Genomic DNA, 907,955 nt, shown 5'->3' on the forward strand with positions numbered 1-907,955 from the left:
GGCCGGGCCGCGGTCGAAGAAGATCTCGGAGCAGGGACCGGCCGGGCCGGGCTGTCCGGTGGACCAGTAGTTGGTGTCCATTCCGAGGCCCTGGATGCGCTCATCCGGAAGCCCCGCGACGCGACGCCAGATCTCGCGCGCCTCGTCGTCGTCTTCGTAGACCGTGACCCACAGGTCCTTCGGGTCGAAGCCGAGGCCGCCCTTGTCCTCCGAGGTTGTCAGCAGCTCCCACGCGTACGTGATCGCCTGCTCTTTGAAGTAGTCGCCGAACGAGAAGTTGCCGCACATCTGGAAGAAGGTGCCGTGACGCGGTGTCTTTCCGACCTCGTCGATGTCGAGCGTGCGGATGCACTTCTGCACACTCGTCGCGCGCGGGAACGGCGCGGGTACGAGACCTGTCAGGTACGGCACGAACGGAACCATCCCGGCCACCGTGAACAGCAGCGACGGGTCGTCGCTGATCAGAGAGGCGGACGGGACGACGGTGTGACCGCGCTGCGCGAAGAAGTCGAGCCAGCGGCGGTGGATTTCAGCAGTCTGCATGGGTTCCGGATGTTCGAGGTCGAGAAGTCGAGAGTGGGGAGGCTGTGCGCGAAAGCGGCAACCGGGACGGCGAACTCAGTCGCCGTCGATGGCCGAGCGGAGCTCGGCCTCACGCTGGTGGTATCCGTCGGAGACAGCGGAGCCGAAGTCGCGGGCCTTCTTGTCGATGCTGCTGAAGAACTGCTTGCCCTGCGGGGTCTCGTTCAGTTTGTGCGCCACGACGAAACCGAGCCCGACGCCGACGATGAGCCACAGAAAACTCTTCATGCCCAAAACTCCCTTGTGGATGTGCTTTGTGAAGTGGTCGGGCGCGCCGATGCTCCGCGCGCCCCGGTCAGTTTAGTGGGTGGTCCCGCGGGAACGCCGAGAGCCGCCACCCGCGCGGAACGCCGCTCGCACCGCGGCGCTGAAGCCGGCCAGCTTGATCAGCGGACCGCCGACCGTGGCGGCGAAGAGCGCGACGAGGGCTGAGACGTTTCCCGTCACATCCGCGACGTTCTTGGTGATCACGTCGACGCGGGCCAACTGCTTGTTCGTCTCCTGGATGGTTGTCGCCGTCTCGTCGAGGATCGGCGTGATCCCGTCGCTCGCGTCTTTGATGGCCGCGCGCGTCTGGTCGAGAACCCGCCCGAACTTCACGAGCGGGATAGCGATGAATCCGACCAGAACGGCGAACACGCCCGCTGCGATCAGTCCTGCGATGTCGCCACCCGACACGAGAGCACCTTTCATTCCGCCAACGGCATACCCGACAAGCGTAGCCCTGAAATGCACGGAAGGGGCCGTGGCTGATTGCCACGGCCCCTTCCGAGAGGGTGCGATCCTTAGCGGGCCGCGTAGTACTCGACGACGAGCTGGACTTCACACGTCACGGGAACCTCGGCACGCTTCGGGCGGCGAACCAGACGAGCGTGCAGCTTGTCGAGTTCGACGTCGAGGTAGGCCGGGGTCTTCGGCAGAACGTCGACGTGTCCGCCTGCGGCCGCGACCTGGAACGGCTCGGTGCCCTCGGAGCGCGCCTTGACGTGGATCAGCTGACCCGGCTTGACGCGGAAAGAGGGACGGTCGACGATGGCGCCGTCGACGAGGATGTGACGGTGCACGACCATCTGACGGGCCTGCGCCGTGGTGCGGGCGAAGCCGGCGCGCAGAACGAGAGCGTCGAGACGCATCTCGAGGAGCTCGACCAGGTTCTCACCGGTCAGGCCCTTGGTGCGACGAGCCTCTTCGAACGCGATCTTCAGCTGCTTCTCGCGGATGCCGTACTGGGCGCGCAGACGCTGCTTCTCGCGCAGACGAACGGCGTAGTCCGAGTCAGCCTTGCGCTTGGTGCGGCCGTGCTCACCGGGAGCGTACGGACGCTTCTCGAGGTACTTGGCTGCCTTCGGGGTCAGGGCGATGCCCAGCGACCGCGACAAGCGGGTCTTGCTACGGGTACGTGACTTGGTAGACACGAGTTCCTTTCGGTTGTCTCTCTAATAAGGATTACGCAGGCACACAGGATCGTCCTGCAGAAATTAGAGGGATGGTGCCGAGGACGCCCGGCTACAGGGCGTGTCCCTTCGAGAACCCGTTTCGACGCAGCCGCACGCGAAACAGATTTCTAGGCCCGTCGATTCTAGCAGGTTCCCGGCTATCGCCCGCGCACGATCCGGCGCAGCTTCGCGAGGCGTGCCGACACGTCGCGTTCGTTGCCGTGCTCGGTCGGCTCGTAGTAGGTCGTGTCGGTCAGTTCGTCGGGCAGATACTGCTGCTCGAGCACACCGAGCGCGTCGTCGTGCGGGTACTTGTACCCCTTGCCATGGCCGAGCCGCTTGGCTCCTGCGTAATGGGCATCGCGCAGGTGCTTGGGCACGCGTCCGATGCGACCGGCGCGAACATCGGCGATCGCCGCATCCAGAGCCATGTATGCGGCGTTCGACTTGGGCGCGGTGGCGAGGTGCACGACAGCCTGGGCGAGAGGATGCGCCCCTCGGGCATCCCGATGAGCTGCACCGCGTCTGCGGCCGCGACCGCGATGACGAGCGATTGTGGATCGGCCATCCCGATGTCTTCGGACGCCAGGATGATGATGCGGCGTGCGATGAACCGCGGATCCTCCCCTGCCTCGATCATCCGGGCGAGGTAGTGCAGCGACGCATCGACGTCGGAGCCGCGCACCGACTTGATGAACGCGCTGATCACGTCGTAGTGCTCGTCGCCGTTGCGGTCGTAGCGCAGCAGCGCCCTGTCCACCGCCTGTGCGACCAGCTCGGCCGTGATGACCGGCTTCTTCTTAGACGTGGCCGGGGTCGACGACGCTGCGCTGACGGATGCGGCTTCGAGCGCCGTCAGAGCGCGGCGCGCATCCCCCGACGCCAGACGGATGATCGTCGCCCGCGCCTCGGGCTCGAGCGCGTACTGGTCGGCCAGGCCGCGCTCGTCGGTCACGGCGCGATCGACGACACTGCCCAGGTCTTCGTCGCTCAGTGTCTCCAGGGTGAGCAGCAGGGAGCGCGAGAGCAACGGCGAGATGACCGAGAACGACGGATTCTCGGTGGTCGCCGCGACGAGGATCACCCAGCCGTTCTCGACGCCGGGGAGCAGTGCGTCTTGCTGGGCCTTGGTGAAGCGGTGGATCTCGTCGAGGAACAGCACGGTCGAGATGCCGTAGAGGTCGCGCGTCGAGAGCGCCTCGTCCATCACCTGGCGCACATCCTTGACACCGGCCGTCACGGCCGACAGCTCGACGAACCGACGACCAGATGAGTGGGCGATGGCCTGCGCGAGCGTGGTCTTGCCCGTGCCGGGTGGGCCCCAGAGGATGACCGAGACCGAGCCGGTCTCTCCGCTCTGATCGGAGGCCAGGCTCACCAATGGCGAACCCGGCCGCAGCAAATGCTTCTGGCCGGCGACCTCGTCGAGCGACTTCGGCCGCATGCGGACGGCGAGCGGCGTCGCTCCAGCGCGGAGCCCGGGTTGCACGTCGACCATATGTTCCAGGGTAGTTGCTCCCACCGACACCGCCCGCCCTTCCTGTGAACGAGGACTTTGTGACTCATAGGGCTGTCCAATAGGGTTCATCCTGATCCCGCGCCGGTGGCGCGCCGGGTCGGGTAACTCTTCAGCACGACGGCGCGCCCTCGGAGGATTCACGTGGCACCAAAACAGCAGAACGACCGCGAAGCCCGGCAGGCCCGCGAGCGGCTGCGCGCATACCAGGCGCGCCAGACGGTGCACGAGACGAAGGCCAAGCGCCGGGTGCGCGACAACTGGATCGCCGGTATCGCCGTCGTGGTCGTCGTCGCCCTGGCCGTGACCAGTCAGCTGCTGTTCTTCGCCAAGCCGGGCACGCCCAGCGCATCCTCTTCGCCGTCGGCTTCTGCGGCCGCGTACACACTGCCTCCGAAGACATTGGCCGGCAATCGCAACTGGACCGGCACGATGACGATCAACGGCATCCCGCTCGGTGTCGATCTCGACGGAGCGGCGGCCCCGCAGGCGGTCTCGTCGACGGTCGCGCTCACCCAGAAGGGCTTCTACGACGGCCTCACCTGCCACCGCCTCACCGATGGCGGCTTCTACGTGCTGCAGTGCGGCGATCCCGAAGGCACCGGTCAAGGCGGCCCCGGATACTCGTACGGCCCGATCGAGAACGCTCCCGCCGACGACGTGTACCCTGCAGGCACGATTGCGATGGCCCGTCAGAGCGACAACGCCTCCAGCCAGGGCAGCCAGTTCTTCATCGTCTACAAGGACACGACGATCCCCTCGGACAGCGTTGGCGGTTACACGGTCATCGGCAAGGTGACGAGCGGCCTCGATCAGCTCATCTCGGGCGTGACCGACAAGGGCATCACCCCAGGAAGCAGCGCGAACGACGGAGCACCGAAGGTCGCCACGAAGATCGATAGCTTCACACTCCAGTAATGCTGTGTGTTCCGGCGGCTGCACGCCGGTCGCTGGTGCAATAGGCTAAAACGCAACTGTGGGCGGTCCATCCGCTCGGGAACGTCGTCAGCAAGGTGAGGCTCTTGGCTACTACTGATCAGCAACCGTGGGGTCGTGTCGATGAGACCGGCACCGTCTTCGTCCGCGAGGGCGAAGGCGAGCGTGCCGTCGGCCAATACCCCGACGGCTCGGCAGAAGAGGCGCTCGCGTACTTCGAGCGCAAGTACACCGACCTCGCCGGCCAGGTGGGGCTGCTGGAGCAGCGTGCCCGCCGCGGCGCCCCCGCATCAGACATCGCCAAGGCGGTCAGCTCCCTGCGGGAGAACGTCTCCGGCGCCAACGCGGTCGGAGACCTCGCCGCCCTCGCGGCACGGCTCGACAAGCTCGGCGGCGCAGTCGAAGAACTGACCGAGCAGCAGTCGGCCGAGGCGAAGGCCCAGGTCGAGGAGGCCATCGCTGAACGCACCGCGATCGTCGTCGAGGCCGAGGCGCTTGCAGCCGAGGATCCCGCGCGCACGCAGTGGAAGCAGACCACCTCCGCGCTGGACGCGCTCTTCACTCGCTGGCAGACGCACCAGCACGAGGGGCCGCGCATCCCGAAGAACGAGGCCAACGAGCTGTGGAAGCGGTTCCGCGCCGCGCGATCGACCATCGAGCACAACCGCAAGGCGTTCTTCGCCGACCTCGACAACCAGCACCGTGACGTGCGCTCGCGCAAGACCGCGCTGATCGAGCAGGCCGAGGCGCTGATCCCCCGTGGCGCCGACGGCGTGCCCGAGTACCGCCAACTCCTCGACCAGTGGAAGCAGGCCGGTCGCGCGGGCAAGCGCAACGACGACGCCCTGTGGGCGCGGTTCAAGGCCGCCGGCGACGCGATCTACGGCGCCAAGGCCGAGGTCGACGCTCGGGACAACGAAGAGTTCGCAGGCAACCTCGAGCTGAAGCTCGCTCTGCTCGAAGAGGCAGAGCCGCTCCTGACCGCGACCAACCGCGAGTCGGCACGCGCAACACTTCTCTCGATCCAGCAGCGCTGGGACGAGATCGGAAAGGTGCCGCGCGACCAGGTGCGCGTCGTCGAAGATCGTCTGCGCAAGGTCGAGGCAGCCGTGCGCAAGCTCGACGAACAGCACTGGGAACGCAACAACCCCGAGAAGAAGGCGCGGTCCGAAGGGCTCGCGAGCCAGCTCACCGCGGCGATCGCCAAACTCCAGGAGGAGCTCGACGAGGCCAAGGCGAGCGGAGACGCCGCCAAGGTCAAGGAGGCCCAGGAAGCCCTGGACGCTCGCAAGATCTGGCTCGACGCCCTGGGCTGACGCTTTGGGCTGATGCTCTGGGCTGATGCTCGGGGCGGCGCCCTGACCTCGTACTCATGAGACTCTCCACAAGGAGAGTTCTGCACACCTTTCAGAGCTTCTGAGTTCGCGTTCCGATGGACCGGGATGCTTGATGCATGACCGCTCTGATCCCCCGTCTCCTCGATTCCGCCGTCCTCCCGCTCGCCGAACTCCAAGCCGCGCGCTTGGACGGTCAGCTCTACCGCGTCGGCGACGCCTTCGCGACGGTTGACACTCCCGACACAGCGGAGCTGCGGGCCGCCGCTTTTCGCCTCTCGGCTCCGCGCGCCGCTGTCGCCGACAGGTTGACCGCATCCTGGATCCACGGAGCGCGCGCCGGTCCGCCGGTGACACTGCAGGTGTGCGTCGACAGCGCTCACCGCATTTCGGCAAGAACGCTGCAAGGGCTCGACGTGCGCCAGTGCATCCTGTCCCGCGGCGACGTTGTGAAGCTCGGGGATGCGAGGGTCACCTCGCCGCTGCGCACCGTCGTCGACCTGCTGCGAACGGTCGACCGCCTGACACACGGGCTAGCCGTCGAGCTGCACGTACTGCTGCGCCTAGGTGACGACGATATCGGGAGTTGCCAGGAGCGCATCCTGCGCCAGCACCGGGTGCCCGGCACACGCAGAGCTCTCGATAGGCTCGCGGGTCTCGCGACATTCGAACCCGCGCCGGAGCAGGCTCAGCCGGAGCGGGCTCAGCGAGAGCGGGGCCAGACGGAGCCGGCTGCGCCGGAGCCGGTCAACCGGCGCTGACGCGGTAGACGTCGTAGACGGCGTCGATGCGACGAACGGCGTTCAACACCCGGTCGAGGTGAGTGGTGTCGCCCATCTCGAAGACGAAACGACTGAGCGCCAGACGATCGCTCGACGTCGTGACCGTGGCGGAGAGGATGTTCACGTGATGCTCCGAAAGCACGCGGGTGACGTCGGAGAGCAGGCCCGAGCGGTCGAGCGCCTCGACCTGGATCTGAACGAGGAAGACGCTCTTCGAACTGGGTGCCCACTCGACCTCGATCATCCGATCGGGCTCCTGCAGCAGAGACTGCACGTTGTGGCAGTTCGCCTGGTGAACCGAGACGCCGGCACCGCGGGTCACGAACCCGACGATCGGGTCGCCCGGAACGGGCGTGCAGCACTTCGCGAGCTTCACGAGAATGTCCGGAGCCCCGCGCACCAGCACGCCGGAGTCGCTGTTGCGGAGTTGGCGCGAGCGCCCCTTCACCGGCAGTTCGAGCTCGCCGACGTCGCCTTCCGGCTCGGTCTGCACGGAGGCGACGACCTTCTCGATCACCGACTGGGTGGAGACGTGTCCCTCACCGACCGCGGCGTAGAGCGCAGAGACGTCCTCGTACTTCAGCAGCGACGCGATCTCGATCAGCGAGTCCTGCGACATCAGCTTCTGCAGCGGGAGGTTCTGCTTGCGCATCGCGCGGGCGATCGCATCCTTGCCCTGCTCGATGGCCTCGTCGCGCCGCTCCTTGGTGAACCACTGCCGGATCTTGTTGCGCGCGCGGGGCTCTTGACGAAGTTGAGCCAGTCTTGGCTGGGACCGGAGTCCGGGTTCTTCGAGGTGAAGACCTCGACGACATCACCGGTCGTCAGAGCACTCTCAAGCGGCACGAGACGGCCGTTGACCTTCGCACCCATGGTGCGGTGGCCCACCTCGGTGTGCACCGCGTAGGCGAAGTCGACGGGAGTCGCGCCCGCGGGCAATCCGATGACGCGCCCCTTCGGCGTGAAGACGTAGACCTCTTTGGCACCGATTTCGAACCGCAGCGAGTCGAGGAATTCGCTCGGGTCGGCGGTCTCGGCCTGCCAGTCGGAGATGTGGGCGAGCCAGGCGAGGTCAGTGTCGGTGTTGGCCGGGCCGCCCGAACTCTTGCCCGTGGTCTGCTCTTTGTACTTCCAGTGCGCCGCGACACCGAACTCGGCACGCTGGTGCATCTCCTCGGTGCGAATCTGGATCTCGACCGGGCGCCCCTCCGGGCCGATCACGGTCGTGTGCAGCGACTGGTACAGGTTGAACTTCGGGGTGGCGATGTAGTCCTTGAAACGCCCGGGCATCGGCGTCCAGCGAGCGTGGATCGAGCCGAGCACGGCGTAGCAGTCGCGAACCGAGTTGACGAGCACGCGGATTCCGACGAGGTCGTAGATCTCGTCGAACTCACGCCCTCGAACGACCATCTTCTGGTAGATCGAGTAGTACTGCTTGGGCCGGCCGACGACCTTGCCCCGGATGCGCGCACCCTTCAGGTCGTCGTTGATTGCGTCGATCACCTGCTGAACCAGACGCTCGCGCTCGGGCGTGCGCTGCTTGACCAGGCTCTCGATCTCGGCGTACAGCTTGGGGTAGAGCACGGCGAACGAGAGGTCTTCGAGCTCCCACTTGATCGCCTGGATTCCGAGCCGGTGAGCAAGCGGCGCATAGATCTCGAGCGTCTCGGTGGCCTTGCGAGTCGCGGATGCGGCCGGCACGAACCCCCAGGTGCGGGCGTTGTGCAGGCGGTCGGCGAGCTTGATGATGAGCACGCGGATGTCCTTCGACATCGCCACGATCATCTTGCGCACGGTCTCGGCCTGAGCGCTGTCGCCGTACTTGACCTTGTCGAGCTTGGTCACGCCGTCGACGAGCATCGCGATCTCGTCGCCGAAGGCGTCGCGCAGCTCGTCGAGCGTGTACTCGGTGTCTTCGACGGTGTCGTGCAGCAGGGCCGCCGCGATCGTCTTGACCCCGATTCCGAGGTCCGCGAGAATCTGCGCGACGGCGACAGGATGCGTGATGTATGGCTCGCCGGAACGGCGCTTCTGACCCGAGTGGGCGCGCTCGGCGACCGTGTACGCCCGCTCGATGAGCGAGAGGTCGACCTTCGGGTGGTGCAGACGCACCGTGCGGATCAGGGTATCGACGGCACCGGCCGGCTGCGCGCGAGAAGATGCGCGGCACGAGACGGCGCAGAGAAGCGGTCTGCGGTGTCGAAGTATCAACCATCAGTGCGCCTCCTGCCCTCCATTATCGCCGTTCCGCCGACCTGCCTTGACCGCGTTCGCTCTGAGCGACGCTAGGCGACCGTTCCGGGAGACCCGTCGTTCTTCACGACAGCGGCTCCGGATGCCTGCCATGCGAACATCCCGCCGGCTACGTTCGCCGTCGGGTAGTCAGCGCGGTTGAGTGCGTCGGTGACGAGCCGGGAACGACCTCCGGAGAGGCAGATCACGAGGATCTGTTGGTCTTCCGGCAGCTCGTGCTGGCGACCCTCGAGCTCGTACAGCGGGATGTGGTGGGCGTCGGGCGCATGCCCGGCCTCCCACTCGTGCGTCTCGCGGACGTCGAGCAACCAGGCCGAGCCGGCATCGACGAGCTCGATCGCGCGCACGGCACTCACCTCGTCTTCGTCGAGATAAGCACCGGGCACGATCGCTCCTCTACTCCGCCGCTACTGCGACGGTTTCGGACTTGGCAGTCTTCGGACGGATGGCGAGAACCCGCAGGTCGTGCTTCTTCACGGCGGCCTCGCCCTCGCGGAACTGCGAGTACATCGGCGCACCGAGGAAAATCGTCGAATACGTTCCGACGATGATTCCGATCAGCAGGGCGAGCGAGATGTCGCGCAGCGTGTCCGCACCGAGCGCGAACGCTCCGAGGAAGAGGATCGATGCCACGGGCAGCACCGCGACGACCGCGGTGTTGATCGAGCGGACGAGCGTCTGGTTCACGGCGAGGTTCACCGATTCCGCGAATGTGCGACGCGAAAGCTCCATCTCCTCCTTGGTGTTCTCACGGATCTTGTCGAACACCACGACCGTGTCGTACAAGGAGTACCCGAGAATCGTCAGGAAGCCGATCATCGTCGCCGGCGAGACCTCGAAGCCCACGAGGGCATAGATGCCCGCGGTGATGATGAGGTCATGGAACAGCGAGATGATCGCCGACGCTGACATCTTCCACGTTCGGAAGTAGAGCGCCATGGCGATGAACGCCAGCAGCAGGAAGACCACGATGCCCTGGATGGACTGCCGGGTCACATCCGCGCCCCACGACGGACCGATGAAGGTCGAGGCGACTTCGGTGGTCGGCACGCCGTACGCCTTGGCAAGCGCATCCGCGACCTGCCTGGTCTGGTCTTCGGACAGCTGGTCGGTCTGCACCCGCACCGAGTTGCCGTTGACCGTGGTCACGTGGGCGACGGCGTCGGGGACGACGGATGCGAGCGCATCCTGAGCCTTCGCCTGCGACGCGTCGTCGACCTTGGTGATCTGGAACTGCGAGCCCCCGCGGAACTCGATGCTGAAGTTGAAGCCGCCCTTGACCACCGGGACGAGGATCGACAGCACCACCATGACAGCGGCGATCGAGTACCAGATCTTGCGCTTGCCGACGAAGTCGAACGAGCGGGCCCCGGTGTAGAGGTCGTTACCGAATTTCGTGATGCGACTGACCATCAGGAATCCTTCCCCCCGGACTTGCTATCCGAGGACGACGAAGCGGAGGCCAGTTCTTCGGCCTTGCGCTCGGCGATGGTCTGGCGGCGAGCCGCCTCTTTGCCTGCGGTTGCTGCCTTGCCGGCACTCACGCCGACAGTGGGCTTGCGGAACTGGGCGGCACCGCGGTAGACCGCGCCGAGGGCCTGCGGGTCGAGACCCGTCCAGGCGTTCCCGCTGTTGAAGAACTTGGTCGTCGCCAGCAGCTGCAGCGTCGGGTGCGTGAACAGCAGCACCACGATCACGTCGATGATGGTCGTCAGACCGAGGGTGAACGCGAAGCCCTTCACGTTGGCCGCAGCCAGCACGTAGAGCACGATCGCGGCCAGGAGGTTGGTCGCCTTCGAGGCGTAGATGGTGCGCTGCGCGCGCTTCCAGCCCGCTTCGACCGCGGATTCGAGACCTCTCCCGTCGCGCAACTCGTCGCGTATTCGCTCGAAGTAGACGATGAACGAGTCGGCCGTGAATCCGATCGCGACGATCAGACCCGCCACACCTGCCAACGAGAGCCGGTAGCCGTAGTGCCAGGAGAGCAGCGAGATGGTCAGGTACGTGAGCAGGGCGGCGACGACGAGCGAGACGATCGTCACGAAGCCGAGCAGGCGATACTGGAACAGGGTGTAGATCGCAACGAGGATCAGGCCGATGAGGCCGGCGATCAGACCCGCCAGCAGCTGCGTCGAACCGAGCGTCGCCGAGATCGTGTCCTGACTCTGCACGTCGAACGAGAAGGGCAGCGCGCCGAACTTCAGCTGGTCGGCGAGCGTCTTCGCCGTCTCCTGCGTGAAGCTACCGGTGATCTGCGGCCGGCCATCGGTGATGACCGCGTTCGTCGTCGGAGCCGAGATGACCTTGCCGTCGAGCACGATCGCGAACTGGTTCTGAGCGCCCTGGAGGCCGTTCAACCGAGTGGTGACATCGGCGAACGCCTTGGTCCCCTCGGCGTTGAAGATGATGTTGACGCCCCACTGGCCGGTGCTCACACCGCTGGAGCTCTGCACCAGACCGCTGTTCGCGTCCGAGATGTCCTGGCCTTTGACCTCGACCGGGCCCAGGATGTACTTCACCTGGCCGGAGTCGTCACAGGTGATGAGGGGCTCGTCCGCGGGTGCGACGCTCGTGACGGCGGCCGCATCCGAACTGCAGGAGAACGCATCGAACTGCGCCTGCAGTGCCGGTGTGACGTAGGCGAGGTCGCTTCCGTTCGTCGGACTGGTCGACGGTGTCGACTGGAGTCCGGGGTCGGGAGTCGGTGCAGGGGTCGACTTGCCGTCGGCGCCGACGACCTCGTTGGTCGGACCGCCCGCGACGAGCACGGGGCGGAAGTCGAGCTTCGCACTCGCCTTGATGCGATCGAGTGTCTGCTTGTCAGGAGTACCCGGGATCGAGACGACGATGTTCTTCGAGCCCTCGGTGGAGATCTCCGACTCCGAGACGCCGGCGGCGTCGATGCGCTGACGGATGATCGACACGGCCTGGTCGAGCTGCTGCTGCTCGACGGTCTGACCGTTCTCGACCTGCGGCGCCAGGATGATCTGGGTTCCGCCCTGGAGGTCGAGCGCGAGCTTGGGCAGCCACGTCGCATTGCTCCAGATGACGCCTGCCGTCAGTGTCCCAAGGAGCACGACGACGATGGCGCCGAGCCAACTCAGCGAACGCCAGGCTTTTTTGACCGGGGTCGACTTTGCCAACTAGGTACTCAGCTTTCTACGAGTGTGCCCACGCTGAAGAGCGTGGGCACACAGGAAATGTGGGGTCAGTCGTCGCTCTTCTTGGCGCCGGGCTTGTGGGCGTCGTCGAGACGCTCACCGAACTCGGGCTCGGACGCGGTGATCGCGTGATCCTCGTTGAGCTCGGCGACGGCCGGCTCGCTCTCGACGGGCTCGTCGACCTTGGGCTCGACGACGCGAGCGAGGACCTGACGGTGCACGCGCACGATGTTGCCCGGCGAGGTCTCGATCTCGGCGATGTTGTCGTCTTCGTTGATGGACAGCAGCTTGCCGTAGAGACCGAAGTTGGTCATGACGTCGACGCCCGGGACCATCTTGGAACGCGTCTCCGAAGCCTCTTTCTGGCGCTTGCGGCTGTTGCGGAACATGAAGAAGATCAGGGCCGCGAGAACGACCACCATGACAATGGTCAGAGTTGTGTCACCCATGAGGTGGGGCTACCTTCCGGCGCGGCGCGAAGCCGCTTCAATCGATGTAAGGGGGTTGACCAACAGGCCAGCCTAAATTATAAGTCATCCATCAATGATGGTTGCTGTGAGACTACCTGCTGTGGGTGGGAGATTCCGAAATGGCGCCACGCCGACGGAGTGGCGACCCGCCCGCGCGGTGTTCGCGAGAGCAGCCCGATGCGCACCAGGAACGGCTCGACGACTGACTCAATCGTCTCCGACTCCTCGCCCACCGATACCGCGAGGGTGTTGAGACCCACCGGTCCCCCATCGAAGCGCTCGAGGATGGCGTGCAGAACGGCGCGGTCGAGGCGGTCGAGCCCGAGCGCATCCACGTCGTACAGGTCGAGAGCCGCCCGAACCGCGTCGATATCGGCGTCTTCGCCGTGAACGAGCGCGTAATCGCGCACCCGTCGCAGAAGGCGGTTGGCGATGCGCGGAGTGCCCCGGCACCGGCCGGCGATCTCCGCCAGGGCCTCGCGATCGACCTCGAAGTCGAGCATGGTCGCCGCGCGCGTCAGAACCTGGGTGAGCTCGTGCTCGTCGTAGAACTCGAGGTGCGCCGTGAACCCGAACCGGTCTCGCAGGGGATTCGGCAGCAAGCCCGATCGAGTCGTCGCGCCGACGAGTGTGAACGGCGCGAGGTCCAGCGGGATCGACGTCGCCCCTGCACCCTTGCCGACCATGATGTCGATGCGGAAGTCCTCCATGGCCAGGTAGAGCATCTCTTCTGCCGACCGAGCCATCCGGTGGATCTCGTCGATGAAGAGGACCTCGCCCGGCGTGAGCGACGACAGCAGAGCCGCCAGATCGCCCGCGTGCTGGATGGCGGGACCGCTCGAGAGGCGCAGTGGGCGACCGCTCTCGTGGGCCACGATCATCGCGAGCGTGGTCTTGCCGAGCCCGGGAGGGCCAGCGAGCAAGATGTGGTCGGCCGTGCGGTCCTGCATCTTCGCCGCGGTGAGCAGCAGCTGCAGCTGCCCGCGAACCTTCGCCTGCCCGACGAACTCTGCGAGGGACCGCGGCCGGAGGGCGCCCTCGAACGCCAGCTCGGATTCGGATTCCAGTTCGGGCGCAGTCAGGTCGTTGTTCTCGTCGGTCACGGTCACGGCCTCCCGGTCTGCTTCGCCGGACCGAGTCGGGCCAGGGTCAGCCGCAGCAGGGTCTGAACGCTGTCGCGCGACTTCTCGTCCGTGTCGGACACGACCTCGGCGACGGCTTCGGCCGCCACCTTCTCGGGCCAGCCGAGGCCGACCAGCGCCACGAGGACGCTGTCGCCGATCGAGGACGGCGAGCCTGCCGCCGCTTTGGTCGCGGGTGCCCGCCGGGTGACCGCGAGCTTGCCCGAGAGCTGCACGACGATCAGCTTCGCCGTCTTCGGCCCGATACCCGAGACCTTGCGGAATGGTGCGTCGTCGTCGTCGGTCACGGCCGCGGCGATCTGGTCGGGCGAGAGCACCGAGAGCACGCCGATCGCGGATTTCGGACCGACTCCGGATACCCCGGTCAGCAGTTCGAAGACCTGCAACTGGTCCAAATCGGCGAATCCGAACAGTTGCAGCGCGTCTTCGCGCACGATCAGGGAAGTCAGCACGAATGCCTCGTCGCCGATCCGGAGAGACAGCACGTGATCGGGGGTGAGCTGCACGGAGAATCCGACGCCGCCGACCTCGATCACAGCCGTCCCGCCGGCAGCAGAGAGCACGGTGCCACGCAGGGAGGAGATCACCTGGCCAGCCTACGGGGCACGGCTGACGCACGACTGGACCGCTCCGCGGCGCGCCACGCGGCCTGCGCCGGGGTCAGGTCGGCTCCGCCATCCCCGCCCGGCGATGCCGGTGCGCCACGCCAGGCATGGCAGATGGCGATCGCGAGTGCGTCAGCGGCATCCGCGGGCTTCGGAACTTCGGCGAGGCCCAGGATACGCGCGACCATGGCCTGCACCTGCTTCTTGTCCGCGGAACCGTATCCCGTGATCGCGGCCTTCACCTCGCTCGGCGTGTGCAGGGCGACGGAGAGACCGCGCTTGGCGGCGGCATGGAGTGCGACGCCGCTGACCTGCGCCGTGCCCATCACCGTTCGGAGGTTGTGCTGGGCGAACACCCGCTCGATGGCGACGATCGCCGGGGTGTGCGCATCCAGGAGCTCTTCGATGCCGTTTCCGACCGCGAGGAGACGTTCCTCCAGCGGCATCGTCGGCGGCGTGCGGATGACCGTGACCGCGACAAGAGTCGCCTTGCGATCGGGTCGCACATCGACGACACCGACGCCGCAGCGTGTGAGTCCCGGGTCGATCCCCAGGACTCTCAGCGTCACGAGAGGCTCCCGCTACTCGGCCTCGAGCTCGGCCTGAACCTCGGGGCTGAGATCGAGGTTGGTGTAGACGTTCTGCACATCGTCGGAGTCTTCGAGCGCGTCGATCAGGCGGAACACCTTGCGGGCGGTCTCGGCATCGGCCTCGACGTTGACCGTGGCCACGAACTCGACGTCGGCCGAGTCGTAGTCGATGCCGGCATCCTGAAGCGCGGAACGGGCGCCCACCATGTCGGTGGCCTCAGTGATGACCTCGAAGGTCTCGCCGCGATCGGTGACGTCTTCGGCGCCGGCGTCGAGCACAGCCGCGAGCACATCGTCTTCGCTGAGGCCGTCCGCGTGGGGAACCACGATGACACCCTTGCGGTGGAAGTTGTATGCGACGCTGCCCGGGTCGGCCATCGTGCCGCCGTTGCGCGTCATCGCCGTGCGGACCTCCGCGGCAGCGCGGTTCTTGTTCTCGGTGAGGCACTCGATCAGCAGGGCGACACCGTTCGAGCCGTAGCCCTCATACATGATCGTCGCGTAGTCGATGGACTCACCGGTGAGCCCGGCGCCGCGCTTGATGGCGCGGTCGATGTTGTCGTTCGGGACCGAGGTCTTCTTGGCCTTCTGCACCGCGTCGACGAGGGTCGGGTTGCCCGACATGTCGGCGCCGCCCATCTTGGCCGCGACCTCGATGTTCTTGATGAGCTTCGCGAACGACTTGGCGCGACGCTGATCGATCACGGCTTTCTTGTGCTTGGTGGTGGCCCACTTGGAATGCCCGGACACTGTGCTCCCTCAAAGACGACTAAAGATCCTGACCATTCTAGAACAGCGCGCCAGACGGGTGGACGGCCTCGCCGATCAGCGCGAAGCTGCGCGAACCTTGTCGAGGAAGTACTGGTGGAAGCGCGTCTCGCCCGTGATCTCGGGATGGAACGAGGTCCCGATCAGGTTTCCCTGCTCGACGGCCACCACGCGACCGTCCGCAACAGTAGCCAAAGCCGTCGCGTTAGCCCCCACGCTTTCCACGATGGGTGCACGGATGAACACGGCGTGCACCGGGACATCCCCAAGCACCGGGATGTCCAGATCGGTCTCGAACGAGTCGAGTTGCGACCCGAACGCGTTCCGGCGTACGGCGACGTCGAGGCCGCCGAGGCTCTGCTGACCGGCGATCCCGTCCAGGATGCGGTCGGCCAGCATGATGAGCCCGGCGCACGTCCCGTACACGGGCAGGCCGCCGGCGATCGCATCCTTCAAGGGCTGCGCGAGCCCGAACGTTCTGGAGAGCTTGTCCATCACGCTCGACTCGCCGCCCGGGATCACCAGGCCGTCGACCTGCGCAAGCTCCTCGGGCCGACGCACCGGGACGGCGTCCGCGCCGAGGCCGCGGAGAACCGCGATGTGCTCGCGGAAATCACCCTGAAGGGCGAGGACGCCGACCTGTGGGTTACCAGCCACGCTCGGCGAGCCGGTGCGGCGCCGCGAGGTCGGACACGTTGATGCCGACCATCGCCTCGCCGAGGCCGCGCGAGACGTCCGCGATCACCGCGGGGTCGTCGAAGAAGGTGGTGGCCTTCACGACGGCCGCCGCGCGCTGCGCCGGGTTACCCGACTTGAAGATGCCGGAACCCACGAAGACGCCGTCCGCGCCGAGCTGCATCATCATGGCCGCGTCAGCCGGGGTGGCGACGCCACCGGCGGTGAAGAGCACGACGGGGAGCTTGCCGGTCTCGGCGACCTCGACCACGAGGTCGTAGGGCGCCTGCAGCTCCTTGGCTGCGACGTAGAGCTCGTCCTTGCTCATCGCGCTCAGCGCGGCGATCTCCGACTTGATCTTGCGGATGTGCTTGGTCGCCTCCGAGACGTCGCCCGTTCCGGCCTCGCCCTTCGAGCGGATCATGGCGGCACCCTCGTTGATGCGGCGCAGTGCCTCACCCAGGTTGGTCGCACCGCACACGAAGGGAACCGTGAAGCCCCACTTGTCGATGTGGTTCACGTAGTCGGCCGGGCTCAGCACCTCGGACTCGTCGATGTAGTCGACGTCGAGCGCCTGCAACACCTGCGCCTCGACGAAGTGGCCGATGCGGGCCTTCGCCATGACCGGGATCGAGACCTCGGCGATGATCGCCTCGATGAGGTCGGGGTCGCTCATCCGCGCCACGCCGCCCTGCGAGCGGATGTCGGCCGGAACGCGCTCGAGCGCCATCACGGCGACCGCTCCCGCGTCCTCGGCGATGCGCGCCTGCTCGGGGGTGACGACGTCCATGATGACGCCGCCCTTCAGCATCTCGGCCAGGCCGCGCTTGACCCGGTTCGATCCTGTCGCGGTTCCCTGCTCGCTGTCTGTCATCGTCGCCCTCTCGTGCGGAACAAAAAGTTGTTTGGCCTATGCCGAACGATAGCATCCTCGCCGAAGCTCAGTAGACTCGCACCTCGGGAGCGAAATGAGCGAAGTGAGCGACGAAGTGGGTATCACCGGCGGCACGGCATCCGAGATCGCCGCGAGCGTGCGGGAACTGCACGAACGCGGGTCGCTACGCCGCGGCGATCCCCTGCCACCCGTGCGCAATCTCGCCGTTCAGCTCGGTGTCAACCGCAACACCGCGGTCGCCGCATATCGCCTGCTCGCCCAAGCCGGCCTGGTGGTCGCGCGCGGCCGCGCGGGCACGGTGATCGCCGGCCTCGATGCGGTCGCGCAGGAGGGCTACGCCGCCGACAGCGTGCTGCGCGACATCGGCACGGGCAATCCGGACGCCCGGCGCATCCCCGACCTCTCCCCCGCCCTGGCCAGCGCCATCGGCCGCCCGGTGCTCTACGGCGAACCCGTGATCGACCCCGCGCTCGACGAGTGGGCGACGGCCTGGATGCGCGAAGACCTTCCCGACCGTCCCCTGCAGATCACCGTGACGAACGGTGCTGCCGACGCCGTCGAGCGACTGCTCGCCCAGGCACTCCACCGCGATGACGCGGTCGCGCTCGAAGACCCGTGCTTCCTCGCGAGCATCCACACCGTGCGGCTCGGCGGCTACCGCACCATCCCCGTTCCGGTCGATGACGAAGGGATGACCGTCGACGGCCTCCGCGCCGCTCTCGACTCCGGCGTGAGGGCGATCATCTGCACCCCACGTGCTCAGAACCCGACCGGAGCCACGCTCTCCCCGCGCCGTGCCGCCGAGCTGCGAGCGCTGCTCGCCGAGCATCCGTACGTGCTCGTCATCGAAGACGACCACTTCTCGATGCTCTCCCAGCGGCCATACGAGACGCTGATCGGCCCCGGCCACCGCCGGTTCGCGCTCGTGCGCTCCGTATCGAAGTTCCTCGGACCCGACATGTGCCTCGCCCTGGCCGCCACCGACCCCGAGACCGCCGAGCGCCTGGCGTTCCGGCTGAGCCCCGGCACCACCTGGGTCAGCCACATCCTGCAGCGGCTCGTGCTCGCGCAGCTCACCGACGACGCAGTGCTCGACCAGATCGCCGCAGCCGGCCGCCATTATGCCGAGCGCAACGCGGCGTTCGCTGCGCTGCTCAGCGAGCGGGGCATCCCCTCGTCCGGTGCGGACGGGTTGAACCTCTGGGTCGCCCTGCCTCAGGATGCGAACGGAACGGCGCGGGGCGCGGCCCGGTCGGTGGCCGAGCGCTTGATGCGCATGGGCTGGCTCGCCCGTACCGGCGACGAGTTCCTGCTGGCGGAGCATCCGGTGCCGTCGCAGCACCTGCGGCTCACCGTGCACGACCTCACCGATGAGGAGACCGTCCGGCTCGCCGACGACCTCGCCCGGGCGATCGCCGAGCGAACGGTGCGGCATCCGCAGGATGAGAGGATCGAGGGATGAAGATCCTCTCGATCCAGTCCGCTGTCGCCTACGGTCACGTCGGCAACTCCGCCGCCGTGTTCCCGCTCCAGCGCATCGGCGTCGAGGTGTTGCCGGTCTATACAGTCACCTTCTCCAACCACACCGGATACGGAGCCTGGCGCGGCCCGCTCATCGCGCCGGAAGACGTGCGCGAGGTCATCACGGGCATCGAGGAGCGCGGAGTCCTCGGCCAGATCGACGCCGTGCTCTCGGGCTACCAGGGCAGCGAAGGCATCGGAGACGTGATCATCGACGCCGTGGCGCGGGTCAAGGCGGCGAACCCCAACGCCGTGTACGCGTGCGATCCCGTGATGGGCAATGCGGCATCCGGATGCTTCGTCGCCCCGGCCATCCCCGACCTGCTGCGCGACCGGGTCGTGCCGGTCGCCGACATCATCACGCCCAATCAGTTCGAGCTCGGCTACCTCACCGGTACGTCTCCGGACACGCTGGAGTCAACCCTCGAGTCGGTCGACGCCGCTCGCGCCATGGGGCCGAGAACGGTGCTCGTGACCAGCGTCGAGCGCCCCGACCGTCCCGAGGACACGATCGAGATGCTCGCCGTCGACGACGACGGAGCATGGATCGTGCAGACCCCGCGCCTGCCGATGAAGGCGAACGGGTCGGGCGACGTGACGGCCGCGCTATTCACGGCGCACTACGTGCGCGGCGGGTCTGCCGAGGTCGCGCTGCGCAAGACCGTGTCGAGCGTCTTCGACCTACTCGCTCGCACGCATGAATCCGGCGAACGGGAGCTGCAGCTCGTCGAGTCGCAGGAGTTCTACGCGAACCCGCGCGAGCAGTTCCCCGTCACGCGCGTGCGCTGACGTCCCGCGCCGTTCCCTGCCTTCGAGTGGCGCCGAATCGACCTTCCCGATGCCCAGGAAGGTCGATTTGCCGCTACTCGGCGACTCGCAGGCTATGCAGCGTCCTGAGGCCAGGCGTCGGCGATGGCCTTTCGCACGTCGCCGAGCAGCTGTGGAAGCGCCTTGGTCTTGGCGATGATCGGCAGGAAGTTCGCATCCTGAGCCCAGCGCGGCACGATGTGCTGGTGCAGGTGCGCGGCGATGCCTGCGCCGGCCACCGCGCCCTGGTTCATCCCGAGGTTGAAGCCGTCGTTCTTGGAGACCTCGCGGATGACCCGCATGGCGGTCTGGGTGATGCTCCCGATCTCGGCGACCTCCTCCGGCGTCGCCTCGTCGTACATCGCGATGTGACGATACGGGACGACCAGCAGGTGGCCGCTGTTGTACGGGAAGAGGTTGAGGAGCGCGTACGCGTGCACACCGCGAGCGACGATCAGCGCCTCCTCGTCGCTCTTGGCCGGCGCGACGCAGAACGGGCAGTCGTCCTTGCCCGGCTGCTGACCGTGCTGGATGTAGACCATGCGGTGAGGGGTCCAGAGGCGCTGGAACTCGTCGGGCACGCCGACGAGCGAGGACGGGTCGTCGGCGCGCACAGCGTCGGATGCGACGCCGTGCCCCGGCTCCCCGTCCCCCTCAGGAACGTCGTAGTCCTCGATGCTCAGTCGAGCCATGCGGTGTCGACCTGCTCGTGCTTCTGGATCGCGGTCGTGATGCGGTCGATCGCCTCGTCGATGGTCACCCCGTTGCGCTGCGTGCCGTCGCGGAAGCGGAAGCTGACCGTGCCTGCCGCCGCATCCTCTTCGCCCACGATCAGCTGGTACGGGACCTTCGCCTTGGTGTGCGTGCGGATCTTCTTCTGCATGCGGTCGTCGGAGTGGTCGACCTCGGCGCGAACTCCGCGAGCCTTGAGCCGCGAGATCACGTCGTCGAGGAACGGTCCGTAATTGTCGGCGACAGGGATGCCCACCACCTGAACCGGGGACAGCCACACCGGGAAAGCGCCCGCATAGTGCTCCAGCAGGATCGCGAAGAACCGCTCGATCGAGCCGAGCAGCGCGCGGTGGATCATCGCCGGCTGCTTGCGGGTGCCGTCAGCCGCCGTGTACTCCAGCTCGAACAGCTCGGGCTGGTTGAAGTCGAGCTGCACGGTCGAGAGCTGCCAGGTGCGGCCGATCGCATCCCGAGCCTGCACCGAGATCTTCGGGCCGTAGAACGCCGCACCGCCCGGGTCGGCGACGAGCTCAAGACCGGACTCGACGGCGACCTGCCGCAGCGTCTCCGTCGCCTGCTCCCAGCTCTCGTCCGAGCCGACGTACTTGTCGGGATCCTTGGTCGACAGTTCCAGGTAGAAGTTGTCGAGCCCGTAGCCGCGAAGGGTCTCGAGAACGAACTCGAGCTGACGCGCCACCTCGTCCTTGATCTGGTCTTCGGTCACGTAGATGTGGGCGTCGTCCTGAGTCAGGCCGCGCACGCGAGTCAGGCCCGAGAGCGTTCCACTCTTCTCGTAGCGGTAGACCGTGCCGAACTCCGCCAGCCGCAGCGGCAGCTCACGATAGCTGCGTCCGCGCGCCCGGTAGATCAGGTTGTGCATCGGGCAGTTCATGGGCTTCAGGTAGTAGTCCTGACCCTGCCGGGTCACATTGCCCTCGGCGTCGATCTCCTCGTCGAGGTGCATCGGGGGGAACATGCCCTCGCGATACCAGTTGAGGTGCTGGCTGATCTCGTAGAGCCGGCCCTTGGTGATGTGCGGGGTGTTCACGAGCTCGTAGTCGTTCGCGATCAGCCGCTCGCGCATGTAGTTCTCGATCTCGTTCCGGATGATGCCGCCCTTGGGGTGGAACACCGCGAGGCCCGAGCCGATCTCATCCGGGAAGCTGAAAAGGTCGAGTTCGGCGCCGAGCTTGCGGTGGTCGCGCTTGGCGGCCTCCTCCATACGCACCTGGTAGGCGCGCAGCTCATCCTTGGTCGGCCACGCCGTGCCGTAGATGCGCTGGAGCTGCTTGTTCTTCTCGTTGCCGCGCCAGTAAGCGGCGGCAACTCGGGTAAGCGCCCAGCCGTTGCCGATCATGCGCGTGTTCGGCAGGTGCGGCCCGCGGCAGAGGTCTTTCCAGACCGTCTCACCGGTCTTGGGATCGACGTTGTCGTAGATGGTCAGCTCGCCGCCGCCCACCTCGACGCTCTCGCTCTCGTCGAACGCTGCTGTGTCGCCGTGAACCACGCCGCCCTTCAGCCCGATGAGCTCGAGCTTGTACGGCTCGCTCGCCATCTCGGCACGCGCCTCGTCGTCGGTCACGACGCGACGCACGAAGCGCTGCCCGGCGCGGACGATGCGCGACATCTCCTTGTCGAGCACCTTGAGGTCTTCGGGCGTGAACGACTCGACGACGTCGAAGTCGTAATAGAAACCGTCGGTGATGGGCGGCCCGATGCCGAGCTTCGCCTCCGGGTTGATCGCCTGCACCGCCTGAGCGAGCACGTGGGCGGTGGAGTGGCGCAGGATGCTCAGCCCGTCGGGCGAGTCGATGGTCACCGGTTCGACGGTGTCGGTGGTCGTGACCTGCGTTGCGAGATCTTTCAGCTCGCCGTTGACGCGCATCGCGACAACGGAACGGTCGGTGAAGAGCTCGAAGCCGTCAGCCACCTTTACCACTCCTAAAGTTCATTGTTGGGGACGTACCAACTTTAGTGGGGCTCCGGATGCGAAAAGACCCGAGCGCATCCGCTCGGGTCTTCGTTGTGGTGGGCGATACTGGGATCGAACCAGTGACCTCTTCCGTGTCAGGGAAGCGCGCTACCGCTGCGCCAATCGCCCAAACCTGCGATGCAGGTTGGAGGTGGATACGGGATTCGAACCCGTGTATACGGCTTTGCAGGCCGCTGCCTCGCCTCTCGGCCAATCCACCGTTTGGGTTCACCACCGTAGTGAGAGGCCCGATCTTTCGACCGGGCCGACTCGAGCGGATGACGAGATTCGAACTCGCGACCCTAACCTTGGCAAGGTTATGCGCTACCACTGCGCCACATCCGCATTTTTCACCGCAACACTCGCGGCACTTGAATGACTGTAGCCGATTCATTCGCCGTTCGCCAAACCGTGCCACGCCGCCGGGTGTGTCGTGCGTCGATGTGCGTTCACGGCGCTCGGTCGGCTAGTATCGAGTCTCGCAGCCGGGAATCCTCCGGCGCAGTTCAGGGCGATTGGCGCAGTTGGTAGCGCGCTTCCTTCACACGGAAGAGGTCATCGGTTCGAGTCCGGTATCGCCCACCAGAACCTCCTCCGCTACGATCATCGCTGAGCGTCGCACCGAAGCGACCGCGTGATCAGGGGGATCGAATGAATGCGTCAATGCTGCGGCCGAAGGTCGTGCTCTGGTGGGGCATCGGGCTGACCGTCGGCGGGGTGGGGTTGGCCGTTCTCCTCCCGTATGTCGGCTACAGCCTGGTGAGCCAGACGTCGGTGTCCAATGGGTTGGATCAGGGCCTGCTGGTGCTGCTCAACATGTTCGTTCAGCTGATCTCGCAGGTGCTGCCGCCGCTCGGGGTCGCACTGATCGGGGCATCCGTCGTCATGACGTACGTAGGCAGGCTGCTCGGGAGTTCGCCGCAGCCGGCGGCTGTGGAGCCCATCGCCGAGAACCAGTAGCCAGAGTCGCAATGGTTGCGCCAGCGCAACGATTGGAACGATACTGGGTCGCATGACTGATTCGAGGTCGCCGGTCGCCGTCCGAGCTGAAGATGCCGCACTGTCGGCTGCGAACGTGCTGATGCGCGTGGCGGCCCGGTCAGTCTTCGAGGTGGAGGACAGGGTCACCACGCCGCAGTTGCGCATCCTGATGCTGATCGCATCGGCGGGGCCCCAGAATCTGGGCGAGGTCGCGTCGGAGCTCGGCGTGCATCCGTCGAACGCCACCCGGGCCAGCGACAAGCTCGTACAGGCCGGCTATGTCGTGCGGAGCGACCACCCCGTCGATCGGCGATACATCCAACTCGACCTCACCGAAGCGGGCACCGCATTGGTCGACCATGTGCTCGACCAGCGGCGCCAGGCGATGACGCAGGTGCTCGAGACGATGTCGGAAGACGACCAGGAGCGGGTAGCCGCGGCGTTCGAGCTCTTCGCCGGCGCAGCAGGTGGGGAACCGATCCACGACGGTCGCTTCGCCTTCTCCCTGCGCTGAGCGTTGCTATCATGGGCTGAGCGATAATCGAACCGCGTGTTCGATTATCGAACGCTTGGGGATGGCTCCAGCTCACGACGATGTGAGGAGAGATCGTGCAGTTCCACCACAACGGCTACGTGTCCGGCGACCCGCGTGTGCAGCCCGCGGCCGGAGTCGGGCTCGACCGACCTGACGACCTCCCCGCCGAAGTCGACGTCCTCATCGTGGGAACCGGTCCGGCAGGAATGATCACGGCGGCGCAGCTGGCACAGTTCCCCGGAATCACGACCCGGATCATCGAGCGGCGGCCCGGGCGGCTCGAGATCGGCCAGGCCGACGGCATCCAGGCGCGCAGCGTCGAGACGTTCCAGGCGTTCGGATTCGCGGAGCGGATCGTCGCCGAGGCGTACCGCATCACCGAGATGGCGTTCTGGAAACCCGACCCCGCGGATCCGTCTCGCATCCATCGTGCCGCGAGGGCGGTCGACGACCCCACTGGGATCAGCGAGTTCCCTCACCTCCTCGTCAACCAGGCTCGCGTTCTCGACTACTTCGCCGAGTACGCCGCTAACTCTCCCGCTCGTGTGCGGCCCGACTACGGCTTCGAGTTCTTGGGACTCGAGATCACCGGCGAGGGCGATCATCCTGTGACGGTCAGGCTCGCGCACACGACCGGTGAACGCATCGGCGAAGAGCGCACGGTGCGCGCCAAGTACGTGGTCGGCGCCGATGGCGCCCGAAGCCGGGTCCGTGACTCTATCGGATGCACGATGGCGGGCGACCAGGCCAACCACGCCTGGGGCGTCATGGACGTGCTCGCGGTCACCGACTTCCCCGACATCCGCACCAAGTGCGCGATCCAGTCGGGCTCGGGCGGCAACATCCTGCTCATCCCGCGTGAAGGCGGCTACCTGTTCCGGATGTACGTGGATCTCGGCGAGGTCTCCCCGATGACCACGGCGCGGTGCGTGAGACGTCGATCGAGCACATCATCGAGCAGGCGAACGAGATCCTGCACCCGTACACGCTCGACGTGAAGAACGTCGCCTGGCACAGCGTTTACGAGGTCGGGCACAGGCTGACAGACCGTTTCGACGACGTGCCCCGAGAGGAGATCGGAACGCGCCTCCCCCGAGTGTTCATCACCGGTGATGCCTGCCACACGCACAGCGCCAAGGCGGGCCAAGGGATGAACGTGTCGATGCAGGACGGGTTCAACCTGGGGTGGAAGCTCGGGCACGTGCTCGAGGGCCGCAGCCCGGCGGACCTGCTCGCCACGTACTCGGCCGAGCGGCAGGTCGTCGCCAAGAACCTCATCGACTTCGACCGGACGTGGTCCACGATGATGGCGAAGCGGCCGGAGGAGTTCGACAGCCCGTCCGAACTCGAGGACTTCTACACCCGCACAGCCGAGTTCCCTGCGGGTTTCATGACGGAGTACGCGCCGTCGATGATCGTCGGCGAGCCCGTGCATCAGCAGCTCGCATCCGGATACCCGATCGGGAAGCGGTTCAAGTCGGCCGTCGTCGAGAGGGTCGCCGATACCAACCCCGTACAGCTCGGACACCACGCACGAGCCGACGGGCGCTGGCGCATCTACGTCTTCGCCGACTCGGCCTCTGCCGGCGCGGCATCGCCGACCGCCGATTTTGCGGCGTGGCTCGAGAGCTCGCCGGACTCACCGCTGGCAGCGACTCCAGAGGGCTCAGACATCGACGCCTGGTTCGACGTCAAGGTGATCTACCAACAAGATCACGCGGGGGTCGACCTCGGCGAGGTTCCGGCGGCGTTCCTTCCCCGCACCGGACACTTCGCCCTGATCGACTACGAGAAGGTCTACGCCTCCGCGCCCGGGCAGGACATCTTCGACCTGCGTGGGATCGATCGCGGCGGCGCCATCGTCGTCGTCCGCCCCGACCAGTACGTCGCGGACGTGCTGCCGCTCACGGCGACGGATGAACTGGCCGCGTTCTTCGGCCGGGTCCACTCGGGGCTGGCCACCGTCTGAACCCGGTCAGGCCTCGGCTCAAAGCTCGGCTCAAAGCTCAGCTCAGAGCTGCGCGCCGAGCTTGAACCCCTGCTCGTCGTCGCCCTTGCGGGTGTACGAGAACCCGTCCGCACCGATGGTCACCGCCATCTCGGAGTCGTCGGTGCGGGCTGTCAACGGCTGAGGATTGCCGTCGAGGTCGAGAACAGGCGAGGCGTCGGTGTACCAGCTCGGCACGACCGGATTCCCCCACCAGTCGCGCCGCTGGTTGTCGTGCACATCCCAGGTGACGACCGGGTTGTCGGGATCGCCGGTGTAGTAGTCCTGCGTGTAGATCTCGATGCGGTGTCCATCGGGGTCGCGCAGATAGAGGTAGAACGCGTTCGAGACCCCGTGACGGCCCGGTCCCCGCTCGATCACGTCGGACATCCGCAGCGCACCGAGCTTGTCGCAGATCGAGATGATGTTGTGCTTCTCGTGCGTCGCGAACGCGATGTGGTGCATCCGGGGTCCGTCGCCACCCGTCATCGCGGTGTCGTGCACGGTGGGCTTGCGGCGCATCCACGCGGCATACGTGACGCCGTCGGCATCCTGGATGTCCTCGGTCACGCGAAAGCCCAGATCCTCCATGTATTTGACGGCCCGGGGCACATCCGGAGTCACCTGATTGAAGTGGTCGAGTCGCACCAGCGCGCCGGGCGTGTACAGGTCGTAGCGCCACGCGAGCCGTTCGACGTGCTGCACGTCGTAGAAGAACTCGTAGGGAAAGCCGAGCGGGTCTTCGACCCGCACCGAGTCGCCGATGCCCTTGGTGAATCCACCCGTTCTGCGCTCGACCCGGCAGCCCAACTCGGTGTAGAACTCGACAGCTCGGTCCAGGTCCTCCGGTGAGTTCACGCGGTAGGCGAATGCCGCCGCTGCCGCCACCGGACCCTGTCGAAGTACGAGGTTGTGATGGATGAACTCCTCAAAGCTGCGCAGGTAGACCGCTTTCTCGTCTTCCTCCGTCACGATGAGCCCGAGAACGTCGACATAGAAATTGCGGCTCGCCTGCAGATCGGTGACCACGAGCTCCAGGTACGCGCACCGGAGCACGTTCGGCGGAGCGGCCTTCGGGGTCGGGATGCGGTCGGCCGGCGCTGCGATGGGATCACTCGCCGTGATGACGGGCTCGGGTGCGTCGGGCGTGAGAGGTGTTGTCATGGTCGAAGCTTCCTTGCTTGCCGGGGATGTGGTCAGGCGCCGAATCGCGCGGTGTGGACGGGCCCGAGCGAGATGTGCACTGCCTGCTGGTCCGTGTAGAAGTCGATCGAGCGGTAGCCTCCTCGTGGCCCAGGCCCGATGCCTTCACCCCGCCGAAGGGCGTGCGCAGGTCGCGCACATTGTGCGAGTTGAGCCACACCATCCCTGCCTCGACGCTCTGCGCGAAGGTGTGGGCGCGCTCGAGGTCGGTGGTCCAGATGTAAGCGGCGAGGCCGTAGCGCACGCCGTTGGCGAGTTGGAGGGCCTCGGCGTCGGTGTCGAACGGCGTGATGGCGACCACCGGGCCGAAGATCTCCTCCTGGAAGATCCGTGCATCCGGCGCCACATCAGCGAAAACCGTCGGGGCGACGTAGTTGCCGTGACTGAGACCCTCGGGTCGGCCGCCACCCGCGAGCAGGCGCCCCTCGGTTTTGCCGATCTCGACATAGCTCATCACCTTGTCGTAGTGCTCAGGATGCACGAGCGCGCCGACCTCGGTCAGCGGATCGTGGGGGTCGCCGACCACGATCTTCCGGGCCCGCTCGGCGTACCGCGTCAGGAACTCGTCGTAGATCGAGCGCTCGACGAGGATGCGTGAGCCGGCCGTGCAGCGCTCGCCGTTCAACGAGAACACGCCGAACAGGGTGGAGTCGATCGCGGCATCCAGATCAGCATCGGCGAAGACCACCGCGGGCGACTTGCCGCCGAGCTCCATCGACAGCCCCTTGAGGAAGGGGGCCGCGTTGCCGAAAATCAGCTGCCCGGTGCTGCTCTCGCCGGTGAATGAGATGAGCGGGACATCCGGATGCTTCACCAGCGCATCCCCCGCCTCCTCACCGAGGCCGTTGACGAGGTTGAATACACCGTCTGGGAGCCCGGCGTCGCGGAAGATGTCCGCCCACAGGCTCGCCGACAGCGGGGTGAACTCGGCCGGCTTGAGCACGACCGTGCACCCGGATGTCAGTGCGGGCGCCAGCTTCCAGCTCTCGAGCATGAACGGCGTGTTCCACGGCGTGATCAACCCGGCCACGCCGATGGGCTTGCGATTCACGTAGTTGAGCTGGCTGCCCGGAACTTTGAACGCGTCGTCGGTCTGGGCGACGATCAGGTCGGCGAAGAAGCGGAAGTTCTCCGCCGCGCGCTGAGCCTGGCCGAGCGCCTGGGTGATCGGAAGCCCGGTGTCGAAGGTCTCGAGCTCGGCGAGGCGCGCATCCTGTGCCGCGACACCGTCGGCGATGCGGTTCAGCACCCGGGCGCGCTCGCGGGGCTTCATCCGGGGCCACGGTCCGTGCTTGAACGCGCGCGTGGCAGCCGCGACGGCCAGATCGATGTCCTCCTTCTGCCCGGCTGCGGCTGTCGCATAGGTCTCGTTCGACACCGGATCGAGCACGTCGAACGTCGCGCCGGAGACGCTGTCGACGAACTCGCCGTCGATGAAGTGACGGATGCGATCGGGCAGGCCCTGTGGGACGTAGTGCTTCGGCATGTGCGCGTGCTTCTTTCTGACGACTCGAACGACTACTGGCGACTCGGAGCGTGCTCCGCCTGATACGCGTGCAGCGCGTCCAACGTGGCGAGCCGATGCCGGCGTGCAGCCAGCTCGATGGCGAGCGGCTCGGCGCCCGACTCGATCAACGAGAGAATCTGCGCGTGCTCCTGAACGGACTCGCGGGCTCGACCGGGTACGAAGCTGAAGGTGGAGTCGCGCAGCACCGTCAGCCGGTTCCAGCCACGATGCACCAGGTCCAGGATGTGCGGGTTCGGGCACTCCTCGAACAGCACGGAGTGGAAACGCTGATTCAGCTGCGTGAACCGGTGCGGGATGAACTCGTCGAGGCACGCGATCATTTCGCCGTTGACCTCGCGCGCTCTGGCAAGGTGATCGGCCGTGACGAACGGTGACGACAACGCCGTCGCTGCACCCTCCACCAGGGCGAGCGTTTCCATCGTGTAGCTGTACTCGGCATCCTGGAGCAGGGCGACCTGCGCGCCCACGTTCTTCTCGAACGTCACGAGCCCCTCGGCTTCGAGCCGGCGGATCGCCTCCCGCACGGGGACGACGCTGATCCCGAGTTCGCCGGCGATCTGGCCGAGTACGAGCCGATACCCGGAGACATAGCGGCCGTCGTCGATGCGCTCACGGATGAAGCCGTACGCGAGCTGCGACTTGCTCGGCGCGACCGCCGTCTTCAGCGCTGGGCCAGCCATCGACGGTACCGGTCCTTCCACTCGGCGTTCATCGGAAAGAGACCATCGACGCGATGTCCGGATGCGACCTGCTCGGCCACGAACTCCTCCTCGCGTTCCTGTTCGATCGCTGCATCGACGACCTCCTCCACGAGGCCGGGCGGGATCACCAGCAGACCGTCGGCATCGCCCACGATCACGTCGCCGGGCTGTACTGCCGCGCCTCCGCAGGCGATCGTCACATCCGTGTCCCACGGCACGTGCTTGCGGCCGAGCACCGCCGGGTGCGACCCCCGATGATAGGTCGGGATGTCGAGGGCGGCGACCGCCGCGATGTCGCGCACTCCCCCGTCAGTGACGATTCCCGCAGCGCCGTTCACCTGGGCACGGAGGGCGAGCACGTCCCCGACGGTTCCGCTGCCGACCTCGCCGCGGGCGTCGATCACGAGCACCTCACCGGCGCCGACGGAGTCGAACGCGCGTTTCTGGGCGTTGTATCCGCCTCCGTGGCTCTCGAAGAGGTCTTCGCGATTCGGGATGTAGCGCAGCGTCCGGGCGGTCCCGATCAGGTGTCGATCGGGTCTGGTCGAGGCGAGACCGTCTATCGACACGTTGTCCAACCCTCGTTTGCGCAGTTGCGAACTGAGTGTCGCTGTTCCGACTGAGGCGAGCTTGGCCCGCACGTCCTCCGTGAGCACGAATCCGGGTTCGGGTCGAACGCCGTATGCCTCCGCGCGCTGGTGATCGTCGATGCCCGGCAGCGTGCCGAAGTCACCGAACGGGATGCGCCCCTCGACGATCCGGGTGACCAGCCGGCCGCTGGTCGGCGCTCCCGACGCGTTCGGCGCGTCCACCTCGACCTCGACCACGTCGCCCGGCTGGGCCACCGACGAGCCTGCCGGTGTGCCGGTGAGGATGACGTCGCCCGCTTCGAGCGTCATCAGCTGTGAGATGTCGGCCACCAACTGGCCGAAGGGGAACAGCAGGTCGTCGGTCGACCCCTCCTGCACCAGGTCGCCGTTCAGCCACGTCCGCACGCGCAGGGCGGACGGGTCGACCGACGACGCGGCGATGACGATCGGTCCGAGGGGCGTGAATCCGTCGCCCCCTTCGAGCGGACGTTCGAGCCCTTGTCGGCCGCACGGAGGTCGTAGAGACCGAAGTCGTTCGCGGCGGTCACTCCCGAGACGGCGGCCCAGCCCTCATCCGGAGACACCCGGCGGGTCGAGCGACCGATGATGAGCGCGATCTCGCCCTCGAAGGCCAGCAACTCGGTACCTGCGGGCCGTTCCAACTCGGATCCGCTCACCGCGATCGACGAGCTGGGCTTGAAGAAGTAGGACGGCGTCGCAGGGACACGACCCGCTGCGCCGCGCGCGAGCGGTAGTTCAGGTGAACCGCGATGACCTTGCCGGGGCGGCCGATGTCGCTCACGCGTCTCCTCGTCGTCGGGGATGGTCGCAGCAGCGACCGTATTCGAGATTGTATACAATCACGACGGCCGAGGCTAGGTCAGTAGGTGCTCGCTCCCCCACCGGCCTCGCGAACGCCGCCGTCACGGTCGCCGACGAATCGGCGCGAGAGCGCGTCAGACGCATTCGCCAGCAGAGTGACATCCGATCCGACCAGCACGAAGGCCGCGCCGGCGGCGGTGTAATGCTCGGCCACCTCCGGATCGAAGGCGTTCACGCCGACCGGAGTGCCCGCGGCGATCCCCTGCTGAATGACCTCTTCAACCGCCGCGATCACATCGGGATGGCTTTGCTGCCCGAGGAGCCCCATGGACGCGGCGAGATCGGCCGGCCCGACGAGGAGTCCGTCGACCCCCTCGACACCGGAGATGGCCCCGGCCGCGGCGACCGCCTCTGCAGTCTCGATCTGCACGAACAGCGAGACGTGCTCGTGGGCTCGCGCAAGGTAGTTCTCGACACGGTTCCAGCGGGCGGAGCGTGCCAGCGCACTGCCGACGCCGCGCACCCCGAGCGGCGGGTATCGCACGGCGGCGACCATCGCCTCCGCCTGCGGGACATCGTTCACCATCGGGATGAGGAGGTTCTGCGCACCGAGGTCGAGCAGCTGCTTCACGATCACGGTGTCGCCGATGGGCGCCCGCACGAGCGGGGTCACCGGATACGCAGCGACCGTCTGCAGGAGCGCAAGAGTGGACTCCAGCCCGATCGGCGAGTGCTCGCCGTCGATGAGCACGATGTCGAATCCTGCGCCGGCGCAGATCTCCCCACGAGCGGGCTCCCTGAGCACACCCAGATCCCGTACTGGGTGCGCTCAGCATCGCGTAGACGATCGGCGAGGGTCGGCTCTAGACGAATCGGCATGTCACTGCTCCCAGGGTTCCGTAGTCGGCATGAATCGTGTCTCCGCGCTCCACCCACACCGGGCGGGTGAACGACCCCGCGAGCACGATCTGTCCTGCCTCCAGCCGGGTTCCGTGCTGCGAGAGCTTGTTCGCAAGCCAGGCGACGCCGTTCGCCGGATGGTTCAGCACGGCGGCTGCGACTCCGGACTCCTCGATCGTCTCGTTGCGGAACAGCAGCGCTGCCACCCAGCGCAGGTCGACCGCATCCGGCGCGACAGGACGGCCGCCCACGACCATGCCGCCCATCGCCGCGTTGTCCGAGATCGTGTCCACGATCGTGCGGCCCGTCATGTCGATCCGCGAGCTCAGGATCTCGAGCGCGGGCACCACATACCGGGTCGCCGACAGGACGTCGAACAGCGTCACATCCGGACCCTCCAGCGGAGCATCGAGCACGAACGCTAGCTCGACCTCGATGCGCACGTTCGAGAAGCGGTCGACGGGGATGACTGCACCGCTCTCGTAGACCATGTCGGCGAAGATCGAGCCGTAGTCGGGCTCGGTGATGCCGGTCGCCTGCTGCATCGCCTTCGACGTCAGCCCGATCTTGCGACCGACGAGCCTCCGGCCCGCTGCGAGTCCTCGCTCCACCCAGACCCGCTGCACGGCGTACGAGTCGTCCACTGTCATCCCGGGGTGGCGGGCAGTGAGGAGCGGAACGGTCGACCGCTCGCGTTCGGCGGTCGCGAGCTCGTCCGCGATCTCCTGGATGGTGGAAGGGTCGAGCACGGGCGTCTCCTTCGTCGTCGGCTGCGTCTACCGGGATCGTATACGGTCACCGACGTGTAGCCTCCCCGCGAGGAGGTCTCTCAGTGCAGAGCGTCCGAGATCGCCGCGGCCGACTCACGGAGTCGCGCGCCGATGGCCTCCACGTCGCGTCCGTCCGCGACGTAGACGACGGCCAGCGCCGAGACGGGCTGGTTCGGCGCCGCGACGGGTACGGCCACGGAAGCGAGTCCGGGGATGACCTCGTCGTGACTGGTCGCGTACCCCCGCGTTCGAGCGTCCGCCGCTTCATGGCGCGGATGCTCGTCGGGGAGCGCTCCCCACTGCGCCTCGGAGAGCACCGACTGGATGGCGATACCGGGCGCACCGAAAGCGAGTGGATGGCGTGTGCCGGGCTTCTGAGCGACCGTGACGTGGGCATTGGCGGGCGCGACCGACACCAGCGTGACCACGTCGTGCCTGTCCAGAACCGCGAGGAATGCCGTCATCGCCAGCTCGTTGGCGATCGCGGTCAGCTGCGGGAGCGCCGCAGACTGCAGGTCGCGCGAGACAGAGCGCGCAAGCGTCGCCATCCGCGGGCCGAGTCGCACGGCGCCCGACGGGTCGCGCACGACCAGGCTGTACTCCTCCAGCGTCCGCAGCAGCCGGTAGACGATCGAGCGGTGCAGCTCCAACTGGGATGCGATGCCGGCGATCGTCATCGGTTCGCCGGACTCCGCGAGCACTTCGAGCATCCGGATGCCCCGTGCCAGCGTCTGCAACGGTGGCTGCGCCTCGGGGACGGTCGACATGTGTTCGATTATAGAACGCCGCCCGAGGCCGGGGTTAGTTGCCCTTCGTGCAGGTCTGGTCGGCCGCGGTCTGGCCGGTGACGTTGTCAGGGAGGGCGACGCTGGTGGAGTTCGGCGTCGGGGTCGCGGTCGCACCCGTTGATCCGGTCGTGGCACTGCCGTCAGCGGGTGCTGTCGGGGTGGTGGTGGGTGTGGCAGCGGATCCCGGCGCCGCTTCCGTCGCCGCGCCCAGCTTGCCCGAGAGCTGCAGGGGCTGATCGCTGGCGAGCGCGCTCTGCAGAAGGGCGGCGCTCTGTGCATCCGTGACGACCCGGTTGGCGTTGGTGGGATCGGTACGGGTCGGGTATTGCACGAAGACGATCTTGTCGAGGCTGATGTTCTTCAGCGCCAGCGCGATCGACACCAGGGTCGTCGGCTGCGTGAGCGTGTCCGACAGAGTCATGTTGGTCACCGCCGCGTGCGCCAGCGTGTACAGCGTCAGAGGGTTACTGAGCACACCCGCACTGGTCACCTTGCGGAGCAGGGCGGACAGGAACAGCTGCTGGTTGCTGATTCGACCGAGGTCGCTGCCGTCGCCGACGCCGTGACGGCTGCGCACGAAGGCCAGCGCATCCGCCCCCACCAGGGTCTGCTGGCCGGCAGCGAGGTTCAGGCCGACGTACGGGTCCTTCAGCGGAGTCGCGAGGCAGACGTCGACGCCGCCGACCGCGTTCGACATGCCGATCACACCGTCGAACGAGATCATGGCGGCATACGGGATGCTCAACCCGGTCAGCTTCTCGGCGGTCAGCACCACGCACGAGAGCCCGCCGGTCGCCAGCGTGGTGTTGAACATCGCTGCGCTTTGCGGGGAGCTCGTGCCGCCGTTGGGCTTCGGGCACGAAGGGACGCTCGTCACCAGGTCGCGCGGGATGCTGATGACCGTGGCGTTGGTGTGATCCGCCGAGATGTGGAGCACCATGGTGACATCGTTGCTGCCTGCGCCCGAACTCCCGGCGAGTTCCTTGGCCGTGCCGAACTGCCCGCCCTGCCCCGTGCGTGTGTCTGTTCCGGTCAGCAGGAGGTTGACGGCGCCGTCGACGGCCCCCACGGCCGGAGGCGTCTGGCCGGGCGCGGTGGCGAGGTGCACACCGGGCTTGATCGACGTGACGGTGTCGGTCACTGCATAGGCTGCGACTCCCGCGCTGCTGACGACGGCTACGGTCACGATGGCGCCGAGGAGCTTGAGGATCGACGTGTGCGGCCGGCGATGCTTCAGCGCGCCGTGGCGCACCGGCGGGACGCCGCCCCGGGTGCGGTCGCGGAACTGCTGATGGTGCGGCGTGTGGGCCGGATCGGTTCGCAACGTTCGTTCTCCGAGTCTGGTCAAACCGGTCGCGGGCGCGTCGGCTCGATCACGCTAGCCGCCCTTCCTGCCCGAACCCTTGGATCGGTCTGAGAGATCGACGAGCTTGGAGCCCGCCGCGCGGGCGAGGAAGGCAGCGTGCGCGAGGTGTCAGCGCGGCAGGCGTCAGCGCCAGCCGTACCGCGACACGAGGGCGGCGCGCACCGGCGCATACCGCCGGGAGTCGAGGGAAGCCGCTTCACGGCGCATCCCGGCCTGATGAACCCGGAACACGCGCGCGATGTTCGCGTAGCTCGGGCGGTGCCGGCCGTCCCACGAGCCCGCGCCGATCGGCAGGTAGTCCGTGCGTCCAGGATGCTCCTGGCTCGTCAGTTGTACGGCGAGCACCGTTCCGCCGGGTTCGGCGGCCACGACCAGCACCGGGCGGTCCTTGCCTCGCCCGTCGCGCTCCTGATAGGGAACCCAGGTCCAGACGATCTCGCCCGGGTCCGCGTTTCCATCGGTGCGCGGGGTGTACGCGGTTCTGACACTCCCGATCCGGCGCGGATCGACCTCGACGGTCGCCGTCGCCCCGGAGCGTCCTGGCTCGACGCCGGTCTCGGCGCGCTGTTCAGGTTGGGGAGGGGCCTTGCGATTCGGTCGCAGAATATTCGCGATCGCGCGCAGGAGTCTCATCGGGGTTGCCACCGTTGGCACGATACCCGACCCGCGTCAGCCCCAGCGTTACCCTCAGCAGCAGCGCCAGAGCCAGCGCGATCAGGAACGACGATCCCGCGACGGCGAACCCCGCGATCGCCTGCGTGACGAAGAGGTCGAAGTTGCCGCTGTCGATCATCCCGCCCCGGTTCGCGAACAGTCCGATGAAGAGGAGTCCGACCAGGCTGCCGACGATGTGGATCACGCAGATGGTCATCGGCACGCCGAACCGCGCGCGGGCAGCGACGTCGACCATGCTGGCGCACCCGAGTGCGGCCAACGCACCGAGCAGGAGCGACCATCCGGGAGTCAGGACCCCCGAGGCTGGCGTGATCGCCACGAGCCCAGACACGGCGCCGCAGAGAGCGCTCGTGATGGTGGGGCGGCGCAGCATGACGCGGTCGACGATGATCCAGACGATCACCCCGCCCCCGGATGCGACGAGCGTGTTCACCCACATCAGCGGGGTGAATGCATCCATCGCGCCCTCAGAGCCGATGGTGATGCCGAACCAACCGAACCAGACGAGGGCTCCTCCGATCGCCACGATCGGCAGACTGTGCACCCCAGCCGTCGGATGACTGCGTCGGCCGCACGCGAGAATGATTCCGGATGCTGCACTTCCGGCCGCGAGACCGACCGGCAGTGCGCCGCCGAAGTCGATCACCTGCATCCCGGCGGCGGCCCAGCCGTCCGTCGCGGAGAACACGGCGTAGCAGGTCGGGAACAGCACCAGCACCGACCACAGCGCCACGAAGACCAGCCACGCGCGAAGGGTGACTCGCGAGGCGATCGACGCTCCCAGAATGGCTGCCGCGACCGCGCAGAGCGCGACGAGGTACGCGACACGGGCGAGCGGGTACACGTCGCCGTCTGGTCCGAGCGCCCGACCGACGAGCGACGCCATCCCCCAGTCCGGCTGTCCGACGACACCGGGGATGAGCGGCGGCCCGACGATCAAGCCCGCTCCGCCGATGACCGCGAGGCACACCACGACCGCCGCGCCCGAGATCGACGCCCGAAAGGCGGCGACCGCTCCCGCGCGGCCCGTCATCCCGCCGTAGAAGAACGCCACACCGGGTACCACGGCGAAAGCCAGGACGGCGCTGACGATCAGGAGGAGCGCATCCACGTCTCGGCTGGATGCGAACGCGGCGAGGGGTGCGATGGCGTCGGGGCGCCACAGGGCCATCGATCCTCCTCCGTCACGAGACAGCTCGGTTCACACTAGCGCCCACACGAAGCGGGGTGCCGCCCGAAGGCGACACCCCGCTCAGTGCTGTGTATGAATGGATCAGACGGTCTCGAGCGCGTAGCCCTCTTCGCCGTGAACCGTCGTGTCGACGCCGGCCAGCTCGTCCTCGTTCTTGACGCGGAAGCCCATCGTCTTCTGGATGGCCCAGCCGATGGCGTAAGCCAGCACGAAGGAGTAGATCAGCACCGAGAAGGCGCCGACGGCCTGAGCCCCGAGCTGCTGGAGGCTGCCGCCGTAGAGCAGGCTGGAGAAGCCCTTCGTGGCGTCCCCGTCGATGTGGGTCATACCGAAGAAGCCGATGTAGAGCGTTCCGATCAGACCGCCGATGAGGTGGATGCCGACGACGTCGAGCGAGTCGTCGAAACCGAGCTTGAACTTGAGGTCCACCGCGATCGCACAGACGGCGCCGGCGATGAGGCCGAGGATGATCGCCCAGAACGGCGTCAGGATGTTACAGGCCGGGGTGATCGCGACCAGACCGGCGACCGCGCCGGATGCGGCTCCGATGGAGGTGGGTTTGCCGTCCTTGATCTTCTCGACGACCAACCAGCCGATGGTTGCGGCGGCGGGTGCGGCCAGCGTGTTGATCCAGGCGAGCGCTGCGACACCGTCGACGGCCGCCTCAGATCCGGCGTTGAACCCGAACCAGCCGAACCACAGGAGCGCGGCGCCGAGGAGGGTGAGCGGAACGTTGTGCGGCTTCGACATGCCTTTCTGGAACCCGACGCGCTTGCCGAGCACGAGCGCCAGGGCGAGTCCAGCGGCACCGGCGTTGATGTGGACCGCCGTACCGCCCGCGAAGTCGTTCACGTGGAGGTTGGCGACGATCCAGCCCTGCTGCAGGTTGAACACCCAGAAGGCGACCGGGAAGTAGACGATCGTCACCCAGAGGCCGGCGAAGACCATCCAGGCGCCGAACTTGGCACGGTCGGCGATCGCTCCCGAGATCAGCGCGACGGTGATGATGGCGAACGTGGCCTGGAACCCGGCGAACGCGAGGCCGCCCATGTCGGGCGTCATGCCGTCTTTGCCGAGGAGGCTGGAGAGGCCCCAGTCCGGCGTTCCGAGCACGTGCGGGATGGACGGCGTGCCGAACGCGAGCCCGTAGCCGTAGAGCACCCAGAGCACGCCGACGAGGGCCATCGCTCCGAAGCTCATCATCATCATGCTGATGACGCTCTTGGCACGCACCATGCCGCCGTAGAAGAACGCGACGCCCGGGGTCATCAATAGGACAAGTGCTGCGGCGACTAGCAGCCACAGGGAGTTCACTGACGCCGTCGTAGCGGCGTCGGCTGCTGTGTGTAGCAACATACGAATGGTCTACCTCTCTCGTGATTGCACCAGATGTCCCCGCGTGGTCTCGGGTTCAGGAGCGCTTCGGGGTGTCGCCAGTTTTGTCGGGAGAGGTTTCGTTCGAGCGATGCTCGTGTTTCGCGAGTGTTACGGGTGGCCGATGGATGTAAACATCGTGTTTCGCGGCGCAGCGAATAGCCGGGTAGACAGCCGAGGGTTCGCCCGGACGTGGCTACGCGAGGAGTTCGCTCAGGCGCTTCGCGATCGGCCAGGTTCCGTCGGAGGTGTTCGAGACCACCGTCATCGTGGTCCCGGTGCCCCGGTCGTGCCTGCTGCGAAACGAGACTCCGGCGTCGAATCCTTCGAGCATGACGGTCTCAGGATGCTCGGCCGAGCCCGACGCGCCCGGCAGCCAGAATCCGAGACCGTACCCGTTCCCGTCGCCCGCGTCGCTCCGCCTGCGCACCAGATTCTCCACGACATCGCCGGGCAGGATGCGTCCGCTGAAGAGTGCGGGCCAGAATCGTCCGAAGTCGCCGACCGTTGAGTAGATCCCGCCGTCGCCGCTCCCCCGTAAGGGCAGGTGGAACACGTTGGTGCGATCGATCCCGTCGATGGGGAGGTAGCCGATGGCCGCATCCCCCGGAAGCTCGTCCGAGCGCAGAAAGGCAGTCGACAGCATCCCTGCAGGCTCGGTTACGCGGTCGCGCACCAACTGATGGAACGGCACCCCGCTCGCGCGCTCGGCCAGCAGCGCCAGCACAACGTAGCCCGCGTTGCAGTACGAGAACCGCTCATCCGGGGCGAACTTCTGCGCGAACCCGTCGAGCACCCGCACGTAGTCCTCGGTGTCGACGAGTTCGTGAACCGGCACCGGCAGAACGTAATCGGTGATCTCCCCTCGGCGTCCTCGTCGAAGTAGTCGCCGATCCCCGACCGGTGTGCCAGCAGCTGCTCCACCGTTACCCGATCGTCGATCAGCGGAAGATCAGCGCCGAGCAGCGAGTGCGCGGTCGTGTCGAACGAGAGAAGCCCGTCGCCGATCACCGAGACTACGGCGAGCGCCGTCAGTCCCTTGACTCCGCTGGCGATACCGAACCGCGTCTCGATGGTCGCGGGGATGCGATGAGCCCGATCCGCGAGCCCGTACGCGCCCTCGAACACCGACTCTCCGGCGCGCACCACGGAGACGGCCCCGGAGAACCCGCGGTCGCGGGCCATCGTGTCGATCGCATCGGCGAGATCGGACATGAGCGCCTTTCGCTAGTCAGTCAGCCAATCAGTCGTCGTGCGGCGGCAGCTCGCCGGTGGTGAGCGCGATCATGCGCGAGACAGAACGGAGGTACTTCTTGCGGTAGCCGCCGCCGAGCATCTCCTCGTCGAAGACGTCACTGAGTGCCGTCCCGGTCTGGACGATCGGGATCTCCGCGTCGTACACGCGGTCGATGAACGCGACCAGGCGCAGGGCCGCCATCTGATCGTGCAGGATGTGCACATCCGTTAGCCCGATGACATCGACCCCGTCGAGCATCTTGATGTACTTGGACGGGTGCACGGTGGCGAGGTGCGCGATGAGCGTGTCGAAGTCGTCGGATGTGACTGCGGTCCCCCGGGCGGTGAGCGCTCCGACGGTCGCGTCGTACGCTTCGGCCTCGACCGCGACGGCCCCGCCCTCGGTGGCGCGACGGCGGTAGTCCAGGCCGTCGATACGAACGGTCTCGAAGCGGTCGGAGAGGGCCTGGATCTCGCGCAGGAAGTCGCTGGCCGCGAACCGGCCCTCGCCGAGCGCATTGGGCGGCGTGTTGGAGGTGGCGGCGATGCGGGTTCCGGATGCGACGAGCTCGCCGAGCATCCTGGTCATCATCATCGTGTCGCCCGGGTCGTCGAGCTCGAACTCGTCGATGCAGATGAGTGCCGACCCGCGCAGCAGGTTGACCGCGCCCGCGTAGCCGAGTGCGCCGACGAGCGCCGTGTACTCGATGAACGTTCCGAAGTACTTCGGACCCGGCGCCTCGTGCCACAGCGCGGCGAGCAGGTGGGTCTTGCCGACGCCGAACCCGCCGTCGAGGTAGACACCGGGCTTCATCTCCGCCTTCTTGCGGTTACGGCTGAAGAGGCCGGCCGGGCGCTGCGGCTCCCACGACTTCACGAAGGTCTTCAGGATGCCCACGGCCTCCGACTGCGACGGGTAGTCGTGGTCGGGCCGGTACGAATCGAAGGTGGCGTGCTCGAACTGCGACGGCGGAACCAGGGATGCGGCGATCTCCGCCCCGGAGATGTCCGGCGTGCGATCGGAGAGCCGCACGAGGGCGCCGGTCTGGTCGAGGGTCATCTGGTTGCACCTTTGGGTCGGAGTCGTACTGTGTCGAAGTCTTACAGGGAGCGTTTACACCGGGTTAGCCTGGAACGTAAGTTCGCTCACGTGTCGAGGCTCCCAGCCTAATCCGACGCCGTCGAGAGTTGTCCGAGCGCCGATCGGCGCCATCTGGAGGTTCATCCGCATGACCATCGAGGTCGACCCGTCCCCCGCATTCGCCGACTACGCCCACCCCGAACGGCTGGTGAGCACCGAGTGGCTGCAGGAGCACCTCGGCGAACCGGGGCTCGTCGTCGTCGAGTCCGACGAGGACGTGCTGCTGTACGAGACCGGGCACATTCCCGGCTCGGTCAAGATCGACTGGCACACCGACCTCAACGATCCCGTTCAGCGCGACTACGTGCAGGGCGAGCGTTTCGCCGAGCTGCTCGGCTCGAAGGGCATCGCGCGCGACACCACCGTCGTCATCTACGGGGACAAGAACAACTGGTGGGCGGCCTACGCCCTCTGGGTGTTCACGCTCTTCGGTCACGAGGATGTTCGCCTGCTCGACGGCGGACGCGACAAGTGGATCGCCGAGGCTCGCGAGATCACCACGGATGCTTCATCCGTCACGCCGACCGCATACCCCGTCGTGGAGCGCGACGACACGGTCATCCGCGCCTTCAAAGACGACGTGCTCGCCCACCTGGGACAGCCGCTCATCGACGTTCGCTCCCCCGAGGAGTACAGCGGCGAGCGAACCGAGATCCCCGGGTACCCGACCGAGAGCGCCCTGCGCGCGGGCCACATCCCTTCAGCCGCGTCTGTGCCCTGGGCTCGTGCCGCCGCCCCGGATGCGACCTTCAAGCGCCGCCCCGACCTCGAGGCGATCTACCTGGGTGAGGCCGGGCTGAGGGCCGGCGACGACGTCATCGCCTACTGCCGCATCGGCGAGCGCTCCAGCCACACCTGGTTCGTGCTCACCCACCTCCTCGGCTTCGAGAACGTACGCAACTACGACGGATCGTGGACCGAGTGGGGCAGTGCCGTGCGAGTGCCCATCGTCACAGGCAGCGAACCGGGTGAGGTTCCGGCGAAGTAAAATCGGCTTATGACCGATCTCGCACCGGCTCTCGCGGAGATCCGGGATGACTTCCTGGCGCTCGAGCAGCCCGACCGTCTGCAATTGCTGCTCGAGTTCTCCAACGAGCTCCCCGAGCTGCCGGAACGCTACCGCGACCATCCGGATCTCCTCGAACGCGTCGTCGAGTGCCAGTCGCCCGTCTTCATCTTCGTGGAGGTGGATGAAGAGAACATCGTGCACCTGCACGCCACGGCACCCCGCGAATCCCCGACCACCCGTGGCTTCGCGTCGATCCTCGCGCAGGGACTCGCCGGCTTGACGGCCGAGGAAGTCCTCGCCGTTCCCGACGACTATCCGCAGACGCTCGGACTCACGCAGGCCGTGTCGCCGTTGCGCATCCGGGGCATGACGGCTCTGCTCGGCCGTACCAAGCGGCAGGTTCGCGAGCGCCTCGCCACCTAACGGATGTGCTCGCCGAGCCACCCGGCGATGGACGTCTTCCAGCGTTCCTCGTCGTAGTTCCAGAGCTTGGTGTGCAGCGCCGTCGCGAACGGGACGAGCGTGACGATGTCGCTCCGGGCTTCGGCGAGGGCTCGGGATGCGGTCGACGGCACGAACCCGTCGTCGTCGCTGTGCAGGATCAGCGTCGGCAGGTTGAGATCTGAGGCGCGGGCGACGAAGTTCATGCTCGCCAGGTCGATCGGGGCGCCGAGCCCCGTGATCGGCGCGCTCCACGTCGACTCGATCAGCCGCAGCGCGCCCTGCGTGATGGGGTTCGGGAGGCGCAGCAGCCGCGCCTGGTACTCGAGCGTGTCGATCCAGTCGATGACCGGCGACTCCAGCACGATGCCGTGGATGAGGTCGGACATCGGCGTGCGGGTGATGGTCTGCAGCACGACGGCTCCCCCCATCGACCAGCCCATCAGCACGATCGAACGTGCTCCGTTGTCGCGGGCGTACGCGATCGCCGCGTCGATGTCCCGCCACTCGGTTCCGCCGAGCCCGTAGCGGCGATCGGCGCTCTCGGGGGCATCGCCGTCGTTGCGATACGAGGCGAGCAGGCTGGTGTACCCCTGCTCCCGGAATGTCGGCACCGCTCGGAGGCCCTCTTGTCTGGTCGCGCCCCAGCCGTGCACCTGGATGACCCAGCGCTCGCTCGTCTCGCCATCCGGCGCGGGGAACACCCAGGCGGGAGCCTCACCGAGCTCGGTCTCGATGCTGACGCTTCGCACCGGAAGGCCCAACTCTTCCGGCTCGAGGTAGTAGTAGCCGGTGATGCGGGCCTTCCAGGTCGGGTGCAGGTCGCCGAACAGCACCTCCTCGAGCGTGCGGGTGACCACACCGTCGGCCCGTTCGACCAGGCCGCCGATCTTGGCGTATCCGGACTCGTCGTCGAACCACAGGCCGTAGCGGCCGGGTACGGCGGCATCGGGCGTGTCCTTGAGGGTCAGGGTGCCCGCATCCCGATCGACGGCACGGATGCTCTGGTTCTGCGGGCGTTTGCGCACCGGGGTGATCACGGTCAGAGCCACCCGGGCCATCACGAACCCGGCGCCCGCCGCAGTCAGCAACACCAGCCCACCGGCGATGCCGGCTGCCGTCCACAGAGATTTCGCGATCATCGACCTCGCCATGCCAGCAGGCTAACGCTCCCACCTTGCGATCACGCAGAATCCTCCTGAAGAACTCACAGAGGACGGCGCAAGCGGCGTGCCTTACCCGGGCCGCTGCTGAACGAACCCTAGTGTTCGTACCGTGCCGACAACATCCTCGACTCCCAGCACTCCGCCGGAGTTCGCCGCGGCCCTGGAGACGGTGCGCACCGTCAAGTCCCGATCGGAACTCGTCATCAGCGAGATCCCGGCACCCGGTCAACTCGCACCGTTCGCGGTTGCCCTCGCCGCGGATGTGCGGCCGGCACGACACGGCGCGGATTCCGATCTCGGCACGGGACGGTTCATCCTCCTTTACGACCCCGACGAACCCGAGGCCTGGGGCGGCCGGTTCCGCGTCGTCTGCTTCGCACAGGCGCCGCTCGAGACCGACATCGGTCTCGACCCTTTTCTCGCGGACGTCGCCTGGTCGTGGCTGGTGGATGCGCTGGACGCGCGAGGCGCCAAGTACACGGCGGCGAGCGGCACGGCCACCAAGATCATCTCCACGGGATTCGGGGAACTCGCGAAACAGGGCGACGGCTCGCAGATCGAGCTACGCGCATCCTGGACACCGCTGGAGCACGACATCCGCTCGCACGTCGAAGGCTGGGGCGAGCTGCTGTGCATGCTCGCCGGGCTGCCGCCCGCGGGCGAGGGTGTGAGCCTGCTGTCGTCGAGACGGACGCCGCGTGGCTGAACACACCGTCATAGCCACGAGAAGCGACTACCTCGACGCGGTCGAAGCGATCGCCGCCGGTACCGGCCCCATCGCCGTCGACGCCGAACGCGCATCCGGTTTCAAGTACTCTCAGCGTGCTTACCTCATCCAAGTCTTCCGCCGCGATGCCGGAACCTTTCTGTTCGACCCGCCGGCCGTCGGCCGGTTCGACGAGCTGAACGAGGCGATCGCCGACGACGAGTGGGTGCTGCACGCCGCGACGCAGGATCTCACCTGTCTACGCGAGGTCGGCCTCGACCCGCACCGGATCTTCGACACCGAACTCGCCGCACGCCTCCTCGGGATGCCCCGGGTCGGCCTCGGCACGGTCGTCGAGGAGCTGCTCGGCATCCACCTCGCCAAGGAGCACTCCGCGGCGGACTGGTCGACGAGACCGCTTCCCGAACCCTGGCTGCTCTATGCGGCCCTGGATGTCGAACTCCTCCCCGATCTGCGCGACGCGATCGACGCGCTGCTCGTCGAGGCGGGCAAGTCCGAGATCGCCCGGCAGGAGTTCGCGGATGAGCTCGCCCGCGACCTGAAACCGCCTCGCGCCGAACCATGGCGCCGGCTCTCCGGCATCCATGCCGTGAAGGGCATCCGGAACCTCGCCGTCGCTCGAGAACTCTGGCTGACCCGGGATGCGCTGGCCCGCGAACTCGACACCGCGCCCGGCCGGCTCGTGCCCGACGCCTCGCTGACGGCCGCCGCCCGGGCGATGCCCGAGACGAAGCGCGGACTCGCCTCGCTGCGCGAATTCAACGGTCGCGCCAGCCGCACCGAGATCGACCGCTGGTGGGCCGCGATCGAAGCCGGACGCACCACGACAGACCTTCCCGTCGTGCGTGGCAGCAGCGAGAGCCTGCCGCCACCCCGCGCCTGGGCAGACCGCAACCCCGAGGCGGATACGCGGCTCAAGGCCGCGCGCGCCGCCGTCATCGAGCTCTCCGAGCAGCTGGCCATCCCGGTCGAGAACCTGCTCACGCCGGAGACCCTCCGCCGCGTCGCCTGGACCCCGCCCGCCGAGATCACGGCCGAATCCGTGGGCGCCGCACTGGCCGATCACGGTGCCAGAGCCTGGCAGATTGAGGCAACCTCACAGATCATCGCCCAGGCCTTTGTGGAAGCCCACCAAAACCCAGCCGAGACCGACGAATCCGCTTCGTAGAAAGAATCAAACGATTCTTGCCTCACAGGCCGCATCTTTAGGATCGTCCTGGACCTGATTTGGGAGGCATTGTGGCCGATAGAGCTGATGTCGTCTTCGTCGACGGAGTTCGCACTCCGTTCGGACGAGCCGGCGAAAAAGGGCAGTACTGGAACACGCGAGCGGACGATCTGGTGGTCAAGGCCATGATCGAGCTGATGGAGCGCAACCCGAACGTGCCCAAGGATCGAATCGATGACGTGGCGATCGCCGCGACGACGCAGCAGGGCGACCAGGGCCTGACCCTCGGGCGCACTGCTGCACTGCTCGCCGGGCTGCCGAAGTCGGTTCCCGGATTCGCGATCGACCGCATGTGCGCGGGCGCGATGACCAGTGTCACCACCCTCGGCTCGGGCATTGCTTTCGGCGCATACGACCTGGCGATCGCCGGTGGTGTCGAGCACATGGGCCGTCACCCGATGGGCTTCGGGGCAGACCCGAACCCGCGCTTCCTGTCCGAGCGCCTGGTCGGCGAGGACGCGCTGAACATGGGCATGACGGCCGAGCGCATCCACGACCGCTTCCCTGCGCTCACCAAGGAGCGCAGCGACCGGTTCGCGATGCGCAGCCAGCAGAAGACGGCCGCCGCATACGCCGCCGGCAAGCTCCAGCCCGACCTGGTGCCCGTCGCCATCCGCTCCGAGAGCGGCTGGGGCCTCGCGACTCAGGACGAGGGGATGCGCCCCGAGACGAACATGGAGTCGCTCGCCACGCTGCGCACCCCGTTCCGCCCCCACGGTCGCGTGAGCGCCGGAAACTCCTCGCCGCTTACCGACGGCGCCACGGCGAGCCTGCTCGCATCAGGAGACGCCGTGAAGGAGTTCGGCCTCGAGCCGAAGATGCGAATGGTGAGCTTCGCGTTCGCCGGCGTCGAACCCGAGATCATGGGAATCGGGCCCGTCCCGTCGACCGAGAAGGCGCTGCGCAAGGCGGGTCTGACCATCGACGACATCGGCCTGTTCGAGCTGAACGAGGCGTTCGCCATCCAGGTGCTCTCGCTGCTCGACCACTTCGGCATCGACGACGAGGACCCGCGCGTCAACCAGTGGGGCGGCGCGATCGCCGTCGGCCACCCGCTCGCCGCCAGCGGCGTGCGTCTGATGATCCAGCTCGCCGCCCAGTTCCAGGAGCACCCGGAGGTGCGCTACGGCCTCACCGCCATGTGCGTCGGCCTCGGCCAGGGCGGAAGCGTCATCTGGGAGAACCCCCACTACAACAAGCGCGCTCGGAAGGCCTGAAACGTGACCGACTACTCCAAGATCGACTTCAGCCCGCTCGCGGCCGTCTCCGAAGACGAGGTCGTCACCCACTCATTCGTGAAGGACGTCCCGCTCTCGGGCGGCAAGGTCCTCGCGCTCGTCACCCTCGACAACGGCCGTGACCACACGCGCCCGAACACGATGGGTCCGGCGACGCTTATCGAGCTGGGCAAGACCTTCGACGCGCTCACGGAGCGCGCGGGTCGTGGTGAGATCCACGCCGTAGCCGTCACGGGCAAGCCGTTCATCCTGGCGGCCGGCGCCGACCTGAGCAAGGTGGGCGACATCCCGAGCAAAGAGGTGGCGAAGCTCCTCCCCCAGCTCGGTCACTATGTGCTCGGCAAGCAGGCCACGTTCGGTGTCCCGTCGTTCGTGTTCACGAACGGCCTCGCCCTCGGCGGCGGCGTGGAGATCGGCCTCAACGCCGACTACCGCACCATCGACCGCTCGGCGGCCGCGTTCGCGCTCCCCGAGGTCTTCCTCGGCCTGATTCCGGGCTGGGGCGGCGCCTACATCCTGCCCAACCTGATCGGCATCGAGAACGCCCTCAAGGTGATCGTCGAGAACCCGCTCAAACAGAACAGGATGTTGAAGCCGCAGGACGTGTTCGACCTCGGCATCGCGGACGCGATCTTCGACTCGGCGAACTTCCTCGAGGAGTCGATCAAGTGGGCCGACAAGGTCCTGTCCGGCGAACTCACCGTGAAGCGCCCGAACGTTCCCGGCAAGGTCGAGCGCCTGGTCAAATGGGATGCGGCCATCGGGATCGCCCGCAAGATGCTCGAGAGCCGCATCGGCACCGTGCCGAAGTCACCGTACGCCGCGCTCGATCTGCTCAAGGCGGCCAAGAGCGGCACCAAGGAGGAGGGCTTCGAGCGCGAGGACGACGTTCTCGGGGAGCTCATCTCCGGCGACCAGTTCCAGGCAAGCATCTATGCCTTCAACCTCGTCCAGAAGCGCGCGAAGCGCCGGCCGGTGCACCCGACCGCAAGCTCGCGAAGAAGGTCACCAAGGTCGGCGTGATCGGCGCCGGTTACATGGCCAGCCAGTTCGCGCTGCTCTTCGTGCGCCGTCTGCGTGTGCCCGTGGTCATCACCGACCTCGACCAGGCCCACGTCGACAAGGGCGTGGCATACATCCACGACGAGATCGGCAAGCTGCAGGAGAAGGGCCGCATCTCTCCGGATGAGGCCAACCGCCTGCGCGCGCTCGTCACCGGCACGACCGACAAGGCCGACTTCGCGGACTGCGACTGGGTCATCGAGGCCGTGTTCGAGGAGCTCTCCGTCAAACAGAACGTCTTCGAGGAGGTCGAGCAGTACATCTCCGACGAGGCCGTTCTCGCCACGAACACCTCGTCGCTGTCGGTCGAGAAGATCGGCGCCAAGCTGAAGCACCCGGAACGTCTCGTCGGCTTCCACTTCTTCACACCGGTCGCCGTCATGCCGCTCATCGAGGTCGTCAACACGCCGAACACGGATGAGGCCACCCTCTCGACCGCCATGGTCACCGCAGCCGCGCTCAAGAAGAACGCCGTCATCACCGCGGACACCCCCGGATTCGTGGTCAACCGCGTTCTGGCCAAGGTGCTCGGCGAAGCGATGCACGCGGTCGATGACGGCACGCCGTTCGAGGTGGTCGACGAGGGCTTCGCACCGCTCGGCCTGCCGATGCCCCCGTCCGCCCTGCTCGACCTGGTCGGACTCAAGGTCGGAGCGCACGTGCTCGACACGCACCACGAGGCCTTCCCGGAGCGCTTCTACCGCAGCGAGAACCTGCACAAGCTGGCCGAGCACGGCAAGCTGCTCGAGAAGGATGCCAAGGGCAAGATCAAGGGCATCGACAAGACGGCGGCGAAGATCGTCTCGGGCGGCAAGAACCCGTGGACCAAGGAGCAGATCCTCCAGCGCCTCGAAGACGGCCTCGCCGACGAAATCCACCGGATGCTCGAAGACGACGTCGTTCACGCGGCCGAGGACATCGACCTCTGCATGATCCTCGGCGCGGGCTTCCCGTTCCAGATGGGCGGCATCACGCCGTACCTCGACCGGGTCGGCGCGTCGGAGCGGGTCTTCGGCGACACGTTCCACCACCCGCCCGTCAAGGGCGTGGCGTAGGACGACGGGGCGGGCGCTGAGCGCTCGCCCCGTTCTCTTTGCCCGCAGGGTCGGCGCCCAGGGGGCCCAGGATCAGCAGGTCGAGGTATGCGCGCAGCGCGTCGCCCAGGTGGATCCTCTCGGGCTCGTACAGCCAGCGCAGCTGGATGCCCTCCCAGAGCGCGACCACACTGGCCGCAGCCACAGCGGGCTCGACTCCTTCCCGCAATCGGCCGGCGCGGCGCAGAGTCTCGAACTCCTGCTCGTACTGGCGCTGCAGCATCCTGTAGCGGGCGAGGAAGTAGTCGCGGCCCGGGTGACCCTCGGTCGTCGCTTCTGCGGACAGCACGCTGTACAGGGCGATCAGGCCCGGGATGCGCTCATTGGCTTCGGCCTGACGCACGATGTGCTCCTCGAACGGCTCCTGCTCGTCCGCAGGGAACTCCCCTCCCCGGAGTTCGTCTCGCCGGGTGAGAACAGCGAGCAGCAGCTCTTCCTTGCTGCCGAAGTGATGGAGCAGATTCGACTGGCTCATCCCCGCGGCTGCCGCTACGTCGCGGAGCGAACTCGCGTTGTAGCCGCGGCTCGCGAACAGACCGTACGCCTCGTCTACGATCTGCTGTCGCCGCTGCGCGGTCTTCGCGTACGGTCCTCGCTTGCCTGGGTTCTCGGTAGTGGTCATCGTCGCTTCAAATTAGGTCACCTGGTCGATATTCGGATAGCGTCATGCTAGCCCCTGGCAGCCTGACGGAAGAAACCGTGACGCAGTGAACTCCCCCTCGTTCCCGCCCTACCTGACCGACACAGCGCCGGGGAGCGGAGCACGGCGTCCACCTCGCTCCTGGCTGCACTCGGGTGCGCCCGCCCTGTCGCTGAATGGCGACTGGCGCTTCCGGCTCTCCCCGTCCGCTCCCTCGTCGGAAGACGTTGCGGCGGTGGACTTCGACGACGAAGGCTGGGACAGCATCCCTGTGCCATCGCATTGGGTGCTGCAGGGCGACGGCAAGTACGGGCTGCCGATCTACACGAACATCCAGTACCCGTTCCCGATCGATCCTCCGCACGTTCCCGACGAGAACCCGACGGGCGACTACCGGCGACACGTCGAGGTACCCGATGAGTGGTCCGAGGCGGAGCGCATCCTGCTGCGGTTCGACGGCGTCGAGTCGATGTACAAGGTGTGGGTGAACGGTCAGGAGATCGGGGTGGCGACCGGCAGCCGCCTTGCTCAGGAATTCGACGTGACGGATGCGGTGCGCGCGGGCGACAACGTCGTGGTCGTGCGGGTGCACCAGTGGTCCGCAGCCAGCTATCTGGAGGACCAGGACCAGTGGTGGCTCCCGGGCATCTTCCGCGACGTCACTCTCATCGCGCGGCCGCAGAACGGGATCGAGGACGCGTGGCTGCGTGCCGGATACCTCGACGGCACCGGCACAGTGCACGCCGAGGTGCGGGCGGATGCGGGCGCATATCCGATCACGCTCCGCATCCCGGAGTTGGGCGTCGAGCAAGTGTGGACCTCAGCCGCGGAGGTCGAGGTCGTGTCGATCGGCGAGGTGGAGCCCTGGAGTGCAGAGACGCCGCGCTTGTACTCGGCAACCCTCTCCACCGCGGCCGAGAGCATCGACTTCCGACTCGGATTCCGCACGGTGGAGATCCAGGGCGATCAGTTTCTCATCAACGGAAGGCGCGTGGTCTTCCACGGGATGAACCGGCACGAGGCGCATCCGGAACGCGGACGCGTCTTCGACGAGGAGCACGCGCGCGAAGACCTCAAGCGGATGAAGAGGTTCAACGTGAACGCCATCCGCACCAGCCACTACCCGCCCCACCCGCGGCTGCTCGACCTCGCCGACGAGCTCGGCCTCTGGGTGATCGACGAATGCGATCTCGAGACCCACGGATTCGAGAAGGACGGCTGGAAGGCCAACCCCAGCGACGACCCCGCCTGGCGCGAGGCCTACATCGACCGCATCCGGCGCGCCGTCGAACGGGACAAGAACCACCCGAGCATCGTAATCTGGTCCCTCGGCAACGAGTCGGGAACCGGGTCGAACCTGGCCGCGATGTCAGCCTGGGTGCACGCACGCGACCCGGAACGTCCCGTGCACTACGAGGGCGACTACACGGGCGAATACACGGACCTCTACTCGCGCATGTACTCGTCGGTGCCCGAGACGACTGAGATCGGCACCGACGGATCGCGCGCTCCGCTCTTGAACTGCACGCCGGCTCAGGGCGCCCGCCAGCGCACGAAGCCGTTCATCCTGTGCGAATACGCGCACGCGATGGGGAACGGTCCGGGAGCGCTCGATCAATACGAGGCGCTCACCCGCGAGTATCCCCGTCTGCACGGCGGTTTCGTGTGGGAGTGGCGTGACCACGGCATCCTGACGAAGAACGCCGATGGGGAGCCGTTCTACGCGTACGGCGGCGACTTCGGCGAGGTCGTGCACGACGGCAACTTCGTGATGGACGGGATGCTCCTGAGTAACGACATCCCGACACCGGGCCTGTACGAGTTCAAGGCGGTCGTGCAGCCGATCGTCTTCGCGTTCGACGCCGAGACGGTCGAGCTGACCAACCTGCGTCACTCGGCGGATGCGTCCGACCTGCGGTTCCGTTGGCGGGTCGAGCACGACGGTGCCGTCGTGGAGTCGGGCGAGCTGGAGGTGCCCTCACTGGGAGCCGGCGGGTCCGTGACCGTTGCGCTGCCACGCATCCCGGTCGCCGAGAACCGGGAGACGTGGCTGACGATCGATGCCGAACTGCGTGCTGATACGAAGTGGGCTGACGCCGGGCATGTCGTCGCCTCTGCGCAGCTCGACAGGACCGCGACGCCGCGCCGGAAACCGGCGTCGGTGCCGCAGGTGCCCGGGTTGGAGGCCGGAATCGGGTCGCTCAGCCTTGGCCCTGCGGAGTTCGAGCGCGGTGTGCTGGTCGGGCTGAACGGTCGCCCGGCGGGCGGTCCACGGCTCGAGCTCTGGCGCGCACCGACCGACAACGACGAAGGACCCGTGCTGAACGAGCCGGAGAGCAGCGACGCGAGCATCCGCGGCGTCTCGAGTGCCGACTTGTGGCGCCGGGACGGACTCGACCGCCTGACAGACCGTCTGGTCGAGGTACAGCAGGCTCCGGGTGCGCTTCGCACGCTGACGAGGGTGTCGGCGGCCGACAGCTCGCTGAGCGTCTGGGTCGACACATCCTGGATCCTTCAGGACGGTGAGCTCGAGCTTTGTGTCGAGATCGAACCGTCAGCGGGCTGGTCGAGCGTCTGGCCGCGCATCGGTGTGCGCTTCGAGCTGCCCGACGCTAGCGGCAGCGTGGACGGTGTCTCCTGGTTCGGCCGCGGGCCGCTGGAGTCGTATCCCGACAGCATGCACGCTGCTCGGGTGGGCTCCTTCGACGCAGCAGTCGACGAGCTTTCCGCGGGATACGCGCGCCCTCAAGAGACCGGGCATCGGTCGGAGACTCGACGACTGACGCTCCGATCCGGGGCTCAGGATGTGCTGGGTCTCGACTTTCTGTCAGACTCCCGCGGGCGCCTCCCCGGCTTCACTCTCAGCCGGCACACGCCGCAGCAGGTCGCGGCGGCCGCGCATCCGTTCGAGCTGCCACCGAGCGACACGAGCTACCTGTTCGTGGATGCGGTGCAGCACGGACTCGGATCACGCGCCTGCGGCCCCGACGTGTGGCCGGAGTTCGCGCTGCGGCCCGAGGCGCGCAGCCTGCGCATCCGGTTCACTGCGCCCTGAGCGCGCCACTCCTAACCGACGAGGGGTCGCAACACGCCGTCGCACGCGGTGGCGTGACGGCGTGTTGCGACCCCTCGTGTGAGTGCAGGCGCGGCGGCGAGAGCGCTAGCGGTTGAGCGGCGTCATGTCGGCGTAGCGGTCGCCGACCGGGGCCGCGACCTCGTCGAGGCGGGCGAGCTGGTCGCTCGTGAGCTCGATGTCGTCGGCCGCGACGTTCTGCTCCAGGTTCTCCACCCGACGGGTGCCCGGGATGGGCGCAATGCCTTCGCCCTGCGCGAGCAGCCAGGCGAGCGCCACCTGCCCGGGAGCGGCGTCGATCTCCCTGGCGACCGCATCCACCTGCTCGACGATGCGGATGTTCGCCTCCAGGTTGTCGCCTTCGAAGCGCGGGCTGAACCGGCGGAAGTCACCCTCGTCGAGCTGGTCGAGCGAGCGGATCGTGCCGGTCAGGAAGCCGCGCCCGAGCGGCGAGTACGGTACGAACCCGATGCCGAGCTCGCGCACGGTCGGCAGGATCTCCGCCTCGGGATCGCGCGACCAGAGCGAGTACTCGGTCTGCAACGCGGTCACGGGATGCACGGCGTGCGCCCGGCGGATCGTCTCCGGTGCAGCCTCCGACAGCCCGTAGTGCAGGATCTTCCCCTCCTGGATCAGCTCCTTGAGCGCACCGACGGTCTCCTCGATCGGCGTGCCCGGGTCCATCCGGTGCTGGTAGTAGAGGTCGATGTAGTCGGTGCCCAGCCGGCGCAGGGATCCTTCGACCGAGCGACGGACGTTCTCCGGCGACCCGTCGAGGCCGCGCACGGGCTGCCCGTTCTCCTCCGGAACTCCGTGCAGCAGCGTGCCGAACTTCGTCGCGATGACCACCTGATCGCGCTTGCCCGCGAAAGCCTTGGCGAGAAGTTCCTCGTTCGTGTACGGTCCATAGATCTCGGCCGTGTCGAAGAAGGTGACGCCCAGATCGACGGCGCGGTCGATGGTGCGGATCGACCCCGCATCGTCGGTGCCGGCGCCGGTATAGAAGGCGGACATGCCCATGCAGCCGAGGCCGAGGCGCGAGACCTCCAGGTTGTCGGTTCCGAGGGTCGTCTTTTTCATGCGGTTACCTTTTCCTGATAGAGACCGATCTTGTAGTCGATGGCGGCGAGGCTCGCCGTCATCTCCTCGAGTTGGCGCACCACGTTCATCCGGTGGATGAGTAGGAGCTCGAGTCTGTCGGCGCTGCTGGAGTCGCCCAGACGGGCGAGTTCGACGTACTCGCGCATCTTGGCGATGGGCATGGAGGTGAGCCGCAGTTTCGTGAGGAACGTCACCCAGGTCACATCCGCCTCCGAGTACCGTCGATGGGTCGAGGATGCACGATCCACGGGGCGAACATGAGCCCCTCCCGCTCGTAGTAGCGCAGCGTGTGGGTCGAGAGCCCGGTGCGTTCGGCGACGTCGGAGATCGACATCGTGCCGGCTGTTTCGGTCATGTGCTCCACGTTAGAACTTAGAGTGCGCTCTAAGTCAACCGGCGGCCGTTCGGACAGCGTGTTCTCAGTCACACCTCAGGGCTCCGGATGTCCGCCGTCGCTGATACCGTCGGCGCATGGCACGCACGATCTACTACGTCGCATCCTCCATCGACGGCTTCATCGCCGACGCCCACGACCGCATCGACTGGCTGCTCCAGTTCGGGTTCGAGGCGTACGACGCGCACTACCAGCGCTTCCTCTCCGGTATCGGAGCCATCGTCATGGGTGCGGCGACCTACGAGTTCCTGCTCGCCGACGAGAGCCTGGAGTGGCCGTACGCCGGCATCCCCACCTGGGTCGTCACCCACCGCGAGCTGCCCGTGGTGGCTGGAGCGGACATCACGTTCTTCGCCGGCGACATCGCGCAGCTCGACGCCGAGCTGCGGGCGAGTGCCGGCGATCGCGACGTGTGGGTGGTCGGCGGCGGATCCATCGCGGCGCAGTTCGCCGATGCCGAGCTGCTCGACGAGGTGCAGGTGACGATCATGCCGATCTTCGTCGGCTCGGGCAAGCCGCTCCTCCCCGTCTCGCAGGTGAGTCAGCCGCTAGAGCTCGTCAGTTCCACACCCTTCCGTGGCGGCGCTGTCGAGCACGTCTACAAGTTGCGCTGACGCCTCCGGCGCTGACGCCTCCCGCGCTTACGCGTCGAGGTGACGCTCGCTGAGCTCTTCGGCGGGCAACGGCCTGGCGATCGGGATGCGACTGCCGAGCACTTGTGCGACGAGGTCGCGCGCGATCTTCTGCGGCGTCAAACCCGCCTCTTCGAGGATCTCGTCACGCGTCGCATGGTCGATGAACTCGTCGGGCAGACCCAGCTCGTCCACCGCGGTGTCGATGCCGGCCTCGCGGAGGTCCTGACGCACCCGCGTGCCGATCCCGCCGACCCGGATGCCGTCTTCGATCGTCACGACGATGCGATGCTCGGCCGCGAGGGCGATCACGCTCTTCGGCACCGGAACGACCCACCGCGGGTCGACGACGGTCGCGCCGATCCCCTGAGCGGCCAGGCGCTCGGCCACCTTCAGCCCTAGCCCGGCCATCGGCCCGACCGTGACCAGCAGCACATCCTTGCGCTCGGATTCGCGGAGCACGTCGACCCCGTCGTCCGTGCGCCGCACAGCATCGATGTCGTCGCCGACGGCCCCTTCGGGAACCGCAGCACGGTCGGCGCATCGTCGACCTGAACGGCTTCGGCGAGCTCTTCACGGAAGCGGGTGCCGTCGCGCGGCGCCGCCAACCGGATGTTCGGCACGACCTGCAGGATCGCCAGATCCCAGATGCCGTGGTGGCTGGGGCCGTCCGGCCCGGTGACACCCGCACGGTCGAGAACGAAGGTCACGCCCGCTTTGTGCAGCGCAACATCCATCAGCACCTGGTCGAAGGCCCGGTTGATGAACGTGGCGTAGATCGCGACCACCGGATGCAGGCCGCCGTAAGCGAGTCCGGCCGCGCTGGTGACCGCGTGCTGCTCGGCGATACCCACGTCGTGGACGCGGTCGGGGAAGCGTTCCGCGAACTTGTGCAGGCCGGTCGGGCGAAGCATCGCCGCGGTGATTCCGACCAGCTTCGGGTCCTTCTCGGCCAGCTTCACGATCTCGTCCGCGAACACCGACGTCCATGACGGCTTGCTGGAGCTCTCGATGGGCTCACCGGTCTCGGGATCGATCTGTCCGACCGCGTGGAACTGGTCGGCCGCATCCCGAAGCGCGGGCTCGTAACCACGGCCCTTCTGGGTGATGGCGTGCACGATCACCGGAGCGCCGTAGTTCTTGGCCTGGCGGAGAGCCTCCTCCATCGCCTCGATGTCGTGCCCGTGCACCGGGCCGATGTACTTGATGTCGAGGTTCGAATACAGAGCCTCGTTGTTCGAGAAGCGGCTCAGGAAGCCGTGCAGGCCGCCGCGGAATCCGCGGTAGAACGACTGGCCGGGCTCGCCCAGCTTGTCGAAGGCGCGCCGGCTCGAGAGATAGAGATTGCGGTAGCTGTTACGGGTGCGCACGGTGTTGAGAAAGCGTGCCATACCGCCGATGGTGGGCGCGTACGACCGGCCGTTGTCGTTGACGACGATGATGAGACGACGCGTGTTGTCGTCGCTGATGTTGTTGAGCGCTTCCCAGGTCATGCCGCCGGTGAGCGCGCCATCGCCCACCATGGCGACGACGTGCCGGTCCGTCTGGCCGGTCATGGCGAAGGCGCGCGAGATGCCGTCGGCCCAGGAGAGCGAGCTGGAGGCATGCGAGCTCTCCACGATGTCGTGCTCCGACTCGGAGCGTTGCGGGTATCCCGCCATGCCGCCCTTCTGGCGCAGCATGCTGAAGTCCTGGCGGCCGGTGAGCAGCTTGTGCACGTACGACTGGTGACCGGTGTCGAAGACGATCGCGTCACGGGGCGAGTCGAACACCCGGTGGATCGCGATCGTCGACTCGACGACGCCGAGGTTCGGCCCGAGGTGTCCGCCCGTCTTCGCGACGTTGGCGATCAAGAAAGTGCGGATCTCTGCGGCCAGCTGAACGAGCTGCTCTTCGGAGAGCGCGTCGAGGTCCCGGGGACCGTGGATGCCTTCGAGGATGCTCATGCTCCGAGTCTAGGCGCGTCGAAATCGGAGGAGGCTCGGAAATTCGTTTCCGAGCCTCCTCCCGATTTCTCGCTAGACCAGGCTCCGCAGCACGTACTGCAGGATGCCGCCATTGCGGTAGTAGTCGGCTTCACCCGGCGTGTCGATCCGGACGACAGCGTCGAACTCGATCGTCTGCTTGCCTGCGGGCGAGTCCGACGTCGGCTCGGCGGTAACGTGCACCGTCTTCGGGGTGGTTCCCTCGTTCAGCTGCTCGAGTCCCGAGATCGAGATCGTCTCGGTGCCGTCGAGGCCGAGCGAAGCCCAGCTCTCGCCGGCCGGGAACTGCAGCGGGACGACCCCCATTCCGATGAGGTTGGAGCGGTGGATGCGCTCGAAGCTCTCCGTGATGACGGCGCGCACGCCGAGAAGGCTGGTTCCCTTCGCAGCCCAGTCGCGCGACGATCCGGAACCGTACTCCTTGCCGCCCAGGATGACGAGCGGCGTGCCCTGCTCCTGGTAGTGCTGCGAGGCGTCGTAGATGAACGACTGCGGGCCGCCCTCCTGCGTGAAGTCGCGGGTGTACCCGCCCTCGACGCCGTCGAGCAGCTGGTTCTTGAGACGGATGTTCGCGAACGTCCCGCGGATCATCACCTCGTGGTTGCCGCGACGCGATCCGTAGGAGTTGTAGTCCTTGCGGTCGATGCCGTGCTCGTCGAGGTACCGACCGGCCGGGCTGTCGGCCTTGATGTTACCGGCCGGGCTGATGTGGTCGGTGGTGACCGAGTCGCCGAGCTTCGCCAGAACGCGTGCGCCCTGGATGTCGGTGACCGGGGTGGTCTCCAGCGTCATGCCGTCGAAGTACGGGGGCTTCCGTACGTACGTCGACTTCTCATCCCACTCGAACACCGAGCCGGTCGGGGTCGGCAGCGACTTCCAGCGCTCGTCACCCTCGAACACGCTCGCGTACTCGTGGGTGAACATGCCCTCGTTGATCGACGAGTCGATCGTCTCCTGCACCTCGGCGGCGTCGGGCCAGATGTCCTTGAGGAAGACATCGTTGCCGTCCTGGTCCTTGCCGAGCGCATCCACTTCGAAGTCGAAGTTCATCGATCCGGCAAGGGCGTATGCGATCACGAGCGGCGGGCTCGCGAGATAGTTCATCTTCACATCAGGGTTGATGCGACCCTCGAAGTTGCGGTTGCCCGAGAGCACCGCGGTGACGGCGAGGTCGTTCTGGTTGACCGCCTGCGAGATCTCGTCGATCAGCGGGCCTGAGTTGCCGATGCAGGTCGTGCAGCCGTAGCCGACGGTGTAGAAGCCGAGGTCTTCGAGGTAGCCCGTGAGGCCGGCCTTCTCGTAGTAGTCGGTGACGACCTTGGATCCCGGCGCGAGGGTGGTCTTGACCCAAGGCTTGGACTTCAGGCCCTTCTTGGCGGCGTTGCGGGCAAGCAGACCGGCCGCGAGCATCACCGACGGGTTCGACGTGTTCGTGCACGAGGTGATCGCGGCGATCGCGACCGCACCGTGGTCGAGCGTGAACGAGGTGCCGTCCTCGGCGAGGGTGACCGGGGTCGGGCTCGATGCTGTCTTCGGGGCGTGGCTGTGGTGGTGGTGGACGTGGCTGCTGTTCGTGTCCTCCGGGCTCAGCTCACCGGGGTCGGAGGCCGGGAACGACTCCGAGATCGTCAGATCGACGATGTCGTGGTCGATCTCCGCGTAGTCGCCCAGGTCCTTCTCGAACTGCTCCTTGGCCTCGGCCAGGATGATGCGGTCCTGCGGGCGCTTCGGGCCGGCGATCGACGGCACGACGGTGCCGAGGTCGAGCTCGAGGTACTCGCTGAAGACAGGCTCCTTGGAGGGGTCGTGCCAGAGCGTCTGCAGCTTGGAGTACGCCTCGACGAGTGCGATCTGCTCCTCGCTGCGGCCGGTGAGGCGCAGGTAGTCGAGGGTGACGTCGTCGATGGGGAACATGGCAGCGGTCGAGCCGAACTCGGGGCTCATGTTGCCGATGGTCGCGCGGTTGGCCAGGGGCACCTCAGCCACGCCGGCTCCGTAGAACTCGACGAACTTGCCGACCACGCCGTGCTTGCGCAGCATCTGCGTGATGGTGAGCACCACATCCGTCGCCGTCACACCGGTCGGGATGGCGCCGGTCAGCTTGAAGCCGACGACCTTGGGGATGAGCATCGACACGGGCTGGCCCAGCATGGCCGCCTCGGCCTCGATCCCGCCGACGCCCCAGCCGAGCACACCGAGGCCGTTGACCATCGTGGTGTGCGAGTCTGTGCCGACGCAGGTGTCCGGGTATGCCTGGAGCGCTCCCCCGACCGTGCGGGTCATGGTGACGCGAGCCAGGTATTCGATGTTCACCTGGTGCACGATGCCGGTTCCCGGCGGGACGACCTTGAAGTCGTCGAACGCGGTCTGGCCCCAGCGGAGGAACTGGTAGCGCTCCCCGTTGCGCTCGTACTCGATGTCGGTGTTGCGCTCGAGCGCGTTCTCGGTGCCGAAGAGGTCGGCGATGACCGAGTGGTCGATCACCATCTCGGCGGGCGCGAGCGGGTTGATCTTCTCGGGGTTTCCGCCGAGCGCGGACACGGCCTCACGCATGGTGGCGAGGTCGACGATGCAGGGAACACCGGTGAAGTCCTGCATGATCACGCGCGCCGGCGTGAACTGGATCTCGGTGTTCGGTTCGGCGGTCGGCTCCCAGGAGCCGAGTGCCTTGACGTGGTCGGCGGTGATGTTCGCGCCGTCCTCCGTGCGGAGCAGATTCTCCAGCAGCACCTTCAGGCTGAACGGGAGCTTCTCGTATCCGTCGACCTTGTCGATGCGGAAGACCTCGTACTCGGTCGACCCGACCTTCAGGGTGTCTTTCGCTCCAAAGCTGTTCACCGCAGACACTGTGCCCTCTCCTTCATTGGCAGGCCTGGTAACGCAAGCCTTCTCATCAATCTTGGTTGTGTGTCGAAGATCGTTTCCAGCAAGGCAAGCCTAAGTCGCCTGCTGCATAATTTATCTTGACATCAAGATAAATCTACCACGCGTCACTCGCGATCGAAGACCAGCCCACGACGCCGCGCGAACCGGTAGAAGAGCTCGATACCGGCCGCGCCGACGGCCCCGACCAGGATGCCCCAGACCAGGTCGAGCGTGAGAGGAACATGCATCGCGAAGAAGTTGGCGGTGAACGGGATGACGCACACCAGCGCCATCGCAGCGGCGACCGAAGCCAGCAAAGCCAGTCTGAGCCCGCTCAAGGGGCGCGTGAGAACACAGAGTATCCAGAGAGACACGCAGAAGAGCGCGATCGTTGTGACGCTCCTGGCCTCGTGCAGAGGGATGCTCCGGTACAGAGGCAGATACGCCACCACACAGGTGAGCCCCGCGATCACACCCGTCGGGATCGAATACCTCAGGATGCGCTTCAGCACGCCCGGCTGATAGATGCGCCGGTTGGGGGCGAGCGCCAGGAAGAACGACGGGATCCCGATCGCGAGGGTAGACACCAGAGTGAGCTGCCGTGGGAGGAAGGGGAACGGCCACAGCAGCACAGCACTCACGAGGGCCAGCAGGATCCCGTAGACCGTCTTCGCCAGGAAGATGTTCGAGACGCGCTCGACGTTCGCGATCACCCGGCGCCCGAAGGCGAGCACGTCCGGCAGTCGGTCGAATCGGTTGTCGAGCAGCACCAGTCGCGACACGGCCTTGGTCGCGGCCGTGGCGGTGCCCATGGCGATGCCGAGGTTCGCATCCTTGATCGCCATCGCGTCGTTCACGCCGTCGCCGGTCATCGCAACCGTGCGGCCCTGCTCCTGAAGCAGGCCGACGGCCGTGCGCTTTTGCTCGGGACTCACCCGGCCGAAGATGTCGTTCGACTTGAGCGCATCTGCGAGAGCGGCATCATCCTGGAAAGTGGATGCGTCGATCGCGGCGCCGGGCAGATCCAGGCTCCGCGCGATCGCCTCGACGGTGATCGGGTTGTCCCCCGACATGATGACCACACGAACGGATTGCTCGGCGAAGTAGCCGAGGGTCGCGGCTGCTTCGGGTCGGACCGTCTCGCTCAGCACGACGAGCGCGGCGGGCTGGACCGCCAGCCCGGCGATCGGCACGTGGCTTCCCTTGGGAAGCGGGTCGACCGTGCGCACCAGGGCGAGCGTGCGTTGCCCGGTCGCGGCGATGGTGTTCGCGCTGGCCAACTCGTCCCCGTGATCGGCTAGCACCCGCTCGGGCGCCCCGAGAACCCAGCTCGACTCGACCCCGTCGACCGCGATCACAACGCCGCTGTACTTGGTCGCGGAGCTGAACGGCACGCGCCGCACGATCCGGTACCGATCCGATCGGAAGCGGCTCGAGAGGATGCCCGCGGTGGCATTACCGGCATCATCCGCGCCGAACGCGGCGAGCGCGACCGCCGTCTCGTCATCGGCCACCGCATCCCCGAGCGGTTCGGTGCGATCGAGAACGAGCTCTCCGCTCGTGAGGGTTCCGGTCTTGTCGAGGCAGAGCACATCGACGCGCGCGAGCACCTCGACCGCCGCCAACTCCTGGACGAGCACCTTGCGCGCGGCCAGCTGGATCGCCGCGACCCCGAACGCGAGGCTGGTCAGCAGCACGAGCCCTCGGGGATCATGCCGACCACCGCCGCGACGGCATCGAGGAGCGCGCGGCGCCAGCGCGCGTCGACGAACAGCTCGCTCCAGCCGCCGTAGGTCAGCACGCGACCGATGAGGGTGATCAGGATGAGCGGGCCGAGGATCCACGAGAGGTACACGAGGATGCGGTTGGTCGCATCCCGAAGCTCCGAGTGCACCAGCGAGTGCTTGCGGATCTCGCTCGTGAGCTTGCTGGCATAGGAGTCGGCGCCGACCGCGGTGACGACCGCGTATCCCGTCCCGGTGACGACGTGCGAGCCGGAGAGCAGGATCGCGTCGGCATCCTTGAACACGGGATCGGACTCACCGGTCAGCAGCGATTCGTCGAGCGCGAGTCCGGTGCTCTCGAGCACCCTCGCATCGGCCGGGATCTGGTCGCCCGGGCGCAGCACGAGCAGGTCGTCGATGACGACGCCCTCGATCGGGATCTCCGCGACCCGACCGTCACGACGGACGCGACTCTCGGGTGCGGCGAGAAGGGCCGCACGGTCGAGTACGACCTTCGCCCGCACCTCCTGGACGATCCCGATCAAAGCGTTGACGACCACGACCCCGTAGAAGAATCCGTCGCGCAAGTCGCCGAGAACGATCACAGCGATGAAGCAGACCGTCAGGATGCCGTTGAAGAGCGTGAAGATGTTCTCACGCAGGATGTCCCCGATGGACCGCGAACTCGGCTGATGCTGTGTGTTGCCGCGACCGCCTGCGTGACGTTCAGCGACCTCCGCGCTGGTCAGCCCCTCCCTGGTTCGCGCGTCGAGCACGGCCTATCCTTGGCCGGGGTCTTCTTCTCGACGACCCCGAACTGCCCCCGCACCACGAACCACGTGATGAGCAGGAGCGGGGCGTAGAGCGGAACACCCATCAAGAGCTTGGTGAGCGCGAGTGCGCTCGTGGCCTCGGGCGTGTGCGCAAGATACAGGGAACCTGAACGACGAGGCGTGCCGCGAAGAGTAGGAACCAGAGCAGGGTCAGCGCCTGCATCACGCGGAACTTGCTCCGCACTTTGCGCCAGGCGATCCCGTCGCCCATCAGGTAGCCCGCGATCAGCCCGATCAGCGGCCAGCGGACCAGCATCGAGATCAGCAGGGCCGCGGCGTACGCGGCGTTCGTCCAGATGCCGAGGATGAAATTGTCCTCCCCGCGTCCGGTGATCAGGGCGAGGATCGCCGAGATGCCCACGCCGAGCAGACCGGCGATCGCCTGCGTGACAGGCGTCTTTCCGATCAATCGGACGGCGGTGAACACGATCGCGACAGCGACAGAGCAGCCGATCGAGAGCGGCACGTTCTGCGTGAACGTGAACAGGATGAGGAAGACCAGCCCCGGAAGAATCGTCTCGGCGAGGCCGCGGAAGCCCCCGAGCGCCGCGAGCAATGCCGTACCTGTCGGTGTCTCCCGATCGGCGAGCTGTCCGAGGCCGGACTTCTGGGCGGCACGGGCGAGAGATTCGCCGAGCGCGGACGGGACGGCATCCGGGGTCTGCGGCTGATCGAGCGACTGGTCGACTGACTGGTCGACGGGCCTGTCGGAGCCACCCGGCTCTTCCGGAGAACGGTCGGTCATGCGCGGCCTACAGCGACGTGAAGGTGTCCGGGCCCGTGGCGGGCGCGGTGGGCATCCGGAGCGGGATGAGGTCGCGCGGCGGCATCGGCGAGGAGCCGCGCACGACGACGATGCTGCGGAAGAGGTCCTCGACGAGGGCTGCCGCGTCGGGCTTCACTGCGGCGTCGCCTGCGATGACCCCGCGGAGGAACCAGCGCGGTCCATCGACACCGACGAAGCGGGCGACCCGGGTCTCGCCGGGCGCGCCCTGCGGGGCTGCGACAGGGATCTCGGCGACGAGCTCTGGCCCGAACACGCCGTCGCGCTCCTGCGTGCGACCGCCCTGCCGGTTCACCTGGTCGGTGATCTGCTCGCGGATCTCGTGCCAGAGGCCGCTCGAGCGAGGCGCGGCGAACGGCTGCACCTGCAGGGTCGAGTTGGCGTAGTCGAGGCCGACGGCGACGACGCGCTGCGTCTCCTCCTCGACCTCCAGGCGCAGGTGCAGGCCCTCGCGCGGGAGGATCTTGACACCGCCGAGGTCGACGTAAGGGCGAACCGGATTCGCCTCGCTCTCGTCGAGCGGACCCTCGGTCTCGCGATCCTCGGGCGCCGACTTCTCCCAGTTGACGGGGTCGGTGCTGCTCGTATCGGTCACGCGTGTTCTCCTGACTGCGCTGTGGTGCTGAGCCCAGTGTTGTATCCGGTGGAGCCGAAGCCCGCTTTTCCGCGGTGACTCTCAGGCAGACTGTCGACGGGGATGAAGTTCGCCCGGGTGACCGGCATGACGATCACTTGGGCGATCCGGTCTCCGACGGCGATATCGTACGGCATCGAACTGTCCGTGTTCAGTACGGTCACCCGGATCTCGCCGCGGTATCCCGCATCCACGGTCCCGGGCGAATTCACGATCGTGATGCCGTGCCTGGCGGCCAGTCCGCTACGCGGGACGACGAAGGCAGCGAATCCGTCGGGCAACGCGATCGACACTCCGGTCGCCACGGTATGGCGCTGTCCGGGGGCGAGCGTCACCGCTTCGGCGGCACAGAGATCGGCGCCGGCGTCACCAGGATGCGCGTACGCGGGGACGAGGCCGGCGATGATCGGAACGTCAACGGTATCGGTCACGTGTCGAGGGTAGTGCAGAAGTCTGATCGAATAGAGCCATGGACCTGTACCGCGAGCGGCTATACCCCGCCCCTTGGCTTTTCATCGCCAGCGCCCTCATCCTCCCGATCACGACCCTGATCCTGGCGCCGATCAACCTGGCCGTGGGCATCGTGGTGGCGATCGTCTTCTACCTCGCGATCGTCGTCGCGTTCATCGCATCGACACCGACGCTGCGTGTGACCGCCACGGAGCTGGTCGCCGGCCGCGCGAGCATCCCTCTGGAGTTCACAGGAGAGGCGGAGGGATTCGACGGCGAGGACGCATCCATCGAGCGCGGTCGACACCTCGACGCCCGCGCGTGGCTGCTCATCCGGGGCTGGATCAAGCCCGTCGTGAAGGTGCCGGTGCTCGATGCGAGCGACCCCGCCCCTTATTGGCTCGTATCAACAAGAAACCCGGACCGTTTGGTCCGGGTTCTCAATGAGGCTCGACTCGCGTCGTAACCGTCAGGCCGCGCACTCCACGCAGATCGGTCCGAGCTTCGTCTCGTGATCGATCTGCGAGCGGTGCTTCACCAGGAAGCAGTTCACACAGGTGAACTCATCCGCCTGGGGAGGCAAGACGACGACATCGAGATCGAGGTCCGACAGGTCTGCACCCGGGAGCTCGTATCCGCCGGGGTTGTCAGCGTCTTCGACGTCGACAACTCCTGACATCTTGTCCGGAACTCGCTCCTTGAGGGCCTCGATCGACTCGGAGTCGTCTTCGGTCTTCCGCGGTGCGTCGTAATCCGTTGCCATGCCCATCCACTTCTCATACATAACGGCCGATTCTTCGCAATCGGCGGCCATAGTTTGCATCAATCACCGGGGAATAGCAAACCACTCGGCGGGCTCTCGGCGATTGCTCGGTTTTCAACTTCCGGCACGCCACGGTTATTCCCCGGATTCCGCCTTATCGCGTGAGATTCTTGGGCCGTACGTCAAGAGTTGGGAAGGCACTCACCATGCAGGATTTAAAGGTCATCGGTGTCGAGGACGGCGCACTCGTCGCCGTCGGCGACGACGGTGAGCGGTTCCGCATCGCCATCGACGAGGGTCTGCACTCCAAGATCCGCCAATTCAGGCAGGAATCCTCCGTCGCGGCGCCGAAACTGTCGCCGCGCGAAGTCCAGGCGCACATCCGTTCCGGTATGTCCGCCGAGGATGTCTCCGCCGTCACCGGCGCGCCGCTCGAGTACATCCAGCGTTTCGAAGGCCCGATCGTGGCTGAGCGCGAGCACATCGTTGCCAGTGCACTGAGCGTGCCCGTGCACACCACGGCCGACGTCGATCCGCTCGGCGAGGGCAACACCTTCGGCGCCGTCATCCGCGAACGTCTCGCCTCCCTCGGCGTCGCCGGCGAACGCTGGGCCAGCTGGAAGGACAGCGAGGCGGGCTGGATCATCAAGCTCGAGTTCACGGCCGATCAGATCGACCACGACGCGCGGTGGGGCTACGACGCCCGCAAGCACGGCTTGTCGCCGCTCAACTCCGAGGCCACGACCCTGTCGCAGGCCGGCGAGCTCAGAGGGTCCCTCATCCCCCGGCTGCGCGCAGTGCTTCCCCACGACACCGAGCCTGACGAGTCCCGGTTCGACAGCGGCGCCTTCACCTTCATCGAGTCCGCGTCCGATCTTCTCGGTCCGGATGCGACCTCGCCGTTCCCCGAGCCCCTCACCCACGGGCGCCCCCTGTCGTCGGCGAACAACTCGATCACGGTCAGCGCGATCAACCGCGCCGACGAGACCCCGCGCGACCTGCACCAAACAGCCGACCTGCTCGAAGCCCTCCGCCGCCGCCGCGGCGAGCGCGAGGCGGCGAACTACGAGGCACCGGTCGACGATCACGTCGCACCGACGCCCGAGACCGTCGTCGACGCACCGGAACCGCTCGACATCTTCGACTCGCTGCGCGACATCGCACCGGACACCGAGTCATCGGATGCGCCTAGCGGCCAGCCTGCGCCCAGTGCGTCCACCCCGACGCCGTCGAGCGTGGTGCCCACTCCTCTGACGTCGAGCTCGAACTCGACCGGCCCGCAGGGACGCGTCGGCCGCAAGGGCCGCGCGTCGATGCCGAGCTGGGACGAGATCGTCTTCGGCGCCCGCACCGACGACGACCTTGCCTGACGACTCACGTCTGACCGCTCAGGCGAACGAGCTCAGCCGAACGAGCTCAGGCGAAGGCAGCGAACCGCAGTAGCGGCACGCGCGTTTCGTCCGGCGTCAGCGATCCGTGCTGGCCGATCATGTTCTGACCGCTGCGCTGCGGGTCGCGGGAGTCGTAATACGCGATGCGTTTGCGCGCGGCGACGAGCACATCCCCGATACGCGGCAGCACATCCGGATGCACAGACGGCCCGAACCAACCCGCGTCGACCGCCTCCGAGCGCGTAGCGACCCAGGCCCGCTCGCCTTCGACCGCCCGCCAGCGTTCGGCCAGGTCGCGCGCTGCTTCTTCGCCGGGCTCCGCCAGGTGCAACTGCAGGCATCGGGGCTCGCCCGCGATCTCCGCGACACCCTCCACGAGCTCGGGCGCGGTGTCAAAGAGCACGTGACCGCTCGCTGGGACATCGATCACACCGTGATCCGCCGTCAACAGCACGCCCTGCACTGAGCCCAACCGGCGCACGAGCGCCGCGACGAGTCCATCGAGCTGCTCCAGCGCCTCCGTCCACTCCGGCGACTCCCAGCCCCGGGCGTGAGCGATCTGGTCGAGTTCGGCCACGTATAGATAGGTCAGGCTCGGAGCGGGATCGGCCAGGATGCGCTCGGCGGCAGCGAACCGCTCCTCCATCGTGCGGGCGGGAACGTACCCTGCGCCGCGCAGGATCGCTTTGGTGAAGCCGGAGTCTGTGTACTTGGGGAGTCCGATCGCCCAGCTCTGCACATCCTGATCGCGGGCGAGTTCGAAGACCGTGCGGGACCGCTGCCAGGTCGCAGGGTCGAGCCGGTCATCCCAGCCGCTCAGTTGGTTGACGATGCGATCGTTCGCGGCGTCCCTCACCCGGTAGCCGACAAGGCCGTGGACGCCCGGAAGCGTGCCTGTGGCGAGTGTCGCGAGAGCGGCCGCCGTCGTCGTGGGGAAGCCGGAATCGATCGTCGTCGCTTTGCTGAGCAGGGGTGCCAGTGTTCGGGCGTGCCCGGCTCGCGCGCGGAGGGCACTCGCGCCGAGTCCGTCGACCACGATGACGATCGCCTGACGCACCGGTCGGAGACCCAGCCCATCCCCAGCTGGGTCGGCAGCGCCGGTCAGCGCGGCCAGGCAACTTGGCAGAACAGCGGCAAGGCTCGAACGCGTCGTGTAGGCGGCCGGTAGCATGGGGGGCATCTGGCCCAGTTTGTCACAAGGCGACCACGAGACGTCGACCGCGACGATGAACGGGGCCAGTGCCGTGATCCCAAATTTTTCAGCCAGATTGCCCGAATGACACCGACAGACGACCAGGCACCCGCCGGCACCACCGAACGCATCGAAGACGTCGACGTCACGACCGAGATGCAGGGCTCGTTCCTCGAATACGCCTACTCGGTGATCTACTCCCGCGCCCTGCCCGACGCTCGCGACGGCCTCAAGCCCGTGCAGCGCCGCATCCTGTACCAGATGACCGAGATGGGCCTGCGGCCCGACCGCGGCCATGTGAAGTCGGCGCGCGTTACCGGCGAGGTGATGGGAAAGCTGCACCCGCACGGCGACAGCGCCATCTACGACGCACTCGTGCGCATGGCGCAGGACTTCACCCTGCGCGTGCCGCTCATCGACGGACACGGCAATTTCGGCTCGCTCGACGACGGCCCCGCCGCTCCGCGGTACACCGAGGCCCGCCTTGCAGCTGCGGCACTCGCCCTCACCGAAGACCTCGACGAAGACGTCGTCGACTTCGTCCCCAACTACGACAACCAGCTCATGCAGCCGGATGTGCTCCCCGCGGCCTTCCCGAACCTCCTGGTCAACGGCGCGAGCGGCATCGCGGTCGGCATGGCCACCAACATGGCACCTCACAACCTGATCGAGGTGGTGGGCGCCGCGCGTCACCTGCTCGCGCATCCGGACGCCACCCTCGACGATCTCATGGAGTATGTGCCCGGGCCCGACCTGCCGACCGGCGGCACCATCGTCGGCCTCGCGGGCGTTCGCGACGCGTATGCGACAGGACGCGGCAGCTTCAAGACCAGGGCGAAAGTCTCCGTCGAATCGATCACCGCACGCAAGAGCGGCCTGGTCGTCACCGAGCTGCCATACCTCGTCGGACCCGAGAAAGTCATCGAGAAGATCAAGGACGGCGTCAACTCCAAGAAGCTCTCCGGCATCTCCGACGTCACGGATCTGAGCGACCGCCAGCACGGCCTGCGGCTGGTCATCGGAATCAAGACAGGCTTCAGCCCCGATGCGGTGCTCGAGCAGCTCTACCGCCACACGCCGCTCGAAGACGGCTTCTCGATCAACAACGTCGCGCTCGTCGCCGGCGGACCGCAGACCCTCGGACTGCGGGAGCTGCTGAGCGTCTACATCGAGCACCGCATCAGCGTCGTCACCCGTCGCTCCGAGTTCCGGCTTGCACGCCGCAAGGAACGTCTGCACCTTGTCGAGGGCCTGCTCATCGCGATCGTCGACATCGACGAGGTCATCCAGGTCATCCGTACCAGCGACGACACCGATCAGGCCCGCACGCGGCTCATGGAGGTGTTCGACCTCAGCACGCTGCAGGCCGACTACATCCTCGAGTTGCGACTGCGCCGCCTCACCAAGTTCTCCCGCATCGAGCTCGAGAACGAGAAATCCCAGCTCGAGGCCGAGATCGAAGAACTCGAAGCCCTGCTCGGCAGCCGGGAGCGCATCAACGCCCTCGTCTCCGACGAGCTGGAGCAGGTGGCCGTGAAGTTCGGCACCCCGCGGCGCACGCTGCTCACCGAGGCCCGTCCGTCGATCGCGACGGCGTCGGCGCGAGGCAAGACGCCGGTCGTGCTCGAGGTCGCGGATGTGCCGACGCGGGTGATCCTGTCGACGACCGGGCGCATCCTGCGCGTCGACCAGCAGTCCGGGGATGAGGGCGGCCTGGACCGCGTCGCGCCACCGGCCCGACGCAGCAAGCACGACGCCATCCTGTCCCAGCTGGATACGACGACGCGCACCGAGATCGGGGCGGTCACGAACAAGGGGCGGCTGATCCGCTTCTCGCCCGTCGACCTTCCCGCCGCACCGCCGAACTCGGTTCAGCTCGGCGCCGGCGTGAAGATCGGCGACTATCTGGCGCAGACCGACCGCAAGGAGAAGGTCCTCGCGATCGTCTCTCTGGAGTCACCGCGCTCGATCGCGCTCGGCACGCGACAGGGTGTCGTCAAGCGCGTCACCGCCGGAGACTGGGCAAACAAGCCCGAGTTCGAGGTCATCTCGCTCAAGCCGGGCGACGAGGTCATCGGGGCCGTTCAGGGCGACGACACCGACGAGCTCGTATTCGTGGCCTCCGACTCTCAGCTACTCCGCTTTCCGGCATCGGCTGTGCGTCCGCAGGGACGGGCAGCGGGCGGAATGGCCGGCATCAATCTCGCAGCGGATGCGCGTGCGGTGTTCTTCACGAGCGTTCCCGCCACTGAGGCGGAGGAGACCGTCGTCGTCACCATCGCGACCGGCGGCGAGACGCTCCTCGGTGCGGACCCGGGCAGCGGAAAGGTGAGCGAGTTCGCAGAGTTCCCGGCCAAGGGCCGCGCCACCGGCGGCGTGCGCTCGCACCGCTTCCTGAAGGGCGAGAACGAGGTCGTGCTTGCCTGGGTCGGCCGCGGCCCCGCACTCGCCGTCGGCGCCGACGGCGCCGCGCGCTCGCTGCCCGAGCCCGGCGCCCGCCGCGACGCATCCGGAACCCCCTCGACATGGTCGTCACCACTATCGGCCGCCGCCTCGCCTAACCCCCGCTCCGCTCTAACGCAATCGACTCCGGTCAAAATCCCCTTTCCCGCTGCGGGATAAGGGGATTTTGGCCGGACTCGATTGCGTTTGGCGCGGAGCGCAGCGGAGCGGAGCGAGCGGAGCGAGCGGAGCGAGCGGAGCGAGCGGAGCGAGCGGAGAGAGCGCGTCAGGCGTCGATGCGGGCGCGGGAGAGGTCGTCGGCGCCTGCGATGATGAACTCCTTGCGCGGCGCGACATCGTTGCCCATGAGCAGCTCGAAGACCTTCGAGGCCTGCTCGGCGTCGGGGACCCGCACGCGGCGCAGGGTACGGTGCTTGCGGTCCATCGTCGTGGTCGCAAGCTGGTCCGCATCCATCTCGCCAAGACCCTTGTAGCGCTGGATCGGCTCTTGGTAGCGCTTGCCGCGCTTCTTCAGGTCGGCGAGCACGGCCTGCAGCTCTGCCTCCGAGTACGTGTAGATGGTCTCATTCGGCTTTGACCCCGGATTCATCACGATCACGCGGTGCAGCGGCGGCACCGCCGCGAACACCCGGCCGTCCTCGATCATCGGGCGCATGTAGCGGAAGAACAGAGTGAGCAGCAGCGTCCGGATGTGCGCACCGTCCACATCCGCGTCGCTCATGATGATGATCTTGCCGTAGCGAGCCGTCGACAGATCGAAGCTGCGCCCCGACCCCGCGCCGATCACCTGGATGATCGCTGCGCACTCCTGATTGGAGAGCATGTCGGAGACCGACGCTTTCTGCACATTGAGGATCTTGCCCCGGATCGGCAGAAGCGCCTGGTGCTCGCTGTCTCGTGCACGGCGCGCCGTCCCGAGCGCCGAGTCGCCTTCCACGATGAAGAGCTCGCTGTTGCTCACGTCGTTCGACCGGCAGTCGACGAGCTTGGCGGGCAGGGATGAGGTCTCCAGCGCATTCTTGCGCCGCTGCGTCTCCTTGTGGGCGCGCGCCGAGATGCGCGACTTCATCTCGGCCACGACCTTGTCGAGCAGCAAGGACGACTGCGCCTTGTCGTCGCGCTTCGGGGATGTGAACCGCTCGTTCATCGCCTTCTGAACGACCTGGGCGACGATCGCGCGCACGGCGGGCGTGCCGAGGATCTCCTTCGTCTGACCTTCGAACTGCGGCTCGGGCAGACGCACTGTGAGCACCGCGGTCAGGCCCGCCATCACGTCATCCTTCTCGAGCTTGTCGGTGCCGACCTTCAGCCGGCGCGCGTTCTGCTCGATCTGCGCACGGAGGAACTTGAGCATCCCCTGGTCGAACCCGGCCTGGTGGCTGCCGCCCTTCGGGGTGGCGATGATGTTGACGAAGCTGCGCATCACCGTCTCGTACCCGGTGCCCCACCGCAGCGCGATGTCGACGTGGCACTCGCGCTTGAGCTCGGTCGGCAGCATCGCGCCCGAGTCGGAGAGCACCGGAACTGTCTCTGTGAAGTGGCCCTCGCCGGTGAGACGCCACGTGTCGGTGATCGGGCTGTCGGGCGCGAGGAAGTCGACGAACTCCGAGATGCCGCCCTGGTACGAGAACGTCGTCGTCTCGCCCTCCGGGGCGCGCCGGTCGTCGATCGAGATCGTGATGCCGGGAACGAGGAAGGCCGTCTGACGGGCGCGCCCGATCAGGTCGTCCGCCTGGAACTCGGCTCCCTTGGTGAAGATCTGACGATCGGCCCAATACCGGATGCGCGTACCGGTGACACCGCGCTTCACCTTTCCGACGACCCGCAGCTCGCTGCCCTTCTCGAACGGCGTGAACGGCGCATCCGGAGTCGGCTCCCCTGTGTCGGCGAACGTGCCGGGCTCTCCGCGGTGGAACGACATCGCGTAGGTCTTGCCGTCGCGGTCGACCTCGACGTCAAGGCGTTCCGAGAGCGCGTTGACCACCGAGGCGCCGACACCGTGGAGGCCGCCGGAGGCTGCGTACGAGCCTGAGCCGAATTTGCCGCCGGCGTGCAGTTTGGTGAACACCACCTCGACACCGGTCAGACCGGTCTTGGGCTCGATGTCGACCGGGATCCCGCGGGCGCTGTCGCGAACCTCGACGCTGTTGTCCGTGTGCAGGATGAGCTCGATGCGGTCACCGTGTCCGGCCAGCGCCTCGTCGACCGAGTTGTCGATGATCTCCCAGAGGCAGTGCATGAGGCCGCGCGAGTCGGTCGAGCCGATGTACATTCCGGGTCGCTTGCGCACCGCCTCCAGTCCCTCCAGAACGGAGAGATGTCTGGCCGAATAGTCCGAGCTCGCCACGAGCGCTCCTTGCAAGAAGTCGGGGCGCCGAAGGTTGCTGTGAGTGCTGGCGCCGTGCCACCCTCCAGCCTAAGCACTTCCCCACTGCGCCTCCGCCACCGACACCCGCCTGGGTAACTGCTACGCGTTGAGCGAAATAGCAGGCAAATCACGCAGGGTTCCCCTGATTACGTGGTTCTATAGAGGTACCGAGTTCACCGGTTGCGATCTGAAAGGAGCATCACATGTCGACGATCACCACGGAGAACGGTGCGGTTGACGAGCTCGCATCGGGACCGCAACTTACTGCGGCAGACCGTTGCGACAGCTGCGGCGCCCAAGCGTACATTCGCGTTGTCGTGAACAACGGAGAGCTCCTGTTCTGCGCTCACCACGGCAAGAAGCACCAGGAGAAGCTCTCGCAGATCGCGCACAGCTGGCACGACGAGACCGCGCGTCTCTTCGAAGACCAGCGGGCGTAGTCCGCCAGCAAAGCGTTCGACGAAGCCTTACTGACGATGACGCCGCAGTCGACGGGTGTGCGCAGGCACGCTCACGTCGACCTCGGAACAATCGCCGGTAACGCCGTCGCCGTCGCAGGCTCGACTCTCACCGACTCGACCGCCGACCTCCGCGCCGACGCGTTCGGTCATGGGCTCATCCCCGTGACCCGAGCGCTGAAGGATGCGGGGGTCGGCGGTTTTCTCGTCTCCCGGTTCGAGGACGCGGCGGCTCTTGCCGACGTCGGCATTCACGACGTCTCCGTGGGCACGCCCTCCCCCGCAGCGGCCGAACGCGCGCTCCTCGGACCCGAGTTGTTCGGGCTCGACCCTGCGCATCCGTCGCACCCCACCCTCAGGCTGGTCGGCGAGGTCATCGCCGTGAAGCACGTGGGCGCAGACCGCGGTGTGTCGTACGGGTACACATATCGCACCGCCAAGCCGACGACACTCGCCCTCGTCGCGCTCGGTTTCGCCGACGGCATCCCCGGGTCGCCACCAATAAGGCGCCGGTCAGGATCGGCGACTTCACCGGGCGCGTGACGGGCCGCATCGCGATGGACCAGTTCGTCGTCGACCTCGACGGAACCGAAGCTGCGGTCGGCGACAGTGCGGTCCTGTTCGGCGATCCTGAGAAAGCTGAGCCGAGCGTCCTCGACTGGGCGGACGTGATCGGCATAGCCGCACCGGTCATCACCAGCCGGCTCGGACGCCGCATCGAGAGGGTGTACCACTCGTGACGATCACCGATGCCATCGCGGAACCGGTCCCTCAGGCCGTCATCGACCTGGCGGCGCTGCGGCACAATGTCTCCGCGCTCGCCAAGCTGTTCGCCCCCTCCGAGGTGATGCTCGCCGTGAAGGCCGATGCCTACGGTCATGGGCTGCTGCCCATCGCGCTGGCCGGCATCGAGGCCGGCGCGACCTCGCTCGCGGTGCTGGAGATCCCCGCCGGGCTCTTACTGCGTCATGCCGGGGTCACCGTTCCGATGCTCGCCTGGTTGCACGGCAGCAAGACCGACTTCCGCGCCGGGATCGAGGCTGACATCGAGCTCGGCATCTCCGCACGGTGGCAGCTCGACGCCATCGCAGCGGCCGGCGCCGACCGACCCGCTGTCATCCATCTGAAAGTCGACACGGGCCTCAGTCGCAACGGCGCCACGCTCGAGGAATGGCCCGGGCTGGTGCAGTCAGCGCTGGAACTCCAGAGCCAGGGTGTGGTCCACATCCGCGCCGCCTGGTCACATCTTGCCGACGCCTCGATTCAGGATGACGAGATCGCGCTGGCCGAGTTCCGTCGCGCCGTCCTCGTGGCCGAGAAGCTCGGCGCCACCTTCGAAGTACTCCACCTCGCCGCCAGCTCGGCCGGTATCCGGATGCCGGAGGCGCGTTTCGACCTCGTCCGTCTCGGGATCGCCGCTTACGGCATCTCACCCTTCGACGACAGCACCGGCGCCGAGCTCGGTCTTGTCCCGGTGATGCGACTGGAAGCGCCGGTCACCGAAGTTCACGTCGGCGGTTCCCGCAACGCGAGACTCGGCATCGGCTACGCCGACGGTATTCCCACTCTCGGGATCGCCAAGGCGCACGTCGCCATCGGCGGTATCCGCCGCCAAGTCATCGCGATCGAGGCGGACTCGATGCTCGTCGACATCGGCACGGACCGCGTGGACGTCGGCGATACCGCCATCGTCTTCGGCCCAGGCGTCAACGGCGAACCCATCGCCGAGAAGTGGGCCGACTGGGCGGAGACGATCGGTGACGAGATGGTCACCGGAGTCGCTTCCCGCGTCCCGCGCAGCTACATCGGCTGACGCACGCCGAGTCGCTCTGCGATCGCCCGACGGGCGTTCGCCGCGTAGCCATCGACGACCCGCACTTCACTGACCGCGGTCAGTTCCGTCGTGGCTCCCGAGCGAGTCAGGGCCGTCGCGAGAATCCGGTCGGCCAGCACCGGGTTCATGGGCAGAACCGGCCCGTGCAGGTGCGTCCCGAACGAGGCTGCGATCTGCACACCCTCGCTGCGACTCTCGTCACCGTTTCCGCTGCCGCTCACCACCGTTCCGAGGGGCTCGCCACCCTCGAGGATGATCCGCGACGAGTGGTTCTCGAATCCGGCCAGTTCACCGTCCGCGGTGCGAACGATCATCTCGCCCACCTGGCGCTGGGGGCCCAATTCGGTTCGGGTCGGGAAGACGCCGGCGCCGGTCAACCGCTCACCGTCAGCGGTGATGATTTCGTTGCCGAGGAGCTGCCAGCCGCCGGCTATCGCCAGGATCGGCACACCCGCATCCCGCCACCCCCGAAGGGTAGGCGCGATGCGCTGAACGTCTTCAAGGACGATGCGCTGGGAAGAGAGCGGACCGCTGCCGATGTGAACGATGTCGACCGCGTCGGGCAGTGCCTCGCCGATCTCGTGGCGCAGGACCTCGGCCTCGATCCCCCGCCACCGCGCACGTTCGACGAGCGTCGTGACATTGCCGACATCGCCGTTGATCCCGAGCTCACGGGGGTACAGGTGCAGGATGCGCAGACCGCTCATCGCTCGCCGCCCTCCAGGTCGAGGAAGCCGAGGTGCTTGCGGATGAGCATCATCTGCTCGTAATTCACGATCATCGTCTTCGTTCCCCGGCTCGGCTTGGGGAGCTCGAGGAAGGCGTTCAGAGCCTGACGCAGCTCGGGAACGACCGAGCCGACGGGGATGCCCGCATAGGCGAAGCGCGTGGCGAACTGCCAGGCCTTCGTACCCGACACCATGTCGACGTGTTCGATCTTGGAGAAGTCGATGTCGTACACCCACGAAGGGTCCGGGGTTCCTTCGTCGACCGCGACGAACACCTGCTCTGGAGCCTCGTCGAGGTAGTCCAGGTTCAGCTGGAGACTGGGCGGGTTCTTCATCATGATGATCTCGATGTCCTCATCGCCCACTCGCAGGGTCTCGCCGCGACCGTAGACCGCGCGAAGCGATGCCATCGCGCGGGCCACAGCATCCGGGCGGAACCGATCGCCGAGCAGGCGACGCGCCGTGGCCGTCGCGCCGGCCGCATCGACCGCATAGTGAAGGCCGCGCGCCGGAAGTGCGATCTCGAACCTCTCGCTCTCTGCCTCGAGCACGGCAGTGCGTGCACCCAGTTCGGCGACCTGAACGCTCGCAGCAGGGAGGTCATCGACGGATGCGCCGGAGAAGTCCTCCACGTTGGCCAGCCCGTTCGGCGAAGCGGCGATGATCTCGGGGGCGACGGCGAACGTCGAGACATCCCGTCCCTCGCCGACCAGCTCAGCACCGACTCCGGCGAGGCTGTCGTCGTCAGCGTTGACCACCACGAATTCGGAGGACGATGCACCGATGGCGCGCAGCATCCCGACCACGCGCGTCGGCTCGAAGAACCGGTTGAGCTGGTCGATCTGCACGTTGAGCAGCAGCGAGCCGCGCGGCTTCAGCAGTGTCGCGAGATCGACACCGTATGCCTCATCGACCTCGAGCACTCCCACGTCGCCGCGCACGTATCCGTCGAGCGGAACGGTTGCGAGCAACGCCGAGGCGATGCCCTGAGGGAGGTTGCCGCCGGACGGGTTGGTGAAGACGTTCAGACCGTGCTCGCGGAGAATGCCCGCGAGCATGTTCGTCGTGGTCGACTTGCCGTTCGATCCCGAGACGAACACGAGGCCGAGCGGCAGCCTGCTGACCGAACGCTCCAGGAACTTCGGAGCGATCGCGAGGGCGACCCGGCCGGGAACGGCCGAGCCACCGCCGCGCAAGCGCAGCAGCCAGCGGGCGAAGCGACCTGCGACGACCGCCAGCCTGTAGCGCACTCCCCGGCCTACTCGAGGTAGTCGCGAAGCGACTGCGAGCGGGACGGGTGGCGCAGCTTCGCCATCGTCTTCGACTCGATCTGACGGATGCGCTCACGCGTCACGCCGAACGTGTCACCGATCTGGTCCAGGGTCTTCGGCATGCCGTCGCCCAGGCCGAAGCGCATCCGGATCACGCCGGCCTCGCGCTCGGAGAGGGAGTCGAGCAGGCTCTCGAGCTGCTTCTGCAGCATCGTGAAGCCCACCGCGTCGGCCGGGACGACCGCCTCGGTGTCCTCGATGAGGTCACCGAACTCGCTGTCGCCGTCTTCACCGAGCGGGGTGTGCAGGGAGATCGGCTCGCGACCGTACTTCTGCACCTCGATGACCTTCTCCGGGGTCATGTCGAGTTCGCGGCTCAACTCTTCAGGCGTAGGCTCGCGGCCCAGGTCCTGCAGCATCTGACGCTGAACGCGCGCCAGCTTGTTGATGACCTCGACCATGTGCACGGGGATGCGGATGGTACGGGCCTGGTCTGCCATGGCGCGGGTGATCGCCTGACGGATCCACCAGGTCGCGTACGTCGAGAACTTGAAGCCCTTGGTGTAGTCGAACTTCTCGACCGCACGGATGAGGCCCAGGTTGCCCTCCTGGATCAGGTCCAGGAACTGCATGCCACGACCGGTGTACCGCTTCGCGAGCGAGACGACCAAGCGGAGGTTGGCGCCGAGCAGGTGGCTCTTAGCACGCTGACCGTCGCGCGCGACCCAGCGAAGCTCACGCTCGAGCTCCTTGGGCATGTTGGGCGTGTTCGCCAGCTTGTCCTCGGCGAACAGACCGGCCTCGATGCGCATCGCGAGCTCGACCTCTTCGGCCGCGTTCAGCAGGGCGACCTTACCGATCTGCTTCAGGTAGTCCTTGACCGGGTCGGCGGTGGCGCCGGTGATCGCCGTCGAATAGACCGGGATGTCGTCGTCTTCGTCGACGGCGCGCAGCACGAGCGCTCCGGTCGGCAGCGGCTCTTCGGCCGTCGCCGGCTTCTCGGCGTCGCTGTCGTCGTCGGTCTTCGCCTCGGCGTCGTCGGTCTCGGTCTCTTCGACCTCGACCTCTGCCGTCTCTTCTTCGTCGATCTCTACGGCCTCGTCATCGCCGGACTCGTCGTCGTCGCCTTTCGCGGCGCGACCCTTGGGCTTCGCAGCCGCCTTCTTCACGGGGGCCTTCTTGGCCGGAGTCTTGGTCGCGGCCGGCTTGGCCGCTGCTTTGGTCGCCTTCGGGGCGGCGGTGGTCTCGTCGAGCTCGGGTTCGGCTACGGCCGTTCCCGTCTTGACGGAACCTGTTGCTGCACGGGTTGCCATGTGAACACCTTTCATACCAAGCAGAGGAGCCGAGATTTCGTGCGCCTGGGCCGGGCTCAGGTTGCGTGCGGACATTACTAAGACCCATGTCAAGTCCTGGGTCTGTGCGCCGGGCATCTTCGATGCTCCGAGCCCCTGGATATGAACGGGTCCGAAAGTCAATTATTGCACGAAACGAGCACGCCCCCTTACCACTCTTCAGCGGCCGCGACTCCTCCACGCTTCACTCAGTGCAACCCACAGGGGGGCCACTTCTATTCCCTCATCCTCCGAGAGACGGCGGCGCGTGCGGCGTCTCGCGTGGATCAGAAAGCCCACCCCGATACCGATGATCACGTACTGCACGGCGAACGCCCAGCGGAAGGAATCGAACGCATAGAGGTCGCTCTGGCCTCCGGATGCCACCCGAAGCGAGTTCTCGCCGTCCAGCACGACGCCGATCAGGAACATCATGATGAAGCTGGCGAGAAAGCCACCGACGTTCACGATGCCGTTGGCCGATCCCAGGCTGCGCAGCGGGTTGAACGTGCGAGCGAAGTCGAAGCCGATGAGGGATCCCGGGCCCCCGATGCCGATGGCGATGAGCAACACGATCAGCAACCAGAACGGCGGGGTGCCAGGCCAGAGCAGCACGAACGCCCACACGACGCCCATGAAGAAGACGATCGCGAGCACGAGGTTGCTGCGCCGCAGCGGGTATCTCGCGGTGAGCAGGCCCAGGATCGGCCCCGAGATCAAGCCCGCGACGACAGAGACGATCAGGAGTCCGGATGCCTCGGCCGGATCGATCCCGAGCGCATAGACCATGAACGGAAGGCCCCACATCAGGCTGTAGACCGTGCCGGAGGACTGCGTCACGAAGTGCGACCAGAACCCCAACTGCGTACCCGGCCTGGCCAAGCTGATCCGAAGCTGGCGGAGCGACTCGCCCCACGTCGCCGGTCGCGGTCCCTCATCCGCACCGACCGGCTTGTCCTTGATCACCGCGATGATTCCGACGAGCGCGACCACCGACAGCGACGCTGCGCTCAGGAACGCCGTCGTCCATCCCGACTGGTGCAGGATGATCGCGAACGGTATCGCGGACAGCACCTGGCCCAGCTGCCCGATGTTGCCGATCCACTGCGAGAGCTGAGGGACGATCTTTCCACGGAACCACGAGTTCGTCAGCCGCATGAGCGAGGTGAACACCGTCGCATCCCCGGCACCCACCATGATGCGCCCTATGATCGCCACCCCGATCGTCGGCGCGAGGGCCACCGTGACCTGACCCGCGACCATGAGGGCGGTACCGACGGCCATGAGCCACCGTGATCCCACCCGGTCGATCAGAACGCCGACGGGGATCTGCATGGCCGCGTAGACGATCAGTTGAACGACCGCGAGCGTGGAGAGAACGGAGGCGGAACTGTGGAACCGTTCGGTCGCCGCCACACCGGCGACACCGATGGTGGTTCGCTGCGTGACCGCGACAAGGTAAGCGAAGACGCCGACTCCATAGACCAGCCAGGCGCGACGCGAATTCACTCCTCCAGCGTATTACCGCTAGAAGAGCCGATCGGCCCGGTCGCCCCGGTCAGCCGCCGATGGTGCCGTTCTCGTCGTCGCCGTGGCGACGGAAGGCCAGGAAGTTCTCCAACTCGGCCGCGATCTCGTCGGCCGACGGCAGCTCGCCGTCTTCGTCGGTCAGCGGCGACCGAAGCTGGTTGTCCTCCATATAGCTGTCGTGCCGCTCTTCAAGCGTTCCGACGAGCCGCCCGAGTTCGGCGTTGCCTGCCACCTGCTCGTCGATGTTCGCGATGAACTCGCGATCTTCTTGACGGAGCCGGTCCGTCGGGAAGATGAGGCCGGTGGCCGCGCTGATGCTGTCGAGCGCGGTGATCGCGGCCGCGGGGTATTCGGTATCGGAGAGGTAGTGCGGGATGAGCAGGATGAACCCGGCGATCGGGTATGAGAGCTGCTGCAGCCGGAACTCCAGCAGGTGGAGAGCGTTGGCCGGCACTTGCGTGTGCGGACGCCAGATCGACATGGTCTCGATGAGGTCGGCGCGGTTGCCACTCACCGTGACGCCGATCGGGCGGGTGTGGGGAACGGGCATCGGGATCGCGTGCACCCAGGTGACGCTCTTCACCTTGAGCGTGTCGATCAGACCGAGCACTGCCTGGGTGAACCGCTCCCACTGGAAGTCGGGCTCGAATCCGGAGAGCAGGAGGAACGGCTGGCGAAGCTCGTCGTAGGCGAGGTAGAGCTTGAGGGTCGACGGCTGATAGTCGGTCAGGTGGTCCTGATCGAAGTAGATGATGGGACGACGCGCGCGATAGTCGAGGAGGATGTCGGCGTCGAACGTGGCGACGACCTCGTTGTCGAGGGTGCCGAGAAGGTAGCTGCCGAGCTGGCTCACGCCCGATCCCGCGTCGGCGAAGCCGGTGAGGCCCGCGACCAGGTGGAGACCTTCCGGCACCTCAGCGAGGGCTGGATTCAGGTCGTACAGTTCGGCAGGATCGTGCATCTTTTAACTTTAGGCCGACGCCCGCACGAGAAACTTGCGAACGCGCTTCGAAGGCACACGCCCACAGCGAACAGCCAGCCCCGCCGGATTCGGCGACTAGATTCGAGGGCATGACGGTTCCTTCCCTCTCGCTGACCTCCGCATCCGTTCCCTCCTCTTCTTCCGGTGTCGTGCTCATCGGCGCACGTGTCGCCGACAGCTCCGCGGCCGTCTTCGCCGTGGACGGCTTCGCCGGGATCACCCCGGACGCCGTCGCCGCGCAGCTCGACGCGATCGGATTCGCCGGCGGCAGGGACGAGCTCGTCCGCCTCCCCGGTGCGCCCGGTCAGCCCTCACTCGCCGTGATCGGCATCGCCGAGCATCCGGATGCGGATGCTCTCCGGTATGCCGCAGGCTCGGGCATCCGTCAGCTCGCCGGAACAAGCGGCGTGACGATCGCGCTCCCGACTCGGAGCGACGACCAACTCGGTGCCGTTCTCGAGGGCGCGGCACTCGGCTCTTACGCGTTCACCTCGTACCGCGACGCGAGCCTCGCGTCAGTGAAGGCGCCCGTCGCCTCGATCGAGGCGGTCGGCGCGGCGGCCTCCGATGGCAGCGCCCTGATCGCCCGCGCTACCGCGATCGCGGAGGCCGCTGCCCTCGTGAAGGACCTCGTCAACACCCCTCCGCTCGACCTCTACCCCGAGACCTTCGCCCAGGCGGCGCGCGACGAAACCGCCGGCCTGCCGATCGAGGTCACGGTGTGGGATGAGAAGGAGCTCGCCGAGCAGGGCTTCGGCGGCATCCTCGGCATCGGACAGGGGTCGACCCGCCCGCCGCGGCTCGTCAAGGTGAGCTACTCCCCGCGGGCGCCGCCAAGCACTTGGCTCTCGTCGGCAAGGGGATCACCTTCGACACCGGCGGACTGTCACTCAAGCCGCCGACCGGCATGGTCGGGATGAAGTACGACATGACCGGCGCGGCCACCGTACTCGCGGTCACGCTCGCCGCGGCCAAGCTGGAGCTGCCTGTGCGGGTGACCGCGTGGCTCTGCATCGCGGAGAACATGCCGTCCGGGTCGGCGATCCGTCCCAACGACGTGCTGCGCATCCGCGGCGGTCGCACGGTCGAGGTGCTGAACACGGATGCGGAGGGCCGGGTCGTGATGGCCGACGGACTCGCCGCCGCGAGTGAAGAGCATCCGGATGCCATCGTCGACGTGGCCACGCTCACCGGTGCCGCCATGGTCGCCCTGGGCACGCGCTATGCCGCGGTCATGGGCGAGGACGACCTCGTCGCCCGCGTTGTCGACGCGGCCAAGGCCTCGGGCGAGCTGCTCTGGCCGATGCCACTGCCGGGCGAACTGCGCGCGACGATCAACTCCGACGTCGCCGACATCGCGAACGCCAACCCGGGGAATACGGCCGGCGGGATGCTCCTTGCAGGCGTCTTTCTGCAGGAGTTCGTCGGACGCACAGGAGACGCTGAGGATTCGCCGCGCATCCCGTGGGCGCACCTCGACATCGCCGGGCCGGCCAAGGGTCCGGCCGCGCCGTTCGGATTCACGGGCAAGGGTCCGACCGCGGTGACCGTGCGCGCACTGATCCGGTTGGCCGAGGACTTTTCCCGACAGTAGTAAGGTCGTAGAGGCAAGAAAATCTTGCCGTTCAACGCCTGCCCACGTCTGACAGTTTCGGGGCAGGGTCGTGTCACAAAACTTGATGCGCGAGGGAGTAGCTGGGTGTCTGAGCAGAACTTTGACATTGTGGTGCTCGGTGGTGGAAGTGGAGGCTACGCAGCAGCGCTGCGTGCGGCCGAACTCGGTTTCACTGTCGGCATGATCGAGAAAGACAAGGTCGGAGGCACCTGCCTGCACCGTGGATGCATCCCCACCAAGGCGTTGCTCCACGCGGCCGAGGTCGCCGACTACTCTCGCGAGTCGTCGAAGTACGGAATCGTCACCGAATTCCAGGGCATCGACATCAACGGCGTCACCGAGTACCGCCAGGGAATCGTCGCCAAGAAGTACAAGGGACTCCAGGGTCTCGTCAAGGCTCGCGCCATCACGGTCATCGAGGGCGAGGGTCGCCTGACCTCCCCGACAACCGTGCAGGTCGGCGACGACACCATCACGGGCAAGAACATCATCCTCGCCACCGGTTCGTACTCGCGCTCGCTCCCCGGTCTCGAGATCGGCGGCCGCGTGATCACCAGCGAGCAGGCCCTCGAGCTCGACTTCGTCCCCAAGAAGGTCGCCGTGCTCGGCGGTGGCGTCATCGGCGTCGAGTTCGCCAGCGTCTGGAAGTCGTTCGGCGCCGACGTCACCATCATCGAGGCCTTGCCGCACCTCGTTCCCAACGAGGACGAGTCGATCAGCAAGTCGCTCGAGCGCGCGTTCCGACGCCGTGGCATCGACTACCGTCTCGGCGTCCGCTTCGCCGGTGTCACCCAGAACGATGACGGCGTCGTCGTCTCGCTCGAGAACGGCGACACCGTCGACGCCGAGCTGCTGCTCGTCGCCGTCGGCCGTGGACCGTCGACCGCGAACCTCGGCTACGACGAGGTCGGCATCACGCTCGACCGCGGCTTCGTCATCACCGACGAGCGCCTGCGCACGAACATCCCCGGCGTCTACGCCGTCGGCGACATCGTCCCCGGCCTGCAGCTCGCGCACCGCGGCTTCCAGCAGGGCATCTTCGTCGCCGAGGAGATCGCGGGCCTCAACCCGATCATCGTCTCCGACGTGAACATCCCCAAGGTCACGTACTGCGACCCCGAGGTCGCTTCGGTCGGCCTCACCGAGGCGAAGGCGGCCGAGCAGTACGGCGCCGACAAGATCTCCAGCTACGACTACAGCCTGGCCGGCAACGGCAAGAGCGAGATCATCGGCACCAGCGGCACCGTCAAGGTCGTCCGCGTGAACGACGGCCCCGTGGTCGGCGTGCACATGATCGGCGCCCGCGTCGGCGAGCTCATCGGCGAAGCGCAGCTCGTCGTGAACTGGGAGGCGTACCCCGAGGACATCGCCCCGTTCGTCCACGCGCACCCCACCCAGAACGAGGCCCTCGGCGAGGCGTTCCTCTACCTGGCGGGCAAGCCGCTCCACACCCTCTAAGTCCGTCGACTCGCGACGCGACTGCAATAAGCTACTGAACGAACTGGTTTTGAAGGAGACAAGCTCATGAGCGAATCCGTCAGCCTCCCGGCACTCGGTGAGAGTGTCACGGAAGGCACGGTCACCCGCTGGCTGAAGAACGTTGGCGACCGTGTCGAGGTGGACGAGCCCCTGCTCGAAGTCTCGACCGACAAGGTCGACACCGAGATCCCGTCGCCGATCGCAGGCGTCGTCGAGGCGATCCTGGTGCAGGAGGACGAGACGGTCGAGGTGGGTACAGCGCTCGTGACCATCGGCGACGGCTCCGGTGGCGGCGAGGCACCGGCTGCGCCGGCTGCCGAGGCTGCACCTGCTGAGGCCGCACCTGCTGAGGCTGCGCCTGCTGAAGCCGCGCCTGCTGAAGCCGCGCCTGCTGAGGCCGCACCAGCTGAGGCTGCACCTGCTGAGGCTGCACCTGCCGAGGCCGCACCTGCCGCCGCACCGGCTCCGGCCGAGGCAGCTCCGGCCGCTGAGGCTCCGACCGCTGCGCCCGCCGCCGAGGCACCCGCCGAGGCACCCGCCGCCGCACCGGTTGCTGAAGCACCTGCTGCACCTGCGCCCGCTGCAGCTCCCGCTGCCCCGGCACCCGCCGCCGAGACTGCCCCGGCACCCGCCGCCGAGGCTGCACCGGCACCGGCGTCGACCGGTGGCGCCCACGCCGGCAATGCCGGCTATGTGACGCCGATCGTGCGCAAGCTCGCCAACGAGCAGGGCATCGACCTGTCGACCGTCACCGGCACCGGTGTCGGCGGACGCATCCGCAAGGAAGACATCCTGTCCGCCGCTGCTCCCGCAGAAGCTCCGGCCGTTGCGGCCGCTCCGGCTGCAGCGCCCGTCGCCGAGGTCTCGCCGCTGCGCGGCACGACCCAGCCGATGTCGCGTCTGCGCAAGGTCGTCGCCGAGCGCGCCGTCGTCTCGATGCAGTCGTCCGCACAGCTCACCTCGGTCGTCGAGGTCGATGTCACCAAGGTCGCCGCGTTCCGCGACCAGGTGAAGGGCGACTTCCTGACGAAGACGGGCGTCAAGCTCTCCTTCCTGCCATTCTTCGCTCTGGCCGCCGCCGAGGCGCTGAAGACGTACCCCGTCGTCAACGCCACCATCGATGGCGACTCGATCGTCTATCCGGACCACGAGAACATCTCGATCGCCGTCGACACCGAGCGCGGCCTGCTGACCCCGTGGTCCGCAACGCGTCCGAGCTCAACCTCGCCGACCTCGCTAAGGAGATCGCCGACCTGGCCGCGCGCACCCGCGACAACCGCCTGAAGCCCGACGAGCTCGCCGGCGGCACGTTCACGCTGACCAACACCGGTTCGCGTGGCGCGCTGTTCGACACTCCTCTGGTGTTCCTGCCGCAGGTCGCGATCCTCGGCACCGGCATCGTGACGAAGAAGCCGGTCGTGATCAGCGCCGACGGAACCGACTCGATCGCCATCCGCTCGACCGTGTACCTCGCCCTGTCCTACGATCACCGCATCGTCGACGGCGCGGATGCCGCTCGCTTCCTCGTCGCGGTGAAGAACCGCCTCGAGGGCGGCGACTTCGCCGGCAACCTCGGCGTCTAGTCACGGTAGATCTCACGTAAGCGCCAACCGGCCTCGCTCCTGACCATCAAGAGCGAGGCCGGTTCGCTTTTCCGGTCCCCTCCTGCGACCCCGATTCCGCACTCGGCGGCGTCATCGAGAGGAGTGCAGCGTCTCCCCAACGCTCTTCGAGCTCCAGCGTCGCTCCCCGAAGGTCCCGCTCACTCGATGCGCCGGCCTGGACGATGGCCTCCGAGTCCGACAGCAGGAGCGGAGACCCCGCCTGCTCGCTCCCCTGCAGGCACTGGGAATCCGGATGCTTCGCCGCAAAGCATCCGTGTCTCTCCGCCAGGAGCCGCTCGGCGGCTCGCACCGGATCCTCTGACTCGTCGCCCGCATCCGGAACCGTCGAAGGCCGCACGGTCGGCGTGCCAGGCGGCACGGCCCGGGTGATCGCTGTCTTGCTCGGCGTCGGAGACGCCGACGGTGCCGCTCCGGCCGACTCCACCGCTCCCGCCTCCGCTCCGGCCGATCCCCCGCCGCCCGGCAGAATGGCGAGCACCACGGCGGAGAGCGCAATCGGCGACAGCGCCACGGCGATCAACTTCTTTCGACGCCCGGCCCAGGCGCCAACCGATGCTTTGAGGCCGGCCAGCGGATTGCCGTCGAGAAGGGAGCCGAAGCGTGCGCCCTCGGCCTGCGCTGGCTCAGGATGCGGCGCCTCCACGCGAAACGGCATCAGCACCGCCTCGGGTTCGGCACCATCGAGCAGCACGCGAGTGACGCCCGCCCACCCCGACCGCCCGAGCGCGTCATGCACCGCAGCGAGCATCCGGCTCCCCTCGCCACCACTGATCGCGTCGGTGACCCGCTCGGCCACCTGCAGAAACGCGCTGCGGTCGTCGTAAAGAGTTCGCACCGTCAGCGGCGTAGCGGTGTCGAGGCCCCTGATCGCAGGGCATCCGTCACGCCGGAAGACCACGCACGTCGCGGTCAGACCGCCGTGCGCCCACTCACCCCGGTGCAGCTCTGCAAGCCCCTGGGCCATCGACAGCAGGATGGTCGACGCCTCCCCCGCACGGATGCTGTCCCGCCGTTCGAGGAACGTCGCAAGGTCGCCGCCCGGCGCGTACTCGAGAAGCAAAGCGGGCGGAGGCCCCGCCCTCGCACGGCGCCCTCGCTCTGACCGCGGCAAGACGTCGATCAGCTGCAGGACGTGCTCCGATCGGGTTGCCCGGAGTGCCTCGATCTCGGTACGCGTCGCCTCGAGCGCGCCTTCACCTGAGCCGCGCACGCAGAAATCCGCCTGCTGCCCTGTACCGCTGACGACGACGAGCTGGCGGAGCTCTGACTCATCGTGCGAAAGTGTGCGCTGTAACTCAAGCCCGTGCCGAAGGGCGAGCGCTGAGGCACTGCGGGCGAGGTTCTCCGTCATGACTCGATTCCACACTGCAAAGCGCCCATACGTCGCCGACGCAAACCAGTCCGTGGAGAACTTACGACTCCCCGGAGGGGTGGAGGAACCTCCGCACCTGACGACGACATAGCACCTGACGACGACATAGACTGGGCGCGTGGTCGACTTCATCGACACGGGACTAAGCGCCAATTCCGTGCCGTATCTCGAGGCCCTTCAACAGCAGCGTCTCTTGCACGCTGATGTCGTTGCAGGCCGGGCGCCCGATACCGTCATCCTCCTCGAGCACCCGTCGGTGTACACCGCCGGCAAACGCACCGAGCCCGACGAAAGGCCGACCGACGGCACCCCCGTCATCGACGTCGACCGCGGCGGGAAGATCACCTGGCACGGGCCGGGGCAGCTCGTGGGGTACCCGATCCTCCGCCTCTCCGAGCCGATCGACGTCGTGGGCTACGTGCGGTGGCTGGAGAGCATCCTGATCGCTGTCCTCGCCGACGTCGGCGTGACCGGCGAACGCGTGCAAGGCCGCTCCGGTGTCTGGATCCGCGGTGTGCAGCGCGACGAGAAGATCGCGGCGATCGGCATCCGGGTGGCCGAGGGTGTGACGATGCACGGCTTCGCCCTGAACTGCTCGAACGGCTTCGCGGCGTACGACGCCATCGTCGCCTGCGGCATCCGGGATGCCGGAATCACCTCGATCAGTCGGGTACTGGGTCGAACCGTGACGCCCCAAGATGTCGCGCCGCTTATCCAGTCCCGTTTCGCCAGCGCACTGGAGCCCGTCGCATGAACGCAGTACCCGAGGGGCGCCGGATGCTGCGCCTCGAAGTCCGCAACGCCCAGACCCCGATCGAGCGCAAGCCCGAGTGGATCAAGACCAAAGCGAAGATGGGGCCGGAGTACCGGCAGTTGCAGAGCCTCGTGAAGAGCGAGGAGCTGCACACGGTCTGCCAGGAGGCCGGCTGTCCGAACATCTTCGAGTGCTGGGAGGACCGCGAGGCGACCTTCCTCATCGGCGGCGCCCAGTGCACTCGGCGGTGCGACTTCTGCCAGATCGACACGGGCAAGCCGGCCGACTACGACAAGGACGAGCCGCGGCGTGTAGCCGAGTCGGTGCAGCAGATGAAGCTGCGCTACGCCACCGTGACGGGCGTCGCGCGCGATGATCTCCCCGACGAGGGGTCGTGGCTCTACGCCGAGACCATCCGCGAGATCCATCGGCAGAGCCCGGGCACCGGGGTCGAGATCCTCGTCCCCGACTTCACGGGCAACCCGGAGTACCTCGGCGAGGTCTTCTCGGCACGACCGGAGGTGTTCGCGCACAATGTCGAGACGGTCCCGCGCATCTTCAAGCGCATCCGTCCCGCCTTCCGGTACGAGCGCTCGCTCGACGTGATCACCCAGGGCCGTGCCGCCGGTCTGATCACCAAGTCGAACCTCATCCTCGGGATGGGGGAAGAGCGCGAGGAGGTCAGCCAGGCTCTGCAAGACCTCCACGACGCCGGCACCGACATCATCACGATCACCCAGTATCTGCGTCCGAGTCCACGGCATCTGCCCGTCGCGCGCTGGGTGCATCCCGACGAGTTCGTCGAGCTGAAAGAGGAGGCCGAGGCGATCGGTTTCCTCGGTGTTCTCGCCGGACCGCTGGTGCGATCGTCATACCGCGCGGGTCGCCTGTGGGCGCAGTCGATGCAGGCCAAGGGCCGCGAAGTCCCCGAGCAGCTGCGGCACCTCGCCGACGCGTCGCTGGGCTTCGCGCAGGCCGTCTCCTGAGCGCGAACAGCGTCACCGCTGGCCTCCCCGAGCCGGTATCCTTAGGACCATGGCACGCAAGGACAAGTCCACCAAGGAGCCCGGCCGTCTGAAGCAGATGTGGCAGGTCTTCCAGATGACCCGTCGCTACGACAATCGGGCGCTCCCCTACCTCATCGGGGGCTTCGCCCTGCCTGTCATCGTCGGTGTCCTCGTGGCCATCTTCTTCTCCGACGGCAACGTGTTCACGATGGTGTTGTGGATTCTGGCGGGCGTGCTCGCCGGTGTCCTGATCGCGCTGATCATCCTCGGCCGTCGCGCCGAGCGCGCCGCGTACTCGCAGATCGAGGGCCAGCCCGGCGCTGTCGGCGCGGTGCTCCGCAGCTCGCTCAAGCGCAGCTGGCGCGGCTCCGAGATGCCCATCGCTGTGAACGGCAAGACTCAGGATGCGGTCTATCGTGCCGTCGGGCGCGGCGGTGTCGTACTGATCAGCGAGGGGCCGAAGTCGCGCACTTCCCGTATGAGCGACGAGGAGCGCCGCAAGGTCGGACGCGTTCTCCCGAACGTGCCGGTCACCCTCATCACCGTGGGACCGGACGCAGACTCGGTGCCACTGCACAAGATCCCGCGCACGCTCGCGAAGATCAAGCCGACGCTAACGAAGGCCGAGGTGCTCGCGATCAGCAACCGCCTGCAGTCCCTCGAGAACCCGATGCCGATCCCCAAGGGCATCGACCCGATGAAGGTCCGCGCCCAGCGTTCGCGCTAGGCCGCAACTCGGAAGCGCCGATCAGGCGCGGATGAGAACCGTGCCCGCGATCTTGTCGTGGAATCCGCGCTGGTCGGAGTCCCAGACCAGGGCTGGCACCGCGATCGACAGCAGCGCCGTGCGCACGATCGGGCGCCACAGACCGACCCAGCCTCCGCGGATCGCCACCACGCGCATCCCGAACACGCGGTGCCCGATGCTGCCGCCGATGGTCGGGATGAACACGATCTGCATCAGGGCGAAGATCAGGATGTTCGCGAGCGGGTCGTAGTGGAAGAACGCCCATGAGATGAGGGCCGCGATCCCCCAGTCGACGACGATGGCGCCGATGCGGCGGCCGACGCGGCCGACGGAGCCCCGACCGGTCTCGGGGAGACCGAGGCGTTCGCCGGGATACCGGCTCGGCGCGATCGGACCTGAACGGGGATTCTGCGGGTTCTGGGGCACCGGGCAAGTTTACCGGCCCGGGGTACACGTAACATGCCCGAAACATTTGCGTCACCGCGGGGAAACTCCTTCCCCGTACGGTGGGTCCGTGGGCTGCAGGTGCAACCCGCACCGCTTCAAGCCATTTGGGAGTCCTCCGCATGTTCCGTGATTCTTCCGAGGTGCTCAAGTTCATCAAGGACACCGACGTCAAGTTCCTTGATATCCGCTTCACCGACCTTCCCGGTGTGCAGCAGCACTTCAACATCCCCGCGTCGACCGTCGACGAGGAGTTCTTCTCCGTCGGCCAGCTGTTCGACGGCTCGTCCATCCGCGGCTTCGCGTCGATCCACGAGTCGGACATGCAGCTCATCCCCGACGTGTCGACCGCCTACGTCGACCCGTTCCGGGTCGAGCGCACGCTCATCATGGTCTTCGACATCTACAACCCGCGCAACGGCGAGATCTATGCGAAGGACCCCCGCCAGGTCGCCAAGAAGGCCGAGAAGTATCTCGCCTCCACCGGCATCGCCGACACCGCGTTCTTCGCCCCTGAGGCCGAGTTCTACATCTTCGACGACGTTCGCTACGAAGTGAACCAGCACTCGAGCTTCTACTCGGTCGACTCCGAAGAGGGCGCCTGGAACTCCGGCCGCGTCGAAGAGGGCGGCAACCTCGCCAACAAGACCCCGTACAAGGGCGGCTACTTCCCGGTCAGCCCGGTCGACAAGCAGGCCGACCTGCGCGATGACATCTCGCTCAAGCTGATCGACGCCGGCCTCATCCTGGAGCGCGCGCACCACGAGGTGGGCACCGGCGGCCAGGCCGAGATCAACTACCGCTTCGACACGATGGTGCACGCGGCCGACGACATCCTGAAGTTCAAGTACATCGTCAAGAACACGGCGGAGAACTGGGGCAAGGTCGCAACTTTCATGCCGAAGCCGCTCTTCGGCGACAACGGCTCGGGCATGCACACGCACCAGTCGCTGTGGAACGACGGCAAGCCGCTCTTCTACGACGAGGCGGGCTACGGCGGCCTCTCCGACCTCGCACGCTGGTACATTGGCGGCCTGCTGAAGCACGCCCCCGCGGTGCTCGCGTTCACGAACCCGACGGTGAACTCGTTCCATCGCCTTGTCCCCGGCTTCGAGGCCCCGGTCAACCTGGTCTACTCGGCCGGTAACCGTTCGGCGTCGATCCGCATCCCGATCACCGGCACGAACCCGAAGGCCAAGCGCATCGAGTTCCGCGCTCCGGATGCGTCGGGCAACCCGTACCTCGCGTTCGCCGCTCAGCTCATGGCCGGCCTCGACGGAATCAAGAACCGCATCGAGCCGCACGAGCCCGTCGACAAGGACCTCTACGAGCTGCCGCCCGAGGAGGCCAAGAACATCCCCCAGGTTCCCGGCACCCTCGCCGAGGTGCTCGACGCCCTCGAGGCCGACCACGACTTCCTGCTCGCAGGCGGCGTGTTCACCCCGGAGCTCATCGAGACCTGGATCGACTACAAGCGCGAGAAGGAGATCAAGCCCCTCGCGCAGCGTCCGCACCCGTTCGAGTACGAGCTGTACTTCGGCGTGTAATCGGTATTCCCCGGAATTGCGGGGTTTCTAAGGCCTAGCGGACGCCTCAGTCCGCAAAGAGTCCGCACGAGTTGTAGGACGGTCCGCGAAAGCGACCGAAACCGCGGCCCGTGCGGACTCGTCTTTGTCTGGCCACATATCCAATCTGTAGCTTCGGGTCCCCACTGCCGGCGTACAGTTCAAGCCGTGATCCATTGGATGCGAAAGCATGTGGTCGGAACCCAGTTGACCATTGGCGGGCTATGGCTCGTTCTGGGCGTCGTCTATCTGGCCTTCACTGTGCTGACAGACAGTAAGTACTGGCCATTAGCGGTGATCTATGCGGTCATCGGTGTGCTCTGGTTTGGGAGCGCTATGGTTCTTCGATCACGTCGACGCCGCGAACAAGCGGCGAGCACTATCGATGCCCGCGACAGCGAGAGCCGAAACATGGGGTAGGCACAGACGCTTCAGCCCTTCGGACTGGGACTCATCTCACCGGGGCGTTCTGACGGCGTGAAGAGCTCGCCTGGTTTGGCCTCCGGAACGCGTAGCCGCTTGAGTCGCATCGCGGGTTTCTCGATGACGTACCAGCTGAGAGACGCCACGGCCAGCGTGAGCATGATCGCCGCGACAGCGAACGCGGGTACCCCGAGCACATAGAGTCCTGCGGACGCTAGTACTTGCTGCAGAGGGAACGCATATATGTAGGTGCCGTAGCTGATGTCGTTCTCGAGCCGCAGGCGACGGATCTTGACGAGCGCCCCAACGCTGATGAGCAGGTACGCCAGCGGGAGGGCGGCAAGTATCCGGTAGTCGGGCAGCAGCGATGCCGCGCCAGTCAATAGCGTGGCGGCACCTACAAGCCACCAAGTCGCGGGCAGACGGTGTCGTAACTGGTAGATGAGCGCGCCGGCTGCGAACATGAGACCGAACCGAGACGCGTTGACCAGGTAGAAGTTGTTCAGCGCTCCGGTGTCCGCGAGGATCACACCTGCGAGGCATCCGGCAAAGATTGTGGGGATCGTCGCCCGGAATTTGAGGAGCCGTGTGACGCCGAGTGTGCGAGAACCGCTAGGTAGCAGAGGAACTCCCACCAGAGCGTCCATAGTGACCCGTTCCATACTCCCGGGTAGGGCACGTTGGTGGGCGTTCCGGCAATGCCGAATTCGGTGATTCGTAAGCCGGCATTCTTGACCACATACGTTGCCGCGTCGGTCACATAGGTGTGAGGAAAGGCTTGGCGCGATAGCAGGATCCCGATTGGCGCTATGACGACTGCCGTCACGATCAGGCACACCCAGAACGCTGGCAGGATGCGGAGGAACCGCGCCTGAAGGTATGGCCACCAACGCGGCCTGCGCATCCAGCTGGACACGATCAGGAATCCTGAGATTGCGAAGAATCCGTCGACACCGCCTTCCCCGAGCAGTTGAGTGATTGCTGGCGCGGGATGGGGAGTGCCCGTGAGGGGCAACGAGTGCCACACGATGACGCTCACTGCTAGTAGCAGCCTGACGGCGTTGAGTGCGTTGAGCTTCGGATTGAATGCGTTCTCGAGCGTCATCGTGCTCCCCCGGCGCACGGATTGACCCTGCGTCACTAGTGACACTTGCTCATCTTTGAAGTGTCTGGACGAAGACTATGCCTCGGGGGGTCTAAAAGAAATGGGTGACCGTTTTTAAAACGGCCCTTGGCCGTCGTTGTTTTGCGTCACGGATCGTCATCGTTCGTCACGTCGCTCGTCCGGGCCGAACCGGCTGTCTACCTGCCGCTAGCGTCGAATGGTCCACACCAGGTCTCAGCCGAAAGGTTCTCTGCCCCTATGAGCATTGGCACTTCCACAACACCATCCACACCTCCGAGACAGCGGCGACGGGCTCCCCGTTGGCTCCGCTCGTTCGGGTTCCAGATCACGGCAGCGCTCGTGCTCGGCATCGTCGTGGGCATCATCGCGCGGCAGATCGGACCGTCGGCCGGCGGCACGGCTCAGCATCCGAACCCCAATGGTCTGACCGCGACGCTGGCGACCATCGGCGGATCGTACGTCGCGCTTCTCAAGGCCGCAGTGGTCCCACTCATCTTCACCGCGATCGTGTCCAGCATCAGCAACCTGCGTCAGGTATCGAATGCTGCGCGGCTGGCCGGCCAGACCATCCTGTGGTTCGCCATCACCGCCCTGATCGCGGTGAGCATCGGGATCGTGCTCGGCGTGATCATCCAGCCGGGTAGCCGCGCCAGCCACGGCGACCTCGCTGCCGCCGCTCCGGCCACAGTCGGCACGTGGTGGAACTTTCTGATCGGGCTCGTCCCAGGAAACTTCGTCGGCGCTCAGGTCAACACCGTCGTCACGGCCGGCGACGGCGGGGCGGCGGCGGTCTCGACCGTGAGCTTCAACGTGCTTCAGCTCATCGTGGTCGCGGTCGCAGCCGGAATCGCGGCTCTGAAGATCGGCGACAAGGCCGAACCGTTCCTGAAGCTGAACGCGTCTGCCCTCGCAATCGTCCAGAAGATCCTGTGGTGGATCATCCGGATCGCCCCGATCGGCACGTTCGCGCTCATTGGCAACGCTGTCGCCAGCTATGGCTGGACCACGATCGGCTCGCTTGCCTGGTTCGTGGCGGCGATCTACATCGGACTCGCGCTCGTGCTGTTCGTCGTCTACCCGATCATCGTGCGCAGCAACGGGCTGTCGGTGCGTCAGTACTACTCCGGAGTGTGGCCGGCTGTGCAGCTCGGCTTCGTGAGCCGGTCGTCGATCGGCACCCTGCCCCTCACGCAGCGCGTGACCGAGCGCAACCTCGGTGTGCCCCGCGCATACGCATCCTTCGCCGTGCCGCTGGCCGCAACGACCAAGATGGACGGCTGCGCCGCGATCTACCCGGCCGTCGCCGCGATCTTCGTCGCCCAGTTCTACGGTATCCACCTCGACTGGGTGCAGTACCTGCTCATCGTGGTGGTGTCAGTCGTGGGTTCTGCCGCGACAGCGGGCACGACAGGCGCGATCGTGATGCTTACTCTCACGCTGACGACCGTCGGACTGCCGCTCGAAGGTGTCGGGCTGCTGCTCGCCGTCGACGCCATCCTCGACATGGGCCGCACCGCGATCAATGTCGCCGGTCAGGCGCTCGTGCCGACGATCGTCGCTAAGCGGGAGGGGATCCTCGATCGCGATCTTTACGACGCCCCGCGCACCGGCGACCCGTTCAGCGACGACGACTCCCCCGCCGACACGGCGACGCTCGAGGCGGAGGCCTTCAGCTCCCCCGCACGCTAGCCGAGCGCGTCAACACGGCCGCACCACGGAAGGCCGCACCTCTCGGGGTGCGGCCTTCCGCTTTATGCGGAGCGCTGTCGGGTCAGCGCGCTGCGGTCACGGATTGCGGGAGGGGCGGCTCCCCCGTGACGCACATCTGTGGGTCGGTCCGTGGGCTTCTCAGTCCGCGGGTATCAGGGTGAAGTTGCCTTCCGGTTTGGAGATCCCTGTGCTGAAGGCCTGGAGCGAGTCCGATCGTGAGTCGATCCGCCAATCGTTGGTCGAGCGTTCGCCGCCGACGTAGCTCGTGATCGCCAAGCTGAACCAGGAGAAGCCGATGATGTCGGCGTTGGCCGGGTCCGCGAATCCCTCGAAGAAGCTCTTGACCCAGGCTGGTTTGTGCCCGTCGGTCTCGGACGCGCCGACCTCGGCCAGCAGGATCCGTTTCGACGTGAGGGCGCGCAGCTGGTTGAGGGAGGCCGTGTACGTGTAGTCGAACGTGAAGTTGTTGCCTGCACGCCACGGAGGCCGAAGGTAACCGGAGAGCCCTACCCAGTCGACGTAGTCGTCTCCGGGGTAGTACCCCGCGAGGAACGCTTGGGTGGTGTGGGAGGCGGGCTGCATGTTGTTGGTGATGTTGGGCGCCCAGACCCAGATGACGAGTGCATTCGCGCCCTCCGCCTGGAAGATGTCGTGCACATGCCGCCACATCTTCACATAGTCACCGACGTTGTTGCCGTTGATCGAGTGATTGGAGCCGTTCCGCTCGGACCACGGGTACCAGGTGCCGTTCATCTCGTGATCGAGACGGATAGCCAGCGGAAGACCGGTCGAGACGATGTCCTTCGCGTACTGATGCAGGTAGGCGTCGAACGATCCGTCGATGATCTTGGGGAGCGAGTAGTCGGGTGCCACGTTCGAGTCGTTCCCCGCGGCGATCGGTCGAGACTCCCACGTCATCAGCGGGAGCCGGCCCGTCGCCCACGCGCGAGTGACCGCGCTGGTGCGGAAGTTCTCATCCCAGCCGGTGAAATAGCCAACCATGTTGGGCGAGACACCGATCTTCTTCGAGGTGGAGTCGAGGGTCGCCCAGTTGAAGGGCGCTTGTTCGGTGTACATCCCGAAGTAGCGCTTCTGGGGCGCGACGAGTTCGGCGCGGCTGGGGGCCGTGATGGCGGCAGTCGAGGTCGAGCCGCCCTTCGTAGACGTGCCGCTTCGAGCTGCCGCACCGCTCGATCCGCTCGCCCCGCTGGATCCGCTCGACCCGGAGTGGGCTTGCGACAGCTGGGCTTTCAGCTGCGCCGCCAGCTGTTGCGCTGCGGTCACCTGCTGCTGCGCCGTCGCGAGTTCCTTGGCGTGGGCCGCCGCCGCGACTGAAGCCGCGGTCGCAGCCTTCTGAAGACTCTTCTGCTGGGTCGTGATGGTCTTCTTCGCCGAGGTCAGCCGCGACTGCAGCGCTTCGTTCTGCGCGCCGAGCGGGTTGACTGCGGCAAGAGCCGTATCCCGAGCCTGCTTGATCTCGCCGTTCGGGCTCGTCCACACGAAATAGGTGAGGCCTCCGAGCACCAGGGCGAGTGCCGTCGCGGATGCGGCGGTGATTCGCGCGTTGGACCGGTTGCGGGCCCACCAGGAAAAAGTCGAGTTCGACAAGAAGCATCGCCTCCGAACGGACGTAGTTATCGGGATGTGCATCCACGTCGTTGCGGATCTGAGTGTGTCGTGGCCCCAATTGTGGGGTCCTCCACGCGCCCCGATCAAGGCTTCGTAATCGAAGGTTGCTCAGATTTAACGTGCCTGACACATCCTGAACGCCCTCAGGCGGTCGTGGGAGTCGATCGCTCAGGGGCGCCGTAGAACGACCGCTCGAAGGCGGCCCGGGCTCGCCGGGTGACCGCGAGGTAGTCCTGCTCGAGTTGGCTCGCCGAGCCTGGTGGGTACTCGAGCAGGCGCGCGACGCCGTCGAGTTGCACGCGGTCGGAGGGCAGCACATCCGCCGTCTTGTTGGTCCAGAGAGTCATGGCCGAACGCGCTCGGGATGCGAAGATCCAGGCGTCGCGCAGCTTCGCCGCATCCTCGTCGGTCACAAACCCGTGCGCTGCTGCTTCGGCGAGGGCCTCGAGCGTCGAGGTCGTTCGCAGCGACGGCACCGCGGCCGCATGCTGCAATTGGATGAGCTGTACGAACCACTCGACATCGCTGAGCGACCCACGCCCCAGCTTCAGGTGCCGGGTCGGATCCGCGCCCTGCGGGAGCCGTTCGTTCTCCACCCGCGCCTTGATGCGACGCACCTCGCGCACAGCCTGATCGCTGATGTTCGCGGGATACCGCACCTCGTCGGCGACCTCCTCGAAATCGGCGAGCAGGGCCGCATCGCCGGCGACTCCCCGTGCCCGAAGCAGCGCCTGGGCCTCCCACGTGAGCGACCAGCGCTTGTAGTACGCCCGATACGACTCGAGGGAGCGCACCGGCTGGCCGTTCTTGCCCTCCGGGCGTAGTCCGATATCGAGATCGAGCGGCAGGCGGTTGTCTTCGGTAAGCCGGTTGAGGTCGGCCACGATCGCGAGCGCGGCCTTGTGTGCCGCATCCGGATCGTCGGCGAGGTCACGGAAGACGTACATGACGTCGGCGTCCGACCCGAAGCCGAGCTCCTGACCGCCGAAGCGTCCCATCCCGATCACGGCGAACTCGAGACGGTCGCGGTCACCGCGAGCAGCCCGGATCGCTTCGAGCACGCCCACAATCACGTTCTCGGTCACGGCGCTCAGCCCGGCGGCCAACTCGTCGATGGTGGCGATGCCGAGGATCCCGGAGAAGGCGAGCCGCAGAACCTCGCGCCGACGAGCCGCCATCAGCGCGGCGGCGGCGGCCTCGGGCGTCTGGTGCCGGGCCAGGATGGCGCGCGTCTCCTCGCGCAGCAGCTCCGCCGAGCGCGGCCGGAGCTCGTCTTCCGACTCCAGCCATGCCACGGACTCCGGGATGCGGCCCAGCAGCTCACCTGCGAACCGCGAGCCCGAGAGCACACGGGTCAGACCCTCGGCAGCACCGGTGGAGTCGCGCAGCATCCGGAGATACCAATGCGTCGAGCCCAGGTCTTCGCTCAGCCGCCGGAAGGTGAGCAGGCCATAATCGGGGTCGGCTCCGTCTGCGAACCACTGGAGCATGACCGGCAGGAGGTGGCGCTGGATGGTCGCCCGTCGCGACACTCCCCCGGTGAGCGCCGCGATGTGCGCCAGCGCCCCCTTCGGATCGCGGAAGCCGATGGCGGCGAGTCGCGCCTCCGCCTGGGCACTCGTCAGGCCGGCCTCTCCGGTGAGTTTGGTGTCCTCGGTGGATGTGGCGGCGACCGCACTCAACAGCGGCCGGTAGAACAGCCGCTCGTGCAGGCCGCGCACCCGGTGCTTGATGGCGGTCCAGGCGTCGAGCAGCTGGGTGGCGCCGGTGGCGAGTCCGGATGCGCGCGCGAGCACGCGCACGTCCCCCTCGTCGCGGGGCATGAGGTGCGTGCGGCGCAGGTGGCGCAGCTGGAGTCGATGCTCGAGCAGGCGGAGCGTGCGGTAGTCCCGCGAGAACACCGCCGACTCCTCGCGACCGATGTAGCCCTGGGATGCGAGCGCGGCCAGCGCAGGCAGCGTCGCACGCTGGTGAACCCGATCGTCGGTCTGGCCGTGCACCAACTGGAGCAGCTGCACGGTGAACTCCACGTCGCGCAGTCCGCCGGGCCCGAGTTTGAGTTGATACTCCACCTCGTCGTCGGGGATATGGTCGGTGACGCGTTCGCGCATCCGTTGCACGGACTCGACGAAATTCTCACGGGACGCGCTGTGCCAGACCTTCGGTGAGAGCGCGTCGACGTAGCGCTGCCCCAGGTCGAGGTCGCCCGCGAGGGGCCGAGCCTTCAGCAGAGCCTGGAACTCCCATCCCTTGGCCCACCGGTCGTAGTAGGCGATGTGGGAGTCGAGCGTGCGCACGAGGGCGCCATCCTTGCCCTCAGGGCGGAGGTTCGGGTCGACCTCCCAGAGCCCGGGCTCGATCGCCGGGGCGTCGATCCCGCGCATCATCAGCACAGCGAGACGGGTGGCGATGTCGACCGCGCGCCCGCTGGAGACGCCGGCCTCTTCATCCCCGTCGGCGACGAAGATCACGTCGACATCGCTCACGTAGTTGAGCTCGCGGGCGCCGGCCTTGCCCATCCCGATGACCGCGAACTTCGTCGCGCGAACCTCGGCTTCCGGATACCGGCCCGGACCCGATCCGGTCGTCTGCCGGCGGGCCACTGCCAGCGAGGCCTCGAGAGCCGCCGCCGAGAGGTCGGCCAAAGCCGCTGCCACCGCGTCGAGCCCGTCCACCGGGTCGGCTTGCTCGAGATCGAAGCTCGCGAGCTGCGCCAGGCGCCGACGGTACCGGATGCGCAGCGCGGTCCACGCCGCCTCCTCAGTGACCTCGGCGAAGCCCTCCCGCGCGTCGACGGCGTCGAGCAGGTCTCGCCGGAGCTCGTCGGCCGTGGGGACCATCTCAGTCGGCTCCGCGAGCGAGTCGAGCTCCTCGGGCTGCCTCACGAAGAACTCGGCGAGACCCTCGGACGCCCCGATCACGCGGAGCAGTCGTTGAGCATCCTGTTCGCGCGCCAAGAACCTTGAGGTCGTCTCGGGCGCACGCCGCAGCAGCGTCAGCAGGCAGGCGAGCGCCGAGTCGGGGTCGGCCGCCAGCGCGAACGCGGGAAGCAGACCCTCGATCGGCTGCCCGCTCAACTCGGCCAGCTCGTCGAGTTGAGCCCGCACGGAGCTCAGGCCGACGAAGCCCGACCGCGCCAGAGTGGTCAGGGAGAGCTGGTCGCGGGTCATCGGTCGGGCTACGCTCGCTGACGCCTAGAGGATCTCGAGGTTGGTGCGCAGCTCGTACGGCGTGACCTGGGCACGGTACGCGGCCCATTCCTGGCGCTTGTTGAGCAGCACGTAGTTGAAGACCTGCTCGCCGAGCGTCTCGGCCACCAGCTCCGATTCCTCCATCAGCTGGATAGCGTGGTCGAGGCTCGCGGGCAGCTGGCTGTAGCCGAGCGCACGGCGCTCCGCGTCGCTCAGTGCCCAGACGTTGTTCTCAGCCTCGGGGGGAGCTCGTACTCCTCCTCGATGCCCTTGAGCCCGGCGGCGAGCATGAGCGAGAACGCCAGGTAGGGATTGGCGGCGGAGTCGATCGCGCGGTACTCGACGCGGGAGCTCTGACCCTTGTTCGGCTTGTACAACGGAACGCGCACGAGAGCCGAGCGGTTGTTGTGACCCCAGCAGACGAAGCTCGGGGCCTCGTCGCCGCCCCAGAGGCGCTTGTACGAGTTGACGAACTGGTTGGTGACCGCGGTGATCTCGGGCGCGTGCTTCAGCAGCCCGGCGATGAAGTGACGGCCGACCTTGGACAGCTGGTACTCGGCGCCGGCCTCGTAGAACGCGTTGGTGTCGCCCTCGAAGAGCGACATGTGGGTGTGCATCCCGGAACCCGGGTGGCCGGAGAGCGGCTTCGGCATGAATGTGGCGTAGACACCCTGCTCGATCGCCACCTCTTTGACGACCGTGCGGAACGTCATGATGTTGTCGGCCGTGGTGAGCGCGTCCGCATAACGCAGATCGATCTCGTTCTGGCCGGGGCCCGCCTCGTGGTGGCTGAATTCGACGGAGATGCCGAGGTCTTCGAGCATCCGCACCGATCGGCGGCGGAAGTCGTGCGCCGTGCCGCCGGGGACGTTGTCGAAGTAGCCCGCCGAGTCGACCGGTTCGGGACCGTCGGGGCCGTATGCCGACGACTTGAGCAGATAGAACTCGATCTCAGGATGCGTATAGAACGTGAATCCGCGATCCGCAGCCTTCTCGAGCGTGCGCTTGAGCACGTTGCGCGGGTCGGACACCGACGGCAGGCCGTCGGGCGTCGTGATGTCGCAGAACATGCGCGCCGTGGGGTCGATCTCTCCGCGCCAGGGCAGGATCTGGAACGTGGTGGGGTCGGGGTGCGCGAGTAGGTCGGACTCGTATGCACGCGTCAGTCCCTCGATCGCCGAGCCGTCGAAGCCCAGCCCCTCGCTGAAGGCGCCCTCCACCTCGGCGGGCGCGATCGCGACCGATTTCAGTGTTCCGACGACGTCGGTGAACCACAGCCTCACGAACTTGATGCCACGTTCCTCGATCGTGCGAAGAACGAAGTCGCGCTGCTTGTCCATCGTGCCCCTTTCGTCAGCCTTCCCAGACTACTGGCTCGCCCGCCCTCGCTTCGGCAATCACGACGCCCGATTCGGTCCGAGCCGACCTCACTAGACTGAGCCCATGTCTGAGCAGTCGCCGATGCCCTCCGTCACGCCTTCGATGCAGTCACTCAAGCGTGTCCGCACGAGACACTTCCAGGCCGCCAAAGACGAGGGAAACAAGTTCACCGGGCTTACGAGCTACGACCAGCTCACCGCCGAGATCTTCGACGCTGCCGGAATCGACTTCCTCCTGGTCGGCGACTCGGCCGGCAACAACGTGCTCGGCTACGAGACCACCCTCCCGGTCACGGTCGACGACCTCATCCCCCTCACCCGCGCGGTCGCCGGCGCGGTCAAGCGGGCCTTCGTCGTCGCCGACATGCCGTTCGGCTCCTACGAGACGGGCGCCCTCGAGGCACTGCACACCGCGATCCGCTTCATGAAGGAGACCGGAGCACACGCCGTGAAGCTCGAGGGCGGTGTGCGCAGCGCCGAGCAGATCCGACGGATCGTGGATGCGGGCATCCCGGTCATGGCACACATCGGCTTCACGCCGCAGAGCGAGCACGGCCTCGGCGGCCACATCATCCAGGGCCGCGGGGAGGGCGCAGAGCAGCTTCTCGCCGACGCGCACGCCGTCGAAGACGCCGGGGCCTTCGCGGTCGTCATGGAGATGGTGCCTGCGGCAGTGGCCGCTCGTGTCACTGCCGAGTTGCGCATCCCGACCATCGGCGTCGGTGCGGGGCCGGATGTCGACGGCCAGCTTCTCGTGTGGACCGACTGGGCTGGCTTCAGCACCGGGCGCATCCCCAAGTTCGTCAAGCAGTACGCCGATCTCAAAGGCGTGCTGACGGATGCGGCGACCGCGTTCAAAGCCGACGTGCAGGGTGGGACGTTCCCCACCGAGGAGCACAGCTTCTAACGAGCGGGCTCAGCGGTCGTTGCGCGCGTCCTCTTCAGCCCACTTGGCACTGTTCTCGCGAAGCTTTTCGAGCGCGTGCTCGGCCTCTTCGCGGGTGTCGAAAGGTCCGACGCGGTCGGGAGCGGGCGAGACGAAACCCTGCTCGACCTGGCCGGTCTTCATGTTGTACCAGTAGCGGTGTTCCGCGTCCTGCTTGATCCCGTGGTCGTCTTCGCCGGTCATAAGCTTGATCCTATGCCCAAGGATTCCACCGGTCACCTGATCCCCGGACGCATCTCGCCGATGCGGCCCGTTCCCACCAGCATTCCGCGACCGGAATACGTGGGGAAGAAGGGACCGGCCGCGTACACCGGAAACGATGTGTACACGCCCGAGGAGATCGAGCTCATCCGCGAGTCCGGCCGGATCGCCGCCCAGGCCATCGAGGCGGTCGGTCGCGCGGTGCGCCCTGGCGTCACGACCGAGGAGCTCGACGTCATCGGACACGAGTTCCTGCTGGCCCACGACGCGTATCCGTCGACGCTCGGCTACCGGGGGTACCCCAAGTCGATCTGCAGCTCGGTCAACGAGGTGATCTGCCACGGCATCCCCGACGACACCGTCCTCGGCGACGGCGACATCGTGAACATCGACATCACTGCGTACAAGAACGGGTTCCACGGGGACAGCAATCAGACGTTCATCGCCGGCACTGCCTCGGAAGAGGTCACCCTGCTCGTCGAGCGCACTCGTGAGGCCCTGAATCGCGGCATCAAGGCCGTCGCACCCGGACGTCAGGTCAACGTCATCGGTCGCGCGATCGAGTCGTACGCCAAACGATTCGGGTACGGCGTCGTGCGTGACTACACCGGTCACGGCGTCGGTGCGTCCTTCCACTCGGGGCTGATCATCCCCCACTACGACTCCGCTCCCGTGTACGACACCGAGATGCAGGTCGGGATGGTCTTCACCATCGAACCCATGCTCACTCTCGGCACGCACGAGTGGGACATGTGGGCGGACGACTGGACGGTCGTGACCCGAGACAAGAGCATCACCGCGCAGTTCGAACACACTCTCGTGGTGACGGAACGCGGCGCCGAGGTGCTGACGCTGCCCTGATCGGCGTCCGGGGACGGTAGATTCGTGGCATGAGCTCGCAGAACATCGCCATCGGGATCGACATCGGAGGAACCGGAATCAAGGGGGTCTCATCGACCTCGACTCCGGCAAACTCGTCAGCGACAGGATCAAGCTCCCGACCCCGCAGGGTGGAGAGCCCGACGACATCGTGAAGACCACGAAGAAGATCGTCGACGAACTCGCTGCAGAGCGACCGGATGCACCCGTCGGCGTGTGCTTCCCGGCCATCGTCAGCCACGGCGTGACGCTGTCGGCCGCGAACGTGTCGAAGAAGTGGATCGACCTGCACGCGGAGGATCTGTTCGAGAAAGCCCTCGGGCGCGACATCCACTTCGTCAACGACGCCGATGCCGCAGGATACGCGGAGAGCCGCTTCGGAGCCGCGAAGGACCGGGACGGACTCGTCATCATGACGACGCTGGGAACCGGAATCGGATCGGCCCTCATCTACAACGGCGTCCTCATCCCGAACGCCGAACTCGGTCACCTCGAGATCGACGGGCACGACGCCGAGTCGCGCGCCGCGTACTCCGCCAAGGAGCGCGAGGACCTGAGCTGGGAGAAGTGGGCGAAGCGCCTGCAGAAGTACTACTCGACGCTCGAGTTCCTCTTCACGCCCGACCTGTTCATCGTCGGCGGCGGAGTCTCGAAGAATTACAAGGACTTCCTGTCCCTCCTCGACCTCACGGCCGAGATCGTGCCCGCGGTACACCGCAACAACGCGGGAATCCTGGGCGCCGCGGCCCTTGCCGTGCGCACCGACGCCTAGCAGTCCCCGACGTGCAGGAAGTCGAGTACCCCAACGCACCGCCAGAAAGCTAGACGAGTAGTCGAATGACGCGAGGTCATCTGCGGGTCATGCTCGGTGCCGCGCCCGGTGTCGGAAAGACATACGCGATGCTGGAGGAGGGCAGGCGACTCCTCGCCATCGGCAAGGATGTCGCCGTCGCCGTCGCCGAGACGCACGATCGTCGGGCCACCGCCGTGCTGCTCGACGGTCTGGAGGTCGTGCCGCGCAAGGTCGTCGTCCATCGCGGCATGGAGCTCACCGAGCTGGATCTGGATGCGGTGCTCGAGCGCGGGCCCGAGCTCGCGCTCGTCGACGAGCTCGCCCACACCAACGCACCGGGTTCGCCGCACGAGAAGCGCTGGCAAGACGTGGAGACCATGCTCGCGGCCGGAATCGACGTGATCTCGACCGTGAACATCCAGCACATCGAATCGCTCAACGACGTTGTGGAGCAGATCACGGGCGTTCAGCAGCGGGAGACCATCCCCGACGCCGTGCTGCGCAAGGCGGATCAGATCGAGGTCGTCGATCTTGCTCCGCAGACTCTGCGAGACCGACTCGCCGACGGCGACGTCTATCCAGCCGCGCGAATCGATGCCGCCCTATCGAACTACTTCCGGCTCGGCAACCTCACTGCCCTGCGGGAGCTCGCCCTGCTCTGGTTGGCGGATGAGGTCGACTTCTCCTTGCAGCGGTACCGCGCCGAGCACGGCATCTCCGGCAAATGGGAGGCGCGAGAACGTGTCGTCGTCGCGCTGACAGGCGGCGCCGAAGGCGACACTCTTTGCGGCGGGGCGCTCGGATCGCGGCGCGCTCGGCCGGGGGCGAACTGCTCGCGGTGCATGTGATCAGCCAGAACGGGCTACGCGAGGCGAACCCTGCGGCGCTCGCCGCACAGCGGTCTCTGGTCGAACAGCTCAGCGGAAGCTACCACCAGGTGGTCGGCGACGACATCCCGAAAGCACTGGTCGACTTCGCGCGCGGATCTAATGCGACCCAACTCGTCATCGGAGTCAGCCGGCGGAGCAGGCTCGCCGCCCTGGTCACGGGCCCGGGCATCGGTGCGACGGTCACGCGGGCGTCGGGCGACATCGATGTGCACATCGTCACGCATTCACAGGCCGGAGGCAGCATCTCACTGCCGCGCATCGGCGGTGGCCTCACGGTGCGCAGGCGGATCTATGGCTTCGCTCTCGCCGTGGTGGGCACTCCCCTGCTGACCTGGCTGCTCGCCTCGGTGCGCACGCCCGACTCGCTGACCAGCGAGGTGCTGAGCTATCAACTGCTCGTCGTTCTCGTCGCCCTCGTCGGTGGCATCTGGCCCGCGCTCTTCGCGGCCCTGCTCGCCGGTGTGACGCTCGACTTCTTCTTCGTCGAGCCGCTGTACACGATCACGATCGACGAGCCGCTGCATCTGCTCGCACTGCTGCTCTTCCTCGTCATCGCAGCACTCGTCAGCCTCGTCGTCGATCAGGCCGCCCGCCGCAGCCGCGTCTCCCGGCGCGCCGCGGCCGAAGCAGAATTGTTGGCCAGCGTGGCGGGAGGCGTGATCCGGGGCGAGGATGCGATCCAGGCCCTCGTCACCCGTACGCGCGAAGCGTTCGGACTCAGCGGCGTGCGGCTGCTCGACGGCGGGGAGGTCATCAAGACCGACGGGGAGCCCGCCGACGATGAGCACACGCAGGACTTCCCGGTCGGAACCCGCGGAACGCTCGAGCTCTCGGGCCGAGATCTTGCGGCGGCCGATCGACGGCTGCTCGCGGTCATCCTGAGCCAGTTGGATGCTGCTCTGGAGCACCGCGACCTCACGGCCACGGCGAGCGCGCTCGGCCCTCTTGCCGAGACCGATCGCGTGCGCAGCGCATTGCTTGCGGCCGTCGGGCACGATCTGCGACGCCCTCTCGCCGCAGCGACGGCCGCGGTCACCACCCTCCGTCAGCGGGACATCGAGCTGAGCGAGGAGGACAGCGAGAGTCTGCTCGAGACAGCGGAGGAGAGCTTGGCCGGCCTCGCGTCACTCGTCACGAACCTGCTCGACGTGAGCCGGGTGCAGGCCGGTGTGCTCGCCGTCTCACTTGCGCCGACCGAGCTCGACGACATCGTGCCATCGGCCCTCGACGAGCTCGCTCTCGGTCCGGCCGATGTCGAACTCGATCTGCCGTCCGGACTAGCGCAGGTCGAAGCGGATGCGGTGCTCCTGCAACGTGTGCTCGTCAACCTACTCAGCAATGCGGTGCGCTTCAGTCCGCCTGGCACGCGTCCCCTCATCGCCGCCAGCGAGTTCGGCGGCCGGGTGCAGCTCCGGGTGATCGATCACGGCCCTGGGATCCCCGGCGAGCGTCGCGACGCCGTCTTCGTCCCGTTCCAACGACTCGGCGACACCGACAACAGCACGGGCATCGGGCTGGGCCTCGCGCTCTCCAAGGGTTTCGTCGAGGGGATGGGCGGAACCCTCGAAGCTGAGGACACACCGGGCGGCGGCCTGACGATGGTCGTGTCACTTCCTGCAACTCAACCCATCGCCGAGGAGGCAGACGCGTGAAGATCCTGATCGCCGACGACGACCAGCAGATCCTGCGCGCACTTCGGATCCTGTTGTCGGCACGAGGATACGAAGTCGCGGTCGCGAGCACCGGGGCGGAGGCGCTCAGCAAGGCGGTGGAGTTGCATCCCGACCTGGTGATGCTCGACCTGGGAATGCCCGAGCTGAACGGCATCGAGGTGATCGAGGGGCTGCGCGGTTGGAGCACCGTCCCCATCCTCGTCGTGTCGGGGCGCACCGACTCCGGCGACAAGGTCGACGCTCTCGATGCCGGCGCCGACGACTATGTGACCAAGCCGTTCGCGGCCGACGAGCTGCTCGCGCGCATCCGTGCGCTCACGAGACGTCAGCCTGCCGCCTCGGACGAGCCAGTGGTCACGTTCGGCGACATCTCGGTCGATCTCGCAGCGCACCAGGTGACCCGCCGTCTCCCCGAGGGCACGGAATCGGTCCGGCTCACGCCGACCGAGTGGGCGATCCTCGAGGTGCTCGTGCGCAACCCGCGCAAGCTGGTCACGAGACAGGCGCTTCTCACGCAGGTGTGGGGCCCCCAGTACACGAGCGACACCGGGTATCTGCGCCTCTACCTCGCGCAGCTGCGTAAGAAGCTGGAGCCGGTGCCCTCCCACCCGCGCTATCTGCTGACCGAGCCCGGGATGGGCTACCGCTTCTCCCCCGACGCCGAGGCCGCGGAACAGGCCGAGGGCGCCGCGCCTGCCGCAGGCGCGTGACGTCGAGTCTCACGTCAAGGAATGGGCCGGCTGTTACGCCGGGTTCTGTCCGGGTGCCGAAGCACCGTGGACGGCCATCTCTCTCGGGACGACGTTGCCGCCGCCCTCTAGCGGTCTACCCGGAAACTCGGCGAGCAGCCTCAACGTTTCCTGTCTGACCTTGCTCCGGACGAGGTTTACCGAGCCGGCCGGGTCACCCCGGTCGCTGGTGGGCTCTTACCCCACCGTTTCACCCTTACCGCGGTCGCGATCCGAAGATCGACGCTCGCGGCGGTCTGTTTTCTGTGGCACTGTCTCGCGGGTTGCCCCGGGTGGGTGTTACCCACCGCCCTGCTCTGTGGAGCCCGGACGTTCCTCGGCGGCCCGCCGAAGCGGACCGACGCGACCGTCTTGCCGGCCCATTCGTCGTTCAGCCTACAGGGCGTGACCCGGCCGCTCAGCCTAGTCTCAGCGAGCTCAGAGCCCCGACTCCTCGTTGCGGATCAGGATGGCGCCGCTGTCCGGACAGAGCACGACATCGTCGGGCGCGGCGCGGCGGATCACGGCGAGATCGGATTCGGTCAGCTTCACGTTGCTGCCCATCGACACCCCGCGGAGGAGCAAGGCCGCACCGACACCGTACCGGGCACGCTGCTTCTCGTAGAGCTCGATGAGGTCAGCGGGGATGGTGCCGGCGATGGTCTCACGATCGGTGGCGAGCGCCTTGCGCTGCGCATCCAGCTTCGCCAGTTCTTCGCCGCGAGCAGCTTCGAGCGCATCGACCCGGCTGGCCAGTTCGGAGCGCTCGGTCTCGACCGCGGCGAGTGCCTCTTCGAAGCCTTCGACCTTCTCCATGACGGTCAGTTCGATCTCCTCGAGGTCGTCGCGCCGCTTCGTGAGCGAGGCCAGCTCGCTCTCCAGCGCCTGAACATCCTTCGTCGACGACGTCTGCTGAAGGCGACCGGAGTCTCGCGCCATCCGGGTCTCGACCAGCTCGACGTCGGACTCCACCCGCTTCAGCTCCGATCGGGCGTCCTCCAGCTCGCCGGTGCGGCTGATCCAGCGCGCGCGGACGGCCTCGACCTCAGGCTGCAGCGCCGCCAGCTCGGCGACCTGCGGAAGGTTCTTGGCTGTGTGCTGCAGCTGCGACAGGCGCGTGTCCACGGTTTGCAGGCGGAGAAGTTCGGTCTGGTCGGCGGGGCTGGCTTTCACGGTGGTGAGCTCTTTTCGTGGTTCGTGAGTGTCGTGGGCGCCGGATGCGACAGCGCCGGGAGGTCATTGGAGGATCGCGAAATCCCAGGGGTCGGTGCGCAGCTCGCTGACCTCGACCGATACGCCGGGAAGGGCACCGCGCAGCTGTTCGGCAGCCGTGTCCAGCCAGAGCCACTCGCTAGCCCAGTGCGAGACGTCGAGCAACGCTGGCCCGCCGCCGTGAAGCGCCTGCTCGCGAGCTTCGGAGGCGGGGTGGTGGCGCAGGTCGGCCGTGATGTAGACGTCTGCCCCGCGCACCGCATCCGTCGGCAGCAACGAGTCGCCCGCGCCGCCGCAGAGCGCGACGCGCGAGATCGGCTGCTGGTAGTCGCCGGAAGCGAGGATCCCCCGGCTGTCGGTGGCAGGATGTCGCCCAGCCGGCGGGCCAGTGCGCCGAGCGTCGTCGGCTCGCCGAGTTCTCCGACCCGGCCGATACCGGTGACACCGTCGGCGGCCGGCACGATCGGAACCGTGTCGACCAGCCCGAGCCTGTCGGCCAGCACGGCGGACGTGCCGTCGGCGACGACGTCGGCGTTCGTGTGAGCAGCGATGAGTGCGCAGTCCGCCCGGATCAGTCGGGCGAGGAGTGAGCCCTTGTAGCGGTCCTCCGCAACCGTCGTCACGCCGCGCAACAGCAACGGGTGGTGGACGAGGAGCAGGTCGGCGTTCCGGTCGATCGCTTCCGTGACGGTGGCCGAGACCGCGTCGACGGCGAGCACGATCCGCTCGATCGACGCAGCCGGATCTCCGGAGAGCAGGCCCGGCGCATCCCAGCCCTCCGCGCCGTCGAACGGCCAGAGCTGCTCGACGGTTCGGTTGACGGTTTCGAGAGTGTGCTGCACGGGAACGAGCCTACGGGATGCACCCATGTTCAGCAGCGGAGAGTGCGCTGCTCAGCCGATCGCCCGCTCCTGGCGGCGCACTGCAGGTACTCCCGACACGATCGGGGTCAGGATGCCCACCCCGAGCGCGACGACCACCCCGATATTGCTCCCGGCGAGGTCGCTCTGAAGATCGACGCCGAGAAGCGGGAAGAGATAGCCCTGCCAGCTCAACCAGGGCAGATCCGAAGTGACCAGGCCGAGACCGACCGCGCTGGCGACAACAAGCATCGCCAGATTGCTCCACCGCCAATCCGGGTAGACCCCGCCTCTCTTCACCAGCGAGGGCTGATGGAAGCGGCGAGTGCGCAGCATCATCTCGGCAGAGAAGATCCCCGCCCAGGCTGCTACGGGCACCGCGAGTGTGATCGGCGCACCTCGCAGCACGCTGGCGAGATCCGAGACCGTCGTGGCGAGCAGGATGCCGGCCAGTGCGATCGTCCCGCCGACGGCCACCGTGCTCCAACGCCGCCTCAGGTTCACGCCGAGCGCCTCGAGAGTGAAGCCGCCCGAGTAGATGGTGAGTACCAGGCCCGAGATCAGACTCAACGTCACGGCGAGAAGCAACGGGATGGGGTACCAGCCGGGCAGCCCGAGCCGGGCGAAGGCGCTTACCGGGTCGGTCGCCAGCTCGTCGGCGAGCGTGGAGTTCGAGGCGGCGAGCAGACCGCCGTACGAGATCAGCAGAAACGCCGGAAGGGCGGCGCCGAACGTCGCCCAGAGCATCGCGCCTGCACCGGACGAACCCGGGCGCTGGTAGCGGGCGACCTCGGCGCTGCTGTTCGCCCACGCGAGACCGAGGTAGCTGAACACCAGCACGGCACCTGCGACGGTCCGCAGCCAGACCGCGTCGGGAACGGCGAGCGCCTTCCCGACGTCGACGGCCTCCCACGATGCGGCGACCATCACGATGATGAGAACGGCGGAGGCGATCGTCAGGACGAGCTGCACCCGTGCCACGAGCGAATAGCCGAAGTACGCGACGGCAAGGGCGACCCCGATGGCCACCACCAGCCCTGCGGTGGTCGGGAGCACGGCATCCGTCGCCCAGCCCTGCGAAGTGAAGAGCGAACCCACGGCGACACCGGCCAGCCAGAGCATCACCGCTCCCCAGAACAGACGGGTGAGGAGGGCGAGGGCGGCGGGGAGTGCGTTGCCGCGCATCCCGAACGTCGCCCGCGAGATCACCATCGTGGGCTGACCGCTCCACTTTCCGGCGAGCGTTCCGATGCCGAGCGGGAGGAACGACAGCGCTACACCCACGAGCGTGGCGACCAACAGTTGTCGCAGGCTCAGTCCGAGAGCGAAGAGCGCCGCTCCGACCCCGACACTGATCAGCGAAGATGTGGCTGCGAACCACAGCCAGAACATCCGGGATGCCCGTCCCACCCGGCGATCGAGCGGCGTCGGCTCGAGGTCGGCGTCCTCCACCTCGAAGAGGGGCGCGGCAACGGGACCCGCGTCGAAGAGCAGGCTTTCGTCGCTCGAGACCCGAGGAGTCGCTTTCGGCGCGAGCGAACCGGTCGACAGGCTGACATCGTCGGCGTCGTCTTCGACATCGGCGTCGACGGACTCGACGCGTTCGATCACGACCGACTCGGTCGGCGGCGATGTGATTGCTCCCACCTCGATGAGCGCGGCCTCGACCGACGGCGGCTCCAGGTCGGCCGATTCGACCGGTACGGGTTCGACCGGCACGGGTTCGACCGGCACGGGTTCCGCGAGCGCGGGCTCGGCTGTGACGATGGGGATCGGCTGCGACTCGGTCGGGGCCACTTCGGGTTCGACGTACCCGAGGGGCTCGACGCGTCGCGGGATCTCGGGATGCGGCACCTCGGGCGCTGAGGCCGCGCCGGTTCCTTCCTGCGCCGGCTGCACGCCCGCCGCGGGTGCGACCCAGGCACTAAAGGTCGGCTCCGGTCCGTGCTGACGTGGCCGGAGGTCGAGGTCGTCGAAGCTGATCAGCTGCGTCGGCGTGTCCTCCGGCGCTAGCTCGGGCTCGTCTGCGGGTTCTTGGGCGGGCTCCTCATCAGCCGCCGCCGTCTGAATGGGGATCGCGGTAGTCGCCGCCCTCGCGACGAGCACTCGTTCCAGATGTTCGATGGCCGCCAGGGTGTCGTGCGAACCGAGGTCGCGATTCACGATCGCAGCGACCTGGTCGTCGCTGAGGGATGCCGCATCGGTGACGCCGTCGGAACCGATGACGGTCGGACCGGCGATGACGGGCAGCGCCGAGGTCATCCGGGATACCTGCTCCTCGAGAGCGCTGGCGAGTTCGTCGTCGTCGTGGTGCTCATCCTGTGCCGGCTCGGGTGCGGGCTCCGGTACCGGCTCCGACGCACTCTCCCTCGGCGGCGCGGTTTCAGCGGGTCCCCGGCGCACGGGTGGGTTGTACGTCGCCCGCCTTCTCCCCGGGACATGGGCGACGGACGGGTCTTGCGCGACTCCATCGCTGTCCATGACGAAATCCTACCGAGGCAGCCTCCCAGCGGACCGGTCTGTCTGCCTGCGATTTCGACGCCTGACCGGGGCCGTGTCGACCATCGGAGCACGAAGAGACGTAGCATCGTTCTCGATGAGCGAGACGATCCCGACCCCGTACGAAGACCTGCTGCGCGACGTGCTCGCGACCGGCACCCACAAGTCCGACCGCACGGGCACCGGGACGCGGAGCGTCTTCGGACGGCAGCTGCGGTTCGACCTCGCTGAAGGCTTCCCCTCATCACGACCAAACGCGTGCACTTCAAGTCGATCGCGTACGAGCTGCTCTGGTTCCTCCGCGGGGACAGCAACGTCGGCTGGCTGCGCGAGAACGGCGTCACCATCTGGGATGAATGGGCCGACGAGAACGGCGAGCTGGGGCCCGTCTACGGCGTGCAGTGGCGCTCCTGGCCGACACCCGACGGTGCGCACATCGACCAGATCGCCCAGGTCATCGACACACTCCGCAGAGACCCGGATTCGCGGCGCATGATCGTCTCCGCGTGGAACGTCGCCGACATTCCGAGCATGGCGCTCGCCCCCTGCCACGCCTTCTTCCAGTTCTACGTCGCCGACGGAAAGCTCTCCTGCCAGCTGTATCAGCGCAGCGCGGACATGTTCCTCGGTGTCCCCTTCAACATCGCGAGCTACGCCCTGCTCACGATGATGGTCGCCCAGCAGGTCGGCCTCGAACCCGGTGAGTTCGTCTGGACGGGCGGCGACGTGCACATCTACGACAACCACGTCGAGCAGGTCACCGAGCAACTGAGTCGCGAGCCGTTCCCGGCACCGACGCTGCGGTTCGCCCGCAAGCCCGAGAGCATCCTCGAATACACCTTCGACGACTTCGTGGTCGAGGACTACCAGCACCACCCCGCCATCCGTGCCGCGGTGGCCGTGTGAGCACCGCCGTCGGGAGCGTCGCGCTGATCTGGGCGCAGGCGCAGGGCGGCGTCATCGGGCGCGACGGGACGATGCCCTGGCGTCTCCCCGAAGACCTCGCCCATTTCCGCGCGCTCACCGGGAGCGACACCGTCGTGATGGGCCGCAAGACCTGGGATTCGCTCCCCGAGCGTTTTCGTCCCCTCCCCGGCCGCAAGAATGTGATCGTCACGCGGCAGAGCGGGTGGACGCAGCCCGGTGCGTTGATGGCGCACTCCCTCGAGCACGCGCTGACCGCATCCCCGAGCGAGACCACGTGGGTCATCGGCGGAGGCGAGCTGTACCGACTGGCAATCCGCGACGCCGACCGGCTGGAGGTCACCGAGATCGACCTCGATGTCGACGGCGACGCATTCGCGCCCGAGATCGGCGACGGATGGACGGCATCTGTCGCGGACCCCGACTGGCGGACCTCGTCGACCGGACTGCGCTACCGGTTCCTGACCTACCTCAGGTAGAGCGGCTTCAGGTGAGCCCGGCGATCAGGTTCACCGTCGTCGCGAGGATCACCGAGCCGAACAGGTAGGACAACAGCGTGTGGCGCAGGATCGTCTGACGGATGATCGAGTCGCCGATGTTCGTGTCCGACACCTGGTACGTCATCCCGAGGGTGAACGACAGGTAGGCGAAGTCGCTGTATTTCGGCGGCTCCGTCTGGTTGAAGTCGATGCCGCCCTCCGTGCCCCGGTAGTAGAGCTGGGCATAACGCAGCGTGTACAGGGTGTGCACAAGTGTCCACGAGAGCGCAACACTGCCCACTGCGAGCGCCGCGAGCCAGGCCTTCTCGGCACCCGTTTGATGCCGGGCCGCAACCAGGATGACCACGACCGCCGCCACGCTGGCGATACTCGCCGAGAGCAGCAGCAGGTCCGCCGTGGGCCGGCCCGGGTCCTCTCGGGTGGCGTGCCCCTTCGTCTTCGATGCGTCGAACCCCCAGACGACCGACCAGACCCAGAGGATGTAGACGATGCACGCGACCGCCCACCCGACGGTGGCCGCGTAAACCCAGGCGCCGAACATCCCGGTGACGACCGCCGCGATCGCCCCCAGGGTGAACGCGACGATCATTTTCAACCGCGACCTGTCGAGACGGCGCTTCAACGGAGTGCTCACAGGGCGATGCTCGCACAGCGATCGTCGCACGCCTGCGCGGCGCGGCGGTCGCAGCTACGATCGGAGCGTGACTCCTGCTCCCGACTCCCCCGCCGTCTCGCTCGCAGATCTCGATCCGGATGCGCTGCGCGCCGCCCATGCGGAGTTCGCCGCCGCGTACGAAGACCTCAAAGCCTCCGGGCTGAAGCTCGACCTCACCCGCGGCAAGCCGGGCGCCGACCAGCTGGACCTCTCGAACGACCTGCTGCACCTGCCGGACACCGAGTTCCGGGATGCGGCCGGCACCGACCTCCGCAACTACGGCGGCGCCGTCGGCCTGCCCGAACTTCGAGCGATCTTCGCCGACGCCCTGCGCGTTCCCGTGCCGCAGCTCCTCGCGCTCGGCAACGCGAGCCTCACCGTCATGCACGACATCATCGTGCAGGCGCTGATCCACGGCGTGCCGGGCGGCGAGCTTCCCTGGGGCAGCCAGCAGATCAGCTTCATCGCACCGGTGCCCGGCTACGACCGGCACTTCTCGATCTGCGAGCGCTACGGCATCCGGCTGATCCCCGTCCCTCTCAACGCCGACGGCCCCGACATCGACGCGGTCGCGGCGCTGCTCGCAACCGACGACAGCATCAAGGGCATGTGGTGCGTTCCGGTCTACTCCAACCCGAGCGGAGCGGTGTACAGCGAAGAGGTCGTCCGCGCCCTCGTCTCGCTCCCCGCGGCTCCCGACTTCCGGCTCTTCTGGGACAACGCGTACGCCGTGCACCACCTGAGCGACGAGCATCCCGAGCCGATCGACGTTCTTGCTCTCGCCGAGGAGGCGGGAAACCCCGAGCGTCCGCTCGTGTTCGCGTCGACCTCCAAGGTCACCTTCCCGGGCGCCGGCGTCGCGTTCGTCGGGGGCTCTCCCGCCAACATCGACTGGATCGTGCGCAACATGGCGGTGCAGAGCATCGGGCCCGACAAGATCAACCAGCTGCGCCACGTTCGACTCCTGCAAGACGAACAAGGGCTCGAAGCCCACATGGAGAAGCATCGCGCGATTCTCGAGCCGAAGTTCGCGGCCGTCTCCAGTGTCTTCGAAGCGCGGCTCGCCCCCTACGGCGCGGGTACCTGGACGTCGCCGAAGGGCGGCTACTTCGTGAGTCTCGATGTGGCAGAGGGATGCGCGAAGCGCGCCGTCCAGCTCGCCGCGGAGGCAGGAATCGCGGTCACCCCCGCCGGTGCGACGTACCCGTACGGCGACGACCCGCGCGACGCGAACATCCGGATCGCCCCGACCTTCCCCCGCTGGAGGAGCTGCGCACCGCATTGGACGGCCTGTGCACGGCCATCTTGCTCGCCGAAGCCGAGACGCTGCTGTCCGCGAGGGGTTAGCCCTGCCATGAGCGTCTGGCGGGTTCGCCCGAGCATCGAGGCGGACTGGGCCGCATACCGCGACCTGCGCCTCGAGATGCTCGTCGACACACCCATCGCGTTCACGGAGACGATCGAGCGCGCGCGGCTGCACCCTGACGAGCACTGGCGCAACAGGGCGGCGAACCGCAGCCCCTCGAGCAGGCTCTTCGCCGCTGTCGCCGACGACGGCAGCTGGCTCGGCACGATGGGCGGCTTCCATCCGTCGGGCGCACGCGATCCCCTCCTCGTCGGCGTGTACGTGACGCCGGAGTTCCGGGGAGCTCGCGAGGGGCTGACGGATGCGCTCCTCGACGCCGTCATCGAGTGGTCGCGCGCCCGCGGCGACCGTCTCCTGCTCGAGGTGCACGAGCGGAACGAGGCGGCGATCCGCTTCTATCGTCGACGCGGATTCGTGCCGACGGGCGTGACCGTGCCGTATGTGCTCGACCGCTCCGCAATCGACCTCGAGATGGCGCTGAGTCTGGTCGACACGCCGGTGGCCTAGCGGAGCGTCGCAGACGTCATCCCTCTTGGATCAGGCCTCCCCGAATCCCGTCTCGACCAGGTCGGCGAGAGCATCGACTGCGGACGTGCCGTCCGCATCCTCCGAGGCGATCTCCGCGGTCTTGCCCACGGTCAGGCCGAGCGACATGATGCCGAGCAGACTCTTCGCGTCCTTGCCGTTCACGGTCACCTTGACCGGGAACGTGTTCGCAAGTTTCACGAACTCCGCCGCCGGTCGAGCGTGCAGGCCATCACGGTTCTTCAGGGTGACCTCGCGCACATACCGCGCGGGCGCAGCCGAGTTTCCGGATGCGTCATCTCCGGTTTCGTCCGCACGTGTCGCGTCGGCGCCCGGGGAGTCAGCCCAGGCAGACCGAGCACTCTCCGCCGCCTCGACGACCGCGCGGAGGTCTGCGCCTCCCTCAGCAGCCACCGCTGCCGCCACGCCTCCTTCGATGAAAGGCACGTCGACGACGACCACGCGCTCGCGGTCATCATCCGGAAGCGTGTCGTGCACGGTCTCCGCGATCAGGAGGGCGGAGCCGAGGTCGCTGATGACGACGACCCCGGCCCCCTTCTGCGCCTGCGCGATCGCATCGGTCACCTTGAGAAAGCTCGTCCCGATCCCGTCGTCGTCGGTGCCGCCGGCCGCGACAAGCGGCACCGCCTCGGCCATCTGGCCGGCGAGGGCGACGAGACCCTCCGCGATCTGACTGCTGTGGGAGACGAAGACGATGCCGACCCGCTCAGTCATCGGCGGCTGCCGTCTCCGCCGCGGCGCGCAGGATGAGCGCCGTCGACTGGGCACCCGGATCGCGGTGACCCGCGCTCCGCTCGCCGAGGTAGCTCGCACGGCCCTTTCGGGCGACGAGCGGCTCGGTGGCCACTGCACCGGCCTCCGCCGCGTCCGCCGCCTCGCGCAGGATGTCGGCCGCCGTCGCGCCCTCCTCCTGAGCCGAAGCGGCGGCTGCGACCGCGGGAGTCCAGGCGTCGATCATCGTCTTGTCGCCCGCCTCCGCCTTGCCGCGCGAGACGATTCCGTCCCGCGCGGCAGCGAGCACGGCGACGACCGTCGGCGCGTCGAGCTCGGCGGCGTCGCCGATGGGATCGGCCGCCTTGAGGAACGCAGTGCCGTACAGCGGACCGGATGCGCCGCCCACCGTCGAGATCAACGTCATCGCGATCGAGCGCAGCGCCGCGTTCGGCGTGCTGCCATCCGGCAGTTTGCCGAGCGCATCGACAACCGCCCGCATCCCGCGATCCATGTTCTCGCCGTGGTCGCCGTCGCCGATCTCCCGGTCGAGCGTGTTGAGCTCGTGCTTGTGCTCGTCGATCACGGCAGCAGCCGCCGTCATCCAGGCCTTGACCCAGTCCGTGTCCAGCGTCATCCGCAGTCCTCCGTTGTCTTCTTCGGGTTTGTCAGACGCCCCAGCGGAGCGCGGCGGTGTTCACCGGCGCATCCCACAGAGCCGTCAGTTCGTCGTCCAGCTTGAGCACCGAGATGGATGCGCCCTGCATCTCCAGAGACGTGACCAGGCTGCCCACCAGCGACCGACCGAGCGTGATGCCCTTCTCGTCGAGGATCTCGGCTGCCCGTCGGAACACGATGTAGAGCTCCGAGAGCGGCGTGCCTCCCATGCCGTTGACGAACAGCAGCACGGTGTCGCCCGACGAGAACGGCAGGTCCTCCAGGATGGCCGCCATCATCCGGTCCGTCAGCTTGTCGGCGGGCTCGAGCTTGATGCGCTCGCGCCCCGGCTCGCCGTGGATGCCGACACCGAACTCGACCTCGTCATCCGGCAGATCGAATCCCGGCTCTCCGGCATGCGGGACCGTTCCCGCGGTGAGGGCCACGCCGATCGAGCGGACGTTCGCGTTGACCTTCTCGGCGATGGCTGTCACCGCGTCGAGATCGTCTCCGCGATCGGCCGCCGCGCCGGCGATCTTCTCCACCAGGACGGTACCGGCCACGCCGCGGCGCCCGGCTGTGTAGAGCGAATCCTGCACGGCGACGTCGTCGTTCGTGATGACAGCCTTGACCGTGATGCCCTCGGCCCCGACCAGGTCGGCCGCCGTCTCGAAGTTCAGGACGTCTCCGGTGTAGTTCTTCACGATGTGCAGGACACCTGCGCCTCCGTCGGCGGCCTTCGTCGCCTCGACGATCGGCATGGGTGTCGGCGACGTGAACACGGGACCCGGCACAGCCGCGTCGAGCATCCCCTTGCCGACGAAGCCCGCGTGCAACGGTTCGTGACCGCTGCCGCCTCCGCTGACCAGACCGACCTTGCCCTGAACCGGGCCGTCGGCCCTGTACACGAAATCAGGATCGTGCGACACCTTGATGATGTCGCCATGAGCTCTGGCGAATCCATCGAGGGATTCGCTCACGACGTCGGGTACGCCGTTGATGAGCTTCTTCATCGAAACCCTTCCTTTCACTGCTGTCAGTGCGTTGCCGTCACCCACTCGTCGAGCTTCGCGGCCGCAGCCCCGGAGTCGATCGCTTCGGCGGCGACCGCCATTGTCGAACGGAACCGATCCAGGATGGCTTCCTGAACCCTCGACGGGTCGGACGCGAGCTCGTATGCCACGAGTCCGGCCGCCGCGTTGAGCAACACGATGTCGCGCACGGGGCCCTCTTCGCCCGCAAGCACGGCACGTACGACGCTCGCGTTGTACGCGGCGTCCCTTCCGAGCAGATCGTCCATCTTGGCGCGAGGGATGCCCAGATCGCGCGGATCGATGTCGTGCTCGGTGACGAGGCCTCGCGAGACCTCCCACACATGGCTGTGTCCCGTGGTCGAGAGCTCGTCGAGCCCGTCGTCGCCACGGAACACGAGTGCTGTCGCCCCGCGGGTCTGGAACACGCCGACGAACAGCGGAACCCGATCAAGCGTCGCCACACCGACCGCGGAGGCCTCGGGACGCGCCGGGTTGCAGAGCGGACCGAGATAGTTGAAGACGGTCGGCACGCCGAGCTGAGCGCGCACGGGGCCGGCATTGCCGAACCCCGGGTGGAAGGCAGAAGCGAAGGCGAAAGTGATGCCCGACTTCGCCAGGACATCGGCGACCTTCTCGGGCGGGAGGGTGAGATCGATTCCCAGCGCGGCCAGCACATCCGACGATCCGGATGACGAACTGGCCGCCCGATTGCCGTGCTTGATCACCGGCACTCCGGTCGCCGCCGCGACGATCGCAGCGGTCGTCGAGATGTTGACGGTGCCGAACCGGTCTCCCCCGGTGCCGACGATGTCCAGAGCCATCGGGTCGACGGGAAGGGGCACGGCGTGATCCAAGATGGCGTCGCGGAACCCGACGATCTCGTCGACGGTCTCGCCCTTGGCGCGCAGGGCGATGAGGAACGCGGCGAGCTGGGCCTCCGTGGCCTCACCGCTCATGATCTGGTCCATCGCCCAGGCCGCGTCGGCGACGCTGAGGTCCTCCCGTTCGAGCAAAGAGGTGAGAATCGACGACCAGGACCGCATTTCCGACATACAGCGATCCTACTGAGAGGCGGCCTCCGTGTGACCAGTCACCCGGAAACCACCGAACTTAGGCGAGCCTTATACGAAAAGTTGGCCATTCGAGGCTGTCAGATGAGAAAACCACGGCTTATTTTCAGCCATAATGGAGGAGTGACGAGCACCTCAATATCTCCTACGGCGAGTGCGCCCTCCATCAACCGGCCCAATGTCGTGGCAGTCGGCACCATTGTCTGGTTGGGCAGTGAGGTCATGTTCTTCGCGGGCCTGTTCGCGATCTACTTCACCCTGCGCTCGACGTCGCCCGATCTGTGGGCCGCCGAGACCGCGCACCTGAACGTCCCGTACTCGCTGACGAACACGATCATCCTGGTGTCGAGTTCGTTCACCTGCCAGTTCGGCGTGTTCGCTGCGGAGCGCCTGCAGCCGCGGGCCACGGGCTGGAGCCCGGCCAAGTGGGGCATGGTCGAGTGGTTCACGCTCACCTACGCGCTCGGAGCCGTGTTCGTCGCCGGTCAGATCCTCGAGTACGCCACGCTCGTCTCCGAGGGCATCTCGCTCAGCTCGAACGCCTACGGCTCGGCCTTCTACCTGACCACCGGTTTCCACGGTCTGCACGTCACCGGCGGTCTCATCGCCTTCATCCTCGTCATCGGCCGCGCGTTCGCCGTCAAGACCTTCGGACACAAGGAGGCGACGAGCGCGATCGTCGTCTCCTACTACTGGCACTTCGTCGACGTCGTCTGGATCGGGCTCTTCCTGGTCATCTACGTTCTCAAATAGGAATCAGGAGCAGACCTCTAAACCATGCGCGCGAATACCCGCACCAAGACGAAGACCGCCCGAAAGGGCGGGCGGCGTCACCCCCTCGCCACTGTCGCCCTGATCGCGATCGGCCTCGGCCTCACCGGCGGCGCCTACGCGGCGTTCAACACCACCACCGCCTCCGCCGAGACGCAGCCCGCCGCCGCGTCGCAGGAGTCGATCAAGGAGGGCGAGAAGCTCTTCCAGTCGAACTGCGCCACCTGCCACGGGCTCGACGCCCAGGGAACCACCAACGGCCCGAGCCTCATCGGCGTCGGCGCAGCGGCGGTCGACTTCCAGGTGGGCACCGGACGCATGCCGATGGCCATGCAGGGCCCGCAGGCCGAGCAGAAGCCGGTCCAGTTCACCGACGAGCAGGTGAAGGCGCTCTCGGCGTACGTCGCCTCTCTCGCCCCCGGCCCCTCCATCCCCGAGCAGAAGTGGCTGAACGGCGACGGAGACGCCGCGGCCGGTGCTGAGCTCTTCCGCGTCAACTGCGCGATGTGCCACAACGTCGCCGGCGCCGGTGGTGCGCTCACCGAGGGCAAGTACGCTCCGCCGCTCACCGGCGTCACCGCTGCGCACATCTACGAGGCCATGGTCACCGGCCCGCAGAACATGCCGGTGTTCAACGACCTGAACATCAGCCAGCAGGGCAAGGCCGACATCATCACGTACCTCAAGTACATCCAGAACAACCCGTCTCCGGGTGGGTTCGAGCTCGGTCTCGCTCGGCCCGGTGGCCGAGGGACTGTTCCTGTGGATCTTCGGTCTCGGTGCCATCGTCGCGCTGACCGTGTGGATCACGGCGAAGTCGAACTAGGGGTACTCGAGACATGACACAGCGCACGAAGGAGAACAATGGCACAGGACGATAACAGCGGTCACGAGCTGACCCCTGCCAGCTCGTCAGCCGTCGACGTCCACCGGACAGGCGATCCTGGAACGGCGGTGATCATCCGCGACCAGGTCGAGAACCCCGGATTCCCGCCTCACCGCCCCCGGGTCACCGACCTCGATCCGAAGAAGGAGCGTCGGGCCGAGCGAACGGTCTACACGCTCTTCTACCTGTCGATCCTCGGCAGCGTCTGGGCCGTCGCGGCCTACCTGGCGTTCCCCATCGACGACAGCGACCCGGGTTCGGTCCGCCTGAACAACCTGTTCATCGGCATCGGCATCTCTCTCGCGCTTCTCGCCATCGGCATCGGCGCCGTGCACTGGGGCAAGGCTCTCATGCACGAGAAGGAAGGCGTCGACCTCCGCCACCCGGTGCGCGGCAATGAGCGGACCACCGAGCGCGCTGCCGAGATCTTCCGCCAGGCCGACGAGGAGTCCGGTTTCAGCCGTCGCAGCCTCGTGCGCAACAGCCTCATCGGTGCGCTCATCGCGTTCCCGCTTCCGGCCGTCGTGCTCTTCCGTGGTCTCGCTCCGATGAACGAAGACCCGGTGGAGCTGCTCGCCAACACCATGTGGGCCAAGGGGATCCGCCTCACCCGTGACCCCTCGGGCACCCCCATCAAGGCCTCGGATGTGACTCTCGGCTCGGCGTTCCACGTCATCCCCGAGGGCCTCAATGAAAAAGAGGACCGTCTCGAGCAGAAGGCCAAGGCAGCTGTGCTGCTCATGCGCCTGAAGCCCGAAGACCTGCACCCCCGCAAGGGCCGCGAGAGCTGGGCGTACGACGGTATCGTCGCCTACTCCAAGATCTGCACGCACGTGGGATGCCCGGTGGCACTCTACGAGCAGCAGACCCACCACCTTCTGTGCCCGTGCCACCAGTCGCAGTTCGACATCACGCACGAGGCCGAGGTCATCTTCGGACCGGCCAAGCGTCCTCTGCCGCAGCTGCCGATCACCGTTGACGCCGATGGCTACCTGGTCGCGCGCAGCGACTTCACCGAGCCTGTCGGCCCGAGCTTCTGGGAGCGTCATTGAGTACCACAACCGCCGCGCCTCCCGCGGCTTCAACTGAGGTCAAGAAGAGCGGGTTCACGGCTGCCGCCGCGAACTACCTCGAAGACCGCACCAGCATCTCGGGCGCCGTCAAGGAGTTCGGTCGCAAGATCTTCCCCGACCACTGGTCGTTCCTGCTCGGCGAGGTCGCTCTCTACAGCTTCATCGTGATCCTGCTCTCCGGCACGTTCCTGACGTTCTTCTTCCAGGCATCGATGGCTCCGGTCGTGTACCACGGCTCATACGTGCCCCTGAAGGGCGTCGAGATGTCGGCGGCCATGTCGAGCACGCTCAACCTCTCGTTCGAGATCCGTGGCGGTCTGCTCATGCGGCAGATCCACCACTGGGCGGCTCTCCTCTTCGTCGCTGCCATCGGCCTGCACATGCTGCGCATCTTCTTCACCGGTGCGTTCCGCAAGCCGCGCGAGCTCAACTGGATCATCGGCTTCGTGCTGTTCATCCTGGCGATGGCCGAGGGTTTCACCGGATACTCGCTCCCCGACGACCTGCTGTCGGGCAACGGCCTCCGCATCATCGACGGTCTGATCAAGGGTCTCCCCGTGGTCGGCACCTGGACCTCGTTCCTCCTCTTCGGTGGCGAGTTCCCCGGTACAGCGATCGTCGGCAGGTTGTACACGCTGCACATCCTGTTGCTGCCCGCATTCGTCGTCGCCTTCATCGCGCTGCACCTGGCGTTCGTCGTCATCCACAAGCACACGCAGTACGCCGCCGCGGGCCGCACGCAGGGCAACGTCGTCGGTTACCCGGTGCTCCCGGTGTACGCCGCGAAAGCCGGTGGCTTCTTCTTCATCGTGTTCGGTGTCATCGCGCTCATGGCGACGTTCTTCACCATCAACCCGATCTGGAACTACGGACCGTACGACCCCTCACCGGTGTCGGCGGGTACGCAGCCCGACTGGTACATCGGATTCGCCGACGGAGCTCTGCGTCTCGTTCCGCCCGGCTGGGAGTTCGTCTGGCTCGACCGAACGTGGTCGTTCAACATCATCGCTCCGGTCGTGGTGCTCGGGCTGTTCATCGTCACGGTGATGATCTACCCGTTCATCGAGGCCTGGGTGACCGGCGACAAGCGTGAGCACCACATCCTGGACCGCCCGCGCAACGCAGCCACCCGCACGGCGATCGGCGCAGCCGGTGTCACGTTCTACGCGGCCCTGTGGGCTGCGGCCAGCTCGGACATCATCGCGACGCACTTCATGCTGACGATGGAGGGCGTGATCCACGCCATCCAGGCGATGCTCATCCTCGGACCGTTCATCGCGTACTTCATCACGAAGCGCGTGTGCATCGCTCTGCAGAAGAAGGATCGCAGTATCGCGCTGCACGGCTACGAGTCCGGCCGCATCGTGAAGCTCCCCGGTGGCGAGTTCATCGAGGTTCACGAGCCGCTCGACGAGTACGAGCGCTGGCGCCTGATCAGCTTCGAGTCCTACCAGCCGCTGATGATCCGCCCGAACAGCAAGGGCAAGATCACCGCCGGTAACAGGATGCGCGCGGGCATCTCGCGCTGGTTCTTCGAGGACCGCATCCTGCCCCCGACCAAGGGCGAGCTCGAGTCGGGCCACGGCCACCACTGATCGGACCGATTCACCCAGCACGTCGCGAGAGCGCCGGTCGCACGTCATGTGCGCCGGCGCTTTCTCGTTGAGAAGGAGCTCGCGCAATGACCATGGAAACCCTTGCCCCCTGGCTCCGCTGTCCCGTCTGCGCTGAGCCTCTGGAGCCCGTCGAACGTCTCGTGCTCGGCTGTGCATCGGGACATCGCTTCGACGTGAACAAGCGCGGGTACGTCAATCTCGTCACCGGGGGCACCAAGCTGATCGGCGACAGCCCCGCAATGCTCGACGCGCGTGAGACCGTTCTCGAGAGCGGGCTCTACTCCCCCATCGCGACGGCACTCGCACAGCTCGCCAGGGGCGGCCGCATCCTGGACGCCGGCGTCGGGACCGGCTACTACCTGCGCACCGTCCTCGATGCGAATCAGGATGCGCGCGGCCTGGCGATGGACCTCTCCCCGACGCTGTCGCCCGCGCCGCCCGATCGTCCCCTGCGATCGATGGACTCGTCGCGGACACCTGGCGCCCCTGCCCGTCCGAGACGCCGCCTGCGACGTCGTCCTCGACGTCTTCGCCCCACGGAACCTGCCGGAGTTCCAGCGCATCCTGAAGCCGTCTGGGAGCCTCCTCGTGGTGGCTCCGCTACCCGAGCACCTCGCCGAGCTGCGCGCAGACGGGCGAATGCTCGACGTCCCCGCCGACAAGGCCACCGCCATCGTCGACGCAGCGGCTCCCTACTTCACGCTCGTGGAGCATTTGACCGTGCGCGAGACGATATCCCTCACGGACGAAGCGGCCGGCGCCCTGGTCGCGATGGGCCCGTCAGCGCACCATGCACGCGAGGCAACCGAAGCTCCGAACACACCACCGGACCGAGCGACCCTCGCCGTCGACGTCCTCCACTTCCGGCGCCTCTGAGACGTCCGGCTGCGCTTAACGCAGAAGCGCCGCATCCCCGAGGGAATGCGGCGCTCGAATCCTGCGCGTTCGCCTAGCGGGCGAAGTATCCGCGGTAGTACTCGTAGACCCAGCCGACGAGGCAGACCAGCACGAAGGCCACGCCGATGAAGCAGATCCAGAAGCCCACCGCGAGACCGAGCATCACCAGCGCGGCACCAGCCGCGAGGGATACGGGCCACCAGCTCCACGGGCTGAAGTGACCGAGCTCGGGGTCGCCGTCGTCGACGTTGGCGTCGAGGCGGTCCTCCGGGAGCTCCCCGCCCTGGGAGGCGTGCGAACGGCCGACGTAGAAGGCGATGAAGAAGGCCAGGATCGCGCTCAGCACGAGCGCAACGGTTCCGACCCACTCGACCTTCATGTGCATCGGGTCGAGCAGGCTCCAGCCTGTGTACACGATCGCCGACAGGAGGAAGAAGATCCCGAGGATCCAGAAGAGAATCGCGTTAGCTCTCATGGGTTACTTCACCTTGTTGTCGTCGAGGTCGACAGTCGGAGCGTCGGGCGCATCCTTTGCCGGACCGATGCCGATGGGGATGCCGGCCTCCGGGTGGTTCAGGTCGAAGGCAGGAGACTCGCTCCGGATGCGCGGGATCGACGTGAAGTTGTGGCGCGGCGGCGGGCAGCTGGTCGCCCATTCGAGCGAACGGCCGTAGCCCCAGGGGTCGTTGACCGTGACCTTCGGAGCGTTGCGCGCCGTCAGGTACACGTTCACGAGGAACGGAATCATCGAGACGGCGAGGATTCCCGCACCGATCGACGAGAGCTGGTTCATCCAGGTGAAGCCGTCCGTGGGCAGGTAGGTCGCGTACCGTCGCGGCATGCCGACGACGCCCAGCCAGTGCTGCACGAGGAACGTCGTGTGGAAGCCGATGAACAGCAGCCAGAAGTGCCACTTGCCCAGACGGTCGTTGAGCATCTTGCCCGTCCACTTGGGCCACCAGAAGTAGAAGCCGGCGAACATGGCGAACACCACGGTGCCGAACACGACGTAGTGGAAGTGGGCGACGACGAAGTACGTGTCGGACACGTGGAAGTCGAGCGGCGGCGAGGCGAGGATCACGCCGGTGAGGCCACCGAAGGTGAACGTGATGAGGAAGCCGATCGACCAGAGCATGGGCGACTCGAACGTCAACGACCCGCGCCACATCGTGCCGACCCAGTTGAAGATCTTCACGCCGGTCGGAACGGCGATGAGCATCGTCATCAGCGAGAACCAGGGCAGGAGCACCGATCCGGTCACGTACATGTGGTGCGCCCACACCGTGACGGACAGGGCTGCGATCGCGATCGTCGCGTAGATGAGGGTCTTGTACCCGAAGATCGGTTTACGGCTGAACACCGGGAAGATCTCCGACACGATGCCGAAGAACGGCAACGCGATGATGTAGACCTCCGGATGGCCGAAGAACCAGAACAGGTGTTGCCAGAGCAGGGCTCCGCCGTTGGCCGCGTCGTAGATGTGGGCGTCGAACACGCGGTCGGCCGCGAGGGCGAACAGCGCGGCGGCGAGCACCGGGAAGGCCATCAGGACGAGGATCGAGGTAACGAGCGCGTTCCAGGTGAAGATCGGCATCCGGAACATGGTCATGCCGGGCGCGCGCATCGTGATGATCGTGGTGATGAAGTTCACCGCGCCGAGGATCGTTCCGAAGCCGGAGAGCCCCAGGCCGACCACCCACAAGTTGCCTCCCACGCCTGGTGAGAAGGTCGTACTCGACAGTGGCGCATAGGCGAACCAGCCGAACGAGGCTGCACCCTGCGGGGTGAGGAAGCCGGCGACGGCGATGAGGCTACCGAACGAGTAGAACCAGTAGGCCAGGGCGTTCAGACGCGGGAACGCCACATCCGGAGCACCGATCTGCAGAGGCATGATCACGTTCACGAACCCCGCGAACAGCGGCGTCGCGAACATCAGCAGCATGATCGTGCCGTGCATCGTGAAGAGCTGGTTGTACTGCTCCTTGGTCTGCACCACCTGCAGTCCCGGCTCGAAGAGCTGGGCGCGGATGATGAGCGCCATCACGCCGCCGATGAGGAAGTAGATGAACGACGTGACCAGGTAGAGGTACCCGATGGTCTTGTGGTCGGTCGACGTGATGTAGCTCACGAGGATGTTGCCCTTGCGCTCCACCTTGTTCGCGCCCAGGAGCGGATTCGGCTTCGGCGCGGGGGCGGTGGTCGTCGCGGGGGCGGGTGCTGTTGTCGTCATTGCTCGATGCCCTACTCGTTACCCTTGGGAGCGCCCGTTCCGGGCAGGTTGGTGTTGCGGTCGTACTCGGAACCGAGCTGACCCTCGAATCCCTTGTCTCGCAGGCTCTGGATGTGAGCGTCGTACTCCGACTGCGACACGATCTTCAGGTTGAAGAGCATCGCCGAGTGGTACTCGCCGCAGAGCTCGGCGCACTTGCCGACGAAGGTGCCGGTGCGGCCCGTCGTCGAGAAGTACATCTTGTTGGTCTGGCCGGGGATGATGTCTTTCTTGTACAGCGTCGCCGGCACCCAGAACGAGTGGATGACATCGCGAGAGTTCAGCTCGATCGTGATGGTCTTGTTCTCGGGCAGGTACAGGGTGGGGATCTCTCCCTCTTGCACCGCACCCTGGGTGGCACTGTTGTCGTCGGGCTGAACCTGGATGCCCGGGTCGTAGACGTTGTCGTCGACGTAGTTGAAGTCCCACGCCCACTGCTTGGCGTACACCTGGATCGTCAGATCGGGGTTGGCGTACGGCTTCTCGATGGCGTTCTGGTCACGGGCCGTGAAGGCGAAGAAGCCGAGCACGAGGATGAGGGGCACGATCGTGTAGAAGATCTCGATCGGCATGTTGTAGCGCATCTGCACCGGGAGGCCGGTCTGGCCCTTGCGGCGACGGTAGACGATGACCGCCCAGATGATGAGGCCCCACACGATGACACCGACGACGAGCAGCACGATCCAGCTGGTGACCCAGAGACCGCTGACCCGCTCCGTGTGGTTCGTGACAGGCTCTTCACCCTCGACGAACCCGGGCAGGAACCCGTTCAGCTGGGCCTGTGTGCACCCCGCGAGGACGAGTGCAAGTGTCGCTGCGATCGGGATAGCAGCCCATCGGAGACGGCGATTGTGACGCACCGGTGACCTTTCGAGAGACTCATGGACAGTTCACATTCAACTGTATTTGACCGTTACCACCCTACTCCGTGACACGCGCCGGAATGAACCAGAAAGGGCCGCCCCGAAGGGCGACCCTGACTGATTTTTATGCTATAGAAAGCCCTAGTGGAACGAATCCCCACAGGCGCAGCTGCCCGAAGCGTTGGGGTTGTCGATCGTGAAACCCTGCTTCTGGATCGTGTCCTCGAAGTCGATGCTGGCACCGTCGAGGTACGGCACGCTCATCTTGTCGACGATGACCTCGACGCCGTCGAAGTCAACCGTGGCGTCTCCGTCGAGCATCCGCTCGTCGAAGTAGAGCTGGTAGATCAGACCCGAGCAGCCGCCGGGCTGCACGGCGACGCGCAGACGCAGGTCGTCGCGGCCTTCCTGCTCCAGCAGGCTCTTGACCTTGCCTGCGGCGGCTTCGGACAGGCCGACGCCGTGCGCCTTCGTTGCGGTCAGTGTTGTGTCGGTCATGGCACTCCTCACACGGATGCGGTTGGGACGATCAAGAAATCTGCGTCGATTCTACGTCGCAAAACTCCGAAGTCGTTGAGATCATTCCGAACGGCGGTTCAGGCGGGCGAGCAGGAGCGCCTCCGACAGGATCGCGCGCTTGAAGACTCCGAGGTGCAGCGACTCGTTGGGGCTGTGTGCGCGAGTGTTCGGGTCCTCGACCCCGGTCACCAGGATCTGCGCATCCGGGAACTCGCGCACGAGGTCAGCGATGAACGGGATCGAACCCCCGACGCCGGTCTCGACCGCGCTCTTGCCCCACGCATCCGTCATGGCTCGCTTCGCCTCGGTGGCCGCCCAGCCGCTCGTGTCGACGAGGAACGGGTCACCGGTGTCGACGTCGTCGATCTGGATATGCGCACCGAACGGCGCGTTGGCGGTGAGGTGCCGTTCGAGTGCCGCATAGGCGTCCGTCGCCGCCTGCCCCGGCGCAACCCGGGCGCTGATGCGCACCGCGACACTGGGAAGCAGAGTGTTGGATGCGTTCGCGACGCTCGGGGCGTCGATGCCGGTGATCGTGATCGTGGGCTGGAACCACATCCGCGACAGGATGGGGCCGGTCCCGATCGGCGAGACACCGTCGAGCAGTGCGGCATCCGCACGGAGCTCGCTCTCGGAGAATGCGGGCGGCTCCGGTGCGTCAGCGAGCGAGGTGAGGCCCTCGACGGCGACGGAGCCGTTCTCGTCGTGCAGGGTGGCGAGGAGTTTGACCAGCGCGAGCATCGCATCCGGAACCGCCCCGCCGAACATGCCCGAGTGCGAGGCGTGAGCCAGTGTCGACACGGTCAGGCGGAAAGTGACGTTGCCGCGCAACGACACGGTGAGAGCGGGGGTGTCGATGTCGACGTTGTCGGAATCGGCGACGATGATCGCGTCGGCCTCGAGGGCGTCCTTGTTCTGCTCGAGGAAAGATGCGAACGAGCGGGAGCCGAACTCCTCCTCGCCCTCGATGAACACGGCCAGACCCAGATCGAAGTCGGTGCCCAGCGCGTCGACGAGCGCCCGGACGCTCGCCACGTGCACCATCACGCCCGCCTTGTCGTCGGCTGCGCCGCGCCCATAAAGACGGTCGCCGCGAACGGTCGGCTCGAACGGCGGCGTCTCCCAGTCGGCCTCGTCGCCCTCGGGCTGCACGTCGTGGTGCGCGTAGAGGAGCACGGTCGGGCGCCCGTTCTTCGCCTTGCGCGTCGCGAGAACGGCCGGCTGGCCCAGTTCACCGGTGTCGCCGATGGGCGCCTGCTTGACGGTCACACTGTCGAACACTCCGGTGGCCTCCAGGTGAGCGGCCACCGCAGCGGCGCTCGCGGCGACGTTCGCCTGGTCGAAAGCCGCCCAGGAGACCGAAGGGATGCGCACGAGCGTGCCGAGGTCGGCGATCGTCGACGGCATCCCTGCCTCGACGCTGCGCCGCACCGCGTCCTCGGCGGCGGAATCGGCGGCTGTGGGTTCGGTGGGCGGGGTCTGCTGAGGGTTGGTCATGACGGTAATCTTAAGCAGACCCCACAATCGAAGGCTTAACGTTGGCAAAACGAGACAACACCCACGAGACATCGGCCGCCGAGCCGATCGTCGAGACCGCAGACGAGACAGCAGAGCGACTGCGGCAGCAGGGCAAGGGCGCCCCGACTCCCACGCGTCGTGAGCAGGAGGCCGCGCGCAAGCGCCCCTCGTGCCGACGGACCGCAAAGAGGCCGCACGTGCAGCCCGCACCAAGACGCAGGAAGCGCGTGAGCGCGCGCGAGTCGGCATGGCCGCCGGCGACGACAAGTACCTCACGGTGCGCGACCGCGGTCCGCAGCGACGCTACGTTCGCGATTACGTGGACGCGCGCTTCAACATCGGCGAGTTCCTCATCCCGGTCATGCTGCTCGTGATCGTGCTCTCCTTCCTGCCCGGGTACTTCCAGGTCTACGGTCTCCTCGCCCTCTGGGCGTTCTTCGCGATCGCCGTCATCGACTGCTTCATCCTCGGGTTCCTGGTGCGCCGCAAGCTCGGCGAGAAGTTCGGCGTCTCGAAGGTCGAGAAGGGCGTCCGCTGGTACGCAGCGATGCGCGCTCTGCAGCTGCGCGTCATCCGCCTGCCCAAGCCGCAGGTCAAGCGCGGCCAGTACCCCAGCTGACCGTGACGATCGTCGCTGCTGCCGACGGCTCTGCTCTCGGCAATCCCGGCCCGGCGGGCTGGGCCTGGTACGTCGATGACGACCGCTGGGCCGCCGGCGGCTGGCCGCACGGAACGAACAACCAGGGCGAGTTGATGGCGGTCATCGACCTGCTCGACTCGACGGCCCACCTCGACGAAGATCTGCGCATCCTGTGCGACAGCCAGTATGTGATCAACGCCGTGACCAAGTGGATGCCCGGCTGGAAGCGCAAGGGTTGGCGCAAGGCGGACGGCGCTCCGGTGCTCAACCGCGAGCTGCTCGAGCGCCTCGATCGCGCGACCCAGGGCCGCTCATACACCTTCGAGTGGGTGAAGGGCCATGCCGGCCACGAGCTCAACGAAGCGGCTGATGTCCGCGCTCGAGCCGTTGCAACCGCCTATCAGAACGGTGACGCCATCCCGATCGGTCCGGGCTGGCCGGGTGTGGTGCGCGCGGATGCGAACGGCGAGGTCATCGAGGCGATCGAGGCCGCGGCACCTGAGACCGCAGCACAGTCAGCCTCGGCGGCATCCTCGGTCGAGCTCGATCTGTTCGGCGAAGATGTGGTCGTCGAAGAATCGGACACCGAGGTCGTCGAACGACTCGAACGGGAGCTCCTGGAGCCCGCGGTTCGTGCCGACTCGTCGCGCGTCGCAGCGATCCTGCACCCCGAATTCGAGGAGATCGGGCGGTCCGGTCGGCTCTGGGGACGGGACGACATCGTTCAGGCCCTCGCGACCGAGGACTCGGCCGCCGTCGACCTCGACGTGCTCGGCACCGAGCGGCTCACCTCCGAGACCATCCTGCTCACCTCCCGCACGACGGATGCGCGCGGCAGCAGCCTGCGCAGCTCGCTGTGGCTGCGTGTCAACGGACGGTGGCGGCTCCGGTTCCACCAGGGGACGCCCGAAGCGTAGAGCGGCCGACTAATCGTCGCGGGGCCAGTTGGCGCGACGACTAGTGGGTGCGAACGAGACCGCGGTTGATCTGACGCGCCCAGAACGGGCCGAGGTAGAGGAACGCCGTGTATCCCTGCACGAGGGTCGCGCCGGCATCCAGTCGCCGCTGCACATCGGCGGCCGTCTCGACGCCGCCGACGGAGATCACGCAGAGGTCGGCAGGAACATGAGCGCGGATGAGTCGCAGAACCTCGAGCGAACGCTCGGCAAGCGGGGCCCCTGAGAGGCCGCCGGCACCAGCCCTCTCCACGATCGCGGGGTCGGTGCGCAGTCCGTCGCGGGAGATCGTCGTGTTGGTGGCGATGATGCCCGCCAGGCCCAGCGTGACGACCAGTTCGGCGATCTTCTGAACCTGGTCGTCAGTGAGGTCGGGAGCGATTTTCACGAGGAGCGGCACGGATCCCGCTACCTCTTTCACAGCGCTCAGCAGCGGCGCCAGCAGTTCGAGTTCCTGAAGGCCGCGCAGCCCCGGCGTATTCGGCGAGCTGACGTTGACCACGAGATAGTCGGCGAGGGGGCGAGTGTGCGGGCGCTCTCGAGGTAGTCGGCGGTCGCATCCTCGACGGCGACGACCCGGCTCTTGCCGATGTTCACGCCGAGCACAGGCCGGTTCCGCTTGGCGGCAACCCGGGCGAGGCGTTCGGCTGCTGCGGCGGCGCCGTGGTTGTTGAACCCCATCCGGTTGATGACGGCTCGGTCGGGGATGAGACGGAACAGTCGCGGCTTCTCGTTGCCGGGCTGCGCCTTCGCGGTCAGAGTGCCCACCTCGACGTGCCCGAAACCGAGCTGACCGAGACCGATCACGCCCTCGCCGTCTTTGTCGAACCCGGCGGCAACACCGAACGGTGAGTCGAACGTCAGTCCGAGCGCCCGCACCGCGAGCGAAGGATCCGGGCGGGTGAAGCGCCGAACCAGTCGCCCAAATCCGAGGATGGGCAGCGCCTTGATGACCAGGAAGGCCAGGTGGTGCGCGCGCTCAGGATCGAGCTTCGACAGGACGAGGGAGAAGAGTGTGCGATACATGCCGGTAAAAGAGTACCGGCAAGAGGGAGCCCGCTCCGTATCGAAGGGTCGTGCTACGCCTAGGCTTCGACGGGTTCGTCGTGGTGTGCACCGCGCAGCTGCGTGATCGCCTCGTCAAAGTCTTCGAGGGAGTCGAAAGCCTGGTAAACGCTCGCGAATCGCAGATACGCCACCTCATCGAGGTCGCGCAGCGGGGGCAGGATGGCCAGGCCGATGTCGTTCGCCTCGATCTGCGATGCACCGGTCGAACGGATGGTCTCCTCCACCTTCTGCGCCAGCACGGCGAGATCGGAGTCGGTCACCGGTCGTCCCTGGCAGGCCTTGCGCACACCTGCCACGATCTTCTCGCGACTGAACGGCTCTGCGACGCCGCTGCGCTTGATCACGCTGAGGCTCGCCGTCTCGGTGGTGCTGAAGCGGCGACCGCACTCGGGGCACTGCCGACGGCGGCGGATCGAGAGGCCGTCATCGCTCGTACGCGAGTCGATGACACGGGAGTCGGGGTGGCGGCAGAAGGGGCAGAACATGGTGCTCCGATTCTATCCGTTCTGCGCGCCCCATCCGGGGGAGGCGGGATGCGCTAGCTGGGAAAGCGCACGGTGACGGCCTCACCGTGGGCCGGCAGATCCTCGGCGGTCGACAGTGCGACGATGCGCGCGGCCGCCTCGCCGAGAGCGGCACGGTCGTACCGGATCACCTGCTGCGGGCGCAGGAACGAGTACGCACCGAGTCCGGACGAGAATCGTGCCTGGCCGCCGGTCGGCAGCACGTGATTCGACCCAGCGAGGTAGTCGCCGAGGCTCACCGGGGCGTGCGCCCCCAGGAAGATCGCCCCGGCGTTCTCGATGGTCGCGAGCACGGCGTCAGGGTCGGCTGTCTGGATCTCCAGGTGCTCGGGACCATAGGCATTGCTGAAAACAGCCGCCGCGGCGAGGTCGTCGACGAGCACGATCGCCGACTGCTGACCCGCGAGCGCTGTGCGCACGCGCTCTGCGTGTTTGGTGGTACCGGCGAGCGCTTCCAGTTCGGCTGCGACGCGGTCGGCAAACTCTGGGCTGTCTGTGACGAGCAGAGAGGCGGCAGCCTCGTCGTGCTCGGCCTGGCTCACGAGATCGGCGGCGACGTAGCGAGCGTCGGCGGTCGCATCCGCGATCACCAAGATCTCCGTCGTGCCAGCCTCGGAGTCGATCCCCGCCTGGCCACGGACGACCCGCTTGGCCGCGGCGACGTAAATGTTTCCCGGGCCGGTGATGACCTGAACCGGGGCCAGCCCGATCTCCTCGACCCCCAGGCGAGCGCGCCGATGGCTCCGGCGCCGCCGATGGCGTAGACCTCGTCGATGCCGAGGAGGCCGGCCGCGCCGAGGATCGTCGGGTGCACCGCTCCCCCGAACTCGCGTTGGGGCGGGCTGGCCAGGGCGACGGATGCTACCCCGGCCACCTGTGCGGGTACCGCGTTCATCACGACACTCGAGGGGTAGACGGCCTTGCCGCCCGGAACATAGAGTCCTGCACGCTCGACCGGCTGCCAGCGCTGCACGATCGTGGCGCCCGGTCCGATCTCGGTCTCGACGACCGGCGGAACCTGCGCCGCCGTGGCCTGACGCACACGGTCGATGGCCGCTTCGAGCGCATCCCGAACCCCGGTCGGAAGATTCGCGACCGCTGCATCGATATCAGCCTGCGGAACGCGCACCGAAGCAGGCGCCCCACCGTCGAATCGTTCGGCCTGCTCGGCCAGCGCGGCGGCGCCACGCTCTTTGACGTCGGCGATGAGCTGCGAGGCGACGACGACAGCCGCGTCGATGTCGACGACAGGTCGAGGCACGAGTCGGGCGAAGGCGGCGCGGGTAGGCTGGATTCCGCGGAGATCGATGGTCTGAATCATGGCCCGTCCAGCCTATCCGCTCAGGAATATGCAGGAGCCCGTCCTTGGTTGATGCGAACGTATGAGCAGCACTCCTCCCCCAGTCTCCGCGCGATGCGCGCCCGAGCGATCGCGTCGAACCCGATGTCACGCCGGATCTGGCGGCGTTCCGTCAGTCCTTTCGGCGCCATGCAGCGGGCGTCGCGATCATCACCGCCGTGACGCCCGAGGGTACGCCGGTGGGATTCACCGCGACCTCGCTCGCATCGCTGTCCGCCGTGCCGCCCCTTGCGACGTTCAACATCGCACGCTCGGCATCGAGCTGGCCGGCGATCGCGGAGACGGACCGTGTGGTCATTCACATGCTCGGCGTGCGAAACCGCGACGTGGCTGAGAAGCTCGCCGGCGACAACGCCGTGCGTTTCGACGGCGACCACTGGTACCGGGGACCGCACGACCTGCCGGTGATCAAAGGCGTGACCAGCTGGATGGTCGGGCGCATCGTCGAGCGCGTCTTCGTGCACAACAACGCGGTCGTCGTCGTGCAGATCGAGGACGGCGAGGTCGGCGACGACGACGAGGCCCTGCTGTACCACGAACGTCGCTATCTCACGCCCGGCGAGACCGCTTAGCGCGAGTCAGCCCGACGCGGGTCGGATCAGACGAGGCAGTTGGGACCGAGCAGCCCCTTCAGCTCGCCGAAGAGGTCGGCGCTGATGGTGACGGGCTTGGGCACCTCGAACACTCGGGCGACCTGACCCTTCACCAGGCGCAGGCGCACCTCGTTGTCGCCGGGATGCCGCGCGAGCACCTCGCTGAGGGAGGTGACCGTATCCGTCGTCGCCCGTTGGTCGGGCATCGTGATCAACAGCGGTCCCGTTCCGATCGACTGACCCAGATCCGGAGACATCACGCTGAACGCGTGCAGGTTCATCCCGTCGTCGCGCATGCTCACCCTGCCTCGCACCACCACGATCGAGTCGCCTTGCAGGCTGGGTGCGTACTCCTGATACGCCTTGCCCATGAACATCACCGTCATCTCGCCGCCGAAGTCCTCGACGGTGATCATGCCGTACTGGTTGCCGGACGCTTTCGCGACGCGGTGCTGCACGCCGGTGACGAGACCGGCGATCGTGACGGTCTCACCGTCTTGGATCGAGTCGGAGCCGACGAGGTCGGCAATGGACGTACTCGCAAGCTTCGCCAATTGCAACTCGAGGCCGGCGAGAGGGTGGTCGGAGACGTAGAGTCCGAGCATCTCCCGCTCGAAGGCGAGCTTGTCGCGCTTCGCCCACTCGGGGCGGTCCGGGATGTGGTGCTGCGAAGCGTTCGGCTCGTCATCGCCCCAGAGACTGTCGAAGTCGAAGCCGACGTCGCCGTTTGCCTCGTTGCGCTTGATCTTGACGGCCGACTCGACCGCATCTTCGTGCACCTCGACGAGCGAGCGCCTGGTCGAGCCGAGCGAGTCGAACGCGCCCGCCTTGATCATCGATTCGACGGTCCGCTTGTTGGCGGCGTGGATGGGCACCTTGTTCAGGAAGTCGTGGAACGACTCGAAGCGGCCCTTCTCCTCGCGCGCCAGACGGATGCCGTCGACGACGTTCGAGCCGACGTTGCGCACCGCGCCGAGACCGAAGCGGATGTCGGTGCCGACGGCCGCGAAGTATCCGATCGACTCGTTCACGTCGGGCGGAAGCACCTTGATGCCCATGCGGCGGCACTCGTTGAGGTACAGCGCCATCTTGTCCTTCGAGTCGCCGACGCTCGTCAGCAGACCAGCCATGTACTCGGCGGGATAGTGCGCCTTGAGGTATGCGGTCCAATAGGAGATCACGCCGTAGGCAGCCGAGTGGGCCTTGTTGAAGGCGTAGTCGGAGAAGGGCAGCAGGATCTCCCAGAGCTTGTTGACCGCCTCCATCGAGTATCCGTTGGCCTGCATGCCGCCGGAGAAGCCCTCGAACTGCTTGTCCAGTTCGGACTTCTTCTTCTTTCCCATGGCACGACGGAGGATGTCCGCTTGGCCGAGCGAGAATCCGGCGACCTTCTGGGCGATGGCCATGACCTGCTCCTGATAGATGATCAGGCCGTAGCTGGTGGAGAGGATCTCGGCAAGCGGTTCGGCGAGCTCCGGGTGGATGGGCGTGATCTCTTGCAGCCCGTTCTTACGGAGCGCGTAGTTCGTGTGGGAGTTCGCGCCCATCGGACCCGGTCGGTACAGGGCGATGAGCGCCGAGATGTCTTCGAAGTTGTCAGGCTTCATCAGCCGTAGCAGCGAGCGCATCGGGCCGCCGTCGAGCTGGAACACCCCGAGCGTGTCTCCGCGGGACAGGAGCTCGTATGCGCCTCGATCGTCGAGCGCGAGGTCTTCGAGTACCAGCTTCTCGCCACGGTTGGCCTCGATGTTGTCGAGCGCGTCGTTGATGATCGTGAGGTTGCGCAACCCCAGGAAGTCCATCTTGATCAGCCCGAGGGATTCGCAGGCCGGGTAGTCGAACTGGGTGACGATCTGCCCGTCCTGCTCCCGCTTCATGATCGGGATGATGTCGATCAGCGGGTCGGAAGACATGATCACTCCGGCGGCGTGCACACCCCACTGGCGCTTGAGGTTCTCGAGGCCGAGCGCCGTGTCGAAGACCGTCTTCGCCTCGGGATCGGTCTCGACGACGGCACGGATGTCGACGGCCTCTTTGTATCGCGGGTGGTTCTTGTCGAAGATCCCGGTGAGCGGGATGTCCTTGCCCATCACGGGCGGCGGCATCGCCTTCGTGAGCTTGTCGCCCATCCCGAACGGGAAACCGAGTACACGCGAGGAGTCTTTGAGTGCCTGTTTGGCCTTGATGGTGCCGTATGTGACGATCTGCGCGACGCGCTCCTCGCCGTACTTGTCGGTCACGTAGCGGATGACCTCGCCACGACGACGGTCGTCGAAGTCGACGTCGAAGTCGGGCATCGAGACCCGGTCGGGGTTGAGGAATCGCTCGAAGATCAGTCCGTGCTGCAGCGGGTCGAGGTCGGTGATCTTCATCGCGTAAGCCGCCATCGATCCGGCGCCGGATCCACGACCCGGGCCGACCCGGATGCCGTTGCGCTTCGACCAGTTGATGAAGTCGGCGACGACCAGGAAGTATCCCGGGAACCCCATCTGCGAGATGACGCCGATCTCGTAGTCGGCCCGCTTGCGCACCTCTTCGGTGACGCCCTCGGGGTATCGCTCCGCGAGCCCCGCCTCGACCTCTTTGATGAACCAGCTCTGCTCGGTCTCTTCTTCCGGAACCGGGAAGCGCGGCATGTAGTTGGCCGAGGTGTCGAACTTGACGTCGCAGCGTTCCGCGATGGCGAGCGTGTTGTCGCAGGCTTCAGGATGATCGCGGAACAGCTGACGCATCTGCTGCGCCGACTTGAGGTAGAACTCGTCGGCATCGAACTTGAACCGGTTGGGGTCGTCGAGCGTCGAACCTGACTGCACGCAGAGCAGCGCCGCGTGACTGGCCGCATCCTGAGCGTGCGTGTAGTGCAGGTCGTTGGTGGCGACGAGCGGAAGTTCGAGCTCCTTGGCCAGACGGATGAGGTCGCCCATGATGCGACGCTCGATGCCGAGGCCGTGGTCCATGATCTCGGCGTAGAAGTTCTCTTTGCCGAAGATGTCCCGGAACTCGGCGGCCGCCTTCTTGGCCTCGTCGTACTGACCGAGCCGCAAGCGCGTCTGCACCTCGCCCGACGGGCATCCGGTGGTCGCGATAAGCCCTGACGAATAGGTGTTGAGCAGCTCGCGATCCATGCGCGGCTTGAAGTAATAGCCCTCGGTGGATGCGAGAGACGACATACGGAAGAGGTTGTGCATGCCCTCGGTCGTCGCCGCGAACATCGTCATGTGCGTGTAGGCGCCGGAACCCGACACATCGTCGCCGCCGCCATCGCCCCAGCGGACGCGGGTGCGATCGGTGCGGTGCGTACGCGGGGTCAGGTAGGCCTCGGTGCCGATGATCGGCTTGATGCCCGCATCCGTCGCCGTTCGCCAGAAGTCGAAGGCGCCGAACATGTTGCCGTGGTCGGTGACCGCGACGGCCGGCATTCCCTGTTCAACAGCGGCATCGACGAGCGGTTTGATGCGCGCGGCACCGTCCAGCATCGAGTACTCGCTGTGGACGTGGAGGTGAACGAACGAGTCGCCGCTTGAGGACAAAGGGATCTCCGTCTTGAGGCTGGATGAGGGTTAAAGACTACGTCCGACCTACGACGCTCGAAGCACATCCAGAGCGTGTTGCAGGTCGTCGGGGTACCCCGTCGTGAACGTCACCTGGTCGCCGGTCGCGGGATGCGCGAAGCCGAGTTGAACGGCGTGCAGCCACTGCCTGGTCAGCCCGAGTTTGGCAGACAGCGTCGGGTCGGCACCGTACATCGAGTCGCCGACGCAAGGGTGCCTCTGGGCGGCCATGTGCACCCGGATCTGATGCGTGCGGCCGGTCTCCAGATGGATCTCGAGCAGGCTCGCGGAGGGGAACGCTTCGATGGTCTCGTAGTGCGTGACCGAGGGTTTGCCGTCGGCGATGACCGCGAACTTCCAGTCGCTCCGCGGGTGGCGGCCGATCGGAGCGTCGATCGTGCCGACCAACGGGTCCGGATGGCCCTGCACGACCGCGTGGTAGATCTTCTCCACCGTGCGATCGTGAAACGCTCTCTTGAGCACGGTGTACGCGTGCTCCGACTTGGCCACCACCATCAGGCCGCTCGTGCCAGCATCCAGACGATGCACGATGCCGGCGCGTTCTGCGGCACCCGAGGTCGAGATCCGGAACCCCGCCGCAGCGAGAGCTCCGAGAACGGTGGGGCCCGTCCACCCGACCGACGGATGCGCGGCGACGCCGACCGGCTTGTCGATCACGACGATGTCGTCGTCGTCGTGAACGATCGTGAGCTCGGGGACCGCCAACGGGACGATCCTGACCTCTTCTTTAGGCTGCCAGCTCACCTCGAGCCAGCCGCCCGCGCTCAGACGGTCGGACTTGTCGACGGGGCGGCCGTCGACGCTCACACCGCCGGCCTCCGCGATCTCCGCCGCGAAACTGCGGGAGAAGCCGAGCAGCTTCGCGAGACCGGCGTCGACACGTGAGCCCTCGAGGCCGTCCGGAATGGGAAAGCTGCGTGACTCCATGCCTAGCTCTTCGGCTGCTCTTCCGAGCCCTGCGTGCCGGCCTGCTCCTGCGAGCCCTGCGTGCCGGCCTGCTCTTCCGCCTCCAGCTCGGCCTCCTCGGCGTCGACCTCGGCCGCGCTCTTTCCGTCGAGCCCGATCCCACGAATCGTCAGGATGAGGAACAGCACCATGCTCGACACGATCGCGACGTCGGCCAGGTTGAAGATCGCCGGCAGGAGCGGGATCTGCAGGAAGTCCACCACGTGCCCGACGCCGAATCCCGGTTCCCGGAACAGGCGGTCGGTCAGATTGCCGAGCAGTCCGCCGAGCAATAGGCCGAACAAGATGGCCCAAGCGACCGAACGGATGCGCGGGGCGTACCAGATCACGAACCCGAGAACCGCGACACCCACGATCGAGAAGATCCAGGTGGATCCTTCACCGATCGAGAATGCGGCTCCCGCGTTTTTGACGAAGTGGAATTGCAGGAGTTCGCCGAGCACCTGGATCTTCTGACCCTCATAGAGGTTCTGAACAACCAGGACTTTGGCGATCTGATCGACGAGGTAGACGCAGAGCGCTACGACGGCGAGGATCGCCAGGGCCCGGATGCTGACCTTGGCTCGGGAGGAGCTAGCCTCCAAAGCCCTGGAACGTCGGAGGCGTCGAAGTCTGGTCCTGTGCGTTGTCGCCGCCCGAGGCGGAGACCGGAGCCGGCACGGGCGAGCCGCCCTGGCCGGCGCTCACCGGTGCGGGGGCGCTGGACTCCTGCTTGGCGGGAGCCGCGGCGTAGCTGCCGGTTCCTGCGACCGACGAGGTGTCGAGGTCGCGCAGCTGACCCTCGATGAGGCTCTTCAGCTTCTGACGGTACTCGCGCTCGAACGTGCGCAGCTCGTCGATGCGGTGCTCGAGCAGAGCGCGCTCCTGGTCGAGCGAGCTGATCTGGGCGCGCTGCTTCGACTCGGCCTCGGCGACGATGCGGGCAGCGGTCGCGTGGCCTTCGGCGACGAGTGCGTCGCGCTTCTCGAGACCTTCCTTGACGTGCTCCTCGTGCAGGCGGCGGGCCAGCTGCAGGAGGTTGTTCGTGCTGTTGGGGTCGACGCTCTCGACGGGAGCCGCATACGCGGGGGCCGCGGCGACAGCTGCGGCTGCGACCGGGGCGGCGGCGAGGCGCTGGTTGAGCTCCTCGTTCTCGCGCTTGAGGCGCTCGAGCTCGGCGGCGTCGACCGACGGAGCGGCGGCGACAGCGCCACCCTGCCCGCCGCTGCGCTGCAGCTCGGCGATACGGGAATCGCTCGCTACGAGGCGCTGCTTGAGCTCCTCGTTCTCCTGGTTGAGGCGACGGAGTTCGACGACGACCTCGTCGAGGAAGTCGTCGACCTCATCCTGGTCGTAGCCCTCACGGAACTTCGTCGGTTGGAACCGCTTGTTGACTACATCTTCCGGAGTCAGCGCCATGGCAAGCCACCTTAGATCTTGGAATACGAACAGAAAGTGCGTGAAACCAACGCTAGCAAAGTGCGCCGGGGATGCGCACCAGGCCGCACTCGCGTGCGTCGGCTCGTCAACCTTACATCCCGGCGGCGGCCGAGATGTGGTTCGACGCTCAGCTAAAGTCCAGCGCTGAACCCTGAGGCCACGTAGAGGGCGATGATCACGACGAGCATGGTGAGGCTCCAGCCGAAATCGATCGAGATCGGTCCGAGCGACAGCGGCGGGATGAGCTTGCGGAAGAACTTGATCGGCGGGTCGGTGATGGCGTACACCGACTCCGCAGCCACCAGGCCGAATCCGCGCGGACGCCAGGAACGGGCGAACGTGCGCACCAGGTCCAGGATGAAGCGTCCCCACATCACGAAGAAGTAGATCAGCAACAGGTAATAGACGATGCGGGCGATGATGGCGACGACAAGCACGGGATCAAGTATGCGGGAAAGCGCGCCGTCCCCTCAGCGGGGAGGCGCGCTGTCCGGCTGATTCTCGGCTCAGGCCTGCGCGAAGAACGAAGCGTCGACCTCGGCGTCCTGGCCACCGTGTTCGCCGGAGACGACGACGTGCGACGGGGACAGCAGGAAGACCTTGGGCGTCACGCGCTCGATCTTGCCGTAGAGGCCCTGCGAGAGGCCGCTGGCGAAGTCGATCAGTCGGCGCGCGTCGCCCTCGCTCATCTGCGAGAGGTTGATGATCACGGGGATCCCCTCGCGGAACGACTCGGCGATCGCCTGCGCGTCGCGGTACTGGCGGGGGTGGACAGTGAGGATCTCGTTCATTTCCTGTACCGAAGCATTCCGTGCGGTGGACGACTTGCGCAGCGGTGTCACCGGGGCGCGGCCGGCCACGGGGGCGACCGGGGTGGGGTGGGGAACCGGGGCGACGGGGGCCTGGTGCGGCTGCTGACGCGGCTGCGGCTGCGCCTGCTGAGCGGGCTGCTCGTCGTACTCGAGTTCTTCGTCGGCGAGGCCGAGGTAGACCATCGTCTTCTTCAGCGGGTTGGACATGCGATCCTCCGTGTAGACCTGTGCGCCGACGCTTTCGCACGCACTCGAGAACTTTCTCTTCGAGATTAACCTTGCTCGGGCCGTTTCCCGGTAATGGCGGTGCCAATACGAAGGTGTGTCGCTCCGGCTGCGATGGCCTCCCGGTAGTCCTGGGACATGCCAGCCGAGATCTTCGTGGCGTCGGGTGCCAGAGAGGTCACGCGCTCGCTCGCTGCGCGGACGCGCTCGAACGCGCGCGCGGGCTCCTCGTCGATCGGCGCGACCGCCATCACCCCGAGGAGCCTCAACCCCGGGGTCTCCAGGATGCGTTCGACCAGTGGCTCGAGGTCGCGGTCCGCGACGCCGCCGCGGGCAGCATCCGTCGTGAGGTTGAGCTGGACGAAACAGTCGATGTCACCCTCGTCCGACCGCAGAGCCTCGACGAGGGAGCTCCGGTCGATCGAGTGGATCACGTCGGCGTAAGCGCGCACTTGCCGCGCCTTCTTGCTCTGCAACTGCCCGACGAAATGCCAGCGCAGGTCGAGATCCGAGAGTTCAGCGGCCTTGGCCTGAGCCTCCTGGTGCCGGTTCTCGCCCACATCCTGAACGCCGAGGCTCGCCAACTCGCGCACGAGCGACGCCGGATGGAACTTCGTGACGACGATCGTGGTCAGCTCTTCCGGCGATCGTCCAGCCGCTCGGGCGGCATCCGCGATGCCGGCCCGAACGGTCTGGAGTCGCTCGGCGAGCGGACTACTTGAGGAAGTCGGGGATGTCGAGGTCGTCATTCTCGTCATCGAATGCGGGGTCTTTGGGCGCGGACTCGCTCACCGGGCTCTCGGCCGCAGCCCAGGCGTCGGTCGACGGCGACGGGATGTCCTCGGCGTCGAGAGCGGCCGTGCTCGCGAGCGCTGCCCCTTCTTCGCTTCCGGCCTCCACGAAGGTGGTGCGGCGGCTGTCGAGCGGCTGCTTGCCGTTCGTGTTGGGTTCTCCCCCGTCGAATCCTGCCGCGATGACCGTGACGCGCACCTCGTCGCCGAGGGTGTCATCGATGACGGCACCGAAGATGATGTTGGCTTCGGGATGCACGGCCTCCTGCACGAGGCGGGCCGCGTCGTTGATCTCGAAGATTCCGAGGTTCGAGCCACCCTGGATGGAGAGGAGCACTCCGTGCGCGCCGTCGATGCTCGCCTCGAGCAGCGGCGATGCGACGGCGAGTTCCGCCGCCTTGATGGCCCGATCGGCGCCGCGCGAGGACCCGATGCCCATGAGCGCGGACCCCGCGCCCTGCATGACCGACTTCACGTCGGCGAAGTCGAGGTTGATGAGACCCGGGGTGGTGATGAGGTCGGTGATGCCCTGGACACCCGCGAGGAGCACCTGGTCGGCGGTCGAGAACGCCTCGAGCATGCTGATGCCGCGATCGCTGATCTCCAGCAGGCGGTCGTTCGGCACGACGATGAGGGTGTCGACCTCTTCTTTGAGTCGCTGCACACCTGCCTCCGCCTGCTCCGAGCGGCGCTTGCCCTCGAAGCCGAAGGGCTTGGTGACGACACCGATGGTGAGGGCGCCGATCGACTTCGCGATACGCGCGACGACCGGGGCGCCACCGGTTCCGGTTCCACCGCCCTCTCCGGCGGTGACGAAGACCATGTCGGCACCTGAGAGTGCCTCCTCGATCTCTTCCGCGTGGTCTTCGGCAGCACGGCGACCCACCTCGGGGTCGGCACCTGCGCCGAGGCCGCGGGTGATCTCACGTCCGACGTCGAGCTTGACGTCGGCATCGCTCATCAAGAGCGCTTGCGCGTCCGTGTTGATGGCGATGAACTCGACGCCGCGAAGCCCGAGTTCGATCATCCGGTTGACGGCATTGACGCCGCCACCGCCAATCCCGACGACCTTGATCGCGGCGATGTAGTTCTGGTTTGATGTCACGTCCGGCCTCCGGTGGAACCTTCAACCTCAACTTGAGGCTTAAAGTTATGCTCAGTATGCAATTCCTGATTCGAGGGTAGGTGCGGCATGCCCCTGCCCGCGAATCGCGCCAGGCGTGTCGGAAAAGTCCACGCAGAACCCGTCGTGTGAATGGGTCGCGGAGGCGCTATCCGGTGGTGACGCTGTGCGGGGACGAGACGTCGTACCGGTTCGCAGTGGGAACCGACTGGATCAAAGCCGCCAACGCCGCCGCCTTGAGATCGGAGTCGTCGGCGCTTCCCCAGACGACGGTGGCCGACTTTCCGCGGAGGGTGAACCCCACGTCGTCCCGGGTTGCCGCCGTGATCGTGTCGACCTGGGCGAGCAGGGACGGCGGTAAGGCGCTCAGCACACTGGCTGCAGCCGCGAAGCCCGACTTGGCATCCGCATCCTGAGCAGCACCCGTCGCCTGGATCAGCGGGAACCCGTCGGGGCGCGCGTCCGTGGTGGCGATCGTGACCTTCGCCGCATCGACGAGGTCGAACTTCGCGCCGGCGGCGACCACCCCGATCGGCTGGCGTTCGACGATCCGTACGACGATCGTGTTCGGCGGGTGGCTCTCGACGCTGTAACTGCGGATCAGCGGGAAAGCCGCCAGGTCGGCGCGGATCGCACCCTGATCGACAAGCGGAAGCGGACGGCCGATCTGGTTGTCGAGCGCCTTCTTGACGGCGGTCGCATCGATGCGCGCGGTACCGGCGATGTCGATCGTCTTCAGCGCCATCAGGGGCGAGAACGCCGTGAGCGCCACCCCCACCACGAGCGCGGCGAGAGTGCCGAGGCTCGCCAGCCAGACCATCCTTCTCCGGCGGGACCGTTTGGTGAACCGGCGCACCTCGCCGCGCTCCACCCGGGAGCGCTCTTTTCTGGCCTCGCTCACTGCGCGGCGGATCTCACGATTCGTGGGCAGCTGGCCCTGAGACCCGGACTTCGACGGCTTGGCCGCTTTGACCTTCTTCGCCTTCCCCTCGGCGACCGCGTCCGATCCGACCCGCTCCTCGGTTGCCGGCACGGCACCGCGCACGATCGGGATGGGCTCGGTCACGCTCTCGGCCGGCCGCGACCCCGACGTGGGCTCGCGCCTCGCCGGAGTCTGAGAAGGAGTCGGAGCGACTGCGGGCCGCTCCACCGGCGCTGGCGGCCGGTCGAACCCCTGGGGACGCTTCATCGGCGAACTAGGCCTGACTCCGCGAGCGCCGCAGCGAGTCGAGCAGCTGAGGGACGATCCGGTACACGTCGCCGCAGCCGAGGGTGATCACGAAGTCGCCCTCGCGCGCGATCTCGGCCGTGTGGTCGGCCGCAGCCTGCCAGTCGGCGATGAAGGCGACGCGCTCAGGATGCTCGAACCGGTCGGCGACGAGCGCCCCCGTCACTCCGGGCTCAGGATCCTCGCGGGCGCCGTACACGTCGAGCACGACGGTCTCGTCGGCGTAGTTCTCCAGCGTCTCGGCGAACTCTTGGGCGAAGAGCCTCGTGCGGCTGTAGAGGTGGGGCTGGTGCACCGCGATGATCCGGCCATCGCCGACAACGGTGCGCGCGGCCGCCAGAGCAGCGGCGACCTCGGTCGGGTGGTGCGCATAGTCGTCGTAGACACTCACGCCCCCAACCGTGCCGTGGAGTTCGAAGCGACGTTCCGTGCCGCCGAACTCGGCGATAGCCGCGAGGGCGGCCGCCGGCTCGAACCCGAGGCCGGTCAGGACGGCGAACGCGCCCGCGGCGTTGATCGCATTGTGGCGTCCGGGGATGCGGAGACGGGCCGAGTAGTCGGCACCCTCGAAGCTGACGCTGAAGGAGACGGGACCGTCGGTGACGATCGAGTGCACGCGCACCTGCGCATCCTGAGCCTCGCCGAACGTGATGATCCGCTTGTCAGGGGTCTCTTCGCGCAGTTTGTTCGTGACGTGCACCGCACCGGCATCGTCGGACGACACGACGACGAACTCGCTCGCCTCGCGGGCGAATGTCACGAACGCGTTCTCGAACGCTTCGAGCGATCCGTAGTGGTCGAGGTGGTCGGGGTCGACGTTCGTGATCAGCGCGACCGAGGTGTCGTAAAGGAGGAAGGAGCCGTCGGATTCGTCGGCCTCGACGACGAACAGGTCGCCGGTACCGGTCTGGGAGCTCTTGCCGAGCGACTCGATCACGCCGCCGTTGACGAAGCTCGGGTCTTCGCCGATGCCGAGCAGGCCGGTGATGATCATGCCGGTCGACGTCGTCTTGCCGTGGGCGCCGGCGACCGAGACCAGCCGCTTCTTGCTGATCAGCCAGGCGAGAGCCTGGGAACGGTGCAGGACAGGCAGGCCCCTCTGCAGAGCCAGCTGGTATTCCGGGTTGTCCTGCCAGAGGGCTCCCGTGACGACGAGCGTGTCCGCGTCGCCGACGTTCGCCGCATCGTGCCCGATCGCGATGGTCGCCCCGAGCTCGCGCAGTGCGAGCACGTTCGACGACTCGCGCGCATCCGACCCCGTCACGGTATAGCCGGCCTCGAGGAAGAGACGGGCGATACCACTCATGCCCGAACCCCCGATGCCCACGAAGTGCAGGGCACCCAGATCGTCGGGAAGGGTCATGCTGAGGTCGGGTTTGATCAAGAGAAGTGCTTTCTATCTTCGACTGACAGGAGCCGCCGGCCGGACGGCACCATCAAGTATGACGCTACGCCCCCGGGAGGGCGGTTCGGATGAGCGACACCATGCGGTCGGAGCCGTCGCGCACGCCGACACTCGCCGCACGCGCGCTCATCGAGGCGACCCGCTGGCGATCGTCGAGCAACGGGAGAAGGTCGGAGTCGACCCAGGTAGGGAGGAACGTCGCGTCGTCCACGAGCATTCCCCCGCCCGTTTCGACCACACCTGCCGCATTGAAGCGCTGCTCGCCGTTGCCGATCGGGAAGGGGACATAGACAGCAGGGATGCCGAGCGCTGCGAACTCGCAGACTGTCGCCGCCCCAGCACGCGCCACCGCGAAATCGGTCACGGCGAACGCCAGATCCATCCGGTCGCAGTAGTCCAGCAGCCGATAATGCTCGATCCCCGGGTCGGTCAGTTCGCCCTTACCGCCCTGGATGTGCAGGATCTGGTAGCCCGCGGCCGTCAGCTGCACAGCCCGGTCGGCGATGGTGCTGTTCAGCCGACGGGCGCCGAGGGAGCCGCCGGTCACGAGCAGAGTGGGTCGATCATCCGTCAGCCCGAACAGCGCCAGGGCTTCGGGACGGGCAGCGGCGCGATCGAGTTGCTCGATCTCGACACGGAGGGGCATGCCGACGAACGTCGCGTGCTGCAACGGCGTTCCCTCGAATGCCACTCCGACGTACGGCGTCGACCGTGCCCCCAATCGATTCGCGAGACCCGGTCGCGCGTTCGCCTCGTGGAGGACGACCGGAACCTTGGCCTTACGCGCCGCTGAGTACGCGGGAGCTGCTGCGTAGCCGCCGAAACCGACCACCACGTCGATTCCGCGCTCTCGGATGAGGTCTGTCACGCTCGTCGTCACCCTGCGGTACTCCCCGGGAAACGCAGGGCGGCGGAGTTCGGCCGGCGAGGGAACGGCAACTTCGGAATCGTCGCGAGTTCGTAGCCACGCTCGGGCACCAGCCGCGCCTCGAGCCCTTCTTTCGTGCCCAGCACGAGGACCTCAGCGGACGGGTCGTCGCGCCGCAACCGATCGGCGACGGCGAGCAACGGATTCACGTGGCCGGCGGTTCCCCCGCCGGCGAGAAGGTACCGCGTCATACGCGAGCGTTCGTCTCAGTGACGTGCTCTTCTCGAGCGGCTTTGCCTGTTTCGCGGGCGAAAGAAAGAACGATACCGATAGCGACCATGGAACTGATCATCGCAGTTCCTCCTGCAGAGATCAGTGGGAGCGGAACGCCGAGCACGGGGATGACGCCGAGCACCACCGCGATGTTCACGAATGCCTGACCGATCAGCCAGACCATGACCGCGGCCGTTGTGACGCGCGCGAAGGGATCGCTCGACGCATGGATGATCCGCAGGAAGACCACGGCGAGCAGCACGAAGAGGATGAGTACGACCACTGCGCCGATGAGGCCGAGCTCCTCGCCGATGATCGCGAAGATGAAGTCGGTGTCGGCCGCGGGAAGCCACGACCATTTCGAGTGCGAGTTGCCGAGGCCGACTCCGAAGACGCCGCCGGACGCGAGTGCGTAGAACCCGTTGTTGATCTGCCAGTTGACGTCGGGGTTGGCCGCGCTCGTACCGCCGAAGAGGGCCGCGATACGACCCATCCTGCTCTTGCTGGAGATGGCCACCAGAATAGCGAGCACACCGACGGCCGCGGAGCCGAGCGCGAGGTGTCTCAACTTCACACCGGCGAAGAAGAGCGCGCCCAGGATGATCGCGGCCATGATCACGGTCGTGCCGAGGTCGCCGCCGAGTACGACGAGCAGAACCGCACCGCCGGCGATGGGCACGACGGGCACAGCCACGTGCTTCCAGTGACCGAGCAGGTCCTTTTTGCGGGCGAGGACGACACCCAGCCACACAACCAGCGCAACCTTGATCGCCTCCGACGGCTGAACGGTGAACGACCCGATCCTCAGCCAGTTGCGGTTGCCGCCGATCTCCATCCCGAGCGGGGTGACCAGCACGAGTACCTGCAGGAAACAGGCCAGGCCCAGGATGAGCCAGATCGACTTCTTCCAGAACCGCGTCGGCAGCCGCGACACGAGGAACATCAGGGGTAGGCCGATCAGCGCATAAGCGCCCTGCGACCAGAACCGCGAGAAGAAGCTGTCCGTCGCGGTGTGCGACTCGACCGAGGACGACGACAGCACCATCACGAGGCCGAAGACGACCATGAAGAGAGTGATGCCGAGCAGCAGGAAGTAGTTCGCCGACTCCGCCTGCATCGCCTTGCCCAGCGAGATGCGCGAGGTGATCGTGCCGAGCTTGGAGGAGCCCCTACTCGTCTCCAGAGCGCGAGGCGGACTGCTCATCCGCCTCACCTCCAAAAAACTCGTTGACGGCCACCTGGAAGAGGCGACCCCGTTCCGCGTAGTCGCTGAACTGATCCATCGACGCCGCCGCTGGAGCCAGAAGAACCGTGTCCCCTGCTTGCGCGACCTCGCCGGCCAAGTTCACCGCCTTCGGCATGACCTGTTCAGTCTCGGTCGCGTCGACCTCGTAGAGGGGCAGGCCGGGCGCGTGTCGTGCGAATGCGGAGCGCAGAGCCTCACGATCCACGCCGATCAGGATCGCTGCACGCAGCCGTGACGCGTGCTTCTCGACGATCTCATCGACGTCGACCCCCTTCAGCAAGCCGCCCACGATCCAGACGACAGACTCGTACGCCAGCAACGACGCGTCTGCGGCGTGAGGGTTCGTGGCCTTCGAATCGTCGACCCAGCTCACTCCGGACTCGATGCGCACGAGCTCGATGCGGTGGGCGTCCAGGCGGAAGGCTGCCAGCACATCCCGAATCACTCCAGGCTCGACGCCGTACGAGCGAGCGAGCGCGCTGGCTGCCAGGATGTTCGCCACGATGTGCGGAGCGGCGAGCCCCGCGTCGCGCAGCTCGTCGATGGTGGTCAGCTCGATCGCGCTGGTGAACCTGTCCTCGAGGAAGGCACGATCGCAGAGGATGCCGTCCACGATCCCGAAGTCGCTGGGACCCGGGATGTCGAGCCCGAAGCTGATCGCCCGCGCTCCGTCGATCACCTCGGCATCCTGCACCATGAGCTCCGTGGCCGGGTCGTGACGGTTGTAGACGCACGCGACCTGGGTGTTGTCGTAGACCTTCGCCTTCGCCGCACGGTAGGCGTCCGCCGACCCGTGCCAGTCCAGGTGATCGTCGGCGATATTGAGGCAGGCGGCGGAGTACGGCGAGAGCTCGCCTCCGCGATTGCGGTTGACCCAGTGCAACTGATAGCTCGATAGTTCGACGACCAGGACGTCGAAACCCTGGGGGTCCCGGATCGCGTCGAGCACGGGGATCCCGATGTTGCCGCAGGGCGCGGCGCGGTACCCGCCCGCCAGCAGCATGCTCGCGGTGAGCTGCACGGTCGTGGTCTTGCCGTTTGTTCCGGTCACCGCGATCCAGTCGGCAGGCTCACCGACCTTGTCGCGGAGCCGCCAGGCGAGTTCGATGTCGCCCCAGATCTCGGTGCCGCGCTCCTCCGTCCAGGTCAGGAGCGGGTGATCGTGGCGGAAGCCCGGCGAGACGACGATGAGCTCGGGGTCGAACTCCTCGAGCGCGGTCGGCGGACGGCTGAGGTCGGCGTCTTCGATCAGCTCTGCGCCGATCACGGTGAGGAGCATGGCGCGCTCCTCATCCGCCTTCGCAGTGACGACGAGCACCTCGGCGCCCAGTTCGACGAGCGTGTCGGCGACCGCGAATCCGGTGACGCCGAGTCCGTAGACCGCGACCCGGAGACCGCGCCAGTCGGACCGCCAGCTCGTCAGACCGGCAAGCCGATCGGCGAGCTCGGTCATGTCGCGAGCCATTCGAGGTAGAAGCTGCCGACGCCCGCGGCCACGAGCAGTCCGCCGATGATCCAGAACCGCACGACGACGGTCACCTCGGCCCACCCCTTCAATTCGAAGTGGTGGTGGATGGGACTCATCAGGAAGATGCGTTTACCGCGGGTGAGTTTGAAGTACGCCCGCTGCACGATCACCGAGCCGGCCTCGATGACGAACAGGCCGCCGATGAGGACGAGCAGCAGCTCGGTACGGCTGAGGATCGCGAGCGCGGCCACCGCGCCACCCAGGGCCAGCGAGCCGGTGTCACCGAGGAAGATCTGCGCCGGCGAGGTGTTCCACCAGAGGAAGCCGACGACCGCCCCGACGATCGCCGTCGCCACGATGGCGAGGTCGAACGGATCGCGCACCTCGTAGCATTTCGCGACGTTCGCCGGATCGAGCCTGAGGCTGTAGCACGACTGAATCGACTGCCAGAAGCCGATGATGATGTACGCGCCGATCGCGAGGATGGACGCCCCGGAAGCGAGCCCGTCGAGTCCGTCGGTCACGTTCACGCCGTTCGACGCGGCCGCGACGATGAAGTTGATCCAGATCAGGTACAGGCCGTAGCCGACGATGACGCCGATCGCCCCGAACTTGGTGATCGACATGAAGTCGATCGGCAGATCCCGGATGAACGACACGCTCATCGACGCGGGCGTCACCTCGTTCTTGTTCGGGAAGTTGATCGCGAGAAAGGCCCAGACCGTCGCGACGACCACCTGGCCGGCGACCTTCGCCCAGCCGGTCAGGCCGAGACTGCGCTGATTCCGGGTCTTCAGGAAGTCGTCGATGAAGCCGACGATCCCGAGGCCGACCATCAGGAAGAGCACCAGGAGGGCGGAGATGGATGTCGGGTCCCCCGTCAGCAGTAGCGCGGTGAAGTAGCCGAACAGCGTGCCCAGGATGATGATGATGCCGCCCATGGTGGCGGTTCCGCGCTTGGCGTGGTGGCTCTGCGGCCCGTCGTCGCGGATGAACTGACCCCACTGCAGCCGCTTGAACAGTCGGATGAAGACAGGGGTGAGAAAGAGCGTGAACGCCATCGACAGCGCACCGGATGTCAGCAGAGCTCTCACGAGAACAATTCTCCCAGTCGATCGCCCAGAAAGCGCAGGCCGGCCGAGTTCGAAGATTTGACGAGCACGGTATCCCCCGCCTCGAGGGCGGTTTCGAGGTAGTCGAAGGCGACGTCCGGCGTGTCGAAGTACAGCGACTCGCCGTCCCACGACCCTTCGTTGATGGTCGAGATGTGCATCCGTCGCGCGGCGGGTCCGATCACGACGAGCTGGTCGATGCCGAGGCGCACCGCGAGCAGACCGATGCGGTCGTGCTCCTCGCCCGAGAACTCGCCGAGCTCGCTCATCTCGCCCAGAACGGCGACGGTCCGGCCGCCGGGTTCCGCGATCTGCGCCAGCGTCTTGAGGGCAGCCGACATCGAGTCGGGGCTGGCGTTGTACGCGTCGTTGACGATCGTCACGCCGCGGGCACCGCCCAGGACCTCCATGCGCCAGCGCTCGGCGCGCTGCACGGTTTGCAGGGCCTCGACGATGTCGTCGATCCCGACACCGAGCGTGTGAGCCGCCGCGGCCGCGGCGAGGGCGTTCATCACGTGGTGCTCGCCGAGCACACGGAACTGCACCTCGCGCGATTCGCCGTCGGGAAGCCGCAGTTCGAAGCTGGTTCCGCGGGCCGTCGACACGACATTCGTCGCACGCACGTCAGCCCGCTCGTCTAGACCGAACCAGAGAACGCGCGCGGCTGTCTTGTCCTCCATCGACGCCACTCGGGGATCGTCGATGTTCAGGATGGCCACATCCGAGTCGAGCAAATCGCTCACCATCTCGGTCTTCGCCTTCAGCGTCGCCTCGATGCCGCCGAACTCGCCCGCATGAGCGAGGCCGACCTTGAGCACGATCCCGATGTCGGGACGCGCCATGCGCACGAGCCTGGCGATCTCCCCGATGCCGCTCGCGCCCATCTCGGCGACGAGGAACTCGGTCTCCTCGGTGACCTCGAGCATCGTGACCGGAGCGCCGACCTCATTGTTGAACGACGCCCGGGGCGCGATCGTCGGGCCGACAGGCTCGAGAATCGAGCGCAGCAGGTTCTTGGTGGTCGTCTTGCCGTTGGATCCGGTGACACCGACGATCTTGAGCTTGCCGAGCGAGCGCACCCGCGCGATGACCTCGGTGGCGAGGTCGCCGAGCGCGACGACTGTGTCGGCGACGACGAGCTGCGGAACGGCACGCGTCCATCCGTCGGTGGCGAGAAGGTGGTCGACGACGACCAGTGCCGCTCCCGCTTCCACCGCCTGAGGCACGAACAGGTGCCCGTCGGTGAACTCCCCGGCTTGGCGAAGAAGATCGTGCCCGGCACGACCTCGCGCGAGTCGGTGGTGGAGAGTCCGTCGACGACCGTCTCCCGATCGGTCTCAGTACCGGCGATCACGAGATCGCCACGGGTCGCCGCAGCGATCTCGGCGAGCGTCAGGGCGATCATCAGAGCCACCCGGCCTCTCGCAGGGCGAGCTTCGCATCGTCCCGGGCGGAATACGGGATGCGTTCGCCCGCCACTTCCTGATAGTCCTCGTGTCCGGGGCCCGCATACAGCACGATGTCGCCCTCGCCTGCGAGCGACAGGGCCTTGCGGAAGGCGGCGCGCGGGTCGGGGATCTCGTAGAGCTCCAGCTCGGGCACCGCGTGACGCGCGCCGTCGAGAAGGGTGGCCCGGATCGTCGCCGGGTCCTCCCAGCGTGGGTGGAAGTCGGTGATGACCACGGCATCCGAACCGCGAGCGGCGATCGCACCCATGTCGGTGCGCTTGGTCGTATCGCGGTCGCCGTCGGCGCCGAAGACCATGACGATCTTGCCGTCGGTGACCTTGCGGAGCGCGCCCAGTGTCGAGAGGAATGCGTCGGGGCTGTGACCGTAGTCGATGAAGACCACCGGGCCCTGGTCTCCGGAGATGCGCTCGGCCCGACCGGGGATGAACGCGTCGATACCGCCGTCGCGGTCGAGCGCCGCACCGATCGCGTCGAGGTCGTAGCCCGACTCGATGAGCATGACGATGGCGAGGGCGGCATTCGCTGCCATGTACGCGCCGAGCAGGGGAACGCGGGTCGACAGTCGTCGACCGTCCGGCCCTTCGAGCACGAAGGCGGTGTGGTCGACCGTTTCCTCCGTGACCGTCATCACCCAGTCGGCGTCCGCACCGGCGGAGGTGGACAGAGTGGCGATCGGGATGCGCGACTGCTCGACGAGCGCCCGTCCCCAATCGGAGTCGACCGTGACCACGCCGCGGCGGGCACGGTCGGGCTGGAAGAGTTCCAGCTTGGCGGCGAAGTAGTCGTCCATCGCCGCGTAGTCGTCGAGGTGGTCGTGGCTGAGGTTGGTGAACCCGACGACGTCGAAGACGATGCCGTCCACACGGTGCCGGCTGAGAGCCTGAGCCGAGACCTCGATCGCGACGGCGCGCACGGCCTCCTCGCGCATCCGGGCGAGCAGGGCGTGCAATTCGCTGGCTTCGGGCGTCGTGAGCTTGCTCGTGATGGCCGTGTCGCCGATCCGTCGCTCCGCCGTCGAACTCAGACCGGAGACGACGCCGAGCTGACCCAGGATGGCGTTCAGCAGGTAGACGACGCTGGTCTTGCCGTTCGTGCCGGTGACGCCGAAGAGCGTCGCAGCGTTCTCGTCGGTGCGATAGATCCAGGCGGCGACGGCACCGAGGGCGGCACGCGCGTCCTGAGTGATGACGACCGGCAGGCCGGAATCGGCTGCGAGCTGCGCCCCATCCTCATCGGTCAGGATCGCCACTGCTCCGGCCTCGGCGGCCTTCGCCGCGTAGCTCGCGCCGTGCGCGTTCCGTCCGGGCACCCCGACGTAGAGGTCGCCGGGCTCGACGGCGGAGGTCGCCAGAGCGACACCGGTCAGTTCGACGGCATCGAGGTCACCTCGGGAATCCAACCCGAACTCCGCCACCAGCTGTGCGAGCGGACGGGCGACGGGATGCTCGGGGCGCAGGGAAGAGGGCGCCGGTCCTGTCACGGGGCTCACTTTCAGTAGTAAGGCGGGTAGTCAGCCGGGGAAGTCGTGGAAGGCTTCACGCGGTAGGTCTTCAGCACCTGACTCATGATCGTGTGGAACAGCGGAGCGGCAGCTGCCGACGAAGTAAGCGTAGCCGGGTATCCGAGGTTGACCGAAACGACATACTCCGGGTTGTCCACCGGAGCGACACCCATAACAGACACGTAGTACGACGGCAAATACCCGCCGTGGCCGTCCGGCTGCTGGGCCGTTCCGGTCTTCGCAGCGATGCGGTAGCCCGGAATGCTGAGCTTTTGGAGAGCTCGCCGTCTGTGACCACGCTCTCCATCATCCCGAGCGTCGTGTTGGCAGCGTCGGCCGAGACGACCTGGATCGGCGTCGGCTTCGGAACGTCGGTGACTGTGCCGTCCGCCTGCTTGCATCCCTCTGTCAACGTCAATGGGATACGCACGCCGTTGTTAGCGAGTGCCTGGTATGCGCTGACCATCTGCACCTGTGTCGCGGAGACTCCCTGACCGAACATCGTGGCGTATTTGGTCTGGTCGTCCCATTTGCCGACCGGGTTCAGGATGCCCGACGACTGCCCGTTGTACGGCAGCCCGGTCTCCTTGCCGATGCCGAACTTCTGCAGGTAGTCGTAACGCACCTCATTGCTCAGTCGCTGACCGAGGATCGACATGCCCGTGTTGGACGAGTTCATCAGCACGCCCGTCAGGGTGAGTCGCATCGGCGCGTGATAGCCGGCATCGTGCAGGTCGGCGCCTTTGCCCGACTTGAATTCGTAGGGTGCGAGCACATGTGTGGTGGGGTTCGCTTTGCCCTGATCGATGAGCATGCTCGCCGTGAGGGGTTTGAACGTGGATCCGGGCTCGTACGGCGTGCTCAACGACAGCAGACCCCAGTAGGACGGGTCGGTCGCGTCGATGTTGTTCGGATCCATCGCCGGCCACTGGGCGATCGCCTTGATCTTCCCCGTCTTGGCCTCGGCGACGGTGACGAACCCGAACTTCGCACCCACCGCGGCGACTTGCTGCGCGAGGGTCTGCTCGGTGAACCACTGCAGATCCGGGTCGATCGTCAGCTGCAGCGTTCCGCCGTCCTTCGCCTGCTTCTGAACCACGGTGCTTCCGGGGATCGGGACGCTGTCCGCGCCTCGCTGGTAGGTCTGGAGACCGTTCTCGCCGGCGAGACAGGCGTTCTCGCTGTCTTCGAGCCCGCCGTTGCCGTTGGCCGAGACGTAGCCGATCAGGTTCCCTGCGACGGCGCCGTTCGGGTAGCTCCGCGCTGGCACCTTCTCGAAGGTCAGCCACCCGTACGGCAGCTTCGTCAGCTTGTTGTAGGTGCCGACGTCCATGCCCTTCTTGACGAGGGCGTATTTCGACTTCGGGTTCGTCTTGAGGGCATTGTCGATGATGGCGACGATCGCATCGCCGCCTTGACCCGTGATCGCACCGATCTTGGCGGCAGCCGCGATCATCTTCTTGCGCCCCTCCTCACCGACCCCGATGGCATCGGAGGGCGACAGCGCGGCCGTGTACCGGTAGACGGTGGTCGCGAGAACGGTTCCGTTGGCGGCCACGATATCGCCGCGCGCCCCGAGCAGGGTCGTCGAGACCTGTTTGGCTTTGACCGAGTCGTTCTGCAGTTCGTCGGCGCGCACGACCTGGATGTCCACCAGCCGGGCGCCCAGGATGCCGACGGTCGCGACGACGGCGATTGCGGTGACGGCGGTGCGCCGCCGGATCGACTTTCTCGAGATCACGTCCGTCCGTCCCGTCAGTGCGTCACCGGTGTCGGCAACGCTCCATCCAATGGTGCTGCGGGCGGAGGTGTTGCCTGGTCGGCCGCGCCGTCGGTCGTGGGATCGGCGGTCGGCGTAGCGGTGTCGGCTGACGCCGGAGTCTGCGGTCCTGTGACGAGCGGCACCCCGGCGAGCAATGAGTTCGGAACCAGGTTCCCCTGTCCTCCGGTGACCGTGCCGGCTGCCCCGCTCGCCGGAACCGCCGCGCCCAGCACTGCCGCGTCGGAGAGGCGAAGGTATGCGGGGTTGCTATTGCTCACCATCCCGAGGGCGTTGGCATTGGCGGCGAGGTTCTGCGGCGATGTCAGCCGGTTGAGATCCTCCGAGGCCGCCTGGTAAGAGCGCTGGAGCTGCGTCTGCTTGGTAGCCAGCGAGCTGAGTTGGTACGCGCCCTGAGAGACGGCGATGCTGAGCAGAAGCTGCGATACCACGATGCCCATGAGCATCCCGACTGCCACGATCGCGTACACGGCCCGGGGGCGCGAACGACGCTGCGAGCGGGTCGAGACGACTTCGAGATGATTCGGGCGCTCTTCCTCGGCGGGACGGGGCGCCTGGCGACCCAGCCAGCCGACGGCGGGACGCTTCTCGGCCAGACTCGTGCTCACGATGCCCTCCTCACTCGTTCGGCTGCCCTGAGACGAACGGGCGTCGCTCGCGGATTGGCCGCTTTCTCGTCGTCGTCCGCAAGCTCGGCCCCGCGGATGAGCAGTTTCAGTTCGGGCCTGTGCTCGGGGAGCTCGACAGGCAGGCCCGCCGGAGCGCTGGACGTCGAGCGGGTCTGCAACTCGCGCTTGACGATGCGGTCCTCGAGCGACTGGTACGCCTCGACGACGATGCGGCCGCCGATCGCGAGGGCATCGATTGCGGCGGGGATCGCCCGCTCGAGCACGGACAGCTCTTGATTCACCTCGATGCGCAGCGCCTGGAAGACGCGCTTCGCCGGGTGCCCCTGCCGCTGTACCGCGACCGGTGTCGCCTTCGTGATCACGTCGACGAGCTCTGCCGAACGGACGAAGGGATGCTCGGCGCGGGCCTCGACGATCTTCTGTGCGTAACGCGCAGCGAGCTTCTCCTCGCCGTAGTCGCGGAAGATCCGACGCAGGTCGGCTTCGCTGTACTCGGCCAGGATGGTCGCGGCCGTGAGATCGCTGGTGCCGTCCATACGCATGTCGAGCGGAGCATCCTTCGAATACGAGAAGCCGCGCTCGACGCGATCGAGCTGGAGCGAGCTGACGCCGAGGTCGAAGAGGACGCCGTGCACCTCGTGGAAGCCGAGGCCCGCCACGGCTTCGAGGATGCGGTCGTAGACCGTGTGCACCAGGTGGACGCGATCGCCGAACCGGGCGAGACGCTCGCCTGCGATCGCGAGCGCATCCGGATCGCGGTCGAGACCGATGAGCGTCACCTGGGGGAACCGTTCCAGGATGCCCGCCGAGTGGCCGCCCATGCCGAGCGTGGCATCGACGATGACGGCACCGGGCGCCTCCAGCGCGGGTGCGAGCAGCTCGATGACGCGCTCGAGGAGTACCGGGGTGTGGATCTGGTCGTCTGTCATGGCTTCGACGGGTTCGGGCCCCTGAATCCTGATCCCCATCCATTCCGACCTGGCACCGGGGAAGTGTGTCAGGGCGGTGAATGGCTGGGAGTCAGGTGTCAGGCACTAGAAGAGCCCCGGGATCACCTCCTCCGTGGTGTTGGCGAACGTTGCTTCCTGCTCTTCCAGGTAGGTCTCCCACGCCTGGGCGTCCCAGATCTCCGCGCGGCTGCCCGCCCCGATGACGACCAGGTCGCGATCGAGACCTGCATACGAACGCAGGGTCTGAGGAACAGTCACGCGGTTCTGCTTATCCGGAAGCTCTGAGCTCGCGCCCGAGAGGAAGACGCGGAGATAGTCACGGGCCTGCTTGCTCGTGACCGGCGCCTGCCGGATCTTCTCGTGCAGGGATTCGAACTCCCGCTGACTGAAGACGTAGACGCAATGTTCTTGGCCGCGGGTGAGGACGATGCCGGATGCGAGTTCATCCCGGAATTTGGCCGGCAAGATGATCCGTCCCTTTTCGTCGAGTTTGGGGGCATAGGTACCGAGAAACATCGGGTACTCCCCACTCTTCCGGCCAAGGTTGCGGTGTGGCTCCACTTTACTCCACAATCATCCACATCTGCACCGCATTCGAGTTAATTGACTCTATTGGGGGTGCCAAGCCTTGCAAAATCAAGGATTTCCTTGGTGGAGGAAAGTGGATGGCCCGACCCTGAAAATGGGCAAGAAAAAGGGCCGATCCGAAGATCGACCCAGAGTTGTCCGCTCGGGTGGAGCGGAAGGGAGGAGCTAGCCCTGCCCGTCCTGCCTCTTGTCCCAGCGGTCGTTGAGCTTGTTCATGAAGCCGGCCTGCTGAGCCTTGCTGGTCTTGCCCGAGGCGCTCGTCGCACCGGGAGCCGACGCATCCTGAGCGGGTGCGTTGCGCTTGCTGGGTGCGATTGCGAGGAGCACGCCGACGAACATCACGACGAAACCGAGGATGCCGACGATGGGGATCTGGAAGGAGACCCCGGCGATGAGTACACCCACGCCGACGACGGCGATCAGAATGCCGAGGACGATGGAGCGGTACGCGGGCCTACCGCGCCTTCCACCGACCGTCGCCACGAAATCTGCGTCGTTCTGATAGAGGCTGCGCTCCATCTCTTCGAGGAGGCGCTGCTCGTGTTCTGAAAGCGGCATCCGTTTCCCCCTCTTTCCCGGGTTCGTGACGTTGTGTGCTGATTGTAGCCCCGCCGCGGTAGCTAGGCTAGGCGTGTGTCAGAAAGCATTCGGTTCGTCGACCTGATCCAGACCAGAATCGATGGGTTCCTCGATGCGCGTGCTTCCATTCTGGTCTCCATCGCGGATGAACTCTCCCCGATTGAGGCGTTCTCCCGGGATTTTCTCAGCGGCGGCAAGCGTTTCCGGGCCCTCTTCTGCTTCTGGGGCTGGCAGGCCGTCCGGTCTTCCGGTCCTGATGCCGCAGACGACAGCGTCGCCCCGGGTGGAGCGCTCGACGCGGTGGTGTCCGTCGCGAGCGCTCTCGAGGTCTTCCACGCGGCGGCCCTGGTGCACGACGACATCATCGACAATTCCGACACTCGTCGCGGAGCGCCTGCCGCACACCGCCGATTCGCGGCACTGCACGAGGAGAACGGCTGGCGCGGGTCGGCCGACGACTTCGGCGCGGGGGCCGCGACGCTGCTCGGAGATCTGCTCCTCATCCTGAGCGACGAGCTCTTCGACGAGGGCTTGACCGAGGTCGTCAGCGCGCCTGCCCGGCGAGCGGCGCGCGCCGAGTTCAACCGCATGCGCCTCGATGTCACGGCCGGCCAGTACCTCGACATCTTCGAGGAGATCGGCTGGGATGCCCAGCCCGGCTCCGAGCATCTCTCCCGCGCTGAGCGCGTCATCGTCTACAAGTCGGCGAAGTACAGCGTCGAAGCGCCGCTCCTGATCGGCGCGAGCCTTGCGGGCGCGACGATCGGGCAGCTGGATGCGCTTCGCAGCTTCGGCCTCCCGCTCGGCATCGCCTACCAGCTCCGCGACGATCTCCTCGGAGTCTTCGGGGATGCGGCGGTCACCGGAAAGCCGAGCGGTGACGACCTGCGCGAGGGCAAGCGAACCGTGCTCATCGCCCTCGCACGTGAGGCGATGCCGGGAGGCGCTCGGTCAGCACTCGACGAGCTGCTCGGCGACCCCGACCTCACACCGGCGCAGATCGAGACCCTTCAGTACACGATCCGCGACACGGGTGCGGTCGACAAAGTCGAAGCACTGATCGCAGCCAACGTCCGACAGGCGATCGAAGCGATCGAAGCGGCACCCCTCGGCGCCCAGGCCCGGGCGCAGCTCCGCGAGCTCGCGGTGACGGTCACCGAACGCGCTTACTGAGAGCTGCCGGAGCGGTCCCTCCGCGAGCGCTCGGTCGACTACGCGAGCGCTTGAGCGACTCGTCGCACCTCTGCCTTGCGGCCGGCGCGCAGCGCGTCGATGGGGGCCGCTCCCAGCGAGGCGTCCGCGTCGATCAACCAGTCCACGGCTTCCTCGTCGTCGAACCCGGCGTCGCCGAGGACGATCAGCGTGCCACGGAGTTCGTTCAACGGCTCGCCGTCGCGGATGAAGTCGGCCGGAACTTTGAGAACGCCGTCGATCCGCTTGGCGGCGAGGTGCTTGTCCTCGATGAGGCGGCGAACGCGGCTCACGCTCAGTCCGAGGAGGTCGACGAGGTCGGGGATGGTCAGCCATTCGCGGCCTGGGGCTTGCTCAGTCACACCACAAGCCTCCCACGATGCCGGACACTTCAGGAGCCACTTCAATTGTTACGATCGTGTTAACTCAAATCACTTCAGTCACACTAATTGACTCCTTATGCATTGTGTGACAGCGTGAGAGTTCGCAACCAGCAGAAGAGGTGGGGTCAGATGTCTGTACTTGCCCGATCAGCGCGCTCGGTTTTCGCGACTGTGCCCATCGTCATCGCCAGTTCGCTCGCGGTGACGCTCAACATCATCACTCCCGCTCAGGCCGAAGCTCCGCGCAGCGACGCCGACGGCGCCAAGGAGAAGGCTCCGGATGCACACGGCACTGTCCGAACGGACCTCAGCGCCGCCGCGACCACCTCTCCGGCTCGCACCGCGGTCTCAGGTGCTCCCACCACTTACAGCGTTCAGTCCGGCGACACCGTCTCCGGCATCGCTGGGCGCTTCGGGCTCTCGACCGCGAGCATCCTCGCGCTGAACGGGCTGAGTTGGAAGAGTCTGATCTTTCCCGGCCAAGTGCTCGCTCTTTCCGGCGCGACCGGCTCTGCTCCGGCGGCCCCGGCTCCAGCGCCGGCGCCGGTGTCCACCCCTCGGTCACCAAGTACACGATCGTCAAAGGCGACACGATCAGCGCGATCGCCGGTCGCTTCGGGGTCAGCGTCCAGTCGATTCTCAGCGCCAACGGACTGGACAGGTCAAGCCTGATCTTCCCGGGACAGCGAGTGACGATCCCCGGCCTGGCGACCGCATCCGTCGACACACCGAGAGCACCCGTTGCGGCTCCCGCCCCCGTGGCCGCCGCTCCAGCAGCCCCGGCCCCGACGCCCGTTCCGGTCGGCGCGACACCGGTCCCTCTCACAGCGGAGATGAGAGCCAATGCCGCTCTCATCGTGAAGGTCGGGCGACAGGAAGGCGTCAGCGACTACGGGATCGTCATCGCACTCGCCGCCGCGGCCCAGGAATCCGGCTTGCGCAACGTGCAGTACGGCGACCGCGACTCCCTGGGACTGTTCCAGCAACGCCCGAGCACAGGATGGGGCACCCCCGCACAGGTGCTCGACCCCGCATACTCCGCGCGAGCGTTCTACGGCGGCGCGAACAACCCGAACACGGGTCGCACCCGTGGCCTGCTCGACATCCCGGGCTGGCAGAGCATGTCGGTGACGCAGGCCGCGCAGGCCGTGCAGATCTCCGCGTATCCCGACGCATACGCCAAATGGGAAGTGTCCGCGCGCAGCTGGCTCCCCCAGCTCGGCTGAGGCCGGGCTCCGATGATCACAAGCGGATCACAGGACGGGCCTTCACGGTGTTTTGCAGGCTTCGGGCAGGTCTCCTTCTCTAAACTCGACACGTGACCACGAGCCAGACCGACCCCCTGATCGGACGTCTTATCGACGGCCGCTATCAGGTGCGCTCGAGGATCGCCCGCGGTGGCATGGCCACCGTCTATCTGGCGACCGATCTGCGGCTCGAACGCCGGGTCGCCATCAAGGTCATGCACGGCCACCTCGCCGACGACAGCGTGTTCAAGAGCCGCTTCGTGCAGGAGGCCAGGTCGGCCGCGCGCCTCGCGCATCCGAACGTCGTCAACGTCTTCGACCAGGGGCAGGACTCCGACATGGCCTACCTGGTTATGGAATACCTCCCCGGCATCACCCTTCGCGACCTGCTGAAGGACTACGGCAAGCTCACCCCCGAACAGACGATCGACATCATGGAGGCCGTGCTGAGCGGCCTCGCCGCCGCGCACAAGGCCGGGATCGTGCACCGCGACCTCAAGCCCGAGAACGTGCTACTCGCCGACGACGGCCGGATCAAGATCGGCGACTTCGGGCTTGCCCGCGCGGCCAGCGCGAACACGGCGACGGGGCAGGCACTGCTCGGAACGATCGCCTACCTCTCTCCCGAGCTCGTCACCCGTGGCGTCGCGGATGCTCGCAGCGACATCTACGCGCTCGGCATCATGATGTACGAGATGCTCACCGGCGAGCAGCCCTTCCAGGGCGAGCAGCCGATGCAGATCGCATATCAGCACGCCAACGACGCGGTGCCGACGCCGAGCGCCAAGAACCCGTCAGTTCCCGCCGAGCTCGACGATCTCGTGCTCTGGGCGACCGCGAAGGACCCGGACAAGCGTCCGCACGACGCGCGCGAGATGCTCGACCGGTTGATCGAGGCCGAGAAGTCCATCCGCGGCGACGCCGGTCCCCTGCAGCAGACGATGGTCCTGCCTCCGGCGTACGGTCCCGGAATCGACGAGGGCGACACCCAGATCATCAACCCGGCGATCCGACAGCAGGTCGCCGCAAGCGCACCCGACAGCGTTCAGACACTGACCGACGTCACAAAGCGCCGACGCGGCAAGGGCTGGTGGCTCTTCGCGTTGATCATCGTGCTCGCGGGCGTCGCGGGCGGCACCGGCTGGTATTTCGGCTCCGGACCGGGTTCGACCGTCCAGATCCCGAATGTTGCCGGCAAAGCGCCGGCGGATGCGATCGCGACCCTCAAGCAGCTGGGCTTCGAGACGAAGCAGGGCGTCGAGTACAGCACGACGATCGCGACCGGGCTCGTCTCGGCGACCGACCCGGCGTCCGGTTCGGCCGCGAACCGGGGAAGCATCGTCACGGTCAAGGTTTCCCAGGGCCCGAAACCCATCAACCTTCCGGCTCTCGCCGGACAGCCCGTGGACGCAGCGAAGAAGTCGATCATCGACAACGGCGCCGTCGTGGGTCCGATCACGGAGCAGTTCGACGCGAAGATACCGGCGAACACCGTGATCTCGGCCGCCGACGCGGCAGGCGCAGACCTCTCGGCGGGCGGCGCCTCTCTCGAAGGCACCAAGGTGAGCCTCGTGGTCTCAGTGGGCCCGGTGCCGGATGTGGCCGGCAAGTCGGTCGCCGCTGCGCAGGCCGCGCTGAAAGACGTCGGACTCCTGACGCAGCCCGGTCCCGAGACTTACAGCGACACGGTCGAGAAGGGCCTCGTGATCTCGGCTCAGCCGCAGAAGGACGGCCCGGTGAAGCCCAACGACACCCTGCTGCTCGAGACGTCGAAGGGCCCAGCGCCCGTCGCGGTTCCGGATGTCGTCGGCAAGACCTGGGACGTCGCCAAGAAGGCCCTCAAAGACGCCGGCTTCAATCTCCAGTACAGCCCGATCGCAGACGTGGCGCCGAACGCATTCGTCGTGTCGAAAGTGTCCCCGGGCGCAGGCACCGTCCAGCCCAAGGGCACGAGCCTCTCGATCAACTTCGCCGGCTTCTGACAACCCGCAAAGAAGAGGCTCACCGGTTCGTCCGGTGGGCCTCTTCTCGTTCAGCTGGGTCACCGCTGATCAGCGGTTGGCGAGCTCCTCGGCGACGAGGAAGGCCAGCTCGAGCGACTGCATGTGGTTGAGTCGCGGGTCGCAGAGCGACTCGTAGCGCGTGGCCAGCGTCGCCTCGTCGATGTGCTCGGAACCGCCCAGGCACTCGGTGACGTCGTCTCCCGTGAGCTCGACGTGGATGCCGCCCGGATGCGTTCCGGCCGCGCGGTGCGCCTCGAAGAAGCCCTTCACCTCGTCGACGACGTCGTCGAAACGACGGGTCTTGTATCCGGTCGGAGTGGTGAGGCCGTTGCCGTGCATCGGGTCGGTGACCCACAGCGGGGTCGCGTCGCTCGCTTTGATCGCCTCGAGAAGCGGAGGGAGCGCATCCCGGATCTTGCCGGCACCCATGCGTGTGATGAACGTGAGGCGCCCCGGCTCGCGGTTCGGATCGAGCTTGTCGATGAGCTGCAGCATCGTCTCGGGTGTGGTGGTCGGACCGAGCTTCACGCCGATCGGGTTGCGCACCCGGGACAGGAAGTCGACGTGCGCCCCATCGAGGTCGCGCGTGCGCTCACCGATCCACACGAAGTGCGCCGACGTGTTGTACGGCGTTCCCGTGCGGGAGTCGATGCGGGTCATCGGGCGCTCGTAGTCCATGAGCAGACCCTCGTGGCTCGAGTAGAACTCGACGCGCTTCAGTTCGTCGAAGTCGGCGCCAGCCGCCTCCATGAACTTGATCGCTCGGTCGATCTCACGGGCAAGACCTTCGTAACGCTGGTTCGCCGGGTTCGCGGCGAAGCCCCGGTTCCAGCTGTGCACCTGGCGCAGATCGGCGAAGCCACCCTGGGTGAAAGCCCGGATGAGGTTCAGCGTCGAGGCCGCCGTGTGGTAGCCCTTCACCAGCCGCTGCGGGTCTGCCTGACGCGACTCGGGGGTGAAGTCGTAGCCGTTCACGATGTCGCCGCGGTAAGCCGGCAGGGTGACGCCGCCGCGGGTCTCGGTGTCGCTGGAGCGCGGCTTGGCGAACTGGCCCGCCATACGACCCATCTTGATGACGGGCATGGACGCGCCGTACGTGAGCACAATGGCCATCTGCAGCACGGTCTTGACGCGGTTGCGGATCTGATCGGCGGTCGCCCCGGCGAAGGTCTCGGCGCAGTCGCCGCCCTGCAGGAGGAAGCCCTTGCCTTGAGCGGCGGCGCCGAGGCGCGTGCGCAGCTGGTCGACCTCGCCGGCGAAGACGAGCGGCGGCAGAGTGGCGATCTCGGCAGACGCGGCAGCTGCGGCCTCGGGATCCGGCCACTGCGGCTGCTGCTTCACCTCGAGCGTGCGCCAATAGTCCAGCCCTGCAATCACAGACTCGTCAGCCTTCACGACGGGATCAGTGGTGTCTAGCACAGGACTTCCGCTCAACTCGGGGCGCGTCGATCTGTTCGCACGCCAGTGGGGTGCCGGCGGCACGGATCGAGTGCGCCGGTATCTGAGCCTATCGCGAAAGCGAAGCCCGCTTTTCTTTCACGCTGCTGGCGTAGACGTCGTCATATTCCTGCTCGCTCAGAGCGTGCAGCTGGTACATGATCTCGTCGGTCACGGAGCGGAGGATGAAGCGGTCGCCTTCCATCCCCTCGAAGCGCGAGAAGTCGATCGGCTTGCCGATCACGATGCCGATCCGGCCGACTTTCGGCAGGCGGGTTCCGATGGGCATGATCTTCTCGGTGTCGATCATGGCGACGGGAACGACCGGCACCTGGCCCTCGAGGATCATCCGCGCGACGCCGGTGCGCCCACGGTACAGCTTTCCGTCGGGGCTCCGGGTGCCCTCGGGGTAGATGCCGAGCATCTCACCCCGCGCAAGCAACGCGAGACCCGTGTTGAGCGAATCCTCTGAGGCCTTGCCGCCGGAGCGGTCGATCGGGATCTGACCTGTCGCCGTCATGAACGTCTTAGTCGCCCAGCCTTTGAACCCTTTGCGCGTGAAGTAGTCGCTCTTGGCGAGAAACGACATCCGTCTGTCGACGACCAGCGGCAGGAAGATCGAGTCGATGAACGACAAGTGGTTGCTGGCGAGGATCACGGCGCCCTTGGCCGGAACGTTCTCGAGCCCGATGACCCACGGCCGAAAGATGCCCTTGAGCAGGGGACCTGCGATCAGGTGCTTCATCAGCCAGTAGAACACCGGCTCAGCCTAACGCCCCGTCGCGTGCAGGCGCGCGAGATCGGCCGCGCCGACCGCTCCGGCGTCGTTGACGAGCTCGGCGATCTTGAACTCGGGCTCAGGATGGAATCCCCGTGCCGGCAGGTTCTCCAGATACGCGAGACGGATCGGCTCGAGCAATTGCTCCCCCGCCTGCGCGACACCGCCACCGAACACGAACACCTGAGGGTCGAGCACTGCGCCAAGGCTCGCGCAAGCCTGACCGAGCCAGTCGCCCAGCTGGCGGAGGGCGGCGAGCGCTCCCGCATCCCCCGCCCCGATCAGGTCGCTGATGTCGGCGCCGCTGATGGTCCCCGTGCGGTCGCGCACATCGGCGAGCGCCTGACCGATCCCACCAGCGTCGGCGAGCTCGTTGGCCATCCTTTGAAGGGCACGGCCCGAACCGTACTGCTCGATGCAGCCGCGAGCGCCGCATCCGCACGGCAGGCCGCCCGGTACCACGCGCATGTGCCCGAGTTCTGCGCCCGCACCGAAGCCGCCGCGGAACAGACGGTCGTTGCTGACGATCGCGCCGCCGACGCCCGTGCCGATGGTCAGGATGACCATGTCGCTGACGAGACGTCCGGCACCGTACCGGAACTCCGCCCAGCCGGCCGCGTTCGCATCGTTCTCGATGATGATCGGCAGGTCGACGCGCTTCTCCAGCTTCTCGCGCAGCGGTTCGAGCCGCCAATTGATGTTCGGCGAGTAGTAGACGGTCGACTGCGCGGCGTCGAAGAAGCCGGCCGCGGCGACCCCGGCCCCGGCGATCTCCTCCGGTCCATCGGCCAGGCGCTCGATCATCGCGACGACGGCGTTCTCGATCTCGATCGGCTCCGAAGCCTCGGTCGGAACGCGATCCTCGCGGACGATGGTTCCGAACTCGTCGACCACGGCTCCCGCGATCTTCGTTCCGCCGATGTCGATCCCGATCGCGTGCACAGGCAGCAGCCTTTCTTTGAAGCATGGGTGGGCGGTGCGGCGGACGGCCACGGCCAGATCACTCACATCCGCACCATCTAGAGTGTAGTTAACCAGTTTGGCCGAGGCCATTCGGGTCGTTTACCCGCCTTTTCCGACCGGTACCGAGGGAGTTACCGTGAAACAGTTCGATACCCCAGCGCTTCACCCCGCCGACCCGACGGCCAACGCCACCGACCTGCTGGTCGACCGCGTCACCGCGACTCCGGATGCGCCGCTGTTCTCCATCCCGAACGGCGACGCCTGGGACGACATCACCTGCGCCGAGTTCTACCGCCAGGTCATCGCGCTCTCGAAAGGCCTTGTCGCCAGCGGCATCGAGCCGGGCGACAAGATCGGCCTGATGTGCAAGACGCGCTACGAGTGGACACTCATCGACTTCGCCACCTGGTTCGCCGGCGCGGTGCTCGTCCCCGTGTACGAGACCTCCTCGCCGATGCAGGTGCAGTGGAACATGAGCGACTCGGAAGCGATCGCGATCATCCTGGAGACCCCGGACATGTTCGCGCGCTTCGACGAGGTGCATCCTGAGCTCCCGGAAATCCGCAAGGTCTGGCAGCTGCACCTCGGCGACCTCGACAAGCTCGCCGCGGCTGGCGTCGACGTGCCCGACGAGGAGATCGAGCGCCGCCGCAAGCTGGCGAACGCCGACGATATCGGCACGCTGATCTACACCTCGGGCTCGACCGGCAAGCCGAAGGGATGCGTTCTCACCCACGGCAACTTCGTGGAACTCTCGCGCAACTCGGCCGAGGCGCTCAGCGAGGTCGTCGAAGAAGGCCGCGCATCCACTCTCCTCTTCATCACCACCGCACACATCTTCGCTCGCTTCATCGCTGTGCTCTGCGTCACTGGCGGTGTCAAGGTCGGCCACCAGGCCGACACGAAGCAGCTTCTGCCGGCTCTCGCCAGCTTCAAGCCGACCTTCCTGCTTGCGGTGCCGCGCGTCTTCGAGAAGGTCTACAACTCGGCCGAGCAGAAGGCCGAGGCCGGCGGTCGGGGCAAGATCTTCCGCAGGGCGGCTGACGTGGCCGTCGCGCATTCCAAGGCCGTGGAGGCCGGTTCGGTCCCGTTCGGGCTGCGCGTGCAGTTCGCGATCTTCGACCGGCTCGTCTACAGCAAGCTGCGTGCGGCCATGGGTGGCCGCGTGAAGTTCGCCGTTTCGGGATCCGCGCCCCTCGGCTCGCACCTCGGTCACTTCTTCCACAGCCTGGGCATCAAGATCCTCGAGGGCTACGGCCTCACGGAGACGACCGCACCTGCGACCGTCAACCTGCCCGACAAGTTCAAGATCGGAACGGTCGGGCCCGCACTTCCTGGAGTCTCGGTCCGGCTCAGCGACGACGGCGAGATCCAGGTCAAGGGAATCAACGTCTTCAAGGAGTACTGGAAGAACCCCGAGGCGACCGCCGCAGCGTTCGACGACGGCTGGTTCCTCACCGGAGACCTCGGCAGCTTCGACGACGACGGTTTTCTCGCGATCACGGGTCGCAAGAAGGAGATCATCGTCACCGCCGGCGGCAAGAACGTCTCCCCCGCCGCCCTCGAAGACCCTGTGCGCTCGAACCCGTTGGTGAGTCAGGTCATCGTGGTTGGCGACCAGAAGCCTTTCATCGCAGCCCTCGTCACCCTCGACACCGAGATGCTGCCGACCTGGCTGGCGAACAACGGTGAGGACAAGAACATGACCCTCGCCGAGGCATCCGTGAACCCCGCGGTCAACGCGGAGATCCAGCGCGCGATCGACCTGGCGAACTCCCATGTCTCGCGGGCGGAGTCCATCCGCAAGTTCGTCATCCTGGCGACCGACCTCACCGAGGCGAGCGGTCACCTCACGCCGAAGCTCAGCATCAAGCGGAACGTCATCATGAAGGACTTCGCCGACGTGGTCGAGGGCATCTACTCCGGCTCGCCGGCGACCCAGGGCATCTCACTCGCCCACTGAGCTAGACCTCGTCGCGCCAGGAGTGCTCGGGCTCGTACCCGAGCACCCGGCGCGCCTTGGCGATCGAGAGCAGGGTGTCGTTGACGCCCAGGTCGCCCTTGAGCGGCACGCCGGGGAACACCTCTTCGACGAGTTCCGCGTTCGGGCGGCTCATCACGGTGTCGGCCGCAGCGATGATGAAGCGGTCGAAACCGGTCGTCTCGAGCTCGAGGGCTCGGCGGATGGCCTGGGCGCCGTCGCGAGCGTCAATATAACCCCACAGGTTCCACTTGCGCTTGAGCGCGTCATCGTCGAACGACGGGAACGCCGCATAGTCCTCGGGCGCCATCACGTTGGAGAACCGCAGGGCAACGATCTTGAGCGTCGGATCCCACCGCACCAGCTCGATCGCCATCTGCTCCTCGAGGTGCTTGACCAGCGAGTACGTGCTCTCGGGCCGAGCCGGGTACTCCTCGTCGACCGGGATATACGGCGGCGGCACGTCGAACGGCAGGCCGAGCACGGTCTCGCTCGACGCGTAGACGATGTTCTTGATCCCTGCCCGCTGCGCCGCGTGGAAGACGTTGTAAGTGACGCGGATGTTGTTGTGGAACGTCGCGACGTCGCTCAGGATGCCCGGGGCCGGGATCGCGGCGAGGTGCACGATCGCGTCGAACCCGTCGTGCTTGTCCTGCACCCCGAGGATCGCTTCCACCGTGTCGCCGAAGTCGGTGAGATCGACTCGGACGAATCCGGGACCCCGCTCCCCCGTCGAGTCCAGATTGATGACCTCGTTACCCGCTGTCGCGAGTTCGCGCACGACCGTGCGCCCGAGCTTTCCTGATCCTCCAGTGACCGCAATTCGCATGCCGTCAGTCTAGTGAGCGGGCCTCCCCACAGAGCGCCCGCCGGATGAGGGACCGCTCAGAACCAGTCGCTCTCGCGCACCTGTTTCATGGCCTCTCGGCGGCTCTCCTTGTCGAGCCGGTCGAGGTACAGCTTGCCGTCGAGGTGGTCGGTCTCGTGCTGCAGCGCCTGCGCGAGCACGCCCGTGCCGGAGATCTCGATCTCGTTGCCGTCGAGGTCTGTTCCCACAGCGCGCGCGAACGGATACCTGGCCGTCTTGAACCAAAGCCCTGGCACCGAGAGACATCCCTCGTCGACCAGCTCGGGCTCGCCCGAGACCTCGACGAGTACCGGGTTGATGATGTACCCGATGTCACCGTCGACGTTGTAGCTGAAAGCCCGCAGGTTCACGCCGATCTGCGGCGCGGCGACGCCGGCCCGGCCTGGCGGGATCACGGAGTCGATCAGGTCTTCGACCAGTCCGCGGATGCCCTCGTCGACCTCCATGATCGGGTCGGAGACGGTCTTCAGCACGGGGTCGCCGAACAGGCGGATCTGTCGTTCGGTCACAGGGAACTCCTCGGTGGTGCGGGACGGGGATGTCGCAGCGGGCTCAGCCGCGGTTGGTCGGCAGGCCCTCGACGACGAGTGCGGCGAGCGTGCGGGCCGACTGCTTCGTGAGCGGCTTCAGGTCTTTGTACGAGACGACGGAACCGGCGGCGAGCTGCGGGTCGTAAGGGATGCGCACGACCTCGCGCACGCGCGACTTGAAGTGCGACTCGATCTCGTCGAGCTTCACCAGGTTCGTGCCCTGGGTCGCGGTGTTGAGTGCGACGATCGCGTTGCGGACCAGGTCTCCGTAGCCGTTCGCCTCCAGCCAGGTGAGGGTCTCGGATGCGAGACGCGCCTCGTCGACGCTGCCGCCGGACACGATGACCACCGAGTCTGCCCGCTGGAGTGTCGCACGCATCACCGAGTGCACGATTCCCGTGCCGCAGTCGGTGAGCACGATCGAGTAGAACCGCGCCGTCAGGTCGGCGACGACGTTGTAGTCGTTCTCGTCGAACGCCTCGGACAGCAGTGGGTCCGTGTCGGAGGCCAGGATGTCGAGCCGGGTCTCATCGCGCGAGACGAGGGCCGAGAAGTCCGTGAAGCCGCCGATGCTCGGGGCCTTCTGCACCACATCCCGAACCGTGGCCCTGGTCTGCTTGGTGACGCGCTCGGAGAGCGTTCCGCGGTCGGGATTGGCGTCGATCGCCACGATGCGGTCTTCGCGGGCGTCGGCCAGCGCCATGCCGAGCAGCGTCGTGACGGTGGTCTTGCCCACCCCGCCCTTGCGGGTGAGCACGGGTACGAACCGCGTTCCGCCCTCGAACTGCTTCTGGATGCGGTGGTCGAGCTCTTTGCGAGCCCGCACCTTGGCGGAGTCGCCCAGGTTGACCAGGTGGAACGTGACCGCGTAGACGAACTGCTGCCAGCCGCCCTCGGGGCCGGGGCGCGTCTTGCGGTTGACCTCGAGCAGGCGGTCGGCCGTGAGCATCGCTGCCGGCTCCGGCTGCAGCGAGTGCTCCCCGCGCAGCCGGTCACGTCGTGACTGACTGAACGCGTCGGAGCCAGGGAGGGGCGGGATGTCCGCTTCCGCGCCCTTCTGCGTGGCCGTTGGGCCGGTGGTGAGACGCGAGGCGACGATCGCGACCGACATCGTGGTCGGCTCGGTCGGCGACGCGACGAAGCCCGGGTTGACGGGGACGTCGTCGATGGCGACGGCGACCTCGTCTTCTGGAGCCTCGTGCGTGGGCGCCGGCGGCATGTCGACGACGATGCTGAGGTTCTCGGGAACCGAGACCGTCAGGTCGTCCTCTGTCGTCGCGAGCTCGCCGGGCTCGCCTTTCTCGGGCTTGTCTGCCACGGGGTTGTCTCCTTCTGGCGCCCGTCAGAGCGCCTGGCATAGTTTACCGGTCCGCGGCGACCTGCCCGAAGGCTCCAGCGCTCAGGCGGGGGTGACCACCACGAGGAGGTCGCCGGCGTCGACCTGCTGGGTCTTCGGGATGGCGAGCCGCTCGACGGTGCCGGCGATGGGGGCGGTGATGGCCGCCTCCATCTTCATGGCTTCGATCGACGCGACCGACTGGCCCGCGGCGACCGTGTCGCCTACGGCGACCTGCAGCGTGACCACACCCGAGAACGGCGCCGCGACCTGTCCCGGCTTGGCCGAGTCGGCCTTCTCGGCCGCCTTGGCCTCGACGACGATGCTGCGGTCGCGCACGAACACCGGACGGAGCTGCCCGTTGAGCGTGGTCATGACCGTGCGCATCCCCTTGTCGTCGGCTTCGCCGATCGCCTCGAGGCCGATGTAGAGACGCACGCCCTTGTCGATCTCGATGACGTGCTCCGTGCCCTGCTTGAGGCCGTAGAGGTAGTCGAGAGAGTCGACGACCGAGAGGTCGCCGAAGAGCTCGCGGCTCTGCTCGAAGATGCGGGTCGGAGCCGGGAAGAGCAGACGGTTCAGAGTCGCGCGGCGCTCCGAACTCGAGCCCTCGAGAGCCTTGGCATCTTCCGCCTTCAGATCTTCGACGCCGACTTTGATGGTCTTTCCGGCCAGCACCTTGGTGCGGAAAGGCTCGGGCCAGCCTCCGGGCAGCTCGCCCAGCTCGCCAGCCATGAAGCCGACGACCGAGTCGGGGATGTCGTAGTTCTGCGGGTTCTCGGCGAAGTCGGCCGGGTCGGCGTGCACGGCTGCGAGGTGCAGCGCGAGGTCGCCGACGACCTTCGACGACGGGGTGACCTTGGGGATGCGGCCGAGGATCTGGTTCGCAGCCGCGTACATGTCTTCGACGAGCTCGAAGTCCTCGGCAAGGCCCAGCGCCTTCGCCTGCTGGCGCAGGTTGGAGAGCTGACCACCGGGGATCTCGTGCTTGTACACGCGGCCAGTCGGGCCGGGCAGACCGGACTCGAACGGCTTGTAGACGTGGCGCACGGCCTCCCAGTACGGCTCGAGATCGTTGACCGCGGCCAGGGAGATGCCGGTGTCGCGCTCGGTGTGAGCCAGGGCGGCGACGAGGGCGGATGCGGACGGCTGGCTCGTGGTACCCGCCATCGGCGCGCTTGCCACGTCGACCGCATCCGCACCGGCGCGGCTGGCCGCGAGCAATGTCGCGAGCTGGCCGCCGGGGGTGTCGTGCGTGTGGACGTGCACCGGGAGATCGAAGCGCTCACGGAACGCGGCGACGAGCTTCTCGGCGGCGGCGGGACGCAGCAGGCCCGCCATGTCCTTGATCGCGAGGATGTGCGCGCCCGACTCCACGATCTGCTCGGCGAGACGCAGGTAGTAGTCGAGCGTGTAGAGGTCTTCGGACGGGTCGAGCAGGTCGCCCGTGTAGCAGACGGCGACCTCGGCGACAGCCGTTCCCGTGGCGAGCACCGACTCGATCGCCGGACGCATCTGCGAGACATCGTTGAGGGCATCGAAGATGCGGAAGATGTCGACACCGGTGGCGGCGGCCTCGCGCACGAACGCATCCGTCACCTCGGTCGGATACGGCGTGTAGCCGACCGTGTTGCGACCACGGAGCAGCATCTGGATGTTGATGTTCGGCAGGGCCTCGCGGAGGGCCGCCAGGCGGTCCCACGGGTCTTCGCCGAGGAAGCGCAGCGCGACATCGTAGGTCGCGCCGCCCCACGCCTCGACCGAGAGCAACTCGGGAGTCATCCGGGCGACATACGGCGCCACCGCGAGCAGGTCGCGGGTGCGGACGCGGGTCGCGAGGAGCGACTGGTGCGCGTCGCGGAACGTCGTCTCGGTGACTGCGAGTGCCGTCTGCTTGCGCAGGGCATCCGCGAATCCGGCCGGGCCCAGCTCGAGCAGCTTCTGGCGCGACCCCGACGGGGCGGGTGCGGACAGGTCGATCTTCGGCAACTTGTCGACCGGAGCGTGCGTCTCGGGACGGGTGCCGTTCGGCAGGTTGACGGTGACGTCGGCCAGCCAGTTGAGCACCTTGGTGCCGCGGTCCTTGGATGCGCGGCCCTTGAACAGCTCGGGACGCTCCTCGATGAACGACGTGCTGACGTCGCCGGCGATGAAGTCGGGGTCGTCGAGCACGGCCTGCAGGAAGGGGATGTTCGTGGAGACGCCGCGGATGCGGAACTCGGCCAGGGCGCGACGGGCACGGCTGACGGCTGCACCGAAGTCGCGGCCGCGGCAGGTGAGCTTGGCGAGCATCGAGTCGAAGTGGGGGCTGATCTGCGCACCCGGGTTGATCGTTCCGCCATCGAGACGGATGCCGCCGCCGCCGGGCGAACGGTACGTAGTGATCTTGCCGGTGTCTGGGCGGAATCCCGCGGTGGGGTCCTCCGTCGTGATGCGGCACTGGAGGGCGGCGCCCCGGATGTGCACGGTCTCCTGGCTGAGGCCCAGGTCGGCGAGGGTCTCCCCCGCGGCGATGCGCATCTGTGACTGCACGAGGTCGACGTCGGTGATCTCCTCGGTGACCGTGTGCTCGACCTGGATGCGCGGGTTCATCTCGATGAAGACATGCTCACCCGCGCGCTCACCGGCAGTGTCGAGCAGGAACTCGACGGTTCCGGCGTTCTCGTAGTTGATCGACTTGGCGAAGGCGACTGCGTCCCGGTAGAGAGCCTGACGCACGTCTTCGTCGAGGTTCGGGGCCGGAGCGATCTCGATGACCTTCTGGTGACGGCGCTGAACCGAGCAGTCGCGCTCGAACAGGTGCATCGTCGCGCCCTGGGCGTCGGCGAGGATCTGCACCTCGATGTGACGCGGGCGGAGCACCGCCTGCTCGAGGAACATGGTCGGGTCGCCGAACGCGCTGTCGGCCTCGCGCATGGCCTCTTCGAGGGCACCGCGCAGATCGGCCTTGGTGTTGACGCGGCGCATGCCGCGCCCGCCGCCGCCGGCGACGGCCTTGGCGAAGATCGGGAAGCCGACCTCGTCGGCCTGCGAGATGAGCAGGTCGATGTCTTTGGAGGGCGGGGTGGACTTCAGCACCGGCACGCCGGCCGCCATCGCGTGCTCCTTGGCGGTGACCTTGTTGCCCGCCATCTCGAGCACGCGCGGGGCGGCCCGATGAAGGTGATGCCGGCTTCGCGTGCAGCCTCGGCCAGTTCGGGGTTCTCCGACAGGAAGCCGTAACCCGGGTAGATCGCGTCGGCGCCCGACTCGAGCGCGACCCTGATGATCTCCTTCACATCCAGGTAGGCGCGCACCGGATGCCCCGGCTCGCCGATCTGGTAGGCCTCATCCGCTTTGAGGCGATGCATGGAGTTGCGGTCCTCGTACGGGAATACGGCGACGGTCTGAGCGCCCAGTTCATAGGCGGCCCGGAAGGCGCGGATGGCGATTTCACCGCGATTGGCAACGAGGATCTTACGGAACATTGGGACCTTTCGAGCAGGGGGCTAGGCCACACAGCAAACGGTTAGGTTCTCTAAGACTAGTGAAGGTAACGTAGTCGATTGTGCACGTACTCAGCGTTAGTTCCCTCAAAGGTGGTGTCGGTAAGACCACGGTGACGCTGGGCCTGGCTTCCGCAGCTTTCGCCAAAGGCCTGCGAACACTCGTCGTCGATCTCGACCCTCAATCCGATGTGTCGACCGGCATGGACATCCAGGTCGCCGGTCACCTGAACGTCGCCGATGTGCTCGCCTCCCCAAGGAGAAGATCGTGCGCGCCGCGATCGCGCCGAGCGGTTGGACGAAGAACCGGTCGGGCAAGATCGATGTCATGATCGGCAGCCCGTCTGCGATCAACTTCGATGGCCCGCACCCGAGCATCCGGGACATCTGGAAGCTCGAGGAGGCGCTCGCCAACGTCGAGCACGACTACGAGCTCGTGCTCATCGACTGCGCTCCGTCGCTGAACGCCCTCACTCGCACGGCCTGGGCCGCGAGCGACCGGGTTGCCGTCGTCACTGAGCCCGGCCTGTTCTCTGTCGCCGCAGCCGACCGCGCTCTGCGCGCGATCGAGGAGATCCGCCGCGGCCTCTCCCCGACTGCAGCCCCTCGGCATCATCGTGAACCGTGCCCGCGTGCAGTCGCTGGAGCACCAGTTCCGCATCAAAGAGCTGCGCGACATGTTCGGTCCGCTCGTGCTCAGCCCCCAGCTCCCCGAGCGCACGTCGCTTCAGCAGGCGCAGGGCGCCGCGAAGCCGCTGCACGTCTGGCCGGGCGAGAGCGCGCAGGAGATGGCGCACAACTTCGACATGCTGCTGGAGCGTGTGCTGCGCACCGCCCGCATCGGCGAGTACGCAACGGCGCCGTAAACCCCAAGCAGGTCAGAGCGCGTCAAAGAATGCGCCCAGTCGGCGTCAGTCGGAGTGGTTCAGGATGCGCGGGTGACCCGGCGAGCAGCGAGCTCGTCCATCGGGTCGATCGTCTGGGTGTCGAGCTCGACGAGCGAGGACTCGACCTCGCGAAGAACCTTGCCGACCGCGATCCCGAAGACGCCCTGCCCACGGCTGACGAGGTCGATGACTTCATCGTTGGACGTGCAGAGGTAGACGCTCGCGCCGTCGCTCATGAGCGTGGTCTGGGCGAGGTCGTTCACACCGGATTCACGGAGCTGGTTGACGGCCGTACGGATCTGCTGGAGCGAGATCCCGGTGTCGAGCAGACGCTTGACCAGCTTGAGCACGAGGATGTCGCGGAAACCGTAGAGACGCTGTGAGCCCGAGCCCGCCGCGCCGCGGACGGTCGGCTCGACCAGCCCCGTGCGTGCCCAGTAGTCGAGCTGTCGATAGCTGATGCCAGCCGCGCGGGCCGCGACAGCGCCGCGGTAACCGCTGGCGTCGTCCATCTCGGGCAGGCCGTCGGTGAACAGCAGGCCGAGGTCGTACCGGGGCGTGTCGTTGTCACGACTCAGTTCACTCATGTGTTTGCCTCTCGCCCCTGATTGGTTTGCGCACGTCCGACGCCGCATCATCCACGGTACCCACCCCCAGGGCCCCGGGCAACGACATTCGTCGTTTCCGGGTCGGCGTGTCGAACCCTGTCCCGCCGATCAAGGCTGGATTCGGGAGAGCGCCGCGCGAATGATGCTCGCGCGCACCACGTCGAGCTGCCCTGAGATCTCGCGGGCGAGCTCTGCGGTCTTTGCGCGGCTCGACACTTCTCCGCGGCGTGCGATCGGCACCAGCGCCGTCTCGATCAGTCCGAGCTCGCGTTCGGCGGCAGCTCGGAAGCCCCGCAGGTGACGCGGTTCGATCCCGTTCCGCTGGAGCTCGACGAGCGCCTTGAGAACGGACGCCGACTCTTCGCCGTAGACCTCGGCGGGGGCGATGACGGACGCGCTGACCGCATCCTGAAGCAGCTCAGGACTCGCGCCGCACTCGCGCAGCAGCTCGGTGCGTTTGAACCGGCGACCGCTCGGCAGCATCGACGGTCCAGCGCCGCCCGTGGTTCCCGGCATCGGCGGGTTGAGCCCGGCGTCGAGATCCGCGAGGTAGGCCTTGATGACCTTGAGCGGCAGATAGTGGTCGCGCTGCATCCCGAGGATGATGCGCAGCCGCTCCAGGTCGGATGGAGAGAATTTGCGATAGCCGGATGCGGTGCGCGCGGGCGTGATCAGCCCGCGCTCCTCGAGAAAACGGAGCTTGGACGACGAGAGGTCGGGGAACTCGGGCGTCAGACGCGCGAGCACCTGACCGATACTCAGCAGTGAGGGCGAGGCCGCGGCTCCGGCTCGCGCCGTCTGCCGCGCCACTAGCTCTGCGCCGGGGCGGCGAGGTCGGCGCGGGAGGCGTAGAAGGTGAGACGGAACTTGCCGATCTGGACCTCGGCCGAATCGGACAGCAGCGCGCTCTCGATGCGAACCCCGTCGTAATAGGTGCCGTTGAGCGACCCGAGGTCGCGCACCTCGAAGGCCGTGCCGCGACGGAGGAACTCCGCGTGGCGACGGGAGACCGTCACGTCGTCGAGGAAGATCTCGGCGTCAGGATGCCGCCCCGCACTCGTCACATCGGCATCGAGGAGGAACCGAGCGCCCGTGTTCGGACCGCGGCGCACCACGAGGAGCGCCGAGCCCGAGGGCAGAGCGGCGATCGCCTCCTGCTCCTCCGCGGAGATCTCGGGGTCGACGGGGTACATCTTCGAGACGAACTCCTCGCCGAAGCGCGCAGTCGTATCTTCGTTCCCCGCGGCAGCTGGACGCAGTGGTTCGTTCGCGGCGTCGCCCGCCGGCGTGTTCGGATTTACTTCTTCAGGCACCGTCAACCTCCTTGGCGTCAAGCGTATCCGATCAGTCGCCACTGTCGTCGGCCCCCAGAGGGATTACACGGCGGATGACGCGGGACGTCTCGCCGATGTACACGAACCCCGCCCACCAGTAGAGGAACGCCCCCCACAGGGCGAACGCCCACCCCAGCGGAAGAGAGAACGGTGCGACGGCGTCGAATGCCTCTCCGAGCATCAACAGCGGAAGGGCCCAGAACAGGCAGAACGTCGCGACCTTTCCGAGGTGATGCACAGGGAGAGGGCCGTAGCCGTGGTTCGCGAGGATGACTCCGAGCACCGCGAGCATCACATCCCTGGCCAGAATGACGATGACCAGCCACCACGGGAGGACATCGCGCCAGGCCAGTCCGATGAGCGCCGCGAAGATGTACAACCGATCGGCTGCGGGGTCGAGCAGCTGCCCGAGGCGGACACCTGGTTGAGCCGCCTGGCGAGGTAGCCGTCGAGGAAGTCGGTGATGCTCGAGACGACCAGGACGAGCAGCGCCAAAGCGTCCTCGCCGCGGATGATGTACACCAGAAAGACCGGGACGAGGGCGAGGCGGACGAAGCTGAGCACGTTCGGGATCGTCCAGACCCGCGAACTGACCCCGCCGGCGCCGATTCCATCCACGGGAAACGAGTCTAGTGACCACCCCCGATGCCTAGGATGAGCACGTGGAGCCTTTCATCGTCTGTCTTTGGATTTTCGCCGGCATCTGTGCGGTCACCTGGGTGCTCTCGCTCATCACGGGCGAGCACTCGTGGGTCGACCGCATCTGGTCGATCGTGCCGCTCGCATACGTGTGGGTCTTCGCGGGCTTCGCCGGGCTCCAGGATGCGCGGCTCAACCTGATGGCGATCCTCGTGACGCTCTGGGGCATCCGGCTGACCTTCAACTTCGCCCGCAAGGGCGGCTACGAGCCGGGCGGTGAGGACTACCGCTGGGAGGTTCTGCGAGGCCGGATGAAGAACTGGCAGTTCCAGCTGTTCAACCTGTTCTTCATCGTGATCTACCAGAACGCGCTCCTCCTGCTGATCACACTTCCCGCCTGGACGGCTTATGAGCACCAGTCCCCGCTGAACGGGCTGGACATCCTCGTGGCGATCGTCTTCCTCGCCCTGCTCGTCGGCGAGACCGTCGCCGACCAGCAGCAGTGGAACTTCCACCAGAACAAGAAGTCGGAGATCGCGGCGGGTCGGCAGCCGGCGACCCGATTCCTGCAGACCGGGCTGTTCCGCTATTCGCGCCACCCCAACTTCTTCTTCGAACAGGCGCAGTGGTGGGTGCTCTTCTTCTTCGGCTGCGTCGCCGCCGGTTCGGTGCTGCAATGGACCGTCATCGGCCCGCTCCTGCTGACGGGGCTCTTCATCGGCTCGACGGTCTTCACCGAGAGCATCTCGCGCTCGCGCTATCCGGAGTACGCCGAATACCAGCAGCGCACGTCACCCATCGTTCCGTGGTTTCCTCGGCGCGGTGGAAGCGAGGCCGTCACAGCCCAGCAGTGACCGTCTTCTCGGTCGAGCCGGGACCGCGCTTCGCCGGTTTGGGGAAGGCGGCTCGCATGTGGTCTGAGTCGAGGTAGTCGGCGACCCCGATCAGGATGAGGCTGAACAGGATCTGCTCGGTCACCATCCAGAGCGGATACAACCCGGGAATCGCGGCGATGACCAGTGTGACGACCGGGAAGATCTTCGCGAAGAGCCGCAGCCGGGAGTACGCCCAGTAGTAACCCTTCTGCGCGCGCCAGGCGAAGTAGAACAGGGTGATGGTCATGCCGAGCACGACGGCCGAGCGCATCCACACCGCCCACTGGACGTTCGTGCCCGTCGCCTGTAGCACCGCTGCGATGACCACCGCACTGACCCCGAGCACCATCTCGGCGACGAGCAGCCAAGTGATGACGACGAATGCCCTGCGGGTTCGCGGATCCTCCCGCGACTCCGGGGAGATCGTGTAGTCGGCGTGCCTACCTCCGGCGATCCGGTCGAGAAACCGAAGAAGTGACTCCATGCGTCAACGGTAACAAGGCCGACTCGCGTGTGCTTCCACTCGGCTATCGAGCTGAGCGCGTACCGTTGGGGGATGTCTTGCATTCGGTTCAACACCCCGGCTCAGCGCCAGGCGATGCGGGAGCACCGACCGGCGATGCTCACCGCCGAAGAGGCGGAGGCCCTGCATCCGTCGCCGCCGGTGACGGAGAGCAAGATCCGGCGCCTGCGACTGCTGGCCGTGCACGAGAATCCGAAGATCCGCGAGAGCGTCGCCAGCAGCTACAACACGCCCGACGACGTCTTCCTGGCGCTCGCCCGCGATCCTGACATCGGCGTGCGCGGCTGCGTCGCCAAGAACGAGGCGACGCCGTGCGACATCCTCAGGATGCTCGCCGACGACCGCTCCGAGACCGTGCGCGGGTGGGTGGCCGTCAACTACTTCGTTCCCGAAGACGTCATGGCCAAGCTCGCCGAGGACAAGAGCAAGACCGTGCGCAGCCTCGTGAAGTGGAAGTCCCAGCTGGCCGAAGTCGGCTGATCGTGGCCGAACCGTCGACGGTCCGTGTCGACTCGTGGGCCTGGGCCGTGCGCCTCTACAAGACGCGCTCCGCGGCCGCCTCCGCATGCAAGGCGGGGCATGTGCGGGTCAACGGCGAGAAGGCCAAGCCGGCGCAGCCTCTGCGGGTGGGCGACGAGGTGCGGGCGCGAGTGGCCGACACCGAGCGCATCCTGATCGCCCGACGGCTGATCGTGAAGCGGGTCGGAGCGGTCGTGGCCGTCGAGTGCTTCGAGGACCGCACTCCCCGCCGCCGCCGAAAACCGAGGAGCCGCTGGCGGTCGTGCGCGATCGCGGCGCTGGACGTCCGACGAAACGCGATCGGCGCATCCTGGACCAGTTCAGGGGCCGCTGATGGCCGTCGCGCGGATCGGGATCTCGGGATGGACGTACGCTCCGTGGCGCGGAACGTTTTATCCGAAGGGCCTCGTCCACCGTGACGAGTTGAGGTTCGCCGCCGAACGGCTCGACTCGATCGAGATCAACGGCAGCTTCTACTCGCTGCAGCGTCCGACGAGCTATCAGCACTGGGCGCAGACGACTCCGGACGACTTCGTGTTCTCTGTCAAGGGCGGCCGGTACATCACCCACATCCTGAGGCTGAAGAACACACGCGGGGCGCTCGCGAACTTCTTCGCCTCGGGCGCGCTCGCGCTCGGACCGAAACTCGGGCCGCTGCTCTGGCAGCTTCCGCCCAACCTTCCCTTCGATCCCGAGGCTGTGTCCGCCTTCCTGGCGAGCCTGCCGCGCACGACCACTGCGGCGGCGGCATTAGCGGCGGAGAGCACGCTGGAGAGCGACCGCACGTTTCTCGATCCGGGCCCGGATCGTCCGCTCAGGCACGCCATGGAGGTGCGGAACCCCACGTTCGACGACCCGGCCTTCGTGAAGATCGCCCGCGATCAGAACATCGCGATCGTGGTCGCGGACACGGCAGGCCGGTATCCGGTGCTGCGCGAGGTGACGACGGACTTCATGTACGCGCGGCTGCACGGCGACGTGGAGCTCTACACGAGCGGATACACCCCCGAAGCACTGACGCGCTGGGCTCAGGATGTCCGGGGCTGGCTCGCCCACGACCTCGACGTCTACGTGTACTTCGACAACGACGTGAAGGTCCGATCGCCGTACGACGCGATGGCGCTCCGAGAGCTGCTCGCCTAAGCGCGCCCGGGGTCGCCTGGTTCTGCGGGCCTAGTCCTGCAGAACGGAGAGCACATTGCCGGCCGGGTCGCGGAACCAGGCGATGTCCGGGCCTCGGTTGGCCGCACGCCCGCGAGCGATGCCCTTCTCGTCGGTGGGGAGGTTCGGGTCGTCGTAGATCGTGGTCTTCACGCCCTTGGCGTTGAGATCGTCGACCGCGGCGTCGATGTCCTCGACCACCAGATTCAGGATCGTGAAGGAGGCGGGTTCGTGGTCGCCTTTCGGGTAGATGAAGACGTGACCGCCGGAAGGAAGCTCGAGATCGAGGTTGCCCATCGCCCCGTCGGAGATGGTGAGCCCGAGGGTCTCGCCGTAGAAGGCTTTCGCCGCGGCGATGTCGTTGACGCTGAAACCGCTGAAAACATCGAGTGAAGTGACCATGCGGTCAACTCTGCTCTCTGCCACCGACGCTCGTCTAGACGAGACGCTCGTCTAGACGAAGCGCTCGTCTAAACGAAGCGGATGCTCTCCTGCAGCCGCGTGCGCAGCTCGAAGGCCCGGTCGACGCTCTCCCGACCGGCGTTGTTCGCGCCGTTGCGCAGCACCTGGGGAAGAAGGGACCGCCGAACGAGGAGCGCGCCTGCCAGACGGCCGCGCTCGATACGGTCGTACGGAACGGCGAGTGCGTCATCCGGAACCACGATGATCAGGCCGGTGAACTTGACGCCGACCTGACGGGAGAACGTCTTCGTGTCGCGGAGGAGGTCGTGGAAAGGCTCTTCGTCGGCGTCGACGGTGGGACCGACGATGTCGCCCTTGGCGAGCTTGACCTCTCCACCCCAGTCCGCCGAGCGGATCGCGAACAGACCGGCCGGGCCGAGCACGACGTGGTCGAGCTTGGCGTCGGAGCGGGGATGCACGGCCACGTCGTTCCAGATCGTGAAGCCGATCCCGAGCCCGGTGACGGCACGCGCCGTAGCCTCTTCGGCGAGCGCGACGGCGAGCAGCAAGCGGATCTCCCGCGGTGCCGAACGCACAAGACCTGGCTCGTACGGGTCTTTGAGGTCGGTGCCGCGCCCCACCCACTCGCGCATCAGCGTGAGGTAGCGCTCGCGTGCCTGACCGCCGGGATGCCCGTAGCTGCGTGCTCGAACGGTCGCGCCGCGGGACTGCGAGCGGGTCGCGTGGAAAGTCGCACTGAAGCCGCTGCCGTCCGCGCCGCCGTCGGCGATGTCGGCGCTGTATCCGCCCTCCCCGCGGTCGTACCGTGCGCGGTCCTCGGGGTCGCCGATGAGTTCCCAGGCGACCTGAACGGCCTGGAAGCGTGAGGCCGAGCCTCCGGTGTCGGGATGCGTCTCCCGCAGCAGGCGACGATAGGCGCGCCGGAGCTCCTCGTGCGTGACACTAGCCGGCACGCCGAGCACCTCGTACGGGCTGGGCGAGAGTGGGCTGTCGCTCATCGGCGGTATTCGGCTTTCTCGGTCTGTTCTTCGACTGCTTATCGACGATACCGTGGACGGGCTGAGAGCCCGCTCGTGGCGAGCCGAGAGCTGGATGCAAAAAGAGACTGTCACCGATCGCTATTGAGGACACAATCTGACCGGTATCGCCCATAGCGTGGAAGTACACCGACAGAAAGGCACATCATGGCAATCACCGATTGGCGGATCGAGCTCATCATCCTCCCCGTCACCGACGTCGACCGTACGAAAGCGTTCTACGTGGATCAGGTCGGGTTCGTCGCCGACTTCGACCAGACGGTCACCGAGTCCCTGCGGTTCGTGCAGCTCACCCCTCCCGGGTCCGCCTGCTCGATCGCGTTCGGCATCGGGCTCACCGAGATGGAACCCGGGTCGCAGCGCGGCCTGCAGGTCGTCGTTCCCAATGCCGACGACGCCTACGAGCACCTCCGCTCGAACGGCGTGGAGGCGACTCCGGTCGACGAGCAGCCCTGGGGCAGGTTCGTCACGTTCGCCGACCCCGACGGGAATGTCTGGACGCTGCAGGAACTGCCGCCGCGTCCCTGATCGGACCGCTGGAGCCTGCGGCTAGGCGGTCAATGCTGCGAACCAGATGAGGAGCATGGTCACGAGAAAGCCGCAGGCGTAGTTGATCCACAGAAATCGGCGCCAGCCCCGATTCGCTCGCGCGGAATCCGCGTCGGAGACGGACCAGTACGGTGCCGCGGTCACGATGTACGGCACAGCCAGCACGATCGCGAGCGGACCGGGCCAGGCCGTGCCGAGCGTCGCGACGCCCGCGAGCGCCCAAGCGGCGATCGCGACCCTCGTTGTTCCGCGGGCGCCGAGGACCGTCGCGATCGAGGAGATCCCGCCCTCCCTGTCGGGCACCACATCCTGCACAGCGCCGAACGCGTGGCTGCCGATCCCCCAGAGGAAGAACGCCACGAGCACCGCCCAGAGCTGAGGGGTGAACGTCGCTCCGGCGAGCACCAGACCGTAGAGGGCCGGCGAGACGAAGTGCGTGCTCGACGTGATCGAGTCGAGGAAGGGGATCTCCTTGAAGCGCAGTCCTCTCACCGAGTATGCCAGCACCGCGAACAGGCTGATGGCGAGGACGATCCACGACAGCGGCGAGCCGACCCAGACGAGGTAGACGATGAACGGGACGGTGGTGACGGCAGCCGCGATCAACGTGGCCCGGTGCATCCCTCGATCGAGCAGAGCGCCTTCGGCGCCGCCTTTGCGCGGATTCCGCAAGTCGGACTCGTAATCGAAGACGTCGTTGATCCCGTACATCGCCAGGTTGTACGGGATCAAGAAGAACAGAGTGCCCACGACGAACGAGACATCGACGTGGCGGCTGGTGAGCAGGTAGGCCGCGGCGAAGGGGAACGCCGTGTTGATCCAGCTCAGGGGTCGGGATGCGAGCACCAACTGGCGCAGCAGCGACGGTTTGGCGACGGTCGTTGTCATCGGGCACGCTTTCGGAATAACAGCCACAATGCGGGCAGCAGCATCAGCGCTGCCACCGGATACGCGAAGTCTTCGAGCGGGACGAGCCCGAGCCGCACACCCGCGGTGTTGCCTTGCGTGTACTCCATGAGCCCCGATCCGATCATGATGTTGTCGAAGATCGCCGTGAGCACCAGCACCACCACGGTGGCGATCAGGATGCCCGGCCACCACGTGCGGAGGACATCCGCCCGATCCGGCGCGGTCCAGAGCGCGATGCCGAGCACCGCAGCGGCGACGGCGAGGAAGACCACGCTCAGCAGGAGGTACGTCATACGCGACTACGCCTCCGCTCGAGCATCCGCGTGGATCCGGTCACCAGGATCATGGTGAGGTAGCAGAGGAACGCGAGGAAGAACACTTCTTCCAGAGGCAACTCGGGCAGCAGGACGATCCCGGTCATGAACCGGCTCTCTCCGCGCGCGAAGATGTGCAAACCGATCCCGAAGATGTCCCAGAGCAGGAAGAACGCGACCCCGATCACGAGCACGAGGGTCGCGCGGCGGGCGTCGCGCCAGAAGAAGAGCTGGAAGCGTCGATCGAGCAGCACCATGCACCCGATCGCCAGCACCAGGAACAGCAGATAGAGGACACTCACGCAACGCGCTCCCCGTCCAGAGTGGCCGTCAAGGGCTCGGTGAGCGGACCGGTGGACTCATCGCCGCGCAGCCGTTTGACGGCAAGTTCGGCACTGATCAGGCACATGGGGAGACCGACGCCGGGAATCGTCGACCCGCCCGCGTAGAGAAGTCCGTCGACGACGGCGGATGCGTTGCGCCCGCGGAAGAAGGCGCTCTGACGCAGGGTGTGGGCCGGGCCGAGCGCTCCCCCGCGCCATGCGTTGAGATCGGTCGCGAAATCGCCGGGGCCGATCGTGCGTCGCACGACGATCCGGTCGGCGAGATCGGGGATTCCCGCCCAGGCCGCGATCTGGCCGATCGCAGCGTCGGCGGTCTGCTCGACCAGCGCATCCCCGGCCCCATCGATGCCGCCGGCGCCGATCGTCGGGTCTGCCGGGACTGGGATGAGCACGAACAGATTCTCACAGCCGGGCGGTGCGACACTCTCGTCGGTCGCGCTCGGTCGGCACACATAGAGCGAAGCGGGATCGGGGATCGACGGATTCGCGCCGTAGATCCGGTCGAAGTTGTCCGCCCAGTCGGTGGTGAAGAACAGACTGTGGTGCGCGAGCTCAGGGAGGGCACCACGAACACCGAGAAGCACCAGGACGGCGCCCGGTCCCGGATCACGGCGCTTCCACCAGCGCTCCCGATAACTGCTCCTGCCCTCGCGGAGCAGCTCCGTCTCCGTGTGGTGCAGGTCGGCGGCCGAGACGACCACCCCCGCCTCAAGGCGGTGCGCGACTCCGTCGGCGACGTAGTCCACTCCCGTGACGTGCGGCCGCCGGCCGGGTTCGTCGGTATCGGAGTCGGCGTCCGCCGAGCGGATGGCGGTCACGCGGGCGCCCGTCTCGATGCGTACGCCCTCGCGCTCGGCGAGCGCGGCGATCCTGTCGATGATCACACGGAAGCCGCCCAGCGGGTAGCGCACGCCGTCTTCGAGGTCGAGGTGACTCATCAGGTGGTACATGCTCGGCGCGCGGGAAGGCGAGGTGCCGAGGAAGACTGCCGGATAGCCGAGGATCTGGCGGAGCCGAGCGTCTTTCACGTAGTGCGCGGCGAACCGGTCGAGGGGCTGAAGGAGCAGGCGGCCGAGTCTTCCGAGACGGCCGAGAAGCTCGGGCACGAGAAGCGGTCGGAACGAGGCGAATGTGCTGTACAGGAAGCGGTCGACGGCCAGTCGGTAGGTCTCGCGGGCGCTGGCGAGGTAGCGGTCGAGACCGGCGCCCGCACCCGGCTGCACCCGCTCGAACATGGCCCGGTTCTCGGAACCGTCCGCGCTCACGTCCAGTGGCTCGGTGCCTCCCTCGAAGAAGACGCGGTAGCCCGGGTCGAGCGTGACGAGGTCGAGCTGCTCGGCCGTCGACGTGCCGAACAGGCGAAAGAAGTGATCGAAGACCTCGGGCATGAGGTACCAGGACGGGCCGGTGTCGAAGCGGAAGCCGCCGGACTCCCAAGCGCCGACTCGGCCGCCGATGTCGTCGTGCTGCTCCAGCAACGTCACACGGTAGCCGTCGCGAGCGAGAAGCGCCGCTGTGGCGAGGCCGGCGATGCCGCCCCCGATCACGACGACCGAGCGCTCGCGCGGGGTCACCGGCCGGACCCCGCGCCCCATCCGGCCGTGGCGCGGAGAAGTACGGCCAGCTTCGTGCGGGTGGGAACACTGATCCGGGTCGACAGCAGCTCTTGGGCAGGGGTCGACCGGATGCGATCGGTCAGTTCGGTGAAGAGTCCGTGCGCGGCGAGGATGGCACGCTTGCAGTTGTCCGGCAGCTCTGGGATGGCGTCGGCCGCAGCGCCGAGGTCGCACTCGATGTCCACCACGAGAGCGAGCTTCTGCCGCTCGGTGAGACGGTCCGGGTCGATGCCCGGAAAGTAACTGCGGCCGAGCTGAGACCAGTCCTCGGCGAGATCGCGGAGGAAGTTGATCTTCTGAAACGCCGCGCCCAACCGTCGGGCGCCCTTCTCCAGGCGGAGTCGTTCGTCTGCCGACACCGATTCATGAACGAGGAACGCCTTCAAGCACATCAGGCCGACCACCTCGGCCGATCCGTAGATGTATGCGCTCAGCTCTTCGGCCGAGAAGAAGTCGACCGGGCTGAGGTCGCGGCGCATCGACGCGAAGAACGGCGCGGTGAGCGTTCGGTCGATACCGACCACGCGAGCTGTGGAGGCGAACGAATGGACGACGACGTTCGCGCTGTACCCGGTTCGCATGGCACGCTCGGTGTCTGCCTCGAGGGCGTCGAGCAGGTCGCGCTGATCGTCGAGCGTGAGACCTGCTTCAGCCGCTGCCCCGTCGACGATCTCGTCCGCGATGCGCACAAGGGAGTAGATGTCCTCGACCCGCGGTCTCACAGCGGGTGCGAGCAGCCGAGTCGCCATGCCGAACGATGTCGAGTACTCGTGGATGATCGTCGCCGAGCTCGTATGCGCGGCCCGCGTGTAGAGCGCGAGGTCGGTCGGGTGCTCGATTCGGATGTCAGGGCCGATGTCGGCCTCGCGGGTCATACGAGCCGCCCGATGCAGGATTCCGCGACAGCGCTGAGCTCTGACACGAGACCATGAGGGAGACGGGATGCGTCGAGCACGCCCACAGCGCGAGTCACGTGCTCAGCGACGAGCCCCTCGACGAAGTTCTTCGCTCCGCAGTCGCGCAGCACCCGGGCGAGCGCCCTTCCGTCGTCGTCGCTCAGGTCCGGCCGCCCGAGCAGCGGCTCGATGCTGGACCACGAGCGGGTTCCCCGCGCGAACGCGATCAGCGAGGTCTCCTTGCCCTCGCGCAGGTCGCTGACGATGCTCTTGCCTGTGACATCGACACTGCCGAACACGCCGAGAAGATCGTCGCCGAGCTGGAATGCGACACCGAGCAGCCGGCCGAACTCGCCGAGCGCCTCGAGATCGTCTCCGTCGGCCCCCGCGAGGATCGCACCCGCCGTGAGCGGACCGGCGAACGAGTACGTGGCGGTCTTGCGCTCGGTCATGGCCAGCACATCCGGAAGCCCCGCTTCACCGATGCCGATGCTGAACGACACGTCGGCGAGTTCACCCGCTGCGGTCACGAAGACGCTGTGATCGAAGACGTCGAGGAGGGCGTCGCGCTGCGCGGACGGGACGTCGACCCGGGCGAGCAGAGACTGGGAAGCCTGAATGAGCAGGTCGCCCGCCAAAATGGCCGCTGTCGCGCCCCACAGCGAAGCCTTGACCTGCGCGACCCCCTTCGAACGGGCATCGGCCTCGAATTCGCCGGCGAGGTTGGGGATGCCGCGGCGAACGGTGTCTCCGTCGATCACGTCGTCGTGCAGCAGGAACGCCGTGTGAAGCAGTTCGAACGCCACCGCGACGTCGAGCGCGTTCCTGTAGCTGCCGGTCGCGTCGCCGCCGAGGCCTCGGAACGCGGTCATCACGAAGCGTGGCCGGATGCGCTTTCCACCGATGCTCGCGCGCTTCGCCCCTGCCCAAAGGTGCTGGTAATCAGTGCCGTAGCGGCGGGCGACGTGCGCGCGGTCTGCGAAGAAGGAGTCGAGCCTCATGTCGACATCGGCGGACACGTCCAGTTGGTGCGTACCGACGGGGATCTGAGTCATCCGCCGCTCCTTTGTCTAGCCAAGTAAGTAAATAACTTAGCACGCATCTTACCCCCGGGCATAGGATGCTCGCATGGCTTCTGACAAGGACGAGGCGCAGCGGATCTCGGGCTCCCTGCTCGACCCCCGTGTGATCGATCCGCGCCAGGAACTGGTGCAGCACGACGACCTCACCGAGCACGAGCTCCTCCAGATCGTGCGGGTGCTCACCTCGATCCGTGACTGGCGCGAAGCCGAGCAGAAGCTCAGTTTCGAGTCGCGCACGCACATGAAGCTCAACGAGACCGACATGAAGGCGTTGCGCTACATCATCGCCTCGATGAACGCCGACGTCGCGGTCACCGCCGGGGCCCTCTCCGAGCATCTGCACATCTCGACAGCGTCGACAACCAAGCTGCTCGATCGGTTGGAGAAGGCCGGCCACATCGAGCGGCGACCGCATCCGACCGACCGTCGGGCCGTGACGGTGGCCATCACCGAGGAGACCCACCGCGAGGTGCGGCGCACGATGGGCGTGCAGCACGCGCGCCGGTTCGAGGTCGCCAAACGCCTGACGCCCGCCGATCGCGATGTGGTGATCCGGTTTCTCAACGATCTCAGCGAGACGATCGGCAAGCCCGTCGAGAGCTAGCCTTCGGGCTGTTCGGCATTGGCAGCTTCGGCTTCGGCTTCCGCCTGCGTCTCCGCCTCGGCTTCGAGCACGATGCGGTTGACCATTCCCGAGAAGATGATCCCGTGGAACGGGAGGATCGACAGCCAGTAGAGCCGGCCGGGAAGCCCCTGCGGGAAGAAGATCGCGCGCTGGTGATAGATCGAGCCAGAACCCTGCTCCCCCGGCTCGACACTCAGTTCGAGCCACGCACGCCCGGGCACCCGCATCTCCGCGCGGAGCCTCAGTCGGCTGCCCCGCTCCAGACGCTCGACCCGCCACCAGTCCACCGCGTCGCCCGTCTGCAGCCGGTCCGGATCCAGACGGCCGCGGGTGAGCCCGACGCCGCCGACGAGCTTGTCCGCCCACCCGCGCAGTGCCCACGCGAGCGGGAACGAGTACCAGCCCCGCTCGCCGCCGATTCCTTCGATGACCCGCCACACGCTTGCAGGATTCGCGGTGCTAGCCCGCTCGCGCACATCCGTGTACACCGTGTGACCGGCCCAATCGGGTTCGCTCGGCAACGGGTCGCTCGGGGCGCCGTCGACGGATGAGTTGCGCCAGCTGGTCTCCACAGCACCGTCGCGCATCTTGGCCAGCGCCAGGCGCACGGCCTTCCGGTACCCGGTGAGCCCTCCCTCAGGCGGTGGTATGACGCCGTCGATGTCTGTCTCCTGCACGACGCAGTCGTACTGGAGCGACTCGATGATCGGCACCGCGAGGCTGCGCGGAATGGGGGTGACCAGGTTCACCCACTGCGACGCGAGCCAGGGGGTGAACACAGGCAGTGAGGCGATGGGACGCTGCCGCAGCCCCGCCTCCACCGCGTAGCCGTTCATCATCTGCCCGTAACGCAGGATGTCCGGTCCGCCGATGTCGAAGGCCCGGTTCACCTCGGGTGGCAGGTCTGCGGCGGCACGCAGGTAGAAGAGCACATCGCGGATCGCGATCGGCTGGATGCGGTTTCGCACCCACTTCGGCGCCGGCATGTACGGCAGCACCTCGGTGAGGTGCCGGATCATCTCGAAGGACGCCGATCCCGAACCGATCACGACCCCGGCTTGGAACACGATGGTGGGCACTCCGGAGGCGAGCAGGATGCGCCCGACGGCCACCCTAGAACGCAGGTGCCGCGACAGCTTCTCGCCATCCGGGTGGAGCGCGCCCAGGTAGACGATCCTCGATACGCCCGCCGCTTCCGCCGCCTCCGCAACGGTGCGGGCGGCGTCCGATTCCTCCTCCTCGAAATCACCGGATGCGCGCATGGAGTGCACGAGGTAGTAGACGATGTCGATCCCGCGCATCGCATCCCGAACCGAATCGGCATCGTGCAGGTCGCCCTGAACGATCTCGACATCGGGCGCCCACGGCACGTCGGTGAGCTTCTGCGGCGAGCGCGCGAGCACCCTCACCGTGAATCCGTCGGCCAGCAGGCGGGGCACGAGCCGCCCGCCGATGTAGCCTGTCGCCCCGGTCACCAGCACCTGTCGCGTCGTCATTCGACGACCATACGCTCGAGGTCAAGGGGCGAGCCTTGGCGTAAACGCCCGATTGTCGCTCGTCGTCCTGTACCGTTCAAGCCATGGGCAAGCTCATTTACGCCGGCACGACCGAGATCGGCTTCGAAGACCGCGTTCTCGCGCACCTGCAGATCGTCGTGGGGCTCAAACTCCGTCGCAAAGAGGGATTCTTCTTTTCGTGGCGCGACGAGCAGAGTGTCGGCGACGGCCGCAGTGCCATCTGGATCGACCCGGCGATCCCTTTGCTGTTCCGCTACAGCGGTGGCCGGCCACCCAAGATCAACAAGACCTGGCTCGAGGCGCTGACGCTGTCGTCGAACAGCGCGCAAGGACTGCAGCTCACCGAGGAGATCGGCGCGCTCGGCGCTGACGAAGTCAACGCCGACTCCCTCCCGGACGCTGAACCGAGGGGTTGCCATGCCCCCGGCACCGGCCTAGCGTAACTGCGGAGCCGGTAGCACGGCTCGACACTTCGACATATCGCAGGGCTCGCAGCAGGAATCGAGGCACGCCCATGACATCCACCCCTGAAGGCGCAGGCACACCCGCCGAGTCGCAGGCGCCGGCAGCGAGCGCCGCTGCCCAGGCGGCACCCGAGAACTCGGGTGCGACAACGGATCCGGCCGTCGCGGAGAACTCGGGCGTCGAAGAAACCGATCGTCCCGGAGACATCCCCTTCGACCAGGCGGCGGCAGAACACGAGAACCCCGCGCTCGAGTGAGCACGGGGTCCCGTTGCAGCGTGAGCTAGCGGCTACCGCAAGTACTCGAGGAGTTCGGGGCAGCGCAGTCGTTTCAGACTGCGAGTCTCGAGTTGGCGCACCCGCTCCCGGGTGATGCCGTAGATCTCGCCCACCTCGTCCAGCGTCATCGGCTTCTGCCCATCGAGGCCGAAGCGCATCCGGACCACGCGGGCGTCACGTGCGGGCAGCTCTCGAAGGCGGTCCTCGAGGTCGCGGTGACGGAAGTCGACCTCGACCGCCTCGGAGGGCTGCGGAAAGTCGTCGTCTTCGATGAGGTCGCCGAGTTCGGCACCATCGTTCTCGCCGACAGGGACGGCGAGCGAGACCGTCTCGGAATCGCTCATCTGGAGCTTGCGCACTTCGGAGGGCTCGAGGTTCGAGGCCTCCGACATCTCTTCGAGCGTGGGGGTGCGACCGAGCTCTCCGCCGAGGTCGCGACGGATGCGGTCGAGCTTGTCGATCTTCTCCACCGTGTGAACGGGGATGCGGATCAGCCGAGCGGTGTCCGCGATGCCGCGCAGGATGGACTGACGGATCCACCAGGTCGCGTAGGTGGAGAACTTGTTGCCCGTGCGGTAGTCGAACTTCTCGACGGCACGCACCAGCCCGAGGTTGCCCTCTTGGATGAGGTCCATCACCGGCAGTCCGCGTCCCGCGTAGCGCTTGGCGATGCTCACGACGAGGCGCAGGTTGGCCTCGATGAATCGCTCGAATGCCCGCTTGCCGTCATCGGCCAACCACTGCAGTTCGCGTCGTTCCATGGGCGTGAGGCCGGGGCGCTTGGCGATTCGCTCCCCTGCGAGCACGCCGACCTCGATCCGCTTGGCGAGGGAGACCTCTTCCTCGGCTGTCAGCAGGCGGGTGCGCCCGATCGAGTTGAGGTAGTCGCGCACCGGATCATTCGTCACTTCGAGCATTGTCATTTCGTCATCCCTCGGCTCGGCTTCGTCTTCTCTTGTCTGGTGCATCCGGATCCCCGTGTCGGCGGAAATCCCAAGCAAACGTAAACATCTGCGGCCCACCCCCAACAAGGGGTTGACAGGCGCTGGGCCGCTCGCTAGGCGTGTTGATCGGGGCGCCATATACGCCGTTCTGTCAAGCCCCTAGAGGGATCCGACAGCTCCGCTTAGAGTCCGGTCGGTGACCGCGCATTCATCGAACACTCAGGAACTGAAGACGATCGAGACCACCATCCCGGCCAGGATGGACCGGCTCCCCTGGTCCCGATGGCACTGGCTCGTCGTCATCGGTCTCGGAACTGTCTGGATCCTCGACGGCCTCGAGGTGACCATCGTCGGCGCTATCGGCAGCAGGCTCACCGAGCCCGACAGCGGCCTCGGACTGACGACCGCCCAGGTCGGCCTCGCCGCCGCCATCTACATCGCCGGGTCGTGCACAGGTGCGCTGGTCTTCGGCTATCTGACCGACAGGTTCGGCCGGAAGAAGTTGTTCATCATCACCCTCGGCTTGTACCTGCTGGCAACCGTCGCCACGGCTTTCGCCTTCACGCCGGCCGTGTTCTTCATCTGCCGGTTCTTCACCGGTGCCGGCATCGGTGGCGAGTACGCCGCGATCAACTCGGCGATCGACGAGCTCATCCCCGCCCGTCGTCGCGGAGTGGTGGACCTGGCGATCAACGGCTCGTACTGGCTCGGGACCGCATTCGGTGCGGTGCTCACCGTGTTCCTCTTGAACACCGACATCTTCGCCGCGAACATCGGCTGGCGCCTGGCATTCGGTCTCGGTGCCGTCCTCGGCCTCGTCATCCTGCTGGTGCGGCGCAACGTCCCCGAATCGCCGCGCTGGATGTTCATCCACGGTCGCGACGAAGAGGCCGAGAAGCTCGTGAACGGTATCGAGGAGCAGATCGAAAAGGAGTCCGGCGAACCGCTGGAGGAGGTTCCCGCCGACAAGTCGATCGAGATCCACCAACGCCGGTCGACAGGATTCGGCGAGATCGTACGTACCGCGGTCACCCGCTACCCCAAGCGGTTCGTGCTCGGACTGTCGCTGTTCATCGGGCAGGCGTTCCTCTACAACGCGGTGTTCTTCACGTACGCCCTGGTGCTCACCAAGCTTCTGCACGTTCCCGACGATGTGGCACCCTGGGCCCTCGTTCCGATCGCGATCGGCAACTTCCTGGGTCCGCTGCTGCTCGGGCACTTCTTCGACTCGATCGGCCGGCGCTTCATGATCACGCTGTCCTACATCGGAAGCGGTGTCCTGCTCGTCGGTACCGGAATGCTCTTCGACGCGGGCGCGCTCGACGCATTCTGGCTCACCGCGTGCTGGATGCTCGTCTTCTTCCTCGCCTCAGCGGGCGCGAGCAGCGCCTACCTGACGGTCAGCGAGATCTTCCCGATGGAGACACGCGCGATGTCCATCGCGTTCTTCTACGCGATCGGAACCGCGATCGGCGGCATCGCAGGACCGATCCTCTTCGGGCAGCTGATCGAGTCGGGCATCCACTCCGTGGTCATCGGCTACTACATCGGCGCCGGGCTCATGATCGCCGCCGGGCTCGTCGAGCTCTTCCTCGGCGTGGATGCCGAGCGGAAGTCCCTCGAGGAGATCGCGACTCCGCTCTCGTCGAACCCGAAATCGTCGGAGAACGCGTCGGACACTCGGGGCTGAGGCTCGAGGGTGATCAAGGGCGGCTGAAGCGACGCTTTCCCGGGCTCAGCCGATCAACTCGAGCAGCGCCGGCTCGGGAGCGCGGCCGCCCGATCGATCGATGACATCGCCCGAGCGGTAGCGGTCGAAGATCCTCGGGTCGATGTAGCTGTTGCGTGCGATCGTCGGGGTGTTTCCGAGAGCGGCCGCTGCCTCGTTGACGGCAGCGCTCATGCGCTTCTTGCGCTCCCCTCGGTACGTCCGACACCCAGTTCGGAGAGCGCGGTCGCGGCGACGATCGTGCCGTGAAGCGTGCGGAAGTCCTTCGCGGTGAACTCTCCCCTGGTCTGCCGCCGGATGTACTCGTTCAGCGACGCGGGGCGGATCGTGTGCCACGACGTGTCCTTCCAGGACAGCACCCGCGCGCGCTCCCCGCGGGTCGCCTGCACCTCGCCGAGCAGCGCGGCGACATCCTCGTCCGTGATCGTGCTCGTCCACTTCTGGGCGCTCTTCGCGGGAAAGGTGAGCGTCACGTCGTCGCCGTCGATCTTCACGTGACGGCACAAGAGGGTGGTCAGGCCCCGACTGCCGTTCGCGTGCAGATACTCTTCGCTTCCGATCCTCAGCGAGCCCAGGTCGATGATCCTCAAAGCCGCGGCCAGGATGCGATCGCGCCCGAACCCCGGTTCCCGCAGGTCGATCGTCACCCGGCGACGCGCAGCAGGCAGGGTATCTGCCAATTGCAGCGCGCGGTCGAACTTGATCCTGTCTTGATGGATGCGCCACGACTCGTGATAGAGGTACTGGCGCCGCCCCGCCTGGTCGGTGCCCACCGCCTGGATGTGGCCTCGCGCATCCGGAGACACCCACACGTCCTGCCACGCGGGCGGGATGACCAGCGAATGGATGCGCTCCAGCTCGCGTTCGTCGACGATCGGATTGCCGGCCTCGTCCTCGTACCGCACACCCTTCTTCGAGGTGATTCGGCGGTAACCCGGTCCGGACGGATCGCTGCGCCGCAGCCGCGTCACGCGGGCTTCTTCTTGGCTGCGGGCTTCTTCTTCGTCTCGCTCTTCTTCGCCGGCGACTTCTTCTCGGCCGAGGCGGACCCCTTCGACCGGCTCCGCTCGACGCTGCGCTGCAGGGCCTCCATCAGGTCGATGACCTCGCCGCCGCCCGACTTCTTCTCCTCTTCTTCGCCGAACGTCTCGGCGGTGTCGATCGCGTCGCCCTGTTCCAGCTTCGCGTCGATGAGCTTGCGCAGCTCCTCCTGGTACTCGTCGCTGAACTTCTCCGGCTCGAAGTCGCCGGCGAAGCTCTCCATCAGTGCCTCGGAGAGCTGCAGCTCGCGCTGCGTGACCCGCGGCCGTTCTTGCAGCGACGGGAACTCAGCCGCCCTGATCTCATCGTTCCAGAGCAGCGTCTGGATCATCAGCACGTCTCCGCGCACCCGCAAAGCCGCCAGCCGGCTCTTCTGCCGCAGTGCGAAGTTGACGATGGCCGTGCGGTCGGAATCCTCGAGCGTGCGGCGGAGCAATTCGTACGCCTTCTGCGATTTCGAGTCGGGTTCGAGGTAGTAGCTCTTGTCGAACATGATCGGGTCGAGCTGGTCGTTGGGCACGAACTCGACGACATCGATCTCGCGGCTGCGCTCGGCGGGAAGCGAAGCCAGATCCTCCGCTGTGAGGATCACCGTGCGCTCACCGTCGTCGTACGCCTTGGCGATGTGCTCGTACGGGATGATCTTGCCGTCGATCTCGCACCGTCGCTGATACCGGATTCGCCCGCCGTCGGCGTCGTGCACCTGGTGCAGCGCCACGTCGTGGTCTTCGGTGGCGCTGTACACCTTCACCGGAACGTTCACCAAGCCGAAAGTGATCGCACCCGTCCATATGGCCCTCATGCGACCATCGTCACCGGAGAACGGCGGTTTATCAACCATTGGTTGAACTTTGGATGCTCTGGCGTAGCGTTCACTCATGGCGACATCCGACACCGAGGTGGTCGAGATCGACGGTCACCGGCTCAAGCTGACCAACCTCGACAAGGTGCTGTATCCCGAGACGGGCACCACCAAGGCGGATGTGATCGGCTACTACGCCGCCATCGCCGAGGTGATGATCCCGCACACCCGCGACCGCCCGGCCACCCGCAAACGCTGGGTGCACGGCGTCGGCACGCCCGATCATCCGGGCGAGGTCTTCTTTCAGAAGAACCTGGACGAGGGGACGCCGAGCTGGGTCAAACGTCGCACGATCAAGCACAAGACCAGCACGAACGACTACCCGCTGGTGAACGACAGGGCGACGCTGGCCTGGCTCGCGCAGATCGCATCCCTCGAAGTGCATGTTCCCCAGTGGCGGATCTCCCGGAACGGCACTCCGAAGAATCCGGACCGACTCGTGCTCGACCTCGACCCCGGCGAGGGGTGACCCTCGCGGACTGTGCCGAGGTCGCCCGCCTAGCCCGCGACATCCTGACCGACATGGGGCTGGACCCGCTGCCGGTGACCAGCGGGAGCAAGGGCATCCACCTGTACGCCGCGCTCGACGGCAAGCAGACCAGCGACCAGGTCTCGGCCGTGGCGCACGAGCTCGCGCGCATCCTCGAGGCCGATCATCCCGACCTCGTGGTCAGCGATATGAAACGTGCGATCCGTGCCGGCAAGGTCTTCGTCGACTGGAGCCAGAACAACGCGGCCAAGACGACCATCGCACCGTACTCGTTGCGCGGGCGCTTCGCTCCGACTGTCGCGGCCCCGCGAACCTGGCGGGAACTGGCGTCGAAAGACCTGGCCCACCTCGATTACAAGGAGGTGCTGGCCCGGGTCAAGCGCCGGGGCGATCCGCTGGCCGACCTGTCGGCCGGACACCTCGACGAGGACGTGCACGGCGCAGCAGAGGACCGGCTCACGACATATCGGAGCAAGCGAGACGCCGACAAGACGCCCGAGCCCGTTCCGGAGGAGACACCGCATTCGACGACAGGCCGCACGTTCGTCATCCAGGAGCACCACGCTCGGCGGTTGCACTGGGACTTCCGCCTCGAACACGATGGAGTGCTGGTGAGTTGGGCCCTCCCCAAGGGACCGCCGACCGACCCCGGACAGAACCATCTTGCCGTGCACGTCGAGGACCATCCCCTGGAGTACGGTGCCTTCGAGGGTGACATTCCGCACGGAGAATACGGGGCCGGTCACGTCACGATCTGGGACGCCGGCGACTACGACGTCGAGAAGTGGCGAGACGACAAGGAGGTCATCGTCACGCTGCACGGCACACCCGGTGGCGGCCTCGGCGGCGATCGGAAGTTCGCACTCATCCACACGGGCGGTGCGGACAAAGCCGCGCAGAACTGGCTGATCCACCTGATGAAGACGGATGCGGAGCACGAGACGACAGCCCCGAAGAAGGGAAGGTCGGCGGCGAAATCGTCGCGCGCATCCGTCACCCCGGACCCCGTCTCCCCCATGCTCGCCACGCTCGGGGCGATCGGCGACATCCATGACGAGGAGGACTGGGCCTTCGAGATGAAGTGGGACGGCATCCGTGCGATCGCCGACGTCCGCGGCGGCGACCTTCGCCTGACGACGCGAAACGGGAACACGGTCACCAGCACGTATCCCGATCTCGCGGGGCTGCCCGACCTGCTCGACGGCCGCGACGCCGTGCTCGACGGGGAGATCGTGACGCTGGACAAGTCCGGACGACCCGACTTCGGCATCCTGCAGACCCGAATGGGCCTGACGAAGGCGGGCGAGGTGACGGCAGCGGTCAAGCGTGCCCCCGCGCACTACATGGTCTTCGACATTCTCGAGCTGGACGGGAAGAGTCTCGTCAAGAAGACCTATGAAGAGCGCCGTGCCGCTCTCGAAGACGTCTTGCAGCCGCCGAAGAGGAATGCGGTGCAGGTTCCGCCCGCGTTCGACGGCGACCTCGAGCACGCCGTCGAATCGAGCCGAGAGCTCGGGCTGGAAGGGGTGATGGCCAAGCTCCGCGACAGCACGTACTCGGTGGGCCGACGGTCGAGGAGTTGGATCAAGATCAAGCACCACCGCACCCAGGAGGTCGTCATCGCGGGGTGGCGGCCGGGTAACGGGCGGCGCGCAGACACCATCGGTGCGCTCCTGCTGGGCATCCCTGAGGGCGACGGCCTCCGCTACGTCGGCAAGGTCGGCACAGGGTTCACGGATGCGGTGCTCGACGACCTGAAGAAGCGTCTCTCCGAGCATCCCCGTAAGGCGAGTCCGCTCACCGATGTGCCCTCACTCGATGCACGGGATGCGCACTGGGTGCGTCCCGAGCTCGTCGGCGAGGTGGAGTTCGCCGAATGGACACCGACCAAACGTCTGCGCCAGCCGAGCTGGCGCGGGCTGCGGCCTGACAAGGCCGTCGACGACGTCAGGCTCGAGTAGCGCCGTCGTCGACGCGCGCCTCGCGGTACGAGCCGTGGCCCGAGCTGACGAGCGGGCGGTGACCGCCTGTGTCGAAAACGAGAACCTCGCAGACGAGTCCGCCGCGTTGGTTGCGGTAGTTGATGACGATCACGTCGACCCCGGTGTAAACGTCGACGAGCTCGAAGCGGAGGTCGGGGATGCGCCGCAGCCCTTCCTCCCAGTAGCCGCGAATCGCGCCCTTGCCCTGGAGCACGCCGCTGCCCCCCAGGAGTTCGCGCGCGACGGGCGAACTGAAGGTCGCGTCATCGGCGAAATGTTCGAGAACGGCCTCGATGTCGTGCGAGTTCCATGCGTCGAGCCAGCTCTGTGCGAATGCCTGCGGATCCGTGGGAAGCATGGCTCCGACTTTAGCGCTGCGTTTGAGGTTGATGCGGTCGCGTGGTCGGCTGATCCCCGGCGGTAGACGGCGAGTACACCCTGAGGCCGCCCGCCACGAGGCGGAGCCGCAGTGTCCGACCACCGTCGGCGCTCGATCCCGGTGTCTCCGACGAGGCCTCGCCGTCGTGGGCGTAACCGGGATCGGATCCGTCGCTCGAACGCGATACAAGGGTGATCTCCTTCGCCGTGAACGCCTCGACGGCGGGCGGACCCTGCAGGTATGGCAGCCGTGTCATCAGGCGGTCGATCTTGCTGCTGCCCAGCGCGAGGGCGAGCGCGCCGCGCGTGCGAGGCTGACGGTCGGCGTGCAGGATGCGCACATCCAGGATCCCGTCGTCGAGCCGACGCCGTTCGATCAGGGCGACGGTGACCGGGTAGTAGCGATCGATGCCGATGAAGATCGACCACACCCGGGACCGCTTCCCGTTGATCTCGACCTCGAGCGGATCGGTGCCGCGCACGACCCTCGCCGCGGCGATCGCGGCTGCGATCGGCTTCCCCAGCTCGTCCTGGTGCTTCTCCCGTTCCTCCACGAACTGGGGATACAGGCCTATCGACGCGGTGTTCAGCACGGTGATCGTCTCGCTTGAGTCGCCACCGAACGTGAGTTCGCCGACGTCGACCGCTCGGCCGGTGCCTGCGATGAGCGCGTCGATGCCTTGGTCGATCGTGTCGATGGCCGCGGCCTGCGCGAAGTGGTTGAACGTGCCTCCGGGCAGTGCCAGGAGCGGCAGGTCGTGACGGCGGGCGATCCCGGCGAGCGCGCCGACCGATCCGTCGCCGCCGTAGATGCCGAGAACGGTGGGGGCTTCGGCCCGGCGAGGGCGGCATCCACCAGTCGGTCGAAGTCGTCCCCTTCGGCGAGTTCGTGCACGACCGCGCGGGGCAGACGCTCGCTCAGGTGCGCGGTCGGATCCGGGCGGTCGAGGTCATGCCCGGACTTGGGATTGACGAGGATGAACAAGCCGTCGCCGTCGGTCAGTGCGGGTAGATCGATAGTGGCGGCCGTCGGCGCCTGTCGGCGGAGCGGAAGCCGCGGCGTGCCCGTCACCGGGATGACTGCCTTACCGACCACGGCGACCGCGGTTCCGATCAGAGCGCCACCGACCACGTCCGAGAACCAGTGCGCTCCGGTGTGCAGCCGGGAGTAGCCGACGGCGGCAGCGAGCGGCACGATGGCGGCGCCGGCCTTCGGGGACTCGAGTACCGCACCGGCAGCGAACGCGAACGCGCTTGCCGTGTGGCCCGAGGGAAATGAGGGCGATGTCGGCGACCGATCGAGCCGGCGCGAGATCGGGATCGAGGTGAGGGCAGGCCGTTCTCCGCCCACGATCCGCTTGCCCACGATGTTGGCGACCGCGCTGGCCACCCCCAGCGAGATGAGCCCCCGGTAGGCGACCCGGGGCTTTCCGGATGCGAAGAGAACGGCCGCGACGGCGAACCACAACTTGCCGTGGTTGGCGAAACGGGTGAGTCCCCGCCAGAATCCGTCCACCGCCGGTCCGGTCCGTCGAGCGTTGATGCGCGCAGCCACGCGCTCATCAGCGCGCTCGATCCTCACGGGGAGGCCCAAACGTCGTCGAGGGGTACGGGATGCAGCCATACCGTCACCATACTCAGCGCAGTTTTCGGCGTGCAGCCGTGGGCGACGCTAAGATTTCCTTCGTGACCACAACAGCCTCCGCCTCCACCACCACCGACGTCGACGACGAGCACGGCTCGCTCATCCGGAGCCTCAGCGCAGTGCTGCCCAAGGCGGTCGGCAACCTGCTCGCGACCCTCGTCGTGCTGGTGACCCTCGTCCTCGGCGTCTGGAGCCTGGTCGCGACGTGGACCGGAAACGCCGACGACGCCCTGCCGCTGTTCCAGGTGGTCATCGCCGGCACCGTCGTGTCGCTCAACGCGCTCTACGCGCGCCGCACCTTCAGCTATGTGATCACGCTGATCGGCGCCATCCTGTGGCTCTGGGTGTCTGTCACGCCGTTCGTGCCCTTCTTCCAGGTGCTGCTCCAGGCCGTGACCGTCACGATCATGCTCGCCGGTGTGGTGTTCTCGCTGAGCGCGGTGCAGCTGAGCAAGAAGCCCCGCTTCTGACCCGGGAGACCGGGGCCGAGAAGGGCACCGGGTCCCCCGGCACTCGCAATCCTGGAACTCCGCACTCCGAAGACTCCGCCCCTCAGGAGCCCGACGATTCGACGCTGGCTCGCCGCCGGCACTTCGTCGACCTCTCACCGCTGAGAGAGAGCCCCGCATTCGCGAGGTTGTGGCTCGGCGGCGCGATCTCCGGCATCGGCAGCCAGATGACGATCGTCGCGGTCGGCCTGCACATCTACGACCTCACCCAGTCGACTCTCGCCGTCTCGCTGGTGGCCCTCTTCGCCCTCGCGCCGATGATTGTGTTCGGGCTGTACGGCGGTGTTCTGGCGGACGCGTTCGATCGTCGGCTGGTCGCCCTCGTCACCGCGATCCTCGCGTGGACGTCGACGGCCGGGATCGCGGTGTTCGCTTGGCTGGACGTGCAGGTCGTCTGGCCCCTGTACATCCTGACCACGATCAACGCGGTGGCGAGTGTGGTGATCGGCGCAACCCGGCAGGCGATCACGCCGCGTCTGCTTCCGACGCGGCTGCTGCCCGCCGCAAGCGCACTGGGTGGCATCAGCATGGGCGTGATGGTGACGGTCGGCCCGGCGCTCGCGGGATTGCTGGTTGCCAGTGTCGGGATCAGCTGGACGTACACGATCGACGTCATCCTCTTCACGGCGGCGTTCCTCGGCATCTTCACGCTGCCCAAGATCGTTCCCGAGGGTGAGCGGCAGCCGGCCGGACTCTCCTCCGTGATGTACGGCCTTCGCTTCCTGAAGTCTGCTCCCAATCTGAGCATGACGTTCGTGCTCGACATCATCGCCATGACGTTCGGCCAGCCTCGCGCCCTCTTCCCCGCGGTCGGTGCGCTTCTCATCGGTGGCGGCCCGTTGACCGTCGGTATCCTGACCGCGGCGGGCGCCATCGGAACGCTGGTCTCGAGCGTTTTCTCTGGGCGTCTGGGGCATGTGCGCTGGCAGGGTCGTGCCGTCGGCCGGGCGATCGTCGTCTACGGCGCGTGCATCCTGGGCTTCGGCATCGTGCTGGCCGTGGTGGCGTTCGGGGGCTTCAGCAGCGACAGCCAGAACTTCGCCGACGCCAATCTTCCCGCCCTGATCCTCGCCGCCCTGTTGCTCGCGGGTTCCGGCGCGGCCGACAACATCAGCTCGATCTTCCGGATGACGATCCTTCAGGCGTCTGCGCCCGACGTCATGCGCGGTCGCCTCCAGGGAGTCTTCACCGTGGTGGTCACGGGCGGCCCCCGCCTCGGCGACCTCTACATCGGGCTGCTCGCCCTCACCGGTGCGCTGTGGTTTCCTCCGCTGCTCGGAGGTCTCGTCATCGTCGTGCTCGTCGCGACGATCGTGCGCGTGCAGGGGTCGTTCCGCCGCTATGACGCGCTCGACCCCACTCCCTGAGGCTTCGTGCGCCCGGACTGACGTCTGCCATCAGAAACGCGTACGGATCCGCTTCGCCAGCTGCGGGTAGTCGATCACGATGCCGTCGGGGTCGACCGTCAGATCGCCGACGAAGTCACGGCTCGCGCTCTGATAGCGCACGACGCCGGGGCCGGCCATCTTGTCGAGCGGAGAGGCAGAACTGTAGAGCTGATCGCTGCGGATGACTTCGAGCGACGGGAGCGCCACCCACGCCATGATCAGGCGGGTTTCGGGGACGGCCGCCTCGAGAGCGCCGAGTCTCAGAATCGGCATGGTGTTCGTCACCGGGCACAGGGCGAGGTCGCAGTCGAGCGCGCCGTCAAGCTCCGACGCATCCCGGATGCCCGGCTCAGCCATCCGCTCGCCGTGGTACTCGGTCGACCCGGTCGCCGCCACGTCGCTCGTCCAGCGGCCATGTGCATCCCTGGCCAGTGCCAGTCGACGACTCCAGCCGCGACCGGCGACCGCGACGTGGAGACGCGTGGTCACCCAGTCCGGCCCGGTCTCGAGCGACCAGTTCGTCACGTAATCAGTCGTTCGGGAGACGCCCAGCGCATCGAGCCGGTCGGCTGCGAGCGTGATGGTCGCCGCCTCCAGCCGCTCGGGATCGTCGTCGCCGATCCACTCCACATGTCGCGTATTTCCGCGCATCCGCGTCATTGCCGTTCGAGTACGCCGCGCACGTAAGCGGCCTGACCTGCGTGCTGCAGATCGTCGGAGATCACGCTGACAAGCCGCACCCCCAGCGTGACGGGAGGGCTCCAGTTCTCATCGACCACCCGGGCGAAGTCGTCGTCGGCGAGCGTGCCCAAGAAGGCCACGGTTCGCTCGTGCACGTCGTCGTGATAGCCGAGCAGGCGCTGCGCGCTCACTTTGCCGACCTCGGCGACGTCGGCGGACGAGTGGCCGTAGCCGGTGTCGTGGGAGTCGAACGGCAGCGCGAATCGGCCTTCCCAGCCGTTCTCGTGCCACGCCTGCGGGAGCCCTGCCACCTCGGAGACGTGGTCATCCTGAATGCGGGTCAGATGCCAGACGAGCCAGGCGATCGAGTTGGCATCCGGATCGACGCGGCCGGACAGAAGCGCCGCATCGGCACCGTCGACGGTTCGGTGGACGGTCTGGGCGATGCGGTCGAAGGCGTCGGTGAGCAGGTCGATGGATGCGGTCACGGCAGGTCCTCTCATCGACGGTGTCGTCGTCACCCTGCACGCTACGCTCATCCCACGACGGACCCGACGACAGGCATCATCGTCGCCCTCGCGGCCACCCGTCCGCGGGGGTGGGCGGTTCTCCGAAGCGACGCCAGCGTTCGCTCTGCAAGAGGAAGCCCACTGCGAATCCGGATACTGCGATCAGCACGCTCGCGACAGACACGCTCCACACGGTCTTGCCCGTCATCGTCGCCTCCGCCTCGGGTAATCAGGTCAGGCGACGACGGCGTCGGTTACTTCGCCGCGCGGGGCACGGCGACGGCGTGAGGACATGACGGATACGCACACGACGATGCCGCAGAGGAGCACGAGACTCACCATGCCGGTGCCCAGGCCGAGGCCGTGGCGCGACGGCGGAAGGGCCAGCCAGTCGGAGAGCGAGGCACCGAATGGACGGGTCAGGATGTACGACATCCAGAAGGCTGCCGTGGCGCCAAGCCCCCACCAGCGGTAAGCGATGCCCGGGATCGCGAACAGCACCCCGAACAGGATGCCCGACGCCAGGTAGCCGAGGCTGAACGTGACCGCCGTCAGGTCGCCGACGGCCGTTCCGAGTGCGAAGGTCGTCATCACCGCGGCCCAGTAGAAGAACTCGCGCGGGCGCGTGTCGATGTGGTGCACCGACAGCGTGCGCTGCGTCCGATACCAGACGGCGAACACCGCGGCGAGGATCACCAGGAACACCGACGTGGAGACGAGGTACGGCACACCGAACTGCACGTGGATCACATCCGCGACCATCGTGCAGAACACCGCGACCATGAGCACGGCCAGCCAATAGACCCACGGGATGTACCGGCGAACCGCAAACTGCAGCGCCAGCGTAGCCGCGAGCACGACCGCGGCGTACGCCACCGCGATCGGCGGGGCGATCTGATGGACGAGGAAGTCGGACGTCGTCTCCCCCATCGCCGTGGTCAGCACTTTGGCCACCCAGAACAGGGCGGTGACTTCGGGGACTTTGTTGCGCAGCACCGGCACACTCTGGCAGCGCTGCTCTAAGAAACGACTGAGATGCGCCCTCAGTCCGGAAGCGGAACGGGCGCGGCCGGACCGATGTACCGCGACGACGGGCGCACGATCTTGCCCTCGCGCGACTGCTCCAGGATGTGAGCACCCCAGCCGACCACGCGGGCCGCGGCGAACGTCGGGGTGAACATCTCCCGCGGGATCCCGCACGCCTCCATCACGATGGCGGCGTAGAACTCCACGTTCGTGTGAAGCTCACGGCCGGGCTTCAGCTCGGCCAATAGTTCGAGTACACGTCCCTCAACCGTGACGGCGAATTCCACGCGGGGTCCGCCGATGTTCTCGGCGATGCCGCGCAGCATCCGGGAGCGCGGGTCCTCCGTGCGGTAAACCGCATGGCCGAAACCCATCACGCGACCGCCCGTGAGGAGAGTCTCGGTCACCCAGGCGTCGATGCGGTCGGGCGTGCCGATCTCGTCGAGGGTGTCGAGCGCCCGACTCGGAGCTCCGCCGTGCAGCGGTCCCGACAGCGACCCGAGGGCGCCCACGACGGCGGCGGCGAGGTCGGCCCCGGTGGAGGCGATCACGCGAGCCGTGAAGGTCGACGCGTTGAAGCCATGGTCTATCGCGGCTGTCATGTACGCGCTGACCGCGTGCTCGCGTTGCGCATCCGGAACCTCACCCGTGACGAGGTACAGGTAGTTCGCGACGTGCCCGAGGTCTGCGCGCGATCGGAGCGGCTCGCGGCCGCCGGCGAGAGCGTGCAAGGTGGCGAGCAGTACCGGGGTGACGGCGCTGACGCGGATCGCATCGACGATGCGGGCGTCCTCGTCTTCGTCGTAGAGCGGGCGGATGCGGTCATGCGCGGCGAGCGCGGCAAGCGCAATGCGCACCCCGGCCAAAGCATCTGCTCCTCGGGTCAGTGCGGCGATCGACGGCAGCAGATCGGCGACCGGGGCAGGGATGTCACGGGCGCGGGCGATGCGGACGCGGAACGCATCGAGCTCCTCAGCACTCGGAAGCCAGCCGAACAACAGCAGGTGCCAAGACTCCTCGAACGTCCGCCGCGAAGCCAGGTCGATCGCTGAGTACTGGCGGTAGTGGTAGAAGCCTTCGTGCCCGCGGACGTCGCCGAGGACGGTCTCGGCCGCGACCACGTTGGTCAGGCCGCGGGGTACGTCGATGAGGGTGTCATCCATCCGGTCGGTGCGCATGGGTCTAGTGTGAGCACGTATCAATGCATCGTCAACGTTGATTCGATCAACCTGGAGGAGCATGACCGAGGAACTCCCCGCGCTGACCGCCGAGCAGACGGCGGAACGCCTCGGCATCAAGCTGGAGACCCTCTACGCCTATGTTGCTCGCGGACGGCTGAGCCGCATCCGGACCGCCGCTGGCTCGACGTTCGATCCGCTGGAGGTGGAGCGCTTCGCGGCCAACAGGCGCCAGCGGTCCGCGGCAGCGCCGTCGGCAGCCAGGGCCCACTCCGACGGCCGGCCGCTCATGGTCATCGAGACCGGATTTGCCCACATCGAAGACGGCGACCTCTACTACCGCGACCGCGAGGCGGTCGAACTCGCTCGGAACTCCTCGTTCGAGACCGTTGCGCACTGGGCGCTCACGGGCGTCTCGGATGCAGAGGCTCGATTCACCGTCGCCCGTCCCGCTGTCGTGCCAGCCGGACATGTCGCGGATGCTATGCCGGCCGCCGCGACTCACCGCGATCGGCAGCAGGTCGCTGTCACGGCACTTGCTGCGGCAGACCCGCTTCGGTACTCGTTGGAGACGGACGTCGTCGTGTCGGCTGTGGAAGCGCTCGTTGCCGGGATGGTCGAGGTGCTTCCGCTCGTCGGCGGTGCTTCTCCGGTCGGTGAGGGTGCCGTCGGCGGGGACGACGATGCCTCCATCGCCGAGCGCTTGTGGACGCGACTCACCGATCGTCCGGTCACGACCGAGGGCGTGCGAGAACTCGACGCGGCACTCGTGCTGCTGATCGACCACGACATCGCGATCTCGACGCTCGCGGCGCGGGCAGCGGCCTCTGCACGCGCGAATCCGTATGCGGTCGTCACAGCCGGCCTCGGCGCCCTCGACTCTCCGCTGCACGGCAACGCCAGCCGTGCAGCGCACAGGATGCTCGCGCGGGTGCTCGCGGGCGAGCATCCTGAGCGCGTCATCGCCGACACGATGGTCAGCGGCCGGGGCACGGTGCCGGGATTCGGGCAGGTGCTGTACCGCGGAGCCGACCCGCGCGGTGTCGGGCTGCTCGGGATGCTGCGCGAGCATCCTGAAGCCGCTGACGTCGTCGAGGCGGTGGAGCGGGTCGCCGCGATCGTCGGATCGCGCACGGGCACGCACCCGAACGTCGACCTCGCCCTGGCCGCCGTCGCGCTCGCGAACGGGATGATCGAGGATGCGGGCGAGGTGATCTTCGCCACGGCTCGCACGGTCGGCTGGATCGTGCACGCGCTCGACGAGTACTCGAGGCGTCCGCTGCGCCTTCGCCCGGTGGGGCGCTACGTCGGCTGACGGCGAGTGCTTGACGGCCATCCCCACTTTCAGGATACGTCTGGCCAGGGGGCTTGCCGCAAGGCCCCCTCCAGCGACCAGAATGGTTGGCCGCGGTCACAACTCCCGCGGATTCGGGGTGTCGGATGTTCGATGTGATCATCAGCGGCGGTGGGCCGACGGGGATGATGCTGGCCGCTGAGCTACGGCTGCACGGCGTGGACGTGCTGGTGCTGGAGCGGGATGCGGAGCCGACCAAGCTTGTCCGCTCGCTCGGCCTGCACCCGCGCTCCATCGAGATCCTGGATCAGCGCGGGCTGCTGCAACGGTTTCTCGCGAACGGGCAGCAGTATCCGGGAGTCGTCGGCCGTTTCGCCGGGATCGTGAGCCCGCATCCGGTGAGCCTCGACACGGCGCACGCGTACATCCTGGGCATCCCGCAGCCGGTCACCGATCGGCTGTTGGCCGAGCACGCCGCTGAGCTCGGCGCACAGATTCGGCGCGGCGCCGAGGTGACGGGACTCGAACAGGACGATGACGCGGTGACCGTCGAGCTCGCGGACGATGAACGGCTGCGCTCGCGCTGGCTCGTCGGCTGCGACGGCGGACGAAGCCTGGTACGTCGCCTTCTCGGCATCGGGTTTCCCGGCCAGCCTGCAACGACGGAGTGGCTGCTCGGCGAGCTGGAGGTGACCGCGGACGCTGACGAGGTGGCGGCCGTGTCGGAGGAGGTTCGCAAGACCCACAGGGGTTTAGGCATCGGCCCCACCGGGGACGGGCTGTACCGCGCCGTCGTGCCGGCAGCGAGCGTTGCTGAGGATCGCACGGTCGCGCCGACCCTGGACGAGTTCAAGACGCAGCTTCGTGCGTACGCGGGAACGGATTTCGGTGCGCACTCTCCGCGCTCGGTCACCCGCTTCACCGACGCGACTCGGCTGGCCGACCGCTACAGGGTCGGGCGAGCGCTACTGGCCGGGGATGCAGCCCATGTGCACCCACCGCTGGGCGGCCAGGGACTCAATCTGGGCATCCAGGATGCGTTCAATCTCGGCTGGAAGCTCGCCGCCCAAATCGACGGTTGGGCGCCCGGCGGGCTGCTCGACACCTACGAAATCGAGCGGCGCCCGGTCGCCGACGACGTGTTGACCACTACCCGTGCGCAGGCCGAGCTGCTCTCCCCGAGCCCGGACCGCAGGCCGTCCGCCGCCTGCTGACCGACCTCATGGAGTTCGACGATGTCGCGCGCTTCTTCGCCGAGAAGATCACCGGGACGGGCATCCGGTACTCCTTCGGCGAGGGCCCGGAACTGCTTGGCAAGCGGCTGCCCGACCTTCCGCTCTCGCGCGGACGGCTCTACGAACTCATGCGAGACGGTCGCGGTCTCCTACTCGATCAGACCGGCAAGCTGTCGGTCTCAGGATGGGCGGACCGGGTCGACTACGTCGCCGAGGTGAGCGTCGAGCTCGACGCACCCGCTGTCCTGCTCCGGCCGGACGGCCACGTCGCCTGGATCGGGGCCGATCAGGACGACCTCGAGCACCACATCCCCACCTGGTTCGGAGCGGCCTAGGGAGCGGACTCGGCGAGATCACTCGTCGCCACGCGCCCGGCGGCGACCGCGCGGGTCAGGAAGTCGGCGAGGGTGGCGAGCTGCGCCTCGTCGTAGTCGGCGAAAATCTCGTCCATCGAGTCGTTCATCCCGCCGTATAAGTGGAACAGTTCGCCGGCGCGGGCGGGCAGCGCGCGCACGCGTATGGCGCGACGGTCGTTGTCGTCCCGTTCGCGCGCGATCCAGCCGTTCTTCTCGAGGCGGTCGAGGATTCCCGTGATGGTCGCAGGATGCAGGCCGGCTCGGCGAGCGAGGTCGCTCGGGCTCAGCGGACCATGGATGGCGATGACGTCGAGACAGTCGAGGTCGAGCGGGCGCAGGTCGACTCGGGCGCCGACCTGGTTGTTGAGCAGCGCGACCTGGTTGTTGAGCTCGCGCAGCGTGCGTTTGATCTCAGCGCCCGCGCGACGGCGGTTATCTGTTTTGGTTTTCATATGATACCGTTTTCGTATTATACGCGTTCGAGTGAAGGAGTCATCATGAACATAGCCGTCTTCGGTGCGAACGGCGGGACAGGCCGGCTGGTGGCGCGTTTTGCGGCCGAGGCCGGGCATCCTGTGACAGCCGTGACGCGGCATCCGGAGACCTTCCCGTTCGAGCATCCGAACCTGCGGGTGGTCGCCGGCGATGCCTACGACCTCGGTGACGTGCGTCGCGCGATCGAGGGTGCAGGCGCTGTGATCTCGACGCTCGGCGTTCCGTACAGCCGCAAGCCGATCAGCATCTACTCGCAGGGAACGGGCACGATCGTTGAAGCCATGCGCTCTGAGGGAATCAGCCGACTCGTCTGCGTGAGTTCGAGCGCGACCGACCCGGCGACACGATTCCACGACACCGGCGGCGGCTTCTTCTTCGAGAAGGTACTGAAGCCTCTCATCACCAAGACTCTCGGTCGGGAGACCTACGCCGACATGCTCCGGATGGAGCAACTCGTCATGGCGAGCGACCTCGACTGGACGATTGCGCGTCCCTCCGGCCTGTTCGAGACGGATGCGGTGACCGCGTACGAGACGGCCGAGGGCTTCCTTCCGCGCCAGTACACATCGCGGGCCGATCTCGCCGACGCCCTGCTCCGAGTCGTGACCGACGCGGACCGCCACTGGTCTCGCAAAACAATGGCCGTCGCCACCGTCGACCCGCAGCCCCGCGTGCTCGACCTCATGCGCCAAGAAGCCTTCCAACGCAACTAGCCCCGCCCCCTCCCCGCACCTAACGCAATCGACTACAGGAGAAATCCCCACTCGGAGGATCCGGAGTGGGGATTTCTCCTGTAGTCGATTGCGTTTGCAGCGGAGCGGCAGCGGAGCGGAGCGAGCGTCAGCGGCGGAGGGCTTTGCGGGCGAGCCAGCTGCCGAGGAATTGGGCGGCCTGCACGAGCACGATGATCGTGATGACGGCCAGCCAGGTGACGGCCCAGTCGTAGCGCTGGTAGCCGTAGGCGATCGAGAAGTTGCCGAGTCCGCCGCCGCCGAGTCCGCCCGCGATCGCCGAGAGGTCAACGATGGCGACGAACACGAAGGTGTAGCCCAGGATGAGCGGGCCCAGAGCCTCCGGGATGAGCAGGGTGAAGATGATCCTGAGGGGCCCGGCACCCATGGCGCGTGCGGCCTCGATCACGCCCGGATCGATGGTCACGAGGTTCTGCTCCACGATGCGCGAGATCCCGAACGTCGCGGCGATCGTCATCGGGAAGATGGCGGCCGACGTGCCAATGAAGGTCCCGAACAGCGCCAACGTCAGCGGCGCCACCGCGGTCATGAAGATGATGAACGGGATCGGCCGGAAGAAGTTCACGACCACGTTCAGGATGCCCGAGAACCAGCGGTTCTCGAGCAGCCCGCCGCGCCGCGTCGTGTACAGCAGCACGCCGAGGGCGAGCCCGAAGATCCCGCCGAGCACGAGCGTCTCGGTGACCATCCAGAGGGTCTGCCCGATCGACTCCAGGTACACCGGCCAGAGGGTGCTCCAGTCGCTCATGCCGCCACCTCCTCGACCTCGGTGACCTGGCGGAGGTCGGCGATCAGTGCATCCACACCCGCATCGTCGCCGAGCAGTTCCAGGGTGAGGCTTCCGAACGAGCGACCCTGCAGCGCGCTGATGCCGCCGTAGACGATCTCGAAGCGCACGTTGTGACGACCCACCGCATCCGACAGCACGGCTCCGAGCCGTCCGTCGTCGTGGATGCGCGCCGACACGATGCGCCCGGAGTGCTTGCCCCGCAACCGCTCGATGTCGGCCGAGGCCGGCTTGTTCTTGAGCACCGTGCCGACGAACCGCTGAGACGTGACCGTCTGGGGATTCGAGAACACCTCGAAGACACTGCCCGTCTCGATGACGCGCCCGCCGTCGAGAACGGCGACCCGGTCGGCGATCGACCGCACAACCTCCATCTCGTGAGTGATCACGACGATGGTGACGCCGAGTTCGGCGTTGACGCGTTTCAGCAGGCGCAGAACCTCGGCAGTCGTCTCGGGGTCGAGGGCGCTCGTCGACTCGTCGGCGAGCAGGATGGCCGGGTTGGTCGCCAGGGCGCGGGCGATACCCACGCGCTGCTTCTGACCGCCGGAGAGCTGGTCGGGGTAGTTCCACGCCTTATCGGTCAGGCCGACGAAGTCGAGAAGCTCGGTCACACGGGCCTTGCGCTTCGCCTTGGGCCACCCCGCGACCTTCAGCGGGTATGCGACGTTGCCGAACACGGTGCGGGAACGGAACAGGTTGAACTGCTGGAAGATCATCCCGATGCCGGCGCGGACACCGCGCAGCTTCGATTCCGGAAGCTGCGTGATGTCCACGTCGTCGATCAGGATGGCGCCGGCCGTCGCACGCTCGAGCGCGTTGATGAGGCGCACGAGCGTGCTCTTGCCTGCACCCGAGTATCCGATGATCCCGAAGATCTCGCCGCGCTCGACGGCGAGGCTGATGCCGTCGACGGCTGTGACCGTCGTGTCGCCGGAACGGAAGGTCTTCGTGACGTCGCGGAACTCGATGAGGGGCATGGCGTTACTTGGCCGCCTTGATCGTCTTCTCGAGGTCGGCGAGGATCTTTTCGAGGTCGGCGTTCGGTCGCTTGACGATGACCGCGGTGTTCTTCGAATCGGCGAGCACAGCGTCCTCCACAGCCTTGGTGTGGTAGAGCTCGGCGATCTTGAGGTACGTCTTGTTGTTCTTGTCCGCGGCGCGGGCGACGAACGTGTTGATGTACGGCTCGGCGGACGAGCTCGAGGGGTCGTCCTTGAAGATGGCCGACGACGGGTCGATTCCGGCGGTCAGCGCGAAGTTGTTGTTGATGATCGCCGCGTCGGACGACTTCAGGGCGGGAGCGGTCTGTTGCGCGTCGACCGGGATGACGGTGACCTTGGACTCGCCGGCCAGGATGTCGGCAGGCGTGGAGAGCGCGTTGCCGCCGTCCTTGAGCTTCAGCAGTCCGGCCTTCTGCAGCACGAGCAGGGCGCGGGCCTGGTTGGTCGTGTCGTTCGGGATGGCGATCTTGGCGCCCTGCGGCAACTCGTCGACCGACTTGTACTTGTCGGAGTACAGCGGAAGCGGAACGACCAGGGTCGAGCCGATCGGCGTGAGCGTGTCGTTCGCGTTCACGTTGTAGTTCGCGAGGAACTGGAGGTGCTGGAACAGGTTCAGGTCGATCTGCTTGGTGCTGAGCGCCGGATTGGCCTGCGTGTAGTCGCTGAAGCCGACGACCGTGATGTCGATCCCCTCTTTCGCCGCGGCCGTCTTCAGCGGCTTCCACCACGGTGCAGCCTGCTCGGTGGTGCCGATCTTGACCGTGACGCGCTTGTCGGCCGCCGTCGATGACGACGATCCCGAGATGTTCACGATCACGAGGACGACGGCGACGATGATCGCGACGACGGCGATCCCGATGCCGACGATCCAGCCTGTCCTCGACTTGGGCTTGTCGGGCAATGAGCGGGTGGGCGGGGTGGCTTCGGACATGGCTGTGCCTCTTTCGGTACGGGATGTGGGATGCCGGCGCGCTGTTTGGCGGCAGGTCGAGCCTCTCCTGAATCGCGCCCGACCCTCAAACCGTGTTCCGAAATGTGACGACCAGCGGGGTATCCCCATACATCTGTCGACGGATGTGCCTGCGTTCGGCCGATCCTTATCGTCAAGCTATGGATTTGATCTCGTCCGCGCGTTCGGCGCGCGACACCGTGCCTCACATCGCTCCGTTCGCCACTCTCACCGTGGACCACGACGCCATCGCCCACAACACCGAGCTCATGCGGTCCATCGCCGGGGTGCCCGTGATGGCCGTCGTCAAAGCCGAGGGCTTCGGGCTCGGGATGGCCCAGGTCGCGCGCACCGCACTCCGCGGCGGCGCCACCGCCCTCGGAGTCGCCACCGTCGATGAAGCGCTCAAACTTCGCTCGTCCGGTATCGTCGCGCGAGTGCTCGCGTGGCTGGTGGATGCGCGCAGTGACCTCGCTTCGGCCATCCGTCTCGGCGTCGAACTCGGATGCTCGACCGAGAGCCTCCTTGAGGCGATCGTGGCCGAGGCGCGGCGCCTCGGGATCACGGCGCGGGTCCATCTCGAGATCGATACGGGCCTCTCGCGCAGCGGGGCAGACCCACAGGAGTGGGCAGACCTCTGCCGGCTCGCCGCCGAGGAGGAACGGTTCGGAGCCCTCCGGGTCGTCGGCGTCTGGTCGCACCTGGCCCGCGCGAACGAGTCCCACCCGTCGGCGACGGCGAGCGCGGTCGACGCCTTTACCGACGCGGCGGTCGTCGCGGCCCAAGCGGGTCTCACCCCCGAGGTGCTGCATCTGGCGAGTTCGGGGGCCGCGCTCGCGCATCCGTCGACCCGCTTCTCGCTCGTGCGCTGTGGGCAGGCACTGTTCGGCGTGCAACCGGTCGACGGCCAGCATTTCCCGTTGCGTCCCGCGCTTCGGCTGACCTCGCGGGTCGTACAGCTCCGGCGGGTCTCCGCGGGCACGCCCGTCTCGTACGGCGGTGGCTATCAGACCGCGAGCGAGACCACCCTCGCGCTCGTCCCGCTCGGCTACGCCGACGGCATCCCCGGCTCGCCGGCGATCGGGCTGAGGTGATGCTGCGGGGCCGGCGCTGCCGTGTGGTGGGCCGGGTATCCATGGATCAGCTGATCGTCGACGCCGGACCCGTCGCCGACGAGGTCGAAGAGGGCGACGACGTGGTGGTGATCGGCGATCCGGATGCCGGCGAGCCCGGCCTCGCCGAATGGGCGTATTGGGCCGAGACGATCCCGCAGGAGATCATGACCGGCATCGGCCCGCGCGTGCAGCGCATCCACCGAGGGGCGGCCCGAGTTGCCTAACGGTCACACCACTGTCGCCGTCCTCTACGGCGGCGCGAACTCCGAACACGAGGTCTCCGTCAGGTCCGCTCGGGATGCGGTCGACGCCCTGCGCGAGCTCGGTTACGTCGTGCGCCCGATCGGCATCGACCGCGGCGGAGTCTGGCACCCGGTCGAGGCGACCGGCCCGGGCACCGAAGTGCGTGCGGGCGAGGGCACCGCCCTGCCGCGCGGCCCCCGCCCCGAGCTGTGGCGCGGCGTCGACGTCGTCTTCCCTCTGCTGCACGGTCGCTACGGTGAAGACGGCACGGTGCAGGGCGCCATCGAGCTGGCCGGGCTCCCGTACATCGGTTCCGGCGTGCTGGCGAGCGCGATAGCGATGGACAAGCGGATGACCTGGCATGTCGCGTCGGCGGCCGGCGTCCCGATGGTGGAGACCCGCACGGTCATCTCGCTGCCCGACTTGCCCGCAGCGGTTCGCGGCCTGCCCCTGCCGCTCTTCGTGAAGCCGAATCGGGCGGGCTCCAGCGTGGGAGCATCCCGGGTCACCGAACTCGACGAGCTCGCGCCCGCGGTGCGCACGGCGCTCGCTCACGACCGGCACGCTCTGGTGCAGCCTGCTGTGACGGCCGACGAGGTCAGTATCGGCGTCTACCGCAAGCCCGGTGGGCGAACGATCACGACCGGGCCGTCCCTGGTGCGGGTGAGCGACGGCTTCTTCGATTACGCCGGCAAGTACAGCGGTTCCGGCCCGACCATCCAGATTCCCGGCCCCGTCGACAGGGATGCGGTCGACAGGATGCGCGAGCTGGCCATGCGCGCGTTCGAGACGATCGACGCTGACGGTCTCGCCCGCGTCGACTTCTTTCTCACGCCAGACGGCGACGTATTCCTCAACGAGATCAACACGATGCCGGGCCTGACCGCGCACTCACATTTCCCTCGGCTGTGCGCGGCCGACGGGGTCGACTATCCGGAACTGCTGATGGTGCTCGTCGACCGGGCGCTCGAGATCGGGGCCCGGTGATCCGTGCGCTCTGACCCATGCACGCGCCCGAAGCGAACCATTGACGCGACACCCGGCGCGCGTAGTCTGATGCCTGGCGGCGTTCGCCGCCGCACTGCGTGAAACGGAGGCTGGAATGAGCTCGATCAACGACGACGACATCACCACGAACGCGGCGTCGGCCGGCGAAGGCACGGCCGACGGCGGCGCGAACGCGGGCGGACACGACGGCGGAGCCGACGGCTCGGCCGGTGGCGAGGGCACGGCCGACGGCGGCGCGAACCCGAACGGACACGACGGCGGAGCCGACGGCTCGGCAGCCGACGAAGGCACCGCCGACGGCGGCGCCAACCCGAACGGACACGACGGCGGCGCCGACGGATCCGCTTGATGAGCGTCACGGAGCGCGGGTCGGATGTCCGGCCCGCGCTTTCGCGTTGCGTCGCGATCGCCACGGGCGACTTCGCTGACGAGTACTGGGGCAAGCGCCCTCTGCTGACCACCGCGCGCGAGCTGGGGCAGGACTTCTCCGATCTGTTCAGTCGCGACGATGTCGACGAGCTCGTGTCGTCGCGTGCCTTGCGCACCCCGTTCGTGCGGATGGCGAAGGAGGGGGATGTGCTCCCTCCCGCCCGCTACACCGCGCCCGGTGGCTTCGGCGCGGAGATCTCCGACCAGGTCAGCTCGGAGAAAGTCCTCGCCGAGGTCGCCGCCGGCGCGACACTCGTGCTGCAGGGGCTGCACCGCACCTGGCCGCCGATCGCCGAGTTCGCGCGGGAGCTGGCGGGTGAACTCGGGCATCCCTGCCAGGTGAACGCGTACATCACCCCGGCTTCCTCCCGGGGATTCGACCCCCACTACGACGTGCACGACGTGTTCGTGCTGCAGATCCACGGACAGAAGCACTGGACGATCCACGAGCCCGTGCATCCGGATCCGCTGCGGGACCAGCCCTGGAGCGACCACCGAGCGGCCGTGGCAGCTCGCGCATCCCGAACCCCCGCCATCGACGCCACCTTCGAACCGGGGGACGTGCTCTACCTCCCCCGCGGCTGGATCCACTCGGCGACGGCGCTCGGTGGCATCTCGATCCACCTGACGATCGGCGTCGCCGCTTACACGCGTGACGAGATCGTGCGCGAGGCCATCGTGCGTGCGGCGGAGTCGGCCGCGCTCAGGTCGTCACTTCCGCTCGGCTTCGATCCGGCCGACACGGATGCGCTGCGACCGATCGTCGAGGCGACGCTCGCCGACCTCGTGACCGCCCTCACCGATGCGGCTGCCGAAGCCGCAACGACCCGCGCGGTCTCCGAACGGCTCAGCGCGAAGCGTCGCACGGACACTCCGCCCGCCCCGCTTCGCCCGCTCGCGACCGTGGAGGCGACGGCTGCGCTCGATGCGTCGACCGCAGCGGGTCTCTCCGTGGTGCTTCGCCCCGGGCTGGTGCCACGGGTGTCGTTCACGGAGGAGGCGGTGATCGTGCGATTACCTGCCAAGACGGTCAGTCTCCCGCTCGCGGCGGGACCTGCCGTCGAACGGATGCTGTCCCGGAATCCGGTCGCTGTTTCCGATCTGCCCGAACTCGACCTGGATTCCGCGGTCGTCGTCGTCCGCCGACTGCTGCGCGAGGGCGTCGTGGTGGTCGTCGACGGTGGCTGAGCCGGGCTGGGAGCCCTGCAGCAACCGGTCCCTCGAGCGCAACGATCCGCTCGCCGGCACGGCCGGTCTCGGCGAGCGCTGGTTGCTCGTCGAGATCGAGAGCGCCTGGGGCGAGCACGCGTTCTTCTCCTCGGCTCTGGATGTCCAGATCGCCGCCCGACTCGTCTCCCGGGCCGAGGCGGCCGGCATCCGTCCGCTCGCCATCCGTCGCACGCGCCTTCGGGCGGAGGAGCGCAGATCGCAGACGTCGTGGCAGTGGGCGATCGTGGACTGCCGACCCGGGCGCCAATCGATCCGTTGGGGCCGGGTCGATCGTGTCGAGGATCTGCTCACCCTTCCGCTCGACGGCTCGGCGGGCGAGGAGAGCGACCAGCCGGTCTATTGCGTGTGCACGCACGCGCGCCACGACCAGTGCTGCGCGGTTCGCGGCCGTCCGGTCGTGGAGGAGCTCGCGCGACGCCATCCCGAGGAGACGTGGGAGTGCTCGCACCTCGGCGGCGACCGGTTCGCAGCCACGATGATCGTGTTCCCCCACGGCCTGCTCTACGGACGGGTCACCGCCGCCGACGTCGAGACGGTGGCCGAGCGGTACTACGCAGGTCTGATCGCGCCGGAGTATCTTCGGGGCCGCACGTCGTTGACCACGATCGCCCAGGCCGCGGAGGCGTACGCCCGCGCCGCGTCCGGAGACGACCGCATCGACGCATACAGCGTCGTGTCGGAGCATGCGCATCCGCACGGCTGGACCGTGGAACTCGCGCACGACAGCGGGAACGTGACGGTCGAGGTGGGCGAGCGGCTCTCGGAGCCGCTGCTCAGCACCTGCGGCGCCACGATCCCCCGCCGCGTGCGCGAGTTCGCCGCGATCTCCATCGCGCCGGCATAGTCGCGGTTCAGGCGACCGACCCCGCGACTACGCCTGCGTCGGCGCCTGCAGAATGCGCACCATGTTGCCCGACGGGTCGCGGAACGCGGCATCCCGCGGGCCCCACGGCTGGTCGATCGGCTCCTGGAGCACCTCGGCTCCGGATGCGCGAAGCTGCTCGAACGTACCGTCGATGTCGTCCGTGTTGAACACGACCATCGGCATGACGCCCTTGGTCAGCAGCTCCTGGATCGTGTCCCCGTCGGCCTGCGAGCGACCGGCGTGCGGGTCGCTGAGCACGATCTGGGTGCCGGGGCGGTCGGCGCTGCCGAGGGTGATCCAGCGGTGGCCGCCCGAGGACACATCCTGAACGATGTCGAGGCCGAGCGCGTCCCGGTAGAACGTCAGCGCCTCTTCGGGGTCGTTGACGGTGACGTGGTAGTACTGAAGTGAAATGGTCATGGGACCAATCTAGGAAGCGGCAGCCTTGGGCGCTTCTTCAAAACTGCTCGGCTTCTTCCGCGTCGGCTTGGTGACCTGTTTCGCTTCGCAGGACGGCATGGCCGCCACCGCTGCGTGCTCCCGAGCCCGGTATGCGGTCGGGGTCTCCCCCAGCAATTCGGTGAACCGGGTGCTGAACGAGCCGAGCGATGTACAACCGACAGCCATGCACGCGTCGGTGACACTCATCCCGCCCCGCAGCAGCGCCATGGCACGCTCGACCCGACGGGTCATCAGGTAGCTGTACGGCGTCTCGCCGTATGCGGCGCGGAACTGGCGCGAGAAGTGCGCGGGCGACATGAAGGCGCGCGCCGCGATCGTGGGCACGTCGAGCGGCTTCGCGTACTCGCGGTCGATCAGGTCGCGCGCACGTCGAAGCTGCGTGAGCGTCGCGAGCTCTTCAGGAGACACGAAATGAGCGTACACCGGAGCGTTTTCAGTGTCCCTCGACGAGACGGATGAACGCGCTCAGCTCGGCGACCCCTTCAGGTCTCACGGGCAGGTACTCCGTCAGTTCGGGCGAGTGCACCAGGTATGCCGCCCATTTCGCGCGCGAGATCGCGACGTTGAGCCGGTTCTTCATGATCAGGAACGACATGCCGCGCGGAACATCGGCCGCTGAGGACGCGGCCAGGCTGACGATGGCGACCACCGCTTCCTGGCCCTGGAACTTGTCGACGGTCCCGACGCGCACCCCCGCGAATCCGGACGCCGTCAATGCCTCGCGCACCGTGGCCAACTGGGCGTTGTACGGCGTTACCACGATGACGTCGGCCTCGGTGAGCGGCGAGTGCTCGCGGTTCGCACTGGGATCGGTCCACAGCGCGCCCACGGTCCCTCGCACGAGTTCGACGACGCGCGCGGCCTCCTCCGGCGACTCGGTGGCATTGCCGACGTGCGCGACGGGCACAGGATGCAGTCCGGGCGCCACCCCTGTGAGCCACCGCAGCGAGGCTTCGGGATGCGCGTGCAGCCGCCCCTCGTACGAGAGCTGCGACACGCGCTCGGTCAGAGCGGGATGCATCCGCCTGCTCTCCGCGAGAAAGTAGCCGAGCTCGGGAGGCAGTACGTCGTGACCCTCGCTGACCCAGCCGAGCGCCGATCCGTCGACGGGTTCCGGATGCGTCCCCTGGCTCACCTGCGGAAGCTGCTGCGGGTCACCCAGCAGCAACAGATTACGGGTAGAGACGCCGGCGGCGATCGTCGCGGCCAGCGAGAACTGACCGGCCTCGTCGACCACCAGCAGGTCAAGACCGCGGCGCGGGATGCGGGCCGGGTTGCTGAAGTCCCACGCCGTCCCGCCGACCACGTATCCCGTGGCGGCGTTATCGAGGGCGAAGAGAAGCTGCCCATCCTTCTCGAGCTCGGTGAAGCGGTGACCGCCCTCCTCAGGACCGACCTTCGCCACCTTGCCGACGAGGGCGGCGTCGAGTCCCGCCCCCACGACCGCATCGAGGAGATGCTCCACGACCGTGTGGGATTGCGCGACCACACCGACCTTCCAGTGATGTTCCCGCACGAGCTTCGCGATCACGCGGGCACCCAGGTAGGTCTTCCCTGTGCCGGGCGGACCCTGCACGGCGAGATACGAGCCGTCGAGGTCGAGCAGACTGGCCACCACCGCGCCGATCGGATCGCCGTCGTCGACGGCCAGCTTTCCCGAACGCGTGCGTGGGGCCACTCGCCGGAGAACATCGGCCATGGGCTCGGCGGGCCAGCCAGGCTGCGCGGCGAGCACCTCCTCGGCCCACGAGTCGATCGCGGCCTTCTGCTTGCCGACGGGGAGCGGCTTGGGCGGCGCCAACACACTCGGCAGGGTGCGATACGGCAGCACGTCTCGCGCGAGCGTCTCCTCGATCAGAATCGCTCCGTCGTCCAGCACATCAAGCACCCGGACCGGCCGCGCTGACCGCGCTCCTGGTTCGGCAGACCCCGACGGGAACGGTCCAGGATATTCGTACAGCAGGTACGGTCCCGCCTGATCGCCGGGCCGGATGGAGCTGCCGGCGGCCAGCCTTCCGCGCAGGACGAGCTCGCGTCGATCGGTCTTCTGCAGTCCTTCGCGGTACCAGTCGCGCACGACGCGGGCGCTCTCGACGACCAGGACGTCGCGGGTCTCCTCCCACTCCTCGATCGGCTGCACGAGCCGCGAGAAATGCCCTTGCCAGAAGCTCTTCTGCTCGCGGCGGTGATAGTCGATCGCCGCAGCAGCGAAGGCCGCAGCCGTCTCGTCCGCACTCCGCTCGGTCGCGAGCGGATCCCCGCCAGCGCCAGCAGGTCATTGCGCAGGGTCGACGGTTCGACCTCGACGATCTCGCTTTGCGGAACGAACTCCCCGATCGGTATGCCGCTCTCGGCCGCCCGTGCGAGCAACCAGTCCCGCAGTCGCAGCGTCGACACGCAGTCGTAGCGGTTGTAGTCGCCGATCGCGTCGAGCATCCGCTGCGCCTCGGCCTCTTGCCCGAGTGCCAGTAGGTCGCGCGCGTTCGCGTACTCGGTGATCGAGTCGGCCGCGTTGGTGACGTCGCTCTCGCGCAGCTCGTCGCCCATGTAGAGCGGTTCGAGCTTCTTGATCGAGTACGACCGCGAACCGACGCGCAGAGCCTTCCTCACGACAGGGTAGAGGTCGACCAGCACATTGTCGCGCAGCAGCTGGTCGACGTCTTCCTCACCGACGCCGTGACGAGCCGCGATGTTGAGCAGGTGTGTTCGCTCATACGACGCGTAGTGGTAGATGTGCATGCCGGGATGCTCACGACGCCTCTCCCGCACGAACGCGAGGAACGCCTCGAGCGCGACCCGTTCGGCCGCGAAGTCGTGCGCCCAGAACGCCGTGAACTCGGCATCGGTGTCGACCAGACCGAACAGGTAGTCGAGACCCCACCGCACGCCGGGTCCCTCGGTGTAGAGCGGGTCGCCCTCGAAGTCGAAGAAGATGTCGCCGGCTTCGGGATGCGGCAGCACGGCGAGCGCGGGGGCGTTGTACACCGTCACCGGCGGCGGCGACCCTGCCACCGCATCCAGCTGCAGGCGCGCCTGCTCCCGCAGACTCGCCACCGTGCTGTCCGCGACACCGTCGACGGGACCGGTCGAGTGGGCGAGGTCGTCGATCGTGACGATGCCCGCCTCGATCAGGTGGGTGCGCTGCGTGACGCGCATGCCTGCGACGAGCAGGCACATCCCGGGCCGCCAGGATCTCGGCCTCGCAGGCGTCGCAGTGCCCGCACACGGTGAAGCGCGGATCGCCCCACTGCACGGGGCCGACGTCGGCCAGGTGCTCTCGCACGATCCAGAGCAATCGGGCGCGTCGCTTGCGGTACACCGGTGCGATGTCGACGAGCCGGTGCTCGCTCACGCTGCCGTCACCGAGCAGCAGCTCGACCGTGTCGTCGGTCGGGACTCCCAGTCGCTCGAGCTGCTCGGCGTATGCGGCGAGTTGGAGCAGGGCGGTGACGCGCGCACTCCGCGCGAGTTTCGAATCCTGAACCCGGAACCGGCCGTCGGGACGGCGCACGATGAAGTCGGCGAACCCGACGAACGCGCCGTCGAAGAACGTGGCCTGGAAGACCATCTCGGCGCCGCCGTCGAACGCCGCCTTCGTCTCGGCGACCGCCGCGGCCAGCGTGTCCGCATCAAGCCGTTCGGGGCGTTCGATCTCGACGACCCCGGCACCGAGCTGCTCCTTGTAGCGCTCCAGGATGCGCCGCTCGTGCTCGTCGCCCAGCCGCGAGCTGCGCACGTACAGCGGATCTTCGATCTCTTCGGCCGCCTCGATGCGCCCGAGTTTCACGTCAAGCGTTCGGAGAAATGCGAATTCGCACTTGGACGCCGTGGTCAGATCGCTCGCACTCGTGATGACGACCCCGTCGAGCAGGAACACGCTGCCCTCCGTTCGTCCGCCAGCGTTTCGAGCGTACCGGCAGCCGACGACACCGCGCCGTCAGGATCGACCGTCAGCCGGCTTTGGCGGCCGCCTTGATCGCACGCTTGGTCTCGCGCACCTTCGTCAGGGACTCGGGGTCGACGATATCGGCGACCGAGCGATGCGAGCCTTCCTCGCCGTAGGCGCCGGCCGCGTCTCGCCAACCCGCCGCATCCACGCCGTACTGCTTGCCGAGGAGGGCGAGGAAGATCTTGGCCTTCTGCTCGCCGAATCCCGGTAGGGCCTTGAGTCGCTTAAGCACCTCGGGGCCGTCTGGCTCGCCCTTCGTCCAGATCGCAGCGGCATCCCCGCCCCACTCGGACACGATCGCGGAGGCGAGCGCCTGCACACGGCCGCCCATCGAGCCGGGGAACCGGTGAACGGCGGGAGGCTGCTTCATCACGGCGACGAGTTCGTCGGGCTCGATGCCGGCGAGCGTCGCAGCGTCCAGACCGCCGAGACGGTCGCGCAGCTTGGCCGGACCGGCGAACGCCGTCTCCATGGGCACCTGCTGATCGAGCAGCATCCCGATGAGCAGCGCGAGCGGGTCGGTGGAGAGAAGGGCGTCGGCTTCCGCGTCGCCGGTGATGTGGAGGTCGTGGGTCATAGTCCCATGGTGGCACTCGAACGTGGTCGCGGCCAGGTCAGGAGGCTCGCACCCCGATGCCCTCAGCCAGGGACGGATGCGCGCACCGCCCACGCGCGTGCCATCAGCGGTATCGTCCCGTCGTCCGCGATCGGCAGGCGTGACCGAAGCAGCTCGCGCAAGCTCGCCCGCGGGTCCTCTCCGAGGGACATAACGTACAGCGGTCCGGGTCCCTGGCCGCCGAGGAACGGCTGCCAGTAGTCGTCGAAGTCGACGAAGACGGTGGGGATCTCGATGGCCGATACGACCGCATCCCGAAGCCCCGCGTCCTCGAAGCCGGTGGTCAGAGCGGCGGGTGTGCAGAGCGGGAACCGCGCGCTCTCGTCGAGTGCAGCGCCCGCGGGGTCGAGCTCGGCGACCGCATCCCAGAATGTCTTGATCAGCTGCATTCCTTCGGCGTAATCCCAGACGTAGGCGGCGATGGTCGCTCCGGCGCGAGCGACCCGTCGCTGCTCGGCGAGCGCCGCAAGCACGTCGGGCACGAAGTTCAGGACCAGCCCCGACACGAGCACATCCGCCGAGCCGTCGGGCAGCGGGAGGGACTCCGCGGTTCCCGCGGCGACGACGGCCCGTGAGCCCAGTCGCTCGGCAGCGAGCGCTCGGAACCCGGCCGACGGCTCGACGCCGATCACCGAAGCCGGGTCGCAGCGGTCCAGGATCGCCTCGCTCAGCGCGCCGGTGCCGCTTCCGACGTCGACCCACCGCTCGCCCGGCGGTCGGCCCAGCCAATCAAGGAACGGCGCCGCGATGCGTCGGCTCCAACGGCCGATGTACTGCTCGTATGCGTCGCCGCGCTGCCACGTGTCCGACGCGCCTGCGTCGGTCATCCCGTCACCCGGTGATCGTCATTCGGTCGATACCGCCGTCGCCCACCGCGAAGGTGAAGGTCGACGGCCCGTTGAAGCCGCCGCCGCCGACTTGAGCGCTCACCGCGACTCCCGACTCCACCGCTTGGTACGACAGCTCGCTGAGCGTGACCCCGACTCCGATGAACTCGGCGTCGCTCCATCGTCTGATCTGCTCGCGGCCCGTGAAGATGCGGCCCCAGTCGTCGACGGACCCGGCCGTCGCGAAGGTGTCAAGGAACGCATCCAGATCGTGCGCGTTCGCCGCGGCGAGCGCGGCGGCCACGGAGGAAGGCACTCGATCGTTCTCCATGCGATCAGTGTGCTCCCCCACGCGCTGCGCGCCAAGACCTTTCGCGCACCGTGCGGATGCCGTTCAATGAGAACCCCGCCATTCCGCACTCGAAAGGTCCGCCATGTTCGATTGGGTACAGCTCGCCGACCTCGGCACCGCCGTCGGCACCACAGCGCTCGCCATCGCGACCTTCGGTGCGACCCGGTCGGCCAACCGATCCGCCCGCTTCGCCGAGCGCGCGCTGCTCGAAGGGCTGCGTCCCATCCTGTTGCCGTCCAATTGGTCGGACCCGGTGCAGAAGGTTCGGTATCAGGATGGCAAATGGCTGGCCGTCCACGGCGGGCACGCGGCCCTCGAGATCACTGACGAGACGATCTACCTCCTCCTCGCCGTTCGCAATGCTGGAAGCGGTGTCGCGATCCTGCACGGGTGGCACCTGCCTGAGTCGGGAGAGACCGAGCCGTCGCCGCTCAGCGAGTTCCACCGGTTGACCCGCGACATCTACGTTCCGACCAATGATCCCGGGTTCTGCCAGGTCGCCATCCGGGACCCTCAATCCACTGACTTCGCCCGAGCGCGGGAGGGCGCCGCCGCCGACGGGTTCCTGATCGATGTCCTCTACGGGGATGCGGAGGGCACGCAACGTGTCGTCTCGCGCTTCTCCGTATCGTCCGGTCCGACCGGGCATCCGGACGACAGCGGCGAATGGCTGTTAGCCGTCGCTCGGCACTGGAACCTCGACCTGCCGACGCCTCGCAGTTAGCGCAGGCTGCGTACGCGGCTCTGGAGCGGGCTCCCGATCCGCGTCGAAATGATCGGCGAGGAGTCCGAGAAGCGCCGCGGCCGCAGCGCTCGGCCGAAGTCGGCTCACTGCGCTGAGCACCCACTCCACGTCCTCGACGAGCGGACGGACCACCGCGCCCCGCACGGGCAGCACCGTCAACTCCGGCATCACGGCGACCCCCAACCGTGCGGCCACGAACCGCGGGATCTCACCCAGGTCGGAGACCTCTGTCGCGATGTGCCGCCTCAGTCCCAGCTCGGACAGTCGGCGGTCGAGTGTGACCCGATTGCCGAAGCCTTCGCGTGCGTCGATGAAGCGCTCCGTCATCAGCTCGGCCAGCGACACTCGCTGTGCCCCGGCGAGGGGATGCGCCTCCGGAAGCACCGCGACGAACGGGGACACCGCGAGCCGCTGGTGCAGAAGTCCAGGGACTTGGCCGGGAAGGCCCATGAACGCGACATCCACACGGCCGAGCCGCACATCGTCGGCCAGCCCGGTCGACCCGCTCGGCGACGGCCCGAGCCGCAGGTCGACCAGCGGATGCCGCGAATGGAACTGGCCCAAGATGCCCGGCAGATCGATCGTCGTGAGATTGGTGAAGATGCCCACGCGCAACTGCCCCCGAAGGCCCGCGTGCGGGTCCGCCAGGCTGCGCATCCGTTCGCTCGCCTCCAGCGTCGCCCTGGCTGCGTCCACCATCTCCTCGCCCACGGGCGTCAGACGAACGCCCTGCGGGTCGCGCTCGAAGAGGGAGACTCCCAGTTCGCGCTCCAGGGACCGGATGCCGGCCGACACCGTCGACTGCGCCGCGAAGACGCGTTCCGCCGCCCTCGTGAAGTTGAGCTCCTCGGCCACGGCCACCAGGTACTCGAGCTGTCGGGTCTCCATCCCGTAATCGTATTATGCGATTGCAACCATCGATCATGTTCGTTGGACACGATTATTGTTCGGGTGGATCATTACTCACATGTCCACTTCCGTCACCGAGTCCCCCGCCTCCGCTCCCCGATCCCGCTGGCGTCTGCGCCATGGCGCCGGCTTCTGGGTCATCGCGGCGGCGTTCCTCTCAGTCATGGCCTTCTCGACTCTCCCGACTCCCCTGTACGCGCTCTACCAGGAACGCGACGGCTTCCCCACCTGGGTGGTCACGGTCATCTTCGCCGCCTACGCGATCGGCGTGCTCGCGAGTCTGTTCCTCGTCGGGCACATCAGCGACTGGGCGGGCCGGCGCAGGATGGTCCTGGTCGCCATCGCGCTGGAAATCGTCGCCGCCGTGGTGTTCCTCTTCTGGAACGACGTGAGCGGGTTGCTCGTCGCCCGCGTCATCTCCGGAATCGGAGTCGGCGCCCTCACCGCGAGCGCGACCGCCCACTTGGGCGAGCTGCGTTCGGTCGCCCGACCCGACGAGGGTCCGCAGCTGGCCGGCACGGTCTCGACCGTGGTGAACACGGGCGGCCTCGCGCTCGGGCCGCTCATCGCGGGAGCGCTGGCCCAGTTCCTTCCTGCGCCGCTCATCCTGCCGTACGCGGTGTTCCTCGTGATCTTCGCGATCGCCACCGTGGCGGTGGCCCTGGTTCCCGAGACGGTCGAGCGCGCCGAGGAGCGGCCCGCGTACCGCCCGCAGCGCATCTCGCTCCCCGCCGGAGCTCGCAGCACGTTTTCGGCCGCCGCCGTGGCAGCCTTCGCCGGTTTCGCCGTGTTCGGCCTGTTCACCGCTCTCGCCCCGACCGTTCTCGCCGGAACGCTGCACGAGACCTCGCGGCTGATCGCCGGAGCCGTGCCGTTCAGCGTGTTCGCCGCCTCCGCGGTCTCGCAGATCGTCTTCGCCCGACTGTCGGGTCGCGCGCAGCTGGTGCTGTCGTTGATCCTCGTCGTCGTGGGCTTGGCCGGGCTCGCGGTGGGCGTGCTCACCGCGGTGCTCAGCGTGTTCGTGGTCAGCGGCATTCTGGCCGGGGCTGGCGTCGGGCTGCAGTTTCGTTCGGCGATCGGCGTCGCCGCATCCCTCGCCGAACCGTCGCGCCGCGGGGAGGTGCTGGCCGCGATCTTCTTGATCGCCTACATCGGCCTGGCGGTGCCCGTCCTCCTGGTGGGCGTGTCGCTCATCCTGTGGCCCGTCGTGCCCGTGCTCGTCGTGTTCGTGGCGGTGGTCGGGGTGCTGAGCCTGCTCGCCGGGCTCCGGATGCTCACCCACACCGCGCGCTCGTAGCTCGCGCAGCCGTCGTTACCAGCCTCGGCGTCGGCGTCGACGGCGACGGCGACGGCGACGGCGGACGGCTCTCAGTCTTTGGAGGCGGCGACGAGCTGCACCCGCAACGAGTCCACACGGGTCGCGATGACATCGTCGCCGGCCCACCGTTGCGCGAGGCGCCCGAGCACAGCGTTCAACTCCTCTTGCGTGAGACCGAGGGATAGTTCGAGGCGCACGATCAGCTCCTCACCCGCGAGCCGGGCATCCGGATCCCCCGGGCGAAGCGCCACGTCGTGCACGCCCAGTTCGGAGCCGATCGAGCGGGTGAACGCGGTGAACACCTCCGGATCGCGATAGCTCGGGACCCACGGCTGGCTCTGCGCGATCGCCCAAAGCGCGGGTCGCCGGATGACGAACTCGGTCTCCGACGTCGGGTCGAGCACGACGAGCTCCGTCTCTTCGCTTGCCGCGGCGAGGGCAACCCTCGACCCATCGGCCGGAACGGGCCTGGCCAAGGGATTCCAGGCTTGCATTGCTGCGACGGACGAGAACACCGGCAGCACCTTGCGGCCATCGGGGCCCGCGACCGTGACGATCGCGAGCTCCTGGGACTTGTCGATCGTGTGCCCGTGTTCGTTCTCACCGCTCTCGCCCAGCTGAGCGACCAACGGGATCAGCAGGCGTGCCGTGCGCACCGCATCCACGACCGCCTCGGGGCCGACCTCGCCCGAGCGAAAAGCCGCGAGGGCGGCGAGGAGATGGGGCTGAGCGCTTCCGTCGTCGTCGCCGAACGTGTTCTCGTCGAACTGCCGCCCGGCCCACGGCTGACCGGCCGAGTCGGCTGCGAGCTGCGCAGCGAACCCGCTCAGCCGCGCCGACCCTTCGGCGCTCGGCCCGGGGCGCTGTGCACCTTCGGGATTGACGCCGTCGGGCGACCCACCGTCAGTTCCCTGCGACATCCAGCGCCTCGGGCAGCGTGAACGCGCCCGCATACAGCGCCTTGCCCACGATCGCCCCTTCGAGCCCGAGGTGGACCAGCTCGCGCAGCGCGGCGATGTCGTCGAGGCTGGCGATCCCGCCCGACGCGACGACCGGGCGAGCGGTACGGTCCATGATCTGGCGCAGCAGGTCGATGTTGGGCCCTCGCAGGGTGCCGTCCTTGGTGACGTCGGTCACGACGTAGCGGGCGCATCCGGCGTCCTCGAGGCGGTCGAGGACCGTCCAGAGGTCGCCGCCCTCCTGGGTCCACCCGCGCGCCGCGAGGGTCGTGCCGCGCACGTCCAGCCCGACGGCGATCGCCTCACCGTACTGGCCGATCACGTTCGCCGCCCACTCCGGATTCTCCAGCGCCGCGGTGCCCAGGTTGATGCGCTTGGCGCCGATGTCGAGCGCGGACTCGAGGGACTCGTCGTCGCGGATACCGCCCGACAGCTCCACATTCACGCCGCGCACCTGCTTGATCACCTTCTTGAGCAGACCGTGATTGTTGCCGCGTCCGAAGGCCGCGTCGAGGTCGACCAAGTGGATCCACTCGGCACCCTGGTCCGCCCACTCGGCGGCAGCGTCGATCGGGTCGCCGTAGTTCGTCTCCGACCCGGCCTCGCCCTGTGTCAGGCGAACGGCTTTGCCATCGGCCACGTCGACCGCGGGCAGCAGAACCAGCCGCGGGGTTTTGTTGAATTCGCTCATGTTTCTTCCTCGGATGGCCCGTCAAGCGCCGGTGAACGGCACAAGCACAGAAGCTTAGCGACAGCTCGCGATCAGAGCGTGCCGATCCAGTTGCGCAGCAGCTGGATGCCGGCCTGCCCCGACTTCTCGGGGTGGAACTGGGTAGCGCTCAACGGCCCGTTCTCCACCGCCGCGATGAATCTGCCGCCGTGCTGCGCCCACGTTACGCGCGGTTTCGGGAACGGTGGAACCACATCCAGAGTCCAGTCCTGGGCGGCGTAAGAGTGCACGAAGTAGAAGCGCTCGTCGTGGATGCCGTCGAACAGCACCGACTCCTCTGGAGCGTCGACCGTGTTCCAGCCCATGTGCGGAAGCACCTCGGCGTCGAGCCGGTCGATCTGTCCCGGCCATTCGCCGAGACCTTCGGTGTCTGCGCCGCGCTCCACGCCGCGCTCGAACAGCACCTGCATTCCCACGCAGATGCCAAGAACCGGACGGCCCCCGGCCAGTCGCCGGTCGATGATCTCGTCGCCTCGGGATGCGCGGAGCGCGTCGATCACGGCGCTGAACGCCCCGACGCCGGGCACCACCAACCCGGCGGCCTCGCGAGCGCGCGCACGGTCGCCCGTCAGTTCGACGTTGGCGCCCGCCGCTTCCAAGGCTTTGGCGGCCGAGTGCACGTTGCCCGACCCGTAGTCGTAGACGACCACATCCGGACGGCTCACAGTGCGCCCTTCGTGGAGGGGATGCCCGCGATGAGCGGGTCGAGCGCCTTCGCCTGGTGGAAGGCTCGCGCGAACGACTTGAACTCGGCTTCGGCGATGTGGTGCGGATCCCGGCCACCGAGCACGGTGATGTGCGTGGTGATCGCCGCATTGAAGGTGATCGCCTCGAAGACATGGCGCAGCATCGACCCGGTGAAGTGGCCGCCGATCAGGTGGAATTCGAAGCCCGCAGGCTCGCCGGTGTGCACGAGGTACGGGCGGCCGGAGATGTCGACGACCGCCTGCACGAGCGCCTCGTCGAGCGGGACCAGCGCATCCCCGTACCGAGAGATGCCGCGCTTGTCGCCGAGCGCCTTCTTGATCGCCTGACCGAGCACGATGCCGATGTCTTCGACCGTGTGGTGAACGTCGATGTGGGTGTCGCCGCTCGCTCGAACGCGCAGATCGGTGAGCGAGTGCTTGGCGAACGCCGTGAGCAGGTGATCGAAGAACGGCACCGATGTCTCGATGTCGGACTCTCCGCTCCCGTCGAGGTCGAGGCTCAGGTCGATGCTCGACTCGCTGGTCTCCCGCTGCAGTGTGGCCGTGCGATTGGTCATGACTGCGAGCTTACTGTCACGGAGTCGGCAGCTCCCGAGCCTGCCACAGAGGCACTTGTCCGGGCCTTGTCGGGACGCCCGAGGGATGCCAGCGCGGTGAGGAAAGCGGTCGTCTCCGCTTCGGTGCCGGCAGTCACCCGCAGGTGGCCAGGAATGCCGACATCGCGAATGAGAACGCCTTGTGCGAGCAGCGCCTCGAACACAGCGTTCGGATCGTCGACTCCGCCGAACAGAACGAAATTGCTGCCGCTGCGGTGCGGCTTGTACCCGAGTTCCGCGAGTTCCACGACGAGGCGATCGCGCTGATCCCGGATCTCGCCGACCATCGCGAGCATCTCGTCGGAGTGAGCGAGCGCGGCGACCGCGGCAGCCTGCGTGAGCGCGGAGAGGTGGTACGGCAGCCGGACGAGGCGAAGCGCATCCACCGCCGCAGGATCCGCCGCGAGATAGCCCACGCGCGCGCCCGCGAAGGCGAATGCCTTGCTCATCGTGCGGGACACCAGGAGCCTGGGCCGACCGGGCAGCAGTGTCAGTGCCGAGGGGGCGTCTTCGGGCATGAACTCGGCGTACGCCTCGTCGACCACGACCATCCCCCGAGCCGCGTCGTAAGCGGCTGCGATGGTCTCGATGGAGAGTGGGGTTCCAGTCGGATTGTTCGGCGCGCAAAGGATGACGATGTCGGGATCCAGACGTTTGATCTCGGCGGCAGCCGTCTCCGGCGAGAGCTCGAAGTCATCGTCACGACGGCCCGCCAGGTAACCCGTTCCGGCTCCTGCGGCGAGCAAGGGGTACATCGAGTACGTCGGCGCGAAGCCGAGCAGGCTGCGCCCGGGCCCGCCAAACGCCTGCAGGATCTGCTGGATGACCTCGTTCGACCCGTTCGCCGCCCAGAGGTTCTCGGGCGCAAGACCGTGCCCGAGGTAGTTCGCCAGGCTCTCCCGGAGTTCGGTGAACTCACGATCGGGATAGCGGTTGACCCCTCCGATCGCCTTCGCCACTCGCGCGACGATGTCCGCCGCGACGTCCTCGGGTACCGGATGCGTGTTCTCGTTCACGTTCAGGGCAACGGGCACGACCTTCTGGGGCGCACCGTACGGAGTCTTGCCCCGGAGGTCATCACGAATCGGCAGATCGGAGAGGGAAGTCACCTATTTATCGTAGAGCCCGTACCTGATCGGGGACTCCGTCGATGACGCCGAACGACGTGGACGCGGCCTCGCGGTGGTCGGACTCAGCGCTCGTACTGCGACGGGATGGCGATGCGCTGTCCCGGGGAGACGACGGCGGAATCGAGCTGGTTCAGCGACACGATGTCGGCGATCACCTCGCGAGGATCGGCACTCGGCGCGACCGATTCGGCGATGCTCCAGAGTGACTGACCCGACTCGACCGTGACGTAGTGGAACGTCACGTTGGCCTGGTCGTTGGTAGCGACCGCGCCACCGCCGTTGAGTGCGAAGACGAGCGCGCCGACCACGAGGGGAATGGCGGCCAGGGAGGTGAGGACCGCGCGACCGCGGCGTGTGAGACGCAAGCGCGTCGTTGCGCGCGGGGCGCTCGAGCTGCCTGCCGCGACGCTCGCCGAGGCGGCGAACGGTGCGGACGTGGTGTACGGCGACATCGTGACCGTTGCTGTGCTCATGGTCTTGACCTCCTAAGATTCCGCACCCGGTGCTTGGCCGGCAGTCCGGATGCGAAGCTGTGTTCCGAATATATCTTCGAATGTTCGAAACCACAACCACCATGGTTCGCCGAAAACATGGAACAAATTCGAGACACGCTCGAACATATGTTTGTTTTAGGCACCCATGCTGGATACAGTTTCGATTGTCTGGAGTTCACTCAACCAGGCACCACCGACATTCGGGCGAGCCGGATGCGTCAGGCGGGTCAAGAAGGGGACGACAGTGTCGAACGACAACCAGGCGGGGCGCGAACGCGGGGGCACTCGCCGGCGCAAGAACCTGAGCGAGAAGCAGCTCGCCATCCTCGATGTCATCAGCCGCTCGGTGAGCCAGCGGGGCTATCCGCCGAGCATGCGAGAGATCGGCGACGCGGTCGGCCTCTCCTCCCTGTCGAGCGTCACCCACCAGCTCAACCAGCTGGAGCTCAGCGGGTACCTGCGCCGTGACCCCAACCGGCCCCGTGCGCTCGAGATCCTCATCGACCTCCCGTCACCGGCCTCCGAGTCCACCGATTTCGAGAGTCAGATCCCTGTCGGCGACGCCGCGATGGTCCCCCTGGTCGGCCGCATCGCCGCCGGTGTGCCGATCACCGCCGAGCAGCAGGTGGAAGAGGTCTTCCCGCTCCCCGCCAGCTCGTCGGCAACGGCGAACTCTTCATGCTGAAGGTCGTCGGCGAGTCGATGATCGACGCCGCGATCTGCGACGGCGACTGGGTCGTCGTCCGCACGCAGAACACGGCCGAGAACGGTGACATCGTCGCCGCCATGCTCGACGAAGAGGCGACGGTCAAGGTCTTCCGTCAGCGCGACGGCCACACCTGGCTGCTGCCGCGCAACTCCAACTTCGAACCGATCCTCGGCGACTTCGCACAGGTTCTCGGCAAGGTCGTCGCGGTGCTCCGCGCCGTTTAAGGCGACCACCGAACCACATACCCGCGTACCGGGTCGGGCCGGCGTCAGGCCCAGCCGAGCTCCTGCAGCCGGGCATCGTCCAGCCCGAAGTAGTGCCCGATCTCATGCACGAGGGTGACGCGCACGCGAGCGCGAAGCTCGGTCAGGTCGGCGCTGGCTCCCGCCAGGTTGTTCTTGTAGAGCGTGATGCGGTCGGGCAGCTCGCCGAATCCGTAGAAGCCGCGTCCCGTGAGGGGATGCCCGCTGTACAGGCCGAACAGGCGCGGCCTCTCCCCCGGCGGCTGATCCGCGACGAGCACCGCTACGTTCTGGAGAGGTTCGACCATGTCGTCGGGCAGACCGTCGAAGACCTCGCCGACCATCGCTTCGAAGTCCTCATCCGAGATCACGACCATTCGGCCATCCTCTCGCATCGCCAGAGGATTCGCCCGCAGAACGACCACGGACGAGTCCCCTGAGAGCGAACCTGTTAAGCGGGCACGCCCGCCTTCGACCGCACGGCGCGCGTGGCCTCGAGGATGTTGCGGAGCGAGGCCACGGTCTCGTCGTAGCCGCGCGTCTTCAGACCGCAGTCCGGGTTGACCCAGAGCTGACGTCCCGGAATCGCACTCAGTGCCGTCTCGAGCAGCTCGGTCACCTCGGCGACCGACGGCACTCGCGGTGAGTGGATGTCGTAGACGCCCGGCCCGATCCCGTGTTCGAAGCCGGAGGTCTGGATGTCGTGAACGACCTCCATCCGGGACCGCGCGGCCTCGATGCTGGTGACGTCGGCGTCCAGGTTGCGGATCGCGTCGATCACCACACCGAACTCCGAGTAGCAGAGGTGCGTGTGGATCTGGGTCTCGTCCCGCACCCCTGCCGTCGCGAGGCGGAAGGAGCCGACAGACCAGTCGAGGTAGTCGGCGTGGTCAGCCTGCTTGAGCGGGAGCAACTCGCGAAGGGCCGGCTCATCGACCTGTACCACCCGGATTCCCGCGGCCTCCAGGTCCGCGATCTCGTCACGCAGTGCGAGTGCGACCTGCCTGGCCGTGTCACCGAGCGGCTGGTCGTCGCGAACGAACGACCACGCGAGGATGGTGACCGGGCCGGTGAGCATGCCCTTGACCGGCTTCTCGGTGAGGGTCTGCGTGTACGTCGACCAGTCGACCGTGATCGGCGCGGGACGCGACACGTCTCCCCACAGGATCGACGGTCGCGTACAGCGGCTGCCGTACGACTGGACCCAGCCGTTCTGCGTCACCGCGAAGCCGTCGAGGTTCTCGGCGAAGTACTGCACCATGTCGTTGCGCTCGGGCTCGCCGTGCACGATCACGTCGAGGCCGATCTCTTCCTGGAGGTCGACCACGCGCTTGATCTCCGCCTGCATCAGGCCGAGGTACTCCGCCTCTGTGATCACACCCTTCGCGAGCTGCGCGCGGGCGCGGCGGATGTCTCCGGTCTGCGGGAACGAGCCGATCGTCGTGGTGGGCAGGAAGGGAAGCCCGAGTGCCGCATCCTGAGCCGCCAGACGATCGGCGTACTCTCCGCGCGAGAAGTCAGCGGGTACGAGCGCTTCCGTACGGGCGCGCACAGCCGCGTCGCGGACGCCGGGTGCCGCGGCACGATCGGCGAGGGCGGCGGATGCTGCGCTCAGCTCCTCCTGAATCGCGTCGTGTCCGTCATCGAGTCCCCGTGCCAGCGTCGCGACCTGTGCCACCTTCTGGTCGGCGAACGCGAGCCAGCTCTTCAACTGGTCCGCAAGGGCCGGCTCGTCATCCACGTCGTGCGGAACGTGCAGCAGCGAAGTCGACGTCGAGACCGCCACGACAGGGCTGAGCGCCAGCAGTTCGGTGAGCTTGCCGAAAGCCGCCTCGAGGTCGCCACGCCAGATGTTGTGACCGTCGATCACGCCGCCGACGATCGTCTTGGTGGCGAGGCCGGATGCGGTCGCCGCGTCGAGCCCGGTCGGCACCGAACCGCGCACCAGGTCGAACGACAACGCCTCGACAGGAGACGCCGCGAGCACCGGAAGCGCGTCGTCGAGGCTGCCATACGGCGCTGCCACGAAGATGCCGGGCCGCCCATCGACCTCGCCCAGAGCCGCATACGTCGCCGCCACCGCATCCAGAACCGTCGAACGGTCCTCGTCGATGCTCTCGCTGACGAGCGCGGGCTCGTCGAGCTGGACCCACGGTGCACCGGCCGCCGCAAGGCGTGAGAGCAGCTCCTGATAGACCGGAATCAGGTCGCCGAGCCTCGTGAGAGGGCGGAACCCGTCAGGGGCCTCGTCGCTCGCCTTGCTCAGCAGCAGGAACGTGACCGGCCCGACGATGACCGGACGGGTGATGTAACCCGCTGCCTTCGCCTCCTCGAACTCACGCACGATCCGGTCGGAGGCGAGGCGGAAGCGGGTTTCCGGGCCGATCTCCGGCACCAGATAGTGGTAGTTGGAGTCGAACCACTTGGTCATCTCGAGCGGAGCGTTGTCGCCTTCGCCGCGCGCGATCGTGAAGTAGCCGGCGAGATCCACCGAGCCGGCCTCATCCGCCAGAGGTGCGAAGCGCGACGGGATGGCGCCAACCGTCACCGCGGCGTCGAGAACCTGGTCGTAGAAGCTGAAGCTCTCGGGGATGGATGCGTCGGTGCGGCCGAGGCCGAGATTCGCCAGGCGGTCTCGCGTGGTGGCTCGCAAGTCGGCCGCCGTCGCTTCGAGCTCTTCGGCGGTCGTCGTTCCGGCCCAGAAGCTCTCCACGGCCTTCTTGAGCTCGCGTCGGCGCCCGATACGCGGGTAGCCGATGATGGTGCCGGTCGGAAAGCCGGGACGAGTGGTGATGTCGGTCATGCTGGTTCCTTTTCGGTGGTGGTGCGAGAGGACGTCGTGGGGTTCGCGAAGGACAGGAGGTCGAGCCGGTCGAGCACATCGAGGACTGCCTCGTGCCGGTTGAACGTGTAGAGGTGGACGCCGGGTGCGCCGCCGTCGAGCAGCCGCCGAGCGAAGTCGGTCGCCCAGGCGATCCCGATCTCCCGCTGACCCTCCTCGGTCGGTTCGATCTCGAGCTGGATCGCGAGCTCACTGGGGAGGTCCTCTCCGCTGAGCTCGAGCATCCGTTTCAGTCGGGCCGGGCTCGTCACCGGCATGATGCCGGGCAGGATCGGGAAGAGCACGCCTGCCTCCCGGGCCCGCTGCGCGAAGCTCAGGTAGTCGTCGGGGTGGAAGAAGAGCTGCGTGATGCCCAGGTTGGCGCCGGCCGCCTGCTTGGCCAGCAACGTGTCGATGTCCTGGCTCACCGAGCGCGAATGCGGGTGGCCGTTCGGAAACGCGGCGACCGCGATCTGCACCCGTTCGCGCCCCGTGTCGACTTCGCGAGCGGCGGGCAAGCCCGGCACCGGCACCTCCTGATACGGCACGCGCTCCGCCTGCACCCGGTGGATGAGTTGCACGAGTTCTGCCGCGCTCCGCAGCTCGCCGAGGCCGTCGTCTCCCGCATCGCCCTCGGCGGGCGGATCGCCACGGACGGCGAGAAAGCGCCGGATGCCCGCATCCATGAACTCGCGGATCAGCCGGTTGGTCTCGGCGTGTGACGAGCCGACACAGGTGAGGTGCGCCATCGGGCTGACATCGGTGTTCTCGAGGATGTACCGCAACACGTCGAGCGATGACGTTCGCGACGACCCGTTCGCGCCATAGGTGACGGAGATGAACTCAGGATGCGCGGCCGCGAGCCGATCGATCGTCGCCGGCAAAGCGGCCGCGGTGACGGCGTTGCGGGGCGGATACAACTCGAAGGAGAACCGCGCGGTGGTACAGCTCATGGCGTCTATTCGTGGTCGATTCGGCTCAGGTGGTGGATGTCGACGACCGCCGCCCTGACTCGGCCGCGGTCGCCCCATGAGGGTCGTTCAACCCGGTGAAGGGGTTGTCGCGGGCGGGTGCCGGGCTCGGCTGTCGCACCACCGAGTCGGTCGCCCGCTTCGGTTGACTGAAAATCTAGCAACGAAGAAGGCCGGGCGGAACAGGCGCGTCATCATTCGACACACTCTGTTCCGCCCGGCCTTCGGGCGTTGCTCCTCGCTCAGTTCGCGGGCGTCACCGCGAACGACTCGAAGACCGACTCGAACTCCGGCTGGATCCGCGCGGTGACCCGCGTGCCGTCTTCGACGTACTCGGTCGACAGCACCCGTCCGCGCTCGTGCAGGGCCGAAATCAGATCGCCCCGGTCGTATGGGACGACCAGCTCGATCTCGATCGACGTGTCCGGCAGCAGCCGGGCGATCGCCGCGAGCACCTCGTCGATGCCCTCGCCGGTGCGAGCCGACGCGAAGATCGCTCCCGGCTCCAGCCCGCGCAGCACGAGCCGATCATCCGGGGAGATCAGGTCGGACTTGTTGAAGACCACGATCTCCGGCAGCTCGCGCGCGCCGACCTCGCCGATGACATCCCGCACCGTGGCGAGCTGGCTCGCCGGGTCGGGGTGGGATCCGTCGACGACGTGCACGATCACATCCGAGTCCGCGACCTCTTCCAGCGTCGAGCGGAAAGCCTCGACCAGCTGGTGCGGCAGGTTGCGCACGAACCCGACGGTGTCGGCGAGCGTGTACAACCGGCCATCGGCCGTGATCGACTTGCGCACCGTCGAGTCGAGGGTCGCGAACAGCGCGTTCTCGACGAGCACGCCCGCCTTCGTGATGCGGTTCAGGATGCTCGACTTGCCCGCGTTCGTGTAGCCCGCGATCGCGACAGACGGCACCGAGTTGCGGCGGCGGTTGGCCCGCTTGGCCTCCCGCGCCGGCTTGAAGCCGAGGATCTGCTTGCGCAGCTTCGCCATGCGGGTGTGGATGCGGCGGCGATCCAACTCGATCTTGGTCTCACCGGGTCCACGGGATCCCATTCCGGCTCCCGCGCCACCGACCTGACCACCCGCCTGCCGGGACATCGACTCACCCCAGCCGCGCAGTCGCGGCAGCAGGTACTCGAGCTGCGCGAGCTCGACCTGCGCCTTGCCTTCACGGCTCTTGGCGTGCTGGCTGAAGATGTCGAGGATGACGGCGGTGCGGTCGATCACCTTGACGCGCACGACGTCTTCGAGAGCACGTCGCTGGCTGGGTGCCAGCTCGGTGTCCGCGATGACGGTGTCCGCGCCGAGAGCGGCGACGACGCCGGCCAACTCCTGTGCCTTGCCCTTACCGAGGTAGGTGCTGGCGTCCGGATGCGGGCGGCGCTGCAGCAGGCCGTCGAGCACGACGGCGCCCGCGGTCTCGGCCAAGGCGGCGAGCTCTCGCATCGAGTTCTCAGCGTCCTGCAGCGAACCCTGCGAGTAGACGCCGATCAGCACGACATTCTCGAGTCGCAGCTGCCGGTACTCGACCTCGGTGACGTCTTCGAGCTCCGTCGACAGTCCCGCCACGCGACGCAGGGCGGCGCGTTCTTCGCGGTCGTACTGCTCGCCGTCGTGACCGGTGTCGTCGAGCGCGCTCGTCTGGAGCGCTTGCGCACCCCGTCCGAAGAGCGAGACACCCGCGTGGGTGTCCGCGTTCGCGAGAACCCGGGCAACGACGTCGACGTCGGTCGCCTGCGTTAGTTCTTCGCTTGTGTGTTCGTTCATCTGTGTGTCCTGAATCCGGCCAATAGTCTAGCGAGTTGGCCCTTGTCCTTTGGTGTCCTGTACGGTCCTCTTATGGCCAGCGGAGATCACTACTTTTCCTCGGCGCCCGAGAGCGAACTGAAGCTCCGGCCGATCACCGTCCGCCTTGCTGGACAGACGTACGATCTGACGACCGCGAACGGCATCTTCAGCCCCGAGCGCATCGATACGGGTACGAGAGTGCTCCTCGACCATGTCCCCTCCGCGCCGCCCGGTGGTCAGCTTCTGGACCTCGGATGCGGCTGGGGGCCTCTGGCTCTCACACTTGCTCTCGAATCCCCTCATTCGACCGTCTGGGCCGTTGATGTCAATACCCGAGCATTGGATGTGGTGCGCAGAAACGCGCAGAAGCTCGGTCTCACCAATGTAAACACATCTCTGCCCGATGATGTTCCCGATGAAGTTCTTTTCACGACCATCTGGTCGAATCCGCCGATCCGGGTGGGCAAGAACGAGCTGCACAACCTCCTGCAGAAGTGGATGCCCCGCCTCGAGCCCGGCTCGGATGCGTGGCTCGTCGTTCAGCGGAACCTCGGGTCAGACTCCCTGCACCGCTGGATGCAGACCACGTTCCCCGAACTGAACACCACACGTGCAGCGACCTCCAAGGGGTATCGCGTGCTTCGTGCCCGTCGCGGCGAAGACTGACCTGCCTCAGGCGAGTTCGAGCGTGCCCGTGTAGACGAGCTCGGCCGGCCCCGAGAGCGCGACGTGCTCGCCGTCCTCCGTCGGGAACATCCGCACGTTGACTGTGCCGCCCGGAACATCCACTCGCCACATGTTGGGCGCGCCTCGGCCGGCCCAGTAGCGTACGGCCAGCGCGGCCGCTGCCGTTCCGGTGCCACACGACAACGTCTCGCCGCTTCCGCGCTCGTGCACGCGCATCCGGATGCGCCCGACCCCGTCTTTCACCAGCGGGTCGCGCGGCACGACGAACTCCACGTTCGCGCCGTCTTCGGGCTCCGGCTCGATGTGCGGGATGTACGAGAGATCGGCAGCATCGAGTTCTGAGTCGTCGGCGACCGCGACCACGACGTGCGGGTTGCCCACGTCGATCCCGAGCCCCGGCCGTGCCACCGGAAGCTCCTTCGCTCGCACGAGCGGTTCACCTCCGTCGAGAGCCCACCGGCCGAGGTCCACCTGGAATCCGGTCAACGTGCGCTGCACATCCCGAACACCGCTGCGGGTGCCGATCGCGAGGGTGTCACCGTCCGCCAGCTCGACGAGGCCCGACTCGATCAGGTAGCGCACGTATACACGGATGCCGTTGCCGCACATCTCGGCGACGGAGCCGTCGGCGTTGTAGTAGTCCATGAACCACTCGGCGGTCTCGTCTTCGGCAAGCGCCTCGACGCCCTCCGGCAGATGCTTCGAGCGCACCGCGCGGATGATCCCGTCGGCGCCGACGCCGAAGTGCCGGTCGCAGATCTCGGCGATCTGGCTGGCGCTCAGGTCGATGAGACCGTCTGGGTCGGAGAACAGGACGAAGTCGTTTCCGGTGCCGTGGCCTTTGGTGAAGCTGAGCGTGATCGCCATGCTCACAGCCTATCGAGCGGCGCGGCGCCGAGAGCCGTGGTGCCGAGCGCCGGGTCGTCGTAGGCGAGCCAGTGGATGCCCGGGTAGCGCTTGAACCAGCTGACCTGTCGGCGTGCGTAGCGGCGGGTGAGTTGCTGCGTCTGCGCGATCGCGTCCGCCCGGGTGAGTTCGCCGCGCAGCTCCGCGAGGGCTTGGGCGTAGCCGATCGCACGGCTCGCGGTGACGCCGCGTTCGAGGCCGCGCGGGATGAGAGACTCGACCTCGTCGAGCAGGCCCCGCTCCCACATCCGCTCCACCCTCGCGTCGAGGCGCGCGGTCAGTTCCTCCCGCGGCGCGTTGAGCCCGAGCACCGTCACGGGACGCCACGGTACCGGCTCATCGGGCAGGGACGCGCTCACCGGTTCCCCGGTGAGCGCGACGACCTCGAGAGCCCGAACAAGGCGCCGACCGTTGCTCGAACCGATGTTCGCGGCGGCCGCCGGGTCGACCTGCAGCAGCCGTTGGTACAGGATGCCCGGACCGTGCGTCACGAGGTCGGCCTCCAGTTGCTCGCGCAGTACGGGGTCGGTTCCCGGAAACCGGAAGTCGAAGATCACGCTCGACACGTAGAGGCCGGAGCCTCCGACGAGGATCGGCACCGCCCCGCGATCCAGGATGTCCTCGATCGCGTCTCTCGCCTGGGGCTGGTACCGGGCCACAGTTGCTTCGTCGGTCACGTCCAGCACGTCGAATAAATGGTGCGGCACGCCGCGCCACTCGGATGGCGAGATCTTGGCGGTGCCGATGTCCATTCCGCGGTAGAGCTGCATCGCGTCCGCGTTGACGACCTCGGCCGAGCGGCCCTGGTCTCGGAGCCGCTCGGCGAGGGTCAACGAGAGGTCGGTCTTTCCTGTGCCGGTCGGACCGACGATGGCGATGATCTCGGTCAGCGCAGGCCATCCGTCGGGTCGTAGATCGGCATCGTCCCGACGCCCGGAGTGGTCAGGGGCTCGCCGACGCGGAGGGTCGGAAGTCCGAGCGAGACCCGGCCCTTGCCTGTCGCGCCGTCCGCTACCGGAACGGCGCACGACTCGGCTTCGGCACGGTCCCACGCGTCGCCCGCCCGGGTGCGACGGATGCGCAGCGGCGCCCCGTCCGCTGAGTCGGCGATCAGGTGGAATGGCGCCGCCTGTGTCACCGTCACGGTGACCACGTCGCCCGGCCGGGGAAGGTCCGAACCTGCAGGAACCTCGAAGTGCACGAGACGGCTGTCGTGGGCGCGACCGCTGAGGCGGTGTGTATCTGCGTCCTTGCGACCCTCGCCGTTGGCGACCAGCAGTTCGACCTCCCGGCCGATGACCTTCTGGTTCTCTTCGAGCGAGATGCGCTCCTGGAGCGCGATCAGCCGTTCGTAGCGCTCCTGGACGATCTCCTTGGGGACCTGGTCCTCCATGGTCGCCGCCGGCGTTCCCGGACGGATCGAGTACTGGAAGGTGAACGCGGTGGCGAATCGTGCCTTCTCAACGACGCGCAGAGTCTCTTGGAAGTCCTCTTCGGTCTCTCCCGGGAAGCCGACGATGATGTCGGTGCTGATCGCTGCATCCGGCATCTTGGCACGAACACGGTCGAGGATGCCGAGGAACTTCTCGGAGCGGTAGGAACGGCGCATGGCCTTCAGGATGCGGTCCGACCCCGACTGCAGCGGCATGTGCAGCTGCGGCATGACGGAGTCGGTCTCGGCCATCGCGTCGATCACGTCGTCGGTGAAGGCGGCCGGGTGTGGACTGGTGAACCGGATGCGCTCGAGCCCGTCGATCTCGCCGGCCGCGCGCAAGAGCTTGCCGAACGCCTGGCGGTCTCCGAACTCGACGCCGTAGGAGTTGACGTTCTGGCCGAGCAGTGTCACTTCGATCGCTCCGTCGTCGACGAGGGCCTGGATCTCGCTGAGGATCTCCCCGGGTCGACGGTCCTTCTCTTTGCCGCGCAGCGACGGGACGATGCAGAACGTGCAGGTGTTGTTGCAGCCGACCGAGATGGAGACCCAGCCGCTGTAGCTGGAGTCGCGCTTGGTCGGGAGTGTCGAGGGGAAGGTCTCGAGCGCTTCGAGGATCTCGATCTCGGCGGCGTCATTGTGACGTGCGCGTTCGAGGAGGCTCGGCAGGGACCCCATGTTGTGGGTTCCGAACACCACGTCGACCCAGGGCGCCTTCTCGAGGATGACGTTCTTGTCTTTCTGGGCGAGGCAGCCGCCGACGGCGATCTGCATGCCCTCGTGACGCTTCTTCACCGAGGCCAGATGTCCGAGGTTGCCGTAGAGCTTGTTGTCGGCGTTCTCGCGGACCGCGCAGGTGTTTATCACGACGATGTCGGCCTCGTCGCCGTTGGCGGGAACGTATCCGGCCGCCTCGAGCGAACCGCTCAGGCGCTCCGAGTCGTGCACGTTCATCTGGCAGCCGTAGGTGCGGACCTCGTAGGTGCGTGCCCGCCCGCTCGCGTCGACGGCCGCGGCCGACGGCTGAATGAGGGTGCGCTCTTCGGTGATGCTCATAGTGGCACTAGTTTACGTTCGCCCGGCTGCGCGTTCGACTCCGGCTGACGAGGCCGACTGTCGGCCCCGCCGCCGACGCTAGTGGCCGCCAACGTTACTGGAATCGCACCCCGCGCTTGCTTCGGGTCGCAAGGGCGGCATCCATCGCGTGACGGACGATCTCCGAGCTGTAGCCCTTGCGTGCGAGGAAGCCGTGGAGCCGACGCTTCGCGGTCTCGTCGTCGTAGCTCGAAAGCTGCCCAACGCGCTTGATGGCGAGCTCGGTCGCGCGGAGCTGCTCCTCGTCGTCTTCGATCTGATCCAGGGCTCGCTCGATGGCAGCAGGATCGACGTGTCGACGTTTGAGCTCTTGGGCGATGGCCGACCGGCTGAGACCCTTGCGTGAGTGCAGGCTGAAGACGAGCGAGTCGGCCAAGCCCTCCTCGTCGAGAAGGCCGGAGTCTTCGAGCCGATCGAGCTGTGCACTCGCGACGTCTGCGTCGATCTCGCGTTTGGCCAGGACCTGCTCCAGCTCCCACCGTGACATGCCGCGCCGTGCGAGCTGGGCGAGTGAGACGTTGGCAGCCCGTCTGGCCTGCTTCTCGGCCGACGACTCAGCCTTGTTCTGTCCGCGGCGTTCTCCGTCAGCCTCCGTGTCAGCCTCGGAGTCGAAGTCGGCGTCAGAACCCGAGACGGATCCACTCTCGTGCAGGCCGGGCACGGCCGGGAACGCGACTACTTTTCGCGCTGCCTGACGCGCGGACGGGTGATCGCTCATCCCTTCATCGCGCGATCGATCGGGACGGCTCCCCTGCGACGCGTCCGAGCGGCGGGCGCCACTCAGATACGTCACAGGAGCGAGGTGTTCCTCGGTCTCGGACTCAAACGCTGACTCCGCCCCGCGGGACGCCTCGTCCGGCGTCTCCGGCGGAAAGCTCACCACCATGCTCTCCCCTCCCAGTTCGAGCTCGATGCGAGCCCCCGAGCTCAATGCGAGCCCCCGAGCTCGATGCGAGCCCTACGCCCCCTTTCGAGCCTGCAGCTTCTCTTCGATGGACCCGACGTTGTCGACCGGTGCTGCGACCGCATTCGGGTCGGCGTGGATGCCGAGTTTGACGAGGATCTTGTTCTCGATCTCTGCTGCGATGTCGGGGTTGGAGATCAGGAAGTTACGCGAGTTCTCCTTGCCCTGGCCGAGCTGATCGCCCTCGTAGGTGTACCACGCACCCGACTTCTTGACGATCGCGTGCTCGACACCGAAGTCGAGCAAGCTTCCCTCGCGGGAGATGCCGACGCCGTAGAGGATGTCGAACTCGGCCTGCTTGAAGGGCGGAGCCATCTTGTTCTTGACGACCTTGACGCGGGTGCGGTTGCCGACCGCGTCGGTGCCGTCTTTCAGCGTCTCGATGCGGCGGATGTCGAGGCGCACCGAGGCGTAGAACTTGAGCGCCTTTCCACCGGCGGTGGTCTCGGGGCTTCCGAAGAAGACACCGATCTTCTCGCGCAACTGGTTGATGAAGATCATGGTGGTGTTGGTCTGGCTGAGCCCACCGGTGAGCTTGCGTAGGGCCTGGGACATGAGGCGGGCCTGAAGACCGACGTGCGAGTCACCCATCTCGCCCTCGATCTCTGCGCGGGGCACGAGTGCTGCCACGGAGTCGATGACGATGAGGTCGATGGAACCGCTTCGCACGAGCATGTCGGCGATCTCGAGCGCCTGCTCACCCGTGTCGGGCTGCGAGACGAGGAGGGCATCGATGTCGACGCCGAGCTTGCGGGCGTACTCAGGGTCGAGCGCGTGCTCGGCGTCGATGAAGGCCGCGATTCCGCCGGCGCGCTGCGCGTTGGCGATCGCGTGCAGGGTCAGCGTGGTCTTACCCGATGACTCCGGCCCGTAGATCTCGACGATGCGGCCGCGCGGGAGTCCCCCGATGCCGAGCGCGACATCGAGTGCGATCGATCCGGTGGGAACGACCTCGACGGGCGCTCGCTCGTCGCTGCCCAGTCGCATGACCGAGCCCTTGCCAAACTGGCGGTCGATCTGCGCAAGCGCAGTCTCGAGAGCCTTCTCACGATCGGCGGCTGATGGCATTGCGGTTCTCCTTCTTCGGCTTCGCTAACGAGATCGACTGTACGCGTGAGCACTGACACTCGACGCGGGCGAAACGGCTTCTGTGGATAACCCGTTTTCGATTGCCGTTGTGGAGGAGCCTAGCAACATCCGAACATACCTTCGAGTGCGCCGATGCGGCGTGTCGCGACTTACAAGACCCGATCAGCGCTTGGGCGCGGGCTTGCCCGCGCCGTACCAGTGCGACTGCGGAACGCCCATCTCGCGGCAGAGCGCCAGCCAGACCTCGCGGGTCGGAACACCCGCTTCGATCGCCTGGAACGCCGTACGACCGCCGAGTTCGCCGAGCACGAGATCGGACGCCAGCGATTTGCCGTACTGGCTGCCGAACTCGTCGACGAGCGCGCGCTGGAACTCACTCAACTTCATGGATCCATCCTAAGAACCGGTGCTGACACTGATGAGCACGTGCCGTGCCGAGACCAACAAAAAACGCCCCGGAGCATCCGGAGCGTTCGTTGTCGTTCTCTCTAGCGAGTGACGAGGTCCGCATCCATGGCGGCCACGAACTCGTCGGGGATCGTGTCGGGGATGATGGGCTCGATGCCTTCGAGCACGGCGAGCCGGTCGCCGACCTCGCGCATGATGACCGAGATGGGCGTGTCGAGCGCATCTGCGACCGACGCGAGGATCTCGGACGAGGCCTCTTTCTGGCCACGCTCCACCTCGCTGAGGTAACCCAGGGCCACACTGGCCTTGCTGGCTACCTGACGGAGCGTGCGCCCCTTCTGCAGGCGGAAGTCCCTGAGCACGTCGCCGATTTCCTGACGTACAAGAATCATTGGAGCCTCCTTTTCAACCCTGCCGCTGTGTCGACCTTCGATTCGGGATGCCAACACTACACGCATCCATGATCTAACGATAATGACGACGACTGGGCTTTTCTTGTGAATGCGCTAGATGTAACAGACCCGAAACAGGGGGTATTCCCGCGCGTTACATCGGGTCGGATGACGGGTCGATTCCGAGGTCCAGGGCGAGTTCCCGAACAGCGCTTTCGATCACTCGGCGCCGAATCTCTTCGCGAGAGCCTGAGAGCCGAAGTTCAACGACCCGGGCGGAGTCCGCAGTCGCGAGCCCCACGAAGACCGTCCCCACGGCTCGTCCGCCCTGAGGATCAGGACCCGCGACACCCGTCGTCGAGACGCCGAAGTCGGCCGGCCTGCCGTCGACCGCGAGCTTCTCGCGCACGCCCTGGGCCAGTTGGCGGGCGACCTCGGGATGCACGGGACCTTCCGCGTCGAGCAGCTCCGCGTCGACGCCGAGCAGCGAGTGCTTGAGCGCGGTGGAGTACACGACTGCTCCCCCGAGCACCGGGGCGGAGGCTCCAGGGATGCGCGTGAGCTCGGCCGTCAGGCCGCCCCGGTCAGCGACTCGGCTGCGGCGATGGTCAGCCCTCGGTCCGCGAGGTGTGCGATGACCCGTGCGGTGAGATCAGGCGACGGCACGCCGGGCACGACGTCCCTTCCAGGCCTGCCACAGGTAGTCGAAACCCGTGAACACCGTCAGGATGACCGCGACGGTCATCACGATTCCGTTGACCCAATACACCCAGTCGCCGAAGATCGTCCAGAGCGGGAAGAGCGCGAGACTGATGGCGACCGACTGCACGATCGTCTTCAGCTTGCCACCACGAGAGGCAGCGATCACGCCCTGCCGGATGACGACGAAGCGATAGATCGTGATCCCGATCTCGCGCACCAGGATGACGATGGTCACCCACCAGGGCAGCTCGCCCAGGATCGAGAGCGCGATGAGCGCTCCGCCCGTGAGCACCTTGTCAGCGATCGGGTCGAGCAGTTTGCCCAGCTCGGTCACGAGGTTGTTGCGGCGGGCGATCGCGCCGTCGACGCCATCGGTGGCGATGGCCAGCACGAAGAGCACGGCAGCGGCCCACCGCAGCCAGCCGTCGTCGCCGGCATCGGCGAGCAGCATCCAGATGAACAGCGGGGCGAGCAGGATGCGCACGACGGTGATGATGTTCGGCACGTTCCAGTTGCTCGCGCGAGGCGTACTGCCCCCGGTCGTGGCCGGCGGGGGCGTGTCGGGCACCGACATGCGATCTACTCCCTGTCGGTCAGCTGCCAGGCGTCTTCGTTCGAGTCGCCTTCCACCTCAGGATAGCCCTCGGTCATGCGGGCGACAGGGTCTCCCCGTACTGGTCCTCGTCGGCGTTGCCCCTGTTCGGTGTCGCCGCCGCGGGTGCGGAGTCTTCGCCGCGCAACTTCGCGAGAACGGACGGGAGCTGCTCGGCCGTAGCCAGCACATCCCTCGCCTTCGAACCCTCGGACGGGCCGACGATCTCCCGCGACTCGAGCAGGTCCATCAGGCGTCCGGCTTTGGCGAAGCCGACGCGGAGCTTGCGCTGCAGCATCGAGGTCGAGCCGAACTGCGTGGAGACGACCAGCTCGGCGGCAGCGAGGAGCAGCTCGAGGTCGTCACCGATGTCGGAGTCGATCTGCTTGCGCTCGGCCGGTGCCGCCACATCCTGCCGGTACTCCGGCCTGGCCTGTCGGGTCACGTGATCGACGACCTTCTGGATCTCGGCTTCGTTGACCCACGCGCCCTGGACGCGAACAGCCTTCGACGCGCCCATCGGCAGGAAGAGGCCGTCGCCCTGTCCGATCAGCTTGTCGGCGCCGGGCTGGTCGAGGATGACGCGGGAGTCGGTGACGCTCGTCACGGCGAATGCGAGCCGAGACGGCACATTGGCCTTGATCAGACCGGTCACGACATCGACCGACGGCCGCTGGGTGGCGAGCACGAGGTGGATTCCGGATGCTCGTGCGAGCTGGGTGATGCGCACGATCGAGTCCTCGACGTCACGCGGCGCGACCATCATCAGGTCGGCGAGCTCGTCGACCACGACGAGCAGATACGGATACGGCTTCAGTTTGCGCTCGCTGCCCGCCGGAAGCACGATCTCGTTGTTCACGACGGCCTTGTTGAAGTCGTCGATGTGGCGGAAGCCGAAGCTCGCCAGGTCGTCGTACCGCATGTCCATCTCTTTCACGACCCACTGCAGCGCTTCGGCCGCTTTCTTCGGGCTCGTGAGGATGGGGGTGATCAGATGCGGCACACCTGCGTAGATGGTCAGCTCGACGCGCTTCGGGTCGATCAGCACCATGCGCACGTCGGACGGCTTCGCCCGCATCAGGAGGCTCGTGATCATCGAGTTCACGAAACTCGACTTACCCGACCCGGTCGAGCCCGCGACGAGGAGGTGGGGCATCTTCGCGAGGTTCGCGACGACGAATCCGCCGCCGACGTCTTTGCCGACGCCGATCGTCATGGGGTGCACGCTCTTCACCGAGGCCGACGACCGCAGCACATCACCGAGCGAGACGATCTCGCGATCGGTGTTCGGGATCTCCACGCCGATCGCGCTCCTGCCCGGGATGGGCGACAGGATGCGCACCTCGTTGCTGGCCACGGCGTACGAGAGGTTCTTGCTCAACGCCGTCACCCGCTCGACCTTCACGCCGGGGCCGAGCTCGATCTCGTACTGCGTGACCGTCGGTCCGCGCGAGTATCCGGTGACCTTCGCATCCACGCCGAACTGGTCGAGCACCTCGGTGATCGCCTTCACGATGTCTTCGTTGGCACCGGAACGGACCTTGGCGGGCGTGCCCGCGGAGAGCATCGTGGCGGCAGGCAGACGGTACGGCGCGGCGGGCTCGTCGACGGTGGGCGGCGTGGCCGCCGACTCGTCGAACTCAGGGACGCCCGCAGAGAATCCAGGGAGGACCGCGGGCGCACCGGATGCGACACCATCCGACTGCAGGCCGGTGGGGTGGGCGCCGCCCAGGGCGACCTCGCCCGTGAAGCGTTTGACCGCATCCTCGGCCAGAGCGAGCTCGCTCAGCACCTCGGTGTTGTAGTGATCGCTCGACGGATCGGGCTCGAGCGCGCTCGCGAACTCGCCCTTGCCCTGCCCGGCATCACCGAAGACCTCGGTGAGACCGTCGACGATGACGGGCGAGTCGTACGCGGGATCCTCCTCCCGCTGCGACTTGTTGCGGCGCCACCAGGGAGGTTTCCGTCGTCGACCGGCTCGTCGTCGACGCCGTCGAGCTCGACCTGGGCCGTCTTCGCCTCTTTGGCGGCCTGGCGTTCCTCTTCGGTGGCCAGCTGTGCACCGAAGAGATACGCATAGAGCTCGCGCACGCGAACGCCCACTTTGTTCGGCGGAGTCTTGGTGATGATGAAGAGGCTGAGCAGGAGCAGGACGATGATGACCGCCCCCGCGCCGTACGGGGTGATGATGAGAGACAGGGGCGCCGCGAGCAGCCAGCCGAGCACTCCGCCTGCCTCGGCGAGTTTCGCCGTTCCGTCGCTGGGAGAAGGATGGCCGCTGAAGAGGTGGCAGAGTCCAGAGACCGTCAGCAGCAGGATCGAGAGCCCGATCCCGATGCGTGTGTTGTCGTGCACGGAACTCGGATGCCGGAACAGCCAGGCTGCGAAGAACACCATGACCACCGGCAGTGCGAACGCGACCCGGCCGAACAGCAGGCCGAACGTCCATGCGTCGAGCGTGCGTGCAACCTGGTCGTTGAGCAGGAACCACTCGACGATCGCGCCGGCGATCGCCAGCAGGACGAGGAAGAAGGGAAGCCGTCGCGGCGCTCCTCCTTCTCGAACTTCTCGGGCCCGAGGGCACGGAAGGCCGCGCCGGTGAGATGGGCAAGGCCCATCCATGCCTTGACGAAGGGGTTCTTTCCCGAGCCGGCCGCCGGGTAGGCCACCGTCTTCTGGGTTGCCGTCTTGGTGGCCGGCTTACGCGCGGTCGACCCACCGCGGCCGGAGGTGTTCCGGGCGCGCGATGTCGACTTGGTGCTCGTAGCCATGGATACACGCTACTTCGAGCCCCCGGCATCGCGTGGTTACCGCGCTGGGTTGTGGAAAATCAGTGGACGGCGCGCACCATCGTGTCGGAGTTCTCCCCCGACTCGACGGTGACGTAGCCCTCGCTTATGTAGAGGCGCTGGGCGAAGTTCGCGCGCTCGACGCTCAGACTCACCCGCGCATGGCCGGCGAGCGCCGCCTGTCGGGCGACCGCCTGAAGCAGCGCCCGGCCGACGCCGCGTGCGCGCCACTGCGTGTTCACCCCGAGTGTGAGCTCGGGGACGCCGGACGCGACGAAACCGTAGCCCGGAGCGTTGGCGGGGAACAGTCGTCCCCAGCACGCTCCGATCGGAACACCGTTCTGGTCCTCGGCTACGGAACCGAAGTCACCCGGCCGCAGCCAGCCGGCGATGTAGCGGGTGACCTTCGGATCCTCCAGCACCGCGATGCGGGGGCGCGAGGTAGCCACGTTCCAGTTCGACGCCTCCACGAGCATGTCGCTGAGAAAACGCGCATCCTCGCTCGTCGCCGCACGGATCTGGAACGCGTTCATGCCGAAACGTTACCGGATCGGGTGTTTCGCGCGTATTTCACTGCGGAGGCGATCACGCCTCGATCACGAGGGGGACGATCATCGGGCGACGCCGATAGCTCGTGTTGACCCAGCGACCGACCGTGCGGCGCACGACCTGCGAGAGCGCGTGCGAGTCGCGGACGCCGTTGTGTGCCGCATCCGCGAGCGCCGCAGCGATCTTCGGCTTGACGGCGTCGAACACGGCGTCGTCCTCAGCGAATCCGCGGGCGTGGATCTCGGGGCCGGTGACGATGCGCCCGGTGGCGGCCTCGACGACGACGATGATCGAGATGAAGCCCTCTTCACCGAGAATGCGGCGGTCCTTGAGGTCTGCATCCGTGATCTCGCCGACACTCGAGCCGTCGACGTAGACGAACCCGAGGTCAAGCTGGCCGACGACCCGGGCGACGCCGCCGCGCAGGTCGATGACCGTTCCGTCTTCGGCGAGAATCGTGTTCTCCACCGGAACGCCGGTGTCGATCGCCAGCTTGGCGTTCGCGACGAGGTGCCGGTACTCGCCGTGCACGGGCATCACGTTCTTGGGCTTCAGGATGTTGTAGCAGTAGAGCAGTTCGCCTGCGGCGGCGTGCCCCGAGACGTGCACCTTCGCGTTGCCCTTGTGCACGACGTTCGCACCCAGCTTGGTGAGGCCGTCGATCACCCGGTAGACCGCGTTCTCGTTACCCGGGATGAGGCTGGAGGCGAGGATGACGGTGTCGCCAGGTCCCACCTCGATCTGGTGGTCGAGGTTGGCCATTCGGGCGAGCACGGCCATCGGCTCTCCCTGCGAACCGGTCGACATGTAGACGATCTCGTCGTCGGGCAGGTCGGCGGCCTTCTTGTAGTCGATCAGCACGCCCTCGGGCACCTTGAGATAGCCGAGGTCGGCGGCGATGCCCATGTTGCGCACCATCGAGCGACCGAGCAGGGCGACGCGACGGCCGTTGACGTGGGCCGCATCCAGAACCTGTTGCACGCGGTGCACGTGGCTGGAGAAGCTGGCGACGATCACTCGGCGCGGAGCGCGGGCGATCACGTTGTCGAGAACCGGTCCGATCGAGCGCTCCAGCGGGGTGAACCCGGGAACGTCCGCGTTGGTCGAGTCGGCCAGGAACAGGTCGACTCCCTTCTCGCCGAGCCGCGCGAACGCGCGAAGGTCGGTGAGCCGGTTGTCGAGCGGGAGCTGATCCATCTTGAAGTCGCCCGTGTGCAGCACGACGCCGGCGGGCGTGGTGATCGCGACGGCGAGCGCATCCGGAATCGAGTGGTTGACCGCGACGAATTCGAGGTCGAAAGGACCGAGCTTCTCGGTCTGCCCCTCTTTCACAGTGAGGCTGTACGGCTGGATGCGGTGCTCCTTGAGCTTCGCCTCGACCAGGGCCAGGGTGAGCCCCGAGCCGATCAGAGGGATGTCCGCTCGCAGCTTGAGCAGGTACGGCACCGCGCCGATGTGGTCTTCGTGACCGTGCGTGAGCACCACGCCGACGATGTCGTCAAGGCGGTCTCGCACCGGCGCGAAGTCGGGGAGGATCAGGTCGACACCCGGCTGGTTCTCTTCGGGGAAGAGCACTCCGCAGTCGACGATGAGGATCTTGCCCTCATACTCGAACACGGTCATGTTGCGGCCGATCTCACCGAGACCGCCCGTGGGGATGATCCGCAGGGTGCCCGGTTCGAGGGCGGGCGGATCGGAGACGAGGTTGGGCATGTGCCCTCCTTGCAATGTGCGGGCGCCTCAGCGCCGATGGTGCGGACCGTGCAGTGGCGCGGCCCCTAGCGTGTTGTTCCGGCGATCTTCGGCAGTGCGCCACCGGCGGCGGCGTTGCGATCGGGTCGGAAGTTGGAGAAGTCGACGCCTGGGATGTTCTTGACCAGGTCGAGCTCGTCTTCGATCTGCGCGGCCTCCCACTCCTCCGGACCGACGAGCGGCAGGCGCACGCGCGGGCTGGAGATGCGGCCGAGACCGTGCAGGATGTACTTGGCCGCGACCGTTCCGGGAACGTGGGTCATCACGGCGCGCACGAGCGGCTCGAGCTGCTGGTGCGCGGCGGTGGCGGTCTTCAGGTCGCCGGCGTTGACCGCATCCACGATCTGCCGGTACGGCCGGGGGGCGATGTTGGCCGTGACTCCGATGAGGCCGCTCGCGCCGATGGCGAGGTGCGGCAGCACGTTGGCGTCGTCGCCGGAGAAATAGAGCAGATCGGTCTGGTTGAGCACGCGGCTGACCTCGCTGAAGTCGCCCTTCGCATCCTTGATCGCCAGCACGTTCGGGTGCTTCGCGATCCGGAGGATGGTCTCGTACTTGATCGGGACTCCGGTGCGGCCCGGGATGTCGTACAGGATGACCGGAAGATCGGTCGAGTCGGCGATCATCCGGAAATGAGTCAGGATGCCCGCCTGTGTCGGCTTGTTGTAATACGGCGTGACGATCATCACGCCGTCGGCGCCGGCCTTCTCGCTCTGCTGATAGAGCTGGATGGCGTGCGCGGTCTCGTTCGAGCCACCGCCGGTGATGATCTTGGCGCGGCCCGCCGCCACGTCTTTGCCCACCTCGACCAGACGGAGCTTCTCCTGGTCGGTGAGCGTCGAGGTCTCCCCCGTGGTGCCGGTGACGACGATGCCGTCGGCGCCGGCCGAGATGACGTCGTCGATGTGCTTCTCGACTCCGGCCCAATCCACTTCGCCATCGGCGGTGAACGGGGTGACCAGGGCGACCAGCACCTGACCGAACGGATTCGCGGAGTTCGACATGGCTCCAGGCTATCGGGTCGCCGTCCCGCGCCGCTCTCCGTAATCTTCGGTCACACTCCCGAACGCCCGGTCGCCCGCGCGTAGTCTCGCCCCATCATGAACGGCTTCGCGGCGCTGGCGGTGCTGCTCGGCTTGGTCGCAGCGGCGACCGGAGCCGGGCTCGTCTGGCGTTCCCGCACGGGTCGTGTTCGCACCTCAAGATCGAACGAACGCATCACGGCTCACGAGGTGGGCGCTGCCTCGTTCGGTACGAACGCCACGCTTCTCCAGTTCTCCACCGAGTTCTGTGCGCCGTGCCGCGCCACCGCGCGGGTCCTCGCCGAGATCGAGGGCGAGCGCGCCGGGGTCGCGCACCGAGAGATAGACCTGACCCATCGGCCTGACCTGGCCAACCGCTTCGGCATCCTGCAGACCCCGACCACGCTCATCCTCGACGGGGCGGGGACCGTTCGCGCACGAATCGGCGGCGCCGCGCGCGTCGACGATGTGCGCTCCACCCTCGACGACCTCCTCAGGAGCCCGCATGTCCGCACCAACTGACTCAGCCGGCATCGATCCCCGGTCGCCGCGCTTCGGCGCCGGTATCACGGCCGTGCTCCTGCTCATCGACGTGTTCCTCGGCCTCGTGGGCGCCACGACCGCCGCCTTCGTCTTGCTGCTGGTAATCGCGCTGCTCTTTGCGTGGGGTGCCTTCGCGGGCATCCAGCGGCATCCGTACGGTCTGCTGTTCCGCAAGGTCATCCGCCCACGACTGGCACCGCCGACCGAACGCGAAGACCCCGCACCGCCGACGTTCGCTCAAGGTGTCGGGCTCTTCGTGACCGCGGTCGGGCTCGTGCTGCACCTCGCCGGTGTTCCGTTCGTGCTTCCGATCGCGGCGTCCCTGGCCTTCGTCGCGGCCTTCCTCAACTCGGTGTTCGGGTACTGCCTCGGCTGCCAGATCTATCTGCTCCTTGTGCGCGCACGTGTCATCCGGCGACGCGGCGCGACGGCCGCCTGACGGCTGGTCGACGACCGCCTCATGCTCGCGGAGGGCCTTCCCGGGAATCCTCCGAGCGCCACGGCCGGTGTCGTGGCACGCCAGTAGGCTGAAGAAACTGTCGCCGAAATCGTCGGCGGCATGTGATTCGGAGGTCTCCATGGCAGTAACGAGCAAAGCGACAACAGTCTGGAACGGCGACCTCAAATCGGGGTCGGGCACCGTTACCCTCGACTCATCGCACGCCGCTGAGCTTCCGGTGTCGTGGAAGGCACGGTCTGAGGGCTCCACGTCGATCACAACCCCCGAGGAACTGCTCGGCGCAGCGCACGCGGCCTGCTTCTCGATGGCCCTCTCGAACATCCTCGCCGGTTTCGGCACCCCGCCCGACAGCGTGCAGACGACCGCTGCCGTGACGTTCGACCCTGCCCAGGGGATCACCGGCAGCCACCTGTCGGTCGACGCCACCGTTCCCGGCCTCTCCGGAGAAGACTTCCAGCGTCTGGCCGACGAGGCGAAGTCGACCTGCCCCGTGTCGCGAGCCCTCGTGGGCATCCCGATCACCATCGAAGCGCGCCTGGCCTGAGTCATGCGAGTGCTCATCGGCGGAGCCTCCGGCATGATCGGCAGCGAGCTGACCGCTCAGCTGGAGGCCGCCGGGCACGAGGTCCTGAAACTCGTCAGACGACAGCCCCGCGCTGCCGGTGAGTACCACTGGGCGCCCGCCGCCCGCATGATCGACTTCACGTTGATGGACCGGGCCGATGCTGTGGTCAACCTCTCCGGCGCCACCCTCAGCAGACTGCCGTGGACGAAGTCGTATCAGCGGCAGATCCTGTCGTCGCGGCTCGATGCCACGCACACGCTGACGGACGCGATGCGGATGGCCGCGCATCCCCCGACCGTTTTCGTCAGCGGATCGGCGGTCGGGTTCTACGGGGACAGGCCAGGCCAGAAGCTCACAGAGTCCTCCATCAAGGGTTCCGGATTCCTGTCCGACCTCGTCGAGTCCTGGGAGACGGCCGCGCACCTCGCCCCCGAGAAGACGAGAGTCGCCACCGTGCGAAGCGGACTCGTGGTCGGCCGTGGCGGAGCGATGAAGCCGCTGCTCCCCTCGCGAAGCTCGGACTTCTCGGCCCGATCGGCGGCGGAGGCCAGCACTGGCCCTGGGTGAGCCTGCGCGACGAGGCCGCTGCCATCGTCCATCTGCTCACCGCGTCCAAGGTGTCCGGGCCCGTGAACATCGCGGGACCCACTCCGGCGACGGCGGATGCCGTGCTGCGTGCGCTGGCGAAAGCCGTGCACCGGCCGTACGGCATCCCGGTGCCCGAGAAGGTCATCGAGCTGGCCCTGGGCGATGCCGGCCACGAGCTGCTGCTGTCAAGCCAGAAGGTCGTTCCGCAGAAACTGCTCGACGACGGGTTCGTCTTCACTGACACAACGGTTCAGGATGCGATGACCTGGCTGGTCGGCGCGCACGCGAGCTGATCGCCCGGTCGCAGCGCCGCCGCCAGGGCTGACTCACACCTTCGCGTGCTGCTCAGCGCGGTAGAGCCGGATCGATTCGCGGAGCGCCGAGCGTGCGCGCCGACGGTCTCCGGATGCGTCGTAGGCCAGCCCTAGCCGGAACCACGCCCGCCAGCTGGCCGGCGCATCCTCGACCTCGGCCTTGTATTTCGGAAAGTCCTCGTCGGCCGCATCCCGGAGCGGTCTACCGCTCGCCCGATGCGGCAACTCCTCGACCGGGAGGGCGCCTTCGGCGTCGAGGATCTTGACGAGCTTCTCGGTGCGCGCACCGAACAGCAACTCGCGGCCGATCGCCCACGCCGCGATGAGCGGCAGCACGAGCAGAGCGACTCCCATGATGACCGCGACCAGGATGCCGGTCGCCATCAGCATCGCGGCGCGCTCGAACACGAGCACGAGGTACACGGCGAGGATGACCGCCATCACGATGGCGGCGATGCGGTTTCTCACGCGTTCTCTCGAACCGTCGGCCGGGGCGGTTCGCCGTTCGGTTCGGCGATCCCGAGGTCGACGAGCTTGTCGAGACCGACAGTGACCCCGGTTTCGGATGCTGCGGCCCGGAGCGCGAGCAGGATACCGGCCTCGTACGACTGCGAGCCGACGGTGTCGTGACGGATGGTGAGCGTCTCTCCCGCCCCGCCGAAGACGACCTGCTGCTGGGCGACAACGCCGCGCATCCGCATGCTGTGGATCGGCACGCTCGCCACCTGCTGGCCGCGCGCTCGCTGGTCGGTGTGCGGGGCGTCGACCGGCCCGCGATCGGCACGCGCCGCACCGATGAGCTCGGCGGTGCGCACCGCGGTCCCCGACGGAGAATCGACCTTGCCCTCGCCGTGCGCCTCGATGATCTCGATGGAGTCGAAGAAGCGCGCCGCGACCGTTGCGAAGGCCGTGCCGAGTGCCGAGCCGAGCGAGAAGTTGGGGATGACGACAGCACCGCTGCCCTCGTGAGCGGCCACGCGACGCTCGAGGTCCAGGATGCGGTCGGCCGACCATCCTGAGGTCCCGACGAGCACCTTCATCCCGTTGTCGACGGCGAATGCCACGATGTCGGGGCTGACGGCCGGGAGCGTCATGTCGACGAGCACGTCGGCGCCGAGCATGTCCTCGAGCGGCGAGCGCGAGCCGAGACGGGCGACGAGTTCGAGGTCGTCGGCCGCTTCGATGAGCCGTACGGCAACGGATCCCAGCTTTCCGGTCGCACCAGCGACGGCAACACGAATACTCACCCACCCAATCTACCTGCAGCGTCTGCACGAAACCCGTGCCGCGCTTCCGGTGCTGTGCGGGGCCCCAAGTACGCTGGGCAGATGGTGTCATTTGCCGACGTTTCAGTCACGGATGCGACAGCCCACCGCATGCTGTCGGAGTACTTCGCCGAGCGCGCAGCCAGCTTTCCGGCCAGCCAGGGCGCGTATCGCACGAACTTCCCCGACCCGTCGCAGTTCGTGCCGCCGACTGGTGTGTTCCTGCTCGCGTACGACGACGATGGCCCGGCCGTCGGGTGCGGCGGAGTGCGCGAGCTCAAGGTGCCTCTCTCAGACACCGAGCCGGAGATCCCGGTCGTCCGCTACGAGGTGAAGCACCTGTGGGTGACGCCGACCAGTCGTGGGCTCGGATTGGGCCGCACCATCCTCAAAGAACTCGAGCATCGCGCCCGCGGATTCGGCGCCACCGAGGTCGTCCTCGACACGAACGCCAGCCTGGAAGCGGCAGGCGGGCTGTACCGCAGCCACGGCTATGAGGACATCCAGCCTTACAACGACAACCCGAACGCCACCAACTGGTTCCGTAAGAAGTTCTAGACCGGCTGCAGTTCCGGGAGACCGGTTCGCAGCTCTACCGGGAGATGCCCGAGGTCGTTATGGACGACCAGCACGGGAGGCTTCGCCGACCGCACCCGGATGATCGTGAGTCCGCAGTTGGCCTGGTTCAGTCCCAGCCAGCGCCACTCCGGGGCGTCGAAGACGTGCCGCACGAACCAGCCGATCACGAAATTGTGGGTGATCAGGAGGTCGTGGCGATCGCCGCGAGCGGGCGTCAGGAACTCGTTGACCGCATCCCCCATCTGCGCGCGTCCGGCCTCGATCTCGGCGGCGGTGACGGCGCCGAAGAACGACTCGAACGCCTTCGGCATGTCGGGCGTCGGACCAGAGGGGATGCAGTCGAACAGTAGACTCGACGGTTCGGGCGTGAGGGCGGGCATCCGCTCGGCCATGATCGCCGCGGTCTCGGCGGCTCGGTTGAGCGGCGAGTGATACATGCTGGTGAACGGGATCCCGCCCAGACGCTCCGCGATCAGCTGAGCCTGCCGCTTGCCCCGCGGTGAGAGGGGGCCGTCGGGGAGGCCGTGCTCAGCGTCCTGCTGTTCTCCGTGGCGGACGAGGTAGAGATAGTGGGGCACCGTTGGGGCCTTTCGCGTGAAGTCTGGAACGGGGAAGGTCAGGAGGCGAGGCCGGCGAACATGTCGTCGGTCACGTTTCCGACCGCGGAGACGGAGAACTGCCGGCCTGCGAGGTCGGCGGCCAGTGCCTGGACGTCGTCGACAGTGACGAGGTGCAGGCGACGGAGGCTCTCGTCGAGGTCCGAGAACTCCCCAGGCTGATCTCTGCTCGACCGAGCCGAGACATCCTGGTGTCGGAGTCTTCGAGCGCGAGGGCGGCTCCGCCTGAGAGCTGACCGACGGCTCGGCGCAGCTCATCTTGCGTCACGCCGCCCTCGGCGAGGCGATGCAGCTCGGCGAGCATGAGCTCGCCGACCTGGGTGGCCTTGGCGGGCGCGCATCCTGCGTAGAGGCCGAAGACCCCGGCATCGGAGTACGCGCCCGAGAAGGAGTAGACGGAGTAAGCCAAACCGCGCTTCTCGCGGATCTCCTGGAAGAGGCGGCTCGACATCCCGCCGCCCAGAACGGAGTTGAGCACACTCATCGTCACGCGGCGCTCATCGGTGGCGACGAGGCCAGGGACTCCGATCAGGAGGTTCACCTGCTCGGTCGGCCGCTCCACGGTCACGACCGGAACGGCGCGTTCGATCGTCGCCGGCTGCGTCGAACGACGAGCGACCGGGGATGCCTCGACCGACAGGTCCCACCCGGCGCCGCGGAGCGCCTTCTCGACGTCTGCGACCAGGATGTCGTGGTCGACCGCTCCGGCGGCGGTGATCACCAGGTCTTGCGGTCTGTAGTTGGCGCGGTAGTGCTCCCAGACCGCATCCCGTTTCGCCTCGCGAATGGTCTGCGGGCTGCCGCCGATCGGGCGCCCGAGGGGATGCGCGCCGAGCACGGCCTCGAAGAAGCGCTCGTTCGCGACGTCGGCCGGGTCGTCCTCGGCCATGCCCAGCTCCTCGAGGATCACTCCGCGTTCGTTCTCGAACTCAACCGGATCGAGCAGTGATGAGGTGAGCATGTCGGCGATGACCTGGACCGCCATCGGCAGATCCCTGTCCTGAACCTTGGCGTAGTAGCAGGTGTACTCCTTGGCCGTCATCGCGTTGTGCTCACCGCCGACGGAGTCGAACGAGATCGCGATGTCGAGGGCGGTACGCGTCGGCGTCCCCTTGAAGAGGAGGTGCTCGAGAAAGTGCGTGGAACCGAAGCTGGCGGGGATCGCGGGATGCTCTGCCGACGCGGGCAACGCATCCGTCTCGTCCCGCGAACCCACGGCCACCCAGTAGCCGAGAGTGGCACTACGCGAGCCCGGAACGTGCTCGCTGAGGATGCGTACTCCGCTCGGGAGTACCGTGCGGCGAACCAGCGCCTCGCCGGATGCGGCGAAAGAAAGGTCGGCCAGGCCAAGGGGAAGGTCGACTGCGCTGTTCATCCCCTCCACCCTACGCCAGAGGCTATGGATTGCTTGTGAGGGAAATGGGGACAAACAGACTGGTCTGTCTACCTATATACTGGTTCACACGAAGGTCCTCAGGCGAACCCCAAACGCCTGAAGCCCGACCGCAGGAAGACGGACCCGACCGTCGACCCAGAGTAAGGAGTTGTGCCGGATGGTCGTTAGTGCCCGGGCGACCATCCGGCCGCCCGCCCCTCGAAAATCAAGATCCTCGCCACGGCAGACGAGCTCTTCTATCTAGAAGGGATCCACACCGTCGGCGTCGACCGGATCATCGCGGGCGCCCGCGTGACCAAGGCCACCTTCTACAAGCACTACCGGTCGAAGGACCTCCTGATCATCGCCTACGTCGAAGGACGCGACAAGCAGATCCGCGACTGGTTCGACGAGCAGGAGAAGACCACCCGCGACCCGCGTGCCATCGCACGCGCCCTGGTGGACCAGATCAACGTCGAAGCGATCCGCCCGGGCTTCCGTGGCGACCCGTTCATCAACGCCGCCGCCCAATTCGCCGACGAGAACCACCCTGTGCGGGTGGCCGTCACCGCGCACCGCGACTGGTACGCGCACCGCATCGAGGATCTGTTCCGTCAGATCGGGCACCCGCATCCTGGCGATGCCGCCGATGACCTCATCCTGGCGCGCGACGGCGCGCTCGCCGGCGGTTATGTGGGCGACCCGGTGGCTGCAGGAGCGGCGCTGCACCGGTCGCTGGAGCGCATCCTCGCCGAGGCGTAGCGGTCGGTAACTCCGGAGATTCCGCGCGACGCGCCGGTGATCTGTCCGTAATTACGGACGTTCGCGACCGGATCCGGCAAAGTTCCTGAATTGCGGGGAGTTATGGGAGACCCCGAAGGCTGCGGGAGAGCCGCGGGCTACTCGGAGACGCGGTCGAGCTCGAGCATCTGGGCTCGGGTGAGCCGGATGCCCGCGGAGACCATCAGCGCATCCACCTGTTCGGGGCGGCTGGCGCTCGCCACCGGCGCGACGACGTTGCGCTTGGCGAGGAGCCAGGCGATCGCGACGCTTGCCGGGGTCGACTCGTGTTCAGCGGCGACGCGGTCGAGAGCAGCGAGCACGCGCTGGCCGCGACGGTTGACGTATGCGGCCGCGCGGATGCTGCGCGCGTCGGCGTTGAGGTCGTCTTTCGACCGGTACTTGCCGGTGAGGAATCCGTTCGCCAGTGCGTAGTACGGCATAACCGCGAGACCCTGAGCGCTCGCCACGATGCGCAGGGCGCTCTCGAACTCGCTGCGGTGCATCAGGTTGTACTGCGTCTGCACGGCTACGAACTTGGGGAGACCGGTCGACGACAGGATGCGCGCCTCGATGAGGCGGTCCGCGCTGAAGTTCGATGCGGCGAGGTAGCGCACCTTGCCGGACTCGATCAGCCATTCGACGGTCGCGAGGCTGTCTTCGAGCGGAACCTCGGGGTCGTCGTCGTGGAAGTAGAGCAGGTCGATGTGGTCGGTCTGCAGGCGCTCGAGCGATGCTTCGACGGCGCGCACGATGCTGACCGAGCCGAGCCCGGGGTTCTCGTGGTGCCGGCCGACCTTGGTGGCGACGACCATGGAGCTGCGGTTGCCGCGCTCGCGCATCCACTTGCCGATCAGAACCTCACTGCGACCGCCGACATAGCTGTCGGCTGTGTCGATGAAGTTGCCGCCGAGGTGCGAGAAGCGGTCGAGGATGCGGAGGGAGGTGTCGCCGTCGGCCGTCCAGCCGAACACGCTGGCGCCGAGCGACAGCGGGTACACCGCGAGGTCGCTCTCGCCGATGCGGCGCGGAGCGATGATCGAGAGCGGACCGGTGCGCTCGAGTTCGGGGTCGATGGTCGGCATCGCCGCGGTCTCGACGCCGATCGACTCGCCGAGGATCTCGTCGGGGGTGTTCTCGACACCGTCGAGAGCATCCTGAGCAGCGAGCGCGGCAGCGGCAGCGGAGCGCCGGTTGGCGACGTCACGCAGGCGGAGAGGTAGCAGTTGCGGCATATGCCTCTCCCCCTACTCCTGAGCCGATCGAATCGATTCGAGGACCCCAGTTCCCCGATTCCTACTTGCAGAGTACGGCATACATCCGACGCCCCCGGCCGTTGAGGGTGAACTGTTGCAAAATGGATGGTCACAGTTTCATCACGTATTCACCCGGCGATAAGTTCAGCCGATCCGGTCCGCTCGCCGAAGCACCGCGCGAGCGTGAGCGATCACCGGACCGTCGACCATCCGGCCGCGAAACCTGAACACACCGCCGGTCGTTTCGGCGGCAGCGAGTAGCTCCCTGGCCTCCGCGAGATCGGAATCGCTCGGGCGGTAGGCCGCTCGCACCGTCTCGACCTGACCGGGGTGGATGCAGGCGGTCGCCGCGAATCCAGACGCCACCGCATCCTGAGCCTCGTCGGCCAGCCCGGCGAGATCGTCGATGTCGAGATGAACTGTGTCGATGGCCGCCACACCCTCTGCCCCCGCGGCGAGGAGCACTGCCGAGCGCGCGTGGCGGGCGAGGTCTCGATAGCTTCCGTCGGGCCGTCGACTGGAGGTTCCGCCGAGCGAGGCCACGAGATCCTCCGCACCCCACATCAGGGCGATCACGCCGGGCGCCGCGGCGAGCGTCGGTGCGGCCAGCACGCCGGTAGCCGTCTCGCAGAGCGCGATCGTGGAGTAGTCGCCGAGTGCGCGCAGGTCGTCGAGCCCCTCCGCCTTGGGCAGCATGACCGCTCGGTACGGCGTCGCGGCGAGGGCGGCGAGGTCGGCAGCATGGTCGTCGGTTCCGCCGGGGTTGACCCGCACGATCACCCGGGAGAGGTCCAGGGATGACGCGACCAGCGCATCACGAGCCGCCGGACGGTTCGCGGGGTCGACGGCGTCTTCGAGATCGAGGATGACCGCATCCGCCCGCTCCAGCGCCTTGGCGTAGCGGTCGGGGCGATCGGCGGGGCAGAACAGGAGGGCCGGCCCCCAGGGGAACTCGCTCATTCGGCGTCGGCCCCGGGATGCGCATCCTGACACCACACCATGACCTGACGGACCGCCGTCGCGACCACGGCCCCGTCCTGATTGCGCCCGGTGTGCTCGAGCGTGACAACCCCCTGGCCGGGACGCGAGGCCGAGAGCCGCTTGGCCGTCACCACGGTCTCGGAGTACAGGGTGTCGCCGTGGTAGAGCGGGTGCGGGAACGCGACCGCGCTGAAGCCGAGATTGGCGACGATCGTGCCCTGGGTGAGCTGGGTGACGGATGCGCCGACGATGGTCGCCAGCGTGAACATCGAGTTCACGAGACGCTCGCCGAACGGCTGCTGCGCCGACCAGGCGGCGTCGAGGTGGAGCGCCTGCGTGTTCATCGTCATCGTCGTGAAGAGCACGTTGTCGGCCTCGGTGACCGTCCGCCCCGGACGGTGCAGGTATCGGGTGTCCAGCTCGAACTCCTCGTAATAGAGTCCGCGCTGCTCGATGTCTTTCACGCGGTCTCCCCATCGAGGTCGACGGTGAGTGGGGCACCGGTCGCGGCGATCACGTCGTCGACGGTGGCTCCGGGCGCGACTTCGCGCAGCACGAGAGTGCTCGTGCCGTCGTCGCCGCGCACCACATCGATGACGGCGAGGTCGGTGATGATGCGGTCGACGCATCCTGTGCCCGTCAGAGGCAGCGAGCACTCGCGCAGGATCTTGGGGCGTCCCTCCCGGTCGACGTGCTCCATCATCACGATGAGACGTTTGGCGCCGAAGACGAGGTCCATCGCCCCGCCCATGCCCTTGACCATCTTGCCCGGGATCATCCAGTTGGCGAGATCGCCGCGTTCGGACACCTCCATCGCGCCGAGCACTGCCAGGTCGACGTGGCCACCGCGCACCATCCCGAACGAGAGGGACGAGTCGAAGAACGCGGCACCGCGGTTGACCGTCACCGTCTCTTTGCCCGCGTTGATGAGGTCGGGGTCGACGGCGGGGTCGTCGGGGTACGGACCGACGCCGAGGATGCCGTTCTCGGAGTGCAGGATGACCTCGATGCCGACAGGGATGTAGTTCGGGATGAGGGTGGGCATCCCGATGCCGAGATTGACGTACTGCCCGTTCTCCAGCTCACGGGCGACCCGGGCTGCGAGCTCGTTGCGGGTGAGAGTCATCGGACGCTCCCTTCCGGTGCGGTCGAATCGGCGAGTCGGACGGTTCGACGCTCGATCCGCTTCTCGACATCCGGCGTGTGGACCACCCGCTGGACGAAGATGCCCGGGGTGTGCACCTGCTCGGGGTCGAGGTCGCCCGGTTCGACGAGCTCCTCGACCTCGGCGATGGTGATCCGCCCCGCCATGGCCGCGAGCGGGTTGAAGTTCATCGCGGCGGCGTGGAAGACGAGGTTGCCGTAGCGGTCGCCCTTGGCCGCGTGCACCAGCGCGAAGTCCGGGGTCACCGACCGTTCGAGCACGTAATCGGCGCCGTCGAAGGTGCGCACCTCCTTGGGCTCCGAGGCCCGCGCGATCGATCCGTCGGGTGCGTAGAGACGCGGAAGACCGCCCTCGGCGATCTGGGTCCCTACACCGGCCGGGGTGTAGAACGCCGGGATGCCCGCCCCACCTGCACGTAGCTTCTCGGCGAGCGTGCCCTGAGGAGTGAGCTCGACCTCCAGCTCGCCCGAGAGGAACTGACGGGCGAACTCCTTGTTCTCCCCACATACGAGCTGATCATCTTTCGGATGCGTCGATCGCCGAGCAGGATCCCGAGCCCCCAGTCGTCGACGCCGCAGTTGTTGCTGACGACCTCGAGGCCTTCGGTGCCCTGCTCGTGCAGCGCCTGGATGAGTGCGCTCGGGATGCCGCACAGCCCGAATCCGCCGACCGCCAGTGAGGCGCCGTCGGGGATGTCCGCGATCGCCTCCCGTGCGCTCGCCACGACCTTGTCGATCATCCCGTACCCCTTCGTCCGGTGTTCAGATTGGTCAGCTGCTCAGATTCGTCACGTGTTCAGGGCGCTGGTCAGGCCTCGAAGCCGAGAGCGCGCGAGATGATCATGAGCTGCACCTCGGAGGTGCCCTCGCCGATCTCGAGGATCTTCGAGTCACGATAGTGGCGGGCGACCGGGTTCTCGTTGAGGAAGCCGTATCCGCCGAAGATCTGGGTGGCGTCGCGCGCGTTGTCCATCGCCGCCTCGCTGCCGACGAGCTTTGCGATGGAGGCCTCGAGCTTGAACGGCTTGCCGGCCATCAGCTTGAAGCAGGCGTCGTAGTACGCGAGGCGCGCAGCGTGGACGCGGGCTTGCATCCGGGCGATCTTGAACGCGATGTACTGGTTGGAGCCGATGGAGCGGCCGAACACGTTGCGCTCCTTGGCGTAGCGCATCGCCTCCTCGAGGCAGCCCTGAGCTGCGCCCGTGCAGAGTGCGGCGAAGGCCACGCGGCCCTCGTCGAGGGTCTGCAGGAAGTTCGCGTACCCGCGACCGCGCTCGCCGAGCAGGTTCGCCTCGGGAACGCGCACGTCGGTGAGGGTGAGCGGATGCGTGTCCGACGTGTGCCAGCCGACCTTGTCATACGCGGGCTCCTGCACGAACCCCGGCGTGGGAACAGGGACGAGGATCGCCGACAGCTCCTTCTTGATGGAGCCGTCGGCGCGCCGCTCCTCCCCCGTCACCGCGGTGATCGTGACGAGCTTCGTGATCTCGCTCCCGGAGTTCGTGATGAACTGCTTCGTGCCGTTGATCACCCACTGACCGTCGCGGAGCACCGCCGTGGTCTTCGTGCCGGCGGCATCCGATCCGGCTTCGGCCTCGGTGAGCCCGAACCCGGCGAGCGCCTTGCCGCTCGTGAGCATCGGCATCCACTCCTCGCGCTGAGCGTCGGTGCCGTTGCGGAACACGGGCATGATGCCGAGCCCGACGCCGGCCTCGAGGGTGACCCCGATGCTCTGGTCGACCCGGCCCAGCTGCTCGACCGCGAGACACAGCGAGAGGTAGTCCTTGCCCTGGCCGCCGTGCTCGACCGGGAACGGCAGGCCGAACAGACCCATGTTCCCCATCTCGGCGATGATCTCGTACGGCAGGCTGCGGCGCGTGTCGTAGTCGTATGCGGCCGGCGCGACGACGGTGTCGGCGAAGTCGCGCACCTGGTCGCGTAGGCGCTTGTGCTCGTCGGTGAGCTCGAAACCGGCGACGTCGGCGTTCGCGGTCTCGCTGCGGGTCATCTGCATGGTCATGGTCTGCCTCTCTCTAGGCCAGGGGCGATCGTGTCGCGCCGGCTGTGGGTTGGCCCGCTGTCGTGGGCGGGACGTTCTCGTGGTCTTTGCCGTTCTCGTGGTCGTTGTCGGACGATGCTTCGGGATGCGCTTCGGCTTCGGGATGCGCATCCACCGTCGCGACGAGCTGGTCGAGCTTCACGAGGTCTCCGGGCGCGACGCGCACCTGCACGCGTCCGGAGATCGGAGCGACCAGGCGGTGCTCCATCTTCATGGCCTCGACCGTGAGCACCGTGTCCCCCGCCTCGACCACGTCGCCGCTGCTGACGGCGACCGTCACGACGGTTCCCGGCATGGGCGAGCGCAGCTCGGGATCTGCCTCACCGGCGACGCGGGTCAGGCTTGCGAGGTCGCGGGCAACCCGAGTGGCGCGGTCGATGATCCGCACCTCCTGCGCGGCTCCCTCTTCGGCCAGCCACACGGCGTCGGCTGAGCGCGCGAACGAGAATTGACGCGTCACGCCGTCGATCGTGAGGAGCGCGATCGAGGGCTCCCCGGATGCAGTGGGCGGAGTGACGGACACGCCTGCCAGGAACGCTGGGGCGTCGCCGACGGTCACCCGCGCAGTGCCGGTGGCGAGCGCATCCTGATCGCCCTCGATGCGGACCACGGCAGAGTCGAGGTCGTAAGCCACGGGGCGATTCGCACCCAGACGCCAGCCGGTGGGAGCGCTCCAGAGGCTTCCTGCCGCAGGCAGCGTCTGCTGCAGACGCTCGCGGTGCATGAGCAGTGCAGCGGCGGCCAGCACGGCCGCGGGCAACTCTGTCGGCGCGAGGTCGGAGAAGCGACGATCGATGAGGGTCGTGTCCAGGCGTCCCGCCCGTACGTCTTCGTCGGCGAGCAGCTCGCGCAGCCAGCTCACATTGGTCACAGCGCCGAGGATCGCGGTGTCGGCGAGCGCTGCGTCGAGCCGGGCCAGAGCGCTCTCGCGGTTCTCGCCCCAGGCGATCACCTTCGACAGCATGGGGTCGTACTCGGTGACGATGGGGTTGCCAGGCTTGAGACCGCTGTCGACCCGCACCCCTTGTCCGACGGGTTCGTGCAGGGCGACGACAGTGCCGTCCGTCGGCAGGAACCCCCGCTCGGGGTTCTCGGCATAGACGCGGGCCTCGATGGCGTGCCCGGTGAGGCGAACATCCTGTTGCCCGAAGCTGAGGGGTTCGCCCGCCGCGATGCGCAGCTGCCATTCGACGAGGTCGAGTCCGGTGACCAACTCGGTCACAGGATGCTCGACCTGCAGCCGCGTGTTCATCTCCATGAAGAAGAACTCCCCCGGCGCCGCGTCGGAGACGAGGAACTCGACGGTTCCCGCGCCCACATAGTCGACACTGGCCGCGACGGCGCACGCCGCCTCACCGATGCGCGCCCTGGTTTCCTCATCGAGGAGGGGCGACGGCGCCTCCTCGATGACCTTCTGGTGTCGGCGCTGCAGAGAGCACTCGCGCTCGCCGAGGTGCACGACGTTCCCGTGCCGGTCGGCCAGCACCTGCACCTCGATGTGGCGCGGAGTGTCCACCAGCCGCTCGAGGAAGAGGGTGTCGTCGCCGAAGGCCGCCGCCGCCACCCGCCGGGCGGTTCGCAGAGCCTCCGGAAGATCGGCGGCGTCGCGAACGGCCTGCATGCCCTTGCCTCCGCCGCCGGCTGACGGTTTGACGAGCACCGGGTACCCGACCTGCTCGGCTGCGTCTACGAGTGCTTCGTCGGTGAGGTCCGGTTCGGCGATGCCCGGGATCGTCGGAACGCCGTGCGCCTCGACCTCGCGCTTCGCCGCGATCTTGTCGCCCATAACGTCGAGCGCATGCACGCCCGGCCCGATGAAGACGATGCCCGCCTTCTCGCAGGCCTTCGCGAACTCGGCGTTCTCAGAGAGGAACCCGTACCCCGGATGCACGGCCTCCGCACCCGTGGAGTGTGCCGCCTCGAGGATTGCGGCGATGTCGAGATAGCTCTGCCGGGCGGCGGCCGGGCCGATGCGGACCGCGACATCCGCGAGCGCGACGTGCGGCGCATCCCGATCGGCATCGCTGTAAACGGCGACCGAACGGATGCCGAGGCTACGAAGCGTACGGATGACGCGACAGGCGATCTCGCCGCGGTTGGCGACGAGCACAGTACGGAACGGGGCAGTCACGGTCGTCACATCCTGAACAGGCCGAAGGCCGTGGGAGGAGGGATGTGCGTGAGCACACCTCGAGGGCGAGACCGAGCACCGTGCGGGTGTCGGCGGGGTCGATCACGCCGTCGTCCCAGAGGCGAGCGGTCGAGTAGTAAGGGCTTCCCTGGCGTTCGTACTGGTCCGCGATCGGGGCTTTGAAGGCCGCCTCGTCGTCGGCTGACCATTCCTCCCCACGACCCTCGAGCTGCTCGCGCTTGACGGTGGCAAGCACGGAGGAGGCCTGCGGGCCGCCCATGACGGAGATACGTGCAGCGGGCCACATCCAGAGGAAGCGCGGCGAGTACGCGCGACCGCACATGGAGTAGTTGCCGGCGCCGAAGGATCCGCCGATCACCACTGTGAGCTTCGGGACCCGCGCGGTCGCGACTGCGGTGACCATCTTGGCGCCGTTCTTGGCGATACCGCCTGCTTCGTAGTCACGGCCGACCATGAACCCGGAGATGTTCTGGAGAAAGAGCAGCGGGACTCCGCGCTGGTCGCACAGCTCGATGAAGTGCGCGCCCTTCAACGCCGACTCGCTGAACAGCACGCCGTTGTTGGCGACAATCCCGACCGGATGCCCGTGGATGTGAGCGAACCCGGTTACGAGAGTCGTTCCGTAGTCCTTCTTGAACTCGTGGAACTCGCTTCCGTCGACCACCCGCGCGATGACCTCGCGCACGTCGTACGGCGCCTGCACATCGGTGGGGACCACTCCGTAGAGCTCAGCAGGATCGGCGAGCGGTTCGCGCGGCTCGATCACATCCCAGGCGGCCGGAGCCGGATCGGGAAGCGTCGCCACTATGTCGCGCACGATCTGGAGTGCGTGTCGGTCGTTCTCGGCCAGATGATCGACGACTCCGGATGTGCGTGCGTGCAGGTCTCCGCCGCCCAGCTCCTCCGCGGTAACGACCTCGCCGATGGCGGCCTTCACCAGCGGCGGGCCGCCGAGGAAGATCGTGCCCTGATTGCGCACGATGACCGTCTCGTCGCTCATCGCGGGCACGTAGGCGCCGCCAGCCGTGCACGAGCCGAGGACGGCAGCGATCTGCAGGATCTTGGCCGCCGAGAGCTGAGCCTGGTTGTAGAAGATGCGGCCGAAGTGGTCACGGTCGGGGAAGACCTCGTCCTGCATCGGCAGGAAGGCGCCGCCGGAGTCCACGAGGTAGATGCACGGCAGGTTGTTCTCGAGCGCGATCTCCTGGGCCCGCAGGTGCTTCTTCACAGTCATTGGGTAGTACGTGCCGCCCTTGACCGTGGCGTCGTTCGAGATGACGAGCACCTGGCGGCCGTTCACGAGCCCGATCCCCGCGATGACCCCGGCGGCGGGGCTCTCGTCGTCGTACATCCCCGTTGCGGCGAGCGGCGCGATCTCGAGGAAAGGGCTCCCTCGTCGAGGAGCACGTCGATCCGCTCGCGCGGCAACAGTTTGCCGCGCGCGACATGACGCTCGCGGGAGCGTTCCGGGCCGCCCGCTGCCGCGACGGCCAGGCGGTCGCGCAGGTCGGCGACGAGCGCGCGTTGCGCTTGCTCGTTCGCCTCGAACCGAGGATCTGCGGCGCTCGTGGCGCTGATCAGCGTTGGCATCGGGTCGTCTCCGTCGACGGTTGCGATTGGGCCTTCAGTTAGTGGCTACTAACTCATTTTTAGGTTAGTGTTCATTAACTCAAATGTCCAGCACCGCCCCGGATGCCCAGCACAGACTCAGCACGAGAAGCACACGATGACCGAAATCACGCAGACCCGGCCGACGCAGCGCAGTCAGGCCAAGGCCGATCGGCGCGCCGCCCTGCTCGGAGCCGCCGCCACGCTCTTCGCTGAGCGCGGTTTCAACGGTGTGTCGATCGAAGACCTGGGCTCGGCCGCCGGAGTCAGCGGCCCGGCCGTCTACCGTCACTTCGCCAGCAAGCAGGCCGTGCTCTCAGCGCTGCTCGTCGGCGTCAGCGAGCACCTCCTCGCGGGCGGGACGCGCGTGGCGAACGCCGCCGACGACCCAGCGACGGCTCTGCGCGCTCTCATCGCCTTCCACGTCGACTTCGCACTGACCGAGCCGGACACCATCCGCGTGCAGGATCGCGACCTCGACGCCCTCACCGAAGACGAGCGCCGCACGGTCCGACGGCTGCAGCGGCGCTACGTCGAGCGCTGGATGGAGGTGCTCGCCACCCTGCATCCGTCGCTGGCGCAAGTGGAGCTCCGGATGCGCGTGCAGGCCACCTTCGGACTCATCAACTCGACCCCGCACAGCGCCCGCGTCGGCGGGACCAGCGTCGACGCGGGCGCAGCCCGTCCGGTGCTGGAGCGGATGGCCTGGGCCGGACTCAACGCGCACTGAGCCGCATCCGTTTCGCCGCCCGGCACGTCACCCCGATGCGTTACAGTCGCAAGACGGAAAACGCGATCACGAACAAAGGAGTGGCGTGGGCGACGACTCTCCTCGCCTCAGGCGGCACCACCGGGTCCTGAGGTTCTTCGGCATCGTGGTCGCCGTTCTGCTCGTGCTCGTCGTGATCGCCGGCGGTGTCGGGGTGTGGAACGTCGTGCGGTCGTTTCCGCAGACATCCGGAACCATCGATCTGGCGGGCCTCGACAAGCCGGTCAGCGTCGTGCGCGACGACGCGGGCATCCCTCAAATCACCGCATCCACGGCCGACGACCTCTTTCGCGCCCAGGGCTTCGTGCACGCCCAGGATCGCTTCTGGGAGATGGACTTCCGGCGCCACGTCACCTCGGGACGGCTCGCCGAGATGTTCGGCCAGAGCCAGGTGCCGACCGACACGTTCATCCGCACGCTCGGCTGGCGGAACGTGGCCGAGCAGGAGGTGAAATCGCTCGACAAGACCTCGCTGCGCTACTACCAGGACTACGCGGACGGCGTGAACGCGTACCTGGCGACGCACAAGGGCTCCGAGCTCTCCCTCGAGTACGCGGTGCTGGGCATCCAGAACCCGGGATACTCCCCCGAACCCTGGACACCCGCCGACTCAGTTGCCTGGCTGAAGGCGATGGCCTGGGATCTGCGCTCGAACTTGGAAGACGAAATCGATCGGGCCCTCCTCTCGATGAAGCTGTCACCGGAGCAGATCGCGCAACTGCACCCCGAGTACCCGTACGGCGCGCACCCGACGATCACAGCCGATGGCGGTGGCGATCCCGCAGCGACGACTCCGGATGCGGCGCCGACGACTGCGGCGTCCGATTCGGATTCGGCGGCGGGCGCGGGCGCGGGCGGGGCCTCCGTCACGGCTTCCGCCGCGTCATCCGGAACCGCGTCATCCGCTTACGCCGGGGCGCTCGGCTCCCTCGCCGACTCGCTCGAGGCACTGCCCGAGCTGCTCGGGCCGATCGGCAACGACATCGGCTCCAACTCGTGGGTCGTCTCCGGCGCCCTGACGAAGAGCGGCAAACCCCTGCTCGCCAACGACCCGCACCTCGGCGCGGCGATGCCCTCGGTCTGGTATCAGGTCGGCCTGCACTGCCGTACCGTGAACGCGGACTGTCCGTTCAACGTCGCCGGCTTCAGCTTCTCCGGACTGCCCGGCGTCATCATCGGGCACAACGACCGCATCGCCTGGGGATTCACGAACCTCGGCCCCGACGTCGCCGACCTCTACGAAGAGCGGGTGAGCGGCACGACCTACGAATACGACGGCAAGCAGGTGCCGCTGACCATCCGCAAGGAGACGATCAAGGTCGCCGGCGGAAACCCCGTGCATCTGACGGTGCGCTCGACCCGTCACGGACCGATCGTCACCGATCTGAGCGACGGATTCGCGGCCATCGCCAAAGACCAGGCCGGCAAGATGAGCGTGCCCGCGGACAAATACCAGCTCTCGCTGGAGTGGACGGCGCTCACTCCCGGCCCGACGCCGGCCGCGATCTTCGCGTTCGATACGGCGCAGAACTGGGACCAGTTCCGGGCAGCCGCACAGATGTTCCAGGTGCCGTCGCAGAACCTCGTCTACGCCGATGTGGACGGCAACATCGGGTACCAGGCGCCCGGCGCGATGCCGATCCGCGCATCCGGAAATGGCACGATGCCCGTGCCGGGATGGACCAGCCAGTACGGCTGGACAGGGATGGTGCCCTTCGCCGAACTGCCGATGGTCTACAACCCTCCTAGCGGCTACATCGTCACAGCGAACAACGCCGCGGTCGGACCCGGCTTCCCTCACCTGATCACGGCGGACTGGGAGTACGGATACCGTGCCAACCAGATCGAGGTGCGCCTGCAGGCGTTGATCGCGAAGGGCAAGAAGCTGACGGCAGCTGATTTCGCGAGTATCCAGGCAGACAAGTACAACGCGAACGCCGCCAATCTCACCCCGCTCCTGCGCGAGATCGGCTCCCAGGCGGAGGCTGGCAGCGGCGCCAATCGCGGAGCACAGCTGCTCGCCGGGTGGAATTACCACGACGACGCGAACAGCGCGGCGGCGGCATACTTCAACATCTTCTGGCGCAACCTGCTCGCCGACGCCTTCGGGCGCAAACTGCCTGCCTCAGCTCCGCCCACCGGCGGCGACCGCTGGTTCGCGGTCGTGCAGACGCTCGCGCAGGAGCCCGACTCCCCTGGTGGACGGACAAGAAGCTGGGGGTCGACAACCGCGACGCGATGTTCGCGCACGCGGCCGACGAAGCGTGGTCGGAGGCCACCCGGCTCATGGGCGGCGACCCGAAGAAGTGGCGGTGGGACAGCATCCACACGATCACGCTGACCAATGCCAGCTTCGGAACCTCGGGGATCGGGCCGATCGAGGCGCTCTTCAACCGCGGGCCGTACCCGGTCGGCGGCGGATCGAGCGTCGTGGATGCGGTCGGCTGGGATGCATCGGTCGGCTACACGGTCGACTGGGTGCCCTCGATGCGGCAGGTGATCGACCTGAGCGACTTCGACAAGAGCACCTGGGTCAACCTGACCGGCGCATCCGGGCATGCCTTCAGCCCGCATTACGACGACCAGGCGCCCCTGTGGCAGAACAACAAGACGAGGTCGTGGCCGTTCAGCACCAAGGCGATCGCCGCGGCGGCCGACCAGACGCTGACGTTGCGGCCGACGGGCTAGCGCCCGTCGGGATGGCTAGCCCGACGGACTCGCTCAGCGCCCGGTGGGCCAGTGGCGCTCGTCGCTGCCGATGTACAGCTGCTGCGGGCGGCCGATCTTGGTGGCGGGATCGGTGGTCATCTCGCGCCAGTGCGCGATCCAGCCGGGAAGTCGGCCGATGGCGAAGAGCACGGTGAACATGCGGGTCGGGAAGCCCATCGCCTTGTAGATGACCCCGGTGTAGAAGTCGACATTGGGGTAGAGCTTGCGATCCACGAAGTACTGGTCGGCGAGCGCGACCTCTTCGAGCTCCTTGGCGATGTCGAGCAGCGGGTCGTGCACGCCCAACGCGGCGAGCACCTCGTCTGCCGACTGCTTGACGAGGCGGGCGCGCGGGTCGAAGTTCTTGTAGACGCGGTGCCCGAAGCCCATGAGCTTCACGCCCTCTTCTTTGTTCTTCACGCGCTCGACGAACTTCTGAACGCTCTCACCCGAGTCCCGGATGCCCGCGAGCATCTCGAGAACAGCCTCGTTGGCGCCGCCGTGCAGCGGTCCGTACAGAGCGTTGATGCCAGCGGAGACCGAGGCGAACAGGTTCGCCTGGGTCGATCCGACGAGACGGACGGTCGAGGTCGACGCGTTCTGCTCGTGGTCTTCGTGCAGGATGAGCAGTCGCTCGAGCGCCTTCGACAGCACCGGGTTCACCTCGTACGGCTCGGCCAGCGTGCCGAAGTTGAGGCGGAGGAAGTTGTCGACGAAACTCAGCGAGTTGTCCGGGTAGAGGAACGCCTGGCCGAGGCTCTTCTTGTGCGCGTACGCCGCGATCACCGGAAGCTTGGCCAGCAGGCGGATCGTCGACAGCTCGATCTGCTCGGGGTCGTGCACGCTCAGCGAGTCCTGGTAGAAGGTCGAGAGGGCAGAGACCGCGCTCGAGAGCACCGACATCGGGTGCGCGTCATGCGGGAGCGCGCTGAAGAAGCGGCGCAGATCTTCGTGAAGCAGCGTGTGCCGACGGATGCGCTCGTCGAACTCAGCAAGCTGGCTCGGCGTCGGCAGCTCACCGTAGATCAGCAGCCAGGCGGTCTCGAGGAACGAGGAGTTCTCCGCCACCTGCTCGATCGGATAGCCGCGGTAGCGCAGGATGCCCGCATCGCCGTCGATGTACGTGATCGCCGAGCGCGTGGCAGCCGTGTTGACGAAGCCGTAGTCGAGGCTCGTCAGACCGGTCTGCTTGGTCAGCGTCGAGAGGTCGATGCTCGACGCCCCCGAGACGCTCGGCAGGATCGGGAACTCCGCGGAACCGCCCGGGAAGTTCAGCGTGGCCTTCTGCGGCTCGTGAGCCTGCTCCGGCGCGGCACTGGGTTGCTGTGCCTGCTCGGTCGGTGCATTCTCGGTGCCGAGTCCGCTCACAACGCCTCCTGGGTCAGTGGGTGTTCATCACGCGCGCTGATTGTGGCAGCGCTGCAAAAAGTAGTGCGAATACAGCCTAACGAACCCGCCGGACAACTGTCGCATCCTGCAAAAGGGCGCCGAAGCCGTTAGAGGGAGTCTCCAAGAACTCGAAGGCGCGAGGCCGCCGCGGCGATCCGCTCGTCGCTCGCGGTGAGCGACAGCCGCACGTGCTGCGGGTACTCGTCGCCGTAGAAGACGCCCGGCCCTGCCAGGATGCCGAGATCGGCTAGTCGGCCGATGCTCTCCCAGGCGTCTCGCCCTTCGGTGGCCCAGAGGTACAGACCCGCCACGCTGTCGTCGATTCGGAATCCCGCGGCTTCGAGCGCCGGCTTGAGCTCGGCGCGACGGGCACGGTAGAGCTCGCGCTGCGCATCCACGTGCGCTTCATCGCCGAGCGCGACCACCATCGCCGCCTGCAGCGGTGCGGGAAGCATGAGACCCGCGTGCTTGCGCACCGTCGTGAGTCGGCCGATCATCGTGCGGTCGCCCGCGACGAAGGCCGCGCGGTACCCGGCAAGGTTCGACTGCTTGCTGAGCGAGTAGACCGCGAGCACGCCGGTGTCGTCGTCGCCGATCACCCGCGGATCGAGCACGCTCGGGATGCGCTCGGCATCCCAGGGCGCCTCCCAGCCGAGCTCGGCATAGCACTCGTCGCTCGCCACGAAAGCGCCCAGCTCACGGGCGCGCTCGACGGCGACACGGAGATCCTGAACCCCGAGCACGCGGCCGTTAGGATTGCCGGGACTGTTCAGCCAGACCAGCCTGGTGTTCTCCGGCCACTCTGCGGGGTCGTCGCTCGCCACCGCCTCGGCTCCGGCGAGAGCGGCACCGATCGCATAGGTGGGATACGCGGCGCGGGGATGCACGACGGCATCGCCATCGCCGAGCCCCAGCATGAAAGGCAGGAACGCGACCAGCTCCTTGGAGCCGATCGTCGGAAGCACGTTGTCGACGGTGATCCCCGTCACTCCCCGCCGCCGGGCGAACCACTCGACGATCGCCTCGCGCAGTGCAGGGGTGCCGATCGTCTGCGGGTATGCGTGCGCATCCGTCGCCTCGGCCAGAGCCTCGCGGATGAGGTCGGGTGTCGCGTCGACGGGCGAGCCGATCGACAGATCGACCAAGCCGTCAGGATGCGCCTTCGCGCGCGCCGCGTACGGCGCCATCAGGTCCCAGGGTAGTCGGGCAGCGCTCCGAGCGCCACGTCAGTGCGCCTGCGGCGGCAGCGCGGCGATAAGCGGGTGGTCCTTGCTGATCACGCCGACCTTGGCAGCGCCGCCGGGCGAGCCGATGTCGTCGAAGAACTCGACGTTGGCCTTGTAGTAGTCGGCCCACTGCTCCGGGAGGTCGTCTTCGTAGTAGATCGCCTCGACCGGGCAGACGGGCTCGCAGGCTCCGCAGTCCACGCACTCGTCGGGGTGGATGTAGAGCGACCGTTCGCCCTCATAGATGCAATCGACCGGGCACTCGTCGATGCAAGCGCGGTCTTTCACGTCGACGCAGGGGAGGGCGATGACGTAGGTCACAGTGCAGGGTTTCCCTTCGCAAGAGGTACCGCTCTAGCTTATGCCGTTTCGTGCTGATGCCGATTCGTGCCCAGCCACTTCGCGGTCCGGCTGTGCGCGGTGCTTGCTCAGGTCGGGCCAGGCCATGACGAGCGCAGCGATCACGATCGGGGCGACGACCCAGATCTGGCCGAGCACCTCGTTCTGGATGAGGACCGACCCGCCCGCGCTCTGCTGCGAGTAGAGCAGGATGACCGCGATGGTGCCGAGCGCCGCGATCAGCGAGGGGATGCGGCTGCGCGAGAGCAGCCGCAAGCCGACCAGCAGCGCGGTGTACCCGACGAGCGCGAGCACGAGCCCCCACGGGATCGTGACGCTGCCGACCTTCCACGTCGACTGGTGCGCGATCGTGCCGACCGCGCCGACGACGACCCCGACGATGAAGAGGAGTAGGTAGTTGACGATCCGGCTGAGCATTTTCGAATCCTATCTGGACAGGTTCTGGTTCCCCGGTTAGAGTCGAGCAGGTAAGGTTAGCCTTACCAATCCCCCGAATCCCTCCCGAAAGACTTCTGTGCTCGCCAACTACCTGATCGGCCTCCGCGAAGGCATCGAAGCATCCCTCATCGTCGGCATTCTCGTCGCCTATGTGGTCAAGGTGGGGCGCAAGGATGTGCTGAACAAGCTCTGGTTCGGAGTCGGAATCGCGGTCGTCGTGCCCCTCGGCGTCGGGGCACTGCTCACGTGGGGCCCGTACGGGCTCAGCTTCCAGGCGCAGGAGATCATCGGCGGCGGCCTCTCGCTCGTCGCGGTCGGGTTCGTGACCTGGATGATCTTCTGGATGGGCAAGACCGCCCGCACCATGAAGGGCACGCTGCACACACGTCTCGACGCCGCGCTGCTCGGCGCCGGCTGGGGTGTTGTCGTGCTCGCGATCCTCAGTGTCGGGCGGGAGGGGCTCGAGACCGCCCTCTTCGTCTGGGCGACGGTCGCCTCGGTCGGCGGCAGCTGGGAGCCGGCTGTCGGCGCACTCCTCGGCATCATCACCGCCGCGATCATCGGCTTCGGGCTCTACCGCGGCTTCGTGAAGATCAATCTCGGCAAGTTCTTCACCTGGACGGCCGGGTTCCTCATCCTGGTCGCCGGCGGTGTCTTCGCCTACGCGATCGGAGACCTGCAAGAGGCCGGCCTGATCCCCGGCGCGGGAGTACACGCCTACGACATCAGCACGATCATCCCCGCCTCGAGCTGGTATGGCACGGTGCTGCAGGGCATTGTCAACTTCAACCCGTCGCCCACCTGGCTCCAGGTGATCGGGTGGGTCGCTTACATCTCCGTCGTCACCTTCTTCTTCGTCCGGCAGCACCGCACTGCCGCGCCGAGCCCGGCCAAGCGCGCCGCCGAGATGACGACCTCCACGCAGCAACCCGTCGCCCACTGACGGTCATTCTCCCGAAAAGAAAGCACAGCCATGCCTAGAACTCGCACACTCGGTCTGCTCGCGGGCTCCCTCGCGGGCGCCGCGACGATCGCCCTGGCGCTCAGCGGATGCGTTCCCAACAACGCCTCGGCCGACGCCGAAGCACTCAGCGTGACTCTGAACGACGACAAGTGCACCGTGTCGACGGCCACCGCCCCGAGCGGTGCGATCACCTTCCAGGTGACCAACAAGGGCACCGACGTCAACGAGTTCGAGATCCTCGCCGACGACAAGCTGCGCATCGCGGGCGAGAAGGAGAACATCGGCCCGGGCACGACGGTCAACTACGTCGTGCAGCTGTCGGAAGGCAAGTACTTCACCGCGTGCCGCAAGGGCATGGTCGGCTCCCCCGCCCACCTCGCCGGGTTCGCCGTGACGAAGGGCAAGAGCGCGGTCAGCTCCGCCGATGAGAGCAAGCAGGTCTCGCAGGCCGTCACCAACTACATCGGCTACCTCAAGGACCAGAGCAGCCAGCTGCTCGGCGCGACCAAGGCGTTCGCGGCCGACTATGAGGCAGGCAACGACGACGCGGCCCGCGCCGAGTATCCTGCAGCCCGCGCTTTCTACGAGCGCATCGAGCCGACCGCCGAGCAGTTCGGCGACATCGACCCGGCCATCGACCTGCGTGAAGCAGACGTCGAGCAGGGCCAGACCTGGACCGGCTGGCACCGCATCGAGAAGGACCTCTGGGCGCCCGCAGGATTCACCGCATCCGACCCCGCCACCCGCAAGCAGCTCGGCGATCAGCTCGTGGCCGACACGCAGAAGCTCTCCGACCTGGTCAACGCGAAGGACTTCAGCCTCACGATCGACCAGATCTCGAACGGCTCGATCGGTCTGATGGAAGAGGTCTCGCGGAGCAAGATCACCGGCGAGGAGGAGACCTTCTCGCACACCGACCTGTGGGACTTCCAGGCCAACGTCGAGGGCGCGAACGTCGCCTACGGCATCGTGCGCGACATCGCCGCGGCAAAGGGAACCAACGGCAAGCAGATCGTGGCCAAGCTCGACACCGAGTTCGCGTCCATCCAGAAGCTGCTCGACCAGTACAAGTCGGGCGACGGATTCGTGAGCTACACCGAGCTGAGCACCGCTCAGGTCAAGGAGCTCTCCGACCAGGTCAACGCGCTCAGCGAGCCGCTCAGCCAGCTGACATCCACCATCGTCAAATAGGGTCGTCGAGTGACCTCGGAGTCCCCCGAAACCCCAGCAAGCTCTGACCCGAAGCCCGGGCTGTCCCGTCGTGGACTGCTCGGGCTCGCGGGCGCTTCCGTCGGCGCCGGCATCGTCGGAATCGGTGCCGGCATCGCGATCGACCGTACGGTGCTCGGGGCGACCACGGAAACAACCGACACGTACCCGTTCTACGGCGAACACCAATCCGGAATCACGACCGCCGCCCAAGACAGACTGCACTTCGCGGCCTTCGACGTCGCTGACGGACTCGACCGGGCCGGACTCATCGAGCTGCTGCGCGACTGGACCGTCGCGGCGGCGCGCATGACCCAGGGCAAGCCGGCGGGCAAGTACGGGCCGGCCAGCGGACCCGCGGACGCTCCCCGGACGACACCGGCGAGGCGCTCGACCTTCCGCCCGGCGGGCTGACCCTCACGATCGGTTTCGGTCCGACCCTCTTCAGGACGACGGATGGGCGTGACCGGTTCGGCATCGCATCCCGCCGCCCAGAGGCCCTCGTCGACCTGCCGCACTTCCCCGGCGACGCCCTACTCGACGCCTACGTGGGCGGCGACCTGTGCGTGCAGGCGTGCAGCGACGACCCTCAGGTCGCCGTGCACGCCATCCGGAACCTCTCACGCATCGCCTTCGGGCGGGCGAGCATCCGCTGGTCGCAGCTCGGCTTCGGCCGCACGTCATCGACGACGCGCAGCCAGACCACGCCGCGGAACCTGTTCGGCTTCAAAGACGGCACCGCCAACATCAAGGCCGAGGACGGCAAGGTCGTCGCTCAGCAGGTGTGGGTGCCCCGCGTCGACGGCGAGGACTGGATGACCGGGGGTCGTACCTGGTCGCGCGCAAGATCCGGATGGTCATCGAGACCTGGGACCGGCAGCAACTGGGCGAGCAGGAGCGCATCGTCGGGCGCGACAAGGGCGAGGGGGCGCCGCTGTCGGGCGGCACCGAGTTCACAGAGCCCAACTTTCTGGCGGTCTCCCCACCGGCGGCACGAAGATCGATCCGGACTCGCACGTGCGGCTCGCGCATCCGTCGACCAACGATGGAGCCCAGTTGCTCAGACGCGGGTACAACTTCGTCGACGGCAACGACGAGCTCGGGCGCCTCAACGCCGGGCTGTTCTTCATCGCGTTCCAGCGGGATCCGCGCAAGCAGTTCATCCCGATCCAGCAGCAGCTGGCGCGCAACGACGCGATGAACGAGTACCTGAAGCACGTCGGCTCGGCGATCTTCGCCGTGCCGCCCGGAGCCCGCGAGGGCTCCTACGTCGGCGCGCCCCTCTTCGCCTAGCCCCGCGCCCGCCCCGCGCCCCGCGCCCGCGCCCGCCCCGCCCTAACGCAATCGAGTCCGGGAGAAATCCCCCACGCGCAGTGCGTTGGGGTGATTTCTCCCGGACTCGATTGCGTTGAAGCGGGTCAGCGCGGGTTAGGCGTTCTGGTCCTGCTTCTTCAGGCGGGAGGTGGCGCGAGCGCGGGCGTTCGCGTCGAGCTCGACCTTGCGGATGCGCACCATCTCGGGCGTGACCTCGACGCACTCGTCCTCGCGGGCGAACTCGAGGCTCTCCTCCAGGGTGAGCTGGCGCGACGGAGTCATCGACTCGAAGTTGTCGGCCGTCGACTGACGCATGTTGGTCAGCTTCTTCTCCTTGGTGATGTTCACATCCATGTCGTCGGCGCGCGAGTTCTCGCCGATGACCATGCCCTCGTAGACCTCTTCGGTCGGCTGCACGAAGAACGTCATACGCTCCTGCAGGGCGATGATCGCGAACGGAGTGACCACACCGGAGCGGTCAGCCACGATCGAGCCGTTGCTGCGCGTGATGATCTGGCCGGCCCAGTCGTCGTAGCCGTGCGAGATCGCGTTGGCGATACCCGTCCCACGGGTGGTGGTGAGGAACTCGGTGCGGAAGCCGATGAGGCCCCGCGAGGGGACGATGAACTCCATGCGAACCCAGCCGGTGCCGTGGTTCGACATGTTCTCCATGCGACCCTTGCGCGCGGCGAGCAGCTGAGTGATCGCGCCCAGGTACTCCTCGGGTGCGTCGATCGTGAGGTGCTCGAACGGCTCCTGCAGCTTGCCGTCGACGCGCTTGGTGACCACCTGCGGCTTGCCGACGGTCAGCTCGTAGCCTTCGCGGCGCATCTGCTCGACCAGGATGGCCAACGCCAGCTCTCCGCGGCCCTGCACCTCCCACGAGTCGGGGCGACCGATGTCGAGCACGCGCAGCGAGACGTTTCCGACCAGTTCGCGGTCGAGGCGGTCCTTGACCATGCGCGCGGTGAGCTTGTGACCCTTGACCTTGCCGACGAGCGGCGAGGTGTTCGTGCCGATCGTCATCGAGATCGCGGGCTCGTCGACGTGGATCGCGGGGAGGGCGCGGATGTCTTCGGGGTCGGCCAGGGTGTCGCCGATCATGATGTCGGCGAAACCGGCGACGGCGACGATGTCACCGGGGCCGGCGCTTTCGGCCGGGTAACGGTCGAGGGCCTTGGTGATCATGAGCTCGGTCACGCGCACGTTGTGCACGTCGCCGTCGTGACGCACCCAGGCGACGGTCTGGCCCTTCTTGAGCGTGCCGTTGAAGATACGCAGCAACGCGAGGCGGCCGAGGAACGGCGAGGCATCGAGGTTGGTGACGTGCGCCTGCAGAGGCGCCTCCGGGTCGTACGACGGGGCCGGGATGTGCTCGAGGATCGCCTCGAAGAGCGGCTCGAGGTCGTCGTTGTCCGGCAGCTCGCCGTTGGCAGGCTGGTTGTGGCTCGCGGCGCCGTTACGGCCGGATGCGTAGACGACGGGAACGTCGAGGATCTTGTCCAGGTCGAGGTCGGGAACGTCATCGGCCAGGTCGCTGGCGAGTCCGAGGAGCAGGTCCTGGCTCTCGCTGACGACCTCCTCGATCCGCGCGTCGCCACGGTCGGTCTTGTTGACCGCGAGGATGACCGGCAGGTTCGCCTCGAGCGCCTTGCGCAGAACGAAGCGGGTCTGGGGCAGCGGGCCCTCGCTGGAGTCGACCAGAAGGACGACGCCGTCGACCATGGACAGACCGCGCTCGACCTCGCCACCGAAGTCGGCGTGGCCGGGGGTGTCGATCACGTTGATGGTGATCGGGCCGTTCGTGGCGTGCTTGCCGTTGTACGAGATCGCCGTGTTCTTGGCGAGGATCGTGATGCCCTTCTCACGCTCGAGCTCGTTCGAGTCCATCGCGCGCTCTTCGACGTGTTCGTGCGCCGAGAACGAGTTCGTCTGGCGGAGCATGGCGTCGACCAGCGTGGTCTTGCCGTGGTCGACGTGGGCGACGATCGCGACGTTGCGCAGATCGTCGCGGTGGGCGACGGCGTTCTCGGACATGCGTGAAGACTCGACTCTCGTCAGAAGATTGGTGGGAAACAGTCCATTCTATCAAACACAACGCGCCGGCCCGACCGCGGGCCTCGAACACTCAGGTGCTTGCAAGCAGGTCCGACCCACAACGCAATCGACTCCGGGAGAAATCACCCCAACGCTGCACACAATGCGGGATTTCTCCCGGAGTCGATTGCGTTGGACGGCCGCGGACGTACGCGAGAAAGGTGAAAGGGCCCGTCGCCGAGCGACGGACCCTTTCGAGGAGTGAGTGCTAGATGCCCTGGGCCACCGGCGGCTCGGGCTCATGCGGCAGCTCGACGGGCGGCACGACGGCCTCGTCGGAGCCCGCAGCCAGGAGTTCCAGGCGCAAGGCGCGTCGGGCGCGCTGGGCGTCGGGATCCGGCAGAGGCACAGCTGCGAGGAGCCGCTGCGTGTACGCCTCGCGCGGGTTGCGGAGGATCTCGTCGCGCGAGCCGACCTCGACCAGGTTTCCGTGGTGCATGACCGCGATGCGGTCGGCAAGCACGTCGATCACCGCGAGGTCGTGGGTGATGAACAGGCAGGCGAAGTTCATCTCCTTCTGGAGCGACTGCATCAGTTCGAGCACGCGAGCCTGCACCGACACGTCGAGTGCGCTGGTGGGCTCGTCGGCGATCAGCACCTGCGGCTGGAGCGACAGCGCCCGGGCGATCCCGACGCGCTGCTTCTGGCCGCCCGAGAGTTCGTGCGGGAAGCGGCTGCGGTATGCCCGCGGCAGCTCGACGGAATCGAGGAGGCGGTCGACCTCTTTGGCGAGAGCCGCACCCTTGATCCCCTTGGCGAGCAGCAGGGCTCGCCGATGCTGTCGGAGATCTGGAGGCGCGGGTTCAGCGAGGACGACGGATCCTGGAACACGATGCCCACATTGCGGTGAAGCTTGCGGATGTCGTCACGCGACGCATTGCTGATGTCCTGGCCCGCGACGACGAGCTTGCCCGAGTGGATCGGGAGTAGTCCGATGGACGCGCGTCCGAGAGTGGTCTTGCCGGAGCCGGACTCGCCCACGAGGCCGACGACCTCGCCCTCGTGGATCTGCAGGTCGATGTTGCTCGCGGCGCGGAACGCGGGGACGCGACCGTGCTTCGGGTACTCGATCGCCACATCCTGGAAGTCGACGACAACCGTACGGGGGTCGGCGATGGCGGCTGCGTGTGCCTCATTCGCGATCCGCTCGTTGACGGCGATGCGCTCGGCGAACTCGGGGTCGGCGTGGTCGGAGCCGGCCGCCAGGGCCGCCGTGGTGTCGATCTCCTCGTCGCCGCGCTGCCCCAGGTGGGGAACCGCGTCGAGCAGGGCGATCGTGTACGGGTGCTGCGGGTTGGCGAACACGTCTTTGACGGTGCCGCCTTCGACGATGTCGCCCTTGCGCATCACGACGATGTTGTCTGCAAGGTCGGCGACGACGCCCATGTCGTGGGTGATCAGCAGGATCGCGCTGTCGAGCCGGTCACGGAGGCTGCGCAGCAGCTCCAGGATCTCGGCCTGCACGGTGACATCGAGTGCGGTCGTCGGCTCGTCGGCGATGAGGAGCTTCGGGTCGCACGAGATCGACTGCGCGATCATCGCGCGCTGACGCTGACCGCCCGAGAGTTGGTGCGGGTAGGAGTTGAACGCCTTGACAGGGTCTGGCAGTTCGACCATGCCGAGCAGCTCGAGCGCGCGCTCCTTGGCCTCGTGCGGCGACATGCCGAAGTGCACGCGCAGCGTCTCCACGATCTGCGAGCCGACCGTGTATACGGGGTTCAGCGCGGTCATCGGCTCCTGGAAGATCACCGCGACCTGGCGACCGCGGACGCGGCGCATCTGCGGCTGCGTGAGCCCGGTGAGCTCGCGCCCCTCGAGCTTGATCGACCCGCGCACGCGCGAATTCGTCGGGAGGAGGTCGAGGATCGCCATCGAGCTCGCGCTCTTACCCGATCCTGATTCGCCGACGATCGCGAGGACCTCGCCTGCCTTGATCGAGTAGTTGAGCTTCTTGGCCGCGGGGACCCAGACGTTGTCGACGCCGAAGTCCACGGAGAGGTCGGTGACCTCGAGCACGGGGGCGTCGGTCACGACGTCCGCCTGACCGGTGGTGTTGTCGGTCATGAGTTGGTGTTCCTTTCGCGAGCGCCGAGGATCGCCCGGCGGCTCCGGTCGCGTTGGCGTGCCGGCTGAAGTGCTGTAAGCATGGACCCATGCCTTACGCCTCCGCCGACGAACGCGAGGTGTTCGTCTCCCGGTTCAACCGGGTCGTTGCCGTTCTGATCTGGGCGGCCACCGCTGCCATCGCGGTGACCCTTGTACTGAGCGTCGACGACCTGCGCCTGCTCTATCTCGTGCCGTGTCTGTTCTTCGCCCTCGTCGCGTGGAGCGCACTGTGGCGCCCGCTCCTCGTCGTGGCTACCGAGGGTGTGACCGTGCGAAACGTGCTGAGCACCATCGAGATCCCGTGGGCGGCGCTCATCAACGTCGACACGAAGTACGCCCTGACGCTCTACACGCCGGGCCGCAAGTTCTCCGTCTGGTCCGCGCCGGCGCCCGGCACGGCGAGAACGCTCCGTGCCACCCGCAACGAGACTCGAGGACGCGTGGGCAAACCGAGCGTGGCCGACACTGTTCGCCGACCCGGCGACCTGCTGTCGACCGAATCCGGTCAGGCGGCCGAGGTCATCCGGCGTCGCTGGAGCGACCTGCGCGACAGCGGGCGTCTGGATGCGGGCGTCGCCGACCAGACGCCGGTCACCGTGCACTGGCACTGGGCCGAACTGGCCGGCATGGTGCTGCTCGCGGCCGGCACGGTCGCGGCACTGCTCCTCGCCTGATCGGCTGAGGAGCAGCGCGTTCGCGCTCGTGCTCGAGGTCACAGCACGTCCTCCGCGAGGGCGGCGCCGGTCTTCGGTCCGGAGAAGTCGTCCTCGCCGGGCTCCGGCTCCTCCTCGCGCATCTTGCGGAGGTTGAAGCGGCGGTGGCGCGGGTCGAACGCGTCGCGCATCCCGTCGCCGACGAAGTTGACGAGCAGCGCCAGAGTGACGATGAACGCACCGGGCCACCAGAACAGCCACGGCCGGGTCTGGAACGCGGACTGGTTCGAGCTGATGAGCAGACCGAGCGACACATCCGGCGGCCGGATACCGTAGCCGAGGAACGACAGCGCGGTCTCGAGCAGGATGGCCGAGGCCATGATCAGGGTCGATGCCACGATGACGACGCCGATGGCGTTCGGCAGGATGTGCTTGAAGATGATGCGGGTGTCCGACGCACCGGCGACGCGCGCCGCCTCGACGAACTCGCGCTCACGCAGCGAGAGGAACTCGCCTCGCACCAGACGGGCGATGCCCATCCACGAGAACAGACCGAGCATCACCGCGAGCACCGGGGCTCCGAGTCCGCCGGCGAAGTGACCGACGACCGAGCCGATGACCAGCGCGGGGATGACGATGAACACGTCTGTGATGCGCATCAGGACCGCGTCGGTGACGCCGCGGAAGTAGCCCGCGACAGCGCCGACGACGACACCGAGCACACTCGCGATGACACCGATGACGATCATCACGAGAACCGAGTTCTGGATGCCGCGCATCGTCAACGCGAAGTAGTCCTTGCCGATGCGGTCCTGGCCGAACGGGTGCTCCCAACTGGGGGCGCCGCGGGCGACCTGGTCGTTCAGCTCCTTGTAGTCGTACTTCCACCATCCGTGGATCGGGCCGATGCCGATCGCTGAGATGGAGAACGCGATGATCAGCACGAACAGGATGACGCTGATGACAGCGAGCCTGTTCGACAGGAATCGTCGCCAGATGAGCCTGCCCTGGCTGACCGGCGGTGCGGTCGGGGCCTGGAGCTCGTCGGGAATCATTTCAGAGGTCGACATCAGCGGACCCTCACTCTCGGGTCGAGCGCGGCGTATGCGAGGTCGGCGAGGAAGTTGAACAGAATCGCCATGGCCGCGATGATCACGAAGTACGCCATCACGGGGTTGAGGTCACCGCGGGCGAGGCCTGCGTTGAACAGCGAGCCCATTCCGGGGATCGCGAAGACCTTCTCCGTGATGATCGCACCACCGAGGAGCGCTCCCACGTCGAAGGCGACGAGGGTCGTGATCGGGATGAGCATGTTGCGGAACGCGTGACGCACGATGACCGTGCGCTCCGGCAGCCCCTTGGCGCGCGCGGTGCGAATGAAGTCCTGGTTGAGGACTTCGAGCATTCCAGCGCGTGAGTATCGCGTGTACGACGCGAACGAGATGAGCAGCAGCGCCACGGTGGGCAGCGCGAGGTGGGTGAACGTGTCGAGCCCGGTCACCCAGATGTCGCCCGTGAGACCGGGGGTCGACGAGCCGACGGTCGCGATGGGGCGTCCGTTGGTGGCGTTGAAGTACTCGGGCCACGCCTGCATGAAGCGGTCGAGCAGCACCATGGCACCCGAGACGATCGTCACGATCACACCGACGCGCATGTTCTGACCGCGGTCGTAGCCGCCGACGAAGTAACCGATCGCGAGGCTGACGACGATGGCCACCACGGCGAGGATCACGACGGTCGCGACCGACGAGATGTCGAGCAGCGGCTGCAGCGCGAAGTACGCCACGATCACGATCGCACCGTTGATGCCAGCCGTGATCAGCGCCTTACGGTTCTGGAGTCCGGAGATCAACGCGGTGGTGCCGATCGCCACGGCAGCTGTGACGATGATGATGACCACCGGTCCGAGGCCGGGGTGCAGGAACCAGTCCGTCGCCGACATCAGGATGAGCACGAGGGCCGTCGCTGCGCCGGAGATCGCGAAGGTGGTGAGGCGACGCCTCATGTTCCCGCCGATCAGCGATTGCCAGATCAGACCTGCGACGAGCCCGATCAGCACCGAGACCCACCACGGGATGACCGGATCCGCGAGGAAGTTGTTGAAGCCGATCGCGACGAACTCCTTGAGGAGGACGGCCACGAGGAACGCCGGCAGCGAGTACAGGAAGAAGCTCAGGAACGTGACGACATTGTCGAGTCCGCTGTACTGACGGAGGGCGGTGACGATTCCGATGGTGACACCGAGCAGAACCGCGAGGATGAGGGCGAGTGTGACGAGCTGCACCGTCGAGGCGAGAGCCTGCGGCAGGATGTCGACGACCTGGGCGTTCGAAATGGTGGAGCCGAGGTCGCACGCATTCGCGAATGGAATGAGGCACTTCGCAGCGCCGCCGAGCCAGAAGAGCCACCGCAACGGGGGCGGGACATCCAGCTGGAGGAGTTCGACGCGGGCTGCGATCAGCTGCGTCTTGTTCGGGGAGTTACTGCTGCGAAGGTCCATGAGCGGGTCGACGCTGTATGCGACCAGCATGTACATCAGGAACGACGCGGCGATGATGATGAGCACTGAGACCAGAAGACGTCTCAGGATGAAACTCGCCATAGGTGGGGAACCTCACTGACACAACGCGCCATTGGCTGCTGACCGGGCCGGAGCTGATCGGGCGCGTTTCGGGGTGGGCGAACGGATCTCGTTCACCGTTACATGATACGGGGCGCCGACACTGCCGGCGCCCCGCCGCAGAATGGGTGCCCGAGGTTCGCCCGGGCACCCATTGCTGTGGAGATATTACTTACTGCTGGACTTTACCGACCACTCCCAGAAGTTCCAGAAGGGTCCGTTCTGGTTGCCCATGTACTTCACGCCATCGACGCGAGCGTTGACACCGAACACACCGGGCAGCTGGAAGAGCGGCAGGCCATAACCATCGGCGAAGGTCTGCTTGTCGATCTGCTGCTCCAGCTTGACCAGCTCGTCAGTGTCGAGCGTGGTCTGCGTCTTGATCGCGAGGTCGTTCGTGCCCTGGTAACGGTTGTAGTTACCGCCACCGGCGCTGGAGAACAGCTGCGGGATCTGCGTGGTACCTGCACCGGGGCTGATCCAGCCGAACAGCGAGGCGTCGTAGTTGCCACCCGGGAGGAGCGTGCTCCAGTCGGGCGATCCGGCGTCCTCGACCTTGATCCCGGCCTTGGCAGCCGAGGCCTGAATGGCCTGGAACTCGTCGACACGGTTCGGGTTGTTCGTGTTGTACAGGATCCGCACCGACGGGGTCGCGCCGGCCAGCAGGGCCTTCGCACCTTCGATGTCGACCTTGTTGTACTTGTCCGACCCGTTCTGCTTGACCGATGCCGCGTAGTCGTCCTGGCTGGGGAGCCAGATCTGCGAGTTCAGAACTTCGGCCTTCGGGTTCACCGGGGTGACGATCGAGTCGAGGATCTGCTGACGCGGGATGGTCTTCAGGAACGCCTCACGCACCTTCGGGTCCTGGAACACGGTCGAGCCGAAGTTCAGGTCGAGGTGGTCGTAGGAGACCTGGTCGCCGGTGAGCACCTTCGCGCTGGTCGCCTTGAGGGCGGTCAGGGTGTCGGCGGACGCCTGCGGGTTGATGATGTCGACCTCACCGTTCTGCAGAGCGGTGACCTGGGCGTTGGCGTCCGGGATGATGCGGAAGACGATCTTGTCCACGTTCGGCTTCAGTCCACCGTCGTAGTACTTGTTCTTCGACATGGTGATCGACTGGCCGGGGGTCCAGGCCGAGACGTAGAACGGGCCCGAGGAGACGAGCAGGTCCTTGTCGGTCGGGAACGCCGTGATGTCGTAACCGGTGTTGACGAAGTCCGCAGCCTTCTTCAGGGTCGCGTCCGGCGCAGCCGGGCTGGACTTGTCACCCTTGGGCAGACCCTTCAGCAGCTTGGTCAGGTCAGCGGCCGAGGACAGGCCCGCCTTCTTGGCCACGATGTGCGCAGGCTGCGCGATCGGGTTGACGAGCTCCCAGTCCACGTAGGGCGTGGAGTACTTCAGGGTGATCGACGTGTTGTCGTCGCCGACGGTCGGGAACGCGGTCGCGTCGACACCGGCGGTCGAACCCGCGATGCTGAAGTACTGGGTCCCCGAGGTGACCTTGCCTTCGTCGTCGAGGGTCGCCGAGTCGTAGTAACCGGACGCGATCGCCCAGCCGAGGACCAGGTCATCAGCCGTGATGGGCTGGCCGTCGGACCACTTGTCGTTCTTGTTGAGCGTGTACTTGACGGTCAGCGGGTCGTCCGAGGTCTTCTCGTACTTTCCGAACTTGTCGTCGTGGACGATCTTGAAGTTGTTGTCGATGTACTGGAAACCAGTGCCATACGAACCGTTCAGGTAACCGACCTGGCCGTTGGTGTCCAGGTTGCCCTGAGGAGTCTGCGAGTTCAGCGACGTGAGGTCGTTGACGACGGCGACGGTGACGGTGCCGCCTGTGGCGGCCGTCGAACCCGACGTGCTCCCGGACGTGGTGCAGGCCGACAGTGCCAGAGCCGCGACGCCCGCAAGAGCGACGGCGCTGACCGTGTACCTGGCCTTTCTTCCCTTGATGTGCAATGTTCCTCCTGTGCGAAGTGTGCGACGGCATAGGCGTGCGAGCGTGCCTGGACCGCGCGGGATAAGAATGACTGTAAGTAGCTGTGGCAGCGAATGCAAAACCGGGCACGAAAACGTTACACAGTGGTAACTCAGTTGGTGGAAATTTGCACCAAGCACAGGAAAACGAGGTTTTTGGCGCGTGCCACGCAACGAAACGCGTGGTTCCCCCGGTATATCGACAAATTGCGCCCCGAATGGGGCACGTTCCCCCGCCTGGCAGGATGCATTCATGAGCCCTGAGACCCGCTGGTCCGCTGAAGTCCCTGTCGCCCGCGGCGAACGTGCACGCCTGTGGTGGGAGATCGCGATCGTTCTCGGTCTGTCGCTCGGCGCATCCGCCGTCTATTCGATCGTCTCGATCGTCGCGCGCGTGACGGACAAGACACCGCTCGCCGACCAGTCCGCGGCTGTGAATCCTTCGCAGAGCACCCGCGAATGGCTCGACTTCACATACCAGTTCCTCGGCAATCTCTTTCCGCTGTTCGCGGTGGCGTTGGTCATCTTCCTGCTCTGGCGCAAGGACCTGACCGGATTCCGCCGGGTCGGCCTCGACTTCACCCGTCCCGCACGTGACCTGGGCGGCGGGATGCTGCTCTTCCTGGCCATCGGGATCCCCGGCATCCTGCTCTACGCTCTCGGGCGCGTGCTCGGCATCACCGTTCAGGTGCAGGCCTCACCGCTCGACTCGCACTGGTGGACCATTCCCATCCTGGTCTTCGCCGCCGTGCGTGCCGCCCTCCAGGAGGAAGTCATCATCGTCGGCTACCTCTTCACCCGGCTGCGTCAGCTCGGGTGGGGAAAGTGGACGATCATCCTGTCGGCCGCCGCCCTGCGTGGGAGTTACCACCTGTACCAGGGCTTCGGCCCGTTCATCGGCAACGCCATCATGGGCATCGTCTTCGGCTGGTGCTACACGCGGTGGGGACGGGTGATGCCGCTCGTCGTCGCGCACGCTGTCATCGACATCGTCTCGTTCGTCGGCTACCCGCTCGCGGTCGCCTGGTGGCCCGGAATCTTCGGCTGACGCGACTTCCACCATTGCTGTAAAGAACGGCCCCGAATCGCCGCCTGCTCATTCGAGCAGACGAGGATCCGGGGCCGGTCTCAAGATGCTTCGTGCCTAAGCGAACGCCTCCGGCGGCGGGCAAGCGCAGAACAGATTGCGGTCGCCCCAGGCCTGATCGATGCGTCGCACGGGCGGCCAATACTTGTTGCGCACGAGGCTCGGCACCGGATACACGGCCTGCTCTCGGCTGTACGCGTGCTCCCACTCCCCCACGATGACCGTCTCGGCCGTGTGCGGAGCGTTCCGCAGAGGGTTGTCGTCGACCGGCCAGTCGCCGGCGGCGACCGCATCCGCCTCGGCTTTGATCGAGACCATCGCCGTGACGAAGCGGTCGAGCTCGCCCAGGTCTTCGCTCTCGGTCGGCTCGACCATGAGGGTTCCCGGGACCGGGAAGCTCATCGTCGGCGCGTGGAAGCCGAAGTCGATGAGCCGCTTGGCCACGTCGTCGACGGTCACCCCGGTCGCCTCGGTGAGCGGACGCAGGTCGAGGATGCACTCGTGCGCGACGAGCCCGTTGTCACCGGCGTACAGAACGGGGAAGTGCTCCCGAAGCCGCGCCGCGATGTAGTTGGCCGCGAGCACGGCCGCGCCGGTCGCATCCGTGAGTCCCTGAGCGCCCATCATGCGCACGTAGGCCCAGCTGATCGGCAGGATGCTCGGGCTGCCGTACGCGGCCGCCGAGACCGGTCCCCCGGCGTGCTCGACGCGCTGGGTTCCGTCGCCGCCGGCCAGGTAGTGGTCGGCGCGCTGCGCCATCGGGTGGCCGGGCAGGAACGGCGCAAGGTGGACTTTGGCCGCGACCGGTCCGACGCCGGGGCCGCCGCCGCCGTGCGGGATGCAGAACGTCTTGTGCAGGTTCAGGTGGCTGACGTCGCCGCCGAAGTCGCCGAACCGCGCGTAGCCGAGCAGGGCGTTGAGGTTCGCACCGTCGACGTAGACCTGGCCGCCGGCGTCGTGCACGGACTGCGTGATCGCGACGACCTCGTGCTCGTACACGCCGTGGGTCGACGGGTAGGTGATCATCAACGCGGCGAGGGTGTCGGCGTGCTCCGCGACCTTGGCGCGGAGGTCGTCGAGGTCGACGTTGCCGAGCTCATCGCAGGCCACCACGACGACCGACATGCCCGCGAGAACCGCAGATGCGGCGTTGGTGCCGTGCGCGCTCTGCGGGATGAGGCAGACCGTGCGGTCGACGTCCCCGCGCGAGCGGTGGTAGCCGCGGATCGCGAGCAGGCCGGCGAGCTCGCCCTGGCTGCCCGCGTTCGGCTGCAGCGAGACCGAGTCGTATCCGGTCACGTCGGCCAGCCAGCGCTCGAGCTGGTCGATGAGCTCGAGCGAACCCCGCACATCCTCGATCGGGGCGAACGGATGCAGTCCCGCGAACTCGGGCCAGGTCACCGCCTCCATCTCGGTCGCGGAGTTGAGCTTCATCGTGCAGGAGCCGAGCGGGATCATGCCGCGGTCGAGCGCGTAGTCCTTGTCGGCGAGGTACTTGAGGTACCGCATCATCGCCGTCTCGGAGTGGTGCGTGTTGAAGACCGGGTGCGTCAAGTATGCGCTCTCGCGGGCCAGTGCGGCGTCGAACGACCGGAGGCCGCCGTCGAACGCGACATCGACCGTGTTCTCGCCCGCGCCGAAGACGGCGAGGAGGTCGGCGAAGAGTGTCGAACCAGTTCCGAGGTCGGCGGCGGTCTCCTCGTCGAAGCTGAAGACGACGGTGGTCTCGTCGGAGGAGTGCAGCAGGATGCCGCGCGCGTGCGCCTTAGCCACCGCGTCGGCCGCGTCGGCGACGCGCACCTGGAGTGTGTCGAAGAACGACTCGGACAGCACGTCCACGCCGTGTTCGCGGAGGATCCGGGCGCCGAGAGCCGCAGACGCGTGAACGGTCTGACCGATCGTCCGCAGTCCTCGTGGGCCGTGGTACACCGCGTACATCCCCGCCATCACGGCGAGGAGCACCTGAGCGGTGCAGATGTTTGAGGTGGCCTTCTCGCGACGGATGTGCTGCTCGCGCGTCTGCAGCGTCAGGCGGTATGCGGGCCTGCCGACGGCATCCTGAGACACCCCGACCAGACGGCCGGGAAGCTGACGCTCAAGACCCTTGCGCACGGCCATGTAGCCGGCGTGCGGTCCACCGAAGCCCATCGGGACGCCGAAGCGCTGGGTGGTGCCGACCGCGACATCGGCGCCGAGCTCTCCCGGCGACCGGAGCAGCGTCAGCGCCAGAAGATCGGCCGCGGCGACGACGACCGCACCCTGCGACTTGACGGCGGCGATGACGTCGGTCGGGTCCCAGACCCGCCCCGACGCACCCGGGTACTGCGCGAAGAGACCGAACACGTCGGTCAGCTCGGGGGCGTCAGCGGCCGTCGCTGCAAGGTCGAGCACGACCAGCTCGATTCCGACCGCATCGGCCCGGTTCTGCAGCAGGGCTAGGGTCTGCGGGAACGTGTCGCTGTCGACGACGAACTTCGCCGTCTTGACCTTGGATGCGCGGCGCGCCAGCAGCATCCCCTCGACCACCGCGGTTCCCTCGTCGAGCATCGACGCGTTCGCCGTGTCGAGGCCGGTGAGGTCGGCGACCATCGTCTGGAAGTTGATGAGCGCCTCGAGCCGGCCCTGCGAGATCTCCGGCTGGTACGGCGTGTAAGCGGTGTACCAGCTCGGGTTCTCCAGCACGTTGCGCTTGATGACAGCCGGAGTGATCGTGCCGTAGTACCCGAGCCCGATCATCGAGCGGTTCACGGTGTTGCGCGCGGCGAGACCGCGCAGCTCGCGGAGCGCTGCGCGCTCGGTCGCGGGCGCGGGGAGGATCGACTCGTCGGCCTCGCGGAAGTTGCCGACGCGGATCGACTCGGGCACGGCGGCGGTGACGAGATCGTCGACCGTGTCGTAGCCGAGGGCGGAGAGCATGGCGGTCTGCGCGTCGCCGTCGGTGCCGATGTGACGCGTCTGGAAGAGTTCAGTCATCGTGGAAGAGCGGGCCTCACTCGCCGGTCAGGGCGGAGTATTCGTCAAAGCTGAGCAGGTTGGCGGGCAGCTCGGTGAAGGACACCTTGATGAGCCAGCCCTCGCCGAACGGGTCGGTGTTGACCAGCTCGGGTGCGTCGACGACCGCGGAGTTGGCCTCGACGACCGTGCCGTTCACCGGGGCGAAGAGCTCGCCGACCGACTTGGTCGACTCGATCTCGCCCACGACCTTGCCCTCGGCGAGGTCGCTTCCTCCTCGGGCAGCTCGACGAACACGACGTCACCGAGCTTCTCGGCGGCGTACGCGGTGATGCCGACGGTCGCGGTGTCGCCGTCGACGAGGATCCACTCGTGTTCGGCGGTGTACTTCAACTCCTGGGGAGCGGCCATGGCTACTTCTTCTTTCTGCTGTAGAAGGGGAGGGCGGTGACGGTGAAGCCGAGGCGGCTGCCGCGGACGTCGACGTGCAGTTCGGTTCCGGGGCGCGCGAACCGCGGTGAGACGTACGCCATCGCGATCGGCACGCCGATGGTGGGTGAGAGTGCTCCGGATGTGACGACGCCGACGGACTCGTCGGCCCCCGTCGTTCCGTCGGCGGCGTACACGGGGTAACCGGCGCGCGCTGCGCGCTTGCCGTGCCCCATGAGTCCGACGAGAACGGGAGCGAACGCATCCGGACCCAGCTCGCTGGCGTTGCGGCCGACGAAGTCGGTCTCCTTGGCGAGGTTCACGACGCGACCGAGGCCGGCCTGCGCGGGGTAGGTCTCGGTGTTGAGCTCGTGACCATACAGGGGCATGCCCGCCTCGAGGCGCAGGGTGTCGCGGCTGGCGAGGCCCGCCGGCACGAGCCCTTGCTCCTTGCCCGCCTCGAGCAGCGCATCCCACAACGCCTTCGCATTGTCTGGAGCCGTGTAGAGCTCGAAGCCGTCTTCGCCCGTGTAGCCGGTGCGTGCGATGAGCACGGGATGCGCCTCGAACAGCGCAGGAAGCGACCAGTAGTACTTGAGGGCGCCGAGGCGTTCGCCGAAGTCGTCGCCGTCGTAGTGGCCGCCCTCGACGGCGAAGCCTTCGGTGGCCAGCAGGATGGACAGGCTGGCCGGGCCCTGCACCGCGATGAGCGCGATGTCGTCGCTCTCATCGAACACCTCGGTGTCGAAGGGCGCGGTGCGGTCGCGGAGCTCCTCGACCACCTCGTCGCGGTTCGCGGCGTTGGCGACGACCATGTAGCGGTCCTCGCCGGTGCGGTACACGACCAGGTCGTCGACGATACCGCCCGACCGGGACAACAGGAGGCTGTACTTGGCCTGGTCGTCGGAGATGCTGGACAACTTTCCGGCGAGCGCGTAGTCGAGCGCCTGCCCGGCCTCTGGTCCGATCAGCACGATCTCGGCCATGTGGGACAGGTCGAACAGGCCTGCCGCGTTGCGAACGGCATGGTGCTCGGCGAGATCGCTCGAGTAGCGCACGGGCATCTGCCAGCCGGCGAAGTCGGTGAACGATGCTCCGGCGGCCACGTGGGCGTCATGCAGGGGTGAGTGGCGTTCCGAGTCTTGCGAGGTCATGAGTTCTCCGGTTCCGCCGGCCGTCGCCGGGAGTTGGGCGCGCCTTGCGGCTGCGTGAGAACTCCCCCTCTGTCATCCGGCCTGAGAGTTTCACCGCACAGGAGGCGCGGCTTTCACCTTGGGCGAGAGCGGCGATGGTGTCGCCTCTCTACTTTTCAGAGTGGCCAGTTCGATGCGGTACGCGTACCTGAGAGATTGTCGGGGAGGATTGCTCCTTCGGTGCCGGTGACGCACGCTCGCGCGCTCCGGCTCTCCCGCATCGACTTCGGTGGCCCAGTATTCAGTTGCACTCGCTCACCCGCGCGTGCGCGGATACCCCTGAAGCATATCGGACCGGGAACCGGCTCGCGCACAGCCCGGTTTGGAGTTCTGGTCCGAGTGACACTAAGATGGCCGGTACTTAGAGTCACAGTGACCTTTAGGCCGGACGGAGCGACGGATGTCGTCGAACGAGCAGGGCAGGGAACGCGTCAGCGCGGTGCTGGCTGTCTCGACCGTGATCTTCGCGCTACGCAAAGACGAGGCTACCGATGACCTGGCGAGCCTGTGGCTGCCGCTGGTGCGGCGCATCCGGGAGCCGTTCGAGGGATGCTGGGCGCTGCCCGGCGGGCCGCTTCACCTCGACGAAGACCTGGCCTTCGCCGCCGCACGCACGCTGCGCGACACCACCGGGCTGACGCCCCGCTATCTCGAACAGCTCTACGCGTTCGGCGATGCGACGCGTTCGCCCGCTGCGGAGCGTGTCGTCTCGATCGTGTACTGGGCCCTGGTGCGCAGCGAGGAGGCCGCCCTCGCGAGCGTCGGCGAGAACGTGCAGTGGTTCGCCGCCGACGATCTGCCTCCCTGGCCTTCGACCACAACCTGATCGTGCAATACGCGCTCTGGCGCCTGCGAACCAAGATGGAGTACAGCCGAATCGCGCACGCCTTCCTCGGCGAGACCTTCACGCTCGCCCAGCTGCGCGAGGTGCACGAAGCCGTTCTCGGCCGGCCGCTCGACCCGGCCAACTTCCGGCGCAGCATCGAGTCCTCCGACGCCGTCGTTGCGACCGATCAGTATCTGACCGGCACACCGCACCGTCCCCCGCGGCTCTACCGCTACAACGACTCCATCGACCTCGCCGACCAGGGACCGCTCCCCGTCAGCAGCATCCGTTCGAGAGAAGAAGAGAAGAATGAGCATCACCGCATCGGTCGACACCACCATCCAGCTCATCGCAACGGGCGAGCTCGACGGCGAGACCTGCACCCCAGACCTCGTGGACAGCCCGTGGGTCTTCGACCTGCAGGAGCCGTCGTACGGACCGGGGGCCTCCATGGCAGATCCCATCCCCGCGTCGACGCCGCGGCAGGGCGAGCTGCCCGAGGAGTACCGCACGGCCAGCAAGGAGGAGCTGCACGACCGCATCCTGGCGGCCAAGGCGACGCTCGGCGACCGGGTCGTGACTCTGGGGCACTTCTACCAGCGGGACGAGGTGGTGCAGTACGCGGACTTCGTCGGTGACTCGTTCCAACTGGCGAATGCGGCCAAGGCCAAGCCGGAAGCCGAGGCGATCGTCTTCTGCGGAGTGCACTTCATGGCCGAGACCGCCGACATCATCTCCCGTCCCGAGCAGGCGGTCATCCTGCCCAACCTGGCTGCGGGATGCTCGATGGCCGACATGGCCGACATCGACTCGGTGACCGAGTGCTGGGAGCAGCTAGAGGAGCTGTACGGCACCGAGCCGGATGCGGACGGCCGGGTTCCGGTCATCCCCGTCACGTACATGAACTCCTCGGCGGCGCTCAAGGGGTTCTGCGGTGAGCACGGCGGCATCGTCTGCACCTCGTCGAACGCCGAGACCGTCCTGAAGTGGGCGTTCGAGCGCGGGCAGCGCGTTCTGTTCTTCCCCGACCAGCACCTCGGCCGCAACACGGCCAAGGCGATGGGCGTGCCGGTGGAGCAGATGCCGTTGTGGAACCCGCGCAAGGCGTTCGGCGGCAACGACACCGACGCGCTGACGGATGCGCGGGTCATCCTCTGGCACGGCTTCTGCTCGGTGCACAAGCGCTTCACGGTCGGCCAGATCGACCGGGCCCGGGTGCAGTATCCGGATGTGCGCGTGATCGTGCACCCCGAATGCCCGATGGAGGTCGTCGACGCGGCAGACGAATACGGCTCGACCGACTACATCGTCAAGGCGATCGCGGCGGCGCCGGCAGGCTCGACATTCGCGATCGGCACCGAGATCAACCTCGTGCAGCGGTTGGCGGCCGAGTACCCGCAGCACACCATCTTCTGCCTCGACTCGGTGGTGTGCCCGTGCTCGACGATGTACCGCATCCACCCCGGCTACCTCGCCTGGGTGCTCGAGGGGCTGGTGCGCGGCGAGGTGCTCAACCAGATCACGGTCGGCGCCGACGTCGCCGAGCCGGCACGTGTAGCGCTGGAGCGGATGCTCGCCGCGCGACCCGACACCACCATGGCGGCCTGACATGGCCCGCGTCGTGGTGGTCGGCAGCGGGGTCGCCGGCCTGGTAGCGGCCCTCGAAGCAAGCCGCACGCACGAGGTCACCGTCGTGACCAAGTCGGAGCTCGCTGAGAGCAACACCGCGTACGCGCAGGGCGGGATCGCCGCTGCGGTGTTCGCGGACGACAGCGTCGAGTCGCACATCGCCGACACGATGAGTGCCGGTGCAGGCCTGAATGTGCGGGAGGCGGTGGAGGTGCTCTGCGCGGCGGGGCCGGCGCGCATCCGGGACCTCATCGCGTTCGGGGTCGCCTTCGACCGATCGGGTGACGAGTTGGCTCGGGGGCTCGAAGCGGCGCACTCGCACGCGCGGGTGCTGCACGCCGGCGGAGACGCGACGGGTGCCGAGATCGAGCGGGCTCTGGTGCGCGCGGTGCGGGCCTCGGCGGCGCGGATCGTCGAGCACGCGTTCCTGACGGAGATCGTCGTCGACGACGGCGCCGTCCGCGGAGTCGAGGTGCTGCAGCACGGCGCTACCGAGGCGCTCGAAGCCGACGCCGTCATCCTCGCGAGCGGCGGCGCGGGTCAGCTCTATTCGCACACGACCAACCCGGCGGTGACGACCGGTGATGGGGTCGCCGCGGCTTGGCGCGCAGGTGCGGCGCTCGCAGACCTCGAGTTCTACCAGTTTCACCCGACCGCCCTGGCCATCCCGGGATCGTTCCTGGTGTCCGAGGCGGTGCGCGGCGAGGGTGCCGTGCTGCGCAACGCCGCGGGCGAGCGGTTCATGGTCGACGTGCATCCCGAAGCCGAGCTCGCTCCACGCGATGTCGTGGCCCGCGGGATCGCGGTCGAGATGGCCGCGCAGGAGGATCTCCCGTGTTCCTCGACGCGACGGCCCTTGGCTCAGAGTTTCTGGCACGGCGGTTCCCGACGATCGACGCGGCGTGCCGGGCTGCGGGGATCGACTGGTCCACGCAGTGGGTTCCGGTGACGCCGGCCGCGCACTATTGGATGGGCGGCGTGGCGACCGACACGCGCGGACGAACAACCGTGCCCGGGCTATATGCCGTGGGTGAGGTCGCCTGCACGGGTGCTCACGGGGCGAACCGGCTCGCGTCGAACTCGCTTCTGGAGAGCCTGGTGTTCGCTTTCCGTGCGGCGGAAGATCTTGCCGACGGTGTTCCCACGGGGTGGGATCGGGGCGGCCCCGAGTGGCTCGCGGGCGCTGATGGTGGCGTGGACCCCGCTCTTGCGGTTTCTGAGCGACCCGACGCGACTCTCGTTCCGCGGGATGCGCTGCGCGCGCTGATGTGGACCACCGCGGGCGTGCACCGCACACGCGAGACGCTTGAGGCCGCGGCTTCGACGCTCGCCGGATGGCGCGCATCCGGAGACCCGCTGGCGACCCGCGCCGAGCGCGAGGACGGCAACCTGCTCGACCTCGCGCGACTCGTGGTGTCGTCAGCGCTGGTGCGTGAGGAGTCTCGCGGCGCCCACTTCCGATCGGACTTCCCCTATTCGACAGACGGCGTCGCGCACCACTCGGTGCGCGCATCCGTCGCCCATACCGAGGTGACCGTTCCATGCTGACCGACCAGATCATCGAGACCGTCGTGAGGGCCGCCCTGCTCGAGGACGCGCCGTGGGGCGATCTGACCTCGCAACTGCTCATTCCCGAAACGGCATATGCCAGTGCCCGACTGGCCGCGCGGGAGCCGGGCACCTTCTCCGGAGGCGCCGTCTTCACCGCGGCGATGAAGCTCACCGACCCGACGATCGTCGTCGACCTCGCGCTCGAGGACGGCGGCCGATTCGAGGCCGGCGACACTCTCGCGTCGGTGAGCGGACCGGCTCGTTCTGTGCTCCAGGCCGAGCGTGTCGCCCTCAACCTCGTGCAGCGGATGAGCGGCATCGCGACCCTGACGGCCAGCTACGTCGCCGAGATCGCGCACACCTCCGCGCGCATCGTGGATACCCGCAAGACCACTCCCGGTCTGCGGGCGTTCGAACGGCACGCCGTTCGGTCGGGAGGCGGGCACAACCACCGCTTCTCGCTCTCGGATGCGGTGATGGCCAAGGACAATCACCTGGCCGTACTCACGGCGCAGTCCGGGCTGAGCGTGACGGATGCGCTGCTCGCCGTGCGCGCGCAGCTCTCCCACACCACCCACCTCGAGGTCGAGGTCGACCGGATCGACCAGCTCGGCCCGGTGCTCGCCGCGGGGGTCGACACGATCATGCTCGACAACTTCACGCTCGACGGGCTCCGCGAGGGCGTCGAGATCATTGCCGGGCGCGCGATCGTGGAGGCCAGCGGCAACGTGAACCTCGGAACGGTTCGCGACATCGCCGAGACGGGTGTGGACGTGATCTCGGTCGGCGCGCTGACGCACAGCGTGCGCTCGCTCGACCTGGGTCTGGACGTTGTCGTGGATGCGGCTGCAGGCCCGGGCGCTGTGGCCTCGGGCGCCGAGGAGCCGACCGCGCCGTGATCTACCTCGATGCGGCGGCGACCTCGGCGGTGCGCCGCGAGGTGCTCGAAGCGATGTGGCCGTACCTGACCGGCGACTTCGGCAATCCCTCGAGCCATCACACGGTGGGCGAGTCGGCGGCGCGTGCGCTGGCGGATGCGCGAGCATCCGTCGCCCAGTGGCTCGGCTGCCGCCCGGCGGAGGTGACGTTCACCTCGGGAGGAACGGAGGCGGACAACCTCGCGATCAAAGGCATCGCGTTGGCGAATCCGCGCGGGCGCCACATCGTGACGACGCCGATCGAGCACGAAGCCGTGCTGGAGTCGGTCGACTATCTCGTGAGACTGCACGGCTTCGAGGTGACATTCCTCCCGGTCGACGCCGACGGTCTCGTTTCCGTCGCCGACCTCGAGGCGGCGCTGCGCGACGACACGACTCTCGTGAGCGTGATGCTCGCCAACAACGAGGTGGGCACAGTGCAGCCGATCGCCGAGCTCGCGGCGATCGCGCACGCCCGCCGCATCCTTTTCACACCGATGCGGTTCAGGCGGCAGGCTGGCTCGACCTCGACGTCCGCGAACTGGGCGTGGACGCGCTCAGCGTCTCCGGCCACAAGATCGGCGCGCCCAAAGGGGTGGGCGCGCTCTACGTGCGCGGGCGCATCCCGATCGAACCGGTGCTGCACGGCGGCGGCCAGGAGCGGGGTCGCCGATCGGGAACCGAGAACGTGGCTGGTGCCGTGGCCCTTGCGACGGCGGCGCGCCCGACGATGGCCGACCGGCAATCGAACGTGCAGCGAGCGACGACGGCCCGCGACGCGTTCGTCTCTGCCGTGCTCTCAGCGGTTCCGGATGCGCGGCTCACGGGCCACCCGTCGTCGCGCCTCCCCGGGACGGCGTCCTTCGTCTTCCCCGGCACGAACGGCGAGGCGGTGCTGCTCGAGCTGGAGCGTCGGGGCGTCGTCTCGTCAAGCGGATCGGCGTGCGCGGCCGGGAGCGAGGACGCCTCCCACGTGCTGCTCGCCCTCGGCTATCCCGAAGACATCGCGCGTACCGCAGTTCGTTTCTCCTGGGGCGCGGACGTGAGCATCGACCAGCTCGTGGAGGTGGCACCGGCGGTGGCCGATGCCGTGCGCGAGGTGGCTTCGCTGGGGCACTGAACGGACCCAGAACGGGCCTCCAGTAAGCGCCTCCGGTCCCGGATGCGAACGCATAGGTTACGCGGAGAGTGAACGCGGCGAACCAGGCGGCTCGAAGGCCTCCCCCGATGTCGGTGCCCATCGATACTGTGAGGCGCGTGACTGAAAACGCCGCCCCTGCGCCCGAGGCGCTCGCCGACCGCGACTCCGCCACGCCTGACCACACCCGACGCAACAATCGGGTGATCTGGCTGCTGCTCTCTGCCACCTTCGTGGTGATCCTCAACGAGACGATCATGTCGGTGGCCATCCCGCGTCTGATGGACGATCTGCACATCGACGCGGTCGCCGCCCAATGGCTGTCGACGGCGTTCATGCTGACGATGGCCGTGGTCATCCCGATCACGGGATTCCTGCTCCAGCGGTACAGCACCCGCTCCATCTTCATCGCGGCGATGAGCCTCTTCTCGTTGGGCACACTGACCGCGGCCATCGCACCGGGCTTCGAGGTGCTCGTGGTCGCGCGCGTGATCCAGGCCTGCGGCACGGCGATCATGCTCCCCCTGCTGATGACCACGTTGATGACGTTGGTGCCCGCGAACAAGCGCGGCCGCACCATGGGAAACGTCTCGATCGTCATCTCGGTGGCTCCGGCGATCGGCCCGACCATCTCGGGCTTCATCCTGAACTACCTCGACTGGCGCTGGATCTTCCTGATCGTGCTGCCGATCGCCCTGGTCATGCTGCTCATCGGGATCAAGTTCGTGGAGAACGTGACCGAGCCCGAGAAGGTCAAACTCGACGTGCTCTCGGTGATCCTCTCGGCCTTCGGGTTCGGCGGCCTGCTCTACGGGTTGAGCCAGGCCGGCGAGGCAGCATCCGCGGGAGCGGGCGCCGTCACGGGCATGTGGATCTCGATCGGTGTCGGCACCGTGTCCCTCGCGGCGTTCATCCTGCGCCAGATCCTGCTGCAGCGACAGAACCGGGCGCTGCTCGACCTGCGCACATTCAAGTACCCGATCTTCACCGTCGCGATCGTTTTGATGGCGATCAGCACGGCGTCGATGTTCGGCGTGATCATCGTGCTTCCGCTCTATCTGCAGCACGTGCTGAACCTCGACACGCTCGCGACCGGTCTCCTGCTGCTTCCCGGCGGTGTCGTGATGGGTGTGCTCGCACCGTTCGTCGGGCGCCTCTACGACCGGTTCGGGCCGACGCCGCTCGTCGTTCCCGGGTCGATCCTGGTGAGCGCCGTGTTGTGGTGGCTCGCGCTCATCAACGAGCACACATCGCCCTACATGCTACTGGCCGCCCACGTAACCCTGTGCGCGGGGCTGGCGCTGATGTTCACACCGCTGTTCACCGCGGGTCTGGGCGCGGTGGAACCCCATCTCTACTCGCACGCGAGCGCGATCGTCGGCACGGTGCAACAGGTGGCCGGCGCGGCCGGAACCGCGCTGCTGATCGCGGTGCTCTCCGCTCAAACGACCGCGCTGACCGCAGCGGGCGAACCGCTCGACATGGCGACGGCCGGTGGCGTGCGCGCCGCGTTCATGGTGGCCGCGATCATCTCGCTCGTCGCCGTGGTGGGGTCGTTCTTCATCCGCAAGCCGGCGGATGTGCCCGAGGGCGTGTTCGCGCACTGAACGCGCGGCAAGCGAGGAGGCACCATGGCACGGGGAGTCGAAGCATCGACCGTCGATGAGTATCTCAACGCGATGGAGGAGCCCTTCGCGGGAGCCTTGCGAATCGTGCGCGACCGCATCCTGCAGCTGCTGCCCGACGCCGAGCAGGTCACAGCGGAAGTGGATGCGCAGCTCGCGGCAAGGTGAGCATCCTGAGCGGTCGCGGACTCTTCGGCCGACCGGCTAAAGCGGGGCGAGCAGCGCCGTCTGCAGGCGGTCGCTGAGCCCGGGAGGCACATCCACATCGACGGCGAGAGCCTGGATCGCCCGGCTGAAGTAGTTGCGCGCGGCCGCGGCCAGCGTGATGTCGACGATCTCCCGATCGGTGAACCCGACTTCGCGGAGCCGCTGGCTGTCGGCCTCGGTCATCGAGGGCGAATCGCGGCTCACCCGCTCGGCGAACTCCATCATCGCCACCTCAGCATCGCTGAGATCGGCGTCGCGATAGTCGGCGGCGATGCGCACGAGCTGATCCTCGTCGAACAGAGGCACCGATTTGAGCCCGTGGGCGAGCCGGCACGCCTGCGAATGAACACCTTGCGCGGCAGCCAGGGTGACGAGCTCGTAGCGTCGTTTGCCCAGCTGCGATGCGATCGCCCGGACCATCCCCATCCAGGCCAGATAGGCCTCGGGATTCACGGACATGACCTTCGTGTGCGAGGCGACGTAGCCCAGTTCTTTCAGGTCACCCGCATAGCATTCGGCGACGACGCCGGTCGCGTCGTCTTCACTGACAGTCTCGATGATGGACATGTCTTATCGTCCCACCGCGACGCGGTCGTGGACAGAAATTCCTCGATCGGCTTGCAGTACAGGTTGTGTACACGTACAGTATCGGCTATGAACACGCAGTCGATGGCGCCTACCCGAGGCCGCACCTCGTTGAAACGGCAGGAGATCGCTGGTGAGCTTCGGGATGCGATCCTCAGCGGCACGTACACGAACGGTTCCCTGCTCCCCGGCGAGAACGAGCTGGCGCAGAGGTTCTCCGTTAGCCGCGGCACGATCCGGCGCGCACTCGACACTCTCGCCGAGGACAACCTCATCGACACCCGCACGGGCATCGGCTCGTTCGTCACGTTCGACGGGCATCCCCTCGACCAGGGTCCCAGCTGGGGTCGCGCACTCGCCGTGAGCGGCATCGACGCCCACGCCGAGATCCTGCGAATGGAGCGCGTCGTCGACCCCGACCTGGCCGCTGCGGTCGATGCCTCCGGCATGGACTTCCTCGCCCTCGACCGCGTCCGGCGGCTGACGGACGGCACTGCCGTCTCCCTCGAACGCAGCCGCGTTCCCGCTGTCGGTCTGCTGGCAACGGTTCCGCAGAACGGACTCGTCGAAGACTCGCTGTCGAAGACGATGGCCGAAGCCGGGCTCGTGCCCGCCAAGGGCGATCAGTGGATCGCGGTGGCGACGCTCAGCGCCGAGGATGCGGGCATCCTCGGTCGTGAGACGGGCGAGCTGTTCCTCAACAGCGTCCGGATCGCGCGCGACGCCGACGGGCGCTTCGTCGAGAAGGTCGTCAGCTGGCTCGACCCGCAGCGCTTCCGCCTGCACATGACTTTCGGCGGCGGCCAGTGAGCGCCGACCGCGACCGCGCCATCGCCGCCTTCGAGGGTCTGGCGCTCGGGGATGCGCTGGGGATGCCCACGCAGTCGATGTCGCGAAACGAGATCGCCTGCGACTACGGACTCATCACCAGGTTCGTGGACGCGGGGCCGCGCCAGCGCATCGCAGCCGGGATGCCCGCCGGCTCCATCACCGACGACACCGAGCAGGCCGTTCTCCTCGCCCACCTGCTCATCGAGGGACAGGGTCGCGTCGACATCGACCTGTTCGCCCAGCGTCTGCTCGACTGGGAGCGCACGATGGAGGCCAAGGGCTCACTCGATCTGCTCGGCCCTTCGACGAAAGCCGCTCTGCAGCGCCTCGGCGACGGTGTTCCCGCCTCCGAAGCCGGACGGTTCGGCACGACGAACGGCGCCGCCATGCGCGTCACACCGGTCGGCATCGCGGTCGGTGTCGAGTCGATTCCTGCCTTCGTCGATGCCGTTGCGCACACCAGCGAGGTCACCCACAACACCACCCTCGGGATTGCGAGCGCTAGCGCGGTCGGAGCCGCGGTCAGCGCGGGCATCGCTGGCGCGAGCCTGGCCGACGCCCTCGATGTCGCTATCGCGGCAGCCGAGGTCGGGGCGACCCGAGGCCACTGGGTGGCAGGCGGCGACATCGCCGCCCGGCTGCGTTGGGCCATCCCGTACATCACCCCTCTGGGTCAGGATGCGCGCGCCGACGCCCTCTACGACGTGATCGGCACCTCCGTCGCCTCGCAGGAGTCGGTCGTCGCGGCCCTGGCCATCGCAGCCGTCAGCGACGATCCCTGGGACTCCCTCTGCCTGGCCGCCACCCTCGGCGGCGACACCGACACTGTGGCGGCCATGGCCGGCGCCGTGCTCGGCGCGACGCACGGCACTGCGGTGTGGCCGGATCCCGAGCGCGCCACCCTCGAGCGCGTCAATCACCTCGACCTTCCCCAGCTCGTGGACGGGCTGCTCGCGCTGCGCGAATAGGCAGCCGAGCATCCGGAGCCGGCGTGGCTCGATCCCACGCATCCTGAACCCGCATATTCACACGGAGACGTTTGGAGCATCATGAGTACCCGTTCCCTTTCTGCCGTCGAGCAGCGCGGAATCGAGCCTGTCCCCGGCAGCGAGCGCACCGGAAACCCCTGCAGTTGTTCTGGGTGTGGTTCGCCGCGAACATCTCGATCCTCGGCCTGCCGCTCGGCGCGACGCTCGTCGCCATGCAGGGCCTGAACATCTGGCAGGCGCTGATCGTGGCCGCGATCGGTACGGCGGGATCGTTCGCCCTGGTCGGCGTGGTCTCGGTCGCAGGTCGCCGTGGCGGTGCGCCGAGCATGACGTTGTCGCGGTCGGTCTTCGGTCCGCGCGGCAACATCGGGCCGACCTTCGTGTCGCTGCTCTCCCGCCTCGGCTGGGAGACGGTCAACACGACCACGGGTGCCTTCGTTCTGCTGTCGCTGTTCGCGATCATCTTCGGAATCTCGAGTGACGCCAAGGCGGTTCCAATTGTCGCCATCGTTGCGATCGCGATCTTCGAAGGGTGCACCCTCCTCGTGTCCGGACTCGGTCACTCGGCGATCCTCGTCATCCAGAAGTGGGCGACCTGGATCTTCGGCGCACTGAACGTGTTCGTCGCGATCATGCTCGTCTCGAACATCGACTGGGCAGCCGTCGGCGCGATGCCGGGTGGACCGTTCAGCGCGGTTCTCGTCGGTGTCGGAACGATCGCTGCGGGCACGGGAATCGGCTGGGCGAACGCCGGAGCCGACATGGCCCGGTACCAGAAGACCAGCGTCAAGGCCGCCCGGCTGATCGGGGCGAGCGCTGCCGGTGCGGGCATCCCGCTCGTGGTGCTGATCGGCCTCGGCGCCCTGCTGACGGCGGGTGACAACTCGCTGGCCTCGGCGAGCGACCCGGTCGCTGCCATCCGCGAGTTGCTCCCCGCCTGGATGGCGGTTCCGTACCTGATCGCCGCGTTCGGTGGCCTGCTGCTCTCGAACCACCTGTCGGTCTACTCTGCCGGGCTTACGACGCTCACCCTGGGCGTCCGCATCCCGCGCGTCTACGCCGTGACGGTGGATGTGGTGGTCACCTTCGCCGGTTCCATCTACTTCATGCTCATCGCGGGCAGCTTCTACGGTCCGTTCATCAGCTTCATCTCCCTGCTCGCCATCCCGATCACCGCTTGGCTCGGGGTCTTCCTCATCGACATGATCAAGCGCCGCTGGTACGACCCGGTGGCCCTGCTCGACATGGGACGCACCGGCCGGTACTGGTACCGCGGCGGCATCGAGTGGCGCGCGGTCGGAGCCTGGGCTGCGGCAATCGTCGTCGGGTACGTGCTGCTCTCCGTCGGTCAGAACGGCATCGGCTGGATCGTGACGTTCATGGTGGCGGCCGGCATCTACGCCGCTCTGGGTGGCGCGCGCGGTCAGCTCCGCGCGCCCTCGGATGCCTCGGCGTCCGGGACCGGGACCGGTGCAGCCTCAGCAGACGGCCGCGAGGCCATCGCGGAGGAGACCCGTCGTGCCTGATCAGCCCCGACTCGTCTTCACGGGCAACGTCATCGTCGACATCGTCATGACCATCGATGCTGTGCCCGACCCCGGCGGGGACACGATCGCCTCGTCGTCGGCACTCACCGCTGGCGGTGGCTATAACGTGATGGTGGCGGCCGAGCGCGACGGTCTTCCCGTCGCCTTCGCCGGGCAGTATGGCACCGGCCCCTTCGGCGACGTGGTTCGTGCAGCCCTCGGATCGAGCGGCGTCGACGTCGTGCAGCCGGGGCTCCAGGATGCTGACAGCGGCTACTGCGTCGCCCTCGTCGACGCCTCCACCGAGCGCACCTTCGTGACCCACGTCGGCGCAGAGGGTCAGCTCACGAGCACCGACCTCGGTCGTGTCGAGGTCGGGAATGAGGACCTCGTGTACGTCTCCGGGTACAGCCTCGCGCATCCGGTGAACGCGGGCTCACTGCCCGGCTGGCTGGACGCGCTGCCGCACGGCGTGCAGGTGATCACCGACCCGTCGCCGCTGATCGGAGAGCTCGACGCGCGCGTGCTCGCGCGCGTGATGGCGCGCACGGACATCCTGACCCTGAATGCCCGCGAGGCGCGGATCGCGACTGGGAGCGACGACCTTGCCGAGGCGGCGGAGGCGCTGGTCGAACGCATCCGTGCGGGTGGGTCGGTGCTTGTGCGCGACGGAGCGGTGGGGTGCTGGGTGGCTGGGTCGAGCATCCCGAACTCCCCGTGCTCGTGCCTGGTTTCTCGGTCGACGCGGTCGACACCAACGGGGCCGGGGATGCTCACGGCGGCGTTCTCGCGGCTGCGCTCTCGCGCGGAGCCGGGATGCTCGACGCGGCTCGCCGCGCGAATGCGGCGGCGGCGATTGCGGTCACTCGGAGCGGGCCGGCGACGGCTCCGACGAGCGCGGAGATCGACGCGCTGCTCGCTCGCTGACGCATCCTGTGTGCACCGCCGGCGCGATTCGACGCCGGCCTGCGGGGTCGTGAATTCCGGAGGTTTCGGGCGACACGCCGACGAAGACTCCGTAATAACGGAGATCTGGGGCTGAAAGGCACGAACGTTCCGGAATTACGGTGCCGCGCGACGGCCGGGCGGGGAGCGCGCCGGACGGAATGGCCGGGCTCAGCCCCAGATCGCTACGGATTCCGGCGACACCGCACCGGCGGCCCTTGCGAGAATGTGTCCAACCCGGCAGGAGGCGCCACCCATGGGAACCACAGTCTTTGACCGGATGCCGCCCGACGCATCCGTGGTGCGGCATGCCCTCGCGGGCACCCGGCAGGCCGTCTTCTGGACAGAGGATGCACCCGGCGACCCGTATCCGCGGCTGACGGCCGACCTCGACTGCGACCTCGCGGTCGTGGGCGGCGGGTATTCGGGGCTGTGGACCGCACTGCTCGCCAAGCACGAGAATCCGGGAGCCCGGGTCGTGCTGCTCGAGGGCAAACGCATCGGTTGGGCCGCATCCGGCCGCAACGGCGGGTTCTGCGAGGCCAGCCTGACGCACGGCGACGATAACGGCCTCAGCCGCTTCCCTGACGAGTTCGACCAGTTGCAGCGGCTCGGGATGCGCAACCTCGACGAGATCGAGGCCACGGTCGGCGACCTCGGGCTAGACGCCGACTTCGAGCGCAACGGCGCGATCGACCTCGCCACCGAACCGCACCAGGTCAAGTGGCTGCGCGAGTACGCCAACGAGGAGGGCGTCCGCTTCCTCGACACCGCGGCCGTCCAGTCCGAGGTCCACTCCCCCACCTACCTCGCGGGGCTGCTGCGCGAGCGCGACTCGGCGCTCGTCCACCCCGCCAAGCTCGCGCGCGCCCTGGCCCGCGCCTGCGCCGCGGCGGGAGTCGAGATCTTCGAGCACTCGCCGGTCTCCTCGATCGGCGACGGGAGCATCCTGAGCACGCCTCTGGCGAAGGTGCGAGCCGACCGAACGGCACTGGCTACGAACGTTTTCCCGTCGCTGCTGAAGCGCAACCGGCTCGCTACAGTGCCGGTCTACGACTACGTGCTCATGACCGAACCGCTGACGGATGCGCAGCTCGCCTCGATCGGCTGGCACGGGCGGCAGGGCCTCGGCGACTCGGCCAACCAGTTCCACTACTACCGGCTGTCGGCCGACAACCGCATCCTGTTCGGCGGCTACGACGCGATCTACCACTTCGGCGGGCGCGTTCGCGAAGAGTACGAGAACAGGCCGGTCACCTTCGAACGGCTCGCGAGTCACTTCTTCACGACCTTCCCGCAGCTGGCGGGCATCCGGTTCACCAACAAGTGGGCGGGGGCAATCGACACGTGCAGCCGCTTCTGCGCGTTCTTCGGGTCCGCGCGTGGCGGACAGGTCGCCTACGCCACGGGATACACGGGCCTAGGCGTCGCCGCCACCCACTTCGGTGCGAAGGTGATGCTCGACCTGCTCTCCGGGCGGAGCACCGAACGGACCGAGCTCGAGATGGTGCGGAGTCGCCCGCTGCCCTTCCCGCCCGAGCCGGCGGCCGCGATCGGGATCAACCTGACGCGGTGGTCTCTCGACCGGGCCGACCACAACGACGGGCGACGCAACCTCTTCCTCAAGACCCTCGACGCGGTGGGACTCGGGTTCGACTCGTAGCTGCGACCGCGCAGCTTTTGCGCTTCTTCAGCGCACTACGCGCCGCGCGAGCAGCGCAGCGTGCAGTGCGCTCAGCGTCTCCCCGTCATCGAGGTCCATCCCGAGCAGGTCCTCGATCAGCGCGATCCGCTGATAGAACACCGACCGGGAGAGGTGGCTGGCAGCGGCAGCGCGCGTGCGGTTGCCCGGATGCGTGAGGTAGGCGCGCAACACCTCGAGAAGGTCGCCGTCCGCCGCGAGGTCGTACTCGATCAGCGGTCGCAGCATGAGTTCGCTGTGCTCCTGCAGTCGGGGGTCGCTCCCCATCGCGTTCACCAGCCGGAGCAGCGGACGCCGCTCGACTCGTTGGATCGCCACGCCCCGCGAGCGCACCGCATCCGCTCGCCCGAGCAGCTCGGTCGCCTCGTCGATCGACGCGAGCAGGCCCGGGATGCCCGGCCCCGCCGTTCCCACCGCGACCGTCACAGCGTTGTCCTCGACCCGGGCCGCGCGAGCGACGGCCTGCGCGATCACCGCGAGCACCGCATCCCCGATCGCCTGCTCCGGAGCCGTCGACAGAGCGAGCACCAACAGGTTCGACGGATGCGCGGGGTGCAGCGCTGCGAGAACGTCCAGGCCCTGCTCCCTGGTGGCCCCGGCGGCGGCGGTCACCAGTCTCGCCGAGTCACCGGCCGCGGCACTCGACGATCGCACGACCAGCGAGACGCCGGTCAGTACCCGGCGAGCGACCGGGAAGCCGGCCGCCTCGAATCGCGCGACGAGACCCTGCTCGCTGGCGAACCGTCGGCCGAGCAGCGCTCCGAGAAGGCGGTCGTGGCTTTGTCGGGTCCACTCGTCGTCATCCCGGTCGGCGAGTCTGCTGAGCGCGAGCGCGACGGCGGCCTGTTCGAGCACGTTCGAGCGCCCGGCCGGATGCGCTTCGCCCGGCAGCGCGATCAGGAAGCCCCAGCGCATCCCCCGCGCCTCCACCGGCGTGATGATCCAGCCGTCAGCTTCGGCAGCGGCCGTTCCGTCGTGGTGCGCGGCGCGGGAACGCGGCTCCCACTGGCTCAGCACCTCCTCTCCGGCCCCCAGCGTCTCCGCCGACACCACCTGGTGGTTGAGATCCTCGAGGACGACGGGCGAAGCGAGCACCCGCCCCGCCTGAGACACGATGAAGTCGGCCGGGCTGCCGCGCAGGCTGAGCTCGGTGAACAGCGCATGGATCTCATCCCGAGCCCGCAGCGCGACCATCTGGTCGGCGATGATGCGCGAGTGCACCGCCTCGGTGATCGCGATGAAGCGGGCCTCCCGGTGCAGCACGACCAGCGGGAGGCCCTGCATCCTGAACTCCTTGACGAGGGCCTGCGGCGCTTCGGGGGTGCTGTCCCCCAGTTCGAGCACGAGACCCGCGACGCCGACGCGGGCCAGTTCGGCACCGAGAGCTCGCAGTGCCTCGTCGTCGGTCGGCCAGCCCACTCCGGTCGAGAGCAGCAACTCGCCTCCGCTGACGAGCCGCGCGACGTCGGCCGTCTCGGAAACGTGCACCCAGCGCACGGGACGGTCGAGCGCATCCTCACCTGAGAGAACCTCGGGCAGGGCGCGCGCGACGTCGTCGAAGCGGAGGATCTCCCGGATGCTCGGCAGCACACCGGCCGAATTCAAAGCCTCGACAGGCTCCCCCATACGATCTGTTCGATCCCGCTCCAAGCCATGACGATCTGGCATCGACTGTCCGCCCCGCTCTCTGTGATCATTGGGGAGTAAGCCTACTGTTCATCCCGGGCACTTCGTCCGATTCACTCGAGGAGAATGCCGCGTGGCCCTCATCCGCCATCTGATCGACGGTCGCGAGACCGGCGAACCCATCCGTTCCGGCACCGTCTTCAACCCGGCCACCGGCGATAGCCAGCACGAGGTCGTCTTCGCAAGCTCCGCCGACGTCGAGCAGGCCATCGCCGCCGCTCGCGCAGCCCTCCCGGGTTGGCGCGCCACGAGCCTCACCAAGCGGGCCGACGTGCTGTTCCGGATGCGCCACCTCCTCACCGAGCGCTCCGCCGAGCTCGCCGCGATCGTCACCAGCGAGCACGGAAAGGTGCTCTCTGACGCCGCGGGCGAGATCGGGCGGGGCCTCGAGAACGTCGAGTTCGCATCGGGACTCATCAACCAGCTCAAGGGCGAGTACAGCCAGCAGGTCTCCACCGGGATCGACGTGCACAGTGTCAAGCAGCCGGTGGGTGTCGTCGGCTGCATCACGCCCTTCAACTTCCCCGTAATGGTGCCGCTGTGGATGGTCGCGAGCGCGATCGCCTGCGGCAACACCGTGGTGCTGAAGCCGAGCGAGAAGGATCCGAGCGCATCCGTCTTCTTGGCGAAGCTGTTCATCGAGGCGGGGCTGCCGGCCGGTGTGCTCAACGTCGTGCACGGCGACAAGGTGGCCGTCGACACGATTCTCGATAGCCCGGATGTGGACGCGGTCAGCTTTGTCGGCTCGACCCCGATCGCCCGCGCGATCTACCAGCGCGCGACGGCGAACGGCAAGCGGGTACAGGCCCTCGGCGGCGCGAAGAACCACATGGTCGTGCTCGAGGATGCGGACATCGAGGCCGCCGCCGATGCTGCGGTCTCGGCCGCCTACGGTTCCGCTGGCGAGCGCTGCATGGCCGTCAGCGTTCTCGTCGCGGTGGGCGATGTCGGCGACCGTCTGGTTCCCGCCATCGAGCGTCGGCTGGACTCCCTCGTGATCGGAGCCGGCACGGACAAGGCATCCGAGATGGGCCCGCTCATCACGCGCGAGCACCGCGACAAGGTCGCCTCGTACGTCACGGGCGCTGCTGCCGAGGGCGCGACGGTGGTCGTCGACGGCACCCAGAAGTCGTTCGACTCCGACGGCTTTTTCATCGGCGTCAGCCTCATCGACAACGTCGGCACCGAGATGAGCGTCTACACCGACGAGATCTTCGGTCCGGTGCTCTCCGTGGTGCGCGTCGACACGTTCGAGGATGCCATCGCCCTGATCAACGCCAACCAGTACGGCAACGGGGTCGCCCTGTTCACCCGCGACGGCGGTGCCGCCCGCCAGTTCGAGTTCGAGATCGAGGTGGGAATGGTCGGCATCAACGTGCCGATCCCCGTGCCGGTGGGCGCATTCTCGTTCGGCGGCTGGAAGAACTCGCTGTTCGGCGATTCCCACATCTACGGGCCCGAATCGTTCCACTTCTACACGCGCAGTAAGGTCGTGACGTCGCGGTGGCCCGACCCGATCCACTCGAAGATCGAGCTCGCGTTCCCCGGCAACTCCTGATCTTCCCGGCACTCCTGACCTTCCGGCACTGAGAGAGGTTCCGTCATGACCGACACGCTGGACACCCCGCCGGAAGTCCGCACGGGGTTCACTGACCGTCTGGGCGTCGAGCATCCGTTCGGCGGCGCCGCCGCCGAGGCGCAGGTGCGCAGTGACGACCGCAACCACGTCTTCCACTCGTGGAGCGCCCAGGCGAAGATCGATCCTCTGCCTATCGCCGCCGGCCAGGGCTCGACCTTCTGGGACTACCAGGGCACGGAGTACCTCGACTTCAGCTCGCAGTTGATCAACCTGAATCTCGGGCACCAGCATCCGGATCTCGTTCGAGCCATCCAGGAGCAGGCAGGCCGACTGGCAACCATCCAGCCGTCGATGGCGAACGACGTGCGTGGTGAACTCGCCCGCCGCATCGCCGGTGTCGCGCCCGGCACGCTCAACCGCGTGTTCTTCACCAACGGTGGCGCGGATGCGAACGAGTACGCCGTGCGCATGGCCCGCCGAGTCACGGGTCGGCACAAGGTGCTGTCGACGTACCGCTCGTACCACGGCGGAACTTCGACCGCGATCTCGCTGACGGGCGACCCGCGCCGGTGGGCGAACGAGCCGAGCGATCCCTCCGTCGCCCATTTCTTCGGTCCATACCCCTACCGGTCGGCGTTCCACTCGACTACGCCCGAGGAGGAGACGCAGCGCGCGCTCGAACACCTCGAGAGCGTGATCGTGCTGGAGGGCGCTGCGACAGTCGCGGCGATCATCCTGGAGACCGTCGTCGGCACCAACGGCGTGATCGTTCCTCCGCCCGGCTACCTGGAGGGTGTGCGCGAACTCTGCGATCGGTACGGGATCGTCTTCATCGCCGATGAGGTCATGGTCGGCTTCGGCCGGATGGGCGAATGGTTCGCGGTGGACGCGTTCGGCGTCGTCCCCGACCTGATCACCTTCGCCAAGGGTGTCAATTCGGGCTACGTCCCCCTCGGCGGTGTCGTGATCTCCGACCGGATCGCCGACTTCTTCGACGACGTCGCGTTCCAGGGCGGGCTCACGTACTCCGGCCATCCCCTGGCCTGCGCTGCAGGGGTCGCGACGTTCGACGTGTTCGAGCGTGACGGCATCCTGGAGCGGGTGCGCGATCTGGGGTCCCGGGTGGTCGAACCCGAGATCACGTCGTGGCTCGACCGGCACCCGTCGCTCGGAGAAGTGCGAGGTCGCGGGCTGTTCTGGGCGCTCGAGCTCGTGCGGTCCCGCGAGACGCGTGAACCGCTGGTGCCGTTCAATGCGGCGGGTCCGGATGCTGGGCCGATGGCTGAGGTCGCCGCAGCTTGCAAATCGGCCGGGGTCTGGCCGTTCACGCACTTCAACCGCGTGCACATCGCGCCGCCGCTGATCATCACCGAGGAGGAGCTGCGCCGCGGGCTCGCCGCTATCGACGCCGCGCTGACCGTGGCTGATCGGTACGCGTCGTAGGGCTGCCGTTTCTGCGTCCGTAACTCCGGATGATCGGGGCGACACGCCGCTGTTGCATCCGTAACTCCGGAGTATTCGGCGCCGAGGCATCGAAGTCTCCGGAATTACGGATCGCCGGGAGGGCGCGGGGTGGGGGCAGTAGGGGGCAGCCGAGCATCCCGAATTGAGGCACGATCGGGGGTCGCAAGTCCGAATCTCCGGCCGAGCGGGGTGAGAGGGCCCGTGCATCCGCCAGACTGGGTACATGACAGAACCGGGAGACGGTCGCGTCGCCGTCTATATCGACTTCGACAACATCGTGATCTCGCGATACGACCAGGTGCACGGGCGCAGCTCATTCATGCGCGACCGGTCGAAGGGCGGGGCCGCGGGGATGACCGCCGACCCCAAAGTCGCCGAAAAGCTGAGCCAAGCCACCGTCGACATCGGCGCGGTGATCGACTTCGCGTCCTCCTTCGGAACGTTGGTGCTAACTCGCGCGTACGCCGACTGGTCTGCAGCGGTCAACGCCGAATACCGTGGGCAACTGGTCGGCCGCGCCGTCGACCTCGTGCAGCTGTTCCCGGCCGCGGCCTACGCCAAGAACGGCGCGGACATCCGCCTGGCCGTCGACGCCGTCGAAGACCTGTTCCGCCTCCCCGACCTCACGCACGTCGTGATCGTCGCGGGCGACTCCGACTACATCGCCCTCGCACAGCGGTGCAAAAGGCTCGGGCGCTACGTGGTCGGGATCGGCGTGGCCGGCTCGACAAGCAAATCCCTCGCCGCCGCCTGCGACGACTTCGTCACCTACGACGATCTGCCGGGTGTCACCGCGGTCGAGACGCTGGTCGGGTCCGGATCCGGGTCGCGAACCTCCAGGGCAACCGCAGTGGCTCAGGATGCGGCCGAGCCGGTCGCATCCGAAGCCGACACCGCCGCGGCGGCCACCGCCGCGGCCGGGTCGACCGACGCGACGGCCGCGTCCGAACCCGCGAAGACTCCCCGCAAGAAATCGACACGCGCTCCCAAGGCCGCTCCCGCACCAGAGCCGGAACCCGACACGGAGTCGGCCGGCGACGACGCAGCGGCCGATCAAGCAGACCAGGCCGACCCCCAGGAGGAGGCGACCAGACTTCTCCTCCGCGCGATGCAGCTCGGGCACGAGAAGGACGACGCCGAATGGCTGCACATCTCGTCGGTGAAGTCGCAGATCAAGCGCATGGACCCGTCGTTCAGCGAGCGCTCCCTCGGGTTCCGCTCGTTCAGCGACTTCATCAAGTCGCGCGACACCCTGGTCGATCTGGACGACAGCACGACCGCGCTGATGCTGAAGCTCATCCCCCAGCGCACGACGCAGCGCACGACGAAAGCGCGGCGCGCCCAGCATCCCTGAGTCTCGGTCGGCGGAGCGCGCGTCGCGCCTCCATGAGAGCTTCCAGATCACGAACAGGTTGCGTTCTCAGGTGACCGGAATTGAATGACGTCATGGCTAAGACATGGATTGCGACGCAGTGGGGTGACCTCGACGGGTGGGAGTTCGTTGAGCAGGAGGTGCGCCCGCCCGCCCAGGGAGAGGTGACCATCCGGGTCGAAGCGTCGGGCGTCAATCCCGCCGACCGTAAGCACGTCATGGCGCCGCGCCCCGGGCTGGAGCTGCCGGTGCAGATCGGGTACGAAGTATCCGGAACCCTCTCGGCGGTCGGTCCCGATACCGAGATCGCCTCGGGCGGAGGTGCGATCGGGGATGCCGTGCTCGCGTTCCGGATCGCCGGCGGCTACGCGACCGAGCTCACCGTTCCCGCTTCTGACGTGTACGCCAAGCCGGAGAGCCTCGGCTTTCCGGAAGCGGCGAACCTCCTCCTCGCCGGCTCGACGGCGTCGCAAATGCTGAACGTGACCGGTGTGAGCGAGGGAGACACCATCCTTGTGCACGGTGCTTCGGGTGCTGTCGGGGTGAGCATCCTGCAGCAGGCCCGCGACCTCGGCGCTCGCGTGGTCGGCACCGCGAGCGAGGCGCGCTTCGACGAGGTGCGCCGTTTCGGCGGCGAGCCGATCGCCTACGGACCCGGCCTCCTCGATCGCGCACGAGCCGCGGCTCCCGAGGGGTATGCGGCCGCCCTGGATGCGATCGGCACCGACGAAGCGATCGACACGTCATTGGCTCTGGTCGCGGACCGCGATCGCGTCGTGACGATCGCCGCACCAGGGCGGGCCGCCGCCGAGGGCTTCAAAGCGGTCAACGGAAATCAGCCCGAGAGCGTCGCCTACCGCAACGGCGTTCGTGCCGAGCTCATCCGTCGCGCGGGCAGTGGAGAACTCGTGGTGCCGATCGCCCGCACGTTTGCGCTGGCCGACGCCCTGGAGGCGTTGCGATTCCTCAGCGAGGGGCATCCCGGAGGAAAGCTCGCGCTTCTCCCCGAGTAGCGGGTCAGGACGGCTTGGTGGCTTTGCCGTCGAGCCAGAGCGTGTCGGAGTCGTCGCTGTGCGCCGTGCCGGTGCCCACATGCTTGGTCGAGATCTTCTCGCCGTTCTTGATCACGTGCACGAGCGCCATCGCGTGCCCGCGGCCGAGGTCGAAGTCCTCCTTCAACCAGTCCACGATCACGCCGGCCTTGACCGACGGGTCGTCGTAACCGCGCTCGTGCGCGAGCGCGACGAACTCCCTCGGAGTCTTGCCGGTCTTGTCTTCGATCGCGTCCAGATACGCCTGAAACGTCATGGAACGTCCCCCGTTCGCTGTTCGGTGCTCATGAATGTAGCGGATACCCACGACACACCGCGAGAACCGCCGTCGCCATTGCCGGAGGGCACCCCCGCCGGTTGTAGAGTGCGCCGCATGGACGCCTTGCAGCGAACCATCCAAGCGGCCCTCCTCTACGAGGACGGCAAGACGCTGGACAGCGTCGTCGTCGTCCCGCTGATCGGCGGATGTCCGCCCGGTCAGATCCGCGTCGCGACCACCTTCGGCGGCGCCCTCGCCTACGACATCTACGAGCTCGACGACGACGAGGAGTTCTCCTCGATGCCGGCGTACCCCTACCTCTCGACGATCCCGGTCACGACGGACGACCTGGCCGACTGACCGGGGCGACCGAACGCAATCGAGTCCGGCCAAAATCCCCCTATTCGGACCCGAATTGCGGGATTTTGGCCGGACTCGATTGCGCGCATCCAGCGCGGCACACGCACGGCGGTGCGCATCCGGCGACGCGCATCCGTCAGCCGCGGCGCGCAGCCCGCTCGAGCAAGTCGCGAACCTCCTCGGTGAACTGCGACACTGGACCCGCAACCGGCACCCCAGGCGCGACCGCCGAGATCGGCAGCACAGCCACGGCACTCGGCGGCAGTCCCCATCCCTCGCGCCAGCCGGCGATCTGGCCGGCCGATGCCGCGAAGACGATGCGCCCGAGCCCGACCCAGGCATGCGCGGCCGAGCACATCGGGCAGTGCTCCCCCGACGTGTAGACGGTGGCCGACGCGCGTTCCGTCTCGGGCACGTTGTTGGCCGCCCACTGCGCGATCGTGAACTCAGGATGCAGTGTCTGATCGCCACCGGACGTGCGGTTGCGATCTTCGAACAGCAGATCCCCGTCCGCGCTGATGAGCACCGACCCGAACGGCTCGTCGCCCGCGTCCAACGCCTCGCGCGCGAGGCCGACGGCCTTCGCCACCCACGCGAGGTCCGCATCCGTCACCCGAGGTTCCGTCTCATCAGTCATGGCGCGATCCTATCCAGACCGCTCGGGCCTTCCGCCCTCGAGGCGGCATGCGACAGACTCGGGGTCATGATGTGGCTGACGGATGTGCGGGCCGGGGCGTGGATCGCGCCGCGGCTGAGCGGGTGGGGGCGTGTCGGCGGCGTGGTTCCGCGAGGATTCGAGGCCTACGCCCGCATCCTGCACCCGGTTGAAGCCACGCGGGTGGAGATCTTCGATGCTGCGGGCGACGAACTCGAATACCCGTCGGTCATCGACACCGCGACCTGGCCGTGGGCGGAGGTCGCTCGGCGCACCGGCCGCACGATGCACCCGCTCGTTCAGTGGTCGGGGCTGGTCGGCTCTGAGTCGCACGTGACGTTGGACGACGGGTGGCGGGCGCAGCAGCCGCGCACCGGCTTTCTCGACCCGGAACTGCTCGCATCGCTCTCGGAGACGCTCACTCGACACACGTCGGCACCGGATGAGGTCGTCTTCGGCGTGTGGGTCGGGTGGGGTGAGATCAACGGGAGCAGGCACATCCTGTATATCGCCGAGTCCGAAAACGGCCCGGCCGACGTCGAGGCGGCGATCGCCGAGCTTCAGGCTGAAAGCAGCGCATCCGTCTCGCCCTTGGTCACGGCGGTGATCGACGCCGAGCAGGCAGCGCAGCGCGAGGGCGTTCAGCTCCACTCGGTGCTCGAACTGCCCGGTCGCGAGTACGTTCTCGCGTCCATCACGGTCGGCGAGCTCACCGACCCGACCTGGCCGCGTCGCGCGGGGATGGGCTGGTCGGACGGATTCGAGGGTCCGATGCCGCAGCTCATCTGGCCGGCCGACCACGCCTGGTTCGTCGCCTCGGAGATCGACTTCGATTCCACGATCGTCGGCGGATCCCGAGCCCTGATCGACGCGGTGCTCGCCATCGACGCGCTCGAGACGTTCGAGGTCTCCGCCGACGACGATCTGTCGTCGTTGGGCGACACCATCAATGCGGCGCCCAGCGCCTGACCTGAAGGGATCCCGGATGACTAAGTACGTGATCGACGCCGCCGCCGCGCTCGTTCTCGCCGCCGACGTGCGAGAGCCAGCGAACGAGCACGAGTTGCTCGCTCCGACCCTGTTGAGGTCGCAGGTCCTGTCCCTCCTCCACGCGGCCGTGAGCCGGGGCGAGATCACAAAGGAGGTCGCTGACGATCGGCTCGACCGCATCGGCGGCATGCGCATCCGGATGCTGGGCGACCGAGTTCTGCGCAACAACGCGTGGAAGGTGGCCGACCGCTTCGGCTGGGCCGACACCTACGACGCGGAGTACGTCGCGCTGACCGTGCTCCAAGCCGAGGCCCTCATCACGCTCGACCTGGACCTCGCCCGCGCGGTCGAGGGCTTCGTGCGGACGGCCCCGATCGATGCCCTGTTCGACGCAACCTGAGGCCGGGTCTCGGCCAGGAGCTCGACGGAGCGGGTAGCGTCTCAGTCGTGGACCTCGACGTACCGACCTCTCACGGCCCCGGCCGGCTCGTCATCGCTGCCGCCGAGACCCCGCGGGCCGTGCTCTGGTTGGGTCACGGTGCCGGCGGTGGGATCGGTGCGGTCGACCTCGCAGCGTTGGCGCACGGTCTGCCGGTCAACGGCGTCACGGTGGTCCGGTATGAGCAGCCCTGGCGCGCGGCCGGTCGTCGCATGGCGTCTCGGCCGCCCGTGCTCGACGAAGCGTGGCTCGAGACGGCACCCGCGGTCGCGGAGCTCGCCAACGGTCTGCCGATCGTGGTGGGTGGACGGAGTGCCGGCGCACGCGTGGCTTGCAGAACGGCTGCATCCGTCGGCGCCGTCGCGGTCGTCTGCCTCGCGTTCCCGCTGCATCCGCCCGGACGGCCCGAGAAGTCACGGCTCGACGAACTGCTTGCGCCCGACGTCCCGGTGCTGGTGCTCCAGGGCGAACGCGACACGTTCGGCACCTCGGCAGCGCTGGCCGAAGAAGTCAGGGGGCGGGAGAACATCCGGGTCGTCACTGTGCCCGGAGCCGATCACGGGATGAAGGTAGTCAAGGCAGCGACGTTCGATGCGCGTGCCGTGTCCGAGCTGGTGACCTCGTCGGTCGCCGAGTTCGTCGACGGGGTCGCCTGACCGGCGCCGCCGCCGCGGCTAGGTACGGAAACTTCAGACGACACGCCGCCCGAGACTCCGTAATTCCGGTGATTACGGTGCATCCGTCCGTCAATATCCTGCGTTAGCGCCCCGGTAGCGGCCGCGGGGTGAGGGAGTGGGAGGATCGGGGGATGTCGAGCCGCCTTCTCATGCGCATCCACAGCCCCGAGTTCCAGGCGATGTCAGAGAGGGTGCTGCGGGCGACCGAGCTCACGTCGCGATTGAACGTGCTGCCGTTCGACGACGAGGCCGGGAAGGCAGAACTGTTCGAGCAGATCCTCGGCCATCCGCTGCCGAACCGAGTCACGATCTATCCGCCGTTCTACACGGATAACGGCCTCAATCTCGAACTGGGCGAGCGGGTGTTCATCAATCAGAACTGCACGTTCCTGGATTACGCGGGCATCCGTCTGGCCGAGAGGGTTATGGTCGCCCCGAAGGCGACGTTCATCACGGTCGGACACCCGGTCGACACGGAGGAGCGACGCGTCTGGCTGACGGGAGCGCCGATCGACGTCGAGGAGAACGTGTGGATCGGCGCGGGCGCGACCATCCTGCCCGGTGTCACCATCGGGCGCGACTCGGTGATCGCGGCAGGAGCGGTGGTCGCCGACGATGTGCCGGCCGCCAGCCTGGTCACCGGGCCGAAAGGGACCATCGCCCGCCGCTGGTGACGTGCGAGGGAGCGGTCAGTACTCGCCCTTGATCACGAAGTACGAGCCCCGGATGACCCCGGCCAGCTTCGACTTCTGCCGAGCGAACTTGAAACTCGACGCGAGCTCCTCCGGCACCTCCATGCCTTCGGAGAGTTTGAAGCCAACGGCCCGTTTGCCGCCGTCCTCGATCGTGTACATCGCGTTGATCGACAGCCCGGACTCGTAGAAGACGTACGCCATCCGGATGCCCTCGACCTCGAACGCGGTCGCCTCGAGCGCGGGCGACGCGATGACGAGGTCGCGCTCGTCCTTCAGGATGCGCGTGACCCAATCGACCGCATCCTGAGCCTCGTTCGCCGGGCTCACCGTGAAGACGTGGTCGAACTTGTTCTTGAAGTAGCGGGCCTCGTTGGCCCGCAGGCCGGCGAGCGCTTCGGCGACCGGTGACGACTCGAGGCCGACGGTGGATACATTCACGAAGTCGACGATGTACGGCATGTGTGCTCCTGCTCGAACGGGGTTTCGTCCAACGGTAGCGCGGCGGAGCCCGGGCAAGAAGAAGCCCCGACCGTTACCACGCGGCCGGGGCGAGACGAATGAGAGTTCGCCTATCGGTTTTGAGTGTACAGCCTTTCCCTGGGAAGTCGTGCGGCGGCCGAGATACGGCATCCCTGGTCGGCGGCCCGCGCGCGGTGTTACCGTCGCGTCAGGGGCAGGATGAGCGGAGGGCGACGTGAGCGATGATCCGACGCTGGGCCTCACGCTCGGCGGTGGTGGCGCGTTCGGCGCCGCCCACGTCGGCGTCCTGCAGGTGCTGGCGGAACGAGGGATCCACCCGGGCATCGTGACCGGGACCAGTTCGGGCGCACTCGTCGGCGCGGCATACGCGGCCGGCTTCGAGCAGGCTGCGATCGAGCAAGCCGCGCGCGAATTCCGCTGGGGCATGATCGCGCGGTGGTCGATGACTCCGCGCTGGGGGCTGCTCGACACCCGTGCGATCGCCGACGCCGTGCACCGGTCCTTCGGTGCGGATCCGCTTATCGAGAGTCTCCCCGCCGGTTCGCTGCGGTCGCCACCGACCTCAGAACGCGGCAGTTGGTGACGATCGACGAAGGGCCTCTGAGCGTGGGACTGCGTGCAACGATCGCGGTCCCCGGGTTGCTCCCGCCCGTGCGACGGGGCAACACCCTGCTCGCTGACGGCGGGATGCTCGACAACGTTCCGGTCGCGGCGACTCGCGCGCTCGGCGCATCCCGAGTCATCGTCGTTCGATTGCACGCGAAGTGGGAGAACGTTCGGATGATGCGCACCGTCACGCGCACGGCCGATCTGCAGCGCGACCCGTCGGTCGTGCTCATTCAACCGGAGATGGAGGGCATGGCCCAGTGGCGGATGTCCGATGTGCCACGACTCATCGCCGAGGGACGCCGGGTGGCAACCGAGGCGCTGGACGCGGCGCCGCTGCGGGAGGAGTGACCGCACCGTTGCGAGAGCACGATCGCGACCGCGATGCCTACAGCGGCGAGGCCGGCAGCGGCGGCCGTGACCAGTCGCCGCGGCCCCGCCGCCCACAGTGGCAATGCGACCGCGATGAACTGACGATCTACTGCACTTCGGACGCGGCTGCTTTCTGTACGTGCCCTGTGACCGCCGTGGTAGCACGTTGCTTAGAGGCGACGTCCCAGAGGACACCGAATGCCAGACACGTGAAACCGAGGGCTACTACAGCGCCTGAGATGAGGTGGAGATTGTCGCCGAGCGAGAAATAGATCCAGGCCGTCAAGTACGAGGTGACCGATGTGAAAAGCGAGAGCTGATTGACCCAGGCCCATGCTTCGCTGGTCTGGACGTTGGAACGAGCAAACACCTCCGCAAATGCTACCCGCGCGGCGCTATTCACGAGCGCGAAGCCGAGGCCCGTGACGAAGAAGGCCGGGTAGAGGAGCCAGTTTGCCCCGAGCGTCCATGCGAGCACCCCCGTTACCGCTACGGCACTCGTCGAGAGGTAGCCGTTGCTGAATCCGAAGAGGGTCGAGGCGAGGAAAATGACAAGGCCGCCGAGACCATACGCGCTGATCGCCGCGCCGATTTGGTCGGGCGAGAACCCCTTCAATGTTGCAAAGACCGGCGTCTCGATCGCCGTGAGAAGGCCGCCGAAAAGACCAAAGGCAATCCACACTGCAGCGAGTGGCCAGACCCAGGCGTTCATATGTGGCTTGACGGGGATGAGCGCCCGCAGGAGTAATTGTGCGGCACTCCATTGCGCGGCCTGTTGGCGAAGGGAGGCTGGAAGTCCTGACCATGGGACGAGAAGGAGTGAAGCCGCAAATGTTGCGCTGTCGAATGCGAACACCGACAGAAGGCCACCCCAGGACGAAAGGATCCCTCCGAGGGCAGGGCCGACGACGATGGCGACACTTGTCCCGGTCGAGATAGCTGTGATGAGGGCCTTTCGATCGTCCTGTGAAGTTACTTCTGCAATGTGCATCAGCCATGCGGCCGTCGCTGACTGAAGCACGCCAGCAACGGCGAGGAGGATGACCAACAGGGCGTCGTTCTGGTTGAACAGCGCCAAGCCGAGCATCAGCAGCGCAAGCGTCGCCTGGCTGGATGCCCAAGCGGAACCGATCAATCGTGGCGGCATCGCACTCACCACGGGCCGCGAAAAAAGGTACGGAGCAGCAGTTCGTGCCAGGAAGTACACCGCGATCGCGGCAGCTCCATGACGGTGCTGGAGCATGATCATCACCGCAGTGACGTTCACCCAGTTGCCAACCTGCGAAAGCGTTGACCCTGCAATCAGCAGTCGGCTTCGAGCCTTCACTGGTTACCGACTCGCAGAATCGAATTCATCGCTGAGGTCCCGTTCAGGCCGAACCGGTCTGTGAAGAGTTGGTCTACCTCGAGGGTGACAGGCCCATGCGCGAGGTTTTCGATCACGGATTGTTTGTGGGCGCTGTCTTCGACGATCAAGTAGTCGCCTGGGCGAAGTTTGGCGACTAGTTGCGGCAAGACCTTCTCGATCCCGACGTGCATATCCTCGATGATGAGCCACGGGGCCTGTTGGTCGAGTGTTTCCATCCAAGCTATAACTCGATCTATATCCTCCGGGAAGCTAGAGGGAACGAAGGTCACTCCCTGCTGGGCCGGAACGATCGGCGGCTGGGTGTCGAAAGAGACGACCTCGGTGTCAATACCGAACGCCTTTGTCATCGTGGCGAACCAGTCGGCGCTAGCCCCCTCGCCGCTGCCGAGTTCGATGATCGTTCCGGGGCGCAGCTCCCAGAGCAGTTCGTTGTAGAGCGCCATGTCCCATACCGATTTGTAGAACGGCATCCCCCTCCAGGTTGGCGCCGCGTTCACTCCCTGCCCAAGGAGGTAACCCAGCGGCGGAAGGGCCCGACTACCTTGTGCCCTGCGCAAGCGCATTTCGAGTGGAGTGAAGCGGTCCTTCGGGTGGTCTTCACGATCGAGTTCGAAAAGTTCCTCAAGCAGTTCAATCGTGGAGTCTAAATTCGGCTCGGAGATCGTTCCTTGCTTTAACGCATTGGCGATCGAGTACACGGCGTTGTCGTAGGTGTTCGGCACCCGATTGCGGGCGAGTCTGAGAGAAGCCCACTCAGCGAGAAGCTGCACGCGATCACGCTGGCTGCTGTTCATCGGTCCAAAGTCTCGAAGAAGAAGTGCTGCGAAAGCCGTCCTTCGCTGTCGGTCCGACCTGATCCGCCCTCGGCAGCATGGAAATAGTGCCCGCCTGGGAGGATCAGCAGCCTGTTGAAGCGCGGTTCAATCACGTCGATCAGGTCCCACTTGGAAGGGTTCAGGCTGTCCGGTACGACCACGGCATCATCAAAGTCATCGAGTGTGGCAAATCCGAGCTCGTGCAACTTCTCTGGTCCTGGAACGCGGTCGAGTCCGAGCTCCTTGTGCCGGTAAAGCCCAAGGCCGCAGCCAGCCGGAAGACCAGGCGTGAGGTAGATATTCGCGGCATAGGCGGACCGATCGAAATGAATCTTCGTGTGCCGTCTTTCTGCAGCGTTTGCGATGCGGAATTTCCCGAAGATGTGCCGATCTGTGTAAGAGACGGGGGATCCAACGAGCCTCGCGAGGACCTCCGGAGTCTCGCGATCGAAATAGGGGTACTTGCTCTCGCGGCCCAGGAAAGCCTTTTGGCCGCCGAAATCGGTGAAGTCCTGCTTGAGAGCGAACGCTCTCACGGCGTGCGGGTCCGAGTAGAAGTCGTCGACCACGATCAGGTCTTTATGCATGGCGCGGCTCACTGGACTCGGCTGTCGAGCTGAGCGAATTGGTCCGCATTCGCCCAACAATCCGTGAATGACCGCTGCGGTATCCGAGCTGCCCAGAAGTTGGCTGCTGTGAAGTCGCACATTGAAAACGCTACTGTCGGGCCAAACACTTCCCTTAGGTCGGCCCGGGCAAAGCCACAATTCACGATCACGGCGCGCTGAAGATTCGCGCGAAGAAGGTTGGCCTGCACGAATTCGCAAGAGTCGATGTACGCACCGGCGAAGTCGCTCTTGCAAAGATCCGCTCGGTTGAAGCGACAGTTCAGGAGTCGATATCCAACGAAGTTCACACCGGCCAGGTCGAATGCGGTGAAGTCGTGCCCCTCTACCTGATATGGCCCTTGTCCGTTGCGAAGGTAGGGGAGAACAGAAGGGGTGTCAGTTTCGTTGCCGAGAACGGTCAACGTCGTGTCGAAGACGCCAGTTGTAGTCATGCAACGACCTCGTCGAAGAAGAAGTTCTGGGTGAGCCGCGCAGAGTCGGCACCATCCCCTGTCCCGCCCATGGGCGCGTGATAGTAGTTGCCGCCGCGAAACATAACCAGCCGGTTGTAGCGCGCCGAGACCACGGAATCGAGTTGCCAAAGTGAGAGGTCGGCCATGTCCCGTCGGATGACTACCGTCTCGAACTCTTCGGCGTTGCGGTAGCCCAGGCTTCGGGCAACGGCGTCGCTCGGCGGTCCGAAGAGTTTCGTCTCCTTATGCTGGTAGAAGCCTGTTCCTGTACCGGTCATGATGTCCGGAGTCAAATACACCATCGCCGCCCAGTCACATCCGCTGTCGGCGTGCACTTTGGTTTTTGTGCCTGTCACTTCAGTAATCAGGCGAAATGCTCCCCACGTGAAGCGGTTGCTGTCAGTGTTGATCTTTTTCCCGAGCGCGGCTTCGATTGCGTCCCTGACCGAGGTGACGCCGAAGCTGGTTACGCTTTGCCACCCCGGGTAGTTGTGAGCGGCCCCGGACATGTATTCGGAGTCGAGCGCCATCGCCCGCACCTTGTCTGGCTCCTTGTAGAAATTGTCGATCACGATGATGTCAGGTGTCATGCGATTACCTTTCCTTCCACGGCGGTAAGAACCTCATCAGCGAGGTCCGTCCACCCGGCTAGATCCTGGGTATACTCCAGGCCGATTGGGCACTTGATTAGCAGCGCGACGTACTGGGTCAACCAACCGAGCACGAACATCCCGAGGTCTCTTTGAATTTGATCCTCGTAAGTGGCTTCAGTGGCATCTCGATACCAGAGCGGAAGACCGCCGTACTGATGAATCCAGTTGGATGCAACGTTCGGCAAGAACAGCTGGAGATCTCCTCGAGCTCTATGGACTGCGGCGGCGACACTCGATGGGTTTGCAACAAGCTCGAAAACCGATGCCGGCGTGATGCCACCGACCGCGGCTGCAGAGAACAAGCGTTGCAGCGCAGGGTGCCACAACTCGTTCATCAAAGTGTTTAGGTGCACCTTTGTTCGCGCGGTTTCGGAGACCACCCTCGGCTGTTCTAAGCCTTCAACTTGGCGTGCGAGCACCGCCCTCAAACGCAGCAAACGAATCTGCAGCATGTCGATCCTCGAATGGAGCGACTCAATCGGGGCGACTCGCCTTGACATCGGAAATGCGACATCGCCACTGAAGACAGTGACGTTCCGTCGGTGCGGCAGTGCCCTGATCGGTCCGAGCGCAGACTGCATGGCTCCGGCAACTGCGAATTGAGCTTCGCTATTCTCCGACCACCCAAGATGGGTCGGCAATCCCCAAGCATTCGCCATCACGAAGCCGCTGACCGGCGCGATGAAAGACGCCACATCCGCCCAAAACTCCGCCAAAAGCACAAACTCTGGGTAACCCAGATCGTCATAAAGATCGACGCAGATTGCATCGAAGGCCCCCTCGACATGTTCAGCAAACTCGCGAGCATTGGCGACGATGGTCTCGAAGTGGACGTTTGGGAAGTAGTTTGCGTGCAGAGCAGCGCAAAGCGCTGTCGTTTCTGTTGAGAAGTCAAGCGCTGTGATGCGTGCGGCAGGGTTGGCGGCCAAGATTGATCGGATCGACCCTCCCAAACCCAACCCAAGCATGAGGACTCGCGGCGACTGGCCGCTGTTGCCGCTGATAGCGAAGTCGTCCGGCTGGTTGCCTGCAAAGGCATGATGCCCGAGAACGGTGCTGGCAGAGGAGTGAAAGGTGTCTAGATCGGTGGAGGTGAGGTCAGAGTAGCGCACCGGCAGCCGGCCGCTGGAACGCGGCCGGCCGCCTTCGAAGCTCTCAGCCATTCAGCTGGAAGACTTCTTCGATCTCTCGCTGCTTCATCGAGGACAGCGCTTCGACCTCCGTGATGTGCGGCATGTTGTTCTCCGAGCACAACTTGTAAATCTCCTCGTTGAACGACTCCAGCTTCTCCGTCATTTTGTCTCCAATCGTGGACTTCCGAGGGCAACCCCCTCGCAACTGAGACTGTTGAAACGCGAAAACGTCACGCGCCTCCCCTCCCGAACGCCGAAATCGGCGACCCACCTTCGTTAGGCGACACGAATAGATGCCTCCCCACCGAACTTCACCAGTCAACCCTTCGCGCTGTGAGCGCGTCTGGTAGAACGGACGAAGCGAAGGGATTTCCGGATGCAACTTCGGCAGGGAACCTGGGTCACCGACGGCGGTCTCGAAACCGATCTGATCTTCAACCACGGCGTCGATCTGCCGGAGTTCGCGGCTTTTCCGCTCGTCGACGATGCCACAGGGGCCGCGTTGTTGGCCAACTACTACGCTCAGTACGCGGCAATCGCCGCTGGGGTGGGCGCCGGCCTTCTCCTCGAGACGCCGACCTGGCGCGCCAGTCGGGACTGGGGCCGCGCTCTCGGTTACGACGCTCGCGCGCTCGACCGGGTGAATCGTGAGTCTGTGGGCCTTGTCCGCGCGGCAACCGAGGCCGCCGACGTTGCCGAGAGGCGGGTGTCGGGTTGTGTCGGTCCTCGTGGCGACGGGTATCGCGCGGCTGCGTTCGACGCAGACGACGCCGCCGAATATCACGCGTCACAGGTCCGATCTCTGGGAGCCGCCGGGGTGGACCTCGTGCATGCGATGACCATGACGACTCCGGCAGAAGCTATCGGCGTGGTCCGAGCTGCGCGCTCCGCCGGTGTACCGGTCGCTATCTCATTCACCGTGGAGACCAATGGCCGACTTCCGGATGGTAGTACCCTCGCCGACGCGATTTCTGCCGTAGAGGCCGCCGACCCAGCGGACTTTTACGGCGTGAACTGTGCACATCCGCTTCACCTTTTGGCTGGACTCGACGGAGGAGCTTGGCAGGCGCGCCTGGAGTTCTTTCGCCCCAACGCATCCGTCCTGTCCCACGCCGAACTGGACGAGGCGGAGGAGTTGGACGCGGGCGACCTGCCGCTCCTCGTGAGTGCCACCAACGCGGTACGCGAACAACTTCCCGGTCTAGCTGTGCTCGGCGGATGCTGTGGCACCGACAGCCGCCATGTCGCCGCGCTCTGGGGTGCGACCACCGCCGACTAGGCGCCGCTCGGCCCAAAGCAGCGCGTCAGAGCGCCTCGGGCCGGTACGAGATCATCACCGAGCCGTTTGCGAGAACCGTCGCCTCGTTGGTGTGCAGCCGGAACGCGGTCGAGTTGCCGAACTCTTGGTCACCCTTCCCGACGACGAAGGGGTGGAGGTAGACGCGCAACTCATCCAACAGGCCGGCCTTGATCAGGCTCGTGCCGAGCTCGCCGAAACCCCACGACACGATGAGGCGGTGCTGCTCCTTGAGCCGCCTCACCGACTCTTCGATGGGGCCATCCAGGATGGTCGAATTCCAGTCCAGGTCGCCCTTGAGTGTCCGTGACGCCACATACTTCGGCATCGCGTTAACGAGGTCGGCGAACTCACCGTCCTGCTTCGGCCAGAATTCGGACAGGAATTCATAAGTCTCCCGACCGATCAGCACGGCGTCGGCTGCGTGATGAAGTTCGTCCGACATCTGCTGGCGACGTTGATCCTCCGGATCGAACCACTCGTCCATCCGGTCGTAGTAGCCGTCGAGGCTCATATCGACGACAGAGATGATCGTGCCCATCGCTCCAAACTAGCGCGCGCGGCCCACGAATGGCACCCATTGCCCTATCCTCAGACGCCTGAGTGAAATTCGGGTGGCGACCCTCGCTCAGGACCACTCGCATGAGCCGCTCGGCCTCACTCGGCGGACCAGAGCTCTTCGGCCTCGAGAGTCAGATCGATCATCTGACCCAGGAGACCTCCCATCGATGTCGACCTCAACAGGGTGTACCTGTCGTACTCGCCCAGCGGGGCGATCGCCGCCAGCTGCCAGGCCGCTGCGACGGGATCGTTCGACAGTTCGGTGCCGGCATCCGCGTCCCGCTCCGCGACGCGGGCGATCACGCGGCGGACAACCGCTTCTGCCTCGGCCCGCAGGTGTCCGAGCGCCTCAGACCACTCCAGATCCGGCAGCATCGAGAGCTCGGCCCGAGGATACGGGTCCTCGTCAAGCCAGCGCTCGACCGTGAACCTCTTGGTTCCCACGCCGACGATCAGCAGGTCGTCGGCGCCCGCGGCGGCACCCACCAGACGTGCCATCGTCCCGACCGAGGCGCGCTGGTCGCCACCCCCGGCTTCGGATCCGCGCTCGATCAGGACGACGCCGAACTCGAACCCCGGTTCATCCTCGTCGAGCAATCGCCCGAGCATCGTGAGATACCGCGGCTCGAACACGCGCAACGGGATGGGCACGCTTGGGAATAGCACTGATCCGAGCGGGAACATCGGTGAGGCGGCCATACTCCAGTGAAGCACCGCTGACATAGAGTGAACAGGTGCCGCGACCGCGCCCAGAGATCCCAGGAACGGGACAGGAGTCCGTGTGGGACTACCCGAGGCCGCCTCGCATCGAGCGCGTCACCGCGCCTGTTGCGATCCGTTTGGGCGGACAGCTCATCGTTGAAACCCGAGACGTCGTCCGGGTGCTCGAGACCAGCCATCCGCCGGTCTACTACCTCCCCATAGCGGACTTCGCAAGCGGCTCGCTGGTCGACGCCGCGGGTTCGTCGTTCTGCGAGTTCAAGGGCACCGCACGATATCTCGACGTGCGCGGCGGAGGCGAGGTGCGGTCCGCTTGCGCGTGGAACTACCCGCATCCGTCGCCGGGGTTCGAGCCGCTCCGAGACCGCGTCGCTGTCTACGCGCAGCAGATGGACGAGTGCACTGTCGACGGCGAGGTCGTCACCCCGCAGCCCGGTGGCTTCTACGGCGGCTGGATCACGAGTGCCGTTGTCGGGCCCTTCAAGGGCTCGCCCGGGTCACTGGGCTGGTGAACGCGGGAGATACCCGCACGTTGAAGCCGAGCTCTGCTACGTCGCGCAAGATGCTAGACGTTGAAGCGGAACTCCACCACGTCGCCGTCTTGCATGACGTAGTCCTTGCCCTCCATGCGGGCCTTGCCCTTGGCGCGGGCCTCGTGCACGGAGCCGGTCTCGACGAGGTCGTCGAATGAGATGACTTCGGCCTTGATGAAGCCCTTCTCGAAGTCGGTGTGAATGACGCCGGCTGCCTGGGGTGCCTTCCAGCCCTTGTGGATCGTCCACGCGCGGGACTCCTTAGGGCCGGCAGTGAGGTAGGTCTGCAGGCCGAGGGTGTCGAAGCCGATACGGGCGAGCTGGTCGAGGCCGCTCTCATCCTGACCCGTCGATGCGAGCAGCTCGGCGGCGTCGGCGGGGTCGAGGTCGATGAGTTCGGACTCGAGTTTCGCATCCAGGAACACGGCCTGGGCGGGGGCGACGAGGTCGGCCAGCGCGGCGCGACGGGCGTCGTCGGTCAGCACGGCTTCGTCGACGTTGAAGACGTAGATGAAGGGCTTGGCCGTCAGCAGGCCGAGCTCCTTGATCGGCTCGAGGTCGATGGTCGCACTCGACAGAGGCTTGCCCGAGTCGAGGATCGCGTGCGCCTCACGCGCCGTCTCGAGCACGTTCGGGTCGAGCTTGCGGCCCTTGACCTCTTTCTCGTACCGGGCTTCCGCCTTCTCGAGGGTCTGGAGGTCGGCGAGGATGAGCTCGGTGTTGATGGTCTCCATGTCGCCGGCCGCATCGACCTTGCCGTCGACATGGACCACATCCGGGTCATCGAAGCCGCGCACGACCTGCGCGATGGCGTCGGCCTCGCGGATGTTCGCGAGGAACTTGTTGCCGAGTCCCTCGCCCTCGCTCGCGCCCTTCACGATGCCGGCGATGTCGACGAACGACACCGGAGCGGCCAGGATGCGCTCGCTGCTGAAGATCTCCGCAAGCTTGTCGAGACGAGAATCGGGCAGGTTCACGACGCCCACGTTCGGCTCGATGGTCGCGAACGGGTAGTTCGCTGCGAGCACGGTGTTCTTGGTGAGGGCGTTGAAGAGGGTCGACTTGCCCACGTTGGGGAGTCCGACGATTGCGATAGTGAGAGCCACGGGCAGCCAGTCTACCGGCCGGGACCGTCGCTCTCAGGCGCCCCCGCATCCGTCAGCCCGAAGACCGGATTCTGGATGATGCCGAGAAGGCTGCCATCGGGCGTGCGGAAGGTGCCGAGCACGATCCCGTCGCCCACATCCCCGCCCGGCTCCACGACGACCGCGCCCGCCGCAAGCAGCGTGGCCTCGGTCGCTGCGAAGTCGCGCACCCCCCAATACGACCGCGCTCCGAGCGCCGGGTCTGCGGCAGGATCGAGTCCGAGCTCGTAGCCGCCGGGATTGAACCCGACGAAGAACGGCTCGTCGAAGTAGGGCTGGATGCCGAGCACGCCCGACCACCACTCCTTCGCTGCGGCAAGGTCGGGGGCGGGATAGACGACGGTGCGGAGTCCGAGGAACACGGGTCTGCCTTTCGTTTCGCGGGTGAACTCTCCCAGTAAAACGCGTGACCACCCCGCTGTCTTGTACGAATCGGCCAACGGTGCGAGAGTTCTGGCATGTACGCCGAGGTCGCACCTCCCGCATCCGTGGCAGGGATCGTGGACTGCCTCTGGGTGCGTCGCAGCGACACCGACGACGGCCCGACTCTGGTCCTGCCCGACGGCTGCTTCGACCTGATCTGGACGCCCGGCGCCGAGGTCATGCTCGCCGCGCCGGACACCCGAGCCGTCGAGGTGCCCGCTAATCGCTCACCGCTGTATGTCGGGCTGCGCTTCGGTCCCGGAGTCGGCAGATCGGTGCTCGGTGTCCGGATGAGCGACCTCCTCGACGCGCGCGTCGCCGCATCCGAGGTGCTCGCCGAACACCCCGATGACGACCGTCGCATCGTGGCCGACCTTCTCGCCCGCGCGGAGCAGACCACATCTGCACGGGCGGCGTTCGGGATGCTGAGTCACCTGGGCGAGGCGCTAGTGCGTTCCGCTCGGCTCGACAGCACCGCAATGCGGGCGTCGCGGTTGCTGCGGGATCCGGCGCGCTCGGTCGCATCCGTCGCTGCGGATCTCGACGTTCCAGAACGCACGCTCGGCCGTAGGATGACGGAGCAGGTGGGGTATGGACCCAAGATGCTGCAGCGCGTGATGCGGCTGCAGGGGTTTCTGCGTTTGGCCGATGCGGCTGTGTCAGGTTCGGATGCGCTCGGCCGCCGCACGCTTTCGCTCGCCGAACTCGCGGAGCGTGCGGGCTATGCCGACCAGCCGCACCTCTCCCGCGACGCGACCCGGCTAACGGGCCGCACCCCGGCATCCCTGCTCGCCGCCCGCTGAGACGCAGACGCGCCCGACCGAGCGAGCGCCTCAGCTCAAACGCGCGCGGAACGACTCCGTGACGTATGGCAACTCGAACACCGTCTTGCCCGCGAGGTCAGGATGCTCGGCCGCCAACCGCCGCAGGGATTCGATCACCGCGGCCTGGGTCTCCGCATCCTTCGTGATGAAGTAGCTGCGCGACCGCGCGAGGTCGAGCAGCCCGTCGAGCGTCATCGGCTGCGCCCAGCGGGTCTCGTGTCGTTCCAGCTCGCCGAAGGGCGACCCGACCACCGGCTCGACGTCGTCGCCGACGTACGCCTGCTCGGTCTGCATCAGCTCGCCGAGTTGCCGCACCCAGTCGACGGATTCGTCGCGGAAGTTCCAGACGAGGCCGAGCGTCCCGCCGGGGCGCAGCACCCGCGCCGCCTCGGGGACGGCGACCGCCGGGTCCACCCAGTGCCAGGCCTGTCCGCAGACGATCGCATCGACGCTGTCATCGGGCAGAGGGATGCGCTCGCCCGAGCCGAGGTGCGCGTCGACGCCCGGCAGCGCATCCTGAAGCACCCGCAGCATCGACGACGACGGATCGACCGCGCTGACCTCGTAGCCGCGCTCGACGAGCGATCGCGTGAGCTTGCCCGTACCGGCGCCGAGGTCGAGCACCCGCCCGGTCACGCCTTCGAGCAGCCAGGAGACGGCCTCGGCCGGGTAGGCAGGGCGTGCCGCCTCGTAGACGTCGGCCGCCTGGTCGAAGGAGTGGGCGTGCAGATCGTGTTCGTTCCGTTCGCGCATGGCCCGATGCTAACCCGAGGAGCGCGGCGCGCGGGCGGGCTCACGGGCAGCGTCGGTGCCGCATGCGACCATGAGCACGTGCCACTGGATTTCACCGCAATCGACTTCGAGACCGCGAACGGGAGTGCGGCATCCGCGTGCTCCGTCGGGCTGATCAAGGTGAGGAACGGCCGCGTGGTCGACCGCACCGGTTGGCTCATCCAGCCGCCGTTCCCGCACGACGAGTTCAACGAATGGAATACTCGCATCCACGGCCTCCGGGCTCAGGATGTGGTGGGCGCCGCCGGGTGGGTCGAGCAGCTCCCCGACCTGGTCGCCTTCGCCGAGGGTGATGCCCTGGTGGCGCACAATGCCGGCTTCGACATGGGTGTCATCCGCGCCGCCTGCGCCGCAACAGCCCTCGAATGCCCCGAGTTCAGCTACCTGTGCAGCCTCCAGGTCGCCCGCAAGACGTACACGCTCGACTCCTACCGCCTGCCCGTCGCGGCGATGGCCGCCGGGTTCGAGGACTTCCCGCACCACGACGCGCTCGCCGACGCAGAGGCCTGCGCCGCTATCGTCGTGCACGCGGCCAAGCGGCACGGCGTCGCCACGATCAGCGACCTCGCCGCCGTCACCGGTGCGCGTCTCGGCCGCATCGGCGCCGCCGTCGCCGCCTGATCACGACAGCCGAGCGGCCTCCCCGCCGATCGTGAGCCCGTCCTTGTCCGCCAGCACGGACATGATGCGCTGACCCGTCAGCACGTCGAGGCGCCCGTGTTCGGCGCGCGTCGGCGGCTTCACTCCCTCGGTGACCATCCGGTGGAACGCGACGAGCTCGGCCTCGAACGCCTCGTCGACCGAGCTCACCAGCTCGTGCGAGTTCCCATTCGCGGTTTTCGACACGACACGCAGTTCGGTGGGTGCGTTCAGCAGATACGGCACGGTGAACTCGAGTTCGAGCGAGCCCTTGGTGTGGTGGATGGTGACCGTCTCGCGGTAGTGCGGGTAGTCGGCCATGTAGTGCCAGTGGAGGTGCACGCGCGCGTTCTCGGTGATCGTGCCGCTGACCTCGATCGAGCCCGGCGCATCCTGTTCGGCCCAGAGGTTCACATCGTCGACTGTCGCGATCGGCCCGACGAGGGCGCGCACAAGTGAGATGTCGTGGATGAGGCTGCCCAGCACCACGTTGGCGTACAGGTCGCCGCGCGCGGCTGCGACCTCGTCGCCGAGCGCGTGCGCGATCACTGCCCGGTCGCCGGCGACCAGTTCCGCGATCACGGCGGGGTCCACATCCCGAGCCGCCGGATGCAGGTTGGCGAATGCGAGCTGCGACGGACCGCTCGGGTGCAGCACCTCGACGTTCACGTACCGGATCTCGGATGCGTCGGGCAGCCGATCGCGGAGCGCCAGCACCGCGGGGTCGTACTCCTTCATATAGGCGAGGAGCAGCTGCGGCTTTCCGGCGGCCTCCTCGGCCTCGAGAAGCTGGTCGATCTCGGCGAGCGAGAAGGCGAGCGGCTTCTCGCAGAAGACGGCGACGCCGTGGCGGAGGGCTTCCAACGCCGGACCGCCGTGCGATCCGGACGTGAGCAGTACGACGCCGTCAAGTTGTTCCGCGTCGAGCATCTCCCCCAGTGTCGGATAGACGTGCTCGGGACCGACCCCGAACTGATCGCCGACCGCTGCGCCGTTCTGCGCCGACAGGTCCGCGACCGCGGCCAGCTCGAACAGGTCCCAACGGCGTTGGATGAGGGGCAGGTGCACGGACTGGGCCACGGCACCGAGGCCCGCCACGCCGATCCTGATCTTCTGCGGGGTCATGGCAGCCACTCCTTCAGTACTTCGCGGTTCTTGCGGTGGTCGATGCGGATGACGGCGGGGTCGTCGCCCGGCTGCGGGATCGTGTCCTGTTCGACGACGAGCCAGCCTGCGTAGTCGTCGGCAAGCACGGCCGTCATGAGGCCGCTTAGGTCGAGATCGCCTTCGCCGAACGGCACGAAGGCGCGGCCAGCCCAGACGTCGCGCATGTCGCCGCGGTTGTCGACGACGGCCTGTAGAACGGATTTGCGCGCATCCTTCAGATGAATGTGGTTGATGCGGTCGTGCCAGCGGTGCCAGCCCGTGATCGGATCCCCTCCGCCCAGGATGAGGTGCCCACTGTCGAAGGTGAGCCCGATGTCCGTGCGCGCCAGCAATTCGTCGATCTCGTCGGGCGTCTCGACGTAGGTGCACGCGTGGTGGTGGAACGTGGGTTCGAGCCCGCGGGCGCGCACGCGATCGGCGGCAACCGAGACGTTCTCGGCGAAGACCTTCCACTGCTCGTCAGTCAGGCCGAATTCTGGGCCGCCTCCCGGATGCGCGCGGCGCGTCTCCGAACCGCGATCGGCGAGGGTCGGTAACGGCAGGAGGTCAGGCGATGCGTCTGCCGCCTCCATGAAGACGTCGAGGATCGCGTCGAAGGTGAGCATCTCGACCTCGAAGGCTGAAGTGTCAGTGAAGGGCAGATCGACCCAGCCGCCCGACAGCTCGAGTCCGTGACGGGCGAGCCGGTCGCGGAGTTCGTCGCCGCGGCCGAGGAAGCCGAGCGGACCGAGGTCGACGCCCGCATACCCCTCCTCCGACAGCACCGCGCAGAGGGCTTCGGGACCGATCAGCTCGACGCCCTCTTCCGGACTCAACTCGAACACCCCGAAACTGACCGGGGCACCGGCTATGCGAATCACATCGTCCTCCTCGACTTCATGTCCTAACAAACTCTAACGGGTGGGCGGTGCTAATGTCAGCACATATGACCCACCAGTGAGGGGATACCGCATGACCCAGCCCGAGAAGGAGCTCCCACCGGCGCTCTTCATGGACCTGGACCACTCCGGCCCCGTGCCCCTCTACCACCAGGTCGCGACCCGGATCGAGCGGGCGATCGTCGACGGCGAACTGCCCGCGGGCGCGCGGCTCGAGAACGAGATCGCACTCGGCGAGCGCCTCGGGCTCTCGCGTCCGACCATCCGTCGGGCGATCCAGGATCTGGTCGACAAGGGCCTTTTGGTGCGCCGGCGCGGGATCGGTACGCAGGTCGTCCACGGTCCCGTCACCCGCAAGGTGGAGCTCACGAGTCTTTATGACGACCTCGCCGGAAGCGGCCAGCATCCGTCGACGCGGTTGCTGCTGCACGAGGTGATCGAGGCGGATGCGCGACTGGGCGAGATTCTCGGCGTGGAGCCGGGCGCGCCCATCCTGCACCTGCGGCGTCTGCGCAGTGCCGATGACGTTCCGGTCGCCGTGCTCGAGAACTACCTGCCCACCGACTTCACGACCATCGGCGAGGGCGACCTCGCCGAGCACGGCCTGTACCAGGTGATGCGGAGTCGCGGAACGACGATGCGGGTCGCCCGCCAGCGGATCGGCGCCCGCCGAGCAGAACCCGACGAAAGCGCCCTGCTCGAGATCGACGACGGCGGCCCCGTGCTCACGATGGACCGCACCGCGTACGACAATTCGGGCCGCGCGGTCGAGTACGGACACCACTGCTACCGTCCCGACCTGTACTCGTTCGAGATCACTCTGGTCGACAAGTAGGCGGCGACGGCGCACATCTGCGCATCACAGGTACGGTCGCTGCGCCCGACGGTCGGCTTCATAGGCCGATCGCGCCTCTTGGGTGCTCTCGAGCGTCGACACCTCGGCGACCGGAACCTCCCACCACGCTCCGTCGCCCGATCCGGGCGCCAGCGGGTCGGTCTGGATGTAGACCGCGGTCGTCGACTCGGCGTCGAGAGCCCGGCGCAGCGCATCCCGGAACTCGGACGAAGTGGATGCTCGCAGTACGTCGGCGCCGAGGCTCTGGAGATTGAGCGCGAGGTCCACAGGAAGCGCGCCTCCAGCGGCCGATCCCGCTGCCTCGCCGAAGCGGTACTGCGTTCCGAACCGCTGAGACCCGACCGACTCCGACAGGTTGCCGATCGAGGCGAATCCCGCGTTGTCGATCAGCACGACGACGAGCTTGATGCCCTCGGCCACCGCCGTCACGATCTCCTGCGCGAGCATCAGGTACGAGCCGTCGCCGACGATCGCGACCACCTGGATGCCGGGCTCGGCCATCTTCACCCCGAGCGCGCCCGCGATCTCGTAGCCCATCGTGGAGAAGCCGTACTCCACGTGATACTGCTTGGGCGAGCGGGGCTCGAACAGCTTGTGCAGGTCGCCGGGGGCGGACCCTGCTGCGTTGATCACGACATCCTGATCGCCGACCTCTTGGTTCAGGATGCCCAGCAGCTCGACCTGGGACGTGCGGCCGGTGCCGCCCTCGGTGAGCCAGTCTCGGGAAATGATTCGCGAACGGGCGGACGACCAGTCGGCGCGTGCCCGCTCGACCTCGGTTCGGTAGTCGCCTGTCGTCGAGTACGCGGCGAGCGCGTCTGACAGTGCTGCGATCCCCTCACGCGCATCGCCCGTCACCGCGACTCCCGAGAGCTTGGCGGCGTCGGGCGAGCCGACGTTGATGTTCACGAATCGCACGTCAGGGTTGGCAAAAAGCGACCGGGATGCGGTGGTGAAGTCCGAATAGCGCGTCCCGATCCCGATCACGACGTCCGCTGTCGCAGCGAGCGCGTTTGCCGCGGTCGTGCCGGTCGCGCCGACTCCCCCGACGTCGAACGGATGCCCGTTGGGCAGCGCGCCCTTGCCCGCCTGAGTCTGGCCGACGGGGATGCCGTGCCGGTCGGCGAACGCGGCCAGCGCATCCTCGGCCTCCGAGTAGTGGACGCCGCCGCCCGCCACAATGAACGGACGCTCTGCAGAAGCAATGACCGCGGCCGCCTCTGCGACGGCATCCAGGTCGGGACGCTGGCGGGCGACGCGCCACACCCGCTTCTCGAAGAGCTTCGTGGGCCAGTCGTGGGCCTCGGCCTGCACATCCTGAGGCAGCGCGATCGTCACCGCCCCGGTGCGTGCGGGATCGGTCAGCACCTCCATCGCTCCGAGCAGTGCGGCAGGCAGCTGCTCGGGTCGCCAGACCCGGTCGAAGAATGCCGAAACGGGGCGGAAAGCGTCGTTCACGGTCACGTCGCGTGCATCCGGGCGCTCCAGCTGCTGCAGCACCGGATCGGGGTTACGACTGGCGAACACATCAGCCGGAAACAGCAGCACAGGGATGCGGTTCACCGTGGCGAGCGCGGCGCCCGTCACCATGTTGGTCGCGCCCGGTCCGATCGAGGTCGTGACCGCGAGAGTCGAGAGCCGGTTGCGGTGCTTCGCGAACGCGGCGGCCGCGTGCACAGCACCTTGCTCGTTGCGTGCCAGCCAGTACGGCATGCGTCCGGGCTCGTCGACATCGCTCTGCAGCAGCGCCTGGCCGAGACCGGCGACGTTGCCGTGTCCGAAGATGCCGAAGAACCCCTCGATCAGCCGGTGCTCGACACCGTCTCGCAGAGTGTGCTGCGCCCCGAGAAAGCGCACGACGGCCTGGCCGACGGTCAGACGGACGGTACCGCTCATGAGGTGGCTCCTAGGGTGTCTGCGGTGAAGGGCAGCCGCGGGTCGACCTCTTCGGTCACCCACTGCTCGCGGATCCAGGCGTGATCGGGGTGGTCGCTGATCAGCCATTCGCGGTCAGGATGCGCGTCGGTGCGCGGGCCGGCCATCACGTTCAAGTAGTACAGGTCGTGGCCGGGAGCCGCCACCGTCGGCCCGTGATAGCCGAACGGGATGGTCACCACGTCGCCGCTGCGGACCTCCTCGGTGACGTCGATGTCCCCGGCGCCGGATGCGGACACCCGGTGCAGCGCGAAACCCTCCGTGCCGCTCGGCGACGGTGCCACCTCGAAGTAGTAGATCTCCTCGAGCTCGGTCTCGTGCGGGCCGTCAGCGTCGTGCTTGTGCGGCGGATAGGACGACCACGTTCCACCCGGATGCATGACCTCGCACGCGATCAGCCTGTCCGCCTGAATCGCCGCCGGTGTGCCGAAGTTGTTGACCTGCCGACTGCAGATGCCCGCTCCGCGGAGTTCGGTGGAGACCGCATCCCGGGCCAGATATTGCACCGGATACGCCACCTCGGCCACCGCCCACGGCAGCGCGATTCGCGCCCCCTCGGCCGACGTGACCGTCGCGCGGGTGCCGACGGGCAGGTAGAGCACATCCGTCACACCCCACGGGCTCGGGCGACCGGCGAGCGCGTACTCACGGTCGCCCTGCACGGTCACCGTGCAGCGACCGGAGAGTGGAACGACGATGCCCTCCCGGCCGTCGAGTTCCAGTTCCCACGGCTCGGAGGGATCAAGCGTCGCGACGTCGAGGCCGGTGTAGTTCCAGTCGTCGCCGTTCGGCCGCACCGCAACATCGAGCGCGCCGTCGGCGAGCGTGCCGCGGGGGAAGAAGTGGTCGGTCATCTCAGCATCCTTGCTCAGCGGTCGGGGTGGACGAGCGCGGCGGCAGTGTCCACGGCACTGACGACATCGCCGTCGGGTGGGTAGAGGAGCGTGCGCCCGACGACGAGTCCGCGCACGCCCGGCAGCGCGAGCGCGTTCGCCCACGATGCATAGATGGCATCCGGATGCGCGCTCGGGTCGCCGCCGAGGAGCAGCGTCGGCAGCGTGGTCGCCGCCATCACCCGCTCCATCTCGGCCACGACGGGCAGCTTCAGCCAGGTGTACGCCGAGCTTGCGCCGAGACCGGAGGCGATCGCGATCGAGGTGATCACGGCATCCGGAGTCAGATCGTTGAGGATGCGCCCATCGTGCCACGCACTCATGAACGGCTCGACCATGATCGGCAGCCGGGCCGCAGCGGCGGCGGAGACTGCGCGCGCGGTCGCCTCCAGAGTGGCCGCGCTGCCCGGGTCGGCCAGGTTGATGCGCAGCAGCACCTTGCCGAAGTCGACACCCGATCGGACGAGGCCGTCGACGTCGTATGCGGTGTAGCGGTCGTCCATTTCGAACGCCGCATCCTTCAGTCCCCCGCGGTTCATCGAGCCGACGACGATCTTGCCGTCGAGGGCACCGAGCGCGGCGAGGTCCTCGATGATGTCCGGTGTGCCGAGCACGCCGTCGACGCCGGGACGCTCCAGCGCCGTCGCCAGCCGGTCGAGCAGTTCGTAGCGGTCGGCCATCGCCATCGAATCGCCACCGACTCCGAGAGCGCCGCGCGCAGGATGGTCGGCAGCGAGGATGAAGAGGCGCCCGTCGGCGCGCGCCACGGGCCGAGGACGTTCGGCAACGAGGGCCGCGAGGCGAGCGGGATCGGTCGCGCGCAGCTCGCGCAGGCGAGCGAACCGGTCGTCAGACGGTGACATGACCGACCTCCATCGCTGTCTCGACCTCCACCGTCGTCGGCATGGCCGTCGAGCACTCCAGGCGCGTCGCGACGATTGCCCCGGCGACATTGGCGAACCGGATGACGCGTTCGAGCGGCCAGCCCGCCAGCAGTCCGTGACACAGCGCCCCGCCGAATCCGTCGCCGGCTCCGAGCCCGTTCACGACCTCAACGGGGAAGGCCTCGACCTCCACCGTCTCGTCGCGGGTCTTCGCCAGCACACCGCGCGGGCCCTGCTTCACGACGGCCAGTTCGACGCCGCGGTCGAGCAGCGCATCGGCAGCGCGGTGGGGATCCGTCTCCCCGACGGCGATCTCACATTCTTCACGATTGCCGACGGCGACCGTGACACGCTCCAGGGCGCGACCGACCTCGGCCGTCGCCAGCGTTGGCGACTCCCAGAACATCGGCCGGTAGTCGAGGTCCAGAACCGTGAGCGGTGTGCGGCCACGATGGGCCCAGGCCGCGTGGTGAGCCGATCGGCTCGGCTCCCGGGAGAGGCCGGTTACTGTCGACCAGAAGCCACCGGCGGTGCGAATGGCCTCAGCGTCCAGCTCCTCCGGGTTGATGACGAGGTCGGGCGCGATCGGGTCGCGGTAGAAGTAGAGCGGGAAGTCGTCGGGCGGAAAGATCTCGCACAGGGTGATCGGCGTCTTGAGTCCGGGCACGGCCGAGACGAAACGGTCGTCCACTCCCAGTCTGCGCAGTTCCTTGTGGATGTAACGACCGAAGGGGTCCTCGCCGGTGCGAGTGATGATCGCAGTGCGGCGACCGTGTCGGGCCGCGGCAATCGTCACGTTCGTGGCGCTGCCGCCGAGGAACTTGCCGAACGTGTCGACCTCATCGAGCCCGACGCCGCTCTGCAGCGGGTAGAGGTCGACCCCCACCCGGCCGATGGCGAGCACGTCGAACGGGCTCCCGGATGCTGGTGCTGTCGTCATCGACTCTCCATGTCCTTACATATTGACATTGCCAGCCTAGGCCAGCTTCGGCGGCGGTCGCAAGCCCGACGCATCCGTCTGTCAGGGTCGATTTGCGGGCTGGCGGCGCAGCAACCGGCCGGTGTCGGGGGCGACTGGCACACTGACAGCATGGATCCCATCCTCTCGCTCCTCCTCGGACTCCTCGGCGGCCTCATCGTCGGCGCGGCAGCCGGCGGCTTCGCCGTCGCGACCCTGCTTCGTCGCCGCGCAGACGTCGCCGCTCCGGCCGCTGCCACCGAAGACCCGGCCGTCGTCGCGGCTCGGCACGAGGCGGAACTGGCCCAGGCGCGGGCGGCCGAAGCGGCGATCCGGGCGGAGATCTCGAGCGACCTCGCGGCGGCGCAGGCCACCGTCGACTCGCTCAAAGAGCAGGTGCTCGCTCAGCAGGAGCAGTACCGCGAGATCGTGGAACGCCATCGCGCCGAGGCACAGGAGGCGGCCGCCCGCGAACAGGCAGAGAGCAAGGTGCTCCAGGCTCTCGCGCCGGTGCGCGAGAGCCTGAGCGAGATGCAGAAGAAGGTCGTCGAGCTGGAGGCGCAGCGCAGCCAGCAGCACGGTCAGCTCACTCAGCAGCTCAAGTCGGCGACCGAGTCCGAGGAGCGACTGCGCAGCACCGCCGAGGCGCTCGCCTCGGCTCTCCGTTCCAACAGCACCCGCGGCGTCTGGGGCGAGACCCAACTGCGCAGTGTCGTCGAAGCCGCCGGCCTGATCGAGCGCGTCGACTTCGACGTGCAGTCGAGCATCCACTCGGATGCGGGCGCCGGCCGACCGGACATGATCGTGCACCTTCCGGGCGGCAAGAGCATCGCGCTCGATGCCAAGGTTCCCTTCAACGCCTACCTCGAGGCGAGCCAAATCCCGGCAACAGCCACCGGTCTCGACGGCGCTCGGCGCGAATCCCTGCTCAAGCAACACGTGAAGGCGGTGCGAGACCACATCACCGCCCTCGGCGGCAAGGCGTACTGGGCGGGACTCGACTCCTCCCCGAGCTCGTGATCGCGTTCATCCCGAGCGAGTCCCTGGTCTCCTCGGCGATGGAGGCCGACCCCTCGATCATGGAGTTCGCCTTCAGCAAGCGGGTCGCTCTCGCCTCCCCGGTGACGCTCTGGTCAGTGCTCAAGACCGTCGCGTTCAGCTGGCAACAGGATGTGCTGACCCAGGAGGCAAAGGAACTCTTCGACCTGAGTCGCACGCTCTACAGTCGCCTGTCGACCACGGCGAGCCACATCGAGAAGCTCGGCCGTTCGCTGGAGCGCACGGTCAAGGACTACAACGGATTCGTCGGCTCGTTCGAACGCCAGGTGTTCCCCGCGGCCCGCAAGCTCAACGCCCTCGACGAGTCCAAGGTCATCGGCGTTCTGAACGGCATCGAGGAGTCGCCGCGCGAGATCACGGCGTTCGAACTCGTCACCGAACTCGAGCTCGAACTCGAGCCGCGCGACATGCACGGCGTCGACAAGCTCGCCCTTCAGGAGAAGGCCGCCGCCGAGCAGAGCGCCGCAGAACAGAGCGGCGAAGACCTCAAGTCGGCCTGACCCTCATCACCGAGTTGCGGCAAATCGACGTTCCCGACGTTCGGGAAGGTCGATTTGCCGCAAGTGGGCGGGTGCCCGGCGACCGTGTAGGTCAGAGCTGGTCGGGCTCGAGCCACTTCGACGCGACGTGGTCGGCGATCACGCGACGGATGGTCCCGCTCTTCGAGCGCATGACGATCGACTCGGTGCGAATGATCGGCCCCTTGCGGCGCACACCCTCGACCAGACCGCCGTCGGTGACACCCGTTGCCACGAAGAACGTGTTGTCGCCCTTCACCAGATCGTCAGCGCCGTAAATCTTGTCCATATCGAGCCCAGCGGCGATGCCGCCCGCGCGCTCTGCCTCATCCTTCGGCGCCAGTTTGCCCTGCATGAAGCCGCCGAGCGCCTTGATCGCGGCGGCCGTCGTGATTCCCTCGGGGCTGCCGCCGATCCCGATGCACATGTCGATGCGCGACTCGTACCGCGCCGCGTTGATGCCGCCCGCCACGTCGCCGTCGAGCAGCAACCGCGTGCCGGCGCCGGCCGCCCGGATCTCCTCGATCAGTCCTTCGTGCCGCGGACGGTCGAGCACCGCGATCCGCATCTCGCCGACCGGCTTACCCTTCGCCTTCGCGAGCTCCCGGATGTTCTCCGCAACCGACTGAGACAGGTCCACCACCCCGGCGCCCTCGGCCCCGGTCACAATTTTGTCCATGTAGAAGACGCTCGACGCATCCAGCATCGTGCCGCGGTCTGACACCGCGATCACCGAGAGCGCATTCTGACGCCCCGCGGCGGTCAGCGAGGTTCCGTCGATCGGGTCGACGGCGATGTCGACGGCCGGCCCACGCCCGTTGCCGACGTGCTCGCCGTTGAAGAGCATCGGGGCCCGATCCTTCTCGCCCTCGCCGATGACGACGAGTCCGTCGAAGTTGACCGTTCCAAGGAACTTTCGCATCGCATCCACCGCGGCGCCATCGGCAGCGTTCTTGTCTCCGCGACCGATGAAGGGGGTCGCACGGATGGCCGCCGCCTCCGTGGCCCGCACCAGCTCCATCGCCAGGTTTCGATCGGGATGCAGATACAGCGTGGCTGTGTCTGTGCTCGGCGGAGTGGAACTGGTCATGATGGGTCCTCCCGGACGGATTCTGCGACAGTGAATTCGCCGCTCACAGCGGCGAAACAAGTTTATCCGCGGGAGCCCCCTCGGGGCCCGGATGCGCACGAACGTTCACCCGCCGTGTATCGCCCCCAGTAGCGCATCCGGTAGCGCATCCTGAAGCGCATCCGGCCGCGCCGACCGCCCCAGAGCGCCTCGGTATGATGAGTCCCGTTCGCTACACAGACTTCAAGGAGCCGCAATGCCCATCGCCACGCCGGATCAATACGCGGAAATGCTCGACAAAGCGAAGGCCGGTGGGTTCGCCTATCCCGCATTCAACGTGTCGTCATCGCAGACGATCAACGCCGTGCTCCAGGGGCTTTCTGAGGCCGGCAGCGACGGCATCATCCAGGTCACCACCGGTGGCGCCGACTACTTCGCCGGTCAGACCGTCAAGAACCGCGCATCCGGAGCCCTCGCCTTCGCGAAGTTCGCGACCGAGGTTGCGAAGAACTACCCGGTGACCGTCGCGCTGCACACCGACCACTGCCCGAAGGACGCCCTCGACGGCTTCGTTCTCCCCCTCATCGCCGCGAGCGAGGAAGAGGTTCGCGCGGGTCGCAACCCGATCTTCCAGTCGCACATGTGGGACGGCTCGTCCGTGCCGCTCGGCGAGAACCTGCAGATCGCGGAGGAGATGCTGAAGCGCACTAAGGCGATCAACGCGATCCTCGAGGTCGAGATCGGCGTCGTCGGCGGCGAGGAGGACGGTGTCAGCCACGACATCAACGAGCAGCTCTACACAACGCTCGACGACGCGATCCAGACCGTCGAGGCCCTCGGCCTCGGCGAGAACGGCCGCTACATGGCCGCCCTCACCTTCGGCAATGTGCACGGCGTCTACAAGCCGGGCAACGTCAAGCTGCGCCCGGAACTGCTCAAGACGATCCAGGAGGGCGTCTCCGCCAAGTACGGCCACGGCGCCAAGCCCCTCGACCTCGTCTTCCACGGCGGCTCGGGCTCGACGGATGAGGAGATCGCCGAGGCTGTCGCCAACGGCGTCGTGAAGATGAACGTCGACACCGACACCCAGTACGCGTTCACCCGCACGATCGCGGACTACATGTTCAAGAACTACGACGGCGTGCTCAAGATCGACGGCGAGATGGGCAACAAAAAGGTCTACGACCCGCGCGCTTGGGGCAAGGTCGCCGAGACCGGCATGGCCGCCCGCGTGGTCGAGGCTACGCAGCAGCTTCGGCTCCGCCGGACACTCCGGCAAGTAGCACTCGCGGCGGCCGGGGTTCGACGAGCCCGGCCGCCGTTCCACATCCCAGGGGAGGACGGCCGCATGGCCGACGACGACAAGCAACCCGACAAGCGCCCGCGGCCTCAATTCGGCGAGCTGGCGCCCGAGGGCTGGGTCTGGCATCCCCCGGCGGACCAGGATCGGCTCGACACCACGCGACCGGTCGACCAGGAGGCGCCCGCATTCGGCGAGCAGGGTCCGGATGCGCAGCAGCAGCCCGCGCAGCCGCACGTCCCGTACCTGCCGTCCGCGAACCAGCCGCCGCAGCCGTACCAAGGCCAGCAGTACCCCGGCCAGCAGTACCCGGGCCAGCAGTACCCCGGTCAGCCGTACCCGGGTCAGCCCTATCCGCCCGAGGGCCACCAGTACATGGCGCCCCAGCTACGGCGTGCGGCGCCCCGGTGGAACATCGGGTGGACGATCGCGCTGTTGGTCGTCGGCTTCCTCGGAATGTCGTACTCGATCGCCGTGATCAACGCGTTCCCCGCCGCGATCGAACTCGTGCACGGGAATCAGAACCTCGGGGACTACACGCCTGCACCCTCTGTCTCGGGCATCCTGACGGCCGGATCGATCACGATGGGAGTCATCTGGGTGATCTCGGCAGGAATCACCGTCTGGCTCCTGGCGCGGCGCAGGCTCTCGTTCTACGTGCCGCTCATCGCGGGCATCGTCGCGTTCATCGCCCTATTCGTCTTCCTGTCGATGGTCATCTCCACCGACCCTGCACTGCTCAACTACTACGGCGGGATCACGCCCACGGCCGTCCCGACGCCCTAGCGCGTTCGGAACGAACGCGATGGGGGCGCGAACGCCCCCATCTGGCTCCTAGACCGCGGCCGTCTCGCGCGCCTCGCGGAGACCCTGCTCAAGCGGAGTCGTCGGCCGGCCGATGAGCTCGCTCAGCGTCGGAGCCGCATCCGCGAGCGCGCCGTCCCGGATGTTGCCGTCGAGCGTCACGACGAACCCGGCGGTGCCCTCGTCGAGCCCGGCGCCGATCAGGATCTCGCGGTGCTCGTCGGTCGTGACCGCCTTGTACACGACCTCCTGGCCCAGGATGCGGCCGACCACGTCTGCGAGCTCCGCGAAGCTCCACGCGGTGTCACCCGCGAGCTCGTATACCGCGCCCTCGTGGCCGGGCGTCGTCAGAACGACGGCCGTGGCATCGGCGTAGTCCTTGCGGGTCGCGCTGGCCACGCGTCCGTCGCCGACGCTCGCCACGATCTCACCGGTGGCGGCGGCCGTGTCGAGCTGCCCCACGTAGTTCTCGGTGTACCAGTTGTTGCGCAGGATGGTCACCGGCAGCCCGGACGCGGCGAGGAGCTCCTCGGTGGCGACGTGCTCCGGCGCCAGCACCAGGTCGGTCTCACCGGCGTGCGCGGCACTCGTGTAGACGATCCGTCCGACGCCCGCAGCGACCGCGGCATCGATGGCGTTCGTGTGCTGGGTGGCGCGCTTGCCGACCTCGCTGCCGGAGACCAGGAGCAGCACGTCCGCACCGTCGAAGGCAGGCGCGAGAGTCTCGGGCTGCTCGAAGTCGATGACGGCGGTCTGCACGCCGTGGGCTGCCAGCTCGGCGAGCTTCTGCTCGGAGCGGCCGAGCGCGCGGATCTCGGCGGGGAGATCCCTCGCGCGAGCAGGGATTCGACGACGAGGCGTCCGAGGTGTCCGGATGCTCCGGTGACGACGATGGTCATGGTGTGTTCCTTTCGGTCGGTCACCAGCCCCAACCGACGGCGTCGCCTGATACTTCCCGACAGAAGGTACCCACTTTTTGGTAAGTTACTGACGTGGACACCAGTTTTCAGTCACTGAACGGCTTCGGCTTCACGGATGGGGTGCTCCCGTCCGCGTGTCCGAGCCGCATCGTGCTCAATCACGTCACCAGTACGTGGGGCGTGCTCGTGCTCGTCGCCCTCTCGCAGAGCGACCACCGCTGGGGCGAGCTCCGGCGCACGGTGCAGGGCATCAGCGAGAAGATGCTCGCCCAGACGTTGAAGACGCTCGAGCGGGACGGGTTCGTGCTGCGCACGGCTCAACCGACCATCCCGCCCCGAGTGGACTACAGCCTCACCGAGCGCGGACACGAACTCACCGAGCACCTGCTGCCGCTCATGTCGTGGATCGCCGGCAACGCCGACGAGATCCTGGCCGACGCGTCGTAACGCTCCGCGCACGTAACACTGCGGCGCACGACATTACGGGCGCGTGCGGGTGTCCTGCTTGCGCAGCTCCTTCGGAAGCGAGAACATCAGGTCCTCTTCCGCCGTCTTGACCTCCTGCACGTCGCCGTAGCCGGCACCGCTCAGGTCGTCGAGAACTTCCTGCACGAGCACCTCGGGCACGGATGCGCCACTCGTCACACCGACGGATGCGACGCCGTCGAGCCACTCCTGCTTGATCTCACTGGCGTAATCGACGCGGTACGCGGCCTTGGCGCCGTATTCGAGCGCGACCTCGACCAGGCGAACCGAGTTGGACGAGTTCGCCGAGCCGACCACGATGACGAGATCGGCGTCTTCGGCGACCTTCTTGATCGCGACCTGCCGGTTCTGGGTGGCGTAGCAGATGTCGTCGCTGGGGGATCCTGCAGGTGCGGGAACCGCTCGCGCAACCGGCGCACGGTCTCCATCGTCTCGTCGACCGACAGCGTGGTCTGGGAGAGCCAGACGACCTTCTCCGGGTCCTTCACGGTGATGCGATCGACATCGTCAGGGCCGTTGACGAGGGTGACGTGATCGGGAGCCTCGCCCGCCGTTCCCTCGACCTCTTCGTGGCCTTCGTGTCCGATGAGCAGGATCTCGAAGTCGTCGCGCGCGAACCGGACGGCCTCGCGGTGCACCTTGGTGACCAGCGGGCAGGTCGCGTCGATCGCCTGCAGGCCGCGATCCGCGGCGGACTGCACGACCGCAGGCGAGACGCCGTGGGCGCTGAAGACGACGTGAGCGCCGGTCGGAACCTCATCGACCTCGTCGACGAAGATCGCGCCCTGCTGCTCGAGGGTCGAGACGACGTGCACGTTGTGCACGATCTGCTTGCGCACGTAGACCGGGGCGCCGTAGTGCTCGAGCGCCTTCTCGACGGCTACGACCGCTCTATCCACACCCGCGCAGTATCCACGGGGTGCAGCGAGGAGCACCCGCTTATGTCCGACGACCGGGGTATCCTTGAGCCGGCCTCTCGCACCGGGGATTCTCGGCATCGGCAGGCTGATGGTTGCGTCGCTCACCCTTCGATCCTAGGTGAGAGCGCTGAACACTCGATGGGAGACGACCGTGACGAACGCCTCGGGCTCGTCGACGTCCACCGTGCCATCGATGGAGGTCGGACCGCCGACCCTCGAAGCCCCCTGGCCCGTCGCCACGCTGTCTAGCAAGATCCGCGGTTGGATCGACCGGCTCGGCACGGCCTGGGTCGAGGGCGAGATCACCCAGTGGGGCATCTCCGGCGGCAATGTCTACGGCAAGCTCAAAGATCTGAACGAAGACGCGACGATCAGCTTCACGATCTGGTCGTCGGTCAAATCGCGCATCCCTGCGGACCTGAAACAGGGCGACAGGGTGATCGCCGCCGTCAAACCCAACTACTGGGTCAAGGGCGGAACCCTCACCATGCAGGTGTTCGACATGCGCCACGTCGGCCTCGGCGACCTGCTCGAACGCCTCGAACGCCTCCGCGCCGAGCTCACGGCCGAGGGCCTGTTCGCCCTCGACCGCAAGAAGCGACTGCCATTCCTGCCCCACTGCATCGGTCTGATCACGGGCAAAGACTCCGATGCCGAAAAGGATGTGCTGCGCAACGCCCAACTGCGGTGGCCGCAGGTGCGCTTCCGCACGATCCACGCCGCCGTGCAGGGAGACCGCACCGTGGCCGACGTGACGGCCGCGCTGCGAAAGCTCGACGCCGATCCCGAGGTCGACGTCATCATCGTGGCGCGCGGCGGTGGCGATTTCCAGAACCTCCTGGGCTTCAGCGACGAGACCATGGTTCGCACGGCGGCCGCTTGCGTCACGCCGATCGTCAGCGCGATCGGGCATGAGGCCGACCGACCGCTGCTCGACGAGGTCGCCGATCTGCGCGCATCCACCCCCACCGACGCCGCCAAGCGGGTGGTTCCGGATGTGGCGGAAGAGCTGGTGCGCGTGCAGCAGGCCCGCACACGGCTCGGTGTGCGACTCACCCATATGATCTCCGCTGAAATCGACCGGATCGGCCACTTGCGCAGCCGCCCGTCGCTGTCCTCCCCGAGCTGGATCGTCGAGACGCGCGCCGAGGAACTGACGCGCTTCGTCGCACGCGGCGCCGAGCTCGTCGAGCGCGCGATCGACCGCGAGCACACCCGAACAGCCGAACTTCGTGGACAACTGCGAGCCCTCTCACCACAGGGCACGCTCGACCGCGGCTACGCGATCGTGCAGCTGCCGGGCGGCTCTGTGCTCCGCACGCCGGATGAGGCGCCCGCTGGAACGGCGCTGAAAGTCACCGTGGCGGGCGGATCGCTGACGGCGACCGCGCACTCAGCGGGCGACCAGGACGACAAATAGAATGGATGCCATGCCCACCACCGAGGACAAGAGCCTCAGCACCGACTCGCTCAGCTATGAGGAGGCCCGCGACGAACTCGTGCGCGTCGTCTCCGAGCTCGAGCAGGGCTCTTCGACCCTCGAACAGTCGATCGCGCTCTGGGAGCGCGGCGAGGCTCTCGCCCGCCGCTGCGAGGAGTGGCTGATCGGCGCGAAGGCCCGCCTCGAAGCGGCCCGCGCGGGCGTGGAATCACGTTCGGGAGCCCCTGACAGCGAATGAGTTCCAGCAAGAAACCCGCGCCGGTCGTCGCCGAGCTCGGCCGCCCGGAGACTCCTGAGGAGACCGCCGAGCGCAAGGCCGAGAACTCGCGCAACCACCGCAATCGGCAGACCCTCAACAACCTGATCTATGCGCTCATCGCGACGGTGGCCCTCGTCGCCGTCATCGTGCTGGTGGTTCCGCGCGGTAATCCGGTCGACGTCTCCGCTCCCGTCGATTACAAGTCCATCGCGGCCGAGGCCCAGGGCTCGGAGCCCGATCGTCTGCTCGTACCGGTGCTCCCGGCTGGTTGGAAGTCGAACAACGCCGAATTGCAGACCAAGACACCCGACAAGGTCGACTCCTGGTACATCGGTCTGCTCACCCCGAAGGGCGAGTTCATCGGCATCCGGCAGGGGTTCAACGCCAACGACAGCTGGGTCGCCGAGCAGGTCAACAAGTCGATGATCAAGGGCACCACCACGATCGACGGCGTCAAGTGGGATGTCTACGACAACCGCAATTCCGGTACGGACAACAAAGACGTCGACTACGCCCTCGTCACCACGGCGGGCAAGAGTTCGATCGTCGTCTACGGCACTGCCGTCGATTCAGAGTTCCAGGACGTCGCGCATTCGCTCGCCGGCCAGATTCGCCAACTCGGAGGTTCTTGATGGGCATGCCCCGACCGTCACGCGTGTGGGATGAGATGCTGCGCGGGAACACGCGCTTCGTCGAAGGCGACCCCGAGCATCCCCGACAGGATGTGGAACGGCGCGAGACCGTCGCCGGCGGACAGGCTCCGCTCGCCGCGATCTTCGGCTGCAGCGACTCCCGGCTAGCCGCCGAGATCATTTTCGACCTCGGCCTCGGCGACGCCTTCGTCGTCCGCAACGCCGGTCAGGTCATGTCCGACTCCGTGCTCGGCTCCCTCGAGTACGCGGTGGCCGTGCTGCACGTGCCGCTCATCCTGGTGCTCGGTCACGACGAGTGCGGCGCCGTCAGGGCCGCTATCGACTCCCAGGCTCCGGATGCTGACGCGCTGCCCCCGCACATCGCCCAGCTCATCCAGCCCATCATCCCCGCCGTGCACCGCGTCTCGCAGACGTCGCTCGGTCAGGTCGTCGACACCTCGATCATCGATGCGAGCGAGGTGGGCCGCGAGCACCTGCGCGACACCGTCGGCGAACTGCTCGAGAGCTCCGAGCTGATCAGCGCTGCCGTAGCGGACGGTTCGTTGGCTATCGTTGGTGCCAACTACCGGCTTCAAGAAGGTCGGGTCGTTCCCGACATCGTCGTCGGACTGGCCGACCCGGCCGCCGACAAGTAAAACGCGCGAGGACGCCGGCGAACCCGCCGGTCGCCCTCGCGCCCCAGAAAGGAAAACACACCGTGGTGGACATCCAGGCGGACGCCGACTTCCGCATCGAACACGACACGATGGGCGAGGTCCGCGTTCCTGCGGCAGCGCTCTACGGCGCGCAGACGCAGCGCGCTGTGGAGAACTTCCCCATCTCGGGTTCCGTGCTCGAGCCGACGCAGATCGCCGCCCTCGCCCGCATCAAGAAGTCGGCGGCCCTCGCGAACGCGAAGCTCGGCGTTCTCGACCAGTCGATCGCCGAGGCGATCGCCGCTGCCGCCGACGAGGTCGTCACCGGAGCGCACGACGGCGAATTCCCGATCGACGTCTACCAGACCGGGTCAGGCACGTCCTCGAACATGAACATGAACGAGGTGCTCGCTACCCTCGCTTCGCGCCGCCTCGGCCAGCCCGTTCACCCGAACGACCACGTGAACGCCTCGCAGTCGTCGAACGATGTGTTCCCGACCTCGGTGCACATCGCGGTGACCGGCGCCCTGATCGACGACCTCATCCCCGCCCTCGACCACCTCGCCGTGGCCTTCGAGGAGAAGGCCGAGCTGTGGGCGACCGCGGTCAAGGCCGGTCGCACCCACCTCATGGATGCCACCCCGGTCACCCTCGGCCAGGAATTCGGGGGATACGCCGCCCAGCTCCGCCTCGGTATCGAGCGCGTCCAGTCGGCACTCCACCGCGTCGCGGAGGTCCCGCTCGGCGGCACGGCCGTCGGCACGGGCATCAACACCCCGCTCGGCTTCCCCCAGCTGGTCATCGAACTCCTCACCCAGGAGACCGAGCTGCCGATCACCGAGGCGCGCAACCACTTCGAAGCCCAGGCCAACAGGGATGCGCTGGTCGAGACATCCGGCGCTCTCCGAACGATCGCGGTCAGCCTCACCAAGATCTGCAACGACCTGCGCTGGATGGGCTCCGGCCCCAACACCGGTCTCGGTGAGTTGCACATCCCCGACCTCCAGCCCGGGTCCTCGATCATGCCCGGCAAGGTCAACCCGGTGATCCCGGAGGCCGTGCTGATGGTCGCCTCGCGCGTGATCGGCAACGACGCGACGATCGCCTGGAGCGGCGCATCCGGAAGCTTCGAGCTGAACGTGGCCATCCCGGTCATGGGCACCGCGCTGCTCGAGTCGATCCGCCTGCTCTCCCAGGGCACCCGGGTGCTCGCCGACAAGACCATCGCCGGCCTGGAGGCGAACGTAGACCGCGCGCGTGCACTCGCGGAGTCTTCGCCCTCCATCGTCACTCCCCTCAACCGCGTCATCGGCTACGAGGCGGCCGCGAAGGTCGCCAAGCACTCGGTGGCCAATGGTCAGACCGTGCGCGAGGCGGTCATCGACCTCGGCTTCGTCGAACGCGGCGAGGTCACCCTCGAACAGCTCGACGAAGCACTCGACGTGCTCCGGATGACGCACCCGGGCTAACCCGCACGGCGCGTTCACCGGCACCGACGAGGCGCCTTCCCCTCGGGGAGGGCGCCTCGCCCGTTCCCACGACGTTCCACCGGTTCTCGCGCCGCTACCTCCTGACTCCCCCTCCGTTATTCAGGAGAGTTCACCGCGACGCCCCCGCTTTCTCCGTAATTACGGTGAAATTCACTGCCCTCAGGCCGACTTCTCCGACATTAGCCACCGCCCGACTTCACCTACCCGACCGCAACCGCTACCCAGAACCCTGCGAGCAGAGGCGGCCCAAACGGTATCTCCCCGTGCCCAGCCGACAAGATCTGCCCCGCCGAAACCCGGCCTGCCAAAGAGACGCGCCCCACCGACGACGCTCGCCCCACCCACAGCCCCCGCCCCACCGGAACCCGCATCAGCACCATCTCCCCCACCGCGACGATCCCCGCCGCAACAAAAGCGGACCCGACCGCCAGGCCGACAGCCCCCAGTCCGAGACCACCGGCGCCGAGGGCCAGCGCGAGCATCCCCGCCAACTTCACATCCCCCATCCCGACCCCACCGAATGCGGCGAGCACCCCGAACACGGCCATCGTGGCCGTGCACATCCCGAGGACACCCCAAGGCGGAGACCCTCGGGCCAGCCCAAGCCACACGAGCGACGCCCCACCGAACGCGAATCCCGGCACCACGAGCCTGTTCGGCAGCAGCCGCTCACGCAGATCGACCATGCACAGCGGCAGCGTCACCGCGGCGACATATCCGCACGCGACGACGACGGGCGGCTCCCCACCCAGTCTCGCGAGTGCCACGACCAGCAGCGCCAAGGCCGACGCGACAAGCGAAGTCGCAGCGACGAGCGTCTTCCCCACGCTCGCCGCCCCGGACCCCCGCGGACCGAACCCGCACGCCGACCATCGTTCCCCCGTGCGACTCCCCTGCGCTATCCCCCATGCCTCCAAGTTAGGTCGCCCGCACCTCGCAAACGGCTTATCCACAGGAGCGATCCCAACTCACAACGGCACGAACACCAGCGGCACCAACACGCCATCCACGCGCGCACCGCCAAACGCACCCACCGCCCAAAGCACCCACCGCCCAACGCACCACGGCGCCCGTCCAGAGGAATACCCCCGGTCCGGCGCCGCCGCGCGCGTTCCTACATCCGTTTAGCTCAGTTCGTTCCCCTCCAGCATCTCGGTGACGAGCGCCGCGATCGCCGAGCGCTCCGAGCGCGTCAGCGTGATGTGTCCGAAGAGCGAGTGCCCCTTGAGCGTCTCGATGACCGACGCGACACCGTCGTGCCGGCCGACCCGCAGGTTGTCGCGCTGGGCCACATCGTGGGTCAGCACAACGCGCGAGTTCTGGCCGATCCGGCTGAGCACCGTGAGCAGCACGTTGCGTTCGAGCGACTGGGCCTCATCCACGATCACGAAAGCGTCGTGCAGCGAGCGGCCGCGGATGTGCGTGAGCGGCAGAACCTCGAGGATCCCGCGATCCAGCACCTCGTCGAGCACATTCTGGGAGACGAGCGCGCCCAGCGTGTCGAACACGGCCTGTCCCCACGGGTTCATCTTCTCGCCCTGGTCGCCGGGGAGGTAGCCGAGCTCCTGGCCGCCGACCGCGTACAGCGGCCGGAACACCATGATCTTCTTGTGCTGCTGACGCTCCAGAACCGCCTCGAGCCCGGCACACAGCGCGAGCGCCGACTTGCCGGTTCCGGCCCGACCTCCGAGCGACAGGATGCCGATCTCGGGATCCAGCAGCATGTCGATCGCCAGACGCTGCTCGGCCGACCGCCCGTGCAGCCCGAAGACGTCGCGATCGCCGCGGACCAGCTTAAGTGCACCTTCCCCGGTGACTCGGCCGAGCGCGGATCCACGGTCGGAGTGGATGATCAGCCCCGTGTTGACGGGCATGTCGTCGACCAGGCGGGTGTGCATCCACTCGTTGTCATAGAGCTCGTTCATCGCATCGGAGCCGAGGGTGATCTCGGCCAGCCCCGTCCATCCGGAGTCGACGGCGAGTTCGTGCCGGTACTCCTCGGCGGCGAGGCCGATCGATGCTGCTTTGACGCGCAATGGGAGGTCTTTGGAGACGACCGTGACGGCGAGCCCGTCGTTGGCCAGGTTGAGCGCCACGGCGAGGATGCGCGAGTCGTTGTCCCCCAGTTGCAGACCGCTCGGAAGCACCGACATGTTGGAGTGATTCAGTTCGACGCGCAGCGATCCGCCGTCACCGACCGGGATCGGGAAGTCGAGGCGCTCGTGCTTCACCCGGAGTTCGTCGAGGTTCCTCAGCGCCTGCCGCGCGAAGTACCCGATCTCGGGATCGTTCCGTTTGCCCTCGAGTTCGCCCACGACGACCACTGGGATGACGACAGCGTGCTCGGCGAACCGGAAGATCGCCTTCGGGTCGGACAGCAGCACCGACGTGTCGAGCACATACGTGCGCTCGGCCTGTTCGAGGTGCTGCGTCGTCGATCCGGCCTGCGCCGGCTGTCGGGTACCTTGTTCGGCCACAACCACTCCCGCCCCGGCAGCTTCTGAGAGCTCCCGGATCATCTTGGCGAGTCGGCCGGTTGGGTTTCGAAACGAACTTACGTGGCCGTCTCGATCGGGCGCCATGCCCGATAGCTCGAAGCTACGCCGCACGGCCGACACCGACACGCGACACGCCCGCTCCCGAATATTAAGCCTGGGTAAACCCTTCCCCCAGTCCGAGGGGGCGCGACCGTCGCGCGTCGTGAGCACAAGCCGGCTTCAGGATGCGCAGAGCCCGCGCCCCGCGCATCCGGCCGCCACACTCGCCCCGCCAGCAGCGAGACGCGCGCCCTTACAACGCCGACGCGTACGACACGAACGCGCCGCGCAGCATCTCGAGGGTCTCCTCCGTCGTACCCGCGTGCACACTCACCCGCACCGAGGCGGGTCGCGTGGTGGCGGTGATGCCGTGATTGTGGAGGGACGCACTGAGCAGCGTGAGCTGCTCCGCACTCGGTTCCAGGGTCACCATGCCGGCACGCTCCGCCTGGTTGCGGGACGAGCCGACCGGGATGGCGAAGTCGTCCGCGAGATCGATCACCCGCTCCACCGTGTCGCTGATCGCCTGGTTGATGACGGCGACGCCGACCGACGCGACCTCTTCGAGCGCTGCGGCAAATCGGGCCTGCGCCACCGAGTCCGGATTGCTCAGACTGAACGCTTTGGCGAGCGCGCTGGGCTCGATGACCTCGTCGAACGTCTCCAAGCGGTCCGTTCCGGTGAACCCGCTGAAGACCGGCGTGAGGTGGTCGAGCGCCCGCTCGCTGAGCGCCAGGAACCCGGTGCCCCATCCCGCACGAGCCCACTTCTGGCCACCGGCGACGACGACATCGGCCACCTCGTACGGCACGTCGACCACACCGAAGCCTTGGATGGCATCGACGATGAGCAACCGGTCGCCGATCACCTGACGGATGCCGTCGATGTCGGCGAGGTAGCCCGTGCGAGAGTCGACGAGGCTGACCGCGACCGCTGTCGTGGCGGATGTGATCTGCTCCCGAATCTGCCCGGGCGTCACGCGGCCGTGGTCCGTCTCCAGCCAGGTCGGCGTGACGACGTGCATGGCTTGGGATGCGCGGACCGCCGCGTAGGTGATGCTCGGGAACTCCGCCTGCGACAGCAGCACCTCGCCACCGGTGAGGCCGAACATGGCGTGCATCAGTCCCGTGCTCGTGTTCGGCTGGAAGACAACTTGGTCGGCCGCGAATCCGGTGAGCACTGAGACGGCTTCGCGCAGTCTCTCGTCTTCGCCGCGCATCCTGTCGACAGTGCCGTAACGGCTCTTAGCTAGGATCTCGTACTGCCCGATCGTCTCGGCCAGCACGGTCGCGGACAGCGGGCCGACTCGGCCGTAGTCCAGGTAGCCCGGCTCTTCGGTGAACCCGGCCGCGAACTCTTCGATGGTCGTCATCTGGTCAAACCTCCCGCACCATTCTTTCAGTGCGGTGTCCGGATGCGCGCCACCCGCGGCGTTCAGCTCCCGTAGCGGCGCTGCCGCCGCGAATAGTCGCGCACCGCACGCAGGAAATCGACCTCGCGAAGGTCGGGCCCGAGCGCTTCCACGAAGTAGAACTCGCTGTGAGCACTCTGCCAGAGCATGAAATCACTGAGCCGCTGTTCTCCGGATGTGCGGATCACCAGGTCCGGGTCGGGCTGGCCGCCCGTATACAGGTGCTCACCGATCAGGTCGGGGGTGAGCAGATCCGCGAGCGTGTCGAGGCTGCCACCGTCGGCGTGGTGGGCGGCGACGATACTGCGCATCGCATCCGTGATCTCCTTGCGACCGCCGTAGCCGACCGCGAGGTTCACGTGGAGTCCCTTGTTGTCCGCCGTGCGCTGTTCGGCCGCAGTCAGCGCGGCGACCAGCGGCTCGGGGAGACCGGCGGTGCTGCCGACGTGCTGCACACGCCAGTCCCGGTAGCGGGAGAGGTCGTCGGCGAGTTCGGCGATGATCTCGATCAGGGCCGAGAGCTCGTCGCTCTTGCGGTTGGTGAGGTTGTCGGAGGAGAGCAAGTAGAGCGTGACGACCGAGACCCCGAGGTCGTCGCACCACTCGAGGAACTCACGCATCTTCGCCGCGCCCGCGCGATGCCCGTGAGCGGCTGTTTTGAGCCCCGCCTGCCGAGCCCAGCGGCGATTGCCGTCGATGATCATGGCGACGTGACCGGGCACGACGTCTTTGGTGAGGCTGCGCCTCAGCCGATTCTGGTAGAGACCGTAAAGGAGGCCACTCCCGAGGGGGAAACTCCGTCTGCTCACAGAGGTACGTTACCGCGCGCGGGGCCATCCAACTCACAGCCCGCGACCAACCCCGTTCCCGTACCCTTGCAGCATGACGCCCCGCAAACGCCATGAGAACGAAGACGTCGGCGACCTGCTCGAGCAGCCGGCCGACGCCCTCGCGCCCGCGGACGCGGCCGTCAAGGCCGATGAACGTCGCGGCCCCGATCTGCCGAACATCCCGTTGCTCGACGCCTCACCCGCGAGCGTCGCTGAGATCAAGCCCACCTGGCGCGGCTGGATCCACGCGGGAACGTTCCCGGTCACGATCGCCGCCGGAATCGTGCTCATCACGCTCGCTCACGGCGCTCCGGCGAAGTGGTCGTCCGCCGTGTTCATGCTCACGTCGATGCTGCTGTTCGGAAACTCCGCGCTGTATCACCGCTTCAATTGGAAGCCCCGCGCCAAGGTCATCCTGAAGCGGATCGACCACGCCAACATCTTCCTGCTCATCGCCGGGACGTATACGCCGCTCGCCGTGCTGGCGTTGCCGTCGTCAAAGGGCATCCTGTTGCTGTCCCTGGTATGGGGTGCTGCCATTCTCGGAATCGGTTTCCGGGTCTTCTGGATCGGAGCACCGCGCTGGCTGTACGTGCCCATCTACATCGGGATGGGCTGGGGCGCGCTCGGCTACATCGTCGACCTCTTCGAGGCGAACGTGCCCATGATGGTGCTCGTCCTCGTCGGCGGCGTGCTGTACACGATCGGTGCCGTCATCTACGGGATGAAGCGGCCGAACCCCTTCCCGGGAAAGTTCGGCTTCCACGAGATCTTCCACACCCTCACGGTGCTCGCGTTCCTCTGCCACTGGGCGGCGACCCTGATCATCGCCATGCACCCCGTCTACAACGCCGGTTAGCGTCGAGTCGGCGAGAAATCAGCGCCCTCAGCGCTCGTCGGTATCCGGATGCTCGTTCTGCGCCGCCTGCTCGGCGTCCAGCTTCTCCGCGATCTCGGCACGGTAGCGAACCCGGCGGATGCGGCGCACCATGTCGATGACCAGCAGCACGACGACGACAGCCAGCACGAACGTCACGATGAAGCCGACGTAGCCGGGGGTCACCTGGTCGTCGTTCGGGGCTCCGCTCGGCGTCGGGCTCGGCGTCGCGGCGGTCAGCCAGACGCCGACGCGCAGAAGGGTGTCTGCGATCATGCGGCGTTCTCGATTCCCGCGAAGAGGTCGGTCTCTGGCATCTGCGTGTTCACTTTCGAGTCGATGAGCTGGAAGTCTTCGGTGGGCCAGGCCCGACGCTGCACGTCGTTCGGCCAGAAGAAGAAGGGGCTGTCGGGAGCGACCTGGCTGGCGTGCGAGCGCAGCGCTCGGTCGCGGGCGTCGAAGAACTCGCCCGCCGGAATGCGTGTGGTGACGTCGAACTCCTGCTCGCTCATCCAGCCGCGCATCTCGCGCAGCTGTGCGACGAGTGGCGAGTCGGGCGCGGTCTCGAGCAGGTCGGCATACACGGCATTCAACCGGCCGGAGTTGAAGATGCGGTCGTAGTACAGCTTGGAGACCTGCCAGGGCTCCCCCGCCTCCGGATACCGCGTGGGATCGCCGGCAGCGCGATACGCCTCGACACCGACGGCGTGAGCCCTGATGTGGTCAGGATGCGGGTAGCCGCCGTTCTCGTCGTACGTGACCATCACATGCGGCTTGAACGAACGCACGAGCGCGACGAGCGGTTCGGCGGAGATCTCGACGGGGATCGACGCGAACGAGCCGGCGGGGACCGATCCGTCCTCGCGAGCCATCCCGGAGTCCACGTAGCCGAGCCAGCGGTGCTGAATGCCGGTGACGGCCTGAGCGGCTGCCATCTCGCGGCGGCGGAGGCCCGGCAGGTCGCGACGTCCCATCGCCAGCGCTGCCGCGGGCATCCGTTCGTTCAGGATGTCGCCCCGCTCGCCGCCCGTGCAGCTCACGACCATGACCTCGTCGCCGAGGCTGGTGTAGTACGCCGCGGTTGCCGCGCCCTTGCTCGACTCGTCGTCGGGATGGGCATGGACTGCCATCAATCGCCGGGTCACACCGTTTCCTTCTGCGTGCTGTGGGCCGCCGACGCTGCTGCGGCCATGCTGAGGAGATCGATTCCCAGATTCGTCTCCTAGTCTTGGACTTCAAGCCTACCGTCGTGGACGGTGCACCATTTCACGGGAGTTTCAGTGCTGGGAGAAGCATGGCGGTGACCGACACGCTCGATCGCCGATACGGGCGCACACCGAATCGCAGGCGGCGGGACCGCTGGTGGCTCATCGGCGCTGCGCTCGCCTTCGTCGCCGTATTCACCGGCTGGGTGTTCTGGGCGGGCTGGGACAACGACAGCGCGAACCTCGAGGCCACCGACACCGCGTACACGATCGTCGACGCCCACCATGTGGACATCACCTTCACCGTGAACACCCCGGCAGGCACCCCGGTGACGTGCGCGATCCAGGCACTCAACGAATCGTTCGCGATCGTGGGCTGGCGGGTGATCAGCTACCCGGCTTCGAATGTGCATCTGACCACCCACAAAGAGATGATCAGAACAACCGAGCAGAGCAACACCGGTTTGATTTCGAGCTGCTGGCTGACTTAAGATTGTTCGATTACGCCTCGACAGATTGTCGGGGCGTCGACTTTATGCCCGACGGTCACCCGACCGCCGACGATCTGCCCACCGGCAGTACGCCGGTAGCGCAAAGGAGTTCACCATGTCTCAGGAGTCTCAGGTCACCTTTCTGACCCAGGATGCTTACGACCGACTTCACGCGGAGCTCGAAGAGCTCAGCATCAACGGCCGTAATGAGATCGCGAAGCGCATCGAGTCGGCCCGCGAAGAGGGCGACCTCAAGGAGAACGGCGGCTACCACGCCGCTAAGGACGAGCAGGGCAAGATGGAGGCCCGCATCGTGCAGCTCACCAACCTGCTGCGCACCGCGACGGTCAGCGCTGCCCCGGAGAGCCACGGCGTCGTGGAACCCGGCACCGTCATCACCGCGACCATCGCGGGCGACGAGAGCGTGTTCCTGATCGGCAACCGCGAGATCGCGGCAGGCACCGACCTCACCGTCTACAGCGAGCAGAGCCCGCTCGGCGCGGCGATCCTCGGCCTCAAGGTCGGCGAGTCCACCAAATACACGGCACCCAACGGCCGCGAGATCGCCGTCGAGGTCACGAACGTCGAGACGTACACCGGCTGAGCCCGGCCTGACGTCTACTCATAGTCGAGCACCGGGTCGTACCCGGCCGTTCGGAGCGCCTCGATGACCACCTTGCGGTGCTCGGTCCCCCGCGTCTCCACGCTCACGTCGAGTTCGACCTGACTGATCTGCAGTCCGTGTCCATGCCGCGTGTGCAACACCTCGATCACGTTGGCGTTGGCGCCGGCCAGAATCTCGGAGATGCGGGCGAGCTGCCCAGGACGATCAGGCAGCATGATTTTGAGCTTGAGATAGCGGTCTGAGGCCGCGAGTCCGTGGCTGATCACGCGCTGCATCAGGAGCGGATCGATGTTTCCGCCGGAGAGGATGGCCACGGTCGGGCCCGTCGGCGCGACCTTGCCCGCGAGGATCGCGGCGACCGCCGCTGCACCAGCCGGTTCGACGACCATCTTTGCCCGTTCGAGGAGCACGAGCAGCGCACGAGCCATGTCGTCTTCGCTCACCGTGACGACCTCGTCGACGACGTCGCGGATGATCTCGAAGTTGAGCGCACCCGGCTTGCTCACCGCGATGCCGTCGGCGATCGTCGCGACGAGCGAGATCTCGACAGGCTCACCCGCTTCGAGCGAGACAGGATACGCGGCCGCGTTGGCCGCCTGAACGCCGATCACCCGGATCTCGCGACCTTCGCGCGCAGCGCGCTGCTTGACGGCGCTCGCGACGCCGGAGATGAGACCGCCGCCGCCGATGGGCACGATGACCGTTGCGGCATCCGGAACCTCATCGAGGATTTCGAGGCCGAGCGTTCCCTGCCCGGTCACGACATCGGGGTGGTCGAACGGCGGGATCAGCACGGCGCCTGTCTCGGCGGCGAAGTCGGCGGCGGCGCGGAGCGTCTCGTCGACGATGCTGCCGCTCAGCACGACATCGGCGCCGTAGTCACGGGTGGCCTGGAACTTGGGGATCGCGACGCCGACCGGCATGAAGATCGTGGCCCGGATGCCGAGCTCGCGGGCCGCGAAGGCCACACCCTGAGCGTGGTTCCCGGCGGATGCCGCGACGACGCCGCGCTCCCGCTCTTCGGCCGTCAGCTTCGCGAGCCGGTTGTATGCGCCGCGGATCTTGTACGAGCCGGTGCGCTGCAGGTTCTCGCACTTGAGATACACCGGGGCGCCGAGCACATCCGCGAGAAAGCGGGAGCTTTCGATGGGCGTGGGCTGCGCCACCCGCGACACGATCGCCCGGGCTGCCTCGATCTCGTCGAGGCTCGGTCCGGCGAAGGGTGTTCGCGTCGAGTTTGTCAGCGTAGCCACGCGCTCAGCCTACTCGCGGCTGTATTCCGCAAACCGAATGCTTTCTGAGCGCGCGGTGGACGCCTAGCTCCGCGGCCGTCGTACGGCCTGCGGGACCGTCTGCCAGATCACTGTCTGCGGTCCGTCATACGTGCCGGGTCCCCTGTTGCGCCACACCCCACTCGAGACGTAGTGAACCATCACGTTGAGCACCGCCACGAAGGGCACGGCGAACAACGCACCAGGGATGCCCGCGAGCAGCGAGCCGGCCGCGACCGCCAGCACGACGGCGAGAGGATGCACCTTCACTGCCGTGCCCATGATCAAGGGCTGCAGCACATGGCCCTCGATCTGCTGCACCAGCAGCACGACTCCGAGCATGATGACAGCGATGACCCAGCCGTTGTAGACGAGGGCGATGAAGACCGCCAGGGCTCCCGTGACGACTGCGCCGACGACCGGGATGAACGACCCGAGGAAGACGAGCACGGCGATCGGGATGACGAGCGGCAGCCCCAGGAAGAACGCCCCCAGGCCGATGCCGAGCGCGTCGATGGACGCGACCAGGATCTGCACCTTCACGAAGTTGCGGAGGGTCGTCCATCCGGCCTGGCCCGCTCCATCGACGGCGGGACGGGCGCGCTTCGGGAAGATCCGAACGATCCAGTTCCAGATGCTCCGGCCGTCGATCAGGATGAAGAGCGTGCTGAACAGGGTCAGCAGCACGCCGGTGAGTACGTGCCCGAGCGTCGAGCCCAGCGACAGCGCGCCCGTGATGAAGATCTGACTGTCCTGCTGGAGCGACTTGAAGAGCTGGTTGAGCCCATCCGTGATCTGAGACTCGGAGAGGCCGAGCGGCCCCGTGGTGAGCCACGATCGGAAGTCGTTGAAGGCTGTAACGGACTGCTTGCTGAGTGCCGACCCCTCGCGCGTCACCTGCCAGATCGCGAGGTAGAGCAAACCGCCGACGACCACGAGCACGGCGAGCATCGCCACGACGATCGCCAACCAGCGCGGCCAGCGGTGACGCACCAACAGTTCGACGAACGGCACGAGCAGCGCGGCGATGAGCACCGCGATGAGCAGCGGGATGATGATCAACCGCAGCTGGATGACCAGGAAGATGAAGACGGCGATCACGGCGCCGATCACGAGCATTCGCCACGACCAAGCCCCGGCCATCCTGACCCCGCGCGGCAGCGACTCGTCGACCTCGTCGACGGGCTCGCCCAGTTCGCGACGCTTGCGGTTCAGGAACCAGGTGCGGGCTGGCGCGCGGTTCTCCCCGCGGGCTGCGCCGGAACCGGTGGGGTCGCATCCGTGTCTGACATGTTCGCCAGTTTACGGGCGCACCCCATTGCGGCCATGGGGTTGACCGCGGGTTCGGCGGATGCTCAGGCGGCTAGCCCTCCAGGCCGGCGACCTGCAGGATCAGCGGCGGATACTCGATGCTCGTCGAGAACCAGGACCAGCTTCCGCCGGGCTCCCTCTGCTGCACAGCGGCGTTGACGACCTGGGAGGCCATCACGTTGTTGAGCACGACAGACATCGCGACGTTGCCGTTCACCGTCTTCGTACCGGCTCCGCTCACCGTTCCGCCGATGACCGAACCGGAGATGCTGAGATTCGTCGGGCCGCTCACGGACAGCAGGAACGAGATCACGTAACTGGCGGTCCCGGTGATCCCGTACGCGCTCGGCTGGAAGTGCACCGACACACCGGGACCGCCCGACGGAACCTGGCGGAAGTTGAACGACGCGAAGGGCGTGCCCGTCGTGTCCGTCTGCAGGATGTCCGGCGCGATCACCGTGAGATTGGTGCGCCCCTTCCCCACGGTGTGGGTGGGGCTGATGGTCTCGATGGGCGTGAACCACGGAAAGTGGAAGATGTCGCCGATCCGGAGCTCGGTGGCGAATTCTTTGAGGGACAGTGTTCGTTCGAATGTGGAGAGGTCGATCGTCGACGTGTTCTCGGCGGCCTCCCCCGAGGCTTCACCTAACATGAGGATTATTCTACTCTTGCCGGTCAAGTCCTCACTCGGGGGCCGCAGGAGCCGCGGTCACCGGCGTTCCCGCGAGTTCGACGTGCACTGCCGACCCGGGCTCCGGCGTCTCGCGTGCGGCATGCTGCACGGCCAGTTCGGTGCCGTCGTCGAGGCGCAGCCGCGTCCTCCGGAGCGCACCGAGGAAGCTCGTGGCGACGACCGTCGCCGGGATTCCCGCCGACGCGAGCAGAACATCCTCGGGCCGCAGATAGACCTGCACGGCGCCATCGGGCACTGCACGGCTCACGAGCGGCACGGGTCGCCCGAACACTGTCAACTCGCCGCCCGCCACGTGACCCGCCACCTTGTTCGTGAGGCCGACGAACTCGGCCACGAACGGCGATGCGGGACGGCGATAAAGCTCCTCCGGCGCGCCGATCTGCTCGATGTCCCCCGAGCGCATCACGGCGACGCGATCCGCGATCGCGAGCGCCTCCTCCTGGTCGTGGGTGACGAAGAAGGTCGTGATGCCGAGCTCTGTCTGGATCCGCCGGATCTCGTCGCGCAGCTGAACCCGCACCTTCGCGTCGAGTGCTGACAGCGGCTCGTCGAGCAGCAGCACGCGCGGCCGGGTGACGAGAGCGCGCGCGAGAGCCACGCGCTGTTGCTGGCCACCGCTCAGCTGGTGGGCGTAGCGGTCGGCGTGGTGGTCGAGGCCGACGAGTTCGAGGGCTTCGGATGCGCGGCGGCGACGTTCCGCCGGCGGCGTCTTGCGCATCCTGAGCCCGAACTCGACGTTCTGGACGGCCGTCAGGTGCGGGAACAGGGAGTATGACTGGAAGACCATGCCGAGGTCGCGACGGTTGGTCGGCTCGTCGGTCACATCGACGCCGTCGATCAGGATGCTCCCCGAGTCGACGCGCTCGAGTCCGGCGAGCGCGCGCAGCGCCGTCGTCTTGCCACAGCCGCTCGGGCCGAGCAGGGCGATCAGCTCGCCGGGCTGGGCGGCGAGGTCGAGACCGTTCAGTCCGACTCCGCCGCCGAAGTCGCGGACGACCTCACGGAGCTCGACGGTCGACCCGAACTGTGGGGATTCGAGGGCAGACATCAGGAACCTTTCGCGGTGCGCCGCCGTCCGGCCGCCACGAGACGGTCGACGACGAACAGGAGGAGGAACGCGAACAGCAACGCGAGGAGCGCGAAGATGACCGCGACGAACGGGTCGGATTGCGAGACGAGTAGCAACGAAGTCTGCAGATTCACCCGGCTGAGCAGTGACGCGATGGTGAACTCACCGAGCACGACGGCCACCGAGAGCACGCTCGCGGCGAGAATTCCACGACCGAGGTTCGGCACCAGGATGCGCGTGAGCACGCTCACCCAGCCGGCGCCGAGGGAGCGACCCGCCTCGCTCAGAGTGACGACGTCGATCGCCGCGATGTTGCTCTGGATGGCGCGATACGCATAGGGCAGCACGATGATCCCGTATGCAAAGGCGAGCGTCCAAGCACCGGAGCCGAATATCTGCGTGACTACCGCATATGTCGGCGCGAGCCCGACCACCATGACGATCGCCGGGATCATGATCGGCAGCAGGCAGACGATCTCGAGTACCCGGCGAAGCCGGCGGAACCGCACTTCGACGAGGATCATCGTCGGCAGCAGGACGAGCAGCATGATCAGCACCGTCACCAGGGCGAGCACGAGCGAGTTGCCGAGGCCCTGATAGACGCGGTCGTACCGGGTCGTCGTGCCGCTGAAGACGAGCACCCAGCGGTCGAAGTTGTAGACGCCCGGCTTAGCGGTGCGCAGGGTGAACTCCAGCATTGAGAACAGCGGGATGAGGAAGAAGAGGCCGAAGACGGTCCAGATGATGCTCCGGGTGACCGGTCCGGGTCCGAAGCGCAACGTCTCGCCGGGACGCTTGGTGCGCCCGGGCCGCCTGGCCGGCGCGGGCCTGGTTTGTACCCCGCTCATCGCTGCCACCTCGCGGTGCGCGAGACGAGCGCCGAATAGCCGAGCATGACGACGATCATCACCACGAGCATCCCGAGCGACATGGCACCGGCGAGGTTCGCGCGACCGAGCACGGTCTCACTGATCAGGGCCTGACGGATCTGCAGGGAGACGATGTTGTTCGCTTGGCCGACGAGCGCTGCGGCAGTGGCATACGAAGAGAACGCGTTGGCGAAGAGGAGCAACAGACTGCCGAGGAACGACGGCATCAGCACAGGGATGCCCACCCGCCACCAGTAGGTCGCCCGGCTTCCGCCGAGGGTCGCGTTCGCCTCCAGCCACTGCGGCTTGAGACCTTCGAGCGCGGGCATGAACGTGATCACCATGAGCGGGATCTGGAAGTACAGGTACGGCAGGATGAGCCCGGGCACGGTATAGAGCCACACCCCGTTCTCGTAGATGTTGATGTGGAACTGGTTGCGCAGTAGCACGGTGACAAGGCCCTGAGCGCCGATGGTCGCGATGAACGCGAAGGCCAGCATCACGCCGCCGAACTGGGCGAGCACGCTGCTCGCCGAATCGACGAGCGATCGGGTCACCCCGCCTGCGCGGGAACGCAGCATCGCGAAGCAGAGGGCTGCGCCGGCGACCGCGCCGACCACAGCTGTCACCGCGGAGAGGAAGAAGGCGCCGAAGAACGAGCCGAGGATGGCCGGTTCGGCGAGGCCGCTGAGGTTCGCCCAGGTGAACCCGCCGTTCGCATCCAGAAACCCGCTTCCGACAGCGATCACGGTCGGGATCGCGAGGAAGACGATGACGTAGAAGGCGAACGGCGTGAGGCCGAGCAGCGCGGCGACGCCGCGCCGACGGCGACGGGTGGGCGCGGCGCCCGACGGCGAGTGCCGCCGGGGAAGCTCCCCGGCGGCACCGCTGTCGATCGCCGGCGCCGCAGCGTCAGCAAGAGAGGATGTCACTAGCCGACCGCGTTAGCCCACTTGGCGTTCAGCAGGGTTCCGGCGTCCGTCGCCTGCTTGTCCGTCATGACGGCGGTCTTGTCGAGCTTGCCCGGGAACTCGGCCTTGTCGAGCGTTCCGGCCGTCTCCATGGCGTCCACGCGGGCCGGGTACGCCCCACCCTTCAGCCACGCATTCTGAGCAGCGTCGCTGTAGAGGTACTCCTCCCAGAGGCGCGCGGCGGCGGGGTGCGGCGCATCCTTGTTGATCGCCTGGTTGTAGTAGCCCACGTACGCGGTACCCGGAAGAACGACGTACTTCCAGTTCACGCCGCCGCCCTTGATGGTCTCCGAGGTGGCGTAGCCCTTCTGGTTGAACGACCAGTCGAGCAGCACGGGCGTCTCACCCGAGGCGATGGTGTTCGGCTTGCCGTCCGCGGCGTTCCAGTTGCCCGCAGCCTTGAGCTTCGAGAACCAGTCGATCCCGGGCGTGATGTCGTCGAGCGTTCCGCCGTTCTGCAGGTCGGCGTACGCGACGGCGCCGGCCGCGGCCGCAGCCTGTGTCGGGTTGCCGTTCAGCGCGACCGCGCCCTTGTACTCCGACTTCAGCAGGTCGCTGAACGCCTTCGGAGCGGTCTTGATCTTGTTGGCGTCGTAACCCACGGCCATGACGCCGTAGTAGCCGACCTTCCAGAGGCCGGTGCTCTCCTTCTGGTCGGCGGGGATGTCATCCCAACCGGTGGGCTTGTACGGAGCGAAGTACTCGGTGTTCGCGAGCGCGACCGAGCTGCCGATGTCGAACGTGTCGGGAGCGGTGTCCTGACCCTTCAGCTTCTTGGCGGCGTCGATCTCCTCCTGGCTGGACGCGCTGTCCTGGCTGGGGTTGATCGTGATGCCGTACTTCTTGGTGAAGCCGTCGAAGATCTGCTGGTAGTTCGCCCAGTCGCCGGGGGTCGCGATGATGTTGAGGTTGCCCTCCTTCTTCGCGGCGGCAACCAGCGAATCCATCGAGCCGAAGTCCTTCACGCTCGAGGCGGTGGCCGCGTCGACGGTTGCTCCACTGCTGGAGTCGGCCGCATCGGCGCCGCCCGAGCAGGCGGCGAGCGACAGGACGACGACGGTGGCCGCGGCGGCCAGGCCGGCGACGCGTGCGCGCTTGTTGGTCAAGAGTTCCTCCGTTTGGGTTACCCGGATGGTCGCCTCCCGTTCGCGGAAAGGCTTCGGATTCCTCCGGGCCAGGGGCAACGCTAAGCACGTCCGGCAACCGGCTCGGGTGCGCGCGGTTGACGCTCGATGAACGGCGGCCGAATCACTGTGTCCGAGGGTGGCGCTATGGTCGACATCGTGGTTGACAAGGTCTCGTCCGCGCTCGCGCGCCGTATCGCACTGGCCGCCCAGGGTTTCGGTCGTCCCCGCCCTGCGGTCGTGGGCACCCGCCAGCTCAACGGACTGATCGACCGCATCAACCTGCTGCAGATCGACTCGGTCAACGTGTTCGAGCGGTCTCACTACCTGCCCGCCTTCGCCCGTCTCGGCAGCTACGACAAGGGCCTCCTCGACAGCCTCACCTTCAAGGCCGGTGCGCCGCACACCGAGTACTGGCCGCACGAGGCGGCGTTCATGCGTCGCGAAGACTGGCCGCTCTTCCAGTGGCGAATGGATGCGCAACGCGCGCGATACACGAAGCCCGACGGCTGGTTCCAGAACAACCTCAAGACGGTCGACTGGCTGCGCGCCGAGCTCGCCGCCAACGGTCCGCTCACGGCCGGCGAGATCGAGCACGACGCAAATCGCCGCACGGGACCGTGGTGGGGCTGGTCCGACGTGAAGCGCGCGCTCGAACTCATGTTCATCTTCGGCGAGGTCGCGATCGCGGGGCGCACGCGATTCCAGCGGCGGTACGCGCTGGCCGCGGACGTGCTGCCGGCGAGCATCCTGAACACCCGCATCGAGACTCGGGATGCGGTGCGCGAGCTCATCAGGCGCTCAGCACGCGCGCACGGCATCGGAACGGCGGGCGACTTCGGCGACTACTACCGCATACTGCGCGCCCCTGCTCTGGAGGCGATCGCCGACCTCGAGGATGCCGGGGAACTACTGCCCGTGACCGTCCCCGGTTGGGAGCAGGGCGGCAGGGCCGTCAAGGCCTGGCTGCACAAGGATGCTCGACTCCCCCGCCGCGTCGAAGCGACAGCACTGCTCTCCCCGTTCGATCCGGTGGTCTGGTATCGCGATCGAGCGCTCAGGATGTTCGACTTCCACTACCGCATCGAGATCTACACCCCAGCCGAGAAACGCATCTTCGGCTATTACACGATGCCGTTGCTGATCGACGACCGGGTCGTGGGCCGCGTCGACCTCAAGAGCGACCGTCAGGCGGGCATCCTGCGCGTGCAATCGGCGTGGAGCGAACCGGGGGCGCCGGCCGAGACGGTCGAGCGCCTTGTGCCGCTCCTCGAGGAGACGGCGGCGTGGCAGGGGCTCGGCGGCATCGCCGTCGCCGACCGGGGTGACCTCGCACCCGCGCTCCAAGTCGCGGTGGCCGCGGCCGGCGTCGCGGCCTGACGCTGGGCGCTGTGCGCGCTCTGCCCGCCGAATCCATCGGAGGGGTACCATCCGGGGCATGACAGACGAACCCGAGGTCCCCGACAATCACTACCTGGCCGTTCTCATGAACCCTGACGGAACGGTGTACGCGGAGATCGTGACGAGCCTGGTCGACGGCGCGCCCGCCGATCCCATCCGTGACGTCACGACGGTCGGAGGTCAGACCGTCGAGAGCGTCTGGCGGCCCGATCCGGACGCACCGGATGAGGGCGTCGATTACCGCGTGATCTACCGGTACATCGGCACGGGCGAACTCGGCGAGGAGTCGGCCGAGGGCTGACGCCGAGGGCCGAGCACTACTAGAACGTGCTGCCCATCTTCTCGAGGCGGTCGACGCGCTCGGGGATCGGCGGGTGGGTGCTGAAGAGCCGGCTCATCAGGCTCGGCTTGAGCGGGTTGGCGATCCACAGGTGCGCCATCGAGGTGTTCTGCCTGCGCATCGGCTGACCGTAGGTCTCGAGCTTCAGGAGGGCGCTGGCGAGTGCATCCGGATGCCGCGTGGTCATCGCCCCGGTGGCGTCGGCGAGATACTCGCGCTGCCGCGAGACGGCCAACTGGATGAGGGTCGCAACGAGTGGCGCGATGATCGCGGCGATCAGACCGAACACGATGATCACCGGGTTGCCGCCGCCTCCCCCGCCGCCATTGTTGTTGTTGTTGTCGCGACCGCCGAGTCCGCCGAAGAACGCGATGCGCAGGAAGATGTCGGCGATGAGGCCGATTGCCACGGTCAGGCCGAACACGATCATCCCGAGCCGGATGTCGTAGTTGCGAACGTGACCGAGCTCATGCGCCATGACGCCCTCGAGTTCGGCATCGGTCATGATGTCGAGCAGGCCCGTCGTCGCGGCGACGGACGCGTGCTGAGGGTCACGCCCGGTGGCGAACGCGTTCGGCGCCGGGTCGTTGACGATGTAGACCTGCGGCATGGGCGTGCCCGTGGTGATCGACAGATTCTCGACGATGTTCCAGAGGCGGGGATTGTCGGACTTCTGGATGGGGATGGCGCCCGACATGCTCAGCGCCTCGCGGCCGCCCAGGTAGTACTGGAAGAGGGCGTAGAGGATCGCGCCGATGACCACCACGACGAGGATCGTGATGCTGTTGTAGATGACTGCGGCCAGCCAGCCGAGTGCGCCGATGATGACCAGGAACAGCAGGATCGTGATGACCGTATTGCGCTTGTTCCTGGCGATAGCCCGATACATCGCCGCCCGCTAGAACTGGACGCGCGGCGGCTCGGCGATCGCCGCGAGGTCGCCGACCTCGAAGAAGCCGCGCTCCGAGAAGCCGAGGCGCTTGGCGAAGATGTTGTTCGGGAACACCTTGATCTTGGTGTTGAGCTCGCGCACGCCGCCGTTGTAGAACCGGCGCGAGGCCTGGATCTTGTCTTCGGTGTCGACCAGGTCGGCCTGCAGGCGCAGGAAGTTCTGGCTCGCCTGCAGCTGCGGGTAGGCCTCTGCCACCGCGAAGATGCTCTTCAGGGCAGTCTGCATGTGGTTCTCGGCGACGGATGCTTCGGCCGGCCCCTGCGCGGACAGAGTCTCTGCGCGTGCCTGCGTCACGGACTCGAAGACGCCCTTCTCATGTGCCGCGTATCCCTTGACCGTCTCGATCAGGTTCGGGATGAGGTCGGCACGCCGCTTGAGCTGCACCGTGATGTCGCTCCACGCCTCGTCGACGCGGACGTTCAGGGTGACCAGGGAGTTGTAGGTGGCCCAGAGGTAGATCCCGATGATCGCAACGATGACGACAACGATGATGACCGGGATGAGCCATTCCATTTTCAGGTACTCCTTGGTGATGGGCGCGGATTCTCACGCGATATTTATCCTAACCGCGGCGCCCTGTGCTCCCACCGCGTTCCCACCACTCTCAAAGCATCCACCGTGCCCTTCGGCAGCAGGCGGCGAGCCGCCGCGCATCCGCACGCCAACGAGTGGTCGCAACGCGCCGTCTCCGGATGGAGCGCGACGGCGTGTTGCGACCCCTCGTGAGCGCGGGTGGGAACGACGACGCGGCGTCGACTTTCCCGAGTGCCCGACACCGGGGGCGGTCGACGCCGCGATCGTTTCGCTGACAGCATCCGTGGTCGGACGGATGCCGTCAGAGCTCGGCTACGGACAACCCCAATATCCCGATGAGGTAAGCACGAGCGTTGCGCCGGGGCACGGACCGCACCCCGAGTTGTCCGGGGGCGTGGACGTTACCCCGGGGCATAGTGCGGCGCGGAGGCCTTGACGGCCGGCGACGCCGAACGGGTCGACACGACGTGCTTGACGGCGTGCGAGGTCTGATACTCGGCGGCCGCGACTGCGGCAGCGGCCGCGGCGGCCTCAGCGGCGAGGCGCTTTTGCTCGGCAGCCTCGAACGCGGCCACGGAGTCGGTGACCGCCTTCTCGGACTCCTTGAGCGACACGAGCGCGGCGGTCACGCGATAGGCGGTCGACCCGGCGAGAGTCGACTCCAGCGAGCCGATCGCAGCGGCGAGAGCATCGCGCCCCGTGTCTGCTGCCTTCCCGGCGCTCGAGGCCAGCACAGCGCGAGCACGAACGAGTTCGGCGGTTCCGGATGTGACGGCAGCAGCTCGCCGCGAGTCGGCGCCCGCTGTGCGCAGGGTGGCGAGGGATGCGGTGTGCGCGGTCACGAGACGGGTGACGGTGGCCGCCCGCGCCGCATCCCGAGCCTCCACCGCGGAGGTGGACAGGGCGCCGCTGGTGGAGGCCACCACTCCCGCGGCGATCGCGAGGGCGGCGACGAAGGCCGTGATGCGGCGGGCTGGGGTGGCTCCGGGCACAGCACGGGTCAGGCGGGTGATGCGGTCGGACATCGGCTTCTCTCCTGAAGATGAATTATTCTCAATAACTCTCAGGTAATTCACAGCTAGCAGGGAGTGTTCCAGTGAAATGAGAACCTGTCAAGATTCACTTGAGTCACATCAGTCACATGGACACCACAAACCGACGCTGAAATAGCCGGAATTCCGCAGATTTACGCGGAATTCCGAGAACTCCTCATCGCGCACATCCGACAACCCCGGCACCCGCTTTGGGGGCACCGTTCAGCCCTCGCGCGCCGATCCGTCAGTGACCGAGCACGCGTGCCAGATACTCGTTCGCGAAGAGCCGCTCCGGGTCGAGTCGGTCGCGCACGGCGACGAAGTCGTCGAAGTGTGGATACGTCTGCCGCAGCGAATCCGCGTCGCGATAGTGCATCTTGCCCCAGTGGGGACGCCCGTCGTGCGCCATCATGATCCGCTCGACCTCGCGGAAGTAGGGATGCGGATCCTCCCGGTAATACCGGTGAACGGCGATATAGCCCGTCTCGCGCCCATGTGCCGTCGACAGCCAGTTGTCGTCCGCTGCCGCCGAGCGCACCTCGACCGGAAAGGAGATCCGCCAGCCGCGCGTCTCGATCAGCTTCTTCACTTCGGCGAGCGCGCCCGGCACGGCCGCACGCGGAAGCGCGTACTCCATCTCGCGGAAGCGAACCGTGCGGTTCGTGACGAAGACGCTGGGCGACGCATCCGTGAAGTCGCGGTTGCCGGTGACGTTCTGGGCAAGCCGGCTGAACGGCGGCACGATGCCTGGAGCGACCGTCCCGAGCGCGCACACTCCCCGGTAGAGGCCGTTTGCAAGGAGCTCGTCGTCGACCCAGCGTCCGAATCGCGGCAGCGGCGCCCGCGCCGCGGTCATCGGCAGTCGCGTGTTCGTCTTGGTGAGCGCTGTCTCGGTGTGGGGGAACCAGTAGAACTCGAAGTGATCGGCGCTCGCCGACCGCTCGAGGTAGCCGTCGAGCACCGCGTCGAGCTGCTCGGGACGTTCCACCGCCTGCAGGAGATACGACGGAACGCACTGCAGCGTGACGTCCACGATCACGCCGAGCGCACCCAGTCCCAACCGAGCGGCCGGAAGCAGTTCCGGGTTCGACGTCTCGCTGATCGTCAGCAGCTCGCCCGCGCCGGTGACGAGGGTGAGCGCGACGATCTGCGTAGCAAGGCCGCCGAATCCCCCGCCCGTCCCATGCGTGCCCGTGGAGGTCGCTCCCGCGATGGTCTGCCGGTCGATATCGCCCATGTTCTCGAGCGCGAGACCGTACGGTCTCAGGAGACTCGGGAGCTCGTAGAGCTTCGTTCCGGCCGCGAGCGTCACCTGACCGAGCGCTTCGTCGACAGCGACAACACCGCTGAGATTCGCGAGGTCGAGCTGCACGCCGGGCGCTGCGGCGATGCCGGTGAAGCTGTGCCCCGCTCCGATCGCCTTCACCCGGATGCCCTGCCGTGCGGCCGCAGCGACGGCACGCTGCACGGCCGCCGCATCAGCGGGACGCTCTACCCGCGCCGGCCTGATCTTCTCGGTACGTGCCCAGTTGCGCCACACGGCGCCGGTCGCCGTCACAGAAAGACCTTTCCCTCGCCGCGGTAGCTGGGCACGGTTCCGACGACGGAGGCCGCCCTCCCCTCGACCATGTCGACCAGGTGGAAGTCGTCGACGTGCTCACTCAGCTCGCCCGACTTCGTGTGGCGGAGCCACACCCGGTCGCCGATGCGGAGCACTCCCGCGGCGATGCCGGTGACGGGGGTCTGCACCTCGCCCGCCATCTCGCGCTCGACCATCTTGAGCCCGGTCGGCCACGCGATCTGCGGCAGGCGGTCCTCTCCAGGGGGTCCGGATGCGATCCACCCGCCACCCAGCAGGGTCGCGGTCTCCGGGCCAGGGCGCCGCACGACGGAGAGCGCGAAGGATGCAGCGGGCGCCGGGCGGAACGACTGGTAATTGTCGAAGAGGTGGCCGCCGAACAGTCCACTGCCCGCTGCGATCTCGGTGACCGAGTCGTCCGAGGCGGTGAATTCGAGCGAACCCGTTCCGCCGCCGTTGACGAACTCCAGGTCGGCGACCTGGCGAACGCTCGCGACCGCACTCGCGCGTCGTTCGGCGAGTTCGGCCTTCGAACTCTTCTGCATCCAGCGCAGGGTCGCTCCCCACGCAGGACGCCCTTGCGGCTTGTCGCCCTGCCCCGCGATCTGCGCCTCGTACCCCATCATGCCGACCAACGCGAAGCCTGGTCGCTTGACGATCGCCTCCGCGAGAGTCCGGGCCGCTTCCGGGGTGTAGATGGGCGACCGCCACACTCCGATGTGGCCGAGCACCGGGTTCTGCCATGAGGAGTCGAGTTCGAGGCAGAGCCGGATCGTCTCTCGGTCGGCCGGAGCGATCACGGCGTCGATGAGGTCGAGGTGGGCGAGGGAGTCCACCATGAGAGTGACCCGCGACGCCAGCTCAGGCGTCGTGGCGAGGCGGTAGATCGCCGAGCGGTCGACCGTCGGGTAGCCGACGACCACATCCTCGATCGCCGGATGCTCGTCGTCGCCCGCCGCCAGCCACAGCGCTTCAGGAAGGGTGTACGCGAGAACGCCCGCGTATCCCGGAACAGCGAGCACCGCATCCAGCACCGCCCGCACCCGCACCGACTTGGATGCGACCCGGATGGGCTTGCCTGCGGCACGGCGCAGCATGTCGTGGGTGTTGTGCCGCAATGCCGGCAGGTGCAGCACGGCGAGCGCGGGGTCGAGCCGCGCGGTCGCCGCCGAGAGAGACGGCCAGAACGTGTCGGGCGCGGTCCAGGTGCGTGCGGACGCCCCGGGCTTGGTGGACAGATCGATGGGCACTACCGCACCGCTTTCACTCGGGCGACCGCGAGAGCACCCGCGAACGCGAAAACACCGGACATGACGAAGAGACCCACGAACCCGCCCATCATGGCGACGAGTCCCGCTCCGATGAGCGGCGCGAGGGCCTGGGGAACGGCCGTCGCGATGTTCATGATGCCGAGATCCTTGCCGCGGTTCTCCGGATCGGGCAGCACCTGGGTGGCAAGTGCCTGATCGACGGAGAGGAAGCATCCGTAGCCGAGGCCGAGGAGTGCGGCGGCGACCATCGCGACGGTCAGATCGGGCACGAACGCCAGAAGCAGCGCGGCAACGCCCTGGATGGCCGACGACACGAACACGAAGGCCTTGCGTCGGCCGATCCGGTCCGACCAGTATCCGACCAGCAGCGACGCGAGGATCACGAACACCGTATAGATCAGGATGAGGACCAACAGGTCGTCATCGGCGTTCTTGTCGTGCAGGCCGAACTTCAGAAAGTACAGCAGCAGCGTGGTGCCGAACGCGTTGCCGAAGTTGACGAGGATGCGACTCAGCAGTGTCCAGCCGAAGTCAGGATGCTCGCGCGGGCTGATCCACAGACTCTCGACGATCGCACCGAACGTCATCTTCTGCCGGTACTCCTTCGGGAGCACCGCATCCGGAAGAAAGAGGAACGGGGTCACCAATACGAGCAGCAGGACGGCCATCGCGGTGTAGCCGAAGAGCGCTCCCACGAAGACGTAGGTGACGAGCACGACTCCGAGCACGATCCCGATCGCCTGGGGTGCGCTCAGCCAGCCCGACACGTACCCGCGCTGGTCGACCGGCACCTGGTCGCTGATCGTCGCTGTGAGCGCGGCTGTCAGGATGCAGAAGCCGGTGAGGGCCAGCGACCAGAACACGCCGATCCCCACGATGGTGTTCTGCGCACCGAGAAGGATGAGCGACACTGCGAACACGACAGCGCCCGCCGCGATCCACGGCCTGCGGCGACCGAGACCGGCTCGTCGTGCGGTCGGAGAGGGCGCCCGTCAGCGGATACGCGATGATCGCGCACACGCCCGAGATCCCCGAGATGATGCCGAAGGCGATCACGTTGTCGACCCAGTACGTCGTGTTCAGCTGGGTCTGCACCTGGTCGGGCAGGAGCTTCTGGATGGGCGCGAGCTGCGCCATCCAGATTCCGAGCCAGGCGATCGCGAAGAACGCGATCCAGCGCGAGGTGACGCGGCGGGTCGGCTCGGCGTACACCGCCGGGGTGGTGGTCTGGGTCATCGTGTCCTCGCGTTCGGGATGGGCGCATCCGGGGTCGGGATGCGGGCGAGCAGTTCACGTGCGGGTGTTGCGAGTTCCGCCACCGCGTCGGCGGCGAAGTCCATGGTCGCGGCGGCTGCCTTGTCGTCGCGGGTGACGAGCCAGGCGATGGTGAGTCCGTCGGTGAGTGTGACGAGCATCCGTGCGATCTCGGCCGTCGGTCGGATCCATTGGGAGTCCGTCAGCTCCGCCGCGGCGACGAGCGCGTTCTCGGCCACGCTGAAGTAGCGGTCGTACTGACGCCGGGCGAGCGGCTCGAAGCCGGGTTCGCGGAGCGCCCACTGGGTCAGCTCGAACATCGCCTTCTCGCGGTCGGGGTCGGCGCGCACCCCGTCGAAGTAATTCTGCAGACCGGCGCGGACCGTGTCTCGCATTGTCGCCCTGCCGTCGACGGGCTCGAGCGCCGGTGCGAAAGCCGACTCCTCGCCGTCGACGACCGCGTTGATCAGTTCGACCATCAGCTCATCGCGGGAGGAGAACACGTAGTGGAAGCTCGCGAGCGACATCCCCGCCTCGGCGACGATCGCCCGGGTGGTGGCGGCCGCGACACCGTCCCGTGCGACGACGCGCACGGCCGCGTGCACCAGGGCGGTGCGACGATCGACGGCGGAGATGCGGGGCATCTTGCTCCTGCTCGGGCGGCTATTCGCGCTTCATCGCGCGGAAGTGGGACGGTTGACCCAGATCACAGTATGCCGTAAATCCGGCCTGGTGGTTTGACACTCGCCGTCGTCTCCCCTGGAATGGGGTGGAATGCTCCGTTTTGCTTCAGATGTTTCACCACCAGTCCGGTCGAGGGGTCGACCGGACTGGTTCTGTGCGCGCTGCTGGTCACCCTTGTCACGCTGGTGCTCGCCCCGGCATTCGCTACACCCGCGCACGCGGACACGACCGACTCGGCGCATCCTTCGACGCCAGCCGCAGCACCATCGGAAACACCCTCGGCCCCGCCAACCCCGGCCGCTCCGACGATCGACGATCTGGGCGACCGGCTCGCCCGCTTTCCCCTGGCCGTGAGCGGCCGAGGCGATCCCGGCGATCACCTCGAGATCTCCGGCGCCTCTGGCGGCACCAGCTGCCGCGCCACCGTCGACGAAGACGGAACCTGGGGATGTTCGCTCAGCGACCTCCCCGACGGCCCCGCCGTCGTCGTACGGGCCGTCTCCCTGGATACGGGCTCCGCCGCCCCCACCCGCACGATCGCCGTTCTCTCACCGCCCGTCATCGCCGCCCCCGCTGGCGGACTCGTCTCGGGCGGCGGCATCCGGGGCACGGCATACCCCGGCGCTACCGTCACCGTCCGCGCCAGCAACGGCTCAGGATGCTCGTTCCCCGCCGATTCCAGCGGCGCGTGGGGCTGCGTGCTCACCCCCGCCGCGTCGGGCCAGCTCACCGTGACCGCCACTCAGCGTGGACCGTCGTCGTTCCCTCCCCAGAGCTCCGCCCCCAGTGCGGCGGTGCCTGTGACGGTGGACACGACTCCTCCGCCCGCGCCGACGATCACGACTCCGGGCCCGACGACCGTCCACTCGGGTGATCCTCTTACCTTCGGCGGCACCGGCGAGGCGGGCTCCACGGTCACCGTCTACGCCAGCAACGACAAGGGCAGCTCGATGGTCTGCTCCGCGATCGTTCAGGGAGCGTCCTGGAGCTGCGTCGGGTCGATGCCGCCGGGAACGTATCTGGTCGCGGCTCTGCAGAAGGATGCTGCGGGCAACGTGAGTTCCGCCGGCAACGTCGTGTCGGTCAAGTTCACCGCTCCCCGGCCTCTTCCGAATGCGAATCCGTCGCCATCATCCCCGTCGCAGAGCCCGACCACGACGCCGAGTCCTGCCGTTCCCGTTCCACCGGGCGGCACCCCGAGCCCATCGCCTACCGGTCCGGGCGGTGGACCGCAGCTTCCCGGAATGCCGGGCTGGATGGGCACACCGTTCACCACCGCTTCAGCACCGAACGTGACCGCTGAGGCGTTCCCCGGGTGGCTGCGCTCCCTCATCCTCGCCGCCGCCGCGCTCATTCTGCTCGCGCTGCCTGCCCGGCTTCTCGCCGTCACGATCGCGCGGAATCGCGGCGAGCGCGGCGACCGCCGCCGCGCGGGAATCTTCGGTCGCAACCGAAGCAGCGCGGAGATCCGGGCTGCGGAGGCCCGCTTCTCTCCACGGGTCGCCGCCGAAGCACCCACGGCTGCGACCAGGTCAGACGGTCTCTCGGCCGGCGCGGATGCGGCGAGCATCACATCCCCGAGCCGTTGGTCGATCGCAGCCGCATTCGCAGCCGCAGCCGCGCTCGTCACTCTGTCGAGTCCCGTCGATGACGCCGGCGCGTACGTGCGCGTCATCATCGCGATCGCCCTCGGATTGCTCGTCGTCAACGCCGCCTGGATAGGGATCGCCCGCTGGGTGGCGCCGCATCTCGCGGGTCATCGCGCCCGGATCGTCTTCTCGCCATGGCTGCTCGCCATCGTCGGAGGAGCCGCGATCGCATCACGGATCTTCAGCCTGCAGCCCGCGCTGCTGTTCGGGCTGCTGCTTGGCGTCACCCTGACCGGCGGCGCAGGACGGATCACGCGAGGACGCATCGCCGCCGTTCAGGTCGCCGCGATAGCCGCGCTCGGCGTACTCGCCTGGCTCACCGTCGGACTCCTGCCATCGCCGTCGGGCGTCGGGTCGGCGTTCGCCGTCGAATTCGCCAACGCGGTGTCGCTCCTGGGGCTCGGCTCTGCGGCCGTCTCACTCGTACCGATCGGCGCGCTCGCAGGACGCGCCGTGTTCCAGTGGTCGCGACTCGCCTGGATCGGTCTGACCCTGATCGTCTACACGCTGCTCTTCGCGCTGTTGCTGCCGGTGGCCTCGCTGGTCGAGACCGGCCAGGGCACGGTCGTGCTCGTGCTCGCGGCCGTCGGATTCGCTGCTCTCAGTGTCGCCGTCTGGCTCTGGGAACGGTATGTCGAACCCGCACGCGAGTAGCCCTCAGACGGCGTCGACGTAGAACCAGGCGCCACCCTCTCGGACGAATCGCGAGTCCTCTTCTTGCACACCCGCCGTGTCGCCCTTGTAGTACGCCCGAAAATGCACGGTTCCGTCACGATCGAACGGGCCTCCTCGCTCGGTGTCCAGGATGTCGAGGCGGTACCAGCGCATCCTCTCGTCCAGGTCGAGCGCGGTCGGTCTGGTCGACGGATGCCAGCTGCGGAGCAGATATCCGGGGTCGCCAAGAGCGAACGCCGAGAAGCGCGAGCGCATCAGCCGCTCGGCGGTCGGCGCTTGCGCCTCTCCCCGATGCAGCGGGCCGCAGCAGGCGTCGTAGGTCTCACCGCTGGAACAGGGGCAGCGAACCGGATGCGCGGCAGAACTCATCCGTCGAGCGTACCCGTGAGGCAAGACCACACAGAGAGAAGACCCGGTCGCAGGCTCCGTCGGGGGGATCTCGGGAGGTACGACCGGGTCATGGACACCACACCAGATCGGGCGTCTGAATACAGTCTGCGGCCCGGAAATGAGCGGCCGCTTGGGGCGGGCTGAAGATTTGCACACAGACGGATGCCCGCGCGCACAAGTGTCGGCGGCTCAGGTGTGGTTGGCCACGTCGCCGGCCTGCACCACGCAGAAGCGATTGCCATCGGGATCGGCCAGAACCACATAGTCGGCGTCATCCGGATAGTCCCACTCGACCTTGGTCGCGCCGAGGCCGAGCAGCCTCTCGACTTCGTCCGCCTGATCGAACGCGTACAGGTCGAGGTGGTGCCGCTGGTGATCCTCGGGCGTGGAACTGACCTGGCTGATCGCGATCTGAGGCCCGTGGCCCTCGCGCGGAACGAGGATCGCCCAGTCGACGTCGGGCTCGCGCAGCGGGTGGTAGTCGATGGCCTCGGTCCAGAAGGCGATGGCGCGCGGAACATCCCGCACACCCCAGACGATCGAACCGATCCGGATCATCCGCCCAGTATCCGCCTCGATCCGGAAGCACTCAACTTTCGGGGCCGCCCGGGTGTAGCGTACGTGCCATGGCTGGTTTGCTGATCGGGTTCATTTGGCTTGTCATCGCTGTCGGCGGCATCCTTGCGCTGACCGCCCTCGTGGAGATGATCAGGTCGCCGTTCCGCGACCGTTGAACTAGCACTTCTGCGATCTATCGCAGTCCCGCGATGAAGAGGTTGAGCACCCGCCGCAGGTCGTCGCGGCTGTAGCCGCTCTTGTTCGCCGCCCAGGCGAGCGAGCTCGCGAAGACGAAGAGGTCGTCGGAGTTCACGTCCGAGCGCACGGCGCCCTGGGCCTGCGCTCGCGCGAGGAGACGCGCGGTCGCATCCTTCATCATGCTGCACGGCGCGGTGAGGGGCGAGCTGCTGTCGTTGACGGCTTCGGCCACCGAGTCGGGAAGACCGTCGTAGCTGCTGAGGTGACGCGCGAGCTCGATGAGCCAGTCGTTGAGGGCCTCGCCGGCGTCGTCGCGAGCGAGCAGCTCTTCGGCGCTCTGGTCGAGACCCTGCCGGCTCTCGACGAGCGCCGCCGCGAGCAGGCAATCACGGCTGGGGAAATGACGGTAGAGAGTTCCGGCTCCGACGCCGGCGCGCTTGGCGATGTCATCGAGCGAGGTGTGGACGCCGTTCTCGCTGAACGCCTCGCAAGCGATCTCGACGATGCGGTCGTAGTTGCGCTGTGCATCCGCACGCAGGGGTTTGACCTGGGTCAGGGTCTCGCCGGCCACTTGAGGTTCCTTTCGAAAAGAATTCACTTCATCGTCGTTGACAAAGCGGAGACAGTCTCCGTATTGTTGATCACTCAAGAGGAGAGTCTCTCCGATTACCAGCATAACCCCGCGAGAAACGGATGCGCCAGCATGACGACCACCGAACTCAGTCCAGACACAGCAAGCAGTACCGCTATCCGCCCGTCCGCCCTCAACGCCACCTCAGCCCGACGTAGCCTGCGCACACCGGCACTCGGCCTGATCGTCGTGTTCATCACGCAGCTCATGCTCGTCGTCGACGCCAGCATCGTGAACGTCGCGCTGCCCGACATCCAGAAAGAACTGCACTTCTCCCCCACCGACCTCTCCTGGGTCGTCACCGCGTACGCTCTGCCTTCGGCGGTCTCATCCTGCTGAGCGGAAAGATCGGCTCGATCGTCGGCGCCCGTCTCGCTCTCATGGTCGGCGTCGGGGTCTTCATCGTCGCTTCCGCGATCGGTGGCTTCGCGCCCACGCCGGAGATCCTCGTCGCGGCCCGCGTCCTTCAGGGCATCGGCGCGGCCATCGCCGCCCCGAGCACCCTCGTACTCCTCGTGGCCAACACGACCGAGGGCGCCAACCGGGCGCGAGCGATGTCCCTCTTCGTTCTCGCGGCCGGCAGCGGCGGCGCGATCGGTCTCATCCTGGGCGGTTTCCTCACCACCAGCTTCGGCTGGGAGTGGGTCATGTTCGTGAACGTGCCGATCGGCATCCTGATCATCCTCGGTGCTGCGCTCTTCCTCACCGAGACGGATCGGCTGCCCGCCAAGCTCGACCTGGGTGGCGCCGCCGTCTCCACGATCGGCATGGTCGGTCTGGTCTACGGGTTCACGCGTGCGGCGAGCCACGGCTGGACCGACGTTCAGGTGTTCGTGTCGTTCGCGGTCGCCATCATTGCGCTGGTGAGCCTCGTCTTCATCGAGCGCCGCCACTCGAGCCCGGTCGTGCAACTGCACTTCTTCGCCCGGATGCGCACGGCGACACCGCTGCTCGGCATGCTCCTCGTGCCGGCCGGGATGTTCGGCTTCTTCTACTTCGCCGCGCTCTTCACCCAGAACGTGCTCGGCTTCGACCCCCTGGGCACCGGACTCGCGCTGCTCCCGTTCGTCGCCGCGATGCTCATCACGAACGAACTCGCACCGCGCTTCCTCCTCCCGCGGGTCGGCGAGAAGGTCGTCGGAGTCATCGGCCTCAGCGGCATGACGATCGGGCTGATCTGGCTCGGTCAGATGAACGCGGCGAGCACCTTCACCACGGGCATCCTGGGCCCGGCGATCGTGCTCGGCATCAGCGCAGGACTCACCTTCGCCCCACTGACGTCGATCGCCATGGCGCAGGCTCCGAAGACCGAGGTCAGTGCGGCATCCAGCCTCATCCAGGGGATGCAGCAGCTGGGCGGCTCGATCGGCGTCGCCGTGCTCACGACGATCTTCATCGCGGTGACAGCGGTCTCGGGTGAAGCCCGCGGCATCTCGACCTCGCTCCTCATCGGGGCGGCGTTCCCGGCGGCAGCGCTCATCCTGTTCGCGATCTGGGGTCGGCGCATCCCCGCCGACAGCAAGTCGGACTCCGACGCACCGGTGGCGATGCACTAGCCACGATGCACTAACCGACCGTCGCAGGTCAGCTCGCCGACGCCCTCTGGAACGGCTTCCCAGGGGGCGTCGGCGTCGCTGTCGCTACGATGGTCCGCGGGCCCCCATAGCCCAATCGGTAGAGGCAGACGACTTAAAATCGTCCGAGTGTGGGTTCGAGTCCCACTGGGGTACGGCGGCACCCCTCGCACGGGGTTCCCACGTTCTGGGGTCTACGACCCGTGTTTAGATGCGCCTACCGTCTACGCATGGACACGAAACGAGGCAGGCTGCTGGTGGCGGTGTGGCTGACCGCCACGCTCGTCTTCGCCGCGGCCATCGTCACGTCGTTCCAAGCTGCGGTCGGTGCGCCGTTCGGTCAGATCCTGCAGCCGTGGCTCATCATCTCGGCCACCGTCGCCATCCTGCTCGCGGTGATCTCCTCGATGGTCGTCTTCATGCGCCACTGGGGTCGCTAGAAGTCACGCGTCGGCGAAGCGCGCTACCAGCCGATCGATCGTCATTCCCCAGCCGTCGTGCATCCCTGGGGCCGACCACTCCGCCGCCTGCTCATCGCTCATGCGAGCCGGAATTCCGACGTGGAACACCATCTCGGTCTGGGTACCGCCGCGCACCTCATTCAGGAGCACCGTGACAACCGGTGTGGCATCCGGATGCGCCGGGTCGATCAGCGGCCAACCACCGACCGCTCCCCACTCGAAGGCGAGCCGCTCGACCGGCACGATCTCGCGGTAGATACCGCCCGTGACGTATTCAGTGTCCTCGCCGACGACCATCAGCTGCCGCCAGGCCCCACCAACGCGCAGGTCGACGTCGATCTGCTCGCCCGGCTGCTCCATTCCGCTGAAGAACCAGTCCAGCTGCGCGGGGTCCGTCCAAGCCCGAAACACGTCGGCACGCGGGGCGTTCAGGATGCGCGTGAGCGTGAAGCCCCGGTCGGCATCGCTTGCTTGTGTCATCACTCGTACCCTTCGGTCGACGAACTCAGTTCAAGAAGCGTTCCAGCTCGGGCGGCGAAATCACAACCGACTGGCCGGCCGGGTTGAGCAGAATGCCATCATGGCCCTGCTCGCGCGCCACCTGAGCGACGTTGGCGATACCGGTGGCCCTTGCATTCTCGGGCGGCGACCAGGCCCAGACTTCCGCGGGCGATGTGAAGGCCACCGAATACGTCTCCCCGTTCTTGCCGCGGGCCGTGGGAACGGTGACGCCGGTGACCGCGCCGGAGTCATCATGCACATCCGACATCGCGATGAAGACGGCGGGTGTGCTGCCGAGCAGTCCGAGCAGGTCGTCCCACGGGATGGTCCGCTCGACCAGCGCGGTCTTGAGCCTGTCGTTGAGCGTCGGATCGTCGGTCAGGTGCTGGCGGATCTCGTCGGCGAAGGCGATGCAGAGCTCGCTCGACCCCACATCGATCGCGATGCCGTCGTACTCGGAAGCAGCCTGTGCCATGACCGCGCTCGCCGGCTGCACGACCGAGATCGTCGGGTCATCCTGGTGGTAGGCAGCCATCCGCTCGTTGCTGGTGAATGCGAGCAGTAGTCTCCTGCCCTCTTCATCCGTGCGGTAGCCGACTCCGAGGGTGTCGCCGGGCTGAAATCCTCGGCTCGGGTCGGCGATCGTCGAGTTCGACCCGTCGAGCAGGAGATTCCCGGTGGCGCACTGCCGCAGCACCTCGGCGAACGTTCGCGCATCCTTGCCGGCGGACCACCGGCTCAGCGCTGTCTGCACCAACCGGTTCGTCATGATCGGTTCCGGCGCGGGATGCGCAGCAGCGTCGCGCTCCCCCGAGCGCTTGCGCACCGCCTTTTCGGCACGCTGTTTCGAAAACAGTCCCATCGGCTCCCCCTCGGCGCTGGATGTCTGTGCACAAGCATGCCACTGAATAGAGGTGCGGTTTTACCGTGCGTCCACGCATCCGGAGCCGAATGACGAAGGGCCCGGTGCGTGAACGCACCGGGCCCTTCGTAACACTCAGCGACTACTTCGCCGTGACCTCGACGGGCTCCTTCTTCGCCGGAGCCTTCTTTGCAGGAGCCTTCTTCGGAGACTCGACCGCGGGCGCCTCGGCCGCGGGCGGCTTCGGGCGCGAGGCGAACTGCTCGAAGACGGCGCGCGGGGTCTGCTCGGCCGACAGCGAGACGATGTCACGCCCGAGGAAGAAGCCGCCAATCCAGTCGCCGATCACACGCCACTTGCGCTCCCAGCTCGGCATGGCCAGACCGTGGTAACCGCGGTGCGCAAACCAGGCGGGAAGACCCTTGATGGCGAGCTTGCCGGACTGGAAGACTCCCACCCCGACTCCGAGACCGGCAACGGCACCCAGATTCTTGTGGAAGTACTGGCGGGGAAGCTCACCGCGCAGGTCGGCGATGATGTTCTTCGCGAGCAGCTTGCCCTGACGCACAGCGTGCTGAGCGTTCGGCACGCAGTACCCGCCGACGCCGCCGCCGGTCAGATCGGGAACGGCCGCAACGTCACCGGCACCCCAGGCGTCCTTGATGATCTCCTCGTCGGTTCCGACGCGGAGGTCGGCGCGCACCTTGAGACGACCGCGCTCCTCGATCGGGAGGTCGGTGTTGCGGATGACGGTCGGGTTGGCCATGACACCGGCCGTCCAGACGATGAGGTCGGTCTCGAACTTCTCACCGGTGGAGAGCTCGACGACGCCGTCGACCGCGCTCGAGAGCTGCGTGTCGAGGTGGATCTCCGCGCCGCGCTGGGCGAGGTTCTTGATCACCCAGTGGCTCGTCTTGAGCGACACCTCCGGCATGATGCGGCCCATCGCCTCGATGAGGTGGAAGTGGGTGTCCTCGAACTTGATGCCCGGGTGGCTCTTCAGCAGGCTGCTCGCGAGCGACCGGAGCTCCGCGAAGATCTCGATGCCCGCGAACCCACCGCCGACGACGACGAACGTGAGGAGACGGTCGCGCTCGGGACCGGCCGGAAGGTGCTCGGCCTTGTCGAAGTTCGTGAGCACCTTGTCGCGGATCGCGACGGCCTCTTCGATGGTCTTGAGGCCGATCGCCTGGTCGGCGACGCCCGGGATCGGGAACGTGCGCGAAACGGCACCCGCCGTGACGACGACGAGGTCGTACTCGAACTCGTACTTCTCGCCCACCAGCGGCTCGATGGTCGCCGTCTTCTTGGCGTGGTCGATGTACGTGACCTTCGCCGCGACGACGTCGGTCTTCTTGAGGTGACGACGCTGAGCGACGACCGCGTGACGCGGCTCGATCGAGCCGGCAGCGACCTCGGGAAGGAACGGCTGGTAGGTCATGTAGGGCAGCGGGTCGACGACCGTGACCTCGGCCTCACCCTTGCGCAGCTGCTTCTCGAGCTTCCAGGCGGTATAGAACCCGGCGTATCCGCCGCCGACGATCAGAATTTTGGGCACAGTAAAGGGTCTCCTCAAGACGAAAGTATGCGGTTAATCTACTCCCTGCGGCCCGTTCGTCTGAAATGCAGCCAGGCGCCGACCCCGCCCAGCGCCGCTAAAGCGAGAAAACCGCTGATCAGACTGAACGGCAGCCAGAAGGTCGTGAGCGGGCCCCACTGCGGCCAGAGCAGCTGGTCGAAGCGCACGATCCGCTCTGGCGGCAGCGCCCGGGGCGTCGACGTGGGTACCGGCACGGCTCCGGGCGCCGCGGTAGCGGGCGCGTCCGCGCGGCGGTGGATGCGGATCCACTCGTCGAGGTCGCCCATCGGGTTCGCACTGACCTTCGGCACGGTCGCGGTGACCGCGGCCCCCGCATCCAGAAGCCCGTAGCCGTAGATCGGGCTGGGCACGGGACCAGGTGCCGGCTTCGCGGTCTTGATGATGCGCTCGATGACGTCAGCCGCTTTGAGTTCAGGATGCGCGGCGCGCACGAGCGCGACCGCCCCTGACACGAGTGGCGCGGCACCGCTGGTCCCCTCCCACTGCACATAGCCGCCACCGGGGTTCGCGCCGACGAGCTGCTCGCTCGGGGCGGAGACGCCGATCGTGATCCCCTGCGATGAGGCGTCGAAACTGGCCTTGCCCTCCCGATCGACTCCAGCGACCGTGAGCACCCCGGGGATGGTCGCGGGTGCGCCGACCTCCGTGGTTCCGCTCCCGCGGTTGCCTGCCGCCGCCACGATGACCACGTCATGCGAGAACGCGTACTGGAACGCCTTGTCCCAGCTTGTCGGCCAATCGAGCGTGTTCCGGGTCAGGGACATGTTGATCACTTTGGCGCCGTTGTCCACGGACCACCGGATGGCGGAAGCGATCTGGTCGTCGCTGTCGATCGAGCCGGCGGCCTTGCCCAGCGCGACCGACGCCGTGAGGATAGACGCCTCCGGCGCCGCACCGAGTACCCCGTTCCCGTTGCCTGTCCCCCTTCCGGCGAGCAGAGAAGCGACCCAGGTGCCGTGGTTCGCGTTGTCGCCGTCGCCCAGCGGTTCCTGACCGTTCGCAGCGCCGACACCCGACACATCCGTCCCGCCGACGATCGCACCCGCGAGGTCGGGGACGGTGCCGTCGACACCGGTGTCGATCACGGCGACCTTGACCCCGGCGCCTTTGGTGGTCTGCCATGCGGCGGTGAAGCCGTAGTCGTTCAGCCAGTACTCGAGGTCGCGCACCTGGTCGGCGTGCGCCATCGTCGGTGCCGCCAGAGCCAGGAGAAGCCCGGCTACGACGGCGACACCCCCTCGCCCCCAGCGCCTCATTGTCGCTACCGCGTCAATCCGTGCTGACGATGACGCATTCGCACACGTCGGGCGACCAGTCGGCGCGCGCGAGGGCGAGGTCGCCGATGGGGTTCACTCCGGGGCCGGCTGCGAGCGCGTGGGCGCCGAGAGCGTGCAGGCATTTGACGCGCACAGGCATCCCGCCCGCCGAGATCCCGGCGACCTCTTCCACGTGCGCGATGCTCTCGCGGTCGGCCAGATAGGCGTCGTGAGCCGCGGCGTACTGCTCGCGGAGGTCCGCATCCTGTTCGAGCATGTCGTTGTACTCGTTCATCACCTGCGTCGCCTCGAGCTGCGAGAGGGCCGCCGTGGCTGCGGGATGCGTCAGGTAGTAGAAGGTGGGGAAGGGCGTTCCGTCGTCGAGACGCGGAGCAGTCGACACGACCGTCGGCCGTCCGCACACGCAGCGCGCGGCGATGCCGACGACATTTCGTGCCGGGCGTCCCAGCTGGGCGGAGACGGTGGCGATGTCCTCATCGGTCACAGGATCGAACGGTGGGGTGGTCATGTCTAGCCGCCTGGGGTGGAAGTCGGGGTGGGCGTCGTGCCCGGGGTCGTGCCGGCCGGAGCCTTGCCGTCGAGCTGATCCGGCGTCGCCTCGCTCAGCCCGGCACCCATGAAGGAGCCGAACAGCGTGCCGACCCAGTCGGTCTCCGTCTTCTGCAGCTTCGAGCTCACCGGCGCGTTGTCCGCGGCTTTCGCGGCCGGGGGCCGGTCGTCGATCACGAGATAGCTCACCTCGCCGGGCATCACGTAGTAGAGCCGGTCGCGCGCCTGCGAACGGATGTAGCTCGGGTCGTTCCAACGCGCCCGCTGCTCCTTCAGACCGTTCACCTGCGCAGACAGCGCATCGACCGCCTTCTGCTGGTCGGCGATCTGCTGCCGCTGCTGGATCAGCGAGCTCAGGGACGGGGCGAGGATAAGCACGGCGACGACGAGCAGGCCCATCATCACGAGCGAGAATCCGGAGAACCGGATACCGCGAAGCCAGCGCCCGGTGCCCGACTCCTCCGTGGTCAGCGTCACCGGCACGCGGCGGGTGCGAGGTTGGGCCACAGGGCCTCCAGGATGTGACGCGGGCAGGAACAGAGGCCGGTGAAGGCCTCATTTCATCGTACGTTACGTGCCTGCAAGTCCCCGGATGCACGCGCTGAGAGTGCCGGTCGCCGTTCAGCCCGCAGCGAGACAGCACGAGGGCCCCGGATGCGCATCCGGGGCCCTCGTGTTCGTGGCTGTACGGCAGGTGCCTACGCGGTGAAGCGCGGGAAGGCGCTGCGTCCGGCGTAGACGGCGGCCTCGCCGAGCTCCTCCTCGATGCGGAGGAGCTGGTTGTACTTCGCGACGCGCTCGGAGCGGGCCGGTGCGCCGGTCTTGATCTGGCCGGCGTCGGTGGCGACGGCGAGGTCGGCGATCGTGGTGTCCTCGGTCTCACCCGAACGGTGCGAGAGCACAGCCGTCATACCGTTGCGCTGGGCGAGGGCCACCGCGTCGAGCGTCTCGGTCAGGGTGCCGATCTGGTTGACCTTGACCAGGATGCTGTTCGCGGCCTTCGCCTGGATGCCCTGGGCGAGACGCTTCGGGTTGGTGACGAAGAGGTCGTCGCCGACGAGCTGCAGCTTGGAGCCGAGCTCGGCGTTCAGGTGGGCCCAGCCCTCCCAGTCGTCCTCGGCCAGCGGGTCCTCGATGGAGACCAGCGGGTAGTTCGCGGCGAGCTCGGCGTAGTACGCCGACATCTGAGCGGCGGTGCGCTCCTGACCCTCGAACTTGTAGACGCCGTTCTCGAAGAACTCGGTCGAGGCGACGTCGAGGCCGAGCGCGATGTCGGTGCCGACCGTGAAGCCCGCGAGCTGGATCGCCTCGGAGATCAGGTCGAGCGCTGCACGGTTGTGCTCGAGCTCGGGGGCGAAGCCGCCCTCGTCGCCGAGGCCGGTGCTCAGGCCGCGCTGCTTGAGCAGCGACTTGAGCGAGTGGTAGGTCTCGACACCCCAGCGGAGCGCCTCGGAGTAGGTGTCCGCACCGATCGGCAGAACCATGAACTCCTGGATGTCGACGCCGGTGTCGGCGTGCGCGCCACCGTTGATGATGTTCATCATGGGCACAGGGAGGGTGTGTGCGTTGGGTCCGCCGACGTAGCGGAACAGGGGCAGGTCGGCCGAGTCGGCAGCGGCCTTCGCTACCGCGAGGCTGACACCGAGGATCGAGTTGGCGCCCAGGCGCTTCTTGTTGTCGGTGCCGTCGAGCTCGATCATCGCCGAGTCGACGAGGCGCTGGTCGGCAGCCTCGAAGCCTTCGATGGCCGGGCCGATCTCGTCGAGAACGGCGTCGACGGCCTTCAGCACGCCCTTCCCGAGGTAGCGGTCCTTGTCGCCGTCGCGAAGCTCATAGGCCTCGAATGCGCCGGTGGATGCACCGGACGGAACGGCGGCACGGCTGACCGTGCCGTCCTCGAGAAGCACCTCGACCTCGACGGTCGGGTTTCCGCGCGAGTCCAGGATCTCGCGAGCGCCTACAGCTTCGATTTGAGCCACAACTGTCTCCTTGTTTCACATGTGTGGTGGGTGGAAAATCTGCGGTTATCCGCTCGCCAGTCTAGTGACCGGCGGAATACGGCGAACGCCTAGTGCAGTGAGCCGTCGGCCTCGGTGACGGTCCACGACTCGAACCGCACGGTCAGGCCGGCGCGGCTCGGGGCGCAGAGGAACGGTCCGGCCTCGACCTGCGCATCCGGATCGAGCGGGGCCAGACGGATGAGCGCGAACGGCTCGTCGTCGACGCGCGCACGGATCGCGACCGCATCCCCCGACCGACTGGCGCGCACGGTGATGCGACGCCCCGCCCAGTGAGGCACGGGCGCGACCGACCAGTCGGAGACACCTCGCGTGACGACGGCGCCGAGTTGGAGGAGTCCGTCGGAGAATTCGACGCCGGGCTTGATCCAGTTCTCGTCGTCTGTGCGGATGAACGCACCCGCCTGATCGAAGTCTCCGCTGAAGTCGCCGGTGAAGGCGACCTCGACCGCGGCACCGACCGCGAACGGTGCGAGCAATGCGTGCTCGGTGTCGTGGATGAAGCCGTATGCGGTCGTGCGCCACGCATCCGTGCCCTCAGCGGCGGTCACCACGAGGGCGTCGCCGTCGACCTCGGAAGAGACGGGCTCGGTCGTCCAGTGCCCCGACTCCCAAGCGACACGGGTCACCCCGCTCAACCCGCTCAACCCAGTGCCTTGATGTCGAGCGACGCCGCATCCGTCGTCTCGGGCGTCACCGCTGCGAAAGCGCCGAAGCCGGCCGCCTCTGCACGGTCGAGAATCGCCTTGACGTTCTTGGTGCGCTTCTCGAGCCGAACCCGGCGTCCGGATGCGATCAGCTCGCTCTTGACGGCGAGCAGGCGGTCGAGCGGCACGGTCGGATCGTAGACGAGCACGATCGAGTCGGCCGTCTCCCCGGTGGGCACCTCGATCAGGTCGACGACGCGCTCGAACCCGATCGAGAATCCAGCCGCCGGAACATCGCTGCCGAGAAAACGGCCGATCATCCCGTCGTAGCGGCCGCCGCCGCCGACCGAGCTTCCCGAGCCGGGGTGCGCGATCTCGAAGATGGTGCCGGTGTAGTAGCCCATGCCACGCACCAGCGTCGGATCGAAACGCAGCGTCACGCCGGAGGGCAACGAGTCGAGCGCGTGCGCGAGGGACTCCAAGGCGGCCACCGCATCGGTGTCGACCCCGTCGGGGAGGATGCCCGTGATCGCCTCGACGGTCAGTTCGACCCCGCCGTCGGCCACGTGCGGCTCGAGCTTCTCGAGGATACCGCCGAGGACGGCGGCCGAGTCGGCCCCCTCGCCTTCCAGCTCGGCGACGACGCCGGCCGCTCCGATCTTGTCGAGCTTGTCGATCGAGATCAGCACCTGCGGCCAACGGGCCTCGGCGAAGCCGCAGTACTCGAGCAGCCCGTTCAGGATGCGGCGGTCATTGATGCGGATCGTGCAGTCCTTGAGGCCCAGCGCATCCAATGCCGCCGCGGTCGCCGTGATCAGCTCGACTTCGGCCAGCTGACCCGGTTCGCCGATGATGTCGATGTCGCACTGAACGAACTGGCGGTAGCGCCCCTTCTGCGGACGCTCGGCGCGCCAGACCGGCGCGATCTGGATCGCGCGGAACACCGGCGGGAGCTCGGCCCGGTGCGATGCGTAGAAGCGGGCAAGCGGCACGGTCAGGTCGAAGCGGAGGCCGAGGTCCGTGAGGCTCAGGATGTCGCCCGATTCGATCGCTGAGGCCAGATCGTCGCCGTCGAGTCCGCGCTTGAGCACACCGAACGAGAGCTTCTCGTTGTCGCCGCCGAGCCCCGAATGCAGCAGCGCGACATCCTCGACGACCGGGGTCTCGATCTCGTCGAAACCGTGGGCTGCGAAGCTGCGGCGGATGACGCCCAGGGCGTGCTCGCGGCGGGCCTTGTCAGCGGGTAGGAAGTCGCGCATCCCGCGAGGCGGTGTGATCGGAGAAGCCATGACCATGATTCTTCCATGAGGCCGCAGGGGTGCCGCTCCCCAACGCGTGCAGCTAGCGTGGAGGGCGATGACTGCCGAACCGTTCCGTATCGACGTTCCCGAAGACACCCTGACCGACCTCCGCGAACGGTTGCGGAGAACGCGATACGCGCCGCCGCTCGGCGACGGCGACTGGTCCGGCGGAATCGATGCGAACACGCTGCGGGGGTTGGTGGATGCGTGGTCGAACGACTTCGACTGGCGCGATCAGGAGGCGCGACTCAACTCCTACGACCAGTTCGTGGCCGAGGTGAACGGGCACCGCATCCATTTCGTGCGTATCACCGCCGCCGGATCGGCGGCGACGCGCATCCCGATCCTTCTGCTGCACGGCTGGCCGAGTGCGTTCACGGAGTACCTTCCACTCGGCGAACGGCTGGCGAACCCGGCCGCGTTCGGTTCTGATTCGCCCGTCGCGTTCGATGTCGTCATCCCGTCGCTTCCCGGTTTCGTCTTCTCGGAGTTGCCCGATCGTCCGCTCACCCGCCAGGCGATCGCCGACGATCTGCACGAGTTGATGACCGGCGTGCTCGGCTACGACCGGTACGCCGCGTTCGGTGGCGACATCGGCGGAGGCGCCGCCACCTGGCTCGGCGTCGATCACGCCGATCGGGTGGTCGGAGTGCAGTTGCTGCACGCTCCGTTCCCGGCGGACACCGAATCACTGACCGCTGAGGAGCGGGGCTACCTCGACGCGGTCGACACCTATGACGCGGGCGACGGCGGCTACAGCGAGATCATGGCGACTCGCCCCGACACGATCGCCGCCGCGCTCGTCGACTCCCCTGTCGGCCTGCTCGCGTGGATCGTCGACAAGTGGCACGACTGGGTCGACGGCGATCTGTTCACCGTGATCGACCGGGATGCGCTGCTCACCCTCGTCACGTTGTACTGGGTGACCGACTCGATCGGCACGTCCTTCCGTCAGTACTTCGACTACGACTCGAACCCGCCGCGGCCCCTGATAACTTCTCCCCTCGGAGTGTTCCTCAGCCGCGAGCCCGTGATGGACGGTTTCCCGCCGTCGCTGGCCTCGCGTGCCGCGCTCGATGTGCGCGAGTTCGTGAAGGCGCCCGCGGGCGGGCACTTCGCCGGACTCGAGCAGCCCGAGGTGACCGCCGACGCCATCCGCGCATTCTTCGGCCCCCTGCACGGATGAGCGCGGATCCCCTGGAACGGCGGATGCCTCCGGTCGTAAAATGACTTTGTTGCCACCCTGATGGCCCAGCCTTCGAGTTGCGCTTCGGTGGTGTCCCAGAAGGACCTGGCATGAGCCGCATCCGTACCCGACTACGGCACTGATGCTCGCTGCCAGACACAGATGAGCCGACGGCGCGACCGCCAGACGCCAGGAGTGCGATTCCGCTCTCACCCGAATGGTCGGTCGAGGTGGAATCCACCACGCGATCGCACCGCCGGCCCCTTCGGCTGCACTTGTCGTCGACTCCGCCTGTGCCAGGCTGGAACGATGATCGTCGAACACGCCGTGCTCCCCGTCATCCCGGGCCAGGAGGAAGCCTTCGAAGCGGATTTCGCCCGCGCCCGCCCGCTGATCTCCGCGATGCCGGGCTTCGTCGACCTGACGATCGCGCGCCAGGTCGAGAACCCGAGTCAGTACCTCCTGCTCGTCCAGTGGGAGTCACTCGAAGACCACACTGTCGGCTTCCGAGGCTCGCCCGAGTATCAGGAATGGCGAGCGCTCCTCCACCACCACTACGAGCCTTTCCCCGACGTCGACCACTACACGCCGCTGGGCTGAGCGCTCGGCACGAGTAGCGCTCGGCACGGGCTCAGGGGCGCGTGTGGTGCCGTCCGAGCGGGACGACCAGGGGTGTGGCTGTCACCGGATCCGGAGTGATCACCGAGTCGATTCCGAACACCTCCCTCACCAGTTCTGCGGTGACGACCGAGGCCGGGTCTCCGGATGCGCGGATCGCCCCCGACTTCATAGCGATCAGGTGGTCGGCGTAGCGGGCGGCCAGGTTGAGATCATGGAGCACCATGACGACAGTGGTCCCCCGAGCCGCATTCAGGTCGAGGAGCAGGTCGAGCACGTCGATCTGGTGGCTGATGTCGAGGAAGGTGGTCGGCTCGTCGAGAAGCAGGATGCCCGTCTGCTGCGCGAGAGCCATCGCGATCCACACCCGTTGACGCTGACCGCCCGAGAGCTCGTCGATCGCACGGTCAGCCAGGTCGGACACGCCGGTCGACTCCATCGCCTCGGCGACCGCTGCGTCATCCTGAGCGGTCCACCGACGGAACCAGCCCTGGTGCGGATAGCGGCCGCGGCCGACCAGGTCGGCGACACTGATGCCGTCGGGGGCGGTCGGCGTCTGGGGCAGGAGTCCGAGCCGGGTCGCGACCTCTTTCGTGGGCAGGCTGTGAATATCGGCGCCATCGAGGAGCACCGTCCCGGATGCGGGAGCGAGCAACCGGGACAACCCGCGCAGCAGCGTGGACTTACCGCACGCGTTGGGTCCTACGATTGCGGTCACTCGGCCAGGCGGCAGCTCCAGGTCGAGCCCGTCGACGACGACGCGGCCTTCGTACGCGAGCGTCAAATCTCGCGCGGCGAGCTGGTGGGTGGTGGTCATAGCAGCCTTCAGCCTCCCAGGCCGGTTCGGTTGGTGCGGATGAGCAGCCAGATCAGGTAGGGCGCCCCGACGATCCCCGTCACGACCCCGACCGGGAATGAGACGTCGGGGACGGCGAACTGGGCGACGATGTCGGAGACGACGAGCACGAGAGCGCCGACGAGCGCCGACGGGATGAGGGCGAGGGATCCCCGACCGATAAGCCGACGGGCGATGGGGGCGCCGACCAGCGCGACGAAAGAGATCGGACCGGCCGTGGCCACCGCGACGGCAGCCAGAGCGACACCGACGAAGACCACCAGCAGCCGCGTGGACTCGACCCGCACGCCGGTCGCCGCCGCAGCATCGTCGCCGAGTCCGAGTGCCGAGAGCGGGCGGCCGAGCAGCACCGCGGCCGGCACGAGGATGACGGCACTCACCCCGAGCACGACGAGGGACACTGTGTCGATGCTGTTGAGACTTCCCGTGATCCACACCAGCGCCTGCTGCACATCCGTCAGATTCGCGCGTGTGAGGACGTAGGAGACGAGGCCTCCGCAGATGGCCGCGAAGCCGATCCCGATGAGCACGAATCTATAGCCGCTGATCCCGCTCCGCCAAGCGAGCACATAGATGAGGAGCGCCGCGACGAGGGTGCCCGCGAGAACGACCCCGGAGAGCGCCAGCCCGGTCAACCCGAACCAGACGAGAGCGATAGCTCCGGTCGCGCTCGCACTAGCGGTGATGCCGATGATGTCAGGGCTCGCGAGCGGGTTGCGCACGACTGACTGGAACAGCGCCCCCGACAGTCCCAGACATCCACCGACCAGCACCGCGGCGAGCAGACGCGGGAGGCGCAGTTCGAGGATCACGAACTGGGTCAGGCGGTCGGCCTGGCCGACAAGCGCCGCAAGTATGTCTCCGGGAGACACGGCAGCGGCGCCGAGGCAGAGCGAGACGGCTCCGACCAGAACGACGAGGGCCGCCAGGATGAGCGTCACACGGATTTCGCGGGAACGCCGCCCGAGCCGGTCGGCACGTGCTACCGCGGCCGTGTTCGGGCGGTCGGCCGGAGCGGCGCCCGGCGCCACGCGGACCCCGCTCACAGATTCACCAGCTTGCGACGTCGCACGAGCGCGATGAACAACGGCGCGCCGACGAATGCGGTCACGATCCCGACCTGCAGTTCACCCGGGAACGCCACCACGCGACCGATGACGTCGCATGCCAGCAGCAGCGTCGGCGCGATCACGGCCGAGAACGCGAGGATCCACCGGTAGTCAGCGCCCACCACCCAGCGGGCGACATGCGGCACGACCAAGCCGACGAAGGCGATCGGTCCAGCGGCTGCGGTGGCCGACCCGCACAACAACACGATCGCGACCGCGCTCAGGAGGCGCGAAAGACCGACGCGCTGCCCGAGCCCGCGCGCCACGTCATCGCCGAGCGCGAGACCGTTCAGGATGCGCCCGAGCGCGAGCGCGACGACCGCCCCGATGACGATCGTGGGCAGCACCTGCCACACGATGTCGTAGCCCCGGCCCGCGAGGGATCCGACCTGCCAGAACCGCAGCGCGTCCAGCGACACCTGACTGGTCAAGAGCACAGCCGTGATGAGCGAGCCGAGGGCGGCCGACACAGCGGCGCCAGCGAGCGCCAGCTTGACCGGAGTCGCTCCTTCGCGACCGCGGGATGCGACAACATAGACGATCACTGACGCCACCGCCGCACCGGCAAAGGCGAACCAGACGTAGCCGCTCACCGAGGTGATTCCGAAAGCGCTGATTGCGATCACGACCGCCAACGATGCGCCGAAGTTGACGCCGAGGATGCCCGGGTCGGCGAGCGGGTTGCGCGACAACCCTTGCATGACCGTTCCGGCGAGCCCGAGCGCCAGGCCGGTGATGATCCCGAGCAGGGTGCGAGGCACGCGGCTGTCCACGACCACGATCGAGTCGTCGTCGCTCTTGTCGTAATGCAGCAGCGCGTGCAGCACCGAGCCCGGGTCGATCGGGCGCGCACCGAGCATAAGGCTCAGGATGCACACCACGACCAGCGCCAGCACCGCGAGACCGAAGCCCACGAGCAGCCGACGGTGCCGACGTCGAGCCGCGGAGACGCCGTTTCCGGCGCCTCCGGCCCGCATCGGTCCCGACAGCGTGCTCGTGGACATCAACGGCCTACTTGACCTTTTCCGCGGCTGCGGCGAGCTGCGGCACGTACCGGTCGAGCATCCACGGGATGCTCAGCACCGACGGCGCACTCGATGCCATCACGAACGACTCACCCACGATGGGCGCGAACCGTCCCTCGGCGACGGAGGGCATGGCGGCGACCAGCGGGTCAGCCTTGAACGTGTCGACCGCGGACTGCTTGTCGAAATACATGACCAGCAGATCGGTGTCGATCTTGGACAGGTTCTCGTAGCTGACCTGGAAGAAGAAGCTGCCCGGATCCTTCGCCGAGTCGAGCGTGTCGAGGCTGGGCGAGTTCTTCAGCCCCAGCTCGTTGAGGAGCAGCACCCGCGAGTCGGTCGACTTGTAGACGTTGATCTGACCGGGTTCGTTCGCCGCTGCGTAGAGGAACGTCTTGTCCTTCAGCACCGGGTACTTCGCTGCCAGAGCCGCGACGTTGTCCTCCGTCGTCTGCTTGAGCTTGGCGGCCTGCTCCGACATACCGAGCGCCTTGCCGACGATGTCGGTCTGGTCCTGCCAGCTGGTGCCCCACGGCAGCTTCGGGTACGCCACGACCGGCGCGATCTTGCTCAACTTGTCGTACTCGGCCTGCGTGAGGCCCGAGAGCGGAGCGAGGATCACATCCGGCTTCGCCTTCACGTACTCCTCGAACGGAACCTCGCCCGTGTCCACGCCCGCGATCAGTTGCGGCGTCTTGGCTTTGAGCTCCTTGAGCTTGTCGGCGACCCAGGGCAGCACGCCATCGGCGTTGCCGCCGTAAGTCATCTTCGGCATCGCGACGGGAACGACTCCCAGCGCGAGAGCGACATCCGCGGCGCCCCAGCCCCACACGGCCACACGCTCGGGCTTCTTGTCGATCGTGACCGAACCGAGTGCGCTCTTGACCGTCACCGGGAAGGCCCCGGATTCGCTCGACGAAACGGTCTCACCCGCCGACGATCCGGCGCTGCAGCCGGTGAGCACGAGCGCGGCGGAAGCCACGATGGCGGATGCGATCAAAGCGATGCGCGACCGGCGGTGACGACCGCGGGCGACGGGCTCGAGCATGGATCTCCTTCGAGAGGACGAACGGGGAAGTCGGCCGGAACGGCACGTTAGGCAAGCCTAACCTAAGCTTCCGCCGATCGTCCAACCCGCGTGCGAGCTCCTTGCTCCGCGTTCCTGCTGGGCCCGGCGTCAGGATTCGGGCGCCACGAAGCCGATGATCCCCGCGTCCGCGCTCCCCGCCTCGTGCTCGCGGATCTCGCTCTGCAGGTCGCGGAGCGTCGACCGCAGCGCACGCTCGGCGTTCAGCCCGTTCGCCTTCGCCGATGCGACGATCGCCAGCAGGAGCGGCCCGAGCTCGTCCTCCGACTGCACCGAGACACCTCCGGCGTCGCCCAGTTCAAGCAGGCCGACCTTCTCGGCCCGTCCGAGGAGCTTGTCGGCCAAAGCCAGCGACGGCATCGCCTGCGGGATGCCGTCGAGCACGCTCGTCCGCTCCGGCTTCTCGGTCTTCTTGAGGTCCTCCCAGAACTCGACGACGTCGTCCGCCGTCTCCGCCTTGCGGTCGCCGAAGACGTGGGGATGCCGGCCGACCATCTTCGCGGTCATGTGCGCCGCGACATCCTGGATGTCGAAGTCCTCACCCGGCGTGTGGGCTGCGATGTCGGAGTGGAAGAGCACTTGATAGAGCACATCCCCGAGTTCCTCGATCATGTCCTCGCGATTGCCAGTCTCGATCGCCTCGATCAGCTCGTAGGTCTCCTCGATGAGGTACTGCACGAGCGACTCGTGCGTCTGATCGGCGTCCCACGGACATCCACCCGGACCCCGCAGCCGGGTCATCACCGCCACCAGCTCGTCGAGCTTGCTCGGCTCGGCGTCGGACGTTGCGGATGAGAAGCTCAACTCGGTCATCTGCCCTCTCCTCGGTCGTGTTCCATCCTCTCACCGCTCGGCTCGCGCGCTAGCCTGGCCGTATGGCTACCCGGATCGCCCGCCTCACCATCTCCGTCAACGACCTGCCCCGCGCCCTCGCGTTCTATCGAGACATCGTCGGCCTCGCCGAGGTCTACACGGTCGAAGGCCTCGCCATGCTGACCACGGACAAGGATGCGCCTGCCGGCACCGCCACGGAGGTCCTCCTCCACGCCCGCACCCCCACCCCCGGTGATGCCGGGGTCGCGGCCAGCTTCGCAGTGGCCGACGTCGACGCGGTCACGGCTGCCGCCGTCGAGGCTGGAGCCGTCGTGGTCGACGAACCGGACGACCAGGTCTGGGGCGAACGACAGTCCGTGCTCCGGGATGTCGACGGGCACATCCTCTGCTTCGTCGGGCCCCTGAGCGCGTGAGCATCATCCGCTCCGAGCGCACCGCCGCCGGGCTCCTGCTGGGCGCGGCAGCCCTCGGACTCCTCCTTGCAAACACCGTGCTCGGACAAAGCCTGCTCGACCTCCAGCACACCTATCTGTCGCTCGGCAGCGTGAAGCTGAGCGTCGGCCACTGGATCAGTGACGGACTGCTCGCGATCTTTTTCTTCATCGTCGCCGTCGAGCTCAAGCACGAGCTCGTCGCCGGAGAGCTCAACAGCTTCAAGAAGGCCATCCACCCCGCCATCGCGGCCGTCGGCGGCGTGATCGTGCCGGTGCTGATCTATCTCGCGTTCACGGTCGGAGCGTCCACCGAAGGCGGCAGCCTGGTCGAGGGATGGCCGATCCCGACCGCTACGGACATCGCGTTCGCGCTGGGTGTGCTCGCCGTCTTCGGCCGCGGTCTCCCCAATCGGCTGCGGGTGTTCCTGCTCGCCCTCGCCGTGCTCGACGACCTCATCGCGATCCTCATCATCGCCGTCTTCTTCACGACCGACCCCAACCTGATCTCACTCGGGTTGGCCGTCGTCACGGTCGCCGCTTTCGGCATCCTGAGTCGTCTCTTGAAGGGCCGGATGCGCTGGCCGATCGGTGTGCTCATGGTGCTTCTCGCGTGCCTCACCTGGTGGCTGGTCTGGGATTCGGGCGTGCACGCCACCATCGCGGGCGTGGCCCTCGGACTCGTGATGGCCCGCCAGCCCGGCGGCCGTGTCGCCCACGCCCTCGAACCGTGGTCGAACGGGGTGATCCTGCCGCTCTTCGCGTTCTCAGCGGCGCTCGTGGTGATTCCGGCCGTCGCGCCGTCGGAGTTGTCACCGGCGTTCTGGGGCATCCTCGTCGCACTGCCCGTCGGCAAACTCATCGGCATCACCCTCGGCGGGTGGCTGGGCTCCCTCACTCGGCCGAAAGCCGAACGCGGCCGCATCCCATTGGCCGGACTCCTCACGATCGGCACGCTCGGCGGCATCGGCTTCACAGTGTCGCTGCTCATGAACGAGTTGGCCTTCGCCGGCATCGACACGGTTCGTTCCGAGGGCACGCTCGCGGTACTGCTCGGCTCGGCCGTCTCCATCGTCGCTGCGGGATTCGCGGTCTCGGCCCTTGCGCGCCGCTACCGTCGCCAGCACCCTCACCCGCATCCCGCCGCGCCCGCCGCATCCTGAACCAGGGGTCGCAACACGCGGTCTTGCACCCTCGCTCGACGGCGTGTTGCGACCCTCATTCACGCGCGGGGCTCTCAGGCGAGCCTTGCGGTATGCAAAGCGGGCTCTGCCGATCTTCACAGGGGCGTCTGCCACGCTGACGACATGACTTCGGTTCACGTCATCGGTACCACGCAAGCGCTACCCGAACCCGGCACCTCGCTCGTGCGGTTCGCCGACGAGGATGAGAGCAGCCGGCGCAGACGTGAACTGTTCACCGATTTCATGCTGAACTACAAGTTCGCCATCGCCGAGGTCGTGACCAAGATCGAGATCCTGCGCGACGACTTCAACAACGATCATGAGTACAACCCGATCGAGCACATCAACTCGCGGTTGAAGAAGCCCGAGAGCCTTCTCGAGAAACTCGACCGCAAGTTCGCGGATGTCGACACTCGGATGGAGCTCGAGCACATCCGGAAGCACATCCTCGACATCGCCGGCGTGCGCGTCACTTGCAGCTTCATTGCCGACATCTACAAGATCCGCGACACCATCGTCGGACAGGCGGATGTGACGCTGCTCGCCGAGCGCGACTACATCGCCTCCCCGAAGGAGAACGGCTATCAGAGCCTGCATCTCATCGTCGAGATCCCCGTGTTCCGTGCCCGCGAAGCCATCCGGGTGCCGGTGGAGATCCAGATCCGCACGATCGCCATGGACTTCTGGGCGAGCCTGGAGCACAAGATCTACTACAAGTACGCGGGGGACGTTCCCGAGACCCTGCAGGCCGAGCTTGCCCAGGCGGCGGACGCCGCGAATCGCCTGGACCGCAAGATGGAGCAGCTGCACGATCAGGTTCGCACCTACAGCCGGTAGCGCTCGAAGCGCCTTGCTGGGTTAGCGCCCGGCGGACGTTAGAGCTCGACCTCGTCGTGGCGCGCGATCCCGAAGATCTGGTTCGGGTAGCGAAGTCCGGAGAAGTACCGGTTGGTGTGTGCGACGATCTGCTCGCCCGTCACCTCGACACCTTCCCATTCGGAGTCGCACGTCGTGTGCGCATCGCTCACAAGCGTCACGTCGTATCCGCGAACGGCCGCACTCTGGGTTGTGGTCCGGATGCAGTAGTCCGACTGCGCGCCGGCCACGACGAGCCGCGTCACGTCGAGCGCCTCGAGCACCTCGTCGAGGTTCGTGTCCGCGAACGAGTCGCGATAGTTCTTAAAGACAACCGATTCCCCGTCGGCGGGGTTGAGACCGTCGGCGAGCTGCCAGCCGTCGCTCCCCCGCGGCATCTCGTCCTCCTCGTGCTGCACCCACACCACGGGGACTCCGGATGCGCGAGCGCGGTCGACCAGCACCGCTGCCCGTTCCACAACACCCACCCCGTCGAAGCACCCGTCGACCACATCCCTCTGCAGATCGATCACGAGAACAGCGGTCGGAATCCGAGAGTCGGTCATGGCTCCATTCTGGCGGTCAGCAGCTCTCGAACGCGCACGATATGGCCGCGAAGAGCGTGTTGGTCCAGACGACGGCACCCGCCAGGGAGATGAACACCCCGCACACCGCGAATCCTTGTCCCACGTCTTTCAAGGTCGCCGCGACGACGCCCAGGACGAACGCGCAAGGCAGCAGGATCCACCCTGTCAGCAACGCATCAGGAATCCACGCCAAGACGAACCCTCCGACCGCCAGACCGAATGCAGCGATTCCCAGCGCATTGAGTCCCTTCGGAGCGGGCGCCACCACGATAGGACGCCCCGCAATCCACTCCACTCTCCCGGCGACCTTGGAAGGTTGAGGGGTCGAAGGAGCAGGAACCGGCTGAGGACTGCTAGACGTCGTATCGTCACTCATCAGAATTCCCCACCCGCGTACACGCCTTTGGGCAACGTGAAGCACGGTGAGAACGACAGGATGTCGAGTTTCGTTCCGGACTCAGAGTGTGTGATCGAGTAGTTGGCGAAGTCGGCGCCGTCGAGGTTGACTTCGGGAGTCTTGATGCGGGTGGTTCGCCATCGCACAGCGAATTCCTTCGCGTTTTTCCAATGGTCGGCGACGGACCGCATCAGTCGATTCAGATCTGGATCACCCTGAAGATCGATAGAGGTGTGCCCGTACCATTGGAAGGCTCGCTCGCCCTTGCACGACAAGAGCCCACCAGTTGCAGCCTGTTCCCTTTTGGCTACATACTCCGCAGGAACGAGAGCGGCAATCTTGTCCTCCATCGACTGCGCTTCATGCTTGGCTTCGACTACCGTCAGCGAGCTGACGCCGACTTTGTCTGTCACCAACGCGCACCCTCCAATCGACACCACAACAGCTGCCCCTGTCGCCAAACACCTCAAGACGCACTTCTTCGTCATCGGAATATCGTTCCTTTCAGGTCCTTCAGAAGGCGCTGATTGTCAGGGCTGTCCTTAGCGATGAGGTCGTGGTTGTCCATCAGGACGCATTCGTCCACGCGAAGAAGGGCGCCATTCGGAGCCCGAACCAAGTGGTCGACGGGTCCGTTGTAGAAGTCGCCGTGCTCGAACGCGGGGGTCGATCGTGGGTTCTTGCCGTTCCAGACGACGTCACCCGGAAGAGCCTGAGCCTGTTGGAGGAGGTCGAAGTAGGACAAGTCGCTGTAGCTGGTCGTCGCACGGGGTCTCCACTCGGGGAGCATTCCCGCTCCCGACAGTGAGATCACCTGGTCGTAGCGGGCACCTGCGACCTCGGATGACGTCACTGCCGCGAGCCCCCAGCTATGGCCGATTGCCGTCGTCTTCGCTTTCGACAAGAAGGGGTCGAGCTCAACTCCTGCCCTGAACGCACTCAGCTGTGTTCCCGAATTCCGAGCCAGGCCGGGCTCGTTGGCTTCCGGGATACGCAGGTAGCTCGTGAATGACGTTCCGTCAGCTTCGCCCGGGAACGGTCCGTCCTTGTACACGAACGCGACACTGTCCCCCTGATGTGCCGACCAGAGGTAGCGAGCGACCGCTTGAGCCTTGCCATCATAGAAGCCGTCGATATTGCTGAAGGTTCCGGGCACGTAGGTGATCTCGTGTCTCGTGGCGGGCGAAGGCGTGCCGAACATCTCGATGATGCGCGACTTGGCGGGGTCGTAGAGGTAGAGCTGGACCGCCGGGTGATCGCCGACCGCGCGGGTCAGGTAATCGACCTCCTTCCGGAGTCGCTCGATAGTCGCGGGGAGGCGCTTGTGTTCCTCGATCAGCGCGTCGAGGACCTTGAGCCGGTTCTCGGCGTTGATCTTGTTCGCAGCGACCCGGGCAAGAGCGGGGATCCCGTTCAGGGCACCGATCACGACCGGGATCAGAGAGATGAGTGTCAACTGGGGTGCGGACGCCTCGCCGTTCGCACTACCCAGCGACGCCCACCACGCCGCAATAGACGCTGACTCAGCGCGCGCGATCGTGACCACCAGCTCCGGCCGCTGATCCAGGAGGATGCGGATGTCGGTTGGCGTGAGACCGACCATCCGACCAAGCAGAGTCGCCGTGTCTGTGGAGCGGATCGTTGAACGGCTGAACTGCCACAGACCGCCGAGCACCTTCTGACTCGTCAGCGCATCCGCGGCCGCCTGGTCGAACCTGCGGCGGCGAGCGACCAGGTCGTTCCAGAGAGCGTCGATGCCGGCGAGCCGGGAGTTTTCGCTGGCGATCTGCTCGCCGAGCCGAGCCTGCTCTCGGCTGTGCCCAGCGCCCTGACCCTGGCCGCCGATTTTCACGGGAGCGAGCAGATGCCCTCCGGCGTCCGGTGCCTGCCGTTTGAGACGAGCGAGTGACTCCAGAGCAGCCTGACGCTGCGCTTCGAGCACCGCCTGCTCGTCCTTGATCTGCTGCACCTGAGCCGCGTACGTGTGCAGCGTCTCCGCCTGAGCCTCCAGACCGCCGGCAAGCAGAGCTAGGTCGGGCAGTGCCGAGTCGATCGCGCTCGTGAAGGCCGAACGTGACTTGCCCGTCCAAGTCGAAGCCGTGATCGTCTCCGCAGACGATTTGACCGTGGTGCGGACTCTCTGGAGCTCCGCGGCTTTTGCTGAGCGCGCCCGCGCGAGCGACCGGATTCCGGCGGGCTCCCCAGCACCCGGATTCGCGTCGACGGCCATCAGAACGCCCTGGCCAAGGCCGCGTCCGCCTCGGAGAAGGATGTGACCGCGCTAGCTGGGAATCGCGCCACCGCCTGCAGCGCATCCGATACCTGGTGAGCCCGGGAAGCCTGCTGCGCACTACCGTCGCGGAGCCCGGATGCGACCGGACGTGCACCGAGCAGGTCGTCGTGCGAAATACAGAACGACGGATCCAAAGGGACCACCGCGATCGTGGCGCTCAGGTCGGTCGAGACAAGGCGCAGGTGCGCCGCGCCGACGCGCAGTTCAGACATGCTCATCCCCGGAACCGTTCTCAACGACAGCCTGATGCTGCGGATCAGCGGGAGAGACGGGCCGCAAGTTGCGCGTCCACCTCGCCGAGGGTCTGCGCCGTTGTTCGGAGAAACGCAGCCAAATCGTCGAGCCCTCCGATGGTGTTCTGCGCCCCCGTCGTGAATCGGCTGTACGCATCCGAGAAGGCGCCCGATGACTTATCCGTCGTGAAGCCCGCAGCGACCAGCGAAGCGATCTGTGATTGAAGCTTCGACAGCGTGGCGTTGATCTCGTCGCGGCCCCCGACGAGACGATCGGCGTTGCCGGTGAGTTCCTGAAACGAGACGTTGATGTTGGACATGGTTCCCCCCATGGTTGCTAATAAATGTGAAATACACAATGTGTGTAAGCAAAAGCCTAGGGCACTTTGCGAAGAAAGCCAAGAGGCGGAGACGCCTCAGAATCATCGGTCGATCGCGATGGGCCCAGACCAGGCCACTTGAACCCGCGCAAGCTTTCCGGAGTCCACAAGGATCCCTCGTCCGACCGGAAAGTCGGTGCGCGTCACACGCGGGAAGGGCACGCGGAACAGGCCAAGGCCATCCGATTCCTCGGGCTGCAACACAATTCCCGCGCGCGCGGTCTTGAGCTCGGAATACACCTGCCAAGCCGCGGGCGCGGTGACCGTGTCCGCCTCCGCGAGCACAGGCACGCCCGCTCGCCGGGCGGCCTTGAGCAGCCGAGCGACCTGGGACTCTGCACTCAGCCCCTCGAAATCACCGATGTTCTCGATCACGATGATGAGCGGATCCAGGGGCATGGCCGACGACTGTTCCAGCAGGGTCGCGAGGCGCGAGGCGAGCGCCTCAGCGTCGTCCGCATCCGTCGACGCCTCGGTCCACGCCGTCGCGCCGGCCAGGGCGCTCTTTCGGGCGACGAGGAGATACGCAGCGAATTCCGGATGCGCGACGCGGAACGCACGTATCGCCGTCGTCATCGCCGTGCTGCGCCCCGACCCGAACGGCCCCGTCACGACGAAAAGCCCGTCGAGCGGAATGCCGACGGGCCCCAGCGTCTCGTCGTCCACGCCGAACCCGGGACGTCCAGCGACCGTGGCCGGCAGGTCGCTCGACGGGATGAACCCGGCCAGACGCTCGACGGGCTCAGCGTCGGGCAGTCCCGCCTCACGGAGCCGCACAGCAAGCGCCTCGATCCGGGTGGATTGGGCAGACAGGTCGGCAACGCCGCCAGGAACCGCGACCTGCAGCTCATAGCCGTTCACCACCGCCCTGCCTCCCGCTGAGTGGTCGAGGATGTCGGCGTCGACGCCGGCCGCCGCGTACTCGGACTCGCCGGCCAGGCGCAGCACGATGCGCGTGCCGATGTTCGCGGTGAACGCGGTCGGGATGACGCCCGCGCGATCGGCCGTCAGCACGATGTGGATTCCCACCTGTCGACCCGTGGAGACGAGCGCCAAGAGCCGGTCGTAGACGACTCCCCGTCGCGAAACTCGTACTCGCCGCGGAACGCACCGAATCCGTCGAGCAGGACGAGCACCCTCGGCAGAGCTTCCCCTGAGGAGGCCCGGAAATCCGTCAGGGAAGCTGCACGCGCTCGCGCGAACGCTGTTGCGCGATCGGAGGCGAGCGCGGTGAGCTGATTGAGCATCCGCGTCAGGCGTTCGGCATCGGATCCCGCGATGATCGACGCAACGCACGGTAGTACCTCGAGCAGGGCCAGCCCGCCGCCCGCGAAGTCCATGCCGTAGACCGTCACAGGATGCTCGGCCGCCGCACTCGAGGCAGCGACGGCGATCGTGCGCAAGAGGCCGCTCTTGCCCGCTCCACCCGTTCCGAGGGCGCTCACATTGCCGACGATGTCCAGGTCGATGAAGAAGGTCTCCTGGCATTGGGACTCGGGCTTGTCGATGGTGCCGATGGGCAGGCGGCTGCCATCGGCATCCGGAAGCCCGTCGAGATCGATGAGGTCGGGGAGCTGCTCGAGCCAGGGGCGCCGCGGTATCGCGACGTGACGATCGTCGGCCGCGCGCGCGATCGTGTCGGCCAAGCGTTCGATATCGCGAGGGCCGTAAGACGTGCGGAGGCCCCGGTCGGGAATCGGCCACGGCCTGCCGGGACCGAATGGGAGGTCCTGGATCTGCACATCCGAATCGCCGCTCGCCTGTTCCGTGCGGCCACCGAGGTAGGCGGACTGAAAATCGAAGACGCGGCCGGGGCCGAGCTTGGCCGCCGCACGTCCGGGTGTTCCGGGGTCGAATCCGGCCGCATCCGCGACGCCCAGGACGTCGACGCTGTCTGCCTCGTCGGCCACCCGGAGCGCGACCCGGAGATTGGTGTTCGCGCGAAGACTGTCCTTGATCACGCCCGACGGGCGCTGCGTCGCCATGACGAGATGCAGGCCCAGGGATCGTCCACGCTGGGCGACATCGATGACGCCGTCGACGAAGTCCGGCACCTCCGCGGCGAGCGCCGCGAACTCGTCGATGACGAGAACGAGGGAGGGCGGCGCATCCGGGTCGCTCCGCTTCTCCAGCGTCTGCAGGTCTTTGGCTCCCTTGCGGTTCAGGAGGCTCTCCCGATGCCTCAGCTCTGCGCGCAATGAAGCCAGCGCGCGACGAACGAGATGGGGAGTGAGATCGGTGACGAGTCCCACCGTGTGGGGAAGGCCGACACAGTCGGCGAAGGCGGCACCGCCCTTGTAATCGACGAGGAGAAAGGTCACCCGGTCGGGCGAGTATTCGGCCGCCATGCCCATGATCCAGCTCTGGAGGAACTCGCTCTTTCCCGAGCCCGTCGTTCCTCCGACGAGTGCGTGCGGACCGTGCGCGCGGAGGTCGAGTGCGAACGGCTCGGTCGCTCCCAGACCGACGACGGCTCGGATACCGCCCGGGTCTTTTGGCGTGCCGGGCACCCAGCCCAGCGTGAGCGAATCGTTCTTGACCCACCGTTGGATGACCGCCGATGAGTCGCTCGCGATGTCGCCCTCGTACAGGTCGACGAAGGAGACGTCGGTCGGAAGATCCGTCTCGTCCAGAACCCGTGCGCCGCTGTCTTCGACAGGCGAGAGCGCGCGGGCGGCCACCTCGGCGGCGATCGAGTCCACTCGTTCGGTCGCCGTCAGGGAGACGTCGAGGCCCGACCGCACGAACCCGACACGGCCGCGGCCGGTCGCATCGTCGACAGCGAGGTAGGTGCGACAGATCACGGGAAGGGCGTCGACGGTCGCCGCGATCCAGAGGATGAAGACCCCGTGGTCGGCGCCCTCCTCGCCGAGCGAGACCAACCGTGCCCGGTCAGCGGGGGTTTCGCCGGTCACGATCACAAGCACCGCGGGTGTTGCAGGCAAACGCTCTACCGCTTCGCCATGTGCGTGATCGAGGGGGCGCGATTCGTCCAGCCGCGAACGGACACGATCACCGCGGCCGATTCCGGCTCGGCGTCGAGCAGAGATCAAACCCTCCAACTCGGACAGAAGCACGCCCCCGCCGGCGTAGTCGGAGACCAAGCCGTTGGCCCGAAGCGGGCTGTACGCGGAATCGACGTGCGGCAACCACTTGAGCCAGGCCCAGGCTTCCGTCGCGTCGCCTGCCGCGAATCCGGTGATCACGAGTTCTGCCGGGGAGTGCAATCCGGCGAGCTGCAGTACGAGCGCGCGGGCAGCATCCTGAGCCAGAAGGCCCGTGCCGGCGACGCCGACCGCACCGGCGCGCTCGAGGTTCTCGATGATCGGCACGGGACCGACCTCGCCGAACTCAGCGGCGAGCTCGCGAACGTGGTTCCAGTCCTCGAGCTCGCCGCTGTTCTTCGAGGGCAACTGGATGCGTGCCCGCGATTCCAAGCGCCCGACACCGAAGCGGACCTCGAGGAAGGTCGTGTGCTCCGGCTTCCTCGTCCAGAGGAGTGGCGACCGGATGCGGATGGCTTCGGCGATGGCCTCGGTGCTCGGCGACTCGGCGTTGCGGGCTTCGAGCTCACTCGCCCTCGCTACCTCCAGCTGCGAGCGGGCATCGGCCATCCCTTCCTCGAAGCCCTTTCGCGCGCGCTTTGTGCGTCGCCTGCCCTGCGTGCGTGCGTCGATCCAGGTGCCGAGCATGATCACGGGCGACAGTGCGACGAACAGCAGCGTCGTCACCTGCCCGGTCAGCAAGAACAACGCGACCCCGAGAAGCACCGGACTGACGAGCACGAGCAGCGGCAGCCGGTTCGGCTGCGGAGCCGTGGGAATCTCGGGCAGCGTGAAACTCTCGCCGCGGTACGACTGCTCGACTCTCGGCGAACGCGAGAAGACCGCGTCGACATGACCGGACCGCCGTATCCCGCTCACCGGCAACGGAACGACTTCAAGCTGAGAGCCTCCCACCTGGATACGCGACGCGGCAGTGACGATGGCACGCTGCACGAGCGCACCGTCGACCTGCATGCCGTTGGCCGAATTCAGATCGGCGACGGTGATCGTGTCGCCCACAGTCACCGAAGCGTGCCTTCGCGACACCTCGCGGTCGTCCGGCAGGAAGACCGCAGCGGACGCATCCCGCCCGATCACGTTCACCCCGTGCGTGATCGGGAACTCGAGCCCGGTCTGCGGCCCGCTCAGGATGCGCACGAGCGCCGCCGGGGCGTCGTCGCGTTCGTCGCCCGGTCGCCGTTCACCGACGGGGACGACCTCGACCCGGCATCCGGAACGCAGGCTCGACTCGCTCACAGGGGCACCCGGATTCAGCACTCTGGCTTGCGGGACGCCCGGGAACTCCACGCGTAGGGTCGTGGGCGTTTTCGTGGCCACGCTCTCGGGCTCGAGCAGCCGGTCGGCGATGTCGGCCACCGTCGCCGTCACGTCGGCCGTCACGACGACGTCCCGATCAGGGCCCGATTTGTGCCCGCTCGCGAGGGTCACCCTTACTTTCACGACAGTCGCTCCCCCACCACGGGAGCGAGTCTAGGGGCGCGATCGGCGGCCTCTTCGAGATATTCCGGCATACGTTTTGGGCAGGCTGAACGACCCGATGGGTCAGGATGTGAGGGTGACCACGAACCCCGACGCATCCCTGCCCGAGGCACCAACGCTCGAGGTCGTGGCGGCGATCATCGTCGACGACGACACCGTTCTCGCGTGCAGACGGGCGCCCCACAAGGACTCTGCGGGATTGTGGGAGTTTCCGGGTGGCAAGGTCGAGCGCGGCGAGTCGCGGCCGGAATCGCTGGCCCGAGAGATCCGTGAAGAGCTGGGCGTGAAGATCCGGGTGGGCCGGGAGTTCGACCGGTCGATCACTGAGGTGAACGGACGCCGGATCGCGTTGACCTGCTTTCTTGCGCGGCTCGCCGACGCGTCTCCTACGATCAGTACCGATCATGACCGGATGCGCTGGGTCATCCCCGCCGACCTCCCCGGCCTCGACTGGGCGCTGCCCGACCTCCCGGCTGTGCACAAGCTCGTCGCCGACGGCATCTAGCGACGCGCGTCGAGACTCGAGCATCCCGTTCGGACACTTTGAGGGACGAAGATGTCCCCATGGATTCCGCCAAGCTCCGGGATGCCCTCGACCTGGTGAAGGCTCGCGGTGCGAAAGCCCAGCTCGTTGTGCGGCGAGAGGGTGTCACCGTCGTGGACCGGACCTTCGACTGCGAGCCGTCCGACCTGTTCTGGACGTTCTCCGCCGCGAAGCCGTACACGGTCGTGCTCATCCTTGCTCTGGCCGAGCGCGGCACGATCGACCTCGACGAGCCGGTCGCGACATACTGGCCGGCGTTCGCGGCCCACGGCAAGGAGATGATCACGATCCGGCAGGTGCTCCGCCACCAATCCGGGTTCGCGACAGCGGGCAGCGCCGTCGGCGATGCGCTGGCGATGACCGGATGGGCGCGCACCCTGCGACGCATCGAGCGGGCGCGGCCGGTCTGGCCCCCGGGAACCGCTCCTGCGTACCAGTTCGTCATCTTCGGCTTCATCCTGGGCGAGATCGCACGCCGTGCGACCGGCGTTCCACTGCCCGAGCTCATGTCGTCGATGCTGCTCGTGCCTCTGGGCGTGCACGACACGTTCCTGGGTCTGCCCGCCGATCACTGGGAGCGACATGTTCCCCTGAACGCAGCGCGACCTGTTCGCGCGGTGGTGAACCGACGAGCGACACGGGAGGCGATCATCCCGTCGGCAGGGCTGTCGACGACGGCCCGGGATGTGGCGGTCTTCTACGAGATGCTGCTCGACGGGGGCGTTACGGCGAGTGGAGAGCGCATCCTGTCGCCGAGCACGTTGGAGGCGGCGCTCGTGCCGAGCAGTGAGGGGCGCATCGACCGGTTCGCCCGCTCGCCGATCCGGTGGTCGGAAGGCTTTCAACTGGGCGGTCCCCGTCATGTGCCCGGGTCGATCACACCGATGGGCAACCGCAGCAATCCACGGGCCTTCGGGCACAACGGCAGCAACTGCTGCATGGCTTGGGCAGACCCCGATCGGAAGATCGTTTTCGCCTACCTCACCAACAAGATCACCAGGGTGCGCGACGACATGGCGCACCTCGCAGATGTCGCTGATGCGGTGCTCGATGCCTGCGATGGTTGACGTCGATTCGGGTGTTCGGTAACCGCACACCCCACGAATGAGGCTGTTGCGTGTTTGTTCGCGTTCCAACAGAATCGTTACGCGAGAACCATTTCCACTCGATCGGGTCGTAGTGGAGATGAATTTCGGCTGATCGGGTCGGCCGAAAGACAGGAAGCCCCGGGGCTGTCACAGCCCCGGGGGCTTCCCTATCTGGGCCCCAGGATGCGGTCTACACTGGCGACCATGGGCCCCGATCCGGTGTCCGTCCGTGTCCTCGATGGCGATGAGCCCGTCTCAATCGCGCTCACCCAGCTCGTTGCTCACATGAGCGGATATTCGCTTTACGAATCTGCCGAGGCGATCTGGAATAGCGCCGAGGCGGCGCACGATCTGATACTTGTGCAGAGCGGCGCATCGCTGCGCCCGCCAGAACTTCGTGACCCGAACATCGGATACCTGGCCAAGACCGTCGATCTGAACGCACGCCACCACGAGTTCGCACGACTCATCGAACCGACCTCGGCCGGGGAGACGCCTCCGCGCGCCGAACCATGCGTTAGACGGCGCCGATCCTGTGATCCTGTGAGGAAACGTGCAACACGACAGTTCTACCGAGCCTGACGCCCGCCGCCGCGGACTGAGAGTGATCGTCGCCGATGACGACGAGTTCACGGCTTCGCTGGTGTCCGACGGTCTGCGGTCCCAAGGCTTCGACGTCATGATGGCAACCTCGACCGACGAGGCGTGGACTCTGGCGACCCAGGTCGACCCGCACGCCGTCATCAGCGACCTCAACTTCGGCTCGGGCGAGTCGGGCGTCGGGCTGCTGCGCCGCATCCACTCGGCGTTCCCCTGGGTGGGCCTGATCGTGTTGACCTCCCACCTGTCCCCCGAACTCGCGGTCGAAGACGCCGACCAACTCCCCGTCGGGTCGATCTACCTGGTCAAGTCGCGTCTGCAGAGCGTCGGTGGACTCGCCGCGGCGATCACGGATGCGATCTCCGGACAGACGACCGCCGAGCACGATCACGCGGAGCACGCTCCCGCTCCGATCACGCTCACCCGCGCTCAAGCCGACGTGCTCAGGATGCTCGCGAACGGCGCGTCGACCAAGGCGATCGCCGAGAGCAGGGGCACGACCATCCGGGCCGCCGAAACGATGCTCGCCCGGCTCTACGCCGCTCTCGACGTGGACACCGACCCGCGCTCGAACCCGCGCATCGCGGCGGCGCAACTCTGGCAACGGGGCCGCATCACCGTGCGCTGACCTTGCGCCCTCGTGATGCGCCAGCGGGCAGTCAGTTGCCAGTTCACGTCGTTCTCAGCCCTTCGGGAAGAATGGTCGCATGAGGGCGATGGTGTACGAAGCGTTCGGTGGGCCGGTGGATGTGCGTGACGTGCCCGAGCCCGGGGTGCCCGACGGCGGAGTGGTCATTCGAGTCGGGGCGTCCGGGTTGTGTCGCAGCGACTGGCACGCGTGGGCGGGGCACGACGACTCCGTGCCCCTCCCCCACGTTCCCGGGCACGAGTTCGCCGGGCGGATCGCAGCGGTCGGAGCAGGCGTGGAGAAGTGGCGGGTCGGCGACCGCGTCACCGCGCCCTTCGTCAACGGATGCGGTGCCTGCGAGTGGTGCGCCAGCGGGCAGTCGCAGGTGTGCCCGAATCAGACCCAGCCCGGATTCACGCACTGGGGCTCGCACGCTGAACTGGTCGCCATCCGCGCCGCGGATCTGAACGTGGTCGCGGTGCCCGACGGCCTCTCCGAGGATGCCGCCGCCAGCCTCGGGTGCAGGTTCGCCACCGCCTTTCGGGCGGTCGACGCCCGCGCCCGGGTGAAGCCCGGCGAGTGGGTGGCCGTCTACGGCGTGGGCGGCGTTGGGCTCAGCGCCGTGATGATCGCCTCGGCTCTCGGCGCCCGTGTGATCGCGGTCGACCGGAACCCCGCTGCGCTAGAGCTGGCGCGCTCGGTCGGTGCGGAGCACGCGCTGCCGGCGAGCGCATCCACCCCTCCGAAATCGCCGACCTGACCCACGGCGGCGCCCATGTCAGCATCGACGCGGTCGGCTCCGCGACCACGAGCACGGATGCGGTGAGCTCGCTCCGCCGGCGCGGGCGCCACGTTCAGATCGGGCTGCTCGCGGCCGATCAGCTGCCGGTGCTTCCGCTCGACCGCGTGATCGGCTGGGAACTCGACATCCTCGGCAGCCACGGGATGGCCGCAGTCGACTACCCCCGGATGCTCGACCTCGTCGCGCGCGGCAGGCTCCGCCCCCAGGATCTGCTCGGCGCGACCGTCTCCCTCGAAGATGGGGCCGCATCGCTGCCGCTGCTGGATCGGGCGACGACGAGCGGCATCACGGTCGTGCATCCGGAAGCAGCAGAATAGAGCCGTGCTCCTCTCCGATTTCACCCCGCCAGATACCGCCGCGGCACGTGCGGCGCTCGAGTTCGCCACCGAGTCGCAAACCGAATCCATGCTCAACCACTGCGTTCGCTCGTGGCTCTGGGCGGTCGGATTCGCTGCGTCCGAGTCGCGAGAATACGACGCAGAGCTGCTGTACGTCTCGGCGTTGCTGCACGACATCGGTCTGACAGAGGCCTTCGACAACCACACGCTCGCGTTCGAGGATGCGAGCGGTCACGCCGCCGATGCCCTCACGGCCGGAGCGGGCTGGCCCGCCGAGCGGCGCATTCGCGTGCGCGAGGTCATCCAGCGCCACAACTGGCCCTCGGTCGATCCTGCACAGGATGTGGAGGGCTACCTGCTCGAGATCGCCACCGCGCTCGACATCTCGGGAGCACGACCGGACGCACTGCCGCTCGGCTTCCAAGAACAGGTGCTCGCCGCCTACCCGAGGCTCGACCTAGCGGCCGAATTCGGGACGAGCGTCGAAGACCAGGCCGTGCGTAAGCCGACCACCGCCGCGGCCCGGCTGATCGGCGGCGGACTGATCAGCAAATTGGCCGCGAACCCGCTGGAGCAGCGCTAAGAGCGAAAGCGCTCTAGCGCAGCCCGAGCGCGGGAAGCACGACCCCGTCGATGAGTGAGATGAGGAACGAGCGAGTCACCGGCTTGCGGAGGATCAGCACGCGGTAGGCGGCCATCGAGGGCGAGACCAACGAGATCGTCTCGATGTCGCAATCGGCTGAGATCTCACCGCGCTCGATCGCTCGCCGCATCAGGCGACGGTTGATGGATGCGCGCGGCTCGATGATCGCCGCGCTCACGGCATCGGCGAGGTTCGGGTCCTTCGCGAGCATGGACACCAGGCCGGCCATGATCTGCAGCTTCTTCTCGGCGTCTTCGATGTTGTGCGGCTTGATCAGGGCAACCATGTCGCCGCGGAGCGTTCCGGTGTCGGGCAAAGGCGTCTCGTCAAGATCAGCCTGCTTCATGCAGGCCACGGCGTCGATCACGAGCTCTGCTTTCGATGCCCAGCGACGATAGACGGTTGCCTTGCCTGCCTTCGCGCGCGCCGCGACCATGTCGATGGTCATGCCGTCGTATCCGGTCTCCGCGAGAACGTCGAGGGCTGCGGCGAGGATCTCGGGGTCGCGCGTGAGGTCGCGCTTGCGACCGAGCTTGGACGGCGCCTTCGCGGCGCCGGCTTGGTCTGCTGCGTCGAGCTGAGCTGGGTCGAGCTGCGATGCGGTGTCCAGCTGCGTCATTGCGGCCTTCCCTCCGTTCCTTTACTACCCTTCATCCTATTCTAGGTTAATTCTAGAACTGACTAGATCCGAAACTACTGAGTTTCGTATATGCTGACCTTCATGTCGCAGACCTCTCCCGTCGCACCCGGCGCATCCGGCGCCCCCGCACCCTCTTCCCGCCGCTGGTGGACCCTCGTCACCGTCGCGCTCGCCCAGCTCATGGTCGTGCTCGACTCCACCGTCGTGAACATCGCACTGCCCTCCGCTCAAGCCGACCTCGGCTTCTCCGACGGAGCCCGCCAGTGGATCGTCACCGCGTACTCGCTCGCCTTCGGCAGCCTGCTGCTGCTCGGCGGCCGCCTCTCCGACCTCATGGGTCGCAAACGCACCTTCATCATCGGCCTGATCGGTTTCGCGGGCGCTTCCGCACTGGGCGGCGCAGCCACCAGTTTCGGGATGCTCGTCGGCGCCCGGGCCTTGCAGGGCGCGTTCGGCGCCCTCCTCGCCCCCACCGCCCTCGCCGTTCTCACCACGACGTTCACGATCCCGAAAGAGCGCGCTCGCGCGTTCGGCGTGTTCGGTGCGATCGCGGGAGCGGGTGGAGCCGTCGGTCTCCTGCTGGGCGGCATCCTGACAGAACAGTTCAACTGGCGCTGGAACCTCTACATCAACGTGTTCATCGCCATCATCGGCATCATCGGTGCAGCAATGTTCGTCACCTCGGTCAAGCGCACCGGCCCGCGCCCGAAGCTCGACATTCCGGGCACGGTCCTCGTCTCGGGCGCACTGTTCTCGCTGGTCTACGGATTCTCGAACGCCGAGACCGAGGGCTGGGATTCTCCGCTCACCTGGGGATTCCTTACCGCTGCCGGGCTGCTCCTGATCGCGTTCGTGCTCTGGCAGCGCCGGGCCGCGCATCCTTTGCTGCCCCTGTCGATCATTCTCGACCGCAACCGCGGCGCTGCGTACAGCTCCGTGCTGATCGCCGGTGTCGGGATGTTCGGCATCTTCCTCTTCGTGACCTACTACCTGCAGACCACGCTCGGGTACACACCCATCCAGACCGGACTGTCGTTCCTCCCGATGATCGCGATGCTGGTTCTTGCCGCGCAGCTGTCGACGAACATCTTCGTACCGCGCTTCGGACCGAAGCTCATGGTGCCGTTGGGGATGATCCTCGCCGGGAGCGGGATGGTCTACCTCACACACCTTGGCGTGCACAGCACTTACGCGGCCGACGTGCTCCCGCCCCTGCTGATCCTCGGGTTCGGCATGGGCACGATCATGCCCGCCTCGATCCAGACGGCCACTCTGGGCGTCGACCGTCGGTTCGCCGGCGTCGCCTCAGCGATGGTGAACACCAGCCAGCAGGTCGGCGGCTCCATCGGCACGGCGCTGCTCAACACGCTGGCGGCCACGGCTGCGGCCGATTACCTGGCGTCCCACGTTCCGCCGACAGCCGCTGTCGCGGCCGATGCCGCGGTGCACAGCTACGCGGTCGCGTACTGGTGGGGAGCTGGGTTCTTCGCCTTCGGCGCCGTGCTCGCCGCGCTACTCTTCCGCCGTCGCAACCAGGGGCTGTCGCTGGCCAACGCCAACACGCCCGCAGCGGGCACGCCGGACATCGCACCGGAGCCGGTGGTCGCGCACTAGCTCCGACACCCATTGCCCCCTACCCCCGAACGGGGTACGGTTCCGCGTGGGGAGCGCGCAAGGATGCGTGCTCAGAGGAGTCCGACCGTGTCCCGTCGTCGTTTCGTTCTGCCCGTCGCCGTCACCGTTTTCGCTCTCGCCGCCATCGGCCTGAGCGCGACCAGTGCCTCCGCCGCGCCCCCGACCGGTGAGGCGGCCGGCGCACCCGGCGCCGTGAGCCATCAGGCCCAGTCGCGAAAGGACTGCGTGGGCACGGCTCGCAACACCGGGTCGAAGGTCTGGTTCACGGTGGCCAACGGCATCCTGAGCGATGTGTACGCCCCTACGGTCGACGCGACCAATGTCGAGTCGATGCAGTTTCTGGTGACGGATGGGCGGACCTTCACCGATCTGCAGGCGCGCGACATGACGTACAAGGCGAGTTCCGATGTTTCGGGGATGAGCTGCACCGTCACGTCGACGGCGACCAGCGGCGCTTACCGGATCGTCACGACCTACCTCACCGACCCTTCGCGCGACAGCGTGGTCATCCGCACCAAGTACCAGGCACTCAAGAAGGGCGCCGAGAAGTACAACGTCTACGTGCGACTGGATGCGAACGCCAGCGGCAACGGAGGAGGCGGCACCGCGAACGGCGGCGCAGACACGGCGGTCGTGGACACATCGACCGGCACGCCCGTACCCGTGTCGTTCGACACGAACACCACCAGCCAGGCGAACCGCACCGCATATGCGGTGCCGTCGTACCTCGCCTTGAAAGCAGACCAACCCTTCTCGACAGTCAGTAGCGGGTTCGTCGGCAGCACGAGCGACTCCATCACGCAACTGGATGCGACCCACGCGCTCACCCCAACAGCCACTGCGACCAGCGGCAACGTCGAGCAGACCGTCGGACTCAAGCGCGACCGCAACGGAAGCGCAACGCTCGCGCTCGGCTTCGGCACCACTCAGGCGTCCGCTGTGGCCACGGCGAGCGCGACCACCAAGACGTCGATGACGAAGCTGTCCGCCGCCTACCTGGCGGGCTGGCTCAAGTACGACGCCGGGCTCAAGCCGCCGCTCCTCGGCGCTCCCGGGCTCACCGCATCCCAGCGCCTCGCCGCCATCAAGAACTACTACCAGTCCGCCAATGTAGTGAAGGCGTCGGAAGACAAGACGTACCCGGGAGCGATCGTTGCCGGACTGGATGCGCCTTGGGGCCAGTCCATCGTGGCCAACGACCCGAACAACTTGTTCACCTCCGGTTATCGCGAGGTATTCTCGCGTGACCTCTACGAAGCGTGGACCGCGCTCTACACCGACGGCGATCTCGCAACGGCAAGGGACACGGTTCGCTACCTGCTCACCAAGAGCCAACAAGCCAACGGATCCCAACCTCGCAACTCGCTCCTCGACGGCACGAAGGCCGCGGACGCGTTCAACGACCAGTTGGACGAAACTGCATACCCCATCCTGATGGCACTGCAATCGGGCCTCGCGTCGGATGCGACGCTCTGGCCGCACGTGAGATCGGCCGCGAACTTCCTCATCAGCCACGGCCCGAGCTTCGGTGTCGAGCGCTGGGAGGAGCAGACCGGGTACTCCCCTCGACGATCGCCGCCGAGATCGCCGGGCTGATCGCAGCGGCCAGCATCGCCGATGTCCACGGCGATGCGGCGAGCGCTCGGGTCTGGCGCGCCACGGCCGACCAGTACCAGCGCACCATCAAGACCTGGGGCGTCACGACGACCGGACCGCTCTCGCCGGCGCCGTATTTCATCCGCCTCTCCAAGACGGGTGACCCTAACGCCGCGATCAGCTACAACACGGGCAACGGCGGGCCCACCCTCGATCAGCGGGCGATCGTGGACGCGGGCTTCCTCGAGTACGTGCGCCTCGGCATCCTGCCCGCCACCGATCCGGTGATCGCCAACTCGCTGGCCGTCACGGATGCGACCATCCAGCGCTCGACCGCGAGCGGACTCGGCTGGTTGCGGTACAACGGGGACGGCTACGGCGACTGCGTTGCGGGGGCCGGGACCAGCTGTACGATAACGGGCGCTCCCTGGACGCTCAATTTCTCCGGCACCGGTCATCCGTGGCCCGTTCTGGGCGCCGAGCGCGCTCAGCAGTTCCTCGCCGTGGGGCAGGCGACGTCGGCTTCGTCGATCCTCGTCGCAATCAACAAGATGAACTCCGGTCCGGGGCTGGTGCCCGAGCAGGTCTGGGATGCGCCCGACCTGCCCCGCGCGCCATACGGTAGCGACCCGACCACAGCATCCATCGGCTTCGTCAACGGACAGGCCGACGGATCCGCCTCGCCGCTCTCGTGGGGCTCCGCCTCCCAGGTGCGACTCACCGCAGACCTCGCCGCAGGTCGCAGCCTCGAGCAGCCGGCCCAGGTTCGCAACCGTTACGTGACCAACACCCAGGCGAGTACGCCGCTGACCGTGACGGCTCCGGTGGACGGGACGGCCGCGGGCGCGACCATCGATGTGACCGGGACGGCCGCATCCGGAGCCTCGATCGATATCGCCGACGTGGCGACCGACGGCAACTCGGCGACCACGCTCACGCACACGACGGCGGCCGCCGACGGCTCGTTCAGCGCTACGATCACGTCCGCCGCCGGAACCAACGTGCTCGTGATCACATCGACAGCACCAGGCGGGGGAACGGCCCAGACGGTCCGCTCGGTCGTCAACGACGTCGTCGACGGCACGCTGCTCTTCAGTGCGGACGACCCGACGGGCGACGACAACGGGCCCGGTACGTACACGTATCCGACGGCCGGGGATTTCCACGCTGGAGCCTTCGACCTCACCAAGTTCCAGGTCTACGACACCGGAACATCCGTCACGTTCCGGGTTCAAACGCGGGACCTCACCCCGACCTTCGGGTCGACCAACGGAGCTCAGCTCGTCGACGTCTACGTGAGCCAGCCGGGCGCGGCATCCACGTCGACCGCATCCTCGTATCCCGGGATGAACTACCAGGTCTCGCCCGCGTGGAGCCGCCTGATCGAAGCCCAGGGCTTCACGGGCAGCAAGATCCAGGATGCGTCGGGCGCGTCGACCGGTGTGGTCACCGTGGGCGCGAACGCCGTCTCCCGGTACACGACCTTCAGCGTTCCAAAGACAGCACTGGGAGGAACGCCGGGCTCAGGATGGGCCTTCACCGTCACGCTGACCGGCCAGGACGGCACCCACGGCGTCGACCAGACGCGAGCCTTCACAGCGACCGCGGGTCAGTACTCCTTCGGCGTGTGCCCGGTCGGGGACCCGAGTCCGCTCTGCGCGGCAGATCCCAACACGGTTCCGAAAGTGATGGACACGATCGTGCCGGCCGGTGTCACGCAGTCGGACGAGTTGAACTACGTGGCGCACAACCCGGTGGTGGTGCAGGGCGTGCCGGTGCCGTAAGCCCTGTCGAGCGGTGGCTTAACGCAGAAACGCTCTCGAGGACCGAAATCCTCGAGAGCGTTTCCGTTCGTGCGGTGCAGTGCGGTGCCGCGCCCTACGCGGCGAGCGGCAGGCCTGCGACCTCGGCGCTCACGGCGAACACTCCGTCGCGGGCGTCCAGCCGGACCGCTCCCCCGTCGGTGAGCTCTCCGCTCACCAGCAGGTCCGCGATCCGGTCGTCGACCTCGCGCTGGATGATCCGGCGCAGCGGACGGGCCCCGTACTCGGGCTCGTAGCCGGTCTCGGCGATCCAGGCGACAGCAGCATCCGTCACGTCGAGCGTGATGTCGTGCTGTCCGAGGCGAGCCGCAGTCGCATCGAGCAGCAGGCGCACGATTCCGTGCAACTGCTCGGAGTCGAGCTTGCGGAACAGCACGATCTCGTCAATGCGGTTCAGGAACTCCGGACGCATCGCCTCACGGAGCTTGCCCATGACGCGGTCACGCAGGTCCTTCTCCGAAGCGAACCCACTGGCGTCTCCGGATGCGCCCACCGGCACGAAGCCGAGCGCACCGCTCCTCGAGGCCAAGAACTCCGAACCGAGGTTCGACGTCATGATGACCACCGTGTTGCGGAAGTCCACCGTGCGGCCCTGACCGTCGGTGAGGCGTCCGTCGTCCAGCACCTGCAGCAGCAGGTTGAAGACATCGGGGTGGGCCTTCTCGATCTCGTCGAAGAGCACGACCGAGTACGGGTTGCGACGCACACGCTCGGTGAGCTGGCCGGCCTCGTCGTAGCCGACGTATCCGGGAGGGGCACCGACCAGTCGCGCGACCGTGTGGCGCTCGCCGAACTCGCTCATGTCGAAGCGCAGCATCGCCTTCTCATCACCGAAGAGCGACGACGCGAGAGCCTTCGCAAGCTCCGTCTTTCCCACGCCCGTCGGGCCGAGGAAGAGGAAGCTGCCGACCGGACGTCCGGCGTCGCCCAGGCCGGTGCGATTGCGTCGCACAGCCTTCGCGACAGCGACCACCGCGTCGTCCTGACCGATGACACGCTCGTGCAGCTCCGACTCGAGGTGACCGAGACGCTTGCGGTCGGCCTCTCCGATCCGGGACACGGGGATGCCGGTCGACCGCGAGATCACCGCGGCGATCTCGGACTCGCCGACCACCGCATCCTTCTGCGGCTTCGAGGTCATGGTGTCGAGCGAGGCCTGGACGGTCTCGATCTCGTCACGCAGGCGCGAGGCCTCCTCGTAGTGCTCGGCACTGACGGCCGCGTTCTTCGAAGCCTCGAGCGAGGCGAGCTGCGAGAGCAGATCGGATGCGTCGACGCGCTTGCCCAAGGACAGCCGCAGTCGAGCACCGGCCTGGTCGATCAGGTCGATCGCCTTGTCCGGAAGGAAACGGTCGGAGACGTAGCGGGCCGAGAGCTCGACGGCAGAGCGGATGGCGTCATCCGTGTAAGTCACGCCGTGGTGCTCCTCGTATGCGCTGCGCAGACCCGACAGGATCAGCACCGCATCCTCGATGCTCGGCTCACCGACCGTGACCGGCTGGAACCGGCGCTCAAGAGCGGGGTCCTTCTCGATCCGGCGGTACTCCTTCAGAGTGGTCGCTCCGACGAGGTGCAGGTCGCCCCGGGCGAGGCGGGGCTTCAGGATGTTTCCCGCATCCATGCCGCCCTCTCCCGAGCCACCCGCGCCGACAACCGTGTGCAACTCGTCGATGAACACGATGAGCTCATCGCGGCGGGCGCTGATCTCGTCCATCAGCTTGGTGAGCCGCTCCTCGAAGTCGCCGCGGTAGCGGGTACCGGCGAGCATCGCGGGCAGGTCGAGCGAGATGACGCGCTTGTCCTGAAGCTGCTCGGGCACGCTGCCCTCGACAACGGCACGCGCAAGACCCTCGACGATGGCGGTCTTGCCGACACCGGCCTCGCCGACCAGAACGGGGTTGTTCTTGGTACGACGCGAAAGGATCTCCACGGTCTGCTCGATCTCGTCGAGACGACCGATCACGGGGTCGAGCCTGCCCTCGCGGGCGAGCGCGGTCAGGTCGTTTCCGAACTGGTCGAGCATCGGGGTCTCGGATGCGCTGGGCGCGTCACCTTCTACCGTTGCGCCATCGGCGTCGACCGTCGCAGGCTCGCGCACGATGGAGGTGAGCGCCTCAGCCGTCACGCCGGCGGCGTTCAGCACCTGCCCGGCAGGCGAGTCCTGAACGAGGACGAGCGCGAAGAAGAGGTGCTCGGGGTCGATGTACGTGGATCCGGATGCACGGGCCACCTGGTACGCGTGGAAGAGCGCGCGCTGAGCGGCGGAGGTGATGGATGCGGAGTCCACATCCACGGCGTTGCCGGGCTGCGGCAGACGGGCCTCAGCGGCGCGCGCGACCTTGGCGGGGTCGACGCCGATCCGGCGCATGGCGTCGGCGGCGGGGTTCTGGTCGGACATGACACGCAGGATGTGCAGCGCGTCGAGTTCGCGGTGACCGTGCTCCAGGGCGAAGCGTCCTGCCTCGACCAGGATCTCCTGGGCGCCCCGGCTCAGGAACCGGCTGATGTCGATGGAGCGCGCGGAACGCGCACGCTCACCCGCGAGGTAACGGGCGAGGAACTCGTCGAACGAGTTGCTGCTGTCACCTTCGGGAGTGAAGTTCTCGGGCACGAAATCTCCTGTTTCTTGAAAGTTGAGTCGTGAACACTCAAGTTCAACAAACGGGAGACGTACTTATTCCCGGGCGAGCTGGCGGGCCAGAGCGGCCGATTGATGACGGTGCCCGACCAGTTCGTACCCGACCACGACGACCGCCGGGGACAGGGTGATGAGCACCAGGCTCACCCCGAGCGGGGCTCCGACTGCTGACAACAAGACGGCAGCGACGAGCATTCCAACGGTGCCGACGAACAGTCCGATGTGGAAAGGATCCCCTTCGTGCATCAGATAGGTGTAGAGGGAGAACATGACGACCGAGAAGAGCGCGACCGGGATCGCGACACTGAGAACGCCGCCTGTCTCGTCGATTGCCGCCTGCCCCTCGACCACGAAGGCGACGACGTGGAGCCCCGCTCCGGTCGCGGCGATCGACCCGTAGAGCAGGATGTGCCCGTATCCCCACACCGGCGCGCGATGGCGGTACCGCTGCAACAGTTCGCCTGACGGGATGATGAAGTAGCTCCACCAGAGGCCGAAGGTGAGCCCCACGCCGGCGACTGTCACGAGCACGGCGTCGGAACTCCATCCTTCCTCCGCGACAAGTGCGGCGACCGACGTGACTGTGCCGAACAGCACCTCGCCGAGCGCGATGATCGTCAGCAGCCCGTACCGCTCGGCGATGTGTCGCGCGTTCCAGGGCGTTCCGCCGAGCACGATCTCCGCGACGACCGGGCCACTGAACTCCAGGATGAACAGCAGCGGTACCAGGATGAGGATCACGCCCAGCTGCAGGTCGGCGAACGCGAACAAGACCCAACCGATCTGAGCAACCGTCACCGTCACGGCATACGTGTATGCCACCCGACGGCGAGACGGATCCTGCACCGCGGCGCGCAGCCATTGCCCCACCATCGCGACGCGCATGACCACGTAGCCGGCGACCATCACGCCGATATCGAAGGATGCGCCGTGCTCCACCGACGTGAACAGCGCCGGCAGTCCCAGCGCCAGGATCACGACACCGACCATCTGGACCATCGTCGCGACCCGGTAGAACCAGTCGTCGGTGTCGTAGGCCGATGCGAACCACGAGAAGTTGATCCAGGCCCAGCAGATCGCGAACATGGCGAACGCGAAGGCACCCAGCCCTGGCAGCCAGTGCCCACCCGCGATGAGGTGCGAGAACTGGTCTCCCGCCTGGCTGAACGCGACCACGAACGCGAGATCGAAGAGCAGTTCCAGAGGCGTGGCGGCACGGTGCGACTCGGCGGGATCCCGCCCCGTCATGCGGTGAAGGCGGTGACTCCGTTCGGTACTGGTGAGCTCAGACACTGTTCTCCTCAGGTCTCCTCGGGTTCTCCCCCGGGAAGTCTGCTGGACGTCGAACGATCGGCTGCCACAATTGTGGCCTATTCACACACGGACGTCGGAGTGGAGATCAATGGCGACGCGGCTCATCCTCGATTGCGACACCGGTACCGACGACGCGGTCGCGATCATGGCCGCGGCCGGGCATCCGCTGCTCGAACTCGCCGCCGTCACGACGGTCAACGGCAACGTGCCGCTCGAGAACACCACCGACAACACGCTGCGCGTGCTCGATCACATCGGGAGCAGTGTTCCCGTGTATGCGGGTTGCTCCCGACCTCTCATGCGGGAGGACTTCCCGATTCCGCGCGACGTGCTGAATGCCGACCATCCCGAGTTCCAGGTCAAGCACCTCGACCTGCCTCTCGCAGTCAGCGCCGCTCGATCGCGGGATGCCGTGAGCTTTCTCATCGACACCTATCTGGCTCAGGATGCGCACGACATCGTTCTCGTCGCGACCGGACCGCTGACCAACGTCGCCGCTGCGCTCGCTGCGGAGCCCCAACTCGCGGCGCGCATCCCTCGCCTGGTGATCATGGGCGGCGCTGTCGCCGGAGGCAACGTCACAGCGTCGGCGGAGTTCAACTTCTGGGTGGATCCTGAGGCGGCCGCGGCCGTGCTGAGCGCGGGCATCCGGGACGTCACGATCGTGCCCCTCGACGCGACCCACTCAGCGCCACTGACACTGGCCGACTGCGCCACTTTCGACGCGATCGGCACACCGGCCGCGCTGGCGGCGAGTGCGTTCGTGCGACACCGCATCCTGACGGCGCTACAGGCGGGGGAAGACAGTGCGGCGGTGCACGATGCGCTGTGCGTGGCGTATTTGGTCGACCCGGAAGTGATCACAGCGTCGGTGCTTCGAGCTGTGGGGGTCGAGACCACGGGGACGCTGACTCTCGGGGAGCTGGTGGTCGACGAGCGGCCGTGGTCGGTCGAGCCGGCGAATGCACGGGTCGCTCTGCGGGGCGACTCGCGGCGGTTCGCGGGGGTGCTGGCGGAGGCGTTTGCTGGTGGTTTTGGCTGAGTCGACGCTCCTCCACAGTTATCGGTTCTTCTGTGTTATCCACAGAAAGTGCTGATCAGGGGTGAAATGTCGGGCGCTCGTGGTGGACTGTTCCTATGTCCACCACGAGCGAACCAGCAGCAGTGCTTCAGGATGCGCTCACCGCGCTTGCGACGCCGGCGTCGCTCGGTCGCGACGCGCTCCTCCACGCGCTGACCTCGCTCGGCGATGTGCAAGCCGTGCTGGATGCAGCAAAGGTGCGAGTCGTCGGAGAACTGGTCGCCCGGTCGTGTCTTGCCGGTCCGGACAATCCTGTTCGTCGAGCGGGACACGCGAGCGCGGCGGCGCTAGTGGCGGAGCGGTGGCAGATTTCGATGCCGATCGCGCGACAGTATTGCCTGGTGGGCGATGCGGTCCGCCCGAGGCTGAGTCTCGCCGGGGAGGTACTGCCTGCGCTGCTCCCCTTGCTTGGCCAGGCGCTTGAAGGCTTGAGGGCTGGCCGTCGCCGGGTCGGTATGGAACAGGCTGCGATTATTGTGCGTGAGCTCGCTCGGGCGGCTCCGGGGTGCAGCGCCGCGGCCCTGGAGTTCGGCGAGCGGGTGCTCGTGGAGGCGGCCCCCGACCTCTCCGTCGCAGAGGTGCGCGCGCTCGCCGCTCAGGTGCGAGACAGACTCGACGAAGACGGCATCCTGCCACGGGAGGAGCGACAGCGTCGCCGCAGGTCCTTGACGATCAGCACCACGGTAGACGGGATGACGCGGCTCAACTGGGAGCTGGATCCGGAGTCCGCGGGGTACGTGGTTTCGGCGATCGACTCGCTCGTCGGTGCTGAACTGCGCAAGGTGCGGTTTCGCCGTCCTGACGACGAGGCGGGTGACGACGCGGACGCGCCGGAGACGCGCAGCGTTGCGCAGATCCGGTCGGATGCGGCGACCGATGTGTTCCGCCATCTGGCGTCGTGCACATCGTCGGAGGGAGCCGATTCCGGTACGCCCGTGACCGTCATCGTCCGCGTGTCGCTGGCCGATCTTCGCTCGGGCGCGGGCGTCGCCGAGATCGACGGCATTCGAACGCCGATCAGCGTCGGCACCGCGCGCCGAATGGCTGCCGATGCCACGATCATCCCGATGGTGCTGGGCGGCGAGAGCGAAGTCCTCGATCTCGGACGGGGACGGCGGCTGTTCAGTCGCGCACAGAAGCTCGCGCTGGCCGAACGGGACGGCGGATGCGCGTGGGCGGGCTGCCCGCATCCGCCCAGCTACACCGAGGGTCATCACGTCCGCTGGTGGAACGCGCATAGCGGTGCCACTGATCTCGAGAACGGAATCCTGCTTTGTCGCTCACACCACCACCGAATCCACGACGACGGCTGGCAGATCGACGTCCGCGACCAGGTTCCGTATTTCGTTCCGCCCGCTCACGTCGATCCTTACCGACGACCGCGAGCGGGAGGGCGCGTCCGCTTCCCCCGCACGGCCGAGTCGGGTGTCCGGGTAGCGTGAAGGGCATGCCAGCAGTGCAGCTCGGGCGAGAAGAAGCTCGCCGCATCGCCATCCGCGCTCAGCGGCTCGACGCCGAACGCCCCGACGACCTGGTCGGTCTCGTGGAGCGCCTGACCTTTCTGCAACTCGACCCGACAGCGGCGATCGCGCCGAGCGCCGACCTCATCGCGTGGTCTCGGATCGGCTCGACTTATCGGCCCACCCAGTTGCAGCAGGCGATCGAGGTCGACCACACGCTGTGGGAGCACAAGGCCCAGGACGAGAGCAAGAGTCCGCCGATCGCGATGGTCCGACCGATCTCCGACCTCGGCCTGCATCTCGCCGAGATGGCCGCAGGGGTCCGCTTCGAGCGCCCTCGCCAGTGGCTCGAGGCGAACGAGTCGTTTCGACAGGATGTGCTGGCCAGGCTTCGGGATGCGGGTCCACTGCTCTCACGTGACGTGCCCGACACCAGTACGGTGCCCTGGGTGTCGACGGGCTGGACCCACAACCAGAACGTCACCCGAATGCTCGAGTTCCTAGTTGCGCGAGGCGAGGTGGCTACGGCCGGCCGGATCGGCCGCCAGCGCACGTTCGACCTCGCGGAGCGCGTCTACCCGGCGGGGATCGAGACCGTCCCTCTGGAGGAGGCTCGGCGCATCCGGGACCAGAGGCGACTGACATCCCTCGGAATCTCCCGGCCGGTCATGGTGGGCGACGCCGGCGTGACGGCTGCCGTCGAAGGCAGCGGTCTGGAGTGGCGGGTCGATCCGGATGCGCTCGACCAGCCGTTCACCGGTCGCACGGCCCTGCTGTCGCCGTTCGACCGCCTGATCCACGACCGCATCCGGGCCCGCGAGATCTTCGAATACGAGTACCTGCTGGAGATGTACAAACCGGCCGCCAAACGCAGGTGGGGCTATTTCGCGTTGCCGATCCTGCACGACGACCGCCTCGTGGGCAAGCTGGACGCCATCGCCGACCGCAAGGCAGGGATTCTCCGGATCACCGCGATCCACGAAGACGTGCCGTTCAGCAGAGCGATGACAGCGGATGTCCGGCGCGAGATCGAGGCGCTCGCCGGCTGGCTGGGGTTGGAGGTGGCGGGCTGACGGGCAGGATGCCGCGCCGTGCCGTGCGGTGCCGCGCCTGAGGCTACTTCCCGTGCGGGTCCGACTGGTTCAGCACCGCGACGACCTGGTCGTAGTCGCCGCGCGCTTCGCCGTAGCGAAGGAACTTCACCCGCTCGACCTGGATCTCCTTAGCGTCCGGCTGCGACTCGAACAGTCCGACCGCCTCGGCGATGAACTCATCGAGCGGCATGGCCCGCTCGTTGTCCTGCTGTCCAGGCATCAGCTCGGTCTGCACCGACGGTGGCACGAGTTCGACGACCTTCACGGAGGTGTCGGCCAGCTGCAGACGGATGCTTTCGCTCAGCATGTGGATCGCCGCCTTGGTCGCGTTGTAGCTCGGGGTGGCCGCAAGCGGGGTGAAGGCGAGTCCTGACGAGACAGTGACGATCGTCGCGTCCGGACGCGTCTGCAGGTGCTCGACGAAAGCCGCGATCAAACGGATGGGACCGAGCAGGTTGGTCGTGACCGTCGCCTCAGCAGTGGCCAGGAAGTCGGTCGGGGTGTGCCAGTTCTCGACCCGCATGATCCCGGCCATGGCGATGAGCACGTTGAGCTCGGGGTGGGCCGCGATGACCTCGGCCGAGGCGGCTGCGATGCTCGCCGCATCCGTCGTGTCAATTCGGGCGGTGTCGATCCCCGGATGCTCGGCCGCGATCTGTTCGAGCAGCTCACGGCGCCGGCCGCCGACGATGACGGTGTTTCCCTTGGCCTGGAAAGCAAGCGCGAGAGCGAGCCCGATGCCACTCGTCGCTCCGGGGATGAAGATGGTGTTCCCTGAAATGTTCATGCCTCCACTGTCGGCCCATCCGTCACGGAGCGGGAGAGGAGCGTTGATCCAGGGATTCGCGATCCCTGGATGCGGCGTCAACCAGAGCGCATGATGGATGCATGGACCGCGCAGCTCTCGCAGAATTCCTCCGCCGCAGACGCGAGACGCTCCAGCCGTCGGATGTCGGCCTTCCGGCGGGTGCCCGTCGCCGCTCCCCGGGGCTGCGTCGCGAGGAGGTGGCCCAGCTCGCAGCGATGTCCGTCGACTACTACACGCGCCTCGAGCAGCAGCGCGGCCCACAACCGAGCGAGCAGATCCTCGCATCCCTCGCCCGGGCACTGCGTCTGACGGACGACGAACGCGACTACCTCTTCCGGATGGCCGGCCACAGCGCACCCGATCGGCTCAGCGGCGGCGGGCATGTGTCTCCGGCCCTTCAGCGAGTGCTCGACCACCTCGACGACTCCCCCGCGCTGATCCTCTCCAACCTCGGCGAGACCCTATTGCAGAACAATCTCTCCGCGGCCCTCCTCGGCGACCGCTCCGGATTCACCGGGGTGGAACGCAGCGAGTACTACCGATGGTTCGTGCATCCTGAGACCGAGCGCGTGCGGTACCCCGAAGACGACCGCGACCGGCAGAGTCGCGCGCAGGTCGCCGCCTTGCGGGTCGCCTACGGCACGATGGGTGCGGATTCGCGGGCAGGCGAACTCGTACGCGCGTTGCAGAAGGTCAGCCCAGAGTTCACCGAGCTCTGGGACAGACACGAGGTCGCGAAGCGATTCGAAGACCACAAGACGCTCATCCATCCGGAACTCGGCCCGATCGAACTCGATTGCCAGGTGCTGTTCACCGAGGACCAGTCTCAGTGCCTGCTGGTGCTCACGGCGCCGCCACGGTCGGAGGGTGCGGAGAAGCTCGCCCTGCTCGGGGTGCTGGGAACGCAGGCTTTCAGCTAGGCAGGTAGGAGGACAGGCGCGGAAAATGCGCTCAGAGAGCCGAGCGGTGCGAACTAGGCTCGCGCCACCACGTGGAAGACGTGCCAGTGCTTGGGGCCCTCGAATGACATCCCGCGATGGTTGTCCTCGACGAGCTGCACGACGTCCAGGCCTGCAAGCATCGCTTCGACACCGGCGCGGTCGTGGAAGTTCATGCCGGCACGGCCGAACCACTCGTCGTCCGGCCCGAACAGCTCGCCCGCGAACACGGCGCCAGGCCGCAGCGCATCCCGGATGTCCGCCCACAGGTAAGGGAAGTGACCCGGGTCGCAGAAGGGCAGCGCGAATCCGGCGTAAATGAAATCGCTTTCGGGCAGGTCGCCGAGGGTCTCGAAGGATGCTCGCCGAACGTCAACACGGGACGCCAGCGCATCCCCGACCTCGGCCCTGACTCGCTTCTCGACGTCTGGATCGGAGTCGATCGCGAGCACGTGCCAGCCCTGCTCGGCGAGCTGCCGCGTCTCGACGCCGTCGCCGCAGCCCAGGTCGACGGCATCGCCCGGAGCACTCGTACCGGTCGTGTCCGCCCACGCCTCGAGTCCAGCGGTGAACGTCGGACGCACGCCGCGCCCACCCTGCTCCGTATAGAACTCCGACCAATTGAAAGCCATGCGATCTCCCCATCGAGCTGGCGCTGTTCGCCCTGAGCCTACGCGCCGCGTCATCCGGCCGTCACCGGCCCTCGCTAAAATCGGCGAGTGGACTCACGCACTCCCCGGATCGCCGTCCTCGGCCCAGTACTGGTCGAAGATCGTTCCGGTGCGCTCACCGAGCCGGCGGGTGCGCTCGGTAAGAGCCTGATCGTTGCTCTCGTTCTCGCGCGTGGTTCGCTGTCGGTGCAGTCGCTCGTGGCCGATCTCTGGGACGATGCACCTCCCCGGCAGGAGAAGGCTGCGCTGCAAACGCTCGTGTCGCGGGTGCGAACGGCGAGCGCCGACGGGTTGCTCGAGTCGACGTCGAGCGGCTACGCGCTCGCGGTCGATCCCCAGCACACCGACCTCGGCCTGGCTCGCGCCCATCGTGACCGTGCCCGCGAAGCGGCGGCAGCAGGGGATGCGTCGACTGCGGCCGCCGAGGCCACGCACGGCCTCGCCCTCTGGCGCGGCGAACCCGGGGTCGAGCTGGGCCTCAGTCCTCTCGCCGACGAGCTCGGCCGCGTCACGTCAGCCCTGCGCGAGGAGCTCCTGGTACTGCGCGCAAGCGCCCGCCGTCTGCTCGGCGAGGCAACCGGCGCTCTCGCCGATCTCGAGCCGCTTCTGGCCGCGCATCCCCTCGACGAGAAGCTCCAGCTCGAACGGATGCGCGCCCTCGATGCCGCCGGCCGCCGCAACGAGGCGCTCCAGGCGTTCGCCGAGTTCAAGGAGACGCTGCTCGACCGGCTGGGAACGCGCCCCGGACCGGAACTCGTCGCCCTGAATGCGGCGCTGCTCACCGATGACGACCGCGCCGACGGTCCAGCCGGCGCAGACCGGGCTTATGGCGACGGGGCCTATGGCGACCGTGCCGATGGCGACATCGCCGATGGCGCTCATGTCGGCGGCAGTCGCTCCGGCGACACTCGGACGCTCGCGCCGACCCGGGTCCGTCTCGGCCTGCGAAGTGCTCCCAACGAGCTGATCGGGCGTGAGTACGACCTCGACGCCCTCGAAGACCTGATCGCGACCTCACGCCTCACGACGATTCTCGGAGCAGGCGGCCTCGGCAAGACGCGACTTGCGCAGGAGATCGGCAACCGCGCCGTCCACACGCCGGCGGTGGTCTTCGTCGAGCTGGCGAGCGTTCGGACGGCCGACGACATCAGTTTGGCGCTGGCGTCCACGCTCGGGATCCGGGAGGCCCGGGCCGCCCGTCTCGGAGACCCCGGGGCGGCGCTCGACCTGCGCTCGCGCATCCTCGGCGTGCTGTCGGAGCGTGAGACCCTCCTCATCGTCGACAACTGCGAGCACGTCGTCGACGGGGCCGCCGCCTGGGTCGCGAGACATCCTCGAATCGACCACGACTGTGCGCGTGCTGGCCACGAGCCGCGCGCCGTTGGCGATCAGTGCGGAACGCGTCTACCCGCTCGACTCACTGGCCAGCGTCGACGGGCCACAGGATGAGGCACCTGCCGTCACGTTGTTCGTGGAACGGGCCCGCGCCGCGCGCCCCACAGTCGTACTCCCGCTCGATGTCGTCGCGAGGCTCTGCGCCAGACTCGACGGCCTGCCGCTCGCGATCGAGCTGGCTGCCGCCCGCACGCGGTCGATGTCCGTCGAGGAGATCGAGCGTCGGCTCGGAAACCGCTTCGTGCTGCTGACCGGCGGCGAGCGCAACGCCCCCGAGCGCCACCGCACGTTGTTGGCCGTGATCGACTGGAGCTGGAATCTGCTCGGCGGCTCCGAGCGGGCTCTGCTTCGTCGGCTCTCCCGCTTTCCCGACGGGTTCAGCGCGGAAGCCGCCGAGATGGTGTCGGCCGAGAACGCGGACACGATGCTCGACGACCTGGACGCGCTCGTCAACCAGTCCCTGGTGTCGGTCGGGGAAGACCCGGCTACGGGCATCCTTCGTTACAGGATGCTCGAGACCGTTCGCGAATTCGGAGACCTGGCGCTCGTCGAGGCCGGCGAGGAGGAACTCGTTCAGGAGGGCATGTTCGCCTGGGCGCGTCGGTTCGCCCGCGAGACGCTCTCGTCGATGCACGGCCGCACCCAGGTTCACAGCTTCAACCTCATCACGGCTGAACAGGACAACCTCGTCGCCGTGCTGCGCCAGGCGATCGACCTCAGGCGTCAGGATGTGGTCGCGGCGGTGTTCGCGGCCCTCGCGTACTACTGGTCGCTCCGCAGCGCGCACAGCGAAGTGCTCTCGTTCGGAACGGTCGTCGTGAAGACGCTCACCGGTTGGGAGCCGCAAGGTACAGAGCGTGAAGACGCGGCAGCGGCGTACACGATCGTCGGCGGCACCTTCCTCTACCTCGACCTGCGAACGGCCTCGCGGGCGATCTCGCGACTGCGGCACCTCAAGCGGCAGGCGCCCCTAGCCGACGCGCGGCTCGACGCGCTCGCCAGTCTGGTGCAGCTCGCCGGCAGGATGGAACCGGCTATGGCGAAACTCGCAGAGTTCGGCCGATCGAGCGACCCGGCGCTTGCCGCGATGGGCAACCTGATGATCGCGCAGTTCGGCGAGAACTCGGGCGAGATCGACGACGCGCTCGCCACGGCCACCTTGGCCAACGAGAAGGCCAGACTCGCCGAGGACACCTGGGCGATGGCGTCGGCCGCGCAGGCGCTCGCGCAGTTGCACAGCCAGCTCGCGCATCCTGAGCAGGCGTTGTATTGGGCGGAGCAGTCCCGAGAGGGTCTGAGCAAGCTCCAGGCGGCTGGCGACCTGCGCCAGCTCGACTGGATCATCGCGATCAACGCGATCTCGTCGGGCGACCTCGCCCGGGGGCGCACCCTGCTCGAGACCTACCTCCTGCAGGAGGAAGATCCATCGGGCTTCGACTACGAGGACTACTACGGCATCGGCTTCGCCGGAATGGCAGAGATCGCCCTCGCCGAAGGCAACCAGGAAGAGGGCCTGCGGCTCTACGAGCAGTCCATCAGCGTCTACGGCAAGCAGGCCGTGATCGTGAACCCGTGGATGACGATCCTGGCGTCCGCGAGCTTGGTCGCCCGCCTGCGGGCGCATGCCTCCAACCCCGTGCTCGATCGCGACGAGACGGATGCGATCGCGCGGAAGCAGCGCATCCGGGTGCTGGTCACACACCGTCTGCGACCGCTGTACATCGACAAGCCGGTCGTCGGCGCCGGTCTCCTCGGCTACGCGGTCTGGATACTCGACCCGGCAACGGCCGAAGGTCGCGGAGAGCGGTGGCTGGAGCGGGGATACGAGCTGTTCGCGATCGCGGACCGCACGAACTCCCGACAGGACATGGTCACGCTGCACCGTGCTGTTCTGGAAACCGCGGTGCGGCAGAACTGGGGCGACGCTGGTCTCGATGCGGCATTGGAGCGGGCGCGGGCATTGTCGCGCAATGATGCGGTGCTGCGCGGGATCGACGTGCTGCGCGAGTCACGCGGGTGATGCTTGCGGGTGAGTCGGCCCGCTCGCCTCAGACGGCGGCGGCGTAGCGCGCGAGGTACTGCCCGGGCGTGAGCACCTCGCGGCGTAACGAGATCGCCTCGATGATCGGCCAGACCTCGGCTTCGGGGAGATCCGGAATTGTCACGCGATGACGTCCGGCTGCTGTGGTCGCGATCAGCGTCGCCAGTCCCGCCCGCCGCTGGAAGTAGCTGCGACGGATCGTCCAGCCGATGATGCCCTCGGTGGCGAGCACGGCGCGACGCCGATTGAGCGAGCCGCTCTGAGCGATCAACCACCCCGGCAGCAGCGCGTGACCGAGACCGCGCCACCGGTCCAGGGCGAGGAAAGCGGACGCCGGCACGATCACGACGAACGCCCACCACACGAGCGGTCCGACGATCCCGAGCAGCTGAAGGACCAGTGCACCGACGGCCAGCAGCCCGGCGAACGAGGCTGCGCGAGTGAATCGACGCCGACGGGCTCGCGGCCCGTGTTCGATCAGTGGCATGTCGAGGGGTTCCCGGCTGCCGAGCACCTCGGCCGCGATTCGCACGGCCTCCTCGCGCGGGCCGGGTGGGGCGAGAAGTGCGACACCGCCGCGTTGGCGTCCGAGGCCGGTCATGATCGCGTGCGCCGAGGCCGCACCGGCGAAGCGCAGCGACAACGGCTCCGACAACTGGGCTCCGCGAAGACGGGTCTCGTCAAGCGTGATCTGTCGCGCGCGCAAGAGCCCGTGGCTGATGTGGAGCGTCGACACCCCGGCACGGTGGATCGAGAACCGGCCGTAGCCAAGCGCATAGCGCACCATGGCGACGACCGAAGCCACGACGATGAGTGCCAGAGCACCCCAGAGAGCGGTCGTGAGGAGCGGGAGGCGGGTGAGCCAGCCGATCCCCTGCTGCACGGCGGGCAGACGCGTGAGGATCCCGCCCTCGAAGAAGTTGAGCTGAACGGCGGCGGCCGCGACGACGAAGATGGAGGTGACGCCGCTGAGCGTGAGCGGCGCGTACTTCACCCAACTCGGCCGCCAGCGACTCAGATTGGCGGGCGGCTCGGCGTCCGTGTCGGCGTTCGGCGGTGCGAGCCGCAGCAGCTCACTCCGCAGAGCCGGCACATCCCGAAGCGCGACGGCGTTGAACTCGAGCTCCTCCTGGCCGTGCGAGGCACCCGTGCCGACTTTGACGATGGCCAGGCCGAAGATGCGGTGCAGAATCGTCGAGTCCACATCCACGCTCCGGATGCGGTCGCGCGGCGCGGACAGCGTCCTCCGGTTGAGCACACCGCTCCGTACCTGCACGTGAGTGGGCGTAATCCGGTAGGTCGTGGTGAAGAAGCGCAGGATGCCGAACACGACGCCCAGCCCCGACAGAACGTAGGCCCACCACGGCTCACCGCCCGCGGCGCCTGCTATGAGCGCGATGAGCAGCACGGGGAGGTAGCGGATGAGCTCGCGCAGCGGGTGCACGAGCAGCATGAGCGGGTTCAGCCGGCGCCAGGGCTCGGTCGACGGGTCGACGTCGCCGACCTCGATGGGATCGGGATGCTCACCGTCGTCCGAGGTGGGGGCGGCAGGATGCGGGTCGTCCGTCACGTCGCATCCCCTTCGCTGTGCTGCGCCACCTCGGCGAGCACCGCCACGACGTCAGCGGCGACCGCGTCGTCGAGGGCGTGGATGGTGAGCGCGCCCGCCGACGAAGCGGTGGTGATCGTCACAGACGTGAGCCCCATCATCCGGGACAGGAAGCCGCGTCGTGAGTCGACGGTCTGCAGCCGGGCTATGGGGGCGACGCGGGTCTCCTGGGTGAACCACCCGGACCGCACGAAGATGGCGTCTTCGGTGATCTCCCAGCGGTGCACCCGGTAGCGCCAACGCGGCATGACCGTCACGTGCACGATGGCCGCGAGCGCGGTGAGTCCGAGCCCGACCAGGTGGAGCGGCTGCGTCCACGCGTCGGCGAGGAGCATCCAGAGCACCTGCAGGGCGGCGAAGAACGTCCACCCGACCGCGGCATTCCAGGCCCAGAACTTGACGGCCCGAACGCTCGGGCGTCCGGACGGCTCGCGAACCATGGCGGCGATATTTCCGACGATGGTGCTCATGAGCGGTCTTCCTGATTCTGGGGCGATGGATGCGGCGGTCGGGTGGATGGATTCTGCGTGCGAACCTACGCCTTGCGCATGTACGCACGCACGGTCAGCGGAGCGAAGATCGCCACGATGACACCGGCGCCGAGGAGGGCAATCCAGCCGTCGGCACCGAAGGTCGAATTGTTCGCCAACTCGCGGACAGCGGTGACCAGATGCGACACCGGGTTGATGTTCACGAACCACTTGAGCCAATCCGGAAGCTTGTCCACCGGCACATAGGCGTTCGAGAGGAAGGTCAGCGGGAACAGGACCATGAACGAGATGCCCTGAACAGAGCTGGCGGTGCGGGCGATCACGCCGAAGAACGCGAAGATCCAGCTGATCGCCCAGGAGCTCACGATCACGAGGAGTCCGGCGAGGACCACGAAGCCGAGACCGCCTTCGGGCCGGTAGCCCATCAGGAAGCCGACCATGAATGTGATCGTCGTGGCGATGGCATAGCGAAGGGTATCGGCCAGCAGAGCACCGGCGAGCGGCGCGATCCGGGCGATGGGCAACGACTTGAATCGATCGAAGACCCCCTTGTCCATGTCTTCGCGCAACTGGACACCGGTGACGACCGAGGTCGTGATGACCGTCTGCACGAGGATGCCGGGGATGAGCGCGGGCAGGTACGTCTCCACGCTTCCGGCGATCGCGGTGCCGAACAGGTACGCGAACATCACGGTGAAGATGATCGGCTGCAACGTGACGTCGAACAGCTGTTCGGGCGTCCGCTTGATCTTAAGCAGGCCGCGGTAGGCCATCGTGAACGAGTTCGCAACGGACTGGGTCAGGCTGACGTGGTTCTTGAGATTCCGCTCGGAGGGCGGGGTGATGGTGATCGCGCTCATGCGCTGACCCTTTCTGCTTCTTCGGCACCGTTCGTGCCGGACATGGTGTCGATGTCTTCGTCCTCGACACCGTGACCGGTGAGCGTGAGGAAGACCTCGTCGAGGGTCGGCTTCTGAACGGACATTTCGGTGAGGTGGATCCCGGCTTCGCGGAACGTGACGAACAGGTCGGTGACCGTGTCAGGGTTGCGCATGGGGGCGGTGATCCGCGAGCCCTCGGGAGAGATGATGGCGTCGACGCCGAGCACGGCCTGGATGGCGCGGCGCGCATCCTCCATGTCCGCGGGGTCGGCCAGGCGCAGCTGCAGCGACGACTCGCCGACCGAGGCCTTGAGCTCGTCGGCGGTGCCCTCGGCGACCACGCGGCCGGTGTCGATGACCGCGATCCGGTCGGCGAGCTGGTCGGCCTCATCGAGGTACTGCGTCGTGAGCAGCACGGTCGAGCCGGTCGAGACCAGGCGACGGATGGTGTCCCACATCTGAGCACGCGTGCGCGGGTCGAGGCCGGTGGTCGGCTCGTCGAGGAACAGCAGTGGCGGCTGCGAGATGAGGCTGGCCGCGAGGTCGAGCCGGCGGCGCATACCGCCGGAGAACTTCTTCAGCGGGCGCTTGGCGGCCTCGGTCAGACCGAACTCCTCGAGCAGCTCGGCCGCCTTGCGCTTCGCCTCCGTTCGGCCGAGTCCGAGCAGGCGGGAGAAGATGACGAGGTTCTCGGTAGCCGAGAGCGTCTCGTCGACCGACGCGAACTGCGCGGTCACGCCGATGAGCTGGCGGACGACCTGCTGCTCTCTGCGGATGTCGTGGCCGAAGATGGTGGCCTCGCCCGCATCCGGCTTCATCAGGGTGGCGAGCATGGAGATGGTGGTGGTCTTGCCGGCGCCGTTCGGGCCGAGCACGCCGTAGACAGTCCCGGCGCGGACATTGAGGTCGACACCGTCGACCGCACGGTTGTCGCCGAAGACCTTGACGAGCCCGTGGGCTTCGACCGCCCATTCTGAGCTGGTTGTCATGATGGTCCTTTCGTGTGATTGCTTGTGTGATGCCATGCTGACGCGGCGCGCTTACACGCGACTTACGCGCCGCTTACACGGCGCTTACGTGTCTCGGACGGCGCTTACAGCGAGGTAGGCGCGGCTCCGACATGGGCGGCGATCGCCGCCTTGTCGACACCGACGAGCGCCAGAGCCCGCGGAACGGTGCCGAGTTCGAGGTCGAGAATCGCCAGGAGCAGGTCGCTCTCGGCCGTACGGGTTCGATGACTGCGAGCGGATTCGCGGTGCGCCCGGACGAGGACATCGCGGGACGACGCACCCCAGCGTGGGCGGGTGACCCTGGGCGCGGCCGCGAGGCGTTCCTCGACCACCGGCTCGACGCCCGCGTAACGGAGGCTTGCCTCACGTTCGGCGCGCAGCATCCGTTCGATGCCGGCGTGGTCGAGACCTGCCGCGTCGAGTGCGGCCGCGGCGGGAGTGCCCTTTTCGAGCGAGAGGGCGAGCAGCAGATGCTCGGCCTCGACGTTGGGTGCGTTGCGGCGCTGGGCCTCGGTCACGCTCGCGATGATGATTGAGCGCAGTGCACGCGAGAGCGGTGCCTCGCCACGGCCCGGGGTGCGCGCCGGGCGGCCGGTGCCCCGATCGGGCAGGTCGTCGGTGGTGTCAGACATTTCGTCTCCTCAGTTCGATGCCGGATCCGGCCACGCGGCGCAGATGCTTCTTGTGCACTGCCTGGCGGGTGACCCCGAGGGCGTCCGCTACTTGGGTCCAGGTCCAGCCATCGCGCAGGGCGCGCTCGACCTCGGCGTCTTCGAGACGATCCGCGAGTTCGCGGAGGGCGACGACGGCAGCGAGGCCGTCGGCCGCACCGCCGATCGCGGGTGGGGGTGGATTGTGGGGAACCATGTAAGCAACCTAGGTTGCTACCCACGAGCTTGTCAACTTAAGTTGCTAACTCTCAGTCGGCTCCCATCCTCGGCCGCGGTGGATACGTGCGCGAAAGCGCAGCTGAACGCAGAGATCCTGCACGCAAGGCGACGTAAGCTGGTGGATGTGACAGCGTACGTCTCGGCCTTCGACCTCTTCTCGATCGGCGTCGGCCCCTCGAGTTCGCACACCGTCGGACCCCTCCGGGCCGCGAAATCGTTTGCGGATCGCCTCGCGGCCGACGGCCTGCTCGACCGGGTCAGCCAGGTCACCTGCACGCTCTACGGCTCGCTCGGCTCGACCGGACTCGGGCACGGAACGCCCGACGCGATCGTCGCGGGCCTCTCCGGACTCCAGCCCGAGACCTGCCGTCCCGAAGACGTTCGCGGCGCTTGGGCCGGCCTCGCCCCGGGGGCGACGCTCCTGCTCGCCGGGAGCAAATCCATCCCGATCGCCAAGGACGACATCATGTTCGAGCCGCGCACGCGGCTCCCCGGTCATCCGAACGCGCTCACCCTCAGCGCGTGGGGCTCAGGACCCGATGGGTCGACGGATGCTCTCCCCTGATCGAAGAGACCTACTACTCGATCGGCGGCGGCTTCATCCGTCGCGACGGTGAGGAGGCAGTGCTGTCGGCGCGAGCCTCGCATCCCCTCCCCTACGACAGCTCGGAGGAGCTGCTGCGCCTCTGCGACGAGTTCGGCATCCCGATCTGCGAGGTCGCGCGCCGCAACGAAGCCGCGATCCACGGTGCGGAGGCAACCCGCGAGCGGCTCGACCTGATCTGGTCGGCGATGGCCGAGTGTGTCGCCAACGGCCTGGCCGGCGACGGCACTCTCCCGGGCGGCCTCGGTGTGAAGCGACGCGCTGCGGCACTGCGCGAGCATCTGGAGGCGGCCGACCTCATCCCCTCCCGCGATACGTCGATCGAGTGGCTGCACGCCTTCGCGCTGGCGGTCAACGAGGAGAACGCGTCCGGCGGTCGCGTCGTGACCGCACCCACCAACGGCGCGGCCGGGATCGTTCCCGCCGTCGCCCACTACTACCTGCGGTTCGTTCCGGGGGCGTCGGATGAGGGCATCCGGCAGTACCTGTTGACCGCGACCGCGATCGGCTCGCTGTTCAAGGCGAACGCGTCGATCTCCGGAGCAGAGGGCGGTTGCCAGGCCGAGGTCGGTTCGGCGTGCGCGATGGCCGCCGGAGCGCTCTGCGCGGTGCTCGGCGGCACCCCCGCCAGGTGGAGAACGCGGCGGAGATCGCGATGGAGCACCACCTCGGGCTCACCTGCGACCCGGTCGGCGGACTCGTACAGATCCCGTGCATCGAGCGCAACGCGATCGCGTCGTCGACCGCTGTCTCGGCGGCCCGACTCGCCCTGCACGGGGACGGGTCGCATCTCGTGTCTTTGGACACGGTGATCGAGACCATGCGCCAGACCGGTCTCGATATGTCAACCAAGTACAAGGAGACGAGCGAGGGCGGTCTCGCGGTCAACGTCATCGAGTGCTGACCGTGGCTGCGATCCTGGCTGTGCGCGTCTCACCGTGTTTCCCCGCATGACGGGGCCGCGTTACGCCGCATTGCGGCCGTCGTAGGGCGAGGCGCGACGCCTGGTTAGCGTGGACGACGTGACCAGCGCATCCGACCCCACGACCCGTGCGACCACCTCGGGAGCCCTCGCGGCGGCTCTCGACCGACCCGTCGTGTCGACCCAGTGGCTTGCCGACCACCTCGGCTCGGAGGGACTTGTCGTGCTCGACGCGACCGTCGTCCCGTCCGCTCGCGCAGACGGGAGCCACGGGTACCTGAGCGGCCTCGATCAGTTCCTGGTCGACGGCCACGTTCCCAGTGCCGTGTTCGCCGAGCTGCTCGATGTGTTCAGCGACCCGGCGGGTGCGTATCCGTTCACGCGGCCGAGCGCAGCAGCGTTCGAGGCGGCGGCGGCATCCGTCGGGATCGACAACGACACGACCGTGGTCGTCTACGACGCGTCGGTCGGCCAGTGGGCGTCTCGCATCTGGTGGTTGTTTCGTGCGTTCGGCTACGACCGCGTGGCCGTGCTCGACGGCGGCATCGCCAAGTGGAGGACTGAGGAGCGCGTGACCGATCGCGGGCACGTCGAACCGCGCGAGGGCGCATCCTTCGACGCCGTGGAGCGTCCCGGGTCATGGGTCGAGAAGGACATCATCGCCGCTGTCGTCGAGGGGTCTGAGACCGCCACTCTGATCTGCGCCGTCCCGCCGAAGGAGTTCACCGGCGAGGCCGGTCAGCGTCCGCGCCTCGGGCACATCCCCGGAAGCCTGAGCGTGCCGGCGGCGCGGCTCGTCTCGCGGGAGACGAATGCTTATCTGCCGTTCAGCGACCTGCGCGCGATCTTCGCCGACGCGCTCGCATCGCAGGACCCCATCGTGGTGTACTGCGCCGGAGGGATCGCGGCGGCCTCCGACGCTCTTGCGCTCGCCCTGCTCGGACGCTCGGATGTCGCGATCTACGATGGTTCGCTCAATGAGTGGTCGACGGATGCGGATGCCCCGCTGGTGACGATCGCCGCGTGAGCGTGTTCCGGTCGCGTCTGGCGACCGGATGGACTCATCGTGTGCTTTGGCTGAATCTTCGCTGGAGAGTTCGAGCCCATGCATACGAATGGTTGCGGAGCGTGCCTAAGCTCGCACTATGAGTCTCACGGAGATCCCCCTCACCACTATCGACGGCCAGACGACCTCGCTCGCGGACTACGACGGCAAGGTCGTGCTGATCGTCAACGTCGCCTCCCGCTGCGGCCTCGCGCCCCAGTACGAGAAGCTCGAGCAGCTTCAGAAGACCTATGGCGACCGCGGCTTCACGGTCATCGGCTTTCCGAGCAACCAGTTCCTGCAGGAGCTCAGCTCGACCGACGCCATCAAGGAGTACTGCTCCACGACCTGGGGCGTGACGTTCCCGATGATGGACAAGGTGAAGGTGAACGGCAAGTCGGAGCACCCGCTCTACACCGAGCTCAAGAAGACTCCGGATGCCGACGGCAAGGCCGGCAAGGTCAAGTGGAACTTCGAGAAGTTCGTCGTGACACCGGACGGCGCCGTGCACCGCTTCCGCCCGACCGTCGAGCCGGATGCACCGGAGATCGTCGGCCTGATCGAGGAGTCGCTTCCGGTTCGCTGAGCTGAGGAGCTCGGTGCGGCGTCTGGGCGCGACGAGGAGCAAGCTTCGCTGAAGGTCTAGGCGCGGCGGAACCAGCGTCCGCCGACCCGTTCGGTGAGCTGCCAGCTGCCGACCTCGGCGAGGGTGCGGATGCGGTCGACGACGTGTTCGGCGACGGCGATGGTCTCGTCGACGGTGTCGGCGGTGAATCGCACGGTCAGCCGTGCCTCCCGCGCGACGACATCGACGCTCGACGCTTCGACCACGGTCAGCTCGGCGGCAGCAGCCGCGGCGGCAGGCAGGACATCGGCGGGGGAAACGCCGGGCCGAAGAGAGCCAACGGCGACGATCACACGAAAAGACGGCACCATCCGAGGGTACGCGAGCGGGTTGACCCGTTTTCGGCCGACGGAGGGGTAGCCTCTTCCAATCGGCGAGCACACGCCCGCCACGATCGACGAGCACACGCAGCGGGGTAGGCATCGCCGCCTGACCGCCGCCGCACCGGGGAGTGCCGTCGGAGGACGATTTGGGGCAGACAAGATGAGGAATCTGACGTCCGTGCGGAGCACGGCATGGTGACCGACAGCGACCTGACGGAGACGGAACTCGCCGAGCTGGAAGAGCTCCTGCGGGCGCGGAGGGCTGCCGACCAGTCGGAGTCGGAACGCGTCGCGGAGTCGCTCGGGCAGGTGCTGTCCGCTCGATCGGACAGCACCGCGGACGACGAGCACGACCCCGAGGGACCGACACTGTCGCACGAATGGAGCCGTCTGCAGGGTGTGCGTTCGGAGACCGCAGACGACATCAAAGCGGTGGACGCGGCGCTGGAGCGCGTGGCGAACGACACTTACGGTGTGTGCGTCCGCTGCGGTCGCCCGATCGGTGTTGACCGCTTGCGGGCGCGTCCTACTGCGGAACTGTGCATCGCTTGTGCACGCACGGTAGACGGATAACGGGACGCTTTCAGAGGGAAGCCCGTGATGCCCGGTACACCGCTTCTGTGCGTGAGGTCGCGCCGACCTTCTTCAGGATGCTCGACACGTGCACGCTCGCGGTCTTGGCACTGATGTAGAGCGTCTCGCCGATCTGCTTGTTGCTGAGCCCCTGCTCGATGAGCGCCAGCACCTGTGTCTCGCGGTCGGTCAGGGATGTGTCCGACCCGCGGGTCTGCGCGTGCCGCCCGAGAACGGCGCGTTCGCGCAGCCGGTCGACGGACTGGACGATGAGCCCGAATCCGACGGAACTGGCCAGAGCGCGACTCTCCGCAGCCGAGATCTCGGCTGCGGCGCGATCGCCCTTCGCGGCGTTCGCTTCGGCCAACCGAAGGAGCGCGTACGGCCTGAGGTGGGCCGGTGCGAGAGGTGACCGTGTTGCGTCTGCTGCGGTGTGCCATGCGCCCAGAGCGGCCGTGAGGCGGACCGCAGCAGCATCCTGACCCTCCGCTGTTTCGGGGATGCCCAGCAGCTCGGCCTCGACGATCGGCGCCCACACGGGATACGTCGGCCAACCGGACAGGCTGTGCAGGATCTCGCGAAGACGAGCCCGCTCTCGGGACACGTCGACCGTCGTGGTGCCGAAAGCGGCACCGGCGGCCTTGTCGGCACCGTTGGCAGCGCTTGCTGCGCCGTCGGTGACGCCATCGCGCGCCGCATCGCAAAAGCTCGCCAGCGCCCGCGCGGCCACAGCCAGGAGCGGCAGGTCGTATGCCGGGATGGATCTCCAACTCGAAGACGTGATGACGCTGGCCTCTGCCCAGGCGCGTCGGGCGTCCCCGCGCGCGATCGCGACCTCGGCCGAGACTCGGGCGAAACCGAGCCGCGACTGCATCTCGATCTCGCTCTGCACGAGCATCCCTGGCCGCCACCGGCGGACGAGCTCGTCTGCGCGATCGGGTTCACCGCGCCACAACGTGAGCCAGAGCTTCATCCGCTGAAGGTGTACGCGGAAACCAGGTTGCGGTTCGAGGGCGAGAGCCGGGTCGAGCAGCTTCTCCGCGCGGTCCAACTCACCCAGAGCGAGCAGTGGTTCGACGGTGTTTGAGGCGAGCATGACTCCGGATGTGCGCTCGACGCCGCGATGTCGGGCTTGCGTCACCCCTGTCTCGGCGATCTCGACGGCGTCGCGGTAGCGACCGAGCACGTTCATGGCATCGGATGCGTTGACCGCGTAACGCAGCAGCGGCCCGACGTCGCTTCCAGCGAGTTCACGGGCGGCTTCGAGATCGGCCAGCCCCGCGACGATGTCACCTCGATCGATCCGCGCGATTCCTCGGACGGTGTGCGCGACTGATCCCCGCGAACCGGCGGTGTCCCGCGCACCCGCGGCGGGCGATGCAGCGCCGGGTGCAGTGGCGCGTGCAGCGCCTGGTGCAGCGAAAGCTGTCGGTGCGCCGTCGCTCGCCTCCTCGATGGCGAGCGTCGCCATCTCGATCGCCTCGTCGTAGCGTGCTTCCAGCATCAAGCGGCCGGCCACCTCGGCGAGGAGTTGGGTGCGGAGACTGTCTTCGTGATCCGCGGGCGCCACCGCGAGCGCCTCTCGCAGCAGGTCGACCGAACCGGGCCGGCTGAGATTGGCGAGGTACTGAGCCTTGTCTCGCAGCAGTCGTGCTCGTTTGTCTGGGCTTGGAGCGTCGGCGTCTTCGAGTGCCAGATTGACGAGGGCGAGCGCGCGCTCGCTGTCGCCCGCATTGCGCAGCGCGGAGGCGGTGCGGGACAGCAACTCAGTGCGGCTGCGCCCGGCGATAGCCTCAGCGTCGTCGACCTTGTCCCAGAGTTCCAGGGCCCTGTCTCCCATCGCGGCCGCGGTGCGGAACGCGTAGGACAGGCGGGCCTCCTCCATCGCCTCGAGCGTGGCGATGAACGCACGCCGCAGGTCGTGGGCCGCCATCCAGTGGTACGAGATCTGGCTCGCGGACCGCTCGCGTGCATCCCCGTTCTCCAGCGCGACGGCATAGCGCGTGTGGAAACGTGTGCGCTCGCCCGGAAGCAGATCGGCGTGGATCGCCTCGCGCACGAGCGCGTGCCGGAACGAGTATTCCGTCGTATCGGTGCTCAGCACATTGGCCACCACGGCTTCTCGCGCGGCGGCGTCGAGGTCGTCGGCCGTGCCCTCGAAGACGGCCTCGAGCAGCCAGTGGTCGACGCAGACACCGCCGGCCGAAATGAGGCGGAGCATGCGCTGCGTTGGCTCGCCGAGGCGTTCGTAGCGCGCGAGCAGAAGTTCGCGGAGGGTCTCGGGCAGGTCCTCGCCGGTGCCGAGGTGATCGATGCCGACCAGTTCCTCGACGAAGAAGGGAACGCCCTCGCTCAGCGCGAAAACCCGATCCACCGTTTCGACGTCGGGCGTGCAGCCCAGGATCTGCTCGACCTGGATCGCGACCTGCGACCGGTTGAGCCGCGCCAGTTCCCAGCGCGTCGCACGACGGGTGCGGTCGAGCTCGGGGAGGTAGGACCGCAGCGGATGCCCGCGCAGCACCTCGTCACTGCGATAGGTCAAGAGGAGCAGGAAGCGGCCGCCGTCCATCATTCTCACGACGAAGCGGATGAGTTCGAGTGTGGCCGTGTCGGCCCAGTGGATGTCTTCGATCACGACGACGAGCATCCGGTTCGAGGAGATGTTCTCGAATAGCACCGTGACGAGTTCGTAGAGCCGTTCGGCCCCGGTACGAGCGGGAACGCCCGTCTCGAGGCTCAATTCGGGAAGGAGGAGGGAGAGCACACCGCTACCCGGACCGGCCGCCTCGACGACCGCGTCGAGGCCGACATCGTCGATCAGCTGACGGAGGATGCCCGTGAACGGGGCGTACGGCGCCCCATCGGAGCCGAGATCGACGCTGCGCCCGTTGAGGACGATGGCCTTCTGAGCCGCCTCGACCCGGAATTCGTCGAGGAGCCTGGTCTTGCCGATGCCCGCCTCGCCGCCGATCACGACGACGCGTGGCTGCCCTGTCGCAACCGCATCGAGTTCTTCGCGCAGGGCGACCAGATCGGGCTCCCGCCCGATCATCGAAGGGCTCGAAGCCGGTGATCGCATGGCTTCATCGTGCCATGGACCACCGACATCCTGAGCCCTCTTTTCGCGTGGCTTCGCCACAGGCTGAATACCCGTCAGCGCCTCGCCGACTGCAGCTCCCGGGCGTCGTCGGCGACGACGATTCCGGTACCCGCCGGATGCTCGGCACGCGCCCGCAGAAGACTCTCGGCGCCCACGACGATCGCGGATGCCGGGGCGGGGCTCATCGCTCCCGCGCCTGCTCCGCGAGCCTTCGACGCACGACGGCGACGAGCTTTCTCCTCACGGACGTTCCGCGCCATCTCGATCTCCCGGTTGCGTTCCGCGGCCTCCCGCGCTGTGACCCGGCCGATCGCGAATTCGTCTGACAACAGCATTTTCGTTTCCCCATCCCACTCTTCTTGGATGACTCAATGCTGTTCTCTAAGGCATGCCCGACACATCGGTAGGATGCCCTATTTAGCCCCTGGACCGCGGCCCGCGGGACTAAGCACGGGCGGGTGGGCGCACGCGGCGGGTACGACGCGGCGGACGGATGTTCTCTCCCGCGGTCCGGGAAAGGCGCGTGGCCTCGACGACCGAGCCGAGCGCGACGAGCGCGATCAGGATGAACGCCACCCGGTACGCGCCCGCAGTGTCGTCGATGCCGACAGCAGTGGCGACCGGCGCCCCGAATCGCAGCGCGACGGCGCCGACAGCGACGCCTAATCCGGCTGCGATCTGCTGCACTGTCGACGCGAGCGTGTTCGCACCGGTCATCTCGTCGGACGGCACGTCGGCGAAGGCGATGGTGTTGTACGCGGTGAAGCCGATGGATCGGGCCATCCCGCTCACGAGGAGCAACGCGACGACCAGCGCGATCGGGGTGAGTTCCGCGATGAATGCCGAGAGCACCATCGTGATGACCGCGCCGGAGGTCGACCAGATCAGCACCGTTCGGAAGCCCCAGCGGGTGAGCATGGGGGTGGTCGCGGGTTTGATCACGAGGTTGCCGACGAAGAGCGAGAGCACGACCGCGCCCGCCTGCACCGGTGACCAGCCCAGCGCGTCCTGAAAGAAGAGCGGAAGGAGGAACGGGACGGCCGAGATCGTCAGCCGGAAGAGCGATCCTCCGGCGTGCGTCACCCGGAACGTCTCGATGCGGAAGGCCCTCAGGTCGAGCAGGGGATGCTCGGTGCGGCCCAGATGCCAGATCGCTGCGGCCGTGAGCACGGCGCCGGCCGCACCGGCCACGATCGTCGCCACGGCAGGCGCTGATGGGTCGGCGAGCAGGGCTCCGAAGACCACCACTCCCCCGACCCCGGTGAAGGTGAGTACGAAGCCGAGCCAGTCGAGGGGTTTTCGCGACCGCGAGGCTTCGACCGGTGTCAAACGCAGCGCCGCGATGAAGGCGATGACGCCGAGCGGGATGTTCAACAGGAAGATCCACTGCCAGCTTGCAAAAGTCACGAGGATACCGCCGACCAGCGGCGCAAAGATCGGAGCAGCGAGCGCGGGCCAGGTGAGCCATGCGATCGCGCGCACCAGATCGCGCTTCTCGGTGACTCGCAGCACCGCCAGCCTCCCGACGGGGACCATCATGGCGCCCCCGGCCCCTGCAGGATTCGCATCGCCGTCAGCTGCGCCAAGTCGGTGCTCGCCGCGCATAGCGCCGATGCGATCGTGAAGACCGCGATCGCGCCCGTGAACACCACCCGGGCGCCGAGCCGTTCGGTCAGCCAGCCGGAGATCGGGATGAGCACGGCGAGCGTCACGAGGTAGGCCGTGATCGCGACGCCCACCGTCGCCGAGTCGATCCCGAACGCACGGCCGATGGTCGGCGCGGCCGTCGCGAGGATCGTTCCGTCGAGGTTCTCCATGAAGAAGGTGCCCGCGACGAGCAGGGTCAGGGCGAGCTGCCGGCGATCATTCACCGCTTGAGCCAGCGGGCGCGGGGTCTCCGCGCCTCGGTTCTCATCGACCGCCTTCGAGCTTGCGGTGACGCTGCTGCTGCGCGGGCTCGCCGTACGGGTAGTCGTCGGAGCGAGGCGCGCTCGCGGCGCCGAGGGCGTCGAGATGTCTCGGTGCGAGTCGCAGGTCGGCGGCACCCAGGTTGTCGGTCAGCTGCTCGATCGTGCGAGCACCGAGGATCACCGAAGTGACAGCAGGCTGCGCGAGCAGCCACGCCAGGGCGACCTGAGAAGCCGACGCGTTGACCTCCGCCGCAATGTCGGTGACCGTGTCGATGATCTCCCACGTGCGCGGGTCTGCATTGCGCTTGTCCCACGCCTCCATGCCTCGCTTGGGGTTCTCGCCGAGGCGTGTGGCGCCCGTCGGCGACTGGTCCCGCGTGTACTTGCCGCTCAACCAGCCACCGGCGAGGGGCGACCAGGGCAGCAGGCCGATGTTCTCATCCAGAGCAGCGGGAACGACCTCGTGCTCGATCCCGCGCACGAGGAGGTTGTACTGCGGCTGCAGGGTCACGGGCGGTGCCCAGCCGTGCAGTCTGGCCGTGGCGGCCGCCTTCGTGAGCTGCCAGCCCAGGTAGTTGGAGAACCCGTAGTACGAGATCTTGCCTGCGGTGACGGCGTCGTCCAGAAAACGCAGGGTCTCTTCGAGAGGAGTGACGGCATCCCACGCGTGCATCTGGTACAGGTCGATGTGCTCGACACCGAGGCGGGCGAGCGAAGAATCGAGGGCCTTGCGCAGATGGGTGCGCGAGAGCCCGAGGTCGTTCGATCCTGTACCCATCGGGAATCGGCCTTTGGTGGCGATGACGATATCGTCCCGGCGGTCGGGGTGCGTGGCGAGCCAGCGACCGATGATCGTCTCGGACGCGCCCGAGCTGTAGACGTCGGCCGTGTCGACGAACGTGCCGCCCGCCTCCAGATAAGTGTCGATGAGGCTGTGCGACGTCTTCTCGTCGGCCTCCGCGCCGAACGTCATGGTTCCGAGGGCGAGGGACGAGACGACGGTTCCGCTGTTTCCGAGGGTTCGAAGTTCCATGCTTAGACGCTATTACTCGCGAGCGCCCTTGCGAACCGTTTGCCACGAGTCCGTGGACAACGACAGACTGTGGACAGCGCGGGTCCATACGCTGGGGGCATGAGCGCTGCGATCCGTCTCCTGGTCCTCTCCGACACGCACGTGCCCAAGCGTGCGCGCATCCTCCCCGACCAAGTGTGGGGCGCAGTGGATGCGGCGGATGTGGTCATACACGCGGGCGACTGGGTCGACGTGGCCACACTCGACGCCCTCGAGGCTCGATCGAAGCGATTCGTGGGCGTGTACGGAAACAACGACGGTCCGGAGCTGCGCTCCCGCCTGCCGGAGGTCGCCCGCGCGAACATCGGCGGACTCCGCTTCGCGGTCGTCCATGAGACCGGCGCCGCGAGCGGCCGTGAAGCGCGGTGCGCGCAGGCGTTTCCGGATGCGGACGTGCTCGTGTTCGGGCACAGCCACATTCCGTGGGACTCGACCGCGACGAACGGTCTGCGCCTCCTGAATCCCGGATCGCCGACCGACCGTCGGCGGCAGCCTGTCGGCACGTACCTCACGGCGGCAGTGGCGGGCGGCGAACTGACGGATGTCCGGCTGGTGCCTGTGAAACGCTGAAGAGCGCGGTGCATTCACTCGACCAGCGCGCTCACTCGACGGGCTGAAGCAACCCGTCGACCACCAGCGAGCGCACGGCCGGGATCAGTTCCGCCGCGAGCGCGGCCTCGTCGACCTCGAGGAGCTGCGCGAGCGCGCCGACGATCGCGCCCGCCGACAGCTCTCCGTCGCACGCGCCGACCAGAGCGATCAGCGCTGTGTCGCCCTGGATGGTGCGGCCGAAGCCACCGCCCTGACGAAGCAGCATCGCGGTGGGCGACTCGTCGCCCGGCCAGAAGTGACGCTCCTCGGTCACATCCGGCGCGACGACGAAACGGGTCGCCGACAGGGACTCGTCATCGAGCCCCGCCTGCCAGTCGTGCGCGGCGAGCACCGGTCCGAGGTGGACGCCCAAGCCCGCCTCGTTCGCGCCGAGCGCCCCGTGCATCCGTTCGAGTCGACGAAGAGTCGGCTCCCCGCCGGCCGGACGACGCAGCAGAACGTAGCCGAATCCGACCGACTCGACGCCGCGAACGGCGAAGTCGGTGAGCCATGCGTCGTACAGCCGGTCGAAGTCGGCTGTGCCGGGTCGAGTTCCGCCATCACGGATCCAGGTCTCCGCGTATTCGGCGCTGTCCTGCGCCTCGCGCTCGATGATCCAGGCATCGACGGGAGCTGGTGAAGCATCGATCCAGCCGCCGACGCGATCGAACGCGTCGACGGACCCACTGCGGTACTCCCAGTTGGCCAGCAGCTGCGCAACGCCGCCCGGCGTCAGGTGCTCGCCCGCCGACCGGATGACTGCCTCGACGAGACCGTCTCCGACCATCCCGCCGTCGCGGTACTCGTATTCGGGAACGCCCTCCCCGCGCGGGGTGATGACGAAAGGCGGATTCGAGACGATCTGGTCGAACGTCTCGCCCACGACCGGCTCGAACAGACCGCCGAGCCGGAACTCGACGTTGTCGATCCCGTTCAACGCGGTGTTGAGCGCCGCCAGTTCGAGCGCCCGCACCGAGATGTCGGTCGCCACCACGTGACCGGCGTGGCGCGCTGCGTGCATGGCCTGGATCCCGCATCCCGTGCCCAGATCGAGAGCACGCTCGACGGGCGTCTGCAGCATCAATCCGCTCAGGGTCAGGGATGCGCCACCCACGCCGAGCACATGATCGACCGGCAGCGCATGGCCGAGCGCGAGCTCGCCCAGGTCGGACACGATCCACCAGTCGACCGCGCCGAGCGCATCGACGAAGCTGTACGGCCGCAGATCGACCGCTGGTTCGCACCCGTCGCGGTGCGTACGAATCAGCCCGAGCACTGCCGCACCGTCGATGCCCAGCGTCGGAAGCGCAGCACCGAGCGCCTCGACAGAAACCGGTCGCCCAAGCACGAAAAGTTCCGCCAACGTCGCCAGTGGCTGCTCGATCCCGCCATCCCGTCGACTCTGCAATGCTCGCAATGCCGGGATGCGCTGCCCCCGGTGAAGACCTTCAGCGGCGACACTCCCCCACAGCTCCGACAGCGCGGAGACCGTGAAGTCGGCGGCGTGCAGATCGGCGCGCAAGGCGGCGATCGCGGCGGCGGCGGTCGTGTCGGCGGGAGTGGTCGGGCTGTCGGCTGCGTGCGAAGAAGTCACCCCGCTATTCAAACGCACTCGACGACCCACCCGCCCGCTTCGTGCGTACCGGCGCCCGGCAGCCTGGTCGTTCACGACCCCTCGCCCATCCTGGGGAGCAGGAGCACAATGGAGCCCATGATCCGCAGACACGCGATCGTCGCAGGAATGGTGCAGGGAATCGGGTTCCGCTGGAGTGCCCGCGAGAAAGCCCGGGTTCTCGGCGTCTCGGGTTTCGCCCGCAATCGGCTCGACGGAACGGTTGAGCTGGAAGTCGAGGGCGAACCCGAGAAGGTCGAGCGGATGCTCGACTGGCTCCGAACGGGTCCGTCCGGCTCGCGGGTCGACCGTGTGACGGTCGATGAGGTCGCAGCGCTCGGCGAGGACACCTTCCGCGTTCGCGAGACACAATAGAGCCATGACACGCGCAACGCTGATCACCCTCACGAAGCCCACCTCCGCCCCCGCCAGCGCTGACGCCGACGCCGAGTCGGGGTTCGTGATCGTCGACGCCGACGCTCCGCAGGTGCGCCTGATGGACCTGGGGCTCACCCGCGGCGACGGTGTCTTCGAGACGATCAGCGTCGTCGACGGACACCCCCAGGCCCTCGAGCCCCATCTGCAGCGCCTCGCCCATTCGGCCGTGCTGCTCGACCTGGCCGAACCCGACCTGGACGTGTGGCGCCGTGCCGTGCTCTGCGGGATCGAACAGTCCCGCCAGATCGACGGCGAGGGCCCTCTCGCACGCGAGCTGTACGCGAAGCTGATCCTGACCCGCGGTGTCGAAGGCACTGGCCAGCCGAGCGGGTGGGTCTTCGTCGACGAGGCTGAGGACTTCTCGTCCGCGCGCCAGGGGATTCGCGTCGTCACCCTCGACCGCGGCTACCGGCATGACGTCGCGGAGACCTCCCCGTGGCTCCTCCAGGGCGCGAAGACGCTGTCGTACGCCGCCAACCGGGCCGCTCTGCGTGAAGCCGCCCGTCGGAACGCCAACGACGTGATCTTCGTCAGTTCGGACGGATTCGCCCTCGAAGGACCGACGTCGAACGTGATCCTGCAGAACGGCAATACGGTGCGCACGCCTCAGACCGACCAGGGCATCCTCGCCGGCACCACTCAGGCCAGTGTGTTCGCCTTCTTCGAGCAGCGCGGATTCGCGACCTCCTACGAGCACGTCACCGCCGACGAACTCGCCGACGCTGACGCCCTCTGGCTCGTCTCCAGTGTTCGCCAGGCTGCTCCCGTCACCGATCTCGACGGCAAAGCTTTCGAGGTGGATTCTGCACTCACCGACGACCTCAACGATTTCCTCCTCGCGCGCACGACCTGAACCCGATTCCCCGACGTTCATGTCGCCGCGCGCAGCTCGGGAAGTGTTCGCACGCCCGCGTCATGGCTCAGAAGCAGGCCCCGAATCGACACCCCCGCTGATGCGCATGCCACCCGCAGCGACCCGGCCCATTCCGCATCGAGGGTGCCGACGCCCGGCGGCCCCGGACGCTCACGCACCAGGATCACGGAGCCGCCGCCGAGCATCCTGAGCACTTCTCCGACGGTAGCTGCCGTCCTCTCGACCAGGTCGTCGGTCGGCCGGTCGGGTAGCCCCTCGATAGGGATCGCGAGCCGGGCGGGTCTGTCGTCCTCGCCGAGGAAGAGGGCCCACAGTTGTTCCCGTATCGCGCTCCCCACGATTCGCGCGGCGAGATCGAGGGCGTCGGACTCGGACAGCACACGGGCATCGGGCGGAGGTTCTTGAGTGGTGATCATCATGAATATCACCCTGTACCCCGGTAGCGGTATCAGTGCCCTATCCACAGAATTTCTTGACAAGTCCAGCCTGTGGAGGGTCGTAGGCTGGACGGAGCGACGAATCGAGGCGGACCAGGACGAGAGGTGCAGGAGGGCGACCGTGGCGGATCCAGTGCCGACGAGCATCGAAGTGCTGCGCCAACAGGCGCGCGACGAGCTCTCCACGATCATCGAGCACCGCTGCCGCGCCGGTGAGGACCCGTGGCAGTTCATCCCCGACCTCCCCAGCGTCGACGAGCAGGTCGTCATCGGGCTCCGGATGTCCGCGATCGACGCGTTCGACCTGGCCGATGAGCAGTCCCGCGCCCACCACCCCGCCGCCGGTCGGGATACTTTCGTGCGTTTCGAGTACAGCGTGCTCCGGCGGATCGCGCTGGAGCATCCTGAACTCAGCGAAGCGGTCTGGGGGATGCTCGACCGGGTCGAGCGGGCCTGACCTGCGGCAGACCTACCGGGCCGTGCGCTGACCGCCGGCGAACAGTGCGAGACGCTTAAGCGAATCCCGAAGTGCCGGACGCCAGACCCCGAAATCGTGCCCACCGGGGTACTCCCGGAACGACACCCGCAGTCCTGCTACGGAAGTGGCCCGCTCGGCCAGGAGCGCCGTCTGCTGGGCGAGTCCGAGATCGGGCGAGGCCCCCGGATGCGCCTCTTCGGCATCCCCGACCGCCAAGACCACCTCGAGCGGCAAGTCCGAAGGGTAGCCGGCCAAGAGCGCCGGGTAGCCCAACTCGGAGTATCGCGTCGGATCGAACGCGAGTTCACCTCGGCCGAACGCGCCGTGCTCTCGCGCCGACGACCCGTCCGGAGGCTCGGGATCGTACACAGCCGGGCTCAGGGCGATCACAGCTCCGAACAGCGACGGATGCGCGAATCCGAGCCGCAGAGCCCCGTACCCGCCCATCGAGTAGCCGGCCACCGCACGACCCTCGCGCGAGGGAAACGTCGGGAGCGTCGCATCCACGTGCTCGACGAGGTCGCGCACGAATGCTGTCTCGACCGCGCGCCCATCCCGGTGCAGCGAGTCGACGTAGTAGCTCGCTCGCGAATTCCACGGCGCATCGGGCATCACGGCGATCATCGGCGCAAGCTGTTCGAGGTCGCCGAGCGCCTGCTCCCACGAGTCGGCGCAATCGCCCCGTCCGTGGAGGAGGTAGATCACGGGCAGCGGGCCGAGAGCCGCCGAGGCCCTGTCGGAGCGATAGACCGAGTACCGCAGCTCCTCCCCGAGCGCCCGGCTCGCGAACGCGTGCCGAGTCAACATCAGGACCCGAGGATGCTGCGCGCGCGTCCCAGCATCGCGGGATCGACCATCTCGCCCGATGCGAGGGTCGCCACCCCGCCAGCCTCGACCGCGGCGAGCACGGAGCGTGCCCAGTCGAGCTCCGCGTCGGTGGGCGCGAAGACGTCTGCGATCACAGCGAGCTGACTCGGGTGGATCGCTGTGCGCCCCACCCAGCCGAGGCGCCGTCCGCGTTCGGTGTCCGCACGGAGCCCGTCGAGGTCGCGGATGTCCGGGTACGCCGACAGCATCGGCGCCGGAAGCCCGGCGGCCCGTGCCGCGAACAAGAGGCGGACGCGCGCGTAGTCCAGCGCGAGCGCATCCCGAGTCCCGATGTCGCTCGCGAGATCGGACTCACCGAGCGCCACCCGCGTGGCGGCGGGATGCGCGGCGATCGCGGCCGCGTTCTCCACCCCCAGCGCCGTTTCGATCAGTGCGGTAAGCGGAAGTCCGGCGGCCTGTTCTGCGACCCGGTCGAGGTCGCGGGCGTGTTCGACCTTGGGTATCCGCAGTTCGACGTCAGCGCCTGAATCCCGTACAGCGACGATCTCGTGATCGACGCCGGCGTTCACGCGAACCTGCACGACACAGTTCTCGTCCGGGCGCTCCGCGGCGCTTCCGGATGCACGCGCGCGCAGCCATGACGTCACCGCTTCAAGGGCGGCAGGCTTCGCCTCGGGCGCGACGGCGTCTTCGAGGTCGAGGATGATCATCCCCGCACCCGTGGCCACGGCCTTGTCGAAGCGATCCGGTCTGTCGCCTGGAACATAGAGGCCCGTGATGACCCGTTCCGTCATACGATCCCCTTCTGCCTGAGGGCGTCCAGCTGTTCACGGGTCACCCCGACCTCGGCGAGCACCTCGTCGGTGTTGCGCCCGTGCGGTCGACCGGCCCACCGGATCTCGCCCGGCGTCCCCGAGAGGCGGAAGAGCACGTTCTGCATCTTCACCGGCCCGAGTTCGTCATCGTCAACAGTCTGCACCGTGCCGATCGCCTGGTACTGCGGATCGGCGAGTATTCCGCGAACGTCATATACCTGGGCTATCGCGGCGTGCGCGGTCTCGAACTCTGCGACGACCTGCTCGGTCGGGCGCGCGGCGATCCAGGAGGAGACCGCAGCATCCAGTTCGTCGGCGTGCTCGGCGCGGCTGTGACCGGATGCGAACCAGGGTTCGTCGATCACATCCGGCCGACCGACGAGACGCATGACGCGTTCGGCGATCGACTGCGAACTCGTCGACACCGCGACCCAGTCGCCGTCAGCCGTGCGGTAGACATTGCGCGGCGCGTTGTTGACCGAACGGTTGCCCGTGCGGGGTTGCACCGTGCCGAGCTGGTCGTACGCGGTGATCTGGCCGCCGAGCAGCATCAGGATGGGCTCGATGATCGCGAGGTCGATGACCTGGCCGTGGCCGTCCCGCTCGGCTGCGCGCAGCGCGACCATCACGGCGTATGCGGTGGTGAGCGCGGCGATCCCGTCGGCGAGGCCGAACGGCGGAAGGGTCGGCGGACCGTCGGGCTCGCCGGTGAGGGCGGCGAACCCGCTCATCGCCTCGGCGAGGCTGCCGAACCCCGGACGCCCCGAATAAGGACCCGTTTGTCCGAAAGCCGTCACGCGTGCGACGACCAGGCGCGGGTTCGCGGCGTGGAGCGCATCCGGACCCAGTCCCCACCGCTCGAGCGTGCCGGGCCGGAAGTTCTCGATGAGCACGTCGGCGTCGGCCGCGAGAGCGAGGAGCAGTTCAGCACCTTCGGGAGACCCGAGGTTGATGGTGACGGTGCGCTTGTTGCGGCCGAGGGTCTTCCACCAGAGGTTCACGCCGTCCTTGGCTGGGCCGTGGCCGCGTGCAGCGTCGGGTTTCGTCGGGTGCTCGACCTTGATGACGTCGGCCCCGAAGTCGCCGAGGAAGGTCGCCGCGAGCGGGCCTGCGAAGAGGGTGGAGACGTCCAGGACGCGGAGGCCGCGCAGGGCGGGCTCGGTCGGCTCGGTCCGCTCGGTGGGGTCGGTCATCGTGCGCCCTCCGTGTCCCACGCGAGGCGGAAGCCGATGCTCGACGAGCGCTCGACACCGCGCCCGGCCAGCAGGAACTTCAGGCTGAACGACGGCTCCCGCACGCCGCCGTCGGTGTACCAGTCCGAGCCGGTCGAGACGTGTTCGCTTCCCCCTTGAGCATGGCGAAACGGGTAATCCCGTCGCTGTGCTCGCTCTCGGTCCAGTTCCAGACCACTGGCGTCAGGCGCTCGAATCCCTCCTGCTCGGCGGCGAGTTGCCACTCGAACTCGTCGGGCAGTCGTGCGCCGACCCATTCCGCGTACGCCCGCGCGTCAGCCAGCGAGACACCGGTGACCGGAGCGTCGACGGATGCGCCTTCCGTGCCGACCAGGAAGCGCGCGTCGACGAGCGGTCGCCATCCGCTCTGGTCGAGGAACGCGGTGAACTCGCCGATCGTCACCTCGCGGGCCGCGACCCCGACCCTGTCAGCGATGTTGATGCGGAGGGATTCGCGGCGGTCGTCATGCAGACGCGGCGGGAGCGGCTTCCACTCGCCGACGTACGGCGCTCCCTGGTAGAAGCCGGTCTCGCGGCGGCGGAAGGTGACGTCCAGCGTGCGTTCGCCGGGCTCGACCACGATGGCGTCGTCGGGCGGAGGCGTGGCCGACGTGGCGGGAAGCACACGGACTGCCTTGCGGGCGGGAAAGGCCGAGTCGGTCGAGAGTGTGTCGGCCGCGGCTGTCGCGAGCAGCGCATCCGGAACCGGAGCCTTCTGCGAGATCTCGAGGATCCCGGTGACGCCGCGAGCCGGCACGGTCACCTCTGTGACGTCGGTAAGCCCGGCGGTCACGTCGAGTCGCCGTCGATCCGCTGGCAGCGATTCGACGAGTGGGTCACCGCTCCAGGCGTCTGCACCACGGTTGACGATCGTCCAAAGGGTGGCGTCGTCCAACACATACCGCGAGACGTATACGCCGGCCGCGATCGCTTCGGGGGTGGCCCCGAGAAGGGGCGACCACTCGCCATCGACCAGCAGTGGGCTGAGCGCGCGCTGCACCCTGAGCATCCGTCGCAGGGTGGACTTGTCCCGTTCGTTCCAGCCGACCCAGACCCCGAAGACGGTGTCCCAGACCAGCAGCCCCGTGCCGTTCATCCACGCCGACTGAAGCTCGTCGCTGTGGTCGCGGTTCCAGCGGCGTGTCGAGTGCATCATGTGCCGGCGCTCGAACCAGTGCGCCCGCATCACACCGGGCGCCTCCGAGTCGGCGAACCACTGCGCCCAACTCAGCTGGTGGTCCCGGATGCGCTGGTTCGGCACCCGGGACTCGCCCTCGAGCACCTGCGGCGGCGTCGCACCGAGCAGTGCGTTGATGAGGCGCGAATCGCCTTCCTTCATGGTGTCGAGGAAGACGCCGTCGACACCGAGGTCTTCGACCAGTCGCGCGAGCTCCTCAGGATCGTCGCCGGCGGCGCGTCTTGTGCCGGTATCCCACGGGTTGTAGTCGACGAACACGCGAACTCCTCGCTCGTGCAGGCGCGCGATGACCGCATCCAGCCCCGGAACCTGCCGGTAGAAGTCGAACTGGTTGCGGTCGTCGATTCCGATGATGGGATACGCGTGCCAGAGCACGACGCCGTCGAACCCGCCGTGGTCGGAGATGCTGTCGAGGAACGCGTCGACCGTGAACTCCTGGCGTTCGTGGTCGAAGAGGCGCTCATCCCAGAGCCAGATCTGCGCGACGCTGTACGCACTGCGCGCCCAGCCGGTCTCGGCCCGCTCGTAGACCACTCCGTCGTAGTCGAGACGGGAGCGTGCCTCCAGGCGCCAGGCGGCGAGATCCTCGCGCCAAGCGGGCCAGTCGGCGGGCTCGGTCGGGGCGGCGAAGATCTTGGCGATGTCGCCGACGGCCGGGTTGAGTTCGCCGCCGCGTGGGAGCACGGTCGGGCGGTCGATTGCTCGCGGCACCAACGGGTTGAAGTCGTTGGTGTTTTCCTCGTCGGGGTCGTACGCCTGGGAGGTGAACGGCTGGGGGTTGTTCTCAGCGGGGTCAGCGTGTCGGGCGGAAATGACGGATCTCCTCGAGAGTGGGGATGGACGGAACGGCTCCGGCACGCTGCACCGACAGTGCCGCGGCGACTGTGGCGAACTCGGCGGCCTTCACGAGGACGTCGAGGTCGGGGACCGAGCCTCCGGTGACGTTGCCGTTCGTACTCGAAGCGCTCGCGCGGGTGGATGCGTTGCGGTCGAGGTCGGCGACCAGTGCGCCGCAGAACGTGTCGCCCGCACCGGTCGTGTCGACGGCATCGACACGCAGCCCGGCGACGTGGGCCGGCGGCTCCCCCGGAACGCAGACGAGCGCGCCGCGAGCGCCCAGCGTGATGATGACGGCGAGTCCGAGGCTGCTGAGCGCTTCAGCCAGCGCCTGCTCGTCCGCGTCCTCAGGCAGCCCGCCGCCAAGATCGGCCGCGAGCTGGGCAGCCTCGTGCTCGTTCACGATGAGCACATCGACGACGCCGAGCAAAGCCTCCGGTAGCGCACGGATCGGCGCAGCGTTGAGCACCACAGTGGTGCCGGCCGCTCGCGCGATCGTCGCAGCCGCGGTGACCGTCTCGACCGGCGTCTCGAGTTGCAGCAGCAGGATGTCGGCCGCGCCGATGGCCTCGCTCTCTGCTTCGGTGAGGTCGACGAGCATCCGGTTCGCCCCCGAGTCGACGACGATGGCGTTCTCGGCGTGATCGTCGACCGTGATGAGCGCCGTGCCGGTCGGTGCGTCCACCCGGCGGAGCAGAAGTTCGACGCCCGCCTGCGAGAGGCTGGCGATGAGGCGGTGCGCCGCATCGTCCGTTCCGAGCGCGGCGATGAACGAAGCGAGCGCCCCAGCGCGGGCGACAGCGGTCACCTGGTTGTTGCCCTTGCCTCCCGGAGCCGAATCCGACCCGGTGGCGAGCACGGTCTCCCCGGCGACGGGATGCGCTCGACCCGGTAGACGAGGTCGAGGTTGGCGCTTCCGACGACGATGACGCTCATCCGGAGACCGCCAGAGTGCGCTCGGCGAGCTCGCTGAAACGCGCCCCGTCGAACCCGGGGATGCTCGTCGCGAGCGAGTCGTGCAACGGGTCGATCCAGCGCGCCGGAAGCGCGGCGGCTCCGGTGAGTGCTCCGGCGATCGAGCCGGCCGTCGCGCCGACCGAGTCGGTGTCCCAGCCGCCGCTCACCGCGAGGGTGATCGTCCGTTCGAAGTCGCCGTCGCCTCGAGTGAGCGCGAAGGCGAGCAGCGCCGAGTTGTTGACGGCGTGCACCCAGTGCAGGTGGCCGAACTCTGCATGCAGCGCGTCGACGGCGGCCTCGTCGTCGAGGTCGCTGGCGCCGAGCTCCGCACCGCGTCGCACGGCAGCAGCGTACCGGCTGCCCGCGGGCACGGCCGAGAGACCGGCTTCGATGACTTCTTCCACCGTCGACGCGACGACCGCTGCCGAGCATGCGGCTGCCGCGAACATCGCGCCGTAGAGACCGCTGCGACCGTGGCTCAGTCGGCCGTCGATCCAGGCGAGCCTGGCTGCGGCGATCGGGTCCGCAGGGTTCGCCCAGCCGTACACGTCGGTGCGGATCTGCGCGCCGATCCAGTCGCGGAACGGGTTCTGCACGGTGCCTGCGACGTCGGGCTCGTACCCGTCGAGCAGGTTGCGGTACACGATGCGTTCCGCGGTGAACACGCGTCCGCCAGGAAGGTTGTTCAGCCACGACTGCGCGACGTCGTCGGTCGTGATGTCGCCATCACGCTGCTCGAGCAGGTCGAGGGCGATCAACGGAAAGTTGAGGTCGTCGTCCTCGGGCATGCCGTCGATGTTCTCGACGAGACTCGTAGGCCGGCTCCGACGGTTCCACGGGTAGCGCGCGGCGATCTCGGGGTCGAGCCCGACCTCGGTGAAGTAGGAGGCGATCGGCCAGTTGCCGGTCGAACGTGCGATCGCACGGATCCCTTCGAGCGAGATCTTCTCGACGGGCTTGCCGAGCAGGCATCCGGATGCGCGGCCCAGCCACGCGCCGAGCACGCGGTCGGCGAGGCGGTCGCCTCCCGCATCCGGGGACGCCGCCGCCGCGGGTGCCGCGGGTGCCGCGGGTGCCGGTGCCAGCGCGAGGATCTCATCCAGACCGTTCGGCTCGGCGGCGACCAGCGCATCCGGATCCTGCCGCTCGTCGACCTCGGCCAACAGCTCGCGGGCGAGCTTCCGAAGCTCGGGCGAGGCGGGTGTGGGAGTCGCACCGCTCACGGCGGCGACCGGAGAACCGCCCGCCGCCTCCCACCGTTCGCGGAGGTCGGCGACCGAACGGCCGTCCAGCTCAGCGGCGACGAGAGCGTGCGGAAGGAGATCCTCCGGCTGCGTCCAGCTCAGGCGGAGCATCTAGGCGACCTCGAGGTCGGCCTCGAACACGCCGCGTGCCTCCTCGACCTGACGGGCACGTGCGGCGTCGGCCGCCCAGACGTCCCGTGCGACGGAGGCGATGACCGGGCCGGTCGCGGTGATGTCCATGCGGCTGCCCTCGCTCACGCCGTCGATCCATTCAGCGGGAACCACGCCGACGCCGCCGAGGGCGCCCGCGATCGAACCGGCCATGACGGCGATCGAGTCGGAGTCGCGTCCGTAGTTGATCGAGCCGAGCACCGACTCGCGGTAGTCGCCGTTCGCCGCGACGAGCATCCCGAGGGCGATCGGCAGTTCCTCGATGGACTTCGTGCGGCTCGGGATGCGCGCATCCTTCGCCGGCTGCCGGTACTGGGGCCCGACGGTGTCGAACGGCTCGACAGCAGCCCGCAGAGTTCCGAGGCCGGTGCGCCAATCGGTGACGTTCGCCGCCGCAGCGACGACCGCTTCGATGGCGTCGAGGGTTCCGTCTTTGGCGAGACGGATGGCGGTGTCGATGACGCTCGTCAGGGTCGCGCCCGGGCGCATCGCCCTCGGCGACGGCCGCCGCGTAGACACCCGCGGCCTCGCGGCCATAGCTCGACTGGTGGGCGCCTGCGACGTCGATGGCCTCGGCGTATGCGGCATCCGGGGCACCCGCGTTGACGATGCCGATCGGCGCGACGTACATCGTCGCACCGCAGTTGACGATGTTGCCGACCCCGGCCTCGCGCGGGTCGATGTGACCGTAGTGCAGCCGCGTGACCAGCCACTTCTCGGCGAGGAAGATGCGGTGGAGAAGCAGGCCCTCGGACTCGAACTCGGGGATCCAGCGCTTGTCGCCGATCAGCAGGGGCACGAGGTGGTCGGCGATGGAGTACGCATCGAGGTGGCCGCGCACGGTGTCGTAGACGTCGACGAGCGCGGTGGTCATGAGGGTGTCATCCGTCACGTGGCCGTCGCCCTTGTGGTACGGCGCGATCGGTCGCGCGTTGCGCCAGTCCTCGAGGAACGGCGGGACGATTCCGGTGATGAACCCGTCGTAGCGCTCCTGGATCGCCTCGGGCGTGTTGCCTTCCGCGGCGCCGCCGAGCGCATCCCCGACGGCTGCTCCCGCGAGAGCTCCCGTGGCCTTCTCAACCAGCGCGTCCATCGTCTTCTCCTTCATATTCCTGTGTCGTTCCGTGTCTCGCGTGCCGCGTCTGTCGTCGCTTCGCGCCGACCCCAGCCATCCACTCCGGGAAGAATGCCCGTAAACCGGGGGTTCAAGCGGGATTCTTCCCGGAGTCGATTGCGTTGGGTCAGCCGACGGCGGACCAGCCGTCGGTCAGCTGCTTCTTGAGGTCGTCCAGGCTGATCGAGTTGGCCAGGTACTTCTGCAGCGCGGGGGTCGCGTACTGGTCCTTCCACTGCGGGTAGTTCACCGCTGCCTGGAACGGGGCGGCCTTCAGGCCCTCACCGGATTTCAGGATGGCTTCCCACCCGTTCTTGCCGGAGGTGTCCTTCGCGACCTGCGTGCGGGCCGCGGCGGATGCGGGGATCAGCCAGTCGCCTTCCGCCAGCTTGGCCTGGTTCTCGGCGTTCATGAAGTAGTTGATGAACTTCGCGGACTGCTCGACGTGCTTGCTCTGCGCCGACACCGACATGGTCTGAGGGTTCGCGGCCTGCGCATCGCCCTCTGACCCGGACAGCGGCGGCAGAACTGCCCAGTTGAATCCGGCCGGAGCCGACTCGGTGATCTGCTGCGCGACGTAGTTGCCGCCGACGTACATGGCGTACTTTCCGCCGAAGAAGCCGGGGAGCACATCCGTGCCGCTCTGCGTGATCGAGGTCGGGTCGAGCGACTTGTCGTCGTACGCCATCTTGTTGATGCGCTCGGGGACCTGCAGCTCGTCGTCGCCGACGTGGATCGTCGACTTGCCGTCCTTGTTGGTGAAGAAGTCGCCGCCGAAGCCGAGTGCCAGGTTCATGACGGATGCGGTCGGCTGCTTCAGGCCCCATCCGGTGCCGAAGTTGCCGCCCGAGGTCGCCTTCTTGGAGAGTGCCTCGAAGTCGTCCCAGCTGAGCGTCTTGCCGTTCGGGATGTCCGCACCGGCTGCCTTGAGCGCGTCAGTGTTCGCGAACACGACGTACGACTGCAGGAGCGTGGGGGCCGCGACGATCTTGCCGTCGCCCGTGGTCACCGAGCTCCAGACATCCTTCGACACCTGCTTCTTGACGTCGGCGTCGAGGTACTTGGAGAGGTCGGCGAGGTAGCCCTGGTTGGCGAAGCCCATGATGTCCGCGGACTCGTCGTGGATGATGTCGGGCGCGGTTCCGCCCTGGAACTGGGTCACGAGCTGGTCGTGCACGTTGTCCCAGCTGCCCTGCTGGAGCTTCACCTGAATGTTCGGGTTGGCCTTGTTCCACGAGTCGACGATGTCCTTCGTGGCGGCGACGGTCGTGTCCTGGTACGCGAGCGACTGGAAGGTCAGCGTGACCTTGCCGCTGCTGGAGGAGTCGGTGCTGCCCGACGTCGAACATCCGGCCAGCGCGAGCGACGCGGCGACGGTGCCGGCAACGACGACGCCCAGGCGGGCGAGCGTTGATTTGCGCATTGCTTTCTCTCTTTCGATGGTGGTTGGTGCGAGGTGGTTCGAGGGTGAGTGGTGCGGGATGGTGCGAGGTGTGCGAGCTACCCCTTGACGGCGCCGGCCAGCAGGCCGGAGGTCAGACGTTTCTGGATGAGCATGAAGAAGACCAGGCTCGGGATGGTCGCCAGCAGTGATGCCGCCGCCAGCTGTCCGAGTTGCACCTGGCCCTCCGCCCCGACGAATCGGGCGAGCGCCAAAGGCAGGGTCTGCAGGTTGGGATCCTGGATGAGCACCAAGGCGAAGAAGAACTCGTTCCACGCCGAGATGAACGTGAACAGGCTCGTGGCGACAAGGCCAGGCGCGAGAAGCGGGAGCACGATGCTGATCAGCGTGCGGAACCGGCTCGCCCCATCCATCGCGCCCGCTTCCTCGAGTTCGACCGGGATGCCCGCGACGTAGCCCTGCAGCATCCAGAGCGCGAACGGGAGCGACCAGACCGTATAGACCAGGATGAGCCCGAACAGGTTGTTGATCAGCCCGATGTTCTTGAGCACCAGGAACAGCGGAATGATGATCAGGATGAACGGGAAGACCTGGCTGAGCAGGATCCAGCCGGTCGCGAGCCCGCGCAACTTCGTACGGAACCGTGCCAGGGCGTACGCCGCCGGCAGCGAGATGACGGTCACCAGGATGGTCGTCGACACCGCCACGATGAGACTGTTGCCCGCCGCCGTGAACAGGTTCGCCTTCTCGATCGCCTGAGCGAAGTTGTCCCAGTTGAAGCTGGTCGGGAAGAACCCGGGGTTCGGCGACTGCAGCTCCTGCGGCGTCTTGAACGCCGTCGTGAGCAGGAACAGCAGCGGGAACGCCAGGAAGATCATGTACACGACCAGGGCGATGTACTGGAGCGGGCGACCGATCATGCGGCCGGCGCGAGCCGACCTGCTCGGGCCCTGGGGCGACCGGCCGCGGTCGGCGTCGGCGCCGCGGGTCGACAGTTCGGCGCTGGTGGCGGGTGCAGTCGTGCTCATGAGTTCCGGCTCCTCATCTGGCCGCGCAGGTAGACGAACAGGAAGATCGCGATGACCACGACCATCACGTTGCCCATTGCCGCCGCGTATCCGAAGTTTCCGTAGCGGAACGCCTCGTTGTACGCGAACAGCATCGGCAGCATGGTCGTGCCTCCCGGACCACCGGCCGTCAGCACGTAGACGAGCGCGAACGAGTTGAAGTTCCAGATCAGATCGAGAGTGGTGATCGCGATGATGATGGGGCGCAGCGCCGGCAGGATGACGTGCCAGAACCTGCTCCATGTCCCCGCCCCGTCGATGGCGGCGGCCTCCAGCAGCTCGGTCTGCACGCCCTGCAGGCCGGCCAGCAGGGTGATCGTCGTCTGCGGCATCCCGGCCCAAACGCCGACGATGATGACGACAGGCAGGGCGATGGATGCGTTGCCCAGCCAGTTGATGTCGCTCGGCAGCCCGAGGCCCTTCAGCGTCTGGTTGATCGGCCCGTAGCTCGGGTTGAGCATCAGGCGCCACATGATCGCGATGATCACCGGTGGCATCGCCCACGGCACGAGCGCGAGGGTGCGGGCCAGCCAGCGGAAGCGCAGCTTCGCGTTCAGCAGCAGGGCGAGTCCGAGTGATGCGAGGAACTGCAGGATCGTGACGCTGAACGCCCACACGAGGCCGATCCCGAACGAGTTCCAGAACAACTGGTTCGTGCTGAGCTTCGTGTAGTTGTCGATGCCGTTGAAGTTGACGGGCAGGTTGAGGCCGGCCCGTGCATCCGTGAACCCGAGCAGGATGCCCTGCACGAGCGGGTACACGCTGAAGATAACGACGGGGATGAGCGCGGGCAGCACCAGCAACCACGCGTCGCGGCCGCCTCCCCCGGCGGGGCCGCCGCGGTTGCGGCGTTTGCGCTTCGGCGTCTTCGCGGCGTCGCCGGGGGCGACGACGACGGGAGCGGCGGTTGTCATGCGGTCACCTCGTGGATCTTGTCGGGTTCGGTGGTCTTCGCAGATTCGGTGGCGGATGCGGCGGTGCCGGTGCCGGTGCCGGCGGCGCGGCGCACCACGGAGGACTCGCGCACGGACAGGGTCGGCTCGATCACGACCTGCTTCACGCTGGCATCGGCGTCGGCGAGCCGTCGCAGCAGGAGCTTCGCGGCCGCTTTGGCGCGCTTGGCGGAGCCGAGGTCGACGCTGGTGAGCGAGGGGTTGGCGAGCTCCGCCGCGTCGGTGTCGTCCATGCCGACGACGGCGACATCCTCGGGCACGCGCACGCCGCGGCTCGTGAGCTCCTTGAGCGTCGCGACGGCGAGCAGGTCGTTGGCGCAGACGATCGCGTCGGGCGTGGACTGGCGGAGCAGCTTCGCGGCCGCCTTGCGACCGGCCTTGTACGTGAAGTCGGATGCGGCGACCTGCACGTCGGCGTTCGTCGCGAGCCCGAAGTGCTCGATCGCCTTGAGGTATCCACTGAGGCGCGCTGCACCAGGAACCGTGTCGACGGGTCCGTTGACGAAGGCGATGTGCTTGCGACCCTGCTCGACGAGGTGCTCGACCGCGAGGCCCATGCCGGCCACGGAGTCGGCACGCACGTTGTCGAGTTCGACGCCCGCAGGCAGCGAGCCGATGATCACAATCGGCAGGCGGCTCGAGCGCAGGGCTGAGACGAGCTCTTCGGTGACGCGCAGCGGGCTGAGCAGCAGACCGTCGGCGAACCCGCGGTTGAGGCTGCCGAGCAGTTCGATCTGATCCTGGGGGTCGTTGCCGGTCGAGGAGAGCACCAGCCGGTATCCGGCCTTCGCGACGACACGGGAGACCTCGTGCATCATCTCGACGTAGACGGGGTTGCCGACATCGGCCACGGCGAAGGCGATCTGGTCGGTGCGGCCGACCTTCAGGGAGCGGGCGGTCGCGTCGGGAACGTAGCCGAGCGCATCCGCTGCCTCACGCACTCGCTCCGTGAGCTGCGGCGAGGCGGGGAGCCCGTTCAGGACGCGGGAGACGGAGGCGATGGAGACGCCGGCGCGCTCCGCCACGAGGACGAGCGTCGACTTCCTGGTCTCGGCCATGGTGCTCCCTGCATCATCGAAGGTGGTGTTCGTAAACGTTTACAAGAACGTTTACAGGGAGTGTAGCCCGCGCGCATCCCCCGCGCAACACGGGCCTCTCGCCGCTCCCCGCAGGCGCCCGATCGTGCCTAAAGCGCGGTTACGGGATGCGCTGCCGCGCTTTTCGCACGACTGCACACGCCCCGTGGTCCACAGGCGCGGGCGAACGCACCGCAGCGCGGCTACAGCGCGGTGCAGCTGCACCGCAGCTGCACCGCAGCTACAACGCAGCTACAACGCAGCTACAGTGCGCCGGCGTCGGTGACCGGGAGGCGGCACACGAAGTCGCGGCACAAATACGCGGTAGGCCGCGCATCCCGGGCCGTGCGGGCTTCGAACAACTCGAACCCGTCCGCCGCGAAGCTGGCCACCGCGGCCTCCGACGCCAGCGCGACCAACTCGGTCGGCCGAGCACGGACAGCATCCACGAGCGCCCGGCCAACGTCGAGCCCGCCGCCACCGAACGCCCCGGCAGCACCATCCGGCACCACCACGACGAGCTGCTCGGGCTCGCCGGCCATCCGCGACATGAGCTCCAGCGCCGATCCGAACGCACTCGGCGTGCGCACCGCTTGCGCAGAGACGTGCCGCATCGCATCCCGGGCCACCCGTTCGAAACGGCGCTCGGCGGTCAGCAGATAGAGGGTGTGGGCGGCCGATGCGGTCGCCGAGAGCCCCGACGGATATGCGCCCTCCGACGGGTCGACGCGGATCCCCATCCCGTTTCCCTGCAGCACAGGGTCGCCACCGCCCGGCGCTTCGAGCGCGCACGTCTCCTCCTCGGCGGCGTCGATGCAGAGGTCGACGAGGTCGCGGGCGACGGATGCGTAGCGCGGCTCCCCCGCGGCGAGCGCGAGCTCGAGCAGACCGCCTGCGAGACCGCCGTAGTCTTCGAGGGTCGCCGACGCCTCGGAGATCCGTTCGGCGAGGGATGCCCGCACGAGCAGTCCGTCCGCCCGGCGGTGTCGCGAGAGCAGCAGGTCGGCCGTCTCTCGCGCTGCGGCGATCCACTCCGGCCGATCCAGGATGAAGCCCGCTCGGGCGAGCGCCCCGATGGCGAAACCGTTCCAGCCGGTGAGGATCTTCTCGTCCAGCGGCGGCGGAACGAGTTTGGCCCGCTCGGCCGGTGCCGCGCGGTAGTAGCCGCCCTCGACGCGCTGACCGTCGATGGTGCTCTCCGAGTCCTGCGCCGACGCAAATCCTCCGCTCGGACGCCGCAGCACGGTCAGGAGAAAGCGGGCGATGCCGTCGGCCGCATCCTGAGCCCACTCTGCGCCGGTGCGTTGCCAGGCGAGCGCGTATTCGCGCAGCAGGAGGGCGTTGTCGTAGAGCATCCGCTCGTAGTGGGGATCGCTCCAGTCGCGCCGGGTGGCGTACCGGAAGAAGCCGCCGTCGACCGGATCGCGGAGCGGCGATGCGGCCATCCGTTCGAGCGTTCGGGTGGCGAGGTCGACCCCCGCATCGCGCGACAGCAGGAATCCCAGAACGGGCGCGACCGGAAACTTGGGCTCGGTGCCGAAACCGCCGAACTCGGGATCCTCGGCGCGAGCGAGCAACGCGATCGCCTCATCCAGCGCGCGACCGTCGGGGAGGTCGGCCACGTCGGTCGCCGCCGTCGAAGCGGAGGCGAGGGCTTCGGCAACGGTGGCCGCGTTCTGCTCGACCTCGTCTCGGCGGTTGAGCCACGCATCCGTCACCGCGTCCAGCACCTGCCGGAAAGAGGCCCGCCCTGCCAGCGGCGCCGGCGGAAAGTAGGTGCCGGCGAAGAACGCCCTCCCCCGCGGCGTCGCGAAGACGGTCAGCGGCCAACCCAGGTTGCCGGTGAAGGCGCTGGCCGCGGAGAGGTAGCCGGCGTCGACATCCGGATACTCCTCCCTGTCGACCTTGATCGCAACGAACCGCGCATTCAATTCATCGGCGAGCACCGGATCGCTGAAGCTCTCGCGAGCCATCACGTGGCACCAGTGACAGGTGGCGTACCCGATCGAGATGAGCACGGGCACGTCGCGCCGCTCCGCCTCCGCGAAGGCCTCCGCGCCCCACGGGTACCAGTCGACCGGGTTGTCGGCGTGCGCGCGCAGGTAGGGACTGATCGCGTCTGCGAGCCGATTCGCCATGCCGCCCACCTTACGACGCTCAGAGCTACAACGCTTCGGTCTGAAGCCTCCGACCTCAGGCGCTCCGGCTGGCGTCCAGCGCCTCCTCGACGTGGAGATTCTCCGGCCGCGCCAGCCCGAGGTGCTCGCGCAGGGTCGACCCTTCGTACTCCGTGCGGAACAGCTCCCGCCGCTGCAGCTCCGGTACGACGAGCGACGTGAATGCATCGAACTGCGCCTGCAGGAACGGTGACTGGATGTTGAACCCGTCGACGGCGCCGGCCTCGAACCATTCCGCCAGGTGATCGGCGACCTCGTGTCCGCTCCCGACGATGGCCGCCGTGGGCACAGCGTGCGTCGCAAGCAGGTGCCGGTACGTGACCGCCGACTCGCCCTCGACTGTTCTCCCGGTGCGGGCGATGACGGACTCCAGGATGCGCTGCCCGCCCTCCGCGAACCGGCGCGTGACCCGCAGCGGCACCTCGTCGTCGAGCTCCGGTGTTCCGAGTGGGACCCCGACCGCCGCCGAGAGCGCTCGGATCGATCGATTGGCCGGGAAGTCGGCAGACTGCGCAAGTGGCGAACCGTCGTCGAGCGGAACGAGGCGGAGCAGGTCGTCGTAGATCGCCTGTGCATCGGCCCTCGTCTGCGCCACGACCGGGAGCACCGGAGTGACGATGAGCGGGGATCCCTGTGGGCGGCCGAGCGCACGTGCCTGCGCGCGCAGGTCGGTGCGGAAGGCGACGGCGTGCTCGATCGTCGGCAGCGCGACCAAGGCCAGATCCGCCAACTCCCGCGAGAGCTCGCGCGAATGCGCCGACGTTCCCGCGTGCACGATCGGCAGGTGTCCCTGCACCGGACGGGGAACCGTGAGCGGGCCGGTCACGCGCAGGTAGTCGCCGACCGCATCCGTGCGGTGCAGCTTCTCCGGATCGATGAGCCGCCCGGTGCGCTGGTTGCGCACGAACGCGTCATCCTCCCAGCTGTCCCAGAGCAACCTGAGAGCGCGCACGAGCTCGCCGGCCTGATCGTAGTTGGGCTCGGTTCCCGCGCGCCCGTCGCGGCCGTGGTTACCGGCGGCGCGCGGATCGGCCCCCGTCACCACGTTGAGCCCCGCTCGGCCGGAGCTCAGCCGGTCGATGGATGCGGTCTGCCGCGCCAGCGTGAACAGGTCGAAGAAGGCCGTGTTAGCGGTCGCGATCAACCCGATCCGCTTGGTCACACCGGCGAGGTAGGCGATCGAGCTGACCGGATCGATCCGCGCCAGCAGATCGGGGTCGCGGAATTCGAGATCGGGACCGGTCGCGAGCCACTCGCCGAAGAAGAGGTAGTCGAACTTGGCCGCCTCTGCGGCGCGCGCGGTGCGGCGCAGCACCCGCGCATCCTGAAGCGGATCGCGGTGGGCGCCGGGCATCCGCCAGCCCGCGGGATGCGCTCCCAGCGCCCGGAACACCGCCCCCAGAATCATGGCGAACCCGTTACGTCCCGACCGCCGCGCTCATCGACCGAGGTATTTGGCGATCGACTCGGCCTCGGCCACGTTGCTGCGGATGAGCGGCAGGGAGCGGGCGACCGCGAGGTCGATCCGCTCGTGCAGGTCGAGGCTGGAGACAGCTCCGGCTGTGAAGTCGGAGTCGTTGGCGTACACGCCGATCGGCAAGGTGAGCGCCTGGAAGAAGCCGAACAACGGGCGGAACTGGTGTTCGATGATCAGCGCGTGCCGATCCGATCCGCCTGTCGCCGCAAGCAGCACGGGCTTGTCGACGAGTGCGTACTGCCCGACGAAGTCGAACAGGTGCTTGAACAGCCCGGTGAAGGATGCGCGGTAGACGGGGCTCGCCACGATCAGCAGGTCGGCGGTCTCGATGCGCTGCAGCTCTTCCTCGACCGAGGCGGGAAGCTGGTCCCGCCGAAGGGCTCCCGCGAAGTCGGGGCCGATCTCGCTGACCGCGATGAGGTGGGCGTCGACCGCGACCTCGCGGCCGAACGAGGCGAGGATCTCCTTGACGAGAGCCGTGGTCTTCGACGGCGCGTGCAGGCTGCCGGAGACGGCGACGATACGCAGGGGGCGACCGGTGCCGGCGGGTGACGAAGACGGGATCTGAGGCATGGCACGACGCTAGGCCTGCCGACCGGCCGATGCCAGGCGCGGCGTCACACGACGTAAACCTGAGCGTCACGCGGCGTCACGATCGGATTCATGACGGAGGCCGCTGAATCCATGACCGGGGATGATTGGAACAGGATGCGCGCAGCGATTACCGTAGAAGAATGGTTGCAAACGCAAATATCCCCACCCTTACTCTGAACAACGGAACCACCATTCCGCAGCTCGGTTTCGGCGTCTTCAAGGTCGACCCGGCCGAGACGACCCGGATCGTCACCGACGCACTCGAGGTCGGCTACCGGCACATCGACACCGCCGCGATCTACGGGAACGAGGAGGGCGTCGGCCAGGCCATCGCCGCCTCCGGCATCCCGCGCGACGAGCTGTTCATCACGACCAAGCTCTGGAACGACCGGCAGACGGATGCGCAGGCCGCGTTCGACGAGTCGCTCGCCAAGCTGGGCCTCGACTATGTGGACCTGTACCTCATCCACTGGCCCGCACCCCAGAACGACAACTTCGTCGAGGCGTGGAAGTCGCTCGAGAAGATCGCAGCGACCGGTCGCGCCAAGGCCATCGGCGTCTCCAACTTCCTGGTGCCCCACCTCGAGAAGCTGATCGCGAACTCGACGATCGTGCCGGCGGTCAACCAGATCGAGCTCCACCCCGCGCACCAGCAGCCCGAGGTCACCGCATTCGCGCGCGAGCACGGCATCGAGATCGAGGCCTGGGGTCCCCTCGGCCAGGGCAAGTACCCGCTGTTCGAGGCTCCCGAGGTCGCCGGAGCGGCCGAGGCGCACCGCAAGACGCCCGCCCAGGTCGTCATCCGCTGGCACCTGCAGACCGGGAACATCGTGTTCCCCAAGTCGAACCGTCGCGAGCGCATGGCCGAGAACTTCGACGTGTTCGATTTCGAGCTGTCCGACGCCGAGGTGGCCGCGATCAGCGCCATGGAGCGCGAGGGCCGCGTCAGCGCGCACCCCGACGAGGTCAACTAGCACGTAGGCTCGCGGTGTGAGAATCGTGACGATCACCGGCAAGATCATCTACGTCATCGGCGGCTACGCGGTGCTGCTGGTGTTGAACGTGTTCGTCTTCCAGCAGCTGGTGAACGCCACCTTCGACGTGCTCATCGTCGCCGTTCTCAACATCGCCTATGTCACCATCGGGGTCCGCACCTTCCGCGGTGCGGACGAGAATCGCGAAGACCCGCGCGCTTGGTGGCGCGCCACCGCCAGGCCGGCGGCCGGTTTCTGGATCGGCTCCGGCCTGGCGGTCGCCGCGGGCATCTCCCTGTTGGGGGCGCTCGCGTCGAAGCCGGTAGATGCGTTCATCCCGACCGTCGCATTCCTCGTCTATGCGGCGCTCGCGGCGTTCTACCTGCACTCCTCGTACCGGCTGCGCACGCTCGACCTGGCGTAGCTAGTCCTGCTCGTACCGCGCCACCAGTTCCCGCTTGAGCACCTTCCCACTGGGCCCGAGCGGGAGCGTCTCGAGCACCACCACCTGCCGCGGGAACTTGTACGCGGCGACGTGCTCCTGCGCGAACGCGACGAGGTCCTCGCCCGTCACGGTCGAGTCCGGCATCAGCGTGACCGCCGCTACGATCTCCTGGCCGTGCGTCTCGTGGCTTACTCCGAACACGGCGCACATCGCGACCGCAGGATGCGTCGACAGCACCTCCTCGACCTCGCGCGGGTAGACGTTGTAGCCGTTCCGCACGATCATGTCCTTCTTACGGTCGACGATCGTGATGTAGTCGTCGTCACTCTTCGTCCCGAGGTCGCCGGTGCGGAACCAGCCGTCGACGACGGCCTCGGCGTTCGCCTGCGGCAGGTTCAGGTAGCCCTTCATCAAGTTGTGTCCGCGAACCACGATCTCGCCGAGCTCGCCGCGCGGCAGCAACTCGATCCGGCCCTCGACTTCCGCGTCGGCGATCTCCACATCCACGCCCCAGATCGGCGTTCCCACGGTGCCGACTCGCGTCGGCATGCCGCGGTGGTTGAAGGACGCGACCGGCGAGGTCTCGGTGAGACCGTATCCCTCGTGCACGTCGATGTCGTACACCTCTTTCATGCGCTCGATCACCGCGACCGGAATGGCGGCCCCTCCCGACATCCCATAGCGCAGCGGCGGACGCTCCGGGTTCGACTTCGCGGCTTCGAGCAGCGCGATGTACATCGTCGGCACGCCCGTCATCACCGTGCACTGGTTCTCGTTCATGAGGCTCAGCGCCGTCGCGCCGTCGAACTTGGGCACGAGCACGACCGTCGCACCCACGCGGAACCCGAGGTTCATCACGCAGGTCTGGCCGAAGGTGTGGAAGAGCGGCAGGCAGCCCAGGATGCGGTCCTCTTCCGTCACGTCGAGCGCGCCGGCCGACAGCACATTGACCTGCTCGACGAGGGCGAAGTGGCAACCCTCCGCACCCTTCGGCTTACCCGTCGTGCCGCTGGTGTAGAGGATCGTCGCCGTATCGAAAGGGTCGCGCGGCACGTACGTATCGACAGGATGCGCGGCCGCGGCCTCGTCTTCCAGCCGCGCGAACGGCGCTTCCGCCAGCTTCTCGTCGGGCACCAGCACCGACAGCGTCTCGATGCCCGCCAGCGCTGCGCCCTTCGCGCCCTCGCCGAGCAGCGGGGCGGCGCAGATCAGCAGCTTCGCACCGCTGTCGCGAAGAACGTAAGCGATCTCCTCGGCCTTGAGCAGAGCGTGCACCGGCACCACGACGGCGCCGAGCGCGAGGATCCCGTAGTACGCCCGCGGAAAGTCGGGGACGTTCGGGATGAGCAGCGCGACCGCATCCCCCTCCCCGATCCCCCGGGAGCGCAGCGCGCCCGCGTAGCCCCGGGTCTGGTCCCACAGCTCGCCGTAGGTGATCTGCTGGGGGCCGAAGATCAGCGCGACGTTGTCGGGCTTGCGGTGAGCCGTCTCCGCGAGGATGCTCGCGACCGACATCGTGGCATAGCCATGACTCATGGGTGTTCTCCCTGTCTCCATCGACGAAAGGACCCGTTCGGGTTGACTGCAACCTACGGCACCGCCGCCGCCCGGGCAACGCCCCGTATGGAGGGCCCGGCGTCGTAGAATGGAAGGCTTATGTCTTCCACGGTCTCCCCCGCCCGCCTCCACTTCCCGCCCGAGCTGCCCGTCAGCCAGAAGCGCGAAGAGATCGGTCGCGCCATCAGGGAGAACCAGGTGGTCATCGTCGCCGGTGAGACCGGATCGGGCAAGACCACCCAGCTGCCCAAGATCGCCCTAGAGATCGGGCGCGAGAACATCGGCCACACGCAGCCACGGCGGCTTGCCGCACGCACCATCGCCGAACGCATCGCCGAAGAGCTGGGCGAGGATGTGGGTGGTCTCGTGGGCTACCAGGTGCGGTTCACCGACCGGGTCGGGGCCGCGACCCGCATCAAGCTGATGACCGACGGCATCCTGCTGAACGAGATCCACCGCGACAGGATGCTCCGCAAGTACGACACGATCATCATCGACGAGGCCCACGAGCGCAGCCTCAACATCGACTTCCTGCTCGGCTACCTCAAGCAGCTGCTTCCGAAGCGCCCGGATCTGAAGCTGATCATCACGTCGGCCACGATCGACCCCGAGAGCTTCGCCGCCCACTTCGCGGACGCGAACGGCAAGCCGGCACCGATCGTCGAGGTCTCAGGACGCACCTTCCCTGTCGAGGTTCGGTATCGGGCCCTCGTCGCCGAAGCCATGGTCGACGACGACGAGGATGCAGACCCCGTCCCCTCGGCCGATCGCGACTACCTGCAGGGCATCAACGACGCCCTCGACGAGCTGGCACGTGAGGCACCGGGTGACGTGCTCGTGTTCCTCTCGGGCGAGAACGAGATCCGGGATGCCGCAGACGCCATCCGCGGCCGCAACCTCCCGTACACCGAGGTGCTCCCCCTCTACGGTCGGCTGTCGAGCGCCGAGCAGCACCGCGTCTTCCAGCCGTCGACCGTGCCGGGCGTGCGCCGCCGGATCGTACTCGCCACGAACGTCGCCGAGACGAGCCTCACGGTTCCGGGCATCAAGTACGTGGTGGATGCGGGTACGGCGCGCATCTCTCGCTACAGCGTTCGCGCCAAGGTGCAGCGCCTGCCGATCGAGGCGATCTCGCAGGCGAGCGCGAACCAGCGCTCGGGCCGCTCGGGTCGAACGAGCGACGGCATCGCCATCCGCCTCTACTCGCAGGAGGACTTCGAGAAGCGGCCGGAGTTCACCGAGCCCGAGGTGCTGCGCACCAACCTCGCGGCGGTCATCCTGCAGATGATCTCGCTCGGCCTCGGCGACATCGCCGCTTTCCCCTTTCTCACCCCGCCCGACTCCCGCGGGATCAAAGACGGTCTCGACCTGCTCGCCGAGCTCGGTGCCGTCGTCCGTGGCAAAGACGGCGACTCCACGCTCACGAAGGTCGGCCGTCAGCTCGCGCAGCTTCCAATCGATCCCCGCTTCGCCCGTATGGTCGTCGAGTCCAAGCGCCACGGTACCTCCCGCGAGGTGATGGCGATCGTCGCCGGGCTGACGATCCAGGACCCGCGCGAGCGTCCCGTCGAGCGACGCGGGACGGCGGATGAACTCCACGCGCGCTTCGCCGACCCCACCAGCGATTTCCTCACGCTCCTCAATCTCTGGAACTACCTCGAGGAGAAGCAGAAGGAGCTGGGTTCGAGCGCGTTCCGCCGGCTCCTCAAGAGCGAGTTCCTCAACTTCCTGCGCGTGCGCGAGTGGCAGGACGTCTACCGGCAGCTCCGCCAGCTGGCCAAACCGCTCGGCCTGACCATGGGCGAGCCGTCGGTGAACCCCGACGGCATCCACCGCTCACTTCTCGCGGGCCTGCTCTCGCACATCGGGTTGAAGGATGCGACCGCATCCGGAAACAAAGCAGGCTCCGGCCGCGGCCCGGGCACCTCCTCTGCACGCGCCGGTCGTAACGCCGAGTACCTCGGCGCCCGCCAGACGCGCTTTGTGATTTTCCCCGGATCGACCCTCGCCAAGAAGCAGCCGAACGCGCTGATGAGCGCCGAGCTCGTCGAGACCAGTCGCCTGTTCGCGCGGATGAACGCCTCCATCGACCCCGCCTGGGCCGAGCCGATCGCCGGCGACCTCGTCAAGCGCAGCTACAGCGAACCGCACTGGGAGAAGAGCCAGGGAGCGGTCGTCGCTTACGAGCGCGCCACGCTGTACGGCGTGCCCATCATCCCGCGGCGGCGCGTGCAGTACTCGCGCATCGATCCCGAACTCGCGCGCGAGTTGTTCATCCGTCATGCGCTCGTCGAGGGCGAATGGGATTCGCCGCAGGCGTTCGATCGCGCCAACAAGAAGCTGCGTGCCGAGCTCCGTGAACTCGAAGAGCGCACCCGACGTCGCGACATCCTGAACGACGACGAAGCGGTCTTCGAGTTCTACGACCGGCGGATTCCCGCCGACGTCGTCTCCACCCGCAGCTTCGAGGGCTGGTGGCGCAAGGCGAAGAAAGAGACGCCCGACCTGCTCACCATGACGCAGGAGGCGCTGCTCGCCGACGACTCGACCGAGGTCGACGACGAAGCCTTCCCGCCGGTGTGGCGGCAAGGCGACCAGCAGCTGACTCTGCGCTACCGGTTCGAGCCGGGAGCCGAGGACGACGGTGTGACCGTTCAGGTGCCGCTCCCCTTGCTCGCGGGGCTGCTTCCCGACGGCTTCGACTGGCAGGTGCCCGGGCTCCGCCAGGAGCTCGTGACGGCGATGATCAAGTCGCTCCCGAAGGCGATCCGTCGACTCGTGGTACCGGCCGGCGACTGGGCCACCCGCCTGCTCGGCGAACTCCGGGACAGTTCAGGGATGCGCGCCCACGACGGCGAACGGCCCGCTGCATCCCTCGCCGACACCCTCGCAGCGACCATCAACCGGTTGACGGGCTCACGCGTGACCGGCGACGACTTCGAGCTGGAGCGCATCCCCGCGCACCTGAGACCGACCTTCCAGGTCGTCGGCGAACGGGGACGGCCGATGGCGTCGGGCAAGAACCTCGCCGCCTTGCAGGACCAGTTGCGCTCACGCGCCCGTGACTCGGTGGCCCGCGTCGCCGAGGCTCGCACGCCCAACGCGCTTGAGCGCTCGGGTCTCACGACGTGGGACTTCGACGAGCTCCCGCGCTTCCTCGACACCAAGCAGAAGGGTCCGGGAGGCGCGACCAACGTCATCCGGGCGTACCCCGCGCTCGTCGACGACGGGGCGAGCGTCAGCATCCGCCTCATGAGCACCCCGGCCGACCAGGCCGCCGCGATGCCGGGCGGCGTGCGTCGCCTGCTGCTGGCCGGCATCCCGTCACCGGTCGCGTATGTGCAGCAGCACCTCACGTCGAACGAGAAACTCACGCTCGCGGCGAGCCCGTATCCGAACACCAAGGCGCTCTTCGACGACTGCCTGCTGGCGGTCGTCGACAGCGTGCTGTTCCGGATGAAGGCCGACGGCCAGGTCTTCATGCGCGCCGAATTCGAGGACGTGCGCGATCGGGTCTCTGGAATCGTGATGGACTCGATGTTCCAGACCGTTGCACTGGTCACGCGCATCCTGACCGCCGCGCGCGCCGCCGAGAAGTCGATCGGCGGGGCGACGAGCCTCGTGTTCCTCGCGGCGCTCAACGACGCCAAGGGACAGCTCGCCGGGCTGGTCTATCCCGGCTTCGTGTCGGCGACCGGGCTGGACCAGCTCGGTCAGCTTCCGCGCTATCTGAACGGCATCACCCAGCGCATCGCCGCTCTTCCCGTCAACCCGGGACGCGACCGGGCCTGGCAGACGCAAGTGGAGACGGCGCTAGCGCTTTACTCGGAGGCGGGTGGGCGCATCCCGCTGCCAGCCGGCGCGCCGGAGAACCTCAGGCACGCCCGCTGGATGCTCGAAGAGTTCCGCGTGAGCCTGTTCGCGCAGGGGCTCGGCACGGCAGAGACGGCTTCGCTGCAACGGCTCCGCAAGGTGCTCGCGGGCTGACGGATGCTTCAGCCGGCCACCACGTACTCGATCTCGCGGCTGCTCGGCTCCCCGTCGACCACCCACAGACGCACGGCGAACTCGAGGTGCTCGCCGGGCGCGAGCACTGTCTCGCGCGAGAAGAACGGAGCGGGACCGAATCCGGGATACTCCTCAGAGCGGACGAACCAGGTCGCGTCTTGAGGCGTTCCGAGCACGACAGTCGCGGCACCGTCGGGGCGCGTCAGCGCGAGCCATCGAGCGGTCACGCCGAGCAGGTCGTCGGCGGGCACGAGCGACGATCGGTCCGTGCGTGCGCGGGAACCTCGGAAGGCGGGTGCGGCACGAAGGAACAGGCCGCCGTAGCCGGCGCCGACGCGTCCGTAGGCACCAGGGCTGCCGAGACGCAGGTCGGTCAGCGACCGCACGTGGGATGTCCAGTCGAGCGTCCAGCCGCCGCCCGCCTCCGCGACGTTCAGGGTCCGCTCTTCGTCGGCGACCGTCAGCCCCTCCGCGTCGAGCCAGGACAGATGCGACGAGATGCGGCCGTCGAGCGCATCCGCGGTCGCTGAGTCAGTGCGTATGCTGCCGTGGTCGTGCCTGTCGACGTAGCCGCCGGCGGCCCGATCCCAACTGCCGCCTCCCCACAGGTTCGACGGTCCGACCGACGGGACGGCGAGCGAGAGACCGTGGTGCCAGCGATGGTCGGCGGGACGGAAATCGGTGACGTCGATGCCGCCCACCGTGCGAAGCGGATGCACGTATGGGCGAGGCGACTGGTCTGGCTCCGTGCGAGGCGAGGCCACGTACCGGCCGACCGGACCAGTTCCGAGCCGCAGGTCGAAGCCGGACCCCTCGGACCACTCCCCCTCGGCGATGGTCATCGCCACGCGACGTCCGAGAGCTCCGAGAACAATGCCTCCGCTTCGACCGCGCGGCGCACCGCGGACTCGACGCCATCCAGAACGGGTCGACGGGCGGATCCGTGCCCTTCCCAGACGACGTGACTGACGTCGACGGGCGCGACGGGCGCATCCGTCACCGCCTCGATCACGCGCACGAAGCCCCCGGCGGCCGACAACGGAGACAGCAGCTCAGCCTCGGCACGACGGGCGGCGACGAGGTTCTCGAGAAGGTCGGTGCGCCCGAACCGTCGCTCCCTGCCGCCGATCGTGAGCCGGTCGGACGTGTACGAGAGCGCGGCGTCACCCTCGGTGCCTCGCACGATGATGACGGGTTCGGACTCGTGCGGGCCGGCCAGCGTGAAGGCGCACGTCAGCGTCCCGTCGAAGGTGACCGCGCCGAGCGCTGACGGGCGGATGCGGATGGCGGACGTGTCGTCGGCCTCGATCGGGTTCACGCGTCGCAGGTCCGTCTCGATCTCGCCGATCGCCCCGGGAGACTCCCAGCCGGCGATCCGCAGCGAGGTCATCACCGCATGGGCGAACGGGTTCGCGACGGCGCCATCGGCGACGCGCTGACCGTCCAGGTGACGACGACCGGCCCACCGCGAACGCGTCCAATAGCCGTGCGAGCGCGTCCACGACCCCGTCGCTCCGATGGCGAGCGGGGTGCCGAGCGCGCCCACCCGCAGCTCGCGCTGGAGCTCGGCCAAGGCGAGTGAACCGAGACTCTGGAAGCCGACCTGCACCATTCCGCCGGTCTCGGCCACGGCGGCTTCCAGCCGTGCGAGCGAGGCGAGCTCCGTCACGGGTGGCTTCTCGAGCAACACATCGGCCCCGGCGCGCAGGGCCGCGATCGCCAGCGCCGCGTGTGTCTGCAGCGGTGTCGCGACCACGACGATATCGACAGGGATGCGCCCGAGCAGTTCGTCCATACTGCGAAGCCGCACCGGCAGCCGCTCCTCGGGCAGATGCACCCCGTCGCGCACGAGCGGTCCGGGCTCCGGGTCCACCAGCGCAACGAGGCGCAGCAGCCCGCGGTCCTGCAGTTCGAGGGCGTTCAGGATGTGCGCCGTGCCGTATCCGTGCACGCCGACCACGGCGACGCGCGGCACGTCGAGCGCGCGGACAGACCGGGGAACGGCACCGCCTTCCAGCCGGGTCACGCGATCGCTCCCGTTCCGCGCTCGGCTCGCAGCCGCATCCGGAACCGCGCGGGTGTGGTGCCGCCGATCAGCAATCGGACACCGCCGACCGCATCGGTGCCGGAGAGGAAGGCGTAATCCTCGCCCGGAAAGTAGGACGCCGGATCGGCTGACGGCTCGAGGCCGACCAGTTCGACGTGAACGGCGTCGCCCCCGACGCGGTAACTCGCCGTCGCGCCGGTGAGCACGGAGGCGCCGTCTTCGGGCCGAGGAGCAGGCGAATCCAGCACGCCGCCGTCGCGAAAGCCCAGTTCGAGAGTCCAACCCAGCGGCGGCCCCGACAGGTCGACATCGAGGTCGACACCGCCGTCGCAGGGATGCGCGACGACACTCGTCGTCAGCGCCACCTCCTCCATCTCCCGATCGGCGAACGACATGGCTGCGGAGAACCGTCCCTCGTCGGCGAGCTCGTACACGCCGTCGGCGTGCCGACGCTCTGCGGAGAGCGGACCGTAGTAGCCGCTTACAGCCCGCTCACGCAGCTCGATCGAACCGTCCTCTCCCCGCCGGATTCCGTCGGCGCGGAACGGCCCGAGCCCGAAGAAGGTGCGTGAGAGCCTCACGGAGTCGAGGATCGCCGCGCCGGCCAGGAACCGCAAGAAAGTGGGGTCGACCGCGAGTCCCGAGCGGATACGCCGCTGCTGCGGGTAATCCGAGCCGCCGTAGACGACGAGCTCGGAGCGTTCTCCGCGCACGACGGCGAGGGACGTGGACGCGTGAACGGCAAGCTCATCGCGACGCGGCGCCCGCTCGGCTGGAAGCGTTTCGCCGAGCAGCGGATGCAGCAACAGCTCGGTCAGCAGCCCCGGGTCGTCGATGCCGTCGGCCGTGGCGAGCACCGCCGCCCAAGCGAAGTCGGGCCGCCCGGTCTCAACCGCGAGCAGGCGGTACGCCCAGAGATACCTCGACAAGGGGAACCGCGTCCCCTGGTCCTGGCGCCGCGACGGCAGCGTTTCGACCGAGCCGTCGGAGCCGATCAGAGAGAGCGTCAGCTCGAGATTGCGCTCGACGGGGACCCGCAACTCCGGCCGGTTCAGGATCTCGGCGAGCGCGAGCAGCGACGGGATGCTCACCGCCGTCGCGTAGTTGGGGCTGCGCTCCGAGAAGAAGCCGTCTCCGTCGATGTCGACGCCCTCGGCCAGCCACTCCTCTGCGCGCTCGACGAGTCGCGAGTCCGGGAACGACCGGTGGATGCGCGCCAGGGCGGAAGCCAGCTCCCACCGGTGATTCGGCGTGTGGACACCACCGCTCAGCAACGCTGGCGCCGCCTTCAGGATGATCGCACCGAGCGCATCCCGCAATGGAGAGGTCTCCGCCGGTCCATTCCGCAGGAGATGGTGGACATCGCACGCGTCGTTGATGGTGAACGCGCTGTCCGGTGGCGACTGCACGTTGTCCCCGCACTCGAAAAGTCCCGATTCGCCTTGGAGCTCAGCCAGCCGCTCGACGTGCTCGGTCGCCAGCGAGAGCGTGTCGGCCGACGCGCGGTCGGGAACGCCGACCGCCACCGAGACGAGTACCTTTGCCCGCCGCATGAGTTCGCGGTGCGGGAGTCCATCGGGGGGAACGGGCGTCTCGGAGGCACCGCGCGTGGCCGCGTCCTGAGCGGCCCTCACGAATGCGTCGTCCATCAGTCCTTCAATCCGGCGTTGATGTTGGCGTTCATCACGTACTTCTGGAACACAAGGTAGAGCAGGATCAGCGGGATGAGCGAGATCACCGACGCCCCGAGCAGGACAGACCAGTTGATGTTCTGAGCTCCCACGATGCTCTGGATCCCGATCTGGAGGGTGAACTTGTCGGGGTCGTTCAACACCAGCAACGGCCAGATGTAGTCGTTCCACCGCCACTGGAAGGAGAAGATCGCGAGCGTCAACATGATCGGCCGCGAGATCGGCACCATGATCCGGAAGAAGATGGCGAGCTCCCGGGCGCCGTCGATGCGCGCCGCCTCGATCAGCTCGTCGGGCACGGTGAGGAAGAAGGCCCGGAACATCAGCACGCCGGTCGCGGTGAGGATCGACGGCACGATGATTCCGGCGAGAGAGTTGTACAGCCCGAGGTCGCGCACGACGAGGAACGTCGGCGCCAGCATCACCTCGGTCGGGAGCATCGTCGTGGCCAGGATGCCGAGGAACAGGATCTTGAGCCAGCGGTTGTCGTACTTGGCCAGAGCGTATCCGGTGCAGCAGCTCGCGATCACGGTCAGCACCGTCGTCACGATCGCGACGATGAAGGTGTTGGCGAAGAACTGGTAGAAGTTGAAGCTGTTCCACGCGTCGATGTAGCCCTGAACGGTCCAGGATTTCGGCAGCAGCGTCAGCGGGAACGAGAACAGGTCCCCCGCCGGCTTGAACGAGCTGAGCACGAACCACAGCAGCGGGAAGCCGTACGCGACCGCGAGAATCCAGAGCAGCGTCGACGCCGAGATCGTGCGGCCGGTTGCGCGTGGTTTCCCGCCGCTCCAGCGCTTCCGCGGAGCCTGCCGGGTTGGGGCCGTCTCCACGCGAGGGGTGAGGGTGTTCGCAGTCATCGGCGTCGCTCCGTTTGGCGATTGACGGCCAGCTGGATGATCGCGATGGCCATCAGGATGATCATGAGTATGAAGCTGGCCGCGCTGGCGTAGCCGATCTGCCCCTGCTGGAAGCCGGTCTGGTAGATGTACTGAACCAGGAGGTTGTTGGATGTGCCCGGTCCGCCGTTGTTGAGCGACTGGAACAGCGCGTACTCCTTCATCGCGTTCAGCGTCGTCAGCAGAATCACGATGAACGATGTCGGAGCGATGCTCGGCAGGGTGATGTTACGGAAGAGCTGCCACGGACCGGCGCCGTCGAGGGCGGCCGCCTCGTAGTAGGAGACGGGAACGTTCTTGATCGCCGCGATGAACAGCAGCATCGAGAAGGCCGTGCCGCCCCAAGTCGCGGCGATCACCACGACGAGCAGCGAGAGATCCGCGTTCGACTGCCACGGGACGGCCTTGCCGCCGACCGACTCGATGAGAAAGTTCACGAGCCCGAAGTTCTCGCCGAACAGCCAGCGCCAGATCACACCGCTGACGATCGGCGAGATCAGCCACGGCACGAAGAAGATGATGCGCGCGACGAGCTTTCCTCGTGAGTACGCGCTCACCATCAGGTTCGCGACGAGCAGGGAGAAGACGAAGCTCGTGGGAACGACGAGCAGCGTGAACAGGATCGTCCGGCCGAGCGCCGCGTAGAACGCGGAGTCCCCGAACAGCTGCTCGTAATTGGCGAGCCCGACGAAGTTGAAGGAACCCACGCCGGTGTAGTCGGTGAACGAGTACAGCAGCCCGATCACCGCCGGCCACGCGAAGAACACCGCGAAGAGCACGACGTTCACCGCCACGAGCACGAGCGGCGCGAACCGGTAGTGGTTCAACCGCGGCGCCCGCCCGCGCGGGATGCTGGGCCGAGCCGTTGGTCGCGTCTCAGCCGTGCGAGGCGCAGTGGTTCCGGTCACCGACATGGGTCCTTCCCTCCGCTACTTGCCGACCTGCTTGTTGTAGCCGTCCACGATGTTCTTCAGAGCATCCGCCGACGACTGCTGGCCGTTGATCGCCTTGCCGAGCTCGGTCACGGTCGGATCGGTCGTGAGCGACTTGCCGGAGAGGGCCCAGCCGGTCTGCGCCTGCAGGAAGTACCCCGAGACCGGCTTGTACAGGGCGATCTCCTTGTTGTACAGAGTGAAGGCGTCCTGTGCGGCCTGAGAGGTGAAGCTGTACTTCACGTCGAGTCCCGTCTCCACGGGGAGGTAGCCGTTCGTCTCGGCGAGCTTCTTGTACTGAGCCGGCTCGTACATCCACGACAGGAAGTCCTTGGCTGCCTTGCCCTTGGCGTCGCTGTTCTGGAAGCCGACCATCAGGCCACCCGCGTTGACATCGGCAGCCTGGACGGGCTGGGCCGGGGTCGGAACGCTCGCCCAGTCGAACGAGGTGATGCTCTCCGCGAAGGCCGACACCTGCCACACTCCCGACCAGTACGCCGCGACCTGTCCGCTCTGGAAGAGCGCCGACGGGTCGGCGCCGCTGGTCCAGACCGACTTGGGCATCGTGGTGTCGTCGTTCAGCCCGACGAAGTAGTCGACGGCCTTCTTGGTCGCGCTATCGGCCGAGAAATTCCCGTCGGAGCCGGCCTGCATGTACTTGCCGCCCATCTCGTAGACCATGGCCCTCAGTCGCGACGGCGATGCGTCGTAGACGAGCGAGTACTTGGCTCCGGTCGACTCGCGCACCTTGTTCGCGGCCGAGACGAACTCGGTCCAGGTCCAGGTCTTGTCTGGCGAGGTGGGGAATGTGACACCCGCCTTCTCCCACAGCGACTTGTTGATGAAGAGGCCGGTGGAGGTCACGTCGGACGGGATCGCCAGGGCCTTGCCCTTCGCATCCTTCGCCACGTAGCTCTGGTTGATGTTGTTCGCCTTGTCGGCGGCGATGGAGCTGAGGTCGACGATCTTGTTCTTCCAGATCGGGTCGATGGCGGGCACGTCGGCGACGTCTGGGAGCGCGTTCGCCTGGGCCGCATTGTGGAGCTTGGCCGAGTATCCGGAGTACGGGATGTTCACGACGTTGACCTCGACCCCCGTCTTCGCGTTGTAGTCCGTGGCGAGCTGGTCGAAGCCCTTCTGCTGAGCGGCACTGGAGGATACCCAGAGCGTCAGCTTCTTGACGTCGTCCCCCGAGCCGGAGCCCGAGGCGGAGCAGCCCGCCAGAGCGATCCCGGTCGCGGCGACGATGGCGGCGGCGGCCAGCAGCCGTCGTCGGGGAGTTCTTCCAAAGCGTGATGTGAGAGTCATCGTTGAGTCCAAATCGTTCGAGAAGGTGCCGACGGCCGCGAATCAGCAAACCGTTGCAGGCTTTTCTATCACTACGATAGATAAAGAACAAGGAAAACTTCGCACATGGAGTGACGGATTCTGTGCGCGCCGCTTGTCAACTGGCGTGAACGTACGCGAAGATTCGATCAGAGCGATCTGAAAAGGGGGACGGATGAACGCCTCGACCACGCCGCGGACCGCGACGACGCGCGACGTCACGGAGATCAACCGCACCGCGATCCTCGACCTCGTGCGCACCGCGGGGCCACTGTCGAGGCGCGACATCCGGGGCCGCACGGGACTCGGCTCAGCGACCGTCGAACGGCTCACCCAGGCGATGATCGAAGACGGCCACCTCGAAGTCGCCGGGCTCGATCGCTCCTCCCCGGTCGCCCATCCAGTCTGCTGCGCTTCGTGTCGAGCCATCGCGCGATCGCTGCCGTCGACGTCACGGAGGCCAATGCCCGCGGCCGGATCGTCGATCTCGCCGGAATCGTCCTCTACGAGTTCAACCGGCCGTTCCGGTTCGACGGCGTCGACCCGGCGACGGCCAGGCTGGATGGCGTGCTCGACCTCGTCGACCACCTCATCGAGCAGGCGCCGGCGGTTCACGCACCGATCACCGGAATCGGTATCGCCCTCCCGGGCATCACCGACGAGGGCTACGTCACGAAGGCTAGCGAGCTGGAGTGGCGGGATGTGCCGATCGCCGACATCCTCCGAGAGCGCACGGGCTTGCCCGTTATCGCCGAGAACGACGCCAACGCCAGCGTCTACGGCGAGTACCTGCACGGTGCCGCCCGGGGCGAGCAGAGTGCGATCGCCCTCGTGCTCGGCACAGGTATCGGTGCCGGCATCGCCAGCGAGGGACGCATCCACCGCGGCTTCCGCTCGGCCGCGGGCGAGGTCGGCTACCTGCTCACGTCCACCGCATCCTTCACGCGGTACTTCACCGACCACGGCGACGCCGAGAACGCCATCGCGAACGAGCTCGCACCCTGGGTCGACCGCACCCGACCGCACGTCGACCGCAGGATCGGCCCGGCCTTCCGCCGCATGATGGCCGAGGTCGAGACCGGCGACGCTGACGCGGCTCGCGCCCGCGACGACTTCTTCGACCACATCGCGCTGGTCTGCGCGGCGATCTCCGTCGTGCTGGCACCGAGCGTCATCGTGCTCGCCGGAGCGTTCGCACAGTACAGCGACCTGTCGGTCGAGCAACTGAGCCGGCGCCTGGTCGGCCGCATCCCGTCGCCGCCGCGGCTCGCCGCGAGCAGCCTGCGCTTCGACGCCGCGATCACCGGGATAGGCGAACTCGCGATCGCTCGTGCGCGCGAGTCCACCTACCTGGTCTGAGCGGACCCGGCCTAGAGCACCTTCGAGAGGAAGGCCTGGGTGCGGGCGTGCTGCGGATTGGCGAGCACCTCGCGGGGGTCACCGGATTCCACGACGACGCCGCCGTCCATGAACACGATCTCGTCGGCCACCTCGCGGGCGAACCCCATCTCGTGGGTGACGACGATCATGGTCATTCCGGATGCGGCGAGCTCCTTCATCACGTCGAGCACCTCGCCGACGAGCTCGGGGTCGAGCGCCGACGTCGGCTCGTCGAAGAGCATGAGCTTCGGGTCCATCGCGAGGGCGCGAGCGATCGCCACACGCTGCTGCTGGCCACCCGAGAGGTGCGCCGGATAGTGGTCGCCCTTGTCACCGAGGCCGACGCGTGCGAGCAGTTCCTGAGCGCGTGCCGCTGCCTGCGACTTCGGCACGCCCTTCACCCGCATCGGCGCCTCCATCACGTTCTCGAGGGCGGTCATGTGCGGGAAGAGGTTGAACCTCTGGAACACCATCCCGATCTCGCGGCGCTGCTTCGAGGCCTCCTTGGGCTTCAGCTCGTACAGCTTGTCGCCGTGCTGCCGATAGCCGACGAGCTGGCCGTCGACGGAGAGCCGGCCCGCATCCACACGCTCGAGGTGGTTGATGCACCGCAGGAACGTGGACTTTCCGGATCCCGACGGGCCGACGATGCAGAGCACTTCGCCAGGCTTCACCGACAGCGAAATGCTCTTCAGCACCTCGTTGGAGCCGAAGCTCTTGGAGACGCCGTCGGCGAGCACCATCGGGACGCCGGTGGTCGAGGGTGTGTTGCTGCTTGTCAGGGTCGAGTCGCTCATCCCTTGCCTCCGAGGTCGTTGCCGGTGGGTCCTTCGATGCTGGCAGCCGCGATCGCGCCGGTCACGCCGCCGCCATCACCGCGGTCGGGCCGCCGCGCCGAGACGCCGCGGGAGAACCGCTTCTCAAGGAAGTACTGGCCTACCATCAGGATCGACGTGAACAGCAGGTACCAGAGCGACGCGACGATCAGCAGCGGAATGGGCGTGAACGTCACCGCGGAGATGTCGCGCGCGACGCCGTAGAGGTCGGTGGTCAGCGGGATGGCCGCGACCAGCGACGTGGTCTTCAGCATCGAGATGACCTCGTTGCCGGTCGGCGGGATGATGACGCGCATCGACTGGGGGATGACGATGCGGGCCATGGTCTGACCCCACGACATCCCGAGAGCGGTCGCCGCCTCCTCCTGTCCGGCGTCGACCGAGAGCAGGCCGGCGCGCACGATCTCAGCCATGTACGCCGCTTCATTGAGGGCCAGACCGATGATCGCAATGACGAACGCGTTCTGCATGAAGTTGAGGTCGAGCGTCACGCCGAAATCGGTCCACGGAACCCCGAGGAAGATCTGCGGGTAGATCAGGGAGAAGAGACCCCAGAACACCAGCTGCACGTACACAGGCGTGCCGCGGAAGATCCAGAGGTACAGCCAGGCGACCGACTTCACGACCGGGTTCGGCGAGAGGCGCATGACCGCGAGAATGAGGCCGAGGATCACGCCGATGATCATCGAGTAGACCGTCAGTTGCAGGGTGACGAGCGCAGCAGCGCTGATGCGTCGGTCGAAAATATACTTGGCGACGTTCGGCCAGCCGTACGCCTCGCGCTGGGAGGCATCGATGATGAACCAGACGAGGAGCAGGATGAGCACTGCGGCGATGACGATCCGCCACGGGTGCCGCAGCTTGATCGCCTTGATCGGCTCAGACGTCGCAGGTGAGGCGGGGTGCCGGCCGGCGACGGGGTGCCCGTCGCCGACCGGTCCTGGTTTCCCAGGGACATGGTTCATCAGCCCTTCGAAGCTGCGTTGACGTCGACCGTCTTGACGGCTCCGTCGGAGACGCCCCACTTGTCGAGGATCTTGCCGTAGGTGCCGTCGTCGATCAGAGCCTGGATGGTCTTCTGGATGACGGGGGTCAGCTTCGAGTCCTTGGCGACCGGGATGCCGTACGGTGCGACCTCGAACGCCTTGCCGGCCTCCTGGAGCTTGCCCTCCGACTTGGAGATCGCGTAGAGGGTGACGGGCGAGTCGGCGCTGAGCGCGTCTGCCTTGCCGAGGATGACGGCGTTGGTCGCGTCGTCCTGGTTGTCGTAGCGCAGCACCTCGACGGCCGGCTTGCCGGCGTCGGTGCAGGCCTTCGACTTGGCCGGGACCTCATCGGTGTCCTCATAGGTGGTCGACTGCACGGCGACCTTCAAGCCGCACGCGTTGTCGGGGTCGACCGTCTTGCCCTTCGCCGAAGCCCACATGATTCCGGCCGTGTAGTAATTGACGAAGTCGACCTGCTGCTCGCGCTCAGTCGTGTCGGTGAACGACGACATTCCGATGTCATCCTTGCCACCGGCGACGCTCGGGATGATGTTGTCGAATTTGGCGATCGCAAATTTGACCTTGAGACCGAGCTTGGCTGCGATGGCGTTCGTCAGTTCCACCTCCCAGCCGACCGGGTTGCCGTTGTCGTCCTTGAACTCGTTCGGCGGGTACGTGTCGTCCATGCCGACGGTGAGTGTGCCCGCCGACTTGATCTTCTCGGGAAGCTGGGACGCGAGGCTGTCGTCCTTCTTCACATCAGAGGAGCTCGACGCTGAGCCGCCGCTGGAGGGGGTGGAGTTGTCGACACAGCCGGTCAGCGCGAGCGCGGCGATGGCGACGAAGGCGGCCACGGGGGCCACGGTACGGATGCGCATGTGTTGATGTCCTTCTTCCGGGTGCAAGGGGGTACTGGATTTCCGAGTGCAGGGGCGTCTGAAACACAGTAGGTGGAGCATACCTCAGCCGCCGCGCGGTACATTCACACTAATTCACGCGTGCAACGCCGTTTTTCGCAGAGATTTCGATCTTGTTTCGTGATTTATTGCACGGAATCCGTCGTCGATGACGAACTGTGAAACCGGAAGAGGCACGCACGCGCCCCGCGCGTTATCGTCGAATCGTGACCGAATCGTCAACCGATTTCGCGGCGTCGGCCGTGGTAATCGTCACCAGCCCGACCGACCCTCAAGCCGCGCCGCTCGTCGAGGAGCTCTCGCGCGAGTACGACGAGCGCTACGGACTCAACGACGGAATCCCCTCGTCAGCCGAACTCTCCCGCTATCCGGCCGAGGTGTTCAGCGCCGCAAAGGGTGGAACGTTCATCCTTCTGCAGGTCGACGGTCAGTCGGTCGCCGGTGGAGCCTTCATGCGAGAGGACCCGGATTCAGAAGACGCGGAGACGGTCGAGATCAAGCGGGTCTGGACCCACTCCGGATACCGCCGCCGCGGCCTCGCGCGCCGCGTGATGGCGGAGCTGGAGGACGAGGCACGTCGCCGGGGCGTCCGCACCGTCGTGCTGACGACGGGCGCGCGGCAGCCCGAGGCGGTCGCGCTCTACCTCTCCCTCGGCTACGAACCTGAGTTCGACCTCGACGCCGACTGGGAAGAGCTCTCGTACCTCAGCTTCCGCAAACCGCTGTAGCCGCTCGCCCGCGTCCGGCATCCCTCTGCGTAGCCCGCCCCCTGTCTGCCCCCTCTTCCCCTCCCTTCCCCTCCCCATCCGTCGAATGTGGAGTTTCTACCGTTTTCGGGGCACGAAAACCGTAGAAACTCCACATTCGACGGTGCGCGGGATGCGGGAGGGGCGAGCGCGCGGGTCAGAGCTGGGTGGCGAGCAGGTTCTGGGCGGCGGGGACGAGGTCGGCGGATGCATGGCCTTGCGCGATGAGCGCATCCAGGGCCGCATAGGTGGGCGCGGTTGCAGCCCCGGTGGGGGCGCCTCCCGTCACACGGAGGGCGTCGGCGGCGTGCAGGGCCTCGATCGCGAGCACCTCGCCTGTCAGGGCGAGCGAGCGCTGCAGGAGTCGCAGTGCCACGGGCGCGAGGGTCGCGTGATCCTCGACGCCGGAGAGCGTCGTGATGCCGAGCGTCGCCGGAGCGGCGAGCTGGCGCAGTTCGGCGACCGCCGATGCGGCCGAGTAAAGCAGCAGCCCCGGTACACGGGTCTCCCCCGCGGCGCGGGCCGGGGCCAGCGCAAGCGAGTGAGCGGCAGCGCGGCGCTCGGAGGCCGACCCGACATGCGCCAGCACGAGCCGAAGTGCCTCGAAAGCGAGCGCGAGCGGGAGCGCCTGAAAGTTGCCTCCCGACGCCATGCTGTCGCTGGCGATATCCACGACCGGGTTGTCGGTGCGGGCCGCGAGCTCTCGATCGAGCTCCGAGTACGCCCGGTCGACGGATTCGCGGAACGCCCCATGGATCTGCGGGGCCGATCGGAACGAGAGCGGATCCTGCACCGAGACCGAGCGGTCCGGCTGTTCGAGAACACTCCCCCAGATCGCGGCCCGGATCGCGGCCGCCGAGGCCTGCTGGCCCGGCCCACTCCGCGCATCCGAAACCAGCGCACTGTACGGGCTGAGATTGCCTGCCGGACCCGATGCGGCAACGGCCTCGAGCGACAGCGCAACCGTCAGATCGGCGACGGAGGTGAGCGAGCGCGCCTCGGTAACAGCGAGCGACCCGACGCCGATGCTGTACGCGTTCGAACTCAGCACCGCCAGGCCCTCGTGCGGTGCGAGCTCGATCGGCGACAAACCGGCGGCAGCGAGAGCCGTGGCCGCATCCACGATGGCTCCGGATGCGTCGAACGCGCGACCCGCGCCGGTCACCACCGCCGCGACCTCCGCAAGCTGTGTCAGGTCCGCCGCCCCGACCGAACCGCGAGAGGGGATCACCGGATGCACGCCCCGGTCGAGCAGCCCCGCATACGCTTGCGCGAGCTCCGGTCGCACCCCGGATCCGCCACGCGTGAACCCGATCAGACGTGCCGCGATGAGCGCCCGCGCCTCACGGAGTGTCAGGGCCTCGCCCACGCCGCCCCGGTGGTTCGCGATCGTGCGGCGCTGGAATTCGGCGAACTCCGACGGATCGACAGCCGTATCGCGACCGGCGCCTAGCCGTCGGTTGAGGCCGTAGACGGGCTTGCCCGAGGCGATGGCCCGCTCGACTACCGCGCGCGACTCTGCCAAGAGGGCCAGCACATCCGGCGCCAACGAGACTTTGGCCCCGTCGGCGAGCGCGACGACGTCAGCCACCGTCGGCGCAGCCTCGGTCAGTTCGACGACCGCCGTCATCAGAACTCCAGGAGGTTCTGCCGCAATCCCCCGCCGCCGAAGCCCGTGCGGATGAGGCCGCGGCGTCGCAGTGCGGGCACCAGGGCATCCAATGTGCGATGCACGTGCGCCGGATGCACCTGACCGGTGAAGAGGAAGCCGTCGCCGCCGACCGCGCTGCCGAGTTCGCCCAGGTGATCGGCGATCTCATCCGCGGTGCCGACGATCGCCAGCCCGTCCTTCTTCGCGCGCACCTGCAGGATCTCGCGCAGGGTCGAACCGGCCGGTGCCGACTTCACGAAGTTGTCCAGGGTTCCCTGATTGCTGTTGGTGGTGAGGTCTGGCAGCGGTTCGTCGAGGTCGAACGTCTTGAAATCGACGCCGCTGAGATAGGAGATGGACTGCAGCTGCTCGTCGATCGCCGCCTGCGTCAGCTCGGCGCGGGCCGCTCGGACGCTCGCGGTCTCCTCGGCGTTCGCGGTGACCACCGGGTTGACGACGAACAGCACCTTCACCGAGTCAGGGTGGCGGCCGTTCGCGAGAGCGACCTCACGGATGGAGTCGCGGTACTCGCGCATCCGCTCGGCCGTGGAGGCGAGGGCCAGGATGACGTCGGAGTTCTTGCCCGCGAAATCACGTCCGCGGCCCGAGGCTCCGGCCTGCACCATGACCGGCTCGTCGGCGGCGGGGACTGTGTTCAAGGGCCCGCGCACCTTGAAGAAGCGACCGTCGTGGTCGATCGTGTGCACCTTGGTGAAGTCGGCGTAGACGCCGCGCTCCACATCCTCGAGCACCGCATCCTGATCCCAGCTGCGCCACAGCTTGCGCACCACGTCGACCCACTCGTCGGCCCGGTCGTAGCGGAGGTCGTGGTCGACCTGCTTGTCGAGACCGTAGTTCTGCGCTGCGAGGTCGGAGCCGCTCGTAACCACGTTGAATCCGAGGCGGCCGTTCGCGAAGTGCTGAAGAGTGGAGAGTAGCCGCGCTGCGGTGAACGGCTCGTAGAAGCTCGCACTCAGCGTGGGCACGATGCCGAGATTCTCGGTCGCGCCGAGCAGGTACGGGACCAGGGGCAACGGATCGTGCTTGGGCACGAAGCGCGCGGCTGCGAGGTTCACTTCCGCGGTTCCACCGTAGGTGTCGGGTACGGCGACCCCGTCTTCGATGATGAAGAGGTCGAGACCGCTCGCCTCGAACAGGCGGGCGGCATCCTGATACACCTGCGGCTGTTTCCAGTCGTAACCGATGCCGTAGCTCGGGTCACCCCAGCCCTGCACGCCGAAGCCCGCGCCAAGGAACCATCCGAAGTGGAGAAGGGACATATCTGCTTTCCGACTGCTCGTCTTCAGGCTACTCGGCGCCCGCGAGACCGGCAGAGGCCAGCCACTCGGCGTCGAACGCCTTGGTCAGGTAGTTGATGCCGCCGTCGGGAGCGATCGCGACGACGACGGATCCCGCAGGCGCCGTGCGCGCGGTGCGTAGCGCGGCAGCGACCGCAAGGCCCGACGACGGGCCGAGTAAGAGGGCCTCCTCCGCGGCGAGGCGGTGAACCGTGTCGTACACAGTTCTGTCATCGAGGGTGAGCACCTCGTCGACCACTGCCCGGTCGAAGGTCTCGGGCCAGTAGTCGCGCGGCCAGGCCGTTCCGACGCCGTCGACCAGAATGCTCCCCGCCGGGCCGTCGCCGTACGTCGAGCCGACCGGGTTGGCTCCGATCACGCGGACCGCGCCGGCGCTCACATCCTTCAGGTACCGCCCGGTTCCGCTGATGGTGCCGCCTGTACCGATGGATGCGACGAAGTGAGTGACCCGGGCCGCCGTCTGCCGCCAGATCTCCGGGCCGGTCCCCAAATAATGAGCGGCAGGATTCGCGGCATTCGCGAACTGCGTCGGTCGCCACGATCCCGATACCTCGACGGCGATGCGATCGGCCACCGCGCGTGGGTTGGCCGGGTCACTCGGGGCTGCTTCCCAGTCGGCCTCGACCAGCCGGGCGCCGTAGGCCGAGAGCACCTTGCGCTTCTCATCGGAGATGTCCGCGCTGTGCACGATGATGACGGGGTGGCCGGTCAGCCGCCCGATGAGTGCCAGGCCGATCCCCGTGTTGCCCGACGTCGCTTCGACGATCGTTCCGCCCGGTGCGAGTGCCCCTGAGGCCTCCGCCGTGCGGATCATGTTGAGCGCGATCCGGTCTTTGGACGACCCGCCGGGGTTGCGTCCCTCGAGCTTCACCAGCACTCGCGACTCGAGCCCGCGCGTGAGGGAGTGCAATTCGACGACGGGGGTGTTCCCGATCAAGCTCGCGACCGAGTCGAACACCTCGTCGGCGGGCACAGGATGCGCCTCGCTCGGGCGCACATGGACAGCGGTCATGGAGCGACACTAGGCTTCTTCGGTCCCGCTCGCTCGGCTGTTGCCGACTGTTACGCGCTGGCTCCGCGCCGGTCAGGCACGGTTAGACGGAAGCGTCAGGCGCCGGTGGCGACCGGGCGGGCCGGGTCGTTCGACCAGGCGGACCACGAACCGGGATACAGGGCAGGCGCGAATCCTGCGACCTCCAGCGCGAGCGCCTCGTGGGCGGCGGTGACGCCCGATCCGCAGTAGACGCCGATGGGCGCATCCGGAGTCAGTCCGAGAGCGGCGAATCGCTCGGCCAGCACGGACACCGGGAGCATCCGCCCGTCGGCGTCGAGATTGTCGCCCGCCGGCGCACTCACTGCGCCAGGGATGTGGCCGGCCTTCGGGTCGACCGGTTCGACCTCGCCGCGGAAGCGTTCGGCGGCCCGGGCGTCGAGGAGCACACCGTGCGCCGCCAGCTCGGCTGCCGCATCCGCATCGAGCGTCGGGAGCGAACCGTAAGTCAGTCGCGCGCTCCCCGGGCTCGGGATGTTCGACCCGGTCTCGAGGGCACCCCCGGCCGTGCTCCACGCAGCTAGACCACCGTCGAGCACACGCACATCCGGAAAACCAGCGTGCCGTAGCAGCCACCAGGCGCGAGCCGCGGAAAGGCCGGAGACATCGTCGTAGACGACCACGGCGTCCCCGTCGTCGAGACCCCAGCGCCGTGCGGCGGCCTGGAAGTCGGCGATCGGGGGCAACGGGTGGCGCCCATCCGTCGGCTCGACGTGGCCGGCCAGCTCGGTGTCGAGGTCGACGTATACCGCTCCCGGAATGTGACCGCGTTCGTACTCGGGCTGGCCGGGCGGGCCACCCAGCTTCCAGCGCACATCGAGCACGCGCGGGGGTCGGGATGCGGTCAGAACGTCGGCGAGTTCACTCGCGTCGATCAGCGGAGTCACCCGACCATCCTGAACCACGAAACGCTGCCCGAACAAACGAGTGGTCCCGAATCGCCGTGCGATCAGTCGATCACACGGCGATTCGGGACCACTCGATGGAGAGACCGCGGGTCAGTGGCCGGTGGAGGCCTTCGCGTTCGACTCGTAGGAGGTGTTCGTGGACTCGAAGAAGTTCACGAGCTCCAGGGTGTCGTTGGCAGTCGCCATCCACTTGGCCGGGTTAGCGACCTTGTACTCGGCCTCGAAGCCGAGCTCCTCGAGACGGCGGTCGGCCAGGTACTTCACGTACTGGTTGATGTAGTTGGCGTTGAGGCCCAGGATGCCGCCGGGCAGCAGGTCCCGGTTGTACTGCTCCTCCATCTCGACCGCGTCGAGGATCATCTGGCGGATCTCGTTCGCGAACTCCTCGGTCTGCAGGTCGGGGTTCTCTTCGAGCACCGTCAGGATGAGGTTGATCCCGAACTTGAGGTGCAGCGACTCGTCGCGCACCACCCAGTCGATCAGCGAGCCGAAGTTGCGCAACAGGTTGCGCTGACGGAACGACAGCGCGACCATGAAGCCCGAGTAGAACCAGATCCCCTCGAGGATCACGTTGTACGCGACCAGGTTGCGGATGAAGTCCTGCTTGCCCTCGGTGGTGGTGATGTCGAGGGTCTGCTCGGTCATCCGCTTGATGAACTTGACCTCGAACTCCTCCTTGCGGGCCATCGACGGCACGTCGACGTGGGAGTTGTAAGCCTGTGCGCGGTCGATCGGGAACGTCTCGAGGACGTACTCGAAAGACATGCAGTGGTTGGCCTCTTCCCACATCTGCTTGGCGAGGTAGAGGTGCGCCTCGGCCGCCTGCAGGTAGGGGTAGACGCCGAACGCCAGAGCCTTGTTCACCAGGAGCTCGTTCGGGTTGAAATAGCTCATCAGGAAGGTGATGGCGTGACGCTCTTCGTCGGTCATCCGCTTGAAGTCGGCGATGTCCTCACCGAGCTGGATCTCGTTCGGGAACCACGTGTTCGCAACGGCCTGGTCGTACAGGTCCATCGCCCACTTGTACTTGACCGGCTTCAGCAGCAGGCCTTCTTCGATTCCTGTTCCCAGAATCCCCATGGTGTTTCTTTCTCCTCAAACTCTCGCGACGGATGCGCTGGACGCTACTGGCAGGACTCGCACTGCAGTTCGTCCATCGGGTCGACGGGCACGTAGTACTCCTCGATCTTGGTGTTCATTACTTCTCACCACCTGTCGAGAGTCCACCGAAGCCGCGGCGAACCGGGGCGGCGGGAGCGGGAGCTGCAGCCCCATCCGTGGACGGAGCGGAACCGGCGCCGACCGACGCGAAGCCCTTGCGAGCGGAGTCGATCTCTTCGGCCTTGTTGACCTTGACGGTCGACTGCTCGGCCTGGTGACGCGGCTTCATGTGCAGGTAGTAGGTGGTCTTGACGCCACGCTCCCACGCTGCGAAGTAGATGTCCATCATGTCGCCGATGTCGCGGGTCTCCAGGTACATGTTGCGGCTGATGGCCTGGTCGATCCACTTCTGGGCACGGGCCGCGACCTCGAGGAACGAGTACGGCGAGAGCTGGAAGCTCGTCTTGTAGGTCGCCTTGATCTCGTCGGGGATGGCGGCGATGCCCTGGATGTCGCCCTGCGAGCGCAGGATCGCCTCGCGGGTCGACTCCCACAGCCCGCGCTCCTGAAGCGCGGAGACCAGGTTGCGGTTCACCTCGAGGAACTTGCCCGACGAGGTCGACCGGCTGAAGATCTGCGAGAACTGCGGGTCGAAGCCCGGCGTGGTTCCCGCGACGAGGCCGATGGATGCGGTGGGCGCAATGGCCATGAGGGTCGCGTTGCGCATGCCGCCCTTGACCTTGGCGCGCAGCGCATCCCAGTCGAGACGAGTGGTGCGGTTGACCTTGATGGCCACGCCGCGGTCCTGCTCGGTGAGCGCGATGGAGTCGAACGGCACGAGGCCCTGCGACCAGCGCGAGCCCTGGAAGTTGTTGTACGCGCCGCGCTCCTGCGCCAGGTCGGCGCTCTCGTCGATGGCCGCGTACGAGACGTGCTCCATGATCTCGTCGATCAGGTCGTACGCCTCTTCGCTCTCGTAGCTGAAGCCGAGCTTCTCGACCACGTCGGTGAAACCCATCACGCCGAGGCCGATGGCACGGTTCTCCTTGTTGGAGAAGTCGGCCTCGTCGACGCTCGAGATCGTGATGTCGATCAGGTTGTCGAGCTGACGCACGGCGCTGCGGGCGCTGGCCTCGATGCGGGCCCAGTCCATCTTGCCGTCGACCAGGTGACGGGACAGGTTGATCGACGCCAGGTTGCAGACGGCGACGTTCTCGCGGTCCTGCGGGAGGGTGATCTCGGTGCAGAGGTTCGACAGGTGGATGGTGCCGGTGTTGTTGTTGAGGGCACGGTTGTTGATCGTGTCCTTCCAGGTCAGCCACGGGTGGCTGGTGGTCTGGAGGCTCATCAGGATGTCCTTGAACTGCGAGCGGGCGCTGATGCGCTTGAACATCTTGATGCGGCCGGCCTCGGCCTCGGCCACGTAGAACGCGTACCGCTCCGAGAACTCCTTGCCGTACAGCTCGTTGAGGTCGGCGACCTCCAGCGGGTCGAACAGGTACCAGTCCTGGTCGTTCTGTACGCGCTTCATGAACTCGTCGCTGATCCAGACGGCGGTGTTCGCCGTGCGGGTGCGGCGGTACGGGTCGCCGGAGTTCTGACGCAGGTCGAGGAACTCCGGGAAGTCCATGTGCCAGTTCTCCATGTAGAAGCAGAGGGCGCCGAACTTCTTGCCGCCGCGGCTGACCGCGCGCAGCACCGAGTCGATGGTGTGCATGAACGGGATCGGGCCCGTGGAGGTGGTGTTGTTCGAACGGATGGGCGAACCCTGCGCGCGGAGCTTGGTGACGGCGAGACCGATGCCGCCCGTGCCCTTGGTGAGCCACATGACGTCGCGCACGCTCTTGGCGATGTGCTCGATGTCGTCCTGCATCTCCATGACGAAGCAGTTCGAGAGCTGCGGGTACGCGGTGCCGGCGTTCACGAGGGTGGATCCCGCGGCGAGGTACTCGAGGTTCGACATCTTCTCGTAGAAGGAGAGGGCGTGACTGGTGGGGTCTGCCTCGTTGAGCGACAGACCCATCGCGATGCGCATCCAGAAGTACTGCGGCACCTCGAGGGTCTCGCCGTTGCGGGCCTTGATGCCGTAACGGTTGTTCAGCGTGACGACGCCGATGTACTTGAGCAGCTCATCCCGCGACGGATCGAGGTGCTCGGCAAGCCGGTCGAGGTCGAACAGCTGGGTGAAACGCGAGTCGAGCAGGGTCTCGGCGACGCCGCGCTCGATGTACTGACGGAAGTGGCTGGCGTGCAGCGAGACGAGCTCGTCGTTCGTGGCGTAGTCGCCCAGCACGCGCTTGTAGATGGTCTTGAGAAGGAGCCGGGCGGCCACGGTGTCGAAAGCGGGGTCGTCTTTGACGTTCTGGAGGGCGACCTGGATGACCGCCTCGTCGAGCTGCTGCGTCGTGATGCCGTCGAACAGCGTGAGCTCGAGCTCGCTCGCGATCTGAGTGACCCAGGTGATGTTCTCGTCGAGACCTTCGGCCGCGTGCTCGATCGCCAGGTTGATCTTGTTCGCGTCGTACGGCTCGCGCTCGCCGTTCCGCTTCACAACAGTGATAGCCACTTCTTCTCCCTCTCAATGTGCCACTCCCGTGAGTGGCGATGCCTAACGTCCGTCCAGCGGACGGCGGGTCGTTACCCCGCCGGGTCGGTGCCCGCCCCTTGCTCAAAAACCCCTTGTCACGGCCGAAAACTGGGGGATCGAGCCCTCACTGCTTTTCGGCGTGTGACCACTATATAGCGGGGTACCGACATTTTCCGAACCCCACATCTAGTGGGCGTGTCATCCACAGATGTGCATAAGTTGTGCACATTTCCACAGGCAGTTCGGGCCGTCGTCGCGCGCAGCCCACCCGATAGACTGGGCGTCCCGTGAGCACCTATTCCAGCCTTCTGAAGACGCCAGGCGTCGCGCGGATCATCGCTGCCCAGCTCACGGCTCGCTTCCCGTTCGGCATGCTCTCACTGGCATTCCTCCTCCACATCGAGAGCGTGCACCATTCCTACGGTGCGGCCGGCCTCGTGCTCGGAGCGATGAGCATCGGGCAGGCGATCGCCGGCCCCATGACGAGCCGCCTGATGGGTGTGCTCGGGATGCGCACGGTCCTGTGGACAACTCTGGGCCTGTGCACGGCCGCCGTCGCAGCGATCGGCGTATTCGTGATGCCCATCCCACTCACGATGGCCGTCGCGTTCTTCGCAGGGCTGAGCATGCCGCCCATCCAGCCCGCGGTTCGCACCATTTATCCCAAGATGGTGAACTCGCGTCAGCTCACTCCCCTGTTCTCCCTGGATGCTTCCGCACAGGAGATCATCTGGATCGCCGGCCCGGTCGCGATCACGTTCGTCTCGACCCAGCTCGGCACTGTCCAGGGCATCCTGATGTCCGTGGCCATCATGCTGCTCGGCGGTCTCTGGTTCATCTCGTCGCCCGAGGTCGGGCGGGTGCGCATCCCGCGCAGCAAACGTCGTTTCGGTGTCGTGCTCGCGCGGCCGCCGGTGCTGCTCGCGACGGTCGTCGGCTTTCTCCTCATCGGTTCGTGCGCCGCGATCGAGGCAGGCGTCGTCGCCAACTTCGGCGAGGGATCCCCGTTCGCCGGCATCGTGCTCGCAATCTGGTCCCTGGGCTCGCTCGTCGGCGGTCTCGCGCTCGGACACGTGCCGATCGGGCCGTGGGCGACCGCACGCCGCATGTTCATCGTGTTCGTCGGCGTCACGATCTCCACGTTCATGCTCGGCTCGTGGTGGGGCCTCTCGCTCACCCTGATCATCGCGGGCCTCGGCATCGCGCCCGCGCTGGCCGTGCTGTTCGCGATCGTCTCGGCAAGCGTCAAGTTCAGCGACACCGCCGAGGCGTACGGCTGGGTCGGAACGGGACAGCTCATCGGCGCGGCCCTCGGCTCGGCTCTCGCCGGCTTCCTGATCGACGGCTCCGGCCCCGTCGGAGCGTTCTACGTCGCGGGCGCGTTCGCGTTCGTCGGGTTCGTCGTTCCGGTGCTTGCGGTGCGCATCCATCCCGACCTGCGCGGACGGGATGCGAGCCCGATCCCCGACACCGAACCGGTCCCGGTCCAGCCCTCCTGAGCGGTGGCAGCCCGCCGGGTCCGTTCGTAATGTCGGAGAATACGGGCGACACGCCGCCGGGGCGTCCGTTATTCCGGAGTCTTCGCGCGATTCGGGCCGAAGTCTCCTGAATTGCGCGCGCCCTCGCGGCCGCATGCAGGCGGGGCGGGGCGAGGCGAGCAGCGGTGGGGCGCGGCTACCAGCGGGTGTGGATCGCGGCGCGGAAGTACCGGTCGTAGAGCGCAGGGACCGCGGCGGTGAGGGATGCGGGCAGTGCGATCGATCCGGCCGCCGCGTTCGCGCGCGCCTGCTCGACCGAGCGCGCTCCGGGGATGACACTGCTCACGCCGTCGAGTTGTGCCACCCACGCGATCGCCGCTTGTGCCGGGGTCGTGCCCTCCGGAACGAGGGCCGCGAACTCCTGCGCGGCCGCGACCCCGGTCTCGAAGTCGACGCCCGAGAACGTCTCCCCCACGTCGAAAGCCTCTCCGTGCCGGTTGTAACTGCGGTGGTCGTCGGACGCGAAGGTGGTTTCGGCGGTGTACTTGCCGCTCAGTAGCCCTGAGGCAAGGGGCACGCGCGCGATGATGCCGACGCCGGCTTCGCGAGCGGCAGGCAGCACACGGTCGAGCGGCTTGAGCCGGAAGGCGTTCAGGATGATCTGCACCGTCGCGGTGCCGGGGTGCGCGATCGCCGCGAGGGCCTCATCCGTCGTCTCCACGCTGACGCCGTAGTTCGCGATCGCGCCGTCGGCCACGAGCGTGTCGAGTGCGTCGTAGACCGCATCCGAGGAGAACACCGCCGTCGGCGGGCAGTGCAACTGCACCAGATCGAGCGTTTCCACGCCGAGGTTGCGGCGCGAGCGGTCGGTCCACTCGCGGAACTTCGCGAGGGTGAAGTTCGCGGGATCCTGGGCTTCGCGGCGCCCCATCTTGGTGGCGACGGTGATGCCCGCGTCCGGGTTCGCCGCGAGGAAGCGGCCGATCAGCTGCTCGCTGCGACCGTCTCCGTAGACGTCGGCGGTGTCGAAGAGCGTGACCCCCGCATCCCGGGACGCTTCGAGAACGGCGAGAGCGTCGGACTCGCTGACGTCACCCCAGTCGGCTCCGAGCTGCCAGGTTCCGAGCCCGATGACGGAGACGGTGCGACCGGTACGGCCGAGAGTGCGCTGCTGCATGCTCCCAGCGTATCCGGCCGCTCCGCTCCCGGGCCGACCGACCGAATCGTCCTAGGCCGGCTGAGCGACCCGCTCGGGCAGGTCCGACGACGACGCATCCTCGCGGCTCTCGAGCTCGTCGTCTGCGCCCGCAACGGCAGCCGCGACCACAACTTGGTTGCGGAAGTGCCCAGCGAACATCGCGATCACGCCCGCCAGCGCCCAGCCGGTCAGCACCAGCCACGGGAACAGGGTGTTCGCATCCGGAAAGTAGGAGAGGTCGCGAATCAGGGTTCCGGATGCGCCGGGCACGAACCACTGCCCGATCGCGCCCCACGGCGCCACCGTGAACTGCAGCGGCTGGGCGGTCGACGAGAGCGGGTTGCCGATGAGCATGGTGGCGATGGCGCCGACGGCGATACCGTTGCGGCCGATCAGGGCGTTCATCCCGACGATGAAGGCAGCGGTGGCGAACATCGAGAGGCTGACGGCAAGACCGTTGATCCAGAAGTTGCCCTGCAGCACGCCGAACCAGCCCTGCATCACGCCGACCACCGCGAACCCGGTGACCAGTCCGTAAACCGTGACGCCGACCAGGCGACGCCACACACCGGCGACGAGCAGCGAGATCAGGATGCCACCCAGCATTCCGCCGAGCACGAGCGGGAAGGAGGCCGCGGTGAGCCCGAGGCCACGGGCATCCGTCGAAGCGAGCGGCACGACATCGGTGACCTTCACCGTGATGACCGGCGGCGTCGTTCCTGCCGGCAGCTTGCCCGCTGCGACGCCCTGCTGGACGGCCGCGGCGGCCTGCGCGTTGGCCTGGGCCTGCAGCTGCGCGGCCACCTGGCCGAAGATCTGACTGACGGCCGCACCGTTCGCGGAAGCAGTGAGCACCTCGGGCGCCTGAGTCGAGCCCCCGAGCACGATCGCGCCGTAGACGTCGCGAGTGTTGATCAGGTCGACCGCGTCGGCGCGGGTCGTCACGGCCGTCACCGCGAATGCGCCATCGGACTTGCTGTCGAGAGCCTTCTCGACCTGGGCGACCTGTTCGGACGAGCCCGCGACCGCGAGGGGAATGTCTTTGACCGACGAGGTGATGGTCGGCCAGAGGAAGGCGAGGAGGACGACGATGACGGCAGCGGCGGCGCCGAGTGCCAGCACGATCGCGCGGGGCCAAGGGGTGTGAGGGGTGTGTGACATGACGACTCCGTTAAAAAAGAATGTTCGTTCTTTATGGTGCGCTTCCGACGCATCCCTTGTCAAGAACGAACATTCTTTTTTATTGTGGGTTCATGCCGAAAGTCACCGAGGAGCACAGAGTCGCGCGCCGGGCCGAGATCGCGGGCGCCGCGTTGCGTTGTTTTGCCCGAAAAGGCTTTCAAGCCACCTCGATGGCCGACATCATCGCCGAGTCGGGGCTGTCGGCCGGTGCGATCTACGGCCACTACAAGAGCAAGGAAGAGCTCATCGAGCTCGCGATCGCGGATGTGCTCGACGGGCGCTTCCTCGACGTCGCGGATGCCCGACGCCGCAACCCCATGCCCGACCCGGGCGAAGTGGTACGGCTGCTCGTGAACGGTCTCGAGGACCAGCTCGGCGAGCTGTCGCTTCTCGTGCAGGTGTGGGGCCAGGTGGTCGTCGACCCGCGATTGAGTCCCGTCGTCGGATCGATCGGCGAGCGGGTGCGCACGTTGTTCGGCGGGTACCTCGAAGACTGGTCTTCCACCGTTCTCGGCTACGAGCCTGCGCGCGCCGCCGAGTTCTCCAGCCGGTTCGCTCCGCTCTTCGTCGGCATCGTGCAGGGCTACGTCGTGCAGTCCGCTCTCTTCGAGGACTTCGATTCCGACGCATACTTCGCCGCCGTCTCCGCGATCCGGTCGGCCTAGGCGCTCCGCTCGGCCCGGTCGGCGGTCAGCCGATAGCCGCGGCAACCACCCGCGCCAGTCGCTTGCGGATGATGTGGTCGTTCGCCTCCACGCGGTGCATGAAGACGTGCCGCATCGTCTCGATGACGGCGAGGCTCCCCGGCGCGATGAAGGCGTCGAGCGTTCCGTAGATCACCTCGATGGGAGCGCGCACGCGCGCGAGGTCGCTGACGACGGTCTGGTGCTCGATGCAGTTCTCCAGCGACTTGACGAACGGATCCCAGTTCTTCTCCGTGATCTCGAACACGCCTTTGATGGGAAGGAGCCGCGCGAGAATTCTCGCGTTCACCATCGTGAAGTCCTTATTGGCGCGCAAGAACTCGTAAGCCCGCAGATACGCGCTCACCCGGCTCCGAACCCGGCGGTCGCCGATCGCGTCGGGCGTTCCGTAGATCGGTGGTCCCACCAGCACGAGCTTGGAGAGCTGCGACGGATGCTGGGCCGCGTACCGCGCGACGATCAGGCTTCCGAGCGAGTGGCCGACCAACACGAACGGTTCGCGCAGCCGCAACGATCGGATGGTCGCGTGCAGGGAGGCGACGTGCTCCTCCAGGCTGTACGTCGCATCCTCGGGAGCGGGCGAGCGTCCGAAACCGAGGATGTCGATCGAGATCACGCGGTGACTCGGCTCGAGCATCGGGACGAGGTTCTGAAACGTCACCGACGAGGACGCGATGCCGTGCACCAGGATGACGACCGGCCCGTCCCCCACGTCCCCCGCGATATGCAGGATGGGCGCGCCCCACCCGAACAGGTCGCGGGTCCTCTCGGCAAGCCAGCGCATGCTGCCCATTATCGACGAGATCGGATCGTGATCGGATCGTCGCCGGACCGTGATCCGTCCGATATCCGCCGAACTCTATGGTGAGGCCATGAAGCGCACAGGGGCGGGCACAGGGGTGAGCACAGTGGCGAACAGAGTGGTGAACACGGGGGCGATGAGGCGTCGAACGGCGGGTGCCGCCGCGGTCCTCGCGGCGGTGATCCTGCTGGCGGGATGCACGGCCTCGAGCGGCTCCGGCACCGCGGGGAGCGTGGCCGAGAATCCGACGAAGCAAGGCGCGACGGGCGCGGCCGACACCGCCGCCGATGGCGTCAAGGACAAGACGGTCCTCTCAGCCGACCGCGACGTCGTCACGACGGGAACCGTGTCGCTCACCGTCGCCGACCCGATCGCTGCGGCAGACGCCGCGACCGCCGCGGTCGAGCGAGCCCGAGGGCGGGTCGACAGCAGCACGGAACAGCCGGCCACCGGCGGCGAGAAGGCCGGCGCGACCCTCGTTCTCCGGATCCCCGCCGAACGGCTGTCGGCGACGCTCAGCACCATCAAGCACCTCGGAACCGTCAACAGCGTGTCGCTCAAGTCCGACGATGTGACGACCCAGTCGAGTGATGTCGACGCGCGCATCGCCGCGCTGCGCACATCCGTCGACCGTCTGCTCGATCTGATGAGCAAGGCGACGACGACAGCAGACCTGATCACGATCGAGTCGACGCTCTCTCAGCGTCAGGCCGACCTCGACAGCCTGTCGGCCCAGAAGGCAGCCCTCGACGACCAGATCGCGATGTCGACGGTCACGCTCGAGCTTCACGCGAAAGGCACCGTCGCCACTCCGGCGCCGGCCAGCTTCTGGAGCGGGCTCGGGACGGGCTGGGATGCCCTGGTAGCCACGCTCAGCGGGCTCCTGGTCGCGCTCGGGGTACTGCTGCCGTGGCTGGTCGTGCTCGGTGCAATCGGAGGTGCGGTCTGGTTCATCGTGCGGCGGATGCGGGCCACCAAGCGGGCGTGACCCGTGCCAGCAGCGCGAGCAGCCCATCCACGTCGCGCGGCTCCTCCCCCTCGAGCCAGATGTCGATGGCGCCGATGATGCCGTCGGCGAGGTAGCGGGCGAGCATCCGTCGCTCCGTCGCATCGGCCGCGGGGAGCTCGACGCTGTGCTGGTCCAGCAATAGCTCGATCGAGCCCTGGAAGTGCGCACTCAGCAGGGCGTGCAGGCTGGCGGATCCGCTCTCCTCTCCCAGACCGCGCCGGTAGATCGTGGCGTGCTCGTCGACGTGCCGCAGGACGGCGCGCGTCACACCATCGATCGCCGCGCCGGCGTTCTCGGCGCTGATCCCGACCAGGTAATCGTGCCGCAGCTCGTCGAGCTCACGGCGCAGAACGAGCTGAAGTAGCTCAACGGGCGAAGACGCGTAGGTGTAGACCGTCGAACGGTGAACACCGGCCTCGGTGGCCAGACGCGAAACCGTCACATCGGTGATCGGGCCGGCCGAAGCGAGGGCGAGAACGGTGTCGCCCAGACGAGCGAGGGTCTTCTGCTGGCGTGCATCCACTCGACGATTGTACAATGAGATATCCGACAAGTGTCGGATATCTAGACGAAGGAGTGATGATGGCTCAGTACGACGTGACCGACCGGTCGGCGATCGTGACAGGAGGAGGCTCGGGAATCGGGCGGGCCGTGGCGTTGACCCTCGCGGCCAGCGGAGCATCCGTGCTCGTGACCGACCTGAACGCGGAGAACGCCGAGAAGGTCGTCGCCGAGATCAAGTCCGCAGGCGGAACCGCAGCCAGTCTCGTGGGAGATGTGACCGATCCTGAGTTCGCGGTCGCCAGCGTGAAGGCGGCCGAAGAGCTCGCCCCGCTGAAGATCGCAGTGAACAACGCCGGAATCGGCGGCGAGGCGGCGCCGGTCGGCGACTACTCGCTCGAGAGCTGGCGCAAGGTCATCGAGATCAACCTCAACGCCGTGTTCTACTCCCTGCAGCCCCAGCTGAAGGCGATGGCCGCGAACGGCGGCGGCTCGATCATCAACATGGCATCGATCCTCGGCAGTGTCGGGTTCGCGAACTCGTCCGCGTACGTCACGGCCAAGCACGGGCTTCTCGGGCTCACGCAAAATGCTGCGCTCGAGTACGCCGACCAGAAGGTACGCGTCACCGCGGTCGGGCCCGGCTTCATCCGTACCCCGCTCGTCGAGCAGCACATGGATGCGGACGCGCTGGCGTTCCTCTCCGGCAAGCACGCTCTCGGCCGCCTCGGCGAGCCAGAAGAGGTCGCTGCACTCGTCGCCTTCCTCGCCTCGGATGCCGCATCGTTCATCACCGGCAGCTACCACCTCGTCGACGGCGGATACACCGCGCAGTAACACTCCGCATTAACTCCGCGCGATCAACTCCGCGCGGCAACTGCCCCTGCCCGCCACGACCGCGCAGCCATAGGCTGGGGTCGTGACCCAGGACAGCCTGATCCCGCACGACGGACCGCTCCTGACCGACGGCCTGCTGGAGCGCATCCGCTCCCGGGCCGCCGGTTACGACGCCGAGAACGCCTTCTTCCTCGAAGACTTCGAGGAGCTCACTCAGCTCGGCTACCTGAAGGCGCTCGTACCGGTCGAGTACGGCGGCCTCGGCCTCAGCCTCGAACAGGTGGCGCGCGAGCAGGTGCGCCTCGCCGGGGCGGCGCCGGCCACCGCGCTCGCGGTCAACATGCATCTGGTCTGGACAGGCGTCGCCAAGGTCCTGCACGATCGCGGCGACGACTCGCTGGAGTTCCTGCTCGACGAGGCAGGCTCGGGCGAGGTCTACGGCTTCGGGCTGAGCGAGGCGGGCAACGACCTTGTGCTGTTCGGGTCGACGACGGATGCGCGTCCCGAGCCCGACGGCTCGTACCGGTTCTACGGCACCAAAATCTTCACATCCCTCTCCCCGGATGGACGAGGCTCGGCACGATGGGCCTCGACACGACCAGTGCCGACGCCCCTAAGATCGTCTACGGCTTCATCGACCGCGACAGCGACGGCTTCGAGATCCGCGAGGACTGGGACACGATCGGGATGCGCGCCAGCCAGAGCAACACGACGGTGCTCAACGGCGCATGGTCGCCCGCCGAGCAGATCGTGCGCCGGCTCGACCCGGGCCCCAACCCCGACTCGCTCGTGTTCGCGATCTTCGCCAACTTCGAGATCCTGCTCGCCGCGGTCTACACCGGGATCGGTGCCCGCGCGCTCGACCTCGCCGTGCAGGCGGCGCACCGGCGGAGGAGCCTCAAGAACGACGGGCGCCGCTATTCGAGCGACCCGGACATCCGGTGGCGGGTGGCCGATGCGGCAATCGCTCAGGATGCGCTGCTCCCCCAGCTCGATTCGCTCGCTCGCGACGTGGACGCGCTCGCGGACCATGGCGCGCAGTGGTTCCCGAAGCTCGTCGGGCTGAAGGTGCGGGCGACCGAGACGGCGCGTCAGGTGGTCGACCAGGCCATCCGGGTCTCAGGTGGATCGACGTACTTCGCCGGAAACGAGCTGGGCCGGCTGTACCGGGATGTACTCGCCGGGATCTTCCATCCCTCGGACGCCGAGTCGGCGCACTCCACGGTCGCGAACGCCTGGCTCGGCGCGCCGGAGGACTGACCAGCAAGAAGGAGCAGGCATGAAGACGATCACCGCGGAACACTTCGCCGAGCGGCTCGCACGCGGCGCCGATCAGGCAGCCGCCGCCGGATTCGACGGGCTGCTGATAGCTCCGGGCGCCGACCTCGCCTACTTCGCCGACTACCTGCCGATCGCGACGACCGAGCGCATCACACTGCTCCTGATCCCGGCAGACGGCGACCCGACCATGATCGTTCCGATCCTCGAGCACGACAGCGCGGCCGACACCCGGGCCGCATCGGCCATCGAGTTCGTCGACTGGTCCGACGGCACCGACGAGTACGTCCCGACGGCCGCTCTGCTCAACCCTTCTGGCCGGTACGCCGTATCCGACGCCTTGTGGGCCATGCACCTTCTCGGCCTGCAGCAGAAGCTTCCGGATGCTCGCTTCGAGTCCATCTCGCACGCCCTTCCCCTGCTGCGCGCGGTCAAAGGCGACGACGAGATCGATCGCCTCGCAGCGGCGGGAGCCGCGGCCGACGCCACGTTCGAAGACATCCTCGGCGTGCATTTCGCGGGCCGGACCGAGGACGAGGTAGCAGCAGACCTCGCCCGCCTCCTGCGGGAGCACGGCCACTCGCAGGTCGACTTCACCGTCGTCGGCAGCGGACCGAACGGCGCCAACCCGCACCACGAAGCCGGCGAGCGCACCATCGAGCAGGGTGACATGGTCGTGCTCGACTTCGGCGGGATCATGGACGGCTACGGCTCGGACACCACCCGAACCGTGCACGTCGGCGAACCGACCGACGAGGAGCACGAGGTGTTCGAGATCGTCAAGCGCGCCCAGCAGACCGCGTTCGAGGCCGTAGCCGTGGGGGTCGCGTGTCAGGAGATCGACCGCGCGGCGCGTGCGGTCATCCGGGATGCGGGTTACGGCGACTACTTCATCCACCGGGTCGGCCACGGCATCGGGATGACCACCCACGAGCCGCCGTACATGGTCGAGGGCGAGGAGCGACCGATCGAGGCGGGGATGTGCTTCTCCATCGAGCCCGGGATCTACCTTCCCGGCCGCTTCGGCGTGCGCATCGAGGACATCGTCGTCGCCACCGAAGACGGCGCGCACCGACTCAACAACACCAGCCACGAACTGCACATCGTTCAGTGAGCACCACGACTCTCCTCTCCTCCGGCACCGTCTCCGACGACGAGCGGCGGCGCGCCCTCCGACGGATGAAGACCCTCGCGGTGTCGCTCCTCGTCTTCATGGCCGCGGTGTTCGCGGTGTCGTTCGCGTTGCAGGGCACGTATCCGTGGCTCGGCTATGTGCGTGCCGCGAGCGAAGGCGGCATGGTCGGCGCGCTCGCGGACTGGTTCGCGGTGACGGCGCTGTTCAAGTACCCGCTCGGGTTGCGCATCCCGCACACCGCGATCATCCCGAACCGCAAAGACGAGATCGGCGAGAGCCTCGGCGAGTTCGTCGAGACCAACTTCCTCTCCGACGAGGTCGTGTCGAACAGGCTCGCGTCGATCGACGTTGCGGGAGCCGTGGGCGCCTGGGTCGCTCGGCCGGAGAACGCGCGGCGCGTGGTGGCCGAGGCGTCGACGGCGGCGCGCGGGATCGCATCCCTGCTCGACGACGATGACATGCGTGACGCGATCGAGGCCATCGCCCGCCGCCACCTGATCGAGCCGGAGTGGGCGCCGCCCCTCGGCCGGCTCGGCGAGCGCGTGCTCGCGTCGGGCGGTCACCACGAAGCCGTCGACCTCGTGCTCGACCGGCTCGCCGAGTGGCTCGAAGCGAATCCGGACGCGTTCGGCGCCCTGGTCTCGGGCCGACTGCCTTCCTGGGTTCCCTCGTTCGTCGACAGGATGGTCGACGACCGCGCGTACACAGAGGTTCGGCGTTTTCTCGCGCAGGTTCGCGCCGACCCGAACCACAAGCTGCGCCGTGCGCTCGACGACTACCTGGCCGAGCTCGCCGACCGTCTCCAGCACGACCCGGTGACAATCGCCAAGCTCGAGGCCGCCAAGGGTCGCGCATTCGACGACCCGCGGGTGCGCGAAATGGCGGGGGCCGTGTGGGAGGCCGCGCGGACGGCCGCCGTCGATGCGTTGTCGGATCCGGACAGCGAGCTGCGCCGCCGCGCCGAGGCCGCTCTCGCCGACGGTGGGACGCGTCTGGCGGCCGATCCGGCGCTCGGGGCGAAGGTCAACACCTGGCTTCGGGATGCGGCGGGCTACCTGGTCACCACGTACCGTCACGACATCGCGAGCATCATCAGCGACACCGTCAAGGGCTGGGATGCGCGCGAGACCACCGAGAAGATCGAGCTGCAGGTGGGCAAAGACCTGCAGTTCATCCGGATCAACGGCACCGTCGTCGGCGCGCTCGCCGGCCTCGCCATCTACACGGTGGCGACGCTGCTGCTGCCGACCTGAGGGCGGCTCCCCCTCCGCGTGCTCGCGTGCTCGCGTGCTCGCGTGCTCGTCGAATCGTGCCAAAAGTGCGATAGCCGCACCCTAGACCGCACTTCTCGCACGACTCGACGCAAGCGCCGTCAGCGAATCGTGCCAAAAGTGCGGTTCAGACCGCCCCAACCCCACTTTTCGCACGACTCGACGCCAGCGCTGCAAGCGCGGCAGGAGTGGCGGCTCAGGATGCGCGGCGCACGACCCGGCGGCGTCGGGTGATCGGCAGCGCGATCAGTCGCCATCCCACGAGGAACACCCCGAGCACGATCGTCGCGACGATGATGAAACTCGCCGCGGTGCCCTGACCGGCAGAGACGCGCAGCAGCATCCCGGCGGCGACGGTCATCAGCCAGATCGGGATGCCCGGCCACAGCACCGCGGTCGGCCGGCGCCACGCGAAGGTGACCAGCCAGCCCAGCACGAGCCCGACAAGGAACGGCCACGCCGTGTCGAAAATGCCTGCGATGGACGCCGCTTCTGCATGACTCCGACGGCCCACGAGCACGAAGACCAGGACGAGCACGACGTCGATCGCGAACGCGATCAGCGGTGCCCTCCAGGTTTTCACGGTCCGATGCTACGCGGCGTCAGCCGTGCATTGGCTGGCAGCGGTGGCCTCATCCCATGCGGGGCCTGACAGGCGTTCGACGGCTGCCGCCGCTCTGTCGGCCACGACCGTTCGCGCGATCACCGCATCCGTCGCCGACTCGACGTACACGGTGCGAGCAGGATTCCGCACCTGAAGCGGCGACCTGCTGCTCACTAGACTGACGTCACCCGATCCAGCCTCAGGAGTCCTGCTTGCCGAACTTCGACTTCCTCGCCCAGCCATCGCTGCCCCGGCCCGACGTCACGGTTCCGGATGCGCAGCAGATCGCCGCAGAGCACTTCGGTCTGAGCGGCCGGATCACCGAGCTGGGCAGCCAGCAGGACCGCAACTTCCGCATCGACACCGGCGACGGGCGCTTCGTGCTCAAGCTGGCGAACCCCGTGTTCTCGATGGACGAGTTGGACGCCCAGAACGCGGCGCTCGCGACTCTGGCGAACGCCGGTGTGCGCATCCCTGCCGTGATTTCGACTGCTGACGGCCGTGACATCGCGACCGTGGAGGTGCGCGGTCAGACATTGCGTGCCCGCCTGCTGACCTACCTCGACGGGGAGCCGCTCACCGACGTCGCCGAACTCTCCCGCGAACAGCTCAGCACCCTGGGGAGACTCGCCGGCCGAGTCGCGGCAGGCCTCGCAACGCTCGAGCATCCGGGCCTCGACCGCACGACCCAATGGGATGCTCGCATCAGCGGCGACGTCGTCGACCTCCTCCTTCCGCACGTCGCCAACCCGGCCAAGCGCCGCATCGTGCGCGAGGCGACGGATGCGGCCCTCGCCCGTCTCGCGCCCCTCCGACCGCAACTGCACATCCAGGCCGTGCACGGTGACGTCACCGACGACAATATCGTGCTCGGAACAGAGACGGATGCGACCTCGGGCGTCATCGATTTCGGTGACGTGGCCACCGGCTGGCTCGTCGCAGAGCTGGCCGCGACGGTCGCTTCCGCCCTGCATCACGTGCCGGACGATCCGCTTGCGGTGCTCGAAACCATCGCCGCCTTCGACGCGGAGAGTCCGCTCGGCGACGCCGAACTGGCCGCGCTCTGGCCGCTGGTCGTACTTCGCGGCACCGTGCTGGTCGTCAGCGGAGAGCATCAGGTGACCATCGACACCGAGAACGCGTACGCCGATGAGAACCGCGGCCACGAGTGGCTCGCGTTCGACGTCGCCCGCCGGCTCGATGCGGAGGAGATGGCGGCGCTCATCCGGTGGCGGCTGGCGCGACCCGCTGGAAGGCGCTCCCTGCCTGACGTCGCTGCGACCGACCCGACTGCTCCCGACCTCGGTACGCCCCCGATCCCCGGTCCGATCGTCCGTCTCGCAACCACCGCACAGCATCTCGTCGACCTCTCAACGACCAGTCATGCGCTCGACGATGGCCGCTGGCTCGACCCCGACACCGAGCAGACCGTTCTCACGCGGGTGGCGGGCATCGCCGGCCACGCCGTGACCCGGTACGGCGAGTACCGGCTGACGCGCGCATCCGTCGACCGGTCGAGCTCGTCGCCGACCCTCGCCCTGGCCGTGACCCTGCACGCGCCGAACGGGATCGATGTGTTCGCGCCGGTGAGCGGCGACCTCCGGCCGGTCGCGGGTTCATGGCTGCTCAGCGGGTCCGACGTCGACCTGTGGCTCGACGGCCTCGAGGACCCGGTCGCTCCCGCCTCGATCTCAGCGGGCGAACGCATCGGCACTGCGACGTCTCTCACGGTTCAACTTTCGCGACTCAGAGGACACCGCCCGCCCGCGTTCGTGACGCCGACGCTCGATCGTGCTCTCTGGCTGGAACTCAGCCCCGACCCGTCTCCGCTATTCGGTGCCGATCTCGCCGCGGCCGATGCGAATCCTGAAGCCGTTCTTGAGCGCCGGGAGGACACGTTCGCGCGCGTGCAGGAGCACTACTTCGAGCATCCGCCGCTCATCGAACGCGGGTGGCGGCATCACCTCGTCGACACCCGCGCACAGACCTACCTCGACGTCGTGAACAACGTGACCCAGATCGGACACGCTCATCCGCGACTCGTCGCGGCGGTGCGCGACCAGTGGGCGCTGCTCAACACGAACTCGCGTTTCCACTACGAGGAGCTCGCCCGCTTCACGGAGCGCCTCGCCGAGCTGGCACCGGATCCGCTCGACACGGTCTTCCTCGTCAACAGCGGCAGCGAGGCAGTCGACCTTGCGCTGCGACTCGCCCAGACGCACACCGGCGAGCGCACCATCCTGGCCGTCACCGAGGCTTACCACGGGTGGACTGTCGGGGCGGATGCGGTCTCCTCGTCGATCGGTGACAACCCGCGCGCACTCGAGACGCGACCCGACTGGGTGCGACTGCTGTCCTCTCCGCACGTGCTGCGCGGCCGGTATCGCGGCGCGGATTCGGCTCCTCAGTATCTGGCAGAGCTAGATGCCGAACTCGCGAGCCTCCGAGAGACGGGCACAGGCGTGGCCGGCTTCATCGCCGAGCCCGTGTTCGGCAACGCGGGCGGAGTCCTCCTGCCCGACGGCTATTTGCGCGGCGTCTACGAGCGCATCCGGGCCGTCGGCGGCGTCTGCATCGCGGACGAAGTGCAGGTCGGCTACGGCCGGCTCGGACACTACTTCTGGGGCTCGGAGCAGCAGGGGGTCGTGCCCGACATCATCACCGTCGCGAAGGCCATGGGCAACGGGCACCCGCTCGGGGCGGTCATCACGACCAGAGCCATCGCCGACTCGTTCGCCGCCGAGGGCAGTTTCTTCTCGTCCGCGGGCGGAAGTCCTGTCAGCGCGACGGTCGGGCTGACCGTGCTCGACGTCATGCGCGACGAAGGCCTCCAACAGAATGCCGTTGACGTGGGAGACCACCTGGCCGAGCGGCTGCGCGAACTCGGCCAGCGGCATCCGCTCATCGGAGCCGTGCACGGTCTCGGCCTCTACCTCGGCGTCGAGCTGGTTCGCGACCACGAGACCCTTGAGCCTGCGACCGCCGAGGCCGCGCAGATCTGCGAACGGATGCTCGCCGAAGGCTGCATCGTGCAGCCCACCGGCGACCACAAGAACATCCTCAAGATCAAGCCGCCGCTGTGCCTGACGATGGAGAGCGCCGACCGGTTCGCGGATGCGCTCGACCTGGTGCTCGCGACGCTCTAGTCGGCGTCGGCTTGCCTGACGCGGCTTCCGACCGCGAATCGCCGATGTGCCCCGCCTACCGATCAGCCAGGAATCGTCCCGCCGGAAAGAGGCGAACCCACCGTAAACGGTGCATAGCCGGGAGCAGCCTTCTCAACTCGCAGATCAGAGAACACCAGGGTCAGGTTGTGACCGTTTGTCTGGACTCGCGCCTCAAGGAAGCGAATCCCCAGCTCGCCGGACCATGAGCGCGCGGTCTCGGATCCCGACACGAGTTCGAACCCCGGATCGAGATCCTGCCACTTGACGCCCCAGACATATCCGTCGAAATCGGAACCCGTTTCGTCGTCGATGAGTCGCTCGTCCAAGGAGCGCGACCATGTCTCCGGAGTCAACGCGGTCGAAACCTTGGCTTCAACGCAATTCACGAAGACATATCGTAAGAACTCAGTTGGAATCCCTGTCCTCGGATCGGCGCTGAGCTGAAGGACCATCTCGTAGTCACGCATGTAATCCGTGAACCCGTGAAAGATCAGCGCCTCGTCGAATGCGTTCTCAAACGCCGATTGAATCTCCGGAATGTCCACGGCGACCAACCTATTGGACCGACGCTAGTAGTTCAGTTCCCAAGACCCGAACGAACCGCCTCGAGGGCAGCGACTGAGCGTTGCGAACTTCCGTATGTCTGCGGAAATAAGCCACCGAATGATCCTGAACCCAGAGTGAGTTGCAGACGCCGGTCTTCGCCACGCCAGGTCACAGCCGAGGTGACGACGTATTGCGGGAAGTGCCAACCGCTCACCGATTGCTCTAGTTCCCCGATCGCGCTCCACGGGATTTCCGCGAGCAGTCGAGTCCTCTCCCCTGGGTCGCCGCCCATCCAAGCCGATATGCCTTGGGGGTCAGCAACGACGGTCAGAAAGTACGGAATCGATCGATAAGAAGTCTTCAGGGCGTCCACATCGATGAATGCGCGAAAATCATTCCCTCGCGCCGTCAGAACAACCGCGTTCGGAAATCGACGACTGAGCAACGTACGGCATCTCGCGTTCGGAAGCCCCCAAAGGGACATCCCGACAATCGTCGCAAGCAGACCGCCGCCGACGACAATCGTGGCCATTGTCAACTCAGTCGAAGAACCCAGAGCGGAGTTCCGCACCCGATTCGCCGCCCCGACAGCCATAAAGCAAAGTGCGATGAATACGAACACGTAGTAGGTCACCCACCACCTGAGTACCCGCGATCGCACAAGATCCTCGTATTTTCCGTCGTTGTTCCGTACCTGGGCTGACGCGAGACCAGCAGAGCTCGACACTACTGCGAAGTACGATCTCAAAGGCGTCGGACGCACCGCTGAGGTCTGCGACTCCACGCTGCTCCGACCTGGCCCGAACCTACGGCGCACTCAATTCAATCGACCTGCCCGCGCACAGCGCGTCGCGGAGTGAGAAGCGCGAGTTGTACCGCGGACGTGATCGCGTAGACGACCAGGAATGGCGCCGAAGCCAGCGCGACGGATCCCAGAACGCCAAGAGCGTAGCCCAAGGAGCTCGCAGGCGTCAGGATGAGCGCGACGGTCGAGTATAAGACTCCCGTGATGCCCCAAGCCGCGAACCAGGTCCCCAGCAAGATCAGAAACATGCGGCGCCGAGCCATCGGTCGAGCGGCACCCATCCATGGTCGCGCACTGCTGAGACTCACAAGCGCGAACCCGGTCGCGACGATGCCGTATGCGAGCCAAAGGATTGCGACGATAGTGCCGAAGAAGACACCAAAGGTCATGGCGACCAGCACCATTACGGCGGTCAACACAAACGGGATGCCGATAGCCCTGCCTACGCGCACTCTCGGCGAACGAAACTTCGAGATGACAATGTCCTTCTTAGGTGAGGATGCTGACGTTGCTCATGTTTCGAGAAAATAGGTACCAGTTCGCCGTTGCGCCAGTCAGATATACAGGGCGCGTAAGCCCCGTTGGATTGTCATTCACGATGTACCCATATACGCGGAGAGTGTACGTAGATTCGCCGGGCTTTTTCCAGAAGGTGAACGAGATCCAACTCCCGAGCCCGTCCACGTGCCCGCTGGCTGCGTCGAAGACGAAGCCGTACTCGTGGTGGTCTGGAATCGGGCGGTACTCCTCAATTCTGAATGTGCAAGCGAAGGAATAGGGCCCGACTGTCAGGGGAAGGCGCTGGCCCGCCGAAGGAAATCCTCGCGGCGCACCAGGAACTGGGAACGAACAGTTGAAGCAACCGTGAAGGGAGAGCTTCGCCACTTCAGGTGTCGTACTCCCGATTCCGTAGTCATTTGTGTAGTCCCACGCCGGATCTGCAATCACCGGATATGCGGTCCGGGACGTGACGTCCACTCTTTGCACAAGCACACCTCCGTCAAATTCGTATCCGGTTGGTAGATCATTTCCGTTCGCGTCGCGCGCCCACGGAGCCCGAATGTAGATGCCCGCCCCGTCCAGTTGGTCCGCAAGAATACTTCCGTCGTTGCGAACCTCGACGCTCGAGCTTTCCAAGGGAAGCTCAACCCTAAAGGAGGCAAGATCGTCTTCTTCCCGTGCAGCGAAAATCAGCTGCGCGCCATCGGGAGTTGGCTTGGCATAGCTCGCAGCTGTCGCATCTGCATTCGCAAAGACCGAATAGTCGCCGATCTGACCCGTGAAAGAGAGCGAGCTATCCAACGTTGCCTCAGTTTGAGCGTGAAGCTCGTCATCGGTCACGGTGAAACCCTGAGAAGTCGGTTCCGCGCCTCGGGCCGGTCGACCGTCTGAATCGGTCGCACTCGGCTCGAGGGATACGGTGTCCGACATCGGCGTCTGTTTGTCAGAAGCCAGAACGCTCATGAGGGCGCTCGGATCCAGAAGGTCAGGGGGGCCGGCGCTAGCACTTTCCGCGAACCCTCCCGCCGAGACGATTGCGAGTGTCGATGCCAGGACTAGGTTGCGTATCGCCCGCACTGTTGTTCGTTTCATTGAATCCCCAAATCGACATCCTGCGAGGTTCCCGCGTGTTCGATGAGAAGCGACGGTAAGCAGGTCAGATTTAGAATCTAATCTCTAAGTTGTAATATTTTAATATCTTTTGCGATTCAGCAGACGTGGCAAGGCATCTGGATCGGCGTGACACTCATGTGGCGCGGTGGCCCGCCCACCATGTCGCAGGCCGCGAATAGGCTCACGGCATGGCCACCTTCACCGCGCCCGAACCCTTCCGCATCGCGATCCCGGATGCCGAGCTCGACGAGCTGCGCGAGCGGCTCTCCCGCACGCGCTATCCGGTGCAGACGCCCTCCGAGCCGTGGGAGGCCGGCGTAGACATCGCGTACCTCAAGGACCTCATGACCGAATGGCGCGACGGATTCGATTGGCGGGCCGCCGAGCAGCGCCTGAACACGCTCCCCCATTTCACGACGACCGTGAACGGCGAGCGCATCCACTTCGTGCACCTGAAGGCGCAGCCAGGTCAGGATGCGCGAGCGCCCATCCCGATCATCCTGAGCCACGGCTGGCCGTACTCCTTCATCGAGATGCTTCCGCTCGCGCAGCTGCTCGCGGCCGACGGCTTCGACGTCGTCGTGCCCTCCCTGCCCGGCTATGGATTCTCCGACGTCATGGCCGAGCCCTTCACCTCGCCGGCCGTCGCCGCGCGGTGGCACACGCTGATGACCGACGTGCTCGGGTACGAGAAGTACGCCACCTACGGGGAGGATGTCGGTACCTGGACGAGCGATCGACTCGCGGCCGCGCATCCGGAAGCCGTCATCGGGCTTTTCGCGACGCACGCGGCCTTCCCGCCTGAAGAGCGCGCGAACGACCTCACCGGTGAGGAGCAGGCCTTCGTCGACTGGCTCGCGGCCAAATGGAAGCGCGCCAGCGCATACTCGGCTCAGCAATCGACCAGGCCGGACACGCTCGCGGTCGGGCTGACGGACTCCCCGGCCGGTCTCGCCGCCTGGCTGCTCGAGAAGTTCCGCGAGTGGAGCGGAACCGCCGAGATCTCCGATTATTGGAGCAGGGATGAGCTGCTCACAACGATCTCGCTCTACTGGTTCACGGGCACGATCGCTACGTCCTTCCGGTCATACTTCGACGATCGGGACGAGCCGTCAATGCCGATGATCGACGTTCCAGTGGGCGTGTCCATCCAGTGGGGTGAGCGCGGCTTCCCGCGGCACTACGCCGAGCGCACGTACACCGACATCCGTTTCTGGAACGAGCTGCCCAGCGGCGGTCACTTCACGGCGAAGCAGTCGCCCGACCTCGTCGCGGCCGACATGCACACGTTCTTCGACGCGATCGACTAGCGAACCGTCTCGGCCGCCGCCGAAGCCAGGGTCGCGGCGACGGCGGCGAGCGTCGACGACTCCACCGACCACTGCTGCCAGAACAGCGGGACGTCAACCGCGCCGGCCTCGTCCAGCACGACGATACGACCGTCGGCGAGCAGTGGCTCGGACTGCAGGTCGGGCAGCATTCCCCAGCCCAGTCCGAGCTCAGCGGCGCGCACGAACTCCGTCGAAGCGGGAACGTAGTGCCGCGGCGGGTGCCCACCGGGGGCACGCAACGCGAGGTACCGATCCTGCAGCGCATCCTTGCGGTCGAACACCAGCATGGGAGCGTTCCCCAGCGCCGCACGGCTGAACCCGTCGGCGAGCCATCGAGCGACGAACGTCGGGGATGCGCAGGGCCGGTAACGCATCGTCCCGAGTCGCGTGACGACGCAGCCGGGCACAGGCTCGGGCTCCGACGTGATCGCGGCCATGACCGTGCCGTCGCGCAGCCTGTCAAGCGTGTGCGCCTGGTCGTCGAGCGTGATGTCGAAGCTCACCTCGGGCAGCGACGCCAGCGCCGGAAGCACCCAGGTGGCGAGCGAGTCGGCGTTGATCACGAGCGGGATGACCGGCCGCGCGCTCGCTCCATCAGCGCCCAGCGACTCGAGCGCCTCGCTCTCCAGCAGCGCGACCTGACGTGCCAGACGGAGCAGGATGCGCCCTGCCTCGGTCGGTCCGATCGGCTTGGTGCGCATGACGAGCACCCGACCCACTCGCTGCTCGAGACTCTTCATCCGCTGGCTCACTGCAGACGGCGTGACGTGGAGCGCCTCGGCCGCGCGTTCGAAGGTGCCGTGGTCGATGACCGCGGCGAGCGTCCTCAGTTGATCGGCGTCCACATCCATCATTAGCCATGCTAATGCTCGATGAGAAAGTTGAGCTTCACTGATTGCACTCGGATCCCTAGAGTCGAACGCGTGACTCCTGCCGCCGCCTTCGCCACCCTGCTTACCGGGCTCGGTGCGGGAGCATCCCTCATCGTCGCCATCGGCGCACAGAACGCCTACGTTCTGCGGCAGGGCCTGCGTCGCGAGCATGTGCTGCCGATCGTGCTCATCTGCATCGTCAGCGACGCCATCCTGATCGCCGCCGGAGTCGCGGGGATCGGCGCCCTCATCAAGGCGGCTCCCCTGGCGCTTGAGATCGTCCGCTGGGCGGGGTTCGCCTTCCTCATCCTCTACGCGGCCTTCGCCGCGCAGCGCGCGTTCCGTCCCGAGCACCTGCAGGCGTCAAACGGCGCGGGCGCAACTACGCTCTTGGCGGCGGTCGCCACCTGCGTCGCGCTCACCTGGCTCAACCCGCACGTCTACCTCGACACCGTGCTGCTGCTCGGCTCCCTGTCGGCTGCGCACGGCGACCCGGGACGCTGGGTCTTCGGCGCGGGCGCCGTGCTCGCGAGCATCCTGTGGTTCGGGATGCTCGGCTTCGGCGCTCGCTACCTCGCGCCGGTCTTCGCGCGCCCGATCGCGTGGCGCATCCTGGACGGAGCGATCGCCGTGCTGATGGTCGTGCTGGCCGTACTGCTGGTGGTCTAAGAAGGCGCGCTACTCGCGGCCGCGGTTGCGTCGCCGCACCCCGCGCGGCGCCCGCCCGGCGACGAAGGATTCGCCCGGGTCAACGATGAAACCCTGACGGAGCGCCTCGCGGCCGATGAGCATCCGGAACCCCATCTGGTCGCGGTTGCTCAGGGTCGTCTCGGCTGTCACCGTTCGCCCGAAAATCTCGATCTCGAGCAGAACGACGATGCGCTCTTCGGTGTGCCCCGATGAGCTGCGCACCGTGCGACGGTCGTGCACGGCACACTCCACCTCGACGATGTCCTCCTCCGACCGCTGCCACGGTCGCACCGAGAACCGCACCCGGTCGCCGCCGGCGAGCTCCTCGATGTCGAAGGCGTGCAGCGCCGAGCTGCGCGCGCCGGTGTCGAGTTTCGCCTTGATCCAAGAAACACCGATTCCGGGCAGGGTCACCCATTCGCGCCAACCGACGATGGTGCTTGAATGGATGTCGTCTTTCACCCCACCATCTTGGCAGGAGCTCACGATCAAACTCGCCATCCTTTCGCGCGCCCCGCAGGCATACTCGACGCAGAGACTGCGCGCTGCGGCCCAACAGCGGGGCCACCGGGTCAAGGTGCTCGACACGCTCCGCTTCGCGATCGACCTCTCCGGGCCTGAACCCGACCTGCAGTATCGCGGTCGCCTGCTCTCGGACTACGACGCGGTGCTGCCTCGCATCGGCAACTCGATCACCTACTTCGGCACCGCGGTGGTGCGCCAATTCGAGCAGATGGACGTGTACACGCCGAACACCGCCAACGGCATCACGAACTCGCGCGACAAGCTCCGTGCGACGCAGATTCTGTCGCGCCACAACATCGGCATGCCGGCGACCGCGTTCGTGCACAGCCGGGCGGATGTGCGGCTCGCCATCGAGCGGGTCGGCGGCGCTCCCGTGGTCATCAAGCTGCTCGAGGGCACCCAGGGAATCGGCGTGATCCTCGCGCCCGAGGTGAAGATCGCCGAGGCCATCATCGAGACCCTGCACTCGACCAAGCAGAACGTGCTCATCCAGAGCTTCATCTCCGAGAGCCGCGGCCGGGACATCAGAGCACTCGTGGTCGGCGACCGCGTCGTGGCCGCGATGCGCCGTGTTGCGAGCGGCGACGAGTTCCGCTCGAACGTTCACCGCGGTGGAACGGTCGAGCCCGTCGAACTGACGCCAGAGTTCGAGCAGGCAGCCGTGCGATCGGCGCAGATCATGGGTCTGCGCGTCGCCGGCGTCGACATGCTCGAAGGCAACGAAGGTCCGCTCGTCATGGAGGTCAACTCATCGCCGGGGCTGGAAGGCATCGAGCGGGCAACCGGACTCGACGTGGCCGGCGCGATCATCGACTTCATCGACAACCAGGTCGCGTTCCCCGAGATCGACGTGCGCCAGCGGCTCAGCGTCTCGACCGGTTATGGCGTCGCCGAGCTGCTCGTGCACGCCAACGCCGATCTGGTGGGCAAACGGGTAGGCGACTCGGGCCTCGGCGAGCGGGACATCACCGTGCTCACGCTGCACCGTGGCACATCCGTCATCCCGAACCCGCGCAGCGGCGTCGAGCTGGAGGCGGGCGATCGGCTTCTCTGCTTCGGCAAGCTCGAGGAGATGCGCTCCATGATCCCCGAGCGGCGTCGGCGACGCACCAAGGTGCGCAAGCTCCCGAAGGAGCCGATCCCCGAGGGGTGATCCGGGTCAGCGCAGCGCCGAGATGCTCGCCACGATCGAGCGGGCGTTCTGGATGCGGTGCTCGTAGCGCGCTGCGAGGGCGATGAGGATCGCACCGCCGATCCCGAGCCAGAGCCACCACGGAACCGTCTCGTAGAGATCGCTGATCCACGGCCACAGCTGGGCGATCGCGTGCCAGATCAGCACCACACCTCCGAGGACGAATGGTGCCTGCCAACGGAGCAGGAGTCCGGCGACGAGCACCGCGAGCGCCACGACGCCGAGCGCGACCGCCCGCCAGAGCACCGACGGTCCGTAGTCGGCGATGAGCGGCGGGATGAGCAGCACGACGAGGCCGGGGCCGAGGGCGGGCCAACTGCGAAGCTCGCTGCCGCGCATCCGGAACCACCCGTGCACCAGAAGGCCGAGCGCCAACGGAACGGTGACGACCTCGAACGGGTCGATCTGGCCGATCGTGAGCGCGCTGATCGAAAGGAGCACGGCGACGCCGTAACCTGCCCAGCCGACGACGGGCGTCAGCGGGGAGCGGCGAATGACGAAGCCTAGAACCGCGATCGCTGTTGCGGCACTGACGAGCACCAGCGCTCGCACCTCCTGGTCCGGCGCGACGCCCACGAGCGCGACGAGGCCGCCGAAGGCGACGGTGACGGCGAGTGCCACGCCTGACGCCCGCTCGAGCGGGGGAATCGCAGCGTCGCGCGCGAGACGCGCCAGCCCCCATGCCCCAGCGGCCAGCACGACAAAGCCAACGGCCAGCCAGATGTCCGACCCGGGCGACTGAGCGTGCCGCGCCACCGTCGCGACGACGCCAGTAGCACCCGCGAGTGCGATAGCTGTCCGTTCGGCCACCGCCCGGTCACCGAGCGGCACGAAGAGCGGCACGATGACCAGAACGGCCGACACGATCCCGACGACGACCGAACGAACGGTCGTCTCCGCGTCGCTGATCGCCAGTGGGACCAGGGATGCGCTCAGCCCGGCGAAGACAAGGGCAGCGATCCCGAGACGGTACCGGTCCGTCGACGGACGGAAGCTCCACACGAGTACCGCCACGACCAGCAGTGCGGCAGACAGCGGCAGCACATACGGTTCAAGCGAGGTCACGTCCGCTCGACCGAGCTGCACCCAGAGCGCGCCGACCCCGAGTGCGAGCGCGAGCCAGCCGAGGTGACGACGCCAGGATGTTGACCGCAGCAGGCCATCGGCATCGATCGCCGCGACCACCGTCGCCAGAGCACCGAACAGCAGGATGATCGGCAGGTTCGACCCGAGAGCGGCGACCAACGCTCCGACGAACAGGATCACCGCGCCTGCATCTGTCCAGGTGCGCCCGATGTCAGCGTTGAGGAGCGCGGAGACGTATCCGGCGACCACGACGATCAGCACCACGACTCCGGGGATGACCGCGCCGGCTGCGGGGTCGATCGTGATCCCGACCAGGCTCAGGATGCGCACGGCCTCGACGACGACCGTCCACAGTGCGAGGGCCGCAAGCAGCGCAGCAGCGATTCGTCCGACGGATGCGTCCCGATTCTGCGGAGCTGTGAGCCAGACAGCGATCGCGGCAACGGCGAGGACGCCCGCGGCGAAGGCGACCACATCCGGAACCATGATCCCTGTGCCGGGAGCGGCTGATTCGAACTGCAACTGCCAGCCGAAGGCGACGGTGCCGGCGATCGCCGCCAACACGAACCCGCCCGAGCGTTCGAGTGCCGTCGCGAAGCCACGCACTGGAACCGCGAGGATAAGGGCGATCGCGCCGGCGGCCACCGCGAGCCATTCGGCCACGCCCGCGACACCGCGGTCGACACCGGTCGGCGGGAACGCTTCGTGCACGGCGATGGGCGCGAGGGCGACCGAGACAAAAAGGAAGGCGACAGTGCCGAGAAGGAGGAACAGCCGGGCCTCGACCTTCGACGCGGCACGGAACGCGAGCGCCACCCCGATCGCGCCGACCGAGGCCAGGGACCAACTCCAGAATTCGGCGAACGACACGATGTAGGCGAGCGCGGGAAGAAGGATCGCCGCAGTGCGAACGGGCGCGCGGAGCGAGACCGACAGCTCCGTGAACCTCGCGAGCACCCACAGTGCGGCCGCGGCGAGGGCCAAGCACACCACCACGATGACCAGCGGCGCGGCGAGGAACGGGATGGCGAACGCCACGCCCACAAGGGCTACCCAAGCCGCACCGATCGCTCGCGGTCCGGACAGCAGGCGGGCCGCGAACCAGGCCACGCCCGCCACGATGACGGCCGCCGCGAGCGCCAGAACGGCGGCGATCGACTGCTCCGACGGGGTCACGAGCGGCGCGAACGGCTCACCAACCCAGGCCGTGCGTCGCGCCGACAGGATGTTCACGAGCGGAAGTGCCGCGACGACCGCCACCGAGACGAAAGCGACGGCAGCGCTGATCCCTGCTCCGAGGGCGCCTCCAGAAAACGCACCGCGCGCGCGGACGGATGCCCAGCGCGAGGCGAAGACGTCGCATCCGGCGGCGACGACGACACCGAGCAGCAGGGGCCACCAGATCAAAGCGATCGGAGATTCCGTCCGCAGGGAGACAAGGGCGGCCGCCGCAGCGGGAAGCAGTCCGACCGCCGCGCATACGACAACTCCGACGCGGCGAAGACCGGCAGACCGTTCGTGGAGGGTGAGCGGGATGCCGTGGGCCAGTCCCAGGATCACGAGCGCGCCCATCGTCACGGCCGGTGCCCACGCCCAGTCGGGCACTGCGAAGACCGCGCTGAGGGTGGCGCCGATTGCGGCGACACTCCCGAGGGTGAGAAGTGCGATGCGCTCGGCGGTCAGGGCAACCGGGTAGTGCATCCGTTCGACCAAGGGATCGAGAAAGACCCAGACCAGCGTCGCGACAGCTGAGGCGAGGAAGCCGAAGTACAGGTCGAGATACGGAGCCGCGTCAGCTGTCAGGCCTGCCGCGAGCAATCCCGCGCCGATCGGGAATGTCGAGAAGGCCGCGACGCTCGCCACCCTCAGCCGGGAGAACCGGAACCAGATCACGAACAGCACGGACGCCGAAACCAGCGCCGTGCCCCAATAGACCGTGCCCGAGCCGCCCCCGCACCGAAGAGGTCGTTCGATCGCGCCAACCAGATGTCGAGAAGGACGAAAGCGACCGCGAGCGCGCCGATGCCCTCGGCCGTCGCCGGAAGCCGCTTGCGGAGCCACGACGCGAGCCCGATCGCAAGCGCGGTCAGCAGCCCGATCACGATCGACCGGAACAGCAGCCCGTTGGCGATGAACGCGACGATCAGGAAGAAGACCGCCGCGACCGCGACCAGCACGACGCCGGTGGCGAGCAGCAGCACCTGAACGCTCGACCTGCGACGGGGATGCGCATCCGGAGCCGGAGCAGCACTTGGCTGCTCGCGCGGTGGGGCGGGCGGTTGCGCGGGAAGGGGCGGCGGCGATGCGGGCACGCTCGGTGCGACCGGCTGAACGTCGACGCGCGACTCGACCCGAGACACCGTCACAACCTCAGCCGCAGCCCGCGCACCCGCCTCCTTCTCGAACCGCAGCCGGCCGATGAGCTGCGCTCGCCTCGACATCGCACGTGACGCATCCTGAGACGCGTCGAACAAGAGAGCGCTAGCCTCACCCTGCAGACGCAGCCCGCAGACCGGGCAGTCGATGCCGTCGAGCACCGAGAAGCAGGCCGGACACAGCGCGGGGTCGGTCAGATATCCCGGACCCGAAGGCCAGTCGATCCGCCCGACCGAGCGCGCGAAAGACGCCTCGTTCGACTCCGTAGTCACAGTCACTCCCCCGTGCCGTCATGGATTCCCCCGACGACGAGGCCCATGATGATCCCCGTCTGGGCACCAGTATGGCGTATCGCTCAGGTCGACTCCGGCACGTCGGGCACCCCGGATGTGGGGGTTGAAGCATCGTCGAGCGCCGACTTCGTGTCTGCGGGGTCGCGCTGGCGACGGCTCAGATACAGGATGGGCACCCCGACGAGCTCGACGACGCCGCCGATGACGAGCGACGTCCCGTAGCCCCAGAGGTCGGCCGAGCGACCCAGCGCCGGCTGGATGAAGACTCCGCCGAGACTGCCGAACAGCGAGTCGAACGACAGCACGGTCGCGCGCTGCTTCGACGGGATCATGTCGTTGAGATACGCCTGACGAACCGGACCGGCGACCGCGAACACGAATCCCCAGACGACCAGCAAGATGACCGCGAGCCAGAAGATGGCGTTGATGCCGAGCAGCACGAGGATGACGACGCTGGCCAGCGAGGCGCCGATGATGGTGGTCGTCCGCCGGGCGAAGAGCTGGCGGATCCGGGGTGCCAGGATGCCCCCGGCTACCTGAGCGAGCGAGAGCACTGCGGCCGCAAGTCCCGCGATCGAATACGCCGTCTCGTCCCCGTAGAGCTGCAGCAGGTACGGCTGCAATGCGTAGAAGGCGTAGATCCCGACGCCGCCCGCGAAAGGGGCGGAGAGGATCACATATCGCACCGACGGCTTTCGCAGCCCGTGATCGATCGACTGCTTCAGGACCTCGCGCGTCGCGCTCAATGGACCTCTTGAGCGATCAGGTGTGAAGCCCATGTCCCTCATCGCGAAAACGGCATAGATGAGCATCACGAGGAGCACACCGGCTCTCAGGAGGAAGGGAACGCCCAGGTTGGTCGCCTGGGCGATCACCCCGCCGAGCACGGAGCCGGTGAACATCGCGATGCCGGTCACCACGAGGCCTCGCCCGAAGACCGCCTCGAGGCTGCCGCTGTACCCGGTCGAGGTCAGCGCATCGACGAGCCACGCATCCACGGCGCCCGAGAAGAAGGTGAAGCCGAGCCCCAGAAGCACGGAGACCAGCGCCCACCAGATGAAGGGCGCGTGCCATAGCCACATCAGCCAATAGAGCCCGGTACTGACCGACAGGGTGATGGTGCCGAGGAGGAACGACGCTTTGCGGCCCACCGTGTCGGCGACCACACCCGTCGGGATCTCGAAGAGCACCATCCCCGCGGTGAAGAACGCGTTGGCGGCGAACGCCTCGAAGTTGGTCAGGCCTGCGTCCAGAAGGAAGAGGGTGTTGATTCCCCAGATGAACGACGCCGCCAGCGTGTTGCCGAGCATCAGGATGAGGTAGACGCGTTGCACCCGCCGCGACGCCGGATTCACGACGCGCGACCTAACGCATCACACCGTCGAGTCACACAGCCATCATCGACCCCCGGGGAGCGGATAGCTAGGACTAGTCGAGGCTGCTCGGTTTGGTGCCGAGCGGATTCAGGGTGGAGCTAAGGAGATTCGAACTCCTGACCTCTTCGATGCGAACGAAGCGCGCTACCAACTGCGCCATAGCCCCTTGAACTGCTTAGAAACGATATCACCCGGGCGGGGTGGATATCGAATCGGTCAGCTCGCGGCGCGGCGGCGGCGCAGTGCGGCGTCGAGGTCGATCGCGCCTGCATCCAGTCCGTCGACGACGCCCATGGCCGCGTAGCGGCTCGGCACCGCGGCGGGAGCGGTTGCGACAGGTGTCTCGACCCGCTCGGGAGCGAGCGCGACGGCAGGACGCAGCGGCGCGACATCCGGAGTCAGCTCTGCGGCTCGGCGGTCGATCTCGGCACGGGCGGCCGCGCGGCGAAGCTGGGTGGCCGCATCCATCGACGCCATCGTGCTCGCCGCGATCGTGCCCTTGGAAAGGTGCAGCGGCTTGGGAAGGGGCTGCGGCGTCCAGGTCTGGCGCACAGGACGCTGGCGTTCAGCGACGACGTGGTCGGCCTGGTCATAGAGGTTCGGAGCCTGAGGCGCGGCGACGACAGACCGTGCCGCCGTCTCGACGGAACGGGGGCGCGCAAGACGGCCGAGCATCCCGATCGCGCCGATCCCCACGACCCCTGAAACGGCGAGAAGGACCCATGCCCCGGTCGTCGCGAGGGTGGCGACGCCGGCCACCGCGCCGATGAACGCCAGCACGAGAACGATCGTGCTGAGCGCACGGGAACGGCGAAGGCGGCGTCGACGTTGCGGAGACAGCACCGGAGCGGCAGATGCTGCGGTAGCGAGAACTCGAGCACGCTGGGCGGCTGCTGCCCGAGCTGCGCGCTCGACCGAGATCGCTCGGTGTGCGGCGCGTTCGGCCTCCTCGGCGGCGGCCCGCGCCTCCTCGGCGATCGCACGCTCGCGGCGGGCGTCGGCCTCGGCTGCGGCACGCGCCTCGGCGAGGGTCTTCTGCTGAACCCGCTTCAGGATGCGCTGCTGCTCGGCGACCGCGCGCGCGTTGGCCTCGAAGCGCACCTCGTCCGGGATCTCGCTCGTCTCGGCGAGGATGCGCAGGGTCTGCTGCAACCGCACCGCGTTGCGCTCGGTCGCGAGGTACTCGCGTCGGCGCAGCCAGACAGGGATCAGGTAGGCCAGCCAGAGCACAGCCGCGAGGGCGACTACCACCCCGCCGCCCATCACGTCCCCATTCATGTCTCTAAGGTAGGGGGCGCAGTGCGCGCACACCGGTCAGTCGGTCGGGTGTGTTCCGAGCCTGCGACGAATCTCAGAGAAAGCTGCGGCCGGCAAGCGGTCAGCGGTCGCGGGCGATCGGGATGGGGTTGGCGGCCGCCGCCCTGTCCTCGGCCGTGATCATGGCCGCATCCGTCGGCGCCTGACCGTCGAGCCAGCGGCGCAGCACACCCTGCGTCAACTCCTCGGTGACGAGGCCGAAGCAGTAGTGGTCACGCCAGTCGCCGTTGATGTGGATGTAGCGTCGGCGAAGCCCCTCGTAGCGGAAGCCGAGCTTCTCGACCACGCGCAGGCTGGGTGCGTTCTCCGGACGGATGCAGATCTCCATGCGGTGCAGCCCGAGCTGGTAGAAGCAGTAGTCGGTAGCGAGCGCGACAGCGGTCGGCGTGATGTTCCGGCCCGCGAACTGCTCTGAGATCCAGTAACCGATGGTCGCCGACGACAGCGAGCCGTATGTGATCGACGACACGTTCAACTGCCCGGCGAGCTCGCCGTCGTACTCCACGATGAACGGTAGACCGTGGCCGGCCCGGGCGTTGGTGAGCAGCGACCGGATGCTGGAGCGCGTGTCGAAGGACATCGGCGAGTACGGACTCGTGGCCTCCCACTGGCGCAACCAGCTGCGGTTGTCGAGCAGGGAGCGCTCGAGTGGGCGCGCATCCCGAAGCCGGATGGGTCGCAGAGTCACCCTGCCCTCACTCAGAGTGGGAACAACGATCGCCACTGACCTTCCCTTCTCGGTGTCGGCGCTGCGGTGTGCGCTAGTTGCGGGGGCTCGCCAGCGAGTCTGCGGGCGTGGTGGTCATCTCGTCGACGATCTCGTGCGAGGCGGGGGCGTCGTCGAGTCCGGCGGCGAATTCGCGCAGCCAGGGACGCAGCTCCGGGCCGAGATCGGCGCGGTCGACCGCGAGCTGCACGATGGCCTTGATGTAGTCGAGGCGGTCGCCCGTGTCGTACCGGCGACCGCGGAAAACGACTCCGTACACGCCACCGGCGATGCTCTCGTCGGCAGCGAGGGTCTCGAGGGCGTCGGTGAGCTGGATCTCCCCGCCCTTTCCGGGCTCGGTGCGCTCGAGCACCTCGAAGACCTCGGGGCGCAGCACGTAGCGGCCGATGATGGCGTAGTTCGACGGCGCATGCTCGCGGTCGGGCTTCTCGACGAGTCCGGTGACGCGCACGACGTCGTCCGCGTCGGTGGTCTCGACGGCGGCGGCACCGTAGAGGTGGATCTGACTGGGGTCGACCTCGAGCAGGGCGACGACGGTCGCGTTCTTCTCCTGCTGCACTTCGAGCATCCGGTCGAGCAGCGTGTCGCGGCTGTCGATGATGTCATCACCGAGCAGAACGGCGAAAGCCTCGTCGCCCACGTGCATCTTGGCGCGCAGCACGGCGTGGCCGAGACCCTTCGGGTCGCCCTGACGCACGTAGTGCATGTCAGCGAGGTCGGTTGAGTAGTTCACCTTCTCGAGGCGATCGGTGTCGCCCTTCTGAACGAGGGATGCCTCGAGCTCGGTGGCGCGGTCAAAGTGGTTCTCGAGGGCGTTCTTGTTGCGGCCGGTCACCATGAGCACATCGTGCAGGCCCGCATCCACCGCCTCTTCGACGACGTACTGGATGGCCGGCTTGTCGACCACAGGAAGCATCTCCTTGGGCATCGCCTTCGTGGCGGGGAGGAAGCGAGTTCCCAGACCCGCCGCGGGGATGACTGCCTTCGTTACGCGTTTTGCCATTTGTTCAGGTTATCGGCATTTGCGGGCCGCTCTCGGCGCAATCTCTTAGGATTGCCCCATGGACTCGGATAATGCCGCCCTTCGCAAGCGCGCACTGCGCGCCGAACTCCGCGAACGCCGGCACAACCTCACGAGCACCGAGCGCAGCTCGGCGACGGAGGGCCTGACCCGCAATCTGGTCGATCTAGCCACCGACCTCTCCATCCGCTCGGTCGCCGCGTACCTCTCTACCGCCAACGAACCCGACACGCGCCCGTTCCTCAACTGGGCGCACAAAGAAGGTCTGCGCGTACTGCTGCCGATCTCGCGCGAAGACGGGCTGCTCGACTGGACCACCGGGGACGGCGAGACCGAGACCGAGGGGCTCTTCGGGATGCCCGAGGCCGTCGGCGAACTGCTCGGCCCGATCGCCATCAACGACGTCGACCTGATCGTCGTGCCCGCTGCCGCCGTCGACCAGACCGGGATGCGGATGGGCTGGGGTCGCGGCTATTTCGACAAGACCCTGGGCAGCATGGAAAAATGTCCCCCGGTGTATGCGGTGCTCTACGACGGCGAACTCGTCGACGAAGTGCCCCGAGAACGGCACGACCAGCCCGTTGACGGCGCCGTCACCCCGACCAGGATCGTGCAGTTCTCGTAACGGTCCGCGTCACCCGACACCCTGATCCACCTGGAGCCCTCCTTGCCTACTTACTCGTACTCGTGCCGCGACTGCGGAACCGCCTTCGACATCCAGCAGGCGTTCACGGACGACGCGCTCACGGTCTGCCCCACCTGCGGCGGCAGCCTGCGCAAGGTGTTCGGGGCGGTCGGGGTCACCTTCAACGGCTCGGGGTTCTACCGCACCGACTCGCGGAGTGCGAGCAAGTCGAGCACGCCGGCGGCTTCTAAGCCTGCGGGTGGGTCTTCGACGTCGTCGGGTTCCTCTTCTTCGGGCTCGTCGTCGGGTTCGTCCTCATCGTCTTCCTCGTCTTCGTCCTCGGGCTCCAGCTCCCCCTCGTCCAGCTCGTCCTGATCCTCACCGAAAGGAACGACCCTTGCTCAAAGGTTTCAAGGAGTTCATCCTCCGCGGCAACGTCATCGACCTGGCCGTCGCGGTGGTCATCGGCGCCGCGTTCACCGCGGTCGTCAACTCGATCGTCAACAACATCTTCAACCCGCTGATCGGCGCACTGTTCAACGCGGACGACTTCACCAATTCGCTCAACGTGACGATCGGCGACGCGACCATCAAGTTCGGCGCGGTCTTCGCGGCGATCATCCAGTTCCTGATCATCGCGGTGGTCGTGTACTTCGTCTTCGTGTACCCGATCAACCTCGCGAAGAACCGCGCGCAGAAGCTGCGCAACCAGGGAGTGGTGGAGCCCGAGGCCCCGGTCACCGAGCTCGACGTGCTCTCCGAGATCCGCGACCTGCTGCAGACGCAGCGCACGGCCCCGGCCGCCGCTCCCGAGATCGCCCCCGGCTCCGGCAAGCACGCCGAGTAGCCCCTCCCCGCGCTCGCCCCCGCCTACCGCTGCCGCTGACTTGCGGAAAATCGACCTTCCCCCGTGCCGCGAAGGTCGATTCGCCGCCACTCAGCGCAATCGGCGGGCGCGCGTTACCAGTGCGGGGGGACGTCCTGCTTGAGGCGGTCGTCGTTGGTGTCGGTGGCGCGTGCGCCCCAGGCGCGGTCGGTGTCCTCGGTGGCGCGCGCGGGCGCATCCTGAACCTGCGGGGTGGGGTCGGTGCCCGGCACGGCTGGGACGTGCACGCGCCGGTGCTTGCGAACGGGTCGCGCGCCCACAGCGGGCTGCGCGTTCTGTTCGGGCACGGCGTCTTCAGTCACCCGTCCAGCGTAACCGCCGGTTGAGCGGCTAGGAGGCGGCCGGCACTCCGGGCAGCGTGATCGGTGCGGTCTCGGTGCTCACGTCGCTGACGCCGATCAGCGTGGCGATGCGCGCGGCGACCGCATCCGGATCGGCGAAGAGCTCGAAGCTGTGCACCCGCAGGTAGTGCCAGCCGAGGCGACGCAGCACGTCCGGGCGCAGCCGCAGCGACTCGCGCAGGCTGCCACGGTTGACGTCGTCATCGGTCTCGACGGCGACCGCGCGTCCCGCGTTGGAGGCGACCAGCGCGAGCTTGCCGCGGTAGCCGACCTGCACGTCGAGCCCGCGCCGCGCGAGGCGCCTGGCCAGATCGAGCAGCATCGGCTCGGTGTCGTGACTCAGGTACTGGGGCGTGGATGCGGCGATCTGGTCGGCCTCGCCGAGAACCTGGGCCAGCGCTGCGATGCCGTGGCGCATCCGGGACTCGTCGATGTCCTCAGGCTTGAAGCACGAGACGATGTCCATCGACCGGCGCGCTCGCGTCATGCCGACGGCGAGCAGTCGCTCTCCCCCGGGCTCGGCAAGAGCGCCGAAGTTCGAGAGCAGTCGGCCGTGCGGTGTGCGACCGTAGCCGATCGAGAAGATGACGCGGTCGCGGCTCTGGGCCACCGACTGCTCCAGCGTGACGACCGTGAACGGTTCTGCACGGTCCTTCAGGATGAAGTCGGCCAGCTCCGTACGCTTGGCGAACGCCGCCAGCACGGCCTGGTTCACCCGCACAGCGTGTCGTTCGCTGGCGGTGATGACCATGAGGGATTCGCGCGGTCGCGCACTCGCGTGCTCGAGCACCAGCTCGACGACCTTCGACACCTCGGCGTCCGTGCTCTCGACGGCACCGGTGTCGGAGTCGGGCATGCCCTGACCGCCGCTGACGTAGTTGAGGGTGAGGCTGCCGTGGCCGAGGTACGTTCCCGCCCACGGGAGCGAGTCGATCTTGCCGCCGTAGAAGCGGCGATTGATCAGGTCGGCGAGGTCTTCGCCGCCGGCCCGGTAGCTGCGCGTCAGCGTGTAGACGGGGAAGAGCTCGGAGAGCTGCGCGAGGGCCGAGTCGGCGTGTGCCGCGTCGACGTCGAGCGCTTCGACCGTCTTGCCGTACTCGTGCACGCCGATGTCGAAGTGCGACGGCGTCTGAGTGACCGGGTCGCCGAACGCGACGACCTGGCGGGCGCGACGGATCACGGCGACGTTCTCGGCGAGGCTCGACGCCCCGGCGTCGACCAGGAAGACCGCGTCGAAGGCGAGGTCGGTGCTGATCGAGGAGATCTCGTACGGCGAGGTGAGCCAGACGGGTGCGAGCGGCCGCGCCAGGTGCGGAGCGGCGGCGTTGAGCGTCTCGGCCGAGGTCTGGTCGCCTTTCAGCAACTTCTTGAGCGCCGCTGCCTCTTCCGGCCAGTCGACGATGCCGATCTTCCAGGTCTCGGCGAGCATCCAGGCCAGTTGCTGACCGGTCGCGGAGGCGTGCGCCTCGTCCACGAGTCGGAAATCGGCCTCGAGTCGGTCGAGCACGCCGGTGTTGGCGCTGAGCAGCGCGCGATCCGACGCGAGCAGGCTCTCGAGCACCGACTGCCACCAGGCGAGCTCGAGTTCAGCACTCACCTGGGTGTCGGGAACATGACGCTGCGACAGGTCGGCAAGCAGGGGGTCGAGTTTGCGGTCGCGCAGTTCGCCGAGCAGCGCGGTGCGCTCCTGCAGGTTGGCGAGCACTTCCGACTCGGCCGACAGTCCGGCGATCTGACGGGTCAGCTCGTCGATCGGCAGCACCGAGAGCGAGTTCGGCGATCCGGTGCGGCGGAGCGGGATGTCGAGCCGCGCGAGGTCTTCGGCGACGCGCTGGTACGCGACCTGCACATCCGCGAGGCCCGTCGGCAGCTCGGGTACGACGCCTGCCGCTGCGAACCGCTGCCACAGGATGCGCTGCTGCTGGATGCGCCGCAGGCACTCGTTCAGGTCGGTGACGTGCACTCCCGGACGCACGTATTCGAGCGCCAGCTTGCGGAGCCGACGACGGTTCGCGCCCGACATGTTCGGGGATTCGCGTCGCGTCGAGGTCGCCGCGATCAACTCCGCGAGGGAGCGGTCGTAGACGGCCGGCAGGAACTTGTCGAGCGTCTCGCGAACATCGAGGAGGAGGCGCAGGTAGACGCCGAGCTCCGCGATCGACTCGAACGGGCGCATCCGGGTCTGGCCGATGAGTGTCTTGGCGCGCTCGATCAGCCGCGGAAGCTCGGCCCGGTTGAGCTTCTTGGCGAGGTCGTGGGCGGCGTTGCCCTCGGCGGTGGTGGCGAAGGATGCGCCGTACCAGGGCGAGTCGTTCGGGCCGTAGCGGAACTCCCCGAGCCGCGCGGCCTTGATCAAGGAATCGGCAGCGAGGGCGCGGTCGCGGGCGAGCGATTCGATCGCGTCGCGGTCGAGACGGGCCGTCGTCGACGGCGGTGTCGGGAGCAGCGAGAGACGAGACAGTTCGCCGAGTGCTTCGAGCACAGAGACGCCGAGCACTGGATCCTTGCGCGTCAGCGCTGCCCGGTAGTCGAGGAGCACCTTGCGCAGGCGCACCAGCGCCTCATCCACGTCGGTCACTCGCGGCTGGGCCGCCTTCTCGTTACGCCCGATCGACTGGATCACGTCGCGGCGAAGAGTGCGCGGCGTCACCGCGAGACCGGCGAGGCCGACCTGGCTGAGCCGGTGGGAGATGTCGTCGAGGCTCGACCGCCGTGGGCTCACGACGAGTACGCGCTTGTGCTGACCGACGAGCGCTCCGATGGCGTTGACGATGGTCTGCGTTCCGCCGGTGCCCGGCAGGGTCTTCACGACGATGGAGTTGCCGGCGGTGATCTGCGCGACGACGTTCTCCTGCTCCTCATCCGCGTCGAGAAGGAGGGTGTCTGTGGTCGGCGGGCGCTCATCCTGACGCAAAGCGGTCACCGGGTTGAAAGCACCCTCGACCGTGCGACGTGCGGACGGGTTGCCGGCGAGCGCGTTGAGCACGACGGTGTCGAGATCGGCCGCCTCGACGCTCAACGACTTGGCCACGTCGGCGAACGATGAGACCACGAGACGCGGCTGCACGTTGAACCACGGGAGGTGCGATGTGAGTCCGCGCAAACGATCGATGACGGGCTGCGGCTTGAAGACGCCGTTGGTGAGTGCCAGGGCGACGAACGCATCCGCGTCGAGGGTGATCTGGAACTGCTCGACGAGGGCGCGAGCGAGCTCGGGATTGAGGAACGGCTGTCCCTTGAGCTTCAGCTCGAAGTCGCGGCCGTAGCGCCGGATGGCGAGCGGCCGCAGCAGGATCGGCGCGGTGAACTCGTCGCCGCCGTGCCGCCACTGGGCCAGGCCGATCGCGAGGTGAACCGACTCGATGCCTCGCACCGAGCGCAGTTCGATGCCTTTCGCCGTGATCGCGTTGGCGGCGGCTCGCGCCGTGCGCAGCGCGAGCTCGTCACGGATCAGGCTGGACAGCAGAGTGCTCTGTCCCGTGATGAAGGGAGGAAGGCCACCCGGATGCGTCGAGCTCAGCTCGATGCGGGTGCGCGGGCTGTCTTCGAAGTGCAGCAGGGGCGAGGCGCCGCCGAGTTCGGCGATCTCGTCTCTCCAGCGCTGCCAGACCGGGTCCGCGATGTTGCCTGCGACGAGCCCCGGGTCGCCGAGGCTGAGCGCGTGCGGCGATGTCGTGTTCTGGGGGTTCAGGGCGTCGTCGTCTGGGATGACCGACGCCAAGTCGTCATCCTCGTTTTTCCTGTCGAGTCGCCACACACGGCCACCCTACGTGCACATCCGCGCAATCCCGGGAGATCAGGGCGAGTTTCGCGCGAAAGACGGTGAGGCGCCTCAGTTCACCCGCAGGGGCGACCGGTGAGCCAGTTCGACGACGATCGCCCGGTCGTTTCCGGGGTTCGCCGCGTCGAACCAGAGACGCGTCTCCTGACCGTTCTCGATCGGATCGGCCGCGTTGATCGTCATCATCCGCTGCACCCAGCGCTGCACCCCTTGTCGGTCGGTGAAGGTGAACGTGACGGTGGTCAGGATGCGGTTCGACTCGTGGAAGACCGTGTATCCCTTGTCCGAGACGGTCGCCGTCGCAAGCGTTCCGGTGCGCATCGTCTCCTCGTCGGCACGCGCTCGACGACGGCGGGTCGCGGCCGCCCAGCCGCCGAGCGCCAGGCAGATGACGGCGAGCACGAGGAGCGCCACCCCGATGATCGCGACGACCGCCGGATCCGGATAACTGCCGGATGCGATGAGCGCTCCGACCCCGCCTCCCGCCAGTGACGCCGCGTTGCCGTACATGATGCCGATGTCGGAGCGCTTGATCACGATCGCACCCCAGGCGATCGAGGAGCCGATGAGAAGGAGCATGCCGACCGGGATGGCGATCAGGATGCTCACGTCAGGGACGTCGAGCTCGGCGTCGATCATCCGCCCGAAGCTCCCCCAGCCGTAGCCGGCCAACAGACCGCCGACGAACAGTAAGAGCAGTACGACGACGACACGGACGGTGGACGGGCGGCGGCTCTCGCGCAGTCGGCGGGCGATGCTCGGGTCGACGGTGCTCATGCCCCCAGTGAAACGGATGGCCGCCGCCCGGCGCAAGGGATCATGCCGTCGTGACAGGCGCTCCCCCAATCACGGTCCGCTCGCGGAGCAGCGCCAGGCCGAGGACTCCGCACAGGAGATAGACCCCGGCCTGGCCGTTCAGGATCGCTACCACGTCCACCTGCGCCGAGAGCAGACCGGCCACGAGCAGGCCCGCGCCCTGGGCCGCGCCGCCGAAGGTCGTGACGCTCGCGAAGACGCGACCGAGGGCATCCGGAGGCGTGACGCGTTGCACGATGGTGATCATGCCGCTCATCGTGGCCACCCCGGGAATGCCCACGAGGATGAACAGGCCGACGTAGACCCACACCGCGGTCGTCACCCCGGAGAGATTCCAGGTGACGAGCGAGATCGCGCCGAACAACAAGTATCCCCAGCCGACGAGCATCCGTGGGGCGAAGTGGCGGATGAGGACTCCCGTGAGCAATCCGCCGATCACGCCGCCGATCGCCTGCACACCCCGCAGCAGGCCGACTTCTGCGTCGCTTGCTCCGAGATCCTGCACGACGTAGACGATGAACAGCACCAGGAAGATGCCCTGCGCGAACTGGGCGAGAGTCGTGATTCCGGTGACGGCCGCAAGCGGTTTGACCCTCTTGATCGTGGCCAGACCGTCGGCCCACTGCCTCAAGAAGTGGAGTCGCGGGATCGGCTCCCCCGACGGATGCGGTTGCCGCGCCCCCGGACGGCTGAGAGCCACGAGACCCGCACTCACGACGTAGCTGGCCGCATCGATGACGACCACGCCCGGCAGCCCGACGAGCGTGAATGCGAGGCCACCGAGCGGCGACCCGATCAACCGCGCGAGGTTCTCGCTGACCGCCATAAGCGCGTTGCCCGTTCCGAGCTGGTCGGCGTCCACCAGGCGGGGCACGAGCGCCTGCTTGGCCGGATTGACGATCGCGCCGAGACAGGCCTCGATCGCTGCGACCGCGTAGACGATCCACATCCGGTCGGCGGATGCCCACAGGAGAGGGATGAGCATCGCGCCCTGCAGCAGGTTAGTCAGGATCATCGTGCGGCGGTGATCCCACCGGTCGACGAGCACGCCCAGAAAACTGCCGAGTACGAGCATCGGGATGAGCTCGGCGAGGAACACGGTCGAGGCGCCGAGCGCAGACCCGGTCGCGGCGAACGCGAACAGCGGGAGCGCGATCATCAACAGCCAGTCGCCGGTGTCGGAGATGAAGCTGCTCGCCCAGACGAGGGCGAAGTCGCGGCGCAGGAGCGGCGAGCGCGTGCGGGCGCGGGTGGCCGTGGCGGTGTCGGTATCGGTGTCGGTCACGGTCTCTGTCTCGCTGTCTGGCTCGGTCACGGTCGCACCGCATCCGGATGCAGGTAGGCGTTGAGGTGAAGGGCGACCACGTCTGCGTCCTCGGGGGCGTCGTCGCGCGTGAGCCCGATGTACGGGCGGATGAGCGCGTCGAGGCGCTCGCCCAGGTCACGGAGCTCGGCCGGCGTCAGCCGGAGCGCGTATCCGCTGAGCATGGTCGCATCCCGCCACGCCTCGGGCAGCTCGTCGCGCTGAGCGACGGCGCGACGGGTCAGCGTCGCTTCGTCGTCGATCTGCTTCTCGACGAGCATCCGCTCGGCGGAGCCGATTCCGAACGCGAGCGCGGGGTCGTCGGTGTGTCCGAACTGCAAGCCGGTCGCGGTCGAGCGCCAGGGACGTTCGCGCCCGTCCACCGGATCTACCGATTCCACCAGCCCGAATCGAGCCAGCGACCGCAGGTGGTAGCTGCAGTTCGACGCCGTCGATCCGACAACCTCGGCGCACTGGCTCGCGGTCTGGGCGCCGAACGCCATCAGGTGGTTCAGCAACGCCAGCCGCAGAGGATGCGCGAGCGCACGCAACGCGCGAGCGTCGGTGACCTGGCGCCGATCCTCCGGTTGAGCCGATGTGAAAGACATGTTTCACATTGTGCACCGCCGAGGATCATCCGTCAAGCGGACCGAATACATCGCCCGATGGACGTGTCCGCATCCCGCCGCTCCCTAGCTTGAGGAGCTATGAGCGATCGTGCAGACCCGCCACCGCCCCGAGTCGACGACGCCGCGGGCGCCGGGTGGACCTACGCGACGATCGCCTATCTGCAACAAGAGGCACGGTGCCCGCGCTGTCTCTCCGGGCGGATGGACGGCAGCGTCTGTCAGACTTGCTTCGCCGATCTGAGAGGCGAGTGGGGCGGCCGGATGCGCGAAGCCTCCGCTGCTGTCGTCGCCGCCCTCCGGAATCGGCAGCAGACCGTGCTGTCGCTGCCCACGCTTCCATCGGCCGGGGCGCCTAGCGTCGCGCAGACGGTTCCCGAGGCCTACCATCTCCCCGTCACCGCGGCGGAGCTCGCGCGCCAGACAGCGCGAGCCGCTCAGCAGACTGCGCCGCCCGAGCAGCAGGTGAGCGTGCAATCCGTTCTGGCGGTCACCGGCGCCGCTCTGCTCGCCGTCGCGGCGATCGTGTTCACCTTTCTCAACCCCGACCTCACCGACGTCGGCGCACGCACCGCGATCGTCGCCGGCGTAGCCGTTCTGTTCCTCTCCGGCGGCTGGCTCCTTGCCCGGCGGTCGCTCCGGTTCTCGGCCGAGACCATCGGCGCCCTCGGCATCGTCTTCGCCGTGCTCGCTGGCTGGGCCCTCGCCGCGATCGTCCCCGACGGCGTGATGACCCGGCTCGGCGCAGCCACTGCGACCCTCGTGCTCTCATCGCTCGCGGTCATCGCTGCGACCCGGGTGAGGATGCGCACCTGGCTCTGGTGCGGACTGGTCGGGATCGGCATCACCCCGGCGATCGCGGCCTCGGCCTGGTCGTCCCCGTGGTCTGCGATTCTCGGATCCCTTGGCTGCGCCTTCTCCGCGCTGCTCGTGCTCGCGCTCATCCGACGGCTCGAACCAGGTTTCAGGCGCCCGCTGGCCGCTGATCGGGTGACGGCGACGATTCTCCAGCTCACCGCGTTGACCGTCATGCTCTCTGTGCTGGTCGGCCTGAGCGGCCGCAGTGATTCGGTTCCCTTCGCACCCGTTCTCGTGGTCGCAGCGTCGGCCGTGCTCGCGGCGCTCACCGCGCGCGAGTTCATCCCTGGATTCTGGAGCGTCGCTGCCGGCGCCCTCGCAGTGGCGGCTGCCGCAGCTGTCCCGGTGCAGTTCGATCTGGGCAGCGAGTCGGTGTACTGGATCGTCGCTCTCGCACCCCTGGCGGCGACGGCCGCGCTGGTCGCCCTCACAATTCTCCCTTCGATGGGCGCCTTGCAGCGTTCCAGGATGCTCGGCGGAGCCTGGACTCTCGCGCGGGCCACCGCGATCCCCGCCGTCCTGATGCTGTTGGTCGAACTGCTCACGACTTTCCGCCCGGTCGCGGGGCTGGGAACCGACCCGTGGTTCGGCGTCTCCGTCGTGGCCGCGCTCACGATCACCGCGGGTGGCTCGTTCGCGCTGGTGCGCATTGCTCGCCCGTTGAGCGTCAAGAATGAGGCTGTATTCGGGGCGAGCATCGCTGTGGTCGCGCTACACGCGATCGCAGCCTGCGCTTGGTTCGCAGAGCCGGTGCGTGCGGCGGTGGCTCTCGTGCTCGCCGCGGGACTCGTCGCAGCCCTGTCGAAGCGAGGGCCGCTGCGGACCGTGTCGGCCCGCATCCGTCTGCCGCTCATCCTCGGCTCGCACACCCTTCTGTTCTATGCTGCGGTGGTCGCCTGGAGCACTCCGTGGAGTCAGGTGGCAGTTAGCGCGGGAGTCGTCGCTGCTCTGGCTCTGCTCGCGACGATCGTTCCCCGCACCTTCAGACCGGTCTACGTAGCGGCCGGTTTTCTCTACGGCCTGATCGTGCTCGGCACCGCGCTGGGCCTCACCGGACTCGACCCCACCGCGAACCTCTGCATCACGACGTCCGTCGGTGTGCTGACAGCGATCGCGGCGACGATGGCTAAGGGGATGAGTTTCGACACGTGGGTCGCGGTGCTCGCCTCCGCTACCATCCCGTTCCTCGTGACCGTGGCTATGGTGATCGTCGCCCGCAGCGGCTGGACCGCGCTGCCCACCGCCTTCACGTTCGTGCTGGCCCTGACCATCGTTCTCGACCGGCGGGAGAGGCTGCACCGGACGCTGCGCGGCGTTGCGGCCGCCGCGCTCGTCCCGTCGCTCGCCGTCGTCATCATCACGCTCGGCGCCCAGATCCTCAGCGGCAGTGCGTCGCCCGTGACGCTGCCGATCATTGCAGCCATCGTCGCCGTCGCCGTGCCAGCGACCCGGAGGATCGGTGCTCTGCTGGCCGCGCGCGGGATGCCCGCCGACCACGTCGCGGCCGTGCGGCTCTGGATCGAGGTCTCGGGGCTCGTGACCGGAGCGATAGCGATCCTGCTCGCGGTGATCCGCGTGGCCGCCGGCGCTCAGACCGCGCTGCTCGTGTTCCTCATCCTCGGCGTCGGGGCCGCGGCGACCTCCCTGGTGGCTCGCCGTTCATACGGCTGGTGGGCGGCCGGAGCGTGCTGGACGGGTGCACTCTGGAGCACGTTGGTGCTTCTCGGCATCACATCGGTCGAGCTGTATCTGTTGCCGCCCGCGATCGTTGCGGTCGCGATCGGCGCGATCGCGGTGGGCCGCGGTCGCCGAGCGCTCCCCTGTTCGCCGTCGGTCTCGCTTGCGCGGTCGCGCCCAGCCTCGTGCTTCTGACCGTCTTCGGGGCGGAGGATGCGTTCCCGTGGCGGGCCGTCATCCTGCTCGGGGCCGCACTGGGTGCTCTGCTCGGCGGCCGACTCGCTGGTCGGCGCGCGTCGACCGCATCCCTCGAACTCCCCACCCTGGTCGTCGCGCTGGTGACGGCGGCCGCGGGTAGCCTGCAGGCGGTGCGATACGGCTGGGGGCTCGACAGCATCCAGTGGCCGGCCACGACCGTCATGGTCCCGGTGCTCGGGCTCAGTCTCGCGTCGGCGATTCTCGCGACCGGTGCCGGGTGGCGATTGCGACGGGTGACAAGCAGCCGACTCATTCTCGCGCCGGCGCTCCTTCTGCTGCTGGCCGGTCCCTGGACCGCCAACCGACCGGATGCGATGCCCATCCTGACTCTCTGGATCCTCACCGCACTGCTTCTCGGCGGCATGCTGGTGACGACGGTGATCGCGCGACGCCGCACGACCTCCCTTCCGCCCGTCTGGCTGTGGTTCGTTCTCGCCTGGATCACCGCGGTGGTCGGCTGGAGCATGCGCGAGCTGCGGGTCGAGGCGTTCTCGCTCCCGCTCGGGCTCGCTCTGCTGGCCTGCGGAGTACTCGGGTTCACCGCGGCGGCCGGAGTGCCGTCGGACGACACGGCGGCCGATGCAGCGCACCGCACTGCGACGACCTGGCCGCTCGGTTTCCGTGGCTCCTGGCAGACGCTCGCACCCGGGATGATCGTGCTGCTATTGCCGTCCGTGCTCGCGACAGCGACCGACCCACTCACCTGGCGGGCCGTCCTCGTGATCGCGGTCGCGCTGGCGGCGATTCTCGTGGGATCGTCGCGTAAGCTCGCGGCCCTGTTCATCCTGGGCCTCGTCGTCCTCCCGATCGAGAACGTGATCGTCTTCGTGGTGCAGATCGGTCACTCCATCGGTGCGCTCCCCTGGTGGATCACGCTCGCTACCGCGGGCGCCGTACTGCTCGTGCTGGCGGTGAGCTCGGAGCGAAAGACCTCCGGAGTACGTTCTACCGCCGCGTTGCTGCGCGACCTGCGCTGAGACCGAGCGGCTGGCGACTGCCCCTGACCTGCGAATCCTGAGGGAATGCCCCACGGGGCTCCGCGTTGTTGTAGAACGTTAACGACCTCATTCGCAGGGAGACCATGACCACCCCCACCGCCGCCGGCGTCGGATTCCGTTCCGAGCGCGGTCCCATCCTGATCAGCCTGATGCTCACCACGGGCCTGGTCGCCATCGACTCGACCATCCTGGCTACCGCGGTGCCATCGATCGTGAAAGACCTCGGCGGCTTCACACAGTTCCCGTGGCTGTTCTCGGTCTACTTGCTCGCCCAAGCCGCGTCGGTGCCGGTGTATGCAAAGCTCTCCGACACCGTCGGGCGCAAGCCGATCGTGCTGATCGGCATCGGACTCTTTCTGATCGGCTCGATTCTCTGCGGCTTCGCGTGGAGCATGCCTGCCCTCATCGCGTTCCGCGCACTGCAGGGTCTCGGTGCCGGAGCCGTGCAGCCGATGGCCGTGACCATCGCCGGAGACATCTACACGGTCGCCGAGCGCGCCAAGGTGCAGGGCTACCTCGCCAGCGTGTGGGCGATCTCGTCGGTCGTGGGGCCCACCCTCGGCGGAGTGTTCTCCCAGTTCACCTCGTGGCGCTGGATCTTCTTCGTCAACATCCCCCTCTGCCTCTTGGCGGCAGGGATGCTCATCCGCAACTTCCATGAGAAGGTCGAGCCGCGCAAGCACCGCATCGACTACGCGGGCGCTGTGCTGCTGACCGTCGGCATGAGTCTGCTCATCCTGGCGGTGCTCGAGGGCGGACAGGCCTGGGCCTGGAACTCGATCTGGAGCATCGGCGCGTTCGTGATCGGCGGGCTGCTGCTCGTGACGTTCGTGCTCGTCGAGCGCAAGGCTGCCGAGCCGATCCTTCCGCTGTGGGTCTTCTCGCGGCGTCTCCTCGTCACGACCACTCTCATCTCGCTCGGGGTCGGGGCTGTGCTCATCGGACTCACCTCGTATGTGCCGACCTATCTGGAAGGGACGATCAGCGTCGAGCCGATCGTCGCGGGTCTTGCGGTCGCCGCACTGACCATCGGGTGGCCGATTGCCGCATCCCAATCGGGACGGTTCTACCTGCGCATCGGTTTTCGCAACACCGCTCTGGTCGGCAGCGCGATCGCGATCGTCGGTGCCCTGACCCTGGCGATCACGTCATCGCATCCCAGCGTGCTGTACGTCGCGATCAGCTGCTTCATCGTCGGCCTCGGGATGGGCCTGATCGCGACCCCGACGCTGATCGCCGCCCAGTCGAGCGTCTCGTGGAACGAGCGCGGAGTCGTCACCGGCACGAACCTGTTCGCGCGATCGATCGGCAGCTCGGTCGGCGTCGCCGTGTTCGGCGCCATCGCGAACTCGATCATCGCGTCGTCGATCGGCGGCGAGCACGATCCGGCGACCGTTCAAGCGGCATCCACTGCAGTTTTCATCGCGGTGGCCATCGTCTCGGTGCTCACGATCACGGCGGCGCTCGCGATGCCTCGCGCCCGGGTCGAGGACGTGGAGTTCAGCGCTCAGGCGACGCCCGCGGAGTAGTCGCGGTCGTCGCGCATCGTGGCGCGTCGTCGGGCGTCGCATCCTGAGAGAACGTCTACGTAAGAGCCGCCGAAACAGGGGCTCATCTCGGGCGACGCTCATACTTCGACTCCTAGGCTCGATGACGGTATGCGAAACGAGACTCCCGGCACCAGCCCTCAACGAGCGAGGCACAGGGCCTCCCCGGCGACCCCTGAGAGTCGACATGCCCGCGAGGCTCGACGGCCGCGCGAATCTCCGCTCGCCCACGTGCACAGGGCTGCCGACCCCGGGCCGTCGGTCGCGCGCACCAGCGCGATCACGGCATCCGCCGCCGCCATCGCCCTGGTCGGAAGCGTCATGTTCGCTCTCCCCGCAGAGGCGGCCACCTCGACGGCACCGCTCGCCTACGTGACGGCAGCAGCCGAAGGGCACGTTCATGTGCAGGGCATGACGGTCGCGAACTTTGAGAGCGCCGCCCTGACCGACCGCAACGATCCGGTCGCCGCGGCGCTGGCCGGCGTCATCGCGGGACAGGGCGGTGCCGCGGGACAGCAGGCCGCGTCCGCAATCAGTTCGGCGCTCTCGGGCGGCGGAGTGCGTCAGAAGATCGTCGCGACCGCACTCACCTACCTCGGCGACCCGTACGTCATGGACGGGTCCAGCCACTCCGGCATCGACTGCTCGGGACTCGTGATGGTCTCGTACGCGAGCGTCGGCATACCGCTCGGGCACCTCGTGCACCTGCAGGACGAAGCCGGCGTGCGGATCGACCAGAGCCAGGCGCAGCCGGGCGACCTCGTCGTGTTCGACGACGAGGAGCACATCGGTCTCTATCTCGGCGGCGGTGTGCTGATTCAGGCGCCGGCGCCGGGTCGGCCCGTCGAGGTCACCACGGTGTGGGCGGGCGTGCCGCACCACTTCACCCGCCTGCTGCCCGCATCCTGAGCCGGACCCGCCTCAGCCGTCTCAAAGCATTCACCCCATAACATCATGTGGGAACTGTTCACAGTCGATGGGATGAAAGCCGAATGGCAACAGGTAAGGGTGCCTCCGGGCCGAGCAAACGGGATCGTCGCGAGGATGCTCGCGAGCACGCCCGCCAGATGCGCGAAGAGGCGGCCAAGAAGGCCCGACGCCGCAAGTTCATCGTTCAGGGCTCGGTGATCGTCGGAATCCTCGTCGTTCTCGCCATCGTCGGCGTCTTCGTCTTCAACGGGGTCAACGCGGCCAACAACGTCGCGAACCCGAAGAACATGCAGAGCGGCGGAATCCTCCTGACCAGCTCCTCCCAGGCCGTCACGACTCCTGCCATCGCCAAGGGCAAGGATGCGACCCCGACGGTGCAGAAGCTCGACGGCCAGACGGCGCACATCATCACCTACGTCGACTACCAGTGTCCGATCTGCCTCCAGTTCGAGCAGACCAACAACGACCAGATCAAGCAGTGGATGGCCGACGGTCAGGCGACGCTGGAGATCCACCCGGTCGCGATCCTCGACACCGCGAGCAACAAGAAGTACTCCACGCGGGCGGCGGCAGCAGCATCATGTGTCGCCAACTACGAGCCGAACAAGTACTTCGACATCAACACGGCCTTCTACGCGAACCAGCCGGACGAGCAGACCGGCGGCGGCCTGAGCAACTCGAAGATCCTCTCGATCTTCAAGGATGCGGGCGTGAGCTCCCAGCAGATCACGGACTGTGTCAACGACCAGCGGTTCGCGCAGTTCATCACGAACCAGACCAAGGCTGCGGTGAGCAACCCCGACCTCGTCAACCCGTCGAGCGGCGGCTTCGGCACCCCGACCGTGGTCGTCAACGGCCAGCGATACTCGGGCAGCGTCTCCGACGCCAACGCGTTCGCGACCTTCGTCGGCACGGCGGTACAGCAGGCGGGCACCGGCACCTCGACGCCGACGCCGACGCCGAGCAAGTAAGGCTCGCTCTCGGTCCAGCTCTCGAGCAGTCGTGTGAAAAGTGCGGTTCCCGGATGGGGAACCGCACTTTTTGCACGACCGACTTGTTAGACCGGCCCCTCCACCTCCACCGACCCCGCCACGGCTCGAACGCTCCGCTCCAGGAACGACACGATCTCGTCCGACGGCAGGTCGGTGCCGAGCACGCTCTCGACGAGCGCCTCCTCGGCGAACGCGACCCAAGAGCGCAGCGCGATCCTGAGCAGCTCGGTGTCACGCATCCCGAGCTCGAGGAACACGGCGACCACCCGCTCCGCTTGCAGCGTGCGGGCCTCCTCGACCTCTGCGCGCACCTCATCGTCGCCGCTCGCCACTCCGCGCACGAGCGAATAGAACGTGCCGCGGTGCTCGCGCACGAACCGCACGATCCTGCTCAACGTGTCGCGCAAACGCTCCAGCGGAGGCAGATCGGGCGACGGCTCGGTCGCCACGAGCATGCTGTCGCGTGCGGTTCGAACCACCTCGCGACGCAGTCCGTTCTTCGACCCGAAGTAATGGAACAGCAGACCCCGTGACACGCCGGCCTGGGCAGACAAGTACTCGATCGTGAGCGATTCGAGGGGATGCTCGGCAAGCGACGCGACGCCGATCGCGACCAGCTGGGCGCGGCGCTCCTCCGGGGTCAACCGGGTGCGCCGATCCTCCTGCATGCTGCGAGCCTATCCGGAAGGCTCCTATTGACATTCGGTCAATAGTCATTAGGCTCGCAGACGGAACGAGCATGACACCCGGATGGGGGTCGCTCCGCCCGAGTTCGGTCTCACCCGGTCGGCCTCACCCTGGATCAAGGAGGATCTGTGAAGTTCCGCAAGCTCACCGGCACGCACGGTGGTCGTCTCGTGCTCGCCGCCATCCCCGTCGCGCTCGTCTCCACGTTTCTGATGGCCGGCGTCGCCAACGGTGCGGTGCCCGTCTCGTTCGCGGTCTCGGGCAGCCAGTTCCAGATCAGTGCCTCTCAGCTCGACGGCACCGGATTCTCGCAGTACGCGGGCGTCGCCCCCGACACCGCCGGAAAAGACCACCAGGTCGCCATCGCGAACATCAACTCCGCGACGTTGTCCGACCTGTGCCAGTCCGTGGTCACCGACACTCCGATGGGCAAGGTCGGGCTGCTCATCACGGCGGGCGGCGGCGGCAAGCCGGCCAGCGCATCCGACCTCCAGATCGGCATGACCGACCTGAAAGGCGACTCGACCTTCGGAAACATCCGCATCGGCGTCGACGCGTCGACCGTGAAGACCAGCGCCAAGGGCTCGGCCGGTGACTTCGCTCAGGATGCGGACACCGTCAAGATCACGAACCTCCAGCAGACCGCGTGGAGCACCCAAGCCTCCGTCTTCACCCTGACGGGCATGCACGTGCAGCTCACCGACGGCTTGAAGGGGTGCTTCTAACCGATGACTGCCGTCTCCCATCCCGGCCGCCGGTCGGTTCATAGCCGCCGGTCGCGCTTCGCCGCCTGGCGCCGCGAGCGTCCGTTCGTCGGCGGACTGCTGACCGTGCTCGCCGGAATCGAGATGTTCTTCTCCGGTCAGCTCGACTTCGGCAAGATCCACGTGCAGCTCGGCATCGAGGGGCTGCAGGCCACGATCATCCCGGTCGCGCTGGTGCTCCTCGGCATCCTGGCCGTGTCCATGCCTGTGCACCGCATCTTCTACGGCGTCATCGCGTTGGCGGTCTCGGTCTACTCGCTCATCGGGGTGAACCTGGGCGGATTCTTCGTCGGGATGCTGCTCGGAGCGGTCGGCGGCATCCTGACCGTTGCGTGGATGCCGAAGGCGCCGATCGCGACGGAGGCCGAGCCTGCACTCGCCGAGGCCGTCGCCGAGGCCGAGACCGAGGAGCGATCCTGACCTCCGGCAAGCGCGCACGTTCCCGGCTGGGCGGTGCGCTCGCGCTCTGCGTCGTGCTCGCCGCGACCGGTATCGGCGCGGTGCGAACGTCTGCTCCGACTGAGTTCTGCATCCCGTTGCTCATGTCGTGCGGGTCGCCGAGCCCGATACCGAGCCCGACGTCGCCCGATCCGAGTTCGCCCATCCCGCTGCCGGGTCTGCCCGTCCCCGTCCCCGGGGCTCCGACGGACGCGCCGGCCACTCCGACCCCGACACCCACCGCGGCGGTTCCGGATGCGGGAGCGCCGACATTCACGCAGCCCCCGGCCCAGCTCGGCGGCTCCTCGATCTCGTTCACCGGCCTACAGTCCGTCACCCTGGTCGAGGTCCCGCTCGCCGACGGCACCAAGACCCCGGTGCTGAAGCTCGTCGCCGACACCATCACCATCACCGACTTCGCCCTGACAGTGCGCCATGAGACCGGCCCGATCCTGGCCACCACGGCGGACAGGATGGAGCTGCGCGGTCACGTGCAGGTCTACGCGGACTCGGCCACCGCGACCCTGCTCGACGGCACACCGATCACCCTCGGCGCCTCGACTCCCCCACCGGCCGACGGGCTGCCGCCGCAACTCCTGAAGGTCAACCTCGGCCTCGTGGGCGTCACCGCCGACTCGATCGCGTTCAAGGCACCCCACCAGAGCCTGAAGTAGCCGCGAGCAGCGCCCGCGACTACTCGGCTAGGCGAGCGGGCCGGTCGGAATGGCGGCGCCGAACATCGCGGACACGTTCAGGTACGGCTGACCGGCCGACAGTTGCGCGAAACGAGCCATCGACGCGATCGGATGCTTCTTCCCGCCGTTCATGTAGAAGATCGACCCGTCGGGTGTGCGGATGAACGCCGTCGCGTCGATGCCTTTGGTGAGGAGCGCGCACGTGAACGTGTCCAGCTGCACATAGCTGAGCGGATAGGTGGCGTTCAGCGACGACGAGACCGCGTGGATGCTGCCGCCCGCACTCAGATACTTCTGAGAGCCGCAGATGATGCCATAAGTGAGCAGCGTCGACGATGTGGGATACGCCGACAACCGGTCGTCCGTCGTGAACGTGAACGATTTGATCCCCGCTTCGGTCGGGTAGTCGAAGTTCGAGAACGGGATCTTGTTCGTCACCCCGTTCACGAGATAGACGGTCGCGTTGCTCGTATTGCGCACCAGAGTTCCCGCGTTGAGCGCGACCGGACCGCTGGGGAGCGAACTCAGAAAAGCCTGCGGCACCGCTGTGATTACCGGATTCTTTCCCGCCGAGAGCGCGATCAGAGATTCCCACGAGCTGATCGGCCGGATGTCCGTCGGCATCACGAGGTACACCGTCCCGCCTGCGGCGGACATGACCGCCGCACCCGCCTGGATCGGCGCTGCCGTGGCATAGGCGGCAAGGAAGGATGCCGGGACGGTCAAGGGCTGGAAGCTCGCGCCGCCCACGCCGGCGGCCCACGGATGCAGCCCACCGGTGCCGATCACCTGGACTGTCGAACTTCCGGATGCTTGGAATGCTCCCTTGAAGGGCGTCGCCGTCGGAACCTGGGCGAGACTCTCCGGCTGCAGGCTTCCGACCGCCGCACCGGGCATTCCCACGAAACTCGCCGCACTCGCGTCGATGACAGAGGCTTTCCCGCCCGTCAGGAGCACACCCGCGGTTCCCGGAACCTTCGCGAAGACGTTGTCTCTGGTGATCGGCGCCTTCACGGGGAGGTACGAAACCGCGGTCGCCGAGAGCACATGCGTACTCGAGCCGATTCCCGCTTGCGTCAGCGACGCTGTGTCGAGGACCTCATGCCTTGCTCCGCCCTGGACGTAGTAGCGCGGCCCCCCATTCGACATCAGCACCGGCAGCATCGCGGGCCCGGTGACGAACTGGGCGGCCTGTGCTGCCGTGAGTTGCACGAATCCGGATGAATCGCAGCTCCCACCGAAGTCCACAACGAGTGCACACGACATGAACGGCAGTTTGATACCGGAGTCGTAGAACCAGATCGTCCCGTCGGGCGAACGGATCACCCGGCTCGCTGCCTGTCTCGTGGTGAATTGATCCAGATAGCTCTGGGGCACGTAGGCGACCTGCCCGAGCGGGGCCAGTGCCCCGAGCGTGACCAGGCTCGTCACCGGATACTTGTCCGTTCCCGAGACGAGATAGACGGATGCGTTGTTCACCGTCCTGACGAGGCTCGAGCCGAGTCCGTAGGTCTGCAGCTGCGTCAGGCTGCCGTTGAAGACATCCTGATCACCGGGGAAGATGCCGGAGCTCGCGTACTGCCAGAGCGTGTACGACCCCCACCCGGCCGGGAGGGTGCCGGCACCGTCGGCGATGTTGTTGGGGTATCGCGCGATGAAGAGCGGATTGGCCGAGAATGCGGCGCTGTTGCCGGTGCACTGGATCCACCAGTTGGTCGTCGAGTAGATGGCCGGCAGTCTGCCGATGCGCGCCTGGATGGTGTTCGAGAAGTCGCGGATCCAGCTCACCATCGCGGCCTGGCTCAGGCCGTAGCAGGTTGCGCCGTACGGGTTGTACTCGATGTCGAGAAGCGGCGGCATCGTGCGGCCGTCCGCCGACCCCGCTCCACCGTGGGCAAGGAACCAGTTGGCCTGCGCAGCGCCGCTCGACGTGTTGGGGGTCGCGAAATGGTAGGCGCCGTGCAGCAGTCCCGCGTTGTACGAGTCGGTGTACTGCTCGTTGAACTGGCTGCTGATATAGGTGGTGTTCTCCGTCGCTTTCACATACGCGAATCGCGCGCCGTTCGCGTAGATCGAAGCCCAGTTCGAAGCGTTCAGCACCTGCCATCCGCTGACGTCCAGCCCGGGGATCCCTGGGGGACCCGCGGTCGCGGCCAGGGAACGGAACTTGCTGGGGGGCGACGCGGGCGCCGGATCGTTCAGCTCGACGGTGGAGCCCATGCTGTGGTTTCCCGCCGCGTTCATCACCGCGAGCGACGGATCATCGGGAACGATGTCGGATGTCGCCGGAGGTGCAGCCGCGGGCGGAGCAGCCGTCGGGGTGGGCGTCGGAGTGGGGGTCGTCGTCGCAGGCGGGGCCGTCGTCGGCTCCGGGGTGGCGGGTGCAGCCGTGGAAGTCGGGGCCGGTGATGCCGTCGGCTCCGCCATCGCGGCGGGCACCCCGACCGTGAGACCGCCTGCCACCACCGCGATACCACTCACGCTCGAAACGACGAGCCGCAACAAGGAATGCATGGATTTACCCCATCGGTTGCCTGTGTGTGAGTAAGCAGACTAACCCGGGCCCGCGGAGATCACACCCCGGGCGCGCCCGAACGACGGCATCCGGGACAAGTCCTCGCGAAGTCGAAAAGTGGATCTGGAGCCGGTCACACGAGTGGATCGAACATGAACTCGCGCACCTCTTGGGAGCACCGGCACGCGGTCGCGATCTTCGCCGCCCACTCCAGAGCGGCATCTCGCGAGGGCAGCTCGAGAACGGCGAATCCGCCGTCGAGCTCCCTGGTCTGCGGATACGTGTCGACCGTCACCGTGCCGTCGCCGGCCACCCTGACCGGATCGACCTGCTCATTGATGCCTCCAGTGAAGACGTAGACACCGGCATCCTGAGCCTCTCGGATGACCGCGTGCGCGGCATCGGAGACGGCCGGCAGCTCGTCCTGCGAAACGTCCATCGCCTCGCTCGGAAAAGAGATCAGATACTTCGTCATTCACGACTCCTTCGTTCGTGCTTGCGTCCAGGTCAGTGCAGGCAGAACTCGTTCCCCTCCGGGTCCTGCATCTGGTAGTAGTGCTCGTGAGCCGGTCCCCAGTCCTGGTCGATCAGGCGCACGACACTCGCCCCGAGGGCGACGAGCCGGTCCTTCTCGGCATCGAGCTCTTCGTTCGTCGGCAGCCGCCCCTGCACGGTCTGCAGGTCCATGTGGACCCGGTTCCGTCCCGTCTTCGGTCCGTTCGCGTGGTGGAAGAACAGCCGCGGCCCGCTCCCGTCCGTGCTCTCCGCCAGCCCTCGCTTCGCGAGATCGGCGTCGGTCAGACCGTTCGCGAGCAGCATCTCGCGGAACTCCCCCTCGAACCGCTGGAGCGGATAGTTGAAGGCCCGCGCCCAGAAGTCCGAGAGCGTCTGCGGATCGTTCGCATAGAAGACGAAGTTGGTGAGCGTTGCCAACGGCCGGATCCTCTCGAGCGGTGCTGACGGATACGCGTCCGATCTTCGTCCGATGAGCGCGACCTGTCGAGAGTGGCGCGACAAAATCCGGGCTGCGCCGTTCGCCTGCTGTTCACCATCCCTTTCACCCTCGTATGGGCGGCGTCGCTAGTTTCCGGATTATGAGACTTCAGACAACCCGAGCCATCGCGGTCCTCGCCGCGACGGCAGCGGCGGGCGCCCTCGCGGTCGTGCTGCCGACCGCGGCGTATGCCGCTGACGCACCCGACGTCAAGATCACCGAATGGATGTACAACCCGGTCAGTTCTTCGGGCGAGTACATCGAGATCACGAACCTGAGCGCGTCGTCGGTCAGCCTCGCCGGCTGGTCGTTCGACGACGACAGCCGCACGCCGGGAACGGTCCCGCTGGACAGCCTCGGCACCCTCGCCGCCGGCCAGTCCGCGATCATCACCGAGTCGGCCGATGCCACCTTCCGCAGCGAGTGGAACCTCGCCGCCGACGTGAAGATCCTTGCGGGAAACGCGGTCAACCTGGGCCGCGCCGACGAGATCAACATCTTCGACGGTCCGGATGCGGTCGCCAACCTCGCAGACCGTCTCACCTACAACGACCAGGGCACCGGCGCCGTGAAGGGTCCGCGCACGCAGGGCGTCGCGGGCATCCCGAAGACGGATGCTGCACTCGGCGCCAACGACGCCTCGCAGTGGCAGCTCTCCGCGGTCGGCGACGCCGAGGCATCCTGGGCATCGACCACTGGCGACATCGGCTCGCCGGGCAAGAGCCGCTTCGCGACCGCGGGCGGCGACGGCGGAACCGGCGGCCCCGGTGCCGACTGGAAGAACGTCCACATCAACGAGGTGTCCTCCGACAACGGCGCAATGCCGGTCGGGGATGCGGTCGAGCTGTCCAACAGCGGAGCCACCGACGTCAGCATCGCCGGCTGGTTGCAGATCGACAGCGGTGCGGCGACCTCGGCAGCACCCTTCTCGGCAACTCTCGCCAACGGCACCGCGACCACGGTCATCCCCGCGCACGGTTACGTCTACTTCTCGTCCACTAAGGGACTGGGAAGCGGTGGCGACGGGGTGAAGGTCTACCTCCCGGACGGCGCTAACAGCACCGCAGGAACACTGGTTGACTCAGTCGATTACACCGCCGGCGAGGCGGGCACCGATGAGGGCAACAACTTCGGTGCGGGCGCATACGCGCGCTGCCCCGACGGCACCGGCGCGTTCGTCTCGGTCAAGGACAAGAGCTTCGGCGCCTCCAACGCAGACGCATGCAAGACGACGCTGACCAACCCCGCCGACGGCGGAACCCCGCCCACACTGGCCTGCCAGCCCGAAGCACCGTCGGGCACCGGAACCCTGCCTGCGACCGCGCTCACGCCGACCACCTGGCCGGGCAGCGCATCCGTCGCCGTCGCCGACAAGCAGTGCGCGTGGACGACCACGACCGGCCCTGAGGGTCGGGATGTCAGCGGTCTCGTCTTCGACCCGACCAACGCCAACGTGCTCTACAGCGTCAAGAACAAGAGCTGGGTCTACCGGATGGTGAAGCAGGGCGACCTGTGGGTCCCCGACACCACCAACGGCTGGAGCGCGGGCAAGGAGATCTTCTTCCCGGGCAACACCGATGTGGCGACGAACCAGCCTGACTCCGAGGGTCTGACCGTGGGTCCGGATGGCGCGCTCTACGTGACCACCGAGCGCAACAACGCGGCCAACACCATCCCGCTGAACTCGATCCTCCGGTTCGACCCCGCCCAGTCGGGCACCCAGCTCGTCGCGACCGACCAGTGGAACCTGACCGCCGAGTTCCCCGAGCTGCACGCCGGCAACAAGGACCAGGCCAACCTCGGCTTCGAGGGCGTCACCTTCGTGCCAGACGGCTACCTGACCGCCAACGGATTCGTCGACCAGTCGACCGGTAAGACCTACAAGCCGACGGACTACCCGCAGCACGGCACCGGCCTCTACTTCGCCGCGCTTGAGAACGACGGCAAGCTGTACGCCTACGCTCTCAACGCCGACCACAGCTTCCACCGTGTCGCCGTGGTCGACACCGGCATGGGCCACGTGATGGATGTCGCGTACAACACCGACACTCAGCGCATCTGGGCCCTGTGCGACAACACTTGCGGCGTCACCTCGACGGTGTTGAAGGTGAGCACGACCGGTTCGATCGTTCCGGATGTCGCATACAGCAAGCCGGCGAGCCTCCCCGTGAACAACCTCGAGGGCTTCGCCCTGGCGCCGAACTCGACCTGCGTCGACGGCACCAAGGAGGTGCTGTGGTCGGACGACGGCATCTACGGTGCGGGAACCGGCAGTCCGACTGAGGGCCACGCGCTCTACAGCGGCCGCATCAACTGCGACCTGAACCTGGGCGAGCAGGGTGTTCCGAAGGGTCCGGATGCGTGGGACAAGAAGAAGGTCTACTTCAACACCGACAAGGTGAGCTACGACGGCAAGGTATTCCAGGCCCTCTGGTACACGTCCGGCGAGACCCCCGGCAGCAACAAGAACGGCGCCTGGTCGGAGATCGCGACGGATGCGAACGGCACCGCCCTCTGGACCGTAACGCGTCCCTTCAACGCCGGTGAGATCGTGGTCTACCAGGGCCGCACCTTCAAGGCGCTGTGGTACTCGCGCGGCACCACCCCCGGCGGCGTCGGCGGCCCGTGGAGCGAGCAGGTCGCACCCACGACACCGGGCGGCACCCCCGCCTGGAGCGCCGCGACCGTCTACACCGGAGGCGAGAAGGTGACGTACCAGGGCCACGTGTACCAGGCCCAGTGGTACACCGCCGGGAACGCGCCGGTGCCTGGCGCGTTGTACAGCGTCTGGAAGCAGCTCAGCTGAGGTTGACCGGCCCGGTGGGGCTGGGAGTGTGAGACGGAGGGTGGCTCGTTCGCGGGCCACCCTCCGTTCGTCTGAGCGCAATCTCAGTGAACGAGGTGGATCACGCCGGAGACAAGTGCGACAGCTGCGCCCGCGAAAGCGATGACGATCACGGCCGACCGAGCCCACCTCACCTGAATATGTCTCGCAGCGAAAGTACCCACTGCGACACCCGCCACGAGTGCCACGAACGCCAGCGGCCAACCGATTGGGCCCAGATCAGGAAAGGAGCCCGGCGCGATGACGAGCTTCGACACGACGGATGCCAAACCGACGGTCGCGAAGTACGGCTGGAGGGTCGCCGCGAACTGCCGGTGAGGCCATCGGCTGAGGATCCCGTATGCGCTCACTGCTGGGCCTCCCACACCCGCTCCAGCGTTCATCAGTCCCGACGCGAATCCGGCAACCAAGCGCGGTGGTTGCCCTGAGATCGTGATCGGCAGACGGGCCACGAGCAGCGAGGCTGTCAGGGAGACGAGCAGGATTGCGCCGACCGTGGTCTCAAGGATCGCGGGTTCGACCCGGGCCGCCAGGAATGCCCCGGGGATCACTCCGACGAGAGCTGCCGAGGCGAGCCACGCGTACGCACGGACGTCGACATCTCGCCACACGGTCACGAGGACGATGAGCGCTGACACGATGCTTGCGAGGTTGACGAGCATCACGCCGTCGAACGGTCCGAGGAGCAGGACGAGGAACGGAGAGACCACGAGGGCGAACCCCATCCCGGTCACTCGCTGAGCGATCGCCCCCACGAACATCGCGATCGCAACGGCCGCGAGCGCACCGCCCGTCATCGGGCCGCGGCGGTCACTGGGTCGAGCACCTCGGAGCCTGAAGCGAATGCCGACAGCAGCAATTCGACCAGCCGAGCGTTGTCCACCCGTGTTGCAACACGAATCGGCCGCAACGATTCGGGCACGCGTAACCCGACATGGAGTCGAAGGTTCTCCGCCGTCCACCAGATCGCACGCCCACGTGTCAGCGTCCCCGACAGCTCGACGTCGACAATCCGATCCTCGTACTCCGCAATGTCCGGATCGATGAGCAGAGCAACGGTGAGCGGATCGTGGAGCAGACAGCCGTCGATGTTGCGCCACGCAGCCGCATAGTCGATCCACGGCCTGGTGGTCTCGACGACGTACTGCGCGACCGGGTTCGGGTTGTGGAGCAGGCGATCGAGGTCGGCATGCGTGAAGAGCGTCTGCGATGTCGTGTCCAACGGCACGAGCGTGATCGGGGCTCCGCTGGTCAGAACGATGTGCGAGGCCTCGGGATCGATACCGAAGTTGAGCTCTTGCAGAAATCCCGGCACGTCGAAGGCGCCGCCCATGATGACGATGTCGCGCACGAGCTCCGGCAGCCGGGGCTCGAGCTCGATCGCCATCGCGATGTTCGTGAGCGGACCGATCGCGACGATGGTGAATGCCCCGGGCTCGGCGCGCACGAGTTCGACGATGCGAACGGCAGCGTCGGGCGAGCCGACCGAAACGGATGCGGGCCGCTGGACACCCACCCAGGCGCGGACGACGTCTGGGCGCAGCTCATTCGCATCCTGTCGCTCCCGCCAAGGATGAGGAGGCTCGAGGAGGGCTCGTTCCGCGCCGGCGTACACGGGGGTGTCCAGTCCGAGTCGGGCAACAAACTCGCTGGCTACGGCGTAGCCGACGTCACGATGCGTGTTGCCGGAGACTACGGTGATCGCCTCGAGCGAGAACAGGTCGGTGCGCGCGACGGCGAGCGCGAGCGCGAGCCCGTCGTCGATGTCGGCAGCGGGCATCCCGTTTCCAGGGTCGCAGTCGATGATCAGTCGGCGGTGCTCCGGGGCTGGTCCGGCGCTCATTCTTTGCTCCCGGAGGATGCGAGCGAACCGGCGAACTGCCGTTGGAAGACGAGCAGCAGGATGAGCGGCACGGCAGCCGTCAAAATCGCCGCCGCGAACATCTGGCCGAAATCCACCCCCGATTCCTGCGCGAAGTCCGCGATCGCGACCGGTGCCACCCGGGAGTCGGGAGACGGCGCGATCAGGAGCGGCCAGAGGAAGGACTGCCATTGGAAGACGAACAGGATCAGACCGGCGCCGACCAGGGATGCTCGCGACAGCGGCAGGTAGATGCGCCGATAGATCCCGAACCAGCTGAGTCCGTCCATCCGTGCGGCCTCCGCGAGCGAGTACGGGATGTTGAGGAAGAACTGGCGAAGAAGAAAGATCGACAAGCCGTTGCCGATAGCGGGGAGCACCAATCCGACCAGCGTGTTCTGCAGGTTCCAGTCGCGGAACGTGTTGGCCAGCGGGATCGCGATCGCTTCGAACGGAACGAGGAAGCTCACGACCATCACTGCGAACACCGCGCTGCGTCCCGGGAAGTCGAGGACGGCAAGAGCGAACGCGGCCAGCGAGGAAACGATCAGCCCGAGCACGACACTGAAGAACGCGACAATCACTGAGTTGACAAGCGAGCGGGCAAAATCGCTGTTCAGCACGGCGAAGTAGTTGTCGAATGAAACGGTGGAAGGCCAGATCGTCGCGAGGCTGAATGGTGACAGGTGGGCGAAGATCTCACTGCTCGGGCGAAGGGATGAGATCAGCGCCCAGAGCAGCGGGAGGATGGAGAGCGCCGCGACGGGGACGGCGATGAACAGCGCGAGGCGGCCCGCTCGACGCTGGCGGCGATTGTCGATGATGTCGGACATGTCAGTCCTTTCCGGGAAGCAGGCGGAACTGCACGCCGACGACACAGACGACGATGAGCACGAGCACGATCGTCGCTGCTGCTGCTCCCGCCGGGTCGGCGAGCACGTATGCGCGCTCGAAGATGAAGTTCATGATCAGGTTGGTCGAACCCTGAGGTCCGCCTTGGGTGAGAATCCGGACCGGTGCGAAGACCAAGAAGTTCGCGACCGTGTCCGCGACCAGGACGAAGAGCAGGGGGCGCCGCAATCCGGGCAGGGTGATGTAAAGGAATTGCTTCCATCCACCGGCGCCGTCGAGCTCTGACGCCTCGTACAGGCTGCTCGGGATGTCCTTGATCCCGGCAACGAGGAACGTCATCCAGTAGCCGACACCGACCCAGGTGCAGATGATCATGATCGACAACAGCGCGGTGCTCGGACTGACCAGCCAGGGGACGGGAGCGATCCCGAGCGATTCGAGGATGCCGTTGATCGGCCCATCCGGTCGGAACAGCACGCCCCACACGATCGCCGACACGATCTGCGGCACAGCGATCGGAAGAAGGATGAGAGTACGCCAGATCCCGACTCCGGGTACGCGCTTGGTGAGCACGACGGCCAGCCAGAGCGCTAGCGCGATCTGGATGGGGTTGATCACGATCGAGAACAACAGGGTGACCTTGAGCGCATTCAGGAAGGTCGGATCGGTGAAGACGTAGCCGAAGTTCGAGAAGCTGACGGTGCCGACCTTGTTGGTGAGCGACGTACCGATCGCCTCAACAGTCGGGATGATGCGGAGGATGAGCAGCCCGATCAGGGCGGGCAGCAGGAACGCTGCTGCGGTGAGCCAGATCCGGACACGAGCGAGACGCCGCGAACGGACCCGGGCGTTCGACGCGGCGGCGGTCCGTGCGCGCAGCGTCATAGAAGAAGTCTGAGACACGATTGTCCTTCGAAGGAAGCGGTGGGCCGTGCGGGACCGGCGAACCGGCCCCGCACAGGCGTCACTTGTACTGGGCGAGCTGGCGCTCGAGCGTGCTCTGAGCGTCGCCGAGGATGGAGCCGACGTCTCCGCCGGAACGGATGTCGGCGAACGCCTTGTTGACGACCGTCTCGAAATCGGCGTAGCCGATCGACGAGGGGCGGCGTGCGGCGTGCTCATCGGAATCGGTGGTGAGCAGGCTTCCGTACTGCGCGGTCTGCTCGGGCGCCACACCGTCGATGTAGTGGATGTACTTCGGGTACGCCTTCTGGTTCACCGGCGGCAGGTTGAACTTGGTGGAGGTTCCCACTGCGGCATCGCTGTTGAGCGACAGGTAGCGGGCGAACTCCTCAGCCGCCGCTTTGTGCTCGCTGTACGCGCTCACGCCGACGGCCCAGGAGTCGGTCGGAGTAACGACCTTTCCACCGTCCTCATATGGCAAGGGAGCCATGCCCCATTTGTCGGCGAGAGCGCTCTTCTGCAGATCTGTGATCCGGGCTGGCCCGGCGACGTAGAAGGCGACTTTGCCCGATTTGAACAGGTCGGGCATCTGAGCCGACTGAATACCCTTCGGAGATAGCCCGTTTGCGTAAAGGTTCTTGTACCACTCGCCGAACTTCTTCCAGTCGGACGTGTCGACGGCAGGAGTCAGGTTGGCAGTGCCGGAAAGACCTGTCCCCGCGCCCATCGACATCAGCACGGGCTGGAGAGCGTAGTACGCGTCGACCTGTTCGAAGGCGAAGCCGTATTGAGCCCCCGCACCTTGCGCCTTCTTGGCCGCATCGAGCGTCTGCTCCCACGTCAATCGATTGGCGTTGTCAGCCCCGGGAGCTGTGATACCCGCTGCAGCGACCAGATCCTTGTTATAGAAGAGGAAATTGTCACTGGTCCACAACGGATACGCCCACTGCTTGTCGTTCCATGTGACGGACTTCACGCCACCGGCGGTCAGGTCCTGCTTCATAGTCTTCGCGTCCGACGAGACGTCGACGAGGAAGCCTTTCTGCACCATCGACGGAAGCCGTGGTGGATCGACGGCAATGAGGTCGATGGAGGAATCCTTCGAGCCCAGACGAGCCTGCGTCTGCGCAGCGATCTCGGTGAACGGGATGACCTGCAGGTCGACCTTGATGTTCGGGTGATCCGTTTCGAACGATTTGATGACGTCGTCGTAGACGCCTTGATGCGGGGTGACGAAGGTGATCGTCTGGGTGCCGGTGGTGCTTGACCCGGACCCTCCGCCGGCCGTGCAGCCGGCTGTGAGCGACATTGCCGCGGCGGCGACAACGGCGCCCGCGACTCTGACGGTTCGATTCATGCTAGGTTCCTCTTTCGGTGGGGACTGCCAGGCGTCTTCAGTGTTCGCCAACTCGGTCGGCGCCTGGTGGTTCTCATTCATGGGATAGGAGCAGCCGCAGGAGCGGCGGCGGACGAGCTGCACCTCACAGGTGAGATGCCTGGTCTCGTCCGCGTCTAGGGGGCGCGCTAGCGCAACAGCGTGGCGCGCGATTTCTTGGAACGGCTGAGTGACGGTAGTCAACGGCGGCGTGCTGAACCGCGACTCATCCGTTCCGTCGAAGGAGATCATGGCGACGTCCTCGGGTACGCGGATTCCTCTCTCGGCGGCAGCTGCGAGCAGGCCGATCGCCTGCTGTTCACTGGCCACCAGCACGGCATCCGGAATCTGGCTCTCGAAGAGTGCTGACCCGGCCGCGTAACCGCCTGCTCGACTGAACGGCGCCTGTACGAGGAGGTCGTCACCGTTAGGGAGTCCGGCCGACTTCAGCGCCTTTCGCCAACCGCCGATCCGCTCGACCGCGGTGAATAGAGCCGACGGTCCGGCCACGGTCGCGATTCGGCGATACCCGTGATCGATCAGGTGCTCGGTCGCGATCACAGCGCCCTCGAAGTTGTCGACGACCACCGAAGCGACGCCGAGCGTGGGGTCGTATCGATCCAGGACCACGACGGGGACGCCGGCAGACAGCGCCTGCTCGACGTGAGCGTGGTGTCCGACGCCGACGTAGAGCAGCCCGTCAACCTGGCGATCAATAAAGCTGCTCACCAGGCGGGCTTCACGCTCACCGCTCTCGGCCGAGTTTCCGACGAGCAGAACCCGTCCCGACGCGAACACCTCGTCTTCGATCGCACGTGCCAACGCCGCGAAGAATGGGTTTGAGATATCGGGCACGACAAGGCCTAGCGCACCGGATGAGCCGCTCGCTAAGGCTTTCGCGATCGTGTTGGGTCGGTAACCGGTGGTCTTGATCGCCTCGAGAACGCGACGACGTGTCTCGTCGGCGACAGGCCTCGGCCCGTCGTTGACGACGTAGCTCACGACGGCCTCGGATGTGCCTGCCGCGCGAGCGACATCCCCCGTGTGACGCGCTTCGCGGTCATGCGGAGACTCCCGCGAGGAGAAGCCGTCGTTCGACCTCATCGGAGGTGGCATATGACTCGGCAGCACCGGGCCGGCCGACAGAGAGAGATGCGGCGGCCGACGCCCAGGTCATCGCTGCGCGAAGGTCGTCACCAACAGCCAGCCGTGCGCAGAGGGACCCGACGAAGGCGTCACCAGCCCCGGTCGTGTCGACCACACCGTCTGCCGGCAATCCGGCCACATTCCAGACGCCTTCATCGGAGGCGGAAACCGCACCGGCAGCGCCGAGCGTGATCACCACCGAGCGAGCGACCGACGTGAGCGCTGTCGCGAGTTCGGACGGGCTGTCAGCGCTCAGACCGAGCGCAGTTGCCACTGCTGCGGCCTCGTGCTCGTTCACGATCAGCGGGTCACTGATCTGCAGTGCTTCGTTCGGGATGTCGATGACGGGCGCGAGATTGAGCACGAACCGCGAGCCCGCGTCGTGTGCACGACGGGCCACGTGTGCAACCGTGGCGGCGGGGGTCTCGCCCTGCGTGAGAATGACCGAAGGTGCGCCATAGGCGTCGAAAATCCGGTCGGCGTCGCTCCACGCGAGGCGCGAGTTCGCGCCGGCGTCGACGATAACCCAGTTCTCCCCGCTCGCATCGACCGCGATCGAGGCGCTGCCTGTCGCGCAGCCTGACTCCTCGTCGATGGCGTCCGTGATCACACCGGCGGCCCGAAGCGCCTCTATGGCGGACGCGCCCGCACCATCCGCACCGACCTTCGCAGCGAACCGGACGATCGCGCCCGCTCGGGCAGCTGCGACAGCCTGGTTTGCGCCCTTTCCTCCGAGTCCTCGCCGCGCGGCAATAGCCGTCACGGTCTCGCCCGGGCGCGGAAAGGTCTGCACGAAGGTGAAGTGATCCTCGTTGACAGAGCCGACGACGAGGAGATCCACCTCGGGATCCGCTGGGGCGAGCCGCTCGTTCATCGTGTCCTCTCTGACGGGAAGTAGCAGCAATCTACGCGTATTGTCTACGCGCGTCAACTTCTCCCCAAAAGATGCAGGGATTGAGACTCAACGCGGTGGCGAGACGGAGGGCGGCTCGTTCGAGCCGCCCTCCGTCAGGGGTGCCGGCTACCGGCACCCCATCCTGTTTTCAGTCCCCCTTGACGTTCACGATCTGCCGCAGCTTGTGCCGCACCTTCACGAGATCGGCAGCGTCTTCCATGATCTGGTCGATCGGTTTGTACGCTGCCGGAATCTCATCCAGGAAGGCGTCCGTGTCCCGGTATTCGATTCCCGTCATCGCCTCCTTCAGCTGGTCGTGCGTGAAGGTTCTCCGCGCGGCGCTCCGCGAGAAGTTCCTCCCGGCACCGTGCGGGCTCGACTCCAGGGCGACCTTGTTTCCGAGGCCTTCCACCACGTAGGACGCCGTTCCCATGGATCCCGGGATGAGCCCCAGCTCACCGGCCCTCGCGGAGATCGCGCCCTTCCTGGACAGCCAGACGCTCTTCCCCCAGTGAGTCTCCTTCTGGGTGAAGTTGTGATGGCAGTTGATCCGCTCCAGCTCCAGGACATCGGTGCCGGTCCATTCGCTGACCTGCCGCACGACCCGGTCCATCATCTCTTCCCTGTTGAGGAGGGCGTATTGCTGTGCCCACCGCAGTTCAGCGATGTACCGGTCGAACTCGGGCGTACCTTCGACCAGGTACGCGAGGTCCGGATCGGGCAGCGTGATCCACCACTTCTGCATCATCTTCTGCGCAACCTTGATGTGCCGCTGCGCGATCTTGTTGCCGACGCCCCTGCTCCCCGAGTGCAGGAAGAGCCAGACACTGTCCGTCTCGTCGACGCTGACCTCGATGAAGTGGTTGCCGCTGCCCAGCGTCCCGAGCTGTTCACGCCACGCACCGAGCGCCTGCGCCGGGTCGAATCCGGCGGCGACAGCCATCTGCTCGAGCTCCGCCACCCTCGGCACCGCAGTCGCAACGATCTTGTTGTTGTGCGCTCCCGCCGAAACCGGGATCGCCCGCTCGATCTGCTCCCGCAGAGCACGCAGGTCGTTCGGCAGCTCGCTCAGCCGGAACTGCGTCCGAACCGCGATCATCCCGCATCCGATGTCGACACCGACCGCAGCAGGCATCACGGCCCGCAGCGTCGGGATCACGGAGCCCACGGTCGCCCCGAGCCCGAGGTGGGCATCCGGCATCAATGCGACATGCGGGAACACGAACGGCATGGTCGACGTGACCCGCGCCTGCTCCTCAGCTTTTGCGTCCAGGATGCTCGCCCAGCTGAGCAGCCTCTTGTTTATCTCTTTCATCGTCTTTCTTGTCTGTGTGAATTTCTGGTTTCCGGATGGTGGGCACCCGAGAAATTCGACACACCTCCACATCGCAAGAGGGAGGAAAGACGCCGAACGCCCCGGGCCCTCGAAGGCACGGAGCGTCCCAAAGACGGTTCGCGCCTACACGAGGTGCTGGAGAGTGAGCTGTTCGCGAGAAAGATTCTGCGAACGCTGAGGGCTGAGTCGGCGCTGATAGCTCACGGCTTGGTCCTCTCCAGATCAACGGGGCGTGCATGCTGGCCCGGTGGCACAGCCTTGCGAGCATAGCGGGACGGCAAGCTCGGAGTCTAGAGTCAGCGGCTAGTCGGTGGTCGCGGCGGTTTCAGCCGCTTCGTCCTCGCGTTCCCGCGCCGCGGCCAGTATCCAATTGCGGTACTCGACGGCGAAGTGCTCGAGATGCTGGTCGATCACCTCGGGGGCGCACGTCGCTGGGAGGGTGACCGAGAGCCGCACGGTGAAGCCGTCGGGTTCATCCCGGAACAGGTTGGAGATCGAGCCGACTACTGTGCCGTCCTCGAGCACCATGCGGGAGCGGCGCGCGCCCGAACCCTCCTCGGCGGCCGACCGGAGCTCTTCCTCGGTCGCGGCGCTCGCATCCCAGCCCGCCATGAAGAACGAGCAGACCTTGTCGCCGAGCGTCTCGACGATGTTGACCGAGCCGCCCGGCTGGTTGTGAATCGAGTAGTGCTCAGGATGCGCGGCTAGCAGCACATCCTCGCGCTGGAACGCCCGCCCCAGCCACGCGGCGAACTCCCCCGCGCTGATCCCGTGCGCTCTCAGGATTGTCGTCCCGGTCGCCTCCTTCCCGGCAGAGCGGGCGAGGTGGTCGCGGAGGAACGCGTCACCCGCGGCGATCTCGTCGCGCAGGAGTTCGAGTAGTCGCTCTCGGCCCAGGGCAGTCTTCAGCAGGGACAGAGCTCGACGTGCGGAGAACAGCTCGAAGCGGTCGATGCTTGTGTCCGTATCCTCCGAAGCGATCCGCACCCACGATGCAGGTGCAGAAGAAGCAGAGGACGCGGATGCTGCCGTGACGTCATCACGGTCGATCATCGGTGATTCCTTACTCGGTTGTCGCGACGGGGTTATCGCGTGAGGACGGGTAGCTGCAGATAGGAGGCGCGCTCGCCGCCGGTGTGGATGACGTGCGTCCCCTCGTTGGCACCGACGTATTCGCGGATGCCGGGCATCATCGTGCCGAGCAGGTTGCGCGAGCTGATCACGAATCGCAGCTGCTCCCCCGCATGGAAGGCCAGCCCGATCGGCAGCAGGTCGATCTCGACATCGACGACCTCGCCGGCGGACAGCTTCTCGACCCGGTCGAACGTGTGGGCCGGCACATCCTGAGTCGAGAGGGTCTCGTTGAGGTGGCGCGCCGAGACGCGAAGTCGGCCGTCGGAGCCCTTGTAGCGGAGGATCGTGGCCCCGTGCTCGGTGACGTCGTGCGCCCGCGCGGTCTGATTCGGCACGGTGAACGCCTGCAGCGGCGTTCCGTACGCGTCGAGCTTCTGCACGAGCACGAACAGATCCAGGTCGTCGGCATCACGCGCCTCGACCCACAGGTGTGCTTTCGGATAGCCCACCAGCTCTGTCTCATCGTCGAAGCGGGTAATGAAGGACACGGCGTTCGGGTTCGAGTCAACGACGTAGGCGGCTTCAGAAGCGTCGGCCGGCGCGGTCGTCGTGAGGTTCCGGATGCGACCGTCGAGGTAGAACTTCGTCGGCACCACCTCGGCCGGCGGGAACGAGTCGGCCGCGACGCCGACTCGGTCGCCGCCTTCGAGGTCGAGCAGCGAATACCGCACCCGAGGCGTCTGTTCCCACCCGTTGTCTTCGCCCCTGAGGAAGTGGTCGAAGAAGCGTCGCAGGTCGTCGACGTTCGCCTCGTCGTAGTAGTCGGGCCACTCCTGGCTGTTGTGGATGCGCAGCCACTTCTCCTCCGACCCGATCCGCCGCCAAGCGCGAAACGTCCCGGCCGTGTGGAGCGTGTTCGAGTAGCTCGCAACGACATAGGCCGGAACCGCGATCTTCTCGAACGCGGGGATCTTGTTCTCCCAGAGCTCGGTCATCTGCGGGTGCGCATCCGCCTCGGCCAGGATGTCCTCCTTACGGTTCTTGCCGAAGAAGCTGCCCTCCTGAAGCTGCCGCGCGAATCCGGTGTCGGGCATCCCGCCGCGCATGACGAGGTCACGGTAGACATCACTGACGCCCTCCCACGGGTTGATCGCGGCGAGGTGCGGCGGCTGTTCCGCAGCGGTGAACCACTGCGAGACAGCGAGGTAGGAGGTTCCACTCATCCCTACCTTGCCCGAGCACCACTCCTGCTCGGCCAGCCACTCGATCACGTCGTAGCAGTCGCGTCCTTCCTGGCGGTCCCACAGCACGCTGTCGCCCTCGGAGTCGACAACGCCGCGAATGTCCGGGTTGCAGATCGCGTATCCCCGGGCGCACCAGTACGCCGGGTCCGGGCCCTCGAACTTCTCGAGACCGGACACGATCCCGTTGTCGAGGCCGACCAACCCGAACACCCCCATGACGCTGACGGATGTGCCCTGGCCCTTCCCGTACGGGCTCCACGCCACGATCACGGGCACCGGGTCGGTGCCGACGGGTCGGAATATGTCGGTGTGGATCGTGACGCCGTCGCGCAGTTGCACGGCCACATCCTTCTCGAACACGATGTCGACCGGCAGCTCCTTGAACTGCGGCGCGATGCGGAACCCCGCCTCCAGAGTGCGGGTGCCGGGCGCGAACTCCGTCAGCAGGCCCGTCCTGCCGGCGGGCAGCGGCTGGGACGGTACGAACATCTTCTGGTCATCGCTCACAGCAAGCTCCTTCGGGTCAGACGAGTCCCGCGTGGGCTCGTGCGTCGGGGATGAGCGTACGTCCGGTCGCCTGAAAACTCAACACCCGTTGAGAAACAATTACCTGATTGCTAGATTCGGACCATGACCGCACAGAAGGAGTCCGCTGCCAAGACGCGACGCGGCCGCAGGCCGGGGTCCGGCAGCACGCGACAAGAGGTGCTCGACGCCGCACGGGCACGATTCGCCGCCGACGGATTCGCGGCCACGACGATCCGCCGGGTCGCCTCGGATGCGGGAGTGGACGCATCCCAGGTCATGCAGTTCTTCGGCTCGAAAGAGGAACTCTTCGCTGCAGTGATGGCTGTGCCGCCGTCGGCGCTCAAGCGGTTCGACACCGTGTTCGAGGGGCCGGATGAGCACCTCGGCGAGCGCGTCGTGCGCGCCTACCTCGAAGCCTGGGAGGGCAGCCCCGACGAGTCGGAGCCTCTGATGGCGATGCTTCGGGGGGCGATCGTCAACGAGACTGCGAGCGCCCAGCTGCGCGACTTCATCCAGTCCCGCATCCTGCACGGCATGAGCGGCGGCGGGGATGCGTCACTGCGGGCGGGTCTCGCATCCTCGATGCTCGTCGGCATCGTCACCGGCCGCCGGATCATCGGCGTGCCGGTGCTGGTCGCGGCGGACAGGGAGAAACTCGTCGCGACCGTCGCTCCGGCGATCCAGCAGCTCCTCGCGGGTGCACGCCCGGCGACCGACCGGAAGGGCGACTCATGACCGCAATCGACGGCCACATCTACGTGGACGGGCACCGCACCTCCGCCCCCGACACTCTCGAAGCGGCCGCGGCTGCGCTTGACGCGGAGAACACCGTCGCCTGGATCGGCCTCCGGGATTCGGACTCTCACGCTCTCGACGAGGCAGCGGCGCTGTTCGGCCTGCATCCCCTCGCCATCGAAGATGCACTGAAGGGCCACCAGCGCGCCAAACTGGAGCGCTACGGCGACACCATGTTCGTCGTCCTCCGTCCCGGAACCTACGACGACGCCACCGAGCAGATCGAGTTCGGCGAGATCCACCTCTTCGTCGGACCCCGTTTCGTGATCACCCTCCGCCGCGGCAACCGGCCCGACCTCACTGCCACGCGGGATGCTCTCGAAGCCGAGCCGACGTTCCTCAGCACGGGGCCCGAGGCAATGCTCACCGCCCTCCTCGACGAGATCGTCGACGGCTACGCGCCCGTCGTATCCGGACTCGAAGAGGACATCGACCAGGTCGAGGACAGCCTGTTCACCGACGGTCACGTCGACCCCTGCTCGCCGAGCGCATCTACCGCCTCATCGAGCAGGTGATCGCGTTCCAGCGCGCCATCGGCCCCCTCCCGAGCATGGTCGAGGGCCTCCTCCGTGGCGCCGGCCGCTACGGCACCGGCGACGACGTGCAGAACCGCCTCCGTAACGTGCTCGACCACGTCGTGCGGATCACCGAACGCGTCAACACCTGCCGGTCACTGCTCGAGAACGCACTCACCGTGCACTCGACGCTCGTCTCCCTCGAACAGAACGACGCCATGCGCCGCATGTCGAGCGCCAGCCTCGCCCAGGGCGTGGAGAGCCGCCGACTCGCGCAGGAGACGATCGAGCAGGGCGAAGAGGTCAAGAAGATCTCCTCCTGGGCGGCGATCCTCTTCACCCCGACACTCATCGCCTCCATCTACGGCATGAATTTCGACCACATGCCCGAACTGCACTGGGTGTGGGGCTACCCGTTCGCGCTCGCGCTGATGCTCGGGCTGGGCGTGGGGCTGTGGGGCATCTTCAAGTGGCGGCACTGGTTGTGAGCTTGGCGTCTGCCCGCCGCTCGCTCAGCGGATATAGCCCGAGCGGAACCGGATCAACGGCTTCTCCGTCGCCCGCGACGCCGCACTCATCGCGACGACCTCCCCCACGAACAGCGTGTGCGTCGCCGCCTCGACCGTGTCCACTGTGCGCAACTCGAACCACGCGAGCGCCCCGTCGATCAACGCGGGCGCATCCGGATCCCGCCGGAAATGCGGGATCTGCCCGAGCATCCCGATGAGCGGATTCCCCGGATCCCCGAGCACGTCAGCCACCGCCCCCTGATCGGACGCCAGCAGACTCAACCCCACCGCCCGGCAGCGGCAACGGTCTCGGCCATGCGCGACAGCGAGTAGAGACTCACCACCATCGTCGGCGGATCGTACGAGACCGACAGATAGTCGGTGATCGTCACCGCGTTGTCCCACGCCCCACTGCGCGCCGTGACCACCGCGACACCCTTCGCCGCACTGACCGCAAGACTCGAGTAGTGCTGCCGATCAACCTCGGTGGCTCCGGATGCGGCGATCACGTGCTCGGGTCGCTCCGACGGATCCGCGTGCATGAGGCCACCCTATGCCGACGGGGTGCGAGCGAGAGCTGTGGGGTCCATCATGTCGCGCCCGCCGGAGACCGCGAAGGCGTAACATCCGTTGCGGAACCCGATCGCCAACGGAGACGAGTCAGACATGGAAACGTACAGCATCAACACTGCCGGCGCCGAGATCGTCTACGACGTCACCGAACCGACCCAGGGAGACGGCGCGCATCCCCCGCTCGTCATGATCGGCCAGCCGATGGATGCGAGCGGCTTCCGTGCCCTGACGTCGTATCTGCCCGACCGCAAGGTGATCACGTACGATCCGCGCGGGCTGGGGCGCAGCACGCGCAGCGATGGCGAGGTGACCAACACTCCCACCGTCCAAGCCGAGGACGTGCACGCGATCATCACGACGCTCGGCGCCGGACCGGTCGACATGTTCGCGAGCAGCGGCGGTGCAGTGACGGCGATGGCCCTGGTGGCCGCGCATCCCGAGGACCTGCGAGTTCTTGTCGCCCATGAGCCGCCGCTACCGGGAGTTCTCCCTGACTCGGAGCGCGCCGAGCGCGCCATGGCGGCATTCCACGAGGTGTACAACTCCCGCGGTTTCGGAGCGGGCATGGCCGCATTCATCATGATGACGTCGTGGCGCGGAGAGTTCACCGACGACTACTTCGCCCTGCCAGCGCCCGATCCTGCGATGTTCGGGCTGCCCGCAGACGACAACGGCTCACGCGACGATCCCCTGCTTTCAGAACGCTCGAACGCGGTCACCGATTATCGGCCGGACGTCGACGCCCTCAAGGCCGCACCGACTCGCGTCGTGATCGGAGTCGGCGAAGAGTCCGAAGGCATCTTCACCGGCCGCGCCGCCGTATCCGTCGCGAAGATGCTCGACACAGAGGCCGTCGTGTTCCCGAGCCACCACGGCGGATTCGGGGCCGAGGACTCCGGATATCCGGGCAAGCCCGAGGCGTTCGCGCGCCGACTCCGCGAGGTTCTCGACGCGCAGAGCTAGGTCAGCTTCCCCGAGGCAGAGGCGCCGAGTCGGGGCCGAATCAATGCTTGTGTCGTCAATAAAAGTCCCAGCCCGGTAGGTAAACGATGGGGTCTCTATGAGACTCCAACGAACCCTGCACACCGGGTCGTATTTACAGCCCGCCCGACGTACCCACCCCGGGCAACCGCAATCGCGGCTCTTCCACGCACGGTTCCCGGGGCGGCAGCCATAACCGCCATGGCAGCGTGGGATGAAACCGTGCTGAAGGCGCAGCCGGGCGCGAACTTCATGCAGTCGAGTACTTGGGCGCGCTTCCGCGAACAGTCACCGTGGCGAGCACGGACCAAGCGGATGCAGACGACGGACGGCGACGGCTTCGATTATCAGAGCTTTTCGCGCCGAGCGCCCGGCCTCGGAGTGCTGGAGCACGCGCCCCGCCTGACTGGCATGACGGATGCCCTGGTCCCCGAGTTCACCGAGCACGTTCGAGCAAGCGCCGACAGGCGGGCCGTCGCCTTCAAGCTCGAGCTGTACCAGTCGCACGACGAGGCCCTGCTGCAGACATTCTTGGGACACGGCTGGCAGCACGCCAGACCTACCCAGTATCGCAATGCGGTCGCAGTCGACCTGAGGGGCACCGCGGCAGACATTCAACAACAGTTCAAGAAGCGCGCACGATATGAAGTGCGTGTCGCCGAGCGGATGGGCGTCGTTGTTGAGCGCGTTCCGCTGACGGCCGAAAACATGGCGCTGATGTTGTCACTCGTCGGTGAGGTCAAACAACGCTCGGGCGCGTTCTTTCGCAAGGAGGAATATCTCAAGTCCTGCTGGCGAACCTTCGACCGGAGTGGCAATGGGCGCTTGTACTTCGCCAGCCATGAGCAGCAAATCATCTGCGGAGCATTCATCACGACATTCGGCAAGCAAGCCTGGTACAAAGACGGCGGATCCTTGCGGGTCAAAACCGAGATGATGGCGCCACGATACATGCATTGGCGAATCATGACGGATCTGCAAAGCGAAGGGTTCGAGCGCTACGAGCTGGGCAACATCCCTTCACCAGAAGTTGCCTCCACTAGTTCGATGGCGGGATTGTTCACCTTCAAGACGGGCTTTTCGCAGGTCACCGAGCAGTACCTGCCTGCACTGGAACTCCCCTGAATCGTCGCTACGCGATGTGGCACTCACAAGAAGCCAATCTGCTCCGTCTGCACTCAGCGCTCACGCACGACTATTGGTACTGACGGGCCAATTCGCGACGTCCCGGCTGGTGACTCGAGCGCCCCGGCATCGGTGTCCGCGGTCCGTGCGACGATTCACCTGAAGGTGCGATCGATCGGAGGGCGGGATGCGGGGCGAGGCGACCGTGTTGCACGCCGACCTCGACGCGTTCTACGCCTCGGTCGAACAGCGTGACGCCCCCGAGCTGCGCGGGCGGCCCGTCATCGTCGGCGGCGGCGTGGTTCTAGCCGCGAGCTACGAGGCAAAAGCGCGCGGCGTGCGCACTGCGATGGGCGGTCGGCAGGCTCGCGATCTGTGTCCGGATGCGGTGGTCGTCCCGCCGCGCATGGACGCGTACTCCACCGCGAGCAAGGACGTGTTCGCGATCTTCCGCGACACGACACCGCTCGTAGAGGGGCTCTCGATCGACGAGGCGTTCCTAGAAGTCGGCGGGCTCAGGCGCATCGCTGGCACCCCCGAGACGATCGCGATCGGCTTGCGAGAGCGGGTGAAGGCAGAGGTCGGTCTCGCCATCTCGATCGGGATCGCACGGACCAAGTTCCTCGCCAAGGTCGCCAGCGCCGCGAGCAAACCCGACGGACTCCTCCTCGTCGAGCCCGAGCGAGAACAGGAATTCCTCCTCCCCCTCCCTGTCGAACGCCTCTGGGGCGTCGGCGCCGTCACCGCAGAGAAACTGCACCGACTCGGCATCCGCACGGTCGGTCAGCTTGCCGAGCTCGAAGAGTCAACAACCGAAAGACTGCTCGGCAAAGCGGCCGGCGCACACTTGCACGCCCTAGCCCGGCTGAGGGATCCGCGCCCGGTCGACTCTACGAAACGACGCGGGTCCATTGGCTCTCAGCGCGCCCTCGGAAACCGCCCGCGCACGGCCGAAGAACTCGACCTCATCCTGACCCAGATCGTCGACCGCCTCGCTCGCCGCCTCCGCGACGGCGACCGCACCTGCCGCACGATCGTCCTACGACTCCGCTTCGGCGACTTCACCAGAGCCACCCGCTCGCGCACCTTTGGCTACCCCACAGACCGCACATCCGTGCTGCTCACCGTCGCCCAAGGCCTCCTCGCTGCCGCTCAGCCGCAGATCACCGAACGCGGCATCACCCTCATCGGCATCTCCCTGTCGCAACTGGGACGCTCCGACACCTTCCAACCCGAACTGCCGATCGACTGGAACGACGGCGCGCGCCTCGACACGGTACTCGACGAGGTCCGCGATCGCTTCGGCGCCGCATCCGTCTCTCGCGCCGCCCAACTCGGCCGCGATCCAGGATGGTCGACTCCGCTGTTGCCAGAGCACGAATAGCGGTTATGGCATGGGTGGAGTGACGGCGATGACGATGGAGGTCTCGGCGTCCGTCGCATTGACGTACCGGTGGGCCTGACGGGAATCGAACGTGATCGACTGGCCCGCGCCGAGGGTGTACTCCGCGTCGCCGATCTCGACCAGCAGTTCGCCTGAGATCACATAGGCGCACTCCGTTGACGGGTGGGCCCAGAGTTTCGCCGAGCTGGCCCGCCCGGGCGGAATGATCGCGGTCAGCATTTCGAGGTCTCCGCGGCCGGGGGTGAGCCGTTCGTAGACGAATTCACCGCCGGTCGTGCCGAGCGTGGGGCGCTGGTCGGGAGAGGTGACGTGAATAAGCGGGGCGTCGGGGTCGGTGAACAGCGACGAGATCGCGGCCTCGAAGACGCCGGCGAGCTTGCGGAGCGAGCCCAAGCTCGGATCAGCGGTTCCGTTCTCGATCTGACTCAGCATTCCGACCGAGAGACCCGAGAGCTCCGCTAGTTGCTTCAGTGTCATCCCGCGTTCGAGCCGCAGCGCTTTGAGTCTGTCTCCCAGCACGTTGTGTGCCCTTTCGTTGTAACAAGTTCGATACAGATTAACAAATTTTAATGCAATTGAATTAGGCTGCCGGAAATCACCCTGCTGCACCATCAGCTGAGGTCGTCCAGGAACTCTACCGGCCCGGGCGTTCTCCGAAATCACAAGGAAGTCTGGACCGAGAATGATGAACAAGCCTCAACGATTGCTCGCGGTCGTCGCGGGCCTCGCCGCGATCCCGCTGACGCTCACCGCATGCGCGGCGACGTCCTCCTCTTCCACCGGCGGGGGATCGAAGACCCTGACCGTCGACACCTCGTTCGTCCTGAAGACGCTGGACCCGGGAACGGTCTACGAGCAGACCGGCGCGACCGCGGTGCACAGCATCTACGACACCCTCGTCACGTTCGCGGGTTCCGACGTCTCGGAGATCAAGCCTGACCTCGCCTCGTCATTCGACGCGTCGTCCGACGCAAAAACATTCACCTTCCACCTTCGCGACGACGTGACCTTCTCCGACGGAACCAAGCTGACTGCAGACGACGTGGTCTTCAGTCTCACGCGCCTGCAGAACCTCAAGGGCAGCGCGTCGCAGACGGTTGCCGGCCTCGCCTTCAGTTCGACCGACGCCAAGACGGTCGTCGTGACGTCGGACATCCCGAACCCCGATGTTCCGACTATTCTCGCGATGCCGAGCACGGGCATCCTCAACTCGGCAGAGGCGAAGAAGCATGGCGCAACCGATGCGGCCGACGCTGCCACGAGCGACAAAATCGGAACCTACCTCGACACCCACTCGATCGGCTCCGGCCCGTACACGATCGGCAGCTACGACCCCAGCTCCAAAGTCGTGCTGAAGGCCAACCCGAAGTACTGGGGCAGTGCGCCGGCATACGGCCGTGTCGTCCTGCAGAACGTGGACGTGCAGAACCAGAAGCTCACGATCAGTAAATCGGCCGGCGATGAGATGGCGCTCGACCTGTCGGGTGCTCTGTCGGAGGGTCTGCCGTCGACTGTGCAGGTATCCGGCGTTCCCGACACCTCGTACTTCTTGAGTCTCAACCAAGACCCGTCAGTCTCGAAGGTCACCTCGAACCCGGCGTTCGTCAAGGCTCTGCGCGCCGCGATCGACAACAAGGGCATCGCCGAGTTGTTCGGAAAGGACGCGACTGCGGCCGCGGGTCTCGTGCCTCCCGCGTTCGCGGGCGCCCTGCCCCAGTCGGATGCTCCGAAGCGCGACCTCGCTCAGGCGAAGTCCCTGCTCGAAGGCGCGGGTCTCAGCAATCCGACGGTCAAGCTCATCTACCCGGCCATCACCTACCGCGGCGTCGACCTCGGCACCGTGGTCACGAAGGTGCAGTCCGACGCCAAGGAGGCCGGCATCGACATCGAGCTGACCCCGCAGCCGATCAACGTCTTCCTCGACTCGCAGTCGACAGGCAAGAACGAGATCGGGTTCTCGCCGAACAGCCTGAACTACCCGGTCGCGGCCTCGCTGGTCAACAACATGGCTCCCGGAGCGAGCACCTCACTCCGCACGGGCTGGACGGTTGAGCGCGCCGACCCGTCGGCCGTTGCCGCAGGCGCCGCAGTGTCCGCGGCCACCACGCAGGATGCCCGCAACACGGCGATGCAGGACTGGCAGAAGGTCATGAACGCGACCTCGCCGTATATCCCGCTGGCCAACAACTCCGGCATCGTGGTTGCCGCCGGCAACCTGAAGGGCGCGGTCTACTCGCCTGCCGGCTGGACCGTCGACCTCGCTGCGGTGAGCAGCAAGTAGGCGGTTCCCCCTGAACACGGTGCCGGCGGGCCTCCTGTGCGGTCCGCCGGCACCGTACCTCCTCCCCTTTCTCCTCTCCACGCACCGCGCGGCCCGATCGCGCGCGCGAATCCCGAAAGACCTGACATGCCCCCTCTGGTGAAGACGATCGCGAAGCGCGTGCTCACGACGATCGTGCTGCTCTGGGGCGTCACCGTCGTCACGTTCATCCTGGTGAGCGTGGTGCCCGGCGACCCCGCAGCGGCGAACCTCTCGCAGCAGGCGTACGACGACCCGGCGATCCGGGAGGCGTTCCGCCAGAAGTGGGGCCTCGATCAGCCCCTGATCGTGCAATACGGCCGCTATCTCTGGAACATCCTGCACGGCGACCTCGGAACGTCTCAGCAGACGCACCGTCCGGTGCTGCAGGACCTCGGTCAGTACATTCCAGCCACGATCGAGATCGCCATCCCAGCGATGATCATCGCCATCGTGATCGCGGTGGCGCTCGGCATCCTGTCGGCCATGCGCAAAGGCAGCGCGACGGACAACGGCATCCGGGTGCTCTCACTCACGGGTCTCTCGACGCCGCCGTTCTGGCTCGCGCTCGTCGCCCTCTACATCTTCTTCTATGTGCTCGGCTGGGTGCCCAACGGCGGACGACTCAGCAACAGCTTCGATCCCCTCCCACGATCACCGGCATGTACACGGTGGACGCGCTGCTCTCCGGTCAACTCGACGTGTTCTGGGATGCGGCGTGGCACCTCGTGCTGCCGGTTGCGATCCTCGCGTTCCTCACGATTTCAGGACTGCTGCGGTTCGTACGATCGTCGATGCTCGAGGTCCTCGACTCGGACTACATCCGCGCCGCCGTCGCCAAGGGGCTGCCGCGTCGCATCATCACCTGGCGGCATGTCTTCCGCGCTGGACTGCTTCCGGTTCTCACCGTCTCCGGCCTGACCATGGCATCGCTTCTGGGCGGCGCCGTCTTGGTCGAGCAGATTCTGAGTTGGCCTGGTCTCGGGCAGTACGCCTACAAGAGCGCGCTCTCGCTCGATCTCCAGGCGATCCTCGGAGTGACGCTGTTCGTCGCACTCGTCTACACCCTGATCAACCTGCTCGTCGACGTGCTGTACACCGTCGTCGACCCCCGGATCGGATCGAAATGACTGTCATGCCACCTCCAACCGAGACACTCGTGCACGCCGTCAGCCGCGCTGGCACCGATCGGATGCTGCGGTCGCAGTTCGGCTCGGTCTGGCGTCGCCCGTGGACCGTCGTCTCGATCGCCGTCATCGTGATCTGGGCGCTCCTGGCGCTCTTCGCGCCCTGGATCGCCCCGTACGATCCGCTCAAGACGGTCGGCGCCAACCTGCAGCCGCCGACCGGTGCCCACTGGTTCGGGACCGACGAGCTCGGCCGCGATGTCCTCAGCCGGGTGATCGTCGGCACTCGGCTCTCGCTGCCTCTCGCGGTCGTCATCGTCGCACTGTCTTTGCTGGTCGGCGGTATCGTCGGCCTGCTCGCCGGATACCTCGGTCGAGCCGTCGACACGGTCGCGATGCGACTGGCCGACCTGGTCCTGGCGTTTCCGCAGATCATCCTCGCGATGGCCGTCACCGCGGCGTTCGGACCGAGCACCGGGAACGCGGTGCTCGCTCTGGTGATCGTGTCCTGGCCGCTCTACGCGCGCATCATTCGAAGCTCGGTCCTCAGCGTTCGCGAGCAGGAGTACGTCGTGTCGGGGCAGCTTCTCGGATCGGGGACGATCAAGTCGATCGTCAAAGACGTGATCCCGAACAGCGCCGGTCCAGCGCTCGTTATGGCGACCATCGAGCTGGGCAACGCCATCCTGATGCTCGCGGCATTGTCTTTCCTCGGCCTCGGTCCTCGCCCTCCGGCGGCCGAATGGGGTGCCATGATCGCCCTCGGCTCACAGAACCTCTCGAACTGGTGGATCAGCCTGTTCCCGGGACTGGCGATCCTCACGATCGTACTCGCCTTCAACATGCTCGGCGACAGCGTCCAGGACTACCTGGATCCGCGCAATCGGACGGGGAGGCTGCGATGAGGCCACTGATGACCATCGACGCGCTCACCGTGTCGCTGCCGACGTCGTCCGGCTATGTGGATGTCGTGCGAGACGCCACCCTCACGGTCGGCGAGGGTGAGATCGTCGGGCTGGCAGGCGAGAGTGGTTCCGGAAAGACGATGACCTCCTCGGCCATCCTCGGGATCCTCCCCAAGGGAGCGCGCACTTCGGGGGCGGTGACCTTCGAGGACCAGAACCTGCTGACCCTGTCGGAGCGCGAGCTCGGCCCTGTACGCGGCAATCGCATCGCGATGGTCTTCCAAGATCCGTCCGCAGCCCTGCATCCCTTGCTCACGATCGGGACGCAGATCACCGAGCACATGCGGCACCACCTCGGGATCAGCAAGAAGCTGGCCGTGGAACGCGCTGTCGAACTCCTCGACCAGGTGCGGATCGCCGAGCCCCGAAAGGCGTTGCGTTCGTACCCTCACCAGTTCTCCGGCGGGATGCGGCAACGTGCCGCGATCGCCATCGCCCTGGCGTGCGAGCCGCGGCTCCTGATCGCCGACGAGCCGACGACCGCACTCGACGTGACCGTTCAGGCGGGCATCCTGGAACTCTTCGATCGCCTGCGCGACGAGACAGGTGTTTCCGTGCTGTTCATCACGCACGACCTGGGCGTGCTGTCGACGATCGCCGACCGTACCTACGTCTTCAAGGACGGCTCCGTCGTGGAGTCGGGTGACACCGAGGATGTGTTGCTGCGCCCGAGCCACGAATACACCAAGGCGTTGATCGCATCACGGGCGCAGTCGCTCGCTCAAGATCGAGTCGCCGCGTCGGCGGAAGGGACACACTGATGAACGTGCTCGAGATCGACGACGTCCATGTGACCCATCAGCGTCGCGGGCAGGACCCTGTGCGTGCCGTGCGTGGGGTCAGCCTGGCTGTCGCCCCGGGCCAGATCGTTGGGCTCGTCGGAGAGTCCGGATGCGGCAAGTCGTCCCTGGCTCGCGTCGCCGTGGGCTTGTCAGCGCCCACCTCGGGTGCTGTGCGGTTCGAGGGCCGGCCGCTGGCCGCATCCGGGGTCCGTGCCCGGGCCAAGGATGCGCTCGGACTGCAGATGATCTTCCAGAACCCATATGCGTCGCTCAGCCCTCGTCGCACGATCGGTAACCAGCTGCTCGATGGTGTGCGCACGCCGCTGTCCGGCCCGGCGCGCGCGGCAGAGGCGATCCGGCTGCTGCAACTCGTCGGGCTCGACCCCGACAGCCGCAGTCGCTATCCGAATCAGTTCTCGGGCGGTCAGCGCCAGCGTCTGGCGATCGCACGTGCGCTCGCAGCGCGGCCGTCGCTGGTGATCGCCGACGAACCTGTCACCGCACTCGACGCCTTCTCGTCCGCCCAGATCGTCACGTTGCTCACGGGGCTCGTGCGCGAACTCGGGATGGGGATGCTCTTCATCTCTCACGACCTCTCGCTCGTCAGGGCCATCGCCGACGAGACCGCAGTGATGTTCGCAGGCGAGATCGTCGAACGCGGGCCGTCGGAGCGGGTGTGGAATGAACCCGTGCACGACTACACCAAGACACTGATCGCCGCGATCCCGGTGATCGGGCCGAAGACCACTCGCCGGAAGGCTGCGGGCTCCGCAGCGGCCGCCGGCCACGAAAGGAACAGCCATGTCGGTTGACACCATCGTCGAGACCTCGATCGGAACTCTGCTGACCGGTATCCGGTTGTTCGACGGCACGAGCGGCGAACTGCTGACGGAACACGCGATCGAGATCGATCGAGAAGGAACGATCGTCGCACTGGGTGAGGAGGCGGACGTCGTCCGCGCCGCGGCACCGGATGTGCGCCGCATCAACCTCGGTGGCCGCGTGCTCTCGCCCGGACTCATCAACATGCACGTGCACTTCGGTCTGGCCCTTCCCGGCACTGCGGGCGATCTTGTCTCCGGCGGTTCCGATGGCGATCTGCTGCTGGTGATGGCCGACTCGGCCCGACGCACCCTTCTCTCGGGTGTGACGACCGTGCGGCTGGTCGGCGAGAGCCGCTACCTCGATTTCGCACTGCGGCGCGGGGTACGCGCCGGCGCGATCGACGGTCCGCGCATCTTCACCGCCGGCCACGCGCTGTGCTGCACCGGCGGTCACGGGTGGGAGTCTGACGCGCTCGAAGGCGACGGACCAGACGACTTCCGCAGGCTCACCCGGCTACAGATCCGCGAGGGCGCCGATCTGATCAAGGTGTGCGTGTCCGGTGGCATCGCGGGCGAGCACGAGCAGATCGACACTCCGCAGTTGTTCGACGACGAGATGGCGGCCGTCATCCAGGTCGCCCACGATTGGGGGCGCAAGGTCACGGCGCACGTCGGGCCCTCATCGACTCTCGACCGCGCCATACGGCTCGGACTCGACTGTGTGGAGCATGGCTACGAGCTGACCCGCGAGACGACCGATCTGATGGCCGAGCACGGCGTCTGGTACGTCCCGACGATCACCGTGAGCCGATGCGCCGACTTCTTCGACGAGCAGGGAGTTCCCGCCTGGATGAAGGAGCGCGCTCTGGGTGCAGGACCGCGGCACTGGGAGAGCCTCGAGAACGCGATCGCCAGCGGCGTCAAGATCGCCATGGGCACGGACATGCCGCCCGCCGCCGGTTTCGACGGCACGACGGCGACCGTTCGCGAAATGGAGTTCATGGTCGAGGCCGGGATGTCGCCACTCGACGTGATGCGATCGGCCACGTCGCAAGCCGCTGAGCTGATCGGCGACCAGACGTTCGGGACGATCAGGATCGGCGCCCGCGCGGACTTCGTGGCGATGGCTGACGACCCGACCACGGAGGTCTCGGCATTGCGCGGGATCGACTGGGTGATGAAGGACGGCCGCGTGTACCGCGACGACCGCGAGGCCAGCCGATGAGCGCGGTGCGCGCGATCGCCGATCGCTACGTGGAGGCACTCGCCCTGCACGAGCCGTCGGCCGCACAGGCGCTGGGCCGACCAGCGGCCGATCGTCTGCCGGATTTCTCTCCCGAGTGGGCAGAAGCCCGCCGGATGCTCGACGAGTCGACCGCAGCAGAGCTCCGTTCTCTCGACCCGCGAGGGTTCAGCCACGCCGATCGTGCGCTGCACGCGGCGATGGTCGAACGGCTGGAGAGCGAGGTCGCTCTTTTCGACACCGGCTTCACCCCGCGACTGCTTGCCCCTTTGGCCACTCCGGTGCACTTCATCCGCGAAGCCTTCGACGACACCGTCGTGACCTCCGACGACGCCGGCGATGCCGTTCTGTCTCGCCTCGCCGCGGTACCCGCGACTCTGGCCGACCTGCGCCGCCGGCTCGAGTGGTCGCGCGACCAGGGCGTCGGCGGGCGGTTCAGCGGAGGCGGCGTCGCCGGTGCGACCCAGGTGACGGTGGTCGCCGACCAGATCGCATCCTGGATCGACCCCGCCGGAATGAACTACTTCGGGTCGCTGCGGACCGAAGCGCTGGACCCCGCACGCACTGCCAGGCTCGCTGTTCTCGCCCCTGACGCGACCGCTGCCTTCGCCTCCTTCGAGGAGTTCCTGCGTTTCGATCTGGCGACTGACGCGCCCGCTCAGGATGCCGTCGGCGAGGAGGTCTACCAGGCCACCTCGCGCGCCTTCCTCGGCAGCGATCTGGATCTCGATGAGATCTACGCATTCGGCTGGAGTGAACTGGAACGCCTCGTCGCAGAATCGCGTCGGATCGCGTCCGAAATAACCGGGACTCCGGCGGACTCCGATGTGACGCGCCGCGCGGTCGCCATGCTGGAGACATCTGGAGAGCAGGCGCTCTCGGGCCCTGACGAGATCGCAGCGTGGCTGCGATCTCGCGTGGACCAGACGATCGCACAGCTCGACGGCACCGCCTTCGACCTGCCCTCGGACACCGGCGAGGTGGAGTGCGTGGTCACCGAGGCCGCATCCGGAGTCGTCTACTACCTTCCTGGCGCACCCGACGGGAGCAGTCCGAGCAAGATCGTGTGGACCATCCCCCGTGGCAGCTCATCGATCGCGACCTGGCACGAGGTCACCAGCGTGCATCACGAGGGAGTCCCCGGGCATCACTTGGAGCACTCCATCAACCGGGCCAACGCATCCCTGCACCCGTGGCAGCGCTACCTCTGCGAAGTGCACGGGTACGCCGAGGGCTGGGCGCACTACGCAGAGGGCCTGGCCGATGAGCTGGGACTGATCCGCACCCCCGCGGAGCGCTCTGGGCATGGTGTTCGGCCAGATCTGGCGTTCTGTACGCATCGTCGCCGATCTGGGGCTGCACACCGAGCGGCCGATTCCCATGACGTCGCTCACCGAGGACGCATCCTGGACGCCGGAGCTCGCCCGCACCTTCCTGCGCGACCTGGCGATGACGGATGCTCACACCGCGAAATTCGAGGTCGACAGGTACTTCGGTTGGCCGGGGCAGGCGCTCGCATTCAAGGTCGGGGCGAAACTCTGGCGCGACGCGCGCGAACAGTCCCGCGAAAGCCTCGGCGCCGACTTCGATCTCAAGCGATTCCACCAGGATGCGCTGGGCGCGGGCCCCATGGGCCTCGGCCCGCTGCGCTCGACACTGCTGGCGGACCGATGACCACGAAAGGCACCACAGTGCACAACTCAGATCCTGTCGCCGAACTCCACGAATTCATCGAGGAGCTCTATGCACACTTGGCCGATCGCGCCGCATTCGATGAACGGCTGCATCCAGACGTGACCGTTTGGGAAACCGCCGATCCGCGGCTGTTGCGGGGAATCGTCGAACTCGACGAACTCCGTGGGCCGGCGATCGCGCCCGAGAAGCGCACGAGTCCGCTTCCGCTGGTCGAGCCTGTCGACGTGGTCGCCGATCGGTGGGGCGACACCGGAGTCATCCGCTATCGGCTGGAAGTGCGGGCATCCGTCGGCGAGCCGATCGGCGAACTGGTCCGCGTCACCGACGTCGTGAGACGCGGCGACTCCGGCTGGCAGATCGTGCACCACCACGCCACTGACATCGAGCCGGCGACTACGCCGGCCGGGGAGGAGAACCGATGAACCGGGACACTGTGGAGTGGCACGGTTACATCCCCGCCATCACGACCCCGTTCACCCGCGACGGGGAGCTCGACTTCGCCGCGTTCGAGGAGCAGCTGGGCTGGCTCACCGCCGAACGGATGCACGGTGTCGTGCTCGCCGGAACGACCGGGGAATGGTTCAGTCTGAGCGAGACCGAACGCGCCGAGCTCTTCCAGCAGGGCGCTACCTTGGCCGGTTCGAGCATGTGGGTGCTCGGCGGGTGCAACGCATTCACCGCGGCAGAAGCCATCCGGCACGCACACGCAGCGGAACGGGCCGGCCTCGACGGAATCCTGCTCACGCCTCCCCCGTACATCGTCCCGACGAGGCGCGAAATCGTTGCCTTCTATCAGGAGGTCTCCCATGCGACCGATATCCCGATCTGCATCTACAACTGGCCTCGCGGCTGCATCGTCGACCTCGATACCGATCTGCTGACCGAGCTCGCGGAGATTGAGAACGTGGTGGCCATCAAGAACTCGACCGGGGACACGGCCGGATTCCTGAACGGCCTGTATGCCCTGGGCGACCGGGTGCGCTACTTCGGCATTCCGACGAGCGGCCTCGGCGCCGATCTGGTCGGTCTCGGCCGCGGCGACGGGCTCATGGGCTCAGGCGCTCCGCTCGGCTCCGACCACCCCGACTTCTGGCGTGCACTTGCCGCCGGAGACCGCGACCGGGCCCTGGCACTCGGCGCCAAAGATCGCGTCGTGATGCAGCGCTGGTTCACGCAGGACTACGGAGCCCAGTTCGGCAACGCCCAAGCGATCATGAAGACCGCGCTCCGCTTGCGGGGCGTACCGGCCGGCTACGTTCGCCGGCCGCTGCTCGAACTCACGGAAGATCAGGTGCAGATCGTGCGTTCGACGCTGGAAGGTCTCGGCGTCGAAACCGTCCCCCTCTCGTGAGAACGGTCGTCGACTCGGTCGTCGTCGGCGGTGGCCTGCTCGGTTCGGCCCTGGCGTGGATGCTCGCGCGCGATGGAGCCGATGTGGTGCTGCTCGAGCGCGATCAATTGAACCAGCACGCGTCGGGCCAGAACGCGGGCAGTCTGCACTTCCAGCTCGAATACCGGATGGTGGAGCACGGCCTGGACGCGGCGAGGCAAGCCGCAGAGGCGATGCCGTTGCATCTGGATGCCGCTGCGCACTGGGCCCGTCTCGCTGACGAACTGGGCGAATCCGTCGGAGTCGTGCAGAACGGCGGGCTGATGCTCGCCGAGAATGCGGAGCAAGCGGGCGTCCTCGAACGGAAGGCCGAGCTCGAGCGCTCGTGGGGGCTCGACGTCTCCCTCCTCGACGGCGACGAAGTGCGCTCTATCGCGCCGTACCTCTCACAGTCCGTTGTTGCTGCTGCGTTCTGTCCGATCGAGGGAAAGGCCGACACCCGGCGGGCAGGGCCTGCACTCGCACGCGGCGCCGAGCGGCTCGGGGCGAGCATCCACACGCGGACGAAGGTCACTGCGATCCGACGCGACGGATTCGCGTGGCGCGTCGACACGTCGTCGATCGAAGCTGACGGACGCGCCACCGAGCGTTCCTTCCATGCCCAGACCGTGATGCTCGCCGGCGGCGTCTGGACCTCCGAGCTCGGAGCGATGCTTGACGTCCACCTGTCCACGATCCCCTTGGCGCTGACGATGTCGGTCACCGCGAAAACGCCCGCGTTCATCCCTCACCTCGTGCAGCACGCGGGAACCCGGCTGTCGCTGAAGCAGTCATCCGACGGAACAGTTCTCATCGGCGGAGGCTGGCCTGCGCTGCTCGCGACCGACGCTGACGGGCGCCCGGATCTGTCGGCGCGACCCCGGCTGATGGAGGAGTCCGTCGCCGGCAACGCGCTGGCCGCGATGCGTGTGGTACCGGCTTTGGCACCGCTTCCGGTGCTGCGCACCTGGGTCGGGACGACCACGGTGACCCCGGACCAGTTGCCGCTGGCGGGCGAGGTTCCCGGACGCGCAGGAGTGTTCGTCGCGACCGGCGGGTCGGCCTTCACGCTCGGCCCCAGTTTCGCGCGCATCCTGGCCGATCTGGCGCAAGGCCGCAGCACGGCGATCGAGATGGCGCCGTATCAACCGTTGCGATTCGGAGGTCTTGCCCATGTCTGAGTCGAAGAGGCTGCCCCGCGAACGCGAGCAGGCGGTGACGGTGGAGGTCGACGGTTCGCCGGTCGTGTGCTTCGCCGGCGAGACGATCGCCACAGCGCTACTAGCCGATGGGGTGGCCAAGTTCGCGACCCGCGCGGGCGAGCCGCGGCAGCCCCTGTGCAACATGGGCACCTGCTTCGACTGCTCGGTCGTGGTCGACGATCGACCCCTGACCCGCGCCTGCCTGACCCCGGTGGCCGACGGGATGCGCATCAGCACCGGACAAGGAGACTGACATGTACGACCTTGCTGTGATCGGTGCCGGTCCGGCCGGTGTCGCTGCGGCGCTGGCCGCCGCGAAACGCGGGATCCGCGTCGTGGTGATCGACGAACAGCAGCGTCCAGGCGGCCAGATCTTCCGCCGGCCCCCCGTCGAATTCGGCGCGAAGTCCGGATCGTTTCCTGCCGGCTATCCCTGGGCTGCCGACTTGCTCGCCAGTGCCGAGGCTCACCCGGGAGTCGAGTGGCTCGCGGGTTCGACCGCGTTCGGGATCTTCCCCGAGGCGGCAGGGGGCGGCACGACTCTGAGTGTCGGACTGACGGGTCCGGATGGCGCCAAACGCATCCGTGCTCGTCGCTTGCTCATCGCGACAGGCGCATACGACCTACCTGTCGCTTTTCCCGGGTGGACGCTGCCCGGAGTGATGATGGCAGGCGCTGTCCAGGGCTTCGTGAAGAGCCAGCGGCTTCTCGTCGCCGAGCGTTTCGTCTTGGCGGGATCGCATCCCCTTCTGCTCATCGTGGCGGAGCAGTTGCGCGCGGCCGGTGCGGACGTCGCCGAGGTCGCCTTCGCACGGGGATTGCCTGGATTCGGCGAAGCGGTTCGCGCGCTTCCTGCCGTACCAGGGCACGTCGGTCTTTTTGCTGAGACGGCTGCCTCGGTCGCGAGATTGATCCGCGCCGGCGTGCGGATCTCGACCCGCACGATCGTGACAGCGGCGGAAGGTGAGGGGCGTGTGGCTGCAGCCAGGCTCGCGACGGTCGACCGGGAGTGGCGCCAGACAGGGGCAAGCCGCACCGTACAGGCCGATGGCCTGGTCATCGGCTACGGTTTCCAGCCCTCGACCGAGCTGGCCAGGCAACTCGATTGCTCCATGCGCTGGGAATCGGCGAAGGGAGGCTGGGTCGTCGAACACGACGAGACGATGGCGACTTCGGTGGCAGGCGTGTACGTCGCGGGAGAGCCGACCGGCGTCGCGGGAGCTGAACAGTCCCGGGCCGAAGGTGAACTCGCAGGGATCAGCATCGCCGCCGACCTTGCGGCCGTGGACGGCCGCTCTCGTTCGGCCTCGTCCGCGTCCTCATCGCGTCACGCTCGCCGCGGGATCAACCATGCCCGCCGGTTCTCGCGCGTGGTCGAGCGCATGTTCGAGCCGAACCGCGACGCCTTGCTCGCCTTGGCGACTCCGGCGACCACGGTGTGTCGGTGCGAGCTGGTCAGCCGTCGTACGATCGATGCGGTGCTCGACGCGAACCCGCACCTCGACACTGCCAGTGCCGTGAAACTCGAATGCCGGAGCGGGATGGGGCCGTGCCAAGGCCGCTATTGCGAGACCGCGGTCGCCGCTATCGTCAGAGCCCGCAGTGGTCGTTCCGTCGATGAGGTCGGACGGTTCTCCGCCCATGTGCCCGTCAAACCGGTTCCCCTCAGCGCCTTCGCCGTGCTGGGAGAGGAGGAGCCGGTCGAACACTGAGCTCAGCCGAAAGACTTCATACCCAGCGCACTAACACAGGAGAAACATTGCACAGCAGTAGAAGAAGGGTCCGATACGCGGTCAGCGCGGTCGCCGTGGCCGGCGTCGCAGCACTCGCGTTGTCTGCCTGCACCACATCCGGCAGCGCGTCGGATTCGACAGCCGCCACGGGCGGCACCGTTACCGTCGCGGTCGTCAACGACCTCACGTCGCTGAACCCGGGGACGCCGCAGGGAAACGTGGACACCAACGGCCAGGTGGGCTATTTGGACGGTTCGTACGGATCGGGTTTCCAGTACATCGACGACAATTTCAAGATCGTGCACGATGATAAGTTCGGCAAGTTCGAGAAGACCTCGGACGACCCGCTGACCGTCAAGTACACGCTCAACAAGAACGACAAGTGGTCCGACGGCCAGCCCATCACGGCTGATGACCTGGTTCTCGGCTGGGCGATGCAATCCGCCTACTACGACTCGGCAACGTTCGACCAGGCCACGGGTGAGGTGACTTCGGGAACGCAGTACTTCACACCTGCTGCAGGAACCGCCGGTATCGACCAAACCTCGTATCCGACCGTCGGCGACGACAACACGTCGATCACCCTGACGTATGCGAAGCCTTTCGTGGACTGGGAGCTTTTCAACCCGATCGCGCAGCCTGCGCACATCGTGGCCAAGAAGGCGGGCCTGTCCTCGGCTGCTGACCTGACCAAGCTGCTGAAGGGTCTGCCCAAGGGTGACAAGTCGAGCCCGGCCGCGCCGGACGCGACCCTGAAGAAGGCTGCGGACTTCGTCAACACCGGTTACGACATCACGGCGTTCCCGACCGACAAGGACCTGCTCGTCTCCTCGGGCCCGTTCTACGTCTCGGCCTGGACCCCCGGCCAGTCGATCACCATGTCGAAGAACAAGTACTACGACGGTGGACTGAAGCCGAACGTGGACAAGATCGTCTTCCGCATCATCCCGGACGCCAACGCCCAGGTCACCGCTCTGCAGAACGGTGAGGTCGACATCATCAACCCGCAGGCGTCCGCCGACACCCTGACCGCCCTCAAGGCGACCAGCGCGAAGGTGCTCACCGGCGACCAGGTCTCCTACGACCACCTCGACCTGAACTTCGGCTCGACCGTGTTCCAGGACCCGAAGGTCCGTGAGGCGTTCCTGAAGACCATCCCGCGTCAGCAGATCCTCGACTCGATCGTCACCCCGGTGAACCCGAAGGCCGAAGTTCTGAACTCGCAGATCTGGCTCCCCAGCCAGGACGACTACGCAGCATCGGTCAAGCAGAACGGGTCGGACAAGTACAGCAAGGTCGACATCGAAGGTGCGAAGGCCCTGCTGGGCGGCGCGACCCCGTCGGTGCGGATCCTGTACAACACGAACAACCCGAACCGTGTCGACGAGTTCCAGGCCATCCAGGCCTCGGCTGCCAAGGCCGGGATCAAGGTCGAGGACGCCGGATCGCCCGACTGGAGCACGCTCCTCCCGGGTGGCAACTACGACGCCTCGCTGTTCGGCTGGATCAGCCCCGGTGCCGGCACCACCATGATCCCCCAGCTGTTCGCAACAGGCGGCGGCGGCAACAACAACCGGTACAACGCGATGAACGACGTTGCCATCGAGACGCAATCCACACTCGACCCCGACAAGCTCATCAAGCTCGAGCAGCAGATCGACAAAGCCACGTTCTCCGACGGATACGGCCTGCCGCTCTTCCAGCTGCCCGGCATCTTCGGCGTCAACGCTCGCGTCGACGGTGTCAAGTACATGGGCAACCAAACCGGACCCTTCTGGAACTTCTGGGAGTGGTCGGTCAAGTCCAAGTAACAACTTGCACGACAGAGCGGGTGGCAGCGAGCAATCGTTGCCACCCGCTCGCGTACACGCTTCGTGTAGCGGTCTGCCGGCTGTTCGCGCCTTTCAACGGGAGCGACGGGATGCTCGGCGTGCGAAGCCAATCTGGACGTACTCCAAGTCGGCGCGAGGCACGACCGCGGTGACGACGTACCCAGCGTTGATCTCTGCGCCGATCGCATACACGAATGGGTCGGTGTCGATCTCGAACGCCGGTATCTCGATGCCGTCTACGGTGACGGTCGTGAGTGAATTGACAGCGCGCTCCGTGACGCGAGCAGCGAAGCGGTCGGCGACTATGTCGCCCAGTCCCAGCTCCTTTCGGAAACGATTCATCAGAATGTAGTTGGTGTGTTCGACGAGAATGCGCGTCCCTGACGAGAGTTCGGACTGGTCGCTGTGCCATGTCGTCCTGACGGCCTCCCAGAGGATCGGGTAGCGCATCCGCTCGACTTGCTCGATCAGCCAGGCGGGCCGCGGGACGGGGAATGGTCCGTCTAGCGCACGACTGATCGCATCATCGAGAACGGCAAGGTTTGCCGGGTCCGAGCGATCATCGGGATTGCGCCAGAGCGTGTAGGTGATGCCCACTGTCATCTCTGAGAGGTCGGTCATGCCCGAGGACATCGTGCTCTCCATGTGAACGTCTTCAAGAGTTGGCTGCGCGACGAATCCCATAACAGGTACGGGCATCAGCTGCAGCCTCTCTGCTTGAGCAATACGAGGATCGGGCGCGTCCTCCGGAATGAACCCGCCGAAGCGCATCGGTGCACTCCCCATCAGCCTCCTGCCCTTCCGCAGTTCGACACCGTGCTCAACGGTCCGCTATCGCCTTCAACTTATTGTCTCGCTCGCCGACTCCGAATACCCGGTCTGGTTGAACAGGTAGTAGATGCTGAGTGCGCCGTAGGCGGCGAGCATGATGGGCGCGCTCCAAATACCGATGACTGCTGTGAGCGGGTAAAGGATCGTCCCTGCCCCGAACCGGAGAACTGCAGAACGCCTTTGCGCCCGCGTGATGCTTCCCGAAGCCAATCGTGTTGCGCTGATTCGAGCGAAAAGCAGAGTGAACGCGACCGCCATTCCCGTCATCGACGCGCCGTAGAGAAGTGCGCCGATCCGGATGTCCTCGCCTGTTCCGTGAGCAAGAGCATCGGCGAGGGTGGCGGTGGTGAACGGGATCGTTGTGACCACCATCAGAAGGAACAGGTTCTCGAACAGAAGCACCCGATCGATAACGGTGGCGAATCGGAGGATCGAATGATGGTTGACCCAGATCACGCCGATGACCAGGAAGCTCAGCGCGTAGGCGACGAAGGATGGCCACTGGTCTGCCAACGCCTCCGCTAGCGAGTGGCCAGGGCTGATGTCGACATGGAGATCGAGCACCAACAGCGTTATCGCCACTGCAAGCACACCGTCGCTGAACGCCTCAAAACGAGCCTTCGACATCATGCACCCATACTGCCGGACAGCCGCGAACGGATGCCCTGCTCAACCCCGCAACGTCGGGGTCGTTTACGGCATGCTCGCGATCTGGATCAGGTTGCCGCACGTGTCGTCCAGCACCGCGGTGGTCACGGGTCCCATCGTCATCGGCGGCTGTGTGAATCGCACCCCGAGCGCGGACAGGCGGTCGAACTCGGCTGCAGCATCCTGAACGCCGAAGCTCGTGAACGGAATCCCGTCCTCGACGAGTGCCGCCTTGAAGACCTTGGCTGCCGGATGCTCGTCAGGCTCAAGCAGAAGCTCGACACCGTCGCGCGCATCCGGACCCACAACAGTCAGCCAACGGAATTCACCAGTGGGCACGTCGGTCTTCTTCACAAAACCGAGCGTGTTCGTGTAGAACTCCAGAGCCTTGGCCTGGTCGTCTACCAGAACGGATGTCGTGGTGATCTTGATGTTCATGACAGCTCCTTCGTGATTTGAGCAAGTTGTGCCTGCGCCTCGACGAGCACAGTCGGGTCGAGGTGATGGATCGTGGTGCGGCCACTCGTAGTCAGGTGCACCAGGGCGGCGTCCCGCAGCACCCCGACATGTTTCGCGACGGCCTGTCGACTCAGGCTGTGGCCTCGGTTGATCAGACGCACGCACAACTCGAACAGAGTCTGATCGTTTCGCCGCGCGAGCTCATCGACCAGCGCGAGCCGGACCGGATCGCCCAACGCTCGGAAGACTGCATCCACGTCGCCAGATTAGCAACCTTTTGGTTGCCAATCAATGCCGCACAAGTCCGATCCTGTGTGAAACTGACCACTTCGGGACCTGAACGGAGACGATGGTGGACGGCACTAAGCAGACGGATCGACTGGTCCGGAATCTCGCAGGAAGCTGGAACCTGGGCGGCATGACCGTCAATCGCATGGGGTTCGGGGCGATGCGCCTCGCTTCCGCATCTGCGTTCGGAACCGGCCCCAGTCGCTACCGGGCGGAGTCGATCGCCGTCCTGCGGCGCGCACGCGAGCTGGGCGTCAACCACTTCGACACGGCCGCCTTCTATTTCTCGCCGAGGCTTTCGGCGAACGAGTTGCTCAACGCGGCGTTCCCGAACCACGACGACGACATCGTCATCGCGACGAAGGTCGGTCCCGCGCGTACTGCGTCAGGCGAATGGGCTGATCCTGCGACTCCGGATGCCCTGCGCGGCCAGGTCGAGGAGAACCTGCGGCAGCTCGGTCGGGACCGGCTCGAGCTCGTCTACCTTCGTGTCTTCGGTGCCGGATCGATCGCAGACCACTTCAGCGCTCTCGCCGAGCTGGAAGCGGAGGGCTTGATCGGAAGCCTCGGTGTATCGAACGTGTCAGTGGAGCAGCTCATCGAAGCATCCGCGATCGCTCCGGTGGTCAGCGTTCAGAACCGTTTCGGGCTTGATGAGCGTTCATCCCTGCCCGTGCTTGTCGAAGCGTCAGCTCGCGGGATCGCGTTCGTTCCCTACTTCGCAATGGCAGGCGGCGGCCGAGAACGTGGCAGAACGGCAGAGGAACGACAGGACGTGATCCAGCTCGCCGAAGCCCACGGGGTGACCCCAACGCAGATCCGCCTCGCGTGGACGCTCCATCAGGGGCCGAACGTCCTTGCGATTCCGGGAACCGGCGATCTGACGCATCTTGAACAGAACGTCGCGGCGGCCGGGATACACCTCAGCGACGACGACTTGCGGATGCTCGACTCACCGATCGCCCTCTGAGTTCGCCCGCAGCGAGCTAGAGCCGACCTCGTCGAACTCACGCCGCAGATATTTCGGGGCTTGGATGCGCCACGCCTCCGTCACGAGTTCGGCAAGATGGTCGTCGCCGATCCCCGCCATACGGAATGCGACCTTCGGCTCGCCCCAAGGGGTCGTGGTGTGCAGGAACACGGTCGGAGCCATCTCGACAAGTGCGAGCTTGTCTATGCTGTCGGCGACCTTGACTCCGACAACGAGCTCGGCCGCGACTATCTCGCGAACGTCCTCGGGCATGCTCGGCCAAGGATGACACTCCCACGCGTACAGCTTGTGGCGAACGAACCACGCGGCGCCGCCCGTCGTCGCTCGCTCCTCGCTGCCGGGCAACCCAACGGCGATCCGGCGCACGTCATCGAGTGTGGCCATGACGCGACCCTATGCGGCACTCCCGACATCGAGGCACGAGGCCTGCGCGCGGTGCGACTCGACCGGGCGCAACCTCACCGGTCCGATCAACGACCCTGACGTTTCTTGAACGGCTTCGGCTGCCCCTTCACGGCCGGGGCGCGACCCTTGCCCTTCGACGCTTTGGCTTTGCCGCCGGCCGGAACCGCCTTCTTGACCGGTTCGGGTGCCGCGGCGATCTCCTCGCGCGCCGTGGTGAGAAAGAGCACGCCTGCCTCGGTCAGCTGGGTCTTAGAGGAGCCCCGAACGAAGAGCGGAGACCCCACTTCGTCTTCAAGCTTCGAAATCGACGAGTAGAGCGAAGCGAGAGGGATGTTAAGCGCGATCGCCGCACGCGGAAAATGCAGTTCCTCGGCCACGGCAACAAACCGAACGAGCAGGGTGATGTTCACGGATGCCTTTCTGGATCGTGCCCTGGAGGGACTCGAAAACTGCGACCACCCTTTCACCATCACACGCGAGGGTCCAAAATCCGCGGAATTTCGCGCTTTTTCACCCACCGGAAGTGACCATGATCACACAAGAACTCGCTCGATTGTGGGCAAATTGTGGGCAAAAAGGTCAGCTCGGCGAGTCCCGCTCTGTGATGTATCAGGACATCTCTGACGATTCTGCATCAGGACATCTCTGACAGTTCATGTATCACGACATCTCTGACAGTCCGTTTGTTTTGCGTGGCCCGCGGGGTCCTCGAGGGTTGCCGCTGCCGACGTATTTGATGCCTGGCTCGGGCCAGGGGTATTCGGCCAGGAGGGTGCCCTGGGCGTCGAAGATCATCAGCCGATCGTCGTCTTCGATCCGGTAGGCGATGCTGCCCGCGAGGGCGGCTGACCTGGAACTTGGCGCCGCGGGCATAGACGGTGCCGTTGTCGTGGATCCGGGTCATCCGAAGTCGGTCGTTCTCACCGACTGGTGCTGCCTGCTGCGGGATCGGGCGAGGTGGCTCGACCACGGGTGTCGCCGCCCAGGACAGCGCTGGGGTGATCCGACCCGGCAACCCTTGGTGCGGTCGTTCAGTGTTGTAGATGATGTCGAACGCGTCGACTTGGGCCTGCAGTTGCTCGAGCGTCTCCGCGAGCGGTTGCTTGTCGAGGAACCGGAACAGGGTCTGGTGGAACCGCTCGTTTTTGCCTTGCGTGGTCGGTTTGTAAGGCTTCCCGGTGATCGGCTCGACACCGAGCGAGCGCAGATAGACGACCAGCTGACCCAGCACTCCGCGCCGGGATGGGTTCAGTGCCGCGCCGTTGTCGGAGAGCAGGCGTTGCGGAACGCCATGCGCTGCGATGCCCTTGGAGACGACAGCGATCGCTCCCGCCGAAGTCTCACCCCAAGCAACATGGGATGCGACCGCGAGCCGGGAGTGGTCGTCGATGAGTTGGAAGATGACGCACTTCCTGCCGCCGGTGAGGACGTATTCGGTGGCGTCCAGCTGCCAGCAGGCGTTCGGCGCCGGATAGACGAACCGCCGATACGACGCCCGCGGCTTCTTCCGAGGCTCGACCCGAGCAACACCGGCGTCGCGGAAGATCCGCGCCAACGACGCCGTGGACGGCACCGGCTCCATCCCGAGAGCTCGCATCTTCTCGTGAACACTGATCGGGCCGTGATCCAGGCCGGACTGCTCCAACGCCGCCCGGACCCCGATCGCCTCCTCGATCGTCTCGTCCGCGACCTTCGCCGGGCTGCTGCGCGGCCGTCGCGATCTCGGTTCCAACGCGGCCGCCGGCCCGTCCTCGCCTACCCGTTTCCGGATCGCGTAGAACGTCTCCCGAGAAATCCCATGCTCGGCGCAAAACGAGGTGATCGCCCCGCGCGGCGCATCCGGCGGCCACTGAACGATCGCGAGACGGACACGAGGATCGACAGGCTCAATGCGGCTCATCCCTCAAACATTGAGGGCAAGTGTCAGGACCAAACACTGCCGAAACGTCAGAGATCTATTGATTCACAAACGTCAGAGATGTCCTGATACATCACAGCGAGTCCCGCTCGGGCTCTGTCTGCCACGAGCGTCGGCTAGACCGCATATAGAGATCCAGCGTGAGCCCATACCCGCTCGAGCGCGTGTCGTATCTCGTACGTCGCGTCACTGCTGCTTAGGGCGGGGTCGCGCTCGAACTGCAAATCCGCAAGAGCGATCGCGTATGCGGTGAACGCGATCTCGAAGCTCAGCCTCCGGAAAGTGGCCTCATCATCGGGGAGCGCCCGAGCAGCCCTGACCACGGGATGGTCAAGGTTGATCGTAATCTTTCTCGCTTCAGCATCCCAGAAGGACCGATCCTCATCCGGGCCGAACTCGGCGTAGTCCACAGACAGTCCGCCGCGAGGGCGACTGCGACCGGTGCCGGCCGGCGCAATTGTCTTGTCGCCCTCGGCGTCAGGAGTCGCTGATGGAGAAGCGTTATGTCCCCCTGGCTCACCTTCTCCTTCCCCTGCACCGCCATCTTGTCCGCCAGGCGTCGACTCACCGCGGTTCTCTCCAGCAATTCCATCTTCCCTACCGGTCTGGGTTCCGTCGGGATCGACTACGTGTTCTGTTGGCGACTCTTCCGAACCGCCACCGTCACCAGGGATGGAAGTTCGCCGTCGCGCGGCGCCGGATACATCCTCGAGCCGTTCCCGGAATTCCTTGAGGTCAGCATTGAGGATGTCTGCGATCTTGTTGGTAGTTTCTTTGAGTCTGCGAGATTCAGCATCGGCCTTCGCCTTGCGCCCTTGCTCGACCAGCTCTTGACGGGCCTGCTCGAGGCTCGCCCCGATGAAGCTGATCAGGGCAAGCGCCACGGGGTGCGCCTTGTTGAGCTTCATGCTTCGGTCATTCGTATACGCAGCGACCGGGTCGTACTTTGGGTTGTCTAACTCCGGGCAATCGACACGTCCGAAGAGCTGGCGCCCATACTCCTTTGAGTCGACACCCGCAGTCTCAATCGCGATTAGATTGTCCGTCCCAATCGTTACCTGGACCCCGCGATGGATCTCGTCCAACGGTCGCAATGCCGCCGAGATTTCGAGAGAAACATTCCCGAGAAGCTTCGTCTGCGTCGGCGTCGGAACGAATACCCGGGACCACGCGGCCGCCGGGTGCAGGATCTCACACACGCGGCCATTGACCGTGACCGTCGGCGAACCATGGAAGGCGGAAAGGTGTCGTTCGATCAAGGCCACGATCGGTTCCTTGGCCAACCTGACGCTGATGCCGTCGATTCTCACCGTAGTGCCGTTCGGGGCGCCGGCCGCGACAGCATCCTCTTCGAGCACCTCCAACGGCACTGAGGAACCGTCAGCCTCGTCGATGGCAGATCGGTCGAGGCGCACCTTTGCCGCTTCTTGTTCCTGACTGTAGTCAAGGTCAGGGAGCTTCCGATTCCGAAGGCAGCGGACTTGCCGGTTCCGAACTTGCCTCTCCCGGGAACCCCTTTGCGCCGCGCCTTATTCTCGCCGTGCATCGTGAAGTAGTGAGACAGATCGTCCCGGGTCATCCCCGCGCCATTGTCCTCAATCGTGATCGCCTTCGCTTTCTGGTCGATCGTCACATTGACGACGGGAACAACGCCGGGGTCAACATACTGAAGGGCATTGACTACGTACTCCCAGACAGCCGCTTCGGGCGTGCGGAACGACTGCGCCGACTGCAGAATGTCTCGACCCACATGGCTAACAACCTCGATAGTCATTCGTCCCCTGCTTCCTGCCGCCGCCTCGGCGCCTGTAGTGCGAGTGCGATCGGAATCGCTTCGCGAATAAATGCATCGAGCTCCGAATCGCCCCGCACGGATTCCTGCATCTGCGCGGCCTTTCTTGTTCTCTCCTTGACCGGTGTGTACTGATCGATTCGGAACACGCCCGCTGCCTGCCTGGCTGAAAACTTCTCGCCCTTCGCCCACAGCCGGAAGGCGTCCGAGGTTCGCACTCGGTGAGAGGCGGCACCGGATTCACGCGTCTCTGCGCGCCATCGCTGTGTAGCAGGGGACGTCGCCGCGACGGTAATCTCGGCGCCTACAAGCTCAGAATTCGCTTCGATCCAGGCGACTCCGACAGGAGTCATATGCCAGCCTGCCTGGATGGAACCCTCGATCCGCGGGCTCTTGCCTTCCCCTTCGTGCCGGAGCGATGTCCTCACGGCATCCAGATCCACCCGATCTGGGTATTTCTTCCAGCCGAAAGCATCTGCGTCAATGGAATGAGCAGCTATGGCGGCGTCTTCCGTGTCGACTACGCGAGAAGAGCCACCGAGCTTCCACAAGGCCAGCACCGTCACATCCTTTTTGGTGAGCTGCATCATTCTCCCGTCGCGCACACTTACTACCGGAACATTACCGCACACTTACTACTTTGTGTCAATATGTAAGGGTGGAAAACGAGAGCAGCAATGCCACTCTCCGACGCCTAGCCCTGGAGGTGATGCGCGAGTGGCCCTCGCAGCGGTCCGAGCTCGCCCTGCGTGCTTGCGGCCTGATTGAAGGCCAAGCTTCCGAATCCCTCGATGTAACTGCGGCAAGATTTGGGACTTCTCGCGAAACCGCACGTCGTGCACGCAACGACCTGATCGCACTGCTGGATGCGAGCGACACGCGCGGCCTCGACATCGCCGATGTGATCAGCAGACTGCCGCGTTCGAAACAGCGGGAGCCCGCTACCGACCCGGCTGCACGCGCCCTCAGGCGCATGCTCACGCTCACCGGCGAGATGTCACTTGACGGTGTCCTCAGCTCTTGGGCGCGTGCGGGAGGCAGGACGCCGTACAAGCCGTTGCCCCACAGTGAAACTGATTTCGCCAGCTGGGCGGAGACAGCGGGGGTCTCCAGTTCAGCTACGACTCGGATCGCCGACTCCAGGTTGGTGTCGCGGCCCCGGAGCCACTAGATCGCGTGTCCGAGTTTCTCCTCGAGGCATTGGGAGATCACCCCTCCGGCCTGGAACGCTTCACCCTTCTTGCTTTGGCCGAAAATGCTGGCCTGAAGAGGTCAACTATCGCGACCACGCTAACTACTCATCCAGGCGTCATGCGTCTCGGTAGGAGCACTTGGGCGTTGCGCAGACAGAGTGATGCAGACCTTCCCTTCTCGGCTCCGGAGTCGGCACGTCTCGTGAGATTCAAGCCCACCGCATTTGCGTGGAGTCCAGACGGATTGCTTGAAATCGAGTTTTCGCTCCCACGAGGCCCTAGCCCAGTCGTCGCGGTGCCGCGTTCCATAGCGGACTTGCTCGAGGGGCGAGACTTTGCGCTAGTTGAGGCGCCAAAAGGGCCGCGAGTTGTTATTCGAAGGGCGCGCCTCTGGGGATTCGGGGCGATCGCGGCCAAGCTCAATTTGGTTCCCGGAACTCGCGCGTGCTTGGCGTTCGACCTGATAACCGGGAATGCGACGTTTGAGCAAAAGCAGTGAAAGAACACGCAAGGGACATGCCTACTCTGGAAGATGCATTTGAAGCATTGCTTTCCGACGTCTACTTGAGTGAGTTCGGCGGCGAGCCGTCGCTGTCTTGGCTCGCCGCACTCGCCATGCGGTCGGGGACCCGCGGGCCCGTCGCCACACTGGACGAAGCCGGTGCGGTCCTCGGTGTGACTCGCGAACGTGTTCGGCAGGTGACGAGCCGAGTGGAAGCCGGACTGGCCGGTAAACACCTGCCAGCGCTCGATCGTGTGGTCGGTTTCATGACTACTCACTCCCCCGTACGTGATCCGATCGGCGCCGTTTTGTCCGCTGACGGCATGACTCGGCCAACCCTCACAGGCGCAGGCCTAATGCGAATGCAGCTGCTACTTCTAGCCCCAGGCACGGGGCAGTCCGACCTAGTGCTTTCTGGCGGCTGGCTAGTGCCAACTCGAAAGTTGCCCCTGCTCGAGGCGCCGAGAGTGGCTAGCAAACACACAAGCAAATACGGAATGACGAACGTTGAGGAAGTACGACAAACAGTTTCTTCCTCGACGGAGCCTCAGTCAGCTTCAGATGTCAGGCGAGTACTCGAGGCCGACCCAACTGTCAGGTGGCATGGTGATTGGCTCTGGGTCGATAAGGCCAAGGATGCGCCGCACTCGAACCGCCTCATCAACACCGCACGGTCCATACTGTCGGTGAACTCGCCTCAGTCGGTCGCATCAATTCACGAGGGCGCGAGACGAGTATGGAAGTTTCGGCAACTCGATATCCTCCCACCGGTCCATGCCATGGAAGCGTTCTTCAACGCTAGCCCGCACTTTGTCGTAACTGATGGCGAGGTGGCACCAGCTGAGCCGCTCAATTATCGCGAGATCCTTGGCGAAGTGACGTCGACCATGATCGATGTGCTCAAGTCGTCCCCATATCAGGTTATGGACCGCCAGTCCCTCAATGACGCGTGCGTCACCGCGGGCATAGCGCGAGGGACGTTCGGCGTGTGGACTACATTCGCCGAGTGGATGGAGCGTTTTGCCCCCAACGTGTGGGGTCTACGCGGCAGCAAGCCCAATCCTGCCGCGGTTGAAGTCATACGCCTTGCTGCAATTGCTCGATCCAAGGCCGAGCCCCATCGGAAGATTTGGTCTTGGGGCCAAGATGGATCGGTGATCCAAACCATGGACATCACGACCTCATTGCTGAACACAGGTGTCCTGTCCTTCGAGCCAGAAATAAGCGAAATCCTGGCGGGCCAGTCGTTTACGGTCCGAGCAGGGGGCAAGTCGTCGCCACGGCAAAGGTGGGCGCAACCCATGCCTTCAGCTGGGGTTGGTTCCCTGCCCTCTCGGCAATCAGCGCGGCCCGAGGCGAGGTCTTGCAAATAAGCGTGGACCCGAGCACGCGGGAGGCGTCCATTAAGACGGGCGGCGAAGAGCTGTGGCCCGCCTAGGGTCCGGAGTCCGCTGGTAAGCTGAAGTGCTGACCAGCGGCGCGAATATCCTGCGTCTCCTCGGCGCTCACTCGACTACGGAAGCCTCTCTGTGCGAGGGCTGCGAGCGGCTGATTATTTGACGGCTGTCGCGATCGGCTCTGCCACGTCGACGGGCGATTCATGTTCCCCCGCCCGAGTCACCGTCCATCCCGACTGACTCAGAGGCCTGTAGGTGAGGTTGAAGCGGGTCAGCTGGTTGTAAAGCTCAGTCGCCTCGTTAACGTCTCCGCTCGCCACATAACGCAGTTGCAGCGCCTCGCGCTGTTCTTCAAGCTTCCTCATCGGACAGCAATCGCAGGCCGCCGAATGCGCGGTTCATGGACCCCCAGGCAGCCTTGTGCGCCAAATTCCGAGCCAGTGAAGCCCATCAGACCACCTGCACATCGGGCAGTCGGCCAGGTGCCGGCCGAGTCTGCCGTCGCTTCGAAACCTCGAGCGCCTGAACTTTGCTCTCAGCAGTCGCAAGGTATTCGCGCGCGGTGTCCGTGCCGATCGCTCGTCGGCCGAGCGCCAAGGCAGCCACCACGGACGTTCCTGACCCCACGAATGGATCGAGAACAACGTCGCCAGGCTCTGTGGATAGCGCGATGCACCGGCCGGGAAGCGCTAGCGGGAACTGTGCGCCGTGTCCGTCCCCTCCGCTTGAAGTCGGGATGACCCAGACATCGGAGAGCTTGGCCGTTTCAAGCAGCTCGTTGCGACCGCCGAGCGTGGTCGACAGGCGGCCGTAGGCTTCCTTGTCGAACTTCGGCGTGCGCTGCTTCGAAATGTGGATCACATACTCAAGCTGGCGCGACACCCTCGACTTCTGAGGTTCCGGTAGAGTCGCGGTCTTTGCCCATGTGATCGTCCCTTTTACGTAAAGCCCAAGCCGAGATGCCCGCTGGGCAATCATGGAGGGAATGCCGACCTGCTCGCCGTCTTTCAGGTAGGAGTGACCCGCGCTATAGCGGCGATACTCGTGTTCACTCCAGAGCTTGTAATGCTCGCCGCCCTGCATCGCGCGCAGCGCTTCGACCGCCGACCCGCGGATCTGCGTGCGGGTGTTGAAGGTGTCCATCACGTTCCACCAGATCGAGCCGTCCTGAGTCAGCACGCGCGAGAGAGCGTTGAGGATCTCGACGGTATGGCGAACGAATCCCTCGGGCGTCTGCTCGTGACCATATGGCGCTACATCTCCATCGGCCCAGGCGATGGCCCGCGACTCTTTGTAGACCCGCATCGCCCAGTAGGGAGTCGACGTAACGATGCAGTTGATCGACTCATCCGCGAGCCGTCTTACGAAGGAGAGACAGTCTTGGTGCACGAGGTCGTACCTCTGGGGATTCTCGTAGGGATCGACATCGGGTTCACGATGTTCGCTCATCAGATAGTCCAGAACGCGCGAACGCGGAACAAAGGTCTCAGCGTAAGCATCCTGATCGAGCAAGAGGATTACGTCTTCCACCGAGAGTGCCCGATCATGCCCGACGACGCGACGGATGAACGGTGCTTGCATGCCTACGAGCGGTGCAATCTTGACCACGGGGAACGACGCGTCCGAGCCAAGATACCTTTTCCGATCAAGAGTGGACACCGGAGTACGAGGCTGGATGGTGGCAGAAAGTTCCGGCATGGGCCAATTTTATAGGCGCACCGGACATCGTCCCGAACGCCTCGCCGATAATCAGTAGCGTAGCGATGTGCCGAGGCGAGCGAAGTCTCCCTGGCGAGGCCGCATCGTATCGACGGGAGACCGCATTGCCCCGCATCAGCCAGGCTGCCATGGAGGCAGCGCTGACCTACTTCCACGGCATGGACCGTTTCCAGACCAAAGTATCCTCGGCTTGGGAGGCGTTGCTGACGGGAATGGTGTTCGCCTCGGAGAGCATCACGTCCCCAGCGATCAAGGATTCCGACGAGATAGTAGACAGGCTCTTCACTTTCGACCGACGACTCGAGGAGGGCCGACTCAAGCCCTTCCGCTATTCCTGGTCACAGGTGGCCAATTCGGGACGCAAGACGGTCTGGAATCAGACGTCTCGCGGCCGCAGAAACCTAGCCGGATCGCTGTTCACTAATCTCGACATCCGACAGGGGCTGGTGCCGAACGCACGCAGCATCGTTGTCAATGCGTCTCCACACCTGCCGGCGAAGGAGGCGCTCACGGCGATCCTGGTACGAAGTCACCAATTTCCCTCCGGCTCAAGCTGGGGGGACGCCCACACCGTCGCAGAGCAGCTACTTGGGCTGACCCCACCAGAGTACGACTCCATTACCGACAACAGCCTCTCTCTTGGTCAGCCGCTCCTCGCAGATCCCGAGTGGTCAATGGCAGCGCTTCCCGACTTCCTCAAGCCTGTCGCAACTACGACGATCCAGACGCCACCCAAGGCGGCCAGCTCTTCGACCCAGCAGGCTCCGACGACGCTGGTTATCGAGACCAGGACCGAGAGGATGATCCGTCGCGCCGTAGCACGGTTCCCGTTCATCCTCCTCGTAGGCCCACCCGGGACAGGAAAGGGAACACTGGTCGCGTGGATTACGGAGCAGGTGCGCCAGTACCCCGAGTCGTTCGGCTTCCCCGCAGGCTTCGACCCGAAGCCAATCTGGCGCACCCCCGACGAGTCCTGGTCCACCTTCGACCTGATCGGTGGACTCGCTCCCGATGACAAGGGTGCGCTCAAATGGTCAGCAGGCACGCTGCCGAACGCTGTTGCCGAGGACAGATGGCTCGTTCTGGACGAGACGAACCGCGCCGACATGGACAAGATCATGGGACCGCTGCTCACCTGGCTGTCCTTGCAGAGGGTCGAGATTGGTCGCGACACGGCGCACGCTGGCGCGTCCATCTCCCTGGACTGGACAGACGACGAGAAGTCGTCTTTCGCGTCCCTCACCTACAGTGCCGGACGCAGCTGGCGACTATTTGGGACATACAATCCCGCCGATGCTCAGCGAGTGTTCCGCATGGGTCTCGCGCTCTCCCGCCGCTTCGTCGTTATCCCGATCCCGGCACTCGACCCATCTTCTTTCGACACCCTCATGTCGAAGAAGTTCCCAGACCTCGACCAGGACCTCAGCGATGCAGTCTCCGCGCTGTACTCGGCCCACTACGCCGACCCGCACACCCAGCTGGGTCCGGCGATATTCCTGCGCATCGCAGAGTACATCGTGGACGACGACCCGACGACAAACGACCCCGACGAGCTCGTCGCGGAGGCCTACGTGATGAACCTTGGCAAGTACATCGCAGCTTACGACGACGCGGTGCTGGAGGCCCTCGGCGAGCGGCTCAGCGCAGACGGCGCTATCACGGAGGACGGGTGGTCGTGGATCACGAGCCATCGCAGCACACTGGGGTGACCCACCTTGAGGTTCCGCTCGATGGTGTCGTCTACGTCCTCTCTGGATGGTCGGGGCAGGGCAGCCTCTACCAGGCTTTAAGTGTCCTTGAAGAACCCGACGCTATCGAACGAGCTTGGGACGAAAAGACGATCCGCAGCCGCGCGGGCCGAATCCTGATCGAGCACATCCGCACCGATCTGGAGCGTTGGCCACAGTCTGTCGATGAGTGGCTCCCCCACTTGCCGATCGCCTCGCATTCACGGACGCTGATCTCCCAGATTCCGCATGGCCGTGTCGACTGGCGTGAGACCTCGCGCCGCTTTGGTTGGCCGTCTCGCGCGTATGTCACTCGACTGCGCGAACGCGAGATCGCCGACGTCACGGTCAGCACGCTCGCCTGGACGGTTAGCGCCCTTGACCGCATCGTCGACCAGGCCAAGCGCGCAGGCGCGCTGGAGCAAACCGTGCCAGCGCTGGATGTCCCGCTCGCTGCCGCCCGCGAAGCTCTTACACACACGCAGGTGCCCGAAGATGAGCCTCGCCCGGACCGGCACGATCTGGAATCGCTGCGCACCTCCGGCAAGCCTTGGTCAGATGTCCAGCCCGTCACAGAGAAGCTCGTGCGCTCCGAGACCGACCTGGCATGGTTCGCGGTACAACTACTCGCACCGGATCCTGAGTTCAGGTGGCGGCTCTACCATCTCGCGGTCTTGGGGCATGTCCTAATGGCGCTCCGTGCCGAGGGGGCGACTATCCGATGGCAGACGCCTATGGGCTCAGGCGCGTCTGGCCCAAACTTCGTCGCGCGGATGCCCGACGGTACCAACGTGGACGTTTGGTTCGAGGCGTCCGGGTCCCGCAAGCACTACAAGCATGGCGAGTCGACGTATCGCCGCGTAATGCGCCCGGTACTCGGCTCGGAGTCCGCGATCGGCGCCGACCTCGCATTGTTCATCCCAAGCCGCTCGCACGCCCTATTGCTGGAGTGCAAATTCTCCTCGTACGGCCCATACATCGCGCGCAACGGGTATCACCAGGCCGCGGGGTATGCCCTCAATGACCGTGATGTGTGGGAGCGCATCTGGTCCTATGTGGTCGGTCCCCAGGAAAGAGTTACAGCACCGTCCCACGTGTGCGCCTCCGGAGGTGTCGGTGACATTGCGCTTGGGGTCACCGCCGTGCCGTGGGTACCGCAGCTCGTCGCGTCGTTCCTTGCCGGCCCCTGACAGAGCCAGGTGAGCGGGGCGGCATGTCGGGTGGGCACCGAAGGCTTCCGCTTGCACCGCAGATTGCAGCGGGATCCGGCGCACCTGGCAGCACCCTCTCGGACAGCCGGCCTCGATCACGCGGGGCTCGCACGCGCTGAACCTGTCAGTGCAGGTCCGACCGTGGCGACTGAATGCTCAACCAGCGGCTTTGCGCACCCCGTTACTAGCGCGCGGCGCCCTTAGCGGTTCTGGAGATTGCGGTTCTGCCGCATAATCCCCTAATTCCCGAGTTACGTGGGAGGGAAGCCCAGCGCGACGGTAAGAGCCTTCACCGCCATCGAGACACCTACCTGAGTGCCGACATCCAAAGCCCACTTTCCGGCTGACTTGAGGAAGCCAATCGCTCGAGGTCCGTCACCGTCCTCCGCAGCGCGTTGAGCGCTGGCTAGAGCGCCGAGCGACTCGTCCTCTGACGCGTCTCCCGTCGCCCGCGAACGGCCTTCGGCCCTGAGAACCCGCAATTCGGCTGCGAGAGTTGGCAGATCGATGTCGGCGGAGTTGTCCGCCCACAGCTGGGCGAATGAACCGCCGCTGACGGTAGCGCCAGGCCCGACGTTGAGCGCCTGACCCGTTCGGTACGTGTCCCCCAAGTACGAAACGCCCGGCTCAACGATCGCGCCCACAATAGTTCCAATAGAAATGCCCTCAGGGAGGTTGTGCAGAATATCCGACAGAGTCGAGTGCGCGGGAGGGTCGGGCTGGCGTCGGCTGCGAATAATCTGCAGCATCTCGAGCATTATCTGTAGTTCGACGTCGTCGGGATTAGTCACGACTTGTACCGTCCGCCAGGGCGCGAGCGTAGCTTCGTTCTGCCGCGGAGAGATTTGATAGCACGACCGCGCGCTCGGGGTGGTTCGGTGGCAGGATCTCCAAAGCCTCGCGTAGCAGCCCCACCGACCGAATCAGATCCTCGTTAGATCCTTTCTCCTCGGCGCGAGACCGGAGAGCAGCGGCGAGATTTGACAACATCACCGCTCGCTCTGGGTCGTCCGGCCCTGTCAGGCTCAGCGCCTCGCGCAAAAGCGCAACCGACTCATCCAAGTCTTCTGGCGACCGCCTCACTTCGGCGCGAGACCGAAGAGCGGCAGCTAGGTTCGAGAGCATCACCGCTCGATCGGGGTCGCCTAGAACCACCGACTCCAAAGCCTCACGGAGGAGGGCGACTGACTCATCCAGGTCGTTCGGCGACAGTTTCCCTCCTGACCGTGAGCGAATGGCGGCAGCAAGATTTGAAAGAATCACAGCGCGCTCGGGGCCACCGGGGCCGCTGATAGCTAAAGCCTCACGCAGCAGCGCTACCGACTCATCCAAGTCCTCCGCTGAGCGCCTCTCTTCGGCGCGCGAGCCAAGTGCCGCGGCCAGATTGGAGAGCATGACCACTCGCTCAGGGTCGCTAGGGGCCGCGATTCTCAAGGCCTCACGCAGCAATGCAACCGACTCGTCCAGGTCCTCCGGAGCTCCAGTGAGCTTGTGGCGCTGCAGAAGAAGGCCGGCAAGCGACAACCTCGCATCAGTTTCCGCGGCGGAAAGCTCGACCGACCTGCGCAACAATGTTTCCGCCTCAGCAGCAGCCGTCAGCGAGTTGGTCCGTTGGAACCGTGTCAGAAATGTGGACGCCAGCGAGCGAGCGACCGAGTCGGTCGCCCCGTTGGCTGGAATATCGCTCACCGATCGAGCCAGAGATGCAATTGCTTCCGATGGCTCAAGGCCAGAATGTGCCACTACATCGAGCGCAAGTTGGATTGCGCGCGGCGATAGTCCTGCTGAATTTACGAGCCGCTCAGCGTCGGCGCTAGTGATAAAGGGTAGCGACCGAGAGACAAGGGAAAGCGCTTCCGACGGCGTGAATGGAAGCATGTTAAAAAACCGGTCAACCCCGTCAATGGGCCTGTTTGACAACAGCATGATGTCGGCATCCGGAACCGAGAGCCGTTCGACGACTGCTGCGACGCGGGCCGAACCGTCTACATCATCGAGGACGACTAACTGGGGTCCGACCATGTCTCGCACACGAGCCGACTTATTTTCCAGGTCACCCCGGTGGCCCGAAAGGAACGTCACGGACCGGTAGTGATCTGAGTGACGCGCGGCATACTGTCTGGCAAGCGTTGTCTTCCCAGAACCGTCGGGCCCTACGACAGCGACCACCCGCGCACCGCGATCCGAGTGAGTCGTTCGCTGAAACAGCTCCCATAGCTTGTTCAGTTCGGGAACTCTTTGGATCATTCCGCGTTCCCGAGCACCGAACGGCCAAGAAGGGACGTCCTGGTCTTTCCGACCGGGATACGGCGGTTTGGTAAGGCTGGGGGGCGATCCGATAGCAGCGCGGACTGCTGTCAAGATTCGGTCTTTTGCTTCGGATTCTGTGGCGTCCCAAAGTGGAACCGGCTTGATGCCATCCAAGTCCCCTGGAGCATCAATCGGATCAAGAAGAACGGGAAGGATTTGCCGCGCACGCGCGCCGTGATACAAGAGCGCGACGTCGAGTTCAGACCGAACGAAACTAGAAGTAACTGAGCCCGAGGAAAGCAGAATCACGAACAGATTCGCGTCGGCGATCGCTTCGCGCATAGATTTGAAAATGTCGGAGCTGCGCTTGGGGAATCTCCCATCTTCCACGCTGTACCCCTCGCTGAGCATGAGCCAACGCACCCACGAGAGCCACTCGAAGTCCCGCTCGGATCCCGAGATGAAGGCGTCTGAAGTCAAATCTCGCTGGCCCCACTCACTCGTATGTGACGACGTTGTTTACATGCTTAGGCTTTCCAGAGCTTAGTGGAGCAGCCAGCCCCAACGGCAAGCTTGAGGGGCGGACCGTATGCCGCGGAATTCCTACCTTTGCGCAACGCACTCGGATAATCACCGCGCGGCCAGCCGGGTAGGGCAGACGCTTGGCGTCTTTCCAACTTATTAGCCCGATTGGCAGGCGAAGTCCGCCAGCGAAGGCATCCGGCATGCCAAGATGTGGGCGCGCTCGCCAAACGACCAGACGCATCCGACCCGAAAGACAGCCACGACCGGAAGACGACATGCGACGAAAAGGTTGGGCGGAGCAAGAAAGACGGAGATAACGGAACGAAGAAAGAAGGGAGGGGGGAGCAGGCGAGGAGGGACGGCGCGAGCGAATAGAAACGAGAAGGAAGAATAGGAAGACAGGAAGAATAGAAGAATGCACGCAGGCACCCTTCGCGTGAACTTCAAAATGTGCGGCCCATGTCAGGAGTGCTCACGTGGCCGATCTGCTGTTCGCCCTCCCCAGGAGTTGCCTGTTTCCACAGGTGAACTGGCAGACATCCGATTTGAGCCGAATGGGATACCAACCCAGTAAGCCGATACCGGCAGCTGGTCGCATGTTGCTCGGCCGCGGCGCTGAATTTGGGTCCCGGTCAGCTTGGGAAGTTTCGACCCATTTCCGGCTTGCGCGCCATTTGCGCGCCAATGCCTGAGCGCAACCGGAACGTGAAGGTGTGCGAGGTGGAGTAGCCAGGTGGAAGCGCGGGCAGGCTTCCCAAGGGGGCAAGCAAGCAGTGAACTATGCCTTCGGCGGCGCCTGCGACGCCACCCTGACCGCGAAAACCGCCGAGGGCGTAGTCGCCGCCGCCGGCTACGCGGACGGCCTCATGACTCGGTACATCGTCGAGAACGGAGCGATCCGAGACGACATCCTCACCCGCACCCAGTTGAAAGGTTGGGTTGACGGACTCGACCCGCTCACCGATGAGCGACGCGGCACGAGCATCGACTCCGCCGCCGCGGACCTGATTCTCGACGCAACCATCAACGCCCCGAAGTCGTACTCGATCGCCGCCATGCTCGACCCCGACCTGGCGGCCGCATACGAGGACCTTCAGGACCGGCTGCGGGACCGGATCATCAAGCTCTGGCAAACCGAGCTCAACGCGCGCCGCGGTCATGGCGGCGCCACGCGCGAAGACCTCGCCCGCATCGAAGTCGTCGAGCTGCGGCATGAACGCTCCCGTTCGCTGGATCCGCACAAGCACCGCCACCTCTGGCTGAACGTCAAAGTCCAAGGCCAGGATGGCAAATGGTCGAACGTCGACTCCCGGGTCGCGTTGCGCTTCCAGAATGTCGTCAATGCGGAAGGCGACCTCGCCTCCCGTACCGACCCCGCCTGGATCACCGCACTCGCGGCCAAGGGCTTTACCCTCAACACCGACGGCGAGATCGCCCAGTTGGAGCATTTGGTGCGGCCGCTGTCGAAACGATCCGCACAAATCGAAGCCAACAAAGCGACTCACACGCGGTGGTGGAAGGAGCAACATCCGGGTCAGGAGCCGTCCCGTGATGTGCTGAATCAGATCGACCGGTGGGCGTGGGCGGCCGGTCGGCCGGATAAGCCCGGCGACCTCGACGAGAACGACTGGGCAGCGCTGACCCGCGACGAACTTATCGCAGCGGACCCGCATATCGGCAGGGCACACCCGCCGGTCAGCGTGACTTCGACCGAACTGGAAGATCTCGACCTGGAACTGCTAGCGGCGCAAGCCATCGTCGCCGCGGATTCCCGATCTACCGGGACCGGTGGGAGGTTCAGTGACATGGACGTGCTCGCCGGAGCCATTCGCGCCATCGCAACTTCTGGAGTTATCGCTGATCGCCATGACCTCGACGTGGTGATCGGATCCGTTGCCGCGCACGCGATCGCCACCTACACCGTGACGCTCCTGTCGGAGTCGAACATTCCCGGTCACGTCAAACACCGGATGGCCACCAATACAGCGACCCTGAAAGCCACCCTCGCCCACCGGATCGAACACCTCTCCGCTCCGGGAGTGGTTTTGTCTATCGAGGAGGTCACCGAGGTAGCGAGGGCGGTCGAACCAGAACGTACGATCGACGACGATCAGGTCGACGGTGCCGCCGCCATCGCCGGTACCTCGCGCAGCGTCGCGGTTTCCGGCGCTGCGGGCACCGGTAAAACAACGATGCTCAAAGTTGCCGGCGCCGCCTTGCGTCGCCGTGGGCACAACATGATCATCGTGGCGCCGACTAAGAAAGCCTCGGCCGTGGCCGGGCGCGAGACCCAGAGCTCGTCTTCGTCCTTGCACCAACTGCTGCACGACTATGGGTGGCGGTGGTGGGCCGACGAAGCTGGAGCAACCGAATGGAAGCGACTGCAGCCAGGGCAGCCGGACCCTACAAGCGGCGACGTCTACAACGGTCCGCGCATCCAAATCCGCCGCGGAGATCGCATCGTCGTCGATGAAGCCGGGATGCTCGACCTCGAAGCCGCCAACGCTCTACTCGAAGTGCTGGAGCGAACGGGCGCCGGAGTCGCGATGGTCGGCGATCAACACCAAGCGCTTCCGGTTGGCCACTCAGGTGCCATGGGACTCTTCTGGCGCCGAGCCGACCGGCAGGTCGAGTTGCAGACGATCCACCGCTACAAGGACCCGGCATGGGCCGACTTGAGCCTCCGTCTTCGCAACCCGCGCGATCTAAACGTTGCGGCTGCTGTCGCCGATGAGTTGATTCACACCGGGCACGTTGGCTTTGCCAACAACGACGTCGACGCGCGTGAAGCGATGGTCGAAGCTTGGTTCGATGCCGCCCGAAAGGGTCAAACGATATCGCTCGTGACCGCAACCCATGCCGAGGCGCAGGCGGTCAGCGAGAGCATCCAAGGCCGCCGGCTCAGCGCCGGCGCCTTCGACACTCGTTGGGCGACTTCGGGCCAAAACGGACAGCCGATCTTCGTTGGCGACATCGTTCAAACACGCCGCAACGACAGCGCGTCGGACGTCCAAAACCGCCAGAACTGGGTTGTAAAGAAGACTACGACTGAGCACGTGATCCTCGCTTCGGCGTCGGATTCGGCCGACGTGCGAAGGATCACCCATCAATACGCCGGCTCCCACCTGCACTTGGGATATGCGACGACCGTTTACGGGGTCCAGGGAGAAACTACCGATGTCTCCCTCGTTGGACCGGGTGTCGACGCAGCCGGTCTCTATGTCGGGCTCACACGAGGCAAGGAGCACAACGCCGCCATCCTCGTCACCTCCGGCGAGACATCCGCAAAATCACAACTTATTGAGTCGATGCATCGCCATGTCATCGAAGACACGATGGAAAAGTCACGCGCCGCAGCTCGGACAGAGCTCAACCGCGCCGCGCAGGCCAAGGTAGGTCCAATCAACGTCGCAACACGCACATCGAGCACCTCGCCAGTAGTTCAATAAAGCGCGTCAGCAACGCTATTCAGAATTCAGTCGCAAGGTGTGCAGTTGCCGCCCGAGAGTATTGGCGCCATCAAGGTCACCCCCGTGCGCGCCGTAACGAAGGAGCGCCACGCCAAGCGCATCAGCCAAGTCCTGCGCGACCGGCCGCACTCCACCCGTCACGAATATCAAGGCGCGGCGGCCGTCCGCCGACGCAAGGCTGGCCGCTTTTTCGACGACATCGACGTCGAGATTCCCTTGCCTGTTATCGACCCACGCGACGTACAAGGAACTGTAGAGATCACATAGCAGGCGAGTCGCTCCGGAAGCCACGACGGTATCCACTGCCCCGAGATAGACCATCCATTCTCGGCAGAGCTCAACTGCTTCTTCGTCCGAAGCTTCCCATGGCTTCGGCGATGGCGATTCCCGTTCCACAACAACAGTCTCCTGCACACGACCGAGAGAGGAGCGCGCCGCACGGACAGATAAAACCCGGTGGTCGCAGGTAGCTCCAACGGAACGATGCCGCGGCTGAGCCTCCGAGTCGACTTAGCGGTTTAGCTCCGCCTCATACTCCATGCCAGCCCGCCTCACCTGGTCCTCCGACACATAGGACGCGTTAAGCAGCAACGTCGGCCGAACCGTCTCAGTTTCCCGTGCACACAACACGTCGTCATGCCAGTTCCGATTCATCGTCGGCGACCAATCACACGACCAAGCCACCGGCGCCACGCTCGCGACAGGCGTCGGCCATGGTGCTGGAACACACGCCCGATCCCTCCAGACAGATCAAATGGCTGCAGGTCGCCCATCGCCCACACGACGCCGAGAAGCATCGCTTCTCCGACCGCGAGCCAGGCCACGCGCACGGCAAACCGCTGACGTTTCGCGCGTCCTCCCTTACCGCTACGGCCTCGCGTGCGAATTATGGCTCGAGCGTACGAGCTCCTTGGGCCGGGACCCTACCCCACTTACGCGTGCCACCACGTTGTTCCCTGGCAACCTGCCGGCAGCACAGAGACACGGCGAGCCTCGGCATACGAACAAGTAGTTGTCTTCCCGGTCCTCGATCATAGGTCGCTTCAGGCGCTAACCGTGCCGCGCTTTCGCGGCATATGCTCCCTCCGCTTCGCTCCACTCCGCTATTCCACGACACGGCACTACCGCGCCATCCGCTCCCCATCGGTCCCCTGTCGAAAAGACAACCAAAGCGATCGACAGAACAAGGGAGCAGAGAAAATGCAAACACACATCATCGACGGCAACGCCTACGGAAAAGTCGCCGAACGAGGCATCATCGCAGTGACCGCGTCCGAGCATCCCTCCCCCGACGAAAAGATCGAATGCGTCGAGACCGTCATCAAGTTCGGCGACGACGGCTGGGCGATCGCAGCCGACCTGAGTACACCCATCGGAAAACTGACCCGGCGCGCCGCTGATGCAGTCAACGCACCCTTCATCGACCTGCACCAAGTGGGCACCGCTACAAAGCGTCAGTAGAGAAAAAAGGAAAACAAAACGGCGCTGTCAGAGATATGCGGGGAATGCCGACGCGAGAGCACCGAACGCCTGCTTGGCAGTAATCGCGTCGACCGCGCCCGCCTTTGTGATGTGGTCGACCGCCTTCTTGGGCCAAAGGACGCGGACGGAAGAAATCGTGAAGTCGCCACCGATCAGCGGCCAATCCGCGTCGACGAAGCACAGCATCCCTTGTACGGGGATCTGATTGAGGCCTGCGGATTCAAGAGCGGTTCTCACGTGTTTCACCTGCTTATGCGCCCCATCGACCAGTTTTGTGCAGTCCCGTGTCCCGACCAATAGTTTCTCTGTGCGCGGCCTGAAGATCCCGCCCTCTACCCGCAGGCTTGGGCGACCGCGATACTTCTTCGCGTCGATGACAAACACGCCAGAAGCACAGACAACAATGTGGTCGATATTGGCTTGCGTGCGCGGGATCCGACGGTCATGAAGCGCATGGATGCCGGCGCCGGTCAAACCGTCAAGCCGGGTACCTAGCCGCTCCTCGCCGACTGCGCCCGTGGCCCACGCCCTGGTGGTCTGAGGCTCATCGCTCAAGGCAAGTATGAGAGCACCGACCATCGGGTGGTTCTCGCGAATGCGGGACTCGCGCGCATCCCTACGTCGCTCGTACTCGCGCTTCGCGGAGGCCCCTGCGGTTCCCGTGAACACCTCGGACTCTCCTGCGCCAGAATCGATCGCGGGCAACCCGGGATATGTTGGGTTAACGGGCGTTTCGATTCCATCCGGCTGGTTAGCGTCACACGCGACACACAGCACCGTCTTGGTTTGCCGCTCGTAGATCGCCCGAGTGCCCGACTCGAGTTCGCGATCACAGACCCGGCAACGTCCCGTGTACCGAAGTCGCATAGCCTTCGTCGAACCAGTTTCAGCACCCATTCGAGCAGTCCGCCGAGTTTCCCATGGCTCGACGCTATCGACCGCATTCGGTGCTCACTTAGTCCCACTTCGGGCGCCACGACCGCCCGGCAAGGGGCTATTCAGTAGACGCCGCGCGTGCGCGCTTGAGCTCGCGAAAGGCAATGCTCCGAATCGGTCGGAGGCTCCGTACCACCAATTGGGGCAAGTAATGCATGCAACACATGTGACACCATCGGCTGGTGTCACTCAGCAAGCGCGAACGCTTCCCCAGCCGAGCACTGTGATCTGGGGCCCGTCGCGGCTGGGACAGCGCATCACAAAATGCCGCAGCTGGCGACTAACAATCCTTGACGATTCCCTCGCATTTTCGATCGACGATGACGTCGCGGAGATCTCGATCGCCGGCATCACCGATGTCACCAGCACCCCCGGATTCGCGTGGTCTACCGTCGAAATCGCGCATCCGGATCGGCGCATCCGACTGCGCGGCATCCCCAAGCGACGTGCCCGTTCCTTGACGAAACAGCTCCGAGACGCGCGGGCTCTCGTCGCACATCAGCTGCACGTCGCGGCTCTCACCGCTCAGTTCGAGGCAACTCTCCAGGCTCTACAACAATGGAAAACCGCCCTCGGCGATGCAATGTCGGAAGCGTTGGAGAAAGACGGCTGGCTGACGAGAGAATTCCACGCCGAGTGGTCTGCGCGAAAACAATCACTGGGTATGGACCAGCTCCTTGCGGATCCGACCCTTAGTAGCGAGATCCTTCGGCCCGAACACAGTTGGCCGCTTCAGCCTTGGTTCGAAGATCTCGGCGACCTGATCGCCGGAGCAAACGAAGTCCACCTCGACGCGCAGCGCAAAATCCATCACGAATTCTTTCAGACGGTTGAAAAAAGTCCGTTGACGGACGAGCAGACGCGGGCGGTAATCACCCACGACAACCGAGTACTCGTGGTCGCGTCTGCCGGGTCCGGAAAGACCTCCACGATGGTCGCCAAGGCCGGGTATGCGATCAAGCGCCAGCTCGTCGACCCTGACAAGATCCTGCTTCTCGCATTCAATGCATCAGCCGCCGCTGAACTGCAGGAGCGCGTCAACGCACGACTAACCCCACAAGGACTCGACCCGAGCGAAGTTGTCGCGCGCACCTTCCACGCTTTCGCTCTCACCGTGATCGGACACGCCACAGGCAGAAAGCCCACCGCTGCGCAATGGCTGAGCAACGGGGAGGACATTCGTCAGCTCAGTCGCATTGTCGACAAGCTTCGCCGCACAGACCACAGCTTCCGCACCAGCTGGGACTTCTTTCAGTCCGTCCTGGCCCGCGACTATGTCAAGTCGAACACAAGCCACAAACAGGACATCGAAGATGGCCCAAATCTGCGCACCGCCAAAGGTGAGCTGGTGAAAAGTGTTGGCGAGCGGATCATCGCCGATTGGCTCTACTTCAATGGTGTCGACTACATCTACGAGCGCCGCTACCCGATTGCCACTGCCGACGCGGATCACCGCCAATACCAACCAGACTTCTACTACCCCCAAATCGACGCCTTCCACGAACACTGGGCGCTCAATTCCGATGGAACATCCGACTTTCCCGGGTACATCGAGGGCATAGATTGGAAACGTGGCCTCCATCGGTCGAACGGCACAATTCTCCTTGAAACGACAATGGCGCAGCTATGGGCCGGCGAGGCACTCCCCGCTCTGGCAAAGGATCTGACAGAGCGCGGGATCACGCTCGATCCCAACCCGCAGCGATTTGTCACCAACAAGACACCCGTCGAGAACGAGCAGCTGCTCCGCACGTTCCGGTCCTTCCTCTCTCACGCGAAGAGCAATCGGCTGAGTGACGAACACCTCGAGGCGCGCCTTCTTGGTGATGGTGACGACGCGGTACGGTTTCGCGACCGAGCATTTCTTCGTCTGTTCACTGCCATTCGCCGCGAATGGGAGGCTGCACTTCGAGCAGCGAGCGCAGTCGACTTCGAAGACATGCTGAACCTCGCAGTCGACCACCTCGAGGCCGGTGACTGGATGAGCCCTTTCGAACTGGTGATGGTCGACGAGTTTCAGGATGCGAGCCTCGCCAGAGTACGAATGGCGAAGGCCCTCGTGAACCAACCGGGCCGTCACTTGCTTGCGGTCGGTGACGATTGGCAGTCGATCAACAGATTCGCTGGCGCCGACTTATCCGCGATGACTAGGTTCGAGGACCATTACGGACCGAGCCAGATCCTGAAGCTCGAGCGGACCTTCCGCTTCCCCCAGTCGATAGCTGATGTCTCAAGCATGTTCGTGCTGCAGAACTCCGACCAGTTGCCGAAAAGCGTTCGATCCACGACTCAAGAAGTTGCGGAATCCGTTCGGATCATGACACTCGACGGTGCGAACCGCACAACCGCAGAGACCGCAGAGCGCGCTGCCATTCGCTACTTCCTCAAGACACTGCACGACGACCTTCGGGCAGGCACGGTGCCACGTCCCTCTGGCAGGAAGATCCGCGTTTACGTTCTCGGGCGATACCAGTACCAGAAGCAACTTCTGCCAGACTGGCGCGATCTGAGCGAGCAGATGGACGTTCGATTCATGACCGTTCACGCCTCCAAAGGCGGCGAAGCCGACTACGTCGTTATCCCCGATCTCATTTCGGGGACCTGGGGCTTCCCGAGCACAATCCAAGATGACCCGGTTCTGAGACTCGCGATGCCAGCCCCGGAAGCCTTCCCCTACGCCGAAGAACGACGCCTGTTTTACGTCGCGATGACGCGCGCCCGGCGGCAGGCGCTTTTACTCACGATAACCGGCCGCGAGTCGCGTTTTGTGCTCGAGCTCATCCGTGACAGTGGCATCGCACGCACGAACGCGATAGGCGAACCACTCGAGACAACCGTCTGCCCCGAATGCGGTCGCGGAATCATGACCCGTCGCAACAGCAAACGCGGGGAATTTCTCGGCTGCTCCAGGTACCCATGGTGCAAAACGACGGCACCTCTTCCCGAGCTCCAGGTCGCGACTCGATCTCAACGTGGGTCATGGGTCGAGACGGGCGTCGGTTCGAGACGAACCTCGAGACGCTAAACGGCCTCGGCGACCACACCATATCAGTGAGGTACATCACTCCGGACACGGCGCCTGAAGTCTGACGCTCGAAAGCGAAGACTCTCGGATCACGACTGCGCGTGCACTTGAACGAGTCTTGACAGCGATCCTGATGAGGCCGCTACGAGGTTTCGACGGCTCTGCCCCTTCTGTCCAGGCCGGTGCGGCATTTGCGCGCTGAAACTGTCAGAGGTCGGGAATGTACTAGTAGGGGCAGTGCCGCGAATCGAGGACCATATGGGAAGCATCGACGCGTACGAGTCGGCCAAAGGTCGCCGCTACCGCGTACGCTGGCGAGACCCTGAACGTCAGCAACGCGAAAAGCGCGGCTTTCGCACCAAACGCGAAGCGGAGCAGTACGCGGCAACGGTCGAAGTCGCAATGATGCGAGGAACCTACTTCGAAGCGTCGCAGTCGCGGGTCACTGTCGGCGAGCTGGCGACCGAGTGGCTTGCCAACAAGGAACAGGCGCTCAAGCCGTCGAGCTTCTCTCCAATTCGAATCGCGTGGCGGGTCTACGTCGAGCCACGCTGGTCGGGAACTGCAATCGGTGCGATTCGCCCATCAGCAGTCGAGAAATGGATTCGCGAGGTTAGCCAAGGCAAGGCGGTCACCGTTCGAAGCCGACCCGGTAACGCCGGCAAACCACGATCAGCCGGAGTCGTCCTGCGAGCGGTCGGCATCCTCGCCGGAATTCTCGATGTGGCGGTCAGAGACGGACGAATCCCTGCCAATCCCGCCCGCGGTGCGAGCAACCTGCCGCGAAAGCTCGGCAAAAAACGACGCCGCTATCTCACCAACGAGGAAGTCTTCCGCTTTGCTCGATGCGCGCCAGACGAGATGCGAAGTGTCCTCATACTCACCCTCGCGTACACGGGCATCCGCTGGGGCGAGGCCGTGGCCTTGACCGTCAACGACATCGATCTCGAGCGGTCTCGGCTCGCCATCCATCAAACAGCTACCGAGGTAGACGGCTACATCCACGTAGGGCCTCCCAAGAGCTGGGAGGCGAGATCTGTACCCTTCCCCGCGTTTCTCGCTCCTCGGCTGGAATCCCTCATCACCGGCAAGAACCGCAGCGACCTTCTGTTTCCCGCCCGCGCGGGCGGCTACCTCGCACGACCGGACACCGCTTGGAACCGACAATCGTGGTGGCTAACAGCTCTACGCGACGCCGAAATAGAACACCTCACGCCTCACGACCTTAGAACACACAGCTGCCAGCCTCGCGGTGAGCGCTGGCGCCAACGTAAAAGCGCTGCAGCGGATGCTCGGCCACAAGTCCGCAGCGATGACACTCGATACCTACGCGGACCTCTTCGAAGATGACCTCGGCTCAGTGGCCGAGCGACTGAACGAGCGCGTGCTCTCGCAAAGCAGCGGCAACTTGTGGACAAACTGAGCCTTTTCGGACAACGTGTCGGACACGACCGATAGAACCGACAGCGTGTTGCCGGGTCGCGCACGAAAGCTTGAACGGCTCTCGCTGATCCGAGGCTAACCCCCGCGATGCGGCCGGCGAGCGGCACCTACGACGATCGCGAAGTCCAAAAGCTCAGGATCACTCCGAATCGGGTCTCCCCCTGAACTCCCCACATGACCATTCAGCACCCGCCGAGGTTCAGATCCGCCAGAGGAAAGCCTCCGCCTTGGTTCGACCCGCTATCGCGCTAGCCGCGCGAGATCGTCCACCCATTCATCAATCGTTGCGGAAATGTTCGAGAACGACGCATGCGACGATGAGGGGCGAGCCCCGCCGGTCCGTCGACGAATCGAACGAAGATCGACCGTTACACCAGAATTAGTCTCGCGTGGCCGGCGAAGTCGGCCGCAGTGCGCTCGTTATGCGCCGTGCATACCCTGTTCGCCAGTTGGTCAACGGCCGAAGCAAGGGCCGGAGTGTCCGCTACGCGTCCTGCCTGCACAAGTCCGGCCTCGTCAACGACGATGTAGCCAAGCTCAAAAAGGTCATCACAGCCGAGGCTGCAGGCCAGCATCGCGATCGACGCGAAGTCCTTCCTGTGCTCGTCGCCCGAGAGTGCACGAGGGACGATGTGCGCAGCGACCAGCAGCGCGGCCGGAAACTCTCGGCCACAGATGTCGCAGCCTGAATGCGCCCGACCGCCAAGAAGATACGCGCGTAGCCGAGCCTGCTCGCGGCGCCGGCGACCGATCGTCGCCGCGTCGGTCTCGCCGAAATCCCAGATTTCGTCGAGTTGTTCGCCAGGCGGTTCAGCCGGCGTCTCGACGGCAATTCCAAGGCGGTCGAGCAGACGTTTCCCAGCCTCGTCGGAGATGACACTGATGTACCTCTGCTGCGGAATGCCGTCCTTGTCCAGAGGGCCCGGGCTGCCTACGCCGATCAGGTCTGGAAGTTCGCGCCAGTCGAGAGAGAGTCCCGTCAGGATTGGCTCAAGACGAACGATCCATCCAGCGTCGGGATCGCCATCTTTGCCCACGTGCCCGCTTGGCCGCGGGGCAGGTACCCACTCGGTAACCACCCGGCTCAGCGCCCGAACGCTTCCACTTGCATAGTTGAAGACCAGGTCGCCTACCCGGAGCTGTTTGATGAGGGTCCGACTCTCGAGCGCCCTGCCGTCTCGTAGCGGGCAGGTCCACAATGTGCCCTGCCCGATCGCGGCGTATGTCTGACTTTGACTCGCCCACCAGAACTTCACACAGCTCTCCAATTGTCATCGCGACTGCTTCGTATCGCCAGCGTATCGACTCGCGTTTGATCAGCGGGCGATCAAGTTCCTACGCGCCCCAGGCGCGTAGAGCGAACTTGACCAAGAATGAGATCCTCCGTGTGACTAGGCACGGCTCGTGCCTGCCCGTCGACGGCCCGCTTCACCACATCATTTGCCCGGCACCTTGGCCGCCTAGGTCCGCTTAGCCAACGACACGACCTGTAACATTCAGAGGTCACAACTGCACGCCGGGATGTTGGTCGAGTCCAACAGACGGGCCAGGCGCCTTCTGGCGGCCCAAGGTTGAATCCGCGGGACGCACTCGTCACGCGAGCGGTGAGCAGCCAGTGGCCGATGCGCGGCGACCCTTACGGGGCTCTCAGTGAGACTGAGTTGGAGCGTTGTCCGCCCCGTGAAACCGCAATGGGAGAACGGGGCGGACCGGCTCATACCGGGATCGGCGATTCCGATACCGGACGACGAACGCTCCGGCTCACCCGAAGTCCGTTCGCTCGCAATTTTGACGTGAATTCACGAAGGTCGCCCCGCGATTGTGACGGCTCACCTGGCGTGAAGGCGAACGTCCGACCCTTCGGGCTGCGAAGCCGGAGGACCGTGGCCGTGTTCGACTTCACGGTCCAGCCTTGAGCCTCAGCGTCCGAGCAGATCCGCAAGATCTCCTCAGCCAAAGCCTGCCGGTGGCCGACGGGGCTGCTTGACGCCGTCACCGCCGAAGAATGATCTCGCGGGCCGCGTGCATCGACATGCGCCATGATCCCGATCGTCGCGTCGTTGACCGCCGCCCGCTGGTTTCCATCCGCGCGCTCTCGGTATGGCAAGTAGGTGAGGCCCTGAAGATCGGATGGGAGCTCCAGGTTCGGCGATGCCGACATCAGGTAGGTCCGCTCCAATCCCAGGGCGCCGATGAACAAACCGAGCTCGAAGTAAACGTTGTCTCGTGCCGCTGCCCTCTGGATTCCGCGCGATTCGACGATGTCGTCCGCGGTCGCAATCAACACAGCGAAGTCTGCCTCGGTGGCGGCCTTGGCAAGTCGCGGGATCGTGTATGAGGAAGCTTCGAAGATGCCCTGATCCCACCGAATCACGCTGCAGCGACCAGTGTGCTCGAGGTCGGCTTGCAAATTGCGAGCGATGTCCAGACCCTCGGTCGAGGATCCGATGAACACGGAGGGAAGCCTTGGACCGCCCGATTTACTCATGGCCTCCATAGTAGATCGAAGCGCCTTAACGGATCAGCCGATCGCCAGGCGGCGCAAGTTGTCCCCATAAGCGGGCCCTAGTCTCCCTGTCACCGGTCCGTCTCGGCACGGGTCGCGATCCCGCGAAGGTATCCCTTGAGAACGAGTATCGATGGGGCAGCCCATCTGAGCAACGTTGACTGCTGACCGGCTATCTCGGGGTTGCGCCGTCTTGGACCGAGGGGGTCATGTTCTCTTCAATGAGTTTCCGAAGCGACGCGATCTCTGTCGTGAGCGCGTCTATGTGTGCGGCCGTGATCGCTTCGGTCACAGTCTCCTTCTGCCCGACACGTTCGACGATCCACGAAGCGAGTGTTGCGGTGACACACCGATGAGAGCGATGCCGCCGATCATGACTCCGACAGCCACAAACTGGCCAGCGGGTGTGACGGGGAAGTAGTCGCCGTAGCCGACGGTAGTGATGGTGACGAATGCCCACCAGAGAGCATCGCCGAGAGTCTGAATGGACCCGCCGGCCCCGCGTTCAGCATCGAGGACTGCGAGGCCCGCGACATAGACAAGCAGAGTGGATGCGCCGGCCGCATAGATGATGACCCGTCCTCGGAAGGCGGCGCCCGCGGTTCGGTTCAGGATGGCCAGCAGCGTCACGAGTCGGAGCAGCCGCAGTGGCCGCAGCATCGGCAAGACAACGATAGCGAGATCGAGCAGGTGTGTGTAGAACCATCGCCAGCGCGGTTTCGCAAGCACAAGGTTGATGACGTAGTCGATCAGGAACACCAGCCACGTCGCCGCGATTACCACCTCGGCGAATTTCCCGTCGGGCTCGCTGATCACCTCATACGAGTAGGCCACGAGAAAGACAGCCGCTGCAATCGCGAGGGGCCATTCGGTGAGCTTCCGCCAACCTGCCTGAGTCATTCCGTGAGCGTATACGCACACGAACGGCGTTGGCGTAACCGGCGGAACAGTCGGACCGTACCCGCTGGCGCGAATCGCCCGATCGGGGATCCTCAAACGGTCACTTGCGCAGCGGCCTGATGCCGTGAAAGTCTCGAAGAAATTCCACCCCGCGTGCGGGGCATGGAGTGCCGCCTACAGGGCTCAGGGACTACACCCCTCCGATGGGCACCAGTGGATGCGTGGCTGAGTGGCCGAAGGCAGCCGGTTCATACCCGGTAGACGGTGTAAGTCGTCCGGGGGTTCGAATCCCCCGCCTGGCCCTCACCGCTCCTGAACCATCGATTACAAGCCCAGCAGCGTAAGGACCGTTTGTCGATCGTCCCGAGCTCTAAAGCACGGATCCGGATCTGGTCGGCGGGGCGGGTCGCCTCATAGATCAATCTTCGTACGTGAGGCGCAGCGTCTTCAGCTCCTAGATGGGCCGCGGTGAAGCAAATACCGCGGTCATAACTAACGAAGGTCACTGCGCGGGCGAACGGTTGCAGTTCCAGCGCGTATGACACGATCTCGTTGTCGGCTATGGGCAATGGTTTGTGGTGAAGCGGCCGTACCTGCAAATAGGCGTAGATCGGGTGCCTGCCCGAGCCGATCTCGGCGCGTTGCCCGGTGGACGGGAAGTACTCGTCGAGTTTCTTCAGAGCGGCGCGTGCGTGGCTGCCCAGGACTTCGGCTGTTCCGTGCATCCTTTGACTGGATGACTTGTGTCCGTCGAGCTCGTCGATGCTGACCGCGGCGATCGCCAGGCCGACGGCTCCTTCCTCCTCATCGGTGGCGGTGGCCCAGCCTTCAGCGAGTTCGCCCAATTGGTCTGGGTGCTCCTCGATCACGTTGGTATCGATGACGAGAGCGTGGACGCCCGGATCCGCGAGGCTTCGGAAGTGCGGCGTATACGACCACAGTCGGATTGTTCGTTCGATCTCACGCGTCTCTCGTTCGAACATGGAAACCCGATCGGCGATCTCGGCATCGATCTGTGGGCTCAACGACGGGCCAAAGTCCACCGGCGTGCCACCATGGAGTGCCCAGAATGTTCGCGTGTGGATGAGTTGCGCGATTCCGTCGTTATCCTAGGCATTCCGCAGTACCCGTTCCTGTGCGATCGCCCAGTTCAGGTAGGCGTTGAGTTTGTCCACGAGAATGTGCTCGGACGTGACCCTGGTGGACGAATTCTTCGCCTCTGCCAACGCAGATAAGGCGGCGTCCGTCGTCGAACCCGGTTTCAGATTGATCATCGTTTCGTCTCCTCCACGTGAGCGTACTCAATCGGGGGTCGACCAAAGCCGAGCACCGGCTCGAATCGGTCGGAAGATTGCGGCGAACGCGCTCCGGTCAGTTCAATTCTGTCCGCCCGCAGGTGGCCCAGGTTCTCATCCGTCGCGACCTACCGGTGCGCTTCGGAGACACTTCGTGGCTCGCCCTTCTCGCGTTTCATCGGGCACTACCCGCCTGAATGGGGGCTGCTCCAGCCCCTCGGCTTAGCAATACGATGAGTTCGATCTGCAGGGGGGTCAGATGAACCGACGCGTCGCATTGTCGATTGTGGGTATGTCCGTTGCCATCTGCCTAAGCGGCTGTATGAGCCCCCACCTTGATATCCCGACTAGCGCACTGGACCTGCCCAGGTGCGACCAGGTATCGACGCCGGTCGCGGTGACGATGCTGGACGTAGACGCTCCCGTTGAGTGTGATCTCGAAGGAACCTCCATTCTGTTTCCCGACGGCTATTCGATGCCCGCTCCGCCCGGGGGCACCTCAACCTCATCCTCTGGCGGCGGTCACGATGACACGCACACATTGTTCAACTTCGGCACCTTCGGGCTGATTGCAGCACAGACCTCCCCGGGATCAAAGCACACGCGTTGGTGGGGCACCTCGGAGGGCTTGCGGCGGTACTGGGCCGCGTTCGGGAAGGTCGACACGACGCTCAACGGGGATAACAAGTAGCCCCAAATGAGTGTCAGCATTAGTGCCGACTGTGTGAGACCTTTGCGTTAGCTATTGTCAGCCAGCAGGAACGCCGAGTGTTCTATGCAAAAGTTCGGGGGAACAATTGAAGCAATACGCGCGAGCTGTCGCTCTTGGGATCACGATCAGCTTGGCGGCAGCCTTGCTCTCGACGGGCCAGGCACAAGCTGACGAACCAACCGATGTGCCCATCGTGATCGACATGACTGACCTGAGCTCGTTCCACGACGCCAATGACGACTCCATCACGGTGTCATCCGACACCACGACCGGCGCCCAGCGGACCATCACAGGGTCGGAGGCGTCTGGAGACCCGGTCGTGATCGTGGTCTACCTGAACTCACCAGAATCCGAGAACCCATCGCGGGACTCACTGAACACGCTCACGACGGAGCGCGGAGGCGAGCCGAACGTGCCACCGCCGGCCGAGGATAACCCGCAAGAAGCCGACACATCCGGATTCGTTCCTCAGACCGTCATCGCTACTACAGCGAGCACAATAAGTGTTGGATGGACGGGGCCGTCGAGTGCGACCCGCTTCACGCTCTCGATAAACGGGTCATCGTTGCCACCGTCGTCAACGCCGAGCTTCACCGTCACCGGATTGGTCCCAGACCAGGCGTATCAATTGGCGATGGAATCAACATACGACCAGGACCCCGCAAGCAGTCCGGAGACGCCGCCTGTCTCAGATCAGTGCCCAGAGCCGCAGAGCGTCGTAACCACGAACTTGAACTCTTGGGACCTAAGCGGCAGCGGTTCAGGAGGTGTATCGCTTCTAGGCCAAAACGGCCTGCAGGTGATGACAGTTGGGAACACCACCACTGACGGCGGAGCGAGCGGGAAGCGCGCCGTGTCGGTGCCCATGGCCGAGCTCGGGACCCCCTCGATCGAATGGGACGGCGCTTCGCCCGTACCGGCCTTCGATCTCACGGTCGACTTCAATGGTGACGGCGAGCCCGACGGTGTATTGACCCAGAGCGCGGGAAGCCACGTTTGGGCCCTCAACAGCGAAGCCGCGCAGTTCGTCAAGGACACTGCCCCCATTCAGCCGACCGCCCCCGACACAGACTTCAGCGCCGAACTCTCTGCCTGGCAGGGCGCATTTCTCGATGGGGAGGTTACCGCTATCGGATTTGATCAGAGGAATGACGCACCCACACAGGGCGTCTTAGTCGGCATGACCCTTGGCTGCACCACATACTCATTCCGAAGCACCGACATCGAGCCGGCGCCGGCGACAGTGAGCGCTCAATCCAGCTATGTATCAGTGCACACACTGAAGCCTGGTGTGCCAGTCTCGCCGCGCTCGGATAGCCGCCAATTGAATGCGGCGGCGACTCTGGCAACGGCGGACCCCGGGCTTCACTCGAGCGAAATCGCGTATCGAACGTTCATCCCGTACGAAACGTTGAATGACTCGCCAAGCTCTTCCGATCGTCTCATCGAGCAAGGGTGCATCCGACTCAATGCCGCGCTGAACCCGACCAAGTTTCCGCACCCCGAGGACTACACATTCGTCGGTGACAATCGGGGCTTTCAACAGCCCGACCGGGATCCGAACGTTCACAACTATCGGACGTCAATGGACTTCGCCTGGGATTGGGATCAGGGCCAGGTCCTCACCCAAGCCAAGTCAGTTGGACAGACAACCATCGTCCGCCGGGATGACCGAAGTGAAATTGATCACCACTTCGCCTCAACCGCGACCATGACCTTCGACAATCTGGTCCACTCGCCCGACTACGCCGCAGTCACCCTGGACCACGTTGCAAATGACCCGTTCTGCCCGCATCTTTTTGCGCTCGGGGCGATCAGCTACCAGGTACGGGTTTCCATGTACCGCTCTGGCCTGACTTCTATTTGGGGTGACCGGTTCACGATGCCCTCCCACGAAGCGTGGGTGCGCTGGAATTCGTCCGCCACATGGAGCAACGCGTTCGAAGGCAGCGCCACAACCTTGGCCTGTCTGATTGGCGGCGCCATAGCCCGCGGAACCCATCACTTCAACAACTGCCGCGCCAACGTTGTAGCAGACATCAGCCGCACAACGGACAAGTGGGTCTCGTACAACGGTCAGCTTGGAGCGACGCAGTCCGGACGCGTCTGGGGATCAGGAAACGCAGCCCTCTTCTCCCCCCACGCCGACGGGTCGATGTACTGCACGGTTTCCGCGCTTGTAAGTGCGCCACCACTGCCCTCACAAGTCAAACCCCTTACAGTGCAAGTCGAGGAGGACTCCGCCATCGTGCTTGCGTCGGACCACCATATCTACACATGGGGCAGCATCCAGCAAGGCGGACTTGGTAGGACGTGGGACTGGGAGAACGACCCGAACAGTTACCTCATTCCAACCAGCGTCGACAACAACGAGTACAAATTCGTAGACCAGTCAAGAGACACTGCGTTCGCGGTCACCACCAGCGGCGATATCTACACATGGGGAACGCGGTTCTACGACACGTGGACCAGCGAAGTTCCCGACCCACGCGTCTACGAGACGCCAACGCCCTCGCTCCTCGGGGCGGACATTGACAAGGTCAAGGCCGGCGACTTTACAGCGGTCGCGCTTGATACCTCCGGGCATCTGTACGTCTACGGGGTCACCGCGGACGGCTTCACCACTGATTGGGCGCCGCTGCCCGTGCCCGGAGTGACTTTCCAGGACATCAGCATCGGCGCAAACTCCTACTACGCGATCGACAGCACGCATCGCCTCTGGGCGTGGGGGCAGCCGGCCATCCAAACCGACGCGAGCGACCCCGACAACCCCTACGCACCGATATCCACCCCTTCTCTCGTGACCACCGGAGCTACCTTCGCAAAAGTCTCGAGAACTGAAGCCGTAGATACTGAGGGAAAGCGATACTCGTGGCCTACCGGGAATTGGTACACCAACATAAGCATCGACTCCTTGGCAGTAGCGCCAATCACTCCCCCGTTACCTTGAACGATCAGGGGATCGACGAGGACGGCGAACTTTGGTTGCTCGAGACGTCGGGGGACACGCAATCTTGGGTCAACTACGGTCGTCCACCGAGTAGAGACGATCCACAGGCCGCGTTCTCTTGCGCATACCCATCGTGAGTCCGAGACCCGACCCACCGCGGATGCCCGGGCAATGCTCGACGTGAGAGACGAGGAATGAGGGTGCGCCGTCACGATCAAGACCGTCATCCTTCCATTCTTCCGGACCGCCTCTTGTGTGCCTAAGCGACGTCCGGTAGCCGATCCGTTAGCGGACGTCCGGCGGCCGACCCGCTTGGGGAGCGCCAATCGTCAGGATCTTGCGGAGCGCTAATCGTCAGGATGGGATCGCACTTCGGTCGGCCGCGGCGTCTGATCCTCGCTGACCGGCCCGCCGGCGAACCTGCACGACCCACACCTGCCCTCGACGGAGTAGCGCGCCGCGATGTCAGTCTGCATGGCACGATGATCAAATGGCCGAATCGGAATGGCGCCCAGTCCACGGTGTACTGATGACCAGCGAACCCATCAAAGCGTATGGTGGGATCGCCTTTCCGGCGACCCTTCTTCGAAGCTTCGCGGAGAAGATAGACGGTGGGTCGTTCCCGTTTCATCTCGACCACGATCTCACCAAGCCGATTCGAATTCGAAGCGTCGAGGTGTTTGTCCATGACCGAAACGACGGCATCTCGGAGTTGCGGTTCCGCGCCGAGATGCATGCGGACGACGTCCACTTCATCGACTCGCGTCCTGGGGTGTCCGCGACGGTGATGAGCCCACTTGCGCGGGACGAGCACTCTCCGCGTCAGTTCGATGCTCAGTTTCAGCTGAGCGCAGACCACGCATGGTTCGAGGATGAAGCGTTGATAGGCGTAGAGGAACGGCTCATTGAGCTCGGAGTTCCAGCTGACAGTCTCCTTGTCCAGCGTGCTTATCAGTTTGCCGTTGTTCCGGGCCCGCAGATCTACATCGACGTTGCGTTCTCAGTCCTGCTTTCTGTGGGGGCAAGTGCCATCTGGGATGGAATCAAGCTGCTCTTCGCGCGCCGACGAACACCGCCGGGAGGGGATGCGACGACCCCGACGACGGTGAACATAGAGATCACGGACGGTAGTCGGGTGCTCCGTGCGGTTGTGACAACCGACGACCTGGATGTCGCCAAGCGGGCTATCGACTCCTTGGAAGTGGTTGCAACAGGGTTCCAGCGCGGCGTTCAGGGCGCGGATGCTCGGTCGGACCCCTTGGCTCCCACGACCACTTGGGATGAGCCGAACGGGCGATGGACGCCGCCGATGTGAGCATCAGCGGCATTGATTTGCGTGAGCATGGTCTTGTCTGGGGTCGCGCAGCGGGGATCGGTCCTGCTGACCCTTGTGCCGACCCTTGAGCGGCCGGTGGGCGCCTTGCCGGTGAGTCCGCCGAGCGGCGACATCAGACGAAGAGAGGAACGACTTGCAACGCGAGCTCTGGAACGACCCGGATCCTGTCGAGGGCGCGTACCTAACGTTCTGCTTCGCAGCCTGCACGGAGACGATGCGCGATCGGACTTGACGTCGGAGGGCGCCCTGATCTGGACCGTGGAGGCCCACAGCCACTTCGAGGCGATGATGTTGCATTACGAGCACATGGGCTGGGGCGATTACACGACCGACTTTCCCGAGATTGGCAAACAGCCGTACTCGACGCGTGGTTGGGAGTAGGGGGAGCGCAGACCCCAAATCGCGCCCGATGGAGGCTCGGTCGACGAACACTCGAGATGACCCATACGCTATCGATCGCGACATCCGGCGATGGACAATTCTCGTAAGACTCGCCCGCAAATATGCCCGGTGATGGCGCCTCAAATGCGACAGACCGAATCAGGCTCGTCAGCCACGCCGCATGGCCCGCCACAGACACCCTTAGAGTTTCTTAGAGTTTTTCGGCATTCCTGTGGGCAAATTGTGGGCAAATCCGAAATTCGATGAATTCCTGGTCTTCCGAAAGGTGCCCTGATCAGCATTTTCATTGCGCCTTGAAAGTGCCCCTGGAGGGACTCGAACCCCCAACCTTCTCCTTAGGACGGAGCAGCTCTTCCATTGAGCTACAGAGGCTGACCCGAACTACTCTACCGAACGAGCACCGAGCGGCAGCGCAGCGCAGCGCAGGGCGAACCCGTGAGCAAGCCCTAAGCCGCAGGCGCCAGGAAGTCCTGCCACTCGGGCTGCGCCGACTCCACCCCGCGCACGACCCACGACGCGTCGTGCGGAACGCGCGGGGTCAGCCGCAGCGACCATCCCATCTCCGCCGGTGTGCGGTCGCCCTTGACGTTGTTGCAGCGCAGGCAGCAGGCGACCAGGTTCTCCCAGCTGTCGGCGCCGCCACGGGAGCGGGGCTGCACGTGGTCGATGGTGCTCGCCGACTTGCCGCAGTAGCCGCAGCGGTGCGAGTCGCGGCGCAGCACGCCTCGGCGGCTGACCGGGACGGTGCGGCCGCGCGGGAGGCGAACGTAGCGGGTGAGGAGGATGACTGATGGTCTCTCGTAGCTGTCGCTGATGCCCCACACGGGGTGGTCGGGGTCGATGGCCACGACGGTGGCCTTCTGATTCATGACCAGGACCAGGGCACGTTTGAAGGACACGACCGCGAGCGGTTCGTAGCCGGCGTTGAGGACCAGAGTTCTCATCTCACACCTTCCTGCGGAGGCGACGGGTAAAGACGCAACGGAAAAACAGGTGACTCGTAAACAGGTGACGGGTAAAGAAAAGGGCACTGTCCGTGTGGACAGCGCCCTGCGAAGGAACGGCATGAAAGTGGCAGGCCACGAAATGGTGGCGGCAGGCCAGAAAGTCTTGGCGACGAGAGGCGAAATGGCCGCACTCGGTCGCGGCGGTCACACCGGTGACCGTCGGGGTGACGCTGGGCGGAATACCCATCGGTTCTCCCGGAACTAGAACGGCGCTGCCGAAGCAGTGCCGTAACTCACGATGCCAGGGCATCAGAGTAACCCAGAAACGGCGCACCACATATTCGAGGCGCGCCGAATGTGGTTCCGGATGCGCTGAGTTCACGCACTGTTCAGCCATCGAGAGCGACCACCGTGGCCCGAAAGCCGACCCGAGAGCCCGGGTCAGATCCCGAGGCGGACGACGTAGAAGTTGCTGGTCCAGATCGGGCGGATCGAGACGCTGCGGCCCGTGGTGGGAGCATCCATGATGTTGCCGTTGCCGGCGTAGAAGCCGTCGTGGCCGGGCATGATGATCACGTCGCCGGGAACGGCATCATTGATCGAGATGCGCTTGCCCAGCGCCGCCTGGCCCGACACCGAGTGCGGCAGCGATACGCCGAACTGTGCGTAGACGAACATGATGTAGCCAGAGCAGTCGAAGCCGGCCGGGGTAGAGCCGCCGAAGACGTACGGGGTGCCGATGTACTGCTGCGCGACCGAGAACACCTGCGAGAGGCTGAAGTTCGGGTACGGCGGGTTGGCCAGGAAGTCGGAGACCGATGGGCCCGAGTAGCTCTTGGCGTAGCTGGTGAGCGTGACGGCTGCGCGCTGACGGGCGGCCTCCGCGGCCTTCTGCGAGGCGAGCTGGGCTTCTGTTGTCGCACTCGCGGCGTCACGGCCGACGACGGATGCGGTGACCGACTTGGAGACCTCGACGCTCTGCGACTGGGCCTTCTTCATGCCGTCGATGGCGGAGGACTTGAACTGAGCCGCGTCGGCACCCTGCGGGTTGAAGGCGTAGGCGGGGATGGCCATGGTGGCGATGAGGCCGGCGGCGAGAGTCATGACAGCGATGTTGATGACACCGCCCTTGACCTTCTTCTTGCCGGGGGCATTGGCTACGGGCTGCTTCTGACCGGCGACGGTCTTGCCCGAAGCGGTGACAGCGGCCAGAGAAGCGGAGGAAGCAGCGGGTGCGGTCGACGTGGATGCGACGCGCGGGGTCTTCGCAGAGCGGTTCGACTCCTCCAACTCACGCGCGGCACGGAGCGAGCGTCGGGAGACGGCGTCGGTGCTGGCGGTCGGATTCGGGGTCTGCGGGTCGTTCGGAGCGCTCTCTTCAGAGCCGGGTGTACCTAATGGGGCCAAGGTATAAACCTCCTGCGCTCCAACAGCACTAGGTAGCTGCCCCGTCCTGAATGCTTATAGCTTCGGCTTCGCGGGTCAAGAGACGGAATTGGGGGTGGAGCGTCTCGACTCGGGTTCTGTGGGCCGGCTTCTGGCCCGTCGAACTCGTTAGAGACTACGGGACACCCTCCCGTTTGTCACATCCCTTTTCGGGTTACTTAACAAATTGGTAACGGAAATCAGGGGGCGACGAAGATATGCGCGGCGAGCTCGTTGGGCAGTTCAAGCCCGTTCTCGAACCCGTCGATCTGCACGATCACGTACGAACCAGCAGAAGAGAAAGTGCCGGTGGAGCCGGGAATCACGCCCGCCTGCTTGAGCTGGAGCAGCAGCTCGGGGTCAACCTGCGCGGGCTCACCCAGACGACGGATGCTGGCAGTCACCCCGGAATCGCGACCTTCAACCACATCTACAAGGTTGATGAGCCCCTCGGTGATGGATGACGTGTCCACCTCGCCGAGATCGGCCAAGCCGGGGATGGGGTTGCCATAGGGAGAAACCGTCGGGTGGCCGAGCATGGTAAGCAGTTTGCGCTCCACCTGCTCGCTCATGACGTGCTCCCAGCGGCAGGCCTCCTCGTGCACGTACTCCCACTCGAGCTCGATGACATCGCTGAGCAGGCGCTCCGCCAGGCGGTGCTTGCGCATGACGTTGACGGCCTTGCGGCGGCCCTCGTCGGTGAGCTCGAGGTGCCGGTCGCCGGAGACGACGACGAGACCGTCGCGCTCCATCCGGCCGACCGTCTGGGACACGGTGGGACCCGAGTGACCGAGGCGCTCGGAGATGCGCGCACGCAGGGGAACGATGTTGTCCTCCTCCAACTCCAGGATGGTGCGAAGGTACATCTCTGTCGTGTCGATCAGATCGGTCATGAACCCCTCCACTTGCTTACGCGCGATACGCCTATAGAGGCTACTTGCTGGCGGTGACAGTCCGGCGCAGGCCTCTTGAGCCGGACGGCCGTGTGGTGTAACAGCCAATAGACTCTCGATATGCCGGATGTGACTATTCCCAGTGAACTGCTGCCCGCCGACGGACGTTTCGGCTGCGGCCCGTCCAAGGTCCGCCCCGAGCAGGTGGCCTACCTCGCCGGTGCCGGCGCGGAGCTTCTCGGCACATCCCACCGCCAGGCGCCGGTGAAGAACCTGGTCGGGCGCGTGCGCTCCGGCCTCAGCGACCTGTTCCGCCTCCCCGACGGCTACGAGGTCGTCATCGGCAACGGCGGCTCGACCGCGTTCTGGGATGCGGCAGCCTTCTCGATCATCGAGAAGCGCAGCGAGAACCTCGTCTTCGGTGAGTTCGGCGGCAAGTTCGCGGCGGCAGCGAAGGCCCCTTGGCTGGACGCTCCGCACGTCATCGACGCTCCCGCCGGATCGCGCAGCGAGCCCGAAGCGGTCGATGGCGTGGACGTGTACGCCTGGCCGCACAACGAGACGTCGACCGGCGTCATGGCTCCGGTCCGCCGCGTGCACGGCGACGATGGTGCGCTGACGGTCGTCGACGCGACGAGCGCGGCCGGTGGCGCCGACTTCGACGTGACCGAGTCGGACATCTACTACTTCGCCCCGCAGAAGAACTTCGCCTCCGACGGCGGTCTCTGGCTGGCCCTCTTCTCCCCCGCTGCGATCGAGCGCGTCGAGCGCATCGCAGCGAGCGACCGCTACATCCCCGAGTTCCTGAGCGTGAAGAACGCGATCGACAACTCGCGGCTCAACCAGACCCTCAACACCCCTGCCGTCAGCACGCTCGTGCTGCTGGAGAACCAGATCGAGTGGATGAACGCCAACGGCGGCCTCGAGTGGGCCTCCGCACGCACGGCCGAGTCGTCGAACGCTCTGTACAGCTGGGCGGAGAAGGTGGAGTACGCGACGCCGTTCGTCGCGAATCCTGAGCACCGCTCGCAGGTCGTCGTCACGATCGACTTCGACGAGCGCATCGACGCGGCCGCTGTGGCGAAGACCCTGCGCGCCAACGGCATCGTCGACACCGAGCCGTACCGCAAGCTCGGCCGCAACCAGCTGCGCGTCGCGACCTTCACCGCGATCGAACCGGATGACGTGCGAGCCCTCATCGGCTGCATCGACTTCGTCGTCGAGCGCCTCGGATCGTAGAACCGGGCTCGACGGGAGCGACGGATGCGACTCTGGTTGCGCGACAGCGAGCGACGGCCCGACCCGGTGCCCGCCGAAACGGACGACCGGAAGGCCGTTCTCGTCGGGCTAGGCCTGTGGGCCGTCGCCCTTGTCGTCGTGCTCGTCTTCGCCCGTCAGCTCGCTGACGCCGGAGACGGCTGGTGGTTCTGGACGGTCGTCGTCGGACTCGTCCTCGGCCTCGTCGGACTCGCCTACCTCAGCGTCAAGCGGCGCTGAGTCGTCGTCCGCCGCGTCGTCGAGCGCTGCGGCCTCCTCGGCCGGGAGGTCGAGGTCGAGGTCCTCGTCGGTCTCCTCGTCGTACGAGGCGTCCGCCGAGTCGATGTCGACGCCGTCGATGTCGCCGGCGTGCAGCACATGCACGTCTGAGTCGTCGTCTTCGTCGTCCTCCGACTCGTCGTCCTCGTCGGATTCGTCGTCGCCGTCTTCCGAATCGTCGTCGAACTCGTCGCCGGACTCCTCGTCGTCGTAGTCGTCCGCATCCTCCTGGTCGTCGGACTCGCCTTCGGCGTGCTCGGCTGCATGCAGGGCCTCCTGCGAGGCCTGGTAGTCGGCGAGCCGCTCGGACCACGGGATCCAGTCGGGGGCAAGCAGGGCACTGTCGCCCGGCATCAGCTCGGCTTCGAGAACGGAGGGCGCGGATTCGTCGTCGATGCGTGAGATCGTGACGGTCCAGTTCCAGCCGGGGTAGCCGGGCATGGTGCACTCGAAGCGCAGGGACAGGACGTGCTCGCCCTCGGCGAAGTAGCCCGCGGGCGGCCCGACCGTGGAAGCGGGGGTGATCTCGAGCAGCGCCTCGCGGGCGAGGTTCACCGAGGCGAGCAGGACGTCGTCGGGAACGTACTCGACGACGGCCTCGGGCTCGACGGACTCGTCTTCGACGACGACCTCGACGATCTCGATCTCGACATCCCCGTCTTCGACGACGACCTCAGTCACCTCGACGATCTCTTCTTCCGCACCCTCGGCGGGCACGGTCGGTTCGGTGGAATCGGTGTCAGGCATCCAGATCGTCCGCGACTCGGCGCAGCACGGCGGCGATCTTGGCGCCGTGCGCCTTGTCCGGGTACTTGCCCCGCTTGAGGTTGCTGCCGATACCGTCGAGCAGCTTCACCAGGTCTTCGACGATGATCGACATGTCGTCGGCCGACTTGCGGCTCATCTTCGCCAGGCTGGGTGGAGCGTCGAGGACTCGCACCGAGAGGGCCTGCGCACCGCGCTTGCCGTCGGCGATGCCGAACTCCAGGCGGGTGCCCGCTTTGACGACGGTGCCGGCAGGGAGGGCCGAGGCGTGCAGAAAGACTTCCTGGCCGTCATCGGAGCTGATGAAGCCGAAGCCTTTCTCGTCGTCGTAGAACTTGACCTTGCCGGTTGGCATGGGAACCTCATTTCACATGGGGGATCGGATGACCAACCTCAATTATCCTTGATTTCGTGACCCAGCAGACCCCACCGGCGACAAGCCGCATCCAGCGCGTCCTCTCATACATCATCGCCGCCCTGGTTGTGATCTCTTTGGTGTGCATCGCGGCCATCCTGATCGGCACCGCTGTGGGCGGTTTCGCGGCCCAGGGTTCGGGCCAGGGGCTCTGGCCCGCGGTCTTCCTCCTGCCGCTGCTCGCGCTCCCGATCGCCGTCGTACTGATGATCGTTCTGTTCATCATCACGGCGCGTCAGCGCACCAAGGCGGCGAAAGAGGCGGGTCCTGCCGCTCCCCCGGCCAAGGGCAAGCGCTAGGAGCCGGAATCGGCTGAGGCGCTGGTGACGCCGTCATGACCAACACTCTCGCGCTGGCTGCTCGCTTGCGCGCGATGCCCGACGACGCGCTCGTCGCCGCGCTCGCCACTCGTACGTACCGCCGCACGGGGATCACCGACTTCTTCGACCTGGCCGATGCTCTGCTCGACCACGACTCGGTGCAACGGGTGCTGTCAGGCTTGGACCGGCCGACGCTGGCCGTGCTCGTCGCGCTGGGGCGGGCATCCGGAACCGTGGCTAGTGCTGGTTCTGCTCCTTCGGTTCAGGATGCGAACACCATCGCTGCTGCGCTCGCGGGCTCACCTGCCGCACCGCAATTCGGGCGAGGCGGCGCCGAGGCGGCGCTGGAGCGTCTCTCTGCGGCGCTGCTCGTGCATCCTGAGGCCGACGGATTCGCCGTCTATGAAGCGGTGAGCGACCAGCTGGCGACCTGGCCCTCTCTCGGCTTGCCGTCGTTGGAGGCGATCGTCAGCACCCCGGCACCGCCCGCACTCGCCTCGGTGCCCGACACCGAGCACCGCTTCACCGACCGACTCGCGGCCGAGCGCGCCTTCGAGGCCGTCGCCGCGGTCTCCGAGCTGCTCGCCGAGCTCGTGCGCGAGGGCGCGCGGGAACTGCAGAAGGGCGGACTCGCCCTACCCGCGACCAAGCGGATCGCTTCAGCCCTCGCCATCGACGTGTCGGTCGTTCCCACGGTTGTCTCGGTCGCGGCGCGCGCCGGGCTCATCGCGCAGGAGGATGCGGTGTGGTTGCCGACGGAAGAGGCGACGGCGTGGCTGCACTCGGCCACCATCGACCGGTGGCGTGCGCTGGCCGCCGCCTGGCAGACCGCGCTACCCGAAGACCTACGCGGCATCCTGTCGGCGCGCTCTCGTGCCGCCTGGGGCGAGAGTCTGAGCGAGTACGTCGCGTGGCTGTACCCTGCGGGGCAGGAGTCGGCGCAGCGCCGCGTTGTCGCGTACACGCGCGACGCAGACTGGCTCGGGATCACCGCCAACCACGCGCCGAGCACGGGTGGCACGGCCCTGGTCGAGCGGGGTCCGGATGCGGCTGCGCAAGCGATCGGCGCGCACTTTCCGGCCGAGGTCGACAAGGTCTACCTGCAGCACGACCTGACCGTGGTCTCCCCGGACCGCTCGAACCCGAGATCGACGCGCGGCTGCGCAGCATCGCGGACGTAGAGAGCCGTGCGCTCGCATCCACGTTCCGGGTGTCGGCCGCGAGCATCGGGCGGGCGATCGCGGCGGGCGAGACGGCTGCGAGCATCCGGGAGTTCCTCGCATCGATCTCGCTCACGGGCGTGCCTCAGCCGCTCGATTACCTGATCACGGATGCGACCGAGCGGTACGGGCGCGTGCGGGTGCGCGATCTGGCTTCGCACAGCGAGCCGGACGGACGGATGCGCACAGCGGTCGTCTCCGCCGATCCTGCGCTGCTCACCACGATCGCCGTCGACCAGGCGCTCAGCTCACTCGGTCTGACGAAGGTCGCCCCCGATCGGTTGGAGAGTCGATTCGGGCGGGATGTCGTGTTCTGGGCGCTGAGCGATGCGCGGTATCCGGTGGCGGCCGAGGATGCGGCGGGCGAGGTGGTCAGTCTGCGGCGTCACCGCGTTGCGCGCGTCACGGCGGGACGGTCTGTGGATCCCGCGATCGACCTGATTGCGCGGCTGCGGTCGGCGGAGGTGGTCGAAGAGGGGACCACGCAGGAGCAGTGGCTTGCGCGCCAGATCGACCTGGCCATCCGGGCGAAGCAGACCGTGTTCGTGTCGGTCGCGATGCCTGACGGGCGGACCGTCGAGTACCTGCTGGAGCCGACCGGGGTCGGTGGCGGGCGGCTGCGTGGGCGGGATCGGGCGGCGGATATCGAGCGGACGCTGCCGCTGTCGAGCGTGCAGGGGCTTCGGCCGGGCGACGGTTAAGCAGGAGAGTTCGGGCGACGCGCCGGTTAAGTCTCCGTGGTTACGGAGGTTGTGGCCTGGATGGCGCGAGATCTCCGGAATTGCGAACCGGGTGGGGTGAGGCGAGCGCGGCAGCGAGCTCGGGCGCGTCCAGCAGGGTGGCGGGCACACGGGACGGACACCGGGTTGGCGTAGACTCAGCGGTTATGTCTGATGGCCCCCTGATCGTCCAGAGCGACCGCACCGTACTCCTCGAGGTCGCGCATCCGGCGGCAGAGGATGCCCGCCACGACCTCGCCGTGTTCGCCGAGCTCGAGCGCGCTCCCGAGCACATCCACACCTACCGCATCACGCGGCTCGGACTGTGGAACGCGAGGGCGGCCGGCCACACTGCGGACGACATGCTCGCGACACTGGAGCGGTACTCGAAGTTCCCGATTCCGCAGACCGTTTCCGTGGACATGACCGAGACGGTGGCCCGTTACGGCCGCCTGGTCATCGAGCGCGACGACGAAGGCGCGCTGGTGCTCCGCTCGGACGACCTCGCTGTGCTGACCGAGGTGGCGGGCGCGAAGCGCATCTCCCCGCTGCTGCTCGAACGGCGCGACGACAAGACCTTCGCCGTCGAGGCTTGGGCCCGCGGACAGCTCAAGCAGGAGCTCGTGAAGCTCGGCTGGCCCGCGGAAGACCTGGCCGGCTACACGCCCGGCACCCCGCATCCCATCGACCTCGTCGAGACGACGTGGAAACTGCGCGACTACCAGCACAAGGCCGTCGACAACTTCTTCGAGGGCGGCTCGGGCGTCGTTGTGCTCCCCTGTGGCGCGGGCAAGACGCTCGTCGGCGCCGGGGCAATGGCGACCGCGAAGACGACCACGCTCATCCTGGTCACCAACACGGTCTCAGCCCGGCAGTGGCGCGACGAGCTGATCAAGCGCACCACGCTCACGGCCGAGGAGATCGGTGAGTACTCGGGCCAGGTGAAGGAGGTCAAGCCGGTCACGATCGCGACCTACCAGATCCTCACGGCCAAGCGGAAGGGCGAGTATGCGCACCTCGCGCTGCTCGACGCGATGGACTGGGGTCTCGTGGTCTACGACGAGGTGCACCTGCTTCCCGCGCCCGTGTTCAAGCTGACCGCCGAGCTGCAGGCCCGTCGGCGACTCGGTCTGACGGCGACCCTCGTGCGCGAGGACGGTCGCGAGGGCGACGTCTTCAGCCTCATCGGCCCCAAGCGATTCGACGCGCCCTGGAAGGAGATCGAGGCGCAGGGCTTCATCTCCCCCGCATCCTGCTACGAGGTGCGCATCGACCTGCCGCAGTCCGATCGCCTCAGCTACGCGGCCGCGGCCGACGACGAGCGCTACCGGCTCGCGGCGACGGCGCCAGCGAAGCTGGATGTGGTGCGGCAGCTGGTCGCGCGGCACGCGGGTGAGCGCATCCTGGTCATCGGCCAGTATCTCGACCAGATCGACGAACTGGCGGAAGCGCTGAACGCGCCCTCACTCACGGGTGCGACCCATGTAGACGAACGCGAGCGGCTGTACCAGGAGTTCCGCGACGGAACCACGCCGGTGCTCGTCGTGAGCAAGGTCGCCAACTTCTCGGTCGACCTCCCCGAGGCGACGGTCGCGATCCAGGTCTCCGGATCCTTCGGGTCGCGTCAGGAGGAGGCCCAGCGCCTCGGCAGGCTCCTGCGTCCCAAGGAGTCGGGCCTGTCGGCGAACTTCTACACGCTCGTGTCTCGGGATACGGTCGACCAGGACTTCGCGCAGAACCGTCAGCGGTTCCTTGCGGAGCAGGGGTACAGCTACACGATCCTGGATGCGCACGCGATCGCTGCGTGAACGGTCGCGGTCGCGGTCGCGTTACGCGGGTCAGCGCGGGAGCACGCCGTTCCGCAGGGCGTCGAACAGTAGCTCGAGGCGTGCCCGGTGGTCGTCGATCACCGCGTCCGACGGTTCTCCGGCGACGAGGCGACCCGCCGTCTGCACCATCACGGCGCTGTAGCCGGCGATGAAGAGCGCGGCGAACAGCATCCCGTCGCCGTCGAAGGTCGGGTCGCGGTCGAGCTCTTCGGTCAGGATGCGCTGCAGGTCGGAGGCGATCTCTCTCGCTCGGGCGATCAGCGCAGGAGATGACCCGACGGTCCGGAAGAACGGGATCGACCCCTCCTTGAGCCCGGAGAGAGCGTGACGCTCATCCACGAGCCGCAGGGATGCGTCGCGCAGGGATGCGAGCACGTCCACATCCTGAGCATGGTCGCGCACCGCTGACCGCAGGAACTCGACGGCGTCGTCGGTGCGGTCGAGGAGCAGGTCTTCTTTGCGCGGGAAGTGGTTGAAGACCGTCACGCTCGAGACACCGGCCTCGCGCGCCACCTCGGCGACCGAGACCGCGTCGAACCCGCGCTCGAGGAACAGCCGGGTCGCGACCTCCGAGATCCGGGCACGTGTCTGGGGACCGCCGCGCTCACTGGTCCTGGGCATTCGCTCTCACTCCCTTGTGTAACTAAACTTAGTCGCATAACATAGTGGCATGTCTTCCGAACTTATCACCCCGCGCGGCCCTCGATCGCTGCGGCAGGCGTGGGTCGCTCTCGCCGGCCTCTCGGCCGTGTTCCTCTTCGAGATGCTGGACAACTCCATCCTGAACGTCGCGCTGCCGACCATCGGGCGCGAACTGCACGCCACGACCGTCGCCCTGCAGTGGGTCACCGGCGCGTATGCGGTCGTCTTCGGCGGCCTGATGCTCGCCTTCGGCGCGATCGCCGACCGGTTCGGGCGTCGTCGGGTCATGCTCATCGGTCTCGTGCTCCTCGGCCTGGCCAGCCTCGCGACCGCCTTCGTCACAACGGCCGAGCAGCTGATCGCCGTGCGGGTGGCGATGGGAGTCGCGGCCGCGATGACCACGCCGGGGTCCATGGCACTGGCCTTCCGTCTCTTCGATGAGGAGAGCCTGCGCGTGCGTGCGTTGACGCTCATCACGACGGTCGGGCTCGTCGGCCTCGCCATCGCGCCGACCGTCGGCGGGCTCGTGCTCGCTGTCGCGCCCTGGCAGGTGCTGCTGCTCGTGAACGTGCCGATCGCCGCGCTCGCGATCGCGTGCGTGCGGTTCGGCATCGGCGTCGACGACCCGGCGGAGCTCCACCGCGATCCCGTCGACATCGCGGGCGCGTTGCTGGGCACTGTGACGATCGTTCTAGCGCTCGTCGCGCCGACTCTCTTCGTCAATGAGGGTGCGGGATCGTGGATTCCGTGGGCGGTCACGGCGGCGGCAATCCTGGCTGCAGTCGGCTTCGTTCTCCGCGAGCGCACGGCCCGCTTCCCGCTGCTCGATCTCCGGCTCCTCGCGCGTCCGCTCGTGTCGAGCGGGTTGGCATTCAAGGCCGCGGCGGGACTGGCCACCGCTGGGCTCGGTTACCTGGTGACGCTTCAGCTGCAGCTCGACTGGGGCTGGCCACCAGCGCTCGCGGCCATCGGAATGCTGCCGCAGGTCATCGTGCTCGTCGCAGCCGGCCCGTTCATCAACCCGTTCGTGCAGCGGGTCGGCCTCAGCCGGGCTGCCTGGCTCAGCGCCGCCGCTGTCGTGGCCGGGCTCGCCGTCTACGCGGTGCTCGGCCGGTACGGCTACGGCTGGGTAGCGCTCGCCCTCGTGCTCGTGGCGGCAGGGATGCGCGTGGTCGGGGTGGTCGCCGGAATCAATGTTCTCAGCGGCCTGCCCAAGAACCGCACCACGATCGGCGCCGCGCTCGTCGACACGGCCACCGAGCTCGCTTCGGGCGTCGGTCTCGCCGTCACCGGCACCATCCTCGCGGCCCTGTTCACCGGTTCGATCGCCACGGCGAACTGGAGCGCGCAGCAGACCGCGGAGTTCCAGCAGGCGACGACGATCGCCGGGCTGGCGCTCACTGTCGTGGCCGCGGCGCTGGTCGGGTGGGGAATCGTGCGCACGCGAGGCGCTGCGAAAGCCGAAGACGTCGCGGCGGTCGAGGTCACGGTTCCCGAAGAGGTCTGACGGATGCCGCAGCCCGGCCGGCTCGCAGCCCGGCAGCCCGGCAACCCGGCAGGCTCGCAGCGATCCGGCTCAGCGCGCCTCGGCGAAAAGGCGTTCCAGCGTGGCGCGCGGGTCGGCAGCGAAGAGGCTGCCGACCGCCGCATCCCCCGCACCTTCATCATCGGGAAGCGTGATCAGCGCCTTCCACAACGCCCAGCCCCGCGCACGCGCCCAGGTGTCATCGTCGAGCCCGACGCCGCGCCGGAACGTCTCGCGAGATTCACCCTCGAACAGCGTCCAGGCGAGCACAAGATCGCACGCTGGATCGCCGACCCCCGAGGTGCCGAAGTCGATCACGGCCGCGAGCCGCCCATCCTGAACCAGCAGATTGCCCGTCGCGAAGTCGCCGTGGAACCAGACCGGATCGCCGCTCCACCGCGAGGATTCCGCATCCGCCCAGATGCGACGCGCGAGCGGTCCGTCGATCCGGTCGCCGAGGCGTTCGATCGCCCGATGCGTCTCCTCCGCGTAGACGCCGGGCGGGTCGCCGCGGAAGAAGTTGTGTTCGCCGGGCGCCGGGCCACCGCGAGCGTCCGCATCCCGAAGCGCCACCAGAAAGCGCGCCGTGTCTGACGCGAACGCGACCGCATCCCCGACCCCAGCGGTCGCCGCCGGGCGCCCGTCGAGCCACCGGTACACCGACCACGGAAAGGGATACCCGAATCCAGGGGCGCCCTGCGCGACCGGCTCCGGGATGGGCAGCGGCAGCTCGCGCGCGAGCGCCGGCAGCCAGCGCTGCTCCTTCTCGACCTGCTGCGCGTACCAGGGGCCGGTGGGCAGACGCACGCTCAGCGCATCCCCGAGCCGGAACGTGCTGTTGTCCCACCCGTTCAGCTCGACGTTCCGGATGGGCAGCTCGCGCCACTCGGGAAACTGGTCGTCGACGAGACGCCTGGCCAGCGCCGCGTCGATCTGTTCACGCGCGAACATAGCGCAGCAGCAACGTCTCCCCCGCGACGAGGGTGTGCGCGAGCCGGAGCCCCACCGGGTTGATCGGCGATGCGCCCGCGGTGATGCGCGTCGCGACGCCCGCCTCCAGGCGCGGGCTGAGAGTGAGACACAGCTCGTCGAGCACTCGCGACGCGATCAGGTCGCCAAGCAGGTGCGGTCCGCCCTCGCAGTGGATCCGGGACAGACCGCGGTCGGCGAGCGCCTGAATCATCTGCCCCGCCTCGACGCGATCACGACCGAAGATGAGCACATCTGCGACCTCGGCGAGCGCGTCCCGCGTGTCCGGCCGGGAGAGTTCGGTCGTGAAGACGATCGGACGCTCGGGCGCTTCGGTGAAGATCGGGCTGGCCGGGTCGAGGTCGAGACTCGCCGACACGATTGCGAAGACCGGATGCGCGGTCATCCCGTGCGCCATGCGGTGCCGCTCCGAGACCTCGTCGACCCGCATCGCGCTGTACCCCTCAGCGCGAACCGTTCCGGCGCCGACGAGCACCACGTCGCAGAGCCGTCGCAGGATGTCGAACACGCGCTTGTCGGCGGCGTCGGAGAGCCCGCCGGAGAGACCCTGGTGCGTTGCCGCGCCGTCGACGCTCATCACGAAGTTCGCCCGCACCCAGGGCAGGTCGCCGACCCCTCGGAGTACAGCGTCGTGATCTCGGCATCGCCGAGCCCCTCCTGGGTCGGCAACGGGTAGACCCGCGAGATCGTCGGGTCGGTCGCGTGGTCAGTCATTCACGTCTCCCATGTTGTGCCGCAGATAGGCGGGCTCACGCAGCCCCAGGACGGCCTCCGTCATGCGCGTGGCGGCCACCGAAGCGGCGACATCGTGCATCCGGATGATCCGAGCCCCGTTGACGATGGAGATCACCGCCGCCGCGATCGACCCCTCCAACCGATCGGCGCGCTCGGCGTCGAGGGTCTCGCCGATGAAGTCCTTGTTCGAGACGGCCGCGAGCGTCGGATAGCCGAGGTCGGCGATCACGCTCAGCCGCCGGGTCAGTTCGAGCGAGTGCAGGGTGTTCTTGTTCAGGTCGTGGCCCGGGTCGACGATGATGCGCTCCTCGGGGATGCCCGCCGCGATCGCCCGGTCGACGCGCTCCGCGAGGAACGCCGCCACCTCAACGGCGATGTCGCCGTATTGCGGGCGCGGATACGGCGTGCGCGGGGCCGCAAGGCTGTGCGTGATGACCAGCGTCGCTTCGCTGTCCGCGACCACCTCCAGCAGCCCCGGATCGCTCAGCCCGGTCGTGTCGTTGACGACGGTCGCGCCTGCCTCGATGGCCGACCGGGCGACGGCCGAGTGGAACGTGTCGACCGAGATGACCGCATCCGAACCCGCCCGCAGCTCAGCAATCACGGGCACGACGCGGTCGGCTTCCTCCTCGATCGGGATGGGCGCCCCGGGTGCGAAGGGCGCCCCGCCGATGTCCACCCAGTCGGCACCCGCCTCGACGGCCGCGAACGAGGCAGCGACGGCCCTGTCGAGGGCGAAGGTCCTGCCCCGGTCGTAGAAGGAGTCGGGCGTGCGGTTCACGACGGCCATGACCGCGACGCGACGGGAGAAGTCGAACGTGCGGGCGCCGATGGTGCGAACGGGAATGCGGAGCGGGGGCAGATAGAGCGACGACGGTTCAGAGGCTGTCAAGGCTCACGCTCTCGTCGGTGAGGCGGTCGCGGGCGACGCGCACTCCCTCGCGGATCAGCCGTTGCACCTTGTCGTTCACGTCCCAGACGTTCACGTTCATGCCCGCGACCACACGGTCTCCGCGCAGCCAGAACGCGATGAACTCGCGCGCATCCTTGTCGCCGCGGAAGACGACCTCCGCCTCCGCTGCGAGCGGTGCATAGCCCGAATACTCCATGCCCAGATCGTATTGGTCGGAGTAGAAGTACGGGATCTCGTCGTAGACGGCACGCTCGCCGAGGATCGCATGCGCGGCGACCTTGCCGCCGGCGATGGCGTTCGCCCAGTGCTCGTTGCGCAGGTGATGCTCGATCGCCGGGAGGTATGGGTTGGCCACGTCGCCGACGGCGTAGATGTCCTCGACGTCGGTGCGCATCCCGGAGTCCACCAGGATGCCGTTGCTCAGCTTGAGCCTGGAGCGCTCCGCCACAGCGATGTTGGGTTCAGCGCCCACCCCGACGACGACGATGTCGGCAGGGATGCGCTCGCCCGAGCCGGTCACCACCTCTCGCGGTCCGTCGTCGCTGCCGTCGATCGCGACGACCGAATCTTTGTTGCGGAACTCGACACCGTTATCTCGATGCAGCTTCTCGAACACTCCGCCGAGCACCGGGCCGATCGCCTTCGAGAGCGGCACCGTCGAGCTCCCGATCACGGTCACGTCGTTCCCGTATCCGCGGGCGGCGGCGGCGACCTCGAGGCCGATCCAGCCCGAGCCCACGACAACCACGCGTCGTCCCCCACCGCCAGCGCGGCCTTCAGCCAGTCGCTGTCCTCGAGGGTCCGCAGGGTGAACACGGCGCCGTGGCCCGCACCAGGAACCGTGAGCCGACGCGCGTCCGCCCCCATCGCGAGCACCAGGCTGTCGTAGGTGATCCGCGCCCCTCCGGCGACGAACAATTCGTGGGCACCCGCATCGACCGACCCGGCGATAGTCTCCGTCAACAACTCGACCGCATTGTCCGCGTACCAGGCCTCAGGATGCACGAAGCCCGCATCCCGACCCGCCTCGCCCTTCAGATACTCCTTCGACAGCGGCGGACGGATGTACGGATGGTGCGGCTCGGCGCCCAGCAGCAGGATGCGCCCTTCGAAGCCGCGCTCCCGGAGTTCGGTGGCTGTCGTCGCTCCGGCGAGACCCGCTCCGGCGATGACGACGGTGGGTTTGGTCATGGCGTCCTCCTGCGGGTCGGGCACGACAGATTCGGGCTTGTATCCCAGCATCCACTCTTCGCACGGCGGGCGCCAGATCCTCACACCATCTGCACACCGTCCACTCACAGATAAGATTCAGCTGACGCGCAGATACTTGACTGCATGAACGCCGGACCACGCATTCTCATCGTCGATGACGAGCCCAACATCCGCGACCTTCTCACCACCAGCCTCCGCTTCGCCGGCTTCGCCGTGCGCGCTGTCGGCAACGGTGCCCAGGCGATTTCAGCGGTCCTCGAAGAGGAGCCCGACCTGATCATCCTCGACGTCATGCTGCCGGACATGAACGGCTTCGGCGTCACCAAGCGCCTTCGCGGCGCGGGCTACACCGCGCCGATCCTGTTCCTGACTGCGAAGGACGACACGGAGGACAAGATCACCGGTCTCACGGTCGGCGGCGACGACTACGTCACCAAGCCGTTCAGCCTCGACGAGATCGTCGCGCGCATCAAGGCCATCCTGCGCCGCACGATGCAGGCAGATGAAGACGCGGTCATCCGCGCCGGCGAGCTCACCATGGACCAGGACACCCACGAGGTCTTCGTCGGCGACACCGCCATCGAACTGAGCCCGACCGAGTTCAAGCTGCTGCGCTACCTGATGCTCAACCCCAACCGGGTGCTGAGCAAGGCGCAGATCCTCGACCACGTCTGGGAGTACGACTTCAACGGCGATGCAGGCATCGTCGAGTCGTACATCTCGTACCTCCGCCGCAAGGTGGATGCGCACTCCAGCGAGCCGCTCATCCAGACCAAGCGCGGCTTCGGGTACATGCTCAAGGCCGCCAAGGCCTAGCGCACACCCTTGGCCCAGCTAGGTTTCGTAAACTGACGGTCTGATGCACGCACGCCTACTCGATCGTTGGAACGCGATCTCCCTTCGCACCAAGATCACGGGCGTCACCGTGCTCATGCTGACGCTCGGCCTCCTCGTGACCGGGATCGGCACGATGACCATGCTGAAGCCCGTTCTGCTGAGCCAGCTCGACGCGCAGTTGAACGCCGCTTCGCAGCCCAACAACCTCAACTCGTACCTTTACTCGTCGACATCGACGGGAGACAAGATCGCCTCCGACGGCAGCGCTTCACCGTACTTCGCGGTGCTGTACGACTCCGACGGAACCATGATCAGGTCGAACTGGGGCAACATGCCCGTTGCGCAACGACCTGCCGTGCCCGAGAGCCTCACGCTCGTGAAGGGCAAGGACCTCAGCCAGAAGGCGTTCGACATCTGGAGCGTCGACAAGCACACGCAGTACCGCGCTCTCGCCCAGACGGTCACGCTGACCACTCCAGCCGGCTCGCTCGGCACGGCGATCGTGGCGACGTCGACCGGCCAGATCGACACCGTGCTGGCGAGCTTCCTCTGGATCTTCCTCGGGTTCGGCGTGATCGTGGTCATCGTGGGCGCCGGGCTGACCAGGATGCTCGTCACCACCACCTTCGCGCCGCTGCGCGGGGTCGAGGAGACAGCCGCATCGATCGCCGACGGCGACTTCAGTCAACGACTCGGCGGCGCGACGCCGAACACCGAGGTCGGCCGCCTCAACCGCTCGCTCAACACGATGCTGAACCGCATCGATAGGGCGTTCAACGACCGCGCCAAGACCATCGACCAGATGCGGCGCTTCGTGGGCGACGCCAGCCACGAGCTGCGCACCCCGCTCGTCTCGGTGCGCGGCTATGCCGAGTTGTACCGGATGGGTGCGCTGCAGAACCCCGAAGACGTCGCCCAGGCGATGGACCGCATCGAGAAAGAGGCGATCAGGATGGGCGTCCTCGTCGAGGACCTCCTCGAGCTCGCCCGTCTCGACGAGACGAAGCCGCTCGATCTCAAGCCCGTCGACCTCGTGCCCATCGCCCGAGACGCGGCGATGGATGCGATGGCCGGGTCCCCGGGTCGCGTCGTGAGCGTGATCGTGCCCGACCCCATCCTGCGCCCCCAGCAGGAGCCGTCGGAGCCCGGACGCGACACGGTCCCGATGTCGATCAACGACCAGCCGGCGCGTGCGGCCAACGCCACCGGGCCCATCGCCTTCGCCGGCGCGACGCTCGCGCGCTTCCGCGGACGGCGTCCCCGTCGCGGCGGAACGGTGATCACCCCCATCCTGACCGATGAGAAGGTGCTCGTTCAGGCCGTACCCGAGGCCGACCCCGCGATCGTGATGGCGGAGGAGAACAAGCTGCGTCAGGTCGTCACCAACCTGATGGGCAACGCGCTGCGCTTCACCGCGAACGACAGCCCGATCGAGATCGTCGTGCAGGTGAACCACCAGACCGACCGCGCGATCCTCGAGGTGCGCGACCACGGCGAGGGAATCCCGCCCCAGATCCGCGAGAAGATCTTCCAGCGGTTCTGGCGTGCCGACACGTCACGCACCCGCGAGACGGGCGGCAGCGGCCTGGGCCTCGCCATCGTGTCCTCGATCGTCGCTGCGCACAACGGCACCGTCGAGGTCGTTGAGACCGAAGGCGGCGGCGCCACGTTCCGCATCGCGCTCCCGCTCGCCGAGTCCCCGTCGGCGCCCAAGCCGGTCGAACCTCAGGCGTAGGTCGCGCGCAGCCAGTCGATGAAGGTCTTGGAGTGACTCTCAGAGTCGGGTTCGGGCTGGGCGTAGATGGTGACCCAGTCGTTGCCGACCAGAGCGTAATACTCCGACGTCGCGGTGTCGGCGTTGTCGTTCATCGTGGTGCGACCGAACTCGGTCGACGTGCTCTGACCGGCGAGCTGGGCGAACTCGGCGAACAGCGCCTTCGCATCCGGAATCACGAACGCCGACATGAGAGAGCCACCTGATCCGTCGTTCGACGGCTGGTAGTTGCAGCCACCGGATGCCGTTGCGAGCTGGATCGCAGACCCGATGCCGAACTGCGTCTCGCGTCCGAACGACGAGGCCTCGGGCACGGCGAAGCTTTGCTTGACCGCCGCCGTGTACGCGTCGGAACCGCAGGCGTCGGCGATGGGGTTGTGGACGGATTCCGCCGGGGGCACCGGCAAGGTACCCAGAGCCGTCACGGCCTTCTGCACCTCATTGTGGAAGCCACGTTCGGTCAGTGAGGCGTTCGAGCTCGAGGCGTCCGCCGAGAGCCACCACTCGCCGACGAGGACGTCGGTGTGACAAACCCCGCCTCCGCACGATCCGCCGTAGGATTCGCCGCCGGTATATGCCGCGCCCGAAGCGCCGGACGCAGGCCGGAGCTCGGTCCAGGCGGCCTTCGCGTGGGGCAACGCCTGGAGGGCGAACAGCGGCTCACCGTTCAGAGGTATGAGCGCGGTCCACTCGGCGCCCGGCTCGCCCCAGACGCAGTTGGCACCCTGGACTGCCTCGATGGCGTAGCCGTCGCGCCAGCCGAACTTCTTGCCGGATGCGGCGGCGAGGTTCGGGTTTACCGTGACGATCTCGGATCCGACAAGTTTCTGGACGTCGCTGTCCGAGAGCAGGTCGCCACACTTCACAGCGGCCTTCACCGCCGCCGGAGTGGCAGTCGCGAGCGCGCTCGCGGGCGGAGTCGTCGGTTGGGCCGCGCCGCCGGCAGCGCATCCGCTCAGGATCACGACCGCCACCAGAGCCACGAGCACGGTCGCGGAGCGACGACGGGCCGCCCCCGATCGGCGTATATATGCCGTCTCGCTCATATCTTCCCCCGGTCGACCGAAGCATCAGGATATCGGTTGTACGGCGCGGAGGCAGGGCCGGATTATCACAGGTCGGGAACGAAAAAAGAGGGCGCCTCCCTTGCGGGAGACGCCCTCTCAGACGTTGCTAGAGCTTCTGAAGCGGAGCTTAGAAGTCCATGCCGCCGGTCGGGTCGCCGACCGGTGCCGGGGTCTTCTCCGGCTTGTCGGCGACGACGGCCTCGGTGGTGAGGAACAGGCCGGCGATCGACGCTGCGTTCTGCAGGGCCGAGCGGGTGACCTTCACCGGGTCGTTGATGCCCGCAGCGAGCATGTCGACGTACTCACCGGTCGCGGCGTTGAGGCCGTGTCCGACGGGCAGGTTGCGCACCTTGTCGACGACGACGCCCGGCTCGAGGCCGGCGTTGAGGGCGATCTGCTTGAGCGGGGCCTCGATGGCGACGCGCACGATGTTCGCACCCGTTGCCTCGTCGCCGGTCAGCTCGAGCTTCTCGAAGGCGTTCTTGCCGGCCTGGATGAGGGCCACGCCACCACCGGCGACGATGCCCTCTTCGACGGCTGCCTTCGCGTTGCGAACGGCGTCTTCGATGCGGTGCTTGCGCTCCTTGAGCTCGACCTCGGTCGCCGCTCCGGCCTTGATGACCGCGACGCCGCCGGCGAGCTTCGCCAGACGCTCCTGCAGCTTCTCACGGTCGTAGTCGCTGTCGGTGTTGTCGATCTCGTTGCGGATCTGGGCGACGCGGCCCGCGATCTGCTCGGGGTCTCCGCCGCCCTCGACGATGGTGGTCTCATCCTTGGTGATGACGACCTTGCGAGCCGTGCCGAGCAGGTCGAGGGTGACGTTCTCGAGCTTGAGACCGACCTCCTCGGAGATGACCTGGCCACCGGTGAGGATCGCGATGTCCTGCAGCTGCGCCTTGCGACGGTCGCCGAAGCCGGGAGCCTTGACGGCGACCGACTTGAAGATGCCGCGGATCTTGTTGACGATCAGCGTGGCCAGAGCCTCGCCGTCGACGTCCTCGGCGATAATCAGGAGCTGCTTGTTGGCCTGGATCACCTTGTCGACGATCGGCAGCAGGTCTTTGATCGAGGAGATCTTCTGGTTGGCGATCAGGATGTACGGGTCTTCGAAGACCGCTTCCTGGCGCTCGGGGTCGGTGACGAAGTACTGCGACAGGTAGCCCTTGTCGAAGCGCATGCCCTCGGTCAGCTCGAGCTCGGTGCCGAAGGTGTTCGACTCCTCGACGGTGACGACGCCCTCCTTGCCGACCTTGTCGATCGCCTCGGCGATGATCGCGCCGATCTCCGAGTCGCCGGCCGAGATCGAGGCGGTCGCGGCGATCTCTTCCTTGGTCTCTACCTCTTTGGAGTTCGCGACGAGCTCGGCGATGACAGCGGTCGTCGCCTTCTCGATGCCACGCTTCAGCGTGATGGGGTCTGCACCGGCGGCCACGTTGCGGAGGCCCTCCTTGACCAGGGCCTGGGCCAGAACGGTCGCGGTGGTGGTTCCGTCACCGGCGACGTCGTCGGTCTTCTTGGCGACCTCCTTGACGAGCTCGGCACCGATCTTCTCGTACGGGTCGTCGAGCTCGATCTCCTTGGCGATGGACACGCCGTCGTTGGTGATCGTGGGGGCGCCCCACTTCTTCTCGAGGACGACGTTGCGGCCGCGCGGGCCAAGCGTCACCTTCACGGTGTCGGCCAGGATGTTCAGGCCACGCTCGAGGCCGCGGCGCGCTTCCTCGTTGAAAGCAATGATCTTTGCCATGGTTGTTTCTCGTCCCTCCCGGACGTCTGCGAAAGATGCGAATAGTTAGCACTCGATCAGATGGAGTGCTAAAGAGATTCTGGCACTCGTGGCAGCCGAGTGCAAGACGAGGCCGGCGGCGTTCGCTGGCAGCGCGCATCCTCATCAGCCGAACGCCGCCCCCGGAGGGACGGCGCTCGAACTTGGTTGGTTGCTGGTGCTACGCCGGACGAACCGACTCGGCCTGCGGGCCCTTCTGGCCGCTACCCACCTCGAAGACGACCGCCTGGCCTTCTTCGAGGACTTTGTAGCCGCTCATGTCGATAGCAGAGTAATGAACGAAAACGTCCTGTCCCCCACCGTCGACCGTAATGAATCCGTAGCCCTTCTCAGCGTTGAACCACTTCACGGTTCCGTTCGCCATGCATTACTCCCATTGCTGTGTTTCGTCGCTCCGGCCGGTTCACCAGCGCGTTGAATCCAGATACTAATGCTTTCAATGCGCGGAATCACCAGTCATTTCAGCAATCGGGCGCGAAATGTCGCGATTTCGTCAGAAGTTAAACAAGCGTGTAACAAAGAGGCGCAACGCCCGCTGCTACCCCGCGTAGTCGCTGCCGATGACGACCGTGAGGTCGGCGCCGGTCTCCACGTAGTCCTGCGTCACGGCGACCTTCGCGCCGGGAAGGGACTGAGCGAGGCCGAGCGCGGCCGCTTCGTTCTTCGGGTCCGAGTAGTAGACCATCGTCTGGGCCAGGGTGTTGTCGCTGGCGTTCGCCTTCGACGACACCTTCCAACCGGCGGCCGTGAGCTTCTCGCCGACGGTCGTCGCGAGCCCGCTCGTGGTGGTGCCGTTCAGGACGAAGACACTGAGGTTCGGGTCGACGGTCGGCACGATCGTCGGAGTCGGGGTCGGAGTGGCAGTCGGGGCCGATGATGAGGACGGGGCCGCGCCGCCCTGGAAGGAGATGCTTCCGTTGACGAGCGAGAGTGCGAGGATCCCGAGACCGATCAGGATGATGGTCGCGAGCGCCGCCCAGCCGAAACCGATCCAGCCGCGGCCCTTGGGGCGCGGGGCACGGTGGGCACCGACGCGCGAAAGATCGTCGGGGATCGTGTCGAAACGGTCCTTGGGGTACTTCTCAGCCATCGTCTACGTGGTCCTCAGTCGTCGGACGCGAGCGTCCGGGTGCTCCTCGCGGCCATACGCGCGTCGCGGAGACGCTGCAGTCGCTTGACGAGCATGGGGTCGTGGTGCAGGGCGGCGGGCGAATCGATCAACGCACCGAGCAGCTGATAGTACCGTGCCGCCGAGAGGCCGAACTCCTCGCGGATGGCCTGCTCCTTGGCGCCGGCATGCCGCCACCACTGCCGTTCGAACGCGAGGATCGACTGGTCCCGTTCGCTGAGGGCGCCATCCGGATTCGATGCCGATGCCCGATCGTCTGCCGCGTTCGCCACCGTTCACCTCTCCCGTGCCGTTACGCCGTGCCGTCCTCGGCCCAGGTCGGCCCGCGTTCGCGGCCATCCTATTTGCCCGATTCTGTGTGTTGTCCCAAGCCCGCGGCACGTCGCCCGACGTGACGCGCCGATGTCACGCGCCGAAATCAGAACCGGATGCGGGAACAGGCACGCATCCCTCGCCGTTTAGTGTTGTGTCTGACGAAAGGGACACGCGATGAACTACGACGTCACCAAGAGCAACGAAGAGTGGCGGGAAGAGCTCAGCCCCGAGCAGTTCGCTGTGCTGCGCGAGGCTGCCACCGAGCGCCCGTGGACGGGCGAGCTGCTCGACGAGGGCCGAGCCGGCCTTTACACCTGTGCGGCGTGCGGCGCCGAGCTGTTCAAGTCGGGCACCAAGTTCGACTCCGGATGCGGCTGGCCCAGCTTCTACGAGTCGGTGCGCCCCGAAGCGGTGCAGCTGCTCGAAGACAACAGCCTGGGCATGGTCCGCACAGAGGTGCGCTGCGCATCCTGCGGCTCGCACCTCGGGCACGTGTTCGACGACGGTTTCGGCACCCCGACCGGCGACCGGTACTGCATGAACTCCATCTCCCTCAACTTCACCCCTGGCGAGTAGCGTGAGCCGGATCGTCGAGGCGGTCGCCGCGCGACGTTCGTACTCGCGCGTCACCGAGGCTGCGCCGTCGCACGAGGAGCTGGTTCCCCTCGTGGCGGCCGCGGGCCGGGTCGCGGACCACAGCGCACTGCATCCGTGGCGCCTGATCGAGCTGCGTGGAGCTGCCCGGCAGCGACTCGGCGATGCATTCGTGAAGGATGCGCGGGTCAGCGGCCACGACGCCGAGAAGCTCGCATCGAAACCGCTGCGCTCGTCGCTGTTGATCGCGGTCGTGGCCGTGCGGTCGAAGAGCGACAAGGTGCCCGGCTGGGAGCAGGACGCTGTCGCGTCCGGCGTCGCGCACATCCTGAGCCTGCTGCTGCACGAGGCGGGCTGGGGTGTCATCTGGCGCACCGGTCACCACACGCGGTCGAAGGCCGTCCACAAGATGCACGGCCTGGCGAAGAACGAGCGTTTGCTCGGCTGGCTGTACGTCGGCGGGATCCCCGACGGCAGCAAAGAGGACACCGCAAGTCGATCGACGGCGAGCGCTACCTCACGACGCTGGACTAGTCCGCCGGCGGCTCCACCGCACGCTCGCAACGGCCACCGCGACGAGCGCCAGCAGCGTTCCGCCGATGGTGGACGCGGCGATCGGATGCGCGCCCGGCGCGAAAGCGTCGAGCAGCAGGGCCGCGACGAGCTGACCGGCCACCGTCGCGAGGCCGAGCACGAGGACGCCCGTGATCCGGACGATCAGGGCTGTTCCCGCGATGAACACGCAGCCGATCGCGCCGCCGACGTAGAGCCACGGCTCCGGAGGCAGTGGTTCTGGCCAGCCCACCAGTGCGGTGTGCACGATCATCAGCACGACAAGCACGGCCGTGCCGACGACGAAGTTGATGAAGGTGGCGGTCAGGGCGCTCTCGGCCGTGACGCGCACCTGGCCGTTGACGGCCTGCTGCCACCCGATGCCGAGGCCCGCGATGAGCGGGAGCACGAGCATCCAGAGCGGGACGCTGCCGCCGATCTGCGCGGAGACCGCCCAGATGACGGCGACCAGGGCGAGCGCGGCGCCGGTCACGCGGGCGGGCGTGAGGTCGCGGCGACCGCCGGGACCGAGGCCCACCCGGTCGAGCACGAGCCCGCTGACCGTCTGGCCTGCGACGATCGCCACGGTGAACAGGGCGACTCCGAGCACGGCAGCCGTGAGACCCTGCGACAGCACGAGGAAGGCTCCCGCGGCGCCACCGCAGACGTACCACCAGGGCAGATCGCGGGTGCGCAGCGCATCCCTCACCCGGCCGAGGCCGCGGCGGCCGACGGGCGAGACGAGGAGAGCGACCGCCAGGATGATGAGGCCGGAGCCGAACGAGATGACCGCCGCCGCGAATCCGTCGTCGAGCCGGCGACCGAGCTCGCCGTTGATACGCGACTGCACGGCGACACCGGCTCCGCAGATGATCGCGAACACGATCGCGAGCCACAGGGGCAGGTGCAGCTTGCGGGGCGGGGTCTTGGCCGGTTCCGGGGTCACCGATCAAGCCTAGGGCCCGTCAAGGGGCGGGGGCCTCGCCGTCGGTGGGCTCGGGCTCGGGGAGCCAGTCGAGGTTCTCTTCTGGCGCGACCTCTTTCTCGATCGTCAGGTCGTGGTCGGCGTCGTCGTGCTCTGGCTTCTTGTCGGTCATGCCCGCCACAGTACGCTCAGGCGGGCGGTGCGTCAGCCAGCAGCGTGAGCGGCGATTCGACCGCATCCGCCACGTCGCGCAGCATGCCCGCCGCGACTCCCCGTCCGTGACGCGGTGGTCGAAGACGAGCGACAACTGGGCGATCCGACGGGCGACGACAGCGCCGTCGACGACCCACGGGCGTTCGATCATGCGCCCGACGCCGAGGATGGCGACCTCGGGATGGTTGATGATCGCGGCGCTTCCGTCGACGCCGAGACTGCCGTAGTTGTTGATCGTGAAGGTGGATCCGCTGAGTTCCGACGGCGACAGGGATCCCTCGCGGGCGAGACGGGTGAGGCGGTCGAGCTCGGCGTCCAGTTCCCTGATGGTCATGCGATCCGCCCGACGGATCACCGGCACCACGAGCCCTCGCGGGGAGTCGACGGCGAACCCGAGATTGACGCCGTCGAACGTCTCGAGTCCGGCACCGTCTTCCGCGACCCGTCCGGCCAGCGCCGGGAAACGGGTGAGCGCGGCGAGCGTGAACCGCGCGATGAACGCGAGCAGGGAGGGGTGACGATCGCTGTCACCCAGACGGATGCGCCTGCGCGCGTCCCAGAGGTCGGTCGCGTCGACGTCCACCCAGACCGTGGCCTCGGGGATCTCCGCCCGGCTGCGCGACATGTTGGCGGCGACCGTGCGACGGAAGAGGCTGAAAGGCGTGCTCGCGGCGAGGGTCAGGCCGGTGCGTGCGTCGACCGAGCCCGCGGGGGCGGCCGGTGACGTGGCGGCGGGTGCTGTTGCGGTGGGGCGGGATGCGACGGGTGCCGCCGCGAACGCAGCTTCCACATCCCGGCGTGTGACGACTCCACCCTCCCCCGACGGCTCGACGATCGACAGGTCGACGCCGTGCGTCCTCGCCAGGGTTCGGACCACCGGTGAGATCACGGGCACGATGCGCGAACCGGACGCGACGGCAGGAGCCGCAGTGACCGTGGCCGCGGGCGTCTCGGTGATGGACGATCCCCGTCCACGCTGACGTCGACCGGTGTAGTGCGTCTCCGTGGTTCCGTAGCCGACGAGGACGTGCCCCGAGCCGGCGGCAACGGGCACCGCATCCTGAGCGCCCGATGGCTCGGCGAGCGCCACTTCTACGACCTCGATCAGCGGGGCACCGACGGCGAGCGCCTCTCCCTCTTCTCCGTGCAGCGTCTCGACGACCCCGGCGTATGGCGACGGAACCTCGACGACGGACTTCGCCGTCTCGACCTCCGCGATCGGCTGGTCGATCGTCACCGTGTCGCCGACCGCGACGAGCCAGCGCACCAGCTCGGCCTCGGTCAGTCCTCGCCGAGGTCGGGCAGCGTGAAGACGCGGGCGGTCACGAGCGCGCTCCGCGCACGTCGTCCCCAGGCACGTCGTCCCACTGCAGGTCGTCGACGGCGTCCAGGATGCGGTCGACGCTCGGCAGGTAGTACTTCTCGAGCTTCGGCGGCGCGAACGGGGTGTCGAATCCTGTCACCCGGCGCACCGGCGCGAGCAGGTGGTGGAAGCAGCGCTCGGAAACGCGGGCGGCGATTTCGGAGGCCATGCTCGCGAATCCTGGAGCCTCGGCGATCACGACCGCGCGACCGGTGGATCGCACGGCCTCGCAGACCGTCTCATCGTCGAACGGGACCAGGCTGCGCAGATCGATCACCTGCAGGCTGTGGCCGTCGGCCTCGGCGGCTTCGGCGGCTGCGAGCGCGACGGGGACGGACGGTCCGTAGCAGATGAGGGTCGCATCCGTGCCCTGGCGGGCGATGCGGGCCTTGCCGAGCTGCGGGATCGGGGCGGTCACGTCGACCTCGCCGGTCGCCCAGTACAGCTTCTTCGGTTCGAGGAAGACGACCGGGTCGCCGAACGCGATCGCCGCGCGGAGCAGACTGTACGCATCCTGAGGCGTGGCTGGAGACACCACGGTCAGACCGGGGGTGTGCACGTAGTACGCCTCTGACGAATCGGAGTGGTGTTCGACCCCACCGATGCCGCCGGCGTAAGGGATGCGGATGACCAGCGGCAGGCGCACGGCGCCCCGCGTGCGGTTCCCCATCTTGGCGACGTGGTCGACGATCTGCTCGAAGGCGGGATAGGCGAACGCGTCGAACTGCATCTCGACGACCGGGCGCATCCCGTTCATCGCCATGCCGACGGCGGTGCCGACGATGCCGGCCTCGGCGAGCGGGGTGTCGAAACAGCGGCGCTCGCCGAACCGGGCGGCGAGGCCGTCGGTGATGCGGAAGACGCCGCCGAGCACGCCGACATCTTCGCCGAACACGAGAACCGATGGGTCGGACTCGAGGGCGTCGGCCAGGGCACGGTTGAGGGCTTGCGCCATGGTCATCGTGGTCGGCGCCGGTGTGGCCGCGGGGGTGGCGGGTGCGTCGTGCATGAGTGTCATCGCTGGGCCTCTCGGTCGGCGGCGGCGTCGGCCGCGTCGGCGGCTAGCTCTGAGGCGAGCATCGCGGCCTGCTCGCGCAGCTGCGGGGTCTGGGTCTCGTAGACGAAGGCGAAGAGGTCTTCAGGATGCGCGTCCGCGTCCTCGGTGATGGCCGCGCGCAGGTCGCTGGCCACCCGCTCCGCCTGGGCGTGGATCTCGGCGTCGTCGCCGTCGGTCAGTGCGCCGTTCGACTGCAGCCAGGTGCGGATGCGGGCGAGCGGGTCGCGCTCGAGCCACGGCTTCACCTCGTCGTCGCTGCGGTAACGGGTGGCATCGTCGGCGTTCGTGTGCGACTGGATGCGGTAGGTCACGGCCTCGACGAGGGTCGGTCCTCCGCCGGCGCGGGCCGAGTCGACGGCTTCGCCGAGCACCGCGAGCAGAGCGGCGAGGTCGTTGCCGTCGACGCGGCGGCCGGGCATCCCGTAGCCGATTGCCTTATGCGCGATTGACGGGGCGGCCGTCTGACGACTGAGCGGCACGGAGATCGCATAGCCGTTGTTCTGCACCAGGAACACGACCGGCAGGGCGAACACCGCCGCGAAGTTGAGCGCTTCGTGAAAGTCGCCCTCGCTGGTGGCGCCGTCGCCGCAGAGCGCGACGACCACGGTGTCTTCGCCGCGCATCCGGGCAGCATGGGCGAAGCCAACGGCGTGCAGCAGCTGTGTGGCGAGCGGGGTCGCCTGAGGAGCGATGCGGTGCACGGTCGAGTCGTAGCCGGAGTGCCAGTCACCGCGCAGCAGCACGAACGCGTCGAACGGATCGACGCCGCGGGTGATCACGGCGACCGTGTCCCGATAGGTCGGGAAGAGCCAGTCCTGGTCCTCCAGGACCATCGCGGCGGCCACCTCGCAGGCCTCCTGTCCGTGCGACGACGGGTAGACGGCGAGACGGCCCTGACGCACGAGGGCGTTGGCCTGGTCGTTCAGGCGCCGGCCGAGCACGAGGTGGCGGTAGCCCTCGGTCAGGCGGTCGGCCGACGGAAGCGGGTAGTGCTCGTCCTCGTGGGACTGTCCGTGCTGGTCGATGAGGCCCACGGGGGTGTCGCGGGGCAGCAGATCGCTGGCGTGCATCCGTTCTCCTTTGAAAGACGTCGCTCATTCTCAGGATGACTTCGCTGGACCGCGTTTACCAGACCTGCACGAGTTTCGAGACATTCCCTTGCTCGCAAGGTCTTTCGGCGACAAACTGTCTACCACCATGGACGACATCGACTCGAGGATCATCGAAGCCCTGCGCGCCGACGGGCGGGCCTCGATCACTGCCGTCGCCGAGGCCGCGCATGTCTCACGCGCGAACGCATACGCGCGGCTGTCCCGACTGCTCGACGACGGTGTGATCACAGGATTCACGGCGAAGGTCGACCCCGTGCGCTCGGGCCGCGGGTCGTCGGCTTACGTGACGCTGCGGGTGGAGCAGGCAGGCTGGCACGAGCTGCGCGACAGGCTGCGCGAGATCCCCGAGGTGGAGCATTTCGCGCTCGTCGGCGGGGACTTCGACGTGATCCTGCTGGTGCGGGCGCGGGACAACGAGGACCTGCGGCGGCTGGTGCTCGAGACTCTGCCGGGGATCTCCTCTGTGCGTGACACGAAGACCTCGCTCATCTTCGAGGATCACGACACGCGCTAACCGGGCTTCGTTTGCCACTAGGCGTCACTCTCGCGGGCTGAGAGTGACGGCAAGTGGCAAATGAGCGGGGATGGGCGGGCGTGCGCGGCGAGTTGTGGGGAGGCGCGGCGTCTGCGAGGATTACTTTCTGAACGTTCGTTCGGTAAATACCGCGTCGAGGGAGACGAGCATGGCGGAGGCCTATCTGGTGGGCGGAGTCCGCACGGCCGTCGGCCGCTACGGCGGCGCGCTCGCGGGCGTACGTCCCGACGACCTCGCGGCGCTCGTCGTCGGCGAAGCCGTCCGTCGCGCGGGGATCGATGCGCTCACGATCGACGAGGTCATCCTCGGCGCCGCGAACCAGGCCGGCGAGGACAACCGCAACGTCGCCCGGATGACCGTGCTGCTCGCGGGGCTCCCGGATGCGGTGCCCGGCGTCACCGTGAACCGGCTCTGCGCATCCGGACTCTCAGCCGTCACGATGGCCGCGCAGAGCGTTCGCGCGGGCGACGCGGACGTGGTGATCGCGGGCGGCGTCGAATCGATGACCCGCGCTCCCTGGGTGCAGGCGAAGCCCGAGAAGGCGTTCGCCAAGCCGGGTCAGCAGTTCGACACGTCCATCGGGTGGCGCTTTGCGAATCCGCGACTCTCCGCTCGTGACAAGGCGACATACTCGATGCCGGAGACCGCCGAAGAGGTGGCAAGGCTCGACGGGATCAGCCGCGAAGACGCGGACGCCTTCGCCCTCGAGAGCCACCGACGAGCGGCCTCTGCGACGGATGCGGGCCGATTCCGCGACGAGATCGTGGCCGTGGAGACGACGCGCGGTGCGGTTACCGTCGACGAGGGCATCCGGCGCGACACGAATCTGGATGCGCTGGCCGCGCTGCGACCGGTGGTGGCCGGCGGCAGCGTGGTGACGGCAGGCAACTCGTCCCCGCTCAACGACGGTGCGTCGGCTCTCGTCGTCGCGAGCGGTGAGGCGGTTCAGCGCTACGGACTGACGCCCCGCGCACGGGTCGTGGTCGGCACGAGCGTCGGCCTCGCGCCCGAGATCATGGGCCTCGGTCCGGTGCCCGCCACGCATAGGGCGCTGGAGCGCAGCGGGATCGACCTCGCCGAGATCGGGAGCATCGAGCTCAACGAGGCGTTCGCGAGCCAGGCGCTCGCGTGCATCCGTCGGCTCGGCCTGAATGAGTCGCGAGTGAACGCCGACGGCGGCGCGATCGCCCTCGGGCACGCCCTCGGATCGAGCGGCTCCCGGCTGCTGGTCACGCTGCTCGGTCGGATGGAACGCGAGGACTCCCGCTTCGGGCTAGCGACCATGTGCGTCGGCGTCGGGCAGGGCTCGGCGCTGATCCTGGAGCGGGTGTGATGCAGACACTGCTGATCGAGGACCTCAGCGACCAGATGGTCGTGACCCTGAACCGGCCCGAGGTGCGCAACGCGATCGACCAGGCGATGATCGACGAACTGCACGAGGTGTGCGAGCGGCTGGAGCGCGAGCCGCGCATCCTGATCCTCGCCGGAGCCGGCGGGGTGTTCGCCTCGGGAGCCGACATCGGCGAGCTGCTCGAGCGACGGGCTCAGGATGCGCACCGCGGCATCAACGTCGGCCTCTTCGCGCGCGTGGCCGCGCTCCCCATGCCCGTGATCGCCGCTCTCGACGGATACGCCCTCGGCGGCGGAGCCGAGCTCGCGTACGCGGCCGACTTCCGGATCGGCACACCCCGGCTACGCATCGGCAACCCGGAGACGGGCCTCGGGATCATCGCGGCAGCGGGCGCGTTGTGGCGCCTTCCCGAACTGGTCGGCGAGCCCGTGGCCAAGGAGATCGTGCTGGCCGGGCGCATCCTGACCGGCGAGGAGGCGCTGGCCGTTCACCTCGTGACGGAGCTGCACGAGCCCGAGGCGCTGCTCGGCGCGGCGCACGCGTTGGCCGATCGGATCGCGGCCAACGATTCGCTGGCGACCCAGTACACGAAGTCGGTGCTGCACGCGCGCCGAGACGAGCATCCCCGGGCCGAACAGGATGCGCAGGCCGAGCTATTCGAGTCGCCCGAGAAGATGCGGCGGATGACCGAGTTCTTGCAGCGGAGGCAGCGGTGAGCGCGGAAGCTGCCGGGGCCGGCGCTGCCGCCGTTCCCGACCGGGTCGGCGTGATCGGCGGAGGCAGGATGGGCGCGGGGATCGCACATGCGTTCCTGCTCGCCGGGGCCGACCTGGTTGTCGTCGAGCGCGATGCAGAGGCGGTCGATGCCGCTGAGTCGCGCATCCGTCGGTCGGTCAAAGCGAGCGTCGACCGCGGGCTTGCCGAGCCCACCGGATCGCTGGACGTCTCGACGGACTGGGACGTGCTCGCCGGATGCGGGCTGGTGGTCGAAGCCGTGCCGGAAGACCGCGAACTCAAGACACAGGCGCTGCAGCACGCCGAGCACATCGTGGATGAGCGGGCTGTGCTCGCCACGAACACCTCCTCGATCTCGATCGACGAACTCGCTGTCGGGCTGGGCCGGCCTGCCGCATTCTTGGGGATGCACTTCTTCAACCCGGTTCCCGCATCTTCGCTCGTCGAAGTCGTCATGGGCTCGGCTACCGCACCTTCGGTGATCGGGATGGCGCAGGGCTGGGTCGAGGCGATCGGCAAGACGCCGGTGACGGTTCGCGACTCCCCCGGGTTCGCATCCTCGCGGCTCGGTGTGCTCCTCGGGCTCGAGGCCATCCGGATGGTCGAGGAGGGTGTCGCGACACCCGAGGACATCGACGCCGCAATGGTGCTCGGCTACGCGCATCCGGTGGGCCCGTTGAAGCTCACGGACCTTGTGGGTCTGGATGTGCGGCTCGGGATCGCCGAGTATCTGCGCGACCGCCTCGGCGCACGCTTCGAACCGCCGGAGCTGCTGCGGCGGATGGTCGCCGACGGCCACCTCGGGCGTAAGGCGGGTCGCGGGTTCTACGAGTGGCCGGATGCGGGAACTGGCGGCGGGGCCGGCGGTCGGGCCGGCTCTGGCGGCGGGGCTAGCGCTCCGGGGCCTCGATGATGAGGTTCGTGATGCGCGCCGTGCAGAGACGGCGGCCCTCCTCATCCGACACCACGATCTCGTGCGAGGCGACCGTGCGGCCGAGCTTGATGGCCGTCGCGACGCCGGTGACGATCCCGCTGCGTGCCGATGCATGGTGCGTGGCGTTGATGTCGACGCCGACGGCCGTGCGCCCGGGGCCGGCATGGATGACCGCAGCCCACGACCCCAGCGCCTCGGCGAAAGCGACCGACGCGCCCCCGTGCAAGAGTCCGAACGACTGGCGGTTGCCCTCGACGGGCATAGTCGCAACGACCCGCTCCGCCGACTGCTCCAGGATGCGCACACCCATTTTCTCGTCGAGCTCGCCGAGCTCGATCGTCCAGTCGCCGTCGGTCATGCGCACAGCATACCCAGGCGGTACCGAGGAGGTTTCACGATGACGCTGCAGAGCATCCTGCCCAGTTATGTGAGAGGCGCCTGGTGGACGCCGGAGACCGAGGAGGGTGCCGTCGAGGTGCGCGATGCCTCGACCGGAGCGCTCGTCACGCAGGTGAGCACGCGGGGGCTCGACCTCTCGCGAGTGCTCGACTACGCGCGAACGGTGGGACAGGCTTCGCTCGGAAAGCTGACGTTCCACCAGCGCGCGATGCTGCTCAAGCAGATGGCGCAGCCGCTCACGGAACGCAAGGACGAGCTGTACGCGCTGTCGTCGCGGGCCGGGGCGACGAAGGCGGATTCGTGGGTCGACATCGACGGCGGCATCGGGGTGCTGTTCACGTACTCGTCGAAGGGCAGGCGCGAGCTGCCGAACGCGCAGGTCTACGTCGACGGACCGGTCGAGAACCTGTCGAAGGACGGATCCTTTCTCGGGCAGCACGTCTACACCCGGCTGCCCGGGGTGGCCGTGCAGATCAACGCGTTCAACTTTCCGGTGTGGGGATCGCTCGAGAAGTTCGCGCCGGCCTTCCTGGCCGGGGTGCCGACGGTCGTGAAGCCGGCGACCCCGACCGGGTACGTCGCGGAGGGTTTCGTGCGCATCCTGGTCGAGTCGGGGCTCCTGCCCGACGGCTCGCTGCAGTTGATCTCGGGAAGCGTTCCCGACCTGTTCGATCACCTGCGGCTCGGCGATCTCGTCGGCTTCACCGGCTCGGCCTCGACCGCGGAGAAGCTTCGGGCTCACGACTCGGTGCAGACCGGAGGTGTGCGGTTCACGAGCGAGACCGACTCGATCAACGCGTCGGTGCTGGGGGCGGATGCGGTCCCCGGCTCGGCCGAGTTCGACGGGTACGTGAAACAGCTGGTCGTCGAACTGACATCGAAGGCCGGCCAGAAGTGCACGGCCATCCGGCGAGCGCTCGTGCCGACGCCCCTCGTCGACGACGTGATTTCAGCGGTGCAGGCACGCATCGACGAGCGCGTCGTCGTCGGCGACCCGCGCGCCGAGGGCGTGACGATGGGACCGCTCGCCTCGCACGAGCAACGCGACGAAGTGCTGCGGCAGGTGCTGCGGCTGGTCGACGCGGGCGGCGAGGTCGTGATCGGCGCGCTCGACGAGCCGAGCATCCTGAAAGCGGACGGATCGCGCGGCACCGCGCCGGAAGGTGCGTTCGTGGCACCACTCGTGCTGCGGTTCACGGATGCGGAGGCTGACGCCCTGCACACGGTGGAGGCGTTCGGGCCGGTCGCGAGCATCCTGGGCTACTCGGACACGGCGGACGCTGCCCGGCTTGTTGCGCGCGGCGGCGGCTCGCTCGTGACGAGTGTCGCGACGCACGACACGACGATCGCGCGAGATCTGGTCATGGGGCTGGCGCCGTACAACGGGCGGGTGCTCGTTCTCGACCGCGACGACGCGCGAACGTCGACCGGGCACGGGTCGCCGGTTCCGCACCTCGTGCACGGCGGGCCCGGGAGGGCCGGTGGTGGCGAGGAGCTGGGCGGGATCCGCGCGGTGCTGCACCACATGCAGCGCACGGCGGTGCAGGGGTCGCCCGAGATGCTGACCGCGATCACCGGGGTGTGGCATCGGGGGGCTGCGGCGAACGATGCGGCACCGCATCCGTTTCGCAAATCGCTGGCGACGTTGAAGATCGGGGACCAGCTGTCGTCGGAGCCGCGCGAGGTCACGCTCGACGACATCGAGCACTTCGCGGAGTTCACGGGCGACAAGTTCTACGCCCACATGAACGAGGAGGCGGCGGCCGCGAATCCGTTCTTCCCGGGACGCGTCGCGCACGGGTATCTGCTGGTGTCGTTCGCGGCCGGGCTGTTCGTCGACCCGGACGTCGGGCCCGTGCTCGCGAATTCGGGACTGGAGAACCTGCGGTTCGTGACGCCGGTGTCGCCGGGCGACAGCATCCGTGTCGCCCTGACGGCGAAGCAGATCACCCCGCGCGAGACGGACGACTACGGCGAGGTGCGCTGGGATGCCCTCATCACCAACCAGGACGACGCCGTCGTCGCCACCTACGACGTCCTCACCCTCGTCGCGAAGTCCTAACGCGCGCGCTGCGCTGCACTCGCTTTGCGCTCTGCTCAGCGCCGCGCGCTCGCGCTCGCTCTGCGCTCGCGCTCCCGCGAAACGCAATCGACTCCGGGAGAAATCCCGCTAAGAGCGTGCTCAGAACGGGATTTCTCCCGGAGTCGATTGCGTTTTGAGCGCGGAGCGCGGAGCGCGTGAGCGGAGCGGAGGCAGCGGAGCGGAGCGGAGCGCAGCGGAGCGGAGCGCAGCGACCGCGGGTCAGGGCGTGCGCAGGCCGTCGAGGGCGATGGTCAGGATGTCGGCGGCGAGGTCGGTGGGCGACTCCGGGCCGTCGGGGCGGTACCACTCGACGATCGAGTTGATCATGCCGAAGAGGAGGCGCGAGACGATCCCGGGGTCGATGTCGGACCGCAGCGAGCCCTCGTCGCGCGCCTCGACCACGAGTGCGGCCACCGCGCGATCGAAAGCCCGGCGACGCGCGAGCGCCGCACGCTCCACATCCGTGTTGCCGCGTACGCGCAGCAGCAGCGTGACGTACGGCACCTTGGCGGTCAGCACATCCACCGCCCCGCGCAGCACATACGCAAGACGATCAGCGGCGCGTCCGGATGTGGCGCCCGGCTCGAGCAGCACACCCTCGAGCCCGTCGAGCGCCTCGTCCAGAGCGAGCTCGAGCAGCTCGTCTTTCGAGGAGACGTGGTGGTAGATCGCCGACTTCGAGAGCCCGAGGCGCTCCGCGAGCATCCCGATCGAGGTCGCGTCGTAGCCGTGCTCGTTGAACGCCGCCACGGCCACCTCGAGGATGCCGCGCTGGTCGTAACCAGGCCGGCCGCGTCGCAGGGAGGTCTCAGTCATGTCGCCTCCAGTGTGGCATGCACTCAGGCTCGCGCGATATACTAACCGAACGATCAGTTAGTAATTCAAGGAAGGTCGACGATGACCACCGCAACCGAGCCGGCGACGCACCCCGACCAGACCGCCGGGACCACCGACGACGAGGCCCAAGCAGCCGAAGCCGAGGGCCGTCAGCGCTTCGACGACCTCATCGGCTCCGACTCCCGCATCGAGCCCCGCGACTGGATGCCCGACGACTATCGCAAGTCGCTCATCCGGCAGATGTCGCAGCACGCCCACTCCGAGATCATCGGCATGCAGCCCGAGGCCAACTGGATCACGCGGGCGCCGAGCCTCAAGCGCAAGGCCATCCTGATGGCCAAGGTTCAGGATGAGGCGGGCCACGGCCTCTACCTCTATTCCGCCACGCAGACCCTCGGCATCACCCGCGACGAGATGACCGAGCAGCTGATCGCCGGCAAGGCCCGATACTCCTCGATCTTCAACTACCCGACCCTGAGCTGGGCCGACATGGGTGCGATCGGATGGCTGGTCGACGGCGCCGCGATCTGCAACCAGGTGCCGCTCTGCCGCGCCTCGTACGCGCCCTATGGCCGCGCGATGGTTCGCATCTGCAAGGAGGAGTCGTTCCACCAGCGCCAGGGTTTCGAGATCCTGCTGCAGCTGATGCGGGGTACTCCCGCCCAGCAGGCGATGGCTCAGGATGCGGTCGACCGCTGGTACTGGCCGTCGCTGATGATGTTCGGCCCGCCCGACGACGACTCCCCCAACTCCGCCCGCTCGATGGCCTGGAAGATCAAGCGGTTCTCGAACGACGACCTGCGGCAGCGGTTCGTCGGGATGCTCGTGCCGCAGGCCGAGGCGCTCGGCGTGACCCTGCCCGATCCCGAGCTGCGCTGGAACGAGGAGCGGCAGGCCTACGACATGGGCGAGATCGACTGGACCGAGTTCCAGGAGGTGCTCGCCGGGCGCGGCCCGTGCAACGCCCAACGGATGCAGCGCCGGCGCCAAGCACACGAAGACGGCCGCTGGGTGCGCGAAGCAGCAGCGGCGTACGCGGCGAAGCGTGCAGAACAGCTGACGGGAGCACCCGCCTGATGTCCGCTCCGGGAACCCCCGACCACGCGCATCCTGAGACCTGGCCGCTCTGGGAGGTCTTCGTACGCTCCAGCCGCGGCCTCAGCCACGTGCACGTCGGCTCGCTGCACGCGCCCGACGAGACGATGGCCGTGCGCAACGCCCGCGACCTCTACACCCGCCGCAGCGAGGGCGTCTCGATCTGGGTCGTCCCCTCCGATGCGATCACCGCGAGCGATCCGGATGCGAAGGGCGCGTTCTTCGAGTCCCCCGCCGGCAAGAACTACCGGCACGCCACCTACTACACGGCAAGCGAAGGGGTGAAGCACCTGTGACCGACGACCTGCACGGCGACCCCGACCTGCACGGCGACCCCGAGCTGCACGGCCACGTCGAGCTCACCGCGGTCACGCTCTCGGAGGAGTTCGTCACCAGCGACGAGCGCGCGAGCGACGACGTCGCCGAGTACGCGCTCTGGCTCGGCGACGACTCCCTGATCCTCGCCCAGCGGCTCGGCGAGTGGATCTCCCGCGCTCCCGAACTCGAGGAGGATGTGGCGCTCGCGAACATCGCCCTCGACCTGCTCGGACACGCGCGGTCGCTGCTGCGCTACGCGGGCACCGCATCCGCACGCAGCGAAGACGAGCTCGCGTACTGGCGCGACGAGCACGAGTTCCGCTCGGCGCACCTGTTCGAGCAGCCGAACGGCGACTTCGCGCACACGATCGTGCGGCAGTTCGCTGTGGCGCACTACCTGTTCGAGCTCTACGGGAGACTGCGCGCATCCGTCGACCCCGTGCTCGCTGCGATCGCTGCGAAAGCGGTCAAAGAGGTCGACTACCACCGCGATCACGCCGACCAGTGGATGCTGCGGCTCGCGCTCGGCACGGACGAGTCACGGCGCCGTCTGCTCGTCGCTCTCGCCGACCTGTGGCCGTCGGTCGGTGAGCTGTTCGAAGACGAGCCGCTCAACGATCGGCTCGAGGATGTCGCGCCGCGTCCGTCGACGCTGCGCCCGGCTTTCGACGCGAGTATCGAACCGGTGCTCCGCGAGTGCGAGCTGGAACTCCCGGCGACCTTCGTCGACTCCGGCGGCGGTCGTCGCGGCCGACACTCCGAGTACCTCGGGCCGCTCCTGGCGGAGCTGCAGGTTCTAGCACGACAGCATCCGGGAGCGAACTGGTGAACGGGCACAATGCATGGAGCAGGCACGCCTCGGAAGCGACCCGTGCTTGGACGACGGCGGCCGCGGTCATCGACCCGGAGGTTCCGGTGCTCACGATCGACGACCTGGGAATCCTGCGCGAGGTGATGGTCACCGACACCGGCGTCGAAGTGGTCGTCACCCCCACGTACAGCGGCTGTCCGGCGATGGAGACGATCCGCGAGGATGTGGTGCGCGCGCTCGCCGCCGAGGGCTTCGGACATGTGACAGTGCGACTCACGCTCTCGCCCGCCTGGACGACGGACTGGATCAGCGACGCAGGCAAGGCCGCGCTGGAGCGGTTCGGGATCGCGGCGCCGACCGGGCGCACAGCGGTGAACGGTCCGGTGGCTCTGTCGCTCGCGGTGAAGTGCCCGCACTGCCAGTCGCTCGACACCCGTGAGCTCTCGCATTTCGGGTCGACCGCGTGCAAGGCGCTTTACGAGTGTCGCGCCTGCGGGGAGCCGTTCGACTTCCTGAAGCCGTTCTGATGCGGGAGGTCTTCTGATGCCCCGCGCCCGCTTCCACACGCTCGCGGTCGCCGAGGTGCGTCCGCTGACCACGGCCAGCGTCGAGGTCACGTTCTCCGTACCCGACGAGCTGCGCGGCGAGTACGACTACCTGCCGGGCCAGCACGTTGCTCTGCGCGCGACCGTCGGCGGGCACGAGCTGCGCCGCAGCTATTCGATCTGCCGGCCGCCGACTCCGGGCAGCATCAGCGTCGCGATCAAGCGCGACCTGGGCGGGGCGTTCTCCACCTGGGCGACGAGCGAGCTCACCGCCGGCGACCGGATCGACGTGATGAGTCCCCAGGGCACCTTCACAACCGACCTCGGCGCGCTCGACGGAAAACATGTCGTCGGTGTCGCCGCCGGATCGGGGATCACACCGCTGATGGCGCTGGCACACAGCATCCTGGCCGCTTCTGACACCAGTAGGTTCACGCTCGTGTACACGAATCGCACCGCGATCGACGTGATGTTCCTCGACGAGCTGTCCGACCTGAAAGACCGCTACCCGGCCCGCCTCGCGCTGCACCATGTGCTCTCCCGGGAGCAGCGGTCGGCCCCGCTGCTCTCGGGCCGCATCGATGAGGAGCGGCTGCGACGGATGCTCGACCTGCTCATCCCCCCGGCCACCGTCGACGAGTGGTTCCTCTGCGGACCGTTCGAGCTGGTGCAGCTCTGCCGGGATGTGCTGGAGTCGCTGGATGTGCCGCGCACGCGCATCCACTTCGAACTGTTCACCACGGGTGAGCCCGGGCAGGTGACGGGCGATCACGGTCGGCCCGTCATCGCGCACGAAGGCGACAAGACCGTCGAGATCGAGTTCTCCCTCGACGGCCAGACCTCCACCGTGACCACTCCGGTCGACGCGAACGAGTCAGTGCTGAACGCCGCCCTCCGCGTGCGACCGGATGTGCCGTTCGCCTGCGCGGGCGGCGTGTGCGGAACGTGCCGCGCCAGACTCGTGTCGGGTGATGTGCGAATGACCGAGAACTACGCGCTCGAGCCGGAGGAGCTGGAGCGCGGATACGTGCTGACGTGCCAGTCGCATCCGCTGACCGATCGGGTGGTGGTCGACTATGACGTCTGAGCGTGTGTCTGGATCTGATGGCGCGTCCGAAATCGACGAGGAGGGCTCGATGATCGACCTGGCCATCGCCGACGGGGTCGCGCGCGTCACCCTGAATGCGCCCGACAAACTGAACGCTCTCGACGAAGACGCCCTGCGCGATCTCGACGCGGCTTACGCGGACGCCGAAGCTGCCGGAGTGCGCGCGCTCGTGCTCCGCGGCGAAGGGCGCTCGTTCTGCGCCGGTCGCGACATCGCGGGCGTCGACCCGGCGACCGACGATGTGAAGGGGGTCCTCGAGGGGTTGGTCACGCCGCTCCTGCAGCGGATCAGCGCGTTTCCGGCGCCGACCTTCGCTGCTGCGCAAGGCGCATCCCTCGGCATCGGGCTCGGTCTGTTGATGGCGACCGACGTCGTCTACGTCGCCGACTCGGCGAAGATCGGCTCGCCGTTCGCGGCCCTGGGCGCGCTGCTCGACTCGGGCGGCCATGCGCTGTTCGTGTCCCGGCTGGGCGCGCACAAAACACTCGATCTCATCTACACCGGGCGGCTCATGTCGGGCACAGAGGCGGTCGAGTCCGGGCTGTTCAGCCGCGTGCTGCCAGTCGCTGAGCTTCAGGATGCGGTGGATGCGGCCGCCGCGAGCGCAGCATCCGGAGCCACCGCCGCTTTTCTCGCGTCCAAGGCGATCGTGCGCGAGCTGCGCGACGGACAGCTCGCCCTCTGGGACTCGGTCGCTGCCGAGAACGCGGCCCAAGCGGCGCTGCGCGACACCGCGGACTACCGCGAGGGCTTTCTCGCCTTCCAGCAGAAGCGCCCGCCCCGCTTCACCGGCCGCTGACCGCCGCTGCTTGATCGCTGGGCCGCCGTCGTTTGCCAGTTGAAGTCGCTCTCAGCGGCTGAGAACGACGTCAACTGGCAAATGGGCGCTCGCCCAGCCGCACCGGTATGGTCGGGCCGGTATGGTCGGGCGAGTGACGAACAAGACGGACGAAGGAGTCAGGATGCGCGACCTCGCGGTCAACCTGGAGTGGCTGTTCACCGAGGCGGGCGACGATACCGCGTCGCGCATCCGGGCCGCCGCGGAGCACGGGCTCAACGCGGTCGAGATCTGGGGGTGGCGGGATAAGGAGATCGCCGCCATCGAGGACGCCCTCTCCAGCACGGGCGTGCAGCTTCTCTCGCTGATCGTCGACCCGCAGCTACAGCTGACCGATCCCGCGACGCACGAAGAGTACCTCGCGGGCGTGCGCGATTCGCTCGCGGTCGCACAGCGCCTGCGCTCGCCGAATCTCGTCGTCGTCTCGGGTGCCGAACGGCCGGGCGTCCCTCGCCAGGAGCAGCACGATGCCGTCGTCTCCGTGCTCACGCGTGCGGCCGCCCTGCTCGACGGCAGTGATGTGACGCTGCTGCTCGAACCTCTCAACACGCGAGTCGATCATCCGGATGCGTTCCTCTCCAGCACGCTCGAGGGCCTTGAGGTGGTGCGCGAGGTCGGCTCCCCGCACCTCCGGCTGCTGCTCGACGCATACCACGCGCTCATGATGGACGAAGACCTCGCGGCAGTCGTCGGCCCCGACATCGACCTGGTCGGGCACGTGCAGGTCGCCGATATCCCCGGACGCCACGAACCCGGCACCGGGACGGTCGACTGGGCCCACCAGTTCGCCGTGCTTCGCGGGCTCGGCTACGCGGGCGCCTTCGGGATGGAGTACGTCCCGACCACCGAGACCCGCGCATCCCTCACCCACGTCGCCTCGCTCACCCGCTGACCCGCACCCTCCCTCTTCCCTCGCGCGCCGAGTGTGGAGTATCTACCGTTTTCGACCCCCGATTTCGGTAAATACTCCACACTCGGCGCGCAGCGGGAGGAGCGGCCTGGCGCGCGGGCAGGCCGGTGACGTTACGGCGTGTTGCGGGCGGGATGCGCGGAGCGTCGGTCTCGCGCATCCTGGGGGCATGACTCGGCAGATCCGCTTCAACGCCTTCGACATGAACTGTGTCGCCCACCAGTCCTCCGGGATGTGGCGCCACCCCGACGACCAGGCCTGGCGGTACAAAGACCTCACTTACTGGACCGAGCTCGCCAAGCTGCTGGAACGCGGGGCGTTCGACGGCATCTTCATCGCGGATGTGCTCGGCACGTACGACGTGTACGGCGGGTCGAACGAGGCCGCCATCCGCCACGGCGCCCAGGTTCCGGTGAACGATCCTGTGCTGCTGATCTCCGCGATGGCGCTGGTGACCGAGCACCTCGGGTTCGGGGTCACCGCGGGTACCGCGTACGAGCATCCGTACCCCTTCGCCCGACGGATGTCGACGCTCGACCACCTGACGAACGGCCGGGTCGGCTGGAACGTCGTCACCGGCTACCTGCCGTCCGCCGCGCGCAACATGGGACACGAGGACCAGCTCGAGCACGACGACCGCTACGACCACGCCGACGAGTACCTCGAGGTGCTCTACAAGCTCTGGGAGGGCTCGTGGGAGGACGACGCCGTCATCCGCGACCGCGAGTCGGGCGTGTTCACCGACCCAGCCAAGGTGCACGAGATCGGGCACGAGGGCAAGCACTTCACGGTGCCCGGCATCCACCTGAGCGAACCGAGCGTGCAGCGCACTCCGGTGATCTACCAGGCCGGCGCGTCGAGCCGCGGCATCGGATTCGCCGCCGCGAACGCCGAGGCCATCTTCGTGGCCGCCTCCACCAAGGAGGGTCTGAAGGCCACCGTCACGAAGATCCGCGACGGCCTCGAAGCGGCCGGCCGCGACCGGTACGCGGCCAAGATCTACACCCTGCTCACGATCATCACCGATGAGACCAGCGAGAAGGCACAGGCCAAGTACGAGAACTACCTCGAGTACGCCAGTGCCGAGGGCGCGCTCGTGTTCATGTCGGGCTGGATGGGCGTCGACCTGTCGCAGTACGACCTCGACGAGCCGATCGGCAACGTGCAGAGCAACGCGATCCAGTCGGTGGTCGCGAACTACCAGCGCGCCAACGAAGACGGCAGCGAATGGACCGTGCGCGACATCGGCCGCCTGGGGGCGATCGGCGGCCTCGGCCCGTTCATCATCGGGTCCGGCTCGGAGATCGCCGACCAGCTGCAGCAGTGGGTGGAGGACACGGACGTCGACGGCTTCAACCTCGCATACGCGATCACGCCGGGCACGTTCGAGGACGTCGTCGAGTTCGTCATCCCCGAGCTGCGCAAGCGCGGCGCATACCCGGAGGAGTACGTTCGGGGCAGCCTCCGCCACAAACTGCACGGAGCCGGCGACCGGCTGCCCGCCGATCACAAGGGTTCTCGCTACCGCATCGGCGCCTCGGCGAGCACCGCTCGCTGAGGCCGGCGCCGCCGCACGAGGCGTGCGGTTCAGAGCACGCCAGCGGTCATCCCGACCAGCAGCCGTCGCCCGACTGAACTGTCCGTTCTACCTGTTGCTTCGGGACGGACGGCGGGACAATCAGCACCAAGGCGGCACATTCTGGCTTCGAAGCGTGCACGCCGGCCCGGCGCCTGACGCGAGGGTAACGCGTGGGCGCCGAGGCTTGCCCGTCAGGTCACGCCCGCCCGTTCGGTGCGTTCACTCGCCGATCAGGTCACCCTCGCAGACAGCAACCGGTTCACCGCGGCCAACGGGATCGGCAGCCAGGCCGGCCGGTGGCGCGATTCGTAGGTGACCTCGTAGACCGCTTTGTCCAGTTCGAAGGCGTCGAGCAGTGCGGCGTGGTCCGCGACTGCGCTTCCGGCGACCTGGGCGTAGCCGTCGAGATACGACTGACGAGCGCGAGCGGCCCAGGATGCAGCGTCGACCGGCGGGTCCCGCCGTGCGAGCGATCCGGCGACGTAGTCGAAGGAGCGGAGCATCCCGGCGACGTCGCGGAGGGGCGCATCCGGAATCGCACGATCGGCCAACGGGCGCAGGGGCTCCCCCTCGAAGTCGATGAACTGCCAGCCGCGCTCGGGCGAGTAGAGAACCTGGCCGAGGTGAAGGTCTCCGTGGATGCGCTGCAGCAGCGGGTGCGCGGACTCCGCGGCGAGCGCGTACACGGCCGCGATACCGGCTCGGGACTCGGCGATGACGGGAACTTCGGTGCTGGCGAGCGTGAGCCGCTGGAACATCGCGTCGAGCGCGACGGCGACATCATCCCGCGTCGCGATCTTCGTCGGCAGCACTTCGGCGAGCTGCGCGTGCAGCTCGGCCGTTCCGGCGCCGAGGGCGAACGCGCGGTCGGAAAAGTCCTCTCCGCGTTCTGCGGCACTCACCGCGAGCTCCCACCCGTCTTCTGCTCCGCTCAGAAAGTTCTGCGCGAGAGCGAGCTCTCCGGATGCGGTGCCCAGCCCATCCGGTCGCGGCCAGGTTCCGGCGACCCACCCCCGCAGTGCCGGCGTTCGCTGCGAACCGCCCTGGGTGAGCGCGGCCAGCGTGGAGACGTCGGGATTCGCGCCATCCTGAACCACCCGGAACACCTTGATCAGTACGAGCTCTCCGTTGTCGAGCTCGCCGACGATCGACGTGTTCGACTGCTCACCGGTCAGCTTGCGCGAGGAGTGCAGCTTGAGCGCCTCGCCGATGCGGTAGCCGCGCGCGACAGCATCGGCGCCTTGCGTGCGGCCCACCCCGCAGATCAGATCGAGGAGCGACGACACGTATGACTCGTCGGCGGGACCGTCGTAGAGATGACGGCCGCCGGCCTCGCCGATGTACGCCGTCGGGTCGCCCTCGCGGTGCGCTCGGGCGACGACCGGTACCTGGTAGACGCGAGGGAGCCGAGGGGCGTCGTCGGCGAAGAAGTGGGTGAGGACGCGGGCGCCGTCGGCCGCGGGTTCGGCTTCGAACGATGCCAGCAGGCGCAGGCGGGGTTCGACGCTCTTCGTCGAGTACCAGCGCTGCAGGCGCATCCATGACCCGACGAGCTCGGTGAGTTCGGTCATGTCTGCAACGTACGCCCCCGTTCGCGGATGTCCCAGAGACTCTGAGAGAGCGCCCAGGTGTCGTCGTCGGCGGCGCACAGCCGCGGGCTCAGCGCTGGCCGAGGTCGATCCCCCGCGCGGCCATGAACGGCTGCGGGTCGATCTGGAGGCCGCCGACGCGCACCTCGAAGTGCAGGTGACAGCCCGTCGACGCCCCGGTCGTCCCGACGCGGGCGATCTGATCGCCGGCCGCGACGACCTGCCCGACCGTCACGGCGATTCCGCCGTCGACGATGTGGCCGTACGCGGTCTGCACTCCCCCACCGTGGTCGATGAGCACGAAGTTGCCGTACCCGCCGTTGCGGCCGGCCTGCACGACCGTTCCGGCGTTGGCAGCGAAGATCGGGGTGCCGCAACTCGCGCCGATGTCATCCCCGGGGTGGAACAAGGCTGTCCGCGCCGGACGCGATGGACGCGGGCCGAACACATCGGTGAGTGTGCCGTGAACCGGGAGCGCCCAACCCGAGGCGTCGGCGGGCACGCTCAGCAGCGCTTGCCAGCCGGCACCGGCGAACTGGAGCGTCGGCAGACTGTCGAGAGCGCTGGCGGCCGCATCGACCTGGGCTTGGGCTGTTGCGATAGCCGTCTCGTTGGCGCTCACGGTCTCGTCGACGCCACGAGCGGCCTGTGCCGCGACATTCGATTGGGACGCCAGTTCCTTCGCTCGGCGAGCGTCGGCCGAGGCCGCTTTGACGACGGCGGTGACGGATGCGGTGGCGCGGTTGAAACGGTCGACCGCGCCGAGCTTCTGGAGCAGGTTGCCCGAAGAGGCCAGCGCAGCAGCGAGCGGATCGGCTCGCTGCGACCTCGTGCCCTGCGTGCGCAACAGTGCCGTCGCGAAAGCTGCCGAGGCGGCGGCCTTCTTCTTGGCGGCGTCCGCCCGCTTCTTCAGTAGGTCGGCCGCCGACTGCGCCTGATCCTGGGCGCGCTGGGTGCCGCGGGCGGCATCCGTCGCCGTCTTCAGCGCCTCCTGGGCGTCGGCCAGTTGGCTGGCGAGCTGCGTGGCCTGCTCCGATTGCGCCTGATCGAGCACGTATCCGTTGGACAGCACGGGGTTGGGGGCGAGTGGGATGTTGTCGGTCGGCGCGGGGGCAGGCGGGTCAGTGGGTGTGGGGGTTGGGGTGGGCGTCGGGGTAGGCGTCGGGGTCGGGGTCGGGGTGTCCGACGGATCCGGCGTGGGGGTCGGGGTGGGCGTCTCGGTCGGGGTCGGAGTCGGCGTCGGGGTCGGCGTCGGGGTCTCCGTGGAACCCTGGGACGGCTGCGGGTCAGGAGTGAGCTGCGGGTCGGGGGTCGGCGTCGGTGTCTGCTCCGAGCATCCGGAAGCCCCGCCCGAGCACTCGTCGGCGAAAGCGGCCGATTGCGCACCCAAAGAGAGACCGGCGACCAGCCCCACGACGGTGAAGAGTCGAGCAAGAGGCCAGAGGCGACCAGCGCGGCGCGGTCTTCCGCGTCGTGACTCCACTGGTGGACGCTCAATCGGGCTTGGCATGGTCACGCGGGCCCCCGGCGGGTGCCTGAGAACTCGTCTCTCGATGGTCTCACCGGCGGGTGCGCGAAACAAGGGAGAGTATGCCACCCGTTCGGGAGTCGGATGCGTCTCACAGCATCCACCCGGTACCGTGTTCCACTGTGACCGAGACTGCGACGCCCCGCCCCCGCCGTGCCGCCAGGAAGGCCACCTGGAAGACACTGCTGCGCGACGTGCTCGTGATCTTCGTCGTCGCAGTGCTCGTCTCATTCCTGATCAAGACCTTCGTTGCCCGCTCCTTCTACATCCCGTCGGGGTCGATGGAGAACACGCTGCAGATCAACGACAGGATCATCGTGAATGAACTGCAGCCCAAGGTCTTCCCGCTGCAGCGCGGCGATGTGGTCGTGTTCAAGGATCCGGGCGGCTGGCTTCCCCCGCAGGCTCCCGTCGCCACCAACCCGGCCTCGGCCATCCTCGACTTCGTCGGGCTCAGCGCGACGGACAGCGATCAGCACCTCGTCAAACGGTTGATCGGACTGCCGGGGGACAAGATCACCTGCTGCAACGCCCTCGGCCAGATGAGCGTCAACGGTGTGCCGCTCAAAGAGCCGTACGTGCTGCTGCCCGCGGGCGTCGAGGCCGTCTCGCGCGACGACTTCAGCGTGACCGTCCCCGCCGGCAAGATCTGGGTCATGGGCGACAACCGCTACAACTCGGCGGACTCCCGCTACCACCAGAACGACCCGGGCAAGGGATTCGTCCCCCTCGACGACGTGGTCGGCCGCGCGTTCGTGCTCAGCTGGCCGGTCAGCCACTGGACCTGGCTCGACGACTACTCGAGCACCTTCACCGGAGTGCAGACCGCCAAAGGCTGAGCCACAGGTGCAGGGCACGGCTCCGCATCGAGTCGTGCGAAAAGTGCGCGTGCGCCCCTCCGAACTGCACTTTTGGCACGATTCGAGGACCGCTAGGCACCGCCGCGCCGCGAGCCGCAGCCACGCCTCGGCGGCGCTAGTTCTCCGACTTGCCGAGGCGCCAGTACCCCATGAACGCCACGCGTCCGCGGTCGACGCCGTTGCGGGTGACCAGGAGCCGTCGAATGGTCTTCACGGTTCCGGATTCGCCGGCGATCCACGCATAGAGACCACTCGGGGCGTGCTCCGGGAGCTCCCACAGCGTCTCGAGGTCGATGTCGATGTCGTCGAGCTGCTGCACGCGTGCTGCCGCGGCGGCTTCGACCGTCTCGGGATGCGCGGCCACCCAGCGTTCGACGGCCGGCACCAGCTCGCATCCGTTCACCCCGCCGGCGCGGTCGAGCCAGGTGACCGAGAAGTGGTCGGGCAGGTCGAGCGGGAGGCGGTCGGCCGCATCCGGAACCTCAATGAAGGCGTGCACCCGACGATGGGCGGGCAGCGACTCGAGGATCGAGATGATCGCGGGCGCCGCCGTCTCGTCGCCGACGAGCAGCAGGTCGGTTGCGTCGCCCGGGCGCCAGTCGATGCCCTGGTCGGAGTTGATGCTGCGCGCATCCGGACCCACCACGATCACCTCGTCGCCGACCGACGCTGCGGCGAGCCACTGAGCTGCAGGTCCGCCATCGCCGTGAGCGACGAAGTCGACGTCGAGCTGGTTGGCGGCCTGGTCGACGCCCCGCACGGTGTAGGTGCGGAAGGGGCAGCGGAGGTGATCCGGGAGCGCCCGCCACTGGTCGTACCAGTCTCCAGATGCGAGCGACTCCTCATCGTCGACGCCGAGACCCGCGAGGGATCCGTCGGCGAGCGGGAAGACGATCTTGATGCGCTGGTCGAGGCGGTCCGTGCCGAAGATCCGGAAATCGGGCGACTCGAACGTCACACGGGTGAAGTGCGGAGTCAACGGGGTGAGTCGCGCAACGCGAGCCCGGTACGGCCGATACGCGGGGCAGTCGACCTTGACGATCGGCGACGCGACGAGACCCACACCGGCACCTTTCATTCCCTGGGACGAACTTAGGTAAGGCTACACTGACCCGCCTGAGCGAAGGGTCGGAGCGCATCCCGTCGGCCGTTATGGTGAGACCGTGGACACCCCGGAGAAGAAGGCAGGCGTGCGGGAGGTGGCGGCGCTTGCCGGAGTGTCTCGACAGACCGTTTCCCGTGTGGTCAACGACCATCCGAGCATCCGGGAGAGCACCAAGCTGCGCGTGCTCGCCGCTATGGAGGAACTGCAGTTCCGTCCGAACCGGGCGGCCCGGATGCTGTCCACCGCCCGTTCCACCACGATCGGCATCCTCGCCTCGTCGTCCTCGTCGCTGTACGGGCCCGCCAGCAGCATCGACGCCGTCGAGAGCGCGGCGCGCGAGGCCGGATACTTCGTCGCCATCGCCCATCTCGCCTCGATCGACGCCGCCGAGATCGAGGCCGCTCTCGACCATCTGATGGCGCAGGCGGTCGAGGGGATCGTCGTGGTCGCACCGCAGCGCCGGGTGCTGGATGCGATGCGCGACGTTGCGATCGCCGTCCCGTCTGTGACGCTGCACGGCGCCGAGGATGCGGGAGAGTCGACCGGCGTGTTCGTCGACCAGGCGGAGGGCGCGCGGATGGCCGTGCGGCACCTCGCGGACCTCGGCCACCGGGTGATCGCGCACATCGCCGGGCCGCAGGACTGGGCCGAGGCCAACGCGCGTCGCGACGGGTTCCTGCGGGAGGCGGAGGCGGCCGGGGTGCGTGCGGTCGTGTCGGCTCCGGGCGACTGGACCAGCGCATCCGGATACCGCATCGCGTCTGAGCTGCTGACCGACCGCGACGTCACTGCGGTGTTCTCGTCGAACGACCAGATGGCGCTCGGGGTATTGCACGCGCTCCGGCTCGACGGGCGGAGTGCTCCGGAGGATGTCAGCGTGGTCGGGTTCGACGACATCCCGGAGGCCGCGTTCTTCGCGCCGCCGCTCACGACGGTGCGGCAGGACTTCGCGGAACTCGGACGTACGTGCGTGGCCCGGCTGCTGGCCGCGATCGAGCGCAGGCCGGCACCGGCCGGTCCCGTGGTGCACCCGCAGCTGATCGTGCGCGGCTCCACCGCCGCGCGCTCGCGCTGACGCGCCCCGCCCACCCGTCGAGTTGCGCCGAATCGACCTTCGTCGCGCCCGGGAAGGTCGATTCGCCGCAACTCGCGCCCACCCCGCGGGACGTGCGGCGCGACTCGGCGATGCGGCTCGACTTGACAGGGGGCGGAGGTAGCGACGTATGCTCGTTCCCAGATCGTTTGTGACCGGTCACAAAGACGTGAGGATGATGATGGCTGCCGACAGTTCCGATGCGCGAGCCCCAGGACGCACCACGAGCGCGAGCGCGAGCGCGAGCGACCGCCCCACCACCCGCACCGCGCGCGACGCCATCGCAAGCGGCCGCACATCCCTCGGCATCGAGTTCGGGTCGACGCGCATCAAGGCCTGCCTGGTCGACGTCGACGACCCGTCGACCGTGCTGGCCGTCGGCGCCCACGACTGGGAGAACGAGTACAGCGACCGGATGTGGACGTACTCCCTCGACGCCGTCTGGTCGGGCCTGCAGGCTGCCTACACCGACCTGGTCGCCGACGCGGAGAGCCGTCACGGCGCGCATCCTGAGACCTTCGCCGCCATCGGCGTCTCGGCGATGATGCACGGCTACCTGCCGTTCGACGCCGAGGGCGAGCTGCTCGTCCCGTTCCGCACCTGGCGGAACACGACGACCGGTCCCGCGGCAGCCGAACTGACCGACCTGTTCGGCCTGAACATCCCGCTGCGCTGGTCCATCGCGCACCTGCACCAGGCGGTCGTCGACTCCGAGCCTCACGTCGAGCGGCTGGACTTCTTCACCACGCTCGCCGGATACGTGCACTGGCGTCTCACGGGACGCAAGGTCCTCGGTGTCGGCGACGCATCCGGGATGTTCCCCATCGATCCCGCGACCAAGAACTATGACGCGACACTCGTCGAGCGCTACGACGGCCTGGTCGCCGAACGGATGCCGAACATCCGTCTCACGCACCTCCTCCCCGAGGTGCTGGTCGCGGGCCAGGCCGCCGGCGAGCTGACTGCTGACGGCGCCGCCCTGCTCGACCCGACCGGCACGCTGCGACCGGGGATCCCGTTCTGCCCGCCCGAAGGCGACGCGGGAACAGGGATGGTCGCGACCAGTGCTGTCGCTCCGCGCACCGGCAACGTCAGCGCGGGAACCAGCATCTTCGCGATGGTCGTGCTGGAGCGCCCGCTCACGAACATCCACCACGAGATCGACATCGTCACCACCCCGGCGGGCGACCCGGTCGCCATGGTCCACTGCAACAACGGGGCCAGTGAGCTCGCCGCCTGGACGGGCCTGTTCTCCCGGTTCGCGGCGATCACGGGCCCGCCGCTCGACGCCGACGCCGTGTACGACGCCCTCTTCCGTGAGGCGCTCGACGGCGAGTCCGACGCGGGTGGGCTGCTCGCCTACAACTACCTCGCGGGCGAGCCGATCACCGGCCTCGACGAGGGCCGCCCGCTCGTGGTGCGCACCCCGGACAGCCGCCTCACCCTGGGCAGCTTCATGCGCGCCCAGCTCTACGGCGTCTTCGGCACCCTCGCTCTCGGGATGCGCGTGCTCTCCTCCGAGGGCGTGGCACTCGACCGCATGTTCGCCCACGGAGGGATGTTCCGCACGGCCGGCGTCGCGCAGCGGTTCCTCGCGGGCGCACTGGATGCTCCCGTCTCCGTCTCCGAGACCGCCTCCGAGGGCGGCGCCTGGGGCGTCGCGGTCCTCGCTGCGTACCTCGCGGCGTCGGCCGAAACCGACCCCGACGCCAACAACAGCACCGACCTCGACACCTACCTGCGCGAGCGGGTCTTCGGCGGGTTCGACTTCGACACGACGGATGCGCATCCCGAAGACGTCGCCGGTTTCGCCACCTACCTCGAGCGCTATCGCACCGGGCTCGCCGCAGAACGAGCAGCTGTCGAGTCGATCGCACTCAGAGCAAACGCACCGAAAGGACCCGCACTGTGACCAGCGACCTCGAGACACCCCAGGTCAGGGCTGTCCGCGAACAGGTGGCCGCCCTGCACGCCGAACTCACCCGTAACGGACTCGTCGTCTGGACGGGCGGTAACGTCTCCGGCCGCGTGCCGGGCGCCGACCTGTTCGTGATCAAGCCCAGCGGCGTGGACTACGACGACCTCTCCCCCGACAACATGATCCTGTGCACCCTCGACGGCGACGTCGTGCCGGGCTCGTTCGGCAGCGAGCGCTCTCCGTCGAGCGACACCGCGGCTCACGCCTACGTCTACCGCAACATGCCCGAGGTCGGCGGCGTCGTGCACACGCACTCGACCTACGCGACCGCCTGGGCGGCCCGCGCCGAGTCGATCCCGTGCGTCATCACCGCGATGGCCGACGAGTTCGGCGGCGACATCCCGGTCGGACCGTTCGCGATCATCGGCGACGACTCGATCGGTCGCGGCATCGTCGCAACCCTCACCGGCCACCGCTCGCGCGCCGTGCTCATGCAGAACCACGGCGTCTTCACGATCGGCCGCGACGCGCGCGACGCCGTCAAGGCCGCCGTCATGGCGGAGGACGTCGCGCGCACGGTGCACATCGCCCGCCAGGGCGGACCTCTCGTCCCCATCCCGCAAGAGGCGATCGACAGCCTCTTCGACCGCTACCAGAACGTCTACGGGCAGAGCCCGGAAGGAGACATCGACTGATGCCGAAGCCGACAACCACCCTCGACCACTACGAGGTCTGGTTCCTCACCGGGAGCCAGCACCTCTACGGACCGGAGACGCTCCAACAGGTCGCCGATCAGTCGCGTGCGATCGCCGACCAGCTCGCCGGGTCCCCGGATGTGCCGGTGCGCGTCGTGTGGAAGCCTGTACTGACCGACGCCGACGCCATCCGCCGCATCGCTCTCGAGGCCAACGCGAACGACGCCGTCATCGGACTCGTCGCATGGATGCACACCTTCAGCCCCGCGAAGATGTGGATCGGCGGCCTGCAGGCGCTACAGAAGCCGCTGCTGCACTTCCACACGCAGGCCAACGTCGAGCTGCCCTGGGGTGAGATCGACTTCGACTTCATGAACCTCAACCAGGCCGCGCATGGCGACCGCGAGTTCGGCTACATCGCCTCGCGCCTCGGCGTTCCCCGCACGACCGTCGCCGGTCACGTCACCGACCCCCGCGTCACCGGCCGCATCGGCACCTGGATGCGCGCCGCGGCCGGCTGGGCCGCCGTGCGTTCCCTGAAGCTCGCACGTTTCGGCGACAACATGCGCTTCGTCGCCGTCACGGAGGGCGACAAGACCGAGGCCGAGGTGCGTTTCGGCGTGCAGGTGAACACCTGGAGCGTCAACGAGTTGGCGGATGCGGTCGCAGCGGCATCCGAGTCCGACATCGACGCACTCGTGGCCGAGTATGAAGACCTGTACGACGTCGTGCCGACGCTGCGTCGGGGCGGAGAGCGCCACCAGTCCTTGCGCGACGGCGCCGCGATCGAGCTCGGCCTGCGTTCCTTCCTCGAGGCGGGCGACTTCGGCGCCTTCACCACAAGCTTCGAGGACCTCGGCGCGCTCAAGCAGCTCCCCGGCCTCGCCGTGCAGCGACTCATGGCCGACGGCTACGGCTTCGGCGCCGAGGGCGACTGGAAGACCGCCGTCCTGGTGCGCGCCGCGAACGTGATGGGTGCTGGGCTCCCGGGCGGAGCATCCCTCATGGAGGACTACACCTACGACCTCACCCCGGGCGAGGAGGTCATCCTGGGCGCCCACATGCTCGAGGTCAGCCCGACGCTCACGAGCGCCAAGCCGACCCTCGAGGTGCACCCGCTCGGCATCGGCGGCAAGGACGACCCGGTGCGACTCGTCTTCACGGCCGACCCCGGCCCTGCGGTCGTCGTCGCCCTCTCGGACATGCGCGACCGCTTCCGCCTGGTGGCGAACGTTGTCGAGGTCGTCCCCCCGACCGCTCCCCTGCCGAAGCTTCCGGTCGGTCGCGCGGTCTGGAAGCCCGCCCCCGACTTCACCACCTCCGCCACCGCCTGGCTCGAAGCGGGTGGCGCCCACCACACAGTGATGTCCACGGCCGTCGGGGTCGAGGCATTCGAGGACTTCGCGCGGATGGCGGAGAACGAGCTGGTCATCATCGACGAGGCCACGACGCTCCGAGAGTTCGCCAAAGAGCTCCACTGGAACGCGGCCTACTACCGCCTGGCCCGCGGCATCTAGCCGCGGCTCCTGCACAAACGACGGAGATCCCGCGCGATACGCGCGGGATCTCCGTCGTTACGGACTAAACGCCGGCGCGTCGCCCGATTTCTCCTGTCTCAGCTCTCGGTGGCCTCAGTACTCCGTGTGCCCCAGGTCGGCAGCGGCCACGAAGCAGATGTCTCGGGATGCGGCAGCGTCCAACTCCAGCACGATGACCTCGTTGACGCCCGCCACCAGTACGGCGCCGGGAACGTACAGAGTTCGCTGCGGCCCCCGCGCCCAGTAGCGCCCTAGGTTGAACCCGTTGACCCAGACCACGCCCTTGCCCCAACGCGAGGTGTTGAGGAACAGGTCTGTGGGATCGTCGATCTCGAATGTCCCGCGCGCGAACGCCGGCCCCGCCACCGAACCCAACCGCTCAGCCGATGCTGAGTCGGACGCCAAGGCAGCAGCCGCCGCAAGTGCATCCCGCACCGGCTCCAGCGAGTCGAGATCCACCGGCAGCACACCCCACCGGTTCAGTTCGACCCCGTCGAGGCAGGCCGGACCGATGAGTCCCTTGGGCTCGCCGAGCCTCGGCCCGTAATCCACTCGCCCCTGGTCTTCGACCAGCACGGTCAGCGTGCCGCGGCTCGGTGCGAGGGTGATCGCGCGGTCGTGGTGGTCGCGGTGCAGCGTGCCGATGCGGCAGCCGTTGACGAGCACCTGCGCGCGGTCGCGAACCTCGCCGAGGTGCAGCACTGCGGGCTCCGGCATGTCGATCTCAGTCTGGTAGACAACGAATCCGTCGTACTTGCCGAGCGAGTCCATCGTGGGCAGGTCGTCGACCCAGCTCCACTCCCCCAGCCGGTCCACGACCGAGAGCAGGGGCACGGATGCTGTGAGCGAGCCGCGTAGAACCGGTGCCGGCGCCGCTTCGGCCGGCACCTCATCCGGAAGCTGTGTGAACTTGCCGAGCACCTCGCGGAACGCCCAGTACTTGGCAGTCGGATTGCCCGCCTCGTCGAGAGGCGCGTCGTAGTCGTAGCTCGTGACGATCGGCTGGTAGACGCCCTTGTCGTTCGCGCCGTTGGTGAAGCCGAAGTTGGTGCCGCCGTGGAACATGTACAGGTTCACGGATGCACCGGCATCCAGCAGCGCCTCGAGGTCGGCTGCCGTCTGATCGAACGGCGTCGTGTGGTGGTGCGCACCCCAGTGGTCGAACCAGCCGTCCCAGAACTCCGAGCACATCAGCGGCCCGGTGGGCTGGTGGCGGCGCAGTGTTGCGAGCCGCTCGACCGAGCGCGACCCGAAGGATGCGGTCTTGTGCAGCTCCGGAAGGGACCCGTTCTCGAGCATGTCGTCCTGCGGCTGGTCGACCGTCGTGAGCGGCACGACGATTCCCGCGTCGAGGGTGAAGTCGGTGAGGATGCGCAGGTAATCCTTGTCGGCGCCGTAAGCGCCGTACTCGTTCTCGACCTGCACGAGGATGACCGGGCCGCCCTCGGTGATCTGCCGCGGCGCGACGATCGAGAGCACGCGGTCGAGGTAGCGGCCGACAGCGGCGACGAATGTCGGCTCGCTGCGACGGATGCCCACGGCGGGATCGGTGAACAGCCAAGCGGGGAGCCCGCCGTTGTCCCACTCGGCGCAGATGTAGGGCCCGGGGCGCACGATCGCGTACATGCCCTCGTCGGCCACAGCTTGGAGGAAGCGGTCGAGGTCGAGCGAGCCCGACGCATCCCACTCTCCAGGATGCGGTTCGTGCGCATTCCACGGAACGTACGTCTCGATCGTGTTCAGCCCCATCAGCCGGGCCTTGTGGATGCGGTCGGCCCAGTTGTCCGGGTGCACCCGGAAGTAGTGGATCGCGCCCGAGAGGATGCGGAACGGCTGACCGTCGAGAAGGAAATCGTCGCCGACGATCTCGAACGTGCTCATGGGGTGGGTCTCCTCGCTTGGCGCCGCTTCGGACGCTGGGCAGGTCGTGGCCGACCGGATGCGCTCCGGCCGGCCACGATCGTGCTTGGTTCTGCTTACTGTTTGCGGTTCCGCTACTTGCTGGTGACGGTGAAGCCCTGCTGGTTGCCGTAGTCGACGAGCGACTTCTGCCACGCCTGCAGACCGGTGTTCAGGTCGCTGTTCGAGGCATACGACTGGCCGACGGTGTCACCGAAGATGCTGTTGGCGTAGACCTGGTACGGCAGATACTGCCATCCGGTCGACACCTCCTTGGCACCGGCGACGAGCACCTCGTTGATCTTCTGACCGCCGAAGTAGTCGGGAGCGGTGGCGAGGAAGTCGGTCGAGTTCAGGTCGGCCGTCGTGGCGGGGAAGCCGCCCGATGCGAGGAAGACCTTCGTGCTCGCCTGGCTGTTGTTGAGCCACTTCAGGAAAGCCTGCGGCGAGCGCGGGGTTCTTGCTCTGCTTGAGCACGACCTGTCCGCCGCCGCCGTTCTCGGCGTTGGCAGGCTTGCCGTCGTAGGTGGGCATCGGGGCTACGCGCCACTGCCCGGAACCGTCCTTCACCGACGACTCGAGCACGCCCGGCATCCAGGCACCGGTCACCAGAGTGGCGATCGTGCCGTTTCCGAGAGCCTTGAACCAGTCGTCGCTCCAGCCGGGGATGGTGGAGAGCAGTTTGCCCTCGACCAGCTTGTTCCAGGTGGAGGTCCACTTCTTGGTGCCCTCGTCCTGCAGGTTGATCGACACCTTGGTGCCCTCAGCCGTGAAGGGACGGCCGCCGGCCTGCCACATCATGCTGGTCGCGAATCCGGAATCACCCGAGTCGCTCGTGATGTACTTCGACGGATCGGCGGCGTGCAGCTTCTGCGCGTCGGCGACGTACTCGTCCCAGGTGGTCGGAACGCTCAGGCCGTACTGGTCGAACACCGTCTTGTTGTAGAACAGGGCCATGGGGCCCGAGTCCTGCGGCAGGCCGTAGAGGCCGCCGTCGATGTTGACCGAGTTCCAGGGGCCGGGGCTGTAGTCCGACTTGAGGGAGTCGAAACCGTACGACTTGAGGTCGACGAGCGACTTGCCGAGCGCGAACTGCGGGATGGCGTAGTACTCGACCTGCGCGACGTCGGGAGCGCCCGAGCCCGCCTTGATCGCGTTCTGCAGCTTGGTGTACTCGGTCGTGTTGGTGCCGGCGTTGACCAGCTTGACGTTGACCTTCGGGTACTCCTTCTCGAACGCGGCCACCTGCGCCTCGGCGGACGGCGTCCACGACCAGTAGGTGATGGTCCCGCCCTTTTGAGGGCGGCGTCGATGTCCGACGAGCTTCCTGCTGCGGAGCCGCCGCCGCTCGAGCACGCGACGAGCGTTGCTCCGAGCATCGCGCTGGCGGCGATCGCGGTCGCGACCCTCCGCAGCACGCCCCTCGAGCGTGATGTGCTGTTCATGGTGTTCCTTTCACTTCTTCGGGATGAGGATGGGCAGGACGCCCGGTGGGGAAATCTGGTGTTACTGCTTGACGCTTCCTGCCGCCAACCCCGACTGCCAGTACCGCTGCAGGAAGAGGAAGGCGATGACGATCGGCACGATCGTCAGGAGCGACCCGGTGATGACGAGGTTGTAGATCGGCTGCGCCGACACCCCGGTCGCCTGAGCGCTCCACTGGCTGAGCCCGACCGTGAGCGGGTACCACTGCGGGTCGCTCAGCATGATCAACGGCAGGAAGTAGTTGTTCCAGGTCGCGACGATCGCGAACAGGAGCACGGTCACGATCCCGGGGGTGAGGAGCCGCAGCGAGATGGTGAAGAAGGTGCGGAACTCGCTTGCCCCGTCCATCCGGGCCGCCTCGAGCAGTTCCGTGGGCACCGCGTCGACCGCGTACGTCCAGATCAGGTAAAGACCGAACGGGCTGATGAGCGACGGCAGGATGACCGCCCAGGGCGTGTTGGTGAGCCCCACCTGGCTGAACAGCAGGAACGTCGGCACCGCGAGCGCCGTACCCGGCACGGCAACCGCGCCCAGGATGACCGCGAAGACCGCGCGCTTGCCCGGGAAGTTGTACTTCGCGAGTCCGTAGCCCGCGACCGTCGCGAGCAGCGTGGCTCCGCCAGCGCCGACGACCACGTAGAGGAGCGTGTTGCCGAACCACTGGACGAAGATCCCGTCGCGGTAGGTGAGCGTGTCGCCGATGTTCTTGAAGAGCGAGAACCCGTCGCCGAACCACAGACCGAACGACGAGTACAGGCTCGGCTGATCCTTGGTCGCGTTGATGAGCAGCCACGCCAGCGGGATGAGCGAGTACACGACGAAGATCGCCATCACGATCGTGAGAACGATCGACTTGCGCTTGCGGGGGTCGCGGCGGGTGTTGCGGATTCCGGATGCGCGCCTCACGGAGCGCGCCTTGCCCGGCTTGTCGAGTACGGGGGCGACGGTCGCCATCAGCGGTTCTCCTGTCTCGTTCCGCGGAGCTGGACGATGTAGGCGATGACCGCGGTGATCACACCCATCACGATCGCCACGGTGGCCGCGTAGTTGAACTGCTGGCCGGCGAACGACAGGTTGTATGCGTACATGTTGGGTGTGAAGAAGCTCGTGATCACGTTCGGTGCGAGCGTCTTCAGCAGGTTGGGCTCGTTGAAGAGCTGGAAGCTGCCGATGATCGAGAAGATCGTCGCGATCACGATCGCGCCGCGGAGGGCGGGGATCTTGATACTGAACACGGTGCGGAAGGCGCCGGCTCCGTCGATCTCGGCGGCCTCGTAGAGCTCGCCGGGAATCGTGCGGAGGGCCGCGTAGAAGATGAGCATGTTGTAGCCCATGAACTCCCAGGTCACGATGTTGCCGATCGAGCCGAGGATCCAGTTGGGGCTGAAGGGCGCGAGGTGCGTGCCGAGCAGGCTGTTCACACTGGCGGTCAGGCCGAACTGGTCGCCGTAGATGAAGCCCCAGATCAGGGCGGCGACGACACCCGGAACCGCGTACGGCAGGAAGATCGCGATGCGGAAGAAGCCCGAGCCGTGGAGCCGCGCGCTGTCGATGGCGAGTGCGGCGATGAGCGAGAGGGCGAGCATGACCGGTACCTGCACGACGAGGAAGACCGTCACCCGCAGGAAGCCGTCCCAGAACTTCTGGTCGGTCAACACCTGCGCGTAGTTCTGGAGCCCGGCGAACATGTTGCCGCCGATGAGCTGCTCGCGGAAGAAGCTGAGGTAGAGCGCGTAGCCGACCGGAACGATGATCATCGCGATGAACACGATCATGAACGGTGCTACGAAGGCCCAGCCACGCCAGTCGCGCCGGGCGGGACGCGCGGGCCGGCGCTTGACGTTCAGCGGCGATGCGCTGCGAACGGACGTCGTTGTCATGGATTTCCTTGTCGAACTCGTGGAGCCTGTCGATCGTCGATGCCGATCATGGATGTTTACGTGAACATCGTGTGGGTACCATAGCATGTTGACGTCAACATGACGCAAGTCCGATCCTGGATCTGACACAGTGGCAGCACAGTGGCAGCAGAGTGGCAGCACGAGAAGTCCGAAAGCAGAACGAGATGACAGAGTCGACGATCGACGCGGAAGCGCCGCGCAACTCACGAGCCCGACGAGGCCCGTCACTGGGCGACGTTGCCAGCCACGCGGGCGTCTCCACACAGACCGTCTCGCGTGTCGCCAACGGCCTGTCCAACGTGGAGGCGGCCACCCGTGATCGCGTGCTCGCCTCCATGCAGGTGCTCGGCTACCGGCCCAACAAGGCGGCCCGGGCGCTCCGACTCGGCAGCTTCCGCAGCATCGGGGTGATGATGTTCACCCTGTCGTCGTACGGCAACATGCGCACCCTCGACGCCATCGCTGCCGCGGCTGCGACCGCCGGATACTCGATCACCCTCGTCCCCGTCGAGAACAAGACCCAGCGGGATGTGAGCGACGCGTTCACCCGGCTGCTCGACCAGGCGGTGGACGGCATCGTCATCCTTCTCGAGGCGCACATCGTCGAGGAGTCGGATGTGGAGCTCCCGCCGGGACTGCCCGTGGTCGTCATCGACTCCACACCCCGCACCGACTATCCCCTCTTCGACACCGACCAGAACCAGGGCGCGAGACTCGCGACGCAGCACCTGCTCGACCTCGGACACGAGACGGTCTGGCACATCGCCGGCCCGGCCGCGTCGTACTCGGCCACCCGGCGTGAGGAGTCCTGGCGGCGCACACTCGAAGAGGCGGGCCGCGAGGTGCCGCCGGTGCTGCGCGGCGACTGGTCGACAGCATCCGGATACCGCTTCGGCCGCGAGATCGCAGCACGCGACGACATCACGGCCGTCTTCGCCAGCAACGATCAGATGGCGCTCGGCGTGATCCGCGCGCTGCACGAGGCGGGCCGCGACATCCCGGGCGACGTCAGCGTGGTCGGCTTCGACGACATGGCGGAGTCCGACTCGTTCTGGCCGCCGCTCACCACCGTGCACCAGGACTTCGACGTGGTCGGCCGGCTGAGCCTCGAGACCCTGATCCGGGAGATCGAGTCCGGGCAGGGCGAGCCGACGACGACCGTCGTGCCGACGCGCCTCGTGACCCGTAGCAGCACCGCACGCGCTCGCTGACGCGCCGAGTCGCGTCGCGCGCTCGCTCGACGTGTTCCAACTCGCCGCCGCATGTCCACCCCGCGTTCAGATTCGCCTGCTGGTATGTGCTGTATGAGCACGCAGGCGCAGGCCACGCGAATCGCGGAGTACCCCCGGCCGAGCCATTTCCTGGTCCATCTGAGCGACACCCACCTCATCACCGGAGACGGACTGCTCTACGACGCGGTCGATGCGGATGCCCATCTGCGGCAGATCTTCGACGAGTTCGAGGCGGCGGGCGCGCATCCCGAGGCCATCGTGCTGACCGGCGATCTGGCCGACAAGGGCGACCCGGCGGCGTACGCGAAACTGCGGCAGATCGTGGAGCCCGCGGCGGCACGGATGGGCGCCCAGATCATCTGGGTCATGGGCAACCACGACAACAGGGCCGCGTTCCGCTCCGAACTGCTCGATCTTCCGCCGTCGATGCAGACCATCGACCGCGTGTACGACGTGAACGGTCTGCGCGTCATCGCGCTCGACTCGACCGTGCCGGGCGCGCATCACGGCGAGGTGACTGGCGCACAGCTGGACTGGCTCGCCGCCGAGCTGGCCACGCCTGCCCCGCACGGAACCATCCTCGCCATGCACCACCCGCCCGTCCCGAGCGTGCTCGATCTGGCCGTAGCGGTCGAACTGCGCGACCAGTGGGCTTTGAGCGAGGTGCTGGAGGGGTCGGATGTGCGCAGCATCATCGCGGGCCACCTCCACTACTCGACGAACGCGACCTTCGCGGGCATCCCCGTCTCCGTCGCCTCGGCCACCTGCTACACGCAGGACCTCAACGTCGCCGTCGGCGGCACGCGTGGACGCGACGGCGCCCAGGCGTTCAACCTCGTTCACGTGTACGGGTCGACGGTTCTGCACTCCGTCGTCCCGATCGGCACCTACCCGACAGTCGGCAAGCAGGTGACCGCGAGCGAGTCGGCGGCGCTGCTGCGCGAGTCGAACATCCTGGTGCCACCGGCCGATTTCGGCAGACGCCCAGCCGTGACCGGCATTCACCCGCCCACCGAGCCGCTCGACATCCTCGCCGGCGTCTGACGCCCCGTCTGACGCTGTGGATTCGCCCGGTCAGTCCGACTCGGGAAGCCGCTCCCACGGCGCACGGATGGGGTAATACCGCTCCAAGAAGTCGACGACGATCGACGCTCGTTCCTCGGCCGAGACCTCCGGAAAGCTGCCGTCGTTCAGGCAGAACAGGTCGTACTCGCGGTCTTTGAGCATCCCGGGCAACGAGTTGAGCGCCGTTCGCGCCGTGGTGTCGACGTAGCGCACCTTGGCGTTGTCCTGCTGCACCGCCCGCCCCGTCAGGAGCGCGTAGTAGTGATACAGCGAGTTGGTCACGGAGATGTCGGTCGCCGATCGGAACTGACTGCGCTGCGTCCGCGCGAAGTCCTCGGGGAACTCCTTCTCCAATTCGAGCAGCACGCTCTTTCGCAGGGCGCCGCCGCGTGCTCGAGGTGGCGGGTGATGAGCCGGTCGAACCGTTCCATCAGCAGGCTGCGGTTCACGCGCGCGGCGTTCTCGAACCCGCTGCGACCCGGGTCGCTCTCACCGAGTCCGATGCGCGTCTGCGCCTCGATGAACTTCGTGACGCCTCCGGGAGAGAAGAACATGTTCGGCTGAGCCGGTCGGCCGAAGAACATGTCGTCGTTCGAGTAGAGGAAGTGCTCGCTGAGCCCCTCGATGTGCTGCAGCTGGCTCTCGACCGCCTGCGAGTTGTGGGTCGGCAGGGCCTCAGGATCGGTGAAGAACTCCTCGCTCCGCACGACCTGCACCGACGGATGCTCGTCGAGCCAAGCCGGACGCGGCGAGTCGGTCACGATGAAGATCTTTCGCACCCACGGCGCGAACAGGTACACCGAGCGCAGCGCGTACTTCAACTCGTCGATCTGGCGGTAGCGGGCCTCGGAGTCGTCGCCTTCGCCGACGACGTAGCTGCGCATCCGTTTCGCCCGCGCGCGCTGGAACTCGATGTCGGCTCCGTCGACCCAGGAGAAGACGATGTCGATGTCGAAGCGCACGTCGGACGCGTGCGGGTCGAACATGCCACGCAACGTGTTCCAGGTGCGGCCGTAGAGCTCGACGGTCGTCCGCACATCCTCGGAGCGCGGGAGCAGGCGCCGGGTCAGCGAGTTCTCGACCGGACAGTCGATGAACTCGTCGCCGAACCTCCACAGCTGCAGCTCGACGCCGGTGGATGCGCCGTAGCTGAGGCCACCGATCGGCTCGATCCGCGGACGGTAGAGGCGGAAGATCCTCGCCTTGCGTTTCGGGGACAGTTCCCCCGAGTTCACCAGCATCGGACGAGCCTTGCTGTCGATGGTCTTCGAGTACATCGGCTCGTCCTCGCAGGCGCGAGCCAGCACATCCGTCAGCTTCGCCTTGAGGCTCTGGTCGACGGCGACCACTGGACGCTCGTCGTTGCCGCGCACGAGCAGGAACTCGATGCCTGCGTCGTTCAGCACATCGCCGATGAAGAGCAGGTCGGCCACGAGCGCCTGGTGCGGGGTGAGGGTCTCGTTGACGAGCCGCGCGACACCCTTGCGAACCACCACATCGGGGCGCTTGTGCGTATTGGGCCAAGACCTCGGAACGGAACCGAATCCTTCTGCCGGTCCGAACTCGCCTTCCGGTTCGGAGGCAGGCTCGAGCGAGAGGTTGTGGGTTGCGGCGCTCCCAGTTGTCATGGTCCCCCATCGAAGTCTGTGCGGCCCGGGCAGCCACTCAAGAAGAGTACGTCACGGGCCTGCGAATCCATGCAATACCGACGGCCCCTAGCGGCTAGTGTTCCAACGAGGTATTGACTCGCACGGAGGAACGAGGTGCACCCGCGATGACCGATACGACCGACACGAGCACGCACACCGGCGGCACCGCCTGGGCGGGCAGCTTCGCCGGACAGGTCACGAGCTTCCTCCGCACGGAATCCGGCAGCTCCGGTGTACTGGTCGCCGCCATCGTCGCGGCGCTGATCTGGGCGAACGTTCCCGGCGGAACCTACGAAGCGTTCTGGGAAGCCCCGATCTCCTTCGACTTCAACGGGCTGCACCTCTCGATGAACCTGCGCGAGTGGGTCAGCAGCGGTCTGATGACGTTCTTCTTCCTCGTCGTCGGGCTCGAGGCCCGCCGCGAACTCGACCTCGGCAGCCTGCGCGACCGCAAGCAGTTCCTCATCCCCTTCACCGCCGGCCTGACCGGGATGGCCATCCCGGTGCTGATCTTCCTGCTGGTCAACCTCGGCGGCCCGGGCGCGAAAGGCTGGGGAGTCGCGATGTCGACGGATACGGCCCTCGCCCTCGGTCTGCTCACGCTCGTCGGCCGCCACCTTCCCGAACGCGTGCGCGGCTTTCTGCTCACCGTGTTCATCGTCGACGACCTCGTCGCGCTGCTGGTGATCGCCGTCGTGTACAGCACGAACATCCAGCTCTGGCCGCTCCTCATCGCCGTGCTCGCCTTCGCGACCATCCCGATCATGCACCGGTGGGGCTCCTTCCCGGCTTCGCCTACGTCGTCGCCGGAGTCATCTGCTGGGGCGCGCTCCTGTTCAGCGGGGTCGATCCCGTGGTCGCCGGTCTCGCCATCGGCCTGTCGGCACCGGCATTCTCGCCCAAGCGCGAACGGCTCCAGGAGACGAGCGTCCGCTTCCGCCAGTTCCGCGAGCAGCCGACCGCCCGAACGGCGAAGTCCGTCGTCACCACCATCGTCAGCACGACGTCGCCGAACGAGCGCCTGCAGGAACTGTTTCACCCGTGGACGAGCTTCGCCATCGTTCCGCTGTTCGCGTTGGCCAACGCGGGCATCCACATCGACGGCGCCTTCCTGGCGACCGCTTTCACATCGGCGATCACCCTCGGCATCCTGTTCGGCTACGTGATCGGCAAGCCGATCGCCGTTCTGGGCGCATCCTGGCTGATCACCAAGTTCACGCGTGGGGCCGTGCGGCCGCCGGTCGGCTGGGCCGCCGTCGCCGGCAGCGGCACCATCGCGGGCGTCGGATTCACGGTAGCCGTGCTCATCGCGGGCTTGGCCTTCGAAGGCGAGCAGCTCGATCAGGCCAAGATCGGCATCCTCGCCGCGGCCCTGATCGCCTCGATCCTCACGTGGGTGGTGTTCCAGATCACGGCGCTGCTCCCACCTGCGATGCGCGCCCGCGCCATCCTGGGCGAGCCCGACGAGCTGCTCGATCTCGCGCGGCCCGTCGACATGCGCCGCGACCACATCCGCGGCCCTCGCAACGCATCCGTCACCGTCGTCGAATATGGCGACTTCCAGTGCCCGTACTGCGGCCGGGCCGAACCGGCCGTGCGCGAGCTGATGGAGGACGTCGACATCCGTTTCGTCTGGCGCCACCTGCCGATCTCGGAGGTGCACCCGCACGCTCAGCAGGCGGCCGAAGCGTCAGAAGCGGCCGCAGCCCAGAGCTCGTTCTGGGAGATGCACGACCTCATGCTCATGCGCCAGCACAACCTGACGGTGAACGAGCTGACCGACTACGCGGACGAGCTCGGCCTCGACTCCCGCCGCTTCCGCATGGAGCTCAACACCTCGGTGTACACCCAGCGGGTCACCGACGACCTCGAGTCGGCCGACCTGAGCGGAGCATCCGGAACCCCCACGTTCTTCATCAACGGCCGTCGGCACTACGGCGCATACGACATCGCGACGCTGCAGGCGGCTGTGGCGGAGGCTCGGGATGTGGCACGCGGGCGCACTCGCCCGTCGAGCGCTCAGAAGTAGCAGAGCCACGCAGACAGAGAGGGCGCGAAGCCTGACAGCTTCGCGCCCTCGTCCCGCTCAGCCCTGGCGGGCCTTCATACGCGGGTTCTTCTTGTTGATGACGAATGTACGACCCCGACGGCGCACGATCTGCGCTCCGGGCATCTGCTTGAGCGAGCTCAAAGAGTTGCGGACCTTCATGACGACCTCCCGTATTGATACCTGTTCTCAATAACAACGAAGGCCTCGAATTTATTCACTCGCTGCAGCACGTGACACGCGGGCCACCGCCGGTGTAGGAATCAGTCATGAAGGTGGCCCGCAGACTCGGAATCTGGGCGCTCGACTACCTGTATGCCGTCCGCTACCAAGTGCGTGCCGTCTTCAGCCGCGAGCGTCCGGATGCATTCATCACGGGCTCGGGCCCGCTTGCGCCGGTCGTGTTGATCCCGGGAATCTTCGAGCCCTGGCGTTTTCTGCTGCCGCTCGCCCGCCACGTGCACGCCGCCGGCCGTCCCGTGCACGTCATCGCCGCCCTCGGCCACAACGACAGATCCTCGCCGAGGGAGCCGACGCCGTCTCTTCCTACCTGGTCGAGCATGATCTGCACGACGTGACGATCATCGCCCACAGCAAGGGTGGCCTGATCGCCAAGCTCGTCATGGCGACGCCGCAGGGCGCGCGCCGAATCCGGCTCACGGTGGCGGTGAGCACACCGTTCGGTGGCTCTGCGTACGCCCGATACTTCCCCGTGCCCAGCGTGCGCGCACTCTCGCCCACTGATGCAGCGCTGCTCCGACTCGACGCCGAGCGAGACGCCAACGCGCGGATCGTGTCGGTGTATGGGTGGTTCGACCCGCACATCCCGGGCGGCAGTGAGCTCGTCGGAGCGCGCAACGTGCGCCTGCCTGTGGGAGGCCATTTTCGTATCCTGGCAAAGCGGCCCCTGCTCGATGTCGTCGACGAGTGCCTCGCTCGGGAATGAGCGCTGCGATCGGATGGTTCGGTCTTCCATGAGCACGGTCGAGATGGTCCCGGGAGCGCGAGCCGCCGATGTGGACGAACTCGAACGCGCGCTCGCTCAGCTCGAATGGACGCTGCTCGACTTCACCCGCACCGGCCTTGCCTCCGGGCACCGGATGCCCGTGGCGGCCGGGAGGGTGCGCTTCCACTTCGTGGTGTCAGGATCCGTCGAGGTGACAGGAACGGCGACGCCGGTTCTGCTCGCTGCCGGGGACTTCCTGCTGCTCTCGCGGGTCGGCGGTCACCACCTCCGCGCCTCCGAAGACAGCGTGGTCGCCTCGGGCGAGCTCGAGCTGACGAACACGGCGGGGCATCCGCTCGTCCATGCGCTTCCGGATGTGCTGGTCGCCTGCGGTTTCGTCGTGCGCGAGCCGTACCTCGCCTCCCTCATCGAAGGTCTCTCGCAGGAGTTCGGTGGATCGCGCTCCGGGGCCACCGTGATGGCAAGCCGGATCGCCACGGTCATCGCATCGGCGGCCGTGCGCTCCTGGGTGGAGAACGGATGCGCGCCCGACCAGTGGCTCGTCAGCGTGAGCGACCCGCACATCGCTCGGGCCATCGCGGCGATGACCGACGACCCGGGCAACCCCTGGACGGTCGAGAGCCTTGCTCGCGTGGCCCGCGCATCCCGATCGGTGTTCGCGGAACGTTTCCGCGCGCTCGTCGGTGACTCCCCGACGCGCTTCCTGACCACGCTGCGGATGGAGCAGGCGAAGCAGTTGCTGCGCGTCGAGCAGGTGAGCGTCGCGGAGGCGGCGCAGCGGTTGGGCTACGGATCCGACGCGGCCTTCAGCCGTGCGTTCCGGCGGTACGCGGGTACGAGTCCCGCGACCTGGCGACGGGCCGACGCCGTCGCGGTCGCGAACGACTAGCGACTGCCGGCTGGCGACTGCCGACTAGAGCTCGGTTGCGGTGCCCCGTCGCCGCGCCGACCCCAGCAGCACGCCGCCGAGGATCGCGGCGATCCCGCCCGCGACCAGCGCATCCTTGACCCCGGCACCGTCGACGAGGGCGCCGCCGGCCGCCGCCCCAAGCGCGATCGCGATCTGGAAAGCGGCGACGACGAGCCCGCCGGCGGCCTCCATCCTGTCCGGCTCAACGCGCGCCGCCCAGGTCTGAACCAGCGTCGGCACTCCACCGAACGCGAAGCCCCAGAGCACCACCGACGCGAAGGCGAGCGGTACGACGTTCGGCAGCAACGCGAACAGGGTCACCGCGACCCCGAGGATGGCCGGCATCACCACGAGCGCCAGCCGCAGCCGCCGATCGGCCACGATGCCCGCGACGATGTTCCCGACGAACCCGCCGATCCCGTATGCCGCGAGCAGCACGGCGAGACCGCCCGCCGAGAGGCCCGGGATGTCAGCCGAGCCGAGCCGGATGTATGTGAATCCGGCGAAGTGCCCACCGGCGAGCAGGGCGATACCGACCAGACCCACGATCATCACGGGCGACCGGAGCGCCGCGAGCAGGGTCCGCACGCCGGATCCCGTCGCCGCCGCGACCGACGGGAGCAGTATCAGCTGCACGCCCGCCGCCAACACCGAGACGACCGCCACGAGCACGAACACGGCCCGCCAGTCCCACAGCGCGCCGAGGAACGCGCCGAGCGGCACGGCGACGATCGTCGCCAGAGAGACGCCGGTGTTCACGATCATCATCGCCCGACCGAGGTGCTCCGGCGCCACCAGCTGCGCTGCGACGGCGACCGCCATCGACCAGAAGCCGGCGATGGCGACTCCCAGCAGCATCCGTGCGATGAGCAGCAGCCAGAACTCCGGCGCGACCGCCACCAGCAGGTTCGACACAGCAGCGAGCAGAGCGAGTCCGACGAGCAGCGTGCGACGATCCAGGTGCGGGAACAGGAGCCCAACAGTGGGACCGGCGATCGTTCCGATGAGCGCGGTCGCCGTCACAGCCTGACCGGCGACTCCCTCGCTGACACCGAGCCCCGACGCGATCGGCGACAGGAGACTCGCCGGAAGGAACTCGCTCGTGACGAGCGCGAAGACGCCGATCATCAGGGCGACGACGCCGCCCCACGAGGAGCGGCGAACGGGTGCGCTCACGGCCGCGAGCGAAGCAGTGTCCGAAGTCATGCTTCCAGACTGCCGAACCGCGGGCTTCGCCACCCGACCGATCCGCTGGCAAGCATGATCAGGCGTCCGGAACTAGGGCTTCGACTTCGCGTCCGGCTGCGCTTCTGGGCGCGGCGGCCGGACGGGGGAATCCGGCCGCCGCTTTCACCGGGCCTGCAGTTTGCGCCGACCGACTTTCGCGGTTCGAGTCCAAACTCTCGGTACGACCTGCCATCCGGTTATGCCACAAAGCTATCGAACGAGCCGGGCTTGTCAATCCCTCCGCTGCCTCAGCGGATGCTCTACGCGCGACGAACGCCGGCCGGGACCTGGCGGATCGAGAAGGAGTTGTCGTCGGTCACCAGCAATAGCTCCAAGCCCTGGTCGTGACGGAGGATCACGAGCGAGGATTCGTCGGCGCCGAGGACTCGCTCCACCTGGCGGAGGAAGATCTGAGCCATCTCGTCTGAGACGAGGAACTCACGACCCAGCGCGTGCACGATGTAGCACGGCGGCATCGAATTGTGGGTGCCGATGTGGGTCTGCCGACGGAACGCCGCCACCCTGTTCTCATCGACCTGATGCGACGTGCGGCGCGCTCGCGCGGGTATCTGCAGTGTCATGGGAACCTCCATCGGGCTGTTCTTCGACACTACGTATCGAGACAGGGCCCGACCAGGGCTTGACTTCCCAGGTTCGCCTGTCTGGCTCCCTACTCTCGCGCGGTACGAGAGCTCCGAGCGACTGGCGGCCTCCGGCGACGCATCGTGATCGGAACCACGATCCACAGCACCATGACGAACACGAACACGATCGCGCCGGCGACCACACCGGCCGGCGGGCCGATCAGGAAGTCGAAGATGAAAAGCACGATCCCGGTGAAAAGGAGCGAACTCGCTCCCAGGCAGGACATCAGGATTCTGTTCCCGAATCGGACCAGCTGTTCTTTCGCGCCGCGACGAAACAACAGCCGGTGCAGAGCGACAGGCGACAAAGCGAGAAGGGTCACGACCACGGCGATGACGACGAGAGTCAGATAGACGGCGACATCGAACGCCGAGAGCTCCTTGAACCGCTGCTGAAACGGGAGCGTGAGAAGAAACGCGGCCAGAATCTGGGTGCCGGTCTGCAGCACGCGGAACTCCTGCAGCAGCTCGCTCCAGTTGCGGTCGTACCGCTCGTTGGCCGTCTCCTGGCGGCCGTCGCCCGGGAACGCATCCGTCGTATCGAAGGTGGACACGCACTCTCCTCTCACACCATTGTGGGCCCAAGTCTCGCAGGTCGGGCCGCTTGCTCGGGCCCGAACTCTTGCCGCCGCCGCGAACCGGGGAGTAACTTCGGGACCCAGGAGGCAAGTATGAAAACCGGCATCGCTCTGATCATCTCGTTCGTGCTCTTCCTCGGTGGCCTCCTCTTGATGGGGATAGCCGTCGAACTGCCTGCGTGGCAGGCGCTGGTCTTCTTCTCGGGCATCGTCGCGGTCGCGTTGTCGTTCGCGATACCGATTCACGTGCTGCCGCTCTTCGACTGACGGCGATCGGTCGACGCCATGACAGCCTTCGACTCACCGGCCGACCCGGCGCCGCCGATCAGGGGGCACCTGAGCACGCGGCACCACCATCACGGCTGGTGGTGGAAGTCGCTTCTCGTGGGGCTGGCGTTGTGGGTCGTCACCATCTTCGTCACGGGGCTGACGCTCAACTCGAATCTCATCCCGACGCTGATCCTGCTGGGCAGCTTCCTCGTGCCGTTCTGCGTCGTCCTCTTCGTCGTGGAGCGCGTGACGGGCAACATCAGCATGCTCCAGCTCGTCCTGGCTTTCTTCGTCGGTGGGATCTTCGGTGTGCTCGGAGCGTCCCTGCTCGAGGCGAATCTGGGAGCGACACCCGTGCTCTATGTCGCTGTCGGACTGATCGAGGAGTTCGTCAAAGGAGTCGTGCTCGTCGTCATCGGCTGGCGGGTCGTGCCCAAGACCGCCGCACAGGGCGCTCTCCTCGGCGCCACGGTCGGCGCCGGGTTCGCAGCGTTCGAGTCGGCGGGGTACGCGTTCAACGCCGCGCTCTCCTCGCAGGGCATCGACCTCGTCTCCCTTTTGCAGACCGAGGTGATCCGCTCGCTCACCGCTCCGGTCGCGCACGTGCTCTGGACGGCCATCCTCGGCGCTGTGATCTTCGGCGCAGCCCGTGGCGGGTCACGGTACCGCTGGTCATGGTGGATCCCGGTCGCCTACATCGGCGGCTCGCTCCTGCACGCCCTCTGGGATTCGATGAGCGGCATCGCGTCTGTGCTCGCTGTACTGCTCACCGGCGGAGCGCTCGACGAACTGAGGAGCGGTTTTCTCACCACGCAGACACAACGCACACTCGAGGCGCTGACGACCACGTTCTATGTCGTCGGGCTGGCGCTCGTCGCCATCGTGGGTGTGACGTTCCTCGTGCTGGTGCTCCGCCACTTCCGGCGCCGGGAACAACCCGACGTCACCGAGATCGAAACCGAAACGAGGGCCGCCTCATGAAACGCCGAACACTCGCATCCCTCGGCTCCCTGCTCCTGGGCGCCGCCGTTCTGACCGGGCTCACGGGATGCGATCTCTTCGCACCCCAGGAGACCGAGAACATCAAAGACGTCGCCGACGGCGCCAACGGAGCAGTCGGGGATGTCACCGTCGGGAATGCCGTGCTCGTCACCTCGAACGGCAAGACGGGCAACCTGGTCGTGACGTTCGTCAACTCGGGGAACGACACGCGCACCATCGAGGTCTCGAAGGGGGACGGAGCGACGCAGCACCACAGCGTCTCCGTGCCGCCGGGCGACCCCGTCGTCGTGGGAGTGCCGGAGAATCAGGTCATCATCTTCACCGGCCTCGACTCCCAGCCGGGGAGCCTCTTCCCTGTCTACTTCACGGCCGACGGTGAGACGGGCGATCTGCTGGACGTACCCGTGCTCGATGGAGCCCTCCCGCAGTACGCGGACCTCACGCCGGCCAAGGTCGCGCGAGCCAAGGTGGACTCGGTTCTGCCCTGACCGCGTTTCATACTTCGACACATGAGTGGCGGTGACGGCCTTCCGGAGAGAGGGTTGTCGCATGACCGGCATCCAAGCACGCCCCCTCGCAGATTTGCGGGCGCGCAGAACCAGCATCAAGTGGCACCGCTTCCCCGCGGATGTGCTGCCGATGTCGGTCGCCGAGATGGATTTCGAGATCGCGCCCCCGATAGCTCAGACGGCCATCGATCACCTGCTGCGATCTGACACGGGTTACCTCGACTCGCCCGGCCCGCTCGCCGCCGCGTTCGCGGAATTCGCGCTCACCGCCTGGGCATGGCAGGTCGATGAGTCGCGCGTGCACCTCGCAACCGACGTCACTGTCGGCGTGCTCGAGACGCTCCGTTTGGCCCTGCCGAACCAGGGCGGCAGGGTCGTGCTGACCCCGCCCGTCTACGCCCCGTTCTACGAGATGGTCGGGGAGGCGCACGCCGAGGCGATCGATGTCCCGCTTCGCGCCGAGGTCGACTGGTCGCTCGACCTGCCCGCGATCGAGGCGGCGTTCGCATCCGGGGTCGACGCGATCCTGCTCTGCAACCCGCACAATCCCACGGGGCGCTCGCACCGTCGCGAGAGCCTGGAGGGTCTCGCACGGCTGGCAGCGCGCTACGACGTGCTCGTGGTGAGCGATGAGGTTCACGCACCGCTCGCGCATCCCGGGTCCCCGTTCGTGCCCTTCGGTGTCATCGCTCACGAGACCGGCGCCCGCTCGGTGACCGTGACCTCGGCCAGCAAGGGCTGGAATCTCGCCGCCCTGAAGTGCGCCGTCGCGGTCGCGAACGACGAGGCCACGGCCGAGCTCCTGGCCCGGTTCCCCGAAGAGCTCGCCGCGCGCACCAGCATCATCGGGCTGCACGCGAACATCGCCGCCTTTTCCTGTCAGGCGTGGCTGAACGACACGATCGACCACATCACCGACAACTACCGCCTGCTCGTGCACGAGCTGAGCATCCATCTCCCCGAGGTCCGTGTCGTGCAACCGGATGCGGGCTACCTGGTCTGGCTCGACCTGCGGGCCCTGGGGCTGGGCGACGATCCCGCCGCCGAACTCCTGACCCGAGCGCGGGTCGCTCTGAACTCCGGGCCGTCGTTCGGCACCGGCGGTCGAGGATTCGCCCGGATGAACATCGCCTGCGACCCGGCGACGATCGGCGAAGCGGTCCGCCGGATCGCGGCGGTCGCGCATCCCGAGGCGTCAGAGCAGCGGGTGCCTGCCGAACTCGAGCCGGCCCCTGCGCTATAACGTGACTCCGCGCTAGCCTGCCGCCGCGCGGAGCCCTCGCGCCAGGTCGACGACGATATCCCGCGCGCTCTCGAGACCGATGGAGAGCCGGATGAGCCCGGGTGTGATCCCCGCCTCGAGCCGTTCCTCCTCGCTGAGCTTCGCATGGATCGTGCTGCCGAGGTGGATCGCGAGGGTGCGCACATCCCCGATGTGCGTCATGGGGCTGATGAGTTCGAGGGCGTCGATGAAGCGGCGCGCGGCTGCCCGTCCGCCGGCCAGGTCGATCGTGACGACGGCGCCCGCGCCGCGCGGGAGATAGCGCTGCGCGCGCGTGTGGAACGGGTCGGATGGCAGGCCCGGGTACGACACGGCGGTCACCTCGGGCTGCTCCGCCAGCCATTCCGCGACCTCGAGCGCGTTCGCGACGTGCTTGTCCATCCGCAGCGACAGGGTCTCGATCCCGTGCAGCAGCAGAAAAGTGCTGGTCGGCGGCACCGTCGGCCCGTACTCCAGCACGGTCACCGTGCGCAGATAGCCGAGATAGGCCGACACGCCGAACCTGTCCACGAACGACGGGACGCCTGGACGCGGCGATTCGACCAGGTGCGGAAACCTGTCGCCGTTCGCGGCCCAGTCGAAGCCGCCGCCGTCGATGATCGCCCCGCCGATGACGGAGCCGTGGCCGGCCAGCCACTTCGACGTCGAATGGATGACGATGTCGGCGCCCCACTCGATCGGCCGGCACAGGTAGGGGGTCGCGACCGTGCTGTCGACCACGAGCGGAACACCGGCGGCATGCGCGATACCGGCCAGCCGCTCGAGGTCGACGACCTGGTTGAGCGGATTGGGGATCGTCTCCGTGTAGATCGCCCGTGTGCGCTCGGTGACGCGCGACGCCCACTCGGACTCGTCCGCGTCATCCGGAACGTACTCGACCTGCAGTCCCTGACGCCGCAGAGCCCCGCGGAACATCTCGCGAGTGCCCTCGTACAGCGATCGCGTGGCCAGGATGTGGTCCCCCGCTTGGGCGAGCGTGAACAGCGCCGCCGCGATCGCCGCCTGCCCGCTGCTCACGACGATCCCGTCGACTCCGCCCTCCAGGTTCGCGAGCCGCTGCCCGGCGACGGCGTTCGTCGGGTTCTCGTTGCGCGAGTATGCGCGGAAGCCGCTGCGTCCGGCGAAGCGGTCCTCACCGTCGTCGAAGTCGGAGAAGACGTATCCGGCCGTCTGGTAGATCGGGGTCACGCGCGCCTTCGTCTGCGCGTCGATCACCGCACCGGCGTGGATCTGCCGGGTTTCGAAATCCTGGTCTCCCGCAACTTCAGACATGAAGAGACTGTAGAACCTGAGGCCGGTCGGCCGCTGCCCTGTCGGACACACGGCGTCGCACGCGCGCTCACTATGGTGGTGACCATGTCATCGAGAGTCGCACTCGTCACTGGAGCGGGCCGGGGCCTCGGCGCGACCATCGCCCAGCGCCTGGCGGCCGACGGGTGGTCGGTCGCCGTGAACGATCTGACGGAGTCGTCCGCCGCTCCCGTCGCCCGCCGGATCGCGGATGCGGGCGGCACGGCGCTGCCGTTCGGAGCCGACGTGACCGACGAGGATGCGGTCGCCGACCTGGTCGCCCGGGTCGCTGCATCCCTCGGCCCGGTCTCCACGGTCGTCGCCAACGCATCCGGACCGCAACCGGAGATCCCGGTCGAAGAGCTCGACTGGGCCGACATCCTGCACCATCTCGAATTCTTCGCCAAGAGTCCCCTGCTGTTGACGAAGGCGGTGCTCCCTGGGATGAAGGACCTCGGCGGTGGACGCATCATCCACATCGGCTCGGACCTTTTCGAGCGCGGTGATCCCGGATGGTCGGCGTACATGGCGGCGAAGGGGGCCATGCTCGGTCTCACCCGCGGTTGGGCGCAGGAGCTCGGCAAGTACGGGATCACGGTCAACCTCGTGGCACCCGGGTGGATCCCGGTGGAGCGTCACGGCGTGCTGGAGCCCGAGGTCGAGGCGGCCTGGCAGCTCCGCCAGCCGGTTCAACGGATGGGTGTGCCCGACGATGTCGCCGCGATCGTCGCGTTTCTCGCATCCGACGACGCGGCGTTCATCACCGGAGAGCGGATCGCCGTGAACGGCGGCCAGTACTTCGCCTGACCGCCGCTCGGAACCGTTCCTGCCCCGACCCTCAGACTGCTGCGCCCTCGTGCTGCCCCTTGAGGAAGGCTTCGATGCGGTCGAACGCCCCGACCCATACGACGCCCTCGAAGAAGTCCCGTACCTCGGGAACGGGGAAGCCGGATTGGACGACCGTCACGAGTGTCCCATCCCCCTGCGCCTCGAACGTCATCTCGACGCGAGTCGCCATCGTCATGCCGTCGGGGCCGGAGCCGGTGGACTCGGTGACGAGCCGGTTGGGTCGGTCGATCTCGATGAAGGTCTGCGTCTCGCGGAACAGCGAGTTCTCATCGGGACCCCAGACGGCCGTCTGCTGGCCGCCGACCCTCAGGTCTGTGGTGATCTCGACGATGCCGGGCTTCTCGTCGAGGATGCTGAACCAGATCTTCTGTTTCTCAGCATCGGTGTACGCGTCGAACACGTCATCGGGCGTGGCAGGGATGAGCCTGCTCATCCTCATCTCGATGGTGGGCGCATCCTGGCTCGTGGTGTCGTCGGTCATTCCGGGCTTCCTTTCTGGAGAGTGAAGTAGGCGTCGAGGCCGTCGAGGCGGCGCTCCCAGACCCGCTGATAGAAGCTGATCCATGCCATGGCGTCGTCCAATCGCTCGGTGCCGAGTCGGCACAGCCGCGAGCGTCCGACCTTCTCGGTCGTGACGAGCCCGGCGTCCTCCAGCACCTGCACGTGCTTCTTGAGGCCGGTCAGCGTCATGCCCGCGGGCTCGGCGAGCTCGCCGATGGTGGCGGGCCCCTCACCGAGTCGCGTGAGGATCTGGCGACGAGTGGAGTCCGAGAGGGCGGCGAACGCCCGGTCGAGAACCTCTTGGTGAACCATAAGGTTCACCTTACAACACTGAACCAGATAGTTCAATGAAATTCCGGCAGAAGGCTGGAAATAGTGTCCTGTGGACACTATTCTGTGTCCTGGAGACATGGTCACCGCTCACCGCGTTCAAAGGAGAACTCCCCCATGACGATGGACGACCTCATCGGCCCGATCAAGAACCCGCCCATCGAGTACCGCCCCGAACTGCGGTGGTGGCTGGCCGAGGGACTTCACACGGATGAGACCCTGCGCTTCGAGATCGATACCGCGGCACGTCTCGGATTCGGTGGCATGGAGTTCCTCGCCATGGATGAGGGCGACATCGATCACGCCCGCTACGGCTGGGGCGCGGAGGAGTGGGTGCACGACTCGCAGATCGTGGTCGACGAGACGACCAAGCGCGGGATGTCGGTGAGCTTCACCTCCGGAACGAACTGGTCGAACGCGAATCTTCCTACGATCGATCCGGACCATCCGGCGGCCTCCCAAGAGCTCGATGTGGTCAGCGAGGAGCTCACCGGCGGGTCCTCCCGCACCGGAGCGCTGCCGCGGATCGATTTCGGCGCACCGATCGCGGCCGCCATCCTCCCGGGTCACCGCGGCGAGATCCACGACCAGCACTTCGTCGCCGCCGTCGCGGTCCGCGTCGTCGAGCCGACCGCGACAGGCGCCATCCTCGACGTCGACTCCGTCATCGACCTCACCGACCGTGTGAGCGGCGAGAACCTCGACTGGACGGCCCCCGACGGCACCTGGCGACTCTTCAGCTACTGGATGCACGGCACCGGCCAGACCGCATCGCCCTCCGCCTCCGTGAACTACACGATCAACTACCTCGACCCCGACGGCACCGAGGCGCTGACGGCGTACTGGGACTCCGTCGTGCTCACCCCGGGCCTGCGCGAGCAGATCGCGAAGAACCCGCGAGCGCAGATGTACATGGACTCGCTCGAACTGTCGACGTTCGGCGCCGGCGGCCTGTTCTGGGGTCGCACGGTCGCCCGGGAGTTCCGCGAACGCCGCGGGTACGACATCACCCGCTGGCTGCCCTTCCTGACCCGCAAAGTGCTGATGATGGCCGTCGGCACGACCTACGACAACGAGCCGCTCGAAGCTCAGACGGTCACGGTCGAGAAGGTGCGCTTCGACTACGTGCGCACGCTCACCGATCTGTACATCGAGAACATGCTCCGACCGTTCGCGACGTTCCTGCACGAGAACGGTCTGACGCTGCGCTCCGAGATCAGCTACGGCCTGCCCTTCGAGCTCACCCGCCCCGGACCCGAGGTCGACGGCATCGAGACCGAGTCCCTCGAGTTCGCCTCCCAGATCGACGCATACCGGTTGCTGGCCGGCCCGGCGCACCTCTTCGGCAAGCAGTACTCCTCCGAGACCGGCGCGACGACGCGCAACCACATCCTGGACCACCGCTTCTACGACCAGATCATCGCGACACAACTCGCGGCAGGCATCACGAAGACGGTGCTGCACGGCTGGGCGAGCCCGGCCGGGGCCGAAGGCGTCACCGAATGGCCCGGTCACGAAGGCATGTGGCCCATGTTCTCCGAGCGGTTCGACACCCGCCAGCCCGCGGCCGAGTTCTATCCGCTCTGGAACGACGCCATCGGCCGCTACCAGTTCCTGCTGCGCCAGGGACGGCCGCGCATCGACGTCGGCATCCTGCGCACCGACCACTTCACCGACAACATGTCGGGGCTCGTGTTCACCGACGAGCAGGGCAACCGCATCCCCGACGAAGAGGCGTACGGACGACTCTGGATGCGCAACCGCGAGAACCACTGGTGGCAAGACCTGGGCATGCAGGACGCCGGCTGGACGTACGAGTTCTTCGACGGTTCGCTGCTGCTGCGAGACGAGGTGTCGTTCGCCGACGGGCTCGTGCAGCCCGATGGCCCCGGCTACCAGGCGCTCATCGTCTACCAGAGCACTCTGGATCCGGATGCCGCGGCCCAGGTATTGGCATGGGCCCGCAACGGCCTCAAGGTGCTGGTGGTGAACGGCGCCCGCGAGCTCAAGTTCCTGATGGCCGGCCAGTACACGACACACGATCGCGCGGCCACGAACACCCCCGGCCTCGACGGACGCGACGGGGAACTCGCGGAGATCATGGCCGAGTTGCTCACCCTGCCGACGGTCACCTCCGTCGACGATCCGGCGGACACCGTCGAGGCGCTTCGAGCCCTGGGGGTGGTCGGTCGCGCCGAGTTCGTCTCGGAGAACCGCACCGTGCTCACCCACCTGCGCGAGGACGGCGACCGGCTGCACCTGTACGTCTACAACTTTCTCTACGAGACGGGCGAGCCGACGGAAGTCGAGATCGCTCTGGCCGGTGCGGGCCAGGTACACAGCGTCGAGGCCTGGTCGGGCGCGATCAGGCCGCACGACGGTGGCGTACGTCAGGAGGGTGACAGAACACTCGTGACCGTCAGCCTCGCTCCCGGCGAGACCGCGGCGCTCACGTTCGATCGCGCGGCGACTCCGGAGCCCGACCCGCGGGCCACGCAAGCCGCACAGGCCCACCGTGAGACCGTCGCCGAGCTCCCGGAATGGACGATCGCCGTCGAGAGCTGGGATGCCGGCGAGCCCCGGCTCATCACCGAGGATCGCGGTCTCGGCTACGTGACGCGCGAGGTGCGCCCGACCACGGCGATCACCCGCCTCGAGGCGGGCACCGGCACGCTCCGACCGTGGAAAGACATCCCGGAGGTCGGTCCCGAGGTGTCGGGGGTCGGCGAGTACCGCGCATCCTTCACCATCGACGACGAGCTTCAGGATGGCGCGCGTTACGTTCTCGAGCTCGGCTCGACCTCCGGCGGCCTCGGCTCAGTGACGCTGAACGGCGGCGACGCTCGGGGCTTCGACACCTCCCACCCGCGCGTCGACATCACCGGGGACGTTCGCACTGGAGAGAATACGGTGACCGTTCGGGTGTCGAGCTCGCTCAACAACCGGCTTCTCGCCCGCGGCTACTACGACCGCATCCCCGACATCGCGATGACGATCTTCGACAGCGAGAGCGGGCGCACCCAGCAGACCGAGGTGCATGACTACGGACTGCTCGGACCGGTCAGGGTGATTCGGGAGGCCGCGTCGGAGTAGGCCGGATGCGTCGACGAGCAGAACTGAAAGGGCGGCCGACAGTGGCACAAGAGAGTCAGGACCGCTTGGACACGGGCCACGCACCGGACCTGTCACCCGTGATCGACGCCGACCCGCTCGATCTGCGCGTTTCGCTTTCGTCGATCGTGCACTGGGCCGACAGCTACGAGGTTCGTCGGCGCCTCATGGACGCGATCGACTTTCCGGTCGACGACATGGCGATGTTCCTCGTCGTGAACCAGCTGTCGTACCGGGGCGCGATGAGGCCGAGCGATCTGGCGCTGATGCTCGGCACCGGTCGGGCGAACCTCACCAAGATCGCCCACCGGCTGACCGACGAGGGCCTCGTCGTCCGCGTGCCGGCACCGGGCGACGACCGGGGCGTGCTCATCGCCCTCACCCCCGCGGGTCGTCAGCTCGGCGAACGCATCATGGCGACGAATCTGCGCACCTTCGCGTCGGCGTTTGCCGCCTGGAGCGAGGAAGACCTCGCCACGCTCAAGCGGATGCTCGCACGCGTCGCTCGCGATGCGGCGTGGGATCTCCGCGCGAACCGGTAGCGCTGGCGCCGCCTACCGCCGACGCGGCCCAGCACTCGCCTAGCTCTGCGCGGCGTGTACCAGCCCCGGCTGCACAGGGACCAGCCGTTGCAACTGCGTGACGTGCTTCGGGGTCAGCTCTTCGAGCGAGGAGACCTCGAGCAGCTTCATGGTGCGCACGAGCTGGTCGCTCAGGATCTCGATGGTGCGGTCGACGCCCGCCCGACCGCCGGCCATCAGTCCGTAGAGGTATGCGCGCCCGATGAGGGTGAACTTGGCGCCCAGGGCGTATGCGGCGACGATATCGGCGCCGTTCATGATGCCGGTGTCGATCGTGACCTCGGTGTCGGCGCCGACCTCCTTGACGACCTTCGGCAGCAGGTGGAACGGGATGGGCGCCCGGTCGAGCTGCCGACCGCCGTGGTTCGAGAGCACCATGCCGTCGACCCCGAGGTCGACGAGTCGTTTGGCGTCCTCGACGTTCTGCACGCCCTTGACCACGATCTTGCCCGGCCACATGCCGCGGATGATGTCGAGGTCGGCGAAGCTGATCGACGGGTCCATCGCCGCGTTGAGCAGGTCTCCGACGGTGCCGCCGGTGTCCGACAGCGACGCGAACTCGAGCTTGGGCGTCGTCAGGAAGTCGTACCACCACCACGGGCGGGGGATCGCGTTGATGATGGTGCCGAGGGTGAGCTGCGGCGGGATCGAGAACCCGTTGCGCTTGTCGCGCAGGCGCGCCCCGGCGATCGGGGTGTCCACGGTGAAGAAGAGCGTGTCGAAGTCGTTCGCGGCCGCGCGGCGCACCAGCTCGTAGGAGATCTCGCGGTCGCGCATCACGTAGAGCTGGAACCAGTTGCGACCGGTCGGGTTGGCCGCTTTGACGCCCTCGATCGAGGTGGTTCCGAGAGTCGAAAGGGTGAACGGGATGCCCGCGGCTGCGGCAGCGCCGGCGCCCGCGGTCTCCCCCTCGGTCTGCATCAGGCGGGTGAATCCGGTCGGCGCGATTCCGAACGGCAGAGCCGACCGCCCGCCGAAGATCTCGCAGCTCGTGTCGACGGTCGAGACGTCGCGCAGGATCGACGGGTGGAACTCGATGTCCTGGAAGGCCTGGCGCGCGCGGCTCAGCGAGATCTCGCCCTCGGCAGCGCCCTCGGTGTAGTCGAACGCCGCTTTCGGCGTGCGACGCTTCGCGATCGTGCGCAGGTCCTCGATCGTGAGCGCACCCTGGAGGCGACGCTTCTTGGCGTCGAGTTCCGGCTTCTTGAACTTCATGAGATCGAGGAGCTCGACCGGTTTCGGGATCTGACGAGTGACCATGCTGCGCTGCCTAACGGGTTTCGTGGTGGACGGTTCGTGTGGCCGATGAGGCCGGGGATGCATCGCGGTAGTACCCGCTGATGTGGTCGTGGATACGCGTGCGCGCGCCGTCGACGTCGCCGGCGACGATCGCCTCCAGCACGCCTCGGTGTTCGCTGCGGAGTCGTGCGACCATCGCCTCCCAGTCCCCGATGCGGTCGAGCCCGGAGAGCACGTATCCCTCGATCGAGCTCCGGAGCCCGGCCATCATGGCGGCGACGACGGTGTTTCCGGATGCGTCGGCGAGCGCCAGGTGGAACTGCGCGTCGAGCACTAGGAACTCCTCGGGTGTACGGGCAGGATCGTCCATCGCGTCGAGCAGCTGACTCGCGTCGGCCAGGTCGATCATGGACGGACGTTCGGCGAGGTCGGCCGCGACAGCGGTCTCGAGGAGGAGTCGGGTTCGCACGACATCGGCGACTGGAAACCCGCTGGCGGCGACCTGCAGCCGCATGAGCGCCTGCATCCCGCCAACGGGTCGAGCGACGATGATCGCACCGGAGCTGGGCCCGGAGCCGGTCTGGGTTCGCACGAGGCCCATCGCCTCGAGCACACGGATGGCCTCGCGCACACTGGAGCGGGCCACGCCGAGGTCGGCCGCGAGCGCGCGCTCGGCGGGCAGGTGGTCCCCCGGCCGGATGCGCCCGTCGACGAGGCGGGACTCGATGTGCGCGAGAACGCCCTCCCAAGCTTTAGGTTCGGTGCTCATCGTGCCTCCTCGATGCGCTCGGGATATGTGGTCAGACCATGTGGTCCGTCCACACTAGCGCACCGAGCGCTCTCTCGCGTCAGAGGTAGTCGTCGGCCCGGGAGTAGACGGCCTTGCCGCCCCGGAAACTGCCCTTGTACGCGACCCTGTCGCCGTCGTCATTGGTGAGCTCCACCTCGGCGGGCGGCTCGCCCTCCGCGTACGGCACGACCCGGTCCTTGGTGCTGCCGTCGGTCTCGACGAACTCCGCGAGGCGGAATGTGAGCGAACCGGAATCGAAGCTCGCTCGCACGACCAGCCAACTCGTGATCTGGTCGACTGACAGGGCGGACACCTCTGCGAAGAGCGCTGACACCGCATCCGTCAGCGCTGCCTGCCTGGCGTCCCGCTCGATCTCCGCCGCCCACTCGTGCACCTCCGCGGCGAGCGCCTCGACCGCGTGCTGGTAAGAGTCCTCCGACGTGCCCTCGAGGCCGAGCTCGCTCAGGATCGCAAAATGCTCATCCTTCTCCTCGTCGGTACCGACCCGGACATGCACGTCGATCGGCGAGAGCTTCGACCGGCGCCAGGCCGCGTACTCGGCATGGTTGAACCCCGACCGCACCTGTTCGACCGCATCCTCGTCGTCGATTCCGGCCGCGTATGCGAGCACCGCCCTGTCGAACCACTCCCCGTTGTTCACGTGTGGCCCGCCCGGGTCGTGTATGTCTTCGCGTAGTGCACGTAGGCCCGAGCGACCTCGCCCCGCATCGCATCCTCGGTGATACGGCCCGCGAGCCGGTCCTCCAGCGGCTTCTCCCAGATGCTCCGTCCGATCGCGAAACCGGCGAAGCCTGGCGCCGGCGCCGCAGCGGTCAGCCACGCGTCGAGCTGATGCGCGCTCGCATCGCGCCCGAGCACGATGCAGCGCACATCGTCGCGGCCTCCCTCGCGGGCAGTCGCGGCGACCTGTGCTGCGCTTTCCGTCGAGTCGAAGCCTTCGAGCTTCCAGATGTCAGGCTCGGCTCCCGCCGCATGGAACTCGCGGATCAGCTGATCGGTCAGGGCCGGGCGGACTTCCGCGTCGAAGCGGTCGGCGGGAAGGTCGGACTCGGGACCGGTCGCCGGCACGAGGAGTTCGACGATGAGCCTTCGCCCTGCCGACGCCAGCGCGGCGCCGACCTGGGCGAGATGTTGCTGTTGCGCGTGGCGGGCATCCGGAGCGAACGCAGGGTTGTCGCGGATGAGTACCTTGACGTAGTCGGGGTCGAACGCGTCGACATGGTCGAGCCACTCGCTCGACCCGAACCCGCCGTACTCGAGCTCGAAGAAGTCGCGCCCCGAGCGCTCGATCGGCATGATCAGGGCGAAACCGCTCCCCCGCGCAGACCGGGCGACCGCCGATCCGTAGCGCTCATCGACGAGCAGCCCCGCTCGACCCTCCGCCGGGAGATCGGCCACGGCCGCAGCCGCCCCCTCGAACACGAGCATCTTGCCGTCGGAGATGGCGCTGGCCTGCTCGGGCGTCGGCTCCTCCGGGATGCCGTAGACCTTCTTCGCGAGCGAATCCCGATGGTCCATCGCCAGGATGAGGAGCGGATGCGAGGCCTCGGGAAGAGGAGCATCCGCACCGCTTGTCGTCGCCATGATGTCCTCACTCCCGACCCTCGACGGGCCCTCACGCCCAGCCTGGACCCGCAGCCGCCGCGAATCCAGGGGTGATGTCGATCTGCACGGGATAGTGAGAAATACTCAATAGCGCTACTCTCGTCTCATGGACGTGATGCCGACGGATGCGCCGCTGACGTTCGTCGCGCCGCCCGGCTGGCCGACGCCCACGGCCGCGTGGGTGCGGGAACACCAGGGCCTCCCCGTCCCGTCCGGGTGGGCACCGGTCCCCGGCCTCGCGCCGGCACCCGCCGGCTGGGTGTTCTGGAAACGAAACGCTCCGGTCTGGGATGCGTACGTGCGACCCACTGTCGGCCCGGTGCAGCGACGCCTCGGCTGGGGCATCGCCGTTTTCGTGCTCGGTGTCATCCTGATCATGAGTGGGCTCGTGATCTTCTGGGGCGCGATCGTGCTCGGCTCCCTCCTGATGATCGAGGCCGGAATCGCGTGGGTGCGAGCCGAAGACGCGGCCATGGCGAGCATCCGACGCACGGCGCTTCGACGGAAGCAGGAGGCGGACGTTGCCGCATATGAGCGATATCTCGGGGAGATCGCGAGGCAGAACAGGTGAATCGCGAAGCTGCCGCGACTCTTCTCAACGTGCCTGTCGACGCGACGGGTGATCAGGTCATGCGCGCATTCGCCCTGAGAGCGCGCCTCACCCATCCCGACCGATTCGCGGGTGCACCCTCCGGGGATATCGCGGCGGCCGCTGCCGAGTTCGTGCGCGTCACCGAGGCGCGTGACACGCTGCTCGGACGCATCCGGCAAACAGGAGAGCCTGCGCGACCGGAGGAGCGACCTTCGCGGGCCGCGTCGAACCCGATGCCGTACGAACGCTTCGTGCAGTTGCGCGAATCGAGAGCGTGGGTCTGGCCGGAGGGCGAAACGCTCTCGGCGTGATCGTGCCGCGGCGACCGCATCCGTGTCACAAAGTGGGTGCCCGATCGGTCTTATCTAGTGAAGCTCTCGGAACTCCGAGGGGTCATGGGATGGAAGGGGCGAAGCCGATCATGTCGGTAATCGTAAAAGAGAATCGGTCGGCGCAACGCGGGCTGCTCTCCGGAGCCTGGGCCACGGCCTGGGAATGGCTTGCCCGGCCGATGCACTATCGGGCCGTGCGCACCATGCGGATCGCGGCCCAGACCGGCGACGCCTCGGCGCTCGTCTCGCTGCTCGACCCGGCAGTCTCGGTCGTGGTCGATTCCGGCGAGACGCCGCACCCGTCGATCAGAGTGGTGAACGGCGCTCGGGATGCGAGCGCGCTGCTGCTCCACGGGATGGCGGGCAACCCGGGCCAGACCATCGAGGAGCGGTCGGTGAACAACCAAGCCGGACTGATGCTGCGACGGGATGACGAAGTCGTCGCATCGATGACCGTGGACTTCACGGGGGCGCTCATCAGCCTGATCTGGATTCGACTGCATCCTGAGCTCCAGCGTCACTGGAACACCGTGCTGGCGGCCTGACCCGGCCCGGATCACCGAGAGAGGTCGATGCCTGCCGCGAGCGCCGCGTCCCTGAACGCGGCGGCGATCTCAGCGAGCGAGTAGTGGGCATTGAGGCCGCTCGGGCTGGGGACCACCCAGATGCTGCTGCCTCCGATGACCTCGTGCTGAGGTCCGGGCTTCGCCGACGGTGCGGAAAACGCGACCCGGTATGCCGTCACCCCCAGCATCGCCACAACTCGCGGACGGAACGCGATGATCTTCTCGTCCAGGAGTCTCCGGCCGTCGATGAGCTGATCGTGGCTCAACTCCGACGCCTTCGCCGTGGCGAAGTTGACCAGTGTCGTCAGCCCAACGCGCCGGCGCGCGAGCTGTTCAAGATCGTCGCGCTGAAAGCCGGACGACGTGTCGATCACATGGTCCGTGATGCCGGCCAGGTGCAGGGCCGGAAAGAAGCGGTTACCCCTGTTGGCGAAGCTCGCCCCCGTCGCGGCGCTGCGCAGGCCGGGATTCACGCCGACGAACACGAGCTCGACCCCATCGCTCAGCACGTCCGGGATGCTCGCGCCGCGATACGCCTCGAGCTCGGCCCTCGAGAACCTCGGAGCCATTCACTCCCCCGTCGAGCGGAGCACCTGCGCGATGACCGCCGCCTCGCTGAGGTCGGCGTCTTTCGTCGCTGTCAGGATCGTGAGCTGCCCCTTCGCCGCGAACTCCCGCAGCCGCGTCAGTTCCGCGGCTCGTTCGGGCTCCCGAAGCTCGTCCTTGTAGCGCTCTTCGAACTCGGCGAAGCGCTCCGGAATGTGCGCGTACCACTGCCGCAGTTCGGTCGACGGCGCGACATCCTTGAACCACTCGTCCAGATGGGCGCGCTCCTTGCTGACCCCGCGGGGCCACAGCCGATCGACAAGCACCCGCACACCGTCGGTCGGGAGAGGTTCTTCGTAGATGCGACGCACCTGCACGGAATCCATTGCTGCTCCCTTCGCGTGTGACCAGGTAAGCAGGGATTCCGGCGCCGCGAAAGGGCCGCCACTAGTCGCCGGGCATGCCCGGCGCGGGCAGGAACAGCAGGAGCTCCGGCAGCGAGGTTGCGAAGTAGTCGGGCAGGCCGCCCTCCACATTCGCGACCGTGTCGTCGACGACCGGTTGCGAGGCCGCGTTCGCTTCGGCTCGGCGCGCGCTCTCCTCGTCTCCGCTGCGCAAGAACAGCGTCGCAAGCCGCAGCTGGATGTCCCTGGTCGAGGCGAGCGGGTGCCGCGCCTCCCCGAGACTCGACGGCGGTGTCAGCGCCGCCTTCGCATAGCGGAGGGCCGAATCGATGTCCTCTCCCCGCTCTGCCTCGCGACTGAGCGCGAGGGACACTGACTCCCACGCCGCGAGGGTCTGGCCTTCACCGCCCTCCCAGGGTGCGAAGCGGCGGCTCTCGAAAATCTCGAGGGCATCGCGGGCACGTCCCGCCTGCGTGAGCAGCAGACAGTACGACACGGTCAAGTCGTCGCGTTCGAGCACGCTGTCGCGCCGGTCCTCGAGCAGCGCGAGTCGCGTCTCGGCCCGAGCACCGTCCCGTGCGAGAAGCTGGTCGCGCTCGTACAGTAGGCGAGCGGATGCGTTGAGCGCGATCGCCCTGTTGTACCAGTCGAGCGCGTCACGAGTGCGCCCTGTGAGGTTCACGGTCGCGATGGCCGCATTCCGGAGCACGACCGCATCGGCGACTCCGGCTTCGACCGCTCGGCACCAGAGCTCTGCGGCCTCGGTCTCGCGTCCGGCGTCGTAGAGCAGCATCCCCAGCATGGACCCCACGATGTGGTCATCGGGATCCTCTCGGAGGATGGCCTGCAGGGCATCGTGATCGTCGAGTCCAGCGGGAAAGCAGCGGCGCCGGTCGCTCGTGTGCGCCTCGTCGAGCGCGAGCCGGGCCTCGTCGTCGCGGCCGAGCTTCCGAAGGAGGAGCGAACGGTGCAGGTGCGCGAGAGGCCGCACATTGCCGGCCACTCCGGGCTGCGCCGCTGCAGCGGCTGCAAGGATGTGTGCCGCAGTCTCAAGTTCGCCCGCGGCCGAGAGCTCCCCGGCGACGTCGAGCATCGTTCGGGGATCCGCTGTCATCGGGGAAGACATGAGGAGCAGCGTGAGGTGGTCGAGAGGATCGATCTGCGCGCGGCGGCGCAGGTGTTCGTCGGCCTCGCGCATCCGACCGAGCCTGCGCAGGACGATCGCCCGAAGCGCGTTGGCGCGGGAGTCTTCTGCGTTCTTGGCCAGTGAACGGTCCACCGAGGCGAGCGCCTCGCGGTCGTTGCCGCGTCGCGCCTGGATGCGCGCGATCTCGAGGTGCGATGGCGCCGCCCACCGGACATCCCAAGCCGCCTTCGCGAAAGCGTCTATCGCCGCATCGAGCCGATCGGCGCGCGTCAGGACGAGCCCGAGCAGGTAGGCCGATTCGCCGTCTCGAGGGTTCCCGTTGCGTCTCCGCTGACGTTCCAGGGCGCGACGGAGATGCGTCTCGGCCAGGTCATAGCGTCCGCGGCGATAGAAGTGATCGCCCATCGCGATGTTGCACCGGCTGTCGAGGGGATCGCGCCTCAACGCCTCCTCCCAATACGGCAGGGGCGAGCGCGTGGGATGCCGGTTCTGCATCAGGTGCACGCCCGTGTAGTACAGCTCGTCAGCGCTGTCGACGTCGTGAGGCGCGGGTGGTTCCGTGGCTGTCCACGGCTCCTCGCCATGCTCCTCCGGCCGCGGCCGCCACCGGATGAGCTCGCGGGATTGGGCGGTGACCGCCAGCTCGTACTCCGAGGCGCTCGCCGACTCAGACGGGATCTCGAATCGGTAAGGAAGTCCCGGAGCGATCCGGGCCTCCTCATCGAAGACGACCTCGCCCCGCAAGGTCAGCATCACCCTCGCCGAGTGCTCGGCGGTGACGCATACCCCGGCCGAGACGACCTCGGCGCCGACGTCGAGCCGCACCGCGGCGTCGACCGTCGCCTGGTGGGCTGGTCCGATCTCGTGAATCGGATACCAGAGCTGGCTGAACTCCTTCGTCTCACCGGGTTCCAGCCAGGCGAAGTCCGGCTGGTTGTCGGTGTACACCCCGGCCATGAGCTCGACGTACGGGCCGTCGTGGTCGGTGAGAAGAGCATCCCAGGCCCGGCCGAACTCGGCATTGCCCCACGTCCATTGCTTCTTTCCGGGAGCGATGTGCCTGTCGGCGACATGAACGAAGCCCGCGCGGGCTCGGTGGTCGTAACCGCCGAAGAAGTCATCCTCGGTGTCCGTCACCATGTACGAAGTCGGCACCGGGATGTTGCGGTAGAAGTCCAGACGGTCGCCGTCGGTCGCCGCGCGCGCCGGGTAGTCGATCCCGTAGTACGGGCGGTCAGCAGCCGGGAAGGCTGTGATCGCACGCCTCGCGTGGTCGGCGACGTAGTGCACATCCGTCGGGAAGAACGACTGGTAGTCGTCGTGCACCTCGGCCGCGACGTTCGCCCACCACAGGAACGTCTGCACGTCGCTGGTGCGGTTGTGGAGCCGAGCGACCAGCTCGACGACGGCCCTGTCCGGGTGCAGACGGATGCCGTGCATCCCCTTCATCCGCGTGAACGGGTCGTGGTCGGAGCACCACACCGTCACCGAGCCGTCATCATCCTCCTCGATCGACGCGTCGACCGGTTGGAACGTCGCCGGACGGTGATGCTGCGGCCAGTTGAACTCGACGCCGCCCGAGATCCAGGGGCCGGCGAGGCCGACCAGGGCGGGCTTGATGACGTGATTGCGGTAGAAGAAGTCGTACCCGGACGTCTTGTCGTATCCGATGTGGATGCGACCGCCCAGTTCCGGAAGCACCATCACTCGCAGCCACCGGTTCTCCAGGTGCACGGCCTGCCACTCGCGAGGATGCGCCTCGGTCGAGACGGTGTCGATGAACGGGATCGGATAGACCCGGCCGCTCGAGCCCTGGTAGACGCGGCGGTCGAGGAACATCGGGAACTCGTCGCCCTCGCCGGGTTCGTACGTGTCGATCACCACGGGCTCGCTCCAGGCGACACTCGACCCGGCATCGAGACGTGGGCGCAGGCGCGCGGGGGCATCGGGAAGCAGGGCATCGCTGGACATGTCTCTATTCAAGGGGCGATCTCCGGATGCGGGAATGCATGATGACAGCTCACCCCTGGACAATCCGACGACCATGCCTTCAGAATGATCGCATGCCGATCCAAGAAGGCTTCCGGGGCCAACGCCTGGTCGTCGTGCCCCGCCCGGTGGTGGCGGAAGCACTCGCCCGCCCGGTCACCCGCCGGCTCCTCGTGACCGACGTCGGCTACTATCCGACCGCCCTCGACCACCAGATGAACCGGCCTCGCGGGGCCGAGGAGACCATCGTGATGGTCTGCGCATCCGGAACCGGGTGGGCACGAGTCGGCGACGGTGCACACAGGATCGGGGCCCAGCAGGCGCTCGTCATCCCGCGCGGCGTACCGCACGCGTATGGATCGGACGAGGCGCACCCCTGGACGATCTGGTGGGCGCACGTGGCCGGCACGGATGCGGCCGAGCTCGTCGAGGGCATGGATGTTTCGCCCAGCCGCCCGATCGTCCCGATCCGCGGAATCGAGCGTGCCGTCGCCCTCCTCGACGAGATCGTCTCCAACCTCGAGCGCGACCAGTCGCCGCCGCGACTGATGTCGGCATCCGGAGCCGCCTGGAAGCTGCTCACCCAGATCGGCGTCGACCGGCTGTTGCCCGCGCCGGACGACCCGCTGCAACGCGCGATGAACTACTTGAGCGAACGCCTCGACGGCTCCGTCAGAGTGCCCGACCTCGCCCGGCTGGTCGGGGTGTCGCCGTCGCATCTCACGGCACTGTTCCGTCGAGCCACGGGCGGGGGCGTTCTCGCTCATCACACAGCTCTGCGGATGGGTCGGGCGCGGCAGCTGCTCGACACCACCGATGCCACGATCGCCGAGGTCGCCCGCGACGTCGGCTACGACGACGCGTTCTACTTCTCCCGGCATTTCCGCCGCTACCACGGCATGAGCCCGTCGAGTTTCCGCAGCCGCGACACCTAGGTCACCGGGTCACCGCCGTCGCCCGGATCACTTGCTCACTCGACGACGAGCCGGATGCCCCAGCTTGCGCTCCAGCATTCGGACGCCTCGAGCCACCGGATACCCTCACCGCTTCGCAGCGCATTGGGCGGCGCCGTCATCGGTTCGATCGCGACCGCCGTGTGCGGGCCGTCGTCGGAGGGGAACTGCCGGTCGATGTAGAGCTGCGTCCAGCGGTAGACGTCCTCCGCCCAGAGGTCGACCCGTGGTCCGCGAGCCGAGCGGAGAGAGTGCACGAGCATCCCCGAAGCCGCCTCGTCCTCGAAGGTGGCGTGGTCGGGCGCGTCCTTGAGCGGCCGCGGTGCACGAAGATCCCAGTCCGTTCCGCTGACGGGGAACCGCTCCCGCGGGATGTGGCCCCCGTCGAGCCGGTAGGCGTGGGTCGCCTGAACGCTCACAGCTAGGTCGGCCACCGCAGTCGACCCGATTCGCAGGTAGGGATGCGCGCCGAGCGCGACCGGGGCCGGGTCCTCCCCGCGATTGGTCACGGTAGTCGTGACGGCGACTCCCGCGTCGTCCATCGTGTAGCGCACCGCGATGTCGAGATCGAAGGGGTATCCGGGCGGTTTGCGGATGCTCGTGCTCAGCGTGGCCGTATCCCCACCGTTCACTGCGAGCTCGAAGTCGGCGTCGGCCAGCAGTCCGTGGTTGGCATGGCCGAGCTCGGGTTCTGTCACCTCGAGCCGCTGCTCCAGGCCGTTGTGCCACCACCTGGCGCCCTCCACCCGGTTCGGCCAGGGCGCGAGCGTGGCCCCCGACATTCCCGGGATGCCCGGCGCGGTGACGGACGGCTCGACGATGTCGATCCCGCCGACGGTCAGTGCGCGCAGCGACGCTGCTCGCGGCGAGATCGCGGCGTGCGCTCGTCCCGTGGGATCGGCGATCCGCACGAGGGCCGGCCCCGCCACGACGGTCTCGACCGTCATGCCTCGACGACGTGGAACAGCGCGGAGCGGTCGGGATCGAGCGATGGAGGCTCCAATCCGATCGTCGCGAGAACCGCGCCAGACACCGTGACCTCGCCTGACATCCAGGGGGGTCGCTGCCCGTCGGGCACGGGGTCGCCCGGCGTGAGTGATCGCACCCTGTACCGACGGCCTGGGTCGAGACCGGGCATCCTGAACCGCGGCGGCGGCCACGCGGCCGGCCTGTCGAGAACGGTATAGGAGTAGAGGGCCTCGGAGCGGTCGTGCGACACCACTCCGCCGACACGGAGCTCAGCAATGGTGTCCGCCTGAACCACGCGGGCGCTGTGCAACAGTCCGCGGAATCGCTTGTGCGCATCCACCCACGTCTTGACCCGCGCGAAGGTAGCTGCATCGATGCTCGTGAGATCGAGTTCGACCCCCAAGTTGCCCCAGAAAGCGGTCGAGGCGCGGAAGTCGAGCGTCGCGACACGGTGGGTCGTGTGCGATTCTTTTGCTCCGATGTGAGTCCCCTGCAACTCGGGCGGAACGAGCATCGAGGTCCAGCGTTGGATGTCCACCCGGTCGTGCGGATCGTTGCAGTCGGAGGGCCAGACCCGGTCGGTCCGCTGGAGAACGCCGAGGTCTACACGGCCGCCCCGCTCGCGCACGACTCGATCTCGAGGCGCGGATGCCGCCGGCGCAGCTCGTCCATCATCGCGTAGGTCGCGAGAACCTGGTCGTGCACACCCGCACGGCCGGTGTCGCTGTGGCCAGCATCCGTCAGGTAGCGGTTGTGGTCCCACTTGATGAAGTCGATGCCGAGCCGGTCGACGAGGCCCGAGACCCGTTCGATCACCAGGGCGTACGCATCGGGATGCGAGAGGTCGAGCACGTGCTGGTAGCGCGACGCGAGCCCTGGCCCGTGCCCGGCATCGAACACCCATTCCGGATGCGCGCGGGCCAGCTCCGAGTCGAGGTTCACCATCTCGGGTTCGAACCACAGCCCGAACTGGAGACCGAGCTCGTGCACGTGCTCCGCGAGTCCGTCCAGACCCTCCGGCCAGACCGTCGGATCCACCACCCAGTCGCCGAGGGACGAGGTGTCGTCGCGTCGCCCGAGGAACCATCCGTCATCGAGGACGAATCGCTCGATACCAAGGTCGGCACTCCGCTTGGCGAACGCCTTCAACTTGTCGACATCGTGATCGAAGTAGACGGCCTCCCAGGTGTTCGAGAGCACGGGCCGCGGGGCCGACGGATGTTCGGGGCGGGCCCGCAGCATTCTGTGGAAGCGCTCGGACAGCTCATTCAGCCCGTCGCCCCACGAACCGTAAAGCACCGGGCTGCGGTAGGTTTCGCCCGCGGCGAGCACGAGCTCGTTTGAGAGAAGGAGCTCCCCCGCGCGGAGATGGCGCGTGCCCGCCGGTGTGCGCTCGGCGGCGACGACCTGGTTGCCGCTCCAGCCCAGATGGATACCCCATACCGGGCCGCGTTCGAATCCGAACCCCCGGGCACCCGCCGCGAACAGAGTCGAATGATCGAGGCCGGGCTTTCCGCCCCTGCTCTCGCGCACCCAGGCTCCGATCGGGAACTCGTGCCGCTGCGGCACCCGCTCGAGCGCCCAGCGGCCCGTCAGATCCAGGATCTCGTCTGCCGTGTCAGGAACGGGCAGCGCCAGTTCCAGCGAGTCGAGCACGTACGGCTCGGCGCCGTCGTTCCGGAGCTCCGCTCCGGCCTGAAGCAGACCCTCCGGGCCGAGCTCGATCAGAATCGCGATGCTCAGCTGGGAGTGAGGGTCGGTGGCCTCGGTGCGAACGGCTGAGCCCGTGACCGTGTGCACCGCATCCCGGAACAGAGGTGCGAAGCCGCGGCCGTGCCTGTTACCGGTTATGCCGGGACGATCGAGCCACCCCTCCGCGAGTTGCGGGAGCACAGGAACGGGCTGCGGGTACGTGACCGCGCTGTCCCCCACCGTCGGGCGCGTGATCGTTCGGATCCCGTCGAGCTCGACAGCGGTGAGCTCGCCCAGGTCGGCACCCCAGTGCAGCACGCGCGGAAGCCTCCCGTCGCCCAGATCGACGACGACGCTCGTGCCCCCGCCTCGCAAGTGCGCGATCGTGCTCTGTTCGGACGTGACGCCCATCCTTAACCTTTCAGTCCGCTGCTGGCGATGCCCGCGAAGAACTGTCGCTGCAGAACGATGAAGACGATGACGAGCGGCAGCGTGCAGACCAGGGCACCTGCCATGAGCGCCGGATAGTTCGTGCCGAACTGACCCTGCATGCTGGCGAGCCCGACGGGAAGCGGACGGTTGTCTCCGGCCGGGGTCACGATGAGGGGCCAGAGCAGGTCGTTCCAGGAGTAGAGCGAGGTCAGCACGGCGAGCGCGGCGAGCATCGGCCGCGCCATCGGCAGCATCACGCTCCAGAACACCCGGAGGGTTCCCGCGCCGTCGAGTCGAGCGGCCTCTTCGTACTCCTTCGGCATCGTCACGAAGGCCTGGCGCATGAGGAACGTCCCGAACGCGCTGAAGATCCCGGGGATCGCCAGCGCGGGAATGGTGTTGAGGAGTCCGAGCCCTTTCATCAGGTCGAACTGGCCGAGCAGGAACAACTGGCTCGGCACCATCAGCATGAGCAGAAACAGCCCGAAGATCACGTTCTTGCCCGGAAAGGTGAGCCGCGCGAAGGCGTAGCCGGCGAGTGCGGCCACGAGTACCTGCCCGGCGACGCGCAGGATGAGCGACATCGCAGATACGGCGAACTGCGCCCAGAACGGCACCGACGAGAAGAAGGTCTCGAAGCCGGCCAGTGTCGGGGTCGCCGGGAACAGGGTCGGCGGGAGAGACGACACCTCGTTGGATGTCTTGAACGAGGTCAGGATCTGCCACACGAACGGCACGATCATCAGGATGACCGCGACGATGAGCACGACGTGGATGCGCCACTGTCCGCGACTGGACGCCGCTCGCCCTGTCGATCGCCCGGTCAATCGCCGGGGACGCGTTGCGACCTCAGTCATAGTTCACCCACCTCTTCTGCAGACGGAACTGGACCGCTGTCGCGATCATGATGATGATGAGCAGCACGATCGCGATGGCGGCGCCGTATCCCTGCTTGAACTGCACGAAGGCCGCCTCGTAGAAGAGGTAGACGATGGTCTTCGAACCGTCGAGCGCGGTGTTGTTGATGCTGCCCAGCATGACGAAGACCAGGTCGAACATCTGCAGGGCCGAGATCGTCGTCAGCACCGTGACGAAGAACACGCTCGGGCTCAGCAGCGGCAACGTGATCGAGAAGAACTGGCGGACCCGCCCTGCGCCGTCCAGCGACGACGCCTCGTAGAGATCGACGGGGATGCTCTGCAGCCCGGCCCCGAGAATGATGAGATTGATGCCGAGACCCATCCAGATGCCCACGACAGCGAAGGCGTAGATCGTGAAGCGCGCATCCGCGACCCAATACTCGCCGGGGATACCGACGAGCGAGAGCAGATAGTTGAGAACGCCGAAGTCGCCGTTCAGGATGAAGCGCCACACCATCCCGACGGCGACCGGCAGGGTCACCACGGGAAGGAAGAGCAGCACGCGATACAGCGTGCGTCCCTTGGCGACCTGCTCGATCAGCGCCGCCAGCACGATCGCGATCGGGATGCCGATGAGCACCAGAACCGTGTAGAGCGCGGAGTTTCCGAGCGCCCGCCAGAAGTCCTCGTCGGAGAGGAGCTTCGTGTAGTTGTCGATGCCGTTGAACTTGCCGGCGCCGAACACCGGCACGTTCATGAAGCTCTTCACGAAGGTCGAGACGAACGGCCAGAGGTACAGCGCGGCGAGACCGATGAGAGCGGGCGCGATCATCGCGTACGCCCACCAGTCGATCCGCTGACGGCGGCGGACGGCGGCCGGCGGGGGCGTGCCGGGGCGGCTCTGCTGCTGCCGCCCCGGCCGGGTAAGAGTGGAGGTCATTACTTCTCGGCCAGCACCTTGTCGATCGCGTCGGCGTACTGCTTGGTCGCGTCGGCTACCGTCGTCGTTCCGTCCCAGGCTCCGGTGAGGTACTTCGTCTGAAGCCCCTGCCACTCGGCGGCGTTGCCCTGCACGGGCAGCGGCACCGAGTACTTCTTGGCGTCGATGAACACCTGGAGGTTCTTGAACTCCGGCATCGCGGCCATCCACGCCTTCTCGCCACCCTCGTAGGCGGGGAGCACGGCACCGGACTTGGCCTGGATGTCGGCCGCCTCTTTGCCGCTCGCGAAGAGCAGGAACTTCTTGACCGCATCCGGATGCTTGGTGCCGGCGTAGCCGACGTTCTCGATCCCACTGGTCACGGTCGCTCGCTTCTCTCCGACGGGCAGGGGTGCGACATCGACGTTAGCGGCGATGTCCTTGTTGTTGTACAGCTGCAGTGCCCAGAAAGCGCCCGAGGTGTACATGCCGATCTTCCCCTGTTCGAACAGCGTCTCCGCCTCGGTGTCCGACAGCTGCTTCAACGTCGGAGTCGACTTGTCCGCCTGCAGATCGGTCCAGAACTTGATACCGGCCTGCGCCTCCGGGCTGTCGATCAGCGCCTTCTTCCCGTCGCTGGAGATCACCTGGCCGCCCGCCTGAAGGATGGTGTTGTAGTAACCGCCCTGATAGTCGATCGGAGCCGCAGCACCCCAGACCCCTGCTGCAGGGTCGGTGAGCTTCTTGGCGGTCTCGCGGAAGTCGTCCCAGGTCCAGTCGTCCTTCGGGTAGGCGACGCCCGCCTTGTCGAAGATCGCCTTGTTGAACCAGACGGCGTTCGTGTCGACGTCCTTCGGCAGACCGTAGATCTTGCCGTCGCCCTGGTCGTACAGGTCGAGCACTGCTTTGGGGTACTTGGCGAGGTCGACCTTCTCCTTCTTGATCTCGTCGGAGATGTCGAGCAGCTGGTCGCCCGCCGCGTATGGACGGATCTGCTGGGCGAGCATCCAGAAGGCGTCCGGTGCCGTCCCGCCAGCGGCGCCGGTCTGCAGCGTCGACCAGTATTCGGGCCAGGGCCGTTCCTCCACCTTGACGGTGATGTTCGGGTTCTCCTTGGTGAACGCTGCCGCGATCTCCTTCATCGCCGGGGTCTGCGTTCCCGCCCAGACGCCGTAGGTGATGGTGACCTTCTCGTCGCTGCTGGGCGTCGAACCGCCCGAGCAAGCCGACAGCAGCGCTGCCACGGCGACGACCGCCGGAGCGATGAGCCATTTCTTGTGCATGGGTTTCCTTTCGTGTGCGCGATCATCAGTGATCGGCGCGTGATGTGATTGCGTCTGGTTGATCCGAGGTCAGCACGAGCGCCGCCCAGTCGATGTGAGCCGCGACTTCGGAAGAGGCCTCGGTTCGAAGTGTCAGGATGCGCACGCCCGCGACGGAGACATCGAACGGCACCGCCGGGGCACCGCTCGTGAGCGGGATGCGCAGCAGTTCGTCGCCGTCCCCTTCGACGACCGCGAAGGCCGCCGCATCCGGTGTCTCGTCGTCGATGCCGACGAGGCCCGCGAGCCCCTGGGCGCGTGCGCCGAGGTGCACGCTGAAGGTGGAGGGCGATGAGACACCGAAGCCGGTGCCGAACTCGTCGCCTGCGACGCGCATCCGCTGGCCGTCGTTCGGGTTGCCGCCGCCGTTGGACTGATCTCGCTCCACCGGACCGCTTTCATTAGTGAAGGAGAGCATGGGAAGCGTGGAGAGCGGGACGTCGCCGGCCGCAAGAGGCTTGAGCAAGCGCGAGTGGGCGACGACGGGTACTCCGCGACTGCCGGCGACCTCGACGGTCACGACACCGAGCCCACCGGCCGCGAGGCTCTCCGGCGCGGTGACCAGCCAGTCGCGATCACCCTCACGCTCTGCGCGCCAGCCGGGAGCCGTGCGGAGAACAGCTCCCTTCGGCACCGTGAGTCGCGCTGTCCCACGGGCATCGAGTTCGCCGATCGCCGGTTCGACGACGGGCGCGCTGTCCGCCGTCACGCTCGTCGCCCGGAAGAGGGCGGAACCTTCTGGCGCGAGAATCGCCGCGAATCCGCCGTCGTCCGCGAGACGCACGGTGAGGGTGTCGTCCACGACGGATGTCAGGTCGGCAAGGCCACGACCGTTGCCATCCGGGGCGTCCCCGACAGTCCACGCCTGCCAGCGGCCGCCGCCGAGACGACCGAGCGGGATGCGCAGGGTCCGAGCTGGTCCCGTCGCGATCCCTCCGACGAACCAACGGTCGCCCGACCGGCGCGCGAGAACCGCCTCCGTGTCGGGATCGCCCGCGAGCAAGCGGGTCTCGTCCCAGTGGGGAGGGAGTTCGGCAAGGAGTCCGGCCGCGAGCGGGCGCTCGCGATACGCATCCACGCTGTCGGCGAAGTTGGTGATTCCGCACTCGAACGCGACGCTCATCCCGAGTTCGTGTCCGTCGCTCGTCGTGCGGCCTGGGGCCGTGAACGCGACGGGTGTGTAGTCCATCGAACCGATGACGTTCCTTGTGAAGGGCTGGATGACGTTGTGCTCGGCGGTCAACGGCAGGTCGTTGTAGAACACGTAGTATTCCGAGCCACGGATGGCCTCGTAGCCGATCACCTGGGGCCAGGTACGTGCCCAGCCCCGCGGAATCACAGAGCCGTGGAAGTTCACCATCAGCCCGAGCCGGGCCGTCTCCTGCAGCACCGAGTCGTACCAGCGGTAACGATCCTTCGACTCCGATTCCATGAAGTCGACCTTGATCCCCACGACGCCCCACGACCGCCACAGTGCCAGCCGCTGAAGCTTCTCCGGACCGTCGATGTCGTGCCAGACCGTCCAGAGGTGCACCTGGATGCCGGACCGGCTGGCGTAGGCCACGATCTCCGGGACCCAGGTCTCCTCCCACCCGCAGTCGATGAGCAGGTGCTCCCACCCGAACTCCGCAGCGACGTCGACGAAGTGCTTCTGCTGTTCGAGCTGAGCGCCCGAATAAAAATCCGACCACCACGACCACGCGGCACGGCCGGGGCGCACCCACGACGCATCTCCGACCTCAGGATGCTGCGGCGGGGCGAGCTCGTCGACGAGCTGGGTCTCGACCACGGTCGCGAGGTCGCCGAAGACGAACACCCGCCACGGCGTGATGGCGCCCCGTGCGATCTCGACCGACTGATCGGCCTGCTGGTAACGAAGGGCTGCCGCGCCGGCATCCACCGACGCGTGCGCTCCGCTGAAGCGCCCGTCGATGCCGGACTCGGTCACGAGCAGATAGCGCCCGGCTTCGTCGAGAAGAAGGAACGGAAGCCCGTAGGCACCGGATGCGAGTTGCGACACCTGCTGCCCGAATCGCGGCGTCTCGTACCAGGTCTGGTACGCGAGCACCCACGCCCGCTCATAGCCGGTGAGCGAGAGAGAGGTCACTTCGGCGTCAAGCGTGCTGACCCCCTGCAGGTCCGGGACCAGATAACGGAGCGCGATACCGTCCTCCGCCAGCCGCACGACGATCTGCCAGTCCAACCCGCCCTCGTGCCGCAAATCCGCCACGAGCTCGACGTGATCACGTGTGCGCTCGATCGTCGACTTGCCCGCCACCGGGGTGAGCGTCTCCACCACCGTGCGCGATGCCGTCCGGATGAGCGTGCTCGACTCCGCGAGCGCCACCCCTCCGACAGTCACACCGAGCCGGAGGCGCAGCCGCTCGTCGCCGTCGCCGTCGACGATCAGGTGCCAGGCGCCGGCGTCGCCGTCGATCGTGACGCGCACACTTCCGCGGGTCGCTGTCGCGAGGGGAAGGATTTCTGTGACCACTCTGTCTCCGGGCTTCGGGTTCGGCAGGGCCTTGCGACCCTCTGTGATGAGATTATTGGGCGCATCGACCATCGCCCCATAGTCGATAATCCTCATCACCTGGACGTTTCGACTTCCGATGCCGCTCGCCGCGCATCCCGAGACCACCGGTACTTTCCCACCGATTGGGGGAATGTACTGCTCGGTCTAGAGGCCGCACTCTAGCGACTCTGGATGAAGCGCCGACGAACAGCTCGCAAAGGCCAGCCGGGCCGGAGAGCTGGAGCGCAGAGTCATCGCCAACGAAAGCGAGCACGCCGAGTCCACGGGCGAGAAGAAGAATGAAGAGCCGGCCACGGGACTCGAACCCGTAACCCCCGCTTTACAAGAGCGGTGCGCTACCAATTGCGCCAGGCCGGCCGGAGACGGGCAGGCCGTCTCGCCACACCATCCTAGAGGATGCTGTTCGGCGGATTCAGCCCGCCGAAGGGGACGGCGACGGCGAGGGCGTCGACGTGGAGTACGAGTCGCCCTGCGCCTGAAGCACGAACGCCTTGAAGTCCGACGCGCTCTTCAGCGATCCCGTGTACTGCTTGCCGTTGACCAGCACGAGCGGCGCGATGGTCAACTTCTTCACGCTCGAATTCGGGATGGGTCCGGCCAGGGCACGATCGCTGGCGTCGGTCACCCAGTTCTTGTACGTTCCGTCGTCGATGCACGAGTCGATGGAGCTGGTGGACTTTGCACCCGAAGCGGAGACGCGGTCCTTGAGCTGCGCATCCGTCAGCCCGCTACTGCCCTCCTTCGGCTGATTCTCGAAGAGGGAGTTGTTGAAGTTCCAGAAGCTGTTCGGCGAGTAGTTCGCGACGCAGGCGGCCGCGTTCGCCGAACGCAGCGAGTAGCGGGTGCCGTTGGAGTGACTGGTCAGGATCGCGATCGGGTGCACTTCCATCGTCACCGCGCCGTCCTTCACGAGTGGCTCGAGCTGTTCGGCGTTGGTTCGCTGGAAGTCACCGCAGAGTGCGCAGAGATAGTCCACATAAACGCGGATGTTCACCACGCTCCCACTCGCATCCGGCGTCGTGGGGATGGGGGAAGCATCCGCCGACAGAGACGGGGTGGGCTGCACCTTCAGCCCGGCGCCGACGACCACGCCGTCGCTGGCCATATTCTTCGGACCGGGGACGGTCGGACGGATGGCCGTGACGATGATGATGACGACCACGGCGATGATCGCGAGCGCTCCGACCACGATGCCTCCGGAGAGGAAAAGCCTGTTCCTGCGGTCTTTCCGCTGCTGCGTGGTGCGGAGTTGGCGGGCCTTCTCCCTCGCCGCAGCGCGCCGTTCGTTCTCGGGGCGGCTGTCTTCGGGACCGTCGGTCATGGATGTCACTTTCGGGGGAGTCACTCGTCTCGCTGCGGTGCGGGCAGCTCGGGGGTAATGCGCGAACGCACCGAGAAAGCGTATTTCGCCAGTCTGGGAATCCCCTAACCGGCGGCTGGACGCACGGAGGGGGTCGCTGCTGAGCGGTGGTCACGACCGTGTCGCCGATGACATACTATGGGGTCGTGGTCGCTGTCGCCCTCGGCGGTGGCACCGCTTCATCCATCACTACGGATCGTCCGGCACGTACCTGCCGGTGAAGGAGTAAGAAAACCATGGCTACGGTCACCTATGACAAGGCAACCCGTCTCTACCCGGGTTCCAACCGTCCCGCTGTCGACGAGCTCAGCCTCGACATCGCAGATGGCGAATTCCTCGTTCTCGTCGGCCCCTCCGGCTGCGGAAAGTCGACCTCGCTGCGCATGCTCGCCGGCCTCGAAGAGGTCAACGACGGCAACATCTTCATCGGCGAGCGCAACGTCACCGACGTTCCCCGAAGGACCGCGACATCGCGATGGTCTTCCAGAACTACGCGCTGTACCCGCACATGACCGTCGCCGAGAACATGGGCTTCGCGCTCAAGATCGCCGGCGTCAACAAGGACGAGCGCGCATCCCGCGTTCTCGAGGCTGCCAAGCTCCTCGACCTCGAGCCGTACCTCGGCCGCAAGCCGAAGGCCCTCTCGGGTGGTCAGCGTCAGCGCGTCGCCATGGGCCGTGCGATCGTCCGCTCCCCTCAGGTGTTCCTCATGGACGAGCCGCTGTCGAACCTCGACGCCAAGCTCCGCGTTCAGACCCGCACCCAGATCGCGTCGCTGACCCGCCGCCTCGGCGTCACCACGGTCTACGTGACCCACGACCAGACCGAGGCTCTGACCATGGGTGACCGCATCGCGGTGCTCAAGGACGGCGTGCTCCAGCAGGTCGGCACCCCGCGCGACCTGTACGCGCAGCCGAACAACGTGTTCGTCGCCGGCTTCATCGGCAGCCCGGCCATGAACCTGTTCTCGGCCGACGTCGCAGACGGTGGCGTCAAGTTCGGCACCTCGGTCGTCCCGATCGAGCGCGACATCCTCGCGAACGCCGGATCGGCTGTCACCATCGGTGTCCGCCCGGAGGACGTCGTCGTCTCCTCTCCGAGGGGACCGGCCTCAAGGTCACCGTCGACCTCGTCGAGGAGCTCGGCGCCGACGGCTACCTGTACGGTCACTCCGACATCGACGGAAAGCGCACCGACATCGTCGCCCGCGTCGACGGCCGCATCCACCCGAACGCCGGTGACACCGTCTTCATCACCCCGAAGCCGGGCCACGTCCACGTGTTCCACGCTGAGAGCGGCGAGCGCCTCGGCGGTGCCGTCATCGACTAATCCGTCGAGACAAACAGTTCCTCACTCTGCCGCAGTCCGGTTCGCCGGCTGCGGCAGAGTGCTTTCACGATAGGTTTTCCTCATGGCCGGCTCCCTGAACATCACCGCGGCGACCGTCGATCCTGCACTCCTCGACCTCCCCTGGAACCTTCCGCTCGACGAGTGGTCGAGCGAGCACATCGCTGTCCTCCCCAAAGGCATCTCCCGCCACCTCGTCCGCTTCGCGAACCTGTCCGGCTACGTCATCGCCATCAAGGAGACGACGGCCGAAATGGCCAAGCGCGAGTACGAGATGCTCCGCACCCTGCAGCGCATGGACATCCCGTGCGTCGACCCGGTAGCCGTGATCACCAACCGCACGGACGACGAAGGCGACGCGCTGAAGGCGGTACTGGTCACCCGGCACCTCAAGTTCTCGCTCCCCTACCGCGCGCTGTTCTCGCAGACCCTGCGCCCCGATACCGCGACCCGACTGGTGGATGCGCTGGCTGTGCTGCTGGTCCGACTCCACATCGTCGGCTTCTTCTGGGGCGACGTCTCGCTCTCGAACACCCTCTTCCGTCGCGATGCGGGATCGTTCGCCGCGTATCTGGTGGATGCGGAGACCGGCCAGCTCTACGAGGGCGGCCTCTCGAACGGTCAGCGCGAGAACGACCTCGAGATCGCCCGCGTCAACATCGCCGGCGAACTGATGGACCTCGAGGCCGGTGGTCGCGTCGACGAGGAGCTCGACCCCATCAAGGTCTCGAACGGCATCGTCGCCGCCTACCGCTCCCTCTGGAAGGAGCTGACCGGCAGCGAGTCGTTCTCCTCGTCGGAGCGCTGGCGCATCAGCCGGCGCGTCGACCGCCTCAACGAGCTCGGCTTCGATATCGAAGAGCTCGCGATCAAGACGTCGGATGAGGGCACCACGGTGCGCATCCAGCCGAAGGTCGTCGACGCCGGTCACCACCAGCGCCGCCTCCTGCGCCTGACCGGCCTCGACACCGGCGAGAACCAGGCGCGTCGTCTGCTCAACGACCTCGATTCCTACGCCGCCACCCTCGGCAAGCAGGGGCTCGACGAGGAGGCAATGGCCCACGAGTGGCTCATGCGCGTCTTCGAGCCGGTCGTGCGGGCCATCCCCTCCGACCTGAAGGGCAAGCTGGAGCCTGCAGAGGTGTTCCACCAGCTACTCGAGCACCGCTGGTTCATGTCCCAGGCAGAGGGCAGGGATGTGCCGCTCGCCGAAGCGCTGACGTCTTACATCAACGACATCCTGCGTCACCGCCGCGACGAGGCGACCGTCATCGACCCGCCGACCGAGACCATCAGCATCCCCGTCATCGCCTCGGATGCCGGCAGCGGACTGGCCGACGACGCCGACGAGGACGACTGGCGCTCGAAGGTCTGACGCCTACTTCTTCTTCGCCTCGGCGCGCAGCTTCGAGATCTCGTACAGGGTCACGCTCGTCGCGATGCCCGCGTTGAGCGACTCTGTCGTCGCGGTGATCGGGATGGAGACGATCGCGTCACAGGTGTCGGTCACCAGGCGCGAGAGTCCCTTCCCTTCGCTGCCGACGACGACGACGACCGGGCGGTCGGCGAACGACAGCCCCGGAAGCGAGACGTCTCCACCGCCGTCGAGGCCGAGAACGAACACCCCGGCCTCCTTGAACGCCTTGAGCGTCTGAGTGAGGTTGGCGGCCATCGCGACGGGCGTGCGGGCAGCCGCACCGGCGGAGGTCTTCCACGCGGACGCGGTCAGGCCGACCGAGCGACGCGACGGGATGATGACGCCCTGACCGCCGAAAGCGGCGGTCGATCGGATGATCGCACCGAGGTTGCGCGGGTCGGTGATGCCGTCGAGCGCGACGAACAGCGGGGTCTGGCCCTTGCGCAGCGTGAGCTCCAGCAGGTCGACCGGATGCGCGTACTCGTACGGCGGAACCTTCAGCGCCACGCCCTGGTGCACGGAGTCACGACCGGCGAGCCTGTCGAGCTCCGGTCGCATCACCTCGAGGATCGGGATGCCCTTGCCGGTCGCGATGTTCAGGATCTCCTTGACCCGCTCATCCATCTCCACCCGGGCAGCGATGTAGAGCGCAGTCGTGGGGATGTCAGCCCGCAACGCCTCGAGCACCGAGTTGCGACCGGTGACGACCTCGGCCTCGTCGCCGCTCTTCGGACGACGCGAGCCTCCGGATGCACCGGGCCCGCGACCGCTGTCGCCACCGGCTCGACCGCGACCGACGTATCCCTGGTCGCGGCTCTGCCCCGGCTTGCCCTTGCCTCCGGCCGCGGCGTAGCGCTCGCGGGCGGCCTTGGCCTTGCCCGCGGGATGATACGGCCGGTCCTCGGCCTTCGGCGTCGGCTTCTTGCCCTCGAGAGCCTGTCGTCCCTGACCGCCCGACCCGACCTGCGGGCCCTTGCGGCTCTTGCGCACGGCCCCGGCGCGGGGCTTTCCACCCGTGTTCTTCACTGTTCAATGCTCCAATGCGACCCCGTCTGGGTGTCTTCGATGGTGATTCCCGCGCTCGTCAATTCGTCGCGGATGCGGTCGGCGGCTCCGAAATCCCGTGCTGCCCTGGCCGCCTGCCGGTCGGCGAGGAGCCGATCGACGAGTTCTGCGAGTGCCGCGTCTGCCGCCGACGATCCGGCGGACTTCCACTGGTGGGACAACGGGTTGATTCCGAGCACCTCGGTCATCGCGAGCGCGTGCGCGCGAGCCGTGGCTGCGGCTTCCAAGTCTTCCGCATCGAGTGCGGCGTTTCCTGTGCGTACGGTGTCGTGCAGTACCGCGAGCGCCTGCGGGATGGCGAGATCGTCATCCATCGCCTCGGCGAACGCCTCCGGCACGATCTCGACGCCGCTTCCAGCGAAGCGCGTCGACGCCAGTCGACGGTCGACCCGCTCGAAGAATCCCGAGATGCGATCGAGCGCCGCCTCGGCCTCGGCGAGCGAGGTGCTGGTGAAGTCGATCGTCGAACGGTAGTGGGCCGAGCCCAGGTAGTAGCGCACGACCAAAGGGCGGGCCGCTCCGAGCAGGTCGGCCGCATAGACCGAGTTGCCGAGCGACTTGCTCATCTTCTGACCGTTGATGTTCACGAGCCCGTTGTGCACCCAGTAGTTGGCGAACGCATCCCCGGCCGCCGTCGATTGCGCGAGTTCGTTCTCATGGTGCGGAAAGCGCAGGTCGAGCCCGCCGCCGTGGATGTCGAACTGCGCGCCCAGGTAGCGGCGCGACATCGCCGAGCACTCGATGTGCCAACCGGGTCGGCCGTCGCCCCAGGGAGAGGGGAAGGATGCCGTCGCCGGCTCCTCTTCTTTATGCCCCTTCCAGAGGGCGAAGTCGCGCGGATCGCGCTTGGCGCGAGGGTCTGCGTCGGCAGCCGCCTCCATGTTGTCGATGCTCTGCCGGGTGAGTTCGCCGTAGGCCGGCCAGCTCTTGACATCGAAGTAGACGTCGCCAGACCCATCCTGAGCCGCGTAAGCATGCCCGCGCTTGATCAGTCGCGCGATGATCTCCTGCATCTGAGGGATGCTCGCGGTCGCCCGAGGCTCGTAAGTGGGCGCCTGAATTCCCAAGGCCGTGTACCCCGCGGTGAATTCGAGTTCGACCCGATAGGCGAGCGCCCACCACTCTTCGACGCTGTTCTCGAGTTGCGCCGCGTTCAGGATCTTGTCGTCGATGTCGGTGACATTGCGCACGAGGGTGACGGTGTAGCCGCGATAGGTGAGCCAGCGACGCAGTTGGTCGTAGACCAGGGCCGATCGCAGGTGGCCGATGTGCGGTGACGACTGAACGGTGGGACCGCAGAGGTAAATGCCGACCTCACGCTCGCGGAGCGGGATGAAGTCTCGAAGGGCGGCGGCCTTCGTGTCGTAGAGTCGCACAGTCACGCCATACAGCCTACGGGCCGTGCCCCTGCTGCGCTGCTCGCCCGCTCGAGGATGTCAGTAACCCTGGCTGTAGAAGACAAGTGCCGTAGCGATCGCCGCGATCCCCTCGCCACGACCGGTGAACCCCAGGCCGTCGGTCGTCGTAGCACTCAGCGAGACCGGGGCGCCCAGGATGCCCGTGAGCAGCGCCTCCGCCTCCTCGCGTCGCGGAGAGAACTTGGGCCGGTTGCCGATGACCTGCACCGAGACATTCCCGATGCGGAATCCTGCCTCTTCGATCCGTCGTCGGGTCTCAGTGAGAAACACCTCGCCGTGCGCACCGACGAAGCGGGGGTCGCTCGTGCCGAAGACGCTGCCGATGTCGCCGAGCGAGCACGCCGAGAGCAGCGCATCCGTGATCGCGTGCGCCACTGCATCCCCGTCGCTGTGGCCCGCGAGGCCGTCTTCGTCGGGCCACTGGAGGCCGGCAAGCCAGAGTTCGGCTGAGTGATCGAAGCCGTGTGTGTCGGTGCCTATGCCGATTCGCGGGAGAGCCGGCGCCGCCGAGTCGCCGAGGATGAGTTCTGCCCGGCTCAGATCGGCAGGAGTCGTCACTTTGAACGCGAGTTCGCGCCCGGGGATGACCGACACCTCCAACCCGAGTGCCGTCACGAGTCCGGCGTCGTCGGTCTCGTCGGACGTCGCGGCCGCATAGGCGGCGACGAGGTCGGCGCGAGGAAAACCCTGCGGCGTCTGAACCGCGGAGAGCACCGAGCGGTCGACGGTCTCGTGGATGTCCCCCGCGGCGTCGACGAGCTTGATCGTGTCGCTCACAGGCAACCCCGGAATCACACCGTGACCGCGTGCATCCACCTCGTCGACGACGGCATCGAACAGTGAACTCGGCGTGAGGGCACGTGCAGCATCGTGGACGAGCACGATTGAGACGGTGTCGGCTACTTCGGCCAGTCCGAGTGCGACCGAGCGCTGGCGGGTTTCACCACCTGCGACGACGGTAACGGCTTCGCCGAAAGCGGCGGACGCGAGCGCGGTCGCCTCAGCGACCAGGGGCGCGGGCGCAACGACGATGAGCTGAGGGCGCTCACGCATGCCGGCTGCAGCATGCACGGACCGTTCAAGCAGCGTCGAGCCGCGGAGCGCGGCGAACGCCTTGGGAACCTCGGCCCCCAGGCGTGTGCCGCTGCCCGCGGCAACGACGATCACCGAAACCCGTGGCACAGCGTTCAACGTCATGCCACGAGGTTACGGGAGTTAGGAAGCGAGAACCTCGTCGAGCAGGCTCGAAGCCTTCTCGTCGTCGGTCTTCTCTGCCAGCGCCAGCTCGGAGATGAGGATCTGGCGTGCCTTTGCAAGCATGCGCTTCTCACCCGCCGACAATCCGCGGTCCTGGTCGCGGCGCCACAGGTCGCGAACGACCTCGGAGACCTTGATCACATCGCCGGAGGCGAGTTTCTCGAGGTTCGCCTTGTAACGGCGGGACCAGTTGGTGGGCTCTTCGGTGAACGGTGCGCGAAGCACCTCGAAGACGCGGTCGAGACCCTCTTTGCCGATGACGTCGCGAACGCCGACGAGGTCGACATTCTCGGCCGGAACCTCGATGGTGAGGTCGCCCTGCGTCACATTGAGCTTGAGGTATAGCTTCTCTTCACCCTTGATGATTCGTTTCTTTACTTCGGTGATCGTTGCCGCCCCGTGGTGCGGGTAAACGACGGTTTCGCCAACCTCGAAAAGCATAGATTGATGTCCCTTCAGCAACTACTAGGATACCACACCAGGCTCGTGCTAAGGTTCGCCCTCACGCGTCTGGGGCCCTGCACGCATAGGCTAAACTCGAAGCGCATTCCGCTTCTCTCACGGCTGATTCGGCCAGTGGAAAAATCTCTGGAGGGTCATCAGTGAAAGCTCGTGTCGTCGCGTCCGTCGTCCTTGCCCTGGCAGTCGCGTTCGGAACGACCGGGTGCGGTCTTTTCGCTCCGCAGGCCACCACGAAGCACTACGACGCGAGCGACGGAGTGAGCGGTAACGTCGGACAGATCGACGTTCGCAACGCGATGATCGTCACCGACGCGAAGAACGGCGAAGTGGGAAACCTCGTCGTCACGCTCGTGAACAACGACTCCAAGAGCGTGAGCCTCTCGATCAAGGCGGGCGACAACTCGACCTCCACGGCCGAGGTCACCGTGAAGCCCGGCCAGGTCAAGCTTCTCGGCGAGAAGCCGACGGCCTCGAGCGGCAACGTCTTCATCCCCGACTTCAGCGCCCAGCCCGGCAGCCTCTACAAGGTCTACTTCCAGTACGGCGACGAGACGGGGCTGCAGCTGCAGGTTCCCGTGCTCGACGGCCAGCTGCCCGCATACCAGTCGCTCGTGCCGCCGGCCACGCTGCCCTCGAACGAGTAATACCGACTCGACATACACCGAAAGGGCCGGCATCCGCTGACGGATGCCGGCCCTTTCGTGTTCTCGGTGTGCGCCCGGCGCTCAGCCGTTGAAGCGGTAGCCGAGCCCGCGAACGGTGACGAGCATCGTCGGATCCGAGGGACTCTCCTCGATGCGCGAACGGATGCGCTTGATGTGCACATCCAGAGTCTTGGTGTCCCCGAAGTAGTCACTCCCCCACACCCGATCGATGAGCTGACCACGGGTCAGTACGCGTCCGGCGTTGCGGAGCAGCAGCTCGAGTAGTTCGAATTCCTTCAGCGGCATGGAGATCTCTCCCCGTTGACGGCGACCGTGTGCCGGTCGACGTCCATCCGCACGGTCCCGGCCTCGAGGATGCCGTCGTCCTCCGCTTCCTCGGCCTCCACCCGACGGCGCAGCACGGCCCGGATGCGGGCAAGCAGCTCGCGCGACGAGTACGGCTTGGTCACATAGTCGTCGGCACCGAGCTCGAGCCCGACCACGATGTCCACTTCGGAGTCCTTCGCTGTGAGCATGATGATCGGCACGGACGATCGCGTGCGAATCTCACGGCACACCTCGGTTCCGGGGATCCCCGGCAGCATCAGGTCGAGCAGCACGAGGTCGATGCCGCCTTTGTCGAACTCGGCGAGAGCGGTGGGTCCGTCCTCCGCCACGGTCACCTCGTACCCCTCGCGCTTCAGCAGGTAGGCGAGCGGCTCGCTCAGAGCGGCTTCATCCTCGACGAGCAGGATGGATGTCACTTGGGTTCTCCTATCGGGGGGCCGGACACAGTGGATGCTTCGGGTAGCCGGATCGTGAAGGTGGATCCGCGGCCTGGTTGCGACCAGACGCGCACGTCACCGCCGTGGTTCTGCACGGCGTGCTTGACGATCGCGAGGCCGAGACCGGTACCGCCGGTGTGGCGGGATCGCGCCTGGTCGACGCGGAAGAAGCGTTCGAACACCCGGTCGAGGTCGTCCTCGGGGATCCCCTCGCCCTGGTCGGTGACCGCGATCTCGACCACTCCGTCGATGGACCGCACTCCGATTCCGATTCTTGAGTCGTCGGGTGAGTACTGGATCGCGTTCGAGATCAGGTTGTGCACGGCGGTAACGAGCAGCGCCTCGTTGCCGATCACCTGTGCGCCCTTCTCACCGCGCATCGCCAGCTCGATGTTTCGCGATTCGGCCGCCACCCGATTCTGATCGAGCGCGGCGTTGACCACCTGGTTGGCTGAGATGCGCTCGGGATTGCTCAGCGCATCCGCAGCCTGCAGTCTGCTGAGCTCGATGATGTCCTGCGTGATGCGCGCGAGTCGATGCGCCTCTTCGGTGAGGCGGGCTGCGAAGCGGCGCACCTGATCCGGATCGTCGGATGCGTCGTCCAGTGCCTCGGCCAGCAGCCCGACAGCGCCGATCGGCGTCTTGAGCTCGTGGCTGATGTTCGCAACGAAATCGCGGCGGACGGTTTCGAGCCGGAACGATTCGGTGCGATCCTCCGCCAGCAGCAGGACATAGCGGGTGCCGAGGAGCGCGACCCTGACGCTCAGGTTGATGTTCGCGTCCCCGAAAGGCCCGCGGGCCAGTTCGGCGTCCTCGGTGATCGGCTCACCGGTGCGGCGAACCCGGTCGACGAGCTCGACGAGGTGGGGATGCACGAGCGCACCGCTCCAGACCAGGCCGATCGCATGCGCCCCCGGGGATGCTTTGATGACGTTGTTCGAGGGGTCGAGCACGACGCCGGCGGACTCAAGCGCATCCAACACCTGATCGACGCCGTCGGGCACGGTCGGGCTCGCCACCTGGACGGCGTGATCGCCACGGCGTGCGGCGATGTGCAGGAGCCAGACGAAACCGGCCCCGACCAAGAGGCCGAGTGCCAGAGACAGCAGCACCAACCAGGCGGAGTCCATGACTCTAAGAGTACGCATGAGAGCAACCTGCGAACGACGTGAACAGTCGGACACCCGCGCGGTTTCGCGGGTACTTTAGACACTGTTCAGGCTGCGGGCACCAACCGTTAACCTGTTGAAGGAAACATGCTGAGCGTGGCCAATCGGCCTCGCATCCCGCGTGCCCACGCACGCCAGGAAGGACCACTAACTCATGCGCGAGGTATTCCAGCAGGAGCTGAAGGAAGTTCAGGACCGTCTCGTCGAGATCGCCGAACTCGTCGTCATCTCCATCCAGAATGCGACGCACGCGTTCAACAAGTCCGACGTGACCCTCGCCGAAGAGGTCATCGCGAACGACAACAAGATCGACGAGCTCACGGTGCTGCTCGACGAGCTCTCCATCCAGATCCTCGCCCGGCAGCAGCCCGTCGCCCGCGATCTGCGCATCGTCGTGAGCGCGCTGCGGATCAGCGCGTCGCTCGAGCGGATGGGCGACATGGCCGAGCACATCGCACAACTCGCGCGCTACCGCTTCCCCGACAAGGTCGTGCCGAAGAGCCTGCGCGGCACCTTCGCCGAGATGGGCCGCCTCGACGTGCTGATCGCCACCAAGCTGGCCGAGCTGCTCCGTACGCAAGACCTGGCCCTCGCCGACGAGATCCGCAACGAGGACGACGAGATCGACGAGCTGCACGTCAGCGTCTTCGACAAGGTGCTCGGAGAGACGTGGAAGGGCGAGGCGGTCGACACGGTCGACGCGACCCTCGCATCCCGGTACCACGAGCGTTTCGCCGACCACGCGGTCTCGATCGCCAAGAAGGTTCAGTACCTCGGCACCGGCGACTGGGCCCCCGAGCTCGCCTCCTAACCCAACTGCTCGCGTCCAACGCAATCGAGTACAGGAGAAAGCCCCATTCCACGGCGCGGAATGGGGCTTTCTCCTGTACTCGATTGCGTTACTTTTTGCCCTGGGCGGCTACGGCAGCGGCGCCGGCAGCGGCGGCTTCGGGGTCGAGGTAGCGCGCCGGCTCGGTCGGCTTGAAGTTCTCGTCGAGTGTGTAGACGAGCGGAATGCCGGTGGGGATGTTCAACTCGGCGATGTCCTCATCCGAGATGCCGTCGAGGTGCTTGACCAGGGCCCGCAGGGAGTTGCCGTGCGCGGTGACGAGCACCGTCTTGCCCGCGGCGAGGTCGACAGCGATATCGGACTCCCAGTAGGGCAGCATCCGGTCGATGACGTCTTTCAGGCACTCCGTGCGCGGCAGGTCGTCCCCGAGACCGGCGTAGCGCTCGTCGTGCGCCTGCGAGAAGGGGCTGTCGTCGTCGAGCGGCGGCGGTGGAACGTCGAACGAGCGACGCCACAGCTGGAACTGCTCGGGGCCGTATTTCTCCAGCGTCTCTGCCTTGTCGAGACCCTGAAGCGCACCGTAGTGGCGCTCGTTGAGCCGCCACGAACGCTTGACGTCGATCCACAGCCGGTCGGCGACGTCGAGGGCGATGTCGGCGGTCTGGATCGCACGAGTGAGAACCGACGTGTACAGGATGTCCGGCTTGAGACCCGACTCGGCGATCAGCTCACCGGCGCGGTTCGCTTCGGCGACACCCTGCTCGCTCAGGCGGACATCCACCCATCCCGTGAACAGGTTCTTCTGGTTCCACTCGCTGTTGCCGTGGCGGAGGAGGATCAATGTGTAAGGCGCGGACATGGCACTAATCTACCGGTCGCTCACAGGTCTCTTGAAACTTGCAGCGCTGCACGTTTGACACACTGGAGGCATGGCAGCGGGCGGCGTGATCGGCACAGTGACGCGCGGCACCACCAACACGAACCGCTTACGCCGCGTCGATCGGTGGATCGGAACGCTCCCCGTGCTCCGTCGCAGCGGCGATCCGCTCGTTGTCGATCTCGGCTACGGGGCCAGCGGCGTGACGGCCCTCGAGCTGCACCAGAGGCTCGCTAAGACACGGCCCGACGTCGAGGTTCTCGGCCTCGAGATCGAGGCGGGCCGTGTCCTGACCGCACTCGACCAGCTCGCCGACGTTCGCGCGGGCCGTACCGGTTTCGCTCCGGATGCGCGCATCGGCTTCGCCCTCGGCGGTTTCGAGGTCCCGACACCCGGCGGCCGCCCGGCCGCCGTCATCCGTGCGTTCAACGTTCTGCGCCAGTACGACGAGACAGAGGTCGCGCCCGCGTGGCGGCGACTCATCACTCGACTGCAGCCAGGCGGCGTGCTCATCGATGGCACCTGCGACGAGATCGGCCGCATCGCAAGCTGGGTCGACCTGACCGCCGACGGGCCGCAGCACCTCACGATCTCGCTGCGTCTCGCCGAGTTGGAGACGCCGTCGATCGTGGCGGAACGGCTGCCGAAGGCGCTCATCCACCGCAACGTGTCGGGCGAGGGCGTGCATGCCCTGATGCGCGAGCTCGATCGGCTGTGGCGCATCCACTCGCCGCTCGCTGCTTATGGCCCGACGCAGCGCTGGATCGCCGTCGCTCGAGGGATGCGCGACGCCGGCTGGCCCGTGCGCGGCGACCGCTCGCGCTGGCGCCTCGGCGAGCTCACCGTCGACTGGTCGGCCGTAGCTCCTGTCGGCTTCGCCTGGCGGTGACCGCCGCGCTCTGCCAAGCGGGTGCCGGGAAGAGCGCAGGCTACGCCCTAGGCTGCCGCGTGACGGCTCCGAGCCGCGGCAGGCGCGGCACGTGTGCTTCGGCACCGGCCTCCGGTGGGACGACGACCTCCTGCGCGGCCGCGACAGCGGTTCCGTCCGCGTCGACCGTCAGCGTCGCCGTTGCATCGGCCGACCGCTTCACGACGGCTAGAGCGATCGGGCCCAGCTCGTAGTGCAGCGCGCTCGACGTCACGAGACCGATCTCGCGCCCGTCGAGACTGACGACGCTTCCGCGCGCCGGATGCACGCCCTCCGACCCGTCGAGGTGCAGCATGACGAGGCGGCGAGGCGGATGCCCCAGGTTGTGCACCTTCGCGACCGTCTCCTGGCCGCGGTAGCAGCCCTTGGTGAGGTGCACCGCGGTGCGCAGCCAGTCGAGTTCGTGCGGGATCGTCTTCTCATCGACTTCGGTGGCGAACCGGGGACGCCAAGCGGCGATCCGGAGCGCCTCCACCGCGAGCAGGCCTGCGGCGGTGAACTCGCCAGCGGTGACGCGGGCGACGACCGACGGCAGAGCATCCCGCGGGACCAGGCGCTCACTCCACGACCACGAGGCTCCCGGATGCTCGCCCTGCGCATACTGATGGCCTCCGGGGGTCACCGCGTGCCACGGGTCACGCCAGATCAGCGGCACACCATCGGGTGCGGCGATCGGGAGAGCGGGCTCCCCGAGCGTTCCGATCGTCGCGAGGTCGGCCGACCGGTCGTCGAGCTCGACGCGCAGCATGAAGCGCATCTTCTGCAGCCAGGCGAGCAGACCTTCGGCCTCGTCGTGCTCAACCAGGAGCCAGAGCGTCACACCGTCTTCGATCAGGCGCACCGCGTACTCGAGCCGTCCGTTCACGTCGAGGAGAAGCGTCTCCGACGACTCCCCGGCTGCAGGCCCGTAACGCTCTGGCTGGTGATCGAGTTGATCCAGCTGAGCCTGTCCGGCCCGGTGATGCTGAGCACCGCGCGGTCGGAGAGATCGACGATGGCGCGCCCCTCGGCGAGCGCGCGCTGCTCGCCCAGCGGGTTGCCGTAGTGGGCGGGGATGCCCGCGTCGTGTCCCGATCCCAGGCTCGCCACATCCACCGCTCCTGGCAGGGAGAGGAACGGCGAGGTCGTCATCGTCGTCATCAGTCCACCTTCGCAAGACGGCCGGAGGAGTGCGTGCGCAGCTCTTGCCCGAGCGCGGCGATGTCCCACGCCCACAGGAGGTGGTTCTCGACGAGGCCGTAGAGGCGGGTGGCCGCGGTGTACTCCTTGGCGCCCGCGGTGCGGACGACCGCATCCGTCGCCAGATCGATTCGAGGGCCGGCCACCTGACCGACGTAGATCTCGGAGACCCCGTCGGGGTGGATGATCGATACGTCGAGGTCGAAGCCGCCGTGGGAGTTGCGGAGGGTCTCGACCGACTGGGCGGTCGTGAACGGCTGAGCACCCTCACCCGGCAGCATCGCCGGACCCTGGTCGCCCTCGATCAGCTTGCGGCTGAGGCGCCAGTATCCGGTCTCGGTGGCGAGGGGGTGTGGCTCTCATCGAGCTTCCATGTGAACGACGTGTAGCTGAGGTACGGCAGGCCGTCGTGACTGAAGCTGATGCGCTGCCCGAACTCGAGCTCGGTGTGCTCCTCGCCGATCGCATAGTCGAGGACGCCCGTCCCCTCCCACACTCCGATCAACCAGGAGAGCGGGACGAGTTCGGCGGGCAGGTCGGTGGGGATCTCGATCATGGCCATTCCGGTCTCGATTCGTTGGTGCGAGCTCCTAGCGCTGCCCTCGGAACAGGTTGTAGACGACGACTACGGAGACGCCGGCGATGGCCAGCGTGGCCAGACCGAGGAGTCCGACGAAGAAGAGTTCGAGGGCAACCAGCATGAGACGAGTCTAACGCGACTGTCGCGAGGGTTCAGCGTGCCGCAGCGACGATCGCCAGGACGGCCCCTGCGACTCCGAGAATTACGAATGCGCCAGAGACGCTCGCCGCCAGCCTGTTGACGAAGCCCTCTTTCTGCTGGGTGCCGAGCTGCGCGCACATGCTCGCCACCACGCTTGCAGCGAGCCCCAGGGAGATCCAGGATGCGTACTGATCGCTCGGCGACACCGTGCCGATCAGGACGGCGAACACGAGCGCCAGCAGCCAGATCGAGCCGACGCTGAGGTAACGCGCGCCCCTGCTCAGGCCGGTGACCGGCTCGGGAGGGGTCGTCGCTTCGCTCACTCCTCCATTGTGCCCCGCTGAGGTGGGGAATGGCGACGTTTGCATTTCCGGTAGCATTGCGGCACAGCACGTTCAGGAGGCTTGAGTGGCGCAGTTGTTGATCCTCACCTCTGCGCCAGACGCGGAGGTGCTGCCGTCGCTCGCTCTGCTCAGCCACCGCACCCGCCAGATTCCCGCCGAACCTGCGTCGTTGGTCAACGCCCCGAGCTGCGATCTGATCTTCGTGGATGCCCGCCGCGATCTCGCGAGCGCCAAGTCTCTGTGCAAGATCCTGACAACCACCGGCATCACTGTGCCGCTGCTGCTGGTTCTCACCGAGGGCGGACTGACCGCCGTCAGCGCTGACTGGGGCGTGAACGACGTCGTCCTCGAGACGGCGGGACCGGCCGAGGTCGACGCCCGCGTGCGGCTCGCGATCGGCCGCCAGGCCCAGGAGCACTCGCAGACGAAGATCCAGGCATCCGGCGTCACCATCGACGAGGCCAGCTACTCCGCGAAGGCGCACGGCCGGCAGCTCGACCTGACCTTCAAGGAGTTCGAACTCCTCCGCTTCTTCGCCACGCACCCGTCGCGGGTCTTTACCCGCGAACAGCTGCTGAGCGAGGTCTGGGGCTACGACTACTTCGGCGGCACGCGAACCGTCGACGTGCACGTGAGGCGCCTGCGGGCGAAACTCGGCGACCTCGAGTCCCTCATCGGAACGGTCCGCAACGTCGGCTACCGCTTCAACGTGTACGAAGAGGACAATGAGCGACTCCCTTCGCCTCTCCGTCCCTGACTTCGGCGACCAGGCGCAGCGCGCATCCTTCTTCGACGTGGCCGCGGCCGCGATCGACGTCGACGGCTACGACCCGTTCAATGAGCAGGCCCGGCTCGACGTCGAGTCCGGGCGGCGCTCCCCCATCGTCGTGCGGCTCACCACCGGCGACGCCACCGAGCCGTTGGAGCGCCCCGTCGGCGCGGCGATCCTCGGCCGCGGCGAGCTCGACTTCGTGATCGATCCGCTCTTCCGGGGCAAGGGATACGGCGAGCAGTCGGTGCGGGGGCTGCTCGCGACCGCGCGGGGCACGCTGACGGCATGGTCGCACGGCGATCACCCGGCGGCGCGACGCCTGGCGGAACGACACGGGTTCATGCCGGTGCGCACCTTGCTGCACCTCGTCGCACCGTTGGGCGGTTTGCCCGGCGTTACCGGCGCACTTCCCGATGGGTACAGCATCGGGACGATGCGGCCCGGCGACGAGAACGAGTGGGTCGAGCTGAACGCCCGCATCTTCGACCAGCACCCGGAGCAGGGTCGTCTGACCGTCGACGACCTGCGGGCGCGCCAGGCCGAGCCGTGGTTCGACGCGGGCGATGTGCTGATGCTGCGGGACGCATCCGGAACCCTGGTCGGCTACGACTGGGTCAAGGTGGAGCCCGAATCGCCCGAGGGCGAGATCTACGTGCTGGGGGTGGATGCAGCGCTCGCCGGCCGCGGGCTCGGCCGACTGCTGCTGCGAGCGGGTCTCGATCGACTGGCGGCACGCGGTCGTTCGCAGGCCGGTCTCTACGTCGAGGCGGACAACGAAGGGGCGGTGCACCTGTACCGCTCGGCCGGGTTCGTGGAGCACACGGTCGACGTGCAGTACCGTCGCGCGATCGATCCACAAGATCCGTTTATCCACAGTTAACCGCTGGCGGTTCTCCGCCCGGTCGGCGGGTGCCATGATGTTGGGATGGACGGCGACAACATCCTTCTCGATAACGGGCTGAGCGGTAGCTTCGGCAGTGACTTCGACGACGACTTCGCGCCGTTCGTCTACGAGCCCGACCCGACGCTTCCCGAAGACCGGTACCTCGACCGAGAACTGAGTTGGCTCGCGTTCAACCAGCGAGTGCTCGAACTGGCCGAAGACCCCACGTTGCCGGCGTTGGAGCGCGCCAACTTCCTCGCCATCTTCTCCACGAACCTCGACGAGTTCTTCATGGTGCGCGTCGCAGGTCTCAAGCGGCGCATCCTGACCGGCCTGGCCGTCCCGACGAATGTGGGGCGTGCGCCGACGGATGTGCTCGCCGACATCTCCGAGAAGGCGCACGAACTGCAGGCCCGCCACGCGGCGGTGTACCGCGACCAGGTGCTGCCCGCTCTCGAAGAGGCCGGAATCACGGTCGCCCGCTGGGAAGAGCTCGACGAGGCCGACCGCGTGCAGATGCGCGAGATCTTCTCGCAGCAGATCTTCCCGGTGCTGATGCCACTGGCTGTCGACCCTGCGCATCCCTTCCCTTACATCTCCGGTCTGTCGCTCAACCTCTCGGTGCGCGTGCGCAACTCGCGCACGGGCAAGGAGCAGTTCGCCCGTCTCAAGGTTCCGCAGATGCTGCCGCGGTTCGTGCGGATCGACCAGCGCGAGACGGTCGATCAGATGCGCTTTATCGCGCTCGAAGATCTGATCGCCAACCACCTCGGCGACCTGTTCCCGGGCATGGAGATCCTCGACCACCACGTGTTCCGGGTGACCCGCAACGAAGACGTCGAGGTCGACGAAGACGAGACCGAGAACCTCATCCAGGCGCTCGAGCGCGAGCTGCTGCGTCGCCGGTTCGGTCCGCCCATCCGGCTAGAGGTCACCGACGACATGGACGACGTGACGCTCGGCCTGCTCGTGCGCGAGCTCGACGTGACCGAGCAGGAGGTCTACCGGCTGCCGTCGCCGCTCGACCTCGGCGGCCTGTTCGTCCTGGCCAAGATCGACCGACCCGACCTGCACTACCCGAACCATGTTCCGACCACGCCTCCGCAGCTCATGCCGCGGGAGCCCAACGCCAAGCCCGACATCTTCGCGGCGATCGCTCGTCAAGACGTGCTGCTGCACCACCCGTACGAGTCGTTCGCGACGAGCGTGCAGGCCTTCCTCGAGCAGGCTGCTGCCGACCCGCACGTGCTCGCCATCAAGCAGACGCTGTACCGCACATCCGGAGACAGCCCCATCGTCGAGGCGCTGATCGACGCGGCAGAAGCGGGCAAGCAGGTGCTGGCCCTGGTCGAGATCAAGGCGCGCTTCGACGAGCAGAACAACATCTCGTGGGCGCGCAAGCTCGAGAAGGCGGGCGTGCACGTCGTCTACGGCCTCGTCGGGCTGAAGACGCACTGCAAGCTCGCGCTCGTGGTGCGCCAGGAGAAGGGCGTGCTCAAGCACTACAGCCACATCGGCACGGGAAACTACAACCCGAAGACGTCGCGCATCTATGAAGACCTCGGTCTCCTGACCGCCGACGACCAGGTGGGCAAAGACCTCACCCGGCTGTTCAACGAGCTGTCGGGATACGCCATCGAGAAGAAGTTCAAGCGACTGCTCGTGGCACCGCTGCACCTGCGCAAGGGGTTGCTGAAGCTCATCAAGACCGAGACGGCGAACGCGGCGGCCGGCAAGCCGTCTGGCATCCGGATCAAGCTCAACTCCATCGTCGACGAGGCGATCATCGACGCGCTCTACAAGGCCAGCGAGGCCGGCGTTCCTGTCGACCTGTGGGTGCGTGGCATCTGCGGTCTGAAGGCTGGGGTGCCAGGACTGTCGTCGAACATCCGGGTGCGATCGATTCTGGGGCGCTATCTCGAGCACTCGCGGGTCTTCTCCTTCGTCAACGACGGCGACCCCCAGGTCTACATCGGCAGCGCGGACATGATGCACCGCAACCTCGATCGCCGCGTCGAAGCGCTCGTGCGACTCGTCGACCCCGACCACCTGGCCGAGCTCGAAGCCCTCTTCGACCGGGCCTTCGACGACCGCACGTCGGCCTGGATCCTCGACTCCGACGGCGTCTGGGAGAGGCACCACCTCGACGAGAACGGGAACCCGCTCGACGACCTGCAGAACAGACTGATGCAGCAGCTCAGCCACCGTCCGCGCTCGACCCGCACAGGCACGAGGCGGTGAACTCGGCTATCTACGCCGCGGGCGCCGTGTGTTGGCGCGTCGTGGACGAGAAGGTCGTCGTGCTGGTGGTGCACCGCGCGAAGTACGGCGACGTCACCATCCCGAAGGGCAAAGTCGACCCCGGCGAGACGCTGCCGCAGACCGCGGTGCGGGAGATCGAGGAGGAGACCGGGCTGCGAATCGCGCTCGGGGTTCCGCTCGGTGTCTCCACATACCCGCTCGCGAGTGGGCGCGACAAGATCGTGCACTACTGGGCCGGCGAGGTCACCGACGAGGCCATCGCGCATTCGACGTTCGTGCCGAACAGCGAGATCGCCGCCATCGAGTGGGTGACGATCAAGAAGGCCCGCGGCTACCTCACCTACGATCGTGACCTCGAGATCCTCGAGTCGTTCGTCAAACTACTCGACGAGGGTGTGACCTCCACCTTCGCGATCATCGCGCTGCGCCACGGCAAGGCCGCCCCTCGCAGTTCGTGGAAGGGCGAAGACGCTTTGCGTCCACTGACTGACCGCGGCGTCCTGCAAGCGGCAACGGATGTGCCCACCATCGAGGCCTGGCATCCGCGACGAATCGTCACCAGCGACGCCGTGCGATGCGTCGCCACCGTGGCTCCGCTCGCCGCAGCCACCGGTATCAAGCCGCGTCGCGACTCCGGCATCAGCCAGGACGCCCACGAAGACGGCCAGGGCAGAGTGCGCGAGATCGTCGGCAAGCGCGTACGCGCACGCAAGACGGCCGTCCTCTGCAGTCACGGTCCGGTGCTCCCCGAGATCATGCGCGAGATCGCCCTGGCCACGGGCACGATGCCCGGCGCCTACCTGAACGACGCCGCCGACCTCGACACCGGCGGGTTCTCCGTCGTGCACCTCTCGGCGACCAACCCCAGCTCAGGCATCATCGCCATCGAGACGTACGCCCCGGTCGCTTAGTCGGAGGTACGCCCGATCGTTTGGCCGGACGCGCGCCCCGATCGCTTAGTTGATCGGCGGCCCTCCCGGCGGTGGTCGGCAACGCCGTCGCCGCATGGGCGCATCCCGCTGGTTTCCCAGCCTTCCGCCCCAAGAGCACACCCCTCGTTAACCTCCCGTTTACCGCTGCGGGGGACTCTGGTCAGACACCGGGAATAGCGTCACACGCGGGTCGCACCGACCCCGTCCTGTTGTTACTGATTTCCCCGGAAGGGACAACTGTGAAACTCAAGCGTCTTGGCGCTCCTCTGGCCATCCTGGCCGCTGCCGCCATCTCCCTCACGGCGTGTGCGTCGAACGAGGGCAGCACCCCGTCGACCACGACCGCCGCACCCTCGAACCTCTCGGGCACCCTGAACGGAATCGGCTCGTCGGCGCAGGGCGCCGCACAGACCACTTGGATCGCCGGCTTCCAGCAGGACAACCCCAAGGTCACCGTCAACTACGACCCGCAGGGTTCGGGCGCCGGCCGCACCAGCTTCATCTCCGGTGCAGCCGACTTCGCCGGTTCTGACGCCGCCCTCAAGGACACCGAGCTCGCGGGCACCTTCGCCCTCTGCGCCGCCGGCACCAAGGCCATCGACCTCCCCGTCTACATCTCCCCGATCGCCATCGCGTACAACGTCGACGGCGTCAAGGACCTGAAGCTCGACGCCGCGACCATCGCCGGCATCTTCAGCGGCAAGATCACGACCTGGAACGACTCGAAGATCACCGCGCTGAACTCGGGTGCCACCCTCCCGTCGGCGCCGATCACCGTCGTGCACCGCTCCGACGACTCGGGCACCACCCAGAACTTCACCGAGTACCTCGCAGCCAACGCTCCCGACGTCTGGACAGCTCCGGCCGCGCAGACCTTCCCGTTCCAGGTCGGTGACGCAGCCAAGGGCACCTCGGGTGTCGCGGACGCCACCAAGAACGCGAAGAACTCGATCACCTACATCGACGAGTCGGGCTCCGCGGGCCTCAGCATCGCGCAGCTCAAGGTCGGCGACAACTTCGAGAAGATCAGCGCCGACGGTGCTGCCGCTGTCGTCGCCGCGTCGCCGATCGCATCGGGCCGCGAGACCAACGACCTGGCCATCCAGATCAACCGCAAGGACACCTCCAAGGGTGCCTGGCCCCTGGTTCTGGTCAGCTACGTGATCGCCTGCCAGGAGTACCAGGACGCGGCCAAGGCCACGCTGGTCAAGGGCTACGTCAACTACATCGTGACCGACGCCGCCCAGAAGGCTGCCGCTGAGCAGGCCGGTTCGGCCCCGCTGTCGGCCGACCTCGCCTCCAAGGTGACCAAGGCTGTCGCAAGCATCAAGTAACACCTCGACCGCTCGGCTCGGGATGCGATGAGCATCCCGAGCCGAGCGGTGCATCAGCACCACCCCCTCCCACACCCCGATGAGAGAGAAAGCAAGGAATGACCGCCGGAACCATAGGTGTCCTCAAGCCGAAGGCGAAGATCCGCCTCGGTGACCGCGTCTTCTCCACCAGCACCATCGTCGCCGGATCCCTGATCCTGGCGGTTCTCGCTGCGGTGGCCATCTTCCTCATCCTGCAGAGCATCCCGGCACTCACGGCGAAGCCCGGGGAGCTCCCCAACAACGCGACCAACTTCTGGACCTACGTCTGGCCGCTCGTCTTCGGAACCATCTGGGCCGCACTCATTGCCCTGATCATCGCGACGCCGCTCTCGATCGGCATCGCCCTCTTCATCTCTCACTACGCCCCGCGCCGGGTCGCCCAGACCCTGGGGTACATCATCGATCTGCTGGCCGCCGTGCCGTCGGTCGTCTTCGGCCTCTGGGGCATTGCGACCCTCGCCACCTTCGTCCAGCCGTTCTATGTCTGGCTCGGCGACAACCTCGGCTGGATCCCGCTCTTCGCGCCGCCCGTCTCGGGCACCGGCCGCACCATCCTCACCGCCGCGATCGTGCTGGCCGTGATGGTCATCCCGATCATGACCGCCATCTGCCGCGAGGTCTTCCTGCAGACGCCGCGCCTCCACGAAGAGGCCGCGCTCGCGCTCGGCGCCACGCGCTGGGAGATGGTGCAGATGGCCGTTCTGCCGTTCGCCCGCTCGGGCATCATCTCGGCCATCATGCTCGGCCTGGGACGTGCACTCGGAGAAACCCTCGCCATCGCGATGGTGCTCTCGCCCGCGCTCATCGTGAAGTTCGCCGTGCTCCAGGCGCAGAGCCCCAACACGATCGCCGCCAACATCGCGCTGCAGTTCCCTGAAGCCACCGGGATCTCCACCAACGCGCTGATCGCATCCGGCCTCGTGCTGTTCGTGGTCACCCTGCTGATCAACATGCTCGCGCGCTACATCGTCAACCGCCGCAAGGCCTTCTCGGGAGCGAACTGATGACCACAGCGACGATGAATCGGCCGATGACCAACTCGCTCACGGCCGGCAAGCTCCCCCGCGGCTCCGCATGGATGATGCTGATCGGCTCCTGGATCGTGTTCGGCGCGGTCTTCGCCATCCTGACCGCCAGCGGCGCCACCAAAGACTTCAACATCGTCGGAGCGATCTTCTTCGGGACCGTGCTGTTCGACGTCGTGATCTTCTGCACATCCCTGCTCGTCGAGGGCTCGCGCAAAGCGAAGGACCGCCTGGTCACCTCGCTCGTGGCAACGGCCTTCATCATCGCGCTGCTTCCGCTGATCTCGCTGATGTGGACAGTGATCGTCGACGGCCTCGCCCGCTTCGACATCACGTTCTTCTCGGAGTCGATGCGCAACGTCATCGGCGACGGCGGCGGCGCGCTGCATGCGATCGTCGGAACGTTGCTCGTCACACTGGCGGCAGCAATCATCTCGGTGCCGATCGGCCTGCTCACCTCGGTCTACCTGGTCGAATACGGTCGCGGGATGCTCGCCCGCGGCATCACCTTCTTCGTCGACGTGATGACGGGCATCCCGTCGATCGTCGCCGGTCTGTTCGCCTACGCCCTGTTCGCACTGTTCTTCGGCCCGGCCGTCCGCAACGGATTCATGGGATCCATCGCGCTGTCCGTGCTGATGATCCCGGTGGTCGTGCGGTCGAGCGAAGAGATCCTGCGACTCGTGCCGAACGAGCTGCGGGAGGCCTCATACGCCCTCGGCGTGCCCAAGTGGCTGACCATCCTGAAGGTCGTGCTGCCGACCTCGCTCGCCGGCCTGACCACCGGCATCATGCTCTCGATCGCCCGCGTCATCGGTGAGACGGCCCCACTGCTCATCGTCGCCGGGTTCACGACCAGCATGAACTACGACCTCTTCTCCGACCGGATGATGACCCTCCCGGTGTTCGTGTACACCCAATACACGCAGGCGGCCGGCTTGCACGCCCAGGCCTCGATCGACCGGGCCTGGACCGGCGCGCTCACCCTCATCATCATCGTGATGCTGCTGAACCTCATCGCCCGCATCATCGCCAAGATCTTCGCCCCCAAGTACGGCCGCTGACCAGCCCCGTCCTGCCAACCCAAGGAACCCCACCGTGTCAAAGCGCATCGAAGTCTCCGACCTCAACGTCTACTACGGCAACTTCAAGGCCGTCGAAGACGTCTCCCTCAAGATCGAACCCCGCACGGTCACGGCCTTCATCGGCCCGAGCGGTTGCGGCAAGTCAACGTTCCTCCGCACTCTGAACCGGATGCACGAGGTGATCCCCGGCGCATACGTCGAGGGTGAGGTCAACATCGACGGCAACAACCTCTACGGCCCGGGCGTCGACCCGGTGATCGTGCGTCGGCAGGTGGGCATGGTCTTCCAGCGCCCCAACCCCTTCCCGACCATGTCGATCCGCGACAACGTGCTCGCAGGCGTGAAGCTCAACAACCGCCGGATGTCGAAGAGCGAAGCCGACGATCTCGTCGAGTCGTCGCTGCGTGGCGCCAACCTTTGGAACGAGGTCAAGGACCGCCTCGCACTTCCCGGCTCGGGCATCTCGGGTGGCCAGCAGCAGCGTCTCTGCATCGCACGTGCCATCGCCGTCTCCCCCGACGTGCTCCTGATGGACGAGCCGTGCTCGGCCCTCGACCCGATCTCAACCCTCGCCATCGAGGACCTGATCGAGGAACTCAAGAACGACTACACGATCGTGATCGTCACGCACAACATGCAGCAGGCATCCCGCGTCTCCGACCGCACCGCTTTCTTCAACATCGCGGGCACCGGCAAGCCGGGCAAACTCATCGAGTACAACGACACCAACATGATCTTCTCGAACCCGTCCGTTCAGGCCACCGAGGACTACGTCTCGGGCCGCTTCGGCTAAAGCCGCGCCTTCTGGGACGCAAACGAGCCCAGGGTCCCCGCCCGAGAATCCGTGATTCTCGCTCAGGAGCCCTGGGCTCGTTTTTGCGTGTGGTCTTGGTCGTGCGGTCGCTAGGAGTTGATGGCGACGATGGGCTGGGTCGTCGGCTGCGAGGAGCCGCCGCGGGGTTCCACCGTGACCCCGACAGTGTCGCCTGCCGACATCGTGCCGTCGAGGACTCGCCAGGTGGCCGGATCGCCAGAGTTCGGCGTCATGGTTCCGGCTGCGGTGGCCTTGCCGTCGCGGATGTACCAGAGCTCGTAGGTCTTGTCATTCGGGAGCGACGGCAGGTCCTTCGCGACCAGCGCTGACTGGCCGAGGCTGCCCGACCAGACGAGGGTCGCGGTCCCCCGCCGTCGACGTCAGCACTCGCGCGCTGCGCATCGGGAGCGGCGTTGATCGCGGCGAGCGCGGACGCCTGCTGCACGTCGAACGAATTGCTGCCAGCGATGGAGGTGCCGAGCAGTGCTCCGCCGACGAAGATCACGACCGCGGCTGCTGCTGCTGTCACGATCGCGATCGGACGCGTGAACCAGCGCCCACGAGCCTTGGTCTCGGCGGGTGTGAGCTGCGCGGGGGCGGCGTCGGCGGGCGCGGATGCCACGAGCTCCGCATCCGGAACCCGAGGGGCTTCGGGCGCATCGAGCGGGGAAGCTGCGGGGTCGCAGCGAGCTTCGCGAACAGGTCGGCCTTGAGCGACGCGGGAGGCGTCACCGGCTCGGCGGTGAGCGCAAGCTCGGTCGCGGTGTCTTCGAACTCGCGGGCCTCGTCGTCGTTCTGGGCGCCGAGCTCGTAGCCGAGGCGCGACGAGGGGCGTTCGTCTCGGTCGGTCATCACGTCACCCCCAGTTCTTGTCTCAGCCGTATCATCGCATCGCGCAGCCGTGTTTTCGCTGTACCGAGTGGGATGCCGAGCCTCTCGGCGACCTCGCTCTGGCTGTAGCCGCCGAAGTAGGCGAGAGTGACAGCTTCGCGTTGGGCGTCGGACAGCTTGGACATCGCCTCCTCCACCCTTTCGCTTTCGACACGGACCTCGACGGTCTCGGCAACCTGGTCGTACGCCGTGGGGAGATCACGTATTCCCACGGCAGTGTCCCGGTTCCGCGAAGCCTGCGCTGAACGGATCCGGTCGATCGCGCGTCGGTGGGCCATCGTCATGATCCACGTCAACGCTCGACCCTTATTCGGATCGAACCGCGCTGCGGATTGCCAGATCTCGAGGAACACTTCCTGCGTGACCTCTTCCGACTGCGCCGGGTCGATCATGACCCGGCGGATGAGGCCGAGAACGCGAGCAGCGGTGTGATCGTAAAGCACCGAGAATGCGGCCTGATCGCCTGTCGCAGTCTGCGCGAGAAGCGCGTCGAGATCGACGGCGGCCGTGTCGTCCACGTCGTCTCCGCTCTCCCGTTGCACTTCACAAGCATCGCAGGTTGCCGCTGATCCGGTGCACAAGCGCCCCGACAAAGGAAAAGCCGGGCCGCAGAACGCCTCTCGGCGCGAGGCCGCTCGGAGCGGCTAATTTTGGAGCCCGGGGTTACTGCGGCCCGGCAGTCAACAAGTTTACCCGAGCGCGGCGGCCACGGTACGGCGTGGCGTTCGCGGGCCGAGAACAGAGAAAGTCAGTCGAGCCATTCACTGCGCCACAGGCGGGCACAGGAGGTGAGCTCCTCAGCCGTCCGTGTGAATCGCAGCGCGCGCGTGGTGAGCTCACTGGCGCGCTCGGGCTGGGTCGCGTCCTGATCGTCGGCGACGGATGCGCATCCTGCAGCCGTCACGCGGCAGAACGCGGCAGCGCGGTCGAGCGCAACCGCGAAATCGCCCTCGAACAGGCCTCTCAGGATGCGGTCCGCGAGCTCGGTGATCTCGGCCGGCCCGGTCGGTGCCCCCGCACCCGCCACAACGGGATCGATCGTGGAAACCACCTCGGTGCCGCGCTGGAACAGGAAGCTCGTGCCCTCCGGATCCTGTCGGATCAGCAGTCGTAGCAGGTAGATGCGCCAGAGAGCGCCCGGCAAACTCTTCGCGTTCGAGCGCGACCAGAGTTCGGCGATCGCGTCGATGCCGTGCGCATCCGTGAACGATACGAGCTTGTCGACGACGTCGGAATCGGGGTCGGCACGCACCCGGTTCAGCAGTGCGTGCGCCGTCTCGTGCGCGACCCTGCTGATCTGGGCCGGGTCCTCACCACCCATGAACGCCTCGAACATCCCGCTCGGGAAAGTGGTCGGCTTGTGGAAATGGTCGCTCATGCCATCCATTCTGCGCCCGGCACGGCAGTAACAAAATCCACGATAGATTAGAGACGTATGGGCCTGTAGCTCAGTTGGCAGAGCATCGGACTTTTAATCCGCGGGTCGTGGGTTCGAGCCCCACCGGGCCCACCCTCTTTGATCGTTGATTTCCAACCGATGGCCTCAGAGCGCCTGCTACGTTGTCGAACGCCTTGCGCTTCCAGTTATTAGCCCCACCCGTCGTCCACGGACTATGGCGACCGTCACGCCCACCGTTAGCAGGACGCTATAGAGCCATCCCGAGATGGCTAGGCCGAGGTCAATCCAATCCGTGTCCCGAGGCGTCGCTACAGATGCCCATACGACGAAGACGGCTACCGCTGTCATCACGATGGTGGCGGTCCAGCGAACGACGAGTCTCCAGATCATTCCCCACGCATCGAGATGCGGCGGCGGTACCGCGACTCGCGCAAGCCACATGCCCGGGCGGGCCAGCCCTGTCGGGTGCTTCGCGTCGCTCACGTCTCGAATCGTACTGCTTGGAACCGCAAGTGAAGTGGTACGATATCTTGTACCATTTGGAGGAACCATGGCCATCACGGCAAGCGAGGCGCGCAGCGATCTCTTCGGACTCATCGAACGCGTCAACCTCGATCAGACCGAAGTCGAGATCACCTCGAAGCGTGGTTCGGCCGTGCTGATGTCGAAGGATGAGTACGACGCGCTGCTCGAGACGACGTACCTCCTGCGCTCCCCCAAGAACGCACGACGCCTCATCGACGCCGTCGAGAGCGCTCGCGCGGGAGATATCACTGAGCACGGCCTGACTGGTGAGTGACCGCAAGCTCGCGTGGACGGCCGGCGGCTGGGAAGACTACGTCTACTGGCAGGGCCAAGACCGTCGAACGCTCAAGCGCATCAACCTCCTGATCGAGGACATCCTCCGCGACGACCCCTTCGACGGAGTCGGCAAGCCGGAACCTCTGAAACATGCTCTCGCCGGCGCGTGGTCACGGCGCATCGATGAAGCCAACCGTCTCGTGTACCTCGTTGACGACGCACACGTGATCATCCTGCAAGCTCGCTACCACTACTGACACGACATGGATGAACCTGTGAGCGTGAGGATCTTCATTCCAGACGACATCGTCATGGACGGCGACGTTCCGCAGCCGATTGCGGGAGTCGTCATTCCTGAGATGGGAGTTCGACTGGGTCGGATGTGGACAGCCGACGGTCGCGACGAAACCTTTGAAGGTGTGGTGGAATGGCGCCGAGCCGACGAGCCTAATCACCTCTTTGAGACGGCGTTCGCAACTTCGCGGTTCAAGGTGCTGACGCAGGATGCTGCGAAGGGCCACCTTCCCGAAGTGGGCGACCGAGTCGAATTACGCGGGACCTTGTCCTGCGTGCGTTCATACGAGTTCCAGGCGTTCGATCTTCCTGACACTCGACAATCGTGGCGTGTTGCCGCGGTTCTTGCGCACGATCGCAACGGGTACTTGATCGAGGCGGACCCCATCCCACCCCTCAGTTCGCCTGCTCACACTTTGCCAACTATCAGGTGAGTTCGATCCCGGTCGCCGCGGCCTTTCTGGCCGTACCTTGCCGTCAGTCCTGGGCCGGCAGGATCGTCTTGCGCATCACGGTCTTGCTCTTGCCGATGTGGCGCTCGAATATGAAACCCGCCTTCTCGAACATGGCCCTCGTACCGTTGTGGAGGAACGAGGACGACGTCCTCTTGCCCGGCGCGAGCTCGTTGGGGAACGAGACCACCTCGCCTCCACCAGCCTGCGCGATCAACTCGAGCGCACCATCCAGAGCCTCCCGCGCCACACCTGAACGTCGGTGGTCGCGGTCGACGAAGAAGCATGTAATCCGCCACGGCGCGGGCTTGGCCTCGCCCGCGTCGTACTCCTTGCGGTGGTAGATGCGCGGCAGTTCGACTGGACTGCCGTATTCGCACCAGGCGATCGCGTCGTCGCCGTCGAAGACGAGCGCGGCGTGTGCGACGCCCTCCGCCACGAGCCGCTGCTTGAACGTCGGGCCGTCGTACTCACTCTTGATCGTGCCTTCCGTGTCACCGTGGAAGTACGAGCAGTAGCACCCGCCCCAGACCCCGTTGTGCTTCTGCGCGAGCGCCAGCCACGCGGGGAAGGTTTCGGGAGTGAGCGGTTTGATCACGTGCGATGTCGTCAGGGTCATGGAAGCCTCCTAGCGCCGACGCTGCCAGTCTGCCAACGCCTCCGACTCTGGACAAGCGTTGCAGAATTCGCTTTGGAGGACACTGGCCTCCTCCCCTAGCCGATGTTGGCGGCGACCGACGGAGGAACGGGGCGGCCCTGCGCGCGGAGGTAGACGGTCGCCTGTGCGAGGAACATGAGCATGAACTGCACGTAGGCCTCGATTTGTTCGTTCGCAGTGCGGGTGAGATCTGGACGGTCGATCGGTGCTTTCGGGTCGAAGTGCGACGACGTCAGGATGGCGACCAGTTCATCATCCTGAGCATCGAACAGTCGACGCGCCATCGCGAGCGAGGCGGGAGGGATCGGTTCGGACCAGACCATCACGCCACGTGTGAAAGACCTGAGGTAGTCCCGTTGCGTCGCGATCGCTTGGCCCAGGAGCGCCGCCCAGGTCAACGCGTCGCGTCCCGGAGAAAAGGCGAGATCCTCGTCGGTCACAGCATCGAGGACAGCATTGCGCATGCTGTGCAGGCCGGGGATCCAGGTCGTGTAGTCCATCACGCCACGCGACGGTGTCGACCCGCTTGATTCACGGACTCCGAGGCTTCTGGGCGAGAAGACGTTGCCAAACGTCAACGGTAGTGCGAAGCCCCGGATCTGTCGCCGGAGAGTCCACAGGTTTATGCTGAAAGTCGGAGAGCCGGGAAGCCTGGTCGGCCCGCGTCACGCGGAACGGTCCGGGCACCTGTTCGGACGTTGACGTTCGACCAAGGAGCTCCCATGACCTCACCGGGCCCTGCCCTGGCGGCAGTCCGCCTCACCCGTCGTTTTGCCACCGGCGCCGGGGTCACCGACGTGAGCCTCGGCATCGCGCCGCGCGAGATCGTCGCCCTCGTCGGCCTCAACGGCGCGGGCAAGACCACTCTCATGCGGCTGCTGCTCGGGATGCTGCGACCCACCGAGGGCACAGCCGTCCTGTTGGGGCAGACACTCGCGAAGATCCCGCAACGCACCTGGTCGAACATTGGCCACGCGATCGAAACCTCGCCGGGGTACCCAGACCTGACCGTGCGGCGCAATCTGGAGATCAGCGCGCGGCTGCGTGGTGTGCGCGCGCGGCAAGCGGCGATCAGCGTCGTCGTCGACGAGTTCGACATCGGCGGCTACCTGTCGCAGAACGTCCGAACACTCTCAATGGGCAACCGACAGCGCGCCGGCCTCGCGGCAGCGCTGGTGCACGACCCTCGTGTCATCGTGCTCGATGAGCCCACGAACGCGCTCGACCCGTCCGGTGTGATCCGGCTGCGGGAGAGCCTGCTCCGACGGTCGGCGGACGGGGCTGCGATCCTCGTCAGCAGCCACCACCTCGACGAAGTCGCCCGCTTCGCGGATCGCATCCTGGTCATGAATCGCGGTCGCCTCATCGGTGAACTGCCGCCCCACACGCCCGAACTGGAGCACGTTCTGTTCGAGACTCTGCGGTCGGATGACGCGGAGCGTGGACTGTGATCGCCGCGCTCTGGGCCGAGGCTGTGAAGCTCGCCAGTTCGCTCGCCGGCAAAGTCGCGACGGCAGCGATCGTCGGCGGCGTGATCGCGCTGAGCTGCGTCATCCTCGCCGCCGTCGACTCCGGCAACGTCGACGTGATCTCCAAGCTCGGGCCCGGTGCGTCGAGCGACTGGACTGGATTCCTCCGGTCGTCTGCACAGATCACTGCAGCAGGTGGCCTCGGCGGATTCGGCATCATCCTGGCCTGGATGTTCGGCCGCGAGTTCACGGAGAACACTGTCTCGAACCTCTTCGGCCTTCCGGTCGGACGCGCCACGATCGCGCTGAGCAAGCTGGTGACATATGCCATCTGGTCGGTCTTGGTCTCGCTCGTCCTCAGTCTCGGCCTGCTGGTCAGCGGACTGATCGCCGGACTCGGGGATGTGACCGGCGAGGTGACCCTCGGACTCCTGCGTCAGACGGCGCTTGCCGTCATGACCGCTGTTCTCGCTCTGCCGATCGCCTGGATCGCAACTCTGGCGCGCTCCGTGCTCGGCGGCGTCGGCGCAACAGCGGGGCTGATCGTGATCGGACAGTTCTCGGTGCTCGCGGGGGCGGGCGCGTGGATGCCGTTGGCGGCTCCGGCGCTGTGGGGCCTTTCGGGCGGCAGTGGAGCCACGCCTCTTCAGCTCGGGATGCTCATCCCTTATGCCGCCGTTTCGGTCGCGCTGACCGCACTCGCTTGGAAGCGACTGGAACTCGATCGCTGAAGTGCCGTCAGGCAGGCTCGTCGGCGTGATCGGTTTCGTCGTCACGGAGTTCCGCCATGGCGAGTCGCGCCGCCAGCCACGCCCTCGCGCGGGAGAGCAGTGCACGCGCCGGCGCGCTTTCGCGAGCGTAGTTCTCGAACCCGTGCGGTGCTCCCCGGATGAGATCGACCGTGACATCGACGCCGCTTGCCCGGAGGCGGTCGGCGTATGCGCGATTTTCGTCGGCGAAGAGCTCGATGTCGCTCACCGAGATCCAGGTCGGGGGAAGGCCGGTGAGGTCGGCTCGGCGTGCAGGGACTGCGTACGGTGGCTCGCTGGCTTGGCCAGGTTCGTGGCCCAGGTAGCTGCTCCATCCGACACGATTTGCCGCGTTATTCCAGATCCAGTGATCGACGCTGTCGAGGTCACGGTCGGCCGCGGTCCGGTCATCGAGCATCGGGCTGAAGAGCCACTGCGCGATCGGCTGCACCCCGCCTTCATCGTGGAGTCGCTGCACCAGGGATGCCGCTAGCCCACCACCCGCGCTCTCACCACCGACCACGATCCGAGCGGGGTCGACGCCGAGTCCCGAGGCGTGCTCCTGGAACCAGCGCCACGACTCGGCGAGCTCGTTGAGTGCGGTCGGGAAGGTCTGCCGAGGCGCGAGACTGTACTCAGCCGACACCACGATCGTCCCCAGCTCGGAGGCAACGCTCCCGCACAGCGGATCATCCTGCTTCGCGACACCCATCACCATGCCGCCTCCGTGGATCCACAACAGACCGCCGTCGCTCAACACCCGATCCGGGGTGTAGATACGAAGGCGGAGGGATCCGGATCGTACCGTCGAGATCGTGACCCCGGGCGTCTGCACCGGCTTGAGAAGCTTCGTGGCGACTCTCACGATCGCCATGAGCGGCCGGCTGCTCACATCGGGGGACTTCAGCTTGAGTGTCGCTTCTCGCAGTGTCGGGTCGATCACGTACACATCCATGGCCGTCCGTCACCTTCGGCTCGCTAATACGGAACGCTCTGTTTCGTACTTGCTGAGAGTAGCTGCGGGCCGACTTACCGCGCGCAACGGCGCGCGTTCAGCGGTCGGCGAGCAGTTCCCGCGTCTCGGCGACGTAGCGATCCTGAAAGGCCGGGTCGCTGACCTGGGCCGAAGCGGTCATCGGCCGCCCATTCTCGTTGTAGTAGACCCCTGTGGCGTCCGAGGTATCTGTCACAACTCCCGCGATCATCCGGGCAGCCCTCTTCGGCGTGCTGAAGTACGGCAACGGCGACAGCACGGGTCCCAGGATCTTCGCGAGTCGCTGCGCCGCGGGGCTCGCGTCCCGCGAGAGGTTCGAGCCAGGATTCACGCCCGGTTCGATGGCGCGGAAGCGAAGTCGCGGGAACTCCCGCGCGAACGAGAGCACCGTTGCGAGGCCGCCCTGCTTCGAGGTGGCGTACGCGTCATAGCCGCCGTGGGTGGAGCCGCCGGGCATCCATTCCCCGCGGGCGCTGGCCTCGGCCGAGATGTAGCGCGAACCCCGATAACCGGCACGGTGCGCGATCTTGCGGTCCGCATCCTCGACCGCCGACACGATGAACGTCACCGTGGTGCCATCGGCGAGGTTCGGGATGAGCGCCTCGGTGAACGCGAACGGACCCAGGTGGTCGGTGGCGAAGGTGAGATCGAAGCCCGCAACGGTCTTCGACGCGGTCGATGGCATGATTCCGGCGTTGTTCAGCACGCCGCCGATCGACAGGTCGAGCGCGACGATCTCGGCGGCAGCGTGGCGGACGCTGTCCACGTCGGAGAAGTCGGCGATCACGGTCACCGCGTCGCTGCCGATTGACCGGATCTCGGCTTGCACCTCGGCGAGCTTCTTCGGATCACGGCCGACGAGAACGACCGTCCCGTGCTTGGCCAGCTCGAGGGCGGTGCGGAGTCCGATGCCGGAGGTGGGGCCGGTGATGACCCAGGCGGGAGAGGTGTTCATAGTGTTTCCGTTGCTTCCATTCGTGAGGGGGACGCGAGCACGCGCCACATGGCGTCGAAGCCGGCTGCGCTGTGACCTGCCGCGTTCTCGGGCTCCCGGATCATGGCATCCGCCGTGCTCTCGATGATGGCCGTCGAGAGACCGAGGACGAAGCCGAGCGGCTGGTCGTCCATCGGGCCGCCACTCCTCGCTCGCTCGAGCAACGCGGCAAGATCGCGAAACCCGAGGCTGACCTTTTCGTGCGTCTCCGCGGTGATGTTGTCGGCGACATCGAGCTGAGCCAGCGCGCGGCGCTTCTCAGGGAACGACGTGGCCCACGTCATCCAGCGCGTCCAGAGGTAGTGGACCTGGTCGCGGATAGCGGCGTCGGTCGGCAGCCCAGCGGTCACGGCAGCCCCCATCCCCGCCTTGAGGTCGATGTAGAGCTCGTTCACCAAGGTCGACTTCGAGTCGAAGTACAGGAAAAGCGACCCGTTCGAGACGCCGGCCTCTTTCGCGATCGCGGCCGTCGCGGCACCGAGGCCCCGGGTCGCGATCACACGCGTCGCCGCGGCCAGGATCGCGGTTCGTCGTTCGTCGCTTCGGGGTCGGGCCATGCGACGAGTCTAATAAAAGAGTGATCAGTCAATCAACCACGAAAATGAACCGTCTACGGGGTGAACACGACGCGCCGGGTCGCGCTGCGAGCATCCGTCCACGTCTGTTCGACCGCTTCGAGCGGCACAGGATGCGCGCCGACCGCGAACATCCCGTCTGTGATGGCCTGCGCCAGAGCCGGGAGCTCGGTCAGGATCTCGCGAGTGCTCACCGAGCCCTGGCCGCTGCCGACGATCTGCAGACGCGCGGCGCGCAACGCGGCAGAGGGGATCTCGGCGACGGGGCCGGCGACGGAGCCGATCTCGATCCAGGTGAGGGGCTTTCCACGATCCGCACGATCCGTGACGACGGCCACCAGGGCAGCGGCGGTCGGCTCGCCCCAGAGGTAGTCGATGACGACGTCGACATCGGTCGTCGCCTGGCCGAGTCGACGAGCGACGTCAGCAGGCTCACCGCCTAGCAGCACTGTCTCCGTTGCACCGAGCGCCGGCAGGTCGGCAAGCCTCGCCGCATCGCGTCCGGCGGCGACGACCTTATTGGCGCCCAAATGCTTCGTGACCTGCACGGCCAGCTGCCCGGCGTTCCCGGTCGCACCCAGGATGAGAACGTTCTGTCCTGCCTCGAACCGCACCCGCTGGCGCAGCGCGATCCAGGACGACATCGCGGGATTCATGGCGGCTGCCACCGCGACGGGGTCGCTGGTCTCGTCGAGTACGACGCTTCGCCTCGGGTCGACGACGGTCTGCTCGGCCAGCGATCCCCGAGTCGTGTCAGGCAGGATGAAGTAGCGCAGAAGTCCGTCGGGCCCGCGGCCCACTCCGTCGATGCCCGGTACGAGCGGCAGCTCATCGGTGCTGGTGTAGTGCGAGCCGTTCGCCTGCGATCGCACGCGGGGGTGGAGTCCTGCCGCGATCACATCGACGACGAGCTCGTCGGCGCTCTCGGCGATCGGGCTCGGGATGTCCTCGAGACGGGGCGGCTGGTCGAACGATGCGACGACGGCGGCTTTCATGACGGGTTCCTCACAGACATCCGAGTCAGACATAGTTGGTGATGCGAACTAAATTAGTTGGCATTACGAACCGAGTCAAGTACTCTGCCTGAGTGGCCCGCCAACCGATCGACCCCTCCCCCGAGTCCCTCGTGGACGCGATCGTGCAGACCTCGTTCGCCGCGATGGCCGTCCTGAACACGATCGGCGCCGACAACGACCTCTCACTCACGCAGCTGCGGGTGCTCGGCATCCTGCGCGACCGCCGCCTCAGGATGACCGAGCTCGCCGACTACCTGGGCCTCGAGAAGTCGACGATGAGCGGCCTCGTCGACCGGGCCGAGAGGCGAGGGCTGCTCGCCCGAGCCCCGAGTGCCGACGACGGTCGAGCGGTGGACGTCTTCCTCACCGATGCGGGGGTGGAGCTGGGCGAGCGCCTCTACGCGCAGGTGGCTCACTCCGTCTCGCGGTCGACGGATGCGCTGAGCGACGCCGAACAGGCGACGCTCAAGGATCTGCTGAGCCGGATGCTCGCCTCACCCGTCAGGAACTAGCCTTCGCCGCCTGAAGCGACGCGATCTCTGCTCGGGCCGCAGCGACCAGCTCCTCGTTGGTGTTGGCATGGCCCTTCAGACCCCAGCCGCCCTCGGGCGCCTCGGTCAGGAGCACCCAGGTGCGATCGCCGATGGCGGAATCGCCCGCTGCAGCGACGATCACCGCGGTGAGCTGTTCGACGACCGCAAGCTGCTTGGCCCGGTCGAGCGCGCCCGCGTTCGTCAGCACCTGCACGCGCACATAGTTGCTCTCGCCGTTCACGTTGGCGAGGTCGCCCTCCGGGAGCTCATGGATGAACGCGGCGGTGTTCTGACGGAACATCGGGATGTTCGGCACCTGCTCGACCGTCATCACTGTGGTGGCGATGTCGATGGCGAGCTGATGCTTGTCGGCGAAGGTTCCGACGGTGGCGTAGACGTCGATCATGGGCATGGCATGCTCCTTGGCGTGAGTCGAGATTATGATGCTCGTCATATCCTGTTGTATGACGAGCGTCATAGTCAAGGGGTGCGCGAGGCAACTATGCTGCGAGTCATACCGGGATGAGACGAGAGGACCGCCGAGTGGCGAACGATACGAAGGAGCGAATGGTCCGCGGTGCCGTGCGATTGCTCGCCACCCGCGGCCTGCAGGAGACCTCGTTCTCCGAGGTGCTCGAGATCGCCAAGGCTCCCCGAGGATCGATCTACCACCACTTCCCCGAGGGCAAGGAGCAGCTGGTCTCCGCCGCCGTCGACTTGGCCGGCACCAACGCTCTCATCGTGCTCGATCGCCTGGAGGGAGCGACAGCCGAGCACGTGACCGCGAGCTTTCTCGGGCTGTGGCGCGAGGTGCTCACCCGCTCCGACCTGCACGCAGGATGCTCGGTGCTCGCCGTGACCGTCGCCACCGACTCCGTCGAGCTGCTCGACCGTGCCGCGGACGTCTTTCGAGCCTGGCGCGCCAGGCTCGCCGAGCTCATGCGCGCCGGTGGTCTTTCCCCGAGCGATGCGCTCCCGTTTGCCGTCACGCTCATCGCCGCATCCGAGGGAGCGGTCGTGCTGAGCCGCGCCGAGCGCAGCCTCGAACCCTTCGACCTGGTCGCCGAGCACCTCGGCCGGCAGGTGGCGGAGCTGGCCGAGCGAGGACGTGTGGCGTCCGCGGAGGCCTAGTCGGCCGCGAGCTCAGCCCTTGCCGTTGCCCTTGCCGTTCCCGTTGCCCTTGTCCTTCGCGGGTTTCTCTTTGACGGGCTTCTCTTTCACAGGACCGTCCGTCGTGGGCACCGGGGCAGGCGTCAGTGACGGAGACGGCGTGTTCGACGCCACCGGCGCAACGGGCACACTCGAGGTCGAGGTCGACGGCGTGTGCGTCGGTTCAGACTGCGGGTCAGGAGCGTTGACCAATACCGCGGCGACGACGACCAGTCCGGCGACGACGACCGCGCCGGCCGCAACCACCCACGCGAGCACCTTGCGCCGCGGCTTCTTCTCAGGCTCAACTCGAAGGGGCGCAGCACGCACGGGTGCGGTCATCGGCTCTGTCGCGACGAGTTCGGGCGCAATGGTGGGTGTCGCATCCATCACCATCGTCGGCGCCCACTCCGCAAGATCTGCCGCGTGCTCCCTGGCAACCATCGACACTTCGACGGCATCCGGACGCGCCTCGGGATCGCGGGCGGTCATCCGGGTCAGCAACTCGTCCCAGGCGGCGGGCAGGCCGGGCGGGATGCGCGCATCCTGAACCAGCCGGGCGCCGATCCCCTCGGCCGGGGTGCCCGCGAACGCCCGCACACCTGTGAGCGCTTCGATGAGGATCAGACCGAGCGCGTAGATGTCCGACGGAGGTCCTGGCTCGGCGCCCTGCGCCTGTTCCGGACTGAGATAGGCGGCGGTACCGATGACGACGCCGTCGGTCGTGATCCGTTCAGAGCCGATCAGGTGCGCGATGCCGAAGTCGGCGAGCTTGCCGCGGTACGGCTGCGCAGGCAGACCGGTGAGGGCGAGCAGGATGTTCGCGGGCTTCAGGTCGCGATGCACGATGCCCGCGGCGTGCACCGCTACCAGTGCCTCCGCCAGCTCGGCGGCGAGAATCCCGACCTCCCCCGGTGGCAGCGGGCCGCGATCGAGTTCATCGCGCAGGCTGGGCCCATCCACCAGCTCCATGACGATGTAGCTGGGTTCGACCGAGCCGGGCGCAGCGAGATGAGCGTCGAACAGCGTGACGAGATTCGGATGATTCAGGCGGGCGAGTGTCTGCGCTTCGGCTCGCCGCCGCGCGTCGTCGCTCGCTTCGCCGGCACTGAACGCCTTGACGGCGACGATCCGGTCGAGCTGCGTGTCCCGTGCACGGTAGACGGCAGCCATCCCGCCGCGTCCGATCACGTGGAGGAGCTCGAAGCGATCACCGAGGGTGATCCCGCTCAGGTCGTCGATGGTCGTGCTCCTTCTCGGGTCGGATAGCGCCGTCCACACTAACCTCGAACCCTGAACCTGGCCACCCGCCGAGAATGTCTAGATTAACTAGCGAATCGGTGGTCTGAATGGGTGGATGAGCGACTCGCCGGCAGACGCGGACCCGGGAACCCGGAGCGTACTTAACGCACTCCGCGCGTATCGGGCCGCGGAAGCGGCGATGCGCCGTCGCCGCGGCGTCGCCATGAAGATCACGGAGAACGACTTCCTGGCCCTGCGCTTCATCCTCGCCAACGACGACGCGGGCCGGGTGACCAACGCCAAGGACATCGCGCACTATCTGGGCATCTCCAGCGCATCCACCACGACGCTCATCGGCCGGCTGGTGAGCGACGGGTACGTGCAGAAACGGGCTAGTACGACCGATCGCCGCTCGATCGAGATCGTGCCGTTGCGGCTGACGGATGCGCCCATCCGGGAGGCCGTCGGCGACACGCACGAGCTGGTCATCCAGGCCGCGGAGTCGCTCAGCCCGGAGGAACGCCAGACCGTCGCGCGCTTTCTCGAGCGGCTGCAGACGGCGGTCGACCGGATCGACGACGACCAGGGCGCGTAACGCGTACTCCCAAATTCGTCAGAATTCAACGGTCCGACCCCGTTGTTAGTTTCGTGAACTAGTTGTTGTGTTGATGCCGCCAAGGGTTCGCAACCGCGACCCGATCCCAAAAGGAGCCCCATCACATGAACATCCTGCTGATCGTCATCGCGATCATCGCCATCATCCTGCTTCTCACGGGCGGATTTGTGCAGTCGCTCAACTTCTTGCTGTGGGTGGGCATCGTGCTGCTCGTCATCGCCGTCATCGTCTGGCTGGTCCGGATGCTGACCGGCAGCCGCCGAGCCTAGGCACCGCCGCAGCATCCACACCAACACACGACAAGGAAGGACACCACCATGAGCTTAGGAACCGGAATCGTCCTGTTCGTCATCGGCGCGATCCTCGCCTTCGCCCTCAATCTGCAGGTCTCGTGGGTCGACCTCCACATGATCGGCTACATCCTGATGATCGCCGGCGTCGTCGGCATCATCCTCGGGATCGTGCTGCTCACGAGGCGTCGCAGTGCGGTGTCGACGAGCCGCACGGCCGTCGACCCCGCCACGGGTGACCGGGTCAGCCGCCGCGAAAGCAGCATCGACGACCCGCAGATCTGATCGGCACGACCGCACCATCGGGTGGGGGAGGAAGCGGCCAGGCGCCGCTGCCTCCCCCACCGCCTCTCTGTCGACCTGCCACTCCTTCGACGGGGTGACCGCCGACTTCTGAGCTTCTGACCCGCCCAACACCTCTAGCCGAATCCGAGACACTCAATGACCGACAAGACTCCCGATGCCACGCAGGATCACCCGCTCGACGCCGCGCCCGACCCGGAGTTCGAGTACGGCGGCTTCAGCGTGAACATCGTTCCGATCGCCGGTTCCGACCAGCGGTGGCGCGTCTCCGACGACGAGCGCTACTTCGGCGAACTCGCGACCGCGGATCCCGTGAACGGGGAGCCCGGCACCCACTTCGCCAGTCACTTTCCGGGTGAGGAAGACATCCCCCGACGACGGTCGACGACGACTGGAAGAAGGCCGTCCGGTTCCTCATCGACGCTGCCGACTGAACGCTTCGCGCGCCGTGTGGCCCGTCACTGGCCCTCTGGCCCCTTAGGCGGCGTTCGCCTGCGGGGCAGCTTCACGCGCCCGCAACTCGGCGACCAACACGCGATAGCGCTCGGGCTCCAGCCCGAACGTGCTTCGGATGGCCTCGTCTTTGACCGTGGTGTCGCCCGTGTCGGGGTGGTCGGCTTCGAACAGCAGCAGGAGTCTCTCGCGCGGCGTCGGCATACCGCCATCCTGCCGCCGGCCACCGACATCCAGGTGAACGGAAGATGTCAGGGTGCCGTGAGCGCTGTCACCTGCAGCAGCGTGGGCGCAGCCGGGTTGGTGCAGGCCGTGACGGTGTTGTCCTTCACGAACAGCGACTCCTTCGATCCGGGAGGGTACACGCGGAAGCCGTCGGCCTGCTGGGGCGCGCAGTCAGCGCTCGAGTAGTTGAGCGCATTCGTGATCCGCAGGCCCGCCTGCGCCGTGCCACCGGGAGCCAAGGTGACCGTGGGATGGGGCGTCGAACGATCGAAGTCCGCCGCCTTTCCGAGCTGGGTGCCGTTGTTGTCGCCCACGAAGGAGACACCCGGCCAGCCCTGCAGCTTGCACTCGGCCGTTCCGTTGTTGGTGAGCACGAGCGTCACCTCCACGCTTCCGGCCGCTCCCCCGCCGCCCGATGCGATCGTTCCGACGAGGTTCGAAGTGACGCACTGCCCCTCCACGGGCACCGCGGTACTCGTGCCGGTCGGCCGCGGGCTCGCACTCGTGCTCGCGCTGGCCGATGAGCTCGGGGAGTCGGTCGGCGACCCCGTGCCGCCCGCGCATCCGCTCAACGCGAGGGCGGCGGCCGAGAGGACAGCAGCGGCGGCGACGATCACGGACATTCTGACGGGACGCGAAGAGACCATGCCCCTATCTGACCATTATCCGAAGGTGAATGAATAGGCCTGAATACCTTTCGGTATGGTAACGGTCACCGTTCCGGAGGCCGCGTCCGAGGTCTTGAGCAGGCGATACGACGTGGGCGTTCCGTTCACGTCGATGGTCCTCGTCTTGCCGTCCACCGTGTAACTGACCTTGCCTGCGCCGGCCAGCACCATGCGCACTTCGCTCGCTTCGTAATCGAGGCGCACCTTCGCATCCTGAGCCGTCGGCTCGATGTACTGGGTGTTCAGACTCCAGGCGCCGTCGAGCGCGAACTTGTTCGCCGCCAGCTTGGCCGGGAAGGAGAAGTCGGATGTGCTGCTCGAGTACTTCTCGGAGCCGCCGAAGTTCACCACTTTGGTCGAACCGAGATACGACTCTGGAGTCGTGGTGCCGGACTTCGGGGTGGTGTCGGCCACCTCGGTGGCGGCAGGAAGCGTCGCGCCGGGTTTCGCATCCTGAAGCAGCTGACGGATGAGCTTCTCCGTCGACGCGTAGTTGCCCTCGCCGAACTGCACGTTGCGCACGACGCCCTTCGCGTCGATCAGGTAGTGCGCAGGCCAGTAGCGATTGCGGTAATTGGTCCAGGTGCTGAGGTTGTTGTCGATGGCGACGGGATACGTGATGCCGAAGTCCTTCGCGCCGGCCTCCACGTTGGCGGGGACCTTCTCGAACGCGTACTCGGGGGCGTGGATGCCGATGACGTCGAGTCCCGCATCCCGATACGCCTTGTCCCAGGCGACGACGTGCGGGATGGAGCGCTGGCAGTTGATGCAGGAGTACGCCCAGAAGTCGATCAGGACGACCTTGCCCTTCAGCTGGGAGAGCGCGAGCGGCTGATTGCCGGGGGTGTTGAACCACTGCTGGATGCCGGTGATGTCGGGAGCGGTTCCGCAGCTCTGCAGCTTGTCGGAGTCGTTGCTGCACTTGGAGAGGTTCTTGTTCTGGTCGTTCACGATCCCGCCCAGGTTGAGCGCCTTGCTGACCTGATCGGAGTTCGAGAACTGGTTCTGCAGCGCGCTCGTGTAGTCCGGCACCAGCTTCTGGAGCGCCTGCGGCAAGTTGAAGAGCAGGCCGGCCGCGAGGGCGATCATCAGGACGCCGCCGGTGATCCGGATGCCCTTCTGGTGCTTGCGGAACGACTTCACCCGCTCGGCGACCCGGCGTCCGGCGAGCGCGAAGATCAGCAGCGGGATCGCCGCACCGATCGCGAAGGTGACTGTGAGCACGATCGTCTCGGGGCCGATCCGTCCGGTCGAACCGGCCACGGTGATCGCGGCAAGCACGGGACCGGCGCAGGGCACGTAGACCGCGCCGAGCGCGATGCCGAGCACGAAGCCGCCGCGCTCGGTGCCGACGTTCTTCTGCGGGATCCACGAGAACGGTTTCTCGAGGTACTCCTCGAACTTCGGCACGATCAGGCCGACCCCGATGAGGAGCAGCACGACGATGCCGGCGTATCGGAGCACATCCTGAGGTAGGTGCAGGAGCGCGAGGAGGAGCGAGCCGACCAGCGTGAAGATGCTGAAGCTGATCACGAGCCCCAGGATCACGAGGTACGGCCGCCAGCGGGAGACGGTCGTCTCGGCCGGCGCCTCGGTGCGGGTCGCGGTGGCCGTCGCGGTCGCTGTCGTGGTCGCTGTGCCTCCGGGTTCGGGATGCGCGGAGCCGTCGATCCCGTCGGCCTGCGCCTGCCGCGCCTGGGCTTTCTCGGCCCTGGACCCTCGGGCGCTCTGCGCGCCGCCGGAGAAGAAGATGACCGGCAGCACCGGCAGGATGCACGGCGAGATGCCGGTGATGAGCCCACCGAGGAATCCGATGAGAGCGAGGGTGAGGTACACGGTGGCGCCTTCCGATGAGAGGTGCCAGGGGTTCGGAACGGAACGGCCCCCGGATTGTTTGCTCCGATCTCCAATCCGTTGGGCGAACGGTGCCGAACACCGAGCAACAGGCCGCCCACAGCTGCGGTCCACCCCATACGAAGGAGTAGTTCCCATGCGAGTTCAGAAGCGTCACATCATCGCCGTTCTGGGACTCGCCGCAGTGGCCACCCTCGGTCTCTCGGCGTGTTCGTCCGGCAGCAGCGGATCCAGCTCGTCGGGCGACTCGGCCATGACCCAGTCGCCGTCCCCAAGCGCGTCTGCCATGGATCCGGCCGCCGACCTCGTGGGCAGCGGATGCGCCGCCTACGCCAAGGCCGTCCCGGACGGTGCAGGATCGGTCACGGGCATGGCCCAGGACCCGGTGGCCGTCGCCGCCTCCAACAACCCGCTGCTGACCACCCTGGTCTCCGCGGTATCCGGAAAGCTCAACCCGGATGTCAATCTCGTCGACACCCTGAACGGCAGCGAGTTCACGGTGTTCGCACCGGTCGACGACGCGTTCAAGAAGATCGACCCGGCGACCATCGCCACCCTGCAGACCCCGGCCGGCGCAGCGACGCTGACCTCGGTGCTGACCTACCACGTCGTCCCCGGGCAGATCGCCCCTGACAAGATCGACGGCACGCACAAGACCGTGCAGGGTGCCGACGTCACCGTCACCGGAACCGGCGACAACATCATGGTGAACGGCGCCAAGGTCATCTGTGGCGGCGTCCACACCGCCAATGCCACGGTGTACCTCATCGACACCGTGCTGATGCCGCCGGCCAACTGATCCCCTCCGTCCGACCGGCGCATCGCAGAACGGCCCGCCTTTTCGAAGGCGGGCCGTTCCTGTGCCCCGGACTGGGATGATGGGGGGATGAAAGCCGTCGCCGCCTGGCTCGTCCGTTTCTGGCCGATCATCGTTCCGATCGTCGGGGTGGTGCTGCTGGTGGCGGTGTGGAACGCCACCTTCGGGCCGGTGCTCATCGTGGTCGTCGCGCTCGTGCTCGCGGGTTCCGTGCTCGCTGCGGTGCAGCATGCGGAAGTCGTGGCGCACAAGGTCGGGGAGCCGTTCGGTTCGCTGGTGCTCGCCGTTGCGGTCACCGTCATCGAGGTCGCGCTCATCGTGACCCTGATGTCCAGCGGCAAAGGCGCCGACACCCTCGCTCGGGACACCGTCTTCGCCGCGGTGATGATCACCATGAACGGCATCGTGGGGCTGTCCCTGCTGCTCGGCGCATCCCGTCGCGGCACGACGAGCTTCAACGCGGAGGGAACCGGGGCCGCGCTCGCCACCGTGACAGCGCTGGCCACGTTGACACTCGTGCTGCCAACCTTCACCGCGACGGCCGGACCGCAGTTCTCGCCGAGCCAGCTCGTGTTCGCCGCCGTCGCATCCGTCGCCCTCTATGCGATGTTCGTCTTCACCCAGACGGTCGCGCACCGTGACTTCTTCCTGCCGGTGAAGGCGAACGGCAAGCCGCACGACGACGACAGTCACGCCGAGGCGCCGTCCACCCGGACGGCACTGATCAGCGTCGGACTCCTCCTCGTGGCTTTGGTCGCCGTCGTCGGGCTCTCGAAGCTGGAGTCGCCGTCGATCGAGGCCGGAGTGGCCGCGATCGGCTTCCCTCAGTCGTTCGTCGGCGTCGTCATCGCACTGCTCGTGCTGCTGCCGGAGGGCATCTCGGCGGCCAAGGCTGCGGCCCGCAACCGGGTGCAGACCAGCCTCAACCTGGCGCTCGGCTCCGCCATGGCGAGCATCGGCCTGACCATTCCCTCGATCGCGATCGCGTCGATCTGGCTGGCCGGGCCCCTGCTGCTCGGGCTCGGCGCGAGCCAGATCGTGCTGCTCATCCTGACCGTCATCGTGAGCGTGCTGACGATCGTGCCCGGACGGGCGACCCGGCTGCAGGGCGGCGTGCACCTGGTGCTCTTCGCCGCTTTCATCTTCCTGTCGATCGTGCCCTAGCCCATGTCTGACGGCAGGGATCCGCGTGTCGACGACTACCTGAACGGGCTGCCCGACTGGCAGCGCGAGGTGTTCGGCCGGCTGCGGGAGATCGTCCACGAGGCAGACCCCGAGATGCAGGAGACGATCAAGCGCAGCGTGCAGCCGTACTTCGTCCTCGACGGGAACGTCTGCGCCTTTCTCGCGGCCAAGGATCACGTCAACCTGTTCGTGTACGACGGCGCCATCGTGCCCGACCCGACAGGACTCATCACGGCGGGGCACGACAACCAGACTGCGCGCACGATCGGATTCGAGCAGGGAGACACCATCGACCGACCGGCATTGCTGACGTTTCTGCGGCTGATCGTCGCGAACAATCGAGCCGGTGGGTGGCGAAAGCTCAAGCAGGAGGGGCAAGCTTGACGCGGAGGTGCACGCGATGACGACAGAACGCGAGCAGGTCGAGTACCCGGATGAAGCCGGCTACCCGGATGGGACGGGATTCCTCGACGAGGGCTCGGCAGGCGGTGGGAGCGCCGACCCCGACGGCGACGGCCCGCCCGCCCCACCGCTCGACGACCTGGCCGAGTTCGCCATGACCGACGAAGAGGACGAGGACCCGAACCTCTGAGGGTCGGTCAGCCGCGGTTCGCCGCAGCTGCCTTCTCGACCGCTGCGTCGAACAGGGCGGCAGCCGCGAGCTTCGCAGCCAACGGGGTGCCCCCGCACATCGCTGCGCTGGCGGATGCCCCGTCGAACAGTAGTGTCAGCTGCACGGCGAGCACGTGCGCCGAACCCGCACCCGCCGCGACCGCCTGCCGCTCGAAGAAGTCAGTGAGCTGTAGCTTGAACTCCTGAGCGACGAGGGCTGCGGGATGTGCGCGGTCGCGCAACTCCGTGGCCACGTTCACGAACGGGCAGCCGAAGAAGTCGCTCGCCTCGGCCGCGGCGTGCAGGGCGTCATAGACGTGCAGTACACGCTCCCGCGGCGTGGCATCGTCGCCCGTCTCGAAGTAGGAGGCGACCACTCGCGGACCGTACTCGCGGAGCATCTCCGCGACGATCGCATCCTTGCCGTCGAAGTGCTGGTAGATCGAGCGTTTCGAGACGCCGGCCTCGATGGCGAGCTTGTCGACGCCGACAGCGTGGATGCCGTCGCGGACGAACAGCTGGGCGGCTGCTGCGAGGACGCGCTCACGCGGCTTCGGCTTCGGAGGCTTCAGCTCCTGCGGCTTCTCAGCGGTCAGCGCGATGGTGGTCATGACACCGATTCTACGAACTGTGTTGCAAAAAGTAAACCGATCTGTGTATCGTCGTGTAAACAGATCGGTTTACATTTAGGGAAGGACCCCTCATGACAGACATCACCGGGCAGATCGCATTCGTCACCGGCGCCAATCGCGGGCTCGGAGCGGCGTTCGTCGCCGGCCTCCTCGAGCGAGGAGCCGCCAAGGTCTACGCAGCCGCCCGCAATTCTGAGAGCGTCCAGGTCACCGACCCGCGCGTCGTACCGATCGCGCTCGATGTCACCGATGAGGCGAGCATCACGGCCGCAGCCGCCGCAGCCGGCGACGTCACCGTTCTCGTCAACAACGCCGGTATCGCGGTAGGCCAGCCCCTGGTGGCGGGCGACCTCGACGCCATGCGGCGCGAATTCGACACGAACTTCTGGGGTCCGGTGCTCGTGACCCGTGCCTTCGCCCCGGTCATCGCGGGAAACGGCGGCGGTGCCATCATCAACATGCACTCCGCACTCAGCTGGGTGGGTGTCGGATCGTACAGCGCGACCAAGGCGGCCCTCTGGTCGGCCAGCAACTCGGTGCGCGTCGAGCTCGCTCCGCAGAACATCCAGGTCGTCGGCGTTCACGTCGGCTGGGTGGACACCGAGATGGCCGCCCACACGAACGACCCCAAGGTCGCTCCCGAGCAGGTGGTCGCCGAGGCTCTCGACGTCACCGAGGCGGGCGACGCCGAGGCGATCGTCGGCGACTTCGCAAACCTCGTGAAGTCGAAGCTCGACCAGGACGTGCGCGTTCTGTACCCGCAGCTGGCGACCCGCTGAGTTCGGGATGCCCGGTCGTCGCTGCGGCGGACGTAACCGGGTAGCTCGTCACCGGGGGTAGCTCGTCACCGCTCGGTGACGACCGCCGTGCCCTGCCCGCTCGCGGCGAGCACGATCCCTTTCTCGCCCTCCGAATAGACCTCGCAGCGCACCACGGCCTGCCTGCGGGTCGTCCCGACCACGGTCGCGACGGCGCGCAGGTCGCCGGTGACAGGGCGCAGGTAGGAGATGGTGAGGCCCGAGGTCAGGATGCGCAGCCCGAGCCGCGTTCCCGCGGCGAATGTCACGGCATTGTCGATCGCGTAGGCGATCACTCCCCGTGCATGAACCCGAACTGCTGCAGTAGCTCCGGGCGGTAAGGGACGCGGAGCTCGGCCGTTCCCGGCTCGAACGCGACCAACTCGGCACCGATCAGTGCGCTGAACGGCTGCGCGGCGAATGCTCCCCGGGCAAGGGCGATCGCTTCGTTCCAGTCGCGCGCATCCCCGAATCCCGCACCATCGCTCGCTTCGCTCACGCGCTCATCCTGGCACGCGGCCTGGCCGCCGAGACCGAGTCGCGGCAAATCGACCTTCCCAGCGCTCGGGAAGGTCGATTCGGCGCGACTCAGGCGGCAGGCGGGGCGAGCGGCTCGGGGGCGGCGTGACGGCCGCGGGGGCGCGGCGGCGGGAGCAACTGACCGTCGTGCAGTTCGAGCACCCGGTCGGCCCTCGCCATCAGCAGCGGATCGTGGGTCGTGACCACGGCCGCGACTCCCGTGCCGTGCACCAGGTCGACGAGCAGGTCCATCATCGCGGCGCCGGTCACGCTGTCGAGCTGCCCGGTGGGTTCATCCGCGAACAGGATGCGCGGCCGCGCCGCGAGCGCCCGTGCGATCCCGACGCGCTGCTGCTGCCCGCCCGACAGCTCCGTCGGCCGCTGCCGGGCGTGGCCTGCAAGTCCGACCAGCTCGAGGAGTTCGGCAACCCGCGCATCCCTCTCACCGGCCGGGGTGCCGAGCAGACGCAACGGCACCTCGACGTTCTCGGCGGCGGAGAGAACGGGAACGAGACCGAAGGCCTGGAAGACGAACCCGATCTTCGACCGGCGCAACGCAACGAGCTCGTTCTCGCTTGCGGCGGTGAGCTCCACACCGTCGAGCCAGACACGGCCACCCGTGGGTGCGTCGAGACCGCCGAGGATGTTGAGCAGCGTCGTCTTGCCCGAACCCGAGCGACCCTTGACGACGAGCAGCTCCCCCGGATGCACCTCGAGCGACACCTGTGACACCGCCGTGACCGCGCCGGCCGCGGATTCGAAGACACGGGTGACATCCTCCGCGCGGAGAATCGGCTCAGACGTGGCCGCCGCGCCGCGAACCACGCCCGCACCTGCGTCGGGGTCCACAGCGGCTCCCTCATCCGTCTCAGCGAGCGTCATCCGTCTCCTCCTCGTCCTGGTGCGGCCAGACGCCGACGTGGTCGCTTTCGAGCGCGAGGCGCACGCGGTCGCGCATCCTGAGACTGGTCAAGTACTCGGGCGGCAGTTGCAGCCGCCCGACCCGGTCGAGAACGGCGAACTCTTCGGCGACCGTGTGCTCGTCACCCGTCTCGCTGACTCCGGTGCGGCGCAGGACCTCGGTCGAGGTGCGTCCATCACGGATCTGCACGGTTCGAGCCACATGCTCCGACACCGCGGGATCGTGAGTGACGATGAGCGTGGTGACACCCAGCTCCCGGTTGACCCCGCGCATCGCTTCGAGCACTTCGGCCGAGGTCGCCTCGTCGAGCTCGCCGGTCGGCTCGTCGGCCAGGAGGACGTGCGGGTCGTTGGCGAGCCCGACGGCGATGGCGACGCGCTGCTGTTCGCCGCCCGACATCTCGTTCGGGCGCCGGTCGGCGCAGTGGGTCACCTCCAGCAGATCGAGCAGCTCGCCCGATCGACGCTCGCGTCCCGGTGTGCCTGCGAGCGACATGGTCAGTGCGATGTTCTCGCGGGCGGTCAGGTAGGGCAGGAGGTTGCGCGAGGTCTGCTGCCAGACGAACCCCACTGTGCGCCTCCGGTAGTCGACGCGTTGCTTGGCCGTGAGTGCGAGCAGGTCGCGGCCGGCCACACTCGCTGCGCCCGCGGTCGGCTTGTCGAGGCCGGAAAGGATGCCGAGCAGCGTCGATTTGCCCGACCCTGACGCCCCGACGATCGCGACGAGCTCCCCGCTGCGCACGCGCAGGTTGAGTCCCTGCAGCGCCTGCACCTCCACGCCTTCCGCGGTGAAGATGCGCACCAGGTCGGAGCACAGGATGCTCGCATCCGCTCTCGACGCAGCCGCCATATCCGGGGCCGCTTCGGTTTCAACTGCCGTTCTTGTCATTCCTGTCCTCCTGCCCGCAGCACGGTCGCCGGCGATCTCCGCCGGGCGCCCGCGAGTGCGATGAGTGTGGCGACCAGGGTCACGGCCGCGAAACCGACCGCGGCGAGCGCGATCAGCATCGGGTCGACGACGATGGCCGGTTTGACGGGTCCGCCGGTGAAGCCGCTGAGGTTCACGGGCGCGAGCACGATCGCTGGCAGGGCGATGCCGACCAGGATGCCCGCGACCAGCCCGACGACCAGGATCGGCCCCAGCTCCCACGCCAGCAGCCCGCCCGTCTGCCGCGTCGTGAAGCCGATCGTGCGGAGGGTCGCCACCAGCCTGGTGCGGGATGCGGTGTTCATGACCAGTGTCAGCAGCAGCGCGCCGATGCACATCAGCGCGGCGAGCGCGATCGAGACGAGCGCGAGCAGTTCGAGTCCCGAGACGAGCGGCGCCTGGCGAAGCGCGGCCTGCTCGTCGACGGCGTCGCCGACGGTCGCCCCCTTACCCCCGATCCGCGCGAGGGCGGCGTGCACGGCCTGAGCATCCGCCCCCGGAGCGAGAGCGACGAGAACGGTCGCCGGCTGCCCGGTCACCTTCGCCGCATCCGGAAGCGCGGTCTTGTCGATGATCGCCCACTGCTCGTCGCGGATGTAGACGCCAGGGGCATAGTCGAACTGCGTCACAGCCAGGTGCACGTTCGTCTGCGCCGAGAGGATCGCGCTGGTGATCGGGATCTCGGTGTTCCAGCCCCCGATGACGGCGCCGGTCCGGTTCGGCAGTCCCGAGGTCAGTGCGGTCGCGACGCGTGCCTGCTCCGGGATGCCCTGCTGCACCTTCGCAAGCTCGGCCGGGTCGACCAGATAGCTCGACAGGTCGCCACCCTGCGTGCCGCCCTGGATGCGGAGCCCGCCCGCCCACTCGACGACCGCGGAGTGGGCGACACCGGGCACAGCGCGCAACTGCTTCACCTGCTCAGCTGTGAACGTGATCGGCGCGGTCACGCTGAGGTCGGCGCCGATGCGGGCGCGAGCCCCCTCCGCAATCCCGGCGCGCTCCGTCGTGAGCACACTCACCGAGAACACGGTGATGCTCACCCCGACCACGATCGCGAACACCGGCCAGAGCCCTCCGGCGCGCGAGCGCACCGCGCTCACTGCACCGACGTATGCGACCGGTCCCGGACGCCCGTGCAGCGTTCGCGCGAGCAGGCCGAGCGGGAACGCGTAGATCCGCAACACGATCAGGCAGGCTGCGAGGGCGATCAGGATGGGCGTCACGGCGAGCAGCGGATCCACACCGAGTCCCGCATCCGGAGCCGTGAGACCCCGTTGGAAGAGTGCCACGACGCCGAGAGCTGCCAGACCGACCACGAGGATCTCGAGCACCCAGCCCCAGCGGCGCCGGGCCAGACGCTCGCCGCGGAGGTCGTCTCGCGGACCGAGCGTTCCGGCAGCGACAGCGAGCACGATCGGAGGCGCGAGAGCACAGATCGCCGCCAGCGCGACAGAGGGGCCCGCGGAACCACCACGAGGGGTCAGGAGCAGAGCCGCGACCAGACCGAGAGCCGCCGCGGGAACGGAGACGATTGCACCCTCTACTGCGAGTCCGAAGCGCAACCGGGTGGATGACGCGCCGCGCGCGGCCATGAGCGCAAGCGCATCCCGTCGCCGTCCGAGCACGAGCCGAACGCCGAGCACGAGCACGGCGAGCGCGACGCCGAGCGGTCCCGCGGCGAGTATCGCGAAGAGCGTGTTCGCCGGCTGCGCCCGTGTGAGGAACTCGTCAAGGGTGTGAGAGAGGGAGGTACTGAACCGGAGCGCGGTCGGTGTTCCCCCGAGGGAGACCGTCGGCGCCGTCGCCAGGAAGTTGCCCAGCGCTCCCTGCACGGCAGGCAGTCCTGCGACCGTGAACGCCGACGGGTCGACCGGGAACCAGCCCTCGGTGGATGTGAACTCGAGGCGCTGCGCCAGCCGCGGCCACGACCCGGGATCGACCCACGCGACGGCGCCGTAGACCTTGCCGTGGTCGCCGTTGTCCGCGAAGCGGCCGTGATCGCGGCTCGGGTCGAGATTCCAGAAGTCCGCTTCGCCGTCTCGGGGATGCACCGTGCCGACCAGTTCGAGGCTGACGAGCGGGTCGGGGTAGAGCGATGCGCTCCGCGTCTCGCCGACCTTCCACGCCAGGAGCTTCGCCGCCGCGGTCGAGAGCACGACCTGCACCGTCGAGCCGTCGGTCAGGGTTGAGGGAAGCGCGGCGGGCCACCGGCCTGCGTCCAGCACTGACACATCCCGAAGCCGGTTGTATGCCTCGTACGTCACCGTGTAGCTGCTGTTCTGCGGGGCGCCGGCGGCCGACTGGATCCCCTGGTCGGCGCTCCGTGCCGCGAAATCGCCGGGCTCCGTGACCGCCAGGAGAGGCGGCTTCATCCCGGCCCGCACGCTTCTCAGGGCCGCAGGCATCGCCTTCCACGGCGCGTCGTTCGCGACCGGAGAGTACGAGAAGGTTCCCGCGCCCGCGCCAACCGTCGTGACGAGGTCGCGGGTGACCGGACTCGCGTTCGCCACTCGGTACTGGAGGTCGTCCGTCAGCTGCGTGCTCGCGAATCGCGGCCAGGCCGCCAGGGCGGTGGTCGCGACGAGCACGACGACACCGAGCAGGATGAGGCCACCCCGAAAAGCGGACATAGCACGCCAGGCGAGCCCCGCTGACGACAGCGACGACGTACGCGCGCTCATCGGGTCTCCTCCCGATACGCCGTGTCGGCGACCTGGCGGCGCACGGCTCTCCCGTAGAACCAGAGCACGACACCGATCGCGATAGCCACTGCGCCCAACGCGGCGACCAGGCCGACCACGTCGACGCGACCCTGCACCGCGAGCGTGCTCGGGGCGGTCACGACCGAGAGTCGCGCGAGCGCATTGCCCGCGAGCAAGAACACTGTCACGCCTCCGGCGAGGCCGAAGACCGCTGCCGCCGCCACGACGCCGAGCACCTCGACGCGGCGGCTGCGCGCCTGCTCACGGCCGCCCATCCCGACCGCCCTGAGCACGATGACCTCACCGCGCCGACGCCTCAGCAGCGCCGCGATCGCCGCCCCGAGTGCGACCAGGGCGAGGGCGGCGCAGCCTGCGGTTCCGAGCCACAGGCTCACGACCGCGCTCGACATGAAGCGCGAGACGAAGGTTCCGGATGCGGTGGTCACCACCGCATCCGGCCCCGACAGCTGACGAGCCACGGCGGCTGCAGCCTCGGTCTCGCCGGTGGCGATCCACACGGTGCCGAGCCGCGGCGCGCCGGGGGATGCGCGCAGCACCTGGTTGTCGAGCGAGCGCAGGTCGACAAGAGCCGCCGTCTCCTCACTTGTTCCAGGTATAGCGGGCACCACTCCCGCGACCTTCGCTTGGAGGTCCACCCACGGACCCTCGAGCTGGATGCTCTGGCCGGTCTCCAGTGCGCTGGAATCGGCGCTCGCCTGGGTGAAGACGACGGGGACGGTCGAGTCACCCGCGGCCATGAACCGGATCGCGTTGTCGGACCCGGCAGGGATCAGGGGCGAGCGATAGCCGATCGTCTCGCCGGCGAGCGCGTCGATGGCGAAGTTGTTGGTGAATGCCTTGCGCGCCGGGCCCCACTGCTGGTCGGTGGGCAGCGTGACTGCCGTGGCCGCGGATCCCGAACCTGCCCGGGTCGAGAGGGAGCTGACGGCGATGTCGGCGGCCGTGGCCGTCTCACCGGTTGCGACGTGGGTGTCGACTGCGACGAGCGTCCAGGGGCCGCCCGCGGGGAGGGCGGCTGCGACCGTGGTGTCGGAACCTGTGGCGGCACCCGTCGCCCTCGCGACCAGCGGGATCAGCTCGCCGGGCGCATCCGCGACCCAGAAGGTCACCCCGAGCGTCGGTGCTGCCGAACCGTCCGGCGTCACGACGGACGCCTTCGCTTCGATGCTCTTCGCCCCCGTCGACAGGGCTGCGCCACGCAGAGTTCCGCCCGAGCGAAGGCGCTCGGAGACCCCCGACGCGTCGAACATGTAGCCGCCGATCGGCGTGAGGTCGCCCAGCTTGCGCGCATCCACACCGATCAGGCCGATCGTCCCCTGGCCGAGCCCGACCTCGGTGTCGAGCACGGGCTCAGCCGTCGTGGCGCCAGGGATGCGCGTGAAGCTCTGCGCACCGACCGCATCCTCGGGCCCGCGAACGCTTCCGGCCACGCCGAGATCGACGCGCACGTCCGAACCGTTGACCAGAAGGGACGAGTCGCGCAGGAAGCCGCTCCACGTGCCGACGTACCCCGCCGAGAAGGTCGCGGCGCCGACCGTGAGCACGACCAGCGCGACCGGAGCCGCGAACAGTGCCAGACCTCGGCCGACCTGCCGTGCCGGGAGAACCGCTGCGAGCCCTCGCCCGCGAGCCGCGAGTCCTTCCACGCCGCCGGCGGCAGGGCCGAAGAGGAGCAGACCCAGCATGGCGATCGCGCACAGAACCGCGGCCGGGGCTATCACGCCGACCGGGTCGATCCGACCGTCGGCGGCGACGGGCGAGCCGAACGCGAGAAATCGCCACACCGTGATCCCGGCTGCGGCGAACGCGATCACAGCGAGTCCGGCCGACACCGCGGCGCGACCGCGACCGGCCTCGACGGCGCCACGTGCCCCGGTCGCCGAGCGCGCCGACAGGCCTGTGATGAGCAGGGCTGCGGCCATCGCCGCGACCACGACGGCGAGCGGCGGAACGGCCACCTCGACCACGCCGACCGGGCCCCCGACCGTGGCGACCAGCAAGATCTGGGCGACCACCAGCCCGACGAGCGCGCCGACGATCGCGACTGCCGCCGACTCGACCGCTCCCGCCCTGAGCAGGTCCTCCACCGTCGCACCGCGGGCGCGGAGCAGCCTCGTCTCAGGCAGTCGCGACCGCGCCAGCAGTTGAGCGAGCAGGATGAACGCGATCGCCGAGCACACCGCGAGAACCGCGAGCGGCACCGGCACGACCGCACTCAGCGCACCGACCGACTGCTGCATCGCGGCCACCGTCGACACTGCATTCCCGGTCGAGGAGAACGGGGAGGGGATGCCGCGTCGTCCTCGGTGAGCGCATCCGTGATGCCGGAGAAGCCCGCGTGCAGGCGCGCGAGCTGGCCGGCCGTCGTGCGCTCCGCATCCGGTGCCACCACCCACTGCGCCGCCGGTGTCGTCGACAGCGCCTCAAGCGCAGCCGGTGCGATCACCAACCGCCCATCGGTTCCGCCCGCGCCCGCCGTCACACCGAGCCAAGCCGTGGCCGACGGATGCGCGGCGCGCCACACCCCCGCGACCTTCAGGCTCACGTCGCCGTCGGCCCCCGCGACGACGAAGCTCTTGCCCGGCGCCACGCGCAACACCTCGGCCAGCTCGCGGTCGACGGCGACGGAGAAGGGCGAGTCGGTTGTTCCCGAACCTGCAACGTCGGGCCAGTCGCCTGAGACCAGGGACATGCGCGATTCGAGATCGTGGTCGGCCGAGAGCGCGAGCACCGATCGCCCAGCAGCCGTCGCTTCGGTGTCCGTTGCAGCACCGACCGGGACACTCGGCACGAAGGCGGTGCGGTCGACGTCGACCGTGGCTCCCGCGAAGCGTTTCGCGATGATCGACCGCACCGCGCGATCCTGCTCGGCCGCGTTCGAACCGAGCGACGCACGCAGCGATTGCGCGACCGACGAGGCCGGTCCGGCCGCAATACTCTGCCGCACTGCGACGGTCGGCGAACGCACGGCGAGCCCGACCATGGTGCTCGCGAGAAAGGTGACGACGAGAACCGTCACGGCCGTGGCGGTGAGCACGCCCGCCTGAGCCCGCGAACGGACGAGCCAGAACGCGCGAGGGCGATCGCTCGACCCGCCCCCAGCACGCATTTCTCGACTGTACCAACCGCGCGGCGGCAGCTAGGTCAAGCGGTGAAGCCCTCGTGTCGGATGCCCCACGCCACCGTCCAGCTCTCGCCCGGTTCGATCCAGCGCACTCCGCGACCGGAGTTCAGCGCATTGGCTGGCGCGGTCATCGGCTCGACCGCGATCGCGACGTCGGACGACGTCTCCGTGGCGAACGTCCGAGACGTGTACACCTGCACGTAGCCGAACGCGTCGTCGCCCCAGACGATCACCCGGCGGCCGTCGGGCGCTGACAGAACGTGGGACGCTCGGCCCCCGTCGAGTTCGACGTCCGCGAATCCGTCGTCCAGCTCGAGCTCGCCCACGCGGCGCCCCGCCCGCAGGTCGAAGCGTGTGCCGTCGACCGGCGTCTCGCCCACGACGTTCAGCCGATCGTCCACATCGAAATGGGTGCGCGCGGCGACGGTCACCGTCAACTCGCCGGTCGGCACATCCCCGATCTTGGGATACGGATGCGACCCGATCGCGACCGGTGCCGCCTCATCCCCCACGTTCTCGATCGTGTGGGTCACCGTCAGTCCGTCGGCATCGAGTGAGTGTTTCACCGTCGTCCAGAGCTCGAACGGGTAGCCGAGCTCTGGGAAGATCGATGCCGCCTGGGTGACGGACGACTCGTCGAGTTCGACCAATTCGTACGGCCGGTAGCGCAGCAATCCGTGAATGGCGTTGCCCCTTGCCGGCTCGGTGAGGGCCAGCTGTCGAATCGTTCCGTTGTGCGACCAGGCGCCGTTCTTCACGCGGTTGGGCCATGGGACCAGCACGATCCCGCATCCGGATGGCGGCGTCGCGTTGTCGGGGAACGTCTCGACGATGTCGACCCCGCCCACCCGCAGAGCGCGCAGGCCCGCGCCGACCTGCGTGACCGTGGCACTCACCGCGCCGGATGACAGCTGGAACTGATCTCCTGTGGGGGCTCGCATGGCCTCAAGAGTATTCCGCGCGGCAGCTACCCCGCCACGACGACGGCAAGACCGGATTCGCGCAGTTCCGCGACAGTGCCCGACGGCGCCGAGACGCCCGTGATCAGACCGTCGACCTCGTCGAGCGAGGCGATCCGGCCGAGATGGGTGCGGCCGAGTTTGGAGCCGTCCGCCACCACGATCGCGCGGGTGGCAGCGCCGACCATCACGCGCTTGAGGTCGGCCTCGGGAAGGTTCACGTTGGTGATGCCGCCCGTCGGATGCACCCCCGTGCAGCCGACGAAGGCGAGGTCGGCGTGCATCCTGTCGAGCAGCACGGAGGCCAAGGGCTCGACCAGCGAGTGCTGCAGCGGGCGAAGCGTGCCGCCCGTGACGATCACCTCGAAGCGCGGGATGGCCCGCTCGAGCTCCAGCGCGATGGTCAGGCCGTTCGTGATCACGGTGACATCGTCGAGGTCGGTGCGCTCGACCAGGGCTCGGGCGATCGCCGTCGTCGTCGTTCCGACGTCCAGGATGAGGCTCGACCCCGACTCGACCGAGGCCGCTGCCGCGATCGCGATGCTGCGCTTCTCGTCGGCGGACGCCTCCAGCGCCTCCTCGAAGCTCGATTCGCGCATCCCTGCGCCTCGGAGCACGGCGCCACCGTGGACGCGACGGATGCTCTGCTGCTGATCGAGCAGATCGAGGTCGCTGCGCACGGTGACGTCGGAGACCTGGAACGCTTCGCTGAGGTCGCCGACGCGAACGAACCCGTGGCGCCCAATCAGGTCGAGCATCCGTTCGCGCCGAAGGGCGGCGGGCAGCGGTTCCGTCATGCTGCCATCGTCGGCCGCTTGCGTTTACTTGTCAATACGAAAGTCAGCGACTACATTTACTTTCGAAAACGAAAGGTGGCCATGTCTTCGATCACGAAGCGCGAGCACCGTCTCTCCGACGGCCGCGACCTCATCTACTACGACGATGCGGACACGACCCTCTTGCCCGAGCGCGCGCCCGACCTCCGTGAGCCCGCGCCGCGACCGGCCACCGCCACCATGCGCCAGGATCCCCTCACGGGCGAATGGATCTCGATCGCCGCTTCCCGGCAGAACCGAGTGTTCCTTCCGCCCGCCGAACTGGATCCCCTGGCACCGGCCAGTCCCGGTAACCCCTCCGAGGTGCCGAGCCTCTACGACGTCGCCGTGTTCGAGAACAAGTCGCCGTCGTTCGGACCGCTCCTGCAGGACGGGAACGCGCCGGAAGGAGTGGACGATCTCGCGACGATCGGTCTCGGCCGCACCCGCACATCCGTCGGCCGCTGCGAGGTCGTCTGCTTCAGCCCCGAGACGACCGGATCCTTTGGCAGTCTCACACCCTCGCGTGCCCGGACCGTCATCGAAGCCTGGGCCGACCGCACAGCCGCACTGTCGGCGATGCCGGGCGTGCAGCAGGTCTTCCCGTTCGAGAATCGCGGCGAGGCGATCGGGGTGACGCTGCACCACCCGCATGGACAGATCTACGCGTACCCGTATGTGACGCCGCGGACCAGCGCGCTCATCCGATCGCTCGAGAACTACGGCCCCACTCTGTTCGCCGACATCCTCGAGCGAGAGCGAGCGTCCGAGCGAGTCATCCTCGCGGGAGAGCACTGGACGGCGTTCGTGCCGTTCGCCGCGCGCTGGCCGATCGAGGTGCACATCCTGCCGCACCGTCACGTCGCCGACCTCACGGAGACCTCGGCAGAAGAGCGTGACGAGTTGGCCACGCTCTACCTGCGCGTGCTGCGGGGTGTGGATGCGCTCTACGACTCCCCGACGCCATACATCGCCGCCTGGCACCAGGCCCCGGTCGGCATCCGTCGCGACGAGATCCGGCTCATGCTGCAGCTCACGTCGCCGCGGCGGGCCGCCGATAAGCTGAAGTTCCTGGCCGGCTCGGAGTCGGCGATGGGCGCCTGGATCGGGGACATCCCGCCGGAGCAGGCGGCCGATCGACTCCGCGACGCCATCGCCCGCGCCGACGTGGAGAACCCGGTCGGCGAGCTCCCGGCGGGGATCAGCGGCCTCGGCGGAATGGCCTGACCGGCCGCCGACGTTTGCTCCTTCCGTACGACACGCAGCCCCGCCCCGCATCCCTCTACCCGCAGTCCACGAACCTCGCAGCACGCGCAACGCCCCGAAAGGCTCACCGATGACCGACCTTCGCACCGACACGCTCGACAGCTTCGCCGAGATCTTCGGCCGCCGCGCCGACGGGCTCTGGTCGGCACCCGGCCGGGTGAACCTCATCGGCGAGCACACCGACTACAACGAGGGCTTCGTGCTCCCGTTCGCAATCAACCGTCGCACCGTCGTGGCCCTCGGCCTGCGCGACGACCGCAAGGCGCGGGTCGGCAGCTCGTTCGCCGACGAACTGGTCGAGATCGACCTCGCCGATCTGACGCCCGAGGCGCTCAGCGGCTGGTCGGCATACCCGCTCGGCGTCGCGTGGGCGCTCGGCGAGTTCGGCGCCGACCTGGATGCGGTGCCCGGCTTCGACATCCTGATCGACTCGAATGTGCCTGTCGGCGCCGGGCTCTCGTCGTCGGCGGCCATCGAGAGCGCCGTGGGCAGCGCACTCAACGACGTGTGGCAGCTCGGGCTCGACCGTCGCACCCTGGCACGGGTCGGCCAGCGTTCAGAGAACATCGTCGTCGGAGCGCCGACCGGCATCATGGACCAGTCCGCATCTCTGCTCGGCGAGCCCGACGCCGCGGTTTTCCTCGACTGCCGCTCGCTCGAATCGCAGACGATCCCGCTCGGGCTCGAAGCCGCGGGCCTTGAGATCCTGATCATCGACACCAACGTCGAGCACGCCCACGCGACCGGCGGGTACGCCGAGCGTCGCGCATCCTGTGAGGCCGGAGCGCGGGCACTGGGCGTCGAGTCGCTGCGCGATGTCGGGATCGACGACCTTACCCGTGCGCGCGAGGTGCTCGACGACGTCACGTTCCGCCGCGTGCGTCATGTCGTCACCGAGAACCAGCGAGTGCTCGACACCGTGCGCACCCTCCGCGAGCAGGGGCCGACCGCGATCGGCGAGCTGCTCGACGCATCGCACCGCTCGATGCGCGACGACTTCGAGATCTCGGTGCCGGAACTCGACCTCGCCGTCGAGACAGCGCAGGCCAACGGCGCGATCGGCGCCCGGATGACCGGCGGCGGCTTCGGTGGCTCGGCGATCGCCCTCGTGCCGCGGGATGCGCTGTCGCGCGTCCTGGTCGCGCTCGACGGAGCATTCGCCGAGAACGGATTCGGTCAGCCCGATCTCTTCACCGTCACCCCGTCGGAGGGCGCGAAGCGCGAGAATTGAGGGCATGACCTCCGCCGAAGTGACCTGGCTCGACGACGACACCGCACAGATCCGTCAACCCAAGAAGTCGCACTGGGAGGCGCCGTTCCTCTTCCTGCTCTTCGGGCGGGATCGCGCCCTCCTGCTCGACACCGGCGCGACCGACGATGAGACGATCTTCCCCCTGCGCGAGACGATCGACCAGCTGATCGAGAACTGGCTGCGGCGGCATCCCGCGCGGTTCACTCGGCCGTACGAGCTGATCGTCGCGCACACTCACGCGCACGGCGACCACATCGCGGGCGACCAGTTGCTCGCCGATCGGCCGGGAACCGTCGTCCTCGGCACGACACCCGCCGAGGTGATCGCGTTCTTCGGATTCCAGTCCTGGCCCGACGAGGTCGTCGAGGTGCATCTGGGCGGACGCACCGTCGACGCCATCGGCGGACCCGGACACGAACCGTCCGCGATCGTGTTCTACGATCGCGCGACGCGCATCCTGTTCACCGGCGACACGGTCTGCCCGGGCAACCTGTACGTGCGCGATCGGGGCGAGTTCGTGCGCACCATCGACCGGCTCATCCGGTTTCGGGATGCGCAGCCCAAGCACATCCGCAGCCTCCTCGGCGCCCACATCGAGATGTCGAAGAAGAAGGGCGTCGACTACCCGCCCGGAACCGTGCACCAGCCGCACGAGGCGCCGCTCGCGCTGCCGCCGAGCATCCTGGACGAGGTGAGGGCCGCGCTGGACGAGCCCGGCGAGCGCGTTGTGCGCGATCGCTTCATCGTCGCGAACGTCGGCTGAGCACGTCGGCTGAGTACGTCGGCTGAGTACGTCGGCTGAGTACGTCGGCTTAGTACGTCGGCTGAGTATGCTGGCGCGGTGAACATCCTGTCACTCGCCGACGGCACCTCCCCGACCGTCGCGCCCACCGCTTGGATCGCCCCGGGAGCGGTCGTCGTCGGCCGCGTGCACCTGCACGACGCGTCGAGCGTCTGGTACAACGCGGTGCTGCGTGCCGAGGCCGAAGACATCGTCATCGGCGAGCGCAGCAACATCCAGGACAACGTGTCCTGCCACGTCGACAGAGGCTTCCCCTCACACTCGGGGCCGACGTCTCGGTGGGCCATAACGCCGTGCTGCACGGCTGCACGATCGAAGACGGCGTCCTGGTCGGGATGCACGCCACGGTACTCAACGGAGCCGTCGTCGGCGCCGGGTCGCTGCTCGCCGCGGGGACGGTCGTGCTCGAGGGCGCGATCATCCCGCCAGGATCCCTCGTGGCAGGAGTGCCGGGCAAGGTGCGCCGCGAGCTGACGGACGAGGAGCGGGCGGGCATCCTGGCGAACGCGGCCGGCTACCTCACCCACACCGCCGAGCACCGCGGCGCCTGAGCGGCCGCGCCGCGCGGCGAGGCTTAGAGTTCGGAGGGCTCGACCGGAGTCGGGTCGCCGCCGGTCAGCCGCAGAAGCTCGTCGAAGGTGGTCGGGAAGACCGTGTGGGCGTGGCCCGCGGCCGCCCAGACCTCCGGATAGTCGGCGAGCGCCACATCCACGACCGTGCGGATCGGAGCGGGATGCCCGACCGGCGCGACCCCGCCGATCGTCTGCCCGGTCGCGGCCTTCACGGTGTCTGCATCGGCGCGACGGATGCGTCCGCCGAGTCGCTCACCCAGGAACGCGGTGTCGACGCGGTGAGCGCCCGAGGTCATGACGAGCAGCGGCTCGCCGTCGATCGTGAACACGAGGGAGTTGGCGATCGCGCCGACCTCGATCCCGAGCTCGGCTGCGGCGGACACGGCGGTCGGCGTCGCCGTCTCGAACCACCGGATGCGCGGCTCGACACCGGCGGCCACGAGCACGCTCTTCACACGCTCGACCGCGTCGTGCGTCCGCTCCACCGCCGCGCTCCGCGCGCCGCTCTCGCCGTGCTCGCTCACGCCCTGCTCGCCCACGTCCCGCACCCCTCTCGTTCCGCCGTCATCGCCGCCGAGTTGCGGCAGATCGACCCTCCCGGTCGCCCGGAAGGTCGATCTGCCGCAACTCACGGCTCGTGCGTCTACTCTGCCAGTGCGCGCTCGGCCGATTCCACCACGTTCTGCAGCAGCAGCGCGCGGGTCATCGGGCCGACACCGCCCGGGTTCGGCGAGATCCAGGATGCGACCTCGGCCACATCCGCCGCCACGTCCCCGGCGACCCGGCTCTTCCCGGTGACGGGATCCTCGATGCGGCTCACGCCGACGTCGAGCACGATCGCTCCCGGCTTCACGTTTGCGGCGCTGACAAGGTCGGCCACGCCCGCGGCCGCGACGATGACGTCGGCGCGACGCAGGTGCGCATCCAGGTCCACAGTGCCGGTGTGGGTCAGAGTGACGGTCGCATTGACGTCGCGCCGCGTGAGTAGCGAGCCGATCGCGCGGCCGACGGTGACACCGCGGCCGACGACCACCACATCCTTGCCGTTGAGGTCGATGCCGTGGCGCTGCATCAGGTCGATCACGCCGCGCGGTGTGCAGGGCAGCGGCGTTGTGATCGGGCGGTTGACGTTGAGCACGAGGCGGCCGAGATTCGTCGGGTGCAGGCCGTCAGCATCCTTCGCCGGGTCGACAAGTTCGAGGATGGCATCGGTGTCGATGTGCGGCGGCAGCGGCAGCTGAACGATGAAGCCGGTGCAGTCGGGGTCGCCGTTCAGCTCCTCGATCACGGCCTCGAGCTCTGCCTGGGAGACGTCGGCGGGCAGATCGCGGCGGATCGACGAGATGCCGACCTCGGCGCAGTCACGGTGCTTGCCCGCGACGTACCACTGCGATCCGGGGTCGTCGCCGACGAGCACCGTTCCGAGGCCCGGCACCACGCCGCGCTCGCGCAGAGCATCCACGCGCACCTTCAGCTCGGCCTTGATCTCGCTCGCCGTCTTCTTGCCGTCCAGAATCTGTGCGGTCATGTCTCACTCCTTCGGTTCACGCAATCGAGTCCAGCCAGAATCCCCTTTTCGTCGCGCGAAAGCGGGATTCTTCCTGGACTCGATGGCTGGGGAGGGTTGGGGAGGTGGGGATCGAGCGGCAGCTAGATCGAGGAGGGGAGCTCGACGGGGAAAGCGTCCTGCCCCGACGGGGTCAGCCCCGGGTAGAGCGGGAACGCGGCGGTCAGCGCGGCGACGCGGCCACGGAGCGCGCCCGTGTCGGCACCCGGCTGGAGCGCGGCTGCGATGATCTCGGCCACCTCGACGAACTCGGCGTCGCCGAAACCGCGGGTCGCGAGCGCGGGCGTGCCGATGCGGAGCCCCGACGTGACCATCGGCGGCCTCGGGTCGAACGGAACCGCGTTGCGGTTGACCGTGATGCCGACCTCGTGCAGCACGTCCTCGGCCTGCTGGCCGTCGAGCTGCGAGTTGCGCAGGTCGGCGAGCACGAGGTGCACGTCGGTGCCGCCGGTGAGAACATCGACGCCGCCGGCCCGCGAGTCGTCGGCGGTGAGACGGTCGGCGACGATCTGGGCGCCGCGGATGGTGCGCTCCTGACGGTCGCGGAACTCATCGGTCGCGGCGAGCTTGAACGCGGTCGCCTTGGCGGCGATCACGTGCATGAGCGGTCCGCCCTGCTGGCCCGGGAACACGTTCGAGTTGAGCTTCTTCGCGAGCTCCGTGTCGCGTGCCACGATGAAGCCCGAGCGGGGTCCGCCGATGGTCTTGTGCACGGTCGAGCTCACCACGTCGGCGAAGGGGACGGGCGACGGATGCAGTCCAGCGGCCACGAGACCGGCGAAGTGCGCCATGTCCACCCAGAGCTTCGCACCGACCTCGTCCGCGATGGCGCGGAACGCCGCGAAGTCGAGGTGACGCGAGTACGCGGACCAGCCGGCGATGATGACCTGCGGCTTGTGCTCCAGCGCCTTGTCGCGCACGACGTTCATGTCGACGAGGAAGGACTGCGGGTCGACGCCGTAGGAGACGGCGTTGTAGAGCTTGCCCGAGAAGTTGAGCTTCATGCCGTGGGTGAGGTGTCCGCCGTGAGCGAGTTCCAGGCCGAGGATGGTGTCGCCCGGCGTCGCGATGGCCGACAGCACGGCCGCGTTGGCGCTCGCGCCCGAGTGGGGCTGCACGTTGGCGTACTCGGCGCCGAACAGGCTCTTCGCCCGGTCGATCGCGAGCTGCTCGGCGATGTCCACGTACTCGCAGCCGCCGTAGTAGCGACGGCCCGGGTAGCCCTCGGCGTACTTGTTGGTCAGCACCGAGCCGACCGACTCGAGCACAGCGCGCGGAACGAAGTTCTCGGACGCGATCATCTCGAGGTAGTCGCGCTGGCGACCGAGCTCGAGCTGCAGGACCTCGGCGATCTCCGGGTCGACCTCGGCGAGCGGCGCGGTGAAGCTTGAGGGAACAGTGTCAGTCAAAACTGGCTCCTTAATGACAGGGATGGGAACAGGATTCCTTGTCGACCCAGGCGCGCGGCCGAATCCGCCCCCGCTGATCAAAGGCATTTTGTCGCTCCCCAATGGTGACCATTTGAGCGCCAGTCGCGACGCCGCCCAGCTTAGCAAAGGCCGCCGCCCGGTCCAGACCTTGCCCATTAGTTAGGAGCCCTGCAATACTCGCTCTTGGCCGTCCCGCGGGCGGGCAGCGATGGCCTCCTACCCCGAGCTCTCGAGCAACAGAAGGAGAACGCGTGTCCGCAAGCGTGGATTTGCCCGTGATTCCGCGGCCGGTCGAGGCCGAGACACTCGAGGGGGCGCCCTTCGTCCTCGCTCCGGATGCCCGGGTCAGCGTCGCGGGCCCCGGCGCCAGCGAGGTGGCCGACCTGCTGATCGCCGAGCTCGCATCCGACTGCCGCCGCGATCTGTCCGTGGTCCACGAGCCGCCCGCGCACGGTGACATCGCCATCGTGATCGCGCCCGATGAGACGCCTGAGGAGCATCGCGCCGAGGGCTACAGCCTCGCCGTCACCGCCGAGGGCGTCAGGATCGGCGCGGCCAGCGCTGCGGGCGCCTTCTGGGGCGTGCAGACGCTCCGGCAGCTCGTGCCGGTCGAGTGCGCATCCGATCCGCTGACGATCGCGCCCGTGAGCATCCACGACCACCCCCGCTTCGGCTATCGCGGCGCCATGCTCGACGTGGCGCGCCATTTCTTCACTCCGGATGAGGTGCGCCGCTTCATCGACGCGGTCGTGCTCCTCAAGGTCAACCACTTGCACCTGCACCTGACCGACGACCAGGGCTGGCGCATCCAGATCGAGAGCTGGCCGAACCTCACCGCGCACGGTGCGTCCACCGGAAGCGACGGCAGTGCCGGCGGCTTCTACACGCAGGATGAGTTCCGCGAGCTGGTCGCGTACGCCGCCGTGCGGCACGTGACTATCGTTCCCGAGCTGGACATGCCGGGCCATACGAACGCCGCACTCGCGTCGTATCCCGAACTGAACGCATCCGGAATCGCACCGGCGCTGTACACCGGCTCGAAGGTCGGCTTCAGCACACTGTTGACCGGGGATGAGACGACGCAGCGCTTCCTGTCCGACGTCATCCGCGAGGTAGCGGCGCTGACGCCCGGCCCGTACCTGCACATCGGCGGCGACGAGTGCCTCAGCACCTCGCCCGAGGACTTCCTGCGTTTCATCGCTGATGCCGCGGCGCTGGTCGCCGCGAACGGAAAGATCCCGGCCGGCTGGCACGAGATGGGCAAGAGCGGCGACCTTCCCGTCGGCTCGATCGGCCAGTACTGGGACTTCGTCGTCCCCCGCGACACCTCTGCCGACGAGACACTCTCGTTCGTGCGCCAGGGGGCTCGGTGATCATGTCGCCGGCCGACGTCGCCTACCTCGACATCGTCTACGAAGACGGCGACCGGCTGGGCCAGGACTGGGCCGATGGCCCCACGAGCATCCAAGCCGCCTATGTGTGGGACCCGGCACGGATCGTTCCGGGCCTCGGGGATGCGCACATCCTCGGCGTCGAAGCACCCGTCTGGACCGAGACCCTCGCCACCATCGACGACGTCGAGGAGATGGTGTTCCCGCGCCTGGCCGCCGTCGCCGAGGTGGGCTGGTCGCCGGCGCCCGCCGACACCGAGGACGTGTCCGTGGCCCGCGACTTCGACACCTTCGCCGCGCGCCTGGCCTCGCTCGGGCAGCACTGGGCCGCCGCCGGCACGAACTTCCGCCGCGTGCCCGAGATCCCCTGGCGCGAATCCGTCACGGTCTAGCCGGAGCCCCGGCCGGCTCCGAATCGGCGTCGGGTTCCCACTGGTAGTGGCACTACCGGTAGTGCTACTATCAGTGCGTGATCATCTCTGAACTCGCCGACAGGTCGGGCACCGCCGCAGCCACCATCAAGTTCTACGTGCGCGAGGGGCTCCTGCCTGTCGGCGAGCGCGTCGGCGGCAATCGCACCGAGTACACCGACGAGCACGAGCACCGACTCCGCTTGATCCGGGCGATGCTCGAGGTCGGCCGGCTGTCGATCGGCTCGATCCGCCAGGTGCTCGACGCTCTCGATCGGCCGGATGCGCCGATCGCCGAGACCTTCGAGGTCGCCCAACGTGCGCTCGCCCGCACCACCGCATCCGACACCGCCGAACCGTCGACGCGCTCACTCGGGCGTGTGGACGCCCTCATCGACCGCGCAGGATGGGCGCCCGAGTGCCACGACAACGTCGGCCGCGGGATCGCCGCGCAGGCCGTCGACGCCTTCGCGAACGCCGGCTACGAACTTCCCGACAGCTACCTCGACGCCTACGCCGACGCAGCCCGCCGTGTGGCCACGGCCGACCTGATCGCGGTTGGCGAGCTCGCCGACCCCTCCGACATGGCCGAGCTCATGGTGGTCGGCACCGTGCTCGGCGACACCCTCTCCCTCGGTCTGCGTCGTATCGCGCAGGCCCAAGTCACTTCCGAAAGGCGTCTCTCATGAAGAAAGTGTTCGCCTGGCACCGCCCGTTGATGACGGTCGCCGCGCTCATGGTGCTCTGCACCGTCATCTGCCTCGTCGGCCTTCTCGTCGACCACCGCCAGGTCACCGGCGTCGACACCTGGCTCAAGCCCCTCAAGTTCTCGCTCTCGATCCTGCTCTACAGCGTCACCTGGGCGTGGCTCATCGCGCACCTCCCTCGGTGGCGGCGGGTCGCCCACGTCACCGGCACCGTGATCGCTGTCGCCCTGATCGTCGAGCAGGTGCTGATCGTCGGGGCCGCTGCCGCCGGAACCACCAGCCATTTCAACGTCTCCACCGGCTTCTCCACTGCCGTCTGGGCGGTCATGGCCGTCTCGATCACCGTGCTCTACGTGTGCACCTTCCTCACGACGATCCTGGTCTTCTTCCTGCGGCTGCCCACCCCCTCGCTGACTCTCGCCGTGCGAGCGGGCGGTCTGATCGCTCTCGTCGGGATGGGACTCGCCTACCTGATGACCGGTCCGACCAGCTCGCAGCTCGCCGACTTCCAGGGCATCGCGGGCGCACACACCGTCGGGCTCCCTGACGGCGGCCCCGGCCTCCCCTGCTCGGCTGGAGCACCGTCGGCGGCGACCTGCGCATCCCCCACTTCATCGGGATGCACGCCCTGCAACTGCTGCCTCTCTTCGCCATCCTGCTCGGCTGGATCGGCCGCCGCTGGACCTTGCTCGCCGACGACCGCACGCGCCTCGGGCTGGTGATCGTCGCGACCGCGACCTACGCCGCCGTCGTCGTCCTGGTGACCTTCCAGGCGATCGCTGGCCAGTCGATCGTGCATCCCGACGGCGTCTTCCTCGCCTCCGGATTCGCGATCGCGGTCTTAGCTCCTGCTGCGGCTGTCGCAGTGGTCGCCATGACCAACCGCACTCATCCCCGCCAACCGGCGCCGACCACCGTAGGAGCACGATGACCCGCACCTGGAACGCCCGCGCCATCATCTACCTCGTCCTCGCGATCCTCGGCCTCATCGGCACCTGGAGCTTCAACATCGTCGCGATCACCGCCCACCGCGACTTCTTCGGCGACTGGTTCGGCAGCGGACCTGCGGTCACCTCGCTCGGCATCGACCTGCTGGTGGTCGCCGTCGCCGCGATCGTCTTCATGGTGACCGAGTCCCGGCGGCTCAGGATGCGCGGGCTCTGGCTCTACCTGATCCTCATCCCGGTCGTGGCGCTGGCGTTCTCGCTGCCGCTGTTCTTGTGCGCGCGGGAGCGGCGCATCCTGGCCCGGGCATCGGCCTCAGCCGATCAGGGGTAGCCGACGAACCAGAGCAGGATCAGCGCCACCGGCTGCAGCGCGATCCCGCAGATCAGCGCGATCATCCGTGCCCGCCGGTTGTGCGTCAGTCCGGGCGCGCCAGCCAAAGGCGCGAGGGGCATGAGCAGCCGGAACAGACTCTGCTGCGGCAGGAACACCGCGAAGAGGTAGAGCGCGTAGCTGGCCGAGAACGCCACGATCTCGAGACCGAGCGCGCGCACGGACGGGCGCGTCAGCATCCAGACGAACGCCGCGATCGCGATGACGATCAGAAGCACGCCGAAGATGCTCCCGTACTTCCAAGTGAAGAGGAACCAGGGTGTCAACGGCACGAATTGAACGCGCCCGACGAATCCTGTCCACCAGGAGAGCTCGGTCTGCAGGTACGCGTTGGGAAAGCCGGTGACCGCGGATGCGATGAGGGGCCACGCGAGCCCGGCCACGCTGGTCACGAACCCGCCGACGAGCACCGCCACCTGTTGCTGCCAGGGGAACGGGATGCCCGCCCGCCGCCGCTGCACGAGTCGCACCACGTAGACCACCGCGAGCGCCAACGGCAGCGCGAGCGCCCCCGGTTTCGTAAAAGCGGCGGCCACGCCGATCGGGATGATCCACCAGTATCGCCGGGACACCATCGCCCACAGCGCCGAAAACATGAGGAAGAAGAACAGGCTCTCGGCGTAGGCGATCTGCAACACGAACGCCAGCGGTCCGAACGCGAAGAGCACAGCCGCCCACAGGCCGCTCGTCGTCCCCACTCGGGAGGCGACGAGCCGATAGAGCACGAGGGTGGCAGCGGCCCCGAAAGCCGTGGCGATGATGATCGCGGCCGGGTAGAAGCCCAAGCCCGTGACGAACATCACACCACGGACGATCCAGGGGAAGAAGGGCAGGAAGGCCCACTCGTTCTGCATGACGTTGCCGTCGGCGTCGGTGGGGATCACCGTCGGGTAGCCGTGCTCGGCGATGCGGCGGTAGTACGACGCATCCCAAGACCCGGAGAACGTGAAGAAGCTCGGGTCGGCGCGCGAGCTCGCGAAATGCCAGTCGCCGACCGACGCGGCGAAGAACAACGTGACCATGAGGGTGGTCGTGAAGACGCGCGATGCGGCGTAGACGGCAAGCACCACGATCCACCAGCGGTACTCGCGACCGGCCACCAGGATGCGTGCCCGCGGAGCGACTGACCCCTTCGGTGAGCATGCCGATTCGTTCCCTCGCGGTCATGCGACCAGTCTGCCAAACAAGCTCTGCGCGTTCATCCCAGCGTGATCGTACGCCAGTCGGATGCACTACTGCATCGGGAAGCGATCAGCATCGGGACGCGGATCAGGGGTGCCCCCATCGCGCCACACGGCGAGGGCACCCTCCTGTCCGGCCTGCCGAGGCAGGCGGCTTACTTGACGCTGCCCTGCGTGAGACCGCCGACGAGGCGCTTCTCGATGAGCATGAACAGCACCACGACCGGGATGACCGCGACGACGGACACCGCGAACACGTACTGCCAGGCGGCGTCGTACTGGCCGACGAACTTCGTGAGGGCCACGGAGAGCGGCTGGTTCCCATCCGTCGACAGGATCACGAGGCTCGCCGCGAACTCGTTCCACGACGCCACGAAGGTGTAAATGATCGCGGTGACGATGCCCGGCCACACCAACGGGAGCTGCACCCGGAAGAGCACGGTCCACTTGCCGGCCCCGTCGAGCTGCGCGGCCTCGTCGACCTCCTTCGGCACTCCGGCGAAGAAGTTGTGCATGATCCAGATCGCGAACGCCAGGTTGAAGGCGGCGTTGATCAGGATCATCGCAAGCCAGGTGTCGTTGAGTCCGAGAGCGACCATCTCCTTGAAGAGACCGGTCGCCAGCACCGTCGGCTGCAGCATCTGCGTGACGATCACCAGGAAGAGGAACACTCCTCGTCCCGGGAATCGGAACCGCGCCGTGTAGTACGCCGCAGGCACGCACACCAGCAGCACGAGCGCCGTCGCGAACACCGAGATGACGATCGTCGAGATGAGGTTCTGCGGCAGCGGCGTCTCCGGCGTCGACCACATCGTGATGTAGTTCTCCGGATGCCATTCCGTCGGCCAATATGTCGGCGGCACCGTCAGGATGTTGAACCGGCTCTTGAACGAGCTGATCAGCATGATCAGGTACGGGATCACGAAGATGAGCGCGATCACGAGTCCGCCGATCATCCGGCCGACGACGCGACCCGTGATCCTGCTCTCGCTCGGGCGGCGCTTGCGGGCGGGCCGCTGCACCGGAGCTGCGAGGGTGGTGGCCGGCGCGGTCACGAGACCTCCTTCATCGGCTTGACGATCCACAGGTAGAGGGCGACGACGACGAGCACGATCAGGAAGTTGATCACGCTGAGCGCGCTCGACAGGTCGATCCGTTGCTCGCCCTGCAGGAGCTTGAACACATAGGTCGTCGTCGTGTCCGCCTTATAGCCGGGGATGGACCCGGTCATCAATTTGAGGATCGGGAGCGAGTTGAACACGTTGATGATGTTGATCAGGCTCGCCAGCGCGATCGCGTTGCGGAGGTTCGGCAGCGTGACGCCGAAGTAGGTGCGCACTGCGCCTGCCCCGTCGACCTTCGCCGCTTCGAGCATGTCCCCTGGGATGCCCGCGAGACCGGCCAGCAGTGTGTACGTCGTGAACGGCAGCGACACGAACACCGCGATCGCGATCGACGAGAGGAACGCCGGCACCGGCTCCTTGGTGAACCCGAACGGCTCGGCCAGTATGTGCACGTCCACCAAGAACTTGTTGATGATGCCGTAGAACGGGTCGAGCCCGTACACGAACACCGTCGTCGTCATGACGACGCTGGCTGCCCACGGGATCAGGATCGCCATGCGCACCCACTGACGGCCGGGGAAGTTCTTGTTGAGGAACTGCGCCAGCGCCAACGAGATCACCACGGTGATCACGACGACCGAGACGACCCAGAGCAGGGTGTTGAACAGGATGCCCGGCAGCTCGGGCCGAGACAGCACGGTCACGTAGTTGGCGAAACCGACCGAACCGTGGTCGATGCCCGCCACCGAGATCTTGCGGGTCGAGTTGAAGATCATGTAGCCGGCGGGGAAGAGCACGACGCCGAAGATCAGGATGAGCGCCGGCAGCGTCCACGGAACCGCGCGGGCGAGGTCGGACGCGCCGGCGCCCGGTGGGCGGCGAGCCGGTTGGCCGCCGCCGCGCACCCCGGAGCGGAGGCGGCTGGTCGCCGCCTCCGCCGAGGTCGATGCTGGATCGATGGTGTGACTCATACTGTGCGGACTACTGACCGTCGGCCTTCGCCTGGATCGCCTTCAGCAGGTCTGCCGGCGCCGCTCCCTGGCCCAGCTGACCGATCTGGGTCTGGATGGCGCCCTGTGCGGCGGTCCAGTTGGGGTTGGTCGACGGGTAGAATTTCGCGTCGGGCAGCAGGTCGAGGAACGGCTTGATGGTCTCGTTCGAGGCCATCTCCTCCGCACCCGACTTGGTGGTCGGCAGGAAGCCCTCAGCGGTGACCCACTTGGAGTAGACGTCCTTCGAGTAGAAGTAGTCGAGGAACTTCTTGATCGAGGCGGTCTTGTCCGTCTTGTTCTTGAAGGCCATCAGGTGGTCGGCGACACCGAGAGTGAACGACGAGCCGTCCTTGGTCGGGATGGGCGCGATGCCGTAGTTGAGGCTCGCGTTCTTGTCCTTGATCTGGCCGACTGTCGGCGGGAGGCCGACCTGCATGCCGATCTGACCCTGCACGAAGACGTTGAGCAGCGGGGTCCGGTCGGTCGAGCCTGCGTTGGCCTCGGTCAGACCCTTGGTGATCAGGTTCTGCATCTCGGTCGCTCCCGCAACGTTCTCGGGGGTGTCGATCGTCAGCTTCTTTGCGTCACCGTATCCGCCGCCGGCCCCGTAGAACCAGATCGCGGTCTCGGCCTGAGCTTCCTCACTGCCGAGCGGCATGCCGTAGCCGATCGCGCCTGAGTCCTTGATCTTCTGGGCTGCAGCCTCGAGCTCGGCCCAGGTCTTCGGCGGAGCGGAGACACCGGCCTTGGCGAAGATGTCCTTGTTGTAGAACAGGGCGCGGGCGGATGCGATGAACGGCAGACCGTACTGGGTGCCGTCGATGCTCGCGTTCTTCGCGAACGCCGGCTGGAAGTCGTCCAGCGTCGCCTTGGAGACGATGTCCTTGGCCGGGTAGAGCAGGTCGTCGGAGGCGAACCCGGCGAAAGCGTCGATGTTCAGGATGTCCGGCTGCTTGCCGGCCTGCACCCGCGTCTTGATGACGTCGTTGATGTCGTTCCAGGACTGCACGTCGAGGCTGACCTTGATGCCGCTGTTCTTGGCCTCGAAGTCCTTGATGATCTGCTGCCACTCGGACTTGGTGTTGTCGGAGTAGCTGGCGACCATCAGGGTGAGCGACTTGTCGTCGCCGGACGAGTTGCTTGACCCGCCGCCGAACCCGCACGACGCGAGCGTCATCGTGGCCACAGTGGCGGTCGCGATCGCCGCGCCCCATCGCAGAGACTTCTTCATTGACTTCCTCACTCTCGGATGAAACGGACCGTCACGGCAAGGAACATTGTGCGCAACGGTGCGTCTGGGATGATGCTTTGTGATTCGTTCTGCGAACAAACAAACATTTGCATTCAGTCGATGCTCGAATCATTGCGCGCCCGCCCGTATCCGTCAAGCGCGGGGCATTACATCGTTACAAGGCATTTACATGCGGCGCGCCTAGCGGACACACAGCGGCAAATAACGATTGAAGATGATTACTAGACAGGTATATCGCTCATAAGCGATCATTGAGTCATCACCGCGAGACAGGAGACGGATCAGTGACGGATCGATCACACCTCGGAGCGCACATGGAAGCCGAGTTGCGCTCCCAGCCGGAGACCTGGGCGCGCGCCGTCGAACTGCGCACAGAGCAGAAACTGCTCCCGGCCGCGGGCGCGCGCATCGCCGTCGTCGGCTGTGGAACCTCGTGGTTCATGGCCCAGTCTTATGCCGCCCTGCGCGAGACGGCCGGTCTCGGTCAGACCGACTCGTTCGCCGCATCCGAAGCCTTCGTCGACCGCGACTACGACGCGATCGTCGCGATCACCCGCTCGGGCACCACGACCGAGGTGCTCGAACTGCTCGCCCAGCTCCGCGCATCCGGAAGCCGTGCTCGAACGATCGGGATCGTGGGCGACCCGGAGACACCGCTGGTCGATCTCGTCGACGACGTCGTGAAGCTGCCGTTCGCCGATGAGGAGTCCGTCGTGCAGACGCGGTTCGCGACGACGGCGCTGGCGTTCGTCCGCGCCTCTCTGGGCGAGAACCTCGATGCGGCGATCAGGGATGCGTCCCTCGCCGTCGACGAGGAACTCGCCGAGCCGCTCGTCACCGCCGACCAGTACAGCTTCCTCGGCACGAACTGGACCGTCGGCCTGGCGCACGAGGCCGCGCTGAAGATGCGCGAAGCGTCACAGTCATGGACCGAGTCGTACCCGGCGAAGGAGTACCGCCACGGCCCGATAGCGATCGCAGCGCCCGGCCGCGTCACCTGGATGTTCGGCGACGCCCCCGAGGGACTCGCCGGGGATGTCGCCGTCACCGGCGCGCACTTCGAGAACTCGTCCCTCGATGGTCTCGCCGACCTCATCCGCGCGCAGCGGGTGGCTCTCGCCCGCGCCCGCCGCTTCGATCTCGACCCGGATCGCCCCCGCAACCTCACGCGATCTGTCATCCTGGCCTCGTGAACTCACTGTCGTCCACCGCTGCCGGCGCCGAACTCGGTGCCGGCGGCGCCGTGCTCGCCTTCGACGTGGGCGGCACGGACATGAAGGCCGCCCTCATCGACGGGGAGGGGCGCATCCGTGCCCTCGAACGTCGGCCGACCCCGCACGACGGCGAACGCACCGCGGATGCGGTCGTCGCCGCCGTGGGCGAGTTCGCGGCCAGATTCCGCGGCCAGCATCCTGACGTCGAACCGCTGGCTGCCGGGCTGCTCGTGCCCGGACACGTGGACGACGAAGCGGGCGTCGGAGTCTTCTCCGAGAATCTCGACTGGCGGGACTACCCGTTCCGCGATCGCGCGGAGGCGACGATCGGGCTCCCCGTCTCCTTCAGCCACGACGTGCGCGGCGCTGGCGAGGCCGAGCACCGGCTCGGTGCGGCCGCACCCTTCAACGATGTGGTCGTGATGGCCATCGGCACCGGGATCGCCGGCGCCATCTTCATCGACGGCAAGCTGTATGCCGGTGGCGGCATGGCCGGCGAGATGGGCCACTCCCGGGTTGCCGACGGCCCTGCCTGCGCCTGCGGCGGTGTGGGCTGCCTTGAAGCCGTTGCGTCGGCCGCCGCCATCGCCCGCCGCTATACCGCTCGCACGGGCATCCCGATCGCGGGCGCGAAAGAAGTGCTCGACCTCGCGCAGAGCGGCGATCAGGATGCGGTGGCCATCTGGGAGAGCGCGCTCGACGCGCTCGCCCTCGACCTCTCGCACACCGTGGCCCTGCTGGCGCCCGAGGCGATCGTCATCGGCGGAGGCCTGTCCCAGGCCGGTCCGGCGCTCTTCGAGCCGCTAGCCGCCAAGCTCGACGCCATCCTGACCTTCCACCGCCGTCCGCTCCTGCTGCCGGCGAGCATCGGCGAGAATGCGGGGGTGATCGGCGCTGCCCTTCGTGCCCGCGACCTGCTTGACGCTGACATGTCTGCGGCGCGTCCCGCTGCTTCTGCGTCTGCCGCCGCTCCCGCTGCCGAGAGGGCCTCCGCGTGATCCTCACCGTCACCGCCAACCCCGCGATCGACCTCACCTACCGGGTCGACGCGCTCGAGGTGGGCGAGACGCACCGCGTCGCGGCTCCCGCCTCACGTGCCGGCGGCAAAGGGATCAACGTCGCCCGTGTCATCGCCCAGACCGGTGGGCATGCCTTCGCCCTGACCACCGCGGGCGGCCCGACAGGCCTCGAACTCGTGAACGACCTCCTCGCCGGCGGCGTGCCGCACGAGGTCGTCCCGGTCGCAGCCCCCACCCGAAGCAGCGTCGCCATCGTCGACACCGGCAGCGGGCTCACCACCATCTTCAACGAGACCGGCGCGGCGCTCAGCGATGCCGAGTGGGACGCGTTTCGGGATGCGGTCGAACGCCTCGCGATCCCGGCCACCTGCATCGTCGGCTCTGGCAGTCTGCCCCCGGATGCGCCGGCTGACTTCTACGCGCGGCTCGTGGCGCTCGCGACCGCCCACGGCATCCCGAGCATCGTGGATGCGATCGGTCCGGGCCTGCTCCTTGCCGCCGAGGCTGGCGCGACGGTCCTCAAACCCAACCGTCGCGAGCTCGCTGAGAGCACCGGCGAATCCGACCCGATCGTCGGCGCCGAGCGCCTGCTCGCGCTCGGCGCCCAGCTGGTGCTCGTCTCCCTCGGTGAAGAGGGGATGCTCGCGGTCGGCACCAGCGCATCCGGAGCCCGCGAAGTGCTCAGCGCCCGACTCCCCCAACCGCTGCACGGCAACGCGACCGGAGCCGGGGATGCGGGGGTCGCCGCCGTGGCGAGCTGCCTCGCCGCAGGCATCACCGACCCGGCCCCGATTCTGCGCCGGGCGACAGCTTGGTCGGCGGCCGCCGTTCTCGCTCCGCTCGCCGGCGAGCTCGACCCCTCGTACCCGGAGCTGGAGTCCCGGCTCGTCTTCTCGTCCTGATCCACCACCACCTGGTCCACCACCACCACCTGATCCACCACCACCGTCCGCCACTCACGATCACGAAGAAAGTCACCCGATGCCGCTCGTCCCCACCGCCGACCTTCTGCACGCCGCCGCTGCCAACCGCACGGGCATCGGCGCCTTCAACGTGATCCACCTGGAGACGGCGGAAGCGCTCGCCACCGCGGCCGAAGACGCCGGCCTGCCGGTCATCCTGCAGATCTCGCAGAACTGTGTCGCCTACCACGGAGGCCTCGAGGCGATCGCGCGAGCGACCCTCGCCATCGCCGCCGGATCGCAGGCTCACGTCGCCGTGCACCTCGACCACGCCGAAGACGAGGAACTCACCCGGCAGGCGATCGACCTCGGATTCGGGTCCGTCATGTTCGACGGGGCCAGGCTCGACTACGAGGGCAACGTCGAGGCGACCGTGCGCGTCGTCGAGTACGCCCACGCCAACGACGTGCTCGTCGAAGCCGAGCTCGGCGAGATCGGCGGCAAAGACGGCGCCCACGCCCCGGGAGTGCGCACCGACCCTGACGAGGCGCGACGATTCGTCGACGAGACCGGAGTGGACGCCCTCGCCGTCGCGGTCGGCAGCTCGCACGCGATGACCGAGCGCACCGCATCCCTCGACCTCGACCTGATCGGCCGGCTGCACGCCACCGTCCCCGTTCCCCTCGTGTTGCACGGCTCGTCCGGCGCATCGGATGAGACGATCGTGTCGGCGATCCGTTCCGGCATCACCAAGGTCAACGTCTCCACCCACCTCAACGGCTTCTTCACGGATGCCGTGCGCCGATTCCTGGCCGAGCATCCCGAGGTCGTGGACTCGCGCAAGTACATGCGCGAAGGACGCGCCGCGGTGACGACGGAAGCGGCCAGGCTGCTCGCACTGTTCGCGGTGTCTGGGCCGGCAGACGGTGCCGCCAGGTGACGAAACTGACGAGAACGCCTCCACGATCCCTCACGCAGAGAGTGCAACCATGACGGTGCGACGATGAACAGGGCCGAACGGCTCAACGCGGTGCTCGACCTGCTCGCCGAGACGGGTCAGGTCGAGGTCGACGACCTCGTCGTCAAGCTGGACGTCTCGGCCGCGACCGCGCGCCGGGACCTCGACGCCCTCGCCTCGCAGCAGCTCCTCACGCGCACCCGCGGCGGCGCGGTCGGCCAGTCGGTCGCCTACGACCTGCCCATCCGGTACAAGCGCGAGCAGCACGCCCCCGAGAAGCTCAGGATCGCGCAGGCCGCCAGCGCGCTCGTCCCCCGAGGCGCCGTCGTCGGCCTCGTCGGCGGCACCACCAGCACGGCCGTGGCGACCGTGCTCGGCTCGCGCCCCGACCTCATGGAGCCGTCGCCGCATCCGAATCTCACGGTCGTCACAAACGCCATCAACATCGCGGCGCAACTCGTCATGCGCCCGCAGATCAAGACCGTCGTGACGGGCGGAGTCGTCCACGCACGCTCCTACGAGCTGGTCGGCCCGTACAGCGACGTGGTGCTCGAGAAGATCACCATGGACATCGCGTTCATCGGCGTCAACGGCATCGACCCGATCGTCGGCGCCACCGTGCACGACGAGGGTGAGGCCAGCGTCAACTCGCTGATGGCCCGCAGGGCGACACGCGCGATCGTCGTCGCCGACTCCAGCAAGATCGGCCGCAAAGCGTTCGCCACACTGAGCGGGCCGAAGGTGCTCAACACGCTCATCACCGACAGCGGAATCACGGCCGAGCAGCGCGCCGCTTTCGCCGATCACGGCATCGAGGTCATCGTCGCATAATGCCTGTCACGGTCATCCACTCCGCCCGACTCGTCACCGACGGGCGCATCCACGACGACGGCTGGGTCCGCTTCGAAGGCGACGCGGTCGCCGCGGTCGGCGCCGGTGAAGGCTGGCGCGCGGGCGCAGGCGTTGTCGAGGGTGCAGTTTCTGACTCGGTCGCGGTCGTCGACGCTGCGGGTGCGTGGCTCACACCCGGATTCGTGGACATCCACGGCCACGGCGGTGGCGGCGCATCCTTCGACGACGGCCCGGAGAGCATCCGGACCGGTATGGACCTCCACCAGCGGCACGGCACGACCCGGTTCGTCGTCTCGCTCGTGACGGCACCGGTGGATGCGCTCGCCGAGCGCGTCGCCGCGGTCGCCGCGCTCATGCCCGGCGATCCGCGCATCCTGGGCAGTCACCTCGAGGGTCCGTTCCTCGACGTCGCACACAAGGGCGCACACGACCCGGCGCTGCTGCGGTCCGCCACGCCCGCTGACATCGAGCGTCTGCTCGCAGCCGCCGACGGCACTCTGCGCCAGGTCACCCTGGCGCCGGAACTTCCGGGCGGCTTGGATGCGGTGCGCGCGTTCCACGAAGCGGGCGTGTCTGTCGCGGTCGGGCACACCGGAGCCGACTACCAGCAGACGCTCGATGCGTTCGCGGCCGGCGCGAGCATCCTGACACATGCCTTCAACGGCATGGACGGGATCCATCACCGCGCGCCCGGGCCCGTCGCTGCTGCGACCCACACGCCGGGAGTCACCCTGGAGATCGTCAACGACGGCGTACACGTGCATCCGGAGGTGGTCAGGATGGCTTTCGCCGCTGCCCCCGGGCGCGTCGCCCTGATCACGGATGCGATGGCCGCGGCCGGCTCGACCGACGGCGACTACATCCTGGGCTCCCTGGCCGTGACGGTGCGCGACGGCGTCGCCCGCCTCGCCGAGGGCGGGTCGATCGCGGGCTCAACGCTCACGCTCGACGACGCCCTGCGCCGCGCCGTGTACGAGGTCGGCGTGAGCGTCGAGGATGCGGTGCGCGCCCTCACCGAGATCCCCGCAACAGCCGTCGGCCGCGGCCACGACCTCGGCCGCCTCGCCCCCGGATACGCCGCCGACGCCGTGCTCCTCGACCCCGACTTCACCGTCCGCTCCGTCTGGACCGCCGGCACACCCCTCCCCTGACCCGCCGCCCCTGACGCGTCCCGCCGCCTCACATCGAGGGGTCGCAACACGCCGCCTCCCCCACCCCGCTGACGGCGTGTCGCGCCCCCTCATCGGGCCCGCTCCGTTCCCGCCCCGGCGAACCGCATCGAGTGGTCCCGACTTGCCGTGTAATCACGTGATTACACGGCAATTCGGGACCACTCAGTCGCGCGAAGAGCCTCCGCGACGTCACAGCGCGCGTCAGCCACAGCGCGCGTCACCCGCACCGCGCGTCAGCCGCGCGCGGCCGCCACGAACCGTGCGATCAGCGCGGGCGACTTGACCCCCGGCGCCGTCTCCACCCCGCTCGACACATCCACACCCCACGGTCGCAGCTCCCGGATGCGCTGGGCCACGTTCCCCGGGTCGAGCCCACCCGCCAGCACCCACGGCCGACTCGGCGGCCGAGCCGCCAGCTGCGCACCGTCGAACACCTCGCCCGCTCCCGGATTGGGTGCATCGAGCAGCAGATACTCCGCCGGATGCCCGTCGCCGTCGACCGAGCCCGACCCCGACCCCGACCCCGCCCCCACATAGTCCCGCGCCGCCATCGCCCGGATCGTCGGCCATCCCGCCGCCCGCACCGCCTCATGATCGGCCACCGTCTCCGATCCGTGCAGCTGCACCGCATCCACACCGGCCTCCCGCGCGATCCGGATCACCTCGTCGACCGGCTGATCACGAAACACCCCGACCGTCAGGGTTCCGGATGCGCTTCCCACCAGCGACCGCGCACGATCCGGGTCGATCTCGCGAGGGCTCCCCGGCGCGAAGACGAACCCGACGGCATCCGCACCCGCCTCGACAGCCGCTGCGACCGACTCGGAATCACGCAGCCCGCATACCTTTACCCACATGCTTCTCAGGCTATCGGGGCAGCGGCGCGCGTCTTTGTCATGCGTCCGATCACCAGCACCAGCGCGAGCGAAACCACCAGCAATCCCACGTATACGTACGGCAGCACGAGCAATCCGCCGCGGTCGTAAACGATCGACCCGAGCAGCGCACCGCCGCCGATCCCGATGTTGAATGCTGTCGTGTAGAGCGCGCTCGATGTGTCGCGGAATGCAGGCGACGCCGTGTGAAGCAGTCTCGTCTGCAGCAGCGGCGGAAGCGCTCCGAACGCGAGGCCCCAGACGACGAACGCGGCGATCGCCAGAACCGGCATCGCGGCGAACACCGAGAGCGCCACCACGGAGACTCCCGTGACCGCCAGGGCCAGGATGAGCCCCAGCTGCGGCCGTGGACCGAACACCGATCCAGCGAGCACCAACCCCGCAGCACCGGCGATCCCGTAGAAGAAGAGCAGCCCGCCCACGTTGCCCGAGGGAACGCCCATCGCATCCGTCAGGAAGGGCACCACGAATGTGTAGAACGCGTAGTGACCGATCATCGTGACAGCGGCCACCAGGCACACCATCACGACGGCGATGACGGTCGCGTCCTTGGGACGCTTCGTGCCGCGCGCCCGGCGGGGATGCGCATCCTGATCCCGCTCGACCGCCGGCAGGAACCGCCACACCAGCACCGCGCCGACCAGCATGAGCACCGCCAGGAATCCGAACGACAGCCGCCACCCGAAGACGTGCCCCGCGAACGTGCCGAGCGGAACACCGAACACGAACGCCAGGGTTCCGCCGCCGAGCGTGATCGACACAGCGCGTCCGATCTGCTCCTTGGGAACGAGGTGGCCGGCGTATGCACCCACGATCGACCAGAACATGCCGTGCGCGATACCGCCCAGGATGCGCGAGCCGACCACGAAGGCGTAGTCCGGTGCGAGGGCGGTGAGCAGGTTGCTGATGGCGAGCACGACGAGGATCCCCACGATCATCCCGTGCCGCGGCCAGCGTTTGGTGAGCGCGGTGAGCGGCGTGCTGGTGATGACGACCGTGAAGGCGAAGACGGTGACGAGCAACCCGATCTGAGCCTCGCTGACGTGCAGCGATTCGCTCATGTCGGGCAGCAGCCCGGTCGGGATCATCTCACTGGTGACGGAGAGGAAGACGGCCCCGGCGAGCGCGATCAGCCCCACCCACGGAAACTTGGATACGGCTTTGATCGGCGACGTTGAAGTGGCAGACATGACGAGAATGTCCAACGAACGGCGTTCCCCGCCGATTCCGAGTAACTCGCGAACGGCAGGTCGACTACGCGCCTTTGTGCGCGCCCAGGGCCGAACGACAACCGACGACCACCAAAGAGTTTAGCGGATGCCGTCCAGCACGGTCGAGGAGTCGGTGATCTCGATGAGCGGCGCATACAACGCCATGGCGTCGAGAGCACGCTGGTGGTCGGTCTCGCTGAGCCCGGCGCATCCGTCGGCCGCCACTCTGACATGCACCCCCGCATCGGAGGCCGCGAGGGCAGTCGAGATCACACAGCAATCCGTCGAGACGCCGACCAGCACGATCTCGAGGCTGCCGTCGAGCGCGGCACGGAGATCCTCGCCCCACTTGCCGAAGGTCGTCTCGGTGACGACCTTGTGCCCTCGCGTGCTCAACGACGGCACGAGATCGTAGAGCGGGTCATCCTCGGGAACCAGCGCGAACGGCCACTGCTCGTAGTACGGGATCCAGGCGCCTTCAGGATGCTCGGGCGCGACGAACCGCGTGAAGATCACGTTCTCGCCGAATGCGGGCAGCATCCGCTCGATCACCCCCGCGGCCCGGTCGAACTCCGGGGTGAACCAGTCGCTGGCCGGGTCGCCGAACACGTTCTGCATGTCGATAACGACCAGGTGCGGCGCGTCCTGAGCATCGGTCATGACGCCTGCTCCTGGCGCCGGATCGCCGCGCGGCTGAAGAGGAGCGTGCCGAGGTAGCCGATGACAAGGGCGACGAGCACGCCGAGGTTCGCGAAAGCCCAGTCGCCCTCCTTGCCGCCCAGCCCGAACGGACCGAGCAGATAACCCTGCCAGGCCAGCCAAGTTGCGGAGCCGTTCGTCACGAGCCCCCACCCGATCGCAGTGCCGATCACGACCAGCGAGATCGGCAGCCACCGGATGCTCCCGTAGCGGCCCCGGCGGTCGTACAGCTCCTTGTCGGCGTAGTCCCGCTTGCGCAATTGGATGTCTGCGATGAAGATGCCGCACCATGCCGCGATCGGGACGCCGAGCGTGATCAGGAAGCCCTGGAACGGACCGAGAAAGTCCGTCGCGAAGAAGACGACGTAGATCGCGCCGGCAGTCATGATCACCCCGTCGATCCCGGCCGCGACATACCGCGGCACGCGCAGGCCGGCGCTCAGCAGCGCGAGACCTGACGAGTAGATGTCGAGAACCGCTCCCCCACCAGCCCGAGAACGGCGACGATCACGAACGGCACCAGGAACCACGTCGGCAGCAGCGAGGCGAGCGCGCCGATGGGGTCGGAGGCGATCGCGGTGTTGAGGTCCTTCGACGAGCCGGCGAGCAGGATCCCGAAGATCAAGAGGATCACCGGAGCCAGCGACGAGCCGAAGGTCGTCCAGCCGACGACGCCCGAGCTGCGGGTCGAGCGCGGAAGGTAGCGCGAGTAATCGGCCGCCGCGTTCACCCAGCCGAGACCGAACCCGGTGAGCATGAACACGAATCCGCCGACCACGCGCGGAAAGTCACCGGCGGGAAGCGATGCGACCGCGTTCATGTCGATGTGGTCGAGCACGAGCACGATGTAGACGACGGTCAGAACGCCCGTGACGATCGTGATGACCTGCTGCATCCGCATGATCAGGTTGAAGCCGATCACGCCACCCGCGATGATCAACGCCGCGACGACGACGAGTGCGACCACCTGGGTGGCGACGCCGCCCTCCCAGCCGAGCTGCGTGAACACGGTCGCGGTCGCGAGCACGGCTAGGGAGGTGAGCACCGTCTCCCAGCCGACGGTCAACAGCCACGACAGGATCGACGGCAGCCGGTTGCCGTCCACCCCGAACATCGCGCGGCTGAGCACCATCGTCGGTGCCGATCCGCGCTTGCCCGCCAACGAGATGAAGCCGCAGAACAGGAAGGAGATCACGATGCCGAGAACCCCGACGATCGTCGCCTGCCAGAACGAGATCCCGAACCCGAGCAGGAACGATCCGTAGCTCAGCCCGAACACCGAGACGTTCGCACCGAACCAGGGCCAGAAGAGGTCGCGAGCGCGTCCTTTGCGCTCGCTCTCGTGGATGGTGTTGAGCCCGTTCAGCTCCACGCCCAGAGTCTGGGCCGGTGTGCTCGGAACATCGGGTCTGTCCTCGCCTACGCTCGTCATGCGTCGATCCAACTTCACCGGGAGGCGCGGCGTCAATGGCTGCGCGCACCTGCGCGCACGCGCGTACCGCGCACCAGACACCGTCGCGCGCAACGCGGGCGACCGCATCCCGCTACCCTGAACGGGTGACCGACTCGACCCCCTCGACCAGCACGCCCGCCGAACTCCGGCCGAACCACTGGGTGCTCACCTTCAGTTGCGCCGACATGCCCGGCATCGTGCACGCGGTGAGCGGTGCGATCGTGGCCGCCCGCGGCAATATCACCGAGAGCCAGCAGTTCGCGAGCACGGACACCGGGCGCTTCTTCATGCGGCTGCAGGTCGAGTCCGAGGCGACCCGCGAGGAGTTCGAGCAGGCGCTCGCGCCCGTGATCCACCGGTTCGGGATGTCGCACAACGTCGACATCGTCGGCCGCCCGTTGCGCACGCTCGTGCTCGCATCCACCGCCGCCCACTGCCTCAACGACCTGCTCTTCCGTCAGCGCGCAGGCCAACTGCCGGTGGAGATCCCGCTCGTGCTCTCCAACCACGGCAGCCTGCGGGACATGGCCGGCTTCTACGGTGTGCCCTTCGAGTCACGGCCGGTGACGGATGCGCAGAGCAAGGCCGACTTCGAAGCCCGGGTTCTCGAGGCCGTCGAGGAGCACGACATCGAACTCGTGGTGCTCGCCCGCTACATGCAGATCCTCTCCCCGGAGCTGTGCGAGCGCCTCGCGGGACGCGCCATCAACATCCACCACTCCTTTCTCCCCGGCTTCAAGGGTGCGAACCCGTACCGGCAGGCGCACGCTCGCGGCGTGAAACTGATCGGCGCGACCGCGCACTTCGTGACCAGCGACCTCGACGAGGGCCCGATCATCGAGCAGAACGTCGTGCGGGTCGACCATTCGCGCAGCGTCGCCGAGCTCGTCGCCATCGGGCAGGACGAGGAGAGCCGCACGCTCACCCAGGCCGTGAAGTGGTTCGCCGAGGACCGCGTGCTCCTCGACGGCGCTCGCACGATCATCTTCCGGTAGCCGCAGCATGACCGGACGGAGCGCAGCATGAGCGGATCGGGCGCAGCAGCCCGCCCCTACAATGGGAACGTGACTGATGCGAGACGCGCCGACGACGTGAAGGTCGGCCCGAACGACATCCTCCGGTTCCTGCTGGAGCTGTTCGCGATCTTCTCCCTCGGCTTCTGGGGCTTCGTGGCCTGGCCGCTGCCCTGGAACATCGTCGTCGGCATCGGCGCACCGGCGATCGCCATCGTGCTCTGGGCGCTGTTCCGCTCGCCGAAGGCCGTGTTCCGCATCGATCCGTTCGGCCGCGCGATCGTCGAGATCGTCGTGATGGCCGCTGCCGCCTTCGCCTGGTGGGATCTGGGCCAGCCCGTGGTCGCGATCGTCTTCGCCGTCATCGCGGCCGTGAGCGGCGTCATCAACGGACGCAAAGAGTTCCGATGAGCGGCCTGGTCGTCCACAGTGCCCGCAAAGTGGATGCGGACGGCCTCGTCGACGACTTCTGGTTCGTCGCCGACGACGGCGTCATCATCGCCACCGGCACCGGGATCGGCTGGCACGCCGCCGCGCAGGGTCCCGGCCGCGACGTCGTCGACGCCGGAGGGCACTGGCTGACACCCGGGTTCATCGACCTGCACTGCCATGGCGGCGGCGGGCATCCGTTCGACGACGGTCCCGAGGAGATGCTCGAGGCGCTCGCGACGCATCGCGCTCACGGCACGACTCGATCACTCGTGAGCCATGTCGCCAACCCCCTCGCGTCGCTCCGCGAGAGCCTCTCGATCGTCGCCGATCTCGTCGCCGTCGACCCGCTCATCCTGGGCTCGCATCTGGAGGGTCCGTTCCTGGCGCCCTCACGCAGGGGCGCGCACGACGGAGCCTTCCTCCGGGACCCCGGGCCGGAGATGGTCGAGGAGCTCATCGGAGCGGCCCGCGGCACCATGCGCGTCGCGACGATCGCTCCCGAACTGCCGAACGCGCTCGAATCCATCGGCGTCCTGATCGAGGCCGGTGTGGTCGTCTCGGTCGGGCATACCGACGCGGACTACGACCAGGCAGCGCGGGCGTTCGAGGTGGGCGCCCGGATGCTCGGCCACGCCTTCAACGCGATGAACGGCATCCATCACCGCGCGCCAGGGCCGATCATCGCCGCGTTCGAGAACCCCGACGTGACGCTCGAGCTCATCGTCGACGGCCTGCACGTGCATCCCAAGGTCGCCAAGCTCGCCTTCACCGCTGCCCCCGGCCGCGTCGCGCTGGTGACGGATGCGATGGCCGCGGCCGGCGCCCACGACGGCGACTACCGGCTCGGCGGGCTCAATGTCACGGTGCGAGATGGCCTGGCCGTGCTGTCAGGAACGTCGACCATCGCCGGCTCGACCCTCACGCAGGACGTTGCCCTCCGCAATGCGGTCACCCTCGTGGGCCTCGATCCGGTGCACGCGGTCGCCGCCCTCACGCACACTCCCGCGCACGCGCTCGGCGAGGACCACCGCCTCGGTCGCCTCCACGCCGGCTACGCCGCCGACGCCGTCATCCTCGATCACGACTGGACCGTCCGCCGCGTCTTCGCCGACGGCGTCCCCTCAGCTGACCCGCACTGCACGCCAGCACGGTTCAGGATGCGCTACAGCTTCTGCCAGGCGGGCTTGTTCGCATATGCGTACCGGTAGTAGTCCAGGTTGTGCAGCCCCGACGCGGCCGCCTCGTCGACGATGACCGTCGCGTGCGGGTGCAGCTGGATCGCCGAACCGGGGTTGCTCGCCGTGACCGGGCCCTCAACCGCCCCGGCGACCGCCGCGGCCTTGCCTTCGCCGAAGGCGAGCAGCACCAGATGGCGTGCGCGAAGAATCGTGCCGAGCCCTTGCGTGATGCAGTGCATGGGCACGTCGGCCTCAGTGGGGAAGAACCGCGCGTTGTCGCGGCGGGTCTGCTCGGTGAGCGTCTTCACCCGGGTGACGGATGCGAACGACGAGCCGGGCTCGTTGAAGCCGATGTGGCCGTCGGTGCCGATTCCGAGAATCTGCACGTCGACGCCTCCCGCCGCGAGGATCGCAGCTTCGTAGTCAGCGCCTGCATGCTCGATGCCCTCCGACGATCCGTTCGGCACATGGATGAGCGACGGCGTCAGTCCGAGCGGCTCCACGACCTCGCGTGTGATGACCGCGCGGTAGCTCTCCGGGTGTCCTTCGGGCAGGCCCACGTACTCGTCGAGGGCGAAGCCGCGCACTCGCGACACGTCCACATCCTGAGCGGCGACCTGAGCAGCCAGTGCGCGGTACAGGGCGAGCGGGGTCGACCCGGTTGCGAGGCCGAGCACCGCGTCCGGCGTGCGCCGGATGAGCTCGACGATGCTCTCGGCCGCGAGTTCGCCCGCGGCCTGCTGGTCGGATACGACGACGATCTCTGCCACTTAGCTCTCTCCCACGAGTGCCGCGCCGATCGCCGCGGCCAATGAACCTTCCGGAACGAGGCGCACCCGCTCGGGCAGTGACAGCGACGCCAGGAACGGCGAGGCCTGAGCCCAGTTGTCGAGCACCTCGTGGACATCGCAGAGCAGCCTGTCCCCGAGGTGGCTGAGGCCACCGCCGATGACGACGGTTTCGACGTCGACGGTCAGCACGAGGACACGGACCGCTGAGGCGATGCCCTCAGCAAGCCTAGCCTTGATCCGTCTGGCTTCCTCGTCTCCGTCCGCAGCCGCGGCGAACAGTGCGCGAACGGGAAGTGGATCGTCGGTGCGCCACTGCCGGGCCACACCGGATCCGCTCGCGACGGTCTCGAGACAGCCGCGCTGGCCGCAGGCGCACACGACGCCGTTCGGGTCGACGGGGATGTGCCCGATCTCGCCCGCGATCCCGCGCGCACCCCGCCAGAGCTGGCCGTCGACGACGATGCCCGCGGCGAGGCCGGTGCCGAGGTTGAGGTAGGCCATCGTGCCGCTCAGGCCCATGAGATGGTACGCACCGAGCGCGGCGGCCTTCACGTCGTTCTCGATGCGCACACCGACTCCGAGCCGCCCGGCGAGTTCGCCGCCGAGTTCGAGCCGGTCCAGGCCGAGGTTCACGGCGTGCGTGACGTGTCCGGATGCGCGGTCGACCATCCCGGGGATCCCGATACCGATCGACTCGAAGCCGGCGGCGGGGAGCCCGGTGAGCTCGCCGATCCGCGCCACAGCGGTCACGGCCGTTTCGACGACCGCGACCGAACCGAACCCTGTGGCGAGACGGATGCGCTGCGCGAGACCGCCCGCAGCGTCGATGGCCACCGCATCCGTCTTGGTGCCACCGATGTCGATCCCGAGTCTCACGAGGCAGAGCCCTGTCGGTCAGAGCCCGGTTCGGCGGAGTCCAGGTAAGCGAGCAGTGCGCGCCCGATCAGCCGGGAGGCACCGAAAGTCGCAAGGTCGGCGTACGAGCGGTCGTCACTCGGCCAGCCCATGTCGACGACGAGAACGCTGTCGCGCTCATCCCTCAGCCGGTCGATTGCCGCCCGCGCGAATGCGTGCCGATGGTTGTCCTTGCCGATGATGAGCACCGGCGACTTCGCGGCCAGCACGAGGTCGGGGTCATCGTCTTCGGTGAACACGACGGTCGGGTTGACTTCGAACGCACGCGAGTGCTCTGCCTCGGGATCCGCGGCGGCCTCGGCGAACGGGCCCCAAGGCGCGACACCCACTGCGATGTTCGCGACCGTGTCGATGCGCACGACCGAATACGGCCCCCTGTCGGCCCGCACCCACTCGGCGGCATGCGCCGAGACCTCGAACGTGTCGATCGCCACCGCGATGTCCGCCGCATCGAGCGACCCGGCGACGTCGTCGTCGGGCACGGGGATGCTGTCCTGTTCGGCATGCAGTTCTCCCGCGAGCGCGAGCACCCGTTCAGCGGCTTCGAGCACGCGCGCTGCCGGCAGCCTGCCCGACTCGATCGCCGCAACGATCGAAGCCTCGATCAGATCGAGTTGTTCATCGGTGTTCTCGGTGCCGATGCAGAGGAGGTCGCAGCCGGCGCTGAGTGCGAGCACGGCGGCTTCCGGGATGCCTCGCTCGCCGCTCGCGCCCTTCATGTCGAGCGCATCGCTGACCACGACACCCTCGAAACCGAGCTCGTCGCGCAGCACACCGCCGATGATGGTGGGGCTGAAGGTCGCCGGGCGCTCGGGGTCCACCTGGGGCAGCAGGATGTGCGAGGTCATGATCGTGCGCGCACCCGCCTCGATCACCGCGCGGAACGGACGCAGTTCGCGTTCGCGCAGCTCATCGAGCGAGAGGTCCACCACGGGCAGCACGAGGTGCGAGTCCTGGGCGGTGTCGCCGTGTCCCGGGAAGTGCTTCGCGCACACCGCAACCCCGGCCGACTGCAGACCGCGCGTCCAGGCAGCGCTCTGCTCGGCCACGATCTCGGGAGAGGAGCCGAAGCTGCGCACGCCGATGACGGGGTTGTCCGCGTTCGAGTTGATGTCCACATCCGGCGCGAAGTCGAGGTTGCAGCCAGCCCGACGCAGCTCCCAGCCCACGCGACGCGCGACCGCCTCGGTGTACGCGGTGTCGCCGAGACGACCGAGGACAGCGTTGCCCGGATACGGCGATCCGGCCTCGTAGTAGAGCCGCGTGACGTCGCCGCCCTCCTCGTCGATCGCGATGATCGCATCCGGATTCGCGGCGTAGATCGCGTCGGTCAGCTCGCGCAGCTGCGCCGCCGAGGTGATGTTCGGGCCGAACACGCACACCCCGCCGAGCCCGTCGCGAAGGCGGTTCTCCAGCCATCCGGGCAGCGTCGTCCCCACGAATCCGGGGAGCAGGGTCGCTGCGACGTGCCGGCGGATGCTGTCTGTGGGGAGGCTCTGTTCGGTGACGGAAGCCCCGGTCACCCCTTCACCGCCCCGCTGACGAGCCCGCTGGTCATGCGGCCCTGCACAATGAGGAAGAAGATGATCACGGGCACGGCAACGAGGGTCGATGCGGCCATCACCTGGCCCCAGTCGGTGGCTCGGGATGCGGACTGCTGGATGAATCCGCGCAGCCACAGCGGCAGCGTCTGACTCGAATTCTCCTGCAGGATCACGAGCGCGACCGTGAACTCGTTCCACGCCTGGAGGAAGGCATAGACGCCGGATGCGATGAGCCCCGGAGCGAGCAGCGGGAACGTGATGCGCATGAACGCCTGCGTACGGCTCAACCCGTCCATCATCGCGGCCTCTTCGAGGTCGGCGGGGATGCCGGCGACGAAGCCGCGCAGCATCCAGATCGTGAACGGTACGACGGCCGCGATGTAGATGATGCTGACGCCGACGACGGTGTTCAGCAGGTTGAGGCTGCCCATCAGCTTGTACTGGGCGATGAACAGGCCCTCCGCCGGGAGCATCTGGATGAGCAGCACGGCCAGCACGAACGACTTACGTCCGCGGAACTTGAAGCGGCTGATCGCCAGCGCCGCGAGGAACGCGAACAGGATGCAGAACACGACGGTCACGACGGCGATGATGAGGCTCATCCCGAGCGCGGGGAAGAACGTTCCGCCGTTGATCACCGCCGAGAAGTTGTCGAACGATCCGCCGAACGGCAGCCAGGTCGGCTTCGTGTTCTGCAGCACCACGTTGGGCAGCAGCGACGAGTTGACCATCCAGTACACCGGGAAGATCCAGATCAGCGAGACGACGATCGCGACGATGCTGAGGATCAACCGCGACGGCTTGATGCGCCGACGCCGCAGCTTGCGCTCGTCGATCTTGCCGGTCGCGAGTTCGGTCTGGGCCGGGGTCAGAGTGGTGCTCATGACTCGTCCTCCTTGAGCAGGTTGCGCACGTAGAACCAGCTGATGGCGACAGTCAGGATGAGCACGAACACCGAGACGGCGCTGGCCATCGCGAAGTCGCTCGAGCCGACGCCGAGTTGGTAGATGTAAGTACCGAGCAGGTTGGTCTCGCTCGCGATGGAGCCCTTGTCCTGCAGCAGCTTGATCTGGGTGAACACGCGCAGGTCCCAGATGATCTGGAGCAGCAGCACGATTCCGAGCACCGGCCGGATCATCGGAAGGATGATGTAGCGCGTGCGCTGGAACGGCTTCGCACCATCCATCTGCGCCGCCTCGAGCACCTCGCCGGAGACCTGGGTCAGTCCGGCGAAGACCGAGAACGCCACGAAGGGCACGCTCATCCAGACCACGATCACCATCGCGACGAAGAAGAACGAGAGCGGGTTCTGCAGCCAGTTGTGGTTCTGGAAGTCGAGCCCCCACGAAGTAAGGGTGTAGTTGACCACGCCGCGGCGCCAGTCGAAGAGCCAGTTCCAGACCGTCATGGCCGCGACAACGGGCATCGCCCAGGCCAGCAGCATCGAGATCTGGAGGATGATGCGCACGACCTTGTTGACCGAGTTCATCAGCAGGGCGAGCGCGACGCCGATCACGACCGTGACCGCGGCGGTCACCAGACAGAAGGCGATCGAGCGCCCGACGACGACCCACATGTACGAGTCGGAGAAGAGGGTGATGTAGTTCTGGAACCACACGAAAGGCGCGGGCTGGCCGAACTGCTGGGCGAGTCCGAAGCTCTGCATCGAGGTGATCAGCTGCCACACGATGGGGTAACCCAGCGCGAGGATGAGGATGGCGACGGCGGGGATCAGCAGGGCGTACGGGGTGAACTGGAGCTTCCGCTTGCGCGGGGCGTTGCTCCGGGGCGCGGGGGCGGTCGCCGTCGCGGTGTCCTGAATCGTGGTCACGTCTGTCCTCCTTCCTGAGTAAGTCTGAGGGCAGGCGCAGGGGCGCGGAAGGGTTTTCCGCGCCCCCGCCTGCTAGGTGGTTCGGGTGGTGCTAACCGTTCTTAACGTTCATCAGAGCGTTGAGTTTGGTGTTGTACTCCTGGGCGAGTGCCTTCAGGTCGGTCGAGTCCTTGATCTTGCTGAAGAACTCTTCCATGACGTTGCCAGCCTCGACCGCTGCCCATCCGGGAGCTGCGGGGGTGAGCTTCGAGTTCGATGCCGACTCGATGAGAGCCTTCGCGAACTGGTCGTCGCCGAGCGAGGAGGTGTACTTGCTGTTGGCCGGGCCAAGACCGTTCTTGCCGAGCATCTCCTGGTACTCCTTCGAGAAGATGATCTTCAGGAGGGTCTTGGAGAGACCGGGGTTCTTGGTCTTGGCCGAGATGCCGATGTTGGAGCCACCGGCGAACACCGGAGCCGGCTTGCCGTCGTTGCCCGGGAGCACGAAGGTGCCGAAGGTGTCGTCGTTCCAGGTGCGGACGACCTTGCCGTCCTTGGTGGATGCGTCACCGATCGACCAGTGCGCCCATCCCGGAGCCATGATGGTGGCGGCCGAGAGCGAGGTGTCCGACGTCTTGTTGCCGTCGGCGTCGAGGATCTGGTCGCTGTCATTCAGGTAGATGTACTGGTTCGAGTCCTTGGCGTCGTTCGGCGCCTTGGATGCGTTCTTGTACAGGTCCTGCAGCTGCTGCAGACCCTTCAGCGAGCCGGCGGAGTCGAGCGTGCCGACCCACTTGCCGTCCTTCTCCTTGGCGATGTCCCCACCATTGGCGAAGATCCAGGAGATGCCGTTGCGCCAGTCCTGGCCACCCAGGTAGAAGCCCGAGAAGTCTGCGATCCCCTTCGGGTTCTTGGCGGTGATGGTCGCGACGTCGGTGTTGAACTGGTCGAGCGTGGTGGGTACCTGCACGCCCGCAGCCGACCAGACGTCCTTGCGGTAGAACGCGTAGCGCGAACCGAAGTAGTAGGGCAGCGTGTAGTTCTTGTCGCCGACCTTGCCAGCGTCCACGAAGGACTGCAGCAGGTCGGATCCACCGAGCTCCTTGTACATGTCGGAGACATCGAGGAACGCGCCGACGTTGGTGAAGGTCGGCGACTGCGTGTTGCCGATCTCGGTGACGTCGGGGGTGTTGTTCGCGTCAGGCAGCGAGGTCGTCAGCTTGGTGACGATGTCTCCCCAGTCCTGCTGCTGGATGTTCAGCGTCGCGCCGGTCTCCTTGTTGAACTCCTTCTTCAGGTAGTCCCGCAACGGGTCGGGCGTGTCGGCGCCGACGAGCCACAGGGTGACCGTCTTGCCTTTACCGTCCGTGCTCGGTGCGCTGGCGCCGCCTCCGGCGGAACATCCGGCGAGCACGAGAGCGGAAGCTGTAGCCACAGCGGCGAGGCCAACGAGCTTTCTCTTCATTGCACTGTCCTTTCGTAGTGAATCTGGCTTTCGTGATGGTCGATGTGTGCGATTGCCACACCGTGGTGCTGGGGTCGGGTAGATGTTTGAGGTGCTGTGTTATGAGACCCCGAGTTGTCCTGAGAGGACGAGAACGGCCGCGCCGCGCAGAACGATGTCCTGCCCGAGCGTGGTCATCCGCAGCTTGACGCTGCCGTGGAATTCGGCCATCGTCCTGCTCCGGAGCGTGTGGATGGTCGCCTCGGCGAGAGGACCATCGAGTAGTTCGGTCGGGCCGCTCAGCACGATCTCCGAGAGATTGAGCGCTCCGACGACGGGGGTGAGTGCGATGCCGAGCCGCTGCCCGGCCTCCCGCAGGATGGGCGTCGCGTCCTGGCCGGCCGCTTCGGCTTCCCGGATGCGCTGCTGCAGCTGCGGAACGGCGAGCCAGTGCTCGAGAACCTGGTCGCGGTTGTACGTGGCCTCGAGCCCGAGGTCGGTGCCGACCATCACCTGCCCGATCTCACCGGCCGCGAAGCGGCTGCCATAGACGAGCGCGCCGGCAACGAGGAGCCCGGCACCCACACCGTGTCCGACCGTGACGAGCATCATGTCGCCGGCCGCGTCACCGTAGCCGTGCTCGGCTAGAACGGCCACGTTCGCGTCGTTCGCGACCACGACGGGCAGGCCCGTGCGGGTGTGCAACTGCTCCTGCAGGGCCTCGTCGATCCAGCCGAGATTGGGTGCGGTCAGCACTGTGCCGTTCAGGTCGACGACACCGGGCGAGCCGACCCCGACACCCAGGATGGGAGCGGTCGCCAGCGCGACGAGCGAGTCGACCAGCTCGAACACCTTGCGCGTCGCATCCTGACCGACCGCGCCCTCGAGCGGAACCTCAGCGCGCTGCAGGATGGTGCCGTCGAGGTCGAGGACCGCACCCCGGAACGTTGCGTGCTCGCTGAGATCGACCCCGATGATCTGGTACGCCGTGCGGTTGATGTCGAGCAACACCGCGGGCTTGCCCGGACGTGCGGATTCGCGCTGCCCGAGTTCGATGACCAGCCCCTCGGCGAGGAGCTCGGCCACCAGGTCGGAGATCGTGACGCGGGTGAGACCCGTCTCCCGGGCGATATCGGCCCTGCTGCGCTGGCCGGAGCGGTACAGCGTCTGGAGGACCAGCGAGCGGTTGTGGCTACGGGCATGCTCGGGAAGAACTTTGACCTTGGGACGCAGTGCACGGCCTGGCGCGAAGCCGGGGCTGCTCTGCACGTCCGATGTGGTCATGTTTGTTAGTAAAGCTTACGAACAAAATGAATGCAAGCCCTTCTTCGCGTTTTCGGGTGGGGTTTACCGAGTTGTAACATCGGCGTGCTTGCGGAAACGGGAGCGTAATCTGCCAGGGTCACTCTTCCTCCACAGGCGCGCTCGCCGCGAAGTTATTCACATGCTAAAGGGCTGATCAGCGGCATTTTTCTCGCGTTCGAATGTCGGTGGCTCGTGGTCGACTTGGTTCATGACCACCTCACCAGCAGCCGCGATTCGGGATGCGCTCACCGCCTTCACGAGCCCGGCAACGCTCGGTCGCGACGAACTGCTCGACGCACTGACCACACTCGGCGACGCGCAAGCGGCCTTTCACCGCGCTCGCGTCAGCGCTCACCGCCCCGGCCGTGTGGCTCAGCGTCGACCAAGCCGCCATCATCATCCGCGAACTCGACAAGGCCGCTCCCGCCTGTTCTGTTGATGATGTGGCGCTGGGCGAGCGCCTCCTGGTCGAACACGCGCCGGACCTGACCGTCACCGAGTTGCGAGCCCTCGCCGCTCAGGTCCGCGACCGCCTCGACGAAGACAGCATCCTGCCCCGCGAGCAACGTCAACGGATGCGTCGGTCGCTGACGATCGGCACGACTAGCGACGGAATGACCCACCTCGAATGGTTCTTGGACCCGGAGTCGGCGGGATACGTCGTCACTGCCATCGACGCAATGGTGGGCCGGCAGCTGCGCCGCGTTCGATTCGGCGATCCAGTGGCACCCGAGCCGGAGGACATGGACGAGTCCGACGAGACCCGCACCCTGGCCCAGATTCGGTCCGACGCGGCAGTGGAAGCGTTCCGGCACCTGGCTCGCTGCGCCGACGCTGACGCCGCCACAGGTAAGTCGCCTGTCGCGATGGTTGTTCGCGTCGACCTGGAGACGCTGCAAACCGGGCTCGGCACCGCCTCGATCGACGGCATCCGCTCCCCCATCAGCGCAGGAACCGCACGGCGGATGGCCGCCGACGCCGACCTCATCCCCGCCGTCCTCGGCGGCGCCAGCGAAGTCCTCGACCTCGGCCGCCGACAACGCCTCTTCAGCCCCGCCCAAAAACTCGCCCTCGCCGAACGCGACGACGGCTGCGCCTGGACCGGCTGCCCACACCCACCCTCCTACACCGAAGCCCACCACATCCGCTGGTGGGACGCCCACACAGGACCCACCGACCTGTCCAACGGCATCCTGCTCTGCAGCACCCACCACCACCGAGTACACGACGACGGGTGGCACGTTCAGGTGCGCGACAACGTGCCCTACTTCACCCCACCCCCACACATCGACCCCCACCAACGACCCCGCTCCGGCGGACGCATCCGCATGCCGAGCGCCGCATGACGCCCGCAACCATAGGCCGCCGCCGCGGCCGCAGACGCACCCGCAGCCGCCGTCGCGAAGGCCTAACCCGCGCAGAGCAGAACCGCTACGCGCACTCCTTCTGCACGGCGTCGTACTTCGCGCCGAGCTCTTCCGCCTTCGTCTGCACCTTCGTGACGTCGACGGAGAGCGGGTTCTTGATCGCATCCCGGATGTACTTGGCGAAGTCGTCCGTGGCGATCCTGGCGTCCGACACGACCTTGACGACGTCGGCGTTGCCGATCTTCTCGTCCATCGACTGGACCTTGGCGGCCAGCTGGTCCATGAGCGCCGACGCCTTCGACGGATCGTTCATGACGTCGCCGGCCTGGTCCCGAAGAGCGACGGCGGCCTTCAGTCCATCGTTCACGATCGCACAAGCCTCTTCATGCGTCTGCGTGGCAGGCGGCCGCGACACCGCGGTCGTCGGGGCTGCTGACGGGCCGTCAGCAGTGCATCCTGTCACGGCGAAGGCGGCTGCGAGCACGGCGGCGGCCACGAACGCCGAGCGGGTTGCGATCTTGTTCATCCGTCAGACCCTAGCAAAACCAGCGCACAGGAAGGCAACGCCACAGGAGGCGGTACGGCCGACGCAGAAGGCCCGGCGGACGCATCCACCGGGCCTTCACACGAGCAGAGCTCAGAGCGCGAAGCTCACGCAGCAACTACGCGAGGCGTGTCTTCAGGTTCTCGCCCAGGGTCGCGAGGAACTCCTCGGTCGTCTGGTACGGCTGGTCCGGACCGACCAGGAGCGCGAGGTCCTTGGTCATCTTGCCCGACTCGACCGTCTTGATGACGACGTCCTCGAGGGTGTGCGTGAAGTCGATCAGCTCCTGGTTGCCGTCGAGCTTGCCGCGGTGCGCGAGGCCGCGCGTCCAGGCGTAGATCGAGGCGATCGGGTTGGTCGACGTCGGCTTGCCCTGCTGGTGCTGGCGGTAGTGACGCGTGACGGTGCCGTGCGCGGCCTCCGCCTCGACGACCTTGCCGTCCGGCGTGGTCAGCACGCTGGTCATGAGGCCCAGCGAGCCGAAGCCCTGAGCCACGGTGTCCGACTGCACGTCGCCGTCGTAGTTCTTGCAGGCCCAGACGTAGCCGCCCTCCCACTTGAGGCTGGAGGCGACCATGTCGTCGATCAGGCGGTGCTCGTAGGTGAGGCCGGCAGCGTCGAACTTGGCCTTGTACTCAGCGTCGAAGACTTCCTGGAACAGATCCTTGAAGCGGCCGTCGTAAGCCTTGAGGATCGTGTTCTTGGTCGACAGGTACACCGGGTACTCACGGTCGAGGCCGTAGTTGAAGGATGCGCGCGCGAAGTCGCGGATCGACTCGTCCTGGTTGTACATGGCCAGAGCCACACCGGCGCCCGGAGCCTGGTAGACCTCGAACGACTGCGCCTCGCCACCGTCCGACGGGGTGAAGCTCAGCGTGAGGGTACCCGGACCGTCGAAGGTGAAGTCGGTGGCGCGGTACTGGTCGCCGAAAGCGTGACGGCCGATGACGATCGGCTTGTTCCAGCCCAGGACCAGACGCGGGATGTTCGAGATGATGATCGGCTCGCGGAAGACGACGCCGCCCAGGATGTTACGGATGGTGCCGTTCGGGCTCCGCCACATCTTCTTCAGGCCGAACTCCTCGACACGCGCCTCGTCGGGCGTGATCGTGGCGCACTTGACGCCGACACCGTGCTTCAGGATGGCGTTCGCAGCATCCACGGTGATCTGGTCGTCGGTCTCATCGCGCTTCTCGATGCCGAGGTCGTAGTACTCGAGGTTCACGTCGAGGTACGGGTGGATGAGCGAATCTTTGATGGCCTGCCAGATGATGCGTGTCATCTCGTCGCCGTCGAGCTCGACGACGGTGCCTTCAACCTTGATCTTTTCCAATGGATCTCCTCAAGTCTCTGCCAAGTTTTGGCCGACAACAGCTTACCCGAGCCGAACAACTATCTTGACATCGAGATAGTTTCTCTCAGGCGATCGTCGGCTGTGGGCGAACACCCGGTGCCGACTATGCCAGCGTCGCCGCCGCAGGTTACCCTTTCGTCATGGCTGAGTTGAGACTGGAAGAGTTGAGCGCGTCGAACGTCGTTGCGGCGAACGCCCTCACATTGAAGCCGGGCCAGGAGCAGTTCGTCTCGCCCGTCTCGTACTCGGCGGCGGCAGCGGTGTCGAACCCGGCGACCAGCTGGCAGCGCGTGGTCCGCGACGGAGACGACGTGGTCGGCTTCATCATGGGCAACTTCGATCCGGATGCGGAGCACGAGGAGTTCCGTTCCATCCTGTGGCGCATCAACGTCGACGCCGACGACCAGGGCCGCGGAATCGGAACGTTCGCCGTGAACGCGTTGGCCGACGAGGCTCGCTCGCGCGGCCTTGCACGCCTCAACGTGATCTGGGAGGCCGGTGAGCTCGGCCCCGAGCAGTTCTTCCTCCGCAGCGGCTTCAAGCCGGTGGGCGAGACGCAGTACGGCGAGACGATCGGTGCCCTCGAACTCTGAGGGCTCGACCTCTGCGGAATCGTTCGTCGAACGCGTTCTGGCGGTCGTCGATTCGATCCCACCGGGCCACGTGATGACCTACGGCGACGTGGCGGCGTCACTGGGATCGCGAGCAGCCAGAATGGTCGGCCAGATCATGGCCTACTACGGCTCCGACGTGCCGTGGTGGCGTGTGGTTCGCGCGAGCGGGCATCCTGCGGCCAACCACGAGCACATCGCCCTGCAGTTCTATCGCGCCGAGGCGACACCGCTGCTCGGAGTCGGGACGGCCGCGTACCGCGTAGACCTGCGCAAGGCGCGATACTCCCCTTCGCCGACGAAGAAATCCACGAGGATCATCCGCTCGACCGATGACGCACTCAGGTTGATCCGCTTGACTGAAGACTCGACCGTTCTGCTCACAGGAGATCCCGTGCACCGTATCCGCCTCGCCGGCCTGGCCGTATCCGCGACAGCGGCGGCTCTGACCCTCACCGGATGCTCTGTCGTCACGGCCTTCGTGCCCCACGTCGACTCGGCTATCTATGCCGACATCAAGGAGTTCACGCCCACGGCCACGTCCGCGTTCGGATCGCCGGCTTTCCTCCCCGACGATGCCACGATCATCCGGGTCGACTACGACACGAAGACCGGCGGCGCGATCATGACGTACACGTCGCCGACGCACTTCAAAGCCGGCACCTGCGACAAACCCGCCAAGATGGCGGCGCCGGGCATCCTCGACAGCTGGTGGCCGCTCAAGGGTGTCCCGGCCGACGGCTTCGACTGCACCTCCGGCTGGACCGCCGTCGCCGTCGGCAACCAGGTGTACGCCTCGCTGGCGACAACAGCCAAGTAGCTCGAGGCGAGGAGCCTGGTCACGCCCTGGCCAAGCCCTACGACACGATCACGCGACGGTCACACCGACCGGGATCGTCAACTCGATGATGGTGCCAAGACCCAACACGGACTGAACCTCGGCATAGCCGTCGACGGCCTCGACGCGGTCGCGCACGCCCTCCAGGCCACCGCCCGCTTCCACTCGTGCACCGCCCTGCCCGTCATCCTTGACGACGACGGTCACGGTCGAGTCGGTGCGGGTGACGGTGACCGCGCAGTTGCGGGCTTTGGAGTGTTTGGCGGCATTCGCGAGGCATTCCGCGACGCAAAAATAGATGGTCTCCTCGACGACGTCGCTCAGCCGCGAAGGCACGTCAACGGTCACCTCGACCGGCAGATGACTCCGTTGCGCGAGTTCGTCGATGGCCGAACGCAGGTCCCCGTCCGTGAGCACGGTGGGGTGGATGCCGCGGGCCAGTTCGCGAAGCTCCCGCAACGCATCCGCCAGCTGGGCCGACGCCCGCTCCAGATCGGCCGCGACTTCGTCGTTGCCCGCCGCCTGAGCCTTGGTGGTGGCGATCCTGAGCCCGATCGCCAGGGACACGAGCTGTTGCTGTGAGCCGTCGTGCAGGTCACGCTCCAGGCGCCTGCGGGCGAGATACCCTTCCTCGACGATGCGGAGCCGGGAGTCGCGCACTTCTTGAAGGGTGCGTTCCAAGCGGTGCCTCAGCCGGTCGTTGTCGACCGACAGCAGGAGTGCCGACGAGACCGCGTCGAGCAGGCGGTCGTCCTGGGTGAGCGCGACGTCGTGTTCGATCAGCGCGATGGGACCCTGGTCTGAATCGATGGCGAGCGTCGAGCGGCCCGGACGGTCGACGGGGGCGCCTTCGGGCATCCTGTCGCCGTCCGAGGTCTCGTATCCCTTCAACTGCTCGTCCCACCAGAAGACGCGGAGAGAGCTGTCATGCAGGGTGCGCGCCAGACTCGATTCCCACAGGGCGCGATCGACCTTGTCGCGCGCGACGATCACAAGGTCGGCGACCCGCGACCGCAGACCGCGCGCATAGAACACTCCCCCGACGAAGGCGGGCGGGATCAGGGCGATGGCGATCGGGGGGATGAACTCGAGCCAGCCGCTGTTCCAGCCGAGCGCGAAGCTCAGCGAATCCTGGATCGTCCCGTAGCACCAGATCAGCAGGGCGAGGGGCATGACGAAGGCGACACGTCTGGCGGGAAGCGTGCTGGTGAACCACCGCATCGTCAATCGCACCGCCACGGTGAGCATCAGGGCCAGGCCCACGATGCGCCAGGCGACGCCGAACCAGAAGTCCGCCCCGTCGCTCGGGAGGACCGCATACGCGTTCGCCGCGCAACCGCACTCCGCCGGCGAAGGCGACGAGAACAACAGGACGCCCGCGAACCGTGCCAGGAACGCGCCGAGCACCGCATACACGAGAGCGCGATCGAACCGTGCCACCAGCCGTCCACCCGGATAGCAGAGCACCAGGATGCCCACGAGCACGGCCCACAGGTCCGTCACGCCCGCGACGATCGGCCACACCCAGCCGTTGTCCCGGGTCAGTGGATACCACGCGCCCGCGGACCAGAAGATGGACGCTCCCACCATGAGCCAACCGGCCAGCGGACCACGGACCACCTTCCACGCGATGATCGCGCAGATGGCGTAGTCGAGCCCGACCACGATGAAGATGAGGGCCCAACCCAGCCCCGACGGACGTGGTCCGTAGTTGTCCGTGACCGCGCTGAACACCTGGGCGGCGACGTTCAGGGCGACCGCGACGACCACGGCCAGCGCGCGGAACGTGATGCGCGCGGCCCTCATCTCAGTCGTCCCGGCCGAGGAACCGCAGCACGGCGAGCACGCGACGGTGGCCCTCCGCGGAATCCTCCACGTCGAGCTTCGCCATGATGTGCCCGATGTGCGACTCCACGGTGCGCAGGCTGAGGTGCAGGTCGGTGGCGATGCCGACGTTGGACTTGCCCTCCGCCATCAGCCGGATGACGTCGCGTTCGCGCGCCGAGAGCGAATCGAGCGACGCCTCACCCGCGCGGGCGGAGACGAGCAGAGCGACGACCTCGGGATCCACCACCGATCCGCCCGCTGCGACACTGCGCACAGCGTTGACCAGGGTTCCCGCATCCGCGACCCGGTCCTTCAGCAGGTACCCGGTGCCGCTGCCGGCGCTCATCGCCCTGATCGCGTAAGCGGCGGTCGTGTACATCGAGAGCAACAGAACGCCGACGGACGATCCGGATGCGCGCAGCTCCTCGAGCGCGCGAAGTCCCTCGTCGGTGTGCGTGGGGGGCATCTTGATGTCGAGCACGACGGCGTCGATATCGGGGTCGGCTGCGACAACCGCGAGCAGTTCCTCGGCAGTGTCGACGGACGCCACAACGTCGACGCCCCCGGCGCGCAGAATCTGACCGATTCCCTCGCGCAAAAGCACGGCGTCGTCGGCGACGGCCACCCGAAGCGTGCGTGAACCCCTGCTCTCGCCCGCCACCACGCGCTTACCTTAGCAGGCTGCGGATCGCCTCGCCGCTCAACTCCGACTTGCTGATGAAGCCCTCTGCGCCGCTGTCGACGACGCGTCGGCCGTAGTCCCGAGACGCCCGACTCGAGGTGAGCACGACGGCCGCTCCCGTGGCGTGCATCGCCGGAACGAGGTCGAAGCCGTTCGCGTCGGGAAGTCCGACATCGAGCAGCACCAGATCGGGGGCGAGGCGGCGACTCAACTCGATTCCGCTTGCACCGGTATCGGCGTCGCCGACCACCGAGAACCGTTCGAGGTTCAGCAACTCCGCCGCTTGAGCGCGGAAACGTGCGTGGTCGTCGACGATCACAACACGGAGGCACATGCTGACAATCATGGCCTTCGAGGGCCTTCTCGCGCATCCGTGCTACCACCGAAGCGAATGGGGTGACCCCCCGGATGTGGGGCTGGTACCCCCGGGGCCAGCATGAGATACACGCCGGCCAGAACCCGAGGACCGCCGCCTGGCCCGACAGGCGGCATCCCCTGGCCCGAGCGAAACAGCGAGGAGAAAGGCCCATGTTCACCGCAACACGACCCGTCCGGACGAGCGACGCAGTACCCGACAGCGCGCCGCCCGTCACGGGGGTGGACATGGACCCCCTCCCGCTCGACGACGACCCGGGCTTCGAGGCCGGCATCGATGCCGGCATCGACACCGCCTTCGACCCCGAGCTGGCACGGCTCGTCGACCAGTACGGGCTCCCTCTGGTCGTGCTCGACATCCAGCGGGCCGTGCGCCAGTACGGGGCGGTACGCGAAGCATTCGCGATGGTCGATGTGCACTACGACGTGAGCGCCCTCGCGCATCCCGCCCTCATCGCGGCCATCGACGCCGCCGGCGGCTCTTTTGAAGTTGCGCACGACGGGGCTCTCGCCGCCCTCACCGAAGCGCACGCTGACCCGACCCGGGTGCTCCACGCGACCGCGATCACGCATCCGCACGAGGCGCTAGCGGCATACAACGCCGGCGTCAGGAGATTCGTCGTCGACGGCCCGGCCGACATCGAGAAATTCGTCGGGTACCCCGATGACCTCTGCCTGATCGTTCGGCTGCGACCGGTATCGGTGCAGCACTCGCACGCGCTTCCCCGCGGTATCCGCGCCGAAGATGCCCTCCGCGTCGTCGGCTTCGCCGCCAGTCTGGGCGTTCGGATCTCCGGATTCTCGCTCAATCTCCCCGACGACGCGGCACCCGAGCAGTACGTGGCCGCGATCGCTCGCGCGATCGGCCTGATGGCCGACATCGAGGCCGCGACGAGCATCCGCTTCGACATGCTCGACCTCGGTGACGCCTTTCCCGGGCGGGCGTGGCGCCGAGCCGCCGACCGGAACATGCTGTCCAGAGCGATCCGTGCCATCGTCGCGACGGAGACCTCGCGGGTCACCGTGACCGCGTCCACGAACCGGGCTGTGACCACCGGATGCATCACGATCGTCGCCGGCACGGTGGAACGCGACGCAGACCCGCTGCTCGCCAGTGACTGTATCGACGACGGGGCGAACGTCGCCGTCATCGGAGACGACGAACCGTCGCCGTCCCTCTTCGCACCCTTCTTCCGCGCGCTCACGCAATCGGGTCACCGCATCCTGCGGCCCGCACGGCGCGCGACCCAGACCGGGTCATCGGCTGGCTGATCACCTCAACCCTTACAGCCCGCCGGTACTACGGCGGTGGGGACGAAGAGGAGGCTTCCTCTCCGTCCCCACCGGCACTACCAACCAGCGAATCTCGCGGCTAGACCAGCGAATCCCGCCAGGCGGCGTGCAGCTGCGCGAACCGTCCCGTGCCGCCGATCAGGTCAGCGGGAGTTCCGTCTTCGACGATCTTCCCGTGCTCCATCACCAGCACGCGGTCGGCGATCGCGACCGTCGAGAGACGGTGCGCGATGATGACCGCGGTGCGATCCGCGAGCAGCGTCTGCAGTGCATCCTGAACCAGGCGCTCGCTCGGGATGTCGAGCGAGCTCGTCGCCTCATCCAGGATGAGCACCGCCGGGTTCGCGAGGAAGGCGCGCGCGAACGAGATCAGCTGACGCTGACCCGCCGAGACGCGGCCGCCGCGCTTGTTCACGTCGGTGTCGTAGCCGTTCGGCAGACCCCGGATGAACTCGTCGGCGCCCACAGCCTTCGCCGCGTTCACGATCTCCTCCGGCGTCGCATCGGGCTTGCCCAGGGCGATGTTGTCGGAGACCGAACCGCTGAACAGGTAGGCCTCCTGCGTCACCATCACGATGGCACGGCGCAGGTCTTTCGGGTGCAGATCACGAAGATCCACACCGTCGAGGGTGACCGAACCGTCGCTCGGGTCGTAGAACCGAGAGATCAGCTTCGCCAGCGTCGACTTGCCGGCGCCTGTCGACCCGACGAGGGCAATCGTCTCGCCTGCCGGGATATCGAGGCTGAAGTTCGGCAGGATGACGCGGTCCTTTTGTAGGCGAACGTCACTTCGTCGAACCGCACGTGACCGGTGGACTCCCACAGGTCGACGGCCTTGATCGGGTCGGGGACCGTTGGCTCCTCCTCCAGCACACCCGAGATCTTCTCGAGCGCTGCCGCTGCCGACTGGTAGGAGTTGTAGAACATCGCCATCTCCTCCATCGGGTCGAAGAACCGACGGGTGTACAGCAGTGTCGCGAGCAGCACACCGATGGCGAGCTGACCATCGGCGACGCGGAAGCCGCCGACTAGGAGGACGACACCGACGGTCAGGTTGCCGATCATCACGAGGCCGGGGTCGAAGATCCCGAACAGCTGGATGACCCGCGCGTTGACGTCGCGGTAGTCCTCGACGAGGCCGCCGAATTCCTTCTCGTTGCGCTTCTCCTTGCGGAACGCCTTGACCGCACGGATGCCTGTCATCGTCTCGACGAACTGGACGATCAGCTTCGCCGACGCCACCCGCGAGATGCGGAACAGCACCTGCGAGCGCTTCTGGAACCAGCGCGTCAGGAAGTACAGCGGGATCAGCGAGCCGAACAGCACCACGCCGCTCTGCCAGTCCATCGTGAACAGCACGATCGCGATGAACAGCATGTACAGGAACCCCTGCACGAGCTGGTTGATGCCCGAGTCCAGCAGCTCGCGGATCGAGTCCAGGTCGCTGGTCTGGCGCGAGATGATGCGCCCAGACGTGTACGACTCGTGGAATTCGAGGCTGAGCTTCTGGGTGTGCAGGAACACCCGCTTGCGCAGTTCGATCAGGATGGCCTGACTGATGCGAGCGCTGAGCACCGTGTACCAGGCGATCAGCACAGCGCCGATCACGCCCGTGATCAGGTAGGCGATACCGGCTGCCGCAAGCGGGAACCAGTCCTCCTTGAGCAGCGCGGGCAGGCCGTTGTCGATACCGAAGGCGATGATCGCCGGACCGGCGACCTGACCGGCGGTGCTGATGACGACCACGAACGCGGTCAGAACCAACCGCATCCTGAGCGGACGCATCAGCGAGCCGAGCAGGTGCAGCGAGCGCCGACGGATCTGCCGGCTCTCCTCTTTCGTGAAGTCGTTGCGCTCTTCGCCTCCGACTCCGACGACGGATGCGGTGCTCACAGGTTCACCTCCTGAAGGATCTCTTCGTTCTCTTCGTCTTCCAGACTGGAGATGACGAATCGGTAGTGCTCGTTCGAGGCGAGCAGGTCGTGGTGCGTTCCGACAGCCGTGATGCGCCCGTTCTCAAGCAACGCAACACGGTCGGCCAGCATCACCGTCGACGGACGGTGTGCGACGACGAGTCCGGTGGTCGCCGCGAGAACCCGACGCAGCGCGCCCTCGACGAGCGCCTCGGTGTCGACGTCCAACGCTGAGAGCGGGTCGTCGAGCACGAGCACCGACGGATTCGCGGCGACGGCACGGGCGAGCGCCAGGCGCTGCCGCTGCCCACCGGAGAGGCTGAGCCCCTCCTCGCCGACCTTCGTCTCAACGCCCTCGGGGAGGTCGTAGACGAAGCCGGCCTGAGCGATCTCCAGCGCCTCCGTCAGCACAGCCTCGGCCTCGGCCGAGCGCACGTCGAGGTCGTCCCGTCCGAGCAAAACGTTCTCCCGAACGGAAGCCGAGAACAGCGTCGCGTCCTCGAACGCCATCGCCAGGCTCTTGCGCAGGTCGTACCGGGTCAGGTCGCGAACATCCACGCCGTCGATCCTGATCGAACCGCCCGTGACGTCGTACAGCCGTGTGGTGAGGGCCGTGAGCGTCGACTTGCCGCTTCCGGTGAGCCCCACGAGGGCCATCGTCTCGCCGGGCTCGACCGTGAGATCGATGCCGTCGAGCAGGTCGGGGAAGCGCTCCGGAGAATCCTGGTAGCGGAAGTGCACCGCGTCGAACACCAGCTCGCCGCGCGGGTTCTCGATCTTCTTCGGATCGGCGGGGTCTTCGATCGAGTTGACCTCATCCATGACCTCGAAGAAGCGGTCGGCCGCCGTGCGCGTGTCGAACGTCATCGACAGCAGGAAGCCGATCGACTCGATCGGGAACCGCAGCACGGTCGCGGTCGCGAAGAACGCCACCAGCTCGCCGACGGAGAGTTCGCCCTGAGAGGCCAGCCAGACGCCGACCACCAGGCAGATGCCGAACGCGACATCCGGAACGAGCAGCAGCCAGAGCCAGATGCCCGCGATCGCCTTGGCCTTCTCGATCTCGGTGCCGCGAAGCTGCTCGGCCTGAGACTCGAAGTTCTTCAGCGCGTACTTGCCGCGACCGAAAGCCTTCAGCACACGGATGCCGTGTACCGACTCCTCGACGGCTGTCGCCAGGTCACCGGCCTGGTCCTGGCTACGGCGCGCGATGGTCGAGTACTTGCCCTCGAACACGAAGCCGTAGATCCAGAGCGGGATCGAGCAGAGCAGGAAGATGCCTCCGAGGATCCAGTTCCAGGAGATCAGGATGCCGAAGCCGACCACGATCGTGACCACGTTGACCACGAGCAGCACGACGCCGAACGAGATCCAGCGGCGGATCAGGTTCAGGTCGCTGACGGCGCGCGAGAGCAGCTGGCCACTCGGCCAGCGGTCGTGGAACGCGACGGGCAGATCCTGGAGCTTCGCGTACAGGCCGTTGCGCATCTTCGCCTCGACGTGTGTGCCCGGGGTGAGCACGAACCAGCGACGCAGCGAGATGAACACAGCTTCCGCGGCGCCGAGACCGACGACGAGCAGGGCGGCCGGCCAGACCGCGCTGGCATCGCCCGTCGACAGCGGACCGTCGACCAGCCAGCGCAGCACCTGCGGGATGAATAGTGCGACGAGGCTGGCGAGCATCGCGGCCACCATGCCGAGCAGGATGCGCGGCGCGGCCGACTTGGCGAAGGGCAGGATCCGCAGCAGGGTGCGAACGGTTCCCGGCCTCCCCTTCGTGTTCTTTTGTGGAGGGTGCTGATGTTCAGCGATAGACATTCTTGATCCGATTTCTTGTGTGAAGGTGCAGTTTTCTTGCTCGGCGCTGTGTCGGTCGGCACAGGATGGACGCCGAGTGCGTCATCGATGACGCGGTGAGAGGTCGCCAGAGATCCCTCTTCAGGGATCAGTGAACCGGGAGGCCCGTTTCGGGCCCGTTCCGTCCGCCGGCGACGTTCAGCCGGAATCGCGTTACAGCTTGGGACCTACCAGGCTGGGGCGAGTCGTGGGGACGCAGCGCCAACGGCGGCGGCGACGGGTTCGAACACGGTCACGGTTCGTGCGATACCTGTCGTTGTCATGGCGTCCTCCTCAGCCCGATGCGATCAATAGGGCCGCGCCGTCAGTTTCCTGACGCACGGCAGCCCTACAGCCTATGACCGAATCTCAACGGCGCACAAGAGGGAAGTGCAAGAAATCTAGCGGATGCGCACCGAGAGGCAGGTGACGCATCCCTCGAGCTTCTCGAACTCCGAGATGTCGACGGGGACGACCTTGTAGCCCAGGTCTTCGACGAGTGCGATGGACTGCGGCGCGGACGACGACATCAGAACGGTGTCGTCGGAGAGGACCACGACGGCGGTTCCGTGAGCCTCGGGCACCGGCAGGAAGCGCTCGAAGACCGACGTGGTGTCGACGAGGGGCTCGTAGCCGATGACCGTGCCGTCGGGCAGTGCGGTGACGGCGGTCTTGAGGTGCAGAGCCTTGGTGACCGGCACCGCGACGACCGTGTAGTCGAGCGGGGCGAGCAGCTCGCGGAGCTGACGGATGCCCTCGGCGTTCGTACGACCGCCGCGACCGACGTAGACAGTGGAGCCGACCTTGAGGACGTCGCCGCCCTCGAGCGTTCCTGGCGCCTCGATGCGCTCGATCCGCAGCCCCTGGGCGCGAAGCGCTGCCTCGGTGCCCGCGGTCTCGGGCCGGCGCGACTCAGCGCCCGGCAGGGTGATTACGGCGGTGTCGCCGAAGATGACAGCGGTGTCCTCGACGAAGACCGAGTCGGCGAGCTGGTCGGCCGAGGCGACCTCGACGGTCTGCCAGCCGGCGTTCGACAGGGCGGCGACATAGGCGTCCCACTGCTGATCGGCGAGTTCGGTGTTCACCGACTCGCGGTCGATGTGGGTGACGAGGCCGTCGGCGAGGTTCGAGGCGGGGATGCGCACCAGCGCGATCTTGCGGTCGGTGGCGAAGCGGCTGCGGGTGCCCTCCACGACACGGAACAGCCAGCGGCCGAACGTCGGGGTGAGCGCGGCGATCACCAGCGCGTACAGCAGGTTGATGCCGAGGAGCGTCCCGAAGACGGCGCCGATCAGTGCGCCGCTGAACGGCGAGCCGCCGGAGGTGGCCGTGATCAGCGTGCCGACACTCGGTGCGAGCACGCCGACCACGACACCGGCGATGAGCGCGGTCCACCACCGATCGAAAGCACCGATGACACCCGCGATGAGCAGCAAGACGAGCGCGAAGACGCTCGTCAGAGCGAAGTAGTTGCTGACCGCGACGATCAGCGCGCCCGACGGCGGCGTGGACGCGCCGAGAGCGCCGATGAAGAAGAAGCCGATCATCGCGGCGTGCGCGACGAGAGCTACGACGAAGGCCGACAGAACAGATGCGATGAGCCGGCGGCCCCACGAGATGGTCATGGGAACCAACCCTATCGGAGCGTTTCTATGCGTTGGCTGGTTCGCGCAGGCGCTCCAGCGCGATCTCCTCAGCGGCCTCGAGCGTGGTGATTCCGCGCTGCTCTGCGACGTCGAAGATCTCCGTAACGGTGTCGCCGATCCGCTCGACCCGCTCCTCGGTCGCGGCCGCGGACGGCTCGTCCTCGCTCATCATCGAGAGGAAGATCACTCCCCCGGCGTTGACCACGAAGTCCGGGGCCCACAGGATGCCGCGGGCGGCAAGGCGCTCCGCTCCCGAGCGGTGCGCAAGCTGGTTGTTCGCGGGCCCCACGACGGCCTTCACACGGAGTTCGTCGATGACCTGGTCGGTCAGCACTCCCCCGACACCGGCCGGCACGAACAGGTCGCCTTCGACCGTGTGCGCCTCATGCGGTTCGACCCAGGTGGCGCGCAGGGATTCGGCCAGCGCGCGCTTGGCCGGGTTCACATCCGTCACCGTGAGCACTGCGCCCTCGGCGGCGAGACGCATCGCGATGATGGAGCCGACGTGGCCGAGCCCCAGCACGGTGACGCGACGACCGGCGACGGAACGACTGCCGAAGGCGCGCTCGAGTGTCGAGAGCAGGCCGGCGTAGACACCCGCCGCGGTGGCGTCGCTCGGCTCGCCGACGCCGCCCTGCGACGACGGGAGGCCGCAGACGTGCGCTGTGCGGGTTGCTACGAGTGCCATGTCTTCGGCGGAGGTGCCGACGTCTTCGGCGGTCATGTACGCACCGCCCAGGCTCTCGACGGCGTCGCCGAGATCGAGCATCACGTCGTGACGCTGTTCGGCCGTGAGCACGGTGCCACGGGGGACATAGACGACCGTCTTGCCGCCGCCGCGGTTGAGCCCGGCTGCGGAGTTCTTGAGGGTCATGCCCTCGGCAAGGCGCAGCGAGTCGTTGACCGCATCCGCCCAGCTGTCGTACGTCCACACCCGGCAACCGCCGAGGGCGGGACCGAGAACGGTGGAGTGCACGGCGATGCTGATCGTGAGACCGCTCCGCCTCCCCTTCACTACGTGCAACGTTTCGTGCGGCAGTGTGTCTCCGGTCGCTTCGACCAGGTGCGCGGGCAGGACAGACATCGGTGTCTCCTCGTGGGATCAGGGTTCATACGGGCGGCCTTATGGGCCGCGACCATTTTGCCATGCTCCGCGCACATCCGCAGCCGCCACCGTGGCCGCAACGAACGAGTGGCGCTGGGAGACCCCGCTATCAGTGGAAGAAGTGACGCTCCCCGGTGAAGTACATCGTGACACCGGCCGCCTGGGCGGCCGCGATCACCTCGTCGTCGCGGATGGAGCCACCGGGCTGCACGATCGCGCGAACGCCGGCGGCGATCAGGATCTCGGCGCCGTCGGCGAACGGGAAGAACGCGTCCGACGCGGCGACCGATCCGGCAGCGCGCTCGCCCGCGCGGGTGACCGCGAGGTTGCACGAGTCGACGCGGTTGACCTGTCCCATGCCGACGCCGACGGATGCACCGTCGTGCGCGAGCAGGATCGCGTTCGACTTCACGGCCCGGCAGGCCTTCCAGGCGAACTCGAGGTCGGCGCGGGTGGCCGCATCCGCCTCATCGCCCGAGACAAGCTTCCAGCCGGCGGAGGTGAAGTCGTCGAAGCGGTCAGCATCCTGAACCAGCACACCGCCCGAGATCTGCCGGAACTCACTGACCTTGCGCGCGTACCCCTCGGGCAGCTGCAGGATACGCAGGTTCTTCTTGGTCTGCAGCAGCTCCAGCGCCTCCGGCTCGTAGGCGGGAGCGATCAGCACCTCGGTGAAGATGCCCTTCACTGTCTCGGCCATCGCGAGCGTGACGGTGCGGTTCGCCGCGATCACTCCGCCGTACGCCGACACCGGGTCGCAAGCGTGAGCCTTCTGGTGGGCGACGGCGATGTCGTCGTCGACGGCGATGCCACACGGGTTCGCGTGCTTGATGATCGCCACCGCGGGCTCGGCGAAGTCGAAGGCGCTGCGGAGGGCCGCATCCGCATCGACGAAGTTGTTGTACGACATCTCCTTGCCGCCGAGCTGGGTCGCCTGAGCGATGCCGTGGCCGGCGGGGTCGACGTAGAGGGCTGCGGCCTGGTGCGAGTTCTCGCCGTAGCGGAGTGTCTGCTTCAGCTCGGCCTGAACGGCGAAGTTCGCGGGGAACTCGTCCGTGCTCGGGGCATCCCCGGCGAACCAAGCGGCGACCGCACCGTCGTAAGCGGCGGTGTGCGCGAACGCCTCGGCCGCGAGGGCGCGGCGCTGGTCGAAGGTCGTGCCGCCCGCGGCGAGCGCCTCGACGATCCGGCCGTAGTTGGACGGCGAGACGACGATGGCGACGTTCGCGTGGTTCTTCGCCGAAGCGCGCACCATGGCGGGGCCGCCGATGTCGATCTGCTCGACGACGTCGTTGCCGACCGCTCCGGAGGCGACGGTCTCGACGAACGGGTACAGATTCACGACAACCAGTTCGAACGGCTTGATCTCGAGGTCTTTCAACTGCGCTTCGTGCGACTCGAGTCGCAGGTCGGCGAGCAGCCCCGAGTGGATCGCGGGGTGCAGCGTCTTCACGCGACCGTCGAGCGATTCAGGGAAGCCGGTGACCGTTGCGACATCGGTCACGTCGAAACCGGCGTTCCGGATGGTCGAAGCCGTCGTGCCGGTCGAGACGAGCTCGACGCCCGCGTCTGCGAGGGCCTTCGCCAGGTCGAGCAGTCCGGTCTTGTCGCTGACGGAGATCAGGGCGCGCCGGATGGGGACGGTGTCCCGTTCGCGGTAGAGGCCGGCGTCGTGGCGGGGTCCACTCATACTCTTGCGAGCTCCTTGAGGTCGATGTGTCCATTGGCGATGTCGAGAACGGCGTCGATGAGCAGCCGTCGTTCAACAGGTTTGATGCGCTCGTGCAGGGCGGCCTCGGTGTCATCGGGATGCACGGGCACCCGCTCCTGGCTGATGATCGGGCCGGCGTCCACTCCGTTGTCGACGACGATGAGGCTGGCGCCGGTCTGCGTCACACCCGCGGCCAGCGCATCCCGAACCCCGTGCGCCCCGGGGAACTCGGGGAGGTAGGCCGGATGCGTGTTGATCAGGTTCGGCGAGAACGCGGCGACGACGCGCGGAGGGACCAGGCGCATGAAGCCCGAGAGGATGACGAGGTCGGGCTGCCACTGCTGGATCTGCTCGAGCAGTGCATCCCCCACGCCTCGCGGTCGTCGTATGACGAGAACGGGACGGTGAAGGAGGGGATGGCGAACTCTTCGGCATATGCGAGACCGTCGGCGTCGCGGTCGGCTCCCACCGCCACGACGCGAGCCGGGAATTCGGCGTCCTCCGACGCCTCCAGCAGGGCGCGCAGGTTGGACCCACCGCCCGAGATCAGCACGACAATCGAGAGCACGCCCCCAGCCTACCGGCCGCTCCGAGCCGGGTCGGACCAGGTTCGGGTCCGGTCTGCGGGTCGCACCGACCCGCGGGTCACACCAGCCTGAGCCCCCACCGGGTTGGCGCGACTCGGAAGATCTGGCGGTAGACCGCGGTGCCGGAGAGCACGCCGAGCGCGATAGAGACGATCGAACCGACCAAGGCCGTCAGGGTGCTCGAGTCGAGGTTGGTTCCTGCTGCGCTCTGAGTGAGGCCGATGAGGCCGGTCGCGCCGGGCACGAGCAGCCAGAAGGCCGGCAGAAAGCAGACGACGGCGGGCGGCGCGCCGGGGATCGACTGTACGAGGTAAGCGACGATGGTGAGCGCCAATGCACCGAAGAACCCGCTGAACACACTCCCGACGAGCAGGTTACCGAGCAGCTGACCGCTGTACGCGACAAGGAGCACCAGCGTAAGGAAGTAGAACGAGCGACGCGGGCCGCAGTAGTAGAAGAAGATCCCGAGCGAGAAGAGCAGCACACCGATCCACGGCTGGAACGCGCCGAGGGGCGGATGCGAGGTGAACAGAGCGATCGAGGCCGGAACGCCCGTGACAGTCAGGGCCGCGATGATCCCGAAAGCCAGGAACAGCAGTTGCGCTATCCCCGACACGAGGCGACTCGACCCTGCGACCATGTCGCCGGCGGCGAGTTCCTGGATGCCCGTCGTCAGCACTGCTCCCGGCAAGAGCGTCACGAGCGGAGGGACGAGCACCTGCAAGGGTTCGGCGAGGAGGTCGGCTCGGGCGGCGGCGAACACGACCAGGGCGAGCGCGAACGCGGTGAGGATGGGCAGCAGGATCGCGGCGTAGGTGCCGGGTTTCACCACGAGCTTCGCGATTCCGACGAGGACACCGAGCACAAAACCGTAGAGCACGCTGATGGGCTCGGCACCGAGCAGGACGAGCCCGACACCCGCTGCTGCGACACCGTGACCGAGAACCCGGACCAGTAGCCCGAACCGCGGCTTGGCATCGAGGATCGCGTCGATCGCCGCTATCCCCTCCGTCGCCGTGATCGTGCCCGCCGTCGCGTGATCCACGATCGTGTAGATACGTGCGGCACGATCGAACCGCACTTCGCCACCGCGGGACTCGGCGACCTCGAAGCGGGTCTCCTTCTCGTCGGGCATCCCGACGAAGATGAGCGTCGGAAAGACGATCAGGGCGGCATGCGGCGAACCGAGGGCGATCGCAACCCTCTTGAGCGTGCGCTGGATATCCGTCGAAGCGGTTCCCACCGAGAGCAGGGCGCTGCCGAGCTTAACGAGGAACTCCTGCAACTGGGCCGACGGACTCTCGACGTACTGCTTCGCCTCGATGGACCGGGGATGGAGTTCCAGTCTCGGGATGCGCAACCGCAGCCGCCAAGCGCTCATCGTCTCGCCCGACCTCCGGCGACCAGACCGATGATCGCGGCGACCGCGACTTCCGCCGCGGCGATCGAACCCACGAGCCAGGGATTCGGCCCGACGTCGTGAAGTCGGCCAGGGCCGATCGCTCCCGACGACCACCACGCCAGCAGGCCGAGTTCGATTCCCGCCACGATACCCATGCCGAGTGCAGTCAGGAAGAGCCAGCCCAGCCCGTGCTTGGCCCGCGCTTCCGCTATCTGAGAGCGCAGCAGGACGGCGGCCAGAAAACCTGCGGCAAGCGGAACGAGCACACCGACGAGCCCGAACACGAAGCCGCCCGAGGGAATCACACCGAACAACGGCAGCCCCGGCAGCGGGCCGAGGTCGGTCCCGATCGGGCTGACGGATGAGCCGGTGCCGATGGCGAATCCGGGACCGATCAACCACGATGCGAGCCAGATGACAAGGTTCGGCAGCAGGGCGAGCTGGCCGATCGTCAAAGCCGCACCACCGAGAGCGCCCGTCTGAAGTTGCTCGTAGAGGCCGACGATGCTTCCGAAATTGCCGAAGATGAGGAGCGTCAGAATGATCGCAGCGCCCGCGATCACCAGAGCCGCCGCGGCGGTTCCGGCGCGGAAGGCGGCTCCGGATGCTGCACGCACGCTCAGCGGGACGACGTCGAGCCAGCGTCGCAGAGCAACGGCGGCTGGGGCTGCCGCCGCGGCTTGGCCGGTCGGTGTTCGGGTCGCCGTGGCGGTCGCGGCTCCGGCTGTCCCGGACGTTGCGGCTGCCGTGCGCGACGAGGGAGTCGACGGCGCGCTTCCCCTGTGCGCGTCGCCCCCTCCGCCGCGGAGCCGCCACGACTTCGTGAACGCAGGGCCGCGAATCCGAGACCGCCCGCTACTCCGAGTGCATAGACGAATGGGGGAAGCACGATGCCCTGCCACAGGGACGGGCGAACGGGTGCACTCGACGCGGTCAGGGTGACAAGCGCTGCGAGCGCCGCGAAAGTCAGGACTGCCGCGACCGCTCCTGTCGCCCGATACGGTGTCTCCCCGGCCCTCATGCCGGTTCGTACACCGAGTCCAGCAGTCAGAAAGGCGAAGCCGAGCGCTGCGATCGTGATCTGGAACGGGACCGTCGCCGTGGGGAGGCCGAGGGATGCGCCGAGCTGCGCATCCAGAACCACTGTGAGATTGACGCCGTGACCGACGAGCCAGATGTCCGCGCCGGCCCGCCAGAACGTGAACCAGTCGGCCGCGAGATGGAACTGGGTCGCCCACAGGATCGTCAGCGGAACGAGGCAGATTGCGAGCCCGATCGCGACGACGATCGCCGCCTCCAGCGCGGCGAGCAGAGCGACGGTTGTGCGATTCATGACCGAATGGAGACTACCGGTCAGGCGCGCCCGCGGAGGCTCGACACTTCGCGCACCCGCGGACGGTCAGTGGACCTTCATTCAGCGGTCAGCAGTTGATCGGGGGAAGCTCAGGGGACGGTCAACACCGGCGTGTCTTCGTCGACCGTCTCGGGGACCGTGATCACGGGCCGCTGCACGAGTTCGAGGATGGCGATGACGATCGCGGCGATCACCAATGTCCAGATGATCAACCCGGGGGTGAGGGGTCGGACGAAGAGCAGGATCACCGCGGCGATCACGGCCACGGCCGCCCGAAGCAGAGCCCGTTGCGCGTAGATCCACTCGCCCGTTCTGCCCGTGGTGATGCCGTGACGTTCCGCTGCCTCACGCACCCAGGTCACGCCGGAGCCGAAGAAGCCGCGAAGCCGTCGCGAGATCCCGAAGGGCCCGGAATACCAGGCGACCACGGCCACGACGATCGCCAGCACGAGCACGGCGACTCCCGTGTCGACCATCTTCGTCGTCACGGTGTCGAAGACGGTTCGCGCGACCGACGCCGGGAGGAGCGATGGCGAGGCGGAGGCGATGAACACGATGCGTCCGATCGCGATCCCGGCCACGATGACGATCATGCCGATCGCGAGGGCCACCGCCGACCAGACCAGGGCGAGTGCGCGACGCCGGGCCACCAGCACACCGGCCGCCAGGAACAGCAGCGCGATCCAGGGCAACCAGGCGCCGACGCTGACCGCGAGACCGTAGGCGAGTTGCAGGGTCGGCAGCGACGAGTTCTGGGCGACCGTGATCGTGCGGTCGACGGTCGGGATCTGCGACGCGAACGTGAGCCCCTGCTTCACGAGCAGCTCTTTGACGCGCTCGATGATCGGACCGAGCTGGATGCCGACCGAGCCGTCGGAGCCGATGGCGACTGCCGCTTTCGGATCGTTCTGCATCGTCGCGATGAACTGGGTGTGACTGCGCCGGAGAGCCTGCTGCCAGACCTCGGCGAACGCATCCGATGCGACGAAGTTGCCGACCGTGGTGTGGATGAGCGAGACGATCCCCTGGGCAGCCGGGGCCTTCAAAGCCTCGAGTGCCCGCGTTGCGACAGGGCCCGTGCCCAGCGACACGATGCCGTCGAACACCTGGGACACGACTCCCGGGATGTCCACATTGTCTTCGATGACAGAGACGGCCTGATCGGTCACGAAGGTCTGGACCGCCGGATCGTCGGCGAGCGGCGCATACGTGGCCACGAAGGAGTCGGTATCGGTGAGCTGCACCTTGGCCCAGGATGCGACGACCGCCACAGGCGCGAGCACAGCGCCGATCAGGATCAGGGCGGTTGCCAGCAGCGTCCAACCCCAGCCGCGCTTGTGCTTCTGCGGTGCCGCAACGGCCGTCTCGGCACCGATCGGCGGGACGGATGCTGTCGTCTCGTTCTCGATCGTGTCGCGCAGTGCTGCGTTCTCGGTCTCCAACTGCGCGATCTTCGCGAGCAGCTCCGTGTTCGTCACCCGTGCCATGTCGACCCCGATTCCCTGGCTGATGCTCACTGTAGCGCCGCATCCGGTCACCAGGGCCAAAATCGGGCCCCGAGGATAACTCCGCGGGGCCCGAGATTGTGGAGAAAGGGTGACTACAGCGCCGCGTACACCTCGCGCAGCAGGGCGGCGGTCTCGCTCGGCGTCTTGCCGACGCGCACACCGGCGGCCTCGAGGGCCTCCTTCTTGGCCTGCGCGGTGCCCGCCGAACCCGAGACGATGGCACCGGCGTGGCCCATCGTCTTGCCCTCGGGGGCGGTGAAGCCCGCGACGTAGCCGACGACCGGCTTGGTGACGTTCGCCTTGATGAAGTCAGCCGCGCGCTCCTCGGCGTCGCCGCCGATCTCGCCGATCATCACGATCGCCTTGGTCTCGGGGTCTGCCTCGAAAGCAGCAAGCGCATCGATGTGCGTGGTGCCGATGATCGGGTCTCCGCCGATGCCGATGGCGGTCGAGAAGCCGAGATCGCGCAGCTCGTACATCATCTGGTAGGTCAGCGTTCCCGACTTGGAGACGAGACCGATCGGGCCCTTGCCGGTGATGTTGGCCGGGGTGATGCCGACGAGCGACTCACCCGGGGTGATGATGCCGGGGCAGTTCGGCCCGATGATCCGGGTCTTGTTGCCCTTCTCCTGCGCGTACGCCCAGAACTCGGCCGAGTCCTGCACGGGAACGCCCTCGGTGATGATCACGAGGAGCGGGATCTCGGCGTCGATGGCCTCGATGACAGCATCCTTGGTGAAGGCGGGCGGGACGAAGGCGATCGACACGTCGGCGCCGGTCTTCTCGATGGCCTCGGCGACCGTGCCGAACACGGGCAGCTCGACGTCGCCGTGGGTGACGGTGGTGCCGGCCTTGCGGGCGTTCACGCCACCGACGACCTGGGTGCCGGCCTTCAGCATGAGGGCGGTGTGCTTGGTGCCCTCACCGCCGGTGATGCCCTGCACGATGACCTTGGAATCCTTGTTGAGGAAGATAGACATTGTTCTCTCTCGCGCCTTTACTTCGCAGCCAGTTCGGCGGCCTTGTCGGCGCCTTCGTCCATGGTGAGCGCCAGCGTCACCAGCGGGTGCGCGGCTTCGGTGAGGATGCGGCGACCCTCGTCGACGTTGTTTCCGTCGAGACGGACGACGAGCGGCTTGTTCGCCTCGTCGCCGAGGATCTCGAGGGCCTTCACGATGCCGTTCGCGACGGCGTCGCAGGCGGTGATGCCGCCGAAGACGTTGACGAACACGCTCTTGACCTGAGGGTCGTTCAGGATGACGTCGAGTCCGGCAGCCATGACCGCTGCGGATGCGCCACCACCGATGTCGAGGAAGTTGGCGGGCTTGACGCCCTTGTGCTTCTCGCCGGCGTACGCGACGACGTCGAGCGTGCTCATCACGAGCCCGGCGCCGTTGCCGATGATGCCGACCTCACCGTCGAGCTTGACGTAGTTGAGGTCGCTCGCCTTGGCCTTGGCCTCCAGCGGGTCGGCCGCGGCCGCATCCTCGAGCGCCTCGTGGTTCGGGTGGCGGAAGCCTGCGTTCTCGTCGAGCGTGACCTTGCCGTCGAGAGCGATGATGTCGCCCTCCTCGGTCAGCACGAGCGGGTTGACCTCGACGAGCGTCGCATCCTCACCCTTGTAGACGTCGTAGAGCTTGACGAAGACGTCGGCGACCTTCTCGACGAGCTCGTCCGGGAATCCGGCGGCCTTCGCGATCTCGACCGCCGTGGCCTTGTCGACACCGGCGATCGGGTCGACCTCGACGCGCGCGAGCGCCTCGGGCTTTTCGACGGCGAGCACCTCGATCTCCATGCCGCCCTCGACACTCGTGAGCGACAGGTAGGAGCGGTTGGCCCGGTCGAGCAGCACCGAGAAGTAGAACTCCTGAGCGATTCGGGCGCCGCCGGCAACCATCACGCGCCGAACGACGTGGCCCTTGATGTCGAGGCCGAGAATGGCGCGTGCCGCCTCTTCCGCCTCGTCCGGGGTCTTGGCGACCTTGACGCCGCCGGCCTTTCCACGACCACCGACCTTGACCTGCGCCTTGACGACGACCACGCCGCCGAGCTTCTCGGCCGCTGCGCGCACCTCCTCGGGGGTGTCCGCGACGATGCCCGGGAGAACCGGGACTCCGTACTGCTCAAACAGGTCTCTGGCCTGATACTCGTATAGATCCACGGTTATCCAATCCGCTGGTGCCGGGCGCGCTCGTGACGCAGCCTTGTGGTTTTTGCTGGGTGATATCCGACGCTAAATAGCTCGACGCCGAGATAAATTCGCCAGTGAGAACTCTAGCGCGTCCTCCTGAACGCCCGCGCACCGGGCGACGACCGGCGGGTGCATGCTCCTCCACAACGCGGCCCTCAACGCGCTTATCCACGGATGCTCGACGCGCGATCTTCCACCGCCGCCAATCGGCGACGGTGGACGGCATGACACATCGCATCACAACGTTCACCACGGCGGTCGCCCTCGGCGGTCTGCTGTTCTTCCTGTCCGTCATCGTCGGAACGCCGGGCGCTCACGCACTCGCGGCGAACGGCCACGGGGTCGGATTTCGGTCGAGCACGGGGTGGTGGCTCGGGTCATACTCGCTGGACGACGGCACCCGTGGGTTCTGCCTGCAGGCGGGGCGGCCGAGCCCCGTCGGACACCCCTCCGACTACGTCGAGGGCGATCAGCTCGGCTGGTTCACTCCGGAACAGTCAGCTCGGCTCGCCTACATCTCACGCAACTGGGCGGCGACCGATGACCCGGTCACCGCCGCCGCCGGCCAGATCGCCACGTGGATGGTCTCCGGGATGAACGACAAGACGCCCGAGTTCTACGCGGAGCGTGCCGGCGCACAAGCCGAGGAGGTTCTCGCCCGCGCGCGCTCCATGGTGGACGAATCATCGAGGGACGCGTCGCTCGGGGTCGACGCAGCGGCTGTGGTGAGCCTCTCCGACCAGGGACCGAGCCACGTGCGCGTCGACCTCACGGTGCAGCGGTTGTCCGGCGCGGACGTCTTGGCGCCCTCGACTCACACCGGTCGGCTCGATCTCGTCGGGGCCACGTTCAGCGATGGCTCGACCTCGGCATCGGTGAGCAACGGCATGGATGTCGTCATCGTGCCCACGGGGATCGAGCCGACAGTGTCCGTCTTGGCGACCGCCGTCTTCTCGGCGCTGCCTTACGGCCCCCGGGTACGAGTGGCGGTCTCCCCCGACAATGCCCAGGCGCTCCTCGTCGCGGTCCCTGCGAGTGCCGCAGCGCAGGCCGGTGGAGAGCGGCACGGCGTCTCACCGCTTCCCTTCCAACCGACCGTGCGCACGGTGACGAGTGCGGCGGAAGCGCTCCCCGGCGCCTCGATCAGCGACCACCTGACCGTCGACGTCGCGCAGAGCGACGGCCTGCTTTCCCACTGGGGGCTGCGCAGCGTGCCCGCCGCCGGGGTCGCACCGACGCTGGCTCCGATCGAGGCAGTCGTGACGAGTTCGTTGCTGGGACCGTTCAGCGACGGGATCGTTCCGGCCGAGGCCGCTCCGCCGAATGCTCCCGTCGTCTGCACGATCGAGACGACGATTTCGGGACCCGGCGAATACGACACCACTGCGTGCGCTCTCCCTTCGGCGGGCTTCTATGTCTGGGTCGAGAAGATCGACCCCGCCCGCACACCCGCCGACGAGGGTGGCTCCCGGCTACGCCCCTGGCAGTCGACTTTCGGCGTCGCGTCTGAGATCACTAGGGTGATCGCCCCGGTTGCGTCGGCTGCGCCAGCAGAGCTCGCGAGGACGGGACTGGACCTCGGCGGTGGCGCTTGGGCGGGCTGCTCGATTCTGGCAGTGGGACTGGCCTCGCTCGTCGTCTCGCGCCGTCGCCGACCTCTGGACGCCTCATGAGGAGTGGGAGGGGCGCACATCCCGACTCCTCGCAGGGTTTCGGGCCAGAATGGCGCCGTGCATCCGTCGAAGACCCCTCATCCCCTCACCGCGAAGGACATCGCGGGCGAGGCGCTCTACCTGGCGGGCGGAGGCCGCGCCCTGCTGCTGCAGATCGCGCATCCGTCGGTGGGTCGAGGTGTCGTGGAGCACAGCGACTTCGCCAACAGGATGATGGAACGCCTCCACGCGACGATGACCTACGTCTACGCCTCGGTGTACGCGACGCCCGAAGAGTTCGCCGTCGTGCGGCGCTCGGTCAACCGCGCCCACGCACCGGTGCGGGCGGAAGCGACGCCAGATCAGCCCGCATACAACGCGTACGACCCCGATCTTCAGCTGTGGGTGGCGGCAACCCTCTACGAGACGATGACCGGCCTCTACGACCGGGTTCTCGGACCGTTGGCCGACGACGATGCCGAGCGTCTCTACCACGAGTTCACGGCGATCGGCTCGGCGCTTCAGGTTCCGGTGGAGTCCTGGCCCGCCGATCGCTCCTCATTCGCGCGGTATTGGGACGAGATGCTGACGGTGCTTCGTCCCACCGACGACACACGCCAAGTGGCACGACAGATTCTCTACCCACGGGCCATCCCGCTCTGGATGAGGGCGCTCTTCCCCGGCGCGCGCCTTGTCACTGCCGGTCTCCTTCCCGACCAGGTTCGCCGCGATTTCGGGCTCCCTTGGAACGACAGGGCATCGCGCCGCTTCGAACGGTGGATGCGGTGGGCGGCGGCGGTCTACCCGCGCATCCCCGCATCCTGGCGCCACCGGCCCAAGGACGTGTACATGGATCGGCTCCGCAAACAGGTCGTCGCTGACCGTGTCGATGCTGGAGCGAGCCAGCGTACGGCCGGTGACCCGAGCACGAACACGGGTGCAGGCGCGGGCGCCGACTAGCTTGCGACGCCCCGCGCCCGTTCCAGACCGCGCGCGGCGAGCACGAGCACAATGCCGACCCCGGCGCCGAGAATCGTCTCGAGCACCCGGTCGACCGCCAGCGTGTTGAGCGGCATGGGGCTCGCCAGATAGGAGACCGACAGAGCCATCGGCGTGATGAACACCAGGGCGGACCCGTAGTGGCGTCCGACGAGGATCTCAGCGAACAGCTGGCATACGACGATCACCAGGATGACGATGAGCGGAGGCGGCGACCAGAAGAGGAGGAGCACCGTCACACCGACGCCGACGATCGTCCCGACGATTCTGTGCAGCGAGCGCGAGATCGAGTGCGCCGCGCGAGGCGGCGGGATGACGGCCACCAGGCTCACAACCGCCCAATACGCATGACCAAGCCCGGCAAGCAGCGCGATGGCGCCGGCGATCAGAACGCCCACCACACTCTGGACGACGGTCAGCCACACCCGGGGATCCCGCAGCGCGGCCAGGTTCACCCGCGGCTGCCGCTGAAGCTGCTTGAGGAGAACCGACCCGAAACGCCCCTCGGCACTACTTCCCCGCCCGAGAGGCGATCGACGAATCGCCCAGCCCGACATCGTGAGCAGCCACGAGAACACGGCGGTTGCCAGCGCAAGCCCCAGGCGCAACGGCACCTCGGCCGAGGGCGTCGGAACCGCAGCGCACACCAGCAGCGCGAAGACGACGAACAGGGGTTGAGCGGGGATGAGCTGAAAGCTCGCGGCGAGCAGGATCCCGCCGGCGACGACGAGCACGAGCAGGGGGATCAACAACCACAGCGGTTCACCGAGAACGGCCACGAGGATCCCGAGCGCGATGCTCACGAGCAGGGCGACACCGGCCACCGAGACGCTCCGGGCCCGGATACGGTACGGCTCGTTCCGTCCATACAGTGCCGTGAACGCCCCGAAAGTCGCGTACGCGGTGAGGTCGAGCCGACCGACCGCCAGCAGCACGAGGAGGGGAACTGCCACGGCGAGCGCCGCTCGTATCCCCACCTCGACGCTCAGTCCCGCCTTGCCCGCTGGCCGTCCCGGACCGATACCGCCCGGGACGGGAGCGTCGGCCATCACAGCTTTTCGATGGGGGCGATCTTGATGAGCAGCTTCTTCGCCCCCACCTTCTCGAACTGCACGTGGGCGACCCGCTTGGCACCCTCGCCCGTCACGTTCGTCACCCGGCCGTCGCCGAAATCGGTGTGACGGATGCGATCCCCGGCCACCAACTCCAGGTCGCCGTTGTCGCGCACCTGACCCGTGACCCTGTTCGGCCACTCAGCCTTGGGCCTGCTCGCGAAGCCGCTCGACGTCATGCTGTCGTTCCAACGTGATCCCGACCCGCCCGATCCGCCCGAACCCGAGCCACCCGACCCTGCGCCGAGTCCCGGTCGGCGCGCGTTGAGCGCCCTCGACTGGCTGCCGCCGCGGCTGTTCGCCATCCCCGGCGACTGCCGCCAGTCGATCAGATCGGCGGGAATCTCCTGCAGGTAGCGACTGGGCATGGCGACCGCGGTCTCGCCGAACTGCGCTCGCGTCATCGCCAGCGACAGGAACAGCCGCTTCTTCGCTCGCGTGATGCCGACGTAGAAGAGACGCCGCTCCTCGGCAGGGCCTCCGGGCTCGTTCGCCGACATGCGGTGCGGCAGCAGATCCTCCTCGATGCCCGTGAGGAACACGGCATCGTATTCGAGGCCCTTGGCCGTGTGGAGGGTCATCAGGGAGACCGTTCCACTGGAGTCGTCGATCTCGTCCGCAGCCGCGACCAGCGACACCTCGGTCAGGAAGTCGACGAGTCCGCCGTCCGGGTTGTTGCGGGCGAACTCACGCGTGACGGCGACGAGTTCGTCCACGTTCTCGGCGCGCGCCTCATCCTGTGGGTCACGACTGTTCCGCAGAACGTCGAGGTAGGTGCTCTTGTCGAGCAGGTAGGTCAGCACATCCGCCACCGGCGAGGCCCCAGCCGGGTTGGCGGGATCGACCATCGCCGCGGCCTCGTCAAGCAGTGCCGCCAACTGCAGGATCGCCGCCGTGACCTTGGGGCCGAGCCCGAGCGAGCCCGCGTCGCGCATCGCCTGACGGAAGTTGATGCCGTTGTCGTCCGCATAACTCTGCAGTTGCGTCTCGGTTGCCGGACCGATTCCGCGCTTGGGAGTGTTCAGGATGCGCCGCAGTGCGAGGGTGTCATCGGGGTTGGCCACCGCGATGAGATAGGCCATCGCATCCTTGATCTCGGCGCGCTCGTAGAACTTGGTGCCGCCCATGATGCGGTATGGCAGTGCCGACCGGATGAAGATCTCTTCCAGCGCACGCGTCTGAGCGTTGGTGCGATAGAACACGGCGATGTCCTTGTAGTCCATGCCGTCACCGTGCAGCTTCTCGATCTCGTCGGCGACGAACTGCGCCTCGTCGTGCCCCGAGTATCCCGTGAACCCGATGATCTTGTCGCCGTCGCCGACGGCCGTCCACAGCTTCTTGTCCTTACGGTCGAAGTTGTTGGCGATGACCGAGTTGGCGGCGCTCAGGATGTTCTGCGTCGAGCGGTAGTTCTGCTCCAGCAGCACCACCTTGGCACCCGGGAAGTCGCGCTCGAACTCGACGATGTTGCGGATGTCCGCCCCGCGGAACGCATAGATCGACTGGTCGGAGTCGCCCACCACGGTCAGCGAGGCGCCCGGGATGATGCCCACGGCATCCCTCATCGACTCGACGTGGTGCCCCTGCGCTTCCAGCTCGTCGGCGATGGCCGGAGCGATCGGCATCGTCAGCTCGCGGATCAGCGAGTACTGGGCGTGGTTCGTGTCCTGGTACTCGTCGACCAGGATGTGACGGAACCGTCGCTGATATAGCGCGGCCACCTTCGGGAACGCCCGGAACAGGAACACGGTCTCGGCGATGAGGTCGTCGAAGTCGAACGCATTGGCCGTGCGCAGCGCCCGCGTGTACTGGCGGAAGATCTCGAGGAACATCACCTCTTGCGGGTCGCTGAGGTTGGCCGACCGCGCGTACGTTTCGATGTCGGTGAGCTCGTTCTTCAGCTTGGAGATGCGCCCCGCCGCACCGGCGACGGTGAAACCGAGGGTGTCGGCGTCGAGCCCCTTGATGATGCGCTTCAGCAGCGCGCGGGTGTCGCCCGAGTCGTAGATCGTGAAGCTCTGCGTCTTGCCGATGGTCTCCGATTCGCGGCGCAGGATGCGCACGCACGCCGAGTGGAACGTCGAGATCCACATGCCCTGCGCTTTACCGCCGAGGAGGACCTCGACACGCTCCCGCATCTCTGCCGCGGCCTTGTTGGTGAACGTGATCGCCAGGATCTGGCTCGGCCAGGCTTCACGACTCTCGATCAGGCCGGCGATACGGCGGGTGAGCACGCTCGTCTTGCCAGAGCCCGCGCCGGCGACGATGAGCAGAGCCGCGCCGCGATACTCGGCGGCCTCGCGCTGCTGCGGGTTGAGCCCGTCGAAGAGCGCGTCGTGCGCGGAATCGCCCGGGCCGCCCGATCGATATCCGGGGTGGCCGGGGCCCTGCCGACCGTCGAGGATGATCGGGGTGGCGGAGTTCGCGGCGGAGGGGTCGGAGAGGCTCGTCATGTCCTCTCGATTTTACCCGCCCCCACTGTCATCCGGAGCCGCGTCCGCTCACAGCGACGTCGCTCGGTCAGTGCCCGTCTCGCACCGCGACGGCGAGGTCGGGATGGTCGGCGAACACGCCGTCGACGCCGGAGCGCATGACGACGGCGAACATCCGGGCCCAGTCGCCCCAGGCGCCGTCACCGCCGTCGCGCTGGAACTCCGAGCGCAGGAACGTGTTCTCCGGACGCAGAGTCCAGCAGTACACACCGAGCCCGGCGGCGTGCGCGGTATCCACGAGGTCCGAGGTGAGCTCGGCCTCGTCCTCGACGTCGTCGAGCGCTGCCGAGACGGTGCGCTGCGAGAGCAGCAGGGAGGTCTCGACGCTGATCCCGTCGACACGGTCGGCCGGACGCCCCGAGGCGAGCGCGTACAGCCCCATCTCGGTGAGATCGCTGCGGTAGTCGGGTGCGGTGGATCCGAGGGAAGCGACCCGGTCGGCCGGCGCGCCCTCTTTCTCGAGGAGGTAGACCCGGCGTCCGCCGAACCCGCGCTTGTAGAGCTGCCCGAGCACCGTCTTCTCGAAGCTCTCCACCACGAGTTCGGGGTTGTCCTCCCAGCCGGCGTCGGCGAGTTCGACTGCGAACAGTTCGTCGAGGGGAAGCCCGATCGACTCGAAGTAGGTGGCGTGCTTCAGCTCGGCGACGATTCCGAGCAGGCGTGCGACGTCGTCGGAGGCGCGGTCGACGATGTCGAACAGGTCGCGCATCCTGAGCAACGGGTATCGCCCGTCGAACGTCGAATTGGCCTGACGCACCTTGCCCAGCCGCTCGCGTGCACGCAGCGTCGACAGTTCGGCCCACGTGAAATCCTCGGTGAACCAGCCGGTCAGCGTGACGCCGTCGATCTCCTTCGTCGTGCGGCGATCTGCGAACTCCGGATGCGCGTCGACATCCGTCGTGCCCGAGATCTCGTTCTCGTGCCGCAGTACCAGCACGCCGTCTTTCGTCGGAACCAGGTCGGGTTCCACCGCGTCGGCGCCGAGGGCGAATGCCAGCTGGTAGGCCGCGCGCGTGTGCTCGGGGCGGTACCCGGAAGCCCCGCGATGCCCGATGACGAGCGGAGTCGTATGCGCACGCATGGCCCGATCCTAGCCCGCGGTCGGGGGCTGTTCCCCCGCTCATCCGGGTGACAGAATCGACGGGTGTCAGCCCCGGAGATTCCCGCCCCCGAGCGGCCGTCAGCGCCGAACACGGCTTCAGGATGGTCGGAGCCTGCGAGTCTCCTCGACCTTCACTGGGGGTCGTACCGGCCGCGACTGCTGATCGGGCTCACACTGATTGCGGCGGGAACCGGCTTCGTCCTGATGACGAGCGCGTACAGTCTTCCGCTGCTTCTGCTCGGCTCGCTCATGCAGCCGACAGGGTGGGCGATCCTGCCGAGCACGATCGGGCGGCGCGTAGCTGTCGTGGTCCCCGCGATCGGATTCACGTGGCTGATGCTCGGCGGTTCAGGATTCGCGTGGTGCTTCGCCGTGCTGCTGACGGCTTGGCTGCTCGTGCGGCTGCGACCGTTGCTCTCATACTCGGTCCTCGTGCTGCCGATCGTCTCGAGCGTCATCCTGGCCGCGACCGTGCCCGACTACTCCGTCGCCTGGGTGTCGATCCTCGTGAGCACGCTGGTCATCGTGGCGTCCGCCTGGCTCGCACGATGGGCCGCTATCGCGGTTGGTTCAAGGCAATCTGTCAGAACTCTCAGAAAATAACTCGATAGATTGGGGAGAACCAATTCGGTCATACCCAACCCACGAAGTGAGCAGAGGAACATGGCTACCTCCAACCCGGCGTTCTCGCAAAGCCCGGCCTTTCAGAATCAGTCCGCCGGCGCTGCAACGCTGAGCGCCGAGAACCTTCAGCAGATGTACGAGTCGCCGTCGGCCAACGCCGTCGACACCGACCGGATGACTGTCGAAGACACCATCGTCAAGACCGCGATCAGCTTCGCCGTGCTGCTCGTCGGCGCTGTCATCGGCTGGATGGTCCCGGTCCTGTGGATCCCGGCATCGATCGTCGGCCTCGTGCTCGCGTTCGTCAACATCTTCAAGAACCGCAAGAAGCCGTCCCCGGCCCTCACCCTGGCCTACGCCGGCGTGCAGGGAATCTTCATCGGTGGCATCTCGCTCTTCTTCGAGGCCAACTGGGGCGGTATCGTCCTGCAGGCCGTCATCGCCACCATCGTCGTCGTCGGCGTGACCCTGGCGCTCTTCGCGAGCGGCAAGATCCGCGCATCCGCCAAGGCCACCAAGGTGTTCTTCATCGCGATGATCGGCTACGCGCTGTTCTCGATCATCAACCTGGTGCTCATCTGGACCGGCGCCAACAGCGACCCGTGGGGCCTCAACGGTTCCGTCGAGATCTTCGGTATCCCGCTCGGCCTGGTCATCGGCGTTCTCGTCGTGATCATGTGCGCGTACTCGCTGGTGCTCGACTTCGACGCGATCCAGCAGGGCGTGAAGAACCGTGCGCCGCGCGTGTTCGGCTGGGCCGGCGCCTTCGGCATCATGGTCACGGTCATCTGGCTGTACCTCGAGCTGCTGCGCATCTTCGCGATCTCGCGCAACTGACGCAGAAACGTGAGAAGGGCCGGGATGCTGTCACAGCATCCCGGCCCTTCTCACGTTCAGGGGAGACTCACTCCCATTCGATCGTTCCCGGCGGCTTCGACGTGACGTCCAGCACTACGCGGTTGACGCCGTCGACCTCGTTGGTGATGCGGTTGGAGATCTTCGCGAGCAGGTCGTACGGCAGGCGGGTCCAGTCTGCGGTCATCGCATCTTCGCTCGAGACCGGGCGCAGCACGATGGGGTGACCGTAGGTACGGCCGTCGCCCTGCACGCCGACGGAGCGGACATCGGCGAGGAGCACGACCGGGCACTGCCAGATCTCGTTGTCGAGGCCGGCGGCGGTGAGCTCTTCGCGCACGATCGCATCCGCGTCGCGCAGCAGTTCCAGGCGCTCGTGGGTGACCTCGCCGACGATGCGGATGCCGAGGCCGGGGCCGGGGAACGGCTGGCGGCCGACGATCGCCTCGGGCAGTCCCAGCTCGCGTCCGATCGCGCGCACCTCGTCCTTGAAGAGTGTGCGAAGAGGCTCCACGAGCTCGAACTGCAGGTCTTCGGGGAGGCCGCCGACGTTGTGGTGGCTCTTGATGTTCGCGGTGCCCGTTCCGCCGCCGGACTCGACGACGTCGGGGTAGAGCGTTCCCTGCACCAGGAAGCGGATGGGGTCGCCCTCATCCGCGGCCTCGAGGATGAGGTCGGCCTGCGCCTGCTCGAACACGCGGATGAACTCGCGGCCGATGATCTTGCGCTTCGTCTCGGGATCGCTCACACCGGCGAGGGCGTCGAGGAACTGCTTCTCCGCGTCGACGGTGACCAGGCGCACACCCGTGGACGCGACGTAGTCGACCTCCACCTGACGGCGCTCGTCCTTGCGCAGCAGGCCGTGGTCGACGAAGACGCAGACGAGTTGGTCGCCGACAGCCTCGTGCACGATGGCCGCAGCGACGGCGGAGTCGACGCCACCCGAGAGGCCGCAGATGACTTTGCCCGACCCGACCTGGGCCCGGATCGCGGCGACCTGGTCGGCGATCACGTTGCCGCTGTTCCAGTCGGCGGGGATGCCGGCAGCACGGTGCAGGAAGTTCTCGAGCACGGCCTGGCCGTAAGCGGAGTGCTTGACCTCGGGGTGCCACTGCACGCCGTAGAGCTTGCGCTCGTCGTTCGCGAAGGCCGCAACGGGGGTGGATGCGGTGGATGCCAGCACCTCGAAGCCCTCGGGGGCCCGGGAGACGGAGTCGCCGTGGCTCATCCAAGCGGTCTGCTCAATGGGCTGGCCGTCGAGCAGACGGCTGGAGCCTCCGCTGGCTGCGTCGCTGATCTTCACGGCGGTCGAGCCGTACTCGCGCAGACCGGTCTGGGCGACCTCGCCGCCGAGCGCGGTGGCCATCACCTGGAAGCCGTAGCAAATGCCGAGAACGGGAACGCCGAGGTCGAAGATCGCCGAGTCGAACTGCGGGGCGCCCTCTTCGTAGACACTCGACGGCCCACCGGAGAGAACGATGCCCGACGGGTTCTTCTCCTCGATCTCGGCAGCGGTGACCGTGTGCGGCACGATCTCGGAGTACACATTGGCCTCGCGCACGCGCCGTGCGATCAGCTGGGCGTACTGCGCGCCGAAGTCGACGACGAGAACGGGCCGGTTGGTGACGGGCTCGGTGCTAATTTGATGCCTCCACGAGGGTCGCTTGCTCGGCCTCACGGCCGGCCAGATAGGACTTCACCTGCTTGGTGATGCGGGCTTCGACGAAGAACGACAGGAACGGGATCACACCGCCGAGGGCGATCGTGACGAACCGCGTGAAGTTCCAGCGCATCAGGCTCCAGAGCCGGAAGTCGGAGAACAGGTAGAGCACGTACAGCCAGCCGTGCGCGATCAGGATGCCCGTGCTCACGTCGACGCCGGTCGGCTCGACCGGGTCGTTCACCGGCACGAAGGCGAAGACGCCGTGGTTGCCGAACGCGAACAGCTGGTACCCCATGCCGTACTTGACGACCATCTCCGCGCAGAGCAGCAGGAGCATGACACCGGTGATGTACGCGCAGATCTGATAGAGCCGGAGCGCCCCGCGGATCTTCGGGAAGGCTTCGGGCTTGGGGGCGAGGGGCATGGATCTAGTCTACTTTCCCGAGTTGGGGTGCGGATTCGGCTTCGAGCTCTCTCAACTCGTCCTCCTTCTCCTTCGCATCCTTCACCAGGCGGAACCAGAAGAAGATCGCGAAGCCGGCGAACACGATCCATTCGGCGGCGTAGAAGATGTTGAGCCAGTTGAGCGTGGCGTCCTGGATGGGCGGCGGCGAGGCGATCTTGACCAGCCCGGCCGGCGGGGTGGCCTCCACCACATAGGCCGAGTAGACATCCTGCCCGTCGACGCCGGTCCAGAGGTTGTAGAGCGCAGCGGACGACATGGTCGTCATGACGAACGGGTGTTTCTTGTCTTTCGGGACCTCAGGGGCCTCGGTCGGCAGCAGACGCCCCACGATCGTCTGCTGACTCTCGGGCTCGGCCGCCAGGCGCTCCATCGCGGCCTTCGCGGTCTTCTCGTCGGCGGCCCAGCCGCGCGCCACCGGGAGCCCGACGGGCTCGGAGTCGGCCGCATCCCCACCGATGGAGACGTGCGCGACCACCCACCAGCCGGCCGTTCCGTGGTTGAGACGGCCCTGCAGCAGCTCGTAGTCGGTCGGGATGAAGGAGCCTTCCAAGGTCACCAGCTGTCCGGTCGCCTTGTCGGTGATCGGACCGCCCGGCTTTGCCACCTGGGCGAGCGGCAGGACGGTCTCGCTCGGCGCATCCACCACCTTGCCGGACTCCACCGCACGCTCCAGCTGCCACTGGCCGAGCCATGCGAAGCCGGCTGCGAGAGCGAGTGCGAGGATGAGCGCGCCGATCCAACGCGGGCGCAGCATCATTCTGTACAGCGAGGTCTCTCCGCTGTCGGTGGTCTCACTAATGGTTCAGTCCCGCTTTCGGTCCCCGGTGGTGTCCTGCTGTTGCATCGCCTGCTCGACCACCCGGTCGATGGCGTTGCGCGTGCCTTCGGATCCGGTGTCGGGGTCGAGATCGGCGGTGGCCGCCTCGACCAGCGCGATCTCTTCGTCGAGCATGGGATCGCGGCTCTTCTCCTTGGCTCGCTTCTTCGAAGACGTGCGTTTGGACGATTTCCCGGTCCGCAGAATCATCGCACCGATCTTCTCGGAATTTGCTGCGAGCAGCGGTCCCAGTACGGCCATGATGAGCACGTAGAGGCCCGCGAACGGCTGTATTCGTTCATCCAGTCCCGCACTGAGCGAGAGCGTCGCGAGGATCAGGGCGAACTCGCCGCGGTTCTGCAGGATGACGGTGGTGTTGATGCCGGCCTGCGGCCCGAGTCCGTTGAGCCAGGCGACGAACTGCCCGGCGGCGATGTTCAGCACGATAGTGAGCAGAACGGCGAGGAGCACGGGTACGAGCACTTCGGGGAACTTCGCCGGGTTGAGAGCGAGGCCGAAGTTCAGGAAGAAGAACGCCGCGAACACGTCTCGCAGCGGGATCGCGATGTGCTCGATCTTGTTGCGGTACTTGGTCGCGCCGAGCACGAGGCCGATCAGGAAGGCGCCGATCGCATCCGTCACGCCGAGCACCTCGCCGATGCCGGCGAACAGCACCGCGAAGCCGAAGAACAGGATGGTGAAGAGCTCGTCGTCCTTCGTGCGGAACAATCGCGAGACGAACCTGCCGCCCCAGCGGGCGATCGTGAACATGACGACGAGGAACGTGAACGCGATCGCGAGCTTGCCGACGATCGGCCAGAAGTCCGTCTCGCCGCTCAGCACGACCGAGACGATCGCCAGGTAGATAGCGATGAAGATGTCTTCGACGACGGTGACCCCGAGGATCATCGGCGTCTCTTTGTTGGCGAGGCGGTTGAGCTCGATGAGCAGCTTGGTGACGATCGCGCTCGAGGAGGTCGCGGTCATCCCCGCCACGATGAGCGCCTCGCGGGTCCCCCAGCCGAGCATGAAGCCGAACACGAGCCCGACGCCCATGTTGACCACGATGTACGAGCCGCCCGAGATGATCAGCTTGCCGAAGTTGCCGAAGAACTCGTCTTGATCGAACTCGAGTCCCAGGTTGAAGAGCAGCAGGATCAGCCCGAAGATCGCGATGAGCTCGATGTAGTTCGACTCGAAGTTGAGCGGGAACCAGCCGGTATGCGGGCTCGCTAGCAGCCCGACGAGCATGTAGATGGGGATCGCGGGGAGACCCACCAGCTTGCCGAGACGCCCGAGCACATACGCCACGAGCAGGAGGAGGCCGAGAACGATGAGGTCTTCGCCGAGATGCATGGCTACCCCCGGGCGGTGCGTCGACGGTGGACCGAACCGGCAGCTTGCCGGAGCGGAAGAAGTTGAACGCCTTGGCCACCTTCTCGGGCGAACCGGCCACGACCAGCGTGTCACCGGGGAAGACCTTGAAGTCGGGAGACGGGGCGGGATTCGCGGACTCGCCACGCACGACGGCGACGACGGTGAGCCCGACCATCCCTCGATCAGCGGGGCTGCCGAGGGGTTGGCCGGCTATGTAGTCGTCGTAGTCGACCGAGAACCAGTCGATGCTGAGACCCGGGATCTGGTCGAGCGCGGTGAGCGATTCGGTGATCTGGGTTCCGCCGAGCAACTCGGCGAGTGTGTGTGCTTCGTCTTCGCTGAGGCGCAACGACACCTTGGTGACGTCGGCGCCGTCTTCATGGTCAGAGAAGGTGATCAGGTCGTTGTGGCCGGAGCGGTGGGCGATGACACCTACCTTGCCGCCATCGTCGGTGACGAAGGTATGCAATACCCCGACCCCGGGGAGCTTGACCCGTCGAACGTCAACCATTGTTCCGTCTCCATCAGCTCGGGGGCAGTCAGATAAGCCTACCCGAGCGGCCTGAAGGCGGCTTGGTGGTTGATGGTGTACGGGTGGCTACGCTGTCGGGGTCTCCCCCTCGGACGGCGCCGCGGTTGGCGCATCCTGAGCCTTGCTCGTCGCCGCGGGGCTGCTCGTCGCCGCGGGCTTGCGCGGGGCACGCACGCGAGCCGGTTTGGCTGCGGTGCCCGTGGCTGCTGCGGCGGCATCCACGTCGACGATGTCGGGGGCCGCGAGACGGATGCGATCGGCCGACGCGTCGTCGGGCTGCAGCTGGCTGAGGCGCTCGGCTGCCACCCGCTCGAGATATGTCTTCACCTCGCGCTCCTCACGCGCCTTGTCCCAGCCGAGCACGCCGGCCATCAGCGACGCGGCGACGGGTGCGGCGGAGACACCACGGTCCCAGGCCTCGATCGAGATGCGCGTGCGGCGGGCGAGCACGTCCTCCAGGTGCAGGGCGCCCTCGTTCGAAGCGGCGTACACGACCTCGGCCCCGATGTAGTCGTCCGCTCCAGGGAGGGCGTCGGCGAGCGACGGGTCCTCCCGGATCAGGTCGAGGATGTCGGCCGCCAACGTGCCGTACCGGTTGAGCAGGTGCTCGATCCGGGCGATGTGCAGGCCGCTCTCGGCCGCTATCCGGGACCGGCGGTTCCACGCGGCCTGATACCCCTCCGCGCCGACCAGGGAGATCTCCTGCGTGGTGCTCTGGGGGATCTTTCCGTCCAGGGCGTCGACGGCCGCGTCGATCGCATCCTTCGCCATCACCCGGTACGTGGTCCATTTGCCGCCCGCGATGACGACGAGGCCAGGTACCGAGTGCGCGACGAGGTGCTCGCGAGAGAGCTTCGAGGTCTGGTCTGACTCGCCCGCCAGAAGGGGGCGCAGGCCCGCGTACACGCCTTCGACGTCCTCGCGGGTCAACGGCACCGCGAGCACCGAGTTGACGTGGGCCAGCAGGTAGTCGATATCGGCCGCGGTGGCTGCGGGATGCGCCTTGTCGAGATGCCAGTCCGTGTCCGTCGTGCCGATGAGCCAGTGCCGACCCCACGGGATGACGAAGAGCACGCTCTTCTCGGTGCGCAACAGCAGCCCCATCTTCGACTGGAACCGGTCGCGCGGGACGACGAGGTGGATCCCTTTCGACGCGCGCACCTTGAACTGGCCGCGCTCCCCCACCATCGCCTGGGTGTCGTCGGTCCAGACACCCGTCGCGTTCACGACCTGCTTGGCACGGATCTCGAACCGTTCGCCCGACTCGAGGTCGTGCGCCTGAACGCCGACGACCCTCTCGCCGACCTTGATGAACCCCTCCACACGGACTCGGGATGCGACGTGCGCGCCGTAGTGCGCCGCCGTACGTGCGAGGTTGGCCACGTATCGTGCGTCGTCGACCTGAGCGTCGTAGTAAGTGATCCCGCCGACCAGAGCGTCGGCTGCAAGGCTCGGGATCGCCCGGTTCACCTGACGCTTCGATAGGTGGCGGTGGTGCGGAACTCCCGGTGGGCGAAGCCCGGTGTAGCTGAAGATGTCGTAGAGCATCATGCCGGCGCCGACGTAGAAGCGCTCGGTGACCCGCTTCTTGAGCGGGTAGAGGAAGCGGACGGGTTTGACCAGGTGTGGCGCTATGCGCTGGAGGAGCAGTCCACGCTCGATCAGCGCCTCGCGCACCAGCCGGAAGTCGAGCTGCTCCAAGTACCGGATTCCACCGTGCACCAGCTTCGACGATCGGCTCGACGTGCCGGAGGCGAAGTCACGGGCCTCGACGAGACCGACGGTCAGTCCTCGCGTCACGGCGTCGAGAGCACTACCGGTGCCGACGATGCCGGCGCCGACCACGAGGATATCGAGCTCCGTCTCCTTCAACGTGGCTATCGCATCCGCTCGCTCGGCGGGGCCCAGGCGTGACGCCGACGACAGGGCGGATTCTGAGGTGGATCTGGTCATGACCATCGTTCTCTCCCTCTCCCGGCCACCGTCGGCCGGATGCTTATCGCGCGTTGTACGGCGCGACGACGACTTCGACGCGCTGGAACTCCTTCAGGTCCGAGTAGCCCGTGGTGGCCATCGACCGGCGCAGCGCACCGACCAGGTTGGCCGTGCCCTCGGCGACCGGCGCCGGACCGTAGAGGATCTCCTCCAGCGGTGCGACCTGGCCGACGGCGACGCGGTTGCCGCGGGGCAGCTGCGAGTGGTGGGCTTCCGCACCCCAGTGCCAGCCGCCGCCGGGGGCGTCGGTGGCGCGGGCCAGTGTGGAGCCCAGCATGACCGCATCCGCACCGCAGGCGATCGCCTTGACGATGTCGCCCGAGCTGCCGAGGCCGCCGTCGGCGATGACGTGCACGTAGCGGCCGCCCGACTCGTCCATGTAGTCGCGGCGAGCGCCGGCGACGTCGGCGACAGCCGTGGCCATGGGCGCGTGGATGCCGAGCGTCGAACGTGTCGTGGAGGCGGCGCCTCCGCCGAACCCGACGAGCACGCCGGCCGCGCCGGTGCGCATGAGGTGGAGAGCCGCGGTGTACGTGGCGGCCCCGCCGACGATCACGGGAACATCCAGTTCGTAGATGAACTTCTTGAGGTTCAGCGGCGCGACGTTCTTCGACACGTGCTCGGCCGACACGGTGGTGCCCCGGATGACGAAGAGGTCGACACCGGCCGCGACGACCGTCTCGTACAGCTCCTGGGTGCGCTGCGGCGAGAGCGCGCCCGCCACGGTGACGCCCGCCTCACGGATCTCGGCCAGGCGGCTGCGGACGAGCTCCGGCTTGATCGGCTCGGAGTAGATCTCCTGCATGCGAGCGGTGGCCTTCTCGGCGGGAAGCTCGCGGATCTCGGCCAGCAAGGGCTCAGGATTCTCGTAGCGGGTCCAGAGGCCCTCGAGGTCGAGCACGCCCAGCCCACCGAGCTGACCCATCATGATCGCCGTCCTCGGCGACACGACCGAGTCCATCGGGGCCGCGATGAACGGGATGGAGAACTGGTACGCATCGATCGACCAGGAGACCGAGACATCCTCGGGGTCGCGGGTGCGCCGGCTCGGCACAACCGCGATGTCGTCGAAGGCGTAAACGCGGCGGGCGCGCTTGGCGCGCCCGATCTCAATCTCCATACTCACTCCTTCAGTCTATGGCGCGGTCGAGAAGGATGCGCTGCCGTGGCAACCGCGGCAGAGTGGGTGTATGACGATCGAAGCCGAGCCTCTCGAAAAACTCCGCGCCAGGACCAGCGAGAAGTGGCGGGCATATCCCGACGACGTCCTGCCGCTGTTCGTGGCCGAGATGGACTATCCGCTGGCCGAGCCGATCAGCGAGGCGCTGGTCGCAGCCGTTCGTCGTTCGGACACCGGATACATCGGCCCCGACGACCGCGTGCAGCGTGCGTTCGCCGACTTCGCTCAGGCGGCTTGGGGCTGGGAAGTCGACCCGTCCCCCATCCTGACGACCACCGATGTCAGTGTCGCGATCGTCGAATCACTGCGGCTGACGATCGACCCCGGAGATCGCGTCATCGTCACCCCTCCCGTGTACCCGCCGTTCTTCGAGCTGGTGCCCGAGGCGGGCGGCGTCGTCGAGGAGGTGCCCCTGCTCTTCGACGAGGGTACCGGATGGTCGCTCGACCTCCCCGGAATCGAGCACGCCTTCGAGTCGGGAGCCCGGGCGTTTCTGTTGTGCCATCCGCACAACCCGGTCGGTGTGGTGCACACCGCGGATCAGTTGCGCGCGGTCGCCGAGCTTGCCGCCCGGTACGACGCCTTCGTGGTGAGCGACGAGGTCCACGCCCCACTGACGCACTCCGACGCCACGTTCACACCATTCTTGAGCGTCTCGGAAGCAGCACGAGAACACGGCATTGCCACTCATTCGGCTGGCAAAGGGTGGAACGTCACCGGCCTCAAGTGCGCGACGATCGTCACGCAGAGCGAACGGATGTCGCGACTCGTCGCCACGCTCCCGGTCGAGGTGCAGACGCGCACCGGCACGTTCGGCCGCATCGCGAACGAGGCGGCGTATCAGGATTCGCGCGGCTGGCTCGCCGATGTGCTGGTGCAGCTCGAGTCCAACCGCGCCCTGCTCACCCGGCTGCTTGACCAGTACCTCCCCGAGGTGCGCTACCGCGAGCCCCAGGCCGGCTATCTGGCGTGGCTCGACTTCCGCGCGCTCGACTGGGGCGTCGACCCGAGCGCTCTCGCCCTCGAGGAGGCCAAGGTCGCGCTGGTGCCAGGGCCCGACTTCGGAAAGCAGGGCGAGGGATTCGCGCGGCTGAACTTCGCGTGCTCGCCCTCGGTGTTGACAGAGGCCGTGCTTCGGATGGCGGGCATCACCCCTGATCTTCGCTCGTCAGCGTGCCCGCGCCACCCGCGTCTCGTCCCACACCGGCTCGGTCGACTCGTAGACTGCGCCGTCGGCGCCGAACACCAGAAAGCGGTCGAAGCCGCGCGCGAACCAGCGGTCGTGGGTCACCGCGATCACCGTGCCCTCGTACCCGCGGAGGCCCTCCTCCAGCGCCTCGGCGGAGACGAGGTCGAGGTTGTCGGTCGGCTCGTCGAGCAGCAGCAGCGTCGCACCCGAGAGTTCGAGCAACAGGATCTGCAGCCGCGCCTGCTGACCACCGGAGAGCGTCTCGAACTTCTGCTCGCTGGATGCGGCGAGGCCGTAGCGGTCGAGCACGCGGCTCGCCGCATCCCGAGGCATACCGGTTCGGAAGTCGTCGCCACGGTGCAGGATTTCGAGCAGCGTTCGACCGACGAGTTCAGGATGCTCGTGAGCCTGCGCGAACAACCCCGGCACCACCCGCGCACCCAGCTTCGCCACCCCGGTGTGCGCGATGGGCGTGCCCACCTGTTCGGCGGAAGCGAGGTGCCCTGCGGACGGGTCGGGGTCGGTGCCGCCGGACGCGAGCAGGCGCAGGAAATGCGATTTTCCCGACCCGTTGGATCCCAAGACGGCCACCCTCTCGCCGAACCAGATCTCCGCACTGAACGGGCGCATCAGCCCGGTCAACTCCAGGTCGAAGCATTCGACGACGCGGCGGCCTGTGCGCGAGCCGGTGAGACGCATCTTGACGTCCTGCTCGCGCGGTCGCACCTCGGGCGGTCCGGCTTCGACGAACTTGGCGAGCCTGGTCTGGGCCGCACGATAGGCAGGCGCGACGTCGCTGTTGTACTTGGCCTTCTCCCACAGCCTGAGCACGAGCGCCTTGAGCTTGGCATGCTCCTCATCCCAGCGCCGGCGGAGCTCGTCGAGGCGATCCATCCGCTCCTGCCGCGCCTGGTGGTATCCGCCGAAGCCGCCGCCGTGCGTCCAGGTCGTGTTGCCCGCTGCACCCAACTCGAGCGTGATGATCCTGTCTGCCGCGGTGGCGAGCAGCTCGCGGTCGTGTGAGACCAGGAGCACGGTCTTGGGCGTGGCAAGCAGTTGCTGCTCCAACCAACGCTTTGTGGGCACGTCGAGATAGTTGTCGGGCTCATCGAGCAGCAGCACCTGCTCCGGACCGCGCAGAAGCGCCTCCAGCACGAGCCGCTTCTGCTCGCCGCCCGACAGCGTGCGCAACTCCCGGTATTGAGCGCGCTCGAAGGGGATGCCCAGGGCGGCCATCGTGCAGTGGTCCCAGACGACCTCGTGCTCGTACCCGCCGGCATCCGCGTAGTCGGCGATCGCTGAGGCGTACGCGAGCTGAGTGTCCATCTCGTCGCGTTCGATGATCGCCTCCTCCGAGGCGGCCAGCGCTTCGGCGGTCCGACGGATGCTCGCGGGCGCGACCGAGACGAGCAGGTCGCGAACCGTGCGTTCGTCGCGCACGTGACCGACGAACTGGTCCATCACGCCGAGCCCGCCGTCGATGCCGACGGTTCCGGAGTCTGGCTTCAGCTCACCGCGGATGATCCGCAGCAGCGTCGACTTGCCCGCTCCGTTCGCGCCGATCAGAGCGGAGACGCTCCCTCGCCGACCCGGAAGGAGACCTCGTCGAGGAGGGGTCGCCCGTCGGCCAGCGAGTAGCTGATCGCAGAGACGTCGATGTAACCCACGGAATTTCCCTCGGCCGAAGCGGGCCCCACGGTAGGGCGCCCGCGTCGAACGAGCCTTCCAGCCTAGCGATCAGCTCGCTCAGGCGAAAGTAGTGGCGACGAAAGCGATAGGGATGAACTCGTGTCTGCGGACGACTCAGCGACGGTAGTTGGGCGCCTCGACCACCATCTGCACATCGTGCGGGTGCGACTCCTTCAGTCCGGCCGCGGTGATGCGAACGAACTTGCCGCGCTGCTTGAGCTCGGGGATGGTGCGCGCGCCCACGTAGAACATGGACTGACGCAGACCGCCGATGAGCTGGTACGCGACGGCGGAGAGCGGACCACGGTAGGGAACCTGACCCTCGATGCCCTCGGCGATGAGCTGCTCGTCGCTCGGCACATCAGCCTGGAAGTAGCGGTCGCGCGAGTACGAGGTCTTCTTGCCGCGGGTCTGCAGCGCACCCAGCGAGCCCATGCCGCGATAGTTCTTGAACTGCTTGCCGTTGACGAAGACGAGATCGCCGGGCGACTCCGCCGTTCCGGCGAGAAGCGATCCGAGCATCACGGTGTCCGCGCCGGCGACGAGCGCCTTGGCGATGTCGCCCGAGTACTGCAGGCCGCCATCCGCGATGAGGGGGACTCCCGCCTCGCGGGCTGCGAGCGAAGCCTCGTAGACGGCGGTGACCTGTGGGACCCCGACTCCGGCGACTACACGCGTGGTGCAGATCGAGCCCGGTCCGACGCCCACCTTGATGGCGTCGGCGCCCGCGTCGATGAGCGCCTGAGCGCCCGAGCGGGTCGCGACGTTGCCGCCGATGACGTCGACGTGGGATGCGCGGGGCTCCGCCTTGAGGCGGCTGATGATGTCGAGAACGCCGGCACTGTCGCCGTTGGCCGTGTCGACCACGATCACGTCGACTCCCGCGTCGACCAGGGTCATGGCACGGTCCCAGGCGTCGCCGAAGAAGCCGATCGCGGCGCCGACGCGCAGGCGACCCTCGTCGTCCTTGGTGGCGTTCGGGTACTTCTCGCTCTTGTCGAAGTCCTTGACGGTGATGAGACCGCGGAGCTTGCCCTCCTCGTCGACGAGCGGGAGCTTCTCGATCTTGTGCTGCGCGAAGATCGCGACAGCCGAATCCGGATCGATGCCGACCGGGGCGGTGATGAGAGGCTGGCGGGTCATCACGTCGCGCACATACGTCGTCGTGCGCTCGAACGGCGACACGAATCGCATGTCGCGGTTGGTGATGATGCCGACGAGGGTGCCGTCGCCCTCGACCACGGGAAGACCGCTGACGCGGAACTGGCCGCAGAGGGCATCCACTTCTTCGACGGTGGCGTCGGGGGTGGTGGTGACCGGGTTGGTGATCATGCCCGACTCGGAGCGCTTCACCTTGTCGACGTGCGCCGCCTGGTCTTCGATCGAGAGGTTGCGGTGCAGGATGCCGATGCCGCCGTTGCGCGCCATCGCGACGGCCATGCGCGACTCGGTGACGGTGTCCATGGCGCTCGACACCAGCGGGGAGGCCACGGTGATGCGCTTGGTGAGCCGGGAAGACGTATCCGCCTCGCTCGGGATGACGTCGGTGTGCCCGGGCAGGAGCATCACGTCGTCGTAGGTCAAGCCGATGAAGCCGAACGGATCGTTGTGATCCATTTCACCCCTTATGCGTCGAGAGGATATAGGAGAATCCGCCCGCCACCATTGCCAACGGATAGTCAATGCTAACGGCAGAACCCTGGGGTTTTATTCCACGGTTTCCTCACTCGACCGCGGCGACGTCCAACTCGACCTCGCGGCGACCCGCCCGCGCACCCACGATCATGTCGACGGTCAGGATGAGCAGTGCCAGCCACACGATCCCGAACCCGACCCAGCGCTCCGGCGGCATCGCCTCGTGCAGCAGCGCGACGCCCACGATGAACTGGATGAACGGGGCGAAGTACTGGATGAAGCCCATGTACACGAGCGGCAACCGCCGGGACGCCGCCGCGAAGAAGAGCAGCGGCACAGCGGTGATTACTCCCGCGCTGGCCAGCAGAACGGTGTGCCACACGCTGATCGTCCCGAACGTGATCCCGACGGTCGCGCCGACGACGATCAGCTGGATGATCGCGACGGGTGTCAGCCACAGGGTCTCGAGCGTGAGGCCGGAGACCGCATCCACCGACCCGCCGACACGCTTCTTGATCAAGCCGTAGAAGCCGAACGAGAAGGCCAGGACGAGCGCGATCCAGGGCAGCGAGCCGTAGCCGATCGTGAGCACCACGACCGCCACGATGCTGACACCGACGGCCACCCACTGCGCCACCCGCAGCTTCTCCCGCTGCACGAGCACCCCGAGGAAGATCGTGACGATCGGGTTGATGAAGTAGCCGAGTGCCGCCTCGACGACATGGCCCGACACCGCGGCGAGAACGTATGTCTGCCAGTTGACGTAGATCAGCGCGCCGGCGATCCCCATCGTGAAGACCACGCGCTTGTTAGTGAGCAACGCGCCGAAGACCCGCCACTTGCGGGTGACCGTGATCAGGATGGCGCAGAACACCAGCGAGAACAGCACCCGCCAGGCGACGATCTCGAACGCGCTCGCGGGAACGAGCGACAGGAAGTAGATCGGGAGGATCCCCCAGAGCACATACGCCGAGATCGCGTAGATCAGACCTGAGCGACGGTGTTCGGAGAGTGGCTTCTCGACGGATGCGGTTGGCTCTGCTGCGCTCTGGGACACTCCAGAGATCATACGCTCGGGCACCGACGTCGCTGCGCTGTCGACGGATGCCGCCGCCGGGTACGCGAGAGGCCCGGGTGCGTGCGCATCCGGGCCTCTCGACGGAGTTCTGTGCTACCGCTGACTAGCGGACGACGACCGCGAGAACGTCGCGGGCCGACAGCACGAGGTAGGTGTCGCCGCTGAAGGTGACCTCGGTTCCGCCGTACTTGGAGTAGAGCACCTTGTCACCGACGACGACATCGAGCGGAACGCGGTTGCCGTTGTCGTCGATGCGGCCGGGGCCGACGGCGATGACTTCACCCTCCTGGGGCTTCTCCTTGGCGGTGTCGGGGATGACCAGACCAGAAGCAGTGGTCTGCTCAGCCTCGACCTGCTTGATAACGATGCGATCCTCGAGCGGCTTGATGGAGACCGACACGGTTGACCTCTTTCTCATGACTATGACTGGCTTATAACCAAGACTGGAGTTAGCACACTCGTGGTGAGAGTGCTAATGAGAGTTTAGAGGGTTCGTTAGCAGTCACGCAACGTGAGTGCCAAAGGGGTAGCGTGAAGCCATGGACCGGTCGGAACTCCTCGAGGTGCTGTCTCCCGAGGGGCTGAGGCTGCTCGACTCGCTGCCGCCGTACCACTCGGACCGCGACGTGCTTCGTATGGTCAGCGACCTGCGCAAGGCGGGTCATTCCGCAGGTCTGGTGGCGGCCGTTCTGACCCAGGCGAAGCTGCGCTCGAAGGCGCAGGCCAAGTTCGGCGAGTTCGGCGACCGGATGCTGTTCACCGACGCCGGATTGGAGCAGGCGACCCGTCTGCCGGTCGCTGCACGTCACGCCGGCCGCTTCGCCGCTGCAGGGCTCCACCGGGTGGCCGACCTCGGCTGCGGGATCGGCGGGGATGCGATGGCGATGGCCGCCCTGGAGCTCGACGTGCTCGCCGTCGAGGCCGACGAGGTCACCGCCGCGATCGCCAGCTACAACCTCGCGCCCTTCCCGAACGCCACCGTGGTCAACGAACTCGCCGAAAGGACCGACCTGCGCGGCATCGACGGTGTCTTCCTCGATCCGGCCCGCCGCACGCCCGGTCACGGCCAGACGACCCGGCTCACCGATCCCGACGACTATTCGCCGTCGCTCAACTTCGCGTTCGAACTCGCCACCGGCCTGTCGGTCGGCATCAAACTGGGACCGGGATTGGACCGCGACCTCATCCCGTCGACAGCAGAAGCTCAGTGGATCTCGGTCGACGGCCAGCTGGTGGAGATGGGGCTGTGGTTCGGGGCCCTCGCCCGCCCGGGCATCCGTCGCGCCGCGCTCGTGCTCGACGGCGACCGGTCGCACGAACTCGTAGCACCCGCAGACAGCGAAGACGTCGATGCCGGCCCGATGGGCGAGTACCTCTACGAACCTAACGGCGCCGTTATCCGGGCACGCCTGATCGGCGATCTCGCCCGTCTCATCGGCGCCAGGATGCTCAGCGACGGAATCGCGTACCTCACCGCGGACGAAGCCACCAGCACGCCGTTCGCCGCCGGTTTCCGCATCCTGGAGACCCTGCCGTACCAGGAGCGCGAACTCAAGCGTGCGCTGAAGGAGCGCGGGATCGGGACCCTCGAGATCAAGAAACGCGGCGTGGATGTGGATCCCGCCACGCTCCGCAAGCGCCTATCGTTGAGCGGCTCGCGTTCGGCGACGTTGGTGCTCACGCGCGTGGCGGGCAAGCACACCGCACTGCTCGTCGAGCGCCTGACCGCCTGATCGTCTGATCGCCTGATGCAGCGAAGCCGGGTCGCACTCGAGTGCGGCCCGGCTTCGGCGATCGGTCTGTGATCAGGCAGAGTCGGTTCAGTACGTGTACGTGCCGTAGCTGTGCGACGAGAACACGATCAGGGCGATGATCAGGAACGCCCAAGCGATCAGCGAGAAGGCGATGCTGACGAACCCGGTGATGATGCCGGTCAGCCAGAAGCCCTTGGCGGCCGGCTCCTTCTTCTTTCCGATGAAGCCGAGGATGACCGCGGCCACGCCAAAGGGGAAGCCGATGCCCCACACCCAGCCGAGCACGACGCCGATGATGCCGCCGACCATCGACAGGATGCTGAGGATGGGCGACTTGGCCGGCGGAGCATAGGGCTGCGCGTAGCCGGGAGCAGGCTGACCGTACGCGGGAGCGCCGTAGCCGGGCGCCGCGCCGTATGGCTGCTGCTGGCCGTACGGCTGCTGACCGTACGGCTGCTGGGGCTGCTGTCCGTAGCCCGGCTGCTGGCCGTAGCCCGGCTGCTGGCCGTAGCCCGGGGCGGTCGGCTGCTGCGGGTAACCGGGGGCAGGGGGCTGCTGGCCGTATGGAGCCGCCGGCGGGACCGGAGGCGCCGGCGGAGCGGCGGGGGCAGCGGGTTCGGCGGGTGCGGCCGGCGCCGCAGGCTCGGCCGCTGCGGGCTCGGAAGCTGCGGGCTCGGAAGCCGCGGGCTCGGAAGCCGCGGGAGTGTTCGGGTCCGCCGGATCGACGGGCGCATTCGGATCGGTCATGAGGCCAATCTCCTTCTGTCGAATTTCTGGTGTGGCGGTGCCATCGTGGCAGGCTCACCAGGGGGTGTCAACGAAGGCCGCCCCCGGTTGGCCACCCCTCCAGAGTATTGCTTCGGGCAGGCGAATACAGGGATTGCGGCCGATTGGGGACCTGGGTACGACCCGATGTCGCACCAGGGCATCCGTCAGCGGACGACCTGGATCTCGGTGACCGGGAGCGACGAATCGGCACCGAACGAGAGGGCGCTCGGCTCACGACCGGCCATGATCAGCTGAGCCCCGAGCGCGGCGATCATCGCGCCGTTGTCGGTGCACAGCGACAGGGCCGGGATGCGCAGTTCGACGCCCGCTGCGGCCGCCCGTTCTGCGGCCACCTCGCGCACACGGGCGTTTGCGACGACGCCGCCACCGAGCAGCAGCCGGGGAACGTCGAACTCCCGGCAGGCGGCCATCGCCTTCGTGAGCAGAACGTCCACCACGGCTTCGCGGAAGCTAGCTGCGACGTCGGCGACCGGAACGGGCTCGCCCGCATCCTGCCGCTGCTCGACCCAACGGGCGACCGCGGTCTTCAACCCGGAGAAAGAGAAGTCGTAGCGGTGCGCCTCGAGGTCTTTCGGCTTGGTCAGTCCGCGCGGGAAGCGGATCGCCTTCGGGTCGCCGCCGACGGCCACCCTGTCGATCTGCGGGCCCCCGGGATACGGCAGGCCCAGAACGCGCGCGACCTTGTCGAACGCCTCCCCCGCCGCGTCGTCGATCGTCTCGCCGAGCAGCACCACGTCGGAGACGAGATCGCGCACGAGCAGCAACGAGGTGTGGCCACCAGAGACGAGCAGGGCGATCGTCGGCAGTTCGACCGGATGCCCGGGGCCGCCCGACGCATCGAGAAGGTCGGCTCCGACGTGGCCGACCAGATGGTTCACCGCGTAGATCGGCTTGCCGAGCGACAAGGCGAGCGCCTTGGCCGCCCCGACGCCGACCATCAGCGCGCCGGAGAGTCCCGGGCCGCTGGTCACCGCGATCGCGTCGACGTCGGCGAGGTCGATTCCGGCGTCCGCGACGGCCGTGCGCAGCGCCGGCGTGAGTGCTTCGAGGTGGGCGCGCGCGGCGACCTCGGGCACGACCCCTCCGTAGCGGGCGTGCTCGTCCATCGACGACGCGATCGTGTTGGCGAGCAGGGTGGTGCCCCGCACGATGCCGATGCCGGTCTCATCGCAGGAGGTCTCGATGCCGAGCACGAGCGGGCCGGTCGAGGAGGGCGCTGTGCTGTTCATGCGACGGTGGTCTCCGGGGTGGGGACGACGAGACGCATCACGAGCGCGTCGACGCCGTCGGGCTGGTAGTAGCGCGGACGCACGCCGATCTCCTCGAAGCCGAGCTGGAGGTAGAGCGTCTGGGCTCCGGGATTGTCGGCGCGCACCTCGAGGAACACCTCGCGGGCGCCGCGTTTTCTTGCCTCGCCGATGAGAGCCAGCATCAGCGTGCGACCGAGGCCGTTCCGGCGGGCCGATGGCGCGACCGCGATTGTCTGGATATCGCCCTCGATCGCTCCGAGCGGGGCGAGGAGCCCGGCGTAGCCGTCGATGCGCTCAGGATGCTCGGGCTCGAACGCGACGAGGTAGTAGCCGTACTCGCCCGCGACCTCAGACCGCATCGACTTCTCCGACCAGGCGTCGGTCGTGAACGTCGAGCGTTCGAGCTCCATGATCGCCGTCACGTCGTCGAGCGTCGCCCGCCGCAGCTGCCAGGCGGTCACGCACTCACCCGCTTCGGACCGTTCGAGAGTGTCACGTCCGGCGAGCGCAGGTAGAGCGGCTCGTCGGCGGGGAACTTGCGGCCGTTCGCGTAGAGGAGTTCGGCGAGCATCCCGAGAGCACCGGCCGACACGACGGAGGCGTCGAACCGTTCGAGTGCGGGATGCGGCATGGCGTCGGGTTTGGCGAGGCCCGGACCGTCTTCGCGAATCGGCAGGCCGAGCTCGTCGACGCCGACGTAGGCGGACCAGTAGAGCTCGCGGCGTCGCGCATCCGTCACCACGAGCAGGCCGCCCTGATGGCCGTCGGCGTACCGCTCGAATGCGACGGCGTCGTGGCTGACGACCGGGACGAGCGGCTTTCCTGCGCCGAAGGCGAACGCCTTGGCCGCGGCGATGCCCACACGCAGCCCGGTGAACGGACCGGGGCCCATCCCCGCGACGACTCCCGAGAGGGCAGCGATCGGGATTCCGGATTCGCGCAGCACGGCCTCGATCAGCTGGCCGACCACCTCGGCGTGACGCATCGTGTCGGACTGGGAGCGCTCGGCCAGAATGCCGCCCTCCCTGTCGACGACGGCAATACTCGTGCCGGCTGAGGTGTCGATGGCGAGAAGCATGGTTCCAGCCTAGGCGAGCCAGCGCGGGCCGTAGCCGGTCACCGTCACCCGCCGGGGCTCGTCGGCGTCGAGGATCTCCTCGGCGCCCTCCTGCTCGATGTCGTCGTCTTCGCCGGGGTTGTCGTCGGCCGCGAGCGGCGGCTGCTCGGTGGCGCCTGTGGGCCGCGCGATGTCGATCTCGAGCCAGGACTCGGCGACGCCGTCGAGCATCCCGGAACCCCATTCGACCACGACGATCGAGGTGGCGAAGTCGATGTCGAGATCGTCGAGTTCGAGGGCGCTGCTCAACCGGTAGGCGTCGACGTGCACGAGTGGTGCACCGCCGATGAGGCTGGGATGCGTTCGGGCCAGCACGAACGTCGGGCTCGTCACCGGACCGCGCACCTGCAGGCCGTCACCGATTCCGCGGGTGAGGGTGGTCTTGCCCGCTCCCAGGGGACCGCTCAGCACGACGAGGTCGCCCGGCCGCAGGATCGCGGCGAGCTCGATGCCGAGCGTGTGCATATCGGCCGCGGCCGGAACGATCCGGGACGCGGGCGGCCAGAGGTATCCGGTCACGGTCGCCCCACGTATGTGCGGCGAACGCGGTGGCCGATGCGGGTCACGATCTCGTAGTTGATCGTTCCGGCTGCCTCCGCCCAGTCCTCTGCCGACGGCACGCCGGTCGCGGGATCGCCGAAGAGCACGACCTCGTCGCCGACCTGGACGGGGGTGTCGCCGACATCCACGACGAACTGGTCCATCGCGACCCGGCCGCTGATCCGGAAGCGCTGACCGCCGATCGTGACGGCCGCCTGGTTCGACGCGTGACGCGGGATGCCCTCGGCGTATCCGAGCGGAACCAGCGCCAGCGTCGTCGTGCCCTTGGTGCGGTACGTGTAGTCGTACGAGACACCCGTGCCCGCTGCGACCCGGCGCACCGCGGCGACACGGCCGCGGAGCGTCATGACCGGCTTGAGCCCGAGGTCGGCGCTCGTCGCATCGTCGAACGGTGAGAGACCGTAGATGCCGATGCCCAAGCGCACCAGGTTGAACCGGGCATCCGGGATGCGCAGAGCCGCCGCAGAGGCGGCCAGATGCCGCAGCTCAGGGCGGAGACCGGCAGCGGCGGCTGCGTCGAGTCCCCGCGTGAACGTCTCGATCGCGGCCGCGTCATCCTGCGGCGAAGCATTCGAGACGTGGCTGAAGACACCGCGCACGACGATGTCGCCTGCGCGCTCCAACTCGCGGGCCCGCGTGAACGCCGACGCCCAGTCGGGCTCGGAGATGCCGTTGCGGCTCAGGCCGGTCTCGAGCTTCAGCTGCACGAACGCCTGGCCGTGCAGGCGCCCCTGCGACAGCAGTTCCCGGCGTGCCGCACCAACCGCTTCGAGCTGCGACACGGAGCTCACACCGATGTCGACGCCCGCCTCGATCGCCGGCAGGAAATCGGCATCCGGATCGTGCAGCCAAGCGAGCAGCGGCGCATCGATGCCCGCGTCGCGGAGCTGCATCGCCTCCGTGAGATCGGCGACGCCGAGCCAGTCGGCGCCGCCGTCGAGTGCGGCACGAGCGCATTCGACCGCGCCGTGGCCGTAGGCGTTCGCCTTGACGACGGCCATCACGTGCTCGGTGCCCACCACCTCGCGCAGATGAGCGACATTGGCGGCGAGCGCCCCGAGATCTATGAGCGCTTCGCGGAAGACGGGCGAATCAGCCACGATCGTCCCGCTCGGTGATGACGAACGCCGTCGCGACTCCGGCGTCGTGGGTCATGGTGACGTGGATGTGGGTGATGCCGCGCTCACGCACATCCCGTTCGATCACGTTGTGCAGCACGAACGCCGGGTTGCGCTCGTCGTCGGGGACGATCTCCATGTCGTGCCAGCGCACGCCCTCGGATCCCCCCAGCGCCTTGATCAGTGCTTCTTTGGCGGCGAAACGAGCGGCGAGCGAGTGCACCGGCAGCCCGCGCTCGGACTCGGTGAACAGGCGCTCACGCAGCGCGGGCGTGCGCTCGATCGAGAGAGTGAACCTCTCCAGATCGACGACGTCGACCCCGATGCCCGCGATCATCGTTCGCTCGGCTACTCGACCGTGACCGACTTGGCCAGGTTGCGCGGCTGGTCGACATCGAGGCCCTTGGCCGCCGAGAGCTCCATTGCGAAGATCTGCAGCGGCACGACCGCGAGCAACGGCTCGAAGAGCGGCTCGGCGAGCGGGATGCGGATGACCTCGTCGGCGAACGGCAGAACCGCCGCGTCCCCGGCCTCGGCGATGGCGATCACACGGGCACCGCGGGCGCGGATCTCCTGGATGTTCGACACGACCTTCTTGTGCATCTCGTCGGACCAGCGGGGGCTGGGCACGACGACGAACACGGGCTGGCCGGGCTCGATCAGTGCGATCGGGCCGTGCTTGAGCTCACCCGCCGCGAATCCCTCGGCGTGGATGTACGCGAGCTCCTTGAGCTTGAGCGCACCCTCGAGGGCGATCGGGTAACCGACGTTGCGACCGAGGAAGAGCACGGCGCGCGAGTCGGACATCCACCGCGCGAGCTGCGCGATGGTGTCGTGCGATTCGAGAACGGTCGCGATCTTCGCGGGGACCGCGAGGAGCTCCTCGATCGCATCGCGCTGAGCCGCGTCCGCGAGCGTGCCTCGCACCCGTGCGAGATGCAGCCCGAACAGATAGAGAGCCGTGATCTGAGCCACGAACGCCTTGGTCGACGCCACGGCGACCTCGGGACCCGCGTGGGTGTAGAGGGCCGCATCCGACTCGCGCGGGATCGTCGCGCCCTGGGTGTTGCAGATCGAGATGGTCTTGGCACCGGCGTCGCGGGCGTACTTGACGGCCATGAGGGTGTCCATCGTCTCGCCCGACTGGCTGATCGAGAGAACCAGGGTGCGCTCGCTGATCACCGGCTCGCGGTAGCGGAACTCGTGGCTCAGCTCGACGGTGACCGGAACACGCGCCCACTTCTCGATGGCGTAGCTGCCGACCATGCCGGCGTACGAAGCCGTGCCGCAGGCGATGATCGTGATGCGGTCGATCTCCGCGAGCAGCTCGTCGCCGATGGCCTCGAGTTCCGGGATGTGCACGGCACCGTCGACGATGCGCCCGCGCAGGGTGTTCGCCACAGCATCCGGCTCCTCGGCGATCTCCTTCGCCATGAACGACGACCAGCCGCCCTTTTCAGCGGCGGACGCATCCCAGGCCACCTCGAAAGGCTCGACCTCGACGACGTCGCCGGCGAAGTCCGTGACGGTGACGGAGTCGGGCGTGATCGTGACGATCTGGTCCTGCCCGATCGCCATCGCGTTCCTGGTGTGCTCGACGAACGCGGCCACGTCGGAGCCGAGGAAGTTCTCGCCCTCGCCGAGGCCGATCACGAGCGGCGAGTTGCGGCGGGCGCCCACGACGACGTGGGGCGCATCCTGATGCAGAGCGAGGAGGGTGAACGCACCCTCGAGCCGGGAGACGACGTTTCGGAAGGCGGTGTTGAGGTCGCCGGTTGCGCGGTACTCGCGGCCGAGCAGCACGGCCGCGACCTCGGTGTCGGTCTCGGACTCGAAGGCGAAGCCTTCGGCGAGGAGCTCGTTCTTCAGCGAGGAGAAGTTCTCGATGATGCCGTTGTGGATGACGGCGAGGCGACCCTCGTCGCCGAGGTGCGGATGCGCGTTGCGGTCGGTCGGTCCGCCGTGCGTCGCCCAGCGGGTGTGGCCGATGCCCGTTCCGCCGTTCGGGATCGGGTTGCTCTCGAGGTCGCCGGTCAGGGCGGAGAGCTTGCCGGCCTTCTTGGCCGTGTTCAGGGTGCCGTCGGGCGCGATGACCGCGATTCCCGCGGAGTCGTATCCGCGGTACTCCAGACGCTTCAGGCCGCCCAGGAGTACCTCGAGGCTCTTATCCGTACCGACGTACCCGACGATTCCACACATGCAGCCGATTTTAGCCTGGGCCGACACCCTAGACTTGACGCCTATGGCGGAGCACGGCGCAGCACAAGGCGGATCCACAGGCAACGGCGACTCGTCCCCCTTCGTGGAACTGTCCCGCGCAGACTGGGCCGAGCTGGCGCAGAGCACCCGCCTCCCCCTCCTCGAGACCGAGATCGTGCAACTGAGGGGGCTGGGCGACCCGCTCGACATGCGCGAGGTCGAGGAGGTCTACCTGCCGCTCAGCAGGCTGCTCAACCTCTACGTCGGCGGCGCGAAGCAGCTTCACCGCGTCACCAGCCAGTTCCTCGGTGAGCGGGCGGCGAGCACGCCCTTCGTGATCGGCGTCGCGGGATCCGTCGCCGTCGGCAAGTCGACGATCGCGCGCCTGCTGCGCGAACTGCTCTCGCGGTGGGATGACACGCCTCGCGTGGAACTGGTCACCACCGACGGCTTCCTGCTGCCCAACGCCGAGCTCGCGCGCCGCGGGCTGATGGAGCGCAAGGGCTTTCCCGAGTCTTACGACCGGCGGTCCCTGCTGCGCTTCGTCACCGCGGTCAAGAGCGGCGCACCCGAAGTGCGCGCGCCTTTCTACTCGCACCTGAGCTACGACATCGTTCCTGACGCCGAGATCGTCGTCCGGCGTCCGGATGTGCTGATCGTCGAAGGCCTCAACGTGCTGCAGCCGGCTGGTGGCGGAAATCGGCTCGCGGTGAGCGACCTGTTCGACTTCAGCGTGTACGTGGATGCGCGCACCCGCGACATCGCCCGCTGGTACGAGGAGCGCTTCCTCAAGCTGCAGCGCGGCGCTTTCGCAAACCCGCGCTCGTACTTCCACCGTTTTGCTGAACTCACCGAGGAGCAGGCGCGCGAACGGGCGGCGGGCATCTGGGCCGCCATCAACGAGCCCAACCTCACCCAGAACATCCGGCCCACCCGCTCCCGGGCCAAGCTGGTGCTGCGCAAGGACGCCGATCACACGGTGAGCTCGGTCCTCCTGCGCAAGCTGTGACGCTGGCTCTCATACCTGCCTGGGGCCGTTAAGCCACATGCATTCAAGCCCTGGTCCGTTCGACCAGGGTGCCGTAGTCATGAGGTATGCCCGAAACCCGCTCCCGTGCTGCCGAGCTCTTCGGCGCACGTGTGCGTGAAGCCAGACTCGCCCTCGGCCTGAGCCAGGAGGACATTGCGCACCTCGCCGATATGCACGTCACCAACTACGGCCGCGTCGAGCGCGGCGAGGCGAACTCGGAGCTGCACACGATCGTCCGGTTGGCCACCGCGCTGAACGTCGACCCGGCGACTCTCGTCGCCGGCCTGTACGGCGCCGAGATGCTGCCCGAGCGCACACACGCGTACTCGGTCGCCGACTTCCTCGCAGCCAAGAAGGCCGCCGGCAAGAAGTAGCCGGCGTACCCGGCTAGAAGCCGAGACGCTCACGCACGACGTCGGCCAGCTCGTTGGAGAGCCGCTCGGCGGTCTGCTGATCCGCAGCCTCGACCATGACCCGCACCAGCGGCTCGGTTCCGGATGGCCGCAGCAGCACGCGCCCCGAGTCGCCGAGGGCGGCCGACGCGGACTCGACCGCGGCCTGCAGCACCTCGTCGGTGTGCACCGCGTGGTGGTCGACGTTCTTCACGTTCACCATGAACTGCGGGTACACGGTCATCGCCTGCGCCAGCTCCGCGAGCGACTTGTGCTGGCGGGCCATCTCGCTGAGCAGGTGCAGGCCGGTCAGGATGCCGTCGCCGGTCGTCGCGAAGTCGCGCATGATCACGTGGCCGGACTGCTCGCCACCGAGCGAGAAGTCGTGCTCGTTCATCTCCTCGAGCACATACCGGTCGCCGACGGCGGTCTCGACGACACGGATGCCGTTGTCACGCATCGCGAGCTTCAGACCAAGGTTGCTCATCACGGTGGCGACGAGAGTGTTCTCGCGGAGCTTGCCGCGGTCCTTCATGCCGAGCGCGAGGATCGCCATGATCTGGTCGCCGTCGACGATGTTGCCGTTCGCGTCGATGGCGAGGCAGCGGTCGGCGTCGCCGTCGTGGGCGATGCCGACGTCCGCTCCGGCTTCGAGCACGGCCCTGGCCAGGTTGTCGAGGTGCGTCGAACCGACACCGTCGTTGATGTTCATGCCGTCGGGGGCGTCGCCGATGACGGTGACGCGGGCGCCCGCATCCGTGAACACCTCGGGCGAGACGCCGGCAGCGGCGCCGTGGGCGCAGTCGAGCACGACATGGATGCCGTCGAGGCGGTGCGGCAGGCTCGCGAGCAGGTGGACCACGTAGCGGTCTTCCGCATCTGCGAAGCGACGGATGCGCCCGACCGCTGCGCCGGTGGGCGCGAGCTTCTCGAGACCCAGGTGCTCCTCGATGCGGTCTTCGACCACATCCGGAAGCTTGGTGCCGCCACGGGCGAAGATCTTGATGCCGTTGTCGGGCGCGGGGTTGTGCGATGCGGACACCATCACGCCGAAGTCGGCGTCGATGTCGGCGATCAGGAACGCCGCTGCGGGGGTCGGGATGACGCCGGCATCGAGCACGTCGATGCCCGAGGAGGCGAGGCCGGCCGCGACGGCGGCAGAAATGAACTCGCCCGAGACGCGGGGGTCACGGGCGACGATGGCCACCGGTCGCTTGCCGGCGGCACGCCGCGCCTCGGCGCTGCGGCCTTGCGTCAGAACAGCAGCAGCTGACTGAGCAAGGCCGAGCGCGAGGTCGGCGGTGAGTGAACCGTTGGCGAGTCCGCGGACTCCGTCGGTTCCGAAGAGGCGTGGCATGAACCGAAGCCTAAGCGTTCGCGACGCTTAGCGCTTGGAGAACTGCGACGCCTTGCGGGCCTTCTTGAGACCGGCCTTCTTACGCTCGATGACGCGCGCGTCGCGAGTGAGGAAGCCCGCCTTCTTGAGGGTGGCACGGTTGTTCTCGCGGTCGATCTCGTTCAGCGCGCGAGCGATCGCCAGACGCAGAGCGCCGGCCTGGCCCGAGGGGCCGCCGCCGGTGATCTTGGCGATGACGTCGTAGCCGCCGATGAGGTCGAGGACCTTGAACGGGTCGGTGATGAGCTGCTGGTGCAGCTTGTTGGGGAAGTAGTCGGCGAACACACGGCCGTTGACCGTGATGGTGCCGGAGCCCGGAACGAGCCGCGCGCGGGCGATGGCCTGCTTGCGACGGCCGACGGCCGCACCGGGAACGGTGAGGACGGGACGATGAGCCTGGGGGGCCTCGCTGGCCGGGGTCTCGGTCGAGTAGGACTCGACGTTGTCGGCCTGGGCCGACTCGATGCTGTCTGCGATCTTCGCCACGATGGTGGTAATCCTTGTCTCTTCTAAGTCAGAAAGGTCTGCTGGCGCGCTACTGCGCGACCTGGCCGAGGGTGTACGGCTTCGGCTGCTGGGCGGCGTGCGGGTGCTCGTTGCCCGTGTAGACCTTCAGCTTGCGGAGCTGGGCGCGGCCGATCGAGTTCTTGGGGAGCATTCCGCGAACAGCCTTCTCCACAGCGCGGATCGGGTTCTTCTCGAGAAGCTCGGCGTAGGTGACGGCCGACAGTCCACCCGGGTAACCCGAGTGGCGGTAAGCCTTCTTCTGCAGGAGCTTGGCGCCGGTGAGGGCAACGTTCTCCGCGTTGATGATGATGACGAAGTCGCCGCTGTCCATGTGCGGGGCGAACGTCGGCTTGTGCTTTCCACGCAGGAGAGCGGCGGTGTGGCTGGCAAGACGGCCGAGCACGACATCGGTCGCGTCGATGACGACCCAGTCACGCTGGATCTCGTCTGCCTTCGGGGTGTAAGTGCGCGTCACAGTAGTGGCTGCTTTCTGTATCGAACGGAGGTGTTCGTGAATCCCACTCCAGGGCGGTTCTCATCTCGATGAGACGGGAACCGAACGTTCGGAGGGCTCACGTTCGTGTGTCATGCCGCCAAGGCACGGACACCAAAGATCAATAGTACGGGATGCGCCACCACACGGCAAACCGGTGCGCCCCGGCCCGATGCACTGAACACCCTCACACGTTCCTGAACGGTTTGACAGCCGGACCGCATCCGTTCGCATCCCGTCCAGCCACCGGCAACACCGCGTACCTAGCGTGCGGACATGCGCACCTCTCCCCGTGTCGTCGCGGTCATCCCCGCGCGCTCCGGCTCGAAGGGCATCCCCGGCAAGAACCTCGCGCTCGTCGCGGGTCGCAGCCTGATCGCCCGAGCGGTCGACGCCGCCGGCGAAGCGTCCTCGGTGGATGCGGTGTACGTGAGCACCGACGGCGACTTGATCGCAGCAGCCGCTCGCGACGCCGGAGGGGAAGTCATCGCTCGGCCGGCGCAGATCTCTGACGACAGCGCATCCTCCGAAGCCGCGCTGCTGCACGCACTCGAGACGTTGGCGGCCGAGGGTGTTCGGCCGGATGTGCTCCTTTTCATTCAGGCGACCTCTCCGTTCATCGATCCCGCAGCGCTCGACGCCGCCGTCGACCGCGTGCTCTCCGGCTCAGCGGATGTCGTGCTCGCGGCCACAGCATCGCACGCGTTCCTCTGGCGCATCGACGAGAGCGGCGCGGCCGTCGCGGTCAACCACGACGCCGCCACGCGGCCACGGCGCCAGGACCGGGAGCCCGAGTACCGCGAGACGGGCGCGTTCTACGCCATGCGCGCCAACGGATTCCGTGAGGCGGGTCACCGCTTCTTCGGCCGCGTCGAGCTCGCCGTGGTGCCGGAGCGCGGAGCGATCGACATCGACGACCCCGCCGACCTTCTCGCCGCGGAGGCCGCCGCGAGGCTCATCGAGCGAGTCCCGACGATCGAGGTCGACGCCCTCGTCACCGACTTCGACGGCGTACACACCGACGACCGCGCAACAGTGACCACCGAGGGCGCCGAGTCCGTCGTCGTGAACCGCCGCGACGGGATGGGCGTGCGGCTCCTCCGCGAAGCCGGCGTTCCCGTGCTCATCCTCTCCACCGAGACGAATGCGGTCGTCGCCACGCGCGCCGCAAAGCTGCGCGTCCCCGTCCTGCATGGCGTCGACGACAAGGCGACCACGCTGCGCACCTGGGCGGAAGAGGCCGGCATCGGACTCGACCGCATCGCCTACCTCGGCAACGACATCAACGACCTCGGCGTGCTCGGCATCGTCGGCTGGCCGATCGCGGTGGCGGACGCGCATCCGGATGTGCTCGCCGCCTCCCGGCACGTGCTCAGCCGGGCGGGCGGAGACGGCGCGGTGCGCGAACTGGCAGACCTCATCCTCACCCAACGGAACGGAGCATCATGACGGTGGACATCGGACGCTCGACGATCGGCGGCGGTAACCCCGCGTACCTGATCGGCGAGATCGGGCTCAACCACAACGGCGACGTCGACATCGCCAAGCGCCTCATCGACGTCGCGGCCGACGCTGGCGCGCAGGCGGTCAAGTTCCAGAAGCGCACACCGGCCATCTCCACCCCCGAGCACATGAAATCCGTGCCGCGCAGCACGCCCTGGGGCGAGATGACCTACCTCGAGTACCGCTATCGGGTCGAGTTCGACCGCGACCAGTACATCGAGATCGGCGACTACGCGACGATGCGCGGTCTCGACTGGTTCGCATCCCCGTGGGATGAGCCATCGGTCGAGTTCCTCGAAGACTTGAACGTCGTCGCGTACAAGATCGCGTCAGCGTCCGTAACCGACCTCGGACTGCTCGGCGCCGTCGCCGCCACAGGCAAGCCCGTCATCCTCTCCACCGGCATGTCCACCCTGGAGCAGATCGATCGCGCCGTCGACGCGCTCGGCACCGAGCGGCTCGTCATCCTGCACGCGACCTCGACGTACCCACTGCCTGCCGAAGAGGCAAACCTCCGGATGATCGGCACCTTGATGCAGCGCTACCCCGGCATTCCCGTCGGATACTCCGGCCACGAGCCCGGATTGCAGATCTCGCTCGCAGCCGTCGCGCTCGGCGCTGCCGCGGTCGAGCGCCACATCACCCTCGACCGCACGATGTGGGGATCGGACCACGCCGCCTCCCTCGAACCGCAGGGCCTCACTCACCTGGTGCGCGACATCCGCATCATCGAGACGGCACTCGGCGACGGCGTGAAGCGGATCTTCCCCGGCGAGCTCGCTCCGCTGTCGAAGCTCAGGCGGGTGGGAGCCTGACAGTGCCACGGCGGGTCCTGGGGATCGTCGACACCGATTCCTTCGCCAAATGGGGGCGCATCTCCTCTCGGCCTCGCCGGCGGAGTGGGAGCTCGATGTCGTGACCGTGGCCACGCCCGTCTCGGCGAGCCGTGCCCAGCTTTCGTCGGCCTTCCGCGGAGTCGACGTGAGACTGGCACCGCTGGTGGATGCTCCGCCGACCGTCAGCAGCGTCGATGACGTGGTCGAGCGCATCCGTCTCGATCCTCCGGATGCCGTGCTGGTCGCCACCCTCGGACCGGTCGCCGAGCTGCTGATCGACGAGATCCACCGCCGCGTGTCACCCCGCCCCGTGCTCATCACCGGCCTCCCCGGCATCTCGTACCCGGCAAAATGGAAGGGCCTCTTCCTGCGCGCCCGCGCCGACCTCTTCGTGCTCCACAGCAGGCGCGAGGTGCGCGAGTACACGGCCCTTGCCGAAGACGGCGGGGTAGTCCCCCACTACGGCCTCGCAACGTTGCCGTTCGTCGGCGGCGAGCGCGATCGGGCGCAGACGGACGCGCTACGCGCCCACACTGCGCCCGTCCGCGACAGCGTCGTCTTCGCCGCACAGCCGAGCGTTCCTTCGTCCCGCGAGGACCGGGAGCGGATCGTCGGATGGCTCGCGGCCACCGCTGTCGCGCATCCTGAGTGGCGGATCGTCATCAAGACCCGAGCGGTACGCGGCGAAAAGCAGACCCACCACGAGACGTACCCGTACGCCGAGCTGCTCCCTCCTGATGCACCGCCGAATCTCGTCGTTCTGACCGGCCCGATGAGCGCGCATCTCGACCGTGCGCTCGCACTCGTGACGGTGAGTTCGACGGCCGTGATCGAGGCGATCGGTCGCGGCCTCCCCTGCCTGGTGTTCACCGACTTCGGGGTCTCGCGCAGCATGATCAACGAGGTGTTCGTCGGCAGCGGCCTGGAAGGCTCCGCAGCCGATCTGATTGCCGGTCGCTTTCGCACGGTCGACGCCGGGTGGCTCGACGACAACTACTTCCACCCCGCGTCGTCGAACGACTGGGCGGCGCGAGCGGCCGGGCTCATGGATCTGCGCGACCACGACGAACTCCCCCGCCGGGCCGCCGTGCGCCGAAACCGCGGCGGAGCGCTCAGGCGCGCCTGGGAGCGCAAGATCGCACTTGGGGCAAACGACCGCAGCGGACTAGGCGCCATCGCGCTCGCCATCGGCACCCCGATCCGTGGCACGAAACGCCTCGTGCGCCGTCTGACGCGTTCCCTCCGCAGGGCGGAACCGTCTACGCCCCAGGGCTGATCGGCGGTGACCGCAGGCAGCGCGCTCAGAGCGTGCGCGTCGCCCGCGTCTGCGCTGCGCGGATCGCCAGGCCGACGTCGTCGGGGTAGCCCACCTGCATCAGCGTCAGCCCGCGCGCCGGCATCACCCGGAACGCGTTGGTGCGCTCACGTCCGTCGCGCAGGGTGACGAGATCCTCGACACGGAGTTTGCCTTCGCCGACCGTGACACAGGCGCCGACCAGTGCGCGCACCATACTGTGGCAGAACGCGTCGGCCCTCACCTCGGCGATGAGAACGCCGTCCGCGTCACGGCGCCAGCCGAAGCCGAGCAGCGTGCGGATCGTCGTGGCACCCTCCCGCGGCTTGCAGTAGCTGGCGAAGTCGTGCAGCCCGAGCAGGCTCACGGCTGCCGCATCCATCGACTCCAGATCGAGCTCGGTCGGCAGCCACGCGGTGCGATGGCGCTGGAGCGGGTCCCGCAGCGACAGGGTGTCCGCGACTCGATACTCGTACCGGCGCCAGAAAGCGGAGAAGCGCGCGTCGAAGCCCTCCGGCGCTTGCGACGCCGACGTCACGATCAGGTCGGGAACGGGACCCAGGATGCCGTTGACCCGGCGGGCGAGCGCCGCAGCCGCATCCGTCACCACGCTCTTGCCACGGGGCTTGAGCAGCATCGCTACCTGAGCGTCGGTCAAGTCGACGTGCGCGACCTGGCCGACAGCGTGAACCCCGGCATCGGTTCGTCCGGCCACGGTAAGGGTCGGAGACGGGCCGTACCGGCGGAAGATCGTGGCGAGTGCCGACCCCAGTTCGCCCTGCACGGTTCGCTGACCCGGCTGCATCGCCCAGCCATTGAAATCGGTGCCCTGGTAAGCGATGTCGAGCCTGAATCGGGTCGTCACCTCGGTCGTCACGCAGACAATTCTAGGCAGACCACCGACCTGTCAGGGGCCGTTGTTATGGTGGAGGGTCTTTTCCCGCGAGCCCCGATTCTCTATGACTGTCACGACAACTCCTCCGCGCCTGAGCATCCCGCTCACCGTCGACCCCGCTGTGGTCTCCGCGCGCCCGCACGGCGTTCGGCACTATGCCGGGCTCGACGGCCTCCGGGCGCTCGCGGTCGGCGCAGTGCTGGTGTACCACCTGTTCCCCGGCGTGCTGCCCGGCGGTTTCATCGGGGTCGACATTTTCTTCGTGATCAGCGGTTTTCTCATCACGAGCCTGCTGATGCGCGAGCGCAGCACCACCGGCCGCATCGATCTCAAACTCTTCTGGGTACGCCGTGCGCGCCGACTGATGCCTGCCATCGCCCTGCTGGTGGTGGTGTGCTCGACGGCTGCGCTGGCGGTCGGCGGGGATGTGCTGGTCGGCCTGGGCAGGCAGGTGCTGGGCGCAGCGACATTCAGCGCCAACTGGCTCTCGATCGCGGCCGACAGCAGCTACTTCAACAATGACGCACCAGAGCTGTTCAAGCATCTGTGGTCGCTCGCCGTCGAAGAGCAGTTCTACCTTGTCTGGCCGCTCGTGATCCTGCTCCTCGCTCTCGTGCGCGCGTGGTGGGTGAGGCTCGCCATCGTGAGCGCAGTAGCTGTGGCATCCGCGGTCGCGATGTTCGCGCTGTACACACCCGGCGATGACCCGACCCGGGTGTACTTCGGTTCGGACACGCACAGCTTCGGCTTAGCTGCCGGAGCTGCGCTCGCCATCATCGTCAGCCGCCTGCGTCCGCTCGACCTCGACGCGGGAGAGAGCGCACTGCAGGTCTTCGCGCGGCGCTGGCTGCCCGCCCTGGGCATCCTGTCCCTCGCGGGCCTGGCTGTCTCGGCCTGGGCGATGCACGACGACGCGACATTCACGTATCGCGGCGGACTCGTGCTCGTCAGCGTCGCCACCGCCGTTCTGATCTTCGCCGCCGTGATCCCCGGTGCGACGTTCGGCCGGATGCTCGACATCCGCCCGCTGCGCTACCTCGGTGTGCGCTCCTACGGGCTCTACCTCTGGCACTGGCCGATCTTCGTGCTCGCGTGCGCTCTCGTTCCCGACGAGCACGACCCATCCACCTCCGTGGTCATCGGCCTCGGCTCCCTCGCCATCGCGGTCGCCGCCACGTTGCTCTCGTACCGGTGGGTCGAAACGCCGATCCGTCGACACGGGATCCTCGGCGTGCTTCGTCACGCCCGTCTCCGGATGCGCGCCTCCGGCTCGGCCCGCGCCGCCGGCATCGCTGCGACGACCGTCGCCGTGCTCCTCGTGGCGGGGACCGTCGCCGCCATCGCTGTCGCGCCCGCCGCGACCGGCGCGCAGGCATTCATCGAGCGCGGGAAGGCCTCGCTTGGGCAGGCGGCGCCGAACCAGTCCGCGCCGATCCACGGTGAGCCGCCTGTGCATCCTCGGGATCTCCGCATGCCGCCCGACCCGCATCCCGTCGCCACCGGACCGGACATCTCCGCCTTCGGCGATTCCGTGATGCTGGCCGCGGCACCCGCCCTGCAGGAGAAGCTGCCGGGTATCTCGATCGACGCCGTCGTGTCGCGACAGATGAACAAGGCGCCGGGCCTCGTGGACGCGGCCCGGGCATCCGGAACCCTACGCAAGGTCGTGCTGATCGGGCTGGGCACCAACGGCGCGATCTCGGCGGACACGCTCGAGGGGCTGCTGCAGGTCATCGGACCCGATCGCCATCTGATCCTCGTCAGCACCCAGGCTCCCCGGCCGTGGACGGACGGCGTGAACGCCACGCTGCGTGATTTCGCGACGGCGCATCCCACCCGAGTGACGCTCTCCGACTGGCGGGACGCGATCGCTCCGCACCTCGACCTGCTCGCTTCCGACCAGATCCACCCCGGTGCTCGCGGCGGCGCCATCTATGCGGATGCACTGCACCAGGCCCTGATGAAGCTCGCTCAGCAGTCGTCGGTGCGCGTCGCCAACGCGTGGGACCAGGCCGGACCTCGCCCGCAATAGTCGCTCAGAATTCGCGGATCAGGCAGGTCTCCGAGTTGGTCTGAACGAAGCCCATCCTCGTGTACAGCCCGAGTGCTCCTGACGGGTTCTCGGCGTCCACGTCGAGCGTGACTTTCTCCCAGCCGAGATCGGCACACGCTTGCAGGCAGCGACCGAGCAATGCTGGGGCGATCTTCCTGCCTCGCCAGGCCCGGGTCGTGCCGACCATGCCGATGTACGCACCGGTGAAGCCCTGACTCTCCCAATCGTCCTCGTTGACCTGGCAGAGCACGAAACCGACGACCTCCTCGCCCTCCTCCCCGTCCGCGACGGCGAGGAAGGAGACGTCCGGAAGAAAAGTGCCTTCGAGCCACGCGGTCCATTGCTCGTCGCTCAACGGCTGGCTGGCCCAGTGGTCGCGGAACGAGTCCGTGCGCGCTGCAAGAGTCGCCTCCGACAGCTCGGGCGTATACGGGACGATCCGGATGCCCTCGGCGGGCTCGACGACCGGTATCGGCTCGCGCAGATCGCGTTCCAAAGCCACGAAGTACCGGGCCACCTTGAACCCGGCACGCTTGAACAGCTGCTCGGTCTGCGGAGCACGCTCGTCGGCGTAGGCGAGGATCCACGCCGGCAGCGCCTTCTCGGAGGCGGCGAGCTTCTGCTGGGCCCGGGTCTGTCCCCACGCCAGCAGCTCCCGGCCGATGCCCTGGCCGCGGAGATCCGGATGCACGCCCCCGTTCAGGAACGCGCGCACGAGTGTCTCCTGCAGCGGCGGCACGACCACGAGGAGCGCCGCGACCAGGCGGCCGTCCTCGGTGAAGCCGGCCAGCGAATCCGTCGACAGGTCGACGAACGAGTAGCCCATGTCCTCCGCTACCTCTTCGCGGGTCGCGAGATAGTTCGGGTGATCGGCACGATCGGCGGCTTGAAGGAGCTCGGTGGCGACGTCGACGTCATCCATCGTGAGCGGCCGCCAGACGGCGATCAAATGATGCTCGGGCAGGTACGTCGGCGGAGCCTGCATCCGTTCGCGCACGGGCTTGAGTGTGTCGATCTCGTCGGACATGGTTCCACCCTAGAGAGTCGCCGGCCGCGAGCGGGAGCATGCGGGAAAGCGAAAGACCCCGCATCCGAAACCGGATGCGGGGTCTGTCGTGAACCTGCGAGAGGGCTAGGCCTTCTCGGCCTCGGCCTCGGCGGTGGTCTCCTCAGACGCGCTGGCGTCGTCGGTGGCCGACTCGACGACCTCGGCCTCAGCGGCCTCGGTCTCCACGGTTGCGGTCTCGTCAGCTGCGGTCTCCTCGGCTGCGGTCTCTTCGACCGGCGCCTCTTCGACCGGCGCGGCGGCCGGAGCAGCCTTCGCCGACTTCTTGGTCGACTTCACCTTCGGGGTGACGGGCTCGAGAACGAGCTCGATCTGCACCATCGAGGCGTTGTCGCCCTTGCGGAAGCCCAGCTTGGTGATGCGGGTGTAACCGCCCTCACGCTCGGCGACGAGCGGCGCGATCTCGGTGAAGAGCTCGTGCACAACACCCTTGTCGTGGATGACGGTGAGCACGCGACGACGGGCGTGCAGGTCGCCGCGCTTGGCGAACGTGATGAGACGCTCGGCCAGCGGACGAAGGCGCTTCGCCTTGGTCTCGGTCGTCTTGATGCTCTTGTGCGTGAACAGCGCGGCCGCCAGGTTGGCGAGCATCAGGCGCTCGTGCGCGGGACCGCCTCCGAGGCGGGGGCCCTTGGTGGGCTTAGGCATGATCGGTTATCTCCAGTGTTGAAAGTCGAAAGGTTGTCGAGAAGACAAGCCTCAGATGTTGGTCTCGTCTTCTTCGTAGCCGCTGTAGAAGTGGGCGCCGTCGAAGCCGGGCACCGAATCCTTGAGCGACAGGCCCATCTCGGTGAGCTTGTCCTTGACCTCGTCCACCGACTTCTGACCGAAGTTGCGGATGTTCATGAGCTGCGTCTCCGAGAGGGAGACGAGCTCGCTCACGGTGTTGATGCCCTCACGCTTGAGGCAGTTGTACGAACGGACCGAGAGGTCGAGGTCTTCGATCGGCATCGACAGCTCGGAGCTGAGAACGGCGTCGACCGGCGCGGGGCCGATCTCGATGCCCTCGGCGGCGGTGTTCAGCTCGCGGGCGAGGCCGAACAGCTCGGTCAGGGTGCGACCGGCCGAAGCGATGGCGTCGCGCGGGCTGATCGCCGGCTTGGTCTCGACGTCGACCACCAGGCGGTCGAAGTCGGTGCGCTCACCGGCACGAGTGGCCTCGACACGGTAGGTGACCTTGAGAACGGGCGAGTAGATCGAGTCGATCGGGATCTGGCCCGCCTCGCTGTACTCGTTGCGGTTCTGGGTGGCCGACACGTAACCGCGGCCACGCTCGATGGTCAGCTCGACCTCGAACTTCGCCTTCTCGTTCAGGGTGGCGATCACGAGCTCGGGGTTGTGGATCTCCACACCCGCCGGAGCCGAGATGTCGGCTGCGGTGACCTGGCCGGAGCCGGTCTTGCGCAGGTAGGCGGTGATCGGCTCGTCGTGCTCGCTCGAGACCACGAGACCCTTGATGTTCAGGATGATCTCGGTGACGTCTTCCTTGACACCCGGGACGGTGCTGAACTCGTGCAGAACACCGTCGATGCGGATGCTCGTCACGGCAGCGCCGGGGATCGAGGAGAGGAGGGTACGACGAAGCGAGTTGCCCAGGGTGTAACCGAAGCCCGGCTCGAGGGGCTCGATCACGAACCGCGAGCGGAACTCGGAAATGTTCTCTTCGGCGAGCGTAGGACGCTGTGCAATGAGCACTGTTTATTCCTTTCGGCTAAGTGTCCGCTATATGACACTTGCGTGAGTTAGGTATTGAGTTGTCGCGCATGATCGGCGACGACCGCTGTGCGGCCGCCGCCGATAGCGGCGGAAGAGAACTTACTTAGACGCGGCGACGCTTGGGCGGGCGGCAACCGTTGTGCGCCTGCGGGGTCACGTCGTTGATCGAACCGACCTCGAGACCGGCGGCCTGCAGCGAACGGATCGCCGTCTCGCGACCCGAGCCCGGGCCCTTCACGAAGACGTCGACCTTCTTCATGCCGTGCTCCTGCGCCTGACGCGCGGCCGACTCGGCGGCGAGCTGTGCGGCGAACGGGGTCGACTTGCGCGAACCCTTGAAGCCGACGCCACCCGAGGATGCCCAGCTGATGACCGCACCGGTGGTGTCGGTGATCGAAACGATGGTGTTGTTGAACGTCGACTTGATGTGGGCCTGGCCCACGGCGATGTTCTTCTTCTCTTTCTTACGCGGCTTGCGAACGGCCGACTTGGGTGCTGCCATGATTTCTCCTGAATCCTAAAGGCGAGGCTGCTGGCGGAGGCCTAGCGAGCCTTCTTCTTGCCGGCCACGGTGCGCTTCGGGCCCTTGCGGGTGCGAGCGTTGGTCTTGGTGCGCTGTCCGCGGACGGGGAGGCCCTTGCGGTGGCGGATACCCTCGTAGCTGCCGATCTCGACCTTGCGGCGGATGTCGGCGGCGACCTCGCGGCGGAGGTCACCTTCAACCTTGAAGTTGCCTTCGATGTAGTCGCGGAGAGCGACGAGCTGGTCGTCGGACAGATCCTTGACGCGGATGTTGCCGTCGATCGAGGTGTCGGCGAGGGTCTTCAGAGCCCGGGTGCGGCCGACGCCGTAGATGTAAGTGAGTGCGACCTCCACGCGCTTTTCGCGCGGGATGTCAACGCCTGCTAGACGTGCCATTGTGGCTTTCTCCTGTGAGTGAGTGGAGGTGTGGGGCGACTCCGGTGCTCCGGCCTCCAACCGGGGGTGTCCCCTGCAATGCAGGTTCTGGAGTCGCTGTCTGTGCGTATTGAGTTGTGTCGATCTTGAGTTGCTGGACTGCGATCAGCCCTGGCGCTGCTTGTGGCGCGGGTTCTCGCAGATGACCATGACCCGTCCGTTGCGACGGATGACCTTGCACTTGTCGCAGATCTTCTTGACGGAAGGCTTGACCTTCATAGTTGTTTCTTTACCTTTGTTCGCTGTCCTCGTACCTCGCCAGGGGCTACCCGGTGGCGCGGCCGTTACTTACAGCAGCCTTTACTTGTAGCGGTAGACGATCCGGCCGCGGGTCAGGTCGTAGGGGCTCAGCTCTACGATCACCCGGTCCTCGGGGAGGATCCGGATGTAGTGCTGACGCATCTTGCCGGAGATGTGGGCAAGAACCTTGTGGCCGTTCGTCAGCTCGACGCGGAACATCGCGTTGGGCAGCGCTTCGACAACAGATCCTTCGATCTCGATGACACCGTCTTTTTTGGCCATAGCCTCACTGTCGCTAAAAGTATTGTTTGCTGGTCGTGCGTTGATATGGTGACGGCACGCAAAAACGCGCCCAAGACACCAAGGATCAATCTTAGGTGATTCTGCGGCGTTTCGCCAATCGGAGTGTATGATTCCGCGGCCAGCCGGCGCGCGTTCGCCTCGAGCGCAGAGCTACGCGATCGGCGTCGGCGTGATGCCGAAGGGCGCGAGCCCTGCTGCGCCGCCGTCCGTGGCGGTCAGCACCCAGATTCCGTCCTTGTGCACGGCGATGCTGTGCTCCCAGTGCGCGGCGGCCTTGCCGTCTTCCGTGGCGACGGTCCAGCCGTCGTCCTTGACGTATGTGTCCGGTCCGCCGAGCACGACCATCGGCTCGATCGCGACGACGAGCCCGGGCTTCACCTCGGGGCCCTTGGCGCGCACGCGGTAGTTGAAGACCGGCGGCTCCTCGTGCATCCGTCGACCGATCCCGTGGCCGATGTAATCGGTCAGGATGCCGTACTCGCCCTGGGAGAGGATGTAGTCCTCGATCGCCTCCCCCACCTCGTTCAGGTGGTTGGCCGATGCGAGCCGGGCGATGCCCTGCCAGAGCGACTGCTCGGTGACGTCGGAGAGCTTCTGCCGTTCCGCGACGACCTCGGGCCGGGTCGGATCGGGCAGCACGAAGCTGCGTGCAGCATCCCCGTTCCAGCCGTCGAGGATCGCCCCGCTGTCGATCGAGACGATGTCACCGGGCTGCAGGATGCGCCCGCCCGGGATGCCGTGCACGACTTCGTCGTTCACCGACGAGCAGATCGTGTGGTGGTAACCCTGCTCGAGCTTGAAGTTGGAGGATCCGCCCGCAGCCAGGATCGCCTGCTCGGCGATCGTGTCGAGCTCGAGCGTCGACATGCCGGCCGCGACCGCACTCTGCACGGCGTCGAGCGATGCCGCGGTCGCGAGACCGGGCGCCACCATCAGCCTCAGCTGTGCGGGCGACTTGTAGAGCGAACGCTTGAAGACCAAGGAACCCTACGCCACAGACTCGTCGGAGACCGCGGCGCGATCGCCGACGGGGAGGATACCCCGCTCGGTCAGTGCGGCACGGATGCGCTCGGCGACCTCGTCCATCTCGCCCAGGCCGTCGACCTCGACGAGGAGGCCGCGGTCGCGGTAGACGTCGATCAGGGGCGAGGTCTCGCGCAGGTAGACCTGCTGGCGGTGACGGATGGCCTCTTCCGAGTCGTCTGCGCGGCCCTGCTCCTCGGCGCGCTTGGTCAGGCGGGAGACGATCTCGTCCTGGTCGGCTACGAGCTGGATGACCGCCTCGAGCCGCTGGCCCTTGGAGTCGAGCAGCTCGTCGAGGTAGTGCACCTGGTCGAGCGTGCGCGGGTAGCCGTCGAGGAGGAAGCCGTTCTGGGCGTCATCCTGAGCAAGGCGATCTTTGACGAGTTCGTTGGTCATGGAGTCGGGAACGTAGTCGCCCGCATCCACGATCGCCTTGACCTGGAGCCCGAGCGGCGTCTCGTTCTTGATGTTCGCGCGGAAGATGTCCCCGGTCGAGATGTCCGGGATGCCGTATGTGCGGGTGATGCGGGAGGCCTGCGTGCCCTTGCCCGAACCGGGAGGGCCGACGATGAGCATCCGGGTCATCGCAGCAGCCCTTCATAGTGCCGCTGCTGCAACTGGGAGTCGATCTGCTTGACCGTCTCGAGCCCGACACCGACGATGATCAGGATCGAGGTGCCACCGAACATGAAGTTCTGGCTCGCCCCGATCACGGCGAACGCGATCAGCGGTATCAGTGCGATCAACCCCAGGTAGATCGCTCCGGGGAGGGTCACGCGGGTGAGGACGTAGTCGAGGTACTCGGCGGTCGGACGGCCGGCACGGATGCCGGGGATGAAGCCGCCGTACTTCTTCATGTTGTCCGCGACCTCTTCGGGGTTGAAGGTGATCGCCACATAGAAGTACGTGAAGCCCACGATGAGGAGGAAGTAGAGCAGCATGTAGAGCGGGTGATCGCCCTTGGTGAGGTAGTTGGTGATCCACTGCACCCAGGGCGCGGGAGCCTGTCCCGCCGGCGGCTGGTTGAACTGCGCGATCAGCGCAGGCAGGTAGAGCAGCGAGGATGCGAAGATCACGGGCACGACGCCCGCCATGTTGACCTTGATCGGGATGTACGTGTTGTTGCCGCCGTATGTGCGCCGGCCGACCATCCGTTTGGCGTATTGCACAGGGATGCGCCGCTGCGACTGTTCGACGAACACCACCGCCATGACGATCAGCAACCCGATGGCGATCACGATCAGCAGCGTCTCCACGCTCTGCGACTGCGCGATGGCGATGAGCGAGGTGGGGAACTGCGCCGCGATCGACGTGAAGATCAGCAGGGACATGCCGTTGCCGATGCCGCGCTCGGTGACGAGCTCGCCCATCCACATGATGAGGCCGGTGCCGGCGGTCATCGTGACGACCATCAGCATGATCGCGTACCAGGAGTCGTCGGTGATCAACTGGGTGCACTGCGAGACGGCCGTCGTTCCGAACAGTGCGCCGCTGCGGGCGACGGTGATCAGCGTCGTCGACTGCAGGACGCCGAGCGCGATCGTGAGGTAGCGGGTGTACTGCGTCAGCTTGGCCTGACCGGCCTGACCCTCTTTGTAGAGAGTCTCGAAGCGCGGAATGACCACGCGCAGCAGCTGGACGATGATCGACGCGGTGATGTACGGCATGATGCCGAGCGCGAAGATCGAGAGTTTGAGGAGCGCGCCACCCGAGAAGAGGTTGACGAGCGAGTAGAGACCAGAGGTGTCCTGGTTGGCGTTGAGACACGCTTGCACGTTGCCGAAATCGACGAACGGCGCCGGGATGAACGATCCCAGGCGGAACAGGGCGATGATGCCCAAAGTGAAGAAGATCTTGCGGCGAAGATCTGGCGTGCGGAAGATCCGCGCGACGGCGCTAAACAAGTTGCGTCCTGCTTTCCTGTAAGGAGTCAGCCGGGTGACCAGATGACCTGATCACCCGACTGCACTACTTTACGGGGTCGAACTGGGCCTCGCGGCCCATGCGACCCTGGTGGCTACTTGACAGAGCCACCAGCGGCGACGATCTTCTGCTCAGCGGAGCCGGAGACCTTGTCGACCGTGACGTTCAGCTTAACCGCAATGTCTCCATTGCCGAGAACCTTGACCTTCTCGTTCTTGCGAACGGCGCCCTTTGCGACGAGGTCGATGACGGTGACGTCACCGCCCGACGGGTAGAGCTCGGCGAGCTTCTCCAGGTTCACGACCTGGTACTCGACGCGGAACGGGTTCTTGAAGCCGCGAAGCTTCGGAGCCCGCATGTGCAGCGGCAGCTGGCCACCCTGGAAGCCGGGACGCACGGAGTAGCGCGCCTTGGTTCCCTTGGTACCGCGACCAGCGGTCTTACCCTTCGATCCCTCACCGCGTCCGACGCGGGTGCGGTCCTTCTTGGAACCGGCGGCGGGACGGAGGTGGTGAACCTTGAGCACGTGCTCGCGGCTCTCCGTGGCCTCTGCCTTCTTGGCGGGAGCCTTCGCGGCCGGCTTGTCAGCCTTGGCGACGGTCTCGTCCTTGGATGCGGCGGCCTTGGTTGCAGCAGCCTTTGCAGGCGCCTTCTTCTCAGCAGCAGCCTTCGGGGCAGCGGTCTTCTCGGCGGCAGCCTTCGCAGGCGCCTTCTTCTCAGCAGCAGCCTTCGGAGCAGCGGCCTTCGCAGGCGCCTTCTTCTCGGCAGCGGCCTTCGGAGCGGCCTTGGTGGTTGTTTCCTTTTCGGCGGCGTTCTTAGCGTCGGCCATTAGTCAATCTCCTCGACCTTGACAAGGTGAGCGACGGTGTTGACGTATCCACGGTTCTGCGAGTTGTCCTCGCGAACCACGACGTCACCGATGCGCTTCAGACCCAGGCTGCGAAGCGTGTCGCGCTGGTTCTGCTTCTCACTTACTTTGGACTTGATCTGCGTGATCTTCAGACGAGCAGCCATCAGGCACCTGCCTTAGCGGTTGCGGCGGCCTCGGCCAGCGCTGCCTCGGTACGAAGCAGACGCGCGGGGGCGACCTGGTCGTAGTCGAGCCCACGACGAGCGGCGACGGCGCGCGGCTCTTCGAGCTGCTTCAGCGCCTCGACGGTCGCGTGCACGATGTTGATCGTGTTCGACGAGCCGAGCGACTTGCTGAGGACGTCGTGGATACCGGCGCACTCGAGAACGGCGCGAACGGGACCACCTGCGATAACACCGGTACCGGCGGCGGCGGGGCGCAGGAGCACCACACCGGCAGCGGCCTCACCCTGGACGGGGTGCGGGATGGTGTTGCCGACGCGAGGAACGCGGAAGAAGTTCTTCTTCGCCTCCTCGACGCCCTTCGAGATCGCCAGCGGCACCTCACGGGCCTTGCCGTAGCCGACGCCCACCAGGCCGTTGCCGTCACCGACGACAACCAGGGCGGTGAAGCTGAAGCGACGTCCACCCTTGACGACCTTCGAGACGCGGTTGATGGTCACAACGCGCTCGAGGAACTGGCTCTTGTCCGCGTCGCGGCTGCCGCGATCACGGTTGGGGTTGCGCTCACGGCCACCGCGGCGAGCCTCACGAGGCTCGTTCTGCGTGCTGGTCGTGGAGGCCGCAGTCTCCACGGGCGCCACGGCGTCCGTTGCCTGCTCTGAGGCCACAGTCTGCTCCTTGTTGTTCTGTTCGTCGCTCACAGGTTCAATCCACCCTCTCGAGCTCCTTCGGCGACAGCTGCGACGCGACCCGCGTACTTGCTGCCACCACGGTCGAATACGACGGCCTCGACGCCCGCGCTCTTCGCGCGCTCGGCGACGAGTTCGCCGACCTTGCGAGCCTTGGCGGTCTTGTCACCGTCGAAGCTGCGGAGGTCTGCCTCCATGGTCGAAGCCGACGCGAGGGTGTGACCCTTGCTGTCGTCGACGACCTGCACGAAGACGTGACGGGCCGAACGGTTGACGACCAGGCGCGGACGGACCGCGGTGCCCTCGACCTTCTTGCGAAGGCGCGTGTGACGACGGCCACGCGCAGCGGACTTGCTCTTTCCTCGTGTTCCGAGAGCCATGGTTACTTACCAGCCTTTCCGGCCTTGCGACGGACGACCTCGCCGGCGTAGCGCACACCCTTGCCCTTGTAAGGCTCGGGCTTGCGGATCTTACGGATGTTGGCGGCGACCTCACCGACGGCCTGCTTGTCGATGCCGGCGACGGTGAGCTTGTTGTTGCCCTCAACGGTGAAAGTGATCCCCGCGGGCGGCTCGACGTTGACCGGGTGCGAGAAGCCGAGAGCGAACTCGACGCCCGCGCCCTTCTGCGCGACACGGTAACCGGTGCCGACGATCTCGAGGCCCTTGGAGTAACCCTCGGTGACGCCGATGATCTGGTTGTTGATCAGGGTGCGGGTCAGGCCGTGGAGCGAACGCGAAGCGCGCTCGTCGTCGGGGCGGGTGACGAGCACCTTGCCCTCTTCCAGCTTGACCTCGATCGGGCTGGCGACGGTGAGCGAGAGCTCACCCTTCGGGCCCTTGACGGTGACGGCCTGGCCGTCGATCTTCACATCGACCCCAGCAGGGACGTCGATGGGCAGTCTTCCAATACGCGACATCTCGAACTACCACACGTAGGCGAGGACTTCCCCACCTACGCCCTTCTTCTCAGCCTGCCGGTCGGTCAGAAGACCGGAGGAGGTGGACAGGATGGCCACGCCGAGCCCGCCGAGCACCTTGGGGATCTCGGTGGACTTCGCGTAGACGCGGAGTCCGGGCTTCGAGACGCGCTTGATACCGGCGATGGAACGCTCGCGGTTCGGGCCGAACTTGAGGCTCAGCGTGAGGGTCTTGCCGACCCGTGCATCCTCGACGTCCCAGGCGGAGATGTATCCCTCGGCCTTGAGGATGTCGGCGATGTGCGCCTTGAGCTTCGAGTGCGGCATCGACACGGTGTCGTGGTGCGCCGAGTTCGCGTTGCGCAGTCTGGTCAGCATGTCTGCGACCGGATCTGTCATTGTCATTGCAGTGTTTCCTTTGGTTCACCAGGTTTCGTTCAGCCGTTACACGACTGACGACCTGTGGTGGAAGCGGGCCGGCCGGAACGACCGGCCCGACAGTGTGAGGACTAGTTGGTCTCGTTCGAACGGAACGGGAAACCGAGCTGCTTGAGCAGCGCGCGGCCCTCGTCGTCGTTCTTCGCGGTGGTCACCACAGTGATGTCCATGCCGCGGACGCGATCGATCTTGTCCTGGTCGATCTCGTGGAACATAGCCTGCTCCGTGAGACCGAAGGTGTAGTTGCCCGTGCCGTCGAACTGCTTGTCCGACAGGCCGCGGAAGTCGCGGATACGGGGAAGTGCGAGCGAGAGCAGGCGGTCGAGGAACTCCCACATCCGGTCGCCGCGCAGTGTGACGTGCGCGCCGATCGGCTGACCCTCGCGCAGCTTGAACTGCGCGATGGACTTGCGGGCCTTGGTGACCTGCGGCTTCTGGCCGGTGATCTTGGTGAGGTCGGCGACCGCACCATCGATGATCTTGCCGTCGCGAGCAGCCTCGCCGACACCCATGTTGACGACGATCTTCACGAGACCCGGCACCTGGTGCGGGTTGGTGAAGCCGAGGTCCTTGGTCAGCTGGGCCGAGATCTCGTTCTTGTACTTCTGCTTGAGGCGCGGCTGGATTTTGCCAGCAGCGGTGGCAGTGTCCGTCATTACAGGTCCTTACCTGACTTCTTGGCGTAACGAACGCGGACCGTCTTGGAGACGCCGTCCTTCGTCACTGTCTCGGAGCGGAAGCCGACGCGGGTCGGCTTCTTGGTGTCGGGGTCGACGAGCGCGACGTTCGACACGTGGATCGGAGCCTCGTGCGTCTCGATGCCGCCGGTCTTCGTGCCACGCTGCGTCTGGCCGACGCGAACGTGCTTGGTCACGAAGTTGACACCCTCGACGATGACGCGGTTCTTCTCGACCTGAACCTCGATGACGCGACCCTGCTTTCCACGGTCGCCGCCACGGGCCTGGGTCGCACCAGAGATGACCTGAACCAGGTCGCCCTTCTTGATGTTCTTCGCCATGACTTAGATAACCTCCGGTGCCAGCGAGATGATCTTCATGAACTTCTTGTCGCGGAGTTCGCGACCGACCGGTCCGAAGATACGGGTGCCGCGGGGGTCACCGTCGTTCTTCAAGATCACTGCGGCGTTCTCATCGAACTTGATGTACGAGCCGTCGGGACGGCGGGTCTGCTTGACCACGCGCACGATGACAGCCTTGACGACGTCGCCCTTCTTGACGTTGCCGCCGGGGATCGCGTCCTTGACGGTCGCGACGATCGTGTCGCCGAGACCGGCGTAACGACGACCCGATCCACCGAGAACACGAATCGTGAGGAGCTCTTTGGCTCCCGTGTTGTCTGCGACCTTGAGTCGGGATTCCTGCTGAATCACTTGGCCTTCTCCAGAATCTCAACCAGGCGCCACCGCTTGGAGGCGCTCAGCGGACGGGTCTCGTTGATGAGAACGAGGTCGCCGATGCCGGCGGTGTTGTTCTCGTCGTGCGCCTTCACCTTGGAGGTGCGGCGGATGACCTTGCCGTACAGGGGGTGCTTCACGCGGTCCTCGACCTCGACGACGATGGTCTTGTCCATCTTGTCGCTGGTCACGTAACCGCGACGCGTCTTGCGGTACCCGCGGACGAGGGCCTCGTCGGCCACCGTCTCCTCGGCCGCTTTCTTGGCCTTGGTGGTCTCAGCCATTACTTGGCCTCCTCAGTCTCGGTCGCCTCGTCGGCGGCTGCCGGGGCAGCCTCCTTCTTGGCCTTGGTCTTCTTCTCAGTCTTCGCGGCGACCTCGACAGGGGCCGGGGTGGCCCGGATGCCGAGCTCGCGCTCGCGGATGACCGTGTAGATGCGAGCGATGTCGCGCTTCACGGCGCGCAGGCGGCCGTGGCTTTCGAGCTGACCGGTGGCGGACTGGAAGCGCAGGTTGAACAGCTCTTCCTTGGCCTTCTTCAGCTCGTCGACGAGTCGCTCGTCTTCGAAAGTGTCGAGCTCAGCGGATGCGAGCTCCTTGGATCCGATCGCCATTACGCGTCGCCCTCCTCGCGCTTGATGATGCGTGCCTTGAGGGGCAGCTTGTGGATTGCACGGGTCATTGCCTCACGAGCGAGCTGCTCGTCGACACCCGAGACCTCGAAGAGGACCCGGCCCGGCTTGACGTTCGCGACCCACCACTCCGGCGAACCCTTACCGGAACCCATGCGGGTTTCGGCCGGCTTCTTCGTGAGCGGACGGTCGGGATAGATGTTGATCCATACCTTTCCACCACGCTTGATGTGACGCGTCATCGCGATACGAGCGGACTCGATCTGACGGTTGGTCACGTAAGCGGGGGTCAGGGCCTGGATACCGAACTCACCGAAGCTGACCTTCGTGCCACCAGTGGCCTGGCCGGAACGGCCGGGGTGGTGCTGCTTGCGGTGCTTGACTCTGCGTGGGATCAACATGGTTATGCCTCAACTCCTGCCGCCGCCGGCGCGGTCTCGGCCGGAGCGTTGCTGCGGCCGCCGCGACGCGGACGGTCGTTGCGCTCGGGACGGGTCGACTTGGTGTTCGCCTGCTCGCGAGCGAGTTCCTTGTTCGTGATGTCGCCCTTGTAGATCCACACCTTGACACCGATGCGACCGAAGGTCGTCTTGGCCTCGTAGAAGCCGTAGTCGATGTTCGCGCGGAGCGTGTGCAGGGGCACGCGGCCCTCGCGGTAGAACTCCGAGCGGCTCATCTCAGCACCGCCGAGGCGGCCCGAGACCTGGATGCGGACACCCTTGGCGCCGGCGCGCTGAGCACCCTGCAGTCCCTTGCGCATCGCGCGGCGGAAGGCCACACGTGCGGAGAGCTGCTCGGCGATGCCCTGAGCGACGAGCTGAGCGTCGGCCTCGGGGTTCTTCACCTCGAGGATGTTCAGCTGGATCTGCTTCTTCGTGAGCTTCTCGAGGTCGGCACGGATGCGCTCGGCCTCGGCGCCACGACGACCGATCACGATGCCCGGACGGGCGGTGTGGATGTCGACGCGGACGCGGTCACGGGTGCGCTCGATCTCGATGCGCGAGACACCCGCGCGGTCGAGCGACGTCTGGAGCAGACGACGGATCTTGACGTCCTCGGCGACGAAGTCGCTGTAACGCTGGCCCGGCTTGGTGCTGTCGGAGAACCAACGCGACACGTGGTCGGTGGTGATTCCCAGACGGAAGCCGTATGGATTGACTTTCTGACCCATTACTTGCTCGCCTTCTTCGTGGCCTTGGCAACGTCAGCTTCATCCGGCGTCGCGAGGACGATCGTGATGTGGCTGGTGCGCTTGTTGATGCGGAAGGCCCGACCCTGTGCGCGCGGCTGGAAACGCTTGAGGGTCGTGCCCTCATCGACGAATGCGCTGCTGACGTACAGGTCCTGCTCGTCCAGATAAGTGTTCGACTGGTCGGCCTTGACACGCGCATTGGCGATCGCCGAGGCGACGAGCTTGTACACCGGCTCGCTCGCACCCTGGGGGCGAACTTCAGGATGGCCAGGGCCTCCTGAGCCTGCTTGCCGCGGATCAGGTTGACGACGCGACGAGCCTTCTGGGGGTCACGCGGATGTGTCGCACGCGTGCGATCGACTCCACCATTTCTCTCCTCCTTACGTCACCGCGTTAGCGGCGACGACCCTTCTTGTCGTCCTTCACGTGTCCACGGAAGGTGCGGGTTGGCGCGAATTCGCCGAGCTTGTGCCCGACCATCGTCTCGGTGACGAACACCGGGATGTGCTTGCGACCGTCGTGCACCGCGATGGTGTGACCCAGCATGGCCGGGATGATCATCGAGCGGCGCGACCAGGTCTTGATCACGTTCTTGCTGTTGGCCTCGTTCGCCACAACGACCTTGCGAAGCAGGTGGTCGTCGACGAAGGGGCCCTTTTTGAGACTGCGTGGCATCTTCTACTCCTACTTACGCTTCTTGCCGGCGGTACGGCGACGAACGATGAGCTTGTCGCTTTCCTTGTTGGGGTGGCGGGTGCGGCCTTCTTTCTGGCCCCACGGGCTGACCGGGTGACGTCCACCGGAGGTCTTGCCCTCACCACCACCGTGCGGGTGGTCGATCGGGTTCATGGCGACACCACGCACGGTCGGGCGGACGCCCTTCCAGCGCATGCGGCCGGCCTTGCCCCAGTTGATGTTCGACTGCTCGGCGTTGCCGACCTCGCCGATGGTGGCGCGGCAGCGGGCGTCGACGTTGCGGATCTCGCCCGAGGGCAGGCGGAGCTGCGCGTACGGGCCGTCCTTGGCGACGAGGCGAACCGAGGCTCCGGCGGAGCGGGCCATCTTGGCGCCGCCGCCCGGCTTCAGCTCGATCGCGTGGATCACGGTACCGGTGGGGATGTTGCGCAGGGGCAGGTTGTTGCCCGGCTTGATGTCCGCGCCGGCACCCGACTCGACGATGTCGCCCTGGACCAGCTTGTTGGGGGCCAGGATGTAGCGCTTCGTGCCGTCCACGTAGTGGAGCAGCGCGATGCGAGCGGTGCGGTTGGGGTCGTACTCGATGTGAGCGACCTTGGCGTTCACGCCGTCCTTGTCATTGCGACGGAAGTCGATGACGCGGTACTGGCGCTTGTGGCCACCACCGATGTGACGGGTCGTGATGCGGCCCTGGTTGTTGCGACCACCGGTCTTCGACAGCGGACGGAGCAGCGACTTCTCAGGCGTCGAGCGAGTGATCTCGGCGAAGTCGGCAACGCTTGAACCGCGACGACCCGGGGTCGTGGGCTTGTACTTACGAATAGCCATTGTCTGTTTTCCTCTAGATCCCGGCCTTAGCCAACTGCCGTGAAGATGTCGATGGAACCGGACTTCAGCGTGACGATGGCACGCTTCGTGTCCTTGCGCTTCCCGGTGCCGAACTTGGTGCGGCGGGTCTTGCCCTGACGGTTCAGGGTGTTGATCGACGCGACCTGGACCTTGAAGATGCTCTCGATGGCGAGCTTGATCTCGGTCTTGTTCGAGCGGGGGTCGACGATGAAGGTGTACTTGCCTTCGTCGATCAGGCCGTAGCTCTTCTCGGAGACGACGGGGGCGATGATGATGTCGCGCGGGTCTTTGTTGACGGCCATTACGCGTTCACCTCTTCCTTGTTGGTCTTCGCAGCGATGAAGGCCTCGAGCGCGCCCTTGGTGAAGACGATGTCGTCGCTCACCAGCACGTCGTATGCGTTCAGCTGGTCGAAGTGCAGCACGTGCACGGTCGGGATGTTGCGGACGCTCTTGGCGCTCACCTCGTCGTCGCGCTCGAGCACGATCAGAACGTGCTTCGAGGTGGCGACACCGGTGAGGTACTCCACGACGGCCTTGGTCGACGGGGTCTCACCGAGGGCGAGGGACTCCACAGCGTGCAGACGGCTGCCGCGGGCGCGGTCGCTGAGTGCACCGAGCAGAGCGGCGGCGATCATCTTCTTGGGGGTGCGCTGCGCGTAGCTGCGGGGCACCGGTCCGTGGACGATGCCACCACCGGTCATCTGAGGGGCGCGGATCGAGCCCTGACGAGCGCGACCGGTTCCCTTCTGCTTGAACGGCTTGCGGCCGGCACCGGAGACCTCACCACGACGCTTGGTCTTGTGGGTTCCCTGACGCGCTGCGGCGAGCTGCGCCACGACGACCTGGTGGATCAGCGGGATGTTGGTCTGGACGTCGAACAGGTCGGCGGGAAGCTCGACCGAGCCCGCCTTCTTGCCCTTGACGTCGAGGACGTCAATCGAGGTAGCCATACGACTAGGCCCCCTTCACTGCGTTGCGGACGAAAACGATGCGGCCGCGAGCGCCGGGAACGGCACCCTTGACCAGCAGCAGGCCCTTCTCGGCGTCGATCGCCTGAACCTTGAGGTTCAGAACGGTCACGCGCTCGCCACCCATACGACCGGCCATGCGCATGCCCTTGAAGACACGGCTCGGGGTCGAGGAGGCGCCGATGGAACCCGGCTTGCGGTGGTTGCGGTGAGCACCGTGCGAGGCGGAGACACCCTTGAAGTTGTGACGCTTCATGACACCGGCGAAACCCTTACCCTTCGACGTTCCGACGACGTCGACCAGCTGGCCGGCCTCGAAGGTCGCGTCAACGGTCAGCTCCTGGCCGGCGCTGTAGTCAGCGGCATCGGCGGTGCGGACCTCGGTGAGGTGACGGCGCGGCGTGACGCCCGCCTTGTCGAAGTGACCGGCGGACGGCTTGTTGACCTTGCGCGGGTCGATCTGGCCGTAGGCGATCTGGACGGCGTTGTATCCGTCGACCTCGGGGGTGCGGATCTGCGTCACGACGTTCGGCGTGATCTCGATGACGGTCACGGGGATGAGCTTGTTGTTCTCGTCCCAGACCTGCGTCATACCGAGCTTCTTGCCGAGGAGTCCCTTGGACGTCTTGGTATCGATGTTCGACATGGCACTCCCCTTAGAGCTTGATCTCGATGTTGACGTCGGCGGGCAGGTCGAGACGCATGAGCGAGTCGACGGCCTTGGGCGTCGGGTCGATGATGTCGATCAGCCGCTTGTGCGTGCGCATCTCGAAGTGCTCGCGGCTGTCCTTGTACTTGTGGGGCGAACGGATGACGCACACCACGTTCTTCTCGGTCGGAAGCGGCACGGGGCCGACAACGGTAGCGCCCGCACGGGTCACGGTGTCGACGATCTTGCGCGCCGAGGTGTCGATGACCTCGTGGTCGTACGACTTAAGCCGAATGCGGATCTTCTGTCCCGCCATGTCTGACTCACTCTCTTGTTATGGCGTCTTACGAGCCGGGGCTCGCATTGGACGCGGGCGACGAACGCTGGTTAGCGAATGCCGCTGTGTTTGCAACCACTCTTCTTCTGTCAACCTCATCGACGCACCCGTGAATGAAGACATAGATGACCTACATCTTCTGAGGCTGTCGATTAAGCTTTGTCCTTCTACCCGCGGCCTAACCATCTGCCGCTGATCGATCGAACGACCTCGCGGTGGGCTATGCACTGCCTGGCAGTGATCCGTTCGGAGCACACGTCAATGCACTCGTTCCGAAATGTTGAACTAGACAAGTTTGCCAGACTATCGGCATTGCTGCAACCCGGGCGTGTCGCGTCGGCGTGTCGGACACAGGAGAGGGCCGGGCAAGTGCCCGGCCCCTCTCGAGTGGCGCCTCGCGCCGTCACTCCTTGCTGATGCCGATGGTCCGCTCAGGCGGTGCCGGAACTATCCGTTCGAGGCCCGGTCAGCGGTTCGGCTTGGTTTACGAGGTCATGGGTATCCATAAGCTCTCCCTTCGTCTGCGGGCCGTTCGGAATGAACGGTTCCCTCATTCTGCGCCGGGTGTGCGGCAAGGTAAACCCCTTAGCGCGCATCCGGCCGACGGCGACGAGCCCAGAGCAGGAACCCCATCCCGAGACCCAGGATGAGCGCACCGCCCATGAATGGTCCGGTCACGTCGCTGCCCGTCTTGGCCAGCATGGTGGAGGAGCCACCCGCAACCGTCGTCGTCGACGGCGTGCAGTGCGTCGAGGGCGGCGGGTATGCCACAGTGTCGGCGGTGGTCGGGTTGATCCGTACCTCGATCACAGCGCCGTTGCGAAGGTCGTAGAACGGAGCAGCGGGATCGAGCACCCAGGTGCCGTCATCCAGTTGGCGCCATCCGGGCCAGGCGTTGCCGACCCCGTTCGCGTCGACTCCGGCTCCCGGCCAGAGCTGCGTACCGGTGATCGTCTGACCGTTCACCCAGCCGGCAGGCAGGCTCACGTAGTTCACCTGTTGCGCGCCGTCAGCGAGCAGAGCCGCCTGATCGGATGCCGGGATGGACGGATCGTGAGCTGCGAAGCCCGCCGGAGTCCACCAGATGAGTGCGATCGTCGGCGCCGTGGTCAGGTTGTACGGAGTGAGCGAGTACGAGACGACCGGCGCATCCTTCACACACAGAGCCTGCGCGGTGACCGCGATCGCCTTCACCTTCGTGATGTCGGTCGAGCAGTTGTCGCTCGTGTCGGCATCCTTCTCCGTGCTCGTCACGCAGGCACTGTTGTCGAGATCCGGATACGGTGCATCGATCCCTGAGCGCGTCAGCGTTCCGACGAGCGCCTGGAAATGGAGCACCACACTGTCGCCTGCGGCCAGTGAACCGGCGTAGGTGATGGTGAGGGTCCCACCGGCGACCGTCGCCGTCCAACCCGCCGGGCCGGTCAGCGATCCGTCGACGAAGGTGACTCCCGCGGGCAGCGGGTCGGTGACGGTGACGCCCGTCGCCGCATCCGTACCCTTGTTGCCGATGGTGAGCTGGTAGTCGATGAGGTCGCCCTTGCCGGAGTCGACCACGCCGCCCTCGCCGCCGTCAGCCGCGGAGTGCGTCTTGACGATGTCGAGGTCCACGGCCGGAACCCGGTGCGTGGTCTCACAGCTCGGCTGTCCCGGCGGGATGGGGCCGGATGACGGCATCGGCGGGCACGATCCGCCAGGGCCAGGAGTCACGACGTTGTCGATGAGCGCACCGGCCGCATCAGCGTCCACGGTGACGGTGAACGACACGGTTGCGGTGTTTCCCGGCGCAAGGTCGGGAACATTCCACGTAGCGTTCGTGCCCGAGAGGCTGAGCCCCGCGGGTAGCGGCCCGGTCACCTGCGCGTGATTGAGGACGTTCCCCATCGAATCCGTCGCGACGGCGCCCGTGACAGCGGCGTCCGAATCGTTCGTCGCTGACAGCGTGTACGTGATCGACTGACCCGGCTGCACCGCGGATCCACTGACAGGATCGGAGGTCTTGGTCAGCAGCCAGTGCGGGGTCGGGTGGTCGGTCGTGCAGCTGACGTCGCAGACGCCGCCCGGCGGAACCATCAGAGTGTTGACAAGGTGAACGCCGTAGGCATTCGCGTCCACTCTGACCGTGTAGGTCAGGCTGAGCGAGTCATCGAACCCGGTGATGGTCCACTCGAGGTTCGTTCCGACGATCTGCGCCGTTCCCTGCGTCGGAACGAGTCCGCCGACCAGCGTCGCGTGGTTCAGTTCTCGCGACATGTCGTCGGTGATCACCAGCGAGCTCGGGAGGCGTCCCGCGGTGAACTGGACGTTCAGCGTGTAGCTGATGAGCTGCCCGGGGACGACAGTCGTCCCGGATACGGGATCGCTCGTCTTCGAGACGGACCAGCTCGCCGGAAGCTCGCGGTTCACGACGACGCAGCGGACGTTCTGGTTGCCGGGAACGTTGACGCGGAACCCGAGTGCACCGACGTTGACGACCGTGCCGTCTGCGTAGGTGCAGACGGCATTGACGCCGTCCTGCTGCGAGAGCGCGTAACCGTCCTGCTGGGTCTCGACGACGGTCACGGGGACGGATGCGCTCCCCGCCGGCACCGTCAGCGTGTATTCAACGGAACCGGTGGAGTCATCGGTGGTCAGCATCTGCGGGCTGAAAGCCAGCCCGGTGCTCGTCGCCGTGAACTCCCACCCGGCAGGCGTGCTGTCGATGAGGTCTCCGGCGGCGTTCTCGAGGTGCTTGACCACCGTCAGGGTTCCCTGCGTGGAGCCGCTCGACGACGGCGGCGGGCTCGACGGCGCGGGCGTGGGAACGGTCTGCGCCTGGGTCGAGGGCGGGGCTGCGGATGTGTCGGGGGCTGCCTTCGCGGTGTCGGCAGGCGCATCCGGTGCGGGAGCGGACGACGTGTCCGTCGGTGCCGCGGCGGGCGCCGGGTCAGGCACGGGCGCGGGTGCGGGAGCCGGATCGGGTGCGGGCGCCGGGTCGGTGGCGGGTGCAGGATCGGCGGCAGGCGCGGGATCCGCCGGCGCGGCCGTGGCCGCGGGATCGGCGGGCGCTGCGTCCTCGGCATGGGCCGGGGCGGCGAAGCCCGTGAGGGCGAGCGCTAGAACGATGGTCGGCGCAGCGAGGCGCGCAGTCCAACTCTGTGTGATCGCGAATGGCGAACGGCGGAGCTGGTCCTTCGCGTGCTGTGCGTCGGGTCGGGTTGAAGAATGACGTCGCATGGTCGAGACCCCCTTGGTGGTGCGAGTCGCGCCTCACAACATAGTGAGGTTTCCTCAGTTTAGAGGAAGCGCCATCCAAAGTCTCGCCATACTGAGAAAAACTCAGTCTTGTCTCTCCCCAATTGTAGGGGCAACCGTTAACACAAGAAAGGGCCGGACCCGAAGGCCCGACCCTTTCTTGCAGAAGTCTCGGAAGACTACTTGATGATCTTCACGACGGTACCAGCGCCGACGGTACGTCCACCCTCACGGATGGCGAAGCCGAGGCCCTCCTCCATGGCGATCGGCTGGATCAGCTCGACCGTCATGTCGGTGGTGTCGCCGGGCATGACCATCTCGGTGCCCTCGGGCAGCGTGATGACGCCGGTGACGTCGGTGGTACGGAAGTAGAACTGCGGACGGTAGTTCGCGTAGAACGGGTTGTGACGCCCACCCTCATCCTTGGACAGGATGTACGCGGTGCCCTCGAAGTTGGTGTGCGGCGTGACCGAACCCGGCTTCACGACGACCTGACCGCGCTCGACGTCCTCGCGCTTGGTTCCACGGAGGAGCAGACCACAGTTCTCGCCGGCCCATGCCTCGTCGAGCTGCTTGTGGAACATCTCGATACCAGTGACCGTGGTCTTCTGCGTCGGGCGGATGCCGACGATCTCGACCTCGGAGTTGATGGCGAGGGTTCCACGCTCGGCGCGACCGGTGACGACGGTTCCACGACCGGTGATCGTGAAGACGTCCTCGATCGGCATCAGGAACGGCTTGTCCTTGTCGCGGATGGGGTCGGGGATGGAGTTGTCGACAGCATCCATCAGCTCGACGATCGACTCGACCCACTTCTCGTCGCCCTCGAGAGCCTTGAGGCCCGAGACGCGAACGACGGGGGCGTTGTCGCCATCGAAGCTCTGGCTGGAGAGCAGCTCGCGGACCTCGAGCTCGACGAGCTCCAGGATCTCCTCGTCGTCCACCATGTCGGACTTGTTCAGCGCGACGAGCAGGTACGGAACACCGACCTGCTTGGCGAGCAGAACGTGCTCACGGGTCTGAGCCATCGGACCGTCGGTGGCGGCGACCACGAGGATCGCGCCGTCCATCTGAGCGGCACCGGTGATCATGTTCTTGATGTAGTCGGCGTGCCCAGGGGCGTCAACGTGCGCGTAGTGGCGCTTCGGGGTCTCGTACTCGACGTGCGAGATGTTGATCGTGATACCACGCTGACGCTCTTCCGGAGCCGAGTCGATCGACGCGAAGTCGCGCTGCACGTTGGTCGCCGACGGGTACTTGTCAGCAAGCACCTTCGAGATCGCCGCGGTGAGCGTGGTCTTGCCGTGGTCGACGTGACCGATGGTTCCGATGTTGACGTGCGGCTTAGTCCGCTCGAACTTGGCCTTAGCCACTGGGTCCTCCTCAGGACTCTCGTGTAGAAACCCCGGCCGATGGTTTTCGGCCGGCAACTCTACGGGATTGGTTACCTATGTTAGTTGATTACTGCTGAGGGAGAGGTGACCGAGGTCACTCGCCCTTGTTCTTCTGGACGATCTCGTCGGCGACAGCCTTCGGGACCTCCGCGTAGCTGTCGAACGTCATCGAGTAGACGGCACGGCCCGAGGTCTTCGACCGCAGGTCACCGATGTACCCGAACATCTCCGACAGGGGGACGTTGGCGCGGATCACCTTGACACCGCTCGCGTCCTCCATCGACTGGATCTGGCCTCGACGTGAGTTGAGGTCACCGATCACATCGCCCATGTACTCCTCGGGCGTGCGCACCTCGACCGCCATGAGCGGCTCGAGGAGAACAGGGTTCGCCTTGCGCGCGGCCTCTTTGTAGGCCATCGAGCCGGCGATCTTGAACGCCATCTCCGAGGAGTCGACGTCGTGCGAAGCGCCGTCGACCAGGGTCGCCTTGACGCCCACGGTCGGGAAGCCGGCGAGAACCCCGACCTGCATGGCGTCCTGGATGCCGTGGTCGACCGAGGGGATGTACTCGCGCGGAACGCGACCACCGGACACGGCGTTGACGAACTCGTAGCTCGTCTCCGGCGTGACGTCCATCGGCTCGATCGTGATCTGGATCTTGGCGAACTGGCCAGAACCACCGGTCTGCTTCTTGTGCGTGTAGTCGAACTTCTCGACGGCGCGGCGGATCGTCTCGCGGTAGGCCACCTGGGGCTTGCCGACGTTCGCCTCGACGTTGAACTCGCGCTTCATGCGGTCGACCAGGATGTCGAGGTGGAGCTCGCCCATTCCCTTGATGACCGTCTGACCGGTCTCCTGGTTCTGCTCGGTGCGGAACGTCGGGTCCTCTTCGGCCAGCTTCTGGATCGCGGTGCCCAGCTTCTCCTGGTCGGCCTTGGTCTTCGGCTCGATCGCGACCTCGATCACGGGCTCGGGGAACGTCATCGACTCGAGGACGACCTGGTTGTCCGGGTCGCACAGGGTGTCACCGGTGGTGGTGTCCTTGAGGCCGATCACGGCGTAGATGTTGCCCGCGGTGACGAAGTCGACCGGGTTCTCCTTGTTGGCGTGCATCTGGAAGATCTTTCCGATGCGCTCCTTCTTGCCCTTGGTCGAGTTCACGACACCGGCACCGCTGTTGACGTGACCGGAGTACACGCGAACGTAGGTGAGGCGACCGAAGAAGGGTGCACGGCGACCTTGAACGCGAGGGCCGAGAACGGCTCGCTGGCGTCGGCGTGACGGAGGATGACCTTCTCTTCGTCGCGCGGGTCGTGAGCCTCGATGGCGGGCACGTCGAGCGGCGACGGGAGGTAGTCGATCACAGCGTCGAGCATCGGCTGGACGCCACGGTTCTTGAACGCGGAACCGCAGAGAACGGGGTAGATCTCGCTGTTGACGGTGAGCTTGCGGATAGCGCCCTTGATCTCGGCGACCGTGAGCTCCTCACCGCCGAAGAACTTCTCGAGCAGAACGTCGTCGGTCTCGGCGACGGTCTCGAGGAGAGCCTGGCGGTACTCCTGAGCCTTCTCGACGAGGTCGGCGGGGATCTCCTCGATGGCGTACTTGGCGCCCATCTGGACGTCACCCTTCGCGTCGCCGCGCCAGGTGAGTGCACGCATCTCGACGAGGTCGACAACACCCTCGAAGTTCGACTCGGAGCCGATCGGCAGCTGGAGGACCAGCGGCTTGGCGCCGAGGCGCTTCACGATGGTGTCGACGGTGAAGTAGAAGTCGGCGCCGAGCTTGTCCATCTTGTTGACGAAGCAGATGCGCGGAACGTTGTACTTGTCAGCCTGGCGCCACACGGTCTCGGACTGGGGCTCGACGCCCTCCTTGCCGTCGAAGACGGCGACGGCACCGTCGAGAACGCGGAGCGAACGCTCCACCTCGACGGTGAAGTCCACGTGACCCGGGGTGTCGATGATGTTGATCTGGTTCTTGTTCCAGAAACAGGTGACGGCGGCAGACGTGATCGTGATGCCGCGCTCCTTCTCCTGCTCCATCCAGTCGGTCGTCGAGGCGCCGTCGTGGGTCTCACCGATCTTGTGGTTGACGCCCGTGTAGAACAGGATGCGCTCGGTCGTGGTGGTCTTGCCGGCATCGATGTGGGCCATGATGCCGATGTTGCGGACCTTGTTCAGGTCAGTGAGCACGTCCTGTGCCACAGGGTTCCTCCGAAAAGTAGAAAGTTGAAGGGGTGCCGGTTCGGGTGCGCACCCACAGGGTTACAACACCCGAACCGGCCGCTGTGTTCCTGAGTCGGTTACCAGCGGTAGTGCGCGAAGGCCTTGTTCGACTCGGCCATCTTGTGCGTGTCCTCGCGACGCTTGACTGCGGCGCCGAGACCGTTGGACGCATCCAGGATCTCGTTGGTGAGACGCTCGGTCATCGTCTTCTCGCGACGACCCTTGGCGTAGCTGGTCAGCCAGCGCAGCGCGAGCGTGTTCGCGCGGTGCGGCTTGACCTCGACGGGGACCTGGTAGGTCGAGCCACCGACGCGGCGGCTGCGGACCTCGAGGGTCGGGCGCACGTTGTCGAGCGCCTTCTTGAGCGTGACGACGGCATCCTGACCGTTCTTGGCGGCAACGCCTTCGAGCGCGTCGTAGACGATGCGCTCAGCGAGGCCCTTCTTGCCGTCGAGCAGGATCTTGTTGACGAGCTGGCTGACGATGGGTGCGCCGTATACGGGGTCGGCGACGACGGGGCGCTTCGGAGCTGGTCCCTTGCGAGGCATTACTTCTTCTCCATCTTCGCGCCGTAACGGCTGCGAGCCTGCTTGCGGTTCTTCACGGCCTGGGTGTCCAGCGCGCCGCGAACGATCTTGTAACGAACACCCGGGAGGTCCTTAACACGACCGCCGCGGACGAGCACCATCGAGTGCTCCTGCAGGTTGTGGCCCTCGCCCGGAATGTAGGCCGTGACCTCGGTTCCGTTGGACAGCTTCACGCGCGCCACCTTGCGGAGAGCCGAGTTCGGCTTCTTCGGGGTGGTGGTGTAGACGCGGGTGCAAACGCCGCGCTGCTGGGGGTTGGCCTTCAGGGCGGGCGCCTTGGTCTTCGTGACCTTGGGGCTGCGGCCCTTCCGAACCAACTGCTGAATGGTTGGCACTGACTTCTCCTTTTATGGACTGCACGGTGACAGTTGTTGCTTTTTCCCCGAATCTCGGCACGCCCTCGCGGACGCAGTGGGATTCAGGGGGACCGATCGACGTGCGCCAGTTCTGTGAGAACCGGGTACGTCATCGATATGCCGTGGGGGCGCGATCGCCTCGTGCTGAGATAATCGACCCGTCGGATGAGTACGTGCCTGCCGCTCGTGGCATCCATTTCTGGGCACCGAACGAGCGCGCGACAGAGCGCACACCCGATAAATCTTAGCTTGTGGCAGGGTTCGGGTCAAATGGATGCGCGTCTCAGCGGCGCGCCTCCTTGCGCCCGCCCAACAGCGAAGCGCGGGCACCCGGTTCGGGTGCCCGCGCTTCGCGGAAAAGGCTGAAGGGGATCAGCCGCCGATGCCCTTGGCCAGCTCGCTGTCGACGTTCTGCAGCGCGTCGGCCGCCTTGGTCAGGAACTGCGACATCCCGTCGAGGCCGTTGACCGCATCCGTCGTGCCCTTGGTGAACTGCTCGTACGAGGTGTGGAACGCGCCCGAGGCCTGGTCGGTGACGAAGCCTCCGTTGACCAGCCCGTTCACCAGGTTCTGAAGCTCGTGGAGCTTGGCGGTGATGTCGTCCTTGCCCGTGGTGAGGCGGTTGGCGGCATCGGTCATCTCGCCGTACGTGACGTTCATGTTTGCCATGACGTTCAATCCCTTTCGTCGTCTTGGTAAGCCAACCCCTCGGGCCGACCAGCTATCAGTAACCTACCGAGGCCGCCTCGCAGCGGGAATGGGGAGGACTCCCCATCACCAACGCAATCGACTCCTGGAGAAGTCCCCGAATTCGCGCGTGGGAAGCGGGATTTCTCCCGGAGTCGATTGCGTTTGGGTGGGGTCCGGGCGGGGTCAGTCGACGGCGACGGGGAACCAGCGCACGGAGTCGACGATGGCGTCGAACAGCTCGGTGTACAGCGCACGATCGCCGGGAGACGGGACGTCGACGGTGATGTGGAGCAGCCGCTCGCCACCCGGAACGGGCAGCCAGTACTCGAGCTTCACATCCTGAGTCGTCTCGGCGCCCACCCGCATCTCAGCGGCGACGGATGTGCGTGCCGTGGGACCGCAGTCCAGGTCGAGGTGCTCGGCGGCCGGGAACGCGGACGCGAGCTTCGCCGCAAGGTCGTCGGCGTCGAGTTCTGACACGGATGCGGGCCAGGCCCGGTAGTCCATGATCATCGCGGCGGGAAACGGTACGCCGGGGAGGATCTCCAGCGAGAGCCCGACGCGGAAGGCGCCGGCCGTCTTGGCGGCCGCGGCCATGCTGCGCAGCTGCTCGCGCGCATCCCGCCGCACTCGGGCCAGCCGGTCGTTCATGCCGACCTGGCGCTTGACCAGGTTGTTGATCTCGCGCTTGGCCTTCTCATCGTCGGCGAGTGGGATCGAGACCCAGGATCCGGGCAGCACCATCGTCATGTCCGCCTCGCGGAACGCGAGCTGGCGCGTCATGCGTCGAGCTCGATCGACAGCGAGGCGACGATGCTCTCCGTCTCCGACGGCATGTCGCCGAAGGTCGCGAGGTCCGCGGTCGTGAAGGTGAAGTGCACCATCTCGTGCGACCCGGGCGGGAAGACTCCGAAGACGGTGCGTGCCTCGATCCAGCCGTCCTCGACTCCCGGGGCGAGGTACTCGACGACCTGATGCACGCCCGCCAGGGTGCCCGCGGGTGCCGGATGCTGCCACGTGTCGAAGAGGATCGTGTGCCCCTCGGCATCCTCGCTCGACGCGATCGCACGCGCCTCGCGCTCGAACCACGCGGGGTCCTGCTCCGGCTCCACCTCGACCACCTGAAACGTCATGAGCGCGCCGAGACTCAGGAACTGCTCGCGACGCACGTAGACGGCCGCTGTGAGGTACGGGTTCAACTGGGCGAGCAGACGGATGCGCAGGTCGTACAGCTCGTCACGCAGCGAGTCCTCGTGGTCGACGGCACCGGATTCGGCTTCCGCCTGGGCGATCACGTCGCGCGCCCAGTCCTCGGACTCGATGTCCTCGTCGAGCCGCACGGGGTAGAACCCGTCGGGCACGGACACTCTCAGGTCGGAGATTCCGATCGCAGACATGTCGATCACCCTATGCCAAGCACGTTCGGCAGCCGTCCGTGCGCCAGGTCTTTCGCGACCGTGTCAGGTTTGAGAGAGACCGGCTTGTCCGTGTGGTCGAAGGGGTTGTTGGTCAGCGTCTCGATCTTTCCGGCGACGCCGCGGTAGTTCCACACGCCGAGCGCGACCTTCGCCCCGGTCGGGATCTGGTCCGCGATCTGACCGGCGAAGGCTGGGTTGTCGAAGCCGGAGACGCCCAGCGGGTTTCCGCGGAACTTGAGGAACGCTGCACCGAGGTTCTTCTCCGACACCTTGAACGGGTTCGTCCCGAAGACCTCTTTCATCACGTTCGGCAGCGCCTTCGGCGAGCCCAGGAGCTTCTGCACGTCGGCGAGCTCCTTGGCCTTGTTGCCTCTCGTGATGCCGGTGAGAGCCGTGAACTGCTTCTTCGGCAGCTTCATCGCGATGGTGAGACCCTTGGCCTTCACCAGCTTGCCGATGTACTTGCCGATGTTGCCGCCGAAGACGGTGAGCACGAGACCGACGGCCGCGAAGGCCACATCGACCCAGCTGCCGCCGTTGATCGCCTTCACAACGCTCTCGACGAGCGAGATCACCGCACCGATGATCGCGATGATCAACAGCAGCTGACCGAGGAACGGCACCCACGACAGGAAGATCGCGAGAACGCCCGCCCACTCGCAGATGGTCTTGATGATGTCGCCCCAGTTGTCCCAGAAACTGTCCTTCAGGCCGTGGTTGTTCTTGCCGTCGACGACCTCTTTGATCTCGGCGATCGCCGTCTTGGCCGCCGAGTCCTTGTGGTCGAGCGCGGTGTGCCAAGCGGCGTGCGCGTCGTTGAGGGCTCCGGATGCGTCGGTGACCGCATCCTGAGCGTTGCTGGCGGCCGTGGTGTTGGTCGCCTTGTCTTCGGGGGTGCTGTCTTCGAGCGTCTGCTTGGCCGTCGATGCTTTGTGGTTCGCGGCGTCGAGATCGGCCTGGCGCGAGTTGATGAGGGTGATCGCCGCGTCGGCATCGTCTTGCGCCGTGCGCAGCTTGCCCGAGTACGCCTTGAGCGCCGCGGCGGTGACCGAATAGCGGTCCCGTGCCTTGTTGATGTCGTCGGCCACCTCGGTCGCGGTGCCCTTGAGCGCTGTGATGGCCTCGCTCTGCATTCCGCCGATCTCGCCGACGTGATTCAGCGTGTCCACCGACCGCGTGATCGCGTTGGCGATCTGCGCGTAGTGCTCCGCCTTCGACTGCACAAGGGTCGGATTGCCCTTGAGCGGGTTGTATTCGCTGTCGCCCATCGTCTCCCCCTACTTGGCAACGGATCCGGGATGGTTCTTCGCGGTGTCGGCCGCGCCATCCTCGAGTGCTTTGGCCAGCTCCGCATCGACCTTCGTGAAGCCGTCGGTGACCGACTCGATGTACGAGCGGAGCGTCTTCACGTTCTCGGTCATCTTCTTGCGCTTGTCGTTCCACTTGTGTGCGAAGTCGCGGACGTGGTCGCCGAGGTCGTCGTGGCCGGTCGCATCGGCGACGTCGTCGCTGAAGTCGTCCGCATCCTCGAACTCCCTGATCACGGCGTCGAGGTCGTCCCTCAACTGGCCGAGCAGCTGGAGGTCGAGCACCAAATCGTGGCCGGCCATGGCGGCTCCTCTCTTCTCACACTTCTCACGCTGGGTACAACCTAATGAAACGGTCGCGCTTCGGGCGATGGGGAGGGGTCCCCATCGGGGAGAAACCGTTCACTGGGTATGGTTTTCCCGTGCGCCTCAAACTGACCCTGTCTCGCGCGTCGGGCGCGGGCGACGACATCGTCGTCACCGCCGATGCCGCCGCAAGCATCTCGGAGATCGCCTCGACCATCCGGCGGGTCGATCCGCGGGCGGGGGATGCGCCGGCTCCCGCAGACGAGCGTGCACTGACCCTGCGCGCGACGCTTCCCGGCCAGGCGGAGCCGCTCGTGCTGCCGCCCGACGCACCGGTGGGCGAAGCGTGGATCGGCAGCGGCGCAACGGTGAGTCTCGCCGACGCCGGCGTCTACTACGCCCCGAACGACCTGGCCGATGCACCGGTCGTCGCGACCGTCGAGGTGATCTCGGGTCCGGATGCGGGGCGCGAGTTCCCGCTCCGGCGCGGTACGACAGTGCTCGGCCGCGACGAGTCCTGCGACATCGTGCTGCGCGATCCTCTGGTCTCGAAGAAGCACGTGCGCCTGGAGTCCGGCGACGGCGTCGAGGTCATCGATCTCGGCTCGGCGAACGGTGTGGTGGTCGACGGCGGCATCGTCTCGCGATTCACCGTACGACGATCCGAGACGCTGCTGATCGGCGACACCGAGGTGCGGATCAGCGTCTCGGGAGTGACGGACACTCCGGTCGCGGCCCCGACCGCCGGTCCCGTCTTCTTCAACCGCTCCCCGCGCGTGGAGCAGCGATACGCGGGCCAGGTTTTCCAGGCTCCCGAGGTGCCGGCAGAGAAAGAGGACCCGCCCTTTCCTCTTCTCGCGATGCTCACACCGCTGCTGCTGGGCGGCGCGATGTTCATGCTGACGAAGAACCCGACGTCGCTCCTCTTCATTCTGCTCTCCCCCGTGATGCTGATCGGCAACTACATCACCGGACGCACGCGCGGCAAGCGCAAGCTCAAGAAGGCGATCGCGGTCTTCGACAAGCGCCTCGAGGCGTTGACGGAGAAGCTGGGCAGTGAGCGCGAACTCGAGCAAGCGCTGCGGCGCTCCGAGTCGCCGACCACTGCCTCCGCCCTTTCCGAGGCTCTTCAGCGCGGCCCCTTGCTCTGGACGCGCCGACCCGAGCATTGGTCGTTCCTCAACGTCCAACTCGGCATCGGAGCGATGCCGTCTCGCAACGTGATCCAGACGAACGACCGAGGCGAGATGCTCGTCGAATTCCAGGAGCGCCTGGATGCGGTGATCGCCGAGCACGAACACGTCGCCGACGTTCCCGTTCTCGACAACCTGTTCGAGTCGGGTGCTCTAGGGATCGCGGGCGCGCCGGAGCGCATCGCCGGATCCGTCAACTCGGTGCTGGTGCAGCTCACGGCGCTGCACTCGCCCGCGGAGCTCGTCGTCGCATCCCTCGTCTCCCCGAGATGGTCGCGGGAGCTCGAGTGGCTCAAGTGGATGCCGCACACGTCGTCGCCGCACAGCCCGGTCACCGGCGGCCACCTGGCCGACAGCGCGTCGAGCGCCGCGACCGTGATGAACGCCCTGGAAGGCGTCGTCGAGCAGCGACTCGCAGATGCACGCGCGAAGGCCAAGCGGCGTGGCGCGATGGAGCAGGAACGTGCCGCCCTCGAGCGGGGCGCGGAGGTCGGCAAATCCGAGACGATCGACGGGACTCCGTCGCCCATCCCCGCCATCGTCGTCGTGATCTCCGACGATGTCTCGATCGATCGCGCGCGCCTCGTACAGCTCGCTGAGGCCGCCGCCGATGCCGGAATCTTCCCGATCTGGCTCGGCGAGACCACCGCGAAGCTGCCGGCCGTCTGCCGCACCTACCTCGAGCACACCGACCGCGAGGATCGCGGGACCGTCGGCTTCGTGCGCATCGGCGAGACGATCGAGAACGTCGTCACCGAGCCGGTGACCCGGGCCGCGGCGCTCGACTACGCCAAGCGGATGGCTCCCGTCATCGACGCGGGCGCCCTCGTGGCCGACTCGAGCGACCTCCCGCGCAGCATCTCGATGGTGACCCTCCTCGGGCACGATCTGTTGGAGTCGTCGACG

General features: G+C 67.0%; 818 protein-coding genes, 10 tRNA genes, 1 other RNA gene, 80 pseudogenes and 3 riboswitches (2 of these 912 running past the window's edge). Of the genes and pseudogenes, 341 read left to right on the forward strand and 568 right to left on the reverse strand.

Translation table 11 applies throughout. The features are described from left to right. The 5 genes and pseudogenes from alaS to ACQ86A_RS12600 form a co-directional block, all read right to left on the reverse strand. Nucleotides 1–543: the 5' end (the start) of an alanine--tRNA ligase gene (alaS, locus tag ACQ86A_RS12580; protein WP_431277374.1), read on the reverse strand. The gene continues 2,112 nt to the left of window position 1, outside the view; 543 of the gene's 2,655 nt are visible here — the first part of the coding sequence; it begins with the start codon at nucleotides 541–543; its stop codon lies beyond the left edge, outside the window. A 75-nt stretch (nucleotides 544–618) separates the two neighbouring features. Then, a complete protein-coding gene (locus ACQ86A_RS12585; RefSeq protein ID WP_431277375.1) occupies nucleotides 619–810 on the reverse strand; it encodes a hypothetical protein in 192 nt (63 codons plus the stop codon). Nucleotides 811–882: 72 nt separating this feature from the next. Next, nucleotides 883–1,260, reverse strand: a complete 378-nt coding sequence (locus ACQ86A_RS12590; protein WP_431280439.1) for a DUF948 domain-containing protein — start codon at nucleotides 1,258–1,260, stop codon at nucleotides 883–885. Between the two features lie 107 nt (nucleotides 1,261–1,367). Further along, nucleotides 1,368–1,997 carry a 30S ribosomal protein S4 gene (gene rpsD, locus ACQ86A_RS12595; RefSeq protein ID WP_431277376.1) on the reverse strand — a complete coding sequence of 210 codons (630 nt, stop codon included), beginning with the start codon at nucleotides 1,995–1,997 and terminating at the stop codon, nucleotides 1,368–1,370. 179 nt (nucleotides 1,998–2,176) lie between these two features. Then, nucleotides 2,177–3,516, reverse strand: a pseudogene (locus ACQ86A_RS12600) (replication-associated recombination protein A). Nucleotides 3,517–3,678: 162 nt separating this feature from the next. On the opposite strand from ACQ86A_RS12600, the gene ACQ86A_RS12605 reads away from it, so the two are divergent. The 3 genes from ACQ86A_RS12605 to ACQ86A_RS12615 all read left to right on the forward strand — a co-directional run bounded on the left by ACQ86A_RS12605 (nucleotide 3,679) and on the right by ACQ86A_RS12615 (nucleotide 6,565). After that, nucleotides 3,679–4,452, forward strand: a complete 774-nt coding sequence (locus ACQ86A_RS12605; RefSeq protein WP_431277377.1) for a peptidylprolyl isomerase — start codon at nucleotides 3,679–3,681, stop codon at nucleotides 4,450–4,452. A gap of 104 nt (nucleotides 4,453–4,556) precedes the next feature. Continuing rightward, nucleotides 4,557–5,786 (forward strand): DUF349 domain-containing protein, encoded by a 1,230-nt coding sequence (locus tag ACQ86A_RS12610; RefSeq protein WP_431277378.1) that lies wholly within the window; start codon nucleotides 4,557–4,559, stop codon nucleotides 5,784–5,786. Nucleotides 5,787–5,923: 137 nt separating this feature from the next. Beyond that, nucleotides 5,924–6,565 (forward strand): type IV toxin-antitoxin system AbiEi family antitoxin, encoded by a 642-nt coding sequence (locus ACQ86A_RS12615; protein ID WP_431277379.1) that lies wholly within the window; start codon nucleotides 5,924–5,926, stop codon nucleotides 6,563–6,565. Here ACQ86A_RS12615 and ACQ86A_RS12620 read toward each other — a convergent pair. The 12 genes from ACQ86A_RS12620 to pdxS form a co-directional block, all read right to left on the reverse strand. After that, on the reverse strand, nucleotides 6,552–7,310 hold the full coding sequence (locus ACQ86A_RS12620) for an ACT domain-containing protein (protein ID WP_431280440.1): 759 nt from the start codon (nucleotides 7,308–7,310) through the stop codon (nucleotides 6,552–6,554). The two genes, ACQ86A_RS12615 and ACQ86A_RS12620, sit on opposite strands and share 14 nt — an antisense overlap. Then, nucleotides 7,205–8,698, reverse strand: a complete 1,494-nt coding sequence (locus ACQ86A_RS12625; RefSeq protein WP_431277380.1) for a RelA/SpoT family protein — start codon at nucleotides 8,696–8,698, stop codon at nucleotides 7,205–7,207. Before ACQ86A_RS12625 ends, ACQ86A_RS12620 begins: the two co-directional genes overlap by 106 nt. A gap of 173 nt (nucleotides 8,699–8,871) precedes the next feature. Then, a complete protein-coding gene (locus tag ACQ86A_RS12630) occupies nucleotides 8,872–9,225 on the reverse strand; it encodes a rhodanese-like domain-containing protein (protein WP_431277381.1) in 354 nt (117 codons plus the stop codon). 10 nt (nucleotides 9,226–9,235) lie between these two features. After that, on the reverse strand, nucleotides 9,236–10,252 hold the full coding sequence (secF, locus tag ACQ86A_RS12635; RefSeq protein ID WP_431277382.1) for a protein translocase subunit SecF: 1,017 nt from the start codon (nucleotides 10,250–10,252) through the stop codon (nucleotides 9,236–9,238). Beyond that, entirely contained in the window at nucleotides 10,252–11,982 is a 1,731-nt protein-coding gene (secD, locus tag ACQ86A_RS12640) for a protein translocase subunit SecD (RefSeq protein WP_431277383.1), read from the reverse strand. The genes secF and secD overlap by 1 nt, the downstream gene beginning before the upstream one ends. Nucleotides 11,983–12,047: 65 nt before the next feature. Next, on the reverse strand, nucleotides 12,048–12,449 hold the full coding sequence (locus tag ACQ86A_RS12645; RefSeq protein WP_431277384.1) for a preprotein translocase subunit YajC: 402 nt from the start codon (nucleotides 12,447–12,449) through the stop codon (nucleotides 12,048–12,050). Nucleotides 12,450–12,526: 77 nt separating this feature from the next. Continuing rightward, a complete protein-coding gene (gene ruvB, locus ACQ86A_RS12650; RefSeq protein ID WP_431277385.1) occupies nucleotides 12,527–13,573 on the reverse strand; it encodes a Holliday junction branch migration DNA helicase RuvB in 1,047 nt (348 codons plus the stop codon). Between the two features lie 2 nt (nucleotides 13,574–13,575). Next, nucleotides 13,576–14,199 carry a Holliday junction branch migration protein RuvA gene (gene ruvA, locus ACQ86A_RS12655; protein ID WP_431277386.1) on the reverse strand — a complete coding sequence of 208 codons (624 nt, stop codon included), beginning with the start codon at nucleotides 14,197–14,199 and terminating at the stop codon, nucleotides 13,576–13,578. Then, the gene (gene ruvC / locus ACQ86A_RS12660) at nucleotides 14,196–14,780 is read right to left on the reverse strand and encodes a crossover junction endodeoxyribonuclease RuvC (protein ID WP_431280441.1); all 585 of its coding nucleotides are present in this window, start codon (nucleotides 14,778–14,780) and stop codon (nucleotides 14,196–14,198) included. The genes ruvA and ruvC overlap by 4 nt, the downstream gene beginning before the upstream one ends. Nucleotides 14,781–14,798: 18 nt before the next feature. Then, nucleotides 14,799–15,557, reverse strand: a complete 759-nt coding sequence (locus ACQ86A_RS12665) for a YebC/PmpR family DNA-binding transcriptional regulator (RefSeq protein ID WP_431277387.1) — start codon at nucleotides 15,555–15,557, stop codon at nucleotides 14,799–14,801. A 75-nt stretch (nucleotides 15,558–15,632) separates the two neighbouring features. Then, nucleotides 15,633–16,232: a pyridoxal 5'-phosphate synthase glutaminase subunit PdxT gene (gene pdxT, locus ACQ86A_RS12670; protein WP_431277388.1), complete on the reverse strand. Its 600-nt coding sequence runs from the start codon at nucleotides 16,230–16,232 to the stop codon at nucleotides 15,633–15,635. Beyond that, nucleotides 16,222–17,124, reverse strand: coding sequence for a pyridoxal 5'-phosphate synthase lyase subunit PdxS (pdxS, locus tag ACQ86A_RS12675; protein ID WP_431277389.1), 903 nt, complete (start codon nucleotides 17,122–17,124; stop codon nucleotides 16,222–16,224). The genes pdxT and pdxS overlap by 11 nt, the downstream gene beginning before the upstream one ends. A 94-nt stretch (nucleotides 17,125–17,218) precedes the next feature. Here pdxS and ACQ86A_RS12680 point away from each other — a divergent pair, with 94 nt between their 5' ends. Then, complete coding sequence (locus ACQ86A_RS12680) at nucleotides 17,219–18,607, forward strand: aminotransferase class I/II-fold pyridoxal phosphate-dependent enzyme (protein ID WP_431277390.1); 1,389 nt, start codon at nucleotides 17,219–17,221, stop codon at nucleotides 18,605–18,607. After that, nucleotides 18,604–19,455 carry a pyridoxal kinase PdxY gene (gene pdxY, locus ACQ86A_RS12685; protein WP_431277391.1) on the forward strand — a complete coding sequence of 284 codons (852 nt, stop codon included), beginning with the start codon at nucleotides 18,604–18,606 and terminating at the stop codon, nucleotides 19,453–19,455. The genes ACQ86A_RS12680 and pdxY overlap by 4 nt, the downstream gene beginning before the upstream one ends. 92 nt (nucleotides 19,456–19,547) lie before the next feature. Here the strand turns inward: pdxY and ACQ86A_RS12690 are convergent, their stop codons facing one another. The 5 genes from ACQ86A_RS12690 to ACQ86A_RS12710 all read right to left on the reverse strand — a co-directional run bounded on the left by ACQ86A_RS12690 (nucleotide 19,548) and on the right by ACQ86A_RS12710 (nucleotide 22,522). Next, on the reverse strand, nucleotides 19,548–20,165 hold the full coding sequence (locus tag ACQ86A_RS12690; RefSeq protein ID WP_431277392.1) for an HIT family protein: 618 nt from the start codon (nucleotides 20,163–20,165) through the stop codon (nucleotides 19,548–19,550). Beyond that, nucleotides 20,153–22,135: a threonine--tRNA ligase gene (gene thrS / locus ACQ86A_RS12695; RefSeq protein WP_431277393.1), complete on the reverse strand. Its 1,983-nt coding sequence runs from the start codon at nucleotides 22,133–22,135 to the stop codon at nucleotides 20,153–20,155. Before thrS ends, ACQ86A_RS12690 begins: the two co-directional genes overlap by 13 nt. A 96-nt stretch (nucleotides 22,136–22,231) precedes the next feature. Beyond that, nucleotides 22,232–22,306: transfer RNA gene (locus tag ACQ86A_RS12700), tRNA-Val, on the reverse strand. 17 nt (nucleotides 22,307–22,323) lie between these two features. After that, nucleotides 22,324–22,397, reverse strand: a tRNA-Cys gene (locus ACQ86A_RS12705). 53 nt (nucleotides 22,398–22,450) lie between these two features. Further along, nucleotides 22,451–22,522, reverse strand: a tRNA-Gly gene (locus tag ACQ86A_RS12710). Between the two features lie 164 nt (nucleotides 22,523–22,686). Here ACQ86A_RS12710 and ACQ86A_RS12715 point away from each other — a divergent pair. The 4 genes and pseudogenes from ACQ86A_RS12715 to ACQ86A_RS12730 all read left to right on the forward strand — a co-directional run bounded on the left by ACQ86A_RS12715 (nucleotide 22,687) and on the right by ACQ86A_RS12730 (nucleotide 25,662). Continuing rightward, nucleotides 22,687–22,762: transfer RNA gene (locus tag ACQ86A_RS12715), tRNA-Val, on the forward strand. A gap of 78 nt (nucleotides 22,763–22,840) precedes the next feature. After that, nucleotides 22,841–23,137 (forward strand): hypothetical protein, encoded by a 297-nt coding sequence (locus ACQ86A_RS12720; RefSeq protein WP_431277394.1) that lies wholly within the window; start codon nucleotides 22,841–22,843, stop codon nucleotides 23,135–23,137. A gap of 52 nt (nucleotides 23,138–23,189) precedes the next feature. Further along, nucleotides 23,190–23,672, forward strand: coding sequence for a MarR family transcriptional regulator (locus tag ACQ86A_RS12725; protein ID WP_431277395.1), 483 nt, complete (start codon nucleotides 23,190–23,192; stop codon nucleotides 23,670–23,672). A 95-nt stretch (nucleotides 23,673–23,767) separates the two neighbouring features. Beyond that, nucleotides 23,768–25,662 (forward strand): annotated as a pseudogene (locus ACQ86A_RS12730) (FAD-binding monooxygenase). A 42-nt stretch (nucleotides 25,663–25,704) separates the two neighbouring features. Here the strand turns inward: ACQ86A_RS12730 and hpaD are convergent. The 14 genes and pseudogenes from hpaD to zapE all read right to left on the reverse strand — a co-directional run bounded on the left by hpaD (nucleotide 25,705) and on the right by zapE (nucleotide 39,885). Next, nucleotides 25,705–26,844, reverse strand: coding sequence for a 3,4-dihydroxyphenylacetate 2,3-dioxygenase (hpaD, locus tag ACQ86A_RS12735; protein ID WP_431277396.1), 1,140 nt, complete (start codon nucleotides 26,842–26,844; stop codon nucleotides 25,705–25,707). Between the two features lie 32 nt (nucleotides 26,845–26,876). Then, nucleotides 26,877–28,369, reverse strand: a pseudogene (hpaE, locus tag ACQ86A_RS12740) (5-carboxymethyl-2-hydroxymuconate semialdehyde dehydrogenase). Nucleotides 28,370–28,401: 32 nt separating this feature from the next. After that, nucleotides 28,402–29,091, reverse strand: coding sequence for a GntR family transcriptional regulator (locus ACQ86A_RS12745; RefSeq protein WP_431277397.1), 690 nt, complete (start codon nucleotides 29,089–29,091; stop codon nucleotides 28,402–28,404). Next, nucleotides 29,073–30,504: pseudogene (locus tag ACQ86A_RS12750) on the reverse strand (fumarylacetoacetate hydrolase family protein). The gene ACQ86A_RS12745 and the pseudogene ACQ86A_RS12750 overlap by 19 nt, the downstream one beginning before the upstream one ends. Nucleotides 30,505–30,582: 78 nt before the next feature. Next, nucleotides 30,583–31,403, reverse strand: a pseudogene (locus ACQ86A_RS12755) (aldolase/citrate lyase family protein). Then, entirely contained in the window at nucleotides 31,388–32,173 is a 786-nt protein-coding gene (gene hpaH, locus ACQ86A_RS12760; RefSeq protein ID WP_431277398.1) for a 2-oxo-hept-4-ene-1,7-dioate hydratase, read from the reverse strand. The pseudogene ACQ86A_RS12755 and the gene hpaH overlap by 16 nt, the downstream one beginning before the upstream one ends. 80 nt (nucleotides 32,174–32,253) lie before the next feature. After that, on the reverse strand, nucleotides 32,254–32,961 hold the full coding sequence (locus ACQ86A_RS12765) for an IclR family transcriptional regulator (RefSeq protein WP_431277399.1): 708 nt from the start codon (nucleotides 32,959–32,961) through the stop codon (nucleotides 32,254–32,256). Nucleotides 32,962–32,995: 34 nt separating this feature from the next. Beyond that, the gene (locus ACQ86A_RS12770) at nucleotides 32,996–34,306 is read right to left on the reverse strand and encodes an LCP family protein (RefSeq protein WP_431277400.1); all 1,311 of its coding nucleotides are present in this window, start codon (nucleotides 34,304–34,306) and stop codon (nucleotides 32,996–32,998) included. A gap of 165 nt (nucleotides 34,307–34,471) precedes the next feature. Continuing rightward, complete coding sequence (locus ACQ86A_RS12775) at nucleotides 34,472–34,981, reverse strand: type II toxin-antitoxin system PemK/MazF family toxin (protein ID WP_431277401.1); 510 nt, start codon at nucleotides 34,979–34,981, stop codon at nucleotides 34,472–34,474. Continuing rightward, the gene (locus ACQ86A_RS12780; RefSeq protein WP_431277402.1) at nucleotides 34,917–36,194 is read right to left on the reverse strand and encodes an ammonium transporter; all 1,278 of its coding nucleotides are present in this window, start codon (nucleotides 36,192–36,194) and stop codon (nucleotides 34,917–34,919) included. The genes ACQ86A_RS12775 and ACQ86A_RS12780 overlap by 65 nt, the downstream gene beginning before the upstream one ends. Nucleotides 36,195–36,296: 102 nt before the next feature. Next, nucleotides 36,297–37,571, reverse strand: a complete 1,275-nt coding sequence (locus tag ACQ86A_RS12785; RefSeq protein WP_431277403.1) for an ammonium transporter — start codon at nucleotides 37,569–37,571, stop codon at nucleotides 36,297–36,299. 214 nt (nucleotides 37,572–37,785) lie between these two features. Beyond that, entirely contained in the window at nucleotides 37,786–38,427 is a 642-nt protein-coding gene (locus tag ACQ86A_RS12790) for a serine hydrolase domain-containing protein (RefSeq protein ID WP_431277404.1), read from the reverse strand. Nucleotides 38,428–38,519: 92 nt separating this feature from the next. Further along, nucleotides 38,520–38,804 (reverse strand): annotated as a pseudogene (locus ACQ86A_RS12795) (serine hydrolase); the annotation flags it as partial. 28 nt (nucleotides 38,805–38,832) lie between these two features. Then, entirely contained in the window at nucleotides 38,833–39,885 is a 1,053-nt protein-coding gene (gene zapE, locus ACQ86A_RS12800; RefSeq protein ID WP_431277405.1) for a cell division protein ZapE, read from the reverse strand. A gap of 169 nt (nucleotides 39,886–40,054) precedes the next feature. On the opposite strand from zapE, the gene ACQ86A_RS12805 reads away from it, so the two are divergent. Both ACQ86A_RS12805 and ACQ86A_RS12810 read left to right on the forward strand, forming a co-directional pair. Then, nucleotides 40,055–40,954 carry a sulfurtransferase gene (locus ACQ86A_RS12805; RefSeq protein WP_431277406.1) on the forward strand — a complete coding sequence of 300 codons (900 nt, stop codon included), beginning with the start codon at nucleotides 40,055–40,057 and terminating at the stop codon, nucleotides 40,952–40,954. A gap of 9 nt (nucleotides 40,955–40,963) precedes the next feature. After that, the gene (locus ACQ86A_RS12810; RefSeq protein WP_431277407.1) at nucleotides 40,964–41,398 is read left to right on the forward strand and encodes a SufE family protein; all 435 of its coding nucleotides are present in this window, start codon (nucleotides 40,964–40,966) and stop codon (nucleotides 41,396–41,398) included. On the opposite strand, the gene ACQ86A_RS12815 is transcribed toward ACQ86A_RS12810, so the two are convergent. Then, nucleotides 41,395–42,558 carry an alpha/beta hydrolase family protein gene (locus ACQ86A_RS12815; RefSeq protein WP_431277408.1) on the reverse strand — a complete coding sequence of 388 codons (1,164 nt, stop codon included), beginning with the start codon at nucleotides 42,556–42,558 and terminating at the stop codon, nucleotides 41,395–41,397. The genes ACQ86A_RS12810 and ACQ86A_RS12815 overlap by 4 nt on opposite strands. Nucleotides 42,559–42,691: 133 nt before the next feature. On the opposite strand from ACQ86A_RS12815, the gene ACQ86A_RS12820 reads away from it, so the two are divergent. From ACQ86A_RS12820 to ACQ86A_RS12835, 4 genes and pseudogenes are all read left to right on the forward strand, one after another. Then, nucleotides 42,692–43,288, forward strand: a complete 597-nt coding sequence (locus tag ACQ86A_RS12820; protein ID WP_431277409.1) for a DUF3000 domain-containing protein — start codon at nucleotides 42,692–42,694, stop codon at nucleotides 43,286–43,288. Further along, nucleotides 43,281–44,477: an HRDC domain-containing protein gene (locus ACQ86A_RS12825; RefSeq protein ID WP_431277410.1), complete on the forward strand. Its 1,197-nt coding sequence runs from the start codon at nucleotides 43,281–43,283 to the stop codon at nucleotides 44,475–44,477. The genes ACQ86A_RS12820 and ACQ86A_RS12825 overlap by 8 nt, the downstream gene beginning before the upstream one ends. Before the next feature lie 71 nt (nucleotides 44,478–44,548). Then, complete coding sequence (locus tag ACQ86A_RS12830) at nucleotides 44,549–45,754, forward strand: thiolase family protein (RefSeq protein WP_431277411.1); 1,206 nt, start codon at nucleotides 44,549–44,551, stop codon at nucleotides 45,752–45,754. A 3-nt stretch (nucleotides 45,755–45,757) separates the two neighbouring features. After that, a pseudogene (locus ACQ86A_RS12835) lies at nucleotides 45,758–47,892 on the forward strand (3-hydroxyacyl-CoA dehydrogenase NAD-binding domain-containing protein). Here the strand turns inward: ACQ86A_RS12835 and ACQ86A_RS12840 are convergent. Beyond that, a complete protein-coding gene (locus ACQ86A_RS12840) occupies nucleotides 47,876–48,553 on the reverse strand; it encodes a TetR/AcrR family transcriptional regulator (protein WP_431277412.1) in 678 nt (225 codons plus the stop codon). The pseudogene ACQ86A_RS12835 and the gene ACQ86A_RS12840 overlap by 17 nt on opposite strands. 85 nt (nucleotides 48,554–48,638) lie before the next feature. On the opposite strand from ACQ86A_RS12840, the gene ACQ86A_RS12845 reads away from it, so the two are divergent. After that, nucleotides 48,639–51,626: a glycoside hydrolase family 2 TIM barrel-domain containing protein gene (locus tag ACQ86A_RS12845; RefSeq protein WP_431277413.1), complete on the forward strand. Its 2,988-nt coding sequence runs from the start codon at nucleotides 48,639–48,641 to the stop codon at nucleotides 51,624–51,626. A 105-nt stretch (nucleotides 51,627–51,731) separates the two neighbouring features. Here the strand turns inward: ACQ86A_RS12845 and ACQ86A_RS12850 are convergent, their stop codons facing one another. From ACQ86A_RS12850 to ACQ86A_RS12860, 3 genes are read right to left on the reverse strand one after another with little or no spacing between them, the layout of a single operon-like run. Beyond that, nucleotides 51,732–52,724: an aldo/keto reductase gene (locus tag ACQ86A_RS12850; protein ID WP_431277414.1), complete on the reverse strand. Its 993-nt coding sequence runs from the start codon at nucleotides 52,722–52,724 to the stop codon at nucleotides 51,732–51,734. After that, nucleotides 52,721–52,948, reverse strand: a complete 228-nt coding sequence (locus tag ACQ86A_RS12855; RefSeq protein ID WP_431277415.1) for a hypothetical protein — start codon at nucleotides 52,946–52,948, stop codon at nucleotides 52,721–52,723. Before ACQ86A_RS12855 ends, ACQ86A_RS12850 begins: the two co-directional genes overlap by 4 nt. After that, entirely contained in the window at nucleotides 52,945–53,100 is a 156-nt protein-coding gene (locus ACQ86A_RS12860) for a MerR family DNA-binding transcriptional regulator (RefSeq protein ID WP_431277416.1), read from the reverse strand. Before ACQ86A_RS12860 ends, ACQ86A_RS12855 begins: the two co-directional genes overlap by 4 nt. Nucleotides 53,101–53,216: 116 nt before the next feature. Here ACQ86A_RS12860 and ACQ86A_RS12865 point away from each other — a divergent pair, with 116 nt between their 5' ends. Beyond that, nucleotides 53,217–53,753, forward strand: coding sequence for a dihydrofolate reductase family protein (locus ACQ86A_RS12865; protein ID WP_431277417.1), 537 nt, complete (start codon nucleotides 53,217–53,219; stop codon nucleotides 53,751–53,753). 27 nt (nucleotides 53,754–53,780) lie between these two features. Here ACQ86A_RS12865 and dxs read toward each other — a convergent pair. The 7 genes and pseudogenes from dxs to dut form a co-directional block, all read right to left on the reverse strand. Continuing rightward, a pseudogene (gene dxs / locus ACQ86A_RS12870) lies at nucleotides 53,781–55,717 on the reverse strand (1-deoxy-D-xylulose-5-phosphate synthase). Nucleotides 55,718–55,789: 72 nt separating this feature from the next. After that, nucleotides 55,790–58,603: an aconitate hydratase AcnA gene (acnA, locus tag ACQ86A_RS12875; RefSeq protein ID WP_431277418.1), complete on the reverse strand. Its 2,814-nt coding sequence runs from the start codon at nucleotides 58,601–58,603 to the stop codon at nucleotides 55,790–55,792. Between the two features lie 143 nt (nucleotides 58,604–58,746). Continuing rightward, complete coding sequence (locus ACQ86A_RS12880; RefSeq protein WP_431277419.1) at nucleotides 58,747–60,318, reverse strand: HAD-IC family P-type ATPase; 1,572 nt, start codon at nucleotides 60,316–60,318, stop codon at nucleotides 58,747–58,749. Further along, on the reverse strand, nucleotides 60,309–61,121 hold the full coding sequence (locus ACQ86A_RS12885; protein WP_431277420.1) for a hypothetical protein: 813 nt from the start codon (nucleotides 61,119–61,121) through the stop codon (nucleotides 60,309–60,311). Before ACQ86A_RS12885 ends, ACQ86A_RS12880 begins: the two co-directional genes overlap by 10 nt. A 100-nt stretch (nucleotides 61,122–61,221) precedes the next feature. Further along, nucleotides 61,222–61,923, reverse strand: coding sequence for a DUF3159 domain-containing protein (locus tag ACQ86A_RS12890; protein ID WP_431277421.1), 702 nt, complete (start codon nucleotides 61,921–61,923; stop codon nucleotides 61,222–61,224). Nucleotides 61,924–61,930: 7 nt separating this feature from the next. Next, entirely contained in the window at nucleotides 61,931–62,557 is a 627-nt protein-coding gene (locus ACQ86A_RS12895) for a DUF3710 domain-containing protein (protein WP_431277422.1), read from the reverse strand. Further along, the gene (dut, locus tag ACQ86A_RS12900; protein WP_431277423.1) at nucleotides 62,554–63,027 is read right to left on the reverse strand and encodes a dUTP diphosphatase; all 474 of its coding nucleotides are present in this window, start codon (nucleotides 63,025–63,027) and stop codon (nucleotides 62,554–62,556) included. The genes ACQ86A_RS12895 and dut overlap by 4 nt, the downstream gene beginning before the upstream one ends. 38 nt (nucleotides 63,028–63,065) lie before the next feature. Here dut and ACQ86A_RS12905 point away from each other — a divergent pair, with 38 nt between their 5' ends. Further along, nucleotides 63,066–63,512 carry a DUF3093 domain-containing protein gene (locus ACQ86A_RS12905; protein ID WP_431277424.1) on the forward strand — a complete coding sequence of 149 codons (447 nt, stop codon included), beginning with the start codon at nucleotides 63,066–63,068 and terminating at the stop codon, nucleotides 63,510–63,512. Between the two features lie 3 nt (nucleotides 63,513–63,515). On the opposite strand, the gene ACQ86A_RS12910 is transcribed toward ACQ86A_RS12905, so the two are convergent. Next, complete coding sequence (locus ACQ86A_RS12910) at nucleotides 63,516–63,809, reverse strand: DUF4193 domain-containing protein (RefSeq protein WP_026307201.1); 294 nt, start codon at nucleotides 63,807–63,809, stop codon at nucleotides 63,516–63,518. Between the two features lie 206 nt (nucleotides 63,810–64,015). Here ACQ86A_RS12910 and sepH point away from each other — a divergent pair, with 206 nt between their 5' ends. After that, a complete protein-coding gene (gene sepH / locus ACQ86A_RS12915; protein WP_431277425.1) occupies nucleotides 64,016–65,179 on the forward strand; it encodes a septation protein SepH in 1,164 nt (387 codons plus the stop codon). A 46-nt stretch (nucleotides 65,180–65,225) separates the two neighbouring features. Here the strand turns inward: sepH and ACQ86A_RS12920 are convergent, their stop codons facing one another. Continuing rightward, nucleotides 65,226–66,371 (reverse strand): alkaline phosphatase family protein, encoded by a 1,146-nt coding sequence (locus ACQ86A_RS12920; RefSeq protein ID WP_431280442.1) that lies wholly within the window; start codon nucleotides 66,369–66,371, stop codon nucleotides 65,226–65,228. A gap of 105 nt (nucleotides 66,372–66,476) precedes the next feature. Here ACQ86A_RS12920 and ACQ86A_RS12925 point away from each other — a divergent pair, with 105 nt between their 5' ends. Next, nucleotides 66,477–69,014 carry a DNA gyrase/topoisomerase IV subunit A gene (locus tag ACQ86A_RS12925; protein WP_431277426.1) on the forward strand — a complete coding sequence of 846 codons (2,538 nt, stop codon included), beginning with the start codon at nucleotides 66,477–66,479 and terminating at the stop codon, nucleotides 69,012–69,014. 106 nt (nucleotides 69,015–69,120) lie between these two features. On the opposite strand, the gene ACQ86A_RS12930 is transcribed toward ACQ86A_RS12925, so the two are convergent. After that, nucleotides 69,121–71,202: a DNA gyrase/topoisomerase IV subunit B gene (locus ACQ86A_RS12930; RefSeq protein WP_431277427.1), complete on the reverse strand. Its 2,082-nt coding sequence runs from the start codon at nucleotides 71,200–71,202 to the stop codon at nucleotides 69,121–69,123. A gap of 224 nt (nucleotides 71,203–71,426) precedes the next feature. On the opposite strand from ACQ86A_RS12930, the gene ACQ86A_RS12935 reads away from it, so the two are divergent. The 3 genes and pseudogenes from ACQ86A_RS12935 to alr (ACQ86A_RS12945) all read left to right on the forward strand — a co-directional run bounded on the left by ACQ86A_RS12935 (nucleotide 71,427) and on the right by alr (ACQ86A_RS12945) (nucleotide 73,494). Next, nucleotides 71,427–71,663: a DUF7455 domain-containing protein gene (locus ACQ86A_RS12935; RefSeq protein ID WP_431277428.1), complete on the forward strand. Its 237-nt coding sequence runs from the start codon at nucleotides 71,427–71,429 to the stop codon at nucleotides 71,661–71,663. Nucleotides 71,664–71,699: 36 nt separating this feature from the next. Further along, nucleotides 71,700–72,421, forward strand: a pseudogene (locus tag ACQ86A_RS12940) (alanine racemase C-terminal domain-containing protein). Further along, nucleotides 72,418–73,494: an alanine racemase gene (gene alr / locus ACQ86A_RS12945; RefSeq protein ID WP_431277429.1), complete on the forward strand. Its 1,077-nt coding sequence runs from the start codon at nucleotides 72,418–72,420 to the stop codon at nucleotides 73,492–73,494. Before ACQ86A_RS12940 ends, alr (ACQ86A_RS12945) begins: the two are co-directional and overlap by 4 nt. Here alr (ACQ86A_RS12945) and ACQ86A_RS12950 read toward each other — a convergent pair. The 5 genes from ACQ86A_RS12950 to ACQ86A_RS12970 all read right to left on the reverse strand — a co-directional run bounded on the left by ACQ86A_RS12950 (nucleotide 73,482) and on the right by ACQ86A_RS12970 (nucleotide 79,336). Then, nucleotides 73,482–74,222 (reverse strand): type 1 glutamine amidotransferase, encoded by a 741-nt coding sequence (locus ACQ86A_RS12950; RefSeq protein WP_431277430.1) that lies wholly within the window; start codon nucleotides 74,220–74,222, stop codon nucleotides 73,482–73,484. The two genes, alr (ACQ86A_RS12945) and ACQ86A_RS12950, sit on opposite strands and share 13 nt — an antisense overlap. Continuing rightward, nucleotides 74,219–75,493 (reverse strand): MurT ligase domain-containing protein, encoded by a 1,275-nt coding sequence (locus ACQ86A_RS12955; RefSeq protein ID WP_431277431.1) that lies wholly within the window; start codon nucleotides 75,491–75,493, stop codon nucleotides 74,219–74,221. Before ACQ86A_RS12955 ends, ACQ86A_RS12950 begins: the two co-directional genes overlap by 4 nt. Before the next feature lie 8 nt (nucleotides 75,494–75,501). After that, on the reverse strand, nucleotides 75,502–76,827 hold the full coding sequence (locus ACQ86A_RS12960) for an RNA polymerase sigma factor (protein WP_431277432.1): 1,326 nt from the start codon (nucleotides 76,825–76,827) through the stop codon (nucleotides 75,502–75,504). 198 nt (nucleotides 76,828–77,025) lie between these two features. Beyond that, nucleotides 77,026–78,354, reverse strand: coding sequence for an MFS transporter (locus ACQ86A_RS12965; RefSeq protein WP_431277433.1), 1,329 nt, complete (start codon nucleotides 78,352–78,354; stop codon nucleotides 77,026–77,028). Between the two features lie 49 nt (nucleotides 78,355–78,403). Then, entirely contained in the window at nucleotides 78,404–79,336 is a 933-nt protein-coding gene (locus ACQ86A_RS12970) for a proteasome assembly chaperone family protein (protein ID WP_431277434.1), read from the reverse strand. A 110-nt stretch (nucleotides 79,337–79,446) separates the two neighbouring features. Here ACQ86A_RS12970 and ACQ86A_RS12975 point away from each other — a divergent pair. The 3 genes and pseudogenes from ACQ86A_RS12975 to sucB all read left to right on the forward strand — a co-directional run bounded on the left by ACQ86A_RS12975 (nucleotide 79,447) and on the right by sucB (nucleotide 84,034). Next, nucleotides 79,447–80,951: pseudogene (locus tag ACQ86A_RS12975) on the forward strand (leucyl aminopeptidase). A 105-nt stretch (nucleotides 80,952–81,056) separates the two neighbouring features. Beyond that, on the forward strand, nucleotides 81,057–82,430 hold the full coding sequence (gene lpdA, locus ACQ86A_RS12980; protein ID WP_431277435.1) for a dihydrolipoyl dehydrogenase: 1,374 nt from the start codon (nucleotides 81,057–81,059) through the stop codon (nucleotides 82,428–82,430). 66 nt (nucleotides 82,431–82,496) lie between these two features. Beyond that, a pseudogene (gene sucB, locus ACQ86A_RS12985) lies at nucleotides 82,497–84,034 on the forward strand (2-oxoglutarate dehydrogenase, E2 component, dihydrolipoamide succinyltransferase). A gap of 46 nt (nucleotides 84,035–84,080) precedes the next feature. Here the strand turns inward: sucB and ACQ86A_RS12990 are convergent. Then, a complete protein-coding gene (locus tag ACQ86A_RS12990) occupies nucleotides 84,081–85,427 on the reverse strand; it encodes a protein kinase (protein ID WP_431277436.1) in 1,347 nt (448 codons plus the stop codon). Between the two features lie 139 nt (nucleotides 85,428–85,566). Between ACQ86A_RS12990 and lipB the strand changes: the two genes are divergently transcribed. The 3 genes from lipB to ACQ86A_RS13005 are packed head-to-tail and all read left to right on the forward strand — an operon-like array spanning nucleotide 85,567 to nucleotide 87,936. Beyond that, nucleotides 85,567–86,202: a lipoyl(octanoyl) transferase LipB gene (gene lipB / locus ACQ86A_RS12995; protein WP_431277437.1), complete on the forward strand. Its 636-nt coding sequence runs from the start codon at nucleotides 85,567–85,569 to the stop codon at nucleotides 86,200–86,202. Beyond that, nucleotides 86,199–87,188, forward strand: coding sequence for a lipoyl synthase (gene lipA, locus ACQ86A_RS13000; protein ID WP_431277438.1), 990 nt, complete (start codon nucleotides 86,199–86,201; stop codon nucleotides 87,186–87,188). Before lipB ends, lipA begins: the two co-directional genes overlap by 4 nt. A 49-nt stretch (nucleotides 87,189–87,237) precedes the next feature. Continuing rightward, the gene (locus tag ACQ86A_RS13005) at nucleotides 87,238–87,936 is read left to right on the forward strand and encodes a DUF4191 domain-containing protein (RefSeq protein WP_431277439.1); all 699 of its coding nucleotides are present in this window, start codon (nucleotides 87,238–87,240) and stop codon (nucleotides 87,934–87,936) included. 21 nt (nucleotides 87,937–87,957) lie between these two features. On the opposite strand, the gene ACQ86A_RS13010 is transcribed toward ACQ86A_RS13005, so the two are convergent. Continuing rightward, a complete protein-coding gene (locus ACQ86A_RS13010; RefSeq protein WP_431277440.1) occupies nucleotides 87,958–88,383 on the reverse strand; it encodes an RDD family protein in 426 nt (141 codons plus the stop codon). Nucleotides 88,384–88,523: 140 nt separating this feature from the next. Here ACQ86A_RS13010 and glnA point away from each other — a divergent pair, with 140 nt between their 5' ends. Next, nucleotides 88,524–89,948, forward strand: a complete 1,425-nt coding sequence (glnA, locus tag ACQ86A_RS13015; RefSeq protein ID WP_431277441.1) for a type I glutamate--ammonia ligase — start codon at nucleotides 88,524–88,526, stop codon at nucleotides 89,946–89,948. Between the two features lie 186 nt (nucleotides 89,949–90,134). Next, nucleotides 90,135–90,386, forward strand: coding sequence for a hypothetical protein (locus ACQ86A_RS13020; protein WP_431277442.1), 252 nt, complete (start codon nucleotides 90,135–90,137; stop codon nucleotides 90,384–90,386). Between the two features lie 11 nt (nucleotides 90,387–90,397). Here ACQ86A_RS13020 and ACQ86A_RS13025 read toward each other — a convergent pair whose 3' ends face one another. Together ACQ86A_RS13025 and ACQ86A_RS13030 are read right to left on the reverse strand one after the other, a co-directional pair. After that, nucleotides 90,398–90,919, reverse strand: a complete 522-nt coding sequence (locus ACQ86A_RS13025; RefSeq protein ID WP_431277443.1) for an acyltransferase family protein — start codon at nucleotides 90,917–90,919, stop codon at nucleotides 90,398–90,400. Continuing rightward, nucleotides 90,916–91,494 (reverse strand): acyltransferase family protein, encoded by a 579-nt coding sequence (locus tag ACQ86A_RS13030; protein WP_431277444.1) that lies wholly within the window; start codon nucleotides 91,492–91,494, stop codon nucleotides 90,916–90,918. The genes ACQ86A_RS13025 and ACQ86A_RS13030 overlap by 4 nt, the downstream gene beginning before the upstream one ends. 258 nt (nucleotides 91,495–91,752) lie before the next feature. Between ACQ86A_RS13030 and ACQ86A_RS13035 the strand changes: the two genes are divergently transcribed. After that, nucleotides 91,753–93,204, forward strand: a complete 1,452-nt coding sequence (locus tag ACQ86A_RS13035; protein WP_431277445.1) for a dicarboxylate/amino acid:cation symporter — start codon at nucleotides 91,753–91,755, stop codon at nucleotides 93,202–93,204. A 159-nt stretch (nucleotides 93,205–93,363) separates the two neighbouring features. On the opposite strand, the gene ACQ86A_RS13040 is transcribed toward ACQ86A_RS13035, so the two are convergent. The 3 genes and pseudogenes from ACQ86A_RS13040 to ACQ86A_RS13050 all read right to left on the reverse strand — a co-directional run bounded on the left by ACQ86A_RS13040 (nucleotide 93,364) and on the right by ACQ86A_RS13050 (nucleotide 99,385). Continuing rightward, nucleotides 93,364–94,833, reverse strand: coding sequence for a glycoside hydrolase family 26 protein (locus ACQ86A_RS13040; RefSeq protein ID WP_431277446.1), 1,470 nt, complete (start codon nucleotides 94,831–94,833; stop codon nucleotides 93,364–93,366). 164 nt (nucleotides 94,834–94,997) lie between these two features. Beyond that, nucleotides 94,998–98,024 carry a bifunctional [glutamine synthetase] adenylyltransferase/[glutamine synthetase]-adenylyl-L-tyrosine phosphorylase gene (locus ACQ86A_RS13045; RefSeq protein ID WP_431277447.1) on the reverse strand — a complete coding sequence of 1,009 codons (3,027 nt, stop codon included), beginning with the start codon at nucleotides 98,022–98,024 and terminating at the stop codon, nucleotides 94,998–95,000. Nucleotides 98,025–98,048: 24 nt separating this feature from the next. After that, a pseudogene (locus ACQ86A_RS13050) lies at nucleotides 98,049–99,385 on the reverse strand (glutamine synthetase family protein). Nucleotides 99,386–99,488: 103 nt separating this feature from the next. On the opposite strand from ACQ86A_RS13050, the gene panB reads away from it, so the two are divergent. Further along, nucleotides 99,489–100,331 (forward strand): 3-methyl-2-oxobutanoate hydroxymethyltransferase, encoded by an 843-nt coding sequence (gene panB / locus ACQ86A_RS13055; RefSeq protein WP_431277448.1) that lies wholly within the window; start codon nucleotides 99,489–99,491, stop codon nucleotides 100,329–100,331. 9 nt (nucleotides 100,332–100,340) lie between these two features. Here panB and ACQ86A_RS13060 read toward each other — a convergent pair whose 3' ends face one another. Then, on the reverse strand, nucleotides 100,341–100,553 hold the full coding sequence (locus ACQ86A_RS13060; protein ID WP_431277449.1) for an SPOR domain-containing protein: 213 nt from the start codon (nucleotides 100,551–100,553) through the stop codon (nucleotides 100,341–100,343). Between the two features lie 12 nt (nucleotides 100,554–100,565). On the opposite strand from ACQ86A_RS13060, the gene map (ACQ86A_RS13065) reads away from it, so the two are divergent. The 4 genes and pseudogenes from map (ACQ86A_RS13065) to ACQ86A_RS13080 all read left to right on the forward strand — a co-directional run bounded on the left by map (ACQ86A_RS13065) (nucleotide 100,566) and on the right by ACQ86A_RS13080 (nucleotide 105,516). Beyond that, nucleotides 100,566–101,432 (forward strand): type I methionyl aminopeptidase, encoded by an 867-nt coding sequence (gene map / locus ACQ86A_RS13065; protein WP_431277450.1) that lies wholly within the window; start codon nucleotides 100,566–100,568, stop codon nucleotides 101,430–101,432. A 29-nt stretch (nucleotides 101,433–101,461) separates the two neighbouring features. Then, a pseudogene (ppgK, locus tag ACQ86A_RS13070) lies at nucleotides 101,462–102,222 on the forward strand (polyphosphate--glucose phosphotransferase). Between the two features lie 65 nt (nucleotides 102,223–102,287). Continuing rightward, nucleotides 102,288–104,785, forward strand: a pseudogene (locus ACQ86A_RS13075) (DUF4118 domain-containing protein). Beyond that, nucleotides 104,782–105,516: a response regulator gene (locus ACQ86A_RS13080; protein ID WP_431277451.1), complete on the forward strand. Its 735-nt coding sequence runs from the start codon at nucleotides 104,782–104,784 to the stop codon at nucleotides 105,514–105,516. The pseudogene ACQ86A_RS13075 and the gene ACQ86A_RS13080 overlap by 4 nt, the downstream one beginning before the upstream one ends. 18 nt (nucleotides 105,517–105,534) lie before the next feature. Here the strand turns inward: ACQ86A_RS13080 and rnpB are convergent. The 4 genes and pseudogenes from rnpB to ACQ86A_RS13100 all read right to left on the reverse strand — a co-directional run bounded on the left by rnpB (nucleotide 105,535) and on the right by ACQ86A_RS13100 (nucleotide 110,087). Then, nucleotides 105,535–105,917, reverse strand: an RNA gene (gene rnpB / locus ACQ86A_RS13085) — RNase P RNA component class A. Nucleotides 105,918–105,972: 55 nt separating this feature from the next. Next, nucleotides 105,973–106,707 carry a zinc ribbon domain-containing protein gene (locus tag ACQ86A_RS13090; RefSeq protein ID WP_431277452.1) on the reverse strand — a complete coding sequence of 245 codons (735 nt, stop codon included), beginning with the start codon at nucleotides 106,705–106,707 and terminating at the stop codon, nucleotides 105,973–105,975. 63 nt (nucleotides 106,708–106,770) lie between these two features. Further along, nucleotides 106,771–107,615 (reverse strand): annotated as a pseudogene (locus ACQ86A_RS13095) (Nif3-like dinuclear metal center hexameric protein). A 24-nt stretch (nucleotides 107,616–107,639) separates the two neighbouring features. Next, complete coding sequence (locus ACQ86A_RS13100) at nucleotides 107,640–110,087, reverse strand: cytosine permease (RefSeq protein WP_431277453.1); 2,448 nt, start codon at nucleotides 110,085–110,087, stop codon at nucleotides 107,640–107,642. 115 nt (nucleotides 110,088–110,202) lie between these two features. Between ACQ86A_RS13100 and ACQ86A_RS13105 the strand changes: the two are divergent. Together ACQ86A_RS13105 and ACQ86A_RS13110 are read left to right on the forward strand one after the other, a co-directional pair. After that, nucleotides 110,203–111,011: pseudogene (locus ACQ86A_RS13105) on the forward strand (thymidylate synthase). A gap of 71 nt (nucleotides 111,012–111,082) precedes the next feature. Then, entirely contained in the window at nucleotides 111,083–111,508 is a 426-nt protein-coding gene (locus tag ACQ86A_RS13110) for a dihydrofolate reductase (protein WP_431280443.1), read from the forward strand. Between the two features lie 7 nt (nucleotides 111,509–111,515). On the opposite strand, the gene ACQ86A_RS13115 is transcribed toward ACQ86A_RS13110, so the two are convergent. Further along, nucleotides 111,516–112,163: a DUF1345 domain-containing protein gene (locus ACQ86A_RS13115; RefSeq protein WP_431277454.1), complete on the reverse strand. Its 648-nt coding sequence runs from the start codon at nucleotides 112,161–112,163 to the stop codon at nucleotides 111,516–111,518. Between the two features lie 67 nt (nucleotides 112,164–112,230). On the opposite strand from ACQ86A_RS13115, the gene ACQ86A_RS13120 reads away from it, so the two are divergent. Further along, a complete protein-coding gene (locus ACQ86A_RS13120; RefSeq protein WP_431277455.1) occupies nucleotides 112,231–114,057 on the forward strand; it encodes an aminotransferase class I/II-fold pyridoxal phosphate-dependent enzyme in 1,827 nt (608 codons plus the stop codon). A 30-nt stretch (nucleotides 114,058–114,087) separates the two neighbouring features. Here ACQ86A_RS13120 and dhaM read toward each other — a convergent pair whose 3' ends face one another. From dhaM to trpD, 4 genes are read right to left on the reverse strand one after another with little or no spacing between them, the layout of a single operon-like run. Next, the gene (gene dhaM / locus ACQ86A_RS13125; protein WP_431277456.1) at nucleotides 114,088–114,810 is read right to left on the reverse strand and encodes a dihydroxyacetone kinase phosphoryl donor subunit DhaM; all 723 of its coding nucleotides are present in this window, start codon (nucleotides 114,808–114,810) and stop codon (nucleotides 114,088–114,090) included. After that, nucleotides 114,803–115,444, reverse strand: a complete 642-nt coding sequence (gene dhaL, locus ACQ86A_RS13130) for a dihydroxyacetone kinase subunit DhaL (RefSeq protein ID WP_431277457.1) — start codon at nucleotides 115,442–115,444, stop codon at nucleotides 114,803–114,805. Before dhaL ends, dhaM begins: the two co-directional genes overlap by 8 nt. A 31-nt stretch (nucleotides 115,445–115,475) precedes the next feature. Beyond that, nucleotides 115,476–116,477 (reverse strand): dihydroxyacetone kinase subunit DhaK, encoded by a 1,002-nt coding sequence (gene dhaK / locus ACQ86A_RS13135; protein WP_431277458.1) that lies wholly within the window; start codon nucleotides 116,475–116,477, stop codon nucleotides 115,476–115,478. 23 nt (nucleotides 116,478–116,500) lie between these two features. Then, nucleotides 116,501–117,550: an anthranilate phosphoribosyltransferase gene (gene trpD / locus ACQ86A_RS13140; protein ID WP_431277459.1), complete on the reverse strand. Its 1,050-nt coding sequence runs from the start codon at nucleotides 117,548–117,550 to the stop codon at nucleotides 116,501–116,503. Between the two features lie 102 nt (nucleotides 117,551–117,652). Here trpD and ctaE point away from each other — a divergent pair, with 102 nt between their 5' ends. The 6 genes and pseudogenes from ctaE (at nucleotide 117,653) to ACQ86A_RS13170 (ending at nucleotide 122,790) form a co-directional block, all read left to right on the forward strand. Next, entirely contained in the window at nucleotides 117,653–118,321 is a 669-nt protein-coding gene (gene ctaE / locus ACQ86A_RS13145) for an aa3-type cytochrome oxidase subunit III (protein ID WP_431277460.1), read from the forward strand. 24 nt (nucleotides 118,322–118,345) lie between these two features. Continuing rightward, nucleotides 118,346–119,165 (forward strand): annotated as a pseudogene (gene qcrC, locus ACQ86A_RS13150) (cytochrome bc1 complex diheme cytochrome c subunit). 38 nt (nucleotides 119,166–119,203) lie between these two features. Next, a complete protein-coding gene (gene qcrA / locus ACQ86A_RS13155; RefSeq protein WP_431277461.1) occupies nucleotides 119,204–120,277 on the forward strand; it encodes a cytochrome bc1 complex Rieske iron-sulfur subunit in 1,074 nt (357 codons plus the stop codon). Continuing rightward, entirely contained in the window at nucleotides 120,274–121,893 is a 1,620-nt protein-coding gene (gene qcrB / locus ACQ86A_RS13160; protein ID WP_431277462.1) for a cytochrome bc1 complex cytochrome b subunit, read from the forward strand. The genes qcrA and qcrB overlap by 4 nt, the downstream gene beginning before the upstream one ends. Nucleotides 121,894–121,985: 92 nt before the next feature. Continuing rightward, nucleotides 121,986–122,069 (forward strand): annotated as a pseudogene (locus tag ACQ86A_RS13165) (hypothetical protein); the annotation flags it as partial. 436 nt (nucleotides 122,070–122,505) lie between these two features. Then, nucleotides 122,506–122,790 (forward strand): hypothetical protein, encoded by a 285-nt coding sequence (locus ACQ86A_RS13170; RefSeq protein WP_431280513.1) that lies wholly within the window; start codon nucleotides 122,506–122,508, stop codon nucleotides 122,788–122,790. 73 nt (nucleotides 122,791–122,863) lie between these two features. Here ACQ86A_RS13170 and ACQ86A_RS13175 read toward each other — a convergent pair whose 3' ends face one another. The 5 genes from ACQ86A_RS13175 to ACQ86A_RS13195 all read right to left on the reverse strand — a co-directional run bounded on the left by ACQ86A_RS13175 (nucleotide 122,864) and on the right by ACQ86A_RS13195 (nucleotide 127,959). Next, nucleotides 122,864–123,286 (reverse strand): cytochrome c oxidase subunit 4, encoded by a 423-nt coding sequence (locus tag ACQ86A_RS13175; protein WP_431277463.1) that lies wholly within the window; start codon nucleotides 123,284–123,286, stop codon nucleotides 122,864–122,866. A 3-nt stretch (nucleotides 123,287–123,289) separates the two neighbouring features. Beyond that, nucleotides 123,290–125,041 carry an aa3-type cytochrome oxidase subunit I gene (gene ctaD / locus ACQ86A_RS13180; protein WP_431277464.1) on the reverse strand — a complete coding sequence of 584 codons (1,752 nt, stop codon included), beginning with the start codon at nucleotides 125,039–125,041 and terminating at the stop codon, nucleotides 123,290–123,292. Nucleotides 125,042–125,052: 11 nt separating this feature from the next. Then, nucleotides 125,053–125,940 carry an aa3-type cytochrome oxidase subunit II gene (gene ctaC / locus ACQ86A_RS13185; protein WP_431277465.1) on the reverse strand — a complete coding sequence of 296 codons (888 nt, stop codon included), beginning with the start codon at nucleotides 125,938–125,940 and terminating at the stop codon, nucleotides 125,053–125,055. 144 nt (nucleotides 125,941–126,084) lie between these two features. Then, the gene (gene erpA, locus ACQ86A_RS13190; protein ID WP_431277466.1) at nucleotides 126,085–126,441 is read right to left on the reverse strand and encodes an iron-sulfur cluster insertion protein ErpA; all 357 of its coding nucleotides are present in this window, start codon (nucleotides 126,439–126,441) and stop codon (nucleotides 126,085–126,087) included. Nucleotides 126,442–126,522: 81 nt separating this feature from the next. After that, nucleotides 126,523–127,959 carry a dipeptidase gene (locus ACQ86A_RS13195; protein ID WP_431277467.1) on the reverse strand — a complete coding sequence of 479 codons (1,437 nt, stop codon included), beginning with the start codon at nucleotides 127,957–127,959 and terminating at the stop codon, nucleotides 126,523–126,525. Between the two features lie 190 nt (nucleotides 127,960–128,149). On the opposite strand from ACQ86A_RS13195, the gene ACQ86A_RS13200 reads away from it, so the two are divergent. Both ACQ86A_RS13200 and ACQ86A_RS13205 read left to right on the forward strand, forming a co-directional pair. Continuing rightward, a complete protein-coding gene (locus ACQ86A_RS13200) occupies nucleotides 128,150–128,599 on the forward strand; it encodes a DUF3043 domain-containing protein (RefSeq protein WP_431277468.1) in 450 nt (149 codons plus the stop codon). Nucleotides 128,600–128,601: 2 nt separating this feature from the next. Then, the gene (locus ACQ86A_RS13205; RefSeq protein ID WP_431277469.1) at nucleotides 128,602–129,537 is read left to right on the forward strand and encodes an RNase H family protein; all 936 of its coding nucleotides are present in this window, start codon (nucleotides 128,602–128,604) and stop codon (nucleotides 129,535–129,537) included. 40 nt (nucleotides 129,538–129,577) lie between these two features. Here the strand turns inward: ACQ86A_RS13205 and ACQ86A_RS13210 are convergent. The 3 genes and pseudogenes from ACQ86A_RS13210 to hisD all read right to left on the reverse strand — a co-directional run bounded on the left by ACQ86A_RS13210 (nucleotide 129,578) and on the right by hisD (nucleotide 132,489). Further along, nucleotides 129,578–130,602 (reverse strand): annotated as a pseudogene (locus tag ACQ86A_RS13210) (quinone-dependent dihydroorotate dehydrogenase). Nucleotides 130,603–130,661: 59 nt separating this feature from the next. Next, on the reverse strand, nucleotides 130,662–131,129 hold the full coding sequence (gene nrdR / locus ACQ86A_RS13215; protein WP_431277470.1) for a transcriptional regulator NrdR: 468 nt from the start codon (nucleotides 131,127–131,129) through the stop codon (nucleotides 130,662–130,664). Nucleotides 131,130–131,182: 53 nt separating this feature from the next. Further along, nucleotides 131,183–132,489 (reverse strand): annotated as a pseudogene (gene hisD, locus ACQ86A_RS13220) (histidinol dehydrogenase). 137 nt (nucleotides 132,490–132,626) lie between these two features. Between hisD and ACQ86A_RS13225 the strand changes: the two are divergent. After that, nucleotides 132,627–133,100, forward strand: coding sequence for a flavin reductase family protein (locus tag ACQ86A_RS13225; protein WP_431280444.1), 474 nt, complete (start codon nucleotides 132,627–132,629; stop codon nucleotides 133,098–133,100). Nucleotides 133,101–133,126: 26 nt separating this feature from the next. Here ACQ86A_RS13225 and dnaE read toward each other — a convergent pair whose 3' ends face one another. The 21 genes and pseudogenes from dnaE to ACQ86A_RS13330 all read right to left on the reverse strand — a co-directional run bounded on the left by dnaE (nucleotide 133,127) and on the right by ACQ86A_RS13330 (nucleotide 157,104). Beyond that, nucleotides 133,127–136,597: a DNA polymerase III subunit alpha gene (gene dnaE / locus ACQ86A_RS13230; protein ID WP_431280445.1), complete on the reverse strand. Its 3,471-nt coding sequence runs from the start codon at nucleotides 136,595–136,597 to the stop codon at nucleotides 133,127–133,129. 102 nt (nucleotides 136,598–136,699) lie between these two features. Further along, the gene (locus ACQ86A_RS13235) at nucleotides 136,700–137,620 is read right to left on the reverse strand and encodes an RluA family pseudouridine synthase (protein WP_431277471.1); all 921 of its coding nucleotides are present in this window, start codon (nucleotides 137,618–137,620) and stop codon (nucleotides 136,700–136,702) included. Nucleotides 137,621–137,622: 2 nt separating this feature from the next. Continuing rightward, nucleotides 137,623–138,243, reverse strand: coding sequence for a signal peptidase II (gene lspA / locus ACQ86A_RS13240; RefSeq protein ID WP_431277472.1), 621 nt, complete (start codon nucleotides 138,241–138,243; stop codon nucleotides 137,623–137,625). After that, entirely contained in the window at nucleotides 138,233–139,057 is an 825-nt protein-coding gene (locus ACQ86A_RS13245) for a DivIVA domain-containing protein (RefSeq protein ID WP_431277473.1), read from the reverse strand. Before ACQ86A_RS13245 ends, lspA begins: the two co-directional genes overlap by 11 nt. A gap of 152 nt (nucleotides 139,058–139,209) precedes the next feature. Then, on the reverse strand, nucleotides 139,210–139,515 hold the full coding sequence (locus tag ACQ86A_RS13250; RefSeq protein WP_431277474.1) for a YggT family protein: 306 nt from the start codon (nucleotides 139,513–139,515) through the stop codon (nucleotides 139,210–139,212). Nucleotides 139,516–139,584: 69 nt separating this feature from the next. Next, a complete protein-coding gene (locus ACQ86A_RS13255; RefSeq protein WP_431277475.1) occupies nucleotides 139,585–140,097 on the reverse strand; it encodes a cell division protein SepF in 513 nt (170 codons plus the stop codon). Nucleotides 140,098–140,162: 65 nt separating this feature from the next. Continuing rightward, nucleotides 140,163–140,864 (reverse strand): YggS family pyridoxal phosphate-dependent enzyme, encoded by a 702-nt coding sequence (locus ACQ86A_RS13260; RefSeq protein WP_431277476.1) that lies wholly within the window; start codon nucleotides 140,862–140,864, stop codon nucleotides 140,163–140,165. Further along, the gene (ftsZ, locus tag ACQ86A_RS13265; protein ID WP_431277477.1) at nucleotides 140,830–142,011 is read right to left on the reverse strand and encodes a cell division protein FtsZ; all 1,182 of its coding nucleotides are present in this window, start codon (nucleotides 142,009–142,011) and stop codon (nucleotides 140,830–140,832) included. The genes ACQ86A_RS13260 and ftsZ overlap by 35 nt, the downstream gene beginning before the upstream one ends. Before the next feature lie 166 nt (nucleotides 142,012–142,177). Beyond that, complete coding sequence (locus tag ACQ86A_RS13270; RefSeq protein ID WP_431277478.1) at nucleotides 142,178–143,095, reverse strand: FtsQ-type POTRA domain-containing protein; 918 nt, start codon at nucleotides 143,093–143,095, stop codon at nucleotides 142,178–142,180. A gap of 130 nt (nucleotides 143,096–143,225) precedes the next feature. After that, the gene (gene murC, locus ACQ86A_RS13275; protein WP_431277479.1) at nucleotides 143,226–144,641 is read right to left on the reverse strand and encodes a UDP-N-acetylmuramate--L-alanine ligase; all 1,416 of its coding nucleotides are present in this window, start codon (nucleotides 144,639–144,641) and stop codon (nucleotides 143,226–143,228) included. A 64-nt stretch (nucleotides 144,642–144,705) separates the two neighbouring features. Then, nucleotides 144,706–145,781 (reverse strand): annotated as a pseudogene (locus ACQ86A_RS13280) (UDP-N-acetylglucosamine--N-acetylmuramyl-(pentapeptide) pyrophosphoryl-undecaprenol N-acetylglucosamine transferase). Continuing rightward, on the reverse strand, nucleotides 145,778–147,007 hold the full coding sequence (ftsW, locus tag ACQ86A_RS13285) for a putative lipid II flippase FtsW (protein ID WP_431277480.1): 1,230 nt from the start codon (nucleotides 147,005–147,007) through the stop codon (nucleotides 145,778–145,780). The pseudogene ACQ86A_RS13280 and the gene ftsW overlap by 4 nt, the downstream one beginning before the upstream one ends. Then, the gene (gene murD / locus ACQ86A_RS13290) at nucleotides 146,973–148,502 is read right to left on the reverse strand and encodes a UDP-N-acetylmuramoyl-L-alanine--D-glutamate ligase (RefSeq protein WP_431277481.1); all 1,530 of its coding nucleotides are present in this window, start codon (nucleotides 148,500–148,502) and stop codon (nucleotides 146,973–146,975) included. Before murD ends, ftsW begins: the two co-directional genes overlap by 35 nt. Then, entirely contained in the window at nucleotides 148,499–149,611 is a 1,113-nt protein-coding gene (mraY, locus tag ACQ86A_RS13295) for a phospho-N-acetylmuramoyl-pentapeptide-transferase (protein ID WP_431277482.1), read from the reverse strand. The genes murD and mraY overlap by 4 nt, the downstream gene beginning before the upstream one ends. Then, nucleotides 149,608–151,034, reverse strand: a pseudogene (locus ACQ86A_RS13300) (UDP-N-acetylmuramoyl-tripeptide--D-alanyl-D-alanine ligase). Before ACQ86A_RS13300 ends, mraY begins: the two are co-directional and overlap by 4 nt. Then, the gene (locus ACQ86A_RS13305) at nucleotides 151,034–152,578 is read right to left on the reverse strand and encodes a Mur ligase family protein (RefSeq protein WP_431277483.1); all 1,545 of its coding nucleotides are present in this window, start codon (nucleotides 152,576–152,578) and stop codon (nucleotides 151,034–151,036) included. Before ACQ86A_RS13305 ends, ACQ86A_RS13300 begins: the two are co-directional and overlap by 1 nt. A gap of 11 nt (nucleotides 152,579–152,589) precedes the next feature. Next, nucleotides 152,590–154,340: pseudogene (locus ACQ86A_RS13310) on the reverse strand (peptidoglycan D,D-transpeptidase FtsI family protein). 14 nt (nucleotides 154,341–154,354) lie between these two features. Beyond that, entirely contained in the window at nucleotides 154,355–154,987 is a 633-nt protein-coding gene (locus ACQ86A_RS13315; protein WP_431277484.1) for a hypothetical protein, read from the reverse strand. Continuing rightward, the gene (gene rsmH, locus ACQ86A_RS13320) at nucleotides 154,984–155,937 is read right to left on the reverse strand and encodes a 16S rRNA (cytosine(1402)-N(4))-methyltransferase RsmH (RefSeq protein WP_431277485.1); all 954 of its coding nucleotides are present in this window, start codon (nucleotides 155,935–155,937) and stop codon (nucleotides 154,984–154,986) included. The genes ACQ86A_RS13315 and rsmH overlap by 4 nt, the downstream gene beginning before the upstream one ends. Before the next feature lie 105 nt (nucleotides 155,938–156,042). Next, nucleotides 156,043–156,474 (reverse strand): division/cell wall cluster transcriptional repressor MraZ, encoded by a 432-nt coding sequence (mraZ, locus tag ACQ86A_RS13325; protein ID WP_431277486.1) that lies wholly within the window; start codon nucleotides 156,472–156,474, stop codon nucleotides 156,043–156,045. 237 nt (nucleotides 156,475–156,711) lie between these two features. Further along, nucleotides 156,712–157,104, reverse strand: coding sequence for a DUF3040 domain-containing protein (locus ACQ86A_RS13330; protein ID WP_431277487.1), 393 nt, complete (start codon nucleotides 157,102–157,104; stop codon nucleotides 156,712–156,714). A gap of 75 nt (nucleotides 157,105–157,179) precedes the next feature. On the opposite strand from ACQ86A_RS13330, the gene ACQ86A_RS13335 reads away from it, so the two are divergent. After that, a complete protein-coding gene (locus tag ACQ86A_RS13335) occupies nucleotides 157,180–158,298 on the forward strand; it encodes a polyprenyl synthetase family protein (RefSeq protein ID WP_431277488.1) in 1,119 nt (372 codons plus the stop codon). A gap of 38 nt (nucleotides 158,299–158,336) precedes the next feature. Here ACQ86A_RS13335 and ACQ86A_RS13340 read toward each other — a convergent pair whose 3' ends face one another. Further along, entirely contained in the window at nucleotides 158,337–158,678 is a 342-nt protein-coding gene (locus tag ACQ86A_RS13340) for an Rv2175c family DNA-binding protein (RefSeq protein ID WP_431277489.1), read from the reverse strand. Nucleotides 158,679–158,828: 150 nt separating this feature from the next. Here ACQ86A_RS13340 and ACQ86A_RS13345 point away from each other — a divergent pair. Beyond that, nucleotides 158,829–159,925: pseudogene (locus ACQ86A_RS13345) on the forward strand (LysM peptidoglycan-binding domain-containing protein). A 92-nt stretch (nucleotides 159,926–160,017) separates the two neighbouring features. Continuing rightward, entirely contained in the window at nucleotides 160,018–161,928 is a 1,911-nt protein-coding gene (gene pknB / locus ACQ86A_RS13350; protein WP_431277490.1) for a Stk1 family PASTA domain-containing Ser/Thr kinase, read from the forward strand. 69 nt (nucleotides 161,929–161,997) lie between these two features. On the opposite strand, the gene ACQ86A_RS13355 is transcribed toward pknB, so the two are convergent. From ACQ86A_RS13355 to ACQ86A_RS13365, 3 genes are all read right to left on the reverse strand, one after another. Continuing rightward, entirely contained in the window at nucleotides 161,998–163,326 is a 1,329-nt protein-coding gene (locus ACQ86A_RS13355) for a class II 3-deoxy-7-phosphoheptulonate synthase (protein WP_431280446.1), read from the reverse strand. Between the two features lie 130 nt (nucleotides 163,327–163,456). Next, on the reverse strand, nucleotides 163,457–164,146 hold the full coding sequence (locus ACQ86A_RS13360) for a lysophospholipid acyltransferase family protein (RefSeq protein WP_431277491.1): 690 nt from the start codon (nucleotides 164,144–164,146) through the stop codon (nucleotides 163,457–163,459). A gap of 9 nt (nucleotides 164,147–164,155) precedes the next feature. Then, entirely contained in the window at nucleotides 164,156–165,106 is a 951-nt protein-coding gene (locus tag ACQ86A_RS13365; RefSeq protein ID WP_431280447.1) for an ROK family glucokinase, read from the reverse strand. Between the two features lie 157 nt (nucleotides 165,107–165,263). Between ACQ86A_RS13365 and ACQ86A_RS13370 the strand changes: the two genes are divergently transcribed. Continuing rightward, nucleotides 165,264–167,090, forward strand: a complete 1,827-nt coding sequence (locus ACQ86A_RS13370) for an AMP-dependent synthetase/ligase (RefSeq protein ID WP_431277492.1) — start codon at nucleotides 165,264–165,266, stop codon at nucleotides 167,088–167,090. 1 nt (nucleotide 167,091) lies between these two features. On the opposite strand, the gene ACQ86A_RS13375 is transcribed toward ACQ86A_RS13370, so the two are convergent. The 4 genes and pseudogenes from ACQ86A_RS13375 to ACQ86A_RS13390 form a co-directional block, all read right to left on the reverse strand. Next, nucleotides 167,092–167,937 carry an NAD-dependent epimerase/dehydratase family protein gene (locus ACQ86A_RS13375; protein ID WP_431277493.1) on the reverse strand — a complete coding sequence of 282 codons (846 nt, stop codon included), beginning with the start codon at nucleotides 167,935–167,937 and terminating at the stop codon, nucleotides 167,092–167,094. Between the two features lie 56 nt (nucleotides 167,938–167,993). After that, nucleotides 167,994–168,485, reverse strand: coding sequence for a peptide deformylase (def, locus tag ACQ86A_RS13380; RefSeq protein ID WP_431277494.1), 492 nt, complete (start codon nucleotides 168,483–168,485; stop codon nucleotides 167,994–167,996). 43 nt (nucleotides 168,486–168,528) lie between these two features. Beyond that, nucleotides 168,529–169,824 carry an AAA family ATPase gene (locus ACQ86A_RS13385; RefSeq protein ID WP_431277495.1) on the reverse strand — a complete coding sequence of 432 codons (1,296 nt, stop codon included), beginning with the start codon at nucleotides 169,822–169,824 and terminating at the stop codon, nucleotides 168,529–168,531. 81 nt (nucleotides 169,825–169,905) lie between these two features. Beyond that, nucleotides 169,906–173,309 (reverse strand): annotated as a pseudogene (locus ACQ86A_RS13390) (pyruvate carboxylase). 80 nt (nucleotides 173,310–173,389) lie between these two features. On the opposite strand from ACQ86A_RS13390, the pseudogene ACQ86A_RS13395 reads away from it, so the two are divergent. Next, nucleotides 173,390–174,193 (forward strand): annotated as a pseudogene (locus ACQ86A_RS13395) (ParA family protein). A 59-nt stretch (nucleotides 174,194–174,252) separates the two neighbouring features. Here the strand turns inward: ACQ86A_RS13395 and ACQ86A_RS13400 are convergent. The 4 genes and pseudogenes from ACQ86A_RS13400 to ACQ86A_RS13415 all read right to left on the reverse strand — a co-directional run bounded on the left by ACQ86A_RS13400 (nucleotide 174,253) and on the right by ACQ86A_RS13415 (nucleotide 176,774). Further along, complete coding sequence (locus ACQ86A_RS13400) at nucleotides 174,253–174,801, reverse strand: MerR family transcriptional regulator (protein ID WP_431277496.1); 549 nt, start codon at nucleotides 174,799–174,801, stop codon at nucleotides 174,253–174,255. A 129-nt stretch (nucleotides 174,802–174,930) separates the two neighbouring features. Further along, the gene (gene ftsR / locus ACQ86A_RS13405; protein ID WP_431277497.1) at nucleotides 174,931–175,632 is read right to left on the reverse strand and encodes a transcriptional regulator FtsR; all 702 of its coding nucleotides are present in this window, start codon (nucleotides 175,630–175,632) and stop codon (nucleotides 174,931–174,933) included. Next, nucleotides 175,632–176,135 (reverse strand): FHA domain-containing protein, encoded by a 504-nt coding sequence (locus ACQ86A_RS13410; RefSeq protein WP_431277498.1) that lies wholly within the window; start codon nucleotides 176,133–176,135, stop codon nucleotides 175,632–175,634. Before ACQ86A_RS13410 ends, ftsR begins: the two co-directional genes overlap by 1 nt. A 31-nt stretch (nucleotides 176,136–176,166) precedes the next feature. Further along, nucleotides 176,167–176,774, reverse strand: a pseudogene (locus ACQ86A_RS13415) (CDP-alcohol phosphatidyltransferase family protein). Between the two features lie 44 nt (nucleotides 176,775–176,818). Here ACQ86A_RS13415 and ACQ86A_RS13420 point away from each other — a divergent pair. Beyond that, entirely contained in the window at nucleotides 176,819–177,649 is an 831-nt protein-coding gene (locus tag ACQ86A_RS13420) for a DUF1295 domain-containing protein (RefSeq protein WP_431277499.1), read from the forward strand. Here ACQ86A_RS13420 and ACQ86A_RS13425 read toward each other — a convergent pair. Continuing rightward, the gene (locus tag ACQ86A_RS13425) at nucleotides 177,633–178,154 is read right to left on the reverse strand and encodes a hypothetical protein (RefSeq protein WP_431277500.1); all 522 of its coding nucleotides are present in this window, start codon (nucleotides 178,152–178,154) and stop codon (nucleotides 177,633–177,635) included. The two genes, ACQ86A_RS13420 and ACQ86A_RS13425, sit on opposite strands and share 17 nt — an antisense overlap. Nucleotides 178,155–178,226: 72 nt before the next feature. Here ACQ86A_RS13425 and ACQ86A_RS13430 point away from each other — a divergent pair, with 72 nt between their 5' ends. The 3 genes and pseudogenes from ACQ86A_RS13430 to ACQ86A_RS13440 all read left to right on the forward strand — a co-directional run bounded on the left by ACQ86A_RS13430 (nucleotide 178,227) and on the right by ACQ86A_RS13440 (nucleotide 179,855). Continuing rightward, complete coding sequence (locus tag ACQ86A_RS13430) at nucleotides 178,227–178,673, forward strand: hypothetical protein (RefSeq protein WP_431277501.1); 447 nt, start codon at nucleotides 178,227–178,229, stop codon at nucleotides 178,671–178,673. Between the two features lie 2 nt (nucleotides 178,674–178,675). Beyond that, nucleotides 178,676–179,046: pseudogene (locus ACQ86A_RS13435) on the forward strand (RNA-binding S4 domain-containing protein). Continuing rightward, on the forward strand, nucleotides 179,046–179,855 hold the full coding sequence (locus tag ACQ86A_RS13440) for a DUF72 domain-containing protein (protein ID WP_431277502.1): 810 nt from the start codon (nucleotides 179,046–179,048) through the stop codon (nucleotides 179,853–179,855). The pseudogene ACQ86A_RS13435 and the gene ACQ86A_RS13440 overlap by 1 nt, the downstream one beginning before the upstream one ends. Before the next feature lie 30 nt (nucleotides 179,856–179,885). Here ACQ86A_RS13440 and ACQ86A_RS13445 read toward each other — a convergent pair whose 3' ends face one another. Beyond that, on the reverse strand, nucleotides 179,886–180,275 hold the full coding sequence (locus tag ACQ86A_RS13445; RefSeq protein ID WP_431277503.1) for a VOC family protein: 390 nt from the start codon (nucleotides 180,273–180,275) through the stop codon (nucleotides 179,886–179,888). Between the two features lie 68 nt (nucleotides 180,276–180,343). After that, nucleotides 180,344–181,294: a J domain-containing protein gene (locus tag ACQ86A_RS13450; RefSeq protein WP_431277504.1), complete on the reverse strand. Its 951-nt coding sequence runs from the start codon at nucleotides 181,292–181,294 to the stop codon at nucleotides 180,344–180,346. Nucleotides 181,295–181,480: 186 nt separating this feature from the next. Between ACQ86A_RS13450 and ACQ86A_RS13455 the strand changes: the two genes are divergently transcribed. After that, a complete protein-coding gene (locus tag ACQ86A_RS13455; RefSeq protein ID WP_431277505.1) occupies nucleotides 181,481–181,861 on the forward strand; it encodes a VOC family protein in 381 nt (126 codons plus the stop codon). Between the two features lie 21 nt (nucleotides 181,862–181,882). Here the strand turns inward: ACQ86A_RS13455 and ACQ86A_RS13460 are convergent, their stop codons facing one another. From ACQ86A_RS13460 to ACQ86A_RS13485, 6 genes are read right to left on the reverse strand one after another with little or no spacing between them, the layout of a single operon-like run. Next, nucleotides 181,883–182,770 carry a prenyltransferase gene (locus ACQ86A_RS13460; RefSeq protein ID WP_431277506.1) on the reverse strand — a complete coding sequence of 296 codons (888 nt, stop codon included), beginning with the start codon at nucleotides 182,768–182,770 and terminating at the stop codon, nucleotides 181,883–181,885. Beyond that, a complete protein-coding gene (locus tag ACQ86A_RS13465; RefSeq protein ID WP_431277507.1) occupies nucleotides 182,767–183,084 on the reverse strand; it encodes a lycopene cyclase domain-containing protein in 318 nt (105 codons plus the stop codon). The genes ACQ86A_RS13460 and ACQ86A_RS13465 overlap by 4 nt, the downstream gene beginning before the upstream one ends. Beyond that, nucleotides 183,081–183,407 carry a lycopene cyclase domain-containing protein gene (locus ACQ86A_RS13470; RefSeq protein WP_431277508.1) on the reverse strand — a complete coding sequence of 109 codons (327 nt, stop codon included), beginning with the start codon at nucleotides 183,405–183,407 and terminating at the stop codon, nucleotides 183,081–183,083. Before ACQ86A_RS13470 ends, ACQ86A_RS13465 begins: the two co-directional genes overlap by 4 nt. After that, entirely contained in the window at nucleotides 183,404–185,044 is a 1,641-nt protein-coding gene (gene crtI / locus ACQ86A_RS13475; protein ID WP_431277509.1) for a phytoene desaturase family protein, read from the reverse strand. The genes ACQ86A_RS13470 and crtI overlap by 4 nt, the downstream gene beginning before the upstream one ends. Further along, on the reverse strand, nucleotides 185,020–185,940 hold the full coding sequence (locus ACQ86A_RS13480) for a phytoene/squalene synthase family protein (protein ID WP_431277510.1): 921 nt from the start codon (nucleotides 185,938–185,940) through the stop codon (nucleotides 185,020–185,022). Before ACQ86A_RS13480 ends, crtI begins: the two co-directional genes overlap by 25 nt. Then, nucleotides 185,937–187,016, reverse strand: coding sequence for a polyprenyl synthetase family protein (locus ACQ86A_RS13485; RefSeq protein WP_431277511.1), 1,080 nt, complete (start codon nucleotides 187,014–187,016; stop codon nucleotides 185,937–185,939). The genes ACQ86A_RS13480 and ACQ86A_RS13485 overlap by 4 nt, the downstream gene beginning before the upstream one ends. 73 nt (nucleotides 187,017–187,089) lie before the next feature. Between ACQ86A_RS13485 and ACQ86A_RS13490 the strand changes: the two genes are divergently transcribed. Continuing rightward, the gene (locus tag ACQ86A_RS13490; RefSeq protein WP_431277512.1) at nucleotides 187,090–187,647 is read left to right on the forward strand and encodes a MarR family winged helix-turn-helix transcriptional regulator; all 558 of its coding nucleotides are present in this window, start codon (nucleotides 187,090–187,092) and stop codon (nucleotides 187,645–187,647) included. Here the strand turns inward: ACQ86A_RS13490 and ACQ86A_RS13495 are convergent. Further along, nucleotides 187,644–189,164 (reverse strand): SDR family oxidoreductase, encoded by a 1,521-nt coding sequence (locus tag ACQ86A_RS13495; protein WP_431277513.1) that lies wholly within the window; start codon nucleotides 189,162–189,164, stop codon nucleotides 187,644–187,646. The two genes, ACQ86A_RS13490 and ACQ86A_RS13495, sit on opposite strands and share 4 nt — an antisense overlap. Nucleotides 189,165–189,247: 83 nt before the next feature. On the opposite strand from ACQ86A_RS13495, the gene ACQ86A_RS13500 reads away from it, so the two are divergent. Continuing rightward, entirely contained in the window at nucleotides 189,248–189,628 is a 381-nt protein-coding gene (locus ACQ86A_RS13500) for an ATP-dependent DNA ligase (RefSeq protein WP_431277514.1), read from the forward strand. Nucleotides 189,629–189,699: 71 nt separating this feature from the next. Then, nucleotides 189,700–189,906, forward strand: a complete 207-nt coding sequence (locus tag ACQ86A_RS13505; RefSeq protein ID WP_431277515.1) for a hypothetical protein — start codon at nucleotides 189,700–189,702, stop codon at nucleotides 189,904–189,906. A 32-nt stretch (nucleotides 189,907–189,938) separates the two neighbouring features. On the opposite strand, the gene ACQ86A_RS13510 is transcribed toward ACQ86A_RS13505, so the two are convergent. Then, complete coding sequence (locus ACQ86A_RS13510; protein WP_431277516.1) at nucleotides 189,939–190,850, reverse strand: sigma-70 family RNA polymerase sigma factor; 912 nt, start codon at nucleotides 190,848–190,850, stop codon at nucleotides 189,939–189,941. Nucleotides 190,851–191,130: 280 nt separating this feature from the next. Here ACQ86A_RS13510 and ACQ86A_RS13515 point away from each other — a divergent pair, with 280 nt between their 5' ends. Then, nucleotides 191,131–192,561, forward strand: coding sequence for an MFS transporter (locus ACQ86A_RS13515; RefSeq protein WP_431280448.1), 1,431 nt, complete (start codon nucleotides 191,131–191,133; stop codon nucleotides 192,559–192,561). A 45-nt stretch (nucleotides 192,562–192,606) separates the two neighbouring features. Here the strand turns inward: ACQ86A_RS13515 and ACQ86A_RS13520 are convergent, their stop codons facing one another. Genes ACQ86A_RS13520 through ACQ86A_RS13530 form a run of 3 tightly spaced genes read right to left on the reverse strand, consistent with a single transcriptional unit; the run spans nucleotide 192,607 to nucleotide 194,443 of the window. Next, nucleotides 192,607–192,774, reverse strand: a complete 168-nt coding sequence (locus ACQ86A_RS13520) for a hypothetical protein (RefSeq protein WP_431277517.1) — start codon at nucleotides 192,772–192,774, stop codon at nucleotides 192,607–192,609. Further along, a complete protein-coding gene (locus ACQ86A_RS13525) occupies nucleotides 192,771–193,571 on the reverse strand; it encodes a DNA topoisomerase IB (RefSeq protein ID WP_431277518.1) in 801 nt (266 codons plus the stop codon). Before ACQ86A_RS13525 ends, ACQ86A_RS13520 begins: the two co-directional genes overlap by 4 nt. Continuing rightward, on the reverse strand, nucleotides 193,568–194,443 hold the full coding sequence (locus ACQ86A_RS13530; RefSeq protein WP_431277519.1) for a Ku protein: 876 nt from the start codon (nucleotides 194,441–194,443) through the stop codon (nucleotides 193,568–193,570). The genes ACQ86A_RS13525 and ACQ86A_RS13530 overlap by 4 nt, the downstream gene beginning before the upstream one ends. A 76-nt stretch (nucleotides 194,444–194,519) precedes the next feature. On the opposite strand from ACQ86A_RS13530, the pseudogene ACQ86A_RS13535 reads away from it, so the two are divergent. Beyond that, nucleotides 194,520–196,954 (forward strand): annotated as a pseudogene (locus ACQ86A_RS13535) (ATP-dependent DNA ligase). Here the strand turns inward: ACQ86A_RS13535 and ACQ86A_RS13540 are convergent. The 4 genes and pseudogenes from ACQ86A_RS13540 to ACQ86A_RS13555 all read right to left on the reverse strand — a co-directional run. Then, entirely contained in the window at nucleotides 196,941–197,333 is a 393-nt protein-coding gene (locus tag ACQ86A_RS13540) for a nuclear transport factor 2 family protein (protein WP_431277520.1), read from the reverse strand. The pseudogene ACQ86A_RS13535 and the gene ACQ86A_RS13540 sit on opposite strands and share 14 nt — an antisense overlap. A 10-nt stretch (nucleotides 197,334–197,343) precedes the next feature. Further along, nucleotides 197,344–197,946, reverse strand: coding sequence for a hypothetical protein (locus ACQ86A_RS13545; protein ID WP_431277521.1), 603 nt, complete (start codon nucleotides 197,944–197,946; stop codon nucleotides 197,344–197,346). A 96-nt stretch (nucleotides 197,947–198,042) separates the two neighbouring features. Next, nucleotides 198,043–198,165 (reverse strand): annotated as a pseudogene (locus ACQ86A_RS13550) (diacylglycerol kinase family protein); the annotation flags it as partial. A gap of 335 nt (nucleotides 198,166–198,500) precedes the next feature. Next, nucleotides 198,501–198,977, reverse strand: a pseudogene (locus tag ACQ86A_RS13555) (phosphatase PAP2 family protein); the annotation flags it as partial. A gap of 62 nt (nucleotides 198,978–199,039) precedes the next feature. Between ACQ86A_RS13555 and ACQ86A_RS13560 the strand changes: the two are divergent. Together ACQ86A_RS13560 and ACQ86A_RS13565 are read left to right on the forward strand one after the other, a co-directional pair. Continuing rightward, nucleotides 199,040–199,468, forward strand: a complete 429-nt coding sequence (locus ACQ86A_RS13560) for a hypothetical protein (protein WP_431277522.1) — start codon at nucleotides 199,040–199,042, stop codon at nucleotides 199,466–199,468. A gap of 167 nt (nucleotides 199,469–199,635) precedes the next feature. Beyond that, the gene (locus ACQ86A_RS13565) at nucleotides 199,636–200,874 is read left to right on the forward strand and encodes an MFS transporter (protein ID WP_431277523.1); all 1,239 of its coding nucleotides are present in this window, start codon (nucleotides 199,636–199,638) and stop codon (nucleotides 200,872–200,874) included. A 30-nt stretch (nucleotides 200,875–200,904) separates the two neighbouring features. Here ACQ86A_RS13565 and ACQ86A_RS13570 read toward each other — a convergent pair whose 3' ends face one another. From ACQ86A_RS13570 to ACQ86A_RS13590, 5 genes are all read right to left on the reverse strand, one after another. Next, complete coding sequence (locus ACQ86A_RS13570) at nucleotides 200,905–201,525, reverse strand: putative glycolipid-binding domain-containing protein (RefSeq protein WP_431277524.1); 621 nt, start codon at nucleotides 201,523–201,525, stop codon at nucleotides 200,905–200,907. Nucleotides 201,526–201,551: 26 nt separating this feature from the next. After that, complete coding sequence (locus ACQ86A_RS13575) at nucleotides 201,552–202,064, reverse strand: mycothiol transferase (protein ID WP_431277525.1); 513 nt, start codon at nucleotides 202,062–202,064, stop codon at nucleotides 201,552–201,554. A 76-nt stretch (nucleotides 202,065–202,140) separates the two neighbouring features. Next, a complete protein-coding gene (locus ACQ86A_RS13580; RefSeq protein ID WP_431277526.1) occupies nucleotides 202,141–202,293 on the reverse strand; it encodes a hypothetical protein in 153 nt (50 codons plus the stop codon). Between the two features lie 26 nt (nucleotides 202,294–202,319). Next, entirely contained in the window at nucleotides 202,320–203,081 is a 762-nt protein-coding gene (locus ACQ86A_RS13585; RefSeq protein WP_431277527.1) for a COG4705 family protein, read from the reverse strand. A gap of 47 nt (nucleotides 203,082–203,128) precedes the next feature. Continuing rightward, nucleotides 203,129–204,289 (reverse strand): citrate synthase, encoded by a 1,161-nt coding sequence (locus tag ACQ86A_RS13590; protein ID WP_431277528.1) that lies wholly within the window; start codon nucleotides 204,287–204,289, stop codon nucleotides 203,129–203,131. 61 nt (nucleotides 204,290–204,350) lie between these two features. Between ACQ86A_RS13590 and ACQ86A_RS13595 the strand changes: the two genes are divergently transcribed. After that, the gene (locus tag ACQ86A_RS13595) at nucleotides 204,351–205,604 is read left to right on the forward strand and encodes a citrate/2-methylcitrate synthase (protein WP_431277529.1); all 1,254 of its coding nucleotides are present in this window, start codon (nucleotides 204,351–204,353) and stop codon (nucleotides 205,602–205,604) included. Between the two features lie 125 nt (nucleotides 205,605–205,729). Further along, nucleotides 205,730–207,153: pseudogene (gene rox, locus ACQ86A_RS13600) on the forward strand (rifampin monooxygenase). On the opposite strand, the gene ACQ86A_RS13605 reads toward rox, so the two are convergent. Next, nucleotides 207,150–207,626: a MarR family winged helix-turn-helix transcriptional regulator gene (locus ACQ86A_RS13605; RefSeq protein WP_431277530.1), complete on the reverse strand. Its 477-nt coding sequence runs from the start codon at nucleotides 207,624–207,626 to the stop codon at nucleotides 207,150–207,152. The pseudogene rox and the gene ACQ86A_RS13605 sit on opposite strands and share 4 nt — an antisense overlap. A 45-nt stretch (nucleotides 207,627–207,671) precedes the next feature. Between ACQ86A_RS13605 and ACQ86A_RS13610 the strand changes: the two genes are divergently transcribed. Then, nucleotides 207,672–208,382 (forward strand): NAD(P)-dependent oxidoreductase, encoded by a 711-nt coding sequence (locus ACQ86A_RS13610; protein WP_431277531.1) that lies wholly within the window; start codon nucleotides 207,672–207,674, stop codon nucleotides 208,380–208,382. A gap of 127 nt (nucleotides 208,383–208,509) precedes the next feature. On the opposite strand, the gene ACQ86A_RS13615 is transcribed toward ACQ86A_RS13610, so the two are convergent. From ACQ86A_RS13615 to ACQ86A_RS13625, 3 genes are read right to left on the reverse strand one after another with little or no spacing between them, the layout of a single operon-like run. After that, nucleotides 208,510–209,169, reverse strand: a complete 660-nt coding sequence (locus tag ACQ86A_RS13615) for a methionine ABC transporter permease (protein WP_431277532.1) — start codon at nucleotides 209,167–209,169, stop codon at nucleotides 208,510–208,512. Then, complete coding sequence (locus ACQ86A_RS13620) at nucleotides 209,166–210,188, reverse strand: methionine ABC transporter ATP-binding protein (protein ID WP_431277533.1); 1,023 nt, start codon at nucleotides 210,186–210,188, stop codon at nucleotides 209,166–209,168. The genes ACQ86A_RS13615 and ACQ86A_RS13620 overlap by 4 nt, the downstream gene beginning before the upstream one ends. 4 nt (nucleotides 210,189–210,192) lie before the next feature. Continuing rightward, nucleotides 210,193–211,143 carry a MetQ/NlpA family ABC transporter substrate-binding protein gene (locus ACQ86A_RS13625; RefSeq protein WP_431277534.1) on the reverse strand — a complete coding sequence of 317 codons (951 nt, stop codon included), beginning with the start codon at nucleotides 211,141–211,143 and terminating at the stop codon, nucleotides 210,193–210,195. Between the two features lie 287 nt (nucleotides 211,144–211,430). Between ACQ86A_RS13625 and alr (ACQ86A_RS13630) the strand changes: the two are divergent. The 5 genes and pseudogenes from alr (ACQ86A_RS13630) (at nucleotide 211,431) to ACQ86A_RS13650 (ending at nucleotide 216,030) form a co-directional block, all read left to right on the forward strand. Further along, nucleotides 211,431–212,500: pseudogene (gene alr / locus ACQ86A_RS13630) on the forward strand (alanine racemase). Further along, nucleotides 212,493–213,506: a D-alanine--D-alanine ligase family protein gene (locus tag ACQ86A_RS13635; RefSeq protein ID WP_431277535.1), complete on the forward strand. Its 1,014-nt coding sequence runs from the start codon at nucleotides 212,493–212,495 to the stop codon at nucleotides 213,504–213,506. Before alr (ACQ86A_RS13630) ends, ACQ86A_RS13635 begins: the two are co-directional and overlap by 8 nt. Nucleotides 213,507–213,621: 115 nt before the next feature. Beyond that, a complete protein-coding gene (locus ACQ86A_RS13640) occupies nucleotides 213,622–213,876 on the forward strand; it encodes a BatC protein (protein WP_431277536.1) in 255 nt (84 codons plus the stop codon). Beyond that, on the forward strand, nucleotides 213,876–215,144 hold the full coding sequence (locus ACQ86A_RS13645; RefSeq protein WP_431277537.1) for a cupin domain-containing protein: 1,269 nt from the start codon (nucleotides 213,876–213,878) through the stop codon (nucleotides 215,142–215,144). The genes ACQ86A_RS13640 and ACQ86A_RS13645 overlap by 1 nt, the downstream gene beginning before the upstream one ends. Further along, nucleotides 215,137–216,030 (forward strand): sucrase ferredoxin, encoded by an 894-nt coding sequence (locus ACQ86A_RS13650; protein WP_431277538.1) that lies wholly within the window; start codon nucleotides 215,137–215,139, stop codon nucleotides 216,028–216,030. Before ACQ86A_RS13645 ends, ACQ86A_RS13650 begins: the two co-directional genes overlap by 8 nt. 27 nt (nucleotides 216,031–216,057) lie before the next feature. Here the strand turns inward: ACQ86A_RS13650 and ACQ86A_RS13655 are convergent, their stop codons facing one another. Genes ACQ86A_RS13655 through ACQ86A_RS13670 form a run of 4 tightly spaced genes read right to left on the reverse strand, consistent with a single transcriptional unit; the run spans nucleotide 216,058 to nucleotide 219,669 of the window. After that, nucleotides 216,058–216,471, reverse strand: a complete 414-nt coding sequence (locus ACQ86A_RS13655; protein ID WP_431277539.1) for a VOC family protein — start codon at nucleotides 216,469–216,471, stop codon at nucleotides 216,058–216,060. Nucleotides 216,472–216,480: 9 nt separating this feature from the next. Beyond that, a complete protein-coding gene (locus ACQ86A_RS13660; RefSeq protein ID WP_431277540.1) occupies nucleotides 216,481–216,921 on the reverse strand; it encodes a helix-turn-helix transcriptional regulator in 441 nt (146 codons plus the stop codon). 25 nt (nucleotides 216,922–216,946) lie between these two features. Beyond that, on the reverse strand, nucleotides 216,947–218,401 hold the full coding sequence (locus tag ACQ86A_RS13665) for a DEAD/DEAH box helicase (RefSeq protein WP_431277541.1): 1,455 nt from the start codon (nucleotides 218,399–218,401) through the stop codon (nucleotides 216,947–216,949). Beyond that, entirely contained in the window at nucleotides 218,368–219,669 is a 1,302-nt protein-coding gene (locus tag ACQ86A_RS13670; protein WP_431277542.1) for a TM0106 family RecB-like putative nuclease, read from the reverse strand. Before ACQ86A_RS13670 ends, ACQ86A_RS13665 begins: the two co-directional genes overlap by 34 nt. Here ACQ86A_RS13670 and ACQ86A_RS13675 point away from each other — a divergent pair. Next, on the forward strand, nucleotides 219,659–220,489 hold the full coding sequence (locus tag ACQ86A_RS13675) for a hypothetical protein (RefSeq protein ID WP_431277543.1): 831 nt from the start codon (nucleotides 219,659–219,661) through the stop codon (nucleotides 220,487–220,489). The two genes, ACQ86A_RS13670 and ACQ86A_RS13675, sit on opposite strands and share 11 nt — an antisense overlap. Here the strand turns inward: ACQ86A_RS13675 and ACQ86A_RS13680 are convergent. From ACQ86A_RS13680 to ACQ86A_RS13690, 3 genes are all read right to left on the reverse strand, one after another. Further along, nucleotides 220,464–221,039: an HhH-GPD-type base excision DNA repair protein gene (locus ACQ86A_RS13680; protein ID WP_431277544.1), complete on the reverse strand. Its 576-nt coding sequence runs from the start codon at nucleotides 221,037–221,039 to the stop codon at nucleotides 220,464–220,466. The genes ACQ86A_RS13675 and ACQ86A_RS13680 overlap by 26 nt on opposite strands. A 62-nt stretch (nucleotides 221,040–221,101) precedes the next feature. Then, nucleotides 221,102–221,905, reverse strand: coding sequence for a class I SAM-dependent methyltransferase (locus tag ACQ86A_RS13685; RefSeq protein ID WP_431277545.1), 804 nt, complete (start codon nucleotides 221,903–221,905; stop codon nucleotides 221,102–221,104). A gap of 4 nt (nucleotides 221,906–221,909) precedes the next feature. Continuing rightward, nucleotides 221,910–222,236 carry a nuclear transport factor 2 family protein gene (locus ACQ86A_RS13690; protein WP_431277546.1) on the reverse strand — a complete coding sequence of 109 codons (327 nt, stop codon included), beginning with the start codon at nucleotides 222,234–222,236 and terminating at the stop codon, nucleotides 221,910–221,912. A gap of 103 nt (nucleotides 222,237–222,339) precedes the next feature. On the opposite strand from ACQ86A_RS13690, the gene ACQ86A_RS13695 reads away from it, so the two are divergent. Further along, complete coding sequence (locus ACQ86A_RS13695; RefSeq protein ID WP_431277547.1) at nucleotides 222,340–222,981, forward strand: hypothetical protein; 642 nt, start codon at nucleotides 222,340–222,342, stop codon at nucleotides 222,979–222,981. Here the strand turns inward: ACQ86A_RS13695 and ACQ86A_RS13700 are convergent. Then, complete coding sequence (locus tag ACQ86A_RS13700) at nucleotides 222,931–223,890, reverse strand: LysR family transcriptional regulator (RefSeq protein ID WP_431277548.1); 960 nt, start codon at nucleotides 223,888–223,890, stop codon at nucleotides 222,931–222,933. The two genes, ACQ86A_RS13695 and ACQ86A_RS13700, sit on opposite strands and share 51 nt — an antisense overlap. 79 nt (nucleotides 223,891–223,969) lie before the next feature. Here ACQ86A_RS13700 and ACQ86A_RS13705 point away from each other — a divergent pair, with 79 nt between their 5' ends. Beyond that, the gene (locus tag ACQ86A_RS13705) at nucleotides 223,970–225,208 is read left to right on the forward strand and encodes an MFS transporter (RefSeq protein WP_431277549.1); all 1,239 of its coding nucleotides are present in this window, start codon (nucleotides 223,970–223,972) and stop codon (nucleotides 225,206–225,208) included. Between the two features lie 71 nt (nucleotides 225,209–225,279). On the opposite strand, the gene ACQ86A_RS13710 is transcribed toward ACQ86A_RS13705, so the two are convergent. The 6 genes from ACQ86A_RS13710 to ACQ86A_RS13735 form a co-directional block, all read right to left on the reverse strand. Continuing rightward, on the reverse strand, nucleotides 225,280–226,149 hold the full coding sequence (locus ACQ86A_RS13710; protein WP_431277550.1) for an SseB family protein: 870 nt from the start codon (nucleotides 226,147–226,149) through the stop codon (nucleotides 225,280–225,282). Beyond that, nucleotides 226,133–226,879, reverse strand: coding sequence for a bifunctional 1-(5-phosphoribosyl)-5-((5-phosphoribosylamino)methylideneamino)imidazole-4-carboxamide isomerase/phosphoribosylanthranilate isomerase PriA (gene priA, locus ACQ86A_RS13715; RefSeq protein WP_431277551.1), 747 nt, complete (start codon nucleotides 226,877–226,879; stop codon nucleotides 226,133–226,135). Before priA ends, ACQ86A_RS13710 begins: the two co-directional genes overlap by 17 nt. Nucleotides 226,880–226,950: 71 nt before the next feature. After that, nucleotides 226,951–227,583, reverse strand: coding sequence for an imidazole glycerol phosphate synthase subunit HisH (hisH, locus tag ACQ86A_RS13720; protein WP_431277552.1), 633 nt, complete (start codon nucleotides 227,581–227,583; stop codon nucleotides 226,951–226,953). Next, a complete protein-coding gene (gene hisB / locus ACQ86A_RS13725) occupies nucleotides 227,580–228,182 on the reverse strand; it encodes an imidazoleglycerol-phosphate dehydratase HisB (protein ID WP_431277553.1) in 603 nt (200 codons plus the stop codon). The genes hisH and hisB overlap by 4 nt, the downstream gene beginning before the upstream one ends. Continuing rightward, complete coding sequence (locus ACQ86A_RS13730) at nucleotides 228,179–229,330, reverse strand: histidinol-phosphate transaminase (protein WP_431277554.1); 1,152 nt, start codon at nucleotides 229,328–229,330, stop codon at nucleotides 228,179–228,181. Before ACQ86A_RS13730 ends, hisB begins: the two co-directional genes overlap by 4 nt. 83 nt (nucleotides 229,331–229,413) lie before the next feature. After that, nucleotides 229,414–229,824, reverse strand: a complete 411-nt coding sequence (locus tag ACQ86A_RS13735; RefSeq protein ID WP_431277555.1) for a LysM peptidoglycan-binding domain-containing protein — start codon at nucleotides 229,822–229,824, stop codon at nucleotides 229,414–229,416. 265 nt (nucleotides 229,825–230,089) lie between these two features. On the opposite strand from ACQ86A_RS13735, the pseudogene lexA reads away from it, so the two are divergent. Beyond that, nucleotides 230,090–230,778, forward strand: a pseudogene (gene lexA, locus ACQ86A_RS13740) (transcriptional repressor LexA). 44 nt (nucleotides 230,779–230,822) lie between these two features. On the opposite strand, the gene ACQ86A_RS13745 reads toward lexA, so the two are convergent. The 4 genes from ACQ86A_RS13745 to hflX form a co-directional block, all read right to left on the reverse strand. Next, nucleotides 230,823–231,173: a metallopeptidase family protein gene (locus ACQ86A_RS13745; RefSeq protein WP_431277556.1), complete on the reverse strand. Its 351-nt coding sequence runs from the start codon at nucleotides 231,171–231,173 to the stop codon at nucleotides 230,823–230,825. A gap of 74 nt (nucleotides 231,174–231,247) precedes the next feature. After that, the gene (gene metE / locus ACQ86A_RS13750) at nucleotides 231,248–233,599 is read right to left on the reverse strand and encodes a 5-methyltetrahydropteroyltriglutamate--homocysteine S-methyltransferase (protein ID WP_431277557.1); all 2,352 of its coding nucleotides are present in this window, start codon (nucleotides 233,597–233,599) and stop codon (nucleotides 231,248–231,250) included. Next, nucleotides 233,596–234,570 carry a methylenetetrahydrofolate reductase gene (locus ACQ86A_RS13755; protein ID WP_431277558.1) on the reverse strand — a complete coding sequence of 325 codons (975 nt, stop codon included), beginning with the start codon at nucleotides 234,568–234,570 and terminating at the stop codon, nucleotides 233,596–233,598. Before ACQ86A_RS13755 ends, metE begins: the two co-directional genes overlap by 4 nt. Before the next feature lie 260 nt (nucleotides 234,571–234,830). Further along, the gene (gene hflX, locus ACQ86A_RS13760; RefSeq protein ID WP_431277559.1) at nucleotides 234,831–236,360 is read right to left on the reverse strand and encodes a GTPase HflX; all 1,530 of its coding nucleotides are present in this window, start codon (nucleotides 236,358–236,360) and stop codon (nucleotides 234,831–234,833) included. A 72-nt stretch (nucleotides 236,361–236,432) separates the two neighbouring features. Here hflX and ACQ86A_RS13765 point away from each other — a divergent pair, with 72 nt between their 5' ends. Continuing rightward, the gene (locus ACQ86A_RS13765) at nucleotides 236,433–237,047 is read left to right on the forward strand and encodes a class I SAM-dependent methyltransferase (protein WP_431277560.1); all 615 of its coding nucleotides are present in this window, start codon (nucleotides 236,433–236,435) and stop codon (nucleotides 237,045–237,047) included. A 6-nt stretch (nucleotides 237,048–237,053) separates the two neighbouring features. Here the strand turns inward: ACQ86A_RS13765 and dapF are convergent, their stop codons facing one another. The 13 genes and pseudogenes from dapF to dapA all read right to left on the reverse strand — a co-directional run bounded on the left by dapF (nucleotide 237,054) and on the right by dapA (nucleotide 250,742). Beyond that, on the reverse strand, nucleotides 237,054–237,935 hold the full coding sequence (gene dapF, locus ACQ86A_RS13770) for a diaminopimelate epimerase (protein ID WP_431277561.1): 882 nt from the start codon (nucleotides 237,933–237,935) through the stop codon (nucleotides 237,054–237,056). 2 nt (nucleotides 237,936–237,937) lie between these two features. Beyond that, a complete protein-coding gene (miaA, locus tag ACQ86A_RS13775; RefSeq protein ID WP_431280449.1) occupies nucleotides 237,938–238,864 on the reverse strand; it encodes a tRNA (adenosine(37)-N6)-dimethylallyltransferase MiaA in 927 nt (308 codons plus the stop codon). Then, the gene (gene miaB, locus ACQ86A_RS13780) at nucleotides 238,861–240,462 is read right to left on the reverse strand and encodes a tRNA (N6-isopentenyl adenosine(37)-C2)-methylthiotransferase MiaB (protein ID WP_431277562.1); all 1,602 of its coding nucleotides are present in this window, start codon (nucleotides 240,460–240,462) and stop codon (nucleotides 238,861–238,863) included. Before miaB ends, miaA begins: the two co-directional genes overlap by 4 nt. A 94-nt stretch (nucleotides 240,463–240,556) precedes the next feature. Next, nucleotides 240,557–241,219 (reverse strand): regulatory protein RecX, encoded by a 663-nt coding sequence (locus ACQ86A_RS13785; RefSeq protein ID WP_431277563.1) that lies wholly within the window; start codon nucleotides 241,217–241,219, stop codon nucleotides 240,557–240,559. Nucleotides 241,220–241,459: 240 nt separating this feature from the next. Beyond that, nucleotides 241,460–242,533, reverse strand: coding sequence for a recombinase RecA (gene recA / locus ACQ86A_RS13790; protein WP_431277564.1), 1,074 nt, complete (start codon nucleotides 242,531–242,533; stop codon nucleotides 241,460–241,462). 183 nt (nucleotides 242,534–242,716) lie between these two features. Next, a complete protein-coding gene (locus ACQ86A_RS13795; RefSeq protein WP_431277565.1) occupies nucleotides 242,717–242,941 on the reverse strand; it encodes a DUF3046 domain-containing protein in 225 nt (74 codons plus the stop codon). Between the two features lie 101 nt (nucleotides 242,942–243,042). Further along, nucleotides 243,043–243,354: a helix-turn-helix domain-containing protein gene (locus ACQ86A_RS13800; protein ID WP_163290993.1), complete on the reverse strand. Its 312-nt coding sequence runs from the start codon at nucleotides 243,352–243,354 to the stop codon at nucleotides 243,043–243,045. A 154-nt stretch (nucleotides 243,355–243,508) separates the two neighbouring features. After that, a complete protein-coding gene (locus tag ACQ86A_RS13805; RefSeq protein ID WP_431277566.1) occupies nucleotides 243,509–243,886 on the reverse strand; it encodes a CinA family protein in 378 nt (125 codons plus the stop codon). 120 nt (nucleotides 243,887–244,006) lie between these two features. Continuing rightward, entirely contained in the window at nucleotides 244,007–244,630 is a 624-nt protein-coding gene (gene pgsA / locus ACQ86A_RS13810) for a CDP-diacylglycerol--glycerol-3-phosphate 3-phosphatidyltransferase (protein WP_431277567.1), read from the reverse strand. Nucleotides 244,631–244,635: 5 nt separating this feature from the next. Continuing rightward, a pseudogene (locus tag ACQ86A_RS13815) lies at nucleotides 244,636–247,419 on the reverse strand (DNA translocase FtsK 4TM domain-containing protein). A 59-nt stretch (nucleotides 247,420–247,478) separates the two neighbouring features. Beyond that, on the reverse strand, nucleotides 247,479–247,970 hold the full coding sequence (locus tag ACQ86A_RS13820) for a GNAT family N-acetyltransferase (protein ID WP_431277568.1): 492 nt from the start codon (nucleotides 247,968–247,970) through the stop codon (nucleotides 247,479–247,481). 52 nt (nucleotides 247,971–248,022) lie between these two features. Continuing rightward, nucleotides 248,023–249,699: a ribonuclease J gene (locus tag ACQ86A_RS13825; RefSeq protein ID WP_431277569.1), complete on the reverse strand. Its 1,677-nt coding sequence runs from the start codon at nucleotides 249,697–249,699 to the stop codon at nucleotides 248,023–248,025. 65 nt (nucleotides 249,700–249,764) lie between these two features. Next, complete coding sequence (gene dapA, locus ACQ86A_RS13830) at nucleotides 249,765–250,742, reverse strand: 4-hydroxy-tetrahydrodipicolinate synthase (RefSeq protein ID WP_431277570.1); 978 nt, start codon at nucleotides 250,740–250,742, stop codon at nucleotides 249,765–249,767. 96 nt (nucleotides 250,743–250,838) lie between these two features. On the opposite strand from dapA, the gene ACQ86A_RS13835 reads away from it, so the two are divergent. The 5 genes from ACQ86A_RS13835 (at nucleotide 250,839) to ACQ86A_RS13855 (ending at nucleotide 253,209) form a co-directional block, all read left to right on the forward strand. Then, complete coding sequence (locus ACQ86A_RS13835; protein ID WP_431277571.1) at nucleotides 250,839–251,282, forward strand: TlpA family protein disulfide reductase; 444 nt, start codon at nucleotides 250,839–250,841, stop codon at nucleotides 251,280–251,282. Beyond that, complete coding sequence (locus ACQ86A_RS13840; RefSeq protein ID WP_431277572.1) at nucleotides 251,266–251,742, forward strand: DUF4395 domain-containing protein; 477 nt, start codon at nucleotides 251,266–251,268, stop codon at nucleotides 251,740–251,742. The genes ACQ86A_RS13835 and ACQ86A_RS13840 overlap by 17 nt, the downstream gene beginning before the upstream one ends. A 139-nt stretch (nucleotides 251,743–251,881) precedes the next feature. Continuing rightward, on the forward strand, nucleotides 251,882–252,307 hold the full coding sequence (locus ACQ86A_RS13845) for an OsmC family protein (protein WP_431277573.1): 426 nt from the start codon (nucleotides 251,882–251,884) through the stop codon (nucleotides 252,305–252,307). A 3-nt stretch (nucleotides 252,308–252,310) separates the two neighbouring features. Next, complete coding sequence (locus ACQ86A_RS13850; protein WP_431277574.1) at nucleotides 252,311–252,895, forward strand: NAD-dependent epimerase/dehydratase family protein; 585 nt, start codon at nucleotides 252,311–252,313, stop codon at nucleotides 252,893–252,895. Next, complete coding sequence (locus ACQ86A_RS13855) at nucleotides 252,892–253,209, forward strand: DUF1731 domain-containing protein (RefSeq protein WP_431277575.1); 318 nt, start codon at nucleotides 252,892–252,894, stop codon at nucleotides 253,207–253,209. Before ACQ86A_RS13850 ends, ACQ86A_RS13855 begins: the two co-directional genes overlap by 4 nt. A gap of 33 nt (nucleotides 253,210–253,242) precedes the next feature. Here ACQ86A_RS13855 and ACQ86A_RS13860 read toward each other — a convergent pair whose 3' ends face one another. Together ACQ86A_RS13860 and dapB are read right to left on the reverse strand one after the other, a co-directional pair. Further along, nucleotides 253,243–253,698: a hypothetical protein gene (locus tag ACQ86A_RS13860; RefSeq protein ID WP_431277576.1), complete on the reverse strand. Its 456-nt coding sequence runs from the start codon at nucleotides 253,696–253,698 to the stop codon at nucleotides 253,243–253,245. Continuing rightward, nucleotides 253,695–254,477, reverse strand: coding sequence for a 4-hydroxy-tetrahydrodipicolinate reductase (dapB, locus tag ACQ86A_RS13865; RefSeq protein ID WP_431277577.1), 783 nt, complete (start codon nucleotides 254,475–254,477; stop codon nucleotides 253,695–253,697). The genes ACQ86A_RS13860 and dapB overlap by 4 nt, the downstream gene beginning before the upstream one ends. Before the next feature lie 81 nt (nucleotides 254,478–254,558). Here dapB and ACQ86A_RS13870 point away from each other — a divergent pair, with 81 nt between their 5' ends. Then, nucleotides 254,559–255,053: a GNAT family N-acetyltransferase gene (locus tag ACQ86A_RS13870; RefSeq protein WP_431277578.1), complete on the forward strand. Its 495-nt coding sequence runs from the start codon at nucleotides 254,559–254,561 to the stop codon at nucleotides 255,051–255,053. On the opposite strand, the gene ACQ86A_RS13875 is transcribed toward ACQ86A_RS13870, so the two are convergent. Both ACQ86A_RS13875 and ACQ86A_RS13880 read right to left on the reverse strand, forming a co-directional pair. After that, a complete protein-coding gene (locus ACQ86A_RS13875; protein ID WP_431277579.1) occupies nucleotides 255,050–255,652 on the reverse strand; it encodes a histidine phosphatase family protein in 603 nt (200 codons plus the stop codon). The genes ACQ86A_RS13870 and ACQ86A_RS13875 overlap by 4 nt on opposite strands. A 38-nt stretch (nucleotides 255,653–255,690) precedes the next feature. Continuing rightward, a pseudogene (locus ACQ86A_RS13880) lies at nucleotides 255,691–257,066 on the reverse strand (M16 family metallopeptidase). Between the two features lie 312 nt (nucleotides 257,067–257,378). Here ACQ86A_RS13880 and ACQ86A_RS13885 point away from each other — a divergent pair. Beyond that, entirely contained in the window at nucleotides 257,379–257,828 is a 450-nt protein-coding gene (locus tag ACQ86A_RS13885) for a TetR/AcrR family transcriptional regulator (protein ID WP_431277580.1), read from the forward strand. A gap of 137 nt (nucleotides 257,829–257,965) precedes the next feature. Here ACQ86A_RS13885 and ACQ86A_RS13890 read toward each other — a convergent pair whose 3' ends face one another. From ACQ86A_RS13890 to ACQ86A_RS13925, 8 genes and pseudogenes are all read right to left on the reverse strand, one after another. Then, nucleotides 257,966–259,081, reverse strand: coding sequence for an aldo/keto reductase (locus tag ACQ86A_RS13890; protein ID WP_431277581.1), 1,116 nt, complete (start codon nucleotides 259,079–259,081; stop codon nucleotides 257,966–257,968). 165 nt (nucleotides 259,082–259,246) lie between these two features. After that, complete coding sequence (locus tag ACQ86A_RS13895; RefSeq protein ID WP_431277582.1) at nucleotides 259,247–260,062, reverse strand: HpcH/HpaI aldolase/citrate lyase family protein; 816 nt, start codon at nucleotides 260,060–260,062, stop codon at nucleotides 259,247–259,249. Further along, nucleotides 260,059–260,547 (reverse strand): MaoC family dehydratase, encoded by a 489-nt coding sequence (locus ACQ86A_RS13900; protein WP_431277583.1) that lies wholly within the window; start codon nucleotides 260,545–260,547, stop codon nucleotides 260,059–260,061. The genes ACQ86A_RS13895 and ACQ86A_RS13900 overlap by 4 nt, the downstream gene beginning before the upstream one ends. After that, nucleotides 260,544–261,209, reverse strand: a complete 666-nt coding sequence (locus ACQ86A_RS13905) for a 3-oxoacid CoA-transferase subunit B (RefSeq protein ID WP_431277584.1) — start codon at nucleotides 261,207–261,209, stop codon at nucleotides 260,544–260,546. The genes ACQ86A_RS13900 and ACQ86A_RS13905 overlap by 4 nt, the downstream gene beginning before the upstream one ends. Continuing rightward, nucleotides 261,206–261,987, reverse strand: a pseudogene (locus tag ACQ86A_RS13910) (CoA transferase subunit A). Before ACQ86A_RS13910 ends, ACQ86A_RS13905 begins: the two are co-directional and overlap by 4 nt. Nucleotides 261,988–262,055: 68 nt before the next feature. Next, on the reverse strand, nucleotides 262,056–263,267 hold the full coding sequence (locus ACQ86A_RS13915) for an acyl-CoA dehydrogenase family protein (protein WP_431277585.1): 1,212 nt from the start codon (nucleotides 263,265–263,267) through the stop codon (nucleotides 262,056–262,058). A gap of 13 nt (nucleotides 263,268–263,280) precedes the next feature. Then, nucleotides 263,281–265,437 (reverse strand): acetyl-CoA carboxylase biotin carboxylase subunit, encoded by a 2,157-nt coding sequence (locus tag ACQ86A_RS13920; protein ID WP_431277586.1) that lies wholly within the window; start codon nucleotides 265,435–265,437, stop codon nucleotides 263,281–263,283. A gap of 5 nt (nucleotides 265,438–265,442) precedes the next feature. Then, nucleotides 265,443–267,048, reverse strand: a pseudogene (locus ACQ86A_RS13925) (carboxyl transferase domain-containing protein). Between the two features lie 136 nt (nucleotides 267,049–267,184). Here ACQ86A_RS13925 and ACQ86A_RS13930 point away from each other — a divergent pair. Both ACQ86A_RS13930 and ACQ86A_RS13935 read left to right on the forward strand, forming a co-directional pair. Continuing rightward, the gene (locus ACQ86A_RS13930; RefSeq protein WP_431277587.1) at nucleotides 267,185–267,796 is read left to right on the forward strand and encodes an SACE_7040 family transcriptional regulator; all 612 of its coding nucleotides are present in this window, start codon (nucleotides 267,185–267,187) and stop codon (nucleotides 267,794–267,796) included. Between the two features lie 271 nt (nucleotides 267,797–268,067). Next, nucleotides 268,068–270,523, forward strand: a pseudogene (locus tag ACQ86A_RS13935) (penicillin acylase family protein). A 33-nt stretch (nucleotides 270,524–270,556) separates the two neighbouring features. Here the strand turns inward: ACQ86A_RS13935 and ACQ86A_RS13940 are convergent. From ACQ86A_RS13940 to ACQ86A_RS13955, 4 genes are all read right to left on the reverse strand, one after another. Beyond that, complete coding sequence (locus ACQ86A_RS13940) at nucleotides 270,557–271,819, reverse strand: citrate synthase (RefSeq protein ID WP_431280450.1); 1,263 nt, start codon at nucleotides 271,817–271,819, stop codon at nucleotides 270,557–270,559. Nucleotides 271,820–272,040: 221 nt separating this feature from the next. Continuing rightward, a complete protein-coding gene (gene dapC / locus ACQ86A_RS13945) occupies nucleotides 272,041–273,120 on the reverse strand; it encodes a succinyldiaminopimelate transaminase (RefSeq protein WP_431277588.1) in 1,080 nt (359 codons plus the stop codon). 39 nt (nucleotides 273,121–273,159) lie between these two features. Further along, entirely contained in the window at nucleotides 273,160–273,480 is a 321-nt protein-coding gene (gene fdxA, locus ACQ86A_RS13950) for a ferredoxin (RefSeq protein ID WP_431277589.1), read from the reverse strand. Between the two features lie 33 nt (nucleotides 273,481–273,513). Further along, nucleotides 273,514–273,936 carry a DUF6113 family protein gene (locus ACQ86A_RS13955; protein WP_431277590.1) on the reverse strand — a complete coding sequence of 141 codons (423 nt, stop codon included), beginning with the start codon at nucleotides 273,934–273,936 and terminating at the stop codon, nucleotides 273,514–273,516. A 97-nt stretch (nucleotides 273,937–274,033) separates the two neighbouring features. Here ACQ86A_RS13955 and efeU point away from each other — a divergent pair, with 97 nt between their 5' ends. The 3 genes and pseudogenes from efeU (at nucleotide 274,034) to efeB (ending at nucleotide 277,423) form a co-directional block, all read left to right on the forward strand. After that, a complete protein-coding gene (gene efeU, locus ACQ86A_RS13960) occupies nucleotides 274,034–274,900 on the forward strand; it encodes an iron uptake transporter permease EfeU (protein ID WP_431277591.1) in 867 nt (288 codons plus the stop codon). Nucleotides 274,901–274,930: 30 nt separating this feature from the next. Continuing rightward, nucleotides 274,931–276,112 carry an iron uptake system protein EfeO gene (gene efeO, locus ACQ86A_RS13965; RefSeq protein WP_431277592.1) on the forward strand — a complete coding sequence of 394 codons (1,182 nt, stop codon included), beginning with the start codon at nucleotides 274,931–274,933 and terminating at the stop codon, nucleotides 276,110–276,112. Between the two features lie 9 nt (nucleotides 276,113–276,121). Further along, nucleotides 276,122–277,423, forward strand: a pseudogene (efeB, locus tag ACQ86A_RS13970) (iron uptake transporter deferrochelatase/peroxidase subunit). 135 nt (nucleotides 277,424–277,558) lie between these two features. Here the strand turns inward: efeB and typA are convergent. The 3 genes and pseudogenes from typA to ACQ86A_RS13985 form a co-directional block, all read right to left on the reverse strand. After that, complete coding sequence (gene typA, locus ACQ86A_RS13975; RefSeq protein ID WP_431277593.1) at nucleotides 277,559–279,481, reverse strand: translational GTPase TypA; 1,923 nt, start codon at nucleotides 279,479–279,481, stop codon at nucleotides 277,559–277,561. Nucleotides 279,482–279,749: 268 nt separating this feature from the next. Next, nucleotides 279,750–280,139 (reverse strand): hypothetical protein, encoded by a 390-nt coding sequence (locus ACQ86A_RS13980; RefSeq protein WP_431280451.1) that lies wholly within the window; start codon nucleotides 280,137–280,139, stop codon nucleotides 279,750–279,752. 33 nt (nucleotides 280,140–280,172) lie between these two features. Further along, nucleotides 280,173–281,605, reverse strand: a pseudogene (locus ACQ86A_RS13985) (ATP-binding cassette domain-containing protein); the annotation flags it as partial. Between the two features lie 89 nt (nucleotides 281,606–281,694). Here ACQ86A_RS13985 and ACQ86A_RS13990 point away from each other — a divergent pair. Continuing rightward, entirely contained in the window at nucleotides 281,695–282,321 is a 627-nt protein-coding gene (locus tag ACQ86A_RS13990; RefSeq protein ID WP_431277594.1) for a PH domain-containing protein, read from the forward strand. A 38-nt stretch (nucleotides 282,322–282,359) separates the two neighbouring features. Here the strand turns inward: ACQ86A_RS13990 and ACQ86A_RS13995 are convergent, their stop codons facing one another. The 3 genes from ACQ86A_RS13995 to ACQ86A_RS14005 form a co-directional block, all read right to left on the reverse strand. Beyond that, nucleotides 282,360–283,370, reverse strand: a complete 1,011-nt coding sequence (locus ACQ86A_RS13995; protein ID WP_431277595.1) for an ABC transporter permease — start codon at nucleotides 283,368–283,370, stop codon at nucleotides 282,360–282,362. Further along, the gene (locus ACQ86A_RS14000; RefSeq protein WP_431277596.1) at nucleotides 283,370–284,902 is read right to left on the reverse strand and encodes an ABC transporter permease; all 1,533 of its coding nucleotides are present in this window, start codon (nucleotides 284,900–284,902) and stop codon (nucleotides 283,370–283,372) included. Before ACQ86A_RS14000 ends, ACQ86A_RS13995 begins: the two co-directional genes overlap by 1 nt. Nucleotides 284,903–285,088: 186 nt before the next feature. Beyond that, nucleotides 285,089–286,876, reverse strand: a complete 1,788-nt coding sequence (locus ACQ86A_RS14005; RefSeq protein ID WP_431277597.1) for an ABC transporter family substrate-binding protein — start codon at nucleotides 286,874–286,876, stop codon at nucleotides 285,089–285,091. A gap of 271 nt (nucleotides 286,877–287,147) precedes the next feature. Between ACQ86A_RS14005 and ACQ86A_RS14010 the strand changes: the two genes are divergently transcribed. Next, the gene (locus ACQ86A_RS14010; protein ID WP_431277598.1) at nucleotides 287,148–287,942 is read left to right on the forward strand and encodes a CPBP family intramembrane glutamic endopeptidase; all 795 of its coding nucleotides are present in this window, start codon (nucleotides 287,148–287,150) and stop codon (nucleotides 287,940–287,942) included. Nucleotides 287,943–288,038: 96 nt separating this feature from the next. Here the strand turns inward: ACQ86A_RS14010 and gcvP are convergent, their stop codons facing one another. The 3 genes and pseudogenes from gcvP to gcvT all read right to left on the reverse strand — a co-directional run bounded on the left by gcvP (nucleotide 288,039) and on the right by gcvT (nucleotide 292,516). Further along, nucleotides 288,039–290,954 carry an aminomethyl-transferring glycine dehydrogenase gene (gcvP, locus tag ACQ86A_RS14015; protein ID WP_431277599.1) on the reverse strand — a complete coding sequence of 972 codons (2,916 nt, stop codon included), beginning with the start codon at nucleotides 290,952–290,954 and terminating at the stop codon, nucleotides 288,039–288,041. 16 nt (nucleotides 290,955–290,970) lie between these two features. Next, nucleotides 290,971–291,344: pseudogene (gcvH, locus tag ACQ86A_RS14020) on the reverse strand (glycine cleavage system protein GcvH). A gap of 2 nt (nucleotides 291,345–291,346) precedes the next feature. Continuing rightward, the gene (gene gcvT, locus ACQ86A_RS14025; protein WP_431277600.1) at nucleotides 291,347–292,516 is read right to left on the reverse strand and encodes a glycine cleavage system aminomethyltransferase GcvT; all 1,170 of its coding nucleotides are present in this window, start codon (nucleotides 292,514–292,516) and stop codon (nucleotides 291,347–291,349) included. A 62-nt stretch (nucleotides 292,517–292,578) separates the two neighbouring features. Next, a riboswitch (glycine riboswitch) is annotated at nucleotides 292,579–292,680 on the reverse strand. 1 nt (nucleotide 292,681) lies between these two features. Further along, a riboswitch (glycine riboswitch) is annotated at nucleotides 292,682–292,783 on the reverse strand. Nucleotides 292,784–292,955: 172 nt separating this feature from the next. Here gcvT and ACQ86A_RS14030 point away from each other — a divergent pair. The 8 genes and pseudogenes from ACQ86A_RS14030 to ACQ86A_RS14065 form a co-directional block, all read left to right on the forward strand. Beyond that, nucleotides 292,956–293,653: pseudogene (locus tag ACQ86A_RS14030) on the forward strand (NUDIX hydrolase); the annotation flags it as partial. Nucleotides 293,654–293,690: 37 nt separating this feature from the next. After that, a complete protein-coding gene (gene nadA, locus ACQ86A_RS14035; protein ID WP_431277601.1) occupies nucleotides 293,691–294,989 on the forward strand; it encodes a quinolinate synthase NadA in 1,299 nt (432 codons plus the stop codon). 1 nt (nucleotide 294,990) lies between these two features. After that, nucleotides 294,991–296,036, forward strand: a pseudogene (locus ACQ86A_RS14040) (FAD-dependent oxidoreductase); the annotation flags it as partial. Nucleotides 296,037–296,276: 240 nt separating this feature from the next. Further along, a complete protein-coding gene (locus ACQ86A_RS14045; RefSeq protein ID WP_431280452.1) occupies nucleotides 296,277–296,558 on the forward strand; it encodes a hypothetical protein in 282 nt (93 codons plus the stop codon). Next, a complete protein-coding gene (gene nadC / locus ACQ86A_RS14050; protein ID WP_431277602.1) occupies nucleotides 296,552–297,460 on the forward strand; it encodes a carboxylating nicotinate-nucleotide diphosphorylase in 909 nt (302 codons plus the stop codon). The genes ACQ86A_RS14045 and nadC overlap by 7 nt, the downstream gene beginning before the upstream one ends. Continuing rightward, nucleotides 297,457–298,598: pseudogene (locus ACQ86A_RS14055) on the forward strand (cysteine desulfurase family protein). The gene nadC and the pseudogene ACQ86A_RS14055 overlap by 4 nt, the downstream one beginning before the upstream one ends. A gap of 107 nt (nucleotides 298,599–298,705) precedes the next feature. Then, the gene (locus ACQ86A_RS14060) at nucleotides 298,706–300,223 is read left to right on the forward strand and encodes an MDR family MFS transporter (RefSeq protein ID WP_431277603.1); all 1,518 of its coding nucleotides are present in this window, start codon (nucleotides 298,706–298,708) and stop codon (nucleotides 300,221–300,223) included. Nucleotides 300,224–300,247: 24 nt separating this feature from the next. Beyond that, on the forward strand, nucleotides 300,248–300,409 hold the full coding sequence (locus ACQ86A_RS14065; protein WP_431277604.1) for a hypothetical protein: 162 nt from the start codon (nucleotides 300,248–300,250) through the stop codon (nucleotides 300,407–300,409). Nucleotides 300,410–300,445: 36 nt separating this feature from the next. Here the strand turns inward: ACQ86A_RS14065 and ACQ86A_RS14070 are convergent, their stop codons facing one another. Beyond that, nucleotides 300,446–301,015: a carboxymuconolactone decarboxylase family protein gene (locus ACQ86A_RS14070; protein ID WP_431277605.1), complete on the reverse strand. Its 570-nt coding sequence runs from the start codon at nucleotides 301,013–301,015 to the stop codon at nucleotides 300,446–300,448. Nucleotides 301,016–301,102: 87 nt separating this feature from the next. Here ACQ86A_RS14070 and ACQ86A_RS14075 point away from each other — a divergent pair, with 87 nt between their 5' ends. From ACQ86A_RS14075 to ACQ86A_RS14100, 6 genes and pseudogenes are all read left to right on the forward strand, one after another. After that, entirely contained in the window at nucleotides 301,103–301,843 is a 741-nt protein-coding gene (locus ACQ86A_RS14075) for a GntR family transcriptional regulator (protein WP_431277606.1), read from the forward strand. Further along, complete coding sequence (locus ACQ86A_RS14080; protein ID WP_431277607.1) at nucleotides 301,840–302,832, forward strand: ADP-ribosylglycohydrolase family protein; 993 nt, start codon at nucleotides 301,840–301,842, stop codon at nucleotides 302,830–302,832. Before ACQ86A_RS14075 ends, ACQ86A_RS14080 begins: the two co-directional genes overlap by 4 nt. Nucleotides 302,833–303,005: 173 nt before the next feature. Next, nucleotides 303,006–304,379 carry a purine-cytosine permease family protein gene (locus ACQ86A_RS14085; protein ID WP_431277608.1) on the forward strand — a complete coding sequence of 458 codons (1,374 nt, stop codon included), beginning with the start codon at nucleotides 303,006–303,008 and terminating at the stop codon, nucleotides 304,377–304,379. A 46-nt stretch (nucleotides 304,380–304,425) separates the two neighbouring features. Beyond that, a pseudogene (locus ACQ86A_RS14090) lies at nucleotides 304,426–305,013 on the forward strand (PfkB family carbohydrate kinase); the annotation flags it as partial. 89 nt (nucleotides 305,014–305,102) lie between these two features. After that, the gene (locus ACQ86A_RS14095; RefSeq protein WP_431280453.1) at nucleotides 305,103–305,306 is read left to right on the forward strand and encodes a PfkB family carbohydrate kinase; all 204 of its coding nucleotides are present in this window, start codon (nucleotides 305,103–305,105) and stop codon (nucleotides 305,304–305,306) included. A 274-nt stretch (nucleotides 305,307–305,580) separates the two neighbouring features. Next, entirely contained in the window at nucleotides 305,581–306,987 is a 1,407-nt protein-coding gene (locus tag ACQ86A_RS14100) for an NAD(P)/FAD-dependent oxidoreductase (RefSeq protein ID WP_431277609.1), read from the forward strand. Nucleotides 306,988–307,014: 27 nt separating this feature from the next. Here the strand turns inward: ACQ86A_RS14100 and ACQ86A_RS14105 are convergent, their stop codons facing one another. Further along, the gene (locus ACQ86A_RS14105) at nucleotides 307,015–308,652 is read right to left on the reverse strand and encodes a PucR family transcriptional regulator (RefSeq protein WP_431277610.1); all 1,638 of its coding nucleotides are present in this window, start codon (nucleotides 308,650–308,652) and stop codon (nucleotides 307,015–307,017) included. Nucleotides 308,653–308,785: 133 nt separating this feature from the next. On the opposite strand from ACQ86A_RS14105, the gene ACQ86A_RS14110 reads away from it, so the two are divergent. From ACQ86A_RS14110 to ACQ86A_RS14125, 4 genes are all read left to right on the forward strand, one after another. Continuing rightward, the gene (locus ACQ86A_RS14110) at nucleotides 308,786–310,270 is read left to right on the forward strand and encodes a CoA-acylating methylmalonate-semialdehyde dehydrogenase (RefSeq protein WP_431277611.1); all 1,485 of its coding nucleotides are present in this window, start codon (nucleotides 308,786–308,788) and stop codon (nucleotides 310,268–310,270) included. A 45-nt stretch (nucleotides 310,271–310,315) separates the two neighbouring features. Then, on the forward strand, nucleotides 310,316–311,734 hold the full coding sequence (locus ACQ86A_RS14115) for an aspartate aminotransferase family protein (protein ID WP_431277612.1): 1,419 nt from the start codon (nucleotides 310,316–310,318) through the stop codon (nucleotides 311,732–311,734). Nucleotides 311,735–311,978: 244 nt separating this feature from the next. Then, a complete protein-coding gene (locus ACQ86A_RS14120; RefSeq protein ID WP_431277613.1) occupies nucleotides 311,979–313,109 on the forward strand; it encodes an NYN domain-containing protein in 1,131 nt (376 codons plus the stop codon). Nucleotides 313,110–313,201: 92 nt separating this feature from the next. Then, the gene (locus ACQ86A_RS14125; RefSeq protein ID WP_431277614.1) at nucleotides 313,202–314,140 is read left to right on the forward strand and encodes an NADP-dependent oxidoreductase; all 939 of its coding nucleotides are present in this window, start codon (nucleotides 313,202–313,204) and stop codon (nucleotides 314,138–314,140) included. Nucleotides 314,141–314,144: 4 nt separating this feature from the next. Here ACQ86A_RS14125 and ACQ86A_RS14130 read toward each other — a convergent pair whose 3' ends face one another. Further along, the gene (locus tag ACQ86A_RS14130; RefSeq protein ID WP_431277615.1) at nucleotides 314,145–314,435 is read right to left on the reverse strand and encodes a DUF4287 domain-containing protein; all 291 of its coding nucleotides are present in this window, start codon (nucleotides 314,433–314,435) and stop codon (nucleotides 314,145–314,147) included. A gap of 117 nt (nucleotides 314,436–314,552) precedes the next feature. Between ACQ86A_RS14130 and ACQ86A_RS14135 the strand changes: the two genes are divergently transcribed. Further along, nucleotides 314,553–314,798: a hypothetical protein gene (locus tag ACQ86A_RS14135; protein WP_431277616.1), complete on the forward strand. Its 246-nt coding sequence runs from the start codon at nucleotides 314,553–314,555 to the stop codon at nucleotides 314,796–314,798. Nucleotides 314,799–314,934: 136 nt separating this feature from the next. Here the strand turns inward: ACQ86A_RS14135 and ACQ86A_RS14140 are convergent, their stop codons facing one another. Next, complete coding sequence (locus ACQ86A_RS14140) at nucleotides 314,935–315,435, reverse strand: nucleoside deaminase (protein ID WP_431277617.1); 501 nt, start codon at nucleotides 315,433–315,435, stop codon at nucleotides 314,935–314,937. Between the two features lie 66 nt (nucleotides 315,436–315,501). Between ACQ86A_RS14140 and ACQ86A_RS14145 the strand changes: the two genes are divergently transcribed. From ACQ86A_RS14145 to ACQ86A_RS14160, 4 genes are all read left to right on the forward strand, one after another. Further along, on the forward strand, nucleotides 315,502–316,422 hold the full coding sequence (locus ACQ86A_RS14145) for a hypothetical protein (RefSeq protein ID WP_431277618.1): 921 nt from the start codon (nucleotides 315,502–315,504) through the stop codon (nucleotides 316,420–316,422). Nucleotides 316,423–316,438: 16 nt separating this feature from the next. Further along, nucleotides 316,439–316,843: a type II toxin-antitoxin system VapC family toxin gene (locus ACQ86A_RS14150; RefSeq protein WP_431277619.1), complete on the forward strand. Its 405-nt coding sequence runs from the start codon at nucleotides 316,439–316,441 to the stop codon at nucleotides 316,841–316,843. A 47-nt stretch (nucleotides 316,844–316,890) separates the two neighbouring features. Further along, nucleotides 316,891–317,538 (forward strand): alpha/beta hydrolase family protein, encoded by a 648-nt coding sequence (locus ACQ86A_RS14155; RefSeq protein WP_431277620.1) that lies wholly within the window; start codon nucleotides 316,891–316,893, stop codon nucleotides 317,536–317,538. Between the two features lie 152 nt (nucleotides 317,539–317,690). Beyond that, nucleotides 317,691–318,233: a sugar O-acetyltransferase gene (locus ACQ86A_RS14160; protein WP_431277621.1), complete on the forward strand. Its 543-nt coding sequence runs from the start codon at nucleotides 317,691–317,693 to the stop codon at nucleotides 318,231–318,233. A 15-nt stretch (nucleotides 318,234–318,248) separates the two neighbouring features. Here ACQ86A_RS14160 and ACQ86A_RS14165 read toward each other — a convergent pair whose 3' ends face one another. Further along, a complete protein-coding gene (locus ACQ86A_RS14165) occupies nucleotides 318,249–318,713 on the reverse strand; it encodes a phage tail protein (RefSeq protein ID WP_431277622.1) in 465 nt (154 codons plus the stop codon). Nucleotides 318,714–319,026: 313 nt separating this feature from the next. Here ACQ86A_RS14165 and ACQ86A_RS14170 point away from each other — a divergent pair. Continuing rightward, nucleotides 319,027–319,691: pseudogene (locus ACQ86A_RS14170) on the forward strand (patatin-like phospholipase family protein). A gap of 127 nt (nucleotides 319,692–319,818) precedes the next feature. Here the strand turns inward: ACQ86A_RS14170 and ACQ86A_RS14175 are convergent. From ACQ86A_RS14175 to ACQ86A_RS14205, 7 genes are read right to left on the reverse strand one after another with little or no spacing between them, the layout of a single operon-like run. After that, a complete protein-coding gene (locus ACQ86A_RS14175; RefSeq protein WP_431277623.1) occupies nucleotides 319,819–320,979 on the reverse strand; it encodes an MFS transporter in 1,161 nt (386 codons plus the stop codon). Nucleotides 320,980–321,035: 56 nt separating this feature from the next. After that, nucleotides 321,036–321,875: a CmcI family methyltransferase gene (locus tag ACQ86A_RS14180; protein ID WP_431277624.1), complete on the reverse strand. Its 840-nt coding sequence runs from the start codon at nucleotides 321,873–321,875 to the stop codon at nucleotides 321,036–321,038. Next, entirely contained in the window at nucleotides 321,872–322,495 is a 624-nt protein-coding gene (locus ACQ86A_RS14185; protein WP_431277625.1) for a DUF6445 family protein, read from the reverse strand. Before ACQ86A_RS14185 ends, ACQ86A_RS14180 begins: the two co-directional genes overlap by 4 nt. Further along, the gene (locus ACQ86A_RS14190; RefSeq protein ID WP_431277626.1) at nucleotides 322,492–322,956 is read right to left on the reverse strand and encodes a pentapeptide repeat-containing protein; all 465 of its coding nucleotides are present in this window, start codon (nucleotides 322,954–322,956) and stop codon (nucleotides 322,492–322,494) included. The genes ACQ86A_RS14185 and ACQ86A_RS14190 overlap by 4 nt, the downstream gene beginning before the upstream one ends. Further along, nucleotides 322,953–323,567: a DUF6445 family protein gene (locus ACQ86A_RS14195; protein WP_431277627.1), complete on the reverse strand. Its 615-nt coding sequence runs from the start codon at nucleotides 323,565–323,567 to the stop codon at nucleotides 322,953–322,955. The genes ACQ86A_RS14190 and ACQ86A_RS14195 overlap by 4 nt, the downstream gene beginning before the upstream one ends. Further along, entirely contained in the window at nucleotides 323,564–324,793 is a 1,230-nt protein-coding gene (locus ACQ86A_RS14200; protein WP_431277628.1) for a hypothetical protein, read from the reverse strand. Before ACQ86A_RS14200 ends, ACQ86A_RS14195 begins: the two co-directional genes overlap by 4 nt. Continuing rightward, nucleotides 324,786–324,926 carry a hypothetical protein gene (locus ACQ86A_RS14205; protein WP_431277629.1) on the reverse strand — a complete coding sequence of 47 codons (141 nt, stop codon included), beginning with the start codon at nucleotides 324,924–324,926 and terminating at the stop codon, nucleotides 324,786–324,788. Before ACQ86A_RS14205 ends, ACQ86A_RS14200 begins: the two co-directional genes overlap by 8 nt. Before the next feature lie 213 nt (nucleotides 324,927–325,139). Between ACQ86A_RS14205 and ACQ86A_RS14210 the strand changes: the two genes are divergently transcribed. Further along, nucleotides 325,140–326,042, forward strand: a complete 903-nt coding sequence (locus tag ACQ86A_RS14210) for a homocysteine S-methyltransferase family protein (RefSeq protein WP_431277630.1) — start codon at nucleotides 325,140–325,142, stop codon at nucleotides 326,040–326,042. Nucleotides 326,043–326,067: 25 nt separating this feature from the next. On the opposite strand, the gene ACQ86A_RS14215 is transcribed toward ACQ86A_RS14210, so the two are convergent. Next, a complete protein-coding gene (locus tag ACQ86A_RS14215; RefSeq protein ID WP_431277631.1) occupies nucleotides 326,068–326,601 on the reverse strand; it encodes a dihydrofolate reductase family protein in 534 nt (177 codons plus the stop codon). 116 nt (nucleotides 326,602–326,717) lie between these two features. Further along, complete coding sequence (locus ACQ86A_RS14220; protein ID WP_431280454.1) at nucleotides 326,718–327,305, reverse strand: LON peptidase substrate-binding domain-containing protein; 588 nt, start codon at nucleotides 327,303–327,305, stop codon at nucleotides 326,718–326,720. A gap of 50 nt (nucleotides 327,306–327,355) precedes the next feature. Between ACQ86A_RS14220 and ACQ86A_RS14225 the strand changes: the two genes are divergently transcribed. Continuing rightward, the gene (locus ACQ86A_RS14225) at nucleotides 327,356–327,853 is read left to right on the forward strand and encodes a DUF427 domain-containing protein (protein ID WP_431277632.1); all 498 of its coding nucleotides are present in this window, start codon (nucleotides 327,356–327,358) and stop codon (nucleotides 327,851–327,853) included. A 53-nt stretch (nucleotides 327,854–327,906) separates the two neighbouring features. On the opposite strand, the gene ychF is transcribed toward ACQ86A_RS14225, so the two are convergent. Both ychF and ACQ86A_RS14235 read right to left on the reverse strand, forming a co-directional pair. Then, complete coding sequence (gene ychF / locus ACQ86A_RS14230) at nucleotides 327,907–328,980, reverse strand: redox-regulated ATPase YchF (RefSeq protein WP_431277633.1); 1,074 nt, start codon at nucleotides 328,978–328,980, stop codon at nucleotides 327,907–327,909. Between the two features lie 11 nt (nucleotides 328,981–328,991). Further along, a complete protein-coding gene (locus tag ACQ86A_RS14235) occupies nucleotides 328,992–329,381 on the reverse strand; it encodes a VOC family protein (protein ID WP_431277634.1) in 390 nt (129 codons plus the stop codon). A 96-nt stretch (nucleotides 329,382–329,477) separates the two neighbouring features. Between ACQ86A_RS14235 and ACQ86A_RS14240 the strand changes: the two genes are divergently transcribed. Then, the gene (locus ACQ86A_RS14240) at nucleotides 329,478–330,245 is read left to right on the forward strand and encodes a DUF6597 domain-containing transcriptional factor (protein ID WP_431277635.1); all 768 of its coding nucleotides are present in this window, start codon (nucleotides 329,478–329,480) and stop codon (nucleotides 330,243–330,245) included. Between the two features lie 30 nt (nucleotides 330,246–330,275). Here the strand turns inward: ACQ86A_RS14240 and ACQ86A_RS14245 are convergent, their stop codons facing one another. Beyond that, the gene (locus ACQ86A_RS14245; protein WP_431277636.1) at nucleotides 330,276–331,019 is read right to left on the reverse strand and encodes a class I SAM-dependent methyltransferase; all 744 of its coding nucleotides are present in this window, start codon (nucleotides 331,017–331,019) and stop codon (nucleotides 330,276–330,278) included. 78 nt (nucleotides 331,020–331,097) lie between these two features. Between ACQ86A_RS14245 and ACQ86A_RS14250 the strand changes: the two genes are divergently transcribed. Further along, nucleotides 331,098–331,679 (forward strand): exonuclease domain-containing protein, encoded by a 582-nt coding sequence (locus ACQ86A_RS14250; RefSeq protein WP_431277637.1) that lies wholly within the window; start codon nucleotides 331,098–331,100, stop codon nucleotides 331,677–331,679. On the opposite strand, the gene ACQ86A_RS14255 is transcribed toward ACQ86A_RS14250, so the two are convergent. Both ACQ86A_RS14255 and ACQ86A_RS14260 read right to left on the reverse strand, forming a co-directional pair. After that, a complete protein-coding gene (locus tag ACQ86A_RS14255) occupies nucleotides 331,680–332,822 on the reverse strand; it encodes a Gfo/Idh/MocA family protein (protein ID WP_431277638.1) in 1,143 nt (380 codons plus the stop codon). Continuing rightward, nucleotides 332,819–333,724: a sugar phosphate isomerase/epimerase family protein gene (locus tag ACQ86A_RS14260; protein WP_431277639.1), complete on the reverse strand. Its 906-nt coding sequence runs from the start codon at nucleotides 333,722–333,724 to the stop codon at nucleotides 332,819–332,821. Before ACQ86A_RS14260 ends, ACQ86A_RS14255 begins: the two co-directional genes overlap by 4 nt. Before the next feature lie 91 nt (nucleotides 333,725–333,815). Between ACQ86A_RS14260 and ACQ86A_RS14265 the strand changes: the two genes are divergently transcribed. Beyond that, complete coding sequence (locus ACQ86A_RS14265; RefSeq protein WP_431277640.1) at nucleotides 333,816–334,577, forward strand: GntR family transcriptional regulator; 762 nt, start codon at nucleotides 333,816–333,818, stop codon at nucleotides 334,575–334,577. Between the two features lie 24 nt (nucleotides 334,578–334,601). On the opposite strand, the gene iolD is transcribed toward ACQ86A_RS14265, so the two are convergent. From iolD to iolC, 4 genes are read right to left on the reverse strand one after another with little or no spacing between them, the layout of a single operon-like run. After that, nucleotides 334,602–336,494, reverse strand: a complete 1,893-nt coding sequence (gene iolD / locus ACQ86A_RS14270; RefSeq protein ID WP_431277641.1) for a 3D-(3,5/4)-trihydroxycyclohexane-1,2-dione acylhydrolase (decyclizing) — start codon at nucleotides 336,492–336,494, stop codon at nucleotides 334,602–334,604. Continuing rightward, complete coding sequence (iolB, locus tag ACQ86A_RS14275) at nucleotides 336,491–337,387, reverse strand: 5-deoxy-glucuronate isomerase (RefSeq protein ID WP_431277642.1); 897 nt, start codon at nucleotides 337,385–337,387, stop codon at nucleotides 336,491–336,493. The genes iolD and iolB overlap by 4 nt, the downstream gene beginning before the upstream one ends. 14 nt (nucleotides 337,388–337,401) lie before the next feature. After that, a complete protein-coding gene (locus ACQ86A_RS14280; RefSeq protein ID WP_431277643.1) occupies nucleotides 337,402–338,289 on the reverse strand; it encodes a class I fructose-bisphosphate aldolase in 888 nt (295 codons plus the stop codon). Beyond that, nucleotides 338,276–339,250 (reverse strand): 5-dehydro-2-deoxygluconokinase, encoded by a 975-nt coding sequence (gene iolC, locus ACQ86A_RS14285; RefSeq protein ID WP_431277644.1) that lies wholly within the window; start codon nucleotides 339,248–339,250, stop codon nucleotides 338,276–338,278. Before iolC ends, ACQ86A_RS14280 begins: the two co-directional genes overlap by 14 nt. A gap of 150 nt (nucleotides 339,251–339,400) precedes the next feature. Between iolC and ACQ86A_RS14290 the strand changes: the two genes are divergently transcribed. Further along, nucleotides 339,401–340,288 (forward strand): DNA recombination protein RmuC, encoded by an 888-nt coding sequence (locus tag ACQ86A_RS14290; protein ID WP_431277645.1) that lies wholly within the window; start codon nucleotides 339,401–339,403, stop codon nucleotides 340,286–340,288. Beyond that, nucleotides 340,285–340,827: a DNA recombination protein RmuC gene (gene rmuC, locus ACQ86A_RS14295; protein ID WP_431277646.1), complete on the forward strand. Its 543-nt coding sequence runs from the start codon at nucleotides 340,285–340,287 to the stop codon at nucleotides 340,825–340,827. The genes ACQ86A_RS14290 and rmuC overlap by 4 nt, the downstream gene beginning before the upstream one ends. 91 nt (nucleotides 340,828–340,918) lie before the next feature. Here rmuC and glpX read toward each other — a convergent pair whose 3' ends face one another. Further along, nucleotides 340,919–341,935: a class II fructose-bisphosphatase gene (glpX, locus tag ACQ86A_RS14300; protein WP_431277647.1), complete on the reverse strand. Its 1,017-nt coding sequence runs from the start codon at nucleotides 341,933–341,935 to the stop codon at nucleotides 340,919–340,921. A gap of 235 nt (nucleotides 341,936–342,170) precedes the next feature. Between glpX and fbaA the strand changes: the two are divergent. Both fbaA and ACQ86A_RS14310 read left to right on the forward strand, forming a co-directional pair. Beyond that, nucleotides 342,171–343,197 (forward strand): annotated as a pseudogene (fbaA, locus tag ACQ86A_RS14305) (class II fructose-bisphosphate aldolase). A gap of 65 nt (nucleotides 343,198–343,262) precedes the next feature. Then, complete coding sequence (locus ACQ86A_RS14310) at nucleotides 343,263–344,000, forward strand: DUF6264 family protein (protein ID WP_431277648.1); 738 nt, start codon at nucleotides 343,263–343,265, stop codon at nucleotides 343,998–344,000. Nucleotides 344,001–344,048: 48 nt separating this feature from the next. Here ACQ86A_RS14310 and ACQ86A_RS14315 read toward each other — a convergent pair. Then, nucleotides 344,049–344,917, reverse strand: a pseudogene (locus ACQ86A_RS14315) (SDR family oxidoreductase). A 93-nt stretch (nucleotides 344,918–345,010) separates the two neighbouring features. On the opposite strand from ACQ86A_RS14315, the gene ACQ86A_RS14320 reads away from it, so the two are divergent. Beyond that, on the forward strand, nucleotides 345,011–345,385 hold the full coding sequence (locus tag ACQ86A_RS14320; protein WP_431277649.1) for a winged helix-turn-helix transcriptional regulator: 375 nt from the start codon (nucleotides 345,011–345,013) through the stop codon (nucleotides 345,383–345,385). A 33-nt stretch (nucleotides 345,386–345,418) separates the two neighbouring features. Here ACQ86A_RS14320 and ACQ86A_RS14325 read toward each other — a convergent pair. Next, nucleotides 345,419–346,422, reverse strand: a pseudogene (locus ACQ86A_RS14325) (4-hydroxy-3-methylbut-2-enyl diphosphate reductase). A 115-nt stretch (nucleotides 346,423–346,537) separates the two neighbouring features. Here ACQ86A_RS14325 and xseA point away from each other — a divergent pair. The 5 genes from xseA to ACQ86A_RS14350 all read left to right on the forward strand — a co-directional run bounded on the left by xseA (nucleotide 346,538) and on the right by ACQ86A_RS14350 (nucleotide 350,801). After that, a complete protein-coding gene (gene xseA / locus ACQ86A_RS14330) occupies nucleotides 346,538–347,764 on the forward strand; it encodes an exodeoxyribonuclease VII large subunit (RefSeq protein WP_431280455.1) in 1,227 nt (408 codons plus the stop codon). 1 nt (nucleotide 347,765) lies between these two features. Further along, on the forward strand, nucleotides 347,766–348,023 hold the full coding sequence (locus ACQ86A_RS14335) for an exodeoxyribonuclease VII small subunit (RefSeq protein ID WP_431277650.1): 258 nt from the start codon (nucleotides 347,766–347,768) through the stop codon (nucleotides 348,021–348,023). Next, entirely contained in the window at nucleotides 348,020–348,676 is a 657-nt protein-coding gene (locus tag ACQ86A_RS14340) for a DUF4245 domain-containing protein (protein WP_431277651.1), read from the forward strand. The genes ACQ86A_RS14335 and ACQ86A_RS14340 overlap by 4 nt, the downstream gene beginning before the upstream one ends. Then, nucleotides 348,676–349,332 carry a carbonic anhydrase gene (locus ACQ86A_RS14345; protein ID WP_431277652.1) on the forward strand — a complete coding sequence of 219 codons (657 nt, stop codon included), beginning with the start codon at nucleotides 348,676–348,678 and terminating at the stop codon, nucleotides 349,330–349,332. Before ACQ86A_RS14340 ends, ACQ86A_RS14345 begins: the two co-directional genes overlap by 1 nt. 110 nt (nucleotides 349,333–349,442) lie before the next feature. After that, nucleotides 349,443–350,801 carry a class II fumarate hydratase gene (locus tag ACQ86A_RS14350; protein WP_431280456.1) on the forward strand — a complete coding sequence of 453 codons (1,359 nt, stop codon included), beginning with the start codon at nucleotides 349,443–349,445 and terminating at the stop codon, nucleotides 350,799–350,801. Nucleotides 350,802–351,022: 221 nt separating this feature from the next. On the opposite strand, the gene ACQ86A_RS14355 is transcribed toward ACQ86A_RS14350, so the two are convergent. From ACQ86A_RS14355 to ACQ86A_RS14370, 4 genes are all read right to left on the reverse strand, one after another. Next, nucleotides 351,023–351,649 carry a prepilin peptidase gene (locus tag ACQ86A_RS14355; protein ID WP_431277653.1) on the reverse strand — a complete coding sequence of 209 codons (627 nt, stop codon included), beginning with the start codon at nucleotides 351,647–351,649 and terminating at the stop codon, nucleotides 351,023–351,025. A gap of 297 nt (nucleotides 351,650–351,946) precedes the next feature. Then, nucleotides 351,947–353,341, reverse strand: a complete 1,395-nt coding sequence (locus ACQ86A_RS14360; protein ID WP_431277654.1) for a PhoH family protein — start codon at nucleotides 353,339–353,341, stop codon at nucleotides 351,947–351,949. A 271-nt stretch (nucleotides 353,342–353,612) separates the two neighbouring features. Continuing rightward, on the reverse strand, nucleotides 353,613–354,731 hold the full coding sequence (locus ACQ86A_RS14365) for an aminotransferase class V-fold PLP-dependent enzyme (protein WP_431277655.1): 1,119 nt from the start codon (nucleotides 354,729–354,731) through the stop codon (nucleotides 353,613–353,615). Nucleotides 354,732–354,793: 62 nt separating this feature from the next. Then, complete coding sequence (locus ACQ86A_RS14370) at nucleotides 354,794–355,579, reverse strand: isoprenyl transferase (protein WP_431277656.1); 786 nt, start codon at nucleotides 355,577–355,579, stop codon at nucleotides 354,794–354,796. A gap of 73 nt (nucleotides 355,580–355,652) precedes the next feature. Here ACQ86A_RS14370 and trhA point away from each other — a divergent pair, with 73 nt between their 5' ends. After that, nucleotides 355,653–356,459: a PAQR family membrane homeostasis protein TrhA gene (trhA, locus tag ACQ86A_RS14375; protein WP_431277657.1), complete on the forward strand. Its 807-nt coding sequence runs from the start codon at nucleotides 355,653–355,655 to the stop codon at nucleotides 356,457–356,459. 27 nt (nucleotides 356,460–356,486) lie between these two features. Here the strand turns inward: trhA and ACQ86A_RS14380 are convergent, their stop codons facing one another. Further along, nucleotides 356,487–356,753: a hypothetical protein gene (locus tag ACQ86A_RS14380; protein ID WP_431277658.1), complete on the reverse strand. Its 267-nt coding sequence runs from the start codon at nucleotides 356,751–356,753 to the stop codon at nucleotides 356,487–356,489. After that, the gene (gene mca, locus ACQ86A_RS14385) at nucleotides 356,750–357,607 is read right to left on the reverse strand and encodes a mycothiol conjugate amidase Mca (RefSeq protein WP_431277659.1); all 858 of its coding nucleotides are present in this window, start codon (nucleotides 357,605–357,607) and stop codon (nucleotides 356,750–356,752) included. The genes ACQ86A_RS14380 and mca overlap by 4 nt, the downstream gene beginning before the upstream one ends. A gap of 170 nt (nucleotides 357,608–357,777) precedes the next feature. Between mca and ACQ86A_RS14390 the strand changes: the two genes are divergently transcribed. Continuing rightward, complete coding sequence (locus tag ACQ86A_RS14390; RefSeq protein ID WP_431277660.1) at nucleotides 357,778–358,173, forward strand: DUF4307 domain-containing protein; 396 nt, start codon at nucleotides 357,778–357,780, stop codon at nucleotides 358,171–358,173. Between the two features lie 115 nt (nucleotides 358,174–358,288). After that, complete coding sequence (gene greA / locus ACQ86A_RS14395; protein WP_431277661.1) at nucleotides 358,289–358,777, forward strand: transcription elongation factor GreA; 489 nt, start codon at nucleotides 358,289–358,291, stop codon at nucleotides 358,775–358,777. Between the two features lie 14 nt (nucleotides 358,778–358,791). Here the strand turns inward: greA and ilvA are convergent, their stop codons facing one another. From ilvA to ACQ86A_RS14430, 7 genes are all read right to left on the reverse strand, one after another. After that, entirely contained in the window at nucleotides 358,792–360,051 is a 1,260-nt protein-coding gene (ilvA, locus tag ACQ86A_RS14400) for a threonine ammonia-lyase (protein ID WP_431277662.1), read from the reverse strand. A 63-nt stretch (nucleotides 360,052–360,114) separates the two neighbouring features. Then, a complete protein-coding gene (locus tag ACQ86A_RS14405; RefSeq protein ID WP_431277663.1) occupies nucleotides 360,115–361,212 on the reverse strand; it encodes an AI-2E family transporter in 1,098 nt (365 codons plus the stop codon). A 220-nt stretch (nucleotides 361,213–361,432) separates the two neighbouring features. Further along, nucleotides 361,433–362,032 (reverse strand): hypothetical protein, encoded by a 600-nt coding sequence (locus ACQ86A_RS14410; protein ID WP_431277664.1) that lies wholly within the window; start codon nucleotides 362,030–362,032, stop codon nucleotides 361,433–361,435. 31 nt (nucleotides 362,033–362,063) lie between these two features. Beyond that, a complete protein-coding gene (locus ACQ86A_RS14415) occupies nucleotides 362,064–363,122 on the reverse strand; it encodes an ABC transporter ATP-binding protein (protein ID WP_431277665.1) in 1,059 nt (352 codons plus the stop codon). After that, on the reverse strand, nucleotides 363,122–364,000 hold the full coding sequence (locus ACQ86A_RS14420) for an ABC transporter permease subunit (protein ID WP_431277666.1): 879 nt from the start codon (nucleotides 363,998–364,000) through the stop codon (nucleotides 363,122–363,124). The genes ACQ86A_RS14415 and ACQ86A_RS14420 overlap by 1 nt, the downstream gene beginning before the upstream one ends. Then, nucleotides 363,988–364,944, reverse strand: coding sequence for an ABC transporter permease (locus tag ACQ86A_RS14425; protein ID WP_431277667.1), 957 nt, complete (start codon nucleotides 364,942–364,944; stop codon nucleotides 363,988–363,990). The genes ACQ86A_RS14420 and ACQ86A_RS14425 overlap by 13 nt, the downstream gene beginning before the upstream one ends. Then, nucleotides 364,944–366,089 carry an ABC transporter substrate-binding protein gene (locus tag ACQ86A_RS14430; protein WP_431277668.1) on the reverse strand — a complete coding sequence of 382 codons (1,146 nt, stop codon included), beginning with the start codon at nucleotides 366,087–366,089 and terminating at the stop codon, nucleotides 364,944–364,946. Before ACQ86A_RS14430 ends, ACQ86A_RS14425 begins: the two co-directional genes overlap by 1 nt. A 177-nt stretch (nucleotides 366,090–366,266) precedes the next feature. On the opposite strand from ACQ86A_RS14430, the gene ACQ86A_RS14435 reads away from it, so the two are divergent. Both ACQ86A_RS14435 and ACQ86A_RS14440 read left to right on the forward strand, forming a co-directional pair. Beyond that, a complete protein-coding gene (locus ACQ86A_RS14435; protein ID WP_431280457.1) occupies nucleotides 366,267–367,487 on the forward strand; it encodes a winged helix-turn-helix domain-containing protein in 1,221 nt (406 codons plus the stop codon). 58 nt (nucleotides 367,488–367,545) lie between these two features. After that, entirely contained in the window at nucleotides 367,546–367,809 is a 264-nt protein-coding gene (locus ACQ86A_RS14440) for a hypothetical protein (protein WP_431277669.1), read from the forward strand. A 19-nt stretch (nucleotides 367,810–367,828) separates the two neighbouring features. Here the strand turns inward: ACQ86A_RS14440 and ACQ86A_RS14445 are convergent, their stop codons facing one another. From ACQ86A_RS14445 to ACQ86A_RS14475, 7 genes are all read right to left on the reverse strand, one after another. Further along, entirely contained in the window at nucleotides 367,829–368,737 is a 909-nt protein-coding gene (locus ACQ86A_RS14445) for a M48 family metalloprotease (protein WP_431277670.1), read from the reverse strand. 9 nt (nucleotides 368,738–368,746) lie between these two features. Continuing rightward, on the reverse strand, nucleotides 368,747–369,313 hold the full coding sequence (locus ACQ86A_RS14450; protein WP_431277671.1) for a LemA family protein: 567 nt from the start codon (nucleotides 369,311–369,313) through the stop codon (nucleotides 368,747–368,749). Between the two features lie 422 nt (nucleotides 369,314–369,735). Beyond that, nucleotides 369,736–370,359, reverse strand: coding sequence for a hypothetical protein (locus tag ACQ86A_RS14455; RefSeq protein ID WP_431277672.1), 624 nt, complete (start codon nucleotides 370,357–370,359; stop codon nucleotides 369,736–369,738). 253 nt (nucleotides 370,360–370,612) lie between these two features. Continuing rightward, complete coding sequence (locus tag ACQ86A_RS14460) at nucleotides 370,613–371,926, reverse strand: D-arabinono-1,4-lactone oxidase (protein ID WP_431277673.1); 1,314 nt, start codon at nucleotides 371,924–371,926, stop codon at nucleotides 370,613–370,615. Continuing rightward, complete coding sequence (locus ACQ86A_RS14465) at nucleotides 371,923–373,197, reverse strand: amino acid deaminase/aldolase (RefSeq protein WP_431277674.1); 1,275 nt, start codon at nucleotides 373,195–373,197, stop codon at nucleotides 371,923–371,925. The genes ACQ86A_RS14460 and ACQ86A_RS14465 overlap by 4 nt, the downstream gene beginning before the upstream one ends. Beyond that, entirely contained in the window at nucleotides 373,197–374,129 is a 933-nt protein-coding gene (locus ACQ86A_RS14470; protein ID WP_431277675.1) for an MFS transporter, read from the reverse strand. The genes ACQ86A_RS14465 and ACQ86A_RS14470 overlap by 1 nt, the downstream gene beginning before the upstream one ends. A gap of 321 nt (nucleotides 374,130–374,450) precedes the next feature. Then, the gene (locus ACQ86A_RS14475) at nucleotides 374,451–375,116 is read right to left on the reverse strand and encodes a TetR/AcrR family transcriptional regulator (protein ID WP_431277676.1); all 666 of its coding nucleotides are present in this window, start codon (nucleotides 375,114–375,116) and stop codon (nucleotides 374,451–374,453) included. 225 nt (nucleotides 375,117–375,341) lie between these two features. Between ACQ86A_RS14475 and ACQ86A_RS14480 the strand changes: the two genes are divergently transcribed. Continuing rightward, nucleotides 375,342–377,459 carry an Ig-like domain-containing protein gene (locus ACQ86A_RS14480; RefSeq protein WP_431277677.1) on the forward strand — a complete coding sequence of 706 codons (2,118 nt, stop codon included), beginning with the start codon at nucleotides 375,342–375,344 and terminating at the stop codon, nucleotides 377,457–377,459. Between the two features lie 3 nt (nucleotides 377,460–377,462). Here the strand turns inward: ACQ86A_RS14480 and ACQ86A_RS14485 are convergent, their stop codons facing one another. From ACQ86A_RS14485 to ACQ86A_RS14495, 3 genes are all read right to left on the reverse strand, one after another. Continuing rightward, a complete protein-coding gene (locus ACQ86A_RS14485; RefSeq protein WP_431277678.1) occupies nucleotides 377,463–377,849 on the reverse strand; it encodes a YchJ family protein in 387 nt (128 codons plus the stop codon). Between the two features lie 210 nt (nucleotides 377,850–378,059). Next, entirely contained in the window at nucleotides 378,060–378,428 is a 369-nt protein-coding gene (locus ACQ86A_RS14490) for a VOC family protein (RefSeq protein WP_431277679.1), read from the reverse strand. Nucleotides 378,429–378,621: 193 nt separating this feature from the next. After that, entirely contained in the window at nucleotides 378,622–379,197 is a 576-nt protein-coding gene (locus ACQ86A_RS14495) for a TetR/AcrR family transcriptional regulator (RefSeq protein WP_431277680.1), read from the reverse strand. Nucleotides 379,198–379,329: 132 nt separating this feature from the next. Here ACQ86A_RS14495 and ACQ86A_RS14500 point away from each other — a divergent pair, with 132 nt between their 5' ends. From ACQ86A_RS14500 to ACQ86A_RS14515, 4 genes are all read left to right on the forward strand, one after another. Further along, on the forward strand, nucleotides 379,330–379,596 hold the full coding sequence (locus tag ACQ86A_RS14500; protein WP_431277681.1) for a hypothetical protein: 267 nt from the start codon (nucleotides 379,330–379,332) through the stop codon (nucleotides 379,594–379,596). 41 nt (nucleotides 379,597–379,637) lie between these two features. After that, complete coding sequence (locus ACQ86A_RS14505) at nucleotides 379,638–380,813, forward strand: MFS transporter (RefSeq protein WP_431277682.1); 1,176 nt, start codon at nucleotides 379,638–379,640, stop codon at nucleotides 380,811–380,813. Nucleotides 380,814–380,912: 99 nt separating this feature from the next. Beyond that, nucleotides 380,913–380,988, forward strand: a tRNA-Leu gene (locus ACQ86A_RS14510). Between the two features lie 73 nt (nucleotides 380,989–381,061). Further along, entirely contained in the window at nucleotides 381,062–381,271 is a 210-nt protein-coding gene (locus ACQ86A_RS14515; RefSeq protein WP_431277683.1) for a hypothetical protein, read from the forward strand. 3 nt (nucleotides 381,272–381,274) lie between these two features. Here ACQ86A_RS14515 and ACQ86A_RS14520 read toward each other — a convergent pair whose 3' ends face one another. The 9 genes from ACQ86A_RS14520 to hisS all read right to left on the reverse strand — a co-directional run bounded on the left by ACQ86A_RS14520 (nucleotide 381,275) and on the right by hisS (nucleotide 390,035). After that, complete coding sequence (locus ACQ86A_RS14520; protein WP_431277684.1) at nucleotides 381,275–381,772, reverse strand: SRPBCC family protein; 498 nt, start codon at nucleotides 381,770–381,772, stop codon at nucleotides 381,275–381,277. A 25-nt stretch (nucleotides 381,773–381,797) separates the two neighbouring features. Beyond that, on the reverse strand, nucleotides 381,798–382,655 hold the full coding sequence (locus ACQ86A_RS14525; RefSeq protein ID WP_431277685.1) for an SseB family protein: 858 nt from the start codon (nucleotides 382,653–382,655) through the stop codon (nucleotides 381,798–381,800). A 142-nt stretch (nucleotides 382,656–382,797) separates the two neighbouring features. Then, a complete protein-coding gene (locus ACQ86A_RS14530; RefSeq protein ID WP_431277686.1) occupies nucleotides 382,798–384,213 on the reverse strand; it encodes an NAD(P)/FAD-dependent oxidoreductase in 1,416 nt (471 codons plus the stop codon). Between the two features lie 38 nt (nucleotides 384,214–384,251). Beyond that, complete coding sequence (locus ACQ86A_RS14535; protein WP_431277687.1) at nucleotides 384,252–385,511, reverse strand: S8 family serine peptidase; 1,260 nt, start codon at nucleotides 385,509–385,511, stop codon at nucleotides 384,252–384,254. A 13-nt stretch (nucleotides 385,512–385,524) separates the two neighbouring features. Further along, the gene (locus ACQ86A_RS14540) at nucleotides 385,525–386,040 is read right to left on the reverse strand and encodes a DUF501 domain-containing protein (protein WP_431277688.1); all 516 of its coding nucleotides are present in this window, start codon (nucleotides 386,038–386,040) and stop codon (nucleotides 385,525–385,527) included. Between the two features lie 2 nt (nucleotides 386,041–386,042). Further along, complete coding sequence (locus ACQ86A_RS14545; protein WP_431277689.1) at nucleotides 386,043–386,588, reverse strand: FtsB family cell division protein; 546 nt, start codon at nucleotides 386,586–386,588, stop codon at nucleotides 386,043–386,045. 191 nt (nucleotides 386,589–386,779) lie between these two features. Next, the gene (gene eno / locus ACQ86A_RS14550) at nucleotides 386,780–388,060 is read right to left on the reverse strand and encodes a phosphopyruvate hydratase (protein WP_431277690.1); all 1,281 of its coding nucleotides are present in this window, start codon (nucleotides 388,058–388,060) and stop codon (nucleotides 386,780–386,782) included. 89 nt (nucleotides 388,061–388,149) lie between these two features. Next, on the reverse strand, nucleotides 388,150–388,746 hold the full coding sequence (locus ACQ86A_RS14555) for a DUF1349 domain-containing protein (protein ID WP_431277691.1): 597 nt from the start codon (nucleotides 388,744–388,746) through the stop codon (nucleotides 388,150–388,152). Then, entirely contained in the window at nucleotides 388,743–390,035 is a 1,293-nt protein-coding gene (gene hisS, locus ACQ86A_RS14560; protein WP_431277692.1) for a histidine--tRNA ligase, read from the reverse strand. The genes ACQ86A_RS14555 and hisS overlap by 4 nt, the downstream gene beginning before the upstream one ends. A 67-nt stretch (nucleotides 390,036–390,102) precedes the next feature. On the opposite strand from hisS, the gene ACQ86A_RS14565 reads away from it, so the two are divergent. Together ACQ86A_RS14565 and ACQ86A_RS14570 are read left to right on the forward strand one after the other, a co-directional pair. Next, entirely contained in the window at nucleotides 390,103–391,233 is a 1,131-nt protein-coding gene (locus ACQ86A_RS14565; RefSeq protein ID WP_431277693.1) for an epoxide hydrolase family protein, read from the forward strand. A 309-nt stretch (nucleotides 391,234–391,542) separates the two neighbouring features. Further along, the gene (locus ACQ86A_RS14570) at nucleotides 391,543–391,833 is read left to right on the forward strand and encodes an antibiotic biosynthesis monooxygenase family protein (RefSeq protein WP_431277694.1); all 291 of its coding nucleotides are present in this window, start codon (nucleotides 391,543–391,545) and stop codon (nucleotides 391,831–391,833) included. Nucleotides 391,834–391,864: 31 nt separating this feature from the next. Here ACQ86A_RS14570 and ACQ86A_RS14575 read toward each other — a convergent pair whose 3' ends face one another. The 5 genes from ACQ86A_RS14575 to ACQ86A_RS14595 all read right to left on the reverse strand — a co-directional run bounded on the left by ACQ86A_RS14575 (nucleotide 391,865) and on the right by ACQ86A_RS14595 (nucleotide 396,741). Further along, a complete protein-coding gene (locus ACQ86A_RS14575) occupies nucleotides 391,865–392,668 on the reverse strand; it encodes an ABC transporter ATP-binding protein (protein WP_431277695.1) in 804 nt (267 codons plus the stop codon). A gap of 8 nt (nucleotides 392,669–392,676) precedes the next feature. Continuing rightward, entirely contained in the window at nucleotides 392,677–393,753 is a 1,077-nt protein-coding gene (locus ACQ86A_RS14580; protein ID WP_431277696.1) for a FecCD family ABC transporter permease, read from the reverse strand. Next, on the reverse strand, nucleotides 393,750–394,820 hold the full coding sequence (locus ACQ86A_RS14585; RefSeq protein ID WP_431277697.1) for a FecCD family ABC transporter permease: 1,071 nt from the start codon (nucleotides 394,818–394,820) through the stop codon (nucleotides 393,750–393,752). Before ACQ86A_RS14585 ends, ACQ86A_RS14580 begins: the two co-directional genes overlap by 4 nt. A 7-nt stretch (nucleotides 394,821–394,827) precedes the next feature. Then, the gene (locus ACQ86A_RS14590) at nucleotides 394,828–395,889 is read right to left on the reverse strand and encodes an iron-siderophore ABC transporter substrate-binding protein (protein ID WP_431277698.1); all 1,062 of its coding nucleotides are present in this window, start codon (nucleotides 395,887–395,889) and stop codon (nucleotides 394,828–394,830) included. 129 nt (nucleotides 395,890–396,018) lie between these two features. Beyond that, nucleotides 396,019–396,741, reverse strand: a complete 723-nt coding sequence (locus tag ACQ86A_RS14595) for a MazG family protein (protein WP_431277699.1) — start codon at nucleotides 396,739–396,741, stop codon at nucleotides 396,019–396,021. Nucleotides 396,742–396,803: 62 nt separating this feature from the next. Here ACQ86A_RS14595 and ACQ86A_RS14600 point away from each other — a divergent pair, with 62 nt between their 5' ends. From ACQ86A_RS14600 to ACQ86A_RS14610, 3 genes are all read left to right on the forward strand, one after another. Then, on the forward strand, nucleotides 396,804–397,175 hold the full coding sequence (locus tag ACQ86A_RS14600) for a VOC family protein (protein ID WP_431277700.1): 372 nt from the start codon (nucleotides 396,804–396,806) through the stop codon (nucleotides 397,173–397,175). Further along, nucleotides 397,172–398,356, forward strand: a complete 1,185-nt coding sequence (gene nhaA, locus ACQ86A_RS14605; protein ID WP_431277701.1) for a Na+/H+ antiporter NhaA — start codon at nucleotides 397,172–397,174, stop codon at nucleotides 398,354–398,356. Before ACQ86A_RS14600 ends, nhaA begins: the two co-directional genes overlap by 4 nt. A gap of 144 nt (nucleotides 398,357–398,500) precedes the next feature. Next, nucleotides 398,501–399,214: a GTP pyrophosphokinase gene (locus ACQ86A_RS14610; protein ID WP_431277702.1), complete on the forward strand. Its 714-nt coding sequence runs from the start codon at nucleotides 398,501–398,503 to the stop codon at nucleotides 399,212–399,214. A 38-nt stretch (nucleotides 399,215–399,252) separates the two neighbouring features. Here ACQ86A_RS14610 and ACQ86A_RS14615 read toward each other — a convergent pair whose 3' ends face one another. The 8 genes from ACQ86A_RS14615 to ACQ86A_RS14650 form a co-directional block, all read right to left on the reverse strand. Beyond that, nucleotides 399,253–399,798, reverse strand: coding sequence for a cysteine hydrolase family protein (locus tag ACQ86A_RS14615; RefSeq protein WP_431277703.1), 546 nt, complete (start codon nucleotides 399,796–399,798; stop codon nucleotides 399,253–399,255). A 16-nt stretch (nucleotides 399,799–399,814) separates the two neighbouring features. Further along, nucleotides 399,815–400,012, reverse strand: a complete 198-nt coding sequence (locus tag ACQ86A_RS14620; RefSeq protein ID WP_431277704.1) for a hypothetical protein — start codon at nucleotides 400,010–400,012, stop codon at nucleotides 399,815–399,817. 182 nt (nucleotides 400,013–400,194) lie between these two features. Continuing rightward, nucleotides 400,195–400,629, reverse strand: a complete 435-nt coding sequence (locus ACQ86A_RS14625) for a hypothetical protein (protein ID WP_431277705.1) — start codon at nucleotides 400,627–400,629, stop codon at nucleotides 400,195–400,197. Nucleotides 400,630–400,700: 71 nt separating this feature from the next. Then, complete coding sequence (locus ACQ86A_RS14630) at nucleotides 400,701–402,446, reverse strand: hypothetical protein (protein ID WP_431277706.1); 1,746 nt, start codon at nucleotides 402,444–402,446, stop codon at nucleotides 400,701–400,703. Then, entirely contained in the window at nucleotides 402,446–402,727 is a 282-nt protein-coding gene (locus tag ACQ86A_RS14635; RefSeq protein ID WP_431277707.1) for a hypothetical protein, read from the reverse strand. Before ACQ86A_RS14635 ends, ACQ86A_RS14630 begins: the two co-directional genes overlap by 1 nt. A 38-nt stretch (nucleotides 402,728–402,765) precedes the next feature. After that, a complete protein-coding gene (locus ACQ86A_RS14640; protein WP_431277708.1) occupies nucleotides 402,766–403,062 on the reverse strand; it encodes a WXG100 family type VII secretion target in 297 nt (98 codons plus the stop codon). Between the two features lie 102 nt (nucleotides 403,063–403,164). Further along, the gene (locus ACQ86A_RS14645) at nucleotides 403,165–404,151 is read right to left on the reverse strand and encodes a hypothetical protein (protein ID WP_431277709.1); all 987 of its coding nucleotides are present in this window, start codon (nucleotides 404,149–404,151) and stop codon (nucleotides 403,165–403,167) included. Next, nucleotides 404,130–407,627, reverse strand: a complete 3,498-nt coding sequence (locus tag ACQ86A_RS14650) for an FtsK/SpoIIIE domain-containing protein (protein WP_431277710.1) — start codon at nucleotides 407,625–407,627, stop codon at nucleotides 404,130–404,132. Before ACQ86A_RS14650 ends, ACQ86A_RS14645 begins: the two co-directional genes overlap by 22 nt. 115 nt (nucleotides 407,628–407,742) lie before the next feature. On the opposite strand from ACQ86A_RS14650, the gene ACQ86A_RS14655 reads away from it, so the two are divergent. The 6 genes and pseudogenes from ACQ86A_RS14655 (at nucleotide 407,743) to ACQ86A_RS14680 (ending at nucleotide 412,249) form a co-directional block, all read left to right on the forward strand. Next, nucleotides 407,743–408,171: a (deoxy)nucleoside triphosphate pyrophosphohydrolase gene (locus ACQ86A_RS14655; RefSeq protein WP_431277711.1), complete on the forward strand. Its 429-nt coding sequence runs from the start codon at nucleotides 407,743–407,745 to the stop codon at nucleotides 408,169–408,171. Nucleotides 408,172–408,230: 59 nt separating this feature from the next. Continuing rightward, a complete protein-coding gene (locus ACQ86A_RS14660) occupies nucleotides 408,231–409,277 on the forward strand; it encodes a serine hydrolase domain-containing protein (protein WP_431277712.1) in 1,047 nt (348 codons plus the stop codon). 225 nt (nucleotides 409,278–409,502) lie between these two features. Continuing rightward, nucleotides 409,503–409,880: a hypothetical protein gene (locus ACQ86A_RS14665; RefSeq protein ID WP_431277713.1), complete on the forward strand. Its 378-nt coding sequence runs from the start codon at nucleotides 409,503–409,505 to the stop codon at nucleotides 409,878–409,880. 22 nt (nucleotides 409,881–409,902) lie between these two features. After that, a complete protein-coding gene (locus ACQ86A_RS14670; RefSeq protein WP_431277714.1) occupies nucleotides 409,903–410,526 on the forward strand; it encodes a response regulator in 624 nt (207 codons plus the stop codon). A gap of 79 nt (nucleotides 410,527–410,605) precedes the next feature. Beyond that, a pseudogene (locus tag ACQ86A_RS14675) lies at nucleotides 410,606–411,645 on the forward strand (zinc-dependent alcohol dehydrogenase family protein). 4 nt (nucleotides 411,646–411,649) lie between these two features. Continuing rightward, complete coding sequence (locus tag ACQ86A_RS14680; protein ID WP_431277715.1) at nucleotides 411,650–412,249, forward strand: HD domain-containing protein; 600 nt, start codon at nucleotides 411,650–411,652, stop codon at nucleotides 412,247–412,249. A gap of 13 nt (nucleotides 412,250–412,262) precedes the next feature. Here the strand turns inward: ACQ86A_RS14680 and ACQ86A_RS14685 are convergent, their stop codons facing one another. Continuing rightward, nucleotides 412,263–412,928, reverse strand: a complete 666-nt coding sequence (locus tag ACQ86A_RS14685) for a TetR/AcrR family transcriptional regulator (protein WP_431277716.1) — start codon at nucleotides 412,926–412,928, stop codon at nucleotides 412,263–412,265. 102 nt (nucleotides 412,929–413,030) lie between these two features. Here ACQ86A_RS14685 and ACQ86A_RS14690 point away from each other — a divergent pair, with 102 nt between their 5' ends. The 3 genes and pseudogenes from ACQ86A_RS14690 (at nucleotide 413,031) to ACQ86A_RS14700 (ending at nucleotide 417,964) form a co-directional block, all read left to right on the forward strand. Then, nucleotides 413,031–414,563, forward strand: a complete 1,533-nt coding sequence (locus ACQ86A_RS14690) for an MFS transporter (protein WP_431277717.1) — start codon at nucleotides 413,031–413,033, stop codon at nucleotides 414,561–414,563. Between the two features lie 63 nt (nucleotides 414,564–414,626). Beyond that, nucleotides 414,627–416,593: pseudogene (locus ACQ86A_RS14695) on the forward strand (glycoside hydrolase family 15 protein); the annotation flags it as partial. 138 nt (nucleotides 416,594–416,731) lie between these two features. Continuing rightward, nucleotides 416,732–417,964, forward strand: coding sequence for a glucodextranase DOMON-like domain-containing protein (locus ACQ86A_RS14700; RefSeq protein WP_431280458.1), 1,233 nt, complete (start codon nucleotides 416,732–416,734; stop codon nucleotides 417,962–417,964). A gap of 94 nt (nucleotides 417,965–418,058) precedes the next feature. Here the strand turns inward: ACQ86A_RS14700 and ACQ86A_RS14705 are convergent, their stop codons facing one another. Continuing rightward, nucleotides 418,059–420,614, reverse strand: a complete 2,556-nt coding sequence (locus ACQ86A_RS14705) for an ATP-dependent Clp protease ATP-binding subunit (protein WP_431277718.1) — start codon at nucleotides 420,612–420,614, stop codon at nucleotides 418,059–418,061. Between the two features lie 63 nt (nucleotides 420,615–420,677). Further along, a complete protein-coding gene (locus ACQ86A_RS14710) occupies nucleotides 420,678–421,889 on the reverse strand; it encodes a low temperature requirement protein A (protein ID WP_431277719.1) in 1,212 nt (403 codons plus the stop codon). Between the two features lie 154 nt (nucleotides 421,890–422,043). On the opposite strand from ACQ86A_RS14710, the gene ACQ86A_RS14715 reads away from it, so the two are divergent. The 3 genes from ACQ86A_RS14715 (at nucleotide 422,044) to ACQ86A_RS14725 (ending at nucleotide 425,569) form a co-directional block, all read left to right on the forward strand. Next, nucleotides 422,044–422,997 carry a nucleoside hydrolase gene (locus tag ACQ86A_RS14715; protein ID WP_431277720.1) on the forward strand — a complete coding sequence of 318 codons (954 nt, stop codon included), beginning with the start codon at nucleotides 422,044–422,046 and terminating at the stop codon, nucleotides 422,995–422,997. Nucleotides 422,998–423,092: 95 nt separating this feature from the next. Further along, the gene (locus ACQ86A_RS14720; protein WP_431277721.1) at nucleotides 423,093–424,478 is read left to right on the forward strand and encodes a DUF222 domain-containing protein; all 1,386 of its coding nucleotides are present in this window, start codon (nucleotides 423,093–423,095) and stop codon (nucleotides 424,476–424,478) included. 5 nt (nucleotides 424,479–424,483) lie between these two features. Then, nucleotides 424,484–425,569: a DNA glycosylase AlkZ-like family protein gene (locus ACQ86A_RS14725; RefSeq protein ID WP_431277722.1), complete on the forward strand. Its 1,086-nt coding sequence runs from the start codon at nucleotides 424,484–424,486 to the stop codon at nucleotides 425,567–425,569. 43 nt (nucleotides 425,570–425,612) lie between these two features. Here the strand turns inward: ACQ86A_RS14725 and ACQ86A_RS14730 are convergent, their stop codons facing one another. Beyond that, nucleotides 425,613–426,377 (reverse strand): SDR family oxidoreductase, encoded by a 765-nt coding sequence (locus ACQ86A_RS14730; RefSeq protein WP_431277723.1) that lies wholly within the window; start codon nucleotides 426,375–426,377, stop codon nucleotides 425,613–425,615. Between the two features lie 101 nt (nucleotides 426,378–426,478). Here ACQ86A_RS14730 and ACQ86A_RS14735 point away from each other — a divergent pair, with 101 nt between their 5' ends. Continuing rightward, nucleotides 426,479–427,318 (forward strand): helix-turn-helix transcriptional regulator, encoded by an 840-nt coding sequence (locus ACQ86A_RS14735; protein WP_431277724.1) that lies wholly within the window; start codon nucleotides 426,479–426,481, stop codon nucleotides 427,316–427,318. Nucleotides 427,319–427,371: 53 nt separating this feature from the next. Here ACQ86A_RS14735 and ACQ86A_RS14740 read toward each other — a convergent pair whose 3' ends face one another. Then, nucleotides 427,372–427,968 carry a class I SAM-dependent methyltransferase gene (locus ACQ86A_RS14740; protein WP_431277725.1) on the reverse strand — a complete coding sequence of 199 codons (597 nt, stop codon included), beginning with the start codon at nucleotides 427,966–427,968 and terminating at the stop codon, nucleotides 427,372–427,374. 87 nt (nucleotides 427,969–428,055) lie between these two features. Here ACQ86A_RS14740 and ACQ86A_RS14745 point away from each other — a divergent pair, with 87 nt between their 5' ends. Next, nucleotides 428,056–429,456, forward strand: coding sequence for a BTAD domain-containing putative transcriptional regulator (locus tag ACQ86A_RS14745; protein WP_431277726.1), 1,401 nt, complete (start codon nucleotides 428,056–428,058; stop codon nucleotides 429,454–429,456). Continuing rightward, on the forward strand, nucleotides 429,365–431,422 hold the full coding sequence (locus ACQ86A_RS14750; RefSeq protein ID WP_431277727.1) for an ATP-binding protein: 2,058 nt from the start codon (nucleotides 429,365–429,367) through the stop codon (nucleotides 431,420–431,422). The genes ACQ86A_RS14745 and ACQ86A_RS14750 overlap by 92 nt, the downstream gene beginning before the upstream one ends. A gap of 28 nt (nucleotides 431,423–431,450) precedes the next feature. On the opposite strand, the gene ACQ86A_RS14755 is transcribed toward ACQ86A_RS14750, so the two are convergent. The 6 genes from ACQ86A_RS14755 to ACQ86A_RS14780 all read right to left on the reverse strand — a co-directional run bounded on the left by ACQ86A_RS14755 (nucleotide 431,451) and on the right by ACQ86A_RS14780 (nucleotide 436,301). After that, nucleotides 431,451–433,013 carry a PH domain-containing protein gene (locus ACQ86A_RS14755; protein WP_431277728.1) on the reverse strand — a complete coding sequence of 521 codons (1,563 nt, stop codon included), beginning with the start codon at nucleotides 433,011–433,013 and terminating at the stop codon, nucleotides 431,451–431,453. Continuing rightward, a complete protein-coding gene (locus ACQ86A_RS14760; protein ID WP_431277729.1) occupies nucleotides 433,010–433,522 on the reverse strand; it encodes a PH domain-containing protein in 513 nt (170 codons plus the stop codon). Before ACQ86A_RS14760 ends, ACQ86A_RS14755 begins: the two co-directional genes overlap by 4 nt. 65 nt (nucleotides 433,523–433,587) lie before the next feature. Beyond that, nucleotides 433,588–434,403 carry an ABC transporter permease gene (locus tag ACQ86A_RS14765; protein WP_431277730.1) on the reverse strand — a complete coding sequence of 272 codons (816 nt, stop codon included), beginning with the start codon at nucleotides 434,401–434,403 and terminating at the stop codon, nucleotides 433,588–433,590. After that, nucleotides 434,400–435,413 carry an ATP-binding cassette domain-containing protein gene (locus tag ACQ86A_RS14770; RefSeq protein WP_431277731.1) on the reverse strand — a complete coding sequence of 338 codons (1,014 nt, stop codon included), beginning with the start codon at nucleotides 435,411–435,413 and terminating at the stop codon, nucleotides 434,400–434,402. Before ACQ86A_RS14770 ends, ACQ86A_RS14765 begins: the two co-directional genes overlap by 4 nt. 104 nt (nucleotides 435,414–435,517) lie before the next feature. Next, a complete protein-coding gene (locus ACQ86A_RS14775; RefSeq protein ID WP_431277732.1) occupies nucleotides 435,518–436,066 on the reverse strand; it encodes a Clp protease N-terminal domain-containing protein in 549 nt (182 codons plus the stop codon). Continuing rightward, a complete protein-coding gene (locus ACQ86A_RS14780; protein ID WP_431277733.1) occupies nucleotides 436,059–436,301 on the reverse strand; it encodes a helix-turn-helix domain-containing protein in 243 nt (80 codons plus the stop codon). The genes ACQ86A_RS14775 and ACQ86A_RS14780 overlap by 8 nt, the downstream gene beginning before the upstream one ends. Before the next feature lie 147 nt (nucleotides 436,302–436,448). Here ACQ86A_RS14780 and ACQ86A_RS14785 point away from each other — a divergent pair. The 3 genes and pseudogenes from ACQ86A_RS14785 to ACQ86A_RS14795 all read left to right on the forward strand — a co-directional run bounded on the left by ACQ86A_RS14785 (nucleotide 436,449) and on the right by ACQ86A_RS14795 (nucleotide 439,481). Beyond that, a pseudogene (locus ACQ86A_RS14785) lies at nucleotides 436,449–437,832 on the forward strand (L-serine ammonia-lyase). A 118-nt stretch (nucleotides 437,833–437,950) separates the two neighbouring features. Continuing rightward, a complete protein-coding gene (locus ACQ86A_RS14790; protein ID WP_431277734.1) occupies nucleotides 437,951–438,877 on the forward strand; it encodes a sulfurtransferase in 927 nt (308 codons plus the stop codon). 118 nt (nucleotides 438,878–438,995) lie between these two features. Beyond that, a complete protein-coding gene (locus ACQ86A_RS14795; RefSeq protein WP_431277735.1) occupies nucleotides 438,996–439,481 on the forward strand; it encodes a glutathione peroxidase in 486 nt (161 codons plus the stop codon). A gap of 56 nt (nucleotides 439,482–439,537) precedes the next feature. Here ACQ86A_RS14795 and ACQ86A_RS14800 read toward each other — a convergent pair whose 3' ends face one another. After that, nucleotides 439,538–439,813 (reverse strand): hypothetical protein, encoded by a 276-nt coding sequence (locus tag ACQ86A_RS14800; RefSeq protein WP_431277736.1) that lies wholly within the window; start codon nucleotides 439,811–439,813, stop codon nucleotides 439,538–439,540. 222 nt (nucleotides 439,814–440,035) lie between these two features. On the opposite strand from ACQ86A_RS14800, the gene ACQ86A_RS14805 reads away from it, so the two are divergent. Beyond that, nucleotides 440,036–440,416, forward strand: coding sequence for a TraR/DksA family transcriptional regulator (locus ACQ86A_RS14805; RefSeq protein WP_431277737.1), 381 nt, complete (start codon nucleotides 440,036–440,038; stop codon nucleotides 440,414–440,416). 10 nt (nucleotides 440,417–440,426) lie between these two features. Here ACQ86A_RS14805 and ACQ86A_RS14810 read toward each other — a convergent pair whose 3' ends face one another. From ACQ86A_RS14810 to ACQ86A_RS14830, 5 genes and pseudogenes are all read right to left on the reverse strand, one after another. Continuing rightward, nucleotides 440,427–443,495: a helix-turn-helix transcriptional regulator gene (locus ACQ86A_RS14810; RefSeq protein ID WP_431277738.1), complete on the reverse strand. Its 3,069-nt coding sequence runs from the start codon at nucleotides 443,493–443,495 to the stop codon at nucleotides 440,427–440,429. 74 nt (nucleotides 443,496–443,569) lie between these two features. Then, nucleotides 443,570–443,851 (reverse strand): hypothetical protein, encoded by a 282-nt coding sequence (locus ACQ86A_RS14815; protein ID WP_431277739.1) that lies wholly within the window; start codon nucleotides 443,849–443,851, stop codon nucleotides 443,570–443,572. A gap of 109 nt (nucleotides 443,852–443,960) precedes the next feature. Beyond that, on the reverse strand, nucleotides 443,961–444,764 hold the full coding sequence (locus tag ACQ86A_RS14820; RefSeq protein WP_431280459.1) for an MFS transporter: 804 nt from the start codon (nucleotides 444,762–444,764) through the stop codon (nucleotides 443,961–443,963). Then, nucleotides 444,759–445,333: pseudogene (locus ACQ86A_RS14825) on the reverse strand (MFS transporter); the annotation flags it as partial. The gene ACQ86A_RS14820 and the pseudogene ACQ86A_RS14825, both read right to left, overlap by 6 nt. A 94-nt stretch (nucleotides 445,334–445,427) precedes the next feature. Beyond that, nucleotides 445,428–446,459 (reverse strand): aldo/keto reductase, encoded by a 1,032-nt coding sequence (locus ACQ86A_RS14830; RefSeq protein WP_431277740.1) that lies wholly within the window; start codon nucleotides 446,457–446,459, stop codon nucleotides 445,428–445,430. A gap of 99 nt (nucleotides 446,460–446,558) precedes the next feature. Here ACQ86A_RS14830 and ACQ86A_RS14835 point away from each other — a divergent pair, with 99 nt between their 5' ends. Continuing rightward, the gene (locus tag ACQ86A_RS14835; RefSeq protein WP_431277741.1) at nucleotides 446,559–447,068 is read left to right on the forward strand and encodes a metallophosphoesterase family protein; all 510 of its coding nucleotides are present in this window, start codon (nucleotides 446,559–446,561) and stop codon (nucleotides 447,066–447,068) included. Nucleotides 447,069–447,099: 31 nt separating this feature from the next. On the opposite strand, the gene ACQ86A_RS14840 is transcribed toward ACQ86A_RS14835, so the two are convergent. After that, a complete protein-coding gene (locus ACQ86A_RS14840) occupies nucleotides 447,100–448,683 on the reverse strand; it encodes a DUF7059 domain-containing protein (RefSeq protein WP_431277742.1) in 1,584 nt (527 codons plus the stop codon). Nucleotides 448,684–448,800: 117 nt separating this feature from the next. Here ACQ86A_RS14840 and ACQ86A_RS14845 point away from each other — a divergent pair, with 117 nt between their 5' ends. Both ACQ86A_RS14845 and ACQ86A_RS14850 read left to right on the forward strand, forming a co-directional pair. After that, on the forward strand, nucleotides 448,801–449,076 hold the full coding sequence (locus ACQ86A_RS14845; protein WP_431277743.1) for an acylphosphatase: 276 nt from the start codon (nucleotides 448,801–448,803) through the stop codon (nucleotides 449,074–449,076). Between the two features lie 4 nt (nucleotides 449,077–449,080). Beyond that, entirely contained in the window at nucleotides 449,081–449,992 is a 912-nt protein-coding gene (locus tag ACQ86A_RS14850; protein WP_431277744.1) for an aminodeoxychorismate lyase, read from the forward strand. A gap of 17 nt (nucleotides 449,993–450,009) precedes the next feature. Here ACQ86A_RS14850 and ACQ86A_RS14855 read toward each other — a convergent pair whose 3' ends face one another. Then, nucleotides 450,010–450,432: a hypothetical protein gene (locus ACQ86A_RS14855; RefSeq protein WP_431277745.1), complete on the reverse strand. Its 423-nt coding sequence runs from the start codon at nucleotides 450,430–450,432 to the stop codon at nucleotides 450,010–450,012. Between the two features lie 139 nt (nucleotides 450,433–450,571). Between ACQ86A_RS14855 and ACQ86A_RS14860 the strand changes: the two genes are divergently transcribed. Next, nucleotides 450,572–450,907, forward strand: a complete 336-nt coding sequence (locus ACQ86A_RS14860) for a hypothetical protein (RefSeq protein WP_431277746.1) — start codon at nucleotides 450,572–450,574, stop codon at nucleotides 450,905–450,907. Nucleotides 450,908–450,919: 12 nt separating this feature from the next. Here the strand turns inward: ACQ86A_RS14860 and ACQ86A_RS14865 are convergent, their stop codons facing one another. The 15 genes and pseudogenes from ACQ86A_RS14865 to msuE all read right to left on the reverse strand — a co-directional run bounded on the left by ACQ86A_RS14865 (nucleotide 450,920) and on the right by msuE (nucleotide 468,049). Next, nucleotides 450,920–451,735 carry an alpha/beta hydrolase gene (locus ACQ86A_RS14865; RefSeq protein ID WP_431277747.1) on the reverse strand — a complete coding sequence of 272 codons (816 nt, stop codon included), beginning with the start codon at nucleotides 451,733–451,735 and terminating at the stop codon, nucleotides 450,920–450,922. Further along, nucleotides 451,735–452,550 (reverse strand): HpcH/HpaI aldolase/citrate lyase family protein, encoded by an 816-nt coding sequence (locus tag ACQ86A_RS14870; RefSeq protein WP_431277748.1) that lies wholly within the window; start codon nucleotides 452,548–452,550, stop codon nucleotides 451,735–451,737. The genes ACQ86A_RS14865 and ACQ86A_RS14870 overlap by 1 nt, the downstream gene beginning before the upstream one ends. Continuing rightward, nucleotides 452,547–453,764: a CaiB/BaiF CoA transferase family protein gene (locus ACQ86A_RS14875; RefSeq protein WP_431277749.1), complete on the reverse strand. Its 1,218-nt coding sequence runs from the start codon at nucleotides 453,762–453,764 to the stop codon at nucleotides 452,547–452,549. Before ACQ86A_RS14875 ends, ACQ86A_RS14870 begins: the two co-directional genes overlap by 4 nt. A gap of 79 nt (nucleotides 453,765–453,843) precedes the next feature. Continuing rightward, nucleotides 453,844–455,859 carry an SUMF1/EgtB/PvdO family nonheme iron enzyme gene (locus ACQ86A_RS14880; protein WP_431277750.1) on the reverse strand — a complete coding sequence of 672 codons (2,016 nt, stop codon included), beginning with the start codon at nucleotides 455,857–455,859 and terminating at the stop codon, nucleotides 453,844–453,846. After that, nucleotides 455,795–456,697: a ribokinase gene (locus ACQ86A_RS14885; RefSeq protein ID WP_431277751.1), complete on the reverse strand. Its 903-nt coding sequence runs from the start codon at nucleotides 456,695–456,697 to the stop codon at nucleotides 455,795–455,797. The genes ACQ86A_RS14880 and ACQ86A_RS14885 overlap by 65 nt, the downstream gene beginning before the upstream one ends. Nucleotides 456,698–456,770: 73 nt before the next feature. After that, entirely contained in the window at nucleotides 456,771–458,150 is a 1,380-nt protein-coding gene (locus tag ACQ86A_RS14890) for an ADP-ribosylglycohydrolase family protein (RefSeq protein ID WP_431277752.1), read from the reverse strand. Continuing rightward, complete coding sequence (locus ACQ86A_RS14895) at nucleotides 458,151–458,798, reverse strand: ADP-ribosylglycohydrolase family protein (RefSeq protein WP_431277753.1); 648 nt, start codon at nucleotides 458,796–458,798, stop codon at nucleotides 458,151–458,153. After that, nucleotides 458,701–459,318 (reverse strand): annotated as a pseudogene (locus tag ACQ86A_RS14900) (ADP-ribosylglycohydrolase family protein); the annotation flags it as partial. The gene ACQ86A_RS14895 and the pseudogene ACQ86A_RS14900, both read right to left, overlap by 98 nt. A gap of 133 nt (nucleotides 459,319–459,451) precedes the next feature. Further along, nucleotides 459,452–460,747: an ABC transporter substrate-binding protein gene (locus ACQ86A_RS14905; RefSeq protein ID WP_431277754.1), complete on the reverse strand. Its 1,296-nt coding sequence runs from the start codon at nucleotides 460,745–460,747 to the stop codon at nucleotides 459,452–459,454. Between the two features lie 77 nt (nucleotides 460,748–460,824). Beyond that, nucleotides 460,825–461,754 (reverse strand): carbohydrate ABC transporter permease, encoded by a 930-nt coding sequence (locus ACQ86A_RS14910; protein WP_431277755.1) that lies wholly within the window; start codon nucleotides 461,752–461,754, stop codon nucleotides 460,825–460,827. Continuing rightward, complete coding sequence (locus tag ACQ86A_RS14915) at nucleotides 461,751–462,707, reverse strand: carbohydrate ABC transporter permease (RefSeq protein ID WP_431277756.1); 957 nt, start codon at nucleotides 462,705–462,707, stop codon at nucleotides 461,751–461,753. Before ACQ86A_RS14915 ends, ACQ86A_RS14910 begins: the two co-directional genes overlap by 4 nt. Continuing rightward, a complete protein-coding gene (locus ACQ86A_RS14920; RefSeq protein WP_431277757.1) occupies nucleotides 462,704–463,804 on the reverse strand; it encodes a LacI family DNA-binding transcriptional regulator in 1,101 nt (366 codons plus the stop codon). The genes ACQ86A_RS14915 and ACQ86A_RS14920 overlap by 4 nt, the downstream gene beginning before the upstream one ends. A 281-nt stretch (nucleotides 463,805–464,085) precedes the next feature. Next, on the reverse strand, nucleotides 464,086–465,960 hold the full coding sequence (locus ACQ86A_RS14925) for a thioredoxin domain-containing protein (protein ID WP_431277758.1): 1,875 nt from the start codon (nucleotides 465,958–465,960) through the stop codon (nucleotides 464,086–464,088). A 55-nt stretch (nucleotides 465,961–466,015) separates the two neighbouring features. Continuing rightward, a complete protein-coding gene (locus ACQ86A_RS14930; protein WP_431277759.1) occupies nucleotides 466,016–467,407 on the reverse strand; it encodes an NtaA/DmoA family FMN-dependent monooxygenase in 1,392 nt (463 codons plus the stop codon). 30 nt (nucleotides 467,408–467,437) lie between these two features. Further along, nucleotides 467,438–468,049: an FMN reductase gene (gene msuE, locus ACQ86A_RS14935; RefSeq protein ID WP_431277760.1), complete on the reverse strand. Its 612-nt coding sequence runs from the start codon at nucleotides 468,047–468,049 to the stop codon at nucleotides 467,438–467,440. A 161-nt stretch (nucleotides 468,050–468,210) separates the two neighbouring features. Between msuE and ACQ86A_RS14940 the strand changes: the two genes are divergently transcribed. Together ACQ86A_RS14940 and ACQ86A_RS14945 are read left to right on the forward strand one after the other, a co-directional pair. Then, nucleotides 468,211–469,044 carry an aldo/keto reductase gene (locus ACQ86A_RS14940; RefSeq protein ID WP_431277761.1) on the forward strand — a complete coding sequence of 278 codons (834 nt, stop codon included), beginning with the start codon at nucleotides 468,211–468,213 and terminating at the stop codon, nucleotides 469,042–469,044. 16 nt (nucleotides 469,045–469,060) lie between these two features. Then, nucleotides 469,061–469,468, forward strand: a complete 408-nt coding sequence (locus ACQ86A_RS14945) for a hypothetical protein (protein WP_431277762.1) — start codon at nucleotides 469,061–469,063, stop codon at nucleotides 469,466–469,468. On the opposite strand, the gene ACQ86A_RS14950 is transcribed toward ACQ86A_RS14945, so the two are convergent. Further along, nucleotides 469,469–471,025, reverse strand: a complete 1,557-nt coding sequence (locus tag ACQ86A_RS14950) for a long-chain-fatty-acid--CoA ligase (RefSeq protein ID WP_431277763.1) — start codon at nucleotides 471,023–471,025, stop codon at nucleotides 469,469–469,471. It lies immediately after the preceding gene. A 120-nt stretch (nucleotides 471,026–471,145) separates the two neighbouring features. Here ACQ86A_RS14950 and hrpA point away from each other — a divergent pair, with 120 nt between their 5' ends. Continuing rightward, on the forward strand, nucleotides 471,146–475,033 hold the full coding sequence (hrpA, locus tag ACQ86A_RS14955; RefSeq protein WP_431277764.1) for an ATP-dependent RNA helicase HrpA: 3,888 nt from the start codon (nucleotides 471,146–471,148) through the stop codon (nucleotides 475,031–475,033). Nucleotides 475,034–475,041: 8 nt separating this feature from the next. On the opposite strand, the gene ACQ86A_RS14960 is transcribed toward hrpA, so the two are convergent. Genes ACQ86A_RS14960 through ACQ86A_RS14985 form a run of 6 tightly spaced genes read right to left on the reverse strand, consistent with a single transcriptional unit; the run spans nucleotide 475,042 to nucleotide 481,931 of the window. After that, nucleotides 475,042–475,896 carry a PmoA family protein gene (locus tag ACQ86A_RS14960; RefSeq protein ID WP_431280460.1) on the reverse strand — a complete coding sequence of 285 codons (855 nt, stop codon included), beginning with the start codon at nucleotides 475,894–475,896 and terminating at the stop codon, nucleotides 475,042–475,044. After that, nucleotides 475,893–477,080 (reverse strand): Gfo/Idh/MocA family protein, encoded by a 1,188-nt coding sequence (locus tag ACQ86A_RS14965; protein WP_431277765.1) that lies wholly within the window; start codon nucleotides 477,078–477,080, stop codon nucleotides 475,893–475,895. Before ACQ86A_RS14965 ends, ACQ86A_RS14960 begins: the two co-directional genes overlap by 4 nt. Beyond that, complete coding sequence (locus ACQ86A_RS14970) at nucleotides 477,077–478,750, reverse strand: hypothetical protein (RefSeq protein WP_431277766.1); 1,674 nt, start codon at nucleotides 478,748–478,750, stop codon at nucleotides 477,077–477,079. Before ACQ86A_RS14970 ends, ACQ86A_RS14965 begins: the two co-directional genes overlap by 4 nt. Continuing rightward, nucleotides 478,750–479,652 (reverse strand): carbohydrate ABC transporter permease, encoded by a 903-nt coding sequence (locus ACQ86A_RS14975; protein WP_431277767.1) that lies wholly within the window; start codon nucleotides 479,650–479,652, stop codon nucleotides 478,750–478,752. The genes ACQ86A_RS14970 and ACQ86A_RS14975 overlap by 1 nt, the downstream gene beginning before the upstream one ends. Further along, on the reverse strand, nucleotides 479,649–480,599 hold the full coding sequence (locus tag ACQ86A_RS14980; protein ID WP_431277768.1) for a carbohydrate ABC transporter permease: 951 nt from the start codon (nucleotides 480,597–480,599) through the stop codon (nucleotides 479,649–479,651). Before ACQ86A_RS14980 ends, ACQ86A_RS14975 begins: the two co-directional genes overlap by 4 nt. A 21-nt stretch (nucleotides 480,600–480,620) precedes the next feature. Continuing rightward, nucleotides 480,621–481,931, reverse strand: a complete 1,311-nt coding sequence (locus ACQ86A_RS14985) for an extracellular solute-binding protein (protein ID WP_431277769.1) — start codon at nucleotides 481,929–481,931, stop codon at nucleotides 480,621–480,623. 435 nt (nucleotides 481,932–482,366) lie between these two features. Between ACQ86A_RS14985 and ACQ86A_RS14990 the strand changes: the two genes are divergently transcribed. Next, nucleotides 482,367–483,308, forward strand: coding sequence for an ROK family protein (locus ACQ86A_RS14990; protein WP_431277770.1), 942 nt, complete (start codon nucleotides 482,367–482,369; stop codon nucleotides 483,306–483,308). 11 nt (nucleotides 483,309–483,319) lie between these two features. Here the strand turns inward: ACQ86A_RS14990 and ACQ86A_RS14995 are convergent, their stop codons facing one another. The 3 genes from ACQ86A_RS14995 to ACQ86A_RS15005 are packed head-to-tail and all read right to left on the reverse strand — an operon-like array spanning nucleotide 483,320 to nucleotide 486,029. Then, nucleotides 483,320–484,126 (reverse strand): amino acid ABC transporter ATP-binding protein, encoded by an 807-nt coding sequence (locus ACQ86A_RS14995; protein ID WP_431277771.1) that lies wholly within the window; start codon nucleotides 484,124–484,126, stop codon nucleotides 483,320–483,322. After that, nucleotides 484,123–485,130 carry an amino acid ABC transporter permease gene (locus tag ACQ86A_RS15000; protein WP_431277772.1) on the reverse strand — a complete coding sequence of 336 codons (1,008 nt, stop codon included), beginning with the start codon at nucleotides 485,128–485,130 and terminating at the stop codon, nucleotides 484,123–484,125. The genes ACQ86A_RS14995 and ACQ86A_RS15000 overlap by 4 nt, the downstream gene beginning before the upstream one ends. Next, entirely contained in the window at nucleotides 485,130–486,029 is a 900-nt protein-coding gene (locus tag ACQ86A_RS15005) for an ABC transporter substrate-binding protein (RefSeq protein WP_431277773.1), read from the reverse strand. Before ACQ86A_RS15005 ends, ACQ86A_RS15000 begins: the two co-directional genes overlap by 1 nt. A 245-nt stretch (nucleotides 486,030–486,274) precedes the next feature. On the opposite strand from ACQ86A_RS15005, the gene ACQ86A_RS15010 reads away from it, so the two are divergent. Beyond that, nucleotides 486,275–486,796, forward strand: coding sequence for a GNAT family N-acetyltransferase (locus tag ACQ86A_RS15010; RefSeq protein ID WP_431277774.1), 522 nt, complete (start codon nucleotides 486,275–486,277; stop codon nucleotides 486,794–486,796). Nucleotides 486,797–486,971: 175 nt separating this feature from the next. Here ACQ86A_RS15010 and ACQ86A_RS15015 read toward each other — a convergent pair whose 3' ends face one another. The 6 genes from ACQ86A_RS15015 to ACQ86A_RS15040 all read right to left on the reverse strand — a co-directional run bounded on the left by ACQ86A_RS15015 (nucleotide 486,972) and on the right by ACQ86A_RS15040 (nucleotide 495,410). Further along, nucleotides 486,972–488,444 carry an aromatic amino acid lyase gene (locus tag ACQ86A_RS15015; RefSeq protein ID WP_431277775.1) on the reverse strand — a complete coding sequence of 491 codons (1,473 nt, stop codon included), beginning with the start codon at nucleotides 488,442–488,444 and terminating at the stop codon, nucleotides 486,972–486,974. After that, nucleotides 488,444–489,745, reverse strand: a complete 1,302-nt coding sequence (locus ACQ86A_RS15020; protein WP_431277776.1) for an NtaA/DmoA family FMN-dependent monooxygenase — start codon at nucleotides 489,743–489,745, stop codon at nucleotides 488,444–488,446. The genes ACQ86A_RS15015 and ACQ86A_RS15020 overlap by 1 nt, the downstream gene beginning before the upstream one ends. Before the next feature lie 28 nt (nucleotides 489,746–489,773). Further along, on the reverse strand, nucleotides 489,774–490,796 hold the full coding sequence (locus ACQ86A_RS15025; RefSeq protein ID WP_431277777.1) for a PLP-dependent cysteine synthase family protein: 1,023 nt from the start codon (nucleotides 490,794–490,796) through the stop codon (nucleotides 489,774–489,776). 95 nt (nucleotides 490,797–490,891) lie between these two features. Further along, nucleotides 490,892–491,722, reverse strand: a complete 831-nt coding sequence (locus ACQ86A_RS15030; protein ID WP_431277778.1) for a sulfurtransferase — start codon at nucleotides 491,720–491,722, stop codon at nucleotides 490,892–490,894. A gap of 111 nt (nucleotides 491,723–491,833) precedes the next feature. Further along, on the reverse strand, nucleotides 491,834–492,823 hold the full coding sequence (locus tag ACQ86A_RS15035; protein WP_431277779.1) for a ribonucleotide-diphosphate reductase subunit beta: 990 nt from the start codon (nucleotides 492,821–492,823) through the stop codon (nucleotides 491,834–491,836). A gap of 118 nt (nucleotides 492,824–492,941) precedes the next feature. Next, nucleotides 492,942–495,410 (reverse strand): ribonucleoside-diphosphate reductase subunit alpha, encoded by a 2,469-nt coding sequence (locus tag ACQ86A_RS15040; protein ID WP_431277780.1) that lies wholly within the window; start codon nucleotides 495,408–495,410, stop codon nucleotides 492,942–492,944. A gap of 308 nt (nucleotides 495,411–495,718) precedes the next feature. Between ACQ86A_RS15040 and ACQ86A_RS15045 the strand changes: the two genes are divergently transcribed. Beyond that, on the forward strand, nucleotides 495,719–496,930 hold the full coding sequence (locus tag ACQ86A_RS15045; protein WP_431277781.1) for an MFS transporter: 1,212 nt from the start codon (nucleotides 495,719–495,721) through the stop codon (nucleotides 496,928–496,930). Between the two features lie 175 nt (nucleotides 496,931–497,105). Here the strand turns inward: ACQ86A_RS15045 and ACQ86A_RS15050 are convergent, their stop codons facing one another. Together ACQ86A_RS15050 and ACQ86A_RS15055 are read right to left on the reverse strand one after the other, a co-directional pair. Further along, nucleotides 497,106–498,086 (reverse strand): aldo/keto reductase, encoded by a 981-nt coding sequence (locus tag ACQ86A_RS15050; RefSeq protein ID WP_431277782.1) that lies wholly within the window; start codon nucleotides 498,084–498,086, stop codon nucleotides 497,106–497,108. A gap of 51 nt (nucleotides 498,087–498,137) precedes the next feature. After that, complete coding sequence (locus ACQ86A_RS15055) at nucleotides 498,138–499,268, reverse strand: ABC transporter permease (protein WP_431277783.1); 1,131 nt, start codon at nucleotides 499,266–499,268, stop codon at nucleotides 498,138–498,140. Between the two features lie 191 nt (nucleotides 499,269–499,459). Here ACQ86A_RS15055 and ACQ86A_RS15060 point away from each other — a divergent pair, with 191 nt between their 5' ends. Next, complete coding sequence (locus ACQ86A_RS15060; protein ID WP_431277784.1) at nucleotides 499,460–499,954, forward strand: TetR/AcrR family transcriptional regulator; 495 nt, start codon at nucleotides 499,460–499,462, stop codon at nucleotides 499,952–499,954. 25 nt (nucleotides 499,955–499,979) lie between these two features. Here ACQ86A_RS15060 and ACQ86A_RS15065 read toward each other — a convergent pair whose 3' ends face one another. Beyond that, the gene (locus ACQ86A_RS15065; protein WP_431277785.1) at nucleotides 499,980–500,777 is read right to left on the reverse strand and encodes an alpha/beta fold hydrolase; all 798 of its coding nucleotides are present in this window, start codon (nucleotides 500,775–500,777) and stop codon (nucleotides 499,980–499,982) included. 88 nt (nucleotides 500,778–500,865) lie between these two features. Between ACQ86A_RS15065 and ACQ86A_RS15070 the strand changes: the two genes are divergently transcribed. Then, nucleotides 500,866–501,783 (forward strand): DUF4349 domain-containing protein, encoded by a 918-nt coding sequence (locus tag ACQ86A_RS15070; RefSeq protein WP_431277786.1) that lies wholly within the window; start codon nucleotides 500,866–500,868, stop codon nucleotides 501,781–501,783. Here ACQ86A_RS15070 and ACQ86A_RS15075 read toward each other — a convergent pair. Next, nucleotides 501,746–502,327 carry a TetR/AcrR family transcriptional regulator gene (locus ACQ86A_RS15075; protein WP_431277787.1) on the reverse strand — a complete coding sequence of 194 codons (582 nt, stop codon included), beginning with the start codon at nucleotides 502,325–502,327 and terminating at the stop codon, nucleotides 501,746–501,748. The two genes, ACQ86A_RS15070 and ACQ86A_RS15075, sit on opposite strands and share 38 nt — an antisense overlap. Before the next feature lie 59 nt (nucleotides 502,328–502,386). Between ACQ86A_RS15075 and ACQ86A_RS15080 the strand changes: the two genes are divergently transcribed. From ACQ86A_RS15080 to ACQ86A_RS15095, 4 genes and pseudogenes are all read left to right on the forward strand, one after another. Continuing rightward, nucleotides 502,387–503,142 carry an SDR family NAD(P)-dependent oxidoreductase gene (locus tag ACQ86A_RS15080; RefSeq protein WP_431280461.1) on the forward strand — a complete coding sequence of 252 codons (756 nt, stop codon included), beginning with the start codon at nucleotides 502,387–502,389 and terminating at the stop codon, nucleotides 503,140–503,142. 97 nt (nucleotides 503,143–503,239) lie between these two features. After that, nucleotides 503,240–504,402: pseudogene (locus ACQ86A_RS15085) on the forward strand (acyl-CoA dehydrogenase family protein). A gap of 19 nt (nucleotides 504,403–504,421) precedes the next feature. Next, entirely contained in the window at nucleotides 504,422–505,534 is a 1,113-nt protein-coding gene (locus ACQ86A_RS15090) for an aminopeptidase P family protein (RefSeq protein ID WP_431277788.1), read from the forward strand. After that, nucleotides 505,531–506,808: a DUF445 domain-containing protein gene (locus tag ACQ86A_RS15095; RefSeq protein ID WP_431277789.1), complete on the forward strand. Its 1,278-nt coding sequence runs from the start codon at nucleotides 505,531–505,533 to the stop codon at nucleotides 506,806–506,808. The genes ACQ86A_RS15090 and ACQ86A_RS15095 overlap by 4 nt, the downstream gene beginning before the upstream one ends. Nucleotides 506,809–507,022: 214 nt before the next feature. Here ACQ86A_RS15095 and ACQ86A_RS15100 read toward each other — a convergent pair whose 3' ends face one another. Then, on the reverse strand, nucleotides 507,023–507,409 hold the full coding sequence (locus tag ACQ86A_RS15100; protein ID WP_431277790.1) for a DUF3054 domain-containing protein: 387 nt from the start codon (nucleotides 507,407–507,409) through the stop codon (nucleotides 507,023–507,025). Between the two features lie 43 nt (nucleotides 507,410–507,452). On the opposite strand from ACQ86A_RS15100, the gene ACQ86A_RS15105 reads away from it, so the two are divergent. Together ACQ86A_RS15105 and ACQ86A_RS15110 are read left to right on the forward strand one after the other, a co-directional pair. Further along, nucleotides 507,453–507,584, forward strand: coding sequence for a hypothetical protein (locus ACQ86A_RS15105; protein WP_431277791.1), 132 nt, complete (start codon nucleotides 507,453–507,455; stop codon nucleotides 507,582–507,584). 58 nt (nucleotides 507,585–507,642) lie between these two features. After that, nucleotides 507,643–510,576: an aminotransferase gene (locus ACQ86A_RS15110; RefSeq protein ID WP_431277792.1), complete on the forward strand. Its 2,934-nt coding sequence runs from the start codon at nucleotides 507,643–507,645 to the stop codon at nucleotides 510,574–510,576. Nucleotides 510,577–510,638: 62 nt separating this feature from the next. Here ACQ86A_RS15110 and ACQ86A_RS15115 read toward each other — a convergent pair whose 3' ends face one another. The 4 genes from ACQ86A_RS15115 to ACQ86A_RS15130 form a co-directional block, all read right to left on the reverse strand. Beyond that, nucleotides 510,639–511,142 (reverse strand): hypothetical protein, encoded by a 504-nt coding sequence (locus ACQ86A_RS15115; protein WP_431277793.1) that lies wholly within the window; start codon nucleotides 511,140–511,142, stop codon nucleotides 510,639–510,641. Nucleotides 511,143–511,174: 32 nt separating this feature from the next. Next, nucleotides 511,175–511,777, reverse strand: a complete 603-nt coding sequence (locus tag ACQ86A_RS15120) for a hypothetical protein (protein WP_431277794.1) — start codon at nucleotides 511,775–511,777, stop codon at nucleotides 511,175–511,177. Nucleotides 511,778–511,965: 188 nt separating this feature from the next. Then, on the reverse strand, nucleotides 511,966–512,367 hold the full coding sequence (locus tag ACQ86A_RS15125) for a hypothetical protein (RefSeq protein ID WP_431277795.1): 402 nt from the start codon (nucleotides 512,365–512,367) through the stop codon (nucleotides 511,966–511,968). A gap of 70 nt (nucleotides 512,368–512,437) precedes the next feature. Beyond that, a complete protein-coding gene (locus tag ACQ86A_RS15130) occupies nucleotides 512,438–513,289 on the reverse strand; it encodes a hypothetical protein (protein WP_431277796.1) in 852 nt (283 codons plus the stop codon). 461 nt (nucleotides 513,290–513,750) lie between these two features. Between ACQ86A_RS15130 and ACQ86A_RS15135 the strand changes: the two genes are divergently transcribed. Further along, on the forward strand, nucleotides 513,751–514,872 hold the full coding sequence (locus ACQ86A_RS15135) for an epoxide hydrolase family protein (protein ID WP_431277797.1): 1,122 nt from the start codon (nucleotides 513,751–513,753) through the stop codon (nucleotides 514,870–514,872). On the opposite strand, the gene ACQ86A_RS15140 is transcribed toward ACQ86A_RS15135, so the two are convergent. After that, on the reverse strand, nucleotides 514,869–515,747 hold the full coding sequence (locus tag ACQ86A_RS15140) for a LysR family transcriptional regulator ArgP (protein WP_431277798.1): 879 nt from the start codon (nucleotides 515,745–515,747) through the stop codon (nucleotides 514,869–514,871). The two genes, ACQ86A_RS15135 and ACQ86A_RS15140, sit on opposite strands and share 4 nt — an antisense overlap. Before the next feature lie 69 nt (nucleotides 515,748–515,816). Here ACQ86A_RS15140 and ACQ86A_RS15145 point away from each other — a divergent pair, with 69 nt between their 5' ends. Next, nucleotides 515,817–516,434 carry a LysE/ArgO family amino acid transporter gene (locus ACQ86A_RS15145; protein WP_431277799.1) on the forward strand — a complete coding sequence of 206 codons (618 nt, stop codon included), beginning with the start codon at nucleotides 515,817–515,819 and terminating at the stop codon, nucleotides 516,432–516,434. Between the two features lie 9 nt (nucleotides 516,435–516,443). Here the strand turns inward: ACQ86A_RS15145 and ACQ86A_RS15150 are convergent, their stop codons facing one another. Next, complete coding sequence (locus ACQ86A_RS15150; RefSeq protein ID WP_431277800.1) at nucleotides 516,444–516,917, reverse strand: ATP-dependent zinc protease family protein; 474 nt, start codon at nucleotides 516,915–516,917, stop codon at nucleotides 516,444–516,446. 25 nt (nucleotides 516,918–516,942) lie between these two features. On the opposite strand from ACQ86A_RS15150, the gene rimK reads away from it, so the two are divergent. Next, on the forward strand, nucleotides 516,943–518,133 hold the full coding sequence (gene rimK, locus ACQ86A_RS15155; protein ID WP_431280462.1) for a 30S ribosomal protein S6--L-glutamate ligase: 1,191 nt from the start codon (nucleotides 516,943–516,945) through the stop codon (nucleotides 518,131–518,133). Between the two features lie 6 nt (nucleotides 518,134–518,139). Here rimK and ACQ86A_RS15160 read toward each other — a convergent pair whose 3' ends face one another. From ACQ86A_RS15160 to galU, 7 genes are all read right to left on the reverse strand, one after another. Next, nucleotides 518,140–521,160, reverse strand: coding sequence for an SCO7613 C-terminal domain-containing membrane protein (locus tag ACQ86A_RS15160; RefSeq protein WP_431277801.1), 3,021 nt, complete (start codon nucleotides 521,158–521,160; stop codon nucleotides 518,140–518,142). Then, the gene (locus ACQ86A_RS15165; protein ID WP_431277802.1) at nucleotides 521,148–521,906 is read right to left on the reverse strand and encodes a hypothetical protein; all 759 of its coding nucleotides are present in this window, start codon (nucleotides 521,904–521,906) and stop codon (nucleotides 521,148–521,150) included. Before ACQ86A_RS15165 ends, ACQ86A_RS15160 begins: the two co-directional genes overlap by 13 nt. An 83-nt stretch (nucleotides 521,907–521,989) precedes the next feature. After that, nucleotides 521,990–523,282: an MFS transporter gene (locus ACQ86A_RS15170; RefSeq protein ID WP_431277803.1), complete on the reverse strand. Its 1,293-nt coding sequence runs from the start codon at nucleotides 523,280–523,282 to the stop codon at nucleotides 521,990–521,992. Between the two features lie 114 nt (nucleotides 523,283–523,396). Continuing rightward, nucleotides 523,397–523,469, reverse strand: a tRNA-Ala gene (locus ACQ86A_RS15175). Nucleotides 523,470–523,519: 50 nt separating this feature from the next. Continuing rightward, nucleotides 523,520–524,581: a hypothetical protein gene (locus ACQ86A_RS15180; RefSeq protein WP_431277804.1), complete on the reverse strand. Its 1,062-nt coding sequence runs from the start codon at nucleotides 524,579–524,581 to the stop codon at nucleotides 523,520–523,522. A gap of 100 nt (nucleotides 524,582–524,681) precedes the next feature. Next, nucleotides 524,682–525,344 carry a GNAT family N-acetyltransferase gene (locus ACQ86A_RS15185; protein ID WP_431277805.1) on the reverse strand — a complete coding sequence of 221 codons (663 nt, stop codon included), beginning with the start codon at nucleotides 525,342–525,344 and terminating at the stop codon, nucleotides 524,682–524,684. Nucleotides 525,345–525,381: 37 nt separating this feature from the next. Then, nucleotides 525,382–526,350 carry a UTP--glucose-1-phosphate uridylyltransferase GalU gene (galU, locus tag ACQ86A_RS15190; protein ID WP_431277806.1) on the reverse strand — a complete coding sequence of 323 codons (969 nt, stop codon included), beginning with the start codon at nucleotides 526,348–526,350 and terminating at the stop codon, nucleotides 525,382–525,384. A 58-nt stretch (nucleotides 526,351–526,408) separates the two neighbouring features. On the opposite strand from galU, the gene ACQ86A_RS15195 reads away from it, so the two are divergent. Genes ACQ86A_RS15195 through mscL form a run of 3 tightly spaced genes read left to right on the forward strand, consistent with a single transcriptional unit; the run spans nucleotide 526,409 to nucleotide 527,840 of the window. Next, nucleotides 526,409–526,993, forward strand: a complete 585-nt coding sequence (locus ACQ86A_RS15195) for a 5-formyltetrahydrofolate cyclo-ligase (RefSeq protein ID WP_431277807.1) — start codon at nucleotides 526,409–526,411, stop codon at nucleotides 526,991–526,993. Nucleotides 526,994–527,035: 42 nt separating this feature from the next. Then, nucleotides 527,036–527,368, forward strand: coding sequence for an FmdB family zinc ribbon protein (locus tag ACQ86A_RS15200; protein WP_431277808.1), 333 nt, complete (start codon nucleotides 527,036–527,038; stop codon nucleotides 527,366–527,368). Between the two features lie 22 nt (nucleotides 527,369–527,390). Then, the gene (gene mscL, locus ACQ86A_RS15205; protein ID WP_431277809.1) at nucleotides 527,391–527,840 is read left to right on the forward strand and encodes a large conductance mechanosensitive channel protein MscL; all 450 of its coding nucleotides are present in this window, start codon (nucleotides 527,391–527,393) and stop codon (nucleotides 527,838–527,840) included. A 113-nt stretch (nucleotides 527,841–527,953) separates the two neighbouring features. On the opposite strand, the gene ACQ86A_RS15210 is transcribed toward mscL, so the two are convergent. From ACQ86A_RS15210 to ACQ86A_RS15230, 5 genes are all read right to left on the reverse strand, one after another. After that, nucleotides 527,954–528,181 carry a hypothetical protein gene (locus tag ACQ86A_RS15210; RefSeq protein WP_431277810.1) on the reverse strand — a complete coding sequence of 76 codons (228 nt, stop codon included), beginning with the start codon at nucleotides 528,179–528,181 and terminating at the stop codon, nucleotides 527,954–527,956. Nucleotides 528,182–528,209: 28 nt separating this feature from the next. Then, on the reverse strand, nucleotides 528,210–531,977 hold the full coding sequence (locus ACQ86A_RS15215) for an AAA family ATPase (RefSeq protein ID WP_431277811.1): 3,768 nt from the start codon (nucleotides 531,975–531,977) through the stop codon (nucleotides 528,210–528,212). 75 nt (nucleotides 531,978–532,052) lie between these two features. Then, entirely contained in the window at nucleotides 532,053–532,778 is a 726-nt protein-coding gene (locus ACQ86A_RS15220) for a hypothetical protein (protein WP_431277812.1), read from the reverse strand. Between the two features lie 40 nt (nucleotides 532,779–532,818). Further along, entirely contained in the window at nucleotides 532,819–534,102 is a 1,284-nt protein-coding gene (locus ACQ86A_RS15225; protein WP_431277813.1) for an MFS transporter, read from the reverse strand. Between the two features lie 26 nt (nucleotides 534,103–534,128). Further along, nucleotides 534,129–534,728: an ArsR/SmtB family transcription factor gene (locus ACQ86A_RS15230; RefSeq protein ID WP_431277814.1), complete on the reverse strand. Its 600-nt coding sequence runs from the start codon at nucleotides 534,726–534,728 to the stop codon at nucleotides 534,129–534,131. Between the two features lie 99 nt (nucleotides 534,729–534,827). On the opposite strand from ACQ86A_RS15230, the gene ACQ86A_RS15235 reads away from it, so the two are divergent. From ACQ86A_RS15235 to ACQ86A_RS15255, 5 genes are all read left to right on the forward strand, one after another. Then, complete coding sequence (locus ACQ86A_RS15235; RefSeq protein ID WP_431277815.1) at nucleotides 534,828–537,476, forward strand: hypothetical protein; 2,649 nt, start codon at nucleotides 534,828–534,830, stop codon at nucleotides 537,474–537,476. Beyond that, nucleotides 537,467–538,516: an SCO7613 C-terminal domain-containing membrane protein gene (locus ACQ86A_RS15240; protein ID WP_431277816.1), complete on the forward strand. Its 1,050-nt coding sequence runs from the start codon at nucleotides 537,467–537,469 to the stop codon at nucleotides 538,514–538,516. Before ACQ86A_RS15235 ends, ACQ86A_RS15240 begins: the two co-directional genes overlap by 10 nt. Nucleotides 538,517–538,620: 104 nt before the next feature. Further along, nucleotides 538,621–540,066 carry an MFS transporter gene (locus tag ACQ86A_RS15245; protein ID WP_431277817.1) on the forward strand — a complete coding sequence of 482 codons (1,446 nt, stop codon included), beginning with the start codon at nucleotides 538,621–538,623 and terminating at the stop codon, nucleotides 540,064–540,066. 249 nt (nucleotides 540,067–540,315) lie between these two features. Next, complete coding sequence (locus ACQ86A_RS15250) at nucleotides 540,316–540,993, forward strand: C40 family peptidase (protein ID WP_431277818.1); 678 nt, start codon at nucleotides 540,316–540,318, stop codon at nucleotides 540,991–540,993. An 83-nt stretch (nucleotides 540,994–541,076) separates the two neighbouring features. Next, nucleotides 541,077–541,985, forward strand: coding sequence for a thioredoxin domain-containing protein (locus tag ACQ86A_RS15255; protein WP_431277819.1), 909 nt, complete (start codon nucleotides 541,077–541,079; stop codon nucleotides 541,983–541,985). Between the two features lie 86 nt (nucleotides 541,986–542,071). On the opposite strand, the gene ACQ86A_RS15260 is transcribed toward ACQ86A_RS15255, so the two are convergent. Continuing rightward, nucleotides 542,072–542,674: a TetR/AcrR family transcriptional regulator gene (locus ACQ86A_RS15260; RefSeq protein WP_431277820.1), complete on the reverse strand. Its 603-nt coding sequence runs from the start codon at nucleotides 542,672–542,674 to the stop codon at nucleotides 542,072–542,074. Between the two features lie 147 nt (nucleotides 542,675–542,821). On the opposite strand from ACQ86A_RS15260, the gene ACQ86A_RS15265 reads away from it, so the two are divergent. The 3 genes from ACQ86A_RS15265 to ACQ86A_RS15275 are packed head-to-tail and all read left to right on the forward strand — an operon-like array spanning nucleotide 542,822 to nucleotide 544,569. After that, nucleotides 542,822–543,418 (forward strand): DUF6230 family protein, encoded by a 597-nt coding sequence (locus ACQ86A_RS15265; RefSeq protein WP_431277821.1) that lies wholly within the window; start codon nucleotides 542,822–542,824, stop codon nucleotides 543,416–543,418. 3 nt (nucleotides 543,419–543,421) lie between these two features. Further along, nucleotides 543,422–543,877, forward strand: coding sequence for a DUF6114 domain-containing protein (locus ACQ86A_RS15270; RefSeq protein WP_431277822.1), 456 nt, complete (start codon nucleotides 543,422–543,424; stop codon nucleotides 543,875–543,877). Nucleotides 543,878–543,930: 53 nt separating this feature from the next. Continuing rightward, entirely contained in the window at nucleotides 543,931–544,569 is a 639-nt protein-coding gene (locus ACQ86A_RS15275) for a hypothetical protein (protein ID WP_431277823.1), read from the forward strand. A 27-nt stretch (nucleotides 544,570–544,596) separates the two neighbouring features. On the opposite strand, the gene ACQ86A_RS15280 is transcribed toward ACQ86A_RS15275, so the two are convergent. The 3 genes from ACQ86A_RS15280 to ACQ86A_RS15290 all read right to left on the reverse strand — a co-directional run bounded on the left by ACQ86A_RS15280 (nucleotide 544,597) and on the right by ACQ86A_RS15290 (nucleotide 548,038). Next, entirely contained in the window at nucleotides 544,597–547,071 is a 2,475-nt protein-coding gene (locus tag ACQ86A_RS15280; protein WP_431277824.1) for a lysozyme, read from the reverse strand. Nucleotides 547,072–547,238: 167 nt separating this feature from the next. Next, nucleotides 547,239–547,580, reverse strand: coding sequence for a YciI family protein (locus tag ACQ86A_RS15285; RefSeq protein ID WP_431277825.1), 342 nt, complete (start codon nucleotides 547,578–547,580; stop codon nucleotides 547,239–547,241). A gap of 32 nt (nucleotides 547,581–547,612) precedes the next feature. Further along, the gene (locus ACQ86A_RS15290; RefSeq protein ID WP_431277826.1) at nucleotides 547,613–548,038 is read right to left on the reverse strand and encodes a VOC family protein; all 426 of its coding nucleotides are present in this window, start codon (nucleotides 548,036–548,038) and stop codon (nucleotides 547,613–547,615) included. A gap of 161 nt (nucleotides 548,039–548,199) precedes the next feature. Between ACQ86A_RS15290 and ACQ86A_RS15295 the strand changes: the two genes are divergently transcribed. Beyond that, nucleotides 548,200–550,905: a lamin tail domain-containing protein gene (locus ACQ86A_RS15295; RefSeq protein WP_431277827.1), complete on the forward strand. Its 2,706-nt coding sequence runs from the start codon at nucleotides 548,200–548,202 to the stop codon at nucleotides 550,903–550,905. Between the two features lie 83 nt (nucleotides 550,906–550,988). Here ACQ86A_RS15295 and ACQ86A_RS15300 read toward each other — a convergent pair whose 3' ends face one another. The 9 genes from ACQ86A_RS15300 to ACQ86A_RS15340 form a co-directional block, all read right to left on the reverse strand. Beyond that, nucleotides 550,989–551,741 (reverse strand): sulfite exporter TauE/SafE family protein, encoded by a 753-nt coding sequence (locus tag ACQ86A_RS15300; RefSeq protein WP_431277828.1) that lies wholly within the window; start codon nucleotides 551,739–551,741, stop codon nucleotides 550,989–550,991. Further along, nucleotides 551,738–552,787 carry a nucleoside hydrolase gene (locus tag ACQ86A_RS15305; RefSeq protein WP_431277829.1) on the reverse strand — a complete coding sequence of 350 codons (1,050 nt, stop codon included), beginning with the start codon at nucleotides 552,785–552,787 and terminating at the stop codon, nucleotides 551,738–551,740. The genes ACQ86A_RS15300 and ACQ86A_RS15305 overlap by 4 nt, the downstream gene beginning before the upstream one ends. Beyond that, complete coding sequence (locus ACQ86A_RS15310) at nucleotides 552,784–553,638, reverse strand: carbohydrate ABC transporter permease (RefSeq protein ID WP_431277830.1); 855 nt, start codon at nucleotides 553,636–553,638, stop codon at nucleotides 552,784–552,786. Before ACQ86A_RS15310 ends, ACQ86A_RS15305 begins: the two co-directional genes overlap by 4 nt. A gap of 1 nt (nucleotide 553,639) precedes the next feature. Beyond that, nucleotides 553,640–554,542 carry a carbohydrate ABC transporter permease gene (locus tag ACQ86A_RS15315; protein WP_431277831.1) on the reverse strand — a complete coding sequence of 301 codons (903 nt, stop codon included), beginning with the start codon at nucleotides 554,540–554,542 and terminating at the stop codon, nucleotides 553,640–553,642. Between the two features lie 79 nt (nucleotides 554,543–554,621). Further along, a complete protein-coding gene (locus tag ACQ86A_RS15320; RefSeq protein WP_431277832.1) occupies nucleotides 554,622–557,039 on the reverse strand; it encodes an extracellular solute-binding protein in 2,418 nt (805 codons plus the stop codon). Further along, nucleotides 556,996–557,955, reverse strand: coding sequence for a ribokinase (locus ACQ86A_RS15325; protein ID WP_431277833.1), 960 nt, complete (start codon nucleotides 557,953–557,955; stop codon nucleotides 556,996–556,998). Before ACQ86A_RS15325 ends, ACQ86A_RS15320 begins: the two co-directional genes overlap by 44 nt. Nucleotides 557,956–558,124: 169 nt before the next feature. Beyond that, nucleotides 558,125–559,291, reverse strand: coding sequence for an RtcB family protein (locus tag ACQ86A_RS15330; protein ID WP_431277834.1), 1,167 nt, complete (start codon nucleotides 559,289–559,291; stop codon nucleotides 558,125–558,127). 324 nt (nucleotides 559,292–559,615) lie between these two features. Further along, complete coding sequence (locus tag ACQ86A_RS15335) at nucleotides 559,616–560,365, reverse strand: hypothetical protein (protein ID WP_431277835.1); 750 nt, start codon at nucleotides 560,363–560,365, stop codon at nucleotides 559,616–559,618. Nucleotides 560,366–560,397: 32 nt separating this feature from the next. After that, nucleotides 560,398–562,137, reverse strand: a complete 1,740-nt coding sequence (locus ACQ86A_RS15340; RefSeq protein ID WP_431277836.1) for a CocE/NonD family hydrolase — start codon at nucleotides 562,135–562,137, stop codon at nucleotides 560,398–560,400. 123 nt (nucleotides 562,138–562,260) lie between these two features. On the opposite strand from ACQ86A_RS15340, the gene ACQ86A_RS15345 reads away from it, so the two are divergent. Both ACQ86A_RS15345 and ACQ86A_RS15350 read left to right on the forward strand, forming a co-directional pair. Then, entirely contained in the window at nucleotides 562,261–562,893 is a 633-nt protein-coding gene (locus tag ACQ86A_RS15345) for a TetR family transcriptional regulator (protein ID WP_431277837.1), read from the forward strand. After that, nucleotides 562,890–563,956 (forward strand): annotated as a pseudogene (locus tag ACQ86A_RS15350) (magnesium and cobalt transport protein CorA). Before ACQ86A_RS15345 ends, ACQ86A_RS15350 begins: the two are co-directional and overlap by 4 nt. Nucleotides 563,957–563,980: 24 nt before the next feature. Here the strand turns inward: ACQ86A_RS15350 and ACQ86A_RS15355 are convergent. Continuing rightward, nucleotides 563,981–564,519, reverse strand: a pseudogene (locus tag ACQ86A_RS15355) (flavin reductase family protein). Between the two features lie 124 nt (nucleotides 564,520–564,643). Here ACQ86A_RS15355 and ACQ86A_RS15360 point away from each other — a divergent pair. The 3 genes from ACQ86A_RS15360 to dinB all read left to right on the forward strand — a co-directional run bounded on the left by ACQ86A_RS15360 (nucleotide 564,644) and on the right by dinB (nucleotide 568,040). Beyond that, nucleotides 564,644–565,513 (forward strand): alpha/beta fold hydrolase, encoded by an 870-nt coding sequence (locus tag ACQ86A_RS15360; RefSeq protein WP_431277838.1) that lies wholly within the window; start codon nucleotides 564,644–564,646, stop codon nucleotides 565,511–565,513. A gap of 219 nt (nucleotides 565,514–565,732) precedes the next feature. Continuing rightward, a complete protein-coding gene (locus ACQ86A_RS15365) occupies nucleotides 565,733–566,656 on the forward strand; it encodes a lipid II:glycine glycyltransferase FemX (RefSeq protein WP_431277839.1) in 924 nt (307 codons plus the stop codon). Between the two features lie 187 nt (nucleotides 566,657–566,843). After that, nucleotides 566,844–568,040, forward strand: coding sequence for a DNA polymerase IV (gene dinB, locus ACQ86A_RS15370; RefSeq protein ID WP_431277840.1), 1,197 nt, complete (start codon nucleotides 566,844–566,846; stop codon nucleotides 568,038–568,040). Nucleotides 568,041–568,043: 3 nt separating this feature from the next. On the opposite strand, the gene ACQ86A_RS15375 is transcribed toward dinB, so the two are convergent. Then, nucleotides 568,044–568,754, reverse strand: a complete 711-nt coding sequence (locus ACQ86A_RS15375; protein ID WP_431277841.1) for a helix-turn-helix domain-containing protein — start codon at nucleotides 568,752–568,754, stop codon at nucleotides 568,044–568,046. On the opposite strand from ACQ86A_RS15375, the gene ACQ86A_RS15380 reads away from it, so the two are divergent. The 13 genes and pseudogenes from ACQ86A_RS15380 (at nucleotide 568,744) to ACQ86A_RS15440 (ending at nucleotide 583,111) form a co-directional block, all read left to right on the forward strand. Beyond that, nucleotides 568,744–570,342 carry an ABC transporter substrate-binding protein gene (locus ACQ86A_RS15380; protein ID WP_431277842.1) on the forward strand — a complete coding sequence of 533 codons (1,599 nt, stop codon included), beginning with the start codon at nucleotides 568,744–568,746 and terminating at the stop codon, nucleotides 570,340–570,342. The two genes, ACQ86A_RS15375 and ACQ86A_RS15380, sit on opposite strands and share 11 nt — an antisense overlap. A gap of 126 nt (nucleotides 570,343–570,468) precedes the next feature. Beyond that, nucleotides 570,469–570,891: pseudogene (locus tag ACQ86A_RS15385) on the forward strand (ABC transporter permease); the annotation flags it as partial. A gap of 131 nt (nucleotides 570,892–571,022) precedes the next feature. Then, on the forward strand, nucleotides 571,023–571,490 hold the full coding sequence (locus ACQ86A_RS15390; protein ID WP_431277843.1) for an ABC transporter permease: 468 nt from the start codon (nucleotides 571,023–571,025) through the stop codon (nucleotides 571,488–571,490). Between the two features lie 5 nt (nucleotides 571,491–571,495). Next, nucleotides 571,496–572,392, forward strand: coding sequence for an ABC transporter permease (locus ACQ86A_RS15395; RefSeq protein ID WP_431277844.1), 897 nt, complete (start codon nucleotides 571,496–571,498; stop codon nucleotides 572,390–572,392). A gap of 8 nt (nucleotides 572,393–572,400) precedes the next feature. Beyond that, nucleotides 572,401–573,213 (forward strand): ABC transporter ATP-binding protein, encoded by an 813-nt coding sequence (locus ACQ86A_RS15400; RefSeq protein WP_431277845.1) that lies wholly within the window; start codon nucleotides 572,401–572,403, stop codon nucleotides 573,211–573,213. Further along, nucleotides 573,213–574,046, forward strand: a complete 834-nt coding sequence (locus ACQ86A_RS15405; RefSeq protein WP_431277846.1) for an ABC transporter ATP-binding protein — start codon at nucleotides 573,213–573,215, stop codon at nucleotides 574,044–574,046. Before ACQ86A_RS15400 ends, ACQ86A_RS15405 begins: the two co-directional genes overlap by 1 nt. Beyond that, nucleotides 574,036–575,283 (forward strand): amidohydrolase family protein, encoded by a 1,248-nt coding sequence (locus tag ACQ86A_RS15410; RefSeq protein WP_431277847.1) that lies wholly within the window; start codon nucleotides 574,036–574,038, stop codon nucleotides 575,281–575,283. Before ACQ86A_RS15405 ends, ACQ86A_RS15410 begins: the two co-directional genes overlap by 11 nt. After that, nucleotides 575,280–577,418 carry a DUF885 family protein gene (locus ACQ86A_RS15415; RefSeq protein ID WP_431277848.1) on the forward strand — a complete coding sequence of 713 codons (2,139 nt, stop codon included), beginning with the start codon at nucleotides 575,280–575,282 and terminating at the stop codon, nucleotides 577,416–577,418. Before ACQ86A_RS15410 ends, ACQ86A_RS15415 begins: the two co-directional genes overlap by 4 nt. Next, nucleotides 577,415–578,347, forward strand: a complete 933-nt coding sequence (locus tag ACQ86A_RS15420; protein ID WP_431277849.1) for a dihydrodipicolinate synthase family protein — start codon at nucleotides 577,415–577,417, stop codon at nucleotides 578,345–578,347. Before ACQ86A_RS15415 ends, ACQ86A_RS15420 begins: the two co-directional genes overlap by 4 nt. Continuing rightward, nucleotides 578,344–579,546 (forward strand): NAD(P)/FAD-dependent oxidoreductase, encoded by a 1,203-nt coding sequence (locus ACQ86A_RS15425; protein ID WP_431277850.1) that lies wholly within the window; start codon nucleotides 578,344–578,346, stop codon nucleotides 579,544–579,546. Before ACQ86A_RS15420 ends, ACQ86A_RS15425 begins: the two co-directional genes overlap by 4 nt. Next, nucleotides 579,539–579,820, forward strand: a complete 282-nt coding sequence (locus tag ACQ86A_RS15430) for a (2Fe-2S)-binding protein (RefSeq protein ID WP_431277851.1) — start codon at nucleotides 579,539–579,541, stop codon at nucleotides 579,818–579,820. Before ACQ86A_RS15425 ends, ACQ86A_RS15430 begins: the two co-directional genes overlap by 8 nt. A gap of 1 nt (nucleotide 579,821) precedes the next feature. Continuing rightward, nucleotides 579,822–581,279, forward strand: coding sequence for an FAD-dependent oxidoreductase (locus ACQ86A_RS15435; protein WP_431277852.1), 1,458 nt, complete (start codon nucleotides 579,822–579,824; stop codon nucleotides 581,277–581,279). 47 nt (nucleotides 581,280–581,326) lie between these two features. Continuing rightward, the gene (locus ACQ86A_RS15440; RefSeq protein WP_431277853.1) at nucleotides 581,327–583,111 is read left to right on the forward strand and encodes an ABC transporter family substrate-binding protein; all 1,785 of its coding nucleotides are present in this window, start codon (nucleotides 581,327–581,329) and stop codon (nucleotides 583,109–583,111) included. Nucleotides 583,112–583,204: 93 nt separating this feature from the next. Here ACQ86A_RS15440 and ACQ86A_RS15445 read toward each other — a convergent pair whose 3' ends face one another. The 4 genes from ACQ86A_RS15445 to ACQ86A_RS15460 all read right to left on the reverse strand — a co-directional run bounded on the left by ACQ86A_RS15445 (nucleotide 583,205) and on the right by ACQ86A_RS15460 (nucleotide 585,327). Then, nucleotides 583,205–583,918 carry a hypothetical protein gene (locus ACQ86A_RS15445; protein WP_431277854.1) on the reverse strand — a complete coding sequence of 238 codons (714 nt, stop codon included), beginning with the start codon at nucleotides 583,916–583,918 and terminating at the stop codon, nucleotides 583,205–583,207. 54 nt (nucleotides 583,919–583,972) lie between these two features. Continuing rightward, nucleotides 583,973–584,593, reverse strand: coding sequence for a TMEM175 family protein (locus ACQ86A_RS15450; protein WP_431277855.1), 621 nt, complete (start codon nucleotides 584,591–584,593; stop codon nucleotides 583,973–583,975). A gap of 63 nt (nucleotides 584,594–584,656) precedes the next feature. Beyond that, a complete protein-coding gene (locus ACQ86A_RS15455) occupies nucleotides 584,657–585,049 on the reverse strand; it encodes a VOC family protein (protein WP_431277856.1) in 393 nt (130 codons plus the stop codon). After that, nucleotides 585,046–585,327 carry an ArsR/SmtB family transcription factor gene (locus tag ACQ86A_RS15460; RefSeq protein WP_431277857.1) on the reverse strand — a complete coding sequence of 94 codons (282 nt, stop codon included), beginning with the start codon at nucleotides 585,325–585,327 and terminating at the stop codon, nucleotides 585,046–585,048. The genes ACQ86A_RS15455 and ACQ86A_RS15460 overlap by 4 nt, the downstream gene beginning before the upstream one ends. Nucleotides 585,328–585,488: 161 nt before the next feature. On the opposite strand from ACQ86A_RS15460, the gene ACQ86A_RS15465 reads away from it, so the two are divergent. After that, complete coding sequence (locus tag ACQ86A_RS15465; RefSeq protein ID WP_431277858.1) at nucleotides 585,489–586,328, forward strand: aldo/keto reductase; 840 nt, start codon at nucleotides 585,489–585,491, stop codon at nucleotides 586,326–586,328. Here ACQ86A_RS15465 and ACQ86A_RS15470 read toward each other — a convergent pair. From ACQ86A_RS15470 to ACQ86A_RS15500, 7 genes and pseudogenes are all read right to left on the reverse strand, one after another. Further along, entirely contained in the window at nucleotides 586,311–586,733 is a 423-nt protein-coding gene (locus tag ACQ86A_RS15470; RefSeq protein WP_431277859.1) for an MmcQ/YjbR family DNA-binding protein, read from the reverse strand. The two genes, ACQ86A_RS15465 and ACQ86A_RS15470, sit on opposite strands and share 18 nt — an antisense overlap. Before the next feature lie 86 nt (nucleotides 586,734–586,819). Beyond that, nucleotides 586,820–587,164 (reverse strand): LysR family transcriptional regulator, encoded by a 345-nt coding sequence (locus ACQ86A_RS15475; RefSeq protein ID WP_431277860.1) that lies wholly within the window; start codon nucleotides 587,162–587,164, stop codon nucleotides 586,820–586,822. Between the two features lie 548 nt (nucleotides 587,165–587,712). Beyond that, nucleotides 587,713–588,654, reverse strand: a pseudogene (locus tag ACQ86A_RS15480) (integrase core domain-containing protein); the annotation flags it as partial. A 134-nt stretch (nucleotides 588,655–588,788) separates the two neighbouring features. Next, nucleotides 588,789–590,087: a hypothetical protein gene (locus tag ACQ86A_RS15485; protein ID WP_431280514.1), complete on the reverse strand. Its 1,299-nt coding sequence runs from the start codon at nucleotides 590,085–590,087 to the stop codon at nucleotides 588,789–588,791. Next, nucleotides 589,979–590,446 (reverse strand): ATP-binding protein, encoded by a 468-nt coding sequence (locus ACQ86A_RS15490; protein WP_431277861.1) that lies wholly within the window; start codon nucleotides 590,444–590,446, stop codon nucleotides 589,979–589,981. Before ACQ86A_RS15490 ends, ACQ86A_RS15485 begins: the two co-directional genes overlap by 109 nt. Then, the gene (locus tag ACQ86A_RS15495; protein WP_431277862.1) at nucleotides 590,443–591,054 is read right to left on the reverse strand and encodes a hypothetical protein; all 612 of its coding nucleotides are present in this window, start codon (nucleotides 591,052–591,054) and stop codon (nucleotides 590,443–590,445) included. The genes ACQ86A_RS15490 and ACQ86A_RS15495 overlap by 4 nt, the downstream gene beginning before the upstream one ends. A 2,952-nt stretch (nucleotides 591,055–594,006) precedes the next feature. Further along, complete coding sequence (locus tag ACQ86A_RS15500; RefSeq protein ID WP_431277863.1) at nucleotides 594,007–595,254, reverse strand: DNA-methyltransferase; 1,248 nt, start codon at nucleotides 595,252–595,254, stop codon at nucleotides 594,007–594,009. A 125-nt stretch (nucleotides 595,255–595,379) separates the two neighbouring features. On the opposite strand from ACQ86A_RS15500, the gene ACQ86A_RS15505 reads away from it, so the two are divergent. Beyond that, nucleotides 595,380–596,984: an AAA family ATPase gene (locus tag ACQ86A_RS15505; protein WP_431277864.1), complete on the forward strand. Its 1,605-nt coding sequence runs from the start codon at nucleotides 595,380–595,382 to the stop codon at nucleotides 596,982–596,984. Next, nucleotides 596,981–598,192 carry a hypothetical protein gene (locus ACQ86A_RS15510; RefSeq protein ID WP_431277865.1) on the forward strand — a complete coding sequence of 404 codons (1,212 nt, stop codon included), beginning with the start codon at nucleotides 596,981–596,983 and terminating at the stop codon, nucleotides 598,190–598,192. The genes ACQ86A_RS15505 and ACQ86A_RS15510 overlap by 4 nt, the downstream gene beginning before the upstream one ends. Nucleotides 598,193–598,464: 272 nt before the next feature. On the opposite strand, the gene ACQ86A_RS15515 is transcribed toward ACQ86A_RS15510, so the two are convergent. Both ACQ86A_RS15515 and ACQ86A_RS15520 read right to left on the reverse strand, forming a co-directional pair. After that, nucleotides 598,465–599,004, reverse strand: a complete 540-nt coding sequence (locus ACQ86A_RS15515; RefSeq protein WP_431277866.1) for a hypothetical protein — start codon at nucleotides 599,002–599,004, stop codon at nucleotides 598,465–598,467. After that, nucleotides 598,997–600,874: a TIR domain-containing protein gene (locus ACQ86A_RS15520; protein WP_431277867.1), complete on the reverse strand. Its 1,878-nt coding sequence runs from the start codon at nucleotides 600,872–600,874 to the stop codon at nucleotides 598,997–598,999. The genes ACQ86A_RS15515 and ACQ86A_RS15520 overlap by 8 nt, the downstream gene beginning before the upstream one ends. 887 nt (nucleotides 600,875–601,761) lie before the next feature. On the opposite strand from ACQ86A_RS15520, the gene ACQ86A_RS15525 reads away from it, so the two are divergent. Then, complete coding sequence (locus ACQ86A_RS15525) at nucleotides 601,762–604,437, forward strand: AAA family ATPase (RefSeq protein ID WP_431277868.1); 2,676 nt, start codon at nucleotides 601,762–601,764, stop codon at nucleotides 604,435–604,437. Between the two features lie 15 nt (nucleotides 604,438–604,452). Here ACQ86A_RS15525 and ACQ86A_RS15530 read toward each other — a convergent pair whose 3' ends face one another. After that, the gene (locus ACQ86A_RS15530; protein ID WP_431277869.1) at nucleotides 604,453–604,854 is read right to left on the reverse strand and encodes a hypothetical protein; all 402 of its coding nucleotides are present in this window, start codon (nucleotides 604,852–604,854) and stop codon (nucleotides 604,453–604,455) included. Between the two features lie 804 nt (nucleotides 604,855–605,658). Between ACQ86A_RS15530 and ACQ86A_RS15535 the strand changes: the two genes are divergently transcribed. Then, nucleotides 605,659–605,919, forward strand: coding sequence for a hypothetical protein (locus ACQ86A_RS15535; protein ID WP_431277870.1), 261 nt, complete (start codon nucleotides 605,659–605,661; stop codon nucleotides 605,917–605,919). Nucleotides 605,920–605,946: 27 nt separating this feature from the next. On the opposite strand, the gene ACQ86A_RS15540 is transcribed toward ACQ86A_RS15535, so the two are convergent. Further along, the gene (locus tag ACQ86A_RS15540; protein WP_431277871.1) at nucleotides 605,947–606,609 is read right to left on the reverse strand and encodes a nuclease-related domain-containing protein; all 663 of its coding nucleotides are present in this window, start codon (nucleotides 606,607–606,609) and stop codon (nucleotides 605,947–605,949) included. Nucleotides 606,610–607,099: 490 nt separating this feature from the next. Between ACQ86A_RS15540 and ACQ86A_RS15545 the strand changes: the two genes are divergently transcribed. Further along, nucleotides 607,100–609,901: a UvrD-helicase domain-containing protein gene (locus ACQ86A_RS15545; protein ID WP_431277872.1), complete on the forward strand. Its 2,802-nt coding sequence runs from the start codon at nucleotides 607,100–607,102 to the stop codon at nucleotides 609,899–609,901. A gap of 258 nt (nucleotides 609,902–610,159) precedes the next feature. Further along, entirely contained in the window at nucleotides 610,160–611,251 is a 1,092-nt protein-coding gene (locus tag ACQ86A_RS15550; protein ID WP_431277873.1) for a tyrosine-type recombinase/integrase, read from the forward strand. Nucleotides 611,252–611,712: 461 nt separating this feature from the next. On the opposite strand, the gene ACQ86A_RS15555 is transcribed toward ACQ86A_RS15550, so the two are convergent. The 3 genes from ACQ86A_RS15555 to ACQ86A_RS15565 form a co-directional block, all read right to left on the reverse strand. Beyond that, complete coding sequence (locus ACQ86A_RS15555; RefSeq protein ID WP_431277874.1) at nucleotides 611,713–612,381, reverse strand: HNH endonuclease; 669 nt, start codon at nucleotides 612,379–612,381, stop codon at nucleotides 611,713–611,715. 677 nt (nucleotides 612,382–613,058) lie between these two features. Continuing rightward, a complete protein-coding gene (locus tag ACQ86A_RS15560) occupies nucleotides 613,059–613,799 on the reverse strand; it encodes a nucleotide-binding protein (RefSeq protein WP_431277875.1) in 741 nt (246 codons plus the stop codon). 339 nt (nucleotides 613,800–614,138) lie between these two features. Then, the gene (locus tag ACQ86A_RS15565; RefSeq protein ID WP_431277876.1) at nucleotides 614,139–614,750 is read right to left on the reverse strand and encodes a potassium channel family protein; all 612 of its coding nucleotides are present in this window, start codon (nucleotides 614,748–614,750) and stop codon (nucleotides 614,139–614,141) included. Nucleotides 614,751–614,971: 221 nt separating this feature from the next. Between ACQ86A_RS15565 and ACQ86A_RS15570 the strand changes: the two genes are divergently transcribed. Then, nucleotides 614,972–615,050, forward strand: a tRNA-Met gene (locus ACQ86A_RS15570). Between the two features lie 212 nt (nucleotides 615,051–615,262). On the opposite strand, the pseudogene ACQ86A_RS15575 reads toward ACQ86A_RS15570, so the two are convergent. Further along, nucleotides 615,263–615,595, reverse strand: a pseudogene (locus ACQ86A_RS15575) (hypothetical protein); the annotation flags it as partial. On the opposite strand from ACQ86A_RS15575, the gene ACQ86A_RS15580 reads away from it, so the two are divergent. The 3 genes from ACQ86A_RS15580 (at nucleotide 615,494) to ACQ86A_RS15590 (ending at nucleotide 621,022) form a co-directional block, all read left to right on the forward strand. Continuing rightward, a complete protein-coding gene (locus ACQ86A_RS15580; RefSeq protein ID WP_431277877.1) occupies nucleotides 615,494–615,985 on the forward strand; it encodes a hypothetical protein in 492 nt (163 codons plus the stop codon). The pseudogene ACQ86A_RS15575 and the gene ACQ86A_RS15580 sit on opposite strands and share 102 nt — an antisense overlap. An 857-nt stretch (nucleotides 615,986–616,842) precedes the next feature. Continuing rightward, entirely contained in the window at nucleotides 616,843–619,707 is a 2,865-nt protein-coding gene (locus ACQ86A_RS15585) for a hypothetical protein (protein ID WP_431277878.1), read from the forward strand. Between the two features lie 529 nt (nucleotides 619,708–620,236). Further along, a complete protein-coding gene (locus ACQ86A_RS15590; protein WP_431277879.1) occupies nucleotides 620,237–621,022 on the forward strand; it encodes a hypothetical protein in 786 nt (261 codons plus the stop codon). Nucleotides 621,023–621,745: 723 nt separating this feature from the next. Here ACQ86A_RS15590 and ACQ86A_RS15595 read toward each other — a convergent pair. The 4 genes from ACQ86A_RS15595 to ACQ86A_RS15610 form a co-directional block, all read right to left on the reverse strand. Beyond that, a tRNA-Arg gene (locus ACQ86A_RS15595) sits at nucleotides 621,746–621,817 on the reverse strand. A gap of 74 nt (nucleotides 621,818–621,891) precedes the next feature. Then, nucleotides 621,892–622,389 (reverse strand): HNH endonuclease, encoded by a 498-nt coding sequence (locus ACQ86A_RS15600; RefSeq protein WP_431277880.1) that lies wholly within the window; start codon nucleotides 622,387–622,389, stop codon nucleotides 621,892–621,894. 444 nt (nucleotides 622,390–622,833) lie between these two features. Next, nucleotides 622,834–623,799 carry a C40 family peptidase gene (locus ACQ86A_RS15605; protein WP_431277881.1) on the reverse strand — a complete coding sequence of 322 codons (966 nt, stop codon included), beginning with the start codon at nucleotides 623,797–623,799 and terminating at the stop codon, nucleotides 622,834–622,836. 218 nt (nucleotides 623,800–624,017) lie between these two features. Further along, the gene (locus ACQ86A_RS15610; protein WP_431277882.1) at nucleotides 624,018–624,710 is read right to left on the reverse strand and encodes a metal-dependent transcriptional regulator; all 693 of its coding nucleotides are present in this window, start codon (nucleotides 624,708–624,710) and stop codon (nucleotides 624,018–624,020) included. A 120-nt stretch (nucleotides 624,711–624,830) separates the two neighbouring features. Between ACQ86A_RS15610 and serC the strand changes: the two genes are divergently transcribed. Both serC and ACQ86A_RS15620 read left to right on the forward strand, forming a co-directional pair. Then, nucleotides 624,831–625,949, forward strand: coding sequence for a phosphoserine transaminase (serC, locus tag ACQ86A_RS15615; protein ID WP_431277883.1), 1,119 nt, complete (start codon nucleotides 624,831–624,833; stop codon nucleotides 625,947–625,949). A gap of 24 nt (nucleotides 625,950–625,973) precedes the next feature. Further along, nucleotides 625,974–626,207 (forward strand): DUF2530 domain-containing protein, encoded by a 234-nt coding sequence (locus ACQ86A_RS15620; RefSeq protein WP_431277884.1) that lies wholly within the window; start codon nucleotides 625,974–625,976, stop codon nucleotides 626,205–626,207. 351 nt (nucleotides 626,208–626,558) lie between these two features. Here ACQ86A_RS15620 and ACQ86A_RS15625 read toward each other — a convergent pair. Next, nucleotides 626,559–626,993 (reverse strand): annotated as a pseudogene (locus tag ACQ86A_RS15625) (DUF3027 domain-containing protein); the annotation flags it as partial. Then, entirely contained in the window at nucleotides 626,986–627,366 is a 381-nt protein-coding gene (locus tag ACQ86A_RS15630) for a cold-shock protein (RefSeq protein ID WP_431277885.1), read from the reverse strand. The pseudogene ACQ86A_RS15625 and the gene ACQ86A_RS15630, both read right to left, overlap by 8 nt. A 56-nt stretch (nucleotides 627,367–627,422) precedes the next feature. Between ACQ86A_RS15630 and ACQ86A_RS15635 the strand changes: the two genes are divergently transcribed. The 4 genes from ACQ86A_RS15635 to ACQ86A_RS15650 all read left to right on the forward strand — a co-directional run bounded on the left by ACQ86A_RS15635 (nucleotide 627,423) and on the right by ACQ86A_RS15650 (nucleotide 631,493). Continuing rightward, nucleotides 627,423–627,725, forward strand: coding sequence for a hypothetical protein (locus tag ACQ86A_RS15635; RefSeq protein ID WP_431277886.1), 303 nt, complete (start codon nucleotides 627,423–627,425; stop codon nucleotides 627,723–627,725). 35 nt (nucleotides 627,726–627,760) lie between these two features. Further along, nucleotides 627,761–628,927: a hypothetical protein gene (locus tag ACQ86A_RS15640; RefSeq protein WP_431277887.1), complete on the forward strand. Its 1,167-nt coding sequence runs from the start codon at nucleotides 627,761–627,763 to the stop codon at nucleotides 628,925–628,927. Continuing rightward, complete coding sequence (locus ACQ86A_RS15645) at nucleotides 628,915–629,667, forward strand: helicase-associated domain-containing protein (protein ID WP_431280463.1); 753 nt, start codon at nucleotides 628,915–628,917, stop codon at nucleotides 629,665–629,667. The genes ACQ86A_RS15640 and ACQ86A_RS15645 overlap by 13 nt, the downstream gene beginning before the upstream one ends. 185 nt (nucleotides 629,668–629,852) lie before the next feature. Further along, nucleotides 629,853–631,493 carry a DNA repair helicase XPB gene (locus ACQ86A_RS15650; RefSeq protein ID WP_431277888.1) on the forward strand — a complete coding sequence of 547 codons (1,641 nt, stop codon included), beginning with the start codon at nucleotides 629,853–629,855 and terminating at the stop codon, nucleotides 631,491–631,493. A 30-nt stretch (nucleotides 631,494–631,523) separates the two neighbouring features. On the opposite strand, the gene ACQ86A_RS15655 is transcribed toward ACQ86A_RS15650, so the two are convergent. Then, on the reverse strand, nucleotides 631,524–632,135 hold the full coding sequence (locus ACQ86A_RS15655) for a TetR/AcrR family transcriptional regulator (protein WP_431277889.1): 612 nt from the start codon (nucleotides 632,133–632,135) through the stop codon (nucleotides 631,524–631,526). Between the two features lie 49 nt (nucleotides 632,136–632,184). Here ACQ86A_RS15655 and ACQ86A_RS15660 point away from each other — a divergent pair, with 49 nt between their 5' ends. Next, the gene (locus ACQ86A_RS15660; RefSeq protein ID WP_431277890.1) at nucleotides 632,185–633,663 is read left to right on the forward strand and encodes an MFS transporter; all 1,479 of its coding nucleotides are present in this window, start codon (nucleotides 632,185–632,187) and stop codon (nucleotides 633,661–633,663) included. A 69-nt stretch (nucleotides 633,664–633,732) separates the two neighbouring features. Here the strand turns inward: ACQ86A_RS15660 and ACQ86A_RS15665 are convergent, their stop codons facing one another. Genes ACQ86A_RS15665 through ACQ86A_RS15690 form a run of 6 tightly spaced genes read right to left on the reverse strand, consistent with a single transcriptional unit; the run spans nucleotide 633,733 to nucleotide 637,510 of the window. Then, nucleotides 633,733–634,632 carry an aminoglycoside phosphotransferase family protein gene (locus tag ACQ86A_RS15665; protein ID WP_431277891.1) on the reverse strand — a complete coding sequence of 300 codons (900 nt, stop codon included), beginning with the start codon at nucleotides 634,630–634,632 and terminating at the stop codon, nucleotides 633,733–633,735. Continuing rightward, nucleotides 634,619–635,248: a pyrimidine reductase family protein gene (locus tag ACQ86A_RS15670; RefSeq protein WP_431277892.1), complete on the reverse strand. Its 630-nt coding sequence runs from the start codon at nucleotides 635,246–635,248 to the stop codon at nucleotides 634,619–634,621. Before ACQ86A_RS15670 ends, ACQ86A_RS15665 begins: the two co-directional genes overlap by 14 nt. Next, nucleotides 635,248–635,385, reverse strand: coding sequence for a hypothetical protein (locus ACQ86A_RS15675; protein WP_431277893.1), 138 nt, complete (start codon nucleotides 635,383–635,385; stop codon nucleotides 635,248–635,250). Before ACQ86A_RS15675 ends, ACQ86A_RS15670 begins: the two co-directional genes overlap by 1 nt. Continuing rightward, entirely contained in the window at nucleotides 635,378–636,298 is a 921-nt protein-coding gene (gene folP, locus ACQ86A_RS15680) for a dihydropteroate synthase (protein WP_431277894.1), read from the reverse strand. The genes ACQ86A_RS15675 and folP overlap by 8 nt, the downstream gene beginning before the upstream one ends. Further along, nucleotides 636,285–637,067, reverse strand: coding sequence for an NAD(P)/FAD-dependent oxidoreductase (locus ACQ86A_RS15685; RefSeq protein WP_431277895.1), 783 nt, complete (start codon nucleotides 637,065–637,067; stop codon nucleotides 636,285–636,287). Before ACQ86A_RS15685 ends, folP begins: the two co-directional genes overlap by 14 nt. After that, nucleotides 636,995–637,510, reverse strand: coding sequence for an FAD-dependent oxidoreductase (locus ACQ86A_RS15690; RefSeq protein ID WP_431277896.1), 516 nt, complete (start codon nucleotides 637,508–637,510; stop codon nucleotides 636,995–636,997). Before ACQ86A_RS15690 ends, ACQ86A_RS15685 begins: the two co-directional genes overlap by 73 nt. A gap of 144 nt (nucleotides 637,511–637,654) precedes the next feature. On the opposite strand from ACQ86A_RS15690, the gene ACQ86A_RS15695 reads away from it, so the two are divergent. Together ACQ86A_RS15695 and ACQ86A_RS15700 are read left to right on the forward strand one after the other, a co-directional pair. After that, nucleotides 637,655–638,347: a response regulator transcription factor gene (locus ACQ86A_RS15695; RefSeq protein ID WP_301211982.1), complete on the forward strand. Its 693-nt coding sequence runs from the start codon at nucleotides 637,655–637,657 to the stop codon at nucleotides 638,345–638,347. Between the two features lie 43 nt (nucleotides 638,348–638,390). Beyond that, entirely contained in the window at nucleotides 638,391–640,103 is a 1,713-nt protein-coding gene (locus tag ACQ86A_RS15700; protein ID WP_431277897.1) for a sensor histidine kinase, read from the forward strand. Here the strand turns inward: ACQ86A_RS15700 and ACQ86A_RS15705 are convergent. The 5 genes from ACQ86A_RS15705 to ACQ86A_RS15725 form a co-directional block, all read right to left on the reverse strand. Beyond that, entirely contained in the window at nucleotides 640,094–641,188 is a 1,095-nt protein-coding gene (locus ACQ86A_RS15705) for a hypothetical protein (RefSeq protein WP_431277898.1), read from the reverse strand. The two genes, ACQ86A_RS15700 and ACQ86A_RS15705, sit on opposite strands and share 10 nt — an antisense overlap. Before the next feature lie 148 nt (nucleotides 641,189–641,336). After that, nucleotides 641,337–642,956, reverse strand: a complete 1,620-nt coding sequence (gene groL / locus ACQ86A_RS15710; protein WP_431277899.1) for a chaperonin GroEL — start codon at nucleotides 642,954–642,956, stop codon at nucleotides 641,337–641,339. A gap of 199 nt (nucleotides 642,957–643,155) precedes the next feature. Next, entirely contained in the window at nucleotides 643,156–643,359 is a 204-nt protein-coding gene (locus ACQ86A_RS15715) for a cold-shock protein (protein ID WP_387062619.1), read from the reverse strand. Between the two features lie 174 nt (nucleotides 643,360–643,533). After that, nucleotides 643,534–644,085 (reverse strand): LytR C-terminal domain-containing protein, encoded by a 552-nt coding sequence (locus ACQ86A_RS15720; protein ID WP_431277900.1) that lies wholly within the window; start codon nucleotides 644,083–644,085, stop codon nucleotides 643,534–643,536. 14 nt (nucleotides 644,086–644,099) lie between these two features. After that, nucleotides 644,100–644,396, reverse strand: coding sequence for a DUF3263 domain-containing protein (locus ACQ86A_RS15725; RefSeq protein WP_431277901.1), 297 nt, complete (start codon nucleotides 644,394–644,396; stop codon nucleotides 644,100–644,102). Nucleotides 644,397–644,613: 217 nt separating this feature from the next. Between ACQ86A_RS15725 and msrB the strand changes: the two genes are divergently transcribed. Both msrB and ACQ86A_RS15735 read left to right on the forward strand, forming a co-directional pair. Further along, entirely contained in the window at nucleotides 644,614–645,015 is a 402-nt protein-coding gene (msrB, locus tag ACQ86A_RS15730; protein WP_431277902.1) for a peptide-methionine (R)-S-oxide reductase MsrB, read from the forward strand. 1 nt (nucleotide 645,016) lies between these two features. Beyond that, nucleotides 645,017–645,567, forward strand: a pseudogene (locus tag ACQ86A_RS15735) (nitroreductase family protein). On the opposite strand, the gene ACQ86A_RS15740 reads toward ACQ86A_RS15735, so the two are convergent. Genes ACQ86A_RS15740 through pdhA form a run of 4 tightly spaced genes read right to left on the reverse strand, consistent with a single transcriptional unit; the run spans nucleotide 645,551 to nucleotide 650,213 of the window. Continuing rightward, the gene (locus ACQ86A_RS15740; protein WP_431277903.1) at nucleotides 645,551–646,531 is read right to left on the reverse strand and encodes a DMT family transporter; all 981 of its coding nucleotides are present in this window, start codon (nucleotides 646,529–646,531) and stop codon (nucleotides 645,551–645,553) included. The pseudogene ACQ86A_RS15735 and the gene ACQ86A_RS15740 sit on opposite strands and share 17 nt — an antisense overlap. A gap of 19 nt (nucleotides 646,532–646,550) precedes the next feature. Beyond that, the gene (locus ACQ86A_RS15745; protein WP_431277904.1) at nucleotides 646,551–647,990 is read right to left on the reverse strand and encodes a dihydrolipoamide acetyltransferase family protein; all 1,440 of its coding nucleotides are present in this window, start codon (nucleotides 647,988–647,990) and stop codon (nucleotides 646,551–646,553) included. Between the two features lie 55 nt (nucleotides 647,991–648,045). Continuing rightward, nucleotides 648,046–649,104: an alpha-ketoacid dehydrogenase subunit beta gene (locus ACQ86A_RS15750; RefSeq protein ID WP_431277905.1), complete on the reverse strand. Its 1,059-nt coding sequence runs from the start codon at nucleotides 649,102–649,104 to the stop codon at nucleotides 648,046–648,048. Continuing rightward, nucleotides 649,101–650,213, reverse strand: a complete 1,113-nt coding sequence (gene pdhA, locus ACQ86A_RS15755; RefSeq protein WP_431277906.1) for a pyruvate dehydrogenase (acetyl-transferring) E1 component subunit alpha — start codon at nucleotides 650,211–650,213, stop codon at nucleotides 649,101–649,103. Before pdhA ends, ACQ86A_RS15750 begins: the two co-directional genes overlap by 4 nt. 127 nt (nucleotides 650,214–650,340) lie before the next feature. Between pdhA and ACQ86A_RS15760 the strand changes: the two genes are divergently transcribed. The 4 genes from ACQ86A_RS15760 (at nucleotide 650,341) to ACQ86A_RS15775 (ending at nucleotide 653,789) form a co-directional block, all read left to right on the forward strand. Next, nucleotides 650,341–650,769: an Lrp/AsnC family transcriptional regulator gene (locus ACQ86A_RS15760; RefSeq protein ID WP_431277907.1), complete on the forward strand. Its 429-nt coding sequence runs from the start codon at nucleotides 650,341–650,343 to the stop codon at nucleotides 650,767–650,769. Between the two features lie 169 nt (nucleotides 650,770–650,938). Continuing rightward, entirely contained in the window at nucleotides 650,939–652,123 is a 1,185-nt protein-coding gene (locus tag ACQ86A_RS15765; protein ID WP_431277908.1) for a thiolase family protein, read from the forward strand. After that, a complete protein-coding gene (locus tag ACQ86A_RS15770) occupies nucleotides 652,123–652,857 on the forward strand; it encodes an enoyl-CoA hydratase/isomerase family protein (RefSeq protein ID WP_431277909.1) in 735 nt (244 codons plus the stop codon). The genes ACQ86A_RS15765 and ACQ86A_RS15770 overlap by 1 nt, the downstream gene beginning before the upstream one ends. 68 nt (nucleotides 652,858–652,925) lie before the next feature. After that, complete coding sequence (locus tag ACQ86A_RS15775) at nucleotides 652,926–653,789, forward strand: 3-hydroxyacyl-CoA dehydrogenase family protein (protein WP_431280464.1); 864 nt, start codon at nucleotides 652,926–652,928, stop codon at nucleotides 653,787–653,789. Here the strand turns inward: ACQ86A_RS15775 and ACQ86A_RS15780 are convergent. Beyond that, nucleotides 653,767–654,168, reverse strand: a complete 402-nt coding sequence (locus ACQ86A_RS15780; RefSeq protein WP_431277910.1) for a PaaI family thioesterase — start codon at nucleotides 654,166–654,168, stop codon at nucleotides 653,767–653,769. The genes ACQ86A_RS15775 and ACQ86A_RS15780 overlap by 23 nt on opposite strands. Nucleotides 654,169–654,207: 39 nt before the next feature. Here ACQ86A_RS15780 and paaZ point away from each other — a divergent pair, with 39 nt between their 5' ends. Further along, a complete protein-coding gene (paaZ, locus tag ACQ86A_RS15785) occupies nucleotides 654,208–656,271 on the forward strand; it encodes a phenylacetic acid degradation bifunctional protein PaaZ (protein ID WP_431277911.1) in 2,064 nt (687 codons plus the stop codon). A gap of 240 nt (nucleotides 656,272–656,511) precedes the next feature. On the opposite strand, the gene ACQ86A_RS15790 is transcribed toward paaZ, so the two are convergent. Then, nucleotides 656,512–657,108, reverse strand: a complete 597-nt coding sequence (locus tag ACQ86A_RS15790; RefSeq protein ID WP_431277912.1) for a TetR/AcrR family transcriptional regulator — start codon at nucleotides 657,106–657,108, stop codon at nucleotides 656,512–656,514. Nucleotides 657,109–657,189: 81 nt separating this feature from the next. Between ACQ86A_RS15790 and paaA the strand changes: the two genes are divergently transcribed. From paaA to ACQ86A_RS15830, 8 genes are all read left to right on the forward strand, one after another. After that, on the forward strand, nucleotides 657,190–658,206 hold the full coding sequence (gene paaA, locus ACQ86A_RS15795) for a 1,2-phenylacetyl-CoA epoxidase subunit PaaA (RefSeq protein WP_431277913.1): 1,017 nt from the start codon (nucleotides 657,190–657,192) through the stop codon (nucleotides 658,204–658,206). Beyond that, nucleotides 658,206–658,520 carry a 1,2-phenylacetyl-CoA epoxidase subunit PaaB gene (gene paaB / locus ACQ86A_RS15800; RefSeq protein ID WP_431277914.1) on the forward strand — a complete coding sequence of 105 codons (315 nt, stop codon included), beginning with the start codon at nucleotides 658,206–658,208 and terminating at the stop codon, nucleotides 658,518–658,520. The genes paaA and paaB overlap by 1 nt, the downstream gene beginning before the upstream one ends. Continuing rightward, the gene (gene paaC / locus ACQ86A_RS15805; protein ID WP_431277915.1) at nucleotides 658,517–659,371 is read left to right on the forward strand and encodes a 1,2-phenylacetyl-CoA epoxidase subunit PaaC; all 855 of its coding nucleotides are present in this window, start codon (nucleotides 658,517–658,519) and stop codon (nucleotides 659,369–659,371) included. The genes paaB and paaC overlap by 4 nt, the downstream gene beginning before the upstream one ends. Next, nucleotides 659,368–659,880, forward strand: a complete 513-nt coding sequence (paaD, locus tag ACQ86A_RS15810) for a 1,2-phenylacetyl-CoA epoxidase subunit PaaD (RefSeq protein ID WP_431277916.1) — start codon at nucleotides 659,368–659,370, stop codon at nucleotides 659,878–659,880. The genes paaC and paaD overlap by 4 nt, the downstream gene beginning before the upstream one ends. A gap of 16 nt (nucleotides 659,881–659,896) precedes the next feature. Then, nucleotides 659,897–660,985, forward strand: coding sequence for a 1,2-phenylacetyl-CoA epoxidase subunit PaaE (paaE, locus tag ACQ86A_RS15815; protein ID WP_431277917.1), 1,089 nt, complete (start codon nucleotides 659,897–659,899; stop codon nucleotides 660,983–660,985). A gap of 49 nt (nucleotides 660,986–661,034) precedes the next feature. After that, the gene (locus tag ACQ86A_RS15820; RefSeq protein ID WP_431277918.1) at nucleotides 661,035–661,805 is read left to right on the forward strand and encodes an enoyl-CoA hydratase/isomerase family protein; all 771 of its coding nucleotides are present in this window, start codon (nucleotides 661,035–661,037) and stop codon (nucleotides 661,803–661,805) included. Nucleotides 661,806–661,938: 133 nt separating this feature from the next. Next, complete coding sequence (locus ACQ86A_RS15825; protein WP_431277919.1) at nucleotides 661,939–662,736, forward strand: hydroxypyruvate isomerase family protein; 798 nt, start codon at nucleotides 661,939–661,941, stop codon at nucleotides 662,734–662,736. Nucleotides 662,737–662,923: 187 nt separating this feature from the next. After that, nucleotides 662,924–664,312, forward strand: a complete 1,389-nt coding sequence (locus ACQ86A_RS15830; protein WP_431277920.1) for an LLM class flavin-dependent oxidoreductase — start codon at nucleotides 662,924–662,926, stop codon at nucleotides 664,310–664,312. Nucleotides 664,313–664,563: 251 nt separating this feature from the next. Here ACQ86A_RS15830 and ACQ86A_RS15835 read toward each other — a convergent pair whose 3' ends face one another. Further along, entirely contained in the window at nucleotides 664,564–665,904 is a 1,341-nt protein-coding gene (locus ACQ86A_RS15835; protein WP_431277921.1) for a maltokinase N-terminal cap-like domain-containing protein, read from the reverse strand. An 88-nt stretch (nucleotides 665,905–665,992) separates the two neighbouring features. Further along, the gene (locus ACQ86A_RS15840) at nucleotides 665,993–667,336 is read right to left on the reverse strand and encodes a peptidoglycan DD-metalloendopeptidase family protein (RefSeq protein WP_431277922.1); all 1,344 of its coding nucleotides are present in this window, start codon (nucleotides 667,334–667,336) and stop codon (nucleotides 665,993–665,995) included. A gap of 236 nt (nucleotides 667,337–667,572) precedes the next feature. Between ACQ86A_RS15840 and lepB the strand changes: the two genes are divergently transcribed. Beyond that, nucleotides 667,573–668,289: a signal peptidase I gene (lepB, locus tag ACQ86A_RS15845; protein ID WP_431277923.1), complete on the forward strand. Its 717-nt coding sequence runs from the start codon at nucleotides 667,573–667,575 to the stop codon at nucleotides 668,287–668,289. 136 nt (nucleotides 668,290–668,425) lie between these two features. Here lepB and ACQ86A_RS15850 read toward each other — a convergent pair whose 3' ends face one another. Then, nucleotides 668,426–669,373, reverse strand: a complete 948-nt coding sequence (locus ACQ86A_RS15850; protein ID WP_431277924.1) for a siderophore-interacting protein — start codon at nucleotides 669,371–669,373, stop codon at nucleotides 668,426–668,428. A 100-nt stretch (nucleotides 669,374–669,473) separates the two neighbouring features. Here ACQ86A_RS15850 and ACQ86A_RS15855 point away from each other — a divergent pair, with 100 nt between their 5' ends. From ACQ86A_RS15855 to araA, 4 genes are all read left to right on the forward strand, one after another. Further along, nucleotides 669,474–670,490 (forward strand): LacI family DNA-binding transcriptional regulator, encoded by a 1,017-nt coding sequence (locus ACQ86A_RS15855; protein ID WP_431277925.1) that lies wholly within the window; start codon nucleotides 669,474–669,476, stop codon nucleotides 670,488–670,490. A gap of 148 nt (nucleotides 670,491–670,638) precedes the next feature. Next, nucleotides 670,639–672,420 carry a xylulokinase gene (locus ACQ86A_RS15860; protein ID WP_431277926.1) on the forward strand — a complete coding sequence of 594 codons (1,782 nt, stop codon included), beginning with the start codon at nucleotides 670,639–670,641 and terminating at the stop codon, nucleotides 672,418–672,420. After that, a complete protein-coding gene (locus ACQ86A_RS15865) occupies nucleotides 672,417–673,121 on the forward strand; it encodes an L-ribulose-5-phosphate 4-epimerase (protein WP_431277927.1) in 705 nt (234 codons plus the stop codon). The genes ACQ86A_RS15860 and ACQ86A_RS15865 overlap by 4 nt, the downstream gene beginning before the upstream one ends. Continuing rightward, complete coding sequence (gene araA / locus ACQ86A_RS15870; RefSeq protein WP_431277928.1) at nucleotides 673,121–674,638, forward strand: L-arabinose isomerase; 1,518 nt, start codon at nucleotides 673,121–673,123, stop codon at nucleotides 674,636–674,638. The genes ACQ86A_RS15865 and araA overlap by 1 nt, the downstream gene beginning before the upstream one ends. 114 nt (nucleotides 674,639–674,752) lie before the next feature. On the opposite strand, the gene ACQ86A_RS15875 is transcribed toward araA, so the two are convergent. The 4 genes and pseudogenes from ACQ86A_RS15875 to ACQ86A_RS15890 form a co-directional block, all read right to left on the reverse strand. After that, nucleotides 674,753–676,540, reverse strand: a complete 1,788-nt coding sequence (locus ACQ86A_RS15875) for a beta-galactosidase (RefSeq protein WP_431277929.1) — start codon at nucleotides 676,538–676,540, stop codon at nucleotides 674,753–674,755. A gap of 113 nt (nucleotides 676,541–676,653) precedes the next feature. Further along, nucleotides 676,654–678,003: pseudogene (locus ACQ86A_RS15880) on the reverse strand (ABC transporter substrate-binding protein). A 61-nt stretch (nucleotides 678,004–678,064) separates the two neighbouring features. Then, the gene (locus ACQ86A_RS15885; protein ID WP_431277930.1) at nucleotides 678,065–678,997 is read right to left on the reverse strand and encodes a carbohydrate ABC transporter permease; all 933 of its coding nucleotides are present in this window, start codon (nucleotides 678,995–678,997) and stop codon (nucleotides 678,065–678,067) included. Next, complete coding sequence (locus ACQ86A_RS15890; RefSeq protein WP_431277931.1) at nucleotides 678,997–679,923, reverse strand: carbohydrate ABC transporter permease; 927 nt, start codon at nucleotides 679,921–679,923, stop codon at nucleotides 678,997–678,999. Before ACQ86A_RS15890 ends, ACQ86A_RS15885 begins: the two co-directional genes overlap by 1 nt. A gap of 185 nt (nucleotides 679,924–680,108) precedes the next feature. Here ACQ86A_RS15890 and ACQ86A_RS15895 point away from each other — a divergent pair, with 185 nt between their 5' ends. Then, a complete protein-coding gene (locus tag ACQ86A_RS15895) occupies nucleotides 680,109–681,155 on the forward strand; it encodes a LacI family DNA-binding transcriptional regulator (protein ID WP_431277932.1) in 1,047 nt (348 codons plus the stop codon). A gap of 93 nt (nucleotides 681,156–681,248) precedes the next feature. Then, the gene (locus tag ACQ86A_RS15900; protein ID WP_431277933.1) at nucleotides 681,249–682,220 is read left to right on the forward strand and encodes a phosphodiesterase; all 972 of its coding nucleotides are present in this window, start codon (nucleotides 681,249–681,251) and stop codon (nucleotides 682,218–682,220) included. Between the two features lie 30 nt (nucleotides 682,221–682,250). On the opposite strand, the pseudogene ACQ86A_RS15905 reads toward ACQ86A_RS15900, so the two are convergent. After that, a pseudogene (locus ACQ86A_RS15905) lies at nucleotides 682,251–683,869 on the reverse strand (stealth family protein). A 146-nt stretch (nucleotides 683,870–684,015) separates the two neighbouring features. Between ACQ86A_RS15905 and ACQ86A_RS15910 the strand changes: the two are divergent. Both ACQ86A_RS15910 and ACQ86A_RS15915 read left to right on the forward strand, forming a co-directional pair. Further along, a pseudogene (locus ACQ86A_RS15910) lies at nucleotides 684,016–684,609 on the forward strand (Na+/H+ antiporter NhaA); the annotation flags it as partial. A gap of 53 nt (nucleotides 684,610–684,662) precedes the next feature. Then, nucleotides 684,663–685,919: a Na+/H+ antiporter NhaA gene (locus ACQ86A_RS15915; protein WP_431277934.1), complete on the forward strand. Its 1,257-nt coding sequence runs from the start codon at nucleotides 684,663–684,665 to the stop codon at nucleotides 685,917–685,919. Nucleotides 685,920–685,976: 57 nt separating this feature from the next. Here ACQ86A_RS15915 and ykgO read toward each other — a convergent pair whose 3' ends face one another. Further along, entirely contained in the window at nucleotides 685,977–686,099 is a 123-nt protein-coding gene (gene ykgO / locus ACQ86A_RS15920; RefSeq protein ID WP_431277935.1) for a type B 50S ribosomal protein L36, read from the reverse strand. Between the two features lie 107 nt (nucleotides 686,100–686,206). Between ykgO and ACQ86A_RS15925 the strand changes: the two genes are divergently transcribed. Genes ACQ86A_RS15925 through ACQ86A_RS15935 form a run of 3 tightly spaced genes read left to right on the forward strand, consistent with a single transcriptional unit; the run spans nucleotide 686,207 to nucleotide 687,793 of the window. Beyond that, the gene (locus ACQ86A_RS15925) at nucleotides 686,207–686,515 is read left to right on the forward strand and encodes a hypothetical protein (protein ID WP_431277936.1); all 309 of its coding nucleotides are present in this window, start codon (nucleotides 686,207–686,209) and stop codon (nucleotides 686,513–686,515) included. Further along, entirely contained in the window at nucleotides 686,512–686,883 is a 372-nt protein-coding gene (locus ACQ86A_RS15930; protein WP_431277937.1) for a hypothetical protein, read from the forward strand. The genes ACQ86A_RS15925 and ACQ86A_RS15930 overlap by 4 nt, the downstream gene beginning before the upstream one ends. A 28-nt stretch (nucleotides 686,884–686,911) precedes the next feature. After that, nucleotides 686,912–687,793 (forward strand): helix-turn-helix domain-containing protein, encoded by an 882-nt coding sequence (locus ACQ86A_RS15935; RefSeq protein ID WP_431277938.1) that lies wholly within the window; start codon nucleotides 686,912–686,914, stop codon nucleotides 687,791–687,793. Nucleotides 687,794–687,817: 24 nt separating this feature from the next. Here the strand turns inward: ACQ86A_RS15935 and ACQ86A_RS15940 are convergent, their stop codons facing one another. From ACQ86A_RS15940 to ACQ86A_RS15950, 3 genes are all read right to left on the reverse strand, one after another. Continuing rightward, complete coding sequence (locus tag ACQ86A_RS15940; RefSeq protein ID WP_431277939.1) at nucleotides 687,818–689,020, reverse strand: MFS transporter; 1,203 nt, start codon at nucleotides 689,018–689,020, stop codon at nucleotides 687,818–687,820. A gap of 281 nt (nucleotides 689,021–689,301) precedes the next feature. Beyond that, on the reverse strand, nucleotides 689,302–689,622 hold the full coding sequence (locus ACQ86A_RS15945; RefSeq protein ID WP_431277940.1) for a TetR family transcriptional regulator: 321 nt from the start codon (nucleotides 689,620–689,622) through the stop codon (nucleotides 689,302–689,304). 89 nt (nucleotides 689,623–689,711) lie between these two features. Beyond that, nucleotides 689,712–690,239, reverse strand: a complete 528-nt coding sequence (locus tag ACQ86A_RS15950) for a DUF6328 family protein (protein WP_431277941.1) — start codon at nucleotides 690,237–690,239, stop codon at nucleotides 689,712–689,714. Between the two features lie 117 nt (nucleotides 690,240–690,356). Here ACQ86A_RS15950 and ACQ86A_RS15955 point away from each other — a divergent pair, with 117 nt between their 5' ends. From ACQ86A_RS15955 to ACQ86A_RS15970, 4 genes are all read left to right on the forward strand, one after another. Then, nucleotides 690,357–690,530 carry a hypothetical protein gene (locus ACQ86A_RS15955; protein ID WP_431277942.1) on the forward strand — a complete coding sequence of 58 codons (174 nt, stop codon included), beginning with the start codon at nucleotides 690,357–690,359 and terminating at the stop codon, nucleotides 690,528–690,530. An 18-nt stretch (nucleotides 690,531–690,548) separates the two neighbouring features. Further along, nucleotides 690,549–691,514 carry a PrsW family intramembrane metalloprotease gene (locus ACQ86A_RS15960; protein WP_431277943.1) on the forward strand — a complete coding sequence of 322 codons (966 nt, stop codon included), beginning with the start codon at nucleotides 690,549–690,551 and terminating at the stop codon, nucleotides 691,512–691,514. Beyond that, the gene (locus tag ACQ86A_RS15965; RefSeq protein WP_431277944.1) at nucleotides 691,511–692,023 is read left to right on the forward strand and encodes a hypothetical protein; all 513 of its coding nucleotides are present in this window, start codon (nucleotides 691,511–691,513) and stop codon (nucleotides 692,021–692,023) included. Before ACQ86A_RS15960 ends, ACQ86A_RS15965 begins: the two co-directional genes overlap by 4 nt. Before the next feature lie 61 nt (nucleotides 692,024–692,084). After that, the gene (locus ACQ86A_RS15970) at nucleotides 692,085–693,287 is read left to right on the forward strand and encodes a MalY/PatB family protein (RefSeq protein WP_431277945.1); all 1,203 of its coding nucleotides are present in this window, start codon (nucleotides 692,085–692,087) and stop codon (nucleotides 693,285–693,287) included. 12 nt (nucleotides 693,288–693,299) lie between these two features. On the opposite strand, the gene ACQ86A_RS15975 is transcribed toward ACQ86A_RS15970, so the two are convergent. Beyond that, entirely contained in the window at nucleotides 693,300–694,598 is a 1,299-nt protein-coding gene (locus ACQ86A_RS15975; protein WP_431277946.1) for an O-acetylhomoserine aminocarboxypropyltransferase/cysteine synthase family protein, read from the reverse strand. Nucleotides 694,599–694,682: 84 nt separating this feature from the next. Here ACQ86A_RS15975 and ACQ86A_RS15980 point away from each other — a divergent pair, with 84 nt between their 5' ends. Continuing rightward, complete coding sequence (locus tag ACQ86A_RS15980) at nucleotides 694,683–695,423, forward strand: SDR family NAD(P)-dependent oxidoreductase (RefSeq protein ID WP_431277947.1); 741 nt, start codon at nucleotides 694,683–694,685, stop codon at nucleotides 695,421–695,423. A gap of 31 nt (nucleotides 695,424–695,454) precedes the next feature. Here the strand turns inward: ACQ86A_RS15980 and ACQ86A_RS15985 are convergent, their stop codons facing one another. Together ACQ86A_RS15985 and ACQ86A_RS15990 are read right to left on the reverse strand one after the other, a co-directional pair. Continuing rightward, a complete protein-coding gene (locus ACQ86A_RS15985) occupies nucleotides 695,455–695,946 on the reverse strand; it encodes an SRPBCC family protein (RefSeq protein WP_431277948.1) in 492 nt (163 codons plus the stop codon). After that, a complete protein-coding gene (locus ACQ86A_RS15990; RefSeq protein ID WP_431277949.1) occupies nucleotides 695,943–696,278 on the reverse strand; it encodes an ArsR/SmtB family transcription factor in 336 nt (111 codons plus the stop codon). Before ACQ86A_RS15990 ends, ACQ86A_RS15985 begins: the two co-directional genes overlap by 4 nt. A gap of 135 nt (nucleotides 696,279–696,413) precedes the next feature. Here ACQ86A_RS15990 and ACQ86A_RS15995 point away from each other — a divergent pair, with 135 nt between their 5' ends. Together ACQ86A_RS15995 and ACQ86A_RS16000 are read left to right on the forward strand one after the other, a co-directional pair. Continuing rightward, entirely contained in the window at nucleotides 696,414–699,389 is a 2,976-nt protein-coding gene (locus ACQ86A_RS15995) for a glycosyl hydrolase (protein WP_431277950.1), read from the forward strand. Nucleotides 699,390–699,454: 65 nt separating this feature from the next. After that, entirely contained in the window at nucleotides 699,455–699,949 is a 495-nt protein-coding gene (locus tag ACQ86A_RS16000) for a MarR family winged helix-turn-helix transcriptional regulator (protein WP_431277951.1), read from the forward strand. A 39-nt stretch (nucleotides 699,950–699,988) separates the two neighbouring features. Here the strand turns inward: ACQ86A_RS16000 and ACQ86A_RS16005 are convergent, their stop codons facing one another. The 4 genes from ACQ86A_RS16005 to ACQ86A_RS16020 all read right to left on the reverse strand — a co-directional run bounded on the left by ACQ86A_RS16005 (nucleotide 699,989) and on the right by ACQ86A_RS16020 (nucleotide 703,622). Then, nucleotides 699,989–701,248: an alpha-hydroxy acid oxidase gene (locus ACQ86A_RS16005; RefSeq protein ID WP_431277952.1), complete on the reverse strand. Its 1,260-nt coding sequence runs from the start codon at nucleotides 701,246–701,248 to the stop codon at nucleotides 699,989–699,991. Between the two features lie 10 nt (nucleotides 701,249–701,258). Next, nucleotides 701,259–701,996: a FadR/GntR family transcriptional regulator gene (locus ACQ86A_RS16010; RefSeq protein ID WP_431277953.1), complete on the reverse strand. Its 738-nt coding sequence runs from the start codon at nucleotides 701,994–701,996 to the stop codon at nucleotides 701,259–701,261. A gap of 79 nt (nucleotides 701,997–702,075) precedes the next feature. Continuing rightward, the gene (locus ACQ86A_RS16015; protein ID WP_431277954.1) at nucleotides 702,076–702,678 is read right to left on the reverse strand and encodes a hypothetical protein; all 603 of its coding nucleotides are present in this window, start codon (nucleotides 702,676–702,678) and stop codon (nucleotides 702,076–702,078) included. After that, a complete protein-coding gene (locus tag ACQ86A_RS16020) occupies nucleotides 702,675–703,622 on the reverse strand; it encodes a 2-deoxy-5-keto-D-gluconate 6-phosphate aldolase domain-containing protein (protein ID WP_431277955.1) in 948 nt (315 codons plus the stop codon). The genes ACQ86A_RS16015 and ACQ86A_RS16020 overlap by 4 nt, the downstream gene beginning before the upstream one ends. Nucleotides 703,623–703,749: 127 nt before the next feature. Here ACQ86A_RS16020 and ACQ86A_RS16025 point away from each other — a divergent pair, with 127 nt between their 5' ends. The 3 genes from ACQ86A_RS16025 (at nucleotide 703,750) to ACQ86A_RS16035 (ending at nucleotide 705,112) form a co-directional block, all read left to right on the forward strand. Beyond that, on the forward strand, nucleotides 703,750–704,214 hold the full coding sequence (locus ACQ86A_RS16025) for a hypothetical protein (protein WP_431277956.1): 465 nt from the start codon (nucleotides 703,750–703,752) through the stop codon (nucleotides 704,212–704,214). Further along, nucleotides 704,211–704,546 carry a J domain-containing protein gene (locus tag ACQ86A_RS16030; RefSeq protein ID WP_431277957.1) on the forward strand — a complete coding sequence of 112 codons (336 nt, stop codon included), beginning with the start codon at nucleotides 704,211–704,213 and terminating at the stop codon, nucleotides 704,544–704,546. Before ACQ86A_RS16025 ends, ACQ86A_RS16030 begins: the two co-directional genes overlap by 4 nt. A gap of 110 nt (nucleotides 704,547–704,656) precedes the next feature. Continuing rightward, nucleotides 704,657–705,112 carry a hypothetical protein gene (locus tag ACQ86A_RS16035; RefSeq protein WP_431277958.1) on the forward strand — a complete coding sequence of 152 codons (456 nt, stop codon included), beginning with the start codon at nucleotides 704,657–704,659 and terminating at the stop codon, nucleotides 705,110–705,112. 11 nt (nucleotides 705,113–705,123) lie between these two features. Here ACQ86A_RS16035 and ACQ86A_RS16040 read toward each other — a convergent pair whose 3' ends face one another. The 3 genes from ACQ86A_RS16040 to ACQ86A_RS16050 form a co-directional block, all read right to left on the reverse strand. Beyond that, a complete protein-coding gene (locus tag ACQ86A_RS16040) occupies nucleotides 705,124–705,702 on the reverse strand; it encodes a mismatch-specific DNA-glycosylase (RefSeq protein WP_431277959.1) in 579 nt (192 codons plus the stop codon). Then, complete coding sequence (locus tag ACQ86A_RS16045; RefSeq protein ID WP_431277960.1) at nucleotides 705,703–706,065, reverse strand: DUF488 domain-containing protein; 363 nt, start codon at nucleotides 706,063–706,065, stop codon at nucleotides 705,703–705,705. Between the two features lie 61 nt (nucleotides 706,066–706,126). Then, nucleotides 706,127–709,201 carry a DUF5107 domain-containing protein gene (locus ACQ86A_RS16050; RefSeq protein WP_431277961.1) on the reverse strand — a complete coding sequence of 1,025 codons (3,075 nt, stop codon included), beginning with the start codon at nucleotides 709,199–709,201 and terminating at the stop codon, nucleotides 706,127–706,129. 92 nt (nucleotides 709,202–709,293) lie between these two features. On the opposite strand from ACQ86A_RS16050, the gene ACQ86A_RS16055 reads away from it, so the two are divergent. Beyond that, nucleotides 709,294–710,154 (forward strand): AraC family transcriptional regulator, encoded by an 861-nt coding sequence (locus ACQ86A_RS16055; RefSeq protein WP_431277962.1) that lies wholly within the window; start codon nucleotides 709,294–709,296, stop codon nucleotides 710,152–710,154. Between the two features lie 35 nt (nucleotides 710,155–710,189). Here the strand turns inward: ACQ86A_RS16055 and ACQ86A_RS16060 are convergent, their stop codons facing one another. The 9 genes and pseudogenes from ACQ86A_RS16060 to ACQ86A_RS16100 all read right to left on the reverse strand — a co-directional run bounded on the left by ACQ86A_RS16060 (nucleotide 710,190) and on the right by ACQ86A_RS16100 (nucleotide 720,223). Further along, on the reverse strand, nucleotides 710,190–711,119 hold the full coding sequence (locus ACQ86A_RS16060) for an aldose 1-epimerase family protein (protein WP_431277963.1): 930 nt from the start codon (nucleotides 711,117–711,119) through the stop codon (nucleotides 710,190–710,192). Beyond that, nucleotides 711,116–711,481: a GH36 C-terminal domain-containing protein gene (locus ACQ86A_RS16065; RefSeq protein ID WP_431280465.1), complete on the reverse strand. Its 366-nt coding sequence runs from the start codon at nucleotides 711,479–711,481 to the stop codon at nucleotides 711,116–711,118. Before ACQ86A_RS16065 ends, ACQ86A_RS16060 begins: the two co-directional genes overlap by 4 nt. A gap of 27 nt (nucleotides 711,482–711,508) precedes the next feature. Then, nucleotides 711,509–713,244: pseudogene (locus ACQ86A_RS16070) on the reverse strand (alpha-galactosidase); the annotation flags it as partial. A 2-nt stretch (nucleotides 713,245–713,246) separates the two neighbouring features. Next, a complete protein-coding gene (locus ACQ86A_RS16075; protein WP_431277964.1) occupies nucleotides 713,247–714,122 on the reverse strand; it encodes a carbohydrate ABC transporter permease in 876 nt (291 codons plus the stop codon). Continuing rightward, nucleotides 714,115–715,065: a carbohydrate ABC transporter permease gene (locus tag ACQ86A_RS16080; protein WP_431277965.1), complete on the reverse strand. Its 951-nt coding sequence runs from the start codon at nucleotides 715,063–715,065 to the stop codon at nucleotides 714,115–714,117. The genes ACQ86A_RS16075 and ACQ86A_RS16080 overlap by 8 nt, the downstream gene beginning before the upstream one ends. Next, a complete protein-coding gene (locus ACQ86A_RS16085; RefSeq protein ID WP_431277966.1) occupies nucleotides 715,065–716,327 on the reverse strand; it encodes an ABC transporter substrate-binding protein in 1,263 nt (420 codons plus the stop codon). The genes ACQ86A_RS16080 and ACQ86A_RS16085 overlap by 1 nt, the downstream gene beginning before the upstream one ends. A 25-nt stretch (nucleotides 716,328–716,352) precedes the next feature. After that, complete coding sequence (locus ACQ86A_RS16090) at nucleotides 716,353–718,956, reverse strand: glycoside hydrolase family 97 catalytic domain-containing protein (protein WP_431277967.1); 2,604 nt, start codon at nucleotides 718,954–718,956, stop codon at nucleotides 716,353–716,355. A gap of 230 nt (nucleotides 718,957–719,186) precedes the next feature. Next, a tRNA-Thr gene (locus tag ACQ86A_RS16095) sits at nucleotides 719,187–719,259 on the reverse strand. 55 nt (nucleotides 719,260–719,314) lie between these two features. Continuing rightward, nucleotides 719,315–720,223: a DsbA family protein gene (locus ACQ86A_RS16100; protein WP_431277968.1), complete on the reverse strand. Its 909-nt coding sequence runs from the start codon at nucleotides 720,221–720,223 to the stop codon at nucleotides 719,315–719,317. A gap of 275 nt (nucleotides 720,224–720,498) precedes the next feature. Between ACQ86A_RS16100 and ACQ86A_RS16105 the strand changes: the two are divergent. The 3 genes and pseudogenes from ACQ86A_RS16105 to ACQ86A_RS16115 all read left to right on the forward strand — a co-directional run. Continuing rightward, nucleotides 720,499–721,292 (forward strand): annotated as a pseudogene (locus ACQ86A_RS16105) (ABC transporter ATP-binding protein); the annotation flags it as partial. 128 nt (nucleotides 721,293–721,420) lie between these two features. Further along, entirely contained in the window at nucleotides 721,421–721,591 is a 171-nt protein-coding gene (locus tag ACQ86A_RS16110; protein WP_431280466.1) for a hypothetical protein, read from the forward strand. 82 nt (nucleotides 721,592–721,673) lie between these two features. Then, on the forward strand, nucleotides 721,674–722,984 hold the full coding sequence (locus ACQ86A_RS16115; protein ID WP_431277969.1) for a DUF4032 domain-containing protein: 1,311 nt from the start codon (nucleotides 721,674–721,676) through the stop codon (nucleotides 722,982–722,984). Between the two features lie 3 nt (nucleotides 722,985–722,987). Here the strand turns inward: ACQ86A_RS16115 and rlmB are convergent, their stop codons facing one another. Genes rlmB through ACQ86A_RS16135 form a run of 4 tightly spaced genes read right to left on the reverse strand, consistent with a single transcriptional unit; the run spans nucleotide 722,988 to nucleotide 727,207 of the window. Beyond that, complete coding sequence (gene rlmB, locus ACQ86A_RS16120; RefSeq protein WP_431277970.1) at nucleotides 722,988–724,052, reverse strand: 23S rRNA (guanosine(2251)-2'-O)-methyltransferase RlmB; 1,065 nt, start codon at nucleotides 724,050–724,052, stop codon at nucleotides 722,988–722,990. Beyond that, a complete protein-coding gene (gene cysS / locus ACQ86A_RS16125; protein WP_431277971.1) occupies nucleotides 724,049–725,473 on the reverse strand; it encodes a cysteine--tRNA ligase in 1,425 nt (474 codons plus the stop codon). Before cysS ends, rlmB begins: the two co-directional genes overlap by 4 nt. Before the next feature lie 54 nt (nucleotides 725,474–725,527). Further along, a complete protein-coding gene (gene ispD / locus ACQ86A_RS16130) occupies nucleotides 725,528–726,706 on the reverse strand; it encodes a 2-C-methyl-D-erythritol 4-phosphate cytidylyltransferase (protein ID WP_431277972.1) in 1,179 nt (392 codons plus the stop codon). A gap of 18 nt (nucleotides 726,707–726,724) precedes the next feature. Further along, a complete protein-coding gene (locus ACQ86A_RS16135) occupies nucleotides 726,725–727,207 on the reverse strand; it encodes a CarD family transcriptional regulator (protein WP_021763858.1) in 483 nt (160 codons plus the stop codon). 161 nt (nucleotides 727,208–727,368) lie between these two features. Between ACQ86A_RS16135 and ACQ86A_RS16140 the strand changes: the two genes are divergently transcribed. Further along, nucleotides 727,369–727,872 (forward strand): hypothetical protein, encoded by a 504-nt coding sequence (locus tag ACQ86A_RS16140; RefSeq protein ID WP_431277973.1) that lies wholly within the window; start codon nucleotides 727,369–727,371, stop codon nucleotides 727,870–727,872. Between the two features lie 81 nt (nucleotides 727,873–727,953). Here the strand turns inward: ACQ86A_RS16140 and ACQ86A_RS16145 are convergent. Both ACQ86A_RS16145 and ACQ86A_RS16150 read right to left on the reverse strand, forming a co-directional pair. Next, nucleotides 727,954–728,636 (reverse strand): annotated as a pseudogene (locus tag ACQ86A_RS16145) (response regulator). Then, nucleotides 728,633–729,787, reverse strand: a complete 1,155-nt coding sequence (locus ACQ86A_RS16150) for a sensor histidine kinase (protein WP_431277974.1) — start codon at nucleotides 729,785–729,787, stop codon at nucleotides 728,633–728,635. The pseudogene ACQ86A_RS16145 and the gene ACQ86A_RS16150 overlap by 4 nt, the downstream one beginning before the upstream one ends. Before the next feature lie 193 nt (nucleotides 729,788–729,980). On the opposite strand from ACQ86A_RS16150, the gene phoU reads away from it, so the two are divergent. Then, on the forward strand, nucleotides 729,981–730,637 hold the full coding sequence (gene phoU / locus ACQ86A_RS16155; protein WP_431277975.1) for a phosphate signaling complex protein PhoU: 657 nt from the start codon (nucleotides 729,981–729,983) through the stop codon (nucleotides 730,635–730,637). A gap of 88 nt (nucleotides 730,638–730,725) precedes the next feature. Here phoU and ACQ86A_RS16160 read toward each other — a convergent pair whose 3' ends face one another. Beyond that, entirely contained in the window at nucleotides 730,726–731,475 is a 750-nt protein-coding gene (locus tag ACQ86A_RS16160) for a phosphoglyceromutase (protein WP_431277976.1), read from the reverse strand. Nucleotides 731,476–731,545: 70 nt separating this feature from the next. Between ACQ86A_RS16160 and ACQ86A_RS16165 the strand changes: the two genes are divergently transcribed. Next, a complete protein-coding gene (locus ACQ86A_RS16165; RefSeq protein ID WP_431277977.1) occupies nucleotides 731,546–732,382 on the forward strand; it encodes a class I SAM-dependent methyltransferase in 837 nt (278 codons plus the stop codon). A gap of 40 nt (nucleotides 732,383–732,422) precedes the next feature. Here the strand turns inward: ACQ86A_RS16165 and ACQ86A_RS16170 are convergent. The 3 genes and pseudogenes from ACQ86A_RS16170 to ACQ86A_RS16180 all read right to left on the reverse strand — a co-directional run bounded on the left by ACQ86A_RS16170 (nucleotide 732,423) and on the right by ACQ86A_RS16180 (nucleotide 734,644). Beyond that, nucleotides 732,423–733,552, reverse strand: a pseudogene (locus ACQ86A_RS16170) (YgfZ/GcvT domain-containing protein). A gap of 8 nt (nucleotides 733,553–733,560) precedes the next feature. Then, nucleotides 733,561–734,156 (reverse strand): annotated as a pseudogene (locus ACQ86A_RS16175) (FABP family protein). Between the two features lie 176 nt (nucleotides 734,157–734,332). Continuing rightward, complete coding sequence (locus ACQ86A_RS16180; RefSeq protein WP_431277978.1) at nucleotides 734,333–734,644, reverse strand: hypothetical protein; 312 nt, start codon at nucleotides 734,642–734,644, stop codon at nucleotides 734,333–734,335. An 85-nt stretch (nucleotides 734,645–734,729) separates the two neighbouring features. On the opposite strand from ACQ86A_RS16180, the gene ACQ86A_RS16185 reads away from it, so the two are divergent. From ACQ86A_RS16185 to pstB, 8 genes are all read left to right on the forward strand, one after another. Next, nucleotides 734,730–735,422 carry a response regulator transcription factor gene (locus ACQ86A_RS16185; RefSeq protein WP_431277979.1) on the forward strand — a complete coding sequence of 231 codons (693 nt, stop codon included), beginning with the start codon at nucleotides 734,730–734,732 and terminating at the stop codon, nucleotides 735,420–735,422. After that, nucleotides 735,391–736,317, forward strand: a complete 927-nt coding sequence (mshD, locus tag ACQ86A_RS16190) for a mycothiol synthase (protein ID WP_431277980.1) — start codon at nucleotides 735,391–735,393, stop codon at nucleotides 736,315–736,317. The genes ACQ86A_RS16185 and mshD overlap by 32 nt, the downstream gene beginning before the upstream one ends. A 45-nt stretch (nucleotides 736,318–736,362) precedes the next feature. After that, complete coding sequence (locus ACQ86A_RS16195; RefSeq protein ID WP_431277981.1) at nucleotides 736,363–738,561, forward strand: RNA degradosome polyphosphate kinase; 2,199 nt, start codon at nucleotides 736,363–736,365, stop codon at nucleotides 738,559–738,561. Then, nucleotides 738,558–739,493 (forward strand): NUDIX hydrolase, encoded by a 936-nt coding sequence (locus tag ACQ86A_RS16200; protein ID WP_431277982.1) that lies wholly within the window; start codon nucleotides 738,558–738,560, stop codon nucleotides 739,491–739,493. Before ACQ86A_RS16195 ends, ACQ86A_RS16200 begins: the two co-directional genes overlap by 4 nt. Nucleotides 739,494–739,753: 260 nt before the next feature. Further along, complete coding sequence (gene pstS / locus ACQ86A_RS16205) at nucleotides 739,754–740,848, forward strand: phosphate ABC transporter substrate-binding protein PstS (RefSeq protein ID WP_431277983.1); 1,095 nt, start codon at nucleotides 739,754–739,756, stop codon at nucleotides 740,846–740,848. Between the two features lie 98 nt (nucleotides 740,849–740,946). Further along, the gene (gene pstC / locus ACQ86A_RS16210; protein WP_431277984.1) at nucleotides 740,947–741,894 is read left to right on the forward strand and encodes a phosphate ABC transporter permease subunit PstC; all 948 of its coding nucleotides are present in this window, start codon (nucleotides 740,947–740,949) and stop codon (nucleotides 741,892–741,894) included. Further along, nucleotides 741,894–742,979, forward strand: coding sequence for a phosphate ABC transporter permease PstA (gene pstA, locus ACQ86A_RS16215; protein WP_431277985.1), 1,086 nt, complete (start codon nucleotides 741,894–741,896; stop codon nucleotides 742,977–742,979). Before pstC ends, pstA begins: the two co-directional genes overlap by 1 nt. A 34-nt stretch (nucleotides 742,980–743,013) precedes the next feature. Next, entirely contained in the window at nucleotides 743,014–743,793 is a 780-nt protein-coding gene (gene pstB, locus ACQ86A_RS16220; protein WP_431277986.1) for a phosphate ABC transporter ATP-binding protein PstB, read from the forward strand. A gap of 110 nt (nucleotides 743,794–743,903) precedes the next feature. Here pstB and ACQ86A_RS16225 read toward each other — a convergent pair whose 3' ends face one another. From ACQ86A_RS16225 to ACQ86A_RS16245, 5 genes are all read right to left on the reverse strand, one after another. Then, nucleotides 743,904–744,137 carry an anti-sigma factor gene (locus ACQ86A_RS16225; RefSeq protein ID WP_431280467.1) on the reverse strand — a complete coding sequence of 78 codons (234 nt, stop codon included), beginning with the start codon at nucleotides 744,135–744,137 and terminating at the stop codon, nucleotides 743,904–743,906. Continuing rightward, entirely contained in the window at nucleotides 744,044–744,343 is a 300-nt protein-coding gene (locus ACQ86A_RS16230) for a hypothetical protein (protein ID WP_431277987.1), read from the reverse strand. The genes ACQ86A_RS16225 and ACQ86A_RS16230 overlap by 94 nt, the downstream gene beginning before the upstream one ends. Then, the gene (locus tag ACQ86A_RS16235; RefSeq protein ID WP_431277988.1) at nucleotides 744,340–744,666 is read right to left on the reverse strand and encodes a hypothetical protein; all 327 of its coding nucleotides are present in this window, start codon (nucleotides 744,664–744,666) and stop codon (nucleotides 744,340–744,342) included. Before ACQ86A_RS16235 ends, ACQ86A_RS16230 begins: the two co-directional genes overlap by 4 nt. After that, nucleotides 744,666–745,223: a sigma-70 family RNA polymerase sigma factor gene (locus ACQ86A_RS16240; protein ID WP_431277989.1), complete on the reverse strand. Its 558-nt coding sequence runs from the start codon at nucleotides 745,221–745,223 to the stop codon at nucleotides 744,666–744,668. The genes ACQ86A_RS16235 and ACQ86A_RS16240 overlap by 1 nt, the downstream gene beginning before the upstream one ends. Before the next feature lie 230 nt (nucleotides 745,224–745,453). Continuing rightward, nucleotides 745,454–746,083, reverse strand: a complete 630-nt coding sequence (locus tag ACQ86A_RS16245; RefSeq protein WP_431277990.1) for a DNA-directed RNA polymerase subunit beta — start codon at nucleotides 746,081–746,083, stop codon at nucleotides 745,454–745,456. A gap of 59 nt (nucleotides 746,084–746,142) precedes the next feature. On the opposite strand from ACQ86A_RS16245, the gene ACQ86A_RS16250 reads away from it, so the two are divergent. From ACQ86A_RS16250 to ACQ86A_RS16265, 4 genes are all read left to right on the forward strand, one after another. Then, nucleotides 746,143–746,215: transfer RNA gene (locus ACQ86A_RS16250), tRNA-Lys, on the forward strand. A 439-nt stretch (nucleotides 746,216–746,654) separates the two neighbouring features. Further along, nucleotides 746,655–746,903 carry a type II toxin-antitoxin system Phd/YefM family antitoxin gene (locus ACQ86A_RS16255; protein ID WP_431277991.1) on the forward strand — a complete coding sequence of 83 codons (249 nt, stop codon included), beginning with the start codon at nucleotides 746,655–746,657 and terminating at the stop codon, nucleotides 746,901–746,903. Then, nucleotides 746,896–747,162 carry a Txe/YoeB family addiction module toxin gene (locus ACQ86A_RS16260; RefSeq protein WP_431277992.1) on the forward strand — a complete coding sequence of 89 codons (267 nt, stop codon included), beginning with the start codon at nucleotides 746,896–746,898 and terminating at the stop codon, nucleotides 747,160–747,162. The genes ACQ86A_RS16255 and ACQ86A_RS16260 overlap by 8 nt, the downstream gene beginning before the upstream one ends. 6 nt (nucleotides 747,163–747,168) lie before the next feature. Continuing rightward, entirely contained in the window at nucleotides 747,169–747,633 is a 465-nt protein-coding gene (locus ACQ86A_RS16265) for a hypothetical protein (protein ID WP_431277993.1), read from the forward strand. 43 nt (nucleotides 747,634–747,676) lie between these two features. On the opposite strand, the gene ACQ86A_RS16270 is transcribed toward ACQ86A_RS16265, so the two are convergent. Beyond that, nucleotides 747,677–748,270 carry a GNAT family N-acetyltransferase gene (locus tag ACQ86A_RS16270; protein WP_431277994.1) on the reverse strand — a complete coding sequence of 198 codons (594 nt, stop codon included), beginning with the start codon at nucleotides 748,268–748,270 and terminating at the stop codon, nucleotides 747,677–747,679. Between the two features lie 95 nt (nucleotides 748,271–748,365). Next, on the reverse strand, nucleotides 748,366–748,809 hold the full coding sequence (locus ACQ86A_RS16275) for a hypothetical protein (protein WP_431277995.1): 444 nt from the start codon (nucleotides 748,807–748,809) through the stop codon (nucleotides 748,366–748,368). A 222-nt stretch (nucleotides 748,810–749,031) separates the two neighbouring features. On the opposite strand from ACQ86A_RS16275, the gene ACQ86A_RS16280 reads away from it, so the two are divergent. Further along, nucleotides 749,032–749,760: an ABC transporter ATP-binding protein gene (locus ACQ86A_RS16280; RefSeq protein WP_431277996.1), complete on the forward strand. Its 729-nt coding sequence runs from the start codon at nucleotides 749,032–749,034 to the stop codon at nucleotides 749,758–749,760. Further along, a complete protein-coding gene (locus ACQ86A_RS16285; protein WP_431277997.1) occupies nucleotides 749,757–750,509 on the forward strand; it encodes an ABC transporter permease in 753 nt (250 codons plus the stop codon). The genes ACQ86A_RS16280 and ACQ86A_RS16285 overlap by 4 nt, the downstream gene beginning before the upstream one ends. A 7-nt stretch (nucleotides 750,510–750,516) precedes the next feature. Here the strand turns inward: ACQ86A_RS16285 and ACQ86A_RS16290 are convergent, their stop codons facing one another. The 4 genes from ACQ86A_RS16290 to ACQ86A_RS16305 form a co-directional block, all read right to left on the reverse strand. After that, nucleotides 750,517–751,470 carry an alpha/beta hydrolase gene (locus ACQ86A_RS16290; protein WP_431277998.1) on the reverse strand — a complete coding sequence of 318 codons (954 nt, stop codon included), beginning with the start codon at nucleotides 751,468–751,470 and terminating at the stop codon, nucleotides 750,517–750,519. Nucleotides 751,471–751,579: 109 nt separating this feature from the next. Continuing rightward, nucleotides 751,580–752,476, reverse strand: coding sequence for an SDR family NAD(P)-dependent oxidoreductase (locus ACQ86A_RS16295; RefSeq protein WP_431277999.1), 897 nt, complete (start codon nucleotides 752,474–752,476; stop codon nucleotides 751,580–751,582). Beyond that, entirely contained in the window at nucleotides 752,473–753,072 is a 600-nt protein-coding gene (locus ACQ86A_RS16300; RefSeq protein ID WP_431278000.1) for a TetR/AcrR family transcriptional regulator, read from the reverse strand. Before ACQ86A_RS16300 ends, ACQ86A_RS16295 begins: the two co-directional genes overlap by 4 nt. A 53-nt stretch (nucleotides 753,073–753,125) precedes the next feature. After that, complete coding sequence (locus ACQ86A_RS16305) at nucleotides 753,126–754,085, reverse strand: zinc-binding dehydrogenase (protein WP_431278001.1); 960 nt, start codon at nucleotides 754,083–754,085, stop codon at nucleotides 753,126–753,128. Nucleotides 754,086–754,177: 92 nt separating this feature from the next. On the opposite strand from ACQ86A_RS16305, the gene ACQ86A_RS16310 reads away from it, so the two are divergent. Then, nucleotides 754,178–754,618 carry a MarR family winged helix-turn-helix transcriptional regulator gene (locus ACQ86A_RS16310; protein WP_431278002.1) on the forward strand — a complete coding sequence of 147 codons (441 nt, stop codon included), beginning with the start codon at nucleotides 754,178–754,180 and terminating at the stop codon, nucleotides 754,616–754,618. Here the strand turns inward: ACQ86A_RS16310 and ACQ86A_RS16315 are convergent. Next, nucleotides 754,608–755,051, reverse strand: coding sequence for a tautomerase family protein (locus ACQ86A_RS16315; RefSeq protein ID WP_431278003.1), 444 nt, complete (start codon nucleotides 755,049–755,051; stop codon nucleotides 754,608–754,610). The two genes, ACQ86A_RS16310 and ACQ86A_RS16315, sit on opposite strands and share 11 nt — an antisense overlap. A gap of 131 nt (nucleotides 755,052–755,182) precedes the next feature. On the opposite strand from ACQ86A_RS16315, the gene ACQ86A_RS16320 reads away from it, so the two are divergent. After that, nucleotides 755,183–755,770, forward strand: a complete 588-nt coding sequence (locus ACQ86A_RS16320; protein WP_431278004.1) for a TetR/AcrR family transcriptional regulator — start codon at nucleotides 755,183–755,185, stop codon at nucleotides 755,768–755,770. A gap of 12 nt (nucleotides 755,771–755,782) precedes the next feature. Here the strand turns inward: ACQ86A_RS16320 and ACQ86A_RS16325 are convergent, their stop codons facing one another. Further along, nucleotides 755,783–757,069 carry a serine/threonine-protein kinase gene (locus ACQ86A_RS16325; protein ID WP_431278005.1) on the reverse strand — a complete coding sequence of 429 codons (1,287 nt, stop codon included), beginning with the start codon at nucleotides 757,067–757,069 and terminating at the stop codon, nucleotides 755,783–755,785. Between the two features lie 76 nt (nucleotides 757,070–757,145). Between ACQ86A_RS16325 and ACQ86A_RS16330 the strand changes: the two genes are divergently transcribed. From ACQ86A_RS16330 to ACQ86A_RS16340, 3 genes are all read left to right on the forward strand, one after another. Then, entirely contained in the window at nucleotides 757,146–757,625 is a 480-nt protein-coding gene (locus tag ACQ86A_RS16330; protein ID WP_431278006.1) for a MarR family winged helix-turn-helix transcriptional regulator, read from the forward strand. A 125-nt stretch (nucleotides 757,626–757,750) separates the two neighbouring features. Further along, nucleotides 757,751–757,915, forward strand: coding sequence for a hypothetical protein (locus tag ACQ86A_RS16335; RefSeq protein WP_387237647.1), 165 nt, complete (start codon nucleotides 757,751–757,753; stop codon nucleotides 757,913–757,915). Nucleotides 757,916–757,963: 48 nt separating this feature from the next. Next, nucleotides 757,964–758,221 (forward strand): DUF6458 family protein, encoded by a 258-nt coding sequence (locus tag ACQ86A_RS16340; RefSeq protein ID WP_431278007.1) that lies wholly within the window; start codon nucleotides 757,964–757,966, stop codon nucleotides 758,219–758,221. Nucleotides 758,222–758,374: 153 nt separating this feature from the next. On the opposite strand, the gene ACQ86A_RS16345 is transcribed toward ACQ86A_RS16340, so the two are convergent. The 4 genes from ACQ86A_RS16345 to ACQ86A_RS16360 form a co-directional block, all read right to left on the reverse strand. Continuing rightward, a complete protein-coding gene (locus ACQ86A_RS16345) occupies nucleotides 758,375–758,587 on the reverse strand; it encodes a hypothetical protein (RefSeq protein ID WP_431278008.1) in 213 nt (70 codons plus the stop codon). Nucleotides 758,588–758,716: 129 nt separating this feature from the next. Continuing rightward, complete coding sequence (locus tag ACQ86A_RS16350) at nucleotides 758,717–758,896, reverse strand: DUF3263 domain-containing protein (protein ID WP_431278009.1); 180 nt, start codon at nucleotides 758,894–758,896, stop codon at nucleotides 758,717–758,719. A 47-nt stretch (nucleotides 758,897–758,943) separates the two neighbouring features. Then, nucleotides 758,944–759,540 (reverse strand): DUF4232 domain-containing protein, encoded by a 597-nt coding sequence (locus ACQ86A_RS16355; protein ID WP_431278010.1) that lies wholly within the window; start codon nucleotides 759,538–759,540, stop codon nucleotides 758,944–758,946. Nucleotides 759,541–759,579: 39 nt separating this feature from the next. Then, entirely contained in the window at nucleotides 759,580–761,421 is a 1,842-nt protein-coding gene (locus ACQ86A_RS16360) for a cytochrome c biogenesis protein DipZ (RefSeq protein ID WP_431278011.1), read from the reverse strand. A gap of 154 nt (nucleotides 761,422–761,575) precedes the next feature. Here ACQ86A_RS16360 and ACQ86A_RS16365 point away from each other — a divergent pair, with 154 nt between their 5' ends. The 4 genes from ACQ86A_RS16365 to ACQ86A_RS16380 all read left to right on the forward strand — a co-directional run bounded on the left by ACQ86A_RS16365 (nucleotide 761,576) and on the right by ACQ86A_RS16380 (nucleotide 764,033). Continuing rightward, the gene (locus ACQ86A_RS16365) at nucleotides 761,576–762,238 is read left to right on the forward strand and encodes a fasciclin domain-containing protein (protein ID WP_431278012.1); all 663 of its coding nucleotides are present in this window, start codon (nucleotides 761,576–761,578) and stop codon (nucleotides 762,236–762,238) included. Between the two features lie 87 nt (nucleotides 762,239–762,325). Then, on the forward strand, nucleotides 762,326–763,420 hold the full coding sequence (locus ACQ86A_RS16370; protein ID WP_431278013.1) for a calcium:proton antiporter: 1,095 nt from the start codon (nucleotides 762,326–762,328) through the stop codon (nucleotides 763,418–763,420). 3 nt (nucleotides 763,421–763,423) lie between these two features. After that, nucleotides 763,424–763,825 carry a DUF1801 domain-containing protein gene (locus tag ACQ86A_RS16375; RefSeq protein ID WP_431278014.1) on the forward strand — a complete coding sequence of 134 codons (402 nt, stop codon included), beginning with the start codon at nucleotides 763,424–763,426 and terminating at the stop codon, nucleotides 763,823–763,825. A gap of 16 nt (nucleotides 763,826–763,841) precedes the next feature. Next, nucleotides 763,842–764,033 carry a hypothetical protein gene (locus ACQ86A_RS16380; RefSeq protein WP_431278015.1) on the forward strand — a complete coding sequence of 64 codons (192 nt, stop codon included), beginning with the start codon at nucleotides 763,842–763,844 and terminating at the stop codon, nucleotides 764,031–764,033. A gap of 7 nt (nucleotides 764,034–764,040) precedes the next feature. Here ACQ86A_RS16380 and ACQ86A_RS16385 read toward each other — a convergent pair whose 3' ends face one another. Continuing rightward, nucleotides 764,041–764,664 carry a TetR/AcrR family transcriptional regulator gene (locus tag ACQ86A_RS16385; RefSeq protein WP_431278016.1) on the reverse strand — a complete coding sequence of 208 codons (624 nt, stop codon included), beginning with the start codon at nucleotides 764,662–764,664 and terminating at the stop codon, nucleotides 764,041–764,043. Between the two features lie 92 nt (nucleotides 764,665–764,756). Here ACQ86A_RS16385 and ACQ86A_RS16390 point away from each other — a divergent pair, with 92 nt between their 5' ends. Further along, a complete protein-coding gene (locus ACQ86A_RS16390; protein ID WP_431278017.1) occupies nucleotides 764,757–765,464 on the forward strand; it encodes an SDR family oxidoreductase in 708 nt (235 codons plus the stop codon). Between the two features lie 65 nt (nucleotides 765,465–765,529). On the opposite strand, the gene ACQ86A_RS16395 is transcribed toward ACQ86A_RS16390, so the two are convergent. From ACQ86A_RS16395 to ACQ86A_RS16435, 9 genes are all read right to left on the reverse strand, one after another. Beyond that, nucleotides 765,530–765,778 (reverse strand): PaaI family thioesterase, encoded by a 249-nt coding sequence (locus ACQ86A_RS16395; protein WP_431278018.1) that lies wholly within the window; start codon nucleotides 765,776–765,778, stop codon nucleotides 765,530–765,532. Continuing rightward, nucleotides 765,775–765,981, reverse strand: a complete 207-nt coding sequence (locus ACQ86A_RS16400) for a PaaI family thioesterase (protein WP_431278019.1) — start codon at nucleotides 765,979–765,981, stop codon at nucleotides 765,775–765,777. The genes ACQ86A_RS16395 and ACQ86A_RS16400 overlap by 4 nt, the downstream gene beginning before the upstream one ends. Nucleotides 765,982–766,070: 89 nt before the next feature. After that, complete coding sequence (locus tag ACQ86A_RS16405) at nucleotides 766,071–766,883, reverse strand: ABC transporter ATP-binding protein (RefSeq protein ID WP_431278020.1); 813 nt, start codon at nucleotides 766,881–766,883, stop codon at nucleotides 766,071–766,073. After that, complete coding sequence (locus tag ACQ86A_RS16410; RefSeq protein WP_431278021.1) at nucleotides 766,870–767,811, reverse strand: ABC transporter ATP-binding protein; 942 nt, start codon at nucleotides 767,809–767,811, stop codon at nucleotides 766,870–766,872. The genes ACQ86A_RS16405 and ACQ86A_RS16410 overlap by 14 nt, the downstream gene beginning before the upstream one ends. Then, a complete protein-coding gene (locus ACQ86A_RS16415; RefSeq protein ID WP_431278022.1) occupies nucleotides 767,808–770,531 on the reverse strand; it encodes an ABC transporter permease in 2,724 nt (907 codons plus the stop codon). Before ACQ86A_RS16415 ends, ACQ86A_RS16410 begins: the two co-directional genes overlap by 4 nt. Then, on the reverse strand, nucleotides 770,528–772,813 hold the full coding sequence (locus ACQ86A_RS16420) for an FtsX-like permease family protein (RefSeq protein WP_431278023.1): 2,286 nt from the start codon (nucleotides 772,811–772,813) through the stop codon (nucleotides 770,528–770,530). The genes ACQ86A_RS16415 and ACQ86A_RS16420 overlap by 4 nt, the downstream gene beginning before the upstream one ends. Beyond that, a complete protein-coding gene (locus ACQ86A_RS16425; RefSeq protein WP_431278024.1) occupies nucleotides 772,789–773,682 on the reverse strand; it encodes a hypothetical protein in 894 nt (297 codons plus the stop codon). Before ACQ86A_RS16425 ends, ACQ86A_RS16420 begins: the two co-directional genes overlap by 25 nt. A gap of 35 nt (nucleotides 773,683–773,717) precedes the next feature. After that, nucleotides 773,718–774,638 carry an aldose 1-epimerase family protein gene (locus tag ACQ86A_RS16430; protein ID WP_431278025.1) on the reverse strand — a complete coding sequence of 307 codons (921 nt, stop codon included), beginning with the start codon at nucleotides 774,636–774,638 and terminating at the stop codon, nucleotides 773,718–773,720. A 26-nt stretch (nucleotides 774,639–774,664) separates the two neighbouring features. Next, nucleotides 774,665–775,453, reverse strand: coding sequence for a DeoR/GlpR family DNA-binding transcription regulator (locus ACQ86A_RS16435; RefSeq protein ID WP_431278026.1), 789 nt, complete (start codon nucleotides 775,451–775,453; stop codon nucleotides 774,665–774,667). Nucleotides 775,454–775,534: 81 nt separating this feature from the next. Here ACQ86A_RS16435 and galT point away from each other — a divergent pair, with 81 nt between their 5' ends. The 4 genes and pseudogenes from galT to ACQ86A_RS16455 all read left to right on the forward strand — a co-directional run bounded on the left by galT (nucleotide 775,535) and on the right by ACQ86A_RS16455 (nucleotide 779,342). Continuing rightward, nucleotides 775,535–776,698 carry a galactose-1-phosphate uridylyltransferase gene (gene galT / locus ACQ86A_RS16440; RefSeq protein WP_431278027.1) on the forward strand — a complete coding sequence of 388 codons (1,164 nt, stop codon included), beginning with the start codon at nucleotides 775,535–775,537 and terminating at the stop codon, nucleotides 776,696–776,698. A gap of 109 nt (nucleotides 776,699–776,807) precedes the next feature. Beyond that, nucleotides 776,808–777,968, forward strand: a complete 1,161-nt coding sequence (gene galK / locus ACQ86A_RS16445) for a galactokinase (RefSeq protein WP_431278028.1) — start codon at nucleotides 776,808–776,810, stop codon at nucleotides 777,966–777,968. A gap of 4 nt (nucleotides 777,969–777,972) precedes the next feature. Then, nucleotides 777,973–778,752 carry an MBL fold metallo-hydrolase gene (locus tag ACQ86A_RS16450; protein WP_431278029.1) on the forward strand — a complete coding sequence of 260 codons (780 nt, stop codon included), beginning with the start codon at nucleotides 777,973–777,975 and terminating at the stop codon, nucleotides 778,750–778,752. A gap of 78 nt (nucleotides 778,753–778,830) precedes the next feature. After that, nucleotides 778,831–779,342, forward strand: a pseudogene (locus ACQ86A_RS16455) (gamma carbonic anhydrase family protein). Nucleotides 779,343–779,365: 23 nt separating this feature from the next. On the opposite strand, the gene ACQ86A_RS16460 reads toward ACQ86A_RS16455, so the two are convergent. The 3 genes from ACQ86A_RS16460 to glyA all read right to left on the reverse strand — a co-directional run bounded on the left by ACQ86A_RS16460 (nucleotide 779,366) and on the right by glyA (nucleotide 782,339). Next, nucleotides 779,366–779,848, reverse strand: coding sequence for a YbaK/EbsC family protein (locus tag ACQ86A_RS16460; RefSeq protein ID WP_431280468.1), 483 nt, complete (start codon nucleotides 779,846–779,848; stop codon nucleotides 779,366–779,368). A 158-nt stretch (nucleotides 779,849–780,006) separates the two neighbouring features. Next, nucleotides 780,007–780,891, reverse strand: a complete 885-nt coding sequence (locus tag ACQ86A_RS16465) for a bifunctional methylenetetrahydrofolate dehydrogenase/methenyltetrahydrofolate cyclohydrolase (RefSeq protein ID WP_431278030.1) — start codon at nucleotides 780,889–780,891, stop codon at nucleotides 780,007–780,009. Nucleotides 780,892–781,013: 122 nt separating this feature from the next. Then, complete coding sequence (glyA, locus tag ACQ86A_RS16470) at nucleotides 781,014–782,339, reverse strand: serine hydroxymethyltransferase (RefSeq protein WP_431278031.1); 1,326 nt, start codon at nucleotides 782,337–782,339, stop codon at nucleotides 781,014–781,016. Nucleotides 782,340–782,376: 37 nt separating this feature from the next. After that, nucleotides 782,377–782,476, reverse strand: a riboswitch (ZMP/ZTP riboswitch). Nucleotides 782,477–782,611: 135 nt separating this feature from the next. Between glyA and ACQ86A_RS16475 the strand changes: the two genes are divergently transcribed. From ACQ86A_RS16475 to ACQ86A_RS16500, 6 genes are all read left to right on the forward strand, one after another. Then, nucleotides 782,612–783,733: a beta-N-acetylhexosaminidase gene (locus ACQ86A_RS16475; protein ID WP_431278032.1), complete on the forward strand. Its 1,122-nt coding sequence runs from the start codon at nucleotides 782,612–782,614 to the stop codon at nucleotides 783,731–783,733. A 2-nt stretch (nucleotides 783,734–783,735) separates the two neighbouring features. Next, nucleotides 783,736–784,143: a family 20 glycosylhydrolase gene (locus ACQ86A_RS16480; protein ID WP_431280469.1), complete on the forward strand. Its 408-nt coding sequence runs from the start codon at nucleotides 783,736–783,738 to the stop codon at nucleotides 784,141–784,143. Nucleotides 784,144–784,220: 77 nt separating this feature from the next. Next, complete coding sequence (locus ACQ86A_RS16485) at nucleotides 784,221–784,850, forward strand: MerR family transcriptional regulator (RefSeq protein ID WP_431278033.1); 630 nt, start codon at nucleotides 784,221–784,223, stop codon at nucleotides 784,848–784,850. Next, nucleotides 784,847–785,590 (forward strand): hypothetical protein, encoded by a 744-nt coding sequence (locus ACQ86A_RS16490; RefSeq protein WP_431278034.1) that lies wholly within the window; start codon nucleotides 784,847–784,849, stop codon nucleotides 785,588–785,590. The genes ACQ86A_RS16485 and ACQ86A_RS16490 overlap by 4 nt, the downstream gene beginning before the upstream one ends. Then, nucleotides 785,587–785,799 (forward strand): hypothetical protein, encoded by a 213-nt coding sequence (locus ACQ86A_RS16495; RefSeq protein WP_431278035.1) that lies wholly within the window; start codon nucleotides 785,587–785,589, stop codon nucleotides 785,797–785,799. The genes ACQ86A_RS16490 and ACQ86A_RS16495 overlap by 4 nt, the downstream gene beginning before the upstream one ends. After that, entirely contained in the window at nucleotides 785,796–786,146 is a 351-nt protein-coding gene (locus ACQ86A_RS16500) for a DUF2834 domain-containing protein (RefSeq protein WP_431278036.1), read from the forward strand. The genes ACQ86A_RS16495 and ACQ86A_RS16500 overlap by 4 nt, the downstream gene beginning before the upstream one ends. Here the strand turns inward: ACQ86A_RS16500 and ACQ86A_RS16505 are convergent. The 4 genes from ACQ86A_RS16505 to ACQ86A_RS16520 all read right to left on the reverse strand — a co-directional run bounded on the left by ACQ86A_RS16505 (nucleotide 786,137) and on the right by ACQ86A_RS16520 (nucleotide 790,674). After that, complete coding sequence (locus ACQ86A_RS16505) at nucleotides 786,137–787,306, reverse strand: hypothetical protein (RefSeq protein WP_431278037.1); 1,170 nt, start codon at nucleotides 787,304–787,306, stop codon at nucleotides 786,137–786,139. The genes ACQ86A_RS16500 and ACQ86A_RS16505 overlap by 10 nt on opposite strands. A 236-nt stretch (nucleotides 787,307–787,542) precedes the next feature. Further along, entirely contained in the window at nucleotides 787,543–788,442 is a 900-nt protein-coding gene (locus ACQ86A_RS16510; RefSeq protein WP_431278038.1) for a carbohydrate ABC transporter permease, read from the reverse strand. Next, nucleotides 788,439–789,422, reverse strand: a complete 984-nt coding sequence (locus ACQ86A_RS16515; RefSeq protein WP_431278039.1) for a carbohydrate ABC transporter permease — start codon at nucleotides 789,420–789,422, stop codon at nucleotides 788,439–788,441. The genes ACQ86A_RS16510 and ACQ86A_RS16515 overlap by 4 nt, the downstream gene beginning before the upstream one ends. Nucleotides 789,423–789,432: 10 nt before the next feature. Continuing rightward, nucleotides 789,433–790,674, reverse strand: coding sequence for an extracellular solute-binding protein (locus ACQ86A_RS16520; RefSeq protein ID WP_431278040.1), 1,242 nt, complete (start codon nucleotides 790,672–790,674; stop codon nucleotides 789,433–789,435). 335 nt (nucleotides 790,675–791,009) lie between these two features. Between ACQ86A_RS16520 and ACQ86A_RS16525 the strand changes: the two genes are divergently transcribed. The 6 genes from ACQ86A_RS16525 to nagA (ACQ86A_RS16550) all read left to right on the forward strand — a co-directional run bounded on the left by ACQ86A_RS16525 (nucleotide 791,010) and on the right by nagA (ACQ86A_RS16550) (nucleotide 796,791). After that, a complete protein-coding gene (locus ACQ86A_RS16525; RefSeq protein ID WP_431280470.1) occupies nucleotides 791,010–791,888 on the forward strand; it encodes an SIS domain-containing protein in 879 nt (292 codons plus the stop codon). Next, nucleotides 791,885–792,907: an ROK family protein gene (locus ACQ86A_RS16530; RefSeq protein ID WP_431278041.1), complete on the forward strand. Its 1,023-nt coding sequence runs from the start codon at nucleotides 791,885–791,887 to the stop codon at nucleotides 792,905–792,907. Before ACQ86A_RS16525 ends, ACQ86A_RS16530 begins: the two co-directional genes overlap by 4 nt. Then, nucleotides 792,904–793,830: a 1-phosphofructokinase family hexose kinase gene (locus ACQ86A_RS16535; RefSeq protein ID WP_431278042.1), complete on the forward strand. Its 927-nt coding sequence runs from the start codon at nucleotides 792,904–792,906 to the stop codon at nucleotides 793,828–793,830. The genes ACQ86A_RS16530 and ACQ86A_RS16535 overlap by 4 nt, the downstream gene beginning before the upstream one ends. 79 nt (nucleotides 793,831–793,909) lie before the next feature. Continuing rightward, complete coding sequence (locus ACQ86A_RS16540) at nucleotides 793,910–794,770, forward strand: class II fructose-bisphosphate aldolase (protein ID WP_431278043.1); 861 nt, start codon at nucleotides 793,910–793,912, stop codon at nucleotides 794,768–794,770. 63 nt (nucleotides 794,771–794,833) lie between these two features. After that, nucleotides 794,834–795,619 carry a DeoR/GlpR family DNA-binding transcription regulator gene (locus tag ACQ86A_RS16545; RefSeq protein WP_431278044.1) on the forward strand — a complete coding sequence of 262 codons (786 nt, stop codon included), beginning with the start codon at nucleotides 794,834–794,836 and terminating at the stop codon, nucleotides 795,617–795,619. Next, nucleotides 795,619–796,791, forward strand: a complete 1,173-nt coding sequence (nagA, locus tag ACQ86A_RS16550) for an N-acetylglucosamine-6-phosphate deacetylase (RefSeq protein WP_431278045.1) — start codon at nucleotides 795,619–795,621, stop codon at nucleotides 796,789–796,791. Before ACQ86A_RS16545 ends, nagA (ACQ86A_RS16550) begins: the two co-directional genes overlap by 1 nt. 254 nt (nucleotides 796,792–797,045) lie before the next feature. On the opposite strand, the gene ACQ86A_RS16555 is transcribed toward nagA (ACQ86A_RS16550), so the two are convergent. From ACQ86A_RS16555 to ACQ86A_RS16570, 4 genes and pseudogenes are all read right to left on the reverse strand, one after another. Then, the gene (locus ACQ86A_RS16555; RefSeq protein WP_431278046.1) at nucleotides 797,046–797,669 is read right to left on the reverse strand and encodes a phosphoribosylanthranilate isomerase; all 624 of its coding nucleotides are present in this window, start codon (nucleotides 797,667–797,669) and stop codon (nucleotides 797,046–797,048) included. A 5-nt stretch (nucleotides 797,670–797,674) separates the two neighbouring features. Further along, nucleotides 797,675–798,898: an MFS transporter gene (locus ACQ86A_RS16560; RefSeq protein ID WP_431278047.1), complete on the reverse strand. Its 1,224-nt coding sequence runs from the start codon at nucleotides 798,896–798,898 to the stop codon at nucleotides 797,675–797,677. A 120-nt stretch (nucleotides 798,899–799,018) separates the two neighbouring features. Continuing rightward, complete coding sequence (locus tag ACQ86A_RS16565) at nucleotides 799,019–799,579, reverse strand: cysteine hydrolase family protein (RefSeq protein ID WP_431278048.1); 561 nt, start codon at nucleotides 799,577–799,579, stop codon at nucleotides 799,019–799,021. Further along, nucleotides 799,576–801,050, reverse strand: a pseudogene (locus ACQ86A_RS16570) (purine-cytosine permease family protein). Before ACQ86A_RS16570 ends, ACQ86A_RS16565 begins: the two are co-directional and overlap by 4 nt. Before the next feature lie 206 nt (nucleotides 801,051–801,256). Between ACQ86A_RS16570 and purU the strand changes: the two are divergent. From purU to nagA (ACQ86A_RS16585), 3 genes are all read left to right on the forward strand, one after another. After that, nucleotides 801,257–802,066 carry a formyltetrahydrofolate deformylase gene (gene purU / locus ACQ86A_RS16575; RefSeq protein WP_431280471.1) on the forward strand — a complete coding sequence of 270 codons (810 nt, stop codon included), beginning with the start codon at nucleotides 801,257–801,259 and terminating at the stop codon, nucleotides 802,064–802,066. Nucleotides 802,067–802,135: 69 nt separating this feature from the next. Then, nucleotides 802,136–802,495 carry a YrdB family protein gene (locus tag ACQ86A_RS16580; RefSeq protein WP_431278049.1) on the forward strand — a complete coding sequence of 120 codons (360 nt, stop codon included), beginning with the start codon at nucleotides 802,136–802,138 and terminating at the stop codon, nucleotides 802,493–802,495. Next, complete coding sequence (nagA, locus tag ACQ86A_RS16585) at nucleotides 802,492–803,724, forward strand: N-acetylglucosamine-6-phosphate deacetylase (protein WP_431278050.1); 1,233 nt, start codon at nucleotides 802,492–802,494, stop codon at nucleotides 803,722–803,724. Before ACQ86A_RS16580 ends, nagA (ACQ86A_RS16585) begins: the two co-directional genes overlap by 4 nt. Here nagA (ACQ86A_RS16585) and nagB read toward each other — a convergent pair. The 7 genes from nagB to ACQ86A_RS16620 all read right to left on the reverse strand — a co-directional run bounded on the left by nagB (nucleotide 803,679) and on the right by ACQ86A_RS16620 (nucleotide 811,482). Further along, the gene (gene nagB, locus ACQ86A_RS16590; RefSeq protein ID WP_431278051.1) at nucleotides 803,679–804,464 is read right to left on the reverse strand and encodes a glucosamine-6-phosphate deaminase; all 786 of its coding nucleotides are present in this window, start codon (nucleotides 804,462–804,464) and stop codon (nucleotides 803,679–803,681) included. The genes nagA (ACQ86A_RS16585) and nagB overlap by 46 nt on opposite strands. Continuing rightward, nucleotides 804,465–805,361, reverse strand: coding sequence for an ROK family protein (locus ACQ86A_RS16595; RefSeq protein ID WP_431278052.1), 897 nt, complete (start codon nucleotides 805,359–805,361; stop codon nucleotides 804,465–804,467). It lies immediately after the preceding gene. Further along, entirely contained in the window at nucleotides 805,358–806,923 is a 1,566-nt protein-coding gene (gene nagZ / locus ACQ86A_RS16600; RefSeq protein WP_431278053.1) for a beta-N-acetylhexosaminidase, read from the reverse strand. The genes ACQ86A_RS16595 and nagZ overlap by 4 nt, the downstream gene beginning before the upstream one ends. Beyond that, a complete protein-coding gene (locus tag ACQ86A_RS16605) occupies nucleotides 806,920–807,828 on the reverse strand; it encodes a carbohydrate ABC transporter permease (RefSeq protein ID WP_431278054.1) in 909 nt (302 codons plus the stop codon). The genes nagZ and ACQ86A_RS16605 overlap by 4 nt, the downstream gene beginning before the upstream one ends. Then, entirely contained in the window at nucleotides 807,825–808,775 is a 951-nt protein-coding gene (locus tag ACQ86A_RS16610; protein ID WP_431278055.1) for a carbohydrate ABC transporter permease, read from the reverse strand. Before ACQ86A_RS16610 ends, ACQ86A_RS16605 begins: the two co-directional genes overlap by 4 nt. A 91-nt stretch (nucleotides 808,776–808,866) precedes the next feature. Continuing rightward, nucleotides 808,867–810,219, reverse strand: coding sequence for an extracellular solute-binding protein (locus ACQ86A_RS16615; RefSeq protein ID WP_431278056.1), 1,353 nt, complete (start codon nucleotides 810,217–810,219; stop codon nucleotides 808,867–808,869). A gap of 99 nt (nucleotides 810,220–810,318) precedes the next feature. Then, entirely contained in the window at nucleotides 810,319–811,482 is a 1,164-nt protein-coding gene (locus ACQ86A_RS16620) for an ROK family transcriptional regulator (RefSeq protein WP_431278057.1), read from the reverse strand. A 386-nt stretch (nucleotides 811,483–811,868) separates the two neighbouring features. On the opposite strand from ACQ86A_RS16620, the gene ACQ86A_RS16625 reads away from it, so the two are divergent. Beyond that, entirely contained in the window at nucleotides 811,869–812,849 is a 981-nt protein-coding gene (locus ACQ86A_RS16625; protein WP_431278058.1) for a DUF222 domain-containing protein, read from the forward strand. A gap of 85 nt (nucleotides 812,850–812,934) precedes the next feature. Here ACQ86A_RS16625 and ACQ86A_RS16630 read toward each other — a convergent pair whose 3' ends face one another. After that, the gene (locus tag ACQ86A_RS16630; protein WP_431278059.1) at nucleotides 812,935–813,396 is read right to left on the reverse strand and encodes a hypothetical protein; all 462 of its coding nucleotides are present in this window, start codon (nucleotides 813,394–813,396) and stop codon (nucleotides 812,935–812,937) included. Between the two features lie 136 nt (nucleotides 813,397–813,532). Beyond that, nucleotides 813,533–814,747, reverse strand: coding sequence for an NADP-dependent isocitrate dehydrogenase (locus tag ACQ86A_RS16635; protein ID WP_431278060.1), 1,215 nt, complete (start codon nucleotides 814,745–814,747; stop codon nucleotides 813,533–813,535). Nucleotides 814,748–814,908: 161 nt separating this feature from the next. Here ACQ86A_RS16635 and ACQ86A_RS16640 point away from each other — a divergent pair, with 161 nt between their 5' ends. Then, a complete protein-coding gene (locus ACQ86A_RS16640) occupies nucleotides 814,909–815,361 on the forward strand; it encodes a GNAT family N-acetyltransferase (protein WP_431278061.1) in 453 nt (150 codons plus the stop codon). Beyond that, nucleotides 815,345–816,199 (forward strand): MGMT family protein, encoded by an 855-nt coding sequence (locus tag ACQ86A_RS16645; RefSeq protein ID WP_431278062.1) that lies wholly within the window; start codon nucleotides 815,345–815,347, stop codon nucleotides 816,197–816,199. The genes ACQ86A_RS16640 and ACQ86A_RS16645 overlap by 17 nt, the downstream gene beginning before the upstream one ends. A gap of 48 nt (nucleotides 816,200–816,247) precedes the next feature. Here the strand turns inward: ACQ86A_RS16645 and ACQ86A_RS16650 are convergent, their stop codons facing one another. The 3 genes from ACQ86A_RS16650 to ACQ86A_RS16660 are packed head-to-tail and all read right to left on the reverse strand — an operon-like array spanning nucleotide 816,248 to nucleotide 819,060. Continuing rightward, nucleotides 816,248–818,023, reverse strand: coding sequence for a sensor histidine kinase (locus tag ACQ86A_RS16650; protein ID WP_431278063.1), 1,776 nt, complete (start codon nucleotides 818,021–818,023; stop codon nucleotides 816,248–816,250). A 1-nt stretch (nucleotide 818,024) separates the two neighbouring features. Beyond that, nucleotides 818,025–818,708 carry a LuxR C-terminal-related transcriptional regulator gene (locus tag ACQ86A_RS16655; protein WP_431278064.1) on the reverse strand — a complete coding sequence of 228 codons (684 nt, stop codon included), beginning with the start codon at nucleotides 818,706–818,708 and terminating at the stop codon, nucleotides 818,025–818,027. Between the two features lie 4 nt (nucleotides 818,709–818,712). Further along, the gene (locus ACQ86A_RS16660; protein WP_431278065.1) at nucleotides 818,713–819,060 is read right to left on the reverse strand and encodes a response regulator; all 348 of its coding nucleotides are present in this window, start codon (nucleotides 819,058–819,060) and stop codon (nucleotides 818,713–818,715) included. Nucleotides 819,061–819,254: 194 nt separating this feature from the next. On the opposite strand from ACQ86A_RS16660, the gene ACQ86A_RS16665 reads away from it, so the two are divergent. Beyond that, nucleotides 819,255–820,373: a hypothetical protein gene (locus ACQ86A_RS16665; protein ID WP_431278066.1), complete on the forward strand. Its 1,119-nt coding sequence runs from the start codon at nucleotides 819,255–819,257 to the stop codon at nucleotides 820,371–820,373. A gap of 100 nt (nucleotides 820,374–820,473) precedes the next feature. On the opposite strand, the pseudogene ACQ86A_RS16670 reads toward ACQ86A_RS16665, so the two are convergent. From ACQ86A_RS16670 to sucC, 12 genes and pseudogenes are all read right to left on the reverse strand, one after another. Beyond that, nucleotides 820,474–822,287: pseudogene (locus tag ACQ86A_RS16670) on the reverse strand (ABC transporter ATP-binding protein). Next, nucleotides 822,284–824,125 (reverse strand): ABC transporter ATP-binding protein, encoded by a 1,842-nt coding sequence (locus ACQ86A_RS16675; RefSeq protein ID WP_431278067.1) that lies wholly within the window; start codon nucleotides 824,123–824,125, stop codon nucleotides 822,284–822,286. The pseudogene ACQ86A_RS16670 and the gene ACQ86A_RS16675 overlap by 4 nt, the downstream one beginning before the upstream one ends. A 419-nt stretch (nucleotides 824,126–824,544) precedes the next feature. Then, nucleotides 824,545–825,768 carry a dimethylargininase gene (gene ddaH / locus ACQ86A_RS16680; RefSeq protein WP_431278068.1) on the reverse strand — a complete coding sequence of 408 codons (1,224 nt, stop codon included), beginning with the start codon at nucleotides 825,766–825,768 and terminating at the stop codon, nucleotides 824,545–824,547. A 25-nt stretch (nucleotides 825,769–825,793) separates the two neighbouring features. Beyond that, entirely contained in the window at nucleotides 825,794–826,873 is a 1,080-nt protein-coding gene (locus ACQ86A_RS16685) for a Glu/Leu/Phe/Val dehydrogenase dimerization domain-containing protein (RefSeq protein ID WP_431278069.1), read from the reverse strand. A 130-nt stretch (nucleotides 826,874–827,003) separates the two neighbouring features. Continuing rightward, nucleotides 827,004–828,584, reverse strand: a complete 1,581-nt coding sequence (gene purH / locus ACQ86A_RS16690; protein WP_431278070.1) for a bifunctional phosphoribosylaminoimidazolecarboxamide formyltransferase/IMP cyclohydrolase — start codon at nucleotides 828,582–828,584, stop codon at nucleotides 827,004–827,006. After that, nucleotides 828,581–829,173 (reverse strand): annotated as a pseudogene (gene purN / locus ACQ86A_RS16695) (phosphoribosylglycinamide formyltransferase). Before purN ends, purH begins: the two are co-directional and overlap by 4 nt. A gap of 77 nt (nucleotides 829,174–829,250) precedes the next feature. Then, nucleotides 829,251–830,573 carry a threonine/serine ThrE exporter family protein gene (locus ACQ86A_RS16700; RefSeq protein ID WP_431278071.1) on the reverse strand — a complete coding sequence of 441 codons (1,323 nt, stop codon included), beginning with the start codon at nucleotides 830,571–830,573 and terminating at the stop codon, nucleotides 829,251–829,253. Next, the gene (locus ACQ86A_RS16705; RefSeq protein WP_431278072.1) at nucleotides 830,570–831,211 is read right to left on the reverse strand and encodes a cell division protein PerM; all 642 of its coding nucleotides are present in this window, start codon (nucleotides 831,209–831,211) and stop codon (nucleotides 830,570–830,572) included. Before ACQ86A_RS16705 ends, ACQ86A_RS16700 begins: the two co-directional genes overlap by 4 nt. A 2-nt stretch (nucleotides 831,212–831,213) precedes the next feature. Continuing rightward, complete coding sequence (locus ACQ86A_RS16710; protein ID WP_431278073.1) at nucleotides 831,214–831,927, reverse strand: cell division protein PerM; 714 nt, start codon at nucleotides 831,925–831,927, stop codon at nucleotides 831,214–831,216. A gap of 110 nt (nucleotides 831,928–832,037) precedes the next feature. Next, a complete protein-coding gene (locus ACQ86A_RS16715; protein ID WP_431278074.1) occupies nucleotides 832,038–833,465 on the reverse strand; it encodes a hypothetical protein in 1,428 nt (475 codons plus the stop codon). Between the two features lie 83 nt (nucleotides 833,466–833,548). Beyond that, the gene (gene sucD, locus ACQ86A_RS16720) at nucleotides 833,549–834,436 is read right to left on the reverse strand and encodes a succinate--CoA ligase subunit alpha (protein ID WP_431278075.1); all 888 of its coding nucleotides are present in this window, start codon (nucleotides 834,434–834,436) and stop codon (nucleotides 833,549–833,551) included. Nucleotides 834,437–834,453: 17 nt separating this feature from the next. Next, nucleotides 834,454–835,617, reverse strand: coding sequence for an ADP-forming succinate--CoA ligase subunit beta (gene sucC / locus ACQ86A_RS16725; RefSeq protein WP_431278076.1), 1,164 nt, complete (start codon nucleotides 835,615–835,617; stop codon nucleotides 834,454–834,456). Between the two features lie 254 nt (nucleotides 835,618–835,871). Here sucC and ACQ86A_RS16730 point away from each other — a divergent pair, with 254 nt between their 5' ends. Beyond that, on the forward strand, nucleotides 835,872–837,320 hold the full coding sequence (locus tag ACQ86A_RS16730; protein WP_431278077.1) for a hypothetical protein: 1,449 nt from the start codon (nucleotides 835,872–835,874) through the stop codon (nucleotides 837,318–837,320). A gap of 57 nt (nucleotides 837,321–837,377) precedes the next feature. After that, nucleotides 837,378–838,259 (forward strand): oxygenase MpaB family protein, encoded by an 882-nt coding sequence (locus ACQ86A_RS16735; RefSeq protein WP_431278078.1) that lies wholly within the window; start codon nucleotides 837,378–837,380, stop codon nucleotides 838,257–838,259. Here the strand turns inward: ACQ86A_RS16735 and ACQ86A_RS16740 are convergent. The 3 genes from ACQ86A_RS16740 to ACQ86A_RS16750 form a co-directional block, all read right to left on the reverse strand. After that, nucleotides 838,256–839,347 carry an FUSC family protein gene (locus tag ACQ86A_RS16740; protein WP_431278079.1) on the reverse strand — a complete coding sequence of 364 codons (1,092 nt, stop codon included), beginning with the start codon at nucleotides 839,345–839,347 and terminating at the stop codon, nucleotides 838,256–838,258. The two genes, ACQ86A_RS16735 and ACQ86A_RS16740, sit on opposite strands and share 4 nt — an antisense overlap. Further along, nucleotides 839,347–841,863, reverse strand: coding sequence for an ATP-dependent helicase (locus tag ACQ86A_RS16745; protein ID WP_431278080.1), 2,517 nt, complete (start codon nucleotides 841,861–841,863; stop codon nucleotides 839,347–839,349). Before ACQ86A_RS16745 ends, ACQ86A_RS16740 begins: the two co-directional genes overlap by 1 nt. A gap of 67 nt (nucleotides 841,864–841,930) precedes the next feature. Further along, entirely contained in the window at nucleotides 841,931–842,983 is a 1,053-nt protein-coding gene (locus ACQ86A_RS16750; RefSeq protein ID WP_431278081.1) for a glycerophosphodiester phosphodiesterase family protein, read from the reverse strand. 63 nt (nucleotides 842,984–843,046) lie between these two features. Here ACQ86A_RS16750 and ACQ86A_RS16755 point away from each other — a divergent pair, with 63 nt between their 5' ends. Both ACQ86A_RS16755 and ACQ86A_RS16760 read left to right on the forward strand, forming a co-directional pair. Continuing rightward, nucleotides 843,047–843,607: a hypothetical protein gene (locus ACQ86A_RS16755; RefSeq protein WP_431278082.1), complete on the forward strand. Its 561-nt coding sequence runs from the start codon at nucleotides 843,047–843,049 to the stop codon at nucleotides 843,605–843,607. 60 nt (nucleotides 843,608–843,667) lie between these two features. Then, nucleotides 843,668–844,465 (forward strand): Bax inhibitor-1/YccA family protein, encoded by a 798-nt coding sequence (locus ACQ86A_RS16760; RefSeq protein WP_431278083.1) that lies wholly within the window; start codon nucleotides 843,668–843,670, stop codon nucleotides 844,463–844,465. Between the two features lie 67 nt (nucleotides 844,466–844,532). On the opposite strand, the gene guaA is transcribed toward ACQ86A_RS16760, so the two are convergent. The 7 genes and pseudogenes from guaA to ACQ86A_RS16795 form a co-directional block, all read right to left on the reverse strand. After that, nucleotides 844,533–846,125, reverse strand: a complete 1,593-nt coding sequence (gene guaA, locus ACQ86A_RS16765) for a glutamine-hydrolyzing GMP synthase (RefSeq protein ID WP_431280472.1) — start codon at nucleotides 846,123–846,125, stop codon at nucleotides 844,533–844,535. Then, nucleotides 846,121–846,570, reverse strand: coding sequence for a DUF3817 domain-containing protein (locus ACQ86A_RS16770; RefSeq protein WP_431278084.1), 450 nt, complete (start codon nucleotides 846,568–846,570; stop codon nucleotides 846,121–846,123). The genes guaA and ACQ86A_RS16770 overlap by 5 nt, the downstream gene beginning before the upstream one ends. A gap of 4 nt (nucleotides 846,571–846,574) precedes the next feature. Further along, nucleotides 846,575–847,369, reverse strand: coding sequence for an SURF1 family protein (locus ACQ86A_RS16775; RefSeq protein WP_431278085.1), 795 nt, complete (start codon nucleotides 847,367–847,369; stop codon nucleotides 846,575–846,577). Nucleotides 847,370–847,414: 45 nt separating this feature from the next. Then, nucleotides 847,415–848,785, reverse strand: a complete 1,371-nt coding sequence (locus ACQ86A_RS16780) for a cation:proton antiporter (RefSeq protein ID WP_431278086.1) — start codon at nucleotides 848,783–848,785, stop codon at nucleotides 847,415–847,417. Between the two features lie 115 nt (nucleotides 848,786–848,900). After that, nucleotides 848,901–849,317 (reverse strand): annotated as a pseudogene (locus ACQ86A_RS16785) (cation:proton antiporter regulatory subunit); the annotation flags it as partial. 87 nt (nucleotides 849,318–849,404) lie between these two features. Beyond that, nucleotides 849,405–851,291 (reverse strand): glycerol-3-phosphate dehydrogenase/oxidase, encoded by a 1,887-nt coding sequence (locus ACQ86A_RS16790; protein WP_431278087.1) that lies wholly within the window; start codon nucleotides 851,289–851,291, stop codon nucleotides 849,405–849,407. A 43-nt stretch (nucleotides 851,292–851,334) separates the two neighbouring features. Then, nucleotides 851,335–852,453, reverse strand: a complete 1,119-nt coding sequence (locus ACQ86A_RS16795) for a GuaB3 family IMP dehydrogenase-related protein (protein ID WP_431278088.1) — start codon at nucleotides 852,451–852,453, stop codon at nucleotides 851,335–851,337. Between the two features lie 169 nt (nucleotides 852,454–852,622). On the opposite strand from ACQ86A_RS16795, the pseudogene ACQ86A_RS16800 reads away from it, so the two are divergent. Continuing rightward, nucleotides 852,623–853,585: pseudogene (locus tag ACQ86A_RS16800) on the forward strand (MalY/PatB family protein); the annotation flags it as partial. A 96-nt stretch (nucleotides 853,586–853,681) separates the two neighbouring features. Here ACQ86A_RS16800 and ACQ86A_RS16805 read toward each other — a convergent pair. The 4 genes and pseudogenes from ACQ86A_RS16805 to groES all read right to left on the reverse strand — a co-directional run bounded on the left by ACQ86A_RS16805 (nucleotide 853,682) and on the right by groES (nucleotide 858,504). Beyond that, nucleotides 853,682–855,369 (reverse strand): annotated as a pseudogene (locus ACQ86A_RS16805) (ABC-F family ATP-binding cassette domain-containing protein). Between the two features lie 136 nt (nucleotides 855,370–855,505). Beyond that, nucleotides 855,506–857,008 carry an IMP dehydrogenase gene (guaB, locus tag ACQ86A_RS16810; RefSeq protein WP_431278089.1) on the reverse strand — a complete coding sequence of 501 codons (1,503 nt, stop codon included), beginning with the start codon at nucleotides 857,006–857,008 and terminating at the stop codon, nucleotides 855,506–855,508. A gap of 106 nt (nucleotides 857,009–857,114) precedes the next feature. Then, nucleotides 857,115–858,095, reverse strand: coding sequence for an EamA family transporter RarD (gene rarD, locus ACQ86A_RS16815; protein WP_431280473.1), 981 nt, complete (start codon nucleotides 858,093–858,095; stop codon nucleotides 857,115–857,117). A 112-nt stretch (nucleotides 858,096–858,207) separates the two neighbouring features. Continuing rightward, nucleotides 858,208–858,504, reverse strand: coding sequence for a co-chaperone GroES (groES, locus tag ACQ86A_RS16820; protein WP_431280474.1), 297 nt, complete (start codon nucleotides 858,502–858,504; stop codon nucleotides 858,208–858,210). Nucleotides 858,505–858,643: 139 nt separating this feature from the next. On the opposite strand from groES, the gene ACQ86A_RS16825 reads away from it, so the two are divergent. Beyond that, entirely contained in the window at nucleotides 858,644–859,837 is a 1,194-nt protein-coding gene (locus tag ACQ86A_RS16825; protein WP_431278090.1) for a THUMP-like domain-containing protein, read from the forward strand. Nucleotides 859,838–859,924: 87 nt separating this feature from the next. Here ACQ86A_RS16825 and ACQ86A_RS16830 read toward each other — a convergent pair whose 3' ends face one another. The 8 genes from ACQ86A_RS16830 to glmS form a co-directional block, all read right to left on the reverse strand. Continuing rightward, nucleotides 859,925–860,605: a DUF4190 domain-containing protein gene (locus tag ACQ86A_RS16830; RefSeq protein ID WP_431278091.1), complete on the reverse strand. Its 681-nt coding sequence runs from the start codon at nucleotides 860,603–860,605 to the stop codon at nucleotides 859,925–859,927. A 185-nt stretch (nucleotides 860,606–860,790) separates the two neighbouring features. Further along, complete coding sequence (gene tsaD, locus ACQ86A_RS16835) at nucleotides 860,791–861,876, reverse strand: tRNA (adenosine(37)-N6)-threonylcarbamoyltransferase complex transferase subunit TsaD (RefSeq protein ID WP_431278092.1); 1,086 nt, start codon at nucleotides 861,874–861,876, stop codon at nucleotides 860,791–860,793. Next, nucleotides 861,873–862,358 carry a ribosomal protein S18-alanine N-acetyltransferase gene (gene rimI, locus ACQ86A_RS16840; protein WP_431278093.1) on the reverse strand — a complete coding sequence of 162 codons (486 nt, stop codon included), beginning with the start codon at nucleotides 862,356–862,358 and terminating at the stop codon, nucleotides 861,873–861,875. The genes tsaD and rimI overlap by 4 nt, the downstream gene beginning before the upstream one ends. Further along, a complete protein-coding gene (gene tsaB, locus ACQ86A_RS16845; protein WP_431278094.1) occupies nucleotides 862,355–862,975 on the reverse strand; it encodes a tRNA (adenosine(37)-N6)-threonylcarbamoyltransferase complex dimerization subunit type 1 TsaB in 621 nt (206 codons plus the stop codon). Before tsaB ends, rimI begins: the two co-directional genes overlap by 4 nt. A gap of 9 nt (nucleotides 862,976–862,984) precedes the next feature. After that, nucleotides 862,985–863,479 carry a tRNA (adenosine(37)-N6)-threonylcarbamoyltransferase complex ATPase subunit type 1 TsaE gene (gene tsaE, locus ACQ86A_RS16850; RefSeq protein WP_431280475.1) on the reverse strand — a complete coding sequence of 165 codons (495 nt, stop codon included), beginning with the start codon at nucleotides 863,477–863,479 and terminating at the stop codon, nucleotides 862,985–862,987. Nucleotides 863,480–863,529: 50 nt separating this feature from the next. Further along, a complete protein-coding gene (gene alr, locus ACQ86A_RS16855) occupies nucleotides 863,530–864,678 on the reverse strand; it encodes an alanine racemase (protein WP_431280476.1) in 1,149 nt (382 codons plus the stop codon). Next, nucleotides 864,668–865,030, reverse strand: a complete 363-nt coding sequence (locus ACQ86A_RS16860) for a holo-ACP synthase (RefSeq protein ID WP_431278095.1) — start codon at nucleotides 865,028–865,030, stop codon at nucleotides 864,668–864,670. Before ACQ86A_RS16860 ends, alr (ACQ86A_RS16855) begins: the two co-directional genes overlap by 11 nt. Before the next feature lie 11 nt (nucleotides 865,031–865,041). After that, on the reverse strand, nucleotides 865,042–866,892 hold the full coding sequence (glmS, locus tag ACQ86A_RS16865) for a glutamine--fructose-6-phosphate transaminase (isomerizing) (RefSeq protein ID WP_431278096.1): 1,851 nt from the start codon (nucleotides 866,890–866,892) through the stop codon (nucleotides 865,042–865,044). A gap of 43 nt (nucleotides 866,893–866,935) precedes the next feature. Between glmS and coaA the strand changes: the two genes are divergently transcribed. Then, entirely contained in the window at nucleotides 866,936–867,901 is a 966-nt protein-coding gene (gene coaA / locus ACQ86A_RS16870; RefSeq protein WP_431278097.1) for a type I pantothenate kinase, read from the forward strand. An 86-nt stretch (nucleotides 867,902–867,987) separates the two neighbouring features. Then, entirely contained in the window at nucleotides 867,988–868,296 is a 309-nt protein-coding gene (locus ACQ86A_RS16875) for a helix-turn-helix domain-containing protein (RefSeq protein ID WP_431278098.1), read from the forward strand. Nucleotides 868,297–868,309: 13 nt separating this feature from the next. Here ACQ86A_RS16875 and glmM read toward each other — a convergent pair whose 3' ends face one another. From glmM to rplM, 3 genes are read right to left on the reverse strand one after another with little or no spacing between them, the layout of a single operon-like run. Beyond that, nucleotides 868,310–869,671: a phosphoglucosamine mutase gene (glmM, locus tag ACQ86A_RS16880; RefSeq protein ID WP_431278099.1), complete on the reverse strand. Its 1,362-nt coding sequence runs from the start codon at nucleotides 869,669–869,671 to the stop codon at nucleotides 868,310–868,312. Between the two features lie 27 nt (nucleotides 869,672–869,698). Then, on the reverse strand, nucleotides 869,699–870,196 hold the full coding sequence (gene rpsI / locus ACQ86A_RS16885; protein ID WP_431278100.1) for a 30S ribosomal protein S9: 498 nt from the start codon (nucleotides 870,194–870,196) through the stop codon (nucleotides 869,699–869,701). Nucleotides 870,197–870,245: 49 nt separating this feature from the next. Then, nucleotides 870,246–870,692, reverse strand: a complete 447-nt coding sequence (rplM, locus tag ACQ86A_RS16890) for a 50S ribosomal protein L13 (protein ID WP_431278101.1) — start codon at nucleotides 870,690–870,692, stop codon at nucleotides 870,246–870,248. A gap of 294 nt (nucleotides 870,693–870,986) precedes the next feature. Between rplM and ACQ86A_RS16895 the strand changes: the two genes are divergently transcribed. Genes ACQ86A_RS16895 through ACQ86A_RS16905 form a run of 3 tightly spaced genes read left to right on the forward strand, consistent with a single transcriptional unit; the run spans nucleotide 870,987 to nucleotide 874,325 of the window. Then, nucleotides 870,987–872,159, forward strand: coding sequence for a cytidylyltransferase domain-containing protein (locus ACQ86A_RS16895; RefSeq protein ID WP_431278102.1), 1,173 nt, complete (start codon nucleotides 870,987–870,989; stop codon nucleotides 872,157–872,159). After that, complete coding sequence (locus ACQ86A_RS16900; RefSeq protein ID WP_431278103.1) at nucleotides 872,156–873,028, forward strand: N-acetylneuraminate synthase family protein; 873 nt, start codon at nucleotides 872,156–872,158, stop codon at nucleotides 873,026–873,028. The genes ACQ86A_RS16895 and ACQ86A_RS16900 overlap by 4 nt, the downstream gene beginning before the upstream one ends. A 49-nt stretch (nucleotides 873,029–873,077) precedes the next feature. Beyond that, on the forward strand, nucleotides 873,078–874,325 hold the full coding sequence (locus ACQ86A_RS16905) for a DUF6716 putative glycosyltransferase (protein ID WP_431278104.1): 1,248 nt from the start codon (nucleotides 873,078–873,080) through the stop codon (nucleotides 874,323–874,325). A gap of 25 nt (nucleotides 874,326–874,350) precedes the next feature. On the opposite strand, the gene ACQ86A_RS16910 is transcribed toward ACQ86A_RS16905, so the two are convergent. Further along, on the reverse strand, nucleotides 874,351–875,148 hold the full coding sequence (locus tag ACQ86A_RS16910) for a tRNA pseudouridine synthase A (protein WP_431280477.1): 798 nt from the start codon (nucleotides 875,146–875,148) through the stop codon (nucleotides 874,351–874,353). Between the two features lie 154 nt (nucleotides 875,149–875,302). On the opposite strand from ACQ86A_RS16910, the gene ACQ86A_RS16915 reads away from it, so the two are divergent. Continuing rightward, nucleotides 875,303–877,270: an acyltransferase family protein gene (locus ACQ86A_RS16915; protein ID WP_431278105.1), complete on the forward strand. Its 1,968-nt coding sequence runs from the start codon at nucleotides 875,303–875,305 to the stop codon at nucleotides 877,268–877,270. A gap of 4 nt (nucleotides 877,271–877,274) precedes the next feature. Here the strand turns inward: ACQ86A_RS16915 and ACQ86A_RS16920 are convergent, their stop codons facing one another. The 40 genes and pseudogenes from ACQ86A_RS16920 to ACQ86A_RS17115 all read right to left on the reverse strand — a co-directional run bounded on the left by ACQ86A_RS16920 (nucleotide 877,275) and on the right by ACQ86A_RS17115 (nucleotide 905,853). Next, nucleotides 877,275–878,318: a GNAT family N-acetyltransferase gene (locus ACQ86A_RS16920; RefSeq protein WP_431278106.1), complete on the reverse strand. Its 1,044-nt coding sequence runs from the start codon at nucleotides 878,316–878,318 to the stop codon at nucleotides 877,275–877,277. Between the two features lie 105 nt (nucleotides 878,319–878,423). Then, complete coding sequence (gene rplQ, locus ACQ86A_RS16925; RefSeq protein WP_431278107.1) at nucleotides 878,424–879,005, reverse strand: 50S ribosomal protein L17; 582 nt, start codon at nucleotides 879,003–879,005, stop codon at nucleotides 878,424–878,426. Between the two features lie 51 nt (nucleotides 879,006–879,056). Next, complete coding sequence (locus ACQ86A_RS16930) at nucleotides 879,057–880,052, reverse strand: DNA-directed RNA polymerase subunit alpha (RefSeq protein WP_431278108.1); 996 nt, start codon at nucleotides 880,050–880,052, stop codon at nucleotides 879,057–879,059. 124 nt (nucleotides 880,053–880,176) lie between these two features. Beyond that, the gene (gene rpsK, locus ACQ86A_RS16935; RefSeq protein WP_055821293.1) at nucleotides 880,177–880,575 is read right to left on the reverse strand and encodes a 30S ribosomal protein S11; all 399 of its coding nucleotides are present in this window, start codon (nucleotides 880,573–880,575) and stop codon (nucleotides 880,177–880,179) included. Between the two features lie 41 nt (nucleotides 880,576–880,616). Then, the gene (gene rpsM, locus ACQ86A_RS16940) at nucleotides 880,617–880,991 is read right to left on the reverse strand and encodes a 30S ribosomal protein S13 (protein ID WP_387061967.1); all 375 of its coding nucleotides are present in this window, start codon (nucleotides 880,989–880,991) and stop codon (nucleotides 880,617–880,619) included. Nucleotides 880,992–881,135: 144 nt separating this feature from the next. Beyond that, the gene (gene rpmJ, locus ACQ86A_RS16945; RefSeq protein WP_021759549.1) at nucleotides 881,136–881,249 is read right to left on the reverse strand and encodes a 50S ribosomal protein L36; all 114 of its coding nucleotides are present in this window, start codon (nucleotides 881,247–881,249) and stop codon (nucleotides 881,136–881,138) included. Between the two features lie 81 nt (nucleotides 881,250–881,330). Beyond that, on the reverse strand, nucleotides 881,331–881,552 hold the full coding sequence (infA, locus tag ACQ86A_RS16950; RefSeq protein WP_021759551.1) for a translation initiation factor IF-1: 222 nt from the start codon (nucleotides 881,550–881,552) through the stop codon (nucleotides 881,331–881,333). 171 nt (nucleotides 881,553–881,723) lie between these two features. Next, nucleotides 881,724–882,554 (reverse strand): type I methionyl aminopeptidase, encoded by an 831-nt coding sequence (map, locus tag ACQ86A_RS16955; RefSeq protein WP_431278109.1) that lies wholly within the window; start codon nucleotides 882,552–882,554, stop codon nucleotides 881,724–881,726. Nucleotides 882,555–882,560: 6 nt separating this feature from the next. Further along, the gene (locus ACQ86A_RS16960; RefSeq protein ID WP_431278110.1) at nucleotides 882,561–883,181 is read right to left on the reverse strand and encodes an adenylate kinase; all 621 of its coding nucleotides are present in this window, start codon (nucleotides 883,179–883,181) and stop codon (nucleotides 882,561–882,563) included. Beyond that, complete coding sequence (gene secY / locus ACQ86A_RS16965) at nucleotides 883,178–884,500, reverse strand: preprotein translocase subunit SecY (protein WP_431278111.1); 1,323 nt, start codon at nucleotides 884,498–884,500, stop codon at nucleotides 883,178–883,180. Before secY ends, ACQ86A_RS16960 begins: the two co-directional genes overlap by 4 nt. Before the next feature lie 113 nt (nucleotides 884,501–884,613). Beyond that, complete coding sequence (gene rplO / locus ACQ86A_RS16970; protein ID WP_431278112.1) at nucleotides 884,614–885,348, reverse strand: 50S ribosomal protein L15; 735 nt, start codon at nucleotides 885,346–885,348, stop codon at nucleotides 884,614–884,616. Beyond that, entirely contained in the window at nucleotides 885,348–885,533 is a 186-nt protein-coding gene (gene rpmD / locus ACQ86A_RS16975; protein ID WP_055894815.1) for a 50S ribosomal protein L30, read from the reverse strand. The genes rplO and rpmD overlap by 1 nt, the downstream gene beginning before the upstream one ends. Next, nucleotides 885,533–886,252, reverse strand: a complete 720-nt coding sequence (rpsE, locus tag ACQ86A_RS16980) for a 30S ribosomal protein S5 (RefSeq protein ID WP_431278113.1) — start codon at nucleotides 886,250–886,252, stop codon at nucleotides 885,533–885,535. Before rpsE ends, rpmD begins: the two co-directional genes overlap by 1 nt. Continuing rightward, complete coding sequence (gene rplR, locus ACQ86A_RS16985) at nucleotides 886,249–886,620, reverse strand: 50S ribosomal protein L18 (protein ID WP_431278114.1); 372 nt, start codon at nucleotides 886,618–886,620, stop codon at nucleotides 886,249–886,251. The genes rpsE and rplR overlap by 4 nt, the downstream gene beginning before the upstream one ends. A gap of 2 nt (nucleotides 886,621–886,622) precedes the next feature. Further along, a complete protein-coding gene (gene rplF, locus ACQ86A_RS16990; RefSeq protein WP_431278115.1) occupies nucleotides 886,623–887,159 on the reverse strand; it encodes a 50S ribosomal protein L6 in 537 nt (178 codons plus the stop codon). A gap of 6 nt (nucleotides 887,160–887,165) precedes the next feature. Next, nucleotides 887,166–887,564, reverse strand: a complete 399-nt coding sequence (gene rpsH / locus ACQ86A_RS16995; RefSeq protein WP_431278116.1) for a 30S ribosomal protein S8 — start codon at nucleotides 887,562–887,564, stop codon at nucleotides 887,166–887,168. 104 nt (nucleotides 887,565–887,668) lie between these two features. Beyond that, nucleotides 887,669–888,253, reverse strand: a complete 585-nt coding sequence (gene rplE, locus ACQ86A_RS17000; RefSeq protein ID WP_431278117.1) for a 50S ribosomal protein L5 — start codon at nucleotides 888,251–888,253, stop codon at nucleotides 887,669–887,671. After that, entirely contained in the window at nucleotides 888,253–888,615 is a 363-nt protein-coding gene (gene rplX / locus ACQ86A_RS17005; protein WP_431278118.1) for a 50S ribosomal protein L24, read from the reverse strand. The genes rplE and rplX overlap by 1 nt, the downstream gene beginning before the upstream one ends. Before the next feature lie 3 nt (nucleotides 888,616–888,618). Further along, nucleotides 888,619–888,987: a 50S ribosomal protein L14 gene (gene rplN, locus ACQ86A_RS17010; RefSeq protein WP_431278119.1), complete on the reverse strand. Its 369-nt coding sequence runs from the start codon at nucleotides 888,985–888,987 to the stop codon at nucleotides 888,619–888,621. After that, nucleotides 888,984–889,295: a 30S ribosomal protein S17 gene (gene rpsQ / locus ACQ86A_RS17015; RefSeq protein ID WP_431278120.1), complete on the reverse strand. Its 312-nt coding sequence runs from the start codon at nucleotides 889,293–889,295 to the stop codon at nucleotides 888,984–888,986. Before rpsQ ends, rplN begins: the two co-directional genes overlap by 4 nt. Beyond that, a complete protein-coding gene (gene rpmC / locus ACQ86A_RS17020) occupies nucleotides 889,295–889,624 on the reverse strand; it encodes a 50S ribosomal protein L29 (protein WP_431278121.1) in 330 nt (109 codons plus the stop codon). The genes rpsQ and rpmC overlap by 1 nt, the downstream gene beginning before the upstream one ends. Further along, on the reverse strand, nucleotides 889,624–890,043 hold the full coding sequence (gene rplP / locus ACQ86A_RS17025) for a 50S ribosomal protein L16 (protein ID WP_223691817.1): 420 nt from the start codon (nucleotides 890,041–890,043) through the stop codon (nucleotides 889,624–889,626). The genes rpmC and rplP overlap by 1 nt, the downstream gene beginning before the upstream one ends. Before the next feature lie 2 nt (nucleotides 890,044–890,045). Next, nucleotides 890,046–890,813, reverse strand: coding sequence for a 30S ribosomal protein S3 (rpsC, locus tag ACQ86A_RS17030; protein WP_431278122.1), 768 nt, complete (start codon nucleotides 890,811–890,813; stop codon nucleotides 890,046–890,048). Next, nucleotides 890,813–891,203: pseudogene (rplV, locus tag ACQ86A_RS17035) on the reverse strand (50S ribosomal protein L22). The gene rpsC and the pseudogene rplV overlap by 1 nt, the downstream one beginning before the upstream one ends. A gap of 24 nt (nucleotides 891,204–891,227) precedes the next feature. Continuing rightward, the gene (gene rpsS / locus ACQ86A_RS17040; RefSeq protein ID WP_387061920.1) at nucleotides 891,228–891,509 is read right to left on the reverse strand and encodes a 30S ribosomal protein S19; all 282 of its coding nucleotides are present in this window, start codon (nucleotides 891,507–891,509) and stop codon (nucleotides 891,228–891,230) included. A 9-nt stretch (nucleotides 891,510–891,518) separates the two neighbouring features. Beyond that, nucleotides 891,519–892,358 (reverse strand): 50S ribosomal protein L2, encoded by an 840-nt coding sequence (gene rplB, locus ACQ86A_RS17045; protein ID WP_431278123.1) that lies wholly within the window; start codon nucleotides 892,356–892,358, stop codon nucleotides 891,519–891,521. A 26-nt stretch (nucleotides 892,359–892,384) separates the two neighbouring features. Beyond that, nucleotides 892,385–892,681, reverse strand: a complete 297-nt coding sequence (gene rplW / locus ACQ86A_RS17050; RefSeq protein ID WP_431278124.1) for a 50S ribosomal protein L23 — start codon at nucleotides 892,679–892,681, stop codon at nucleotides 892,385–892,387. After that, nucleotides 892,681–893,331 carry a 50S ribosomal protein L4 gene (gene rplD / locus ACQ86A_RS17055; protein WP_431278125.1) on the reverse strand — a complete coding sequence of 217 codons (651 nt, stop codon included), beginning with the start codon at nucleotides 893,329–893,331 and terminating at the stop codon, nucleotides 892,681–892,683. Before rplD ends, rplW begins: the two co-directional genes overlap by 1 nt. 4 nt (nucleotides 893,332–893,335) lie before the next feature. Further along, nucleotides 893,336–893,995 carry a 50S ribosomal protein L3 gene (gene rplC, locus ACQ86A_RS17060; RefSeq protein WP_431278126.1) on the reverse strand — a complete coding sequence of 220 codons (660 nt, stop codon included), beginning with the start codon at nucleotides 893,993–893,995 and terminating at the stop codon, nucleotides 893,336–893,338. Nucleotides 893,996–894,005: 10 nt separating this feature from the next. Further along, nucleotides 894,006–894,314: a 30S ribosomal protein S10 gene (gene rpsJ / locus ACQ86A_RS17065; protein ID WP_005050520.1), complete on the reverse strand. Its 309-nt coding sequence runs from the start codon at nucleotides 894,312–894,314 to the stop codon at nucleotides 894,006–894,008. A gap of 606 nt (nucleotides 894,315–894,920) precedes the next feature. Beyond that, the gene (locus ACQ86A_RS17070; RefSeq protein ID WP_431278127.1) at nucleotides 894,921–897,551 is read right to left on the reverse strand and encodes a hypothetical protein; all 2,631 of its coding nucleotides are present in this window, start codon (nucleotides 897,549–897,551) and stop codon (nucleotides 894,921–894,923) included. A 197-nt stretch (nucleotides 897,552–897,748) separates the two neighbouring features. Then, nucleotides 897,749–898,942 (reverse strand): elongation factor Tu, encoded by a 1,194-nt coding sequence (gene tuf, locus ACQ86A_RS17075; RefSeq protein ID WP_431278128.1) that lies wholly within the window; start codon nucleotides 898,940–898,942, stop codon nucleotides 897,749–897,751. Nucleotides 898,943–899,057: 115 nt separating this feature from the next. Further along, nucleotides 899,058–901,171: pseudogene (fusA, locus tag ACQ86A_RS17080) on the reverse strand (elongation factor G). A 98-nt stretch (nucleotides 901,172–901,269) separates the two neighbouring features. Continuing rightward, the gene (gene rpsG / locus ACQ86A_RS17085) at nucleotides 901,270–901,740 is read right to left on the reverse strand and encodes a 30S ribosomal protein S7 (RefSeq protein WP_387210127.1); all 471 of its coding nucleotides are present in this window, start codon (nucleotides 901,738–901,740) and stop codon (nucleotides 901,270–901,272) included. After that, nucleotides 901,740–902,114 carry a 30S ribosomal protein S12 gene (gene rpsL, locus ACQ86A_RS17090; RefSeq protein WP_055787040.1) on the reverse strand — a complete coding sequence of 125 codons (375 nt, stop codon included), beginning with the start codon at nucleotides 902,112–902,114 and terminating at the stop codon, nucleotides 901,740–901,742. Before rpsL ends, rpsG begins: the two co-directional genes overlap by 1 nt. A gap of 393 nt (nucleotides 902,115–902,507) precedes the next feature. Next, complete coding sequence (locus ACQ86A_RS17095) at nucleotides 902,508–902,804, reverse strand: WXG100 family type VII secretion target (RefSeq protein ID WP_431278129.1); 297 nt, start codon at nucleotides 902,802–902,804, stop codon at nucleotides 902,508–902,510. 204 nt (nucleotides 902,805–903,008) lie between these two features. Beyond that, nucleotides 903,009–903,608, reverse strand: a complete 600-nt coding sequence (locus ACQ86A_RS17100; protein WP_431278130.1) for a hypothetical protein — start codon at nucleotides 903,606–903,608, stop codon at nucleotides 903,009–903,011. Then, nucleotides 903,605–904,222: a hypothetical protein gene (locus tag ACQ86A_RS17105; protein ID WP_431278131.1), complete on the reverse strand. Its 618-nt coding sequence runs from the start codon at nucleotides 904,220–904,222 to the stop codon at nucleotides 903,605–903,607. Before ACQ86A_RS17105 ends, ACQ86A_RS17100 begins: the two co-directional genes overlap by 4 nt. Before the next feature lie 5 nt (nucleotides 904,223–904,227). After that, nucleotides 904,228–905,511 (reverse strand): hypothetical protein, encoded by a 1,284-nt coding sequence (locus ACQ86A_RS17110; protein ID WP_431278132.1) that lies wholly within the window; start codon nucleotides 905,509–905,511, stop codon nucleotides 904,228–904,230. A 9-nt stretch (nucleotides 905,512–905,520) separates the two neighbouring features. Continuing rightward, entirely contained in the window at nucleotides 905,521–905,853 is a 333-nt protein-coding gene (locus tag ACQ86A_RS17115) for a hypothetical protein (protein WP_431278133.1), read from the reverse strand. 119 nt (nucleotides 905,854–905,972) lie between these two features. Between ACQ86A_RS17115 and ACQ86A_RS17120 the strand changes: the two genes are divergently transcribed. Beyond that, nucleotides 905,973–907,955, forward strand: the beginning of a protein-coding gene (locus ACQ86A_RS17120) for an FtsK/SpoIIIE domain-containing protein (protein ID WP_431278134.1). It continues 2,346 nt past the right edge of the window; 1,983 of the gene's 4,329 nt are visible here — the first part of the coding sequence; it begins with the start codon at nucleotides 905,973–905,975; its stop codon lies off the right edge, out of view.

Origin of the sequence: Leifsonia poae (assembly GCF_050632195.1) — a bacterium.
Taxonomy (GTDB): Bacteria; Actinomycetota; Actinomycetes; order Actinomycetales; family Microbacteriaceae; genus Leifsonia; species Leifsonia poae_C.

Bases quoted from the DNA above. Each gene is read 5' to 3' on its own strand.
- ACQ86A_RS12585 (WP_431277375.1), bottom strand. From the start codon at position 810: ATGAAGAGTTTTCTGTGGCTCATCGTCGGCGTCGGGCTCGGTTTCGTC.
- ACQ86A_RS12615 (WP_431277379.1), top strand. From the start codon at position 5,924: ATGACCGCTCTGATCCCCCGTCTCCTCGATTCCGCCGTCCTCCCGCTC.
- secF (WP_431277382.1), bottom strand. From the start codon at position 10,252: ATGGTCAGTCGCATCACGAAATTCGGTAACGACCTCTACACCGGGGCC.
- ACQ86A_RS12645 (WP_431277384.1), bottom strand. From the start codon at position 12,449: ATGGGTGACACAACTCTGACCATTGTCATGGTGGTCGTTCTCGCGGCC.
- pdxS (WP_431277389.1), bottom strand. From the start codon at position 17,124: ATGACAGACAGCGAGCAGGGAACCGCGACAGGATCGAACCGGGTCAAG.
- ACQ86A_RS12680 (WP_431277390.1), top strand. From the start codon at position 17,219: ATGAGCGAAGTGAGCGACGAAGTGGGTATCACCGGCGGCACGGCATCC.
- pdxY (WP_431277391.1), top strand. From the start codon at position 18,604: ATGAAGATCCTCTCGATCCAGTCCGCTGTCGCCTACGGTCACGTCGGC.
- ACQ86A_RS12690 (WP_431277392.1), bottom strand. From the start codon at position 20,165: ATGGCTCGACTGAGCATCGAGGACTACGACGTTCCTGAGGGGGACGGG.
- ACQ86A_RS12720 (WP_431277394.1), top strand. From the start codon at position 22,841: ATGCTGCGGCCGAAGGTCGTGCTCTGGTGGGGCATCGGGCTGACCGTC.
- ACQ86A_RS12725 (WP_431277395.1), top strand. From the start codon at position 23,190: ATGACTGATTCGAGGTCGCCGGTCGCCGTCCGAGCTGAAGATGCCGCA.
- hpaD (WP_431277396.1), bottom strand. From the start codon at position 26,844: ATGACAACACCTCTCACGCCCGACGCACCCGAGCCCGTCATCACGGCG.
- ACQ86A_RS12745 (WP_431277397.1), bottom strand. From the start codon at position 29,091: ATGGCTGGCCCAGCGCTGAAGACGGCGGTCGCGCCGAGCAAGTCGCAG.
- ACQ86A_RS12765 (WP_431277399.1), bottom strand. From the start codon at position 32,961: ATGTCGACCGTCCCCGAGGCGCAGCCACCGTTGCAGACGCTGGCACGG.
- ACQ86A_RS12775 (WP_431277401.1), bottom strand. From the start codon at position 34,981: ATGAGACTCCTGCGCGCGATCGCGAATATTCTGCGACCGAATCGCAAG.
- ACQ86A_RS12780 (WP_431277402.1), bottom strand. From the start codon at position 36,194: ATGGCCCTGTGGCGCCCCGACGCCATCGCACCCCTCGCCGCGTTCGCA.
- ACQ86A_RS12785 (WP_431277403.1), bottom strand. From the start codon at position 37,571: ATGTTGCTACACACAGCAGCCGACGCCGCTACGACGGCGTCAGTGAAC.
- zapE (WP_431277405.1), bottom strand. From the start codon at position 39,885: ATGACCCTCGACCAGACCGGCGCCCTCGTGCGGCTCTCCGATCGCACG.
- ACQ86A_RS12805 (WP_431277406.1), top strand. From the start codon at position 40,055: ATGACCATCGAGGTCGACCCGTCCCCCGCATTCGCCGACTACGCCCAC.
- ACQ86A_RS12810 (WP_431277407.1), top strand. From the start codon at position 40,964: ATGACCGATCTCGCACCGGCTCTCGCGGAGATCCGGGATGACTTCCTG.
- ACQ86A_RS12815 (WP_431277408.1), bottom strand. From the start codon at position 42,558: ATGATCGCGAAATCTCTGTGGACGGCAGCCGGCATCGCCGGTGGGCTG.
- ACQ86A_RS12840 (WP_431277412.1), bottom strand. From the start codon at position 48,553: ATGACCACTACCGAGAACCCAGGCAAGCGAGGACCGTACGCGAAGACC.
- ACQ86A_RS12850 (WP_431277414.1), bottom strand. From the start codon at position 52,724: ATGAAAAAGACGACCCTCGGAACCGACAACCTGGAGGTCTCGCGCCTC.
- ACQ86A_RS12860 (WP_431277416.1), bottom strand. From the start codon at position 53,100: ATGACCGAAACAGCCGGCACGATGTCGATCTCCGACGTCGCCGAACGC.
- ACQ86A_RS12865 (WP_431277417.1), top strand. From the start codon at position 53,217: ATGGCACGCACGATCTACTACGTCGCATCCTCCATCGACGGCTTCATC.
- ACQ86A_RS12890 (WP_431277421.1), bottom strand. From the start codon at position 61,923: ATGACCGACCGTTCTCCGGAAGAGCCGGGTGGCTCCGACAGGCCCGTC.
- ACQ86A_RS12905 (WP_431277424.1), top strand. From the start codon at position 63,066: ATGGACCTGTACCGCGAGCGGCTATACCCCGCCCCTTGGCTTTTCATC.
- ACQ86A_RS12910 (WP_026307201.1), bottom strand. From the start codon at position 63,809: ATGGCAACGGATTACGACGCACCGCGGAAGACCGAAGACGACTCCGAG.
- sepH (WP_431277425.1), top strand. From the start codon at position 64,016: ATGCAGGATTTAAAGGTCATCGGTGTCGAGGACGGCGCACTCGTCGCC.
- ACQ86A_RS12920 (WP_431280442.1), bottom strand. From the start codon at position 66,371: ATGCTACCGGCCGCCTACACGACGCGTTCGAGCCTTGCCGCTGTTCTG.
- ACQ86A_RS12925 (WP_431277426.1), top strand. From the start codon at position 66,477: ATGACACCGACAGACGACCAGGCACCCGCCGGCACCACCGAACGCATC.
- ACQ86A_RS12935 (WP_431277428.1), top strand. From the start codon at position 71,427: ATGTCGACGATCACCACGGAGAACGGTGCGGTTGACGAGCTCGCATCG.
- ACQ86A_RS12950 (WP_431277430.1), bottom strand. From the start codon at position 74,222: ATGAGCGGTCTGCGCATCCTGCACCTGTACCCCCGTGAGCTCGGGATC.
- ACQ86A_RS12960 (WP_431277432.1), bottom strand. From the start codon at position 76,827: ATGGCAACCCGTGCAGCAACAGGTTCCGTCAAGACGGGAACGGCCGTA.
- ACQ86A_RS12970 (WP_431277434.1), bottom strand. From the start codon at position 79,336: ATGCACGATCCTGCCGAACTGTACGACCTGAATCCAGCCCTCGCTGAG.
- ACQ86A_RS12990 (WP_431277436.1), bottom strand. From the start codon at position 85,427: ATGACGGAGAACCTCGCCCGCAGTGCCTCAGCGCTCGCCCTTCGGCAC.
- lipA (WP_431277438.1), top strand. From the start codon at position 86,199: ATGAACGCAGTACCCGAGGGGCGCCGGATGCTGCGCCTCGAAGTCCGC.
- ACQ86A_RS13005 (WP_431277439.1), top strand. From the start codon at position 87,238: ATGGCACGCAAGGACAAGTCCACCAAGGAGCCCGGCCGTCTGAAGCAG.
- glnA (WP_431277441.1), top strand. From the start codon at position 88,524: ATGTTCCGTGATTCTTCCGAGGTGCTCAAGTTCATCAAGGACACCGAC.
- ACQ86A_RS13030 (WP_431277444.1), bottom strand. From the start codon at position 91,494: ATGACGCTCGAGAACGCATTCAATCCGAAGCTCAACGCACTCAACGCC.
- ACQ86A_RS13035 (WP_431277445.1), top strand. From the start codon at position 91,753: ATGAGCATTGGCACTTCCACAACACCATCCACACCTCCGAGACAGCGG.
- ACQ86A_RS13045 (WP_431277447.1), bottom strand. From the start codon at position 98,024: ATGACCCGCGACCAGCTCTCCCTGACCACTCTGGCGCGGTCGGGCTTC.
- panB (WP_431277448.1), top strand. From the start codon at position 99,489: ATGTCTGAGCAGTCGCCGATGCCCTCCGTCACGCCTTCGATGCAGTCA.
- ACQ86A_RS13060 (WP_431277449.1), bottom strand. From the start codon at position 100,553: ATGACCGGCGAAGACGACCACGGGATCAAGCAGGACGCGGAACACCGC.
- map (WP_431277450.1), top strand. From the start codon at position 100,566: ATGCCCAAGGATTCCACCGGTCACCTGATCCCCGGACGCATCTCGCCG.
- ACQ86A_RS13100 (WP_431277453.1), bottom strand. From the start codon at position 110,087: ATGGACAGCGATGGAGTCGCGCAAGACCCGTCCGTCGCCCATGTCCCG.
- ACQ86A_RS13110 (WP_431280443.1), top strand. From the start codon at position 111,083: ATGCCCTGGCGTCTCCCCGAAGACCTCGCCCATTTCCGCGCGCTCACC.
- dhaM (WP_431277456.1), bottom strand. From the start codon at position 114,810: ATGACTGAGCGGGTCGGCATCGTCTTCGTCTCCCACAGCAGTCAGATC.
- dhaL (WP_431277457.1), bottom strand. From the start codon at position 115,444: ATGACGCTGGACACGGACTGGGTCAAGGCCTGGATGACGGCGGCTGCT.
- dhaK (WP_431277458.1), bottom strand. From the start codon at position 116,477: ATGAAGAAGCTCATCAACGGCGTACCCGACGTCGTGAGCGAATCCCTC.
- trpD (WP_431277459.1), bottom strand. From the start codon at position 117,550: ATGTCGGAAATGCGGTCCTGGTCGTCGATTCTCACCTCTTTGCTCGAA.
- ctaE (WP_431277460.1), top strand. From the start codon at position 117,653: ATGAGAAAACCACGGCTTATTTTCAGCCATAATGGAGGAGTGACGAGC.
- qcrA (WP_431277461.1), top strand. From the start codon at position 119,204: ATGGCACAGGACGATAACAGCGGTCACGAGCTGACCCCTGCCAGCTCG.
- ACQ86A_RS13175 (WP_431277463.1), bottom strand. From the start codon at position 123,286: ATGAGAGCTAACGCGATTCTCTTCTGGATCCTCGGGATCTTCTTCCTC.
- ctaD (WP_431277464.1), bottom strand. From the start codon at position 125,041: ATGACGACAACAGCACCCGCCCCCGCGACGACCACCGCCCCCGCGCCG.
- erpA (WP_431277466.1), bottom strand. From the start codon at position 126,441: ATGACCGACACAACACTGACCGCAACGAAGGCGCACGGCGTCGGCCTG.
- ACQ86A_RS13195 (WP_431277467.1), bottom strand. From the start codon at position 127,959: ATGACCAACCCTCAGCAGACCCCGCCCACCGAACCCACAGCCGCCGAT.
- nrdR (WP_431277470.1), bottom strand. From the start codon at position 131,129: ATGTTCTGCCCCTTCTGCCGCCACCCCGACTCCCGTGTCATCGACTCG.
- dnaE (WP_431280445.1), bottom strand. From the start codon at position 136,597: ATGCTGGACGGTGCCGCGCGCATCAAACCGCTCGTCGATGCCGCTGTT.
- ACQ86A_RS13235 (WP_431277471.1), bottom strand. From the start codon at position 137,620: ATGGAGTCACGCAGCTTTCCCATTCCGGACGGCCTCGAGGGCTCACGT.
- ACQ86A_RS13245 (WP_431277473.1), bottom strand. From the start codon at position 139,057: ATGGCGCTGACTCCGGAAGATGTAGTCAACAAGCGGTTCCAACCGACG.
- ACQ86A_RS13255 (WP_431277475.1), bottom strand. From the start codon at position 140,097: ATGTCCAACCCGCTGAAGAAGACGATGGTCTACCTCGGCCTCGCCGAC.
- ACQ86A_RS13260 (WP_431277476.1), bottom strand. From the start codon at position 140,864: ATGACGACCTCGACATCCCCGACTTCCTCAAGTAGTCCGCTCGCCGAG.
- ftsW (WP_431277480.1), bottom strand. From the start codon at position 147,007: ATGAGCAGTCCGCCTCGCGCTCTGGAGACGAGTAGGGGCTCCTCCAAG.
- murD (WP_431277481.1), bottom strand. From the start codon at position 148,502: ATGACCGAGCTCGCCGATCGGCTTGCCGGTCTGACGAGCTGGCGGTCC.
- rsmH (WP_431277485.1), bottom strand. From the start codon at position 155,937: ATGACAGACGACCAGATCCACACCCCGGTACTCCTCGAGCGCGTCATC.
- mraZ (WP_431277486.1), bottom strand. From the start codon at position 156,474: ATGTTTCTCGGTACCTATGCCCCCAAACTCGACGAAAAGGGACGGATC.
- ACQ86A_RS13330 (WP_431277487.1), bottom strand. From the start codon at position 157,104: ATGCCGCTTTCAGAACACGAGCAGCGCCTCCTCGAAGAGATGGAGCGC.
- ACQ86A_RS13375 (WP_431277493.1), bottom strand. From the start codon at position 167,937: ATGCGAATTGCGGTCACTGGAGGATCAGGAAAGCTCGGGCGCACGGTC.
- ACQ86A_RS13400 (WP_431277496.1), bottom strand. From the start codon at position 174,801: ATGAGTGAACTGAGTCGTGACAACGACACGCCCCGGTACGACCTCGGC.
- ACQ86A_RS13425 (WP_431277500.1), bottom strand. From the start codon at position 178,154: ATGGAGTCACTTCTTCGGTTTCTCGACCGGATCGCCGGAGGTAGGCAC.
- ACQ86A_RS13430 (WP_431277501.1), top strand. From the start codon at position 178,227: ATGTCTTGCATTCGGTTCAACACCCCGGCTCAGCGCCAGGCGATGCGG.
- ACQ86A_RS13440 (WP_431277502.1), top strand. From the start codon at position 179,046: ATGGCCGTCGCGCGGATCGGGATCTCGGGATGGACGTACGCTCCGTGG.
- ACQ86A_RS13445 (WP_431277503.1), bottom strand. From the start codon at position 180,275: ATGGTCACTTCACTCGATGTTTTCAGCGGTTTCAGCGTCAACGACATC.
- ACQ86A_RS13450 (WP_431277504.1), bottom strand. From the start codon at position 181,294: ATGAGCGACAGCCCACTCTCGCCCAGCCCGTACGAGGTGCTCGGCGTG.
- ACQ86A_RS13455 (WP_431277505.1), top strand. From the start codon at position 181,481: ATGGCAATCACCGATTGGCGGATCGAGCTCATCATCCTCCCCGTCACC.
- ACQ86A_RS13460 (WP_431277506.1), bottom strand. From the start codon at position 182,770: ATGACAACGACCGTCGCCAAACCGTCGCTGCTGCGCCAGTTGGTGCTC.
- ACQ86A_RS13465 (WP_431277507.1), bottom strand. From the start codon at position 183,084: ATGACGTACCTCCTGCTGAGCGTGGTCTTCCTCGCCGTCGCCGCTGCG.
- crtI (WP_431277509.1), bottom strand. From the start codon at position 185,044: ATGGGGCGCGGGGTCCGGCCGGTGACCCCGCGCGAGCGCTCGGTCGTC.
- ACQ86A_RS13480 (WP_431277510.1), bottom strand. From the start codon at position 185,940: ATGACCCGCGAGGCCGACATCGGCCCTGACATCCGAATCGAGCACCCG.
- ACQ86A_RS13485 (WP_431277511.1), bottom strand. From the start codon at position 187,016: ATGACTCAGATCCCCGTCGGTACGCACCAACTGGACGTGTCCGCCGAT.
- ACQ86A_RS13490 (WP_431277512.1), top strand. From the start codon at position 187,090: ATGGCTTCTGACAAGGACGAGGCGCAGCGGATCTCGGGCTCCCTGCTC.
- ACQ86A_RS13495 (WP_431277513.1), bottom strand. From the start codon at position 189,164: ATGACGACGCGACAGGTGCTGGTGACCGGGGCGACAGGCTACATCGGC.
- ACQ86A_RS13500 (WP_431277514.1), top strand. From the start codon at position 189,248: ATGGGCAAGCTCATTTACGCCGGCACGACCGAGATCGGCTTCGAAGAC.
- ACQ86A_RS13505 (WP_431277515.1), top strand. From the start codon at position 189,700: ATGACATCCACCCCTGAAGGCGCAGGCACACCCGCCGAGTCGCAGGCG.
- ACQ86A_RS13510 (WP_431277516.1), bottom strand. From the start codon at position 190,850: ATGACAATGCTCGAAGTGACGAATGATCCGGTGCGCGACTACCTCAAC.
- ACQ86A_RS13515 (WP_431280448.1), top strand. From the start codon at position 191,131: ATGGACCGGCTCCCCTGGTCCCGATGGCACTGGCTCGTCGTCATCGGT.
- ACQ86A_RS13520 (WP_431277517.1), bottom strand. From the start codon at position 192,774: ATGAGCGCTGCCGTCAACGAGGCAGCGGCCGCTCTCGGAAACACCCCG.
- ACQ86A_RS13530 (WP_431277519.1), bottom strand. From the start codon at position 194,443: ATGAGGGCCATATGGACGGGTGCGATCACTTTCGGCTTGGTGAACGTT.
- ACQ86A_RS13540 (WP_431277520.1), bottom strand. From the start codon at position 197,333: ATGCTTCCCACGGATCCGCAGGCATTCGCACAGAGCTGGCTCGACGCA.
- ACQ86A_RS13580 (WP_431277526.1), bottom strand. From the start codon at position 202,293: ATGACGGGCAAGACCGTGTGGAGCGTGTCTGTCGCGAGCGTGCTGATC.
- ACQ86A_RS13590 (WP_431277528.1), bottom strand. From the start codon at position 204,289: ATGCGCACCGACCGGATGGATGACACCCTCATCGACGTACCCCGCGGC.
- ACQ86A_RS13595 (WP_431277529.1), top strand. From the start codon at position 204,351: ATGACCGAGGAACTCCCCGCGCTGACCGCCGAGCAGACGGCGGAACGC.
- ACQ86A_RS13605 (WP_431277530.1), bottom strand. From the start codon at position 207,626: ATGAAAACCAAAACAGATAACCGCCGTCGCGCGGGCGCTGAGATCAAA.
- ACQ86A_RS13610 (WP_431277531.1), top strand. From the start codon at position 207,672: ATGAACATAGCCGTCTTCGGTGCGAACGGCGGGACAGGCCGGCTGGTG.
- ACQ86A_RS13615 (WP_431277532.1), bottom strand. From the start codon at position 209,169: ATGAGCGACTGGAGCACCCTCTGGCCGGTGTACCTGGAGTCGATCGGG.
- ACQ86A_RS13620 (WP_431277533.1), bottom strand. From the start codon at position 210,188: ATGCCCCTCATCGAGTTCCGCGACGTCACGAAGACCTTCCGTTCCGGC.
- ACQ86A_RS13625 (WP_431277534.1), bottom strand. From the start codon at position 211,143: ATGTCCGAAGCCACCCCGCCCACCCGCTCATTGCCCGACAAGCCCAAG.
- ACQ86A_RS13640 (WP_431277536.1), top strand. From the start codon at position 213,622: ATGAGCTCGATCAACGACGACGACATCACCACGAACGCGGCGTCGGCC.
- ACQ86A_RS13645 (WP_431277537.1), top strand. From the start codon at position 213,876: ATGAGCGTCACGGAGCGCGGGTCGGATGTCCGGCCCGCGCTTTCGCGT.
- ACQ86A_RS13655 (WP_431277539.1), bottom strand. From the start codon at position 216,471: ATGACCATTTCACTTCAGTACTACCACGTCACCGTCAACGACCCCGAA.
- ACQ86A_RS13670 (WP_431277542.1), bottom strand. From the start codon at position 219,669: ATGCGCGTCACGCAGCGCACCCACCTGATCGAGGCGGGCATCGTCACG.
- ACQ86A_RS13680 (WP_431277544.1), bottom strand. From the start codon at position 221,039: ATGACCCACGACCTCCACATCACCGGCGACGCGGAAGCCGACGCCCTT.
- ACQ86A_RS13685 (WP_431277545.1), bottom strand. From the start codon at position 221,905: ATGACCGACGCAGGCGCGTCGGACACGTGGCAGCGCGGCGACGCATAC.
- ACQ86A_RS13690 (WP_431277546.1), bottom strand. From the start codon at position 222,236: ATGGAGAACGATCGAGTGCCTTCCTCCGTGGCCGCCGCGCTCGCCGCG.
- ACQ86A_RS13695 (WP_431277547.1), top strand. From the start codon at position 222,340: ATGTTCGATTGGGTACAGCTCGCCGACCTCGGCACCGCCGTCGGCACC.
- ACQ86A_RS13700 (WP_431277548.1), bottom strand. From the start codon at position 223,890: ATGGAGACCCGACAGCTCGAGTACCTGGTGGCCGTGGCCGAGGAGCTC.
- ACQ86A_RS13705 (WP_431277549.1), top strand. From the start codon at position 223,970: ATGTCCACTTCCGTCACCGAGTCCCCCGCCTCCGCTCCCCGATCCCGC.
- ACQ86A_RS13710 (WP_431277550.1), bottom strand. From the start codon at position 226,149: ATGTCGCAGGGAACTGACGGTGGGTCGCCCGACGGCGTCAATCCCGAA.
- priA (WP_431277551.1), bottom strand. From the start codon at position 226,879: ATGAGCGAATTCAACAAAACCCCGCGGCTGGTTCTGCTGCCCGCGGTC.
- hisB (WP_431277553.1), bottom strand. From the start codon at position 228,182: ATGACCAATCGCACGGCCACACTGCAGCGGGAGACCAGCGAGTCGAGC.
- ACQ86A_RS13735 (WP_431277555.1), bottom strand. From the start codon at position 229,824: ATGAGCACAGCAACGGTCACGATGTCGCCGTACACCACGTCCGCACCG.
- ACQ86A_RS13745 (WP_431277556.1), bottom strand. From the start codon at position 231,173: ATGGTCGTGATCTCGGATGAGGACTTCGAAGCGATGGTCGGCGAGGTC.
- metE (WP_431277557.1), bottom strand. From the start codon at position 233,599: ATGACCGACATCACCACTCGTCCCGGCTTTCCGACCGGCACCATCATC.
- ACQ86A_RS13755 (WP_431277558.1), bottom strand. From the start codon at position 234,570: ATGAGCTGTACCACCGCGCGGTTCTCCTTCGAGTTGTATCCGCCCCGC.
- hflX (WP_431277559.1), bottom strand. From the start codon at position 236,360: ATGAACGAACACACAAGCGAAGAACTAACGCAGGCGACCGACGTCGAC.
- ACQ86A_RS13765 (WP_431277560.1), top strand. From the start codon at position 236,433: ATGGCCAGCGGAGATCACTACTTTTCCTCGGCGCCCGAGAGCGAACTG.
- dapF (WP_431277561.1), bottom strand. From the start codon at position 237,935: ATGGCGATCACGCTCAGCTTCACCAAAGGCCACGGCACCGGAAACGAC.
- miaB (WP_431277562.1), bottom strand. From the start codon at position 240,462: ATGAGCATCACCGAAGAGCGCACCCTCATTCAGCCGTCGGCCGCGGCC.
- ACQ86A_RS13785 (WP_431277563.1), bottom strand. From the start codon at position 241,219: ATGAGCGATCACCCGTCCGCGCGTCAGGCAGCGCGAAAAGTAGTCGCG.
- recA (WP_431277564.1), bottom strand. From the start codon at position 242,533: ATGCCATCAGCCGCCGATCGTGAGAAGGCTCTCGAGACTGCGCTTGCG.
- ACQ86A_RS13795 (WP_431277565.1), bottom strand. From the start codon at position 242,941: ATGAAGTTGAGTGAGTTCCAGCGCGCGCTCGTCGACGAGTTCGGCAGC.
- ACQ86A_RS13800 (WP_163290993.1), bottom strand. From the start codon at position 243,354: ATGATTCTTGTACGTCAGGAAATCGGCGACGTGCTCAGGGACTTCCGC.
- pgsA (WP_431277567.1), bottom strand. From the start codon at position 244,630: ATGTCGGTGCCCGACACGCCCCCGCCGGCCACGACCGGGGGCAGTACG.
- ACQ86A_RS13820 (WP_431277568.1), bottom strand. From the start codon at position 247,970: ATGAACGCGTTCCAGATCCGTGCGGCGACGAGCGAGGATGCGCGTTTT.
- ACQ86A_RS13825 (WP_431277569.1), bottom strand. From the start codon at position 249,699: ATGCCCAACCTCGTCTCCGATCCGCCCGCCCTCGAACCGGGCACCCTG.
- dapA (WP_431277570.1), bottom strand. From the start codon at position 250,742: ATGTCGAACTCCGCGAATCCGTTCGGTCAGGTGCTGGTCGCCCTGGTC.
- ACQ86A_RS13835 (WP_431277571.1), top strand. From the start codon at position 250,839: ATGAACGGCTTCGCGGCGCTGGCGGTGCTGCTCGGCTTGGTCGCAGCG.
- ACQ86A_RS13840 (WP_431277572.1), top strand. From the start codon at position 251,266: ATGTCCGCACCAACTGACTCAGCCGGCATCGATCCCCGGTCGCCGCGC.
- ACQ86A_RS13845 (WP_431277573.1), top strand. From the start codon at position 251,882: ATGGCAGTAACGAGCAAAGCGACAACAGTCTGGAACGGCGACCTCAAA.
- ACQ86A_RS13850 (WP_431277574.1), top strand. From the start codon at position 252,311: ATGCGAGTGCTCATCGGCGGAGCCTCCGGCATGATCGGCAGCGAGCTG.
- ACQ86A_RS13870 (WP_431277578.1), top strand. From the start codon at position 254,559: ATGGTGTCATTTGCCGACGTTTCAGTCACGGATGCGACAGCCCACCGC.
- ACQ86A_RS13890 (WP_431277581.1), bottom strand. From the start codon at position 259,081: ATGCCGCAACTGCTACCTCTCCGCCTGCGTGACGTCGCCAACCGGCGC.
- ACQ86A_RS13895 (WP_431277582.1), bottom strand. From the start codon at position 260,062: ATGAGCGAGTTCCCCTGGGGGCCGGCCCTCCTGTTCTGCCCCGCCGAT.
- ACQ86A_RS13905 (WP_431277584.1), bottom strand. From the start codon at position 261,209: ATGACTCTCACCCGCAACGAGCTCGCAGCCCGGGTCGCCCGTGAGCTG.
- ACQ86A_RS13915 (WP_431277585.1), bottom strand. From the start codon at position 263,267: ATGACCATGCAGATGACCCGCAGCGAGACCGCGAACGCCGACGTCGCC.
- ACQ86A_RS13930 (WP_431277587.1), top strand. From the start codon at position 267,185: ATGACCGAAATCACGCAGACCCGGCCGACGCAGCGCAGTCAGGCCAAG.
- dapC (WP_431277588.1), bottom strand. From the start codon at position 273,120: ATGGCGCCGTACGCGGCGCGCGCGAAGGCGCATCCTGACGGCTTGGTC.
- ACQ86A_RS13955 (WP_431277590.1), bottom strand. From the start codon at position 273,936: ATGCTCAGCCGGATCGTCAACTACCTACTCCTCTTCATCGTCGGGGTC.
- efeO (WP_431277592.1), top strand. From the start codon at position 274,931: ATGCCTAGAACTCGCACACTCGGTCTGCTCGCGGGCTCCCTCGCGGGC.
- typA (WP_431277593.1), bottom strand. From the start codon at position 279,481: ATGTCCGAGAACGCCGTCGCCCACCGCGACGATCTGCGCAACGTCGCG.
- ACQ86A_RS13990 (WP_431277594.1), top strand. From the start codon at position 281,695: ATGCCTTACGCCTCCGCCGACGAACGCGAGGTGTTCGTCTCCCGGTTC.
- ACQ86A_RS13995 (WP_431277595.1), bottom strand. From the start codon at position 283,370: ATGTCGACCTCTGAAATGATTCCCGACGAGCTCCAGGCCCCGACCGCA.
- ACQ86A_RS14000 (WP_431277596.1), bottom strand. From the start codon at position 284,902: ATGGCGAGTTTCATCCTGAGACGTCTTCTGGTCTCAGTGCTCATCATC.
- ACQ86A_RS14010 (WP_431277598.1), top strand. From the start codon at position 287,148: ATGAGCCCTGAGACCCGCTGGTCCGCTGAAGTCCCTGTCGCCCGCGGC.
- gcvP (WP_431277599.1), bottom strand. From the start codon at position 290,954: ATGACTGAACTCTTCCAGACGCGTCACATCGGCACCGACGGCGACGCG.
- gcvT (WP_431277600.1), bottom strand. From the start codon at position 292,516: ATGACCTCGCAAGACTCGGAACGCCACTCACCCCTGCATGACGCCCAC.
- nadA (WP_431277601.1), top strand. From the start codon at position 293,691: ATGAGCATCACCGCATCGGTCGACACCACCATCCAGCTCATCGCAACG.
- ACQ86A_RS14045 (WP_431280452.1), top strand. From the start codon at position 296,277: ATGTGGACCACCGCGGGCGTGCACCGCACACGCGAGACGCTTGAGGCC.
- nadC (WP_431277602.1), top strand. From the start codon at position 296,552: ATGCTGACCGACCAGATCATCGAGACCGTCGTGAGGGCCGCCCTGCTC.
- ACQ86A_RS14060 (WP_431277603.1), top strand. From the start codon at position 298,706: ATGTCGGTGCCCATCGATACTGTGAGGCGCGTGACTGAAAACGCCGCC.
- ACQ86A_RS14065 (WP_431277604.1), top strand. From the start codon at position 300,248: ATGGCACGGGGAGTCGAAGCATCGACCGTCGATGAGTATCTCAACGCG.
- ACQ86A_RS14070 (WP_431277605.1), bottom strand. From the start codon at position 301,015: ATGTCCATCATCGAGACTGTCAGTGAAGACGACGCGACCGGCGTCGTC.
- ACQ86A_RS14075 (WP_431277606.1), top strand. From the start codon at position 301,103: ATGAACACGCAGTCGATGGCGCCTACCCGAGGCCGCACCTCGTTGAAA.
- ACQ86A_RS14100 (WP_431277609.1), top strand. From the start codon at position 305,581: ATGGGAACCACAGTCTTTGACCGGATGCCGCCCGACGCATCCGTGGTG.
- ACQ86A_RS14105 (WP_431277610.1), bottom strand. From the start codon at position 308,652: ATGGGGGAGCCTGTCGAGGCTTTGAATTCGGCCGGTGTGCTGCCGAGC.
- ACQ86A_RS14115 (WP_431277612.1), top strand. From the start codon at position 310,316: ATGACCGACACGCTGGACACCCCGCCGGAAGTCCGCACGGGGTTCACT.
- ACQ86A_RS14120 (WP_431277613.1), top strand. From the start codon at position 311,979: ATGACAGAACCGGGAGACGGTCGCGTCGCCGTCTATATCGACTTCGAC.
- ACQ86A_RS14125 (WP_431277614.1), top strand. From the start codon at position 313,202: ATGGCTAAGACATGGATTGCGACGCAGTGGGGTGACCTCGACGGGTGG.
- ACQ86A_RS14130 (WP_431277615.1), bottom strand. From the start codon at position 314,435: ATGACGTTTCAGGCGTATCTGGACGCGATCGAAGACAAGACCGGCAAG.
- ACQ86A_RS14135 (WP_431277616.1), top strand. From the start codon at position 314,553: ATGGACGCCTTGCAGCGAACCATCCAAGCGGCCCTCCTCTACGAGGAC.
- ACQ86A_RS14140 (WP_431277617.1), bottom strand. From the start codon at position 315,435: ATGACTGATGAGACGGAACCTCGGGTGACGGATGCGGACCTCGCGTGG.
- ACQ86A_RS14145 (WP_431277618.1), top strand. From the start codon at position 315,502: ATGATGTGGCTGACGGATGTGCGGGCCGGGGCGTGGATCGCGCCGCGG.
- ACQ86A_RS14150 (WP_431277619.1), top strand. From the start codon at position 316,439: ATGACTAAGTACGTGATCGACGCCGCCGCCGCGCTCGTTCTCGCCGCC.
- ACQ86A_RS14160 (WP_431277621.1), top strand. From the start codon at position 317,691: ATGTCGAGCCGCCTTCTCATGCGCATCCACAGCCCCGAGTTCCAGGCG.
- ACQ86A_RS14165 (WP_431277622.1), bottom strand. From the start codon at position 318,713: ATGCCGTACATCGTCGACTTCGTGAATGTATCCACCGTCGGCCTCGAG.
- ACQ86A_RS14180 (WP_431277624.1), bottom strand. From the start codon at position 321,875: ATGAACAGCAGCCAGCGTGATCGCGTGCAGCTTCTCGCTGAGTGGGCT.
- ACQ86A_RS14190 (WP_431277626.1), bottom strand. From the start codon at position 322,956: ATGACTACAACTGGCGTCTTCGACACGACGTTGACCGTTCTCGGCAAC.
- ACQ86A_RS14195 (WP_431277627.1), bottom strand. From the start codon at position 323,567: ATGACACCTGACATCATCGTGATCGACAATTTCTACAAGGAGCCAGAC.
- ACQ86A_RS14200 (WP_431277628.1), bottom strand. From the start codon at position 324,793: ATGGCTGAGAGCTTCGAAGGCGGCCGGCCGCGTTCCAGCGGCCGGCTG.
- ACQ86A_RS14205 (WP_431277629.1), bottom strand. From the start codon at position 324,926: ATGACGGAGAAGCTGGAGTCGTTCAACGAGGAGATTTACAAGTTGTGC.
- ACQ86A_RS14210 (WP_431277630.1), top strand. From the start codon at position 325,140: ATGCAACTTCGGCAGGGAACCTGGGTCACCGACGGCGGTCTCGAAACC.
- ACQ86A_RS14215 (WP_431277631.1), bottom strand. From the start codon at position 326,601: ATGGGCACGATCATCTCTGTCGTCGATATGAGCCTCGACGGCTACTAC.
- ACQ86A_RS14220 (WP_431280454.1), bottom strand. From the start codon at position 327,305: ATGTTCCCGCTCGGATCAGTGCTATTCCCAAGCGTGCCCATCCCGTTG.
- ACQ86A_RS14240 (WP_431277635.1), top strand. From the start codon at position 329,478: ATGTACGCCGAGGTCGCACCTCCCGCATCCGTGGCAGGGATCGTGGAC.
- ACQ86A_RS14245 (WP_431277636.1), bottom strand. From the start codon at position 331,019: ATGCGCGAACGGAACGAACACGATCTGCACGCCCACTCCTTCGACCAG.
- ACQ86A_RS14255 (WP_431277638.1), bottom strand. From the start codon at position 332,822: ATGACCCCGCAGAAGATCAGGATCGGCGTGGCGGGCCTCGGTGCCGTG.
- ACQ86A_RS14265 (WP_431277640.1), top strand. From the start codon at position 333,816: ATGACCCAGCCCGAGAAGGAGCTCCCACCGGCGCTCTTCATGGACCTG.
- iolD (WP_431277641.1), bottom strand. From the start codon at position 336,494: ATGAGCGGTACCGTCCGTCTGACCGTCGGCCAGGCCGTCGTGCGCTTT.
- iolB (WP_431277642.1), bottom strand. From the start codon at position 337,387: ATGACCGACCACTTCTTCCCCCGCGGCACGCTCGCCGACGGCGCGCTC.
- ACQ86A_RS14280 (WP_431277643.1), bottom strand. From the start codon at position 338,289: ATGTCACCGTCTGACGACCGGTTCGCTCGCCTGCGCGAGCTGCGCGCG.
- iolC (WP_431277644.1), bottom strand. From the start codon at position 339,250: ATGACGACAGCACCAGCATCCGGGAGCCCGTTCGACGTGCTCGCCATC.
- ACQ86A_RS14290 (WP_431277645.1), top strand. From the start codon at position 339,401: ATGGATCCCATCCTCTCGCTCCTCCTCGGACTCCTCGGCGGCCTCATC.
- glpX (WP_431277647.1), bottom strand. From the start codon at position 341,935: ATGACCAGTTCCACTCCGCCGAGCACAGACACAGCCACGCTGTATCTG.
- ACQ86A_RS14310 (WP_431277648.1), top strand. From the start codon at position 343,263: ATGGCCGACGACGACAAGCAACCCGACAAGCGCCCGCGGCCTCAATTC.
- xseA (WP_431280455.1), top strand. From the start codon at position 346,538: ATGGAGGTCGGACCGCCGACCCTCGAAGCCCCCTGGCCCGTCGCCACG.
- ACQ86A_RS14335 (WP_431277650.1), top strand. From the start codon at position 347,766: ATGGATGCCATGCCCACCACCGAGGACAAGAGCCTCAGCACCGACTCG.
- ACQ86A_RS14340 (WP_431277651.1), top strand. From the start codon at position 348,020: ATGAGTTCCAGCAAGAAACCCGCGCCGGTCGTCGCCGAGCTCGGCCGC.
- ACQ86A_RS14345 (WP_431277652.1), top strand. From the start codon at position 348,676: ATGGGCATGCCCCGACCGTCACGCGTGTGGGATGAGATGCTGCGCGGG.
- ACQ86A_RS14350 (WP_431280456.1), top strand. From the start codon at position 349,443: ATGGGCGAGGTCCGCGTTCCTGCGGCAGCGCTCTACGGCGCGCAGACG.
- ACQ86A_RS14360 (WP_431277654.1), bottom strand. From the start codon at position 353,341: ATGATCCGGGAGCTCTCAGAAGCTGCCGGGGCGGGAGTGGTTGTGGCC.
- ACQ86A_RS14365 (WP_431277655.1), bottom strand. From the start codon at position 354,731: ATGACGACCATCGAAGAGTTCGCGGCCGGGTTCACCGAAGAGCCGGGC.
- trhA (WP_431277657.1), top strand. From the start codon at position 355,653: ATGACGCCCCGCAAACGCCATGAGAACGAAGACGTCGGCGACCTGCTC.
- ACQ86A_RS14380 (WP_431277658.1), bottom strand. From the start codon at position 356,753: ATGATCGCAGACACCCTTCTGCGCGTCGGCGTCTGGCTGACCGCCGCG.
- mca (WP_431277659.1), bottom strand. From the start codon at position 357,607: ATGGCAGTCCATGCCCATCCCGACGACGAGTCGAGCAAGGGCGCGGCA.
- greA (WP_431277661.1), top strand. From the start codon at position 358,289: ATGTCTCAGGAGTCTCAGGTCACCTTTCTGACCCAGGATGCTTACGAC.
- ACQ86A_RS14405 (WP_431277663.1), bottom strand. From the start codon at position 361,212: ATGGCCGGGGCTTGGTCGTGGCGAATGCTCGTGATCGGCGCCGTGATC.
- ACQ86A_RS14410 (WP_431277664.1), bottom strand. From the start codon at position 362,032: ATGTTAGGTGAAGCCTCGGGGGAGGCCGCCGAGAACACGTCGACGATC.
- ACQ86A_RS14415 (WP_431277665.1), bottom strand. From the start codon at position 363,122: ATGTCTGCCCTCGAATCCCCACAGTTCGGGTCGACCGTCGAGCTCCGT.
- ACQ86A_RS14440 (WP_431277669.1), top strand. From the start codon at position 367,546: ATGACAGACGAACCCGAGGTCCCCGACAATCACTACCTGGCCGTTCTC.
- ACQ86A_RS14445 (WP_431277670.1), bottom strand. From the start codon at position 368,737: ATGTATCGGGCTATCGCCAGGAACAAGCGCAATACGGTCATCACGATC.
- ACQ86A_RS14450 (WP_431277671.1), bottom strand. From the start codon at position 369,313: ATGGAATGGCTCATCCCGGTCATCATCGTTGTCGTCATCGTTGCGATC.
- ACQ86A_RS14455 (WP_431277672.1), bottom strand. From the start codon at position 370,359: ATGTCCGACCGCATCACCCGCCTGACCCGTGCTGTGCCCGGAGCCACC.
- ACQ86A_RS14475 (WP_431277676.1), bottom strand. From the start codon at position 375,116: ATGCCCCGCATCTCCGCCGTCGATCGTCGCACCGCCCTGGTGCACGCG.
- ACQ86A_RS14485 (WP_431277678.1), bottom strand. From the start codon at position 377,849: ATGAGTTCTGCCGCGCATCCGGTTCGCTGCCCCTGTTCCAGCGGTGAG.
- ACQ86A_RS14490 (WP_431277679.1), bottom strand. From the start codon at position 378,428: ATGATCCGGATCGGTTCGATCGTCTGGGGTGTGCGGGATGTTCCGCGC.
- ACQ86A_RS14500 (WP_431277681.1), top strand. From the start codon at position 379,330: ATGACGACCACCGAACTCAGTCCAGACACAGCAAGCAGTACCGCTATC.
- ACQ86A_RS14505 (WP_431277682.1), top strand. From the start codon at position 379,638: ATGGTCGGCGTCGGGGTCTTCATCGTCGCTTCCGCGATCGGTGGCTTC.
- ACQ86A_RS14515 (WP_431277683.1), top strand. From the start codon at position 381,062: ATGGACACGAAACGAGGCAGGCTGCTGGTGGCGGTGTGGCTGACCGCC.
- ACQ86A_RS14520 (WP_431277684.1), bottom strand. From the start codon at position 381,772: ATGACACAAGCAAGCGATGCCGACCGGGGCTTCACGCTCACGCGCATC.
- ACQ86A_RS14525 (WP_431277685.1), bottom strand. From the start codon at position 382,655: ATGGGACTGTTTTCGAAACAGCGTGCCGAAAAGGCGGTGCGCAAGCGC.
- ACQ86A_RS14535 (WP_431277687.1), bottom strand. From the start codon at position 385,511: ATGAGGCGCTGGGGGCGAGGGGGTGTCGCCGTCGTAGCCGGGCTTCTC.
- ACQ86A_RS14540 (WP_431277688.1), bottom strand. From the start codon at position 386,040: ATGACCACCCCACCGTTCGATCCTGTGACCGATGAGGACATCGCCACC.
- hisS (WP_431277692.1), bottom strand. From the start codon at position 390,035: ATGGCTTCTCCGATCACACCGCCTCGCGGGATGCGCGACTTCCTACCC.
- ACQ86A_RS14565 (WP_431277693.1), top strand. From the start codon at position 390,103: ATGACTGCCGAACCGTTCCGTATCGACGTTCCCGAAGACACCCTGACC.
- ACQ86A_RS14570 (WP_431277694.1), top strand. From the start codon at position 391,543: ATGATCGTCGAACACGCCGTGCTCCCCGTCATCCCGGGCCAGGAGGAA.
- ACQ86A_RS14575 (WP_431277695.1), bottom strand. From the start codon at position 392,668: ATGACCACCACCCACCAGCTCGCCGCGCGAGATTTGACGCTCGCGTAC.
- ACQ86A_RS14585 (WP_431277697.1), bottom strand. From the start codon at position 394,820: ATGTCCACGAGCACGCTGTCGGGACCGATGCGGGCCGGAGGCGCCGGA.
- ACQ86A_RS14590 (WP_431277698.1), bottom strand. From the start codon at position 395,889: ATGCTCGAGCCCGTCGCCCGCGGTCGTCACCGCCGGTCGCGCATCGCT.
- ACQ86A_RS14595 (WP_431277699.1), bottom strand. From the start codon at position 396,741: ATGACCGAGTTGAGCTTCTCATCCGCAACGTCCGACGCCGAGCCGAGC.
- ACQ86A_RS14600 (WP_431277700.1), top strand. From the start codon at position 396,804: ATGGCTACCCGGATCGCCCGCCTCACCATCTCCGTCAACGACCTGCCC.
- ACQ86A_RS14610 (WP_431277702.1), top strand. From the start codon at position 398,501: ATGACTTCGGTTCACGTCATCGGTACCACGCAAGCGCTACCCGAACCC.
- ACQ86A_RS14615 (WP_431277703.1), bottom strand. From the start codon at position 399,798: ATGACCGACTCTCGGATTCCGACCGCTGTTCTCGTGATCGATCTGCAG.
- ACQ86A_RS14630 (WP_431277706.1), bottom strand. From the start codon at position 402,446: ATGGCCGTCGACGCGAATCCGGGTGCTGGGGAGCCCGCCGGAATCCGG.
- ACQ86A_RS14635 (WP_431277707.1), bottom strand. From the start codon at position 402,727: ATGAGCATGTCTGAACTGCGCGTCGGCGCGGCGCACCTGCGCCTTGTC.
- ACQ86A_RS14640 (WP_431277708.1), bottom strand. From the start codon at position 403,062: ATGTCCAACATCAACGTCTCGTTTCAGGAACTCACCGGCAACGCCGAT.
- ACQ86A_RS14660 (WP_431277712.1), top strand. From the start codon at position 408,231: ATGGATTCCGCCAAGCTCCGGGATGCCCTCGACCTGGTGAAGGCTCGC.
- ACQ86A_RS14665 (WP_431277713.1), top strand. From the start codon at position 409,503: ATGGGCCCCGATCCGGTGTCCGTCCGTGTCCTCGATGGCGATGAGCCC.
- ACQ86A_RS14685 (WP_431277716.1), bottom strand. From the start codon at position 412,928: ATGACGCAGCTGGACACCGCATCGCAGCTCGACCCAGCTCAGCTCGAC.
- ACQ86A_RS14690 (WP_431277717.1), top strand. From the start codon at position 413,031: ATGTCGCAGACCTCTCCCGTCGCACCCGGCGCATCCGGCGCCCCCGCA.
- ACQ86A_RS14700 (WP_431280458.1), top strand. From the start codon at position 416,732: ATGAACTCCGGTCCGGGGCTGGTGCCCGAGCAGGTCTGGGATGCGCCC.
- ACQ86A_RS14710 (WP_431277719.1), bottom strand. From the start codon at position 421,889: ATGACGGGGCGGGATCCCGCCGAGTCGCACCGTGCCGCCACGCCTCTG.
- ACQ86A_RS14715 (WP_431277720.1), top strand. From the start codon at position 422,044: ATGGCGACGCGGCTCATCCTCGATTGCGACACCGGTACCGACGACGCG.
- ACQ86A_RS14720 (WP_431277721.1), top strand. From the start codon at position 423,093: ATGTCCACCACGAGCGAACCAGCAGCAGTGCTTCAGGATGCGCTCACC.
- ACQ86A_RS14725 (WP_431277722.1), top strand. From the start codon at position 424,484: ATGCCAGCAGTGCAGCTCGGGCGAGAAGAAGCTCGCCGCATCGCCATC.
- ACQ86A_RS14730 (WP_431277723.1), bottom strand. From the start codon at position 426,377: ATGAACATTTCAGGGAACACCATCTTCATCCCCGGAGCGACGAGTGGC.
- ACQ86A_RS14735 (WP_431277724.1), top strand. From the start codon at position 426,479: ATGGACCGCGCAGCTCTCGCAGAATTCCTCCGCCGCAGACGCGAGACG.
- ACQ86A_RS14740 (WP_431277725.1), bottom strand. From the start codon at position 427,968: ATGGCTTTCAATTGGTCGGAGTTCTATACGGAGCAGGGTGGGCGCGGC.
- ACQ86A_RS14760 (WP_431277729.1), bottom strand. From the start codon at position 433,522: ATGAGCACCATCGTCGGAAATATCGCCGCCATGGTTCGCGAGCCGTCC.
- ACQ86A_RS14765 (WP_431277730.1), bottom strand. From the start codon at position 434,403: ATGAGCGCGATCACCATCACCCCGCCCTCCGAGCGGAATCTCAAGAAC.
- ACQ86A_RS14770 (WP_431277731.1), bottom strand. From the start codon at position 435,413: ATGACAACCAGCTCAGAATGGGCGGTCGAAGCCCACGGGCTCGTCAAG.
- ACQ86A_RS14775 (WP_431277732.1), bottom strand. From the start codon at position 436,066: ATGTCTGACACCACCGACGACCTGCCCGATCGGGGCACCGGCCGCCCG.
- ACQ86A_RS14780 (WP_431277733.1), bottom strand. From the start codon at position 436,301: ATGGTTCCCCACAATCCACCCCCACCCGCGATCGGCGGTGCGGCCGAC.
- ACQ86A_RS14795 (WP_431277735.1), top strand. From the start codon at position 438,996: ATGAGTCTCACGGAGATCCCCCTCACCACTATCGACGGCCAGACGACC.
- ACQ86A_RS14805 (WP_431277737.1), top strand. From the start codon at position 440,036: ATGGTGACCGACAGCGACCTGACGGAGACGGAACTCGCCGAGCTGGAA.
- ACQ86A_RS14810 (WP_431277738.1), bottom strand. From the start codon at position 443,495: ATGCGATCACCGGCTTCGAGCCCTTCGATGATCGGGCGGGAGCCCGAT.
- ACQ86A_RS14815 (WP_431277739.1), bottom strand. From the start codon at position 443,851: ATGCTGTTGTCAGACGAATTCGCGATCGGCCGGGTCACAGCGCGGGAG.
- ACQ86A_RS14830 (WP_431277740.1), bottom strand. From the start codon at position 446,459: ATGGAACTTCGAACCCTCGGAAACAGCGGAACCGTCGTCTCGTCCCTC.
- ACQ86A_RS14835 (WP_431277741.1), top strand. From the start codon at position 446,559: ATGAGCGCTGCGATCCGTCTCCTGGTCCTCTCCGACACGCACGTGCCC.
- ACQ86A_RS14845 (WP_431277743.1), top strand. From the start codon at position 448,801: ATGATCCGCAGACACGCGATCGTCGCAGGAATGGTGCAGGGAATCGGG.
- ACQ86A_RS14850 (WP_431277744.1), top strand. From the start codon at position 449,081: ATGACACGCGCAACGCTGATCACCCTCACGAAGCCCACCTCCGCCCCC.
- ACQ86A_RS14855 (WP_431277745.1), bottom strand. From the start codon at position 450,432: ATGATGATCACCACTCAAGAACCTCCGCCCGATGCCCGTGTGCTGTCC.
- ACQ86A_RS14865 (WP_431277747.1), bottom strand. From the start codon at position 451,735: ATGTTGACTCGGCACGCGTTCGCGAGCCGGGCGCTCGGGGAGGAGCTG.
- ACQ86A_RS14870 (WP_431277748.1), bottom strand. From the start codon at position 452,550: ATGACGGAACGGGTCATCACGGGCCTCTATGTTCCAGGCGACAGACCG.
- ACQ86A_RS14875 (WP_431277749.1), bottom strand. From the start codon at position 453,764: ATGACCGACCCCACCGAGCGGACCGAGCCGACCGAGCCCGCCCTGCGC.
- ACQ86A_RS14890 (WP_431277752.1), bottom strand. From the start codon at position 458,150: ATGCTCCGCCTGAGCTGGACGCAGCCGGAGGATCTCCTTCCGCACGCT.
- ACQ86A_RS14895 (WP_431277753.1), bottom strand. From the start codon at position 458,798: ATGCCGCATACGCCGAGGCCATCGACGTCGCAGGCGCCCACCAGTCGA.
- ACQ86A_RS14905 (WP_431277754.1), bottom strand. From the start codon at position 460,747: ATGCGCAAATCAACGCTCGCCCGCCTGGGCGTCGTCGTTGCCGGCACC.
- ACQ86A_RS14910 (WP_431277755.1), bottom strand. From the start codon at position 461,754: ATGAGCACGACTGCACCCGCCACCAGCGCCGAACTGTCGACCCGCGGC.
- ACQ86A_RS14915 (WP_431277756.1), bottom strand. From the start codon at position 462,707: ATGACAACCGCCGCTCCCGTCGTCGTCGCCCCCGGCGACGCCGCGAAG.
- ACQ86A_RS14920 (WP_431277757.1), bottom strand. From the start codon at position 463,804: ATGGCCGAGACCAGGAAGTCGACGCTCGTCCTCGTGGCGGAGCGCGCC.
- ACQ86A_RS14925 (WP_431277758.1), bottom strand. From the start codon at position 465,960: ATGGCGAATCGGCTCGCAGACGCGATCAGTCCCTACCTGCGCGCGCAC.
- ACQ86A_RS14930 (WP_431277759.1), bottom strand. From the start codon at position 467,407: ATGATTCTGGGGGCGGTGTTCCGGGCGCTGGGAGCGCATCCCGCGGGC.
- msuE (WP_431277760.1), bottom strand. From the start codon at position 468,049: ATGCCTCAGATCCCGTCTTCGTCACCCGCCGGCACCGGTCGCCCCCTG.
- ACQ86A_RS14940 (WP_431277761.1), top strand. From the start codon at position 468,211: ATGGTTGCAAACGCAAATATCCCCACCCTTACTCTGAACAACGGAACC.
- ACQ86A_RS14950 (WP_431277763.1), bottom strand. From the start codon at position 471,025: ATGAGTCATGGCTATGCCACGATGTCGGTCGCGAGCATCCTCGCGGAG.
- hrpA (WP_431277764.1), top strand. From the start codon at position 471,146: ATGTCTTCCACGGTCTCCCCCGCCCGCCTCCACTTCCCGCCCGAGCTG.
- ACQ86A_RS14960 (WP_431280460.1), bottom strand. From the start codon at position 475,896: ATGACCATCGCCGAGGGGGAGTGGTCCGAGGGGTCCGGCTTCGACCTG.
- ACQ86A_RS14970 (WP_431277766.1), bottom strand. From the start codon at position 478,750: ATGGACGACGCATTCGTGAGGGCCGCTCAGGACGCGGCCACGCGCGGT.
- ACQ86A_RS14975 (WP_431277767.1), bottom strand. From the start codon at position 479,652: ATGACTGCGAACACCCTCACCCCTCGCGTGGAGACGGCCCCAACCCGG.
- ACQ86A_RS14985 (WP_431277769.1), bottom strand. From the start codon at position 481,931: ATGACTCTCACATCACGCTTTGGAAGAACTCCCCGACGACGGCTGCTG.
- ACQ86A_RS14995 (WP_431277771.1), bottom strand. From the start codon at position 484,126: ATGAGCGACTCGACCCTGACAAGCAGCAACACACCCTCGACCACCGGC.
- ACQ86A_RS15000 (WP_431277772.1), bottom strand. From the start codon at position 485,130: ATGAACCATGTCCCTGGGAAACCAGGACCGGTCGGCGACGGGCACCCC.
- ACQ86A_RS15005 (WP_431277773.1), bottom strand. From the start codon at position 486,029: ATGCGCATCCGTACCGTGGCCCCCGTGGCCGCCTTCGTCGCCATCGCC.
- ACQ86A_RS15015 (WP_431277775.1), bottom strand. From the start codon at position 488,444: ATGACGGCGGTCGTCGAACTGACCGAGGCTGCGCCGACGGTGGCTGAC.
- ACQ86A_RS15020 (WP_431277776.1), bottom strand. From the start codon at position 489,745: ATGTCCCTTCTCCACTTCGGATGGTTCCTTGGCGCGGGCTTCGGCGTG.
- ACQ86A_RS15025 (WP_431277777.1), bottom strand. From the start codon at position 490,796: ATGACCGCTGTCCATGTGCGCCCGAGCGAGGCGCATCCTGTGCCCGCC.
- ACQ86A_RS15035 (WP_431277779.1), bottom strand. From the start codon at position 492,823: ATGGGGATTCTGGGAACAGGAATCGAAGAAGGCCTGCTGCTGAAGCCG.
- ACQ86A_RS15050 (WP_431277782.1), bottom strand. From the start codon at position 498,086: ATGCAGCAGCGCACTCTCGGCCGTACCGGTCGCACCGTCTCCGTCATC.
- ACQ86A_RS15055 (WP_431277783.1), bottom strand. From the start codon at position 499,268: ATGTCACACACCCCTCACACCCCTTGGCCCCGCGCGATCGTGCTGGCA.
- ACQ86A_RS15060 (WP_431277784.1), top strand. From the start codon at position 499,460: ATGGCCGACATCATCGCCGAGTCGGGGCTGTCGGCCGGTGCGATCTAC.
- ACQ86A_RS15065 (WP_431277785.1), bottom strand. From the start codon at position 500,777: ATGCGCTGGCTTGCCGAGAGGACCCGCGACCTGTTCGGGTGGGGCGCG.
- ACQ86A_RS15070 (WP_431277786.1), top strand. From the start codon at position 500,866: ATGAAGCGCACAGGGGCGGGCACAGGGGTGAGCACAGTGGCGAACAGA.
- ACQ86A_RS15080 (WP_431280461.1), top strand. From the start codon at position 502,387: ATGGCTCAGTACGACGTGACCGACCGGTCGGCGATCGTGACAGGAGGA.
- ACQ86A_RS15090 (WP_431277788.1), top strand. From the start codon at position 504,422: ATGAAGACGATCACCGCGGAACACTTCGCCGAGCGGCTCGCACGCGGC.
- ACQ86A_RS15135 (WP_431277797.1), top strand. From the start codon at position 513,751: ATGGCCACCTTCACCGCGCCCGAACCCTTCCGCATCGCGATCCCGGAT.
- ACQ86A_RS15140 (WP_431277798.1), bottom strand. From the start codon at position 515,747: ATGATGGATGTGGACGCCGATCAACTGAGGACGCTCGCCGCGGTCATC.
- ACQ86A_RS15180 (WP_431277804.1), bottom strand. From the start codon at position 524,581: ATGAATGGGGACGTGATGGGCGGCGGGGTGGTAGTCGCCCTCGCGGCT.
- galU (WP_431277806.1), bottom strand. From the start codon at position 526,350: ATGGCAAAACGCGTAACGAAGGCAGTCATCCCCGCGGCGGGTCTGGGA.
- ACQ86A_RS15195 (WP_431277807.1), top strand. From the start codon at position 526,409: ATGGACTCGGATAATGCCGCCCTTCGCAAGCGCGCACTGCGCGCCGAA.
- ACQ86A_RS15220 (WP_431277812.1), bottom strand. From the start codon at position 532,778: ATGAGCACCGTCGACCCGAGCATCGCCCGCCGACTGCGCGAGAGCCGC.
- ACQ86A_RS15230 (WP_431277814.1), bottom strand. From the start codon at position 534,728: ATGTCTTTCACATCGGCTCAACCGGAGGATCGGCGCCAGGTCACCGAC.
- ACQ86A_RS15235 (WP_431277815.1), top strand. From the start codon at position 534,828: ATGAGCGATCGTGCAGACCCGCCACCGCCCCGAGTCGACGACGCCGCG.
- ACQ86A_RS15245 (WP_431277817.1), top strand. From the start codon at position 538,621: ATGACCACCCCCACCGCCGCCGGCGTCGGATTCCGTTCCGAGCGCGGT.
- ACQ86A_RS15255 (WP_431277819.1), top strand. From the start codon at position 541,077: ATGGCAACAGGTAAGGGTGCCTCCGGGCCGAGCAAACGGGATCGTCGC.
- ACQ86A_RS15260 (WP_431277820.1), bottom strand. From the start codon at position 542,674: ATGCAGGAGGATCGGCGCACCCGGTTGACCCCGGAGGAGCGCCGCGCC.
- ACQ86A_RS15270 (WP_431277822.1), top strand. From the start codon at position 543,422: ATGACTGCCGTCTCCCATCCCGGCCGCCGGTCGGTTCATAGCCGCCGG.
- ACQ86A_RS15285 (WP_431277825.1), bottom strand. From the start codon at position 547,580: ATGACGAAGTATCTGATCTCTTTTCCGAGCGAGGCGATGGACGTTTCG.
- ACQ86A_RS15295 (WP_431277827.1), top strand. From the start codon at position 548,200: ATGAGACTTCAGACAACCCGAGCCATCGCGGTCCTCGCCGCGACGGCA.
- ACQ86A_RS15300 (WP_431277828.1), bottom strand. From the start codon at position 551,741: ATGACGGGCGGTGCGCTCGCGGCCGTTGCGATCGCGATGTTCGTGGGG.
- ACQ86A_RS15305 (WP_431277829.1), bottom strand. From the start codon at position 552,787: ATGAGCGCCGGACCAGCCCCGGAGCACCGCCGACTGATCATCGACTGC.
- ACQ86A_RS15310 (WP_431277830.1), bottom strand. From the start codon at position 553,638: ATGTCCGACATCATCGACAATCGCCGCCAGCGTCGAGCGGGCCGCCTC.
- ACQ86A_RS15315 (WP_431277831.1), bottom strand. From the start codon at position 554,542: ATGACGCTGCGCGCACGGACCGCCGCCGCGTCGAACGCCCGGGTCCGT.
- ACQ86A_RS15320 (WP_431277832.1), bottom strand. From the start codon at position 557,039: ATGAGGTCGAACGACGGCTTCTCCTCGCGGGAGTCTCCGCATGACCGC.
- ACQ86A_RS15325 (WP_431277833.1), bottom strand. From the start codon at position 557,955: ATGAACGAGCGGCTCGCCCCAGCGGATCCCGAGGTGGATCTCCTCGTC.
- ACQ86A_RS15330 (WP_431277834.1), bottom strand. From the start codon at position 559,291: ATGAAAGAGATAAACAAGAGGCTGCTCAGCTGGGCGAGCATCCTGGAC.
- ACQ86A_RS15335 (WP_431277835.1), bottom strand. From the start codon at position 560,365: ATGATCGACCGTGATGACGTCACGGCAGCATCCGCGTCCTCTGCTTCT.
- ACQ86A_RS15345 (WP_431277837.1), top strand. From the start codon at position 562,261: ATGACCGCACAGAAGGAGTCCGCTGCCAAGACGCGACGCGGCCGCAGG.
- ACQ86A_RS15360 (WP_431277838.1), top strand. From the start codon at position 564,644: ATGGAAACGTACAGCATCAACACTGCCGGCGCCGAGATCGTCTACGAC.
- ACQ86A_RS15365 (WP_431277839.1), top strand. From the start codon at position 565,733: ATGGCAGCGTGGGATGAAACCGTGCTGAAGGCGCAGCCGGGCGCGAAC.
- dinB (WP_431277840.1), top strand. From the start codon at position 566,844: ATGCGGGGCGAGGCGACCGTGTTGCACGCCGACCTCGACGCGTTCTAC.
- ACQ86A_RS15380 (WP_431277842.1), top strand. From the start codon at position 568,744: ATGATGAACAAGCCTCAACGATTGCTCGCGGTCGTCGCGGGCCTCGCC.
- ACQ86A_RS15390 (WP_431277843.1), top strand. From the start codon at position 571,023: ATGTACACGGTGGACGCGCTGCTCTCCGGTCAACTCGACGTGTTCTGG.
- ACQ86A_RS15395 (WP_431277844.1), top strand. From the start codon at position 571,496: ATGCCACCTCCAACCGAGACACTCGTGCACGCCGTCAGCCGCGCTGGC.
- ACQ86A_RS15400 (WP_431277845.1), top strand. From the start codon at position 572,401: ATGACCATCGACGCGCTCACCGTGTCGCTGCCGACGTCGTCCGGCTAT.
- ACQ86A_RS15405 (WP_431277846.1), top strand. From the start codon at position 573,213: ATGAACGTGCTCGAGATCGACGACGTCCATGTGACCCATCAGCGTCGC.
- ACQ86A_RS15410 (WP_431277847.1), top strand. From the start codon at position 574,036: ATGTCGGTTGACACCATCGTCGAGACCTCGATCGGAACTCTGCTGACC.
- ACQ86A_RS15415 (WP_431277848.1), top strand. From the start codon at position 575,280: ATGAGCGCGGTGCGCGCGATCGCCGATCGCTACGTGGAGGCACTCGCC.
- ACQ86A_RS15420 (WP_431277849.1), top strand. From the start codon at position 577,415: ATGAACCGGGACACTGTGGAGTGGCACGGTTACATCCCCGCCATCACG.
- ACQ86A_RS15430 (WP_431277851.1), top strand. From the start codon at position 579,539: ATGTCTGAGTCGAAGAGGCTGCCCCGCGAACGCGAGCAGGCGGTGACG.
- ACQ86A_RS15435 (WP_431277852.1), top strand. From the start codon at position 579,822: ATGTACGACCTTGCTGTGATCGGTGCCGGTCCGGCCGGTGTCGCTGCG.
- ACQ86A_RS15445 (WP_431277854.1), bottom strand. From the start codon at position 583,918: ATGGGGAGTGCACCGATGCGCTTCGGCGGGTTCATTCCGGAGGACGCG.
- ACQ86A_RS15450 (WP_431277855.1), bottom strand. From the start codon at position 584,593: ATGATGTCGAAGGCTCGTTTTGAGGCGTTCAGCGACGGTGTGCTTGCA.
- ACQ86A_RS15455 (WP_431277856.1), bottom strand. From the start codon at position 585,049: ATGAACATCAAGATCACCACGACATCCGTTCTGGTAGACGACCAGGCC.
- ACQ86A_RS15465 (WP_431277858.1), top strand. From the start codon at position 585,489: ATGACCGTCAATCGCATGGGGTTCGGGGCGATGCGCCTCGCTTCCGCA.
- ACQ86A_RS15470 (WP_431277859.1), bottom strand. From the start codon at position 586,733: ATGGCCACACTCGATGACGTGCGCCGGATCGCCGTTGGGTTGCCCGGC.
- ACQ86A_RS15490 (WP_431277861.1), bottom strand. From the start codon at position 590,446: ATGACTATCGAGGTTGTTAGCCATGTGGGTCGAGACATTCTGCAGTCG.
- ACQ86A_RS15495 (WP_431277862.1), bottom strand. From the start codon at position 591,054: ATGATGCAGCTCACCAAAAAGGATGTGACGGTGCTGGCCTTGTGGAAG.
- ACQ86A_RS15500 (WP_431277863.1), bottom strand. From the start codon at position 595,254: ATGCCGGAACTTTCTGCCACCATCCAGCCTCGTACTCCGGTGTCCACT.
- ACQ86A_RS15520 (WP_431277867.1), bottom strand. From the start codon at position 600,874: ATGCTCAGCGAGGGGTACAGCGTGGAAGATGGGAGATTCCCCAAGCGC.
- ACQ86A_RS15535 (WP_431277870.1), top strand. From the start codon at position 605,659: ATGCAAACACACATCATCGACGGCAACGCCTACGGAAAAGTCGCCGAA.
- ACQ86A_RS15550 (WP_431277873.1), top strand. From the start codon at position 610,160: ATGGGAAGCATCGACGCGTACGAGTCGGCCAAAGGTCGCCGCTACCGC.
- ACQ86A_RS15565 (WP_431277876.1), bottom strand. From the start codon at position 614,750: ATGACTCAGGCAGGTTGGCGGAAGCTCACCGAATGGCCCCTCGCGATT.
- ACQ86A_RS15590 (WP_431277879.1), top strand. From the start codon at position 620,237: ATGACCAGCGAACCCATCAAAGCGTATGGTGGGATCGCCTTTCCGGCG.
- ACQ86A_RS15600 (WP_431277880.1), bottom strand. From the start codon at position 622,389: ATGAGAACTCTGGTCCTCAACGCCGGCTACGAACCGCTCGCGGTCGTG.
- ACQ86A_RS15610 (WP_431277882.1), bottom strand. From the start codon at position 624,710: ATGACCGATCTGATCGACACGACAGAGATGTACCTTCGCACCATCCTG.
- serC (WP_431277883.1), top strand. From the start codon at position 624,831: ATGCCGGATGTGACTATTCCCAGTGAACTGCTGCCCGCCGACGGACGT.
- ACQ86A_RS15620 (WP_431277884.1), top strand. From the start codon at position 625,974: ATGCGACTCTGGTTGCGCGACAGCGAGCGACGGCCCGACCCGGTGCCC.
- ACQ86A_RS15630 (WP_431277885.1), bottom strand. From the start codon at position 627,366: ATGCCAACCGGCAAGGTCAAGTTCTACGACGACGAGAAAGGCTTCGGC.
- ACQ86A_RS15640 (WP_431277887.1), top strand. From the start codon at position 627,761: ATGACCAACACTCTCGCGCTGGCTGCTCGCTTGCGCGCGATGCCCGAC.
- ACQ86A_RS15650 (WP_431277888.1), top strand. From the start codon at position 629,853: ATGTCTGATGGCCCCCTGATCGTCCAGAGCGACCGCACCGTACTCCTC.
- ACQ86A_RS15655 (WP_431277889.1), bottom strand. From the start codon at position 632,135: ATGCCCAGGACCAGTGAGCGCGGCGGTCCCCAGACACGTGCCCGGATC.
- ACQ86A_RS15660 (WP_431277890.1), top strand. From the start codon at position 632,185: ATGTCTTCCGAACTTATCACCCCGCGCGGCCCTCGATCGCTGCGGCAG.
- ACQ86A_RS15665 (WP_431277891.1), bottom strand. From the start codon at position 634,632: ATGTTCGCGCGTGAACAGATCGACGCGGCGCTGGCCAGGCGTCTCGTC.
- ACQ86A_RS15670 (WP_431277892.1), bottom strand. From the start codon at position 635,248: ATGAGCGTCGACGGCGCGGCAACGCACCAGGGTCTCTCCGGCGGGCTC.
- ACQ86A_RS15675 (WP_431277893.1), bottom strand. From the start codon at position 635,385: ATGACTGACCACGCGACCGACCCGACGATCTCGCGGGTCTACCCGTTG.
- ACQ86A_RS15690 (WP_431277896.1), bottom strand. From the start codon at position 637,510: ATGACCAAACCCACCGTCGTCATCGCCGGAGCGGGTCTCGCCGGAGCG.
- ACQ86A_RS15695 (WP_301211982.1), top strand. From the start codon at position 637,655: ATGAACGCCGGACCACGCATTCTCATCGTCGATGACGAGCCCAACATC.
- ACQ86A_RS15700 (WP_431277897.1), top strand. From the start codon at position 638,391: ATGCACGCACGCCTACTCGATCGTTGGAACGCGATCTCCCTTCGCACC.
- ACQ86A_RS15705 (WP_431277898.1), bottom strand. From the start codon at position 641,188: ATGAGCGAGACGGCATATATACGCCGATCGGGGGCGGCCCGTCGTCGC.
- groL (WP_431277899.1), bottom strand. From the start codon at position 642,956: ATGGCAAAGATCATTGCTTTCAACGAGGAAGCGCGCCGCGGCCTCGAG.
- ACQ86A_RS15715 (WP_387062619.1), bottom strand. From the start codon at position 643,359: ATGGCGAACGGAACCGTGAAGTGGTTCAACGCTGAGAAGGGCTACGGA.
- ACQ86A_RS15720 (WP_431277900.1), bottom strand. From the start codon at position 644,085: ATGGCTGAGAAGTACCCCAAGGACCGTTTCGACACGATCCCCGACGAT.
- msrB (WP_431277902.1), top strand. From the start codon at position 644,614: ATGAACTACGACGTCACCAAGAGCAACGAAGAGTGGCGGGAAGAGCTC.
- ACQ86A_RS15750 (WP_431277905.1), bottom strand. From the start codon at position 649,104: ATGACACTCATGCACGACGCACCCGCCACCCCCGCGGCCACACCGGCG.
- pdhA (WP_431277906.1), bottom strand. From the start codon at position 650,213: ATGCACGCCAGCGATCTGCTGCCCCGCGACACCCCCGTGGGCCTCATC.
- ACQ86A_RS15760 (WP_431277907.1), top strand. From the start codon at position 650,341: ATGGACGACATCGACTCGAGGATCATCGAAGCCCTGCGCGCCGACGGG.
- ACQ86A_RS15765 (WP_431277908.1), top strand. From the start codon at position 650,939: ATGGCGGAGGCCTATCTGGTGGGCGGAGTCCGCACGGCCGTCGGCCGC.
- ACQ86A_RS15770 (WP_431277909.1), top strand. From the start codon at position 652,123: ATGCAGACACTGCTGATCGAGGACCTCAGCGACCAGATGGTCGTGACC.
- ACQ86A_RS15775 (WP_431280464.1), top strand. From the start codon at position 652,926: ATGGGCGCGGGGATCGCACATGCGTTCCTGCTCGCCGGGGCCGACCTG.
- ACQ86A_RS15780 (WP_431277910.1), bottom strand. From the start codon at position 654,168: ATGACCGACGGCGACTGGACGATCGAGCTCGGCGAGCTCGACGAGAAA.
- paaZ (WP_431277911.1), top strand. From the start codon at position 654,208: ATGACGCTGCAGAGCATCCTGCCCAGTTATGTGAGAGGCGCCTGGTGG.
- ACQ86A_RS15790 (WP_431277912.1), bottom strand. From the start codon at position 657,108: ATGACTGAGACCTCCCTGCGACGCGGCCGGCCTGGTTACGACCAGCGC.
- paaA (WP_431277913.1), top strand. From the start codon at position 657,190: ATGACCACCGCAACCGAGCCGGCGACGCACCCCGACCAGACCGCCGGG.
- paaB (WP_431277914.1), top strand. From the start codon at position 658,206: ATGTCCGCTCCGGGAACCCCCGACCACGCGCATCCTGAGACCTGGCCG.
- paaE (WP_431277917.1), top strand. From the start codon at position 659,897: ATGCCCCGCGCCCGCTTCCACACGCTCGCGGTCGCCGAGGTGCGTCCG.
- ACQ86A_RS15820 (WP_431277918.1), top strand. From the start codon at position 661,035: ATGATCGACCTGGCCATCGCCGACGGGGTCGCGCGCGTCACCCTGAAT.
- ACQ86A_RS15830 (WP_431277920.1), top strand. From the start codon at position 662,924: ATGACTCGGCAGATCCGCTTCAACGCCTTCGACATGAACTGTGTCGCC.
- ACQ86A_RS15835 (WP_431277921.1), bottom strand. From the start codon at position 665,904: ATGACCGAACTCACCGAGCTCGTCGGGTCATGGATGCGCCTGCAGCGC.
- ACQ86A_RS15860 (WP_431277926.1), top strand. From the start codon at position 670,639: ATGCTCGTTCCCAGATCGTTTGTGACCGGTCACAAAGACGTGAGGATG.
- araA (WP_431277928.1), top strand. From the start codon at position 673,121: ATGCCGAAGCCGACAACCACCCTCGACCACTACGAGGTCTGGTTCCTC.
- ACQ86A_RS15875 (WP_431277929.1), bottom strand. From the start codon at position 676,540: ATGAGCACGTTCGAGATCGTCGGCGACGATTTCCTTCTCGACGGTCAG.
- ACQ86A_RS15885 (WP_431277930.1), bottom strand. From the start codon at position 678,997: ATGGCGACCGTCGCCCCCGTACTCGACAAGCCGGGCAAGGCGCGCTCC.
- ACQ86A_RS15890 (WP_431277931.1), bottom strand. From the start codon at position 679,923: ATGACAACGACGTCCGTTCGCAGCGCATCGCCGCTGAACGTCAAGCGC.
- ACQ86A_RS15895 (WP_431277932.1), top strand. From the start codon at position 680,109: ATGACAGAGTCGACGATCGACGCGGAAGCGCCGCGCAACTCACGAGCC.
- ACQ86A_RS15900 (WP_431277933.1), top strand. From the start codon at position 681,249: ATGAGCACGCAGGCGCAGGCCACGCGAATCGCGGAGTACCCCCGGCCG.
- ykgO (WP_431277935.1), bottom strand. From the start codon at position 686,099: ATGAAGGTCCGCAACTCTTTGAGCTCGCTCAAGCAGATGCCCGGAGCG.
- ACQ86A_RS15925 (WP_431277936.1), top strand. From the start codon at position 686,207: ATGAAGGTGGCCCGCAGACTCGGAATCTGGGCGCTCGACTACCTGTAT.
- ACQ86A_RS15935 (WP_431277938.1), top strand. From the start codon at position 686,912: ATGAGCACGGTCGAGATGGTCCCGGGAGCGCGAGCCGCCGATGTGGAC.
- ACQ86A_RS15940 (WP_431277939.1), bottom strand. From the start codon at position 689,020: ATGACTTCGGACACTGCTTCGCTCGCGGCCGTGAGCGCACCCGTTCGC.
- ACQ86A_RS15945 (WP_431277940.1), bottom strand. From the start codon at position 689,622: ATGACACTGCAGATACCCGCGCGAGCGCGCCGCACGTCGCATCAGGTC.
- ACQ86A_RS15955 (WP_431277942.1), top strand. From the start codon at position 690,357: ATGAAAACCGGCATCGCTCTGATCATCTCGTTCGTGCTCTTCCTCGGT.
- ACQ86A_RS15960 (WP_431277943.1), top strand. From the start codon at position 690,549: ATGACAGCCTTCGACTCACCGGCCGACCCGGCGCCGCCGATCAGGGGG.
- ACQ86A_RS15965 (WP_431277944.1), top strand. From the start codon at position 691,511: ATGAAACGCCGAACACTCGCATCCCTCGGCTCCCTGCTCCTGGGCGCC.
- ACQ86A_RS15970 (WP_431277945.1), top strand. From the start codon at position 692,085: ATGACCGGCATCCAAGCACGCCCCCTCGCAGATTTGCGGGCGCGCAGA.
- ACQ86A_RS15975 (WP_431277946.1), bottom strand. From the start codon at position 694,598: ATGTCTGAAGTTGCGGGAGACCAGGATTTCGAAACCCGGCAGATCCAC.
- ACQ86A_RS15980 (WP_431277947.1), top strand. From the start codon at position 694,683: ATGTCATCGAGAGTCGCACTCGTCACTGGAGCGGGCCGGGGCCTCGGC.
- ACQ86A_RS15985 (WP_431277948.1), bottom strand. From the start codon at position 695,946: ATGACCGACGACACCACGAGCCAGGATGCGCCCACCATCGAGATGAGG.
- ACQ86A_RS15990 (WP_431277949.1), bottom strand. From the start codon at position 696,278: ATGGTTCACCAAGAGGTTCTCGACCGGGCGTTCGCCGCCCTCTCGGAC.
- ACQ86A_RS15995 (WP_431277950.1), top strand. From the start codon at position 696,414: ATGACGATGGACGACCTCATCGGCCCGATCAAGAACCCGCCCATCGAG.
- ACQ86A_RS16005 (WP_431277952.1), bottom strand. From the start codon at position 701,248: ATGGTCACTCGTCAGATCCCGAAACCGGTCGAGCTCCTCGATCTCATG.
- ACQ86A_RS16010 (WP_431277953.1), bottom strand. From the start codon at position 701,996: ATGAGCACCGAACCTAAAGCTTGGGAGGGCGTTCTCGCGCACATCGAG.
- ACQ86A_RS16020 (WP_431277955.1), bottom strand. From the start codon at position 703,622: ATGGCGACGACAAGCGGTGCGGATGCTCCTCTTCCCGAGGCCTCGCAT.
- ACQ86A_RS16025 (WP_431277956.1), top strand. From the start codon at position 703,750: ATGGACGTGATGCCGACGGATGCGCCGCTGACGTTCGTCGCGCCGCCC.
- ACQ86A_RS16035 (WP_431277958.1), top strand. From the start codon at position 704,657: ATGTCGGTAATCGTAAAAGAGAATCGGTCGGCGCAACGCGGGCTGCTC.
- ACQ86A_RS16040 (WP_431277959.1), bottom strand. From the start codon at position 705,702: ATGGCTCCGAGGTTCTCGAGGGCCGAGCTCGAGGCGTATCGCGGCGCG.
- ACQ86A_RS16045 (WP_431277960.1), bottom strand. From the start codon at position 706,065: ATGGATTCCGTGCAGGTGCGTCGCATCTACGAAGAACCTCTCCCGACC.
- ACQ86A_RS16050 (WP_431277961.1), bottom strand. From the start codon at position 709,201: ATGTCCAGCGATGCCCTGCTTCCCGATGCCCCCGCGCGCCTGCGCCCA.
- ACQ86A_RS16055 (WP_431277962.1), top strand. From the start codon at position 709,294: ATGCCGATCCAAGAAGGCTTCCGGGGCCAACGCCTGGTCGTCGTGCCC.
- ACQ86A_RS16060 (WP_431277963.1), bottom strand. From the start codon at position 711,119: ATGACGGTCGAGACCGTCGTGGCGGGGCCGGCCCTCGTGCGGATCGCC.
- ACQ86A_RS16075 (WP_431277964.1), bottom strand. From the start codon at position 714,122: ATGACTGAGGTCGCAACGCGTCCCCGGCGATTGACCGGGCGATCGACA.
- ACQ86A_RS16080 (WP_431277965.1), bottom strand. From the start codon at position 715,065: ATGACCTCCACTCTTACCCGGCCGGGGCGGCAGCAGCAGAGCCGCCCC.
- ACQ86A_RS16085 (WP_431277966.1), bottom strand. From the start codon at position 716,327: ATGCACAAGAAATGGCTCATCGCTCCGGCGGTCGTCGCCGTGGCAGCG.
- ACQ86A_RS16090 (WP_431277967.1), bottom strand. From the start codon at position 718,956: ATGAGGATTATCGACTATGGGGCGATGGTCGATGCGCCCAATAATCTC.
- ACQ86A_RS16100 (WP_431277968.1), bottom strand. From the start codon at position 720,223: ATGACCGACGGTCCCGAAGACAGCCGCCCCGAGAACGAACGGCGCGCT.
- ACQ86A_RS16115 (WP_431277969.1), top strand. From the start codon at position 721,674: ATGGCCGGCTCCCTGAACATCACCGCGGCGACCGTCGATCCTGCACTC.
- ispD (WP_431277972.1), bottom strand. From the start codon at position 726,706: ATGACGTTGAACGCTGTGCCACGGGTTTCGGTGATCGTCGTTGCCGCG.
- ACQ86A_RS16135 (WP_021763858.1), bottom strand. From the start codon at position 727,207: ATGCTTTTCGAGGTTGGCGAAACCGTCGTTTACCCGCACCACGGGGCG.
- ACQ86A_RS16150 (WP_431277974.1), bottom strand. From the start codon at position 729,787: ATGGACTCCGCCTGGTTGGTGCTGCTGTCTCTGGCACTCGGCCTCTTG.
- phoU (WP_431277975.1), top strand. From the start codon at position 729,981: ATGCGCGAGGTATTCCAGCAGGAGCTGAAGGAAGTTCAGGACCGTCTC.
- ACQ86A_RS16160 (WP_431277976.1), bottom strand. From the start codon at position 731,475: ATGTCCGCGCCTTACACATTGATCCTCCTCCGCCACGGCAACAGCGAG.
- ACQ86A_RS16165 (WP_431277977.1), top strand. From the start codon at position 731,546: ATGGCAGCGGGCGGCGTGATCGGCACAGTGACGCGCGGCACCACCAAC.
- mshD (WP_431277980.1), top strand. From the start codon at position 735,391: ATGAGCGACTCCCTTCGCCTCTCCGTCCCTGACTTCGGCGACCAGGCG.
- ACQ86A_RS16195 (WP_431277981.1), top strand. From the start codon at position 736,363: ATGGACGGCGACAACATCCTTCTCGATAACGGGCTGAGCGGTAGCTTC.
- pstC (WP_431277984.1), top strand. From the start codon at position 740,947: ATGACCGCCGGAACCATAGGTGTCCTCAAGCCGAAGGCGAAGATCCGC.
- pstA (WP_431277985.1), top strand. From the start codon at position 741,894: ATGACCACAGCGACGATGAATCGGCCGATGACCAACTCGCTCACGGCC.
- ACQ86A_RS16235 (WP_431277988.1), bottom strand. From the start codon at position 744,666: ATGACCGACCGAGACGAACGCCCCTCGTCGCGCCTCGGCTACGAGCTC.
- ACQ86A_RS16245 (WP_431277990.1), bottom strand. From the start codon at position 746,083: ATGAGCGACCATTTCCACAAGCCGACCACTTTCCCGAGCGGGATGTTC.
- ACQ86A_RS16255 (WP_431277991.1), top strand. From the start codon at position 746,655: ATGGCCATCACGGCAAGCGAGGCGCGCAGCGATCTCTTCGGACTCATC.
- ACQ86A_RS16265 (WP_431277993.1), top strand. From the start codon at position 747,169: ATGGATGAACCTGTGAGCGTGAGGATCTTCATTCCAGACGACATCGTC.
- ACQ86A_RS16270 (WP_431277994.1), bottom strand. From the start codon at position 748,270: ATGACCCTGACGACATCGCACGTGATCAAACCGCTCACTCCCGAAACC.
- ACQ86A_RS16275 (WP_431277995.1), bottom strand. From the start codon at position 748,809: ATGGACTACACGACCTGGATCCCCGGCCTGCACAGCATGCGCAATGCT.
- ACQ86A_RS16280 (WP_431277996.1), top strand. From the start codon at position 749,032: ATGACCTCACCGGGCCCTGCCCTGGCGGCAGTCCGCCTCACCCGTCGT.
- ACQ86A_RS16295 (WP_431277999.1), bottom strand. From the start codon at position 752,476: ATGAACACCTCTCCCGCCTGGGTCATCACCGGCCCCACCTCCGGCATC.
- ACQ86A_RS16300 (WP_431278000.1), bottom strand. From the start codon at position 753,072: ATGGCCCGACCCCGAAGCGACGAACGACGAACCGCGATCCTGGCCGCG.
- ACQ86A_RS16305 (WP_431278001.1), bottom strand. From the start codon at position 754,085: ATGAAAGCCGCCGTCGTCGCATCGTTCGACCAGCCGCCCCGTCTCGAG.
- ACQ86A_RS16315 (WP_431278003.1), bottom strand. From the start codon at position 755,051: ATGCCCATGATCGACGTCTACGCCACCGTCGGAACCTTCGCCGACAAG.
- ACQ86A_RS16330 (WP_431278006.1), top strand. From the start codon at position 757,146: ATGAGCGACTCGCCGGCAGACGCGGACCCGGGAACCCGGAGCGTACTT.
- ACQ86A_RS16335 (WP_387237647.1), top strand. From the start codon at position 757,751: ATGAACATCCTGCTGATCGTCATCGCGATCATCGCCATCATCCTGCTT.
- ACQ86A_RS16340 (WP_431278007.1), top strand. From the start codon at position 757,964: ATGAGCTTAGGAACCGGAATCGTCCTGTTCGTCATCGGCGCGATCCTC.
- ACQ86A_RS16350 (WP_431278009.1), bottom strand. From the start codon at position 758,896: ATGCCGACGCCGCGCGAGAGACTCCTGCTGCTGTTCGAAGCCGACCAC.
- ACQ86A_RS16355 (WP_431278010.1), bottom strand. From the start codon at position 759,540: ATGTCCGTGATCGTCGCCGCCGCTGCTGTCCTCTCGGCCGCCGCCCTC.
- ACQ86A_RS16365 (WP_431278012.1), top strand. From the start codon at position 761,576: ATGCGAGTTCAGAAGCGTCACATCATCGCCGTTCTGGGACTCGCCGCA.
- ACQ86A_RS16370 (WP_431278013.1), top strand. From the start codon at position 762,326: ATGAAAGCCGTCGCCGCCTGGCTCGTCCGTTTCTGGCCGATCATCGTT.
- ACQ86A_RS16375 (WP_431278014.1), top strand. From the start codon at position 763,424: ATGTCTGACGGCAGGGATCCGCGTGTCGACGACTACCTGAACGGGCTG.
- ACQ86A_RS16380 (WP_431278015.1), top strand. From the start codon at position 763,842: ATGACGACAGAACGCGAGCAGGTCGAGTACCCGGATGAAGCCGGCTAC.
- ACQ86A_RS16385 (WP_431278016.1), bottom strand. From the start codon at position 764,664: ATGACCACCATCGCGCTGACCGCTGAGAAGCCGCAGGAGCTGAAGCCT.
- ACQ86A_RS16390 (WP_431278017.1), top strand. From the start codon at position 764,757: ATGACAGACATCACCGGGCAGATCGCATTCGTCACCGGCGCCAATCGC.
- ACQ86A_RS16405 (WP_431278020.1), bottom strand. From the start codon at position 766,883: ATGACGCTCGCTGAGACGGATGAGGGAGCCGCTGTGGACCCCGACGCA.
- ACQ86A_RS16410 (WP_431278021.1), bottom strand. From the start codon at position 767,811: ATGACAAGAACGGCAGTTGAAACCGAAGCGGCCCCGGATATGGCGGCT.
- ACQ86A_RS16415 (WP_431278022.1), bottom strand. From the start codon at position 770,531: ATGAGCGCGCGTACGTCGTCGCTGTCGTCAGCGGGGCTCGCCTGGCGT.
- ACQ86A_RS16420 (WP_431278023.1), bottom strand. From the start codon at position 772,813: ATGCAGCAGTCGGTCGGTGCGCTGAGTGCGGTCGTGCCGGTGCCGCTC.
- ACQ86A_RS16425 (WP_431278024.1), bottom strand. From the start codon at position 773,682: ATGCGTGCTGGGGGCGGGTCGAGCGATCGCCCTCGCGCGTTCTGGCTC.
- ACQ86A_RS16430 (WP_431278025.1), bottom strand. From the start codon at position 774,638: ATGCGAGCCCCCACAGGAGATCAGTTCCAGCTGTCATCCGGCGCGGTG.
- ACQ86A_RS16435 (WP_431278026.1), bottom strand. From the start codon at position 775,453: ATGACGGAACCGCTGCCCGCCGCCCTTCGGCGCGAACGGATGCTCGAC.
- galT (WP_431278027.1), top strand. From the start codon at position 775,535: ATGTCTTCGATCACGAAGCGCGAGCACCGTCTCTCCGACGGCCGCGAC.
- galK (WP_431278028.1), top strand. From the start codon at position 776,808: ATGACCGACCTTCGCACCGACACGCTCGACAGCTTCGCCGAGATCTTC.
- ACQ86A_RS16450 (WP_431278029.1), top strand. From the start codon at position 777,973: ATGACCTCCGCCGAAGTGACCTGGCTCGACGACGACACCGCACAGATC.
- ACQ86A_RS16465 (WP_431278030.1), bottom strand. From the start codon at position 780,891: ATGACCGCACAGATTCTGGACGGCAAGAAGACGGCGAGCGAGATCAAG.
- ACQ86A_RS16480 (WP_431280469.1), top strand. From the start codon at position 783,736: ATGTCGCCGGCCGACGTCGCCTACCTCGACATCGTCTACGAAGACGGC.
- ACQ86A_RS16490 (WP_431278034.1), top strand. From the start codon at position 784,847: ATGAAGAAAGTGTTCGCCTGGCACCGCCCGTTGATGACGGTCGCCGCG.
- ACQ86A_RS16500 (WP_431278036.1), top strand. From the start codon at position 785,796: ATGACCCGCACCTGGAACGCCCGCGCCATCATCTACCTCGTCCTCGCG.
- ACQ86A_RS16515 (WP_431278039.1), bottom strand. From the start codon at position 789,422: ATGAGTCACACCATCGATCCAGCATCGACCTCGGCGGAGGCGGCGACC.
- ACQ86A_RS16520 (WP_431278040.1), bottom strand. From the start codon at position 790,674: ATGAAGAAGTCTCTGCGATGGGGCGCGGCGATCGCGACCGCCACTGTG.
- ACQ86A_RS16525 (WP_431280470.1), top strand. From the start codon at position 791,010: ATGGAAGCCGAGTTGCGCTCCCAGCCGGAGACCTGGGCGCGCGCCGTC.
- ACQ86A_RS16540 (WP_431278043.1), top strand. From the start codon at position 793,910: ATGCCGCTCGTCCCCACCGCCGACCTTCTGCACGCCGCCGCTGCCAAC.
- ACQ86A_RS16545 (WP_431278044.1), top strand. From the start codon at position 794,834: ATGAACAGGGCCGAACGGCTCAACGCGGTGCTCGACCTGCTCGCCGAG.
- nagA (WP_431278045.1), top strand. From the start codon at position 795,619: ATGCCTGTCACGGTCATCCACTCCGCCCGACTCGTCACCGACGGGCGC.
- ACQ86A_RS16555 (WP_431278046.1), bottom strand. From the start codon at position 797,669: ATGTGGGTAAAGGTATGCGGGCTGCGTGATTCCGAGTCGGTCGCAGCG.
- ACQ86A_RS16560 (WP_431278047.1), bottom strand. From the start codon at position 798,898: ATGTCTGCCACTTCAACGTCGCCGATCAAAGCCGTATCCAAGTTTCCG.
- ACQ86A_RS16565 (WP_431278048.1), bottom strand. From the start codon at position 799,579: ATGACCGATGCTCAGGACGCGCCGCACCTGGTCGTTATCGACATGCAG.
- purU (WP_431280471.1), top strand. From the start codon at position 801,257: ATGCCCGGCATCGTGCACGCGGTGAGCGGTGCGATCGTGGCCGCCCGC.
- nagA (WP_431278050.1), top strand. From the start codon at position 802,492: ATGAGCGGCCTGGTCGTCCACAGTGCCCGCAAAGTGGATGCGGACGGC.
- ACQ86A_RS16605 (WP_431278054.1), bottom strand. From the start codon at position 807,828: ATGAGCACCACTCTGACCCCGGCCCAGACCGAACTCGCGACCGGCAAG.
- ACQ86A_RS16615 (WP_431278056.1), bottom strand. From the start codon at position 810,219: ATGAAGAGAAAGCTCGTTGGCCTCGCCGCTGTGGCTACAGCTTCCGCT.
- ACQ86A_RS16620 (WP_431278057.1), bottom strand. From the start codon at position 811,482: ATGACCACATCGGACGTGCAGAGCAGCCCCGGCTTCGCGCCAGGCCGT.
- ACQ86A_RS16630 (WP_431278059.1), bottom strand. From the start codon at position 813,396: ATGAACAAGATCGCAACCCGCTCGGCGTTCGTGGCCGCCGCCGTGCTC.
- ACQ86A_RS16640 (WP_431278061.1), top strand. From the start codon at position 814,909: ATGGCTGAGTTGAGACTGGAAGAGTTGAGCGCGTCGAACGTCGTTGCG.
- ACQ86A_RS16650 (WP_431278063.1), bottom strand. From the start codon at position 818,023: ATGAGGGCCGCGCGCATCACGTTCCGCGCGCTGGCCGTGGTCGTCGCG.
- ACQ86A_RS16660 (WP_431278065.1), bottom strand. From the start codon at position 819,060: ATGTGCCTCCGTGTTGTGATCGTCGACGACCACGCACGTTTCCGCGCT.
- ACQ86A_RS16665 (WP_431278066.1), top strand. From the start codon at position 819,255: ATGTTCACCGCAACACGACCCGTCCGGACGAGCGACGCAGTACCCGAC.
- ACQ86A_RS16675 (WP_431278067.1), bottom strand. From the start codon at position 824,125: ATGTCTATCGCTGAACATCAGCACCCTCCACAAAAGAACACGAAGGGG.
- ddaH (WP_431278068.1), bottom strand. From the start codon at position 825,768: ATGACCATCTCGTGGGGCCGCCGGCTCATCGCATCTGTTCTGTCGGCC.
- ACQ86A_RS16685 (WP_431278069.1), bottom strand. From the start codon at position 826,873: ATGTCTGTCCTGCCCGCGCACCTGGTCGAAGCGACCGGAGACACACTG.
- purH (WP_431278070.1), bottom strand. From the start codon at position 828,584: ATGAGTGGACCCCGCCACGACGCCGGCCTCTACCGCGAACGGGACACC.
- ACQ86A_RS16700 (WP_431278071.1), bottom strand. From the start codon at position 830,573: ATGAGCGCTTGGCGGCTGCGGTTGCGCATCCCGAGACTGGAACTCCAT.
- ACQ86A_RS16710 (WP_431278073.1), bottom strand. From the start codon at position 831,927: ATGAATCGCACAACCGTCGCTCTGCTCGCCGCGCTGGAGGCGGCGATC.
- sucD (WP_431278075.1), bottom strand. From the start codon at position 834,436: ATGTCTATCTTCCTCAACAAGGATTCCAAGGTCATCGTGCAGGGCATC.
- ACQ86A_RS16730 (WP_431278077.1), top strand. From the start codon at position 835,872: ATGACACATCGCATCACAACGTTCACCACGGCGGTCGCCCTCGGCGGT.
- ACQ86A_RS16740 (WP_431278079.1), bottom strand. From the start codon at position 839,347: ATGGCCGACGCTCCCGTCCCGGGCGGTATCGGTCCGGGACGGCCAGCG.
- ACQ86A_RS16745 (WP_431278080.1), bottom strand. From the start codon at position 841,863: ATGACGAGCCTCTCCGACCCCTCCGCCGCGAACTCCGCCACCCCGATC.
- ACQ86A_RS16750 (WP_431278081.1), bottom strand. From the start codon at position 842,983: ATGCGTGCGCATACGACTCCGCTCGTCATCGGGCATCGCGGGGCTTCC.
- ACQ86A_RS16760 (WP_431278083.1), top strand. From the start codon at position 843,668: ATGGCTACCTCCAACCCGGCGTTCTCGCAAAGCCCGGCCTTTCAGAAT.
- ACQ86A_RS16770 (WP_431278084.1), bottom strand. From the start codon at position 846,570: ATGCCCCTCGCCCCCAAGCCCGAAGCCTTCCCGAAGATCCGCGGGGCG.
- ACQ86A_RS16775 (WP_431278085.1), bottom strand. From the start codon at position 847,369: ATGATGCTGCGCCCGCGTTGGATCGGCGCGCTCATCCTCGCACTCGCT.
- ACQ86A_RS16780 (WP_431278086.1), bottom strand. From the start codon at position 848,785: ATGCATCTCGGCGAAGACCTCATCGTTCTCGGCCTCCTCCTGCTCGTG.
- ACQ86A_RS16790 (WP_431278087.1), bottom strand. From the start codon at position 851,291: ATGACCAGATCCACCTCAGAATCCGCCCTGTCGTCGGCGTCACGCCTG.
- ACQ86A_RS16795 (WP_431278088.1), bottom strand. From the start codon at position 852,453: ATGGAGATTGAGATCGGGCGCGCCAAGCGCGCCCGCCGCGTTTACGCC.
- guaB (WP_431278089.1), bottom strand. From the start codon at position 857,008: ATGGATCACAACGATCCGTTCGGCTTCATCGGCTTGACCTACGACGAC.
- rarD (WP_431280473.1), bottom strand. From the start codon at position 858,095: ATGATCTCTGGAGTGTCCCAGAGCGCAGCAGAGCCAACCGCATCCGTC.
- ACQ86A_RS16825 (WP_431278090.1), top strand. From the start codon at position 858,644: ATGGACCGGTCGGAACTCCTCGAGGTGCTGTCTCCCGAGGGGCTGAGG.
- ACQ86A_RS16830 (WP_431278091.1), bottom strand. From the start codon at position 860,605: ATGACCGATCCGAATGCGCCCGTCGATCCGGCGGACCCGAACACTCCC.
- tsaD (WP_431278092.1), bottom strand. From the start codon at position 861,876: ATGAACAGCACAGCGCCCTCCTCGACCGGCCCGCTCGTGCTCGGCATC.
- tsaB (WP_431278094.1), bottom strand. From the start codon at position 862,975: ATGCTTCTCGCCATCGACACCTCAGCCGGCACGAGTATTGCCGTCGTC.
- tsaE (WP_431280475.1), bottom strand. From the start codon at position 863,479: ATGCACACGCTCGGCATCGAGCTCGCCGCGATCCTGCGGCCGGGCGAC.
- ACQ86A_RS16860 (WP_431278095.1), bottom strand. From the start codon at position 865,030: ATGATCGCGGGCATCGGGGTCGACGTCGTCGATCTGGAGAGGTTCACT.
- glmS (WP_431278096.1), bottom strand. From the start codon at position 866,892: ATGTGTGGAATCGTCGGGTACGTCGGTACGGATAAGAGCCTCGAGGTA.
- coaA (WP_431278097.1), top strand. From the start codon at position 866,936: ATGGCGGAGCACGGCGCAGCACAAGGCGGATCCACAGGCAACGGCGAC.
- ACQ86A_RS16875 (WP_431278098.1), top strand. From the start codon at position 867,988: ATGCCCGAAACCCGCTCCCGTGCTGCCGAGCTCTTCGGCGCACGTGTG.
- glmM (WP_431278099.1), bottom strand. From the start codon at position 869,671: ATGCCACGCCTCTTCGGAACCGACGGAGTCCGCGGACTCGCCAACGGT.
- ACQ86A_RS16895 (WP_431278102.1), top strand. From the start codon at position 870,987: ATGCGCACCTCTCCCCGTGTCGTCGCGGTCATCCCCGCGCGCTCCGGC.
- ACQ86A_RS16900 (WP_431278103.1), top strand. From the start codon at position 872,156: ATGACGGTGGACATCGGACGCTCGACGATCGGCGGCGGTAACCCCGCG.
- ACQ86A_RS16905 (WP_431278104.1), top strand. From the start codon at position 873,078: ATGGGGGCGCATCTCCTCTCGGCCTCGCCGGCGGAGTGGGAGCTCGAT.
- ACQ86A_RS16910 (WP_431280477.1), bottom strand. From the start codon at position 875,148: ATGCAGCCGGGTCAGCGAACCGTGCAGGGCGAACTGGGGTCGGCACTC.
- ACQ86A_RS16915 (WP_431278105.1), top strand. From the start codon at position 875,303: ATGACTGTCACGACAACTCCTCCGCGCCTGAGCATCCCGCTCACCGTC.
- ACQ86A_RS16920 (WP_431278106.1), bottom strand. From the start codon at position 878,318: ATGTCCGACGAGATCGACACACTCAAGCCCGTGCGCGAACGGATGCAG.
- rplQ (WP_431278107.1), bottom strand. From the start codon at position 879,005: ATGCCTAAGCCCACCAAGGGCCCCCGCCTCGGAGGCGGTCCCGCGCAC.
- rpsK (WP_055821293.1), bottom strand. From the start codon at position 880,575: ATGGCAGCACCCAAGTCGGCCGTTCGCAAGCCGCGTAAGAAAGAGAAG.
- rpsM (WP_387061967.1), bottom strand. From the start codon at position 880,991: ATGGCACGTCTAGCAGGCGTTGACATCCCGCGCGAAAAGCGCGTGGAG.
- rpmJ (WP_021759549.1), bottom strand. From the start codon at position 881,249: ATGAAGGTCAAGCCTTCCGTCAAGAAGATCTGCGACAAGTGCAAGGTC.
- infA (WP_021759551.1), bottom strand. From the start codon at position 881,552: ATGGCCAAAAAAGACGGTGTCATCGAGATCGAAGGATCTGTTGTCGAA.
- ACQ86A_RS16960 (WP_431278110.1), bottom strand. From the start codon at position 883,181: ATGACCCGGATGCTCATCGTCGGCCCTCCCGGTTCGGGCAAGGGCACG.
- rplO (WP_431278112.1), bottom strand. From the start codon at position 885,348: ATGGCCGACGCTAAGAACGCCGCCGAAAAGGAAACAACCACCAAGGCC.
- rpmD (WP_055894815.1), bottom strand. From the start codon at position 885,533: ATGGCTGCTCGTCTGAAGATCACGCAGATCAAGTCCAAAGTAAGTGAG.
- rplR (WP_431278114.1), bottom strand. From the start codon at position 886,620: ATGGCTCTCGGAACACGAGGAAAGAGCAAGTCCGCTGCGCGTGGCCGT.
- rplF (WP_431278115.1), bottom strand. From the start codon at position 887,159: ATGTCGCGTATTGGAAGACTGCCCATCGACGTCCCTGCTGGGGTCGAT.
- rpsH (WP_431278116.1), bottom strand. From the start codon at position 887,564: ATGACAATGACAGATCCGGTCGCAGACATGCTGACCAGACTGCGCAAC.
- rplE (WP_431278117.1), bottom strand. From the start codon at position 888,253: ATGACGGACACTGCCACCGCTGCTGGCAAAATCCAGCCGCGCCTCAAG.
- rplX (WP_431278118.1), bottom strand. From the start codon at position 888,615: ATGGCGAAGAACATCAAGAAGGGCGACCTGGTTCAGGTCATCTCTGGT.
- rpsQ (WP_431278120.1), bottom strand. From the start codon at position 889,295: ATGGCTGAGACCACCAAGGCCAAGAAAGCGGCCGAGGAGACGGTGGCC.
- rpmC (WP_431278121.1), bottom strand. From the start codon at position 889,624: ATGGCGATCGGATCCAAGGAGCTCGCATCCGCTGAGCTCGACACTTTC.
- rplP (WP_223691817.1), bottom strand. From the start codon at position 890,043: ATGTTGATCCCACGCAGAGTCAAGCACCGCAAGCAGCACCACCCCGGC.
- rpsC (WP_431278122.1), bottom strand. From the start codon at position 890,813: ATGGGTCAGAAAGTCAATCCATACGGCTTCCGTCTGGGAATCACCACC.
- rpsS (WP_387061920.1), bottom strand. From the start codon at position 891,509: ATGCCACGCAGTCTCAAAAAGGGCCCCTTCGTCGACGACCACCTGCTT.
- rplB (WP_431278123.1), bottom strand. From the start codon at position 892,358: ATGGCTATTCGTAAGTACAAGCCCACGACCCCGGGTCGTCGCGGTTCA.
- rplW (WP_431278124.1), bottom strand. From the start codon at position 892,681: ATGGCCGTCAACAAAGACCCGCGCGACATCATCATCGCCCCCGTCGTC.
- rplD (WP_431278125.1), bottom strand. From the start codon at position 893,331: ATGGCTACCTCGATTGACGTCCTCGACGTCAAGGGCAAGAAGGCGGGC.
- rplC (WP_431278126.1), bottom strand. From the start codon at position 893,995: ATGTCGAACATCGATACCAAGACGTCCAAGGGACTCCTCGGCAAGAAG.
- rpsJ (WP_005050520.1), bottom strand. From the start codon at position 894,314: ATGGCGGGACAGAAGATCCGCATTCGGCTTAAGTCGTACGACCACGAG.
- ACQ86A_RS17070 (WP_431278127.1), bottom strand. From the start codon at position 897,551: ATGCGACGTCATTCTTCAACCCGACCCGACGCACAGCACGCGAAGGAC.
- rpsG (WP_387210127.1), bottom strand. From the start codon at position 901,740: ATGCCTCGCAAGGGACCAGCTCCGAAGCGCCCCGTCGTCGCCGACCCC.
- ACQ86A_RS17095 (WP_431278129.1), bottom strand. From the start codon at position 902,804: ATGGCAAACATGAACGTCACGTACGGCGAGATGACCGATGCCGCCAAC.
- ACQ86A_RS17100 (WP_431278130.1), bottom strand. From the start codon at position 903,608: ATGACGCGCCAGCTCGCGTTCCGCGAGGCGGACATGACGATGGTGCTG.
- ACQ86A_RS17105 (WP_431278131.1), bottom strand. From the start codon at position 904,222: ATGTCTGCGATCGGAATCTCCGACCTGAGAGTGTCCGTGCCCGACGGG.
- ACQ86A_RS17110 (WP_431278132.1), bottom strand. From the start codon at position 905,511: ATGGGCGACAGCGAATACAACCCGCTCAAGGGCAATCCGACCCTTGTG.
- ACQ86A_RS17115 (WP_431278133.1), bottom strand. From the start codon at position 905,853: ATGGCCGGCCACGATTTGGTGCTCGACCTCCAGCTGCTCGGCCAGTTG.